Annotated in this window: 803 protein-coding genes, 32 tRNA genes, 3 rRNA genes, 1 other RNA gene, 4 pseudogenes and 1 riboswitch (2 of these 844 only partly in view); of the genes and pseudogenes, 491 read left to right on the top strand and 352 right to left on the bottom strand. The window is 39.5% G+C overall.

Annotated features, from left to right (window positions below; all coding sequences use genetic code 11):
* Positions 1-868 carry the 5' portion of an efflux RND transporter periplasmic adaptor subunit gene (locus ATS72_RS07725; RefSeq protein ID WP_058430171.1) on the bottom strand. It extends 185 nt beyond the left edge of the window, so only the first 868 of its 1053 coding nucleotides appear in the window; the start codon lies at positions 866-868; its stop codon lies beyond the left edge, outside the window.
* Positions 869-1115: 247 nt separating this feature from the next.
* On the opposite strand from ATS72_RS07725, the gene ATS72_RS07720 reads away from it, so the two are divergent.
* The 6 genes from ATS72_RS07720 (at position 1116) to ATS72_RS07695 (ending at position 6554) form a co-directional block, all read left to right on the top strand.
* Positions 1116-1823, top strand: a complete 708-nt coding sequence (locus ATS72_RS07720) for a DUF2982 domain-containing protein (RefSeq protein WP_058430170.1) — start codon at positions 1116-1118, stop codon at positions 1821-1823.
* 22 nt (positions 1824-1845) lie between these two features.
* Complete coding sequence (locus ATS72_RS07715) at positions 1846-2178, top strand: hypothetical protein (protein WP_039037724.1); 333 nt, start codon at positions 1846-1848, stop codon at positions 2176-2178.
* Positions 2179-2245: 67 nt separating this feature from the next.
* Positions 2246-3904, top strand: a complete 1659-nt coding sequence (locus tag ATS72_RS07710) for an Lcl C-terminal domain-containing protein (RefSeq protein WP_058430169.1) — start codon at positions 2246-2248, stop codon at positions 3902-3904.
* Positions 3905-3913: 9 nt separating this feature from the next.
* A complete protein-coding gene (locus tag ATS72_RS07705; RefSeq protein WP_006791527.1) occupies positions 3914-4429 on the top strand; it encodes an Lcl C-terminal domain-containing protein in 516 nt (171 codons plus the stop codon).
* 173 nt (positions 4430-4602) lie between these two features.
* Entirely contained in the window at positions 4603-5520 is a 918-nt protein-coding gene (locus ATS72_RS07700; protein WP_010556976.1) for an ExeA family protein, read from the top strand.
* A gap of 11 nt (positions 5521-5531) precedes the next feature.
* The gene (locus ATS72_RS07695; protein ID WP_058430168.1) at positions 5532-6554 is read left to right on the top strand and encodes a general secretion pathway protein GspB; all 1023 of its coding nucleotides are present in this window, start codon (positions 5532-5534) and stop codon (positions 6552-6554) included.
* A gap of 46 nt (positions 6555-6600) precedes the next feature.
* Here ATS72_RS07695 and ATS72_RS07690 read toward each other — a convergent pair whose 3' ends face one another.
* Positions 6601-7794 (bottom strand): HD-GYP domain-containing protein, encoded by a 1194-nt coding sequence (locus ATS72_RS07690; RefSeq protein WP_058430167.1) that lies wholly within the window; start codon positions 7792-7794, stop codon positions 6601-6603.
* Between the two features lie 118 nt (positions 7795-7912).
* Complete coding sequence (gene putA / locus ATS72_RS07685; protein ID WP_058430166.1) at positions 7913-11716, bottom strand: bifunctional proline dehydrogenase/L-glutamate gamma-semialdehyde dehydrogenase PutA; 3804 nt, start codon at positions 11714-11716, stop codon at positions 7913-7915.
* 168 nt (positions 11717-11884) lie between these two features.
* On the opposite strand from putA, the gene ATS72_RS07680 reads away from it, so the two are divergent.
* The 3 genes from ATS72_RS07680 to ATS72_RS07670 all read left to right on the top strand — a co-directional run bounded on the left by ATS72_RS07680 (position 11885) and on the right by ATS72_RS07670 (position 15066).
* On the top strand, positions 11885-12367 hold the full coding sequence (locus ATS72_RS07680) for a winged helix-turn-helix transcriptional regulator (RefSeq protein ID WP_033035753.1): 483 nt from the start codon (positions 11885-11887) through the stop codon (positions 12365-12367).
* Between the two features lie 257 nt (positions 12368-12624).
* Positions 12625-13977, top strand: coding sequence for a magnesium transporter (locus tag ATS72_RS07675; protein WP_058430165.1), 1353 nt, complete (start codon positions 12625-12627; stop codon positions 13975-13977).
* 21 nt (positions 13978-13998) lie between these two features.
* Entirely contained in the window at positions 13999-15066 is a 1068-nt protein-coding gene (locus ATS72_RS07670; RefSeq protein WP_058430164.1) for a DUF21 domain-containing protein, read from the top strand.
* Between the two features lie 118 nt (positions 15067-15184).
* Here ATS72_RS07670 and ATS72_RS07665 read toward each other — a convergent pair whose 3' ends face one another.
* On the bottom strand, positions 15185-15793 hold the full coding sequence (locus tag ATS72_RS07665; protein WP_039037730.1) for a TIGR04211 family SH3 domain-containing protein: 609 nt from the start codon (positions 15791-15793) through the stop codon (positions 15185-15187).
* 213 nt (positions 15794-16006) lie between these two features.
* Here ATS72_RS07665 and ATS72_RS07660 point away from each other — a divergent pair, with 213 nt between their 5' ends.
* Both ATS72_RS07660 and ATS72_RS07655 read left to right on the top strand, forming a co-directional pair.
* Positions 16007-17530, top strand: a complete 1524-nt coding sequence (locus ATS72_RS07660) for a CYTH and CHAD domain-containing protein (RefSeq protein ID WP_010556984.1) — start codon at positions 16007-16009, stop codon at positions 17528-17530.
* The gene (locus ATS72_RS07655) at positions 17530-18222 is read left to right on the top strand and encodes an START domain-containing protein (RefSeq protein ID WP_058430163.1); all 693 of its coding nucleotides are present in this window, start codon (positions 17530-17532) and stop codon (positions 18220-18222) included. Before ATS72_RS07660 ends, ATS72_RS07655 begins: the two co-directional genes overlap by 1 nt.
* Positions 18223-18296: 74 nt before the next feature.
* Here the strand turns inward: ATS72_RS07655 and ATS72_RS07650 are convergent, their stop codons facing one another.
* A complete protein-coding gene (locus ATS72_RS07650) occupies positions 18297-19808 on the bottom strand; it encodes a S10 family peptidase (protein WP_058430162.1) in 1512 nt (503 codons plus the stop codon).
* 391 nt (positions 19809-20199) lie between these two features.
* On the opposite strand from ATS72_RS07650, the gene ATS72_RS07645 reads away from it, so the two are divergent.
* The 4 genes from ATS72_RS07645 to mrcB all read left to right on the top strand — a co-directional run bounded on the left by ATS72_RS07645 (position 20200) and on the right by mrcB (position 25700).
* Positions 20200-21423: a response regulator gene (locus tag ATS72_RS07645; RefSeq protein WP_006791513.1), complete on the top strand. Its 1224-nt coding sequence runs from the start codon at positions 20200-20202 to the stop codon at positions 21421-21423.
* Between the two features lie 212 nt (positions 21424-21635).
* Complete coding sequence (locus ATS72_RS07640) at positions 21636-21974, top strand: P-II family nitrogen regulator (RefSeq protein ID WP_004587162.1); 339 nt, start codon at positions 21636-21638, stop codon at positions 21972-21974.
* 9 nt (positions 21975-21983) lie between these two features.
* Positions 21984-23213 (top strand): ammonium transporter, encoded by a 1230-nt coding sequence (locus ATS72_RS07635; protein ID WP_006791512.1) that lies wholly within the window; start codon positions 21984-21986, stop codon positions 23211-23213.
* A 144-nt stretch (positions 23214-23357) separates the two neighbouring features.
* Positions 23358-25700 carry a penicillin-binding protein 1B gene (mrcB, locus tag ATS72_RS07630; protein WP_058430161.1) on the top strand — a complete coding sequence of 781 codons (2343 nt, stop codon included), beginning with the start codon at positions 23358-23360 and terminating at the stop codon, positions 25698-25700.
* Positions 25701-25772: 72 nt separating this feature from the next.
* Here mrcB and ATS72_RS07625 read toward each other — a convergent pair whose 3' ends face one another.
* The 5 genes from ATS72_RS07625 to ATS72_RS07605 form a co-directional block, all read right to left on the bottom strand.
* Positions 25773-27614: a methyl-accepting chemotaxis protein gene (locus ATS72_RS07625; RefSeq protein ID WP_058430160.1), complete on the bottom strand. Its 1842-nt coding sequence runs from the start codon at positions 27612-27614 to the stop codon at positions 25773-25775.
* Between the two features lie 179 nt (positions 27615-27793).
* Positions 27794-29074, bottom strand: a complete 1281-nt coding sequence (hemL, locus tag ATS72_RS07620; protein WP_010556989.1) for a glutamate-1-semialdehyde 2,1-aminomutase — start codon at positions 29072-29074, stop codon at positions 27794-27796.
* 33 nt (positions 29075-29107) lie between these two features.
* Positions 29108-30124 carry an aspartate carbamoyltransferase gene (locus ATS72_RS07615; protein ID WP_006791507.1) on the bottom strand — a complete coding sequence of 339 codons (1017 nt, stop codon included), beginning with the start codon at positions 30122-30124 and terminating at the stop codon, positions 29108-29110.
* Between the two features lie 116 nt (positions 30125-30240).
* Positions 30241-30675, bottom strand: coding sequence for a CopD family protein (locus tag ATS72_RS07610; protein ID WP_006791506.1), 435 nt, complete (start codon positions 30673-30675; stop codon positions 30241-30243).
* A 15-nt stretch (positions 30676-30690) separates the two neighbouring features.
* A complete protein-coding gene (locus ATS72_RS07605; protein ID WP_006791505.1) occupies positions 30691-32373 on the bottom strand; it encodes a chloride channel protein in 1683 nt (560 codons plus the stop codon).
* A 321-nt stretch (positions 32374-32694) separates the two neighbouring features.
* Here ATS72_RS07605 and erpA point away from each other — a divergent pair, with 321 nt between their 5' ends.
* Complete coding sequence (erpA, locus tag ATS72_RS07600) at positions 32695-33033, top strand: iron-sulfur cluster insertion protein ErpA (RefSeq protein ID WP_006791504.1); 339 nt, start codon at positions 32695-32697, stop codon at positions 33031-33033.
* 44 nt (positions 33034-33077) lie between these two features.
* Here erpA and ATS72_RS07595 read toward each other — a convergent pair whose 3' ends face one another.
* Entirely contained in the window at positions 33078-33266 is a 189-nt protein-coding gene (locus tag ATS72_RS07595) for a hypothetical protein (protein ID WP_006791503.1), read from the bottom strand.
* Between the two features lie 448 nt (positions 33267-33714).
* Between ATS72_RS07595 and ATS72_RS07590 the strand changes: the two genes are divergently transcribed.
* Positions 33715-33954, top strand: coding sequence for a helix-turn-helix domain-containing protein (locus ATS72_RS07590; protein WP_006791502.1), 240 nt, complete (start codon positions 33715-33717; stop codon positions 33952-33954).
* Positions 33955-34028: 74 nt separating this feature from the next.
* Here the strand turns inward: ATS72_RS07590 and ATS72_RS07585 are convergent, their stop codons facing one another.
* Genes ATS72_RS07585 through ATS72_RS07570 form a run of 4 tightly spaced genes read right to left on the bottom strand, consistent with a single transcriptional unit; the run spans position 34029 to position 37783 of the window.
* Positions 34029-35408 carry an AmpG family muropeptide MFS transporter gene (locus ATS72_RS07585; RefSeq protein WP_058430159.1) on the bottom strand — a complete coding sequence of 460 codons (1380 nt, stop codon included), beginning with the start codon at positions 35406-35408 and terminating at the stop codon, positions 34029-34031.
* 46 nt (positions 35409-35454) lie between these two features.
* Entirely contained in the window at positions 35455-36075 is a 621-nt protein-coding gene (locus ATS72_RS07580) for a peptidylprolyl isomerase (protein WP_058430158.1), read from the bottom strand.
* A 2-nt stretch (positions 36076-36077) separates the two neighbouring features.
* The gene (locus tag ATS72_RS07575) at positions 36078-36638 is read right to left on the bottom strand and encodes a YajG family lipoprotein (RefSeq protein ID WP_010556992.1); all 561 of its coding nucleotides are present in this window, start codon (positions 36636-36638) and stop codon (positions 36078-36080) included.
* A gap of 2 nt (positions 36639-36640) precedes the next feature.
* Positions 36641-37783, bottom strand: coding sequence for a methyltransferase (locus ATS72_RS07570; RefSeq protein WP_058430157.1), 1143 nt, complete (start codon positions 37781-37783; stop codon positions 36641-36643).
* Positions 37784-37825: 42 nt separating this feature from the next.
* On the opposite strand from ATS72_RS07570, the gene ATS72_RS07565 reads away from it, so the two are divergent.
* The 11 genes from ATS72_RS07565 to nqrM all read left to right on the top strand — a co-directional run bounded on the left by ATS72_RS07565 (position 37826) and on the right by nqrM (position 47863).
* The gene (locus ATS72_RS07565; protein ID WP_058430156.1) at positions 37826-38419 is read left to right on the top strand and encodes an alpha-ketoglutarate-dependent dioxygenase AlkB family protein; all 594 of its coding nucleotides are present in this window, start codon (positions 37826-37828) and stop codon (positions 38417-38419) included.
* A gap of 78 nt (positions 38420-38497) precedes the next feature.
* Positions 38498-38809 (top strand): BolA family protein, encoded by a 312-nt coding sequence (locus ATS72_RS07560; RefSeq protein WP_006791496.1) that lies wholly within the window; start codon positions 38498-38500, stop codon positions 38807-38809.
* 113 nt (positions 38810-38922) lie between these two features.
* Positions 38923-40116, top strand: coding sequence for an enoyl-ACP reductase FabV (gene fabV / locus ATS72_RS07555; protein WP_008129529.1), 1194 nt, complete (start codon positions 38923-38925; stop codon positions 40114-40116).
* 497 nt (positions 40117-40613) lie between these two features.
* Complete coding sequence (locus ATS72_RS07550; protein ID WP_006791494.1) at positions 40614-41957, top strand: Na(+)-translocating NADH-quinone reductase subunit A; 1344 nt, start codon at positions 40614-40616, stop codon at positions 41955-41957.
* 1 nt (position 41958) lies between these two features.
* Positions 41959-43173: an NADH:ubiquinone reductase (Na(+)-transporting) subunit B gene (locus tag ATS72_RS07545; protein WP_006791493.1), complete on the top strand. Its 1215-nt coding sequence runs from the start codon at positions 41959-41961 to the stop codon at positions 43171-43173.
* Positions 43166-43915 (top strand): Na(+)-translocating NADH-quinone reductase subunit C, encoded by a 750-nt coding sequence (locus ATS72_RS07540; RefSeq protein ID WP_010556997.1) that lies wholly within the window; start codon positions 43166-43168, stop codon positions 43913-43915. The genes ATS72_RS07545 and ATS72_RS07540 overlap by 8 nt, the downstream gene beginning before the upstream one ends.
* Positions 43915-44547 carry an NADH:ubiquinone reductase (Na(+)-transporting) subunit D gene (locus ATS72_RS07535; protein WP_006791491.1) on the top strand — a complete coding sequence of 211 codons (633 nt, stop codon included), beginning with the start codon at positions 43915-43917 and terminating at the stop codon, positions 44545-44547. The genes ATS72_RS07540 and ATS72_RS07535 overlap by 1 nt, the downstream gene beginning before the upstream one ends.
* 10 nt (positions 44548-44557) lie before the next feature.
* Positions 44558-45166: an NADH:ubiquinone reductase (Na(+)-transporting) subunit E gene (gene nqrE / locus ATS72_RS07530; protein WP_006791490.1), complete on the top strand. Its 609-nt coding sequence runs from the start codon at positions 44558-44560 to the stop codon at positions 45164-45166.
* Positions 45167-45183: 17 nt separating this feature from the next.
* On the top strand, positions 45184-46407 hold the full coding sequence (gene nqrF / locus ATS72_RS07525) for an NADH:ubiquinone reductase (Na(+)-transporting) subunit F (protein WP_010556998.1): 1224 nt from the start codon (positions 45184-45186) through the stop codon (positions 46405-46407).
* A 113-nt stretch (positions 46408-46520) separates the two neighbouring features.
* Positions 46521-47549: an FAD:protein FMN transferase gene (locus tag ATS72_RS07520; RefSeq protein ID WP_058430155.1), complete on the top strand. Its 1029-nt coding sequence runs from the start codon at positions 46521-46523 to the stop codon at positions 47547-47549.
* Between the two features lie 101 nt (positions 47550-47650).
* Positions 47651-47863 (top strand): (Na+)-NQR maturation NqrM, encoded by a 213-nt coding sequence (nqrM, locus tag ATS72_RS07515; protein WP_010557000.1) that lies wholly within the window; start codon positions 47651-47653, stop codon positions 47861-47863.
* Between the two features lie 1098 nt (positions 47864-48961).
* On the opposite strand, the gene ATS72_RS07510 is transcribed toward nqrM, so the two are convergent.
* The 5 genes from ATS72_RS07510 to ettA all read right to left on the bottom strand — a co-directional run bounded on the left by ATS72_RS07510 (position 48962) and on the right by ettA (position 53585).
* Positions 48962-49627, bottom strand: coding sequence for a hypothetical protein (locus ATS72_RS07510; protein WP_008132379.1), 666 nt, complete (start codon positions 49625-49627; stop codon positions 48962-48964).
* 90 nt (positions 49628-49717) lie between these two features.
* A complete protein-coding gene (locus ATS72_RS07505; RefSeq protein WP_058429599.1) occupies positions 49718-50215 on the bottom strand; it encodes a TlpA family protein disulfide reductase in 498 nt (165 codons plus the stop codon).
* Between the two features lie 62 nt (positions 50216-50277).
* Complete coding sequence (locus ATS72_RS07500) at positions 50278-51186, bottom strand: histone deacetylase family protein (RefSeq protein WP_008132375.1); 909 nt, start codon at positions 51184-51186, stop codon at positions 50278-50280.
* A 53-nt stretch (positions 51187-51239) separates the two neighbouring features.
* Positions 51240-51608, bottom strand: a complete 369-nt coding sequence (locus ATS72_RS07495) for a PilZ domain-containing protein (protein ID WP_058429598.1) — start codon at positions 51606-51608, stop codon at positions 51240-51242.
* A 303-nt stretch (positions 51609-51911) separates the two neighbouring features.
* A complete protein-coding gene (ettA, locus tag ATS72_RS07490; protein WP_006791482.1) occupies positions 51912-53585 on the bottom strand; it encodes an energy-dependent translational throttle protein EttA in 1674 nt (557 codons plus the stop codon).
* A 176-nt stretch (positions 53586-53761) separates the two neighbouring features.
* On the opposite strand from ettA, the gene ATS72_RS07485 reads away from it, so the two are divergent.
* From ATS72_RS07485 to ATS72_RS07445, 9 genes are all read left to right on the top strand, one after another.
* The gene (locus tag ATS72_RS07485) at positions 53762-55063 is read left to right on the top strand and encodes a M24 family metallopeptidase (RefSeq protein ID WP_058429597.1); all 1302 of its coding nucleotides are present in this window, start codon (positions 53762-53764) and stop codon (positions 55061-55063) included.
* Between the two features lie 175 nt (positions 55064-55238).
* Complete coding sequence (gene metA, locus ATS72_RS07480) at positions 55239-56186, top strand: homoserine O-acetyltransferase MetA (protein WP_058429596.1); 948 nt, start codon at positions 55239-55241, stop codon at positions 56184-56186.
* Positions 56176-57246 (top strand): homocysteine S-methyltransferase family protein, encoded by a 1071-nt coding sequence (locus ATS72_RS07475; protein ID WP_058429595.1) that lies wholly within the window; start codon positions 56176-56178, stop codon positions 57244-57246. The genes metA and ATS72_RS07475 overlap by 11 nt, the downstream gene beginning before the upstream one ends.
* A 10-nt stretch (positions 57247-57256) precedes the next feature.
* Positions 57257-59890, top strand: a complete 2634-nt coding sequence (gene metH / locus ATS72_RS07470; protein WP_058429594.1) for a methionine synthase — start codon at positions 57257-57259, stop codon at positions 59888-59890.
* A 242-nt stretch (positions 59891-60132) separates the two neighbouring features.
* Complete coding sequence (locus tag ATS72_RS07465) at positions 60133-60501, top strand: hypothetical protein (RefSeq protein WP_039037748.1); 369 nt, start codon at positions 60133-60135, stop codon at positions 60499-60501.
* A gap of 80 nt (positions 60502-60581) precedes the next feature.
* The gene (locus ATS72_RS19000; protein WP_257790773.1) at positions 60582-60713 is read left to right on the top strand and encodes a hypothetical protein; all 132 of its coding nucleotides are present in this window, start codon (positions 60582-60584) and stop codon (positions 60711-60713) included.
* 299 nt (positions 60714-61012) lie between these two features.
* The gene (locus tag ATS72_RS07455; RefSeq protein WP_058429593.1) at positions 61013-61708 is read left to right on the top strand and encodes an aspartate/glutamate racemase family protein; all 696 of its coding nucleotides are present in this window, start codon (positions 61013-61015) and stop codon (positions 61706-61708) included.
* Between the two features lie 196 nt (positions 61709-61904).
* Positions 61905-62402, top strand: a complete 498-nt coding sequence (locus ATS72_RS07450) for a (2Fe-2S)-binding protein (RefSeq protein ID WP_058429592.1) — start codon at positions 61905-61907, stop codon at positions 62400-62402.
* Positions 62399-64660 carry a xanthine dehydrogenase family protein molybdopterin-binding subunit gene (locus ATS72_RS07445; protein WP_058429591.1) on the top strand — a complete coding sequence of 754 codons (2262 nt, stop codon included), beginning with the start codon at positions 62399-62401 and terminating at the stop codon, positions 64658-64660. Before ATS72_RS07450 ends, ATS72_RS07445 begins: the two co-directional genes overlap by 4 nt.
* Before the next feature lie 66 nt (positions 64661-64726).
* On the opposite strand, the gene ATS72_RS07440 is transcribed toward ATS72_RS07445, so the two are convergent.
* Entirely contained in the window at positions 64727-64924 is a 198-nt protein-coding gene (locus ATS72_RS07440; protein WP_002958133.1) for a CsbD family protein, read from the bottom strand.
* A gap of 273 nt (positions 64925-65197) precedes the next feature.
* Between ATS72_RS07440 and hrpB the strand changes: the two genes are divergently transcribed.
* The 6 genes from hrpB (at position 65198) to ATS72_RS07410 (ending at position 72582) form a co-directional block, all read left to right on the top strand.
* Complete coding sequence (hrpB, locus tag ATS72_RS07435) at positions 65198-67624, top strand: ATP-dependent helicase HrpB (protein WP_058429590.1); 2427 nt, start codon at positions 65198-65200, stop codon at positions 67622-67624.
* Between the two features lie 94 nt (positions 67625-67718).
* Positions 67719-68183, top strand: a complete 465-nt coding sequence (locus ATS72_RS07430) for a nuclear transport factor 2 family protein (protein ID WP_058429589.1) — start codon at positions 67719-67721, stop codon at positions 68181-68183.
* Positions 68184-68292: 109 nt separating this feature from the next.
* A complete protein-coding gene (locus ATS72_RS07425) occupies positions 68293-69408 on the top strand; it encodes an HDOD domain-containing protein (RefSeq protein WP_058429588.1) in 1116 nt (371 codons plus the stop codon).
* Between the two features lie 9 nt (positions 69409-69417).
* Positions 69418-69969 (top strand): heme NO-binding domain-containing protein, encoded by a 552-nt coding sequence (locus ATS72_RS07420; RefSeq protein WP_058429587.1) that lies wholly within the window; start codon positions 69418-69420, stop codon positions 69967-69969.
* Entirely contained in the window at positions 69962-70933 is a 972-nt protein-coding gene (locus ATS72_RS07415; protein ID WP_058429586.1) for a sensor histidine kinase, read from the top strand. Before ATS72_RS07420 ends, ATS72_RS07415 begins: the two co-directional genes overlap by 8 nt.
* A gap of 98 nt (positions 70934-71031) precedes the next feature.
* The gene (locus tag ATS72_RS07410; RefSeq protein WP_082650905.1) at positions 71032-72582 is read left to right on the top strand and encodes a sensor domain-containing diguanylate cyclase; all 1551 of its coding nucleotides are present in this window, start codon (positions 71032-71034) and stop codon (positions 72580-72582) included.
* A 61-nt stretch (positions 72583-72643) separates the two neighbouring features.
* Here ATS72_RS07410 and ATS72_RS07405 read toward each other — a convergent pair whose 3' ends face one another.
* Complete coding sequence (locus tag ATS72_RS07405; RefSeq protein WP_006791468.1) at positions 72644-72859, bottom strand: hypothetical protein; 216 nt, start codon at positions 72857-72859, stop codon at positions 72644-72646.
* Positions 72860-73026: 167 nt separating this feature from the next.
* Here ATS72_RS07405 and ATS72_RS07400 point away from each other — a divergent pair, with 167 nt between their 5' ends.
* From ATS72_RS07400 to ATS72_RS07385, 4 genes are all read left to right on the top strand, one after another.
* Complete coding sequence (locus tag ATS72_RS07400; RefSeq protein ID WP_058429585.1) at positions 73027-74934, top strand: DUF1800 domain-containing protein; 1908 nt, start codon at positions 73027-73029, stop codon at positions 74932-74934.
* 10 nt (positions 74935-74944) lie between these two features.
* Positions 74945-76285 (top strand): DUF1501 domain-containing protein, encoded by a 1341-nt coding sequence (locus ATS72_RS07395; protein ID WP_058429584.1) that lies wholly within the window; start codon positions 74945-74947, stop codon positions 76283-76285.
* 88 nt (positions 76286-76373) lie between these two features.
* Positions 76374-77087, top strand: a complete 714-nt coding sequence (locus ATS72_RS07390) for a DUF1499 domain-containing protein (RefSeq protein WP_008132338.1) — start codon at positions 76374-76376, stop codon at positions 77085-77087.
* A 135-nt stretch (positions 77088-77222) separates the two neighbouring features.
* Positions 77223-78269: an NAD(P)-dependent alcohol dehydrogenase gene (locus ATS72_RS07385; RefSeq protein WP_058429583.1), complete on the top strand. Its 1047-nt coding sequence runs from the start codon at positions 77223-77225 to the stop codon at positions 78267-78269.
* Positions 78270-78327: 58 nt separating this feature from the next.
* Here the strand turns inward: ATS72_RS07385 and ATS72_RS07380 are convergent, their stop codons facing one another.
* Positions 78328-79530, bottom strand: a complete 1203-nt coding sequence (locus tag ATS72_RS07380; protein WP_058429582.1) for an MFS transporter — start codon at positions 79528-79530, stop codon at positions 78328-78330.
* A gap of 297 nt (positions 79531-79827) precedes the next feature.
* On the bottom strand, positions 79828-81744 hold the full coding sequence (locus ATS72_RS07375; protein ID WP_058429581.1) for an alpha/beta hydrolase family protein: 1917 nt from the start codon (positions 81742-81744) through the stop codon (positions 79828-79830).
* 241 nt (positions 81745-81985) lie between these two features.
* Between ATS72_RS07375 and ATS72_RS07370 the strand changes: the two genes are divergently transcribed.
* The 3 genes from ATS72_RS07370 (at position 81986) to ATS72_RS07360 (ending at position 84840) form a co-directional block, all read left to right on the top strand.
* On the top strand, positions 81986-82414 hold the full coding sequence (locus ATS72_RS07370; protein ID WP_058429580.1) for a hypothetical protein: 429 nt from the start codon (positions 81986-81988) through the stop codon (positions 82412-82414).
* A complete protein-coding gene (locus ATS72_RS07365) occupies positions 82411-82602 on the top strand; it encodes a helix-turn-helix transcriptional regulator (protein ID WP_008132333.1) in 192 nt (63 codons plus the stop codon). The genes ATS72_RS07370 and ATS72_RS07365 overlap by 4 nt, the downstream gene beginning before the upstream one ends.
* A 108-nt stretch (positions 82603-82710) precedes the next feature.
* Positions 82711-84840 carry a TonB-dependent receptor plug domain-containing protein gene (locus ATS72_RS07360; RefSeq protein ID WP_058429579.1) on the top strand — a complete coding sequence of 710 codons (2130 nt, stop codon included), beginning with the start codon at positions 82711-82713 and terminating at the stop codon, positions 84838-84840.
* A gap of 31 nt (positions 84841-84871) precedes the next feature.
* On the opposite strand, the gene ATS72_RS07355 is transcribed toward ATS72_RS07360, so the two are convergent.
* Positions 84872-85042: a DUF2986 domain-containing protein gene (locus ATS72_RS07355; protein WP_074210153.1), complete on the bottom strand. Its 171-nt coding sequence runs from the start codon at positions 85040-85042 to the stop codon at positions 84872-84874.
* A gap of 170 nt (positions 85043-85212) precedes the next feature.
* On the opposite strand from ATS72_RS07355, the gene ATS72_RS07350 reads away from it, so the two are divergent.
* From ATS72_RS07350 to ATS72_RS07335, 4 genes are all read left to right on the top strand, one after another.
* Entirely contained in the window at positions 85213-86700 is a 1488-nt protein-coding gene (locus ATS72_RS07350) for a dipeptidase (RefSeq protein WP_058429578.1), read from the top strand.
* Between the two features lie 365 nt (positions 86701-87065).
* A complete protein-coding gene (locus ATS72_RS07345) occupies positions 87066-87701 on the top strand; it encodes an OB-fold-containig protein (RefSeq protein WP_235591602.1) in 636 nt (211 codons plus the stop codon).
* Positions 87702-87763: 62 nt separating this feature from the next.
* A complete protein-coding gene (locus ATS72_RS07340) occupies positions 87764-89866 on the top strand; it encodes an SPFH domain-containing protein (protein WP_058429577.1) in 2103 nt (700 codons plus the stop codon).
* 80 nt (positions 89867-89946) lie between these two features.
* Entirely contained in the window at positions 89947-95274 is a 5328-nt protein-coding gene (locus tag ATS72_RS07335) for a DNA repair ATPase (protein ID WP_058429576.1), read from the top strand.
* An 87-nt stretch (positions 95275-95361) separates the two neighbouring features.
* Here ATS72_RS07335 and ATS72_RS07330 read toward each other — a convergent pair whose 3' ends face one another.
* Entirely contained in the window at positions 95362-96126 is a 765-nt protein-coding gene (locus ATS72_RS07330) for an EAL domain-containing protein (RefSeq protein ID WP_006791452.1), read from the bottom strand.
* Positions 96127-96344: 218 nt separating this feature from the next.
* Here ATS72_RS07330 and ATS72_RS07325 point away from each other — a divergent pair, with 218 nt between their 5' ends.
* Positions 96345-96524 (top strand): 2TM domain-containing protein, encoded by a 180-nt coding sequence (locus ATS72_RS07325; protein ID WP_006791451.1) that lies wholly within the window; start codon positions 96345-96347, stop codon positions 96522-96524.
* Between the two features lie 69 nt (positions 96525-96593).
* On the opposite strand, the gene ATS72_RS07320 is transcribed toward ATS72_RS07325, so the two are convergent.
* The 3 genes from ATS72_RS07320 to ATS72_RS07310 form a co-directional block, all read right to left on the bottom strand.
* Complete coding sequence (locus tag ATS72_RS07320; protein ID WP_006791450.1) at positions 96594-97031, bottom strand: OsmC family protein; 438 nt, start codon at positions 97029-97031, stop codon at positions 96594-96596.
* A gap of 125 nt (positions 97032-97156) precedes the next feature.
* Positions 97157-97294: a DUF2256 domain-containing protein gene (locus tag ATS72_RS07315; protein WP_006791449.1), complete on the bottom strand. Its 138-nt coding sequence runs from the start codon at positions 97292-97294 to the stop codon at positions 97157-97159.
* A gap of 2 nt (positions 97295-97296) precedes the next feature.
* Entirely contained in the window at positions 97297-98826 is a 1530-nt protein-coding gene (locus tag ATS72_RS07310) for a cryptochrome/deoxyribodipyrimidine photo-lyase family protein (protein WP_058429575.1), read from the bottom strand.
* 185 nt (positions 98827-99011) lie between these two features.
* On the opposite strand from ATS72_RS07310, the gene ATS72_RS07305 reads away from it, so the two are divergent.
* From ATS72_RS07305 to ATS72_RS07290, 4 genes are all read left to right on the top strand, one after another.
* Positions 99012-99620, top strand: a complete 609-nt coding sequence (locus tag ATS72_RS07305; protein WP_058429574.1) for a flavin reductase family protein — start codon at positions 99012-99014, stop codon at positions 99618-99620.
* Between the two features lie 43 nt (positions 99621-99663).
* Positions 99664-101589 (top strand): alpha/beta hydrolase family protein, encoded by a 1926-nt coding sequence (locus tag ATS72_RS07300; protein WP_058429573.1) that lies wholly within the window; start codon positions 99664-99666, stop codon positions 101587-101589.
* Between the two features lie 141 nt (positions 101590-101730).
* Positions 101731-103173: an ATP-binding protein gene (locus ATS72_RS07295; RefSeq protein WP_058429572.1), complete on the top strand. Its 1443-nt coding sequence runs from the start codon at positions 101731-101733 to the stop codon at positions 103171-103173.
* A gap of 74 nt (positions 103174-103247) precedes the next feature.
* A complete protein-coding gene (locus ATS72_RS07290; RefSeq protein WP_058429571.1) occupies positions 103248-103919 on the top strand; it encodes a response regulator in 672 nt (223 codons plus the stop codon).
* 33 nt (positions 103920-103952) lie between these two features.
* On the opposite strand, the gene ATS72_RS07285 is transcribed toward ATS72_RS07290, so the two are convergent.
* Entirely contained in the window at positions 103953-104807 is an 855-nt protein-coding gene (locus ATS72_RS07285; RefSeq protein WP_058429570.1) for a PA4780 family RIO1-like protein kinase, read from the bottom strand.
* A 292-nt stretch (positions 104808-105099) separates the two neighbouring features.
* On the opposite strand from ATS72_RS07285, the gene ATS72_RS07280 reads away from it, so the two are divergent.
* Positions 105100-105375 carry an EF-hand domain-containing protein gene (locus tag ATS72_RS07280; RefSeq protein ID WP_008132299.1) on the top strand — a complete coding sequence of 92 codons (276 nt, stop codon included), beginning with the start codon at positions 105100-105102 and terminating at the stop codon, positions 105373-105375.
* A 12-nt stretch (positions 105376-105387) separates the two neighbouring features.
* A complete protein-coding gene (locus ATS72_RS07275) occupies positions 105388-105843 on the top strand; it encodes a hypothetical protein (protein WP_008132298.1) in 456 nt (151 codons plus the stop codon).
* Between the two features lie 57 nt (positions 105844-105900).
* Here the strand turns inward: ATS72_RS07275 and ATS72_RS07270 are convergent, their stop codons facing one another.
* The 5 genes from ATS72_RS07270 to ATS72_RS07250 all read right to left on the bottom strand — a co-directional run bounded on the left by ATS72_RS07270 (position 105901) and on the right by ATS72_RS07250 (position 111241).
* Complete coding sequence (locus ATS72_RS07270; RefSeq protein WP_058429569.1) at positions 105901-107277, bottom strand: FG-GAP repeat domain-containing protein; 1377 nt, start codon at positions 107275-107277, stop codon at positions 105901-105903.
* A gap of 223 nt (positions 107278-107500) precedes the next feature.
* Positions 107501-108802: an MFS transporter gene (locus ATS72_RS07265; protein ID WP_008132293.1), complete on the bottom strand. Its 1302-nt coding sequence runs from the start codon at positions 108800-108802 to the stop codon at positions 107501-107503.
* 159 nt (positions 108803-108961) lie between these two features.
* Positions 108962-109804 carry a glutathione-dependent disulfide-bond oxidoreductase gene (gene yghU, locus ATS72_RS07260; protein WP_058429568.1) on the bottom strand — a complete coding sequence of 281 codons (843 nt, stop codon included), beginning with the start codon at positions 109802-109804 and terminating at the stop codon, positions 108962-108964.
* 41 nt (positions 109805-109845) lie between these two features.
* Positions 109846-110427: a rhomboid family intramembrane serine protease gene (locus ATS72_RS07255; RefSeq protein ID WP_058429567.1), complete on the bottom strand. Its 582-nt coding sequence runs from the start codon at positions 110425-110427 to the stop codon at positions 109846-109848.
* A 130-nt stretch (positions 110428-110557) separates the two neighbouring features.
* Positions 110558-111241 (bottom strand): type 1 glutamine amidotransferase domain-containing protein, encoded by a 684-nt coding sequence (locus tag ATS72_RS07250; protein ID WP_006791436.1) that lies wholly within the window; start codon positions 111239-111241, stop codon positions 110558-110560.
* Positions 111242-111406: 165 nt separating this feature from the next.
* Between ATS72_RS07250 and ATS72_RS07245 the strand changes: the two genes are divergently transcribed.
* Positions 111407-112330 carry a LysR family transcriptional regulator gene (locus tag ATS72_RS07245; protein ID WP_039037780.1) on the top strand — a complete coding sequence of 308 codons (924 nt, stop codon included), beginning with the start codon at positions 111407-111409 and terminating at the stop codon, positions 112328-112330.
* Between the two features lie 19 nt (positions 112331-112349).
* On the opposite strand, the gene ATS72_RS07240 is transcribed toward ATS72_RS07245, so the two are convergent.
* The 4 genes from ATS72_RS07240 to ATS72_RS07225 form a co-directional block, all read right to left on the bottom strand.
* Complete coding sequence (locus ATS72_RS07240; protein ID WP_058429566.1) at positions 112350-113084, bottom strand: dienelactone hydrolase family protein; 735 nt, start codon at positions 113082-113084, stop codon at positions 112350-112352.
* 81 nt (positions 113085-113165) lie between these two features.
* Positions 113166-114491 carry a glycerophosphodiester phosphodiesterase family protein gene (locus ATS72_RS07235; RefSeq protein WP_058429565.1) on the bottom strand — a complete coding sequence of 442 codons (1326 nt, stop codon included), beginning with the start codon at positions 114489-114491 and terminating at the stop codon, positions 113166-113168.
* A gap of 74 nt (positions 114492-114565) precedes the next feature.
* On the bottom strand, positions 114566-115414 hold the full coding sequence (locus tag ATS72_RS07230) for a carboxylate/amino acid/amine transporter (protein WP_058429564.1): 849 nt from the start codon (positions 115412-115414) through the stop codon (positions 114566-114568).
* A gap of 101 nt (positions 115415-115515) precedes the next feature.
* A complete protein-coding gene (locus ATS72_RS07225) occupies positions 115516-117657 on the bottom strand; it encodes a M3 family metallopeptidase (RefSeq protein WP_058429563.1) in 2142 nt (713 codons plus the stop codon).
* A gap of 310 nt (positions 117658-117967) precedes the next feature.
* On the opposite strand from ATS72_RS07225, the gene ATS72_RS07220 reads away from it, so the two are divergent.
* The 6 genes from ATS72_RS07220 to yegD all read left to right on the top strand — a co-directional run bounded on the left by ATS72_RS07220 (position 117968) and on the right by yegD (position 124965).
* Positions 117968-118828 (top strand): mechanosensitive ion channel family protein, encoded by an 861-nt coding sequence (locus ATS72_RS07220; RefSeq protein ID WP_006791430.1) that lies wholly within the window; start codon positions 117968-117970, stop codon positions 118826-118828.
* A 416-nt stretch (positions 118829-119244) separates the two neighbouring features.
* Positions 119245-121527, top strand: a complete 2283-nt coding sequence (locus ATS72_RS07215) for a TonB-dependent receptor (protein ID WP_033018864.1) — start codon at positions 119245-119247, stop codon at positions 121525-121527.
* Positions 121528-121641: 114 nt separating this feature from the next.
* Positions 121642-121941 carry a hypothetical protein gene (locus tag ATS72_RS07210; RefSeq protein WP_006791428.1) on the top strand — a complete coding sequence of 100 codons (300 nt, stop codon included), beginning with the start codon at positions 121642-121644 and terminating at the stop codon, positions 121939-121941.
* Positions 121942-122004: 63 nt separating this feature from the next.
* Positions 122005-122661 (top strand): HAD family hydrolase, encoded by a 657-nt coding sequence (locus tag ATS72_RS07205; RefSeq protein WP_058429562.1) that lies wholly within the window; start codon positions 122005-122007, stop codon positions 122659-122661.
* A 33-nt stretch (positions 122662-122694) separates the two neighbouring features.
* The gene (locus ATS72_RS07200; RefSeq protein ID WP_058429561.1) at positions 122695-123537 is read left to right on the top strand and encodes a DNA ligase; all 843 of its coding nucleotides are present in this window, start codon (positions 122695-122697) and stop codon (positions 123535-123537) included.
* 63 nt (positions 123538-123600) lie between these two features.
* A complete protein-coding gene (yegD, locus tag ATS72_RS07195) occupies positions 123601-124965 on the top strand; it encodes a molecular chaperone (RefSeq protein WP_058429560.1) in 1365 nt (454 codons plus the stop codon).
* A 10-nt stretch (positions 124966-124975) separates the two neighbouring features.
* Here the strand turns inward: yegD and ATS72_RS07190 are convergent, their stop codons facing one another.
* The 4 genes from ATS72_RS07190 to ATS72_RS07175 all read right to left on the bottom strand — a co-directional run bounded on the left by ATS72_RS07190 (position 124976) and on the right by ATS72_RS07175 (position 129452).
* Positions 124976-125440 (bottom strand): methylglyoxal synthase, encoded by a 465-nt coding sequence (locus ATS72_RS07190; protein WP_058429559.1) that lies wholly within the window; start codon positions 125438-125440, stop codon positions 124976-124978.
* Between the two features lie 66 nt (positions 125441-125506).
* Positions 125507-126151, bottom strand: coding sequence for a LysE family translocator (locus ATS72_RS07185; protein WP_058429558.1), 645 nt, complete (start codon positions 126149-126151; stop codon positions 125507-125509).
* Between the two features lie 92 nt (positions 126152-126243).
* Complete coding sequence (locus ATS72_RS07180; protein WP_058429557.1) at positions 126244-128088, bottom strand: S8 family serine peptidase; 1845 nt, start codon at positions 128086-128088, stop codon at positions 126244-126246.
* 188 nt (positions 128089-128276) lie between these two features.
* Complete coding sequence (locus ATS72_RS07175; RefSeq protein ID WP_058429611.1) at positions 128277-129452, bottom strand: multidrug effflux MFS transporter; 1176 nt, start codon at positions 129450-129452, stop codon at positions 128277-128279.
* Between the two features lie 182 nt (positions 129453-129634).
* Between ATS72_RS07175 and ATS72_RS07170 the strand changes: the two genes are divergently transcribed.
* Positions 129635-130108, top strand: a complete 474-nt coding sequence (locus ATS72_RS07170) for a hotdog fold domain-containing protein (protein ID WP_058429556.1) — start codon at positions 129635-129637, stop codon at positions 130106-130108.
* Position 130109: 1 nt separating this feature from the next.
* Here the strand turns inward: ATS72_RS07170 and ATS72_RS07165 are convergent, their stop codons facing one another.
* From ATS72_RS07165 to bcsR, 12 genes are all read right to left on the bottom strand, one after another.
* Entirely contained in the window at positions 130110-130586 is a 477-nt protein-coding gene (locus ATS72_RS07165; RefSeq protein WP_058429555.1) for a bactofilin family protein, read from the bottom strand.
* Complete coding sequence (locus tag ATS72_RS07160; protein WP_058429554.1) at positions 130576-131736, bottom strand: peptidoglycan DD-metalloendopeptidase family protein; 1161 nt, start codon at positions 131734-131736, stop codon at positions 130576-130578. The genes ATS72_RS07165 and ATS72_RS07160 overlap by 11 nt, the downstream gene beginning before the upstream one ends.
* A gap of 142 nt (positions 131737-131878) precedes the next feature.
* Entirely contained in the window at positions 131879-133192 is a 1314-nt protein-coding gene (gene fahA / locus ATS72_RS07155; protein ID WP_058429553.1) for a fumarylacetoacetase, read from the bottom strand.
* Positions 133193-133327: 135 nt separating this feature from the next.
* The gene (gene hppD, locus ATS72_RS07150; RefSeq protein WP_058429552.1) at positions 133328-134374 is read right to left on the bottom strand and encodes a 4-hydroxyphenylpyruvate dioxygenase; all 1047 of its coding nucleotides are present in this window, start codon (positions 134372-134374) and stop codon (positions 133328-133330) included.
* A gap of 305 nt (positions 134375-134679) precedes the next feature.
* On the bottom strand, positions 134680-137433 hold the full coding sequence (locus tag ATS72_RS07145) for a metallophosphoesterase (RefSeq protein ID WP_058429551.1): 2754 nt from the start codon (positions 137431-137433) through the stop codon (positions 134680-134682).
* A gap of 175 nt (positions 137434-137608) precedes the next feature.
* On the bottom strand, positions 137609-139093 hold the full coding sequence (locus tag ATS72_RS07140) for a peptide MFS transporter (RefSeq protein ID WP_039037791.1): 1485 nt from the start codon (positions 139091-139093) through the stop codon (positions 137609-137611).
* 248 nt (positions 139094-139341) lie between these two features.
* The gene (locus ATS72_RS07135) at positions 139342-143160 is read right to left on the bottom strand and encodes a cellulose synthase subunit BcsC-related outer membrane protein (RefSeq protein ID WP_058429550.1); all 3819 of its coding nucleotides are present in this window, start codon (positions 143158-143160) and stop codon (positions 139342-139344) included.
* The gene (gene bcsZ / locus ATS72_RS07130) at positions 143151-144281 is read right to left on the bottom strand and encodes a cellulose synthase complex periplasmic endoglucanase BcsZ (RefSeq protein WP_058429549.1); all 1131 of its coding nucleotides are present in this window, start codon (positions 144279-144281) and stop codon (positions 143151-143153) included. The genes ATS72_RS07135 and bcsZ overlap by 10 nt, the downstream gene beginning before the upstream one ends.
* The gene (gene bcsB, locus ATS72_RS07125) at positions 144281-146527 is read right to left on the bottom strand and encodes a cellulose biosynthesis cyclic di-GMP-binding regulatory protein BcsB (RefSeq protein WP_058429548.1); all 2247 of its coding nucleotides are present in this window, start codon (positions 146525-146527) and stop codon (positions 144281-144283) included. The genes bcsZ and bcsB overlap by 1 nt, the downstream gene beginning before the upstream one ends.
* Positions 146520-149192 (bottom strand): UDP-forming cellulose synthase catalytic subunit, encoded by a 2673-nt coding sequence (gene bcsA / locus ATS72_RS07120; protein ID WP_058429547.1) that lies wholly within the window; start codon positions 149190-149192, stop codon positions 146520-146522. The genes bcsB and bcsA overlap by 8 nt, the downstream gene beginning before the upstream one ends.
* Before the next feature lie 2 nt (positions 149193-149194).
* Positions 149195-149908: a cellulose biosynthesis protein BcsQ gene (gene bcsQ, locus ATS72_RS07115; RefSeq protein ID WP_058429546.1), complete on the bottom strand. Its 714-nt coding sequence runs from the start codon at positions 149906-149908 to the stop codon at positions 149195-149197.
* Positions 149909-149923: 15 nt separating this feature from the next.
* Positions 149924-150118: a BcsR/BcsP family cellulose biosynthesis protein gene (gene bcsR, locus ATS72_RS07110; RefSeq protein ID WP_058429545.1), complete on the bottom strand. Its 195-nt coding sequence runs from the start codon at positions 150116-150118 to the stop codon at positions 149924-149926.
* Positions 150119-150233: 115 nt separating this feature from the next.
* Here bcsR and bcsE point away from each other — a divergent pair, with 115 nt between their 5' ends.
* The 4 genes from bcsE to tyrR all read left to right on the top strand — a co-directional run bounded on the left by bcsE (position 150234) and on the right by tyrR (position 155335).
* Positions 150234-151850, top strand: coding sequence for a cellulose biosynthesis protein BcsE (bcsE, locus tag ATS72_RS07105; protein WP_058429544.1), 1617 nt, complete (start codon positions 150234-150236; stop codon positions 151848-151850).
* Positions 151851-151853: 3 nt separating this feature from the next.
* On the top strand, positions 151854-152030 hold the full coding sequence (locus ATS72_RS18830; protein ID WP_006791404.1) for a hypothetical protein: 177 nt from the start codon (positions 151854-151856) through the stop codon (positions 152028-152030).
* Positions 152027-153607 (top strand): cellulose biosynthesis protein BcsG, encoded by a 1581-nt coding sequence (gene bcsG, locus ATS72_RS07100; protein ID WP_058429543.1) that lies wholly within the window; start codon positions 152027-152029, stop codon positions 153605-153607. The genes ATS72_RS18830 and bcsG overlap by 4 nt, the downstream gene beginning before the upstream one ends.
* A gap of 171 nt (positions 153608-153778) precedes the next feature.
* On the top strand, positions 153779-155335 hold the full coding sequence (gene tyrR, locus ATS72_RS07095; protein ID WP_006791402.1) for a transcriptional regulator TyrR: 1557 nt from the start codon (positions 153779-153781) through the stop codon (positions 155333-155335).
* A gap of 25 nt (positions 155336-155360) precedes the next feature.
* On the opposite strand, the gene ATS72_RS07090 is transcribed toward tyrR, so the two are convergent.
* Positions 155361-155855, bottom strand: coding sequence for a hypothetical protein (locus ATS72_RS07090; protein ID WP_008127581.1), 495 nt, complete (start codon positions 155853-155855; stop codon positions 155361-155363).
* 107 nt (positions 155856-155962) lie between these two features.
* Between ATS72_RS07090 and ATS72_RS07085 the strand changes: the two genes are divergently transcribed.
* Positions 155963-156499 (top strand): thioesterase family protein, encoded by a 537-nt coding sequence (locus ATS72_RS07085; RefSeq protein WP_058429542.1) that lies wholly within the window; start codon positions 155963-155965, stop codon positions 156497-156499.
* A gap of 32 nt (positions 156500-156531) precedes the next feature.
* Here the strand turns inward: ATS72_RS07085 and ATS72_RS07080 are convergent, their stop codons facing one another.
* Complete coding sequence (locus ATS72_RS07080; protein WP_058429541.1) at positions 156532-156840, bottom strand: EscU/YscU/HrcU family type III secretion system export apparatus switch protein; 309 nt, start codon at positions 156838-156840, stop codon at positions 156532-156534.
* A gap of 2 nt (positions 156841-156842) precedes the next feature.
* Entirely contained in the window at positions 156843-159467 is a 2625-nt protein-coding gene (fliK, locus tag ATS72_RS07075; protein WP_058429540.1) for a flagellar hook-length control protein FliK, read from the bottom strand.
* A 92-nt stretch (positions 159468-159559) separates the two neighbouring features.
* On the opposite strand from fliK, the gene ccmA reads away from it, so the two are divergent.
* The 10 genes from ccmA to ATS72_RS07025 are packed head-to-tail and all read left to right on the top strand — an operon-like array spanning position 159560 to position 167298.
* Positions 159560-160201, top strand: coding sequence for a cytochrome c biogenesis heme-transporting ATPase CcmA (gene ccmA, locus ATS72_RS07070; RefSeq protein ID WP_335682261.1), 642 nt, complete (start codon positions 159560-159562; stop codon positions 160199-160201).
* Positions 160201-160887 carry a heme exporter protein CcmB gene (ccmB, locus tag ATS72_RS07065; protein ID WP_058429539.1) on the top strand — a complete coding sequence of 229 codons (687 nt, stop codon included), beginning with the start codon at positions 160201-160203 and terminating at the stop codon, positions 160885-160887. The genes ccmA and ccmB overlap by 1 nt, the downstream gene beginning before the upstream one ends.
* Entirely contained in the window at positions 160887-161624 is a 738-nt protein-coding gene (locus ATS72_RS07060; RefSeq protein ID WP_008127600.1) for a heme ABC transporter permease, read from the top strand. Before ccmB ends, ATS72_RS07060 begins: the two co-directional genes overlap by 1 nt.
* A 2-nt stretch (positions 161625-161626) precedes the next feature.
* Positions 161627-161830: a heme exporter protein CcmD gene (ccmD, locus tag ATS72_RS07055; RefSeq protein WP_006791394.1), complete on the top strand. Its 204-nt coding sequence runs from the start codon at positions 161627-161629 to the stop codon at positions 161828-161830.
* On the top strand, positions 161827-162306 hold the full coding sequence (gene ccmE, locus ATS72_RS07050; RefSeq protein WP_006791393.1) for a cytochrome c maturation protein CcmE: 480 nt from the start codon (positions 161827-161829) through the stop codon (positions 162304-162306). The genes ccmD and ccmE overlap by 4 nt, the downstream gene beginning before the upstream one ends.
* 2 nt (positions 162307-162308) lie before the next feature.
* Positions 162309-164279, top strand: coding sequence for a heme lyase CcmF/NrfE family subunit (locus ATS72_RS07045; RefSeq protein ID WP_010557076.1), 1971 nt, complete (start codon positions 162309-162311; stop codon positions 164277-164279).
* A complete protein-coding gene (locus ATS72_RS07040; protein WP_058429538.1) occupies positions 164276-164845 on the top strand; it encodes a DsbE family thiol:disulfide interchange protein in 570 nt (189 codons plus the stop codon). Before ATS72_RS07045 ends, ATS72_RS07040 begins: the two co-directional genes overlap by 4 nt.
* Positions 164845-165306: a cytochrome c-type biogenesis protein gene (locus tag ATS72_RS07035; protein WP_006791389.1), complete on the top strand. Its 462-nt coding sequence runs from the start codon at positions 164845-164847 to the stop codon at positions 165304-165306. The genes ATS72_RS07040 and ATS72_RS07035 overlap by 1 nt, the downstream gene beginning before the upstream one ends.
* Complete coding sequence (ccmI, locus tag ATS72_RS07030; RefSeq protein WP_010557078.1) at positions 165307-166557, top strand: c-type cytochrome biogenesis protein CcmI; 1251 nt, start codon at positions 165307-165309, stop codon at positions 166555-166557.
* Positions 166558-166566: 9 nt separating this feature from the next.
* The gene (locus tag ATS72_RS07025) at positions 166567-167298 is read left to right on the top strand and encodes an MlaA family lipoprotein (RefSeq protein WP_058429537.1); all 732 of its coding nucleotides are present in this window, start codon (positions 166567-166569) and stop codon (positions 167296-167298) included.
* Between the two features lie 64 nt (positions 167299-167362).
* Here ATS72_RS07025 and ATS72_RS07020 read toward each other — a convergent pair whose 3' ends face one another.
* Positions 167363-168586 (bottom strand): EAL and HDOD domain-containing protein, encoded by a 1224-nt coding sequence (locus ATS72_RS07020; RefSeq protein ID WP_058429536.1) that lies wholly within the window; start codon positions 168584-168586, stop codon positions 167363-167365.
* A 332-nt stretch (positions 168587-168918) separates the two neighbouring features.
* On the opposite strand from ATS72_RS07020, the gene putP reads away from it, so the two are divergent.
* On the top strand, positions 168919-170397 hold the full coding sequence (gene putP / locus ATS72_RS07015) for a sodium/proline symporter PutP (RefSeq protein ID WP_008127617.1): 1479 nt from the start codon (positions 168919-168921) through the stop codon (positions 170395-170397).
* 71 nt (positions 170398-170468) lie between these two features.
* Here the strand turns inward: putP and ATS72_RS07010 are convergent, their stop codons facing one another.
* Complete coding sequence (locus ATS72_RS07010) at positions 170469-170783, bottom strand: YebG family protein (protein ID WP_058429535.1); 315 nt, start codon at positions 170781-170783, stop codon at positions 170469-170471.
* A 317-nt stretch (positions 170784-171100) separates the two neighbouring features.
* Between ATS72_RS07010 and ATS72_RS07005 the strand changes: the two genes are divergently transcribed.
* Entirely contained in the window at positions 171101-171397 is a 297-nt protein-coding gene (locus ATS72_RS07005) for a ComEA family DNA-binding protein (protein ID WP_008127623.1), read from the top strand.
* Positions 171398-171407: 10 nt separating this feature from the next.
* Here the strand turns inward: ATS72_RS07005 and ATS72_RS07000 are convergent, their stop codons facing one another.
* From ATS72_RS07000 to ATS72_RS06990, 3 genes are all read right to left on the bottom strand, one after another.
* The gene (locus tag ATS72_RS07000) at positions 171408-171710 is read right to left on the bottom strand and encodes a DUF6170 family protein (protein WP_010557081.1); all 303 of its coding nucleotides are present in this window, start codon (positions 171708-171710) and stop codon (positions 171408-171410) included.
* A 5-nt stretch (positions 171711-171715) separates the two neighbouring features.
* Positions 171716-172234 carry a disulfide bond formation protein DsbB gene (gene dsbB, locus ATS72_RS06995; protein ID WP_058429534.1) on the bottom strand — a complete coding sequence of 173 codons (519 nt, stop codon included), beginning with the start codon at positions 172232-172234 and terminating at the stop codon, positions 171716-171718.
* A 241-nt stretch (positions 172235-172475) separates the two neighbouring features.
* Positions 172476-173447 carry an integron integrase gene (locus tag ATS72_RS06990; protein WP_058429533.1) on the bottom strand — a complete coding sequence of 324 codons (972 nt, stop codon included), beginning with the start codon at positions 173445-173447 and terminating at the stop codon, positions 172476-172478.
* A 245-nt stretch (positions 173448-173692) separates the two neighbouring features.
* Between ATS72_RS06990 and ATS72_RS06985 the strand changes: the two genes are divergently transcribed.
* Positions 173693-174088, top strand: a complete 396-nt coding sequence (locus tag ATS72_RS06985) for a hypothetical protein (RefSeq protein ID WP_058429532.1) — start codon at positions 173693-173695, stop codon at positions 174086-174088.
* Between the two features lie 57 nt (positions 174089-174145).
* Here the strand turns inward: ATS72_RS06985 and ATS72_RS06980 are convergent, their stop codons facing one another.
* Positions 174146-174439, bottom strand: coding sequence for a hypothetical protein (locus ATS72_RS06980; protein WP_058429531.1), 294 nt, complete (start codon positions 174437-174439; stop codon positions 174146-174148).
* 233 nt (positions 174440-174672) lie between these two features.
* Here ATS72_RS06980 and ATS72_RS06975 point away from each other — a divergent pair, with 233 nt between their 5' ends.
* The 7 genes from ATS72_RS06975 (at position 174673) to ATS72_RS06945 (ending at position 179293) form a co-directional block, all read left to right on the top strand.
* Positions 174673-174957 carry a hypothetical protein gene (locus ATS72_RS06975; protein ID WP_058429530.1) on the top strand — a complete coding sequence of 95 codons (285 nt, stop codon included), beginning with the start codon at positions 174673-174675 and terminating at the stop codon, positions 174955-174957.
* Between the two features lie 113 nt (positions 174958-175070).
* Positions 175071-175436 (top strand): DUF2513 domain-containing protein, encoded by a 366-nt coding sequence (locus tag ATS72_RS06970; RefSeq protein ID WP_058429529.1) that lies wholly within the window; start codon positions 175071-175073, stop codon positions 175434-175436.
* 125 nt (positions 175437-175561) lie between these two features.
* Entirely contained in the window at positions 175562-176665 is a 1104-nt protein-coding gene (locus tag ATS72_RS06965; RefSeq protein WP_058429528.1) for a PIN domain-containing protein, read from the top strand.
* 66 nt (positions 176666-176731) lie between these two features.
* A complete protein-coding gene (locus tag ATS72_RS06960; protein ID WP_235591624.1) occupies positions 176732-177061 on the top strand; it encodes an immunity protein TriTu family protein in 330 nt (109 codons plus the stop codon).
* 160 nt (positions 177062-177221) lie between these two features.
* The gene (locus ATS72_RS06955) at positions 177222-177425 is read left to right on the top strand and encodes a DUF695 domain-containing protein (RefSeq protein ID WP_139295583.1); all 204 of its coding nucleotides are present in this window, start codon (positions 177222-177224) and stop codon (positions 177423-177425) included.
* 314 nt (positions 177426-177739) lie between these two features.
* Positions 177740-178453: a fatty acid metabolism transcriptional regulator FadR gene (gene fadR, locus ATS72_RS06950; protein WP_006793939.1), complete on the top strand. Its 714-nt coding sequence runs from the start codon at positions 177740-177742 to the stop codon at positions 178451-178453.
* 234 nt (positions 178454-178687) lie between these two features.
* Positions 178688-179293, top strand: coding sequence for a peroxiredoxin (locus tag ATS72_RS06945; protein ID WP_006793938.1), 606 nt, complete (start codon positions 178688-178690; stop codon positions 179291-179293).
* 61 nt (positions 179294-179354) lie between these two features.
* Here the strand turns inward: ATS72_RS06945 and ATS72_RS06940 are convergent, their stop codons facing one another.
* Positions 179355-181946 carry a TonB-dependent receptor gene (locus ATS72_RS06940; RefSeq protein ID WP_039038522.1) on the bottom strand — a complete coding sequence of 864 codons (2592 nt, stop codon included), beginning with the start codon at positions 181944-181946 and terminating at the stop codon, positions 179355-179357.
* A 419-nt stretch (positions 181947-182365) separates the two neighbouring features.
* On the bottom strand, positions 182366-182845 hold the full coding sequence (gene smpB / locus ATS72_RS06935; protein ID WP_006793936.1) for an SsrA-binding protein SmpB: 480 nt from the start codon (positions 182843-182845) through the stop codon (positions 182366-182368).
* 145 nt (positions 182846-182990) lie between these two features.
* On the opposite strand from smpB, the gene ATS72_RS06930 reads away from it, so the two are divergent.
* Positions 182991-183431 (top strand): ubiquinone-binding protein, encoded by a 441-nt coding sequence (locus ATS72_RS06930; RefSeq protein ID WP_006793935.1) that lies wholly within the window; start codon positions 182991-182993, stop codon positions 183429-183431.
* Complete coding sequence (locus ATS72_RS06925; RefSeq protein WP_008130063.1) at positions 183428-183751, top strand: RnfH family protein; 324 nt, start codon at positions 183428-183430, stop codon at positions 183749-183751. The genes ATS72_RS06930 and ATS72_RS06925 overlap by 4 nt, the downstream gene beginning before the upstream one ends.
* 53 nt (positions 183752-183804) lie before the next feature.
* On the opposite strand, the gene ATS72_RS06920 is transcribed toward ATS72_RS06925, so the two are convergent.
* Positions 183805-184164, bottom strand: coding sequence for an outer membrane protein assembly factor BamE (locus ATS72_RS06920; RefSeq protein WP_006793933.1), 360 nt, complete (start codon positions 184162-184164; stop codon positions 183805-183807).
* A 107-nt stretch (positions 184165-184271) separates the two neighbouring features.
* Here ATS72_RS06920 and ATS72_RS06915 point away from each other — a divergent pair, with 107 nt between their 5' ends.
* The gene (locus tag ATS72_RS06915) at positions 184272-184586 is read left to right on the top strand and encodes a GIY-YIG nuclease family protein (protein ID WP_039038523.1); all 315 of its coding nucleotides are present in this window, start codon (positions 184272-184274) and stop codon (positions 184584-184586) included.
* Here ATS72_RS06915 and ATS72_RS06910 read toward each other — a convergent pair.
* The 4 genes from ATS72_RS06910 to ilvC all read right to left on the bottom strand — a co-directional run bounded on the left by ATS72_RS06910 (position 184559) and on the right by ilvC (position 190332).
* Entirely contained in the window at positions 184559-185476 is a 918-nt protein-coding gene (locus tag ATS72_RS06910) for a M20/M25/M40 family metallo-hydrolase (RefSeq protein ID WP_074210151.1), read from the bottom strand. The genes ATS72_RS06915 and ATS72_RS06910 overlap by 28 nt on opposite strands.
* Positions 185473-186648, bottom strand: coding sequence for a tetratricopeptide repeat protein (locus tag ATS72_RS06905; protein ID WP_058429526.1), 1176 nt, complete (start codon positions 186646-186648; stop codon positions 185473-185475). The genes ATS72_RS06910 and ATS72_RS06905 overlap by 4 nt, the downstream gene beginning before the upstream one ends.
* 119 nt (positions 186649-186767) lie before the next feature.
* On the bottom strand, positions 186768-188681 hold the full coding sequence (locus tag ATS72_RS06900; RefSeq protein WP_058429525.1) for a methyl-accepting chemotaxis protein: 1914 nt from the start codon (positions 188679-188681) through the stop codon (positions 186768-186770).
* A 178-nt stretch (positions 188682-188859) separates the two neighbouring features.
* Positions 188860-190332 carry a ketol-acid reductoisomerase gene (gene ilvC / locus ATS72_RS06895; protein ID WP_010557222.1) on the bottom strand — a complete coding sequence of 491 codons (1473 nt, stop codon included), beginning with the start codon at positions 190330-190332 and terminating at the stop codon, positions 188860-188862.
* Positions 190333-190466: 134 nt separating this feature from the next.
* Here ilvC and ilvY point away from each other — a divergent pair, with 134 nt between their 5' ends.
* From ilvY to ATS72_RS06865, 6 genes are all read left to right on the top strand, one after another.
* Positions 190467-191372: an HTH-type transcriptional activator IlvY gene (ilvY, locus tag ATS72_RS06890; protein ID WP_008130052.1), complete on the top strand. Its 906-nt coding sequence runs from the start codon at positions 190467-190469 to the stop codon at positions 191370-191372.
* Positions 191373-191484: 112 nt separating this feature from the next.
* A complete protein-coding gene (locus tag ATS72_RS06885; RefSeq protein WP_010557221.1) occupies positions 191485-192531 on the top strand; it encodes a GGDEF domain-containing protein in 1047 nt (348 codons plus the stop codon).
* Between the two features lie 287 nt (positions 192532-192818).
* Positions 192819-193538 carry a MipA/OmpV family protein gene (locus ATS72_RS06880; RefSeq protein WP_082650913.1) on the top strand — a complete coding sequence of 240 codons (720 nt, stop codon included), beginning with the start codon at positions 192819-192821 and terminating at the stop codon, positions 193536-193538.
* Position 193539: 1 nt separating this feature from the next.
* Positions 193540-193920: a DUF3019 domain-containing protein gene (locus ATS72_RS06875; protein ID WP_170865577.1), complete on the top strand. Its 381-nt coding sequence runs from the start codon at positions 193540-193542 to the stop codon at positions 193918-193920.
* A gap of 14 nt (positions 193921-193934) precedes the next feature.
* Positions 193935-194627 carry a response regulator gene (locus tag ATS72_RS06870; protein WP_008130048.1) on the top strand — a complete coding sequence of 231 codons (693 nt, stop codon included), beginning with the start codon at positions 193935-193937 and terminating at the stop codon, positions 194625-194627.
* A gap of 21 nt (positions 194628-194648) precedes the next feature.
* Complete coding sequence (locus ATS72_RS06865) at positions 194649-195893, top strand: ATP-binding protein (RefSeq protein ID WP_058429523.1); 1245 nt, start codon at positions 194649-194651, stop codon at positions 195891-195893.
* Between the two features lie 103 nt (positions 195894-195996).
* On the opposite strand, the gene ATS72_RS06860 is transcribed toward ATS72_RS06865, so the two are convergent.
* Both ATS72_RS06860 and ATS72_RS06855 read right to left on the bottom strand, forming a co-directional pair.
* A complete protein-coding gene (locus ATS72_RS06860; RefSeq protein ID WP_006793920.1) occupies positions 195997-196212 on the bottom strand; it encodes a DUF3820 family protein in 216 nt (71 codons plus the stop codon).
* 329 nt (positions 196213-196541) lie between these two features.
* Positions 196542-198119 carry a cation:proton antiporter family protein gene (locus tag ATS72_RS06855; protein WP_008128460.1) on the bottom strand — a complete coding sequence of 526 codons (1578 nt, stop codon included), beginning with the start codon at positions 198117-198119 and terminating at the stop codon, positions 196542-196544.
* Between the two features lie 266 nt (positions 198120-198385).
* Between ATS72_RS06855 and ATS72_RS06850 the strand changes: the two genes are divergently transcribed.
* On the top strand, positions 198386-199129 hold the full coding sequence (locus tag ATS72_RS06850) for a sporulation protein (protein ID WP_006793918.1): 744 nt from the start codon (positions 198386-198388) through the stop codon (positions 199127-199129).
* 100 nt (positions 199130-199229) lie between these two features.
* On the top strand, positions 199230-199682 hold the full coding sequence (locus tag ATS72_RS06845) for a GNAT family N-acetyltransferase (RefSeq protein ID WP_058429522.1): 453 nt from the start codon (positions 199230-199232) through the stop codon (positions 199680-199682).
* Positions 199683-199737: 55 nt separating this feature from the next.
* On the opposite strand, the gene ATS72_RS06840 is transcribed toward ATS72_RS06845, so the two are convergent.
* The 6 genes from ATS72_RS06840 to ATS72_RS06815 form a co-directional block, all read right to left on the bottom strand.
* Positions 199738-201090: a sodium-dependent transporter gene (locus ATS72_RS06840; RefSeq protein ID WP_006793916.1), complete on the bottom strand. Its 1353-nt coding sequence runs from the start codon at positions 201088-201090 to the stop codon at positions 199738-199740.
* 204 nt (positions 201091-201294) lie between these two features.
* Positions 201295-202587: a sensor histidine kinase gene (locus tag ATS72_RS06835; RefSeq protein ID WP_058429521.1), complete on the bottom strand. Its 1293-nt coding sequence runs from the start codon at positions 202585-202587 to the stop codon at positions 201295-201297.
* A gap of 19 nt (positions 202588-202606) precedes the next feature.
* Positions 202607-203311: a response regulator transcription factor gene (locus ATS72_RS06830; protein WP_058429520.1), complete on the bottom strand. Its 705-nt coding sequence runs from the start codon at positions 203309-203311 to the stop codon at positions 202607-202609.
* A 21-nt stretch (positions 203312-203332) separates the two neighbouring features.
* A complete protein-coding gene (locus ATS72_RS06825; protein ID WP_006793913.1) occupies positions 203333-203716 on the bottom strand; it encodes a DUF3019 domain-containing protein in 384 nt (127 codons plus the stop codon).
* A complete protein-coding gene (locus ATS72_RS06820; protein WP_058429519.1) occupies positions 203706-204563 on the bottom strand; it encodes a MipA/OmpV family protein in 858 nt (285 codons plus the stop codon). The genes ATS72_RS06825 and ATS72_RS06820 overlap by 11 nt, the downstream gene beginning before the upstream one ends.
* 91 nt (positions 204564-204654) lie before the next feature.
* On the bottom strand, positions 204655-205458 hold the full coding sequence (locus ATS72_RS06815) for a hypothetical protein (RefSeq protein WP_008127968.1): 804 nt from the start codon (positions 205456-205458) through the stop codon (positions 204655-204657).
* Between the two features lie 112 nt (positions 205459-205570).
* On the opposite strand from ATS72_RS06815, the gene ATS72_RS06810 reads away from it, so the two are divergent.
* Both ATS72_RS06810 and ATS72_RS06805 read left to right on the top strand, forming a co-directional pair.
* Positions 205571-206725, top strand: a complete 1155-nt coding sequence (locus ATS72_RS06810; RefSeq protein ID WP_008127967.1) for a serine hydrolase domain-containing protein — start codon at positions 205571-205573, stop codon at positions 206723-206725.
* Positions 206722-207210 (top strand): SixA phosphatase family protein, encoded by a 489-nt coding sequence (locus tag ATS72_RS06805; protein ID WP_058429518.1) that lies wholly within the window; start codon positions 206722-206724, stop codon positions 207208-207210. The genes ATS72_RS06810 and ATS72_RS06805 overlap by 4 nt, the downstream gene beginning before the upstream one ends.
* Positions 207211-207312: 102 nt before the next feature.
* Here ATS72_RS06805 and yhbY read toward each other — a convergent pair whose 3' ends face one another.
* The gene (yhbY, locus tag ATS72_RS06800) at positions 207313-207609 is read right to left on the bottom strand and encodes a ribosome assembly RNA-binding protein YhbY (protein ID WP_006793908.1); all 297 of its coding nucleotides are present in this window, start codon (positions 207607-207609) and stop codon (positions 207313-207315) included.
* An 87-nt stretch (positions 207610-207696) separates the two neighbouring features.
* Here yhbY and rlmE point away from each other — a divergent pair, with 87 nt between their 5' ends.
* The 8 genes from rlmE (at position 207697) to ATS72_RS06760 (ending at position 215888) form a co-directional block, all read left to right on the top strand.
* Complete coding sequence (gene rlmE / locus ATS72_RS06795) at positions 207697-208326, top strand: 23S rRNA (uridine(2552)-2'-O)-methyltransferase RlmE (protein ID WP_006793907.1); 630 nt, start codon at positions 207697-207699, stop codon at positions 208324-208326.
* A gap of 66 nt (positions 208327-208392) precedes the next feature.
* Positions 208393-210336: an ATP-dependent zinc metalloprotease FtsH gene (gene ftsH, locus ATS72_RS06790; protein ID WP_058429606.1), complete on the top strand. Its 1944-nt coding sequence runs from the start codon at positions 208393-208395 to the stop codon at positions 210334-210336.
* A gap of 113 nt (positions 210337-210449) precedes the next feature.
* On the top strand, positions 210450-211298 hold the full coding sequence (gene folP, locus ATS72_RS06785; RefSeq protein WP_058429517.1) for a dihydropteroate synthase: 849 nt from the start codon (positions 210450-210452) through the stop codon (positions 211296-211298).
* Positions 211295-212644, top strand: coding sequence for a phosphoglucosamine mutase (glmM, locus tag ATS72_RS06780; RefSeq protein ID WP_006793904.1), 1350 nt, complete (start codon positions 211295-211297; stop codon positions 212642-212644). Before folP ends, glmM begins: the two co-directional genes overlap by 4 nt.
* Positions 212645-212715: 71 nt before the next feature.
* Complete coding sequence (gene tpiA / locus ATS72_RS06775) at positions 212716-213465, top strand: triose-phosphate isomerase (protein ID WP_058429516.1); 750 nt, start codon at positions 212716-212718, stop codon at positions 213463-213465.
* Between the two features lies 1 nt (position 213466).
* Positions 213467-213820, top strand: coding sequence for a preprotein translocase subunit SecG (secG, locus tag ATS72_RS06770; RefSeq protein ID WP_058429515.1), 354 nt, complete (start codon positions 213467-213469; stop codon positions 213818-213820).
* Between the two features lie 66 nt (positions 213821-213886).
* A tRNA-Leu gene (locus ATS72_RS06765) sits at positions 213887-213971 on the top strand.
* Positions 213972-214262: 291 nt separating this feature from the next.
* Positions 214263-215888, top strand: a complete 1626-nt coding sequence (locus tag ATS72_RS06760) for a methyl-accepting chemotaxis protein (protein WP_006793901.1) — start codon at positions 214263-214265, stop codon at positions 215886-215888.
* Positions 215889-216101: 213 nt separating this feature from the next.
* On the opposite strand, the gene ATS72_RS06755 is transcribed toward ATS72_RS06760, so the two are convergent.
* Together ATS72_RS06755 and ATS72_RS06750 are read right to left on the bottom strand one after the other, a co-directional pair.
* Complete coding sequence (locus ATS72_RS06755; RefSeq protein WP_008130121.1) at positions 216102-216509, bottom strand: phosphate ABC transporter substrate-binding protein; 408 nt, start codon at positions 216507-216509, stop codon at positions 216102-216104.
* 12 nt (positions 216510-216521) lie between these two features.
* Entirely contained in the window at positions 216522-217667 is a 1146-nt protein-coding gene (locus ATS72_RS06750; RefSeq protein WP_006793899.1) for a porin, read from the bottom strand.
* 462 nt (positions 217668-218129) lie between these two features.
* Here ATS72_RS06750 and ATS72_RS06745 point away from each other — a divergent pair, with 462 nt between their 5' ends.
* From ATS72_RS06745 to purF, 10 genes are all read left to right on the top strand, one after another.
* Positions 218130-220352 carry a TonB-dependent receptor gene (locus tag ATS72_RS06745; protein WP_058429514.1) on the top strand — a complete coding sequence of 741 codons (2223 nt, stop codon included), beginning with the start codon at positions 218130-218132 and terminating at the stop codon, positions 220350-220352.
* Positions 220353-220504: 152 nt separating this feature from the next.
* Positions 220505-221626: a 4-phosphoerythronate dehydrogenase gene (locus tag ATS72_RS06740; RefSeq protein WP_058429513.1), complete on the top strand. Its 1122-nt coding sequence runs from the start codon at positions 220505-220507 to the stop codon at positions 221624-221626.
* Between the two features lie 45 nt (positions 221627-221671).
* Complete coding sequence (locus ATS72_RS06735) at positions 221672-222688, top strand: aspartate-semialdehyde dehydrogenase (protein ID WP_058429512.1); 1017 nt, start codon at positions 221672-221674, stop codon at positions 222686-222688.
* Between the two features lie 350 nt (positions 222689-223038).
* Positions 223039-228741, top strand: a complete 5703-nt coding sequence (locus tag ATS72_RS06730; protein ID WP_058429511.1) for a FimV/HubP family polar landmark protein — start codon at positions 223039-223041, stop codon at positions 228739-228741.
* Between the two features lie 155 nt (positions 228742-228896).
* Complete coding sequence (gene truA, locus ATS72_RS06725; protein WP_058429510.1) at positions 228897-229691, top strand: tRNA pseudouridine(38-40) synthase TruA; 795 nt, start codon at positions 228897-228899, stop codon at positions 229689-229691.
* Positions 229692-229841: 150 nt separating this feature from the next.
* Positions 229842-230717, top strand: coding sequence for an acetyl-CoA carboxylase, carboxyltransferase subunit beta (gene accD, locus ATS72_RS06720; protein ID WP_024032247.1), 876 nt, complete (start codon positions 229842-229844; stop codon positions 230715-230717).
* Positions 230718-230741: 24 nt separating this feature from the next.
* Complete coding sequence (gene folC / locus ATS72_RS06715) at positions 230742-232007, top strand: bifunctional tetrahydrofolate synthase/dihydrofolate synthase (RefSeq protein ID WP_058429509.1); 1266 nt, start codon at positions 230742-230744, stop codon at positions 232005-232007.
* Positions 232008-232018: 11 nt separating this feature from the next.
* Positions 232019-232708: an SPOR domain-containing protein gene (locus ATS72_RS06710; RefSeq protein ID WP_058429508.1), complete on the top strand. Its 690-nt coding sequence runs from the start codon at positions 232019-232021 to the stop codon at positions 232706-232708.
* Positions 232709-232892: 184 nt separating this feature from the next.
* Positions 232893-233387, top strand: a complete 495-nt coding sequence (locus tag ATS72_RS06705; protein ID WP_006793890.1) for a CvpA family protein — start codon at positions 232893-232895, stop codon at positions 233385-233387.
* A gap of 18 nt (positions 233388-233405) precedes the next feature.
* The gene (gene purF / locus ATS72_RS06700) at positions 233406-234932 is read left to right on the top strand and encodes an amidophosphoribosyltransferase (protein WP_010557197.1); all 1527 of its coding nucleotides are present in this window, start codon (positions 233406-233408) and stop codon (positions 234930-234932) included.
* A gap of 89 nt (positions 234933-235021) precedes the next feature.
* Here purF and ATS72_RS06695 read toward each other — a convergent pair whose 3' ends face one another.
* Positions 235022-235621, bottom strand: a complete 600-nt coding sequence (locus ATS72_RS06695; protein WP_008128633.1) for a Yip1 family protein — start codon at positions 235619-235621, stop codon at positions 235022-235024.
* Between the two features lie 205 nt (positions 235622-235826).
* On the opposite strand from ATS72_RS06695, the gene miaE reads away from it, so the two are divergent.
* The 3 genes from miaE (at position 235827) to ATS72_RS06680 (ending at position 240872) form a co-directional block, all read left to right on the top strand.
* On the top strand, positions 235827-236585 hold the full coding sequence (miaE, locus tag ATS72_RS06690) for a tRNA isopentenyl-2-thiomethyl-A-37 hydroxylase MiaE (RefSeq protein ID WP_058429507.1): 759 nt from the start codon (positions 235827-235829) through the stop codon (positions 236583-236585).
* 161 nt (positions 236586-236746) lie between these two features.
* Positions 236747-238972, top strand: a complete 2226-nt coding sequence (locus tag ATS72_RS06685) for an EAL domain-containing protein (RefSeq protein WP_058429506.1) — start codon at positions 236747-236749, stop codon at positions 238970-238972.
* A complete protein-coding gene (locus tag ATS72_RS06680) occupies positions 238959-240872 on the top strand; it encodes a sensor histidine kinase (protein WP_058429505.1) in 1914 nt (637 codons plus the stop codon). Before ATS72_RS06685 ends, ATS72_RS06680 begins: the two co-directional genes overlap by 14 nt.
* Before the next feature lie 103 nt (positions 240873-240975).
* Here ATS72_RS06680 and ATS72_RS06675 read toward each other — a convergent pair whose 3' ends face one another.
* A complete protein-coding gene (locus ATS72_RS06675; protein ID WP_010557193.1) occupies positions 240976-241713 on the bottom strand; it encodes a UDP-2,3-diacylglucosamine diphosphatase in 738 nt (245 codons plus the stop codon).
* Between the two features lie 89 nt (positions 241714-241802).
* On the bottom strand, positions 241803-242294 hold the full coding sequence (locus ATS72_RS06670) for a peptidylprolyl isomerase (protein WP_008128620.1): 492 nt from the start codon (positions 242292-242294) through the stop codon (positions 241803-241805).
* 132 nt (positions 242295-242426) lie between these two features.
* Between ATS72_RS06670 and cysS the strand changes: the two genes are divergently transcribed.
* Entirely contained in the window at positions 242427-243806 is a 1380-nt protein-coding gene (cysS, locus tag ATS72_RS06665; protein WP_058429504.1) for a cysteine--tRNA ligase, read from the top strand.
* A gap of 62 nt (positions 243807-243868) precedes the next feature.
* Here the strand turns inward: cysS and folD are convergent, their stop codons facing one another.
* Positions 243869-244723 (bottom strand): bifunctional methylenetetrahydrofolate dehydrogenase/methenyltetrahydrofolate cyclohydrolase FolD, encoded by an 855-nt coding sequence (gene folD, locus ATS72_RS06660; protein ID WP_008127813.1) that lies wholly within the window; start codon positions 244721-244723, stop codon positions 243869-243871.
* Between the two features lie 348 nt (positions 244724-245071).
* Here folD and ATS72_RS06655 point away from each other — a divergent pair.
* From ATS72_RS06655 to ATS72_RS06605, 11 genes are all read left to right on the top strand, one after another.
* A tRNA-Pro gene (locus tag ATS72_RS06655) sits at positions 245072-245148 on the top strand.
* A gap of 58 nt (positions 245149-245206) precedes the next feature.
* Positions 245207-245283, top strand: a tRNA-Arg gene (locus ATS72_RS06650).
* 23 nt (positions 245284-245306) lie between these two features.
* A tRNA-His gene (locus tag ATS72_RS06645) sits at positions 245307-245382 on the top strand.
* Positions 245383-245395: 13 nt separating this feature from the next.
* Positions 245396-245472 (top strand) — tRNA-Pro (locus ATS72_RS06640).
* 70 nt (positions 245473-245542) lie between these two features.
* Positions 245543-245619, top strand: a tRNA-Pro gene (locus ATS72_RS06635).
* A 355-nt stretch (positions 245620-245974) separates the two neighbouring features.
* Positions 245975-247279 (top strand): trigger factor, encoded by a 1305-nt coding sequence (gene tig, locus ATS72_RS06630; RefSeq protein ID WP_058429503.1) that lies wholly within the window; start codon positions 245975-245977, stop codon positions 247277-247279.
* Between the two features lie 165 nt (positions 247280-247444).
* Entirely contained in the window at positions 247445-248062 is a 618-nt protein-coding gene (clpP, locus tag ATS72_RS06625; protein WP_008126622.1) for an ATP-dependent Clp endopeptidase proteolytic subunit ClpP, read from the top strand.
* A 133-nt stretch (positions 248063-248195) separates the two neighbouring features.
* A complete protein-coding gene (clpX, locus tag ATS72_RS06620; RefSeq protein ID WP_006794855.1) occupies positions 248196-249479 on the top strand; it encodes an ATP-dependent protease ATP-binding subunit ClpX in 1284 nt (427 codons plus the stop codon).
* Positions 249480-249628: 149 nt separating this feature from the next.
* Positions 249629-251989: an endopeptidase La gene (gene lon, locus ATS72_RS06615; protein ID WP_008126626.1), complete on the top strand. Its 2361-nt coding sequence runs from the start codon at positions 249629-249631 to the stop codon at positions 251987-251989.
* Positions 251990-252199: 210 nt separating this feature from the next.
* Positions 252200-252472, top strand: coding sequence for a nucleoid-associated protein HU-beta (gene hupB, locus ATS72_RS06610; protein WP_008111035.1), 273 nt, complete (start codon positions 252200-252202; stop codon positions 252470-252472).
* A gap of 171 nt (positions 252473-252643) precedes the next feature.
* A complete protein-coding gene (locus ATS72_RS06605; protein WP_058429502.1) occupies positions 252644-254545 on the top strand; it encodes a SurA N-terminal domain-containing protein in 1902 nt (633 codons plus the stop codon).
* Between the two features lie 103 nt (positions 254546-254648).
* Here ATS72_RS06605 and ATS72_RS06600 read toward each other — a convergent pair whose 3' ends face one another.
* The 7 genes from ATS72_RS06600 to pspF form a co-directional block, all read right to left on the bottom strand.
* Positions 254649-255074, bottom strand: a complete 426-nt coding sequence (locus ATS72_RS06600; RefSeq protein ID WP_335682262.1) for a VOC family protein — start codon at positions 255072-255074, stop codon at positions 254649-254651.
* A gap of 130 nt (positions 255075-255204) precedes the next feature.
* Positions 255205-255966: an ATP-binding cassette domain-containing protein gene (locus ATS72_RS06595; protein ID WP_058429501.1), complete on the bottom strand. Its 762-nt coding sequence runs from the start codon at positions 255964-255966 to the stop codon at positions 255205-255207.
* Positions 255966-256958, bottom strand: coding sequence for a peptide ABC transporter ATP-binding protein (locus tag ATS72_RS06590; RefSeq protein WP_058429500.1), 993 nt, complete (start codon positions 256956-256958; stop codon positions 255966-255968). The genes ATS72_RS06595 and ATS72_RS06590 overlap by 1 nt, the downstream gene beginning before the upstream one ends.
* Entirely contained in the window at positions 256959-257852 is an 894-nt protein-coding gene (locus tag ATS72_RS06585; protein ID WP_006793652.1) for an ABC transporter permease subunit, read from the bottom strand.
* Positions 257839-258873, bottom strand: coding sequence for an ABC transporter permease (locus ATS72_RS06580; RefSeq protein WP_008126634.1), 1035 nt, complete (start codon positions 258871-258873; stop codon positions 257839-257841). The genes ATS72_RS06585 and ATS72_RS06580 overlap by 14 nt, the downstream gene beginning before the upstream one ends.
* Positions 258873-260480, bottom strand: coding sequence for an ABC transporter substrate-binding protein (locus tag ATS72_RS06575; RefSeq protein WP_008126635.1), 1608 nt, complete (start codon positions 260478-260480; stop codon positions 258873-258875). The genes ATS72_RS06580 and ATS72_RS06575 overlap by 1 nt, the downstream gene beginning before the upstream one ends.
* Before the next feature lie 15 nt (positions 260481-260495).
* A complete protein-coding gene (pspF, locus tag ATS72_RS06570; RefSeq protein WP_058429499.1) occupies positions 260496-261560 on the bottom strand; it encodes a phage shock protein operon transcriptional activator in 1065 nt (354 codons plus the stop codon).
* A 186-nt stretch (positions 261561-261746) separates the two neighbouring features.
* On the opposite strand from pspF, the gene pspA reads away from it, so the two are divergent.
* The 9 genes from pspA to ATS72_RS06525 all read left to right on the top strand — a co-directional run bounded on the left by pspA (position 261747) and on the right by ATS72_RS06525 (position 269583).
* Positions 261747-262406: a phage shock protein PspA gene (pspA, locus tag ATS72_RS06565; protein ID WP_006793648.1), complete on the top strand. Its 660-nt coding sequence runs from the start codon at positions 261747-261749 to the stop codon at positions 262404-262406.
* 66 nt (positions 262407-262472) lie between these two features.
* Complete coding sequence (pspB, locus tag ATS72_RS06560) at positions 262473-262706, top strand: envelope stress response membrane protein PspB (RefSeq protein ID WP_006793647.1); 234 nt, start codon at positions 262473-262475, stop codon at positions 262704-262706.
* Entirely contained in the window at positions 262703-263104 is a 402-nt protein-coding gene (gene pspC / locus ATS72_RS06555) for an envelope stress response membrane protein PspC (protein WP_006793646.1), read from the top strand. Before pspB ends, pspC begins: the two co-directional genes overlap by 4 nt.
* Positions 263105-263159: 55 nt before the next feature.
* Positions 263160-264584, top strand: coding sequence for a YcjX family protein (locus tag ATS72_RS06550; protein WP_058429498.1), 1425 nt, complete (start codon positions 263160-263162; stop codon positions 264582-264584).
* Positions 264581-265609, top strand: a complete 1029-nt coding sequence (locus ATS72_RS06545; RefSeq protein WP_058429497.1) for a YcjF family protein — start codon at positions 264581-264583, stop codon at positions 265607-265609. Before ATS72_RS06550 ends, ATS72_RS06545 begins: the two co-directional genes overlap by 4 nt.
* 140 nt (positions 265610-265749) lie before the next feature.
* Positions 265750-266931: a methionine gamma-lyase gene (gene megL, locus ATS72_RS06540; RefSeq protein WP_058429496.1), complete on the top strand. Its 1182-nt coding sequence runs from the start codon at positions 265750-265752 to the stop codon at positions 266929-266931.
* A gap of 237 nt (positions 266932-267168) precedes the next feature.
* Positions 267169-267966, top strand: a complete 798-nt coding sequence (gene phhA / locus ATS72_RS06535) for a phenylalanine 4-monooxygenase (protein WP_008126648.1) — start codon at positions 267169-267171, stop codon at positions 267964-267966.
* Between the two features lie 37 nt (positions 267967-268003).
* Positions 268004-268348 carry a 4a-hydroxytetrahydrobiopterin dehydratase gene (locus tag ATS72_RS06530; RefSeq protein ID WP_006793641.1) on the top strand — a complete coding sequence of 115 codons (345 nt, stop codon included), beginning with the start codon at positions 268004-268006 and terminating at the stop codon, positions 268346-268348.
* Between the two features lie 203 nt (positions 268349-268551).
* Positions 268552-269583, top strand: a complete 1032-nt coding sequence (locus ATS72_RS06525) for a DUF2804 domain-containing protein (RefSeq protein ID WP_058429495.1) — start codon at positions 268552-268554, stop codon at positions 269581-269583.
* A gap of 124 nt (positions 269584-269707) precedes the next feature.
* Here ATS72_RS06525 and dapD read toward each other — a convergent pair whose 3' ends face one another.
* The 3 genes from dapD to map form a co-directional block, all read right to left on the bottom strand.
* Complete coding sequence (gene dapD, locus ATS72_RS06520; protein ID WP_010557180.1) at positions 269708-270535, bottom strand: 2,3,4,5-tetrahydropyridine-2,6-dicarboxylate N-succinyltransferase; 828 nt, start codon at positions 270533-270535, stop codon at positions 269708-269710.
* Between the two features lie 10 nt (positions 270536-270545).
* Positions 270546-273164: a [protein-PII] uridylyltransferase gene (gene glnD / locus ATS72_RS06515; protein WP_058429494.1), complete on the bottom strand. Its 2619-nt coding sequence runs from the start codon at positions 273162-273164 to the stop codon at positions 270546-270548.
* Between the two features lie 62 nt (positions 273165-273226).
* Complete coding sequence (map, locus tag ATS72_RS06510; RefSeq protein ID WP_006793637.1) at positions 273227-274012, bottom strand: type I methionyl aminopeptidase; 786 nt, start codon at positions 274010-274012, stop codon at positions 273227-273229.
* 272 nt (positions 274013-274284) lie between these two features.
* Between map and rpsB the strand changes: the two genes are divergently transcribed.
* The 14 genes from rpsB to ATS72_RS06440 all read left to right on the top strand — a co-directional run bounded on the left by rpsB (position 274285) and on the right by ATS72_RS06440 (position 287664).
* On the top strand, positions 274285-275013 hold the full coding sequence (gene rpsB, locus ATS72_RS06505; protein WP_006793636.1) for a 30S ribosomal protein S2: 729 nt from the start codon (positions 274285-274287) through the stop codon (positions 275011-275013).
* 104 nt (positions 275014-275117) lie between these two features.
* The gene (gene tsf, locus ATS72_RS06500; RefSeq protein ID WP_006793635.1) at positions 275118-275969 is read left to right on the top strand and encodes a translation elongation factor Ts; all 852 of its coding nucleotides are present in this window, start codon (positions 275118-275120) and stop codon (positions 275967-275969) included.
* A 158-nt stretch (positions 275970-276127) separates the two neighbouring features.
* Positions 276128-276877 (top strand): UMP kinase, encoded by a 750-nt coding sequence (pyrH, locus tag ATS72_RS06495; protein WP_006793634.1) that lies wholly within the window; start codon positions 276128-276130, stop codon positions 276875-276877.
* Positions 276878-276926: 49 nt separating this feature from the next.
* Positions 276927-277448, top strand: coding sequence for a ribosome recycling factor (frr, locus tag ATS72_RS06490; RefSeq protein WP_282447153.1), 522 nt, complete (start codon positions 276927-276929; stop codon positions 277446-277448).
* Positions 277449-277529: 81 nt separating this feature from the next.
* A complete protein-coding gene (locus ATS72_RS06485) occupies positions 277530-278309 on the top strand; it encodes an isoprenyl transferase (protein WP_008126663.1) in 780 nt (259 codons plus the stop codon).
* Positions 278310-278329: 20 nt separating this feature from the next.
* A complete protein-coding gene (locus tag ATS72_RS06480) occupies positions 278330-279196 on the top strand; it encodes a phosphatidate cytidylyltransferase (protein WP_058429493.1) in 867 nt (288 codons plus the stop codon).
* On the top strand, positions 279193-280398 hold the full coding sequence (ispC, locus tag ATS72_RS06475; protein WP_058429605.1) for a 1-deoxy-D-xylulose-5-phosphate reductoisomerase: 1206 nt from the start codon (positions 279193-279195) through the stop codon (positions 280396-280398). Before ATS72_RS06480 ends, ispC begins: the two co-directional genes overlap by 4 nt.
* A gap of 1 nt (position 280399) precedes the next feature.
* Positions 280400-281752, top strand: a complete 1353-nt coding sequence (rseP, locus tag ATS72_RS06470; protein ID WP_058429492.1) for a sigma E protease regulator RseP — start codon at positions 280400-280402, stop codon at positions 281750-281752.
* Between the two features lie 96 nt (positions 281753-281848).
* A complete protein-coding gene (gene bamA, locus ATS72_RS06465; protein ID WP_010557176.1) occupies positions 281849-284320 on the top strand; it encodes an outer membrane protein assembly factor BamA in 2472 nt (823 codons plus the stop codon).
* An 11-nt stretch (positions 284321-284331) separates the two neighbouring features.
* The gene (locus ATS72_RS06460) at positions 284332-284850 is read left to right on the top strand and encodes an OmpH family outer membrane protein (RefSeq protein ID WP_006793627.1); all 519 of its coding nucleotides are present in this window, start codon (positions 284332-284334) and stop codon (positions 284848-284850) included.
* Between the two features lie 7 nt (positions 284851-284857).
* On the top strand, positions 284858-285880 hold the full coding sequence (lpxD, locus tag ATS72_RS06455; protein ID WP_006793626.1) for a UDP-3-O-(3-hydroxymyristoyl)glucosamine N-acyltransferase: 1023 nt from the start codon (positions 284858-284860) through the stop codon (positions 285878-285880).
* A gap of 27 nt (positions 285881-285907) precedes the next feature.
* Positions 285908-286360, top strand: coding sequence for a 3-hydroxyacyl-ACP dehydratase FabZ (fabZ, locus tag ATS72_RS06450; protein WP_006793625.1), 453 nt, complete (start codon positions 285908-285910; stop codon positions 286358-286360).
* A 2-nt stretch (positions 286361-286362) separates the two neighbouring features.
* Positions 286363-287133, top strand: a complete 771-nt coding sequence (gene lpxA / locus ATS72_RS06445) for an acyl-ACP--UDP-N-acetylglucosamine O-acyltransferase (RefSeq protein WP_008126674.1) — start codon at positions 286363-286365, stop codon at positions 287131-287133.
* A 138-nt stretch (positions 287134-287271) separates the two neighbouring features.
* Entirely contained in the window at positions 287272-287664 is a 393-nt protein-coding gene (locus tag ATS72_RS06440; RefSeq protein WP_006793623.1) for a septal ring lytic transglycosylase RlpA family protein, read from the top strand.
* Here ATS72_RS06440 and cydC read toward each other — a convergent pair.
* From cydC to ATS72_RS06415, 5 genes are read right to left on the bottom strand one after another with little or no spacing between them, the layout of a single operon-like run.
* On the bottom strand, positions 287647-289389 hold the full coding sequence (gene cydC, locus ATS72_RS06435) for a thiol reductant ABC exporter subunit CydC (RefSeq protein ID WP_058429491.1): 1743 nt from the start codon (positions 289387-289389) through the stop codon (positions 287647-287649). The genes ATS72_RS06440 and cydC overlap by 18 nt on opposite strands.
* A complete protein-coding gene (gene cydD, locus ATS72_RS06430) occupies positions 289382-291169 on the bottom strand; it encodes a thiol reductant ABC exporter subunit CydD (RefSeq protein WP_058429490.1) in 1788 nt (595 codons plus the stop codon). The genes cydC and cydD overlap by 8 nt, the downstream gene beginning before the upstream one ends.
* Positions 291159-291323, bottom strand: coding sequence for a cytochrome bd-I oxidase subunit CydX (cydX, locus tag ATS72_RS06425; protein ID WP_006793620.1), 165 nt, complete (start codon positions 291321-291323; stop codon positions 291159-291161). The genes cydD and cydX overlap by 11 nt, the downstream gene beginning before the upstream one ends.
* Before the next feature lie 12 nt (positions 291324-291335).
* On the bottom strand, positions 291336-292475 hold the full coding sequence (gene cydB, locus ATS72_RS06420; protein ID WP_058429489.1) for a cytochrome d ubiquinol oxidase subunit II: 1140 nt from the start codon (positions 292473-292475) through the stop codon (positions 291336-291338).
* 2 nt (positions 292476-292477) lie between these two features.
* Positions 292478-294052, bottom strand: a complete 1575-nt coding sequence (locus tag ATS72_RS06415) for a cytochrome ubiquinol oxidase subunit I (protein ID WP_058429488.1) — start codon at positions 294050-294052, stop codon at positions 292478-292480.
* A gap of 299 nt (positions 294053-294351) precedes the next feature.
* On the opposite strand from ATS72_RS06415, the gene lpxB reads away from it, so the two are divergent.
* The 6 genes from lpxB (at position 294352) to ATS72_RS06385 (ending at position 302317) form a co-directional block, all read left to right on the top strand.
* On the top strand, positions 294352-295509 hold the full coding sequence (gene lpxB / locus ATS72_RS06410; RefSeq protein WP_058429487.1) for a lipid-A-disaccharide synthase: 1158 nt from the start codon (positions 294352-294354) through the stop codon (positions 295507-295509).
* On the top strand, positions 295499-296104 hold the full coding sequence (rnhB, locus tag ATS72_RS06405) for a ribonuclease HII (RefSeq protein WP_010557170.1): 606 nt from the start codon (positions 295499-295501) through the stop codon (positions 296102-296104). The genes lpxB and rnhB overlap by 11 nt, the downstream gene beginning before the upstream one ends.
* Positions 296104-299595, top strand: coding sequence for a DNA polymerase III subunit alpha (dnaE, locus tag ATS72_RS06400; protein WP_058429486.1), 3492 nt, complete (start codon positions 296104-296106; stop codon positions 299593-299595). Before rnhB ends, dnaE begins: the two co-directional genes overlap by 1 nt.
* Before the next feature lie 16 nt (positions 299596-299611).
* Positions 299612-300568: an acetyl-CoA carboxylase carboxyl transferase subunit alpha gene (accA, locus tag ATS72_RS06395; RefSeq protein ID WP_006793614.1), complete on the top strand. Its 957-nt coding sequence runs from the start codon at positions 299612-299614 to the stop codon at positions 300566-300568.
* Between the two features lie 93 nt (positions 300569-300661).
* On the top strand, positions 300662-301966 hold the full coding sequence (gene tilS / locus ATS72_RS06390; protein WP_058429485.1) for a tRNA lysidine(34) synthetase TilS: 1305 nt from the start codon (positions 300662-300664) through the stop codon (positions 301964-301966).
* Entirely contained in the window at positions 301967-302317 is a 351-nt protein-coding gene (locus ATS72_RS06385) for a hypothetical protein (RefSeq protein ID WP_058429484.1), read from the top strand.
* A 63-nt stretch (positions 302318-302380) separates the two neighbouring features.
* Here the strand turns inward: ATS72_RS06385 and ATS72_RS06380 are convergent, their stop codons facing one another.
* Entirely contained in the window at positions 302381-303277 is an 897-nt protein-coding gene (locus tag ATS72_RS06380) for a GGDEF domain-containing protein (RefSeq protein ID WP_058429604.1), read from the bottom strand.
* Between the two features lie 133 nt (positions 303278-303410).
* Here ATS72_RS06380 and ATS72_RS06375 point away from each other — a divergent pair, with 133 nt between their 5' ends.
* Complete coding sequence (locus tag ATS72_RS06375) at positions 303411-305384, top strand: monovalent cation:proton antiporter-2 (CPA2) family protein (RefSeq protein WP_058429483.1); 1974 nt, start codon at positions 303411-303413, stop codon at positions 305382-305384.
* 1 nt (position 305385) lies between these two features.
* Here ATS72_RS06375 and ATS72_RS06370 read toward each other — a convergent pair whose 3' ends face one another.
* Entirely contained in the window at positions 305386-306531 is a 1146-nt protein-coding gene (locus tag ATS72_RS06370; protein WP_058429482.1) for a patatin-like phospholipase family protein, read from the bottom strand.
* A gap of 231 nt (positions 306532-306762) precedes the next feature.
* On the opposite strand from ATS72_RS06370, the gene ATS72_RS06365 reads away from it, so the two are divergent.
* From ATS72_RS06365 to ATS72_RS06355, 3 genes are all read left to right on the top strand, one after another.
* Entirely contained in the window at positions 306763-307635 is an 873-nt protein-coding gene (locus tag ATS72_RS06365) for a DUF3014 domain-containing protein (RefSeq protein ID WP_058429481.1), read from the top strand.
* Between the two features lie 138 nt (positions 307636-307773).
* Positions 307774-307870, top strand: an RNA gene (ffs, locus tag ATS72_RS06360) — signal recognition particle sRNA small type.
* Between the two features lie 195 nt (positions 307871-308065).
* A complete protein-coding gene (locus ATS72_RS06355) occupies positions 308066-310828 on the top strand; it encodes a response regulator (protein WP_058429480.1) in 2763 nt (920 codons plus the stop codon).
* A 54-nt stretch (positions 310829-310882) separates the two neighbouring features.
* Here the strand turns inward: ATS72_RS06355 and ATS72_RS06350 are convergent, their stop codons facing one another.
* Together ATS72_RS06350 and zigA are read right to left on the bottom strand one after the other, a co-directional pair.
* Positions 310883-311578, bottom strand: a complete 696-nt coding sequence (locus ATS72_RS06350; protein ID WP_058429479.1) for a DUF1826 domain-containing protein — start codon at positions 311576-311578, stop codon at positions 310883-310885.
* The gene (zigA, locus tag ATS72_RS06345; RefSeq protein WP_058429478.1) at positions 311578-312777 is read right to left on the bottom strand and encodes a zinc metallochaperone GTPase ZigA; all 1200 of its coding nucleotides are present in this window, start codon (positions 312775-312777) and stop codon (positions 311578-311580) included. The genes ATS72_RS06350 and zigA overlap by 1 nt, the downstream gene beginning before the upstream one ends.
* A gap of 223 nt (positions 312778-313000) precedes the next feature.
* Here zigA and ATS72_RS06340 point away from each other — a divergent pair, with 223 nt between their 5' ends.
* Positions 313001-315136 (top strand): TonB-dependent siderophore receptor, encoded by a 2136-nt coding sequence (locus ATS72_RS06340; protein ID WP_058429477.1) that lies wholly within the window; start codon positions 313001-313003, stop codon positions 315134-315136.
* Between the two features lie 29 nt (positions 315137-315165).
* Here the strand turns inward: ATS72_RS06340 and ATS72_RS06335 are convergent, their stop codons facing one another.
* The 7 genes from ATS72_RS06335 to ATS72_RS06305 form a co-directional block, all read right to left on the bottom strand.
* The gene (locus ATS72_RS06335; RefSeq protein ID WP_058429476.1) at positions 315166-316245 is read right to left on the bottom strand and encodes a mechanosensitive ion channel family protein; all 1080 of its coding nucleotides are present in this window, start codon (positions 316243-316245) and stop codon (positions 315166-315168) included.
* A gap of 102 nt (positions 316246-316347) precedes the next feature.
* Positions 316348-316749 (bottom strand): DUF6691 family protein, encoded by a 402-nt coding sequence (locus tag ATS72_RS06330; RefSeq protein WP_058429475.1) that lies wholly within the window; start codon positions 316747-316749, stop codon positions 316348-316350.
* Between the two features lie 3 nt (positions 316750-316752).
* Positions 316753-317166 (bottom strand): YeeE/YedE family protein, encoded by a 414-nt coding sequence (locus ATS72_RS06325; RefSeq protein WP_058429474.1) that lies wholly within the window; start codon positions 317164-317166, stop codon positions 316753-316755.
* Between the two features lies 1 nt (position 317167).
* A complete protein-coding gene (locus ATS72_RS06320; RefSeq protein ID WP_058429603.1) occupies positions 317168-318427 on the bottom strand; it encodes an OmpP1/FadL family transporter in 1260 nt (419 codons plus the stop codon).
* Between the two features lie 224 nt (positions 318428-318651).
* Positions 318652-320082: a sugar porter family MFS transporter gene (locus ATS72_RS06315; RefSeq protein ID WP_058429473.1), complete on the bottom strand. Its 1431-nt coding sequence runs from the start codon at positions 320080-320082 to the stop codon at positions 318652-318654.
* 36 nt (positions 320083-320118) lie between these two features.
* On the bottom strand, positions 320119-321213 hold the full coding sequence (locus tag ATS72_RS06310; protein WP_058429472.1) for a FecR family protein: 1095 nt from the start codon (positions 321211-321213) through the stop codon (positions 320119-320121).
* Entirely contained in the window at positions 321206-321778 is a 573-nt protein-coding gene (locus tag ATS72_RS06305) for an RNA polymerase sigma factor (protein ID WP_033025389.1), read from the bottom strand. Before ATS72_RS06305 ends, ATS72_RS06310 begins: the two co-directional genes overlap by 8 nt.
* 355 nt (positions 321779-322133) lie before the next feature.
* On the opposite strand from ATS72_RS06305, the gene ATS72_RS06300 reads away from it, so the two are divergent.
* The 5 genes from ATS72_RS06300 to ATS72_RS06280 all read left to right on the top strand — a co-directional run bounded on the left by ATS72_RS06300 (position 322134) and on the right by ATS72_RS06280 (position 329300).
* Positions 322134-325427, top strand: coding sequence for a TonB-dependent receptor (locus tag ATS72_RS06300; RefSeq protein ID WP_082650912.1), 3294 nt, complete (start codon positions 322134-322136; stop codon positions 325425-325427).
* Positions 325428-325498: 71 nt separating this feature from the next.
* Entirely contained in the window at positions 325499-327055 is a 1557-nt protein-coding gene (locus ATS72_RS06295; protein WP_058429471.1) for a tryptophan halogenase family protein, read from the top strand.
* Positions 327056-327093: 38 nt separating this feature from the next.
* A complete protein-coding gene (locus ATS72_RS06290; RefSeq protein ID WP_058429470.1) occupies positions 327094-327834 on the top strand; it encodes a SapC family protein in 741 nt (246 codons plus the stop codon).
* Complete coding sequence (locus ATS72_RS06285) at positions 327827-328546, top strand: DUF6445 family protein (RefSeq protein WP_058429469.1); 720 nt, start codon at positions 327827-327829, stop codon at positions 328544-328546. Before ATS72_RS06290 ends, ATS72_RS06285 begins: the two co-directional genes overlap by 8 nt.
* A 325-nt stretch (positions 328547-328871) precedes the next feature.
* Positions 328872-329300 (top strand): DUF6491 family protein, encoded by a 429-nt coding sequence (locus ATS72_RS06280; protein WP_010557150.1) that lies wholly within the window; start codon positions 328872-328874, stop codon positions 329298-329300.
* A 129-nt stretch (positions 329301-329429) separates the two neighbouring features.
* Here the strand turns inward: ATS72_RS06280 and ATS72_RS06275 are convergent, their stop codons facing one another.
* Positions 329430-329924 carry a phosphatase domain-containing putative toxin gene (locus ATS72_RS06275; protein WP_058429468.1) on the bottom strand — a complete coding sequence of 165 codons (495 nt, stop codon included), beginning with the start codon at positions 329922-329924 and terminating at the stop codon, positions 329430-329432.
* An 89-nt stretch (positions 329925-330013) separates the two neighbouring features.
* Here ATS72_RS06275 and ATS72_RS06270 point away from each other — a divergent pair, with 89 nt between their 5' ends.
* The 3 genes from ATS72_RS06270 (at position 330014) to ATS72_RS06260 (ending at position 334298) form a co-directional block, all read left to right on the top strand.
* Positions 330014-332251 (top strand): exonuclease domain-containing protein, encoded by a 2238-nt coding sequence (locus ATS72_RS06270; RefSeq protein WP_058429467.1) that lies wholly within the window; start codon positions 330014-330016, stop codon positions 332249-332251.
* Positions 332252-332388: 137 nt separating this feature from the next.
* Positions 332389-333282, top strand: a complete 894-nt coding sequence (locus ATS72_RS06265; protein ID WP_058429466.1) for a hypothetical protein — start codon at positions 332389-332391, stop codon at positions 333280-333282.
* A gap of 62 nt (positions 333283-333344) precedes the next feature.
* Positions 333345-334298, top strand: coding sequence for a hypothetical protein (locus ATS72_RS06260; protein WP_058429465.1), 954 nt, complete (start codon positions 333345-333347; stop codon positions 334296-334298).
* Here ATS72_RS06260 and ATS72_RS06255 read toward each other — a convergent pair.
* Positions 334282-335628, bottom strand: coding sequence for a S8 family serine peptidase (locus ATS72_RS06255; RefSeq protein ID WP_058429464.1), 1347 nt, complete (start codon positions 335626-335628; stop codon positions 334282-334284). The two genes, ATS72_RS06260 and ATS72_RS06255, sit on opposite strands and share 17 nt — an antisense overlap.
* Before the next feature lie 140 nt (positions 335629-335768).
* Between ATS72_RS06255 and ATS72_RS06250 the strand changes: the two genes are divergently transcribed.
* From ATS72_RS06250 to ATS72_RS06240, 3 genes are read left to right on the top strand one after another with little or no spacing between them, the layout of a single operon-like run.
* Entirely contained in the window at positions 335769-336260 is a 492-nt protein-coding gene (locus ATS72_RS06250) for an RNA polymerase sigma factor (RefSeq protein ID WP_058429463.1), read from the top strand.
* Complete coding sequence (locus ATS72_RS06245; protein ID WP_058429462.1) at positions 336257-336997, top strand: anti-sigma factor family protein; 741 nt, start codon at positions 336257-336259, stop codon at positions 336995-336997. Before ATS72_RS06250 ends, ATS72_RS06245 begins: the two co-directional genes overlap by 4 nt.
* A 25-nt stretch (positions 336998-337022) precedes the next feature.
* Positions 337023-337535 carry a CC0125/CC1285 family lipoprotein gene (locus ATS72_RS06240; protein ID WP_058429461.1) on the top strand — a complete coding sequence of 171 codons (513 nt, stop codon included), beginning with the start codon at positions 337023-337025 and terminating at the stop codon, positions 337533-337535.
* A 17-nt stretch (positions 337536-337552) separates the two neighbouring features.
* Here ATS72_RS06240 and ATS72_RS06235 read toward each other — a convergent pair whose 3' ends face one another.
* The gene (locus ATS72_RS06235; protein WP_058429460.1) at positions 337553-338437 is read right to left on the bottom strand and encodes a DMT family transporter; all 885 of its coding nucleotides are present in this window, start codon (positions 338435-338437) and stop codon (positions 337553-337555) included.
* 103 nt (positions 338438-338540) lie between these two features.
* Here ATS72_RS06235 and ATS72_RS06230 point away from each other — a divergent pair, with 103 nt between their 5' ends.
* Positions 338541-339065 (top strand): sel1 repeat family protein, encoded by a 525-nt coding sequence (locus ATS72_RS06230; protein WP_058429459.1) that lies wholly within the window; start codon positions 338541-338543, stop codon positions 339063-339065.
* A gap of 2 nt (positions 339066-339067) precedes the next feature.
* On the opposite strand, the gene ATS72_RS06225 is transcribed toward ATS72_RS06230, so the two are convergent.
* The 6 genes from ATS72_RS06225 to dinG are packed head-to-tail and all read right to left on the bottom strand — an operon-like array spanning position 339068 to position 343908.
* On the bottom strand, positions 339068-339220 hold the full coding sequence (locus ATS72_RS06225) for a YbaM family protein (RefSeq protein ID WP_006793581.1): 153 nt from the start codon (positions 339218-339220) through the stop codon (positions 339068-339070).
* Positions 339204-339485, bottom strand: coding sequence for a late competence development ComFB family protein (locus ATS72_RS06220; protein WP_006793580.1), 282 nt, complete (start codon positions 339483-339485; stop codon positions 339204-339206). Before ATS72_RS06220 ends, ATS72_RS06225 begins: the two co-directional genes overlap by 17 nt.
* Before the next feature lie 51 nt (positions 339486-339536).
* Complete coding sequence (locus ATS72_RS06215) at positions 339537-340436, bottom strand: histone deacetylase family protein (RefSeq protein WP_058429458.1); 900 nt, start codon at positions 340434-340436, stop codon at positions 339537-339539.
* A gap of 10 nt (positions 340437-340446) precedes the next feature.
* On the bottom strand, positions 340447-341055 hold the full coding sequence (locus ATS72_RS06210) for a primosomal replication protein (protein WP_008129307.1): 609 nt from the start codon (positions 341053-341055) through the stop codon (positions 340447-340449).
* Between the two features lies 1 nt (position 341056).
* Positions 341057-341833 (bottom strand): TSUP family transporter, encoded by a 777-nt coding sequence (locus tag ATS72_RS06205; RefSeq protein WP_058429457.1) that lies wholly within the window; start codon positions 341831-341833, stop codon positions 341057-341059.
* Positions 341833-343908 carry an ATP-dependent DNA helicase DinG gene (gene dinG, locus ATS72_RS06200; RefSeq protein WP_058429456.1) on the bottom strand — a complete coding sequence of 692 codons (2076 nt, stop codon included), beginning with the start codon at positions 343906-343908 and terminating at the stop codon, positions 341833-341835. Before dinG ends, ATS72_RS06205 begins: the two co-directional genes overlap by 1 nt.
* Positions 343909-343968: 60 nt before the next feature.
* On the opposite strand from dinG, the gene ATS72_RS06195 reads away from it, so the two are divergent.
* The 5 genes from ATS72_RS06195 (at position 343969) to ATS72_RS06175 (ending at position 352607) form a co-directional block, all read left to right on the top strand.
* Complete coding sequence (locus ATS72_RS06195) at positions 343969-346329, top strand: DNA polymerase II (RefSeq protein ID WP_058429601.1); 2361 nt, start codon at positions 343969-343971, stop codon at positions 346327-346329.
* A gap of 331 nt (positions 346330-346660) precedes the next feature.
* Positions 346661-349255, top strand: coding sequence for a TonB-dependent receptor (locus ATS72_RS06190; protein ID WP_082652822.1), 2595 nt, complete (start codon positions 346661-346663; stop codon positions 349253-349255).
* Positions 349256-349318: 63 nt separating this feature from the next.
* Positions 349319-350248, top strand: a complete 930-nt coding sequence (locus tag ATS72_RS06185; RefSeq protein WP_058429454.1) for a class I SAM-dependent methyltransferase — start codon at positions 349319-349321, stop codon at positions 350246-350248.
* A 187-nt stretch (positions 350249-350435) separates the two neighbouring features.
* On the top strand, positions 350436-350738 hold the full coding sequence (locus ATS72_RS06180) for an H-NS family nucleoid-associated regulatory protein (protein ID WP_058429453.1): 303 nt from the start codon (positions 350436-350438) through the stop codon (positions 350736-350738).
* Between the two features lie 117 nt (positions 350739-350855).
* Positions 350856-352607 (top strand): DEAD/DEAH box helicase, encoded by a 1752-nt coding sequence (locus ATS72_RS06175; protein WP_058429452.1) that lies wholly within the window; start codon positions 350856-350858, stop codon positions 352605-352607.
* Positions 352608-352628: 21 nt separating this feature from the next.
* Here ATS72_RS06175 and ATS72_RS06170 read toward each other — a convergent pair whose 3' ends face one another.
* Positions 352629-352964, bottom strand: a complete 336-nt coding sequence (locus ATS72_RS06170; protein ID WP_008129315.1) for a ribonuclease E inhibitor RraB — start codon at positions 352962-352964, stop codon at positions 352629-352631.
* A 202-nt stretch (positions 352965-353166) separates the two neighbouring features.
* Between ATS72_RS06170 and ATS72_RS06165 the strand changes: the two genes are divergently transcribed.
* The 3 genes from ATS72_RS06165 (at position 353167) to ATS72_RS06155 (ending at position 359659) form a co-directional block, all read left to right on the top strand.
* Positions 353167-354891, top strand: coding sequence for an autotransporter assembly complex protein TamA (locus ATS72_RS06165; protein ID WP_058429451.1), 1725 nt, complete (start codon positions 353167-353169; stop codon positions 354889-354891).
* A complete protein-coding gene (gene tamB / locus ATS72_RS06160) occupies positions 354891-358580 on the top strand; it encodes an autotransporter assembly complex protein TamB (protein WP_058429450.1) in 3690 nt (1229 codons plus the stop codon). The genes ATS72_RS06165 and tamB overlap by 1 nt, the downstream gene beginning before the upstream one ends.
* A gap of 194 nt (positions 358581-358774) precedes the next feature.
* Complete coding sequence (locus tag ATS72_RS06155) at positions 358775-359659, top strand: peptidylprolyl isomerase (RefSeq protein ID WP_058429449.1); 885 nt, start codon at positions 358775-358777, stop codon at positions 359657-359659.
* A 58-nt stretch (positions 359660-359717) separates the two neighbouring features.
* Here ATS72_RS06155 and queF read toward each other — a convergent pair whose 3' ends face one another.
* Entirely contained in the window at positions 359718-360563 is an 846-nt protein-coding gene (queF, locus tag ATS72_RS06150) for an NADPH-dependent 7-cyano-7-deazaguanine reductase QueF (protein ID WP_006794065.1), read from the bottom strand.
* A gap of 59 nt (positions 360564-360622) precedes the next feature.
* Here queF and syd point away from each other — a divergent pair, with 59 nt between their 5' ends.
* Positions 360623-361162 (top strand): SecY-interacting protein, encoded by a 540-nt coding sequence (gene syd / locus ATS72_RS06145; RefSeq protein WP_058429600.1) that lies wholly within the window; start codon positions 360623-360625, stop codon positions 361160-361162.
* Between the two features lie 63 nt (positions 361163-361225).
* Here the strand turns inward: syd and ATS72_RS06140 are convergent, their stop codons facing one another.
* The 3 genes from ATS72_RS06140 to ATS72_RS06130 form a co-directional block, all read right to left on the bottom strand.
* Positions 361226-361999: a Zn-ribbon-containing protein gene (locus ATS72_RS06140; RefSeq protein WP_006794063.1), complete on the bottom strand. Its 774-nt coding sequence runs from the start codon at positions 361997-361999 to the stop codon at positions 361226-361228.
* A gap of 13 nt (positions 362000-362012) precedes the next feature.
* Positions 362013-362279 carry a hypothetical protein gene (locus ATS72_RS06135; protein ID WP_006794062.1) on the bottom strand — a complete coding sequence of 89 codons (267 nt, stop codon included), beginning with the start codon at positions 362277-362279 and terminating at the stop codon, positions 362013-362015.
* Between the two features lie 264 nt (positions 362280-362543).
* Positions 362544-362780, bottom strand: a complete 237-nt coding sequence (locus ATS72_RS06130) for a DUF2789 domain-containing protein (RefSeq protein ID WP_006794061.1) — start codon at positions 362778-362780, stop codon at positions 362544-362546.
* A gap of 326 nt (positions 362781-363106) precedes the next feature.
* On the opposite strand from ATS72_RS06130, the gene ATS72_RS06125 reads away from it, so the two are divergent.
* Positions 363107-363751: a GNAT family N-acetyltransferase gene (locus tag ATS72_RS06125; RefSeq protein ID WP_008129322.1), complete on the top strand. Its 645-nt coding sequence runs from the start codon at positions 363107-363109 to the stop codon at positions 363749-363751.
* A 743-nt stretch (positions 363752-364494) separates the two neighbouring features.
* Here the strand turns inward: ATS72_RS06125 and ATS72_RS06120 are convergent.
* Positions 364495-364794 (bottom strand): DUF3301 domain-containing protein, encoded by a 300-nt coding sequence (locus tag ATS72_RS06120; protein ID WP_006794059.1) that lies wholly within the window; start codon positions 364792-364794, stop codon positions 364495-364497.
* Positions 364795-365823: a DUF3549 family protein gene (locus ATS72_RS06115; RefSeq protein ID WP_058429448.1), complete on the bottom strand. Its 1029-nt coding sequence runs from the start codon at positions 365821-365823 to the stop codon at positions 364795-364797.
* 105 nt (positions 365824-365928) lie between these two features.
* Between ATS72_RS06115 and ATS72_RS06110 the strand changes: the two genes are divergently transcribed.
* Genes ATS72_RS06110 through ATS72_RS06100 form a run of 3 tightly spaced genes read left to right on the top strand, consistent with a single transcriptional unit; the run spans position 365929 to position 367455 of the window.
* Complete coding sequence (locus tag ATS72_RS06110) at positions 365929-366249, top strand: YqcC family protein (protein ID WP_039038073.1); 321 nt, start codon at positions 365929-365931, stop codon at positions 366247-366249.
* The gene (truC, locus tag ATS72_RS06105) at positions 366242-367006 is read left to right on the top strand and encodes a tRNA pseudouridine(65) synthase TruC (RefSeq protein ID WP_058429447.1); all 765 of its coding nucleotides are present in this window, start codon (positions 366242-366244) and stop codon (positions 367004-367006) included. Before ATS72_RS06110 ends, truC begins: the two co-directional genes overlap by 8 nt.
* A complete protein-coding gene (locus ATS72_RS06100) occupies positions 367006-367455 on the top strand; it encodes a flavodoxin (protein WP_010557121.1) in 450 nt (149 codons plus the stop codon). Before truC ends, ATS72_RS06100 begins: the two co-directional genes overlap by 1 nt.
* Before the next feature lie 53 nt (positions 367456-367508).
* On the opposite strand, the gene ATS72_RS06095 is transcribed toward ATS72_RS06100, so the two are convergent.
* Positions 367509-369092 carry a LysM peptidoglycan-binding domain-containing protein gene (locus ATS72_RS06095; RefSeq protein WP_058429446.1) on the bottom strand — a complete coding sequence of 528 codons (1584 nt, stop codon included), beginning with the start codon at positions 369090-369092 and terminating at the stop codon, positions 367509-367511.
* 141 nt (positions 369093-369233) lie between these two features.
* The gene (gene gloB / locus ATS72_RS06090) at positions 369234-370007 is read right to left on the bottom strand and encodes a hydroxyacylglutathione hydrolase (RefSeq protein WP_058429445.1); all 774 of its coding nucleotides are present in this window, start codon (positions 370005-370007) and stop codon (positions 369234-369236) included.
* A 53-nt stretch (positions 370008-370060) separates the two neighbouring features.
* On the opposite strand from gloB, the gene ATS72_RS06085 reads away from it, so the two are divergent.
* Positions 370061-370837 carry a class I SAM-dependent methyltransferase gene (locus ATS72_RS06085; protein ID WP_008132180.1) on the top strand — a complete coding sequence of 259 codons (777 nt, stop codon included), beginning with the start codon at positions 370061-370063 and terminating at the stop codon, positions 370835-370837.
* Between the two features lie 11 nt (positions 370838-370848).
* On the opposite strand, the gene rnhA is transcribed toward ATS72_RS06085, so the two are convergent.
* Positions 370849-371313, bottom strand: coding sequence for a ribonuclease HI (gene rnhA, locus ATS72_RS06080; RefSeq protein WP_006794051.1), 465 nt, complete (start codon positions 371311-371313; stop codon positions 370849-370851).
* Positions 371314-371381: 68 nt separating this feature from the next.
* Here rnhA and dnaQ point away from each other — a divergent pair, with 68 nt between their 5' ends.
* The 11 genes from dnaQ (at position 371382) to ATS72_RS06025 (ending at position 376602) form a co-directional block, all read left to right on the top strand.
* The gene (dnaQ, locus tag ATS72_RS06075; protein WP_006794050.1) at positions 371382-372095 is read left to right on the top strand and encodes a DNA polymerase III subunit epsilon; all 714 of its coding nucleotides are present in this window, start codon (positions 371382-371384) and stop codon (positions 372093-372095) included.
* 9 nt (positions 372096-372104) lie between these two features.
* Entirely contained in the window at positions 372105-373475 is a 1371-nt protein-coding gene (locus ATS72_RS06070; RefSeq protein WP_058429444.1) for a TIGR03503 family protein, read from the top strand.
* 97 nt (positions 373476-373572) lie between these two features.
* A tRNA-Asp gene (locus ATS72_RS06065) sits at positions 373573-373649 on the top strand.
* 27 nt (positions 373650-373676) lie between these two features.
* Positions 373677-373753 (top strand) — tRNA-Asp (locus ATS72_RS06060).
* A 41-nt stretch (positions 373754-373794) separates the two neighbouring features.
* A tRNA-Asp gene (locus tag ATS72_RS06055) sits at positions 373795-373871 on the top strand.
* A gap of 31 nt (positions 373872-373902) precedes the next feature.
* Positions 373903-373979 (top strand) — tRNA-Asp (locus ATS72_RS06050).
* 38 nt (positions 373980-374017) lie between these two features.
* A tRNA-Asp gene (locus ATS72_RS06045) sits at positions 374018-374094 on the top strand.
* A 38-nt stretch (positions 374095-374132) separates the two neighbouring features.
* Positions 374133-374209: transfer RNA gene (locus ATS72_RS06040), tRNA-Asp, on the top strand.
* 53 nt (positions 374210-374262) lie between these two features.
* Positions 374263-374339 (top strand) — tRNA-Asp (locus ATS72_RS06035).
* 560 nt (positions 374340-374899) lie between these two features.
* Positions 374900-375490 (top strand): ABC transporter ATP-binding protein, encoded by a 591-nt coding sequence (locus tag ATS72_RS06030; protein ID WP_058429443.1) that lies wholly within the window; start codon positions 374900-374902, stop codon positions 375488-375490.
* A complete protein-coding gene (locus ATS72_RS06025) occupies positions 375487-376602 on the top strand; it encodes a DUF6136 family protein (protein WP_058429442.1) in 1116 nt (371 codons plus the stop codon). The genes ATS72_RS06030 and ATS72_RS06025 overlap by 4 nt, the downstream gene beginning before the upstream one ends.
* Here the strand turns inward: ATS72_RS06025 and fadE are convergent, their stop codons facing one another.
* A complete protein-coding gene (gene fadE / locus ATS72_RS06020; RefSeq protein WP_006794046.1) occupies positions 376603-379059 on the bottom strand; it encodes an acyl-CoA dehydrogenase FadE in 2457 nt (818 codons plus the stop codon).
* Positions 379060-379363: 304 nt separating this feature from the next.
* Here fadE and ATS72_RS06015 point away from each other — a divergent pair, with 304 nt between their 5' ends.
* Positions 379364-380128, top strand: coding sequence for a class II glutamine amidotransferase (locus ATS72_RS06015; RefSeq protein WP_008132190.1), 765 nt, complete (start codon positions 379364-379366; stop codon positions 380126-380128).
* A gap of 36 nt (positions 380129-380164) precedes the next feature.
* On the opposite strand, the gene ATS72_RS06010 is transcribed toward ATS72_RS06015, so the two are convergent.
* From ATS72_RS06010 to cmoA, 5 genes are all read right to left on the bottom strand, one after another.
* A complete protein-coding gene (locus ATS72_RS06010; RefSeq protein WP_058429441.1) occupies positions 380165-380893 on the bottom strand; it encodes a DUF3108 domain-containing protein in 729 nt (242 codons plus the stop codon).
* A 16-nt stretch (positions 380894-380909) separates the two neighbouring features.
* Positions 380910-381557 carry a phosphoribosylglycinamide formyltransferase gene (gene purN / locus ATS72_RS06005; protein ID WP_006794043.1) on the bottom strand — a complete coding sequence of 216 codons (648 nt, stop codon included), beginning with the start codon at positions 381555-381557 and terminating at the stop codon, positions 380910-380912.
* Positions 381557-382609, bottom strand: a complete 1053-nt coding sequence (gene purM, locus ATS72_RS06000; RefSeq protein ID WP_006794042.1) for a phosphoribosylformylglycinamidine cyclo-ligase — start codon at positions 382607-382609, stop codon at positions 381557-381559. The genes purN and purM overlap by 1 nt, the downstream gene beginning before the upstream one ends.
* 190 nt (positions 382610-382799) lie before the next feature.
* On the bottom strand, positions 382800-383768 hold the full coding sequence (gene cmoB / locus ATS72_RS05995) for a tRNA 5-methoxyuridine(34)/uridine 5-oxyacetic acid(34) synthase CmoB (protein WP_039038061.1): 969 nt from the start codon (positions 383766-383768) through the stop codon (positions 382800-382802).
* Positions 383769-383780: 12 nt separating this feature from the next.
* A complete protein-coding gene (cmoA, locus tag ATS72_RS05990; protein WP_058429440.1) occupies positions 383781-384506 on the bottom strand; it encodes a carboxy-S-adenosyl-L-methionine synthase CmoA in 726 nt (241 codons plus the stop codon).
* 116 nt (positions 384507-384622) lie between these two features.
* Here cmoA and ATS72_RS05985 point away from each other — a divergent pair, with 116 nt between their 5' ends.
* A complete protein-coding gene (locus tag ATS72_RS05985; protein ID WP_006794039.1) occupies positions 384623-385309 on the top strand; it encodes a DUF3334 family protein in 687 nt (228 codons plus the stop codon).
* A 126-nt stretch (positions 385310-385435) separates the two neighbouring features.
* Here ATS72_RS05985 and ATS72_RS05980 read toward each other — a convergent pair whose 3' ends face one another.
* A complete protein-coding gene (locus ATS72_RS05980) occupies positions 385436-385933 on the bottom strand; it encodes a M48 metallopeptidase family protein (protein WP_058429439.1) in 498 nt (165 codons plus the stop codon).
* A 31-nt stretch (positions 385934-385964) separates the two neighbouring features.
* The gene (locus ATS72_RS05975) at positions 385965-386813 is read right to left on the bottom strand and encodes a DUF72 domain-containing protein (protein WP_058429438.1); all 849 of its coding nucleotides are present in this window, start codon (positions 386811-386813) and stop codon (positions 385965-385967) included.
* A gap of 248 nt (positions 386814-387061) precedes the next feature.
* Here ATS72_RS05975 and aspS point away from each other — a divergent pair, with 248 nt between their 5' ends.
* Both aspS and ATS72_RS05965 read left to right on the top strand, forming a co-directional pair.
* Positions 387062-388840, top strand: coding sequence for an aspartate--tRNA ligase (gene aspS, locus ATS72_RS05970; RefSeq protein ID WP_006794035.1), 1779 nt, complete (start codon positions 387062-387064; stop codon positions 388838-388840).
* Between the two features lie 114 nt (positions 388841-388954).
* Positions 388955-389185, top strand: coding sequence for a hypothetical protein (locus tag ATS72_RS05965; RefSeq protein WP_010557107.1), 231 nt, complete (start codon positions 388955-388957; stop codon positions 389183-389185).
* 96 nt (positions 389186-389281) lie between these two features.
* On the opposite strand, the gene ATS72_RS05960 is transcribed toward ATS72_RS05965, so the two are convergent.
* Positions 389282-389605 carry a hypothetical protein gene (locus ATS72_RS05960; protein WP_006794033.1) on the bottom strand — a complete coding sequence of 108 codons (324 nt, stop codon included), beginning with the start codon at positions 389603-389605 and terminating at the stop codon, positions 389282-389284.
* 222 nt (positions 389606-389827) lie between these two features.
* On the opposite strand from ATS72_RS05960, the gene ATS72_RS05955 reads away from it, so the two are divergent.
* The gene (locus tag ATS72_RS05955) at positions 389828-390547 is read left to right on the top strand and encodes an alpha/beta hydrolase (protein ID WP_058429437.1); all 720 of its coding nucleotides are present in this window, start codon (positions 389828-389830) and stop codon (positions 390545-390547) included.
* A 50-nt stretch (positions 390548-390597) separates the two neighbouring features.
* Here ATS72_RS05955 and ATS72_RS05950 read toward each other — a convergent pair.
* Positions 390598-391347: pseudogene (locus ATS72_RS05950) on the bottom strand (alpha/beta hydrolase family protein); the annotation flags it as partial.
* A gap of 260 nt (positions 391348-391607) precedes the next feature.
* Between ATS72_RS05950 and ATS72_RS05945 the strand changes: the two are divergent.
* On the top strand, positions 391608-392447 hold the full coding sequence (locus ATS72_RS05945) for an isopenicillin N synthase family dioxygenase (RefSeq protein ID WP_006794030.1): 840 nt from the start codon (positions 391608-391610) through the stop codon (positions 392445-392447).
* A 195-nt stretch (positions 392448-392642) separates the two neighbouring features.
* On the top strand, positions 392643-394040 hold the full coding sequence (locus ATS72_RS05940) for a DEAD/DEAH box helicase (RefSeq protein ID WP_039038057.1): 1398 nt from the start codon (positions 392643-392645) through the stop codon (positions 394038-394040).
* Positions 394041-394097: 57 nt separating this feature from the next.
* Here the strand turns inward: ATS72_RS05940 and ATS72_RS05935 are convergent, their stop codons facing one another.
* Both ATS72_RS05935 and ATS72_RS05930 read right to left on the bottom strand, forming a co-directional pair.
* Complete coding sequence (locus ATS72_RS05935) at positions 394098-394841, bottom strand: DUF3307 domain-containing protein (RefSeq protein WP_058429435.1); 744 nt, start codon at positions 394839-394841, stop codon at positions 394098-394100.
* Positions 394841-395464, bottom strand: coding sequence for a hypothetical protein (locus ATS72_RS05930; protein WP_010557102.1), 624 nt, complete (start codon positions 395462-395464; stop codon positions 394841-394843). Before ATS72_RS05930 ends, ATS72_RS05935 begins: the two co-directional genes overlap by 1 nt.
* Before the next feature lie 147 nt (positions 395465-395611).
* Here ATS72_RS05930 and ATS72_RS05925 point away from each other — a divergent pair, with 147 nt between their 5' ends.
* The 8 genes from ATS72_RS05925 (at position 395612) to ATS72_RS05890 (ending at position 404144) form a co-directional block, all read left to right on the top strand.
* Positions 395612-396115, top strand: a complete 504-nt coding sequence (locus ATS72_RS05925; protein ID WP_058429434.1) for a LabA-like NYN domain-containing protein — start codon at positions 395612-395614, stop codon at positions 396113-396115.
* Between the two features lie 151 nt (positions 396116-396266).
* On the top strand, positions 396267-397187 hold the full coding sequence (gene nudC, locus ATS72_RS05920) for an NAD(+) diphosphatase (RefSeq protein WP_058429433.1): 921 nt from the start codon (positions 396267-396269) through the stop codon (positions 397185-397187).
* A 9-nt stretch (positions 397188-397196) separates the two neighbouring features.
* A complete protein-coding gene (locus ATS72_RS05915; protein ID WP_058429432.1) occupies positions 397197-398378 on the top strand; it encodes a cystathionine beta-lyase in 1182 nt (393 codons plus the stop codon).
* 144 nt (positions 398379-398522) lie between these two features.
* Complete coding sequence (locus ATS72_RS05910) at positions 398523-399350, top strand: ABC transporter permease subunit (protein WP_058429431.1); 828 nt, start codon at positions 398523-398525, stop codon at positions 399348-399350.
* Positions 399347-400255 carry an ABC transporter ATP-binding protein gene (locus ATS72_RS05905; protein ID WP_058429430.1) on the top strand — a complete coding sequence of 303 codons (909 nt, stop codon included), beginning with the start codon at positions 399347-399349 and terminating at the stop codon, positions 400253-400255. The genes ATS72_RS05910 and ATS72_RS05905 overlap by 4 nt, the downstream gene beginning before the upstream one ends.
* Positions 400255-400629, top strand: a complete 375-nt coding sequence (locus ATS72_RS05900) for a PH domain-containing protein (RefSeq protein ID WP_006794021.1) — start codon at positions 400255-400257, stop codon at positions 400627-400629. The genes ATS72_RS05905 and ATS72_RS05900 overlap by 1 nt, the downstream gene beginning before the upstream one ends.
* A gap of 197 nt (positions 400630-400826) precedes the next feature.
* Positions 400827-401615 carry a putative porin gene (locus tag ATS72_RS05895; protein ID WP_058429429.1) on the top strand — a complete coding sequence of 263 codons (789 nt, stop codon included), beginning with the start codon at positions 400827-400829 and terminating at the stop codon, positions 401613-401615.
* Between the two features lie 252 nt (positions 401616-401867).
* A complete protein-coding gene (locus tag ATS72_RS05890; RefSeq protein WP_058429428.1) occupies positions 401868-404144 on the top strand; it encodes an acyl-CoA dehydrogenase in 2277 nt (758 codons plus the stop codon).
* 64 nt (positions 404145-404208) lie between these two features.
* Here ATS72_RS05890 and ATS72_RS05885 read toward each other — a convergent pair whose 3' ends face one another.
* Together ATS72_RS05885 and cysK are read right to left on the bottom strand one after the other, a co-directional pair.
* Entirely contained in the window at positions 404209-404643 is a 435-nt protein-coding gene (locus ATS72_RS05885; protein WP_006794018.1) for a hypothetical protein, read from the bottom strand.
* A 143-nt stretch (positions 404644-404786) separates the two neighbouring features.
* Positions 404787-405755, bottom strand: a complete 969-nt coding sequence (gene cysK / locus ATS72_RS05880) for a cysteine synthase A (RefSeq protein ID WP_006794017.1) — start codon at positions 405753-405755, stop codon at positions 404787-404789.
* Positions 405756-406213: 458 nt separating this feature from the next.
* Here cysK and ATS72_RS05875 point away from each other — a divergent pair, with 458 nt between their 5' ends.
* From ATS72_RS05875 to ATS72_RS05820, 12 genes are all read left to right on the top strand, one after another.
* Complete coding sequence (locus tag ATS72_RS05875; protein ID WP_006794016.1) at positions 406214-407365, top strand: dicarboxylate/amino acid:cation symporter; 1152 nt, start codon at positions 406214-406216, stop codon at positions 407363-407365.
* Between the two features lie 150 nt (positions 407366-407515).
* Positions 407516-408166 carry a UvrY/SirA/GacA family response regulator transcription factor gene (gene uvrY, locus ATS72_RS05870; protein WP_006794015.1) on the top strand — a complete coding sequence of 217 codons (651 nt, stop codon included), beginning with the start codon at positions 407516-407518 and terminating at the stop codon, positions 408164-408166.
* A gap of 9 nt (positions 408167-408175) precedes the next feature.
* Complete coding sequence (uvrC, locus tag ATS72_RS05865; RefSeq protein ID WP_058429427.1) at positions 408176-409999, top strand: excinuclease ABC subunit UvrC; 1824 nt, start codon at positions 408176-408178, stop codon at positions 409997-409999.
* Positions 410000-410041: 42 nt separating this feature from the next.
* On the top strand, positions 410042-410587 hold the full coding sequence (gene pgsA, locus ATS72_RS05860; protein WP_058429426.1) for a CDP-diacylglycerol--glycerol-3-phosphate 3-phosphatidyltransferase: 546 nt from the start codon (positions 410042-410044) through the stop codon (positions 410585-410587).
* A gap of 140 nt (positions 410588-410727) precedes the next feature.
* A tRNA-Gly gene (locus ATS72_RS05855) sits at positions 410728-410803 on the top strand.
* Between the two features lie 30 nt (positions 410804-410833).
* Positions 410834-410907, top strand: a tRNA-Cys gene (locus tag ATS72_RS05850).
* A gap of 36 nt (positions 410908-410943) precedes the next feature.
* A tRNA-Leu gene (locus ATS72_RS05845) sits at positions 410944-411029 on the top strand.
* Between the two features lie 65 nt (positions 411030-411094).
* Positions 411095-411170 (top strand) — tRNA-Gly (locus ATS72_RS05840).
* A 39-nt stretch (positions 411171-411209) separates the two neighbouring features.
* Positions 411210-411296: transfer RNA gene (locus ATS72_RS05835), tRNA-Leu, on the top strand.
* A gap of 51 nt (positions 411297-411347) precedes the next feature.
* Positions 411348-411423, top strand: a tRNA-Gly gene (locus ATS72_RS05830).
* A gap of 19 nt (positions 411424-411442) precedes the next feature.
* Positions 411443-411516, top strand: a tRNA-Cys gene (locus ATS72_RS05825).
* Positions 411517-411554: 38 nt separating this feature from the next.
* Positions 411555-411641, top strand: a tRNA-Leu gene (locus ATS72_RS05820).
* Positions 411642-412082: 441 nt separating this feature from the next.
* Here the strand turns inward: ATS72_RS05820 and ATS72_RS05815 are convergent.
* Both ATS72_RS05815 and ATS72_RS05810 read right to left on the bottom strand, forming a co-directional pair.
* Positions 412083-413541, bottom strand: a pseudogene (locus ATS72_RS05815) (BCCT family transporter).
* Positions 413542-413825: 284 nt separating this feature from the next.
* Entirely contained in the window at positions 413826-415241 is a 1416-nt protein-coding gene (locus ATS72_RS05810; protein ID WP_039038045.1) for an alanine/glycine:cation symporter family protein, read from the bottom strand.
* A gap of 600 nt (positions 415242-415841) precedes the next feature.
* On the opposite strand from ATS72_RS05810, the gene ATS72_RS05805 reads away from it, so the two are divergent.
* From ATS72_RS05805 to ihfA, 8 genes are all read left to right on the top strand, one after another.
* Positions 415842-417377, top strand: a 16S ribosomal RNA gene (locus tag ATS72_RS05805).
* Between the two features lie 296 nt (positions 417378-417673).
* Positions 417674-420559 (top strand): 23S ribosomal RNA (locus ATS72_RS05800).
* Positions 420560-420701: 142 nt separating this feature from the next.
* Positions 420702-420816 (top strand): 5S ribosomal RNA (gene rrf, locus ATS72_RS05795).
* Together the 16S, 23S and 5S rRNA genes form the textbook arrangement of a ribosomal RNA operon.
* Positions 420817-421516: 700 nt before the next feature.
* Positions 421517-422572 (top strand): DUF2066 domain-containing protein, encoded by a 1056-nt coding sequence (locus tag ATS72_RS05790; protein ID WP_039037929.1) that lies wholly within the window; start codon positions 421517-421519, stop codon positions 422570-422572.
* The gene (gene hda / locus ATS72_RS05785) at positions 422572-423282 is read left to right on the top strand and encodes a DnaA inactivator Hda (RefSeq protein ID WP_170865585.1); all 711 of its coding nucleotides are present in this window, start codon (positions 422572-422574) and stop codon (positions 423280-423282) included. Before ATS72_RS05790 ends, hda begins: the two co-directional genes overlap by 1 nt.
* An 82-nt stretch (positions 423283-423364) precedes the next feature.
* Complete coding sequence (gene pheS, locus ATS72_RS05780) at positions 423365-424345, top strand: phenylalanine--tRNA ligase subunit alpha (RefSeq protein WP_006794499.1); 981 nt, start codon at positions 423365-423367, stop codon at positions 424343-424345.
* 15 nt (positions 424346-424360) lie between these two features.
* Positions 424361-426748 carry a phenylalanine--tRNA ligase subunit beta gene (gene pheT / locus ATS72_RS05775; RefSeq protein WP_058429130.1) on the top strand — a complete coding sequence of 796 codons (2388 nt, stop codon included), beginning with the start codon at positions 424361-424363 and terminating at the stop codon, positions 426746-426748.
* Between the two features lie 2 nt (positions 426749-426750).
* Positions 426751-427050: an integration host factor subunit alpha gene (gene ihfA / locus ATS72_RS05770; protein WP_002960690.1), complete on the top strand. Its 300-nt coding sequence runs from the start codon at positions 426751-426753 to the stop codon at positions 427048-427050.
* 70 nt (positions 427051-427120) lie between these two features.
* Here the strand turns inward: ihfA and ATS72_RS05765 are convergent, their stop codons facing one another.
* A complete protein-coding gene (locus ATS72_RS05765) occupies positions 427121-427921 on the bottom strand; it encodes a DUF2989 domain-containing protein (RefSeq protein ID WP_058429129.1) in 801 nt (266 codons plus the stop codon).
* 174 nt (positions 427922-428095) lie between these two features.
* Between ATS72_RS05765 and ATS72_RS05760 the strand changes: the two genes are divergently transcribed.
* The 10 genes from ATS72_RS05760 (at position 428096) to ccoG (ending at position 441265) form a co-directional block, all read left to right on the top strand.
* Positions 428096-429538, top strand: a complete 1443-nt coding sequence (locus ATS72_RS05760) for a glyceraldehyde-3-phosphate dehydrogenase (RefSeq protein WP_006794496.1) — start codon at positions 428096-428098, stop codon at positions 429536-429538.
* Positions 429539-429750: 212 nt separating this feature from the next.
* Positions 429751-430878 (top strand): M14 family metallopeptidase, encoded by a 1128-nt coding sequence (locus tag ATS72_RS05755; protein ID WP_058429128.1) that lies wholly within the window; start codon positions 429751-429753, stop codon positions 430876-430878.
* Between the two features lie 374 nt (positions 430879-431252).
* Positions 431253-432755 (top strand): alanine/glycine:cation symporter family protein, encoded by a 1503-nt coding sequence (locus tag ATS72_RS05750; RefSeq protein WP_008132031.1) that lies wholly within the window; start codon positions 431253-431255, stop codon positions 432753-432755.
* Positions 432756-432925: 170 nt separating this feature from the next.
* Positions 432926-433252: a hypothetical protein gene (locus tag ATS72_RS05745; protein WP_008132029.1), complete on the top strand. Its 327-nt coding sequence runs from the start codon at positions 432926-432928 to the stop codon at positions 433250-433252.
* A gap of 1 nt (position 433253) precedes the next feature.
* A complete protein-coding gene (locus ATS72_RS05740) occupies positions 433254-433535 on the top strand; it encodes a YeaC family protein (RefSeq protein WP_006794492.1) in 282 nt (93 codons plus the stop codon).
* Positions 433525-436206, top strand: coding sequence for a DUF349 domain-containing protein (locus tag ATS72_RS05735; RefSeq protein WP_058429127.1), 2682 nt, complete (start codon positions 433525-433527; stop codon positions 436204-436206). The genes ATS72_RS05740 and ATS72_RS05735 overlap by 11 nt, the downstream gene beginning before the upstream one ends.
* 87 nt (positions 436207-436293) lie before the next feature.
* The gene (locus ATS72_RS05730) at positions 436294-436848 is read left to right on the top strand and encodes a DUF1439 domain-containing protein (protein WP_058429184.1); all 555 of its coding nucleotides are present in this window, start codon (positions 436294-436296) and stop codon (positions 436846-436848) included.
* An 81-nt stretch (positions 436849-436929) separates the two neighbouring features.
* Positions 436930-438234: an ABC1 kinase family protein gene (locus tag ATS72_RS05725; protein WP_058429126.1), complete on the top strand. Its 1305-nt coding sequence runs from the start codon at positions 436930-436932 to the stop codon at positions 438232-438234.
* A gap of 87 nt (positions 438235-438321) precedes the next feature.
* The gene (locus ATS72_RS05720; protein WP_039037922.1) at positions 438322-439734 is read left to right on the top strand and encodes a sigma-54 interaction domain-containing protein; all 1413 of its coding nucleotides are present in this window, start codon (positions 438322-438324) and stop codon (positions 439732-439734) included.
* Between the two features lie 151 nt (positions 439735-439885).
* Positions 439886-441265 carry a cytochrome c oxidase accessory protein CcoG gene (gene ccoG / locus ATS72_RS05715; RefSeq protein WP_058429125.1) on the top strand — a complete coding sequence of 460 codons (1380 nt, stop codon included), beginning with the start codon at positions 439886-439888 and terminating at the stop codon, positions 441263-441265.
* Between the two features lie 28 nt (positions 441266-441293).
* On the opposite strand, the gene ATS72_RS05710 is transcribed toward ccoG, so the two are convergent.
* Positions 441294-441731 carry a hypothetical protein gene (locus ATS72_RS05710; RefSeq protein ID WP_008132022.1) on the bottom strand — a complete coding sequence of 146 codons (438 nt, stop codon included), beginning with the start codon at positions 441729-441731 and terminating at the stop codon, positions 441294-441296.
* 79 nt (positions 441732-441810) lie between these two features.
* Positions 441811-442728: a M14 family metallopeptidase gene (locus ATS72_RS05705; RefSeq protein ID WP_058429124.1), complete on the bottom strand. Its 918-nt coding sequence runs from the start codon at positions 442726-442728 to the stop codon at positions 441811-441813.
* Between the two features lie 240 nt (positions 442729-442968).
* Here ATS72_RS05705 and ATS72_RS05700 point away from each other — a divergent pair, with 240 nt between their 5' ends.
* A complete protein-coding gene (locus ATS72_RS05700; protein WP_058429123.1) occupies positions 442969-444606 on the top strand; it encodes a hypothetical protein in 1638 nt (545 codons plus the stop codon).
* Between the two features lie 103 nt (positions 444607-444709).
* Complete coding sequence (locus tag ATS72_RS05695) at positions 444710-444958, top strand: hypothetical protein (protein WP_006794483.1); 249 nt, start codon at positions 444710-444712, stop codon at positions 444956-444958.
* 146 nt (positions 444959-445104) lie between these two features.
* Here the strand turns inward: ATS72_RS05695 and ATS72_RS05690 are convergent, their stop codons facing one another.
* The 3 genes from ATS72_RS05690 to ATS72_RS05680 form a co-directional block, all read right to left on the bottom strand.
* On the bottom strand, positions 445105-445689 hold the full coding sequence (locus tag ATS72_RS05690; protein WP_039037915.1) for a hypothetical protein: 585 nt from the start codon (positions 445687-445689) through the stop codon (positions 445105-445107).
* Positions 445690-446156: 467 nt separating this feature from the next.
* Positions 446157-446233 (bottom strand) — tRNA-Pro (locus tag ATS72_RS05685).
* Positions 446234-446343: 110 nt separating this feature from the next.
* Positions 446344-446967, bottom strand: coding sequence for an arylesterase (locus tag ATS72_RS05680; protein WP_010557243.1), 624 nt, complete (start codon positions 446965-446967; stop codon positions 446344-446346).
* Between ATS72_RS05680 and ATS72_RS05675 the strand changes: the two genes are divergently transcribed.
* The 21 genes from ATS72_RS05675 to ATS72_RS05575 all read left to right on the top strand — a co-directional run bounded on the left by ATS72_RS05675 (position 446968) and on the right by ATS72_RS05575 (position 460824).
* Positions 446968-447681, top strand: a complete 714-nt coding sequence (locus tag ATS72_RS05675; protein WP_006794480.1) for an ABC transporter ATP-binding protein — start codon at positions 446968-446970, stop codon at positions 447679-447681.
* Positions 447671-450172 carry an ABC transporter permease gene (locus ATS72_RS05670; RefSeq protein ID WP_058429122.1) on the top strand — a complete coding sequence of 834 codons (2502 nt, stop codon included), beginning with the start codon at positions 447671-447673 and terminating at the stop codon, positions 450170-450172. Before ATS72_RS05675 ends, ATS72_RS05670 begins: the two co-directional genes overlap by 11 nt.
* A 129-nt stretch (positions 450173-450301) precedes the next feature.
* Positions 450302-450826, top strand: a complete 525-nt coding sequence (gene ruvC, locus ATS72_RS05665; protein ID WP_058429121.1) for a crossover junction endodeoxyribonuclease RuvC — start codon at positions 450302-450304, stop codon at positions 450824-450826.
* 2 nt (positions 450827-450828) lie between these two features.
* The gene (ruvA, locus tag ATS72_RS05660) at positions 450829-451446 is read left to right on the top strand and encodes a Holliday junction branch migration protein RuvA (protein WP_058429120.1); all 618 of its coding nucleotides are present in this window, start codon (positions 450829-450831) and stop codon (positions 451444-451446) included.
* Between the two features lie 7 nt (positions 451447-451453).
* Positions 451454-452461: a Holliday junction branch migration DNA helicase RuvB gene (gene ruvB / locus ATS72_RS05655; RefSeq protein ID WP_006794476.1), complete on the top strand. Its 1008-nt coding sequence runs from the start codon at positions 451454-451456 to the stop codon at positions 452459-452461.
* 974 nt (positions 452462-453435) lie between these two features.
* Positions 453436-454140 (top strand): protein TolQ, encoded by a 705-nt coding sequence (tolQ, locus tag ATS72_RS05650; RefSeq protein WP_006794475.1) that lies wholly within the window; start codon positions 453436-453438, stop codon positions 454138-454140.
* Positions 454127-454555: a protein TolR gene (gene tolR / locus ATS72_RS05645; RefSeq protein WP_006794474.1), complete on the top strand. Its 429-nt coding sequence runs from the start codon at positions 454127-454129 to the stop codon at positions 454553-454555. The genes tolQ and tolR overlap by 14 nt, the downstream gene beginning before the upstream one ends.
* Positions 454556-454559: 4 nt before the next feature.
* Positions 454560-455486, top strand: a complete 927-nt coding sequence (gene tolA / locus ATS72_RS05640) for a cell envelope integrity protein TolA (RefSeq protein ID WP_058429119.1) — start codon at positions 454560-454562, stop codon at positions 455484-455486.
* Between the two features lie 9 nt (positions 455487-455495).
* Complete coding sequence (gene tolB / locus ATS72_RS05635) at positions 455496-456854, top strand: Tol-Pal system beta propeller repeat protein TolB (RefSeq protein ID WP_010557248.1); 1359 nt, start codon at positions 455496-455498, stop codon at positions 456852-456854.
* 34 nt (positions 456855-456888) lie between these two features.
* The gene (gene pal, locus ATS72_RS05630) at positions 456889-457431 is read left to right on the top strand and encodes a peptidoglycan-associated lipoprotein Pal (RefSeq protein WP_008131978.1); all 543 of its coding nucleotides are present in this window, start codon (positions 456889-456891) and stop codon (positions 457429-457431) included.
* 13 nt (positions 457432-457444) lie between these two features.
* The gene (gene ybgF, locus ATS72_RS05625) at positions 457445-458194 is read left to right on the top strand and encodes a tol-pal system protein YbgF (protein ID WP_008131976.1); all 750 of its coding nucleotides are present in this window, start codon (positions 457445-457447) and stop codon (positions 458192-458194) included.
* A gap of 171 nt (positions 458195-458365) precedes the next feature.
* Positions 458366-458441 (top strand) — tRNA-Lys (locus ATS72_RS05620).
* Between the two features lie 58 nt (positions 458442-458499).
* A tRNA-Lys gene (locus tag ATS72_RS05615) sits at positions 458500-458575 on the top strand.
* A gap of 48 nt (positions 458576-458623) precedes the next feature.
* Positions 458624-458699 (top strand) — tRNA-Lys (locus ATS72_RS05610).
* A 60-nt stretch (positions 458700-458759) separates the two neighbouring features.
* Positions 458760-458835, top strand: a tRNA-Lys gene (locus ATS72_RS05605).
* 64 nt (positions 458836-458899) lie between these two features.
* Positions 458900-458975: transfer RNA gene (locus ATS72_RS05600), tRNA-Lys, on the top strand.
* A 59-nt stretch (positions 458976-459034) separates the two neighbouring features.
* Positions 459035-459110 (top strand) — tRNA-Lys (locus ATS72_RS05595).
* Between the two features lie 40 nt (positions 459111-459150).
* Positions 459151-459226, top strand: a tRNA-Lys gene (locus ATS72_RS05590).
* A gap of 79 nt (positions 459227-459305) precedes the next feature.
* A tRNA-Lys gene (locus ATS72_RS05585) sits at positions 459306-459381 on the top strand.
* A 128-nt stretch (positions 459382-459509) separates the two neighbouring features.
* On the top strand, positions 459510-460550 hold the full coding sequence (nadA, locus tag ATS72_RS05580; protein WP_058429118.1) for a quinolinate synthase NadA: 1041 nt from the start codon (positions 459510-459512) through the stop codon (positions 460548-460550).
* 184 nt (positions 460551-460734) lie between these two features.
* Positions 460735-460824, top strand: a tRNA-Ser gene (locus tag ATS72_RS05575).
* A gap of 42 nt (positions 460825-460866) precedes the next feature.
* Here ATS72_RS05575 and ATS72_RS05570 read toward each other — a convergent pair.
* Positions 460867-462525 (bottom strand): GGDEF domain-containing protein, encoded by a 1659-nt coding sequence (locus tag ATS72_RS05570; protein WP_058429117.1) that lies wholly within the window; start codon positions 462523-462525, stop codon positions 460867-460869.
* A gap of 102 nt (positions 462526-462627) precedes the next feature.
* A complete protein-coding gene (locus tag ATS72_RS05565; RefSeq protein WP_058429116.1) occupies positions 462628-465297 on the bottom strand; it encodes a CHASE domain-containing protein in 2670 nt (889 codons plus the stop codon).
* Between the two features lie 291 nt (positions 465298-465588).
* Here ATS72_RS05565 and ATS72_RS05560 point away from each other — a divergent pair, with 291 nt between their 5' ends.
* Positions 465589-466458: an alpha/beta fold hydrolase gene (locus tag ATS72_RS05560; RefSeq protein WP_058429183.1), complete on the top strand. Its 870-nt coding sequence runs from the start codon at positions 465589-465591 to the stop codon at positions 466456-466458.
* A 56-nt stretch (positions 466459-466514) separates the two neighbouring features.
* Here ATS72_RS05560 and ATS72_RS05555 read toward each other — a convergent pair whose 3' ends face one another.
* Positions 466515-466904 (bottom strand): DUF2750 domain-containing protein, encoded by a 390-nt coding sequence (locus tag ATS72_RS05555; RefSeq protein ID WP_010557274.1) that lies wholly within the window; start codon positions 466902-466904, stop codon positions 466515-466517.
* A 214-nt stretch (positions 466905-467118) separates the two neighbouring features.
* Here ATS72_RS05555 and ATS72_RS05550 point away from each other — a divergent pair, with 214 nt between their 5' ends.
* The 11 genes from ATS72_RS05550 (at position 467119) to ATS72_RS05500 (ending at position 486286) form a co-directional block, all read left to right on the top strand.
* Positions 467119-468162, top strand: coding sequence for an alkene reductase (locus ATS72_RS05550; RefSeq protein WP_058429115.1), 1044 nt, complete (start codon positions 467119-467121; stop codon positions 468160-468162).
* A gap of 191 nt (positions 468163-468353) precedes the next feature.
* A complete protein-coding gene (locus ATS72_RS05545) occupies positions 468354-470627 on the top strand; it encodes a TonB-dependent receptor domain-containing protein (RefSeq protein WP_058429114.1) in 2274 nt (757 codons plus the stop codon).
* A gap of 69 nt (positions 470628-470696) precedes the next feature.
* Entirely contained in the window at positions 470697-471821 is a 1125-nt protein-coding gene (locus ATS72_RS05540; RefSeq protein WP_058429113.1) for an alkaline phosphatase family protein, read from the top strand.
* Entirely contained in the window at positions 471818-472873 is a 1056-nt protein-coding gene (locus ATS72_RS05535; protein ID WP_058429112.1) for an alkaline phosphatase D family protein, read from the top strand. The genes ATS72_RS05540 and ATS72_RS05535 overlap by 4 nt, the downstream gene beginning before the upstream one ends.
* Before the next feature lie 182 nt (positions 472874-473055).
* The gene (gene recC, locus ATS72_RS05530) at positions 473056-476352 is read left to right on the top strand and encodes an exodeoxyribonuclease V subunit gamma (protein WP_058429111.1); all 3297 of its coding nucleotides are present in this window, start codon (positions 473056-473058) and stop codon (positions 476350-476352) included.
* The gene (gene recB / locus ATS72_RS05525) at positions 476339-479905 is read left to right on the top strand and encodes an exodeoxyribonuclease V subunit beta (protein WP_058429110.1); all 3567 of its coding nucleotides are present in this window, start codon (positions 476339-476341) and stop codon (positions 479903-479905) included. The genes recC and recB overlap by 14 nt, the downstream gene beginning before the upstream one ends.
* Complete coding sequence (recD, locus tag ATS72_RS05520; RefSeq protein WP_058429109.1) at positions 479902-481917, top strand: exodeoxyribonuclease V subunit alpha; 2016 nt, start codon at positions 479902-479904, stop codon at positions 481915-481917. Before recB ends, recD begins: the two co-directional genes overlap by 4 nt.
* A 4-nt stretch (positions 481918-481921) precedes the next feature.
* Positions 481922-482143 carry a hypothetical protein gene (locus ATS72_RS05515; protein ID WP_058429108.1) on the top strand — a complete coding sequence of 74 codons (222 nt, stop codon included), beginning with the start codon at positions 481922-481924 and terminating at the stop codon, positions 482141-482143.
* A gap of 243 nt (positions 482144-482386) precedes the next feature.
* Positions 482387-483709, top strand: coding sequence for a methyl-accepting chemotaxis protein (locus tag ATS72_RS19015; protein ID WP_058429107.1), 1323 nt, complete (start codon positions 482387-482389; stop codon positions 483707-483709).
* 399 nt (positions 483710-484108) lie between these two features.
* A complete protein-coding gene (locus ATS72_RS05505) occupies positions 484109-485176 on the top strand; it encodes a hypothetical protein (protein WP_058429106.1) in 1068 nt (355 codons plus the stop codon).
* 54 nt (positions 485177-485230) lie between these two features.
* Positions 485231-486286 carry a hypothetical protein gene (locus tag ATS72_RS05500; RefSeq protein WP_082650915.1) on the top strand — a complete coding sequence of 352 codons (1056 nt, stop codon included), beginning with the start codon at positions 485231-485233 and terminating at the stop codon, positions 486284-486286.
* Positions 486287-486332: 46 nt separating this feature from the next.
* Here the strand turns inward: ATS72_RS05500 and ttcA are convergent, their stop codons facing one another.
* From ttcA to ccoN, 11 genes are all read right to left on the bottom strand, one after another.
* On the bottom strand, positions 486333-487244 hold the full coding sequence (gene ttcA / locus ATS72_RS05495) for a tRNA 2-thiocytidine(32) synthetase TtcA (protein WP_058429105.1): 912 nt from the start codon (positions 487242-487244) through the stop codon (positions 486333-486335).
* Positions 487245-487339: 95 nt separating this feature from the next.
* Entirely contained in the window at positions 487340-488266 is a 927-nt protein-coding gene (uspE, locus tag ATS72_RS05490; RefSeq protein ID WP_039037900.1) for a universal stress protein UspE, read from the bottom strand.
* A 100-nt stretch (positions 488267-488366) separates the two neighbouring features.
* The gene (locus ATS72_RS05485) at positions 488367-489098 is read right to left on the bottom strand and encodes an FNR family transcription factor (protein WP_006794303.1); all 732 of its coding nucleotides are present in this window, start codon (positions 489096-489098) and stop codon (positions 488367-488369) included.
* 67 nt (positions 489099-489165) lie between these two features.
* Positions 489166-489837, bottom strand: a complete 672-nt coding sequence (locus ATS72_RS05480; RefSeq protein WP_058429104.1) for a sulfite exporter TauE/SafE family protein — start codon at positions 489835-489837, stop codon at positions 489166-489168.
* Complete coding sequence (gene ccoS / locus ATS72_RS05475) at positions 489830-489997, bottom strand: cbb3-type cytochrome oxidase assembly protein CcoS (protein WP_006794301.1); 168 nt, start codon at positions 489995-489997, stop codon at positions 489830-489832. Before ccoS ends, ATS72_RS05480 begins: the two co-directional genes overlap by 8 nt.
* Positions 489994-492369: a heavy metal translocating P-type ATPase gene (locus ATS72_RS05470; RefSeq protein WP_058429103.1), complete on the bottom strand. Its 2376-nt coding sequence runs from the start codon at positions 492367-492369 to the stop codon at positions 489994-489996. Before ATS72_RS05470 ends, ccoS begins: the two co-directional genes overlap by 4 nt.
* A gap of 8 nt (positions 492370-492377) precedes the next feature.
* Entirely contained in the window at positions 492378-492869 is a 492-nt protein-coding gene (locus ATS72_RS05465) for a FixH family protein (protein ID WP_006794299.1), read from the bottom strand.
* Between the two features lie 149 nt (positions 492870-493018).
* Complete coding sequence (locus ATS72_RS05460; protein ID WP_008126414.1) at positions 493019-494053, bottom strand: c-type cytochrome; 1035 nt, start codon at positions 494051-494053, stop codon at positions 493019-493021.
* Complete coding sequence (locus ATS72_RS05455; protein ID WP_006794297.1) at positions 494050-494235, bottom strand: CcoQ/FixQ family Cbb3-type cytochrome c oxidase assembly chaperone; 186 nt, start codon at positions 494233-494235, stop codon at positions 494050-494052. Before ATS72_RS05455 ends, ATS72_RS05460 begins: the two co-directional genes overlap by 4 nt.
* A 5-nt stretch (positions 494236-494240) precedes the next feature.
* Complete coding sequence (gene ccoO / locus ATS72_RS05450) at positions 494241-494915, bottom strand: cytochrome-c oxidase, cbb3-type subunit II (protein ID WP_006794296.1); 675 nt, start codon at positions 494913-494915, stop codon at positions 494241-494243.
* A 12-nt stretch (positions 494916-494927) separates the two neighbouring features.
* The gene (ccoN, locus tag ATS72_RS05445; RefSeq protein WP_006794295.1) at positions 494928-496361 is read right to left on the bottom strand and encodes a cytochrome-c oxidase, cbb3-type subunit I; all 1434 of its coding nucleotides are present in this window, start codon (positions 496359-496361) and stop codon (positions 494928-494930) included.
* Positions 496362-496698: 337 nt separating this feature from the next.
* On the opposite strand from ccoN, the gene ATS72_RS05440 reads away from it, so the two are divergent.
* The 3 genes from ATS72_RS05440 to ATS72_RS05430 all read left to right on the top strand — a co-directional run bounded on the left by ATS72_RS05440 (position 496699) and on the right by ATS72_RS05430 (position 501839).
* A complete protein-coding gene (locus ATS72_RS05440) occupies positions 496699-497124 on the top strand; it encodes a hypothetical protein (protein WP_006794294.1) in 426 nt (141 codons plus the stop codon).
* A gap of 784 nt (positions 497125-497908) precedes the next feature.
* Positions 497909-500353 (top strand): TonB-dependent receptor, encoded by a 2445-nt coding sequence (locus ATS72_RS05435; protein ID WP_058429102.1) that lies wholly within the window; start codon positions 497909-497911, stop codon positions 500351-500353.
* Positions 500354-500486: 133 nt separating this feature from the next.
* Positions 500487-501839 (top strand): hypothetical protein, encoded by a 1353-nt coding sequence (locus tag ATS72_RS05430; RefSeq protein WP_008126399.1) that lies wholly within the window; start codon positions 500487-500489, stop codon positions 501837-501839.
* 46 nt (positions 501840-501885) lie between these two features.
* Here the strand turns inward: ATS72_RS05430 and ATS72_RS05425 are convergent, their stop codons facing one another.
* The 8 genes from ATS72_RS05425 to ATS72_RS05390 all read right to left on the bottom strand — a co-directional run bounded on the left by ATS72_RS05425 (position 501886) and on the right by ATS72_RS05390 (position 510752).
* The gene (locus tag ATS72_RS05425; protein WP_008126398.1) at positions 501886-502137 is read right to left on the bottom strand and encodes a hypothetical protein; all 252 of its coding nucleotides are present in this window, start codon (positions 502135-502137) and stop codon (positions 501886-501888) included.
* A 19-nt stretch (positions 502138-502156) separates the two neighbouring features.
* Entirely contained in the window at positions 502157-502993 is an 837-nt protein-coding gene (locus tag ATS72_RS05420; RefSeq protein WP_058429101.1) for a peptidoglycan binding protein CsiV, read from the bottom strand.
* Positions 502993-506466, bottom strand: a complete 3474-nt coding sequence (mfd, locus tag ATS72_RS05415) for a transcription-repair coupling factor (RefSeq protein WP_058429100.1) — start codon at positions 506464-506466, stop codon at positions 502993-502995. The genes ATS72_RS05420 and mfd overlap by 1 nt, the downstream gene beginning before the upstream one ends.
* Positions 506467-506515: 49 nt before the next feature.
* A complete protein-coding gene (locus tag ATS72_RS05410; protein WP_058429099.1) occupies positions 506516-507409 on the bottom strand; it encodes a carbon-nitrogen hydrolase in 894 nt (297 codons plus the stop codon).
* Positions 507406-508461: an agmatine deiminase family protein gene (locus ATS72_RS05405; RefSeq protein ID WP_058429098.1), complete on the bottom strand. Its 1056-nt coding sequence runs from the start codon at positions 508459-508461 to the stop codon at positions 507406-507408. The genes ATS72_RS05410 and ATS72_RS05405 overlap by 4 nt, the downstream gene beginning before the upstream one ends.
* Before the next feature lie 106 nt (positions 508462-508567).
* A complete protein-coding gene (locus ATS72_RS05400; protein ID WP_006794671.1) occupies positions 508568-509173 on the bottom strand; it encodes a PilZ domain-containing protein in 606 nt (201 codons plus the stop codon).
* A 167-nt stretch (positions 509174-509340) separates the two neighbouring features.
* Positions 509341-510102: a haloacid dehalogenase type II gene (locus ATS72_RS05395; protein WP_058429097.1), complete on the bottom strand. Its 762-nt coding sequence runs from the start codon at positions 510100-510102 to the stop codon at positions 509341-509343.
* The gene (locus tag ATS72_RS05390; RefSeq protein WP_058429096.1) at positions 510102-510752 is read right to left on the bottom strand and encodes a peroxiredoxin-like family protein; all 651 of its coding nucleotides are present in this window, start codon (positions 510750-510752) and stop codon (positions 510102-510104) included. The genes ATS72_RS05395 and ATS72_RS05390 overlap by 1 nt, the downstream gene beginning before the upstream one ends.
* 124 nt (positions 510753-510876) lie before the next feature.
* Between ATS72_RS05390 and ATS72_RS05385 the strand changes: the two genes are divergently transcribed.
* Complete coding sequence (locus ATS72_RS05385) at positions 510877-511764, top strand: LysR family transcriptional regulator (protein WP_058429095.1); 888 nt, start codon at positions 510877-510879, stop codon at positions 511762-511764.
* On the opposite strand, the gene ATS72_RS05380 is transcribed toward ATS72_RS05385, so the two are convergent.
* Positions 511744-512259 (bottom strand): DUF2937 family protein, encoded by a 516-nt coding sequence (locus ATS72_RS05380; RefSeq protein WP_058429094.1) that lies wholly within the window; start codon positions 512257-512259, stop codon positions 511744-511746. The genes ATS72_RS05385 and ATS72_RS05380 overlap by 21 nt on opposite strands.
* A gap of 120 nt (positions 512260-512379) precedes the next feature.
* Here ATS72_RS05380 and ATS72_RS05375 point away from each other — a divergent pair, with 120 nt between their 5' ends.
* The 3 genes from ATS72_RS05375 to ATS72_RS05365 are packed head-to-tail and all read left to right on the top strand — an operon-like array spanning position 512380 to position 517070.
* The gene (locus ATS72_RS05375) at positions 512380-512952 is read left to right on the top strand and encodes an RNA polymerase sigma factor (protein ID WP_006794666.1); all 573 of its coding nucleotides are present in this window, start codon (positions 512380-512382) and stop codon (positions 512950-512952) included.
* On the top strand, positions 512949-514025 hold the full coding sequence (locus ATS72_RS05370) for a FecR family protein (RefSeq protein WP_058429093.1): 1077 nt from the start codon (positions 512949-512951) through the stop codon (positions 514023-514025). The genes ATS72_RS05375 and ATS72_RS05370 overlap by 4 nt, the downstream gene beginning before the upstream one ends.
* Positions 514026-514034: 9 nt before the next feature.
* On the top strand, positions 514035-517070 hold the full coding sequence (locus tag ATS72_RS05365; RefSeq protein WP_058429092.1) for a TonB-dependent receptor plug domain-containing protein: 3036 nt from the start codon (positions 514035-514037) through the stop codon (positions 517068-517070).
* Positions 517071-517158: 88 nt separating this feature from the next.
* Here ATS72_RS05365 and ATS72_RS05360 read toward each other — a convergent pair whose 3' ends face one another.
* The 7 genes from ATS72_RS05360 to ATS72_RS05330 form a co-directional block, all read right to left on the bottom strand.
* Complete coding sequence (locus tag ATS72_RS05360) at positions 517159-517554, bottom strand: ExbD/TolR family protein (RefSeq protein ID WP_006794662.1); 396 nt, start codon at positions 517552-517554, stop codon at positions 517159-517161.
* Positions 517555-517806: 252 nt separating this feature from the next.
* Entirely contained in the window at positions 517807-518250 is a 444-nt protein-coding gene (locus ATS72_RS05355) for a ferritin-like domain-containing protein (protein WP_008126367.1), read from the bottom strand.
* 174 nt (positions 518251-518424) lie between these two features.
* On the bottom strand, positions 518425-519363 hold the full coding sequence (locus ATS72_RS05350; protein WP_006794660.1) for a LysR family transcriptional regulator: 939 nt from the start codon (positions 519361-519363) through the stop codon (positions 518425-518427).
* A 16-nt stretch (positions 519364-519379) separates the two neighbouring features.
* Positions 519380-521098, bottom strand: coding sequence for a bifunctional isocitrate dehydrogenase kinase/phosphatase (gene aceK, locus ATS72_RS05345; RefSeq protein WP_058429091.1), 1719 nt, complete (start codon positions 521096-521098; stop codon positions 519380-519382).
* A 146-nt stretch (positions 521099-521244) separates the two neighbouring features.
* A complete protein-coding gene (locus tag ATS72_RS05340; protein WP_058429090.1) occupies positions 521245-521727 on the bottom strand; it encodes a DUF4124 domain-containing protein in 483 nt (160 codons plus the stop codon).
* Positions 521728-521825: 98 nt separating this feature from the next.
* Positions 521826-523319, bottom strand: a complete 1494-nt coding sequence (locus ATS72_RS05335) for a DUF3413 domain-containing protein (RefSeq protein ID WP_058429089.1) — start codon at positions 523317-523319, stop codon at positions 521826-521828.
* Positions 523320-523323: 4 nt separating this feature from the next.
* Entirely contained in the window at positions 523324-523536 is a 213-nt protein-coding gene (locus ATS72_RS05330; RefSeq protein ID WP_006794656.1) for a DUF1414 domain-containing protein, read from the bottom strand.
* Positions 523537-523598: 62 nt separating this feature from the next.
* Here ATS72_RS05330 and yejK point away from each other — a divergent pair, with 62 nt between their 5' ends.
* On the top strand, positions 523599-524615 hold the full coding sequence (yejK, locus tag ATS72_RS05325; protein ID WP_058429088.1) for a nucleoid-associated protein YejK: 1017 nt from the start codon (positions 523599-523601) through the stop codon (positions 524613-524615).
* A gap of 458 nt (positions 524616-525073) precedes the next feature.
* Here yejK and rne read toward each other — a convergent pair whose 3' ends face one another.
* Positions 525074-528178, bottom strand: coding sequence for a ribonuclease E (rne, locus tag ATS72_RS05320; protein WP_058429087.1), 3105 nt, complete (start codon positions 528176-528178; stop codon positions 525074-525076).
* A 778-nt stretch (positions 528179-528956) separates the two neighbouring features.
* Between rne and rluC the strand changes: the two genes are divergently transcribed.
* Positions 528957-529919 (top strand): 23S rRNA pseudouridine(955/2504/2580) synthase RluC, encoded by a 963-nt coding sequence (gene rluC / locus ATS72_RS05315; protein WP_058406047.1) that lies wholly within the window; start codon positions 528957-528959, stop codon positions 529917-529919.
* Positions 529920-529922: 3 nt separating this feature from the next.
* Positions 529923-530573 carry an HAD-IA family hydrolase gene (locus tag ATS72_RS05310; RefSeq protein ID WP_058429086.1) on the top strand — a complete coding sequence of 217 codons (651 nt, stop codon included), beginning with the start codon at positions 529923-529925 and terminating at the stop codon, positions 530571-530573.
* A gap of 15 nt (positions 530574-530588) precedes the next feature.
* Here the strand turns inward: ATS72_RS05310 and ATS72_RS05305 are convergent, their stop codons facing one another.
* Complete coding sequence (locus ATS72_RS05305) at positions 530589-531185, bottom strand: Maf family protein (RefSeq protein WP_058429085.1); 597 nt, start codon at positions 531183-531185, stop codon at positions 530589-530591.
* Between the two features lie 131 nt (positions 531186-531316).
* Here ATS72_RS05305 and yceD point away from each other — a divergent pair, with 131 nt between their 5' ends.
* The 14 genes from yceD (at position 531317) to ATS72_RS05235 (ending at position 543227) form a co-directional block, all read left to right on the top strand.
* Entirely contained in the window at positions 531317-531841 is a 525-nt protein-coding gene (yceD, locus tag ATS72_RS05300) for a 23S rRNA accumulation protein YceD (protein ID WP_008126337.1), read from the top strand.
* A gap of 10 nt (positions 531842-531851) precedes the next feature.
* Positions 531852-532022, top strand: a complete 171-nt coding sequence (rpmF, locus tag ATS72_RS05295) for a 50S ribosomal protein L32 (RefSeq protein ID WP_004587686.1) — start codon at positions 531852-531854, stop codon at positions 532020-532022.
* Between the two features lie 12 nt (positions 532023-532034).
* Positions 532035-533075: a phosphate acyltransferase PlsX gene (plsX, locus tag ATS72_RS05290; RefSeq protein ID WP_010557311.1), complete on the top strand. Its 1041-nt coding sequence runs from the start codon at positions 532035-532037 to the stop codon at positions 533073-533075.
* Between the two features lie 53 nt (positions 533076-533128).
* Positions 533129-534055, top strand: coding sequence for an ACP S-malonyltransferase (gene fabD, locus ATS72_RS05285; protein ID WP_058429084.1), 927 nt, complete (start codon positions 533129-533131; stop codon positions 534053-534055).
* Between the two features lie 10 nt (positions 534056-534065).
* Positions 534066-534812, top strand: a complete 747-nt coding sequence (gene fabG / locus ATS72_RS05280) for a 3-oxoacyl-ACP reductase FabG (protein WP_058429083.1) — start codon at positions 534066-534068, stop codon at positions 534810-534812.
* Between the two features lie 249 nt (positions 534813-535061).
* Positions 535062-535298, top strand: a complete 237-nt coding sequence (acpP, locus tag ATS72_RS05275; protein ID WP_006792304.1) for an acyl carrier protein — start codon at positions 535062-535064, stop codon at positions 535296-535298.
* A gap of 276 nt (positions 535299-535574) precedes the next feature.
* Positions 535575-536813: a beta-ketoacyl-ACP synthase II gene (fabF, locus tag ATS72_RS05270; RefSeq protein ID WP_058429082.1), complete on the top strand. Its 1239-nt coding sequence runs from the start codon at positions 535575-535577 to the stop codon at positions 536811-536813.
* A gap of 59 nt (positions 536814-536872) precedes the next feature.
* Positions 536873-537691, top strand: coding sequence for an aminodeoxychorismate lyase (pabC, locus tag ATS72_RS05265; protein ID WP_058429081.1), 819 nt, complete (start codon positions 536873-536875; stop codon positions 537689-537691).
* Positions 537691-538677 carry an endolytic transglycosylase MltG gene (gene mltG, locus ATS72_RS05260; RefSeq protein ID WP_058429080.1) on the top strand — a complete coding sequence of 329 codons (987 nt, stop codon included), beginning with the start codon at positions 537691-537693 and terminating at the stop codon, positions 538675-538677. Before pabC ends, mltG begins: the two co-directional genes overlap by 1 nt.
* Positions 538678-538684: 7 nt before the next feature.
* Positions 538685-539311, top strand: a complete 627-nt coding sequence (gene tmk, locus ATS72_RS05255; protein WP_010557316.1) for a dTMP kinase — start codon at positions 538685-538687, stop codon at positions 539309-539311.
* Between the two features lies 1 nt (position 539312).
* Positions 539313-540227: a DNA polymerase III subunit gene (locus ATS72_RS05250; protein ID WP_058429079.1), complete on the top strand. Its 915-nt coding sequence runs from the start codon at positions 539313-539315 to the stop codon at positions 540225-540227.
* 11 nt (positions 540228-540238) lie between these two features.
* A complete protein-coding gene (locus tag ATS72_RS05245; RefSeq protein ID WP_006792298.1) occupies positions 540239-540565 on the top strand; it encodes a PilZ domain-containing protein in 327 nt (108 codons plus the stop codon).
* 18 nt (positions 540566-540583) lie between these two features.
* Positions 540584-541363: a TatD family hydrolase gene (locus tag ATS72_RS05240; RefSeq protein ID WP_058429078.1), complete on the top strand. Its 780-nt coding sequence runs from the start codon at positions 540584-540586 to the stop codon at positions 541361-541363.
* 4 nt (positions 541364-541367) lie between these two features.
* The gene (locus ATS72_RS05235) at positions 541368-543227 is read left to right on the top strand and encodes an alkaline phosphatase D family protein (RefSeq protein WP_058429077.1); all 1860 of its coding nucleotides are present in this window, start codon (positions 541368-541370) and stop codon (positions 543225-543227) included.
* 322 nt (positions 543228-543549) lie between these two features.
* Here the strand turns inward: ATS72_RS05235 and ATS72_RS05230 are convergent, their stop codons facing one another.
* A complete protein-coding gene (locus tag ATS72_RS05230) occupies positions 543550-545406 on the bottom strand; it encodes a TonB-dependent receptor plug domain-containing protein (RefSeq protein WP_058429076.1) in 1857 nt (618 codons plus the stop codon).
* 191 nt (positions 545407-545597) lie between these two features.
* On the opposite strand from ATS72_RS05230, the gene ATS72_RS05225 reads away from it, so the two are divergent.
* A complete protein-coding gene (locus ATS72_RS05225) occupies positions 545598-546089 on the top strand; it encodes a peptide-methionine (S)-S-oxide reductase (protein WP_058429075.1) in 492 nt (163 codons plus the stop codon).
* Positions 546090-546109: 20 nt separating this feature from the next.
* On the opposite strand, the gene ATS72_RS05220 is transcribed toward ATS72_RS05225, so the two are convergent.
* The 5 genes from ATS72_RS05220 to ATS72_RS05200 form a co-directional block, all read right to left on the bottom strand.
* Positions 546110-546907: a hypothetical protein gene (locus tag ATS72_RS05220; protein ID WP_058429074.1), complete on the bottom strand. Its 798-nt coding sequence runs from the start codon at positions 546905-546907 to the stop codon at positions 546110-546112.
* Positions 546908-546972: 65 nt separating this feature from the next.
* A complete protein-coding gene (locus ATS72_RS05215; protein ID WP_058429181.1) occupies positions 546973-547524 on the bottom strand; it encodes a DUF4136 domain-containing protein in 552 nt (183 codons plus the stop codon).
* 135 nt (positions 547525-547659) lie between these two features.
* Positions 547660-550434, bottom strand: a complete 2775-nt coding sequence (locus tag ATS72_RS05210) for a hypothetical protein (protein ID WP_058429073.1) — start codon at positions 550432-550434, stop codon at positions 547660-547662.
* Positions 550431-550979 (bottom strand): condensin complex protein MksE, encoded by a 549-nt coding sequence (locus ATS72_RS05205; protein WP_008132116.1) that lies wholly within the window; start codon positions 550977-550979, stop codon positions 550431-550433. Before ATS72_RS05205 ends, ATS72_RS05210 begins: the two co-directional genes overlap by 4 nt.
* Before the next feature lie 5 nt (positions 550980-550984).
* Positions 550985-552271: a hypothetical protein gene (locus tag ATS72_RS05200; RefSeq protein WP_058429072.1), complete on the bottom strand. Its 1287-nt coding sequence runs from the start codon at positions 552269-552271 to the stop codon at positions 550985-550987.
* A 219-nt stretch (positions 552272-552490) separates the two neighbouring features.
* Here ATS72_RS05200 and nhaD point away from each other — a divergent pair, with 219 nt between their 5' ends.
* Together nhaD and lysC are read left to right on the top strand one after the other, a co-directional pair.
* On the top strand, positions 552491-553738 hold the full coding sequence (gene nhaD / locus ATS72_RS05195; protein WP_058429071.1) for a sodium:proton antiporter NhaD: 1248 nt from the start codon (positions 552491-552493) through the stop codon (positions 553736-553738).
* Positions 553739-553848: 110 nt separating this feature from the next.
* A riboswitch (Lysine riboswitch) is annotated at positions 553849-554021 on the top strand.
* Positions 554022-554096: 75 nt separating this feature from the next.
* On the top strand, positions 554097-555476 hold the full coding sequence (gene lysC / locus ATS72_RS05190; RefSeq protein ID WP_058429070.1) for a lysine-sensitive aspartokinase 3: 1380 nt from the start codon (positions 554097-554099) through the stop codon (positions 555474-555476).
* A gap of 153 nt (positions 555477-555629) precedes the next feature.
* On the opposite strand, the gene ATS72_RS05185 is transcribed toward lysC, so the two are convergent.
* On the bottom strand, positions 555630-556385 hold the full coding sequence (locus ATS72_RS05185) for a 4'-phosphopantetheinyl transferase family protein (protein ID WP_058429069.1): 756 nt from the start codon (positions 556383-556385) through the stop codon (positions 555630-555632).
* Positions 556386-556525: 140 nt separating this feature from the next.
* Here ATS72_RS05185 and ATS72_RS05180 point away from each other — a divergent pair, with 140 nt between their 5' ends.
* Positions 556526-557848, top strand: coding sequence for a sodium-dependent transporter (locus ATS72_RS05180; protein WP_008130843.1), 1323 nt, complete (start codon positions 556526-556528; stop codon positions 557846-557848).
* Between the two features lie 4 nt (positions 557849-557852).
* Here the strand turns inward: ATS72_RS05180 and ATS72_RS05175 are convergent, their stop codons facing one another.
* The 3 genes from ATS72_RS05175 to ATS72_RS05165 all read right to left on the bottom strand — a co-directional run bounded on the left by ATS72_RS05175 (position 557853) and on the right by ATS72_RS05165 (position 560247).
* Positions 557853-558527 (bottom strand): NYN domain-containing protein, encoded by a 675-nt coding sequence (locus tag ATS72_RS05175; protein ID WP_058429068.1) that lies wholly within the window; start codon positions 558525-558527, stop codon positions 557853-557855.
* Positions 558528-558613: 86 nt separating this feature from the next.
* Positions 558614-559600 (bottom strand): 2-hydroxyacid dehydrogenase, encoded by a 987-nt coding sequence (locus tag ATS72_RS05170; RefSeq protein WP_058429067.1) that lies wholly within the window; start codon positions 559598-559600, stop codon positions 558614-558616.
* A gap of 95 nt (positions 559601-559695) precedes the next feature.
* A complete protein-coding gene (locus ATS72_RS05165) occupies positions 559696-560247 on the bottom strand; it encodes a glutathione peroxidase (protein ID WP_058429066.1) in 552 nt (183 codons plus the stop codon).
* Positions 560248-560368: 121 nt separating this feature from the next.
* Here ATS72_RS05165 and ATS72_RS05160 point away from each other — a divergent pair, with 121 nt between their 5' ends.
* Complete coding sequence (locus ATS72_RS05160; protein WP_058429065.1) at positions 560369-561250, top strand: NAD(P)-dependent oxidoreductase; 882 nt, start codon at positions 560369-560371, stop codon at positions 561248-561250.
* Between the two features lie 638 nt (positions 561251-561888).
* Here the strand turns inward: ATS72_RS05160 and sbcB are convergent.
* Positions 561889-563334 (bottom strand): exodeoxyribonuclease I, encoded by a 1446-nt coding sequence (sbcB, locus tag ATS72_RS05155; protein ID WP_058429064.1) that lies wholly within the window; start codon positions 563332-563334, stop codon positions 561889-561891.
* 201 nt (positions 563335-563535) lie between these two features.
* Here sbcB and ATS72_RS05150 point away from each other — a divergent pair, with 201 nt between their 5' ends.
* The 4 genes from ATS72_RS05150 to ATS72_RS05135 all read left to right on the top strand — a co-directional run bounded on the left by ATS72_RS05150 (position 563536) and on the right by ATS72_RS05135 (position 566324).
* Complete coding sequence (locus ATS72_RS05150; protein WP_058429180.1) at positions 563536-564348, top strand: alpha/beta fold hydrolase; 813 nt, start codon at positions 563536-563538, stop codon at positions 564346-564348.
* Between the two features lie 185 nt (positions 564349-564533).
* On the top strand, positions 564534-564938 hold the full coding sequence (locus ATS72_RS05145) for a hypothetical protein (protein ID WP_006792271.1): 405 nt from the start codon (positions 564534-564536) through the stop codon (positions 564936-564938).
* 304 nt (positions 564939-565242) lie between these two features.
* Positions 565243-565650, top strand: a complete 408-nt coding sequence (locus ATS72_RS05140) for a hypothetical protein (RefSeq protein WP_006792270.1) — start codon at positions 565243-565245, stop codon at positions 565648-565650.
* A gap of 146 nt (positions 565651-565796) precedes the next feature.
* Positions 565797-566324, top strand: a complete 528-nt coding sequence (locus ATS72_RS05135; protein WP_074210150.1) for a M23 family metallopeptidase — start codon at positions 565797-565799, stop codon at positions 566322-566324.
* Positions 566325-566624: 300 nt separating this feature from the next.
* On the opposite strand, the gene ATS72_RS05130 is transcribed toward ATS72_RS05135, so the two are convergent.
* Entirely contained in the window at positions 566625-567572 is a 948-nt protein-coding gene (locus ATS72_RS05130; protein ID WP_008132989.1) for a sodium-dependent bicarbonate transport family permease, read from the bottom strand.
* Between the two features lie 113 nt (positions 567573-567685).
* Between ATS72_RS05130 and ATS72_RS05125 the strand changes: the two genes are divergently transcribed.
* On the top strand, positions 567686-568630 hold the full coding sequence (locus tag ATS72_RS05125) for a LysR substrate-binding domain-containing protein (protein WP_058429063.1): 945 nt from the start codon (positions 567686-567688) through the stop codon (positions 568628-568630).
* On the opposite strand, the gene ATS72_RS05120 is transcribed toward ATS72_RS05125, so the two are convergent.
* The 3 genes from ATS72_RS05120 to ATS72_RS05110 all read right to left on the bottom strand — a co-directional run bounded on the left by ATS72_RS05120 (position 568627) and on the right by ATS72_RS05110 (position 572586).
* Complete coding sequence (locus ATS72_RS05120) at positions 568627-569628, bottom strand: LacI family DNA-binding transcriptional regulator (protein ID WP_058429062.1); 1002 nt, start codon at positions 569626-569628, stop codon at positions 568627-568629. The two genes, ATS72_RS05125 and ATS72_RS05120, sit on opposite strands and share 4 nt — an antisense overlap.
* A gap of 70 nt (positions 569629-569698) precedes the next feature.
* Positions 569699-571225 (bottom strand): MFS transporter, encoded by a 1527-nt coding sequence (locus ATS72_RS05115; RefSeq protein ID WP_058429061.1) that lies wholly within the window; start codon positions 571223-571225, stop codon positions 569699-569701.
* A gap of 32 nt (positions 571226-571257) precedes the next feature.
* Positions 571258-572586: a GH1 family beta-glucosidase gene (locus ATS72_RS05110; RefSeq protein ID WP_058429060.1), complete on the bottom strand. Its 1329-nt coding sequence runs from the start codon at positions 572584-572586 to the stop codon at positions 571258-571260.
* A gap of 224 nt (positions 572587-572810) precedes the next feature.
* Between ATS72_RS05110 and ATS72_RS05105 the strand changes: the two genes are divergently transcribed.
* Positions 572811-575378 (top strand): glycoside hydrolase family 3 protein, encoded by a 2568-nt coding sequence (locus ATS72_RS05105; protein WP_058429059.1) that lies wholly within the window; start codon positions 572811-572813, stop codon positions 575376-575378.
* A gap of 339 nt (positions 575379-575717) precedes the next feature.
* Here ATS72_RS05105 and ATS72_RS05100 read toward each other — a convergent pair whose 3' ends face one another.
* The 3 genes from ATS72_RS05100 to ATS72_RS05090 all read right to left on the bottom strand — a co-directional run bounded on the left by ATS72_RS05100 (position 575718) and on the right by ATS72_RS05090 (position 581813).
* Positions 575718-577205 (bottom strand): tryptophan halogenase family protein, encoded by a 1488-nt coding sequence (locus ATS72_RS05100; RefSeq protein WP_058429058.1) that lies wholly within the window; start codon positions 577203-577205, stop codon positions 575718-575720.
* Positions 577198-578748: a tryptophan halogenase family protein gene (locus ATS72_RS05095; RefSeq protein WP_058429057.1), complete on the bottom strand. Its 1551-nt coding sequence runs from the start codon at positions 578746-578748 to the stop codon at positions 577198-577200. Before ATS72_RS05095 ends, ATS72_RS05100 begins: the two co-directional genes overlap by 8 nt.
* Positions 578749-578843: 95 nt before the next feature.
* The gene (locus ATS72_RS05090; protein WP_006792260.1) at positions 578844-581813 is read right to left on the bottom strand and encodes a TonB-dependent receptor; all 2970 of its coding nucleotides are present in this window, start codon (positions 581811-581813) and stop codon (positions 578844-578846) included.
* Positions 581814-582308: 495 nt separating this feature from the next.
* On the opposite strand from ATS72_RS05090, the gene ATS72_RS05085 reads away from it, so the two are divergent.
* From ATS72_RS05085 to ATS72_RS05060, 6 genes are all read left to right on the top strand, one after another.
* On the top strand, positions 582309-582977 hold the full coding sequence (locus ATS72_RS05085; RefSeq protein WP_008129892.1) for a Crp/Fnr family transcriptional regulator: 669 nt from the start codon (positions 582309-582311) through the stop codon (positions 582975-582977).
* A 176-nt stretch (positions 582978-583153) separates the two neighbouring features.
* Positions 583154-583555, top strand: coding sequence for a hypothetical protein (locus tag ATS72_RS05080; RefSeq protein ID WP_058429056.1), 402 nt, complete (start codon positions 583154-583156; stop codon positions 583553-583555).
* An 88-nt stretch (positions 583556-583643) separates the two neighbouring features.
* The gene (locus ATS72_RS05075) at positions 583644-584147 is read left to right on the top strand and encodes an Mpo1 family 2-hydroxy fatty acid dioxygenase (RefSeq protein WP_058429055.1); all 504 of its coding nucleotides are present in this window, start codon (positions 583644-583646) and stop codon (positions 584145-584147) included.
* Between the two features lie 45 nt (positions 584148-584192).
* Positions 584193-584984 carry an SDR family oxidoreductase gene (locus ATS72_RS05070; protein WP_058429054.1) on the top strand — a complete coding sequence of 264 codons (792 nt, stop codon included), beginning with the start codon at positions 584193-584195 and terminating at the stop codon, positions 584982-584984.
* Positions 584985-585085: 101 nt separating this feature from the next.
* Positions 585086-585676: a DUF2238 domain-containing protein gene (locus ATS72_RS05065; RefSeq protein ID WP_058429053.1), complete on the top strand. Its 591-nt coding sequence runs from the start codon at positions 585086-585088 to the stop codon at positions 585674-585676.
* Positions 585677-585698: 22 nt separating this feature from the next.
* Positions 585699-586154, top strand: coding sequence for a GNAT family N-acetyltransferase (locus tag ATS72_RS05060; RefSeq protein ID WP_058429052.1), 456 nt, complete (start codon positions 585699-585701; stop codon positions 586152-586154).
* Positions 586155-586187: 33 nt separating this feature from the next.
* Here ATS72_RS05060 and ATS72_RS05055 read toward each other — a convergent pair whose 3' ends face one another.
* From ATS72_RS05055 to ATS72_RS05025, 7 genes are all read right to left on the bottom strand, one after another.
* Complete coding sequence (locus ATS72_RS05055; RefSeq protein ID WP_058429051.1) at positions 586188-586583, bottom strand: zinc ribbon domain-containing protein; 396 nt, start codon at positions 586581-586583, stop codon at positions 586188-586190.
* 183 nt (positions 586584-586766) lie between these two features.
* Positions 586767-587150 carry a hypothetical protein gene (locus ATS72_RS05050; protein ID WP_058429050.1) on the bottom strand — a complete coding sequence of 128 codons (384 nt, stop codon included), beginning with the start codon at positions 587148-587150 and terminating at the stop codon, positions 586767-586769.
* A 104-nt stretch (positions 587151-587254) separates the two neighbouring features.
* Positions 587255-587578 carry an SEC-C metal-binding domain-containing protein gene (locus ATS72_RS05045; protein WP_058429049.1) on the bottom strand — a complete coding sequence of 108 codons (324 nt, stop codon included), beginning with the start codon at positions 587576-587578 and terminating at the stop codon, positions 587255-587257.
* 2 nt (positions 587579-587580) lie between these two features.
* Entirely contained in the window at positions 587581-588426 is an 846-nt protein-coding gene (locus tag ATS72_RS05040) for a DUF6602 domain-containing protein (protein ID WP_058429048.1), read from the bottom strand.
* A gap of 99 nt (positions 588427-588525) precedes the next feature.
* Positions 588526-588789 (bottom strand): hypothetical protein, encoded by a 264-nt coding sequence (locus tag ATS72_RS05035; protein WP_058429047.1) that lies wholly within the window; start codon positions 588787-588789, stop codon positions 588526-588528.
* Positions 588790-589204: 415 nt separating this feature from the next.
* A complete protein-coding gene (locus ATS72_RS05030; protein WP_058429046.1) occupies positions 589205-589384 on the bottom strand; it encodes a DUF6435 family protein in 180 nt (59 codons plus the stop codon).
* Positions 589385-589527: 143 nt separating this feature from the next.
* Positions 589528-590691 (bottom strand): PQQ-dependent sugar dehydrogenase, encoded by a 1164-nt coding sequence (locus ATS72_RS05025; protein WP_058429045.1) that lies wholly within the window; start codon positions 590689-590691, stop codon positions 589528-589530.
* Positions 590692-591092: 401 nt separating this feature from the next.
* On the opposite strand from ATS72_RS05025, the gene ATS72_RS05020 reads away from it, so the two are divergent.
* The 3 genes from ATS72_RS05020 (at position 591093) to ATS72_RS05010 (ending at position 594394) form a co-directional block, all read left to right on the top strand.
* Positions 591093-592136, top strand: coding sequence for a ferredoxin reductase (locus ATS72_RS05020; protein ID WP_058429044.1), 1044 nt, complete (start codon positions 591093-591095; stop codon positions 592134-592136).
* Complete coding sequence (locus tag ATS72_RS05015; RefSeq protein ID WP_058429043.1) at positions 592133-593185, top strand: fatty acid desaturase family protein; 1053 nt, start codon at positions 592133-592135, stop codon at positions 593183-593185. The genes ATS72_RS05020 and ATS72_RS05015 overlap by 4 nt, the downstream gene beginning before the upstream one ends.
* Before the next feature lie 210 nt (positions 593186-593395).
* Positions 593396-594394, top strand: a complete 999-nt coding sequence (locus ATS72_RS05010) for a branched-chain amino acid aminotransferase (RefSeq protein WP_058429042.1) — start codon at positions 593396-593398, stop codon at positions 594392-594394.
* A 79-nt stretch (positions 594395-594473) separates the two neighbouring features.
* Here ATS72_RS05010 and ATS72_RS05005 read toward each other — a convergent pair whose 3' ends face one another.
* Positions 594474-594788 carry a DUF962 domain-containing protein gene (locus tag ATS72_RS05005; RefSeq protein ID WP_006792243.1) on the bottom strand — a complete coding sequence of 105 codons (315 nt, stop codon included), beginning with the start codon at positions 594786-594788 and terminating at the stop codon, positions 594474-594476.
* Positions 594789-594944: 156 nt separating this feature from the next.
* Between ATS72_RS05005 and ATS72_RS05000 the strand changes: the two genes are divergently transcribed.
* Positions 594945-597104, top strand: coding sequence for a prolyl oligopeptidase family serine peptidase (locus ATS72_RS05000; protein WP_058429041.1), 2160 nt, complete (start codon positions 594945-594947; stop codon positions 597102-597104).
* 97 nt (positions 597105-597201) lie between these two features.
* Here the strand turns inward: ATS72_RS05000 and ATS72_RS04995 are convergent, their stop codons facing one another.
* Positions 597202-598494 carry an anti-phage deoxyguanosine triphosphatase gene (locus ATS72_RS04995; protein WP_058429040.1) on the bottom strand — a complete coding sequence of 431 codons (1293 nt, stop codon included), beginning with the start codon at positions 598492-598494 and terminating at the stop codon, positions 597202-597204.
* A 169-nt stretch (positions 598495-598663) separates the two neighbouring features.
* Between ATS72_RS04995 and ATS72_RS04990 the strand changes: the two genes are divergently transcribed.
* Together ATS72_RS04990 and ATS72_RS04985 are read left to right on the top strand one after the other, a co-directional pair.
* On the top strand, positions 598664-599473 hold the full coding sequence (locus ATS72_RS04990) for a glucosaminidase domain-containing protein (RefSeq protein WP_058429039.1): 810 nt from the start codon (positions 598664-598666) through the stop codon (positions 599471-599473).
* Complete coding sequence (locus tag ATS72_RS04985; protein ID WP_058429038.1) at positions 599466-600134, top strand: DUF2987 domain-containing protein; 669 nt, start codon at positions 599466-599468, stop codon at positions 600132-600134. Before ATS72_RS04990 ends, ATS72_RS04985 begins: the two co-directional genes overlap by 8 nt.
* A 47-nt stretch (positions 600135-600181) precedes the next feature.
* Here the strand turns inward: ATS72_RS04985 and ATS72_RS04980 are convergent, their stop codons facing one another.
* From ATS72_RS04980 to ATS72_RS04970, 3 genes are read right to left on the bottom strand one after another with little or no spacing between them, the layout of a single operon-like run.
* Positions 600182-601183, bottom strand: coding sequence for a LacI family DNA-binding transcriptional regulator (locus ATS72_RS04980; RefSeq protein WP_039036827.1), 1002 nt, complete (start codon positions 601181-601183; stop codon positions 600182-600184).
* A gap of 43 nt (positions 601184-601226) precedes the next feature.
* The gene (locus tag ATS72_RS04975; RefSeq protein ID WP_058429037.1) at positions 601227-602564 is read right to left on the bottom strand and encodes a glycoside-pentoside-hexuronide (GPH):cation symporter; all 1338 of its coding nucleotides are present in this window, start codon (positions 602562-602564) and stop codon (positions 601227-601229) included.
* Between the two features lie 53 nt (positions 602565-602617).
* Positions 602618-603946: a GH1 family beta-glucosidase gene (locus ATS72_RS04970; protein WP_058429036.1), complete on the bottom strand. Its 1329-nt coding sequence runs from the start codon at positions 603944-603946 to the stop codon at positions 602618-602620.
* A gap of 258 nt (positions 603947-604204) precedes the next feature.
* Here ATS72_RS04970 and ATS72_RS04965 point away from each other — a divergent pair, with 258 nt between their 5' ends.
* From ATS72_RS04965 to ATS72_RS04935, 7 genes are all read left to right on the top strand, one after another.
* Positions 604205-605479, top strand: a complete 1275-nt coding sequence (locus ATS72_RS04965; protein ID WP_006792235.1) for a sugar MFS transporter — start codon at positions 604205-604207, stop codon at positions 605477-605479.
* Positions 605479-608028: a glycoside hydrolase family 3 protein gene (locus ATS72_RS04960; RefSeq protein WP_058429035.1), complete on the top strand. Its 2550-nt coding sequence runs from the start codon at positions 605479-605481 to the stop codon at positions 608026-608028. The genes ATS72_RS04965 and ATS72_RS04960 overlap by 1 nt, the downstream gene beginning before the upstream one ends.
* 433 nt (positions 608029-608461) lie before the next feature.
* Complete coding sequence (locus tag ATS72_RS04955; protein ID WP_024598540.1) at positions 608462-608998, top strand: hypothetical protein; 537 nt, start codon at positions 608462-608464, stop codon at positions 608996-608998.
* 64 nt (positions 608999-609062) lie between these two features.
* Entirely contained in the window at positions 609063-609671 is a 609-nt protein-coding gene (locus tag ATS72_RS04950) for a hypothetical protein (RefSeq protein ID WP_058429034.1), read from the top strand.
* A gap of 197 nt (positions 609672-609868) precedes the next feature.
* Complete coding sequence (locus tag ATS72_RS04945) at positions 609869-610246, top strand: hypothetical protein (protein WP_235591570.1); 378 nt, start codon at positions 609869-609871, stop codon at positions 610244-610246.
* 272 nt (positions 610247-610518) lie between these two features.
* The gene (locus ATS72_RS04940) at positions 610519-611250 is read left to right on the top strand and encodes a hypothetical protein (RefSeq protein WP_058429032.1); all 732 of its coding nucleotides are present in this window, start codon (positions 610519-610521) and stop codon (positions 611248-611250) included.
* On the top strand, positions 611250-611732 hold the full coding sequence (locus ATS72_RS04935; RefSeq protein WP_010388418.1) for a hypothetical protein: 483 nt from the start codon (positions 611250-611252) through the stop codon (positions 611730-611732). The genes ATS72_RS04940 and ATS72_RS04935 overlap by 1 nt, the downstream gene beginning before the upstream one ends.
* A gap of 84 nt (positions 611733-611816) precedes the next feature.
* On the opposite strand, the pseudogene ATS72_RS18915 reads toward ATS72_RS04935, so the two are convergent.
* From ATS72_RS18915 to ATS72_RS04920, 3 genes and pseudogenes are all read right to left on the bottom strand, one after another.
* Positions 611817-612439 (bottom strand): annotated as a pseudogene (locus tag ATS72_RS18915) (tyrosine-type recombinase/integrase).
* A gap of 274 nt (positions 612440-612713) precedes the next feature.
* Positions 612714-614120 carry a sensor histidine kinase gene (locus ATS72_RS04925; protein WP_058429030.1) on the bottom strand — a complete coding sequence of 469 codons (1407 nt, stop codon included), beginning with the start codon at positions 614118-614120 and terminating at the stop codon, positions 612714-612716.
* Entirely contained in the window at positions 614120-614794 is a 675-nt protein-coding gene (locus ATS72_RS04920) for a response regulator transcription factor (protein WP_058429029.1), read from the bottom strand. The genes ATS72_RS04925 and ATS72_RS04920 overlap by 1 nt, the downstream gene beginning before the upstream one ends.
* Before the next feature lie 172 nt (positions 614795-614966).
* On the opposite strand from ATS72_RS04920, the gene ATS72_RS04915 reads away from it, so the two are divergent.
* The 4 genes from ATS72_RS04915 (at position 614967) to ATS72_RS04900 (ending at position 619866) form a co-directional block, all read left to right on the top strand.
* Positions 614967-616922, top strand: coding sequence for an LTA synthase family protein (locus ATS72_RS04915; RefSeq protein WP_058429028.1), 1956 nt, complete (start codon positions 614967-614969; stop codon positions 616920-616922).
* A gap of 2 nt (positions 616923-616924) precedes the next feature.
* Positions 616925-618553 (top strand): phosphoethanolamine transferase, encoded by a 1629-nt coding sequence (locus ATS72_RS04910; RefSeq protein ID WP_058429027.1) that lies wholly within the window; start codon positions 616925-616927, stop codon positions 618551-618553.
* A 12-nt stretch (positions 618554-618565) separates the two neighbouring features.
* Positions 618566-618952: a diacylglycerol kinase gene (locus tag ATS72_RS04905; protein WP_024599461.1), complete on the top strand. Its 387-nt coding sequence runs from the start codon at positions 618566-618568 to the stop codon at positions 618950-618952.
* 356 nt (positions 618953-619308) lie between these two features.
* Positions 619309-619866 (top strand): hypothetical protein, encoded by a 558-nt coding sequence (locus ATS72_RS04900; RefSeq protein WP_039036690.1) that lies wholly within the window; start codon positions 619309-619311, stop codon positions 619864-619866.
* Positions 619867-620018: 152 nt separating this feature from the next.
* Here the strand turns inward: ATS72_RS04900 and ATS72_RS04895 are convergent, their stop codons facing one another.
* Together ATS72_RS04895 and ATS72_RS04890 are read right to left on the bottom strand one after the other, a co-directional pair.
* Entirely contained in the window at positions 620019-621182 is a 1164-nt protein-coding gene (locus ATS72_RS04895; protein ID WP_058429026.1) for a GGDEF domain-containing protein, read from the bottom strand.
* Between the two features lie 140 nt (positions 621183-621322).
* A complete protein-coding gene (locus ATS72_RS04890) occupies positions 621323-622213 on the bottom strand; it encodes a TIGR01777 family oxidoreductase (protein ID WP_058429025.1) in 891 nt (296 codons plus the stop codon).
* Positions 622214-622383: 170 nt separating this feature from the next.
* Here ATS72_RS04890 and ATS72_RS04885 point away from each other — a divergent pair, with 170 nt between their 5' ends.
* Positions 622384-623418: an AI-2E family transporter gene (locus tag ATS72_RS04885; RefSeq protein WP_008127717.1), complete on the top strand. Its 1035-nt coding sequence runs from the start codon at positions 622384-622386 to the stop codon at positions 623416-623418.
* Between the two features lie 38 nt (positions 623419-623456).
* On the opposite strand, the gene ATS72_RS04880 is transcribed toward ATS72_RS04885, so the two are convergent.
* The 6 genes from ATS72_RS04880 to ATS72_RS04855 all read right to left on the bottom strand — a co-directional run bounded on the left by ATS72_RS04880 (position 623457) and on the right by ATS72_RS04855 (position 627755).
* Positions 623457-624527 (bottom strand): flavin monoamine oxidase family protein, encoded by a 1071-nt coding sequence (locus ATS72_RS04880; protein ID WP_058429024.1) that lies wholly within the window; start codon positions 624525-624527, stop codon positions 623457-623459.
* Between the two features lie 103 nt (positions 624528-624630).
* Complete coding sequence (locus ATS72_RS04875; RefSeq protein ID WP_006792225.1) at positions 624631-625041, bottom strand: hypothetical protein; 411 nt, start codon at positions 625039-625041, stop codon at positions 624631-624633.
* Positions 625028-626365, bottom strand: a complete 1338-nt coding sequence (locus tag ATS72_RS04870) for an ATP-binding protein (RefSeq protein WP_058429023.1) — start codon at positions 626363-626365, stop codon at positions 625028-625030. Before ATS72_RS04870 ends, ATS72_RS04875 begins: the two co-directional genes overlap by 14 nt.
* Entirely contained in the window at positions 626359-627033 is a 675-nt protein-coding gene (locus ATS72_RS04865) for a response regulator transcription factor (RefSeq protein WP_008127723.1), read from the bottom strand. Before ATS72_RS04865 ends, ATS72_RS04870 begins: the two co-directional genes overlap by 7 nt.
* Before the next feature lie 3 nt (positions 627034-627036).
* Entirely contained in the window at positions 627037-627297 is a 261-nt protein-coding gene (locus ATS72_RS04860; RefSeq protein WP_010557520.1) for a PepSY domain-containing protein, read from the bottom strand.
* A gap of 155 nt (positions 627298-627452) precedes the next feature.
* Positions 627453-627755 carry a YciI family protein gene (locus ATS72_RS04855; RefSeq protein WP_058429022.1) on the bottom strand — a complete coding sequence of 101 codons (303 nt, stop codon included), beginning with the start codon at positions 627753-627755 and terminating at the stop codon, positions 627453-627455.
* A gap of 189 nt (positions 627756-627944) precedes the next feature.
* Here ATS72_RS04855 and ATS72_RS04850 point away from each other — a divergent pair, with 189 nt between their 5' ends.
* Entirely contained in the window at positions 627945-629369 is a 1425-nt protein-coding gene (locus tag ATS72_RS04850) for a sodium-dependent transporter (protein ID WP_058429021.1), read from the top strand.
* 50 nt (positions 629370-629419) lie between these two features.
* Here ATS72_RS04850 and ATS72_RS04845 read toward each other — a convergent pair whose 3' ends face one another.
* The gene (locus ATS72_RS04845; RefSeq protein ID WP_058429020.1) at positions 629420-630061 is read right to left on the bottom strand and encodes a CPBP family intramembrane glutamic endopeptidase; all 642 of its coding nucleotides are present in this window, start codon (positions 630059-630061) and stop codon (positions 629420-629422) included.
* Positions 630062-630122: 61 nt separating this feature from the next.
* Complete coding sequence (ispZ, locus tag ATS72_RS04840) at positions 630123-630698, bottom strand: septation protein IspZ (RefSeq protein ID WP_039036836.1); 576 nt, start codon at positions 630696-630698, stop codon at positions 630123-630125.
* Between the two features lie 171 nt (positions 630699-630869).
* Here ispZ and ATS72_RS04835 point away from each other — a divergent pair, with 171 nt between their 5' ends.
* A complete protein-coding gene (locus ATS72_RS04835) occupies positions 630870-631139 on the top strand; it encodes an HU family DNA-binding protein (RefSeq protein WP_006792217.1) in 270 nt (89 codons plus the stop codon).
* Positions 631140-631346: 207 nt separating this feature from the next.
* On the top strand, positions 631347-631925 hold the full coding sequence (locus tag ATS72_RS04830) for a type 1 glutamine amidotransferase domain-containing protein (protein ID WP_058429019.1): 579 nt from the start codon (positions 631347-631349) through the stop codon (positions 631923-631925).
* Between the two features lie 60 nt (positions 631926-631985).
* On the opposite strand, the gene trpA is transcribed toward ATS72_RS04830, so the two are convergent.
* Genes trpA through ATS72_RS04800 form a run of 6 tightly spaced genes read right to left on the bottom strand, consistent with a single transcriptional unit; the run spans position 631986 to position 638572 of the window.
* The gene (gene trpA, locus ATS72_RS04825) at positions 631986-632807 is read right to left on the bottom strand and encodes a tryptophan synthase subunit alpha (protein ID WP_058429018.1); all 822 of its coding nucleotides are present in this window, start codon (positions 632805-632807) and stop codon (positions 631986-631988) included.
* Entirely contained in the window at positions 632804-633988 is a 1185-nt protein-coding gene (gene trpB / locus ATS72_RS04820; protein ID WP_006792214.1) for a tryptophan synthase subunit beta, read from the bottom strand. Before trpB ends, trpA begins: the two co-directional genes overlap by 4 nt.
* Positions 633989-633995: 7 nt before the next feature.
* Entirely contained in the window at positions 633996-635360 is a 1365-nt protein-coding gene (gene trpCF, locus ATS72_RS04815; protein WP_058429017.1) for a bifunctional indole-3-glycerol-phosphate synthase TrpC/phosphoribosylanthranilate isomerase TrpF, read from the bottom strand.
* On the bottom strand, positions 635353-636390 hold the full coding sequence (gene trpD / locus ATS72_RS04810) for an anthranilate phosphoribosyltransferase (protein ID WP_058429016.1): 1038 nt from the start codon (positions 636388-636390) through the stop codon (positions 635353-635355). The genes trpCF and trpD overlap by 8 nt, the downstream gene beginning before the upstream one ends.
* A 9-nt stretch (positions 636391-636399) precedes the next feature.
* Positions 636400-637002 carry an aminodeoxychorismate/anthranilate synthase component II gene (locus ATS72_RS04805; RefSeq protein ID WP_010557514.1) on the bottom strand — a complete coding sequence of 201 codons (603 nt, stop codon included), beginning with the start codon at positions 637000-637002 and terminating at the stop codon, positions 636400-636402.
* A gap of 1 nt (position 637003) precedes the next feature.
* On the bottom strand, positions 637004-638572 hold the full coding sequence (locus ATS72_RS04800) for an anthranilate synthase component 1 (RefSeq protein WP_058429015.1): 1569 nt from the start codon (positions 638570-638572) through the stop codon (positions 637004-637006).
* A 447-nt stretch (positions 638573-639019) separates the two neighbouring features.
* On the opposite strand from ATS72_RS04800, the gene rnm reads away from it, so the two are divergent.
* From rnm to ATS72_RS04775, 5 genes are all read left to right on the top strand, one after another.
* Positions 639020-639874 carry an RNase RNM gene (rnm, locus tag ATS72_RS04795; protein WP_058429014.1) on the top strand — a complete coding sequence of 285 codons (855 nt, stop codon included), beginning with the start codon at positions 639020-639022 and terminating at the stop codon, positions 639872-639874.
* Positions 639871-640491, top strand: a complete 621-nt coding sequence (locus ATS72_RS04790) for an L-threonylcarbamoyladenylate synthase (RefSeq protein ID WP_058429013.1) — start codon at positions 639871-639873, stop codon at positions 640489-640491. The genes rnm and ATS72_RS04790 overlap by 4 nt, the downstream gene beginning before the upstream one ends.
* A 6-nt stretch (positions 640492-640497) precedes the next feature.
* On the top strand, positions 640498-641322 hold the full coding sequence (locus ATS72_RS04785; protein WP_058429012.1) for a segregation and condensation protein A: 825 nt from the start codon (positions 640498-640500) through the stop codon (positions 641320-641322).
* Positions 641323-641477: 155 nt separating this feature from the next.
* Positions 641478-642029: a cytochrome b gene (locus ATS72_RS04780; protein ID WP_006792206.1), complete on the top strand. Its 552-nt coding sequence runs from the start codon at positions 641478-641480 to the stop codon at positions 642027-642029.
* Between the two features lies 1 nt (position 642030).
* Entirely contained in the window at positions 642031-642609 is a 579-nt protein-coding gene (locus tag ATS72_RS04775) for a YceI family protein (protein WP_058429011.1), read from the top strand.
* Positions 642610-642669: 60 nt separating this feature from the next.
* Here the strand turns inward: ATS72_RS04775 and ATS72_RS04770 are convergent, their stop codons facing one another.
* Together ATS72_RS04770 and ATS72_RS18825 are read right to left on the bottom strand one after the other, a co-directional pair.
* Positions 642670-643503, bottom strand: a complete 834-nt coding sequence (locus ATS72_RS04770) for a transporter substrate-binding domain-containing protein (RefSeq protein ID WP_039036843.1) — start codon at positions 643501-643503, stop codon at positions 642670-642672.
* 125 nt (positions 643504-643628) lie between these two features.
* Positions 643629-643796: a hypothetical protein gene (locus ATS72_RS18825; protein WP_008131463.1), complete on the bottom strand. Its 168-nt coding sequence runs from the start codon at positions 643794-643796 to the stop codon at positions 643629-643631.
* Between the two features lie 368 nt (positions 643797-644164).
* Here ATS72_RS18825 and ATS72_RS04765 point away from each other — a divergent pair, with 368 nt between their 5' ends.
* Positions 644165-644716 carry a hypothetical protein gene (locus ATS72_RS04765; protein WP_058429010.1) on the top strand — a complete coding sequence of 184 codons (552 nt, stop codon included), beginning with the start codon at positions 644165-644167 and terminating at the stop codon, positions 644714-644716.
* 40 nt (positions 644717-644756) lie between these two features.
* On the opposite strand, the gene ATS72_RS04760 is transcribed toward ATS72_RS04765, so the two are convergent.
* On the bottom strand, positions 644757-645557 hold the full coding sequence (locus ATS72_RS04760) for a M61 family metallopeptidase (protein ID WP_058429009.1): 801 nt from the start codon (positions 645555-645557) through the stop codon (positions 644757-644759).
* A gap of 184 nt (positions 645558-645741) precedes the next feature.
* Between ATS72_RS04760 and icd the strand changes: the two genes are divergently transcribed.
* Entirely contained in the window at positions 645742-647010 is a 1269-nt protein-coding gene (icd, locus tag ATS72_RS04755; RefSeq protein WP_058429008.1) for an NADP-dependent isocitrate dehydrogenase, read from the top strand.
* Positions 647011-647022: 12 nt separating this feature from the next.
* Here the strand turns inward: icd and ATS72_RS04750 are convergent, their stop codons facing one another.
* Together ATS72_RS04750 and ATS72_RS04745 are read right to left on the bottom strand one after the other, a co-directional pair.
* Positions 647023-647460, bottom strand: coding sequence for a hypothetical protein (locus ATS72_RS04750; RefSeq protein WP_006792199.1), 438 nt, complete (start codon positions 647458-647460; stop codon positions 647023-647025).
* Positions 647461-647981: 521 nt separating this feature from the next.
* Positions 647982-648929, bottom strand: coding sequence for a LysR family transcriptional regulator (locus ATS72_RS04745; RefSeq protein WP_058429007.1), 948 nt, complete (start codon positions 648927-648929; stop codon positions 647982-647984).
* A 117-nt stretch (positions 648930-649046) separates the two neighbouring features.
* Here ATS72_RS04745 and aceK (ATS72_RS04740) point away from each other — a divergent pair, with 117 nt between their 5' ends.
* The 3 genes from aceK (ATS72_RS04740) (at position 649047) to ATS72_RS04730 (ending at position 652160) form a co-directional block, all read left to right on the top strand.
* The gene (gene aceK, locus ATS72_RS04740) at positions 649047-650822 is read left to right on the top strand and encodes a bifunctional isocitrate dehydrogenase kinase/phosphatase (protein WP_058429006.1); all 1776 of its coding nucleotides are present in this window, start codon (positions 649047-649049) and stop codon (positions 650820-650822) included.
* A 54-nt stretch (positions 650823-650876) separates the two neighbouring features.
* Positions 650877-651839, top strand: coding sequence for a zinc-binding dehydrogenase (locus ATS72_RS04735; RefSeq protein WP_058429005.1), 963 nt, complete (start codon positions 650877-650879; stop codon positions 651837-651839).
* Positions 651840-651908: 69 nt separating this feature from the next.
* Positions 651909-652160, top strand: a complete 252-nt coding sequence (locus ATS72_RS04730) for a DUF2999 family protein (RefSeq protein WP_008131476.1) — start codon at positions 651909-651911, stop codon at positions 652158-652160.
* Between the two features lie 75 nt (positions 652161-652235).
* Here ATS72_RS04730 and ATS72_RS04725 read toward each other — a convergent pair whose 3' ends face one another.
* Entirely contained in the window at positions 652236-652733 is a 498-nt protein-coding gene (locus ATS72_RS04725) for a fasciclin domain-containing protein (RefSeq protein WP_006792193.1), read from the bottom strand.
* Positions 652734-652900: 167 nt separating this feature from the next.
* Between ATS72_RS04725 and lepB the strand changes: the two genes are divergently transcribed.
* A complete protein-coding gene (lepB, locus tag ATS72_RS04720) occupies positions 652901-653551 on the top strand; it encodes a signal peptidase I (protein ID WP_058429004.1) in 651 nt (216 codons plus the stop codon).
* A 90-nt stretch (positions 653552-653641) separates the two neighbouring features.
* On the opposite strand, the gene ATS72_RS04715 is transcribed toward lepB, so the two are convergent.
* Together ATS72_RS04715 and metG are read right to left on the bottom strand one after the other, a co-directional pair.
* Positions 653642-654292 carry a bifunctional 4-hydroxy-2-oxoglutarate aldolase/2-dehydro-3-deoxy-phosphogluconate aldolase gene (locus ATS72_RS04715; protein ID WP_058429003.1) on the bottom strand — a complete coding sequence of 217 codons (651 nt, stop codon included), beginning with the start codon at positions 654290-654292 and terminating at the stop codon, positions 653642-653644.
* A gap of 124 nt (positions 654293-654416) precedes the next feature.
* Entirely contained in the window at positions 654417-656438 is a 2022-nt protein-coding gene (metG, locus tag ATS72_RS04710) for a methionine--tRNA ligase (RefSeq protein WP_058429002.1), read from the bottom strand.
* Between the two features lie 187 nt (positions 656439-656625).
* Between metG and apbC the strand changes: the two genes are divergently transcribed.
* Complete coding sequence (apbC, locus tag ATS72_RS04705) at positions 656626-657702, top strand: iron-sulfur cluster carrier protein ApbC (protein ID WP_058429001.1); 1077 nt, start codon at positions 656626-656628, stop codon at positions 657700-657702.
* A 4-nt stretch (positions 657703-657706) separates the two neighbouring features.
* The gene (gene dcd / locus ATS72_RS04700) at positions 657707-658294 is read left to right on the top strand and encodes a dCTP deaminase (protein WP_006792188.1); all 588 of its coding nucleotides are present in this window, start codon (positions 657707-657709) and stop codon (positions 658292-658294) included.
* Here the strand turns inward: dcd and ATS72_RS04695 are convergent.
* Entirely contained in the window at positions 658291-659082 is a 792-nt protein-coding gene (locus ATS72_RS04695) for a CLCA_X family protein (RefSeq protein ID WP_058429000.1), read from the bottom strand. The genes dcd and ATS72_RS04695 overlap by 4 nt on opposite strands.
* Positions 659083-659102: 20 nt before the next feature.
* A complete protein-coding gene (locus tag ATS72_RS04690; RefSeq protein WP_058429178.1) occupies positions 659103-659696 on the bottom strand; it encodes a tRNA-uridine aminocarboxypropyltransferase in 594 nt (197 codons plus the stop codon).
* A gap of 135 nt (positions 659697-659831) precedes the next feature.
* On the opposite strand from ATS72_RS04690, the gene ATS72_RS04685 reads away from it, so the two are divergent.
* Both ATS72_RS04685 and ATS72_RS04680 read left to right on the top strand, forming a co-directional pair.
* On the top strand, positions 659832-660176 hold the full coding sequence (locus tag ATS72_RS04685; protein ID WP_008131485.1) for an Hpt domain-containing protein: 345 nt from the start codon (positions 659832-659834) through the stop codon (positions 660174-660176).
* 163 nt (positions 660177-660339) lie between these two features.
* Positions 660340-661557 (top strand): pyridoxal phosphate-dependent aminotransferase, encoded by a 1218-nt coding sequence (locus tag ATS72_RS04680; protein WP_058428999.1) that lies wholly within the window; start codon positions 660340-660342, stop codon positions 661555-661557.
* A gap of 54 nt (positions 661558-661611) precedes the next feature.
* On the opposite strand, the gene ATS72_RS04675 is transcribed toward ATS72_RS04680, so the two are convergent.
* From ATS72_RS04675 to ATS72_RS04660, 4 genes are read right to left on the bottom strand one after another with little or no spacing between them, the layout of a single operon-like run.
* A complete protein-coding gene (locus ATS72_RS04675; protein ID WP_058428998.1) occupies positions 661612-662079 on the bottom strand; it encodes a glycine zipper 2TM domain-containing protein in 468 nt (155 codons plus the stop codon).
* Between the two features lie 17 nt (positions 662080-662096).
* A complete protein-coding gene (gene lpoB, locus ATS72_RS04670) occupies positions 662097-662711 on the bottom strand; it encodes a penicillin-binding protein activator LpoB (protein WP_008131492.1) in 615 nt (204 codons plus the stop codon).
* A gap of 11 nt (positions 662712-662722) precedes the next feature.
* Complete coding sequence (locus tag ATS72_RS04665) at positions 662723-663148, bottom strand: YcfL family protein (protein ID WP_008131494.1); 426 nt, start codon at positions 663146-663148, stop codon at positions 662723-662725.
* 8 nt (positions 663149-663156) lie between these two features.
* Complete coding sequence (locus ATS72_RS04660) at positions 663157-664521, bottom strand: COG3014 family protein (RefSeq protein ID WP_058428997.1); 1365 nt, start codon at positions 664519-664521, stop codon at positions 663157-663159.
* Between the two features lie 309 nt (positions 664522-664830).
* Here ATS72_RS04660 and ATS72_RS04655 point away from each other — a divergent pair, with 309 nt between their 5' ends.
* Complete coding sequence (locus ATS72_RS04655; RefSeq protein WP_058428996.1) at positions 664831-665700, top strand: DMT family transporter; 870 nt, start codon at positions 664831-664833, stop codon at positions 665698-665700.
* 9 nt (positions 665701-665709) lie between these two features.
* On the opposite strand, the gene ATS72_RS04650 is transcribed toward ATS72_RS04655, so the two are convergent.
* From ATS72_RS04650 to ATS72_RS04620, 7 genes are all read right to left on the bottom strand, one after another.
* Positions 665710-666396 (bottom strand): M15 family metallopeptidase, encoded by a 687-nt coding sequence (locus tag ATS72_RS04650; RefSeq protein WP_058428995.1) that lies wholly within the window; start codon positions 666394-666396, stop codon positions 665710-665712.
* Positions 666396-667523 (bottom strand): succinyl-diaminopimelate desuccinylase, encoded by a 1128-nt coding sequence (gene dapE / locus ATS72_RS04645; RefSeq protein WP_371816607.1) that lies wholly within the window; start codon positions 667521-667523, stop codon positions 666396-666398. The genes ATS72_RS04650 and dapE overlap by 1 nt, the downstream gene beginning before the upstream one ends.
* Positions 667523-667867, bottom strand: a complete 345-nt coding sequence (locus ATS72_RS04640; protein WP_058428993.1) for an ArsC family reductase — start codon at positions 667865-667867, stop codon at positions 667523-667525. Before ATS72_RS04640 ends, dapE begins: the two co-directional genes overlap by 1 nt.
* Before the next feature lie 3 nt (positions 667868-667870).
* A complete protein-coding gene (locus tag ATS72_RS04635; protein ID WP_008131509.1) occupies positions 667871-668368 on the bottom strand; it encodes a PTS glucose transporter subunit IIA in 498 nt (165 codons plus the stop codon).
* A 3-nt stretch (positions 668369-668371) separates the two neighbouring features.
* On the bottom strand, positions 668372-668758 hold the full coding sequence (locus tag ATS72_RS04630; RefSeq protein WP_058428992.1) for an ACT domain-containing protein: 387 nt from the start codon (positions 668756-668758) through the stop codon (positions 668372-668374).
* A 223-nt stretch (positions 668759-668981) separates the two neighbouring features.
* Entirely contained in the window at positions 668982-671135 is a 2154-nt protein-coding gene (gene pta / locus ATS72_RS04625; protein ID WP_006792172.1) for a phosphate acetyltransferase, read from the bottom strand.
* Position 671136: 1 nt separating this feature from the next.
* Entirely contained in the window at positions 671137-672351 is a 1215-nt protein-coding gene (locus tag ATS72_RS04620; RefSeq protein WP_058428991.1) for an acetate kinase, read from the bottom strand.
* A gap of 282 nt (positions 672352-672633) precedes the next feature.
* Between ATS72_RS04620 and yfbV the strand changes: the two genes are divergently transcribed.
* A complete protein-coding gene (yfbV, locus tag ATS72_RS04615) occupies positions 672634-673080 on the top strand; it encodes a terminus macrodomain insulation protein YfbV (protein WP_006792170.1) in 447 nt (148 codons plus the stop codon).
* A 16-nt stretch (positions 673081-673096) separates the two neighbouring features.
* Here yfbV and rlmA read toward each other — a convergent pair whose 3' ends face one another.
* Genes rlmA through xthA form a run of 3 tightly spaced genes read right to left on the bottom strand, consistent with a single transcriptional unit; the run spans position 673097 to position 675350 of the window.
* Entirely contained in the window at positions 673097-673894 is a 798-nt protein-coding gene (gene rlmA / locus ATS72_RS04610) for a 23S rRNA (guanine(745)-N(1))-methyltransferase (RefSeq protein ID WP_058428990.1), read from the bottom strand.
* Positions 673891-674538, bottom strand: coding sequence for an energy-coupling factor ABC transporter permease (locus ATS72_RS04605; RefSeq protein ID WP_058428989.1), 648 nt, complete (start codon positions 674536-674538; stop codon positions 673891-673893). The genes rlmA and ATS72_RS04605 overlap by 4 nt, the downstream gene beginning before the upstream one ends.
* A 5-nt stretch (positions 674539-674543) precedes the next feature.
* Entirely contained in the window at positions 674544-675350 is an 807-nt protein-coding gene (xthA, locus tag ATS72_RS04600; RefSeq protein WP_010557483.1) for an exodeoxyribonuclease III, read from the bottom strand.
* A 240-nt stretch (positions 675351-675590) separates the two neighbouring features.
* On the opposite strand from xthA, the gene ATS72_RS04595 reads away from it, so the two are divergent.
* The 4 genes from ATS72_RS04595 to rluB all read left to right on the top strand — a co-directional run bounded on the left by ATS72_RS04595 (position 675591) and on the right by rluB (position 678368).
* Entirely contained in the window at positions 675591-676022 is a 432-nt protein-coding gene (locus tag ATS72_RS04595; protein ID WP_008131524.1) for a hypothetical protein, read from the top strand.
* Positions 676023-676241: 219 nt separating this feature from the next.
* Positions 676242-676763: an EF-hand domain-containing protein gene (locus tag ATS72_RS04590; protein ID WP_039036865.1), complete on the top strand. Its 522-nt coding sequence runs from the start codon at positions 676242-676244 to the stop codon at positions 676761-676763.
* 148 nt (positions 676764-676911) lie between these two features.
* On the top strand, positions 676912-677502 hold the full coding sequence (scpB, locus tag ATS72_RS04585) for an SMC-Scp complex subunit ScpB (protein WP_058428988.1): 591 nt from the start codon (positions 676912-676914) through the stop codon (positions 677500-677502).
* On the top strand, positions 677499-678368 hold the full coding sequence (rluB, locus tag ATS72_RS04580) for a 23S rRNA pseudouridine(2605) synthase RluB (protein ID WP_006792163.1): 870 nt from the start codon (positions 677499-677501) through the stop codon (positions 678366-678368). The genes scpB and rluB overlap by 4 nt, the downstream gene beginning before the upstream one ends.
* Positions 678369-678440: 72 nt before the next feature.
* Here the strand turns inward: rluB and ATS72_RS04575 are convergent, their stop codons facing one another.
* Positions 678441-679187, bottom strand: a complete 747-nt coding sequence (locus tag ATS72_RS04575; protein ID WP_006792162.1) for a YciK family oxidoreductase — start codon at positions 679185-679187, stop codon at positions 678441-678443.
* A 206-nt stretch (positions 679188-679393) separates the two neighbouring features.
* Here ATS72_RS04575 and ATS72_RS04570 point away from each other — a divergent pair, with 206 nt between their 5' ends.
* Together ATS72_RS04570 and sohB are read left to right on the top strand one after the other, a co-directional pair.
* On the top strand, positions 679394-681823 hold the full coding sequence (locus ATS72_RS04570) for a VolA/Pla-1 family phospholipase (protein ID WP_010557479.1): 2430 nt from the start codon (positions 679394-679396) through the stop codon (positions 681821-681823).
* Positions 681824-681925: 102 nt separating this feature from the next.
* Positions 681926-682942 carry a protease SohB gene (gene sohB, locus ATS72_RS04565; RefSeq protein ID WP_058428987.1) on the top strand — a complete coding sequence of 339 codons (1017 nt, stop codon included), beginning with the start codon at positions 681926-681928 and terminating at the stop codon, positions 682940-682942.
* Positions 682943-683019: 77 nt separating this feature from the next.
* Here sohB and ATS72_RS04560 read toward each other — a convergent pair whose 3' ends face one another.
* Positions 683020-684351 carry a dicarboxylate/amino acid:cation symporter gene (locus tag ATS72_RS04560; RefSeq protein ID WP_008131535.1) on the bottom strand — a complete coding sequence of 444 codons (1332 nt, stop codon included), beginning with the start codon at positions 684349-684351 and terminating at the stop codon, positions 683020-683022.
* 191 nt (positions 684352-684542) lie between these two features.
* Here ATS72_RS04560 and ATS72_RS04555 point away from each other — a divergent pair, with 191 nt between their 5' ends.
* A complete protein-coding gene (locus ATS72_RS04555; protein ID WP_058428986.1) occupies positions 684543-687893 on the top strand; it encodes an invasin domain 3-containing protein in 3351 nt (1116 codons plus the stop codon).
* Positions 687894-688137: 244 nt separating this feature from the next.
* A complete protein-coding gene (gene topA / locus ATS72_RS04550; protein WP_010557475.1) occupies positions 688138-690846 on the top strand; it encodes a type I DNA topoisomerase in 2709 nt (902 codons plus the stop codon).
* 171 nt (positions 690847-691017) lie between these two features.
* On the opposite strand, the gene ATS72_RS04545 is transcribed toward topA, so the two are convergent.
* The gene (locus ATS72_RS04545) at positions 691018-691260 is read right to left on the bottom strand and encodes a hypothetical protein (protein ID WP_006792156.1); all 243 of its coding nucleotides are present in this window, start codon (positions 691258-691260) and stop codon (positions 691018-691020) included.
* 227 nt (positions 691261-691487) lie between these two features.
* Here ATS72_RS04545 and ATS72_RS04540 point away from each other — a divergent pair, with 227 nt between their 5' ends.
* Positions 691488-692042, top strand: coding sequence for a TIGR00645 family protein (locus tag ATS72_RS04540; protein WP_010557473.1), 555 nt, complete (start codon positions 691488-691490; stop codon positions 692040-692042).
* A 68-nt stretch (positions 692043-692110) separates the two neighbouring features.
* On the opposite strand, the gene ATS72_RS04535 is transcribed toward ATS72_RS04540, so the two are convergent.
* On the bottom strand, positions 692111-693733 hold the full coding sequence (locus ATS72_RS04535; RefSeq protein ID WP_058428985.1) for an alpha-glucosidase family protein: 1623 nt from the start codon (positions 693731-693733) through the stop codon (positions 692111-692113).
* Positions 693734-694393: 660 nt separating this feature from the next.
* Between ATS72_RS04535 and ATS72_RS04530 the strand changes: the two genes are divergently transcribed.
* The 6 genes from ATS72_RS04530 to ATS72_RS04505 all read left to right on the top strand — a co-directional run bounded on the left by ATS72_RS04530 (position 694394) and on the right by ATS72_RS04505 (position 706509).
* Positions 694394-697180 (top strand): TonB-dependent receptor, encoded by a 2787-nt coding sequence (locus ATS72_RS04530; RefSeq protein ID WP_058428984.1) that lies wholly within the window; start codon positions 694394-694396, stop codon positions 697178-697180.
* Between the two features lie 115 nt (positions 697181-697295).
* Positions 697296-698789: a tryptophan halogenase family protein gene (locus tag ATS72_RS04525; protein ID WP_058428983.1), complete on the top strand. Its 1494-nt coding sequence runs from the start codon at positions 697296-697298 to the stop codon at positions 698787-698789.
* A complete protein-coding gene (locus ATS72_RS04520) occupies positions 698789-700645 on the top strand; it encodes a glycoside hydrolase family 13 protein (RefSeq protein ID WP_058428982.1) in 1857 nt (618 codons plus the stop codon). Before ATS72_RS04525 ends, ATS72_RS04520 begins: the two co-directional genes overlap by 1 nt.
* An 88-nt stretch (positions 700646-700733) precedes the next feature.
* On the top strand, positions 700734-702593 hold the full coding sequence (locus tag ATS72_RS04515) for an alpha-amylase family glycosyl hydrolase (RefSeq protein WP_058428981.1): 1860 nt from the start codon (positions 700734-700736) through the stop codon (positions 702591-702593).
* Positions 702586-704085 (top strand): MFS transporter, encoded by a 1500-nt coding sequence (locus ATS72_RS04510; RefSeq protein WP_058428980.1) that lies wholly within the window; start codon positions 702586-702588, stop codon positions 704083-704085. The genes ATS72_RS04515 and ATS72_RS04510 overlap by 8 nt, the downstream gene beginning before the upstream one ends.
* Positions 704086-704094: 9 nt before the next feature.
* Entirely contained in the window at positions 704095-706509 is a 2415-nt protein-coding gene (locus ATS72_RS04505) for a glycoside hydrolase family 15 protein (protein WP_058428979.1), read from the top strand.
* Positions 706510-706795: 286 nt separating this feature from the next.
* Here ATS72_RS04505 and ATS72_RS04500 read toward each other — a convergent pair whose 3' ends face one another.
* The 3 genes from ATS72_RS04500 to ATS72_RS04490 form a co-directional block, all read right to left on the bottom strand.
* Positions 706796-708703 (bottom strand): alpha/beta hydrolase family protein, encoded by a 1908-nt coding sequence (locus tag ATS72_RS04500; RefSeq protein ID WP_058428978.1) that lies wholly within the window; start codon positions 708701-708703, stop codon positions 706796-706798.
* A gap of 72 nt (positions 708704-708775) precedes the next feature.
* The gene (locus tag ATS72_RS04495; protein ID WP_006794586.1) at positions 708776-711958 is read right to left on the bottom strand and encodes a TonB-dependent receptor; all 3183 of its coding nucleotides are present in this window, start codon (positions 711956-711958) and stop codon (positions 708776-708778) included.
* Between the two features lie 302 nt (positions 711959-712260).
* On the bottom strand, positions 712261-713277 hold the full coding sequence (locus ATS72_RS04490; protein WP_010557464.1) for a LacI family DNA-binding transcriptional regulator: 1017 nt from the start codon (positions 713275-713277) through the stop codon (positions 712261-712263).
* Between the two features lie 291 nt (positions 713278-713568).
* Between ATS72_RS04490 and glk the strand changes: the two genes are divergently transcribed.
* The 5 genes from glk (at position 713569) to gap (ending at position 719457) form a co-directional block, all read left to right on the top strand.
* Positions 713569-714561 carry a glucokinase gene (gene glk / locus ATS72_RS04485; protein WP_006794584.1) on the top strand — a complete coding sequence of 331 codons (993 nt, stop codon included), beginning with the start codon at positions 713569-713571 and terminating at the stop codon, positions 714559-714561.
* Between the two features lie 32 nt (positions 714562-714593).
* A complete protein-coding gene (locus ATS72_RS04480; RefSeq protein WP_058428977.1) occupies positions 714594-715610 on the top strand; it encodes a LacI family DNA-binding transcriptional regulator in 1017 nt (338 codons plus the stop codon).
* 328 nt (positions 715611-715938) lie between these two features.
* Positions 715939-717789 carry a phosphogluconate dehydratase gene (gene edd, locus ATS72_RS04475; RefSeq protein ID WP_058428976.1) on the top strand — a complete coding sequence of 617 codons (1851 nt, stop codon included), beginning with the start codon at positions 715939-715941 and terminating at the stop codon, positions 717787-717789.
* 33 nt (positions 717790-717822) lie between these two features.
* On the top strand, positions 717823-718443 hold the full coding sequence (gene eda, locus ATS72_RS04470) for a bifunctional 4-hydroxy-2-oxoglutarate aldolase/2-dehydro-3-deoxy-phosphogluconate aldolase (RefSeq protein ID WP_008131571.1): 621 nt from the start codon (positions 717823-717825) through the stop codon (positions 718441-718443).
* Positions 718444-718452: 9 nt separating this feature from the next.
* A complete protein-coding gene (gene gap, locus ATS72_RS04465) occupies positions 718453-719457 on the top strand; it encodes a type I glyceraldehyde-3-phosphate dehydrogenase (protein ID WP_008131573.1) in 1005 nt (334 codons plus the stop codon).
* A 70-nt stretch (positions 719458-719527) separates the two neighbouring features.
* On the opposite strand, the gene ATS72_RS04460 is transcribed toward gap, so the two are convergent.
* The 4 genes from ATS72_RS04460 to ATS72_RS04445 form a co-directional block, all read right to left on the bottom strand.
* Positions 719528-720859 (bottom strand): leucine-rich repeat domain-containing protein, encoded by a 1332-nt coding sequence (locus ATS72_RS04460; protein ID WP_082650894.1) that lies wholly within the window; start codon positions 720857-720859, stop codon positions 719528-719530.
* Positions 720860-720892: 33 nt separating this feature from the next.
* On the bottom strand, positions 720893-721606 hold the full coding sequence (locus ATS72_RS04455; protein ID WP_006794578.1) for a YebC/PmpR family DNA-binding transcriptional regulator: 714 nt from the start codon (positions 721604-721606) through the stop codon (positions 720893-720895).
* Between the two features lie 188 nt (positions 721607-721794).
* Entirely contained in the window at positions 721795-723873 is a 2079-nt protein-coding gene (locus ATS72_RS04450) for a M13 family metallopeptidase (protein WP_058428975.1), read from the bottom strand.
* A 170-nt stretch (positions 723874-724043) separates the two neighbouring features.
* Positions 724044-725822 carry an ABCB family ABC transporter ATP-binding protein/permease gene (locus ATS72_RS04445; protein WP_058428974.1) on the bottom strand — a complete coding sequence of 593 codons (1779 nt, stop codon included), beginning with the start codon at positions 725820-725822 and terminating at the stop codon, positions 724044-724046.
* A 94-nt stretch (positions 725823-725916) separates the two neighbouring features.
* Here ATS72_RS04445 and ATS72_RS04440 point away from each other — a divergent pair, with 94 nt between their 5' ends.
* The 6 genes from ATS72_RS04440 to ATS72_RS04405 all read left to right on the top strand — a co-directional run bounded on the left by ATS72_RS04440 (position 725917) and on the right by ATS72_RS04405 (position 731492).
* Complete coding sequence (locus ATS72_RS04440; protein WP_058428973.1) at positions 725917-726378, top strand: hypothetical protein; 462 nt, start codon at positions 725917-725919, stop codon at positions 726376-726378.
* 111 nt (positions 726379-726489) lie between these two features.
* Positions 726490-728328: a protein translocase subunit SecD gene (gene secD / locus ATS72_RS04435; protein WP_058428972.1), complete on the top strand. Its 1839-nt coding sequence runs from the start codon at positions 726490-726492 to the stop codon at positions 728326-728328.
* Positions 728321-729253 (top strand): protein translocase subunit SecF, encoded by a 933-nt coding sequence (secF, locus tag ATS72_RS04430; RefSeq protein ID WP_058429176.1) that lies wholly within the window; start codon positions 728321-728323, stop codon positions 729251-729253. Before secD ends, secF begins: the two co-directional genes overlap by 8 nt.
* A gap of 117 nt (positions 729254-729370) precedes the next feature.
* On the top strand, positions 729371-729847 hold the full coding sequence (locus tag ATS72_RS04425; RefSeq protein WP_058428971.1) for a GreA/GreB family elongation factor: 477 nt from the start codon (positions 729371-729373) through the stop codon (positions 729845-729847).
* Positions 729848-730105: 258 nt separating this feature from the next.
* Positions 730106-730636: a hypothetical protein gene (locus tag ATS72_RS04415; protein WP_058428970.1), complete on the top strand. Its 531-nt coding sequence runs from the start codon at positions 730106-730108 to the stop codon at positions 730634-730636.
* 361 nt (positions 730637-730997) lie between these two features.
* Entirely contained in the window at positions 730998-731492 is a 495-nt protein-coding gene (locus ATS72_RS04405; protein ID WP_058428969.1) for an REP-associated tyrosine transposase, read from the top strand.
* A 156-nt stretch (positions 731493-731648) separates the two neighbouring features.
* On the opposite strand, the gene ATS72_RS04400 is transcribed toward ATS72_RS04405, so the two are convergent.
* Positions 731649-731990, bottom strand: a complete 342-nt coding sequence (locus ATS72_RS04400) for a zinc ribbon domain-containing protein YjdM (protein ID WP_058428968.1) — start codon at positions 731988-731990, stop codon at positions 731649-731651.
* A 305-nt stretch (positions 731991-732295) separates the two neighbouring features.
* Here ATS72_RS04400 and ATS72_RS04395 point away from each other — a divergent pair, with 305 nt between their 5' ends.
* From ATS72_RS04395 to ATS72_RS04380, 4 genes are all read left to right on the top strand, one after another.
* Complete coding sequence (locus tag ATS72_RS04395) at positions 732296-733690, top strand: RimK family protein (protein WP_058428967.1); 1395 nt, start codon at positions 732296-732298, stop codon at positions 733688-733690.
* A gap of 3 nt (positions 733691-733693) precedes the next feature.
* Positions 733694-734803 (top strand): GNAT family N-acetyltransferase/peptidase C39 family protein, encoded by a 1110-nt coding sequence (locus ATS72_RS04390; protein WP_058428966.1) that lies wholly within the window; start codon positions 733694-733696, stop codon positions 734801-734803.
* 17 nt (positions 734804-734820) lie between these two features.
* Entirely contained in the window at positions 734821-735333 is a 513-nt protein-coding gene (locus ATS72_RS04385; protein WP_058428965.1) for an MgtC/SapB family protein, read from the top strand.
* Between the two features lie 188 nt (positions 735334-735521).
* Complete coding sequence (locus tag ATS72_RS04380) at positions 735522-736550, top strand: GGDEF domain-containing protein (protein WP_058428964.1); 1029 nt, start codon at positions 735522-735524, stop codon at positions 736548-736550.
* A 12-nt stretch (positions 736551-736562) separates the two neighbouring features.
* Here the strand turns inward: ATS72_RS04380 and ATS72_RS04375 are convergent, their stop codons facing one another.
* Positions 736563-737573: a GlxA family transcriptional regulator gene (locus ATS72_RS04375; RefSeq protein ID WP_058428963.1), complete on the bottom strand. Its 1011-nt coding sequence runs from the start codon at positions 737571-737573 to the stop codon at positions 736563-736565.
* A 124-nt stretch (positions 737574-737697) separates the two neighbouring features.
* Here ATS72_RS04375 and ATS72_RS04370 point away from each other — a divergent pair, with 124 nt between their 5' ends.
* Together ATS72_RS04370 and ATS72_RS04365 are read left to right on the top strand one after the other, a co-directional pair.
* Positions 737698-739605 carry a beta-ketoacyl synthase gene (locus tag ATS72_RS04370; RefSeq protein ID WP_058428962.1) on the top strand — a complete coding sequence of 636 codons (1908 nt, stop codon included), beginning with the start codon at positions 737698-737700 and terminating at the stop codon, positions 739603-739605.
* Positions 739606-739760: 155 nt separating this feature from the next.
* A complete protein-coding gene (locus tag ATS72_RS04365; protein ID WP_058428961.1) occupies positions 739761-740783 on the top strand; it encodes an energy transducer TonB in 1023 nt (340 codons plus the stop codon).
* Between the two features lie 51 nt (positions 740784-740834).
* Here the strand turns inward: ATS72_RS04365 and ATS72_RS04360 are convergent, their stop codons facing one another.
* Positions 740835-741251 carry an MgtC/SapB family protein gene (locus tag ATS72_RS04360; RefSeq protein ID WP_006794759.1) on the bottom strand — a complete coding sequence of 139 codons (417 nt, stop codon included), beginning with the start codon at positions 741249-741251 and terminating at the stop codon, positions 740835-740837.
* A gap of 245 nt (positions 741252-741496) precedes the next feature.
* Between ATS72_RS04360 and ATS72_RS04355 the strand changes: the two genes are divergently transcribed.
* Positions 741497-741874, top strand: coding sequence for a hypothetical protein (locus tag ATS72_RS04355; protein ID WP_058428960.1), 378 nt, complete (start codon positions 741497-741499; stop codon positions 741872-741874).
* On the opposite strand, the gene fghA is transcribed toward ATS72_RS04355, so the two are convergent.
* Positions 741828-742670 (bottom strand): S-formylglutathione hydrolase, encoded by an 843-nt coding sequence (gene fghA / locus ATS72_RS04350; protein ID WP_058428959.1) that lies wholly within the window; start codon positions 742668-742670, stop codon positions 741828-741830. The genes ATS72_RS04355 and fghA overlap by 47 nt on opposite strands.
* A gap of 68 nt (positions 742671-742738) precedes the next feature.
* On the bottom strand, positions 742739-743860 hold the full coding sequence (locus tag ATS72_RS04345) for an S-(hydroxymethyl)glutathione dehydrogenase/class III alcohol dehydrogenase (protein ID WP_006794756.1): 1122 nt from the start codon (positions 743858-743860) through the stop codon (positions 742739-742741).
* 131 nt (positions 743861-743991) lie between these two features.
* Between ATS72_RS04345 and ATS72_RS04340 the strand changes: the two genes are divergently transcribed.
* From ATS72_RS04340 to ATS72_RS04315, 6 genes are all read left to right on the top strand, one after another.
* The gene (locus tag ATS72_RS04340; RefSeq protein ID WP_170865575.1) at positions 743992-744864 is read left to right on the top strand and encodes a LysR family transcriptional regulator; all 873 of its coding nucleotides are present in this window, start codon (positions 743992-743994) and stop codon (positions 744862-744864) included.
* Positions 744865-745001: 137 nt separating this feature from the next.
* The gene (locus tag ATS72_RS04335; RefSeq protein ID WP_058428957.1) at positions 745002-746219 is read left to right on the top strand and encodes a lipoprotein-releasing ABC transporter permease subunit; all 1218 of its coding nucleotides are present in this window, start codon (positions 745002-745004) and stop codon (positions 746217-746219) included.
* On the top strand, positions 746212-746910 hold the full coding sequence (gene lolD / locus ATS72_RS04330; RefSeq protein WP_010557437.1) for a lipoprotein-releasing ABC transporter ATP-binding protein LolD: 699 nt from the start codon (positions 746212-746214) through the stop codon (positions 746908-746910). The genes ATS72_RS04335 and lolD overlap by 8 nt, the downstream gene beginning before the upstream one ends.
* Complete coding sequence (locus ATS72_RS04325) at positions 746900-748144, top strand: lipoprotein-releasing ABC transporter permease subunit (RefSeq protein WP_058428956.1); 1245 nt, start codon at positions 746900-746902, stop codon at positions 748142-748144. The genes lolD and ATS72_RS04325 overlap by 11 nt, the downstream gene beginning before the upstream one ends.
* Before the next feature lie 106 nt (positions 748145-748250).
* Positions 748251-748712 (top strand): DUF1456 family protein, encoded by a 462-nt coding sequence (locus ATS72_RS04320; RefSeq protein ID WP_058428955.1) that lies wholly within the window; start codon positions 748251-748253, stop codon positions 748710-748712.
* Positions 748713-748940: 228 nt separating this feature from the next.
* Positions 748941-750023, top strand: a complete 1083-nt coding sequence (locus ATS72_RS04315) for a GGDEF domain-containing protein (RefSeq protein ID WP_058428954.1) — start codon at positions 748941-748943, stop codon at positions 750021-750023.
* Between the two features lie 44 nt (positions 750024-750067).
* Here ATS72_RS04315 and ATS72_RS04310 read toward each other — a convergent pair whose 3' ends face one another.
* Both ATS72_RS04310 and ATS72_RS04305 read right to left on the bottom strand, forming a co-directional pair.
* Positions 750068-751801: an AMP-binding protein gene (locus ATS72_RS04310; RefSeq protein WP_058428953.1), complete on the bottom strand. Its 1734-nt coding sequence runs from the start codon at positions 751799-751801 to the stop codon at positions 750068-750070.
* Positions 751802-751986: 185 nt separating this feature from the next.
* On the bottom strand, positions 751987-752433 hold the full coding sequence (locus ATS72_RS04305; RefSeq protein WP_006794749.1) for a DUF3010 family protein: 447 nt from the start codon (positions 752431-752433) through the stop codon (positions 751987-751989).
* A 357-nt stretch (positions 752434-752790) separates the two neighbouring features.
* Here ATS72_RS04305 and thrS point away from each other — a divergent pair, with 357 nt between their 5' ends.
* The 10 genes from thrS to ATS72_RS04255 all read left to right on the top strand — a co-directional run bounded on the left by thrS (position 752791) and on the right by ATS72_RS04255 (position 763252).
* On the top strand, positions 752791-754701 hold the full coding sequence (gene thrS, locus ATS72_RS04300) for a threonine--tRNA ligase (RefSeq protein ID WP_058428952.1): 1911 nt from the start codon (positions 752791-752793) through the stop codon (positions 754699-754701).
* A gap of 59 nt (positions 754702-754760) precedes the next feature.
* Positions 754761-755321: a translation initiation factor IF-3 gene (gene infC / locus ATS72_RS04295; protein WP_006794470.1), complete on the top strand. Its 561-nt coding sequence runs from the start codon at positions 754761-754763 to the stop codon at positions 755319-755321.
* 212 nt (positions 755322-755533) lie between these two features.
* Positions 755534-755734, top strand: a complete 201-nt coding sequence (gene rpmI, locus ATS72_RS04290; RefSeq protein WP_002960713.1) for a 50S ribosomal protein L35 — start codon at positions 755534-755536, stop codon at positions 755732-755734.
* A gap of 15 nt (positions 755735-755749) precedes the next feature.
* Positions 755750-756109: a 50S ribosomal protein L20 gene (gene rplT, locus ATS72_RS04285; protein WP_002960711.1), complete on the top strand. Its 360-nt coding sequence runs from the start codon at positions 755750-755752 to the stop codon at positions 756107-756109.
* Positions 756110-756407: 298 nt separating this feature from the next.
* Positions 756408-758225, top strand: a complete 1818-nt coding sequence (locus ATS72_RS04280; RefSeq protein ID WP_058428951.1) for a M14 family metallopeptidase — start codon at positions 756408-756410, stop codon at positions 758223-758225.
* Between the two features lie 2 nt (positions 758226-758227).
* A complete protein-coding gene (locus tag ATS72_RS04275; protein WP_058428950.1) occupies positions 758228-758869 on the top strand; it encodes an MBL fold metallo-hydrolase in 642 nt (213 codons plus the stop codon).
* Positions 758870-758984: 115 nt separating this feature from the next.
* The gene (locus ATS72_RS04270) at positions 758985-759443 is read left to right on the top strand and encodes an Lrp/AsnC family transcriptional regulator (protein ID WP_002960703.1); all 459 of its coding nucleotides are present in this window, start codon (positions 758985-758987) and stop codon (positions 759441-759443) included.
* A gap of 113 nt (positions 759444-759556) precedes the next feature.
* Entirely contained in the window at positions 759557-761113 is a 1557-nt protein-coding gene (locus tag ATS72_RS04265; protein WP_058428949.1) for a SulP family inorganic anion transporter, read from the top strand.
* A gap of 244 nt (positions 761114-761357) precedes the next feature.
* Positions 761358-762431 carry a sensor histidine kinase gene (locus ATS72_RS04260; RefSeq protein WP_006794466.1) on the top strand — a complete coding sequence of 358 codons (1074 nt, stop codon included), beginning with the start codon at positions 761358-761360 and terminating at the stop codon, positions 762429-762431.
* Positions 762428-763252 carry a LytR/AlgR family response regulator transcription factor gene (locus ATS72_RS04255; protein ID WP_006794465.1) on the top strand — a complete coding sequence of 275 codons (825 nt, stop codon included), beginning with the start codon at positions 762428-762430 and terminating at the stop codon, positions 763250-763252. The genes ATS72_RS04260 and ATS72_RS04255 overlap by 4 nt, the downstream gene beginning before the upstream one ends.
* A 57-nt stretch (positions 763253-763309) precedes the next feature.
* Here ATS72_RS04255 and pyk read toward each other — a convergent pair whose 3' ends face one another.
* Entirely contained in the window at positions 763310-764746 is a 1437-nt protein-coding gene (gene pyk / locus ATS72_RS04250) for a pyruvate kinase (RefSeq protein ID WP_006794464.1), read from the bottom strand.
* Between the two features lie 378 nt (positions 764747-765124).
* On the opposite strand from pyk, the gene gndA reads away from it, so the two are divergent.
* Entirely contained in the window at positions 765125-766498 is a 1374-nt protein-coding gene (gene gndA / locus ATS72_RS04245; protein WP_039036907.1) for an NADP-dependent phosphogluconate dehydrogenase, read from the top strand.
* Positions 766499-766563: 65 nt separating this feature from the next.
* Here the strand turns inward: gndA and ansA are convergent, their stop codons facing one another.
* Positions 766564-767574, bottom strand: a complete 1011-nt coding sequence (gene ansA / locus ATS72_RS04240) for an asparaginase (protein ID WP_058428948.1) — start codon at positions 767572-767574, stop codon at positions 766564-766566.
* Between the two features lie 81 nt (positions 767575-767655).
* Positions 767656-769521, bottom strand: a complete 1866-nt coding sequence (gene sppA, locus ATS72_RS04235) for a signal peptide peptidase SppA (protein ID WP_058428947.1) — start codon at positions 769519-769521, stop codon at positions 767656-767658.
* A gap of 288 nt (positions 769522-769809) precedes the next feature.
* Between sppA and ATS72_RS04230 the strand changes: the two genes are divergently transcribed.
* The 7 genes from ATS72_RS04230 to ATS72_RS04200 all read left to right on the top strand — a co-directional run bounded on the left by ATS72_RS04230 (position 769810) and on the right by ATS72_RS04200 (position 775138).
* Positions 769810-771771 carry an oxidoreductase gene (locus ATS72_RS04230; RefSeq protein ID WP_058428946.1) on the top strand — a complete coding sequence of 654 codons (1962 nt, stop codon included), beginning with the start codon at positions 769810-769812 and terminating at the stop codon, positions 771769-771771.
* Positions 771772-771860: 89 nt separating this feature from the next.
* Positions 771861-772544, top strand: coding sequence for an HvfX family Cu-binding RiPP maturation protein (locus tag ATS72_RS04225; RefSeq protein WP_039036910.1), 684 nt, complete (start codon positions 771861-771863; stop codon positions 772542-772544).
* Positions 772545-772662: 118 nt separating this feature from the next.
* Positions 772663-773211 (top strand): NAD(P)H nitroreductase, encoded by a 549-nt coding sequence (locus ATS72_RS04220; RefSeq protein WP_058428945.1) that lies wholly within the window; start codon positions 772663-772665, stop codon positions 773209-773211.
* Between the two features lie 206 nt (positions 773212-773417).
* On the top strand, positions 773418-773795 hold the full coding sequence (locus tag ATS72_RS04215) for a hypothetical protein (RefSeq protein ID WP_006794457.1): 378 nt from the start codon (positions 773418-773420) through the stop codon (positions 773793-773795).
* 124 nt (positions 773796-773919) lie between these two features.
* A tRNA-Ser gene (locus ATS72_RS04210) sits at positions 773920-774010 on the top strand.
* Positions 774011-774061: 51 nt separating this feature from the next.
* Positions 774062-774448, top strand: a complete 387-nt coding sequence (locus tag ATS72_RS04205) for a hypothetical protein (RefSeq protein WP_039036912.1) — start codon at positions 774062-774064, stop codon at positions 774446-774448.
* A 69-nt stretch (positions 774449-774517) separates the two neighbouring features.
* Positions 774518-775138 carry an FKBP-type peptidyl-prolyl cis-trans isomerase gene (locus tag ATS72_RS04200; RefSeq protein ID WP_006794455.1) on the top strand — a complete coding sequence of 207 codons (621 nt, stop codon included), beginning with the start codon at positions 774518-774520 and terminating at the stop codon, positions 775136-775138.
* A gap of 223 nt (positions 775139-775361) precedes the next feature.
* On the opposite strand, the gene ATS72_RS04195 is transcribed toward ATS72_RS04200, so the two are convergent.
* Together ATS72_RS04195 and ATS72_RS04190 are read right to left on the bottom strand one after the other, a co-directional pair.
* Complete coding sequence (locus ATS72_RS04195) at positions 775362-777746, bottom strand: TonB-dependent receptor (RefSeq protein ID WP_058428944.1); 2385 nt, start codon at positions 777744-777746, stop codon at positions 775362-775364.
* A gap of 140 nt (positions 777747-777886) precedes the next feature.
* Positions 777887-778273: a YkgJ family cysteine cluster protein gene (locus tag ATS72_RS04190; protein ID WP_006794452.1), complete on the bottom strand. Its 387-nt coding sequence runs from the start codon at positions 778271-778273 to the stop codon at positions 777887-777889.
* A gap of 357 nt (positions 778274-778630) precedes the next feature.
* Here ATS72_RS04190 and ATS72_RS04185 point away from each other — a divergent pair, with 357 nt between their 5' ends.
* Together ATS72_RS04185 and ATS72_RS04180 are read left to right on the top strand one after the other, a co-directional pair.
* Positions 778631-779059 (top strand): hypothetical protein, encoded by a 429-nt coding sequence (locus tag ATS72_RS04185; RefSeq protein ID WP_039036914.1) that lies wholly within the window; start codon positions 778631-778633, stop codon positions 779057-779059.
* Between the two features lie 38 nt (positions 779060-779097).
* Positions 779098-779697 (top strand): DUF1287 domain-containing protein, encoded by a 600-nt coding sequence (locus ATS72_RS04180; RefSeq protein ID WP_058428943.1) that lies wholly within the window; start codon positions 779098-779100, stop codon positions 779695-779697.
* A gap of 27 nt (positions 779698-779724) precedes the next feature.
* Here the strand turns inward: ATS72_RS04180 and yfaE are convergent, their stop codons facing one another.
* The 5 genes from yfaE to ubiG form a co-directional block, all read right to left on the bottom strand.
* On the bottom strand, positions 779725-779997 hold the full coding sequence (gene yfaE / locus ATS72_RS04175) for a class I ribonucleotide reductase maintenance protein YfaE (RefSeq protein WP_010557418.1): 273 nt from the start codon (positions 779995-779997) through the stop codon (positions 779725-779727).
* A complete protein-coding gene (nrdB, locus tag ATS72_RS04170) occupies positions 779997-781127 on the bottom strand; it encodes a class Ia ribonucleoside-diphosphate reductase subunit beta (protein ID WP_006794448.1) in 1131 nt (376 codons plus the stop codon). The genes yfaE and nrdB overlap by 1 nt, the downstream gene beginning before the upstream one ends.
* Positions 781128-781192: 65 nt before the next feature.
* Positions 781193-783475 carry a class 1a ribonucleoside-diphosphate reductase subunit alpha gene (nrdA, locus tag ATS72_RS04165; RefSeq protein ID WP_058428942.1) on the bottom strand — a complete coding sequence of 761 codons (2283 nt, stop codon included), beginning with the start codon at positions 783473-783475 and terminating at the stop codon, positions 781193-781195.
* A 412-nt stretch (positions 783476-783887) separates the two neighbouring features.
* On the bottom strand, positions 783888-784568 hold the full coding sequence (locus ATS72_RS04160; protein ID WP_058428941.1) for an HAD-IA family hydrolase: 681 nt from the start codon (positions 784566-784568) through the stop codon (positions 783888-783890).
* Positions 784568-785278, bottom strand: a complete 711-nt coding sequence (gene ubiG, locus ATS72_RS04155) for a bifunctional 2-polyprenyl-6-hydroxyphenol methylase/3-demethylubiquinol 3-O-methyltransferase UbiG (RefSeq protein WP_010557415.1) — start codon at positions 785276-785278, stop codon at positions 784568-784570. The genes ATS72_RS04160 and ubiG overlap by 1 nt, the downstream gene beginning before the upstream one ends.
* A 177-nt stretch (positions 785279-785455) precedes the next feature.
* On the opposite strand from ubiG, the gene gyrA reads away from it, so the two are divergent.
* From gyrA to ATS72_RS04105, 10 genes are all read left to right on the top strand, one after another.
* Entirely contained in the window at positions 785456-788155 is a 2700-nt protein-coding gene (gene gyrA, locus ATS72_RS04150) for a DNA topoisomerase (ATP-hydrolyzing) subunit A (protein WP_008132953.1), read from the top strand.
* A 117-nt stretch (positions 788156-788272) separates the two neighbouring features.
* Entirely contained in the window at positions 788273-789355 is a 1083-nt protein-coding gene (serC, locus tag ATS72_RS04145) for a 3-phosphoserine/phosphohydroxythreonine transaminase (RefSeq protein WP_008132955.1), read from the top strand.
* On the top strand, positions 789355-790632 hold the full coding sequence (aroA, locus tag ATS72_RS04140; RefSeq protein ID WP_006794442.1) for a 3-phosphoshikimate 1-carboxyvinyltransferase: 1278 nt from the start codon (positions 789355-789357) through the stop codon (positions 790630-790632). Before serC ends, aroA begins: the two co-directional genes overlap by 1 nt.
* 106 nt (positions 790633-790738) lie before the next feature.
* Positions 790739-791449, top strand: a complete 711-nt coding sequence (gene cmk / locus ATS72_RS04135) for a (d)CMP kinase (protein ID WP_039036919.1) — start codon at positions 790739-790741, stop codon at positions 791447-791449.
* Between the two features lie 95 nt (positions 791450-791544).
* Entirely contained in the window at positions 791545-793212 is a 1668-nt protein-coding gene (rpsA, locus tag ATS72_RS04130) for a 30S ribosomal protein S1 (protein ID WP_006794164.1), read from the top strand.
* Between the two features lie 67 nt (positions 793213-793279).
* Positions 793280-793567, top strand: coding sequence for an integration host factor subunit beta (ihfB, locus tag ATS72_RS04125; protein ID WP_006794165.1), 288 nt, complete (start codon positions 793280-793282; stop codon positions 793565-793567).
* 21 nt (positions 793568-793588) lie between these two features.
* Positions 793589-793870 (top strand): lipopolysaccharide assembly protein LapA domain-containing protein, encoded by a 282-nt coding sequence (locus tag ATS72_RS04120; protein ID WP_058428940.1) that lies wholly within the window; start codon positions 793589-793591, stop codon positions 793868-793870.
* A 2-nt stretch (positions 793871-793872) separates the two neighbouring features.
* A complete protein-coding gene (lapB, locus tag ATS72_RS04115; protein WP_058428939.1) occupies positions 793873-795009 on the top strand; it encodes a lipopolysaccharide assembly protein LapB in 1137 nt (378 codons plus the stop codon).
* A gap of 163 nt (positions 795010-795172) precedes the next feature.
* Positions 795173-795877, top strand: a complete 705-nt coding sequence (gene pyrF, locus ATS72_RS04110) for an orotidine-5'-phosphate decarboxylase (protein WP_006794168.1) — start codon at positions 795173-795175, stop codon at positions 795875-795877.
* Positions 795878-795969: 92 nt separating this feature from the next.
* A complete protein-coding gene (locus ATS72_RS04105) occupies positions 795970-796344 on the top strand; it encodes a hypothetical protein (RefSeq protein WP_010557408.1) in 375 nt (124 codons plus the stop codon).
* A gap of 37 nt (positions 796345-796381) precedes the next feature.
* Here ATS72_RS04105 and ATS72_RS04100 read toward each other — a convergent pair whose 3' ends face one another.
* Complete coding sequence (locus ATS72_RS04100; protein ID WP_058428938.1) at positions 796382-797218, bottom strand: CvfB family protein; 837 nt, start codon at positions 797216-797218, stop codon at positions 796382-796384.
* Positions 797219-797220: 2 nt separating this feature from the next.
* Positions 797221-798543, bottom strand: a complete 1323-nt coding sequence (locus ATS72_RS04095) for a DEAD/DEAH box helicase (RefSeq protein ID WP_039036923.1) — start codon at positions 798541-798543, stop codon at positions 797221-797223.
* 198 nt (positions 798544-798741) lie between these two features.
* On the opposite strand from ATS72_RS04095, the gene trhO reads away from it, so the two are divergent.
* The 5 genes from trhO to ATS72_RS04070 all read left to right on the top strand — a co-directional run bounded on the left by trhO (position 798742) and on the right by ATS72_RS04070 (position 806709).
* Positions 798742-799749 carry an oxygen-dependent tRNA uridine(34) hydroxylase TrhO gene (gene trhO, locus ATS72_RS04090; protein ID WP_006794172.1) on the top strand — a complete coding sequence of 336 codons (1008 nt, stop codon included), beginning with the start codon at positions 798742-798744 and terminating at the stop codon, positions 799747-799749.
* Between the two features lie 171 nt (positions 799750-799920).
* The gene (locus ATS72_RS04085; protein WP_058428937.1) at positions 799921-800934 is read left to right on the top strand and encodes an efflux RND transporter periplasmic adaptor subunit; all 1014 of its coding nucleotides are present in this window, start codon (positions 799921-799923) and stop codon (positions 800932-800934) included.
* Between the two features lie 2 nt (positions 800935-800936).
* Positions 800937-804017, top strand: a complete 3081-nt coding sequence (locus tag ATS72_RS04080; RefSeq protein ID WP_058428936.1) for an efflux RND transporter permease subunit — start codon at positions 800937-800939, stop codon at positions 804015-804017.
* 88 nt (positions 804018-804105) lie between these two features.
* Positions 804106-806001: a DUF294 nucleotidyltransferase-like domain-containing protein gene (locus ATS72_RS04075; protein ID WP_058428935.1), complete on the top strand. Its 1896-nt coding sequence runs from the start codon at positions 804106-804108 to the stop codon at positions 805999-806001.
* Positions 806002-806004: 3 nt separating this feature from the next.
* Positions 806005-806709, top strand: coding sequence for a 3'-5' exonuclease (locus ATS72_RS04070; RefSeq protein WP_058428934.1), 705 nt, complete (start codon positions 806005-806007; stop codon positions 806707-806709).
* A gap of 57 nt (positions 806710-806766) precedes the next feature.
* Here the strand turns inward: ATS72_RS04070 and ATS72_RS04065 are convergent, their stop codons facing one another.
* The 4 genes from ATS72_RS04065 to pxpB form a co-directional block, all read right to left on the bottom strand.
* Complete coding sequence (locus tag ATS72_RS04065; RefSeq protein WP_058428933.1) at positions 806767-808347, bottom strand: BCCT family transporter; 1581 nt, start codon at positions 808345-808347, stop codon at positions 806767-806769.
* Positions 808348-808723: 376 nt separating this feature from the next.
* Positions 808724-810397 carry an asparagine synthase B gene (gene asnB / locus ATS72_RS04060; protein ID WP_058428932.1) on the bottom strand — a complete coding sequence of 558 codons (1674 nt, stop codon included), beginning with the start codon at positions 810395-810397 and terminating at the stop codon, positions 808724-808726.
* 320 nt (positions 810398-810717) lie between these two features.
* Positions 810718-811647, bottom strand: coding sequence for a biotin-dependent carboxyltransferase family protein (locus ATS72_RS04055; protein ID WP_058428931.1), 930 nt, complete (start codon positions 811645-811647; stop codon positions 810718-810720).
* A 3-nt stretch (positions 811648-811650) separates the two neighbouring features.
* On the bottom strand, positions 811651-812301 hold the full coding sequence (gene pxpB / locus ATS72_RS04050) for a 5-oxoprolinase subunit PxpB (RefSeq protein WP_058428930.1): 651 nt from the start codon (positions 812299-812301) through the stop codon (positions 811651-811653).
* A gap of 245 nt (positions 812302-812546) precedes the next feature.
* Between pxpB and msrA (ATS72_RS04045) the strand changes: the two genes are divergently transcribed.
* Entirely contained in the window at positions 812547-813836 is a 1290-nt protein-coding gene (gene msrA, locus ATS72_RS04045) for a peptide-methionine (S)-S-oxide reductase MsrA (RefSeq protein ID WP_058428929.1), read from the top strand.
* A gap of 1128 nt (positions 813837-814964) precedes the next feature.
* Here msrA (ATS72_RS04045) and ATS72_RS04040 read toward each other — a convergent pair.
* The 9 genes from ATS72_RS04040 to ATS72_RS04000 form a co-directional block, all read right to left on the bottom strand.
* Positions 814965-815849 carry a LysR family transcriptional regulator gene (locus ATS72_RS04040; protein WP_006794182.1) on the bottom strand — a complete coding sequence of 295 codons (885 nt, stop codon included), beginning with the start codon at positions 815847-815849 and terminating at the stop codon, positions 814965-814967.
* Positions 815850-816179: 330 nt separating this feature from the next.
* Positions 816180-816836, bottom strand: coding sequence for a CoA transferase subunit B (locus tag ATS72_RS04035; protein WP_058403973.1), 657 nt, complete (start codon positions 816834-816836; stop codon positions 816180-816182).
* Between the two features lie 14 nt (positions 816837-816850).
* Positions 816851-817549: a CoA transferase subunit A gene (locus ATS72_RS04030; RefSeq protein ID WP_006794184.1), complete on the bottom strand. Its 699-nt coding sequence runs from the start codon at positions 817547-817549 to the stop codon at positions 816851-816853.
* Between the two features lie 102 nt (positions 817550-817651).
* Positions 817652-818554 (bottom strand): hydroxymethylglutaryl-CoA lyase, encoded by a 903-nt coding sequence (locus tag ATS72_RS04025; protein WP_058428928.1) that lies wholly within the window; start codon positions 818552-818554, stop codon positions 817652-817654.
* Positions 818554-820545: an acetyl/propionyl/methylcrotonyl-CoA carboxylase subunit alpha gene (locus tag ATS72_RS04020; protein WP_058428927.1), complete on the bottom strand. Its 1992-nt coding sequence runs from the start codon at positions 820543-820545 to the stop codon at positions 818554-818556. Before ATS72_RS04020 ends, ATS72_RS04025 begins: the two co-directional genes overlap by 1 nt.
* 8 nt (positions 820546-820553) lie before the next feature.
* Complete coding sequence (locus ATS72_RS04015; RefSeq protein WP_058428926.1) at positions 820554-821324, bottom strand: enoyl-CoA hydratase/isomerase family protein; 771 nt, start codon at positions 821322-821324, stop codon at positions 820554-820556.
* 14 nt (positions 821325-821338) lie between these two features.
* On the bottom strand, positions 821339-822946 hold the full coding sequence (locus tag ATS72_RS04010) for a carboxyl transferase domain-containing protein (protein ID WP_058428925.1): 1608 nt from the start codon (positions 822944-822946) through the stop codon (positions 821339-821341).
* A 10-nt stretch (positions 822947-822956) separates the two neighbouring features.
* The gene (locus ATS72_RS04005; RefSeq protein ID WP_008131008.1) at positions 822957-824132 is read right to left on the bottom strand and encodes an isovaleryl-CoA dehydrogenase; all 1176 of its coding nucleotides are present in this window, start codon (positions 824130-824132) and stop codon (positions 822957-822959) included.
* A 54-nt stretch (positions 824133-824186) separates the two neighbouring features.
* Positions 824187-824621, bottom strand: a complete 435-nt coding sequence (locus tag ATS72_RS04000; protein WP_006794190.1) for a MerR family transcriptional regulator — start codon at positions 824619-824621, stop codon at positions 824187-824189.
* 330 nt (positions 824622-824951) lie between these two features.
* Between ATS72_RS04000 and ATS72_RS03995 the strand changes: the two genes are divergently transcribed.
* From ATS72_RS03995 to ATS72_RS03930, 14 genes are all read left to right on the top strand, one after another.
* Entirely contained in the window at positions 824952-826133 is a 1182-nt protein-coding gene (locus ATS72_RS03995; RefSeq protein WP_058428924.1) for a thiolase family protein, read from the top strand.
* Positions 826134-826224: 91 nt separating this feature from the next.
* Positions 826225-827715, top strand: a complete 1491-nt coding sequence (locus tag ATS72_RS03990) for a CoA-acylating methylmalonate-semialdehyde dehydrogenase (protein ID WP_058428923.1) — start codon at positions 826225-826227, stop codon at positions 827713-827715.
* Between the two features lie 134 nt (positions 827716-827849).
* Positions 827850-829007 (top strand): acyl-CoA dehydrogenase family protein, encoded by a 1158-nt coding sequence (locus tag ATS72_RS03985; protein ID WP_039036937.1) that lies wholly within the window; start codon positions 827850-827852, stop codon positions 829005-829007.
* A 10-nt stretch (positions 829008-829017) separates the two neighbouring features.
* On the top strand, positions 829018-829803 hold the full coding sequence (locus ATS72_RS03980; RefSeq protein ID WP_058428922.1) for an enoyl-CoA hydratase: 786 nt from the start codon (positions 829018-829020) through the stop codon (positions 829801-829803).
* Entirely contained in the window at positions 829803-830954 is a 1152-nt protein-coding gene (locus ATS72_RS03975) for an enoyl-CoA hydratase/isomerase family protein (protein WP_058429175.1), read from the top strand. The genes ATS72_RS03980 and ATS72_RS03975 overlap by 1 nt, the downstream gene beginning before the upstream one ends.
* 10 nt (positions 830955-830964) lie before the next feature.
* On the top strand, positions 830965-831864 hold the full coding sequence (mmsB, locus tag ATS72_RS03970) for a 3-hydroxyisobutyrate dehydrogenase (protein WP_039036939.1): 900 nt from the start codon (positions 830965-830967) through the stop codon (positions 831862-831864).
* A 9-nt stretch (positions 831865-831873) separates the two neighbouring features.
* Entirely contained in the window at positions 831874-832644 is a 771-nt protein-coding gene (locus ATS72_RS03965; RefSeq protein ID WP_058428921.1) for an SDR family oxidoreductase, read from the top strand.
* Between the two features lie 349 nt (positions 832645-832993).
* Positions 832994-833833: an HNH endonuclease gene (locus ATS72_RS03960; protein ID WP_058428920.1), complete on the top strand. Its 840-nt coding sequence runs from the start codon at positions 832994-832996 to the stop codon at positions 833831-833833.
* Positions 833834-833934: 101 nt separating this feature from the next.
* Entirely contained in the window at positions 833935-834246 is a 312-nt protein-coding gene (locus ATS72_RS03955) for a hypothetical protein (protein ID WP_058428919.1), read from the top strand.
* 129 nt (positions 834247-834375) lie between these two features.
* Entirely contained in the window at positions 834376-834774 is a 399-nt protein-coding gene (locus tag ATS72_RS03950; RefSeq protein WP_058428918.1) for a hypothetical protein, read from the top strand.
* A gap of 28 nt (positions 834775-834802) precedes the next feature.
* On the top strand, positions 834803-835195 hold the full coding sequence (locus ATS72_RS03945; RefSeq protein WP_058428917.1) for a hypothetical protein: 393 nt from the start codon (positions 834803-834805) through the stop codon (positions 835193-835195).
* A gap of 593 nt (positions 835196-835788) precedes the next feature.
* The gene (locus tag ATS72_RS03940; protein ID WP_058428916.1) at positions 835789-836346 is read left to right on the top strand and encodes a cytochrome b; all 558 of its coding nucleotides are present in this window, start codon (positions 835789-835791) and stop codon (positions 836344-836346) included.
* Between the two features lie 691 nt (positions 836347-837037).
* Positions 837038-838051: a DUF5924 family protein gene (locus ATS72_RS03935; protein ID WP_058428915.1), complete on the top strand. Its 1014-nt coding sequence runs from the start codon at positions 837038-837040 to the stop codon at positions 838049-838051.
* 137 nt (positions 838052-838188) lie between these two features.
* A complete protein-coding gene (locus ATS72_RS03930; protein ID WP_058428914.1) occupies positions 838189-838773 on the top strand; it encodes a lipoyl domain-containing protein in 585 nt (194 codons plus the stop codon).
* Positions 838774-838816: 43 nt separating this feature from the next.
* Here ATS72_RS03930 and ATS72_RS03925 read toward each other — a convergent pair whose 3' ends face one another.
* Positions 838817-840334, bottom strand: a complete 1518-nt coding sequence (locus tag ATS72_RS03925; RefSeq protein ID WP_058428913.1) for a leucyl aminopeptidase — start codon at positions 840332-840334, stop codon at positions 838817-838819.
* A 181-nt stretch (positions 840335-840515) separates the two neighbouring features.
* Between ATS72_RS03925 and ATS72_RS03920 the strand changes: the two genes are divergently transcribed.
* Complete coding sequence (locus ATS72_RS03920; RefSeq protein WP_058428912.1) at positions 840516-841190, top strand: NADPH-dependent FMN reductase; 675 nt, start codon at positions 840516-840518, stop codon at positions 841188-841190.
* Between the two features lie 143 nt (positions 841191-841333).
* Here ATS72_RS03920 and ATS72_RS03915 read toward each other — a convergent pair whose 3' ends face one another.
* The gene (locus tag ATS72_RS03915) at positions 841334-843349 is read right to left on the bottom strand and encodes a TonB-dependent receptor (protein WP_058428911.1); all 2016 of its coding nucleotides are present in this window, start codon (positions 843347-843349) and stop codon (positions 841334-841336) included.
* Positions 843350-843557: 208 nt separating this feature from the next.
* On the opposite strand from ATS72_RS03915, the gene ATS72_RS03910 reads away from it, so the two are divergent.
* A complete protein-coding gene (locus ATS72_RS03910) occupies positions 843558-845369 on the top strand; it encodes a protein kinase domain-containing protein (RefSeq protein ID WP_058429174.1) in 1812 nt (603 codons plus the stop codon).
* Between the two features lie 53 nt (positions 845370-845422).
* Here the strand turns inward: ATS72_RS03910 and ATS72_RS03905 are convergent, their stop codons facing one another.
* Together ATS72_RS03905 and ATS72_RS03900 are read right to left on the bottom strand one after the other, a co-directional pair.
* Positions 845423-845944, bottom strand: a complete 522-nt coding sequence (locus tag ATS72_RS03905) for a hypothetical protein (RefSeq protein WP_058428910.1) — start codon at positions 845942-845944, stop codon at positions 845423-845425.
* A 3-nt stretch (positions 845945-845947) separates the two neighbouring features.
* A complete protein-coding gene (locus ATS72_RS03900) occupies positions 845948-846952 on the bottom strand; it encodes a YHYH protein (protein ID WP_058428909.1) in 1005 nt (334 codons plus the stop codon).
* Between the two features lie 158 nt (positions 846953-847110).
* Between ATS72_RS03900 and ATS72_RS03895 the strand changes: the two genes are divergently transcribed.
* Positions 847111-847542 carry a DUF3859 domain-containing protein gene (locus ATS72_RS03895; protein ID WP_058428908.1) on the top strand — a complete coding sequence of 144 codons (432 nt, stop codon included), beginning with the start codon at positions 847111-847113 and terminating at the stop codon, positions 847540-847542.
* A gap of 137 nt (positions 847543-847679) precedes the next feature.
* Here ATS72_RS03895 and ATS72_RS03890 read toward each other — a convergent pair whose 3' ends face one another.
* From ATS72_RS03890 to acuR, 3 genes are all read right to left on the bottom strand, one after another.
* Positions 847680-848096, bottom strand: coding sequence for a VF530 family DNA-binding protein (locus ATS72_RS03890; RefSeq protein WP_008126969.1), 417 nt, complete (start codon positions 848094-848096; stop codon positions 847680-847682).
* A gap of 72 nt (positions 848097-848168) precedes the next feature.
* Complete coding sequence (gene acuI, locus ATS72_RS03885; RefSeq protein WP_058428907.1) at positions 848169-849161, bottom strand: acrylyl-CoA reductase (NADPH); 993 nt, start codon at positions 849159-849161, stop codon at positions 848169-848171.
* A gap of 49 nt (positions 849162-849210) precedes the next feature.
* Complete coding sequence (acuR, locus tag ATS72_RS03880; protein ID WP_010556516.1) at positions 849211-849846, bottom strand: acrylate utilization transcriptional regulator AcuR; 636 nt, start codon at positions 849844-849846, stop codon at positions 849211-849213.
* Positions 849847-850211: 365 nt separating this feature from the next.
* On the opposite strand from acuR, the gene rmf reads away from it, so the two are divergent.
* A complete protein-coding gene (gene rmf, locus ATS72_RS03875) occupies positions 850212-850382 on the top strand; it encodes a ribosome modulation factor (RefSeq protein ID WP_004586522.1) in 171 nt (56 codons plus the stop codon).
* 68 nt (positions 850383-850450) lie between these two features.
* Here the strand turns inward: rmf and fabA are convergent, their stop codons facing one another.
* Complete coding sequence (fabA, locus tag ATS72_RS03870; RefSeq protein WP_006792937.1) at positions 850451-850966, bottom strand: bifunctional 3-hydroxydecanoyl-ACP dehydratase/trans-2-decenoyl-ACP isomerase; 516 nt, start codon at positions 850964-850966, stop codon at positions 850451-850453.
* A 203-nt stretch (positions 850967-851169) separates the two neighbouring features.
* Here fabA and ATS72_RS03865 point away from each other — a divergent pair, with 203 nt between their 5' ends.
* Genes ATS72_RS03865 through ATS72_RS03855 form a run of 3 tightly spaced genes read left to right on the top strand, consistent with a single transcriptional unit; the run spans position 851170 to position 853275 of the window.
* Entirely contained in the window at positions 851170-852027 is an 858-nt protein-coding gene (locus ATS72_RS03865) for a 6-carboxytetrahydropterin synthase (RefSeq protein WP_039036962.1), read from the top strand.
* The gene (locus ATS72_RS03860) at positions 852020-852838 is read left to right on the top strand and encodes a M23 family metallopeptidase (RefSeq protein WP_039036963.1); all 819 of its coding nucleotides are present in this window, start codon (positions 852020-852022) and stop codon (positions 852836-852838) included. The genes ATS72_RS03865 and ATS72_RS03860 overlap by 8 nt, the downstream gene beginning before the upstream one ends.
* 5 nt (positions 852839-852843) lie before the next feature.
* On the top strand, positions 852844-853275 hold the full coding sequence (locus tag ATS72_RS03855) for an acyl-CoA thioesterase (protein ID WP_006792940.1): 432 nt from the start codon (positions 852844-852846) through the stop codon (positions 853273-853275).
* A gap of 180 nt (positions 853276-853455) precedes the next feature.
* Here ATS72_RS03855 and ATS72_RS03850 read toward each other — a convergent pair whose 3' ends face one another.
* Genes ATS72_RS03850 through ATS72_RS03830 form a run of 5 tightly spaced genes read right to left on the bottom strand, consistent with a single transcriptional unit; the run spans position 853456 to position 859056 of the window.
* Positions 853456-854778 carry a Na+/H+ antiporter family protein gene (locus ATS72_RS03850; RefSeq protein ID WP_058428906.1) on the bottom strand — a complete coding sequence of 441 codons (1323 nt, stop codon included), beginning with the start codon at positions 854776-854778 and terminating at the stop codon, positions 853456-853458.
* Between the two features lie 8 nt (positions 854779-854786).
* Positions 854787-856763 carry a transglutaminase family protein gene (locus ATS72_RS03845; protein ID WP_058428905.1) on the bottom strand — a complete coding sequence of 659 codons (1977 nt, stop codon included), beginning with the start codon at positions 856761-856763 and terminating at the stop codon, positions 854787-854789.
* Entirely contained in the window at positions 856760-857749 is a 990-nt protein-coding gene (locus tag ATS72_RS03840) for a DUF58 domain-containing protein (RefSeq protein WP_058428904.1), read from the bottom strand. Before ATS72_RS03840 ends, ATS72_RS03845 begins: the two co-directional genes overlap by 4 nt.
* Positions 857750-857754: 5 nt before the next feature.
* Positions 857755-858660: an AAA family ATPase gene (locus tag ATS72_RS03835; RefSeq protein ID WP_058428903.1), complete on the bottom strand. Its 906-nt coding sequence runs from the start codon at positions 858658-858660 to the stop codon at positions 857755-857757.
* A gap of 12 nt (positions 858661-858672) precedes the next feature.
* Positions 858673-859056 carry a response regulator gene (locus ATS72_RS03830; protein ID WP_006792946.1) on the bottom strand — a complete coding sequence of 128 codons (384 nt, stop codon included), beginning with the start codon at positions 859054-859056 and terminating at the stop codon, positions 858673-858675.
* A gap of 446 nt (positions 859057-859502) precedes the next feature.
* Here ATS72_RS03830 and ATS72_RS03825 point away from each other — a divergent pair, with 446 nt between their 5' ends.
* The 6 genes from ATS72_RS03825 to ATS72_RS03800 all read left to right on the top strand — a co-directional run bounded on the left by ATS72_RS03825 (position 859503) and on the right by ATS72_RS03800 (position 866246).
* The gene (locus tag ATS72_RS03825; protein WP_058429173.1) at positions 859503-860831 is read left to right on the top strand and encodes a hypothetical protein; all 1329 of its coding nucleotides are present in this window, start codon (positions 859503-859505) and stop codon (positions 860829-860831) included.
* A 106-nt stretch (positions 860832-860937) separates the two neighbouring features.
* A complete protein-coding gene (locus ATS72_RS03820) occupies positions 860938-862245 on the top strand; it encodes an ABC transporter substrate-binding protein (protein ID WP_058428902.1) in 1308 nt (435 codons plus the stop codon).
* A 138-nt stretch (positions 862246-862383) separates the two neighbouring features.
* Complete coding sequence (locus ATS72_RS03815) at positions 862384-863256, top strand: carbohydrate ABC transporter permease (RefSeq protein ID WP_008133013.1); 873 nt, start codon at positions 862384-862386, stop codon at positions 863254-863256.
* A gap of 1 nt (position 863257) precedes the next feature.
* Positions 863258-864088 (top strand): carbohydrate ABC transporter permease, encoded by an 831-nt coding sequence (locus ATS72_RS03810; RefSeq protein ID WP_039036971.1) that lies wholly within the window; start codon positions 863258-863260, stop codon positions 864086-864088.
* Between the two features lie 10 nt (positions 864089-864098).
* Positions 864099-865097, top strand: coding sequence for an ABC transporter ATP-binding protein (locus ATS72_RS03805; RefSeq protein ID WP_074210148.1), 999 nt, complete (start codon positions 864099-864101; stop codon positions 865095-865097).
* Positions 865098-865286: 189 nt separating this feature from the next.
* The gene (locus ATS72_RS03800) at positions 865287-866246 is read left to right on the top strand and encodes a sugar-binding transcriptional regulator (protein WP_006792952.1); all 960 of its coding nucleotides are present in this window, start codon (positions 865287-865289) and stop codon (positions 866244-866246) included.
* Positions 866247-866527: 281 nt separating this feature from the next.
* Here ATS72_RS03800 and ATS72_RS03795 read toward each other — a convergent pair whose 3' ends face one another.
* The 4 genes from ATS72_RS03795 to ATS72_RS03780 all read right to left on the bottom strand — a co-directional run bounded on the left by ATS72_RS03795 (position 866528) and on the right by ATS72_RS03780 (position 869281).
* Positions 866528-867304 (bottom strand): DNA/RNA non-specific endonuclease, encoded by a 777-nt coding sequence (locus tag ATS72_RS03795; RefSeq protein ID WP_058428900.1) that lies wholly within the window; start codon positions 867302-867304, stop codon positions 866528-866530.
* 273 nt (positions 867305-867577) lie between these two features.
* Positions 867578-868150, bottom strand: coding sequence for a tRNA-(ms[2]io[6]A)-hydroxylase (locus ATS72_RS03790; RefSeq protein WP_058428899.1), 573 nt, complete (start codon positions 868148-868150; stop codon positions 867578-867580).
* Between the two features lie 112 nt (positions 868151-868262).
* The gene (locus tag ATS72_RS03785) at positions 868263-868892 is read right to left on the bottom strand and encodes a sulfotransferase (protein ID WP_058428898.1); all 630 of its coding nucleotides are present in this window, start codon (positions 868890-868892) and stop codon (positions 868263-868265) included.
* 14 nt (positions 868893-868906) lie between these two features.
* Positions 868907-869281: an MAPEG family protein gene (locus ATS72_RS03780; RefSeq protein WP_058428897.1), complete on the bottom strand. Its 375-nt coding sequence runs from the start codon at positions 869279-869281 to the stop codon at positions 868907-868909.
* Positions 869282-869434: 153 nt separating this feature from the next.
* Here ATS72_RS03780 and ATS72_RS03775 point away from each other — a divergent pair, with 153 nt between their 5' ends.
* Positions 869435-870802, top strand: coding sequence for a DUF2254 domain-containing protein (locus ATS72_RS03775; RefSeq protein ID WP_058428896.1), 1368 nt, complete (start codon positions 869435-869437; stop codon positions 870800-870802).
* Here the strand turns inward: ATS72_RS03775 and ATS72_RS03770 are convergent.
* The 3 genes from ATS72_RS03770 to ggt all read right to left on the bottom strand — a co-directional run bounded on the left by ATS72_RS03770 (position 870790) and on the right by ggt (position 875304).
* Complete coding sequence (locus ATS72_RS03770) at positions 870790-871515, bottom strand: SIMPL domain-containing protein (RefSeq protein WP_058428895.1); 726 nt, start codon at positions 871513-871515, stop codon at positions 870790-870792. The two genes, ATS72_RS03775 and ATS72_RS03770, sit on opposite strands and share 13 nt — an antisense overlap.
* A 178-nt stretch (positions 871516-871693) precedes the next feature.
* Positions 871694-873388 carry an NAD-dependent malic enzyme gene (locus tag ATS72_RS03765; RefSeq protein ID WP_058428894.1) on the bottom strand — a complete coding sequence of 565 codons (1695 nt, stop codon included), beginning with the start codon at positions 873386-873388 and terminating at the stop codon, positions 871694-871696.
* A gap of 137 nt (positions 873389-873525) precedes the next feature.
* The gene (gene ggt, locus ATS72_RS03760; RefSeq protein ID WP_058428893.1) at positions 873526-875304 is read right to left on the bottom strand and encodes a gamma-glutamyltransferase; all 1779 of its coding nucleotides are present in this window, start codon (positions 875302-875304) and stop codon (positions 873526-873528) included.
* A 64-nt stretch (positions 875305-875368) separates the two neighbouring features.
* On the opposite strand from ggt, the gene rrtA reads away from it, so the two are divergent.
* Positions 875369-875992 carry a rhombosortase gene (gene rrtA / locus ATS72_RS03755; RefSeq protein WP_235591539.1) on the top strand — a complete coding sequence of 208 codons (624 nt, stop codon included), beginning with the start codon at positions 875369-875371 and terminating at the stop codon, positions 875990-875992.
* A 44-nt stretch (positions 875993-876036) separates the two neighbouring features.
* On the opposite strand, the gene ATS72_RS03750 is transcribed toward rrtA, so the two are convergent.
* From ATS72_RS03750 to ATS72_RS03730, 5 genes are all read right to left on the bottom strand, one after another.
* A complete protein-coding gene (locus tag ATS72_RS03750; RefSeq protein WP_058428892.1) occupies positions 876037-878538 on the bottom strand; it encodes a S9 family peptidase in 2502 nt (833 codons plus the stop codon).
* Positions 878539-878657: 119 nt separating this feature from the next.
* Complete coding sequence (locus ATS72_RS03745) at positions 878658-879821, bottom strand: endonuclease/exonuclease/phosphatase family protein (RefSeq protein ID WP_058428891.1); 1164 nt, start codon at positions 879819-879821, stop codon at positions 878658-878660.
* A 261-nt stretch (positions 879822-880082) separates the two neighbouring features.
* The gene (locus tag ATS72_RS03740) at positions 880083-881231 is read right to left on the bottom strand and encodes a 5-(carboxyamino)imidazole ribonucleotide synthase (protein WP_058428890.1); all 1149 of its coding nucleotides are present in this window, start codon (positions 881229-881231) and stop codon (positions 880083-880085) included.
* A 2-nt stretch (positions 881232-881233) separates the two neighbouring features.
* Positions 881234-881716 carry a 5-(carboxyamino)imidazole ribonucleotide mutase gene (gene purE / locus ATS72_RS03735; RefSeq protein WP_006792966.1) on the bottom strand — a complete coding sequence of 161 codons (483 nt, stop codon included), beginning with the start codon at positions 881714-881716 and terminating at the stop codon, positions 881234-881236.
* A gap of 205 nt (positions 881717-881921) precedes the next feature.
* Positions 881922-883511, bottom strand: coding sequence for an ABC-F family ATPase (locus ATS72_RS03730; protein WP_074210169.1), 1590 nt, complete (start codon positions 883509-883511; stop codon positions 881922-881924).
* Between the two features lie 518 nt (positions 883512-884029).
* On the opposite strand from ATS72_RS03730, the gene ATS72_RS03725 reads away from it, so the two are divergent.
* Positions 884030-884884 (top strand): porin, encoded by an 855-nt coding sequence (locus ATS72_RS03725; RefSeq protein WP_074210147.1) that lies wholly within the window; start codon positions 884030-884032, stop codon positions 884882-884884.
* Positions 884885-885094: 210 nt separating this feature from the next.
* Here the strand turns inward: ATS72_RS03725 and ATS72_RS03720 are convergent, their stop codons facing one another.
* Both ATS72_RS03720 and ATS72_RS03715 read right to left on the bottom strand, forming a co-directional pair.
* On the bottom strand, positions 885095-885976 hold the full coding sequence (locus ATS72_RS03720; protein ID WP_058428888.1) for an alpha/beta hydrolase: 882 nt from the start codon (positions 885974-885976) through the stop codon (positions 885095-885097).
* 15 nt (positions 885977-885991) lie between these two features.
* A complete protein-coding gene (locus ATS72_RS03715; RefSeq protein WP_058428887.1) occupies positions 885992-886480 on the bottom strand; it encodes a GNAT family N-acetyltransferase in 489 nt (162 codons plus the stop codon).
* A 91-nt stretch (positions 886481-886571) separates the two neighbouring features.
* On the opposite strand from ATS72_RS03715, the gene ATS72_RS03710 reads away from it, so the two are divergent.
* Positions 886572-886772 (top strand): hypothetical protein, encoded by a 201-nt coding sequence (locus ATS72_RS03710; protein WP_006792973.1) that lies wholly within the window; start codon positions 886572-886574, stop codon positions 886770-886772.
* Positions 886773-886829: 57 nt separating this feature from the next.
* Here the strand turns inward: ATS72_RS03710 and ATS72_RS03705 are convergent, their stop codons facing one another.
* Positions 886830-887024, bottom strand: a complete 195-nt coding sequence (locus tag ATS72_RS03705) for a CPXCG motif-containing cysteine-rich protein (protein WP_058428886.1) — start codon at positions 887022-887024, stop codon at positions 886830-886832.
* A gap of 226 nt (positions 887025-887250) precedes the next feature.
* Here ATS72_RS03705 and msrA (ATS72_RS03700) point away from each other — a divergent pair, with 226 nt between their 5' ends.
* Both msrA (ATS72_RS03700) and ATS72_RS18945 read left to right on the top strand, forming a co-directional pair.
* The gene (msrA, locus tag ATS72_RS03700; RefSeq protein WP_058428885.1) at positions 887251-887850 is read left to right on the top strand and encodes a peptide-methionine (S)-S-oxide reductase MsrA; all 600 of its coding nucleotides are present in this window, start codon (positions 887251-887253) and stop codon (positions 887848-887850) included.
* 175 nt (positions 887851-888025) lie between these two features.
* Positions 888026-888940 (top strand): 2OG-Fe(II) oxygenase, encoded by a 915-nt coding sequence (locus ATS72_RS18945; protein WP_058428884.1) that lies wholly within the window; start codon positions 888026-888028, stop codon positions 888938-888940.
* 81 nt (positions 888941-889021) lie between these two features.
* Here the strand turns inward: ATS72_RS18945 and ATS72_RS03690 are convergent, their stop codons facing one another.
* The 4 genes from ATS72_RS03690 to ATS72_RS03675 form a co-directional block, all read right to left on the bottom strand.
* Entirely contained in the window at positions 889022-891133 is a 2112-nt protein-coding gene (locus ATS72_RS03690; protein ID WP_058428883.1) for a TonB-dependent siderophore receptor, read from the bottom strand.
* Between the two features lie 84 nt (positions 891134-891217).
* A complete protein-coding gene (locus tag ATS72_RS03685; protein WP_058428882.1) occupies positions 891218-892489 on the bottom strand; it encodes a DUF3526 domain-containing protein in 1272 nt (423 codons plus the stop codon).
* Positions 892486-893934, bottom strand: coding sequence for an ABC transporter permease (locus tag ATS72_RS03680; protein WP_058428881.1), 1449 nt, complete (start codon positions 893932-893934; stop codon positions 892486-892488). Before ATS72_RS03680 ends, ATS72_RS03685 begins: the two co-directional genes overlap by 4 nt.
* On the bottom strand, positions 893934-894698 hold the full coding sequence (locus ATS72_RS03675) for an ABC transporter ATP-binding protein (protein ID WP_058429171.1): 765 nt from the start codon (positions 894696-894698) through the stop codon (positions 893934-893936). Before ATS72_RS03675 ends, ATS72_RS03680 begins: the two co-directional genes overlap by 1 nt.
* 232 nt (positions 894699-894930) lie before the next feature.
* Here ATS72_RS03675 and ATS72_RS03670 point away from each other — a divergent pair, with 232 nt between their 5' ends.
* From ATS72_RS03670 to ATS72_RS03660, 3 genes are all read left to right on the top strand, one after another.
* The gene (locus ATS72_RS03670) at positions 894931-895353 is read left to right on the top strand and encodes a diguanylate cyclase domain-containing protein (RefSeq protein ID WP_058428880.1); all 423 of its coding nucleotides are present in this window, start codon (positions 894931-894933) and stop codon (positions 895351-895353) included.
* Positions 895354-895400: 47 nt separating this feature from the next.
* Positions 895401-896105: a metal-dependent hydrolase gene (locus ATS72_RS03665; RefSeq protein ID WP_058428879.1), complete on the top strand. Its 705-nt coding sequence runs from the start codon at positions 895401-895403 to the stop codon at positions 896103-896105.
* Positions 896106-896301: 196 nt separating this feature from the next.
* Positions 896302-896904: a hypothetical protein gene (locus ATS72_RS03660; protein ID WP_058428878.1), complete on the top strand. Its 603-nt coding sequence runs from the start codon at positions 896302-896304 to the stop codon at positions 896902-896904.
* A 290-nt stretch (positions 896905-897194) separates the two neighbouring features.
* Here the strand turns inward: ATS72_RS03660 and ATS72_RS03655 are convergent, their stop codons facing one another.
* From ATS72_RS03655 to ATS72_RS03640, 4 genes are all read right to left on the bottom strand, one after another.
* Positions 897195-897374 carry a hypothetical protein gene (locus ATS72_RS03655; RefSeq protein ID WP_058428877.1) on the bottom strand — a complete coding sequence of 60 codons (180 nt, stop codon included), beginning with the start codon at positions 897372-897374 and terminating at the stop codon, positions 897195-897197.
* Positions 897374-897562, bottom strand: coding sequence for a hypothetical protein (locus ATS72_RS03650; protein ID WP_058428876.1), 189 nt, complete (start codon positions 897560-897562; stop codon positions 897374-897376). Before ATS72_RS03650 ends, ATS72_RS03655 begins: the two co-directional genes overlap by 1 nt.
* Before the next feature lie 264 nt (positions 897563-897826).
* Positions 897827-900712 carry a TrlF family AAA-like ATPase gene (locus tag ATS72_RS03645; RefSeq protein ID WP_058428875.1) on the bottom strand — a complete coding sequence of 962 codons (2886 nt, stop codon included), beginning with the start codon at positions 900710-900712 and terminating at the stop codon, positions 897827-897829.
* A 120-nt stretch (positions 900713-900832) separates the two neighbouring features.
* The gene (locus ATS72_RS03640) at positions 900833-901438 is read right to left on the bottom strand and encodes a cold shock domain-containing protein (protein ID WP_058428874.1); all 606 of its coding nucleotides are present in this window, start codon (positions 901436-901438) and stop codon (positions 900833-900835) included.
* A 257-nt stretch (positions 901439-901695) separates the two neighbouring features.
* Between ATS72_RS03640 and ATS72_RS03635 the strand changes: the two are divergent.
* A pseudogene (locus tag ATS72_RS03635) lies at positions 901696-902313 on the top strand (acetyl-CoA C-acyltransferase); the annotation flags it as partial.
* Between the two features lie 214 nt (positions 902314-902527).
* Here the strand turns inward: ATS72_RS03635 and ATS72_RS03630 are convergent.
* From ATS72_RS03630 to ATS72_RS03605, 6 genes are all read right to left on the bottom strand, one after another.
* Positions 902528-902836: a DUF6419 family natural product biosynthesis protein gene (locus ATS72_RS03630; RefSeq protein ID WP_058428873.1), complete on the bottom strand. Its 309-nt coding sequence runs from the start codon at positions 902834-902836 to the stop codon at positions 902528-902530.
* A 108-nt stretch (positions 902837-902944) separates the two neighbouring features.
* Complete coding sequence (locus ATS72_RS03625) at positions 902945-903178, bottom strand: hypothetical protein (RefSeq protein ID WP_058428872.1); 234 nt, start codon at positions 903176-903178, stop codon at positions 902945-902947.
* A gap of 74 nt (positions 903179-903252) precedes the next feature.
* Positions 903253-903735 (bottom strand): hypothetical protein, encoded by a 483-nt coding sequence (locus tag ATS72_RS03620; protein WP_058428871.1) that lies wholly within the window; start codon positions 903733-903735, stop codon positions 903253-903255.
* Positions 903736-904122: 387 nt separating this feature from the next.
* Entirely contained in the window at positions 904123-904671 is a 549-nt protein-coding gene (locus ATS72_RS03615) for a GNAT family N-acetyltransferase (protein WP_058428870.1), read from the bottom strand.
* An 18-nt stretch (positions 904672-904689) separates the two neighbouring features.
* A complete protein-coding gene (locus ATS72_RS03610) occupies positions 904690-905010 on the bottom strand; it encodes a hypothetical protein (RefSeq protein ID WP_235591540.1) in 321 nt (106 codons plus the stop codon).
* Between the two features lie 185 nt (positions 905011-905195).
* The gene (locus ATS72_RS03605; RefSeq protein WP_058428868.1) at positions 905196-905507 is read right to left on the bottom strand and encodes a hypothetical protein; all 312 of its coding nucleotides are present in this window, start codon (positions 905505-905507) and stop codon (positions 905196-905198) included.
* Between the two features lie 232 nt (positions 905508-905739).
* On the opposite strand from ATS72_RS03605, the gene gloA reads away from it, so the two are divergent.
* On the top strand, positions 905740-906267 hold the full coding sequence (gene gloA, locus ATS72_RS03600) for a lactoylglutathione lyase (protein ID WP_058428867.1): 528 nt from the start codon (positions 905740-905742) through the stop codon (positions 906265-906267).
* A 61-nt stretch (positions 906268-906328) separates the two neighbouring features.
* Here the strand turns inward: gloA and ATS72_RS03595 are convergent, their stop codons facing one another.
* From ATS72_RS03595 to bioB, 6 genes are all read right to left on the bottom strand, one after another.
* On the bottom strand, positions 906329-906661 hold the full coding sequence (locus tag ATS72_RS03595) for a hypothetical protein (protein WP_058428866.1): 333 nt from the start codon (positions 906659-906661) through the stop codon (positions 906329-906331).
* A gap of 150 nt (positions 906662-906811) precedes the next feature.
* The gene (gene htpX / locus ATS72_RS03590; RefSeq protein ID WP_058428865.1) at positions 906812-907675 is read right to left on the bottom strand and encodes a protease HtpX; all 864 of its coding nucleotides are present in this window, start codon (positions 907673-907675) and stop codon (positions 906812-906814) included.
* A 140-nt stretch (positions 907676-907815) separates the two neighbouring features.
* The gene (gene bioD, locus ATS72_RS03585) at positions 907816-908499 is read right to left on the bottom strand and encodes a dethiobiotin synthase (RefSeq protein WP_006792997.1); all 684 of its coding nucleotides are present in this window, start codon (positions 908497-908499) and stop codon (positions 907816-907818) included.
* A gap of 25 nt (positions 908500-908524) precedes the next feature.
* Positions 908525-909358 carry a methyltransferase domain-containing protein gene (locus ATS72_RS03580; RefSeq protein WP_058428864.1) on the bottom strand — a complete coding sequence of 278 codons (834 nt, stop codon included), beginning with the start codon at positions 909356-909358 and terminating at the stop codon, positions 908525-908527.
* Complete coding sequence (locus tag ATS72_RS03575; RefSeq protein WP_058428863.1) at positions 909355-910506, bottom strand: aminotransferase class I/II-fold pyridoxal phosphate-dependent enzyme; 1152 nt, start codon at positions 910504-910506, stop codon at positions 909355-909357. Before ATS72_RS03575 ends, ATS72_RS03580 begins: the two co-directional genes overlap by 4 nt.
* Before the next feature lie 13 nt (positions 910507-910519).
* On the bottom strand, positions 910520-911560 hold the full coding sequence (gene bioB, locus ATS72_RS03570) for a biotin synthase BioB (RefSeq protein WP_058428862.1): 1041 nt from the start codon (positions 911558-911560) through the stop codon (positions 910520-910522).
* Positions 911561-911655: 95 nt separating this feature from the next.
* Between bioB and bioA the strand changes: the two genes are divergently transcribed.
* From bioA to ATS72_RS03540, 6 genes are all read left to right on the top strand, one after another.
* Positions 911656-912963, top strand: a complete 1308-nt coding sequence (gene bioA / locus ATS72_RS03565) for an adenosylmethionine--8-amino-7-oxononanoate transaminase (protein WP_058428861.1) — start codon at positions 911656-911658, stop codon at positions 912961-912963.
* Positions 912964-913177: 214 nt separating this feature from the next.
* Positions 913178-913990, top strand: coding sequence for a hypothetical protein (locus ATS72_RS03560; RefSeq protein WP_058428860.1), 813 nt, complete (start codon positions 913178-913180; stop codon positions 913988-913990).
* Complete coding sequence (locus ATS72_RS03555; protein ID WP_058428859.1) at positions 913990-915030, top strand: extracellular solute-binding protein; 1041 nt, start codon at positions 913990-913992, stop codon at positions 915028-915030. Before ATS72_RS03560 ends, ATS72_RS03555 begins: the two co-directional genes overlap by 1 nt.
* On the top strand, positions 915030-916529 hold the full coding sequence (locus ATS72_RS03550) for an ABC transporter permease (RefSeq protein ID WP_058428858.1): 1500 nt from the start codon (positions 915030-915032) through the stop codon (positions 916527-916529). Before ATS72_RS03555 ends, ATS72_RS03550 begins: the two co-directional genes overlap by 1 nt.
* Positions 916530-916542: 13 nt before the next feature.
* A complete protein-coding gene (locus tag ATS72_RS03545) occupies positions 916543-917553 on the top strand; it encodes an ABC transporter ATP-binding protein (protein ID WP_006793016.1) in 1011 nt (336 codons plus the stop codon).
* A 30-nt stretch (positions 917554-917583) separates the two neighbouring features.
* Positions 917584-918213, top strand: coding sequence for a Vat family streptogramin A O-acetyltransferase (locus tag ATS72_RS03540; RefSeq protein WP_058428857.1), 630 nt, complete (start codon positions 917584-917586; stop codon positions 918211-918213).
* Between the two features lie 2 nt (positions 918214-918215).
* Here the strand turns inward: ATS72_RS03540 and ATS72_RS03535 are convergent, their stop codons facing one another.
* Entirely contained in the window at positions 918216-918650 is a 435-nt protein-coding gene (locus ATS72_RS03535; protein ID WP_008131176.1) for an ATP-binding protein, read from the bottom strand.
* A gap of 297 nt (positions 918651-918947) precedes the next feature.
* On the opposite strand from ATS72_RS03535, the gene asnS reads away from it, so the two are divergent.
* The gene (gene asnS, locus ATS72_RS03530) at positions 918948-920345 is read left to right on the top strand and encodes an asparagine--tRNA ligase (RefSeq protein ID WP_006793019.1); all 1398 of its coding nucleotides are present in this window, start codon (positions 918948-918950) and stop codon (positions 920343-920345) included.
* A 139-nt stretch (positions 920346-920484) separates the two neighbouring features.
* Here asnS and ATS72_RS03525 read toward each other — a convergent pair whose 3' ends face one another.
* Together ATS72_RS03525 and ATS72_RS03520 are read right to left on the bottom strand one after the other, a co-directional pair.
* On the bottom strand, positions 920485-921411 hold the full coding sequence (locus ATS72_RS03525; RefSeq protein ID WP_058428856.1) for an electron transfer flavoprotein subunit alpha/FixB family protein: 927 nt from the start codon (positions 921409-921411) through the stop codon (positions 920485-920487).
* Positions 921412-922161, bottom strand: coding sequence for an electron transfer flavoprotein subunit beta/FixA family protein (locus tag ATS72_RS03520; RefSeq protein WP_006793021.1), 750 nt, complete (start codon positions 922159-922161; stop codon positions 921412-921414).
* A 220-nt stretch (positions 922162-922381) separates the two neighbouring features.
* On the opposite strand from ATS72_RS03520, the gene ATS72_RS03515 reads away from it, so the two are divergent.
* Positions 922382-922746: the 5' end (the start) of an electron transfer flavoprotein-ubiquinone oxidoreductase gene (locus ATS72_RS03515; protein ID WP_058428855.1), read on the top strand. Its footprint extends 1282 nt past the window's final position; the window shows 365 of its 1647 coding nt (coding positions 1-365); its start codon is at positions 922382-922384; the stop codon falls past the right edge of the window.

Here is a 922746-nt window from a genome sequence, read left to right as displayed (position 1 = left end):
GTATAACGGCTTTTTCTGGCACCATAAGTGCTTGGCTTGTACTTAACTCAAGTGCGGTATTTAGGAGCATGCCAGGGCGTAATAAGCCAGACTTATTGGCAAAACTAGCGGTTACTTCAATGCTGCGTGTAACGGCGTCGATTCGCGAACTAATATGCGTGACTTTGCCTGTAAATGTTTGGCCAGGGTAAGCGTCGTTTTGCGTTAATACTTTCATGCCAATGACTAGTTGCGCTAAATATTTTTCAGGAACTTTAAAGTCTACTTTTATAATACTAATATCATCAAGGGTAGTGAGTATGGTTGCATTATTAACATAAGCGCCTACAGATATTTCGCGTTTTCCTAATAAACCTGAAAAAGGTGCACGAATGGTCATTTCGCTTAGCGTTGTTTTAGCACTTTCTAATTGTGACTTGGTTGCGTCTACAACAGATAACTGCTCTTCTAAAAGCGATTTAGCTGTAGACTGTGTACGTGAAAGTTCTGTAAGGCGGTTAAGCTGACGCTTTTCTTCTTGTAAATTGATACTGAGTTCTTCAACGGCCAATTCTTCTTGTCTGCTTTGCAGTTGCACAAGTTTTTGACCTTTACTCACTAAGTCACCATCTTTGAAAAATATGTCGGTAACGTAGTCGTTTTGTGCGCTTTTGATATAAATAGCTTGATTTGCGCGTGCGCTACCAATTGCTTCTATCATTACAGCGTTTTCTTGCGAAGTTACTGTATGTGCAGAAACCTGTGTAGACATGTTAGAAAAATTAGCTTGTTCGCCATGGCTAGAGGGTAAGTATAAATAAACACTAAATATTAAAAGTAGTGTAATAATGAATGGAAAAAGAGCTTTGCCTGATTGTCTAGAGTACATCGTTTTCATACCTGAAAATTAATTATAAGTATTGTACGAAATAAGACCGGATAAAGTCTGTTATGTGTCTCATAATTTTGTGCGTTAAGCGTAAAAATAAGTAATATTAAATATGTGTACCGGTTTTTGTTTAATTAAAGCGATAAATATATGAATTTTAAAACATCTTGCAAGGCCTGTATGACAGCCAGGAAAGTGATTTTATGGGCTATTATTATGTTTATATTTTATATGGTTTTTTATCAATATGGATAAACATACTAAAAAGCGTATTAATTACCGTGCGAAAGGTGCACGCAATGGTATTGAAATATTGATAGTAGGCGCTATTGGCTTAGTATTTATTATGGCATTTAATTTACTAAGATCAGGCACTATTAGCATTGTTGAAATTTTTTTAGTCAGTGCCTGCATTGGGGCAATTTTTGTGGGTTTTTTAAAAACCCAAGAACCTTATTACAGCTTAATTTTGAGCGAGTCTGCTATTGAATATAGGCATAAATATGGGGGCTGGTGTTTATCTCATAAAAACTTTCATTCTTGCGGTGTTCCAAAAGTAGAAAAAGGCTTTGAGTACTTAGAGCTAAACGCGGTTGGGCTAAAACTAAATGATATTGATGAGTTTTTAATGAGTATAACCCCTAGAATTGCGGGTAAATTACTTATAGAACAACGACATTTTTTTATGCAGGTTGTTCAAAATCATTGCAAAAATGGCAATTGCCCATCAGAATGGTTAGTAGAAGATACACAACATCGATCTGCGCGCGGAATTAGCTATAATGGTTTAATAGCAATGTTTGCAAACAGAACTAAGCACCTCAAGCTGCTAACAGGGTATGATTTATTACTACCTGCCAGTGTACTAGATACAGATATTTGGGCTTTTAGCGCTAATTTAAATAAGTGGAAGCGCGAGCCACATCAGTTTATAGCGTCGCAGCTTAAAGATTAAGCTGCGACTGTAGGAAAAGACAATGAGCCAAGAAAGAGCCTTTTTAAAAAGTGGTCGTAATACCATAATACATAAAGACAAAAAACTTGATTTAGTGATTGTTAACGCTGAAAATCAGCCACGAATTAAAGTGACTCAAAACGGATTAGAGCCGTTTAAAGAGGAGCTACCAAAAAATAGACGCGACGCAAAAGACCGTTACCTAGAAATGGTATATATAAGCAGCGCTGAAGTATTTGGTGAAGAAAAACAGTTAGTATTTATTCAGTCGTTAGATGGTCGTGAATATAAAGTTGATTACAGCAAAGTTGGCACTAAATTGTTCGTTCGTATCCATCAAGACGCCTACATGTAAGCTTTAGTGGCACCTTTTTTGCTTGTGATTACCTCATGGTAATTATTTGACACACAAGGTGCTACGAATGAAAGCGTTAGCGTTAATCCCTCTTTTTTCCTGCATTTTTATTACAGCATGCGGCGGTGGCGGCGGCGGTGGTGACAGTACCACAAATATTGAATCCTCTGTGAATGCTGGTCCGGACATACAAGTAATCGAAAAAATTGATTTTACAATTACCGCCCAAGGCTCACCTGCTGACGGTACATTTACGTGGCAGCAAGTAAGCGGGCCAAGTATAGACGGCTTTCCACTTGAAGGCGCAGAGCAAACACTTACGGCACCGGATGTTAAAGCAGACAGTGAAATTGTACTAAGGGTCAGCTATCAAAGCACTGGCAATAGCACAGTAAGTGACGACGTTTTAATTTCGGTTAGCTCTAATAATCAGCTCCCTATTGCTGTAATAACACAAACAGCACCAGATACACTCCCTTCTGTATACCAAGATACCATTATACTGAGCGGCGTTGATTCCAGTGATCCGGATGAAAATGGGATGGTTAATAGCTATTTTTGGGAACTTATATCAGGCCCTGACTTAGATATTTCCAGTTTTGATGATTCAACATTAAGCTTTACTCACCCTTTATTAGAAGCAAACACGACATTGCTTTGGCGTTTAACGGTTACAGACGATGAGGGTGGCGAAGCCAGTACTCAGTTCACGATGAGCCTTAATAAAACCAATGAATTAGTTGCGGCAAATGCAGGGGATGATCAAAATGTTGAAGAATTTGACGAGGTAACATTAGATGCAAGTAATAGCGAAACAGTAACTGATACATATCAGTGTGAATGGCAACAATTAACTGGGAATGCCGAAACACTCAGCAATAGCAAACAGTGTGTATCTAGCTTTTTTGCCTCCGATGTGGACACCAATACCACGCTTAGCTTTGAAGTAACAGTTACCGATTCGAAAGGACGAACCGATACAGATACTGTGTTTATTGATATAACGCCAAAGGCGCTTGGTCTGATAAACGATAGTGGTATGGGAGAATGTTACAACAATACGCAGCGCATAAATTGTGGCAGTGATGACTTTCCTGAGCAAGACGCAGAGCTCGGTCGAGATAGCTTTGCTAACCGCATAGATAAAGCAGGCATAGGTAATCTCGCGTTTGATTATACAAAGCTTAATCAGTTTGCCGACGAGGTGGATGACTCAAGTGAAGACTTTAGCTGTATTCGTGACAACGTCACAGGGCTTGTTTGGGAAGTTAAATCACCGTCGTCTGGTTCTTTACCAAACACAACGTTACGGGGTGCACAAAACAGCTATTATTGGGACATTGGCGACACAACTACCGATGCAGACAGTTCAGCAAATACAACATGCCCTAACGACACAAGCTGTGGCCTACAAACCTATATAAATGAAGTTAATGCTATCGATTTTTGTGGGGGAACAAATTGGCGAGTACCCACGTATACAGAGCTTTTGGGGTTAATTGATTATGGGAAACAAGGGCAAAGCGTTTTAATTGACTTAGCTTTCTTTCCAAATATGCCAGAAGCGGGTGCTATCGATAATGTTAATTTACCTTATTGGACATCTCAAACTGCAGCAGATGGCACCAGTTTATCGCAAGCTTATATTATTGATATGAGCAATGGTAATGACCTTGCCTATCCAAAAGAGAACAACGCATATGTTCGTTTAGTCAGAAGCCGATAGGAGAGTGTTATGAAATTAAAATTATTAAATACGTTTATAGTTTTTGGCTTTAGTTTTAATGTAGCTGCGCAAACATGTTATGGCGGTGCTGACACAACAACCCCAACCGATAGGTTTACCGTTAATGCTGATGGTACAGTATCTGACACTGAAACTGGCCTAATGTGGCAGCGTTGTAGTTATTCTCAAACCTATAATACAGAAACATTACTGTGCGAAGGGTCTACGCCTGCAGTGACGTGGCAAGAAGCTTTACGAGGCGCGACTAACGATACAACCGCAAATTATGATGATTGGCAGGTGCCTAATATTAAAGAGCTAGCCAGTATTTTAGAGCACAGTTGTACAGAGCCAAGTATAAATGAGGTTGTTTTTTTAGGCACTAAATCTCAAAATTATTGGTCTAGCACATCGGGTGTAAGTAGTATGAGTTCGGCCTGGGTGTATCAGTTTGACAGTGGGCTAAATAGTTTACGTCCTAAAACCAGTGATGTTTATTTGCGTCTCGTTCGCTACGAAAAATAAAGACCAAATAAGTTTGATTAAAAAGCGTAGTTATTGGAGGTCACTTCTGTAGCTGCGCTTTTTTGTTTTTACATAAATTTACTTTATTTCAACAATAAAGCGCCCACAACGATGTTACTGTGCGCGTTTTTTTGCCATTATAGGCGGTGATTTAATTACGAAGGAACATCGCGGTGTATTTAAGCTATTTTGGCCTGAACGAAAAACCTTTTTCGATTTCGCCTAACCCTCATTATTTATTTTTAAGCGAGCGCCACAAAGAAGCCTTAGCACACTTAACCTATGGATTGGGTGAGGACGGTGGTTTTGTATTACTAACGGGCGAAGTAGGCACCGGAAAAACAACAATCACCCGCAGCATGCTAGAGCAATTACCTGAAAATACACAAGTAGCGATGATTCATAATCCTGCGCTATCAGAACTTGAGTTGTTGGCCAGTATTTGCGATGAATTGAAGATTAGTTATGATGCACAAAATGCAACGCTTAAAAGCTTAACCGATATAATAAAAAAACACTTAGAGAGTAATAACAAGGCGGGTGGCCATACTATTTTAATTATCGACGAGGCGCAGCTACTTGCCCCCAATGTGCTAGAGCAACTTCGTTTATTAACTAATATAGAAACCGACCACAAAAAGCTATTGCAAATCGTGCTTGTAGGTCAGCCAGAACTTCAAGATTTATTAAAACGTAATGAATTGAGACAGCTTGCTCAACGGATCACAGCGCGTTACCACTTATTACCTTTAACACAAGGCCAAACAGTGGCGTATATCAAGCACCGGTTACACATTGCTGGGTGCGATAAAGGATTGTTTTCGATGGATGCAATGCAGATGGTTCATAAAATGACAGGCGGTATACCTCGCTTGATGAACCTAGTGTGTGAACGAGCTTTAGTGGGTACTTTTTCGAAGCAGCAACTTGTTGTAGATGCTGAAATTGTTAAACAATCTGCGCAAGAATCACTACCTTCTGACTTTGTTGCAACAACGAATAAGCCTGAGCAGTCGCCATCGATTTTAATTTATTGCTTTGCTTTCGGCGCTTTGTTTGCCGCAGGTATTGGGCTTTCCTTTATTTTATAGTTAGGTGATTTATGTCTTATTTATTAGATGCATTAAAGCAATCTCAACAAGCTGATATGAGCGCCGAGCAATACGATTTACAGTCGGAGCAGTTAAAACAGCAACAAGCACTCGCTCGCTACCGCCGTATAGCCTTTGTTTTGGGGGGCAGCTTGGTTGCCTTTGTAACGGTGGCGGCCGGATTTACTTTTGGTAAATGGGTCCAATCACCTGGCTCTGTTGAACCCTCAAATGTAGTTAGCACTCAAAGTAATGAACAAGTAACGACTGAATTACAGACAGCAGCATTACCTGCCACTGAACAAGCTGAGGTGAATGTAAAGCCTAAACCTGAAAAAGCACCAAGCAACACCGCAACTATTGAAGGGCAATTAGTGCACGTGCAAACACCCACGGGTATTCAGCAAATGTTGTTAACACCAACTGGGCAGTATATTCCAATGCCATCAACAGGTGCAGCTAGTGGCATCCAACAAACTTTTAATCAACCTTCGCTTGTAAATACGCAAAATTATAATCAGCCAAACCAAGGTCAACTTAATTCAAATACACAGTTAACTTATAACCAAGGCGGTTTTGAACAAACTCAAAGTACGTCGTCAGCAACTATTGATATGAGTAAATATAAAGTGTTGGGTAAGCCAATTAGTGGTGTAACGCAAGCTGAACCTAAAAGTGACCCTGAGCTTGATGCTGTGCCAACTACACTTAAAAATGCGTTTGCACAGGCAGTGCAAGATGTCGATAAAAACCAAGATTATGAGGTAACTCAGGCCTCTAAATCGTCATCTCGGGTAGAGCCTATCGAATTGTTACCAGATGGCCTACAAGCCATGCTACCTAGCATAAAGTATCAAGCACATATCTATTCATCAAGTGCAGATAAACGCTGGATAAAGTTAAATGGGCGAGAGCTTCACGAAGGTGAGAGTATTGGTGCATTAATGGTAAAAGAAATTACACCTGAGCAAAGCGTAATAGATTTTGACGGTTATGAGTTTAGTTTAAAAGCCCTGCAAGACTGGCCAGAGTAACAAAAAGTATAAGCTCAATGAGTAACATTGAGCTTATACTGACTATTTAAGGTAATACAGAGTTTTTGTAAAAGCGCTCTAAATCAATGTTGAAGTCGCCGGCTTTTACGGTTGTTTCGAGTGAGTCTTCAATTCGCTTGTTTGACAAATCAATATCGAGCACTTCTGTATAACGGCTGTGCTTTGCATTATAAAAGGTTTTAACAATCGGCTTTAATGGCATCGCGGGATTACTTTCTGTCACAAGCCCGACTTTTTGGCTTGAAAGCTTTACTAATGTGCCCACAGGGTGAATTCCAATACACTGAATAAACTTAGTTAGTAATTCGCCGTCAAAGCTACTTGGGCAGCCTTCTTTTAATATTTTAAATGCCTTAATGGGTTCCATGCCCGATTTATATACTCGCTCTGCTGTGAGGGCGTCGTATACATCTACAATAGAAGCCATGCGGACATACTGGCTTATTTCACTTCCTTTTTTAGCAAAAGGGTAACCAGTTCCGTCTATACGTTCATGATGCATGCCTGCAATATCTACAGCAATACCAGTTAAACCTGACTCCTCTAAAATTTGTTTAGAGTAAACCGCATGCTGCTTCATTATTTCAAATTCGGCTTCGGTTAAGCGCCCAGGCTTATTGAGGACCTCATCTGGCGTTTTTATTTTACCAATATCATGCAGCAGCGCACCGGTGGTGAGCTCTACAATAATGTCTTTTTCAATATTAAGGTGCTTTGCAAAAATCCCCATTAAGATAGATACGTTAATGGAGTGCTCGAGCAAGTAAGCATCTTTTTGGCGCATTTGTGTGAGGCAGGCTAGGGCGTCTTGGTTTCTAAAAACTGAATCCATAAAACCAGTAGCTAGCTCTCTAAATGGAGCAATATCGATGTTCAGGCCGGACTTGATATCTTTAAATGCTTTTATTTGCAGCGTTTTAGCTTCGTCATAAAGCTTTTTAGCTTTATTCATTTCTTGAGGTGCACTATGCGTTTTTTGCCAAGGATCGCGTTTTATTTTTGTGGAAGGTGTTTTGGTTTGTTCTTTTTCAGGTACTGTTTCGGTGAGTGTTTTATCTGGGTCGATTTCGACTTCTAAAATACCCGCTTTAATAAGCTTATCAATACTCGTTTGGGTTTTTACCCAGCCTTGGCTTTTTATTTTTACTCTGCCAGTTTGTTTTGTGACGCTTTGCACAAACATACCAGGGAGTAATTTAGAAACAGGGAGCTTTTTCAATTTAACTACTTAACTAATAAATCTATATTGAAAATAGCAAACTTTACGTACTTTAAATAGAAAAAAGGCACCAAAAGGTGCCTTTAATAAACATTATAAGTAATTAGTATTAGCTTAATTAATCATCATCTTCAACTAAGGTCATCAAGGATGTATTACCACCTGACGCCGTTGTATCGACACTAATTGTTTTTTCAGTGATAAGACGCTTGATTAATGTGTCGTAATATTCAGAACTGATCACAGGTAATATAGCGCCCTTACGTTGTGCAAGTTGCTGGCTGAAGTAACCTAAACGCGACGAACGCGCTGCAACAACTGCGCCTGCTAAATGAGGGTGGGCCAAAATAGCTTGTAACTGATTAGGTTTAGCTACTTGGAATACCCCTTCAGCAACACCTGTAGCAATAAACTTCTCTCTGAATGCTTCGGCTTCTTCGTAAAACATTTCAGAGGCAACTGTAATTACCGTATTACCCGCAGCTAATGCTGTGATAATAGATAACGCCCAAAAGTTAAAAGAGGTACTCTTATCCGCATAACAAACAACACAGCCGCGAGCTTCTAAGTGAAGCGTGTTAGACTCACCCGTTGGCCCCGGCAATGTTGTAAATTTACGCATGTGCTTTTCAAGGCGGTTTAGCTGTGCGCGCGCATCTGCTAGCGTTAAAGCTAAATCGTCAGCAAGGTCATCAATAATTTCAACCGTAGCAATTTTGGCTAGTAGCTGACGAACAGCAGATACACGATCATTTAGCGGGGTTGCTCGCCAAATTTTTTCATCGCGCATTGAGTTCGCCATTAGCTTTTCTACTTGAGCATTTGCGCCACTGTAGTGGTGTAAATCAAGCTCATCTGGCGTTAGGTTTGTCATTTGTACGTTTTCTGGCGATGCTTTTTCTTTCACCAAACGCTGTAGGTAGTTAGGGCCACCGGCTTTAGGGCCTGTACCCGATAGGCCTCGGCCACCAAAAGGTTGCACACCAACAATTGCGCCTATCATATTACGGTTTACGTATACATTTCCCGCACGAGACATTTTAGCAAGATACTCGCAACGCTCTTCAATACGTGAATGCACACCCATTGTTAAGCCGTAACCTGTATTGTTTATTTGATCAATTACGTCATCAAGTTGATTCGCTTTGAAGCGAATAATATGAACACATGGACCAAATACTTCGCGCTTAAGTACAGAAAGGTCTTTTATTTCGTAAAGGCGTGGCGCAAAGAAGTACGCACCATTTTCACTGTTATCCGGAATTTTACATTCGTAATGAAGTGTTGCATTGCCTTTTAAATACTCAACATGTTCGGTTAAGTTTTTAAGTGCTTTTTCGTCTATTACTGGTCCTACATCGGTAGATAACAATGATGGATCGCCAATATGTAATTCAGCCAAAGCACCTTTAAGCATTTCAATGATGCCGTCAGCAACGTCTTCTTGGATAAACAATACTCGCAGTGCTGAACAACGTTGACCAGCACTTTGGAAACCAGAACTTATAACATCATCAACTACTTGCTCAGGCAGTGCTGTAGAGTCAACAATCATACAGTTTTGACCACCTGTTTCGGCGATTAATGGCACTTGTATGTCGTTTCGTGCTGCAAGCGTTTGAGAAATTAATGTGCCGGTTTCAGTTGAACCTGTAAACATAACTGCTTGAATACGCTCATCAGGAACAATTGTTTTACCCACTTCACTACCGCGTGCGATAACAGGTTGCACAACGTGCTCTGGTAAGCCAACCGATAGCATTAGTTCAATGGTACGCAGTGCAATTAAGCTTGTTTGTTCAGCCGGTTTGGCAATAACAGTGTTACCCGTAACAATGGCAGCAGCCACTTGGCCTAAAAATATAGCAAGTGGGAAGTTCCATGGACTAATACACAGAATTACCCCCCGTGCTTCAAAGCGCTCATCTTCTGAGAGTTCTTCGGCTCGTGCAGCGTAGTAACGACAAAAGTCGACTGCTTCACGTACTTCGTCTATGCCATCTTGTGCTACTTTACCCGCTTCTTTGATACAAATAGCAACGAGCTCGTCGTGATGACGTTCTAAAATGTCAGCAATTCGGCGTAATAAATTAGCGCGGTCTTTTACAGGGGTTTGCGACCATGACTCAAACGCTGCTTCTGCATTAGCAAGTAGTTTTTTCATCTCATCGCCACTTTGTAGTTTTACATGGCCGATGATTTCTTTATGGTTTGCTGGGTTTTTAACAGCAAGTGATCCATCAGGGACTTGGCTTTGATCTATTAGGTGCTCGTTAAACCAATTGTCTAGGTTGTCTTTGAACGGGGTAATTACGTTTATATCGGTTAAATCCATGCCTTTAGAGTTGGCGCGTTCTTCGCCGTATAAATCAATTGGCATTTTAATTTGCGTATTGTATTTGTTGCGAAGCCCTTGCAGCGTTTCTACCGGATCTGGCAGCAGTGTTTCTACCGGTTTAGAGGTATCAACTATGGCATTTACAAACGATGAATTTGCACCATTTTCTAGTAAACGTCTAACAAGATAGGCCAGTAGGTCTTCGTGTTGGCCAACGGGAGCGTATACACGGCACTGAATTTTCTCCGCATTTACAATTTGGTCAAATAACGATTCACCCATGCCGTGTAAACGTTGGAATTCAAATCCGGTGTTATCGCCTTTAGCCACTTCTAGAATAGTTGCTGCAGTGTATGCATTGTGCGTTGCAAATTGTGGGTATAGCACATCACGTGCTTCTAGCATTTTAATTGCACATGCTTTATATGATACGTCGGTTGTGGCTTTTCGGGTAAATACAGGGTAGTGATCTAAACCATCTTGCTGTGTAGTTTTAATTTCAGTATCCCAATATGCGCCTTTAACTAAGCGCACCATTAGTTTACGACCTACACGCGTAGCAAGCTCTGTTAGCCACTCAATAACAAAAATCGCACGTTTTTGATACGCTTGAACAGCTAAGCCAAACCCTTGCCATCCATCTAAATCTTTATCGCTAAATACGGCTTCGATAATATCCAATGAAATATCTAAACGGTCAGCTTCTTCTGCATCAACGGTAAAACCAATGTCGTACTGCTTTGCAGCCAGAGCAAGCTCTTTTAGCTTAGGTACAATTTCAGCCATTACTCGGTCTTTATGAGTGAACTCATAGCGCGGATGAATAGCAGAAAGCTTTACAGAGATACCCGGGCTTTTAACTGGTCCACGGCCATTTGCCGCTTTACCAATTGAGTGGATGGCATTCATGTAGCTGTCAAAGTAGCGTTTAGCATCTTTACTTGTACGCGCGCCTTCACCAAGCATATCGTAAGAGTATACATAACCCTTTTGCTCTGTGTCGGCAGCACGTTCAATTGCTTCGTTTATGGTACGACCCATAACGAATTGCTTGCCCATAATTTTCATTGCAAAGTTTACAGACTTGCGAATAACTGGCTCACCTAAACGACCAATGGTTTTTTTAAGCATACCAAACTGTTGGTCTTTGGTTTTATCTGTGTAGTTAACCATTTTACCGGTTACTAATAAGCCCCAAGATGATGCATTTACAAATAAAGAGTCGCTACTGCCTAAATGAGAGCTCCAATCACCTTTTGCTAACTTGTCGCGAATAAGGGCTTCTTGGGTTTCTTTGTCTGGTACACGAAGCAACGCTTCGGCTAAACACATTAACACTACGCCTTCTTCACTTGAAAGCGAGAACTCATTGAGTAGTGCATCTACACCGCCTTGACCATCTTGTTCTTTACGAATGTTTAAAACAATTTGGCGGGCTCTTTCCCAGGCACGGCTTCGTGCTTTAACGCCTACTTCTGCAAGCGGTAAAATATGATCGATAACCGCATTTTCGTCTATGCGGTAAAAGTCACGGATTTTTTGTCTTATAGGACAGTCAGTTGTTAAATCGCCGTTGAATAACATAAGCAACCCTTAGGAGTGTTAAGATTTAAAGTAAATTTAATTACCAATAAAATACCAGTGATATTGAGAGTGCATTCTAAATAAAATTCAGCAGAATATGCTGGTTAAATTTGTCGATTTACGATAATTTACAGGGCATAAATTTAACTTATCCGCATAAAATTCTGTATGACAAATCCAAATAGATTACGCATGCTAGATCGCATTGATTTAGCAATTTTAGACGTTTTGCAAAAAAACGGCAGAATTTCTAACGTTAACTTAGCAAAACAAGTTAATTTAAGCCCAAGCCCATGCCTTGATCGCGTAAAGCGATTAGAGCAAGAAGGCTATATTGAGGGTTATTATGCTAAATTAAGCGAAGCTAAGTTAAACCAAAGCTTAGTGGCTCATGTTCAAGTGTCGTTGGTTACCTCAAATACTGCTGTATTTAAAGTATTTAAAGAACACATATTAAAAATGGAACAAGTTGTAGAATGTGACATGGTTGCAGGCGGTTACGACTACTTATTAAAAATACGTGTATCTAACATGGAAGAGTACAGGCAAGTGTTGGGTGACTTAGTTGATATCCCCGGTGTAGGCACACACCATACTTATATGGTTATTGAAAAAGTAAAAAAAGACAAAGGGTTATTAATCGAAATTTAATCCCACATATTTAAAGCATACAAAATAATGCTTGTATGCTTTAGTATTCATAGTTGCCCAACTTCTTTCCCTTTGTTTTCTGATACCTTAATTTCATACTTTTAATTTATATAAAAATAAATAGTACTGCCTTGGTTTTGCCCATACAATGCGCAAAATAGCATGCACATCTTTAATTAAAGTACCGTTTTTTCTGCAATTTTTAATTGAGAAGGTAAACTGTAAATAATGTGCTTTTTAATTTTAAGGTTTTTTTAATGATTGAGTATCCGGTAGATCAGCTTCCACAACTCATAAACGACTTACTGCAATGCGACACCACAGAACGTAAGAATAAACTGTTGATCGACGCACAAAGCACACTTTCTACAGAGCATCTATCTTTATTGTTTGAAGCAATACCCAAAGAGCAGCGACTCGAAATTTGGCAATTGCTTGACGAAGATACACAGCATGAAATTTTTGTAAATTTAAGCCCTGACAGTTGTTTATGGTTACTGCAAACACTTGATGACAGTGATGCATTTAAATTACTTGATGAAGTAAATGTAGAAGAGCTACTCGAATTAGAAGAAGTTATACCAGAGCGGTTTGTCGACTATGCAAAAAAGCAATTAGATGAAGCGCAAACCAAGCAGTACGATTTAGCACAGCAATACCCACCAGAACAATTAGGTCACTGGCTAGGTTTTGATATTTTAAAAGTGTCTGACAAGTTAACCGCTGGTGGTGCAAAAAAACTTTTATTCAAAGGTGTACCGCAATACAGCGAAGTTATTTATTTAGTGACCCGCAAAGGCAGTTTAATTGGTGAAGTGGCCATTAACGATGTTATTAAAGCACACGATAACGACAATTTAATGACACTGGCAAATCATGATTTTTCATCGTTGCATGCAGACGATGATTTATATGAAGCTGCTGAAGTCGTAATTCACTCTGAGCAAATGGCTATGCCGGTTGTAAATTCAGATAATAAATTATTAGGGCGATTAACAATTGCCTCTGCTTACGAACTTCGCCAAGAAATAACCGATGAAGCCACCGCAAAGGCGGGTGGTTTACGAGAGGACGAAGATTTATTTGCCAGTGTACGAAAAAGTGCTAAAAACCGTGGTATTTGGCTAGGTATAAACTTGGCAACGGCATTTTTAGCATCGTGGTTTATTGGTTTATTTGGCGCCACTATAGAACAAGTGGTTGCTTTAGCGGTGCTTATGCCGGTTGTAGCCTCAATGGGAGGAATTGCGGGTAGTCAAACATTAACCGTTATCGTGCGTGGTTTGGCTTTGGGGCAGGTGACTGATTCAAACCGCAATGCGTTACTTAAAAAAGAACTAAGAGTCGGGGCTGTTAACGGTTTAGTGTGGGCATTTGTAATTGGTTTACTCACCTACTTATGGTTTAACGATTTGATGTTAAGTGTAACGATTACAGTCGCTATTTTATTAAATTTAGTAGCGGCATCGCTCGCGGGCGTTGTAATACCATCGATTTTAGACAAAATGAAAATAGATCCAGCGTTATCTGGCTCTGTTATTTTAACAACGGTTACCGACATTGTTGGGTTTGTGACCTTTTTAGGTTTAGGCAGTTTGTTGCTGCTATAAACTTTTTAACAGGAAAATAAAATGACGTTTGATGTCATGATTTGGTGTGCTATTGCTCTGTGTATTTCGCAATCGGCAATATTTTCGGGCTTGAATTTGGCGTTCTTTTCGTTAAGCCGATTACAGCTTGAAATGGAAAGTTCAAAAAGAAACGAAGCGGCAATTAAGGTTATGGCACTTCGTAACGACTCTAACTTTTTACTAGCAACCATTTTGTGGGGTAACGTGGGTATTAACGTTTTACTCACGTTGCTCTCTGATTCTGTATTGATGGGCGCTAGCTCGTTTTTATTCTCAACGATTGCGATTACGATAATCGGTGAGATAACACCTCAAGCTTATTTTTCTCGTAATGCATTAAAAATGGCGAGTATGCTTTCGCCATTAATAAAGTTTTATCAAGTTTTGTTTTATGTTGTTGCTAAACCAACGGCCTTGGTACTTGATGCATGGCTGGGCAAAGAAGGTATTACCTATTTTGCTGAAAGCGAGCTTAGAGGAATAATACGTAAACACATTGAGGCAGAAGAAGCTGATGTGCAACATGTTGAAGGTATTGGTGCACTTAACTTTTTTAGCTTAGACGAAATCAGTGTAACTAAAGAAGGGGAAATAATTGATCCAGATTCTATAATCTCTTTACCTACTAAACTTGATTTACCTATTTTTCCTGAACTGACATTATCAGCCGATAATGAGTTTTTACGTAAATTACACAAATCGGGCTATAACTGGGTAATTTTGACTAACAACGATGGGTGGCCGTTATTAGTGGTTGATGCAGATGGTTTTTTACGATCAGCATTATTTGAGCCAGATATTTTTGACCCTTACCATTTTTGCCACAGACCTATTATTGTAACGGATGAAACACTGCGTTTAAGTGAGGTTATTTTAAAAATACGCGCAAATCATTCGCTCGATAAATCGTTTGATGGTGCTATTGATCACGACGTTGTGCTGGTATGGGGTGATGAGAAGCGTATTATTACTGGTGCTGATATATTCGGTCGTTTATTAAAGGGAATGAATGCGCCAAAGTTAGAGATGAACGAAAATAAAGAAGTACAGCCGCTGGAAAAATCGTAAGTTAATCTATTTTTTTATAGTTAAGCCAGTGCTATATATGCATAGCTCAATATTTGATATGCGAATAAAAAAGCCGCTAATAGCGGCTTTTTTATTGAACAACATTCATTCAATTAATTTATGCCCAGCCTTCGTAACGCTTACGGCGCGACAAAACAATGGTTAAAATAATTCCCAAAAACAACCCTAAAAATGCAATCGCACCGCCGTAGGTAAGTAGTTGTCGTTTTTCTTTTGAACTAGCGGCTTCTTTTTGCGTGCGCTCTTGCGCGAGTGTTGTTTGCAGGCTTGTAATTTGCGCTGATAATTGCAGGTTTTGATCGGTTAAGGTTTGATTTTGCTTTTGTAGCTGCGGTAGTTCTATTTGAGCAAGGCGTAAATTTTCCTGCATGGTGCTCATTTCGCTGCTTAAGGTTTGGTATTGTTGATGTAACCCAGGCGTAGTAGAAATAAATTTAGTTTCTATCCAACCTTCGCGGTCTTTGTCGTCCTTTATTTTAATAAAGCCGTTTTCTTCGCTAGATAGTACGGTTATTTTTGTTCCTGCGTCTACAGAGCCAAGTAGTCGATAATTTTTGCTCGCGCCTGAACGCATAAATGTATACAAATTATCAATAACGTAAGCGGTATTTGCATCTGATGAGCTCGCTGTTTGTGCTTCATCTTGTGCGTAGCTTATAAACGTAGTGGCTGTTAAAAGTAGCCCGAATAAACAATGTTTTAGCATCTATCTACCTTGTTGTTCTTACTGAGTCCGTTATGAACATGGTTTTTAATTCACATATAATGCAAGATAGTAGGGATTTAGCCTTTTAAAAGCAAGGCTGATATTGTAACCCTGACATGATTAAAGCACTTAATAAGCCTAAAAAATTTGCATTGTTAGAGCGCTTTGTTTATTTTGACCACTTATTTATTTTAAAGGTAATCCGCAGACCGAATGGATACTGAGATAGAACTGAAATTTTTGGTATCAGATGCCGTTGTCCCACTGATCCCCTCACTAATTACTCAATTTGCTAAAACGGTTATAAATAAACCATCGCGTAGTTTGCAAAATGCCTATTATGATACGCCAAGCCGTGAACTTCGAGCTCTTGATATTGGCTTTAGAACCCGTTGTTCTGACAATCAGTGCGAACAAACAATCAAGCTTGCCGGCGAAGTTGTAGGTGGCCTTCATCAGCGCCCAGAATATAACTTACCTATTGATTCCAGCCGCCCTAACTTAATGGCGTTTAGTGCTGATATTTGGCCACATGGCATGCAAGTAGATGCAATTTCACAAAATTTGTACCCTATTTTTAGCACTAATTTTATTCGCCGTACGTGGTTAATTGAAACGCAAGCTGGTGCAAAAATTGAAGTGGTGCTTGATAAAGGCGAAATTGCAGCCTCAGGGCAAGTTGAGATGATCAGCGAGCTGGAAATAGAATTAATTGAAGGTAGCCGCAATGAGCTGTTTGCTTTGGCTGATATTTTAGTTAGCCAAAACTGTATCCGACTCGGTTTGTATTCAAAAGCAGCACGCGGCTACCGTTTAGCCGACGACAATCCGCTTAAGCCTAGTAAGTCGATTGGCTTTGTTAAGCTTCCTCGTTCTGCAACCCAAGAAAGCGCTTTAAAAGAAGCAATGAACTTTGGTATTCGGTTTGTGCAAAAGCATGAGCAGTGTTACTTCGATAAACCGAGTTTAAAAACCTTAAAAAGGGTGACTGATGGTATTAGTTTAATTCGTCATACTTTTTGGTTGTTTGACGATATAGTTTCTAAAGACAGTACTGAACAGCTTCGTACTGAGCTCAAATGGCTTTTGAGCGAGTTAGCATGGGTAGAAAATGCAATTCAGTTAAAAACTTATACGTCAAAACGCCATGCATTTTATAAAAAAATAAATGCGGCGCCAGCTTTGGCGCAAGTTATTAACGATTTAAAAGAGCTACAGCCTAGTATTGATGACATTAATGCGCTTTTTCATAGTGCTCGTTATAATCGTTTATTGCTCTCGTTAACAACGTGGTTGATTGACAAGCAATGGCGAAAAGATTGGGGGCAGGTAGAGCTCCAAGCTGCAGAAAATCCAGTGTCTTCTATTGCTGAAAGATTGTTTAATAAAGACTGGAAAAACCTACATCAATTATTGCCTAAAGAGCAAACGCTAGGTGTACTTGACTACCTTAATTTAAGAATGCAGCTTGAAAACAGCTTGCTAAGTGGTAATTGCTTAGGATCGATGTTCGATAAAGAAGAACGTCTTGAGTTTAGGTTGCCGTGGTTAGATATTTCGCATGGTGTTTATGAACTCAGTACCCTAGAGTACTTAAAGCAATTATGCGCAGGTCAAGACGATGAGCAACTTGCAAAAATTCAATCTTGGCTGGAGCAAAAGTCTGAATATTTAGTCAGTGCAATGGAGCAAAGTAGACTTGCTTCTTATGACATAGAGCCTTATTGGCAAAAATGATGATAAAGCACTTTTGTAAGTTAACCCCTATGCAAAAGTGCATTAGTTTATTAATTATTTTGTTAAGCTTTAATGTTTACTCTGAGCCCCGTTGGCAATTATACAAAAACGAGCAAGAAGTAAGCATTGAATATCAGGAATTTTCTGATGATACGTTTGTTGTTAAAGGTCAGCTAAATATTGAAGATGTAACAGCCAATGACTTTTTAGATTTATTAAGTGATACGCGTATTGCTTCAAGCTGGCTTGAAAACACGTCTAAGGTACGTGTAATTAAAGCTTTAAGCCCTTCAGAAAACCTCGTTTATAGCTATATCGACTCCCCTTGGCCTGTGGCAAACCGTGATGCCGTTACCTATTCGTGTTATTCAAGGCTCTCTCCTCAGCAAACCAAGCTTTCTATTGAATCGCGTCCTGAAGAGTTACCATTAACTAAGCGGGTAGTTAGAATAAAAACGCTAAATGCACATTGGTTACTTACACAAAAGGGCGAAGATTTAAATGTTGAGTATCAGGTTTATGCTTTACCAGGGGGAAATATACCAAAGTGGCTATACAATAAAGTGGGGCTTAAAAGTACCTTCAAAACGCTCGTTAATTTACGCACAATGTTAGAAACTAAAAGCTACACCGCAATCGAACCGGTTATTAAAGTTGGAAGTTGTAATTTACGCGAACTAACCGTTAAATAAGTTATTGTAAAACTGGAAGGATGTGCACCTATAAATGACTCAGGTAAGCCATTTATAGGTGGTTGATCAATATTTTAATATTTGGCAGCTTTAGAATCTTTAGGCAGTGAGTTTTGTATAAACTCCCTTAAGTCGTTATTTGAGCTTTCTAAATCAGCGTGGCGAAGATACATCATGTGCCCACTTCTGTAGCCTTTAAAGCTTAGACGGTCTTTCATTTTTCCACTTGGATCTAATTGCCACATTGTGTATTTGGCATCAAAGTAATTAGTTGCACCATCGTAATAACCCGCCTGTACCATTACATTCAAGTAAGGGTTTTGAGCCATCGCTAAGCGAAGGTTTTCACCTGTATTATTGCCACTTCTATCCCAAGGATGAACGTTACCAAATAAGTTATATTTGATGTCGGTTTTATAGTTTAACTCCTCGCGTAGGTAGTAATTAATCGCAGGCGTAAAAGAGTGCAACCATGAAGTCAGCTCTGCCCAGTAGTCAGGTGAGTCACCAGCATCGCGTTTGTCTATACCTAGGTAGCGAGAGTCTAAACGGCCGACTGTTTGTCCTCGGTCACGCAATAATTCTTTCCAGAAGAATTGTGTAGGGATATCGAGGTTGTTTTGATCGACAAAGGTTTCTGAAAGGCCTGCATACTCAGCCATTTTTTTAATAATACGACGCTTTTCGTCTTGCGCTAAAAAACCGCCTTTTGCTAATGCGGGTATTAGTTCATTTAAAGTAAATTGCTCAACTTCAGGAAGGAGTTCATCTAAGTCTTTTGCTTGTAAGTCGGCGTTTAGTGCTTTGTGATACCACGCAGTGGCTGCAAAGTACGGCAAGCGATTTGCCGCTTTAACGGGGCCTTCGCGTTTAATACCAATGTCTGTTGGTGACACTAATACAACACCGTTAATATACATCCATTGGCTATTTTGCAATTCATGTGCAAGGCCTGATACGCGTGTTGTGCCATAACTTTCGCCAATTAAAAACTTTGGAGAGCGCCAACGCTCTGTTCTATTTACAAAAGTATTTAACCACTCGCCAAGGTATTTAATGTCGGCATTAACGCCAAAAAACATCTCTTTTTGTTGAGCTTTAGAAAGCATTTCGCCTTTTTCGTTTTCAATAACTCGCGAATAGCCAGTATTTACTGGGTTTACGTAAACAATGTCGGCAACATCAAGCACAGAGTACGGGTTGTCTTTTACACCGTAGGGTTGAATAGGATAGCCTTCATCATCAATTTTTAATACGCGAGGGCCTGTGTAGGCTAAGTGCATCCAAACTGAGGCTGAGCCAGGGCCACCATTAAAAGAAATGAGCAATGGGCGTTTGGCTCTATCATCAACTTTATCGCGCGTGTAATACGTGTATTGTAGCGTAGCAACGGCATCACCTTTGTCGTCCCATACGGGTTGAGTGCCTGTGGCAACCGTATAATTAAAGCGTTGACCATTAATTTTAGCTTTGTGTTGGGTGACTACTTTACTGTCTACATCAATACGGCGCTGATTATCAGCATCAGCAAGCGGGCTGAGCATTAATGCAAAAACCGTGATTGGTAAAATACGACTAAGCTTCATGAGGTGTCCTTATTATATTTGATAACCTATTAAAGATAAAAATAAGCAAAATAACAAAAGTAATGAGACTAGCTGCCGATATTAATGGTTGAGTTAATTAACATAAGCCGATAAGTAAAATAATCAATTATTTATGGTGTAAATTTTTGTTTAATTATTTAGCTAAGAATTAAAATCGGGTATATTTGCCAGCAAGTTTGTTTTTATTACAATTATTGATTTACAAGCTGGTTAATGGAATGTGCTTTAATATTTAAAGCGTTAAATAACAATGACTCTGGGATGTTTTTTATTTACTTATTTTTGCTGCTTAAAGTGTGGTACCAGTAAGTTTTATTATTTTGTGTTTGCAGCAGATGTTGCAAAAATAATGAGAACAAAGAGAAGGTCTATGCAAAGAGTATTAGTGGTTGAAGACAGTAAAGTAGTCCAGCAGGTTTTACGCCACTTAACTGCCCAGTATTTAGATGTTGCCGTTGATTTTGCCTGGTCATTAGCTGAATGCCAGGAGCACGTAGAAAAGTACGACTATTCATTAGCACTTGTTGACTTAACTCTCCCCGATGCCCCAAATGGCGAAGTTGCCAAATATACACTTTCTAAAGCAATTCCTACGGTTGTGCTTACATCAAAGATAGACGAGTACAAACGTCAGCAAATGCTAGAAGATGGTGTGGTAGATTACGTTATAAAAGATAACCGTGATTCTTATCATTATGCCGTTAAATTGGTTTCTCAACTTTTAAGAAACCAAGGTTGTAAGGCATTAATTGCGGACGATTCTATGTTGAGTCGTTCGTTAATGAAGCAAATGCTCGAAAAGCAATTGTTTGATGTAAGCACCGCGAATGACGGGCAGCAAGCGCTTGAAATATTAAAAGCTGATCCAGATATAAAGCTGCTAATGACCGATTACGCCATGCCAACAATGGATGGCTTTGAGCTAGTTAAAGCAGTTCGTAATTTTAGAGGGCGCGATGATTTAGCTGTAATTGGTTTATCTGGAGCGGGCAAGCACGGTTTATCAGCACGCTTTATAAAATATGGCGCAAACGACTTTTTGACTAAACCCTTTATGAATGAAGAATTTCACTGCAGGGTGTTGCAAACAATGGAACAGTTATCACTGATTGCAGATATCAAAGAAAGTGCTTTTAGAGATCACTTAACCGGTTTATACAATCGACGTTATTTTTATCAATATGCTGAAAAGTTATTAAAAAACCAAAATCAAAATAATACGCTAGCGCTACTCGACGTGGACTTTTTTAAAAATATAAACGATACATTTGGTCACGAAGGCGGCGATCAAGCGCTTAAGCAGGTTGGGTCTCTTATTCGCTCAACTTTTGCAAAATTTACTGTAGCAAGGGTGGGTGGTGAAGAATTTGCCATTGTTCTACCTGATATCGATTTAGCCAGAGCACGCGAATATTTAGAAGCGTTTAGAAAAAAAATGGCGAGTTACGATTTTTCTATTAGTGACAAGTCTTGCACGATAACAGCGAGTATTGGGCTTGCAGAGTTTCAAAATACCAATTTAAAAGATGCGATGCGTGTTGCCGACAAGGCGTTATACGAAGCAAAAAGCAAAGGCAGAAACTGTATCGGGTAACTGTTTATATTATAGCGCAATTTTGGGGTCGTTTTTATATGTGCACCAATGTAGCGGAGTTGTTAAAAAAACGCACCTAAATGGTGCGTTTTTTTTATGGTGAGTTTAGTTTTAAAGGTTAAGTTGTTGTTTTTAAATTAAATTAAATAGTGGCACAAAGGTTGGATTATGTTACCCAACAGGATAACAATAAAGAGTCCGAGGGGGCCGCTATGAAAATGATTAGTGCAATCATAAAACCATTTAAATTAGACGATGTGCGTGAAGCGCTCGCTGATTTAGGAATTGAGGGGATGACTGTAGTTGATGTTAAAGGTTTTGGACGTCAACGAGGTCATACAGAGCTATATCGTGGTGCAGAGTACCAAGTCGATTTTATTCCAAAGATCAAACTTGAAATTGCAACTCGTACAGAAAATTGTCAGCGCGTTGTTGAAGCAATCACAAAAATTGCATCAACAGGCAAAATTGGTGACGGCAAAATTTTTGTGTACGACTTAGATCAAATAGTTCGTATCCGTACTGGCGAACTTGACGAAGAGGCAATTTAAGAGGGGCTTATGGAAAATACAATTGTAGAACTTAAATTTTCACTCGATACATTTTACTTTTTGATATCGGGTATATTAGTTATGTGGATGGCTGCTGGTTTTGCCATGTTAGAAGCGGGCTTAGTTCGTTCTAAAAACACCACTGAAATCTTAACTAAAAACATCGCGCTTTATTCAATCGCGTGTACCATGTTTTTGTTAGTTGGTTACAACATTATGTATGTAGACAACGCTGAGGGCGGAATTATGCCATCACTGGGCGCGTTAATTGGTACGCAAGCTGCTGATGCCGACCACTCTTTAGAGTCTGACTTTTTCTTCCAAGTAGTTTTTGTTGCAACAGCCATGTCAATTGTATCTGGTGCGGTTGCTGAACGAATGAAACTATGGGCTTTCTTAGCATTTACTGTTGTTTTAACTGGTTTTATCTACCCAATGGAAGGTTACTGGACATGGGGCGGTGGTTTCTTGTCTGAAATGGGCTTTGTTGATTTTGCAGGTTCTGCCATTGTTCATGGTGCAGGTGCAGCAGCAGCACTCGCTGGTGTAATTTTACTAGGTGCTCGTAAAGGTAAATACGGAAAAAATGGTGAAGTTTATCCAATTCCAGGTTCTAACTTACCGCTTGCTACTTTAGGTACATTTATTTTGTGGATGGGTTGGTTTGGTTTTAACGGTGGTTCACAGTTATTACTATCTGATAAAGAAAACGCAACGGCTGTAGGTCAAATCTTACTTAACACTAACGCGGCTGCGGCAATGGGTGCAATTGCAGCACTATTTGTTTGTAAAGTATTATGGGGCAAAGCTGATTTAACAATGGTACTTAACGGTGCGTTAGCGGGCTTAGTTGTTATTACTGCAGACCCTCTTTCACCTTCTCCATTAATGGCTTGTCTACTAGGCTTACTAGGTGGTTCATTAGTTGTATTTAGCATTATAGCTTTAGATAAAATTAAGATTGATGACCCAGTAGGTGCTATTTCTGTACACGGTGTATGTGGTGCACTAGGTATTATGCTGGTTCCACTTTCAAACGGTGATGCAAGCGTTATTAATCAGTTAATCGGCTTAGTAACTATCTTGGCATTTGTTTTTGTAGCATCGCTTATTGTGTGGGCTATATTAAAATACACAATGGGTATACGTGTTACAGAAGAAGAAGAGCTTAACGGTATGGATCAACACGACTGTGGTGTAGAAGCTTACCCTGAGTTTGTATCTGTTCGTAATAACTAAATTTATATAGTGTGTTCATCAAAGCTCTACTTTAGGTAGAGCTTTTTTTCGTTTCAGGGAAGGTTAATTTTTCAGGTGTTAGGGTTATTACCAATATGCTAAGCTCCCCTTTGTAAATAAACCGTTGGAACACATTACACTTACATGGCTGATAATAAAAAAACACCTAGTAGTAAAACCCCTTCAAAGCGTGCAACGAAAGCAAGCAGTTCGCCACGTAAAGCTAAACCCAAACCTACAAAAAAAACGGCAACTACTGTTGTTAAACGCTCATTTATGAGAAAAACATGGTCAGTCTTTTGGAAGCTGAGTTTGGCTGTTTTTATTGCTATGGCCATGTACTTTATTTATTTAGATTCAAAAACCACACGTGTATTTGAAGGAAATAAATGGCAACTCCCGGCTCAAGTGTATGCGCGTGCAATGCAGTTTTACCCAGGGCAATTCTTATCAAGTCAAGAAGTAGAATTTGAACTCGAGCGTCTAAATTATTCATCTGTTAATAGGCTCAGCCGGACCGGCCAATACGTAAAAACGGCCGATAGCATTAAAATTTACCGACGAGAGTTTGAATTTTATGATGGGCTGGAGAAGTCTAAGATTGTTGAACTGCGTTTTGCGGGACAAAAGGTAGCCTCTGTAAAAGATAAATTTGGTAGGCGCTTGAACAACGCTCGATTAGAACCTGTTCAAATAGCCCGCATTGGTAACGATTCGAAGCAAGATAGAGAATTTGTTCCCCTTGATAAGTTTCCTGCTATGTTAAAAGACACTTTGCTAGTGGTGGAAGACCGTAATTTTTATGAGCACCACGGTGTATCTGTTTTTTCTATTTTACGCGCTCTATATACCAATATTAGAGCAGGGCGCACAGTCCAAGGCGGTAGCACGTTAACCCAGCAACTCGCTAAAAATATATATTTAACCCGTGAACGTTCGCTGCTGCGAAAAATCAATGAGGCATTTATTGCGCTTATTCTTGATTATCGTTACTCAAAAGACCAAATATTAGAGGCCTACTTAAACGAGGTTTATTTAGGGCAATCTTATAACCAAGGCGTGCATGGCATGGGCTTGGCGTCTGAGTTTTATTTTTCAAAACCAGTAGATGAGCTTGAATACGATCAAATAGCGTTGCTAGTAGCGATGGTGAAAGGGCCGTCTTATTACAATCCTCGCCGCTACAAAGAGCGCACTATGGAGCGTCGCGATTTAGTACTTCGCCTCATGGTTGAAAATAAATTAATAAGCACAAAAGAATACCGAGCATCCCTTAAGCGCTCAATAGACATTGCGCCAATGAAAGAAAGTTTACAAAAATCATACCCAGGGTATTTAGAACTGGTGAACCGTGAATTAAATAAATTACTACCCGATCAGCAGATACTAGATGCTGGTGTTAGGGTGTTTACTTACTTTGATTTACAAAAACAAACAGCAATGGAAAACTCGGTTGAGAAAAGCTTACCTTATTTAGAGAAACGCCCTAAAACAGATAAGCTTGAGGTTGCTATGATCTCTGTAAATTCAGATAAAGGTGGCGTATCGGCCCTTGTAGCAGGGCGTGACGTTCGATATTCAGGCTTTAATAGAGTACTGGATACAAAAAGAAATATAGGGTCTTTAGTTAAGCCTGCAGTTTATTTAACAGCACTACAATCACCAAATTATAATTTAGCCACATTACTTGATGATTCGCCGTTACAGGTAACAAACGAAGAAGGTAATGTATGGCAGCCTGAAAATTTTGATCGCCAATACCGTGGTGCAATCCCGCTTTATCAAGCATTTAGTAATAGTATTAATATACCTGCTGTTAATTTAGGCTTAGATATAGGAGTGGAAAAAGTTGCAAACACGCTTAAATCACTCGGAGTGGAAGATCAAATAGATGAATACCCGTCTTTACTTTTAGGTGCTTTAGAGTTATCTAGTTTTGATGTTGCCCAGCTTTACACCACCATAGCAAATGACGGTGAGTATAAGAAGTTAACGTCTATATCAGCACTTACTGACTCTGTAGGTAACGTGCTATACAAACATCAAGTAAGTGCAGAGCCTCGTTTTGATGAAGCCTCTGTGTACATGACCAAATATGCAATGAAGCGTGTAACAAAAGACGGCACAGCAAAGCGGTTAAACTTACACTTTCCGTCTATTCAACTAGCCGGTAAAACAGGGACTAGCAATGATTTACGTGACAGCTGGTTTGCAGGGTTTGATCAAAACACGGTAACCGTTGCATGGCTTGGCCGCGATGATAATAAAAGCACAGGTTTAACTGGCAGTGTAGGGGCGCTAGAAGCCTATATCCGTTATTTAAAACCACTCAACCCACAAGCCATTGCCGATACTCGCCCCCCTTCAATCCGTTGGGCCTTTGTAAACGAGCACACAGGTAAACAAGCTCCTCCAGGATGTGGCAAAGTGATACAGCTTCCATTAAGAGTGAGTGAATTTGAGCCAAGGCCTCGCTGTATAAAATGATAACTCAAATAACAAAGCCGCTATTTAGCGGCTTTGTTATTTATAGATATTTAGAGCTATAGATATTAAAAGTTAAGACTTAAAAAAGCGCATTGACGTTGTTAAATCATTCGATAAGCGTGAAAGCTGCTCGGCGTCTTGCAGCGTTGATTGCGCTGACACTAATGTATGATCAGCTAAGTTATTAACTTCTTGCGAGTCATTAAGTGCCTGAGTCGTCGCGTTGGCTTGCTGTTTAACTCGTTCAGCGATGACCTCGCCTTGATGCTTTATATCACCCATACTACTTTCTGCACTTTGCAGTACTGTATTTGTTTGGTTTGCGGCTTCGACAGATAACTCCATTTTTTCAACGCTTGAACGCATTTTAACTTGTGTATCGTCAGATGCCTTTTGCAGTGAGCTAATAATTTGGTGAATTTCTTGTGTTTGTGTTTGTGTGCGTAATGCAAGTGTTCTTACTTCGTCTGCGACTACCGCAAAACCACGTCCGTGTTCACCCGCTCTAGCTGCTTCTATTGCAGCATTGAGTGCTAATAGGTTTGTTTGGTCGGCAATTTCACTGATCCCTTTACTTACTTTACTAATTTCTTGGCTATCTTGAGCTAGTCGGTCAAGTGCTTGCTGACTTTCGGTAAACTCCATTTTTAAATCTTGCATGTATTGAGCAAGCTCCATGGTATTGCTCGACCCCTGTTTTACATGCTCAGCGGCACTTTGTGCAGTAAGTGTTGCCTGATGGGCTGATTCTTCAATTATATGTGCAGTTTGCGCCATGTCGCTTAATGCATGGCTAATTGCATTTACCCGCGTTTGCTGTTTTATTACATCGTCACTGGTTTGACTACTGGCATGCGAAAGAGACTGAGTGGCATCGCATAACTCTTTGGTGCTGGCTTTAACATCTGAAAGTAGATGTGAAAAGGCATTGAGTAGGGCGTTGTATTGCTCAGCAATAACGCTCATTTCGTCACTCCCGATTGAGTTAAGGGTTGCCTTTAAGTCACCGTTAGCTGCTTTAGTGGCTGCTTTAGTGAAGCGACTTATGGTGTCAACGACTGCAAAATAAAACCCAACCATTAAATAAAGAGCAAACAGTAAACTTATTATAGAGGCGATCAGAACAGTGTTTCTGGTCCACTGCTGGGTTTGTATTTTATTACTAATTAACGATTCTAGAGTTGGAATACTGATGTTGATTAAAGCGCTAATATTTTTTTGAACATTGTCAGTGAGTGCTGAAAATTCACGCAGAGTTAATTCTATGTCGTCGGGTTCCAGTAGTTTTTTATCTATCGCGTTCTTAAATGCTGAGACTGATTTTTGTAGTTCATTTAAAGTGGGAGAAAGCGCTTTATTTACCGATTTATCCGCTGACGTAGCAATAGCTAGTGTTTTTAAAAGTTGCTGCTCAAATTGGGGTAACGATTTACTTAGGTTTGAAAGTGCAATAAAGGTATCTGGAGTAAATTGGTTATTGTTCAGTACTGTATTTGCGCTCGCGGCGGTTAGGTTTATTTGAGTGATAAAAGCAGGGACACGGGTTACCAATGCACGATTTAAATAGGCGCTGGCAAGTTCGCTATCTAGCGCTAAATTAGATTGAATAGACACAAGCTCAAGGACATCGTCTACTTCGCTGTCTTTAATTTTAAAGCCCAGCGAGCGTGCCACATTTATATTTTTATCGGTTGTCCCTTGTATTTGATTGGTAAGTATTGCCCGATAGCCTTTTAAACCTTGTTGTTCCATTTTCGACACATCAATACTTTTACTCAATAACGACACCAAAAAAAACATGCTTAGTGCAAGTGGGATCAAGAGAATGCCAAACGTGATGCTTATTTTAGTTTTGTATTTTAGATTCGCCATTAAGCGCATTGCAGGCGCAGCTAACTGCCGTAATCCAGACATAAGACTCTCTTGTATTTAATAAAGTAGGGTGAAGATAAGTAGACCTTGTTATGCTTAATTATCATTCAATTATATCAATTTACAAATAAAAAAAGCCCTTAAAGGGCTTTTTCAATCTTTAGTATTGATTGCCTGTTTTAAAAGTAGGTATATAAACCCCGTTTAGGCAATACTTGCGATTAAAGCTTTGCGAAACAGCGCTCTGCTGCAGCTATAGTTTCTTGTACTTCCTGTTCCGTGTGCGCAGCACATACAAAACCAGCTTCAAACGCTGATGGCGCAAGGTATACGCCTTCTTCAAGCATAAGATGGAAAAAGCGTTTAAAACGCTCTAGGTCACACTCAGTCGCTTGTTTGTAAGTGGTTACCTTTTCAGCATCAGTAAAGAAAAAGCCATACATGCCGCCCGCGTAGTTTGTTGTAAGTGCGATACCTGCTTTTTTAGCGCCTGCTTCAAAGCCTTCACATATTGCTTTTGAAATAGCTTCTAGTTTGTCGTGTAATCCAGGCTCACTTAATAGCTCTAATGATTTTAAACCTGCAGCCATAGCTATTGGATTACCAGACAGTGTTCCGGCTTGATATACTGGGCCAACAGGAGCAATGTAATCCATAATTTCAGTTTTGCCGCCAAATGCGCCTACCGGCATGCCGCCGCCTATTACTTTACCTAAACATGTTAGGTCAGGTTTTATGTTGTAATACGCTTGTGCACCACCAAGAGCTACACGAAAACCGGTCATTACTTCGTCAAAAATAAGCACTGATTTGTATTCATCACATACTGCGCGCAGGCCTTCTAAAAAGCCTTCAACAGGTGGAATACAGTTCATGTTACCCGCTACCGGCTCAACGATAATACAGGCAATTTCGTCAGCGTATTTTTCAAAAATAGCTTTCACTTCTTCAATGTTATTAAACGATACTGTTAATGTGTGCTTAGCAAAGTCTTCAGGAATACCTGGTGAATTAGGCACGCCCATAGTTAAAGCACCTGAGCCCGCTTTAACTAAAAGTGAGTCGGCATGGCCGTGGTAACAGCCTTCAAATTTAAGAATTTTGTCACGATTAGTAAAACCACGTGCTAGGCGAATTGCGCTCATAGTTGCTTCGGTACCTGAGCTAACCATGCGAACTTTTTCAATTGACGGTACAAGCGCTTTTACTTTCTCAGCCATTAAAATTTCAGCTTCAGTTGGCGCGCCATAGCTAAGGCCGTTTTCAACTGCTTCATGAACCGCTTGTTTTATAGCTGGGTGATTGTGGCCCATGATCATTGGGCCCCACGAACCTACGTAATCGATATAACGATTACCATCAGCATCAAAGGTGAATGCACCTTCAGCTTTTGTGATAAATAATGGTGTGCCACCTACGCCATTAAAAGCGCGCACTGGTGAGTTTACGCCACCAGGAATAGAGGTTTGAGCGCGTTCAAATAAGTCTTGGCTAATTGTCATGAAAAATCCTATAAATTGTCACTTAAAAAAGGGTTAGCTGTCGCGTTTGCGGCTAAACCAAGGCACGTCTACTTCATATTGCTCAACTTTGTTTTCTACGCCGAGCGTTAAAGCAAACAATGCCATTCGAATTAATACGCCGTTTTGTACTTGGCGAAATATAGCTAAATTGTCATTGCTGTTTAAGTCGTTATCAAGCTCGTTAGCTTCAGTACGACTATCACGAGGAAGCGGATGCATTAGCACTGAATTAGGCTTACAGTGTGCGTTATAAATTGACTGGCTAATTCTAAATCCGCCACGGTATTTATTTGCTTCTTCTTGAGATGGAAAGCGCTCTTCTTGAATACGTGTTTGATACACGATATCGGCCGCTAAGTTACCTTCCATTTTGTTCACTAGTTCTATTTTATGGCCAGCATTTTCTACTGCATCTAAAATACTGGTTGGCATTTGCAAGCCATCGGGTGCCACCATTGAAAATTTAACGTTTTTGTAATGGCACAATAGTTTTGATAACGAATGAACAGTACGACCGTATTTTAAATCGCCAACCAAAGCGATGTGCATACCATCAATGTTTTGATCAAAGCGGTGTAACTCACGTTCAATAGTAAGTAAATCTAGCAGTGCTTGAGTGGGGTGTTCATTTGGACCGTCACCGCCATTAATTACAGGTACGGTACAGCCTTCGGCAAATTCACTAACCGAGCCTGCGTCTGGGTGGCGCATAGCTACCGCATCTGCATAAGCTGAAATAACACGCGCTGTATCGTATAAAGATTCACCTTTAGCAAGAGCTGAACTTTGCATGCCTGTTGTTTCACGCACGCCTCCACCAAGCAGATTAAACGCGGTACCAAAACTAACGCGTGTACGTGTGCTGGGTTCAAAAAACAAATTAGCTAAAATGGCGCCCTCAAGCACCGTTGTTTGCTTTTGCTTTTTAGCATAAGGCTCCATCTTTTTTGCTACTGCAAAAATACGTTCAATGCAGTCTCTGTCTAACTGATTAACAGACAGAATATGTTCACCTTGGAAACTTAACATGGGGTTATTCCTAGTTTTTCAAAAGGGCGCGATAATCCATAATATGGGGCACGCAATCGCGCATATTAGATTTTAAGTCGTGTGTAATTAATACGGTATTTTTTATACCAAATAGCTCAAAGGCTCGGTTTAATTACTGCCAGTGCAACTATAATAAGTAATGCAATAACAGGTAATTCATTAAAAATTCGGTAAAAACGATCTGTTTTAGTATTTCTGTCGTGTTTAAAGTCGGCTAGTAATTTAAAGCAGTACGCGTGGTATAAATATAAAATTATAACTAGCACTAGTTTATAGTGCAGCCACATACTGTATTTAAACCATTCACGGCCATATTCCACAATCGTTAGTACACCAAAAACAGCCGTTAAAATAGCAAATGGCGTTACAAAATAAAGGAGCCTGCGTTCCATTACTTTTAGCATAGAGTTACATGCACGCTCTTGGCTCATTGCGTGGTAAACAAATAACCGTGGTAAGTAAAAAATGCCTGCAAACCATGCAATCATAAAAAATATATGCAGCGTTTTATAAATCAGTAATGCGCTCATAATAACCCTTATTATTTATAGTAAGCTGTTACGAATGGTTAAAATATGATGAATTTGATCCCAACGTAACAGTCCCATTATTTGTTGATTATCTAACAGGTTGTATACATATAAAGCGCCACTGCGCTTATCTTTTAGTATATCAAAGGCATCAGCTAACGTTGCTTGACTGCTAATACCTTGTAAGTTTACATAGTTCAGGTTGATTGCTTGATCAGACATTAAGCTTAAATCGTATTCTGCAAGTCGATACCCGTTTTCTTCGTCAAACACAATCAATGGCGTTTGGCTGTCCATGGCATCGAGTGTATTTTTTATTTGCTCTTTGTCGTTTGAAAAAAGCAATTTAAAGTTTTCATCCATATCATCCATAATTCCCACCTTTTGCAGCGCCTCAGTGGCAGGGGAAACATGATAGGGAAGCCCCTGAAAATCAAGTTGCTGCAAAAATATAGAGCGATTACCAAATACTTGTAATGCGGTTACATAAGCTGTTGTTATCACAAGCATGGCTGGGACAATTATTTCTGGCGACGATGTAAGCTCCATTACTGTTGTTAACGCTGCAAGTGGTGCATGTAATGTGGCTGCCATTAACCCAGCCATGCCCAATACACCATAAGTTCCGGCAATATCAGTACCAGGGCTAATAAACTGAGCAAAAAACGCCATCATAGTCCCAACTAAAACGCCTAACCCAATAACAGGACCAATTAACCCTCCCGGTATACCCAAACCTATAGCAAATAAAGTTGCTAGTAATTTAGCAATTAAAATAGTGGTGAGTAATTGCACATTATCTGGCGACTCCACCGCAATAGCTATCGCGCTCATGCCAGATCCCATTGCTTGGGGAACGGCATAAGCAATTAAACTTGCGATACAACCTGCAATGAGTAAACGAGGAAACATACTTAAAGGTTTAAATGTTTTAATAATTAACATTAAGTTTTGATTAAAGCTGTATGCAATAGCGCCCAGTGCCATACCGCATAAAATTAAATATGGATAGTGCCAACCACTCAAAGGAGCAATTGTTATGAGTGCAAGTTCTGACCCTCCCCCAAATACGAACTGAGTAGCAAGTGCACCTGTTACTGCAGCAAGCATAATAGGGACGAAAATATGAACTTTGTACTCTCTTAACACGACTTCCATAACAAAAATAACGGCGGCAAGAGGCGTGTTAAAGGATGCTGCAATACCCGCAGCAACACCACAGCCGCTTAATGTACGCATGGCATTGTGGGGTAAGTGGAGTTTATCGGCTAAAATACTGGCGCCCGTTGCTCCCATATGTACCGATGGGCCTTCTCGCCCAACCGAAAAACCACTGATTAATGCCAAAGCCCCCCCAACAAATTGGTTGAGTGTATTGTATAAAGGCATTTGCCCGTAATGACGTTTAATACGATGAATAACGAATGGAATACCTAACCGATAATGTTTGAAACCAGTAAAAGCGGCAAATGACGCAATTAAAAATGCTGCAATTAAAGGCATTAAAACACGTTCAAGAGTTGGCAAGGTTGTAAAGTCGTCTGGGGTTTCTAAAAATAAACTTTGAAAAAAGAGAATTGTTAAGCGGAATAAAATAATAAAAAATGCAGCAATTAACCCAGCAACTACGCCTAAAAGGCATAATTGTACAGATGTTTTAGGTTGTGCGAGTCGACGCCTGAGCTGCTCCAGCCACATGCATTTTTTCCTCAGTGCATTTTTCAGCTGTATTTTAGCAAAAGCCAACCACTAAGTCCTTGTGATTTTATAAAATTATTAACTTAAATTAGCTATTTATGGCAAATAATAAAACGAAGTTTTTTTAGTCAAAATAATTACTTGTTTAACATGCCACTAGTTGCATATTAAAGTGCTGTTTTTTTCAGTCAATATAAGCGATATACAGTCATTTTTAATGTATTTATGGGTATAACTTAGAGCAAAGCGTTAATTGACTATACTTGATTAAAACACTCGGGTATTAGATAATCACGCCATTACGATATTGAGGGTTTTAAAATGTCAGAAGAATTACCAATTCAGTTTAGCGATGCAGCAGCTGTTCGTGTTAAACAATTAATCGATGAAGAAGAAAACCCAGAACTAAAACTGCGTGTTTACGTAACGGGTGGTGGATGTTCTGGCTTTCAGTACGGTTTTACTTTTGATGAAAAAGCAAATCCTGGCGATTTAGAAATTGTAAAAAATGGCGTAACGCTAGTGGTTGACCCTATGAGTATTCAATATTTAGTTGACGGTGTAGTTGACTATACTGAGGGCTTAGAAGGTGCACGCTTTTTTGTATCTAACCCGAACGCAACAACCACATGTGGTTGTGGTGCAAGTTTTAGTGTGTAAACACAGACTAATAAAAAAAGCCGCATTAGCGGCTTTTTTTATGCCTATAAATTAGAGGGGGCATACTCTGTGATCTGCATCATCAATACAAAAAAGCCCAGTACAAATGCAGATAGTACTAAAATATACATAAACCCTTTTTTACCTTGCTTAATTGGCACGCCATTATGGCGCAAGAATAAGTACCACCCTGCACATAAAATAATCGGTAATAAAAAAAGAAGCCTGAACATTATGTAACCTTTTTTGTGTTGATTATTGCCTAATATTAAACGAATAACATTAACATGAAATAAATTTGTTATAAAAATGCCTATTTATATTTTTATAATAAAAATATTATTTTTAATGTTTTTGATAACTTAGCTAAAATATTCAGTGTTTGTAAATGTTCACTGGGGTTGATTTTGACTAAGGCGAGCAATTAACTATTTAACCAAAGTGTTAATAGTATATAATGTATCCAAGAATGAGACGGGCAAAATTTCATTCTAATAACAAAAACCTTTTACCACATTTTAAGCGTCGTTTTTAGCTATGTGGGTGGGAGTGAGTAGCAACCAGTGCTTTGAGAAGCGATAGATTGCTATTTAAAACATAAGTTACTGCTTACTTGCCTACAGCTATGGTAACGACTGCTGCTTTTGTGGTGTTGTCTAATCGTCTAGTAGGAGATGTAAAATGATGGGGAAAACTGTTTCTTCAGAAGAGAACGCTAAGTTAACAACATGGCTTAAAAGCAAACGCCATGAAAAAGGCCATACAATGAGAAGCCTTGCACAGGTGCTTGGAACGCCTCACTCGTTTATCGGCAAAATTGAAAATCAAGAACGCCGTTTAGATGTGGTTGAGTTTGTTCGTTATTGTACAGCGCTAGAAGTTGACCCACATGAAGCACTAAGCCTGCTTAAAGTAGATTAATAGTGTGTTGCTTAGTTCATTCAGGGGTATATTAAATGTGCTAAGCAAAATATTAATGCATGGATGCATTAAGCTTAATAGCTACTATGGTAGTTTTTCTCAAGCTCATACAATTTGTGTCTTATTGCATACAAAAATAGTAAAGAGGGAAGCACCATTAAAGCGGTTAATACAAAAAATAACGACCAATTTCCCATTAGCCAATCATCAATTACAACCCCACTGTAACTCGAAAGTAATGTTCTTCCTAAATTCCCCAGCGACGCTAACAACGCATAATGTGTTGCACTAAACGCTCTGTCACATAGCATAGATATAAACGCGACCATAGCAACGAGAGACCATGCTTGTGTGAAGCCATCAATTACTATAGCAAAAGCATATAAACCTAAGTTAGGGCCCACTAGTGCAATAGCAGAAAAGGCTAAATTAGATGCAGCCATGGCTACACCACTAACAAATAACCCTTTCACAATGCCATATTTTTGATTAAATAAGCTGCCTACAAAGGTAAAGGCAATAGTGAGCACCGCGGTGCCAACTTTTGAAAAAGTAGCTATATCGCTATTGCTAAAACCTATTTCTTTATAAAAAACAATCGACATTCGTCCTAAAAACGCTTCGCCAATTTTAAATAGGAAAATAAAAGCAAGTAGTGCGAGTGCAGTTTTAACCCCATTTTTTGCAAAAAATGTTCTAAAAGGGTCAATAATTGTAACAACCAACCAGGCAACGACTTTATTGAGAGGTGTTTGATTAATAGTAGCAAGCTTTTCAATGTAAACACGTTCTAGTTCTTCGTGAACGGCTTCTCTATTAGAGGCGGGCTCTTTAGCAAATAGCACACCTCCCATTAATACCAATATCACAGCAGCTAAAAAGTAGTAAACTTGTGGCCAACCAAGTGAAGGAATATCTGCCATATAAAATGGAATCGCACCCAATAACGCATAGCCTGTCCACCATCCTGAGGTGGCCATGGCTGCGGCAGCCGTTGCTTTGTGTGATTCACTTTCGCTTAGGGTATCTATTCTAAATGCGTCTATCGCAATGTCTTGTGTAGCAGATGCAATTGCAATTAATAAACACAGTGCTGCAGCTATCGCCAAGTTAGCTTTGAGGTCAAGGCCAGCAAGAAGTAATGTGCCTAAAAAAATAAAGCTTTGGCAAAACAATATCCAGCTACGGCGTTGGCCTAGCCACTTATATAAAATAGGCAGTTTTGTACGATCGATTAAGGGCGACCACAAAAAGTTGATGCTGTAGGCACCAAATACAATACCAAATAAGCCTATCATGCTTCGGCTCAGGCCTTCATCCTTTAGCCATGCCGACATTACAGAGCCAATTAATACCCAGGGGAAACCACTGCTAATACCAAAAATAAACACATTAATTAAACGTTTATCTTTAAAATACGAAAAGTATTCGCTGAAAGAGAGAGTGTTGCTCATAGGGCCTTCATTGGCGAGTGGGTGCAGCTATACCGCACCTCATTAATTATAATGGTGTTGGCTCAATCATTTTAATATTTAAAATGACCACTGGTGTTTCTGGCACAAAGTCATAACCAATTTTTTCGTTGTAAATTGTTTTAACAGCCATAATTTTATCAAGGGTTTCGTATCCATCCATTACAGTACCAAACACCGCAAATCCCCAGTCTCTTCCAGGATTTAAATGGTCATTGTTATCCATATTAAAGAAAAACTGGCGAGTACCTGAATGCGGCTGTCTGTCTTGGTATGCCATGGCAATACTGTACATATCATTTTTTAGACCGTTCCCGCTTTCATTAAAAATAGGATCGTTTTGATGTAAGCCTTCCATGTTTTTATCATATCCACCACCTTGTATAACAAAATCGCGTTCGTTTTCTTCGTCGCGCTCAACACGATGAAAAATGCTACCCTGATAACTTTTATCTGATACATAAGTTAAAAAGTTATTGACTGTAATAGGGGCACGAGAACGGTCTAGCTCGACAATAATACTGCCTAGTGATGTTACTATTTCAACACGTGGAAACATATTGTCTTTTTGTACAAATCTGCCCTCTTGGGCTGCTAAGCTTGCTGCGCTAAAACAAAGAGCTAAACAAAGTATAAAAAGTCGTTTCATGGTTAACCTTCTAAAAACTGTATTAATTCAGGATCTGACACAATGCGGGTTATCATTTGTTCAGTCAACTTATTGAGTTGACCTTCTATTTTAGCTCTGTCGTGGCCAAGCGGGCCTTCTAGCGCTGCATTACCGCTATACTTTTTTGTAAAATTACTTGTAGCACGGATTACGCGAACACTCAGTTCAATTTTTGCTTCACTTTTATGGCTTACTAAGGTTTCAGTAACCACTGCTTGTAAGGCATTTATATCTAGCTCAAATCGAGTGGTGGCTAAATTTGAAATGCTCGCGCCATTACGACTAAGTGCACTGTCTAGTGCACTTTTAATCGACTCTGTAATACCTTGGCTTGCAAATGTTTTGGTTTTGTCTGACTCAACTAGAGTTAGGGTAGACGTATCGCCACGTACATCAATAACACTCGTGCTCAGGCTACTATTTAAAGTGCTCACTTGGCCACTTTGGTAAACCGGGTTAAGTATGACTTGGCTTGGTTGGTTTGCACAGCCTGCTAAAATACAAAATGCAGCACAGCCAAATATACGGTTTATTATTGTCATTGTTATAACACCCCACTATTTTTAGTTGAACTTAAAACCACAAATTTTTTGTTTGAACCTAATAGCTTACAGTTACCAAACATTCGGTTTAACTTGTCATGATAATCTAAATGACGATTACCAATAATACGCAGCTCACCACCTTCTTTTAACGTGTCTTTAGCTTGTTTAAACATTTGCCAAGCAATGTGATCAGTAACCGCTTGTGCTTGGTGAAATGGTGGATTACATAGCACCATATCTACACTGTTTTTTCCAAAGCCGGTTAGGCAATCGTTTTCGATAAATTCGCAATCATCAAATCGTTCTGCCATGTTTTGCTCTACGTTAAGTCGTGCAGACTCGACCGCCATGTACGATTCATCAACAAACGTTACAGAGGCTTTAGGGCAGCGCGCTAAGGTCATAACACCAACTACGCCATTACCACAGCCTAAATCAATAATTTGTTTAGCTTTTGGTGTTTGCGGCAAGTAGTTAAAAAAGAAGCGCGCACCAATATCTAACGAATCACGCGAAAACACATTTGCATGGTTTGTAATATTAAACTCGGTGCCTTCAAGTTGCCATGAAACAGGGTAATCAGCAGCTTTATAGCCGCCTTTTGCGCTACTTAAAATAAGGCGTGACTTTTTCACCGCTAAGCTTGTTTTAGTTTCACCAATAAACTGTTCAAACGCCTTAATTGTTGAGTTGTGAATATCTTTAGTTTTACCAGCTGCAATAACAGGTGTGCCTGGTGCAAGAACTTCGCTTAACTCACTTAATTGAAACTGCAAAAAGCCAACATTACGTGGTATTTTAATTAACACTAAATCTACGTCTTCTGGAAGTGCCGAGAGGCTGTCCAATTGCGTAAATTGCACAGTAGACAGTTTATTCTCTTGTAAATTATACGCTGCGGCTTGGTGGCTAATATACGAGTCATTAACTGAACAAACCGTTAATTGATTAAAGCTACAGGCAAGGGCACCAAAGCTGTCATTTAAAATAAGCAATGAGCGACAATCAGGATGATGTTCGTTAACATAATTGATAAGGTACTCATCGCCCGAATCCCACGCTTGTAAACTGCGGTTTTTTTGATCCAAAGGGAAGCGTTCAAGAGTAAAAGTTTTATCGCCTAGCTGGGCTTGCGTCGTCATAGTGGTTTTTGTATCAGTAAACTAATGTAGGTAAATTCTAACATGCAACGGCAAAACGCCAACCCCCAACAGTTGCCTAATGGCTTTTCTTATCAAACAAAGGCGCTTAGCGCACAAAAAAGCCTCGATTTATTTTATTATCTGCAAAAAAACCTTAAGTGGCAGCAGCCAGAAGTCACGGTTTACTCTAAAACTGGACCAATCCCACGGCTGCAATGCTTTATTGGCGACCATAAAATTGAATACGGCTATTCAAACAGTAAGTTAATAACTGAACCTTGGCCTAGTGCATTAATGGCAATGCGAAAAAGGTTAGAGGCACATTTAAACCAGCCTTTTAATTCTTTATTAGTCAACTATTATCGCGATGGCAACGACACTATGGGGTGGCACAGTGATGATGAAATTGAGTTAGGCAATCAGCCCACTATAGTGTGTATATCGCTTGGAGCAGAGCGGGTATTAAAGCTAAAAGACAAAACCAGTAATAAAATAACGGATTTAAAATTACACAGTGGTAGTTGTTTGGTCATGAGTGGCAATAGCCAGCGAGACTTTCAGCATGCTATTTTAAAGCAAACCAGCTTAGTGCACCCGCGAATAAGTTTAACCTTTAGGTATATAAAACAAGGCTAGTTGCGTAATTTAGTTAGCCAACGGGCAGGGCTGCTTGCTATGATAAGTTCATAAATTAGCTATAAATAATGGTTTTATATGTCAATGCAGCAACAAATCCAAGAAAAAATCAGCAATGCTATTGCGTGTAAGCATTTAAATGTTATTAACGAAAGTCATATGCACAGCAAAGGCACTGATTCGCACTTTAAGGTTATTGTGGTAAGCGAAGAGTTTTTAGGTAAACGCCTTTTGCAGCGCCATCGTCAAATTAATGAAATTTTAAAAGAAGAGCTTGCAAACCATATACATGCATTGGCTATTCATACTTACACTCCTGACGAATACACTGAACATGACAGCGAAGCGCCAGCATCGCCAAACTGTTTAGGTGGATCTAAATTAGATTGATTAATTGAGGTTTGACAGTTATTTACAACCGTATTTAACTGATCAGATCAGTGTTTTAAGTATTAGCCTTTAAACTAGCGCTAATTTTTATAGTAAAAGATATAGGATCATCAATGGTCATTAAGCCAAAAATTCGTGGATTCATTTGTACAAACGCTCACCCAGTAGGCTGTAGTGAACATGTGCTAGAGCAAATTAACTATGTAAAACAACAAGGTGCATTAAAAAACGCGCCAAAAAATGTGTTAGTTATTGGTGCATCTACAGGCTACGGCTTGGCATCGCGTATTACGGCAGCATTTGGTGGCGGCGCTAAAACATTGGGTATTTTCTTTGAAAAAGAAGGTACCGAGCGTAAAACAGGGTCAGCAGGTTGGTATAATACGGCTGCTTTTCAAAATGCGGCAGACGAAGCCGGTTTATGGTCTAAAAATATCAACGGTGATGCCTTCTCAAACGAAATAAAACAAAAAGCAATTGATACAATTAAAGCAGATTTAGGCAAGGTTGATCTGGTCATTTACAGTTTAGCGTCGCCTCGTCGTACTGACCCAAATACGGGTGAAGTTTACTCATCAACGTTAAAGCCAATCGGCAACGCAGTTACAACAAAAAATCTAAATACGTCAAAGCGTGAAATTGACGAAATTACTGTAGAGGCTGCAACACAAGACGATATCGACAACACCATTAAAGTAATGGGTGGTGAAGATTGGGAAATGTGGATTAATGCACTTCAAGACGCTGACGTGCTAGCAGATGACTTTAAAACCACAGCTTACACATACATAGGCAAAGAATTAACGTGGCCAATATACGGGCACGCGACTATTGGTAAAGCAAAAGAAGACTTAGACCGTGCAACGGTTGCGATAAAAGAGTCAACTAAAGCGTTAAATGGTCAAGCGTATGTTTCATCACTCAATGCTGTTGTAACACAAGCTAGCTCTGCTATACCAATTATGCCATTGTATATTTCAGCTTTATTCAAGGTAATGAAGGCGGACGGAACATACGAAGGCACCATTGAGCAAATTCATGGTTTATTTACCGAAAACCTGTACGGTGAAACGCCGCGTTTTGATGATGGTGGACACTTATTTCAAAACTACAAAGAACTTGAAGACGATGTTCAAGCACGTATCCAAGCAGTATGGGACAAAGTAGATACCAGCACGATTGACGAGTTGACAGATTACGTTGGTTATCACAATGAGTTTTTACGCTTATTTGGTTTTGGCATTGAGTCAGTTGATTACGACCAAGATGTAGAGCCAGTTCAAGCAATTGCAAATATGATTGACTAATCAATTAAGTGAATAGTCAGGGCTTGCTTGTCTTTTTGGTAAACTGTTTGGCATTTCGCTAATACAGAGCTGATGTTGTGTGGTTATTGCTCATAAATAAGTATTATTGCTAAACAAGTACCGCTTTAAGATTCAGTAAGCTTTAATCCTATAAAGTCAACATGCCCTAATTTAAAAGTCGCTTCATGCGACTTTTATCAATTAAAAAACCTCATTCTTTGCTTAAGCTACCACTTTGGTCTAACTTAAATTTTATTAAATCTAGCTAACAAAACCAAATAAGCGTTTCAGTCGTATAATTTTCATAAATACACTCGCATAGTCACCCACAATGGTGTTAAAATTAAGGCAATATGTGAAGAGTTTTTACCGCGTTGCCTGTTTAATGACCAAAGCGAGTTTTTCTTTTATACATTGAAATAACTTGGGGTAGCTTAAATGGCGACGTGGTTGGTACGATTTTTCAGTTTCTTTCCGTTAATGTAGTGCAAGTGCGTATGATCAACATAAAAAAAGGTCTGGATTTACCATTAGATGGCGCACCTCAGCAAGTTATTCACGACGGTTCACCCGTCAAAAGAGTAGCCGTGCTAGGTGAAGAGTTTATAGGTATGCGTCCAACCATGCATATTCGTATGGATGACCAAGTTAAAAAAGGCCAGGTACTTTTTGAAGACAAAAAGAACCCAGGCGTCCTGTTTACCGCACCAGCTTCTGGTGTTGTAAAAGAAATAAATCGTGGTGCTAAACGTGTGCTGCAATCTGTTGTTATTGAAGTAAACGGCAGTGAGCAAATCACCTTTGACTCTTTCTCTGAATCTGAGCTTACAAGCTTAGATCGTGAAAAAGCTAAAGAAGTACTTATTCAGTCAGGTCAATGGACAGCATTACGTGCTCGCCCATTCAGCAAAGTAGCGGCTGTGGATGCAAATCCTAGCTCTATATTTGTTACCGCTATAGACACTAATCCTCTTGCTGCAGATCCTGCAGTGATTATTGCTGAAAATGCGCAAGCGTTTGAAGCAGGCTTAGCTGTTGTATCGCGTTTGACCGATGGAAAAGTATTTGTTTGTAAGCAAGCTGGCAGCCAAATCCCTAGCTCATCTATTGCTCAAGTAGAAGTACATGAGTTTGGTGGTGTGCATCCGGCTGGCCTTGTAGGCACTCATATTCACAACCTTGACCCTGTATCTGCTAGCAAGCAAGTTTGGCATATCGGTTACCAAGACGTTATTGCGTATGGTCACCTGTTCCTTACTGGTGAAATTTACACAGATCGTGTTGTTTCTCTTGCAGGTCCTCGCGTTAAAAATCCACGTTTAGTGAAAACACAATTAGGTGCTTCATTAGATGACTTAGTGGCAGGGGAATTAGAAGACGGTGATAACCGTGTTATTTCTGGTTCTGTACTTGCAGGTGCTACGTCGTCTGGTGTTCATGCATTCTTAGGTCGTTACCATGTTCAAGTGTCTGTTTTACTTGAAGGTCGCGAAAAGGAATTGTTTGGCTGGATTGCACCAGGTAGTGATAAATTCTCTGTAACGCGTACATTCTTGTCTCACCTTACTCCGAGTCGTTTATTCAAAATGACAACGTCTACGGGTGGTTCAAAACGTGCCATGGTTCCACTTGGAAGCTACGAGCGTGTTATGCCACTTGATATTTTGCCAACGCTATTATTACGTGACTTATTGTCTCGTGATTTAGACAGTGCAATTTCATTAGGTGCGCTTGAATTAGATGAAGAAGATTTAGCGTTATGCACCTTCGTTTGTCCTGGCAAATACGAGTACGGCGCAGCCCTACGCGATTGCTTAACTACGATCGAGAAGGAAGGCTAAAATGGGTTTAAAAACTTTCTTAGAAGATATCGAGCCGCATTTTGAACCAGGTGGAAAACACGAAAAATGGTACGCACTGTATGAAGCAGCCGCGACTATTTTTTACACCCCAGGTTATGTAAACAAAGGTTCAACTCACGTTCGCGATAACATCGACCTAAAACGTATGATGATTTTAGTGTGGATGGCGACGTTCCCTGCCATGTTTTTTGGTATGTTCAACATCGGTCATCAAGCAGCTATGGCGCTTGGTAATGGTTTTGAGCTAGCTAACATTTGGCAAGTAGGTTTGTTCCAGCTACTAGGTGGTGACTTGACTGCCGATGCAGGTTGGGGCGCAAAAATGTTCTACGGAGCGTGTTTCTTCCTACCTATTTATGCAACAACGTTTGTTGTTGGTGGTTTTTGGGAAGTGTTGTTTGCTTCTGTGCGTAAGCATGAAGTAAATGAAGGTTTCTTCGTAACATCAGTGCTATTTGCACTAATTTTGCCTGCCACAATTCCTTTATGGCAAGTTGCACTAGGTATTACTTTCGGTGTTGTAATCGCAAAAGAAATATTTGGTGGTACTGGTCGTAACTTCTTAAACCCTGCTCTTGCAGGTCGTGCGTTCTTATTCTTCGCATACCCAGCGCAAATTTCAGGTGACACAGTATGGACTGCCGTAGACTCGTTCTCTGGTGCAACAATGCTAGGTCAAGCATTTGCAGGTACGTTAGGTGGTGACTTAGGTTACGCTAACATGCAAATGTGGTGGAATGCGTTCTACGGCTTTATCCAAGGTTCTATGGGTGAAACGTCAACGCTTGCTGTACTTATTGGTGGTTTGTTCTTAATTTACGTGCGCATTGCTTCTTGGCGTATTGTGCTAGGTGTATTCCTAGGTATGGTGATTACTTCATCAATACTAAACACAATTGGCTCAGAAACTAATGCAATGTTTGCTATGCCTTGGTACTGGCACATGGTGCTAGGTGGCTTTGCATTTGGTATGTTCTTTATGGCTACTGACCCTGTATCTGCTGCATTTACTGATAAAGGTAAATTAGCATACGGTGCGCTTATTGGCTTTATGGTTATCATGATCCGTGTTGTTAACCCTGCATACCCTGAAGGCATCATGCTGGCAATCTTGTTTGCTAACTTGTTTGCACCATTATTCGATCACTTTGTAGTGCAAGCTAATATCAAGCGGAGGTTGGCACGTAATGTCTAGTAATAACGAATCAATTGGCAAAACGCTAGCTGTTGTTGTCTCATTATGTTTGGTGTGTGCAGTAATTGTATCGCTAACGTCAGTGCAACTTCGCCCTTTGCAAAAAGCAAACAAAGCAAAAGATATTCAAAGCAATATTTTAGCAGCCGCGGGTATTAGCAAAGTTGATAACGTTGCTGAAACGTTTGAAGCTAAAATCGAAACACGCTTTATTGATATGCAAAGCGGTGATTTTGCAGACCCTGTAGAAGACTTTGACTTTGAAAAAAGCAAATATGATGCAGAGCTGAGCAAATCTTTAAAAGAGAATGGAATTAAGGACATCGCTGGTATACAACGTATCACTAAGCGTGCACCTGTTTACATATCTAAAAAAGACGATGGCTCTACAGATGCAATTATTCTTCCTATCCAGGGTTATGGTTTATGGGGTTTGATGTACGGTTTTATTTCGCTTGAAAGCGATGGTGAAACAATTAAAGACATCATCTTTTATAAGCACAACGAAACACCTGGTCTAGGTGGTGAAATTCAAAACCCACAGTGGACTGCAACGTGGGAAGGTAAAGAATTACCAATCCAGATCGTTAAAGGAACTGCGGGCGGTGATGAGCATAAAATCGATGGTCTTTCAGGTGCTACATTAACATCTAACGGTGTTGATCACGCGGTTGATTTTTGGACTGGCGAAAACGGCTTTGGCCCTTTCCTTGCTAAAGTACGTAATGGAGCATTGAAATAATGGCTGATACTAAAGAAATGAAGGCGGTCCTGTTTGGGCCAGTTTTCGCTAACAACCCAATTGCACTTCAAGTACTCGGTATTTGTTCTGCGTTGGCTGTAACGTCTAGCTTAAAAAACGCATTAATCATGTCAATCGCATTGACCTTGGTAACCGCATTTTCAAGCCTTTTTATCTCGACTATTCGTAATCACATCCCATCGTCAGTGCGTATTATCGTACAAATGACGATTATTGCGTCATTAGTAATCGTTGTTGACCAAGTACTGCAGGCTTTCTCTTATGCTACGGCAAAAGAGCTTTCTGTATTCGTTGGTCTGATTATTACTAACTGTATCGTAATGGGGCGTGCTGAAGCATACGCGATGAAGTCACCACCATTAATGTCTTTCCTTGATGGTATTGGTAACGGCTTAGGTTACTCTGTAGTTCTTCTTACTGTTGGTTTCATTCGTGAGCTATTCGGTAAGGGTTCACTATTCGGTGTTGATATTATTCCATTAGTACAAAATGGTGGTTGGTACCAACCTATGGGTCTATTGATCTTACCACCGAGTGCATTCTTCATCATTGGTTTATTCATTTGGGTACTTCGTACTTATAAGAAAGACCAAGTAGAAGCTAAAGCGTAAGGGGCGATAAGTGGAACATTATATTAGTTTATTTGTAAAAGCCGTTTTTATTGAAAACTTAGCTTTAGCGTTCTTCCTAGGTATGTGTACATTTTTAGCCGTGTCTAAAAAAGTAACTACATCAATTGGCCTAGGCGTAGCGGTTATTGTTGTACTTGGTATTTCTGTACCAGTTAACAACTTGGTTTACCACGCGGTATTAGCACCAGGTTCACTTGAGTGGCTTGGTTACCCAGAAGCTGATCTTAGCTTTTTACGTTTCTTAACTTTCATTGGTGTTATTGCAGCACTAGTGCAAATTCTTGAAATGGCATTAGATAAGTTCTTTCCACCACTATACAACGCATTAGGTATTTTCTTACCATTGATCACAGTTAACTGTGCAATCTTTGGTGCGGTAGCCTTCATGGTTGAGCGTAACTATAACTTCGGCGAGTCTGTTGTATATGGTATTGGCGCTGGTGTGGGCTGGGCGCTTGCAATTACATTACTTGCAGGTATCCGTGAGAAAATGAAGTATTCAGACGTACCAGATGGTTTACGTGGTTTAGGTATTACCTTTATCACTGTTGGCCTGATGGGTCTTGGCTTTATGTCATTTTCTGGTATTTCACTGTAATAATAGCGAGGTCAATCATGGATATTTTCTTAGGCGTTGGTGTTTTTATCGCTATCGTTGTAATACTAGTTTTAATCATCATTGGTGCTAAGTCTAAACTAGTTGCAAGCGGTGATATCATCATCGGTATTAATGGCGATGCAGACAAAGCCATTAAAACATCAGCAGGTAGTAAGCTATTAGGTGCACTATCTGAGTCGGGTATTTTCGTATCTTCTGCATGTGGTGGCGGTGGCTCTTGTGGTCAGTGTCGCGTTCACATTAAAGAAGGTGGCGGCGATATTCTACCAACTGAACTTGATCACATCTCTAAAGGTGAAGCCCGCGAAGGTTGTCGTTTAGCGTGTCAGGTAAATGTTAAAAATGACATGGAAATTGAACTTGAAGAGTCAATTTTCGGTGTTAAAAAATGGGACTGTGAAGTTATCTCTAACGATAACAAAGCAACTTTCATTAAAGAACTTAAGCTACAAATTCCAGATGGCGAATCAGTGCCTTTCCGTGCGGGTGGTTACATCCAAATAGAAGCACCAGCTCACCATGTTAAATACGCCGATTTCGATGTTCCTGAAGAGTATCGTGGCGACTGGAATCATTTTGGTTTCTTTGACCTGGAGTCAAAAGTAGACGAAGAAACAATTCGTGCTTACTCAATGGCTAACTACCCAGAAGAAGAAGGCATCATCATGCTTAACGTGCGTATCGCTACGCCGCCGCCAAGAAACCTAAGCCTACCTTGTGGTAAAATGTCATCGTACATTTGGTCACTTAAAGAAGGTGACAAGGTGACTATTTCAGGTCCATTTGGTGAGTTCTTCGCTAAAGAAACTGACGCTGAAATGGTATTTGTAGGTGGTGGTGCAGGTATGGCACCGATGCGTTCACATATCTTTGACCAACTTAAACGTTTAAATTCTAAGCGTAAAATGAGTTTTTGGTATGGTGCGCGTTCTAAGCGTGAAATGTTCTACGTTGAAGACTTTGACGGCCTAGCTGCTGAAAACGATAACTTCGTTTGGCACACAGCGCTTTCAGATCCACAACCTGAAGATAACTGGGAAGGCTATACTGGCTTTATCCATAACGTGTTATTTGAGAACTATCTTAAAGACCACGAAGCGCCGGAAGATTGTGAGTTCTACATGTGTGGTCCTCCAATGATGAACGCAGCAGTTATCAATATGCTTAAAGACTTAGGTGTTGAAGACGAAAATATCTTATTAGATGATTTCGGTGGCTAACACGCATATCAAAACAGATTAGTTTTGGTTAAAATATCAGCCTCGTAGCACTCTGTGTTACGAGGCTTTTTTATTCTTATTTATTAATTTTTAACCTATTAAGTAGGGTTGTTATGAACAAAGTAAATACTCCCCAGGGCATAATCGCCTTATTTATCATTACGCTGACTTTACTGTTATCTGGATGCGCAGAATCGGTCCCAAAGGAAACCTATTTAGAAGGTAAAACCATGGGGACTACCTATCATATTAAATATTATGACGAGCAAGAGGCAATAACTGCTCTTCAAATACAAGAACAAATAGATGCTGTATTAGTCGACGTAAACCAGTCTATGTCTACATACATTAAAGACTCGGAGATAAATACATTTAATCGCTTGCCAGCAAATCAATTTATGCCAATAAGTGAAGACTTCAGAGCCGTTATAAGCGAATCCATTCGTATAGGAGAGTCTACCAATACACTTGATGTAACAATGGGACCATTGATTGATTTATGGGGATTTGGCCCTGATAAAAAGCCGACCAAACGACCCACTGATGATGAGCTTCAGGCAATGGTTGCAAATATTGGTGTAGATAAGCTTGTATTAAATGAACAAGGTTTAGCAAAAACAGTTGATGGACTAGAACTATCATTTTCTGCAACTGCTAAAGGGTACGGCATAGACAAAGTGGCGCAATTACTAGAAAGCCATAGCATTACTAATTACATGGTTGAGATTGGCGGTGAGCTGCGTATGTCTGGCGAAAAGCCAAATGGACAAGGCTGGGTAATTGCAATAGAACAACCAGATGCAGAGCCAGGTAAGCGTGAAGTGCACCGAATTTTACTACCAGGCACTATGGGAATTGCTACATCTGGGGATTACCGTATCTTTTATATAATGGATGGCGAAACATACACCCATTTGATTGACCCTGTAACAGGAATGCCAATTAAGCACGACTTAGTTTCTGTAACAGTATTACACCCAAGTGCAATGACCGCAGATGGCTTAGCAACTGCTTTAACAGTTATGGGTATGGAAAAAGCACAAGCTTATGCACAAGCTAATAACTTAGCAGTGTATTTAATTGCGAAATCGCCTGATGGCTTAGTCACGTATTCAAGCCCTGCATTTGAACCCTACTTGTAAGTATTCAAAGCTGGTTTATTTCCATAGAGGTTGGGTATATAATATTAACTGCTCAAAAATAGTTTGGGCTTAATTTATTGCTGATCAATAGGGGCTAAGCAATGTCACTTTTTTTTCTTACTTTTGGCTTACTAATTTTAATTGTTACAGCTATGGCTGTAGGTATGATCGTGCAAAGAAAATCGATGGCCAGCAGCTGCGGTGGATTAGGTTCGGTAGGCATCGATAAAGCCTGTGATTGCGATGATCCGTGTGACAAGCGCAAAAAGCGCTTAGCTAAAGAGCAAGCTTGGAAAGAAAACCAAATAATTTAAATATTTTTTTAGAACAAAAAGCGCTTTTATAGCGCTTTTTTTGTGCCTGCATTTCAGTGAAATAATACAAATCCCACTTAAAAATTCATTTTACTTAATAAGAAACAGACTGGTTTCGTCATAAATAACATTAAAGAATAATGGTTTACTTAGTTTCATACAGGGGCATTGAGTTGTTCTATGCCTAATAGAGTAAAGATTTACCGAGTGCCTTACAGACAAATATTTCGTTACTTAAAGCATGGCTATTAGACTAAGGTCTATAGTTTAGTTTTTTTCATCTATCAGGTTTATTTTTATCGCTTGTGAAATTTGAGTAATAACTCTAAAGTTAACCCATAGACACGGCTAAGAGCTTAATCAGTAGCTTTAGCAAAGTAAAATGTGTTTATAGGCAATGGCCAGAATTCGTTAGTGTTTAACTAACACAAAGAATCTTTATATTGTGTGTGAAGATGTTGTCAGTGTGAAAGGCAACTCAAGTTCGGTGGTGACTTAGCTTGGGTTGTTTTTATTTCCCTACAATTGCCACGCAGTTAAAACCAGAATCTTTATATTGTGTGTGAAGATGTTGTCAGTGTGAAAGGCAACTCAAGTTCGGTGGTGACTTAGCTTGGGTTGTTTTTATTTCCCTACAATTGCCACGCAGTTAAAACCAGAATCTTTATATTGTGTGTGAAGATGTTGTCAGTGTGAAAGGCAACTCAAGTTCGGTGGTGACTTAGCTTGGGTTGTTTTTATTTCCCTACAATTGCCACGCAGTTAAAACCAGAATCTTTATATTGTGTGTGAAGATGTTGTCAGTGTGAAAGGCAACTCAAGTTCGGTGGTGACTTAGCTTGGGTTGTTTTTATTTCCCTCCAATTGCCACGCAGTCTAAAACCAGAATCTTTATATTGTGTGTGAAGATATTATTAGTGTGTAAACGGCTTAAATTCAATTATGTTGAGTTTAAGCCGTTTTTATTTTGCTGCCCCAAAGCTAAGTTTTGTTCCCTATAGCTACTAATCAACAGGGTATGTATCAGTTTTAAATAACTTTTCTTTCATTTTTTCTTATTAACTTCGTACCTATCAATCATACCTAGGCATAATTATTTTATTTCAGTAAACTTTCGCCATCGTAAAAAAGAGGCTTTAAGGTTCCGCAGTTTATAAATTTATAAGTAAGTTCGTTTTCAGGAGGAACTCGTTTTGATGTACGAACTTTCTGCATACAGGCATTAACCAAGTCCACAAAAATTAGGTGGTTGAAGCTTGGTGCTTTTTGAATTTTATGTACATAAATACGCTCTGTACCATTTAGCTCAATCATATCGTACTCATGCCATTGCGAAGATTCGCTTAGCTCATTGAGTTCTCTGGCGTACAGTTGCTTATCGAGCTCAAGTTGTTTAGCTTCATAAATTAAAGTGCCCCCTTGGCGGTAATCACCTTCGTAAATGTCGGCTGTAATTGTTATTTCATCCCCGCGCATTAAATGTTGAATATTAAACTTTTGCGGCTTAATAGTGATCATGTCGGCATTTTTCGCAAAGTTTAAAAAAGCAACGTTTGAATTTTTAACTTCGTAAACAACTTGCAAGTCATGTGGCGATCTATAAGAAGGAAGATTAATAGCAAAAATAGAAGACCCTCTATTCACAAGCGCCATGGGGTGAACTGCATTGTAGCTAGGGTCTAATGGTGGAAGTTCTACTTTTTCTTCTTCAGCAAACGCTGTAGTACTTAGCAAAAGCAACAATAAAGTAAATATTAAACGCATAATAACCCCAATTAATTTATGAGCTTAAATTGTAGTATAAAGTTTATATAACTCATATTTTAATGCGCATTAACTCCCTTAATTATTAAGCTATTTAGCTTTAATTGAGTTTAGTAGAGTGCGGGCTTTCAAATGTATATTTGCATTATCTGGGTCTGATGAATTAGTAGCCCAAACAACATGCCCTTTTTCATTTATAAATAACGTAGTGGGTGTGCCGTGTATTCCTAGTTGTGTCGCAATTTTATCTGCTTGTATTGCGGTTTTAAATGTATAGCCTCTATTGGTTAATGCTTTGGCGGGATAGGCGTTATCATCTTCTTTAAAACTTACAGCTATTACGTTTAAGCCCATGTCGTGTATTTTTTGAAGGGCGGGCTGTAACTTTTTGCAATAAGGGCACCATGTAGCCCAAAAGTGCAGAATATACGGTTCGCCTAATAGGTTTTGTGTTTTTATACTTGTACCATCGGCCATGTTTAATGTTAAGGGGGGTAGTTCAGGATGGTTTAAGTCTTGAATAGATTGCTCTGCAAATACCGAAAAACTAAAAATGGTAAGTGTTATAACTATAAAAATGTGCTTCATTGTGGTGTCGTTTTTATTCTAGTTAGCAAATAAGAACGACAATATTAAGTTTTTATTTCATATTAAAAGCGTGCTGCTTGTTCAACTACAATGCCATGGCGCTGTGCAAGGCGAAGATGATCTTTATCGTAACCACCACCAATAACTGTTGCCACTGGTATGTTGTGCTCAAGGCAGCGTTTTAAAACCAAATGATCGCGTTTAGCTATCCCATCCCAACTTATATCTAATTTACCTAAGCCATCGTTTTGCCAAATATCTACACCGGCATCGTACAGTACTAAGCTTGGGTTCAGTTCTTTAAGTAAGTAGCTTAAGGTATCGTCAACAATGGCTAAGTATTCGGCATCTTGCATATGATTTGCTAAGCCAATATCTAAATCGCTAGCCGATTTCCTAAACGGGAAGTTTTTTTCGCAGTGTATTGAACAGGTATAAGCATAGGGCTGATGCGCAAGCATAGCAGCGGTGCCATCACCTTGATGTACGTCTAAATCAAAAATAAGCACGTTGGTTACTTCGCCGCTATTAATCAAGGTCTGGGTGGTAAAGGCTAAGTCGTTCACCATGCAATATCCTGAGCCAAAATCAAAGTGCGCATGGTGCGTGCCTCCTGCTAGGTGACAGGCTATGCCGTGTTTTAGCGCTAAGCGAGCGGTTTGTAATGTGCCCTGCGGGGCAGTAAATGTGCGCGCCATCAATTGAGCTGACCAAGGTAATCCTATACGACGCATGGCTTTATCGTCTAAGCGGTTGTTCCATAAATCGTGAATGTAGTTGTCGCAATGCACCAACTCTAAAGGTTCGGGAGAGCCTAAAACAGGTTGCGTGAGGTTATTACCAATTAAGCCTAGTTTTTTTACGTGTGCGTATAGATTAGCAAACTTACTCATTGCAAAGCGGTGCTTAGGATCAAAACTAAACGAGTAATTTGGGTGGTACACTAACGGTAAATGAGGGTTTAGAGTCATATTCACACAGGCTATAAAGTTTCCCCTATGGTAATCAACTCCCCTCAAAGTGTCTATTCTTGCGAGTCGTGAATAAGCATGGCTAATTCGCGGTGAAGTAATTCATCGTCCGCTAAGTTGAGTTCAATGAGTCTTTTTAGATAGGTAATGCTATCAATATCAATATGCTTACACTTTAAACCAATATGATTTGCTTCTATATGGCAAATCGTTGTCTCCATTTTTATTTCAATTTCGCTGTCGGGTAAAATAAAACGCAGTATGGCATCATTCTCTATTTGATCATTTAATACATCACATTTACTGACTAGCGCGCCGTGCAATGAAATATCAAGCAAGGTACATGGGTACTCATTTTCTTGAAAAATTATGTGCGCATCGGTTGAAAATAAAATACGTGAAAATTGACGACGTTCTTGCATGACTCTGCCTTATTGTTTTTTTAGTAATATCAATAGCATTAAATTAGTGTTTAGTAATAGTGCGAATAAAACAACTCATTAATAATCACTAAAATTACGGCATATGGTTGTTCTATGTGAATAATTTTTTATTTAGTTAGCGAGTGATTTAACATCAATCAAATGCATAATATTTTTAAATAAAATTGGTATAAGCATAGCTTTAAATTACACAGTTGCTAGCTACAAACACACATAGTTTATTTAAGGCATAAAAAACCCTGCGTAAAGCAGGGTTTTAAGGTATTTCAGTTAATTTAGCTATTAACCAATTTTTTTGTATTTTATACGCTTAGGTTGTGCAGCTTCTGCACCGTAGGTCTTTTTGAGCCACTCTTCGTATTCAGTATAGTTACCATCGAAAAAGTTAATTTGTCCTTCGTCGCGGTAATCTAAAATGTGCGTAGCAATACGGTCAAGGAACCAACGGTCATGCGATATACACATTACACAGCCTGGGAATTCTAAAATAGCATTCTCAAGTGCACGAAGTGTTTCAACGTCTAGATCATTGGTTGGCTCATCCAGTAGCACTACGTTACCACCGGCTTTTAATAATTTAGCAAGGTGTAAACGGTTACGCTCACCGCCCGATAAGTCTTTTACAAACTTTTGCTGATCGTTACCTTTAAAGTTAAAACGGCTAACGTAAGCACGGCTTGGGAATTCAAAGTTACCAATTTTTAAAACGTCTTGTCCGTCAGATATTTCTTGAAAAACTGTTTTGCTTTCGTCCATATCGTCGCGGAACTGATCAACCGTTGCTAGTTGTACGGTTTCACCAACGTTAACACTACCGCTATCTGGCTGCTCTTCGCCACTTAACATTTTAAATAGCGTAGATTTACCCGCGCCGTTGGCACCAATAATGCCCACAATAGCGCCTTTTGGCATTGTAAAGCTTAAGTCGTCTATTAATACGCGGTCGCCAAAGCTTTTACGTAAGTTAGTCACTTCTAATACTTGGTCGCCTAAACGTGGGCCAGGTGGAATAAATAGCTCGTTTGTTTCGTTACGTTTTTGGTAATCTGATTGTTGTAGTTCACTAAACTGCGCCATACGTGCTTTAGACTTAGCTTGACGACCTTTAGGGTTTGAACGCACCCATTCAAGTTCTTGCGCAATTGATTTTTGACGTGCTTTTTCAGATTTTTGTTCTTGCTGTAAGCGCGCGTCTTTTTGTTCAAGCCAAGAAGAGTAGTTACCTTCCCATGGAATACCTTCACCACGGTCAAGCTCTAATATCCAGCCAGCAACATTATCAAGGAAGTAACGGTCATGCGTTACTGCCACAACAGTGCCTTCGTAGTCATGTAAGAAGCGCTCTAACCATGCAACCGACTCAGCATCCAAGTGGTTAGTTGGTTCATCAAGAATAAGCATATCTGGTTTTTCTAGTAACAAACGACAAATAGCAACACGGCGGCGTTCACCACCTGAAAGGTGCTCAATTTTAGCATCCCACTCAGGTAAGCGAAGTGCATCAGCAGCGCGCTCTAGTACGTTATCGATATTGTGGCCATCGTGCGCTTGAATAACTGCTTCTAATTCACCTTGTTCTTTAGCCAGTGCGTCAAAGTCAGCACCTTCCATTGCGTACTCATTGTACACCTCATCAAGGCGATTAAGGGCGTGTTTTACTTCGCCAACAGCTTCTTCAACTATTTCTCGTACTGTTTTGCTTTCGTCTAGTACTGGTTCTTGTGGTAAGTAACCAATTTTAGTACCAGGCTGAGGACGTGCCTCACCTTCAAAGTCTTGGTCAACACCGGCCATAATACGTAGCAATGATGATTTACCAGAACCATTTAAACCAAGCACACCAATTTTGGCGCCAGGAAAAAAGTGCAACGAAATATCTTTTAAAATTGTACGCTTAGGCGGCACAACTTTAGATACTCGACTCATCGAGAAAATAAACTTATCAGGTAAAACCATGGAGGAAAGCCTTCAAATAATAATAAAAATTTTAATGTTGTATTGTAGTTGTTGAGAGGTGAAACAGTCAACGAATGGCGGGTGGGAATATATTTTTATCGTTTTATCTCGTTAAATGTATAGTTTTATTTGGGTGTGCTAACGTATTTAAACCATAGTAAAAATAAGAAAAACCCATGACTATACAAAAAGTAATAACAATGTTGGCTTTGCTTACGTTATTTACCACAAACCCCAAAGCTAACGCAGTCGATTCTCCTTGGCCCGAAATAAGAAAACAAAGAATAAATAAACTCCTGCCAAACGCTTTAAAAGCAGCTAAGGTAGATGCTTGGCTTATTGTTTGTAGAGAAAATAACAACGACCCATTGGCTGACCATATTGGCTGTGAAAACGCAGGTTCGCCAGCGGCATATTTATTTTATTTTAATAAAGGGGCGTTTCATTCGGTAGCCTACTCACCTTCAAGCGAAGCAAAAGCACTCGACGAGCTAAACATACATGAAAAAGTGATCTCGGTGCCACGCAGTGTGTCTGCGTTAAAATACGCGGCTGAGTTTATAAAAAAACAACCCTTTGAGCGTATAGCAATAAATGTCTCTGATCTTAATGCACAGGCAGATGGGTTATCGCACTCGCAATACAAGCAATTAGCTAACTTATTAGGCGCAAAGCAAACAGCAAAGCTCGTATCGTCTGAAGAAGTCGTTTATCAATGGCTTTCAATTAAGTTACCTGCTGAAGTTGAAATAATGAAAGAGGCCGCAATGCTTTCAGCAACGTGGCAAATAGAGGCTTATAAAACTATTATTCCGGGTAAAACCACCGATGCCGATGTAGCTAAATTTTTAAAAGCTAAAATGAAAGCACGAGGTGTAACCGATGCATGGGCTGCCGATCAAAATCCTAACGTAAATTCAGGTCCCGATCGCGGGCATTCGCATTCTACAAATAAAGTCATTATGCCGGGCGACGTAATTCAAATTGATTTTGGCGTAAAGCTCTACAATCGCTGGGTAAGTGACATTCAGCGTTTTGCTTATGTACTTAAAGAAGGGGAAACCTCTGCACCAGCCAACATTCAGCAATATTGGATTAATGCCCGAGATAGCGGTTTTGCCGCATTTAATGCAATGAAACCCGGCGTAAGGGGTATAGACGTAGATCAAGCTCAAACCGTATTAATGAATAAATACAACTCAGAGCCTGTGCCATGGAGTACCGGCCACCCAGTTGGGTATGTTGCACACGATACCGGGCCCAATTTAGGTGGCTCTCGCAGTGCCCAAGTAAGGCCTGCTGCTCATCGTAAACTTAAAGAAGGAATGGTGTTTGCTTTTGATGGCTTTTTTAGTTGGCCTTTAAACAACACCGAGTTTAAAACCATTTCTGTTGAAGAAATGGCTGTAATTACCAAAAAGGGCGCTGAGTATTTAATTCCCCCTCAGCAAAATTTAATATTAGTGGGCAATAACTAGTTCATTATTTTAAATGCAGTGAGTTAAGCCTCTTTTTAAGGGGGTGACTCATTGCTTGCCACATACTTAAGTAGTAATGAATAAATTTAATTTAGACATCTATACATCTAGAGGTTGATATTTTTTGCTTTCAGTTCATAATTAGCGCAAGTTTTTATGAGTAGGAGTTAAAAATATGCCAATTACCGTAAAGGATGAGCTTCCAGCCATTGCACGTTTGCGCCAAGAAAACGTATTCGTAATGCCAAAAAGCCGTGCAAAAACGCAAGAAATCCGCCCAATGCGTTTGGCTATATTAAACTTAATGCCTAATAAAGTAGAAACCGAAGTACAGTTTATTCGCTTACTTGCAAATTCTCCTTTGCAGGTAAATGTAGAGCTGCTGCGCCTAGACACTCACCGTAGCAGTAATAATTCAGAAGAACACCTAGATACCTTTTATCGCTATTTTTCAGAGGTAAAAAATAACAACTACGATGCGCTTATTGTTACAGGCGCACCGCTTGCGCATTTAGAGTATGAAGATGTTGCCTACTGGGAAGAGCTTAAAGTCATTATTGATTGGGCAGAGCAACACGTTACCTCTACGTTGTTTTCGTGTTGGGCGGCTCATGCAGCGCTATTCCATAGCTATAATTTAAAGCGCGACTTAAAACCCAATAAGCTGTGTGGCGTATTTACCCATCAATGTTATTTTAAACATGGCGCATTAACCAGGGGTTTTGACGATACCTTTTTAGTGCCACACTCACGTTATGGGCACATTGATATAAAAAAAATAAATGCGTGTGACGATCTCGTTGTATTAGCAGGCTCTGAGCGAGTGGGTGCTTACTTATTAAAAAACAAATCGGGTAGCCAAGTATTTATAACAGGCCACCCAGAATACGATGCCGACACCCTAAAAGGGGAGTACGAGCGTGATTTACAAAAAAGCCCAGATGCGCCAAAACCTGAAAACTATTTTCCCGATGATGATGCAAGCAAGCAACCGTCAAAAACGTGGCAAAGCCATGCTTTTTTACTTTTTTCGAACTGGTTAAATTACTACGTGTATCAAACCACACCGTATGATATTAATTTAGTTAGCCAAGATGTGAGGACTAACAACTATGCCGAATAATACAGCCGCCAACAAACAAGCCGAACTAAGTGAAGCGCTTAAAGAGCGTATTTTAATTTTAGACGGCGCTATGGGCACTATGATCCAAACCCATAAACTTGAAGAAGAAGACTACCGAGGCGAGCGTTTTAAAGATTGGCACGTGCTAATTAAAGGTAATAATGATTTATTAAGCCTCACTAAGCCAGAGTTAATAACCGATATACACCGCGGCTTTTTAACTGCCGGTGCAGATATTATTGAAACCAATACCTTTAACTCAACCACCATTTCGATGGAAGATTACGACATGGCAAGTATAAGCCGTGAGGTAAACTTAGAGTCGGCAAAACTCGCGCGTGCTATATGTGACGAGTTCACCGCTAAAAATCCAGAAAAACCACGCTATGTAGCCGGTGTTTTAGGGCCAACATCTAAAACCTGTTCTATCTCGCCAGATGTAAACGACCCAGGTTACCGTAACGTAACGTTTGATAAGCTGGTTACTGCCTATGTAGAGTCTACCCTTGCATTAATGGAAGGCGGCGCTGATTTAATACTTATTGAAACCATATTCGACACCCTAAATGCAAAAGCAGCCTCATTCGCAGTAGAAGAAGCATTTGAGCAAGCAGGGCGCACATTACCCGTAATGATCTCAGGCACAATTACCGACGCCTCAGGGCGTACGCTTTCGGGGCAAACAACCGAAGCATTTTATAATTCTATTCGCCATATTAAGCCTATTTCAATTGGCCTTAACTGTGCCCTTGGGCCAGATTTACTGCGCCAATACGTAGAGGAACTTTCGCGCGTATGCGAAACATTTACCTCAGTGCACCCAAATGCAGGTTTGCCTAACGAATTTGGTGAGTACGACCTAGAAGCGGGCGATATGGCAGCCGAGATTATCGATTGGGGCAAATCGGGCTTTATTAATATTGTGGGTGGTTGCTGTGGTACAACGCCTGAGCATATTCGTGCATTTGCCAAAGGACTTGAAGGGGTAAAACCTCGCGCATTGCCAGAGCTTGATGTTCGCATGCGTTTATCAGGCCTTGAAGCCTGTAACTTAAATTAAGGAGCCGCCAATGACCCAACAAATTGCAGTATTTACCAATGTCGGCGAGCGTACCAACGTAACCGGCTCTGCCATGTTTAAACGCTTAATCATGGAAGAAGATTACGAGACCGCCCTGAATGTTGCCCGCGAACAAGTAGAAAACGGCGCCCAGGTTATTGATATCAACATGGACGAAGCCATGCTGGACTCAAAAGCGGCCATGGTGAAGTTTTTAAATTTAATTGCCTCAGAACCTGATATTTCTAAAGTACCTATTATGGTCGACTCTTCTAAATGGGAAGTAATAGAAGCAGGCTTAAAGTGTATTCAAGGCAAGGCTATTGTTAACTCAATATCGCTTAAAGAAGGGGAGGAGCCGTTTAAACACCAAGCTAAAATTATTAAACGTTTTGGTGCAGCTGCTGTTGTTATGGCGTTTGATACCGACGGCCAAGCCGACACCGCAGACCGCAAATACGAAATATGTGCACGCAGCTACAAAATATTAGTAGAAGAGATTGGCTTCCCGCCGGAAGATATCATATTCGACCCTAATATATTTGCCGTGGCCACCGGTATAGAAGAGCACGACAACTACGCCGTAGAATTTATTGAAGGCACACGCCGCATTAAACAAAACTTACCGCACTGTAAAGTGTCGGGTGGGGTGTCTAATGTATCGTTTTCGTTTAGGGGTAATAACCCTGTACGCGAGGCCATTCACTCGGTGTTTTTATACCACGCGATAAAAGCGGGCATGGACATGGGTATTGTAAACGCAGGCCAGCTTGCGGTTTACGATGACATCCCCGAGGAACTTCGCAAAGCCGTAGAAGACGTAATACTTAACACCGACCCCAGTGCAGGTGAGCGTTTAGTAGAGCTTGCACCTAAATATTCAGGTATGGCACAAGCTGAGCGGGTAGAAGACTTAGAATGGCGCACATGGCCTGTTGAAAAACGCCTAGAACACGCTCTTGTAAAAGGCATAACCACCTTTATAGATGAAGACACAGAAGAATGCCGCGCAGCCGCCGATAAACCTATTCACGTAATTGAAGGGCCATTAATGGATGGCATGAACGTGGTAGGGGATTTATTTGGCGCAGGTAAAATGTTTTTACCACAAGTTGTTAAATCGGCCCGCGTTATGAAGCGCGCAGTGGCTTACCTAGACCCATTTATAGAAGCCGAAAAAGAAGAAGGCGCCACTAACGGTAAAGTGGTTATGGCCACCGTAAAAGGCGACGTGCACGACATAGGTAAAAACATTGTAGGCGTAGTACTGCAATGTAATAACTACGAAGTAATCGACTTAGGTGTAATGGTACCTGCCGAAAAAATACTGCAAACAGCCATTGACGAAAAAGCCGATATAATCGGCCTTTCGGGTTTAATTACCCCATCGCTTGACGAAATGGTACACGTAGCTAAAGAAATGACCCGCCGAGGCTTTGAGTTACCTCTTATGATTGGCGGCGCAACGACCTCTAAAGCGCATACTGCAGTTAAAATTGAGCCACAGTACGATAAAGGCGTAGTGTACGTAAATAACGCCAGCCGAGCAGTGGGCGTAGTATCAAGCTTGTTATCTAAAGAGCTAAAACCAGCCTTTTTAGAAAAAACTAAAGCCGAGTACGTAAAAGTACGCGAGCAACAAGCGCGCAAAAAGCCGCGCTCAAAGCCAGTTACCATTCAGCGTGCTCGCGATAACGCAGCACAACTTGATTGGGATAACTACACGCCACCAGTGCCTAAAAAGCTGGGCGTGACTGAGTTTAAAAATGTACCAATAGCCACGTTGCGTAAGTATATAGATTGGACCCCATACTTTATGACGTGGTCAATCGCTGGTAAATACCCGCGCATAATGGACGACGAAGTCGTTGGCGAACAAGCACAAAGCTTATTTAAAGACGCTAACGAGATGCTCGACGACCTTGAAAAAGCAGGCAGTTTACAGCCATTGGGTGTAATAGGTTTATTCCCTGCAAACCGCGTGGGCGATGATATAGAAATTTACACCGACGAAACCCGCAAAGAGCTGTTAAACACCTCGTGCCATTTACGCCAGCAAACCGAAAAAACCGACTTTGCTAACTATTGTTTGGCTGACTACATTGCGCCAAAAGGTACACCTGATTATTTTGGTGCGTTTGCAGTAACGGGCGGTTTAGAAGAAGACGATTTAGCCAATGCGTTTGACGCACAGCAAGACGACTACAATAAAATAATGGTAAAAGCGGTTGCCGACAGGCTCGCAGAAGCGTTTGCTGAATACCTGCACGAACAAGTGCGTAAAGAGTATTGGGGTTACGCACCCGATGAAAACCTGGGTAACGATGAGCTAATTCGCGAAAACTACCAAGGCATTCGCCCAGCGCCGGGTTACCCTGCGTGCCCAGAGCACACCGAGAAAAAGAAAATTTGGCAGTTACTCGATACCGAAAAACGCATTGGCATGCAGCTCACCAGCTCATATGCAATGTGGCCAGGAGCTGCTGTTTCGGGCTGGTATTTCTCACACCCAGAGGCAAAATACTACGCCGTAGCCGCTGTGCAAAAGGATCAGGTAGAAGATTACGCCAAGCGAACTAATATGACGCTCGCAGAGGCCGAAAGATGGCTATCGCCTAATTTGGGGTATGAGCCGGAATCATAGCGAAAAGGTTAAATAGCGAAGCGGTCAGTTTTTAGCTGTCAGCTATCAGTAAAACAAAAACGAGCCTGATTAGGCTCGTTTTTTATTACGTAGCACTATCTAATATCTTTTCAAATTTAGGTAATTACTTGTTTAAAATAAGTTTATTAAGTGAAATTATTGGATGAGGAAATGGAAACCATTTTGAAGGAACCTCAAATGGTATTTGATAAGCTGTTTATACTTTATTAATAAGGGATATTATGACTAAAGAAACTATTCAACTAAATAAAACTAAACATGAATTTAGTTTTTCGACTCTGGGTTTTTTCGTAAAGCTTTTTCTGGTCGGACTTTGCGTTTTGTCACTAATTCTTGCTTCTGGAATGGTATTTATTGTTCTCAAAAAAGGGAGTGTACATCCATTTGCGCTAGTTTTGGCAGTACTTGGCCTTTGTAGTTATGCTTTTTGGCATTTATGGGCTGTATCTAAGAGAAAAGTTAATCAAATAACTACTTTAGCCATACTCAATTTATTAATAGGTGGGAATATTGCAGGCTGCGTAATAATGTTTTTTATTCGCCAATCTGCAGTTAAAGAAAGAGCTTTAATAAACAAAGAAAAGCTTTAAATACTGGTTTTTTATCTCAACCTCAATTAACGTCATTTGGTTAATTGCCTGTTTAAGTTTAAATAATTTAAAGGAATAAAATGAAATTTATACTCTGCATTATGATATGGGTTGCAAGCTCATTATTGGCATACGCTCAGCCTATAGAAACAGTCACTGCACAAAATGAGCAAAGTGAAAAAATTATGCTATTAACTAAAAAAGGTCAATGAGTTAGAAAGTAAGTTATCGAGCTTGTCTTACGACACAGAAAAGTTAGAAGAGGAATTTAATCGTAGTGCATTGGCTGTATTCTTTTTTGCTTTTTTCAGTGCTTGGTGGGCTAAATCTACAGGTCGAAGTGCTTTACTTTGGTTTGTTCTTGGCATTTTCTTTAATTTTATTACCGCTATTGTAATCGTTTGTAAAACCGAACGAGGCATAAAAAAATAGCTATAGCTTAATCCCTCAGCTAATCAAGATATTTTAGGATGACTGCTTAGTTCTTTTAGTAAACTAAAAAGGCAATTTTATGAAAACGATTGGCATGCTTGGTGGTATGAGTTGGGAGTCAACCACTAGTTATTACAAAGCGTTAAACTTGGGTGTAAAAAATGCGTTGGGCGGGCTACATAGTGCCAAAATTTGTATGGTGAGTGTTGATTTTGCCGAAATTGAAACGCTGCAGCATCAAGGTGATTGGCAACAAACAGCTAAGTTACTTACCGAGGCGGCTAAATCTGTAGAGGCTGGTAGGGCTGATTTTTTACTTATTTGCACAAACACCATGCACAAAGTGGCTGACCATATTGCCAGTAATATCAGCATTCCTATTTTGCATATCGCCGATGCCACCGCAGAGCAGTTAAAACACGATGAAATAACGCGAGTAGGCTTACTGGGTACGCAATTTACAATGGAGCAAAACTTTTACAAAGGTCGGTTAACCGATAAGCATAACATTGAAGTGTTAATACCCGAGCCTAATGACCGAGAGCGTGTTCACGACATAATTTATAATCAGTTATGCCAAGGCATTATTAATGATGAAGCGCGAGCTGAGTTTATAAATATTATTGAGCGTATGTTTGAAAAAGGCGCACAGGCTATTGTTTTAGGCTGTACTGAAATCGCTTTATTAGTAGAGCCGCAACATACAACGGTGCCCCTTTACGATACCACCCAAATTCATGCACAGGCCGCGGTTAAATTAGCACTAACTAAATAACTGACATTTAGTTTATACATAAAACTGCCATAGGGCGGTTTTTATGTTTAGCGACTTGCCAATGTTTATTAAAGGCACTTACCGATAAAAATTTCAATAAACCAATCCTAAGTGGTAGGCTAAAAAAGTAGCAAGTATTCAAACCGTTCTCGCGCAACAAGGAATTCCTTTAAAGCGCTTTGCCAAGGAGTTAAATATGATCACGCTTACCGTTAATGGTAATAAACATGAGTTTACAGGCGATCCGTCAACGCCGGTGCTTTGGTATCTTCGAGATGAATTAAATTTAACAGGTCCTAAATTTGGCTGTGGTATGGCGCAGTGTGGTGCGTGCACCATACACATTGATGGCGTAGCGCAGCGCTCATGTGTATTACCGGTATCGGCTGTAGTCGGGCGCAATATTACCTCTATTGAAGGGTTAAGCGAGCAAGGCGACCATCCTGTGCAAAAAGCGTGGGTTGAGCATAAAGTGCCGCAGTGTGGGTTTTGTCAGTGCGGGCAAATTATGCAAGCGGCAAGCTTATTAGCAGCTAACCCCAACCCCACAGATGATGAAATAGTGAGTAATATGTCGGGCAATATTTGTCGTTGTGGCACGTATCCGCGTATTCATAAAGCGATTAAGTCGGCAGCTAAAACTATGGCGGGCGTTGAGTATTTTGACCCAAGTGAACAAGGGGAAGAGGTATGAAAAACGACAATACGTACTTTGACCTAAACCGCCGTCAATTTTTAAAAACCAGCGCAATAGGCGCATTAGTATTAGGCACTTATTTTGTAGGCAGTGCACCAAGAGCGTTTGCTGGCGTGTTAGAGCAACCCTCTGAGCAAGCAAAGCGTGCTAACTTATTTATAGCGCTGCGCCCCGATGGCATGGTTGAAATAACCTGCCACCGCTCTGAAATGGGCCAACAAATTCGTACTGCCATTGCCCAAATTGTGGCAGACGAAATGGAAGCCGCGTGGGATAAAGTAGTGGTTATTCAAGGTAAAGGTGACCCTAAATATGGGGATCAAAATACCGATGGCTCGCGCAGTATTCGCTACAACATGCAGCGCCTGCGCGAAATGGGCGCAAGCGTACGTTACATGATGCAGCACGCAGCTGCTAAATATTGGAAAGTTGAGCCGCAAACCTGTACAGCTAATCAGCACGTGGTAACCCACAGCTCAGGTAAAACGCTTACCTATAAAGACTTAATCGACCTCGCGCTTGGTATTACCCCGCCAGAGCCTGACAAGTTAACACTTAAAACACGTAAAGAATGGCGTTATATAAATACCGGTATGGCGCATATAGACTTAACCGATTTAGTAACCGGTAAAGCCACATTTGCTGCTGATGTTCGCGAGCCAAAAGCGCTGGTGGCTATGATTGAGCGCCCACCGGTAGTAGGTGGTGTGGTTAAATCGTTTGATGCCAGCGCCGCTAAAGCAATTAATGGCGTAGTTGATATTATTGAAATGCCTGTACCAAAAGGTGCGCCGCAATTTCAGCCAAAAGGCGGCATTGCTATTGTTGCTAAAAATACCTGGGCTGTATGGCAGGCGCGTAAAGCACTAAACGTGGTGTGGGATGATGGTAAAAACGGCGATTATAATTCAGAGAGCTTTAAAAAGTCGCTATTACAAACCGTTAATGAGCCGCAAGCGCATGTGCGCGAGAAAGGCGATGCAGCCAGCGTACTGGCTAAATCGAGCAATAAGCTTGTAGCCGACTATTACGCGCCGCACTTAACTCAAGCACCCATGGAGCCACCTTGCGCCACGGCAATGTACAATAAAGACAGTGTAGATATTTGGGCTGCAACGCAAAACCCGCAAGCCGATATGAAAACCGTAGCCGCACTACTGGGTATGGACGAGAGTAAAATTAACGTGCATGTCACCATGTTAGGTGGCGGGTTTGGACGTAAATCTAAACCTGATTTTTCGGCAGAAGCTGCTTACATTTCAATGAAAGTAGGACAACCTATTCGCGTACAATGGACGCGAGAAGATGATATTCAGCACAGTTTTTATCATGCGGTATCGGCTCAACACATTGAGGCGTCACTAGATGAAAAAGGTAATATTGAAGCTTACTTACATCGCACGGCGTTTTCGCCAATTATGTCGACCTTTCAAGAAGGGGCAACGTCGCCTGCAGGTTTTGAACTGCGTTTAGGCTTTACCGATAACCCTATAAACTCACCCAACTTAAAGCTTGAAAACGGCGAAGCACCCGCTAAAACAAGAGTAGGCTGGATGCGCTCGGTATCAAATATTTTTCATGCTTTTGCTATTCAGTCATTTATTGCTGAAGCGGCGCACAAAGCAGGGCGCGACCAAAAAGACTATTTACTTGAAACCATCGGCCCTGATCGTATTTTAGATGTAACCGAGCAAAATGCCTCGTACGATAACTATGGCGCCGATAAAGACGTTTACCCATTAGATATTGGTAAATTACGCCATGTTATTGAAAGAGTGGCTGAGATAAGTAAATGGGGCCGAAAGCTGCCAAAAGGGCGCGGCTTAGGTATTGCTGCGCACCGCAGCTTTTTAACCTATGTGGCTACGGTGGTTGAGGTAGAGGTATCGGACGCTGGTGATTTAAACGTGATTAAATCGTGGGTGGCTATTGATGCGGGTACGGTAGTAAACACCGATACCGTTAAAAACCAAACGCAAGGTGGTTCTATTTACGGTATTACCACTGCTATTAGCGACGGTATTACCTTTGATAAAGGCCGCGTGCAGCAAAGTAATTTTCATGATTACCGCGTACCGCGTATGAGCGATTCACCTTTAGAGGTAGAAGTAGAAATAATACAAAGCGATGCCCCACCTGCAGGTGTTGGGGAGCCCGCAACACCGGTTTATGCCCCTGCATTGTGTAACGCTATTTTTGCTGCCTGTGGTAAACGCATTAGGCAACTGCCTATAGGTAACCAATTAAAAGCGTAAATAACGTCCTTTTTTAGCCGTTAAACAAAAAAACCGCCAAATGGCGGTTTTTTTTGAAGTTAGCGATTAGTGAGTTTTTTCAAACTCATCTACTTCACGCTCTGCTTCTTCTTTAGATTTACCATACTGCTGCTGGATTTTACCCACTAGCTCTGTACGGCTACCTTCAATTTTGTCTAAATCGTCGTCAGTAAGATCGCCCCATTTTTGTTGCGCCTTACCTTTAAGTTCGTTCCAATTACCTTTCATACGATCGCTGTTCATAAGTTTCTCCTTACTTAGATTTAATTAACGTTCACTATAAAAGCAGCAAGGCGTGTACCAATAAGTTAAATTTAAATTTTGTATTTATAATCATGGTGTTATGTTTTTATTGAGGCAGTAATAATTAATGTAGCGCGCATGTCCTCAAAAAATGTACAGAGTGGTCTGTAATTATTTCTGATTATGATGCCCTTTATAACCACACAGCTTTAGCGGCGCGTTTATTTTTGGTTTTTGTTACAATGCATACAAAGCAATTTTGGGTAAATAGCAGTGCTGCCGGTTCAAAACATATATCAAAAACTTCTAACTACATTACAAAGTAACCCCATAACGTTATTACAAGCACCGCCTGGTGCAGGTAAATCAACCTGGTTGCCGCTACAGCTTATGCGCGACGGCCATTTTAAACGTATTGTAATGCTGGAGCCGCGCCGCTTAGCAGCACGTAATATTGCCAATTACTTAGCACAGTGCCAAAACGAAAAAGTGGGCCAGAGTGTTGGTTTGCGAGTACGCGGCGAGAGTAAAGTAAGCAGTAATACGCGCCTTGAAATAGTCACCGAGGGTATGCTTACCCGCATGCTACAAAACGACCCTGAATTAAGTGATATAGATTTACTGATATTTGATGAATTTCATGAGCGCTCAATTGCAGCCGATACCTCACTGGCCTTTGCTTTAGAGACCCAAAGTGCACTGCGTGACGATTTAACCATACTACTTATGTCGGCCACCCTTGATACCGAGCGCTATACGCAGTTTTTTGATTGCCCAGTTATACAATCAAGCGGGCGAAGTTACCCCATAGACGAAGTATACATACCAATAAAAGATGAAAGTCGCTGGTTAGATGCCATTCCTAATATCGTTAAGCAAGCACTAAACGAGCAAAGCGGCAGTGCATTAGTATTTTTACCTGGTCAATTTGAAATATCACGCGTACAACAGGCCCTTAATGATTTACCAAGTAATTGCTTAGTTGCCACATTATTTGGCGAACAAGATAAAGCTAATCAGCAAGCGGCGATTGCTCCTGCGCCTGAGGGCATGCGCAAAGTTGTGCTTACTACTAATGTAGCCGAAACCAGCTTAACCATTGAAGGCATTCGCATTGTTATTGATAGCGGTAAACGCCGCGCAGCGAGCTATAACCTAAAAACAGGTGTAACGGAGCTTACAACACAAAGTATATCGCGCTCCTCTGCCGTGCAGCGTGCAGGGCGTGCAGGGCGAATAGAACCAGGTGTGGTGTACAGGCTTGGCTCAAAGCAAACCTTTGAGCGACGTAATAGTCACGATAGCCCCGAAATACTCACCTCAGACATAAGCCAACTTATGCTGGAGGCAAAACAGTGGGGCGCAAATATCAGCGAACTCACCTTGCTTGATACGCCAACAGCGCAGCAATGCACACAAGCGGCAAGCTTACTAACTATGCTTGAAGCCATCGATAGCAAAGGCAAGCTAACCAAATTGGGCAGTAACATGCTGGGTTTTGGGGCGGATATTCGCTTAGCGCATATGCTTTTAAAAGCATATGCGCTTGAGACAGAACTCCCTGGTATTTATCGCTTAGCACTTTATTTAGTGGCGCTGCTTGAGAGCAGAATAAACAGCGCCAACGAGCTAAGCTTAGCGCTACATAGCCAACAGCAAAGGCCACACCCAGTATTTAAACAGCAGTTAAAATACTGGCAAAGCCGTTTAAAAGTAACCGACAGCAATAGCGAGCTAAACACTGAGTATTTAGGTTTGCTGGTGGCATTAGCTTACCCCGACCGCATTGCAAAAAAACGCGGCAATGGCTATTTACTTGCCAATGGTGCGGGCGCTGATTTAAACACCGATTACTGGCATAACGATGACTATCTTGCTATTGCAAGTATGGGCGGCCATAAAGGCACGCGTATTTTTGCAGCCACCGCACTTAGCCCATTTGAGCTACAAGATTACTTACCGCACTTGTTTACTACGCTTACCCGCTGTGAGTTTGATGAAAAAACCGCACGCTTTATTCATCAAGACGAAGTAAAGCTCGGCGCTATTACGCTTACAAGCCAACCAAGTAAGCAAAAGCTTGATAAAACCGAGCGCGCTAAAGCGTGGCTTAATTTATTTACCAAGCATGGTTTTGCATTATTTAATGAACAACCCGACGCGCAGCAATTATTAATACGCATGAGTTTAGCCAGTCAGTTTATGCCTGATACGTTCCCGGCAATAAGCGAGCAGCAACTTATCAAAACAGCTGATGATTGGTTAGGCGTATATTTACAGGATATAAAAACGCTGGAGCAGCTTAAAAAGTTTAACTACTTTGAAGCACTGCAAAATTGTTTTGACTGGACACAGCAAACAGCCCTAAAAACATTGTTACCGCTTAGGTTAACGGTACCGAGTGGCTCAAATATAAAAATTAATTACCAGTTAGATGGTCCCGCAAAACTTAGCGTGCGCATGCAAGAAGTGTATGGCTTAACAAGTACGCCAATGCTTGCAAATGGCAAGCTGCCACTGCTTATGGAATTACTCTCGCCAGGTAAGCGTTCTTTACAACTTACGCAAGATCTAGCGCACTTTTGGGCTAGTAGTTATCGCGATGTACAAAAAGAAATGAAGGGTCGTTACCCTAAACATTTTTGGCCCGACGATCCAGCCAACAGCGCGGCAACCAATAGAGTAAAAAGCAAAATGTAGGTTTATTAACTTAAAAATATTTGTTTTATTTTTGAGCATATGAATAGAGTGTACCTATAAATAAATCAATACTTTTAACTACAAGGAAGAAGTGATGAAACGACTATTTACATTTGGTTTGCTATTAGTGAGTACCTTTTTGGTTGATGCTGAAGAGGCACTAGACTTAAACAAATTTGCACAGCATTACTACAGCGCCATGACCGCAACGCAAGCGCCTAACGCAAGTGAAAAAGAGCTTGAAGCCTACCTTAGCTTATTAACGGACGATGTTGGCAGTCAGCACATACCGTATCAAGTAGATGACTCTCGCACTGCCGAGGGCAAAAAACTAATGCTCAAAGGCATGAGCTTTTACTTAGGCGCGCATACCCACTATGAAAGTGAGCTACTCAATACTTTTATATTTAACGATAGCGGTTTTGCGATTCGTTATAAAAACCACGCTAAGGGCATTCATCCGCAAAGTAAGCAGCCAATAGAGTACACATCAGTAATGATGGAAGTAATAGAAGTTGAAAACGGTAAAGTGGCGATGATCCGTAAATATCATGAATAAAACCATGCATTTACTTTTTATTAATTAGCGCCTTTGAAAGTAGGGGTATTGATAAAAATATACTACGCTTTAATTATAAACTAGTACGTTATAGCTTTAGGTGTAGTAGATGCATGATTTAAAAATCAATATTCTTATTATTGATGACGACGAACTGCTGTTACGTGCGTTAATACGCACGCTTAACCGTTTATGCCCCAGGGCTCATGTGTGCACAGTTCAAGTTGCTACTCAATTTGAACAGCAAATAAATAACAACGCCTTACCTGATATTATTTTTTGTGATTCGATGATGCAACTTCCCACGGGGAAAAACGTTTTAGAACAAGCTAAAGAGCTCTGCCCATCTGCGCTTAGGTGTTTATTAACAGGTGATATGAGTGGAAATTACCAGCTACAATTAAATAATGTAATCCATTTTCACCTAGTTAAGCCTTTTGCTCAGTCTCATTTAGAGAGTGTAATAAATAGTGCTGTTGTTTTAAAAACACTTCCTATTAGCAGTGAGCATCGCATTATTTTAGGGCAACTCTCTGAGCTTCCGTTTTTAGGTGAGGTAACGCAAAACCTACTCAATGAACTTAATAAAAATGAGCCTAATATTTCTATTTTAGAAAAAGATGTTAGGCACGACCCTTTACTGGCTGGTAAAGTTTTACAAATTGCTAACTCGGCTTTTATGGGGTTTGATAGTAGCACCTCAAGTGTAAAAGAAGCGATTGTAAGGATTGGCTTAATAAACCTCAGAGCAATCGTGGTTTTTTCAGAGTTATCTCATCAGTTACTTATTAAAAATAAACAAAAAGCAATTAATCACTTAATAGACAAAGGCTATAAAAAAGCAGAGTTATCGCAATCGTTAGCAAAATATATAAAGCAAGATCGCCAAACTCAATTACTCGCATGTGCTGTAGGGTTATTAAGTGTTATAGGTGAGTTAATTATAACGAGTGATCCTCATGGCGACTTAGATAACGAAGTTGTACCTAAGTTTGTGTTAAGTGCTTATTTACTGGCGCTTTGGGGGTTTGACCAAAAAATAGTCGACGCGCAATTGATTGATGAATTACCCTCAAAAAAAAGCATATCATTAACCGTGATTCACATGATTGTTGAACATGTGTTTTGCAATAATGCGTTTAACTTTAATCTTGAAGAGTTTGATTTTATAGATGACTTAGCGCTATTTCCCGACATAGAGCAATGGTGGTTAAGTAATAAATAAGGATAAAACATGAAAGGCATAATTTTTAGAGGCTTAGAGGCACTGGTTATTGAAAAGTGCGGTATGGCGGCATGGGATGATTTACTTGAAAAAAACGCCCCTGATGGCCGTGTGTATATTTCTGCACAAAGTTACCCAGATGAAGAGATAATTGGTTTAGCCCAGGATGTAGCGACAGCCCTATCGATGACTATGCCCGAAGTATTAAAAGCATTTGGTGAGTATTTGTTTGGCCACTTAAACAGAAGCCACCCAACGGTTGCGAAAGGCTTTAATAGTTTTGCAGAGTTAATAATGGGGATTGATAAGGTCATTCATGTTGAAGTCGCTAAGCTATACCATGAACCAAACCTACCAGAAATAGAGTCTAAACTGATTGAAGATGGATTTATTTTAATGCATTACCGTTCTAAAAGGCAGTTATGTATGTGCGCAGAAGGGCTTATTTATGGTGCGGCTTCGCACTACGGTATTGATGTTTCTTTAAACCATGTTGAATGTATGCACGACGGCTGCGACAAGTGCGTTATTGAAGTGAAGTATGAGGCTTTAAATGGCTGAAGACGACTATAACTACAAAAAAGCGTATTTGCGTGAAAAAGCGGCAAGAGATCAGTTAGAAGTTTTACTTGAAGATAAAACACGTAAGTTATTTTGCGCTAATCAAGAGTTAAAAGAAAAGCTGAGCATGCTAAAAAGCCAGCAGGTAACCATAATGCAAACCGATAAAATGGCAACACTTGGTACGTTATCGGCAGGCGTAGCACATGAAATAAATAACCCGCTTGCTTATGTAATGAGTAATGTAGAAAGCATTAAGTACTTTAAACCAACACTTCATTCATTAATGCAGATATCTAAGCAGTTCATAGATAAGTCTATCTCGGCTTCAGAGCTTGAAGCACAATTGGTAAAGCTCGACCAAGAAACGAATATAGATTTTATTTTAGAAGATTTAGATGAATTGCTCGGCGACACTCATGAGGGACTTCAACGTATCGCTGCCATAGTAAATAATTTGCTTAACTTTGCCAGACCGAAAAATAACTTATTGGCTATGGCTGATATTACTGAGTCATTAAATGGTGCCATTAAGTTACTCGCCAATCAGCTAAAAAGTTGTCAGGTGGAATGTGATTATGAAGAGCTGCCATTAAGTTATTGTAATTTATCGGCAATTAACCAAGTGTTTGTAAATATATTGCTAAATGCAAAGTATGCGTGTGATTTAGTTGATGGCAAGCAAGGTCGAATAGTCATCAAGTTATTTTCAGACGAAAAAAATATTTATATTGAAATTGCAGATAATGGCTGTGGAATGGACGAGCAAACTAAAAGCCATATTTTTGAACCATTCTATACAACAAAACCAGTAGGGAAGGGAACGGGGATGGGAATGGCCATCGTTTATAACGTGCTAAAAGAGCATAATGGTTCAATTGAGGTAGAAAGTGAGCTTGGCGAAGGTACGCTAATGCGCTGTACTATGCCAATAACATTAATGCCGGAATCATCGTTAAACTAGTTATATTGGCGCAAAAGAAACCCAAACACACTTAAAAAATTATAGATAAGTGCTATTCATAAAATTAATTAAGCTACTTCACACCTTAGGGCCTAATAATGACATTAAGATTTTTTGTAATAATAGGCACTTTAATTTTAATGTGCTTTGTGACTAGCTTATTGGTCAGCTATCGATACTTTTTTACGTTACCAACTATAAATGAAAACATTAAAGACTACCAAAATAGAGAGCTATTGAGCCTAGAAATTGCTTTAAACAGAGAGTTTGTTTTCTTAAAAACCCTAAATTACGATTATTCGGTGTGGGATGACACTTACGATTACATGACGAGCTTTGATAAAGGCTATATTGAGTCAAATTATGTGGACGATACCTTTAAATCACTCAAAATAGATGGTGTATTTATTTACGACATGAACTTTAAACAAGTTTATGGGCATACTTTTGATTACATTCAGGAGCAATCCTTTGAGCTGCCAGAATTTGATCTAAATACTCATTTACCTAACCGTACTATCCTACCTTATAAAAAAAATACGTCAGAACGCTTCGGTTTTTTAAGTACAGAGCATGGTCCTGTTATGTTTGCATCGCACGTAATTCAACGAACAAATAAAACAGGAGAGCCTGTTGGTAGTATTGTTTTTATTAAAAAAGTAAGGAAATCACAAGTTGCTATGATGGCAGAAGTAGCGCAAGTAAAACTTAGCTACTCAATAATAAATGACGATAGCGCAACACAAAATTTACTTGTTTTAAATGGTGGAATCCAAAATGAGGGAATAGCCACTGAGCGACAAAGAATATTGCTAGACATAAATGGTAACCCATTACTGACAATGAATATTGAGCATCACCATCAAAGGTTGCCTGTGTTATTTGACTTGTATTTAATTATTATTTTAATAATGTTTTTTGTAGCCTCTTTAATAGGTTTTTTTGTTGTTAATCGTTTTTTTATTACACCATTAATTAATGGTGCATCGGCAATCAATTTAATGTTATTTAAAAATGACCTTCAACCGCTTCATTTTAAAAATCAGTTTTTAGAAATGCGTGTACTTATAAATGGTTTTAATTCCTTAATAAAAGAGGTCAAAAAACAAAACGAACAACTTGAAAAAATAAGTAAAGTAGACGAGTTAACGCAAATTTATAACCGACGTGCCTTTGAAGAAATTTACACATTACAGTGGCATGATGCCCACAATCAAAAAACAACGTTGGGATTAATGCTAATTGATGTTGATTACTTTAAGTTGTACAACGACTGTTATGGTCATCAAGAAGGAGATAGTGCCTTACAAGCACTATGTGGTGTTTTAAAAGAAACCGCCCAATCAAATAATGGTATAGCAGCACGCTATGGAGGTGAGGAATTTATAATGCTGTTTAACCAGCTTTCGTTTGAGCAATTTGAACTAATATCTCAACAATTACGAAAAAATGTAAATGCGCTTAAATTAACTCACAAAGGCTCTAAAGTAAGTGATGTTTTAACTATAAGTGTAGGCTGTGCTTTTGCAGCGGCAAAGGCTATGGATAATGAAAGCATCACAGCCAAATCATTAATTAAAGATGCAGACGTTATGCTGTACGAGGCAAAAAACACCGGAAGAGATAGAGCCTTAATTAAATCAATATAATTAAACCACCATCGCGAATTGTTACTATTAATGCTAAAAGTTTAATACATATTACGTTGCGCTAAACTTCTTTTCCTCCATGTTGCTCGGCTAAATCATCAAGCTCGGCAATGGTATAATCGAAGCCTGTTTCGTCGTAATCATAGCTTACTTTTACGCTATCACCTCCATTAAAAAGACGTGTTTTAACATCGTTCACTGGCCAGTTTTTTAACTCATGTAAAAAACGGTTGGCCACTTGCGATGATTCAAAACGATAACTAATTTCTGTTTTCATGTATGAGTCTCTGGCTGTTTAACCCCCGTAGTTTGTGCAATTTTGAACGTTAGTCAAGTTTCGATTACAAAAAATAAAAGGAAAAAATGTAAATTTTGTGTTTCAATTAATGCATTAAACTAAGTAGGCAATTGCTTACTTAAACCAAAATATCATGGCGATTTAACATGCATTATAAATTAGTTTTGATAGTAAGCTCAGTCTTTTTTCTTAGTGCCTGCGGTGGTTCTGGCTCAGATGATACCCCAACCGTTAATGGTAACAAACTTCCTTCTTTAACCCTGTCGGGCTTACCCAGTGATATCATAAAAAGCCAAACTATTGAGCTAAAAGCAACAGCCAGCGATGCTGACGGCAGCATCGCAAGTGTAATTTGGCAACAAACTTCGGGGCCTACGGTGTTAAGTGAGCCAGTAAACGCAAGCTCAGTTAGCGTTAAATTGGCTGATGCACTAACTTACACGCCTTCAGAGTATGCGTTTAATGTTACCGCGACCGATAACGAAGGGGCCACTACCGTTAAAACGGTCAATTTTTTTGCCCGCAATAGCATGGATGCATTTTCTGCAGCTCGGTTGTTGCATCAAGGAAGCATGGGGCCAACGCTTGTAGAAATACAAAACGCGCAAGGTCAAAGTGAGCTGCAATGGCTTGATGCCCAACTGGCATTGCCCATTAACTATCATCGTGACTATATGGTGTTTACTAATGACGATGAAGATTTTAGGTATATAAGCCGAATAGACGCGTGGTGGAAAGCCGTAATGCAAAGCGACGATCAACTACGCCAGCGCGTGGCCTTTGCGCTGAGTGAAATACTTGTAGTGTCTGATCTCAATAACGATTTACGCTCTCAGCCAGAAGGCATGGTGACATATTACGATTTACTGCTAACGCATGCATTTGGTAATTTTCGTGATTTACTTGAGGCGGTAACTTTATCGCCAATCATGGGCACTTATCTTAGCCATTTGGGTAACGAAAAGGCCGATGATGCACTTAATATTCGCCCCGATGAAAACTATGCCCGTGAGGTTATGCAGTTATTTACTATCGGGCTTGATGAGCTAAACCAAGACGGTACCGCTAAATTAGACGCTAACGGTAATACTATTGCAACGTATGGCCAAGCAGAAATAGAAGGGTTTGCTCGTGTATTTACAGGGTGGACATTTGCAGGCAGTGAAACATTTAAGCGCAAAAGTCGTGATTATGTTGCGCCTATGCAAGCATTTGAAGAGTACCATTCACAAAAGCAAAAAACGTTATTAAACGGCGACATTATTCCCCAAGGGTATGGTGCGCAAGAGTCGTTACAACTAGCGCTTGATAATTTATTTAACCATCAAAATGTAGCGCCTTTTATCAGTAAGCAGTTAATACAACGACTAATTACATCAAACCCTACACCGCAATATGTAGAGCGAATTGCCAGTGTGTTTAATGATAATGGCGAAGGCGTACGGGGTGATCTAGCAGCAGTAGTAAAAGCTATATATTTAGATGATGAAGCTCGTCATTATGGCAGTGTATTAAGCTACCAAGGTAAAATAAAAGAACCGCTTCTTAAAACAGTCCAATTTTGGCGAAACCTAAACGCAAGGTCACCCGAAGGTTATTACAAAACATGGAATTTAGTTGACCGATATGGGCAAGGGCCTATGCAGTCGAGTTCGGTGTTTAACTTTTTTAGACCTGACTACCAGCCTGCTCAGTTGCGAACAAATTCATTAGTGGCTCCTGAGCTACAAATAGCCGGCGATGCAACGCTTATAGGTACCATGAACGAACATTTTGCCGATTTGGTGTGGAGTACTGCAGAGGCGCACACCGATTTAAATCCAAGCGGTATTTATGTTTACATCATTAACGATATGAATACCTTGCAAAGCAATGGGGTTAACTACTTACTCGATCAATACAACGTACTGTATTTTGCAGGCTCTATGAGTAGTGACACACGCCAAGCATTATTAGATCTAGATGCTTATTTTGATGACGATCAATATCGCGAACGGGTATCGTATTTACTTTATATGATTGCTATTTCACCTGAATTTAATTTGCAGTATTAGGAGAGACATAATGAGCATTAATAGAAGGCAATTTTTGTCGTTATGTTTAAAAGGCGGTGCATCGGCAGCCGCACTGACTAGTTTGCAACTACAAGCGCTTACAGGCTCTGTTAATGCAGTTGAACTAGGCGACTACAAAGCACTAGTATGCATTTTTTTATACGGCGGTAACGATTCACTCAACATGTTGGTACCCCTTGAAGGTGAGCAGCGCAGTTTGTACGAACAAAGCCGACAAAATTTAGCGGTTGCATCGCCAATTACCTTAAATACTGCAACCCAGTTTGCAGGTGGTGTAGGGTTGCATCCATCATTGTCGCCTATTCAACGTGTTTTTAATGAATCTAATTTAGCGTTTGTTGGTGGGGTGGGTACCTTGCTTGCGCCAACAACTTACAACGATTACAAAAATAATGCAGTGGTGTTACCTAAGCACTTATTTTCTCATAATGATCAGCAAGCATCTTGGATGTATGGCCGTGAAAAACAGTCGCTGAACAGTGGTTGGGGAGCACGTTTGTTAGAGCGTTTAAATCAGCAGGATCAGTTTGCTGCCAATGTGTCGTTAGATGGAACTAATCTGTGGCAAACAGGCAGCCAAACAAAAGCGTTTGCACTAAATAAAAGTGGGATTAGTCGTATAAATGCATTTGGCGATTATCAACCACGCACAGACCATGTAACTAACATTATGAATCGTATAATGGGCAATACTAATCATCCACTTAGTGATGCTTATGCAAAAAGCTTTAATTCGGCTATTAACAATACTCAAACTATGAACAATGCGTTAGAGACTGCCCCAGAGCTGATAACACCATTCAGCGATTCTAGTGTTTCTCAGCAATTGGCCGCAGTGGCAAAAGCAATTAGTGTGCAGTCTACTTTAGCAACACAGCGCCAAGTGTTTTTTGTTTCAATGGGCGGGTTTGACACCCACGACAACCAATTAGAAACCCACCCGCTTTTGTTAAACTCATTAGCGCAAAGCTTGAGCGAATTTAATAGCGCAATGCAAGAGCTAAATATGGCAGACAAAGTAACGACCTTTACGATGTCGGACTTTGGTAGAACGCTGACCTCAAATGGTGATGGCACCGATCATGGTTGGGCTGGCAATCAACTAGTAATGGGAGGAGCGGTTAAAGGAGGCGATATCTATGGTGAATTTTTAACGCAGCATTTAGACGGCCCACAAGACGTTGGCAGTGGCAGGCTCATCCCAAGCGTGGCAAATGAGCAATACTTTGCCTCATTGGCGCAATGGTTTGGCGTTCCATCATCTGAATTGAGCGATATCTTTCCTAATCTGACTAACTTTGATCGCACAACATTGGACTTTTTTATGTAATTAGTTGCTAATGGTAAACCATAATCAAGCACGCGCAGTATAAGTGCTGTTTACAAAATAACAATTACACACAAAATGGAGCACAAGAATGAAGATTTTAGTCAGCTTGGTGAGTTTAATCGCCTTTTTACTGGTTGTATTACCAGGCCCTTTATACAAGTTTGGCGTGGTTGATTTAGGCCTTGCTTTTACAGGCTTTAGATACGGCGTGTATGTGGGTGGTGCAGCACTTGTTTTACTGCTAGTACAGTTAATATTTATGCGTAAAACCGCTTCATTTGGTAGTGCTATCGTTGCTGTAGTATTTTCTGTGGTTGCTATTGCTATGCCGCTTAACATGATGAATAAAGCCAAAAATGTGCCGCCAATTCATGATATTTCAACCGACTTGGTTAACCCGCCTAAATTTGTTGCTATTGCACCACTTCGCGCTGACGCACCAAATCCAGTTGAATACGCAGGGGAAGAAACCGCGGTACAACAACGTAAAGCTTACCCAGAACTAACAACCCTTAACTTTGCACAGTCGCAAAGTGATTTAATTGCAGCAACCGAGCAAGCAATTAAAAATTTAGGCTGGGAATTGGTAAGCGCTAATAAATCACTTGGTTTAATAGAAGCAACAGACACCACAACGTGGTTTGGCTTTAAAGACGATGTTGTTGTTCGTATTGTTGATGAAGGTACTGAGCGCTTTGTTGATATAAGAAGTAAATCACGTGTTGGTCGCAGCGATTTAGGTAAAAATGCCGAGCGCATTAATACTTTAATTGACGAAATTAACGCAGAGCTTACTAAGTAACACTACCTTAATTATTAGTATGTGATTGAGCCCAAATAATATTTGGGCTTTTTTGTGGCTGCTTTTCAGTTTGTATTCACTCCTCAAAGTACATACTCAATGCGTTTTAAATTTTTAAACAACTATGGAGTTATGATGAAAACAGTAGGATATGCAGCAAAAAGCCAAGGGTCTGAGCTTACAGAGTTTGAGTTTGAACGCCGCGATTTACGAAATAACGATGTAGAAATTGAAATATTATACTGCGGAGTGTGCCATTCAGATTTACACGCCGTTAGAAACGATTGGGGCGGTGTAAAATACCCACTCGTGCCAGGCCATGAAATTGTTGGCAAAGTTAAGTCGGTTGGTAGCGATGTTAAAAAATACAAACAAGGTGATACCGTTGGCGTAGGCTGTATGGTTGATTCGTGTAAAAGCTGCGATCAGTGCGGCAATAATGAAGAGCAATTTTGCCGTGAGGGCATGGTTGGCACTTATGCCGGTAAAGACAGAGAAACCGGAGAAATGACCCAAGGCGGGTATTCTAAGCATGTTGTAGTTCGTGAAGAGTTTGTACTTTCAATACCACAGAATTTAGATCTCTCACGCGTAGCACCGTTGTTATGTGCAGGTATTACTACGTATTCTCCACTACATAAATGGGGCGTTAAAAAAGGCAGCCGTGTTGCAGTTGTAGGCCTGGGTGGCTTAGGTCATATGGCGGTAAAAAATGCCGTAGCAATGGGTGCTGAGGTAACTGTTGTTGGCCGAAGCGAATCTAAAAAAGAAGATGCTGTTAAACTTGGTGCCCAGCATTACTTAGTTTCAACAAATGATGACGAAATGAAAGAATCGCAGTCAGCATTTGATGTGATCATTGATACAGTGCCAGTTAAGCACGACCTATCAATTTATACACCGCTATTAGACATAGATGGAGCATTAATTATTGTTGGTCAAGTAGGGCCTGTTGAAGAGTTAAATACAGTGCCATTATTAATGGGACGACGTCAGGTTGCAGGTTCACTTATAGGTGGTATAGCAGAAACTCAGCAAATGCTCGATTTTTGTGGTGAAAACAATGTATTGCCTGAGTGTGAAATGATTAACATTGACGAAATTAACACCGCATACGAACGTATGGAAAATTCAGATGTACGTTATCGTTTTGTCATTGATATGGCGTCGTTAGATTCGTAAAAATTTATTGATATGAAAGTAAAAGAGCGGCTTATCGGTCGCTCTTTTTGTGTTGTGATTAATTAACTGTGTTTAAATTGGGTGACTTATTAAGTTGTAAATAGCTCAGCAACCACATTCCTAAGCCACCTAAAAATAATGCCGCAGCGACATAGCCAGTTTGATTTGGCGCAGCCCCTTTGGCAATCGCGATTCCACCTACCCACGGGCCAATTGCGTTTGCTGTATTAAATGCACATTGAACTAATGCGCCTATCATCGCGTGGCCTTCAGGTGCTACATCCATGAGTAGGCTTTGAATTAATGTCGCTAAACCGACACTACAACCGATGAAAAAAATAACCGCATAAAGCACCCAAATATTATAACTTGCCGAAACATAAGCAAATGCAAAAATAATAGTGCATACAAGCGCAAAGCCTGTTGTTTTTATTGCCGACTTGTCTGCAGCTTTTCCTAAAACGTAATTACCCAGTGTACAGCCAATGCCAAACATTACCATTGCCACTGAGATAGTATAAGGCGCTGTATTTGTTACATCTAAAATGGTGTCAGCAATGTAGGTATAAATACAAAAAACACCACCAAAGCCAATAATAACAATGCCTAGAATTGACCATACGAGCTTGTTTTTGAGCACACCAAACTCGTTTAATAAGTTAGAGGGTTTAGCGTTGTCTATGTTGGGCACGACTTTATAAACTAAAATAAATGCAACAAAAGCAATCGCTGCGGCACCAGCTAAACAGTAACGCCAACTTAAGTTTTGGCCTACCAATGTTACAACGGGCACACCAACAATAGTTGCAATGGTTAATCCCATAAATACTTTTGACATAAAGCTGGCTCGTTTACCTTGCGGCGCAATATCAGATGCAAGCAAAATGGCTGCACCAAAATAAGCGCCATGAGGCAATCCACTCAAAAACCTAAATATGATTAACTGCTCTAACGACGTAGCCAATGCACTAAGCCCATTTGATACACACATTAAACTTAAAAAAATCAGCAGTGCTTTTCGTTTTCGCATATTAGCCGTTGAAAGCATTAACACAGGTGCACCAACCACTACGCCCATAGCATAAGCGCTTATAGCATAACCACTTTGAGAAGGTGTAGTACCAAATGTTTCGCTTATAAGGCGCAACATTGGCATCATCGAAAATTCAGATAAACCTAAAATAAAGGTGCCTAACGCCAGCACAATTAAAATAGCCGTTTTATTTAGCTGATTGGGTATAGATGTAACATCAGGTTTCATAAACCCCCTTTGAATTAGATGTTTAAATATAAAAAAGTAACGCCAGAGCAAAAAAGCACTATGGGTTATAAATGCAAAAATTTATGAAATGAATATAGAAAAACTTGAGGCAATTAGTTTAAGTGAAGCGGTAGGCTAAGTCATTAGATAGAGTTAAATAAATACGATTTATATTATTTAATACTGGTGGGCATAACTTTTGGATGCTATTAAAAACAGTGGAAGCTAAGTAAAATTGTTTTTTAATGGAGCGGATGAAAGTGCCAGCATTTATGCTGGCACAATTTTATTGGCGTATTATTTTAGGCTCTCTGCAAAAAATTCAGCCATTTTTGTGTAGAAATCAGAGATGTTTTTAGGTTGATGAAACCCATGCCCTTCGTCTCTCACCATTGACTCATATGGATAGCCTATTTTATCAAGCGCTGATGTTAATGCTTCATATTGTTCCATAGGAACCCTTACATCGTCCTCGCCATGGGCAATAAACAGCTTAGCTTTGATTTTATCAACATTAAATGAAGGAGAGCGAGCTTGCATATCTTCCATGTCGGTACCATGAACCATGTCTAAATACTTTCGACCTGACTCTCTGGTGGGGATATCGCCGCTTTCTTTCATTTCTGGAATTGAATATACACCCACATAACCAATTGCACACTTGTACAGGTCTGGCTCCCTAATAACGCCCATTAACGTAGTGTAACCACCGTAGCTACCACCATAGATACATATTTTATCTTTATCTATTATTCCTTCATTAATAGCCCAGTAAGTGGCATCGGTGACGTCGTCTTGCATTTCGCGTCCCCATTTTTTATAACCACTCTTCTGAAATTCGCTGCCATAGCCACCAGACCCTCTAAAGTTTACTTGAAGCACAGCGTAACCTAATGAAGCCATGTACTGAGTTTCAGGGTTGTATTGCCATAAATCTCTAGGTCCATGTGGGCCGCCATGCAAGTATACAATTGCAGGTAAGTTTTTATCAGCAGCTCCTTTTGGTATGGTTAAATAGCCGTTTAATTCAACGCCATCTCTTGCTTTAATTTTAAAAGGTTCAGTCATAGAGAGGCTTTTTTTATCTATCTGAGGGGCGCTTGAGGCAATAAAAGTCGCTTTTTTATTTTTAGTATCGTACAAGTAAAAAGTAGTTGGCGAATTGTCTGCTTCTACAGAAAAGACAGAGAGACCTTTTTCTTTTGAGTGGCTTGTAAATTGTAATCGGTAATTTTTAAATGTGTCACTTAGCTCTTTAAATATTGCATTTTCACCCTTTGCATCAAAGTATTGATATTGAGGGTAATCAGGGTCAAACGTAGCCCCTATAACATCTCTGTTAGGGCCAAATATTGGCGTTGAAATATCAACACTGTCATTTGACGCTAAAAGTGTAAGTTCTTCACTTTCAAAGTTAAGGCTGTAAATAGCAGTAGTTTTTCTGCCCGAGTCACTCATTAAGAAGGCCTCGTTACCCTCTAGGTTCATACCTAAAAAACCTAGCGCATCTCCTTTTTCGTAGCTTAGTTTAGCAAGATTTAAAGACTGCCAATCGCTGTTCACTTTTTTCTTAAAATAAACACTTAAATCGCCTTTGCCAAGCTCTTGCTCTTCATCTTCTTCATAATGAAATGCCAATCTAGGGTTACCCGAAATATCGGTAGTTATACCAAAGACATCGTCTTTGGGTTGGCCACCTACATAATCCATTTTTCCGTTATAAATATTTAATTTATGAACATTAACGGCAAAGTCATCATTAAAGTGACCTTTGGCGACTAGAATGTTTTCTTTATCATTTGGAAGGGTGCTAATGACTTCTAAAACGGACGTGTTTGAGAATAGAATTTCACGTCTTTTTGAACCATCGTAATTAGCAACAACATAATATGGGCGTCCGCCTTTGGTATCTAAAAAGCCAACTGTTTTAGCTACTGACATCATAAATCTTTCGTCATTTAACCAGGTAACATTACGTATTTTTTGATTTTCGCCAAATGCAAATGCGGCCGTTGTTTTTCCAGATTCTCTTTCAAGGATGACCAGCTTTACTTCAGTATTTTCTCTGTAAGTGAGTGAATAATATTTCCCACTAGGTGAAATTTTAACTTGAACGTATCCGCTTTTATCAAAGAAATCTTCTAACGTATTTTTACTATATGAGTTAAAGCTTAATAACAATAAGCATAAAACTATAAGCCTTGTAATTAACATTTTATATCCTTAATTTTTAGAGTATTTATTAAATACCATAGCTACTTGTTACTTAATATTTAATAACGTTATTCTATTGTTATTTTTATCTTTTTAGAAGTACTGCTGGATACATTTTACTGGAGATTTGTAACACATTGTAATGTCATTAAAACCAATCTTTATGTAAAGTTTATTTGACTCAGGACTGTTTTTGTACAAATATAGTAAAGTGAGCTTTACTTTTTAAGAGGGTTAAAAAATGCAAACACAATTAACGTTAAAACAGCGCCAAAAAATAAACACCACTAATTTAGCTAAATGGACGCTTATCTGGTTACTGTCGTTGGCGCTATGTTCGTTTGGACCTGTTTTAATTTGGGATCATAATAACGTGGTGAGTGGCTTTTTTATTGTCGTAAATGTTGTAGTGGGTATTGCGATGATTATAGCCAATAAGCGCAATTTACAAGGGCTTGATGAGTTACAACAAAAAATACATTTAAGCGCAATGGGCTTTACGCTTGGGGCGGTTGTGGTTGGCGGGCTTGCATATAGTAATTTGCAGCTAAGTGGGATTATCGACGTGCGAGCTGACATACCAGACATAATGTTTTTAATGGGCGCGGTTTATTTAATTAGTACCTACATACTTAACAAACGCTACAGCTGTGATGAGGGCGACGAATGAAAAACCGCTTAAAAGTACTCAGGGCTGAAAGAAATTTAACACAAGCCAAACTAGCAGAACTATTAGATGTATCGCGCCAAACCATTAATGCAATAGAAAAAGGTAAGTTTGATCCCAGTTTACCTTTGGCGTTTAAAGCAGCGCGGTTATTTGAATTAAAAATAGAAGATATTTTTGATGATGAATAACGCCGTCGTATTTAAAATAAAATGAGTAAAGTGCGACAATTTGTCGCGCTTTTAATATGGCTACACGAATTATAATTAGTTCAACTATTACAGTGGCATAATTATAAAATGGCAGATTTAAGCACGACTCCAAACACACCTTTATTAACTCCCTTGGCTTTATTTATAAGCAGTATGTTTTCTCCTGTAGTTTTTGCAGACGACGCCTCTTTAGAAGTTATTGAGGTTCATGGACATTCGCAAAATAAACATCTTGCACTTGGCTCTGCAGAATCATTACTAAATGATTTTGGTGTGGATTTTTCTGCTGCAGGTGGGGTGTCTAACTTGCCTATTTTAAATGGCTTGATGGGCGATAGAGTAAAAGTATTAGTCGATGGGGCTGATGTAACCGCTGCATGTGCTAATCATATGAACCCACCACTTTCGTATGTTTCTGCTAATCAAATTACTGCTTATCATGTCATTGCGGGTATATCAGCGGTAAGTGCCGGTGGCGATAATATTGCAGGGGTGATAAGCGTAAATACTATTTCACCACAGTATAGCCAAAGTAATGAGCTTAACTGGCACTCAGGCTATGTATCTGCTCAATATAATAGCGTAAACAATGCGCGAAAAGTGGGGGTAGGAGCACGTATTGCGAGCAATACCCTGAGTTTTAATTACCAAGGAGCGTTTAGTGATGCCAAAAGTTACGACGACGGAAATGGAGACTTGGTATTAGATACCTTATATCGCGTTCAAAACCATGCGCTTTCTGCAGCAATACGAGACGAAAAACAACAGCTTGTTGTTAAGTTAACCCACCAAAAAATACCTTATCAGGGCTTTGCTAATCAGTATATGGATATGACTGATAATACAAGTTATGGCGCAACGGTCCAGTACAAGCGTGTATTGGAAAACAGTGAATTGGAAGCCCAACTTAATTGGCATGAGGTTAAACACGAAATGGGTTTTTTTAGCCTTGAGAAAACCGGCATGATGCCAATGAATACCGATGCGCGCGATATAAGCTCTCAAATTAAATGGCGTTTAAACCTAGATAGCAATAGCAGCCTATTACTTGGGCAAGCATTTTATGATTACCGAATTGATGATTGGTGGTCTGCTGTTGAAGGTTCCGCCATGATGGGCCCTAACGATTACATTAATATAAATAATGGTCAGCGTAAGCGTATTGCAGCATTTGCGGAATTTGAGAGCCAAATAAATACTAAGTTGTGGTTAAACTCAGGTATACGTGTTGAGCATGTAAATACTCGTGCTGACGATGTTCAGCCATATAACGAAGGTATGGCAATGATGACTATGAGCGCCATGCCAATGCAGCCCAGTAACGCAAGTGCCGCTGCTGCTTTTAATAGCAAAGAGCACGATAAATCAGACACGGTGGTTGATATCAGTGTATTACTTAATTATCAGCTTACTCATACTGACGAGCTACAGTTTGGTCTTGCTCGCAAAAACAGAGCACCTAATTTGTATGAGCGATACAGCTGGGGTGTGAGCAATATGGCAACCACCATGATTGGTTGGTACGGTGATGGCAATGGCTATATAGGCAACCAAAATTTAGAAGTAGAAACCGCGCATACAATCAGCTCTACTTATATTAAATCGGCTCAAAACGACGACTGGCAAGTAAGTGCTAACATTTGGTATACCAATGCATCTGACTACATTGACGCAGACCTCGTCAGGTCTTTCAATCGATTTGGCTTAGAAAACACAGCACGTAACATACTTAAATTTACTAATACGGATGCCGTATTGTATGGGGTTAAGTTAGATTTAGCCGCTAATATTCATCAATCTAAAGCACTCGGTAATTGGCAATTAAATGCCAATATTACTAATACACGTGCAAAGCGAGATGATACCAACCAGCCGCTTTATCAAATAAAACCACTGCATACTAAGCTTGCAATTAACCATCAACTCGGCCGCTTTGAAAATACGCTGTCGTGGCAATGGAATGATGCTAAAACACGCGTCGATAACAACCGATTAGAAAACCAAACCGATAGCTACAACATTGTAAATTTAGGTTCAAAAGCGTCATGGGGCGACTTAACGTTAAGTGCACAAGTGAGTAATTTATTTGACGAGTACTATCAACTACCGCTTGGTGGGGTGAGCATTGCGCAGCTTAAAAAAGGCGAAAGCACGGGTTTTGAGCAGCTCGCAGGGCAGGGGCGTTCGTTTAATATAGGGATGAGTGTCGCATTTTAAGGTGATTATATAATTTACAACTAAGAGCAGGTTAAGGCTGCTCTTGGTTTTGTTCGATTTGGGTTGATTGTTCTGCTTGTTGTTCTAGCTTCTCACGATCAGCTTTTGATATATACGCGGGCTTATTACTTTTGTGTAATTTAGCGTTAGCGCGTTTGTCTTTCTTTTGAAACTTTGTGACTATTTTTTTACGACGATTCACACTGATTTACCCCAATTATTTTAAGCCGCTTATTATACCGCTATCCATATTAAAGCCGCCATATAAATATTTACACTTAATAGTTTGTTAAATTACCGCAAAGCGCTATTTGTAATGCTGTGTGGGCGCTATAATTAAAGCCCTTAGTTATTAATTAAATGGAATAAGTTTTGAAAAAGTTAGCTTTAGCCAGTGCTCTTTTGTTCGCGTTTAGCGCGCACGCACAGTTACATAAAAATATTGATAATGTTGCCGATTACGCTGTAAATACCTACCAAAATTCGCAAGTACACACGCTAACTAACTTAGTTGCTTTTCCTACAGTAAATAAAGATTCAATACCCGCACCACAAAACCCAGATTTTATTAACTTTAAATCGGTATTAAAAATGAAAGCTGCAGAGCTTGGGTTCGATTACCAAGACCTTGGTTACACCGTGCTGATTGGCATGGGTAAACAAACAGACAAGGTAACAGTGGTAACACACGGTGATGTGCAGCCAGCTAATGCGAGTAAGTGGAAGCAAAACCCCTTTATTATTGATACCTCAGAGCCGGGTAAATTAGTTGGCCGTGGTACCGAAGATGACAAAGGCGCTATCGCTACTGCGCTTTACGCCATGAAAGCGATTAAAGATAAAGGCATAGAGCTTGATAACCGCATTGAGCTGATGATTTATCTGGCTGAGGAGTCTGATTGGGGTCCACTTACTGAGTTCATGAAAACATACGAGCAACCAAAGTATGCAGTAACCATTGATGCATCATACCCGGTTGTGGTTGCTGAAAAAGGTTGGAGCTTAATTTCTCCTACATTTAATGCCATATCAGATCAAAAAGCAGTGTATGTAAGCGACCTTGCTGGTGGTGCTTTCAAAAGCCAAATACCAGAAGATGCAAGTTTAGTACTGCATAATGCTAATGAGAGCTTAATTGACTCACTAAAAGCGAAAGCTAAAACGCTTAGTGATGTTGAGTTTAATTTTGAAGAGCAAGGTAAAGGCTTAAAAATAAGTATAAAAGGAATGTCTGCGCACTCATCTGAGCCAGAATCGGGCGTTAATGCTATCGCACACTTGAGCGAGTTATTTAAAGACGTAGCGCTTGAAAACAACAGCGATGGACAGCTTATTAAATTTGTAAATCAACTGATAGGGTTAGATCTTCACGGTAAGCAGTTTGGCGATATTGCCTATAAACATGACTTTATGGGCCCAATGACCGTAGCCCCAACCGTCATTGAGCGCAGCGGGAATAAACTAACGTTAGCTGTTAATGCTCGTCGCCCTGTTGGTAAAAATGAAAGTGTATTAAAGCAACAAATAGAGACAGCCGTTAATCAATGGCAAGCTAACAATAACGTTACACTCGAGAGTATAGATACAGTGATAGGTAACCCTATGCTGTTAGACAATGCGCCGCATGCGCAAAAGCTACTAGATATATTTAAGCACTTTACCGGCGACGAAAAAGCCGATTTTGTATCAATTGGCGGAGGCACTAACGCAAAACTATTTGATAATGCAGTATCGTTTGGACCTTCAATGCCTGGTAAACGTTATACAGGCCACTCTGAGCATGAATTTATTACACTTGAGCAATTAGAGCTTAATTTACGCATGTATACCGCAATGATGATTGAGCTAGGTAATATGTAAGTTATCAGTGTTTTAATATGAAAGCCGCCTTGCTTAACTAGTAAGGCGGCTTTTTTGTATCTGTTAAAGTTGGGCCACGAAGCGAATATTGTATTGATCGTAGTCATTATTATCGGTGTAACTTGCAGTGATATAGTAGTTATCGTTAAAAAGTCATACGTGCAGATAGAATACTTCAATCTAAAAGTAAGTGTGCTAAATTGACCGTTGAAAAATGCCTACAAATAGTGGGTTTATAATGAGGTAATTAAAATAGAGGTGAGCTATTTACAATTCTTTATAAACCAGTGGCTAATTATTATAAAAAACTTAACAAACTCTCTTCAAAATGGTAAAAATCATACTGTGTAAATGTATTAATACAGATGGATAGCAGTAATATGGACTTTTTGAATTTAGCACTTACGTTTCCTACCATTATTTTCACGGCCCTGCTTTTGGTTGTAATCCTTTTTTGGGTGATCACTTTATTAGGGTTTGCTGACATTGATATGTTTGAATCTGATTTAGACATAGAGCCCAGTTCATCTAACTCAAATAGCGCCCATTCAGCGTCAAACTTTGGTTTTGGCAGTATTCCTATTACGGTATCAATTAGTTTAGTGGTTATGCTTAGCTGGCTAATTAGTATTTATGCACATAAGTTTTTTGCTTACCTACTTGGTGATGGTGTTTTATTTTATGTGTTTGGCTTTGTGATGCTAGTAGTAAGCGCGATTATTGCTTTACCAATTGCAGTAATTATTTCAAAACCATTACAACGCTTTTTCTCAAGTGTAGAAACTTCTCGCAGTAGCGACTTATTGGGTCTTGAATGCACCGTTGTTACTGGAAAGGTGACGCCAACGTTTGGTCAAGGCAGAGTTAATTTTCAAGGCACTGAGCAACTCATTGAAATTAGATCGCATGACGAATACCCCTTCAGCGCAGGTGATACGGTAATATTACTTGAGCATATAAAAAAGCAGCATTGTTATATTGTTACTGCCAAACCTTGGTAACACAACGCCGTTTTTTACTGTAAATAACACATAATAAATCGATAATTACGTTAGGACATAACATGGAATTTTTAGATAACTTACTACCTATATTAACGTTTGTAGGTATAGCGATAGCGGTCATTTTTGCTATTTTGTTAATTGTTGGCAAGTTTTATCGCAAAGTGGAACAAGGCCAAGCTCTCATTATAAATAAAATGAAAAGTGAGCCAGACGTTACCACTACCGGTGGCATTGTTTACCCTGTTATCCATAAAATGGAAGTGATGGATATTTCAACAAAGCGCATGGTACTTGAACGTAAAGACAAAGGCGGCTTGATTTGTAGAGACAATATACGTGCCGATATCGCCATTACGTTTTATATTCGTGTTAATGAAAACAAAGACGATATTTTACGTGTAGCAAAGCAAGTAGGTTGTGCACGTGCATCAGAGCATGAAACGCTGCAAGAATTATTTGAAGCTAAGTTTTCAGAGGCACTTAAAACGGTTGGTAAGCGAATGGATTTTGTTGAGTTATTTACTCACCGAAACGAATTTAGAGACAACATTAAAGAAGTGATAGGGCAGGACTTATCTGGCTATACACTTGAAGATGTTGCCATTGATTACCTAGAGCAAACGTCGATTGAAAAGCTTGATTCACAAAATATTCTTGATGCAGAAGGTATTCGTCGTATTACCGAAATGACGGCAGCGCAAAATGTATTAACCAATCAGTTAAAATGTGATGAGCGCGCAAAAGTAGAAATACAAAACCAAGAAGCCACTGAGAAATCACTTGAAATAGAACGCCAAAAGCAAGATGCAATGTCGCGTCAAGTTCGTGAAATTGAAACCGTTAAAGCGCGTGAACACGCCGAAGCTGAAAAAGTACGCCACGAAGAGCGTTTAAAATCAGAGCAGGCGCGTATTCAATCTGAAGAATCAATTGGAATTAGCGAGCAAAATAAGCAGCGTGAACTTGATATTGCAGAGCAAAACCGACTGCGAGTACTGGGTATTGAGGAAGAGAAAGTTTTACGCTCTCGTGAAATAGAAGTGATTGAACGAGAAAGAGAAACTGAAATTTTACGTATTAACAAAGAAAAAGCACTTGAAGTAGAACGCAAAGAAATTGCTGATGTAGTGCGCGATCGCGTAATAGTAGAAAAATCGGTAGCTGAAGAGCAAGAGCGTATTAAAGATGTACAGGTTATAGCCGGTGCAGAGCGTGAAAAAGACGCCATTATTATCCGTGCAAAAGCGGAGGCAGAAGAAGCACTAGTTAAAGATATTGAAGCTGCAAAAGCGCAAGATCAAGCCGCTGAATTTAAAGCTCGTGAACTTGAAACAATGGCCAATGCAGAACTGCGCATTGCTAACCAGCAAGCAGAGTCTAAAAAGATACTTGCTCAAGCACAACAAGTTGAAACCGCAGCGCAGGGCTTAGCTGAAGCTGACGTTATAACAGCTAAAGCACAAGCAAACGCAATGCAGGGTGAAGTAGACGCCAAGGTACTTCGTCAAAAATTAGAAGCAGAAGCACAAGGTAACCGTGAAATAGGGCTATCTCAAGCGCAAGTACAAACAGCCATGGCTGATGCGAATGAGAAGCAAGGTGAAGTTGAAGCCATTAACCTTGAGCGTAAAATGCTTGCTGAGGCCAAAGGTCTTGAAGAAAAACTACAAGCGCTTAATGCGATGGATCAAGATGCCCGTGATTACGAAAGCTTTACACTACAACTAAACCAGCAAAAAGAGCTAGTGCTGGCTAAAATTGAGGCAGGTAAAGACATAGCAGAGCATCAAGCTCAAGTGATGAGCAAAGCGCTAGGCGATGCCGATATTAATATTATGGGTGGCGATGGCCAGTTCTTTAACCAGTTTATGAGTGCTATAAGCTTAGGTAAATCAATAGATGGTTTAGTAGATGAAAGCAAAACAGTACAAACTGTATTTAAAGATCACTTAAATGGGGATCGCAATTTAATTGAGGATTTGAAAGGAGTATTAGCGGGCGCTAACGGCTCAGCTGAAACTATGAAAAACCTTAATATGAGTAAATTATTAAAGCAATTGAGTAACACCACAGCGGCTGAAAAAAGCCAATTACTAAGTATGCTAGGGAGCAATATGGGCAGCGGCCTTGACGAGAAAATAAAACTCGACCCGCAAGACTAACTCCCTCTCAATCTATAGCCGTAATTTATTTACGGCTTTTTTGATCACACATACAAAAGTAATACTGCAGGAAAGGTTTAATGACGGACTCAACACAACATGCTTTAGAGCAGGGATCGTACGATTTAATCAAGCGTCGTTTAAATAATTTTGGCGTAACACTAAAAACGCAAACAGATAAAGTTAATGCCTCACGCATTAACGAGTTTGGTAGTACAGAGCTTCAGGTTAAAGGGCGCGTGCGTGCGCGAACTGAGCAAAACTGTACGCCTCGCGATATTGTGATTGTAGGCGACAAGGTTATTTTTGCTTACAACGTGTTTTTGGGTCTGAAAAAAGAAACCTCAATTGATGATGTATTTAGTGTGCACAAATTGGTTCAGCAAGAGGACCACTTTGAGATTGAACTCTACCCAGAAAAAACCTTATTTTTAACCGATACTCGTTTTATTCGCGATTTTGAAGAGCTTTATACTTACTACAAGCAAACTAAGTTGCAGCACCTATATCAGCAAAACGGCAAGTTATTTGCGTTGTTTCAGATTGGTGAAAAGCTCTCTGACGTGCGAGTGTTTAGATGGGAGATACACTCAGATAACACTATTCATTATATTGATAATCGCGGTGAACGCGATATAAAGCACGCACACGATTATGATTTTGAATGGCAACAAACAGACCGCAGTGATCATGTTGAAGGGCGTCACGGTCATATAAATATTGCCGATACCGTATTTGTTGAAACCATTGGTGGCACACTCACCATAAAAATAGAAAACAGCACCGAAACCGGCGAAGGCATTCATCAAGAACCTGTTGAAGATAAAAACCAATCGCTTGCTGATAGCGAGGTTGAATACGCGCAAGTGGGTGACTTGATTTTACTTAAAATTTTGCCATACCGAGAAAAGCAGTGGCGCTATTTTATTTTTAACAGCCGCACTTTGCAGGTTACGCGTCAAGATGCCATTGGTAGCGCATGTGTTACGCTGCCCGAAGACCACGGTATTATTTTCCCCGGTGGTTACTATTTGCAGTCGGGACAAGCTCGCTCATTTGAAGAACAAATTGATGATTTAGAATTTCATCGCCAAGTTAAATCGCCCAATGGAGAAGATGTATTGTATGTATTTTATGAGCCAAGCGAAGGACGCTATGCTTTATTTGCTTACAATATTATTGATAAAAACTTACAAAACCCAATTTACTGTCACGGTTATGGTATTTACAACGATGGCATAGCGTTAACCTTCAAAGCCGATAACGAACAAGCTGAACGCGTACACCCGATCCAAATATGGCAAAGCCCATTTGTATCAGCTGAGTTTGCCGCCAATGCACCTGCTTTAACGAGTTTTTTTGGAAAAATTGGTAACCCCGATTTAGTACGCGGTATTTCAGATTTATATAGTGTATGCAAAGCGATTAACGAGCAAAGCCCAAGTTTGTTTCACTACGAAGATATGATATCGCTGAGTCGAAATATATTTGATCGCTATCATTGGCTTAATGAAAATGAGTTTGCTGACATAGCGCAAAGCTTGCACAGTATTTTTGAGACAGCAGAACAAGTACTTGATGAGTTTGAAAAAGTAACTGAAATACAGAACAAAGCTAAGCAAGCACTTGCAGATATAACTAAACAGTACACAGAAGTAACACGAGAGGTTCGCCCCGATAGCTTTAAAGCAGTGTCTGAATTTGTTACGGCAATAGACGCGTTAAAAGAACTAAAAGGGCAAATAATCAGCCTTGAAGATATTAAGTACATAGACACCGATGCGCTTAACCAGTTACAAGCTGATGTAGATGAGCATTTGAGCGGTGTAAGCCAAGCTACTGCTGCTTTTTTACAGCAATCAACAGCACTTGAGCCGTATCATAAAAAATTAAAAGAACTCGAAGAGCTAAGCGCTAAGAGTGAAAGCGTAACCGAACTTAAAACCTATGTTGCCGAGCTTGATAAACAAAGTGTAGAGCTTGATTTGCTTAACCACACAATGCTTGATTTAGACATAGACGATAGCCGTATTCGCACTCAAATTTTAGAAGATATTAGCGGTGTATATGCGTTAGTTAATAGGGCAAAAGCAGGCATAGAAATACGTCAAAAAAGCTTAGGCAGTGTTGAGGCTAAAGCTGAGTTTGCCGCTCGTTTTAAACTATTTTCACAAAGTATTACTAATGCATTAAATAATGCAAAAACCCCTGAGGCGTGTGACGATCAATTATCGCGTTTGCTAATACAGCTAGAAGAGCTCGAGTCGCAATTTAGCGATTTTGATGAATACCTCAGCGAAATAATAGCCAAGCGAGACGACGTTTACGAAAGCTTTGAAGCACATAAGCAAAGCTTAATTGATGCGCGTCAGCGACGTGCGCTTAATTTAGCAAATGCCGCAGAGCGTATTTTACAAGGTGTTAATCGACGTTCGCAAAGCTTCACTGAGTTAGATGCGTTAAACACCTACTTTGCAGCTGATCCGATGATCAGTAAGTTACGTGCACTTACACAAGAGTTAAAAGATATTGGCGACGAAATACGTGCCGATGATATTCAGTCAAAACTAAAAGCAAGCAAAGATCAGGGCATTCGCTCATTACGTGACAAACAAGATATATTTACCGATGGCGGTAATACGATAAGTATAGGTAAGCACGCATTTAGTGTTAATAAGCAATTACTTGATTTAACCTTACTGCCTCGCGATGAGCAGCTAATGCTGCATTTAACAGGGACCGATTATTTTGAGCCGATTACCGACGCAAAAAGTGTTGAAACATTAGCGCAAAGTCGCCACTTGTGGCAGCAAGCGCTCGTGTCTGAAAACAGCACTATTTATCGAGGTGAATATTTAGCTGCGCAAATTTTATTGGCATGTGAGAATAGTGAGCATGCACTTACATTTGTACAATTACAGCAAGCTAAAGACAACGGTACGCTTTTAAATGTAGTGCAAAAATTTGCTGAGCCTCGTTACCAAGAAGGTTACGAAAAGGGCATACACGATCATGACGCTAGCGCAATAATAGAGTCGTTACTTAATCAAAAAAGCACCCTTGATTTACTCATTTACCCAGTGAGTTGTAGGGTAGTTGCGCAGCTTTACAGCGCGCAATTGTCAGCAGAGCAGTTAGCAACTTTTTATCACCAAGCAAAAAATGCATTGTTGATGGAAACGCACTTTGGTGCAATTAACTTTATTAGCGCTTTAACATCTCAACTGAGTGAATATATCAGCGAGTTTTTAAATACGATACCTCGTATGCTTGTGCACTTTAGTAATTTATCAAGTGAGCTCAGCGCAGCATATTTAATTAAGCAATTGGCGCAGCAAAAAAGTGCAGATGAGCCTCTGTTTATAGTATCTCAGCAAGCTAAAAACCTCGCCGAGCAGTTTAATAGTGATGCAAATAGTAAGGGGTTTAGCAAAGAGCTAACCCAAGCTAATACCACACTTAATAGCACAGATGAGCGCGGTCTACTTTATTTAAGTTGGCTAAATGCCTATTGTTTACAACACAGTAATATTAGCGCTGAAGTTCAAGCTGAAGCTGCGAATTACCTTCATTTAACAGCCTCTACTTCTTTCAAATACAGCGTTTTAGATGTAAATGCCGATTACACTGTTAGTGGATTAATGGGGCAGCATAAGCAAATAAGTGAGCAAACACTTCAAGTTGATTATGCGTCGTTTTATGCACGCACGCGAGAGTATATTACTGAACAAGTCCCTGCCTTTGAGCAATACCATTCTCTACGCAGTGAAATTTTAGCTGAGCAAAAAGAGCGCTTACAATTAGATGAATTTAAAGCGCGGCCTTTGAGTTCATTTGTGCGAAACCAGCTTATTAATAAAGTGTACTTTCCAATTATTGGCGATAACTTAGCAAAACAAATTGGCTCAGCGGGTAAAAACAAACGCACCGATTTAATGGGGATGCTATTACTTATATCGCCGCCTGGTTATGGTAAAACTACGTTAGTTGAATACGTGGCTAATCGCCTAGGCTTAACATTTGTAAAAGTAAATTGCCCGTCAATAGGGCACGACCAAGTATCACTTGACCCATCTCAAGCCATTAACGCAACTGCCGAAAAAGAGATTGCTAAAATCAATCAAAGCTTTGAAATGGGCAATAACGTAATGCTTTATTTAGATGATATTCAGCATACAAACCCTGAATTTTTACAAAAGTTTATTTCGCTATGTGATGGCTCGCGCCGAATTGATGGCGTGTGGAATGGCAAAAGTAAAACGTATGATTTACGTGGTAAAAAGTTTGCTGTGGTTATGGCGGGTAACCCCTATACCGAATCGGGTGAGAGCTTTAAAATACCGGATATGCTTGCTAACAGGGCCGATATTTATAACTTAGGTGATACGTTAGCAGGGTGCGAGCAAGAGTTTGCAATGAGCTTTATAGAAAATGCCCTTACATCTAACTCCGTGCTTGCACCGCTGGCAAACAGAAATATGGACGATTTATACAAATTTGTGCGTATTTGCCAAGGTGAAGATATACCTCTTAACGAGCTTGAGTATGGTTACTCACAAGCTGAGGCCAACGAAATTAAAGCGGTAATTAATAAACTGATCACTATTAGAGACACCGTATTAAAAGTAAATGCGCAATATATTGCTTCAGCTGCGCAAGACAACAACTACCGTACAGAGCCGCCGTTCAAGCTACAAGGTAGCTACCGTAATATGAATAAAATGGCTGAAAAAGTTGTTGCAGCTATGAATGACGAAGAGCTCGAGAATTTAATTTGCGATCATTACCGAGGTGAGGCTCAAACACTCAGTAAAGGCTCTGAAGAGAATCTACTTAAGTTAGGTGAACTGCGTGGTACTGCTACAGCGCAAGAACAAGCGCGCTATGAGCAAATTAAAGGTGACTTTGTTAGATTAAATAAACTTGATGGTGCTGGTAGCCCAGTAATGATGGCGGTTGAGCAAATGGGATATTTGCATGAGGCGTTAGAGGGCATTGCAAGTAAGCTCAGTAAAAGTAATTTAAGTTATGATTACAATGCATCAATTGGCACGGTTGGCGAAGGTTTGGCCAATTTAGATAGCTCTCAGGGCTTTAATGTACTTAATGAAACACTTCAAAGCTTATTACACCAAGCGCCAGATAAAAGCAGTGTTGCAGAGCTAGTTAGTGTCATTGAGAAAAGTAGCGCACATTCTCATTTAAGCGAACTCAATAAAACACTCAATGCTAACAATGTTAATCAAACAATTACGATGTTTGGGCAGCAGTTAGGTGAGGTTATTGCACAAAATAGTAATCAGGACGAAATTAAAGTGTTAACTGAAACCCTAAGTCAGGCAATTGCTAGTAATGATATAAAACAGCAATTAACCCAATTAGTGCAGGCATGGTCAGGTAAGCAGTAGGTTAGACTTAATAGATTAATGCCGCTTTACAATGAGCGGCATTAATCAAGCTTTGTATAAATTTAAGGTGTGCGATTATTCTCTACTTTACAAATCAAGGTTCACATTGGGTAAGCACTCAAAGCCAGGCTTTGCAAATAAGTAGCCCTGCATTAATTCAACCCCCGCGTGTTTAAGCCACACGTATTCTTCTACTGTTTCTATACCTTCAGCCAGTGCTGTAATATTTAAATCTTTAAACATATTTAGGCAGTGGGTTACTATCAATTGGCGTTTTTTATCGCTGTTTATATCTCGTATAAGTGCCATATCTAGCTTAATGATATCTGTTTGAAAGTCAGCAAGTAGATTTAAGCCAGAGTAACCTGCACCAAAGTCGTCTGTGGCGGTTTTAAAGCCTAATGATTGATAATAATCAACTACACGCTTTATATGTGCAGTATCTTCTACTTTTTCTACCTCGGTAAATTCAAACATGATGTTTTTAATAGGAAAATTATACTTTTTAGCCGCCTCTAATGTAGTACGTATACAGCGCTCAGGCTTATAAATAGCGTTGGGTAAAAAGTTAATGCTTAGCATTGAGGTAATGCCTAGTTTGGCTGCAAGTTCAATTGCTTTAATACGGCAAAGCTGGTCAAACGCATAGCGGTTACTTTCGTTTACCTTAGAAATAATAGAATAAGCAGATTCGCCGTTTAGTCCTCTTACTAATGCCTCGTAGCCAAAAATATTGTTGCTTTGGCAATTTATGATCGGTTGAAACGCCATTGAAAAATCAAACTCAAGTGTGTTTGCATCTTCACAGTTACTGCAGGTAACTTTTGTGCAATTTGTTGATTTTTCATTCATTTAGTTCGGCCTTTTTAATATAAGTATTTAAGGTTAGTTTAAGATGGATCTTAACACAAACAAGTTAAAGTATGGGTTTTTATACTTTAACTAGTAATAAGTAACTAATAAGTAAGCCCTAATTAATGACACTTGTCATAATATTGAGTGACTTTTAACAGCTGTATTTGTTTTGTTTATGCTTAAAAATAACCCTATACACAAAGAGGAGAGTAAATATGAATACATCAACATTTTTTGAAAATCTAAAGCGTTATTTAGCTGTATTAGCATTGTTAACAGTCATTAATTTAATTACCTCGCCAAATTATTTATGGGTAATATGGCCTGCGTTGGGTATGGGGATTGCATTACTTAACGATTTACTAGATTTAAACAACTCAAAAAGGGTTGGCTAATGAATGCAAAGCCAAGTGAAAAACTTACTTGGCTTAAGTTGCATATTATTGAAAATAACTATGAGTCGGTTATGAGGCGCTATCGAGTGTTGCATTAAGCGACATTTCGGTATTAAGCAGCTTTGAGATAGGGCAGCCTTTTTTAGTTTGCTCACATAAGGCCTGAAACTGCTCATTAGCTATGTCACTAATACGTGCTTTTACTTCAAGTGCTATATGCGTCACTGCAAAGCCATCGTCTACTTCATCAAGGCTTACCGTTGCTTTGGTATCAATTTTATCTGCTGTAAAACCAGCATCACCTAATGCAAGCGACAGCGCCATGCTAAAACAGGCACTGTGTGCGGCACCTACTAGCTCCTCAGGGTTTGAGCCTGGCTCATCTTCAAAACGGGTATTAAAGCCGTACGGCTGTTTATCAAGTGCACCACTTTGCGTTGAAATACTGCCTTTGCCTGTTTTAATATCGCCAGACCAGGTTGAGTTTGCCGTTTTTTTAATCGTCATCATCTTCTCCTTGTTTAAATGTAAGTTTTTCAGATTAGGTAAGCGTTATTTACAAAAAGCTTAAATAAAACCGAAAAAACATTAATTTCAGATGATGTTGCAAAATAGACGCCAGTAAATTGCAATCACTTTTTATTTCGTTTACACCGCTCTGAGCAATAAATGACATTGTCCCAATCTCGTTGCCATTTTTTACGCCACGCAAACGGTTTATTACAGATAGGGCAAATTTTTTGCGGTAGGTTTAGTTTTTTATGCGCCATAATTACTTAACCGTAGTGTTATGTTTAGCGGTGTTTTTATTTTTTACTTTGCTTGTGTTTGGTGTGATTGCAACATGCTTTCTAAGTATTTTTCCTATGGCACGTTTAACTTCAGGACGATCTCGGTATTGCCATAATCGCTCGCGGGCGTCTTTTGAGGCGAGTGTTAAATCAAGCATAGGCTCGGGGTAATCTTCACCCAGTTTAAAATCGTTAAAAAGCGCTTCCATTGGTGTTTGCTCCCACGGCTCGTGTAAATATTCAATAGGGAGCTTTTCAAGTTCAGGGCACCACTTTTTTATAAAGGCGCCTGTTGGGTCCTGATCTTCAGATTGCTTTATCGGGTTGTAATGGCGAATGGTATTAATACCCGTAACCGATGCCTGCATTTGAATTTGCGGATAATGAATACCTGGTTCAAAGTCTAAAAAATAATTAGCTAATGGAAAGCTTGCTTGCTGCCAGCTTATATTTAAATGGTGTGTTACAAAGCTCACCAACATAGCGCGCATTCTAAAGTTAATATAACCGGTGGCCTTTAAACAGCGCATGCATGCATCTATCATAGGCACGCCTGTTTGCCCCTGCGCCCAGCGCTCAATATCACGCTTTACATGTTTATCGGTACGATACGGAAATGAATGATAGCCCGGGTTTAATGCTTTAAACTCCATAGTGCATTCGCTTTCAAATTTTTGCATAAAGTGGCAATGCCAATGCAAACGAGATACAAAAGCAGCAAGCGGGCGCTTCCAACCTTTTTTGTCGGGATGGTTTGAATGATAAGCGTCAATCGCAGTTTGATAAACTTGCCTAAGGCTTATATTTCCCCATGCTAAATATGGCGATAGTCTAGAGCAATGGGTGCGGCTTAAGCTAGGGCTAGATATTCCTTTTTGGTAGCCTTTACCGCGTTGGGTAAAAAAACTTTGCATAACTTCTCTTGCATGAAGCGGGCCGCCCTGCTGAAAATTGTCATCATCTTGAGTGTAAGTTTCAGGTAATTCTGGATTGTTATAATTTTTAAGTTTGACGGTATTAACATTCTTCCAATTGGGTATAGCAAGCGGAGCCTGCATTGTTTTTTGCCAGCGTTCGTTCCAATTGTCACGGTTTTTTTTACCACGAATAACAGCGCCTGTTGGCGATTCTTGCCAGTTAATATGGTTATGGTGGCACCAAGCTTTAATTGCTAAATCGCGTTCAAAGGTATTATTTAGCCCTATTTCTTGGTGGCTAAAAATATGTGATATTTCAAACTGCTCATTAAGCTTTTGAAGCAGAGTTTGCATGTTTTCATTGAATATATACACCTTTGCATTAAAGCGCGCTAATTGAGAGTTTAAATCAACAATAGACTGGTACACAAAGCGCCAGTGTCGTTCATTATAATGAGCATCCTCCAGCAGAAGTGGTTCAAAGTTGTAAATTAGTAAGGTAGGTAGGCCAGTATCAAACGCACTTTTTAATGGCTGATGATCGCTTAAGCGTAAATCGCGTTTAAACCACACTATATTTATTTTTTTACGCATTTAATTTACGACTCTTAGCTTAAATTAGTATATTAATGTTCACGTTATTTGGTGTTTTATTGCGTTTGTATTTTTATTAACGGGTACTGTTTGCTACAAAAAACGCACTAAAATAAAAAAGTTTAAGTTGTTAGTACGTAAAGGTTTTAAATTGCGATTTAGTTTTAATAAGAATAAGGAAAAATATGTTTTTAGATTTAACTAGTAATGCTGATCACAATGTATATTCATATTTAGTGGGCGGTATAAGCCCGCGCCCCATTGCATGGATCAGCACGTTAAGCGAAAAAGGGATTGCGAACATTGCCCCGTACTCATTTTTTACCGTAGCAAGCTGTAATCCCCCTGTATTAAGTGTAACTCAGGTAAATCCGCATGATCACGCTAACAAAGACACGTTAACTAATTTACTGGCGACTAAAGAGTGCGTGGTCAATATTGTTAGCCATAGCTTAGTTGAACAAATGAACCAAAGCTGTGCCAATTACCCCAATAACGTAAGCGAGTTTGATGAAGCAAATATACAACAGGCGCCAAGCTTATTAGTGAGCCCGCCAAGTGTCGAGGCTTCTAAAGTACGCTATGAATGTACCTTGCGTGATGTAATTACGGTTTCAGAAAAAGCCGGTGGCGGAAAAATGATGTTATTGGATATTGTTGGTATATGTGTTGATGATGAAATATTAGTAAACGGTTATATTGATCCTGCTCGGTTAGAGGCTGTAGGGAAAATGGGTGGCGATTACTTTAGTACGACAAAAGATAAATTTGTTCTTAAGCGCCCTCAGTTATAGAATACGGACCTGATTTAAAAACATAAAAATAAAAGGACTTTTGATGCGTAAACTTATTGCTGCTGCATTGATCACGCTTATTAGCTTTAATACTCACGCCGAACAAGATAAAAAATTGCCGATAGAAGCCTTTGCGGGCTTAAAAGACTTTAGCCAAATTAAACTATCTCCCAATGGTGAGAACCTTTCCTTTGTTCGAAACCACAAAGGCACCTTAGTGTTAATGGTTAAAAATCTCAAAACAGGAGATACAAAAGCAATTTTAAATGCAGACAACCGCACTGTATTTTTTGATTGGTATAGCTGGGCTAATGATAACGTTATTTTGCTGGGTGCTAGGTTTATTAAGTACCAATTTGGCGGGGCTAAATATACATCTACACTTTTGTACTCGTACAATCTCACAAATAAAGATGGGATTAAATTAGCGTTTAGAGCTGTCCCTTCTCGAGATGAGCGTCAGCCTCAATTTGCAGACCGTATAGTGAGCTTTCTACCAGATCAAGAAGATAAAATTTTGGTACAGGGTGATTTTACAGTGCCAAATAACCCTGCTGTATACGAGCTAGATCTTAATACATTGCGCAAAAGTAAAGTACAAAGACAGCGCAATAACGTAACAGATTGGTTTGCCGACAGGCAAGGTAATGTTCGTATAGCTAAAAAAATGGACGAAACACAATTTACTTATGAATTACTTAATGCTGAGACCGGAGACTGGGACACGTTATTTGATTACGAAGTATTTAGTGAGCAAAGTATTTCTATATTAGGGTTTGATAAAAACCCTAATCTTTTATATATCTCGGCTTTGCACAACGGGCGAGATGCATTGTTCAGACTTAACCTAACTACCAAAGAGCGCGAGTTAATTTACAGCAATGATAAATACGACTTTGATGGTTCTATTTTTTATTCTAGCAAAACAGGTGAGGTTGCAGGGTTTACTGATTCTCACATAGAGGACGGGGTAAACTACTGGGATGCAGATTTAGATAGACTTCACCGTTCTTTAAGAGTATCGCTTCCTAAAGACGACTACGATATTGATATTTTAAGCACCACTAAAGATCAACAAAAATACATACTTTACGTTAGTTCAGCAAAGTCGTCAGGTAGTTATTTATTAGGAGACAGAACAAAAAATCAGGTCAGCGCCATTGCCGATGCCTATCCGCAAATTGATGAAACAGTATACGGCGGTAAAGAACGCATTAGTTATAAAGCGCGAGATGGATTAACCATTGAAGGTTATTTAACGTTGCCTGTAGGGTATAAAAAGGGCGATAAATTACCCACTATAATATTTCCGCATGGTGGTCCAATGGCGCGAGATTACGCTAACTTTGATTATTGGACTGCATTATTGGCTTATCATGGTTACGCTGTATTACAGCCAAACTTTAGAGGCTCAAGCGGATATGGTTATGAGTTTTTAATGCAATCTATTCAGGGTTTTGGTTTAGCCATGCAAGACGATTTACAAGATGGCGCCAATTGGCTTATTGAACAAGGTATTGCACAACCTGAAAAAATTTGTATTGGTGGCGCAAGTTATGGTGGTTATGCAGCGTTAATGGCGGTTGTTAAGCACCCTGAAACATTTAAATGTGCTGCCAGTTTTGCAGGCGTAAGTGATTTAGAACACCTTGTTTTTAAAGCGCGTTACTTTACCAATAAAGAAATAGTCAGAAAGCAGTTTGGTACAGACGACGATATGCTAGAAGCTAACTCTCCTGTAACGTATGCAAAGCAGATTAACCGACCTATATTATTAGTTCATGGCAGCGATGACAGTGTAGTACCTGTTTACCATAGCCGGGAAATGGAAGATGAATTAGACGATGAAAATAAAGACGTTACTTATATTGAGTTAGACGATGGCGATCATTATTTATCGCATCAGGCACATCGCGTTAAAACGCTGCAGGCTTTTTTAGATTTTTTTGATAAACATTTAAAAAACTAAACAATACAAAGGCGACTTAGGTCGCCTTTTTTGTACAACTTTTTTAAGTAGGTGCACATTGTTTGCACGTTTAGTTGTTAAACTTATTTAAATATGGCCAAGTTATAAGTGGCGGTTTAATTTTAAGGTGAACGCTTCCCCATGAAAATTCACAATAAACTTTTTTTAATTTTGTTTAGCTTTACCTTTAGCATTATTGCGGGGCTGGTGGTGCTTATACAATGGAGCATAGGACAAGGTGTTATTGATTATGTGAATGCAAAAGAAATAAAAGCACTTGAGCCGCTTGTAGCAAAGCTCGCAAAGCAATATGAAAGCAGTGCCTCGTGGGACGAAGTCATCCGTGACAATAAAAGTTTTAGACGCCTTGTTGAAGCCGAGTTACAAAGCAGCCAATTTTCTGAATTTGCAGAGCGCCCAAGTCCTAGAGGCCGGTCAATGAGGCCTCCACCACCTGAACGCGGTCGCTTTGATATGAAAGGCCCTCCCAGACCAAACGATATTGCTCATTACGCGTTACTTGATAAAAATAAGCAACCGATAAGAGGGCGTTATCTCGATGAACTCACCTATATCAATACGCCAATTACTGTTAACAATATAGTCATTGGTTATTTAGCTGTTTCAAAAAGAGATAATTTGGTTGATGGCTACGAGCTTGATTTTTTAGAACAGCAAACAGACTACTTATGGTTTATTGCTATAGCTGCTGCTTTATTTACGTTGCTATTAACTTTTTTACTATCACGGCATTTAGTAAGCCCGGTAAAAAAAATAGCAACCGGGATGCATCAGCTTACGCAAGGTCACTTCACTACTAAGCTGACTCTTGATAGAAAAGACGAATTAGGCCAATTAAGTGAAGATTTTAATACACTGGCCTTTACACTAGCTAAAGATGAGCAAGTACGTAAACGCTGGTTAGCTAATATTTCTCACGAATTAAGAACACCAATGAGTATTTTGCTGGGTGAACTTGAAGCAATGTTACTTGGCGTACGTGAGCCTAACGCCAAAAATATTAGTTCAGCTAATGATGAGGCGATGCATTTAAAGCGCTTAATAGATGATTTACATATGCTAAATAGTGCCGAATTGGGGGGGATGCACTACACCATGCAGCCAACCGATTTAACAATACTGTTAAATACAATCGAGCAAAAATATCAGGTTATATTTGAGCAGCATACAATCAAACTTTATCTATTAAATAGTGCTCAATACGCCAATGTTGAGGCTGATAAAACACGGCTACTGCAGTTGTTTGATAATATTTTAATGAATGCAGTTCATTATGCTCAGTGCACGACTATTTCAATAACTGCTAAAAACATAAGTAAAAAAGGGCAGTCATTTATTGAGCTGAGTATTGAGGATAATGGAGTTGGGGTAGAGTCTTCACATTTAGCGCATTTGTTTGAATACCTGTATCGAGTTGATGGTGCGCGTAACCGCCAAGAAGGTGGCTCAGGCCTTGGTTTATCAATCTGTAAACATATAGTTGAAGGTCATAATGGTGAGATAGTCGCAGAAAAAGCGGACCTAGGTGGTTTAGCTATTATTATACGCCTGCCAACCATTTAACAATGTTTAAACCTAACCTTTAAATTGCCTACTTTATTAAGTGGTTTGAATTTACGTTACGAATAGAGGTGCCAATGAGTGAACACATTTTAATAGTTGAAGATGAAGAAAAGTTGTCTAATTTAATGAGTGATTTTTTAATGAATCATCATTTTAATACTCATCAAATACACCATGGGAATGACGTACTTCCATGGCTTGAAATTAATAGGCCAAACCTTATTTTGCTAGACGTAATGTTACCAGGTCAAAGCGGAATCGAATTATGTAAAGCGATTAGGCGTTTTTCTAATGTGCCTATTATTATGGTATCGGCCAAAGTAGAAGAGATAGATCGCTTGCTAGGGCTTGAGTTAGGCGCAGATGATTATATTTGTAAGCCGTTTAGTTACGCAGAGTTGGTTGCGCGGGTAAAAGCTATTTTAAGGCGTCTCAACGTTTCAGCAGTACAAACATCGGTAATGCAATTAGATGAAACCACCTATAAAGTAAAATACCAAGATAACGACATTGAGCTAACTAACTTTGAGTTTCAGTTGTTTAAACCTTTGTTTAATAACCCAAGTAGAATTTATTCACGAGATAGCTTAATGGATACCATGTACACCGATCAGCGTATTGTGAGTCATAGAACGATTGACAGCCACATAAAAAAATTGCGTAAAAAGCTGGATGAATTAACTAAAACAGAGAGTGTGATTCAATCTGTTTATGGGGTAGGTTATCGCTTTGTACACCCGCAATAAGGGAGCAAAGCGATTAACAAAAACGTTGGCGTTTTATTCTTCGTCTGAAAAGTTAATGCGCGCTAGTCGCTCTTGCTCTTCATCGGCTGCAGCTTGTATCTCGTCTAGTACTGAATCAACGTCAGCTTCTTCGCTGTCATCTTCAAATTCACCGGTGAGTATAGAATTAGGTGTAAGTTTTGCCTCTTCAAATAGCGCCCACATTTCTTTAGCGTATTGGGTATTTAACAACTCAGGTGCAAACTCACTATAGTAACGACGCATGTTGTTTACGTCACGAGCAAACATGGCTTCAGCGCTATTGTTAGCAGACGCATTTACAGCTTGCGGTAAATCAATAATCACAGGGCCTTTATCGTCAACAAGCACGTTAAACTCTGATAAGTCTCCATGAATAATACCCGCGCACAGCATAAGCATAATGTAATGCATCATCAGTGTATGTTGTTTTATAGCTTCCTCTTTACTCATACTTACATGGCCTAGCTGCGGCGCAACATCGCCTTCGCTGTCAGACACAAGCTCCATAAGTAAAACACCATCAACACAAAAGTATGTATCGGGTACACGCACACCGGCTCTAGCTAAACGAGAAAGAGCATCAACCTCAGCATTTTGCCAAATTTCTTCTTCTAACTGGCGCCCGTAACTTGAGCGTTTTCCCATTGCGCGAGCTTGGCGACCACCGCGAACTTTTCGGCCTTCTTGGTATTGTGCGGCTTTTTTAAAACTGCGTTTAACAGCATCTTTATAAACCTTTGCACACCGAATGTGTTCACCACAGCGAACTACAAATACATCGGCTTCTTTACCGCTCATTAGTCGGCTAAGTACTTCATCAATTAAACCGTCATCGATAAGGGGGTGTAAGCGTTTTGGTGTTTTCACAGCTTGCCTGCTAAGTGGAGTTGGTTATTAATCATTATTTAAGAAAGTGCTCTGTAATTAGTTGTTTTATATGCTCAAGCAGTATATCAGCTTTGAGAATTAAGGGCAGTATTACGCGCATTTACACATGCTTGCGTTAGCTTATCTGCTGATTGTAAATTGAGCAACCAGAACGCCCTAGAACACATCAATTTTTTAAATCATTTAATACTTCCTTATTGTTTGCACATTTTTTGCGTTTTTAAGGTGTAAGTTTACGGTATCAACACGCCCTAAATATAAGGTTATTACTATGAAGCATTTAACATCAACGGCAATGATTGTATTACTTAGCATTGTTTTTTCGGCCAATATTGCTGCAAAAGGAAGTAATAACAAACCGCCTAAGCCAGACTTTTCAACTCTCGACACCGATGGCAATGGTGCAATTAGTTTTGATGAATTTAATACTAAAAAGCCACCTCACGGTGACGCACAGACTATTTTTGATGAAATTGATGCTGACGGTAATGGGGAAATCAGCGAGCAAGAATTAAGTGAACATAAACCACCTCGTCGTGAACGTTGAAAGGAAACTAACATGATCAATTCAATAAACAATAACGCTACTAATTTTATGCCGCAGCAAAAAAGCCAAGCTGTATCGCTAACATCAGAACAAAGTGATTTTGTAAAAGAAACGCTAGCGCAATTTGATCCCGAAAACTTAACCTCTGAAGATGCAAAGAGCATTCAAGCTGCGTTTGAAGAGCAGGGTATTTCACCGACTAAAGAGCTGGCAGAATTGATGAGCGAGCTTGAATTTGATGCTAAAAGTATTGGTGATGCTGGCCGACCTGAAGGGCAAAGACCGCCTCCACCGCCACAAAATTCACTAGAGCAAGTTAATACAGAAGATGTAGTAAGTTACCTTGATGAATTACTCGAGCAGTATTCAAGCCAAATAAACGATGAAGATAAAGACGCTATACTATCGGCTGTTCAAGAAAAGTTTGGCTTGTCTGAATCTGATTCGTTACTCAGTATTAAAGCGTAAATATGTGTAAAAGCTGACACAAAAAGCCCAGTAATACTGGGCTTTTTGTGTAGGTGGTTAGTTTAAGCGGGTTTTAATTTTACTGGTGCCATCTTCTTCGGTAAATTTAAATACAAAGTCTTTTTTACCGTCTTGGTTAATGTCAACTAACAAAATATCTTTACTTTTTTTAGGTAGGGTTAATTTTATTTTTTTACGCTTTTTGCTTAGCAAATTGTTCTCTTCGCCGTAGTAAACATAGAGCGTTTTTTTGCTGTATTTATATACCGCATCAGTTTTGTCATCCCCGTTTATATCGCCTATGTATAAGGGTGGGGTTGCATCGCCATTGCTCATATTTATTTCCATCTCAAGGTCAATTTCTATACTTGATTTACTAGCAAATGAGCCATCGGTTTGTTGCTTATATATATTCATTTCTACATCTACGTCAGTTTTACCACCGCCCATAGCCATAGAGGCAATAGTTCCAAGGCCAATGTCTAAGTCCATTGTTTGCAGGTCTATTAAGCCATCGTTATTAAAGTCTGTTTCAAATACAAGCTGACTAGGGCCGCTGGTATTTAACAATTTAATAGGTGTTTGACTAAACCCTGTTTTATTACCTAAATAAAGGTTATGCGCTATGTCAATATCGAGCGAATCCATACCTTCCACTGGTTTATATTGCTTGGTAATAAAGTCTAAATAGCCATCGTTGTTTATATCAAGAAGCTGCTTTATTTTGCGTTTTTCACCGTTACTAAGCTCACCCAACTCAATATTAAAATTAACGTCAACCATGGCTTTGTTGTAACCATTAGTATTTGCGTAAAGCACATCGGCGCCTTGTTTATTTAAAAACACTAAGTCATTTAGGCCGTCGTGATTAAAATCTGTAATTGTAGGTTGGTTATTAATATCAACCTCAAGGGTGAGACCATCTTTTGAAAAATCACCAGTAAACTGCGTCTTTTTTTCAAAAGTATGAGGGGTAAATTGGCCGTTACTAGTTTGAATATAAAGGGTTGTTTGGTTTAAGTCTGGGAGCAAAATATCACTCAGGCCATCTTTGTTGGCATCAATGATAAAGTTTATTTTTTCAAACTCTGTTACTTCTAACTGGTTTATTACAGATGTATATGCAAATAAAAGTGAAGGTTTTTCTTTATCCGCTTTGTAAATGCCGTCACTTGCTACCACAAGCGCTTGCTTATCGCTTGTATTAGCAAGTGTTGCCACGTCAAAACCAATTGCATTGTCAGGCAGAGCGAGCTGAGAGTTTTGTGCTGATAGTAAATCAATGCGTTCTAGCTGTTTAAGCTCTTTGTTAAAAGCAAATAATGTTGTCGAGTCGGTTGTTACTAACCCTTCAGTGGTTTTAATCGACATGGTTTGCGCTAATAAAGTACTAGGTGCAAGCAATATAAGTAATGCACTAAACGGTTTTAACATGGTAAATCCCTTTGTATAGTTTTAAGTAGGCGAATATTTGACTCTTTTCAGCCTACGGCAAAAACTAACGTTAGGGTGTAAGTAATTGTAATAAAATGTTTATGCTAGTTAGCTTAATTAACCTAAGCGCTGAACATATTTGCTAAAGATAGGTTTATTCTCCGCAGTGCAGTTTAATCAAGTAAGCTGTTTTAGGTATTAGTGCAAGTTGGTATGGTTAGGGTTACTCTATTTTAGGTAAAAATAATGCACTAATGGCGCCACAAAACCCAAGCAGGCTGTAGAGCAAAATAAGTTCAGCGGTAGATAAAAAGCTCTCAAGCAATCCAATGCTGCCTAACAGGAGTAAAAGCACGCCAATAACCGTGTTACTTACTGCAACATAGTCGGTGCGCTTGTTTCCTTGTGCCATATCGACTAAGTACGTTTTGCGGCCAAGGCGAACACCTTGGTGAGCAACAGAGAGTAAAAAGTAAAGCGTAGGCAGCAGCCACCAAGCACTCAATAAATGGTTAAACCACGTTGCAATAACAAATACCGTTAAGCCATTAAGAGTTACAAGCATGGCACTAAGCACTAAAACTCGTTGGCTTGATAGGTCGCTTAATCGCCCCCAAATTGGCGCGGACACTAAACTGGCTAACCCCGATACAGCAATAAATGTTGCAAGTAACGAAAACTCAAACGATTGGCGACTCGCTAAAATAATATAAAATGGCGCGCTTAAAGCTGAGCACAATAAAAAAGCACGTGTGACAACAAAGTGGGCAAATTGCTTATCTTGGTAAAGGAGTTTAAGTTTTGTAAATGCATGCAGTAATCCGTTTTTCCCACCGTCGGTGGCCCCTTTGTATTCATTTATGCGGCTATAAAAAAAGGCCGCCACAATCCACATTATTGCGCCCAATACCAAGGCAATTAATACCGTGTTTTGTTCCTTCTGCTGTGAAAAAAACCACATCAGTAGTCCAAAGGTTAGGGTTGCCAAACCTGCAATACTTGCCGCTAAGCCGCTAATATTGCCTCGCTGTTTTTTGGGGATCACTTTACCCAGTACATCTTTTGCTGCTACTGAATTAAAGCCTCGTGCTAAACTAAATAATATTAACAAACCTAAAATAGCGAAGCCTGCTTGTTTTCCCTCTAATACAAAAGCAACGCCTACCATGGCTAATATACATATCGATTGCGCAATAGCGCCAATTACCCACACCCATTTACGAACAGATAATTTGCGGATCACATCGGCAATGGCCAACTGCGGAAGTAAAGAGCCAGACTCCCTTATTGGCACAAGCCACGCTATAAAGCTGCCAGGTACGTTTAAGCTATGCATTAACCATGGAAGCGTAACTTTGGGATTGAGTAGTGCGTCTGCAAACTTACTAAACAGCTGGCTTAGTAATAAAGTAATGAAGTTACCGGGCACCTCTTTACATGCAGACTCATCAATTTCTTTGCAAGCTTTAGCATCTTCTTCATTGTTAAGGCGCTTATAAATTTGCTCTTTTGTTAGTTTGACCACGGCTTTTCACTGCTTTTTGGTAAGTAAATTTATACTAGGTTTATATGTTTAAATATTCTACTTTCAGGCAGGGTAATGTGATCATTTTAGTAGCGCCATATTTATAGCGGACATAAAAAACCAGCATTTAAGCTGGCTTTTTTGATGCGTTGTAGCACTTTATTTAAAGTCGTCTGCGCTATGTCGTTCGGCTAACTGCTCTTCCTCGGGCCCCCATGTGCGATTAACACGACGACCTCTTTTAACCGCTGGACGCTCAGCGATTTGTTTGGCCCATCTAACAACATGCGTATAAGAGGCAACGTCTAAAAACTCAGCAGCATCGTACAAGTCGCCTAAAACAAGTGAGCCATACCAAGGCCAAATAGCAATGTCGGCAATAGAATATTCATCACCTGCCATGTAGTCGTTACTGCTTAAATGCTGATTAAGTACATCGAGTTGGCGTTTGGTTTCCATAGTAAAGCGGTCAATGGGGTATTGCATTTTACTTGGCGCATAGCTATAAAAGTGGCCAAAACCGCCACCTAAATAGGGAGCTGATCCCATTTGCCAAAATAACCAGTTACGGCACTCGGTTTTTGCTACAAGGCTTTTGGGTATAAGTGCGTCAAACTTTTCACCTAAATATTGTAAAATAGAGCCCGACTCAAATACACGAGTTGGCGGTGTTGTTGAGTGATCGAGTAACGCAGGAATTTTTGAGTTTGGATTAATATCAACAAAGTCAGAACCAAACTGATCTCCCTCGCCAATATTAATTAGATAAGCATCGTATTGTGCATCATTAAGGCCAAGCTCTAAAAGTTCTTCAAACATAATAGCGGCTTTTTGGCCATTAGGCGTTGCCAGCGAGTACAGTTGAAATGAATGCTCGCCAATAGGCAAGGTTTTGTCATGAGTTGCCCCTGCTATGGGTCTATTAATACTGGCAAATTTACCGCCACTTTCACTTTCCCACGTCCACACCTTGGCTGGTGTGTAATCGTTTGTATCGCTCATAAATAACCTCACTGTTAGATTGATTCACTTAAAATAGTTTTTTACAAACCTTTTTGTCTATCTGCTTTTGCTAATTTATAACCCAAAAACAACCCGCTTAGGGCTCCGAATAAGTGGCTTTCAAACGAAATATGAAAGCGTTGCGGCAATACGCCCCAAATAAATCCGCTATAAAGTATGGCAACAACGATAGCGATTATGATTGATTTTAGCGAACGCCTGACCACGCCATAGCAGAGAATAAAACCCCACAACCCGTATATTACGCCGCTCAAACCAACATGAAGGCTACTACGGCCAAATGCCCACACTAATAACCCGCCCAAAAGTGCGGTGAAAATAAATACAGAGTAGAACCGTTTAACACTGTATTGACAAATGAGCCAGCTGAGCACCGCAAAAGGCAGCATGTTACTGGCAAAGTGCCACCAGCTACCGTGTAAAAAGGGAGCGCAAAGTATGCCTATTAATCCTTGTATGCTGCGCGGGTAAATACCTAAACCATTAAGGTTTATACCAGGAAGGCTATTAATAACTTGAAGTACAAAGCAAGCAGCGACAATGCTAAATATAGCAAAGCGAGTCGTTGTTAGTAATGACAGAGACGTAGGCTTGGTTGTCATAAATTTCCCTAATTGACCTTAAACAGTTGCCAGTATAGGAATTGTATTTGGTAATGAAAAGCAAATAAAAAGCACAGCTCAAATGCTGTGCTTAATTAAGGCCGCGTTGGCCTTTAGTATTTAAATGCTATTAACCCAATTTAGTTAATAGTTTTTTAGCAGCAAGCTCTGAGCTTGCAGGGTTTTGACCCGTGATCAGCAAACCGTCTTCTAGGGCAAGTACACCCCAATCTTCAGTTTTTTGGTAGTCGCCACCTTTTTTGATTAGCTCGTCTTCCACTAAAAAAGGAACTACGTCGGTCAGTTGTACAGCTTCTTCTTCACTGTTGGTGAAACCAGTTACTTTTTTACCTGCTACCAATGCGTTGCCGTCTGCATCTTTAACATTTAAAAACACAGCACTTGCATGACAAACGCCAGCAACTGGTTTTTCTTCTTTAACAAAACTTTCAATTAGTGATACAGAATCGGTGTTATCTACTAAATCCCATAATGGGCCGTGGCCGCCTGGGTAAAATACTGCGTCGTAATCACTTGAGTTTACTTCGCTTAGTGCATGTGTGTTGGCCATTAGCGCTTGTGCTGCGCTGTCTGCATCGTAACGTTTAGTTGCATCGGTTTGAAAATCAGCAAGTGTGCTTGTAGGGTCAATTGGCGGTTGGCCACCAGCAGGAGATGCAAGTGTCACTTCAGCGCCAGCATCGACAAATGCATAGTAAGGTGCTGCAAATTCTTCAACCCAAAAACCGGTTTTTTCACCTGTGTTACCAAGATCCGCATGTGAAGTAAGTACCATAAGTATTTTTTTAGCCATAACTATATTCCTTCGATAATTGAGTTAATTAGTATTTGGTATTCACCAAACTCGTATTATTACTATATGCATTTAAATTACTTTAAACAACGATGATAAATTTGACTTTATTGGTTTAATAATTGATACAATGAATGGGTTGAATTTTAACTAGGCGGAAAAGCCATGAAAGTGTCATTCGAGCAATTAAAAAGTATGGTGGTGTTTGCACAAATTGTAGAGCAGGGAAGTTTAACAGCCGCTGCTAAGCAATTAGGTTTAACACGCGCTGTGGCAAGCTATCATTTAAAAAAATTAGAAACCCAGCTTGAAGTTACACTTTTAAACCGCTCTACTCGCACAATGACACTTACTGAGGCCGGTATAGCGTACTACGAACGTTGTCGCGTTATTACAGAGCAAGCCAATGCCGCTAATCAACAAATAGAGAATATAAAAAGCGAGCCGCAAGGTTTACTTAAAGTGAGTTGCCCCGTTAATGTGGGTATGCAATTGATTGTACCCGCTATAAATACGTTTAAGCGCCAATATCCAAAAATTGAAATCGACCTACAGCTAACCGACGACGTAGTAGATATAATAAAAAATGGTTTTGATATTGCCATTCGAGGTGTTGCGTTAAGTGACTCAAACTTACAAGCGACAAAACTGACCACAATGAGTACCTGTATTTGTGGTTCTTCAGATTACTTTAACTATTTTGGTAAACCTAAAACGCCAGCTGAGTTAAAAGCGCATAAATGGGTTGTGTATCAGCTGGGGAGTAAAACTTTAACGCTTCAAAAAGATGGAAAAAAGCACGACATTACAATGCAAGGTGGTTTAAGCACAAATAATGCGGCAGCACGCACGGCATTTGTAGAGGCAGGGCATGGTCTTGGCCGTATTCCCTTATATGATGCCTGGCCAAAGGTGCAAGCTGGGCTACTAGAGATCATATTAGACGATTACAAAACTAAAGATATTGAGCTTTACGGGGTGTTTCCGCCAGGTGCTACAGGCTCTAAAAAGCTTAGGTTATTTATTGATTATTTAAAAGCGTACTTTGTAAAGCAGCATACCGCGCTGGGTATGCTGAAAAGTACTTAGTAAGACGTTTTTTAAGTGTTTATAAAGTGCGATTAAATAGCGCCACGGTTTGTTGGTACATTGCGATTGCCAATGCACCGTCGTATCGCTCACCTTCATCACGCATAAAGGCATGTTGCGCGTTAACTTCTTGCCACTGGTAGTTAATGTCTGTCGTTATACATTGCTGATAAATTTTACTGCGGCCTTCTTGTGGTACATGAGGGTCTTGTTTACCCCAAATAAAATGTATTTCACCTTGTATATCGGCCATGCGCTCAAATGAATTGTTTCCTTCTTGAGCTGGTAATGTATTGCTGTGAATATCCGTTGCGTATAAGCAAAACGCTGCTTTGATTTGGGGATTAAGTGCAGCTCTATAAGCTAAATGTCCGCCAATACATACACCCATCGCTCCCACTGAACCTGAGCAATACTGCTGCGATTTTACAAAATCGATTAATGTTTGTGTGTCGCTATCGTGATGCTCAAGCGGTTTTTTCCACTTATCCGCATTGCCTTTGTCTTTACCTGCATCATCGTAAGCAAGAACAGTTCCGATAGGGTTTAACTCATGAAATACCTCAGGCACGAGTACAACAAAACCATGGCTTGCCAAAAGTGCGGCACTTCGAGCAATAGGAGCCGTTTGCTGAAAAATCTCAGAATAAAAAACAATGGCAGGAAACTGCCCATCGGCTTGTGGACGATACACTGTGGTTCGCATTAGGCCTGTTGGCGTTGGTAAGTCGGTATTATGTTGTTGGATGATCATAAAAGCGCTCAGTTAAAAAGGTTTGGTAATTTCTTTATGGTAACTGAGCGCAGCAGAATAAACGACCGCTGAAATGCGTTTTTAAATGCTAGCTGGCATTTTATTACAGCTTGCGTAGTAGCTTACCGTGGCCGGCCAATCAGAAAATATACCCATTACACCCACTTGTTTTGCTAAAACATCAACTACAGTCATCATATCGCCATCGTTATTGATTACATCAGTAATTGACTGATAATAATAACCACCCCCTTCATTTAGTGGCCCTGAGCGCTCAAGGCTCCATGCTATGAGCTTCAAACCTGCTGCTTTTGCTTCAATTGCGTATTGTGAAGGAACAATATTGTTATCGTTATCGATGGTAAGCATCATCCAAATGGGAGGCGCAAGTATTTTAACGTCGTCAGCAACCAGTTCAGCCATGCTTGGTTGCCATGTTGCTGGATTGCTCGGGTCAAAACCAGCTTCACTATCGCGACCATCTAAATAAACACTTTGATCTGCAAATTCAGGGTTGGTGTTAATCCAATATTTAACATCGTCTAAATTAAACGATTGTGGGTATACCTGATTTGCGGGAACATCTAATTGCGTGTACTCATCAAGCATTTTTTGTGCGTATTGTTCTTGGCTCATACCATCAAAAGGCATGCTAACTTGAGGTGACTTAAGTTCTGGGGTCATTTTTACACCCAACTCTTTAAATAACTCAATACTTTGCTTGTGGGTTAATAGCGTTCCTGTTTTTGAGTATAAATCGGTACGCCAATTTGGGGTGCCGTCAAGGTATTCTGCCACTGTGGTGGCTTTAGGATTCGCACCATCCATTTTTCCTTCAAGGGTTAAAAATTCGCTCAGGCTAATATCGCTTGTACAGCACTTTGCTGAAGCGGGAGTCCCGGTATTTGGATTGGCTGGGGTAAATGGCACACTGCATTTGGCGGCAAGTTCTGGGATAGCTAAAATGTTAGTGGTGGTATGTAAGTCACATTGTGAGTGGCGACACACTAGTTCTTTATCGTTTGTAAACGTTACATCGCACTCTACAATACCTGCGCCCATTCGCGCTGCTGCAATATAAGATTCTTTAGTGTGTTCAGGGTATTGCATTGGGGCACCGCGATGCCCAATTGAAAAGTCTGTCTTATAAAATGGGCCATCTTGGCATGATGCTAATTGTGTTTTTAACTCGCTTGGCGCCATGTCGTTAATTAAATAATCAGGGCGAGTGCCTAGTTGAACATTGCTACCTTGGGCCACTTCTACAACGACTGGCGTGGGTACTTCTACAATTTCAACTTCAGTGTTAGTTACTAAAACGTCTTTTTCGACTACTTTAACTTCATCGTCACAACCGGTAAGTGCAACAATTAGAAGGCAACTGGCAGATAAGGTAATACGCTTCATTGTTTATCCTTAAAAAATAAAAGTTGCACTACCTTAGTAACTCTTAATGACAATTAAACGACAGAAAAGTGAACTTATTTTTTCGTCATTATTTGATTAACCACTAACGCTAAAAGCATTATTGCTGCACCAATACTTAGCCTAAAAATATCGGCATCTCTATTCCAAATAACAATATTAACAATAATACCGGCAGGGATGAGTAAGTTATTCATGACCGCCAACGCCCCAACATTGACAAGCGTTGCGCCTTTATTCCATAAAAAATAACCCAAGCCTGAGGCCACTATCCCTAAATAAATTAAAATCCCCCATTGTGTATTTGTGCTTGGCAGCTTGCTCGGGTTACCAAATAATGCGTAACATAAGCCTGCAACAAAAAGCGCACCAATAAAAAACCAGCTAAATGCCGCCTTGTCGTCAAGCTGCTTGCCTTGCATTAACCGTTTGTAAGTAACTTGCCCGGTTGCAAAACTTAAATTGGCTCCTTGCACAAGCAATAGCCCTAGCCAAAAGTCATTGTCGAGATTTTCATAACGAATTGCTACTGCACCCAGCACGGCAATTAAGGCAACAATAAAAAATTGCGGATTAAACTGTTTGTTAAGGGTATCGTTTAATAAAGTAATATAGAGCGGCGTCATAACTGTAAAAAGCAATACTTCAGGGACGCTTAAAAACAAAAATGAGTGGTAGTAAAAACTGTACATAACCCCAAGTTGCACAGCGCCTATTAACATAAGTTTGATTGCGGTGGCGGGAGGAAGGCGTTTGATAAACGGTAAAAATACCAATGTAGCTAGCGCAACACGGATTAATACGCTAAACCATGCATCAACGTGCCCAGCTAAATATACGCCAATTAAACTAAACGAAAATGCCCAAAGCAGGGTCACTGCAAATAAATAGCCCATAACCATCATTGTGTAATAACTAATTGGCTAAGTTTATCTGTTATAAATTAAGGTATAAACAATAAAAGCCCGCAAGCGGGCTTTTATATTAAAAATAATAAGTTAAGTTATTATTCTACTAAACCACGGCGCTTAAGTAGTGCGTCGGTTGTTGGTTTTTGACCTCTAAACTCAATGTAGCTTTGCATTAAGTCACGGCTATTACCTTTTGATAAGATTTCTTTACGGAAGTTGTCGCCGTTTTCACGTGTTAAACCACCGTTGTTTTCCATGTGTGCAAATGCATCGGCTGCAAATACTTCAGTCCAAAGGTATGCGTAGTAACCCGCAGAGTAACCGCCGGCAAAGGTATGGCTAAAGTAGTTTGATTTATAACGCGGTGGTACAGGGTAGTAATCAATACCATGAGCTTTTAGCGCTGCGTTTTCAAACTCTTGAACATCATTGATTTTCTTATCTGAACCAAATGAATGCCATTCCATATCCAGTAAAGCAGCCGCTAAATATTCAGTCGTACCAAAACCTTGGTTGAATTTTTGCGATGCTAATACTTTATCAAGTAATGCTTGTGGAATTGGCTCACCTGTTTTGTAGTGCTTAGCGTAATTAGCAAGTACGCTAGGCTCAATCATCCAATCTTCATGTGCTTGAGATGGAAACTCAACAAAGTCACGCGCTGTTGCAGTGCCAGCAAGACTTGGGTATTTAACATCTGAGAATAAACCGTGAGCCGCATGACCAAATTCATGGAACATAGTCGACACTTCGTCAAAGGTCATAAGCGTTGGCTCGCCTTCAGCGGGTTTTGGAATATTTTGCGCGTTATAAATAACAGGTTTAGTGCCTTTTAAGCCGCTTTGGCTTACGTATGCACTCATCCATGCGCCGCCACGCTTACCTTCACGTGCGTATGGGTCCATGTAAAATAAACCAATTGCACTGCCGTCAGCATTAAACACTTCATAAACGGTTACATCTTCGTGGTAAACCGGTAAGTCTTGACGTTCTTTGAACGTAATACCGTATAGTTTATTCATCGCAAAGAATAAACCATCGTTAATTACTGAGCTCATTTCAAAGTAAGGTTTAACTAACGCAGGGTCTAGGTCGTATTTTTCAGCACGTACTTTTTCAGCGTAAAATGCCCAATCCCAAGGTTTAAGTTCGAAGCTTTCGCCCGAATCATTAATTACTTTTTGAATAGCTGCTGCTTCAATTTTCGCTTTTTCAACCGCTTTAGGGGCAAGGTCATCTAAAATGCCGTATACATTTTCAGTTGTTTGCGCCATACGCGAGGTCATTACATACGAAGCCCAATCTTTGTAGCCTAAAAGCTCTGCTTTTTGTGCGCGTAAGTTTGTTTCTTCAATGATGATAGGGCCATTTGTTTGTGCTGCACGGTTTGCTGAGGCAGTAAAAATTTGCTCACGTAACTCGCGGTTTTCAAGGCTTGATAAAATAGGCTGTTGCGTGGTGTTCACAAGCGTGATCATGTAACCTTCTTTGCCTGCTTTTTTAGCTGCAGCTGCTAGGCCTGCAATTTCACCCTCAGAAAGGCCTGCAAGTTTAGACTTGTCAGTAACAACAATCACGTCTTCTTTAAACGATTTTAAAACGTTTTGCGAAAACGCAGTAGATAAGTTAGCAAGTTGTGCGTTAATTTCGCGCATTTTTGCTTTTTCTTCGTCATTTAATTTAGCACCGGCTTTTACAAACTGCTTGTAGTAAAAGTCAACAAGGCGTTGATCTTCAGCGCTTAGTGCTGCTTGGTTATCATAGATTGTTTGAACGCGCTCAAATAAAGCACCGTTTAAATAAATGTCATCAGAGTGAGCCGATAATACTGGCGCCATTTTTTTACTAATGCGCTGGTATTCGTCATCTGAAATTAAGCCCGATAAGTTATAAAATGCCGTTGATACACGGTTCAATAACTCACCAGATAGTTCCATTTCAACTAATGTGTTTTTAAATGTTGCTGGCTCTGGGTTATTAGCAATTGCTTGAATTTGAGCTGTATGCTCTGCAATACCCGCGTCGAATACAGCTTCGTAATCTTTAGTACCAAATTTATCAAACTCAGGTGCCATGTATTGTAAAGGACTTGGTTTGAATAACACATTGCTTGCGTTTACGTCTTGCACTTGTGCTGCGCTTTCTTTTGCCATTGTTTGTGTTTCTGATTTATTTTCTGAACAGGCAGATAGTAATAATGCACTAGCAATTGTAGTGGCGATTAGGGTTTTACGCATAATAACTCCATAGAAAGATTAGCCGGAATAGGCTTTTCGAGTCGAAAAACCCACTTAACTTACCAAATTTTGATTTATATACAATAAAGTTTATCGAGATTATGCAGGATTTAAACGCAAATTAGCTAAAAATAGATGTTTAGGTAGGTAAAAGTAGCTTGTGTTGTTTGTTTTTTGGTGGCACAAGTACTGCAAAATAACAAAGTGTAATTTTTAAAGTCAGTTAAATTGCATTGTGGCGTGCTAATGTTAGTTAATTAAAACACATTCACTCTATAATAATATTAAAGACCCCCTGATTGGAAAATAAATGAATTTAGAACAAATAAACGAAATCCTTTCTTTTGTTGTATTTAGTTACAACGATATACAACTCACAGTGGCAAAAATAATTCAGGTGCCGCTTATTTTATTTGCAATGTGGTTTGTGGTGACACACATTGGTAAGTTAATAAAAAGAACTTTACTCGCCAAAAAAATAAGCCAAGATGCTGTTCATTTATTTACGCGTATTTATTTTATTTTAAGTATCGCCATATTAGTTTTTACCTCGCTAGAAGTATTAAATATTCCATTGACGGCTTTTGCATTTGTATCGGGTGCTATTGCAATAGGTGTGGGGTTTGGTGCGCAAAATATAATTAATAACTTTATAAGCGGTTGGATATTAATGTGGGAGCGTCCTATTCGAATAGGTGACTTTTTAGAAGTAGGCAGTGCCAAGGGTGTCGTCGAAACTATTAATACACGTTCAACGCGGATTCGTCGAAATGATGGCGTACATATGTTGATCCCCAACAGCCAATTATTAGAAAACACCGTAACAAACTGGACGTTAATTGATGGGAATGCACGCTCGTCGGTAAGCGTAGGTGTTGCTTATGGATCGGATGTAGTTTTAGTTAAAAAACTCATCCAACAGGTGCTTGATGAGCATAAAGCGATTTTAAAAACACCAAAATCGGCAGTGCTATTTGACGACTTTGCCGATAGCTCATTAGTTTTTAACGCTGTTTTTTGGGTATGTGCTGAATCTGAAACCATGCTTAGAACCGTGCGCAGTGATATTCGCTTTAGTCTGTACGATGTATTTGAGCAAAATAATGTAGTGATTGCGTTCCCTCAACGAGACATTCACATAGATGGAGAAATAGCCTTAAAACGAACGTGATAAAGCATTGAGGAAAAAACCGGCTAGTGCGGTTTTTCACCTTAGCAAAAACTGTTCCTAAGTTAGGTTTTTTAGTTAAAACGTTAAAACTGCTACTTTATTTGTAGTTTTATTGATAAGGACATATGTCCTTATATTTGGGTTTTTACATCTAAAAAGTAATAAAAAGTCGCTATCTTGTGGTTAAATGTTGCAAAAAAGTTTCAGAAATTGAAAAGTTTTATGCAGTAAATTTATTACACAGTGGTATAATCTCTTACGTTCGTTCAGCCTTATTATTTCGTTTTTGTACTCTCGATAATGAGGTCCGCGCGCATATAGCCAAGTCGCGAAAAATTGTACGAGCCCGCAATGAATACATTGCGCAACACAAAAAACCGTTGAACAAGAGTGCATACAAAAGGTTAAAACCCGACATGAAAGCAATTAAAAAATCTGCAATAGCGACAATCATTAATGCCGCACTATTATCTGCTGCTGGCACTTCTGTTTCTTCATTTGCTGCTGAAGAAGAAACGGCTAAAAAAAATAACCAATTAGAAGTTATTCAAGTTACTGCGCGTAAACGTGTAGAAAATGCTCAAGAGGTTCCTGTAGCTGTATCTGCACTGCAAGGTGATAACCTTGATGCATACAGCTCGGCAGGCATGGATATTCGTTTTATGAACGCAAAAATTCCAAGCTTGTCTATCGAATCTTCATTTGGCCGTTCTTTCCCACGTTTTTACGTACGTGGTTTAGGTAACACAGATTTCGATTTAAATGCGTCTCAACCTGTATCGTTAGTAGTTGATGAAGTTGTTCAAGAAAATGCGATTTTAAAAGGCTTTCCTGTATTTGATGTTGAACGCGTAGAAGTATTACGTGGTCCGCAAGGTACTTTATTTGGCCGTAATACGCCTGCAGGCCTTGTTAAATTTGACTCAGTTAAACCTAGCCAAGAGTTTGACGGTTACGGTGCGGTTTCATACGGTAGCCGTGGCGCTGTAGATACTGAAGGTGCTGTAGGTGGTGCGTTAACAGATCGTTTATCTGCTCGCGTTTCATTATTATGGCAAGATAAAGATGATTACATTGATAACCAAGCACCTGGTTTTGAAGCTAAAGATCAACAGGGCGGTTATACTGAAAAAGCAGCACGTATTCAGTTTTTATACGAAGGCGATGATTTTTCTGCGCTTTTAAACTATCACACACGTGATTTAGATGGTTCACCTATCGCGTTCCGTGCAAATGTTATTGAGTCTGGTTCTAACGAATTAGTCGATAACTACGAGCACGATGTTGTATACCAAGATGCCGGTGCTCGTTCTACTCAACAAGTAGAATCTGAAGGTATGAGCCTAAGACTTGAATGGGATCTTGAAAACCACACTGTAACGTCTATTTCTGCATGGGAAAGCGCTGAAATATACTCTCGTGGTGATATTGACGGTGGTTACGGTGCTGTATTCCTTCCTGATTACATGGGGCCTGGCTTTATTCCTTTCCCTTCAGAAAGTGCTGATGGTATTCCTGAGCAAGATCAAATTACTCAAGAGCTTCGTTTATCAAGTAACTTTGATGGCGACTTAAACTATCAAGTAGGTGTTTTTTACTTTGACGAAGAGCTAACAATTGAAAACTTTAGCTATGACACGTTTTCATCACCTGCCGGCGCTTTAAATGGGTATGTTAAACAGCAACAAGATACAACTGCTTGGGCAGTATTTGGCTCTGTTGATTATGTTGTATCTGATGATTTAAAAATAACAGCGGGCCTTCGTTACTCTGATGATGAAAAAGACTTCTCTGCAGATCGTACACTAAGCCCTATTGGCGGTGGTGCTTTATTTATCGAGCAAGATGTTAGCGATAGCCACGTGAGCTGGGATTTATCTGCTAACTACAAAGTAAACGAAGACGTAAACTGGTACAGCCGTGTAGCTAACACATTCCGTGCACCAAGCTTACAAGGTCGTATTTTGTTTGGTGATGAAGTAACAACCGCTGATTCTGAAACAGTGACTTCATTCGAAACAGGTATTAAATCAGACGTGCTAGACGGACAAGGTCGTGTAAATGCAACTGTGTTCTACTACACAATGAGCGATCAGCAATTGACCGCTGTAGGTGGTGGTGCAAACTTTAACCGCTTAATTAATGCAGACAAAACGACAGGCTACGGTTTTGAGTTAGACACTGAGTGGGTATTAAGCGACGAACTTAATGCAACATTTAACTTAAGCTATAACAAAACTGAGCTAAAAGATAATGACTTAGCGGTAGCTGTGTGTGGCCAATGTACAGTGACAGATCCAACTTTCCAAGTTGCAGGTGCCTTTGGGCCTGAAGATCGTGCAATTTTAGACGGTAACAGCTTACCGCATGCACCAGAGTGGATCTCTAACTTTACGCTTCGTTACACTAAAGAGCTTGAAGATGGTGATTTCTTTGCAAACGGTGATATTTCTTACCGCAGCAAAATTAACATGTTCTTATATGAATCTGTAGAGTTTGAAGGCAAGCCTTTAACTGAAGTTGGTCTTCGTGCAGGTTACAGATGGGCAGAAGGTGACTACGAATATGAAGTTGCTGGTTTTGTTCGTAACTTATTTGATGAGCAACAAGCAATAGGCGCTATCGACTTTAACAATAACACGGGTATTGTTAATGAAGAGCGTTATGTTGGTGCTGAATTTAAAGTTAAATTTTTCTAATTAATAGATTAGAAATTTACATTTAAAAGCCTGCCTTGTGCAGGCTTTTTATTTTGTGATCCCTTTTAGAGCTGTTAAAGTAGCGCATAATTGGTTTATTGATAGAGAAATATAATGGCTGGATTTTGGAATTACCGTGTGATTTTTTGTGAAGCAACAAAAGATGAAGCAGCGCAATATCAAATACACGAAGTAGAATATAACCTAAATGGTAAAGTAACTAACTGGTCAGAAACAGGCGCAGCACCGTTTGGTACAACCCTTGATGAGTTAAAAGATGACTCGGAGCGCTTAAAAACTGCTTTTGAAAAACCTGTACTTAAGGTGGTTCGTAAAGCCCGTGGCTATGAGTTAGTTGATATTGAAACCGGTGAAGAAGCTTTTGGTGAGCCGCCGGCGGGTTTAACGCAGTAATAATGAAAAAACAAAAAAGGTGCTCTAGCACCTTTTTTTAGCACTTTAATTTAAGGAGAGATCATGAGCTTACAGGCCGTTTTATTTGATATGGATGGCACGCTAGTCGATTCAGAAGCGATGCATTTTGTATGTTGGAGCACATTGTTAGCGCCATTTGAGGTAAGTTATTTAGAAGATGAATTTTGTCAGCGGTTTTCAGGGCGTCCTACACTAGAAGCGGCAATTGAAATTAAAAGTGAGAATAATTTATCAGTCAGTGCTGAGTTTTTAGCTGCTGAAAAATATCGATTATTTGGTGAATACGTCAAAACGAACTTACCACCGCTTATGCCATATGTAGAACAAACGCTAAAAGCGGTTAAAAATAGTGGCTTAAAAATGGCGCTTGTCACCGGAAGTGCAACAAGCGAAGCTATGCCAATTCTAAAAGGGTTAGGGTTTTATGAGCTGTTTGACACACTTGTTACTAAAGACGATGTAATTAACCCCAAGCCTGCAGGCGACCCGTATTTACTCGCTTTAAAGCAAATAAACGTAAAGCCAGAAAATGCGATAGCCGTAGAAGATACGTTTACAGGCGTAAGCGCCGCAAATAATGCAAGTTTAAGGGTGGTTGCTATTGCTAATAGCCACACCAAAGATCATGACTTTAGCAAAGCGACCTATTGCATGGGTGACCTTGATGAGTTTTGGCAATGGGTGGAATCTCAACTATAGTGTAAGTCACTATTACCTAGCTTGGATGCGCTAATGATTGCTATAAAATGGATGTTATTAATTACGGTTATTTTGTTTAGCTGCTCGGCTTATACTTCTCAGCCTTCTATATTATTAGCCAAAGTGTATGATGAAGAAAAGCACAATGATATTAGTGCGTATTTAGTCAGCGAAAAATTTGACGGTGTAAGAGCTATATGGACGGGCACACAGTTTGTTACTCGCAAAGGGAATATAATTAATGCACCACATTGGTTTACTGCATCCCTGCCCAATACGTGGTTAGATGGCGAGCTTTGGACTAAACGAGAACACTTTGCTGCATTAAGCGGTATAGTAAGAACTAAAATCCCAAATAACAAAGACTGGCAAGCCGTCACTTACAAGATATTTGATATGCCAGATAAAACCTTAGTTTTTAGCGAGCGTTATAAAAATTATTCCCAACTTGTTACACACATTAATCAGCCCCATATCCAAGCTGTTAAACAGCGTCGATTTAAAAATAACAAACAGCTTTCTGACTATTTTAATAACATAACTGCGCAGGGGGCTGAAGGCGTTATGTTGCACTTAGCTGATGCTAAACACAAAAGTGGACTAAGTGGTGCTTTGTTAAAGTTAAAGCCTTACCTTGATGCTGAGGCGGTTGTCATTGCTCATTTGCCGGGTAAAGGGAAATACACGGGGATGCTTGGTGCGCTGCGCGTTAAGTCAGCCTCTGGGCTGCTATTTTCAATTGGTACAGGATTTAGCGATGCACAACGTCAAAACCCACCGGCCATTGGTAGCACCGTTACCTATCGTTTTCATGGATTGACTAAAAATGGCCTTCCTCGCTTTGCTAGCTTTTTAAGAGTGCGAGAAAGCATATAGCAATTTAAAAGTGATCTTAAATATGCTAAATTGCGCGGCCTTTTTGGTAATGTGTGGTGGTATATGTTTGTAGGTTTTGATTACGGTAGTTCAAATTGTGCTATGGGTGTAATGAACAATAATAATGTTCAGTTAGTGCCTTTAGAGCAAGGCAAGCATTACTTACCTTCTACACTTTATACGCATCACAGTGCTTTGGTAGTTGATTTTGTTGCTAAGCATTTGAAAGGAACCGCGCATGAACAAGATTTTAAATTTCAACGCCAAGCCCTTTTAAACTCACTGCCTCGAATTAAATCAGACCTTGATTTACAACCTTCAGATGAGACCTTATTTATTGGTCGTGAAGCAATTAGTGAATACGTTCAATTTCCTGAGGAAGGATACTTTGTTAAGTCACCCAAATCGTTTTTTGGTGCAACCGGTTTAAAGCAAGGCCAAATTAACTTTTTTGAAGACATTGCAACAGCAATGATTTTAAAAATAAAACAACGCGCAGAGCAGTCTTTAGAAAAAGTACTTACTCAAACTGTTATTGGCCGCCCTGTAAACTTTCAGGCGGTGGGCGGTGAACAGTCGAACCAGCAAGCTGTGGGTATTTTAGAGCGAGCTGCAAAACGTGCTGGCTTTAAAGACGTTAATTTTTTATACGAACCGCTAGCAGCAGGTATCGATTACGAAAGTGATTTAACACACGATCAGAAAGTGTTGGTTATAGATATTGGTGGGGGGACCAGTGATTGTTCGTTTGTGCAAATGGGTCCAAGTTTTAGAGGGAATAGTCAGCGCGATAACGACTTTTTAGCTCACAGCGGTAAACGCGTTGGCGGAAACGATTTAGATATTGCATTGAGCTTTCATGGGTTAATGCCCTTATTAGGGCTTGGCAGTACATTTAAGTCGGGATTACCTTTGCCAAATCAGCCATTTTGGCAGGCATGTAAAATTAACGATGTTAATTTGCAAAGCCAATTTTACAGTGAAAGTCAGGCGCGAGAGCTTAATGCACAGTTGCGGGATGTAAGTGCACCAGATCTTTATAAGCGCTTAATTCACTTACAACAAAATAAGCAAGGGCATCAACTTGTTCAACAAGGTGAAGCCGCAAAAATAGCCCTTTCGTCAACACCTGACTTTAACTGTGACTTGCGCTTTTTAGATACCGAACTTAGTAAAAACTTATCTGTTCATGATTTATCGTTAGCTGTAGAAAGTAGTATTAGCCAAATAGTCACTTTGGCAAAACAAGCAATAAACGATGCACAAACAACACCAGACGTTATTTATTTAACGGGCGGCAGTGCGCAGTCTCCACTAATTAAAGCAGCACTTAGCGAGCACTTAGGTAATATTAATATGGTTAATGGTGATCATTTTGGTAGTGTAACTGCTGGCCTGACGAAATGGGCCAGCATGCTTTACAAGTAACTTAAAAGGCTTAAAGACTTATTTGTCGGGTTGCGAGGTATTTTTCGTAATCTGGCAAGGTACGCTCAAGCTCGTTTTCCATTAAAGGAGAGCTTAACAGCATATCAGCACTTACCTCGTTACACGCTACAGGAATATTCCACACTGCCGCTAAGCGCAGTAATGCTTTTACATCAGGGTCATGAGGCTGAGAAGCTAAAGGGTCCCAAAAAAATATTAAAACATGAATTTCATGCTCTGCTATTTTTGCGCCCAATTGTTGGTCGCCACCCATTGGGCCACTTAAAAGCTGAACAACATCAAGCCCTGTACTTTTTTGAATTAAATTCCCCGTTGTACCTGTGCCGTATAAGGTGTGCTTGCTAAGTGTATTTTTATGTTTGTCGCACCACAGCTTTAGCGCGGCTTTTTTGCCATCGTGAGCAACAAGGGCAATATTTTTCTTTGCAGGGAGAGATTGCGTTTTTTGTTCCATATTAATTCTTTTTATTTGTGCCTAAATGCTCATAGTTACATCAACTGTTAGCAAAATTTAGGAAAGTTATAATAGTAGATTAATAGCGAGGGCAATAAATATCATTCCCGTTACTCTATCAATCCAAAGTTGACTGTTTGGATGCTGCCTAAAAAACTGTGCGATTTTGTCGCCAAAATAAATATACGTGCAGTCTATTGGAAAAGCAAAAATAGGGTATAGCAGGCCAAAAAATGCGAGCTGAAAAGTGGCTGATGATAAGCTCGGGTCTACAAACTGTGGAATAAAAGCAATAAAAAATAAAGCGACCTTAGGGTTAAGTACCTCGGTCATCATGGCTTGAAACATCACATTAGATTTTTTAGCGGTGCTTACGTGTGGCTTATCTTCACTTTGAGTTTGAGTGGCAGTAGTCGTGTTTTTTAGCGTGCTTTTTATCATCATAAAGCCCAAATAACACAAATAAGCTGCACCTGTATATTGAACAGCACTATAGGCAGCGGGTGATGCTTTTAAAATAGCACTTAAGCCTATTACGGCAAAAAAGGTATGCACAACACCACCTAATGCAAAACCAAACGCACTTTGCATACCCGCAGTACGGCCATTTGCAAATGTTTGTGCCATTAAAAACGCATTCGAGGGGCCAGGGGCAACCGCCATTAAAAAACTAGCAACTAAAAAAGAGAAGAGAAAATCGGGATTAATCATTATTAGAATTGATTGTTAAATATGAGTGAGTTTATCAAGCAACTAGGTAAATAAAAAGCGGGCTGTTGCCCGCTTTTTTAAGTTACGTTTTATTAAAAAGTAACGGTTGAGTTGTTAGAGCAAGCGCTTGTGCTTTGAGCTTCACATACTTGATAGGTATATGTGCCACCACCTTTGGTAGATATTCTATCAGTGAAGCTATTAGTATTAGCTGTACTTGTCACCTTGCTTCCGTTGCGGTAAACATCAACTTGGCTTGTTGCTGCGCCAGCCCAATTAAGGTCAACATACTTGGTGCCTTTTGATTTATAACCTGAAGCAGAAAGCGTTATGTCACCTACAGGCTCTGGGTCGGTACCGCCGCCCCCATTACCACTACCTGCACAACCATTCGCAGTTAAATAGGCATCAGCATCGCCTGCTTTTACAATACCGTGTCCAAAGTAATCATCACGCCCTGTTGCGCCTTGATCTTGTGCAGTTGCTTTTAGAGCATCACGAATCTCTGTACCCGTACAGTCAGTATGATTTGACCATACAAGAGCAGCAATACCCGACACTGCAGGCGTTGCCATTGATGTACCACTCATGAATCCATAATCTGATGCGCCAATATCTATTGTAATCGTTGTGCTGCCAAGCAGTGTAGTGCGATCTTCAAATGCGGCACCCACGGCCGGAATTGTTGTATTGTTTGTATCGCCTAGTGTTGCGTAAAGCATACCAGCTTCGTTGTTAATAATAACAGCGCCTATTCCACCTGAGTTTTCACAGTTTGCTACTTTGTCATAAAAAGAAACGACACCACGGTCGATTAAGCATACTTTCCCAGCAGCACCATTATCAATATTTTGTGCAGTTCCCATAAAGTACGCAGATGCTGATACTTGACCAGTATTTTCCATTGCGGATGAAGCGTAGGGTGTGCCGTCAGCAGACATATTTGCTGCGGATGCCATGCCAGCAGGGTATGTTGAAAGCGTATCTACACCACCAGCAGTCACTTCAACACATACTGTTTCGTCAGTTGTAACACGTCTACCTTTACCTGATGAGCAGCTTGGAAATTGTGAAAAGTCAGCAATTTGATTATCTGCATCATTTGCGCCTACCATCATAACTGATGGATAGCCAGCTGGATATGAACGAACGTTATTGCCATCGTTACCTGCCGCTGCAACTACAAGGCCTCCAGCGTTAGTGAAATTAGCAAAAGCGTTTGACTCAGTACTATTTGAGCCACCACCACCTAAACTCATGCTGATAATATTTGCACCTGCCTGAGAACATAAGTTAGCAGCTTGTGCTAAGTCTGATGAATAACCCCAGCCAGATTCGTTAAACACTTTTATTATGTGCATAGCAACGCCTGGTGCCATGCCTACAACACCTAAGTTGTTATCTGCAGCACCTATAGTACCCGCCACATGAGTCCCGTGTGGTCCGCCATTATCGAACCAGTTACCTGTGCCGCTGTCATTATCACCAGTGATATTTCCCCAAATGAAATCAGGGTTTGTGCTGTCTAAACCGGAGTCAATAACACATACTTTCATACCCGCATTCGCGTCAAATGTTACCTGATCAGCTTGAGATTGATAAACAGCATACGGTGTAATTTGTTGTTGCATTGCATTGCCGGCGTCATCATTGAATAATGATAAAGGAACACGTTTTTGGTCTTCTTCAATAAGTTTTATGTGAGGGTTATTTAGTAAACCTTTTAAGCTTGTTAAATCGTGACCAGTAAATTTAGCGGCAATAAACCCATTACCGTCAACTTTTATATCACCACCGAGTTTTTTAGTAAGTACTTTTACCACACCTTTTTTGTTGTTATCGACTTGAATTATGAAACGTTCGTTTTGTGCACTTGCATTACCTGCAGTACATAGACCAGATAAAATTAATGCTAAGGCAAGTTTATTTTTTTTCATTTTTACATCCTAGAATTATTTTGTTAACCACCCGTTAACTTAATTTAACGATAGAGCAGTTGTACCTAGATTGCAACAGTGAATTATTAATAAAAATGAAATAATTTTGGTTGGGTGATTAATGCGCAGTGAAAGGGGGGTAAATAAAAATTACTTACCCATTAATGATGAATTTTTGTTGGGGGGGGTTATGAAAACTGCGCTTTGCGAAACAATAAATAGCTAAAAGGGACCAATAATAAAAAGTGGACGCCAATTAATATAGGGGTCTGCAACTGTAAAAATTGAGTAATAAATACCAGCAAACTTGCCCCACTCATTTGCATTGCACCAAGCAATGCTGAAGCTGTGCCCGCTTGTTTAGGAAACAGACTTAATGCTCTACCTGCTGCAGAGCCAAGAGTTAGCGCAAAACCAAATGCAGCCACAAACATGGGGATCATTAACGCCAAAGCTGATTTATATTGGCTAAACAGGAGCATAAGTAATCCCGAGCCAACCAATAGCAGTAACCCTATTTTTAAAGCGCGTTTGGGGTGGCGTTTAATGTACAGTGGCATAATAAAACTGGCAATAATGCTTAAAACGGCATTAAGTGAAAACCAAAATGTAAAATTAGCTACGCTTCCGCCAAGCTCAGTAATTATCCAGCCAGGTGCTAGGGTGACAAACACTAAAATAACCGACATAGTAACCATGCAAAGCAAGCTATTAAATAAAAATAGTGGCGTTGAAATAATAGGTATAAAGCGTCTTAAATCGAGAATATGCCCCTGATAAACGCTATCAGCTGGTCGTGTTTCTCTAAAAAAGAACAACGTAACAATAAAGCCTACCAATGCAAACCCAGTTAAAAATAAGAAGTTCATTTCCCAGCCAAACTTAACAGTTAACCAAGCACCTAAAATGGGCGCTAACGCAGGAATAAAGCACACAATGCCATTTAAGTAGGTAATAATTTGGCCGCTACGTTCGCTACCAAATTTATCTCTTACAATAGCGAAAGCGACAACAAATGTGGCGCATGCACCTAACCCTTGTAATGCACGAGCAGAAAGTAATACTTCAAATGAAGGGGCACAGTAAGCAAGTAACGCAGAGCCTGCATATAAGCTAATACCCACTAATGCGACAGGCTTTCGGCCAAATCTATCTGCTAATGGCCCTGCAATTAATTGACCTAGTCCAACGGTTAACATAAAAATGGCAACAGTTTGCTGCACTTGTTGCTCAGTCACTAAAAATTGCTCTGCTATGGTAGGAAAAGCGGGCAGATAAATATCAATAGCCATAGGGCAAAAAATAACGAGCAACGCTAAGATAAGTAATAAAGTTAGATTAGGTTTTGCGGGCTGTGTATGCATTGAGTCTCCTTTTTCGCGTATTTTAGGGGGGCACTCGTAAAAAAGAAAGGGCTTTTGGCCTATGCATACGTCGTCATTCGTATTTTTTGTTAAACACATAATAAAAGCAGTAATTAAAACGGCTTTTTTAAACTGGTCTGATGTGTTAGCGTTATTAAAGTAACTGTAACTGGATAATAAAAATGGCAAATCAATCACCACTAGTTAAAACGTGGCATAAATTTAAAAACTTACCCTTTGGCAATTGGCTTTTTACTAAAGCTGTTTGTTTTAAAGCACCTTACTTTGGCTCAATGAAGCCCTACGTATTAGATCTGCGGGAAGGGCACTGTAGTGCTGTTGTTAAAAATCGTCGTAGTGTTCATAACCACATTGGAACCATTCATGCAATTGCGCAGTGTAATTTGGCTGAGTTATGTGCAGGGGTGATGGTTGACGCGACTGTACCGGTAAAAACCCATCGTTGGATACCCAAGGGAATGACCGTACAATATTTGGCAAAGGTTGATACAGACGTTACGGCTATTGCTGAAATTGATTTTCCACGCCAGTGGATTGATAAAGAAGATTTAGTAGTACCAGTAAAGCTTTATAATACCCGCAACGAACTCGTGTTCACTGCAGATATTACAATGTATATTACTGAGAAAAAATAGCCTACCGCTCGCTTTTATCCGTGGCTTGTTTATTTACAAACGACAAGCCGCTGTCATCTTCTTCAATCAGTGTTTTAACTTCTTTTTCAATTGGTTCAGCAGTTAACTCTACCGTCTCTTTTTCAGTGCGTTGCTTTAAGTTGCCTTCAATTATAGCGCCAGCATCTATACTCAATGAATCATGAAATACGTCGCCATGAACGTGAGCACCACTTTGTATTTTTACTTCGCTTGCATTGATAGAACCAATAACAGTGCCTTTAACAACAATGCCTACTGCTTCAACAATTCCTTCAACTACACCGGAGGAGCCTATAACCAATTGCTCGGCTTTTATGTCGCCATCTATGCGACCATCAAGTTGAACCTCACCTTGGCTTATTAAAGTGCCAGTAAGGCGCACATCTTCAGAAATAATAGAGGGGGTATGATTAACCTTTCTTAGATTAGTACTTATTGATTTTTTTCTACCGAACACGAGAAAGCGCCTTTGTTATTTTTAGAGGATTGACTTGTTCGCCATTAACCAATACTTCGTAGTGTAAATGAGTGCTAGTACTTCTACCAGTGCTCCCCATTAAACCAATTACATCGTGCTTGGCAATGTGCTGGCCTTTTTTTACTTTTATTTTATTTAAATGGCCAAAGCGAGTTACTAAGCCATTTTTGTGTTCAAGTTCAATAAAGTTACCATATCCGCCATTACGCCCTGCACGAAGAACCACAGCGTCGGCCGGAGCAAAAATTTCGGTTTTGTGCCAACCCGCTAAGTCTACGCCCTTGTGAAATGCTCGGCGATTATTCATTGGGTCTTTGCGTAAGCCAAAGCTACTTGAAATATAATATTTTGCAGCGGGTAAGGGCAGGGTGTTAGGTAATTCAGTTAATAAATTTTCTAGATTATTTAACGCGACTAACTTATCAACTATAGCCAAAAAATGACCGGGTATATTTGTTTCATCGAATACATCAAACGGGCCACCTTGAGCAATATGCAAAGAGTTAATTGCTAGGTGTTCTTCCAAAGCGGCATCAAGGCCTGCGCCTTTAAGCATCGCTAAAATAGCGTTATGTCGTTCGTTTATTTTTTTGTCTAGGTAATTAAAGCTTTGTTCGTATTGATCGTTTAAATGTGCCAAACGCGCCTCAAAACTAATAGGCTTACCTAAATTAACTTGCTTAGCATTTGGGTCTTCATCTACTAAAGGTTCATGAAATTCGTTTTTATTTTCGTTAATAGGTGACTCAAGCTCTTCACCTAACTGAATAACGTCTTGGCTAATTGAAGCAGGTAAAGATTCGATCATACTTTGAAGTAGCGCTTGTTTTTGTTCAAGAGTTACTAGCTGTTTGAGTTGCTGTTCGTGAAGACGTTGTTGCTCGCTAACTTTTTGTTCCCATAGTGCTTGTTTGTTAAGCTGATTTTTTTCTATGTCAGAGATATGGTTAGTTTGTGTATATACACGAAAGCTAGAAATGCTCACCCATACAAGTGTTGCTAAAATAAGCACTATTGCAAAAAGTTGTAACCAAGGCGCTAAAACAACATGCTTAACCTCGCCATTTTGACGAATAAGGAGTTGGCGAGCTGGAAAAAGTTTTTTGTAAGACTTTATAAATACTGACATGGCATATAAACACTGGCTACTAACCGGAATAATGTATCAATCTGAGCTTAAAAAGCCAGAAAAAAATTGTAACTGTTCAAAAATTAATAAAAAAGGGCTGCTTTTAAAAGCAGCCCTTTCATTTAAGTATGTTTGATTGAGATTATTTTGCGGCTAAAACCGTGCTTTCAACTGAACCAAAACCAATACGCGCAAAGCCTTCTTTTTCACACCAGCCGCGCATGATAACGTTATCGCCATCTTCTAAAAAGCTGCGTTGCTCGCCATTGCTTAGCGTTATTTTTTCTTTACCGCCACGAGAAAGTTCAAGTAAAGAACCCGCTTCTTCATGTGTTGGGCCAGATTGCGTACCCGAACCCAGCATATCACCCGGCATAAAGTTACACCCGTTAACTGTGTGGTGAGTTACCATTTGAGCTACAGTCCAGTAAGAGTGCTTAAAGCTAGAGGTAGATACGCGGGTAGGAGAGTGCCCTTCGCTACGCATTTTTTCGGTTTGAATTTTTACATCCATTTGAATATCAAATGCACCTTGCTCGCGATTAGCGGCAGACTCAAGATATTCCATAGGTTGAGGATCGTTTTCATCACGAGTCCAACTTGTTCTGTACGGTGCGAGTGCTTCTGTTGTAACAATCCAAGGAGACACTGTTGATGCAAAGTTTTTCGCTAAAAACGGACCTAATGGTTGGTATTCCCAAGCTTGTAAGTCGCGGGCAGACCAGTCGTTAAATACACAAAAACCAAATACATGGTTTTCTGCATTTTCGATTGCAATTGCATCGCCTAGCGCATTTCCTTTACCTAAGTAAATGCCAAGCTCTAGCTCGTAATCAAGGCGTTTACATGGACCAAACGAGGGCACATCTGCATCGGGTGCTTTAGTTTGTCCTTTAGGACGGTGAAATGTTTGCCCAGACACATCAATAGATGAAGAGCGGCCATGGTAACCAATCGGTACCCATTTATAGTTTGGCAATAGTGGGTTATCAGGGCGAAATAAACTACCTACTGCTGTTGCATGATAAATAGAAGTGTAAAAATCGGTGTAGTCACCAATACGACATGGTAATGAAAATTCAATATCAGCTTGCGATATTAATACGCTCGCAATATCTTTTTGACAATCAGCGCCTTCGCGTAATGCTTTTGAAAGGGCTAAACGAAGTGCTGACCAATATTGCTGCCCTAAACCCATAAATGTATTTAGCGTTGACTCGCTCGCTGCATCGAGTGCTGTTTTAGCGTCGCCTGTAAATACATTTAGCTCATTTAGTTTTGCAAGGTCGATAACCTGATCACCTATCGCAACACCGCCACGAAATACTTCGTTAGTGCCTTTGCGACGAAACTCGGCAAATGGTAAGTTTTGAATAGGGAAGTCGCAATTTGCAACATTCGCTGACTCTACCCAGCTTGTTAAATTAATATCATGGGTTTCGTTAATTAGGCTCATTACATTTCCTTTGGTTTAACTGTATGGCAACAATGAAGTATTTATTTAAGCATACTTGCACTTTGAGCCATACATTTTAAATATTAAAACGACAAAAAGCAGCGAAGGTCGCTGCTTTTAATTTACTCAAAAAGATTATAAAACGCCGCGGCGCTCTTGATCGCGTTCAATTGATTCAAATAACGCTTGGAAATTACCTTCACCAAAACCGCCATCATCAACGCGTTGAATCATCTCTATAAAAATTGGGCCAAATAAGTTTTTAGAGAAAATTTGTAGTAGGTAACAATTTTCGCTTTGGCTATCAACCAGTATTTGGTGTTCGCGAATTTTGTCTTTGTCTTCTTTTACCCACGGCACACGGTCGAAAATGGTGTCGTAGTATTCAGGAATAATATCGAGCGTTGCAATAGTTGATTTATCTAGCTTGTCTAGCGAGCTAACTAAATCATCAGTTAAAAATGCTAAATGTTGAACGCCTGGGCCATTGTATTCACCTAAGTATTCGTCAATTTGGTTGTTGTCGTTGCCTTTACCTTCATTGATTGGAATTGAGAAGGTGCCACATGGAGATTTAAGCGCATATGAAATTAGCGCCGTTTTTTGACCTTTAATGTCAAAGTAACGTACTTCTGTAAAACCAAACACATCTTTATAAAAGTTTGCCCATGTTTCCATTGTGCCTTTATAAACATTATTAGTTAGGTGGTCGATGCGCTTAAAGCCTTTGTCTTCAACAACCGTTTGCGTTGCTAAATCTTCAAAGTCACTTTCATAAATGGTGCCTTTATCGCCAAATTGGTCAATAAAGTAAATTAGGCTGTCGCCAATACCGTAAATTGCAGGGTAAGGAAGGTTTTTGTGTGTAGAGTCGGTTGCAGGTTTTGCACCGCGCTCTACTGCAGTTTCAAATGCTTTTTGTGCATTTTCAACACGCCAACCCATTGAACAAATTGCAGGGCCATGGCTTTTAGCAAATTCGGCTGAAAAACCTTCACGCTCGTTGTTCAGTAAAAAGTGAATGTCGTTTTGATTGTAATAAACAATGTCTTTGCCTTTAAACTTTTTAAGCTTTGAAAAGCCAAAGTCAGTAAATACTTTGTCCATGTAATCTGCATCAGGCGTGGCGTATTCAGTAAATTCAATACCGACTAAACCTAAATAGTTAGTTACTTCACTCATTTTAATTACTCCCACAATGTAAGCACTGTGATTATTTGTTGTTGTGTTAATGGAAAGATAATTAACCAGAATTAGATTTAGGGGAAGAGCAGCCGGGTATTTAGTAATTGAGTGGTGTGTAAATTTTATAGGACGCTTGTGTCCAAGTTGTTTTGAGTCAATACAGTAGAAAATTTTCACGCTGTAAAAGTAAACAGTTTTAGTGGCTGTTTTTTGATTAAGTTTATGAATTATAGTAATAAAAAAGAGAGTTTAAGTAGCTAAACTCTCTTTTTTGAAGTGGTATGAAATAGGGTTGAGTGTAATTAATTGTTTACATTTTTGGCGCGTTCACCAAAAAACTTGCTACGCTGTTGTAACCACAAGTTTGGTTTTATTTCAGGCGCAGCTTGGTAATGGCGTTCAATGGTTTGATTAAGTACGCGTGTTGCTTGCTCGTAAGTGAGTTTTTGCTGCGCATTACCTAAGCTTTTTATTTCGTCGCGGCTCATTGCACGACCGGCATAAAGCATAGCATTTAAGTAGCCTGGCTCGGTTTCAAAGTTGTTATCATTAAACAGCAGTACTGCGTCTTTGAGTGCCCAGCGGTTGTTTATTTCTCCATCTTCCTTTACACCCACTAGTTCGCCATCTACGTACACTTCAAATACGCCATTGGTAGGTGCAGTATAAAATACTAAAGCGACACGATGCCAAGAGTCGGGTTGTGTATTGCCAAAATAGCCGCTGTCACTGGTTGATTTACCATAACCACCACTTGGGTCAATAAATATGTCGGCATCGTCGGTTAAGTAGTTAACGGTATCCGCTTGAACAACCGCACGGTAAATATCTTGGCCTTCTGCTGGCCAGTATAAATCCATTACAAGTGTGTAGTCTGAAACCATGCCATCAGCGGCATAATCGCCGTTAGCGGGTGTGTTTAAGTTAATATGTAGGCCTTCGGTTGGTGCATGCCTTGAAAATGCCATTACACCTGACGGCCCATCACTCAAATCACTAATGCCGAGTTCGGTAGTGGTTTTATATTGAGTTTCTTCTGGGCCCCAGTCTTTTTCTTCAGGATCGAAGTAACTGAGTACTGAAGGTCCAAAATCTGCTGTAAGTGGGCTTGCTGTATTATCAAAATTCCATACCGTTATGTTTTCTTCGTTTGTACATGAAAACAGTTGACTGTTGGTATCTAGGTATAAGCACTGGCTTGTTCTAAATCGGGCGTACTGATCTAGTAACCACCATGCTTCGGCAATGGGTTCTACGTTTAAAAATGTAACACCATTAAAAAATAATTCAGGATTAAGCGCTGCGCCTTTAAATAAAGCGACATCATAATTGCTGGTTGCTTGAATGTTTTCGGGTGTGAGTAAAAACCAGTCAGGTTGGCTTGCATACATAGATGTTAAGTCTGTACCTGTTACTGTCACTTTATATATTGCGTTAAAACCGGGTGTATTTGAAGGCTGTCTTTCTACGTAAAATGCTTCGTGAAAATCTTCTTGTGTGAGCGTGCCGGGTGTCCAACGCTTTTGAACCAGTTCGGGGTTTAAAAGTGCAGCTGTGATTGAACTTTCGTGTTGCGCGGCTAATGCTGTTATTTCGGCTAACTCAATTGCACTAGGGTAGTTTTCTGAAATAGCTATTTCGGTTTGTGCATCAGGCGCGTAACGGCCCATAATTTCATCAATGGCTTGCTTTGTTGGTTCATCACGTTCAGTAATAGTTTCAGTGGCAATCGTTTGATAGTTAACAACAGGTGATGTTTTATCAGCTAAATTAAACTCAAGTGTTAAGTCGGTTATCCCTTTTGCATAAAAGTCAGGTTGAATAACAATGGCGCCATTTTCTAGTGTATCAAAGCTTTCGCCGCCATGGGTATGGCCCCCTAATACTAAATCAATACCTGCAACGTCAGTTGCCATATCTGTGTCTAGGCCTACTCCTAGATGGCTTAGCATTACCATGTAATCAACATCATCACGGTATTGGTTTACAATGCTTTGTGCGACTTGTTGCCATTCCCAGCTCATTTTAAATTGTTTTATAAAATCTGGGATTGGATCGTCTTGCTGTGGCTCATCTAATTCATTCCATGGCACCGACGTCATGCCAAATACACCTAAGGTAACACAGCCCACTTGCACTTTTGCAAAGCTCACAGCGGCAAAATCTTGAAGTTGCTCCCCTTCATAGCGAGTGTTACTTGCAAGCACAATCGCTTTATCATCTTGCGAATAGCTCAGTAGCTTTTCTGGCCCCCATGCATAGTCGTGGTTTCCCACAACACGGATATCAAACTGCATCGCTTTAATGGCTTCTTCGGTTGCTGTACCTTGTGAAAGTTGCTCTGCTACCGTGCCTTTTTCATAATCGTCACCACCATTGGTAAATAGGGTATGTGGTGTTTGGTTGGCGACTTGATTGTAATAGGCTTTAATACGGCTAAAGTATTGTTCCTCATACCCAAAACGAGCATGTAAGTCTGCTACATGAACAAAGCGTATCGATTGCGTTGTTGCGCTCGCCTCACATGTTGGACCAATATCGGCGAATGCTTCTTTACGCTGCATTTGAATTGCATAAGTGCCGACTTGATTCACTTGTGCACTGACATAATCATCGCTTACGGTTGAGTTAGTAATCGTTTCCCACCTATTTAGGCCTAACTGTCTGGCTATGAATAATTGCCCACCGAGTACATAGTCTTCAGGTATTTTTATTCTAATAGTAAAGGAGTCTGAAAATGAAATGTCAGGGTCGGGTATAAGAGTGTGTAAATCAGAGATAATGTTTAACTGTGCGTTGGCATCATCTAGCGTCGTTTTCTCGTAAGTGATTTCGCTATTTGATGAAGCTATATTCGCAGGGATAATTAATTCAAAACCCCCGTTATCTAACGTTGAGTTTAAGCCGTTAGCAGCAGTTAAAGAAAGTAGGGTTGGCTCGGGTTCAACAGGATCGTTTGGATTAACCGTTACTGCATCACTCGCACCACCGCATGCACTTAACATAAAGAGCAAAAATGGTATTGCAGCTATTTTTAATAACTTGTCCAATAACATATACAGCAGTCCTCGGGTGTCTAATTTAACAATTTATTAATGCATAATATCAGTTAAAAGTATGGGAGCATAGCTGTATAAAAATGCCCCCATAACAATTATGGGGGCATTTTTTATTTGTTACTACATTTGGAATGTGCAGTAAATAATTATTAGTACAAAAGGATTAACTGAATTAGGTCTCTAATCCTTGTTTTTCCCATATTTTCGCTTTAAAGCTCATAAGCACTAAAACAATACCTACACCAATGCTAAATAATGCAATTTGTAAGTATAGGGTAGGGATTTCTTGAACGTTATTTGGATCAAAGTTACCTGCAAGTATGCCCGAGATAACATTACCAATAGAGTAAGTTAAAACAAACACACCCATTAACTGGCCCGTATAGCGACGAGGCGACAGTTTACTCACTGCACTTAATGCCACAGGGCTTAAACAAAGCTCACCCACTGTGTGTAAAAAGTACGTAGTAACCAACCAGTAAGGCGCTACTTTTAAGCCTTCTGCTGCATAATGTGCTGCCATAAACATGACTAAAAAGCCTGAGGCCATAATAATCAAGCCAAATGCACATTTTACGCTGTAAGTAGGCGATATCATTTTTTTAGATAGGTTTATCCAAAGCGCAGCAAAAAATGGCGATAAAACAATAATAAATATTGAATTTAAAGATTGAAACCACGTAGTTGGAATTTCAAAAGTACCAATAAGTCGGTCAGTGTAATCGCGGGCAAATAGGTTTAATGAAGAGCCAGCTTGCTCAAAACCAGACCAAAAACATGCAGAGGCAACACAGACTAAAAATAGTGCCCACATTCTTTGTTTTTCTTCGCCTGTTAATTTGCCTTTAAAATAAATAAGGCCAAAGTACACAAAGAATATAACAGTAAATATAACAGCTGTATAACCGGCTACAACTGAAGGGTTTATAATAATGGCACCCGTCATAGCGGCTATGGTAACACCCGCAACAACAGCCACAAACAAAGCGATAGCGCCCCAAGTACGTGAAGTGCCTTTAGCGCTTAATGGATTAGCAGGTAAAGCGCTGTGCTCTGGTAAGTTATTAAGGGTAAGTTTGTATTGTACTAAACCAATGGCCATACCAACAGCTGCTGCACCAAATGCCCAGTGCCAACCTACGTTCTCCATAAAGTAACCACATACGTAGTAGCCTATTAAAGAACCCAAGTTAATACCCATGTAATAAATAGCGTAACCGCCATCACGACGCTCATCAGCATCGCTGTACAACTGGCCTACCATTGCACTGATATTTGGCTTGAGTAAGCCCGTACCTGTTGCAACAAAAATTAAACCAATAAAAAATGAATATTCATGTGGAACGGCCAAAATAATGTGGCCACACATAATGATAATACCACCGTACCAAACCGCTTTTTGGCCGCCAAATAATCTATCCGCTAACCAACCGCCAGGTAAGCCTAAAAAGTATACCGCACCTGTGTACAAACCATAAATTGCAGCCGCTGATGCAACCGTAAAGCCAAGGCCTTCTTGTTGTAAGCTTGCTGTCATGAATAATACGAGCATAGCTCGCATACCGTAATAACTCATTCGTTCCCACATTTCAGTGAAGAACAATGTCGAAAGTCCTTTAGGGTGGCCAAACCAGCCACTATCTGGAGCTGAACTCATATTTACTTCCTAACTTAAAGAATTGTTGTGATGGCCTTATAATTTTTTGCTTTAGCTAAGTTAGCCTGTTTATAAGGTTAAAGTGCTCGACCACCAGTATATTATTTGTATCTAAGATAATGATTTGCTGTATGGCTATAACACCACAAGGTAAGAGACACACCCTTATCCTAGCTACAATTGCGCTCAAGTATACATATACCTCAAGGCGAGGGGAAGTACTGAGCGGTGTATCACCTTATGCTAAGTTAGAACTCAGCATAAGGGATAATAGGTGTACCCGGAAATTCGAGTGTCCCGTAGACAGGATTGAAGTAGTAACGGATATACAGTTGGCCAAAATTAGGTTCGTAAAAGTCAGAACGATCAATAGCTAAATAACCACCAAAGAACCAATGTGGGGTTATTCTGTATTCAAAGCTGCCTTCTAAGTTGTACGATACGCCCGCACTGGTATCTGAATCAAAGGCAGGATCTACACCGGTTTCAAGTTGGCGCGCAAAGGCCTCTGCTTGAAGGTCGGGATCATTAGGAAAAAAGTCGATGGCTTGCGTTTTAGTTTGTGAATACGACACGCCTGTTTTTACGCGGTATACAAAGTCATCACCCCATCGTGCATCGTAGGTCAAAGGAACCGATAACCCAATATAGTTCTGTGGGCTGTAGTAGCCGCCGTGGCCCCAGGTTTCTTCACTTAAATTAAATTTATAGGCCCAATGCAATAAACTTGCACCCACTGTAAATTCGCGGTCTTGATTGCTTATCACACGATAATAGGTGCCGCCCATCAAGCGGTAGCGCTGGTTATCTTTTACGTTTTGACCTTTATACAATGTAAAGTCAGCACTAGACCAAAATCCCCAATCGCCGCCTAAATCATGAGAAACATTAGCGGTTAAACCGGTTGAGCGAACACCCCCCCAAATTTTACCAGTATTAACGTCTTCAAGGCCTGCATAGGCGAGTACTGAGCTGGTTACTGGTCGTTTTTCTAACTCAAGGCTATAGCCAAAGTCACCAAAGTCGTCAGAGTAATTAACACCCCATACAATGTCTTCGATTAAAAAGCCCAGTGGTGTTGTGCCAATATCTACGCGCCAGTTTTCGTTTTGCCAACCAATACCAATATCAACGCCATCTTGCTCAGGACTTACTTCGTCAATACCACAGGTAAATATACACAAAGCGCCTTGTCCGTATCGACTGCCAGCAAATTGCTCGTCAAATCGTGTTGTTTGCGCGCTAATACTTGTAGGATCTATTTTTACAAAGCCTTGCCCCTGCCAAAGCGGAAAGTACGCTTCAATAGGGACTAAACCAGCGCCCAATGTAGCCTCACTTTCAGTACTTACTTGTCCGCTAAAATTTACACCAACAGCAATGTAGGCTTGGTTTTTGTTTTGTTGGCTGAGTAGTTCTCGTTTGGCACCGTTTATATACCACTCGTCGTTTTCATTAATGCGCGAAAGTGATGCGTAGAGTTCTTTTTCATTTAGTTGACGATTAGGTGAAAGCGTTTGTGCGTACCACGTTTGTGCTTGCTCTGTTTCATTAAAATTAGCAGCAACTTGCGCGCCTAAATAACGAAGCTCTAAATCATTAGGTGCTTTTTGAATAAGTTGCTCGGCTAAGTAAAGGGCATCACCTGCGTAATTAAAATCGTTTAACGATTCCATAATTTGACGCTGAAAATAACTTTCTTGCGTTGTACTTTGTTCAATGGCGAGCTGTGTGACCTCTTTTGCTTGGAAATCATCCCCAAGTGCTCTATAAGCTTTGGATATTGCCATTAAAGCTTGAGGTTCAATTAACTGATTATTTTTTAGTTTTTGTTCGTATAAAATAATCGCTGATTGGTTTTGATCAAGTGCTAAGTTTGCATTTATTAGCGCAGTTGTTGTTGCTGATGAACTTGGGTATTTTTGATCAAGCTGATTTAGCTTCGCAATAAGATCACTGCCACTAAAATACTCAGAATAATAGGCATTTTGTAATTGCACAAACTGATCTATTTCACTCTCAGAGGCATTTTCAGGAAGCCGATAACGATTAAACCAATCCGTAGTCTGAGCTTTATCACCCTGTGCTAAAAGCCATTCTCCATACAACATATGCCAATAGGCTGATAATGAGGGGTCTTCAGCTAATGCGTCACGCATGAGTTTTAAAGCGTGGTTTTGTTCTTCTATGCTAAACCAGCTTCGTGCTAGCTCCGCTTTCATTGGTGGCGTTAAATTTTGTGCTTCTAACGCACTTAAGTGATAAATAGCAGCCGCTTTATTTTGAGAATTAATAAAACGTTCGCTTTGTGCTAAAGACTCATTAAGTTGTAACTGTTGTTCAAGAGATACAATGTCAGCATCGCGAGATTTAAATGGAATATACTGAAGCGTAGCAAGCGCACCTTGGTAATCGTCTAAAGCACGCAAAAACAGTGCATGGCTATACCTAAGCTGTGAATTTAGCGGAAATTGCCACAATACATTATTAAACAATGAGCGGGCTTTGTCGGTGAGTCCTTTTTGTTGATATATAAACGCTAAGTCGTAATATAACCAAGGCTCTTCTGGTGTTGCTTGAATAGCCTCTTTTAATATTTTTTCAGCCTCTTCTAATTCACCAGCTTCAGTTAGCTTTGTTGCCTTAGTTCTATACACGCTACTTAATGAGCTTAAATATGACGCTCTTAATATTTCTTTTTGTGAAAATGAAAGTCGATTAAAAAAAGAGGTGAGCGTTTTTTCACTTTGTTCAAGCTTTGCAATTTCAAGTAAGCCAAATAGGGCGCCTTCGTTTAACGGCTCGCTTTTAAGCACCACTTGGTAGGTAAGCGCAGCTTGTGAATATAGCCCTTGGGCAAATTGTAAGGTGCCACGATTTGCCAGTACGGTACTAGGTTCTTCTTCTAATGCGGCGGCTAAATCGAGTTTTAGTTTAGCAACTCTAAATTCACTGCTATCTATAGCGTCTCTTGCTTGGCGAATATACAGCCAAAACTTAGCTGTTTTAGCCATGCTTTTAAGGGTATTTCGCTCTGCAAAGTCGGCAGTGTATTTTTGTGCACGTGTAAAATAATTATAGGCTTTACCATTTTCACCTAGTTGTAGGTAAAGTATGCCTAAGCTGTTCATGATTTCGCCGTCAGTAGGGCGGCCTTTTAAGGCTTTTAACAGAAGAGGTTCTGCTGCTTTTAACTTTTCTTGTTCGAGTAGCTTATTGCCTTTTAACCAGAGCTGATAAGCAGGGTCGGCTAATAATTTTTGGCGTGCTTTTAATTGCTTTTTAAAGTCTTGATACTGTAACTCTCCCTTATTACTAAACGGGTAAAGTATAAAGTATTGCTGAAATTGCTTGTCAGTATTACTGTTTATTGGCATGTTTTTTAATGCAGAGAGCCAAATACCTTCAACTTCATCACTAAAACCCGATGTAGATCCATACTTACTTAAAATACGCATAGCTGCTTTATCGCGTGGGTTACGTCTTAGTAAATGTCTGGCATAAGCAACTTCTATAGTGCCTAGGTTGTCATAGCGTTTTAATAATTGTTTGTAACCATTTTTAACCCCTTGCCATTGAGCGCTGTCCTGGGCATACCAGCTTAAATGCTCAAGCTCAAAGTTTAAAGTAGGATAAACATCATTAAATATTTTATTGTAAATTTGACGTGCTTGTTCATACCTGCCGGCACGAGCAAGCAGCTTTGCTTTTTGAATTACTGCCTTGTCTTTACCTTGAATACGAGACATAACCTTGAGTTTTTTTACGCAAGGTGTTTGTTGTGTTAGTTGGTTATCAAGCTTACTTAATAACAAGTTTGCTTGGTCTGTATTGCCATTCGTAAAGTCGTAATGTGCAAGCGCACATTGCGTTTCTATTCGGGTAGGGGCAATTGCAACCAATTTTTGCAGGCTATCTTCAACAAGTCTTTTGTTTTGTTGTGCTTCACCAATACTAATTTGGTTTAATAACCAATCAACCGATTGTGTATCAATATCATTTATTGTTGCGGCATTTAAATTAGTGCTTAGTGCCAATGTACAAGCTAAGGCCAACCTTAACGACATTCAGTGCTCCAAGTAGGTTGTAGCGTTCCATCAGCCGTTATTTTAAAGCGCTTGTTTACAGCACTTTCACCAAATAAATGTAATACACTGTCGTAATAACGTGTTTGCGTAAAAGACTTATCAATCATTAGCTTTTGCTGAATGGCCATTACTAGCTCATCATTACCTTGCTCTGCTAACAAAGGCAACAGGGCAGCGTTAAAGCCCAAAGGTCCTCTTTTTTCAGATTTACCTGATTGAGCGTACGTATTTAAAGGAACATGGCCACGCTCTTCAATAGTGTCCACAAATGGTGCAAACTGAGCAAGAAGCTCTTGTTTGTAAGGTGCATCTTTTGCCATCATACTTGCCCAAAGGTAAACACGAATTGCATTATAACTACCTAAATCTGTATTTTTTCTGTCGTAGTAAAAACCACGGTTTGAATCAAACATAACCCAATCAGGGCTAACGCCTTGCTGTGCGGTATCTAAAATTAGCTTAGCTGATCCTTCGTGCAGTTGGTGCCACGGTGAATGTGGATAAAGCTTTTTAAATTGCTGGTAAATAAATAACGGCGAGTAGCTAGGATTTAGCTTATAGCGCTCATTGTCAAACTCAAAACCGGCAGGTGCGGGGAGTAAAGACAGGCCAAGGCCCGTTATGTAGGCGGTTTCTTCTCTGATTATACGTTGAGCAAGCACTGCGGCTAAAATACTATAGCGGCGTTCATCCCATAAAATTGCCGCTTGCGATAAACTGTAGGCAATCCATAGGTCTGAATCTGACGCAGGGTTTGAATCTAAAATCCCCCCTACGCGGTTTTTATCTAGTCCCCATTTCCATGCTGGTAAACGCGTACTTAAATCGCCCTCTGATAAATGCTCTTGGGTCCAATTTAAAACAGAATCAAAAGCGGCTTTATCGTTGGCAATAAGCGCAAAAAATAGTGCATATGATTGGCCTTCAGAGGTTGTGATGCTTTGATCACTGCCCAAGTCAATAACGCGGCCGTCTTGGCTTATAAAATGATTTTTAAACACTTGCCACGACTGCCAAGGTTCGCACTGTTCAACTTGTGCGTTGGCATTGAAAGCAAATAGTGCCATCACAGTAAAAAACATATTAACGAGTGATTTCATTATTCGTCTCCTTCAGCTAAACGCTTGTAAGTTAGTGCTTGTAATAATCGCCATAAGATAAATGAGATCAGCAATAGCGTTAAAATAGACAGTAATGCCAAAATAAATGGATGATCAGATAAGTGAAACCACACTAATGTATGGACTGGGATATGGCCTACAAAGTATTGCTCATCTACTTGAATGGTTTTAATACCCTGTGAGTTGATAATGGCTGCACTACCTTTTACTTGAGCTAATTTTTCTGAGCTCATTAGAACATCGTCAAGTATAGTAAATGCATTTTGCGTCGTAGCACTCAACGAGACGATAGAGCGGTCTGAGTCAAACGGTGATTGAAACCCTGTTATAACAGCCATATCGCCACTACTTTTAATACTAACCTCTACTTTATCGGTCGTTTGTTCGTCGTATGCACCATTATAAATTGCTTGTTTAATTGCGCGCTGATTATTGTTAAGCAAAACATTTGTTTGTGCATCTTCATCTAAGTCATTAGCAATACTGTTAGGTTTAGCAATAACGAGTATGTCTTTATCATCTAAATCAGCGTCCTCATTTAAATGAGCAACACTCATTCTATGGGTTGGGTAACCGGTGATCGCGCCAAAGTGACCCGTTAAGTTAAATAAAACGGTTAAAGCATTTGGTGTTGGGTTTTCATCAATAAGCACAAGTGTTTGTTGTAAATCAGCATATTTGGTAAAAGGAAAGCCACTATTAGCAAATACGTTCAGATCTGGTAGTGCGATGTAGTGATCAAATTCACTTACGTCAATGCTTGAATCGCCATCAATAACACCAAACTCACCGCCAGGAGGTGCAACAGCACATTCACCTTTTTTGAGTACACCAAATCTAAAGTCAAAGTTAAGCTCATTTCTGTTAGCTAAATTAATGCCATTGACAGAAAAGCCTTCTGTGCTTTGTGTGGTGTCGGTATTGGCAACTAGTGGCAACAAAGCTTGCGTTGTTTGTAATAAATCGTTGTTTTTATCGAGTAAAAAGCCACTTATAAACTCTTGGTTTATTAGCATATTTAAACGAGAGTCGATAGCTTCTGATTCTGGCGTGCTACGGTACTGAAGAGTAATAGGTATTCCTCTTTCACGCCACGTGAATAGATCAGGTGCAAAGCGAATGTTTAGTTTTACTGGACCATTATTAAGACCTTGCGCCTGTAGTTGCGTAGGGTAGTCAATAAGCTCGTCAAAATGCACTGGACGATCGCTTCTAAGCCAGCGTGGTGCATCATACGCTTTTCGAAGTGGCAACTGATTTATGGCTTCAATACTTGCGCTTCTTCCAGTCATTACTTTGTGGCCAAACGCAAGGCCAGTCACCGCTGTTTTTAAATCAGCTTCATCACGGCCCAGTATGAGTAACATTTTATAGTAACGATTAAATGGGTTTGAAATGATTTCAATCGTTGGTTTTTCAACATCTGGGTAATCTTTCAAAAAATCAGGTTTTGAATCATTAGTAATAAAAACCACACTGTGTTGATCAGGCGATTTATTTAACGTTACGGGAAAATTAAATCCACGCCAATCAGCTTGGGCTCCAAACCAACTCGATAGCGTTGCTGCTGCCTCAATAGCTTGGGTATTGGGTGTTTTAGCAAATACAAATGGAAGGTTAAGCTTGTTGTAATCCTTTTCATCAAAAAACGGCTCTGGGAGGTATTCTAAACGGCTATCGATAGCGAGTTGCTTTTGATCGAGCGTTATGTTGCTTGATTTATTTATTTCTGTCCAAATAGTACGGCTGAAGTAGTCTTGACATCTAAGGTCGTAATAACCAACCAATTCAAAGCGGACTTGGTTGTAATCTTGAATGTATTTAGCATTAAGATCGAGGCTATGCTGCACTGTGTTCTTTACAATACTAAGTTGTTCGTTAATAGGTAAAACAGTGACTAAATTATCATTAAAGTATACTTTTAAGTGCGAAACATTCGCGATTAATGAAGGCGAGTTAGTATACGAAAAGTTAAGCTTTAAATTGGTGCTCAATTTATCTATTCGGTTTGTAAAGTCAACGCGGGAGTTATTATTTACCCCGTTGAGCCTAAAACCTGTAAAGCCTAACGCTTCAAACTCTAAGCGTAAACTCGACACCTGAGCGCTCTCAGGGTATCCATTAATGAACATTGATTTATTTTGTAATGGCTCAATTGCATGCGCAAAGTAAGCGCAACAAATAAGCGACAATGTTAGGGATATATTAAGCAACTTTTTAATCATAATTATTATGCACTATTGGTCTTTTTGGAGTAAATGAGTTTACGTATACAACTAAATTAGTCATAAACTGAATGATAGGTTGAAGCACTCTTGGTGCGTGGAAGAGCAAGTTACTAAACCCTCTGAGGCTTGTTTTTTGCACTTCTTTAAAACTGTAAGATGGGCGGTCGTGTCTAAAGTTATTTTGCCAGTCAAGCCACGCATCAGCTCGTGAAAATGTACATTGTATAAACGCGCGCTGTTTTTCAAGAGATAAATCTTTAATGGTTAAGCCAATTTGATTACCCCGAGTATTACAAACATGGGTAGTAAACGAAAATTGCTTATTACCGCGGCTCATTAATAATTCTATTTTATCGTTTACGCGACAAGCATGTGCGTGGTCGGTTTCTATTCCTACGCCGTTATCGGAGTAATCTGTAATTTTTACTTTTAATGTGTGGCCATTTGCTAAACGAACTCCCGCTGGGAAGTTTGCTTTAATGCGGTGTGAATGCCTCACTTGGCGTGCTTCTGCTGCCACTGCAACCGCAGCACCCAAAATGATAATATTATAAAGCGCCCACCCCATACTAATCAGCAGTACACCAACTTGCGTAGGGTCGCCAAAAAACAGGCGCAAAATACCAACTAACATACCGACTAAATTAATAGCGAGTAAAACCAAATATGGCTTAGAAATACCCCAGTCATAATGCTCTTTATCGTTTAATCCACCTTTTTCGGTAACGTTAAATTTACCTTTATTTGGATTAAACAAAGCAACTGTTGTTGGCTTTAATATGTACCAAGCAAGCACAGATTCGTAAACTTCGCCCCAAAACGAATAGCGATACTTACCTTGTATTCGTGAGTTAGTTGCTTTTATTTGAATAAGTGTAGGTACAACGTAGATAAAAATAGCTAAAAATGGCGCGTAAATAATGTATGCATTAAAGTATATAAGTGCCAGGGGCGCGGTTAAAAATACAATGCGCGGAATACCTGAGAGAAAATGCAGCATAGCATTTAAGTAACAAAGTCGCTGAGGGATGTTCAAGCCTTTGCCTAACAGCGGGTTATCGAGCCTAAATATTTGCGCCATGCCCCGTGCCCAACGAATTCGCTGGCCAATATGAGCCGATAAACTGTCAGTGGCAAGGCCAGCAGCTTGAGGAATATTTATATAGGCAGTTTTATAACCTGCGCGTTGCATTCGCAGTGCAGTATGAGCATCCTCGGTGACGGTTTCAAAAGCAAAGCCACCTATTTCATCAAGCGCTTCTCTTTTGAGTACCGCACACGAACCACAAAAGAACGTAGCATCCCACATATCGTTTCCATCTTGAATAAGCCCGTAAAACAACATGTTTTCATTTGGAATTTGACTGTGGTTATTTAAGTTTCTCTCAAATGGATCTGCTGAGAAAAAATGATGTGGTGTTTGTACTAAACACACTTTACTGTCTTTTAAAAACTGTCCCATAGTCATTTGCAAAAACGAACGAGCAGGTACGTGGTCGCAATCAAAAATGGCAATATAATCACCATCTGTGTAGCGCATAGCACTATTCATATTTCCGGCTTTTGCATGGTTATTATCTGGTCTTGTTAAATAACCCGCACCCACTTGTTTAGCAAATTCACCAAACTCAGGACGTTTACCATCATCTAAAATATAGACTTTTAGTTTATCTGCTGGCCAATCTATGCTTAATGCGGCAAGGGTAGTCGGCCTTACAACACTTAAAGGTTCATTGTAAGTAGGAATGTAAATATCTACCGTTGGCCATAGGTCAGTATTTTTTGGCAACATGACAGGTTTTCTTTCAAGTGGATTAATGGTTTGAAAAAAACCTAAAATAAGCACCATCCAAGCGTATGTTTCTGCTAGTAACAAGCCTGCACCTAATGTAAGTGCTAAAGGGTCATCCCAATTAAGTGTTTCAGTATATCGCCACCACAAGTATCGCGAAGATGTAGTGACGGATAAGGTGATCATTACAATCGTGGCCATATGGCCTTTTACGCGTTTGAGCGCGTAAGCAACCAGTAAAATAAAGCTAATAAACACCGCTTGCGCTTCAAGGCTAAAGGGAATAGTAACAAATATGGCAAGCAGGAATAATATCAGTGCAACAACAATGTATTTAATAAGTTTGTTCTGCCAAATACGAGCGTCGGCCATTGTTTTAAAAGCACTTTTTTTAGGCTTGTTGTTTTTGGAAAAAAGGCGCCTTATTAATCGGCCTAATTTAAGGTCGTACCAACGCAGTTGCCTTAGGCTGTAACTGACCCCATCATAAAAGTAATTTACAGCATGCTTTTTTATAGACACTGATTTTTTTCTGGGTTTATGAGCAGCAAAAAGCAAAAATATGCTCTGAATAACAAAGCGTATAATATTAGAATAGATATAAGTTCTGTATGGCAACCTTAAGTGTGGGTAATAGTTATATAACGCTAACTCAAAGTTTTCTTTGTTCTTTTTTATATTTACAAATAATGAACCGAACAAAGTTATAAAGGGCATTAAAAAGGCTTCAATTACATTTACTTTGTGCTGATTAAAGTAACTATGAAATTTAAATAAAATGTAACGCACAAGTTTATCAGTGAATAATATACTCAATAGAATATACAATGTACTGTGTATGGGCCTTTTGTAAAAAAGAGTAAAGCTCATCGTCAGTTCGCCGCCTTACTTACAAGCCAACCAGCCAGTGTTTCAAAGTCATCGTTCGCTACACTGTATGGTGCGCAATTAAGGGCTACATTACGATTAGCTGTGGCCTCTTTAATAACTTCATCGCTGTTGATAAAAAACGGCGCCATAAATGGCAATGTAGATTGCCAAAGAGAAAATAGATCAAATTCTAACACTGAGGCTGCGTTGTAACGATTAACAACAAAAAAGTGTTTCCAACTTGACTCTACTGACTTAAGGGTTTGTAGGCGCTTGTATATGAGGCTATGACAAATTGCATCGCAAGTGACTAGCTCAATAACAATATCGTTTTCTTCTAACGGGTAGTGAGAAATATTAATATGTGAAGGGCAATCGAATATTATCCAAGCAGATTCTTTATAGTCCAGATTTTTGCAATTGTTAATTGTGGTTATAATTTCATCTAACGTTGATTCATTATCGCCATGGGGTAAAAAAAGAACGCCATCGCTGTCTTTGCGAAAATGCAATAACGCATCGTCAAAAGTACTCTCGTTGCTCCAACCTTTTGTGGCTGTCCACTTAAGGCCAAAGTGCAAACCAAGGTCACTTTTAGCATCTAGGTCTATGGCAACCACATCAACATCAGATTTTTTCAAAACGCACGCTAAGTTTGCAACAACTGATGTGCTACCTATGCCGCCTTTGATACCTTTAATAAAAATCCTTTGCAATGGAGTTTACCTTTTTTATTTTTTTTCTTTAGATGTTTTTATTGCGTCATCAATTTCTTTCAATAGCGCATACTTGTTAATTGTTTTTTGATTTTTTTGTGTATTCATAATTTCTATGTAGTCGTCACTTTTCCCACCAAAACGGCGAGCTAGGTTTTCTATGTCACTTGATGTGAGTATTTGTGAGCTTTTTGTAGCTAAATTGTTCATCACAACCTTTGTAAGCGTAATATTTATTTTTATTAAAAGTGGACAATATTTGGCTATTATATATAGAATAGCGGGTAAAACTAGTAAAAAAGTATTTTTTTTGAGGGCTTTTTAAGTGCATAACTTTAACATAACGGGTTTAGAGCCGGCTGCAAAAGAGTTAAAATCGGCTTCAAGTTATGCTGTTTTAGCGCCTTTAGACAATTTTGTGGTTGAATTTGCTTTACATGCAATTAACCAAAATTGCGCAAACGATATTTACATTGTTTCTCAAGACGTTGAATCTTTTTTTGAGTCGTCATTTTCTGCAGCAATTAATACTGCGTACAAACGCAGTAAAGTTCATCCATTTTCTCTCTCATCTGAGACACAGCATTACTCAATAGAGCGAATAAACAAAGGCATAATTAAAGAGATAGGCGCGTATAAAAAATTAAAAAATGCGCTAGTGTTTATCCACTTCAACACAGAGCTATTGAGTGCAGCAACCGAAGCTAGCACAAAAACAATAATGAACGATTACAGTGAGTTTGCAAAAAAAACAGGGGTTACCTTATTATTTTTGCTATCTGGTCCAGAAGTAACACACTATCGATTTTTAATAAGGCAGCTTAATAAATCTTTTGATGGATTAATTTTTGTAGATAATGATTCCGCTACCCGCGTTTTAGAGTACGATTATTGGCACCACACTACGGGTGTATTTGCTGATATGCAGTTTCAACTGTCGCTTGAAGATAATCAGTTTTTGGTACAAGAGGGAACTGTAAACGATCTAAAAGTATTCAATGGCTCGCATTTTCCAGATGAGGACGATGTTTGGTTAGTGCAAAGCGCGGTGCCAATCGGTACAAAATTGCCTACGCATTATTATACCGCAAAAGACAATAATGAGCTGTTTGACAAAGGCCCCAAATTAAAAGCGGCAACATTGGTGTTTGCTGTTACGCGTTACACAGATTTAGCACTGCTTGGTAAACAGTGCTTTGAACTTAGAAAAAGCTGCGGTCGTTGGTTGAAATTGGTAGTACAAAATGTTGATGGCGTTATTCGCCATCAAGATGAATGCTTATTTTTAACTTTAGGCGTTAACCTTATTTTGTATAGCTTTTCTGAACCTTCGCGATTATTATCTCAAATTCAATCTATTCAAGGGTTTCAATTTTCTAGACCGTTACCGCCATCTGTCGAGCACGTTCTGAAATATACTGAAAATACGTTTTCTAAAGGCTATTTACCTTTTGATGAATTTACGCGCCAAGTAGAGGTTCATAGTGACTCTGCTGTTAATCTGGGTGTTAGCGGCGTGTTGGTTAAGCTTGAGTTATTACCCCGCATAGAGCCCATTCACCCTTTACACTTGTTTCATATTAAGCGTGAAGGGGATGTATTTAGCCTTGCAGATAACACCGTGTATTTGTACTTGCATGCGTGTAGAGAGAACGACGTAAATAATGCAATTAAGCATTTATTCAAGCTACAAACGAGTGACTTTTTTGTGCAGCAAAATGTTATTTCAGATCATTTTCATATACAGCAAGAATGTAAGCAATTAAGGCGGCTTTATAGCGGTAAACATGTTACTGATTATTCTAAACAGTTAACAGAGAATGATAGCTATAAGTTTGAACCCGGTGTGTCAAAAGGGATTACTGAGTCGTTAGACACACCTGAGTTTACAAATGATGCGCGTCCCGATGCTGTGTCATTTGTAATGAGATTAAAGGCTTAACCAATGAGTATTAATCAGCTTTTTATTACCGTTATTTTGGCAATTATAGTCGGTATTGTGCTTTGTATGTCGGCAACTCAAATATTGGCCAGAGTAAAAACATATTATTACAAGCTTACTTTTAAACACGAAGTACTTGAACCTTACACACCGAATAAAAAAAAGAAGGATGAGCAGTGAAATTATCAGGTTTAGGAGCGTGGAATCTTTATTTCTTAGCTAAATTTGCCTTGTTTTATTACGGCGCAATTGATTTTAATGTATTAACCAATGCAGCCCTTGCAGCACTTTTAGCAATCAAATTTAAAAAAGCGATTATTGAAAAGTTAAAACATGTACTTGGTGGTATTTTTGCGATTGTCATACTTTACCAAGACTCTTGGTTGCCCCCAATATATAGGCTTACAAAGCAAGCTGGTAATGTTCAAGATTTCAGTTTTGGCTATTTTTTTGAACTTTTAGCACGTGTCATCAGTGTAGATATGCTATTGGCATTATTCGTTATTACCGTGTGTTTTTGGTATACATCTCAGTGGTTACGTTTTACAACAATAACAATTGTTGGGCTGCTTTTGATAGGATGGCAAGGAGAGGGTGAACAATCAGGCACAGTAGTAAATGCCAACTCTACAAATACAACAATTAGAAATGAGCCTAGTAATCAAGCACAAGTCATTACGCGCGAAAGCCAAACACCTGATCAAAAATTGTCAGACTTTTATCAACAACAAAGCCATTTAATTAGCCATTTTCCTTCGCAAGTTAATGGCGAACTGTTCGATGTCATCGTTTTAAATATTTGTTCAATGGCGATTGATGACTTGAACGCTATTGGCGTTAGTGTTGAAGACATGTTTAATGATTTTGATGTGGTGTTTTCAGATTTTAACTCAGCAACATCTTACAGTGGGCCTGCAGCTATCAGGCTTTTACGCGCAAGTTGTGGGCAAACAAGCCAAACAGCTTTATTTAGTGATGCACCAGAGCAATGTTATCTATTTAAAAATTTAGAAAAATTAGGGTATCAAAGCAGCGTTGTGATGAACCACGATGGCCACTTCGATGACTTTAAAGGCTTGGTTAATCGTTTTGGTGGCCTAAACGATAAACCACTTAATATTGATTCACTTCCAGTAGCACAATATGGCTTTGACGACAGTCCTATTTATTCTGACGGTGCAGTGCTAGATAGTTGGCTTAAAAATGAAGCGCAAGATTGTGAGCCATGTGCAATGTATTACAACACAACAAGCCTTCACGATGGTAACCAGCTGGCTAATAAAAAACGCATGAATAGCCTTGAAAGTTACCCAATCAGGCACGCTAATTTATTATCTGATATTAATCGTTTTATTCAAAACCTTGAAAAGCGCGGCCGTAATGTCATGTTAATGGTAGTACCCGAACATGGTGCAGCATTAAAAGGTGACAAGGTACAGTTTGCTGGTCTTCGTGAAATACCAAGCCCTACTATTGTATCTGTACCAGCTGCTATTAAATTTATTGGTCCAGACGTTAAAAGTTATTCGCAAATTATGATTAACGAATCGACTAGTTACTTTGCCTTATCTGAAATTGTTGCAAAAACACTTGAGACAAATGTTTTTGGGGGTAATAACAGCATTGCCAATTTAGTTGAAAACTTGCCAAAAGCACCAAAAGTTGCTGAAAATGCGGGCACAATCATGATGTATGTTAATAAACGACCTTACATACAACTTGATGGCGAAGAATGGTCTGCTTACCCTCAAGGTTAAAAGTAATTTAGCTATGCAGCAGGCTAGCTCTGCTGTGTAGCGTGTTTATGTTGTTATTCTTATGTGTTAATTAAAACGCAGACTTGTCCAAAAATGTTTACAATAAGCTACCTTATCAAAGCGACTTAGCGTATTATTCGGCTAATTTAGTTTTTCCTGCTTTGAGGATGTATGCGTCTAGATATTCACTGTGCTGATAGGATCGGTATAGCCCAAGAAATCCTTAATATTTTAGTTAACTACAGTGTTGATTTAAAAGGTATTGAGGTCGACTCTGTCAATTGCCGTATGTATGTGAGCTTCCCAGAAATAGAGTTTGAGCAGTTTCAAAAAATCATGCCTTCTATCCGTCTGATTGACGGTGTGCATGATGTACGCACTACCGCATTTCTCCCTTCTGAGCGAGAGCATAACGAATTAAATACCTTGTTACGTGCATTACCTGATGGTGTTATTTCTATTGATGCTAAGGGCTGGGTACGTTTATGCAACGATGCTGCCTGTAAAGACCTGCAGTTAAGTGAAAAAGAAGTTATTGGTGCTAACATAAATAACCTACTAAAGGGCTTTAACTTTACGCGTTGGTTAGAAGGCAAGGAAGTGTTAGGCCAAACGACTCGGGTTGAAGTAGCTGGCGAAGACTTTATTGCAGATATTTTACCAATTGCCGTGCCACAAGGCAGTGAAGGCGATGTTTTAGCTGGTGCGGTTATTAACATTAAGTCACAAAGTCGTTTAGGTCAGCAAGTTAGTGCATTTAGACGCTACGGACAAGAAAGCTTTGCCACTATTCATAACTTTAGTACTGCTATGCGCCGTGTTGTGCGTGAAGCACGAAAAATGGCACAGTTAGAAGCACCCATACTCATCACTGGTGAAACAGGCACAGGTAAAGAGTTACTTGCGCGAGCGTGTCATTATGCGTCAAATCGTTCTGTGAAGCCGTTTATTGCGCTTTCGTGCGCGTCGTTACCTGATGATGTAGCGGAGTCTGAGCTTTTTGGTTATGCAGGCTACGAAGAAAATGCAGCTCCTAAACGCGGTGTACTAGAGCAAGCTGACGGCGGTACCGTATTTTTAGATGAAGTGGGTGAAATGTCGACCCAGCTACAAACTAAACTTTTGCGCTTTTTACAAGACGGAACGTTTAGAAAAGTAGGTGATGAGAACGAAGTAAAGGTTAATGTTCGTATTGTAGCCGCTACTCAAAAAGACTTACCCGCAATGGTACAAGAAGGTGTGTTTAGAGAAGACTTATACTACCGAATTAATGTATTAACTCTCGAAATTGCTCCGTTACGCGACCGCAAAGCCGATGTGGGTCCTCTGGCAGAGCATTTTATCCAAAAATATGCCCAGCAAAATGGCCATGCCATTCCGTTATTATCACAAGAGTGTTTGAGTTTTTTACAAGAATATCCGTGGCCTGGTAATGTTCGCCAACTTGAAAATGCTATTTACCGCGCAGTCTCATTGTTAGATGATAGCGAATTACGTTTAGAGCATTTACAACTACCTACGTTTACACATGAGTTAGGGTATTTGGAGTCAGACTTTGAAGGCTCGCTTGATCAAGCTGTGAAGCGTTTTGAGGCAACGTTGCTGCGTAAACTTTACCCTGCTTACCCAAGCTCAAGGCAACTAGCTAAACGCTTAGGGCTTAGTCATACCGCAGTGGCAAATAAGTTGCGTGACTACGGTATAAACAGAAAAACCGTTAAAGTTTAGATGACTCTAAAATTAAAACAGGGGACTAGCTTTTAGTCCCCATGTTTTTTGTAACACCATCAATAGCAATCGTTTCTATACCGTCTTCATTAAAGTTAATAACAATACTGGCATTATTACGGGTAAAAAAGTAACTACGGTTGTTAAGCTCAATTACATAGTCGCCTTTTACTCGGTCGCTAAACTTTTGTTTTTTTAGTGACACAGTATGCTCACCAATTTGCCAATTAAACCCTTCAATAAAACCATTGTTAAATTCTTGAACCCATACCTGGCTTTCATCTTTTGATAGTGTAATTGCAACTGAGTATGAACTTGGAATACTTTGCATATTGTAGCTTTTAGCGCCAATTTTAAACTGTTCAGCTTTTTGTTGCCAAGCAAAACCAAAGTCAAATTCTTTTTGTATACCCGTTGAGTAGGTAATAGTGCCTTTGCCGGGTAATGAAAAATCAGCTAGCGCTGAATAGCTTGGTACGAGTAATCCAATAAACGTAATTATATGTAGTAGAGGTTTCATAAGCATTTTATTTTTATATATATGAGTAATAAAGAGTAAGGGAGAACATACGTCTTAGCAAGTGCTTGTGATACACTCAGTAAAATTTTGCTGGTAAGACCTTTGTTGTGAACTTATATATTCGACTCCTATTATTATTTTTTAAAATTAAGCGTAATAAACACTATCAAGATTTACTCGATACGGTAGATATTGATTACAAAGCACTTCCTACAGATTGTGATATTAATTTACATTTAACTAATTCGCGCTATTTAGCCATGATGGACTTGTCGCGTACGTGGATGACTGAGCGAGTAGGTTTGCTAAAACAAATAATGAAACGACGTTGGTTTCCTATTGTTAATGCAACAGCTATTACTTACATCCGTGATATTAAACCCATGCAAAAATACACTATTAGCACTAAGTTAGTGGGCTGGGATCATAAGTATTTTTACATTGAGCAGAAATTTCATTCTGATCGTGGTTTGCATGCGATTGCGTACGTACGTGGCGTATTTAAAAGCAAAAAAGGTGTTATAAGTATTGAAGAAATGCTTGAAGTGGCTGGCTTTGAAGGTAAAACTCCTATTTTACCCAGCGAAGTAATGCACTGGAAAGAAATGCTTGAACAGAAAAAAATGGCTAATTTACCAAAGTAATTTAAAAAAGGCGCTTTGCGCCTTTTTCAATTTTAAGCTTTTATATTTAGCTTACCTTGAAAGTCCTGCCACCCTGGTGGGAACTGCCCACGTAATACATACGAAAACGCAATCAGTTCTGCAATCACAAAATAAAGCTCTTTTGGAATCTCTTCACCTAATTCGAGGTGCGATAAGGTTTTAGCTAAGTCAGGATCTTCGTGGATCATGATCCCCTTTTGTTTTGCTGCAGCGATTATTTCTTCCGCCAACTCCCCAAACCCCTTAACACTCACTGAAGGCGTGCTTCCTACTTCGTATAAAAGGCCAATTGCCGACTTGCTCTTAGGGGAATCACTCATAGCTACACCTTAATATTAATAATTGCATGGGATTTATAAAAAGCAGCATGGGTTGCCTCCCCTCGTTTTAGGTTTAGTTCAGCAACTTGTAAGCCGTGTTTAGCCAGTTTTGAGCGCAGATTATCAAGGTGAGGGTGGGCAATGGCACTCACTTCTTGGCTTGATGCTAATAATTGGCAATCGAGCGATTTGTCCATTAGCTCGGCGGTAATTTGTAGTTGACCGAGATCAGCATAATCAAAATTTAATCTAACAAACCAGACATTTTTAGGCTCTAGTTTATCGGCCGATGGTTTTTTATATTGCCCTAGCGTTATTTCTGTTTGGGCCGCTTCTGGCGGTAATTTCATCGGAAGTAAAAACTGTGCCAGCGGGTTACTTTCGGGTTGCTGATTTGGTGTTGAAACACTTACCTGTGTGAGCGCGTTCTTAACCTGAGTAAGCTCTCCAGCAAGCGCTTGCACTTGTGATTGCTGAAGTTGCTCTAGTATTTTTGAACTTGCTTTGCCAGCTTTAAACGTAGGCATAAGCACCTGTAGTAATGCATCAATGCCTGTTTTTGAGTCAAAGGTAATTGGGATTACAGACTGGTTAATAAAAGGCGCCGCCAAAATACTAACCGCTAGCTGCTCAAGCCCTTTGGTAAAGCTACTTTGCAGGGTGTCATTCGTGAGGCTGTGAGGCTGCAGCGTCGCTAATATCTCTCTTTGCACGGCAGTCGGGCTAACGTTGCTGCTTGATACCATACGATTAAAAGCTTGATTAACCAGCGCATTAAGGTCAGGTGTTTGCTTAGTCGCTTTAACTTGAATATCGGCTATTTGACTGCTCAATGAAATTTTTTCTTCAGTGAGTTTGTGAGTTGAATCATGCGATGGTGGCAGCTTTAAAAGCGGCGTTAATATTTTAGCTTCAATAGGTTGCAACATTTGGCTTGGTGAGGCAATAGTCGTTGTGTTACTAAATACTCCACTAAATAGGGTGTTACTTGCTGGTGTAGAAGATACAGCATGTGTTTGTTGGGTTGCTGGGTTATTGGCTTTTAGGGTAGGGAGTTTGGCCAGTTTATTATCTGCATCAGATTGTTGAGCGTGGCTAAGCCCCACTTTTGTAACAGGAAGAGAATTTAACTCTTTAATTGTCGTTTGTTTTTGTAGGTCATTACTCAAGGTGGATTGAACTTGCACTGTTTGGTTTTTTAATACTTGCTCTATATTTTTGGTTGCGGGCTCTGCCTTTATTTGAGTGCTTAACAGTGCGCCTGATTGTGTACCTACCTCTGTTTTACTGTGGGCTGAGGCTTTTTCGATTGGTGGCTGCTTATTTTCTGGTGTATTTGTTGTATTAGCATTGGGTATATGCAAATGACTACTGATAACTTTGGCACTAGGAGGCTGCCAAATAGCAACATTTGCTTTTATTAGCTGTGTTAACTGCACAATAGGGGGTAATTGAGAGAAATGCTTAGGTAAAATATTAACAAGTTCAGTACTTGGCTTTTGCGCACTATTAGCAACTTGTATACCTGCATTTTCAATTAAATTAATTCTACTTGTTAGTGAGGACGGGGCGATAAACTGTTTTTGTAAAGTGAGTGATGGTGCGATTTGAGTTTTGTTTTCGTTTGCAAACGATTTATTTTCAAAATAATTAACTGCATCATTGATTCGTGTTTTTAAATCACTAAAACTAGTTTGCAGCCAAGACTTTATAGGGCTATGAGTACTCACCAGCGGACTTACTTTAGCGGTGTTATTAATCTGCGCTGGCGCGGTTTGTAAATTAGCGTGTTGCGCAGTAAGTAATTCATTAAAAGGTTTAGTAAAAGAGTTACTCAGCATCACTTTTACGCTTTGAGCTTGTGTTGTTATTACAAGCTTATCGGCTTGATTTGCAACAGTCACTTTCACGGGCGAGTTAGGCAGTTCAGCAAGCTGCGTGTTTGATACTTGCGTGGTGAAAGAGCCTGATTTTTGCGGATGCGTTAAAATGGCTAATTTAGGCGTTGCCTGTAGTTGTGCATTGGGTAACAAGCTTGCTAGCATTTTAACCAGCTTTGTTTGGCTTAACGGCTGGGTGTGAACGGTATCAGCAAAGCGGTTAATAACATCAATTTGTGCGCCTTTACTGTTGGTACTTATGACTAGTTTTAAAGGTTGCTCTGTGCTGAGTAGCTGAGCAACATCTTTATTTATGGCAGTACTAGCATTGAGCTTATCAATAATTAGCTTTGGTGCAGGCGCTAAAGCAAGCTGAACTGAAAGAGGCTTGCTTTCAACCTCTGCACCGGTACTAATAAAATTTAATAAGCGTTGTAATTGGGCAGGCTGGTTAAGTTTAATTGTTGCTGCATTTGGCAAAATAGATAGCTGCTTTCCGTCTTCGCTTAGTTGAATGCGCGCGCTAGCAATTTTATCTAAAGATTGAGGGGCATTGCTTGTGCCTAGTCTGAGCGTTTGCCACTGCTTATTAACCAGCACTTCTAGCGTGATAGAGTCTTTTGAAAATTGAATGTTTTTAGCCGCAAGTACTTCACTTGGTAATTGTGGTAACTCATGGGTTTGGTTATTAGTTGATGAATTGATAACCAATGAATTGGATAATGTTATTTGCGTTGGCGTATTCATTATTTTAAATCAAGTTTTCTCTATTTTAAGTGAATCGATTTTAAAGCAATATTCGTATTACCCTATCATTATGGTAGACTAACGCCTAATTTTTGGCAGAGAGAATCGTCATCTTGTTACACATTAAGTCCGTCTCCTGCATCAAGCAAGAACGTTGTTTGTTTGCGGACCTTAATTTTAGCCTTAAAAGCGGTCAAATCATGCAATTAGCGGGTCCTAATGGGGCTGGTAAAACATCGTTATTGCGTATCATCGCTGGCTTTTCTACGCCTGATGAAGGCGAGGTTTTGTATCAAGAACGCTCAATAAATAAATACTATGAAGAGTTCGCCCACGACTTACTTTTTATAGGCCATAAAACGGGTGTTAACATTCAGTTGAGCGCTGTTGAAAATGTACGCTTTTGGTTACGGATCAACGGTTATTCAAATGAGCCTGACCTGTACCCAATTTTAGCAAAACTAGGCTTGGTCGGTCTTGAAGATGTGCCTGTTAGAATGCTGTCGGCAGGCCAGCAACGACGAGTTGCATTAGTTAGACTTTGGCTAAGCGACGCAAATTTATGGGTACTAGATGAGCCATTTACTGCGCTCGATAAAAGCGGTGTTGCGTTTTTACAGCAGCGATTTACTCAACATCTAGATAATAATGGCGCCATATTATTAACTACCCACCAAGACCTAACTGCTCACTTTAGTGATTTACAAACAATCACATTGGAGTACCGCCACTGATGACTCGTCAACACTCTTATTGGTTACTATTCAGTGCGGTTTTTACTAAAGATATAAAGCTTGCCTTTCGCCAGCGAGCTGAAATTGTAAACCCAATATTGTTTTTTTTAATTGTTATTTCTTTGTTTCCGTTAGCAATAGGTCCTGAGCCCGGTCTGCTTGCTAGAATGGCGCCCGGTATCATTTGGGTTGCAGCTTTACTCTCTACCATGTTGGGCTTAGATAAACTGTTTAGAGATGACTTTAATGATGGATCTCTCGAACAGTTAATTGCCTCATCGTACCCATTGTCACTTACAGTGCTTGCAAAAGTGGCTGCACATTGGGTTGTGACGGGTTTGCCCCTTGTATTAATGACCCCGTTATTCGCGTTATTACTTAATTTAGATAGTAATGCGCTGGTGGCCACTGTTTTAACGTTATTATTGGGTACACCGTTATTAAGTTTTATTGGTGCAATAGGTGCTGGGCTTACTGTTGGGCTACAAAAAGGGGGTATTTTGATGAGTTTACTCGTACTGCCTTTGTATATTCCTGTTCTAATTTTTGCAACGTCGGCTATCGATACCAGTGTTATGTCGCTGGAATATAGCGGGCAACTTGCCATCCTTGGTGCTATGTTAGTCATCGCTATTATTAGCGCACCAATCGCCATATCGTCAGCTTTAAAAGTGAGTATAAGTTAATGTGGAAGTGGTTACATCCCTATGCTAAAGCAGAGCGTGCATACCAGTTATGCAATACGTTACTGCCTTATTTTGCCGTAGTTACGGTTGTTAGTATGCTCGTTGGTTGGGTGTGGGGGCTTGGTTTTGCACCTGCCGATTACCAACAAAAAGACAGCTACCGTATCATTTTTATTCACGTTCCTTCTGCCATTTTATCAATGGGGGCATATTCCTCTATGGCCATTGCTGCCATTGTTGCGCTTGTATGGCAACTCAGAAACGCAGAACTTGCCGTTATAGCAATTGCACCAGTTGGCGCATGTATGACTGCAATAGCACTTATAACCGGGGCTGCATGGGGTAAACCTATGTGGGGCGCTTGGTGGGTGTGGGATGCACGACTCACATCGGAGCTTATTTTATTATTTTTATATTTGGGCGTAATTTCGTTATACCACGCTTTTGAAGATAAAAAATCAGCGGGCCGCGCTGCATCTATCTTAGCGATTGTAGGGGTGATCAATTTACCAATCATTCACTTTTCGGTTGAGTGGTGGAACACCCTCCATCAGGGAGCAAGCATCACTAAATTTAATACCAATGCGGTCGACCCAAGCATGTTTTGGCCATTAATGGTAAATATTTTAGCCTTTGCAGCGTTTGTTGGCACAGTCACTTTAATTCGTCTTAAAAATGAAATTTTGCAACGTGAAAAGCATCGCCCATGGGTGCGCCAGTTGCTTAATAGGGGGTAATTATGCAGTTTGACTCTTTTTCTGATTTTATTGCAATGGGAGGCTATGGGTTTTATGTATGGCTTTCATTTGGCACATGCGCACTTATTTTACTGGGTATTTTAGTGAGCTCTTTAAGAGATACTAAGCATATTATGGCTTCAGTAGAGCAACAAATTGTGCGTGAAGAGCGTATAAAACAAGCCAAGCAGGAGCAAGCATCATGAACCCTAGACGTAAAAAACGCTTGTTAGTGATTGTTGCTATTTTATTTGGTTTGGGTTCTGCCATAGGCTTAGTGCTTTATGCTTTACAAGAAAACATAAACCTATTTTATACCCCAAGCGAATTGATTGATGGCAAAGGCCCAAACAAAGAAAAACCTTTTATTGGTCAAAAGCTTCGTATTGGCGGCATGGTAGTCCCAGGATCTGTTGAAAGAAACGAGCAAAGCTTAGAAGTGAGTTTTAAATTAATTGATACAGGTCCATTAGTGACTGTGAAATATCAGGGGATATTGCCTGATCTGTTTCGTGAGGGGCAGGGTATTGTTGCGCAAGGTGTTTTAATTGAGCCTAATGTCATTGAAGCGTTTGAAGTACTGGCCAAGCATGATGAAGAATACATGCCTGCAGAAGTTGCTGAAGCGGTTAAAGGTATTAAGCATGAAAAACCAAAATACAACTTAGATAGTGGTAATTAGCTATGATCCCAGAAATTGGTTATTTTTCTTTAACGCTCGCCATGGTGCTGAGCGTTTTATTATGTATTTTTCCACTTTGGGGCGCGCATACCGGTAATCTTCGCTTAATGCGTGCTGCCCCCTCTTTAGCTATTGGTCAGTTTGCGTTTGTATTAATTTCGTTTGCTGCGCTTATTTACGCAAGTTTAACTGACGACTTTACCGTATCTTATGTGGCTTATCATTCGAGTAGCACACTGCCATGGTATTACAAAATAACATCGACCTGGGGCGGCCATGAAGGAGCAATATTGCTTTGGTTAGTGATGCAAGCAGGATGGACTGCCGTCGTTGCTGCTCGCTCAAAGTCATTACCTTGGGTTCTACGTGCCCGTGTTTTAGGCGTGCTTGGTTTTTTAGGTGTTGGTTTCATGATGTATACCTTACTATTATCAAGCCCATTTGAACGTTTACTTCCTTATTTTCCGGTAGAAGGGCGAGATTTGAATCCGCTTTTACAAGACCCCGGAATGATCATTCACCCGCCATTACTTTACATGGGTTATGTTGGGCTATCGGTTGCTTTTTCGTTTGCTATTGCAGCACTGTTAACAGGTAAGCTTGATAACACGTGGGCTAAATGGTCACGTCCGTGGACAATGACCGCGTGGGGCTTTTTAAGTTTAGGTATTACTATTGGCAGTTGGTGGGCTTATGCAGAGCTTGGCTGGGGTGGCTGGTGGTTTTGGGATCCAGTAGAAAACGCGTCGCTTATGCCTTGGCTTGTTGCAACCGCTTTACTTCATTCGCTAAGCGTGACAGAAAAGCGCGGCATTTTTAAATCGTGGACCGTATTACTGGCAATTGCAGCATTTTCGTTAAGCTTGCTGGGAACGTTTATTGTGCGTTCAGGTATTATTGTATCAGTTCATGCGTTTGCAACTGACCCCGACAGAGGCCTGTTTATACTCGCCTTTTTAGGAATAGTTGTTGGCGGTGGTTTAGCTCTTTATGCATTACGCGTATCGCAAGTTCACAGTGAAGGACGCTACAAGTTTGTATCGCGCGAAGTGGCATTATGGCTGAATAATATCTTTTTAGTTGTGGCGACCTTAATTGTACTATTGGGTACTTTATTGCCTATGGTGCACAAAGAAATGGGCTTAGGCAGTATTTCTATAGGTGAACCGTTCTTTAATAAAATGTTTGCAATACTACTTGTGCCATTTGCTATTTTAATGGGCATTGGTCCTTTTTTACGCTGGAAGCAAAACAAATGGGCGTTTTTACAAAATAAAATTGTTGTGGGTATTTTGGCCAGTGTGGCGATTACTTGTGTATGGTTGTTCTCAGCTTACGACGAAGTGACACCACTTACGCTATTAGCAACAACGCTGGGTGTGTGGGTTGCCGTTTCAACCTTGATTGACATTTACACTAAAGCCGCAGTGCATGGCACATTAAAAGAAGGGTTAAAACGCTTAGGTGTTAGTTATTGGGCAATGGTGCTAGGCCACATTGGTATGGCATTTGTTATTGCGGGCGTTGCGTTAACCTCTGCGTACTCTGTTGAGCGTGATGTATCGATGAAGAAAGGCGATATAGTGCAGCTTAATCAATACAACTACCGCTTTGAAGGTGTTAAAACAATTCGTGGACCTAATTATAGTGGCCATGCTGGTGTTGTTACGGTGCTAAAAAACGATGATGTAGTCACTCGTTTATACGCCGAAAAACGTAAATACGATATTGGCATGCAATTTATGACAGAAGCTGCCATTGATGCTGGCTTCACACGTGATTTATACCTTGCTCTAGGCGAGCAATTAAGCCAAGGGGCTTGGTCTCTGCGCATATACCACAAGCCGTTTGTGCGTTGGTTATGGATTGGTGGTGTATTAATTTCACTTGCAGGGTTCATGATTTTGTTTGATAAACGTTACCGTACATCTGCAAAAACAGCTCGAAAAGCAGCAGCGGAGAGTGTGTTATGAACCGTAAATTGTTAGCCATAGCGCCCCTTTTAGCCTTTGCTTTTGTATGTGTGTTTTTATACCAAGGTTTATTTGCAAACCCACGCGAAATACAAACTGGGCGAATAGGCCATGAAATGCCTGCTTTTACGCTTCCTGATTTAATGCAAGACAACAAGCAATGGACCAACGAAGCGTTAAAAGGCGAGGTATATTTACTAAATGTATGGGGCACTTGGTGCCCAACCTGTTTAGCTGAGCTGGGCTACTTAACAAAGCTGCGAGAGCAAGGCGTTAAAATTATTGGCTTGTATTATGTGCAAGGTTACGACGCCGACTTTGATGGTCCGTTTGACATGCAAGCACTACGTACTGAAGTACAAGATATGCTTAAGCGTGCGGGTAACCCTTATCAGTTTAATATTTTGGATTTACATCGAACGCTGTCGTTAGATTTGGGTGTGTCGGGTGCGCCAGAAACATTTTTAATCGATAAAAACGGCACTATTTTGCTACACCATACCGGTGATATTAATCCGCGAGTATGGCGTTCTAAATTTGCACCTATGATGCAGGAGCTAAAATAATGAAGTGGCTATTGTTTTCACTCAGCCTTTTACTGACTACGAGTGCATTAGCACAAACTGATCGCTACGTATTTGATACCGACGAGCAAGCAGTTCGTTTTGAAGAGCTTACAAAAGAACTTCGTTGCCCTAAGTGTCAAAATCAAAACATTGCTGATTCAGACGCTATTGTTGCCAAAGACCTACGTGAAAGAGTGGTAGAGCTAGTTAAAGAAGGCAACACAAAAGATGAAGTAATTGACTACATGATTGACCGCTATGGTTACTTTGTTCATTACGACCCACCTGTTACACCTGCAACACTAGTACTTTGGGTATTGCCGGTATTAATTGTTATTGTTGGGTTTGGTTTTATTGTAATTCGTCAGCGTAAAGCGTCTGTAAAGCAGACCTGGAGCAACCAAGATGAAGTACTTTTAAATAAGCTAATTGAACAAAATAAACGTCAGGAGCAAAATTAAATGATTTTAATGTGGGCGTGTTTTGCTTTACTCACACTGATTGCACTGGCGTTTGTTATGCTGCCTTTTTTACAAAAAGAGCGTGTTAAAACAATTACTCACAACGCAAATGCCGAGCTTATAAGTATTTACGAACAACGTTTGGTTGATTTAAAGACCGATTTAGATAATCAACGAATAGATGATGCTAACTATTCTGAATCGATAGTTGAACTAAAACGCCGTTTGCTTAATGAGCTTTCTCCAGAAAAGTCATTAATTAGCAAAGGTAACAACCGTATTTTTGCCCTGACAGGCGGCGCATTTGTTATTGCACTAAGCGGTATTTTTTACAGTTTAACGGGTAGTCAACAGCAAATTTCAGCATGGCACGATGCCATGGATAACCTGACCGAATACGGTGAGCGCGCTGTAATGCAAAAAGGCGAGCAGCTTACTCAAAATGAGTTACAAGCATTTGCACTGGCGTTACGCACCAAGTTAAGCCGTTCAGGCGATGACGAAATGGCATGGATGTTACTTGGTCGTGTTGCCATGTCACTGAATGAGTTTGATATGGCTCAGCAGTCATTTGATAAAGCACTGCGCATGAACCCTGATAATAAACAGGTGTTAATAAGTTACAGCCAAATTTTGCTACTTGAAGGCAGCGAAGCGAATATGACGCGTGCAGCAGGTATGTTGTCTAAAGTATTAAATGCAGAACCGACTAACTTAGATGCTATTTCGTTATTAGCGCTCATTGCTTACGAGCGAAAAGACTGGCCTCAAGCTAAAGCCGCCTTTGAAGTATTGCTAGCCAGTATGGAAAAAAATGATTCTCGCTATGGTTTAATATCTCAGCGTATTGCAGATATTGAACTGCAAATGCAAAGCGAAGGCTCGGTAATGCCAGTAACTAAAGCCAACAGCATTGCTGTTACCGTTAATGTTGCCAGTGAGCTTATAAATAAACTGCCTGAAAAGGGGACTTTATTTGTATTTGCAAAAGCGGCAAATGGTTCGCCAATGCCGATTGCTGCTGTAAAACTCACTTCATATTCATTCCCTGTTACAGTTGAGTTAAACGATAGCACTGCCATGGTTGAAGGTATGAACTTGTCTAGCGCAGAAGATATTATTATATCGGCGCGTATTTCGCTTGATGACTCTGTTATGCCAAGTTCAGGTGAATTAGAAGGGCATTCTGGCTCATTAAAGCGTGAAAGTGTAAGTGAATACCAACTTAAAATAGATACATTAATACCTTAAGGACGAAAAATGTTAAGACAAAGTTTAGCTTTTTTAAGCTTTTTGATACTGGCCGGTTGTGCGCAAGTACCAGAAAGCAAAGTTGATGAAAGAGATCCACTGCAAAGTATTAACCGTCCGTTGTATGACTTTAATATGGATGTTTTAGACGCTTACATACTTCGCCCAGCAGCAGTTGGTTATGTTGCTGTGACTCCTGTGCCTGTGCGTCAAAGCATTGTTCACTTTACGGATAACCTAACGGCACCGGTTGATATGGTAAATGCGGGGCTACAGGGTAAACCGGGAAATGCAAGTGTTAGCCTTGCGCGCTTTTTAGTGAATTCTACCGTGGGCATTTTTGGTATTTTTGATGTAGCTAGCTCGCTTGGTTTAAATCGAGTTAATGAAGATTTTGGCCAAACAATGGGTGTATGGGGCATTGGTGATGGTGCATACTTAATGCTACCTGCAATGGGGCCTACTACAGCAAGAAACTTAACCGGTGACGTAGTAGACAACTTTGTTCTGCCTGAAATTGCCTTAACTACGCCACAAACGGTGCTAGTATTTGCGTTAAAAGCGGTAGAAGCGCGTGCTTCATTAATGGCGCAAGAAGGGCTTTTAAATGACTCACTTGACCCGTATTTATTTGTAAAAGATATTTATTTTCAGCGTCAGTTATTCGAACTTTACGATGGCAACCCGCCAATTAAAGAAGAGCCTGCTGACTTTGATGAAGACTTTTTAGAAAGTTTATAAGCCAAATCAAAATAAAAACGCCAGCTTAATGCTGGCGTTTTTATAGAATAATGCTTGGCAAGTATTAGGTATTAACCATCAAGCTCATTTGCTCGTTCACCCAACTAAGTGCCTCGTGATACGCATCAGGTACTTTATCGGCAATATTAAGTGCTGTTGAAATGTCGTTTGCTTGTGACCAATCAGCCTTTTCGTAATGTTTTACAAGGTTTAAGTATTGCGCTAATAACCCCTCGTTATCTAACAGAGCTGCCTTAATATCGTTAGACAAAGGAAGCTTTTGCATCACACTTTGCATACTTTCATCTAAAATAGCGTCCATTAACGACATCATACCGGTTAAAAATGCCATGCCGGTGTCTTTCATTTGGCCATGTGAAATAGCTAACAGCTCACAAAAGCGAGCGCGTGTAAGTGATAGCCTAATTAACTCTACCGGTTTATCAGCCGATACTTGTGCAGCAAATAACAAAGAGAGAAGTTTTTTGATCTCTTGAGCACCTAAAACAATAAGTGCTTGTTTTATTGTGCTTATTTCAGCTCGTCGTGTAAAGGCTGCTGAGTTTGAGTATCGGAGCAGTTTGTAAGATAGGTTTACGTCGCGCTCAAATACATCGGTGATTTTTTTTAGGTCCATCTCTACGCTTGACGTTTGGTAAAGTAATTCTGCAAGCGCCATTTCTGATGGTGGTAACGCTTTACTTTGTACCATTTCTGGTTTTGAAAAGAAAAACCCTTGAAAATAATCAAAGCCAAGCTCTAACGCTAAGCTATATGCTTCGTGCGTTTCTACTTTTTCAGCTAAAAGCTTTATATGAGGGTGCGCCTTTAGCTCTTTTATAATGGTTTTTATTGTTGCTAAATCACACGTTAAAAAGTCGATTTTAATAATATCGATAAACGGATAAAAGTGGCGCCACACCGGCTGGTGAATGTAATCATCGAGCGCGATGGTGTAGCCTTTGTCTTTGAGGTTTTTAACAATCGCAAGTAAACGTTTACCCGGTTGAATTGTTTCAAGTATTTCTACAACAATGGTGTCTTTACCCAACAGGGTAGGGTAACCCTTAAGTAAGGTTTCTAGTGTAAAGTTAATATAAGCCGGTTTGTTATCGGTTAAGTCTTCTAAACCAAAGTTAAACTGACTGCCCTCAATTAAGCGTGTAGTTGCTTCGTCACCATCTATATTGGGAAATACATTATCTACGCCATCACGAAATAAAAGCTCATAACCAATAAGCTCTTTATCACGATTTAAAATAGGTTGGCGCGCAGCATAAAAATACATAAAAAAATCCGTGTCAGTCGAGTCAGTCGCTATTGTAATAATATATTAGAAAACATACAAAATAGCATGCTGTATATTTTACTAAATAATAAAATATCATTATTAAATAAAAGCGTTTGGCTATTTTTTTGCGTGTAAAAAAGTTTTTTTAGCAATTGTTTTCAACATGATTATTTTTAAACTAAGAAAATGCAACAAATAGAGATTTTTGTTACAAGCATGATATAGTCCAAAGGAATGCTTTTATCCTAATAGTGACTTTATTATAAAATTTTAAGAGTCAATATTCGGATCAAAAGCCTGCTACTTTTAATTGTTTTATGGAGGCGAATTTGGAAACAGGAATGATCATTTCATTGTCACTATATTTTGTTGTTATGTTAGGTATTGGTTTATATGCCTATAAGCAGTCAACAAGTGATGTTTCTGGTTATATGCTGGGTGGTAGAAACTTGTCGCCAAGTGTTGCAGCACTCTCAGCGGGTGCTTCAGATATGAGTGGCTGGATTTTAATGGGGTTACCTGGCGCCATGTTTGTTACTGGCTTAAGTAGCACATGGATTGCATTTGGCTTAATTGCCGGTGCATGGTTAAACTACTTTTTAGTCGCGCCGCGTTTAAGGGTTTACACTGAAAAAGCTAATGACTCTATTACCATCCCTGATTACTTTTCTAACCGATTTAACGATGAATCAAATTTACTCCGTGTTGTGTCGGCTGTTGTAATTATTGTGTTCTTCACACTGTATACCTCTTCAGGTGTTGTTGCCGGTGGTAAACTATTTGAAAGCTCATTTGGCTTAAGCTACGAAATGGGGCTATACATCACAACGGGTGTTGTTGTTTTGTATACACTCTTTGGCGGCTTTTTAGCGGTTAGCTTAACTGACTTCGTGCAAGGCTGTATTATGTTTATTGCACTTATTTTAGTACCCGCTGTAGCTTACTCTTTATTAGAGCAACCACTGCAGTCAACCCTAAACAGTGTTAATCCAGACATGCTAAGTTGGATAGGCGCAGGGTCTGCGCTAGGTATTATTTCAGCAATGGCGTGGGGCTTGGGTTACTTTGGTCAACCACATATCATTGTTCGCTTTATGTCGGTGCGCAGTGTTAAAGATATGCCAACAGCACGTCGTATTGGTATGTCTTGGATGATTGTTGCTGCAATTGGTGCAGTAGGTACGGGTATTTTTGGTGCAGCATACACTTATGAAAATAATATAGTTGTGGATGATCCTGAAACTATATTCTTGATCCTGTCAGAGCTGTTGTTTCATCCACTTATTGCTGGCTTTTTACTTGCAGCAATATTAGCTGCAATAATGAGTACAATTTCATCTCAGCTATTAGTAAGCTCAAGCTCACTAACTGAAGATTTTTACAAAACATTTTTACGTAAAGAAGCCAGTGACGCAGAGCTTGTACTAGTAGGGCGCATTAGTGTGTCTATTGTTGCAATACTTGCTATTTACCTCGCATACGATAGAGACAGTTCTATTTTAGACTTAGTGAGTAATGCATGGGCTGGCTTTGGTGCTGCATTTGGTCCGCTTGTATTGTTTAGCCTTTACTGGAAACGTATGAACTTTGCGGGTGCGCTTTCAGGTATGGTTGTGGGTGCAGTTACTGTTTTACTATGGATTTATGGCCCATTCACAATCAACGGTGAAAGTTTAAGTAGCGTAATGTACGAAATTGTCCCAGGCTTTATACTTGCAAGTATTGCTATTGTAGTTGTAAGTTTAGCAACCAATGAGCCTAACTCAGATATAACAACGTTATTTGATGAAGTTGAAAAAGAGCTTTAATTAATATTCGTTTTTATAAAAGCTATAAAAAAGGGAGCAACTAAGTTGCTCCCTTTTTATTTGCAAAATGTTTAGCTTGCTTGTTTAGCGTTGTTATCGTCAATAGATGCAACGTTATCTGATTTTTTATTTTTACTTGCCACTTTAGTAGTAGGCTCTTTGGCACCTTTAAGTACCGACATAAAGTCGTCTTTACTTTTTGCTATTTCTAACGCAAGCGATTCTATTTGTTGCTCACTCAATGGCACGTCTACTTTTTCTAGCATCAGCTCAAGTGATTCTGCTATGTCTAGCATTTTGTCATAGGCATCAGCTTCTTTCTTAGTAGTAAACGTCATACGCTCGACTCCGTTTCGTTCTACAACATATTTAACAACAACAGCCATGATTTCTCCTGCAAACTTGCTTGGCACTGTGGTTTATAAAAAACCATAAGATTACTGTTTTTATATACAGTAAAGGTTTGCAAGTAAATATGCAAGCGCAGAGTTGTAATTTTTAAGTGTCTTAAATTTGACAAAAAACGGTAACTTAACTTTATTTAATATATCACTTGGTTGTACCAGCTGCATTTTAAGGATTTCGGATAAAAGTGATAATGCATTTAGGTACTTCCAAAGTGGCTAGCCTCGCGTTTGTCATTTATGGTCTTCCCTAATAATTAAAATAAATATGTTCTAAAATGGACAATAAGGACGAATAAATGAAAATATTTAAACTTTTACTTATAGCAAGTTTGCTAAGTATCCTACCCATTACTACCTCTTACGCGCAATTACCTGAAGTGAGCAAATCTATGGCTCCCATCGAAGCGGTAAGTATTAATGATGCAGATGCAAAAATGTTGGCTAAACTTCCTGGAATTGGTAAAAAGAAAGCACAAGCAATAGTAAATTACCGAGATGAAAATGGTTCATTTACAAGCCTTGAGGACTTGGCCAAAGTGAAGGGGATTGGCAAAAAAGTAATGGGTAAGTTAGAAGGAAAAGTTAAACTTTAGCAAAAGGGCGCTAAGCGCCCTTTTCATGTTGTTGTAGTGCTTCGTCTAAGTTTTTTCTGGCAAAATTTATATCGACCGGAGCGGTTAATAACGGATAAAAAAGCCCACCGAGTATTAAAAAGGGAATGATTATCCAACCTTCAAAAAGTGTAAATATTAAAAACAACGGGCTTAATAGCAATATTTTGATAATACGCAGTAATACACGGTCGGTAGGTGACAGCATTGATAAAGACCGTGCTATAACAAGCTGTCTCTCGCGTATTTTTAAATGTTGCAACTGTTTAAGTTGACTAGAAAAAAAGGTAAACATAATTATTAAACCGTTCTTTTTAGTATTAAGCGACTACCTAATACAATAAAAAATGTTAGAGCGAATAGCCCAAAAATAATTTCCATCCAAGCCGGCATACTGAGCGATAAAAACTCCCAATCTATGTTACCGCAATCGCCAGTGGCTTCAAAAAAGCTCGGTATCCATTCATGCAGCGGCATAAACGATGGAAAGTTAGGCTCAAACTCGCAGCTAAACGCAAACGGATCTGTTGTTGTTTGCATATCTATGTGCTCACGGGCAATTAAATACCCCCAAATGCTCGATACTCCCCAAGTAATGTAAGCAATTATACGCATTATTTTACTTTGTGGATTAATTGACCCAACAATACCCGCGCCAAGTAATCCTAACACCGCGGTACGTTGATAAATACACATAATGCAGGGCGCTAACCCCATTTTATATTGAAAAAACAATGCGGTTACTTCTAGCATAAAAACAATCGCAGTGAATAAAAGCCAAGGTGTTCGTTGAGTCGGTAAATGCGCAAGCCAGTTCATAAAAAGTCCGCTAATAAATAAGGCGTTAGATTATGACGCACGAAAAAGTACGCGGCAACAAAAAGAGGTATATAAAAAAGTTTTATAGATATCCTCCAAATATTGTTTCAGTATTCTAAATGGCTATATTGAAATACTTTGTGATATGTTTTTATGCATATTGTGGTTTTGATGGATTTACATTCTTACTACTGGAAAATATGTGTTTTGTCCATTTGTTTGCTTCATGGCGGGTTTTACGCTAGAAAATTTTGCGTAATGGGCTAACAACACCGTTTGCCCCTTGCTGTAAAACATGAGTGTAAATCTGCGTGGTTTTAACATCTGTATGACCTAACTGAGCTTGCACCGTTCTTATATCTGCTCCACCTTGTAACAAGTGTGTTGCAAAAGAATGACGAAAGGTATGAGGCGTCACAATCTTTGTAATATTGGTTTGCTTTAATGCCTTTTTAACCGCTTTTCTAACACATGTTGGATGGAAGTGATGACGCCGTATCTCGCCAGTTTCTGGATCACTACTTAATTTGTAGGAAGGAAGTAAGTACTGCCACGCGAGTGATTTGTTAGCTGACGGATATTTACGGGCTAAAGCGTTTGGCATCCATACGCCTGCATATTGTTCGTTTTGTAAATCTAATTGCAAATATTCTTCAACTTGCATTATTTGATTTCTAAGTAACGGGAGTAACTCAGTTGCAAGGGTAACGATACGATGCTTATTGTCTTTCCCGTTCCAAATTTGAATACATTTATAATCAAAATCAATGTCTTTTACTCGCAGTTGCACAGCTTCCATCACTCGCAGGCCGCTACCATACATCAACCCCACGATTAAGTAATATCGCTTAGATAGATGAATCATCAATTGTTTGACCTCATCGGGTGTCATTACAACAGGTAATTTGGGTTGTCGTTTACTTCGAGCAAAGTTCAAGTTTAACGAAAGTTCATTTTTGACAATATGTTTATATAAAAAAGCTAGCGCATTTAAAGCTGCACTTTGTGTTTTAGCTGACATGTTACGTTTTAATACAATATGGTCCAAAAACGCTTCGACTTCTGAATTTCCCATTGAGCTTGGGTGGCGTTTGTTGTGAAAGTGAATAAAGTTTGTGATCCAACTCAAATAAGCATTAATAGTTCTTAATGAATACTGTCGGGTGAGCATATAGTCCGCAATGTAATTTAAATACGCAGAGCGAGTTTTCATTTTCAATCTGTTGAATTGGTGCTGTGTGTATATACAGTTGTAGCTCAGTCGCTCGCATAGTCAAGAAAACGACCCAGTCGCTCGTTTTATACTGAGAAGAAAACGCGCATGTATGAATTTTAATAACACTGGCAATTAGTTGGCAAGTTTGTTAAAAATAAACCAATAAGAAAACGAGCTACGCTGTAGTAGAAATTCGCGCGATTAGCTCGCTATAAACATGTTATATTTTCAAGGAGCACAGTTTGAGTAATGTTGGCCGAGAAATACTGTGGCTTAGATCAATCCAAACAAATGACAATATATCGAAGAATAGTTTGATTTGCTTCAAGTTAGCGATAGTGTTAGCTCGATATTTTAATTTTGAAAGAAGAAAGCCGGTTACAATGGACTTTTTGCAGTTAATCTCCGACGGGATGTTGTTTAAATCAGCTAGAAGCTTCAGAGTTGAAGAGACTAGAGAAATAAAAAATAATATGGATTCTGCGAAAACGTTCGAAAACAAACGTAAAAAAAGAAGAGAAAGAATAGGGAAAGCATTGAAGATTCTAGAAGAAAATGACTTCATTTCTGTTAGTCGAATCAGTGGCAAAAAGAATAAAATAATTTTAAAAACGAAAACGAAAACGAAATTGAAATAGAAATAGAAATAGAAATAGAAATAGAGCTCAAGTTGTATAACAACTTGAGCGCCGCAATTATGCTAAGTCTAGGTCATATTCATCAAATATATCTAGCTTTCGTTCCAAAGATGATACCTTGAAGATAGCTATTAATTCGAAGTTGTTGTGTAAATCAATTAAGGTATATCCATCTTCTTCAAGTAACTTTTTTACTTTTTGACCAAAAGCATGTCGATGGTGATCTCGATTCCCTATAGTTTTAAATGCCTGGGACGTTAGCAAGTATGGGCCTCGTTTATCTGTTATTGGCTTTTTCTTATAAGTGTTGATTAATTCATTCTTTACTTCTAAAGCTGTACGTTGTGGCATTATTCTAAACTCCGTTACTTATTGATGTAGTAGCATAGTACAAGTAATAGATATGCTTGAAAATTGCCCCTATAAGGAGGGAGGGAGCCCATTAAAGGGGGCTCCTAATAAAAATTTTTTAGTTGAAAATATAACAAGGCAATAAAGTCGGATTCGTAACAGTTTGCTCGGTTCCACTTCGTTTCACATTTTAGCAAACTTTTACTCACCGCTTATTGCGGCGTTAGGTGACTATGGGTACTGAGATATTATCAATTTTCATTTTAGTTCCACTTGTTGTGGGTCTAATTGATTTGATGAAAATAGTAAGGAATAAAAATCGCTTAAAGCATTCTATTTTATTGGTATCAGCTTCCAGTTTAATTGGTTACCTTTCTTTAGATTCATACTTAAGTGGCTTTAATCCAATGCAAGGTGTTGTAGTTGGCAGTTTATTTTATATTCCGGGCTACTTAATACTGTATTGCGCATTGACCGCCTATTTTAAAAAAGTTAATCGTGTGCAAAACGTCACCTAACAAGGGTTTTCAAGTCGGACAAATTACAGTTGGCTTTTTGTTCGTACCTCACTTATTTTAGCCAACTGCAATTTGCCGCTTAAAACGGCGTTAGCTGCTTAAAAGGATTTTTTATGAAACGAAATATGGATTTAGTCAGAGAAATATTAATAAATTTGAATGAACATCCCCATGGATATGCTCCAGATAACTTTAAGGTACAAGGTTATTCTCAAGAGGAAGTTCTTTATCACTGCTTCATTCTAGGCGAAGCGGGGTTGATAGATGCAAGCAATACATCCAGTGATAACTCATTAAGTCCAGAAGCAATTCCCATCAGGCTTACATGGACGGGGCATGAGTTTATTGAAAATGCAAAAAATGAAAATATTTGGCAGCAAACAAAGGATGCAGTTCATAAAATTGGTGACGTATCTTTTTCTGTATGGGCAAGTGTACTAGCTAAAGTCGTAGAGCAGAATTTAGGCATCAGCAGCTAACAAACCACTCAAGGCGCTCGCGCTGCTCGCTGGGACGCTAACACATGGGCTGCGTCACTTTGTTCCTAATTTTAGCCCATGTATTATCGCCCCTTAGTGGGAAGTTACGTTTCAAGGAGGCATGAGTGCCAGAAGAATTAGAAACAAGATATGTGTTTGTTGATACCTCAATGTATGAGAGTAAGAACTATCAGTTTCACCAGCACGCACTCGGCAGGTTCAAGGATTTATGTAATGAGCACAATCTCTACTTATTAATTAGCCCTGTAGTTGATGGCGAAATAATTTCCCACCTTACTGAGAAAGCCCATGAAGCTGCAAAGCATGTCAAAGAGTTTAAGAAGACAATCAAGATTCTTAGGAATCTTCCTGAACTGAAGCACCACGGAATTTTTGATGAATTAACTAAAAATGATGCTGAAAGACTTCTTTTAGAAAAGTATGAAGAATTTAAGGATGAAGCAGTTTACGAATGGGTGGATATTGACCTGGCCAAGCCATCCGTCGTTACTGATCATTATTTCAAGAAAACACCTCCATTTAGTGACAAGAAAAAAGATGAATTCCCAGATGCTTTGATGCTCATTTCCTTATTAGAGTGGGCGAAGCAAAAAAATACTCGCGTTTACATTTTAAGTAACGATGGGGACATGGTTAGCTTTTGTGATACCTCTGGAGGTTGGCTCGAAGCAGTTTCAGACCTCGATGGTTTTATTAGCTTAGTCCTGAATAATGAAGAAGAACTCAAAGATCTTGCAAAATTTTCTACAGAAAGGTTCGGTGAGTGTTTAGATGGGATCAAAAGTAGCCTTGAAGAAAGTATTAATGATATTGAATACTCGACATCTGGCTACGATATTGACGATGAGGTAACTGATGTCGATGCATTCGGTCTAGAGATAGTTGATACCAATATAATTAAGGCAGATAGAGAGTACGCAGAGTTTTCGTTAACTGTAAAGTTTACGGTCGAAGCTTGGCATAGTTTGACTGATTATGATCGCTCTATCTGGGACTCTGAAGATAAGAAATACATCTTTACGGCTCAAACGAGCAGGAAAGTTCGAGATACTGTTACTTGCAAAGCTTATGCTTGGATAGACTTCGAGGATGGTTTAGCTGTCAATACAGTATTAAACGAAGTATATATCGAAGATTCTTACATAGAGTTAGACCCTGATAATGGAGACATCATCGATACACAAGAGCATGAGCTTTTCGATGAATAAACGTAACAAGTGCAGGCATGGCGACGCCTACTACATTGCGCCTTCGGCTTCATTCCGTAGGCGCGCATGCTGCAAGCGTTATGTTTTCAAGCAATGAATGAACTATTGAGTTACCTAGAAGACTGGATGGCTTCGAAAAGAAAAATATTTGATTGTGAAGGCTACAAAGTGGCCATTACCGGTGTGCTTGGCGAACCTAAGAAGTCTCGTTACATTGATCTCGATACAGATAAATTAGTGGCTAGAGCAACGCTTTGGGATACCGGTGAACTTGAACTAGAAGCAATCGATTTTCAAACTGAAGCACAAGTGATTCAACTATCAACAGTTACGAATGAAATTTGGCATTTGGATGACAAACTAAATTGGTGGCTCAGCGAAGTTGCAACTTATTGAAAACATAACAAGTTACTCAAAAGGACGCAAAACGCTTGGCTTACGCTCCTTCGTCGCTAATTTTAGCCAAGCATTTTACGCCCATTAGTAAGGCGTTAGCTATCTGGTGCAAACATGAAGCACATTTTTTTGATTCATACTTTTGGGAGTGATTAGTTCTGTGAGTGCTGAAGAACAAGGAATTATCGGAAAGGTAATTGAGCAAGGTAAACCTGTAATTTATTCTTTTGATAACTATCTACCAGAAACAAGTACAATTGAAGATTTCCCAATTTTAGTTGTACTTAAATGGGAATATGAAGGTGGCAAAAATAACAGTATGCCTACCGAGCCAGAGCAAGGAGTGATTGGGGTCAGATCTTGACTTCAGACATTTAAAATCTTCAATGTGTACAATTGGCTGTTAGTTCAGCCACTAAGTTGAGTCTCGTTGTTTGCACATTTCTCCCATGTTTAACCTGATTGTAATTTGATATTTTCAATGAATTTGTTTTATTAAAAGCGATTTTTGTTCCTTTTAAATGGCCAGTCGCTCTTGCCGTTCAGTAACTTTACCTTGATGTGTATGTTCAATTTAACAATATCTCTTACTTTACTTGTTAGTTGAGTTTCGTCTGGTACAATCAGTCAGTTATTCGCGTAAGCGAAACGTTGTAGATTAATTCGAGTGGGAATTGGATGAGAATTTTTAAAGCGAAAAGCCCAGCAGGATTTGCTGAAGAATACATAGTTGAGTCTATTTGGAATGGCGATTTCCCTCCAGGTTCAATTCTACCAGCTGAGAGAGAACTCTCTGAGTTAATTGGCGTAACAAGAACCACATTACGCGAAGTGTTACAGCGTTTAGCGCGAGACGGCTGGCTAACTATTCAGCACGGCAAACCAACAAAGGTTAATAACTTTTGGGAAACGTCGGGCTTAAATATATTAGAAACGTTAGCACGTTTAGATGAAGATAAAATGCCTGAGCTGACAGATCAGCTATTGTCTGCACGAACAAATATAAGTGCTATTTATACCCGTGCTGCAATTAAGCTTAACCCTGAGCGTGTCATTGAAATTTTATCATTAAGTCACGAACTTGAAGATACGGCACAAGCATTTGCTGATTATGACTATAAAGTGCATCACGAATTGGCCGTTGCAGGTAATAACCGAATTTATGTTTTAATTTTAAACGGTTTTAGAGGGTTCTATTCTAAAATTGGTTGTCATTACTTTTCAGATCCGGGTACCCGCGAGCTTGCCCGCCAGTTTTATAAAGATTTAACTGTATTAGCGCAAAATAATGAGCACGACGGTGCAATTTCGATGATGCGTAAATATGGTCATCAAACGGGTGAAATTTGGCAGAAAATTCGTGGCGATATGCCGTCGGATATAATGGACTAAACATTTTAAAAAAACCTGCATATGCAGGTTTTTTTGTATTTGCGGTGTTTTAATTTAATGTTCGGTATTTTCGATTGCCCGCATCGGTAAATACGATTATCTTTTTTAAAAGTTTATATCTAATATACAAAACAATTATGTGTAGGTGCTATTGGTTTTTAACTTTTAGCGCCCATATATGTACCAGCATTGCGAAAGCAATTGAAAACAAACTCAAAATATTTGGAGAACAAAATGGGTGTATTAGTAGGCCGCCAGGCACCAGACTTTACCGCTGCAGCAGTTTTAGGTAATGGTGAAATTGTAGATAGCTACAATCTACACGAAACAATTAAAGGTAAAAAAGCTGTAATCTTCTTTTACCCATTAGATTTCACGTTTGTATGTCCTTCTGAACTTATTGCATTTGATAAGCGTTTTGAAGAGTTTAAAAAGCGTGGCGTTGAAGTAATTGGTGTTTCTATCGATTCTCAGTTTTCTCATAATGCATGGCGTAATACGCCTGTAGCTGACGGCGGTATTGGTAAAGTACAATACGCACTAGTTGCAGACGTTAAACACGAAATTTGTAAAGCATACGACGTTGAACATCCTGAAGCGGGTGTTGCATTTCGTGGTTCGTTCTTAATCGACGAAGAAGGTAACGTACGTCATCAAGTAGTTAACGATTTACCACTAGGTCGTAACATTGACGAAATGATCCGTATGGTTGATGCACTAGCGTTCCACAGTGAGAACGGTGAAGTTTGTCCTGCTGGTTGGACTGAAGGTAAAAAAGGTATGGATGCAAGCCCTGAAGGTGTTGCTAAGTTCCTTTCTGAAAACGAAGGCGAGCTATAATTTAGCCCTTTTGTTTAAATAAAAAAACCGCCAGTTGGCGGTTTTTTTGTTTGTGTAGCGTTTAGAAAGAAAAGCTTACTTTAGTATAGATATAACGACCGCGTGGGTTATGTACACCCGAGGCGTAACCGTATAAGTCAGAATCACCGTCACCAATTGCAAATGGTGGCTCTTCATCAAATAAGTTATTAATACCTAACGATACTTTAGCAGAGTCAGAAACACGGTAAGACGTTTGTAAGTCAACCAGTGTTTGCGAGTCAACCATACGTGATGTATTAGTATCGAAATCTAAGTTACCATCGAAGTCGATATCTGGTGTATCTTCAAACTCACCAACATAACTAATGTTTAAGTTAGTGTTAAACGCGCCCATTTCCCAGTTAGTTGAGAAGATAAAGCGGTGCTCTGGGTACCCATATTCACCGGTATAATCGCGGCCATCTTTTTCAAATTTATCTTGGTATGCCCATTCTAAATTGAATTTTAATAAGCCTAAATCGTCAAGCGAGTGATTGTAGTTTGTTGAAATATCAACGCCCGACACTTCTTGCGATGATACGTTTTCAAAGGTGCTAAATATTTTTTGAATAGTACCTAACGCATCGCCACCATTGGGTGATAAACGAACACATACGGTGCTGTTTTGGTTATTACATTCAGAGGCGTAAATAGGGCCAAATTCTTGCTCGTCAATTTTGTTATCTTGTGTGATGCTCCACACGTCTACGCTCAGACCAAATTCGGCTGTTGGTGCCCAAATAAAGCCAACGTTCCAAGATTCAGATTCTTCTGGTTGTAGATCGGGGTTACCTGCAAACTCAATGTTGTAATCAAGTGCGCTACAGTCTTTCCCTGTTGCTTGACAGCGGTACGTGTCTACAAAAAACTGACTTTCTTGAGATGGACCTAAACCAACTTGTGCAAGAGAAGGGGCTCTAAAGCCTTGCGCCCATGAACCACGAACCGTAATTTCATCGGTTGGTGCCCAGCGAAGTGCAACCTTTGGATTGGTAGTGGTGCCAAAGTCACTGTAGTCATCGTAACGACCTGCCAGTTGTAGCTCTAGGGTTTCTGCAAGTGGAATTGAAAACTCAACATACGCGGCGTACTGGTCTCTGTTTGCTGATGCTGATACAGATTCAGTACCAAATATTAAACCACGTTGGAATTGATCATCTGGAATATCACTGACGTCCTCTTCACGGTATTCGATACCTGCGGCCATCATCACAACATCGTCGCCAAAGCTAAATGCTTCACCAGTAATGTTTGCGTCAAATGAAGTCATATGCGATTCGCCACGACGAACAAGGCTGGTGGTAATTCTGTCTACAACTGCCGGATCGTTGTATGTACCGCCGAATGGGTTGTAATTCCCTGCGTCAATTTCTTGTTGTAAGAAATCAGTACGAACCCAACCTTGCGAGCGGTCGCCGGTTTGCATTGATTTACTGCGACCTTTTTGTACTGCTGTTTCCCAGCTCCAGTCGTTAATTTCGCCTTTTAAGCCAGCTACAATTCGCATTGTGTCTGATTCAATATCCCATTGGCGGGCACCTGCGTCTACTGTACGGTAGCGGCCAATTTCGATGTCTTGCCCAAATGGGTTATTTGGATGATTTGCTGGTACCGTTAGGCCTGCATCTTCGTCAAGTGGGGTTGGTGCACCCGCTGCAACCGACGTATTGTGCTGAACGGCCATTTCTAAAAAGCCCGTAATGCCATTGTCAAAACGATATTCAAATTGCGATATTGCACCAATACGCTCAGCGGCTGGGGCTATGTAGCCAAACGGGCCATAATCAAATAAACAGCTTCCGCTTGCAGTTGCGTTTTCTGCTGGGCAATCTGGGTCAATTGTTTTTACACCATCGACGTAAAAGTAGCCAGGGAAGCCACGAGATGAACGGAAATCCTCACCGCCATAAGGAGATTGGTTTGCGGTGCCTAAACGGCCCATTTCATCTGATGAAAGCGATGTGTTTTTAAAGTAATCAATGATTACTGACGCACTGCTTTTTTCGCTAGTGGTACCCCAAACAACACTTGCTGTCGTTTCTTCATAGTTAGGGCCGTCAGTGCCGCCGTACCCTAAGTTTACTTCTACGCCATCGATATCTTTTTTCAAAATAACGTTAACAACACCGGCTACAGCATCAGAGCCATAAATTGCAGATGCTCCGTCTTTTAAAATATCGATTCGTTCAATAGCCGATACTGGAATGCTGTTTATATCGACAAATGAATTAGTTATCCCTTCTGCAAACGCACTAATTGAGACTCTGCGCCCGTTAATCAGTACAAGTGTTGCGTCGGCACCTAAGCCTCGCAAGCTTACAGCGGCAGCTCCATTTGCCGTCGAATCTTGGTTGTTACCACGTGTAGAAAAAGTACCACTGCCTGCAACAGGCATTCTTTCGAGTAGTTGTTGAAGGTTATCGTAACCCATGTTTTCAATATCGGCTTTACTGATTGACTGCACCGGTGATGGGCCTTCAATGTCAGAGCGTTTAATACGCGAGCCTGTAACTTCAATGCGTTCTACTTTTTTTGCTTCTTCAGCGGCGTAAGTTGTTGTTGTAAAGCCCGCTGATAATGAAAGTGTTGCGCCAATAATAATACTTGGCGTAAATGCAATTGATTGCTTCATCCTTAAATCCTTGTTGATATGTAATAAGTTTAGTTGCTCAATACCAATCCTTTAAATTGTTAAATAAATCCCATATTTAAGCGGATTGATATAACAAGCGACGACATTAATATCATGTAACTTAAGTGTTAGCAATTAGACTGAAATGTGATTTTAGTATGGGTTTTAGTGTGATTTTGGATGATTTTAAAGCAGATGTTATGCGCTGAAGCAGGTTTAAATAGGCGCATATGCTTTATTTTAGAGATAAAAAATACAACCTCATTTAGAGTAATAATTAAATTAATTGATTCACAATAAAATTGTAATAAATTATTTATAGGTATATTAAGGCTGAATAATGGTCTTGTTGTGTATTAATAAAACAAATGGCGCTTGGTTTTTTTATAAAAAAAGCCTAACTGAGTTAGGCGTTTTATTTAAACTTTGTGCTTCATTAAGCGCTCTTTTTCGCGCGACCAGTCTTTATTTTTACCGTCTTCGCGTTTGTCATGCATTTTTTTACCTTTTGCTAAATGAAACTCAAGTTTCACCCAGCATTTTTTCCAATACATGGCTGTAGCCACTAATGAATAGCCGTCACGTTCAGTTGCTCCCACTAAGCGGTCTAGTTCTCGTCTGCTTAGTAAAAGCTTTCGGTAACGCATAGGGTCGCAAATAACGTGAGTAGAGGCACTATTTAATGGTTGAATTTGACTACCAAGTAAAAATGCTTCGCCGTTTTTAAGGTGTATATAAGTTTCAGAGATATTTACTTTACCAGCTCGGATACTTTTTACTTCCCAGCCTTGTAGTTCGACACCTGCTTCAAACTTATCGTGTAAAAAATACTCATGTCGCGCTTTTTTGTTTAGCGCGATGGTATTGCTTGTCGATTTTGATGAATTTTTCTTAGCCATAGTGCCCTATAATATACGTAATGTGAGATGTTTTACATCGATTTTTAGTAATGATTTTAAAAAATTAGATCTAATTTATGCGTCATGAAAGTTTGGGGAAACGAACAAAGCTTGCTAAAATTCGCCCACACATTTGGGAGTGAGTATGCCACAAATAGAAAAAAGTGCGCTGGTTATGTACAGCACTAAAGAAATGTTTGATCTAGTTAATGATGTAGAAGCTTATTCTCAGTTTTTACCAAATTGTTCTGATTCAAAAATTGTTTCGCAGCAGCATAATAACATGACCGCGAGTATAGAAATATCTAAGGCGGGTATAAAAAAGTGGTTTACCACCGAAAACACCTTTATAGACGAACAAACCGTGTTATTAAAACTGGTTGATGGTCCATTTAAAACGCTTAAAGGGCGTTGGCATTTTCAAGCATTAGATGCCCATGCATGCAAAGTTTATTTAGAGCTTGAATTTGAATTTTCGAGCAAAATTATTGAGCTCGCGTTTGGTAAAATTTTTAATGATGTTGCAAAAAATATGGTAAGTGCCTTTACTTCGCGAGCTAAAGAAGTATACGGAGCGCGAATATGATTAACATTGAAGTTGTATTTGCTTTACCCACTACTGCAACCTGTTTATCGATTGAGGTGCAGCCGGGCTGCACGGCCGAACAAGCGGTTATTCAGTCGGGTATTATTGAAAAGTGCCCTGAAATAGACGCAAATGCACTTACATTAGGTGTATGGAATAGAACGGTTAAGGCAAACTACGAATTAAAAGATGGGGATCGTATTGAAATATACCGTCCATTAATTGCAGACCCTAAAGATGCACGAAGAAAACGCGCTGAAAAGGCAAAAGAAGAAGGCCGAGCCAATAAAATAACGGGCGGTCGGCCACTCGAGCGATAATTTAGGTATAAAAAAAGGTAAGCAAAGCTTACCTTTTTACTTTAGCGACAATATTATTGTTCTAAAGGGGTGTTAAAATTTTCTGGCTGATCGTAGTCACCTGAAAGCGAAACAAGTTTTTCATTTTCAAAGTTAATCACTAGCTCTTTATGTTGCTCGTTTTCACGGCCTTTATTGAAGCTGTAAACATAACGCCATGTGTTGTTATCAAAAGCATCTGTGGCAATAGGACGGCCTAATACATAAATAACTTGGTCTCGAGTCATGTTTACACGAAGCTTTTCAACATCCGATTGCTCTAAAAAGTTACCTTGAGGGATGTTTATTCTGTATACCCAGCTAGAGCAACCTGCTGCAGAGCTAAGTGTTAAAGCGACGATAAGCCAAAGAGAAAAAGTTTTTAACGACTGCATTGTTTGTTGTGATCCTTATTTTTTATAATCTGCATGATACCGATTAGTCACTGAAGGTAAAACCCTTTTAAGCAATTGTTTTGAGTTAAGGGTATTAAGGTAATATTTTGACCACCAATAATGAAAAAAGTTTACAAACCCTAGAGCCAAAAACACATACTTCAGGCACTTTATGGCACTTGTACATAGTGCAAACACGGTTTGGGCACTGGTATACCGGCATTACTACTAATGTAGGTAAGCGCTTTGCAACGCATCAAGCGGGTAAAGGGGCGAAAAATTTAAAAGGTAAAGGGCCTCTTATACTTATTCATCAGCAGGAAGTTGGGAGTAAAAGCGAAGCGAGTAAGCTTGAGTGTAAAATAAAAAAGTTACCAAGGGCAAAAAAAGAGGCTTATGTTTCAGCGTTTAAATCATCATAATGATGGTGCGCTAACTGTTTAATAAAGCCCTCTATTGCGAGTACGGTACTTACATACTTAGGTATATCAATGTGCTGTACGGTGTCTTTAGTTGTGTGGTGGTGAGGGTCGTGACCCATTCCAAAGTAAACATACGGTATGTTGTTTTGCGCAAATGAATAATGATCGCTTGCCTTATGCCAATCAATATTTTGTGATTTAATTAGCCGATTCATTTGTTTTGACGAATAGACAGGTTTGATTGTTATTTTAGTGTTATTTAAGGCGGTGAATACGGGCTTAAGTTTTTGTTTTAATGAGTAGGATGTTAATGCATACACGCGGGATTTATGTTTTTTCACCCCAAGCATATCTAAATTTATATTCATTAAAACGTTATTTGAGTTAAGCGTTTGTGCAAGGTGTTTACTGCCATGTAAGCCATTTTCTTCTGCGTCAGTTAATACAAATACCAATTCGTAAGGGAATTCTTTATTTTGTAACGAAGACGCCAAGTAAAGCAGGGCAGCAACGCCTGTTGCATTGTCGTTTGCCCCAAAATAATACTTCCCACCTCGCTTACCAAGGTGATCGTAATGGGCTGTAATAATTATTTTTTTACGTTGTGTAGATTTGGTGGGGACTGCAATAATATTAATGCCTTGTGCATGCTCAAAAATGCCTGACTTATAAGTAAACGTTTGCTCACTTACATTTAAGTTAAACTTAGAAAGCCTACTATGTAGGTATGCTCGCGTGTTTGCTGCACCTTCTGTTGCTGTTTTTCGGCCCATGAGCGCATTGCTTGCTAAATGGTTTAAATCATCAATAAGCTGCGTGTGTAGGGCACTTCCATAACTATTAGTGCACACACACATTAAAATTAAGCATAAAAAGTATTTAATGGTCATAGTTTTGCTGTTAATGAAAGTAATGCGTTTAATTTACTCTCATAACGTTTTTTGTCATGTAAAAAGTCAGCTTTTTTGCCTGCTTGTTCAAGATGGTATATCGCTTTTTGGGTGTTTCCCCATTTAAAGTACACGCTAGCTTGACCAAAGTGGCTTTCGTGTAATGAAGGCGCAAGGCTATAGGCTTTTTTATAATGTGCTAATGCAAGTGCAAAATTAGAATGTTCAAACTCGGTATTACCAAGGGATATATAGTAATAAGGGTTGTTTTGACGCTTGATGTGTAATTTTTTTAAGATGTCAGTACCTAACTTCGACCGGCCTGTTAACTGATACAAAGCAGCTAAGTTACCCTGTGCAGTATTGTTGTTTTGATTAAGCAATATTGCGTGGGTGTATGCTTGTTCTGCTTCAGCTAGGTAGTTTAACTGTCTAAACAACACGCCTAAGTTCCCCCATCCAGCACTAAAACTAGAGTCGACTTTAACTGCATTACGAAAGTAGTTATAAGCTAAGTCGTACTGCTTATTAACAAGTGCAATAGCCCCTTTATTGTTATAAAACATGGCTGTGATAGTGTTTTTGCTAATAGGTGTTGTTTTAAAGCGAGCCTGACGGCTATTAGGGTCAAAGTCTATTATTAAGCGTTTTTGGCCTTGGTAAATAAATACCGACTGGTTAGAAGGTTCAGTGGCGGTATCAATACTTAAGTTAATGTGGCCTGTCAGTAGGTTAAATCCATTGTTAAGAGCCCAATATTCTGGGATATGAACGTTATTAAACCGTGCTTTTATACCTAAATAGTCAGCAAGGCTATACGCTAAAATAGAGAGCGATAAGCAATTTGCATTTAAGTTTTTAAAGGTTTGTGATGCGGTGAGGGTTGCCCCCGATTGATATGAGAGCGAATCATCACCATTTTTAAGTAAAAAGCTCAATATATTGTGTGCTAGCGTTTGGGCAGATTGCTTACTTTTTAAATGGCTTTTGAGCTGCTGCTTGAGGCTGTCGCTAAGAGTAAATATTTCTTCTGGTGATTCTAGAGTATGTGACTCAAACGAATTTATTTGGAGCAGTTTAACTGGTGGTGCGACAAGCGGTGTTGAACTGCATGCGCTCAGCGTAAACAGCCCTACAAATATGATCAAAAACTTAAATTGATTGGTTTGCATAACCACCTCCAAACTAATTGTAGTCGCAATTTTGTTCAGAGGAGGTGTTTAATACCAATTCGCGTTGATATCAACCCATTGGGATCATTGATTAAGCGAATTGTTATAGTTCAGAGGTTTTAATGGTGCTTTTCAAAGGTTGCCACTAAGGCATCTAATGTTTGAGCGCTGCTTGCTAGGTCACGAATAGCTTGCTCAGTATTCATCTGCTCACTCATGGCGTTGTCGCTAATTTCGCTAATTTGCTCAATGTTACGCCCTACATCAGCTACTACATTACTTTGTTGTTCGGTAGCCGTTGCAATTAGGGTTGCCATGTCATTTATTTGATTAGATGTTTCGCTAATCACATCAAGTAACTCAACGGAGTTTTGCATTGCCCCCACACTTTGCTGCGCTTTATCTTTTGATTGGCTAATATCTTTTACTACGTCATCTGATATTTGGGTCAGCTCTTCAATCATTGATTGAATTTCGTTGGTTGATTGTGAAGTGCGGTTTGCCAGCGCTCTTACCTCATCGGCAACAACAGCAAACCCTCTACCATGCTCACCAGCACGAGCAGATTCTATTGCCGCATTTAACGCCAATAGATTTGTTTGTTCTGAAATACTGCGAATCGCATCAATAATACTAGCAATATCAACCGTCTTTTTAGAGAGCAGTGACACTTGCTCTGTTATGCCGTCAATGTCGCTTGCAAGCGCAGAGATGGTTGCTTGGCTTTGCATTACCTGATTGTGGCTTTGCATTGTGTTTTCGCGACTGCTATCGGTAAGCTTGGCGGCGTTAGCTGCGCTTTGAGCAATCTCTTGCACTGTTGCACCCATTTGGTTAATGGCTGCGGCTACAGAAATAGTTTGTTCTTTTTGGCTGTCTATAGCCTGAGAATTACGTTTAGCTTGTTCAAACACATGGTCAGAACTGCGCTTTATATCATGGCTTTCTGTAGCAACTTGGCCAATGGCTACTTCAATTTTACTAATAAACTGATTAAAGCCCGCGCTTAAGTTATTAAGCTCGGCTTGGCTTGATTCGGGTAACCTGTATGCTAAGTTTGCGTCGCCAGAACCTAAACGAGAGAATAATTCGCCCATTTTAAATAACGGCGAAGACAACGAACGCGCTAATAAGTAACTAATTAGGCTAGCAATTAAGGCAATGATTAAAGTAAATGTAAATATTTGCCACTGAAGCGTGCTTACACTTGCAAATACTTCACTCTTTGGTACTTGAGCCACAATAAATAAGTCGGTGTTTTCTATCGGGGTTGCTGCTACAAGGGTGGCTTGGCCATCGAGTTCGATTTCTTTTAACCTAAATCCGTTTGAGCTTAATATTTGATTACTGATATTCGCTCCATACACCGAATCAACATTTGCTTTTGCTACTTTACTTGAATCTTTGTGCAATTGAATAAGGCCGCTTTTATCAGCAATAAATACAAACCCTGTTTGCTCAATTTTAAATTGTTGCAGTAGCTTTTGCATGTCAGTGATACTTTTTGCAAGTCCTGCTAAACCTTTACCATTTACTTGTTGGTGGTTAATGAACATTTTTACGTCGTTCACTGACTCTTGGTAAATACTGATAGAGTAGGGTTTTCTTGATTCTTTGAAAGCAAAAAACCACCCATCGGCTTCATCGTTTTTTAGTACGCGTAAAAAGCCCTCTTGATTCCAGTATTGTGCGGTGTTTCGGTTAGCCCACGATGCAGTGGCTAGGTCGTATTGTTCTACCAAGCGGTTAAGCTCTTTTAAAAGCAATGCATCGTTATTATTAGTTTGTGACCATTGTAAAATAAACTCGTTAGATGAGAGTTGCTCTGCAGCACCAATTAGCATATTTATTTCACCACCAATGTGGTTACTAATTGTTTGCAACTTACCTGGTAGCTCTGACTCAATCATGCGTTGTTCTATTATATCTTCAGAACTGTATAACGATGTAATACCAATGAGTGCTGCAACAAAAATAGCGATGCCACTGCCAAGTGCTGTGATTTTTTGGGTAATAGAGAGTTTTTGTATCATTTTATAATAATTTTTTACAACGAAGTAGAATATGATGTTAGCACACAATTTATTTAGAGTTAAATAATGCGAATGAACATGAAAATAGCCCTTTTTTAACTAAACTATAGGGCATAAAAAAGCCCACACGCAAAGCATGTGAGCTTGGTTTCTAACAAGCGAAACTTAAAGGATAACGTTAAACAATTTTTTTCATGGCTGACATGTAGCCACGTAATTTAGCGCCTACTATTTCAACCGGGTGCTCACGCAGCGCTGTATTAATTTCAATTAACGCTTTGTTGTCTACCTGGTTACTTTGCTCACCTAAGCCTTTACCAATTACATCTGTGTCAATATTTTTCATAAAGTCAGCAAGTAATGGTAAGCAAGCATGGTTATATAAGTAACACCCATATTCAGCAGTGTCTGAAATAGTACGATTCATTTCAAATAACTTTTTACGTGCAATGGTATTAGCAATCAGCGGTGTTTCGTGAAGCGACTCGTAGTATGCTGACTCTTCAATAATGCCTGCCGCTGTCATAGTTTCGAACGCAAGTTCAACACCTGCTTTAACCATAGCGACCATCAAAATACCGTTGTCGAAGAATTCTTGTTCTGAAATTTCTACATCACCAGCGGGTGTTTTTTCAAAATTAGTTTCAGCTGTTTCTGCGCGCCATTTAAGAAGGTTAGCATCATCGTTTGCCCAATCTTCCATCATTACACGTGAAAATGTACCGTCGATGATGTCGTCTTGGTGCTTATTATAAAGTGGACGCATAATAACTTTTAGCTCTTCACTAAGTTCAAATGCTTTCACTTTTGCTGGGTTAGATAAACGGTCAAGCATGTTTGTTACGCCGCCGTATTTAAGAGCTTCTGTGATCACTTCCCAACCAAATTGAATTAGTTTAGATGCGTAACCTGCATCAATTCCTTTTTCAATCATTTTGTCAAAACATAAAATAGAACCCGTTTGTAACATGCCGCATAAAATAGTTTGCTCACCCATAAGGTCTGATTTAACTTCAGCAATGAATGACGATTTAAGCACGCCTGCGCGGTCACCACCTGTGCCAGCAGCGTAGGCTTTAGCTTGTGCTAGGCCATGACCTTGTGGGTCGTTTTCTGGGTGAACGGCAATAAGTGTTGGTACACCAAAACCACGTTTGTACTCTTCACGTACTTCAGAACCTGGGCATTTAGGTGCAACCATGATTACAGTGATGTCTTCGCGAACCTGCATGCCTTCTTCAACAATATTAAAGCCGTGTGAGTAAGCAAGTGTAGAACCTTGCTTCATTAACGGCATGATGGCGTTAACGACTGCTGTGTGTTGTTTATCTGGCGTTAAATTAAGTACTACGTCAGCTGTTGGAATTAGCTCTTGGTAAGTACCTACAGTAAAGCCGTTTTCAGATGCGTTTAAAAATGATTGGCGGCGCTCAGCAATAGCTGAATCGCGTAACGTATAAGACACGTCTAAACCTGAATCGCGTAGATTAAGGCCTTGGTTTAAACCTTGTGCGCCACAGCCTACAATAACTAGTTTTTTACCTTTAAGTGCGTTAACACCGTCTGTAAATTCGCTTGCGTCCATAAATTCACATTGCGCTAATTGTGCTAATTGTTCGCGTAAAGGTAAGGTATTAAAGTAATTCGCCATTGTTAGTGTCCTATAAATATGTTTGTTAGATGCGCTGTATTTTGCGCTTGTAAACACCATATTTAAAAATGTTACTTGCGTAAAATGATATATTTGAATTAAAGTATTTCAAAATATGAAATACTGGTGTTGCTATGGATCATAAGCATTTAAAATATTTTTTAGCGTTGGCTAAAACACTGCACTTTGCTAGAGCAAGTGAGCTTTGCCATGTGAGTGCGCCTACATTAAGTCGTAATATTAAACACCTAGAAGAAGAGGTGGGCGTTGCGCTATTTATGCGCGATAACCGCAGTGTAAAATTAACAAAAGAGGGAGAGTCTTTTATTGATTACGCCACTGCTACCCTCGCTAACTGGCAACGATTTAAAGCTAATGTGAAAGAGCCACAGCAACATATTTATGGAAAAGTCAGTATTTATTGCTCTGTTACCGCGTCATATAGTTTTTTGCATCAAATTTTAGAGCAACTCAGAGCGCAGCATCAGTATATAGAAATAACTTTAAATACGGGCGACCCTGCACTAGCTATAAACCGTGTGCTCGATGGTCATGAATCAATGGCAATAGCAGCTAAACCCGGCAAATTACCCGCGCAAATTGCTTTTGTAGATATAGGCCATTCACCATTAGTGCTTATTGGTCCAAAAGTTCAATGTACGATTACTGAAAAATTAACATCAAACAATACAGAGCTTGATTGGTCTGAATTAGAGTTTATTGTGCCTGAACAAGGCTTTTCTAGACAGCGCTTAGAAATGTGGTGGCGAAAAAACAATATTCACGGAAAAATTTATGCACAAGTGGCGGGGCATGAGGCAATGGTGTCTATGGTTAGCCTAGGATTTGGTGTAGCAATGGTTCCTAAAATAGTATTAGATAACAGCCCACTAAAAGACAAAGTACAGATACTCACACCAAAAATGCAAGCCCCTGAAGGCTTTGACATTGGCTTAGCCGTTTTAAGAAAAGAGCTCAACGACCCCGCTATTAGTGCTTTGTGGAATATTGCACAAACTTTAGACGCAAAAGCGATTTAGATTTTTTTACCGTTAAATAAGTTCATAAAATAGTATTATTATGGCTTGCGTAAAGGTTTACTATTACTTAACATTGAATGCTAATAATAAAAATGACGCTTGAGAGTTCTTTATGAATAATGCTGTATCACTTTCTCATTCCGCTCAGTATTTAAAAAAAGCAGTACCCATGATGGTGAAGTACCGTATGCCGGTAACACCTATTAATTATGCTATTTGGTATTGCTATTTTCAGGGTAATAAACCGTCTTTAAACATTGAATTAGATCAAGTTATTTCAGAGCACCAAACATGCACTCAAAGTAAAGCAAAAGAAATATTTGATAAGCACCTTAGTGATGAAGATTTAGCTCTTTTTCAGGAAATGTCGGATAAATTTCATAATACGGTTGAAAATATCCAGCAAGATATAAGTATCACACTTGGTCATTCTAAAAGTTTCAGTACTTCGCTTATTGACTCGCAGAACGAAATAAACAGCCTGATAGATACTAACTCTTTTAACGATATTCTTGGTTGTGTTGAGCGTTTGACTGATGAGTCTATTGCAATGCAAGACTCTGCTCGTGAATTTCAAACAAAGCTATCGGTTGCATATAATGAAATTAAAGACTTAAAAGAAGCGCTTAATCTTTCTAAAGAAGCTGCCGACACAGACCCGTTAACAGGTTTTTATAACAGAGGTAAATTTGACTCTGATATTAATGACTTTTGCCGTGAGTACTCAGAGCAAACGACAGAAAGCTCCCTTGCTGCACTGATTATGTTTGATATTGATCACTTTAAACGATTTAACGATGACTTTGGCCACCAAAAAGGCGATGAAGTTATTAAACTGGTGGCAAAAAAAGTAAAAGAAAACTTAACTGACAAAGCAAAAGTGTATCGCTACGGCGGAGAAGAGTTTTGTATTACTGCCTATTTTGACACCATAAATGATTTAGTTGCTTTTGCTGAGTGTATAAGGCAAGAAATTGCGAAATTAGCTATTCGTAAAAAACAAGATGTAAATAACAAACGTGCAATATCAGCAAGCTTTGGTTTAGCTATGCTACGACCGTTCACAAAAAGCTCAGTGCTGGTTGAGCGTGCAGATAGAGCACTTTATATTGCTAAGACACATGGACGCAACCGAGTAGAAATAGCCCCTGATATCTAATTATTATAAGGGGTTTAAACTTTTACTTTGTGTATAAAAAGTGTGAATGATTGTAATCAGCTACAGATAGTTTTAGGTAACCTTGTTACTATCCGTAAATGAATAATTTTATGTTCTGATTTACGCTGATGCGGTTTAATTTCTTTCTATTTACCATTCTTTGTTTAAATTTTTTGCTCACTTGTTTTACATTAAGTGCCAAGCCAAATACGTATTCGGATCAAGAGTTCTCAGAGCAGCATGTTCAATCTCATCAGCTAATTTTTAGTATTAACGCAGGGGTCGGTGTGATCACTAATCCTTTGCGTGGTGGTGATAATGTTCCTTTAGTCGTTATTCCTCAAATAGCGTTTTATGCTGAAGATTGGTTTTTTGATAATGGTCGTTTAGGCTATTCTTTACTTCAAACTTCTAAACACCAATTTAACGTTGTTAGCGAGCTTAATACTGAGTCTCGTTTTTTTATAGATTGGCATCCAAGTAATGTGCTTACGCTGCAAAGCAGCAGTGCAAATAGCCCATTTTATTTGCAGGCTGCAGAGGCCTCATCAGTAAAAAATGTTAATTTAAATGACCTACATAAACGCAACCTAGCCTTAGACACAGGGCTTGCTTATCATTATGTGAGTGATCACCATGTGTTTTCTGTTCAACTACAGCATGATGTGACAAATGTTTATAACGGTGTTCGCGGTGCATTACAGTGGCAATACCATACTCAACTTGGGCCCGTAAATATTAAACCATCGTTTGGTTTAAATTATAAATCTGCGGAACTAAATACCTATTATTATGGCCTTAAAGACGGCGAAACTTTATTGGGCGAAGTTGAGGTTGCCAGCAGTTGGCAACCTTATGCAAAAATTGATGGGCGATTACCCTTAAGAGATGAATATTCTGTTCGTTTCCATTTAGCTTATTATGACTACTCGGCTATTAATGATAGTCCGCTTTTAGAGCGTGACTATTCAATGACTGCATTTATAGGATTCGAACGCACTTTTTAATATGAAACAATTAATGGTCATTTTATTTTTAGCGCCACTACTTATCCCCCTCAGTAATGCGCAAGCTGCGTCGTTTAATGTGTCACCCAAAGTATGTGTCATTTCTCAGGTACAGGACTTTTGCGATCTTGATTTAAAGTTTGAATGGCAGGGCGATGTGGTGGGGGACGTTTGCATATATGAACAGAGTAAAAAGATACATTGCTGGCAACAGCAGCGCGCAGGAGAGTTTAATTATAAAGCGCGTGTTCAGGTCGAAACCATATACTCCTTAATCAATTCGAAATCTGGCGTGTTAATAGCTAAAGCACAGGTTGAAGTACAAAGTACTCATGTACAAAAAAGTAGGCGTCGGCTTCGTTCACCATGGAGCTTTTTTTAATTTAGGAGCAATCAATGCCAAAAATTCTACTTGTTGAAGATGATCTTGGTTTACAGCAACTCACAAAAGATTACCTTGAACATAATGGATTAGAAGTCGCAGTTTTAGAACGTGGTGATGAGGTGTTTAGTTATTTAGAAAATAATCACGCCGATTTAATGATCTTAGATGTTATGTTGCCGGGCAAAGATGGATTTAGCGTGTGTCGTCAAGTGCGTGATAAGTTTTCTTTACCAATTTTAATGTTAACCGCTAAAAGCGAAGATTTTGACCAAGTATTGGGTTTAGAACTTGGCGCAGATGATTATGTTATTAAACCAGCTGAGCCTCGTGTGTTACTCGCAAGAGTCAATGCGCTATTACGCCGAGGTCAAACAGTGACAAAAACGAGTGAAGAATTACAGTTTGGTGATTTAATCATTGATAAGACCAGCCGTATAGTGCAATTATCTGACAAAGAGATTGTGTTAACGTCACATGAGTTTGAGTTACTTTGGTTGTTAGCCTCAAACGCTGGCCAAGTGCTTAGTAGAGAGCATGTACACCAACATATGATTGGTCGCCAATATGACGGGCTCGATCGCACCGTTGATGTTCGAGTGTCGCGTATTCGAAAAAAGCTGGGTGATAATAGCGACAAGCCATTTCGTATAAAAACAGTATGGGGTCAAGGCTACTTATTTGTTTCCGATGCGTGGGATCTTTAAATACAAGGTTAATAGGCATTAATGGGAAAGCTGTTTGCAAGTTTATATATTTATATTGTGGTTTCATTGTTTGTTGTTAGCGGTGTTATAGAACAATTATGGCCATATGATGAATCGCAACAGCACGTTTTTCTTGATGACGAATTTGGGCAGTCGCTTTGGCTGCTTTCACAAACACCCAATGGATTAGCAAAATTAAAGGAGCACTACAAAAGCCTTGTTATTAGCCGTGCTGATTTAGCACTACCTCAAGAACAACTGGCTCAGTTAAATAGTCAGCACTATCTATATTTATATGACAAACAACAGCGAGTTGTTTGGTATATTACCCTCAATGACAATGAGCTTTTGCAGGTAGGGCCTATAGGATTAGATACCCCCGTAACGACCTCTGTATGGCCATACGTATTATTGCTCACTATTGTGGGGATTCCTGTAGGCTTATGGAGTTTTCTACTTTGGCGTGACTTCTCTAAATTGCGTAATGCTTGTAAAGCCGTTGAAGGTGCTCAAGACTTTCAACTCTCTGATACTTCCAAATCGTTTTTTTTACCAATTACTGAAACACTCAGTTTAATGCAACAACGCATCAGTTTTTTATTAAACGCTCAACAAGAGCTGACTTCGTCGGTTTCTCATGAATTTAGAACCCCCTTAGCTCGCTTAAAGTTTGCAACAGTAATGCTAGATGAACGTTTATCAGATGAAAAAAGTGAAGTTTATATTGCTAATATGAACAGCGATATTAATGAGCTTGAAAGTTTAGTTTCTGAGATGCTTGATTACGCAAAACTAGACTCTCAACAACCTAGCCTACAACCATACCCAACTAATTTGGTTGAGTTAATAAAAGTTAGCGTTGAAAAGCTTAATTTTGATAAGAAAATTAATTTGGATGAAGCATTACCAAGCAGCCTGATTTACCAATGTGATCCGCATTTTATGGCGCGCGCTTTTCAAAATTTAATTGGTAATGCAATTAAATACGCTAATAGCCAAGTTAAAATATCGCTTGTTACTCAGCATAACGAAGTACAGTTTGTAATTGAAGATGATGGCAGGGGCATTGCTGAAATAGAGCGAGAAAACGTATTTAAGCCCTTTACGCGGCTTGATAAAAGTAGAGGCAAAAAAACAGGTGGATTTGGCCTTGGGTTAGCGATTGTTGCTAAAATTATTGCTTGGCATCAGGGAAGTTATCGTATTGAACATTCGTCTTTAGGTGGAGCAAAGTTCATTATTAGCTTACCCATAGAGCAAAACTAAAAAATAAAAAAAGCGCCAAAAGGCGCTTTTTTTGTGGTTAAAACCAAAATCAACAAGTAGCAATTAAATAGACCGCCAATTTATAAAATAGTTTCGTAAAATTTTATTTTTTTTCTAGCAATGGCATAAGCATTTGCTCTAAGCCATTTAGCTTAACCTCGTACATCATAGCTAACTGACTGCCTAGTTTTGAATCTGGAAAACCTTGCTGTTTAAACCAAACTAAGTAAGGTTCGGGAAGTAATAATAATGGACGACCTGAATATTTTCCAAACGGCATTTTAGTGTTTATGGCAATTTTTAATTGTTCCGGATCCATAGGTTTGCTTTTAAGTGTATCAATGGGGTTAGTGTAAGGTATTTTAGAGTAATAAAATAGGCTGTGACGGGCAAGAAACAGCCTATTGAGTGAGGGAGTAGGCCCTCTGATTTAAGAATTTTTGTTGGTGTAAAAAGCCCGACACAACTTTTGTTAGCTGGAGTCTAACTAGGTTGTATTTAACATGGGTTATATTTAACCAACGAAGACAGTTTACCTGTTTTTTGCAGACGTGGTGCATGCACTTGTAAAGGAATGTAAATACAATTGCTTTTTATTTATTTACTAATGAAAAAGAATTGTTTTTTTGCCTTTACACTTAGTAAATACTATTTTTCACCAAACAATTCTTGTTTTACATGTTCAGCAAAACCACTACCGGCTTCTAAGTAAAAGTTATACGTTGAGTGCACACCCATACTTTCAAGCTCTTTTTGTTGATCTGGGTAGTTTGCAATTGCAGTAACTTGCCCTGTGTAACCTGACGCTTGAAGCTGCTCTAATGCAAAAATGTTCTGCATGTGTTTTGGCATTGCTAACATGACCATTTCAACGTGAGAGTGGTTTACACGTTGCCAAAAGTCAGGGTCGGTAGCGTCTGCAATCAGTACTTTACGGCCTCTACTTATATGTTTATCGACAACTTCGGGTTTTATATCTATACCCGCTACTAAATTGGGGTGAGTCATATTGATAGTTTCATAAGCACCGGTGCCAATACGGCCCATACCAAAAATAACAATTTTTGTATCATTAAGGTTTACTGGTAATTCTTCGGCTAGGCGTGTTTTGCTTTCAAACTTTACTAACCAGCTTTCTACTTTTACATATAATTCATTAGAGCGTTTGTTAAGGGGTGAGGCAATAACAAAGGTAATAGATACCGCAATAGCCATAACGGCTAACCATTCAGGGGTAATAATACCTGTTGAAGCTGCAACAGCACATACAATCAAGCCAAATTCACTGTAGTTAGATAAGGTAAATGCGGTAAGTAGCGAGGTACGTGCACGTAGTTTAAACGCATTCGTGAACACATAATAAAGAATAACTTTAACAGGGAGTACAAAAATAAGCACAATGGCAATGATAAGTGAATCAACTGTTAATTCAGCATTTAAACCAATGCTTAAGAAAAAACCGACAAGTAAAATATCTTTTAAGTTGAGTAAGGATTTTGATAGCTCGCCCGCTTTTTTATGTGGAGCAAACATCATGCCTATGATCAACGCACCTAAATCACCTTTAAGGCCTGCAAATTCAAATGCGTTATAACCAGCAACAAGCGCAAAAAAGAAACCAAATAAGGGCAGCAGTTCACCATGCTTAGAACGGTTGAGCATAAAATACATAATAGGGCGTATTAAAGGCAAGGCAATAATAATAGCTAGCGCCCAAATGTTCGGTACTTTTCCTGTACTAATAGCTAAAAATATAACCGCGAAAATATCTTGCATTACAAGTATACCAATAGCGATTTTACCGTGTAGGCTGGCCATTTCACCGCGCTCTTCTAATACTTTTACCGCAAATACAGTGCTTGAAAAGCTAAGAGCAAAGCCGACCAACAAGGCACTTTGCCAACTTAAGTCAACAAAAAGGGGCAGGGCAAACACACCTAATAACAACATGAAACCGCTAAAAATAGCGCTACTAAATATAATATGAAGGGAAGCAGGTGCCCACACTTGGGGTTTTATTAAGCTTTTTACTTTAAGTTTTAAGCCAATACTGAACAGCAATAAAGTAACGCCCAATGCGGCAATTGTATCAAGTAATTCTGTGCTTTTATAACCAGCTAGATTAAGCGCAAAGCCCGCCAGCAAAAAGCCAATAAGAGGGGGGAGTTTTAATTGATAAATGGCAAAACCACACACAAATGCGGTAGCAAAGTAGATTAGTTCCATAATACTTAAAATTACATCATTTGGTACTGCAGTGTAGCTAAAAACAGCGATTAATGAAAATTAAATTACCACTTGAGCTTTGTTTATTTAGTCGCTTTTAACACCTTGCTTGGATGATAAATGCACAAATTATGCGTATTTAACCCTTAAAAGCATTTAAATCCTACTTTTAAACTGACAACGGCTTTTAATTATGGTTAAGATGAGATAACGAAGGCGTTTAAGTTAGGGCATATTTAAGAGCGGCTCAGCTTAAGGAGAATTATATGTTTAAAAAGATTTTAGCATCAGTAGGTATTGGCGCGGCAAAAGTTGACACTATTTTAGAGACTGAACATCTGCAACCAGGACAACTTTTTAACGCTAATATTGTCATTACAGCAGGTGACGTTAGCCAAGAAATTGCAGGCTTAGATTTATTACTAATGACCCGTGTTAAAGTGGCTGGTGATGAAGGTGATTATTTTACTAATCATGTAATTGATCAATGGCGAATTACCGATATAGGTAAGTTGGAACCCGGTGACGTAAAAAGCATACCTTTTGAAGCGCGTTTGCATTCAGAAACACCGATCACTGAAATTAACGCGGGTTACAACCAGTCCCATGTTTGGTTAGAAACTGGACTAGATATTGATTTAGCACTAGATCCAACAGACAAAGACCATCTTCATATTTACCCAAATGAAGCAGTGAAAACGTGTATGCAGGCAATGGATAAATTAGGTTTTAGTTTATCTAAAGCCGATGTTGAAAAAGGTTTTTTACGTGCCTCTACGTTTGCTTCTGTTTCAGGGTGTTACCAAGAACTTGAATATAAACCTAACAGCAGAAGTTTATTTGGAATTCAAGAAATCGAGTTGTCATTTGTACCAGAGGCCCACAAAACTCACGTTTTAATTGAGCTCGACCGTGCATTTAGAGGCGATGGGTATATTGATGTAACCATTGAGCATGACCATGTAAACTTGTCTCAGTTATGTGATCAGTTAGAGCGTTTATTCGCTTAATACTTTTTATACTGTACAGCGATGAATGTAATTTTATTTTCATTTCGTACTATAGCGATACTAAACCCAGCTTCAGCTGGGTTTTTGTTTAAGGATTACCATGCATTTTAACTGTGAACCATTTGATAAACTGACCCCTCATACCTTGTTTTCAATTATGAAAGGGCGCGTAGACGTATTTGTTGTAGAGCAAAAGTGCCCTTACCCTGAGCTGGATGATGTTGATACTTCTGAAACTACTCAGCATATTTATACGTTAGATAATATGCAGTTAATGAGCTACGCCCGTTGTTATGAAAAAAACGGACAGTACAGCGCAATTGGACGTGTTTTAGTTAGTGAGCATCACAGAGGAAAGGGGATCGCTAATAAATTGCTTGAACAGGCAATAGCGTGTTGTAAAACGCATTGGCCTGAACGGGACATAGTTATCGGTGCGCAAACCTATTTACTGGACTTTTATGAGTCATTTGGTTTTAAGTGTACAGGGGATGCATATTTAGAGGACGGTATACCGCATCAAGATATGGTACTAAAAATTAACAACGGCTAGTTAAATCTATAATCATATAAAAGCCCACAAGTGTGGGCTTTTATATGAGTTGTTGTTAGCTTAATAACGAGTGGACAAACACTGCACCTATTGCGATAGGGCACACAAACTTAGTATACCAAGGCCATATTTTCCAAAATAGCGTAGTTTGTACCTCGGGATTGCCCTGTTGAATGGCTTGTAGTAATGAATTTCTATACCAAATCCAGCCTACAAAAATACAGCACATTAAGCCAAGTAATGGTTGCGCAACCTTAGTGGTAAGTGTGATCACTAAACCAAATAATGCGCCTAGGTTACACACAATCGTAATGCTAACAACTGCTATCAAGGCGCCAATGACCCACGTTGCTTGAATGCGCTTCAAGGCAAAGCGTTCTACGGCATAGGAAACAGGTGCTTCAAGCATTGATATTGACGAAGTGAGCGCAGCTATACTCATTAGGGCAAAAAATGCAAAGCCAACAAATAAACCTACACTGCCCATACCTTCAAATAAAGCGGGTAATACTTGAAATACTAAAGTATCTTCTGAGAGTAATTTTCCGCTTGCAGAAAATATCTCAACACCTTGTGCTTGAGCTACATACATAGCAGGGATAATAAGTAAGCCAGCAACAAAGGCAATGAACACATCAATTAACGTAACATATGCACCAAGAGACACTAGGTTTTCTTTTTTACTAATATACGAGCCGTATATAATCATAACGCTTGTGCCAAGCGATAATGAGAAAAACGCTTGACCTAATGCGCTAACAATCAACTGGGTGTCAAAAATAGACGAAAAGTCAGGTAACAAGTAGGCTTTTAACCCTTCCATTGCACCTTCTTGAGTCAGTACATAAGCAATTAATAAAAATAAAATCCCCAATAAAGCGGGCATCAAGCGCTTTGACCATTTTTCGATACCGTTTTCAACACCACGACTAATGATTGCTATTGTTAAAACAATAAAAACAAGGGTAAAAATAACGTTGCGAGTAAGTGATTGCTCGCTTAGCCAAGTTGATGCTGCGTCGGCTCCGGCCAAGGCGGCGATAGGTTGGGCTGTTGCACTGAGCATCCAACCTGCAACAATAGCATAAAAACTAAGTATAAAGCCGGCGCATAAAATACCCCCAAAGCCGACAATAAATGCAAAGTGTTTTTGCCAAGGTTTGTTAGATACTTTAGTTAAAGAAACGACGGCGTTGGCTTGCCCGTGCCGACCAATCATGAGTTCGGCCATTAGCGCAGGATAAGCTAAAAAGAAAGCCAACACTAAATAGGCAACTAAAAATGCGGCACCACCATTACTGGCTGTTTGTGTGGGAAAGCCCCATATGTTGCCCAAACCTACGGCAGAACCGGCGGCGGCCATAATAAATCCAAAGCGAGAACTAAACTCGCCTCTAACTGCGCTCATATTATTATACTTCTCTGTTTTTTAACGGCGCTGACAATCTACTGGAAATGTAAAAAAATAAAAAGTGCTTATTTGCTGATCCCACATAATTTAGTTTTCCAGTGGTGTGATTAATGCGCTGTTTTTAGTAAATGTTAGGAGTAGATTAAAATTAATGGGTTGATTTTGTTTTAAAAATGTTAATTACACCGCGTAATTTATACTTTACGATTTATAATGCTGGGTAATACTAAGGGTAAAGCAGGCTCCGCCTAAGTGCTTACTTTTGCTAACAGTAATAGTACCGTTATGCCAGTCAGCGACCTTTTCAACAATAGCCAAGCCAAGGCCATAGCTTTTATCTGCGCGGTTTCTATGATCTTCCTCTCTAAAAAATGGGCTTAATACATTTTTAAAGTTTTCTTGGGCAATCCCTGGGCCATCATCTTCAACAGTTATGATAAGTTGGCGTTCGTGAACTTTGGCGCTCAAGTAGATATATTGTTCGGCAAAATCGCAGGCATTGGTCAGCAGGTTTGTAATTGCACGTGCTAACCAATGAAGGTCGGCCACAATAATGTCAGTTGAGCTATTAAGATCAACACTTAGCATTTGTGATTCTAACTTTGGGGCAAGCTGAACTAAAATGTTTTCAAGGTAATGCTTTATATTTGTAGAAGAGTACGTCAATTTGTTTGCGTTTTGCTCAAGTGTTGCAAACGCTAAGTAGCTTTTAAGCATGGATTCCATGTGATCTAAATCGTTTTCCATACGCTCTAAATAGGTTTTTATTTTTTTCTCATCATGGGTATCTAAGGCGGCATCTAAGCCAAAGCGAAGACAGGCAATAGGGGTGCGTATATCGTGCGATAAACTTGATGCCATTAATTTATTCTCAGCGACAAGTTTTTCAATTTGGCTCGCCATACGGTTAAACGTTAACTCTACATCTCTTATATACGTGAAATGCGAGGCGTTAATTCTGGCTTGTGTATTACCTGATGCAAACTGTTTAGCAGCCTCATTGAGTACACTTAGTCGCTTAGCGAGTGGCGCAATAATGAATCCCATTAAAATGCATAAGCCAGCATAAAAAAGCAAAGTTAAAAATATATCATTTCGTTTATCGGTGTCTGCGCTTTTTTTAAGTCGCATAGAAATATGAAAGGGGTTTAGCGCTTGGTTGCTATACAGCATATAAAAACCTTGCTGATCTTCTAAAATCAATCCGTCAACAGCATGCATTTGAAGTAATAATGAAGGAGGTAAAGCAAGTGATTCATTAGGTTTATAATCGATTGATAGATCAAACTCTTCACCTAGCTGCTTAACATATGCGCCACGTTCAGAGGTGGGAATATTTGCCAGTTGTTTACTAAATCCCATCATCATTTTACTTTGCACACTAAATTCGTCTTGTGGGGTATGTGCTTGCTGGCTAAAGGCGTCTATAAGCCACCCTAAAACCACAATAGATACCAGTGCGCTGCCAAGTAGTGATATGTAAAACTTTTTCATTTAAGCATACAGCTGTAAGTTACCATGCAGTAGAGACGAGCAAGTAACCACGACCCCAAATTGTCTTAATTTTTTTAGGATTTTGTGGGTCGTCGCTAAACTTTTTTCTTAGTGCAGAAATAAGCACATCGACACTTCTATCAAGTCCGTCGTATTCACGTCCTTTAGTGGCTTTAAAAACCGCGTCACGTGATACAACTTGGCCTGCATTACTTGCCAAATAATGCAAAAGTAAATATTCTGCACTGGAAATATTAACGTCTTGGCCGTTAAATTTCACGTTTCTCGATTCGGTATTAATATTAAGCGAACCGACCGAAATTGTGCTTTCTACTTTTTCCAATTTATTGGGCTCACTGCTTTGACGAAGTGCCGCTTTTATACGAGCGAGCAAAGCGCGCGGGCGTACTGGTTTCATTATATAATCGCTCGCACCTACCTCTAAACCTATAACTTCATCCATTTCTTCATCACGTGCTGTAAGCATAATAATAGGCGCATTATAAAAGCTACGAAGTTCTCTACATACACTAATGCCATCTTGACCAGGTAACATAATATCAAGTAGGACAATGTTTGGGTTCAAGGTTTTTACCTGACTGACAACTTCATCACCTCGGTGACAAACATGGGTAGTGTAGCCTTGTTCAGTTAGGTATTCGGCTACCCACTGAGCCAATGATGCATCATCTTCTACTAATAAAATAGTGCCGTAATTATCCATAAATTATCCTTAATGCAGTGGCTAAAATAATCGCCAGCGACGCTTTTTTTGTCTGTTTTGATATACCCACTGAAGTTTTACTTCTGCAGTGCCAATTATTTTTGATGTATTACTATCAAATAGTTCAAATGCGATACTTTGCTTAGAATCAAACGCGTAATTTAATGTGCCTTGTTGCTGTTTGAGCCAACATTGCATAATGTATTTTGATGTTGCATCGCGTAGGCAATAATTACCAATAATGGGTTGGTGCCACGTAATAACAACGTCGGCATAACAATCGCGGCCTTCACGAAGAGCTACGCACGTATCAGGAACCGCGGTTAAAGTATTTTGTGTATCGCTAGATTGCGCAAGCGCTGATACAGGAAAAATTATTAGCAAACAAAACCATCTAAAAAACATAACGTAGGCCTACCTTGGCTTTATGCTGATACCCTTGAGAAATAATTGGGCTGTCGTCGATTTCTGCTGAAAACCATGTGGAAAGAAAGCCAGCTAGAAAAACCCAATCTTGGCTTATTGGGTATTCAGCATGAAATTCAAATATTAGGCTGGTACTTGTATGTGCATCATAAAAAGGTCGGTTTTCGGCTACTTCTTCTTGGTCAATGCCAAAATAATAATTTGTAAAATCAGCTGAATAAGCACTTACGCCAACACCGGATCTAAATTCCCAGTTTCGCCACGGTAAAATTTGGCTAAAGAAGGTGTTAACAACCCAGCTGTTATGGGCGCCAGAAACATCATAAAGGTATTCAAATGAAATTTGAGAGTTTTCGAATCGGCGTGTAAGCCTTAGACCAACACCAAAATCATAGCGACGAGACTTTATGCCATCAAGCTCTGCAATTACACCACTGTTATAAAAGCCAAGGCCTTTCTCGTCAAAGCCTGCTTGGGTGTTCGTGCCTAGTATATCCAAGCCCCAATCATACTTATCAATGATACTGTAGCCGATAATAAGACCGCCACTGAGTTGGTTATGATCAAAGTCGAGATAAAATCGGTCGTAGGATACAGCAAGGCTTAAATCGAGCTCTAAATCGGTGTCGTAGGCATTGGTGCCGACTAGGTAGGTATCTTCTACAAAATAACTTGCCCCTGCGCTCCAGTCCCATGCAAATCCTTGAGTGGGCTCAAGCGTGTTGTCTGCATAGTAACGATTACTTGCTTGGGCTGAGGTTGCTATAAGGCTCAGACTAAACAAGACAATACTAAAAAGAGTACGGTTAAGTAAGGTATATTTCATCCACGTTGAGCCTGATTATTTGTTGTTATAGTGCGTAGTATATTGTTAAGGTGTACCCTTAATCTGTAAAAAAATGTAGCAAATGTTACTTTTACTGAACTTTAATTTTATCTATTAAGATACTGCTTAAGTAAAATTGCATCATAGGTGTTAGAGCACTGACTTCTGTGCGGCTACACGGACCACTTAACTTACTTAGGCTAGATAATTTAGACAGCATTTGATACTCAGGGATTTTCACCTCTTTACCCACTCTAGCTAAACGTGCTTCTTCTGTGTTTTGCTGGTGGATAAATGCAACAACCTCTAGTTCGTTTGTAATTCTTTGTTCTTCACTTAAGCTGTAAATTAGCGGCTCTCGGTGAAAGCTGGCGCTATCTATTGACGACGTTGCAAACCACACCACATCGCCAGAAGCTTTGTGTGTTAAACGCATATTAACTTCTGCAAAAATAGATGCACATTGCTGCGTTGGGTATTGCTTTGCAATATTTTCAAACAAGACAAATGGCTTTTCAGGTGTGGCAATTGAATACTGTGTGTTTTCTTTAAATGTTAAGTCGAGCTTTTGAATAGTCAGCGTGTAATCACTGTTATTTTTACTCGTAACTTTAAGTTGTTTATCGTTAAGTGCTTGGCTTATTTGCGATAGTAGAGTGTCGGTTACACTTGCTTTATCGGTAATTATTTTTACAGTTTGATTTTGTAAAACTTTGTGTGCAGGCAATTGCACCGACTTCACTTTTGGTGAAGCATGATCTGTTTGGTATTTAAGCTGATACGTTTGCGTTGTTAATGCTGGCTTTAACGGCATAGCCAAAGGTTCTGCTGGTTGTTTGGTAATGGCACAACCTGATGAAAATAAAACAAAAAGTAATACAACTAAAAAACGCATAAATACTTAACACCCACAAAAAGTACAATAATTTTTGTATTGTACGTTAGTCCAAAGAAAAGTTCATGATATTATGCATACAGAGGCAGTTAAAAAGATAAAGTATTAAAAAATGAAGCGCTTACCACTTTTAAAGTATTGCTTAACTGCAGTGTGTTTTGTGTATGCAACCGTTAGTTTTGCAGCGCAGCAAGACCCAAATTGGGATAGTTTTGTAAAAAAGTATGGCCGTTACGCAGAAAAAAAACTCACGAGTAAAGGCATTCCAGGGGCTGCACTTTCGATAGTTAATTTAGGCAATAGTGATTACATCCATGCGGTCGGACGAACAAAAGCCCGAAATGGTCAAAAGGTTAATGTTCACACTCGTTTTAGACTGGCGTCGGTGTCTAAAACATTTGCAGGCTCTCTGGCTGCAAAATTATCTAGTGATGGGCTCATAAAATTAGATAACTCCGTCAGTAATTACTTACCTGATTTTATAGGCACAGAATACGAAAAAAACTTAAAAGTTTATCACTTACTTAGCCATTCTAGCGGCTTGGTGCCAAACGCATATGACAATTTAATTGAGTCGCGAATGGATTATCCCGATATAGTACAAAAGTTAGTGACGGTTAAACCTATTTGCGAGCCTGGTATATGCTACGGTTATCAAAACGTCATGTTTAGTTTAATTGATGATGTTATTTTAAAAAGTACAAATAAAGATTATTCACAATGGCTAAATGAAGGCATTTTTCAGCCACTTGATATGATTGATGCTAGCTTGGGTTATGAAGCCATGGTGGTTGATAGTAATTACGCTTTACCGCACGTACGTGGAAAAAAACGTTGGTACACTGCAAAACTGAAAAAAAATTACTACAAAGTTGGACCAGCAGCTGGTGTTAATGCTAGTGCAAGCGATATGGCTATCTGGTTAAAGGCGCAATTAGGTCACTACCCTGAAGTGTTGTCACTCGATGCTTTGTCTAAACAAACTCGGCCCTATACACGCACTAAAAAAGAAATGTACCGCAGGGTGTGGAAAAAACAGTTACACGAAGCTTATTACGGCTTAGGCTGGCGAGTATATAATTACGATAATGAAACCTTGTATTATCATAGTGGTTGGGTGCAAGGATACCGAAGTGATTTGGTGGTATTCCCCCATTTAAATATTGGCTTTAGCTTAGTGTTAAACGCCGAGACAGGGTTAATTAATGAGTTAACAACCGAGTTTATTAATCGTTTGTTGAAGTACAAACGTGAGCAGACAATATGAAAGTAAAATACGGTGTTTTTATTTTTTTATGTGCAGTTTTATTTAATAGCCAATATGTATTTTCGGCTCCAGAAAAAATATACCTTTTTCGCCATAGTGAAAAACTAGCAGGTAAAAACCCAGGGTTAACCCAAAAAGGCTATAAACGGGCAGAGCAGCTAGTCACATTATTTAAGCAATTCGATAAAGTGCATGTATTTAGTAGTAACTATAAACGTACTTTACAAACAGCAGGTCCACTTGCTGCGCATTTTGATTCTGAAATAAAGATTTACAATGCTAGAGATTTGGCTGATTTAAAAAAACAGATAGTGTCTTTGGATGGCGTAGTTGCAGTGATTGGTCATAGCAATACAACTCCAGAACTTGCAACGTTGCTTTCAAATGAAGAAATAGAACCAATGAGTGAAATGCAGTTTTCACGCTATTTATTGTTAAGCAAAAAAAGCATCATACAGAAATTAAATATTTACTCAAAGACTTAGAAATGAATTTTACTTTTTAGAATTCAGGGCTAAATAAATAATAAAAAAACCAGCTGATAGCTGGTTTTCTTATTAAGCGCAATAAATTACTCAGGAAGTAAATTAGTTACGCGGCAGTTGAATTTTTTTCTCAGGGCTTTGGCGATAAAGCACAATAGTGTGGCCAATTGTTTGAAGCTTTGTCGCACCTGTTTCACGAACGATAGCTTCAAAAATAAGCGCTTTGGTTTCACGATCGTCAGTTGGTACTTTAACTTTGATTAATTCGTGAATTTCTAGTGCACTTTGAATTTCCATCACTACGCCTTCGGTTAAACCGTTAGAACCTAGTAAAACTACAGGCTTAAGGCTATGTGCCTCGCCTTTTAAAAACTGCTTTTGTTTATTTGATAATGTCATGTTTATACAAATTTTGCTGAATATGGCTTGAATTAAGGGTATTCTAACGCCATCTAGAGAATATTACTAATTAGTTGCGTGTAATTTATGACAAATAAAAAACAGTCAGCCAGTTCACAGCGATGGTTGAAAGAACATTTTGATGATAAATATGTTCAGGAAGCGCAAAAAAAAGGCTGGCGTTCAAGAGCGGTTTTTAAATTAGATGAAGTACAAAATAGAGACAAGTTACTTCGCCCTGGTATGACTGTGGTGGATTTAGGGGCTGCCCCGGGTAGTTGGTCACAGTATTTAGCCGAGAAGGTAGGTGACAAGGGGCAAGTTGTTGCTTGTGATATTTTACCTATGGACTCTTTAGCGGGTGTTGATTTTTTACAAGGTGACTTTCGTGAAGAAGCCGTGTTAGATGCTTTATTAAAACGCATTGATGGAAAAAATGTTGATGTGGTACTCTCTGACATGGCACCGAACATGAGTGGTAATAACTCAGTGGACCAAGCTGGAAGTATGTATTTAGTTGAGCTTGCGCTAGATATGTGTAATCAAGTTCTAAAGAAAAATGGTGCATTTATTGTTAAGGTTTTCCAAGGCGAAGGCTTTGATCAATACTTGCAGGAAGTACGTAATAGTTTTAAAGCAGTGAAAATACGCAAACCTGATGCCTCACGTGCCCGTTCTCGGGAAGTATATATAGTAGCGACTGGATACAAACTGTAGTACAGTTGCTTGGCGTTTAGTTGAATTTAAATTAATTGGATACAAGAGGTTAACCCCTTGAGCGATATGGCGAAAAATTTAATACTATGGCTGGTCATTGCAGTTGTGCTTATGTCAGTCTTTCAGAGCTTTAATGGTGGCGAGCAAATCGACCGTCAAACAAGTTACAGTCAGTTTGTAAAAGATGCCCGAAATGGCTCAATACAAGAAGTGGCAATCGAGAGCACCAGTGGAACAATCACAGGTACTAAAAATAATGGTGAGCGCTTTCAAACCATTATGCCAATCTACGACAAAGACATTTTAAATGACTTACTTAAAAGTGATGTAAACGTGAAAGGTGTAAAGCCTGAAGAACAATCATTTTTAGCAAGCATATTTATTTCTTGGTTCCCGATGATACTGCTTATTGGTGTATGGATTTTCTTCATGCGTCAAATGCAAGGCGGTGGCGGCAAAGGCGCTATGTCATTCGGCAAGAGCAAAGCACGTTTAATGAGCGAAGACCAAATCAAAACTACGTTCGCCGATGTTGCTGGTTGTGATGAAGCAAAAGAAGACGTTACCGAATTGGTGGACTTCCTGCGCGACCCGTCTAAATTCCAAAAATTAGGTGGTAGTATACCTAAGGGTGTACTTATGGTTGGACCGCCAGGTACAGGTAAAACGTTGCTTGCTAAGGCTGTTGCCGGCGAAGCAAAAGTACCCTTTTTCACAATTTCGGGTTCTGACTTTGTTGAAATGTTTGTTGGTGTAGGCGCATCGCGCGTGCGTGACATGTTTGAACAAGCCAAAAAAGCAGCGCCTTGTATTATCTTCATCGATGAAATTGATGCAGTAGGTCGTAAACGTGGCGCAGGTATGGGCGGCGGTAACGATGAGCGCGAACAAACATTAAACCAAATGCTGGTAGAAATGGATGGTTTTGGTGGTAACGAAGGCATAATCGTTATTGCTGCGACTAACCGCCCAGACGTATTAGACCCAGCATTACTTCGTCCTGGTCGTTTTGACCGTCAAGTAGAAGTTGGCTTACCTGATATACGCGGTCGTGAACAGATTATTAAAGTGCACATGCGTAAAGTACCATTAGGTGACAACGTTGATGCAGCTGTAATCGCACGCGGCACCCCAGGTTTTTCGGGTGCTGATTTAGCTAACTTAGTCAACGAAGCTGCACTTTATGCTGCACGTGGTAACAAACGTGTTGTAAATATGGCTGAGTTTGATGCTGCTAAAGACAAAATCATGATGGGCGCAGAGCGCAAGACCATGGTGATGAGCGAGCAAGAGAAAGAAATGACGGCATACCACGAAGCCGGCCATGCAATTGTTGGACGCATGGTGCCAGAGCATGATCCTGTTTATAAAGTATCTATCATTCCACGTGGCCGTGCGCTAGGTGTGACTATGTATTTACCAGAGCAAGATCGTGTTAGCCATTCTAAAGAGCTATTAGAATCAATGATTTCTAGCCTTTATGGTGGCCGAATCGCTGAAGCACTTATTTACGGTGCAGACAAAGTGACTACCGGTGCGAGTAACGATATTGAACGTGCAACAGACATAGCACGTAAAATGGTCACACATTGGGGGTTAAGTGAAAAACTTGGACCACTACTTTACGCCGAAGATCAAAACGAAATGTACATGGGTGGTGGCGGTAGTCGTGCATCTAACATGTCGGATGATACAGCTAAAGTAATTGATGCAGAGGTTCGTTTATTTTCAGATAGAAACTATGAACGTGCCGAAAAAATATTGAAAGAGAATATTGATATTCTTCATTCAATGAAAGACGCGTTAATGAAATATGAAACGATTGACGCTAAGCAAATTGACGACTTAATGGCGCGCCAGCCAGTGCGTGAGCCACGCGATGCTCATGACCGCCATGAGCCAAAAGCACCACAAACAGATCCTGTAAAGGAATCTGTTAGTGATGAAAGTCAATCAACAACAGAATCATCTAAAAAAGATGAAACAAATGTTGATGACAAAGCTGAATAATCGTTAAAATACTCAAAAAGCCCCGTACTTCGGGGCTTTTTTGTATCGGTTTCAATTTCGCTCTAATTTTTAGTTAGATTTGTTTGAATTCTGAAAAGCAAACAAGGCTCATTATGAACAACATTATTAATTTACCAAATGGTCGAGAACTAAATTTAATTGAGCCTGTGATTATGGGTATATTAAATGTAACCCCAGATTCATTTTCAGATGGTGGTAAATTTATAGACCCCAGCATCGCTGTGCAGCGCGCATTACAGTTATTAACTGATGGCGCAAAAATAATTGATATTGGTGGTGAGTCTACTCGACCAGGTGCTCAGGCAGTTAGCCTTGATGATGAGCTTGAACGAGTGGTGCCAATAATAAAAGCAATACGTACTCAGAGTGATTGTGTTATTTCTGTTGATACGAGTAAAGCTGAGGTGATGAGGCACGCTATTTTAGCTGGTGCAGATATGGTAAATGATGTTCGCGCATTACAAGAGCCTGACGCACTGAATGTTGTTTCACAATTTGAAAATATCGCAATTTGCTTAATGCACATGCAGGGTCAGCCCCGAAGTATGCAAATATCTCCAGAATACAGTGATTTAATGGGCGATATTAATGAATTTTTTAAACGTCGCGTTAGTGCCTGTGAGGCGATGGGAATAAAAGCTCAGCAGCTTATTCTTGACCCAGGCTTTGGATTTGGAAAAACATTAAGCCATAACTACGAAATTTTGGCCAAGTTTAATGATTTTAATAAATTAGGCTTGCCATTATTAGCGGGGCTTTCTCGCAAGTCGATGATTGGTAACCTGTTAAACAGAGACACAAGCGAACGAATGGCCGGCAGTTTAGCTGGCGCACTTATTGCCGCACAAAATGGTGCAAAAATAATACGCGTTCACGACGTAAAAGAAACTGCAGATGTACTTGGTGTTTACCAAGCGTGTATAAAAGGAATAATAGAATGAAACAAAGAAAGTATTTTGGCACAGATGGCGTACGTGGTTTAGTGGGAACAGCGCCAATCAACCCTGAGTTTGCAATGAAGCTGGGTTGGGCTGCAGGACGTGTGCTATCAAAAGGTGGAACAAAAAAAGTTATTATTGGTAAAGACACACGTATTTCTGGTTACATGCTTGAAACAGCCCTTGAAGCAGGTTTAATAGCCGCCGGTATTGATGTTGTTCTGCTTGGCCCAATGCCTACGCCGGCCGTTGCTTATTTAGCACAAACATTTAGGGCTGAAGCCGGTATTGTAATAAGCGCATCACATAATCCATATTACGACAACGGTATCAAATTTTTTAATGGTCAAGGTTTAAAACTTGATGATGCTGTAGAGCTTGAAATAGAGGCAATGCTTGATGAGCAAATGACCTGTGTGGCCTCAGATAAGTTAGGTAAAGCAACACGCTTGGCAAGCGCAGACGGACGTTATATTGAGTTTTGTAAGAGTCAATTTCCACAAGGGTTGTCTTTGGAGGGATTAAAAGTGGTTGTAGATTGCGCTAACGGCGCAACATATCATATTGCCCCATCAGTTATGCGTGAGCTCGGCGCTGACGTAATTACGCATGCATGTGAGCCAAATGGTGTAAATATAAACCATGAATGCGGTGCAACTCATGTAGACACGTTAAAACGCAAAGTACTTGAACATAAAGCCGATGTAGGTATAGCTTATGATGGTGACGGCGACCGTGTAATGATGGTTGACCATAATGGCCGTGTATTTGATGGTGACGACTTAGTTTATATAATTGCTTGTCAGGCAGCGAACGATCATATTTTAGGTGGCGGTGTTGTTGGTACTGTTATGTCAAATATGGGTCTTGAAAATGCACTAAAAGCAAAAGGCATTGAGTTTGCTAGAAGCAAAGTTGGCGATCGCTATGTAATGGAATTACTTCAGCAAAAAGGGTGGAAAATTGGTGGAGAGAGTTCAGGCCATGTACTCAATCTAGACTTAATTTCAACGGGTGATGGTATTATATCAAGCTTGCAAGTGCTGGCTGCTATGGTTGCACAAAATAGAACGCTTCAAGATTTAGGCGCCGGGTTTACAAAATACCCAATGAAAATGATTAACGTGCGTTATACACCGGGTACCGATCCTACAACGGCGCCAAAAGTCCTTGCGGCAGTCGAAGAAGTGGAACAAAACTTAGGCAATAAAGGCCGCGTTTTACTCCGTAAATCAGGCACTGAACCTGTCGTTCGTGTTATGGTTGAAGCAGAGCAAGAAAAAATAGTATTAGACAGTGCACGTAAGATTGCAGAGATTGTCGAATCTATGAGCAAACAACCTGATTGATAACAATAACCTCTTGTAACTTTGGGCGAGAAAAGTTAATATCTCGCCCGCTTTCTAATGTGGAGTGGAAAATGGCAATACGTAAGGCAATGGTCGCTGGCAATTGGAAAATGAATGGCTCAATAGAGCTAGTCAAAGATATGTCGGATGCTATAAATAGTATTAAATCACCAGAAATAGATGTTATTTTATTTCCTCCATTCCCACTTGTTTCAGCAATGATTGCAAGCGGTGTCATAACAGGTGCTCAAACTGTATCTGAAAACACGCCAGGCGCTTTTACCGGTGAAGTTGATGCACAACTACTGAAAAACCTTGGCGTAAATTATGCGCTAGTTGGCCATTCAGAACGTCGTAGTATTTACAACGAAAGCAGCGATGTTATTGCTGATAAATTTGCTAGAGCTCAATCAGCTGGTTTAATACCCGTTCTTTGTGTTGGCGAGAGTGAAACAGAGCAAGAAAGTGGACAAACAGAATATGTAGTTGCTGCTCAAATAGATGCGGTAATTAAAAAATTAGGTGTAGCAGCGCTGAAAGATTCTGTGATAGCATACGAGCCCGTTTGGGCCATAGGCACAGGTAAGACTGCATCGCCAGAACAGGCACAAGCTGTTCACAAATTTATCCGTGACAAAATTGCGTCTTTAGACAGTGATTTAGCACAAGGGCTTACCATCTTATATGGTGGAAGCGTTAACGAAAAAAATAGCGAATTATTATTTGCACAACCAGATATTGATGGTGGCCTTATTGGGGGCGCCAGTCTAAAAGCAGCATCTTTTGTTGCTATCTGTAACAGTGCAAAAGGGACCGTATAAGATGTACGAAATTTTATTAGTAGTTTATTTAGTTGTAGCTTTAGCTTTAGTTGGTATGGTTTTAATCCAACAAGGTAAAGGTGCTGATATGGGGTCATCATTTGGTGCAGGCGCTTCTGGAACTGTGTTTGGTTCTTCAGGTGCTGGTAACTTTATGACAAAGACAACAACAAGCTTAGCTACAGTCTTTTTTGTGTTGAGTATTGTTCTAGGTAATTTAACAGCCGGTCAGATTAAACAGACTGATGAATGGGAAAACCTAGAAGCAGCGCCTGCTGTTGAAACAGTAGTCCCGGTTGAAGAAGATGTTCCAGTTACTTCTAATAATGAAAGTAACTCAGACGTACCAAACTAATACAGTTTACTGTTCAGCTATTTGTTAACCTCAAACAGATAAAACAAGCGAACAAAAATTTAAAATGCGGATGTGGTGGAATTGGTAGACACGCTACCTTGAGGGGGTAGTGCTTTAGGGCGTGGGGGTTCAAGTCCCCCCATCCGCACCAAATTTAAAACCAGTAGCAATTATGTTACTGGTTTTTTTATACCTAAAATTTGCTTTGATTGTTTTTTGCACTTGAAACGTTTGTGTTATAACAATAATTTAGATTTTTTGGTGATATTTTTAACAGGAAACACATCGTGTACCCAATAAAGTCAATTTACTTGTGTTAATTTCAGTTTTTAGCTTAATTAATGATTAAAATGAAAAAAAAACTAGAAATTTTACAAATTTAACTCACACTTATCAGTATTGAGCCGATAATATATTTAGATAACTCAAAAAGGTAAATAGTATGGCTTCAGGCTTCTCTTTTCAAAACCTAAGCATAACTAAAAAAATACATGCAATAACATGTATTGCAGTTGTTGCTTTTATAATTATGGTATTAATTAATTTTCTTGCCATAGATGATAATAGAGCTTCTTTAGATGAAATGGGCAACTCTTCATATAAGGTTGTAAAGTTAACATCAGCGAACGTCGGGCTGTTAGAAAAACTAGATGAGCTTTACACCCAAGCAGTTACATTTGGCGAACAAGACTTAATAACTAAAGCTGATGATACTTACAAAACAATTGAATCAAACATAAATTTAATTAAGCAAATGAGTAATGGCTACATTAGCAATGATGTAGTGAAAGAATTAGCCGACTACGAGAAGATATCAGCTACAATTGCTAATGGTATGGTAAATGGCACGGCCGATTTTAGTAAAATTCAGCAACAAGCCCAGTTAAAAACAAGTCTTTATGGTTCTGTTTTAGAGAGCTTTAAGGCAGCCCAACAAAAGGCAGATAACCGTTTTTTTGAATTAGTTGAAAGCACTAATACGCGCTCAGATAATGCCCTTACTTTAATGCTTGTTGTATCTATTGTATCTTTATTATTGCTTTTATTTATGGCGATTTGGATTGCGAAAAATATTGGCTCATCAGCAAGCGATGCTGCAAATAATTTAAGCTTATTAGCAAATGGAAAAGGCTCTTTAAGTACTCAATTAACCGTGAATTCTAAAGATGAAATTGGCCAAGTTTCTATTAATTTTAATGCTTTTATTGCGCTGTTAAAAGAAACCGTACTTGAAGTAATTGCTGTATGTGAGCCATTGATGGAAAACTCTACCCGTTTAGTACAGGGTATGGAGCAGGCTGAACGCGCAACAACAAAACAAACAACAGATGCTGAAATTGTTAAGCAATCAATGGAAGAGATGAAGCAAAGTGTTGGTGATATTTCTCAATCTGCAGCAAATGCATCACATGCGGCTGAAACAGCAGAAAAAGAAGTAGAGCAAAGCCGTACCCAGGTACAAATGTCTGTCAATGCATCTCGTACGCTAAGTGATGAAATTAACCAAGCAGCAACAACAATTAATAAACTTGCGGACGATACAAAAAACGTATCACAAATATTGAATGTAATTACTTCAATTGCCGATCAAACCAACTTACTTGCGCTTAATGCGGCTATTGAGGCTGCGCGTGCTGGTGAACATGGCCGTGGGTTTGCGGTAGTAGCTGATGAAGTACGAGAACTTGCTTCACGAACCGCCCATTCAACGAATGAAATACGCGAATTGTTAGGTGCTTTGACGACCGCTGCAAATGATTCGGTTACTGCGATGACTTCAGCTCGAGATATGGCAACAGATAATGCAACAGCGGCTGAAAAAACAGGAATATCAATTGAGAAGATTGCTGAGCAAATGCTAGAAATAAATGGCATGAACTCACAAATAGCAGCAGCAACTGAAGAGCAAACATCGGTTGCAGCCATGGTTGTAGAAAATGTATCTAATATGCATGTTTCTTTTGAAGATACCATGGACTCATTACTGGCTGTAAGAGATGTAGCTAAAAACCTACATTACTTATCAGATAACTTATTAGACGCTACAGCCAAATTCAGAATTGAATAATTAACCTGAACAGCTAAAGTCTCTATTAAAGCCTCCTTTTGGAGGCTTTGTTGTTTTGAAGGCTAGCTAGGTATGTCTCACCAGCCTGCAACAATAGAACAACTTAGAACGCAAGATTGGACACGAGATTAACTTGTTAAGCCAACAGACATAACTTTTTACAGGTACAAAAAAACCACCATTTGGTGGTTTTTTTAATTTACGGGCTAACGGCTAAAAGGTCGCAACCACTTTTACATTGTCACTAACTTTTGCACTATCTACGTAACCGATAGCATCTGCATTAGCTGCTACAAAATCTATTACAGCTTGATCTGAGCCTAATTTCTCTGGAGGTGTCCCTTTACCTGTAAATACAAGTTTAGACCAGTAAGCATTAAGCTGGCTGCCAGATTTACCTACAACTTTATCGTTAAACTCATCTGCAGCAGCGGTACCATCTTGGTTTACTGGGTTTACCTTAGTACCATCACCAAATGACTTGGCTTTACCAAGGTATATCTTTTTGATTGTATCTGCATCTAAAGCATTTGCGTTACCAGCGTTAACTATTACTGCAACTTCTGCAAAAGCATTAATTGAGCACAATGAAAGTGCACTAGCTAAAATTAATTTTTTCATTATCTGCTCCAATTAAAATACAAGATCAACGCCAACAGCAACAACATCAGTTTCTGTATCGGTTACATCGTCTTCAAAGCGGCTAAAGTCAATTTTAAATGCTGCAGAAGGGTGGAAGTCATAACGCGCGCCGATAGTGTATACATTGCTTTGCGCTTGAACACCTGTCAATGCACCGTTTATAGCGGCATTCAGACTTGGCACTGTTGCAATTGGATCGAAGCGAGATGCATCATGTTTATCGTCATTATCTTCATACGTAAAATGAACTATAACGTCATCCAAGCGATAACCTACAGATGCATAGTATTGTGTTTGCTCAGTTAAAATGCTGTTTTCTACTTCAAACTGTGTATATTCAGCGTCGAATAAGAAATTATCATAATCAATTGAGAAGCCAAAGCCTAGGAAGTAACTGTCATCTTCGTCAATTGCAATATCGTCAGCTAACGTGTTTAAGCTGTTTGCACGAAGTGCCGCTTCTAAGCCATTTAACGCAGCGCCGCTAGGGTCTGTTCCGTCAAGTGCAAATGATGTTTCTGCAACCAAGTATGCAGCACGTACACTGAACCAGTCATATGCAAGTGTCCAGTTAATGCCTGCAAAATCGTTAAGTTCGCCTTGAGTTTTTTCAGTAATTGCATCTAATTCGCCGTCATAGCTTCCGTACATTAGCTGCACCGTTGAATCCCAATCGCCAAGCTGTGTATTGTGCAATAAGCTTAAACCTTCATATGTAGAAAAAGGAATACCATAAACTGACTGAGGTGGGCGTACCCAACGATAAGCGTAACCAACATCCAAAAAGTCTGAATAGCGGAAAAATGGAGCTCGCATTTTACCCGCGCTAATTTGTAACTCGTCGCTTAGTTCATAAGTTACGTAAGCCCATTCAAATTCTGCGTCGAAATCATTTTCACCACGGGCAACAATTTGAGCTGTGGCCGTTAGTTTCTCCATTAGGTCAGCTGATAGCTGTAATGCAAAGACACTTTCGTTTTTAAATGAAATGTCATCATCATATCCATATAAGGTGCTGTCACTATCAAGGCTCTTTCCACCGACAATTGATGCAAAGCCATTAATTCGAACTTCGGCGCTAGCATAGTTTGTTGCTAAAGCCGCACATAATGCTACTGCTACAGATAGCTTTTTCATATGTATTTCCTATTAGTTAATTAGATGTTGATTCAAGCGTATTATAGAAGTGAAATAGAGCTATATCTAATCAATTTAGCAAGTTAGTAATAAAAATTAATAAACTTAATACTTTGTTATTGTTTTTTGTGTTATATACCTGAAATTTTTAATGTAGGTTAATGATTTTAAGTAAAATATCAAAATAAGTTGCAACCAATTTAATTTCATAACATATATTTACAGCGTGAGGTTTTATGCCGTAATTGCATAAGAGGCAAGTATAGCTGCAACGTGTTAGCTTTTCCTCCATTAGGTACGTTTTTACTTTTATCAAAAAATAAATACATAAATTCACAATTGTGTAATATAATGCCCTTCCAGAGGAAAGATGCTACCACGCATCTTTTTTTATGCCCAAAACTTACTGGTTGCACCAGTAAATGCATAATAAATAATTTACGGTATCCTTTGGAGAATATTTTGAAACTACGCAAACTCTCACAGTTAAGCCTAGCAATAGTTGCTGCCCTGACTACCTCAGTAAACGCTGAAGAAACCAAAACAACAGCAAAGCAAGATGCGTTTGAAAAAATTGAAGTTACAGCTCGTAAACGTACAGAGAGCTTGTTTGAATCTCCAACCGCTATCACATCAATTGGTGCTAACTTAATTGATAAAGCCAATATGAGTAACCTTGAAGATATTGGTAAATACGTCCCTAATCTAAATATCACACGTTACGGTGTAGGCAATGCAGCCCATGCTTCTGTATTTATCCGTGGTATTGGCTTACAAGATCACATTATTACTACTGACCCAGGTGTGGGTGTATACCTTGATGGGGTTTACTTAGGTCGTCAAATGGGGTCTAACTTATCATTACCAAATGTTGAGCGTGTTGAAGTACTGCGCGGCCCACAGGGTACTTTATATGGCCGTAACACGTTAGGTGGCGCAGTAAACGTTATTACAAAACAGCCGGGCGATGAAGGTATTTTAACAACGTCTGCAAAGTTAGGTAGTCGTGGTCGTATTGCAGGCGATGTGTACTTTAATAACTCATTAAATGATGAGTTAAGTATGTCAGCAAGTGCGTCATATAAAACGCGTGACGGCGTTGGCGAAGCAGTAAATCTAGCGAACCCTGAAAAAGAAATTGGTGAAGAAGAAGAGTTTAGCGGCCGCGTAGCCCTTAAATGGCAGGCCAATAGCGATTTAGCGTTTACTTTTTCACTTGATGGTGTTGATAACGAGTCGGGTCAATCTCCTTACACTATTGAGTTAACTGAGCCGCTTGATGCAAATGATGTATTTAATGGTGACTTTCCTTTATTAACACAGGACATGATCCCATCAGACCCTGATGATCTAGGCACTACCGTTGCTGGTATTGAATCTACGTCTTACTCAGGGTGGGGTACGTCATTTACTGCTGATTGGGCAATCGATGATACGTACACGGCTAAATTTATTTCGAGTTACCGCACTTCTGAATACGAAGGTGGACTTGATGATGATGCGTCACCTCTTAACTTATCTGAGTTCCCAGAAGAGGGTGGTGCAGACCAGTACTCGTTTGAAATCCAACTAAATGCGACTTACGAAAATATGGACTTTGTATCAGGCCTTTACTTCTTTAATGAAGATGGCTTTACGCGTTCTGGTCCATTTGTATTTAGCCCATTCAACACACCTAATGGTTTATTAAATGATGGTGTTACACCTTCATTTGGTGGCTATGGTGACTTTGAAATAAACCAAGAAACAAACTCATACGCTGTATATTTTAATACAAGTTACGATTTAACAGATGATTTAAGTATTGGTGGTGGCCTTCGATACTCAAAAGATGAGAAAGATGCCGATGCGATTTTCCCTACATTTGCTGAACGTAAATACGTAAGTGCAGAGTTTGACGCTGTGACGTGGGATATTAATGCATCTTACCAAATCAGTAACAACATGAACGTTTATGGTCAAATTCAAAAAGGTTATCAAACTGGTGGCTTCCCACCACGTCCATTTGGTGGACCTGATCAGTTTGTATCGTTCGACGAAACTAAAGCCGTTAACTACGAAATGGGTTTAAAAGGCCAAGTACACGAAAACGTATCTATGATGCTAGCGGTATTTGTTACTGATTACACTGATTTAGCACTTCCGTTTTCAGACCCAACAGCGGGTGGTGGTTTTGTAACTATTGTTGAAAATGCGGGCCAATCAAAAGCGCAAGGTATAGAACTTGAAACCACCGTTGCAATTACTGACGACTTCACATTAAGAAGTGCGGTAGGTTACTTAGATTCAGAGATCACTGAGGTTGATGCGGGTGTTCAAGGTATTGGTAAAGGTGATTCACCGGCACTAACACCTCGTTGGACTGTAATGGTTGCCCCATCATACTTTATGGATTTAGACAGTGGTGCAACGGTTGCACTAAATGCTAATTATTCATACCGTAGTGAAATGCAAGGTCAGTCAGTTTATAGCCAGAGTGAAACGATTGATTCGCGTGAGCTAGTTGGCTTTAATATTTCTTACACTAACGCATATGGCGATATGGAAGTAACACTTTATGGCGAAAACGTACTGAATGAAGTATACGATGTAGGTCGTTTACAGCAATCAGGGTTTGTTGGTGTTATGAGAAGTAATGACCGCAGCGAATTTGGTTTAAAATTCAAAAAAGATTTTGAGTTATAAACTGAAGTTTGCGTAAAAATACAATGTAATTTAAACATTATATTTTATTTTGCTAAAAAGGCCGGATCAGTTTTTGATTCGGCCTTTTTAGTTTGTGCAAAGGTCTGGTTGTTCGATACAATAGCGCCCTAAATTGCCAAATGGACTCTGTGATGAAAATTCTTGCCGATCAAAACATGCCTTTAGTTGAGCAGTACTTTTCAGATTTTGGTGAGGTTGAGCGGTTTGATGGGCGTAACTTAAAACCTGACCAACTGATAGACGTAGAAGTATTACTCACGCGATCTGTTACCAATGTTACTAGTGAGCTATTAGCAAAAGCGAATAAATTAAGCTTTGTTGGTACTGCGACTATTGGTATCGATCATATTGATACAGATCTTTTACAAGACAAAAACATCGCTTTTACAAGTGCTCCAGGGTGTAATGCTGTTGCTGTTGCAGAGTACGTTATTAGTAGTTTATTTGCATTAAGCCAAGAAAATGCCCGCCCATTAACAGGCCAAACTATTGGCATAGTAGGGGTCGGGAGTATTGGCAGTTGTTTGGCTAAAAAGTTAAAATCATTAAATGTAAAGCTGCTTTTGTGCGATCCATTAAAACATGCACAAGGGTTATTGAATGAGCATGTAGAGTTAGATGAGCTACTTACACAATCAGATATTGTAACTTTCCATGTGCCACTTGTTAAAAAAGGGCCACATAAAACACTTCACATGATGGATAAAGTAAGGCTTAACGCCTTAAAACCGGGTACTACGATAATTAATGCCAGCCGAGGGGATGTTATTGACAATAGTGCTTTACTAGATTTAATGGAAGCAGGGGCTGATTTAGATTTAGTGCTTGATGTGTGGGAAAATGAACCTAATATTTTAACAGACTTACTTGCACATGTACGCTATGCCAGTGTGCATATTGCAGGCCATACACTTGAAGGCAAGGCCAGAGGCACACAAATGCTTTACCAAAAGCTGTGTGAGCTTAAAGGCGTTGAGGCTTCAAAATCTTTAACCGATTTTTTGCCCGTACCAGCTATAACGCAAGTGGCTATTGCTGAGAGTTTTACAGAGCAAGACATCTCACGTTTAGTGCACACAATTTACGATGTAAGAAGGGATGATGGGATTTTACTTCGTCATCTAGAGTCGGATGGTTTTGATAGTTTACGTAAAAACTATCCTATAAGAAGAGAATTTAGCACCTTAACCGTTAAAGGTGATGGCTCGCAGTTAGCTGCCTTAGGTCAACTTGGTTTTAAACTAACCAACTAATTATTAATTTAACGGTGTTTTAATATCGTTTAAAGAGGAAAAAATATGTCGCAAAAATATAACGTTGCCGTACTGGGTGCTACTGGTTTAGTAGGACGTCAAATTATCGAAACTTTATCAGATCGTAAATTTCCGGTTGATCAGCTATTTTTGCTTGCGAGCAGCCGCAGTGCAGGTGAAGACATTAAGTTTCGTGGTGAGACAATTGAAGTACAAGACGTTGAAGGCTTTGATTTTAGCCAAGCGCATATTGGATTGTTTTCTGCCGGTGGGAGCGTCTCAGAAAAATATGCCCCAATTGCAGCCGATGCAGGTTGTATAGTTATTGATAATACCTCGCATTTTAGAAATGATTTTGAAATCCCCCTTGTTGTTCCAGAAGTGAATGCCTCAAGTCTTGCCGACTTTAGAAATCGTAATATTATTGCAAACCCAAATTGTTCGACTATTCAAATGATGTTGGCATTAAAGCCAATTTACGATGCGTATGGTATTGATAGAATAAATGTATCAACTTACCAAGCGGTATCAGGGGCTGGGAAAGAAGCTGTTGATGAGTTAGCAAAGCAAACAGCTAACTTGATGAATGCTCGCCCAATGGATAATGAAATATTTCCTAAGCAAATAGCCTTTAATGTTATTCCGCAAATAGATAGCTTTGAAGATAACGGCTATACCCGCGAAGAAATGAAAATGGTAAACGAAACGCACAAAATATTAGGTGATACAACAATCGCAATAAACCCAACGTGTGTGCGTGTTCCTGTGTTTTTTGGTCATTCTGAATCTATTAATATTGAAACACGTATGCAATACGACTTCGAACACGTTAAACAGCTGTTAAATGATGCACCAGGCGTTGAGCTAATTGACGATGAAGGTGATTATCCAACAGCGGTTTCCGATGCCAGTGGTAACGATACTGTATATGTTGGCCGTTTGCGCGCTGATATTTCACACCCTCATGGCCTAAATATGTGGGTTGTTAGTGATAATACCCGTAAAGGTGCTGCAACCAATAGCGTTCAAATAGCTGAAGAGTTAATAGAAAATTATATGTAACATTTTTAAATGTTAAGCACTCTTTAAAAGCGGTAAGCACTATGTGTTTGCCGCTTTTTGTTTAAATAGAGTGCCACTTTTTTGCCGTTTTTTATAATATTTAATAAAGTTACTGATAATACTCAATAAATCAATATTAAAAATGTGTTGTTAAGGCATTTCTTTTCAATGTGTTGCAATGGATATTGTGCCCTAAGTGGTTTATAGTTTGTAATTGGAATAGAGCTTGCAACAAAAATAGATTGTAATAACAAATGTGAGTCAGTCATTAGACTGATAAGGCAAGAGTAATCAATGTTTACGCACCTATTTAAAAGTGCTTTGTAACATTTAGACATTAAAGGATCAGCATGCGCGGTTTGGCTATACTTATAATATTAGCGTCTGCACTGGTAGTAACGCCTGTATATACACAAGATAGTACCCAATTAAAGGGGCCTAAAGGCGTTGACTATGGTGCTCAAGGGCGGTCTATTGGTCCGATTAAACCCACCGATACACTTTGGCGCATAGCCGTAAAAGTGCGTCCAGATAACTCTGTAAGTATTTATCAAGTTATGCAGGCCTTGTATAACAAAAACCCCGACTCATTTTTAGATCAAAACCTCAATCATATGCGAAGTGGGGCCTATTTAAAAATACCCACTTTATCTGAAATTAGACGTGTGAATACTCAACTAGCTAGGCAGCGTTCTGAGCAAGATGACGAGCTATGGGAAAAGAAAAAAAACGGAACACTTACACAAACTGAAATAACATCAGCTCAAACACAAGTTACACAAGCGCGTAAAGTTGATGTAGACGACGCCAAAAAAGAGTTACAAAAAGAAATAAAAGAAATCAAAACCGACCAAACTAATAAATTAGTTGAGTTACAGCAACAGTTTAAAAGTTCAGTAACAAATGTTGAAGAGATTTTAGTTGAGAATAATAACCTTAAAAAACAGCTGACTGGAATTTCTAAAGAGCTCGAAAATGTTCGCCAACAATTAGGGCAAGATAGTGAAATACAGCTGCAGCTAAAGGAATTAATACTTAAACAAAACGAAATAATTGCCCAGCAAAAAGCTAAAGAGGTTGAACCTCAAAGCAGTTTTGACTTATTAGCCTTGTTGTCAAACCCTATTGTGCTTGGGCTGTTAATGTTCATTCCCGGATTATTGATTATCTTTGCAATTGTTATGTTTCTTCGCAAAAGAAAAGGCAATCAAGAAGAGTCTCAAGCAGATGATGAATTTTTACCGCAAACTCCAACTTATTCTAATGAGGATGACTTAGCAACTGATCCACTTGATGACCCAATCATTCCAGATCCATTGGATGACTTGAGCGTTCAATTAGATGATCACCTCGAAGGTGACATGCTTCCAGATGATGATTTATTAGAAGATGACTCAGACGAACTTGATGATTCAGATAACTTACTTGATCAAGACGAGTTAGAAGGCCTTCTTAGCGACGATATTGTTTTTGATGATGAAAGTGACGAAGACGATGAAGTCGATATTTTCACGCAACAAGGATTTGACGACAGCGCTGATGATAGCTTGGACGATATTGATTTAGATTTAGACCAAGAACCGTCTGGCACTGATGATATTTTAAGTAATGATGACTTAGATAGCCTATTTGACGAAGATGACAGCTTACCTGAGTTTGATTCACCAGCAGAAAAAGAGCCACAAAGTGATAGTTTAGAATCTAACGATGAAATGGCAGCATTGAGCGAAGAGCTTGCGACCGATGATTTTGATATAGATGATTTACTTGATCAAACGAGTGCCGAACCAGTAGACACATCTGATAAAACTTCTGAAGAAAGTGACGATTTTGACTTAGACGATATCGACAGCTTAATTGATGAAGCAAATGATGATTCAGCTAATGAAACGCCAACGGATACGTTAGTTGAAGAAAGCGATGACTTTGATTTGGACGATATCGACAGCTTAATTGATGAAGCAAATGATGATTCAGCTAATGAAACGCCAATGGATACGTTAGTTGAAGAAAGTGATGACTTTGATTTGGACGATATCGACAGCTTAATTGATGAAGCTAATGATGATTCAGCTAATGAAACGCAAACAGAGTCGTTAGTTGAAGAAAGTGATGACTTTGATTTGGACGATATCGACAGTTTAATCGATGAAGCAAATGAAGATTCCGTAAATGAGGCGCAAACTGATGAGTTAGTTGAAGAAAGCGATGACTTTGATTTGGACGATATCGACAGCTTAATTGATGAAGCAGATGGAGATTCCGTAAGTGAAGCGCAAACAGAGTCGTTAGTTGAAGAAAGCGATGACTTTGATTTGGACGATATCGACAGCTTAATTGATGAAGCAGATGAAAATTCAGCTAATGAAACGCTTACAGAGTCGTTAGTTGAAGAAAGCGATGACTTTGATTTGGACGATATCGACAGCTTAATTGATGAAGCAGATGGAGATTCCGTAAGTGAAGAGCAAACAGAGTCGTTAGTTGAAGAAAACGATGACTTTGATTTGGACGATATCGACAGCTTAATTGATGAAGCAGATGAAGATTCAGCTAATGAAACGCTAACAGAGTCGTTAGTTGAAGAAAGCGATGACTTTGATTTGGATGACATCGACAGCTTAATTGATGAAGCAGATGACGATTCAACAAATGAAACGCTAACAGAGTCGTTAGTCGAAGAAAACGATGACATTGATACTGCTTTGGCCGGTTCTGTCGATGATTTAGCTGATGCACAAGAAGAGTTAAATGTTGATGATGTCGAGTCTTTAGCTTCAGCTTTGATTGATGAATCTGAATCGGAGAATGAGTCTGAAGAAGAGCCTGAGCTTGCAGAAGAGCCTGAGCTTGAAGGTGAGCCAGAGCTTGAAGATGAGCCAGAGCTTGTAGAGGAGCCAGAGCTTGTAGAGGAGCCCGAGCTTAAAGAAGTGCCAGAGCTTGAAGAAGAGCCAGAGCTTGAAGAGGAGCCAGAGCTTGCAGAAGAGCCTGAGCTTGAAGATGAGCCAGAGCTTGAAGAAGAGCCAGAGCTTGCAGAAGAGCCAGAGCTTGCAGAAGAGCCAGAGCTTGCAGAAGAGCCAGAGCTTGCAGAAGAGCCAGAGCTTGAAGAAGAGCCAGAGCTTGAAGATGAGCCAGAGCTTGAAGAGGAGCCAGCACTTGAAGAAGAGCTAGAGCCTAATGAAGTGCTTGAAGACTTTGGGGCCGATGATTTTACAGACACATCAGACACGCTTTTAGATCCAGAAGATTTACTGGATGAATATAACGATGATGCGTTGCAAAGTGTAGACGAACTCTTAAATGAATTACAACAACCAGAAGACTCAGAATACGTAGAAAGCCCTGATTGGACACTTGATGATCTGGACGATGAAATTGAAGAGGTTGAAGTTGATCTAGGTGATGATCCATTAGCAGAAGACACAGACTCTGATTTATCCCTTGAGGATGAATTACTAGAAACAGAATCAATAACGCCTAGTGAAGAGTTAGACGATTACCCTGAGTTAGAAATAGCTGAAGATCAAGGGGCTGAAACGCAAGAGGCTACTAACAATGAAGGTGAAAATGTTGTTAGTCAAACAGAAAAAGATTTAGCTGACTCTATTTCTAAGGGCGCAGACTTGAGTAACTTTGACGAGGAACTTGATGATGAGCCCCATGCCACTGCTGATTTTGATGAAGCCCCAATAATTGATGACAATGAGCTATTGGCGGTAGGCGATGCTGAAGAATTCGCGACAAAAGAAGAGCATAATGAATTAGATGATGACGAAGAGTTTGCAGAAGAGGTTTCAGATTTTTCGGATAATGATATCGATGTGCTGGCTGATGAAGAGCTTGATTCAGAACTATCACCAAGTCAAACAGAGCAAGAATTATCACAAGCGCTCTCATCAAGTATTGATTTAAATAGCCTAGAAGATGACTTTGACGATGAGCCGTTAATCGATAGTGAGTTTGAACAGTCAGATTCTGGACTTGATACTAATTCAGAAAGTGAAGAACCACTACCAGAAATTACAGATGAAGCATTGTTATCGCAAGAGGACTTTGATGATTCACAGGTTGATTCAGCAGGGTTAGACGCCGACTTAGAATTTGATTCTGTCAATGCAGAAGACTTTGAGGAGCTTGTTTCAGAGACGCCAGATGGTGATACTGATAACGACGAAGAGCTAGATGGATTAAATTTAGATGAAGTTGTTAGTGATACCACAATTGATGAAACTTTAGATGCAGGCATAGAGCCAGAACTATCACCAAGTCAAACAGAGCAAGAACTATCGCAAGCGCTCTCATCAAATATTGATTTAGATAGCTTGGAAGATGATTTTGATGATGAGCCATTAATTGATAGCGATTTTGACGAGTCAAGTTTAGAGCCTGAAATTAATGAAGAAGCCAACGTTTTAGTCCCAGAGGATACGGACGAAGATTCATTACTAGGCGCTGATTTAGAGTTTGATTCAGTGGGTGTCGAAGGCGTTGAAGAGCAAGTTTTAGAAACGCCCCCAAACGACATTGAGAGAACGGATACTAAAGAATTTGAACAAGATTTAGATGATGGCGGCAGTGCGATTGCTCAGGAAGTCGACATTGAGCATGAACCAGAATTATCACCAAGCCAAACAGAGCAAGAACTATCGCAAGCACTTTCATCAAATTTTGATTTAGATAGCCTAGAAGATGACTTTGATAATGAACCATTAATTGATAATGAGTTTGATGAATCAGAATTAGTGCTAGAAACTAATGACAAGGCTGAAGTTGCAGCGCCTGAAGTTACTGATGAAAACCAATTTTTAGAAGAAAACCTTGAATACTCACAAAACGATTTAGCAGAAACCGGTGTTGATTTAGAACTTGATCCTTTACCTGTTGAAATAGATGAGGTGCCAGTTTCAGATGATGACGCTGATAGCACTGATTTACCTAATAGCGTAGAGTTTGAATCATCTGATTTAGGCATCGAGCAAACTGTTGATGATGAACTAGATGAACTAGATGAACTAGATGCTGAGCTTGAAATCAATGACGAGGTTGAGGGATCAATTGCTCAAGTTAACGATGATGCGGTTTCATCAGAAGAAGTTGAAGAGCTACTTCCTAATAGACCGAATAATGGTGCTGATTTCTCAGGTTCAGGTGAAGATAATAGTGAAATAACCAGTGACGATACGTTAACTCCAGAGCTTGATAACAACGAAGCTGATAATCAAAATTCAGCTGAAGATGATATAGACAGCGCGGGAACTAACTTTAATGACGACCTGTTAATTGATGAATTTAATGAACTAGATGGTGAGCTCGACAATCTTAACGACTTAAACGATGACACACTTGATGATTTACTCTCAGAGTCGAATAACGCTGATGCGGACTATTTAGCGCCTGATAGCAGCGTTGGGCTAGACAATCCAGCATTTATAAGTGAATCGGACGATGAAATAAATGAACAAACTAATGTTGATCGTGAAGCTGAACTAACTCAAGTTGACTCTCAGGGTGATACTAACCTTGTATCAGATGAAGCACTTGATGATGAATTTATGGCTGATTTAAGTGAAACCGATTTCGATTCATTGCTCAATGAGTTAGCCGCTCCCGATGAACTTGCTATAGAAGATAGCAGCGAGTTTGATGTTGACTTTGATTCTTTATTGAAAGAAGACTTAGTTGATGAAGAAGTGTTTAATCATAAAGAGCCAGTCCCTGAAGCTGAAGACGCAAAACCTTTAGGTGAAGACGATTTTGTAGATATTGACTCATTACTTGAGCAAAGTGACGATGCTGAACTTGAGCATGAGCCTTACAATGACGTAAACATAGATTTAGGTTTAAGTGAGTTTGATGCATTACTTGCTGGTGATAATCCAACAGACGTTGATGCCGAGAGTGGAGGTTACTCCGCTAAGTTAGACTTAGCACGTGCCTATATTGAAATCGACGACTTCGATTCCGCGCTTAAAGTGATTGAAGACGTAATAGCAAAAGGGCCTGAAGAAGTTCAAGAAGAAGCGCTTAGTTTGCAAGCAAAATTACAACAATAGCATTTGTGTTAATTTCAATACGATAAACCCATAATTGGTGATGCTGATTATGGGTTTTTTATTGTTTTTATATGATTACATCACGGTCGCTTTTATTGCGCCGCGAGATAGCATAAAATGCGCCGTTAATTAGTACAGTAGGTAAAACGATAAATATGCGAGTAGCACTTGGGGTTGAATATAATGGCGCACGTTATAGTGGTTGGCAGCGTCAATCGCACGTAAATAGCGTACAACAAGAAGTAGAAAAGGCGCTGTCGAGTATCTGTAACCACCCAGTTGAAATTGTGTGTGCAGGGCGAACTGACGCAGGAGTGCATGGAACAGGCCAAGTTGTTCATTTTGAAACCAGTGCATCTCGTGAAATGGTCGCGTTTACTATGGGTATGAACACTTTGCTACCTAAAGATATTGCTATTCGATTTGCTCAACCTGTTGCAGAAGACTTTCATGCACGTTTTAGTGCAACCGCAAGAAGGTATCGCTACGTTATTTATAACTATCCATACCGTGGAGCTGTTATGAACGAGGGTGTTACTCATTTCCATCACAAGCTAGATGAAAAGGTAATGCAAGAGGCGTGTCAGCATTTAATTGGTGAGCATGACTTTACATCATTCAGAGCATTACACTGCCAAGCTAATACCGCTAAACGTACAATTCATCACTTATCTGTTCAGCGCCAAGGTGATTACGTTGTAATTGATATTAAGGCGAATGCATTTTTGCATCATATGGTGCGCAATATAACCGGTTGCTTAATGGATATTGGCTTACACAAGCACCAACCTATATGGTTAAAAGAACTATTAGATGTTAAAGAGCGTGCAAAAGCGAGTGCAACAGCTAAAGCCGCTGGTTTGTATTTAGTCGATGTTGATTACCCAGAGCAGTTTAATATTCCTAAAACCCCACTAGGGCCATTATTTTTACCTGATGTTGATATTTAGTTAGAATTATTAATCGCTAAATTTAATTTCCTCTAACTACTAAGACCAGTTTTTTATACCGTGTTTGTGTAATTCATGTTTTAATTGAAAAAATCTGTCTGCTACTTATTAGCAGACTCGCGACACAGAACAGCATTAAGAGAGTTGCAAATGAGTTGGTTAGAAAAAATCTTACCTAAAACGACTAAGTCGTCAGGTCGTAAAGAAATTCCAGAAGGCGTTTGGGCTAAATGTACAGCTTGCGATTCAATTTTATATAAAGCTGAACTAGAAAAATCATTAAACGTATGTCCTAAATGCGACCATCACATGCGTGTGAGCGGCCGTAAACGTTTAGAGCACTTTTTAGATGAAGGTGACCGCACGGAGCTTGGCACTGAGCACGAGCCTAAAGATGTATTAAAGTTTAAAGACTCTAAAAAATACTCAGACCGTATTAGCGCAGCCCAAAAATCAAGTGGCGAAAAAGACGCGCTAGTTGCAATGAAGGGCCGCTTAAAGGGTATTCCTGTTGCTGCGGTTGCTTTTGAATTCTCATTTATGGGTGGTTCAATGGCTTCGGTTGTAGGCGCACGTTTTGTTGATGCCGTAGACCAATGTTTAGAGCACAACATGCCATTAGTGTGTTTTTCTGCCTCAGGTGGTGCACGTATGCAAGAAGCGCTTATGTCGCTAATGCAAATGGCTAAAACCAGTGCAGCACTTGCTAAAATGAGCGAAAAAGGCCTGCCGTTTATATCGGTAATGACCGACCCAACAATGGGGGGTGTATCGGCTTCATTAGCAATGCTAGGTGATATTAACGTAGCTGAGCCAAAAGCCTTAATTGGCTTTGCTGGCCCGCGAGTAATTGAGCAAACAGTTCGCGAAACCTTACCAGAAGGTTTTCAGCGTAGTGAGTTCTTATTAGAGCACGGTGCAATTGATATGATTATTGACCGTCGTGAAATGCGCGACACATTAGCACGCGTACTTGCTAAATTTATGAACTTGCCTTCTACCGAACAAGAGCATAGAGTAGCGTAAATTTAAGCTTTTCTGATTTATGCTATGATAAAAACAATCCCTAGCCAATCATCAAGCCTTGATGATTGGCTTTTTTATTTAGAAAGTGTTCACCCAGCCAACATTGAAATGGGGCTTGAACGCGTTGCAGATGTTGCCAATAATATTGGTTTACTAAATACCCCCAGTAAAATAATTCTAATTGGTGGCACAAATGGCAAAGGGACTACCGCTCGCTGTTTAGAATCGCTATTACTTGCGCAAGGTTACAGCGTAGGTACGTATGCCTCTCCTCATTTAATTCGATACAACGAGCGTGTGCGCATAAATGGCCAAGAGCTTGATGATCAATACCATGTTGATGCCTTTAACACGCTAGAGGAAGGTCGCGCTAATACGGCGCTTACGTATTTCGAATATGGCACCCTAGGTGCGCTGGCTATTTTTAAACGCTTTGAGGTTGATTATGTGCTGCTTGAGGTTGGTTTGGGCGGGCGCTTTGATGCCACCAATATTGTTACACCTTATGCAAGCGTGATCACAACCATAGATTTAGATCATAAGGAATACCTTGGCGATACCCGAGAGCTGGTGGCGTACGATAAAGCGGGTATATTCCGCAAAGACACTCCCGCTATCATTGGGGACTTATGTATCCCGCATACAATGATTGATTACGGTAACGAGATTAGTGCCAATATGACATTATCAGGCACTGACTTTATATTTAATGAGCATCAAAAAACGTTTAATTGGCAGTTTGAAAAACATAACCTGACACTCAATAAGCCTGCAATACCGGCGCAAAATGCAGCGACTGCTCTAACAGTACTAAGCGTTTTAAATTTATTACCAAATGTTGATGTAATAAAAAATTGCTTAGCTAACTTGGTGGTGGAAGGACGTTTTGAACAATTAAGCACAGAGCCATTGGTATTTACAGACGTCGCTCACAATCCAGAATCAGCTCGCTATTTAGCCAATAAGTTATTAAGCTACAAAGATAAAGGCTTTAAAGTTCACGCATTAGCCGCTATGCTTGCTGATAAAGATAAAGCAGCGGTGCTAAAAGAGCTAACCCATCTTGTTGATTATTGGTTTCTTGCTAGCTTAGGCGGCCCTCGTGGTGATAGTGCTAATAACCTAAAAGAAGCCCTACAAAGCGTATCTACTCACGACAAGGTACAAAGCTTTGAAAGCGTTGAACGAGCACTGAGTGTTATTTTACCTAAGCAGCAAGACAATGTTATTTTAATTGTATTTGGTTCATTTTTTACAGTAGCAGATGCTATTAATTATTTTAAAAAATAGAGAGGATATCGGTGAACTCAAGTTTTATAAATCGCTTAGTTGGAACAAGTATTGTGGTGATCGCAGCGATTGTGTTTATCCCAAACATACTTGATGGCGAAAAAGTGCATTACAAGGAAGGCTTTAAAGCGATCCCAGAGCGACCTGAGTTCAAAACGATTGACTTGCAAGACTCAATTAATGATCAAGTAGCTACAGCTGAGCCGTTAAAGCAAGATAACATTGAAGATATTTCTCCTGATGATGACGTTTTAGAGCAAGACGATACTATTTTACAAAGCAACTTTGCTAGCGAAGAGAAAATAGTTGAAGCGTCAGTTATACCTAAAGCTACAAAAACTGATATTGCTGAACCGCAAGTTGCTAAAGCGAAAGAAGAGACTAAGGTTCCCGAAAAAGTAGTTAAAGAGGCACCTAAGCCTATTACGCCGCGTAAAAGTGATGAAAACCTAACTGATATGGCCTATGTGGTGCAGTTAGGTAGTTTTTCTCATGCTGCAAATGTTAAAGCATTACAGGCTAAATTAACTTCAAAAGGGTTTAATACGTTTACTAAACCTATAAAAACACCCAACGGAACGCTAACAAAAGTATTTGTTGGCCCGTCACTTGATAAAACTGAGTTGGAAAAGCAATTACCAGAACTTAAAAAGCTTACTAAGCTTAACGGTAAAATAACCCAATACGAAGTAACTAACTAATTAAAAAGGCCTTAAACAATAAGGCCTTTTTCTTTGATGTTACACAATTACTTAGGCCAATTTATTAACCGTCAAAATGTTAATTAAATGTTTCAGGTTGGCTGCGGTTATCTCCCGTTTAAACTTGCATACTGAGGATGTTTGGGTATAGAATGCGCCCCAAAATAGCGACTAATTGGTTATTATGATCTGGGTTGATTACGCCATTCTTGGCATCATTGCACTGTCTACCATCATCGGTTTAATACGCGGCTTTGTAAAAGAAGCTATGTCATTAGCGGTATGGGCAGGCGCGTTTATCATCTCAAGTTTATTTTACCAATATTTAGCTTCCTTCCTAACAAGCATTTCTGAACCCCTTTTAAGGAATGCGGCGGCCATTGCCATACTCTTCTTTGCGACGCTCCTGTTAGGCGGTTTACTAAACTATATTTTAGGTCAGCTTGTACTTCGTACTGGCTTATCGGGTACTGACCGTGTCTTTGGCATAGTGTTCGGTGCTCTACGAGGCGTGTTGGTCGTGAGCGCGTTACTCTTCTTTCTTGATGCTTTTACTGGTGCACCTAATACGCACTGGTGGGGTAATTCTATTTTGATTCCAGAATTTGGCTTTGTTGTTGAATGGTTTTTTTCGTACCTCGAAAACAACTCCAGCTTTTTAAATTCAGTAAACCGTTAATCGGCGAGGATAAATTACATGTGTGGTATCGTTGGAATAGTCGGAACGTCTCCTGTGAATCAGGCGATATATGATGGCTTAACTGTTTTGCAGCATCGTGGGCAAGACGCCGCGGGAATAATTACCATTGAAAATAATACGTTTAGCTTACGTAAAGCAAACGGCCTAGTGAAAGATGTATTTCACACACGTCACATGAAACGACTACAAGGTACCATTGGTATTGGCCATGTACGTTATCCAACAGCAGGCTCTTCTAGTTCATCTGAGGCACAGCCTTTTTATGTAAACTCACCATTTGGTATCGCCCTTGCGCATAATGGAAACCTTACAAATGCTGAAGAACTAAAAGAACAGTTATTTTCAGAAGCACGTCGACATGTTAATACAACGTCTGATTCTGAGATATTGCTGAATATTATGGCACATGAGCTTAGTCGCTCAGACAAGTTGCACCTAGACCCTGAAGATGTGTTCACAGCTGTTGCTGAGGTAAACAAAAAAGTAACGGGTGGCTATGCAGCCATTGCTATGATTATCGGTCACGGCGTTGTAGCGTTTCGTGATCCTAACGGTATTCGCCCTCTTGTTTTTGGTAAACGCGAGACTGAAAAAGGCACGGAATACATGTTTGCCTCAGAAAGTGTGGCACTAAAACCTGATGGCTTTGAGTTTATTCGCGATGTAGCCCCAGGTGAAGCTATTTTTGTGACGGAAGATGGACAGTTTCACTCATTAAATTGTGCAGATAAAGTGTCTTACTCGCCTTGTATTTTTGAATTTGTTTATTTTGCTCGTCCAGACTCAACAATAGACAGAATGTCGGTTTATGCAACACGCGTAAACATGGGTACCAAACTGGGTGAAAAAATAGCACGTGAGTGGGCAGATAAAGACATTGATGTTGTCATTCCTATTCCAGAAACTTCGTGCGATGTCGCGCTTGAAATTGCTCGTGTACTTGATTTACCGTACCGCCAAGGCTTTGTTAAAAACCGTTACATTGGCCGTACGTTTATTATGCCTGGTCAAGAAATGCGTAAAAAGTCAGTGCGTCAAAAGCTAAACGCAATTGATCGTGAATTTAAAGGTAAGAATGTATTACTTGTTGACGATTCAATAGTGCGCGGTACCACATCAGCGCAAATTGTGGAAATGGCGCGAGAGTCTGGTGCTAAAAATGTATATTTTGCCTCAGCAGCTCCTGAAATACGCTTTCCAAATGTTTATGGCATTGATATGCCATCGGCAGCTGAACTTATTGCGCATGGCCGTGAGGTTGAAGATATAAACGCAAGTATTGGTTCTGACGGATTGATTTTTCAGTCATTAACAGATTTAATGGCCGCTGTAAGCCAAGAAAACCCAGAAATAACTCAATTTGAAACTTCTGTGTTTGACGGGCAATATATAACAGGCGATATAGATCAAAACTATTTAAACCGAATAGATAAACTGAGAAACGATACAGCTAAAAGCACACGCGAAACAGCGATGTCATCAGGGTTAGAGATACATAACCAAGAAGAAAACGAGACAGATTAATTCTTTCGAGTATTTTAATTTTAGAAAAGGAGCTAATTAGCTCCTTTTTTGTTGGTTGAATATTACTTAATCGAGTTACTTAAAATTTATTATGTGAACATGGGGCTTACAATGCCATTTGTCCAAAGAATCGCAGTGGCAGCTAATATGATGACTAGTAGGATAAGCCCACAAGTAACGACCGAGCTTGCATAAATAAAACCACGTTCTTCAGGTATGTGCATGAGTATAGGTACTCCGGTATAAAGTAAATAAACCGAGTAGGCTAGTGCAACAATACCAGCACATACAACAAACCAAAGCACAGGCCAAAAAGCGGCAAGCGCAGACATAAATACCGGTGTTGCTGTGTAAGCCGCTAGTTCAAGCGTTTGAGTAAAGGTGGGTTTAGAGCCAAAAGTAACGGCCATCCAATGGGCTAAATAGGCAAGTGCAAATACACCTATAATTAAAGCTACATACATGGCTATAGCTATTAACAGCGCGCTCTCATGTGTTAAAAATACTAGACCACCAGTGCCAATGCTCCAGCCCAAGTAAACAGACGAGTAATACCCCATTGTTGATGGAAACAAAGCAATGAGTAAAATATGTGACAAGCTGTAGGTCAAGCTTTCGTGTCGGTTATCAATTGTTTGCCACTCTTCAAGTGGGTGAGCGTATAAGCCCCATAGGTGGTTTAATATCATAGTGTGTACTCCGTTTAGGAAGGTATTATTGTTTTTGTTACGGTGTGTTTTTTATACAGTTCATTTACAGTTATGGGCCACATAGTGTACAAAGTCAAGTTAACTAATTTTTAACAAATAAATGAAGCTGGCTTTGATTTAATCAAACCGTGAATTCGTGTTAAAATACAGGTTCTTTAATTTTAATTAGCAACGAGTATCAAACGTGTCACATAGCCAGCTGTTAGAGCCTATTCATGACTTTTTATTGTGCAAAACACCGACTCAGTGGGTAGATAAAGCAATCAAAAAAGAAAATCTGTCAGTTATTTTAATAGATCACTTAATTTGTGAGTTAAAAGCAGCTCAGTCAGCAATGTTTTTAATTCGTAAGTATGCAGTAGATAAAGAAAGCGGTGATGCACTTTTAGCCTGGCTTAAACCATTCGAAACACTTATTTATAAACGTGAAGGTAACTGGCGTGATTTAGCAGCAAAAAACAAGCTCACTAAATCAATCATTCCCAAGTCTAACTCTCCTTACGGGCAAGACTTAATTGATAAAATGGTGTTGCTCATAAAAGAAGAGTTACATCACTTTTACCAAGTTTTAGAAATAATGGATGAGTATGGTGTAGAGTACCAAAGTATTACACCATGTCGTTACGCTAAAGGGATGTTACGAAATGTTAAAACATTCGAGCCAAATGCACTTGTCGACAAATTAATTGTAGGTGCTTACATTGAGGCACGCTCGTGTGAGCGTTTTGCAAAGTTGGCGCCCCATGTAGATAAACGCCTAGGTGATTTTTATATTTCGCTACTGCGCTCAGAGGCACGTCATTATCAAGATTATCTAGCCTTGGCGCAAGAAATTGCCGATTTTGATATTTCGAAAAGGGTTAAGGAATTTGGTGAAATTGAAGCTGAACTTATTGTATCAGCAGATGAAGACTTCAAATTTCATAGTGGTACTCCAGCATAATCCCCCCAGTGCTTTATTTTTTGCATAACTGATGAGATAAAGCACTAAAAATTAGACCAAACTTAAATCGCCTTCTACTATATATAGTAAATAGTTACATACAAATTTATGAACTATATCTATTAAATTTAGTTGTATATTTTTTATATAGGCGGTGTAGGATGTCCGATAACAACAGTCTGTTTGTATTTGATGAGGAGCTTGAAGAAGACAGCTCAACAATAAAAAAAATAAAAGTGCTCACTGTTGAGGACGATATAAATTATCAGCAGGCTTTAACCAACAGCTTAAAAGAAATGAGACCAGAGGATAATTGTGAAATAGAAGTTCTCACAGCTAACTCGGTTTCACAAGCAGCTTTAGTGCTCAGTTTACATCCAGATATAGCGCTCACTTTTATAGATGTTGTAATGGAAGATGATGACTCAGGTCTCAGGCTTGTAAGTACTATAAGAGAGGTGATTGGTAACGCAGACATGCGTATTGTTTTACTTACAGGTCAACCAGGCTTTGCTCCCGAACAGCAAATAATGAAAACGCTTGATATAGACGAGTATTGGAATAAATCAGACGTCTCTGCTGAAAAATTACAATCTATTGTTACAAGCAACTTACGCACCTGGAAATACATTTCACAAATATCTTCAGCCAGAAAAGGTCTTCAACTTGTTTTAGATGCTTCAAGAAGTATAAACAGCAAACACGATATGGGATCTTTCTCTAAAGCTGTTTTAGAAGAAATCAGTAATATTTTAAACGTCACTGAGGGAGGTGGGATTATGTGCTCTACTCAAAGTGATGGCGAAATTATCAGAGCGCATATTTCGACAGCTAATGGTTGTTTTGATGGGTTTGAAGGAAAGCTTATTGACGATAGGGTTTTGCTTCCACAAATCTACAGTGATTTTGAGCGAGCTTTAGATGAAAAAAGGCATATTTTTTCTGAGCACCACACGGTATTTTATTTTTGTAACAAAGAAATAGCTGGGGAAAGCTATATAACGATTGTTCAGTCGGACAATGAAATATCTGAACAAAATGAATATTTATTAAAAGTATTCAGTGAAAATGTAAGCACAGGCTTTAGTAATATAGCACTGCTTAACAAGCTTACTGAACTTGCATATACCGATGTGTCGTTAAACATGCACAATCGTAACTGGCTCACTCGTGAAATAAAAAATATGAACCTGCACGAGCAGTACCAAACACGTTTGTTAGTTTTTGAAGTTGAGCAATTTGAAGAAAAAGCTTTTTCGTTTGGTCACGATTTTTGTCAAAAGCTATTAAAAGAAGTTTATAAAAATTTAATGACTATTTTTGATGGTTATTCAGCGCGTATTGCCATTATTAATAACAGCAGCTTTGGATTACTTATAAACGCAAACTTCGATATAACTGACGAAATGATAGCTAGCCTAAAAAGGCAAAAATGTATAATTACCTCGGTAAAACAATATGCTGATTTGAGAATTCTTGATTTAGCGCTAAGTTCTGTTTTAAATATTGTACCCGAAAAAATAATAAGCATTGCTGAATCTAGTTTAAGTGATAGCCAAACCGCATCTTTAAAATATATAAAGCATACCCAAGAAAAAACAGAAGCATTAACTAACCGATATAGTTTAATGGCCCGATTAAGAAGAGTAATTGGTGCTGGTACTTTACAAGTAGCCTTACAGCCGAAAATGGACTTAGCAACGTTAACCCCTGTGGGCTTTGAGGCATTGGCTCGTTGGCAATTAGAAGACGGTAGTTTTGTAAGTCCAGAAGTATTTATTGAACTTGCTGAAACAGCTGGTTTAATTAGTGAATTAGACAGCGTTATTTTCGATAAGATAATTTCGACCATTCATAAGTTAAGTGATATAGGCGTAAATCTGCCTATTGCTTTTAATGCATCTGCCTTTGATTTGGTTGACCCTGATTACTGCAAAAAAATCCTTCATAAGTTAAAAGATGCCAATATACTTCCAGAAATGCTTGAGCTAGAGATTACTGAGACCCAAGCGATCAGTAATTACGACTTAATTAGAGAGTCGTTAGATGAATTTATGGCGCTGGGTATTAAAGTAAGTATTGATGATTTTGGAACTGGTTATTCATCTATTTCACACATAACTGAGATACCTGCAAATATTTTAAAAATAGACAGATGCTTTTTAACTGATATTGAGCGCAATGCTAATAACCAATACATCCTAGAAATGATTGTAAACTTAGCCAGACGATTTAATTTTTCTATTATTGTTGAGGGTGTAGAAACACTAGAGCAGTGTGAATGGGTTAAAAAAATAGGCTGTGATGTGGCCCAAGGTTATTACTTTTCAAAACCACTGTTTTTTGACGATTTAACAACATGGTTAAAGCAATATGGAAAAGTTTGATCATAGACTTTCTGTTAGTTTAAATAATAAACAGCTATATATTAAAGCATTGTTTATTATGGTTGCTGCTGGCGTTATTAGTTTTTTAGTATATTGGCAAATTTACCAATCAAGGCTTGCGCTTGTTCAAGATTATCAAGACGACAAACTATCTCTAGTGCAGACAGAGTTTGTAAAAGAGCTAAGTAGTATAAAAAAACTAACACAAGTTTTAGCAGACAACAAAAACCTAAAAAGGGGCAATAAGCTCAGGTATATGTTTAGAGACCGAGAATCCATACGAAGCATAAATGATTACTTCGTTAATTTTGGGTTATTATCGCCTATCATTTCGCAAATTCGGTGGATTGATATTGTAGGAAACGAACGCTTTAGGGTCGACTTTAAAGGTGGAGAAGCTAAAGTAATTGAGCAAAGTGAATTACAAAACAAAATATCGCGCTATTATTTTAGGCAAGGTATATCGATAGAGGCACCTGATTCGTTTTTATCAAGAATTGATTTAAATATGGAGTATGGTTCAATAGTTGAGCCCTACGAACCCACCATTAGAGTTACTTATCGAACCAGCTCAAGCGAATTTATAGTTGATGGCCTCATTATAATTAATTTTAACTTATCTGACTTTTTTCAGAAAATTAGAAATTACTCTTCTGAAAACGCTCAAATTAATATTGTAAACAAAGATGGGTATTGGATTTTTAACAATGATAAGTCTAAAGAGTGGGGGTTTATGCTTGGATTGCCAGAGCTAACAATTGCTAATTATAACCCATCACTCTGGGAGTCTATGCAAAACCAACAAGAAAATACAGTAAGATATTTTGATTCAAACATTTATTCGTTAGACAAGCTGCCCGCACTTTTTTCAAAAAGGCATAATGAAACCCTTAATGAAGTCATTTATATTTACATCAAAAGTAAAGATAAGTTGATGAATAAAATACACTTTACGGCGCTAGGTTATGCTGGTATTGGCGGTATTATTCTTTTATTCATTGGTGGCTTTATTTTATATAGAGAATATTGCTATACAAAAACGCTAAAAGATTTATTTGACCAGTTACGCGCTGAAAAGTTGGAGCTGGATTCTGTCAATAATCAACTTTCAAACACCATTAGGCAGCAGCAACTTTTGCAGGATAGCTTTGTTGAAGCGCAAAAATTATCTTCATTAGGCATGCTTGTTGCGGGTGTAGCTCATGAGATGAATACGCCTATTGGCGGTGCTATTATTTCTGTTACTAACGCAGAGTCGGTGGTGAGCCGCCTCAATGAAGGTATAAAAACTGGCTTAACAAAGTCTCTACTAGAGAACAGCGTATCAAGCTTAGATGATAATTTAGGCTTAGCCAGGGTAAACCTAGATAAAGCTGCTGTACTTGTAAAAAGCTTTAAAAAAATGGCTATTGATAGAAACAATGAAGAATTTATTGAATGTAATGTTGAAACAATAATAAAAGAGTTGTTGATTACGCTGAACTCTCGATTAAAAACTTCAAAGGTTAAAATTAAAACCTTGTTTAATGATAGCTGCACGCTTAAAAGTCGCCCTGGGATTATTTCACAGGTTATTGAAAACCTTATAATGAATGCGCTTAACCACGCTTTTGAAGAGAATCAATCTGGAGAGATTGAAATTAAGGTTGAGGAAAGTGATAAGGGAGATGTAAATATTATAGTATCAGACAGCGGATGCGGGATTAATCAGCAGCAGCAATCTGTTATTTTTGAGCCCTTTCATACATCAGCGCGCGGTAAAGGGAACATAGGGCTTGGGCTTTATATGGTTTCTCAATGGGTCACTAAAATTTTAAAAGGGCAATTGGTTTTAGAGTCTGATCCTCAATGGGAGGATAAATTTAAAACTCGATTTACAATTACGTTGCCTAAAAATTAAGTGAGTACCCACATTCAATTTTTAACGTATTATTTAAATGCTATATAGGGCCTTAAAGGGACTACACTTATGGATTGAGGCTCTAAAAATGGCTTTATATAGCTCATTTAAATGGTGTGTTTATTAGCCTTTGTTCTTGAGGTGTTACAATTAAGTAGGAGCCTTGTTCGTACCAGTCACCTAAAACAGTGCGTGTAAGCGTTTGTCCATTTAGTGAGTATGTATGAATATTTGGTCGGTGCGTATGACCATGGATCATATTAACAACTTTGTGCCTCTTAAATGTCGAAAGGACAGCATCATCAACAACGTCTAAAATTTCTATCGGTTTATCTGCTTGGCTAAGCTTACTTTTTTCACGGGCATTGCGAGCTATTTTTTTTCGGTACCATAATGGCATGGCAAGCATTAATTTTGGCCACCACCAACCGCGGCTTTTTTTACGAAATTTTTGATACTCAATATCCTGGGTACACATTTCATCCCCATGTAAAATAACAGTGGGTGTGCCGTAAAGGTCTATAACAGTTTGCTCATCTAACAGTGTCATACCTGCTAAATTTGCATAGTGTTCTCGCAGGATAAAGTCGCGATTACCATGAATAAAATAGACGGGAATACCTGAATCACTTATTGCTTTAAGCTTTGTAGCTACACTGCGCGCAAGTTCAGTGACGTAGTCATCACCTACCCATACTTCAAAAAAGTCACCTAAGATGTAAAGCGCATCAACGTCTTGATTCAAAATGTTAGATTCTAAAAACTTAAAAAAAGCAGCGCTAATATCAGGTCTGTTTTCAGTTAAATGTAAATCAGCAATAAAATACGTTTTTTGAGTCATAGGGATATCTTTTCGATAAAAATAAAGCGGGCGCATGCATGTTGCAATGACACCCGCTGATACTCCACGTTATGTGGGTAAGCGAACTATTAGTTAACAGTAACGCTTTCGATGATCACGTCTTCAAGAGGAACATCTTGGTGAAAACCATTGCTACCAGTAGCTACACCTTTAATTTTTTCTACAATGTCCATGCCTTCAACTACTTCAGCAAACACACAGTAACCCCAGCCTTGAGACGTTTCGCTGCTGTGGTTTAAAAAATCATTGTTGTTAACATTAATAAAAAACTGTGCTGTAGCAGAGTGTGGATCTGGTGTGCGTGCCATAGCTAAAGTACCTACTTTATTAGACAGGCCGTTGTTAGCTTCGTTTTGAATTGGATCGTTAACGTCTTTTTGCTCCATACCTGAAACAAAGCCACCACCTTGAACCATAAAGCCATCAATTACACGGTGAAAAATTGTACCGTTGTAAAAACCTGCGTTTGCATACTCTAAAAAGTTTTTTACTGTGTTTGGAGCTTCTTGCTCAAACATTTTAATGGTGATGTCACCAAAGTTTGTGTGTAGAACAACCATGTGCTTTCCTATATCTGGTTTAAATAGTCGCACTATTTTATCTTAGTTAGCTAAGATTAACAAAGCGCTAGAGCCCATGCTTTTCAAGTGGTAACATACATTTTCTTGATAATAGTGAAGGACACCAACTAAATGGTACAAATATACAACACACTCACGCGACAAAAAGAACAATTTAAACCTATGGTCGATGGTAAAATCGACATGTATGTGTGTGGTATCACCATTTACGATTACTGTCATATCGGTCATGCGCGTACATTTGTTGGCTTTGACGTCATTGTTCGCTACCTTCGCCATATTGGTTACAATTTAAAATATGTGCGTAATATTACCGACGTTGACGACAAAATTATTAAACGTGCAAATGAAAATAAAGAGTCAATAAACGATTTAACACTGCGCATGACCAAAGCCATGCATGAAGATTTTGATAGCCTAAACATGTTACGCCCGGATGTAGAACCAACAGTGACAGGGCACATGGGTGAAATTATTGAAATGGTTGAGCGTTTAATAGCTAAAGGGCATGCTTATGTAGCAGCTGATGGTGACGTGTTATTTGATGTTTCAACGTTTGAGCAATACGGCGCGCTTTCTCAGCAAGATTTAACCATGCTTCAGTTAGGGTCACGTGTTGAAGTGGCACAAGATAAAGACGACCCACTGGACTTTGTTTTATGGAAAAAAGCCAAAGCCGGCGAGCCTTCATGGTCATCTCCATGGGGAGAAGGGCGCCCAGGTTGGCACATTGAATGTTCAGCTATGAGCTCAAAGCATTTAGGTGAACATTTTGATATTCATGGTGGGGGTTCTGATTTACAGTTTCCGCACCATGAAAATGAAATTGCGCAGTCATGCTGTGCCAATAATGGTGAGTATGTAAATACGTGGATCCACACCGGCATGGTACAAGTAAATAAAGAAAAAATGTCTAAATCGTTAGATAATTTTTTTACTGTTCGCGATGTGCTAAAAGAGTACGACCCTGAGTCGGTTCGTTACTTTTTAATATCAGGTCATTACCGCAGCCAACTTAATTACTCGCAAGAAAACTTAGACCAAGCGCGTTCATCGCTTGAGCGTATTTATACTGCTTTACGTGACGTTAAACCTATCGAGTGTGAGCTTGAGAGTAACGAGTTCGTTATTAAATTTAGAAAAGCAATGGATGATGATTTTAATACTCCAGAGGCTTTACCTGTTTTATTTGAGCTGGCAAAAGAGCTAAACCGCGTAAAAGAAAGCGATGCAATACAGGCGGGTCAACTTGCGTTTATATTACGTACTATTGGCGAAGTATTAGGCGTTGCACAACAAGCGCCTGAGGCTTTTTTACAAGGCGGGCAAGATGATAATGAAGTTGCAACGATTGAAGCGTTAATTGTTAAACGTAATGATGCTCGTGCTAGTAAAAATTGGGCTGCGGCTGATGAAGCCCGTGATGCACTTAATGCTTTAGGTGTAATACTTGAAGATTCAGCCGGTAAGACAACGTGGCGTAAGGCTTAAAATTACTCGCTTGTAATAAAAAAGGGTTGCCGAATGGCAACCCTTTTTTATTTGAATTATATTCAGCTATGATATTTTTCACATGCTTCTAATGTATTTTCAATTAAGCTGGCCACGGTCATTGGGCCAACCCCGCCAGGAACAGGAGTAATAAAGTGAGCTTTTTGCTCTGCAATGCTGTATTCAACGTCGCCTACTAGTTTACCTGTATCTAAACGGTTTATACCTACATCTATAACAATGGCACCTTCTTTTACCCAATCTCCAGGGATAAATTCAGGTTTGCCCACAGCTACAACCAGCAGGTCTGCGCGTCGCACATGGGTTTCTAAATCTTGTGTAAACTTATGGCACACAGTAGTCGTACAACCGGCCAGTAATAGCTCTAACGACATAGGGCGGCCCACAATATTTGATGCGCCAACCACAACCGCATGCATGCCTTTATAACGAACACCGGTAGAATCGAGTAAAGTAATAATCCCTTTTGGCGTACAAGGACGAAGCGCAGGCATACGCTGTGCTAAACGACCTATATTGTAAGGGTGAAAGCCATCAACGTCTTTGTGTGGTGTAATGCGTTCTAAAATTTTCTCTGCATCGAGTCCATCAGGTAAAGGTAACTGCACCAAAATGCCATCTACTTCTGCATCATTATTTAGCTCATCAATTAAACTTAAAAGAGCATCTTCTTTTGTGTCTGCAGGTAAATCAAATGATTTTGAAATAAAACCAACTTCTTCACAGGCTTTACGCTTTGAACCAACATAAACTTGGCTTGCTGGATCAAGTCCGACAAGGACTACTGCAAGTCCGGGGGCGCGTAATCCTTTAGAAACGCGTTCGCTTACGCGTTGTGCAACTGTACTACGTACTTGTTTTGCGATTGCTTTACCATCAATGATGTTTGCCGTCATGGTTGACCTTTAATTGGGGTTAATTAACTAGATACCGATACTTTAAAAATGAACGCATAATAAAAAGGGGCATATGCTTATAAAGAGAATAATAACTTTATTTTTTCATTTAATATTACCTAAGCTATTTTCGCAGAAAAGCATTGCAGCGCCAAGTTGCTTTTCATCTATATAGTACTAGAGTAATTAAATAGTTTAAATTTCAGTCTTCTATTATAATATTTAGCCATTGTGGGCTAAAAATGACCACTTGATTTGTTTTCTTAAAAAAACGTTTGACCTAACCCCGTCAAATCACTATTATGCACCCCGTTGTCAACGAGGTCACTCGTAGAGAATAGTAAGTAACGGCGATTAGCGCAGTTTGGTAGCGCACTTGGTTTGGGTCCAAGGGGTCGCAGGTTCAAATCCTGCATCGCCGACCATTTTTTTATAATTTAATTATAATCGAATAGCTTATTGGTAAACTATGAAGTTTTCGATGCGCCCATAGCTCAGCTGGATAGAGCAACGCCCTTCTAAGGCGTCGGTCGAAGGTTCGAATCCTTCTGGGTGCGCCATTTGAAAACATGTAAATATAGCGGTGATTGTAGCTCAGTTGGTAGAGCCCCGGATTGTGATTCCGGTTGTCGTGGGTTCGAGCCCCATCAGTCACCCCATTTACAAGAATATCGGCGATTAGCGCAGTTTGGTAGCGCACTTGGTTTGGGTCCAAGGGGTCGCAGGTTCAAATCCTGCATCGCCGACCACTTTCTCAAGGTGGTTTTAAACGATCTGTTTAATTGTTCAGTATGAAAAAAGAAGCTTAGCCTTCAATGTCGGCGATTAGCGCAGTTTGGTAGCGCACTTGGTTTGGGTCCAAGGGGTCGCAGGTTCAAATCCTGCATCGCCGACCATTTTCTTATTTATAACTCCTCTGTATTTTTTTATTCTATTTTTATATTGCTATAAATAAAACTCACTTAAACCTCTGAAAACAACGGTTAGCCTGTTTTTTACTCGGTTAGGTGCTGTAGTACCCAATCTATCCCAAATAATTGCCCCCCATACTCGACTATCATAAATATTAGGTTATAATGCCGCGTCTATTGTTTAACATAGTGCCCTAAGGGCAAAGCAGCAATGGTATCTCATGCTAGCGACGGATGCTTTTAAGTGTGAAAAATCGCTTAAACGTTATCAAGACTCATGCAGATCACTTTGTTTGTAAGGAAGGCGAACAGTCGCCAAAATTGAATATTGAGGTAAATCATGCAAGTTTCTGTTGAGACGACCCAAGGCCTTGAGCGCCGTATAACTATCACCGTTCCTGCAGAGAACGTTGAGACCGAAGTAAAAAAACGCCTACAACAACTGTCAAAAACACAGCGTATAGATGGTTTCCGTGCTGGTAAGGTACCTGTATCTGTAATTAACAAGCGTTTTGGCGCTGCAGTTCGTCAAGAAGTTGCTGGCGAAGTAATGCAACGTAACTACATTGAAGCAATCGTTGCTGAAAAAATTAACCCTGCTGGCGCGCCTTCATTCGCTCCTAAATCACTTGAAGCAGGTAAAGACTTAGAATTCTCAGCTACATTTGAAGTTTACCCTGAAGTTGAAGTTCAAGGTTTAGACAAAATTGCTGTTGAAAAACCAGCGGTAACAGTAACTGAGGAAGACTTAGCAAACATGCTAGAAACTCTTCGTAAGCAACACGCAGAGTGGGCTGAAGTTGATACAGCTGCCGGCGAAAGTGACCGTGTAACAGTTGATTTCGTAGGTACTATCGACGGTGAAGTATTTGAAGGCGGTAAAGCTGATGACTTCCCATTAGAGCTTGGTCAAGGTCGTATGATCCCAGGTTTTGAAGATAACATCGTTGGTAAAAAAGCAGGCGAAGAAGTTGTTGCAGATGTAACATTCCCTGAAGATTACCATGCTGAAAACCTTAAAGGTAAAGCAGCTCAATTCACTATCACAGTGAAAAAAGTAGAAGCGCAAGAGCTTCCTGAATTAAGCGAAGAGTTTGCAACTAAATTCGGTGTTACCGAAGGCGGCGTAGACGCGCTTAAAGAAGAAGTTAAAAAGAACATGACGCGTGAACTTGACCAAGCGGTTAAAGCTAACGTTAAAGACCAAGCAATCAAAGGTCTTTTAGAAAACAACGAAATTGAAGTGCCAAAAGCACTTGTTGATCAAGAAGTTGACGCACTACGTCAGCAAGCAGCTCAACGTTTTGGCGGCGACGCTAAAAACATGCCTGAGCTTCCAGCTGAATTGTTCCATGAGCAAGCTGTAACACGCGTTAAGACTGGTCTTTTATTAGGCGAAGTAATCAAAGCTAACGACATTAAAGTTGATGATGCTAAAGTTGAAGCATTAATTGCAACAGTGGCTTCTGCATACGAAGATCCAACTGAAGTAGTAGAATACTACAAAGCAAATGATCAACTTATGCAACAAATGCGTAATGTTGCAATGGAAGAGCAAGCTGTTGAAGCTATTTTAGCTAAAGCAAATGTTTCAGACGTTGAAAAAGCATTTGATGACATCATGAATCCGCAGCAAGGTGCTTAATAAGTCATTGACTTAAGCTCTCGCTAACGATTAAATGGCTCGTGTTACACTGTTTAAACAGCGTGCCCGGGCCATTTTTAGTTTTTGGCTCTTAATTTGCGAAAAACGATAACTATGCTTCCTTATAATAAGGATAAGTATAAGCGCATAAGGAATTAAATAAGTATGAATACTGGTATTACAGATCCCCTAAATGCATTGGTCCCTATGGTTGTTGAGCAAACACCAAAAGGTGAGCGCTCGTATGATATTTATTCGCGACTTTTAAAAGAGCGTATTATTTTTTTAACAGGCCAAGTTGAAGACAACATGGCAAACCTAATTTTAGCGCAAATGCTATTTTTAGAATCAGAGAACCCTGATAAAGATATTTTCTTATACATAAATTCACCGGGTGGCTCAGTAACTGCTGGTATGGCAATTTACGACACAATGAACTTTATCAAACCTGATGTGAGTACTATTTGTGTAGGACAAGCAGCGAGCATGGGGGCATTTTTGCTTACCGCTGGTGCTAAAGGTAAACGTTTTTGCTTACCTAACTCACGTGTAATGATCCACCAACCTTTAGGTGGTTTCCAAGGTCAGGCGTCTGACTTTGAAATACATGCCAAAGAAATACTATCTATTAAAGATAAACTAAATCGCTTAATGGCAGAACACACGGGTCAGCCGTTAGATGTGATTTCAAAAGATACTGATCGTGACAACTTCATGAGCGCTTCAGAAGCTGTAGAGTACGGCTTAGTTGACTCAGTATTTGCAAATCGCGATAAAAAGTAAGCGCTTGGTGAGCAGGGGACCTGTTAATCACTTTTAGTTACTATGCGAAAAACAATAAATTTTGTTATAGTTAAGCGTATTGAAATAGCCACCATAAATTTTGGTGGCCAACGTAATAAGATGAGGTAGCTGAATGTCTGACACTCCTACAGACGGCGACAAAAGTAATAAATTGTTATACTGCTCTTTTTGTGGCAAGAGCCAGCACGAAGTACGCAAATTAATTGCAGGCCCTTCAGTATACGTTTGTGATGAATGTGTAGAGTTGTGTAACGATATTATCAGGGAAGAGATCAAAGATATTGCTCCTAAGCATGACTCGTCTGATAAACTACCTGTTCCAAAAGAAATTCGAAAACACCTAGACGACTACGTTATCGGCCAAGACCATGCGAAAAAAGTATTGTCTGTTGCTGTTTACAACCATTACAAACGTCTTCGTAATCAATCAACCAAGCAAGATATTGAGCTTAGCAAAAGTAATATTTTGCTAATAGGTCCGACTGGTAGTGGTAAAACATTACTAGCAGAGACGCTGGCTCGTTTACTTGACGTACCGTTTACAATGGCTGATGCAACGACACTTACCGAAGCCGGTTACGTGGGCGAGGATGTAGAAAATATCATCCAAAAACTATTGCAAAAATGCGACTACGATGTGGAAAAAGCACAGCGTGGCATTGTATACATTGATGAAATAGACAAAATTTCTCGCAAATCAGATAACCCATCAATCACGCGCGATGTGTCGGGTGAAGGTGTGCAACAAGCATTACTTAAGCTGATTGAGGGCACGATTGCTTCTGTGCCTCCTCAAGGTGGACGCAAACACCCACAGCAAGAATTTTTACAAGTAGATACGTCTAAGATCTTGTTTATTTGTGGTGGTGCGTTTTCAGGGCTTGATAAAGTCATTGAGCAACGTAGCCATAAAAATACTGGCATTGGTTTTGGCGTTAGTGTTAAAGAGTCTGCAGAAACGCGTTCTTTAAGCGAGACGTTTAAAGACGTAGAGCCTGAAGACTTAGTGAAATACGGTTTAATACCTGAATTTATTGGCCGTTTACCTGTAGTTGCTACACTCACAGAGTTAGATGAAGCTGCACTCGTACAGATTCTAAGTGAGCCTAAAAACGCGATTACTAAACAGTTCTCAGTGTTGTTTGGTATGGAAGATGTAGAGCTTGAGTTCCGTGATGATGCTTTATCTGCTATCGCTCACAAAGCGATGGTTCGTAAAACCGGTGCACGTGGTCTTCGCTCTATCGTAGAAGGTATTTTACTAGATACCATGTACGAACTTCCATCTATGGATGATGTCAGCAAAGTAGTTATTGACGAAACGGTAATTAAAGGTGAGTCTGATCCAATCTTGATATATGAAAATAATAATCAAGATAAAGCAGCATCTGAATAGTTTTTAAGCTATTTGCATTAAAAAGGAGCCTAGGGCTCCTTTTTTTATAATTAATTTAAACGAGTCGGGGAAAATTGTTGAACTTTAATGTGGTTATCCCCATATACTTGAGTAATCTTTTAAATAAATGAAGTGCGAAGAGAAATATAATGACGCTTGAGAGAACCGACCAAGTCGAAATCCCAGTGCTAGCACTGCGCGATGTTGTGGTGTACCCACACATGGTGATCCCGCTTTTTGTAGGCCGTGAAAAATCAATAAAATGCCTTGAAGCGGCAATGGATAAAGACAAACAAATTTTCTTGGTTGCACAAAAAGATGCAACTGTAGACGAACCAGAGCAAGATGATATTTATCGCATTGGTACTATTGCAACTGTACTTCAATTATTAAAACTCCCTGACGGGACAGTAAAAGTATTGGTAGAAGGCACACAGCGCGCTGAAATCAAAGACTTTGTTGATAACGACGAGTTTTTTGTTGCCGATGCTCAATTTATTGAATCAGATTTAATTGATGAACAAGAGCAAGATGTATTTATTCGAAGCGCAATTAGCCAATTTGAAGGCTATGTAAAGCTCAATAAAAAAATTCCACCAGAAGTGCTCACTTCGGTATCAGGTATTGATGAACCAGCGCGACTTGCAGACACAATGGCTGCGCATATGCCTTTAAAAGTACCTGAAAAACAAAAAGTGCTAGAAATTTCAAGCGTGACAGAGCGTTTAGAATACCTAATGGCCCTAATGGAAGGTGAAATCGACTTATTGCAGGTTGAGAAGAAGATCCGTACCCGCGTTAAAAAGCAGATGGAAAAATCTCAGCGCGAGTATTACCTCAACGAGCAAATGAAAGCCATTCAAAAAGAGCTTGGTGAACTTGATGATGTTCCTGATGAGTTTGAAGCGCTCAAAAAGCGTATTGAAGAATCGGGCATGTCATCAGAAGCACAAGAAAAAGCCACGACAGAACTTAATAAACTTAAGATGATGTCGCCAATGTCCGCTGAGGCAACGGTTGTACGTTCTTACATCGATACATTAATTAACGTGCCATGGAAAAAACGTTCAAAAGTTAAAAAAGATTTAGCTGGTGCACAAAAAATATTAGACAGTGAGCATCATGGCCTTGATAAAGTAAAAGAACGTATTTTAGAGTACCTAGCGGTACAACAGCGTACTAACAAGCTTAAAGGGCCAATTTTGTGCCTTGTAGGACCTCCAGGTGTCGGTAAAACATCACTTGGTCAGTCGATTGCCCGTTCTACTGGCCGTAAGTATATTCGTATGGCGTTAGGCGGTGTTCGTGATGAAGCCGAAATCCGAGGCCATCGTCGAACGTATATTGGTTCTATGCCTGGTAAGCTAATTCAAAACATGACAAAAGTAGGGGTCAAAAACCCACTATTTTTATTAGATGAAATCGACAAAATGTCTTCAGATATGCGCGGCGACCCAGCTTCAGCATTGTTAGAAGTACTGGACCCTGAGCAAAACAGCCATTTTGCCGATCATTATCTTGAAGTAGATTTTGATTTATCGGATGTTATGTTTGTCGCTACTTCGAATAGTTTTAACATCCCTGGTCCTCTTTTAGACCGTATGGAAGTTATTCGTTTGTCAGGATACACAGAAGACGAAAAGCTTAATATTGCAAAAGAGCACCTGATCACTAAGCAAGTAAAGCGTAATGGCTTAAAAGACAACGAGATTGAAATAGACGATAGTGCAATTATCGGCATTATTCGCTATTACACACGTGAAGCGGGTGTGCGTAATCTAGAGCGAGAAATTTCTAAGTTGTGCCGCAAAGCTGTTAAAAATATTCTGATTGAAAAAGACACTAAAACGGTGACTATTAATCAAGATAATTTAGAAGAGTACTTAGGCGTTCAACGTTTTGACTATGGTAAAGCAGAAGATGGTGATCGAATTGGTCAAGTTACAGGTCTTGCATGGACTGAGGTTGGTGGTGATTTACTGACAATCGAATGTGCAGCCGTGCCAGGAAAAGGTAAATTGACTTACACCGGTTCACTTGGCGATGTAATGCAAGAGTCGATTCAAGCAGCAATGACCGTTGTGCGTAATCGTGCTGATACTTTTCGGATTAACAGTGATTTTTATGAAAAGCGTGACATTCATGTTCACGTTCCTGAAGGTGCAACACCAAAAGATGGCCCAAGTGCTGGTGCAGCCATGGTAACTGGTCTGGTGTCGAGCTTAACAGGTAACCCAGTTAAAGCTGATGTTGCTATGACTGGCGAAATAACGCTTCGTGGTGAAGTTCTGCCTATTGGTGGCTTAAAAGAGAAGTTACTAGCTGCGCACCGTGGTGGAATAAAAACCGTTATTATTCCAAAAATTAACGAACGTGACTTAAAAGAGATCCCAGATAACGTACTGGCAGGTCTTGATATTCACCCAGTGACATGGATTGATGAGGTGTTAAAACTTGCTTTGGTACATCCTGTTGAGAGTTTTTCAGTCGAAACAGAGAAAAAGCAGTAAAAAACGTAAAAAAAGTGCTTTTTAGGGCTTTTCAAATCTAAACGGTATGATAAGTTAAGCACTGGTTTTCAAGCCTAGGCCTTATGTGGCCTAGGCTCAAGAAAAATATAATCATGTGAGCATTACAAGTTTGCTCTAAAATTTTCAAAAAAGTGATGTTAGTTTAAAAAACCATCGCTCTTGATAATAACAATGAAAGAGGATGATATTGTGAATAAATCTCAATTAATCGATCAAATCGCAGCTGATGCTGACATTTCTAAAGCGGCTGCAGGTCGTGCACTTGATTCATTCATCGAATCTGTATCTGGCGCGCTTAAAGATGGCGACTCAGTTGCACTTGTTGGTTTTGGTACTTTCTCAGTACGTGAACGTGCTGCACGAGCTGGCCGTAATCCACAAACTGGTGAAACTATTCAAATCGCTGCTGCAAACATTCCAGCTTTCAAAGCCGGTAAAGCGCTTAAAGACGCAGTAAACTAATCAATAGTTTAAACAGATTAGTTATGGCGAAAGTAAAGTTACTTAATCAGCCTAACAGTTGAGTTGAGTAACTTTACCGCTAGTTACTTCAAGTGAAAAAGCGTATCTGGTAAGATACGCTTTTTTTACATGTGACAAGGTATTGAGCCTTGATCAAAAAGAGATAAACAAATGCTTGAGAAAATCAGAGAAGGTTCGCAAGGACCTGTAGCCAAAATAATTTTAGGCGCGGTGATTTTATCTTTTGCTTTAGCAGGGATCGGTAGTTACCTAGGTCAAACCACGGAACAACCTGTTGCTGAAGTAAACGGAGTTAAAATTAGCCAAACGGAATTTAACCGCGCGTACCAAAACGAACGTAATCGTTTAGAGCAACAATTTGGTGAGTACTTTACACAAATTGCTGCAGATCCAAATTATATGGCACAAATTCGTCAAGGTGTAATTGACCGCTTAGTACAACAAGAATTGCAATCACAGTTAGCGGCAGAATTAGGCCTTCGCGTGAGCGATGATACAGTTCGTAAAACAATTTTAGAATTGCCTTACTTCCAACTTGGCGATAAATTTAATAACGATCGTTATTTACAAGTAATTCGTCAAATGAACTTCCAACCAGATACTTTTCGTGAATACCTTCGCGAAGACATGACACGCAGTCAGTTAGTATCAGCAGTTGCAGGCACAGACTTTGCGCTTGAAAGCGAGCTTAAAAGTGCTATTGCTCTTCAACAACAAACTCGTAGCATTGATTACTTAGTAATTAATAAAGAGTCACTTGCAGATAATGTTGAAGTATCAGAGCAAGAAGTTTCAGATTACTATGACCTAAATGCATCGCAGTTTTTATCACCAGAACTTATCTCGGTGAACTATGTCGAGTTGAAAGCTGAAAATATAGTTGTTGGTTCAGTGACTGAAGAAGATGTGAAAGCGTCTTATGAGCAAAATAAGGCGCAATATGTTGAGCCTGAAAAACGTCGTGTGTCTCACATATTAATAGATAATAGTGAAGACGATGATGCAGCTAAAGCTAAAGTCGATGCGCTTTATGCTGAGCTTCAACAAGGTGCAGACTTTGCTGAACTCGCAGAGTCTTCATCTGATGATATCGTTAGCGCAGAGATGGGCGGTGACCTTGATTGGATTGAACGTGATGTAATGGATCCTGCATTTGAAGATGCAGCATTTTCACTTGAAGCGAAAGGTGATTTTTCAGAAGTGGTTGCGTCAGAGTTCGGTTATCACATCATTAAACTGACTGATATTCAGCCACAACAAGTTAAACCATTTGATGATGTAAAAGCCGACTTACGTGCTGAATTAGAGCGTGCTGAAAAAATTGATGCGTTTTACGATAAGCAAACCGAAATGGGTGCAATCGCGTTTGAAATTTCAGATCGTTTAGATGATGCAGCAGAAGTTGCTGAACTAGAAGTTCAGTCAACCCCTCTTTTAGCATTGAACGCTTTACCTGAGCCGTTAAATACACCGGCTGTTATTACTGCACTCACATCTGTTGACTTACTTGAAGACAAAGTTAACTCTGAAGTTATTGAGTTGGGCGATGAGCACATTGTTATCGTGCGTATTAACGAGCATCAGCCAGCGTCAACCAAACCTTTAAGTGATGTAAGTGAACAGATTAAAACACGCTTAGTAAATGACAAGACCTCTGAGCTTGCCAAAGATAAAGCGCGTAGTTTGTTTGCTGAAATTCAAGCAGGTAAAAGTTTGAATGATATTGCAACTGAGCAAGGTTTAACGCTTCGTCAAGAGTCACAACTAAATCGTCAAAGTTTTGCTGTCTCGCCAGCGATTGTTACTCAGGCATTTAAAATGGCTCACCCAGCAGACACTGCAGTGGTAGATGTTGTTGACTTAAATAACGGTGATGCAGCGATTGTTGCACTTAACTCAGTGACAGATGCTACAGTAACGGCTGATATTGACCCACAAGCTAAACAAAGCATTACAATGGCTCAAGCAAACAAAAACTATATGGTTTTCATAGAGTCGCTTAAAGCTAAAGCTGAACTTAATTTACCAGTAGTTGAACAAGCTGCTGAATAAGTTAATTTTGGTTATTAAAAAAGGCGCCTCTGAGCGCCTTTTTATTGCTTTAAATTCGGGTGTGCTTATACCACTGCGTCATAATACTAATCATTTTAGGGCGCTAGATAGGCCTTGCAATAAATTCAATACGGTTACCGCTAGGCTCTCTTATCATCATGTGCTGCGCAGGGCCTTTACCTAAATTCTCTGGTGCAAATTCTATAGTAATATTATTTTGCATTTTTAAGTGCTTATGCAGCCTGCTTAACTTTTCAATACTCTCAACACTGAGTGCTAAATGGTGTAGGCCCACATTTTCTGCTCGATTAAACTCTACACGTTTTTCATTATTCTTAATTCGCCACAATGTAATGGTTGTTTTTTTATTAGATAAAAAGTATGCAGGATAAGTTGGATCATTTCCCAGCACTTTAAAACCAAGCACATCAGTAAAAAACGCTTTAGATGAATTTAAATCTGAAACAGTTAAACCTAAATGATCGATTCCGCCAACGCAGTTTTTAACTTTGTTAGAGGGCTCGGCAATAGCAGAGGCTTATAAAATCAGTAGGGGAGTAATACTAAGTAGTGTGTGTTTGAGCATGGAGTGGCCTTGTTAAAAAGTAAAAGTTAATAACAAGACCTTCTAAAATGCACCTAAATAACAAAAAACTGCATTAACAGCTTAATAGACGCTGCGTTATTTTTGACTGAGGGTTATTAAATACATTTTCTGTTAAACCATACTCAACCACCTCGCCTTTATCTAGCACTATGACTTGATCACTAATATGGCGTACTAAACTAAGGTGATGGGTGATCATGACATAAGTTAAACCCGTTTCACGTTGTAACTTGAGTAATAAATTTACTATTTGGGCACGTATAGAAGGGTCTAAAGACGATACGGCTTCATCGAGCACCATCACTTTAGGATCTAAAATAAGCGCTCTGGCAAAAGCCACACGTTGTAATTGGCCAACACTGAACATATGTGGATAGTAATGTTGGTGATCGACTAGCAATCCAACTTTAGAGAGTGTTGTATTTATTTTTTCTGAGCGCTCTTCTTCATTAAAGTCCGTATTGTATTGCAAGCAATCATCAAGCATGTCGCCAATAGTTAAACCTGGGTTTAACGACGCCCCTGAGTCTTGGAAAATCATTCTAATGTGACGACATTGGTTATCACGAATACCGTTATCTTCTATTACATTGCCTTCAAGTAATATTTGCCCAGTGTTTGCGTTATCGGCACCGGCAAGTAACTTAGCTAACGTACTTTTCCCCGAGCCTGTTTCACCAATTACGGCAATGGTTTCACCTTTACCAATACAAAAAGAAATGTTTTTTAGCACTTCAAATTTTTTGCGTTTAAATAAACCCGCTCGCACATCAAATGTTTTAGATAGCGCTTGTACTTTGAGAGTAGGCTGCATTACTTCACCTCCTTTATAAGCGGAAAGTGACAAGCGTAGCTGTGCCCACTGTGTTTAGTGAGAGCAGGTGTAACTACACATTCTTTTTGTGCTTGTGGGCAACGTGGCCCAAGTCGGCAACCAATTGGTAAATGTTGTAAAGTAGGAATAGTACCTTTAAGCGCATAAAACGGTTCTTTATGAGCCAAGCCTTGCTCGTAATCTGGCAAGCTTTTCAAAAGAGCTTGGGTGTATGGATGGCGAGGTTGCTTAAATATTTTATGAGTTGGACCTGCTTCAACCATTTGCCCGCAATATAAAACATGAATCCCATGAGACCAATCAGCAATCTCTTCAAGCTCGTGTGAAATCATTAAAATAGACATATTCTTGAGTTGATTAAGGCTTTTTAATAACCTAAACACTTGCGCACGGGTAGTACTCTCAAGTGCTGTAGTCGGCTCATCAGCAATTAATAGTTTAGGTGTTCGGGCAATTGCCATTGCAATCATTACCTTTTGGCACACACCTTCTGAGAGCTCATGAGGGTAGCTGTCTAGTACCGCTTCATGGTTTTTAATACCAACTTTATGGATAAGTGCTTTAACGCGGTCTTTTCGTTCGCGATTTCGTTTTAAAAAGAATCCCTTGCGAGCGACTTCAGGTAAGGTTTCAGCAATTTGATTAAAAATTTTCGCTGTAGGGTCAAGGCAACGGCTAGGATCTTGATAGATCATTGCAATATCTTTGCTAACTGTTTGTCTGCGTTGCTCCGGAGTTAGGCGCATTAGGTCAACACCACGCCAGTGAATTCTATCAGCGGTTATATTCCAGCGTTCGTTTAATACACCTACTATTGCTTTTGCGATTAGGCTTTTACCTGAGCCTGACTCACCTACAAGCGCATGCACTTCACCTTCTTTTAAGCTAAAGCTGACCCTATCAACTGCTCTTATAACTGTTTCTGAAGTGCGCAGTTCAATGGTTAAATTTCTAACATCTAATAATTGCATTTAATCGGCCTTGCGCTCTTTTAGCACTTGTCTAAGTCCATCGCCTACTAAATTGGTCGATAATACCGCTAAAAATAATAATACGCCTGGTAAGGCAACCGTCCAAGGTGCTAAATAAATTAGGCCAAGGTTTTCTGCCAATATGGCACCCCATTCAGTGGTTGGGGGTTGTGCGCCTAACTTTAAAAAACCCAACGCAGAAATATCTAGTATGGCCGTAGACAGTGCCATAGTAAAAATAACCACTATGTGTTCGTAAATATTAGGAAAAATACCGCGCGATATAATATGCCAATTTGAAGCGCCGTCGAGCTTAAACGCCGTAATGTAATCTTTGCTTAGCTCTTCTACTATTAGGTTTCTAATAGAGTGAATAAACTGCGGTAGTAAGGCTAAAATAATAGCCCATACTGTATTCATCAAGCCCGGGCCTAATACTGCAATAATGATAATAGCCAATAATAAAGACGGTATTGAAAGAGTGATATCAAGTAAGTGGTTCAAAAAGCTTGAACGCATCCCTCGGCTAATGCCAGCAAATGTGCCGACTAATACACCAATTATGGTGGTCAATAATGCAGCGACGACCGATAAACCAAATGTATAGGTTGCGCCGTTCATTAAACGCGACAACACATCACGTCCTAAATCATCAGTGCCTAAAATAAAACGCACATCGCCCATTTCTCGCCACGAAGGTGGAATAAGTAGCGCATCACTGTGCTGCTGGTTTACCCCATAAGGCGCTAAAAATGGTGCGCTGGCAGCGAGTAAGGCAAATGCCAAAAACACCCATAAACCAACGAGGGCAGGGTGGTTGTTTTTAAATTTCCGCCAAAATCGCGCCAGTGGCGATTTATTCGACTCTTCAGAAAATACCTTAAACTTTGCCATGGGCTTGGTTCCGTGAGAGTGGGTCGAATAAACTATAAAGAAGTTCGGTTGTTATAGTGGCTAAAATCACAAATAAGGATACAGCCATTAGGCCTCCCTGAATTGCAGGAAAGTCGCGCTGGTAAATACTGTCTATCAACCAGCGGCCAATACCAGGCCACGAAAAAATAACTTCGGTGATCATAGCAAGTGTTATTAGTGTACTGAATTGCAAACCAATTTTTTTAATTACCGGTAAAAGCGCATTGCGCAGTGCATGATGCATGATTAATTGTCGTCTGTTTAATCCCTTCGCGCGTGCTGTTTTAATAAAATTTTGATCCATTATTTTCAACATTGATTCGCGGGTAAATCTTACAAGCACGGTGGTTGGGTATGTGGCAAGTACAATTGTGGGCAGTGTTAAGTGGTGCAATGCATCTACAAATGCCATTCCTTTATACGGAAAGCCGGCAAGCATGATATCAATGAGCATAAACCCGCTGGCTGCTGGAATTTCATAAAGAAGCCCCATTCTACCCGACATAGGAAACCACCCCAATTTGAGCGAAAAAATCATAATTAGTAATAAAGCTAACCAGAATACAGGCATAGAATAGCCCACAATAGTGGTTGAATTAATAAGCTTATCTGGCCAGCGATTGTAATATGCTGAGCCTATAATACCTGCAGGCACGCCAACAAATATAGACACAATAAGTGCATAGACACTAAGCTCTAACGTCGCTGGTAATAAATCAAGAATATGTGAAAAAACATTGTCGCCAGAGGCAAACGATAATCCCCAATCACCCTGAAAAACTCGCCCTAAAAAGGCGAGGTATTGCATAAAATAATTACTGTTATAAAAGTATTTATCTTCTAATTGCGTATTTTGAGAAAAATTATTACTCGGAACGCCACTTAAATTACTTAATGGATCACCAGGGAATAAGTACGCCAACGAAAATGTAAAAATGCTGAGCATGAGCAACATAAAAAGTAATAAACCAAGGCGGCGTAAAATATAATCGAGGATCATTACTTTTTCCTCGCATTGGCTAACGAAATAGCCCCAAATGGGCCAAGCTCTATGCCGTCTACATCGGCACTGCTTGCTTGAAACCGTAACCCATGAGCAATGGGCAACAAGGGTAATTCATCCATGATAAGCGACTGCACATCTGCGTAGTATTTTTTTCGCATATTTAAGTCTGTCGTATCGAGTGCTTGCGCCAGTAATAGATCAAATTTAGGGTTGCACCAATTGGCTGGGTTTTTGCCACTAAATGTTGCTGAGCAGCTTAATAACGGGCTAAAGAAGTTATCGGGGTCTGGCGTATCTGCTGCCCAGCCGAGGAGCACGCTATCGTGTCTGTGCTCTCCAATTCGCTGAATAAACGTATTCCACTCGTATTCTACAATACTGACGTTAACACCTACTTTGCGTAAGTCACTTTGCATTAATTCAGCCATTTTACGTGCATTGGGGTTATAAATACGACTCACTGGCATGGCCCAAATATTCATATCAAACCCATCAGAAAAGCCGGCTTCAGCGAGTAGCTTTTTAGCAAGGTCAGGGTCAAATGATGGCATACTTGTTTGAGCGTTAAAAGCCCATGAGGTTGGTGGTAACATCGATTCGGCACGTGTTCCATTACCGTAATATACCGCTTGCATTATTTTATCTGTATCAATGGCATGTGCAAGCGCCTTGCGAACTCGAATGTCGTCAAAAGGTGGGCGTTCTGTGTTAAAAGCCCAGTATCCAACATTGAGGTTGGTTTCTTTTTCAATATTAATATCTTCACGCTGAGCTAAAATACTTAATTGTGCGCTACTTGGGTGCGCAGCTAAATCGCACTCTTTAGTTAACAGCTTTGCAATGCGCGCTGTGCCATTAGGAGTAATATCGTAAACAAGTTGTTCAAGGGCAACGTCGTGTTTCCAATAATCGGGGTTACGGTAAAAGCGGACTAAATTATCACGTCGATATTCACGATAAATATAGGGACCAGTGCCTACAGGGTATTGATCAAAAAACTCTTCTTGTTCTGCAGCTTTACGTTTCATTGCATACTCGGCCGATAAAACAACCGCAAAGTCAGTGGCCATGTTAGCTAAAAAACTACTTTCAGCATTAAATAATTCAAATCTAACTTGGTGGTCAGACACGCGAACAATTTTACGAATAAGCTGATCAACGCCTACACTTTGAAAATAAGGGTAACTGGCATCACCCACAAAATGATAAGGGTTGTACACATCAAATAAGCGGCTAAAGGTAAAAATTACGTCATCGGCATTAAAAGTCCGGCTAGGTGTAAAGTACGCGGTGGTATGAAATGGTACGTCTTTTCGAAGAGTAAAGGTGACCGATTTACCATCTTTACTTACTTTCCAATCTGTTGCGAGTTCGCTCTGAAACTCAGCAGTAACCGGATCAATACTTATTAAGCGGTCATAAAGCTGATTGGCAATAATATCAATAGTTGAGCCTGTGGTTGTCACTTGTGGGTTAAACGACACAGGGTTTGCCTCGGCGCAATAGACCAAGCCTTGGTTTTTTTCTTCAATAACGCGTTCTTCACTATCTAAGCAGCCAACTAAAGTGCCTGCTAGTAAAGCAAGTAAAAATTTATGCACACGCATAACCTCTAACTATTGTTGATCCAACAAATTGTATTTTTTTAGATACCCACGTAATTGATGATACGTTAAACCAAGGACTTCTGCAGTTTTCTTTTGATTAAATTGGCTATGCTCAAGCGCTTTGTTAATCATATTTATTTCAAATTCATTTGAGCGTTCTTTTAAGCTACAAGGAAATTGAATATTGGCTTCAACTTTTTGCTCAGAAACGTTTACAGGCGCTACAACAGAAACAGGCTCAGCACTAACATGTTGAGTGGCTATTGGTGCTTTAATACGCGCTTTAGGTCTAAATGGACTTTCGAATGGGTCTAAAATAATCTGGTGAACGGGAATATGTTCACTTCCGTGGCGATATAAGCTACGTTCAACCACATTTTTAAGCTCACGAATATTACCAGGCCAGTTATACGATAAAAGCGTTTCTGTAGCGCTTCGAGTGAACCCGCTGAATAGCTCCCACTCTAAATCGCGTGCCATGTTCATCGCAAATTGCTCTGCAAGCAGCATAATATCGTCTTGACGTTCACGCAGTGGGGGAAGCGTTATTACATCAAATGCTAATCTATCAAGTAAATCACTTCTAAACTCACCTTGTTCAGCAAGGTGTGGTAAGTCTTCATTGGTGGCGCATACTAGGCGAGTATCTACTTTTACAGTTTGCTTGCCGCCAACACGTTCAAACTCACCATACTCTATAACGCGTAAGAGTTTTTCTTGCACCATGGCGGATGTATTTGCTAATTCATCCAAAAATAGTGTACCGCTGTTAGCACGTTCAAAGCGGCCTTCGTGACGTTTACTGGCCCCCGTAAATGCGCCGCTTTCATGACCAAACAATTCACTTTCGAGCAGGTTCTCGTTCAATGCAGCACAATTTAGTTTTACGTAGTTTTGATCCCAACGTTTAGATAAAAAATGCAGGCGGGCAGCTATAAGCTCTTTACCTGTGCCTCGTTCGCCAATAATAAGCACCGGCTTATCTAGATTAGCTAGTTGCGATACTTGATCCAACACAGATAAAAAGCTGTCTGATTGGCCCAGTAAATTGTCTTGTTGGCGATATTGGCTCATATTCCCTAAGTCTTAGTCATTTTTACTAACTGTTAGTGTATTTCATAATTATGAATAACTAAAGTAATTTGTATATTTAGTTTAACTTAATGAAAATAAAGTGTATTTTATTTTTTAAAAAGTTGGCAAGCATATTGATACTAGTTAAAGCAGACTAACTAAGTTTTAATTACAGAGGTAAATGTTATGGGAATTTTTTCACGTTTTGCAGATATTGTTAATTCTAATATCAATGCCATTTTAGATAAAGCAGAAGACCCAGAAAAAATGGTGCGTCTGATTATCCAAGAAATGGAAGATACACTAGTAGAGGTTCGCTCTACGTCAGCTAAAACTCTGGCAGAGAAAAAAGAAATTGTTCGCCGCTTAGATACACTTAAAGTTCAAGTAAGTGACTGGCAAGAAAAAGCTGAGTTAGCACTTAGTAAAGACCGCGAAGATTTAGCTCGTTCAGCATTGCTCGAAAAGCAAAAGTCGGCAGATGCAGTGACGGCTGTTGAAGGTGAACTTGAGCATGTAGAGTCTCACATTGAGAAGCTTCAGCAAGAAGTGACCACGTTACAAGAAAAGTTAGCTGATGCTAAATCACGTCAAAAGGCAATAATTCTTCGTCAGCGTTCAGCTGAGTCGCGCCTAGAAGTGAAAAAAGCACTTGATAGCTCGAAGGTAGAAGATGCACTTAATCGCTTTGAACGTTACGAAACTAAAATTGATGGACTAGAATCTCAAATAGAGTCTTACGATTTAGGTAAGCAAACGTTAGCAGACGAAATTGCTGATTTACAAAAAAATGAAAAAATTGATGATGAGCTAGCTGAACTTAAAAAGAAGCTTGCTGATAAGTAATTTACGCAGGGGCATGTAATGTGCCCCACTGCTTAACAAATTTGAACGGATTGTCAGGAGAGGGTTATGTTTGATCCAGAGATACTAGTTGCACCATTTATCTTGTTTATGATTTTTGTTGCGCCACTGTGGTTAATTTTACACTACCGTAGCAAAAAACAAGTAAGCCAAGGGTTAAGTGAACACGAACATCGCCAGTTATTAGAACTAGCACACAAAGCTGAACGTATGGCTGATAGAGTCGAAACACTTGAAGCATTGCTAGACCAAGAGTCACCACAATGGAGACGCAAAGTATGAATGCCAAACGCGAATTATTAAGAGACCCACAACGCGGTAAAATAGCCGGAGTATGTGCGGGATTAAGTGACTACTTTAATATGGAGTTATGGTTAGTTCGCATTATATTTGTTAGTGCGGTACTGCTAGCAGGTGGCCCATTGTTTGTGGTAGCGTATATTGCAGCGTGGTTTATATTAGACAAAAAAGAGCCAACGACTGCACATGCGAGCAGCTCAACAAAAGCTGACGATCCGTTAGAGGTAAAATTTAAAGTATGGCAAAAGGGTGAGCCACCGCGCCGCGCTTTACAAGATTTAAAAGAGCGTTTAGCGCGAGTAGATACACGCCTTCAGGATATGGAACGCCATGTTACCTCAAGCGAGTTTACGGTAAGCCGTGAAATCAACAAACTTTAAAGGATTTAATAGCACTTTGCTCGGTGATTAAGCATCAATGAAGTGCTAGCCCATTATGAGTCGTACTTCATTTGCTAAAAAGACCTTTAAAAGTATTAAAGGCAATGCCCAAAAAGCCCTTCACCGTAGTTTAGATCAGCATGTAAAATTGGCTGTAACTGGGTTAAGCGGTAGCGGTAAAACCGCCTTTATTACAGCTCTAGTCAAGCAGTTAACTACACAAGCTAACGATAAAAACCTCCCTTTTTTTGATGTAATGCGAGAGCAGCGCCACATAGCCACTAAAGTTGTACCGCAAGAGGCGTTAAAGGTCCCTACCTTTGACTATCCGCGAGCACTCAATGCTTTACTCCCAAGTGATGGGATGCCTACATGGCCTGCATCAACCGAGCGTATTAACACCTTGCGTTTGGCTATTAAATACCAAAGTGCCTCAGGGTTACGTGGGCATTTTTCGCCACAATCTACGTTGTATTTAGATATTATTGACTACCCTGGTGAATGGCTACTTGATTTACCTATGCTTGAGCAAAGTTATAGCCAGTGGTGCGAGCAGCAGTACCCGCTGTTATTACAGCACCCGCGTGTGAACACCTCTAGTGAATTTTTAAATGCGCTTGATCAGCTTGATTTAAACGCACCTGTAGATGAGAGTGTACTTGCGCAAATTGCTGAACTTTATCAACATATGTTGGTAGGTCTCAAAAAAGACACTAAACTAGCTATGTTACAACCTGGGCGAATGCTTATGCCTGGTGATTTAAAAGGCGCACCGCTATTATTGTTTTTCCCTGTTAATTTTAAGCAGGTTAATAGCGATGATATTATTGCGGGGTCTAATTTAGAGCATCTCATTAAGCGCTTTAATGCCTATGTAAAAGAAGTGGTTAAGCCTTTTTATAACGAGCACTTTAAACATTTTGACCGCCAAATAGTGTTAGTTGATGTATTAAGTGCTTTAAACGAAGGCCACGAAACACTCCAAGAGCAAAGTAGCGTAATCAACCAATTACTCGCTCACTTTAATTACGGCGAGTCGGGATTTTTTAAGCGCTTATTTAAACCCAACATAGATAAAATACTCTTTGCTGCCAATAAGTCAGATCACATAAGTGCCAAGCACCACAAAGACTTAGCACTTCTACTTGATTCGCTAGTGCATGAGCAAACTAACTATTTAAAATTTGATGGCGTACAAATAGAAACCATGGCTATGTCGTCAATTACTGCAACGCAGCCGCGCCAAGTTACCGATAAAGGCCAAACGCTAGAGTGTATTTACGGCAAGCCACTTAACGAGCAAGATTGGCTAACCTACTTACCCCCACAACCACCTAACCGCATGCTTAATAAAAATGAGTGGCCAGCGCAGGGTTTTGAGTTTTTGTCGTTTGCGCCTATGCCAACCCCCGACAAGCAACTTAAACATATTCGCCTTGATCATGTGATGCAGTATCTATTAGGAGACAAATTATCATGAGCGACACACAGCAAACTTTTCAAGCAGGTAGGCGAATTGATACCCAAGCTGATGAACAAATTGAAGCTACGCTTGCACCCGCAAAAATAGTGGCTCAAGGTCAAAGTGACTATATTGAAGAACCTGATGACGAGTTTATTGAAGATGAAATAGACCTAGAGCCGGTATATAAAAAGTCAAAATGGCAAACGCTTAAAGGGGTGTTTACCATAAGCTTTTTAGTACTGGTGTTACTTGAATTTGCTTATTCATTAGTGTTTGCATTTCAACAGTCGGTTGTTTTAGGCGGTGTGTATTTAACCGCAGTGGTAAGTGGTGTGCTTCTTATTGGGCGCATGTTATGGCGCGAATATAGAATGTTGCGCAGCCTTAAGCGCAATCAGTTACACCGCCAAGAAGCCGACAGGCTCTTAAATAGCGAGCAAGTAGGCGGCGCATTGCCGTGGCTTGAAAAGCTAAACAAGCACCAAAAGCTCAATAATTTTGACAGCTTTAAAAACCAAGTGGCTACCCATCATAGCGATAAAGAAATAATGACCCTTTACGCAAATAGCTTACTAATAACGCAAGATACACAAGCAAAAAAACTTATAAACCGTTTTGCAACAGAGTCAGCTTTATTAGTTGCACTGAGCCCCCTTGCGCTGGTGGATATGATGGCTGTGCTTTGGCGCGGCACCAAGTTAATTGAGCAAATAGGTAAAATTTATGGCATTGGTTTTGGTTACGCAAGCCGCATTAAGCTTTACCGTATGCTTATAAAACAAGTTATGTTTGTAGGCAGTGCAGAGCTTATCTCTGATTTAGCAGCTACTGCGCTCAGCGCAGAGTTGCTTGGTAAGCTATCTGGGCGAGCCGCACAAGGTGTGAGTGCAGGGATTTTTACAGCGCGAATTGGCTATAAAGCAATGGAGTTAAGCCGCCCATTACCTAAACTAGAACACAAGCGCAGCCTATTGAAAGGGACCGTTCAGAGCATTGCAGGTAAAATTTTAAAACGAGGAAAAACAGAGCCCACACAATAACATGGAAATATTTGTGTACAGGTAAACGGGTAAACTTTGCACAAATAGCCATCTGAGCATCCGGCATGCTTGTGATTTAAACTGTGGTACGTTTTTATCTATGTCACTAACAACACATAATAAAAATGAGCACAAAGATAATGACCAAGCATCATCTTCATACACAATGTATCCATGGCCCGCAAAAAGCAAACGATCCGCATGGCGCACTTACGTCGCCTTTGTATCAAACCTCAACCTTTCATTTTGAAAATGCAGCACAAGGTGCCGCACGTTTTGCAGGCGAAGAGCCAGGTTATATTTATACCCGCCTAGGCAATCCAACCACCACCGAACTTGAACAAAAGATAGCACAGCTAGAGGGCTGCGAAGCCGCTGCGGCAACGGCTACTGGCATGGGTGCTGTATCGGCATCGGTATTGAGCTTTTTATCACAGGGCGACCATCTTGTAGCATCAAGTGCATTATATGGTTGTACGTTCGCGTTTTTTGCACACATGTTACCGCGTTGGGGAATTGAAGTTACGTTTGTTGATATGACCAACGAGGACGAGCTACGGGCTGCCATTAAACCTAATTCCAAAATGATATTTGTAGAAACACCGATAAACCCAACAATGGCTGTGATTGATTTAGCACTTATTGGCGCTATCGCTAAACAGCACAACTTAATTAGCGTGGTAGACAACACCTTTTTAACACCGTTACTGCAATCACCTAAGCAGTACGGTATAGATATTATTATGCACAGTGCAACCAAATACATAAATGGCCATGGCGATGTGGTGGCAGGACTTGTGTGTGGATCGCTTGAGCATATTACCTTGATAAAAATGACAGTACTAAAAGACATTGGTGCAACCATAAGCCCACACGACGCATGGCTTATAAATCGCGGATTAAAAACCTTAGCAATACGCATGGAGCGTCACTGTCAGAGTGCACAAACAGTGGCTGAATACCTAGAGGCGCATCATCAAGTTAATATTGTTTATTACCCCGGCCTTAAATCACATCCAGGAAATAAATTTATTGGTAATCAAATGAAAGCGGCAGGTGGCGTGATTGCGTTTGAAATAAAAGGTACTTTACAACAAGGTGCGCAATTTATTGATAGCATGAAGCTTTGTACACTTGCTGTAAGCCTAGGCGATGCCGAAACACTGATTCAGCATCCTGCGTCTATGACCCATTCTCCTTATTCACCAGAAGAGAGAGCCGCCGCGGGTATCAGTGACGGGTTGATCAGGCTCTCTGTTGGGCTTGAAGATGTTAACGACATTATTAGTGATTTAGACCAGGCGTTTACTCAAATCTTTTAGCTGTATTTATTTGTTTACACATAAAGCTTCTTGTAAAGCCTTTATATGTGTGGCTGTAATTTTAATGTGTCACATGTGTAATTTTAACTTTACGAATGAGGTGATCGCGCCAAGTACAGATGTTAGCTTGTCTATTAAACTTTTCTTCACTTTTACATAGTATGGGGTCACTCGATATTCAATAGGTTTGAGTATCACACTGACACCGATTTAGGGCTCACAACCCAGAAGGTACTTATGGCTAAAGCAAGTAAATACACATCCAAAACACCAGACGAAAATGGTGTTATACATTGGAGTGATGAAGAAAATAAAATTTGGTCTGAGCTTGTAGCACGCCAACTTGCGTGCATAGAGGGCAAGGCCTGCGATGAGTATATGGAAGGACTTAAAAAAATAAATCTTCCACACGATCGTATACCGCAACTAAGCGAGCTTAACGAGGTACTTCTTGCTACTACTGGCTGGCAAGTAGCGCCTGTGCCTGCACTTATCGATTTTGATGAGTTTTTTAGGTTGTTAGCAAATAAGCAGTTTCCGGTTGCCACGTTTATTCGAAGCCGTGAAGAGTTTGACTATCTTCAAGAGCCAGATATTTTTCATGAAATATTTGGCCACTGCGCTATGCTAACAAACCCTGATTTTGCCGAGTTCACACACAAATACGGGCAATTAGGGTATGCAGCGCAGAAAAAAGATCGTGTTTACCTAGCACGCATGTACTGGTTTACCGTTGAGTTTGGTTTAATGCAAACCGAAAACGGCCTGCGTATTTACGGTGGCGGAATTTTATCAAGCCCGGGTGAAACGCAGTATGTGTATTCAGATACACCAGAAATAACGCCTATGAGCGTAATTGATGTACTGCGTACGCCTTATCGCATTGATATTATGCAACCGCAGTACTACACCATTAATTCGATTCATGATCTGTTTGATATATCGCAAATGGATATTATGACTTTGGTTGAGCAAGCTAAAGAGCTTGGCTTGCATGACCCAAAATTTCCACCAAAAGAAAAATTAGCCAGTTAACTTTAATTTAAAAGAAACGCTAAAGTAAGGATTTAAAATGTCTTCATTAAGTGAACAAAAATGCGAAGCTTGTCACGTAGATGCACCAAAAGTGTCTGACGAAGAGCTTGCACAACTTATTACAAAAATACCAGACTGGGTACCAGAAGTACGCGACGGCATTATGCAGCTAGAGCGTGTTTATAAATTTAAAAACTTTAAACAAGCTATCGCGTTTACTAACAAAGTAGGCGACATGGCAGAAGACGAAGGCCACCATCCTGGTTTATTAACCGAGTGGGGCAAAGTAACTGTAACGTGGTGGAGCCATTCAATTAAAGGCTTGCACAAAAACGACTTTATTTGCGCAGCTAAAACAGACGACGTATTTAACGCGCTGTAATTAAAAAATTAATTGAGCAAACCTAAAAGCACTTATTTTTATAAGTGCTTTTTTATTGGTGTTGGTAAACTATCACCCTTTATTAAAATTGTTACGGCAAAAGCATATGGATAACAAAACGAATATTTACCATGTAATTATCTTCTTAGGTTGATTATTTTGTGTCCGAGAATAATATAGGCTGTAAATGAAAGGATAGTTACATGCCAAAAAAACTGCAGCTGATTAACCCTGATGGACAGGCTAACTTTGGTTTATTCCCACAGGGGATTGAGCATATTAATTACTTAGATTTTGATTTAAGAAACGTAATGGATAAGCCATGCGGTAAACTTGCAAAAAAATTTAAGTTTAACCAGTTTCAGTTTATAAGCATTACTTGCGATGAATTAGTTATTGGGCTTGCAATCGTTGATTTAAAAATTGCCAGCAACTGTTTTGTTTATGTTTACAATTTAAAAACAGAGCAGTTAGACGAGCACAGCTTTGTAAATTTATTTTCTAAAAACACATTAATTGAGCCGCAGCCAAATTCTGGAAATAGTTATTTTAAAAAGGGTGATAACAGCGTTTACGTTAATACCACAGATAGACCCGGTGAACGAAAGGTAACAGTTAAAATAAGTACCACGCTGATCCTTGATGCAATAATTAACGAGTCAGATAATTACCTTCCTTTGAGTGTATGTGCTCGAGCTGGTTATACTGGTTTCCATTTCACCCAAAAATCGGCCGCGCTAAATTGCTCTGGCACGCTTCTATTAAAAAATACCCGCTACGATTTTAGCCATATGAACGCATTGGCCTGTGTAGATTGGAGTGCAGGCTATATGCGTCGTGAAACATTTTGGAATTGGGCAAGCCTTGCCTGCAAATTACCTGATGGGCGCTACTTGGGAGTAAACCTTTCAGCAGGTGTAATTGAAACAGGATTTACTGAAAATGCTATTTGGCTTGACGGAAAGCTATACAAAATTGATATGGTTGATTTTAAGTTTAATCGTTATGGTAACGAAATTGATTGTGACAAGTGGGAACTCCACTCAAACGACGGCCTGATTAATCTTACTTTTGAACCTGTAAGCCAACGTTTTGATAAAACTAATTTACTCATTGTGGCCACGAATTTCACACAAAAAATCGGTCGTTATTTCGGTCAAATAACGCTTCCTAATGAAGTGATAACACTCAACGGGCAGTGGGGCTTAGCAGAAGATCACTATTCAAAATGGTAGATGTAGCTTTTGGGAGTTAACGTATATAAACGAACGCTTTAAAAGAATGTAAGGCTCTAAATCTAAAAAGGTTCAGAGCCTTATTTTTTCATCAATAATTTATACTAATGCCATTGTTTTCTATTTAATCATCAATCGAGCGAAGTAGGGCGTTGATGCCTACTTTTTCGCGTGTTTGTTGATCTACTTTTTTCACAATGATTGCAGCGTAAAGGCTGTGTGTGCCATCTTTTGATGGCAGTGCACCTGGCACAACTACTGCGCCTGCAGGTACGCGGCCGTAGTGAATTTCGCCGGTTTCACGGTCGTAAATACGAGTGCTTTGGCTGATATAAACGCCCATTGAAATAACAGCGCCTTCTTCTACTACTACACCTTCAACAATTTCAGAACGTGCGCCAATAAAACAATTGTCTTCAATGATGGTTGGGTTAGCTTGTAGTGGCTCTAAAACGCCGCCTATGCCAACGCCGCCGGATAAGTGTACGTTCTTACCAATTTGTGCACATGAGCCAACAGTGGCCCATGTATCAACCATGGTGCCTTCGTCAACGTATGCGCCAATGTTTACATACGAGGGCATAAGTACGACGTTTTTACCTACAAAGCTGCCTTTACGTGCTACTGCGTTAGGCACTACGCGCATGCCGCCTTGTTGAAATTGCTCTGGCGTGTAGTCGCTAAATTTAAGCGGTACTTTGTCGTAAAACTGATTAACGCCGTCGTTCATTGGTTGGTTGTCGCGAATACGAAAAGATAGTAACACTGCTTTTTTAAGCCATTGGTGTACAACCCATTCGCCTGATATTTTTTCAGCAACACGCGCGGCACCGCTATCAAGTAGTTCTAGCGCGTCAATAATAGCTTGTTTTACATCGCTAGATACAGTGCTAGGGCTAATGCTGTCGCGGTTATCCCATGCGTTTTCGATCATTGTTTTTAAATCTGACATGTGTGTCCTCTTATTCTGTTTCGGCGTTGAATTTTTTACGTAATGCCTGATGAATTTTTGCTTGTTCTTCATCAGTCAGGGCTTGGTATTCGTTATTTGATACGACAAAGAAATCCTCTGCACGTTCACCTACCGTTGTTATGCGGGCTGCATGAATATGGAGTAAATGTGCTTGGAAAACTTCGGCTATTTTGGTTAGTAGACCGGGTATATCAACCGCTTGTATTTCAATTAAGCTGCGATCTTTTCTGGCATGTGGGCGCAGCACAATTTTAGGTTTGATATTAAAGTCTTTAAAACGTTGTGAGCGACTCTTTTTAAAGCGAATTTTTTTACGCGGGTCATTAAGTGCTTGCTCAAGGCCGCGTTTAATCGATTGCGCGCGGCTACTTGCGATAGGGTCGCCGCTGACTTCAAGAATAACAAAGCTAAACAGTACATAACCATCTTTGGTGGTCAGTACTTGTGCGTGTTGGATCTGTGCCTTTTTAGTACCAATTATGTTTACTAAACGGGCGAATAGGGCACCCGAGTAAGGACTGTAAACAAACACTTGCGTGCCGCCGTGCATAGGCGCATTCGACACAATTACACTCGGTTGACTTAAATCGGTGCTATTTACTAAATGCTCGGTTTGCCACGATATTTGCTGCTCGCTAAATGCAGTAAAGTAGTTTGCTTTAAAGCGGCTCCAAATTAAGTCAATTTTTTCTTCAAGGTACCCTAAATTAAGCAGGCGTTGTTTTGCTTGGTGCTTTTTATCACGAATTTGGTCGCGTTGGTCCATTGGGTTTTCAAGGCCCAAACGCAATGCACGTTGTGTGTGCAAATAAAGTTCGCGCAATAAGGTGTTTTTCCAATCGTTCCATAGGTTGTCGTTAGTGGCACGAATATCTGCCACAGTTAAACAATAAAGGTAATCGAGTTGGCGCTCTGTTTTTACACGTGTTGCAAAGTCTTTGATTACTGTAGGGTCGTTTATGTCTTTTCTTTGTGCAGTTACCGACATAAGTAAGTGATTACCAACAAGCCATGCGATAAGCTTGCCATCGGATGATGAGAACCCATGTAATTTAGCAAATGCAATAGCATCGACCGACCCTAGCTCTGAGTGATCGCCACCACGGCCTTTCGCAATATCATGAAAAATACCGGCTAAATATAAAAGCTCGGGTTTATCCATTCGGGTGACTATTTCACTACAAATTGGAAACTCACTCACGCCCGTTTTATCAAAGTATTGGTAAATATTATTGATTAATTTGTGGGTGTGCTCGTCTACCGTGTAGGCATGAAATAAATCAAACTGCATTTGCCCAAAAATATTACGCCATTGCGGTAAGTATGCTGCAAGCATGCCGTGCTTATGCATTAATGTGAATGCGCGGCCCATACCGTTAGGGTGTTTTACCAAACGTAAGAAGGCTTCACGGCAGGCCGCGTAATCTTGCAGGTCACCCAACAAACGACGGCGTACTTGGCGAATAGTACGTATAGTGCTTGGATAAATATGGGTAATTTCTGGATTTTCAGCAATGTGCTCAAACAGAACAAAAAGTTGATCGCGCCTAAAAAATACAGATGGGTCTTTAACACGAATTTGATGGCCAATACGCTCAAAATTTCTGTCGAGTACTTCAACAACGGCTTCGCTGCTTAGTGGCGAAATGCTTTGCTCAAAATACGAAAGCAGCATTTGATTAAGTTCGCGTACACGGCTCATTATACGAAATAAGCGCTTCATCATACGTTCAACCGACGCTTTACCATCGCTACCAAAGCCAAGTATTTCTGCAGCAAGGGGTTGGTGATCAAATAGTAAACGGTTTTCTGATCGTCCTGCAGCTAAGTGCAGGGCAAAGCGAATGTTCCATAGGTTTTCTAAACACTCTGAAAGCTCTTGAAACTCTTCATGGGTTAAGTAGCCATGGTTTATGAGCTCTTGGAGGGTTTCGGCTCTAAAATGCTTTTTGGCTACCCAAATAATAGTTTGTAAATCGCGGAGACCGCCTGGGTTTTCTTTTATGTTTGGCTCTAAGTTGTACGCTGTTCCGTGACATTTACGGTGACGCAGATTTTGCTCTTGTACTTTGGCTTCAAAAAAGTCGTTAGAGCCCCATACTGGCGTTTCGAGTATAAAGTTTTTAAGCTTTTCAAACTCAATATGGTTACCAAAAATTAGTCGGCTTTCGAGCAAGCTGGTGGCAAAGGTGACGTCTTCGCGTTTTTGCTCTATTGCTTGATCAATTGTACGAACGCTGTGGCCAATCTCTAAGTTAAGATCCCACAGCATAGTGACAAATTGACCTATTTTTTCACATACCGCTTCACTTGGTTGCTCTGTTACAAGCAGTAAGAAGTCGATATCTGAATAAGGGTGAAGCTCACCACGTCCGTAACCGCCTACGGCAATCAGCGCTAAATCAGGCTCATGAGATAGATCATAAACATGAAATAATTTGATCAACAGGCGGTCGATAAACTCAGCCCGGGCATTAATTAAATTACCAACTGGTTGTTTTGAAAATTCGTTATGCAACCATTTGTAAAAATAGCTGGAACAATCGCGATAGTCACTTAGTTGCTCAGCATCGCTAAGCAACTTTTTTACTTTGTTGGGTAATGCCACGTGGGCTGGCTCCTCATTGAACCTTCCACATTGATAAACGTACTATCAACTGCGTAGGTTTATTAGTGTTCGATAATCCTGTCGATAGTATCATCTGATCGTAGCGTTAAAATTTCAACACCATTTTCAGTCACTAATAACGTGTGTTCCCACTGTGCAGACAAACTGCGGTCGCGTGTTACAACCGTCCACTCATCTTTAAGCAGTTTACATTGGCGCTTGCCCGCATTAACCATTGGCTCAATAGTTAAACACATACCCGCTTTTAATGTTTCACCGGTACCGGCTTTACCGTAATGCATAACCTGTGGTTCTTCGTGAAATTCGCTACCAATACCATGGCCGCAATATTCACGTACTATTGAGTAGTTGAAGCTCTCTGCGTATTTTTGAATTGCTTCGCCAATATCACCTAAACGTACACCCGGCTTTACCATTTTAATGGCAAGATATAAGCTTTCTTGTGTTACTTCAGCCAAACGCTTACCTTGAATGTTTGGTTTACCTACGTGAAACATTTTAGATGTATCGCCGTGGTAGCCATCTTTGATAACAGTGATGTCGATATTTACGCTGTCACCTTCTTTTAACGGTTTGTCGTTAGGAATACCATGACAAATTACATGGTTAACAGAGGTGCAAATTGATTTTGGAAAACCATGATAGTTTAAAGGAGCAGGGACTGCTTTTTGCTCGTTAACAATATAATCATGACAAATAGTATTTAGCTCATCAGTGGTGATCCCCGGCACGACATGTGGGCCGATCATTTCAAGTACGTCTGCTGCTAAACGCCCAGCTACACGCATTTTCTCTATTTCTTCAGGGGTCTTGATAATAGCGCTCATTGAGGCTCCAAAGTTGCGTTTCTAACATTTTATCGCTGCATAATTTTTGCACGCGATGTTGAGTATTTAATTTTAATATGGTATAAAGCGCGCCGTCTTTTTACAAATAAATTCTTAAATGATTTTTTGTATTTAAGGCAAACACAATTTGATTTTAACACACACACGTATCGTCACATACACTTGGGTGCATTAGAAGTTTAAATACTTCGGTGTTGGTGCTATGGGATATGTGGAGGCCTAACCCTAAACAACTATAGAGGATCTATAAAATGGCAAACGTTTCAATGCGCGACATGCTTCAAGCTGGTGTTCACTTTGGTCACCAAGCACGTTACTGGAACCCTAAGATGAAGCCTTTCATCTTCGGCACTCGTAACCGTGTACATATCATCAACCTTGAGCAAACTGTACCAATGTTCAACAACGCACTTAAGTTTTTAAGTGGCGCTGCTGCAAACAAAGGTAAAGTTCTTTTCGTTGGTACTAAGCGCGCAGCAAGCGACGCAGTTAAAGAAGCTGCTATCGCAAGCGATCAGTTCTACGTTAACCACCGCTGGTTAGGTGGCATGTTGACTAACTGGAAAACAGTACGTCAATCAATCAAGCGTCTTAAAGACCTTGAAATCCAAAGCCAAGACGGTACTTTCGAGAAATTAACTAAGAAAGAAACGTTAATGCTTAACCGCGAAATGGAAAAGCTTGAAAAGAGCCTTGGTGGTATCAAAAACATGGGCGGTCTTCCAGACGCGATCTTTGTTATCGATGCTGACCACGAGCACATTGCTATCCGTGAAGCTAACAACCTAGGTATTCCAGTTGTTGCAATCGTAGATACTAACTCTAATCCAGACGGCGTTGATTTCATCGTTCCTGGTAACGATGATGCTATCCGTGCTGTAACCCTTTACACTAGCGCTGTTGCAGCTGCTATCACTGAAGGTCGCGAGAATAACATCGTTGCTCAAGCTGAGAATGACGATTTCGTTGAAGCTGAGTAATTAGCTGTCATCAAGTCTTCATCTTAATAGGATGAAGACTTGCTATTCTTGTAGAGCGGGTAACCCGCTTATCTAAACCAGATTTCAGATTTGAGGATTTACTAATGGCTGTAACTACTGCCCTAGTTAAAGAATTACGCGAGCGTACAGGCGCTGGCATGATGGATTGTAAAAAAGCGTTAACTGAGACTGATGGTGACATCGAGTTAGCGATTGAAAACATGCGTAAGAGCGGTGCTGCAAAGGCTGCTAAAAAAGCAGGTAACATTGCTGCTGAAGGTACTATCATCATCAAGCAAAATGCGGGTGTTGCGGTACTTGTTGAAGTTAACTGTCAAACAGACTTCGTTGCAAAAGATGTAAGCTTCTTAGCATTTGCTAACAAAGTTGCTGACGCTGCAATCGCTGAAACAATTTCTATCGAAGACTTACAAGCTAAGTTTGAAGAAGACCGTGTTGAGCTAGTAACTAAAATTGGTGAAAACATCAACGTACGTCGTCTACAGTACATCGCTGGTGAAAACCTAGTTGAGTACCGTCACGGTGAGCGTATTGGTGTTGTTGTTGCTGGTGTTGCTGATGAAGAAACACTTAAGCACGTTGCAATGCACGTTGCTGCTTCAAGCCCTGAGTACTTAACACCTGCTGATGTTCCTGCAGATGTTGTAGAAAAAGAGAAGCAAGTTCAAATCGATATCGCGATGAACGAAGGCAAGCCTGCTGAAATCGCTGAAAAAATGGTTGTTGGTCGCATGAAGAAGTTTACTGGTGAGGTTTCTCTTACTGGTCAAGCATTCATCATGGAACCTAAAAAATCTGTTGGCGATGTTCTTAAAGAGAAAAACGCAACAGTTACTGGCTTCGTACGTGTAGAAGTTGGTGAAGGTATCGAGAAAAAAGAAGAAGATTTTGCTGCTGAAGTTGCTGCTCAAATTGCTGCTGCTAAAGGTGAGTAAGATTGACTAACTGTGAAGGACAAGGAAATTAGATGCAATTAAAGTACTATTTGCTTTTGCTTCACGCTTAGAAATTCTTTAAAATAACCGCGCTTTTATGTTTAACATAAGCGCGGTTATTTTTTATCCATAATTCAATAAAAGTTGGCCCCAAAACTATGACTATCAATCGCAAACCTATTTTTAGACGTGTTCTTCTCAAATTAAGTGGTGAAGCTTTAATGGGAGACGAAGGCTTCGGCATCGACCCTAAAGTTTTAGACCGTATGGCACAAGAAATTAAAGAGTTAGTAGAGCTCGACGTAGAAGTGGGTTTAGTTATTGGCGGCGGTAATTTTTTACGCGGTGGGTCATTAGCTGAAGCGGGTATGAACCGTGTAGTAGGCGATCACATGGGTATGCTTGCAACGGTAATGAATGGCCTTGCAATGCGTGATGCGCTGCATCGTGCTTTTGTAAACTGTCGATTAATGTCTGCTATTCCACTTAATGGCGTATGTGATGCATACAACTGGGCTGAAGCAATAAGCTTATTAAAAACTGGCCGTGTTGTTATTTTTGCAGCGGGTACGGGTAACCCGTTTTTCACTACAGATTCTGCTGCGTGTCTACGTGGTATTGAGATTGAAGCTGATACAGTCATTAAAGCAACAAAGGTTGATGGCGTATTCAGTGACGATCCTGTGAAAAACCCAGAAGCGACACTTTACCGTCACTTAAGCTACAATGAAATTATTGATAAAGAATTAAAAGTTATGGATTTAGCGGCATTTACTTTAGCCCGCGATCACAATATGCCATTAAGCGTATTTAACATGAATAAATCAGGCGCGTTAAAACGCGTAATTATGGGTGAAGAAGAAGGAACACTTATCTCTTCACAAGCCTCAGATGAAGTAATCAAATAATTAGGATTGAACCGTGATTAACGATATTCAAAAAGATGCGCAAGCGCGCATGCAAAAGAGTGTAACAGCACTAGGTAGCCAACTTTCTAAAATTCGTACTGGCCGTGCTCACCCTGCAATTTTAGATGGCATTATGGTGTCTTACTACGGTGCTCCTACACCGTTAAATCAAGTTGCAAATGTAACAATTGAAGATTCACGTACGCTTGCCATTGGTGTTTTTGACAAGTCATTAGCGCAAGCCGTTGAAAAAGCGATTATGGCGTCTGACTTAGGTTTAAACCCTATGTCGGCTGGTACAGTTATTCGTGTGCCACTTCCTCCACTTACAGAAGAGCGCCGTAAAGATTTAATTAAAATTGTACGTGGCGAAGTTGAAGGCGGCCGTGTTGCTGTTCGTAATATTCGCCGTGATGCTAATGGTGATATTAAAGCACTATTAAAAGATAAAGATATCTCTGAGGACGAAGCGCGCCAAGGCGAAGATGCAATCCAAAAGTTAACAGATAAATTTATCAAAGAAATGGACACTCAATTAACAGCGAAAGAAGCTGAATTGATGGAAATCTAAACAGCTAAATAAGCTGAGCTAGTGTATACAAATATATTAGTTTTGAAACGCCGTCTGGGTTATACTAGGCGGCGTTTTTTTATGGAATACTCGATATTTATGGCTTTAAACGCTGATACAATTTCACAACAATGTTTACCTAAGCATGTTGCTATCATCATGGACGGGAACGGGCGTTGGGCGCAAGCTAGAAATAGGCCTCGTGTGTATGGGCACAAAAAAGGCGTGGACGCTGTTCGTCAATCTGTTCAGTTTTGTACTAAATTAGGCGTACAATCGTTAACCTTATTTGCATTTAGCAGTGAAAACTGGCGCCGCCCTGAAGACGAAGTAAATACGTTAATGGAGCTTTTTTTGTTTGTATTAACAAAAGAGGTTAAAAAGCTTCACAAAAACAATGTAAAACTAACCATCATTGGAGACCTATCTCGGTTTTCTGAAGGGTTGCAAAACAAGGTACATAGTGCGCAGCAATTGACAGAAAATAACACAGGGTTGTGTTTAAATGTGGCTGCCAATTATGGTGGCCGTTGGGATATGGCAAACGCGGCTAAACAACTCGCAATGCAAGTTGCAAGCGGTGACATAGACGCACAAGATATTACTGAAGAGCGTATTGCGCAGCATATGAGCATGGCCGATCAACCTGAACCCGATTTACTTATTCGAACGGGGGGCGATGTTCGCATTAGTAACTTTTTACTATGGCAAGCAGCTTACGCAGAACTTTACTTTACCGAAACACTTTGGCCTGATTTTAATGAAGCAGCATTTGCTGAGGCCATTGCGTGTTACGTTGCCAGAGAGCGACGATTTGGTTGTACGGGCGAACAAATAAAACAATTACTCGCTCAAACCTAAATAGATTAAGGGTCACAATTTTGTTAAAACAACGCATTTTAACCTCGCTAGTGTTAGCACCCGCAGCGCTTGCCTTGGTTTTTTATACACCATTGACTTTATTTAGTTACTTCGCCGCCGCCATCGTTCTAATGGGCGCCTGGGAGTGGTCTGCTTTTATGGGGCTATGTGACAAAATAAAACGAGGCGCCTTTGTTGTACTTGTTGCAGCTTTACTGGCTATGCTTAATTTACACTGGCCGATAGAGTCGCTTTGGCAAAATGGTCAGCTAGTGGGCGATGCTAATTATTTATTTACTTTGGCGTTTGCATGGTGGATTGTTGCTAGTTACTTAGTATGGCGTTATCCAGCCATGGCAAAAGCGTGGAATGAAGGGCTAGTAATGCGTGGCATTGCAGGGCTTCTGACTTTAGTGCCGTTATGGCTTGCGCTCAATACGCTTCGTAGTGCGCAATACCTTGAATCTACTCACTTTGGCTCTATGCTGATTTTGGTTGTATTAGGTATTGTATGGAGCGCTGATATTGGTGCGTATTTTACAGGTAAAAGTTTTGGTAAACACAAGCTTATGCCAAAAGTAAGTCCAAATAAAACAATTGAAGGCCTTGCCGGTGGTATTGTTGCATCAGTATTATTTGTTATGGCGTTTTGTCACTTTACCGACGTGGATTTAGCCGTATGGCCGATTTACGCCATTATGACGGCATTTATAGCGCTATTTTCAGCAATTGGCGATTTACTTGAAAGTATGTTTAAACGCGAAGCAGGCCTTAAAGACAGTGGCAAATGCTTACCTGGGCATGGCGGTATTTTAGATCGCATTGACAGCTTAACAGCAGCCGCACCTATGTTTGTAATGTGTTATGCATGGACTTTAAGTTTATGAGTCATAAGCAGCAGCTAGTTATTTTAGGTGCTACGGGGTCAATTGGTTTAAGTACACTTGATGTTGTAGCAAAAAACAGTGATTTGTTTGATGTATTTGCTTTAACAGCGGGTCAAAATGCAAAAAAAATGGCTGAGCTTTGCATTAAGCATTCACCCCTTTATGCTGTCATGGCAACACAAAGTGCAGCAGAAGAACTGTCATTGCATTTAAAGGGTACAGCGTGCCAAACTCTGATTATGCATTCACAACAGGCAATGAGTGATTTATGTGCGCACCCTGATGTAGATATAGTTATGTCTGCCATTGTTGGAGCCGCAGGCTTGTTACCTACACTCAGTGCGGTTGAAGCAGGTAAAAAAGTGTTGCTTGCGAATAAAGAATCGCTGGTTATGTCGGGCCAATTGTTCATTGATAAAGTTAAAAAGCACAAAGCAACGTTACTGCCAATCGACAGCGAACATAACGCTATTTTTCAGTGTCTACCTCACTCACTACAAAATGCTCAAAGCGATAAAAACCTGCAAGATAATGGTGTCAGTAAAATCTTACTTACCGGTTCAGGCGGTCCATTTTTAACGCGTGATATAAGTACCTTAAAAGATGTAACCGTTAGTGAAGCGGTAGCTCATCCTAATTGGTCTATGGGTCAAAAAATCTCAGTAGATTCCGCAACTATGATGAACAAAGGCCTTGAGTTTATTGAAGCCAAGTGGCTATTTAACTGTAATAGCGATGATATTGACGTTGTTATTCATCCTCAAAGCATTATTCACTCGATGGTTCAGTATCATGATGGCTCAATTTTAGCGCAAATGGGTAATCCTGATATGCGTACGCCTATTGCTCATGCATTAGCGTTCCCAAAACGAATTGACGCAGGTGTTAAACCGCTTAATTTTTCTGATATTTGTGATTTTTCGTTCACCAAACCTGATTTTACCCGTTACCCTAATTTGCAACTTGCGATTGATGCATGTTCGGCGGGGCAGGGGGCAACAACGACCGTTAATGCTGCAAATGAGATAGCTGTTGCTGCATTTTTAAAAGGTAAAATTGGTTTTACAGATATTTATAAAATTAATGCGCAAACCTTAGAGTCGGCTCAATACACCAACGTACAGAGTTTAGATGAAATATTGCAATGCGATGAGCTTGCACGTCTCAGCGCAACTCAGTTTATAAATAAAGTGGCTCATTAGTATGTTTGATTTTATTTGGAATCTTGGCTCATTTATTTTGGCATTAGGTATTTTAGTTACTGTGCATGAGTATGGCCATTTTTGGGTAGCACGAAAGGCGGGTGTTAAGGTGTTACGCTTTTCTATTGGTTTTGGTAAGCCCTTAATTAAATGGCACGATAAATACAATACAGAATATGTCATAGCAGCTATTCCACTAGGTGGATATGTCAAAATGCTTGATGAGCGTGTGGACGATGTTCCACCAAATCAGCGACATTTATCGTTTAACTCAAAGTCAGTACAAGCACGTATTGCCATTGTTGCAGCTGGGCCTATGGCAAATTTTTTGTTTGCCATTTTTGCGTTAGCGGTGATGTACATGGTGGGTGTGCAATCGGTAAAACCAGTCGTAGGCAGCATTACTGAAGGGAGCCGAGCAGAGCAAGCCGGGCTGATGCCAAGCCAGCACATTATTAAAATTGGTGATGATAATATAACCACGTGGCAAGACGCGACGTTTGCTTTTATGTCGCGATTAGGTGAAGAGCGCGTAGAGATTACAGTTCGCGATGAAAACTTACAAACACGAGTCAAAACGCTCAATATTGATGGTTGGAAGCTCGACCAACAAGATGTTCCTCCACTAACCTCTTTGGGTATTGTACCCTTTAGGCCACAAGCCACATTAACGGTTGCGGCGGTGACTAAAAACTCAGCAGCGGAACAAGCAAATTTGCAAGTTAACGATACTATTTTGGCTGTAAACGGTGAAACTATAAGCAATTGGCCGCAATTAGTTAATGTAATTACGCAATCGGCTAACAAATCTTTACAATTTAGTGTAAAAAGACAAGATAGTATAAAAAGCATAACAGTGACCCCACAAGGGCGTGTTGGCAACAATGGTATAGAACAAGGTTTTTTAGGTGTAGCACCTGTTGTTCAGCAATGGCCAGAGGGGTACGTACAATCCCGAAGTTTTGGACCACTTGATAGTATTGTTCGTGGTACAACAGAAACTTGGCGGTTGATTACGCTGAGCTTTGACATGATTGGTAATTTAATTACAGGTCAGGTTTCGGTTAAAAACTTAAGTGGTCCTGTTGGTATTGCAGTGGGAGCGGGGACTAGCGTAAGCTATGGTTTAGTTGCTTTTTTAAGCTTTTTAGCCCTGATAAGCGTTAACTTGGGCGTATTTAATTTATTACCTCTGCCAGTGCTTGATGGTGGACACTTAATGTATTACATAATTGAACTTTTTCGTAAAAAGCCGGTCTCTGAAAAGACGCAAGAATTTGGTTTTAAAGTGGGAGCGTTGCTACTCATTTTTCTAACATGTTTCGCTTTGTTCAATGATGTATCGCGTTTGTAATTACAGCGCAACATTTACTAATTAGAACACGATTGTAACGCACCCGTATTTTAGGTGTTAAGCGGTAATACAGTTGTAAAGGATAAAGATAATAAAATGGCTATAAAAAAACATTTGGCAGTTTCAAGTTTATTGGGTGCAAGCTTTGCCGCCCTAGGCCAAACTTCCTTTATTGTTGAAGACTTGAAAGTTGAAGGCTTACAACGCGTAGCACTTGGTGCTGCATTGACTCATATTCCTATTAACGTAGGCGATAATGTAGATGACTACACAATTTCAAAAACAATAAAGTCACTTTATCGTTCTGGTCACTTCGACAACATCAAAGCATTACGTGATGGCAACAACGTTATTTTTAAAGTAACAGAGCGCCCAACAATTAGCTTTATTGAGTTTGAAGGCAATAAAGATATCAAAGATGAGCAACTTAACGAGTCGCTTGATCAACAAGATATTCGCCAAGGCGAACCATTAGATAAAACCGTAATTGATAATATTGAAAAAGGCTTAGTAGAGTTTTTCCATAGTATTGGTAAATACAATGCAACGGTTGATATCAGCGTTACTAAATTGCCACGTAACCGCGTAAAACTTAAATTGGAGTTTGATGAAGGTGATGCCGCGTCTATCCGCCAAATTAACTTAGTGGGTAACGAGCTTTTTTCTAACGAAGAATTATTAAAACTTGCTGAGTCTCAGCAAGATTTACCTTGGTGGCAATTTATGGGTAGCGATCGCTACCAAAAACAAACCATTGAAGGTGATTTAGAAAAAATCCGCAGCTTTTATTTAGACCGTGGGTACTTACGTTTTAATATTGATTCGACGCAGGTATCGGTAAGCCCAGAGCGTGAATCTGTATATGTTACGGCCAACCTTACCGAAGGCGTTAAATACAAGGTTAAAGGCTTTGATTTTATTGGTGACTTACTCGGTCGTGAAGATTTAATTAAAAGCGTTATCCCACTCAGAGCTGGTGAGCTTTACAATGGTTCTGTTGTAACATCTTCAGAAGAGTTCATTAAAAGTTATTTAGCACGTTTTGGTTATGCAAATGCTGAAGTGCGCACAATTCCTGAAATTGATGACGAAAAGCAAGAAGTTCAGTTAACTTTATCTGTTAACCCAGGTAAGCGTGTTTATGTTCGTCGTATAATTGTTGGTGGTAACCAAAACACCGCTGACGAAGTATTGCGCCGCGAAATGACGCAGCTAGAAGGTGCATGGTTATCAAACCAAAACCTTGAGCGTTCAAAGCTACAAATTCAACGTTTACCTTATATGGAAACTGTTGATTTTAACGTAGTCCCCGTGCCAGGTGTAGACGACCAAGTTGACGTAGATTTCACAGTAAAAGAACAATCTGCCGGTAGCTTTAATGCGGGCCTTGCTTATGGTTCATACCTAGGTCTACAGTTTAATATTGGTGTGACTGAATCTAACTTCTTAGGAACAGGCAACCAAATTGGTTTAAATTTAAATACTTCTACTGGCTCTGAAAGTGTCAGTTTATCGTATACCGACCCTTATTTTACACCAGATGGTGTTTCACAAGGCAGCAGTATTTTTTACCGAAACTACGACGCAAGTAAGTTTAGTCTTGTAGATTACAAATCAAAAAGTTATGGTTTAGGTACAAATATTGGTTTTCCGATTGATGCAATCAACCGGGTTAATTTTGGTGTTCGTTGGATAAAAGAAGAGCTTTCAGATATTGCCGAGTACGAGCAAACGCGTGTATTACGTGAGACATTTTTTGACCCTGAAAACCCTGATGCAGGCTTTGACTTTACCAAATATGAATTAAGTGTTGGTTGGTCACGTATAACGGTTAACCGTGGTTTATTCCCTACAGCGGGTTCACGCCAAACGTTAAATTTAACGGGAACTACACCAAACTCAGATTTAACTTACTTCAAGCTTAATTACGATTCACGCTTTTACTGGCCAATATCTAACGATCATCGCTGGGTATTCTCAGCTCGTGCGGCGCTTGGTTATGGTAATGGTTATGGGTCAACGAATGGATACGATCAAACGCTTCCATTCCAAGAGTTCTTCCGCATTACGGAAATGGAACTACGTGGCTTTGACCGTAATACAATATTGCCACAGGCTGTGTCACGTATTGCAACGACGATTCCTGGGACACTAAACCCAGATGGTTCTACCTCTGGTCCTATCAATAGTGCGTCGGAGTTTGACCAGTTAATACCACAAGGTCGAATTGGTGGTAACGCCAAAGCGGTGGCGGGTATGGAGTTAATCGTTCCTACGCCGTTTTTAGATGAAGAAAACACAAGTTCAGTGCGTACCAGTTTCTTTGTTGATGCTGCGAACGTATGGGACACCGAGTTTAGCGTAGACCGTTATCAAAACTTACTCGTAGACCAACGCAATAAGCTGGATGATTATTCAGATCCTATGCGTTTTAGAGTATCGACCGGTTTATCATTACAGTGGATCTCTCCAATGGGTCCAATGCTGATTAGTTTTGCGTATCCATTGCAAAAAGAAGAAGATGACGATACGAAGACCATCAGTTTTAATATTAGTAACACTTTCTAAAGGAGTTTTTTATGACTAAATTATTTAAATCAACGGCAGTGGCTGTTTTAGCAACGTTAATGATGGGTACTTCTGCTAGCGCTCTTGCGCACAAAGTAGGTGTTGTAGATATGCAAGAAATCTACAAGCAAATTCCTCAAATGGCTAAAATTGAGCAGTCACTACAAAGCGAATTTGCTGAGCGTCGCCAAGAGCTTGAAAAGTTACAAGGTGATATTCGCTTTGAAGCTGAGAAGTTTAAGCGTGAGAGCACAACGATGAGCCAAGCTCAAAAAGATGCACTACGTGATAAAATTCAAGGTATGCAAAAAAACCTTGCTGAAGTAGGTCGTCCTTTAGAGCAAGAAATCAAAGCTCGCCAAAACCAAGAGCTTGCAAAAGTTCAGGGCTTAATTATTAAAACAATTGAAGAGATTGCTAAAGACGGTGACTTTGATGAAGTTAAAGTAAAAGACACAACAATTTATTTTAACCCTAAAGAAGTTACAGACCTTTCATCTAAAGTAGTAACAGCTGTTAGCAAGAAATAATCACTCTATGCAAAATTATACGCTTTCGCAAATTGCGGAACTTCTAGGCGCCGAACTTCAGGGTGATGGCGCTTTAGAAATAACAAAAATAGCGACACTTGCAAATGCCCGTACTGGGCATATTGCATTTTTAGCGAACTCAAAATATCGTGTTCAACTTGAAGCCACTCAAGCCAGTGCTGTTATCGTTAACCAAGCAGATGCCGCGCATTTTAATGGTAATAAAGTGATTGTTTCAAATCCGTATGTCAGTTACGCAAAGCTTGCGCAATTTATGGATACAACACCACGTTCTGCCTCTTTGGGTATTCATCCAAGTGCAACAATTCACCCTAGTGCAAATATAAGTAAAAGTGCTGCTATAGGCGCTAATGCTGTTATAGAGGCTGGTGCAGTTGTTGGTGATAACGCGCAAATTGGTCCGAACAGTTTTATCGGAGAACGTGTTAAAATAGGTGCCGGGACAAAGCTTTGGCCTAGTGTGACTATTTACCATGACGTTGAAATTGGATCGGATTGTTTGTTCCAGGCAAATAGTGTTGTTGGTAGCGATGGGTTCGGTTATGCAAATGAGCGTGGGCAGTGGCTTAAAATTCCTCAGCTAGGCTCTGTGATCATAGGCGATAAAGTAGAAATAGGCGCCAGCACTACAATTGACCGTGGTGCACTTGATAATACGATTATTCATAGCAATGTGATTATTGATAATCAATGTCAAATAGCACACAACGTTGAAGTTAACTCGGGCACAGCAATTGCTGGCTGCTCTGTTCTTGCAGGTAGTGTTACCATAGGTAAAAACTGCCAAATTGGTGGTATGACTGCAATTAATGGTCACATGTCAGTATGTGATGGTGTTATAATTACGGGTATGAGCATGGTGACAAAATCAATCACCGAACCCGGTATTTATTCATCAGGTATGCCCCATACAACTAACAAAGAATGGCGTAAATCAATTGCTCACTTGCGTAATCTATCAGACATGAAGTCTCGTTTGAAAGCGCTTGAAGCACTGGCTAAGTCATAAACGTTGAACACATAAAAGGATGCTATTTTGGCAAACGAATTAAATAGCCTTGATATTCAAGAAATCTTAGCTTTATTACCACACCGTTACCCGATGCTTTTAATTGATCGTGTTATTGATTTTACTCCGGGTAAGACATTGCATGCCATTAAAAATGTATCTATAAACGAGCCTATTTTTACTGGCCATTTTCCAAACCAGCCTATTTTCCCTGGTGTGCTAATATTAGAAGCTATGGCACAAGCTACAGGTCTTCTTGGTTTTAAAACAGTTGAAAATCGCAGCGAAGACGAGCTTTACTTATTTGCAGCAGTAGACAACGCTCGTTTTAAGCAACCGGTTGTGCCTGGTGATACATTGCATTTGCATGTAGAGTTTTTAAAAGAGCGCCGCAATATATGGAAGTTTGCTGCTGAAGCTAAAGTTGACGGCAAAGTAGTATGTAGTGCCGAAATTATGTGTGCGAGAAGAGAGTTTTAATAGTGATCCATTCTACAGCAATAATCGAACCTGGCGCTAAACTAGGCAACAATGTCTCAGTTGGTCCATATAGTTATATAGGCAATGATGTTGTTATCGGTGATAACTGTATTATTGAATCTCACGTTGTTGTTAAAGGACCGTCTACCATTGGTTCTGGAAATCATATTTTTCAATTTGCGTCTGTCGGTGAAGCTTGCCAAGACAAAAAATACAACAACGAACCCACTACGTTAATCATTGGTGACAATAATGTTATCCGTGAGTGTGCAACCATTCACCGTGGTACCATTCAAGACCAAGGCGTAACAAAAATTGGTAGTAATAACTTATTTATGGCTTATACCCACGTGGCACATGATGCAGTGATAGGCGATAACGTAATTTTTGCTAATAATGCCAGTGTTGCAGGCCATGTTCATGTTGCTGATTGGGTTATCTTAGGTGGTAATTCAGGGGTTCATCAATTTTGTAAAATAGGGGCACATGCGTTTATTGGCATGTACTCTGGCGTTAACAAAGATGTTCCACCATTTGTGACCACGATTGGTATGCCAGCAGGTCCTGCTGCAATCAATAAAGAAGGCATGAAACGCCGAGGCTTTGAAAGCGATGAAATAATGGCCGTTCGCCGAGCGTATAAAGCGTTTTATCGTAAGAGTTTAGGTGTTGATGAAGCAATTGAATCACTAAGTGAAGATGCGGCTAAATACCCTGCAGTACAAACTATGATAGATTTTGTTAAAAGCTCTGAGCGCGGGATCGTAAGATAAGCACTTTTTGTTTTTAAATAAACCACCTTAGAGAAATCGACGGTGGTTTTTTATTGCCTTTAAAATATTTTAATTCAGTATGCACTCAGCGAGGCAAGGTTAACCTTTGCGCAAATTTACTATATTTAAAGCACAGCTATGTCTCTTACGAAGTTAATTTTACCCCTCAGTTTTTTGTCTATCTTGGCTGCGTGTAGTAGCCAACCTGTCGTTACCACAGCTAATGGTGAGCGTACTCAGTTAGGGAAAGCTTCTTATTACGCTAATAAATATCATGGCCGCACAACGGCAAATGGCGAAACCTTTAATCAAAACGCTGCCACTGCTGCACATTTAGAGTTTGATTTTGGTACTAAGGTAAAGGTAACTAACTTAGCTAACAATAAATCGGTAATCGTAAGAATAAATGATAGGGGCCCGTACGTTAGAGGGCGTGTTATTGATTTATCGTTAGGTATGTTTAAAAAAATAGCCGACCCTAAAGTCGGCGTTATTGATGTCTCAATCAGCGTATTAAAAACGGGTGGTTAGCGACACATATTCCTGATGTTTTTCGCTAAGCTCTTTGTGGCTACCTTGCGCTACAAGTTTGCCATTTTCTAGCCAAATAATGTTATCCATTTGCGCTAGAAGAGCAGGGTCGTGGGTAATTGTAAGTACGCTTGCGTCACTCATTACGTGCATAATGGCGTTCATTACGGTTTGCTTAGATTGGTTATCTAGCCCTTCTGTGGGTTCATCAAGTACTAAAATAGCGGGGTTTTGTAATAAAGCCTGCGCAATCGCTATACGCCTTGATTGCCCTTGGGATACGCTTCTGCCGCCTGTCCCTAAACGTATTTTTAGACCCTCTTGTAGCTCATTAAACCAAGGCTCTAGCTGTGCAAGGTTAATGGCTTCAAGCATTTCTTCTTTTGTAGCGCTTGGCTTTGCATAGCGCAAGTTTTCACTTAATGTGCCATCAAAAATATGATGTTGCTGCGCTAATATATTTATAACGTTTGCGCGGCTGTCACTGCTAAGTGAGTGAAGGTCTTGCGCGTTATTGTGGTCACCTAATGTAATACTACCTTGCTGAAGTGGCCATAAACCGGTTAGCAAATTAACTAAGGTGGTTTTACCGCTCCCGCTTCGACCTACAATGGCTACTTTTTGCCGCGATTTAAGCATAAAACTGACATTATTTAATGCGTTATGCTCATCGTATTTATAGCTAATGTTATTAAGCGTTAGCGCAATATTATTTTTATCAAACTGAGTATCAATTAAAGCGCTACAATTATTGCTCTGATCAGATGCTTTATCTTGGAGGGTAAATAACCGCTCTGCGGCTTTTAGTACATTAGGCAGCTCTATAAATGCATTGGGCAGTAGTAATACGCTTTCAAAGCTTGCTAATACAAAAAGCGTTAACATGGCAAGTTCTACGTTAACCATGGAATTAGTATAAACCAATGGGGCTATCGTCACTATGCTAGCTAACATGGCCATTTGTACTATTAGTAGAGTCAGTCCATCTGCATTTGCTAACGCCTTATGACGAACAAATAATTGTTGGTTGTACTGCTCGTTTAATCTATCGCATTTATTTAACTGCTCAGTACGGGCTTGATAAATACTAAGCTCTCTGAGGCCTGTTAAGGTATCTGATAATTCGGCCCGTAACTGTGCACTAAGGTGTGTTTCTTTGTGACTATTTTTTGTAAGTGAAGCACTTAAAAGCGCAGGTATGACAACGCCAATTAATAAAATTCCCATAAAGCAAATGAGTGCTACATTTGCATTATAAGCAGACATGAAAAGCAAAATGATTGGCACGCTTAACAAAGCAACCATCATGGGCATTAACACGTTCAAATAAAATTTATCGAGTGCGTCAACATCGTTCTGTAGTCGATTCAGTAAATCAGCGCTGCGGCTCATGGCTAAATCAACATTGTTGAGCTTACTGAGTGTTGCAAACATATTTACGCGAATTTCACTCAACAATAAAAAAGTCGCATTATGAGTAACTAAGCGCTCAGCATAACGAGAAGCCGTTCTTACGATAGCTAAAAAACGTATTGTGCCAGCGGGTGTAAAATAGTTCATTTGCACGCCAGCAATACCTGCAGCTGCCATAGATGCTAAAAACCAGCCTGAAATAGCCAGTAAGCCAACGTTCGCAAGCACCGTAATTGTTGCTAACAGCGTACCCAGTAGCATGGCTTTATAATGAGGGCGGCAGAGCTTTATCAATCTAATAAAGTTATTCATCGGAACCTCCTTGCTTAGCGGCATTTAGCAAATTATAAAACACGCCATGGTGAGTGCTTAGTTTTTCAAAGCTACCTTGCTCAGTGACCTTACCCTGGTCCATTACAATAATATTGTCGGCGTGTTTTACAGTGTTTAATCTGTGTGCGATTACCAGTACTAAATTGTTTTTAGCGTACATATTAATGGCGTGTTGAATGTGTTGCTCTGTTTGGCTATCAAGGTGGGCTGTTGGCTCATCAAGCATTAATATAGGGGCGTTTTTTAAAAATGCCCGAGCAAGTGCAATACGTTGCTTTTGCCCTCCAGAGAGTCCTTCACCTTGCTCTCCTATTAACGTATCAAACCCAGAGGGTAGGGTATTTATAAACTCAAGGGCGCCTGCTTGTTGCGCTGCTTGCTCTAGCTCTTGCTGTGATGCGTCTGGTTTGGCTAATTTTATATTAGCGCCAATGCTATCGAAAAATAGTGTTGGATTTTGTGGTATCCACGCAACTTGATTCTGTAGTTGGGTGATATCGTTTGCTGCTAATGGCAATCCGTTAATATAAATACAAGGTATTACTTTGGGGTGAAAACCCAGCAGGCAATCAAATAAAGTACTTTTCCCTGAGCCACTGTTACCCACAACTGCCACCAAGCCTTTTTTTGGTAGGCTTAAGGTGACATTGTGTATGCCTTCGTTACTGTCAGAGTAAATGTAGGTTAAGTTTTTGATGTTTATTGAATCAATAGTATCAGACGTGGTGTATTCGGTTGTATTGTTAACTAGTTCAGTATCTTGATAGGGTAAGGGGGCATTTAAAATAGTCACCATGTCAGCAGCGGCGCTAATACCTTGCAAGCGAGCATGATAATGGCTTCCTAATTGACGAAGCGGTAAATAAAACTCGGGAGCTAAAAGCAGCACAACAAAGCCAGTAGAAAAATCAAGTGTGCCAAAAAAAAGCCTAAAACCAATAATTACAGCCACTAAAGCCACACTGATTGTAGCTAAAAACTCTAAGGCAAAAGACGATAAAAACGCAATTTTTAACACGCCTAGCGTGGTATGCCTAAAGTCATCAGAAATTTTAGCTATTTGTTTTAATTCGGTTTGCGTGGCATTAAATAGTTTTAACTGGGTTAACCCCTGCACTCTGTCAAAAAAGTAATTGCCAAGAACAGCAAGTTGTTGCCAACGCTTTTGATTTAACGCTTCTGCTTTTGATCCAACTAAAATCATAAAAAAAGGGATAAGCGGAGCTGTTAATAAAAATATTAATCCCGCTTTATAATCGGTCGGAAAAATAACAACCAAGATTGCTAGTGGAATAAGAGCACTGTAAGCAACATCAGGCAGGTATTTAGCGTAATAGTCGTGAAGTTCTTCTACACCATTGTGCAATGTATTTAAGGTTGCACCTTGACCGTGTTGCTCAATATAACTAGGGCCCAGCAAGCTTAATTTAGTTAACAGTGTTTGGCGCATAGCCGACTTTATTTTAAGGGCAGCAAAAGCACTTAGCCTTTCACTTAGCGCTAAAAAAATAGCGCGAAGCAAAACAATACCTGCTAATGGCCACAGTAAGTGAGTGACTTCACTTAAGCTACTACCTTCAAACATTACGTTATGAATAGCCTGAGCAAGTAAATATGCTCCGGCAATCATTAAAATAGCATTAAAAGTACCCAGTGCAATACTGAGCTTTAACCATAATGAGGCGGGTTTACTTTGTGTTTTTAAAAAAGCGCGCAGTGTTTGTTGCTGCGCGCGATTTGGTCGGGGGTTAGTCGTCATTGTTGGTCGAGTTAGCCTCGTTCAATAAATCATGCATCGGTTGTTCATCATCAGCAATGCTGTTTTTATTTTGATGAAATTCGTACCACATTACATTTATTACCCCTAAGGTACAGGCTAAAAGTACACCTAAAATCCAAGCAAAATACCACATAGTTCAGTCTCCTTAGTAGCTGCCGTGAGTGTTAGTTTCAATTTCTTCTACGGTTACTCTGCGCCACATTTTTACATAACACCACGTGGTGTAGGCTAAAATTAATGGTACAAAAATGGCCACGGCTACAAGCATAATGTTAAGCGTTTTATGGCTCGAAACGGCATCCCAAATTGTTAAGCTAATATTGGGGTTGTTAATTGATGGCATAATAAATGGAAATAATGAAACGCCCGCCGTCATAATGACACCTACTAACATAAGTGCAGTCGAAATAAGCCCTAACGCTGGTTTATTGAGCTTTGAAAATACTAATGCACTCAATGCCATAGCAAACGCTAGAACAGGAAAGGTTACTGTCCATGCACGCTCAGTGTAATTATTTAGCCAAGCGCCTTTTGCTGTGGTAACTACTTTAGCGAGCGGATCAGCATGGCCTTGAGTATCGCCCATAGACACAATTTGGTAGCCATTCAAATTAGCCACCCAAACTCCAGCCGCGGCAAATAAAACAATAAATGCAATCAATGCATAACGTCCGTATTGGCCAGAGCGTTCTGCAACCGCATCTGCTGTGCGAAGTTGTAACCACATACCTGCATGTGCAATAAGCATAGCTATACTAATTAAACCAGCGAGGAGTGCAAATGGGGTTAACAAGCCAAAAAACGAACCTTGGTAACTTACACGTAATAAATTATCAATATTGAATGGTACACCTAAAAACAAGTTACCAAATGCTACACCAAATACTAAAGCCGGTATTGCGCTACCTGCAAATAATCCCCAATCCCAGTTATTACGCCAGCGCTTAGAATCAATTTTAGAGCGGTAATCAAAACCAAGAGGTCTAAAAAAGAGTGCAAATAGCACCAGCATCATGGCAAAGTAAAACCCCGAAAAAGCGGCTGCATACACCATTGGCCAAGCCGCAAATAATGCTCCGCCTGCGGTGATAAACCAAACTTGGTTACCATCCCAGTGTGCGCCAATTGTATTAATTACAGTGCGTCGTTCTAAATCTGTTTTACCAACTAGGCGAAGGAGCATAGCAACCCCCATATCCATACCATCGGTAATTGCAAAGCCGATTAAAAGGACACCAATGATCAACCACCACAACATTTTTAATGTTTCATAATCAAAAATCATGATTATTCTCCTTTTGCTTGTGTGTTGTTTGGCAGCTCAAAATGGTATTTACCAGTATGTAATGAGCTAGGGCCTTTTTTAATAAAGTGAATCATTAACCAGCCTTCAACAATGGCAAGGCCAGTGTAAAAAATGATGAAGCCCGTTAAGCTAATTAAAATGTCATTGACCGTTAATGACGACGTTGCTAAAAAAGTCGGTAGTATTTCAGAAATAGCCCAAGGTTGGCGACCATATTCTGCAACGATCCAGCCAAATTCAATCGCAATCCATGGCAATGGAATACTTAACACTGTAGCCCAAAGTAACCAGCGTTTTTGCTCAATAATACGGTGTGCATTGTAGTAAAATGCTAATACAAACACAGCAAGCATAGCGACACCACAGGCAACCATAATCCTAAACGACCAAAACATAGGGCCTACTTTTGGGAATGAATCTTTCACTGCTTTTTGAATTTGCTCTTCTGTGGCGTCAACAACATCAGATGTATATCGTTTAAGCAATAAACCGTAGCCTAAGTCATCTTTTACTGCGTCAAATTTAGCAATTTTTTCAGGCGTATCTTCGCCGTTTCTTAGTTTAGTGAGATAACCATAGGCAATCATGCCGTTACGAATACGTATTTCATGCTTCTTCTCTAAATCAGAAATACCCGTAACTTTTTCGTCAAGTGAGCGTGTAGCAATAATGCCCAGTGCATAGGGTATTTTTACAGCGGCATGGGTTACTTGCTCTTCAGAGTCAGGAAAACCAAATGCAGTAAACGCAGCGGGCGCTTCTTCTGTGTGCCACTCGGCTTCAATAGTTGCTAATTTTACTTTTTGAATTTCGCCTACTTCATAGCCTGATTCATCACCAAGTAAAATAACACATAAAATTGAGGCTAAACCAAACCCTGAAGCCACTGAAAATGAACGTTTGGCAAATGCTAAATCGCGACCTTTTAGTATGTACCAACTACTTATACCTAAAACAAACATAGACGCGGCGACATAACCTGCAGATACCGTGTGAATAAACTTAACCTGTGCAACAGGGTTAAATACCAGCTCTGCAAAGCTGGTCATTTCCATTCGCATAGTTTGGTAGTTAAATTCAGCACCTACTGGGTTTTGCATCCAACCATTAGCAATTAATATCCATAATGCTGATAAGTTTGTACCCAGTGCCATTAAAAAGGTAGCGCCTAAATGTTGACGTTTAGAAAGTCTATCCCATCCTAAGAAGAACATACCCACAAAGGTTGATTCTAAAAAGAATGCCATTAACCCTTCAATAGCCAGAGGGGCACCAAATACATCACCCACATAATGTGAGTAGTAAGACCAGTTAGTGCCAAATTCAAACTCCATAGTGAGGCCTGTGGCAACACCAATGGCAAAGTTAATACCAAATAACTTACCCCAAAACTTAGTCATATCACGATAAATTTCGCGACCAGTCATAACATAAACTGATTCCATAATAACTAAGATCCAAGTCATACCTATTGTTAACGGTACAAATATGAAGTGAAAGAGTGCGGTAACAGCAAACTGTAGTCGCGATAGATCCACAAAGGTTTCATCTATCATTTTATGCTCCTTGAATGTGACGGATTAACTGGGCAATGAGTTATTGGCAGAGTTAATGATTGAATGAACTTTCAGTAATTACTGAAAGTTTGCAATATTATTCACAATTGCACAATACTTGTCAATATATATTAGTAAAACTTAATATATAATTTATATGCTACATCAGTATTAAAAATAAACAACAATAGAGATTATATTTACAGTTAAAAAACGAGTTATTTAAAGCGTTTAAACACATACCAAAACGCGGTAAACTAAACTCATGACGCCCGATTAAAATATGAACTAAAAAGCAAATGACGAAAGAAAAAAAACAACTACGAATAGGTATAGTGGCAGGCGAACTGTCGGGCGATATTTTAGGCGAAGGCCTAATAAAAGCATTAAAAGTACATTTTCCAGATGCCACTTTTGAGGGGATTGCAGGACCAAAAATGCAAGCTCAAGGTTGTAAAACTCTATACGATATGGATGAGCTGTCTGTAATGGGCTTGGTTGAAGTACTCGGGCGTTTACCGCGTTTACTGAAAATTCGTAAACAATTGGTTCAACATTTTATAGATAACCCACCCGATGTATTTATTGGAATAGACGCCCCTGATTTTAATCTTCGCGTTGAAAAACCTTTAAAAGATGCAGGCATTAAAACAGTTCAATACGTAAGCCCTTCAGTTTGGGCATGGCGAGAAAAACGTATTCATACTATTAGCGCAGCTACTAACTTAGTACTTGCACTATTGCCGTTTGAAAAAGAATTTTACGACAAGCATCAAGTACCGTGTACGTTTGTAGGGCACACATTAGCAGACGATATAGCGCTTGAGCACGACGATAGCCAAGCACGTGCAAAACTAGGCTTAAGTCTTGATGACAAAGTACTGGCATTATTGCCAGGTAGCCGAGGCTCTGAAGTGGGCTTACTGAGTGAAACCTATATAAAAACAGCGCAGCAACTTCAAGCTCAAAACCCAGACCTTAAAATTGTGGTTCCACTGGTAAACGAAAAGCGCAAAGCGCAGTTTACTGATATTTTAAATGCTACAGCGCCTAGTCTTAATATTAGCTTGCTAGATGGGCAATCTAAATTAGCAATGCAAGCGGCAGATGTCATTTTACTTGCGTCTGGCACAGCCACACTCGAAGGCATGCTGTATAAAAAGCCAATGGTTGTTGGGTATAAAATAAAACCATTAAGCTACTGGATTTTTAAAACCCTGTTTACCTTTAACATTAAATATTTTTCGTTGCCAAATTTATTGGCCGATGAAGAATTAGTGCCTGAATTTTTACAAAGCGACTGTAATGTTAAAAACTTAACTCAAGCACTTACCCCAATGCTAGAAACAGACAATAGACAATTAAAAGCACGTTTTTTAGAAATTCATGAAAACATTAGATTAAATGCCAGCGAGCAAGCAGCCAATGCCGTAGCGGAGTTAATACATGCAAATTGAACGACCCAATGTAACCTTAATTGCCGGTGTTGATGAAGTAGGGCGAGGCCCGCTTGTTGGCGATGTTGTTACCGCAGCAGTAATACTTGACCCAACTAAACCAATAGCGGGTCTAGCCGACTCTAAAAAATTAACAGACAAAAAGCGCCAAGCATTAGCCACCGAGATAAAAGAAAACGCATTATGTTATGCCTATGGCCGTTGTAGTCCATCAGAAATTGATGACTTAAACATTTTACACGCTACCATGCTTGCTATGAGCCGCGCTGTGGAAGGGTTAAGCACACAGCCTGAGTTTGTATTTATAGATGGTAACCGTTTACCAAAACTCACTATGCCTGCTCAAGCGGTTGTTAAAGGCGATAGCCTGGTTGCCGAAATATCAGCAGCCTCTATTTTAGCCAAAGTAGCGCGTGATGATGAAATGCTTGAACTTGATAAACGCCACCCGCAATACGGGTTTGCAGGGCATAAAGGTTACCCAACTAAAGCGCACTTTGCAGCACTTGAGCAGTACGGCGCAATAGATGAACATCGTAAAAGTTTTAAACCCGTGCAGCGTGTACTTATGCAAGCGAAAGGCGAGGCAAAATAATGGCAGCACCTGATTTTGTACATTTAAGGGTCCACTCAGACTTTTCGATGGTTGATGGCTTAGCTAAAACCAAGCCAATAGTCGCTAAGGCGCAAGAGCTAGAAATGCCCGCGATTGCTATTACCGATCAAATGAACTTTTGTGGATTAGTACGCTTTTATGGCGCTACCCATAATGCGGGTATAAAGCCGATTGTGGGTGCTGACTTTTGGCTGCGCAGCCCTGAATTTCCGGATGAGCCATGTCGCATTACAATTTTAGCTAAAGATAATGTGGGTTATAAAAATGTAACGCTATTAATTTCTGAGGCGTATCAGCGTGGTCATGTATTTCATCGTCCAGTAATTGACAGAGAATGGTTAGCTAATCATAAAGAAGGATTAATTATTCTTTCGGGCGCAAAAGACGGTGATTTAGGTAAAGCATTATTAAAAAATAATCCCGGCGTTATAGAAAGCGTAATTAGCTTTTATAAGCAGCACTTTAGCGATCATTACTATTTAGAGCTTGTACGAACTAACCGCCCGCTTGAAGAAGATTACCTGCACATGGCGGTAGAGCTTGCAGCTAAAGAGCAGCTGCCCGTTGTTGCAACCAACGAAGTGGTATTTCTAAAACCTGAAAATTTTGAAGCGCACGAAATTCGTGTAGCTATATTTGATGGCTACACACTTGATGACAAACGCCGTCCAAAACGTTTCTCAGAAGAGCAATACCTAAAAACGCCTGAGCAAATGGCTGAGCTATTTAGTGATATACCTGAAGCACTGCAAAATACGGTAGAAATAGCTAAACGCTGTAATGTGACTGTAAAGTTAGGCGAATACTTTTTACCAGATTATCCAACAGGCTCTCTTAATATTGATGAGTTTTTGGTTAAAGTGTCAGAAGATGGCCTTGAAGAACGACTCCAGTTTTTGTTCCCTGACGAAGAAGATAGAAAAGTAAAACGTGTTGAATACGATGAGCGTTTAGCCGTAGAGCTTGGCGTAATCAACCAAATGGGTTTTCCGGGTTACTTCTTAATCGTAATGGAGTTTATTCAGTGGAGTAAAGATAACAATATACCGGTAGGACCTGGTCGTGGTTCGGGTGCGGGTTCATTAGTAGCATACGCACTTAAAATTACCGATTTGGATCCCCTTGAGTTTGACTTGCTTTTTGAGCGATTTTTGAACCCTGAACGTGTATCAATGCCCGATTTCGACGTCGATTTTTGTATGGATAGACGTGACGAAGTAATTGATCACGTATCGGCATTGTATGGGCGTGACGCGGTATCACAAATTATTACTTTTGGTACTATGGCCGCAAAAGCGGTAATACGCGATGTAGGTCGTGTACTTGGTCATCCTTATGGTTTTGTTGATCGTATTTCGAAACTGATACCAGGCGATCCGGGGATGACCCTTGCCAAAGCCTTTGAAGTAGAGCCGCGTTTGCAAGAAGCCTACGATGGTGACTCAGAGGTAAAAGATTTAATCGATATGTGTCGCATCCTAGAAGGGTGTACGCGTAATGCCGGAAAACACGCCGGTGGTGTTGTAATATCGCCGACCACCATTACCGACTTTGCTGCACTTTATTGTGACGATGAAGGTAAATTTCCGGTAACACAGTTTGATAAAAACGACGTAGAAACCGCGGGCCTTGTTAAGTTCGATTTCTTGGGTTTACGTACCTTGACCATTTTGCAGTGGGCAGTGGATATGACCAACGTGCGTATGCAGCGCGAGGGCAAAGACCCTGTTGATATAAACACTATTCCACTGGATGATAAAAAAAGCATAGAGCTATTACTGCGCGCCGAAACAACCGCGGTGTTTCAGCTAGAATCGCGCGGCATGAAAGATTTAGTACGCCGCCTTAAGCCCGATTGCTTTGAAGATATGATTGCATTAGTAGCCTTGTTCCGCCCAGGTCCATTGCAATCAGGCATGGTAGATAACTTTATCGACCGAAAACTGGGTAGAGAGGAAATTTCATACCCAGATGCGCAGTACCAACACGAAAGCTTAAAACCAATACTCGATCCCACTTACGGCATTATTTTGTATCAAGAACAAGTAATGCAAATAGCGCAGGTACTGGCAGGTTATACGCTGGGTGGTGCAGATATGTTACGCCGTGCTATGGGTAAGAAAAAACCTGAAGAAATGGCAAAGCAGCGTTCAACGTTTGAAGATGGCGCGCGTAATAATGGTATTGATGGCGAACTGGCGATAAAAATCTTCGACTTGGTAGAAAAATTCGCAGGTTATGGTTTTAATAAATCTCACTCAGCAGCGTATGCACTGGTTTCGTACCAAACCTTATGGATGAAAACGCACCACCCAGCTGAGTTTATGGCTGCGGTAATGTCGGCCGATATGGATAACACCGACAAAATAGTGATTTTGGTAGATGAATGTGAAAACATGAAACTTACCTTATTACCGCCCGATGTAAACGCCGGTGAATTTAAGTTTACGGTAAACCTGCAAGGCGAAATTGTGTATGGTATTGGCGCAATTAAAGGTGTAGGTGAAGCGCCAGTAGACGCTATTTTAGAAGCGCGCGCAAAGGGCGGCCCGTTTAAGGATTTATTTGATTTTTGTGCTCGCGTTGACTTAAAACGCCTAAATAAACGTGTCACCGAAAAATTAATTTATGCTGGTGCACTTGATAAGCTTGGGCCAGAGAAAACCCAAGCAGGGCGTGCAACATTACTGGCAAGTTTAAAAGACGCTATGCGCGCGGCCGATCAGCACAACAAGGCAGAGCAACTTGGACAAAGCGATTTATTTGGTTTATTGGCTACTGAGCCAGACGAAGTAGAGCAAGCCTTTATTAAGGCCACGGGCCTGACCGACAATGAATGGCTTGAAGGTGAAAAAGATACCCTAGGCCTTTATTTAACTGGGCATCCGATAAATCAGTATCGCAAGGAGCTTAGGTATTACACCAGCGGAAAGCTGGTGGATTTACAACCAACTAATCGTGATGTACTCTCTACTGCCGCTGGTCTAGTTATTTCAGCGCGGACCTTAATTAATAAAAAAGGCAACCGTTGGGGCTTAATAACTTTAGATGACAAGAGCGCCCGTATTGATGTACGCTTGTTCCCGGAACAGTTTGAAATGTACCAAGAAATGCTTCAAGTTAATAATATCTTGGTAATATCTGGACAGGTCAGCTTTGATAACTTCTCCGGTGGCATTACAATGACCGCCAGAGAAATAAACACCATTGCTCAAGCGCGTGAAAAACGTATTAAAGCGATTAAAATGACGCTGAACATGGTGCAAATCGAGGCAGGTTTCTTCGATAAATTACAAAAAGTACTCGAACCTTATAAAATGGGAACGTGTCCGATCAAGGTTTATTACCAACGCCCAGATGCGTTGGCGCAATTAACCCTAGGGATCGAATGGTGTGTCACGCCGAGCGACGACTTAATTCACAAGTTATCACTCATGGCGGCACAAGATGTAGAACTAGAATTTAACTGATTAGGTAGTTTAGAGCATGAGCCTCAATTATCTTGATTTTGAGCTTCCGATTGCAGAATTAGAAGCAAAAATTGAAGAATTACAAAGCATAAGCCGCGCTGGCGAATTAGACCTTGAGCTAGAAGAGGAAGTCAGCAAATTAAAAGAAAAAAGTGCTAAGCAAAAAGAGGAAATATTCTCAAATTTAGGCGCTTGGCAAGTATCGCAGTTAGCGCGTCATCCGTTGCGTCCTTATACTCGAGATTATATCGAGCGCATTTTCACGGAGTTTGACGAGTTTGCAGGCGATCGTACTTTTGCTAACGATCCGGCTATTTTAGGTGGTGTTGCACGTTTAGATGGCGAACCCGTTATGGTTATTGGCCAACAAAAAGGCCGCGATACAGCTGAAAAAATTAAACGCAACTTTGGTATGCCAAAACCAGAAGGCTACCGTAAAGCACTTCGCTTAATGGAAATGGCTGAGCGTTTTAAAATGCCAATAATGACCTTTATCGATACGCCAGGTGCATACCCTGGTGTTGGCGCTGAAGAGCGTGGTCAGTCTGAAGCAATTGCACGTAACCTTAAAGTAATGGCGGCGCTTAAAGTGCCAACTATTTGTACGGTTATTGGTGAGGGCGGCTCAGGTGGTGCATTAGCGATTGGTGTTGGTGACAGAGTTAATATGTTGCAATACAGCACGTACTCGGTAATTTCGCCAGAAGGCTGTGCCTCTATTTTATGGAAAAGCGCAGACAAAGCGCCACTTGCTGCAGAGGCTATGGGCGTAACCGCTGAGCGCGTTAAAGAGCTAGATTTAATCAACAACTTAGTTGATGAGCCTTTAGGTGGTGCACACCGTAACTATGATGCGATGGCACGTAACTTAAAAACTCGTTTAAAACGTGATTTAGCAGACTTACAAGCGCTTTCGCTTGAAGACATGCTTGATCAACGTTACAAACGTTTAATGTCGTTTGGTTACTGCTAATAAAAGTAGCTATTACATTAAATGTTAAAAAAAGCCGCTTATGCGGCTTTTTTGTTTTAAAATACTTCTAACACAAATTTTATAGCGTATTGCATGCAATCATCAGCCATTTATCAACACGTTAAACACGCTCTAGAGCACTTTTTTAAGCAACAACAGTTTAATTTTACTGTGGCGCTTTCGGGTGGGGTCGACTCAGTTGTATTGTTACATGTAATGCACGTGCTTAAGCAAGAAATGCCAAAGCTAAAGGTAAGTGCAATATACGTTAATCATGGCTTAAGCGAATACGCTAATGACTGGCAGGCTTTTTGCCAAAACCTATGCGTTGAGCTAGATATACCGTTTAATACCGCGCAGGTAACAATAAGCCGGCAAACACGAACAAGCCTTGAAGCACAGGCACGTGAGGCACGTTATAAAGCACTTGATGAACTAAGCGCACCGCAAAGTGTTATTTTATTAGGCCAGCATTTAAACGACCAAATAGAAACGTTTTTACTGCGTTTAAAGCGTGGCTCGGGCTTAAAAGGGTTAGGTGCAATGCAAGCAATGCGTGAACTACAAAGCGGGCGAATATGCTACAGGCCGCTTTTAAACATTGCGCGCAGTGATATAGAGCACTTTGCCACAACGTTTAATATTACGCACATTACTGATGACTCAAATACCGATGAGCGTTTTGATCGTAACTTTTTGCGTGCACGTGTAGTGCCTGAACTGGCTAAGCGGTTTAAAGGTTTTGAACAGTGTGCTGGGCGCAGCATTGAGTTATTGCAGCAACAACAAGCGTTACTTGATGAGTACACTCAAATTGATTTAAGCCAAAGTTTAAATGACCAGCAAGCATTGTGTATTAGCCAAATAATTCATTATAGCGACGTGCGCATAACAAATGTGGTTCGTGCGTGGCTTAGCTTATTTACCCAAGTAATGCCATCTCAAAAGCAGTTATCACAAATTATTAATCAGGCAATAAACGCTCAGGCCGATGCTAAAATTCAAATTGACTTAGTTGATGGACAGGTTAGGCGCCACCAAGGGTATTTATACTTTGTAACTCAAAAAAACATTGTGAATGATAATAAGTTAATCACTCATGAACTCACTCTCAACGATGGCCGCGTATTAACAAAGCAAAGTGGTGCAGGAATAAGAGCGCCGCATGCCAATGAGCAGGTTTCAGTTAGGTTTAATTGCAACAGCGCTCGTATAAAGCCTCTTAAAAAGCCCGGAAGTAACAGCGTAAAGCACTGGTTTAAGGACGCAAAAGTAGCGCCTTGGCTTCGAAGTCAAGTGCCGCTTATTTTTTATAATGACGAGCTAGTACAAGTGGTTGGCTATTTTATAAGTGAAAAACATTATGATGAAAATGGTATTTATTGGGAGTGTAAATAAATGAGTAAACAGCCACATGTTGGATTATCGCTAGTCAATAAAGCGCCACTAGGCATACTATTTACAGCCCTAATAGCGATAGTTGCTAATGTATTGCTTGATTTGAACATTGTCACTTTAGCGTATGCTATTTTGGGCGGTGCTATATCAGCGGTTATTTTAATGGCCTATTGGTTAGGAAAAGGCGGCATATTTTTTATATTAGGGGTGAGTTTACCGCTCGTTTTAGTGTTATTTACGCCTCTTGATACCGCCACAGCCTTAATAAATTTAGTGAGTGGTTACTTTTTTGGTTTTTGTGTGGCACTGACAATTTATAAATTTTTACCTGCAAAGTCTATTAAGCAATAGGGCAAGGGTTTTCATAAAAAAGGCTTAGCGGGGGAAGCTAAGCCTTTTAAAAAAGCCTTATAATCAATATGCTTTAGCGCAGTTTCTGCCAGACGCTTTTGCTTTGTACAAGCCTTTATCTGCGCGAGAAAAGATTTCTATATCGCAGTCATTACTCATTGCTAAGGTATAGCCAATACTAACCGTAACTTCATGCTTTGACATTAAGCTAGATTGCTTTACAAATTGCATTATACGTTCAGATACAACCTGATTAGTTTTGAATTCAGGGTCTTCTATTAGTATTGCGAATTCATCGCCACCGAACCTAAATACGGTATCTGTAGCGCGTATACTTGAATTTAATACTGTTGCAAATTCTTTAAGAGTATCGTCGCCAATTTTGTGGCCAAACTTGTCATTTACCTGCTTAAAATTATCTAGGTCAAGTAACATTAAGCTGAAAGGGCGCTGATAGCGGCGACAATTTTCGAGCTTTTGAGATAAAATGTCATTAAATTGACTACGGTTGTTCAAACCTGTTAATGAGTCTTTTGTAGCCAATTTAAGTACGCGGCTATACATCATTGCATTACGTAGTGGGTACACTAGCGCAGAGTGAAGCGAGCGTAACTTACTTTCAATTGCTTTGCCTAAAGGGTATTTACTAAAGTATATAAGTTGCCCTAAGTGCTCTCTTCCAATCGTTAAGTCAAAAATATAGGGCGTGCTATTAGTATCGCTTTCAGACGTTTGTGCAGTGCCAAGCGTTGACTGAAACTGCAATCCCGTAAAGTTTAAAAGCTTTCTTGTAAATTTTGCGTATATGGCCAATACATCTTCAATAACTAAACTAGTCTGAAGTTCAGCGACTAACTCGTGTGTTGCCGTTGTTTCATTATTTGGTGTGTGTTCAGCCGAAAACGGCAAAAAGTCGCCGCGACCAGAGACACGTTGCGTCAAAATATGGACATTTTCCATTAAATTCTCCCCCGAGAGTGTTGCTTTGCAAATATTAAGCGATTTTTGTGCCATATTTTAAAATTAGCTTAAAAACAATTGCTTGCTATAGTTAAATTACATCCCCTAGTTTAATTGAAGCCGGAGGCCAAATTTGCAAAGTACTAATGCTCAATTTTTTGGCTTACTTGTCGTTGCCGTTATTTTTGTGTGGTTTTTTAAGCGCATCGGTTTGCCGCCAATTTTGGCGTACCTAGCAACAGGTGTTTTAGCTGGCAGTCATGGCGTTGGATGGCTTGAACATACGCACGAAATAGACTTTGTTGCAGAGCTTGGTATTGTATTTTTGCTTTTTAGCTTAGGGCTTGAGTTTTCAATATCTCGGTTAATGGCCATGCGCAATATTGTATTTGGCTTAGGTTCACTGCAGGTGATTGTAACAAGCTTAGTGCTTATTATAACTTTGTACTGTTTAAACTTCAGTTTGCTTACCAGCTTTACTATTGGTTCGATTATGGCGCTGTCTTCAACGGCGGTAGTCGTTAAATTGCTTAAAGAAAGTGGTGAGCTTAATCAGCGCAGAGGGCAATTAGCAATCGGTGTATTGTTGTTTCAAGACATTGCCGTAGTCCCTTTACTTATTATTCTTCCTTTGTTTGCCACAAGTGATTCTCAAACAATTGGGTGGGCATTAGCATTTTCTCTGACTAAAGGCGCTTTTGTTTGCGTATTACTGTGGGCTATTGGTAAATGGTTACTGCCTAAAGTGTTCAGCGAAATAGCCTTAGTGCGCACTGATGAGCTGTTTGTACTTACTACGCTACTGGTTGCTTTGTTTGCGGGTTTACTAACCTATATGTTTGGCTTATCAATGGCACTAGGTGCATTTTTGGCCGGGATGATGCTTGGTGAAAGTCATTACAGGCACCAGCTTGAAGCCGATATACGGCCATTTCGCGATATTTTAATGGGGCTGTTTTTTGTTACCGTAGGCATGCAGCTCGATTTACTTTATGTGTTTAGCAATGGCGTTATTATTGTTGGTGCATTATTTGGATTATTGGTTTTAAAAATAGCTGTGGTTGCCATCAGTGCACAACTTATGGGTGAGCGAAAGCAGGACTCATTAGCGTGTGGCATTATGCTGTGGCAAATGGGTGAATTTGGTTTTGTATTAATTGCCTTGGGTAGGCAGCATCAATTATTAACCAGCGAACACATTTCATTTTTAATTGCCCTTGGTGTGTTATCGATGGCGTTAACCCCATTTTTAATTGAAAAAACACCCTATATTTTAAGGCGTTTAGGGTTATTAAATAGCCCAAGCATTGCATGGGAAAGCGAGCCACAAGTAAGTGCGCTTTACACAAACCATGTAGTCATTTGTGGTTTTTCGAGGGTCGGGCAAACTATAGCGCGCTTTTTAAAGCCAGAAGCTATTGAATATGTTGCTGTTGAAAGTAACCCCATACTTGTTCAAGAAGGTAAGGCCGCAGGTGAGCCTGTAATATTTGGCCACGTTAAACAAAAAGATATTTTAAAGTGTGCGGGCATAGAGCGAGCGCGATTGGTGATTATTACATTTACCGAGTTTGAACAAACACAAATAGTGATAGATGCAATAAAGCAAATAGCTCCAGAGGTAAAAATACTTATACGTACCCGAGACGATAGCCAGCTTGAAAAACTACGAGAGCTTGGTGTCACTGAAGTTGTACCAGAAACGCTTGAAGCAAGTTTAATGATAGTCTCGCATGTTTTGTCTATGTCGGGTGTACCCATGAGCCGAATTATTAGGCGAGTGAGTGATGAGCGAAGAAATCGTTATCAATTTTTGCAAAGTTTTTTTACAGGTGAGCATATAAACAACGATGAAAGTAATTCAGATAAATTAGAGTATTTGCATGTGGTTGCTCTGCCCGATAAAGCACATGCGGTTAATAAAAGTATAAATGAGCTTAATTTAGTAAAGCGCAAGGTATCTATTAAGGCATTACGACGCCAAGATCGAGAAATAGATGCCCCTTCAGATCAAATTATCTTGCTTGCCAACGATATACTCGTTTTGCAAGGTAAACCAAGGCGTGTGGAACGCGTAGAACATTTTTTATTAGACGGGATTGAATAAATTAATCGAGTCCTAAAAAAGCTCTTATTTCAGGTAGCTTAGCCATGCCGTCTTGATACCCTATTTCCATTAAGTGCTGGGTATAGCGTTTTTCAAATAATAAGTAACTCGTTAAACTTGATTGAGAGTGCTTTTTAACACCAATAGTCCGCAATAATACTTTTATCGCCCATGGCATATCGTTGTAATACTGCGCTGCAATAACATTAAAGTTTTGTGAGGGGTTAATAATAAAGCTATCTATTTGCTTTAGCTCTTGGTGTTTATCTCGCGCAGGTAAAAGCCCCAAAGTGCGGTTTATTCTACCCAAGCGTTCTAAATCTGACTGCATGGTGTCGGTAAATACACTATCAAGCAAGTGTCCGGCTACAGCAGAAAGCCCAGGGTAATGCGCAGAATATCCCGGTGGATGCGGCTCTTTAGGTTCATCTACACCAATGATAAATATTTTTTCGGCACCCAAATGTATTGAAGGGCTCAGTGGTGATAGTTGATGTATAGAACCATCGCCAAAGTAGTGGTTATGAATATTCACGCTTGGGAACACCATTGGAATAGCACTTGATGCCATTAAATGCTCAACATTAATGCGTGTTGGCCGGCCTTCTCGTTTAGCTCTTTGCCAAGCTGTTTGTGTATTTGACTGAAAAAAAGCGACTGAGTCACCCGTGGTATAGCTTGAGGCTGTAATCGAAAGCGCCTCTAAATAGTTTCGGTGTAAATTACGCTCTATGCGATGCAAGTCTAAAATTTCGTTAAGTAAACCACGTAAAGGGCGGTTATTAAGCAAGCTTGCTGGTGGGTGGTTAATATGCTCTGATTGAAAGCTAGTTAAAATATTACGCGCAATATGGCCAAATACACTTAAAAAATCACTTTTATACACCATTGAGGTCGAAAAGTTTTTCCAAACAGATTCTAATTTTCGCACTGCTAAGTGCGCGCAAGAGGCATAACAAGCCAAGGCTGCAGAGTTTATTGCGCCTGCAGACGTACCATTTATTATTCTAAAAGGAAGAGGTGCCGTACGTGGCATGCTGTGAGCTAGCGCTTTTAAAACACCTACTTGATACGCCGCTCGAGCACCACCACCAGTGAGTAATAAGGCTGTTTTAGGTTTTTTGGGATCTATTTGCTTAATTTTCATATTGGTGGTTAAACTGTTCAACGTCTTTACTTTATTTATTAACTGTAAGTCTTTAAGCTAGAAGAATCAAAGGTTAACTGTTCATAGAGTTATAACCGCATAATTTAATGCTGAATTCAGCATGTCTAACTTAAGATAGCTATTGATTTAATAAAAAACTCGAACAGAATGAATTTAATCCACTTAGCCCACTCTAAGTGATATCGCATTTTTATTTTTTATGGAGTTCGTATGTCAGACTCACCAGATGTTCAAAAACGCTCAACAAACAGTAACTTACTTCTTGCCATTATTACGCTAATTGTTGTTGCCTGTGTAGTTGCATTTATATTACTTAAACCAAGTGACGAACCGGTTGCGCGCATAGAAGCAACAGAGCCCGTTAAAGAGCGGCCAATAATGGAACTTAAGCCATTAAATGAACCAGATATAATTGAGCCAGAAGAGCCAACAACAGTTGAACAGCCCGCAGAGCTCGAAGTGCCAGCGCAGCGCATAGTTGAACCCGAACCAGAAGTAGCTACGCTACCTGCCTTAAACGATAGTGATACTATGGTTGTTGCCAAAATTGACGAGTACCTAAGTGACTCTGTGATGAGCCTATTAGTCACTGATGATGTTATTCGTCGAGGTGTTGTTTTTATTGACAACTTAGCTCAAGGCAAAGTAGCTAAAAAACACAATCCTGTTATTAAACCCCAAGAAAGCTTTAGTGTTACCGAAGGGGATATTTTAACAATTGATCCAAATAGTTATGAGCGTTACACACCGTATGTAAAAATTTTTACTAGCATGAGTGCAGCGCAAGTAGTCCGTATGTTTGAAGAGTACCAGCCACTTATTAACGATGCATACACTGAAATTGGTTATGGCGATGACGAGTTTAAACAAACATTGAACGACGCTATCGATTTACTACTTGATACTCCGGAGCCTGAAGGCGCCTTACCACTTTTACGTGACTCAGTAACTTATCAGTATGCGTTTTCAGAGTGGGAGCAACTTCCTGCTGCTCAAAAACAGCTTTTACGCATGGGTCCAGAAAACATGAAAAAAGTAAAAGCAGCACTTCGTAATATAAAAGCGCAATTAGAGAGCAAATAACAGTCACAAATTAAATTTAAAAGCCGCGATTGTATATGAAGTATGCAATCGCACCTTCTTTTTTGATTATCCCTTGAATAACACAGTAAAAGTAGAGATAATCTCTTCCGCGCCAACCAAGGCCCTCAATGGTAGTCTTATTGGTCCTCTCGCAACACTAGCAGGCGAACCTGGTCAGGCCCGGAAGGGAGCAGCCACAGTTTGTGACGTGTGTGCCGAGATGTGGCTGGTAAGACTGCCACCCAAATTCCTCATTTGGGTGACTACAGCTAATCAATTTAAAAAACTTTAACCAAATACACACAAGTTTATTTTCTGATATTCCCTATATTTCTGCCATATAGACAACACTTAGATATTGCGCAATAATGAAATAATACGTTAACGTTAACGCTACACATGTTAAATCAGATGCCCAAGGGTTGTTGTAATGTCTCAAAGAAGTAAGTGGGCACTAGCTATTTTATTAGGGTTAATAGGCGGGTTGGTTAACCTTTTACCCCTGTATTTTTTCGATAGTTCTGAATTTTTATTTGGACAATTTTTTGTTTTATGCAGCTTAGTATTCACTGGACTGCGTTATTCCTGCCTTACGCTCGCAATTGTCTCAAGCTTTTTACTCTATAGATGGGGGCACTGTTGGCCCAGCATAGTTTATTTGTTGGAGCTTTTATGGCTTTATGTTTTTTGTTTAAGGCGCTCTAAACCTATTTTACCCTTAGGTGCCGTATTTTGGTTTTTAGTTGGACTGCCTATCATTTGGGGTATAGGCCAGTTTGTAATGGATTTAGCATCGCTAACGCTTATTGTTGCAGTGTTTAAATACCTGGTAAATGCATTAATAAGCTTAGCACTCGTTGATTTGATGAGCATATTTGTTCCCTTTGCTAGTCGTGCTTATCAAGGACGCCCACTAGCCCGTATTCTTAGCTATGTTGTCAGCGTCATTATTGTTTTGGTTGTCCTTATTACAAGTGTTTTTTTAGTGAACGATCATCACTCACGCATAGAGTATGAGGTAAATGCTCAGCTTGAAGAAAAAGCGAAATCAATTAGCACACAGTTGAATGACTATTTACAGTTTCATAAAAACGCGGTGGTAATGAGCAGTGATGCCATAGGTGGTGGAATTACTATACAACAACAGTTAACGCAGTTAATGGATTTATACCCAGGTTTTACTACAAGCTTATATGCAATGCCAAATGGCTATGTTGCTAAAAGTATTCCCAGCACATTATTAGAAGGACTTAGTGAAGAAAAGCGCTTTGTAAACGACCGCCCTTATTTCTCTCAAGCTAAACAGTATCCTCAAGGTTATAGCAGTGGTGTGTTTCAGGGGCGTGGCCTTGGTAATGAACCTATAGTTGCACTTTCTGCGCCTATTTACAGAAATGATGAGTTTTATGGTGTAGTGGAAGGGTCGTTAAAGCTTGAACGTTTAGAGCAATATATACCGAATTTGTTTAACCAAACTGGTGAGCTAATTATACTCGATGCTGAGCAAAGGATTGTTTTTAGCTCATTAGCACAATTTGACATTTTGGCTGACTTTAAAACTTTAGATTTTACGATAAGTAACTTGGGCGATAATCAACTGTTCCGTTCTGTTAATAATGAAGTATTTCATACCAATCAGTATGTTGATACTGTTAGTAAATGGCAGGTCATCACGTTTTACAATCGTAAGCACTTAACAAAGGTAGTAGCAAGTGCTTGGTTACCAACAATATTATTTAGTGCAGTGTTGATATTTTTAGTGGTGTTGTTTATACATCATTTGTCTAACTTATTAGTTCAGCCAATTATTGGATTAACTAATTTAATGCATGGTTTTGATAAATCAGAAAAACAACATTTTAATACAGAGTCTAGTTGGTACGAAGTACTGCAGCTACAAGAGCAGTTTAAGATGCTGGGAAGTGCGTTAAGGGACTCAATAGAGAGCTTACAAGCGTCTAATATTAAAAATCAGGATCTAAATAAACAGTTAAGCCAATTTAACCAGCAATTGGAAGTTAAAGTGGCAGAGCAAACAGATGAGCTAACAAAAGCAGTTAAATCTGCTAATGAAGCTAATAAAGCTAAGTCACAGTTTTTGGCCAATATGAGTCATGAACTGCGCACGCCTATGAACGGCATCTTAGGTATGGGTGAGGTATTACTTCGTGATACCACCCTTACCGATGAGCAGCGTGACCTTCTTGAAACACAACAAAAAAGCTCAAAAAATTTACTACAAATATTAAATGATATTTTAGATTTTTCTAAAATTGAAGCTAACGCTATGCAAATAAGCCCCCGTGCTACTTTGCTTGCTCCGTTTATAGAAAATATACACTCGTTATTCTCACCCATTATTCATTCTAACAATGTTGAGTTTATTATTCAGCGCAGCCCAGACTTGCCTGATTGCTTAAATGTAGATGACTTACGTTTAAATCAAATAATTATTAACTTATTGTCAAATGCACAAAAGTTTACTCAGGCTGGGTTTGTGCGTTTATCGTTTGATTACAAAGATGAGCAACTGACGGTAAGTGTGTCTGATAGCGGAATTGGGATTGAAAAAGAGCAGCAACTATTACTTTTTAGTGAGTTTACCCAAGCAGATGCTAGCGTAGCTCGTAAGTATGGCGGTACAGGGCTTGGGCTGGCTATTTGCCAAGGTTTGATTAAAAAAATGGAGGGTGAAATAACCCTCAATAGCGTGCCAGGTTTGGGCAGTACGATTAAGTTTTCGATACATGCACCTGAAGCGAAAATTGTCGATTTAGCAAAACGTGTACAAGAGCAATCTTTACCAGATTTGATAAATAAGCATATTTTGCTAGTAGAAGACAATCCGATAAATCGCCAAGTAATTGCAAAAATGCTAGAGCCAACAGCTGTTACTATTACAATGGCAAACGACGGTTTAGAAGCGCTTAAAACATTAAAAAGTAATGTGTTTGATTTAATTTTAATGGACTGTCAAATGCCTAATATGGACGGTTATGAATGTACTATACGCATTCGCGAAAATGAAATAGGGGAAGATAAAAGGGTTCCAATTATCGCTATTACAGCCAATGCATATGAAGAAGATAAGCAGCGTTGTTTAGATGTAGGTATGGATGACTTTATTTCAAAACCGGTTAACTCTCAGGGGTTATATAGTGTTATTGCTAATAACCTTGCAAAGATAGGTTAAGTATAATTGATAAAGGCCAGACAAAATATGGCCTTTATGAATGGCGCTTTAATTTTATATAAAATCGAGAGTAAGCAGTAACCTAGGGGCGCTATTAGTTCCAGCCAACGGTGGCGAGCGATGCACTAAACCTGCGCCTTCGTTTTCATCCCAGTATTCGCCTTTAAGCAGTGCAACATCGCCTTCTGTTAGCTGGTTAATATTATTTAGGCTTTTAATTAAGCCAGACTCCTCATCAGGCTTACCTAAATTACCAGTACCTAGCTTTGAGCGGTTTACATCGCTGTGATTTAACCACTGCGTAGCAACGCCGTGATAAGTAGTCACTAATCGACACGGAATTTTGTCTACATGAAAACGCGGGCACATAGGTTTATCTAATATTTTTAGCCTTAAACCGGCGCGTTTTAAATCAAACAGGCAGCAAAACATTTCAACCAACAGTGCAATGTCTTCACACAAAGCTTTAATTTCATCGCTGTTATTATCTTCAGGCTTAAGCGCTTTTATTAATTGATCAAACGCATCATCGGGCGATACCTCAAGCTCAATTGGTTTTAAAGCATTAGCGCTAATGAGTGTATTAACTGCACTTGTTAATGTTTGCTCAAGGTCTCTTTGCCAAATAACAATGTTAGTATCTTGGTTATAAATTTGTGGCAATACATTGGCATTACTCTCTATAGCTGCTCTTCGGTATAGCGGTTCAGCCGGTTTTACTTGGGCTGTTATTGGGGCTAGGGCATTCATTACTCTTCCTCCCAAATAGGAAACGGGTCGTTAAAGGTTTTCCAAAAATCTTTACCTTTTAGAACAGCATCTTCTGGGAGTAGGCAGTCATCAAGCGCTTTAATCATGACGTGTTTATTTAACGACTGACCAATAAACACAAGCTCTTGGCGCATGTCACCAAAGGGCTCTAACCACTTACTGTTTATATCAGCAAGTAGTTCGGGTTCTGTGGGCCAGTCTTTTTTAGGTATTGCTTTATAAAACATGCCTGCAAACCCGTAATGCGCTATACCGCCAGCTTGGCTCCACTGCGCGCAAAATAAAGGACGTGTTGCTAACCAAAAATATCCTTTAGAACGAATGAGCTTGCCAAATTGCTCGGTGTCGTGCAAAAAGTTATAAAACTTTTCAGGGTCAAATGGGCGGCGCGCAGTGTAATTAAAACTGCTAATACCATACTCTTCGGTTTCGGGAATATGTTCACCACGCATTTCTTTAAGCCAACCCGGTGCTTGTTGGGCAAGTTCAAAATTAAATAAACCGGTGTTTAGCACTTCGCTAATATTAATATGGCCGTTTGAAATAGGAATAACGTTAGCTTGAGTATTGAGCGTATTTAAAATGGCAGTGAGTCTATTTAATTCATCGTTTGTAATTAAATCAGTTTTACTAATTAAAATAACATCGGCAAATTCAACTTGGTCAACAAGTAAATCGGCAACGCTTCGCTCGTCGTCTTTACCTAACGATTCGCCAGTATCTTGTAAGTCGTTTGCTTGTTCGTAGTCGTTTAAAAAGTTAACGGCGTCAACCACTGTTACCATGGTATCGAGGGTGGCAAGATCACTAAGTGAAACCCCGTTTTCGTCGGCAAAGGTAAATGTTTCTGCAACGGGGAGGGGCTCAGATATGCCTGTAGATTCAATGACGAGGTAATCAAAACGCCCATCATTGGCAAATTTGCCCACTTCAATAAGTAAGTCTTCTCGTAGGGTACAGCAAATACAACCGTTACTCATCTCGACCAGTTTTTCGTTACTGTGATTGAGCGATACACCACTTTTAATTGTTGCGGCATCGATATTTATATCGCTCATATCGTTAACTATGACGGCGACTTTTTTTCCTTGCCTGTTATTAAGAATATGACTAAGTACAGTAGTTTTACCAGCCCCCAAAAAACCTGATATCACTGTGACGGGCAGTTTATTTATCATTTAATAATCTTACTAAAGTGTATTTTTAGATATGTTATATTATATCAATACTGTATTCCAGTAATGCTAATTAATTTATTCAAAGTTGAGCTGCAGATTTAGTGTATTGCAAAAATAATCTTCACACGAAAAATAAAGGTGAATATGAAAGCATTTACATTGCATATAGTAATGATAGTAGTTATCATTTGTGTTGCCTTGTAATTATCTTCTCTGGATCAACATGTTTAACCAAAAATATTTGGCGCTCAGTATTGCTGCGTATTTTTCTGCTTTTTCTAATGTGGCATTTGCCGAGCAAAATAACGAAATTGAAACAATTGAAGTAACAGGCCGCGCTCAGCAGTTTTACCTAGAAACCGAAAGTAAAATTGGCACTAAAACGGATTTAGATCTTATTAAATTACCGCAATCTGCGCAGGTATTAACCGAGCAACTTATTATTGACCAAGCTGCGCGCAACATTACCGATTTATACCGTTCAATAGCAGGGGTAAGTGAGTACAGTTATTCGGGTGTAACTTTTCGTGGTTTTAGAGACGATGCCAATGTATTTTACGATGGCGTCCGCGGCGACCCGTATTCGGGCTTTGGTGTACCACAATTATTTAATGTAGCGCGTGTAGAAGTATTAAAAGGCCCAGCCTCTGCGTTATATGGTGGCGGTGAGCCAGGCGGTATGATCAACTATGTGACTAAAAAGCCTTCGTACACGCAAAGCAAAGAGCTAAAGCTAACGCTTGGCAATTACTACACACGTGGTGCATCACTTGATATGACCGGCGGTTTAACCGACACCATGGCGTACCGAGCAGGTGGTTATTACGAAGAGCAAGACAGCTTTCGTAATAATGCAGATTCAAAAAACAGTGAGTTTACCGGTGGTTTATTATTTGATTTAACAGATTCAACCACACTAACCACAAGTGTTGACTACATCAAACAAGACTTAGGGGGTAACCGTTTACGTGGTGTACCGGTAGGTGATAACGGCAACTTTTTAGTTGACCCTAGATACAACGCGAACGAAGCATTTGACTATCAAGACATGGAAGCGTTAGTGCTGCAAGGTAAGCTAAAGCATTACTTTAATGATGATTTTTCTGTAAGTAGCACACTTCGTTACATGGATAACGAGCGTGACCAAGCTTATCATGAGTCGCAAAGCTGGGTAGATGTAAACGGCGATGGTGAAGCCAACATTGATGACGAAACCATTAAACGCGAATACCGAAAGCAATACCGCGCCAACGAAGAAACAAGCTTAACTACCGACTTTGTTTATAGCTTTGAGCAAGGCCAATTAGCACATCAAGTATTATTTGGCGGCGACTACCACATAGTGGATACCGAGTACGATTACTTACGTGCCCGCTATGAAGCAGACGGCGTGGCTAATTTAAACATATTTGACTTAAATTACGGCGAAACCGACCCACGTACTTATAACCTGACAGACATGAACCGCGATGGTGTTGAAACCGACCGTTTTGGCGTATACGTGCAAGATGTTGTAAGCATTAACGAGCAATGGACCGTGATTGCAGGCCTGCGCTATGACCATTTTAAAGAGCTAAACAAAGAAACCGGTTACAGTTACTCAGATAACGATGTAACACCGCGCGTGGCTGTTACATACCAACCCGTTGAAAACACATCGGTATACATAAATTACTCAGAAAGCTTTAACCCAGCATCGTCGGGCGATCAAGAAGATGTAGAGGGCGAGGGTAATTTAACCCCAGAAACCGGTAAACAAACCGAAATTGGTATGAAAAGCCAATGGCTTAATGGCAGAATTATGAGCACCTTTGCTATTTACCAAATTAATAAAGAAAACGTAGTAATGAGCAACCCAGACGACACTGGCGCGGGTGATGGCATTGCAGCACTTTTAAATATTGGTGAGGTAGAAAGCCGTGGGTTTGAAACAACGCTGGTGGGCGATTTAACCGAGCACTGGACGCTAACTGCTAACTACGCATATAACGATACGCTAGTTGTTGAGGGGGTAACGGGCGATACTATTTCAAGCACCTACGGTGATGGCTCTCGTTTTGCTAATGCCCCGCGCCATCAAGCTGGTTTATGGTCGCGTTTTGCGCTTGATAGCATTGACTCGTCTATAGCATTTGGCGCAAATTACGTAAGCGAGCAAATAAGCCAAGACGGCCAAAAAGTTAAACCCTTTACCGTATTTGACATGAGCTGGAGTACCCGCTTTGACGATGTGTTATTAAGTGTAAATATCAATAATCTATTCGATAAAGAATACGCAGCAAGTGGCTTTAGTGAGCGTAACGGTCACTTCCCAGGCAGCCCACGAGAATTAGTAGGCCAAGTAAACTATAAATTTTAAAGCAAATTAAGCGCGAATTTATCTCGCGCTTATTTTTTATCGCTATTAAAATTAGCGGCTTCTTGCGCTGTGTTAATAGCTGTAATAGGGAAGGGGATCACAATACCTTCTTGGTTATAGCGTTTGTGTAGCGCTTTAATAAAAGCAGATTTAACCCAAAACCGATTAAAGTACTCTTTTGCGCGCAGCATTACGGTAAAATTTATGCTTGAGTTATCAAAGGTGTGATACACCACAAAGGTATTGTAATCATCAACACCCCATTCATGGTCAATCAGTATTTGGCGCGCAACTTCAAGCGTTACTTGCTCTACAAATTCTAGGTCTGAGCTGTAGTGAACGCTTACATCAACAGGTACACTCAGCTCTTTTTCGGGGTAAAAGTAATTAATAATACGCGATTTAGAAAGCTGACTATTAGGAATAATAATCATATTATTTGGCAGCATTTTAACCCACGTAGAGCGCCAACCAATTTTTTCTACAAAGCCTTGCTCCTTTGACTCAAGCTCAATAAAATCCCCGACCCGTATGGGTTTATCTATAACAAGTTGTACGCCCGAAAAAAAGTTTTCAAGGGTGGGTTGTAAGGCAAGTGCCACCGCCAATGACGTAATACCAAGAGATGCAATAATAGGTGTAATTGAAATACCCAATGTGCCTAATAAAACCAACAACCCTACTGAAAACAATGTAACGCGAATAACCCCCTTAATAATACTTTGAGAATTGAATATAACGGCAGATTGTTTAGCGTAGTGATTAACCGTGCCAATAATAAAGTGATTTAAAAAGAAAATAAGTGCAAGTAAAGCTAATACAATATTGATGCTGTTGAACGGAATTCGGTTCGCTAACTCGGGGTCAATAACGAATGTATCGTGCTCCAAAATGGTGATTAGCACAATAAATGTGCAAAGTGTGAGTGGTTTAGATATTGAATCAAGAAGTAGGGTATCGAAGGTAAAAGTGGTTTTTGATGTCCACTTTTTTAACCAATACATTATAAAAAAACGAATAAAAAACAAGAGTATAGTTATGAGTAAAAGGTAAGCTACTGTACTCAACCAAGGGGTGTTGTTAATAACGTCAAGCGTATTTTTGAGCATAACTTAAACCTAATAAATATATTTATATTTATTACAGCAAGTTATGTACCTATGTTTAGAATAAAAAAAGTGTATTGCCGAGACAAGCTCGGCAATAGTCGCTTATATTTTTTTAGCCAACCACATTCCACCCAGTACCGAGGCAAAAAACAGCCAAAACTCAATTTTGAGTGACACTAATTGAACCAAGCCAGGGCCTGGACATATACCACTCAATCCCCACCCTAAACCAAACAAAACAGAGCCCGTAATTAATCTACGATCTACATTTTTTAGATTACTCAGGCTAAATGCTTCACCAAATAAAGGGCTGTCTTTTTTAGAAACCCAAAACCACGCCAACATCATTATTCCCATGGCTACCGCCATTACAATAATTAAACTGCCATCCCAGTTCTCGCCAAAGGTTAAAAAATTGAGTACTTTATCAGGGTTAGTCATTCCACTAATAATAAGACCTAAGCCGAAAATAAAGCCTAAAAACACCGATGTAATTGCTTTCATGTTTTATCCAATTAAGTTAGCAGTGATAACGGCAACAAGCATAAACACACATGTTGAAACCCAAGAGCGAGAAGAAAAACGCGACATACCACACACGCCATGCCCGCTTGTACAACCATTTGCAAGTGAGGTACCTACACCCACTAAAAGTCCCGCTACAATAATTAACCAAGAAGGTATATTTAAATCGCCCTCTAATAATTCAGGTGCAATAGATGAGGTAGCAACACCTGCAATTAGTAAGCCTGCAATAAAGCATACTTTCCATACATTATCGGGTTTTAATGGGGTGAACAGCGATTTAACTAATCCTGAAATACCGGCTACTTTGCCAAATAAAACCAGTAATAGTGCGCAGGCTATACCTATTAAAGCACCGCCTAAAGCGGCTGAAATGGGCGTAAATTCGGTTACCATTTTAAATTCCCCAAACAATAGATACACCAACACCAGACTGCTGCATTTCAATTGATAATTGTTGGTTAGGCGCTAAAAAGTTTGCACCCGATACTTTTTTAGCTGGCGAGTAAAAAGCCATAGCGTTTAATTGTACTTTTTCGCTAACTTCATGACTAAAACCCGTTGTAAAATGCCACTCTTGTACACCCGGCGCTAAAATATTAAATAACACCTCAGACGACGGAATAGGCTGTTGCGTGTATGAAACACCAAAGCGAATTTTTTGTTTTGCAGTGCGCTGCCACTGATAGCCTAATTTATATATATCCATATCTTCCCAGCCAAACCCTGCACCTGCGCTTGCACCTAAAGGTGCAGACATTAAGTTACTCATTGGGTTGGCAATGCTTTTAACTTCACTGTAGTTTATTTTTTGCCAATCAAATACAACCTGGTTTGTAGGCGTTAACTTATAAGCGGCACCAATTTGAATTGAGCTTGGTAAATCAAAGCCACCATTTTCTGCAAATAAACCTTTATAGCTATCAAACTCATCCATAGACACCGATGATCGGTAACTGGCACCCCAGCTAAACGATGTGCCTACGGTTTGAGTTATACCCACTTGTACACCTAAACCTGTGCTGGTGTCGGTGCCATTATTTGTAAGCGCTTGGGGGGATTGCGAAAAAGGCGCAAAGTTTCCAAGGCCTGTCGCTTTAAACTGTTGCACAACATAAATAGGTGAAACCCCCACTTTTGTTTGCTCATTTAACTGGTAGTTAATAGTTGGGCTAATAAACATCTGCTTTAAATCAACGCCAGTCGTGCCAGCATAAAATGTGCCTTCGGGTTCTGACTCGGCGTTGTAGTCGGTGTTCATGCCGCCATTGCCGTAAACTAATAAGCCAATATTTATTTTGTCATTGAGCTGGTGGCCAATGGCAAATTCAGGAATAGCAAATAACGTGTTATCACTTTTTTGGGTTTTTGCTTCAAGATAAAGCGCATTAGGATAAAACGTACCTACAGATGAAGCTGTGTATTTTCTATCAGGTGAAAATAACTCTAACCCAACTGAAATTTCAGTGTCATTTACATTAAAGCTAGCAGGATTATTTGCACCCGACATCAACTCTTCCGATAGCGCAACACCCGCACCCGCCATGCCTTTGTGGGTCATGCCATAACCATGAGTAAAATACCCATTGGTAGCAAGTGCGTTAAAAGAACCTAGGGTAAAGGTTAGGGCCAAACCAGATACTAACTTATTTTTCATTTTGACAGACATACGTAGTTGGAAAAGGCGGACAATAGCTAATTTTCTATATTCAAAAAAGGAATTTAAATCGATTACTTATAGTAAAAAGGAATATTAAGGGTGGGTAGTGAATTCAATATTTAGCGCAGTAACTTCCTAATCCTTGCATACAGCTGTTGAATCAATCATTTAACTAAAAAACACAAAGCGGTGAGAGGGTTCACCGCTTTTTATTTGGCTAATTACATAGACTCAAGTGTTTTACCACGGGTTTCATTAATGTATTTAGCCACAAAAAATATGCTTATAAGTGCCGATAACGCATAAAAGCCGTACGCACCTGCGAGGCCAATATTAGCCAGCATAATAGGGAAGGTCATGGTAATGGCAAAGTTAGCAATCCACTGTGCGCTTGCAGCAACTGCAAGCGCTGCGCCGCGAATACGGTTATTAAACATCTCGCCTAATAACACCCACACAACCGGGCCCCAACTTAAACCAAAAAATACCACAAATAAGTTAGCCATAATAAGCGCAAATGTACCCATGTTATCGCTAAGTGCAAGCTTGCCTGCTTCATCAAGGCCTGCGCTGCCAAATATATAAGTAAGCGCACTTAAGCTAATAAACATACCCACACTGCCCACAAGTAAAAGTGGTTTCCGACCAATTTTGTCAACAAGGGCAATAGCAATAAAGGTCGATACAATATTAGTCGTGCCCGCTAATACATTTATAAATAGCGATTGCGACTCGTCAAACCCAGCAGCTTGCCAAAGCTCAGAGCCGTAATAAAATACCACGTTAATACCTACAAATTGCTGAAATACACTCAGCGCAACACCCGCCCAAACAATTGGGTGTACTTTTTTACTGCCATCAATAAATAAATCACGAATACTCGGCTTTTTATCGCTATGCAAAGAGCTTTTAACATCGCTTATTTGCGCATCAGCACTGTCGTTCGAAATTTTACTAAATACCGTTTTTGCATCGTCTACTTTACCTTGCGCTACTAAATAACGAGGCGACTCAGGAATAAACAACACACCCACTAAAAACAGTATTGCAGGCACAAGTTCAACCCAAAACATCCAGCGCCAAGCGGCTATATCAAGCATTAAAATGTTTTGCGCACTACCTGCTGCATCAGCAATTAAATAGTTACTTAAAAACGCAGCAAACAAGCCCAATACAATAGCGAGTTGTTGAAGTGTAGCTAAACGACCACGAAGTGCAGGTGGTGCAACCTCTGCAATATAAGCCGGCGCTAATACCGATGCAGCACCAATACCTAAGCCACCAAATAAGCGGTAAAAAATAAACTCGGCCGAGCTTTCGCTAATGCCTGAGCCAAAGGCACTAATGGCAAAAATAATCGCGGTGATGATCATAATTGCACGGCGACCAAACTTATCAGCCAGCGGCCCCGCAGCAAGTGCCCCCACGGCGCACCCTAATAATACCGAGGCAACATTAAATCCCGTAGCCACACTGCTTGAATTAAAAGCATTACCGAGTGCCGACACCGTGCCGTTAATAACGCCCGAGTCAAAACCAAATAAAAAGCCACCAATAGCAGCCACGGCCGATATAAAAATTACATAAAAAAGAGAGCATGTGCCCAATGTGTGCGCCGAGCTATTACTGCTCGGCGAGATAGGTGATGTCATAATTGTGTGTCCTGGTTTTTATTATTGTGTACTTTACTAAATTGAGACGTGTGGTGCAGCGTATTTTAGGCGAATTTTATCAGGGCTAACTCTCTCATAATCAATATTAAAATTATTGTTTAATACTTCTAATAGTCCTTTAATATCGCCCGTTTTAAACATGCCAGCTACTTGTACTTGTTTGAGACGGTCATCCTCTGAAAGCTCAAAATCTATGTTTGTATAGCGGCTGATTTCAGCCATTGCTTCAGCAAGTGATTCACCTCTAAATATTAAGCTACCTTTGCGCCACGATAATCTAGCGGCTACATCCATAGGATCAACTTTTTCGACCGCTTTAGCAATTTTACCTTTAAAGCTTAAATCAAGTTTTTCTCCCTTTGACACCGAAGTTGAACTATTTGATAAATACTGTCCTTGTTTATTAGTCCCCAGGGAAAGGTTGGGTAACGATTCGGCTTTTTGCTCTGCAACAAGGACTTTGCCATCTGTCACAATGAGTTCTATTTGCTTTTGACCTACTTCTACATTAAAAGCAGTACCAACAGCCTGAATAACTTTATCACCAGCGATAACACTTAAAGGACGCATTTTATCGTGAGCTACGTCTATATGAATTTCGCCACGCAGTAAATTTATTACGCGAGAGTGTTGGGTATACCTCACTTGAACGAAGCTATTTGTGTTTAAGGTGATTTTGCTTTTATCAGAAAGCAGTATGTCCTTACTTTCACCTACGTCGGTTTGAAAATTAAGTTGTTTAGCAACCACTGCTGACTGATTAACTGGGTAAAAAAATGAAAAGTTAAACGCTTCTTGAAAAAGGCTAAGTGCAACCGCTAATAAAATAGAAGCAGCAGTTGCACCCAACCACATAGGGAGACGTTTTTGTTTTACTGGTGTTTGTGGAAATAAATCTGACAAACGACTGAGATCGTCCATTTTATCCCACAGCTTTGCTACCTCAAGTAACACTTCTACATTTTTATAAGATTGTGCTAACCATTTCTTTAGCGCTTGCTCTTCAGATTTAGTCAATCCACGATCAAGTTTAGCCAGCCACTCACTGGCTTCATCAAGGCGCGAATCGTCGCTAGTGTTTCGCTCGTTTATGTGATGAATATTAGTCATTCCTACCTCCTGCATTTAGCTGGGAAGAAGTATTTGGTTGCTCATAAACACTTTTTTTAGATTGACGCATAAATTGCGTACAACGTTTCATGCCTGTTGCTATATGTTTTTCCACGGTACTTTCACTAAGGTTTAATTGAGCAGCAATTTCTCGCTGCGAATAACCATACACTTTTTTTAATACAAACACTTTGCGGCACTGCACAGGTAAAAGCCGTATGGCTTCACAAAAATTAGAAAACTCACTATCGGTTAGTGCTTTTTCATACATTTCGTCTTGCTGATGCTCCGCTAAGAGTTGCTCTAACGCTTCCATGTTGTCGATCCCATCGACTAGGCGTATATTGGCTTGCTTTTGGTAATCGAGCGCTAAATTTCGCGCCGTTTTATAAATAAAAGATTTTGGTGAGCTTATGTTTTCAGTGTTTTTAATCTGACAAATTCGCACATAAGTTTCTTGCACTATATCTTCAATTTCATGTGGCGGCACTATGCGTGCAACTACATTTGAGAGACTTTTGCGCGAGGCCAAATAGACCTTATAAAAAAGTGTGTCTTTCGTCATTTAGTGTGTGTCTCGTGTGTGTGTTTACGGCAATTATTGTTATTGTTTTGCCACTACAAACTAAGACGAATGGTAAGAAAAAATCCGCCATTAAATTTAAAAAATAAATCAGCATTTTATTTTTTAAATTTAATGTTCATTAACCGCACTGGGCATAAAGCTTGTAATGTAAAGGCGAAGTGTACTACAGTTTTTTTCATTACAAATACCTCACCAGGTACTGATTATTCATTTTAAAAACTTTAACTTTTTAATTAATAAGTAAAAAATGGCAATTTGGACTGTATTTTTAATCGTTTAAAAATACAAGTAAACGCGCTAACAATAAAAATAATCAAGGCAAAAACAAATTAGCATGGCAAGTAAAAAAAATAATTTATTTAAAAAAAATAAAAAATATTTATGGAGGAAAATAAAAAGTCACTCGTCTTTGTTCAGTGTATGGCCAAAAACTATACACAAGGAATATGTGCATTTGCCGCTTTGTTTACCAATTTATGTGCTGGTTTTTAGCTTATTCACCACCGAGGTAAAAGCGAGCCCTGTAAACGATAAAGCAGTGTTTAATATTCCCAGACAAAGGGCCGATTTATCGCTAATAAATTTTGCCGAGCAAGCCGATATTACTTTGCTTTTTCCGCTGGATAAAATTCAGCAGTTACAAACAAATACTATTGCTGGCGAGTATTCAATAATAAACGCATTACAGATTTTACTCGATGGCACAGGGTTGCAACCGCATGTTAGCGAAGATGGGCAAATATCTATTTTAATAGATCCAAGCTTCGAGAGAACTGACAACATGGCTAACTATAAAAAAAATGGCGTGTCGAGTGCTGTACTAGCTGTACTAAGCACAATGGCAACGCTCCCTGCAGTAGCAGAGACAGCAGCACAAGAACCAGAAATAATTGAAGTACGCGGAATTAGAGGCTCGCTTGGCCGAGCTATGGATGCCAAAAGAGAAGCGGGTGGCGTGGTTGACTCCATTTCAGCTGAAGATATTGGTAAATTTCCTGATACAAATTTAGCTGAGTCTTTACAGCGTATTACAGGGGTTTCAATAGACCGTTCAGGCGGTGAAGGGCAGCTCATTACAGTACGTGGTTTTGGCCCTCAGTTTAATACAGTGCTCGTAAATGGACGCCAAATGGCCTCTGAAAATCAAAGCCGTGCCTTTAGTTTTGATACCATTGCATCAGAGCTGGTTAAAAGCTTAGACGTATTTAAGACCTCAACAGCCACAAAGCAGTCAGGTGGTATTGGTTCAACAGTCAATGTAAATACAGCGCGCCCATTTGCTATTAATGGCTTTAAAGTTGCGGGAAGTGTTAAGGGTATTTACGATGAAAATAGTGAAGAAACCACACCTGAGATATCTGGGTTAATCAGCAATACGTTTAATGATGACACGCTGGGTGTGTTATTTGCTGTTTCTCGCCAAGAGCGCGAAACACGCTTAAACCAAGCGCAGGTAGATGGCTGGTTAGAAAATGTAGGCGTCCCAAACCCGCAAACTCAAAGCGGGCAAGCATACACCGGTAATATTTTTTCGCCGCGTAACTATGATCATAAAGTTACTACAGAAACACGTACACGTACTAATGCAAATTTAGTTATACAGTATGCACCCTCAGATGATTTAGTCATAACAGCTGATGGGCTTTATTCTGATTTCGATGTAGAAGCAGACACCACGTCATACGGGCATTGGTTTACAGCACCAAACTTAGAAGGCTTTGGCGGGGCTGCAGGACCTACTGTTGATGAAAATGGTACTGTGGTTGATCTATATCAAGAGGTAGGCCTTGCTACTGATATGCACGCTAAAAAGTTTGATCGCTTAACAAACTCTAGCGCATTAGGTTTAAACTTTGATTGGCATGTAAACGATAATTTAAATATGAAATTTGATTTAAGCCACTCAAAAGCTGAGCGTGAGGCTAATAACGGTGGTGGCGATCAGCTATCCTTGATTGGCTATGCTAACCGAGTTCGATTCGAAGTTGATGGCGGTATTTTGCCTTATGCGAGTGAGTTTGCTTCTGCTAATCCCAATATTTACAGCGGTCAGCAAGAGCTTGACGGTGTTGCTTATAACCCTGCTGTTACGCCCGATGGCGTATCAAACCATTTAGATACCGCCAATAGCCGAGCACATGTAATGCTACGCCGTGGTTGGGCTGTAGAAGATACCGTGGATCAATTTCGCTGGGATAACATTTGGTATAACGATGGCACCTCTGGCCTAGTTTCGGTCAAATTTGGCGCTATGTATTCAACAGAAACTAAAAACCTTGATCGTTGGGACAACGAAGGTGTTGGTATTCACTGTACTTTTTGTGGTTACCCGGATGATCCAAGTATGGATGGCTTAGCGCAATTCGTATTTGACGCAGGGGATGACTTTTTAGGTGATGTAAGCGGCAGCGGTCGAATGCCAACGTCATGGCTTGCACACGATGGCGAGGCAAATTTTGCTTACCTTGAGCAAATAGCTGCGGCGAATGGTCAGCCTATTAGTTTTGACGCAGTTAAACGTAATAAGTCGTTTGAGATCACTGAAGATACGTTCTCATTTTATACAGAGTTCGACTTTGAAGCTGAACTTGCAGGCATGCCTTTATACGCAACAGCGGGCTTTAGATACGAAAGTACTGATGTAAAAGTAAAGGGCACAGATGAGCCGGTTAGTGCATTAACCATTTTAGATAAAACAGAAATGCTCGCTAACTTTGGCGCTGTAGAAAATATTTCAGCAAGTTCAGATTACGAAGCGATTTTACCTAACTTTAGTGTAAAGCTTGAAATAAACGATGAGCTAATAGCACGTGCTGCGGTATCACAAACAATTACACGGCCAACACTCGACAGTATGTCGCCTGTCACAGTAATTGAAACAACTCGCCAAGGCGGCAATTTAACATCGAGTTCTGGTAACCCAGCGCTTGAGCCATTTACCTCTGATAATTTAGATTTATCATTAGAGTGGTATTACGCTGATGCCAGTTATTTATCTGCGGGTTACTTTAGAAAAAATGTTGCTAACTTCATTATTAATACGACCGAAGACTTAACCTTTGAATTGTCTGGCGGCGGATTGTTAACTGACCCCTCTACAGGTAACGATGTAGACAACCCTGATGCTGCCGACTCGACGGCTGTATTTACTAATACATTACCAAATAATAGCGAATCGGCGATTGTTGATGGCTGGGAAGTCGCCTTACAACATAGTTTTGATAGTGGCTTTGGTTTTATGGTTAATGCAACATTTGTAGACAGCGATGCAGAGCTAGACTCTGCAGATATAACTCAAGTATTTGCATTAACTGGCTTAAGCGACTCTTATAATGTGGTTGGCTTTTATGAGAATGGCCCATTTCAAGCGCGTTTAGCCTATAACTGGCGCGATAGCTTTGTTCAGTCACTTACACAGCTAAATGGTGATGGTGTGACAATTGTGGAAGATTACGCACAACTTGATGCTAGCGGCAGCTATGACATTACCGAAAATGTATCGGTATTTTTTGAAGGTATTAACTTAACCGAAGAATACGTGCACAAGCGTGGTCGTTTTTCTAATCAATTATTGTTGGTTGAAGATAGCGGACGACGTTTTGCGTTAGGTATTCGCGGTAGTTTTTAACTTTAATTAATAAAGTGGCTTTTACAATTAGTAATAGCCACTTTTTCAATATGCCTTTATAGGTAACAAGTATGAACCAGCAAAATAAAAAAATAAAAACAGTGGTTGTCGTTGGTGGTGGTATAGCGGGCTGGCTAACAGCCGGACGATTAGCGGCGCACCACAAAAGTAATACCCCGGATGGCCTTAATGTTGTTCTCGTTGAGTCTCCAAATGTACCAATTATAGGTGTTGGGGAAGGTACTTGGCCTACCATGCGCAGTACATTAATAGCACTTGGTATTAGCGAAACTGATTTTATACGCGAGTGTGAAGCAAGCTTTAAGCAAGGAGCAAAATTTGCCAAGTGGGTGGATGGCTCCGAGGATGATTTTTATTATCACCCATTAGTTTTGCCACAGGGCTTTTCAAAAACAGATATGGCTGGCCACTGGTTAAATAACACCGCTGAGTCAACGTCTTTCTCAAACGCAGTGTGTTACCAAGAGGCTATTTGTGAGCAAGGGCTTGCTCCTAAAACAATTCGCACCCCAGAATATGCTGCTATAGCTAATTATGCCTACCACTTAGACTCGGCAAAATTTGCCGTTTTTTTACAAAAACATTGTACGCAGGAGCTTGGCGTTAAACATATTTTGGCTGATGTAACACAGGTCAATAGTGCTAAAAATGGCGATATTGCAAGTGTTACCACAAATCAACAAGGTGAAATTAGCGGTGATTTATTTGTCGATTGTACCGGTTTTTCATCATTGTTATTAGGCGAGCATTATAAGGTTCCTTTTATGCCTTGCGATGATGTGCTGTTTATCGATACCGCCTTAGCAGTGCAAGTCCCTTATGAGAATGATGATGAGAGCATTGCGTCTCACACAATTTCAACAGCGCAAGAAGCAGGTTGGATATGGGATATAGGGTTACAACACCGCCGTGGGGTAGGTTATGTGTATTCGAGTAAATATAGTAGCGAAGCACAAGCACGAGAAAAGCTTAAAGCGTATGTTGGCGATAAAATAGAGTCGTTAACAATTAGAAAAATCCCTATTAAAAGCGGCCACCGCTCACACTTTTGGCAGAACAACTGTGTTGCGGTAGGGCTTTCAGCTGGTTTTTTAGAGCCGCTTGAAGCTTCTGCATTGGTATTAGTAGAAATGTCAGCGCAAATGATAAGCGAACAACTCCCCCAGACCCGCGATATTATGGATATTACCGCTAAGCGCTTTAACGAGACGTTTACCTATAGGTGGGAAAAAATAATCGACTTTTTAAAACTGCATTATATTTTATCAAACCGTGACGATAACGCATTTTGGCGTGATAACAGAGACCCAAAAACGATTCCTCAAAGCTTACAAGATCTAATGAAGTTGTGGCAATACCGCGCTCCTGCTGATCACGACTTTACAAGTAATAATGAGGTGTTTCCAGCGGCCAGTTATCAATATGTTTTATACGGCATGGGCTTTAAAAGTGATTACAGCACAACTGCCTATATGCTTAAAGACACTGTTTTCGCTAAAAGTCAGTTTGATAAAAATAAGAGCATGATAAATCAAGCAGTCACTAACTTACCTAGTAACCGAGAGCTGCTTAATAAAATTAAGCACCATGGTTTTAGTGCTATTTAGCTTAAAAAAGTACACATAAAAACAATAAAGAGACACGCATGGAAAATTTAGTCGCATTAGAGCAAAGTGCTCATCAGCATATAAAAATAGATACACAAAAAGCACAATCACACGCTAAAAATCTTAATATGATCCCCGTAGTTATGGCGGAGCTTAGCCAAATTGCCGTTCAGCAGCCTATAGTTTTTGCAAAAAACTCAGAAACAGGCGAGTTTACACTCAATGCTTTATTAGGCTTTGAGCAACATGAGAACTTGTTTTATCAGCAATCACAGTGGCAGGGCGTATATTTACCGCTTCAGTTACAGCGTCAGCCATTTTTTGTTGGTGATACGCATTCGCAGCAGACGCAATACCCTGTGTGTATTAATTTAAATAGCCCTGCAGTAGTTGATAACTCTGCGCAAAGCGAAAATAATTTAGAACCAATTTATACCCAAAGCGCAGAAGAAAGTGGCTATTTTAAACAAATAAAGCAGTGTTTAGGGCATTTACTACAAGGCGAAATAGACAATAAAAAGTTAATTGATGCGTTGTTAAAGTATGAACTACTACAGCCATTATCGCTTGAAGTAACGTTTGAAAATAACAAAAAAACAAAGTTAAACGGCCTATACACTATTAATCAAGAAAAGCTCTCACAACTTAATAGTGATCAAATTACGCTTTTACATCAAAGTGCTTTATTACCTGCCATTTATACAGTAATAACCTCACTTGGTCAGATATACCCATTAATAGAGCGTAAAAATGCGGTGCTTAATTTAGCCGATGATTGATTTTACACTTAACAAAAATATGGTGTTACACATACACACTGTAGGGGAGGAAAAAACCCCAATAATTGTTATTGATGATTTTGTTAATAATGTAGATGCGCTAATTAATTTTGCTGTGTTTTCTCAAAATACGAGGGAAACATTTTACGCACAAGAAAGTGATTTTTATCCAGGAGTAAGAAAAGCAGCACCGCTTAGTTATATAGAGCAGCTAAAAGCACTGTCGCCAATTATTAATTCACACTTTAATATGGCAGATAAAAGCGAGTTTGATGTAATACTTTCTGCCTTTTCAATTGCATGCACAGAGCCTGATAAACTCAGGCCAATACAGATGCTTCCCCATTTTGACACACCTAATATGAAGCAACTTGCTATGGTGCATTTTTTATGTGATGAAACACATGGGGGTACTTCATTTTATAAACATAAAGCCCTAGGGTATGAACGCATAACAAAAGAGCGACTTATCCCTTATAGGCAAGCTATAAAGCAACAAGCCATGGCACAAAAGCTTCATAAAAACCCACATTATATAAATGGCAGCACAGCTTTGTTTGAGCAAATTTTCAGTGTAGAGGCAAAGCTAAATCGGGTTGTTATATATCCAAGCAACTTATTGCATTCCGGGAATATAAATGCAGCTAACGGTTATGCCTGCGATCCAATTAATGGGCGTTTAACTATTAGTAGCTTTGTGGTTCTGTGCTGACTATTAATGTGTTGTTTGCAGCGGGTAGACGCTAATTCATATGATTATAAATTGATTTTTATAAATGGTTTTTAGAATTCATATATCTTAAAGTTATAAAAGGGGATTTATTGCCACCTCTTTTATAAAATAAAATACTTTAAATTTACCTAAAATGTTAACAAAAAGATGACAAAGATAAAATAATATTCTACTGTAAGATTGGCTGTGTATTTTTTGTTCTTCTTAGAATGAGTGTAAAAATTAAGCTCTACTAAGTTGTATGTTTTCGCAATAAATATACATTTGTAATTTACCTAATTATTTTAATTTATAGGGATAATTTATGAAAAACATTTTAGTTATTACATTAGCAGCAACAGTGCTTTTAGGCTGTTCAGCAACAAGCAATATTTCACTGAAAGAAAAAGACCAAGCATATGCAAAGTACTTGTCTGAAGAAAACTTAGCAGGTGAAGATAAAATCAATAGCTTTAGGTTTAAAGGTTGGAAACCACTTTCTGATAAATTCTTAATTATTTCAGCGGCACATAAAAAAGATTATTTGATTGAAACCCAGGGCACTTGCCATGACCTAAATGAATCTCATGGAATTGAGTTAAACCGCTTTTCTAATTTTGTTATACATAAGGAAGGGGATTCAATTTCTACCATTGAACAACCTACAAAAAAATGTTTTATAAAATCGATTTACCCACTTACTGCTGGCCAAACAGAGCATTTAGAAAGTATTGGAAATCCTATCCAAAGTTGAATTTAATAACAACAATAATAGTTGACCTTTTAAGGTCAACTATTATTTAAGAAACGTTGAATAAACGCATTTTTAGTTCTAGATTTAAAATCAAAGCCATGCCAGGTTAAAGTTACACCTCGTAAATACCTAAATCATAAACTCTTCAAAGTACTCTTTTTGTAATTCTATAGTCAGTGCTTTAGGGCGAATACCTTGTACTAAGCTGTACACTTCATCCTTTGTGTAACCTGCTGAATTTAAAATAAGCGCAGCAACCAACCCTGTGCGGCCAGTGCCGCCTTTGCAATGTATGGCAATGGTTTGTTTTTGCTGTATGGCTTGTAATATGTCTGTTTTGTGTGTGTTCCAGCTTGATATAAAAGGCTGTTTGGGTGCTTCGTCGTCATTTATAGGTAAATGAAACCAAGTTATATCGTGCTTTTGGCACTCAGTATTAATTGTTTGTACGTTGTTTTTTTCAAGCTCCTTTTGCGGCATAAGCGAAAGTAGCATGTGAGTGCCAGCGGCTTTTAATGTAGCGATTGAATCCGCTAGGTTTTGTGTTTTTGTACCAGGGCAAGGCGTAAAAATAATATTTGCGCCGTTATTGAGTGATAAAACATCGTACGGATGCGCGCTCATGGTAAGTCCTTTATTTTTAATAAATTTACTTTTATACGCTCACTATAGCGTGTTTTAGTTACAAGTTTAAGATTGAATAATAAGCACAAATGCTAGATACTGTTTTTATATACAGTTGTGGCGATGTTATGAAAAAAGAATTACCAGCAAAATACTATTTAGCGCATTTTAGAGAGCTTATTGAGTTTGTAACAAGTAAATGTATGCATTTACTTGAGCCTAAACATAGTGAATTTATTAGTAAAATTAACCAACTAGATGAGCAAAGCCAATGCATGTTGGCGCGTGTGTATTCGCGCAAACCTTATTTAGTGCAGGCGCAATCGCTTAATTATGAAGAAATAACTTCGCCGCATCAGGCTATTTATACGCTAAAAACAGCGGGTATTTTATATGAGCCAAACGCACAGCATTACAAGCAGCTTATAGCGCATTTAACCAAGCCCATGCTGGTGGAGTTACTCAGTAATTACAGTGAGCAAGTAAGCTTTAAAAAAAGCGCAGCTAAAGGGGAGTTGGTCACTATTGCATGCCAATTTTTTAGTGAGCGCGAAGATGATTTAGCCCCTATATATAGCCAATATGTGATAAATAACCGTGAAGATTATTACGAGTATTTTGAGTTTTTATTTGCAGGGCGCTTAAGTAGTGGCGATGTAAACCATCAAAACCGCTTTGTTATGCGCGATTTAGGGTTAACCGCTACCCGCGAAGGGCACAGCGAGAGCTTGTCACGCTTTAATACACTCGCTGAGGCGCAATCTAATTACGTTTTAAATCGTTACCGTTTAGCGTTTAAAAACATTGGCAAAACAGCCGCTAATACAAGAGATGAAACCTTTGATGACAAAACCCCTTACAACGAGCTTGCGCATTTAGTATTGGCGCAACCGGCGCATGGCGCACAAGCGCACGACATTAAAAATAAACTGCTGGTTAGGCTGTATAAACAACTTAAAATTACCGATAGCGAACTTGCCTTTAGCCTACTTGAAGGCTGCACCGATTACGCCGAAGCACAAGAAATTCAAATAAGAGAGCAATACCGCCTAGGTAATAAAGAGTGGGTTAAAGCGCAGCTAGAGCAAATTATAGAAAACCCGCTCACCGACGATTTACTGTACTTTGCTGATGACTTTTTAATGCGTAAGTTTAATAAACAAACGCGTTCGCGCTTAAGCACCATGCTGGCCGACACCCAGTGTGTACTTGAAATTGACGAAATTTACCGAGGCGATGTAGAGCAAGGCGTAAATGAGCATTACACCGCAAAAGGGTTAACGGTTTTTAATACCGAAAACACCTTATGGCAAAGCTTGTTTGGCTTAGTATTTTGGCACGAGTTATTTATTGAATCGCCATACCCGCCGTGTAATGAATTTGATATTTACCCGCAAGTTTTGCAGCTTGGTAATTTTTATGAAGCACAAAGCACGCAAATTGACGCACGTTTAAAAAGCTGCGGCACTAACCAGGCGCTGCTTAATTTGGTATGTAAGCATGCCGCGCAGTATTTTGAGCAGCCCAATGGTTTATTTAGATGGCGCAGCAATTTATTAGAGCCACTAGAAGCACTTATTTTAAACAGTCCGCTTGAAGCGTTAATTGCGCATTTAACGGCTATGAGTAAACACTATTTACAGCTAAAAGACGGTTACCCCGACTTAATGGTTATTAATAATGGCCAAGTACATTTTGAAGAGGTTAAAGCCCCGGGCGATAAGCTTAGGCGCAACCAACTTACCACTATTGATAATTTAAAAAATGTAGGCTTTACGGTACATATTGCCGCAGTTAAATGGTTTGTAGACCCTAATCGTGTTTACAGCGTGGTTGATATAGAAACCACGGGTGGCTTAAAAGGCGGTAACCGCATTACCGAAATTGGCATTGTTAAAGTGCAGCACGGTAAAGTAATTGATACCTGGACGACACTTATTAATCCGCAGCGCCATATCCCAAGCTTTATTACTAAATTGACCGGCATAAGCGATGGCATGGTTTACAACGCGCCTGTATTTGCCGATATAGCACAGCCACTACTAGATAAACTTGCAGGCAGTATTTTTGTAGCCCATAACGTAAACTTTGATTACGGTTTTATTAAAAAAGAATGCGAGGTTGCAGGGCACTTTTTTAAAATGCCAAAAATGTGCACCGTGGTTGAATCGCGCAGAGCGTTTAAAGGCTTAAAGTCGTATTCGCTTGGTAACCTTAGCGCGCATTTTAATTTAAACTTAACCAGCCATCACCGCGCATTGGCCGATGCTACCGCCACTGCCGAGCTGTTATTGCTGATTCAAAACAGTGAAACACTATCGCAGTAAACGAGTAATTTATATTTAAGGGTATGAAACTTAAGTAATTAAGTAACGTTATTATAATTTTTTAATTATTTTTTGGAATAAAGTGTTTTTGTAAATCGTCTTCTTTATGTCAATCCGACAAACTAGAGGACAAAACAATGACTAAATTAAATAAAATTGTAAGCGTAATGATGTTAAGCGGTGTGTGTACTTTTACAGGTGCAGTGCATGCCGCTGATATTGAACTATCTCAGTCAACGTCGGCGCAGCAACAAACATCTACATCTATTACGCTTTCACAAAACGGTTTAACAGCCAGTGGTAGCAACGAGTCAAACGTATCTAACGATACACAAGTAATGGCTGATGACTCGCAAAACACAGATTCGACGGCGAATAACACGCAAACTCCAGCGCAAGAAAGCAGTGAGGCCGCAGAGCCTGCAAATACATTAGTTGCATCTGCAAGCGGATCTTTAAATAATGCATTAAATGCATCGGCCTCGTCTTTAAATACCACAGGCAATTCCACAAGCAATAGCACAGTCAATACAGCGCTTGATGCAACAGCGCAGTTAACCTCATCGGCGGGTAATTTTACAACCGCTGTGAGCCAGTCGTCATTACTTTCTGTTACCTCTGAGCAAGGCGCTCAGCCAGACACTACCGACACACCAGCCGATGCCTCTTTACTTTCAAATGTAAGTAGCGCTACCGATTCAGTTACACAAGCTGATGCAACAAATGCGCTTAATGCGGGTGAGCTTACAAACCAATTAGCAATTACTAATACGGCTGCAAACTCAGTAAGCTCTGCACTGCAAATGGGTGATGCAATTAATACCAGTAATGAAGTAGTAAACAATGTTCAGCAATCTTTAACTGCCAGTGTGCAAGACAGTACGGTTAGTAGTTTACAAAGCACAGTACAACAAAGTGTTAGCGGGCAGGTGAGTGCAGCGGTTACTGATCAAATTAGTAACGATGTAGCACTTAGCACCGCAAGTGAAGTAGTAACCAACATTACTAACGATTTAGACCTAGGCCTTTAATACGCCAAGTGCTTGCACAAATGCCGAATGGGGAAACCTATTCGGCCTGTTGGAGAATAAATATGAAAGCAGTTATAACCGCCACATTGTGTGTTTTTAGTGCCCAAGCGGTGCTTGCACAAACCAACCACGTTAAAACAGCTGAGCAAAATAAGCCCTTTAAAAGTAGCTTTGAGCTAAATGCAGATGCAGAAGTTGGGGTATTAAGTAACTCGGCGCTGTCTGTTCAAGAGCTTGACGATATTTCGTCGCAAAGCGACAGCGGCATAAAAACCGCAGCCGGTGTTAATGCAAAATGGCAAGTAACCAAAAGCGCTAAATTAACCTCAAGCTATAAGTTTGAACAACAAGACTACGATGAGTTTGATCAATACGATTTAGACCTACATCAATACGGTTTAGATGGCAGTTATAGCTTTAATAGCCATGAGCTAGGGGTTCGTTACGATGGGGCAAAAGCAAATGTAGATGGCGAACCATTTTTACATTTTAACCAAGCCAGCGCCTACTATGGCCATTTTTTAAACCCGCATACGTATTTGCGTATGAGTGTAAAAACCAAAGCTAAACGTTTTGCTACTGCAAAAGCACGTAATGCCGACGGCGTAGGCGGCGATGTAGCGCTTTATCATTTTATAAATAACGGCCAAACCATGCTAATGGCAGCGCTAAGTGCTGATAAAGAAAACGCCGACGACAACCAATACGACTTTAACGGCTACGGCTTTACTACTAAAGTTACGCACAAATTTACGGCCTTTAATGTAGCGAATAAAGTGGGCGCAGGCTGGCGTTATCAAAATAAAGATTATGATGAGCAAACAGCGGATGATTTTTTTGAGCTAATACCGTCGCGAGATGAGCACCGAAATGTAGTTAATGCGTTTTATAACCTAGCTTTATTTGAGCACGTAACACTCATAGCCGAGGCTGAATATGGCGATTATCAATCAAAGCTTAGTAGCAATACCTATACGCAATCGGTTTTATCGGCGTCAGTTAAAGTGCACTTTTAGGTGGGTAAATGGCACCATAACCAAAGGTGGTGTCTTTGCCTTGCTCGCCTAAATCGATGGCCAGCGATGTAAGCTCGTTAAGTGCTTTGGTTTTATTATTACCATGCTTTACCAATAAACAACTTAATGCCGCGCTTACATGCGGCGCCGCCATTGACGTACCCGACTCCCTCCCAAATTTTCCATTGCCTTGGCTTGTAACAACACTTACACCAAGGGCTGCAAAGTCTATGTAATCGCCTTTATTTGACCATCTATAAATTTGGTTTTTTGAATCAATAGCACTTACCGCTATCACACTTTTATACGCACCTGGGTATAACGGCTGCGACGCTGGCCCTTGGTTACCTGCAGCAGCTACAATTAACACGTTTTGTTTTATTGCTGCAGTAATACTTGCTTCTAAAACTGCGTTATTTGGCCCTGTTAGGCTCATATTTATTACGGGTATTTTATTACTGACTAGCCAGTTAAGTGCTTCTATTATGGCAAATAATGTAGCCCCTTGAGCATATTCAGATTGCCTATAAAACACCTCGGCACTGTAAAGCTTGGCACTGCCTAAAAGCGGGTTAAGTTTTGCGCCTTTACCTGTAATTAGCCCTGCAATGGCGGTGCCGTGTAAATTTGGCGAGCTTAACCCTTGTGGTAAAAAGCTTTGCGTAGTGATATTTGCGCCTTTAAAAGCACTGTGTTTGGTATTAATGGCGCTGTCGATCATGCCAATTTTTACGCTTTGTGTGCAGTAGGGGGCAATAGAATTATTTGGTGTTACTTTTGCGGTAGGCTCGCCAGTTTGCGCTTGGTATATGTGGTTTCGGTCAAGTATTGCAGACTCATCTAAGTTAAGCGCTTTTAATAACTCACTTTTAGAATTAACACCTTGAGGGACGTTAAAGCGCACTAAGCTCATGTTAAGTGCGTTGTAATTTTTTACTGACACAATGGTTACATTTTGCTGTTTTAGGGTATTAAGTTGTTGGCTATTTGCCATTAATAACCATTGGCGCTCTATTGCTCTAAAGCCGTTTTCTAGCTCTACTTCAACAAATGCGGTGTTTTGGCTATTTATATTAATGTTAAGCACATTAGGTAAGCTGCTAATTGGCTCACTTATTTGCGCTTTTAGTTCATCAATCGAAACTTGTGGTACAGGCACCGGAAGCGGCAGGCGTTGTGCACGCTCTATAGTTTGTTCAATACGCTGCTCTATTGGGTTTAACTGCCCAAGCACTTGATCGACTTTGACTATATTGGCAGAACTCGTTGCGCTAAATATGCAAATCGAAGCGGCTATTATGTGTTTAACGCGGACTTTTTTCATGTTCATAGTGGGTTACTTTTATTAAATTTATCATGCTGGTTAGTTAACGTTTAACACATAAAAATATTTCATTATTCAAATTATTTTGATTATTTGGGAATAAATGTTTTTTTGAATCGTCTTCTTTATAAAAGGGGTAAAAATCAATGAACGAAACATTAAAAACCTTATTGCCCATGCTTAGGCGTTTTGCCTATTCGCTAACGGGTAGTAAAGCAGATGCAGACGATGTAGTGCAAATAACAATTGAAAAACTATTAGTAAAAGGCATTCCGGATGACGTTGAGCCTGCTAAATGGGCGTTTAAAATTTGCCGCAATGTGTGGATAGACGAATACCGCTCACGCAAGGTAAGGCAAAATACGGCCCAGGCCGATATATTACCAGAGCCAATTACAAGTAATGAGCACCAAACACTCGAAAACAAACAAATGCTTAAAAATGTAAATACAGCACTTGGGCAATTACCCGAAGAGCAACGCGCCATCGTATCGCTGGTGGCAGTGCAGGGCATGGCCTATAAAGACGTAGCACATACACTCGATATACCTATAGGCAGTGTAATGAGTAAATTATCGCGTGCACGCAGTACACTTTATAATTTAATGAAACCCGACTTTAAAAAGGAGCAAGTATGAACATTAACGACGAAACACTTAGCGCCTTTTTAGACTCAGAGCTAAGCGAGCACGAAATGGAACAAGTGCGTAAAGTCCTTGAAACCGATGATGAACTAGTAATGCGACTTGCAGAGCTAAGCGAAGTAGACATGCGAGTAAAAGAGCACGCAACAAGTATTGATGACGCCCCCCTTAGTGACTCATTAGCTAAAACGGTTGCAAAGCTTGATACAGCAACGACAAAAAACACGTCGAATAGCAATGTAGTAACGTTAACGTCTTGGCAAAAGGTTAAGCACTCGGCTAATAAAGGCTTAGCAATAGCTGCAAGTGTTGCCGTGGTATTTGGTATTGCAATGACTAGTTATTTACAACCCAATGAGTCGCAAAATTTAGTAGCCAGTAGCATAGCCTCAGCCCTTAATACACAGCTAAGTAGTGGAGAGTATGAGCAAAGTGATGGCTCAGTATTTAGCGCGCAGCTTAGTTTTAAAAATCAGCAAGGTGAGCTTTGTAGGCAGTATGCACTAAGTTCAAACAACACAACGCAAACAAATATTGCATGTAAAACGCAAAGCGGGTGGCAAATTAAAGCGCAAACAGCCACGCAGCAAAGTAATAATGGCGCGCAATATCAAGCGGCGTCTAATAACAGTGAGTTAGATGCTGTTATAGATAGCATGATCAGCGGCGCACCACTAGATAGAGTGCAAGAGCAGCAAGCAATTAGCGCAAAGTGGCAGTTAAACAAATAATAATGTGTATAAAACGAGGTGAATGATGAAAACATCTATTTTAATTATCAGTATTTTACTTATGGCGGGTTGTGCATCTAAACCTGATTACCGCGCCGCGAATAATGGCTCACAAGGTTACAGCGAGCAAAAAATTAGTAACGATCAATACCGCGTAGAGTTTAAAAGTGTGTCAAACAACGTAGCAGATGCCGGTGACTATGCATTATTACGCGCGGCTGAACTTACCCAAGCGCAAGGCTACGACTGGTTTGTTGTTACTAATAAAGAAACCTTTGTTGAGTCTAAATCGCAAGCGCCCGCGTCATCTATTAGTGCATCACAAAGCCAGCAATATGAGCGAAGCTGCGGTTTATTAACTTGCGAAACACGCGCACGCCCAACAAGCAGCGTAGGCGTACAGGTAAGCAACCATGATAAACGTAAAGAAGTGCACACCCTGATTGATATTAAAATGGGCAAAGGTATAAAACCAAGCGACAACAGCTTTAGCGCACAAGACTTAATTGAAAACTTAAGCAAAAAAGCACAAAAGTAAGCGCTTTGTAAAAGCACTTAGCGTGTTTTAGCTAGGTGCTTTTTTCGCGGTAAAAATCCAGTAACCAGCATAGTGCCCACAATAACAAATAAAGCGCCTAGTAACGTGTTTGGCCCAATTTGCTCGTCTAAAATTAAATGTCCCCAAAAAATGCCAAATAGCGGAATTAAAAACGTGACCGTTAAAGCTGAGGTTGGGCCTATATCGTCAATAAGCTTAAAAAATAAAATATAAGCAAGCGCTGTACACACTACGCCAAGGGCTAAAACGCCAAGCATAACGTTGGTGGTTGGCACTTCACGTATTGGCATAAAAAGTATAAGGGGCAGTACCATAAAACTCGCTGCCCACATTGAGCCGTGTGCGTTATCAAACGGTGCAAGCTTTGGCGCATTTTTTGTGTAATGAGATGCAATGGCATAACAAAATGAAGCGCTTAGCGCTGCTACAATAGCAATAAGTGACTGAGTATTTAGTATAAGATGATTTTGCCTAACTAAAATTGCCACACCTACTAAACCCAAAAGCAAGCCTAAAACCATACTCTTAGTTGGCTTGGTTTTACTCCAGATAATACCCACAACAGCGCCCCAAATAGGCGTTGTAGAATTTAAAATAGATAACGTAGATGCGCTGATAGTTTGCGCGGCATAAGCAAAAAGTAAAAAAGGCAGGGCGGAGTTAAGAGCGCCAATTATAAAAAAGTGCTTTTTGTGTTTAGTAAACGCCAAGCGACGTTTTAAATACAGCGCAACTATAAATAGTGTGAGTGCCGCAAAGCCTACTCTAAATTCTATTAACACTGCGGGCCCTAAACTAGTGGCGGCCATGCGCATAAATAAAAATGACGCGCCCCAAATTGCAGCCAGAAAAAATAATCGAAGTAAACTTGCTAAGCTCATGATAATATTTTAATTATACGAATAGAGTTTTAGAATAACAGGCTTTACGAAGAGTGTAAGCCAGATTCGGTACTCGCATATTAAAAATAATAAAGGATTAGTTATGGTTAGGTGTTTACTGGCTACAGTAATTTTGGGTGTGAGTTTATTGAGTGGTTGTGGGTCGACCCCAGTTACTTTATACAGCGATAATACAATGAAGAAAAAAGAATACAACGGTATTAAAGCCTATAAAAATGGGCTGTACGAGCAAGCTTTTAATGATTTAAAAGAGCCTGCAGCACTTGGGTATAAAAGCGCACAATACACGTTGGCGTTTATATTTTTAAAAGGTCAATATTTAGATCAATCAACCAAACTTGGCATGGGTTGGTTAGGTGTAGCTGCAGAAGCTGGCGTTGAAATTTGGTCACATCAATATGATACTTTCTATGCCGCTGCAACATTAGAAGAGAAGCAGCAAATAGATGCAATTGTTGCGCTCTACATTGAGCAGTTTGGTGTTAAAGCTCAAAACATGACTTGCCGAAGGTCAACATCAGCTAGAAGAACATTTGGCGAAATTAAAATTGATTGCACTAAGCGTGACGGAGCGGTCACTGTGTATGAAGTAGACACAGTTGAATAAAGCTAGTTGTTAACTAGCTTCTTTTCAAAGTCACTTTTTACTATATCGAGCGCTTTTAAGACTTCTTCAGGCTCTACGTCGTGTTGCTCCAGTATCATAATTAAATCAACAGCGAGTTTAATATGCGTTGGAGCTTCCTCAAGAGGGTTGGTCATTTAAGTTTTTCTTTTTAGATATTTGACTAATAGCCACATCAATAGCGGTTTGAACACGTTCTTCCATGTGTATGCGTTCAGCTTGTGGTAAATAAAACGCCATATCTACGTCGTAACGAATGTAACGAGGTGGCAGTTGGTTTAACACGGTACAGCAAAAGTCGGCCATAACGTCGTCGTCATATTTTTCGTCTAGTTTTCGTTTTATGATTTCTTCAACAACAATTTTTTCGTAATAGTTATGTATATCGTCGTGTAATCGCATGTTCCTACCGCTTTGTTATGTTCCATTTAAGTAAGTCTATACTAAGGATTGTTATAAATCGATAGCCGCTTTAAATAGTTGTTTATGCACATTGATTAAGCTGTCTAAATTACGTTGGTAACCGCCGCCTAAACCACACATAAGGGGAATGTTATATTGCTTACAAAAATCAAGAACAAAAAGATCTCGTTCATAAACACCTGTAATAGATACATTTAATAAACCTAGCTCATCTTTTGTGTAAATGTCTGCGCCCGCGTTGTACAGAATAATATCTGGCTGATGGATACTTACACACAGCGCAAGTGCGTGTTGTAATGTGTCGATATACTCATCGTCGCCAGATTTAGCAGGTAAAGAAAAGTCGTAATCAGATTGCTGCTTTAAACGCGGAAAGTTTTGCTCGCAATGAATTGAGCAAGTAATGATATTTTTATGGCTTTGCTGATTAATAATCTGCGCTGTGCCGTCGCCTTGGTGCACGTCGCAATCAAAAATCAGCACAGTTTTAGCTTTATGAGTATTTAATAAGTGTGTGGCCGCTATGGCTAAATCGTTAAATATACAAAAACCACTGCCGTAATCGCTATAGGCATGGTGATAACCACCGCTTAAATTGCAGGTTAGTCCGCTTTTTAAAGCCTCTTCTGCTGCTTGAATACTCCCACCGACAGACAGCAATGTTCGTTCAACTAATTGAGCCGAATAAGGAAAGCCCATCTTTTTTATCGCTTTATCAGATAAGTTCCCAGTTAAAAAATTATTAATATATTGCTCGCTATGACATAAGGCTAATTGCGAGGGGCGTGCCTTGGCGGGCTGCTTGAATGCGGTTGGTAAAAAGCCTAAATGTTCTATTTCGGTTTTAAGCCGTTGATATTTTTGAATTGGAAAGCGGTGCTTTTCGGGCAAAGGCAAATTTGAATAAAGAGGGTGGTAGTATAGCTGCATGGACAAAGCCCTAACGGAGTTGCTGTTTTTCTACTTGTTGTATTTTATCTTCAGTGGCTGAAATGGCTTTTCTGCATCGACCTAAACGTGCGTGAGTACTTAATATTTCAAGGTTAAGCTTTTGAGCTTTTGCTGGGGATGCATTTTCCATTTGCATTTTACGCTCTTCTATCATCAGCATTAAGCGGCGCTCAAACTCATGGTTTTGTTTTAACTCGTCGTAAAGTTCATGAGAAGACTGCATCACTTTTTTTACAGCTTGCTTATAAACAGCTTGTTTTGGGCGAGGTTTATAGCGGCTTTTATTTTCTTTTTCCCAAATTGGTGTTGATTTAATGACATTAAATACGGCCTGAACTTGCGACGCAATTCGCTCTAACGCATAGGTATAAGCATGGCGGTGATCGCTCGGTGGTAAGCTTGCCACTTCTTCTTCTATTTCGTTTACGTAATCAACCAGGTTCATGCTTTTAGTTTGAAAAACAGCGCGGTCAAATAGGCTAGGTTGTGCTTGCATATAACGGTTTTTAGCAAACAATTTAGCTCTGTCAAATTGCTCAGCTTGTTGCTTGAGCGAAGTAACTTGCTGTTGTAGTTTTTCTAATGCATTCACTTGCATGCTAAAAGTAAGCCTCGTAAATGAGTTTTAATGCTAAAAGTATAACCATGGTATTAAAAACAGGGCGTATAAATTTACTACCAAACCTAATTGCAGAGTGCGCACCAAACCAGGCTCCTAACATAATAAAAAAGCCCATTGTTATACCAAGCAAAAAGTTTACATGCCCTAAAGCTACAAAGGTTATAAGAGAAATAAAGTTAGACACAAAGTTCATAGAGCGGGCTAAACCGCAATTAAGAAGCAAGTTCATTTTATAAAGCATGCCGTTAGACGCGGTCCAAAATGTGCCGGTGCCTGGGCCTGCTAATCCATCAAAAAAACCGAGTGCTAGGCCTTGGACCCACTGCTTTACTTTCATTGCATTGTTTAGTTTTGGTAACTCATCACCTTGTGTGGTGCTCAAATTTCCAAATAAGCTGTAGCAGGCAACAACAATAATTATAATTGGTAGCAACTTATTTAAAAAGTCGATGCTTAAATAATCAACAATAACCGTGCCTAGTAGCGCGCCTATTGCGGTTGCAATAATTGATGCCAACCAAAACTTGGGGCTAAAAAGGTTTTTTTTGTAATAGGTAAAACTTGCTGTTAACGAACCAAAGCTCGCAGCGAGTTTATTAGTACCTAATGTTAGGTGTGGTGGTAAACCGGCCGTAAGTAATGCGGGCACGGTTAACATGCCACCGCCACCGGCTATTGCATCTATAAAGCCTGCTGCCAATGCAACAGCACATAAAATTACCCAAGTTGTCGGGTCGAGTGCGAGTTCAAACATTAATAGTCTATTTGTCTTTTAAATGGTGGTAGGGTGTCGAGCATGGCTTTACCGTAGCGTTTGGTTACTAAACGCCTATCAAGAATAGTAATACAGCCTTCGTCACTCTCTTTTCGCAGCAGTCTACCACAGCTTTGTACCAATTTCTTAGCAGCATCTGGGACTGTAATTGTTAAAAACGGATTACCGCCTTTGCTTTGCACAAATTCTGCTTGCGCTTCTTCTATTGGAGAGGTAGGCACAGCAAAAGGGATTTTTGTGATAATGAGGTTCTCTAAATATTTACCAGGTAAATCAAGACCTTCTGAAAGGCTTTGCGTACCAAATAAAATACTACCTTTACCACTATCAATATTTTGGCTGTGTTTTTTAAGCAGTGCTTCTCTCGACATCTCACCTTGTACTAATAAGTTAAAACCTTTTGTTCTAAGAAACTTTGCTACATGGTCCATTTGCCAGTACGAGGCAAACAAGACTAAGTTTGCCTTTTTAGTGCTTAAATACTCTGGCAAAGTGGTTGCTAAGTGATCGCTAAAGTCTTTATCTGTAGGTTCAACTTTAGACACAGGGATGCGTAATATAGCCTGTTTTGGGTAATCAAAGGGCGAGGGAACCTTTATAAATTTAACGCCTTCCTCTTTTGCTAAACCACTTTCATAAGCAAAATGGTCAAACGAACCAAGTGCACTTAATGTGGCAGAACATAAAACAGCGCCGGCGCACTCGTTCCAAAGTTTGTCTTTTAGGTAGTAGCCTACTTCAATGGGGCAGTCGCTTAAAAGGTGGTCATGATGACTTTTGTACTCAAGGCGTTTTATCCAACGTGCGTGGGGTATGCCTTCTCCTTTATTGGCATAACTAAACCATAATTTATTTAGTTGTTCTAAACGATTAATGTAGTGACCGCTTTCAGCAAGAATAGGATCGGCAACATAAGGTTTTATGTCGCCGTCGCTCACATCTTGTGTAAGGGTGTCGTGCATTTTATTTAAACAACGTAGTGCATCTTGTGTGGCTTCGCTTATATCTTTTGCTTTGCTGTGTAGCGATTTGGGTATTTCACCATGTTCGAAACGGTATGTGTCGTCTTTTGAATATTCGAAGTCAGCATTATCAAGAATATCTCTCACTACTTTTAGGTCTTTATTTGCATCGTTTATACTATCGCAAAGCTTAAAGTTTTGACCTATGGCTCTTTGTCCTACTAGCACTTTTGCCATTTTTCCACTGAATTTAGTGAGCTTATCGAGCCATTCTATTGTGCCTTTAATGGTTGCTGCAGCAGACGAAAAATCGCGTGTTATATGGGCTAAATGGTGTGCTTCATCAATTACATAAATAGTGTTGTCTGGCTCGGGTAAAATTTTACCACCGCCTAAGTCTAAATCAGCCAGTAGCAAAGAGTGATTAATAACCAGCACATCCATTTGCATGAGTTGTTGGCGAGCTAATTGAAATGGGCAAGTCAAATGCGCTTTCATTTGGCGCTGACAAGCATGCTTGTCACAAGCAATTAAATTCCAAACTCTGTCGGGAATTGTATCTGCCCAGCTATCTCTATCGCCTTGCCATTTTTTATTTACGTAAGCATCGTATAGCTCTTGCAAGCATTTGCTTTCCATATCACTTAATGGAGAGGTAAGCGTTGGCATAAAGTCCATTTGAGTTTGGCTATCACCATTAACAGCATTATGTAGTTTATGGGCGCAAATATAGCGGTGGCGTCCTTTAACTAAATCAAACTTAAAGTCGAGCCCAGAATGTGTTTTAAAAAAAGGCAGTTCCTTTGCAATTAATTGCTCTTGCAATGCAACGGTAGCCGTAGAAATTACTAGCTTCTTCTTTTGTGCCAATGCTAAAGGCAAGGCCCCCAAACAATAAGCAAGTGACTTACCGGTACCTGTGCCAGCTTCTATGACGCAAATTCGTTGTTTTTTGTGATACTCACCAGCCAATGTTTTTGCAATTTCTGCAACAAGGTAATTTTGACTGCTGCGCGGCCTATAATCATTCAGGTTTTTAGCCACATGCTGATGCACTTGCCTAATAGTTTTTTTTAGAGAGTCAGAAAGCATGGAATGATTTGCCTAAAGTATGTATATAATTACAGTGTGTATATTAAGTGGGATCGTGCATTGACACAAGCAATCTATCAGGGCTTTATTTTATCAAGGCAACAATATTCGTCTAAACATAGTGAGGGGATCACACTATGCTATTGGCTTGCATCCGATCACGGCCCAATTAAAGTTGTTATTGAAAATCAGCAAGCTGTGTTTTTTATTGCACAAGATCAACAGCAACATGCCCAGCAGTTATTAGATAGCGCACGTATAAGTGTTAATTTTAAAACAATTGAAATGAGTCACTTTAACGGCAAAGCCTGTGTTGCCTGCTATTTTAACAATACCAGCAGTCTTTATAAGGCACGAACATTATTTGAAAACACCATAACTATTTACGAGGGTGATATTCGCCACAGCGATCGCTTTGTAATGGAGCGCTTTATTAGAGGTGGTGTTTGGGTTACTGGAGATGTTAGTCAAAAAAACGGCTTTTTACTTATACAAAACGCAAAGTTGAAAGCAAATACAGATTACACACCCAAGCTTAAGTCGCTGTCATTAGATATTGAATGTGATGGGGAAGGCGTGCTGTTTTCAATTGGTCTTGTTGGTAATGGACTTGACTGCGTTTTAATGATTGGCGAACCACACAATCATAGTGAACAAATCAACATTGACTGGTGTTTAGATGAGCTTGAGTTACTTACAAAGTTACATACTTATTTAAGTAGTAATGATCCCGACATTATTATCGGGTGGAATGTAATAGAGTTTGATTTTTCAGTACTTAATGCCCGTGCCGAAGCGCTTGGAATTTCCCTTAAATTGGGCAGAGATAGCCAACCAATTAATATCAATATGGGGCACTATACTCGCCTTACGTTGCCGGGAAGATGTGTTGTTGATGGAATTGACACTTTAAAAAATGCGACTTATCACTTTGATAATTACTCTTTAGGGAACATTGCCGAAAAAGTATTAGGTGAAGCCAAGCTAATTCAATCAGAAAACCGGTTAGGCGAAATTATTCGCCAATTTAATGAGGATAAACTGACTCTAGCGGCTTACAACCGCCAAGACTGTATTTTAGTTAATCGTATTTTTACTAAATTAAACTTATATGAATTTGCTATTGTTCGCACACAGCTAACAGGCCTTGAGCTTGAACGAATGGGCGGCTCTGTGGCTGCTTTTACTAATTTGTATTTACCCTTGCTGCACCGCAGTGGTTATGTAGCTCCTAATTTAGGCGACCATGGTTTGTCTTTTGACAGCCCTGGTGGCTACGTGATGGACTCATTGCCTGGGCTTTATAAAAATATTTTGGTTTTAGATTTTAAAAGTTTATACCCCTCTATTATGCGCACTTTTTGTATTGACCCTCTAGGATTAATAAAAGGGTTAAATGCCCCTAATGATGCAATACAAGGCTTTAATAATGCAGTGTTTTCTCGTAGTGAGCATCATTTACCAAAGTTAATTGAATACCTAACTAAAACCCGTCAAAACGCCAAAGACACCAACCAACCAATGTTATCGCAAGCAATTAAAATTATTATGAACAGCTTGTATGGCGTACTTGGATCTAAGGGATGTCGATTTTATGATCCTCGTTTATCAAGTTCTATTACGCTGCGCGGCCATGAAATTATGCAAACGACGCGTAAATGGATGGAGGAGCTTGGGTACAGTGTTATTTATGGTGATACAGACTCAATTTTTGTAAAAGTGGATGAGAGCTTAACTGCCCAATGCTGCAATAAAATTGGTAATGAATTGATGACTCATATTAATCATCAGTGGGAGCGGCATATAGCGAAGCATTTTAATTTAAAAAGCTATTTAGAAATTGAATTTGAAACCCATTACAGTCCCTTTTTTATGCCTACAATTCGCGATAAAAAAACGGGCTCTAAAAAACGTTACGTTGGTAAAATAGTAAAAGGTGATGAATCTAAAATCGTCTTTAAAGGTATGGAAACCGTGAGAAGTGATTGGACTGAATTTGCCCAAGAGTTTCAAAAAGAGCTATTTGAGGCTTTGTTTGATTCACAATTTGAAATCGCCCAACTGGACGAAATAGTAAAAGATTATACTAAGCGACTTTTTGCCGGTGAGTTTGATCAAAAGCTTGTTTACAAAAAACGCCTTGGTAGAAATCTAAACGATTACGAAAAAAATATTCCACCACATGTACAAGCGGTAAAAAAACACAAGGCAGAACATCCTGACTTTGAAGTAAGGCGTGGGCAAATTATAGAGTATGTTTATGCGATGTCAGGGGCAGAAATATTTAATGGAAAAAATGCACTTAATTACCCATTATACCAACAGAGACAGCTGGTTCCGATATCTGCAGCAATATTTGATGCCTTAGTGATAGATAATAAAAAAAACAACCTCGGTCAGCTTTTTCTGCCTGATTTTTAAGCTCTTTGCTTATTAAATTTGCGTTGAACTACAAAACTTACAAAAGTAAATATTTTAATTTGAAGTGAAAAAAGCAACAAACTGTTAATGCACTAAATTTAGATTGTTTATTTATTTGTTAATTAACAATAGTTTAAGATTTATTTTTTTTTGATGTAATTTACGTTTAGCTCTTTTTAGTAATTAATTATTAACGCAACGTTAATTCCTTGTTGACCTTGCTCTTTCACTAGTATTATCATTGAAGGCACAGTGATTGGGGTACTCAATACGTTTTGTACCGCTAGACTGAAAAAATTATAATTAATAAATGTATTCCTGGGAGAATCAAATGTTAAATAACAAAGTTTCAAAAGCAGTTCGCTTAGCGATCGCTTTTGGCGCAGCATCTACAGCTGCATTTTCAGCAAGTTCTTTTGCTGCAGAAGAAGATTCTGCAGAAAAAGTTGAGCGTATTGAAGTAACTGGTTCACGTATCAAACGTGTTGATATGGCTGGTGATTTACCAGTAACAGTTATCGACCGTACTGCAATCGAGCTTAGTGGTGAAACTTCAGTAGCTGATTTATTACGTAATACTACATTTAACAGTCTGGGTTCGTTCCGTCCGCAGTCTGGTAGTTCTGCTCAGGGCGCTACTACGGTAAGCTTACGTGGTTTAGGTTCTGACCGTTCTCTAGTTTTAGTAGATGGCCGTCGTTTACCTAAGTCAACTCTTACTGGTTCAAGCCAAGATTTGAACTCAATCCCAATGGCAGCTGTTGAGCGTGTTGAAATTCTTACAGATGGTGCTTCTGCACTTTACGGTTCAGATGCTATCGGTGGTGTAATTAACGTAATTTTACGTAAAGACTTTAATGGTGCAGAAGTTACTTTAGGTTCTGGCCGTATTGAGCATGAAGGCGGCGACCGTGAAAATGGTTCTGTACTTTTCGGTGCTTCTTCAGATAACTCTCGTGTACTTGCTGGTGCATCTTGGAGTGGTCGTGACATTGTTTACGCTCGTGACTTCCCATGGTACAGCCCAGGTGGTTCAGTTTATTCAAACAACTTCACAACATTCACAACTACAGATGGTGAAAGAGCAAGTAATTTTGATTTCTTCTCTCCAGAAGCTACATGTGAAGGCGTAGGTAATGAAAACTTCTACCGCATTGGCGCACGTTGTGGTTTTAACTTCGCAGCAGTATCTGCTGATGAAGCGTCAATCAAAAACCGCTCAGCTTTCGTTAAAGCTACATACGATGTGAACGATGACTGGAGTATTTACACAGACATCAATATCGCACAAACAAAATCATTTGGTCGTTACGCACCTGGTCTTGATACAACAGCTTACGATTCATCACCTGATACAGTATTTATCAGTGCAGATAGCCCTAACAACCCAACTAACCCTAACAGCCCAATCTACGATGCTTCTCTAGAAATGGAACAGCAAGGTCTAGATTTCTGGCATCGTTTTGCTGCGTTAGGTAACCGTGACAACAACTTATCTACAGAGCTTAAAGATATCGGTTTTGGCGCTAAAGGTATGATTGGTGACGTTTCTGTTGAAACAGGTGTTCGCAAAACAATTAACGAAAGCCACAACGTAGGTACAGGTTACATCCTTCGTAGTATTGCTCGTCAATACATCAACGACGGTACTTACATGCTAAATGACCCGTTCGGTGCATCTGAAGAAGTTAGAGGCGCAATGACGGTAACTACTTCACGTACTGGTAAGTTTAACCAAGAAGAGTTTTATGCAAATGCTGCGTTTGACCTTATGGAAACTGACGCTGGTGCAATTCAAGCATTCGTAGGTTTTGAATACCGTTCAGAAGATTATGCTGACGTATACGATTCACTTTCTGCAGCAGGCCAAGTAGGTGGTTCTTCAGGTAGCAGTGCAGGTGGCGCACGTTCAGTTCGTGGTTTATTCTTTGAAACTTTAGTTCCAGTAACTGAAGAGTTTGAGCTTAACTTTGCAGGTCGATACGATGATTACTCTGACTATGGTTCAGATTTCTCACCTAAAGTATCAGCACGTTACAACCCAATTGATGACTTAGTACTTCGTGCATCATGGGGTAAAGGTTTCCGCGCTCCTTCATTACCAGACCTAACTCAACAGCCTTCTGAATCAGCTGATTCAGTTTCTGATGAAGCTACATGTTTGGCAATTGGTGAAGCTGCAAATTGTTCTTCACAAATCAATGCTACAGTTATTGCTAACCCTGACTTAGGTTCAGAGCAGTCTGACCAATACTCACTTGGTGTTGTTTACCAAGTAACAGATGCTATTTCTGTAGAACTTGATTACTACAACATTGAAATCACTAACCGAATCCGTGCTTTCGGAGCTCAAGCTATCATTGATGCACGTTTACGTGGTGACTCTGTGCCAGATGCGTTCACTGTATCTCGTTCACCAAACGGTGCGATTACTAGTCTTGTTCGTGGTTTTGGTAACGATGGTAGCTTAGAAACTTCAGGTATCGATTTTAAAGCTAACTCAATGTTTGAATTTGGTGATGCTGGTACTTTAAGAACTAACTTCAACCTATCTCACATTGTAGATTACAGCACAGATGGCGGTCGTAACTTCGTTGATGATCCAGGTGTACCGCAAATGCGTCTAAACCTGTCTAACGTTTACTCTATCTCTGATTTTGATTTCACTTGGAATCTAAACCTGATTGATAGCCAGTGTGAAGACATCACTGCAGATGGTGAGTGTGAAGGTCACATTCCTTCATGGGTAACTCATGATTTACAAGTAGCGTACAACACACCTTGGAACGGTAAAGTGAGCTTTGGTGCACAAAATGCATTTGGCAAGCAGCCACCACTTTTCGGATACGATGGTCGTGACTACAACTTTAACCTTTACTCAGGTTTTGGTCGTACAATGTACTTAAACTTTAAACAGTCTTTCTAAGTTTTTAGTTTAGATATTACAAAGAGTGACTCTTGAGTCACTCTTTTTTTTGGAGAAAATAAAATGCACTGGGATCATTACTGGGACCTTACAAAAGCTTTATCTAGTTTTGGTGATGCAAATACAGCCCTAGGTTACCCAGGAGAAGTGTTAAACTTTTGGGATGACGTTGTATTAGAAAAAGGAGAAGGTGCTGTTTATCTTGATTTAGCAACCGGTAAGGGAGCTTTAGCAATCTGGCTACAATGCCTTTTAAAAAGAAAAAACTTATCTGGCTCGGTGTATGGCTGCGACTTAGCAAACATTGATGAGTTAAAAATTACCAGTGATGTTGACGAAATTAATAGTGCTATTAATAAAATTAAGTTTCAGTTTAATACTTCATTAGAAAATCTACCTTATCCAAATGAGTATTTTGATATATTAGTTAGCCAATTCGGTTTTGAGTATTCTAATTGGTCACACTCTTTAAATGAGGCACGTAGAGTGCTTAATAAAGATGGTGAAATTATATTAATGATGCATCACCCTGATTCAGTTATAACCAACGATTGCAAAAGCGGTTTGAAAATACTTAATTGGATGTTGGAAAACAATATATTAAATGAACTTGAAAGCTTAGTAACTTTGAAGCTTCAAGGTCATATTGAGTTATTTCAGACACGAAATAAAGAAGTGATTCAAAAAATTCAGAGCTTAAATATATCCAATGATGAAGAAAAGCTCTGGTTTGCAGATATAATGTCTAAAGTATCAAAGATAATGCTAAATATTGATCAAACGAGTAAAACAAAATTAAATAGCTTACAAAATGCTTTAAGACAACAAATTGAAAGGTTATTAGATCAAACTTCTGTTGCATTTAGTGAAGATGAAATTTACGAAAAATTTGAAGCTGCAAAGCTTAAAAATATGAAAATGTCTATTGCGACATTCAATGTAAATAATGAACTGTTTTGTTGGCAAATAAAAATTTCTCCAAAGGAAATGTAGCTTTAATTTAGTTAACAGTTTATATCAATTTTGTTTTTAAAAAAGTTGAGAGTTTTTTAGTTATTTTGTGTATTAATTTTAGTAATAGCAATTTCTTATTTTTTAAATCTTTATTCTTTGTCATAGTTATTTTAAATTAAAGTATCTATACTTATTTTGTTATGTTTATAAATTTAAAGAGATATAAATGAAAGAAGTTCGAGCTTTTATAAAGACTGCATCCTTAACTGAACTTGAAAAAGCACAACAATTAGTTACTGATGCAATTTCAAAATATACCCAACAGCAAAAAGCAAAACAGGAAGTTTTGGATCTTTTAAAAGAAAAAGGACTTACGTTAGAAGATTTACAAGACACATCAGCAGATAAGCGCACTAAGGTTAAAGCTAAATATCGCATTGAAGTTGATGGTGAATTCATTGAGTGGACTGGCCGTGGCCGCCGCCCAAAAGCGTTTGAAAATGTTGATTTACAAAAACACTTAGCTTAACAATATAAAAGAGAGGCGCAGCTTCTCTTTTTGTTTCTTGCCAATAATTTTAATAAAGCTAAAAAACGTCATCCGTTATTAGATAAAGTATTCTTATTCAAATCCAATTATTTTCCCATGAGCTATAAACTTAGACCCTATCAGCAAGAGGCGGTTGAACGCACCGTTATTCATTTTAGAAAAACCAATGATCCCGCAGTTATTGTGTTGCCAACAGGTGCAGGTAAAAGTTTAGTCATCGCTGAGCTTGCCCGTATAGCTAAACAAAAAATATTGGTCCTTGCTCATGTTAAAGAACTTGTAGAGCAAAATTCACAAAAATATAAAAGTTTTGGTTTAGAGGCGAGTATATTTTCCGCAGGTTTAAAAGAAAAATCTTTAACCCATCAAGTCACTTTTGCTAGTGTGCAGTCACTTTCACGTAATTTGGATAAACTCAATGAGCATTATTCTTTACTTATTATTGATGAATGCCACAGAGTAAATGGTGATAAAAAAAGCCAATACGGCAAAGTTATAAGTGCATTACAAGCGTACAACCCGCATTTAAAAGTATTGGGCTTAACGGCTACGCCTTATCGTTTAGGCATGGGGTGGATATACCATCACCATTATCATGGTTTTGTTAAAGGGACGACAGAAAGCCCATTTAAACGTTGTATATTTGAATTGCCGCTTAGGTACATGATTAAAAATAACTATTTAACCCCACCAAATGAAGTTGATGCTGCCATTAGCCACTACGATTTTTCGTATCTAGAGACGAATGCGTTTGGCCAATACACTGCCGATGATATGAACGCGCTTTTAAAAAGTAACGAGCGAGCAACTCAGGCTATTCTTAAACAAGTGATTGCTTATAGCGAGCAGCGCAAAGGTGTAATGGTTTTTGCGGCAACAGTTATGCATGCCCAAGAAATATTAAGCTACTTACCAACAGCCCAAAGCGCGCTAATTACAGGCGATACGCCTAATATCGAACGCGATAAAATCATTTCTGCGTTTAAAAGTAAAACGTTAAAGTATTTGGTTAATGTTTCTGTATTAACAACCGGCTTTGATGCGCCACATGTCGATTTTATTGCCATCTTGCGTCCTACAGAGTCTGTAAGCTTATACCAACAAATTGTAGGTCGGGGCTTACGATTATCAGAATCTAAAACCGATTGCTTAGTGATTGATTATGCCGGAAATGGTTTTAATTTATTTCACCCTGAAGTAGGGGATAAAAAAGGCGACAGCGATAATGAACCTGTACAAGTACTTTGTCCAGGTTGTGGGTTTGCTAATATATTTTGGGGTAAAACGGACTCTGCTGGCAAAGTTGTTGAGCATTTTGGTAGACGTTGCCAAGGGTTATTAGAAGACGATGAAGGTAGCAAAGAGCAGTGCGATTATCGTTTTAGATTTAAAGAGTGTGAGGAATGTGGTGCGCAAAACGATATTGCTGCTCGAAAATGCCACGACTGCGGCGCTATAATGGCTGATCCTGACGACAAGTTGCGTAATGCGCTAAACTTAAAAGATGCATTAGTGCTTCGTTGTAGTGGGCTAACAGTAACTCAACTTAAAGACGAGCTAATCAAAGTTACTTATTTTGACGAAGACGGCACTAGTTGTGATGAAGTTTATAACCTTGCCAGTAAAGGCGGTCAGTTTATCTTTAATAAACAATTTGGCAAACGGCTTGCGCATGGACAAAAACCAACAGACTTTAAAGCAGCAGAACAGGTAATTAAAGCGCAGTTAGACTTGGTGCCCCCTGACTTTGTGATTGCGCGAAAAAGTAAAAAATATGGTTGGAAAGTAGCAGATAAGCTATTTGATTATAAGGGGAGTTTTAGAAAGGCAAATCAGTTAAGTCGTTAAACTTAACTGATTTTTAATATATTAAGCGGCGTCTTCGTCCATTAATCCCCAGCCGTCACCGTAACCGTTATAGCCATTCGCTATACTTTCTAGGTACTGTTCAGCTTGGCCTAGTAATGTGTGCTCTGGTACCATTTGTACATGAGTGATTACTTCCCAAACGCCAGTGTCTTTGCATTTTTCGACGTCAGCGGTTTGTACTAATGCATCAGAAACAATATCTTTAGCAAACTTATCAGCATCGGCTTGTTGCTCAAATAAAATGAAAAAGTCGATTTGCTGCATTTTGCTTAAATCGACGCCTGCAGCGGCTATTTCGGCTAACAGCTGGCCGTTTTCGTCATCTGGAAATTGCATTAAAAACTCATCTAAAAATAATTTTGTGTTCGTTGGCACTATTGTAACTAAAATATTGTCTTAACGCGTACTAATTTTATCTTCTTCACATTTCATATTTAAACTGAGTTTGTCATTAAGTTAATGTGTTGGTCATTATGGCTATGTTAATATGCGCCACATTAGCTCGTTTTAAGTAGTATATAAGAGTAAGGATATTTGCTTGTTTATTAAGTTTTTACGTTGCATGTGCATTGCCATTGTTTTTATGACTGCAAATTCCTATGCGGCAGAAAGAGTCATCGAAGACTACAAAATTAAAGGCATAAATGGTGATTTAGAAAAAAACGTAGCGCTATACCTAAAGCAGCTTAAAGGTGAAAAACCAACAAGAACCCTTCAACGTTATGCTAAAAGCCAGGTACAAAACAGCATAAAAGCACTGGGTTACTACAGCCCAACAGTTGAGGTTGAATTTGATAAAGACGTTAGTGAACTCGTTGTCAAAATTGAGCGTGGTCCTGCAACACGGATAGACGCCATTAATATTACATTAAATGGTGAAGGGAAGAACGATAAACAATTACAAACCCTTATTAAAAATACCAATTTAAAACAGGGTGATGTGCTAAACCATGGTAACTATGAGTCAGCGTATAAAAAAATAGAATCCATGCTTTTGGAGCTTGGCTATTTTGATGCTAAATGGCCTGCCCGCAAATTAGAAGTTTCAATTAAAAAAAATAGTGCCGTTGTCACGTTTGCGATTAATACTGGTGTGCGTTATCAATATGGCAGTATTGAAATTACCAGTGATACGCCAGCTGAAAAATATATTCGTTCTTTGTCACCATTTACTCAAGGACAACCTTATAAATCAACTAACATAGCCGACTATAACCTTGAGCTTTCGAGCACACCTTATTTTGCTAGTGTGCGTGTTTATGCTGATATTACAGCGCGCAAAAACGCCCAAGTTCCTATCAAAGTTGAGGTTGTTCCTAAGCCTGCAAATAGCTTTGAAATTGGCGGCGGTGTTTCTGAAAGTGAGCCTAGGTTCCGTTTTAAGTGGAGTAAACCTTGGATCACAGAGGATGGCCATTACCTTGATACAAATATGAATATAGCCGAAAAGCAACAAGATCTCTCAATGGCATACACGGTTCCTGTAGACGACCCTAATGATGATTTATGGCGTTTTTCAGTGGGTTATAAACTGGAAGACGAACTTGCAGATGATGTCTACAGCGAGATATTAACCGCACAATTACAAAGGCAGTGGCTTACTGAGGAAAATTGGGTAAGAACAGCGTTTTTACGCAGAGACCAAGAGACGTATCGTCTGGGCGATGATCCAGAAGAGTCGACTGAAATGTTAATGCCCGGAATTAGTTATGCTCGCAAAAGTTTAAAAGGCGGAACGACTCCTTATTGGGGCGAGCAATGGCTTATATCAGCAGAGTTTGGCCTAGATGATGCGCTTTCCAGCACGAATTTGTTGAGGGTTCAATTACAGCATGCATGGCTTCGTACATACCTTAATAAGCATTTAGTTTTTCTTAAGGCAAACATTGGCGCAATGCTAGTTGATGACATAAATAATGTACCTTATTCACTGCGGTTTTATGCCGGCGGTGATCAAAGCGTTCGTGGTTTTGCTTATCAGTCAATTTCGCCAGAAAATGATGATGGTGAACTAATAGGGGGTAAATATTTGCTTGCTGGCACTATGGAGTACAACTATCAGTTTGCTCAAAATTGGCGTGCAGCATTATTTGTTGATGGTGGTACTGCTACGAATGATTTTTCAGATGAATTTGAAGTGGGTGCTGGTTTTGGTTTTCGATATTTAACGCCTGTGGGCCCTGTACGAATAGATCACGCTTGGGGCTTAACTAAAGATAGCAAAAGTACCCGTTTGAGTATTACCATAGGGCCAGAAATTTAATGTCAATATTAAAAAAAATAACAGCCACAGTAAGTGCAATTTTAGTTTCGCTAATTATTAGCGTATTTTGTTTATTATTTACTGCACCCGGTAATCAATTTATTGCCTATACGGCAAATAAAGTTGTTGATGGATTACACATAGAAATTAAAGATGGCCGCTTTATTTATAACGATGCGTTTAATGTTCGTTTTAAAAATAATGGTCTAGATTTTAATGCCCAGCAATTAAAAATCGATTTATTTTGGTGGCAGTGTGATGGTATCTGTATTGATAATTTAAGCGCTAAATCTATAAAATTAACCCTGCCAAAAGCAGTTGAGGCAGAAGATGAAACACCCTCTGAGCCCCTTGAAAAAATTACTTTACCTTTTAATGTTTCAATAAAAAATATAGCGGTTAATGAGTTTACATTAAACCACCCTAGTGCAGATGTGAGCGTTAATAACTTTAAACTATCAGCTAAAGCTGAAGGTTCAAAACTCACAGTAAAAAGCTTAAATATCCCGAGTATACTTGTTGCTTTAAAAGAGCAAGAACAACCTGCCAAGGCGCAAACTGCTCAAAGCAACAAAGCTGCACTTATGCAATTACCAGCACTTCCTGATATTGAATTTACATCACCCATTGATTTAGCCATTAAAGCGTTTGATATTGCAAAAGTAACAATTGAGCAGGGCGATGCGCAGCATAATATCGAAAACATTTCGCTGCTATTAAGTGTAGAAGATGCCGTGATTAATTTGCAGTCGCTTTCAGCTACCTATGAGCAGTGGCAGCTTAATACCCAATTAGATGCAGAGCTTTTAGGTAATTTGCCTGTAAAAGGCTTAGTGACTTTAAAAAGTGACGAGCACCAAGCAAACTTAGAGTTAAACGGTGATTTAGCTGGCTTATCTATAGATTTAGAAACGAGTGGCCAATATCCGCTCACGTTAACAGCGAATGCTAATTTAAAGCAAAAAAATTACCCATTTGAGCTAAGCGGCAAAATTAACCAATGGCTTATTGATGCGCAAAGTAATGAGCTTAAAGTTAAAAATGTAAGCCTTAACGCTAATGGTAATGCCGATGACTACCAACTCAATTTGCAGGCAAACAGCCAATTAGGTGCTTATCCGGCTGTTAATCTTAATACTCAGCTAACAGGCGGTTTAACTCAAGCTGCGCTTAAAACATTAAGTATTAAGGCTCACGAAAGTAGCGCGATTATAAAAGCTAATGTTGATTGGCAACAGGGCATTAAAGCAAGTTTTAACGGCTCGCTTTCAAACCTAAAATCGCAGTATTTTACGGATGCGGTAACCAGCGATATTTCAGGGCGATTTAAAGGCTCATTCAATGCTGCAGAAAGCTCGTGGCAACTACAAATGGATGATACTAAGCTAAGCGGATTATTAAACGAGGTACCCCTTAAGTTTGCGTCAAACTTTCAGCTTGATGATGCATTAAAAGCCAATATTGATAGCCTTTATTTAAGTAGCGGCACTAATGAATTAGTACTAAGCGGACAAGTTGATGATACGTGGAAAGTTGACGGTAAAATAACACTTCAAAGTAATGAAGAGGCAAATTTGCCATTTGTTGCCGATGGCAACGCCGATTTAAAAGTAAGAGGGCAGAGGCTAACACCTTCTGTCAATTTAGCGTTAATACTTGATAGCTTCATTTTTAATGAAATCAATATAAATAAACTGACGGTAAAAGGGCAGTTAGATACAGCCGCTGATTGGCAAACTGACGTATCGTTAAGTGTTGGCTCGGCGCTTGTGGCTGATGAGCAAATTAATAGTGTAAAAGTTGATATTAGCGGCGATAAAACAGATCACCAACTTACAGCATCTGTAGATGCCGAGCAAGGCAGTGCACAGCTTGAAGTAAATGGCAAAATTAATAACGCTACCTGGAATGGTGAGTTTAGTAATGTAACGCTAAGCGACAAAAAGTTAAGCTTTAGCAACACTAAAAATATTGCTGTTATGTTTAACTCGCAAAACGGTAATTTTAATGTAAGTGCGCACTGCTGGGCTACTCAGCAAAGCGAGCTTTGTATAGACACGCTAGCTCAATCTAAAGCGCTAGGCCAGTTAAATGCTAAGTTAAACAATTTAGCACTTGAAGAGCTTAAACACTTTTTACCCGATAACATTCGCACCCGTGGTGATGTAAAAGGTAATGTGGCGCTTAATTGGAATGCAGGCGCTCTTAAAACATTACGGGCAAGTTTAAATGCAAGTGACTTAACCACTGTTTTAACCTCAGAAGAAGATCGCTTTAAATTACCTATAGAAACACTCAGTATTAGTGCTTTTTCAGACTCTCAAAAAGGGCAGCTTGAAGCAAAAATAGAGTCAAGCGTGCTAGGTAAAATTAATACACACATTAATATTAATGACATACAAAATACGCAGGCGCTTAATGGCTCTATTAATATTGATAAAATATTACTTTCAGACTTACAACCATTTCTTGAAACTCTTGAGCAATTAAAAGGTGATATTAGCGGTAAGGTCGCACTTGCGGGTACGTTAAAAGATCCACTATTAAATGGTGAGCTTAACGTAAACGATATAAACCTTGAGGGTGAACAGCTTCCTATTGCGCTACAAAAATCAAATATAAACATATTATTTGATAAAACGACCGCCACAATAGAGGGCAATTTAAACGACAATCAAGGTGGCAATGTAAAGCTAAACGGTGATGTTGATTGGCAAGGTGAACAACCTGAAGTAAATGTAAATGTGCAAGGCGAGCAGTTTTTTGTACGCGCACAACAAGGCGTTACTTTTAAAGTATCGCCAGATTTAAAAATAGGGTTAGCTAATAATGCACTTAAATTAGCGGGTGAAGTAGTTGTACCTTATGGTCGTATTACGATTGAAGAGCTTCCAGAAGGCGCTGTGCAGGTTAGTGACGATGAAATTATTGTTGATCAAAAAACTGAAACCAACGAAAAGGTACCATTTGACTACGACATAGACTTAAATGTGATCGTTAAAAATGACGTTAAAGTAGAGTCGTTCGGATTAGAGTCTAAAGTGGCTGGTGATTTAGCGATTAAAATGAGTCAAGGTGTTCCAATTATTGCAACGGGTGAGCTTAATTTAATAAATGGCACTTATTTAGCATTTGGCCAAGATTTAATTATAAGAACTGGCCAAGTGGGCTTTAGTGGCTCCATTGAACATCCCTATTTGAATATTAAAGCAATCAGAAACCCAGCTAATACAGCAAATGGTGTTATAGCTGGTGTTACGCTTACGGGAAATGTTAAAGAACCCACTCTAAAGCTGTTCTCTGAGCCTGCAATGGATCAGGCGCAAACCTTAGCATACTTACTCAATGGACAGCCGCTAGGAGAGGGGGAGGGAGCATCAAGCAACGCTATGCTTGCCCAGTTATTACTTTCTCAAGGGGTTAGTAGAAGTGAAGGGGTTGTGTCAAAGGTAGGTGAAACGTTTGGTCTTTCTGATGTTAGCTTAAGTTCGTCAGGAAGTGGTGACAGCACTAAGGTAGAAATTTCAGGCTATGTTGCGCCTAGCTTGCAAGTTAAATACAGCGTTGGGGTATTTGAGTCACTCAGCGAAGTGGCCATTCGTTACCAGTTGTTGTCGCAACTCTATATAGAGGTAACCAGTGGTTTATATCAAAATGTTGATGTGCTCTATAAATTTGATTGGGACTGAACTATAAGCTCTACAGCCTGATGAACTGTCAGGTTGAATTTGCAGCAGCCTGTTTGGTATTTGGGCAAGGAAGAGCCTATGTATTATGGTTATCACCTATAAATTGGCGATAACCTCGCATTAATGTCAAACAGACCCTAGGCAAGTTAGATTGCTTAAAGCTACTTTTAAATAATAAAAATAAAAGGTTGAATATGAAAACACGTTTTTCAATTTATGTAATGGCTCTTTTGTTGAGCGGCTGCGCTACAACAGCTAACAATAAATCCGTTATAAATATACAAACACCACTTAGTGCCAATGATGTAATAAAAAATGCAACTGCAGATGAGTGGCAAGTAGTTGATCCTAAAAATATTTTAAAAATAACCTTACCTACTGGTTCGGCTTACATAGCATTAAATACGCAACTAGCTCCAAAACACACGCAACATATTAAAACGTTGGCGCAAGAAGGCTTTTATAAAAACACCCGTGTCTATCGTTTTGTAGAAGGGTTTGTAGCACAAGGCGGCGACAGCTCGGGTAAAAAAGAAATAAAAACAGCGAATAAAACCGTACCTGCAGAGTTTTATTTACCAACATCGCAACCATTAAAAATTACCGAGTTAAAAGGCGATGGATACGCGCCTGTTACGGGGTTTTTAAATGGTTTTGCTGTTGCGCAAAACCAAACACAGACTCAAACATGGCAAGTGCATTGCAATGGCGTATTTGCAATGGCACGCGCTAATGATATAAACAGCGCAAGTACTGAGTTTTTTGTCACTATTGGGCAAGGCCCTCGTTACCTTGATAAAAACATTACCGTGTTTGGAAGAGTACTCGAGGGTATGGAACACTTTAATCGTTTGCAGCGTTTACCCACTGAGGGACTGGCGTTTAATCCAATAACGAATATTGAAGTGTTGGCTGATGTTAATAGCGATGCAACAGTATTCAAGGTAATGAAGACAAATTCAGCATCGTTCAAGCAACTGATAGATGCACGTAAAAGCCGAACGGAACCCTGGTTTGTCCAATCGTATAATTACGTTGATGTATGTGGTATGCCTATCCCAACAAAGCGCGTTATTTAAATATTAAAAAAGGAGCTGAGGCTCCTTTTTAATGTTTATGTTTGAGTGTTTAACGTATTTACTGGCGATTAATCTTAACGGCAAACGGTGTTTCGTTATAATGCGTAGAACGGTATGGGTTTATGTCTAATCCCCCTCGGCGTGTATAACGTGCATACACTTCAAGCTCTTTAATGTTGAGTTGCGTGGTTAAGTCACTATAAATGCGCTCTACACATTGCTCATGAAACTCGTTATGTGTTCTAAACGATATTAAATAACGTAGTAGCGATTCACGGCATATCTTCTCGCCTGTGTATCTTATAATAATGCTCGCCCAATCTGGTTGAGACGTTATTAAGCAATTAGATTTTAGCAAATGGCTATTGAGTGTTTCGGTTACTATTTCATCGCTATGTGCTTTAAGTGAATAAGCATCAATATCATAGTTATCTATTTCAATATCTAAATCATCAATGCATTCCCCAGGCAGTGCAGTACAGGGTAAACAGTTAAAATCGTCCGCTTTGTATAGGGTTACTTGTACCGGACTATTAACTGCGCCTGATAAGTCATCGATTAAATGTTGCTTAACTGTGTTTATGCTCTCAAAACGAGTTTGATTAAAGCTGTTTAAATAAAGCTTAAACGATTTAGACTCAATAATGTGGCTGCTTTGGCATGCAAAAGTAAATAAGGCGACAGCCACTTGCGGTTTACCTTTGGCGTTTAACCACGAAAGTTCGTAACCTGTCCAAATATCTTGGCCTTTAAATGGCAGTTCGGCTTCATCAATATTTAAAGCATCACGATTTAGCTTGCGCGCAATTGGAAAAAGCAAGCTTGGCGTATAGTCGTCTACATACTCAGTAGATTGTCCTAATACACTGCCTTTAAGGTCTGGAGAGTTGCTGTAATCTGTCATGTTTGCTCTTAAATAGTTACAATGTGCGCATTATATCTAATTTAATTGAGTTTCACAGTATGTCTGTAGCATTGCTTTTAGAACAACTTCACCATCAATTTAGCGAAAATACCCTCAAAAACACTGCTAAGTACCCACTTATAGCACACGATGAACAATGGTCGAGTCCGTGTGAGCTAGGCGAGGTTGACGAGCAAGGAAATATTCAATGGCAAGGCGTACGTCAGCAGCCAGCAGGCTCATTAAACAATTTAGCTAAGGCATTAGAGCTTGAGTTTCCAACAGCGTTAAGCGAACTTTATGGGCACATGTACGGTGGTAGCGTATTGGCAATTATTGACGGACATCAAATTGAACTGTTGCAAGCATGGAATAGCGACGACTTCGATATGCTTCAACAAAACATCACTGGTCATGTTTTAATGAAACGAAAGCTAAAACAACCCGAAACTGTGTTTATTGGTTTAACAGATAAAGAAGATTTACTGGTCAGTGTGTTAATTCATACCGGAGAGGTGTGTCTAGAGCACGTCGGTAAAAAAACGCACCACGTACTTGCACCAAATATAGAGTCGTTTTTAAAAGCGCTTGAAGTATAAAACGTCATTAATAAATCAGCTTAGCAAGATCGCTGAGCTGATTTTAAAAAGTCGTTAGAGAGGCTATTGAAAATCCCACGACACATTAGAGACTAAACCACACGGTTCACACCTAAAATCAAATAGCCCAAACCAAGGTTCATCTAGTTTCCAATCGCTATTACAGCTTGGACATTTACGCTCAAGCTCAGAGGCTTTATCCACACCACCAACTCGATATAAGTAGTAGTAAACCGGCTTTTTAGTTAAAAAACTAATGCGTTTGGTGATGTCTTTTCCGCGGCGATATAAATCGCTTTTAGTACTGGATATTTCCTCAAGGGCAGGAAACTCACAGCGTGTTGCGCCATTAATTTGTATTTGATCACATGCTTGCCAATCTTCTTGCCACTTAATTAGCGTTTTGTAATCGCCATTGGCGATAGCAGGGATGCGAAATAGTGGCACAGGTAAAAAGTCGTCGCCACAATAAAGAGGGCTACAGGTATGCACATAAGTAGTATATAAAATGTAACTTGACGGCTCAGTGCAGCAATCCGCTCCATTAGAATGAATATCTTGGCCAATCACTTTTACTTTGGGAGCCAATAAACCTGCGTTATGGAGTTTTTCAATGCTGTGTTTAACAAAAGGGCTATTATTTAGCGGATGCATAGCGTCTTCAGTTGGGCACATAACACGGGTTATGAAAAAGCCGTCTTTTAAAACGGTGGGGAACTCTTCCCCCATTATTTGGCCATTAAAGCGAAGCGCATTTACTAAGCGGTTTATGGCTTGTTCGGCTTGTTCTAGGGTGGTGTCTTGGTAGCAATCAAATGTTAAATCAACAACAAACATTTAGAGTCTCAAATTATTTTTGTTCTAGCAGTGCAAGTAATTGATCAAGTTTTTGCTCAATTCTGTCTAGTTGGCTTGCTTTTAGCTCAGCGTTTTCTGGCTGCTGGGAAGTTTTAATAAAGTTATTTATGGAATCCGGGTTATTTTTGTATTGGCTCACAGCTGCAATAATCATTGGCATTGGAACCGGTTGCGCTAAGCGACTTTTAGTTAATGCGACTGTGGGTGTTTTGCCTTCATCTAAAAGGACTTGAATTGCATCAAATACAACTGAATTCATTATATTTATAACTCTTAAATTAAATAAAGCGCAGCATACACATGCTGCGCGGGTGCTATGGTAGCAATAAAATGGGTATGCTACATTAAATAACCTAATACTTAGGTTAAAAACTTATTTCTAATAACTTACCTCAACGTAAACTTGCGTAAATAATCCTGAGACAAGTCAAAAATCGATCAGTAAATTGGCCTTGATCCCATTAAAAATCGTCATGGATTAGTAATTTTGAAGGCTTTAACATAGCTATCTAGCTAAATAATGCTATTTGCCTTGGCGAAGACGAACATCTAACTCATCAATCACTTCACTCCAGGCGCCATCTTCAGCAAGCGATTCCGCTAAAAAGTGTTGCTGTGCTTCATCCCAAAATGCTGCATCTTGAAGCAGTGTTGTGTCTTTTAACTCATGTGAAGCAATAAATTGATCTATTTGAGATTCTGAATTTGGTAAACCAAGTTGTGCAAATAATGTATGAATATCGTGTTTTGTAGTATCCATGTTACGACTCCTTTAAATAAACAATAAATTACCTTAAGGCCCAACAATACATTGTGCTAGCTAAACTCAAGCTGAATTGTCGGTTAATTACTTTAGGTATATAGTAAAGTTAAGTTCTGAATAATAAATTGCCTAAACCGCTGTTAGCGCTTTATAAAGGATAGTAAAAATAAATAACACTTTGATATTATTTCTCTCTTTAAGCGGGCAATACGGCGTAATATCCAGTTCTTAGATTAAATATACTCGTAAATGCAGTTATTCGCGTATAGCTTTAGTATTTGAGCTCTGATTATATTTACGGCTAAAACAATAAAGGACATACAATGAGTATAACCGCACAAGAAGAAACGTTCAGCGTACAATACATTGAAGCAGAAGATATAAGCACTGCCGCAAGTTTAATTTATCAGGCATACCATGATGACCCTGTACTAAAAACAATGCTAGGTTATGATGGAAAAAATAAAGCCGTTTACGAGAAAAAGTTACGTGCATTAATACGTGAAGAACTCAGTAGTTTTTGGCAAGAAAAGCAACCACTAATAGGGCTTTATCGCAGTGGCAAATTAAAAGCAGTGGCCTGTATGTTTGATTCTTTAAGTCAACTTCAAGCTCAGCGTTATTGGCATTGGCGCTTAAAATTAATGCTGAGTGCGGGTTACTTACAAACTAACCAGTTAATAGAAAAAGAACAAACTATTAGAGATACACTAAAAGAAAAAGGCCGTTATTACTTTTTAGCTTTTATTGCAGTAGATCCGCATTTTCATGGTCAAGGGTTTGGTCGGTATTTACTCAGAGGGCTTGATGAGCTGGTAAAGGCAAATAGTGAGTCTTCTGGATTGGCAGTATTTGTAACGCGTAGTGAGCATACAGAACTTTTTAAATCTGAAGGATTTTTGACTTTTAAACAGCTTACTTTTAACCAAGTTGCTGGTGAGTTACTATTTAAAAATGCATTGGGTTAAAAACGTAACTTATAGTGTGTAAGTTAATGCGCCCAAACGGACATGTGTCCGTGCGATATATCTTACATTAACGTGAGAGTAATCAGTTAAAGGTGGCCAATTGGTCGCCTTTTTTTATTTAAGTGCATGTTTAATATTAATTTATTGATTTTTTAATTTTTATGACAAAGAATTATTTTGTCTCACATACTACTTCCTCCTCTCGTTTACTCTAAACTTTAACTTGTCAAGAAGACATAGCTTAATGAATAAGCTACTGCCATGGATAAGGAATAGGCAAAATAGCAGATGCTAGCAGGATGCAAAAAGGACAATTTAACAAGGACAGCAAGGATGAATAGGAAGTGCAAGACGCACTAAGTGGCAGGAGCTACTTCAAGGATATAAAGGATTAAAGCTGCAGGACGCAGCCACGTACTAGGTTGCACGTGAATGCTTGGAAAGCAAAGGGACAACGCAGGAAGCACAAAGTGGCAGGGCGCTACTTCAAAGGATTAACATGGATGATGCTATAGATTTAGCCAAGCGTTAGTTTACGCGGGTTTGCCAAGGTGGCGATGGATATTGCATGAGGCAATGTGAGGGTAAACAAGGTTGTTTACTCGTTCAGGGGATGAAAAAACGGATTATAGATATTGGATATCTAGCAGGAAGCAGTCCAATTGGGGCGTAACTTTAGTTACGCCTTAGTTTTTTGTACCACACAATTGCAATAATTTTATACATTAAAAGCATAAGAACACTTAGATTTTGTGTGGTGGAACGACAACACTTTTTAAAAACTCATTTTCCATAATAAGCATTCCCTGATACGCATTTTCACCGTCACTTGAAAACTCAAATGAAAACTCACTTTTTATTCCTGGTTTACCACTTTTTAGAAAACCAAAACGGCGCCTAGTGCACGCAACACTCATAAGTTGCACATTTAATTGCTCACATTGACGTTTAGCATGAACATTAGCCGCTTCGGCGACTTTTCTGTTTAGCCAAAACAAATAAATAACACTACCAATTAATATAAACGTCCATAAACTTGCCATTTAAGAGAATAACCTTCCAATTGCACGAGCGAGGGCTTCGCTTCGATCTTCTTTTCGTAATAAACCTAATAGGTGAGGTCGAATGGTCGGTATTGCAACTAAGTCAGCAAAAATACTTGGAAAAAGCGCCTCTATTTTTTGATGTTGAGCACAATTATCCATAAATATATGCAATCGTTTAGGGTCTTCCAACTGAACAAAGCAACGCCCAGCAATTGTTAAAAGTACGTCAGAGTCGCTTTTTAGAGCTGAATTCAATGTTGCATCAACAAGCTGCGCGCACAAACCTTGTGCCTGACCTTTAGACATTGAGCGTAGTGCAGCGGTTAACGCTATAGTATCACTATTATTGATAGCTGTTTGACCCTGCGCGAGTAAAAGCTCACTCAGTGTTGGTGGTATTGCAACATGTTCAAGCATTGCACTTAGTGGCTGCAATACTTCAAGGGGTAAATGCGCCCAGGCTTTTTGTAAGTTACTTAAGTTTTGATCGTTATCTAGGCGCAGCGCAAAATCAGCAATGCCTTGTAGTGCCACACTTTGCCAATTATCAAAGCCTAACTTTGCACTAAAGTATAGCTGAGCGTATTCGTAATATTGTGAAGCAGGTTGCTTTAGTAACACTTTAACTTGCGCGTTAAATGCAGCCAGTTTATTTGCATTAGGCGTAAACACATAAGGATTGTTATCAAGCTTGCCATCTGCTTTTTCACCTGTAATTTCAGTGCCAAGAGCTTGAATAACCATATCGGCAAAGTGATCACGACTTGCACTAACTAATTTACTTTGCTCATCTAGCGGAAATTTTAAAAACCACACATAGGGTTCTTTGCTCGCTTTGGCATCCCAAAACTGAATTGCTAGCCACGCATGACCAGCAAGCGGATAAGGGTAAGGTACTTGGGCTTGTTCAATAGCTAAAAACTGTTGTTTATCGAGTTTAGTAATGTGCCTTCCAATATCAAAAGCCCGCCATTGCGTGCCAGCACCATCTAAAAGTTGGCCTAAGGTTGCTATTTGATCACTCATTGTTTTCCCGATTGTTTTTAACTGCAAAATTGCACTAATTATACGCCATAGCGAGCTTTGTGGGAACAGGGTATAATTGCTGCATAACTTATAAAGAGGGTGGTTATGTTCCAACAGACCCAAGCTTATTTAGTGCAATTAAAAGCGCTATTACAAAAGCATCAACTTTGGCAATGTGAGCCAATTTCAGCGGAGGCACTAAATTCTAGTGTTCCCTTTTGTCACGATTCGATGGCGTTTGAGCAGTGGCTACAGTTTGTCTTTATTGAAAAAATGCAGCATTTGATCACTTATAATCAACCATTACCGCGAAACTTTGCAATTGCTCCCATGGCGCAAATGGCCTTGATTAATAAATCAGGTGGAAATGAAATTATAGAGGTGCTGACACAGCTAGATGCACTATTAGGAGAACCGAATGAGTGAGCGCCTAGCGCCTACTGAATACGGCGAACTCGACCTTTTGTATCAAGACGAAAACTTTGTAGCCATTAATAAACCGTCAGGGCTATTGGTACATCGCTCCTTTTTAGATAAACATGAAACTCAATTTGCGATGCAAATGTTGCGCGATCAGTTAGGGCAACATGTGTTTCCAGTTCACAGGCTAGATAGACCTACGTCGGGTGTGCTGCTATTTGCTTTAAGCTCTGAAGCCGCGCGTGATATGAATCAGTTATTCATTGAAGGTACTATTGCTAAGCGATATTTAGCTCTAGTGCGCGGATTTGCCCCTGATTCGGTTTTTTTAGATAAGCCTTTAAAAGAAGAGCTTGATAAAATTGCCGATAAATTTGCAGATCAGAATAAAGCACCTCAAGAGGCGCAAACTCAGTTTAATTGTTTGTATCAAGCTGCATTACCAATTCCAATAGGCAAATACCCAACAGTTAGGTACTCATTAGTTGAGTGTTTTCCTAAAACAGGGCGCAAGCATCAGATTCGCCGGCATTTAAAACATTTATCATTACCAATAATTGGTGATGTTAATCATGGCGACAATCAACATAACCAATTTTTTAGGGAGTATTTTGAATTACGACGCTTAATGCTGTTTGCAACTGAGCTGAGTTTTGTGCACCCTTACACCAACAAAGCAATAACGATTAAAGCGCCACTAGGTCATGATATGCTACAGATTTGTGAGCAACTTGGTTGGCCAAACGAAGAGAAGGATTATTAATGGCACATATTAGTATTTTTGTGGGCACTGTAAATGGTGGTGCTGAACGTTTAAGTGATGATATAGCTGCAACTATTAAGCAGGCGGGTCATAGCGCAGCGGTCATCACAGAGGCTTCGCTTGACGATATTAAAAACGCATCAAACATATTAATTGTTACCTCAACGACAGGACAGGGTGACGTGCCAAGTAACCTAGCTGGCTTATATTATGCGCTTAATAGTAGTTTTCCTATGCTTACAGATAAGCCATTTGGAGTGGTGGCTATGGGCGACAGAAGCTATGGTGATACTTTTTGCGGTGCAGGTCGAAGCTTTGATGAACTATTACGTGATTTACAAGCAAAACCTGTCGGTAACCGTTTAGAAATTGACGCGTGTGAAGATTTTGAGCCTTGGCCAGTGACAGAGCCTTGGTTAAAAACATGGCTTGAAAAGCTCCCAGGTTAATTTTTATATACCAATAAAAAGGAGCGCATGCGCTCCTTTTTTGTCAGCTGAAATTAACTACTTCTTACGTCCACTTTAAGCTTTAATTTTTGCCCCGGTTGCAAGTACTTTTGACCTGCTAAATTATTCCATTTGATAATTTCGCTTACCGTTAAATTAAACTTAGACGCAATACGCGCAAGTGAATCGCCTCTTCGTACTTTGTACGTAATCGTGCGATTAGTGCTTTTTGGTGCGCTGGTGGTTTTATTTTGTGATTTATACACTGTGAGCTTTTGATTTAAGCGTAGCACAGCGCTTTTTTTAAGTTTATTCCACTTTGCCAATTCATCCATGGTCACATCGTATTCGCGGCTGATATCCCATAAGGTATCGCCACTTTTTACGGTATGCGAAAGCTTAGTGCGTGATGTTTTATTTGCAGCCATACGCATTTGCTTTGGTAAGTGCTCGCTATTTATTGCACCATCGGTTAACGGGACTAGTAGCTCTTGCCCAATGCGTATCGTATTTGAATTAAGCTTGTTCAAAGATCTAATTGCGCTGGTGCTAGTGGTAAACTTTTTAGCAATTACAGATAAGCTGTCGCCGCTTTTTACCACGTATCGTTGCCAGCGAAGCCTATTTTTAATATCAGTATTGGCAAGCTTTTCAGAAAACTGCTGCGCTTTATCAATAGGTAAAAGCAAAGAGTGGGGGCCATTTGGATCTGTAGCCCAACGGTTAAACCCAGGGTTTAATCTGTAAAGCTCTGTTAATGTCATGTCGGCCATTTCGGCGGCAAGTGCTAGGTCTATTTGTGAGCCAACATCAACTACTTCTACTACTTGGGCGTTGATAATGGGTTTCCACGTTACATTAAATTCATCCGAACGTTTTAATAAGTCAGCTAGTGCCAGTAGCTTTGGTACGTAAGCCGTGGTTTCTCTTGGTAAATCTAATGACCAAAAATCGGTAGGCAAATGCTTTTTACGATTTTTTTTAATTGCGCGCATCAGGCGCCCTTCACCGGAGTTATAGGCGGCTATGGCATTGAGCCAATCACCTTCAAGTGTTTTGTGAAGATAAGATAAGTAATCTAGCGCTGCACGGGTTGATTGCACAATATCTCGGCGGCCGTCGTACCACCAGTTTTGTTTTAAATCAAAGCGCTCACCCGTTTGTGGCATAAATTGCCAAATACCCGAGGCGGTTCTGTGAGAGTAGCCAAAGGGATCAAAAGCGCTTTCTACAATAGGAAGGAGCGCAATTTCGATTGGCATCTCGCGTTTCTCTACTTCTTCAACAATAAAGTGAAGGTACGGCTCTGCACGCTTTGAAATACGGTCTAAATAACGTTGATGCTTCGCATAATAATTTCGCTCGGTCACAACCGGGCGGTTTTGAGGAACATTAATCGACAATTGGTAACGAATACGCTCCCATACATCGTCAAATACCGGCGCATCTTGTTCATCGCTATCTAGTTGTTGATATTGCGCGTTTACCATTAATGCATTGTTAATATCATTTGGGCTTGCACCTTCAAGCTTATTATTAGCTTGATTTGCGACCTGAGGGTCTGATTCTAAGGTAGTCAATGTTTGACAACCACTTAGCGCAAGCGCCAAGGTTATTATAAGAGGAGATTTATTCATAAATACCAATACATCGGGTAAAAAACTCGGCAAATGTTACCTTTAATAAACTAACATTACCACTTTATGACAATTACAGCAGTTAGTAGAAAGTGTTCATGTATTTCAAGTTAATGATTTAAAATAATAAACTTATATGCGCTAAAAATTATCTTTGAACTTTCTCAGAGCAGCAAAGTTATGCCAAGGTTCATTGTTTTTTGTAACCGAGATAAATTCTTTAGGTACTTCCTCTATGATGGTTGGAATGTCGCTGCGCATAAACGGGTTTATTTTAAGCTCTTGGCTTATAGTGGTTGGCAGTGAAATTTTATCTTCTTTCCTTAACTCATCTACCAGCTCACTGTGTGCAAGTAACGATGGATTACGAGGCTCAACAGCTTTAGCAAAAGTTAAATTAGCTTGTGTATATTCGTGGGTGCAAAACACTTTACACCCTGCTGGTAGCGTTTTTAATTTGTTTAGAGAATGCCACATTTGTTCACTCGTACCCTCAAATAAACGTCCACAGCCACCACTGAATAATGTATCACCAGTAAATGCCATGTTGTCATTCACAAAACAAATGTGATCAAGTGTATGCCCTGGAGTTGTGAGCACTTTAAAGTTGATGCCTAAAACATCAATACTATCGCTATCAACCAGTGGATGCGTCACTCCTTTAAAGGGGCTATTTTTAGGCCCATAAACCTTTATTGTTGGGTCATCTTTTACTAGCTGCGCAACGCCATCGGTATGATCGTAATGATGATGGGTAATTAAAATGCCACCCAGTGTTAAGTTTTCTGCTGCGAGATGAGCAAGCACAGGCTCAGCCTGCCCAGGGTCAACGACCCATGCTTTAGAGTTGCCTTCAGTGGTTAAACACCAAATGTAATTATCTGAAAAGGCTTTAATTGCTTTGACTTGCACCATGTTAAATTGCTCTATAAAGTGACACTTAACGCATAGTATAACGAGCTCATAAAATGAAACCAGCCCTTAGTTTTCAAGAAGGACCCAAACCACTGTCGTGGCAGCAGTTCCCTCACGGGGATTATTTGCAAGCTGATATTGAACGTAAAATGCAATATTGGCTACCACGCATGTTTGGTTACCATATGCTTAAGTTAGGTAACTTAAGCGGTGAGTTAAATACAAGTTTAAGTACTATTAAGCACCAGGTGTGTGTCGCTGAGCCCGGACCATATACAGGGGTAGTGGCAGATATAGATGAATTACCTTTTTACGAACATAGTGTTGACGCGTGTATTTTAAGCCATTGTTTAGAGTACCACTCTGACCCACATCACATTTTACGCGAAGCTCATCGAACACTCATACCTGGCGGCTACGTTTTAATTACCGGGTTTAATCCGCTGAGCTTGTGTGGGTTGGCTCAAATGTTGCCGTTTAGCGGGCAAAAATTACCGTGGACAGGACGATTTTTTACCCCAGCAAGGGTAAAGGATTGGCTAAATTTATTGGGTTTTGAAATTGTAAGTGACGAGCGGTTTATTTACTCATCACTTGCTAGGGGAAACAGGTTATCACGGTTTGAATTTTGGCGAGCATTTGCCAAGCAGTATTTAAAACCTATGGGCAGTGTTTATATGCTGGTGGCTCGAAAACGCGTTGCGCCCCTTACACCTATAAAGCCTAAGTGGCACGCACGGCCACAATTTGTGCCTGTTAAAGGAGCGGGGCTTAGGCAAACTTCAAAGCAGCATTACAAAACGTGCGACCAAAAAAATGACAACCATTAGTATCAAGTAAATTAAGGCTGGTAGCCCACATCTTCGAGTAAATCTGTGCTGCCAGCTGCATCACGAGCTAAATCGTCGACAATTTCGTTGTACTTATGGCCGCTATGACCTTTAACCCACTTCCAATTTACTGTGTGTTTGCTGCAAGCTGCATCTAGGCGTTTCCATAAGTCCACATTTTTAACTGGCTTTTTAGCTGACGTTATCCAGCCGCGTTTTTTCCAGTTTGAAATCCATGACTCGATACCTTGTTTTACGTATTGACTATCGGTAGTAAGGTTTACAACACAAGCACGGTTAAGTGATTCAAGTGCCACTATAGCCGCAAGCATTTCCATGCGATTGTTTGTAGTGAGCTTATAGCCTTGGCTTAATTTTTTTTCATGGGCGTCATAAATCATAAAAATACCATAACCACCGGGGCCTGGATTACCTAAACATGAGCCATCGGTGTAAATCTCTACGGTTTTTTGCACTGTTTTACCTTGATCTTATGTACAATAAAGTGATTATAGAAAGATACCAGAGTCAGGCTTAATTCGATATGGCACGCAGACAAATAGTTTTAGATACAGAAACAACCGGCATCGACCCTAAACAAGGGCACCGAATTATAGAGATTGGTTGTGTAGAGTTAGTAAATCGCCGTTTAACGGGTAATAACTTTCATGTTTATATTAATCCGCAACGTAGCATAGAAGAAGAAGCGATTGACGTTCACGGTATTACCAATGAGTTTTTACGCGACAAACCGCTTTACCGCGATATTGCACAAGAGTTTTTTGATTATATAAAAGGTGCTGAACTTGTAATTCATAATGCCCCGTTCGATGTGGGCCACATGGATAATGAATTTGCATTGCTTAATCAAGGTTTTCCAAATACGCATGATTACTGTCAAGTTCTCGACACGCTTAAAATGGCGCGTGACTTGCATCCAGGACAAAAGAATAACCTTGATGCGTTATGCCGACGTTACGACATAGATAACGCTAAACGTACCTTGCACGGGGCGTTACTGGATTCTGAAATTTTAGCTGATGTTTATCTTGCCATGACAGGCGGACAAACAAAGTTAAACTTAAATCAAAATAAAGATGATGGTAGTGAGCAACAGCAAGGCGGCATAAGACGTTTAAACAGTGAAAGAGCGCCATTGGTAGTATTACGCGCTACAGATGAAGAGCAAAGCGCACACGAAGCCAGATTGGATCTTGTAAATAAAGAAGGCGGCCAATGCCTATGGCGCGCTGAATAAGGCCTTATAATGAGAATAATGTATTTTGTAACCGTGTTATGTGCACTCAATTTGTTACCTAGTAACGCATATAGCGCAGAGCAAGTTGAAGTTTTAAAACGGGATGGCCTACAAAATGAAATCCCCTTACTCGACAACCGCTTTCGAATTGACAGCCAAATAGACGAAATCACATTACTCTTTTTCAGAAAACCAGGGACACCTGCCGTTATTTTAGTTAGGCCTGATGGTAGTAAGTATTTTGCCACCAACGCAGTTAGGGATACTAATATTGAATGGTTTGACGAACTTAGCTATGACCTTGTCACCATAAAAAAACCAATGCCAGGTCCTTGGCAAGTTATAGGGAGTATTTTACCAGATAGCAGAATTGTTGTATTGGGTGAAATATCACTACAGGCAGAGCCATTACCTCCCATGCTTTTTAGAGGCGAAACGATAAAAGTAACTGGCCAAATTTTAAATGATGGTGAACCGATTAACGCTAATCTATTTAGAGATGTGGTTAGTCTTAATGTTGACTTTGTAAGTACGAATAACGATAGCTTTGCAAACTTTGGCGCAGGTACACAAGAAGTCGCCGAATTTAAAGACGACGGGCGTGGATTTGATGAACGTCCAAAAGACGGTGTATTTACCGGTGAGTTTAAACTTGTGTTCCCTGAAGGTGAGTGGACCCCAGAACTTTACATTTCTACTCCTTTACTGCAACGCAGAATCGTGCAAGACACCATTATTGTTCACGAACCCCCCTTTGCTTTTAATATCGCGCTTGCAGATGAAAATATTGATGAACACAAATTAACGATCACAACAGACAACAAAATAGTTAAACCAGAGACCGTTATTTTTCAGGGTAAGATTTATTACCCTAACAACGAAGAGCAAATGTTTACTATAAACGCTGCGCCAGGTGAGACAAGAGAGTTAATAATTAAAAACTATGACTGGGGGCGCTACAGTGTAGAACTCTCTGTATTTGGTACTAATAACAACGGCCGTGAATTTATGGCCACTTTACCAACCTATAAATTTGAAATAGCCCGGCCAATAGAAGCGGTACCAGAAGTTGACCCTGCAACAATAGTTGAAGCCGAGCAAGCCACCCCCATTGAGCCGGAAGAAGAAAAAATGGCCACATCCACCATTGTGGGCTTAATAATCGGCGGTAATATTTTAATTATACTGCTTGGCTGGTTAGCTATTCGAATATTTGTGCAAAAAAAACCGATTAAAATTAAACTATCGTTACCTTTTTTAAATAAAAAGAAACACGCGAATCAAGATGCGGACGACACAGAAAAAAATCAAGTAGACAAAAATGGTTCAAAAAATGACAAATCAGGTGAAATTTTAAACCTTTCGATGTCAGATGACTAAAAAACCTGTAAAAAAACAAAAAAGCCCTTGACGAAATAGGGGCTGGTTCGTATTATTCACGCCGCTGTCAGGGAGACCTAAACAGCAACGAAAATGCGGAGTGGTAGTTCAGTTGGTTAGAATACCGGCCTGTCACGCCGGGGGTCGCGGGTTCGAGTCCCGTCCACTCCGCCAATTTTCGACAATTTGTAAGTATGCGCTGGAGTGGTAGTTCAGTTGGTTAGAATACCGGCCTGTCACGCCGGGGGTCGCGGGTTCGAGTCCCGTCCACTCCGCCAACACTTGCACAACATATGGTTGTAAAACATATTCTTATTATGGAGTGGTAGTTCAGTTGGTTAGAATACCGGCCTGTCACGCCGGGGGTCGCGGGTTCGAGTCCCGTCCACTCCGCCAATAAGAAAAAATAACAGTTTAAATATGCGCTGGAGTGGTAGTTCAGTTGGTTAGAATACCGGCCTGTCACGCCGGGGGTCGCGGGTTCGAGTCCCGTCCACTCCGCCAACTATTTAAACAACGTTATATTACAAAATTTGTATGCTGGAGTGGTAGTTCAGTTGGTTAGAATACCGGCCTGTCACGCCGGGGGTCGCGGGTTCGAGTCCCGTCCACTCCGCCAACAAATTAAGTAATGACAAGTAAAAAAGATATCTCTGCGGAGTGGTAGTTCAGTTGGTTAGAATACCGGCCTGTCACGCCGGGGGTCGCGGGTTCGAGTCCCGTCCACTCCGCCATTTGATATCGTAACAAAATTAGTAAGTGCATTACCCCATGCACATACCACTGCGGAGTGGTAGTTCAGTTGGTTAGAATACCGGCCTGTCACGCCGGGGGTCGCGGGTTCGAGTCCCGTCCACTCCGCCACTTGTTATTCCCTCAATAACAAGGTTTTAAAGATTAATTTTCTTATCATCAAATCATTTATAAATTTTATAATCACCGATACTTATCAAACTATTAAATAAAAATTAATAAATAATCACTTTTATTTATTTTTTGTATCTTAAATAATACTTTTAAATATAAACATGTATTTGCCTTGAATAGGCTTATAACGCCACTGTTGATGCTATTTTTCGTTATCAGATAAAATCCTCTATTTAATTTTTTACCGCCAAAAATTGCCTCAGAGCTAATTAAGTTGTTTTATTCCAATCCGCAATAATACTTAATCATTTCGCGGGGCTAAACGTGTCGGTACCTGCGTTAAAAAATTCTCATTTAGAACAATTAAATAGTGAATTTTTTACCTAGCTATTAACACGTTTTCCCAGCCTCAAAATAGCTCATTTAATTAAGCGAGTTGGTAATAGTTTATTTATAAAAATGAGTAAGTACTTTTAGCTAACGCAGTAATCAAATCAATAAGTTTGCCTCTTTACTTTGTAGGCTTATAATAAAACCTTAGTTTATAAGGATATTTTATGATTGAAGTTATTGGTTTAAATAAGCAATTTTCCAACAATGTAGTTTTTAAAAATTATAACCAGGTTTTTTCAGATCAAAAACTCTGCATAGAAGCACCTAATGGCCACGGTAAAACCACCTTACTTATGATGCTAGCAGGACTTGATAAACCGCAAAGTGGCTCACTTTTGTTTGCGGGGAGGGAGCTGAATGAGCCCACAAAAACAGTGGCCATAGCCAGTGACCGTATTACGTTACCTGATTTTTTAACAGCCCATCAAATTATTGACTTGTCTGTTAGTGCTATCGACTGCCCGTGGCCACATGAGCTGGTTAAAGGGTTTAGCTTTACGGCATTTTTAAATACGCGTTTTGATGCTTTGTCCTCGGGTAACAAAAAAAAGTGTCAGCTAATATTAGCGCTAATGCGAAAGTCACCGTATTTACTACTTGATGAGCCAAGTGCTGCGCTTGATCAAACAAGCATTGAGCACCTTTTACAATTACTCGATGTGTATTTAAATGATAAGCCTAATGGGCAAATTATTATTACTTGCCATGAGCCGGCTGTATTTATTGAGCATGGCTTTAAGTGTGTTTCGCTATGAGTTTCGCGAGCGTGAAAGGTAAGCTTGAGCAGTATCGTGCATTTATGAGTTATCGGTACCTAGCATACACGTTTGAGCTTAAGCAGCTGCTACTGCAGTTAAAAAGCTTTGGTTTGATATTTTTAGTAGTGTTGGGTTCATCCATTTTAGGCTTGGTGTTGTTGCTTTTTTTGGGCCTAGGGAAAATTATAGATAGTACAGATGCACCTGCATATGGTGCCCAAATGGCCTTGTTTTATTTGTTATTGCAAAGTGTGATGTTAAGCGCGATTAAGTCAGCAATTAAAAATAGCAAGCAACGGCTATTTCAACACACAATCGCTTGTCCTAGCTGGCTGAACATAGCAGATATTAAATTATTACTTATTAGTAATGGCTGGCTTATAGCGAGTCTGTTGATAGCGCTTGATTTAACCTGGGCTCAGTGGATAAAAGTACCGCACTTTTTTGTTTTTATGTTTATACAGTTAGGTTTAGGCATTGTTTGTTTATACAAACCTAGCGCGCTCGTTTATGGATTTACTTTAAGTACTTTATTTTTGTTTACTGCTTTTGAGTTATCGCCGCTAATTTATCATTTGGGTTTTGCAATTATCTTTCTTTTAAGCGCATCTATACCTGTCATTAATATAAATGGAATGACGAGTGTTCGGTCTTTATTTAGCTTTTGGTTTTGTTACTTCATAAACCATAGTTGGACATTAGTATGGCGTATATCGTTGCTTTTGTGTGTATTTATGGCATCGGCTGAGTTATTAGAAAAGCGGCCAGATCTTGTGAATATAATAGGCGATGTGGCGGTTGCTTTTATTGTACTTTTTAGCAGCTCATTACAATTTGATTGTACTAAAGTTCATGGACAACATCGGTTGTTTTTTAAAATGAATCAAAAGGCGCGAGCGTTTTATATTAGCCAGTTTATGCCCAGTATGCTTTTGTTTTTAGGAGCCTTTATAGCCTATAGCATTACGTTTGAGAGATTAAACAGCACTTTGCTAAACCTGGGGTTTGTGTGGTGTTTATTGCAGGTTTATTTTGCACAAAAAAAACCAGCGCATTATGCGCTGGTTTGGATTATTTCTAACGTTGGGTTGCTTGCTTTACTAAACTAGTTAAGCGGCATCCACTTTTGTAATAACGCTATCACGCGCTGCTTTACCTGCAAGCAAATCAGCAGGGTCAAAGTCATCTACGTTGATTACGTCTAAACGAGCTTGCTCTACAGCAGCTAGCTTATCGGCCTCGGCTTGGCTTAAAATACCTGCTTCAAGACCCATTTGCGCTACTTTATCAAGTTGGAAGAACGGTAGTTTCACACCTTTCTCTTTACATACTCTTTCAAATAATGGCTCAACTTCAAGTACGTCTTTAAGCGTTTGCTCCTGACGACCTACAAGATTAAGAGGCTCATTTGTTAAGTATACATAACTTGCTAAACGGTTACGTGTTTCGCTAGGAACTTGTAAGATTTGAGCTAGTTTATGCTCTAACTTATCAGTCGGTTTACGTACCGGGCGACCAAACGGGAACAATAACACTTTTAATACGCCACGAAGTGGTGCAGAAGGCATATTGTTAATTAAGTCAGCAAGCGCACGTTGACAGTGGTAAAGGTGATCCTGACAGCTCCATTGAACAAGCGCAAAATCTTCTTTTTTACGGCCTTCGTCGTTGTAACGCTTAAGCGTTGCAGATACTAAGTAAAGGTAGCTAAGTAAGTCACCTAAACGTGCAGAAATACGCTCTTTACGTTTAAGAGAGCCGCCAAATACAGCCATGCTAATATCTGACATAAGTGCTAAAGAAGCACTAAAGCGCGACGCTATACGGTAAAACTCAGCTGTTTCGTCATGGTAAGGCACACTTGTAAAGCGAGCACCTGTAAGGGCTAGCCATTTAGTACGCACTAGGTTTGACATAGTAAAGCCTATATGACCCATTAGCGCTTTATCAAATACGTTAAGCGCTTCTTCGCGGTCTTCAATTTCGCACGCACCTAGCTCGGTTAGTACAAACGGATGACAGCGAATCGCACCCTGGCCGTATATGATCATATTACGGGTCAGGATGTTTGCACCTTCAACGGTTATGGCAATAGGTGCACCTTGGTAGCCACGACCTAAATAGTTATTTGGACCAAGCATGATCCCTTTACCGCCAAGAACGTCCATTGCATGGATTGTTGCATCGCGCATTTGTTCGGTTAAGTGATATTTAATAATCGCTGATACAACAGATGGTTTTTCACCTAAATCAACCGCACCAGTCGACATACTTACTGCAGCATCTGAGCTGTATGCGTAACCGGCAAGTTTAGCCATTGATTCTTCAACACCTTCCATTTTACCAATCGGTAAACGGAATTGACGACGAATACGGCTGTATGCACCCGTAGCGGTTGCAATCATTTTAATGCCGCCGGCAGAGTTAGACGGTAATGTAATTGCACGGCCTACCGATAAACACTCAACTAGCATGCGCCAGCCTTGGCCAGCCATATCTGGCCCACCAATAATGTAATCAAGAGGTACAAAAATGTCTTTACCGCGAGTAGGACCATTTTGGAATGGTACGTTAAGCGGGAAGTGACGACGACCAATTTCTACTCCAGGAGTATCTGTTGGGATCAATGCACAGGTAATACCTGGCTCTTTTACATCACTTAATAAGCCATCTGGATCTTGTAATTTAAATGCAAGACCAAGCACCGTTGCCACAGGCGCAAGCGTGATATAGCGCTTGTTCCACGTTAGGCTTATACCTACAACTTCTTCACCGTTCCATTGTCCTTTACACACAACACCGTAATCAGGGATTGAACTTGCGTCAGAGCCTGCTTCTGGTGATGTTAATGCAAAACATGGAATTTCTTGGCCGCTAGCTAAGCGCGGTAAGTAATGGTCTTTTTGCTCTTTTGTACCATAGTGTTGTAATAATTCACCTGGACCTAACGAGTTTGGAACACCAACAATTGACGAAAGTAATGTTGATTTACTCGTTAGTTTTTGAAGTACACAAGACTGAGCAAACGCAGAAAACTCTAAACCGCCGTATTCTTTTTTAATGATCATGGCAAAGAATTTATTGTCTTTAAGGTATTGCCATACATCTTGCGGTAAATCAGTTAGCTCGTGTGTTGCTTCCCAATCATCTAGCATGCTACATACTACTTCAACAGGGCCATCTATAAAGGCTTGCTCTTCAATAGTAAGTTTAGGCACAGGGTATTGGTGTAGCTTTTTCCAATCAGGGTTACCGCAAAATAAATCAGCTTCCCACCAAGTTGTACCCGCATCGATAGCTGACTTTTCAGTGTCAGACATGCTCGGTGTTACTTTTTTGAATACCGTAAAGATAGGTTTGATGATGTATTGCTGGCGAATACCAGTAACTGAAAGAGGCACTGCGATGATCAAAAAGATCAACCAGCTAATTAAACCAAAAGCACCTGCGAAGGTACCGATTAATAATGTTGCAGCAGAAACACCAAGTGCTGTGTTCCAACTCGCTCTGTGGTAAATCGCAGTGCACAGCAGCACGATTAAACCGAGTGTAAATATGAGTGTCATTTTAATTCCTTAATAGAGGTCAGACCACCTCATTTAGAGTAGCGCTAGTCAGCTCAAGTTTCAAGTAAATTAGCGTGTAAAATTATAGTAAAAAGTCAGAAGTTTTGCTTTACAAAATACCTTTTAAGGGGACGGATAGTGCTTTTTGCCATACACATTATGTTTTTTATTAATTCAAAGCGTTAAAAATTTATAATTCAGGTAGCCATAATGATTTTTTTAAGTAAATATGCAACTAATTTAGAAAATTTTTTTTGTAAAATGTACTGCTATTTATCCGTACTTTTTAAGGGCTTTTTTATAAATGTGTGAATTACTTGGTATGTCTGCCAATGTGCCTACTGATATATGTTTCAGTTTTGCAGGGCTATTAGAGCGTGGTGGTAATACGGGGCCGCACAAAGATGGGTGGGGCATTACGTTTTATGAGGGAAAAGGGTGTCGAACTTTTAAAGACCCAGAACCAAGCTACCAATCAGAAATTGCTAAGCTTGTTAAAGCCTATCCTATAAAAAGTGTGTCGGTTATTAGCCATATACGTCAAGGTAATCGCGGGCGAGTATGCCTTGAAAATACCCACCCGTTTACGCGTGAGCTGTGGGGGCGAGAAATAACCTATGCACACAATGGGCAGCTTTCAAACTACCACGATTTAAAACCTGAATATTATCGTCCAGTGGGTAATACTGACAGTGAACTCGCTTTTTGTTGGTTGCTTGATAAAATTCGTGAAAAATACCCTAAACGACCTTCTAATATGGCGTCTGTTTTTAGATACGCTGCCAAGCTTTCTCACACGCTGCGTGAAAAGGGCGTATTTAATATGTTGTTGACCGATGGCGTATTTGTTTTAGCGTACTGCACAAATAACTTACATTACATAACGCGCCGTGCGCCTTTTGGTAAAGCTACATTAATTGATGCCGATATGGTTGTTGATTTTCAAAAAGAGACAACCCCAAACGATGTGGTAACTGTCATTGCAACAAGGCCGCTTACTAACGATGAGCGTTGGCAGAAAATGGAGCCAGGAGAGTTTTCGTTATTTAAAATGGGTGAGCTTATATAGTTCACCCATTTTGCAAATAAATCGTTAGCTAGTTAGCTAGTTCGCTTGAAGGTTTTTAGTGTGCTCAGCTGTTGCGGTTGGGGCGGTCACAGTAAACGAGTTCATTTGAACTTCAAACTGCTCAGTCCCTTTTTCACCTTTCCACATGCGCACAAGCATGTAATCTATTTCAGGTGCAAACCAAGCGAGGGCTTGTCGCTTGTCGGTATCGTATAAACGTTTTACTTTAATTGCCTCTATGTTACCTATAGGCAAAGAAATCATCTCTGTGCCTACCACTTCAAAGTTATAATCCCGACGGTTACCTTTTTTATCAACAAGCGGAAACGAGAAGTTGGTTTCGCCTTTCTTTAACCCTTCACGAACCTGAACTTGATACGAAATGGCATCTTGAAAATCATCAGTCCACTCGCATTTTAGCGGGTACTCACTGTTACTGCTGGTAACAATTTCATTCTCTTTGTCAAAATCAATTTTATAGTTTTTATCAGGACCTGTTCCTTTACGTACCATTGAATAATGATCAGGAGACACCTTACCGTCTTTAAACGTAAATTTAGAGGTTTCTTTACGCGAGTCAGAAAAAATCATCCACTCAATGTCACTGTGGTAGGTTAATTCATAATTTTCATCATCAAGCTTTTTAAGAGAACGAACTGCCGTGCCGTGATTGCTGCCTTTACGCAAAATATCATACTTGGCTTCGTATTGAGTCAATTCGCCTGCAATAAGGCTTGTTGGAAGTAAAGCGCCCGCACATAGCATTAGGGCGCTTATTTTTTTATTGTGGGTAGTGCGCGCCGTGTGCAGGAAGTTGTTTTTTGTCAAGAACCGCATAATCTGCTTCCATAGTAAGTCTTTGTTCACTGAACCATTTGACCACCAAAGGATAAATTATATGCTCTTGTTCGTGCACGCGTTTTGCTAATGTGTCTGCTGTATCATCCTTGAGTACAGGTATTTGTGCTTGAAGAATGACCGGACCACCGTCTAATTCTTCAGTTACAAAGTGAACACTTACGCCATGAACATCGTCTTTTGCATCAATTGCTCTTTGGTGGGTATTCAGCCCCTGGTACTTAGGCAACAAAGATGGATGAATGTTCAACATTTTTCCAATATATTTTTGCACTAAGCTAGGTGTAAGAATACGCATAAACCCAGCTAATACAACTAGATTTGGTTCAAAAGAGTCAATAACGTTCATTAACTGCGCGTCGTAGGCCTCGCGCGAGTCAAAATCTTTATGACTGAGTACTTGCGTTGCAATGCCTGCATTTTTAGCACGTTCTAGGCCATATGCGTCTGCTTTATTGCTAATAACAGCCGCAATATGTCCGTTTATCTCGCCACGTTCACAGGCATCAATGATGGCTTGTAAATTAGAGCCACTGCCTGAAATTAAAACTACTAGACGAGTAGGTGCCATTACTTAGCACCACCTACGATGTCTACTTGCTCTTCGCCTGGTGCCGCATCTTGGATTTCGCCAAGGTGCCAAGCGTTTTCACCTAAATCTTTAAGCATAGTTAAGCTTTGCTCAAGTTTATCGGCAGGAACAACCAAAACCATGCCTACACCACAGTTAAATGTGCGGTACATCTCATGCGTAGTAATGTTACCATTTTCTTGTAACCAGTTAAAAACACTTGGCCACTGCCAGCTATCGCCTTTAACCACAGCTTTAGCTGATGCAGGTAATACGCGTGGAATATTTTCCCAAAAGCCACCGCCAGTAATGTGCGAAAGGGCATGCACGTCAACGTGCTTAAATAACTCAAGTAAAGGCTTAACGTAAATACGTGTAGGCTCTAATAAATGCTCGCCTAATGTTTTACCATCAATTACTTGATTGGTGTCGGCGTTAGATACCTCAAGTACTTTACGAATTAAAGAAAAACCATTTGAGTGTGGGCCACTAGAAGCAAGGGCAATAAGCTGATCGCCTGCAGCTACTTTAGTACCATCAATGATTTTTGATTTTTCAACCACACCGGTACAAAAGCCTGCCATGTCGTAGTCTTCACCATCATACATACCTGGCATTTCTGCTGTTTCGCCACCAATTAGGGCACAACCTGAAATTTCACACCCTTTACCAATACCTGTTACTACGTCGGCTGCTGTGTCTATGTCTAGTTTACCCGTTGCGTAGTAATCTAGAAAAAACAGGGGTTCAGCACCTTGAACAATTAAATCGTTTACACACATAGCTACTAGGTCAATACCTACGGTATCGTGCTTTTTAAGGTCAATTGCCATACGCAATTTAGTACCCACGCCATCAGTACCCGCTACTAATACAGGTTGTTTATAACCTTCAGGAATTTCGCAAAGTGCGCCAAAACCACCAATTCCGCCCATCACTTCAGGACGACGGGTTTTTTTAACTACGCCTTTAATACGCTCAACAAGTGCATTACCAGCGTCGATATCTACGCCCGCGTCTTTATAGCTAAGAGACTGTTTTTGTTCGCTCACAGGTTTTCCTCAAAATAGTTGTTTTGGGTTGCTTAGAAACGCGCGTATTTTACAACAATTGCATCTGCGCGGCTAGCGTAAATATAGGTTTGAAATAATTAACAAGGACACTTGTCCGCTGTTTGTTGTTTAAATAAACAAAAAAACGCCCGTTGGCGTTTTTTTAGTATTAAAAGCGTTAAATTAACCGCTATGCTTTGGCGGTTAGTATGGCTCTAAGTGGAGCAGGGTAGCCTTCAATGGTTTTACTGGTGTCGGTTGGGTCTAAAAAATCAACTAACGATTCGTTTTCCATCCAATCGGTTTTGCGTTGTTCATCAAGCGTGGTCATTGCGCAATCTTTTATTTGCACATCTTTAAAGCCAACGCGCTCCATCCACAGTTTTAATGCAGCAGTACTTGGAATAAACCACACATTGCGCATTTTTGCGTAGCGGTCGGTAGGCACGAGTACTGTATTTTCGTCGCCTTCAATAACTAAGGTTTCAAGCACTAACTCGCCGCCCGGGCGAAGCTGCGCTTTTAACTGCGCTAAAAAATCAATTGGTGAACGACGATGATAAAGCACCCCCATTGAAAATACCGTATCAAAGGCTTTAAGCTCTGGCAGGGCTTCTACACCTAATGGTAATAAATGCACGTTTTCGTCGGGGTTGAAGTGTTTAATTGCCTGAAACTGGCACAAAAATAAGTCAGAAGGATCAATACCCACTACAAACTCGGCGCCTTCTCCGCGCATGCGCCATAAATGATAGCCAGAGCCACAACCAATATCTAACACTGTACGGCCTTTTAATGGCTCAATATGTGGAAGGAGGCGATCCCATTTCCAATCACTGCGCCATTCGGTGTTTATTTCAATACCGTGCACACTGAATGGGCCTTTTCGCCAAGGCATCATGCGCTTTAATAAGTGTGTAGTTTGCTTTTGTTGGCCTTCACTCATTTCCCCTTTTGCGCCAATTTCTACTTTAGTTGCTATATCAACGTGAGTTGTGTTTATTTCAGGCAAATTTTTAAGCACTTTTTGCCATTGTGGTAAATCACCATGGCTTGCTTCTAACTGCCAATGTTTTAATTGGGCAGGTAGCGTTTCTAGCCAGTGGCTAAGTGGGCTTTGTGCAATTGCAGCGTAAAATTGGTTAAACCATTGAGACATAAATTACTCTTTTTATTTAATTGCTACCATTGAGCAAAAATTAAAACATTGATACCACACTTGTGTTTGGCTAAAGCCAATATCACTTAACCTATTAATGTGTGTGCTGAGTGTATCGGGGCGCATAACGTTTTCTATTGCTGTGCGCTTTTGGCTTATTTCAAGCTCAGAGTAGCCATTATGACGCTTAAAATCATGATGCAAGTCAATCAGTAAATTATCGCACTGCTCGTTTTCGGCTTTAATTTTTTCACTAAGTAGTAATACACCACCGGGCTTTAAGTTAGCGTAAATTTTTTCAAGCACAGCTTTACGTTGTGCATGAGGTATAAATTGCAGCGTAAAGTTCATTGCCACAACCGATGCGTTTTGAATTTCAAGCTCGTTAATATCACCAAGGGTAACAGTAACCGGCACGTCCGATTTAAACCCTTGTAAATGCATTTTACAACGCTCAACCATGGCTTGTGAGTTATCTACTGCAATAATGTTGCAATTATCGGTGCGAATATTACGGCGCATGCTCAACGTAACCGCGCCCAATGAGCAGCCTAGGTCATACAAGTTAGAATTACTTTGTGCGTATTGGCCCGCTAATTTCCCCATAGTGCTTACAATGGTGGCATAACCAGGCACCGATCGCTGAATCATATCAGGGAATACTTCAACCACATTTTGGTCAAAGCTAAAATCTTTTACTTGTTGCTCAGAGGCGTAAATACTGTCTTTTATGGTCACGAAGGCAGTCTCTTTAAAAATAATAGGGCTATTTTAACATTTTATGCTGGATAGTCAGTGATAAATTCAGTAGGTTGGCTAGAATTATGAATAATAAGTACAAAAGAGAACGTTAAATGAGCAAAAGTAAAGTTATTAGCACCGACGATATACTAGCAACGCTTTGTCACTCAGTGACAGGGGTACTTTCATCAGCAAGCGGTAACGAAATAAGTTACTCGGCCATGGTTCAAAAAATAACACGCACCTGCATGCGACCAGACATTGGTTGCTTTGTATTGTTTGATGGCGGCTTTACAGGGCTTGTTGTAACCAACTTCACATCGCAGGCGGCAATGGAAATCTACGGCGACTACATGCGCAACATGGGTATGCCAGAAGAAGAAATTGCACATAGTCACTTGTCAGACGATGTTTCAAACGTAATGGGCGAGTTAATGAACCAAATAGTAGGTGACTTTACTTCTAAGGTTCGCGAGCAATTACATACCTCTATTACGCAAAATCAGCCAAAAATGATGGCGATTAATAAACAAGTGCAAATTTCGGTAGATACCACAATGGATCGCCCACAAGCACGACGTGTTACTTTTACTACACGTAATCAAAATATTTTTTACCTAGAACTGGCAATGGATAAAACAGAGTTTATTAAACTACACGATTTTGACATTATTGAAGCCATTGACCCTGACGACATTATTGAAAACGAAGCAAAGCAAAAAGCTGAAAAAGCGCAGGCTAAAAAAGAGCCCGTGCAAGATGATGCCGATGACGACTTTATGGCTGAGTTAGGGCTTTAACACCCAAAGTTGTCAGTTTAAAGCTTTCAGAATTGAAAAAGTATTAACAATAAAAGCGCGATTTAGATCGCGTTTTTATTGTTTATGGGGTTTTATTTACTAATAAGAGGTGCTGTGCAAAAAAGCTTATATGTACGGATTCTCTCCCATCGCCACCACCACACAAAAAATCCGTAAATCTAACTCTAGCTGATGGTATTGCGGCTCCATGTGGCAACATAGCTTATAAAAGCTTTTGTTGTGGTCTTTTTCTTTAAAATGGGCGAGCTCGTGCACAACCAGCGCTTTTAATAATGGCTCGGGGGCACGCAGTAAGTCGCTGTTTATGGCTAAATCGTGTTTACGGGTTTTACCTTGCATGCGGTAGGTGTGGGTACCGAGTGCATTGGTGACCATATCACCTTGTTTTTTAAACGCCGCGCGACCAAACGGTGGGGCGTTTTTTAAATGCTGCTTTTTAAGTTCTGTTGCGTAGCTGTAAAGTAACTTATCGCTGGTAATAGTATGTGCATCCGGGTATTTTTTAAGTAAGTAGTCACATACCTTATTGTTATTTATAAGGCTTAATACTTGCTCAACAATGTTTGCAGGGTAGCCTATAAAGTAACGGGCATATTCACTCATTTTTATGTCTCTATATTGTTGTTTTAATTTTTTAAAACAGGGCGTGTTGCTGCGCTTCTTTTTCGCCGCTGAACGGGTTAAGTACTGGGTGATTATACCCAAGATCTTTACAAAATTGACGTGCAAGTAGTGGCGACTCACGATTATCGGCAGTATGAAAAAACACATAAGGCGTTTTACCCTCATCAAGCCATTGTTTTACTTTACTCAGCCACGGTTTATAAAAGGCTTGATAGTCGCTTTGTAAATCAGCGATTACAAACCGCGCCATAGGCTGCGAGCCAGTAGCTATTGCATGCACTGGTAAGTGAGGTTTTTTTTGTTGGGCGTCTATTAGCGCTTCGGTGGTTGGCTTTACTGCAAAAAGTGCCCGTGTATCCATTGAAATACGATTTATGTTATTAGCCATTAATAGTTGGTTGAGTGCTACCTCGGCTTCGCCTTTTTTGAAAAATTCAATATGACGAACCTCTACACCGTAAGTAAGCTCTTTGGGGAGCAAGCAAATAAATTGCGCCAGTTTGGGTAAATCGTTCGGGCCAAATGCTTTGGGTAGTTGCAGCATTATTTGCCCTGTTTTTTCGAGTAAAGGGGCAAATAATGTAAGCCAGTTGGTAAGCTCTGTTTGCACGTTGCTAAGCGCTAGCTCGTGGCTAAAACGACGATGAAATTTAAAGGTAAATCTAAAATCGTCAGGTACGCTTTGTGCCCAGCGCAAAACAGTACTAGATGATGGGTCGGCGTAAAAACTGGTGTTACCTTCTACCGAATTAAAATGCTGTGCGTATTGGCTTAGCATGTCGGCATTTTTACATTGGCTTGAAAATAAATTGCCTTTCCATGCACTGCTAGACCACTGAGGGCATCCAATATATAACATAAGAAATAGCTGATAAATTACATCGTGGCGCCAGTGTAGCAAATACCAACAGCGCCTGCTTTAAATTAACACCAACACACCAAACACGCCTAGCATCTTCAACCTACTTGGGTATAATGCAGGGCTTAATTTGAATATTCTTAGATTGCTTACGGCTTTATTTGAAGTGTGGTAGCTCTTTTTTAAATTATGCGCCTATAAAAACAAATAATTTTTACCGTTGAAGCCTTTTATCTGACAGGAAAACTATGCGCTCTATATACTGCGGACAGCTAAATAAAACTCACGTAGATCAAGAAGTTGAACTATGTGGCTGGATCAACAAACGACGTGACCTTGGTGGACTTATCTTTGTCGATTTACGCGATAGAGAAGGTTTAGTACAAGTTGTATTCGATCCAGAAGTTGAAGGACTTATGGATACAGCGAACAAGCTTCGCCAAGAATTTTGTGTTCAGTTAAAAGGGGTTGTACGTGCTCGCCCAGAAAGCCAAGTAAATAAAGATATGGCTACAGGCGAAGTGGAAATTTTAGGCACCGAGCTTACAATTATCAACCGCTCAGAGCCATTGCCGCTTGATTTTAACCAAACAAACTCTGAAGAGCGCCGCTTAAAGTACCGCTACTTAGACCTTCGTCGCTTAGAAATGAGCGACCGCATTAAATTACGTGCTAAAGCAAGCAGCTTTGTTCGTCGCTTTTTAGATGAAAACGGCTTTTTAGATATCGAAACACCGGTACTTACAAAAGCAACGCCAGAAGGTGCACGCGATTACTTAGTACCAAGCCGTGTGCATAAAGGCAGCTTTTACGCATTACCGCAATCGCCACAATTATTTAAACAATTGTTGATGATGTCAGGTTTTGACCGTTACTACCAAATTGTTAAATGTTTCCGTGATGAAGATTTACGTGCCGATCGCCAACCTGAATTTACTCAAATAGATTTAGAAACCTCGTTCATGAGCTCGGATCAAGTACGTGGTATGACGGAAAAAATGATTCGTGAAATGTGGCAATCGTTACTCAACGTTGACTTAGGCGACTTCCCGATTATGCCTTACTCTGAGGCAATGAGCTTATATGGTTCTGATAAGCCAGACTTACGTAACCCAATGAAATTAGTAGACGTTGCTGATTTAGTAAAAGATGTTGAGTTTAAGGTATTCTCAGGCCCTGCAAACGACGAAAAAGGCCGTGTTGCAGTATTAACAGTACCGGGTGGCGCTAAGCTTTCGCGTAAGCAACTTGATGATTACACTAAGTTTATTGGTATTTACGGTGCTAAAGGCTTAGCATGGATGAAAGTAAACGACCGTGATGCAGGCGTTGAAGGCGTGCAATCGCCAATCGCTAAATTCTTAAACGAAGATGTGATCACACAGTTACTCGAGCGTACTAATGCACAAACTGGCGATATTATTTTATTTGGTGCAGATAAGCGCAACACCGTAAATGAAGCCATGGGTGCACTACGCCTTAAAATTGGTGTAGATCTAGAAATCACTAATCTTAACAGTTGGGCACCACTTTGGGTTGTAGACTTCCCGATGTTTGAAGAAGATGACGAAGGCACATTACACGCTGTGCACCATCCGTTCACTGCACCAAAAGATATTAGCGCAAGTGAGCTTGAAGCAAACCCAGCAGCGGCTATCTCAGATGCCTACGATATGGTATTAAACGGCTACGAAGTAGGCGGTGGCTCGGTACGTATACATAATGCAGATATGCAAGAAGCAGCATTTAGAATTTTAGGAATTGATGCACAAGAGCAACAAGACAAATTTGGCTTTTTACTTGATGCCCTTAAATACGGTACACCGCCACATGCAGGTTTAGCATTTGGTCTAGACCGTTTAGTTATGCTTTTATGCGGAACAGATAACATTCGTGACGTTATTGCTTTCCCTAAAACTACACAAGCGTCTTGCTTATTAACCGACGCACCAAGCAAAGCGAATAATGATTCGTTAACTGAGCTTGCAATCAGTGTGGTAGAAAAACCAGCCGCAAGCGAAGAGTAATTTGAGCTGAGTTTACAGCATTGAATTTAAAACCCTTAAGTTGTTTGCTTAAGGGTTTTTTTGTGGTTAAATTTAGCGCAGACTATAATTTAACCACTATGAAAAGGAATTCCCATGTCAATTAATCTCACTTTATTTGGCGAGTTTTTAACATTTTTCATCTTATTTTGTATTCCTATTTTTGCGCTTATTAGCTACAAAATTGGCAAGCGAAAAAGCACCAGCCCAGGTGTTTTAGCTTTTGTAGGCGGGTGCTTAGCATTATTTCCATTGTTTGGGCTTATTTATATTGCAGTGCTTGCGCTAAGAAAAGATTTGCCAGAGAGAGGCGACTACAGCCATTGATAATTGTGAAGAGGAAAGCGTTAAATAAAAAGTTTAACTAAAACATTAGAAGCAAAGACGATGCCTAAGCTTCTAAACGTTACATGCGTTGTTTAATTATCGGCTAGGGCCATTTTTATTGCGTGCACTGGCTAGTTGCCTAGCAATTGCTAGTAACGCCGGCGAAATATCGTCAGCGCCATTTTTAATTAAAGCAGTAACATCACCAGATGAAAACAGTCCATCACGCGGTGATTTAATTCCTAATTCACGAACAAAGTCCTTTGTTTTACCTGTACTGCCGGTTTCAATAAACTTAAATATAATGCGTTCATTGTTGTTTTTAGCGGGTGTTTTTAATGTGCTAATTTCATCATTAATTAAGGCTAACTTTTCTTCTAGAATTTCAATGCGCTGTTCAATGGTGCTGTATGATTTCATGTATTGGATCTTTTACTGAGTATATTGGAACAATTGCCTCTATTATCGCACAATTTTGCGTTTGCGGCTGTTAGTCTTTTTCAACATTTATTAACCTGCAATTTAAATGTAAATAAATTTGGTATAACCACACAGACTACTATTACTTTTAAGGCTGTCATTAATATTATAAAACGCCTAAACTAACCCGCATTAATTATAATAAACAATACGTTAAGTAATATGCATAAAACACTTTTTTACCTCACACTTCTTTTCACAAGTGTAAGCTCCTATGCCAGCGAAACATATATTACAGACATTAGCCGTGATCGTGAGATCCCAGTTAGCATTTCGTTGCCAACAAGCAACGTTAAATGCAGCAAACAAAATAAATGCCCAGTTGCCTTTATTAATGCGGGGTATGGTATTGGTCACAATAGCTATACTTTTGCTAGTGATGAATTTAACAAACAAGGCTATTTAGCCATTGCAGTGGGCCATGAATTAAAAACAGATCCTATGCTAAATGTACACCCCCCCTATATGGCAACTCGCATGGAGAACTGGCACCGCGGTGTGGTCACACTTAAGTTTTTAGTCAATAAATTAGCAGCCAAATACACAGAGTATGATTTTTCAAAGCTCACTTTATTTGGTCATTCTAATGGTGGAGATATTTCAGCCTTGTATGCTGCAATGTATCCTGATGAAGTCAGTGATTTAATTACGCTTGATCATCGCCGCATGTTACTGCCTCGTAATAAAGATATTCGTGTACTTACCCTTAGAGGTAGTGATTACCCGGCAGATGCCGGTGTGCTCTTAAGCGAAAAAGAGCTGAGTGAGTTTCCGGTTACTCAATTACGTATAGAAAAATCGCGCCATAACGATATGTATGATGGTGGTCCTCACTGGTTGGTTGATAGAATGAGTAATGAAGTTGCTAACTTTATGAATTAGCCGTTTAACGCGCCGCTTTAGCAGCGCGTAATGGTAAGTTTTCCTTATGCGTAATTTACGTAGCGGTTTGCCCAATGTGCAATAATTGTTGCCGCGTAGTTGGCATCGTTTTTATTAGTAAGTAAATGATCGGCATTATCTAGACTTATAAAGCTTTTTGGGTGCTTAGCGGATGCGTAAATTTTTTCAGCTTCAGTAATGTTTACGGTTGTATCAACCGGTGAGTGCATTACTAATAAAGCGCGTTTAAGTTTACTTATGTGGCTTTTATCGTATTTAGCTATATCGTCTATAAATTGCTTTTTAATGGTAAATTCACGGCCAGCTAAACTCACTTTTGCTTCGCCAGCTGCGTTTATTTCATCTAAATGGGCTTCAAAATTATGTGCTACATGTTGTGCATCTGACGGTGCGCCAATGGTTGTAATAGCTGTCACCTCAGGAATATATTGTGCAGCAACAAGCACTGCGGCACCCCCTAAACTGTGACCAATGAGTAATTGCGGTGCTTTAAAGTGCGCTCGTAAATGATCAGCAGCAGATACTAAGTCTTGAATATTTGATGAAAAGTTACTGTTTGCAAAGTCGCCATCGCTGTTGCCTAGACCGGTAAAATCGAAACGAAGTACAGCGATTCCTTGCTGTGTTAAAGCACGACTAATACGTGTTGCTGCTGCAATGTCTTTACCGCAGGTAAAACAATGGGCAAAGAGGGCATAAAATTTTACTTCACCATCGGGGAGTTCAAGTTGTCCGGCAAGTTCTAAATTACCACTTTTAAAAGATACTTTTTGTCGCATGGGTCGCCTTTTTGAACAAATAAAATACGTTGTAATACTAGACCATACATATGCATCAATGTGTGCAAATTCAATTGCTTTTATTTATTGATCTTGATCAACGCACCCTTTGATGGGGGTGCTTTGCGGACATATGTCCTTATGTTTTTGGGGCTGTTTGTCTATCCTCGCATGGCGCTATAATGAAGTCCTTGCTACTTTATATACATAAAAGTACTTGAAGTACCTAACTTCAAACAACCTATTCACTGGAACGTACAATGCAATTACCTACTGTTGATTATAAAGCTCCCGATGCGGCTGCACAATTTGTTGAATCGTTAAGAAATACTGGATTTGGTGTTTTAAAAAATCACCCAATTCCACAGTCTTTAGTTGAGTCCATTTACAAAAACTGGCAAGACTTTTTTAACTCAGAGCAAAAGCACGACTTTTTATACTCTAAAGAAACACAAGACGGTTACTTTCCGCCTTCAGTGTCTGAAGTAGCTAAAGGCTTTACCGTTAAAGACATAAAAGAGTACTTTCATGTTTATCCAAAAGGGCGTGTACCTGCCGAACTTGAAGCTGACGTGCGTGAGTACTACCGCTTAGCAAACGAGTTTGCTGCAACACTTTTAAGCTGGGTTCAAGCTGAGGCGCCTGCCGATGTGCGTGCTAAGTTTTCGATTGATCTAAAAGACATGATTGCAGACTCTGATCAAACATTGCTACGTATTCTACATTACCCACCAATGACGGGTGATGAAGAGCCAGGCGCAATTCGCGCAGCTGCACATGGCGACATCAACTTACTAACTGTATTACCAGCGTCAAACGAGCCGGGCTTACAAGTTCAAAAGACAGACGGCGGTTGGTTAGATGTACCATGTGATTTTGGTAGCTTAATTATTAACATTGGCGATATGCTGCAAGAAGCATCTGGCGGTTATTTCCCGTCTACTATTCACCGCGTTATTAATCCAACGGGCAAAGCGTCTACTAAGTCGCGTATTTCATTACCGTTGTTTTTACACCCGCGCCCAGATGTTGTACTTTCAGAGCGTTACACCGCAGATAGCTACTTGCAAGAACGTTTACGCGAGCTAGGTGTTAAGTAATACCTGAGCTTAATTAAGCCTTAATTTAGGTTTTTAAGCATTTACAAAAAACGGCTTTTAGCCGTTTTTTGCGTTTTAGGCTTAGCAATATATGGCTTCAATTGAGTGCAAACTAAATAATGGCATGCATTCTAGCCCACGACAGGTATAATGCGCGCAACTGGCCACTTTGGCCTTATTTAAAAGAGAGTTTATATGAGTTTTGAAGGTCTAGGTTTATCACAGTCTTTAGTTAATGCGGTTTTAGAAAAGGGCTATGAAACGCCAACGCCAATTCAGGCTCAAGCAATTCCTGCAATTATAGAGCGTCGCGATGTAATGGCGGCAGCACAAACTGGCACAGGTAAAACAGCGGGTTTTACGCTTCCACTTATCGAACGTTTATCTACGGGCCCAAAAGCAAAAAGTAACCATGTACGTGCGCTTATTTTAGCGCCTACACGTGAACTTGCACTTCAGGTAAGCGAAAACGTTGAAGAGTACGCTAAGCATTCAAACGTGAGTTCGTTTGTTGTGTATGGTGGGGTTAAAATTAATCCGCAAATGCAGCGCCTGCGTAAAGGTGTCGATATTTTAGTGGCAACGCCTGGGCGTTTAATTGATTTACATAATCAAAATGCCGTTAAGTTTGATAGCGTAGAAGTGCTCGTTTTAGATGAAGCCGACCGCATGCTCGACATGGGGTTTATTCACGACATTAAACGCCTTATTGCTAAAATGCCTGCTAAGCGCCAAAACCTCATGTTTTCGGCTACGTTTTCAGATGATATTCGAGCGTTAGCTAAAGGATTAATAAACGATCCGGTTGAAATTTCAGTCGCTGCAAAAAACACCACCGCTAAAAGTGTAACCCAAAGCGTTTACGCGGTAGATAAAGGCCGTAAAACAGCTTTACTAAGTCATTTAATTCGTAGTAACGATTGGCAGCAAGTTTTAGTATTTAGCCGCACTAAACACGGTGCAAACCGTTTGGTTAAACAACTTGAGCGCGACGATATCGTAGGCGCAGCTATTCATGGTAATAAATCACAAGGCGCACGTGTTAAAGCGTTAGATGGTTTTAAAAGTGGCGAAGTACGTGTACTTGTAGCCACTGATATTGTGGCACGTGGCCTTGATATTGTTGAGCTTCCGCATGTTGTTAACTACGACTTACCAAATGTGTATGAAGATTATGTTCACCGTATTGGCCGTACAGGACGTGCGGGTGCATCGGGCCATGCAATTTCGTTTGTTACAGTTGATGATGCAGTCGATTTATACGGTATTGAACGCTTTATTGGTGAGCTTATTCCTCGTGCTGAAGAAGAGGGGTTTGAACCAGTAAACCCAGTAGCAGAACGCGCATTAGACGCACGCCCATTACCTGCTAAAAAGCCAAAGAAAAAGCAACCTTTTAACAAGCCTAAATCTGATAGCAGTAAGCCAAATAGTAAAAAGCCAAATAATGGCGGCAACGGTACTGGCCCTCGTCGCGGTGGCTCTAAAAAGCCTGCTGCTAAAAAAGATGATAACGCACAAAATCCCTGGGCAAAGCGTCAGTCGGTAGGCGGAAACGGTCAGCGCCGTCGCCGTCCAAATAATAATGACTAATTAGGTTTAGTTAGTTTTAATAAAAACGCGCTTACTTTAAATTGTAGCGCGTTTTTTTTAATGTATTAAATACTTTACCATTAAAGCTACAAACAAAGTTACACTTACGCTAAGTAGTGTGCCTAACATTACGTATTCGGTGAGCTTTTTATCTTTACTGGCGCTTAAATCGCCAAACCTAAAGACCGACTTAGCCGCTAATAAAAATCCAACCCCCGCAAATTGATCGAGTAAAATAAAGCTCAGCATTAACACGCGCTCCAACATGCCAATACTTTGCCCTGCAAATACTAAGCTGCCTTTACTGCTAAAGTTACCCGTTAAACGCTCTAGCATCATTCTAATAAATACTGCACTTGGGCTTAAAATAATTAAATAACCGCACACAACCCACAGCATATTTGGGTTAGTGACAAGTGAATATAGGGTGTCTAAAAAGTGTGTATTATCGCTCAGCCATACGCTTAAGTAGATTATTACGACTATGTGGGCAAATTGATCCATTAAAAAGGGCACTACACCTTTGCTTGAGTAAGATTTGGCTATATCAATTGCGTAATGACTAAGCATAATAACGGCGGTTGCTATTACAACACTGCTAATTTGTTGCCAGCCATAAGTGTATTCCCAAGCGCTAATAATTATTGCGCTAGTGACCCCATGGACCAATACATGAAAATACAGTTTAGTTGCCTTGAAGTGGCGGGAATTTCTGTCGTTAACCCAGCTCATAGGTTGCCAGTAAAAATCAGCCAATAAATGGCCAATAATTAGGGCTACGAGTAAAAGCGAAAAAGCCATTAGCATCTCCCTTGATTTATATTTTTTATAATGTTGCTCGCATGCTCTAAAAACCGTTCGATAAGTTGGTAATGGGCTAAATTAAGTAGCTTAGTTACGTTTTCTCTGCTGGTTTTAAGATCTTTTGCTAAAGCTGCATGGCTATTATCGGTACTGGTTAAATAGGCGTACAAAGCATTGGCTTGTTTTTGTGTTATTTTAGTAAGGAGTACATCAGCAAAGGCTAAATTAAGGTTTAAACTTTCATGGATGTTTTGAGGAGGCGTATTAAATAAAAACCGTTGATTGGCTATTTTATCAAGGCCATGACCCGAAAGAGTAAATGCTGAACCTGTAGCTGTTTTTATATCATTGCGCGGGTTATCTATTTCCCCAATAGCCATACTTTGTCTGACTTCGTACCCTGATGCCTTCAAATATAAATAAATTAAAACAGCATGCTTAAACAAATACTCAGGGTTATTAATTTGTAATTGAAAAGAGTCGCCTCGATAAATATTCCAAAGTGTACTCTCGCCCGATACACAACGTAAACTTTGCTCTAGCTCATAAAGCATGGCATCGTATTGCTGTTTAGGAATAGTTTGCGATTTAATAATATCGCCGCTGATCACACCAATCATAACAATCCAAATTAGTTACTTTTTTAAATGTAACCAAAAATGGTTACATAGCGTTATGTAACTAATTTAGGTTACTTAAAAGCAAATAGCAAGGTACACTGAGTTTAAATTATTTCGCTATAGCTATTATTCTAACTAGGGCATTACATGACTTCATTTAACTCGCAGCAAAACATTAAACCGCGTGTAGGCATATTTGTTGACGTACAAAACATTTATTACACGTGTAGAGAAAGCTATAGCAAAAACTTTGATTACAATGCTTTTTGGCGAGTTATCCAGGAGCAATATGAAATAGATTGTGCTTATGCCTACGCTATTTATCGTGGAGATGAAAAGCAAAATCAGTTTCAAAATATTTTGAGAGCGATTGGGTTTGAGGTAAAACTAAAGCCGTTTATTCAGCGCCGAGATGGCAGTGCAAAAGGCGACTGGGATGTAGGCATAACGATAGATATGTTAGAGCATGGAAAAAATCTCGATAAAGTAATTTTGCTCTCGGGCGATGGCGATTTTGCACTGTTACTTGGGCATTTAAAAAATCAATATAATGTGCCGTGTGATGTTTATGGAGCAGATAAGTTAACCGCTGAAGTACTCAAACAAAGTGCAGAACAGTTTCATTTGATTGATGATAATTTATTACTTTAAAGCTTAAAAAAAGAGGCTAAGTGCCTTCAACATGAGAGTTTTTAATACAGAGCCTATATAGTTTAATATAGGCTTTATTGTTGCTGTAATAAATTGGGTTTGCTCGTCGGTTATGTTAATTTTAAGCGATAACGAGTAATTAAGGATTTACATGCTCAACTACAGTGATATGCCACTTGATAGATGCTCCAATGTGCGTAAAGACCTAACGTGGCTCAAAGGTCAATTGTCGTCGCAAAGCTTGTGGCTTTTGGTAAAAAACAACGAGACATTATTTATTAAAAATACGCCTCAAATAAAGTTTTTACCGTACGAGAAAATTGCACAGCTAAACTTAACCAATGCGCTATTTTTAGGCTTAAACACCACACAGCAGGGGGTGTTTGCCCTCGATGTATCTACTATTGACGACACAATACTTACCCCCATAATAAGTGGCGCAGAGTTTATGGACATTCGTAAACAGGGGCCGCTTGTTGATATAAAAGAGGGGTCTATTGCTGCGCTTGCACGCGGGTTGTGCTATTGGCATGCAACTCATCGTTTTTGTGGGCGTTGCGGCAGTATAAACCACTTAGTTGAAGCGGGACATTCTCGTTTATGTGAAAACGAGCGCTGTAAACACCCTACTTTTCCTCGTACTGACCCTGCGGTAATTATGGTTGTAACTAAAACGTTTGCCGATGGCATTGAGCGATGTCTGCTTGGCCGCCAAGCAGTGTGGCCCACAGGAATGTATTCGTCATTAGCCGGCTTTGTAGACCCAGGTGAAACTTTAGAGCAAGCTGTTGCCCGTGAGGTAAAAGAAGAGGCAGGGATTGACGTTGATGACGTAACCTATGTGGCGTCTCAGCCATGGCCATTTCCTTCATCTATCATGCTTGGCTTTTTTGCTAAAGCAACGTCTGAGCAAATTAACGTAGATAAAGACGAACTTGACGATGCTAAGTGGTTTAGCCGTGAAGATTTGGCAAACTTTGGTAATTGGCATGACGAAGGAGAGCATTTAAAACTACCTCGTACTGATTCTATTTCTCGCTATTTAATTGAACATTGGCGTACTAATCCATAAGGAATAACCATGTCGAGTAACAGTAATAAAAATACTCAGCTTGTGTCGTCTGGGCGCAAAAAAGCGTACACCCATGGTGTAGTAAACCCCGTTGTGCAGCGCGCATCAACGGTGGTATTTGATTCGGTTGCAGAACTTAAAGAAGCGGCGAAGAAGCGTGGCGATAAAACCCTTTTTTATGGGCGTCGTGGCACAACCACACATTTTGCATTGCAAGAGGCCATTACCGAGTTAGAAGGCGGTGAAGGGTGCGCACTTTATCCGTGTGGGGCTGCTGCAATTAGCCAAGCGCTATTGTCGTTTTTAAAGAGTGGTGACCATATTTTAATGGTTGATAACGCGTATGAGCCTACTCGCGATTTTTGCGATAAAATTTTAGCAGGGCTAGGAATTACCACTACTTATTACCCGCCAACAGTTGGTGTAGGCATAAAAGATTATATTAAGCCAAATACCAAGGTGTTATTTTTAGAATCTCCTGGTTCTATAACGATGGAAATTCAAGATGTCCCTGCCATGGTAAACGTAGCCAAAGAACATAATGTAATGACCATGCTGGATAACACCTATGGAAACGGTCTTCATTACCGCCCGCTTGAGCATGGCGTAGATATTAGTATTCAAGCGGCAACAAAGTACATTGTTGGTCATTCAGATGTAATGATGGGGGTTGCAGTGGCTAATAAAAAATATTGGCCAACGCTTCGCGAGCATTCTTACTTACTAGGGCAGTGTACAAGTGCTGATGATGCATATTTGGCACTGCGCGGTTTACGCACGATGAGCGTGCGTTTAAATCAGCATGAAAAGGCGGCGATAGAGGTGGCAAAATGGCTTGAACAGCATGAGTTAGTTGATCATATTCGTCATCCAGCCTTTGAAACCTGCCCAGGCCATGCGTTTTTTAAGCGTGATTTTGATGGTAGTAATGGCTTGTTTTCAATTGTTATGAAAACAGGGAATCAAAAAGCGATAGATGCATTTTTAGATAGCCTTCAGCATTTTAAGATGGGTTTTTCGTGGGGAGGCTTTGAAAGCTTGGTCACCGCTAATTTAACCATGAAAGGGTTGCGCTCAACCACTGGCTGGGATCTAGGACCGGTTATTAGATTGCATATTGGCCTTGAAGATATCGATGACTTAATAGCTGATTTAACCCAAGCGCTTGAGGTATACAAGCAGCATTTATAATTACGCGCTAGTTACATTTAAATGGTTTGTTACAAAGCTCACTCTTCGTGGGCTTTTTTTTGCTGGTAATTCAAGGTGTTTACACTTAGGGTAGTTATATTAGGCTTTGAACTAAAGCATAAGCAACGTCATTAAGGATAGTCAATGGCAACACCATTACCAATAAACGTAGGGCGATTAACGCAAATTGCGGGATTTGAGCTTGTACGTATGTTTTTAACTAAACGTGGGCTTATAGCCCTTGCGGCATTTGCACTTGTTTGGTTAATTATTTTGCGCTACCCGATAGGGCAAGCTGTGAGCATTATTAGCTCCCCAAACTTTGAGCAAATAGCCCGCGATATTTCAGGCTCAATTGGCTTGAGTAAACTTCTTGATTGGCCTGAAGCCGAGTTTGCTATGTATTGGTTAATTGCTTTGTATAGTTTTCCTGTGTTTAGTTTATTTATTTGTAGTGACCAAACAGTGGGTGACAGAGAGCGCGGTACACTGAGGTTTTTATCATTGCGTTCAACCCGATTTGAAATTTTGTTTGGCCGGTTTATTGGGCAATTAGCGGTATTAACGTGTTTGGTCGCAATTACTCTTGTGGCCACATTAGCGGTATTAGGGTATCGCGATCCGAGTTTGTTGGTAGGGGGCGTTGGCCGCGTACTGTCGATATTTTCAATTCTTATAGTTACATTTGCACCGTTTGTGGCGTTAATGACTTTAATAAATACTTTTGCACGTTCATCGCGGTTATCAATTGTACTCGCTATTTTATATTTTACAGCGGGTGGAATCGTAGTGGGTTTACTACAGTGGCAAATACCTGCATTAAGCGCGCTAGATTATTTATTCCCGGGTGTACAAATAGAGCAACTCGCCGGTCAAAACCTGCCACTATTGAGTGCCGTGGGAATACCACTTGTACAAACTGCTGTGTTACTGGCAGTGGCTCAACGTATTTTTGCAAGGAGCTCACTATGAATCCATTAATTACAGGGCGTAATTTAAGTAAGTCGTATGGGTCTAAACTTGCGCTTAATAATGTGAACTTTGAAATTGAGAAAGGTGCTCCGGTTGCTCTTGTTGGCCCAAATGGTGCGGGTAAAACGACATTATTTAGTTTGTTATGCGGCTATATAGCGCCCAGCAATGGTGAGCTTGAAATACTTGGCCATAAACCCGGCAGTGCCGCCTTATTTAATAAGGTCAGTGCTTTACCACAAGATGCGCAGCTCGATCCGCGTTTTAATATAGAAAAACAACTTGCTTTTTACGCCAAATTACAAGGTATGAGTACCAAGCAAAGTCAAACAGAAGCATTGCGCGTGCTTGATTTAGTTGGGCTGCGTGAAATTGCTAAAAACCGTGCAGGTGATTTATCTCATGGTATGCGCAAACGTGTAACTATAGCGCAGGCTCTTATTGGTTCGCCGCAAATTGTTATGCTAGATGAGGCAACCGCAGGACTTGATCCTATTCATGCCAGAGAAGTACGTGAGTTGGTGTCAACGTTGAGCTCTGAAGCAACCTTTATTTTAAGCTCGCACGATTTAACTGAGCTTGAGCGGTTATGTTCCCAAGTGCTGCATTTAGATAAAGGCGTATTGAGTGAGCACCAAACAAAAGTAAATCAAACCGACAAACACTTTTACACATTAATGCTAAACGAGATGTATGAAAACGTTGAGCAACAGTTACAGTTACTCAATGGTGTAAGCTCTGTTTATATGAGCCAACACAAAGAGTATGTTATTGAATACACACAATCTGAGCAGGCACTTGATATTGCACTATTACAGTTTTGCCACCAACATAATTGGCAATACAGGCAATTGGTTAATGGCCATACATTAGAAAATCAAATTTTTAAACAGGAGAAAGTATAATGGGTTTATTAAGCGGATTAATGGGTAACGCAAGCGAAGTTGATGATTCTGATTTAGAAAAAGTACTCGCTAATACATTAATTGAGGGTGAGCACGTCGAAAAAGCCTATAAAGTTATTCGCGATATGTTCATTTTTACTAATAAGCGCTTAATTTTAATTGATAAGCAAGGTGTAACTGGTTCTAAAATGGAAATGGTGAGTATTGCTTACTCTAAAATTACCAAGTTTAGCAAAGAGAGTGCAGGGCACTTTGATTTGGATGCTGAACTTAAAATTTGGATTGGCTCTGACCCAACGCCACTTACAAAAGAGTTTAAAGCAGGCGATAACATTAATGAGGTTTATAGAGTAATTAGCCAACACGCACTATAATTGTACAACTACTTTAAGTAGTTGTTGACTAAATGTTGCAACTACTTTAATTTTACAGTTTCTTACATCTCCTTACAATTAACTCAACAAATACAATGGTTTAATTAAGTTTTCATTCAGTTTCCCGGCGTTAGCATGTGCCCACTTTAGTAATTTAGCTAAAGCATAAAACGCAATGTACATAGGGAAGTCTTACAATGAAAAAATTAGCAGTTATTATTTCAAGCATTTTATTATCTAGCACTGCGGCTGCTGCAGACAGCTATAACTCAATCAGTAACTTAAGTTACAAAGACAGCGACAATAACGATACCGTTGCTGTAGATTCTATTTATTACCTATCACCTAAAAAAACATTAGGCCCGTACGACCAATTTGAATACATTAATAAACAAAGCAACATTTACGGCGCATACGCTGATGACGACTTTAGCGATGCAACGTTAGTTGGTGGTGAGTACTTTATTAATGAATTTGTTATTGGTGCATCATACACAAACCTTGATGTTGGCAATCATAACGAAGCATATACAATTTCAGGCGGTTACTTTTTTAACCCAGATTTGCTTGCAAAAGTGACGCTAGTTGAAAATAAAGATGGCGAAGACTTCGCTTTATTCGATTTAGCGTATAACCATATGCTTAACAGTACCGATTACATTGGTGTAACTGTTACTGCGGATGATAATTTTGATTACCGCGCCGTTGCTGCTAAATACTTTATTGATTTACAGCAAGGTAACTACTTAACATTTGAAGGTAAATACGAAAGCATTGATGATGCTGAAAACCAATGGGTGGCAGAAACGAATTACTATTTCTCAAAAGCGACCTCTGTATTTGCAAGCTACGATAAACAAGATACCTACAGCTTTGGTGCTCAGCACTTCATTAACAAAAATATTGGCCTTAAAGTAGGTTACGAGAACAATGCCGATGACTCTGATAATGATGCTTACTTTGCAAACATGCGTTTTCAGTTTTAATGAATAACGCAATTTAAGTTTTCAGCTTAATTAAAATATAAGCCCGCTCATGCAGCGGGCTTTTTTATTATTAAGGCCTATACGTTTTATTTTTTAGTTGCTTTACCCATATCAAAATTAATAATTACAGACTAGTTTATTCTTTGTTACCCAATTTACAGGCTTAGCAGAAAGCGTATTTGCAATGATTGTATTTAAACTAAGATGGGTCATACTTAGGTTATTAATTTCTAATGTTAAAGGAATGTAGGCATGTCGGTATTTATCATTTTACTGGTTGTTATAGTGGTTATTTTTGCCGTTAAAGATATCCGCTTAAACCTGATCAGTAGACCCACGTTTAAAATGTTTAAAAAAGTACTTCCACCGCTTTCGCAAACAGAGCGAGAGGCTATGGAAGCAGGCGATGTTTGGTGGGATGGAGAACTATTTAGTGGTAACCCTGATTGGAAAAAATTACACAATTTTCCAAAGCCAGAATTGAGCGAAAAAGAAAACGCATTTATGGCTAATCAGGTTGAGACCCTAATGGCGATGCTAGATGATTACCAAATAGTGCAAAAAGACAAAGACTTGCCAAAAGAAGTGTGGGATTACTTAAAAAAAGAAGGTTTTTTTGCATTAATCATTCCTGAAAAGTTTGGTGGACGAGAGTTTTCGGCGATTGCTAATTCAACCATTGTTTCAAAAATTTCGACCAAGAGTTTAACTGCGGCGGTTACCGTAATGGTGCCAAATAGTTTAGGGCCGGGTGAGCTATTGCTGCATTACGGTACTAAAGAGCAACAAGACCGCTGGTTACCAACGCTTGCCAATGGTGAAGATGTTCCATGCTTTGCACTTACAGGCCCAGAAGCAGGCTCTGATGCCGGTAGCATTCCAGATTCTGGTGTTGTATGTAAAGGAGAGCACAATGGTGAAGAAGTAATTGGCCTACGTTTAAACTGGTCAAAACGTTACATTACCCTTGCACCCGTTGCCACAGTATTAGGCCTTGCTTTTAAAATGTATGACCCCGATGGTTTATTAGGAGACGAAAAAGAGCTTGGTATTACGTGCGCACTTATTCCAACCGATCACCCAGGAGTTAAAACAGGTGAGCGCCATTACCCACTTAATATGGCATTTATGAACGGTACAACTTATGGTGAAGATGTGTTTATTCCGCTTGACTGGATTATTGGTGGGCAAGAGTGTGCGGGGCGTGGCTGGCGCATGCTGGTGGAGTGTTTAAGTGCAGGGCGTGGTATTTCGCTGCCGGCTTTAAGTGCTGCAACCGGTCACCTAGCGGCTAAAATGACTTCAGCATATGCCGTAGTTCGCCAGCAATTTGGTGTATCTATTGGGCAATTTGAAGGTGTGCAAGAAGCGCTTGCTCGCATTGGTGGCTTAACTTACACGCTAGAGTCATGTCGGTTAATGACGGCTGGCGCAATCGATTTAAAACTTAGCCCTTCGGTTGTCACCGCTATTGCCAAATACCATATGACGGAAATGGGTCGTACAGTCATGAATGATGCGATGGATATTCATTCAGGCAAAGGCATTCAGGTGGGGCCAAACAACTATTTGGCACATGGTTATATGGGAATACCGGTGTCTATTACGGTAGAAGGCGCAAATATTTTAACTCGAAATTTAATGATATTTGGCCAAGGAGCAACCCGTTGTCATCCCTTTGTTCTAAAAGAAATGGAGGCCGCTGCACTTGAAGACGACGATGCTGCTCTGAATCAATTTGATGGTTTATTAATGAACCATATATTATTTGCTGTAAGTAATGCCAGCATGGCATTTATACATGGTTTAACACGTAGTTACTTTGCAAAAGCGCCTGTTGGCGGCGAAACAGCAGTTTATTACAAGCACCTAAGCAGAATGAGCAGAGGCTTGGCTATTTGTACCGACGTAGCCATGTTAATGTTAGGTGGTGAGCTTAAACGCAAAGAGATGATATCTGCCCGATTAGGCGACGTATTGAGCCAGTTGTATTTAGCTTCTACGGTTTTAAAACGCTATGAAGACGAAGGTCGTCAACAAGCAGACTTACCTTTTGTTAAATATGCGATAGAAACATCGTTATTTGAAATTGGCCAAGCGTTTGATGGTTTTTTCAAAAATTTCTCAAACCCAATTATTAATTTTGTGCTTAAGCGTATTGTATTTCCAATTGGTAATCATTACGAAAAACCAAGCGATGAAATTGCACAACGTATTTGCGAGCATATGACACAACCAGGTGTGTTTAGAAATCGCTTAACTCATTTGTGTTATGTAGATGAAAACGCAGGTACAGGGGTAATGGAAAATGCATTTTTAGCTATGCACGATATGCAGGCTCAATTCAAAGATTTAAAACAATGGCAGCGCAAAGGCAATATTCCTGCAACGCTCGATATTGAAGGTGCGATTAACTTTGCATTAGACAATGATTTAGTAACGCAAACCGATGCCGATGCTATGCACCATGCCAATAAGCTACGTAATCAAGCAATAGCGGTTGATAACTTTCAGCAAGGCGAGTTGTAGCTAATTATTTGAACCGTAAATAAAAAAGGCCTTACATGTGTAAGGCCTTTTTTTAATATAATGATTAACGTGCGTATGGGTCTGCAACTATTTTGTCGATATACCATTTACCTTTTTTACGTAGCATTTTTACGCTACGCATATCATCTATTTTGTTACCATTTAAATAACCGGTGAAAATAAGATTTATTTTAGCATTGTCACCATACTGTTCGCGTACACTCATATTGGTCATATCGACTTCAATAATAACCTCATCGTACTGCATGTTAACTAAGTTACGAGTAAATTGTTTAGCTGTACCGTACGACTTCATGATTCGCGTAAGGTTGGGTGTTGCCATGGTTGTTGCTTTTTGAAGGTCTTGCTGATTGTACAAGGCATCAAAGTAGGCTGTTGCAGTGTCACCGGGTGAATCGCCAAGTTTTTTTACATCATCGCCACAGGCAACTAAAAACAAACACAGAATAAGGCTGACTAGATAGGTTATTTTTTTCATGTTAATTTTTGTTGGTTAGTTTTATTTAAGTGTGTGGTGAATTAGCTAATATGTAAAGACATGGAAGGTAAATAAAAAGATATTGCAGAGTAAATAATAAAAAAGGATGCCTAGGCATCCTTTCAAAAAATGGTTAGCTAAGATTATTGAACAAGCTCTTGGTCACTAAATTCCTCATCAAATAGCGGGCTTGATAAGTAACGTTCAGTGGCACTTGGTAAAATAACAACAATATTTTTGTCGGCATTTTCTGGTTTTTCAGCAATACGTTTTGCTGCCACTACAGCAGCGCCAGATGAAATACCCACTAATATACCTTCTTTTTTCATTAGCTCATGTGCCATTGCAATTGCATCTTCGTTAGATACTTGCTCTGCAGCATCTATTAGGCTCATGTCTAGGTTTCCAGGGATAAATCCTGCGCCAATACCTTGAATTTTATGTGGCCCTGGTTTTACTTCTTCACCGGCAAGTGTTTGGCTGATTACTGGCGAATTAGTTGGCTCAACAGCAATAGACTTAACATTTAGACCTTTTTCTGTTTTAAGGTAGCGACTAACACCTGTTATAGTCCCGCCAGTACCTACGCCTGCTACAAAGTAATCCACTTTACCGTCAAGAGCATCAAAAATTTCTGGGCCTGTAGTCTCAAAGTGTATTTTTGGGTTTGCTGGATTCTCAAACTGCTGTAGCAAGATATACTTTTCAGGATCGGTGGCTTGAATCTCTTTTGCTTTTTGGATTGCACCATTCATACCTTTAGCGCCGTCTGTAAGCACAAGGTTGGCACCCAGTGCTTTTAGAAGTTTACGACGCTCTAAGCTCATAGTGTTAGGCATGGTAAGCGTTAGTTTGTAACCACGTGCTGCGGCAACGAAGGCCAATGCAATACCTGTATTACCAGATGTAGGCTCGATAAGTTCTTTACCCTCAGTTAGCTGACCTGCTTTTTCAGCCTCCCAAATCATCGATGCACCAATGCGGCATTTTATACTAAAGCTTGGGTTACGCGCTTCCACTTTAGCGAATACATTCCCACCTGTAACACGTTTAAGTTTTACCAGTGGTGTATTACCGATACTAAGTGAGTTATCTTCAAAAATAGTAGACATAATGTTCCTTTGGATACAATCTGATCAACGTGCTAATAGCCTTTGCTACTAACTATATGTTGACACTTTACTGAGAGTTTAAAAAAATAAAAGTAAAGTTTGGCTATAAGATATATCTATTGAGCTTATAACTAAGTGAAATAAAAATCTATATTAGCTGTGCCTTTTGTTATTAGGTACGCACATTAAATTTAATGATAAGACGCTTTTGTTTGTTATGTCGGCTTTTTACCTATAAATAAAATAAAGAGAAGCTTAAATATTTAAATAGGCGCAGACACTCATGCGGCCTAACGGCTAATAAATTGAGTGATTTTTGAACATGATACTTTACCGAGGTCAAATGCACTTTTTATTGATGATTATTTATGCAAACAAACTTTAGTTCAGCGGTTTTATGACACAAGCTAACCAAAACATGATAAAAACGTTTATCTAACAATAATTGAGTAATAAAAATGAAGTTAATTTTAAAGTTAATTGCCGGCATTGTGGCTGGTATATTGGTAGGCTTTTATGTGCCTTTGACAGGTGTTGAACTCTTATTTACGGTTAAAGAGTTAATTGGTCAAATTATTTCCTTCACTATTCCTCTTATTATTTTGTTTTTTATTGCTTCTGGTATTGCAGGGCTTCCTAAAGGTTCTGGCCACTTACTTGGTAAAACGGTTGGATTTGCATATAGCTCTACCGTCATTGCCGGCACGCTTGCTTTTTTATTAGTCAGTGCTGTTATCCCATTTTTAAGTGGGGGTATTACGTTCGAAGCTGAAGTAGCCACGGAAATAGGTAGTTTTATTGATATAGAAATCCCACCATTAATGGGGGTGATGACTGCGCTTGCTACGGCTTTCATATTTGGTATTGGTATGAGCCAGCTTGAATTAGACACATTAAAAAAAGTATCGGATCAGGGTCGTGATGTAATAGATGCGTTATTGTCAAAAGTGATTATTCCGGCATTACCGTTTTATATTGCCGGTGTATTTGCTGAAATGACTGTAGCAGGCACAGTGGTTGATACGCTGCAAACATTTGGCGTGGTGCTCATTGCAGCCCTTGTAATGCATTGGCTATGGTTAAGTGTTCTATATATTGCAACAGGCATTTTATTGAAGCGTAATCCACTTGAATTAGTTAAAAATATGCTACCGGCTTATTTTACTGCATTAGGTACTATGTCGAGTGCAGCAACTATTCCTGTGTCGTTGCAATCAAGTAAAGCAAATAATGTTAAAGAAGACGTAGCAAACTTTACTGTACCTTTATGTGCCACCATTCATTTGTCGGGTTCAACAATTACGATTGTTACGTGTGCCATGGCCGTTATGTTTTTATCGCCAGGTATGGAAGTGCCATCGTTAATGGGCATGTTGCCATTTATATTTATGCTCGGTGTTGTGATGATTGCAGCGCCAGGCGCACCGGGTGGTGCGGTAATGTCGGCGCTTGGGCTTTTAACAAGCATGCTTGGCTTTAATGAAGGGGCTGTGGCATTAATGATTGCACTGTACTTAGCACAAGACAGCTTTGGTACGGCATGTAATGTTACCGGTGATGGTATTATTGCATTATGGGTTGACCGTTTTAGTGAAAAGTCAGCCTCTTAAATCGCTGGGCACATTGATTTCAGTACTTTTAACTTTAGTTAACGTGCCTGAGTGAGAGCGATAATATTAGTTATTGTTTCGCTTTAACTGTGTTAATGTGACAAATTAAATTATTTAGACGTGTGTAGTTGAGTTAATGAGGGTATTGCATTGATTAATGTACTTTTAGTTGATGATCATGAACTAGTACGAACTGGGATCAGACGCATATTAGATGATGTGCGTGGGTTTAAAGTTGTAGGTGAAGCAAAAGACGGTGAAGCCGCTGTTCAGTTTTGCCGACAGCACACACCTAATATTGTACTTATGGATATGAATATGCCTGGCATGGGTGGATTAGAGGCAACTAAAAAGATTTGTCGCTATTGCCCAGATGTAAAAATTATCGTTCTTACTGTTAATTGCGAAGACCCATTTCCGTCTAAAGTAATGCAAATTGGTGCACACGGCTTTCTTACTAAAGGAGCTGGCTCTGATGAAATGGTTCGTGCCATTCGTTCAGTCCATGCAGGTCAACGCTACATTGCGCCTGAAATTGCACAACAAATAGCACTGGCACAGGTTACTGGTCGTACAGACGAAAATCCGTTTCAGAGCTTATCAGAGCGCGAACTTCAAATAATGCTTATGATCACCAAAGGTGAAAAAGCACAAGATATTGCAGAGCGCTTAAACCTCAGTTCTAAAACAGTTAATAGCTATCGTTACCGAATGTTTGAAAAATTGAATGTAGGTGGCGATGTTGAACTTACACATTTAGCTATTCGTCATAAGATGATTGACATAGACGTGTCGTACTAACCCTTTTATATGTCTGAATTTGATCACGTACATTTTTTAAAAACGCTATCAAGCGAGCCCGGTGTTTACCGCATGCTTGATAGTGACAACCAAGTTATTTATGTTGGTAAAGCTAAACAATTAAAAAAACGCGTAAGCAGTTACTTTCGATCCAACATTACCGACAGCAAAACCCGTGTTTTAGTCAGTAACATTAATGATATTGAAGTCACACTGACTAACACCGAAACCGAAGCGCTACTGCTCGAAAATAACCTCATAAAAAAATATCAGCCTCGTTATAATATTCTACTGCGAGATGATAAGTCGTACCCCTATATTTTATTAACGAACCATAAGCATCCGCGGTTAGCGTTCCATAGAGGGAGCCGCAAAATAAAAGGTGAGTATTTTGGTCCATTTCCGAGTGCAGGCGCGGTCTCGGAAAGTTTGCGTTTAATGCAAAAAATATTTCCCGTTCGTCAATGCGAAGATGCTTATTATCGTGCCCGAAGTCGCCCTTGTTTGCAGTATCAGCTCAAGCGTTGCTCTGCGCCATGCGTTAACAAAGTTACCGAGCAAGACTACAGTGAACAAGTTGACTATGTTCGCAAATTTTTGACGGGTAAATCGGATGAAGTCATTGCCGAACTAATAAAAAAAATGGAAGCGGCCAGTGCGGAGCTCAACTTTGAGCTTGCCGCAAAAGTACGTGATCAAATAATGCTACTGCGTAAAATGCAGGAGCAACAATCTATTTCGGGTAACTTTGCAGAAATGGATGTGGTGGGCTTTGCGCATTTAAATGGATTAAACGGCATACATTTATTAATGATTCGCGATCATAAAGTACTCGGCAGTAAAACGTACTTTCCAAAAGTACCAAAAGATTCAAGCGAGCAAGAAATTTTAACTTCATTCTTAGGTCAATATTATTTAGCACCAGGTGCAACAGGACGAATTGCTAAAGAAATTATACTCCCGTTTGAAATAGAAGAGAGCAGTGCGTTAAGCGAAGCACTGACGCAAATAAGCGATCGTAAAGTGGCGCTTAAAGTGGTTACACGTGGAGAGCGTGCGCAATACCTTCAACTAGCAAATAAAAATGCGTTAAACAGTATTGCTGTCAAACAAAGTACACAAGACTCTATCAATAAACGCTATGCCCAATTAAAAGCAACATTACGCCTAGATGATATAGCGCGAATGGAATGTTTTGATATAAGCCATACTATGGGAGAAAACACGGTAGCAAGTTGCGTTGTTTTCGATTCACAAGGCCCAAATACAAAAGAATACAGGCGCTATAATGTAACCGGTATAACCGGTGGTGATGATTATGCAGCCATGGAGTTTGCTTTAAATAAGCGTTACAACAAATTAGTGGATGAAGACAAAATCCCCGATGTAATATTTATAGATGGCGGTAAAGGACAGTTAGGGCGTGCAGAGCAATATTTTTCTAATTGGTCTCATTCTAAAATGCCTCTGCTAGTCGGAGTTGCAAAAGGAACGAGCCGTAAACCTGGCCTAGAAACATTACTCATAGATGGTGGGCGTAAAACAATTCCGATGGATTCTGATGCGCCTGCACTTCACCTGATACAACATATACGAGATGAATCTCACCGTTTTGCAATAGCTGGGCATCGTAATAAGCGTCAAAAACAGCGAACACAATCATTGTTGGAAGAAATTGATGGAGTAGGTTCTAAGCGTCGCCAAACATTATTAAAATATTTAGGGGGCATGCAGGGGGTAAAAGCTGCTAATATAGAACAATTAAAGAAAGTTCCCGGGATCAGCCTTGATATGGCTGAGAAGATATTTAACCATTTACATGACAAGGGCTAGCCCTTCATGCGAATATAAAAGAAAAGACATATCCAAGTAGTTATGTGGAATATTCCAAACACACTCACAACATTTAGACTTTTTCTTATCCCCATTTTTTTGGTGATATTTTATTTGCCTTATAGCTGGGCTTTTTTTGCTGCCGCTTTTATTTTTTGGCTAGCATCAATTACCGATATACTTGATGGCTACCTTGCAAGAAAATTAGAACAATCAACGCCATTTGGAGCCTTTTTAGATCCTGTTGCAGACAAGGTAATGGTGTGTGCTGCACTTGTTGCTCTCTCTGATCAATATCAGTCAATGTATATGACTATTCCCGCACTTATTATTATTAGTCGAGAAATTGTTATATCAGCATTAAGAGAATGGATGGCTGAGCAGGGCAAGCGTGGCAATGTAGCTGTATCTAATATGGGAAAAATTAAAACTGCCGCGCAAATGTTAGCCATCATTGGTTTGATTTGGCAATATGACACCTGGATGAATTATTTAAGTTTTGGGCTACTCTATATAGCAACCTTTTTGACCCTGAGTTCTATGCTGCAATATTTGAAGGCTGCATGGAGTGAATTGACCAAAAATTAACTGCAAATGTATAATAACGCACCGTTTTAGATAAAAAACAAGCAAACAGTTCAAAACTAGCATTTTTTGTATTGACGCGTTTAATAATCTCTGTAGAATGCGTCCGTGTTGAGAGGGCATAGCCCCCAAGGTAACGAAATGCGGCACTAGCTCAGTTGGTAGAGCGCGACCTTGCCAAGGTCGAGGTCACGAGTTCGAGCCTCGTGTGCCGCTCCAAGTTATCTAAGGTTATAACCCCAGTGCTGGGGCGGAATGGCAGAGTGGCCATGCACCGGATTGCAAATCCGTTTACCCCGGTTCGACTCCGGGTTCCGCCTCCAATCAACACTCCACACGCTTTAAATAGCAAACTCGATGCCCGAGTGGTGGAATTGGTAGACACAAGGGATTTAAAATCCCTCGCTCTTAGAGTGTGCCGGTTCAAGTCCGGCCTCGGGCACCACTTTGTGGTTTGGTTATATGCACCAACATATAACTTTTAAAATGTAATAGTAGAATTAATATGATGCGGCACTAGCTCAGTTGGTAGAGCGCGACCTTGCCAAGGTCGAGGTCACGAGTTCGAGCCTCGTGTGCCGCTCCATATTAGTTTTATCCACTTGCTTTAAGTAGCAAACTCGATGCCCGAGTGGTGGAATTGGTAGACACAAGGGATTTAAAATCCCTCGACTAACAAGTCGTGCCGGTTCAAGTCCGGCCTCGGGCACCACTTTTAATTACTGACCAATTTAATTAAAAGTTTGATAAAAATTTATTATATGCGGCACTAGCTCAGTTGGTAGAGCGCGACCTTGCCAAGGTCGAGGTCACGAGTTCGAGCCTCGTGTGCCGCTCCAAATTATATGGAAGCGTTAAGGCGGAATGGCAGAGTGGCCATGCACCGGATTGCAAATCCGTTTACCCCGGTTCGACTCCGGGTTCCGCCTCCACATAATTTACTCCACACGCTTTAATTAGCAAACTCGATGCCCGAGTGGTGGAATTGGTAGACACAAGGGATTTAAAATCCCTCGACTAACAAGTCGTGCCGGTTCAAGTCCGGCCTCGGGCACCATTTCTATATAAACTCCAATGATAAAAAACATTTAAAATATATCCATATTTCATTTATCTAATCTATTTTTAATATCTCCTTAACTTTACTATTTAAAGATTTTGTCACTTAGCCTTTGCAAGGCCCAATTTTTATCGTCATTACTCTATTTCACTCAGCTCAGTTAATACCAATCCGAAATAGTACTTAATTATGTGAATCTGTATGAGTAACGCACTTGTCCATAACAAAATAAACAAATCAGAACATTAGTAATTTAATTACTCCTTTATCTATCTTTTAGTCAATCAGATATTTTCAACACGATGAGAGTAAGGTTTGCTCTTTTAAAATAAAAAAGTAGTAACTAGAGCTAGATTGAGGAAAATGTGACGTGGCTATAATAAGTTTTAAATGAGTTGTATAAGCGACTCTTAAGAGCCACTTATACCGGATGGATTGTTAGTGCAGTTTGCTTTGAACCTTATAAGTAGGGTATTCGCTTAGCAAGCCTTGTATAAGCGCAACACACATTAAAATAAGTATGATTGAAAATGGGAGTGCAGTAGTTACTACACCCGATTGAAGTGCTTGTAAGGCTTGCGAGCCGCCAACCCAAAGTAACACTGCTGCTATCATACCTTCGACAGTAGCCCAAAATATACGCTGTGGCACTGGTGCATCAATTTTACCGCCAGCAGTTATGCTGTCTATCACCAGTGATCCTGAATCAGATGAAGTGATAAAAAAGACTAAAACTAAAGCAATAGAAATAATTGAAATAAAGCTAGAAAACGGTAGCTGTTCATATACCTGAAATAAAGTAACTGAAATATCAGTCAAACCATTTTGTCCAAGTGGTCCGACTTTGTCTATAACTTGTGTTATTGCCATATTGCAAATACACCCATCCACACAAGGCTAAGCAGAGTTGGTAGCCCTATAACAACAAGTAAGAACTCTCTTACAGTTCGACCTTTAGAAACTCGCGCTATAAACATGCCAACAAACGGTGACCAAGATATCCACCACGCCCAATAAAATACAGTCCAAGAATGCATCCAACCTTCATCGGGCCTATTAAAAGGATTACTCAATGGTACAAAATGTTCTACGTATGCTCTCAGGGTAAACCAAACAGCAGGGATTGAATCAGAGAATGTAAGTACGATAACAACTAACAGCAAAAAAACGCACAAATTAAATTAACGTTGCTTAGTACTTTTACACCGCCCTCAATACCTCTAATAACAGAGAAAATAGCAATACACGTTACTAAGCCAATAACAGATATTTGAAAAGCAGTGCCATAATCGGTGCCTAATAGGTAATTTATACCACTGGTCGCTTGTTGTGCGCCAAGCCCCAGTGATGTTGCTAAACCAAATAAAGTCGACAATACCGCGAGTATATCTATGATATGCCCCATCCACCCCCATGCGCGATCACCAAATAAGGGATAGAAAACAGAACGTATAGACAAAGGCAGGCCTTTATTAAATGCATAAAAAGCCAAGCTTAAGCCAACTAAACTACTGCGTAAATTGCCCATCCGTGCAAACCTCAGTGGTACATAGTCGCACCTAAAGCTAATGAATGTGCTTGTGCTGAATTGGGTTCACCCCCCATAGGCATATGATACCAACCTGTATAATAAGCTTGTTGGCTCTGCAACACCCCAAAATAGTAATCCAATGCCCATTCCTGCAGCAAATAACATGGCAAGCCACGATATGTAACCATGCTCTGGACGAGCTTTTACACCGCCTAAACGAATTTTACCTAAGGGAGAGAATGCCAAGATAATACAAAAGATTACAAAGGCATTAGCAAGTAACATAAAGTAACTATCGAATTGATTTATGATAACGTCTTTAGTGGAGGTTAGTGCATCGCGGGTAACAGTAGGGTCAAAAACCAAGCTAAGCAATACAAATAAAACAACTAAAAAAGCGCTTATTCCAAATACAGGGTTATGTATATCAAACCCCCATTGTTGTACATTATCTTGTCAAACTTGATAATCAGTAGTATCGATACTGTATTTTTTGTCATGTCATCCATCGGCTTTCCTTTTTTAGATACCTCTTTGTGTTCCTATACGTAGTAAATATAAAGTAGTGGTAAAAATTAATCTTAGTTTTTAATGTTGGGTAAATAAATTTTAGAACTAAAAAAGCGAGCCGGAGCTCGCTTTTTTATTTTTTATTTCCAAGCTAGAGGGTCTACCTCTTTGTCTAGTTTTGGATGTTTACTTTTATCAAACGAGGGGATTAGGCCTTTTTTACGTTGTTCGTTATAGTCTTTTGAAAGCCATACAACGACACCTGAAAGCATAAATAACGCGATTACATTAACAATAGCCATTAAACCCATAGATATATCTGCTAATGTCCAAATTAATCCGAGCTCACCTACGGCCCCAAACATAACCATTCCTAAAACGATCAGACGGAATATAAACATCCCTTTTTGGGAGTTATGTTCTAAAAACATAAGATTAGTTTCTGCATACGAGTAATTAGCAACAATAGAGGTAAAGGCAAAGAATAAAATTGCAATAGCGATAAAATAAGTGCCCCAACTACCAACATGTTCTGATAATGCTGCTTGAGTCAATTCTATACCCAATACTCCTGATTCAGGAATTAATTGCTGAGATAGAAGGATAAGTGATGCAGTCGCAGTACAAATTACAATTGTGTCAATAAAAACCCCAAGCATTTGCACATAACCCTGTGAAGCAGGGTGAGGAGGGTAAGGTGTTGCTGTTGCTGCAGCATTAGCGGCGCTACCCATACCCGCTTCGTTAGAGAACAAACCACGTTTAATTCCTTGGATCATCGCTTGTATTACACCATAACCTATAGCGCCAGCACCGGCTTGCTCTATTCCAAAAGCACTGTTAATTACTAACATGAATACATCAGGAAGTGCAGCAAAGTTAATAGCACAAACATAAAGCGCAACACATAAATAGGCCAAAGCCATAAAAGGCACAACCATTTCAGCAAATCGAGATATTGTTTTAAGGCCTCCAAATATGATGATCCCAGAACCAATAACTAAACAAATACCTACAATATATTTAGGGATATCAAATGCTACTTCAAAAGCGGCAGCAATAGAGTTTGACTGCACAGCATTAAATACCAGACCAAAAGCTAAAATTAAACACAGTGAGAATAAAACCCCCATCCAACGTTTACCTAAGCCGGTTTGCATATAGTAAGCTGGACCACCTCTAAAATTGCCTTCAGCATCTTTTGTTTTATAAGCTTGTGCAAGTGTACTTTCGGCAAAGCTTGTCGCCATACCAATTAATGCAATTAACCACATCCAAAAAATAGCTCCCGGGCCACCCAGATACAATGCAACAGCGACACCTGCCATATTCCCAGTACCGACTCGAGCTGCTAATGAAGTACAAAAAGCTTGAAAAGAAGAGATTTCGTTATTCGCACATTTTCGAGATCCAAACATGACCTTGAACATATGTGGAAATTGAACAAATTGAATAAAACCTAATTTAAAGGTGAAAAATAAACCCGCTGCTATTAATAAGTATACGAGAACGTGCCCCCACAAGAGACCACTTATACTATTTATTATATCTGCCATAAATACTACCTAAAGACATGCGTTAAAAAAGTGACCGCAACTTACCATAGGAATGACAAAGTGTTTAGAATAAACGACCATAAAAACAAAGTTATCAACAGGTGTTTGTGGGTAACTTGTGTTTAGGGTGTGCGCTTGCTTGGGGTGCAATTTAAATCACTTTTTTAGCTAAAAAAGGCTTGCGTTAAATTCGTGCCTCCCTATAATGCGACCCCACTGAGACGGCAGAGCAGGCAACGCTTAGCGAGGCAAGCAAACCACTTAGTGAGTCGAGTAAAACTTGAGTTTAGATTTTTATAAATTTTAAAATTAAGTGTTGACAAAAACACAGGAAAGCGTAAGATTCGCTTCCCTTGAGTCGCTAAGGCAACTCAAACGTTCTTTAACAATATAAAGCAATCATCTGTGTGGGCACTCGTACAGATTGAGTTCTAACAGCCAAGCTACTTAGGTAGTGAGGCAAACAAATTAGAGTCTCAATTGAAACTGAGTGACCAACAGAATAATTACTTAGGTAGTTATTCAGCACAGTCAATTCAATATCGAAAGATATTAAATAAATTCAGAATTCATTGAGCTGTCGAAAGACACAAAACTTTTTAATTGAAGAGTTTGATCATGGCTCAGATTGAACGCTGGCGGCAGGCCTAACACATGCAAGTCGAGCGGTAACAGAAAGTAGCTTGCTACTTTGCTGACGAGCGGCGGACGGGTGAGTAATGCTTGGGAACATGCCTTGAGGTGGGGGACAACAGTTGGAAACGACTGCTAATACCGCATAATGTCTACGGACCAAAGGGGGCTTCGGCTCTCGCCTTTAGATTGGCCCAAGTGGGATTAGCTAGTTGGTGAGGTAATGGCTCACCAAGGCAACGATCCCTAGCTGGTTTGAGAGGATGATCAGCCACACTGGAACTGAGACACGGTCCAGACTCCTACGGGAGGCAGCAGTGGGGAATATTGCACAATGGGCGAAAGCCTGATGCAGCCATGCCGCGTGTGTGAAGAAGGCCTTCGGGTTGTAAAGCACTTTCAGTCAGGAGGAAAGGGTGTGAGTTAATACCTCACATCTGTGACGTTACTGACAGAAGAAGCACCGGCTAACTCCGTGCCAGCAGCCGCGGTAATACGGAGGGTGCGAGCGTTAATCGGAATTACTGGGCGTAAAGCGTACGCAGGCGGTTTGTTAAGCGAGATGTGAAAGCCCCGGGCTCAACCTGGGAACTGCATTTCGAACTGGCAAACTAGAGTGTGATAGAGGGTGGTAGAATTTCAGGTGTAGCGGTGAAATGCGTAGAGATCTGAAGGAATACCGATGGCGAAGGCAGCCACCTGGGTCAACACTGACGCTCATGTACGAAAGCGTGGGGAGCAAACGGGATTAGATACCCCGGTAGTCCACGCCGTAAACGATGTCTACTAGAAGCTCGGAACCTCGGTTCTGTTTTTCAAAGCTAACGCATTAAGTAGACCGCCTGGGGAGTACGGCCGCAAGGTTAAAACTCAAATGAATTGACGGGGGCCCGCACAAGCGGTGGAGCATGTGGTTTAATTCGATGCAACGCGAAGAACCTTACCTACACTTGACATACAGAGAACTTTCTAGAGATAGATTGGTGCCTTCGGGAACTCTGATACAGGTGCTGCATGGCTGTCGTCAGCTCGTGTTGTGAGATGTTGGGTTAAGTCCCGCAACGAGCGCAACCCCTATCCTTAGTTGCTAGCAGGTAATGCTGAGAACTCTAAGGAGACTGCCGGTGATAAACCGGAGGAAGGTGGGGACGACGTCAAGTCATCATGGCCCTTACGTGTAGGGCTACACACGTGCTACAATGGCGCATACAGAGTGCTGCGAACCTGCGAAGGTAAGCGAATCACTTAAAGTGCGTCGTAGTCCGGATTGGAGTCTGCAACTCGACTCCATGAAGTCGGAATCGCTAGTAATCGCGTATCAGAATGACGCGGTGAATACGTTCCCGGGCCTTGTACACACCGCCCGTCACACCATGGGAGTGGGTTGCTCCAGAAGTAGATAGTCTAACCCTCGGGAGGACGTTTACCACGGAGTGATTCATGACTGGGGTGAAGTCGTAACAAGGTAGCCCTAGGGGAACCTGGGGCTGGATCACCTCCTTATACGATTTAGAACTTATTTGTTCGTAGTGTCCACACAGATGATTGTTAATTAGTTAAGCCACTGGCTTAGTTAATTAATATGCTCTTTAAAAATTTGGAAAAGCTGATAATAAAATTCGTATGAATAACATTGTTATTTGTACAGAGTTTTCAAAAGTAAAAAAGAATGATAGCAGTATCATTCAGTGCCATTTAATCACTCTTATGAGTCGATTGATTGGTATCTACTTTAGTATTCAATATTAACTTCTGGCGAAGTTAAACTGTCACAAAACAAAGACCCGTTTGGGTTGTATGGTTAAGTGACTAAGCGTACACGGTGGATGCCTTGGCAGTTGGAGGCGATGAAGGACGTATTAACTTGCGATAAGCCTAGTCAAGCTAGTAAAAAGCACTTGAGACTAGGATTTCCGAATGGGGAAACCCACCTGCTTGCAGGTATCGTTAACTGAATACATAGGTTAACGAGGCGAACGCGGAGAACTGAAACATCTAAGTACCCGTAGGAAAAGAAATCAACCGAGATTCCGAAAGTAGCGGCGAGCGAAATCGGAACAGCCCTTAAGCTTATTATGTGTTAATGGAAGGCTCTGGAAAGTGCCACGATACAGGGTGATAGTCCCGTACATGAAAAGACATTTTAAGTGAAATCGAGTAGGTCGGAGCACGTGAAACTTTGACTGAATATAGGTGGACCATCATCTAAGGCTAAATACTCCCAACTGACCGATAGTGAACCAGTACCGTGAGGGAAAGGCGAAAAGAACCCCTGTGAGGGGAGTGAAATAGAACCTGAAACCGTGTACGTACAAGCAGTAGGAGCAGACTTGTTCTGTGACTGCGTACCTTTTGTATAATGGGTCAGCGACTTATATTTTGTAGCGAGGTTAACCGATTAGGGTAGCCGTAGGGAAACCGAGTCTTAACTGGGCGAATAGTTGCAAGGTATAGACCCGAAACCCGGTGATCTAGCCATGGGCAGGTTGAAGGTTGAGTAACATCAACTGGAGGACCGAACCCACTAACGTTGAAAAGTTAGGGGATGACCTGTGGCTAGGAGTGAAAGGCTAATCAAACCGGGAGATAGCTGGTTCTCCCCGAAATCTATTTAGGTAGAGCCTCGGACGAATACTTACGGGGGTAGAGCACTGTTAAGGCTAGGGGGTCATCCCGACTTACCAACCCTTTGCAAACTCCGAATACCGTAAAGTAATATCCGGGAGACACACGGCGGGTGCTAACGTCCGTCGTGAAGAGGGAAACAACCCAGACCGCCAGCTAAGGTCCCAAAGTCATAGTTAAGTGGGAAACGATGTGGAAAGGCCCAGACAGCCAGGAGGTTGGCTTAGAAGCAGCCATCCTTTAAAGAAAGCGTAATAGCTCACTGGTCGAGTCGGTCTGCGCGGAAGATGTAACGGGGCTAAACTATGCACCGAAGCTGCGGATTCATCTTAGGATGAGTGGTAGGGGAGCGTTCTGTAAGCGGTTGAAGGTGTACCGGGAGGTATGCTGGACGTATCAGAAGTGCGAATGCTGACATGAGTAACGATAATGCGGGTGAAAAACCCGCACGCCGGAAGACCAAGGGTTCCTATCCCATGTTAATCAGGGTAGGGTAAGTCGACCCCTAAGGCGAGGCCGAAAGGCGTAGTCGATGGGAAACGGATTAATATTTCCGTACTTGGTATAATTGCGATGGGGGGACGGAGAAGGCTAAGCAAGCATGGCGATGGTTGTCCATGTGAAAGTGAGTAGGGCGTTTGTTTAGGTAAATCCGGACGAACACTAAACCTGAGACACGAGACGAGCTACTACGGTAGTGAAGTTGCTGATGCCATACTTCCAGGAAAAGCCTCTAAGCTTCAGATTATACCGAATCGTACCCCAAACCGACACAGGTGGTCAGGTAGAGAATACTAAGGCGCTTGAGAGAACTCGGGTGAAGGAACTAGGCAAAATCGTACCGTAACTTCGGGAGAAGGTACGCTCCTATCTGTGATGAGACTTGCTCTCTAAGCGGACGGGAGCCGCAGTGACCAGGTGGCTGGGACTGTTTATTAAAAACACAGCACTGTGCAAAATCGCAAGATGACGTATACGGTGTGACACCTGCCCGGTGCCGGAAGGTTAATTGATGGGGTTATCTTCGGAGAAGCTCTTGATCGAAGCCCCGGTAAACGGCGGCCGTAACTATAACGGTCCTAAGGTAGCGAAATTCCTTGTCGGGTAAGTTCCGACCTGCACGAATGGTGTAACCATGGCCACGCTGTCTCCACCCGAGACTCAGTGAAATTGAAATCGCAGTGAAGATGCTGTGTACCCGCGGCTAGACGGAAAGACCCCGTGAACCTTTACTACAGCTTGGCACTGAACATTGAACCTACATGTGTAGGATAGGTGGGAGACTTTGAAGATGAGACGCTAGTCTTGTTGGAGTCGTCCTTGAAATACCACCCTTGTAGTTTTGATGTTCTAACGTTGGCCCCTGAATCGGGGTTACGGACAGTGCCTGGTGGGTAGTTTGACTGGGGCGGTCTCCTCCCAAAGAGTAACGGAGGAGCACGAAGGTTGGCTAAGTACGGTCGGACATCGTACGGTTAGTGTAATGGTAGAAGCCAGCTTAACTGCGAGACAGACACGTCGAGCAGGTACGAAAGTAGGTCATAGTGATCCGGTGGTTCTGAATGGAAGGGCCATCGCTCAACGGATAAAAGGTACTCCGGGGATAACAGGCTGATACCGCCCAAGAGTTCATATCGACGGCGGTGTTTGGCACCTCGATGTCGGCTCATCACATCCTGGGGCTGAAGTCGGTCCCAAGGGTATGGCTGTTCGCCATTTAAAGTGGTACGCGAGCTGGGTTTAGAACGTCGTGAGACAGTTCGGTCCCTATCTGCCGTGGGCGTTTGAGAATTGAGAGGGGTTGCTCCTAGTACGAGAGGACCGGAGTGAACGAACCGCTGGTGTTCGGGTTGTCATGCCAATGGCATTGCCCGGTAGCTACGTTCGGAACTGATAAGCGCTGAAAGCATCTAAGCGCGAAGCAGGCCTCGAGATGAGTTCTCACTAGACTTTTAAAGTCTCTGAAGGGCCGTTGAAGACTACAACGTTGATAGGCAAGATGTGGAAGTGGTGTGAGCCATTAAGCTAACTTGTACTAATTACCCGTGAGGCTTAACCATACAACGCCAAACGCGTTTTGTGTGACAGTTAAGACAGAAGTTAATGAACTAAAGTAGATATTACTGACAGACTTAAAAAATATTATCAGATATTTTCCAAATTCAGTTAGTGCGTAGAAATACGGATTAACGCCCAAATTTGCTTGGTGACAATAGCGTTTTGGACCCACCTGATTCCATGCCGAACTCAGTAGTGAAACGAAACAGCGCCGATGATAGTGTAGCATTTGCTATGTGAAAGTAGGACATTACCAGGCTTCAAATTGTAGAAAGCCGCTTCAAAAATGAAGCGGCTTTTTTACGTCTACAGAAAAGTAATCTTCAGCATTCCCTTCTCTAAAGCGTAGCGTCTCCTAAGCGAAGCGCCTCTTTGTGAACAGTGTTTTGGCTATTTAATACACTGGCCTATGGTAGGTAACATTTCACTGTGACTCTTCACCGCTGTGGGCACCATGACATTAACAGGCTTCAAATTGTACAAAGCCCGACTAGCAATAGTCGGGCTTTTTTACGTCTGTAGAAAAGTGATTTAGCAAAAAGCCAAGACCCCATGCCGAACTCAGTAGCGGTCGCTCTTGCACATCCTGTGCTCCCGGCATTTGTATTCCTATACATTATAAAAAACTGTGCGAAAGCGAGCCCTTCAGAGGCTGACGCGACAAAGCAGTTTTCTGTTTCCCTCAGCAGTAGCTAATAAAAGCTAGTATATTTTTAGAACTTAATACAGTTGTGTTGGCATTACTTTGAAGAGAATATGTCTTTTTAGAAGGTTTGGCTTTTGCTGCTCTTTTTTTGGCTGAGTGAATTTATTTATAAATTTAGAGTTTCAATTAAATCAACAGTGTATGAGAGGCTTAATCTATAAGTATCAATATGTCATAGTAACAAATATAATTTTGCTTTGTTACTGGCTTTGATTTAGGATCAAATCAGTTTAAAACCAAGAACTAACATACAGTGTATAGATTATTAATAAGCATAATATCCATTTTAATTTGTTTTTCTGTTTCAGCAGTTGAAGTCACTGATCTATATCAAGATATTTTAAAAGTTGATGATAAATCAAGAGATAGTCGATTAGCGGCAAGCCGTAAAGCTTTACTTAATGTTTTGGTAAAAGTAAGTGGTGATGAAACGGCGGATCAAAATCGATTAGCTCAACAGCGCACTAAAGATATCTCTGATTACATGCTTAAATTTGAATACGATGAGCGTACTGAAGGTCAATTAAAATTAATTGTTAAATTTGAAGCACGAAAAATTAATGCGCTTATAAAAGAATTAAGTCTACCTCTATGGGGTTCACAACGTCCGTTAGTCGCTATTTGGCTAGGTATTGAAGATAATTGGCGAAGAGAGCTAGTAACACAAGAGAGCTATCCACAGCTTGAACAATTAATTTACGATAATGCCCGAAGACGTGGCTTACCTGTTGTTGTGCCATTACTGGATTTACAAGATAGACGTTTAGTAGGAATACCCGAGGTGTGGGGTAATTTCTCAGGGCCTATAGAAGAAGCGTCTCAGCGGTATAGTGCTGAAAGAAGTATTACGGCCAAAATGTACAAAGACAATAACAGTAATAACTGGGTTTTAGATTGGCGATTCACAAATGATGATTTGTTTGATGAAAATCGTTTAGTTGGTGATAAACAACAAATTGTTAGTCAAATGATAGATACACTAGCTAGAGGGCTAGCAAGTGAATATGCAATTGATCCCAATGCATACTACGAGCAAGCTTCAGCTATTTTAACTTTAAAAGGGGCCGAAAATTTTGTAGATGTTGAACTAGCTAAAAGACGTTTACAGAGTTTAAGTGTAGTTACACAGGTTACGATTGCTCGAAAAACGACTGAGTTTGTTGAATACAAATTGAATCATACAGGCGATGTTACAGATTTAAAAAAAGCGCTTGGTCTTGATTCTGCTTTTAAAGATTATGTTGACCCACGCGCTTTCTATCATGTTGTTGACAAAAATAGCCTTGAATATCAATGGATAAAACCATAGTGCTAACTCATGAACCAATGCAAATGGCGTTGCCTGTTACACTGCCTGATGACGAGACGTTTGCATCGTACTTTGGTGGTGAGGACTCATTAGAAGTTAACCATCTAAAAGCGAGCTTTTCTGAGTTGGCAAATTCATTTCAATATACTTATTTGTGTGGATTGGGTGATTCGGGTAAGTCTCACTTGTTATACGCGACGTGCATAAAAGCGCAAGAACGTGGCCTCTCTAACATGTTACTTTCTATGCGCGAGGTTATCAATTTTGGCCCTATGGTGCTCGATGGACTGGAAGCGCTTGATGTATTGTGTATAGACGATGTCCACTTAGTGGCAGGCAACGATGCCTGGGAAAAGGCCCTGTTTAATTTTTTTAATCGCTTTAACGAACCCGGTAAAATGTTAGTCGTAACCGCAGACCTGTTACCAAATATGTTAAATATCTCACTTCCTGATTTAGAATCTCGTTTGACATGGGGAACCACCTTTCAAATACGTTCAATGAGTGATGATGATAAAGCGCAAGCGCTTGTTAAGCGGGCGCATATGCGTGGGCTTGAGTTAAGTGATGAATGTGCACGCTTTTTACTAACGCGTCTAAGTCGAGATATGCGTGCTTTACTCGATGTATTAGACAAATTAGATCATGCATCTATGGCCGCACAGCGAAAATTAACAATTCCCTTTATAAAATCAACGTTAAAGCTCTAGTAGGTCTAGAATCTAGACCCCGCTTTCAGTTATCATTAGTCAATTAAATTGTAATCACCTTCTGTGAAAGATCAGGTATCGAATGAACTTAGAAAATATATTAGCGCAAGCACTTGAGGCGGTAGCCAGTGCCAGTGAAATCGCGCAACTAGAAGAGATCAGGGTTAACTACCTTGGTAAAAAAGGCGAAATCACTAGCTTACTTAAAACACTGGGTAAAATTGCTCCTGAAGAACGCAAAGAAGCAGGCCAGGTAATTAATCAGGCTAAGCAAGATGTGCAAGCTGCAATTAACGACAAGCGTGAGCTTTTAGCAAGCAAGGCACTAGAAGAAAAGCTAGCCGCTGAAACAATTGACGTTACTTTACCTGGGCGTGTGATGCCTACAGGTGGATTACACCCAGTAACACGTACGATTGAGCGTATTGAAAGCTTTTTTGGTGAGTTAGGTTTCGAGGTGAAATCAGGTCCTGAGATTGAAGATGATTTTCATAACTTTGATGCTTTAAATATCCCTGAACATCACCCTGCGCGTGCTGATCACGATACCTTTTATTTCAATCCTAAATTAGTATTGCGTACACAAACAAGTGGCGTGCAAATTCGTACTATGGAAACAGAGCAGCCACCGCTACGAATTATCTCACCTGGGCGTGTGTATCGTAACGATTACGATCAGACACATACACCTATGTTCCATCAGGTAGAAGGGTTAATGGTTGATACCGATGTAAGCTTTACTGAGCTTAAAGGTATATTACATGACTTTTTGCGTAACTTTTTTGAAGAAGATATGGAAATTCGTTTCCGTCCATCATTTTTCCCATTTACAGAACCTTCAGCTGAAGTAGATGTGATGGGCAAAGACGGCAAATGGTTAGAGGTACTAGGCTGTGGCATGGTACATCCAAACGTTCTTAAGTCTGTAGGTATTGATCCAGAAAAATACACTGGTTTTGCATTCGGCATGGGTGTAGAGCGCTTAACTATGCTGCGCTACGGCGTAAACGACTTACGTGCATTTTTTGAAAATGACTTAAAATTCCTAAACCAGTTCCGTTAAGAGTGAAGCAATAAAATGAAATTTAGTGAAAAGTGGTTAAGAGAGTGGGTAAATCCTGCTATTGATACGCAAGCTCTGTCGGAACAGCTTTCTATGGCTGGCCTTGAAGTTGACGGCGTTGAGCCAGCTGCAGCCAAATTTAATGGTGTGTTAGTAGGCGAAGTTGTTGAATGTGGTCAACATCCTGATGCGGATAAACTTCGCGTTACTAAAATTAACGTAGGTGGCGATGAGCTGCTTGATATCGTTTGTGGTGCGCCAAACTGTCGTGAAGGAATTAAAGTAGCGGTTGCAACCGTTGGTGCAGTATTACCTGGCGATTTCAAAATTAAAAAAGCAAAACTTCGCGGTCAGCCTTCACACGGTATGTTATGTGCATTTGATGAGCTAGGCATTAGCGAAGAAGGTGAGGGCATCATGGAGTTACCGAGTGATGCACCCATTGGCGCGGATTTACGTGACTATTTAAGCCTTGACGACAACATTATTGATGTTGATTTAACACCAAACCGTGGTGACTGCCTTGGTATTAAAGGTCTTGCTCGTGAAGTAGGCGTTTTAAACAGCATTGATGTAAACGTATTAGAAATCCCCGCTGTTGCTCCAACGATTGACGACAAAGTATCAATTGAGCTAGTGAACGAAGATGCATGTCCTCGATACTTAGGTCGTGTAATAAAAGGTATAAATCTTGATGCAGAAACACCGTTATGGATGGTTGAAAAATTACGCCGTAGTGGTGTACGTTCAATCGACCCGGTTGTTGATGTAACTAACTATGTATTACTCGAACTTGGTCACCCTATGCATGCATTTGATTTAAGTGCAATTGAAGGTGGCATTAAAGTACGTAGTGCAAATGCAGATGAAGAACTAGTACTGCTTGATGGTAATACAGCTAAATTAAACGAGTCTACACTCGTTATAGCAGATAATGATAAAGCACTTGCCATTGCTGGTATTTTTGGTGGTGAGCAGTCATGTGTTACTGAAAAAACAACAGACATACTGCTCGAAAGTGCGTTCTTTAACCCGGTAGCAATTGCTGGGCAAGCACGTAGTTACGGCCTACATACTGATGCATCACATCGTTATGAACGTGGAGTAGATTTTGCTCTACAACACGATGCAATGCAGCGTGCTACAGCGCTACTTCTTGAAATTGTGGGTGGTCAAGCAGGCCCTGTAGTAGAAGCCGTGGCGGCTGATAAGTTACCTAAGGTGACTGAAGTTCGTTTGCGTCGTTCGCGTTTAGACCGCGTAATAGGTCATCACATTGATGATGCTAAAGTAACTGATATTCTGACTCGCTTAGGCCTTGATGTTAAAGTAGAAAATGACAGCTGGAGTGCAGACGTACCTAGTTACCGTTTTGATATTCGCATTGAGGAAGATTTGATAGAAGAAGTTGCGCGCGTTTACGGTTACAACAGTATTCCAAATGTGGCTCCAACTGCAAAACTTAAGATGACGACTCATAACGAAGCGAGCATTGCACTAAGCAAATTCCGCAATACGTTAGTAACACGTGGTTATCAAGAAGCGATTACATACAGTTTTGTTGATCCTAAGGCACAAGCTATTTTGCACCCTCAAAGTGATGCACTCGTTCTACCGCATCCTATTTCAATTGAAATGTCAGCTATGCGTGTTAGCTTAATGACGGGTCTATTAGCATCTGTTGAATACAACCAAAATCGTCAACAACCACGTATTCGTTTATTTGAGCATGGTCTTAAATTTATAAGCGATGAAAATGCAGAAAATGGTGTATACCAAGTACCCGTTATCGGTGGTGCTATCACGGGTTTAGCGCATGGCGAACATTGGGTTGAAGAAAAGCGAAACGTTGATTTTTATGATTTAAAAGGTGATGTTGAGGCATTACTTGCAATCACTAACGATGTAAGTCGCTTTGAAATTAAAGCAGAGCAGTCAGATGGACTTCATCCTGGCCAGTCAGCTGTTATTTATGTTGATGGTAAAAAGGTTGGCTTTTTTGGTGCATTACATCCTCAAGCGCAAAAGTCGTTAGATATCAATAACGCAACTTTTGTATTTGAAATTGAAATGTCAGCAATTGAAAAAAGAAATTTACCACAAGCAGAAAGCGTGTCTAAATTTCCTTCAAACCGTCGCGACATCGCGATTTTAGTGGCCGACAGCGTTAAATCTGGTGATATTTTAAACGCTATAGAAAAAGTTGGCGGAAATCAATTGGTTGACCTAAACTTATTCGATGTGTATAAGGGCAAAGGTATTGAGCCAAATTATAAGAGTTTGGCGATTGCTCTAACACTGCAAGCGGTTGATAGAACACTCGAAGAGAAAGATATCAATCTAGTAGTTGATAACGTGGTGGCCGAATTGGCCGAAAAGTTTAATGCATCGTTGAGGGACTAGATATGGCGCTTACTAAAGCCGACATAGCTGAACACCTATTTGAAAAACTCGGGATCAATAAAAAAGATGCCAAAGATTTAGTTGAAGCGTTTTTTGAAGAAATCCGCTCAGCGCTAGAAAAAGGAGAGCAGGTTAAGCTTTCTGGATTTGGTAACTTTGATCTTCGAGACAAAAAAGAAAGACCAGGGCGTAATCCGAAAACAGGCGAAGACATTCCTATTTCGGCGCGTCGTGTTGTCACCTTTAGACCGGGTCAAAAATTAAAGACTCGTGTTGAAGTGGGCACCAGCAAAGCAAAATAAAAAAAGGCAGCGAAAGCTGCCTTTTTATTTATTTCTCGCTTAACTCTGCTTAAGCGGGGTTTATTATTATCTAAAATTCTCTAGGTGATACAAATTCACCCTCTAATACTTGTTGATAGGTTTGCTCGGCAAGTGAATCAAGTCCAGATAAGTTTTTACCAGTACTTAAGAGTTCCTGCTCTATTTCAAATAGATCTATATTTTCGATTCCCGACATTTGCGCTACTTTTGAAAATATATAAGCATGTTTAAATTTATTATGTTTATAAAACAGGCTGATAAGTGATGTGTACACCTCAGGATTGGGTATGCGCCCTTTTTGATTTAACTCTAGCGTTTTATAGAGCAAATCAATCGTTTTTTCGTCATCAAACTTAATGTAATACGACGCTAAAAAAAACTGCATTTCAGCACTTTGTGTAACACTCGGATCGTCTTCTATAGCCAATAGTTTATTTAATGCACCTTGATTATTGTTTCTGGACCAATGGTAATAAAGTAAACCGGGGTGATTTGTATCAATAGTGTCTTGATAAAGGCGCGTCATTTCTTTAATGCTAGTAAGTTGTCCATCTATGCGAGACGTCTTCTTAGCTTTGAGCTTTATGTGCTCAATTTTAGCCGCCAGTGTTATACATTGGTTGTATGTTTCAAATTCTTTTAATAATTGATATTTATTTTCATCCGTTGGCTCTTTGTATTCGCTGTAACGCTTTAAGATAACTTCAGCACGCTCGTCTTTACAATGGCTGTCTTTGTTTAAATCAGAACAAAAGCCGGGTGTTTCCTTACAAACTTTTGCTAGCGTCACAGGTTCTTCACAACCCGCTAATGTTAGTAATCCAAGTAGTAAACTTGCTCTTTTTAGCATTCCTAAACCCCAAATAAATATCTACGCAGCCATTCTAGCGCAATCATTTAACGCCTAACAGTAGAGAATAACTTCAGATTAAATTAGAATAGCCGTGCCTGAAGTGCATTACTCTCAGAATATAGTGCACTTTTAAAGGCTATCCGTTCAAAATGATAAACTTAGGTAAATAAAATGACCTCATCTCACGAGTTAGAATACACAAATAGTTGGCAAGAGCGCCAAGATTACGCTGAAAGCATGCAACCTATCATTGGTAAACTTTACCGTAATCGTGGTATTGAAATTGCCGTATATGGCCGTCCTCTCGTAAATGCCAGTACTATTGAAATTATTAAATCTCACAAAACTGTTGCGCAATTTGAAGGCACAAAATTACGTTTACGTGAAAGCTTCCCGTTTTTAGAAGCAATCAGTAAAATGGAATTAAACTCTGCTCGCATTGATATTGGTAAGTTAGCATACAGCTATTTATACAGCGACGTTGCTAATGGCCGTTCAGTTGAAGAGTTCGTTAAAGATGAATTAGCAGAAATAGCCGATTCAACAGTGAAAGAACCTCGCGATGTAGTTCTTTATGGATTTGGTCGTATTGGTCGTTTGCTTGCTCGCTTATTAATTGAAAAATCGGGTCCTTACGCCGATTTACGTCTACGTGCAATCGTTGTGCGTGGTGGTAAAGAAGGTGACCTTGAAAAGCGCGCTAGTTTATTACGTCGCGATTCAATTCATGGTCCATTTAATGGTTCAATCACCATTGATAAAGAGCGCAACGCGATTAAAGCGAACGGCAGTTACATTCAGGTTATTTATGCAAATTCACCTAGTGAAATAGATTACACCCAATACGGTATCGATAATGCGTTAATTGTTGATAACACAGGTATTTGGAAAGATGAAGCAGGCCTTGGTCAGCATTTAGAATGTAAAGGCGCAGCTAAAGTATTATTAACAGCACCGGCTAAAGGCAATATTAAAAACATCGTATATGGTGTAAATAACCAAGATATTTTATCTGAAGATAAAATTGTCTGTGCAGCAAGTTGTACAACAAATGCAATCACACCAACATTAAAAGCGTTAAACGATAAGTTTGGTATTAATAATGGTCACGTTGAAACCGTTCACTCATACACAAACGATCAAAACCTAATCGACAACTATCACAAAGCCGAACGTCGTGGTCGTGCCGCAGCGCTTAACATGGTAATAACTGAAACAGGCGCAGCTAAAGCTGTATCTAAAGCATTGCCAGAGCTTGAAGGTAAGTTAACAGGTAACGCTATTCGTGTTCCTACGCCAAATGTATCGCTTGCTATTTTAAACTTAAACTTAGCAACTAATACATCAGTTGAAGAATTAAATGCATTTTTACGCGATACAGCGCTGCACTCAGATTTACGTGACCAAATTGATTACACTGCATCAACAGAAATAGTGTCTACCGATTTAGTAGGTAGCCGTTATGCAGGTGTTGTTGACTCGCAAGCGACAATTGTTGACGATAATCGTATTGTATTATACGTATGGTACGATAATGAATTTGGCTATAGCTGCCAAGTAGTACGTTGTATGCGAGATATGGCTGAAGTGTCATTCCCAAGCTTACCACGCTAATGTATATGTAGTATTTAAAAGCCAGCGTTTAGCTGGCTTTTTTAATGTGCAATCATTTTTAAAGTGTATGCCTTGTGCTACGCTTTGCTTATTAAAATACAGTGCGTGCTAGAGTTATAAAATACACTGTATTTACTGCGAGTAGTATTATTCGTGGTGTTAGTTCTGCGAGTTAAAATGCAGATGGGCTTATTCAAATTAAAGGTTTTTTCATGAAAATCAGTAGTAATTTCGACAGTGGTAATATCAAGGTAATTGATGCAACCGATCCGCTTAATATTCAATTAGAGATTAATAACGACCACAACTCTGAATTTTATCAGTGGTTTCACTTTCGATTAGAAACAACGCCTTACCAATTACATAAGCTTAATATTAATCAGCTTGAAAAATCAGCATACCCAGATGGGTGGGAAGGCTATCAAGCAGTCGCATCTTACGATCGCCAAACATGGTTTCGTGTTCCATCAAACTATGAAAATGGCACGCTAAGTTTTGAAATAGAGCCAGAGTGCGGCAGTGTTTATTTTGCTTACTTCGCACCATATAGCTATGACCGCCATTTAGATTTATTGTCGTGGGCGCAAACGCAAGGTGCTTGCCAACTTCAAACATTGGGTGAAACACTTGATGGGCGCGATATGAGCGTATTAAAAATTGGCGAGCCAAGCGAAGATAAAAAAGTAATTTGGGTAACAGCACGCCAGCATCCAGGTGAAACTATGGCAGAGTGGTTTGTAGAGGGATTACTCCATAAGTTACTTGATGATGAAGACCCACATGCTGCCGCATTGTTATCAAAGGCTGTATTTTACATCGTGCCAAATATGAACCCAGATGGCAGTGTACGTGGTCATTTACGTACTAATGCTAAAGGTGTTAACTTAAATCGCGAATGGCAAACACCTAGTATGGAAAATAGCCCAGAAGTGTATTTAGTCCTCAATAAAATGCGCGAAACAGGCTTAGATATGCACCTTGATATTCACGGTGATGAAGCCATTCCTTATAACTTTGTTGCTGGTAGCGAAGGTATTCCAAGCTACGATGAGCGACTTAAAAACTTAGAAGATAGCTTTAAAGCGGCGTTATTAACAATAACACCGGAGTTTCAAGACGAACACGGTTACCCGAAAGATGAGCCAGGCCAAGCTCTATTAACCGTTGCATCGTCGGCAACGGCTGAAGAGTTTAAAGCGCTTACATATACGATTGAAATGCCATTTAAAGACAATAACGATTTACCAGATCCTGATTACGGCTGGTCAGATCGTCGCTCGTACCAGTTTGGTCAAGACACGTTAGCAGCCATTGTTAATGTGGTAGATACGCTAAGATAGAGTATTGAAAAAAGGCATCAATTATTGATGCCTTTTTTATACACAAACTTAAAATTAATTAATATATAAAATCGTTTTATAAACCCCTCAACCAGCAGTCTATTTAAATTACTTTCTATAAACCTCCATTATATTCAAACAAACCAATTGCTGGTTAAATAACCCTCAAATAATACGCCGAAGCGCACGTTTTATCTGTAAATATGAAAATTAAGTGTTAACAAAGTTAGCTCACTTAAGTTAATATCAATAACAATCGAATTAAAGGTAGGCATATTTAAGCCCGATTTTTAATCGTTTTGTGTCGCGCATTCTGAGTAGCTAAAACAGAGTCTCGTAATTCATAATAAAAAATATAACTATAGAGGATATCCATGGAAGCTTTTGTAAGCGCTGTTAATGATGTTGTTTGGAGTAATGCCCTTATTTACTTATGCCTTGGCGCGGGCTTGTTTTATTCTGTATTAACTCGATTTGCCCAAGTCAGACATTTTAAAGAAATGTGTAAATTACTTTTTAGTCCTAACACATCTGAAAAAGGCATTTCTTCTTTTCAAGCACTTGCAGTGTCTCTATCGGGGCGAGTCGGTGTTGGTAACATTGCTGGTGTTGCTGCTGCTATCGGTTTCGGTGGCCCAGGGGCTATTTTTTGGATGTGGGTTGTTGCATTTTTAGGTGCAAGTACAGCCTTCGCTGAATCAACGCTTGGTCAAATTTATAAAGAAGAAGAAAACGGTCAATATCGTGGTGGTCCAGCGTATTACTTTGACCGTTGTTTAAAGCAAAAATGGTTAGCTATCTTGTTTGCTATTTCTGCCGTTGTTGCGTGTGGTGTTTTCCTACCCGGTGTACAAGCAAATGCGGTAGGTAACGCATTTACTCAAGTATTTGGCGACGGTACTATGGTGTCGACCAGCTTTGGCGATGTAGGCAGCTTTAAGCTAGTTGCGCTGGCTATTATTCTTATCGTTTTAGCCTTTATTATTTTCGGTGGTATAAAACGTATTGCCAACTTTACTCAAATTGTTGTGCCATTTATGGCTTTGGGGTACATAGTGCTTGCTTTAATCGTTGTGTTTTTACACATCGATAGAGTGCCTGATATTTTTGCTATGATAATAAGCGACGCCTTTACAGCTCAAGCCGGATTTGGAGCTGCAATTGGCTGGGGTGTAAAACGCGGAATATATTCAAATGAGGCGGGTCAAGGTACAGGACCTCATGCAGCGTCTGCGGCAGAAGTCGACCACCCAGCGCAACAAGGTTTAGTTCAGGCTTTTTCAGTGTACGTAGATACCATCTTCGTATGTACAGCAACTGCACTAATGATTTTGTTAACACAACAATACAACATTGTTGGCGAGCTACCAGCTGGTCAATTTATTGTACAAAATGTTGATGCAGCAACTGAAGTTGGCTCTGCAGCATTTACACAAATGGCTTTGTTTAGCGTATTTGGCGGTTTTGGTGAGGCATTTGTAGGTATTGCGTTATTCTTCTTTGCGTTCACTACTATTTTAGCTTATTACTTCATTGCAGAAACAAACATTGCTTACTTAAATCGTTACTTTAAAGGAAGTATTCCACTGGTTATTGTGAAGTTTGTGATCATGTTTATGGTGGCGTACGGAATGGTTAATAGCTCTGGGTATATTTGGAGCATTGGTGACATAGGTGTAGGCTTAATGGCGTGGATCAACATCTTAGGCATTTTAGCTATTTTCTTTGTCGCAAAACCGGCACTGTTATGTTTAAGTGATTACGAAGAGCAAAAGAAAAAAGGCGGTAAAATTACCTTTGACCCAATTAAGTTAGGTATAAAAAACGCTACTTTCTGGGAAAAACGCCTTGAAAAACAATCTAAGGATCCTGAGTAATTTAATACACAGTGTACTTGCAAGTTTGATTGGATAAACGGGTTTAAACCAATAAAAAGAAAGTTACATTATCTGTCATTGCTTTAAATTCAAAAAAGACAACAACAAATAAAACAAGTACAATAAAGGCGCCGCAAGGCGCTTTTTTTATGCGTAGTATGGAGAGATGTATGGCGATTATTCGTTGCCCAAAATGTGCAAAATCAATTTCAGATAAATACAAGCAATGTCCGCATTGCGAAAGTAACATTTCAGAGCTAAATGACGAGCAGGTTCAACAACTTCAGCGCGAACAGCAAATTAAAAAAAAGCAGATGTTTATAAATCACTCTTTCCTAGCACTTATTTTATTTTTGGGTGGTTTTTTCTGTTTATATTTTTTACAACCGCAAAAAGAAACCCTTGAGTGGTATGCTTACACCATCGCCATTGGCGTAGGGTGCATTTGGTATCTTATTAACCGTATTATTTTAGTGACTCTTAAAAAGAAAAGATGACATGAATATCGATAAACTCGTAGAAAATATTACTCCAGAATTATTTGAACGCCTGCAATATGGTGCATCCACTGGCAAATGGCCAGATGGCACTGTGTTATCAGATGAGCAAAAGCAACAAACAGTGCAGTTGGTTATGTTGTATCAAGCAAAGGTGGCTCAATCGAACGAGCAATTTACGATTGGTGCTAATGGTGAAATGATCCAAAAGACAAAAGCGCAACTACAAAAAGAATTCAAATCAGACAACGAAATAGCTAGGTTTAGTGAACATGATCTTTAAGCACCTTTTTACGCCAAAATGGAAACACCCTAAGCAACAGGTACGTCTTGATGCAATTGAAAAGCTAGATACGCAGCGCGATGCAAGTATTTTAAATACACTTGCATTAGAAGATAGCTCTGCAGAAATACGCCGAAAAGCGCTTCAAAAGGTAAATGATTTACCACTTTGGTGGAAAGCCTATAAGCAAGACCAAGCGTTGAAGGATATAGCTGAGCAGCAGATATCTAACGCGGTTTTAAACAGTGAAAGCACACTAACACCGCAAATTAAAAGTGAATATATAGAACGCTTTGCGCCTGTAAAAACATTAGAAAAACTAGCGTTTGCAGAGAAAGAACTAAAAGTTCGCGTTAAATTACTTAAGCGTTTAGCAAACCCAAAATTAGTAGAAAAAGCTTTCAAAGAAGGCAGTGAAGAACTACAAAAGCAGCTAGTGGAGTTAGTTATTAACCACCAGCTTACCAAACCACTTGCTAAACATGCTAAAGGGGAAGCGAAAAGCACCCTTGATACGCATATTGAAAATGAGCGTCTGGCCAAAGAAATGCCACAAGAAGTTGAAAATTCAACGCGCGTTATTTTAGCAAAACTTAATGCGTTACGTGAAAAAACAGACTTTGCGTTGGTAAACCCACAAGCTGCTGAATTAATGGCTCAATGGCAAGCATTAGAGCTTAAATGGTTATCAGCAGAGCGTATAAAATCGCTAGATGAAAAGTACATAGCTATTACCAGCAAGCTTGATACGCACATAGCGCAACTTAAAGCTGAGCACGATAAAGAACAGCAACGTTTAGCATTAAAACAGCGTCAATTATTGGCATTAGCAACGCTTGAAGCATTAAGTGATGAAATTGAAAATGCGCTTCAATTAGGTTTAGAAACCCCAGAGCAAATTCAACAAGATTGGCTTGACGCTAAAGTAGCCCAAGCAAAACAAGCGATCGCAGAGACTGAGCTTGAAAACAATGCACAGTCTAAAGCGGGAATCGTAAGGCTTGAGACTTTATTTTCACAAGTGGCTAAATTACCCGAACTAACAACGGTAATTGCTCAATATAAAGAGGCATTGACCGCCTTACAAAAAATTGAACCAGCGCAAAGCATTGAGCAATATGACGATATTCTGTCATCGTTTAATCAAGCGTTTAAAGAAGCGCGTGGGCATATAGCTATGCTTGATAGCGCACTGCAAGGCAAGTTTAAAACTGAGTTAAACGCGCATAAAAAGCAGTTTTTAGTACCAATGAATGAGTTAGTTAAACCGCTTGAAAAAAATCAAAGCCAAGCAAAGCGAAAAGCTCGTGATGTTAAGCGCTTAATTGAAGAAGGCCGGTTCAATGTGGCATTTGGTGTATTTAAAGGTTTTGAAGAGCTATTTAATACATTAACAGCACGCTACCAGCAACCGCTTGAAAATATTAAAGCAGAGCTAGAGCAGCAGCTTGCTGACGCAAAAGATTGGCAAAAATACGCCGCTGCACCAAAGCGTGTAGCGTTACTTGAAGAAGTAGCCACGTTAACTGAGCAAGAATGTACCGACCCGCAACAACGTGCAGAACAAGTAAAAATGTTTCGCACACGTTGGAATGAGCTTGGCCGTTTAGATACAGATGAAGAAAAACAACAAGGTGTTCAGTTTGACGAACATATTGAATTGTTGTTTGCACCTTGTCGTAGTTACTTTGCCGAGCAAGAAAAAAACCGCGATGCAGCGAAGTTGCAACGTGAAAGCATCATTACTGATATGCACGCGCTTAGCACAGAGCCTACTAGCGAAGAAGGCTTTGATTGGAAACAGTTTGAAAGCCAATACAATAGGCTAAATAAAGCATGGCGCAGTGTAGGAAAAGTTGACCCTAAAACATATCGAGTTTTAAATGATCGCTATAAAAATGAGCAACAACAGGTGCTTGGTTTATTAAATGCGTTTCATAAAGGTAATGCTGCGCTTAAAAATGATTTAGTAGAACAAGCACAGCAGTTATCACAAAGTGACGACTTAGCAAGTGCTTGCCAGACGTTAAAGCAAATGCAGCAGCAATGGCAAACAATTGGCTTTGCGGGCTTGAAAGCCGAAAATGCGTTGTGGCAAAAGTTTCGTCAATATAACGATGAAGCATTCAGTAAGCGCAGCACTGAATTTGAGCAACAAAAGCTTGAACAGAATGAGTCAGACAAACAAGCCGCTGCAGAGCTTGCTGAATTAGAAGTGGTACTAGAGGCGGTTGAACAACGTGCGCAACTTCATGACCTAGAAACGAAGGTAAAGGGTTATGCACAATTCAGAACGCTTGCGCCAAAAGTGGCTACTTTGCTTAAAGCCATAGATGAAAAAGTGTCATTGCTTATGACTAAATCAGAGCAGGCTAACTTAGATGCTTTACTTAACGCGCTTCAAAATAATGAAGAAATACCTGCTCAGTATCAAGCACCGCTAAAAACAACGCTTAACGAAGAGCAACTTGTAACGCGTATGGAAATTTTAGCAAATGTGAGCTCGCCAAATGCATCACTTAGAATGGCAGAGCAAGTTGCTATGCTTGATGATAAGCACCGTGGCGATCATGCAGATTTAAATTATTATTTAAAACAGTTGCTCGCGCTCAGTAACGGTTCAGTTGAACCTGACACACTAGCTCGATTAAAGACGATACTTGCAGCTTAATCATTAACATTACTTTAAATGTTGATTAAAACTTTAAAAGGCCGCTTAAAAAGCGGCTTTTTGTATCAACCAAACAAAGGATTTACCATGAGATTTTTATTACTTATTACTACGCTTTATTTAACTGCCTGTAATAGCACGCAAGGTGTATCGGTATATTCATTTACAAATGCTGAAGTAGAAAGCGTATTAGCTAAAGAGTTGCCCAAATTAAGCGAAAAAGTAAAGCTAATGGGATTACCTGTTCAGCTTAACGTTAATGATTTAAGTGTTGATATAGGGCCAGATAATCGTGATGTTGTTTTACTTGGCGCTGACTCTAGCGCAGAGATCAACGCTTTTGCACTTAAGTACCCAATTCGTTTAAAGCTTCAAATAGAGGGCAGCCCATTTTACGATAGCGAGAAAAAAGCAGTGTTTTTGCGTAATATTAAACTACTGGGCTCAAGCGTTGATGCTGGTGGCTTTAGAGGCAACATTGGCGCGCTTGACGATCAAGCAATGGGTGTAATCAATACCTTTTTGGCTAACAACCCTGTATATACGTTAAACATGAACGATCCTAAAATGATGCTATTGAGCAAATTACCACTCGACATGAAAGTATCGCAAGGTGCAATTAAACTGGTTCCTAGATTATAAATAACCAGGCTAATCAGATCGGCCTGCCTTAATTAATCGTATTAAATAACCTAACAATAAGCTAATTAGGTTCATTATATTATGGCAGCACCGCGTAACGTGCCCACATCGAGACTTTCTCGTTTTGCAAAATTAGGCTCATTAGCAACAGGCGTTGCGGGTAATATGCTGGTTGATGGCGCTAAAAGTGCACTAACAGGTAAGGGGTGGGATAACAAACGCTTACTTCTGCAGCCTAAAAATATTGAAAAACTTGCTGTGCAGCTCTCCCACTTACGCGGAGCAGCAATGAAATTAGGCCAGCTTCTATCTATGGATGCTGGTGACTTGCTCAGTCCTGAGCTTGCCCAATTACTCGCTTTGTTGCGCTCTGACGCAAACCCAATGCCGCATAAGCAGCTGGTTGAAGTTCTAAAAGAACAATGGGGAGACGACTGGCTTTCTCGTTTTTCTCATATTGAACTCAGACCTTTTGCAGCGGCTTCTATTGGGCAAGTGCATTTAGCTTATCAAGAAAATGGCGATAAGCTCGCAGTTAAAGTTCAGTACCCCGGTATTGCAAAGAGTGTTGAGAGCGACGTAGATAACGTGATTACGCTGTTAACCCTATCTCGCCTATTACCTAAAGATCTCGACATTAAACCCCTTGTGAATGAGGCTAAGGCACAATTACTTGCAGAAGCAGATTACCTGCGAGAAGCAGATTATTTAATACGTTACAAAAATGCACTCAACGGCAATGCTCACTTTAAAGTGCCCAATGTTTACACTTCGCACAGTACGCAGCAAGTGCTTACAATGGAATATGTAAATGCTGAACCCATAGAGAGCATCACAGAGCAGCCACAAAGCCAGCGAAGTTTTGTTGCTGAGCAGCTTATTAATTTATTTTTTAAAGAAATGTTTGAATTTAAACTCATTCAAACGGATCCTAACTTTGCTAATTTTCATTATCAAACAGAGACACAAAAAATCGTTTTATTTGATTTTGGTGCAACGCGAGAAATATCAACTGAGTTGAGTTCAGCGTATTTGGCACTATTTAAAGCAGGTAGCAATAATTGCCGAGAGGGCGTATTAAAAGCAGCATCGCAAATTGGTTATTTTAAAGATGACATTATGGATAACTATAAAAATAACGTAATCGACTTGTTTTTAATGGCGTGCGAACCGCTCAGGCATGATGGTGAATTTGATTTTAAACATAGTGAGTTAGCACTTAAAATTAAGAATGCTGGGCTTGCACTTAGTGCCCAATCACAGCAGTGGCACACTCCACCCGTCGATGCGTTGTTTATACACCGAAAACTAGCCGGTTTGTATTTAATAGCTGCTCGTTTGGGGGCAAAAATTGATGTGCGTGCACTTTTTAGTCATTTCGCATAAATGCTGAGCTAATATCGATACAAAGTTACTGGTGCAGTAATGTGTTAAAGTTGTCATAATGCTCGTGATATTTCGCGAGGTGTAGTTATGATAAAGCAATTTTTAAACGATCCAAAGTTATTACTTAATGCCGTTGGTGAGGGAATTTACGGATTCGACTTGTCTGGAAACGCTGTATTTGTAAACCCAGCAGCAGAGCGCATGACAGGGTGGAAGGCAGAGGAGCTACTAGGAAAAAAAATTCACCAATATCATCATCATACTCGTGCCGATGGCACGCCTTACCCTGCAGATGAGTGTCAAATTTACTGTACCATGTTTGATGGTAAACGCCGTGAAGTTAACAATGAAGTGTTTTGGCGCAAAGACGGTAGCTCGTTTGCTGTTGAATATACATCCACCCCAGTGTATCGAAAAAATCAACTTATTGGTGCCGTTGCTATATTTCGTGATATATCGCAGCAGCAACAAACCCAAAATGATTTACAAAACGCACTTAAAAAAATAAAGCAGCTGAGTGAGCAGTTAAAAGACGAGAATAGCTATTTAATAGCAGAGTTGAATCAGGACTGGCAAGACTCTGGGCTTGTAGGGCAAAGCCATGTGTTCCAAACCATGTTAGAGCAAATAAAATTAGTGAGTGAAACCGACACTACCGTGCTTATTCTGGGAGAAAATGGCACAGGTAAAGAGCTAGTAGCACGCAATTTATATAGGTTAAGCAAACGCAGCAAGCATGCCTTTATTAAAGTAAATTGTGCAGCTTTTACACCAAGTTTATTGGAGTCTGAGCTGTTTGGGCATGAGAAAGGCGCTTTTACGGGGGCTAACGAACGTCGTAAAGGCCGATTTGAACTGGCCGATAAAGGCACACTTTTTTTAGATGAAATAGCCGAATTACCTCTAGAATCACAAAGTAAGCTACTAAGAGTGCTACAAGAGCAAGAATTTGAACGGGTTGGTGGTAGCCAAACTTTGAGTGTAAACATTCGAGTTATAGCGGCTACAAACCGCGATTTGTGGCAAATGGTGCAAAAGGGCAGTTTTAGAATAGATTTATATTATCGACTTAATGTATTTCCTATTAAAGTGCCAGCCCTCAGAGAGCGTAAAGAGGATATTCCTTACTTATGCAGCAACCTCATACAGCAATTAAATAAACGCTTGGGGAAGCAGTTAAAAGGATTAAGTAAAAAAGCAGTTACTAAGCTTCAAGCCTACGATTGGCCTGGCAACATAAGAGAGCTGCAAAATGTACTGGAGCGAGAAGCCATTTTGTCCAAACAATCTGTTTTACAGCTCAATCAACCACTCAATGGTGACACTACGCAAAATGTTGACGAGTCTCTTACCCTCGATGAGGCGCAAAGGCTGCATATAAGCCGTGTTTTAACACTGTGTAACGGGCAAATTTCGGGAAGTAAAGGTGCTGCACTGAAGTTAGGGTTACCTGAAAGTACACTTCGCTCAAAAATGAGAAAGCTAGGAATTAATAAATAATCGCGATATATAACGTTTTTCGTTATATGTCGCGATTGGTAAAAGCGTGTAAATTATAAAATTATTTAATATCAATAGATTAAATAAAGTTTCAGTTTGGTCTGAAAGTTGCAAATACTTAAACAACATCCGTTCTAATTAAGTAAGTAACATGAAGTTTGATATTAAAGAGCAAGACATGATCATTAAGCCCTATAACTCAGGGCCAATTTATATTCGCGAGCAAAAAGGCTTTTTTCAACGTATACGCCGTAATTTAGGCTGGTTGCTAATGTTAACGTTTATTGCCATTCCATGGATTCAATACAACGGTCAGCAGGCTGTACTGTTAGATGTCGCAACACAAACCTTTACTATTTTTGGATTAACACTTCTTCCTCAAGACTTTATGATTTTAGCCATGCTTTTTATGGTGGGAGCCTTTGCGTTATTTTTTGTTACTAATTGGCTTGGCCGAGTTTGGTGCGGTTACACGTGCCCGCAAACAATATGGATGTTGATGTTTACATGGGTTGAGCAACGAATAGAAGGTACACGCAATCAGCGCATTAAATTAGATAAGTCAAAATGGACATTTAGCACGTGGCGTAAAAAAATAGCTAAACACAGCGCGTGGATAGTTATTTCGGTTTTAACAGCGACCTCATTTATGGCGTATTTTATTCCGGCTAAAAATTTATACCTAGGCATGCTTACGTTTGATTGGTCTGGCATTACCACATTTTGGGTGCTTTTTTTTGCTGGGTGTACGTACGGTAATGCTGGTTTTTTAAGAGAAAAAATGTGCACCATTGCATGCCCGTATTCTCGTTTTCAGTCAGTGATGTTTGATAAAGATACCTTAGTTGTTACTTATGATGCTGAACGAGGAGAAAACCGTGGACCACGAAAGCGTAAAGCTGATCCAAAGTCATTAAACCTAGGCGATTGTGTAGACTGTAATTTATGTGTGGAGGTATGCCCTGCGGGTATTGATATAAGAAATGGCTTGCAATATGAGTGCATAAACTGTGGTTTATGTATTGATGCCTGCGATGACACAATGAATAAGTTTGGCTACGACAAAGGCTTAATTAAATACGCGAGTGAAAAACAAATGGAAGGTAAAAAAACCAACCCATTTAGATTAAAGCTTGTTGGCTATGGCACGTTAACTGCCTTACTTATCCTATCGATGTTTGCATGGATGATGCAGCGTACACCCATAGAGGCCTCAGTGCTTCGTGATAGAAACGCACTCTACAGAGTAAATTATGAGGGCCTAGTTGAAAACCCATACACACTAACCATTATTAACAAAACACAGCAATCAATGCACTACACAATCGCTATTGAGGGGTTACCTGGGGCAACGCTTAAAAGTCCAAAGGCAACACTCGTACAACCTGGTTTAATGAAAAAAATACCGGTTACGGTTACCGCTGATGGTTACGATATTAAACAAAAAGTAAGTAAATTAAGATTTGTAGTTACCGCGCAGGAAGATGCGAGTATTACCATCACCAAGGACAGTCAGTTTTATAAAAACTAAGTAGTTAAACGCCAAGTTGATTAAATAATTAATCCGCTTGGCTGTTTTTAAGGTGCTTAATAACGTATTGCTTGGCACTTTCAACCTCACTAAATATACATTTAGTGCCGTCTCTGCCAACGCTATTTAAAACCCGCGACATTTGACTGATTGCGATGGCCGATGTCATTACATACGCGCTGATAAAGCAATTTGCAGCTTGCATTTTTTTGCCAATTTTAGTGAGCAATAACTCGGCTTCAGGCGTCGCTGCTAATACCTTTCGTGAGTCGCTAATATAGCCCCAAGGGTTGCCGTTAAATTGTGCAGTAGTATTAATGAGCTTTTCACCATACACACTTAGAATATCGGTATCGATGCTACCTGAAAATTCAGCAACAATTATGTTGTTATCTACATAAAAGTTAACGTTGCCATAGTCATTTTTTAATGAAAAGTCATAATGCTCATTTTTATCTACTTGCAAGGCTTTCTCTCTATTTATATTACAGACTTGTTACTACGTTTAATAAAACACACTTATAATAAACGTAGCAACTAGTAATTTAGCCTTCATTTCGTAAATAATTTAAAGCACTATCAATAACAGCAACTTGCGCTAATATACATTGTTCACTATTGGCTGAAGGGCTATCTGGGTAAACCTCTGTTGTTGTTACAAAAGGAGCATCAGTAAAGCCCATACATAAACCTAATTTGCGTGCTGCGTAATTTATAACGCCAAATTGTTCCTGCGGTACGCCTATTAATGCATTGTTTTCATCGCTTGGTGCAATATGCGTAACTTTTGCAACGCCCTCAATAATCACTTTTTGAAATTCTGGCTCTGGCTTTGTACTGTCAGCAACTAAGTAAAACCCATCAGGAATATTCCAGTTTGTATTAGTTGTGCCTTCACGTGCTGCAAGCGCTGGCCTGAATTCACTGTTATCGGAGTCTGTTGTCTCGTGTAAATCAATGTGTGCTAGTAGATCAATATTTAATGATTTTACATAGGCCATAACAGCGGCAGACTCGTGTGCTGGGCTATTTTCGTAAAAGGAGCGGTTAGGATCTATTGCGCTTGGGTTCCAGCGGTTAATTGTTTCATACCCCCAAGGGCTAATACAGGGAGTAATAATTATATTAAAGTGTTTTGAATGATTTAAAGCAGAGGTTTTTGCAAATCTAAGCGCGCCATGTACACCACTGGTTTCGTAGCCATGCACGCCACCGGTAATTAAAACCGTTGGTTTGGTATCATCAAAATTAGGTGTTTGCAGGGCATATAATGGATAACAGCCATCGTTGTAATTAAGCTCACCATATTGCTCAACCGTTAATGTGCCTTTAAGCTTGTTAATTAGTGTTAACACTTCATCTTGGTAGCTACGCTTTATAACTTGGCTCGCAAGCCATTGAGCTTTATCGTCGTCGTTCCATTTAGTACCGGGTGTGCCAATTGGGTATGTGCTGTCAGTCATTATAAAGCCTTGGTATATCAATATTTAATGAAATAAAGCGCTAGCTTAACGCTGACTAAAATAGGCTGCAACTTAATGCGACATATAGACATAATTGAGTTACTTCTTAAAAAACTAATCCAAAGCTGTAATAAATAAAATTGAATTAAATACACCGTTAGTTATGTAAGCGAGGTATTTAGCCCAAGCCACTAAACTGTTAAGCTTGCAGCGCATTTTACCACTTTTAAGACTATTACTATGATCAATCAAATTTTATTTAATAAATACATGCTATTAACAGCGATTTTTACACTAGTAAGTACTGTATTTTCGGTTGATTTAGCCGCGCAACAACAAAGCCAAACATTAGTTTTATTAGGATCAGAGCCACGCATGTGCGCTGAAAGCTCGTGCACTAGGAGTGAGAAGGTTGAAAATATAACCCAAAAATTATACTCACCTACTATTAATAAGATAAAGCTGATAGCAAAAAATTGGCCAAACAGTAGCCTTTCTAATAAAAAAGCGACGCTAGACGTGCTAAAACAATTACAAAAGAATGGACCTAAGCATGTTTCAAAGCAAAACTTACTGTGGCAGTGGCGTGACGTAGATAATTTGCAATTAGAAAGCTTATCGGAGCATGAATACAATTATGTGCTTGATATGCTCGAAGTGTCAGAAAGTAAAAATGATAAAAAAATAAATAGCAAAGCAATTAATACTTCACGCTATAAAAATAATGATATTTTACAATTTATTACCGGTAGCCTAAAAGTAAATAGCGCTAAACCGACCATGCTTGTTATTACTGCAGCGCGTCGTGATCCATACGCGTATGCTGAAGCGGCAACATCTCTTTTAGCAGAATCACAAATAAGTACCAAGTGGCTTGCATTAACGCCTGCACTTGCAAAGGCAATAACTACGGGTCGGTGCGATCAACTGCCTTCACTAAGAAACAGCGCTATGCAAGTGTATAACCGAGAGTCAATTTATCCTTTGCAAACTCAAACCGAATACGGCTTGTGTAAAAGTGGAGTAGTTGCATTAACCACATTAATAAAAAACAGTACCGGCGTTATGTTTCATAGTGGCGATACTGCGTTATTGCATAGCGTTTTATTTAATGATGAAAACGAGCCTTACCCATGGACAAATTCACTTATAACAAGCCCGGTTATTGTGGGAATAGGTGAGGGGAGCGCCATACAAGGTAATAGCTTAATTACAAATAAAAACGTAACAAGTACAAATGTACTAAAAGGGGAAACCCTGACCACTAAAAAGGGCTTAGCAACGTTTAATTATGGTGTGTTAAGTACGCACTTTAGTGAGCAAAACCAAACTTTTAAATTGGCCATGATGATTGACACTTTAAGCAACGGTAAAGCTACATCACAGTATGGTTTTGGTGTAGACGAGAATACCGCCTTGGTTGTTATAAAATCGCCAGAAGGTAATTTAATAACGGTCGTAGGTGAAAATGGTGTGGTCCATTTAACTCCCGAGGCAACAAACATTGCTGTGCATCCCCCTGAGCAAAAGACAAATTCAAAACCTCAGAAATACCGCTATTCTTATTGGCCTTCTGGCAGTGTAATTGATGTGAGCAATAACTCATTTACTTTGAGCGAGCGCACATTGGGGAAAACGTTGCCAGCAATTAAAATTCCGCCATTGCCAGTTCAGCGTTTTGGTAGCATATTGACGGATGCTAAATTACGCTCTTTGACACAAGCTATGTGCCTTGCTCAAGAGCAAAGTGCGGTTGCTCAGCAAGATGAATTTTTAATTAGCCTGAATACAAATGCTGATACACGCTATGACCGAATAAACACCAAACCATTTGGTTGTGCTGTGAGTAATTTATCGCTGGTGGTCGAGTCGTTTTAAGTTTAAGGCGTAATTATTTGGATTTTAAGTACCAGCTCGATAAAATAACCAGCATTACGAATAACCACTTTGCATAAAGCAGAGAAATTAAAAGAGTTTTAAAATGAATAACGAAAGTGATGTAATCGATAACTTAGCTGATTTAGAGGCTTTTTTACTGGAAGTTGAAAGCGGCGGTTATGGGTTAAAAGGAGTATCTGGCGTTGGTATGGCCACTAAAAACTCAGACGGCACCCGTTTTATTGCCGTATTTGATGATAAACAGCAGCTATTATTGGCCCGCGGTATCACCGAAGATGTATATACTAATGGGCAAGATATGGTTCGTAACGGTGTAAAGCCCAAACACTAGTTACATATAAATCAATAAGCGCTGTTTAGCGCTTTTTTTTTGCAAAATTTAAAATGAGTTAAAACATCAAGCAAGGCTAAGAAATATAAAAGGTAAAAAACCGATTTAGGCTAAATAAATGAAGGCTTTACTGCATAACTCGTATATTAACGTATTTCGTTTACTAATTGACCATTTTCATATAATGCCGAATATTGGCGTTTATGTTCTTCAAATAGGTAGGTTCTTAACTGCTCTTTTCCGGTAATTATACGCGTAATTTTTGCAGCCATTCCTGATTTATTTTGCCTAATAGGCTCTATATCAATTGAAATACACTCTTCGTTTGGTAATGTAAACTGCACGTTTTTCATATTACCCAGTCGGCTGTTATCTTTTAGAGGTTTTAAAAAAATCCCTGTGCTAGATATAGACTCAATATAAAAACCTTCGCTTTTTATATTGAGCTGGCTCCAACGCCAACTGCGCTGTGTGCCTTTAGTATCAATAACTTCAGGCGCACTGAGTGTTGGGTTAATAACCCCAGAGGGATCTATTTTTAAATCAAGTGGAAACCACAATTGATAGTGCGCAACTTTTGCTAATAGCGTTAAGCTTGCATTGCTTAATAGGTGCGCAATGCCTGCGGGCACACTACTTTGTAAAGTAAGCTTATGATTTGGTTTTACTTCCTGATCTTCTGGCTTAAATAAGTCAGAGATAAAATTTAATTCTTCAGCTGAAAAGTCCATGTTCAACACCGTAAAAATAAAACCCTATCATATGTTAATTAAATAAAATGCTCAATAAGTGTGCAGACTTATTTGTTTTCTTTACTATACTAAGAAATTTTGTTGAGATTTTTTGTAAATTAAACGTGTATCGTTAGCCGCGCTTGTTATATTTCATCCAGATTATGCTTAAGCGAATAACAATATACTTAAAGTATATTTAGTGCCTTCATGTGCTTTTAAAAACTAAAAAGGGTTTTGTTACTTTGTCGTTTTATTAAGTTAGTAATTAGCACCTGGTGGAATGTCGACACGTAAGGATGGTTTTAAGATATTGCTGCATACTAAGTAGGGACCAATTGATAAACACTGTTCTCTAGGCGCAATGGACAGCCATAGAACTACTGGTTTAAGTAATCTCTGAGTAAATTAATTTTTCGGGTTAATACTTTTTTGAAGATTAATTATAGAAACAGGAGGGAGTTAATTGGTCGGTATGGAGAGATTCGAACTCTCGACCCCTGCCACCCCATGACAGTGCGCTACCAGGCTGCGCTACATACCGACATTGAGTGCAATAGTACGTGTATTTTTTTAAAAATCAATAAGCGATTGTTTGTTTGGGTGTTTATTAGGCAAGTGAGCTAAAAAGCCCACTTAAGCTAGGTTATTTTTTTAGTCTTTATTCAACCAAGTTTTGATCGAGTCGTACATCTCATCACGTATCAACGGCTGTGCTTTTTTGTTAGGGTGTAACCCATCGTTTTGCATTAGCTCTGGTTTATCAGCGATATTGAGCATAAAAAAGTTTAATAAGTGCGTATTAGTTTCTTCGCTAATTTGGCTAAAGCTATCAGTAAACATTTTGCTGTAGCGAGGGCCGTAGTTAGGTGGAATGTAAATTTCCATCAGCGCGGTCATAGCATTAGCTGCTTGGCTTTTTTGTATCAGCGAGGTCAAATTAGCTTGCATTTTTTTTACCGGAAATCCGCGAAGACCGTCATTTGCACCAAGCTCTATAAGTACGTGTGTTGGTTGGTATTGGGTAAGTAATGCATCTAAACGGCGTAGTGCACCGCCAGACGTTTCGCCACTAATGCTGGCGTTTACAAGTGCAATGTCGGCTTGCTCGTCATTGTACTTATCTTGTAACAATTTTACCCAGCCTTGCTCTTGTTGTAGGCCATAGGCTGCGCTTAAACTGTCACCAAGTATTAAAATCGTGTTGTCGGCTGCTGCACTCAGCGGTTTGATAACTAAAAATAAAATGAATACTAAACGAAGGATTGAATGAGTCATATGTCAGCGCTTTCTCAATTAAATATAATTCAAGTTAATGGTTTGTCTAAAATAGTAACTACCTTTGAAGGTGAGTTGCCCATCCTCAGCGACATCAGCTTTAATGTCAAGCACGGTGAGTCTGTTGCTATTGTTGGCACGTCGGGATCAGGTAAGTCTACTTTGTTGAGTTTATTAGCAGGCTTGGATACAGCGACTAATGGCGAAATATTTTTAGACGGTGAGCCGCTTCATGATTTAGACGAAGAAGCGCGTGCAGCACTTCGTGCCGCTAAAATTGGTTTTGTATTTCAGTCTTTCATGTTGGTGCAAAGCTTAACCGCTCTCGAAAACGTAATGTTGCCTGCAGAATTAGCGGGAAAAAGTGATGCTAAGGAGCAGGCACTTGCTTTGCTTAAAAAAGTAGGCCTAAGCCACCGAACAGATCATTACCCATCTCAGCTCTCGGGTGGTGAGCAGCAGCGTGTTGCTATTGCCCGCGCTTTTATTGGCACACCCAAAATTTTATTTGCCGATGAGCCTTCAGCTAACTTAGATAGTAAGAACGGTAAAATGATTGAGTCGCTGCTGTTCGACTTAAATTCTCAACATGGTACAACGCTAATTTTAGTGACGCACGATGAAGGACTCGCTCAAAAATGTGAGCATATTATTCAGATAGAAGCAGGCTTACTTGTAAAAAGTGAAGCAGAGGACGTTGCAAATGTGGGCTAAATTAGCGCTTAAATTATTTGCGCGAGAATTTCGAAGAGGTGAGCTAACGGTAATTAGTGCAGCTATTGCTTTAGCAGTATTAACTGTACTTACCTTGTCTATGGTAACAGATCGAATAGCACAAAGCATTGCACAAAAAAGCAGTGCGTTTATTGCTGCTGACCGAGTATTGGCAAGCAGCCATGCCATTGACACCGCTTTTATTGAGCGAGCTAAAAGTCAAAACTTACAAACCGCGCAAATGGTGTACTTCGACACCATGTTATTTGCTAATGATGAAATGCAATTTAGCTCGGTGAAAGCAGCGTCAGACGCATACCCGTTAAAAGGGCAGCTAAAAGTAAAAAACACATTACTGGGTGAAACGGTTATTGCAAACGGCGGCCCAAACCCAGGTAATGTATGGCTCAGTGAGTCAGTTTTTTACTCGCTAAACATTGATATTGGCTCGCAAGTTGAGCTAGGTGCTGCGTTATTTAATGTTGAAAAAGTGATCGTTGAGGAGCCTGATGCGCCATTTAATGTATTCTCAAGTAGCCGTCGTGTATTAATAAATATTGCAGATGTGCCAAAAACAGAGGTTGTTCAGCCTGGGAGCCGTGTTTTTTATCGTCAGCTCTATGCAGGTAGTGAAGACGACATAAACAGCTTTTATGACTGGTTAAAGCCACAAATGAAAGAAAACCAACAATGGTACGGTGTTAAAGACCGTCAATCACCAATTTCAAACAGTTTAAACCGAGCTGAGAGTTTTTTATTGTTAGCGGGTTTACTAGGTATTATTTTGGCTGCAGTAGCGATTGCTGTATCAGCCAAACGATACTGCGAGCGCCAATATGACCCTGTTGCGATGATGAAAACATTGGGCGGCAGTCGCTCAATGATCCGTAAAATTTACATGCTTCACTTATTGCTTGTATGTGCAATGGCTGTGAGTATAGGTTTATTGATTGGTTACGGCTTGCAAGAAATAGCCACCGGATACCTTTCAAAAAGTATGGGAAGCGAATTGCCGGTGGGTGGATTTAAGCCTTGGCTTGTAGCAATTAGTACGGGTGTAATTTGCGCCGTTATGTTTTCTATTAAACCGTTATTTGATTTGTTCGATATTCCGCCACTTAGGGTACTGCGTCGTAATTTAGGTGACAAACTAGCGGTGAGCCGCGTGCACTTGGGTATGAGTGCATTGACCGTGTTTTTGTTAATGTGGTTATTTAGTAACAATATAAAAATAACGCTAATATTATTTATAACCACACTAACTTTAATTGGCGTGTTGTTTTTAATATCTAAACTTATATTTGGCGGTGGCCGAAAACTGGGTTTAAAACCAGGTAATAGTTGGTCATTGGCTATTGCGTCGATTCAAAAGCGTGCCAATGTAAATGCAGTTCAACTTATTAGTTTTTCGCTCGCCATTAAACTGCTTCTGTTTTTAGTTGTGCTTAAAAATGACATGATTGCTGATTGGCAGTCGCAATTACCAAGCGATGCGCCCAATGCATTTTTAGTTAATATTACTCAAAACGACCTTGAACCAATCAATAATTACCTTGCTGAGAAAGACATTTTAGTGTCTGACTTCTACCCAACGATTCGAGGGCGTGTTAACGCGGTAAATGGTGAGTTGGTTGCACGTGAAGTATCTCTTCAAGACAATGAGAAAAAAGATGAAGAAGCGCGTTCGGGTATTGGCCGTGAGCTAAACTTAACGTGGCTTAAAGATGTACCGGCTCAAAACGAGATAATTCAAGGTGAATGGTTTGGTGAAAACGCAGTGGCCGAGGCATCAGTTGAAGAGTCGATGTTAGAGCGCCTTGATGTTGAAATTGGCGACACACTTACCTTTTTAATTGGCGCGCAGTCGTTCGATGCTAAAATTACCAGCGTTCGCACAGTTAACTGGGCAACGCTTAAACCCAACTTCTTTATTATACTCAGCCCAGATGTACTTAAAGACTTTCCGGCAACGTATATTTCGTCGGTTAGGATAGAACCTGAGCAAAAGCGCGACTTTAGCCAACTGCTGCGCACCTATCCAACCATTACTGCAATCGATGTAGACAACTTTGTAAAGCAAATACAAACCACAATATCGCAAGTCTCACTTGCCATTGGTTTTGTACTTGCCATTGTTGTTTTGTGCGGTGCATTAGTACTCATTTCGCAAGTGCAAGCGAGCTTAGGTGAACGCATGCAAGAAATTGTAATTTTAAGAACATTAGGTGCTAAAAGCCGTTTAATTAAAAATGCGACCTTGTACGAGTTTTTATTATTGGGTGGGTTAGCCGGTTTAGTTGCTGCATTTTTTAGCGACTTAGCGCTTTTGATTGTGCAGCAACAAATGTTTGAACTTACGGGCAAGCTTCATCCACACATATGGATTATAGGCCCGCTTGCTGGTGGTTTATTTGTAGCCGGGTTGGGTTATTTAATGATTGCCCGTACCCTTAAACAAAACACCCAAGGGTTAGTTCGCGCTTTAGGGTAAACTAACTATTATTGCGTTTAAAATGCTCGCTATTTAAGCGAGCATTTTTGTTTTTGCTTGGTACTGGTATTTTATACAGTGCTCTGGCATTATTAGCCTAATTTACAATAAAAACAACGAGAATGTGATTTGGCCATTATTTTAGGGATCGACCCAGGATCGCGTTTGACTGGTTACGGTGTAGTTGCTCACCAAGGTGCTAAATTTACTTATTTAGGCAGTGGTTGTATAAAATTAGCCGAACATCCTTTTCCGGTACGCCTTAAAATGATTTACCAGGGCATCACTCAACTTGTTGAGCAGTTTTCGCCTGAAACGTTTGCTATAGAAAAAGTATTTATGGCTCATAATCCCGATTCTGCATTAAAACTTGGCCAAGCGCGTGGTGCTGCCATTGTGGGTGCTGCAATGGCTGATTTGCCAGTGTTTGAGTATTCGGCAAGGCAAATTAAACAAGCTGTAGTAGGCAACGGTGGTGCAGACAAAAGCCAAGTCCAGCATATGGTAAAAAATATTCTAAAATTACCAGGTACGCCTCAAGCCGATGCAGCAGATGCATTAGCAATAGCAATTTGCCATGCTCATTCAGAACAAAATTTAATTAAACTAGCGGGCAGCGCAAGCAAAACCGTTAGAGGACGCTTAAGGAAATAACAATGATAGGCCGCTTAAATGGTATTTTAGTTGAAAAACAACCCCCCGAAATTTTACTTGAAGTAAGCGGCGTGGGTTATGAAGTACAAATGCCAATGACCTGTTTTTACGACTTACCAAAAGTGGGTGAAAACACGATTGTTTATACTCATTTTGTAGTGCGTGAAGATGCGCAGTTACTGTTTGGTTTTAATAATAAAACAGAGCGCGCATTATTTAGAGAGCTTTTAAAAGCTAATGGGGTAGGGCCAAAACTCGGGCTCGCTATTTTATCGGGAATGTCGGCGCAACAGTTTGTTAGCTGTGTAAATAATGAAGATGCTACATCGCTGGTTAAATTACCGGGTGTGGGTAAAAAAACCGCTGAACGTTTAGTGCTTGAGATGAAAGACCGTCTAAAAGATTGGGGTAATGATTTATTTACACCATTTAGCGATAGCGCAGTGATAGAGCCTCACAGCGATGCATTAGTGGCTAATCATGCAGCGGATGATGCCGTTTCTGCACTTGTTGCATTAGGGTATAAATTGCCACAGGCACAAAAAGCAGTAAAATCGGTGAGTAAACCGGATATGTCTACTGAGGTTCTTATAAAAGAATCTTTAAAATCGATGTTGTGAGTAACCCATGATTGAAGCGGATCGCTTAATTGACGCGACTGAAAAAACAAATGAAGACTCGATTGACCGAGCAATTAGGCCAAAACTGTTGGCTGATTACCGAGGTCAACCGCATGTTAAGCAGCAAATGGAAATATTTATTGAAGCTGCACGCAGCCGCGATGAAGCGCTTGATCATTTATTAATATTTGGTCCGCCAGGTTTAGGAAAAACCACATTGGCGAATATTGTAGCAAACGAATTAAACGTAAATATTAAAACCACCTCAGGACCTGTACTTGAAAAAGCAGGCGATTTAGCGGCACTTCTTACAAACCTTGAAGAAGGTGATGTACTGTTTATCGACGAGATCCACAGGTTAAGCCCACAGGTTGAAGAAATACTTTACCCTGCAATGGAAGACTATCAGCTTGACATAATGATAGGTGAAGGCCCTGCTGCACGTTCTATCAAACTGGATTTGCCGCCATTTACGTTAATAGGCGCTACAACGCGTGCAGGCTCACTCACATCGCCACTGCGTGACCGTTTTGGTATAGTGCAGCGTTTGGAGTTTTATTCAGTAGAGGATTTATCGCATATAGTGGGCCGGTCAGCTCATTATCTGGAGCTAGAAATGTGCGACGATGGGGCTAGTGAAATAGCTAAACGGTCACGGGGTACGCCGCGTATTGCTAATCGTTTATTGCGCCGTGTGCGAGATTATACTCAGGTTAAATCTGACGGCACTGTAAATGCAGACGTTGCCCAGCAAGCACTCGACATGATTGATGTAGATAAAAGCGGTTTTGATTATATGGATCGTAAATACTTACTAGCCATCATTGAAAAATTTATGGGTGGTCCCGTAGGGCTCGATAATTTAGCCGCTGCCATTGGTGAAGAGCGTGAAACAATAGAAGATGTTATTGAACCGTTTTTAATTCAACAAGGGTTTATTCAGCGCACACCGCGCGGACGTATTGTGTCTGACAATGCGTACCATCATTTTGGCTTGTTACCTAAAAAAGACTAATTTTAAACACCTTTCCTAAACCCTTGCTAAAAATAACCGTTAGCAAGGGCACGTCCGTTTATAACGTATTTTATCTACTAAAAGTCATTTGCCTTACCATTAACTAGCCTGAATTCTGGTTAACCAACAATTCACAGAGCGTTAAGGCGTATGTCGCTATTGTGCCTTTCATAAAATTCAACTTAGTCAGTGCTGACTATGGCTGGCTAGGTTTAGTTCTAAATTTCTGCCTCAATAAACAATATTAAATGAATCTGTATATTTTGGTCTAGGCCAAATTTCAGGTAAAAAAAAGCCCGCAAATAATGCGGGCTAACAACAAGTTAAAGGAAGTAATCTGGGGGAACCATGTTTTACACTGTTAGGTTTTATCCAAATAGAGTAAAACAATGTAATACGACTTAAAATCATATTACTAAGAACAGGACATAATGAAACAGTTTCATTTAATGCGCTAGCTCGGTATGGGAGAATAATACGGAATATCTAAAAATTGTTCAAACTAGAAAATTTGTTTTTTCAGATTAAAAAAACTAATGTATTTAGTTTTGTTGTAGTTTGTAAATTGTTCGTTAAATAGCCATATATTTTATAAGTTAATGAAAAATAGTACTTAAGTATATTTTTGTATAATTGTTCGGTATTAGTTTTAGTATTCTGGTAGGTAACGTTAACGTGGTTTTGCGTGTTTATGCATTAATTTTGAATAAATGGCGTGTTTTATGATGTTTATTTATATAATTACGCAGCTGAACCTGAGTTTTTATTTTATTTGAATAAAAATTTATATAACCAGGCGTAAAAAATAAACAACATAGCCGATTTTTAACGTTTTTTGTTGGCTATTCATAGCAATATCGTTGTTAGTTTGAAATGGACTCGATACACTAGTTGCAACTAAATGACCTTAGTTGCGGTCATAATTGCACAAATCATTACAATTGACGTATTTTGATACTATTTAGGAGTTTAATGTGGGATCAGGGCTTAATTTTTTGGATCTAATTTTAGAAGCCAGTTTGCTTGTACAATTAGTAATGTTAGGGCTAGTTGCCATGTCGGTTATGTCGTGGGCTATTATTTTTCAACGTAAAAAAGCAATCTCTGATGCGCTTTCGAATGCTAAAAAGTTTGAGCAAAAGTTTTGGTCAGGTATTGATTTAAGTAAACTTTATAACGAAATTTCATCTCGTAGTGCTCAATCTCACGGTATTGAGGCATTATTTACAGCAGGCTTTAAAGAATTTGCGCGTCATAAAAAAAATACATTTCAAGGCGCAAGTATAGTAATGGAAGGTACGCATCGTTCAATGCGTGTAGCGTTGTCACGTGAAATAGAAAAAATTGAAAAAAGCCTATCGTTCTTAGCAACGGTTGGTTCTATAAGTCCTTACATCGGTTTATTTGGCACTGTGTGGGGTATTATGAATGCCTTTATTGCATTGGGTGAAGTAAAACAAGCCACATTACAAATGGTTGCTCCGGGCATAGCAGAGGCTCTAATTGCTACGGCAATGGGCTTATTTGCTGCAATTCCTGCCGTAATTGCTTATAACCGTTTTTCAAACAGTGTTGAAAAGCTTGAATCTCACTACATCAACTTTATGGAAGAGTTTGCTAATATTTTACACCGTCAAGCAGCTACACAAATAGAGGCACAAGCGAATGTATCATCGTAAAAAGCGCCGCCCTGTAGCAGAAATTAATGTAGTACCTTATATCGATGTAATGTTGGTGTTGCTGATTATTTTCATGGCGACTGCGCCACTAATTACTCACGGTGTAAAAGTAGATTTACCAAAAATGGAAGAATCTGATTTAGTTGATACTAAAGATACACCACCAATCATTGCGTCTATTGATGCTGAGGGTAAATATTACGTCAGTGTAGGTACTGATCCAGAGGAACCAATGGAAGCACTCGATGTAGCCGCCGTGATTAAATTGCAGTTAATGAAAAATCCAGATGTACCTGTAATGATTAAAGGTTCTGGTAAAGTTTCTTATCAAGAAGTGTTATTGCTAATGGATTTTTTGAAAAACGCAGGTGTGCCGTCAGTGGGATTGATGACCGAATCCTTTGAGGGGAATTAACTGGATGAGTAGTGCATTAGTAAAATCGGTGGTATTGCATTTAGGTTTGGGCGGATTGTTGTACGCGTCAGCTAACATTCATGCACCAACCCCTAAAGTAATGGAAGTGACGTTAAACACAGCTATACCTGAACCCGACAAAGCGGTTTCTGCTGTAACGGTTGACCAAAAAATGGTTGAGCAAAAAATTGCTGAGCTACAAAAAAAAGAAAAAGATAAAAAGCGTGCTGAAGATAAGCGGATACGTGATTTAGAACGCAGGGCTGCAGATGCTCGCAAACAACGTGAATCTGAGGCTCGAAACATTAAAAAACTTGAGCGTGAACGCAAAGCCAAAGAGAAAGAAAAAGCGCAAGCTGAAGCTCAAGCAAAAAAGGCGCGTGAGATAGAGCAAAAAGAGCGTGCCAAAGCTAAGCAAGCAGAAAAGCAAAAACAAGAGGCTGAAAAGGCAGCAAAAGCGGCTGCAGATAAGCGTAAGCTTGAAGAAGAAGCGCTAAAAAAAGCAGAAGCTGAACGTATTAAGCGTGAGCAAGAAGCTAAAGAGCGTGCAGCCGAAGCTGAACGTAAGCGTCAACAAGCATTACAAGAACAAATATTGCAAGAACAACTTGCTAAAGAGCAGGCTGCACGTAGTAAAATACGCCAGCAACAAGTTGCAAGTGAAGTTGACAAATACCGTGCTTTGATCATGGCGCGTATCCAACAAAACTTGTTAATTGATGAAAAAATGAAAAACCAACAATGTCGAGTGAATATTCGTCTTGGCTTTAATGGTTTAGTTACGCAAGTTAAGTCTTTAGGTGGTGATAAGCTAGTGTGTGAAGCCGCGCTCAGAGCGGTTCGTATGGCCGACACATTACCTGTGTCTAAAGACAGAGACGTGTTTGACCAGCTAAAAAATATTAACTTAACAATCAAGCCAGAATTTTAAAGGAATGATATGTTCAATAAACTAAGAGTAGCCTGTGTAGTATTGCTACTAGGGTTTCAAGGCATTGCAAATGCTGCACTTGAAATTGTAATTACCGAAGGTGTTGATGGCGCAAGGCCTATTGCTATTGTGCCATTTAAATACACCGGAATAGGTCCGATCCCACAAAAACTAAGTGATGTGATTGCAGCTGATTTAGTCCGAAGTGGTAAGTTTAAGCCGGTTGATGTTGCACAAATGCCACAACAACCAAGCGAGGACCAAGCAATTGATTATGCCTCATGGGTTAATCAAGGGGTTGAGGCCGTTTTAGTTGGTCAAGTTGAACAGCAAACCGATGGCCGATACTTAGTCCGTTATGAATTAGTGGATGTAATTCGTGGTCAAATTACGGGTGGTAACACCCAAATGATGTCTAATGGGCAATTAGTAAAAAGCCAAGACCACATTTTAGAAGCCAGAGAAAGCGTTATTTCCGAAAGTGGGTTTCGCCGCTATTCACACCGTATTAGTGATGTGATTTATGAAAAACTAACAGGCGAAAAAGGTGCATTTTTAACTAAAATTGCCTATGTGATTGTGCGTGACGAAGACGATAAGCCGTATCAACTCGTTGTTGCCGATTACGATGGATTCAACGAGCAAGTACTTTTGCGCTCTAAAGAGCCGTTAATGTCACCCGCGTGGTCACCAGATGGTACCAAGCTTGCTTATGTAACGTTTGAAAATCGTCAAAGCCAAATATATATCCAAGACTTATATACAGGTAAGCGAGAAGTGGTAGCCAGCTATCGTGGGATTAATGGTGCTCCGCAGTTTTCACCTGATGGTAAAGAGCTTCTATTAGTCCTTTCAAAAGATAAAACAGGTGCAACGGAAATTTATTTACTAAACCTGGCAACGCGTAAAGAAACACGCCTAACAAACCACCGTAGCATAGATACTGAACCATCTTGGTACCCAAATGGTCAAGATATAGTGTTTACCTCGGAAAGGGGTGGTAATGCTCAGATTTATAAGTTAAATTTAAAAACTGGCAGATCAAAGCGCCTAACGTTTGATGGCGATATGAATCTTGCAGGGTCAGTTACGCCTGACAGTAAAGAATTAGTGATGGTTAATCGTACGAACGGTAAGTACCATCTTGCTAAAAAAGAGCTAGCTTCTGGCGCGTTTCAAGTATTAACGCGAACTCGCTTAGATGAATCACCGAGTATAGCGCCAAATGGCTCGATGATAATATACAGCACGCTCCATAATAACAAACAGGTACTGGCGTTAGTATCGATGGACGGCCGCTTTAAAGCACGATTACCTGTGCTAGACGGACAAGTAAAGGCGCCAGCTTGGTCGCCATATTTACAGTAATGTTACTGGTTTACTCAAAATAGGAATCTACTCAATGCAACTTAATAAAATACTTAAAGGCCTGCTAATTGCTGTGCCAGTAATGACATTAGCAGCTTGTAGCTCGTCTTCAGATATCGACGAGGGTGCTGCAAACCAATCTAATCAACCTGCTGTTGAGCAAACAACTAGCAACGATACAGTTGAAGTAGCAACAATTTCGCCTGAAGAACGTGCTGAAGAACAACTTCGTCAAAAATACGAAGCACTTCGTCAAGAGCAAGTAATCTACTTTGATTTTGATAAAGCGACAATTGAAAGCAAATATGCTGATTTACTTCGCGCACATGCTGACTTTTTAGTAAAAAACCCATCGGTTAAAGTATTAATTGAAGGCCATGCAGATGAGCGTGGCACGCCAGAGTACAATATTGCACTAGGTGAAAACCGTGGTCAGTCAGTTGAAAAATACCTGCTAAGCTTAGGTGTATCAGCTAGCCAAATGTCAGTAGTGAGTTACGGTGAAGAAAAACCAATGGTTAAGTCTCGCACTGAATCAGCTTTCGCTAAAAACCGCCGTGCGGTATTAGTTTACTAAGATAAGAGATATTATGAAGCCGAAAATTATTTTGGCAGCAATGATATTGAGCGGGAGCACCCAGTTATGGGCTGCTCCCGCTCCTGTTTCAGAAGCTGCGAGTTCACAGTCAAGTATTGAGAAGCGCTTAGCGTCGTTAGAAAGTATGATGCAATCGCGTAATTTCTTGCAAGCCGAGTTACAACAGCAACTTAATTTACTTCAAGATGAAGTAAGCCAAATTCGCGGAGTGACGGAAGAGCAAAGCTATAAACTAGAAAAAGTACTTCAGCGTCAGCGTGAGCTTTATCAAGAGATTGAAAACCGTGTTAGTCAAGCGTATTCACAGCCTGCAGCAGTGCCTGCAACCGACTATGCACAACCTAATGACTCACAAGCATATAGCAGTGATTTATCTGAGAATGAGGCTTACGAGCGTGCTGTTGCACTTATAATGAAAGATAAACGCTACGACCAGGCTATTCCAGAGTTTCAAACGTTCTTAAAAACGTATCCAGAATCTGTGTATGCGTCAAACGCACACTATTGGTTAGGTCAATTATTAACAATTAAAAATGATGGAGTTAAAGCGGTTGATCACTTTAGAGTGGTTGTAAACGAATATCCAAATTCAAATAAACGGCCAGACGCCATGTTAAAATTAGGCACGCTTTTAAAAGAGCAAGGATTGACAGACGAATCGTTAAAAATACTTAACGAACTTGTTACGCAATACCCAAGTACAACGGCTGCAAAATTAGCCACAGATCGCCTGTCTAATTAATTGAATCAGCTTGATTAGACTGCTTTTTGTCATAAGCGGTCTAAAATTGGTCAACTAGGCATAAAAACTTAAAAAAAGAGACAATTTCGGTTGCACTCATTTTATAAATAAGTATTATAAGCGCCCGCAGCAAACGAATGGTTACCCCAGTCAAAATGTTGCAAAAAGAGCGGGTCATTAGCTCAGTTGGTAGAGCAGTTGACTTTTAATCAATTGGTCGATGGTTCGAATCCATCATGACCCACCATTTTAAAATGGTCTTTTATCGGCGGATTTACGTAGTATTCAAAGTTGTAAATTAGAGCGGGTCATTAGCTCAGTTGGTAGAGCAGTTGACTTTTAATCAATTGGTCGATGGTTCGAATCCATCATGACCCACCATTTTTATAATGGTCTACAACAACTTTAATACAGCAGTTATACCAGAGCGGGTCATTAGCTCAGTTGGTAGAGCAGTTGACTTTTAATCAATTGGTCGATGGTTCGAATCCATCATGACCCACCACTTTTAAAGTGTCTGGATCGGCGGATTTACGCATTTATATTATTGAATAAGTTTATGAGCGGGTCATTAGCTCAGTTGGTAGAGCAGTTGACTTTTAATCAATTGGTCGATGGTTCGAATCCATCATGACCCACCACTTATTTTTAAGTGGTTATTTACTAAAGCATTAATTGCACTCAATAATCTAAAAATTATAGAATGGGTCATTAGCTCAGTTGGTAGAGCAGTTGACTTTTAATCAATTGGTCGATGGTTCGAATCCATCATGACCCACCATTCTATAAAACTCTAATCGGCGGATTCACGCAAGTAAGCTTTTAAGTTTATATTTGAGCGGGTCATTAGCTCAGTTGGTAGAGCAGTTGACTTTTAATCAATTGGTCGATGGTTCGAATCCATCATGACCCACCATTTTCATGGAAATATATATTTATTAGTTAACACCAAGAGCGGGTCATTAGCTCAGTTGGTAGAGCAGTTGACTTTTAATCAATTGGTCGATGGTTCGAATCCATCATGACCCACCATTTTTGCTTTGTAAGTAAAAACTGGAACATCGGCGGATCTACGCAAACACTATCTTTTTAGTACGTACAATTTTAGAGCGGGTCATTAGCTCAGTTGGTAGAGCAGTTGACTTTTAATCAATTGGTCGATGGTTCGAATCCATCATGACCCACCATCTGCTAAATTCTTTTTAAAATCCCATTCTTTTTTTTATAAACAAGCTTAAGCAGTTTGCTGTTATTTATGTTTTTATTCTCGTATAATTCGCCGTAATTTATACACTGTAAATAAGTGGTCGAGAACATGAGTTTAGCGCAAACTATTATGCCTGAAGGCTATATTTTCCCTCCAAAGCCAGCACCGTTAACAAACGACGAGCAAGGCGAGTACAAAGCACGTATTAAGCAATTACTTAAAGATAAAAACGCGGTACTCGTAGCGCATTATTATACTGATCCAGAAATCCAAGCCCTTGCCGAAGAAACTGGCGGTTGCGTTGCCGACTCTTTAGAAATGGCGCGCTTTGGTGCAAGACACGACGCTGATATGATCATCGTTGCAGGCGTTCGTTTTATGGGTGAAACTGCTAAAATTTTAACGCCAAACAAAACGGTTGTTATGCCAACACTTGAAGCAACATGCTCGCTAGACATCGGTTGTCCGATTGATGAGTTCTCAGCATTTTGCGACCAGCACCCTGATCGTAAAGTGGTGGTGTATGCAAACACCTCTACAGCGGTTAAAGCCCGTGCAGATTGGATTGTAACCTCATCGTGCGCGCTTGAAATTGTTGAGCACTTAGACGAGCAAGGCGAAAAAATTATTTGGGGCCCAGACAAGCACCTAGGTAGCTACATTCAAAAAAATACCGGCGCTGATATGATCATGTGGAATGGCGCATGTATTGTTCACGACGAGTTTAAAACTAAAGCATTGAAAGAGTTTAAGGCACTGCACCCAGATGCTGGCGTTTTAGTTCACCCAGAGTCACCTGCAGAAATAGTTGCACTTGCTGACGCCGTTGGATCTACAAGCCAGCTGATTAAAGCAGCGCAAACAATGCCGAATAAAAAGTTTATTGTTGCAACTGATCGCGGTATTTTTTATAAAATGCAGCAGCTATGCCCAGAGAAAGAGTTCTTTGCCGCCCCTACGGCTGGTGAAGGCGCTTCTTGTAAAAGTTGTGCACATTGCCCGTGGATGGCGATGAATGGCTTAAAAGCGATTGAGGAGGCCTTAATAGACCCTCAAGGTAAAGAGGTATTTGTAGATATGGACTTGCGTGAAGGTGCACTTAAGTCACTTAACCGCATGCTAGACTTTACGGCGAGTATGGCTAAATAATTTTAGCAAATGTAAAGTAACTAGACTGATATAAAAAACGGCTAAGCCTTATCGTTTAGCCGTTTTTTATTGAAAAAGTAAATAACTGCACGATTAATAGCCATTCAACAGTACATATTTAAAAAGGCCTTGCACCTGCGTAACCTATTTCATACTATAACGCGCTGTTGCTAGGCAACACCGTGGAGGAATGGCTGAGTGGCTGAAGGCGCACGCCTGGAAAGTGTGTTTAGGTTAATCCCTAACGAGGGTTCGAATCCCTCTTCCTCCACCATCATTCTATATCAGGACGCCTTTGGGCGTCCTTTTTTGTGCTTTAAATCTGCTGAGTGGTATTGTGGTTAGTAGGTGTATTATTTTTACGAGCATATTTTGCCGCATACATTCTTTCATCAGCTAAAGTAAAACATGCTTTATAATCTGTGCACTCACTGCTGCTAGCAATGCCAAAGCTTAAACCAGATTGCGGCCACGTTTGCTTTAGTTGAATATGCGCTTTATTAAGTGCTTTAGATGTGTTGTCTGCCAATTTTTCTAGCTCGTTTAACGACGAAGCACAACACAAACATATAAACTCATCGCCTCCAGTTCTATACACATCTCCTAGGTTGGCCAGTTCTTTTTTAATTAATTCAGTGACATTGATAAGTAGTTTGTCGCCACTGGCATGCCCTAGTTGATCGTTTATTGATTTCATACCATCGCAGTCAATAAATCCTATTAAATAATAATGGCCTATGGAATTTAGCTTTTCTTGTAGTAGTAAACGATTGCCTACTTTTGTGAGTGGGTCAATACGGGATTGCTCAAGGGCATTGATATAATCGTTTTGCTTTATTTTCAGCCATTCGGATAATGAAAGTAATATACAAATACAATCAATAGCGAGGGCAACAAGCACCCAAAGTTCAGCTGAAGCCGTTACGAATAAATTAAGGTGAGATAAAATAAAGACAACAAGTGATAGGCTGTAAACAATATTACCGGTTAAAAAGTACTTTGCTCTAAAATCGTTTAAGCTCAACATTTTAAAACCGAGCACTAACGTTAGTACCACCCATATTGCTGCTAAAGTGTGTGCTAAATAAAATACCCAATGAAAGGGTAGTACTAGGTTTATAAAGCCACTAATAAAAGCAACATAAGAAAAACACTTTAAAAATTGGCTTATTCGTGTTTTTTCAACCGTATGAAAATTAAATAAGTAATAGGCAAAGGCGCTGGCTGAAGATATCGCAAACGAAAAAATATACATACCAAGATAATGCGAGTTTATGCTTTTAAAGCTGTAAAACACGCCAAAAACCCCAGCCGCAAACGCCCAACCAATTCCGTGTAAGCCAATATAACCTGCACAATATAAGGCAACGTTTTGACCTGTTTTTAAATAAAGAATGAATGCCATGCAGGCAAGGGTGAGCATAATGGTGATGGACATTATACTGAGTGAATTTATAAAAAACTGCTGGTATATAAATGTAGGCTCATCTAAAAAGGTTACACTCACTGGTTTGGCGTAATGGCGTGCATTTAAATAAAGCCACAGTACGCCTTGAGAATTTGTTTCTAGGTTTAATTGAAACGCTTGTCCATGCATTATAATTGCTGACTGCGACAAATTACCCTGAGAAAAATCAGCAATTAAACGAATTCCCTGTGTATCTTGCCAATAAGCAATACCACCATCTAGGTAGTTTGCTTGGGGTAATACAACCCAGCGTTCTTCATTCAGAGTCGACAGTGGTATTTTAGCAACAGCGGGTCCACGCATTTCAGATAAAGAAACAAGAGGGCTTTGCTTATTTTGATATGCACTGATTATTTGTTCACCCGAAACAGGTGACTTTATATTAACCTGTTGCCAAATAGCGGGCCCAATTTTTTTAATTTGTTCATCATTGAGCGATTGAGCTAATGTACTAAAAGACAATAGGGTCAACAATATACATAAATATAAACTAAATAATCTAAGCATACTCCCCCTTTAATTTGCTTATGTGCTTTTGAAAAAAATACTTTATAAGTATTTATATAACCATTTAATACCCAATATGTCAGTTTTTAAGGTATTTCGGCTTTAGCTATTTTTAATATGTAATGCGTTTATTAGTTTTTGTTTTTCAATAGGTTTTGATACGTAACCATCAAAAAACTGTTCATAAAGTTGCTTTTGTTCAGAGAGTACATTGGCTGTAAGTGCAATAACTGTTTGTGATGCATCTATCCTTTTTATGGCTTTACACGCTTCAAAGCCATCCATTTTTGGCATTTGTATGTCCATTAAAATTATATGAGGTGATACCTTTTTGTATAAATCTATTGCTTCATAACCATTATTAGCAATGACTAATTTAGCACCTGTAGGCTCAAGAAAAGAGCTCACAATTATTTGGTTAATTTTATTATCTTCAGCAATCAAAATAACTTTATTACTTAGATCGGGAAAATCTAAATTTTCAGTATTATCAGTGCTTGGTATTTTGTCAGCTTGTTCTAACGGTAGGTATACATAAAACTGGCTACCAACACCTTCTTCGCTTGTTACTTTTATGTCACCGTCCATAAGGTTTATTAGCGACTTCGTAATTGGCAATCCAAGCCCTGTTCCACCATATTCACGCGTGGTTGAAGACTCTGCTTGTTCAAATCGCTCAAAGAGCCTGTTTACAACATTTTTTGGAATACCAATACCTGTGTCTGAAACAATAGCGCAAACTTGTTCATCGTCAGTTAGTTTAAACTCAACCGTTACACCTCCTTTGTGTGTAAACTTAATTGCGTTGTATATTATGTTTAAAAACACCTGCCTTATTCTTACAGCATCACCACGCCAGTATTTACGATGAATCGTTGATTTAAATTTTAGATAAATATTCTTTTCTTGGGCAGGTACTAATAAATCAGACTCTAAATGATGAATTAATTCGTCCAGCTCAAACACCTTCTGCTCAAGAGAAAGTTTACCGGCTTCGATTTTAGAAAAATCCAGTATATCGTTAATAATAGTGGTTAATGAGCGAGTAGAGTAGAGTGCTTTTTTTAAGTAGTCTGTTGATTTATCATTCATCGGTTGCTCTTGCAGTAACTGCAGAGTACCTAAAATACCATTCATAGGTGTACGTATTTCATGGCTCATGTTCGCTAAAAATTCAGATTTAGTCTTAGAGCTTTGCTCTGCGAGTTCTTTTGCATGAGCAAGCGCGTGCTCGTGTTTTATTTGCTGCGTTAAATCAAACGCAATGCCTAAAAAACCTACAACTTGGGCTCTGTTATTCAACAGCGACGTAACACTTAAGCTCACTTGAATATGCTTGCCTTTAGAGTCTACATAGGTCCATTGATTAACATCGGGTTCTGTGGGGGTTGCTTTTACAATTAATGTTTCAAATCCAGGACTCACTATTTTATTGAGCTCAATACTTAGTTGTTTTGCTTTTCTTATCAGTTCTGTTTCTAAATGAAATATGCCACAGGTTTTTTTACCTACCACATCAAATGCCTTGTAGCCCAGTAACTTCTCTGCGGCAGGGTTAAACTCGGTGATTAAACCGTTTATGTCGGTAGCTATAATAGAGTAGCTAGCACTGTCTAAAATACTACGCTGTAGCATACTAATATCAGCTATTTGCTGAGTTCGCAGTTTTACATCGGTTTCTAGTTTTAAATTGGCTTGTTCAAGAATATTTTTATGTGCTTGTTCGGCTTCACGTCTTAAGTTTTCTTTTTGGGCTTTTCGAAAAAATTGTAACTGTATTGCAAGCACAACTAACATAGCAATGAGTGTTAAAAAAATACCATTCACGAGTGCTTGATACTGATAGGGCAAATGCAGGTTTTCTACAAACGCGTAAGAGCCATGCAACGTTATTTGCCACTCACGACCAATCACTTTAGTCACCGTGGATACTTTAAATTCAGTGTTATTTGCTGGATTGCCGTATGTAAAAAAGGCCACATCAGTTGCATCGTTGAGATCGCTGATGGTTAAGTAGTTTTCATCAATATCAAATAATGAGTTTAAAATATTGTCTATAAGCAAAGGGGAGTATGCCCAGCCATGCAGTGCTTCAAGGCGTTCATCGTTAGATGTAGGAGTGATCTTACTATTATAAATAGGTAATAGAATCAAAAAACCATGGTGAGCTTTCTGATCTGCTTGGACTAACGTAATAGGTGCAGATAATTGCGCATTATTTGCAAAAACTGCGCTTAATGCTGCACGTTTACGAATAGTTTCTGAGCCAATATCTAACCCTATTGCTTGTTTATTACCACTTTCAGGAAAAATATATTGGATCACAAAATGATCATTCTTATTTTCAGAAAGTGTTTTAAAATTAAATAGGCTATCGGGGCGTTCGCTTTGTGCTTTATTTATAAACGCGGCAAGTTCGTTATGTGTTACTTTTTTTATGTACCCAACGCCGTTAGCACCAGGAAACTCTTGGGAGTAATCTCTTGCGTTTGAATAACTCTTAATTGCGGTGTAGTTTAAATTTTCTATTCCAATACCCTGTATAAACCCTTTGAGGCCAAATAACCCGTATTGATATAACTCCATTCTGTTATTTATGCCTACGGATAAACTGGTTAACTTGCTATTTAGCGCAGCTGTTACTTTTGAGTCTAAGGTTTGTTGATGCTGAATTTGTTGAAAGTAAGTTAAAACAATACCTATAGTGAGGATTACAACCTGAAGTAAAGTACTTAATAGCACCCCTTTATTAGCTCTACTTTGCAAAGCCATTTAGCAATCCTTTTGTATGGTATTTTTTGAGACTGTATTATTACCTAAGAGCTTTGAATATAGCATTTAATAGTTAAGTTACAAGCTAATAATTAACTAAACTCTTTGTTAAATAGTACGTTGCTTAATACTTTTATTTAGCGTGGGTTCTCAGTTAATACCGTATTTATAGGTATTTTTGTAATGAAAAAGGCTTTCTTTTAATCTATGCGTTAAAGCTTGCTGGTGATTTTTCGAAGTTTATGGGTAATTGTGTTACAACAATTAAATACAAAAGTTTTGGTTCATAACATGTACTCACTTTCACAATGGCAATTAAGCGGTCAATTTATAAATATAAACGGGCATCAAATTTTTACTAAAACGGCAGGGAATACACATAACCCCGCGCTTGTTTTAATTCACGGTTTTCCAAGTGCAAGCTGGGATTGGGAAGCTATGTGGGATGAACTTAGTAAACACTACTTTTTAGTGACACTTGATATGCTTGGTTTTGGGCTTTCGGATAAGCCTTCAAAAGCGGATTATAAAATTGCAGAGCAAGCTGATTTATACACACATTTTTTACAGCGTTTAAATATAAGTAATGTACATATACTTGCCCACGACTATGGCGATACCGTTGCCCAAGAGCTATTAGCGAGGCAAGTGGCTAATCAAAGTGAAGTACATATACACAGTGTGTGCTTTTTGAATGGCGGGTTGTTTCCTCAAGCACATAAACCGTTATTTATACAAAAGTTGTTACTTTCAAAGCTGGGCTGGATAGTCCCTAAGCTAATGAGTAAGCATAAGTTTGCCAAAAATTTAACCTCCATATTTGGTGCAAACACGCCACCCGCACCTGTAGTTATAGATACGCTTTGGGCGCTTTTAAATCACAATAATGGTTTACGTGTTATGCCAAAGCTAATTAATTACATTACACAGCGAAAGCAAAACGAGCAGCGCTGGGTTACTGCAATTATTAATAGCGATATACCGGTTACATTGATTGCAGGTGAGCAAGACCCAATATCAGGGAAACACATGCTCGAACAGTATGAAAAAATAATACCTAATGCCCGCACACAAGGCTTTGCTGAGCTTGGGCACTATCCGCAAGTTGAAGATGCTAAGGCAATCACTCAGGCATATTTAAATTTTAGAAAGCAGGTATAAAAAACGCGGCTATTGTAAAGCCGCGTCCATAAACTAAATAAAGTTATGCTAGTTACTTAGTATTTTTTCTTTGGTGCTTTTAGTTGCCTTTCAAATTCATCAGGAAATAAAATAGTGCCGTCGTCTTCCTCTGTCGGGAATACGGCAATAAGTAAGTCGTCTTCTTCAAGGCCGGGTGTCCATCGGCTGAACCAGTCATTAGTAGGGATTGCTTTAGGTGTGCATCCTTCCCAGTCGCCCGTTGCCCATGCTTGTGCAAATTCTCGTGTAGGCCATACAGGCACACAATCGTCATCTTCGTTAGTAAGCATTACACAGCCGTCGTCGTCATTTAAAATCCATACTTGCTTGTACTGTTGTACGGTTTCAAACATAAAAGCGAGACGCTTTTTGGCTCCAAGGCCTAAAATTACGTCGTGTTCTTCGGTTGCATTTACGCGTGTCATGATGGGCTCACTTTTGTTGCGGTCAATTTATATTTATAGCGTACAAGTATATCGAGTTATGTGACATCGTGTTGAAAACTTCACAATTATTTTTGTTATTTAGATCTGTTTTATGGGTTAGTCAGTATATTTTGAGCAAACATTCAAAATTGATCTTGAATGTTGCCTAAATGGCCGCACTTAGTATGCATACACTTAATCAAGGATTTATAAAATGAACACAGATTTACTTACACCATATCGATTAAATGACACGATTGAACTTAAAAATCGTGTATTAATGGCACCGCTTACACGTTGTATGGCTGACGAAAATTTAGTGCCAACGCAAGATATGGTTGAGTATTATGCTCGCCGCGCAGACACAGGTCTCATTATTAGCGAAGCGACAATTATTCGCCCAGACGGGCAAGGTTACCCAACTACGCCTGGTTTGTTTACACGCGAGCAAATTCAAGGTTGGAAAAAAGTGACCGACGCTGTTCATGCAAATGGTGGCAAAATGTTTGCTCAACTTTGGCATGTTGGCCGAGTTGCGCACCCTCACTTTTTTGATGGTGAAGTACTCGCACCTTCAGCAATCGGCGTAGAAGGTTCTGTGCCCCGCATGCGCGAGCTGACTTATATAACACCAAAAGCGGCAACCATTGATGATATTAAATCGTTAATTGCAGATTTTGCCAAAGCCGCCGAAAACGCAATTGAAGCCGGTTTTGACGGTGTAGAAATTCATGGCGCAAACGGCTACTTAATTGATCAATTTTTACATTATGAAGCCAATGTACGTGAAGACGAGTACGGCCAAACACCGCAAAACATGGCTCGCTTTGCACTTGAGGTTACCGATGCAGTTATTGCTGCAGTAGGTAACGAGCGTACAGCACTGCGTGTAACACCTGGCGCCTACTTTAATATGAGTGAAGATAACCGTGACAAAGCGGTATTTGACTACTTACTACCTGAACTTGAAAAACGAAACCTTGCTTACTTGCACGGTGGTATTTTTGACGACAGCACAACATTCGAATCGCTAGAAGGCAAAACTACATCAGCGTTTTTACGTGCGGGATACAAAGGAGTACTTGTTGGTGTTGGTAGCTACAGCTTTGAGTCAGCTAAAGATGCAATTAATGAAGGTAAGTTTGATTTAATTGCGATTGGCCGCCCGCTAATTGCAAACCCTGATTACATTAGCAAAGTAACAAACGGCGAAGAGTTAGTGCCTTACAGCGACGAGATGCTTGCTGAGCTTAAATAACGTTTAGCAATTAAATAAAAAAAGACACTTAATAGCTTTATTAAGTGTCTTTTTTTTTACATATTTTCGCCATTATTTTCTCATATTTGTTTAATCTTTATGTCAATAAAACAAACCTTTATTGTCATATTTAAAAATCATACTGTGCCCGTTTTCATAATAAACCATTAATAAAATCAAACGGGACAACAATGTACGCTTTAAAAAGTAAATCGATTTTGAGCATGGCCATTGCCATGGCGGTATCAACTTCTGCTTATGCTAACGACACGACTATTGAAGAAGTAACGGTTGTGGCAAAGCCAACTAGTTACGCTAATAATGTGATTGAACCAGCCATGTTAGAGCAGCAAAGCACGGTTTCAAGTGTGTTGTCAGTCATTGATAATTTGCCAGGCATTAGCATAAATGAAGGCGACGCATTTGGCGGTGACGATTGGTCTACCACAATTACGATGCGTGGTTTTAGTATTGACGGGAATCAGCAACAGTTAGGTATGACAGTTGATGGTATTCCTAATGGTGGCTCTAATTATGGCGGCGGTGCAAAAGCAAATCGCTACTTAGACTCTGAAAACCTTGCAACCGTTGAAGTAGGTCAAGGCACGTCTGATATTAAATCGGCTTCACTTGAAGCACTTGGTGGTACATTTAACTTTGTCAGTAAAGCACCAAGCCTTGAAAAAAGCACTACTTTTGCTTACACATCGGGCAGTCACGATGCTACACGATATTACTTAAAACACGAAACGGGTACATTATTTGATAACACCCAAGCTTACGTTAGTTACTCACAAACTGATACTAGCCGTTGGATTGGTTCGGGTAGCAATGGTGGTAAAGATAACCAACACGCTGAAGCTAAATTTGTTACTACGTTAACGGATTTAACCATTACCGGGCGTATATCATACGATGACGTAAGCGAAACAAATTACAATAGCGTGAGTCTAGCCCAATTTGAGCAAACACCAGACTGGGATCAACTAACGTGGAATTGGACGGGTGTGCCGCATTTTGACCAAATGTTTGCAGAAGGTTGGGGTACACTTCGCGAAAATACGTTAGCATATTTAAAGTTTGAATACGCTATTTCACCAACGTCATTACTTACTGTTAGCCCTTATTATCATAAAAATTCAGGACGTGGCGATTGGATCCCACCTTACCTAACAACCCCAGTTGATGAAAATGGTAACCCAACAACCGAAGGTGGCTCAAATGCAGGGTCTTACGGTTTTACCGACAGTGAAGGTAATCCGCTTGCACCCAACGCAGATTGTACAGCTAGCTTAAGCTGGCCATGGGAATCTGGCCCGGGGTTAAACCCTGCGTGTTACGATGCAGGTGCAACACCGGTTATGTCGTATCGTCATACTCATTACAATAAAGATCGCTTAGGCGTAACAGCCCATTATGCCGCTACATTTGGTATGCACGATATAGAAGCGGGCTTTTGGTATGAACAAAGTGACCGCGACGAATCGCGCGATTGGCACAAAGTGATAGATGCACGTATTTATCACCACTACGACAGCACGCCTTACTGGACTCAATATAAAAATACCTTTGAAGCCGATACGCTAAAATGGTACGCACAAGATTCAATGGCATTTGGCGATTTAACGCTTAACGTAGGTGTCAAAAAATACCTCGTTGATATTGAAAAGTTCGACCATTACCAAAATGCAACAACTGCAAAAGTAAACAGTGACTCAGATATACTGTTTAGTGGGGGTATTGTGTACCAGTTGAATAACTCAACAGAGCTATTTACTAGTTATAGCGAAAATTTTGCAGCTATAAAAGATGGTGTGCTTGAGCGCGACAGCTCTGATTTATCAGCCATTGAACCAGAAACAGCTGAAAATATTGACTTAGGTGTTCGTTACCAAAATGATGCTCTTAAACTCACTGCTACAGCTTATTCAATTGAGTTTGATAACCGTATTACCTTTATTGCACCTGGCAGTGATACTGGCGGCATTGACTATACCATTGGTACTAACGGCTCTTACTTAAATGTAGGCGGTATTGAATCACAAGGGCTAGAGCTTTCAGCAAGCTACATGCTTAGCCCTGAGTGGAGTTTTTACAGCTCGTATACAAATAATAACTCAGAGTACAAAGGTGATGCGCCAGGTTTTGAAGCGGGTGATAAGGTTATAGACTCAGTAGATGACTTATTTGTGCTTTCTACCGATTATTACAGTGGCGATTTTCGCTTTGGTTTGTCGGCTAAATATACCGGTGAGCGTGGCGACGTAGATAGCTACACTGTTCTTGATTTAAATGCGGGTTACGCAACACAAGTTGATGCAGGGCCATTTAAAGCTATCGATATTGCTTTTGTTGTTTATAACGTAACAGATGAAAGCTACTTAGCCGGCGGCACAGGTAATGGTTCAACTTACTTTATAGGCTCGCCTCGCACTGCGGCAGTTACCTTTACAGCTACGTTTTAAGCAATCAATTACGTAAATAAAAGCCCGTCACTTTGATGGGCTTTTTATTTAACGTGAGGTGAAAAATTCATGCATAAAATATTAAAAGTATTATTGGCGAGCTTTATTTTATTTGCCAGCTCTGTGTGTGCGAGTGACGCAAACGTTGTGCTTGTGACCCTTGATGGCGTGCGCTGGCAAGAAGTATTTAGTGGTGCTGATAAAAACCTTATTAGTAATAAAGACTTTGTTAAACAGCCGAGCGATTTAAGTAATGAGTTTTGGGATGAAAATCCACACAAGCGTCAGCAATTATTAATGCCTTTTTTAACGCAAGTAGTAGCTAAACAAGGTGTAATTATTGGCGACAGAACAAAGGGATCTACAATGTCGGTTAGTAATCCGTGGTATTTTTCGTATCCCGGTTATAACGAAATCTTAAGTGGCGAAGTAGATGAAAATATTAACAGTAACGATAAAGTGTATAACCCAAATAAAACTATTTTAGAGCGTTTAGACGCGCAAGCTGAATTTAAAAACAGCACCGCGTTATTTGGTAGCTGGGATGTGTTTCCATACATTGTAAACACCAAGCGCAGTAACGTATATGTAAATGCAGGGTTTATGCCTATTGCAGAGGATTTATTTGCAGATGCCCCACTTTTAAATGCACTGCAAAAAGAAATCCCCAGTCCGTGGACAAATGTTCGATTAGACAGTTTTACCTACCGTTTTGCTAAAGCCTACATGTTGGCTAAACAACCGAAGTTGCTGGTAATTAGCTTAGGTGAAACTGATGATTTTGCCCACGATGGTCATTACGATGCTTACTTAAAATCAGCGAAACAAAGCGATGCATTTTTAAAAGACTTATGGCAAACCATTCAAAGTACCCCAGGTTATAAAAACAAAACAACGCTTATTATTACTACTGATCACGGCCGAGGGAGTCATGCAAGCGATTGGCAACACCATAGCTCTAAACAGGCCTTAGCCAATTCACCGCAAGGTAAAAGGGCATTCCCAGAGGGAATTGTTGGTTCGGAGCATATTTGGCTTGGTGCAATTGGCCCTGCCATTAAAGGAAATGGCCTAATAAAAATTAAAAATGTTAAACAAGCGCAAATTGCCGCTACGGTGCTTGCGGCACTTGGTCAGCAACCACATATAATTAACCCCAATATGGCACCCGCTATTAAAGAGATTTTAAAATGAAAATGTTATTAAACCCTATTTTATATTCAACGCTTGCGTTGGTTGTTAGTGCAAGCGCGATGGCTGCACCATCAAAAATATTGTTTGGCTCGTGCGGGCATCAAGACAAAGACATCCCAATATTCGACACCATAAATAAAGAGCAGGGCGATCTATTTATATTTTTAGGCGACAATATTTACGGCGACACCAATGACATGTCAGTGCTTGCTGATAAATATCAAAAACTAGGTGCAAAACCCGGCTTTAAAACCCTAAAAGAAAACACACCTATAATTGCAATGTGGGACGATCACGACTTTGGTCAAAACGATGCCGGAAAAGAATACCCTCATAAAGAAGAATCGCGACAAATTATGCTCGACTTTTGGGGCGAGCCTAAAAACACAGAGCGTAGAACACGCTCAGACGGTATTTATACCTCGTATATGTATGGTGAAGGCGAGCAAACGGTGCAAGTGATTATGCCCGATTTACGTTGGAACCGTGACACACTTAATCATGTAAGCGAGCTTGAATATTACACCAAGCGTAAATTAAACAACCAAGGCCCTTATAGCCCAACAGAATTAAAAGGCGCATCAATGCTAGGTGAAGCGCAATGGCAGTGGCTCGAGCGCGAGCTTAAAAAACCTGCTGCTATTAAGCTTATAGCATCAAGTTTGCAGTTATTGCCTGATTTTACAGGCTGGGAGTCATGGGCAAACTTTCCAGAGGATCGAAATCGTTTATTTACGTTAATTAAAAAACATAAAGTAAATGGCGTGGTGATCATTAGTGGCGATACGCATTGGGGGGAAATATCTAAATACAATCAAAACCTAGATTATCCGCTTATTGAAATGACCAGCTCAGGTTTGACTGAAAAATGGAAAGACGTCAGCCCAAATAAGCATCGCGTGGGCAATTATACGCACAATGTAAACTATGGTGATTTAAGCATTGATTGGAAACAAGCTGACCCAGCTATCTCATTAAAACTCAAAGGCATTGACGGCAAGGTCATTATGCAAAGTAACTTTGGCCTTTCAAGTATTAGCCCTTATAAATAAGAGCGCGATATAAATAATAAACGCACAGTGATTAAAAAGTGATTAAAGTAAGTTCTGTGCGTTTATTTTTTGTTTAACTATCTTCTAACTTGCTGTTTTATTAACGTCATTTTCCCCTTATTGCTACCCCTATAATTGAAAATATCTTACACTGGTTTTACTTCAAGTAAGGACAGTGTCGTATGCTCAATATTATTCAATCAAACCGTATGGAAGCCCTGCAAGCTCAGTTTCATCAACTGTTAAAGGTAAGCCCATTGCAAAGCCCGTTCGATAAAGAAGTGGTGCTGGTGCAATCTCCGGGTATGTCGCAGTGGCTAAAAATTGGCTTGAGCGAGCATTTAGGTGTGGCTGCACAGGTTAATTTTCCGTTGCCATCGAGTTTTATTTGGCAACTATATCAGCAGCTATTACCTAACGTGCCTAAAGAGTCGGCCTTTAACAAACCTAACCTTGCATGGAAATTATTTTCAATTTTACCCACTTGTATTGACGAACCGCTTTATTTACCCCTAAAAACCTACTTAGAGGGCGATATTGATGGCCAAAAAACCTTTGCTCTATGTGAAAAAATAGCCGATGTGTACGATCAATACCTAATGTATCGACCGCACTGGATAGCAACATGGGATAGCGGCAATGATGAACTTGATGACGTAGATGTCACCATTGCACCATGGCAGCCTGATTTATGGCGCCGAATTGTAAAATTAAGCAAAGCGCTAGGCCAAAGCCAATTTCACCGCGCAAATATGCAGGGGCAATTACTTGCTGCGTTGGAAAATATGGACAACAGCTTATTACCCAAACGCATTAGTTTATTTGGTATATCAGCCATTGCCAATTCTCAGCTTGATGTGTTTGAAGCATTGAGCAAAAAAACAGAGGTGTTTTTATTCTTTTTTAACCCGAGTGAGCATTACTGGGGTGACATAATCGACGAAAAAACAGCGGCCAAAATAAATGCTAAATACGCCAAAATGCCGCTGGTGGAAGCGCAACAAAAAAAACAATCTAACCCAGATGAAGACTATTACTTTATAGGTAACCCACTTTTATCGTCGTGGGGGAAGTTAGGTCGCGATTATTTTGAACAGCTAGTGCAACTTGATGCCCGTTGGATTGATGGCTTTATAGATGCTTTTGACACTACATTACTTGGGCAAGTACAAAGCGAAATTTATCAGCTTGCGTTTAAAGGGGAGTCGCTTACCGATAACAAAGAATGGTTTATAAACGATGAAGGTAAATTACCAGTAAGTGCAAACGATACCAGTATTACCCTTAGTGACTGCCATACACCGCTTAGAGAAGTTGAGCGATTACACGACTACTTACTTAATTTATTTAACCAAAACCCTGCGCTTACCCCAAAAGACATTATTGTAATGATGCCCGATGTAGGCACATACAGCCCCTATATAGAGGCTGTATTTGGTGGTGCGCAAGGCAGCCGCTATATTCCCTACGCGTTAGCTGATTTAGCCATAGAGCAAGAAAAACCAGTACTAAGCTCGTTTTCCAGCTTAGCTAACTTACCGTTCTCGCGGTTTGGCGTATCAGATATTTTAGATTTACTACAAGTAACCCAAATAGCCGAAAAGTTTGGCCTTGAAGCGCACGAGTACGAACAAATACAATACTGGCTTGAACGCGTAGGTGTTAAATGGGGCATCAATGCCGAACATAAACACAGTTTTGATTTACCCGCCATTGAACTAAATACATGGCAGCATGGTTTAAACCGTTTATTACTGGGTATTGCCATGCGCGACGAGCAATGCCCATTTAATGGTATTTATAGCGCCGACGAAGTAGAAGGAATGGCGCTTGATACGCTTAATAAGCTGGTAGACTTTATCGATGTGCTTCAAAACTTTAAAGCCAAGCTTACTCCCGACGACACCCTCACTAATAAGGCGAAAATTTTAAGCGAGCTACTTGGCGCTGTTTACGAGAGTGAAAGCGACGACAGTTGGGATTTATTAGTGCTGCAAAAAGTGCTAGAAGATATTCAAAAGCACCACGATAACGGCGACTACAATCAAGCGGTGTCGCAGCGCATAGTTAGCTATTTAATAAAACAGGGTATACAAGAAAAAGGCGTCGGTCAGCGATTTTTAGTGGGGCAAGTAAATTTTTGTACGCTTATGCCCATGCGCGCCGTGCCATTTAAAGTAGTGTGCATGCTAGGTTTAAACGACGCTGACTACCCACGTAATGTGCAGCCTATTGGGTTTGATTTAGTACCACACTCTAAAAAACAAAAAGGTGACCGATCACGAAAATTAGATGACCGTTACCTATTTTTAGAAGCGCTACTTAGTGCTCGTGAAAATCTTTACATGAGCTATATTGGCCGCTCCTGCTTTGATAACCAACCCCGTATGCCATCAACCCTGGTGAGCGAGTTATTAGAATACATAGGGCGTAGTTTTACGCTGGGTGACGACTCATCTAAAGCATTACCGGCATGTTTGATTAGCCAGCAACACTTGCAACCCTTTAATAGCCACTACTACCAAGATAATAAAAATAGTACCGTGCTTAATGATCACAGTTATAACCCAATTTGGTTGCCAAATGAGCCCATATTTCCAGAACCAGTTACCGCACTTGATGTAAAACCACCTGAACAGTTAGAGCTTGATGTATTTATACGCAGTGTTTGCAGCGCACAAGAGAGTTTTTACAATCAAACCTTGGGTTTACGTTTGCCGCAATTTAACGAAGTAGCAAAAGATGAAGAGCCATTTAGTATTGATGCGCTGCGCCGTTACTTTTATTTAGACGAAATATTAGAAGCCACCATTAACGATACGCCAATGAGTACTGAGCAAATTTTGCAACGCGGCGAGTTACCGCAAGCGAATGTGGGAAATTTAGTTTTACAAAGCATGCAACACCGCGTTGACGCGCTTGCAGGGCAGGTGAAAGAGCAAATAAAAGCGGGTAAAAGTGAGCCTATAGAGGTGTCGTTTAATATTCAAGGAACACAAATTCAGGGCTGGCTTAACCATATTTTTATGCAAAAGCAGGTGTTTTACCGCAGCGCCAGTATTAAAGCCAAAGACATGATTAGGGGCTTTATTTATCACCTTGTGGCACAAAGTTTGGGGTATAACCTCGAAACGTTATTACTTGGGCTTGATAAACAAATTAGCTTTGCGCCTATGGGCAAAGCCGACGCTGATTTAATTTTGGCAGATTGGTTTGAATTATACAAAGCACTGCGTAAAGAGCCTGTGGCGTTTTATCCGGTAAGTGGTTACGAATACATAAAAACGGGTGGCGATATGGCAAAAGCGATGAATAAGTTTAGTCCGCAATACATAGGCCGAGGTGAAGGTGAAAACCCCTACATTAGATTAACGGTGCAATCACTTAACGACTGCCAAGACGAGTTTATTAGCTGGAGCGAAAAGCTACTTACGCCGTTATATGAGCATGCCAAGGAGAGCGACCATGCAAGCGCTTAATCCACTTACTATGCCACTCAAAGGGCAAAGTTTAATAGAAGCCAGTGCCGGTACGGGTAAAACGTATACTATTACCGGGTTATATTTACGCTATTTACTTGGCATGCAAATACCGGGTGAGCTTAATGCTCCTTTAAGCGTAGAACAGATTTTGGTAGTAACGTTTACCGACGCTGCTACTCAAGAAATTAAAGACCGTGTGCGTAACCGTATTATTGCAGCCAGAGATGCATTACTTGGGCAAACCCCAAACGATGAGTTAATTGAAGGCGTAATTGCCGCAGTAGATGACAAACACAGAGCCTTTGATTTACTGGACGCTGCCGCAAAATCGATGGATGAAGCCGCTATATTTACGATTCATGGCTTTTGTCAGCGAATGTTAAAGCAACATGCGTTTGAATCAGGTGTGGCATTTAATTTAGAGTTTATTTTAGACGAGCGCGACATACTGCTCGAAACAATAAAAGACTTCTGGCGTTCGTTTGTTTATCCACTGAGTGAAGAAAGAACCGATGCTATTTTAGATGTATTTGCAGCACCCGAGTCTTTATTTTCACAAGTAGCCAGTATTTTAAATAAAGCCAATGCGCACATAACACCGCAAATAAACTTAGATGATGTATGGCAAGCTCGTGATGAATACCTAGCTCTCATCCCACAGTTTAAAAAAGATTGCCAAGAACACGGATTTACTGATGCTATTAAAGGCTCCGGCCTAAGTGGTGCTAAAACCCCCGCTCGCAAAGCAAGCCTTGCAGCGCTTGATGCATTTTGTGCAAGCGGTGACGTGTTTTTTGAGTTTGGTACCAATAAGTATTCGTTTGAAATATGGAGTACCGAGAACTTAAGTGACACCACTAACTATAAAAAAAATCAGCCTTTGTTTACGCATCCGTTATTAAGTCAGTTTGACACCTTATCAGCGCTTAACAACACCATGAACCAAGGTTTAAAAATAGCGTTGGTACAAGAAGCTGCACGCTGGGTAAAATCAGCCATTGTTAAGCGCAAGCAAGAGCAAAGTGTGATCACCCCCGACGACTTACTCACTAATTTATACACTGCACTTAATAATGAGCAAGGTGATGTGCTTGCGCAAAAGATTGCGCAGTTATTTCCGGTTGCTATGATAGATGAGTTTCAAGACACCGATCCGATTCAGTATGGTATTTTTAGTCACATTTATGGCCAAGCCAATACTACACTTGCCATGATAGGCGATCCTAAACAAGCTATTTACGGTTTTAGAGGCGCAGATATATTTACGTATATAGGCGCAAAAAAGGCGGTAGACGAGCCTCAACAATTTACACTGGGCACAAATTTTCGCTCAAGCAGCGATATAGTAAACAGCGTAAATAGTTTATTTAGCAAACACGACAACAGTTTTATTTATAACGATGTTATCCCGTTTAACAAAGTGAGCGCTAAGGGTAAAAAAGCAGATGAATCGTTTTTAATTGATGGTAAACCGGCCAACGCCTTTGAATTTAATGTGTTTGTAGATGAAGCCGCCGATGAAAAAAATAAACCCACCAGTAAAGGATTAGGGCAAGCACACCTAGCCACTTACTTTGCGAATAAAATAGTCACTTTATTAGAACACGCTAAACAAGGCACAGCGTGCATAGGTAAAACGCCAATAAGTGCGGCAGACATATGTATTTTGGTGCGTGACCGCGTTGAAGCGCAAATAATGAAAAAGGCTTTGAGCGAGGCTAAAATTGCCAGTGTGTATCTATCCCGCGACAGCGTGTTTAGCCAAGAGTTGAGCCATCATTTACTTAATTTTTTAACTGCATTACATGGTCAATATGACGAGTCATTACTTCGTGGTGTGCTCGCAGGACCGTTATTTTGTTTAAGTTATAACGATGTATACGCACTTGCCGATAACGAAAACGCTTGGCAAGAGCACTTAAACTTTTTTGCTCAGCTTAGCCATATTTGGCATAAGCAAGGTGCAATGGCCATGCTTGAGCGATTGCTAAGTCATAATCAGTTAAGTGCTAAATGGCAAGGTTTAGGCTACAACGTGGAGCGGTGGCTTACCGACTTTAGGCACCTTGGTGAAATATTACAGCAAAAGCAAATTGAGCTTGAAGGCACATTACGCTTGCTGCGATGGTTTGCGCAAAAGGTGAGTCAACAAGATGGCGAAACCGTACAGGTACGTTTAGAAAGTGATGCAAACTTAGTTAAGATTGTGACAATGCATGCTTCAAAAGGGCTCGAATATCCATTGGTATTTATGCCGTTTGCCAGTGGTTATCGTGAAACTAAAGAAGCGCTTTATCATAAAAATGGCAAACTTATTTATGATTTAAGTAAGAATGAAGACGCACTCCAGCAAGCTGAAAAAGAGCGCTTAGCCGAAGATTTACGTTTATTGTATGTAGCGCTTACGCGTGCAGTGCATTTTTGTGCGCTGGGTGTTTATAACATAGGGCAAGGGCAAAGTAGTCGGTTAGCAATTCAAAGTAGTGCGCTTGGGCATGTGCTGTTCTCAGAGCTCGAAATTTCAAGCAGTCAAATATGGCGAACACATTTAAGTGAGTTTTGCGACAAGCACACATTTATGTGTTATCAGCAATTTACCTCTGAAGAATTACGCCAACAGGGAACCTTACAGTTTGTTAATACCGAGGCTGCTCAGCAAATTCTGAGTGTAAACAATAGTAAGGCGCACATAGAACGAGATTGGCGTGCAACCAGCTTTAGTGCATTGAGTTTTAAAAAGCACAGCGATGAATTAGCCCCAGGGCGAAGCGATGAAGATCACGAGAAAGACGAGTTTGCCGTTCAACAAGACGAACTCCCTTCACCTTTTAGTTTTCCTAAAGGGGCAAAGCCAGGAAGCTGTTTACACGAAATTTTTGAACAAATTGATTTTACAAGTCCAGTTGTTCACCCCACAAACAGCGAACAAAATTTGTCACAGGTAATTAAACGGGCCTTTGAAAAATATCACATTAGCGACACATGGCAGCCAATTGCCCAGCAGTGGGTGCTCGATGTACTAAATTGCCCATTGAATGTTCAAACTGATTTAAGTTTAAGTAAGCTAGCGCCCAGTGACTGCTTAGTCGAAATGGAGTTTAATTTACCCCTGACTAGTTTAAGTGCCCCCAAGCTTAACGAAGTGCTAATTAAACACTTTGGCTTTGTGCAAAGTAAGCTGGATTTTTCTCATGTTAAAGGGCTTTTAAAAGGCTTTGTAGATTTAATATTTTGCTACCAAGGGAAATATTATATTTTAGATTATAAATCTAATTACTTAGGTAATACGCCTAAAGATTATGAACCCGAGCAGCTAGAGCAAGCCATGAGCAGCCATCAATACCATTTACAGTATTTAATATATACCGTAGCGCTGCATAGGCTATTAAAGCAACGCATTAGTGACTACTCAATTGAGCGTCACTTAGGGGGCGTGTATTACACCTTTTTACGTGGCATGCCAGCAGGGCAAGGTGTTTTCTTTAATCAATTGACACTAGAGCAAGTAACTATCTTAGATGGCTTATTTAGCCAAGGAGCCATGCTATGAGTGAGTTAAATCAACAGCCGGGTTTATTTGACGCGCTAGAAGACGACGTTGAACAGGCGCCTTTAGCGTATGAGCAACAGGCAGTACCTAATAGCGTGGTTACTGAAGTGTCGTTACTGGACTATTTACTGGGCGAAAATAGAATACGCGTCGTTGATGTAAAACTTGCTCAGTTACTCTCAAATACGGATAAAACAACACATAATGAGTTGTTTTATATTGTATTATTGTTATGTATAGCTCAACAAAGCCAGCACAGTTGCTTAACATTAAACACCATAGATTGGGCCAATCCGTTTAATTTACGTCAAAGCGACTTTAATAAAGTTGAAGGGAATATTCCCACTACGTATAGCCCATTTGTGCAAGGGTTTAACCAACAAACCGCGTTAACCTATTTACAAAATCATCAAAGCGTTGGGGATGCCAAACCACTTCAGTTATTTGACCAACGCCTTTATTTTTCGCGTTTGGCAGCTTATGAGCACCTACTTGCAGAGCGGCTATTAGGCATGAGTGAGCGAGCGCTTAATATTGATAGTCAAACTCTTACTGTTTTATTGCAACATTATTTCCCAGAGCCCCCCGTGGCCGACGTTGACTGGCAAAAAGTGGCGTGCGCCATTGCAGCAACTAAAGGGTTTAGCGTAATAACCGGTGGGCCAGGAACAGGTAAAACAACCACAGTAACTAAGTTGCTGGCTATATTGCAATCGCTTTACAAAGTAGCGCCATTAAGCATAAAGCTGGTGGCACCGACGGGTAAAGCTGCGGCAAGGCTAAGTGAGTCTATTTTAGGGGCTAAAAATCAGCTAAGTAGTATACCCAACGATATAAAAGCGCTGATCCCTGATACTGCGCAAACTATTCATCGCTTATTGGGGGTAAAACCTTTTACTAATAAATTTAGACACACTCAAAGCAATCCTCTGCACCTAGATGTGTTAATTATTGATGAAGCAAGCATGGTGGATTTATCGCTAATGGCGAAATTAATTGAAGCTTTGCCTGCTCATGCTCGATTAATACTGCTTGGTGATAAAGACCAGCTTGCCTCGGTTGATACAGGCAGCGTTATGAGCGATTTGTGCCAAGGGCTAGCACTTGGGCGCACACCTAACTACTCAAAGCAGCGGTGTGATGAATTAAATGCGCTTTGTTTTAATGATCAGCCTACATTAATATCACAGGGAAATAGCCTATTTAAACTAGCCGATTGCATTGCCTTTTTACAACGCAGTTACCGCTTTGACGCTAAAAGTGGCATAGGGCAACTGGCATTGGCAGTTAATACAAATAATAGTGGCTTATTAAATTATGTAGAGCAGGAAAGTGTTGAAGGGCGTTTCAGTGATGTTATTTTGGATTACGACTTTATAGGTAAACCAATAGAAAACCTAGTAAATCGAGCAGCCAAACATTATGCACATTATTTAAATTTAATTGCCCAAGGTGAGAGTGTAGCCAAAGTGCATGCTGCGTTTGCAGGTTATCAATTACTGGCAGCAGTAAAAGAGGGAGACTACGGCGTTAATAATTTGAATCAACGCATCGAACGCACCCTGCAGCAACAAGGATTAATAAACGTAAACCCAAACCAGCGCCACTATAGTGGTATGCCCATAATGGTTAGCCAAAACGATTACCAATTAAAGCTCTTTAATGGCGATATTGGTATTTTAATGAATGATGAAGCTGGGCAGCTTAAGGCTATATTTATTGACGAGCAGGGCAGCACACGTGCATTTTCACCAGCCCGTTTACCCGCCCACGACAAGGTGTTTGCAATGACAATACATAAGTCTCAAGGGTCAGAATTTAGCTATACCGCAATGGTTTTACCGCCACTACAGCAGGCAAGTGTTGGGGTTAATCGCCAGCTTGTTTATACCGGAATTACCCGTGCTAAACATACTTTTGAGTTAGTTGCCGATAAAAAGGTACTGCAGTTAGCAATGAATAAAACTGTATCGCGCTCATCTGGTTTATATGAGCGGTTACAAGTGAAATAACCTTATGAAAACCTCATTTACAATAAATCGCATTACTACAAGTTCTGGCATATTTAGAGTAAAAGGGCTGTGGTGCACTCAATACGAAAACATCGATAGCGTAGAAATAACCTCGCTACAAATAATGGGAACAGACGGTTGGGTACGTATAAGTCACCAATATAAAGAAAACGCCCAGTGCATAGAAACGTTATTACCTGCACTATTACTGCATTTAAAAGCGTAAATGGGGCTTAAACAGTGATTTTAGTAAAATAGCCCGTTGTAAAGTTTGACTTATATGTAGGCTATATTAAAGTAATAAATGGTCCCAAATGTGTGTTAAGTATTTACTTTACCATGTAAAAGTCTTGGTTTTGGTTGAACTTTAAGCAAATTATTTAACGCTAGGGCAAATTTCATTTATCACGTAGATAAATTAGCCTCTGCATTTATAAATTTCATACCTCGAGTATTAGTAAGGATATTAATGTTTTTTTCTAATAGTAAACAAAACGAAATAGCATCTTTAAAAGCAGAGCTTTACCCACTACAACAAGTATGGGAAGGCCTTAATCGTGAAATGCTAGTAATTAATATTCTTTATGACGGACGAATTTCCCACGCAAACGAGCAGCTCCTTAATATGCTGGGCTATCGTGAAAATCATATTATTAATACTCCGCTTTTAGATATTATTTCTGAACATTCCCAGCACTCAGACGAGTACAAAAGCTTACAAAAAGCGATTAAAAAAGAGGGCCATTGGGGGGGCGCGTTACAATTTATTCGCCAAGACGGTCAAGTAGAGTGGTTACGTTTAATTGTTCACCCTGTAAAAGGAGAACAAGATCAGCTTTTATATTTTTCTATTTTTTGTACTGTATTAACAAAAACAATTTCAGCATCGCGTGAGCAAAGTGACACGATCAAGGCGATTTACCGATCAATGGCGGTTATTGAATTTGATTTAGAAGGACATGCATTAAAGGCTAATCAGCAATTTTTAGATGCAATGGGCTACAAAGAAAAAGAAATATTAGGCCAACATCACCGTATTTTTTGTGAACGAGAAGAGGCTGAATCACAAGAGTATCAGGCTTTTTGGTCAAAACTCAGGCAAGGACAGTTTATAGCGTCTCGATTTAAACGTGTTGATAAGCATGGCAACATTGTCTGGTTAGAGGCCTCTTACAATCCTATTTCTAATGATGCCGGAAAGCTTTATAAAGTAATGAAGTTTGCGACTGTTATTACGGAGCAAGTAAACCGAGAAATTGCGATTTCTCAAGCTGCCGAAATTGCCTACAGCACCTCAACACAAACAGATAAAAAAGCAGAACAAGGCGCTGAAGTAATTAAAGACACCGTGGCTGTTATGACAGAGCTTGCTATAAATATGGAGCAAGCGGCCAGCGAAATCTCTGCATTGGATCAACAATCTCAACAAATAGCGAGTATTGTTCAAAGCATTAGTAGTATTGCAGAGCAAACTAATTTACTTGCACTCAATGCAGCTATTGAGGCCGCCCGTGCTGGTGAGCAAGGCCGGGGGTTTGCCGTTGTAGCAGACGAGGTTCGTTTACTCGCATCACGTACATCTAAAGCAACAGAGGAAATTGTTGAAGTTGTACAGCGTAATCAATCGCAAACCCAAAACACGGTTGATGTAATCGAAAAAGGGAAAGAAAAAGCAGAGCAAGGCTTAGCTTTATCTAAAGAGTCGGGCAATGTTATGAGTGAAATACAAAATGGTGCTCAAGAAGTTGTAAATGCTATAGGGCAATTTACAAGCGAGCTTAAAGGTCAATAAAGTCAGTTAAAAATTTTTGCCAAGGCTAAACCACGTTTAGGCTTGGCAAAATAGATTGCACTCCTCAGCTATATTTTTACAAATCCACCATATAATTCCAAAAAAGACAATTTTTAAATTGTTGATTAAAAATAAATTTTGTTTTGATCTTATATAAATGATAATAAATTGTTGCATTTTTGTTCTTTGTTCCTAATACTGGTCATTGTCTGGACTGATCAGTCATACTTAATTTGCTTAACTAAGTACATTACCTAAGGCAGGTAAAATAGAGTTATAACTCGCTGATAGTAGAGTCAGGTTATTTTCTCTAATGCTTAATATTGCAGATAAGTAAAAAAAGACACTAATAATGAATACCTTAACAAATAATATTTAACACACACATTAAGGAATTTTATGAACAACACACACACACACAAGTGGATAAAACCTCAGCATATATTGGGCGCATGCCTTGCTATGCTAATGAGTTTTTCAGCTGCAAGTAAAGATCACAAAATAATATTAATTCATGGTTTGCAGGTATCTCAAATAACCAATAAATCAGGTAGCGACGTTGTAAATGATGGCGAAACATATTGGCAGTCGTATTGGAATAACCGAGCAGATGAACGAATTGATTGGCCTGCCTACGAGCGTGTTGAAGGTAAAATAGCAACAGATTGGGTTTGGCCTAAATTAAAGCAGTTATCTCGCTCAAACTTATGTGCTGATGGCTGTGTATTAGTGACACACTCTACTGGGGATTTAATTGCTCGCCATATTATTGATAACCAAGCAAACTGGTTAGAAAACGCAGGGCTTTCTCCACTCAATATTGTTGCTACATTTGATTTAGCCGGTGCTGGTGGCGGTAGTGAACTTGCTGATGTTGCTGTAAGCGCACTTACAGGTGCATCGTGGAATTTTGCTATAGATGCAGCACTTAGATGGTGGCTAGGAAGCGATGTTACCGAAGCGGTTGGCGTGTTACACGATTTAAAAGTAAATAATGCGCGTAAAATATCTCCATTTCCAGATGCGCGTACACCTCGTTTACGTTTTGTTGCCGACGGTAATGAATACTTAGGGATCACAGGCGCATTTTTAAAAGGTAATGATGATTCGGTTGTTGCGTCGCACTCATCATGTGGTGCAAGCTCAGCACGATCATTTGGTAGCTGTAGCAGCAGTATTGATACTGATGGTCGATTAAAATCACAAAGTGATGCGGTAAATAGTTTTATGCCTAACCATTACCCTATGATGATGAGTGCCAGCTACAGCCATAATGAAATTCATAATGCTCAGCGTAAAGGTAATGTAACCATTGCTATGAATAACATTAATGTCGACGGACAAAATGTTGGCTTTAATACATTTGATCAAACAACAGGGTCGTGGTTTTGGAAAAAGAACTACCGTTATATTAAAAACTCAAACACAACGAGTGCTTCTGCATTAATTTATAATGTGATCCCATAAACGTTAAATGTGCAGCTTAATTAAGCTGCACTTTTTATAAGGATTGAGCTATTAATGATAAAAAAAATCCTAGTAGTCGTTTCAATAATGGCTGTATTGGCTTTATTAGTTTGGCCCTCTCAAGAAGAGGCTAAAGTTGAAGTCGCTGTTGTTAAGATAAAACAGCCTTTAACCGCTGAGAGTAAATTAAACATTCAAGCAACCACTGCACACTTACCCGCTAAATCACCACCAAAACAAAAAGTAACAACAGATTATAATAGCAACTTAGCAAAAGCAGCAGAGCAGGTAGCTACTCAATACGAGCGTGCGCTTAAATATCCGCCATATTCACAACCATTGTCTGAATTTGATGAAGACCGTTTAAAACCTAATCAATTTTACCCTGTTGAAAGTCCAATAGACGACAAAGGAAATGCGGTTACAGTTAGCCTCAGTAAATATAGGTTTGTGTATCCAGAAGAAATAACATTAAAAGTCAGCGCAGGTGGCCTTAAAAATGTGAATGTAGAGCTTGCCAATACAGATACAAAAGAGACTGTAACAACCTATAAAAGTAATGCACAAGATGGCGAAGCCAATGTTATTTTTAAAGCAGAGGAAGACTATCCGCGAAATTTACAAATATTTGTTGAAGCAAATGTTGATGGAAAACAAATTCCTGTAGTGGCGCAAATTCAATATATGCCACCGAGTGCGACACTTATTGGTTTTGAGTCGGCATACCCACAAAGTGAAAACATGCTTATACCCGCCAATTTAAAAGTAGTAAAAAAGGGCTTGTACCGTATTCGGGCGAACCTTTTTACTGGCGACACACCACTTGCGCACTTGGTGAGTAAACAACGTTTAAGTGAAGGAAGCCAAACTATTGATTTAAAAGCGCACTGGTCAATTTTGCCGCAAGGCATGGCTGATATGCGTTTGAGTGGATTTGTAATTGAAAGGATGTCGCCAAGTCCTGGCGAGCGAAACAGTTTTGGTAATAGTGAAATTAGCCACTTTGATATAAATGACTTTCCTTTTGACAGTTTACAACAGCTGCCATACCAACCTAATGAGCAAGAAAAATTAAGCTTGGAATTTTTGAAAGGGTTAGCCGACGGTTAAACTAGTTTTGGGTTTGCTTTAATGCAAACCCAAAAATACAACTTAGTTAGCTTAAGTTAATTGTAACAACGCCAGCGTTTTCTTCGTCTGTATTGCTGTTGACAGGCACTTTAGGAATATCTGGCTTGTCGAGTGCAATATCACCGCCATCAATCACTTCACCCGTTTTTAGGTTTTCAAAATCAAATAATTCAGCATCGGCTAAATGAGATGGCACAACATTTTGCATGGCTGTAAAAATACTCTCAATGCGACCCGGATGATCTTTATTCCATTGCGCTAACATGTTTTTTGTATGTTTACGCTGCAAGTTTTCTTGAGAACCACACAAGTTACACGGAATGATTGGATAGCCTTGAGTAAACGCGTATTTGCTAATGTCTGCTTCTTTACAGTAGGCAAGCGGGCGGATAACCATATGCTCGCCGTTGTCGCTCATTAATTTAGCAGGCATACTTTTTAGTTTTCCACCATAAAACATGTTTAAAAACAGTGTTTCAATCATGTCGTCACGGTGATGACCAAGAGCAATTTTAGTTGCACCAAGCTCTTTAGCTGTGCGGTATAAAATACCACGGCGTAAGCGAGAACACAGCGAGCAGGTGGTTTTACCTTCAGGAATTATGTCGGTTACAATACTGTAGGTATCTTCTTCTACAATTTTGTACTCTACATCGAGTTTATCTAGGTACTCTGGCAATACATGTTCAGGGAAGCCGGGCTGTTTTTGGTCTAAATTAACAACTACAAGATCAAATTTAATGGGGGCAACACGTTTAAGGTGCTGCAGCATTTCAAGCATTGTATAGCTATCTTTACCACCAGAGAGGCAAACCATTATACGGTCACCTTCTTCAATCATGTTAAAGTCCATAACCGCTTGGCCAGTTAAACGGCGTAAACGCTTTTGTAACTTATTAAAGTTATATTGAGCTTTGGCTTGAGCTGAGTTAGACACTACGCCCCCTTAGTAAACAATGCAGCAAATTACTTGCTAGAAATAAAGGGGCGTATTATATGTTATTAGCATATCGGGAGCTACAGCAAAATTTATTAATCTTTTGCCAGTGGGCTAACGTAGCCGTCTGGTTTTAGTGCTAATACATCGCAGTCTAGGCTATCTATTACATGCTCTGCAGTATTGCCAACTAGCGCAGCACTTAACCCTGTACGTCCAACAGTTCCAATAACCACTAATTCACTATTCAAACGATTTGCAATATCAGGAATTACATCTTCTGGTAAGCCTTCTTCAATAAAGCATTGCTCAGTAGTTAATGTAAATTCAGTAGCCAGTGCATTAGTTGATTCTATATGGTGTTTTTTAACTGATTCGTTGTAAAGACTTGGATTAAACTCTGGTATTTCAATAGCTATATTAATAGGGGTGGCAGGATATGCATTGACTAAGTTAAGTTTTGCATTAGCAAGCTCACATAAAAATTGCGCGTCTTTAATTATTCGTTTGTTTAACGCTATATGCTGATCATTTTCGCTCACTGCGTTAACAGCAGCTAAAATATTGCCATTTTCAGGCCATGCCATTTCTTTTACAAATAATACTGGAGTAGGGCATTTACGTACCAAATGCCAATCTGTAGGGGTAAATATCACTGATTTTAGTGCACCATGTTGATGAGTGCTTTTAATGACTAAATCGTAATTTTGATCGATAACTGTTTCAATAATGGCTTCGTAAGGGCGGTTATGCCAAACAACTAATGTTTCAATATTTAAGTTATTGTAAGGTGAAACTAAATCGTTGAGCCAGAGTTCGCGGTCTTTTAAAACGGCTTCGCGCATCGCTTCACGCTCATCGCCTGAAAGCATCGTTGTCATTTCATAAGAGAAGTCATAGACCGTCATGAATGCTGTAATTGTTGCGCCAGATTTTTTTGCCAGTTCGACTGAGCGCGCTAAACCATGTTGATCGTCTTTGGTAGGGTCAATAACCGCGAGAATGCGTTTAATTGTGTTCATGTGCTACTCCATTTATCTAACTGGTGTACTTTTAGTGTAACTCAAATACAAAACAGTTAAAGGCTTAGCACATAAATTGTTGTTCTATATCAATGTATACCTATTTAACAATGGCTGCTGCTTTAGCGAGTGCATCATTATCTAAAATAGTAATAAACTTGCCTTCTACTTTAATTAAATCGGCTTTTTGAAAGCGACTTAATAAACGGCTAATGGTTTCTACTGTAAGGCCTAAGTAATTACCTATTTCACCACGGGTCATAGTAAACCTAAACTCTTTACGCGAAAAACCACGCTCACCAAATCGCTCAGACAAGTTATAAATAAAACTAGCTAGGCGTTCTTCTGCCGATTTTTTGTTAAGCAGTAAAAGCATTTCTTGATCGTAGGTAATTTCACTGCTCATTAAGCGCATTATTTGCTGGCGTAGTTTAGGTAATTTACCTGCAAGCTCGTCAAGAGTGTCGAAGGGAATTTCGCAAATCATTGAGGTTTCTAGGGCTTGAGAAAAGCTCTGATGTGCCATTTTACTAATGGCATCAAAACCAACTAAATCGCCTGCTAAATGAAAGCCAGTAATTTGTTCATCACCTTGCTCAGACAAGGTGTATGATTTAAATGAGCCGGAGCGTACAGCATAAATCGCTTTTAATGGTGCACCCGATTCAAATAAATAGTCACCTTTGTGTAATGGTTTTTTTCGCTCAATAATTTCGTCAAGCTTATCCATTTCTTGGCCATTTAACGAAAACGGCAAACACAACTGGCTTATGCTGCAGTTATTACAGCTAATAGCACAATTACCTTTAGCGCGACTTTGAGTGAAATCCATAATTTTATCCGTTTTAGTTTTTATATACAGGGGCAAATAAACCTGAAAAGGTTAATACATATTAACATTAATGTACTAACTTGTCGGTTGCAATAATCAATAAGTAGATACCATACCAAACTATAACACTGCCTAATACTATTCGGGTCCAAGGATGATTTATTATACTATTGAGTTTTTGCGCAGTGATCCCTACTGTGATCATGGCAGGAAATGTACCTAGTGCAAAACATAGCATAACTATTGCGCCATCAAATGCTGTGGGGCTCGTCATTGCCCAGGTTAGCGCTGAATAAACCAAACCGCACGGAAGCCAGCCCCATAAAGCCCCATAGCCTATGGCTTTTACTGTTGAGTCAACCGGCATTAAATATTTGTTAAGCTTAATAATATGCTGCCAAATAAGTGTTTTACCCACTTTTTCAAGCCATTGAAGTGTAGGTCCTAAGCGCATTATGTAAACGCCTACTAACAGCATAAAAATTGCTGCAATAAATGAAAGCGTTATAGAGAATGATGTGTTTTGTTTAGCAAATTGGCTGCTTATACCCGCAACGAGTGAGCCTGCAAGCATGTAACTCATTGCTCGCCCTATATTATAAGCAAATGAATAGGTAAGTGTTTTACGTTTGTCGCTGGCTAATTGTAAAGAGCTGGCAATCCCTCCACACATTGCTATGCAGTGGCCGCTGCCAATCAAACCCATTAAAAATGCGCTAATGTATAAAGGGTCAATCATTACTTTTATTATGCTGCTCTTTGTCATCTTCAAACAAAATACTGTGGCCTTGTTTGTTCAAATCAGAAAACTGCTCGCTTCTTACCGCCCAAAAAAATACACCAATGGCAATAAGCACAAACAATATGGCAATGGGGATCAAAATATAAATTATGCTCATAACTTTAATAGCCTTAGTGAATTACAAATCACAATAATTGAGCTGGCAGACATGCCAATGACGGCCATCCATGGAGCGACTAACCCGAGTGCTGCAAGCGGTAATATTGAACCATTATATAATAAAGACAATGTTAGGTTTTGTTTAATAATACGCCGAGTCTGTTTAGCTATATTGAGTAAGTGATCAATAGACGCTAAATCGCTATTTAGCAGTACAACATCGGCGCTATTTTTTGATATATCAGCGCCAGTTTCCATTGCAATAGACAAATGGGCACTTGCAAATACAGGGCTATCGTTTATGCCATCACCCACCATAGCGACCACCTCATTTTGAGATGAAAATGCCTCTACGGCTGTTTGTTTATCTTGTGGTGAGCAACCAGATTGCACGCTGTCTAAGTTCAATTGTTTAGCTACTTTTTTGCCCGCATCTGACGCATCGCCAGTAAGCATGTGGCAAGTTAATTGCTGCGCATGTAACGATTTGATTAAACTTTGAGCATCGTGCTTTACTTTATCTACAAAATAAAAACGTGCCACAACGTGTTTGTTTATATACAAACTGGCTTGCGCGTTTGTTTTTTTACTGTCAAACCAACCACTTTTGCCTATAGCGTAGTGGGTGGTTTCATCTTGTGCACTAATCCCTAAACCTGCGTGCACTTCAATGTTATGAAGACTATGCTTTGCTGGAGTGTAGCCGTCAAATGCACTTGCAATCGGGTGCTCAGAAAAGCGCTCCAACATTGCTGCAATAGCCATTACATCATCCTTTGAGTAGCTGTTATCGATAATATCTATTTCATCAAGGCTAAATTTACCTTGTGTGAGTGTGCCTGTTTTATCAAACGCAAGTAAGGTTAGTTTTGAGAGGGTTTCAAGCACATGGGCTTGTTTTATTAAAATCCCCTTTTTGGTTAGGCTGGCAATTGCACAGGTTAGGGCTGTCGGTATTGCTAGGCTTAAAGCGCAAGGGCAGGTTGCAACTAATACTGAAATAGTAATCCAAAAAGCGTGTTCCGGATCAATTTGATACCAACCAATGGCGGTCAACGAGGCAAATACCAATAAGCAAGCTACAAACCCTTGTGCTACTTTATCGGTTATTTCGACCAGCTTAGGCCGCTTTGTGAGCGCATTGTATTGCAGACGAATAATTTGATTTAAAAGGGTGTTTTGGCCTATTTTATTTATTTTAATTTCAATAACACCATCGTGGTTTACACAGCCGGCATACACATTATGACCTATGAACTTGTTGACCGGTTGGTGCTCGCCAGTCATCATTGATTCATCAACCGTCGTTTTACCTTTAATGAGTTCGCCGTCGGCTGGAATGGTTTCACCTGCTTTAATAAGCACAACATCATTAAGTTTAAGCTTTTTAGCCGCAATAATGAGTTCTTCACCACTATCTGTAAGCGTGCGAGCCGTTAATGGTAGTAACTTCTGAAGGTTTGCTGTGTATTCACTCGCTTTTAAACGCGCTCTAAATTCTAAATATTTACCTAATAATAATAAAAAGGTAAACATGCAAATAGATTCAAAATATACCTCACCAACTTGCATAACGGTTGCATAACAACTGGCTCCGTAGGCGCCAAAAATTGCTAGAGAAACAGGTAAATCCATATTAAGCTGTTTAGCTTTTAAGCCGTTAATTGCGTTGGTTAAGAAGGGCAGCGCACTATATAAAATAACAGGAGAAGCTAATACAAGGCTTATCCATCTAAAGTACTGTTCAAAATTACTATCCATACCTGAAAACATGCCAAAATACATGGCAAATGCAAACATCATTACTTGCATTGTCATTAGGCCTGCCACACCCAAGCGGCGAATATACGCTTTAGCAGTTTGTTGTTTTTGTTGTGCTTCGGTATCGGCCTGAAATGGATATGCTTTGTAGCCTATTTTAGCTAAGGCAGTAATAACATCACTAAGTGGAGTCGCTGTTTTGTCCCATTGGATCATTGCACGGTTAGTTGAGGTATTTACATCCACTCGTTTTACAGTGTTTAAACTCAATAATTGTTTTTCTATAAGCCACGCACATGCGGCGCACGTAATGCCTTCAACACTCAGTAATACCTCTGAAATATTGTTACTTGTGGCTATAAATTCATCTTGAATATCTTCGTTGTCGTAACTTTTAATAAATGCCAATTGCTCAGGAACAAGTTGCTCTACTTTACCCGCACTGACTGTGCGGTATTTGTAGTAATCAGTCATTCCTTGCTCAACAATATTTTGCGCTACGGCCTGGCAGCCAATACAACACATTGGCTGAGGGGTATCGTCTATTGTTACTGTGGCGCTAAATCCCTTTGGCACACTTTCAAGGCAATGAAAGCAAGAATTAGACATAATAATAACTACTTATAGTTTGGCGTAACTAAAACGGTTTCAACCGTAGGTAGGGTAATGTTTTCTTTTAGTTTCCATGTTTTATCGATAGGTTCAACAAAAATGGAATAGGCACCTTCAGTGTAATTTTCAAGAAGTGCGGTGAATTCTTTGTTCGCATTAGCTGTAAGTGTTGCTTCAAAGTCGTGTGCTTTGATTGTGCGGTGATAAAACGATACTTTTAAAGCCGATACATTACTGCTATCGCCTTTGGTAAATTTAAAACTCACTCGGTCGTTAGTTACGGCTAATTCACCATGTAAGTAAAGTGCTTTTGCTTTCTCAAACTTACTGAGCTCTAAATTAATTGCTTTACCTTTTTTATAGTAATCATCAACGACCATATCTGGGCCATTGCCAATTGCCGTTATTAGTAAAGTAATACAGCCAACAATAGCTGCTAGCGGGAAAAAAATTAAAAACCAAGGCCAAAAGTTTTTATACCACGGAGTAGGTTGCATAGTGACTCTAATATTAGTTTCGAAGAGGTTATTTTATAGTAATTGTACGTAAAAGACTAAAAAAAAGCCTCCAAGTGGAGGCTTTTTTGATCTAGATTAATCTATTGAATTTAATAAATTAATTTATAAACATTCTATTAACAGCGTGCTTATTTATCTTGCGATAAGTTGTAAACGTACGCAGTTAAAAGGTGGATTTTATCTTCACCTAAAATGTCTTTCCACGCTGGCATTACACCGGCACGACCGTTAAGCAGTGTTTCTTCAACGGCACGTTGAGAACCACCGTATAACCAAATATTATCCGTCAGGTTAGGCGCGCCAAACGGTAGGTTGTGAGCAACCGACCCTTTACCGTCTGCACCGTGACATGCTGCACACATTGCAAACTTAGCTGCACCAGCTGCTGCATCTTTTTGGTTAACTGTACGACCAGAAAGGCTTAGCACGTGTGCTGTCATTTCTTTTATACCTTGCTCACCTAATGCTGCACCCCAAGGAGGCATAGCTGCAACACGACCAATCAGAAGAGTTTCTCTAATTTTGTCTGGTGTGCCACCGTATAACCAATCTTTATCAGTTAGGTTAGGGAAGCCAATGCCGCCACGTGCATCAGAGCCATGACACTGCGCACAGTTTTGTGAGAACAAACGTTGACCAATTTCTAGTGCTAATTGACCATCTGTTTGCTCATGCTCTGTGCCATTTTCAAGAGCTAGCTGCTGCGCTGCATCACCATCAATTTTAGATTGAACCAAATCTAAAACAGGTACTTTTGCAAGTCGGTTAAAAATAGGACCAAAACGCTCTTCTGCTGCTTCATACTCTTTATCAAGTTTTACAAAACGGCCTTCTTCAGCTGCTAACTTAACGGCTTCTTTCGATTCCGCTAAAGAGGTAATACCCTGGTTAGAGCTTGTCCATTTACCTAACCCTTCCCAGTTACCTAAACCTGGGTATGCTGCTAGGTAATAAACAGACCAAATAAACGTTGCGAAGAACATGTAAGTCCACCACTTAGGTAGCGGATTGTTCAGTTCGGTAATACCGTCATACTCATGCCCACAATCTTCACCTTCTTCAACACCAGCGTAGTTTTTTAAGTTCCACACTAATAGGCCAAAGATAATAAGTAAGCATGCTAGGGTTAAAACAATAACCCAAATACTCCAAAAGCTAGTCATTTTTCAGACTCCTTTTCCTCGTTAGAGAGTGTGTTGTTATGTTTTTTTTCATCTTCAAAAATGGCATTAGCGGCGTCGTCAAAACGATTTTTGGTACGCTTGCTGTATGCCCATACAACAATCACAATAAACAATACTAAAATTACCAGAGTTAAAATGCCTCTGTATGTTCCGTAATCCATAATAATTACTTCAAGTGCGTGCCAAGCTGTTGCAAATAAGCGATAAGGGCTTGCATTTCTGTTGCACCTTTACCGTCATTCATTGCATCAACTTTGGCAACGTCAGCTATTAGTTCTTCATCGCTACCGTAACCTAAACCCGGATGTTTTGGGTTTTCTGGGTTAATAGCGAATGTATCACGGAAAATTTGTAGTTTTTTCAGAGTTAAGCTGGTATCAACTGTGTTCTCTGCTAACCAAGGGAAACCTGGCATATTAGACTCAGGAACCACATCACGCGGGTTCACTAAGTGAGCATAATGCCAATCGTCCGAGTAACGTTTACCAACACGAGCAAGGTCAGGTCCAGTACGTTTAGAACCCCATTGGAAAGGGTGATCCCATACTGACTCGCCTGCTACAGAGTAGTGGCCGTAACGTTCAACTTCGTCACGAAAAGGACGGATCATTTGTGAATGACAGTTATAACAACCTTCACGCACGTATATATCGCGACCTTCCATTTCTAATGCATTTAGAGGACGTAAGCCATCTACTGGTTTTGTTGTGTCGTCTTGGAACATAAGTGGAGTAATTTCAACTAATGCACCAAAGCTAATAGCAAAAACAGTCAGTATGGCCATAAGGCCAACGTTTTTTTCTACTATTTCATGTTTGTTTTGTGAATTTTTATTGCTCATCATCTCACTCCGTTATGCTAATTGTGCTTGCGCGTCTAACTTCAGTGATTCTTTTTCAGCTGAAATTGTACGGAAAACGTTATAAGCCATAACTAACATACCTGTTACGATGAATACACCGCCAACAAAACGCATTATGTAGAAAGGATGTGATGCTTCTAAAGACTGAACAAAGCTATACATTAATGTACCGTCAGCATTTACTGCACGCCACATAAGACCTTGCATTACACCTGAAATCCACATTGCAACAATGTATAAAACAACACCAACAGTGTGTAACCAGAAGTGTGTGTTAACAAGCTTAATGCTGTACATACGACCTTGTGCAAATAGTGCAGGGATAAGGTGATAAATAGCACCAATAGAAATCATAGCTACCCAACCAAGTGCACCTGAGTGAACGTGGCCTACAGTCCAATCTGTGTAATGAGATAATGCGTTCACAGATTTAATTGCCATCATTGGGCCTTCAAACGTAGACATACCGTAGAAAGATAATGATACAACTAAGAAACGAAGTACTGGGTCAGTACGCAGTTTGTGCCATGCACCCGATAAGGTCATTATACCGTTAATCATGCCACCCCAAGATGGAACAAATAAGATAATAGACATAACCATACCTAAACTTTGCGTCCAATCTGGAAGTGCAGTGTAGTGAAGGTGATGAGGACCAGCCCAAATGTATAGAGATACAAGCGCCCAAAAGTGAACGACCGATAAACGGTAAGAGTATACAGGGCGACCTGCTTGTTTAGGTACAAAGTAGTACATCATACCTAAGAAACCAGCGGTTAATAAGAAACCTACAGCGTTATGACCGTACCACCATTGAACCATCGCATCTACTGCACCTGCATAGATAGAGTATGATTTAGTTAACGATACAGGCACTGCCATGCTGTTCACAATGTGCAATACTGCAACAGTGATGATAAAGCCGGCATAGAACCAGTTCGCAACATAAATATGCGATACCTTACGTTTAATTAAAGTACCAAAAAATACAACTGCATAAATAATCCAAACAACAGCGATTAGAATATCGATTGGCCATTCTAGTTCAGCGTATTCTTTAGAGCTTGTAATACCTAATGGTAGGGTAATTACTGCTAATACGATAACTAGCTGCCAGCCCCAAAATGAAATTGCGGCAAGTTTGTCTGAGAAAAGGCGCGTTTGACAAGTACGTTGTACGACGTAATAAGACGTCGCAAAAAGTGCACTTGTACCAAATGCGAAAATTACTGCGTTCGTGTGTAACGGACGTAGTCGAGAGTAAGTTAACCATGGTGTATCAAAGTTAAGTGCTGGCCAAGCTAATTGGGCAGCAATCAGAACCCCAATACTCATGCCAACGATGCCCCAAATCACTGTCATAATAGCGAATTGGCGTACAACTTTATAGTTATACTCAGTTTGTGATGCTACTGTTTGGCTCATTTTCTGGCTTCCGCTGCAATAAATGCGTTTAGAAATGAATTACCCACTTAAAAAGTGGGGCCTACTATTACTTCACAAGCATGTTACCTAAAACGTTCAAAGCATGAATGCTTCAGAAAACAAACTCGAGAAACCCTAATTTTTGCGAGGGAAATAATAAATTTTTTGGCCTAAAAAAGATAGGTCAATTACGTAATATTATGACATCAATCAAACTTTGTGGCTTTGTTGTCTATTTTTTGATTAGCTGAGTGCCTAAATTTGATTATTTAGTGGGCCATGCTTGTCAATTATGAGCTTGATTATTAGTATCTGCTTTTGTTCGGAGCGAATTTTTATGAAAGCAACCCAATTATGTTATGTGTTTTTGCTACTTTTATTGTTGACCGCCTGTGATTTTGATAATCAAAAAGACGCAAGCATACATAAAAATTCAAACTGCGAACCTAACCAAGAATGTACCTTCCCAAATAAAGTGAAAGTGTGGCTCAGTGATCAATCTCTATCACCGGAAACACCTTTTACAATTTTCAGCAAATTACCCAACAATACAAAAATCAGCCAAGCAAAATTAAAAGGCATAACTATGTACATGGGATTTATCCCGCAGCAGTTTGTACAGCAAGGAGATTTGTGGCAAAGCGAAACCATGGTTGGCATTTGCTCAGAGAACAATATGCTTTGGACCCTTGAATTAACTGTTATAAATACAATAACTTCAACCGAAGATACCCTTAACTATTACTTTTATGTTACCTACTAACGAGCTTTAATAATATTACGAATTAACCAGTTAACCGATCACGTTTTATCCCAAATTTGTTGTTTACCTAAGCTTATAAACTTTTCTTTTTGATAGGCTCAAACTTGAACCGGTAATACCAATGCGCAGCAAAACGTAATTAATTAAATGCACTAACCCTTTAGTCATTAGTGCTAAAATTTCAAAAAATACATCTAAAACAAATTTTTTAATTAGTCCTGTCAAAAGTGCGTAGTCACAAAGTTAAGCTTTCTTAAATACCGTATTTATTCCAGCCAGCTAATTTGATTTATAACCATAGTTAATATCAACATCTCACATTATTCATATAGTGTAGACCAAATTATGAGCAGTTATGCCCACGCAAAATAAGCGAACTTATTATTCACTATGAAGCAAAAGCTTTTCTTATGAGTTAGCAACTTTCAGGTGCTTTTACCTTTTTAATAATGGGGTGTGATTAAGTTGTTAATACCTGAATTATTGCTAAACAACAGGTGTAATTACATTTGATTACAAAGTAGAGGTGTTTGATTTCACCTGTACTTTAATTGTATAAAAATTATTTTAACTTATTAATTTTAAATTGTATTTTTATATTAACAATGAAACAAGTAGTAACCTTTGTACCTTTTTTAGGTTGGTCTTTTTTGTCTTTGTCAAAAACCACTCAAGCGTTAAGTTTTCGTTCAGTTAAGTGCGCTTAAGTTGCCTGCCGACTCATTCTTCTTATAACAAATGAGTTTTACCAATCTTGGTAAATTCCAACAAGTAGGATTCTTTCATGACTAAATCGACTCTTGGTCTAGCTGTAATAGCAGCCATCCCAATGTTTTCAAGTGTACATGTACTAGCAGCAGACGAAGCTGCAAATTCAATCGAAAAAATTCAGGTCACGGGTTCACGTATCAACCGTACTGATATGGAAACAGCCAGTCCAATTACCGTTATTGGCGATGACTTTATTGCAAAAAGTGGTTTCACTTCTGTTGCCGATATTCTCTCAACTCAGCCATCTGCTGCGGGTATAAGCCTTGGTGCTTCAAGTAATAATGGTTCAGGTGGTTCTGCAACTGTTAACTTACGTGGCATGGGGTCACAACGTACCCTAGTGTTATTAAATGGTCGTCGTATGGTTTCTTCTGGAACCGGTGCAGACTCTTCGGTTGATTTAAATACCATTCCTGTTGCAATGATCAAATCAATTGAAATCTTAAAAGATGGTGCATCAGCTGTGTATGGATCTGATGCAATTGCTGGTGTTGTTAACATTATCACTAAAAAAGATTTTGAAGGTACTGAGCTTAATGTTGAAGGAAGTCGCACAACTAAGGGTGATGGTAACAACTACGGTACTAGCTTATTACACGGCATGCAGGTTGCCGATGGTAACTTAGTTGTTGGTGCACAGTTTTCAAGCCGTGGCGAGGTGATCCAATCAGATCGTAGCTTTGTGCCTGCAGGGCAGTCTTCGTTTATTCCACAAGGTACGCTAGGCGGTAAAACATACGAAGGTAATGGTGAGTTTGCAGATAGAACAACGTCGTACGACTTTACTACATCGAGTTATGCACAAACACCAAACGATCTGTACAGTTTATTTACAAGCTTTGATAAAGAGCTAGACGCTGATACCACATTCAATGTTGACCTTATGTATACACGCCGTGATTCATCACAACAATTGGCACCTCAACCAGCCAGTGTAGATTTACTGACAGCAAACCTTGATAACGAATACACCAATGCGTTTATTGTCGACGGTGAGCTTACCGATTCGCTAGAGTATCGCAGAAGAATGGTTGATGCTGGGCCGCGAATATACGAGCAAACAACAGACACATACCGTGCATCAATGGCATTACAAGGTGTCTTAGATAACGATGCAAGCTGGGATGTAAGTGCTACATACGGCAGAAACGATTCTAAAGATAAAGTACAAAACTCTATTAATGCAAGCCAAGTAGAGCAAAGTATTTACGCAAACCAAGCAATTTGGTTTAGTGGTGATGCACTTAGCCGTGACTTTTTAACTGCTAACGATTCTATTTACACTGAAAGCAATGAAGGTGGAAATGAGCAGTTTATCTTATCTGCAGGTTACAGCGCACTTACTGATAACGATATTGGCTACGCAATCGGTATAGAGAACCGTTTTGAAAGTGGTTTTTACACACCCGATTTAATTACACAATTGGGCCAAAGTACAGCAGCACAGCAAGATCCTACTGAAGGTGACTATTCGGTACAGTCTATCTACTTTGAAACATCGATGCCGGTATTAGAAGTCGTGACACTTGAAGGGGCTGCACGTTACGATAATTACTCTACCTTTGGTGGTGAAACAACCTGGAAACTGGGTGCTACATGGGATGTAACAGATTCATTTATGGTTCGTTCTGTACTAGCTACCGGCTTTAGAGCGCCAAATGTTGCTGAACTATTTGGTGGCAACTCGGGCTCTTACGATTACCTAGCCGATCCATGGGGCAACGAGCAAGACGCACAAATCTTGGTAAATTACACCAGTGATGCAGACTTACAAGCAGAAGAAAGCCGTTCGTTTACATTTGGTATGGTGTGGGAAGTAGTTGACGGTTTATCTACAACACTTGACTACTGGAAGTTTGACATTACAAACGCCATTACGCGTTTAGATGTACAAAACGAAATGAACAACTGTTTTTCGGGCGACACGCAATCGTGTGATTCGGTAAATATTACCCCAGCGGGTGATTTATCAAACTTAAGCTCAGCATTAACCAATGTTGGCTCTCAAAAAACGTCAGGTATTGATTGGAACATTGGTTATACCGCCGATAACTACCGTATTAACTTAGATACAACCTATTTGGTTGAATTTGAGCAAGATGATATTGATTACACAGGGACTATTGACGGTAACATTGGTGGCTACTCTAAAATCAAATCTAACTTATCTGTAAACTACGATTTGTCTGATGCGTTTAGTGTGCTTTATAACGCACGCTTTATTCGTGGTATGAGTGGGGACTACTACGGCGAGTCGTTCAGCACAGATAATATTGTTTATCACGATATTTCAATGACGTACAACCTAAATGAGTCACTAAAAGTGACAGGTGGTATGAATAATATTTTTGATAAAGAGCCAGAAGAAGTACTTGGCGGAAATGACATGGGCACCGTACCTGAGATTTACGACGTAATTGGTTCACGAGTATTCGCAAGTATTAACTATAAGTTTTAACTGCAAACAAATACTTTAACCAGGGTTTAAGTTACATATTTAAACTCGTAAGGCTCCGTGTTTACGGGGCCTTTTTTATTGAACAAATTACTGGAGGCAAGTAAACTAAAACGAATAGAAAAAGGAGAGTTGATTGTTAAAACAAGACGAAAATTTATCTTTTGTCATTGAGCCCGAGTTAAATGCGCGTTCAGAGCAGCGTATTGATCTGTACTTTTCTATTCCTAACGAAATGGGAATAAACCCCAAAACGCTGAGCGAAGAATCTTACTTCAACAATCAGTTCAAATCTCACTTAGCTTACAACGCTAACAATATTCACTTGCCATTAGTACGAAGCCGTTTTGTAAGTAAAAACAAAGGCGAACAGCAAGACTACAGGCAAAATCTAAACTTATTTTGTTACCAAGTGCGTTTAGCGCTCGATGCTGATATTAAGGATGCGCTTAAGTTAAGCGAGGCAGAAGAGTTTTATAATCGTGCAAATGAATTATTTGAGCAAAGTGAAGGCCTATTAAAAAAGTTACGCCGTTATACACCCGATGATGAAAAGTTACTGCCGTTTTATACAAACGCAGATAACTATCTGAGTTGGCACGTTGAGCAATCATTTTTAAAATTACTAGATGAAGGCCCGCGCAGTAGCGATTTTGCTAAAGAGCGGAACGACCTTTTGCAATTTTGTAAAAGCGAAAACGTGTACAGAGCAGATAAAAACTATAACTCTGAAACCACTCTTCAAGACGCTAATCGAATCACAAATAAAATGCGTTTATTGCAACGCTTAATTGAGCATGGAGTAATCCTTCAGCGCAATACTCGCTTTTTAAATAGTTACCTAAAGCGCTTGGTAAAGGGGACGGTAACGGCGGTTATTATGGCGTTTGTGATGCTGGTAATTCTTAATGCACGTTCCAGTTTTACAGAGGTAACAGCGACTCTCATTTTGATACTGGGTGTAATTTATGGTTTGCGTGAAATTTTTAAAGAAGATATCACCCGTGTAATTTGGCGCGCAATAGTTCAAGGGCGGCCAAAATGGCGATTTACCTTTAAAAATAGTATTACCAAAGACAAAATAGCCAGCCAGTTTATTTGGCTTGAGTACACGCGTTTTAAAAAGATACCAAAAGAAGTTCAAACCATTTTTTCAAAACGTCGCCAGCAAAACAAACAGGCTGCGCAATGGCTGCACTTTGCGAGTGAAACGCGCGTGTCGGCCAAAGAGTTTTTACCGGGATACGATACGTTGCAGCAAACACTGCAATTTAACCTAGCGCCATTTGCCCGTTATTTAAAACGTGGTGAAGGTAAGCTTTACCATTTAGATAGCAATAAAATATCAAAACAAGCCGTTGAGCGACGTTATCAATTAAATATGGTATTGGTGCACACAGAAGGTGATAAAACACTTTATCAGCGTTATAAAATTACCTTAAATCGCAGTAAAATAGTCAACATTGAGCTCATTTATTCTAAAAAATAAAAAAGGGGGATAGACCACAGTCTATCCCCCTTTTTTATACACGACTTTATTGAGTTAAGCCGTGCTTACTGTATAAAGTCACTTTGTCTGAAACGAGTGTAATCTCTATATTTTTAGACTCGTCGCCCCAAACACAGTTAGTATGAAGTGTTTTTTCTACGCAGTTGTCAGCGCTACCTAATACAGCCTCTACTTCAGCTTTATCCATACCAATCTTAATTTTTTCGTAGTTTTCTACTGTTACTTTAGAGCATGCAGCCAGGCTTAGTGTAGCTGCAATAATTAGGAGTTTTTTCATTGTTGTATCCTATTAAGTATTAATGTTTAAATTTTCTAATTTGGACAATCATGCCCATGCGAGGGTGGTCAAAGTAATGAATTTCACCACTTATTACACGTTTAAATTGTGAAAACCGTGATGACTCTACATCACCACTTTGTAGTTTTTGGCTAATATCAAAATCTGCAGTGATAAATAAATAGTGACGCAAGTGAATTTTAAATAACCCTTCTAATTCCCATTTACTAGTTGATTCATCGGGGTCGTTAAATAAGCTAGGCTGCGGCTCTAATAAACTAACAAAGTCTGGATTTGAATAGCGCGGCACATCAAAAACGCGTGTTTTGATAAGCTCACCGGCAAATAAGTGCATGCTTGGCGCACGTGATTTACTTTTTGCTTCAAAACGCCATCCAGTATGTAAAATAGGCGTTAAGCCTTTACGGTCTAGTTGCTCAAACTGCGTTTTAAATTGTAACTGCTCTGGGGCAAGTAAGTAGGGTTGCTCCATGGTATCAAGTGCCGGTGCCACAGGTGTAACAGGCAATGTATCGTAACTTTGAACATAGTCGGTGCTTGCATCGCAAACACCGGAGCGTGGATTGTCGTTAACGAGCGAATCTGTAAATGAACGCTTTTGAAAACGTGTATCGCCATCAATACAGGCTTGCATGGCTTGTTCGGTATAAAGTGGCGTTAATAAATCAAGCGTGTTTTTATCTTCAATAGCCTCGTGTTTTAAACTAAAGTCTTCTTGTAAATAGGGGGCTGGGCGCTGTTTAAATATCAGCACCTCAGCTTCAAACCAACGCTCTGCAACTGCAGTGCTGCTAAATAAGCAACATAAAACTACCAGCGATTTTTTTAGCAACATTAATGGCTAACCTTTTTTTCGAAATCTGCAATCATAGCAGTGACCATTTTTAAGCGTTCGCGGGCATTTGCCTCACTAATAGCGAAGCGCAATTTATTTGCGCCTTCCATTTTATAAATATGCGGTGCACTTTGTATCAGCCCAATAATGAAGCTAGGATTAACCTTGGTATTTTGGCTAAATTCAAAGTAGCCGCCTTTAGGGTTTGCCTCTATTTTTGTTATCCCTAAATTACTGGCTTGCATTTTAAGTTGTTGCAAACTAAATAAGTTTTTAGCTGCATCAGGTAATAAACCAAATCGATCTATTAGTTCTACCTGTAACTCATCAATGTCGCCTAGGTTAGCACAACTAGCTACACGCTTGTACATACCTAATCGTGCATTTACGTCATGTATATAATCATCAGGCAGTAATGCAGGCAGTTTTAAGTCAACTTCGGTTTGTTTTTGCAAGAGGTTTTCAAGAGTAGGTTCTTTACCTTCACGCAGTGCATTTACTGCTTGCTCAAGCATTTCCATATACAAGCTAAAGCCAATAGTTTGCATTTGCCCAGATTGATCGTCACCCAATAACTCACCTGCACCACGAATTTCTAAATCGTGTGTAGCAAGTGCAAAACCAGCGCCTAAATCTTCCAATGATTCAATTGCTTGTAGACGTTTGCTGGCATCTTTTGATAATGCTTTAGGGTCGCCTGTAAGCAAATAGGCATATGCCTGATGGTGGCTTCGGCCTACACGACCACGCAATTGGTGTAATTGTGCTAAGCCTAGTTTGTCGGCTCTATCCATAATAATGGTATTTGCTGTGGGTACGTCAATACCGGTTTCGATAATGGTTGTACACACAATTACATTGTATTTTTGGTGATAAAATTGGGTCATTATTTGCTCAAGCTCTTGCTCGCGCATTTGCCCATGAGCGGTAATTACATTTGCTTCAGGTACCCATTCACTTAATTCTTGCGCCACGCGTTCAATTGTTTCAACGTTATTGTGCAAAAAGTACACTTGGCCACCACGTTTAATTTCACGCAAAATGGCTTCGCGAATAAGCTCCACATCACGTTGGCGAACAAATGTTTTAACCGCCAAGCGTTTCGCCGGTGGAGTAGCAATAATAGATAAGTCGCGCATGCCGCTCATTGCCATATTGAGCGTTCGAGGAATAGGCGTTGCGGTAAGCGTTAAAATATCGACATCTGCACGTAGCGCTTTAATTTTTTCTTTTTGGCGTACCCCAAATCGATGCTCTTCATCTACGATGAGTAGCCCTAAATCGTTAAATTTAATGTCTTGCTGAATAAGTTTGTGGGTACCAATAACAATGTCTAGCTTGCCATTCGCCATATTTTCTAGCGTGTCTTTTTGCTCTTTGGTTGAATTAAAACGAGAAAGCACACCCACTTCGATAGGAAAGTCAGCAAAACGGTCTTTAAAATTCTCATAGTGTTGCTGCGCAAGCAGGGTAGTGGGCACTAAAATGGCAACTTGTTTACCATCGTTAACAGCAACAAAAGCTGCACGCATAGCGACCTCGGTTTTACCAAAGCCTACATCACCACACACTAAACGATCCATCGCTTGTTTTGATTGCATGTCGCCTAAGACAGCTTCAATTGCATTACGCTGGTCGTCGGTTTCTTCAAACGGAAAGCTTTCACTAAACTGGCGATAGGCTTGTCCGTCTAGGGTAAATTTATTGCCTGGTTTAGCTTGGCGCTGTGCGTATATATCAAGTAACTCTGCGGCTACATCACGAACTTTTTCTGCAGCACGTTTTTTTGCCTTTTCCCATGCATCAGAGCCGAGCTTATGCAGTGGTGCACTGCTTTCTTCGCCGCCTGAATAACGGCTAAGCATATGTAGTGCCGACACAGGCACATACAATTTAGACTCACCGGCGTATATTATGGTCACAAATTCTGTAATTACACCTGCTGCATCAATAGTTTGTAAACCTTGATAGCGGCCAACACCGTGGTCAAGATGCACAACAGGCTGACCTTCTTTAAGCTCGGCTAAGTTACGAATTAGAGCGTCTTGGCTTGCTTCGTACTTATGTTTACGGCGTCTGCGCTGCGAGACTTTAATACCTAGCAGCTCTTGTTCGGTAATAATTGATAATGAAGGTTTAGAGCCAAGCACAACGCTTTGCTCAAGCGGACTTACAATTAAGCCTACATCACTATCGCTTTGGGTAAATTGTTCAAAGGTATCAAACTCTTTAAACTTTAAACCGCTGGGTTTCAAAATATTGAGTAAAGACTCACGTCGACCATCCGACTCAACGCTCAGTAATATGCGACTTTTTTTCTTTTTTTGTGCTGTAACGTAGTCTATGAACGCCGCATAGGGCTCGTGTTGTTTATGATCTATTCTTATTGCAGGTAATTCACATACGGATAAATTTTTATTACCCGCTTTTGTGCCCAGTTTGGCAAGCGATAAACGAATACGCGCAAATTGCCCTAAGTTAGAAAACAGCTCTTCAATTGGCTGGTATAAGGCATTTGGTTCAAGTAGTGGGCGCAGAGGGTCCACTTTACGGTTTTCGTAGCGAACATTAACATCGTGCCAAAAATTATCCGCAGCGTGTTCTAAATCGCCCAATTGCATAACGGTTGTATTATCAGGCAGGTAGTCAAAAATAGTGGCTAGGCTTTCAAAAAATAACGGCATGTAGTATTCAATACCAGCTGGCCAGTTTCCTTTACTAACTTGCATGTAAACAGAGTCTTGCTCTGAACTTGCACCAAATTTTTCACGGTAACCAATCCTGAAACGCTCAATATCTGACTCATTTGTTGGAAATTCATGCGCTGGCAGCAGTTCAATTCTATCTACTTTTTCATCAGAGCGCTGCGTTTCCACATCAAATAGACGAATGGTGTCTAATTCGTCATCAAAAAAGTCGAGTCTAAATGGATGCGGACTACCCATAGGGTATAAATCGACGATTGAGCCACGAATTGCGTACTCACCATGTTCCATAACTTGTTGCACGTTTAGGTAACCGGCTTGCTCTAAGTTTTGCCTAAAATTATGTGTGTCGAGTTTATCGCCTACTTTAAAGTTTATTGTCGAACCATAAATAAACGAGGCCGGAGCGGTTCGCAGCATAAGCGTAGACACAGGCACAATTAATACGCTTTGCTGTTCTTTTTTTAGGGTATTTAATGTAGCTAAACGCGCAGAAATAATATCTTGATGAGGAGAGAAATGATCGTAAGGCAAGGTTTCCCAATCAGGAAATACCATTACCGGATTATTAGGTAATAAATATTCTAGCTCTGTTTCAAGGCGCAGCGCGCTGGGGGTGTCGGGTGTAATAATTAATACTAAGTTCTCTTGCTGTTTAACACCTTCGGCAATGGCAATACTTAAACCACTTCCGCTTAGCTGCCCCCACTGAATTTTATCTTTTTGAGATTTTACCCAAGGCAAGGCTGCCCATTGCTCAAACGCCATTTATTACTCCATTTGATTGGCCCTTAACAGGTAAGAGCCATTCTTTAAGTTAGTCGCGGTATATTTTTGTAAGGTCGCTGTAGTGATCAATTCGGCGATCACGCAAAAACGGCCAGATACGTCTTACGTTTTCTGAGCGTTTTTGATCAACTTCTACCACTAATATTTGTTCATCGATGTTGTTAGCTTGCGCTAAAAACTCACCCTGAGGACCCGCAATAAAAGAGTTACCCCAAAACTGAATCCCGCTGCTATGTCCGCTTGGGTCGCTCTCGTGGCCAACACGATTACAGCTAATCACCGGTACTCCATTTGCGACCGCATGGGCACGTTGACTAATAACCCATGCATCTTTTTGGCGTGTTTGTTCATTTTGGTCGTCATTGGGATCCCAGCCAATAGCGGTTGGGTAAATTAATAGCTCAGCACCAGCCATAGCCATTAAACGCGCGGCTTCTGGAAACCACTGATCCCAGCATACCAACACACCTAATTTACCTACCGATGTTTGAATAGGCTCAAAGCCCAAGTCGCCTGGGGTAAAGTAAAACTTTTCGTAAAAACCAGGGTCATCAGGTATGTGCATTTTGCGATATTTACCTGCAATACTACCGTCTTTTTCAAGCACCACTGCAGTATTATGGTACAAGCCTGTTGCACGCTTCTCAAACAGTGACGCCACAATCACAATATTGAGCTCTTTAGCGAGTTCACCTAAGGTGTTACTGCTTAGCCCAGGTATGGTTTCTGCCAGGTCAAAGACATCAACGTCTTCGGTTTGGCAAAAATAAAGGCTACGATGAAGCTCTTGTAAAACAACAAGCTGAGCCCCTTTTTGAGCAGCTTCACGAATGGCTTTTATTGATTTAGCCATGTTTTCATCGGCGTTATGGTTGTTGCTTTGTTGCACTAAAGCAACGGTTAATTTTGCAGGGCTTGTCATTGTGCTGCTCCAGCTAAAAATCCACGCGGTAATTGCATTGTAATACAGTGAAGGCTACCAAATTGCTCAATTATAGGCTGGCAATTCACGCCAATAATAGTGTGCTGCGGATACGCTATTTGAACCTGTGCTAATGCACGGTCGTCGTTTACATCGTTGTATGTAGGCACAAGCACTGCATTGTTAATAATTAAGTAATTGGCATAGGTTGCAGGTAAGCGTGAATTTTCATCGTCATACGCTGCCTTAGGCCACGGTAGTTCAACTAAAGTATATGGGGTGTTACCTGCTGTTTTAAAGCTTTTTAATTGATTTTCCATTGCTTTTAGTGCGGTGAAATGCTCGTCATTTTCATCATCACATTGTACGTATACAAGCGTATTGTTTGGTGCAAATCGTACTAGGGTATCAATGTGGCTGTCGGTATCGTCACCAGCTAAATAACCGTGATCGACCCATAAAAAATCGGTGGCACCTAAATACGTTTTTAATAAGGTTTCTATGTCTTGGCTCGATAAGTCAGGGTTACGGTTTTTGTTAAGCAAACATTCGCTTGTTGTTAGCAATATGCCGTGCTCGTTTATTTCAATACCGCCACCTTCAAGCACCATATCTAGGGCTTGGTAATCATTGTTTGCATGGCTTAGCTGTTCAACAACCGCTTTATTAATTTGGTTGTCGAGTGCGCTTTCAAATTTGTTGCCCCAACCATTAAATGTAAAATCATAGACCTTTAATTTGGTCTCATCATTAATATTTGCACATGTTAGTGGGCCATGATCGCGCGCCCAGGTGTCATTAGTGGGTGTTACAACAAAATGAACACGCTCTAAATTAATATTGGCTTGGTTAAGTAGTGCAGTGATATGTGCTTTTAAGGCTTCGTCGTGAGCAACAATAACTAAAAATTGGTAGTGTGTTATATGCTTTGCAAGCTCAACATAGACAGGCTCAACACGGGCTAGATTATCGGCCCAATCGGTATGTTTATGTGGCCAAGTTAGCATTACAGCGTCTTGCTCAGCCCATTCAGGTAAAAGTCTAAAGTTCATGGCATTTTTATACAAATAGAGATATCGCTAGTTTAGCAGTTGTGCTACTTCCAAGTCACTTGAAAAATAGGTTTGCTTTGCCATATAAACTGTATTGTAAAACCAATTATTCAGAGCTTGAATCGTCTAATGGTTGCTCTAGTTCTTGGCGTTTTTTTAGTTGGCGCGTTTGCGCATGTAAACTTGCTCTTACTATTAATTCTTGATCAGTGTTTCTGATAGATGTAAAAAGCACTGTGTATTGGTAGTGGTCGTTATCTTGTTTTTCTATGGCAACCACTTCTGTGTAGCAGTAAACAGCCGATGCCTCATGATGCAAAAAAAGTTTTGTCCTAAAGGATTGGCCAATAGAATACACATCAGACGACGTAAACTTAATACCACCGCCGCCATAGCTATCGCAGTGTATTGCATTTTCTTGCGCTTGTTCTGAGGCCAAAATATGGCTCATAATTAAATCTATTTTTCGCGATTGTGCCTGCAAAAATGCAGCAAGTTCTTGGGCTACATCGCCTAAGTTTCGAAGTGGACGTAACGAGCTTTGTTCAAGCTCACTCACTTCATTAGCTAATCTAAAAAGAGGCGGGATATCATCGTCAAGTGCTAGCTGAGATTTAGGTACTTGCTCATTAGATACAGCAAACAAATTAACCCTAATGCTCTCGTTTATTTGAAAATACTCTTCAAACTCGCTTAATCTTTGACTATTCATAATTATCTCCACGACGTGTTATTTTAAATAGTAGCGTTGTGAGGGGTAAATTGCTAGCAGTTAAAAGGGCTAAATACATTGTTTACACGCGGTTTTTAGCAATAAAAAAGCGGTCAAACTCTTCCTGAGAATGGCCGCTTGGGTATTGATTTTATAATTTGCGCTCGTTATTTAAGTAGAGCGGCTAATTCATGTAAATCTTTCACAACGTGATCAGGTTTTTTCGCAAGCGGATATAACGCTTTACCTGGGCGTGCAATAAAAGTTGTTTGCAAACCCGCTTGTTTAGCGCCCGCTACATCCCAACCATGTGCAGCAATCATCATAGCCTCGTTGGGCGCGACGTTTAACTTTTTAAGTACCCATTCGTAGGCACGTAAATCAGGTTTATATATTTTTATATCTTCAATGCTGTAACGCGCGTCAAAATATGACAATAAACCTGCGTTTTCAAATTGCGTTTTAACGCCTTTATTTGACGAATTAGTTAAGCTTACTAACTTATAGCCCTGCGCTTTTAGTTTTGCCAGTCCGTCTTTCACATCGCTATGTGGAGGTAATGATAAAAGCGGTGTAACAATGGCCGTTTTAGCTTGCTCGTTGGTAATTTTAATATTGTTATTATTTGCCACCATAGCAAGCGAAGCCACACCAATTTGGCCAAAATCGTGATAATCACCGGTCACTGTATCTACTAACGAGTTATGTAACATGGTTGAAAACCAAAGAGGCAGTAAATCTTCTCTGCCACCCAGCGCTTTACCAATCGAGGCGCGCATACTTGTTAGGTCAAGCAGGGTCTCGTTTACATCAAAAATAAGTACTTTTGGTTTTTCTTTACTTTCTTCAGCGTTCACTGAGCTACTCAATAAGCTTGCGCCAAGGGTAAGTGTAAGACTTATTAGCTTTAATGATTTAAATAAAGGCATTATTTATTTTCTCCATCGAGTGCGGTCATTACATCACTTGGTTCAGCGCGAAGTGTGTAATCTTCGTTTAAAAATGCATAAGTGATTACACCTTCTTGGTTAATCACGTAAGTGGCAGGTAGGGGAAGTTGGTATGTTTTATCGCCGTAAGTGTGTTCAAAATCAATACCAAACCCGGTGTATAATTCTTGAATACGTTTATCGAGTGTAAATAATAAGCCAAATTGCTGTGCAACCTTATTACCAATATCTGAGAGCACATCAAACTCAAGCTCATTTTTTTGGGCAGTTGTTAAGGTTTGATCTGGTAGTTGAGGAGAAATTGCCACCAATTGAGCGCTCTTAGTTTTAAACTGAGGTAAAAAATCGTTCAGTGCTTTTAACTCTAAATTACAATAAGGGCACCATGCGCCACGGTAAAAACTAACAACGACAGGGCCTTTATTTAATAAATCGGCCAATTCTATATTTTTGCCTAGGTGGTTTGCCAAAATAAAGTTTTCTATTTTATCGCCAACCTGTAAGGCGTTATTTTGTATGTGCTGAGCAATTAATTCTTCGTTTGTTGTATTCATTAATGCTAAAACGTCTGCGGGTAAATTAGCTTCTTTTTGAACATTAAATGCATCTATTTGTGCTTTTAAACTCATGGCTTAGTCTCATCAATTATTAAACTTGGTCAAAAGTATATGGTTTTAAATATTTAAATAAACATTGCAAAACTGAAAGCTTCATTCGAAAATATTAAACATTGAAAAGACATTGTGGGTTTTTATGTACAGTTTAAGTGACCTAGAAACGTTTATTGCCGTGGTTGAAAATAAAGGAGTGCTGGCAGCCGCTCGTGAACAGCGTTTATCACCTGCAACAGTCAGTCATCGCTTAAGTAAATTAGAGCGAGAGCTCGCTACAGTGCTTGTGTTTAGAGATAGCAGAAGAGTGCGTTTATCACCCGCAGGAGAAGTATTTTATACCCGCATAGGTGCCATAATTGAAGCATTACGTGATGCAGAACACAGTATTGGCGCACGTAGTTCATCGGTAAGTGGGTTATTAAGAGTAACCATGCCACCTTGGGTTTTCTCTAAATATGTAATGCCTAGGCTTAATGAATTTGAGCATGCTTTTCCAGATCTAAAACTAGACTTTTTAATAACCGATCAGTTTGTAAACGTAGTTGATGATGCGCAAGATGTAGCTATTCGTGTAGGGCAATTAAATGATTCAGGTTTGCTTTCTCGTAAAATAGTCAATAACAGTCGTGTATTATGTGCTGCGCCTAGTTATATAAAAAAGCATTCAATGCCAACAACCATCTCTGAGTTAGAAAAACATTTTTGGGTCTGTCTGCCATGGCAACGCCAATTAAAGCTTTATGATGCCCAACAAAAAATTCACACGTTTAATGCACAAACGCGCTTTACCATTTCAAATTCAGACAACATGACCCAAGCTGCCATTGCGGGTCACGGTATTGCTATAAAGTCTAGGCTTGCAATAAACGATGAGCTAAAAAATGGCACATTAGTAGAGGTAATGCCTAACGTACTTGCACAAAGCGATGCCCCTGTATGGTTTTTACGGCCACAAAATAGCTTAACAACCCGAAAAACAGATGTGTTTTTTGACTTTATGAAATCGTTATTTGCACGCATTGATTAATCGCAGATAAACGCGTTTAATTAAAACCATAAACAAAAAGCCTGTAAGCTCTGCAATAAACGCAATGATTATTGCGGTGATAATTGCTGCGGTAATTGAGTCTGTTTTTAAAATTATTTGCCCTTCAAAACGTTGCCATACTTGCTGTTTTATAGTGTGAAGCTCGCTACGTAGTGTAAACAGATAAGGCGAGTTTGAGAACTCATCAACAGCCCTCGCCAAAGTTTGCTGACGCTGGCTGAGAGTTTGAATATGATTGGCACCTTCTCCCACAATTTCATCGCCTAAATTTTCATAGTGCTTTATCAACTTAGCCAGGTCGTTATTAAAGTATTTTTTAGCGTCTTTTTGAAAAGGCGCTATTGCATTATTTGCCTCCACTAATTGTGCGTTTAATGCTTGGCCAAAATCACTCACAAACGCGGGTATTTGTACGCCTAAAAGTAGCCCGCAAGCAAAAAAACTCAGTCGGATATAGTCTAAAATTTTACCCATTAATTCTCCTAATAAAAAAATATGACATTTATACAACTAAAAATTTACATTTAACTAGTTTTTTATATTCAAAACTCGTAATCTTACGCTAACAATAATAACAACAGGTGTTTACTAAACATGACCAAAAAGAATAAATTTGCGTCAACATTTGTTGATATTTCAAGCCAACTTAAACGCTTTGTTTCACGAATAGTACAGCCCGATGATGTAGACGACATTGTGCAAGAAACATTTATAAAAAGCTACGAGGCTGATTTAAAACAAGATATTCAATATACCCGTAGTTACATGTTAAAAACCGCTAAACATTTAGCATTAAACCATGTTGCTAAGTGGGACAACAAATTTAATGATTCGCTAGACGACGACAGTGAATTACCTGTGTTGCTAAAGTCAATGCAGCTCGAAGATGAATACACGTCAAAAGAACGTTTTTTACTGTTTTGTAAAGCAACAGAGCAGTTAAGCCCATCAACCCGTAAATGTTTTATACTTAAAAAAGTATATGGCATGAGCCAAAAAGAGATCGCAAGCGAGATGCAGCTTAGTCAGAGTACTGTTGAAAAACACATTGCTAAAGGGTTATTAAAAACCATGCTTTACATGCGCGAACACGATCAAAGCCAAGTGGCAAAAACTAAGCACGACAACTCTCTTCATCCGTTAACAGTAAAGAGGGTTGCAAAATGAGCAATGTTCATCGATTTACTTCAAAAGATTTAATATTAGAAACAGCTTGTAACTGGATCAGCGCCATTGACCGTGGCTTATCAAAAGATGAAAAAGAGCAGTTTACATTGTGGATGATGCAGAGCAACGCCCACCAAGATGCGCTTTACGAGCTAGCCCACTTATGGGATGAAATATCTGTTTTAAACGAGCTCAGTAATTTATTCCCTCATCGTAATAGTAAGCAACCCAAAAAAAGATGGATGGTTTCAACGTCTATTGCAGCCAGTTTATTTGCAGCACTTATGGTATGTAGTTATCTATTAATCAACTTAGAAAATGGTTACAGCCAACAATTAGCAAAAGTTAATTACACTAAAATTTATAAAACTAAAGTTGGCGAGCAAGCAACTTACGCATTACCCGACGGCACTATTGTGCAGTTAAATACCAATAGTTTATTAGAAGTTGCCTATAGCAAAGGCCGCAGACAGTTATTGCTCAACAGAGGAGAAGGGCGTTTTAATGTTGCTAAAGATGCATCTCGTCCATTTAGTGTAATGGCTGGCAATAAGAGTTTTACAGCATTGGGTACAGTGTTTAATGTTCAGCGTAACACATCTTCAGATTTAGAACTGGTGGTAACCGAAGGCAAAGTAATGATCACCGATCCGAGTGTGGCGGTGGATGCCAGTGACTTTAAAGCTTACCAGTCAGCTGACAAAAACGCAGATAAAATTCGCCAAATTAATGCCAATATAGTTACATCTGGTGAAAAAGCCGTTATAGAAAAAAGCATCACCAAACCAATTACCCAGCTCTCTATTGATGATGTTGAACGTGACTTAGCATGGCAAAATGGCATGCTTGTTTTTAATGGTGAGCCGCTTAGCGATGCCTTAAACGAAGTGAGCCGGTATACTTCTACACGTTTTAAATTATCGTCTGAAGAGCTTGCGTCTATTAAAGTAGCGGGTGTTTTCAAAGCAGGTGATGTGGCTGGCTTGCTAGAAAGTTTACACACTAACTTTGCTATTAACCATGAACGCCAAGGTAAACACACAGTTACGCTTACGCAAAATACAAAATCATAAGAAGCAGCTATGCAAATCAGACATATGTTAGATAAAGTTGCATCTTTAAATCCTGCACGTAAAAAAAAGATTAAAAAAAAGAAACAAAACCATAGAGGATTTTTGTTTGCCAGCTGTTTATATACAGTGCGCAGTAACCAATTGCATTTATTGAGTGGTTTATGTGTGTTTGCACCAGCTATGTTTAGCTTAAGCGTGCAAGCCGCAAGTCAAACTACCGGGCAAATGGTGCAATTTGATATAAAAGCGCAGCGAGCAGACAAAGCCTTAATTGAATTTGCTAAACAAACCAAGCAAACCGTGGTGTTTTCATACGAGTTAGCTAAAGAGTATGAAGCAAATTCTGTCTATGGATTCTATACCCAACTAGATGCGCTGGAGGCATTATTGGTGGGGACTGAGCTCGATGCGGTTGTTGATCAAAATGGATTACTGAGTATAAAACTCAAACAAATCAACAGGAATGATAACAACATGATGAAGCTTTCAGCAGTCAGTGCAGCAGTATTACCGGCATTACTGGCGGTAAATTCTCAAGGTGTAAATGCAGCAGAAGACGTTGCTCAAGACAAAATCGAAAAAATTGCAATTGTCGGTAGCCGTGTAGCAGGGCGTTCGGTTGAAGATTTACCCGTTCCGGTCGATATTTTAAGTGCTGAAGCACTTGAAAATACAGGACAAACTGAGGTGGGTCGTATGCTACAAGCAATTGCGCCTTCATTTAACTTTTCAAGTTCATCTATTAGCGACGGTACCGATGCATTAAGACCTGCAACGTTACGTGGTTTAGGTCCCGATCAAACATTGGTGTTGATCAACGGTAAACGTCGCCATCAAGCTAGTATTATCCATATTAATACCTCGGTTGGTCGTGGTACTGCTGGTACCGATATGAATGCTATACCGGCATCTGCTATTAAGCGTATTGAAGTACTTCGCGACGGTGCGGCTGCTCAATATGGGTCTGATGCAATTGCTGGTGTTATCAACATTGTATTAAAAGATGGTAGTGAAGGTGGCAAAGCAGCTATTAATTATGGTGAATACTCTGAAGGTGACGGCGAAACAGTTAACGTTGACTTCAACAAAGGGTTTGCACTGGGTGACAACGGTTACTTAAACACAACGATTAACTACCGTGACCGTGCGCCAACTAATCGTGCAGGTTTGCATGGTTCATGTCAGTTTTACGGCTGTGAAGAACTTAGCGATGGTACTTTGTTAGCCGGCGAACCGCGTGAATTAACAGCTGATCGTAACACATTTAGAATCGGTGACGCTGATTCACAACAGTTTGGCTTAACGGTAAATACTGGCTACGAGTTAGGCGATGGCGAATTATATGGTTTTATTACGTATTCAACACGTGATAACGAATCAGCCGCATTTTTCCGTCATAATGCTAATGCGGGTGGTAACCCAGTATTGCAAGATGGCGACGCAACAATCCCACTTGGTTTCTTACCAAAAATCAACACCACCATTGATGATATTTCTTATAACTTTGGTTACAAAACAGAGTTTGATAACGATTCAAGCCTTGATTTATCGTACACCTACGGTGAAAACAGCATCGACTACACAACAAGCGATACAATTAATGCGTCATACGCTAACTTTTTGCGTTACGAACAAGGTTTAAGCGCTGCTGATATTCGTACTACTATCCCGCGCGAAGCATACGCATACGGTATGGAACTATCGCTACAAACAATTAATTTAGATTTCACTAAAAACTTTGATGACTACTCACTTGCGATGGGTGCAGAGATGCGTACTGATGAGTATCGTATTTTAGCCGGTAATGAGTATGCATATCGTGATTACGATACAAATAATGGCGTAAGTATTTACAGCGGTTTAAGCGGCGGTGTTGGCAGCGAAAATGCTTCTGGTGGCACGCAAGGCTTTGGTGGTTCGTCACCTGCATCTTCAGTAGATGAGTCACGCGATGTAATTTCGTTTTACTTAGACGCTGAAGCATATGTTATTGAAGACGTTATTTTATCTGGCGCACTTCGTTACGATAACTACAAAGGCTTTGGTGATACGGTTAACTTTAAGTTAGCAGGTAACTGGGCAATTACAGACGATATTTCATTACGTGGCGCATTAAGCTCAGGTTTTAGAGCGCCATCTATGCAACAACTTTACTTTAACAACATTAGTACACAGTTTGTTGTAGGTCCAAATGGCACATTAGTAGCCGAAGAAGTGGGCACGTTTAGAAACGATTCAACACTGGCGCAAAGTTTAGGTATTCCAAAACTTAAAGAAGAAAAGTCTCAAAACCGTAGCTTAGGTATTGTGTATAACGTAACAGACAGCATTAACGTAACAGTAGATTACTACTCAATCGACATTGATGACCGAATTGTTATTAGTAACCGTTTAGGTAAAGGGCTATCTACTAGCTTAGACGCAGCGCTTGTTAGCTCTGGTGCAGGTGCCGGTCAGTTTTTCTTAAACGGCGCAGACACTGAAACCAGCGGTATAGATTTTGTTGCAACATATAACACTGAAGGGTTTGGCGGCACACTTGATTTTACCCTTGCTGCAAACTTTACAGAAACTGAAGTTGTTTCGTTATTCACACCTTCTGGCTCAGGCCTTGAAACTGTGCCGGTAGAAAGTGTGTTTTCAGATCAAGAAATTTCGATTATTGAAGAGTGGCAACCAGAAGATCGTATTAACCTAAGTGCGCTTTACCAAAACGAAGATTGGACCGTTAATCTGTCGCTTAATCGCTTTGGTGAATACACAGTTGAAGACGGTGGCCGTCAAACTTACGGTGCCGAAATATTAACAGACGTAAAAGTTAATTACTTCATTAACGAAAACCTATCTGTGAATGTAGGCGCTAATAATTTGTTTGATGTATACCCAGACAAAAATGAAATTGGCAACTCTCGTACAGGCACAATTGTAGATGCTAACGGCAATACCGTTGTAAGTAGTAACGGTGTGTTTGAATACTCTCGTCGTTCAGCACCTTTTGGCTTTAACGGCGCGTACTACTATGTAGGCGCAGAGTACCGTTTTTAATAAATAACTCTCCCTTTCGTTATTTAACTCAAAGGGCCGCAAGGCCCTTTTTTTGGGTTTATATTTAAGGCTAATTAGCTAACAGGTTTTAGTCAGAAACCAAGCTAATAGCGTAGTTGTCGTACTCTTTAATGCTATTCATCACAGTCATCAGTGTGTTGTGCTTGCTGTTTTCATCTGCTTTTATAAGCACAGAGCTTATTTTATATTTAGCTGCAAACATGGCTAAGTTGTTCGACACTTGCTCCAAGTCAATTAACCTCCCTGAAAAGTAAACGCCGTTATTTGCATCAATACTGAAAACTGCATTTTTACTTTGTTTTTCAATACTTGGTTTGTCTAATGGGCGATTTAATTCAATGGCGACGGGTTTAACAAATGAAGTAGTAACAATAAAAAATATGAGCAGTATGAACACAATATCAAGCATTGGGGTCATGTCTACGTCGGCGTTATTTTGCAGTTTAGCTGTTTTATTTTTCATATTGGACCTTACTATTTTAATTAAAGCTGCGGCGCCACAGCGAGGTTTTTAGGATCCTATTAACAAAACTAGCACAGCTGAAAAATAATACAGTTAAATAAATATTCTAATAACATTAAATATTTGTATAAACTATGTTCTGACATGTTACTCAAACAGGTTAAATGATTTTAAAGCAATAAAAAACCCAGCCTATCGCTGGGTTTGTATGGGGAATAATTTACTGAATAGCTAAAATAGAATTCAGGTTATTTAGCTTTTTTGCATACGGCTCATTTCAGCATGACAGCTTTGCATTGTAAGAAGTGTTGCAGCAAGCGCGGCTTCACAATCTGCGGGTTGTGGCTTATCCATCGCTTCTTTAATTTCTGCTAGTGTTTTGTCTTCAACTTCTTCCAGCTCGCTTACATACGTGCTGTCGTTGTTTGAGCCAAATGTAGTAAGAAGTGCGGTGTATGCTCTGCGCGCTTCAACAGCAAATGAAGAGCCTTCCTCTCGCTCACCTTGCTCGTTAATAGCATAGGGTTGCAGGCGTTCAACGCTGACTCTGCGTGCGTCAATCATGCGCTGGAATAATGCTCCAATAGCAGGGTCTTTAATATTTTCTTGTGCTTTTTGGTAAAAATCGATACCGCTGTTCATTACTTGAATGATGTCTGAAATATGATTAGCGTCTGTTCCTTGAAGGGTGTTCATAATGACCTCTTTAATGTTATGAATGAAACTTATCATAACTAAAGCAAGGGCCATTCCATTTTAAAAGGGTGGTTTAAGTTGTTGATATTTAATTGTATATTTTTATTATTAAAAATAACTAGGCGAAAAATAATTTTACGCCTAGCAAATCTTACAAATAACCGTGTAATAAGTTTATTTTAGCTCATCAGCCACTTCAGCTACTTTTTGGCGAAGCCAAATATGGCTTGCATCCCTGTGTAGCAGTGGGCTCCAGATCATATCTAACTCAAAAGGAGGAATAGGAAATGGTGGCTCTAAAATTTTAAGGCCGGCATCGTCTAAATAAATATTTGCGGCCTTTGATGGCAAAGTGGCCACTAAATTTTGCTCTTTTGCCAAGTGAATGGCTACATGGTAATTACGTGTAAATGTGGCAATATTTCGGTGTTTCCCAAAGTGAGCAAGTGCTTCATCAACCCAACCTAGCTTTTGCACATCTTTAGGGTCCATACCAACGCCCACACCAAACCCCGTTTTACTCACCCATATATGGCGCGCTTTTAGATAGCTATCAAGGCTGAAGTTTTCAATAATTGGGTTGTCTGCTTTTACAAGGCAGCAAAAGCTGTCTTTCCAAATACGTTTGTGGTGAAACGATTGTGGTAGATTTTCAAAGCGGTTGATTGCCATATCTACTTTACCATTTTCAACATCATGAAAGGTCACGTCACTTGGCGTAAGTATATCTAAGGTTGTATCTGGGGCTTCTTCGTGCAGTTTGCTCAGTAGTTTTGGTGCAAGTGTGCTTGCTGCATAGTCACTGGCCATTATCCTAAATACACGTTTACTTTGGCTGGCTTCAAACTCTCTATTTGGTGCGAGTGTTTCTTCAAGTGTCATAAGTATGCCACGAATAACTGGCTGTAACTCTATGGCACGCTCTGTTGGTACCATACCATCGCTGGTACGAACTAAAATAGGATCATTAAAAAGGTTTCGAAGGCGCTTTAGGCCGTTACTCATGGCCGGTTGAGTAATGCTAAGTTGATTTGCTGCGCGTGTAACGTTGCACTCTCGAAGTAGTGTATCGAGGTATACAAGTAAATTTAAATCTATTTTGCTTATATTCATGTGTGTGTCCTTGCGTTTACCAGTGATGGATAAAACGCTGTGCTGTCGGGTACGGGTAAATATGATTTATTAGGCCATTTTTTATATTTTGTTGGGCCTGCTTCCAAAAATTAACATCAATCAGTTCAGGGTGTGTGCTTATTAAAAACTGTTTGTATGTTGGATTGGGTGTTACAAATGTGCAAAGTTGCTCCGGAAAAACGTCTTGCGGGGCAACAGAGTAAGTTTGCTCATCCATTAAGTAATCATCGTAACTTTTCGCTTTAGGTAAAGCTCTAAAGTTCATGTCTGTTAAATATTGTACTTCGTCGTAATCATAAAAAATAATGCGTTTATGTTTACTTACGCCAAAGTTTTTCAATAGCATATCACCAGGAAAAATATTAACCGCTATCATTTCTTTTAAGGCTTGGCCGTATTCCTCTATTGCATCTGCAGCGCTTTCGTCGTCAGCATTTTCTAAAAATAAGTTTAGTGGCGTCATACGGCGCTCAATATACAAATGTTTTATGATCAGCCAATCACCTTCAATGACCATCGACGAGCCAATTGTTTTGTGCAGCTGCTCAAGTAAATTACTATCAAAGCGCGCCAAAGGAAATACGACGTTTGAATATTCTATTGTATCGGCCATTCTGCCAACTCGGTCATGGCTTTTTACGAGTTGATACCTTTTCAAAACTGTATCGCGGCCAAATGGTTTACTCTCACCAAATTTGTCTTTAATGACTTTAAATACATAACCAAAAGAAGGCAGGGTAAACACCATCATCACCATACCTGGAGTACCTGGTGCAATGGTAAATTCGTCATTCGAATGCGTTAAATGATTTAAAAATTCTCGATAAAACTCGGTTTTTCCCTGCTTATGAAAGCCTATAGCGTTATAGAGTTCAGCCATAGTTTTATTGGGCATAAGCTCATTTAAAAAGCGTACCAGCGCAGAAGGCGCGTGCGTTTCAACCATAAAGTAAGCGCGGGCAAAACCAAAAATAACACGCATCTGTGATGATTTAGTGAGTAGGGCATCTAAATATAAGCCTTTATCTTCGTGATGAAGAACAGCAATTATAAACGGCTGAACACCACTTTCAGACACAACCCGTCCCACTATGTAAGCCGCTTTATTGCGATAAAACGCGGTATGTAAAATATCAAAGCGCATTTTCCAGGGTTGATGATGAGTGTCGGGGGCTTGCTTATAAAATGCTTTTACTAGCAGACGAATATCGCGTTCTAAATCAACAAAAGGTGCTTTAAAGTCAAAGTGGTTAATAATGCGTTTAATTGTGGGTTTAAGACCATCAACAACCGGAAAGTAACTTCGGTATTCTGACTCAACAGGAACCGATGGCGCATCTTTTAGGGTGGCTTGTACAAATATAAAATCGTTATGAAAATAGCGTCTATGGTAAAGCCTGCAAAACACCGAATTATAAAATGTTTCAGCAAGTTCAGCCTGAGGGTGAAAGCACAAGAACTCTTGGTATAACTTTTTAACTTCAAGCCAAAGGGTTTCGTCAAGTTCGTACGAAGGATGGTCTTGCTTTAAGGTATGTATTGTTTCGTTAACGCGCTCATCGTAATAACTAATACGTAAACGGCTAATATCATTAATTGCTTGCCAGTCTTGTTTGGCAAAGGCAAGGGGCGCTTGAGCGGTTATTTTTTGAAAAAGCTGATAGTGCTTTTTAAAGCCAGTTAAAATTAATTCAGCAATACTACGTGGCTGCATTAGCACTCCTTAATTGACACTAGAGTTTATACTCTATTTTGTTAAGGGTATGTTATTTTAAGTTTAAAACCAAGCTAAATTAATTAGGGCTAAATTAATCGATAAACTAAAAGTACAAATTGTAAGTTAAGTAATATATTTGCTAATTACTTTTTTTTGTAACGTTCGATTTTTTTCTCAAGTTTTTTAATTCGTTTGGTGACTGTAGATACTTCTTTTTTATATTCTTTATTTATTAGCTTCAGTTTTTTTGTAATGTCTTTTGAAATTCGCTTTTTATCGTCGTCAGCCAGAATATGATTTAGGCGTTCCTTTTGCTTGTATTCATTACGTTGTTTGTTTCTGTCGAGAATAGCAAGCTTATGGTTGTTACTGCGTAGCTCTGCCTCTAAGCCTTTTAAAAGCTGTTCTCGTTCAAGTGCATTTAATTGTTTTGAATAATCAACATCAGGCCCTGACTCTGTGACATTAGCGGTAGTCACTTTATAAGCTGTCGCTTGGTTATCGCAAGGGAACTGAGAAAAGGTTGTGCCTTTTTCGGTCACGCATTTGTAGTAGGTAGTTGCGTTGCTGTGTGTACTCAATAAAAGAGTAACAAGCACAATAAAAAGGTAAGTAGGTTTAGTCATAATAGCCATCCATGAACGTATTTTTTTTGCTAAGCAATTAACGTGTTATAAAACTATAACCTAGCTTGGCAGTATCGCAAGCTAGGTTAACATCATGACTATTCAGAGAAGGTTTTTAGCTTTTTAATACTTTGTACTAAAAATGGGATATCTAAGCGTTGTTCAATAGAAAACCCCTCAGCGGCAGAAATATTTTTAAAGTTACCATCTGAGTCTATTAAAGTGATTCGATCTTTTTTATATGCAATTACAACACCTTGGCTGTAGTTAACACCCATATCATCTTTTTTCTTATATAAGTTTACACCGAGCATTGTTTGCTTAGCAATGGCGCTACAATTTAAGTATTTGCCAACGCTTGTTGTAATTAAATCGCTAGGTTGGATAAGCCCATTTACTTCAGCAATATTCTTATCAGAAGTATATAAGGTTGATGTAGTGACTACTTCAGCGTTATCGCTTGCTAAACTAAAGGCAAAAACATGCGAATTGTTACGTGGCGCTTGCTCGGCAGCACCATTAATAACTCTAATGGCATTATTGGTATGAGCTTGATCATTAATAAAGCTAAGGCTATCAATACCTATAACTTCAATACTACGGCGCTGGCTTTGCCATGCAGGCAGTATTTGTTCTTGTAAAATAGCGGCTTTGTAAAATGAAGGTAAGCCATATACTAAACCAAACAGCGTATCGTCATGGTTAGTAGGCTGTAAAAACAGTTCTGTTTTATGAAGCTCTTTGTGGTTATTTGCAAACTCAACTAGTTGTGCATCAGTTTCAAATACAAATATGTCTACATTAGCCTGAGTAAAGTCATCACACTTTAGCAGTGGAGCCGGTGGCTGATAATTAATATTTTGGTTATTAATTTTTACGCTATGAGCTTGGTTATAAGTTTCTATATCTAGTAAATCGTTTTTAGCCAATAAGCTTTTCGCAGTGGTTGGGTATGAAAGCGGCAACACATTGTCTTGCTTGGTAATATCAAATTTTAAGTTAGCGTCTGCCCAAATATGGATGCTGTGGCTAAAAGCAAAACAGACCACTAAAAACGAAATTGCATAGCGTGCAAATTTAAACTGTTTTAAGCGTGCCAAATGGTGCCAAGTATAATTGCTTACCACTAATTGAAAACCTAAAATCAATAGTACAATACCGCCCGCAAGAAACGTAGTAAGCGCTGGAGAAGTGGTTAAGCGGTTCCAAAGTAAGGAAATAATTTCAGGCAGGGCTGAAGGGTTTAAATGATAACCCAAGTTAACATATACATAGGCGTCTAACGTTAATAAAGACGCGCCACAGGTGGCAATAACAGCGGCCATGCCACGAATATGGCGTGGGTAAGGAAACACTAAACTTAAAGGAAATACCGTCAGCACAAACGCCAAAAAGGCAATAAAGCTAGTATGGCTAAGCCATGTTACTAGCATGTATGTAATGCCCATAAAGCTTGTTGGTGGCGAGTCAGCAAATAAATAGCTTAAGCTAATTAGTAGCGCTAAACCTATGTTGGCGAAGGTAAACCAATGCCCCCAACTTAGCAACTGACTTGCTTTTGATGAAAACTGATTGTGCTGCGATAAATTCATGCGTTTATTTAACCGACTGTGAAAGTGCTTTTGCAAAGTTCTCAGTTACAGCTTGTCTTTTCCCTGTTGGTACATGCTCTTTTAGGATATGCGTGATAGAATTTCCTAAACACATAAGACTTAAATCAACCGGTGCTTTGTGTTGAGTTAACACATCAATAAGCTGGTCGACGATTTGTTCTACTTCTTCATTAGAGTATTTTGATAAGATTGGCATCAGTTGGTTCAATAAAATAGTTATATTCCCGTATTTTAACACTTGAGGCGTGAAAAACAAAGATGACAACAGACGTTAAAAAATTAGTCGTTCATTATGTAGACAAAAAAGATGACGATACGCAAATTCACCTTCGCAACGACGAAATGATCATTAATGATAAAGTCGCTGTTTTTATCGAACAATTACACCATGCATTCACGGGCAAGCCAGGTAAAGGTTACTGTGCCTTTAGTGGCGAGAAAAACAGTATTGTTGCGTCATCAATGCAAAGTTACCGCAATAACGAGCTGGGCTTTTGGCATTTAACTGAGCAAGCATCTACCGTATTAAAAGAAGAGCTAGATAAATACGCATTTAACGAAACAGGCTACTTGGTATTTTGTCATTATCAGTACGTGGCTACGGACTACATGTTAATTGCTATGATTAATATCAAAGAGCATTACTCAATGACCTCTGAGCTTGATTTAGCAGCATCGCGTCATCTTGATATTTCTCGTATGCAATTAGCAGCTCGTATAGACTTAACGGCTTGGGATACACAACCTGAGGATAATCGTTATATTTCGTTTATTAAAGGCAGAGCAGGGCGAAAAGTTGCTGATTTTTTCTTAGACTTTTTAGGCTGTGAAGAAGGTGTTGATCCTAAACAACAAAGCCAAGTTATGCTAAATGCAGTAGAAGATTACCTATCTGAGCAACAGTTTGATAAATCAGAAAAAGACGACTTACGTAAGCAGGTTTTTGATTACTGTAACGATTGTGTAACGACCGGTGAAGAAGCAAGCGTAACCGAACTATCAGCGGCTATTTCAAAAGGTAATGACAGCCCGTTTGACAGCTTTTGCAAGGACCAAAGTTACGATTTAGAAGAAACGTTCCCAGTCGATAAAAAAACCGTAACCAGTATGGTTAAATTTTCAGGTTTAGGCGGCGGTGTGAGTGTAAGCTTTGAGCGCAAGCATTTAGGTGAGCGTGTAACCTACAACGAAGCAACAGATACGTTAGTGATTAAAGGTATTCCACCAAACCTTAAAGATCAACTGCAACGCTTTATGGAAAGTGAAGGCGAATAAGCCAAGTATTCCCACAATAAAGAGATTTAAAGCGTGATAGTTATATCGCGCTTTTTTATTGGCTGTTACGCCAATAGTTAATTTAAAGCTAGCTGCTAATTTTTCGCATCTTTTATTAAATTAAAGATTCAAATTGCACAAAGAGAAGAGAATGAGGAGCAAATGAGCAGAAAGACAAATTTAAGCCATATTTTCACTTCTCTAAAAGCGCAGCGTCTCTTAACCTCTTTGTGAGTATTTGCTTTCAGGATAAAAACCCGGTGTTTAAAAGCCAGTAAGTAGTCCATTTAAAGGCGTTATGCCACTGTTTAATATTTACTTGTAGACGTAGAACTTGCTCACGTTAGAAGCGCAGCTTCTTGTTACTGTATTTTGTGCTAAGTAAAAGCATCACCCATTTAAAACAAAAAAGCCCCGCTATTTAAAAATAGCGGGGCTTTTAAATTAAGCGTTATTTACTAATCAGCGCTTAACGTTTTTGTCATTGCAGAACTTGCACGACCAGCAGGTTTAATTGAACCCGGGCGTAAACCACTATCAGGGATAAGTTCACGTTTATCGTGAGCCATAGCCACTGGTACATGTTTTACTTCACTATCTGCTGCTGGAGCAGGTTGTGCCATTGGCGCACTTGCGTGTCCTTTAGTGATCACTGTTTTAGAATTTAAAGTTGCCTCAGCCGCTTTTTCAACTACTGGTGCTTCTTTAGCTTCTACAGGCGTCTCTGTAGTTTCAACCGGTACCACTTCAGCTTCTAAAGCTGGTTCTTCAGCTTGCACTGGTTCTTCAGCTTGCCCTGGCTCTTCAGCTTGCACTGCTTCTTCAGTTTCAACTGATTCTTCAGCTTTAACTGGTTCTTCAGTTTCAACTGATTCTTCAGCTTTAACTGGCTCTTCAGCTTGCACTGGTTCTTCAGCTTGCACTGGTTCTTCAGCTTGCACTGGTTCTTCAGTTTGCACTGGCTCTTCAGTTTTAACTGGTTCTTCAGCTTTTACTTGCTCTTGAGCAACTTCAACTTTAGCTAAATCTTCAACAGCAACTGCTTGTTCAACCTGTTCAGATGCGTCAACAGCCGTTTCTTCCGATTTAGCTTTAAGTTCTGCTTCGTACTCTGCAGCAGCTTGGTCAGCAACCGGTACAAAAGCTGGGGCTTCATCAGATTTAGTTTCAGCACTTTCACCTTCAGGGCGGCGACGACGCTGACCTGATGCACGAAGATGGCGAGGAGAACGACGCGAACGTGTACGCGTTTGCTCTTCTTCAGTTGCTACAGTTTCATCTTTCGACTCAACAGTCTCTACTTTTTCTTCTTTTACAGGTGTAGGCTTTTCAGCGGCTACAGGCTTTTCTTGAACTTCAGGCTTTGCTTGAACCTGCGGCTTTTCTTCTACTGCAGCTGTTTCAACAGGAGTTTGTTCAGTTGCTTGTAGTTGCTCAGCGTTTTCGTCCTGAATACGTACTTTCTTACGAACGTTACGACGTTGACGACGAACCTTAGGCTTGTGCTCTTTAGGTGCTTCTGCAGCATTCGTGTCAGTATTTGCTTTTGCAGGCGCATCTGCCGCTTTAACTTGATCTTTATCTGCTTTGTGCTCAGGGCGCTTACGAGAGTTAGAATTACGACGACGCTTGTTGCGGTTTTCGTTCTTCTCTTGGTTCTCGTTTGCTACCGGTGAATTAGTTTTTGTTTCTACTTCATCAGTATTGCGTTCTGTGCGCTGTTTAGAGCGTGGGTTATTACGACGACGTTGATTGTTATTACGACGGCGATTATCGTTTCCACGGCGCTTATTATTACGTGCTTCTTCTTGCTGCTTTTCAACGGCTTCTTTTTTCTGCTCAGGTGTTTCGCTAGCAAAAATAGATTTAAACCAGTTCGCAAGTGCAGTAAATAAACCCGCTTCTTCTTTAGCGGCTACCGCTGCAGGCTTGGCTGCTGGAGCAGGCGCTGCTTGTGGAGCAGGGCTTGAAGGCATAACAACACCTTTCAGCATAGGCTCTTCACGAACAGGTGCTGCAGGCGATTTTGACATTTCAAACGCTTCTGGTTCAGGCGCAACAACTTGCTCGTAACTTACTGTTTCAAGTGTTTCGTCTTTACGTAAGCGCATTACTTCGTAGTGTGGTGTTTCCATGTGTTGATTAGGAATAATCACTACATCACACTTGTGATGCTTTTCAATACGGTGAACACTTCGGCGTTGTTCGTTTAACAAGTAGGCAGCAACAGCAACAGGTACTTGTGCATTTACTTGTGCTGTGTTGTCTTTAATTGCTTCTTCTTCAATTAAACGAAGGATAGACAGAGCAATCGACTCGTTAGAACGAACCGTACCTTGGCCACTACAACGAGGACACACACCTTGGCTTGCTTCACCTAACGAAGGGCGTAGGCGCTGACGCGACATTTCAAGTAAACCAAAGCGAGAAATTTTACCAATTTGTACACGAGCACGATCTGGGCGCGCAGCGTCTTTTAAGCGGTTTTCTACTTCACGCTGGTGACGTGGCGGTGTCATATCGATGAAATCTATAACAATCAAACCACCTAAGTCGCGTAAACGTAATTGGCGTGCAATTTCGTCAGCTGCTTCAAGGTTAGTATTAAGTGCTGTTTCTTCAATATCGCCACCTTTTGTTGCTTTAGACGAGTTGATATCGATAGACGTAAGTGCTTCAGTAGGATCAATAACAATTGAGCCGCCTGATGGTAAACGCACTTCACGTTGGAACGCAGACTCAATTTGGCTTTCAATTTGGTAATGCGTAAATAACGGTGTGTCGCCTTGGTAAAGCTTAACGCGGCTCATAAAGTCAGGACGAAAACGCTCAATGTGCGCTTTAGCTTCTTCAAAAACACGTGGCTTATCAATTAAAATTTCGCCAATATCACGACGTAAGTAATCACGAATCGCACGGAAAATTACGTTGCTTTCTTGGTGAATTAAAAACGGCGCTTTAGCACTGTCGGCAGCTTGTCTAATAGCTTCCCAGTGAACTAATAACGCTTTTAAATCGTAATTTAATTCTTCAAACGATTTACCAACACCCGCAGTACGCACAATTAAGCCCATACCTTTAGGTAGTTCTAAACGGCTGAGTGCTTCTTTAAGTTCGGTACGCTCATCACCTTCAATACGGCGAGAAATACCGCCAGCACGAGGATTATTAGGCATAAGTACCAAGTAGCTACCAGCAACACTAATAAAAGTTGTTAACGCTGCGCCTTTTTGACCACGTTCTTCTTTATCAACCTGAATTATTACTTCTTGGCCTTCTTTGATCACGTCACGAATATTCGGACGACCATTAAAGGTGTAACCAGCAGGGAAGTAAGTGCGGGCAATTTCTTTTAAAGGAAGGAAACCATGACGATCAGCACCGTAATCAACAAATGCTGCTTCTAAAGATGGTTCAATACGTGTGATTTTGCCTTTATAAATATTGGCTTTTTTCTGTTCGTGACCTGGGCTTTCTATATCTAAATCATATAGGCGCTGGCCATCAACCAGTGCTACGCGCATTTCTTCTTGCTGCGTTGCATTGATTAGCATACGTTTCATATTGTTACTCTATTAAATTATGTCGCTGACATGACGATGTTTTCTCGCCTGTTCAGTTGTTCCTATTTTTAGAATGTGCAGCCTCACGACTGGGTCTTTAACGGAACGGCTCTGTATTTTCGTAAGCAGTATTTTTTAAATGCTGGCAAACAATAGCGTACTAAACGCTATTAAATTCTTAATGGTGTTAAAACTGTCGGCTTTTCAGCTACGTCTACAAGTTTTACCCAGAAGTCGGCCTGTCATATCAATCTTATTAAATGTCATTCATATTAGGCGCGTAGGGCTCATTAAGTGGGTGAGCAATACAGTGTGATGTATCGCTAAATCCTGGTTTAAGAGCAAAATTCGCTGCCGATGTTAATGAATACTTATTTATTAGATTTTTTTAGTTCTAAATAAGCTGCTTTACGGTACTACAATAATTGAGCAGTTGCTGAACGGCGCTTTTTACGCCGTCACTATCAGACAAATTATCTGTTCATTGCTTTTTCAATCGCATTAAAAACCACTTCATGTTCAAACTTAACCTGCAATATATTACGCGCATTGCTGTTAGTTGACCGCACGTGTTTACTAGGTATGTATAAAAGCTTTGGAAAACTTAACTCGGATCTGTATGATCGGCTACCCAGAATGTGCATCACGAATGTTTTAATGTGTTAAGTTAAAAAGCACCGTTGTTATTTGCAAATACTAAATATTTGCGCTGCTGATTATCCCACTATTATAACTGTGTTAGCAACTAAATTATTTTACTTAAATCAGTGATTAGGCAATGTCAGAAAAAACCGGCTTACAAGTATCTTTTGTCACGATCAACGAAGACCATTTAGGTCAGCGAATTGATAACTTTCTTATTACCCATTTAAAAGGGGTGCCTAAAAGCGCAATCTACAAAATTCTTCGTAAAGGCGAGGTGCGTGTAAATAAAAAACGTATTAAGCCAGTATATAAATTACAGTTAGACGACGTTATTCGTATCCCACCTATAAAAGTGGCAGAGCGCGAAGAGTTTGTGCCTTCAAAACTAGATAAAGTAACGCGTCTTGAAGACGATATTTTATTTGAAGACAAATACCTCATTGTTATAAATAAACCATCAGGCATGGCTGTTCATGGCGGCAGTGGTTTAAGTTATGGCTTAATAGAAGCGCTGCGCGTACTTCGCCCAGAAGAGCGCAACCTTGAGCTAGTACACAGGCTTGACCGCGATACATCGGGGTGTCTACTAATTTCAAAACGCCGCTCAGTTTTAACATCGTTACACGAGCAACTTCGTGAAAAAACCATGGAAAAAAACTATTGGGCGTTAGTTGACGGCCAGTGGGATGGTAAAACTAAAAACGTAACCGAAGGCCTGCGCAAAAACACGCTTAAATCGGGCGAGCGCGTTGTACGTGTAGATAATGTTGAAGGCAAACCGTCGCATACTCGTTTTAAAGTACTAGAGCGTTTTAACGAATGTTCACTTGTACAAGCGTCGCCAGTAACAGGGCGAACACACCAAATTCGTGTACACACCCAATGCAAAGGGCATCCAATTGCATGCGACGATAAATACGGTGACCAAGCGTTTGACGCAGGAATGCGCAAAGTAGGTTTAAATCGCTTATTTTTACACGCGCACGATTTAAGTTTTTATCACCCTAAAAACGAAACCACTATGCGTGTAGAAGCACCCCTTGATAAAGCCCTTAGCAATTGCTTATTAAAGTTACGCGCAGCTAAAGAGTCTTAATGTATGGCCAGTAATCAATACAAATTAGTTATTTTTGATTGGGACGGCACCATCATGGACTCAATTGGCAAAATAGTTAACTGTATTAAATGCAGTGCACAATCTTTAAATATTGCACCGCCAAACGACACCGCAATAAAAAATATTATTGGACTGTCGCTTGAAAAGGCAATGGAGGTGCTATTCCCCAGTTACCCAACAAAGCAAACCGCACTAATTAATGCATACAAGGCACATTATAAAGTTGACCCAACACCTACACCTGTATTTGATGATGTAGCAAACGTACTCAATGCCCTTAAACAAAACGGGGCAGTACTTGCTATTGCAACAGGTAAAGGAAGAGACGGCTTAGAACGATTATTAGATCAAAGCCAGCTGAGGCATTTTTTTAGTGCCACCCGCACAAGTGACGACGCACAGTCTAAACCCTCACCCGATATGCTTTATCAATTATTAGCGGAGCTTGGCGTAAGTGCCAACGAAGCTGTAATGATAGGTGATACACAAATTGATATGGCAATGGGTAGGGCAGCAAACATGGACCGAATAGGCGTTACTATGGGTGTACACAATGCACAGCAATTAAGTGAGTATGACCCAATTGCAACAGTGGATAGCTACCAACAGTTGCAACAGGTATTAATAGGCTAACACTTAAAGCAAGCGTTATTTGGTTTGAAGGCTCAACACATCAACATTAAACTCAGCTAATAATTGGCTGAGTTTAATGAGTGGCAATCCAATTAAACTATTGGGATCGTCACCGCTTAGTTTTTCAAATAAACAAATGCCGAGTCCTTCACTTTTAAAGCTACCAGCACAATTATAAGGCTGTTCTGCATCGCAGTAAGCGCTAATTTGTGCTGTAGTGAGTGTTTTAAAAGTCACATTAAATGGTTCAACAAGGCTTCTACTTTGCCCACTTTGAATATCAAAAACACATAATCCGGTTAAAAAAGTAACTGTTTGGCCACTAAACAGGCTCAATTGCTTTACGGCGTTTTCTTTAGTGTGCGGCTTACCTAAAATTTGGTCATTAAACACAGCCACTTGATCAGAGCCAATAACTAAACCTTCGTTAAAATGTTTAGTAGCTTCAGCAGCTTTAAGTTCACTTAAACGCTTAACTAACTCATTGGGTGTTTCGTTTTCAAGTGCTGATTCGTCAACATCGGGTGAAAAGGCTTTAAACGGTAAATTAAATTTTTGTAATAAAGACTGCCTAAAAGGCGAGCTTGAGGCTAAAATAAGCGAGTGCTTCATGAATGGTTTTCCTAAGATAAATCAGATTGAGTTAGGATAAATCAGATCCGTGAGTAAAACACGTGAAAAACCTAGTAAAAATGGTTTTTTACTTTGACTAACAAACTAACTATCTATATGATGCAGCCCCTATGCAAAAGGTAAAAATTCCCTTCACTCTTCATCCTGGGAAAGCAGCGCAACACCGTTTATCATACGATGGTATTGTACCGCTTGAAAAACTGACTCGTTTACGAGGTGTTGTACAGGAAGAAGTAGGTGAAATAGCGGTAAAAATTCAGTGCAAAAACGATGAGCAAGGTTTAGTTGTGATTAGCGGCAATTTGTCCACACACGTTACTGTAACTTGTCAACGTTGTAATGATGATTTAGGGTTGGATTTGGATCAAGACTTTATGTATTCGCCAATTGGTTTGGATGCTGAGTCGGATGATCTTCCAGAAGACTACGATGAAGTAGCGCTTGATGAAAACGGTGAAATTAACGTGTTTGAGTTAATCGAAGACGAATTAATTTTAGCGGTGCCATTAGTGCCTACACACAACGAAGCTTCGTGCAATTACTCGTCAAAGCCTGCCAGCTTTGGTGTATTAAAAGCGGAAGATGATAAACCAAATCCATTTGATATTTTGAAACAACTTAAGAAAGATTCTTAGGAGAAGACTAATGGCTGTACAAAAAAGCAAAAAGTCTCGTGCAAGACGCGGCATGCGCCGTTCACACGATGCGATCAACGGTCCAACTTTAACAGTTGACCAAACTTCAGGTGAGACTCATCGTCGTCACCATGTAACTGCTGACGGTTACTACAAAGGCGTTCAAGTAATTTCTAACTAAGAGATTGCTTTGATGCTGAATAATCTAACCATAGCGTTAGATATGATGGGGGGCGATTACGGCCCCCGTTCATCTATTCCTGCTGCTGTTAGTGCAGTAAACGCTCACGCCAACCTTACACTTATACTGTGTGGTAACGAGCAAGTTATATCTAAAGAACTCGAATCCCTCGATTCTTTATCTCACCCAAGACTCATAATTCGTCATTGCAGTGAAATAGTCACTAATGCCTGCGAACCTGCTGTTGCTGTTCGTTCAAAAAAAGATTCTTCAATGCGCGTTGCCCTTGATTTAGTAAAATCAGGCGAGGCTCAAGCATGCGTAAGTTCAGGTAATACTGGCGCGTTATTTTTTATGGCGCATTACGTATTAAAAATGTTGCCTGGTGTAAAACGTCCCGCACTTATTTCATCTGTACCAACAGAGCGTAAAAATCCAGTGTATTTACTCGACTTAGGCGCAAACGTACATTGCGATAGCGAAATACTCTACCAATTTGGTCTAATGGGCTCAGTGGTTGCTGGCCAAGCACTTGGTTGTGATAACCCACGCGTAAGTTTGTTAAACATTGGCGCAGAAGACATAAAAGGCCACGACGACATAAAACACGCTGCGCAATTAATGCAGCAAAGCCCACATATAAATTATATTGGTTACAGTGAAGGTAGCGATATTTTTACAGGTAAGGCTGACGTTATCGTATGCGAAGGGTTTGTTGGCAACGTTGCCCTTAAAACCTGTGAAGGCATAGCCAAACTTATCATGAATAAGTTCTCAAAAGCCCTCGAAAAACACCTTATATATAAATGTATGGCGTTTATCCTTAGCCCAATCATAAAAAAACTCTATAAAAGGGTGAACCCCGACCAGTATAACGGTGCTTCTCTGGTAGGATTGCGCGGTATTGTCGTTAAAAGCCATGGAAACGCCTCAGCTAAGGCATTTCAAGCAGCAATCGATGAAGCGGTAAAAGAAGTTGAACGCCAACTTCCCACTAAAATAGCCGCTATTTTCGAAAAAACACATTCTAAAGACACGGTGGCCAATCAGTAAATTGATGTGCCGTGTATTTCATTATTTATTTGTTTAATTAAAAAGAGCAAAGTATGGCACAAAAAATTGCACTTCTATTCCCAGGTCAAGGTTCGCAAAGCGTAGGTATGTTACAAGCGCTTTTAGAAACCTCCGACATTGTAAAATCAACGTTTGCAGAAGCATCAACCGCATTGGGATACGACTTAGCAGCGTTAGTTCTTAACGGTCCAGAAGAAAAACTAAACGAAACCCACCGAACTCAACCTGCATTATTAACCGCAAGCGTTGCGATTTATCGCGACTGGTTAGCTAAAAATCCAGATGCCGATGTTGTCATGGCAGGACACAGCTTAGGTGAATATTCAGCACTGGTATGCAGTAACGTAATTAGTTTAAGCGAAGCTGTAAAATTAGTAGAAAACCGTGGCTTGTACATGCAAGAAGCCGTACCAGCAGGTGTGGGATCGATGGCGGCTATTATTGGTTTAGGCGACGACGAAATTAAAGCGGCGTGTTTAGCATCAGCACAAGGCGAAGTTGTATCGCCAGTTAACTACAACTCACCAGGTCAAGTAGTAATAGCCGGGCATAAAGCGGCGGTAGATAGAGCATCAGTAGCCTGTAAAGAAGCGGGCGCAAAACGCGCATTACCGTTATCGGTTAGTGTGCCTTCGCACTGCGAACTGATGAAGCCGGCAGCAGAAAAACTGGCGAATGATTTAGCCGCTTTAACATTTAATACACCTAAGTGTGATGTAATCAATAATGTAGATGTAAAAGCAGAAAGTTCAGCTAACGCGATTAAAGATGCACTTGTGCGTCAATTATACAGCCCAGTACGCTGGACAGAAACAGTGCAAGCTTTAGTGGCGCAAGGTGTAACGCAGAGCTACGAATTTGGTCCGGGTAAAGTATTAACAGGCCTGGCAAAACGAATTGATAAAGCAATGGTATGTGGCTCAGTAAACGACGCCGCTTCAATTGATACAGCTAAATAAGAGTAAATAAATGTCTAACTTATTTTCTTTAGAGGGCAAAGTTGTCCTAATTACAGGCGCAAGCCGTGGTATTGGTAAAGCAATTGCAACTATGCTGGTTGCACAAGGCGCAAAAGTCGCTGGTACAGCAACAAGCGAGTCGGGTGCGGCTAACATTAGTGACTATTTAGGTCATAACGGTAAAGGTTATGCATTAAACGTCACCGATCCTGCTTCAATTGAGGCTACTTTGGCTGCAATTAAAGCAGACTTAGGCGATATTGACGTACTAGTAAATAACGCAGGTATAACGCGCGACAATTTACTTATGCGAATGAAAGAAGCCGAGTGGGACGATATTATCGACACCAACCTAAGCTCTATTTTCCGTTTATCTAAGGCAGTGTTACGCCCAATGATGAAGAAAAAGAACGGCCGTATTATCAATATTGGTTCGGTAGTAGGCACCATGGGTAATGCAGGGCAGGCTAACTACGCTGCGGCTAAAGCGGGTGTTATTGGTTTTTCTAAATCATTAGCACGCGAAGTTGCCTCGCGCGGTATTACAGTGAACGTAATTGCACCGGGTTTTATCCAAACAGATATGACCAACGAGCTAACCGATGACCAAAAAGCAGCCACTTTAGCTAATGTGCCAGCGGGCCGTTTAGGTCAACCTGACGAAATTGCAGCTGCAGTGTGTTATTTAGCATCTGACGCTGCTGCGTATGTATCAGGCGAAACTTTGCATGTAAATGGCGCGATGTATATGGTTTAATAACCATATAGCCATTACAAAAGTAAAATTAAGTTGGCATAATTCACTAAAAAACATTGAATTATTTGTGAACTTGCTTTAAACATACTTGAAATTGCTATTAAAATAAGCGATAACAGGGAAAACACACACTCAGAGGTTTGACCAGACAATTATTTACGGTCAGATCATTGAATCAGAGAATTATGCGGCGTAAACTACCCCGCAATCTGAAAATAACGCATTGGCGTTTTAATAAAGGAAAGAAGAATGAGCGATATCCAAGAACGCGTAAAAAAAATTATCATTGAACAACTAGGTGTTAAAGAAGAAGAAGTTAAAAACGAATCTTCTTTCGTAGATGACCTAGGTGCAGATTCTCTTGATACTGTAGAACTAGTAATGGCTCTTGAAGAAGAGTTTGACACTGAGATCCCAGACGAAGAAGCTGAAAAGATCACTACAGTTCAAAGCGCAATCGATTATGTAACAGCTCACGCTGAGTAATCAATTGTATATTAAAGGCAGCATTCGCTGCCTTTAATCTATGTATCCAAACCACCTCAAAGTTCATGATTCAAAAATCAAACCTTAACTCCCCAAATTTAACTAACATTAATTTTGTTTGTGTTATGTGTTGTCAAACAAGTTTGAGACTCGCACTTTGAGGTTGCTTGGGTATGATGATCCCCTTGTGAATCTAATTGGATTAAAAAACCATTTAAAAATTAAAATGGTTAAAATTTTAATAAAATTATAAATATCCCTTATTGGAGGCAAACCGTGGCTAAACGTCGTGTCGTCGTAACTGGCTTAGGAATGTTGACGCCGCTAGGCAATGATGTTCAATCAACCTGGCAAGGCTTATTAGATGCTAAAAGTGGTATACAAACAATAACACACTTTGACACATCAAAATTTGGAACAAAGTTCGCTGGTTTAATCAACGACTTTGATGCATCGGCTTATATGCCACCAAAAGATGCAAAAAAAATGGATTTATTTATCCAATATGGTTTAGCAGCGGGTGTTCAAGCCTTTAAAGATTCAGGTTTAGAAATCACAGAAGAAAACGCAACGCGCATTGGTGTTGCTGTTGGTTCTGGTATTGGCGGCCTAACGCTAATTGAAGAAAACCACGTTAAGTTACTTAACAGTGGCCCACGTAAGCTATCTCCATTTTATGTGCCTTCTACCATTATTAATATGATCTCGGGTCATTTATCAATAATGTACGGACTACGTGGTCCTAACATTTCAATTGTAACTGCGTGTACGACAGGTTTACATAACATTGGCCATGCAGCACGTATGATTGCCTACGGCGATGCCGACGCAATGGTTGCTGGCGGTGCCGAAAAAGCGTGTACACCTATAGGTATGGGTGGCTTTAACGCGGCACGCGCATTATCAACACGAAACGACGACCCACAAGCAGCGTCGCGCCCGTGGGATAAAGACCGTGACGGTTTTGTACTTTCTGATGGTGCTGGTGTTGTAGTTGTTGAAGAATACGAACACGCAAAAGCACGTGGCGCAAACATTTATGCCGAGCTAGTTGGTTTTGGTATGAGTGGCGATGCATTCCACATGACATCTCCTCCAGAAGACGGCGCAGGCGCAGCCCTTGCAATGGAAAACGCATTAAAAGATGCGCAAGTAAATGCAGAGCAAGTAGGTTACATAAACGCCCACGGTACATCGACCAACGCTGGCGATAAAGCCGAAACTGCCGCAGTTAAATCTATTTTTGGTGATGCTGCAAAAGACGTAATGGTTGGCTCGTCTAAATCGATGATGGGTCACTTACTAGGTGCAGCGGGCTCAGTTGAATCAATCGTGTCGATATTGTCGCTAAAAGATCAAAAAGTGTCGCCTACTATCAACCTTGATAACCCAGATGAAGGCTGTGACCTAGATTACATTGCGCATACAGCACGCGATGCAAAACTAGATTATTCACTGTGTAACTCATTTGGCTTTGGTGGTACTAATGGCTCGTTGCTATTTAAAAAGGTATAATCTTTTTTAACAACGAACCACTTTATAAGAGCTCAGTTGTTTAACTGGGCTTTTTTTATATGCAAAAAATAATAAATAATACGCAAACAATCATAAATGCCAGTCAATCAAACGCCGTTAGCATAACCGACAGAGGCTTAAACTATGGCGATGGTTTTTTTACAACAGCAAAAATTGTAAATGGGCAAGTTGAATATTGGCACCACCACAAAGCTCGCTTAGCTGAATGTGCCGAGCGATTAGCCTTTCCTGAACTCGACTTTAGCCCTTTAGAGCAACACATACACAATCAAGTAAAACAAAAGCAAACGGGCGTGTTAAAAATACTCGTAACACGCGGTGAAGGCGGGCGTGGATATAACTTACCGAGCGAATGTAATTTAACAATTATAGTAAGCGTGCTTGAATACCCTGCAAACTACAATTCACTTGTAGAGCAGGGTGTTAGCCTTGAAATAAGCCCTATTAAATTAGCGGCGCAGCCTTTACTTGCGGGACTAAAAACCCTAAATAGGTTAGAGCAAGTACTCATTAAAAAAGCCATGCAAACGCAAAATTGCGACGACGTACTTGTGCTCGACTACAACAACCAGGTAATTGAAGCCTCAGCAGCTAATATATTTGCCATTAAACACGGTAAAGTATTTACACCAAAGCTCAATGAATGCGGTATAAAGGGCGTTTATCTGCAAGCGTTATGTGATAAATTAACGGTTGAGTTTAAACACATTACAGTAAACGATTTAACCATGGCCGATGCTGTATTTGTATGCAACAGCTTAATGCATGCAGTACCTGTTAATCGCATAGAGCAACAGTGCTTTAATGTAGCCCACAGCAACGCATTGCTAACTAATTTATTAGCCAAGGAGGCTTAGTGTTAAAAGTTATTTTATCAGTCGCTTTTTTAGCGATCATTAGCACAGCTATTGGCTATCAGCAATTGCAGGCAACCCTACAAAGCCCGCTAAATATAAGCGAAAGCACGCAATTTGAGGTAAAAAAGGGCACCGGTTTTAATAAATTATGCCAGCAATGGCAAGGAAAAAACTGGGTTGAAAGCTGTTGGCGTTACCAAGTTATTGCAAAGCTAGACCCCACACTAACCGATTTAAAAGCCGGGCTTTACGAGCTTTCAAATACCAGTGTTATTAATAACATAAAAAAAATAAACCAAGGTCAACAAATCAGCTTTAGCTTTACCATTATTGAAGGCCAAGCGCTGCGCGATGTATTAGCAAATATTAAAAATGCGCCTAATTTAAATAACGATCTAAAGTTAGACGAGTTAGGTAAGCAAATTATAAATGAAGATACATTGTTAGAAGGCTGGTTATTTCCAGATACTTACCACTACCAGCATAACGATACCGCAAGCAGTGTATTAAAACGCGCCGCGCAAACCATGCAACAAACACTAAGCGATGCATGGCAAAAACGTGCTAACAATTTACCTTACAGCACTGCGTACGAGGCACTAATAATGGCCTCAATTATTGAAAAAGAAACCGCAGTAGCCAGCGAGCGCCCGTTAATTGCCTCGGTTTTTGTTAATCGGTTAAACACCAAAATGCGCCTACAAACCGATCCAACCGTAATTTACGGCCTGGGTGAAAATTTTGATGGTGATATTAAATACAAAGATTTACGCAATCACACGCCATACAATACCTACCGTATTGATGGATTACCGCCAACGCCAATAGCTATGCCATCAAAAGAAGCTATTTTAGCTGCGGTAAACCCGCCACAAAGCGACTATGTTTACTTTGTAGCAAAAGGCGATGGCAGTCACCAATTTTCTACCACGTTAAAACAACATAACGCGGCAGTTAAAACCTATATTTTAAATAAAAAGAATTAACGTGTTTATGAAACCAAAATTTATAGTAGTAGAAGGCTTAGAAGGCGCGGGTAAATCAACCGCTATTTCACTTTGCCAAGACTTTTTAAACAAAAAACAAATAGATTACATTAACGTACGCGAACCTGGCGGCACGCCATTGGCCGAATCGTTACGCACCTTAGTAAAAGCCGAACACGAAGAAGAAATAGCCTTCGAAACTGAGCTGCTTATTATGTACGCCGCACGTTCGCAGCTAATGCATAACGTAATAAACCCTGCGCTTGAGCAAGGTAAATGGATATTAGCCGACCGTCACGACTTATCGTCGCAGGCGTATCAAGGCGGCGGGCGCGGCATTAGCTCAAATACACTAGCGTCGTTATCGTCTATGGTATTAAAAGGCCTAAAGCCCGACTTAACCATTTACCTCGACATAGACCCAGTAATTGGCCTTGAACGTGCTAAAGGGCGAGGTGAACTTGACCGAATAGAGCAAGAAGCCATTGAGTTTTTTCAGCGTACACGCATGCGCTACCTAGAGCTTGCAAGCGACGACAACTCAATTAAAACCGTAGATGCCAATCAAGAAATTGATAAAGTACATCGCGATATCACAAACGTATTACGTACTTTTTTTGAAGAGCTAAAATAACATGTCTCTACCTTGGCTATATGAAACACAGCAACACTTAGCACAAAGCTTTCGTGGTCAGCGTTTTCATCATGCCCAATTGTTTTGTGGGCCAGTGGGTGTAGGTAAGTTTGCCTTAAGTGACGAACTAACCAATGCCTTGTTATGCCAAAATATTACCCAGCAAACAGCCGCACCAAACAGTATTTTAGCGCCATGTGGACAATGTAAAAGTTGCTCGCTTAACCTTGCGGGTACGCACCCCGACAAGCGCATAACCCAGGTAGACGGCCAAAGCATTGGCGTAGACGACATACGCGCCATTAGCGATTTTATGAACCACTCAGCAGCGCAAAATGGCAATAAAGTAGTGGTAATAGAAAACTGCGAAAAAATGACCATGGCAGCGGCTAACGCCTTGTTAAAAACGCTTGAAGAGCCAAGCAATAGCCGGTTTTTAATATTAACCACAAGCCAACCTGCGCAATTGCCAGCCACTATTTTAAGCCGATGCGCTAAAACCGACGTAAAAGTAACAAGTACACAACTAGCGCAGCAATGGCTTGAGTCGTTACAAATACAAAATTACCCTTGGCTACCGCTTTTTTATAGCCAGCCATTACAAGTAAAACAGTGGCAAGAGCAAAACCAGTTACAAAATATAGATACCCTTTATAAGTTTGCAACTGAGTTTAAACAAAGCCATAATTTCAAAGCGTTAGTCGATATAATAAATAAACAACCGGAGCTGGTTCGTATATTTACCTTATTTTTAAGCGAGCAATTAAAACAGCAATTATTACAAGGTATGAGCTTTGAAGCGTATCAAGAAGCGCAACAAGCACTTAGCGAATTTTTGCAAAATAACACAAAAATTCTCGGCCTTAATTTACCGCTCGCCGTATCACGATTAGCGTACATTTTACGTAATAAATAAAAGGATTAACCATGCAAGAGCTATTAGTAGATATAGACGACCTAGACGAATTATATCGCTGTTACATGCCTTACTTAAAAAAAGGCGGCTTATTTGTGCGTACTAACATGCGTTACGAAGTAGGGCACTCGCTGGCGTTACGTGTAACCCTTCCCGACGCACTAGAAGACGACATAGTCACTGGCAAGGTTGCGTGGATTACCCCGCAGGGCGCACAAAGCTCAAACCCGCCAGGGATTGGTATTAGCTTTTTAGACGACAAAACAAACCTGAACGCCAAGATCGAAAAACTACTGGGGACTATGTTAAACTCCGGTAATCCAACTTACACCATGTAGTAAAAAACAGGCCCAATTTTGATTGTAGATTCGCATTGCCATTTAGACCGTCTTGATTTTGATAAACTCGATTTAAACCTAGACCAAGTGCTAGACCAAGCACGCGCCAAACAGGTTGAACACTTTTTATGTGTAAGCGTTACGCTTGACCAATTCCCAAGTATGCTTGATAAAATTAAGCACTACGACGATGTGTCGGCCTCGTGTGGCGTACATCCGCTTGATCAAAAAGACGCGCTTAACAAACAGCAATTAATTGATTTAGCGTCACACAATAAAGTAGTTGCGATAGGCGAAACAGGCCTAGATTACTACTACGCAAAAGACACGCATGCCGTACAGCAAGCAAGTTTTGTAGGCCATATTGACGTGGCAAACGAACTACAAAAGCCGCTAATTATTCATACACGCGACGCCCGGGCCGACACCATTAACCTAATGCGCGAGCACAACGCCGAAAACTGTGGCGGCGTACTGCATTGTTTTACAGAAGATTGGGACATGGCTAAAAAAGCCATAGATATGGGCTTTTATATTTCTATTTCAGGTATTGTAACGTTTAAAAATGCAGTAGAGCTTAAAGACGTGGTAAAGCAAATCCCACTCGACCGACTACTAATAGAAACCGATTCGCCGTATTTAGCACCCGTACCGCACCGTGGGCAAACTAATCAGCCTGCTTACGTGCAAGATGTTGCGTATTACATTAGTGAGTTAAAAGGTATTAGCTTTAACGAACTAGCTAAAGCCACCACCGATAACTTTTACTCGCTATTTAAATTAGCAGCTAAAGGCTAATAATATGACGACTCACGCGGCGCAACTTCCTATTTTACTTATGGGGCCAATGGTGCGCCGCGCTGAGCAAACAGGCGTGTGCATAGTATTTGCAACGTCAACCCCCGCACAGTGCCAAATTAATATACTCAATACGCAAAGTACTAGCGAGCAGCAAACCATTACACTAGGCGAACACCTTTATTTACACTTTGTAGTTGTAAAACCGGCAAGTACACCTTTTGAGCTCGACACTTTACTAGCGTATCAATTAATAATAAATGGCAATGAGGTTGATCTATCGGCTTGGGCTTTCAGCAATCAAGCAACTCCAGCATTTGTTATACCCAATAAACTAAATAGCATATTACATGGCTCGTGCCGAAACGCGCATCACCCCGCAAAAGACAGCCTAGTAACCGCAAGCCAATGGCAAAACACTCAACGCAGCCAAAATACACCTGGCGCACAATTATTGCTGTTAAGCGGCGACCAAGTTTACGCCGACGATGTAGCAGGGCCTATGTTATTGGTTATTCATCAGCTTATTGAAAAGCTAGGTATTTATAAAGAGCAATCTATGGCGTTGCCTCTGCCTAACAAAATTGATGAACAGCTATACAACAGGCACCATTTTTTACCCAAAACCCCGTGGCAAAAGCGCTCCAAACTGGGTGTGGGTTACTGGCTAAAAAAAGACGAGCCGCATTTTTCAAGCGTAAAAGCATTTAACCACCTTATTCACTTTGAAGAATTTATAGCGCTTTATTTACTTAATTTAAGCGCCGCTGCCTGGCAATGTGTTGATTTACAAAACGCACAATACACCGGGCAAAACCCAGAGCATCAGCGTATTTTTAATGCCGAAAAATCGGCGTTGCTTGGCTATGCTAAAGGGCTGAATGAAGTAGAAAAATTATTTGCTAATGTGTCTACGTTAATGATGTTTGACGATCACGACGTAACCGACGATTGGAACCTCACCGCAGGGTGGGAGCAAGCCATAAACCAAAACCCAAGCAGTAAACGTATAATTAATAATGGGCTTATAAGTTACTGGTTGTTCCAAGGTATGGGTAACGACGCGCTAACAAAAACAGGCGCGCTAATACCGCCATTTAAACAAAGCTTAAGCGCTAATAACCAATGGCAATTTAAAGCGTTTGATAAACCCCTAAACGAATTTAACCATTGGCATTACGAGTTAACTACAACACCTAAAGTTGTGGTGCTCGACACCCGCACACACCGCTGGCGTAACGAAAGCAATTTTAACGAGCCATCAGGCCTGCTCGATTGGGAACGCCTTACAGAGCTTGAAGAAAGCCTACTCAGTCACGATAAAGTCATTATAGTATCGCCAGCGCCAGTATTTGGTGTTAAATCAATAGAAGCCATTCAAGCGGCTTTTAATATATGCGGCCAGCCACTGATGGTGGATGTAGAAAACTGGATGGCCCACGAAGGCTCGGCTAAAAAACTACTCGACACCTTTAGACGCACCGACACCCCAAACGAAACCCTTATTTTATCGGGCGATGTACATTACTCGTTTTGTTTTTCGGTGCAAAAGCGTTTTGGCGATCACCCAAACAGAATATGGCAGCTCACCGCAAGCGGGATAAAAAACGAATTCCCGCGTAAGTTAATAAACGTACTAGATAAACTAGACTCTATTTTATACGGCCCCAAGAGCCCGCTTAACTTTTTCACCAAACGCTGGCACATGGAAGTAGACAAACACCGAACTCTAGGCGAAGGCCAAAAGTATTTAGTAAGCGACTCCGCAATAAGCCTAATAACGTTAGATAACGGCGACCTATCCCGCTATCAACTCATCCACGGCGACGGCCACACCACCGAATTCGACCTAGAACACAAATAAAGCCCGGCATTGCCTTTATTGTAGAAGTAGAGCTTGCTCACGTTAGAAGTGCAGCCTCTTGTAAAAGATCAAGTGCATAAAGAGAAACAAATTGGTGAAGTCTTTTAAGCGAGCTGTTCTGGTCTAACATCATTGGATACTTAATTTTTCAGACATAAACGTAAATCAATTAAGAAAGCGATATGAGGTTAGGTTTACTCATTTACTCCTCACTCATTTCTCTTTGTGCAATATATTTTGCCTAAAAGTCGTTTTTATATAAACCAACACAGCGTTTACAAACTAAGGTAAACATTGAGTTTGTAAACGCCGGCTTTATTTATTACCAGCTATACGTTGCACTTAACGTATATTGCTCACCGCGCCCAGGTGTGCCGGGTATTTCTTCAAACGATTCATCCCACACATTGTCTGCAGCTAACGTAATAAATAAATTATTAATAACGGTTGGCGTAATTTTTAGCGACACTTGCGTAAATAATGCGGTGTCTTTGCCACTGCGCAGTGCGTTTTCGTGCTGTTTACGCCACTCGTTATCAATCCTCATTTCTATTAGGTCGTTTGGTGCCCAAATTGCACCTAAGGTAACACGGTGATCAGGAAAATTTAACGCGTAAAAGCTGGCGTCGATATCTGCATCACCATAGTTTTCTGACTTATTTAAGTAGGTGTAGCTTGCAATGAGCTCGGTTGTATCAAAATACTTAGTCGCAAAGAATTCAACGCCGGTGGCGTCTATGTCTACCGGATTAGCAAAGCGGGCAGAGCTAGAGTCAAAACTAAAAGTCCAATCGGTTAGGTTGTTATCCTCTCGGTAAAAAACTGCTGAATTAAGCTGCCAGGTTTGCTCTTGTATTAAATAGCCAAGCTCTAGGTTTTTAGTTGTTTCGCGCTCAAGGTTGTAATTACTTCTAAATAACCCGCCTTGATCACTGCCACCAATAGCGGTGTAGCCTGCAACTTGGCTCGCTTGCGCATACGATAAGTAAACGGTTTGCTCAGAGCCATCACTGTTTTGAGTGTTTAGTGAAATATCGCCAATGAGCGATAACTCAGAGTCATCTCGGTTTGTGTCGTCAAAAGCCGCACCTAGGCGAAGTGTTAATAGCTGGTTTTGTTGAAGGTCGATTTTATATTCAGGTAATACGCTCAGTTTGTAATAAGTGCGTGAGGTAAAATTATTCTCAAGTGTGGTCGACTCTATTTCATCTTCAATATATTGCGCTGAATAATTTACTGCAAACGCGGTGTTTTGTGCATGGCTTCCTGATACAGCAATCGATTTTACTTTAGTTTCATGAAATGCTTCAAAGGCGCTTGGATTCTCACGAGAAAATACATAATGGTCGTTGTGTTTTCTGTAATAGGCCGACACCTCAAAATGGCTATTGTCTGCGTAATTTTGCTGGTGGTTAAGCATGAGTAAGCGGGTTTCTAGTTCTTCTGTTTCGTTTACGCCAAATGGTGTGTACATATTTGGCCAGCCAAAAAACTTGTCTTGTGAGCCATACAGCACATCGGTTTGCGAATCCGCACCTATTAACTGTATGCGCGCAGAGGCGCGGTTAAAATCGTGATCGCCGTTTTCTATTGAACCGTCACTTTGTGAATGAGAATATTCGCCCTCAAAGCCCAGTTGCCAATTTTTAGCACCATCAATTTCTGTGCTTATTCCTGCGTAAATACTGTGTAAGTTAAAGTTGTTTGTACCTGTACCAACAGAGACATTGCCGCCAGTTGTGATAGGTTTAAAACCAAACGAAATCGATCCCACAGAGCTGTTCATACCGTTTAAGGCATTGTCGGCCCCGGTTAAAATGTAAGGTCCAGTTAGCATTTGCGGTGCAATTGGGAGCTCAGCAACGTAATGACCTGTTTGAGGGTCGAGTAGGGTAGCACTGCCGACTCTAAACCCTGTGTTTTCGAAAATACCACCACGGATTGTTACATCAGCCTGGGCTTCTGCCATATTTCGTGATTGTAAATCAACACGAGGGTCGTATTCTAAATTAGAGACGGGGGAGTCAAAGGTCCCAACGGGTAATTTATTTGCCGTGGCCGATGCCTCAACAGTAATTTGTTCTATTGCTGTTTCGGTGTTGCTTGTAGCTTGCGCATAAGTAAAAGGTGTAATGCTGCACAGCAGTGCAGAAAATATAAAATGCTCAGTGCGATTCATGGTGTATCTCATAATGTGTTTGGGCACTAATAAAAACTATATAAAGCGGGTGGGCTAGCTTAACTTAGTCAGTGCAATTTTGTGCGCTATTGTACAGTAATTATAAAAATCTGCATTTGATAATCATTTGTATAATTAACGCGTTACAATACACATGTATTTTTAATTAACTTTATTGAGTTAGATAAACGATGACAGTTCAGCAACACAATACACTTTATTTTGCCGGCGGCTGCTTATGGGGCGTGCAAGAGTTTATGAAACATTTACCCGGCGTTATAACAACCCAAGCTGGGCGTGCTAACGGCGCAAGTAATACCACGCAAGGAGAATACGATGGTTATGCCGAGTGTGTAAAAGTAACGTTTGACTCAAGTGTTGTTTCACTCAATCAACTGTTTGACTATTTTTTTGAAATTATCGACCCCTATAGTGTTAATAAGCAAGGGGAAGATGTAGGCCCAAAATACCGTACAGGCATTTACAGCAAAAACCTAAGTCATCTAGACGCAGCAAGCAATTATATAAATAAGCGCAGCGATGCCGATAAAATTGCGGTAAAGGTGGAGCAGTTAACCAATTACGTACCAAGCGATTCAGAGCATCAAGACCGATTAACTAACCACCCCGATGATTATTGCCATATACCATTAAATTTATTGTATAAGTATAAATTGTCATAGAATTATACTTGGATTATAGGTCACTCAGGCCTTTCAAAGCGATACAATTTAAATGAGCCAGTTTGAAGTGTTGTACCTTTGTGGTTTGAATACATATAGCCTTTGAGTTCTCGGTTGTCTTTATGAATAATTAGTTTATTTGCGAAGAGTGGATTGCTGGTCGTGATTTCCAGTACGTTGTCTTTTTCTTTAATATCTTGTGGCATAAACGTGGTACTGACTATGCCATCACTTATAAAATAATTGAAATATGACTCTTTATTGGGATGAAATTCAATACTTGCGAGTTTCTGATTGCCGTCTAAATTTAATAATCCTATCCAAAAACCATATAAGCCTGACTTTTCTATTGTTGCTAATTTATCTATTTTAGAGCGGTATTTATCTATAAATGTATGAACGGTAGATTGCCGTTCTTGTTTTTCCAACCGGTAAGTTTTTGACATGACAAAATTATCTTCTGCATTAGAATAAATTTCTAATACCTCAAATGAATTATCTAAAAAACGGCTTAAAATTAATGTAAATTGCAGATGTTCTTTATTAGGGCTAATAAGTGTAATAGTGCAATTAAGGCGACTGCATTTAATATCGTTATTATTAAACGCAATTGATTTATTTCTATGAAATGCACTGGCGATATTTGCAATGATTAAACTGTGTTCTCCGTTTTCTTTTATTTCCAGTACATTGTATTCAAAATTATTTTTGTAAATGCCTTGCCACAAACCCGGAGTTAATTTTAAATTTTCCGCATGTGCGGGGAGCGCAGCAAAAAAAGCGAGTAGAGTGACTGTAAAGTACTTTAAAAATGCCAAGGTATGAGTCCTTTGTTAACAAAAAAGCTCACATACTGTGAGCTTTTTAAAAACTAACTTTAAAATTACTGCTGCTTTTGCGGCGGGAAGTTGCTTAAAATATTTGCGACTGTTTTTTTAATTGACGCTTCGCGTTGCTCTGGCGATTGTTTTTTCTTTAAACGGCCTTCTTTAGCACCGCGCCAAATTAACTGATTAGATGCGCTGTCTACAATATCGATAACCAATGTACCCACTTCGTATTCACGCGCTGTTGTGTCTCGTTGAAAACCAGTACCCCAGTAACCCCAACGGTTACTGTAACCAGTATTAAATGTATCTACTTCTAATTCTTTATCTACCGACGCATGATAGTTAACTAGTACGTCAGCTTGGGTTGGATCTACTAATGTCATACCAAGGGTGTTTGTAAGCTCATTATTTACCGCAGTACGCACACGTTTTTCCATTAAACCGTTAATTTGGTAGTTGTTGGTGTCTTTAGTTAAACTCGCGTTTTCTACCCAAGCAAATGTTTTAAAATTACTAAAGTTAGCTGATTTATCGTAATCCCAATCTGGGGTTTGAGTACAAGCGCTAAGTAGTGCTAGTGCTGCAACAATAAGTATATTTTTCATTACGTTTGCTCCAATAAAATGCATTACCTTAAAATAACACACCTTATATAAATGTGTATTATTAAAAGGTTCTAAAAATTAGTTTAGTGTGATGAATATGAATGACTAATTAATGCTAATTAGCCACTCAAAAATTTAATGCTCTACTTCTATCCAATCTTTTTCATCTACCCAGTTTTGTGCGCCATCTTTTACCGAACGAATCGGCACAATGTAGTCACAACTTATTTGCGGCTTAACTGAGGCAAATATAGGCACAAAGCCAAAGCTCAATGCGGTTTCTATAATTGCTTTTTGGTTTTGCGGGTCAATGTCGGCCGCTTCATCAATATAAATAGGTATACGGTACAGGTTTTGTTCCTGATCGCTTAATAAGTAACGAATAAACAACATGCCACACAATAACTTAATAGTAATACGTGTGCCATTTGAGCCGGCTGAGTCTATTTTTTCAAAGTGTTCGGTTTCACCTGCGCGGTTAACTACTTCAAAACGAATATCGAATAAGTCAGTTAATGTAAGGCCTGCTTTGTCTGAGGCGAGCTTTATCAGGTGATCTTTTGCTTCGTTTACCGCGCTTTCGCTGTAAGGTTCTTGGCTCAGTAAATCAAGCGTGTCGCCTTGCTCAAACTGATGCGACGTACTGATAATGGTATCAATACTATCAACTAGCATTTTGCGCGGTATTACGTTAATTTTAAACGCTTGAAGGTTAGAAATACGGTGCTGGCTTATGCCTTTATTAAAGCTGTTCATTTCGCGGCGAAGGCGGTCTAAGTCTTCACGCAAGCCCTTAATCGTGGCGGCTACTTCGGTTAGTGCCACGCGGCCTTGGCGCTCAACGGCATCGCGTTCGTTATCAAGGTTATGAAATGCGCTAATTAACTTTTGGTATTTAGTGAATTCGTCGGTTTCGTTATCGAACTTAGTAATACCTGCGTTATAAACATGCAAATAGGTATTACGCACGTTTATGTCAAAGTTACGAAGCTCTTGGCAGTCTTTATTAAAGTGATGTACTAAGTCGCTTAGGTTATCAAAATCGACCATTATATCAATCATGTACGGGGTCACTTTACCGCTGTATAAATCAAGCGTGTGATCAATTCGCTCACTTTTAACTTGGCGAAGGCGCTCAGTTTGGCGATTAATTTGCTCTTGCTTTGATTTAATTAACGAGCGTCTGTCTGCAATTGAGCCACTATTTTTTTGAGTGTCTTGCAGGTAATCGTCAACTTGTTCGCGCTCTGCTAATAATTGCTCTTTTAGCATGGCTTGCGCGTCTACCGACTGCTGCATTACTTCAAATTGCTCTAAACGTTTTAGTGCTCCCTCAAGACTCATTAGTTCATCGTAGAGTGCGTCTTTTTCTTTTTGTTTATCGGCAACATTGGCTGCCACTTCGCGCTGTTGTTTAAACTCTTTTAACGAGTGTTCAAGCGCACTTAACTGCGCGGTTAATTGCTCTTTGTTTTCGCCGCTTTGCATGTGTACTGGCGAAAGCTTTTTAAGTTTAATACTTGCGCCTGGCAAAGTAAGCACACCGCCTTTAACGTTATCGCTTAATAACGATAAAAATTCCCCAAAGGCATCTTCGTCATCAATGGTTATATCGCCATTAGTGGTGGTGGCAAACGAGAGTAGGTCGGGGTTTAAAATGCGTGATATTTCTTCCACTTCTTTAAGCGATAGGTCTTCGCGCATACGGGTGAACAAATTAAACTCCAGGTTTTTAAGCTGCAGTTTTAAGCTTTTAATTTGTTTTTGCGTTTCGCTAATGCGGTAATCAAGCGTGTGCAAGCTTTGCCCTTGTGCGCTGGTAATAGAGTGCGAAAGCGACTCGTAGTCTTGCTTAAGTTGGCCAAGGTTGGTTTTAATTGTGGCTTTATTTACCAGTTCAAACTCGCTTTTAAGGGCGCTGTAATCTAAAAACCATTGCTCAATTTGAGTTTGTTTGCGCTCTATATCGCGCGATTGCTGTACGTATAGGCTTTGTTTTTGCTCAAATTCGTGCTTTTCGTGTTCAATGTCTTCAAGTGCTATACCAAGTTCACTAAGCTGCTCTTCTTGGTAGGTGTCAAAGTCAATGAGTGCTTGGTCAATTTTAGGCGCGTACGCTGCTAATTTACCTTTAAGCACGGTTTGATTTTCAAGCATTGATTCAAGGGCGCTTATTGGCTCTTGCATTGATTCAAGGGCTTTTAATTCCCGCTTAGCCCGGTTTACTTTGTCAAACGAGCGACGCCATACTTCGTAAAAATCAACCTTTGAGTTTGACATATGGCGCTCAAACACTCGCAGCATAAAGCGCTTAACATCGCTTGCGCCCAATTTGTGTAAGTTAAGAATACGCCTAAAAATTTCTTTATAAATGGCGGAGTCTTGCACGTTATTAAGCGGGATCATTTTTAAATTAATGTCGCCGTCAAAGGGCGTTGCGCCGCCGGTAAGCAGGGCGTTTAGCTCTTGTGCTTTTAACTCAATAGGATTGTAATTAAGCGACTTTAAATGATTAAACAGCTTGGTAAATTTAATTATGGTATTACCTTGCGTGTACTGTTCTAAGTCGAGCTTGCCCTGATAACAAAAGTACTGGTGCGCGTAACCGGCTATTTTACCCAGACCCGCTACACCAATAACCACGGAGCCATGGGGGAGGTTAGCTTCAAGTAAAATGTACGACTGATCTGATGAGAAATAAAACTTACGGGTTTCATCTAAATCGTGCCCGTCCCATTCGGTTAGGCGCAAATCGTTTATAAGCGGAAATTGTAGGGCGTTAATAACCGAGCTTTTACCGGTATTATTTGGCGCACAAATAGAGCTGCTTTTATCAAGCGGGATCACACACTTTGCATAACCTGCGGTATTAAGTAGGGCGAGTTTACTCAGTCCGTATAAGTTGTTCATTCCTCGTCCTCCGTCATGTAGGTTTCTTCGTTTACTTCCATTAATGCATCAATGTAGCGGTGAATAGGGGCTTGTAGCATAAAGCCGCCTTCTACTTCACGGGCAAGGCCTAAACGAACCATACGCAGGTAAACATCTTTTCGTAAATCTGAGCCCGAAAATATCTCAAGCTGATCAAACAAGTGCTTGTTTATTTGCACTAAGGTTTGCATCAGTTCTAAATCGTTTACTTCATCAAACAGGGCGCGCATTGGGTCTTTACCGGTATTGGCAAAGTGCTCAATTAAAATGTAAATAGTGAGTGCGATAGCGCGCGATATTTTACCCATATTTGGCGTACTTTCGTCGCTGGCAAAATAGTAAAAGCCACGGCTATCGTGTTTTATGTCATGGCCTAATGCGGTAAATAGTGCGCTGTAAGATTCAATGTGTTGGTCGAGTTCTTGCCACATTACGTTGTCTTGTTCGCAAATGTGGTAACCCGCAGTTAATTTTTTATTGATTGCTTGCAGGTGAGTGAGTTCTTCTAGGTTTATATGTGTCATGGTAATTACTTATCTGCCTCAGTATTAGGCTGAGTTGCTGAATCTGATGCCTGAGAATTAAATGGGTAAAGTGAAAAGTGCTGGCCGGCAATTTTAACTCGGGCTTTTTCATCGCTTTGGCTAATTTCAATGTCGCTATCACTGACTAATTTTTGATATAAAAAGAGCATTTCGTCGGCGTCTAAGTCGGGGTAGCTTTCATCTAAAAACTGCAGCAGTGGCTGTGGTTTTTTACGTTTTTTGTTAAAGCGTTTAGCAAAGCTTGTTTTTACATCGTTGTAGTCAGGAATGTTAGGCGTTACAAATGCGGGTACATCTTGTTGTTCGGGAAGTTGATATTCTTCATGTTCGAATTCTACCAAGCTTGCCATGTACGCGATAATATGGCGTTGTTGCCCAAGCGAATAACGCTGAGAGTCGGTTACAAAATTAGGTTGTACAGCGCTTAGCATGTTATCTACGCCATTTTTACGTACAAGGCCGAGCACTTTGGCAGCTTGGCGTGTAACTAAGTTATTTCGGCGTAGCTCTTCGCGCAGGGGCATGAGCATATCGGCACTTTTACGTAAACTCTCTCGGCCCATTAGGTTCATTTCGAGTATGCGAGTTCGTAGCTGTTCTAGCATGCGTTTGTCGGTGTATGCTTTACCAGAGCGTTCAATAAATTCGATTTGTTTACTGATTTGCTGCTCTATTATTGTAAAGCAGGCATGAAAATCGCCCCTAATATCGACCATTTCAAGCATGGGCTCTATGTATTCATCAAAGGCTTCGATTACTGATTTGTAGCGTTTTTGTAGTGATTGCACCGCATTGTTTGATTTAGCTTGTTCAACAATATTTAAAATGGCGTTTTCGTTGTGCGCGTAGAGCTTCATTATTTTACGTACCCGATCATCCATAATACGGCTAAATCGGCGTAAATCGTCAAAGTCTTCCATGCTACCAGCGTTATCTAAACGATTACCTAAACGGGCAAGATCGTCTACTAACACGCTAATTTCTTGTGCTAAGCCCAAATGCTCTTCTTGCAGTAAAAAAGTAGCAAAGTCAGCAATTGCACGGTTAATTTCAAGCTGTGATGATTTAGCCAGTGGAATTAAAATATCTTGATTGAGCAAACGGTTTGTTTCTTTGTAAATGCGCTCGTTGTTCCACGTGGGTTGTTTTTGCTTTATCGCATTTTGCACGTCTTTTAGGCTAAAGTCGGCCATTTTAAAACGTTTAAATAATAGCTCTAAAACTCCCCAATGTTCGCTAAGGGTATTTAGTCGCTTTTTAGCTGGGATCATAAGGTGTTACAACATCCTAGTAATTTATTATTGAGAATTTAGAAGCGTCTCATTATTACGTATTCTAATTAATCTAGCCTGTATATGGTATTCGTTTTTAAGACTATTTAATAATAGTTTTTGTATAGCCGCAGTGCTAACATTCGCGCCGAAAATAGGCACGTCGAGAGGGACTTTACGTGTGTTCTTTAAAACAATATCAAAGGTTATTTAATACCCATGGTTTCCACGATTATTCTAACCCTGATAGCGATCGGATTTTTATTGATTGTTATAGAAGATATCATCCATGTAAATAAAGCTAAAACCACGCTTTTTTTTGGCACGCTTTGCTGGATCCTCCTGTTTATTTTCCCTTTGCATGGGCAAAGCCCAGAGCAAGTACAAGAACTCCTTAACGAAAATATTTTAGAGATAGCATCGCTGTGGTTGTTTTTAATGGCCGCCATGACCTTTGTTGCTTATTTAAACTCAAAAGGGTTTATCGAAAATATTGTGCACAGAGTAATGCCAACAAGTATTAGCGAACGCAAGCTGATGTTTTTGGTTGGGGTATTTGCCTTTTTGTTTTCGTCGGTTTCAGACAACGTAACGGCTACGTTAATATCGCTTGCTGTAGTTATGTCGTTAAAGCTACCGCCTAAAAAGCTTATAAAATATGCCACACTTATTGTGTTTGGTGTTAACTCCGGTGGTGTGTCGTTAATTACCGGTGACGTAACAACCTTAATGATATTTTTAGATGGCAAGGTAACCATTGCTAACTTATTACTGCTTATTGCGCCTGCATTTATTAGCGTTATGCTGTTAGCGGCAATGCTAAGTATTGGCATGAAAGGGGATGTAACCTTTTCAAAGTCTGGAAAAAAACGCATAGAAAAAACCGATATCACCATTGCAGTTATTTTTGTATCCACAGTTATAAGCATACTTGCGCTGAGTGTAATTTACAGTGTACCGCCTTTATTAACTTTTTTATGTGGCCTATCAATCATGTTTTTAGTGGCGCAATTTTTAATGCGGAAAAAAGACATAAACAAAAATATTATCGACTACGTACGCGACATAGAATACGACACCTTACTGTTTTTCGTCGGGGTTTTATTATTGGTAGGTGCATTAAAAGAGATTGGAATGCTAAGTAAGTTTACCGACCTTTACACCGTTATGGCGCCACAGTACGCTAACTACTTAATGGGTATTTTGTCGGCCGGGGTTGATAACGTACCGCTCACTGCTGCTTTACTAAAAGCCAATATAGTAATGAGCCAGCAAAATTGGTTATCGTTTACTTATGCAACTGGTGTTGGTGGATCTATGTTAATTATTGGATCGGCTGCGGGTATTATTGCTATGAGTAAAGTAAAAGAGCTAACTTTTATGAGTTACTTACGTTTGTCGCTCTATTTGTTAGTAAGTTATACCGTGGGTTATGCGGGCGCTTATTACATGGGCGGGTTTGTTTAAGTTTTGCTTAACAAACCGCATTAAAACGCTTGACAGCTAGACGTCTAAACGTTAACTTTCAAACCCCACTTTATAGTGGGGTTTTGTTTTATTAGCCATTGGTTAATACAACATTCAGAAGAGGTGCGATACTTAGGTATTTAATGGTAGGTGACGAACGCCCATAACCATTAAAGAGGGAAGTACTCGCCGAGAAAACCAACGTTACGTCGATGTTGTTTTTCGGTTTATGGGGCTGAATCCTCAAAACTGTCACCAATCTAGGTGGAGAGCTTCTGGCAGTGGATTTACCTTCAAGCATTCACTTGCCAAGTTCTTCTTGTTTTATCGCGGTTTGGATACCGCAAAAGGAGACTAAATGACTACCCAATCAGTGCCGCAAGCAGTATCGGACGTTAAATCAGATTACATCGTTGCCAAATTTGGCGGAACCAGTGTGGCTAACTTTGATGCGATGAGTCGTTGTAGCGAAATTATTGTTGCCGATAAAAGCGTGCGTATTGTTGCTGTAAGCGCCAGTGCCGGCGTAACTAATCATTTGGTTGCACTGTGTAAATCAAGCATCACCCCAGAGCAGCGCCAAGAACACATTGACGGCGTGCTAGCCATTCAACACGCTATTTTAGATGAGTTATCGCTTGATGCCGATTTAGCCGTAGGGTTTAACGAAACGTTAAAAGCATTCCAAACGCTAGCGCTTGAAACACTGACAACTGATCAGCAGCACGATGAGTTACTTAGCTTTGGTGAACGTTTATCGTCGTACTTATTTGCGCAAGTGCTGCGTTTAAAAGGGTTAAATGCCGATCGCTTTGATGTACGTCAAGTACTTAAAACAGATAGTCAGTTTGGAAAAGCAACGCCAAATGTAAGCGCAACAGCACAAGCTGCTAAAGAATATTTGATCCCACTGTTAGATGATCAAGTTATTGTAACCCAAGGTTTTGTTGGCAGTGACGAATTTGGACAAACAACAACGCTTGGCCGTGGTGGGTCTGACTACAGTGCCGCTTTACTTGCTGAGGCAATAAACGCCAAAAGTGTACATATTTGGACTGATGTTGTGGGTATTTTTAGTACCGATCCGCGATTATGTGTAAAGGCATCGCCTATTGCTCGTTTAAGCTTTGATGAAGCTGCTGAAATGGCTACCTTTGGTGCAAAGGTATTGCATCCAGCTACTATTTTACCCGCTAGCCGTAGTCATATTAATGTGTTTGTTGGATCAAGCCGCGAGCCTGAACGTGGTGGTACGTGGATAGAGCGTGAAAAATCGCAGCAGCCAGGAATTCGCGCGGTAACCCAGCGTAAAAATCAAATTTTGCTCACCCTTAAAAGCCCTGAAATGTTATTGGCTAGCGGCTTTTTAGCCCGTGTATTTACTATTTTAAGCGAGTTTAATATATCGGTTGATTTGGTAACTACGTCTGAAATTAGTGTCGCAATAACGCTTGATAATGCGCCTAACGCGTCGCGCCCAGAGCTCGACCAAGCGTGTCTAGATAAGCTTGCTGAATTTTGCCATGTGTCGGTTGAAAACAACTTAACACTGGTGGCACTTATTGGCTCTGAGATTCAACTTCGCCAACACGAAATGAACTTAATGCAGGTATTAAGTGACTTTAATATTCGCTTAATTTGTCATGGAGCAAGTAAGCACAACCTATGCTTTTTAGTCGAACAAAGTGAATCTGATAATGTGGTTCAGGCTATTCATAGCCGTTTGTTAGAAGCTTAACTAGCAATACTAATTCGCAATAATACTTAATCATTTTTAGGGGCTAAAAGTGTCGCTATCTGTGTTAAAAAATTCTCATTTAGAACAACTAAATAACGAATTTTTTGCCTAGCTATCAACACGTTTATCTATCCTCAAAATAGATCACTTAATTTAGCGGATTGGTATAAGCGAGACATCGGTTAACACAAAGCACCGCCAATCGGTGCTTTTTTTATGCACTAAGGTTAAATCAAATGTCTCTGTTTGTGTGTTTACTACTTGGCTGCTCGCGGCCAAGCTTACTAAGGTTAATTCGTTAAATACGTTGGGGCTAAGTAATTTGGCAATAGGGCGACTAGTTGCTTTAGCTAATGACTCTTTTAATGTCCAAATTCTAAAAAAGGTATTGGCTTGGCTTTGCGTATTAGGTTGAGACGTAATTAATGTAACTTCGTCTGTGTGGTAAAAATGCTTGGCTAGTTTTTCAAACGGGCGCGTTAAGCTAATTTTTTCAAGGTCGAAGCCAAATGCCTCGCTTTCTAAATTTAAAGCAACCCCAACAAAACCATGAGAGTGCGATATACACGTATTAATAACGCACTCGTTAATATGCAGCTCTAATTTAGCTGTGGATTGGTTAAAACTTGTGTTAATGGCATTTAATGGCACATTTGAAAATTCAGGGTGGGTGGTTTTCACAAGCAATTTTAAAAGTAAGCGGCTTGCTACATATTCTTTTTTAGCTATTTGGTTTTTACGGCGGTTAATAACGGTTAATTCAAATTCGCTGAGTAAGCTCGCCAAGTTGTAATTAGCCAAACCAAGAGTATTAGCGTCGAACAACAAAACGGTACTTTTGCCTTTAGGTAAATTGGCAAAATCTGTTGGCGTTATGGTTAAGGCGTTATTAAAAAAATGTGCGGTCATATCAGCTCAAAAAGTAAAAAGTCGTTGTTATTGTGAGCAGTTAACGCGACAAACAAAGGCTGAATACAATTTTATTACTCAGCTGGCATTAAATATGGTTTAATTCACAACAATCAAAATAATAACAGATTTGTAGATGTATGGCACAAATGCGTGATGGGTTTCAAAGCCGACTTGGTTTTGTTTTAGCCGCTGCTGGCGCGGCAGTGGGTTTGGGTAATATTTGGGGATTTCCTACACAAGCTGCTAATCATGGCGGTGGAGCATTTTTACTCGTCTATTTTCTGGTTATCTTTTTATTGGCGTTACCGGCGCTATATACCGAGCTTTATTTAGGCCATAACGCACAAGCAAACCCGGTAAAAGCGCTGGGTAACGCATGGCAAGATAGCAACCGTAAAATAGGTGCAGCTGCGGGCTATATTGGCCTTGCGGGTGCTGTGGTCATGTTGAGTTTTTATTCAATTGTGGCAGGGTGGATGCTGTCGTACGCAATTGAGCCTGTTACAACGTTTGTTGGTTTACACAGTGTGAGCGAGTTTTTACACAGTGACTCGCAAGCCCGTAATTTTGTATTTACACCATTAATGCTTATTTTAACGGCCTGCATTATTTTAAAGGGTGTTAAATCGGGTATTGAAACCTGGTCGCGCCGACTGATGCCTATGCTATTGGTGTTACTTGTCGCGCTAATTGCTTATATAGCCACTTTGGATGGCGCAAGCGAAGGTTTTGCAGCGTATTTAATGCCTAACTTTAGTCAAATACTCGATCCAAATTTAATTATTGCCGCTATGGGACAAGCGTTCTTTTCGTTGTCGTTAGGGGTGGGGTGTATGATGATTTACGGCTCGTATTTACAGCCTGATGCCAATTTACCAAAACTAACGGCAAGTGTTGCATTACTTGATACGAGCGTTGCATTTTTAGCTGGTTTACTTATTATTCCGGCTATTTATGTTGCACAGCATAATGGCGTTGAGGTATTTAGTGGCGGTAAATTAATAGGTGAAGGGCAGCTTATATTTGCCATTTTACCTGAGTTATTTAATACCATGGGAGAAATAGGGTTACTGGTTGGTTTATTGTTTTTTGTTTTGATGTCGATAGCGTCTGTGACCTCGACTATTTCGTCTACTGAAATTCCGGTTGCGTTTTTAGTTGAAAACCACAACGTAAACCGAACTAAAGCCACGTGGTTGGTAAGCTTAGTGGTTTTAATATGTGCGAGTGCAATTATAGTAAACTTTGATTGGTTATTTGGTTTAGTAATTATGGTGTTTACTCAGTACCAACTTCCGTTAATGGGGTTATTTTACTTTATAACGGTTGGCTGGATGTTCAAACGAGGTAATAAGTTACACCAAGCTAGCACCGGCGCGCATTTTTGGTTTGCCCAGTATATCCGTTTTGTATGCCCAATATTAATGACCTTGGTGTTTGCAAACGTCGCGTTTGGTTAATAACTCAATGCAACGAGACTAAAAAGCCTCCGTCGGGGGCTTTTTGCATTTTAAAATGCTGATCGTGATATTTAAAATATTGATATAGCTTACTTACGCCTAGCTGCTTTTTTGTAATATTAAATATTCGATGAAGATAGGTACCAACATCCACTGTTTCAGAGAGTCCAGTTTTTGCATGCTGTGTGTTCTCAACGGCTTCTTTCACCAGTGCTAAATGGTAGGTATCAACAGAGGCAATACTTTTATTTTTTACTTTAGGTATGGTGCTTTGTTTACCTAAAATATAAAAATCATCAAAATAGTGTTTAGCGCTCGCTGTATTATTACCAAACCCTATTACTTTTTTACCATTTCGTCTTAAAAAGTGCACTAGCGCCGCAAAGTCAGAATCAGATGACGCTATTGCAAAAGTGTCAATCGGCGAGACATACAATGACTCCATAACCCCGACAGTTAACGCAATATCGGCAGCATTACTTTTCGATTTTACGAGTTTTTCTTGGTACACCATTTCTATAGCAAAGCGCGAGCATATATTCACCCAAGGTTTTAGCTGCATAGCCCCAAAGTTGCCATATGCTTTTTTAACCTCAATATGTTCAAACTTAGCTATTATTTGCTCTATATATTTATGGCTTATATTTTCTGCATCTATGAATAACGCTGTTTTTTCCATTTAAACACCTGCTAAAAAAGCCATTAAATATAACTAATTGATACCACTGCAATGCATATTTTGGCAAGTGTAAATGGCTATAAATGTTAATTTTTAAAAACGGAGTTAGTAAGCGATTTACTCTGTTCAACCTCAAGAGCATTTGTAATGGTGGTGTTTGCTATTTCGGTGAGCGCTTCTTGAGTAAAAAAGCCTTGATGCCCGGTGATCAGAACATTTTTAAAACCAACTAAACGGGAAAAAATATCGTCTTGGTTTATTTCGTCGCTGTGGTTTTTAAAAAACAGTTCGGATTCTTGCTCGTATACATCAAGTCCTAAGTAACCTAGTTTTTGTGTTTTAAGTGCTTGTATGCAGGCTTTGCTGTCGAGTAAAGCACCACGTGAGGTGTTGATAAGCATAACGCCGGGTTTCATTTTAGCAAAAGCATGTTCATCGATTAAATGATGGGTTTGCTCGTTTAGTGGGCAATGCAGCGAAATAATATCGCTTTGGGTAAGTAACGTGTTTAGGTCGGTAATGGAGTAGTTACCCGGTATTGCATTTGGGTCACACACTAAAACGTTTGCGCCAAATCCATTGAGTATATTACACAGTGCTAAGCCAATTTTTCCGCACCCAATAATGCCCACTGTTTTGTTGTGCAAGTTAAAGCCAAGTAACCCGTTTAGATCAAAATTGTCTTCGCGCACGCGGTTGTAGGCTTTATGTGTTTTTCGGCTCAGTGTAAGCATAAGCGCAATACAATGCTCAGCTACGGCTTCTGGGCTATATGCTGGTACACGCAAAACATGAATGTTATGTGCTTTTGCCGCATCTAAATCAACATTATTAAAACCGGCACAGCGCAGTAATATAGTGTTTACACCTTGAGCTGCTAATAGCCTTATAACTTGAGCATTAACTGTATCGTTTACAAATACACACACTGCATTGTAATTGCTTGCTAACACCGCAGTTTGTTCGTTAAGCGATTGCTCAAAATAGGTTATTGCTAAGTTATTATGAGTTGCAATACTCTGTTCAAAAAAAGGTTTTTCGTACTTTTGTGCGCTAAAAAAAGCAATGTTCATGGTGTGGCTCCAACAATTTGGTGCGTTTAAAATAGTTAACCTGTTTAAATTAAACTACGTTACTGCCATGTGCTCAAGTAGCGATTACTTTTTATTTACAGCGCTGTGCGCCTATTTAAAGCAGACATAATGGGTGTTGCTTTTATGTCACTTGGTTCAACGGCTTTCTGTAGGTGTGTTTCGATAACCTGTTTAAGTGTTTCAGGTTTAGTACGCGGTGCATAGCGTGCGACTAATTGCCCCTGTGAGTTAATTAAAAACTTTGTGAAATTCCATTTCACTGCACGGTTTTGTGAAATACCGCGGGTATGGCATTTTAAATAGCTAAATAAAGGGTGAGCGTCTGGGCCATTTACCATAACTTTACCAAATACTTTAAACGAAACACCAAACTGCATTTGGTAAAAATCTTTGATAGCTAAATTATCAAGTGGCTCATTTTGTCCAAATTGGTTGCATGGGAATGCAAGTACCGTTAAGCCACGATCCTTGTACTCTTGGTATAGCTTTTCGAGAGCATTTAATTGCATTGAAAAACTACATTTACTGGCTGTATTGACAATGAGTACGGTTTTGCCTTTTAACTCGCTTAAAGAAAAATTCTCACTGTTATAAAGTGGTGCATTAAACTGATAAATACTATCCATTGGTTACCTACTTAATTTCCAATTGGTGGAAATTTTACAAAGACTTTCATTCGCTTTTTTGTTGGCCGGTTGACATAATCGGGACCTAGTTTCTAAGTTAGCAGTTAAATAGGTCATTTTTATGTCAATGAAAGTCGCATTTATAGGTTTAGGCGTAATGGGTTACCCAATGGCGGGGCATTTAGCCAATAAAGGGCATAGCGTATGTGTATTTAATCGTACGCAATCAAAGGCGCAAAGTTGGGCTGAACAATACAAAGGAAGCGTTGCAGATACCCCACGCGAAGCTGCTCAAGGCGCTGATATTGTATTTATGTGTGTGGGTAACGACGATGATTTACGTTCTGTAGTTTATGGTGACAATGGCGTTTTGGCGGGTATGTTACCGCATACCATATTAGTAGATCACACAACAACCTCTGCAGAAGTTGCCCGCGAAGTAGCTGCAAAAGCGGCGCTGCAAAATATTGACTTTATCGATGCGCCAGTGTCTGGCGGACAAGCCGGTGCAGAAAATGGCGTTTTAACGGTAATGGCTGGTGGCAATGAAGCCGTATTTGCAAAAGTACAGCCTGTAATGGCGGCATTTAGCCGTTTTAGCCAATTGTTAGGCGGCGTAGGCTCGGGCCAGCTTTGTAAAATGGTTAATCAAATTTGTATTGCCGGTGTTGTACAGGGTTTAGCCGAGGGATTACATTTTGCTAAGCAAGCAGGCCTTGACGGTGAAAAAGTAATTGAAACCATATCAAAAGGCGCTGCAGGTTCGTGGCAAATGGAAAACCGCTACAAAACAATGTGGGCTGGCGAATACGATTTTGGTTTTGCGGTAGATTGGATGCGCAAAGATTTAGGCATTGCGCTTGATGAAGCTAAAAACAATGGTGCGACGTTACCAATGACTGCAACGGTCGACCAATACTACGCAGATGTACAAGCACTTGGTGGCGGCCGATACGATACTTCAAGCCTACTTGCACGAATAGAGGCGCTGCATAAAAAATAACTATGTATGTGTTTTAAATTAAACAGGTTTCGCGTTTAACTTTTAGACGCGAAGCTTGCCTGTTTAGCGGGTAATGCCCATAAGTGATTTATTCACAAAGAGGGAAAGAGGCGCTGCGCTTTTAGAGGCAGTGATAATGCTAAAAAGGTTGTTGTTGGTCTGTATGTTTTCTCATTTACTCCTCATTTTTATTTTTGTGCAAAAGTTTTTTATTTTAAAGCTACGCTTTCGCGTTAGTAAGCTCGACGGCTAAGGGCTAAATAAAAATTATTGCTTGTTTTGTAGACGCGAAGCTTGCTTGCGTGAAGGGCAAAGCCCGTAAGTGATTTATTCACAAAGAGGGTAAGAGGCGCTGCGCTTTTAGAGGAAAAGATTAATATTAAGCTGTTTTTGGCTTATGTTTGCTCATTTACTCCTCATTTATTCCTCTTTGTGCAAATGTTTTTATCTTAAAAGCTACGCTTTTCACGTGAGCAAGCTCTACGTCTACCGCGATGGTGTAGATATGGGTTTTACTTGTAGACGCGAAGCTTGCTTGCGTGATGGGCGAAGCCCATAATAATTTAAATAAAAACGCGACGCTTTAGTAATTAAAGCGTCGCGTTTTTATATGCGCTGACCAATACGCTTAAAGCAAATTACATGCTTTGCGCGTAGTTATAAAGCGCTTTTAAAATGGTCAGGTTTTTTTCGCTGTCGTCGTGCTCATGGGCCAAGTTTTCAAGGGTGATCATAAAATCTTGTGCACTGATTGATGGTTGATCTTCCCCGTGCATTAACTTGTTTTGGCAATACTGGCGCCATTGATCAAGTTCTTGCTGGTTGAGTGTTTCTGGCCAGTTTCGCGCGCGGTATCTAAACAGTAATGTATTGAACTTTTTATCTTCAAAATCTAAATTTAAGACCGCTAGCTCGTCTGGCTTAGCATCGCGAATAATCGCAAATTTAGCTTTATCGGCATGGCTTGTAAAGCCATCGTAAAGTAAGTAATCGACGTTAGTGGTCGCGCTGTAATCGCCTTGCTCGTTAAACACTTCAGTGACTTTATCGCGAAGGTCGGTATTGGCTTTTAAAATAGCTAAATTAGCGAGGCACTGCTCGCGGTCAATTCCTAAACGGGCTGCGTTTTCAGGCAATAATGTTTTTGCAGGCGCTAAAATAGGGCACTTGTTTAAATGCACTAACTTTAAACCAACAGGTAAATCGCCCTCGGCTAAATCTACGCGTTTGGTGTATAAACGTTTACGTAATTCTTCTACATTTAAATCAAGCAACACTTGCGGGCTTTGGGTTAAATCAAAACAAATAACCGCGTTTTTATTGACCGGATGAAAGCTCATAGGCGCCACCCACGTTGTACAACCTTGCGTTGCAGGAATACGCGATGAAGTATGTACCAGCGGCGTCATGTTAAATACATCAACCAACTCGCCAAGCGCTTTTTTATTACGCAACCCAAAAAAGAAGTTATAAAGCTTTGGCTGTTTTTCTTTTATTAGCTTAGCCAATGCAATAGTGGCCGTCACATCGCTTAGCGCATCGTGCGCAGCAGCGTGTTCAATACCGTTGGCTACTGTTAAATGTTCAAGCTTAAAGCTCGGACTGCCATCTTCTTTTAACGGCCATTCAATGCCCTCGGGGCGTAGCGCATAACACGCACGTACTAAATCAATAATATCCCAGCGGCTATTATTGTTTTTATATTCACGCTCGTACGGGTCGTAAAAGTTACGATAAAAACTATAACGGCTTACTTCGTCATCAAAGCGAATACTGTTATAACCTGCCACACAGGTGTTTGGCATACTAAATTCAGCATGAATTTTTGCTATAAACTCAGCCTCAACCAAGCCTTTTTTCATCGCCACTTGTGGCGTAATACCGGTGATTAAACATGCCTCAGGGTGGGGTAAGTAATCCGCTTGCGGCTTACAATATTCAATAAGCGGCTCGCCAATAATGTTTAAATCAAGATCGGTACGAATACCTGCAAATTGGCTCGGCTTATCCTTTTGAGGGCTCGCCCCCCAAGTTTCATAATCGTGCCAATAGATTGTTGCTTGATTTTGCTCTTGATATGCCATAGTAAACCCTGAGTAGTTAACTTAAAAACGCCTAAATATGCGCCAAGTTACTAAAATAATGAATTATTTAGATTATGGCATATGGGCGAGGGAGTTTATAGGGACCTTAATTTAAACTTTAGAAATTTTAACTATTACCGCTGGAAGTCATATTTAATATCGCATAAGGTGTTTTTTAAATTAACTTAAGAAAAAAATATGATGAGAATACTTTTTACCGCAATCATTTTTTATTCGCTTTTCATTCCACACGGTGTAATAGCCAGTACGGGTAAGGTTCAAGTAAATGGTTTTGACGTTGAATACGAATTAGTAGGTGATGGTAAACATACCATTTTACTTGAAGCGGGTGGCTCTGCTGGTTTAAGTGATTGGGATCCGATTTTTGAATCACTTACCAAGCACGCGAAAGTTATACGGTATTCTCGTATTGGTAATGGTGGCTCTGCACAAATAAAGAAAAACTATAGCTCAGAAGAATACGCTGCTGAGGTTGTATTATTACTCAAAGCACTGAAAGTAGAAGAGCCTATTGTATACGTTGCCCATTCTTATGGTGCTTATATTGCGCGTGTATTTGCTGCAACATACCCTAATCAGATTAAAGCGTTAATGTTAATTGAGCCTGCATCAGAGCACGATGTAGATATTATGCGCGCAATTGATTTGCCCCGCGCTGAAAAAGAAATTGCTGCAATAAAGCTCGATGATATGAAAAATGGAATGTCGAATCAGTATTTAGATTTTTGGGCAAAACGCCCGCTACCTGATTACCCTCAAATTGCTGATATACCCGTGACTGTTATCGCCTCCGTTAAAAAGTATAAAAAGCCATCTGTATTATTTTTTACCGCCAAAGCTCGTGAAATGTGGGGTGACTTACATTCAAAGTGGGCTAATGCATTTCCTCAAGGTGAAATAGTAATAACAAATAAAAGCTATCACTATCCGCAAAATGATGAGCCAAAAATGGTTGTAACCCAAATAGTTAAGTTACTTGAACGCACTCAATAAGTTTAAATTTTTGGTTGTTTTGATAAATATCAATTTTCGAAATTAATGGTCGGCATTAGACTAAAGTCTATAGGTTAGATTTCTTCACTTATTAGGTTTGTTTTTATCGTTTGTCGGTTTGATGGGAATTCTCTAAAGTTCAGTTGTCGGCAACAAGCACGACTTAACCAAACAGGATTATGACCATGAAAACTTTTATCAAAACTATCGCTCTTAGCTCACTACTTACTTGTTCAGCTGCTGCAATGGCTGATCAAAGTGATTACAAATTAATGGTTATCGAAACTGCAACAGCGCCGCAGCCACTTGAGCAATCTTTTAACAGCTGCGCACTGAATGTTAAGTCAAAAAACTATGCACAAGCTGAAGAAGTTTGTACTAAAGCAATTGCGCTTTTAAAGGATGCTGACGCACCACGTTTTAAAGTACGCCAGCTTACTTCATACGCACTAAGCAACCGTGGTGTAGCGCGTTTGAAATCGAATAACGAAACAGCTGCTTTAGCCGATTTGTACGAAGCTAACCAAATGTCTAACAGCACTATGGTATCGCACAACTTAAATCGCGCTAAAGAAGAGCTTTCTTTATAAGCTTTTAGCAAGCACATTTTAAAAAAAGCCCCAGCTAGGTTTAACCTGCTGGGGCTTTTTTGTATCAGCATTATTGTAGTTTGTACGATTACGTTCTTATTGCTAAGAGAATTGCATTATCCATAGTTTATTAAATGTAAGTACCTAAAAAGTTGGTATATTTATAATGGCGTTAGACTAAAGTCTATAGGTTAATTTTATTCACTTATTGAGTTTGTTTTTATCGTTTGTGAGGTTTGAGCTTTTACTCTAAAGTTCAGTTGTCGGCAACAAGCACGACTCACTTAATTAGGAAAGGCAAACCATGAAACGTACACTTTTAAAAACCATCGCTCTTGGCTCATTATTAACTTGCTCTGCAGCTGTAATGGCTGATTCAAGTGACTACAAATTAATGGTTATTGAAGCGCAAACTGCGCCGCAGCCGCTTGAACAATCGTTTAACAGCTGCGCACTGAATGTTAAGTCAAAAAACTACGCACAGGCTGAAGCTATTTGTACTAAAGCAATTGCACTTTTAAAAGATGCAGACGCACCACGATTTAAAGTACGCCAGCTTACCTCATTCGCGTTAAGCAACCGCGGTGTAGCGCGTTTAAAAGCGAACAACGAAACGGCTGGTCTTGCTGATTTATACGAAGCTAAATCAATGTCTAACAGTACAATGGTGTCGCACAATTTAACACGTGCTAAAGAAGAGCTTTCTTTATAATAAGTATTACCATAGTGAAAAAGCCGGTGTGAGAGTGATCTTGCATCGGCTTTTTTGTGTTTACTGTTTATTAAAGTGCTCATTATCTATTCATCATTGCGGGTTAATAATACATTTAATTGTTTAACTCAAAGCAGAATCCTATTTTGAAGCCCATAAAAATATTACTACTTAGCTTAGTCGTTATTATATTAACCACAGTACTAGCCCTGTTCGTTTTGCCTGAAAAAATCACTAATCCCGTATTAGGGGCAACACCCAAAGATTGGAATCATGCTACTTTTTGGTATGAGCCATGGGGGAAGTCGGGTGTTCATAAAGGCATTGATATATTTGGTAAAAAAAATACGCATGTTGTTGCACCGGTTAATGGGATTGTTGTGTTTAGCGGTGAGCTTAAAAGAGGCGGTAAGGTAGTTGCTATACTCGGGCCTAAATGGCGGGTGCATTATGTAGCGCATTTAAATAGTTACAGTGTAAGTGAAGGCGACATTGTGAAGTTAAATGAAAATATTGGATTATTGGGTAACACAGGAAATGCAGCGGATAAGCCACCTCATGTTCATTATTCAATTGTGTCTTTATTTCCACTACCTTGGCTTGCAACAAGTGAAAGCCAAGGTTGGAAAAGAATGTTTTATATCAACCCACATACAAAACTGATTAGCCGTTAATGGTCAGTGACTAGGGTCTGTTGATCTTTGCGGATTGAAATTTATTCAAACTAGGGGCTATTTAATCGAGGCGCGAGGTTTGTAACCTAGTGGGCTAAGTAAAAACTGAGTTACAAAGAGTAAATAGCCCCTAGGAAGAACCTCTAGGGCAGCGCCTGTTTGGCATTAATGCTACGTTATCGCCAATTTATGGGGAATAACCACACTACATAGGCTCTGCCTTGCCTAAATACCAAACAGACTGCTGTAAATTTAACCTTGGAAGGTCAACAGCCCCTAATAAATAATACAAATTTTTAGTTATTGAATAGCTACAGCAAGCTGATGATAAAGGCCAATACCTACGATTACATTGAACGGAAAAGTGACACCCAACGAGCTAAGCATGGCAAGGCCTATATCGGCTTTAGGAATAGCGGCTTTGATTGCTGCAGGTGCTGCAATGTAAGAGGCACTGGCTACTAAGCTACCGAGTATAACCACTGAACCAAGTTCTAATCCTAATAAAGTACCTACGCCCACACCTACTGTGCCCAAACATAGTGGGGTAATAATAGCAAAAGTCGCTAATTTCCAATGTTGCCATGGGAAAGGGCGCAGTGTTTGTGCAGCTACTAATCCCATTTCTAGTAAAAATAAAGCGAGAACTACTTTAAAACTACTTGTTAATAAGCTGGTAACCTGGCTGCCTTGCGATGTGCCGTACATCATGCCAATAATTACACCACCCACTAATAAAATAACACTTTTGTTAGTGAGGGTTTCGTGCCAGAGCGCTTTTAATGAGAGCGCACTTGTTTGGCCTGGGTCTTTATCGAGCTTGCGATAAAGTAATAAGCCAACAATAATAGCGGGAAGCTCTAGCATAACTAAATAGAGTGTTACTTCAGCGCCAACGGCTAAATTTGCAGATTCGGCATACGCTAACGCAACCGCGAACGTACCTGCACTCACCGAACCATAATGCGCTGCAATACTTGCGCTGTTAGCCACCGATAATTTAATAACGTATTTTAAAATGGGGTACAGCATTAGTGGAATAAGTGCACCTAGGAGCATCACTGTGCCCATTTCTGGTAGCAGTTGCCAGCTTAAATTGCCGTGAAGTACCATGCCGCCTTTTAAACCAATAGTTAGCATGAGTAATAAGCTTAGTGTTTCGTAGGTTGCTTTAGGAATGGTTAAATCAGAGCGTAATATTCCCGCTACTAATCCTAAAATAAAAAACATAACAACTATATCAGGCACAACATTTCCTTTTAAATATAAAATTAAGTGGCGCTATTGTATTTAAAACTTTGTATAGTAAATAATAAAATAAATACTAGTTAGGTATAAGTAATTATCTATAGGTGGTGATTTTGGATTTACGACATATTTCATTTAGGTTGCTCGAAGTGTTTATGAGCGTAGTAAAAACAGGCTCAATTAGTGAAACCGCGAGGCGATTGCACTTAACTCAGCCTACTGTCTCGCTGCAAATTAAACGCTTACAAGAAGCCGTAGCTGAGCCGTTAATGGTTATGCAGCATCAAAAAATGCATGTGACCGAAGCTGGACTTGAGCTATATAAAACCTGTCAGCAAGTATTTGGACATTTTGAAGATTACCAAGACTTTTTGTCAGAGCTAAATGGTGGTGAGCGAGGTAGGTGTAAAATAGCCATGGTCAATACCGCACAGTATATTTTGCCTAAATTATTAGGACCTTATAGTAATTTACACCCGCATGTAGAGCTTCCACTTGAAATTGGTAACCGTGCAGAAGTGCTAAACCGATTTGAGCGTGGTGAAGACGATATTTACGTATTCAGCCATCCTCCATCGCTTGAACATGCGCAAGCTGCACGTTTTTTACATAATCCGCTTGAGTTTATTGTGCCGGTTAATCATCCGCTTGCACAATTAGAGTCAGTAAAGCTCAGCGACTTAATGCAATACCGATTTTTATTACGTGAAAATGGCTCGGCAACGCGCATGTTATTTGAAAGCGAGCTACAAAGCCGTGGTTTAGTACTGAGTGATTCAGTGCAAATGGCTAGCAATGAAGCAATTAGAGTTGCGGTATCTTCGGGTATGGGAATAGCCGTTTTATCTCGCCATGTACTCGAAAAAGACGATGCAAGCTTTAAGGTATTAACTGTTACCGATACGCACTTAGCTAGCCATTGGTATTTTGTTATGCGAACCGACAGGCATATATCGCATGCTGCACGAAACTTTTTAAAATTTGCACAGCAACATTTAGAGCAATACCTCGATTCGCAGTGGGTACGAAACGAGTTAGATAATTTGCAACTAAATTAATTTATATCCGGGGTTGAGTCTCTTAAAATTAGCTTAGGCTCAAACACCTGAGTAACCGTTATGCCGCTTTTTTTATAAATATCTTTAAGCACTAAATTTGCTGCTGCACGGCCCATTTCGGGTACTGGGTTATCTATTGTGGTAAGCGTAGGGTAAAGGTAATTGGTAAAAATAACGTTATCAAAGCCAATTATTGCTAAATCTTTAGGTATATTAAAGCCATGCTCGCGAGCGTATTTCATTGCACCCGATGCCATTTCGTCATTGGCGCACACAAGAGCCGTAATTTGCGCTTTATTTTGAATAAAATGACGCAGGCCATCGCTGCCACCGGTTTCTTTAAAGTCGCCCACATAATACAAGCTTTCGTCAAAGGTGAGGCCATATTCTGCAAGCGCCTTTTTGTGGCCTTTTAAACGATCTGAGGCATCTTCTTTAAATTGTGGACCGGCAATATAAGCAATACGTTTATGCCCTTTATTGATCATAGCTTTTGTTGCAAGGTAGCCACCCATAACATTATCGAGACTAATGCAGTTTTGCTCTATTTCTTTAACGTAGCGACTCATTAAATAAATAGGGGTTTTACCTTTACTGAGCTCAATTAAATACTCGTTAGATACCGCTTCTACGTGAGCAATAATGGCGTCGCAATTACGGCTAATTAAAAATTCAAAACCGTTTTTTTCTTTTTTTTCATCACTGTGGCCGGGCGTAATAATTACGTGTTTACCAGCTATGCGCAATTGCTCTTCAATGGCCGACATCATTTGTCCAAAAAACGGGCCGTCTAACTCAGACACTAAAATGCCTACACTGTTAGTGCGGCTTGATGCTAAAGACCGTGCAATAGAGCTTGGCTGATAGCCGAGCTCTTTCATCGCCTCTAATACCTTTTTTTTAGTTTTTTTACTTACGTAGTCGTTGTCGTTAAGCACCCTAGAAACAGTTGATAAAGACACTCCTGCCATTTCTGATACTTGATAAATAGTCGCCATTTATATCCTAGCTTGTACGCATTTGTTTTAAATAAAATTTATAAAACATAAATTGTGATTAAATGTTAATTTACACATTACTGCGCCTAATTGCTAAATCTTCTGTTATTTTTTGGGTTAGTGCAGGTGTAAGCGGATAAATAAGCATCAACGCGGCGCCTAAAAATGCAAAAGCAGCAGGGATCCAGCTCATTAACAACTGCATAGCGGGAAGGGTTTGGTTAATTGTAAGCTCATCCATACCGTTATACCCATAGCTTGCAAGTACCACTAATACGAGTGCCCCAGCAAAACCACCTCCCGTTTTTTGTACAAAGGTGCCTGCAGAATAAATAAGCCCGGTTGCGCGGCGTTTATTTTTCCACTCGGAGTAGTCAGCAGAATCTCCCAGCATGCTAAAAAACAAAGTAGGCATCATAGCGGCAAAAAACTCAGCCGCGCAGCCAAACGTAAATACAGCGACAATATTATTGCTAGGCACCCAATAAAATGCAGTGGTTAATAAGCCGCTTAGCAACAACGATGCAATAAATAAATTGCGTTTGCCCATAATTTCAGCCAGCTTGCCTGTAGCAAGTGCACCAAATATAGATACTATTAATAAGGCAATAAAATATTGCCCTGCCATGAGTTCATCAGCAACGTGGTACTTAAAGTAATAGGCAATAACACCATATTTTATGCCGTTAAACATCATGGTTAAAAAGCCAATACCCAATAAAACGAGCCACGGTTTATTTGTTAGTAAATCGACCATATCGCGCTGCGAACCGGTTAGGTTTTGTTTGTTTTTATTAAGTAGTTTTTTTATAACAACAGTCATTGCCGCCATAACTAAAGCAAAAAATAATCCGCTGTATAAATCGCGATAATAAAAAAACAGTGTTGTTGATAACAAAGGTAATATTATAAATGGCAGGTTTTTAGTTAAATCAAACAGTTCTGATTTTAAACACCCTTGCTCTGAAGCTGTGGCTATTACACGCTCTTTAGTGCTTACAAAGGTAATAACCATAAGCGCAATAAGTAAACTTGCGAACAAATACATAGTGAGCTGATAGCCCTTGGCGTTATCACCGCCTCCAAAGTAAGCGACTAAATCGGGTAAAAAACCCATCACTAATAACCCGCCGGTAAACGCGCCTGCAAATCTGAATCCTGATAGCTTTGTGCGCTCGGTGTCATCGGGGGTCATTACGCCCATAAGTGCAGAGTAGGGTACGTTACTGACTGTATAAGCAAGTGTTAAACCAATATAAGTAACGTAGGCATAAATAAGTTTATTGGTTTCGTTAAAGTTAGGTGTGGTAAAGCACAGCACCATAAATAAACCTAAAAAGGGCGCGGAGTAGAGTATCCACGGCCTAAATTTTCCAAAGCGTGACTGCGTTCTATCGGCAATCATGCCCATAATTATATCGGTTACACCATCAGATAATCTAACCACTAAAAACAGCATGGCGGCCGCTGCAGCCGATATGCCAAAGGTGTCGGTATAAAATACCGCTAAATAGGCCAATGCGCCGCGCCATACTAAATTAGCACCCGCGTCACCCATGGCATAACCGACTTTTTCGTATAAAGGGAGTTTGTTCACAGTGTGTGTTCTTATTGTTATAAGCCGCTAATTTATCGGCTTGTTATGAGTTTAGTGTACGCTTTACCACTGGCTTTAACAGTTCGTTTTTGTGTGTTGTAGTCTACGTGTACTATACCAAAGCGTTTTAAATACCCTTCTGCCCATTCAAAATTATCCATCAGGCTCCAAGCAAAGTACCCATCTACCTTAACACCTTGTGCTGTTGCATTATGTAGGGCATTTAAATGTTCGTGGTAATAGTCAATACGATCGGTGTCTTTCACTTCACCGTCTTTAAATTCATCAGCCATGGCTGCGCCATTTTCGGTAATATAAATAGGTGGTAGGGTGTATTTTTCGTTTAACGATACAAGTAACTCTGTAAGCGCTTTAGGGTAAATTTCCCAGCCAATATCGGTCATTGGGGCTTTGTGTGGCAGCTCATGATAAAAGTCTGTTTCGCTTGCTTGATAATGCATACGGGTATAAAAATTCACACCTAAATAATCAAGTGGCTGTGCAATAATTTCCATATCGCCTGGTAAAATATCAGGGCACTGGGCTTTAGGTAATTGGTTAATAATATCAGGGTATTGACCTTGCATTACTGGCTGCATATACCATTGATTTATGTAGTCATCAGCAAATGCAGTGGCGTTTAAATCTTCTTCGCATTGGGTAACTGAGTAGCAAGGCGTAAAGTTAAGCACAATACCGTTGAGTGAATTAGGGCTATTTTTAGCAAGCACTTGCATCGCTAATCCGTGGCCAAGTAGTAAATGATGGGCAGCTTTTCGCCCGTGTTCTCGACCTACAATACCGGGTGCATGTACGCCAATTTCGTAGCCTAAATAAGAGCTACAAAATGGCTCGTTTAGTGTTGCATAAGAATGTACTCGCTCACCAAAGGCTTTTGTAATTAAATCTGCGTAATGTGCAAATTCGTAAGCCGTGTTTCGGTTAAGCCAGCCGCCTTCGTCTTCTATATGTTGTGGTAAATCCCAGTGGTACAAAGTAACAAAAGCTTTGATATTACGACGTTTTAGCTCATCTAAAATATCGGTGTAAAACTTAACCCCTTCAGGGTTTAAATGGCCAGCTTTAGTCATCACACGCGGCCAAGAAATAGAAAGCCTGTAGGCGTCTACACCTAGCGACTCAATTAAATCTATATCGTCTTTCCAACGAGTGTAGTGCTCACAGGCAACATCACCATTTGAATTATCAGCAATTTTACCTTCTTTACTACAAAAGGTATCCCAAATGCAGGGGAGACGATCTGCTGCGCCACCCTCAATTTGAAAAGACGCTGTGGCCACACCGTAAGTAAAGTGTTTGGCTAAAAGTGGTGAGCCACTAGGTAAAGATAATTGTTTCATTAAGCGAAAACCCCTGCTTTATTTTTAGTAAATTTGCTTTTATAAAGTTAAAGTTGGAAGCGCTTCCATAATTAATTTGATTAATCGCTGGGTATAGTATTTAATAACTTTCAGGAAGCGCTTCCATATTTAGGTTAGTGGCTATTGTTAAACAGGTCAATAGTTATATTTAAATAAGCAAATTACATTATAAAAACGCACCCAGACAACACAGGGCCATAACAATGAGAAAAAGCTTAAACACAAAAGCATTAAAAATACTTCCCCTTTTGGTGGGAGGAATATGCGTTTTAACAGCCTGTAATAAACAGCAAACGCAAGTTAGTAACAATCATACTAACGCCTCGGAGCATGAGCAGGGCGATATAACACTTTGGGCAACACTTAAAAACAAAGTACAAAAAAGTGCCGAGATTGAAAATACAATTGCTGGTTATTTAAAGTCGATGACGCTTGAGCAAAAAGTAGCGCAAATGATCCAACCAGAAATTCGCGATATAACCGTTGAAGATATGCGCAAATATGGGTTTGGATCTTATTTAAATGGTGGAGGCTCTTTTCCTGATGCTAATAAGCATGCTACTCCTGCTGACTGGATAGCGCTTGCAGAGAGTATGTATCAAGCATCGGTTGATGATACGCTTGATGGCAGTAAAATCCCTACCATGTGGGGCACCGATGCCGTACATGGACACAATAACGTCATTGGTGCGACGTTATTTCCACATAATATTGGTTTGGGTGCTGCTAATAACCCTGCGCTTATAGAGCAAATTGCAGCGGCAACAGCGGTAGAAGTAATGGCTACAGGGATTGATTGGGTGTTTGCACCTACCGTAGCTGTAGTGCGCGATGATCGCTGGGGCAGAACCTACGAAGGCTATTCAGAAGACCCTGCAATTGTTCGCGAGTATTCAGCCGCTATTGTAAATGGCTTACAAGGTAGAGCCGATGGCGACTTTTTAAGTGATAAACGCGTAATTAGTACTGTTAAGCACTTTTTAGGTGATGGCGGTACAGTGGATGGCGACGATCAAGGTAATAATATAGATACCGAAAAAGATTTGTACAACATACATGCGCAAGGTTATGTAGGTGGCTTAACGGCAGGTAGTCAGTCTGTTATGGCGTCGTTTAATAGCTGGCATGGTAAAAAAAATCATGGCAATAAATACTTACTTTCCGATGTACTCAAAACCAAAATGGGTTTTGATGGCTTCGTAGTGGGGGATTGGAATGGCCACGGGCAAGTTGCCGGCTGTACTAACGAAAGCTGCCCACAAGCGGTCAATGCGGGGCTTGATATTTTTATGGTGCCTACAGATGCTTGGAAACCACTTTATAACAATACAATAGCGCAAGTAAAAGCGGGTACTATTCCCATGGCTAGAATAGATGATGCCGTTGCGCGTATTTTACGTGTTAAATTACGCGCAGGTTTATTTGAAAAACCAAGCCCTGCCAAGCGTAAATTCTCAGGTAAAGTAGCGCTAATTGGTGCGCCAGCACATCGTGACATTGCCCGCCAAGCGGTGCAAGAGTCTTTAGTACTGCTTAAAAACAATAACCATATGTTACCGATTAACCCATCAAGCAATATACTTATAGCAGGCGATGCGGCCAATAATATTGGTAAACAATCGGGCGGTTGGAGCATTACGTGGCAGGGCACTAACAATAAAAATGAAGACTTTCCTGGAGCCACCTCTATATATGCCGGATTAAAAGCGCAAATAGATACAGCAGGTGGTAACGCTATTTTAAGCCCAAATGGCATGTTTGATACTACACCCGATGTAGCCATTGTTGTATTTGGCGAAGAGCCATACGCAGAAGGGCATGGCGATAAAGATAACCTTGAATTTGAGCGAGGTAATAAACGCTCACTTAAAATTTTAAAAGCGTTAAAACAGCAAAATATACCGGTTGTATCTGTGTTTATATCGGGCAGACCCATGTGGGTTAATAGCGAGCTAAATGCATCTGATGCGTTTGTAGCTGCATGGCTTCCTGGCACTGAAGGCCAAGGTGTTGCTGATGTTTTACTAGCGGATGTAAATGGGCAAGTACAACATGACTTTAAAGGTAAGTTATCGTTCTCTTGGCCCAAATCGCCACTACAAACGGCTGTAAACAAGGGCGATGAACATTATGCACCGCTACTACCTTATGGATTTGGGTTAACCTATAAAGATGAAAGTACGCTTGGCAATAATCTAAATGAAGACTCAGGTGTTGATGTAAGCAACCTTGCGCCGCTGTCTATATTTAATGGCAGCTTTAAAACGCCGTGGCGTTTGTTTTTAAACTCTAATAACCAGCAGCATCAAGTGGCCAGCAACAGTGTAAAGCTTGGCGGCATTACTTATCGTACTGAAGATAAGGCCATTCAAGAAGATGCGATGGCGTTTAATTTTACAGGCTCTAGCACAAGCTATATCGAAATTAACAGTAACTTTACTGAAGACAAAGTAGCTTATATTGAGGCCAATTCAGCGCTTAGTTTTAGCTATAAAATAAATACAATGCCAACAGAGCAAGTGCAACTAGGTATGAAATGCGAGCAAGGCTGTGGTGGCGAGCTTAATATTACCAATGAGCTTAAAAATTCAGCCTTAAATACATGGCAAACCATGAGTATAGATTTAACCTGTTTTGCTAAAAAGGGCGTTGATTTTGCCAGAGTAACCAGCCCGTTTATTATTAAAACGGCAGGAGAGCTTAGCGTTTCAGTTGCAGATATTAGCTTTAAACCACAAAGCGATAATATCGCCAGGGTTAAGTGTGAGTAATAGCATGTTTATAAGTTAAGTTTATTGTGTGTTGTCTCAAAGCCCTAAGGGCGTGTTGATCTTTGTGGATTGAAATTTGTTCAATCTAGGGACAATTTAATCGCGGCGAGAGGTTTGTAACCTAGTGGGCTAAGTAAAAACCGAGAAACAAAGAGTAAATTGCTCCTAGGCAGAACCCTACGGGCAGCGCATGTTTGGCATTTATGCTGCGTTATTGCCTATTTATGGGGAATAACCACACTTCATAGGCTCTGCCTTGCCTAAAAACCAAACATGCTGCTGCAAATTCAACCACCAAAGAACAACGCGCCCTAATAAGGGCTTTTTTAAAGAGGAGATTTATGCAGGGCAATATTGTTTTAAAAACTCATGGTGGGGTGGTAATTGGCTTACGCGCTGTTCGATTTGTTGCTTAATACCGTGTAAAAAACGGGTGAGTTCTTCGTCGCTCATCATGCTGGCTATTAAGTGGTGCTGTTCAGGCACAATACCTTGACCAAGCATAACTTGCACCCAGGAGTCGACTCTAAAAATATCACCATCGTCTAAAAATACACGGCCAGTTTGTTTAAACAAATCAATTTTATGCTGAAGTGTTTTTGGCACTTCCATGGCGCTACAGTGTTGCCAAAATTCGCTGTCATCGCGATTAGTTACTTTGTAATGCAGCACAATAAAATCGCGAATATTTTCAATTTCGCTTTTAAGTTGTTTGTTGTATTCATCAATGGCGTGATTGGTTATGCCATTAAACGGAAATAAACGCATAAAGCGAATAATACCCGACATAATTAAATGAATGCTGGTGGACTCAAGTGGTTCAACAAATCCACTAGCAAGACCTAGCGCAAGGCAGTTTTTGTTCCAGCCTTTTAAGCGCCGCCCAGTTTTAAATTTAATAACACGGGGTTCAGTAAGCGCTTCACCTTCAATGTTATTTAGCAATAACGCTTTAGCTTGTTCGTCATCCATATATTGGCTGCAATACACTAACCCATTGCCTACACGATTTTGCAGCGGTATACGCCATTGCCAACCACTTTTATGGGCAATAGAGCGGGTAAGTGGCAATACGGTATTGCTGGTTGATTTTGTTTGTACTGCAATGGCGCTATTGCATGGTAATAAGTGCGACCAATCTTCGTAGCCCGTATGCAATGCTTGCTCTATTAATAAGCCTCTAAAGCCGGTGCAATCTATAAAAAAGTCGCCGTTTATTTGCTCGCCACTATTTAAAAGTAATGATTCTATGTGGCCTGTTTTAGCATTCTTTACTACTTTTTGTATTTTACCTTCAACACGCTTTACACCTAATGGCTCTGAAAATTCACGTAAAAACTGCGCGTAGCGGGTAGCATCCATATGGTAGGCGTAGTTAATAGGGTTTTGTTGGTTAAACGCAAATTTACCGGCTTTAGCCGCTTGCAGCTCGTAACAGTAATCGCCAAAAGGGTTGTTTATTCCTAAAGTTTTGCCTTGTAGCCAAAAGTGATGAAACTCACCCGCCCAACATTCTTTGCCTGTTGCGCCAAATGAGTGAATATAACGCGTGTTTTCATCGCCCCAGTTTTCAAAGCTAATACCTAATTTAAAGCTTGCTTGAGTGGCTTTCATAAAAGCTTGCTCGTTTATACCTAGCAATTTATGAAACGTACGAATAGGCGGAATTGTTGCCTCGCCAACGCCTACAGTGCCAATATCGTCAGATTCAACAAGGGTAACGTGTATATTTTTGCCAATTAATTTTGCTAGTGCAGCCGCAGCCATCCAGCCTGCAGTGCCGCCTCCCGCTATTACTACATTTTTAACTGCATTTGTTTTAGTCATTATGTGGCTGCCTATTATTAGATAAAAGATCATTTAAAAGCGCGCGGTTACTCGGTAAGCCTTTTAAGTATTGCGCTATTTTTTCACGGTTTTGTTGATAAAAATAATCGCCAGCTTGAGCGCTGGTAAAAGCATTGTGTGCTAGAGGTGTTTGTGTATTAAAGCCCATGCCGTATAAAACATACTGGTAACTACTTGATGAAAATACTTCTTCGTTTTCAATAAAGTCAAAGCGGCTAGGGGGCTGAAATTGCCAAAGTTTAAGTAAGTTTTGTAGGCGCTCTGGTGCAGTTGTTAAATCCCGAATATTTTGCCAGTAAGGGGTATCGTCGCGTTCGCTTAAAACATAATGGAGTTTTAAAAATTCGACAACACGTTGCCAGCGCGTGCTAAAACGGTCGTTAAAGCGATTTGCAAGTTGGCTCATATGCGTGCGGTTTTGTGGTAGTTGCTCGCTCAGCATACTAATTGAAAGTTCAACCATGGCAAGTGCAGAGGCTTCAAGTGGCTCTAAAAATCCAGCCGACATACCCACGGCAACACAGTTTTTAATCCAAAACTTTTGTCTGTACCCTGGGCTGAATTTTAATACACGGTAGTTAAGCTGCTCAGCTTGTTGCTCGCTGGTACTTTTAGCTATGTAGCTTTTTAAAGTATCAGTTGCGCTTTCATCGCTTTGGTATTTACTACTAAATACATAACCTGTGCCACGGCGTGTGGGTAGGGCTATATCCCAAATCCAGCCGTTACTTTGCGCAGTAGAGAGCGTTGCAGAGGCAATTGGCTGATTGATGTGTGCATTAGGTACTTGCGCTGCAACAGCGCTGTTGTTAAATAAAATATGATCTTGCGCTATAAACTCACTATTAAAATGCTCACCAATTAAGCGAGCACGAGAGCCTGAGCAATCTAAAAATAAATCACCTGTTATATCGCCATTTTTATTTGTTTTTAATGAGGCAATATAGCCATGCTCGTCGTTAATAACGTGGGTTACATCGTCAGTAATATGTGTAACATTTAAGTTTTTAACACAGTGGCTTTTTAAAAACTCGGCAAATTTACCTGCATCTAAATGATAGCCATAGTTGGTGACTGCTGCGTATTCGGGTGTTTGTAATTGTTTTGGTGCAAGTGCTGCTTGGCATACAAAACTTTGCATATTAACAACGTCAGCAAACTTTTGGTTAGGTGCAATACGTTGCCAATTTGCGTGTAAATTGGTTTGCTCGTAGCCTTGAGGGTCCATAAAAGGGTGGTAGTAGTTTTCTCCCTTACTTAGGTTGCGCCAATATATAAATTTAGAACCTTGCTTAAAGGTGGCATCGCACTGGGTTATAAAATCAATTTCTTTAATGCCAATACGCTGTAACGTATTACGCATTGAAGGCCACGTGCCTTCGCCTACACCTAGTATTGGTACGTTTGCTGACTCAATTAACGTGACACTCAAATGTGGATGCTCAGCAGCTAATAAACCCGCACTTAGCCAGCCGGCTGTACCACCACCTAAAATGACTATTTTTTTTATTGGTTTGGTCATGAGTTAAAACCCTAAACTTGATAACACGTAAACTATATCGTTTTAAATACAAAAAAGCCGCTAGTAAAAACTAACGGCTTTGCTTGGTATTACCTTTAGAAGTTGTAACGCATACCAATATTGTAGCGTGCGCCTAGTTGTTGTAAGTTCCATAATTGCACTGATGTACGGCCATGTTCGCGGCTGTTTTGCTCAGTAATATTTATACCTTCAACAAAAAACGAAAGCTGTTCGCTGTAGTTGTACGCAACGTTAAAGTCGATTTGATAATACTCTTCAGTAAAACCAGGTTCGTTAACGTAACGCGCAGCACTATTTAAAAACTTATCCCGCCAGTTATAGGCAACACGGGCTTGAAAGTCATCGTTTTCGTACATGGCAATAAAGTTGGCTGTATCGCTTAGCCCTACCAGTGCAAACTGCGTTGTAGAAGGGCTAGCATTTACATCAAAGTCTATATCGCCATTAACGGTAGTGTAGTTTGCTTGAACGCCAAAACCGCTTTCACCAAAAAAGTGTTGAAATGCAATTTCAAAACCATCTATGGTGGCGCTTTTATTATTGGTTGGTACTTGTGCAGTAAAATCGAGTAGTGGGTCATCGCTGTTAGCAATAACATCGTACGCCGCTTCAAATTCTTCGTAAGTCATAGAATCAAAATCTACCCCATTTTCGGTAGCAGCAACCATTTGGAATAAGTTTGAATCTGTAACAGCAAGCCCACGGGCTTCAAGCTCTGCAATGGCAGCTTGCGCGCGAGGGCCCGCAGTTGCATCGCGTAAACCATAGTAATTTTGTGTCATTGGCGTTAAACCAATAAAGTTTTCGATATCTTTTGTGTAGTAACCTACCGATACATAGCTTGTTTCTGCAAAATACCATTCTGCCGATACATCAATGTTATCTGACTCAAGCGGCACTAAACCAGGATTACCTGTTGACGCTGTTGCTGGTGACGAACCAGGCAATAAGGTTGGCGCTCCCGGTACACCGACAGTAGCGGCAGAACTTAAGTTATCATACGTTGGACGGGCAATTGTTGTACTGTAAGAAAAGCGCGCTTTTACGTTTTCGATTACTTCTATGTCAAAGTCTAGGCTGGGTAAAAAATGATCGTAACTAGATTTTAGTGTGAAATCTTGCTTATCTGAGCCAAAGCGTACGTTAAAATCGTTGTTGCCTTCCCAAGCAATGGCATTTGGCAGGTCGATATTAGCAGTTGAAGTAATATCAGTTGACTCGTGACGTGCGCCAACAACGATGTTGTAAGGCATGTCATTAAAATAACCAGTATAAGTGAACTGAACAAAGGCCGCAGTAATATCTTCTTCTATGGTGCGGTTTGTAGCAAAAGCGCCATCGGCTGCGAAGTTAAATCCATATTGCTCGCCTGCCCAATAACCTATTTGTGAAGCGCTGCCCGTATAGCCTTGATTAAATGAACCAGACGTATCGTAATCGTCAAACTCAGCTAAAAAGTTGGTAGGATTTAAATAACCGTCAGGTAATTCACCAGGGTTTTCAACTCCCCAATTTCCCATCGTGTTACGAGTAAGTGACTGAAGTGAATGGCTTTCCATAGAGCGAGATTCTACGCCAAAGTCAATTACACCGTTTTCCAGCTCATATTTACCATGAAGCCTAAATTCGTTCACTTCAGATTCTTGGCTTGCAAAATTAGAGTCTAATATCGAGGTACCTACATCTGCAGGGTCGAGCGTATTGTTACAGTTTAAGTTAGCGCGTCGACAGTCGTTAAAATCTATACTCATAGAAGGAAGTTCGCGGCTAAAGTCTACTTCTTGTGCATTAATAACATTTGCACCAAGGCCTGCATTAACCCAGCTGCCGTATGGTGCATCAGGTTTACTGGTGGCTTTTGAATTGTGTGCATCAAACATAAAGCTCAACTCAGAGTTAAAGTAATACTCTACATTTAAGCCGATTGAATCGTTTTTATTTACTTGATTTAACTCTTGAAATGCTAAACCTAAATCACGCGTTTGTAGATCGCGGCGCTCTTCACGGTAATAGACAGGTGTTTTAACGGTGTTGTCATCAAAGGTTAGCGCACTTTTGTAATTGTCCATCCAAAGAGACTGCTCAGCACGTGCTTCAAATAAATCCTGTTTAGAGTAGGTGTAATCAAGTGTGGCTGTTAAATCATCAATTGGGCTGTACTGAAATGTTAATTGCGCATTTGTACGCGTACGCTCTCTGTCGGCTATGGTATAACGTAAATCTGATGGCATTGAATAAAGCTGGCCAATCTCTGGTGCGTTAGTTAAAACAATATCGTCAGCGGCTTGAGGAATAGTGCCGTCAAAAGCCGATGTATTCCACTGATTTACAAACGCACCTGTTGATGAGCTATCGCGCTGTTGCATGCTTGCCGTTAACGATGCGCCAAATTTAGCGTCGCTGTCGGTCCAGCTAATAATACCCGAAAGCTCAGGTGTAATGTCATCGCCTACGCGATTAGTTGTATCGTGAAGTGCTTTAACACCAATACTTGAAATAAATCCAGGGTTGTCGAGTGGCCGGGCAGTGTTAATGTTAATAGTTGCACCAATACCACCAGAGGCAATACTTGCTTTACCTGTTTTATAAACTTCAACTGATTTAACGCTATCAGATGCCAAATTAGCAAAATCAAATGCACGAGAATTGGGAGTGCCGCCACCTGCAGGAAGAGATGCAGCAGGCATTGTGCGACCATTTAGGGTTACCATATTGTAATCGGGGCCAAAACCACGAACGGTCACTTTAGACCCTTCACCGTTTGAGCGATCAATCGACACACCGGTAATACGCTGTAGCGATTCGGCTAAATTGGTATCGGGAAATTTACCAATATCTTCAGCAGAAATGGCGTCTACCACACCTGCGGCATCACGTTTTAATCGAGTTGATTCTTTAATGCTACTTTTAAAGCCGGTGACCTGAATTACTTCAACGTCTTGATTTGCTTCTTCTTGTGCAAGCAACGGTAAAGATACAGATGCGCTTAAAATCAAAGATAGGCTGGTTGCTATCTTTGTTTTTCTTACAATATGGTTAGCCATTCGGTTTCCCTCGTACTTTTATCATTATTATTAACAGCTTGTATGCGGCTGTTATTGTGTAAATGTTAACATTGTCAAATGTGTGGAAGCGCTTCCAGAAAAGAAAATTAAAAATCGCCTATGTGGAAGCGCTTCCAGAAATGCTAGACCAATTTCATAGAAGGATCAACTAATGTTTTAATAAAATGAAATATATTTGTTCGAAAAATGTAATTTATACTGTGAGTGAAGGGGTTGGTTAAACTGCATTAAAATTATGCCAAATTAATATGCTTTAAAAGTGGTGCTAGTAATTGAATCTCGCAACATGTAATGATTAGACCCTTGATATATCTGCGTGGATTGTCATAAATTCGAGTTATTGTGCAAGTAAATTAACAAATAATGTTAAGTTGAAATACAGTTAAAAACGGAGCAATCAAATTTAATGAATTATTTGAAATTAGCAAATATCGTTGGGTTCCAAAAAGTGAGTACGATTGTTAAAGAGGTACCATGAAAGCGCATCAGCAAGCAGTAATAGAGCAAGGGCAATGGTTTAAAAATCGTAGCCCCAAGCTAAAAATGTTTTTATTAGCTCATGGTAAAATACTCACTTTGAAAGCCCAACAAGCGCTATTTTTACGTGGCGATGCGCATGATGGAATATACGTTGTTTTAAGTGGAGTTATGCGAATTAGTGGCGTAAATAGTAATGGTAAAGAGGCCGTTTTGAGTTTCATCGATGCGTCGTTATGGTTTGGTGAAGTAACGTTATTTGATAAAGGCTTAAGAACCCATGACGTTTATGCACAAACTGACGCTCAGTTATTTTATGTACCACAACGTTCATTAGAGCAACTATTAAGTAAACACCCTGAATATTGGCAGGAGTTTGGTTTATTATTGGCACAAAAATTACGGCTTATGTTTTCTTCAATGGAAGATCATGCATTGCACAGTGCAGAGCAAAAAGTATGTAACAGATTATTAATGCTTAGTGAGCAAACTAATTTTTCAGCGCCATTGGCATTGTCTCAGCAACAATTAGCGGATATGACCTATTTAACACGGCAAACCATAAATCAAATACTACAAAAACTGGTTAAAAAAAATGCCATTAGTTTGGGGTATCAGTGCATTACAGTGTTGGATGTAAGTAAACTGCAGGCGCTTGCTAGTTAACTCAAGCGCTGCACAATAAACCTTCAGTTAAAATTTAAATTTTTGGACAAATAAAAACAAATCCTAAATTGTTTAACCAGATTTTTGGTTGCCTAGCTTTAACTTAGTTTATTTTCACCATTTTTTTGGAACCAAGATTGCTACAGATAATACTTTGCAGCAATGGATTTAAGCTAATGATGATAACTTCTTATATGAATCAATATAGTCGCTATGTAAGTGACACTAATGCGGCATTAATAAATAAGAGTGCGGCAACAGATGTCCCCATCCAACAAACCACCCAACAACCGAAAGAGTTTAATGAGCCAAAGGTTGCTAATAATTTTTTACAAAATGCTCAAGAGGCATTGGTATACCAACGTTTAGGTATCGATAAAGACAAAATAGCAGAGATAAAAGCATTAATAGAAGAGTTATCAGAGCAGTTACAAAAGCAAGGCGCTGACAGTGATTCAATTAACAAAAAAATGGACGAACTACAAAAAATGCTCGAACAGGAGTATCAAAATGGACGTGAACGAATGGATACTCAACCAGAACGAGAAAAGGGAAGTATTATTTCGGCGTTAGCTTAAATTAGCAAATGTCGGGTAGGTGACATTGTTGTTACGAGTTTATTTGTTATGTTTAGTGCTTAGCTAAATATTTATTGAGGAATACACCATGCAAACACTTCAACAACAACTTGGCAAATATGGTTTATATCACCGCTCTAAGCGCAATGTGCTTACTCATTTTTTTGGTATCCCACTTATTGTATTTGCCGTTTTATGTTTACTTGCTCGCATTGAAATACCCCTTGGTGGCGTTGTTATTAATGCTGCCCAAATATTTGTTTTAGCTTCGGTAATTTATTACTTCATGTTAAGTCTATCGCTGGGTTTAATTATGGCTATATTGTTTACTGCATTGCTGTTTGCTGCTGAGCCTATAGCAGCTATGACATTTTGGCCTTGGTTAAGTATTGGCGTTGGCGTATTTGTGTTTGGTTGGGTGTTGCAATTTATTGGACATTATTATGAAGGCAAAAAGCCCGCGTTTGTTGATGATTTAATTGGCTTAATTATTGGCCCATTGTATGTAACTGTAGAATTACTATTTTTAATGGGCTTTTATAAACAGCTCGAAAATGAAGTGAACAATATTGCAGGGCCAACAAAGGCGTAAATTCACTTACTTAAATCAAAAGCTTCATTGAGCAAAGAGGTGCCTATGAATTTTAATAATAAAACTGTGTGGGTTACAGGCGCATCGTCAGGCATTGGCAAGGAGCTTGCGGTTCAATTTGCAAAGCAAGGCGCACGCGTCATTTTATCTGCCCGCAATGTTGAAAAGCTCACCGAAGTAAAAGCAACGCTTGAAGGTGATGGGCATTTAATTATACCGCTTGATTTGTCAGCGCCTGAGGCTGTTTTGACTCAGGTTACTGATTTACTGCACACTTTACCTTCTATCGATATTTTAATTAATAACGGCGGGGTGTCTCAGCGCAGTTTATTTTTAGAAAACGACTTTAATGTATACCGCCAGCTTATGGAGGTTAATTATTTTGGTTTAATAGCACTGACAAAAGCGATATTACCTTCAATGGTTGCAAGAAAAAGCGGTTCAATCGTGGCTATTAGCAGTGTGGCAGGAAAGGTTGGTTCAAAGTTTAGAACGGGTTATTCAGGCTCAAAATATGCGGTAGTGGGCTTTATGGATTGCCTACGAGCAGAAGTAGCAGAGCACAATATTCATTGCTTAACGATTTGCCCAGGTTCAATTAAAACCGCGATTGCACATAACTCGTTAAACGAGCAGGGCGTCGCACAAAATAAACCCGAAGAATCAATTGAAAACGGCATGGCAGTATCCTGTGCGGCTGAAAAAATGATTAAAGCGATTGCTAACAAAAAAGACGAAGTTATTGTTGGGCAAGGATTAAGTGGTTGGGCACCAACGATAAAACGATTTTTTCCTAATTTATTTAATCGATTAACTGCTAAAACTAACTACAGATAATTGCACTTTTACTATTAATTAAGCTAAATAACAGGCGGTGGTTTTATTAATATTGAAAAGGTAGACTGTATTAAAATTAAATAAATAAGGTAAGGATACTCGTGAAATTTGCATGGCTAAGCCTTTTTTTTGGTGTGTTAATTTGGTCTGGTATTAACCCTAAAGATCAATTTACTTGGTTACTTGAAGTTATTCCCGCAATGATTGGTTTAGCACTTATAGCAAGCACGTATAAATACTTTAAATTAACCTCTTTATTGTACTTTTTTATTTTAGTGCATTGTATTGTGCTGATGGTAGGTGGTCATTATACCTACGCAGAAGTACCTTTATTTGATAATTTATTTGGCAGCGAACGCAATAACTATGACAAAGTAGGGCACTTTTTTCAGGGATTTGTACCCGCTTTGCTAGCGCGCGAAATACTGCTACGAAAGCAAGTTGTGAATGGCCGAGGTTGGTTAACTTTATTTGTTATATCTGTCAGTTTGGCGTTTAGTGCGTTTTACGAATTAATAGAGTGGTGGGTGGCAGTACTGACCGGTGAAAACGCTGAGGCATTTTTAGGGACGCAAGGGTATGTGTGGGATACACAGTCTGATATGGCATTAGCGTTATTTGGTGCTATTTGCTCGTTACTGCTGCTTTCAAAACTACACGATACACAGTTAAAGTATGTAAAAAACTATTAAATACTTCACTGGATAGTTAAAAATGACTCAACAACCTCACAACTACTCAATTAGTACAGACAAGTCTAAGCTTAACTTTAACGTTATTTATAATTTTATTGCTAATAGTTACTGGGCAAAAGGCATACCTAAAAGTGTGATGCAAAAAGCGATTGATAACTCAATGTGCTTTGGCGTGTATAGCCCTAATAACGAGCAAGTTGGTTTTGCACGGGTAGTTACCGACAACGCCACTTTTGCCTACTTGGCAGATGTATTTATTACCCCGCACCTACAAGGGGGTGGCCTGAGCAAATTACTCATTAAAACGATAGTAGAACACCCAGAGCTACAAGGGCTAAGGCGTTTTTTATTAGCCACATCGGATGCGCATGGCTTGTATGCGCAATATGGGTTTAAACCGATAGATAACCCAGGGCTACTAATGCAAATAAACCCTGCAAATGTGTATGAGGAAAATACTCAAGAGGACTATTAAGCGGGGGGAAGAGCAATATTTATTTTAAACTCCTTACAGGCCCCAAACTCTTAAAGCTGCTGTATGAATTTCATTTAAAAGTAATAACCCTGCAATACTACCAAATAGCACCCACTTTTTAGATTTTTTAACTTCCTTGGATCGTCTGTAAGTAACATAGCCAATAAAGGTTACTAGTACAATAACGGCTATTAATGATAATTGATTCTCTTGGTTAAACCTAAAGTTCCCCTCAATTATATGATGAGAGAAAAATGAAATAACCCAAAGAGTGAACAAAACAGTAAGGCCAATTACATAATTAATAATCTTAAATGTATTAATTGAAGTACCACAAACAGGACAAACATAACTTCGTTCCCTAGCGTTGGGTGTTTTAACCTTTGGGGCAATTGTTGAATTACATTTTTTACAAACTAACAGAGACATAAACTCGATTCTATTTAGGGCTTATAACAAGACTGTAGAGTAGCTCCAACAGCCAAATTCAATTAAAAAAGGGTTCCTGTAATTAACTCTAAATGTTTTTAAAGCATTAGGTAATGCTATTTGGAACCCATAAAACAGGCTGATTTTCTTAAAAATGAGTAACTCTAGAGCTACAACGCCTCATTATATGCCGTTTTTATTAGAGCAGTGTTTAATTATGCTATTTTTAAAAGCTTTCGCAAGAGCGTCAGTTTTACGATAAAACACACCGATATCTTCATCTAAATGCTGGCCATCTATATCAATTTCAAAACTAGTTTTAATATCAGTTTGCTCATACATAGTTAAATTGACTTCATATTCATCGAGTTCAAAAGAAAAACTTGAGCCATTTGTAATTAAGTTTTGAGTATTTTGAGTATGTTCAATTGTAGACTTCATGCATTCTGAAGTTACAAGGAAATCCACTTTCATTCCTAAACCTATACGGTTGTCATTTTCAATTTCGCAACCAACAATAAAGATTGGTAATAGTAAAACTAATAATCGATTCATAATCTTAGGCATATAACGCCTGCAATAAGGTGTGCCAACGCTGAGCCAACCAAGCGCCCCGAACTCCAAACCAAAACCGCCGAGTGTAACGCATCACCTTGATTGCTTTGTTAAATTTACACTTCGTTGAATTTTCCACATTGCTTGCAGCGAATAACAATGTTACTGATTTGATTCCTGTTAATGCCTGATACCAAAGGGGATGAACAGTTTCCACAGACAAGCTCTAAATTTGAATCATACCCCTGAAAGACAGTAGTCCCTTCACCATCATAAATGAATACAGAGCGTGTATTTGGGTCTGGCTCAGGAATAACTTTTAAAGTCGATCTTGTTGTTATATTTGGTTTTTGAGGCTTTTTTATTTTTAACTTGTGACAATCTTTAAATAGCAAGCCAGCCCCACAAGGACATAACTCATCAGGTTGTATTTTCGCCATGATTACTCCTTAACTACAGCCATTGGTAATTCAGGGTCAATGTACCTTGTAAGATCAGGAACATTTAACTTCATTTTTGTCAGCATTATTAGTAAATAAGTTATGAATCGACCGAATGTTCTATCTTTTACTGCCTCATTGATAATCCGTAGAATAATTTCATCACTTTGCTCACCATTATCATCTCGTTTGTGTGCAGTCAGAACCAAATTTACAAATTCATCAGTATCGAGTAAAAGTTCTTTCTCGCCTTTGGACAGATTACATTGCTCATAATGTAATAAGCCCTCACCCAGTACACATACCAAATTGGTGAAATAGTTCACATCGTATACTTGATTGCACTGTTCTTGCCAATTATTCTTCAATGAGTCCAAGGAGTTAGATGACAATTGATAACCTAAAACAATACCAAAAGGTCTGGAAGGACGATGAAGAGTTACACTATCCCTTGCTGCGATTATGCCAAGTTCTCTTGGTGCTAGTTTCTTAAATGACTCAATTTTAGACGAAGCATCTATAAACTCAGCTTTTGAAAGAGTTGATTTAACCTCAATTATCCCATAAACACCTTCAATCGGGAGTATTGATGTTTTACCTACATACAAAACTGGACAGTTAACAGCATCATAAATGATTATATCAATTGCGTGTGAGCGCTCTCCTTTTTGAGTAATTACTTCACCTTTAGTTATTCCGTAACGTTTAGGAAGATGATTTCGAAGAAACCCAACTAAGATTTCTTCACGGTTTTCTCCTTTATCGCCGCTATGTTGAATAAAACCTGACTCTTTAAATCTTGATAATAGAGTCGATTCTATTGATGAAAATAAATCTTCAAGTTTCACAGAATTTTCCTTGTAAATTTAACGCCCTAATTTGGCGGCACAAACACGTGGGCTATACTGCGAAGCAGCCCGCGTGTTTGTGTCCCCAACATTTGATTGTTAAGCATAGCCAAACTCTAAAAGAGCCATAAATGCTAACAGAGAAACAACACTACCGACCAAGTAAATCCTGGTTTGCTTGTAGCTGTTAGGGTTCTCTATTTTGTTTAACATTTTGACCAAACCTGATACAAACGTTTGCCCGTTGGCAGTAGATATTTTTCTTTCTAAAACAACCATACCCAAATTGATACCAAAAAACATAAACAGAATTAAAACAATAAGCGTTGAGATAATCGTTGCTGTACTTTCAATATTTACCAAGCCGAGTCCTTTCTATGCATAACGACTTTATCAGAGGACACTTTCCTCTTTTTATGAGCAATGTATGTCCTCTTATTTATTTTTAATATTAATAACAAATCCTGTAACACATTGCGAGTATTAAACTTTAAGTCGGGCTGTTAATTAACAACAGGCAGAAAAGGGGAAAGTGTCCTCACTTTAGTAAATGCAGTAATTAAAAATTTAAAATGAAAAGCAAAAGCTTTTTTAAACCATTTTACCACCTCTAAAAAATGGCAACGGTAATATAAGTAACTACTTTAAATACAATTGTTCGTGTAAGACTATTATAAAGGTAGATTTTTTACCGGTGGTAGCTGTAAAAAGGAGGTGATGAATAATTGCTAAACGCGCCTACCTGCTTTTGAAACGGGTAGACACGTTTAATACGAATTCACTTGGCTTTTTTAGTCTCAAGCGCTTCTATTTCACTCCAGATTTTTTCGGCTTCTTCGCTTAACATGGCGTAGCTTTTAATGTCGCCTTTACGCTGAGCTTGCATGCCTTGCTCTAATTTGGCGTCGTACTCTTTACGTAACTTTTTTGTAGGGTCTGATTTGAATATCGAAAACATAGGACTCGCTTAATTTTATAAAAGTGCTAGCACTACCATACGCTACAAACAGCTAAAAAGTTCTTTTGGTAGTAAGGCACTTACCTTGTTAAATTAAAATAAGGTAAGTGAATTATTTACCATGCTGCGCTTACTAAACGGTTTTATAGCTCAGGCTCTAGGCGTTTAATACCTTGGCCATCTAGTCCTAAGTAAATGTAGCCATCATCCCCTTGCGCTAAGCTTCTTACGCGGCCAATGCCCTCTAATATTTTTTCTTGGCTTTTTAGTGTATCGTTTTCAAATGTAAGTGCGCTTAAAAACGAAAACTTCATAGACGATAACAGCACTTTACCTTTTAATTTAGGGTATTTGTCGCTGGTGACGAATAGCATATCTGATGGTGCTATAGATGGCGTCCATTGTGATGTTGGCGATTGCATGCCGTCTTTTGTTTGCAGGTCTGTAAATGACGTGCCGCTATAATTTACGCCATAGCTAACTACCGGCCATCCGTAGTTTAATCCTGATTTTATTAAATTAAGTTCGTCGCCGCCTCGGGGGCCATGCTCATGAGCCCAAAGACGATTATTTTCAGCGTCAAACCACATACCTTGCGGGTTTCGATGTCCGTATGACCAAACAGCGTGTTTAGCGTCGGTTTGTTTTACAAAGGGATTATCTGTTGGAATACGACCATCTAAATGAAGACGATAAATTTTGCCCCCATCACGGCTAAGATCTTGAGGGTTTAGGTCGCGCGAGCCACGATCCCCGATCGAAAAATAAACATAACCTTGTTTATCAAACACAATACGACTGCCGTAGTGCTGACCTTTTGTACTGTTATGCTCACCTTTGTATAAAACGTGTGGCTCTAATAGCTGAGTATGATCTTCACTTAATTTTGCGCGCATTAATGCAGTGTTACTACCACTGCCTTTGCCTTCAGCGCTTGAGTAAGTAAGGTAAAGCCATTGACTATTTTTATTATCGGTATGCAGTGCTAAATCAAGTAAACCGCCTTGGCCGTTAGCATCTATATCGTGCAATCCTTTTACTTGAATAAGCGTTGAGGTGTTTTTACGTAATAAAAATAGTTTTCCACTTCGCTCCGTAATTAATAAATCACCATTTGATAGTGCTTCGATTGCCCAAGGAATACTTACACCTTCTGCAACGTCTACTGCTTTTACATTAAGCGGCAAACTCGGCAGCTTTTTAAAATCAACTGCATTTACTGACATTGTAGGCAGCGTCAATAAAGCGGCTGTTAGCACGGCACCCTTAAAAGAATGTGTATATTTTTTTGATTTTATATTGAGCATGTTATTTTCCAAAATTAATCAAATTAGGTTTACGTTAGCACGAGCTGTAAAAATTTGCTAAGCGTTGCGATAAGTGAAAATTCTTTAATTTTAGCTAGTTACATATATCACTCACACAGTATTAGAAATAGTTAGCTCACTCAGTAAAGTATTTTTTATATTTTATTTAGTTTTGAAATACGTTTATAAATTGAGTTTAGTTTGTTTTTTGTTCGTAGTTTTTAACAAAAATAATGGAATAAACACTCTATTAGGGTTGAAAACTTGAATTTTCAGCGTACACTTGTGCGCTGAAGTTTGAGCGTACACTTGTATGCTCAAATAGTTAGGGTTCTGATTTGTGCTAACACCCAGTTCGTGCAAACCATTGAGCAATAAACCAATATAGAGATTTTATTACAATGTTTACGCAGGCATTAAACCAATTTTCAACGTGGTTTTTACACCATCAAACGTTTGCAGGCTACATAGAGCCAATAATGCAAGTGTTTAAACCTGCTTGGCGTGCAGGGCAATTTAGAGCGCAACTAATGAGTTCAGACTCATTAAATGGTGAATTTTTGAGTTTGCAGCTAAAACCGAGCAAACAATGGCCCGCACATACCGCAGGGCAGCATGTTAGTTTGACCATTGAAATGAATGGACGATTATTAACGCGCGTTTTTACAGTTGCTTCAAGCGTTAAATATTTCAACGAAACGGGATTTATACGTTTGTTAATTAAAACAAGCGAACAAGGACGATTTACCGGTTTATTAAATAACAAAGCAAAAGCGGGAACATGGTGCAACATATCTGCTGCAACGGGTGAGTTTGTATTTAAAAATACACATGCTCCCGCCACATTAATAGCTGGTGGGTCTGGTATAACGCCGATGCTAGCAATGCTTGACGATTATTTAGCGCAAACAACCAAAGCAATAAATTTAGTGTATTACGCAAAATCGGGCGAACATCAATGTGTTGATGAGTTGCGTGAATTAGCCACACAATTTAGTCATTTTTCATTTTTATTATTAACTCGTGAGCAGTCGAGCGACATTACTAGCAATATTAAACATTGGGACAATCCAGATATATATTGCTGTGGGCCGCTAGGGTTTATGCAAACGGTAGAAGCGTTTGCTCAAATACATGATCTTAATTATTACCAAGAAGCATTTGGTTTGGCGTTACCCAAAGTAAACAATGAAGATCAGTTTACTGTAAAGGTGAACAGCCAAGCTCATATAGTTGAAGGAAATGATGTACTTCTTAGCCAGTTTGAAGTTAAAAAATTACCGGTAAAGCGTGGCTGCGGAATTGGTATTTGCCATCAGTGCCAATGTATTAAAAAGTCGGGAATAGTACGTAATTTAAAAACAGGTGAAATGTCAGACAACGGTGAGCAATTAATCCAACTTTGTATAAGCCAACCGGTGAGTGATTTGGAGTTACAATTATGATAAACATAAACTTTGATCAGCTTGCAAGCGATTTAGATACTATAAAAATGAATACGCTTGCTAAAGTAGGACAAAAAGATGCTGACTACATTCGCTCTGTCGTTCGAAAGCAAAGACTATGTGAGTGGAGTGGGCGAATATTATTAATGCTTGGGTTTATTCAGCCTTTACTTTGGGTTGCCGGTGTTTTGTTACTGGCTTTGGCTAAAATTCTCGATAATATGGAAATTGGCCACAATGTTATGCATGGTCAATACGATTGGATGAACGACAAACAGCTTAACTCTCAGCAATACGAATGGGACATAGCTTGCGACGGCCAAAGCTGGCATCGGGTTCACAATTTTGAGCACCACACATACACTAACATTATTGGAAAAGACCGTGATTTTGGCTACGGGTTGTTACGTTTGAGTGATGATTTTAAGTGGCGTCTTAAAAATGTGTGGCAGTTTTTTACTTATATAAATTTAAGTGTCTTGTTTCAGTGGGGTGTGTCATACCATGAGCTGGCAGCAGAGCGTGTTTTTATAGGTAAAAAGAAAGAAAATCGTGAAGGGGGTGTATCGCATGCTACTTTAAAGCAGCGTTTTTTTAGTAAAGGCGCTCGCCAGTTAATTAAAGATTATGTGATCTTCCCATTACTTGCAGGTCCACTGTTTTTATGGGTGTTAGCGGGTAATTTAGTGGCAAATTTGCTTCGTAACTTATGGACATCGACAATTATATTTTGTGGCCACTTTACCGAAGAAACCGAAACATTTAAAGAACAAGACTGCGTAAACGAAACCCAAGGCCAGTGGTATTATCGTCAAGTATTGGGCTCGTCTAATATTAAAGGGGCAAACTGGTTTCATATTTTAACGGGCCATTTGAGCTGCCAGATTGAGCACCACTTATTTCCTGATATGCCGTCGTCGCGATATCAAGAGGTGGCGCCTCAGGTGCAGGCAGTTATGCAAAAGCACGGGATTGATTACCACACTGGCGGATTTTTTAAACAATACGGCTCGGTGTTAAAGCGAATTATTAGATACTCATTTAAATAGTGATAGGGTGCATTAAGCGCCTTAAAAAGCTAAAACATAAACCGGCATGTGTAAGCGCATATGCCGGTTTTTTGCTGTTGTGCTTAATAAATATACAGTGCGTTTGGTTTTTTCTTATTGTTAATTAAAAATCCGTTACTTTAGCTATGGTTAATTGATGCGTGATTGTCATACAATGGAGAAAAATAGACCACACAAGAGAGATAAAAAATGGCCGCATTTGGTACTGTGTTTATGCCACAGATGATTCAAGCTCGTTTTTCAGATAATCAGTGGAGCGAAACCTCAGTTGTTCCATGCGATAAGCTTGAGTTTCATGCTGGTGCACACGTTCTTCATTATTCAAGCACCTGTTTTGAGGGCTTAAAAGCATTTCGTCATGAAGATGGGTCTGTTTATATTTTTAGAATGGATGCAAACATAGCACGTATGCAGCAAAGCTCTGCACTTTTAAGCTTGCCAAGTTTTGATGGCGATATGCTTAAAACGATGATTATTGATATTGTTCGCCAATATGCCGATGAAACCCCATTACCGCCTGGCTCTATGTATATTCGCCCAACACATATAGGCACAGAAGCGGCAATTGGTAAAGCGGCAGCCCCTTCAATGAGCTCATTGTTGTACACTTTACTTTCGCCAGTAGGTGATTATTTTGCTGGTGGTGCTACGGCATTACGTGTGTTACTTGAAGAAGATGGTATGCGCTGTGCACCGCATATGGGCATGGTTAAAAGCGGCGGTAACTACGCCAGTGCACTTGGCCCAATTAGCGCTGCACGTAAACAGTATCAAGCAGATCAAATATTATTTTGCCCAGGTGGTGATGTACAAGAAACGGGCGCTGCAAACTTTATTTTAATTGATGGCAACGAAATTATAACCAAAGCGCTCGACTCCACCTTTTTACACGGCGTAACGCGTAATAGTATTTTAACGATTGCTAAAGATTTAGGCATGACTGTGAGCGAACGTAATTTTACAGTGACTGAACTTTTAGAGCGTGCTGCAAAACCAGGCACAGAAGCTGCGCTTTCAGGTACTGCTGCGGTATTAACGGCAGTGGGAACGTTTATTCATAACGATAAAGAATATAAAGTAGGCACAGGAGAGCCTGGGCCAACAACGGCACGTCTGCGCCAAGCATTGAACGACATTCAATGGGGTAAAAGCGAAGACAAGCATGGATGGTTAACTAAAGTGGTATAGCGTTAAATACCCACGCTACTTGCACCAAAAAGCCACCTAATTCAGGTGGCTTTTTGGTGCGAGTAACTTTATTAATTTATTAAAATTTTATTTTTCCGGTTAATATATCTTTAAACATAACCCAGTCTCCCCACAAACTATAAAATGGGTGTTTAAACGTAGCTGGTCGGTTTTTTTCAAAAAAGAAATGCCCAACCCACGCAAAGCCATAGCCAATAACGGGTAGCAGCCACAATAACGCATATTTTTGACTTAATAATGCGGTAATAATAACCATAAGTACTAATAGGCTACCTATAAAATGCAAGCGCCTGCAGGTTACGTTGCGATGCTCCTTTAAATAATAAGGGTAAAAAGCTTTAAAACTGTTGAAAGTGGGTTCTTGTTTTTCCATAAATCACGCTTTATTTTTATTGTATGTTTTTACTATTAAAGCGTAAGTTTACACTTGTTTACAGCGATAAATGGCACTTAACGCATCTTAATAGACATAAGCTTAAAAAACTCATAAGTTATTATTACTACTTAATCAATAAAAAGAACACACATTATGTTACTCAAACGTACTCTTGCATGTGCTGTATTATTGGCACTCAGTGGCTGTTCAGAGCCAACCAATACATCAGATCAAAAAGAAGTAAAATCATCTATGAATCAAGTTAACTCAGTCGTGTATCCCGAAACCAAAAAAGGTGATGTAGTTGATACCTATTTTGGAGAAAACGTTGCCGATCCTTATCGTTGGTTAGAAGACGATATGAGTGCAGAGACTGCTGATTGGGTAAAAGCGCAAAATACGGCTACTTTTTCATACTTAGAACAAATCCCTTACAGAAACAAGCTCAAAGAGCGCCTTGAAAAACTGATGAATTACGAAAAAATAGGTGCGCCATTTGAAGAGGGCGGTTACACCTACTTTTATAAAAACGATGGCTTACAAAATCAATATGTTTTATACCGCAGCAAAGGCGATGAAGCGCCAGAGGTATTTTTAGATCCTAATAAATTTAGCGACGACGGTACAACGTCTATGTCGGGTTTATCGTTTTCTAAAGATGGTAGTTTATTAGCGTATCAAGTTTCGGAGGGGGGCAGTGATTGGCGTGAAATTATTGTTATTGATACACACACTAAAGAGCAAGTAGAGCAAGCTTTAGTTGATGTGAAATTTAGTGGTATTGATTGGTTAGGCAACGAAGGATTTTATTACTCAAGCTACGATAAACCAAAAGGCAGTGAACTATCGGCTAAAACAGATCAACATAAAGTGTATTATCATGCTTTGGGTACATCGCAGGATGACGATCGTGTTGTATTTGGCGACAGCGAGGCGCAAAAGCATCGTTACGTTGGCGCCGATGTGACAGATGATGGCAAGTACTTGCTAATTTCTGCCAGTGTTTCAACGTCTGGAAACAAACTTTTTATAAAAGACTTAAGTAAAGAAAATAGTGATTTTGTTACCGTTGTTGGTAACTCAGATTCAGATACTTCTGTAATTGATAACGACGGCGAAAAGCTTTACTTAGTTACAAACTTAAACGCACCCAATAAAAAAGTGGTCACGGTAAATGCAAATAACCCAGCGCCTGAAAATTGGGTCGACTTTATATCAGAAACCGATAACGTTCTTAGCCTAAGTAAAGGCGGAGATACTTTTTTTGCTAATTACATGGTTGATGCCATTTCGCATGTTAAACAATATAATAAGCAAGGTGAGTTAATACGTGAAATTAACTTACCCGGCGTAGGGAGTGCACGTGGTTTTCGTGGTAAAAAAGATCAATCAACGCTTTATTACTCGTTTACTAACTATAAAACTCCGGGGACTACTTTTTCGTTTGATGTAAGCTCAGGCGAGTCAAAGGTTTATCGTGAATCGGCAATCGATTTCAACAGTAATGATTACACCTCTGAGCAAGTTTTTTATACCTCAAAAGACGGTACAAAAGTGCCGATGATCATCACTTATAAAACGGGTATAAAATTAGACGGTTCAAACCCAACCATTTTATACGGTTACGGTGGTTTTAACGCAAGTTTAACACCACGCTTTAGCCCTATTAATGCGCTTTGGCTTGAGCAAGGTGGGGTGTATGCCGTTGCTAATATTCGTGGTGGCGGTGAATACGGTAAAGACTGGCATAACGCTGGTACAAAAATGCAAAAACAAAACGTGTTTGACGACTTTATTGCCGCGGCAGAGTACTTAAAAGATAAAAAGTACACCTCTAAAAAGCGTTTAGCACTGCGCGGTGGTTCAAATGGTGGTTTATTAGTAGGTGCTGTGATGACGCAGCGACCTGACTTATTTCAAGTTGCATTACCAGCGGTAGGCGTACTTGATATGCTGCGTTACCATACATTTACAGCGGGCGCTGGTTGGGCATACGACTACGGTACTAGTGAGCAAAGTAAAGAAATGTTTGAATATATAAAAGCTTACTCGCCATTGCATAACGTTAAAGCGGGCGTTGAATATCCTGCCACTATGGTAACAACCGGTGATCACGATGATCGTGTGGTGCCATCTCATTCATTTAAATTTGCTGCTGAATTACAAGCTAAGCAGGCTGGAAATAACCCTACACTTATTCGTATTGAAACAAATGCGGGTCATGGTGCGGGCACACCAACCAGCAAGGTTATAGATTTATACGCAGATATGTTTGGTTTTACGCTATATAACATGGGCGTAAAAGAGCTATAAAACGCGTTAACGTTACCTTGTTTTAAAGTACAAAAGCCGAGTAAATTTACTCGGCTTTTTATTATCTGTATTTTGGAGTCAAAAACCTGCTTATTGACTACTGCGCAGGCAAAAATAACCGCTGATAGGTTTTATATGCGTATTCATCACTCATACCACTTAAGTAGTCACAAATAATGCGCATGCCTTGATTATGTTTTTGAGCCTCAATATATTGCGCTTGCGTTGTTTCGGGTAACAAACGAAGCGGATCGCTTGCAAACGCTGTAAACAATTCAATGAGTAGGTTTTGCCCTTTAAACTCAATCTGTTGCATTTCAGGATCGCGAATTAAGCGTTGAAATACAAAGTGCTTGAGTATGTGTAGAACATTTTCATACTCTGGGTGCAACTTAGCAGTGTATTTTAAAATAGGGCATTCAAATGCTTCGTTTTGTATGTCTAAATGAATGTGAATAATGAAGGTGTTTACCAGCTCACCTATGGCGTCTTTTCGTTCAAAATCATTTTTTGAAAATAGTCGAGATGTTAACGTTTCAAGCAAGGTATTCAGCCACTCAAAATTAAGCGCTTGCAAGTGCGGAAGTGCGTGCGTTTGCCAGTCATCTAATGTTAAAACACGTGTTGCAATGGCGTCTTCTAAATCGTGCACGGCGTATGCTATATCGTCGGCATGTTCCATTATGGCGCTGTCGAGGGATTTATAAAGTGTTTTAGCTCGGTGTTTATCTATTGTTGTGTGAGTATTTAATAACGTTCTGTCGTTTTGGCTTAATGGTTCGACAATCCAGTCAAATATGTGTGCGTCGTCTTGGTATAACCCTTTTGCAGGGCGCCAATCATCGGCTTTGATAAACGCAGGTGTGTTATGAGTATCAGGTATGGTGTGCCACAACTCGTTTATAAATGCTGGGTATTTAATAAACCCGAGTAATGTACGGCGTGTAAGGTTCATACCATAACCATTACTGTAGGGCTCTAGCTTAGCAACTATTCGTAAAGTTTGAGCGTTTCCTTCAAAGCCACCATGGTCTCGCATCATATAGTTAAGGGCAATTTCACCTCCGTGGCCAAATGGTGGGTGGCCAATATCGTGAGCCAAACAGAGTGTTTCGAGTAAACCGGTTGATGGAAAATGGTTAAAATCACTATGTTGTGTCTTTAAGTGCCTTAAAATACCAGTGCCAATTTGTGACACCTCTAACGAATGAGTAAGGCGGGTACGATAAAAGTCGTTTAGGCCAATCCCCATAATTTGTGTCTTAGCTTGTAAGCGTCTAAATGCAGCAGCATGAATAATTCTTGAGCGGTCAACCTGCCAGGGAGATCGGTTGTCGTTAGGTCTGTGTTTATATTGCTCTATTATTCTACTTTGCCAAACTTTGTCCATACTGCTCAATCACCATTAAACCTGTTTAGTGTTTAGTATACCCATGCACTTATAAATTGCGAATGAACATATTTTTGTAATTCGCGTTTATATAGTGGCTTAGGTATAATAAGAGTTCGTATGCGTGTGTAGGTACCATGCATAAATAGTTGTTTGAATGAGACGATACATGCTTAAGATTATCTTTCAGTTTTTGTTATCCATCCTTTTTATATGGGCACTTACGTACCCGTTTATGCAAAGTGATGAAACCGAGAGCGCAGATCAAACCACCAGTGAACAACCTAAAAAAGTGAAGAAAAAAGAAAAGCCGCTACATAATGTCACGTTGCCTAAGTTTTCTGAATTTACGGATGTAAAAGAGAAAAAACGCGCATTTTTTGATTTTATTCGTCCCCATGTTGAGGCTGAAAATAAAAAAATATTACAACAACGTGCCAAGTTAGAAATAGCCCGCATGATGCTTGAAAACAACCTATCGCTTGAAGAAAAACAAAATAAAGATATTGTTAAAATCCTTAAACAATATGGTTTACCTGAAACGGTTAACACACTTGTGCTAACTCAGGCTTTACGTCGTGTTGATATTATTCCTAAAGAAATGGCGTTAATGCAAGCTGCTAATGAGTCGGCTTGGGGCACCTCGCGATTTGCTCAAATTGGCTTGAATTTTTTTGGTCAGTGGTGTTACTCAAAAGGCTGCGGCATGGTGCCAAAACGTCGTAACACTGGAGCAGCGCATGAAGTCGCTGCATTTAAATCGGTTCGTGCTGCGGTAAGCTCTTATTTTAGAAATATAAATACTCATGGCGCTTATAAAGAGTTACGGGGCATACGTGAAAACCTGCGCCGTGAAAAAAAACCAGTATTAGCAACCAAACTAACTCATGGTTTGATGTCTTACTCTGAACGAGGCGAGGCATACATTGAGGAGTTAAATACGATGATCAGACAAAACAGAGCTTACTTTGATGAATAAATACATGACAGGTTGTTTTTACGCGAGTTTACTTTTTTTGTTGGGCTTTAGTGCATTTAGCGCCAATGCCAGAGAGTTTGTAATGTCGTACGATGGTTTTTATGACCGTTTAAAAGTAGTTAATAAAGGGGATTTTCAATATGCTCGCGTTAACTTTTATATAAGCGATATTGCAACTAACGAGGCATGTGCAATAAAAAACGGAACTATTTTAACAGAAAATAACGAGTACCCACTTAACTTTACGGACAGTGCGCAGCTGTTGCTACCTTTTGATAAACAACTTGATTCAGATAAAGCCGTTATTGTTATCGAGCCACAAAACCCTGAACATGATTGTCAGTTAAAGCTACAAATAGAAGCTAACGAGTTTGACGATTTAGCCTTTTCAAAACATGCGTTATATACCATTAATGATGAGTTGGATGAATTGCTAACTGGTTTGTCTGGTTTTTTTGTTAGTAAATTAATGTGGTTTTTATTACCTGAACAAAAGGGCGTGGCTGTTACCTTTAAAAATCCAATAAACATTAATGATGAAAACGTGACGTGTGAGGAATCGATTTGTTATTTTGATGTTGACGATAATTGGGAAGAGGATAGCCAATCGTTCGGTGAAATTAGTAATGTATTAAAAGTAACTCCCTGGATTGCAAAGTAACGGTAAACGTTGCAATGAAATACAATAAAGCGGCATAAGCCGCTTTTTTATTTAAGTGGCGCTGAAGAGTCACGCTGCATTAGTGTGGGTTCAAAAAAACGATTTATTTTAATATTTTTTGTTTGGTATACGTCTTTAAGAACAAGTTTTGCGGCCATTTCACCCATTTTAGCTACCGGATTATCAATCGTTGTTAGTGTTGGGTAGAGGTAGTTTGCAAATATTACGTTATCAAATCCGACTATCGATAAATCGTTGGGTAAGTGATAGCCGTGCTCTCGGGCATATTTCATCGCACCTGAGGCCATCTCGTCGTTTGCGCACACAAGAGCGGTAAAATTTAGCTTACTATTAATGAGGTGCTCAAGCGCTGAACTTCCCCCGGTTTCGTTAAAATCACCTTCAAAATAAAGCGATGGGTCAAACGTTATATTGGCTTCTTCGAGGGCTTGTTTATGGCCAGCTAAACGGTTTGCAGCATCGGCCTTAAACTGAGGGCCTGCAATATAAGCAATTTCGGTATGGCCTTGTTCTAGCACCGATTTAGTTGCTAAATAACCGCCTAGTTTGTTATCTAAGCTAATGCAGTGCTCTTTGAGTTCTTCGACGTAGCGGCTCATTAAATAAACAGGCGTTGTGCCTCTACTAAGCGATATCAGGTATTCGTCGGTCACTGCTTCAACATGCAAAATTATGGCGTCGCAGCGCCTGCTAATTAAAAAGTCGATGCCTTCTTTTTCTTTATCTTCTTCACTGTGGCCGGTTGTAATAATAACGTGTTTACCGGCAGCCCTAAGCTCAGACTCAATCCCCGCCATCATCTGGGCGAAGAAAGGACCATGTAATTCAGATACTAAAATACCCACACTGTTAGTGCAGTTTGATGCTAAAGATTGGGCTATTGAGTTAGGTTTGTAACCCAATGTTTGCATTGCATCGAGTACTTTTTTAGTTGTTTTATCACTTACTTTTGTGTTTTTGTTCATTACCCGAGAGACGGTAGCTAACGATACACCTGCAAGCTCTGATACTTGATAAATTGTTGCCATGTTACTTATTGACTCGCTTTCACCCTTAACTTAATCAGCTAAATCATACCTTAGTGTTGTTGACTGTGGTTAGCTTTGATTGAATATTTTCAACAACCTGGTTAGTTAATGTATATTTTTTCATTGTGTATGCTACAAAAAGGGATCCTAGGGCGGGTAGTACTGTAAACGATAGTAAAATTCCCTGCTGAGTACTCATTGTTTGCGTCACATCAGCCTGATAACTGTAAAATGATAATAACCAACCAGCAATAGCCCCACCAACAGCTACACCCATCTTAATAAAAAATATAACACCTGAGTAAACTAAGCCCGTAATCCGTAAACCCGTTACCTTGTGGCCATAATCAATGGTGTCAGCCATTTTTGCCCATAGGAGTGGGGTTGCCATATCTAAAAAGAATTTCCATAGAATAAAAGCAGCAAACGCGAGAACCAGTTGTTCACTGCCAATAAAATAGCTAAACCCACAAATAGTTGCAGCGATAAGTTGTAAGCTAATGTAGGCCTTTATTTTGCAAAAACGCGCAGCTAGAGGCTGTGCAACGGCGCAACCTATCATACTAGCAACTACACCTAGGGTCATAAATAGAGTAATTAAATCTTCCCGGCCGAGGTAGTATTTGACGTAATAAACCGCCAGAGTTAGCCTAAGTACTTGGCCAGTCAGCAAGAAAAATGCAGCAATACACAAGGTACGCCATTGATCGTTTTTTACTAGGGCTTGAATACTTTTAGCAAAAGGGATGTTTTGTTCTTTGGGTTGTTGAATACGTTCTTTGGTGCCTAAAAAGCAAAGTAAAAACAGCACAAGGCCTAAAATACTCATGGCGGTCATGGTTAGCTGGTAACCTTTAGCGTTATCGCCCTGGCCAAAGTATTCAACCATTGGCATGGTGCATCCAGCAACAATAACACCACCAAGCATCCCAAATACAAAACGGTACGATTGAATAGTGACACGTTCTTTTGCGTCTGCGGTTAACACACCACCGAGTGCGCAATAAGGTATATTAATAGCAGTGTAAGCAACCATCAGTAAGGTATAGGTGCTAAAGGCATAGATTATTTTGTCAGTGCCTTCTAAGTCTGGTGTAGTAAACGCTAAAATACTAATAATGGCAAAAGGGAGCGCAAGCCATAGTAGATAAGGGCGAAAATGTCCCCAGCGAGTATATGTTTTGTCAGCTAGATTGCCCATTAGGGGGTCGGTTACGGCGTCAAAAATGCGAACAGCTAAAAACATAGTACCAACAACGGCGGGGGATAAGCCCACCACGTCGGTATAGTAAAGCATTAGGAACATCATTACCGTTTGGAAAATAATATTACTGGCGGTGTCGCCTAATCCGTAGGCTATTTTTTCTTTTACACTAACCATGGTTGCTTTATCTCGCTTTATGTTTTTTTAGTTGCGTTAATAAATACGTTTTTTTATCTATTTGAGATTAATGCTTTATAGGCTAGGCCACTATTTTTTATAGTACGTTGCTGTGTGCTGTAATCTACATAAACTATACCAAATCTTTTTAAGTAACCTTCTGCCCATTCAAAGTTATCCATTAGGCTCCAGGCAAAATAGCCGTCTATTCTAACGCCTTGTTCTGTTGCATTGTGAACGGCATTTAGGTGACTGTTGTAGTAGTCTAGTCGATCTACATCATTGATTTCACCATTATTATAGCTGTCGGGCATAGCTGCGCCATTTTCAGTAATAAAAATAGGCGGTAGGGTATAGGTATTGTTGAGTGTGACTAATAACTCTGTAAACGACTTAGGGTAAATTTCCCAGCCCATATCGGTTAGCGGGCCAGTAGGCTCTATTGGCTCATATATTTCAGTAGGATGCGCTTTATAAAACTGACGGGTATAAAAGTTAATACCCAAATAATCAATTGATTGCGAAATAATAGCCATGTCACCATCGTGAATATCTGGCAGATGTGCTGAAGGTAATTGTTCAATAATTGCTGGGTATGTACCATCCATGATGGGTTTCATGTACCACTGGTTTAGGTAGTCATCTGCAAAAGCAGTTGCAGCAATGTCATCAGCGTCTTCAGAGATGCTATAACAGGGAGTAAAATTAAGCACGATACCGTTTAAAGTCGTCGGTGAGTTTTGCTTTAATACGGTCATGGCAAGCCCATGTGCTAATAACAAATGGTGGGCGGCTTTGCGCCCGTATTGTTTACCCACTTTACCTGGCGCATGAATGCCAATTTCGTAACCTAAAAAAGCACTGCAAAAAGGTTCATTTAAGGTAGCGTATGAATGGACTCTGTCACCGAATGCAAAGGTAATTAAATCAACATAGTGAGCAAACGCATAAGCTGTTTCTCGGTTTAACCAACCCCCTTCGTCTTCAAGGTGTTGAGGTAAATCCCAGTGGTATAACGTGACAAACGCTTTGATATTGCGCTTTTTCAGTTCATCTAAGATGTCGGTGTAAAACTTTACGCCTTCAGGGTTAAGCTCACCACTTTTTGTAATAACACGAGGCCAAGAAATAGAAAGTCTGTAAGCATCTACTCCTAATGATTCGATTAAATCTATGTCTTGTTTCCAATTATTGTAATGATCGCATGCAACATGCCCATTTGAGTTATCAGCTATTTTACCTGGAGTATCACAAAAGGTATCCCAGATACACGGCAGACGGTGAGTTGAGCCACCTTCTATTTGGAAAGACGCTGTTGCTACACCATAAATAAACTCTTTTGTTAATAGAGGTGAACAAGTTGGTAAAGATATTTTAGTCATTAGTTACAAACCTTTTAAAACCTAAATTGCATTTTTAGCGCCGATATTTACTGCCTCGTAGCTTACTCTCGACTTGATAAAAAAATAAAAATTGTTGAATTATGTTACGTGTTCGTATTTAATTAGTCGTGAAAGCGCTTACATTTTTAAGATTAATGTTAATTAACCTTCAGGTCAACTCTTTAATAGCATGGCTTAGCCGCCAATTTATTAACAATACAGAGAAGGTTAACGATAATAATAAATTGCGGAGAGCACATGGCTAGTTCAGCACCAACAACGACACACACACAATCGCAAAACACAGGCGATAATAATTATGGATTTGCACTTACATCGTTAACAACGCTATTTTTTATGTGGGGTTTTATTACCTGCCTAAATGATATTCTAATCCCGCATTTAAAAGCGGTATTCGATTTAACATACGTGCAGGCTATGCTTGTGCAGTTTTGTTTTTTTGGTGCTTACTTTTTAATGTCTATACCCAGCGGGCTTATTGTGAAAAAGCTGGGTTATAAAAACGGCATTGTTGTCGGGTTACTAATTGCTGCAGTTGGCTGTGTATTATTCTATCCAGCGGCACAAATGCATAACTATCCTGTATTTTTGTTTGCGCTGTTTGTTTTAGCAAGCGGAATTACTTTATTACAGGTATCTGCAAACCCATACGTAAGCTTATTAGGTCCTGCAAAAACAGCGTCTTCTCGTTTGACACTAACACAGGCATTTAATGCGCTTGGTACCACGGTTGCACCGTCATTTGGTGCATTATTAATACTAGGCTCAGCGTCGGATGCTTTTTTAACACCGGCGCAAAATGCCGAATCAGTTCAACTTCCTTACTTACTGCTTGCTGCAATGCTAATTGTATTAGCTGGTGTGTTTGCATGGCTTAAGCTTCCAGACATTATGAGCGAGCAAAAAGAAGCTGCCGAGAAATCAGACACCATTGAAGGGAGTGCATGGCAGTATCGCCACCTTGTTTTGGGTGCGGTAGGCATATTTATGTATGTGGGCGCGGAAGTTGCGATTGGTAGTTTTTTAGTTAGCTTTTTAGCGCAAGAAAATATTGCTGGATTAAAAGAACATGTCGCGGCTCATTACATTACATATTATTTTGGCGGTGCAATGGTTGGGCGTTTTATTGGCGCGGCTGTAATGCAAAAACTTCCTGCCGGTAAAGTGCTTGGTTTTAATGCAACCATGGCTATTATTTTAGTGGTTATTGCCATGAGCACATCTGGTCAGTTAGCAATGTGGTCAATATTATTAGTTGGATTATTTAACTCCATTATGTTTCCTACTATTTTTAGCCTTGCACTAAATGGCTTAGGCAAGCACACAGCGCAAGGTTCGGGCATTTTATGTTTGGCAATTGTAGGCGGTGCAATTGTGCCGCTTTTACAAGGTGCACTTGCTGATAGTGTTGGGGTTCAACTTTCGTATGCTTTACCAATTTTATGTTATCTATTCATCGTATTTTACGGCTTAAGTGGCAGCAAACCTGTTCAAGCTAAGGAGACTTTATAATGAACACACGTTTTACGCTCAATAAAATTGCATTAGCAACATTGGTTGCCTCAGTGACAACATTAACAGCTTGTTCAAACGACAATACTAATCAAGCTGATACTACAAAAGCGCATGCTAGTGCTGAACAAATATGGCCCAAGCTCAACATTGCGGTTAAAAAAGATGCAGAAATAGAAGCGCAAATAGCGAGTTATTTAAACTCAATGACACTTGAGCAAAAAGTAGCGCAAATGATTCAGCCTGAAATACGCGATATTACCGTTGAAGATATGCGTAAATACGGTTTTGGTTCTTACTTAAACGGGGGTGGGGCGTTTCCTAATGGGGATAAACATGCCACACCACAAGATTGGGTTGCCCTTGCTGAAAAAATGTATCAAGCGTCTGTTGATGATTCAATAGACGGTAGCAAAATTCCTACTATGTGGGGAACAGATGCAGTACATGGTCATAATAATGTGATTGGTGCTACATTATTTCCACATAATATTGGTTTGGGTGCGGCTAATAATCCTGAACTAATTGAACAAATTGCAGCTGTTACCGCGGTAGAAGTTATGGCTACAGGTATTGATTGGGTGTTTGCGCCAACCGTTGCAGTTGTACGTGACGATCGCTGGGGTAGAACCTATGAGGGTTACTCTGAAGACCCTGCAATAGTGCGTGAGTATTCAGCAGCTATTGTAAATGGCTTACAAGGTAAGGCCGATGAAGACTTTTTAAGTGATAAACGTGTAATTAGTACTGTTAAACACTTTTTAGGTGATGGCGGCACTGTTGATGGTGACGATCAAGGTAATAATATCGATAGTGAGCAATCGTTATTTGATATTCATGCACAAGGTTATGTAGGTGGGTTATCGGCGGGTAGTCAGTCTGTAATGGCGTCGTTTAACAGTTGGAACGGTGTTAAAAATCACGGTAATAAATATTTACTGACCGATGTATTAAAAACACGCATGGGTTTTGACGGGTTTGTTGTTGGTGACTGGAATGGACATGGACAAATAAAGGGCTGTACCAACGAAAGCTGTCCACAAGCTATTAATGCAGGGCTAGATATATTTATGGTGCCAACGGGCGCTTGGAAACCACTGTATGAAAATACCATAGCGCAAGTTAAATCTGGCGAAATTAGCATGGCGCGTATTGACGATGCTGTTGCACGTGTATTGCGTGTAAAACTACGCGCGGGTTTATTCGATAAGCCAAGTCCAGCAAACCGTTTATATTCAGGTAAAACAGAATTAATTGGCGCACAAGATCACCGTGAAGTAGCACGACAAGCAGTACGTGAGTCACTCGTACTTCTTAAAAATAAAAATGGCTTATTGCCGCTTTCGCCAAATCAACATGTACTTATTACCGGTGACGGTGCCGATAATATCGGTAAACAGTCTGGTGGGTGGAGTATTACTTGGCAGGGCACTAACAATAAAAATGCTGACTTCCCAGGAGCCACGTCAATCTATAAAGGCTTAGAAGAGCAAGTTACTGCCGCAGGCGGTAAAGTTACACTCAGTGATGATGGCTCTTTTGAGCAAAAACCCGATGTAGCGGTTGTTGTATTTGGTGAAGAACCTTACGCGGAGGGGCATGGTGACAGAGATAACCTTGAATTTGAGCGCGGCAATAAAAAATCGTTAGCGCTGTTAAAATCATTAAAAGCGCAAGGAATAAACGTTGTTTCTGTATTTATTTCTGGTCGCCCAATGTGGGTAAACAGTGAACTTAATGCGTCTGATGCATTTGTAGCAGCATGGTTACCTGGTACTGAAGGCGGTGGTGTTGCCGATGTGCTACTAAAAGCAGCCGACGGTAGTGTTAACCACGATTTTAAAGGCAAACTTTCTTTTTCATGGCCTAAAACGGCAGTTCAAACAACGGTTAATAAGGGAGATAAAGATTACTCGCCGTTATTACCGTATGGCTTTGGTTTAACCTATGGCGATAAAAATATACTTGCGGATAATTTAGATGAAAATTCGCAATTAGATAATTCTTCACTCACGAGTATGGATATTTTAGTGGGAGCACCGGTTGCGCCATGGCGCTTATTGCTCAAATCGGGTGATGAATTGTTAGATGTGTCGAGCAGTACCCATGAGTTTGGCGCTATAAAATACCGAACTGAAGATAAGGTTGTACAAGAAGATGCTCGTCAGTTTAATTTTGACGGGAGTGAAAAAGCGAGCGCAGAAATAGTAACGAGCTTTGCTGAAGATACTATTACTTATGTTGAAGCAAATGGCGTAATTAGTTTTGACATAAAACTTAACCAAGCGCTTGGGAATGAGCTTTCACTTGCAATGTGCTCGGGTGAATGTGGTGAAAGTGTTAACCTAGCTAACGTTGTAGATAGTCGTTTACTTAGTAAATGGCAGTCAGTATCTATTGACCTTAAATGCTTTGCTGATAAAGGCGTAAACTTTGCGAGTTTAACAAGTCCATTTAGTTTGCACAGCTCAGGTAAAGCCTCTGTGTCGGTATCAGATATAAAATTTGTACCAAACAAAGCAGATGAAGCTACGCTTAAGTGTAAGTAAGACTATGCTAAATTAAATAGATAGATTGTTGTGTGTAGTAAAGCCCTTCATTTGAAGGGCTTTTTTTATGAATCAAAATACACAGATAGTTTAATTTAGTAATTAAGTGTAGTAGCTCATATCTGATCTGACAGTATAAGCAAATAGGTTTAGACTTGATCTGACAGGCAGCTATGAGCGAATAGCGGTCATTAGAAAATTATTTTTCAACACTGATTTTGTGTCCAATTGCTATGTGTTTCTCCTATATTCAGGAAAACGACCCATTTGGTCGTTTTTACCTTTTTCATAATCTCTATAATGATTAAAAGTTTATCTGCAGCAACAAGTTAGTTAGTGTGGTAGAACTGGTACAATGATAAAAATGACCCGCGGCTCGGTAGAAAAACGACCCAATGGGTCGATATTAAATTGTTAGCTTCCAAGGAGTAACATGCAACCAATTTGGATTGACAAGATAGAAGTTGCTAGACGACAGATTACTGAAGCAGTGACTCTGTTTTTTGAGTTACGTGATTTTGTAGTGATTCATACTGTTATTGCATCTGCTCATCAGGTGTTAATTGATGTGGGCAAAGAGCAAGGAATAGTAAGTGTAGTCAAGAACCCAAAAGGCATGACGAGAGAGGAATTCAGGAAGCATGTAAGAACTGTCAATGAACCTTATAATTTTTTCAAACATGCAGATAAAGATCCTGAAGGAAAGATAAATATCGCTCCAATTGAGAGATTTACATCTGATTTCATGCTTGATGCAATACTAATGCTTCAAAATATTTCGGGTGAAATTCCTCTCGAAGCAAAGGTCTTCTGGAGTTGGTTTGTCAGTACATACCCAGATGAGTTCAGCGATTGTCCTGAAGATGGAGCCCTTAAGCACCTGATGTCTTTAGGGCTAAATGAGTGGGATTTTCCTACAATCAGGCAGTTTCTAACATTTGGTGAAATCATGCAGGAAGCTAACAAGTAAATCCAGGTGACGCCTAGGGCGCACCTGATTTAGGCATTATGTAACTCAATTTTAAGGTGTATCAATGAATGTAATTGTACCTGCAAGTGAAAGAGTATTTAGGTTGTATCATTCACATTGCATTTCCCCTGATTTAGATACTTTATTCAATTTATTAAATGCAATTCATAGCCTTAATGACAAGTTAACAAAAGCTAAACTGTTTAATTTCTTTGATATGGATGAATTTATTGCACTGAAAGCACTGCGCAATGTATTTCATCATCAAGAGGAGTTGTTAAATGAGTTGAGACTAATTCCAGTACAAGAGTTACCACCGATTACAACTGATTTATTGTACTTGTGTTTGGTTCCATCAGAATTGGTAGATAAATCCATTGAAACTATCCCCAAAAAATATCGAGTCAGCGAAGAACCTATTATTAGATCTACTTTGGGGTGGTATGGTGAAGTTGTTAATATAAATCCATGTGTTTTCAATTTTATGGTAAAGCTTTATGAAGCAATATCTAACACTGAACTTGAATTAACTGGTGATGAATACTTGGATTTTGATAACTCCTATAAATTTGAAGCTGATAATGGGCATTCGCACTTTATAACTGGTGTTATCAGTTGCCACGCTGGCAGTGTAAATGTCGTATTAGAAAAGGCGTTTGCCAACGTTACATAACAAGACCTTAAAGTAGAATTCGTATTTGTTGGCTCGGTTTCGTTTCGCTTTAGATTTTGTCAACTATTACACAGTGCTTAAGGCGAGTTATTTAACGCAAGTGAAATTTGGAGTTTCGATTGAATAAAAATATAGAAAAAAAGATCTATCAAATTCGAGAGATTCTAGCTCGATTTGAAAAGGCTGACTTTCATAGTATGACTAGCTTTTATTTTTCATCAGGCTTTCCTGCTGGCTGCTGTGGAGATGCTACTGATTTACTTGGCATATATTTATTGAAGCATCACAGTCTAGAAAGTGACTATGTTTGTGGGCATGGGTTAGGGGATAACTCAAACCAGACACATGCATGGCTAGTATGCCAAGATTACATTATTGATATTACAGCTGATCAGTTTAACGATGATGGCTATGAGCTACCTTCTGTCATCATTGAAAAACAAAGTCCATTTCATGAACTATTTTATGAACTTACCAGTCGCCCAATAAGTGTTGAATATCTCAAAGGTACTGGTATTCCAAGTGTATTGGCAAAAGTAATGTCAGTAATGCAAGCACAGGAAAATGAACTATAAAGGAACTTGGTGGCGCGTCTTGCAATGAGCATGATAAAGATGCTCAGCGTCCGCTTCTGGCACTGAGCCGAACTTCGGCAAAGAGCGAGGAGCAGACGGTCATCTTTTTATATCAAATGCATTTAAGATTTTCTGACTTGAATTAACTGTTGTATTGTAAATAGTAATTTTGCTCCTGTATAAGGAGCGATATAAGTATCGTGAGATAAGGTTTACTTAGCTACTTTTTGTTAATGTAAATAAGGTAATAATTAATTTTTAAGGTTGAAGTAATGGAATATAACAATCTATCCAAGCTTGTAAAAAAAGTTCTCAAAACAGATCAAAGTGGTAATACAACAATGCCCTCAAGACGCGAAATGACAAGCAAAATTTTTGCGTTTATTATGCTTATTCCTGGAATTACTAGCATTGTGATGACAGTAACAAGCGAAGGAGGGGAAAGTATTTTCTTCGCTATTTCTGCAAGCTTCTTTTTAAGTATATCAATATTGCTTTTTGGTCGAAAGAGCCGCTTAGAGTTTAACGGGACAGAAAAACAGCTTAATTTAAAAACCGCATTATGGGGTTACTTTCAAAAAAGTAAAATTGTTGTACCGTTTGATACACTATCATTTGAATTAAGTAGTATAGGCGCGCAAGGCCCTTATCAAATTAAGTTTGTTGATCAGTTATATGAATTTAAACAGTATACAGATGCTAAGATGTTCATTTCGTTTTTATATACGAAATATAATACTACTGCTGTTGAAACCATATCGGATTGGCCTAATAAAACACCGATAAGGTTTGCTCAAAGTGAATTATATAACTCACCTCAAGTTACTCATGATTCTCATGATTCTCAAAAAGCTAATTCAACCTCTCACCTGGAAGATGAAGATTTTAATAGTGAAGATCTTGTTTTCATTGAAATATGGGATCGCAAATCGCTAATAAAACTATCCCTGCCATTTTTTGTTTTTACAGCCATTGCCGGCTTAGTTAAATACGGAGTGCTGTAATGTATTTTAAAGAACTATCTAGTGAGCTAGCTATTTATCGACAACCAAGGTTAACTAGATTATTGCTAGTTTTGTTGTGTGGTTTCTTTTTATTTATCGGGCTAATTAATGTGTTTAATTCTGATGAAGCAAAATCATTACCGATATGGGTATCTGGGTTTATATGCTGGCTAGGGTGGAGTGGTTCGTTTGGTGGCTATGTATGTCGTTTTGATCTCGCAAAACAAACCTTGGAATTAAAGTCGAGTAGTTTATATACTATTTTTAAACGTGTTTATAAATTATCAGATATTAAAGGTTTTAAAGCTATACCTAGAAAAGGCTACACACATGACTATAGATTATATGCAGTGTTAACTGATAATACTCATATTGCTTTCGCAAACTACAAAGGACGAGGGTTTGCAGTTAAGGAGTGTATAAAAATGGCTGAATTTGTCAGTAAGCCTTATCAAATCAATATTGATACAGCTTCATTATAATTTTCTTAGAACAAAGTAGCGTGGATTAACATTTTTTAGAAACCAATGCCAGACGCTTACTTCAGGTCTGGCATTGGTTCAAACTTAAGCATCGATCTGTTCTGATACCTCTAACGCATCATCAACTTCTATTCCCAAGTACCTGACAGTGCTCTCTAGTTTTCTATGGCCAAGTAGAAGCTGGCAGGCTCTTAAATTTTTAGTCTTTTTGTAAATTAGTGATGGTTTATTACGTCTCATAGAATGAGTGCCATATTGAGTCTTATCTAACCCAATTGAGGTGACCCAAGAATCAACTATACGTCCATATTGACGAGTTGAAAGGTGTTCTGAGGAATGAATTCATGACTTAAACAAGTAATCATAAGAGTTGAGAGTAAATTGCTCTATGAGCGCCACAATTGATTTCCTTGTATTCCCAGTAATTTCAAATTGAACGGGCATACCAGTCTTTTTTTGAACGACTATTGCCCTTGATTGAATTGTTTTACCATGTGCGATGTCGTTAACTTTTAGTGAAACTAAATCACACCCTCTTAGTTTGCTATCTATGGCTAGGTTAAATAGTGCTAGATCTTTTTTTTATGAAAAAGTTCTAGTCGTATTCGGATAGCCCATATTTGCTTTAATTTCAGAGGTAACTTTTGTCCTACAAACTTATTTTTATTCGAAGGCTCTATAGGCTGATATATTGTTAACTGGTGCATTAGTTGTACTCCGGTGTTTATGGAGTTTTAAGCTTAGCCCGCTACAAAAGAATTCGGGTATGAGCGAGGAGCAGACGGTCGGGTAAACTCGTTTTTGGACAAAAACGAGTTAGAGCCGAAGGACGGATCTGTAAAATGTATAGTGATAACAACACCCTGCTAAGCCGCAAAAGCGGAGTTGATTGTTTGATAGCTACCAGTACAATTAAGTATTTAGGAGCCTCATCACATAATTGCATTCCCCAGCCTTTATTTCTATGTAGGGCTAAATAAACTAATCAGTGTTTAAGGCTAAAGAGAATGTGATTTTTCTGTCACTAACTTCTGCACTTAATTGCGCATCAATTGCTTTACTAAGCGTTTTAGCGATTGATAACCCCAATCCAAAGTTATCATTCGATGTTCTTGAAGTGTCTTTTTGCCATAAAGGGTCAAATAATTGGTCGATATCGTTATCATTCAAAGGTTCAATAAGGGAGTTACTAACTGATAGTATTAAACGTTTTTCTTTTGCAGCCTTCGTGGAGACTAAAATTTTTGAATTTAGTGGGCTGTATTGTTTAGCGTTGTTAACTAAATTGCTAATAATTGATTCGAGGGCAAACAAGTTGCTTATAATTGCTGGTGCATTCTCATTCAACTCCAAATTTACACGCGATAAATCAGTGTTTTCTAAGACTCTGGTAATGACTTGATTTAAATCACAAGCATCTTGTTTGATTAGCTTACCATTACTGTATTTATGTAATAGCAATAAGTTCGACACGATATTTTTAAGCCGTAAACTTATTTTCAACGCTTCAGGCTTAAAATCCTCATTGAGCTCAGTCTCATTTGGAAACCTGATAGCAACTTCTGCCATATTTATAAGTTCGGCAATGGGCGTTTTTATTTCATGGGCAATATCGGATGTAAGTCGCTTTTCCCTTAGGTAAAGTTGTCTATTCTCTTTAATAAAAGCATTTAAGCTTTCAACAATAGGCAAGAGCTCTTTAACTGGCTCTTGTATAAATATCTGTGAGCCTTCACTGGTAATACTTAACTGACTGATATCTTGGTTGAGTTTAATTAATGGCGCAAGTGATGTATCTATCGCCTTCCTGACAAATAATCGAATAAATACAATAACTGTAATTGTGGTGACTATAAAAATAACGTCAATCAACCAAAGTACAAAATCAACTTCCTCAGAAGACGCTGCATAAGCTAAAGTCAGTGGCTCATCATTTGTTTTTTTATATGTATCTTCTGATGTATTGTCTTTTCCTTGTGGTATAAAACGACTATAAAACACTCGACCACCTCGGCCATCAGGTAATTGTAAAGGGCGTATTTTTGATTCGCCAATCTCCAAGTCTTCAAATGGTAAGTTTTTAACCTCAAATAAATCTAAACTTTTGGAGCGAGTGAAAGTGCCTTCTTTGCTCCATATTTGAAAGTACTCAGGCTCTATTTCCCCTGCGAACTCGGGCATAAACTCACTAGAAAAACTAAACGAAAAACCTTCATCAGTTTTATGTACTAAGGTCATTAACATACCTGCTTTGGATTGCAGGCTGCGATCAAACTCATTGTCTATCCAACTATCAACAGCAATGTCGGTTGCTAACAAAATGCATAAAACAAAGCCTGTTATAGTTACCGAGAGTGTAACAACTAATTTACTGCGAATAGATTTCATTATTGTCCTTGTACAATGTAACCAAAACCACGCTTGGTCTGAATTGGCAGCTCCCCTCCTGCAACTCTTACTTTTTTGCGAGCAGATGATAAATGAGCTTCAATCGAGTTCTTTGATATCAAATCATATTGCCCTGCAAGGTAGGTACTTAGCTTCTCAGCACTAAACACTTTATTTTGATTGCTAAATAAACATTCGACAATTTTGTACTCGTTGGGTGTTAAGTCAATAACATTGTCAGCCACTTTTAGCAGTTTTAACTGTAAATTCAGTGCTAAATTATCAATAGTTATGATATCGCTCATCATCTTCAATCCACCACGGCGCATTAAATTTAATAGTCGAGCGTGGAGCTCATCAAATGAAAAGGGTTTAGTAAGGTAATCATCCGCTCCAGTTAAAAGCCCTAAAACACGGTCTTCAGGTTCTTGCTTAGCTGACAAAATTAAGACTTTAGAATCAAGCTGTTTGGTTCTTATGGTTTGCAATAAAGTAATACCATCGATACTCGGTAACATAATATCAAGTATTATAAGCTCATACTCACCTGTCATCGCCATACTCAGCCCTTGTGCACCATCACCGGTGTCATCAACCGCAAAGCCTAGATTTGCTAAGCCAATTCGTAAACTACGCCTTAGTGACGCTGAATCTTCAATTATTAATAACTTCATGTGTTACTCATTCACCTGAAATGCATCTTCATCATTAGGTTACGCCATATAGCTTAAGTTTTACTTAAGACTTGCTTAAGTTTCCATAGTTTAGCCAATATTAAGTTTAGACTCAGGAATTCTTAAGTTTCGGTTTTTAGTATTGCTGCAATTATTAAGATCGAGCACAACTATGACAGCAAATACTTCCGTTTTAAAACCCTTGTTGCGTTTTACTATTATATTGATATCAATCTTTATAACTTCCCGCATTGCTTTATTGTTTTGGCAACATTCAAGATTAAATGATGGTGATATTTGGCCGATCATATCAGGAGCAATCAGAATAGACTTAAGTAGCATTGGATACTTAGCAACTATTGGGGTTTTTATACTGATACTGCATGTAGTTGCACGCCCTAAAACAGAGCTTTTTCAGCGTATTTTTACACTTTACGGTAGCTGCGTTGTAACTGTAGTTGTTATTGTTGAAGCATCAACACCTGCATTCATCAATCAATATGATGTAAGGCCTAACCGATTATATATTGAATACCTTGATTACCCACAAGAAATCTTCTCAATGTTAGTGCATGGCCATCTTTTTGCAATGCTAAGTACATTGCTTTTGGCCTCGTTAACAAGCGTTTATAGCTATCGCCTTTTATGCAGAGCATTCACACAACCACCGTCACTGAAAAAAGCATCCAATTTACCCATTCTAATGGCTGCTTTAATAATCTGCTTATTTGCTGCTAGAGGTACATTAAATCACCGACCGCTTAACCCTGCATTAGTCTATTTTTCTCAAGATTCACTAATAAACTCACTTGTTCTTAACTCCACTTACAGTGTTGCGTTTGCGCTGAAAAACATGGGTAACGAAAAAAGTGCCAGTAATTTGTATGGCACAATGTCTCGTCAAAAAATTATAGATACGGTCAAAAAGGCTTCTTATCGAAAACAGTTTGTCGCTGGAAATATTCCAACCTTGGCGCACAACAAGCCTTTTGTGTCTGGTGTTAAAAAAAACTTAGTTATAATACTTGAGGAAAGTTTAGGTGCCCGATTTGTTGGAGAACTTGGTGGGTTAGATATTACGCCTGAACTTGATAAGCTATATCAACAAGGATGGGGGTTTGACAACCTTTATGCTACGGGCACGCGCTCCGTAAGAGGTATTGAAGCAATTACCACAGGTTTTACACCATCACCATCTCGCTCAGTAGTTAAACTATCTAAATCGCAGCATAACTTTTTTTCACTAGCGGATGTATTGAGTCAAGAAGGTTACAAAACACAGTTTATCTACGGCGGTGAAAGCCATTTTGACAATATGAAAAGCTTTTTTCTAGGAAACGGGTTTAACGATATTGTTGACATCAACCATATTGAAAATCCCCAGTTTATCTCCTCTTGGGGGGTAAGTGATGAGGACTTATTCAATCAAGCAGATAAAGAACTGACTAAATTAAGTAATTCGACAGAGCCATTTTTTAGTCTTGTATTTACTTCTAGTAATCACGATCCGTTTGATATACCACAAGGCAAAGTATCGCTACCCAAAGGACATAACCCTGAAAACTATAAGCGTGATCTTGCAATTAAGTATGCCGATTACGCACTAGGGAAATTTATAAATAAAGCAAAAACACAGTCGTACTGGGAAAACACCGTATTTTTGGTTGTGGCAGACCATGATGTGCGTGTTTTTGGCTCTGAACCTGTCCCTTTGAAGTCTTTTCATATACCAGCTGTTATTTTAAACAGCGATATGAAAAGTAAACGCGATCCAAGACTCGTTAGTCAAATTGATCTACCTGTTACTTTGATGTCACTTTTAGGAATTGACCAAGCAACCCCTATGCTGGGCTTTGATCTGACTAAAAGTTATCCAGTTGAACGCGCAATGATGCAGTACTACGACAATTTTGCATACCTAGAAAATGATCGCGCTGTCATCCTAATGCCAAATCAACAAACCAGCTATTGGCGCTATAACAAACAAACCAAAATACAAGAAAAAAATGAACAGCTAAACGTTGATCAAACGTTGGCTGAAAAAGCACTAGCTCATGTGTTATTTAGCAACTTAGCTTACACCGAGCAGCTTTATCGTTTAGCTGATAAAAGTAGTGATAAGGAATAACTATGAAAATTCCTTTTAAAAGATTTTGTATTACGTCTTGGCAAGCAAGTTACAGCCAATTTGTTTGCTTAGTTTCAATGTATATCGTTATCACATTTAATGGCTTGTTTTTATACAATACTTTTATGGCTGCAACACAGTCAGGGCATATAAATTGGCTTTTTATCGCGTCTGTCCCTTTATTGCTTTTCTCATTGACTGTTTTAGTTTTAAGTTGGTTGTCCTTAATTACTTTTGTTAAACCTATACTTCTATTTAGTGTTTTAGTTTGCTCATTGTTGTTTTATTCAACACTTAATTATGGCGTTATTTTTGACAAGAGCATGTTACAAAATATTGTTGAAACAAATTCAGGTGAAGCATTTTCATACTTAAACTTTCAGCTTGTGTTATTTACTTTTTTATTGGGGGTTGTACCTACTTACTTATTTTCCAAGTTCACAATTATTGGGAGTTTTAGAGTACGTTTAAAAAGTTTTATGAAGCTAAATCTATCAGCTTTGCTCTGTTGTGCCTTAATCGCTGTACCCTTTTATAAAGAGTACGCTTCTGTTGGCCGCAACAACCGACAGCTAACAAGTTATATCACCCCGTTTGCATTCTATACAGCAAGTTATAAATACCTGAGGGATAATTACTTTTATCCACCATTACCTTTCAAGGTACTCGATAATTTGCCCACTTTAAAAAATAAAACGAGCACCTCGCTAACTGTAATGGTTGTCGGGGAAACAGCTCGGGCGGCTAACTTTTCACTACAAGGCTATAGTAGAGCAACGAATACTTATACTCCCAAGTTAGGCGTAAAGTATTTTAGTGATGTTTCATCGTGTGGAACGGCGACGGCTATTTCAGTCCCCTGTATGTTTTCACGACTGAACCGCAAAGAATATGATTCTCGGCTTGCTAGTAGTCAAGAAAATGCTCTAGACATTATTCAGCGTAGTGGTGTTGAAGTAACATGGATTGATAATAACAGCAGCTGTAAAGGAGTGTGTGCTCGCATTAAATCAGACAACATTGAGCCAAATAAAGAACATCCGTTATGTGATGGTCATTACTGTTTTGATGAAATATTAGTTACGAAACTAGCAGACAAGATAGCGACTAGTAACGCTAAACATAAATTGGTTGTTCTGCATATGATAGGCTCACATGGACCAACTTATTATCGTCGTTACCCTGAACACGAAAGTTTGTTTAAACCTGATTGCTCTCGAAGCGATATTCAGAACTGTAGTACAACTGAACTAACAAACACATATGATAATACTATCGCATACACAGACAAGGTGTTGAGCCAGTTGATAAAAGTATTACAAACAAGTAACGAAACGAAGAAGTCACTCCTATATGTGTCAGATCATGGTGAGTCACTTGGTGAGAAAGGTTTATACCTTCACGGGTTTCCATATGCATTAGCACCAAGCGAGCAAACCCATATTCCAATGATTTTTTGGAGTAATAAACTCGCTAACTCTAAATTTAATCATTGTATTGAGTTACAACGCTCAAAAGTATTTTCACACGACAATATTTTTGACACTTTACTTGGCTTAACTCAAGTAAGCAGCAGTCAATACCAACCTGAATACGATATTTTTAACGCCTGTAAGGCCCTAAGTCTATAAAGAGAGTTTCCAATGCAATTTGATAGTGCAAATAAGCCGTCAGGTATTAATCGAGTAGTTTTAGCTTTTAAAAATTCACAGCGTGCATTTAAATGGCTTGCTAAAAATGAAGCTGCTTTTAAACAAGAGCTTTTTTTACTCGCTTTATCGCTAATTATTATTTCGATTTGGCAGATAGGTATTTACGAAAAGGTCATGCTACTAATCTCTGTTTTATTTGTGATATTCGCAGAGGTTGTTAATACAGCAATAGAAGCAACAATAGACAGAGTTGGCTTAGAGATTCATCCATTGTCAGGTCTCGCTAAAGATTTAGGCTCCGCAGCAGTATTAATTGCGCTATTAATAAGTTCATTCGTCTGGATTTCTGTATTTATAAGCTATATTGGTTATTTTTAAAATTTATCCAATCTCAATGATCGCTTATCGCTCATTTGCGACCGTCGCCTAAACTCGTTTTGGGGCAGAAACGAGTTACGCTTGAAAGTCTGCTCATGGCACTTAGTTGAACTTCGGCAAAGAGCGATAAGCGGTCAGTCAGGTGAGTCGTCATTAACTTAGTCAGAATAAGAGGAAACGTTCCTCTTTTTTACATGTTTATATATGCCACAGAAAGAATAATATTTATAGCTACAAATAGTTTTCATTATTTGCTATTAATATAAGTTCATAAAATAAGGACGTTTTCGCGCTAAAATAGGTAAGATGTTCTCTTATAAAGTGTTATATGCCAAGGGAAACTCAGGGAGTGGTTCATGATCAACAGCATTCTTCACAAACTCGATCAATTAAAAGATTATGAAGTGCACTACAAGCAGGTTTCTGGTGTTAAAACTATGGTTCAGGGACTGGAATACCACTTTGATAACTATATGGCGCAGACAAAAGTGAGGGAGCAACCTTTTTGGTTTCATGAGGTAGTTGCGTATCTGAACAGATTAGGTCAAATCTATTACTTTTTTAAATCTGATTTCATAAAAGTGGTTGACTCAGAAATGCCTAATATTCTTAAAATTATTCCTTTGAGAATGAAATACTCTGCTCATAGGAGTGTTGATGCTCCAAGGGGAAACGATCATTTAGTCATGATGGATATATCAATGCCAAATATTCACTATGTTCACTCATACTATGGTAGTGAAGAGAGAGATGTAGTAAACCCTAATGAGTGCTCACGTGGCTTTTGCATACCAAGAGTTGATGCCAATGGTGATCGCGACGATGTGAGAATTTTTCTTGACTACGAGCATGATGGCATTTTAGCTGATATTGGACTGGTTCTAGATAGAAAATTGAGAGAGTTTGGCATATAACAAACGCATCAAGGCGCTCGCAGGCTCCCTAGGACATCAAAACTACGCGGCAGTTACCAATGTCTGCTCTTGGCACAAATCGGCTATTCACTGTCAGATTTAATCCAACTGTACAAATCGAATCTGGCAGATCAAGTTAAGACTTTTTCAAATTAAGCTTGTAAAAGTAAGCTTTTTTCATCGTAGGTTACCACTTTGTCACGGCCCGTTTCTTTAGCAAGGTAGAGTCGTTTATCGGCGTTCGCTAGTAACTCTTTTATAGTCTGCTCGCCGTTTATTGTGCTACTGACGCCTGCACTCACCGATAAATTTATATCGTGCCCCTCGTAATAAAATGGATAACAGCTTATGCTTTCGCGTAGTTTTTCGGCATTATTTCTGGCATCACTTAATGAGCAGTTGGGCAACAAAATGGCAAATTCTTCGCCGCCGATTCTGGCTGATATTTCTTCATTTAAAAATTGTGATTTTACATGCTGAGCGATCCACTTTATGGCTTGATCGCCGGCCTCGTGGCCATAGGTATCGTTAACGCGTTTGAAAAAATCAATATCGAGCAAAATAAGTGAAATATTTTTGTTTTGGTAAAGAGGTAAACTTAACGCGTTTTTTCCTTTTATAAAAAAACCACGGCGGTTAAATAGTTGACTTAAAACGTCGGTATTAGCAATGCTGGCAAGCGTATGTTCCGCATTAGATGCTAATAAGTAAGGGAGTAATAATGCACTGCAAGTGGCTAAAATTAAATGACTGCTTAAAATGAGCTCTAATGGTTCTAAATAGGTTGTATCGCTTAGGCTTAAAATAGGTAAAGCAAGCAGCACTGTTTGAACAAACATAAGCAAACTATGGATTAAAAAGCAGGTAATTAATGCCTTTTTTTGTAAGGTTGCAACAAAGCTCATAGTGCTAATGATGTAAGCAGAAAATAAGTATAACCCTGCAATAATAAAGCTCGTTACCATTTGTGCCGCGGAGTAAGGGTACACTGATAATAAAATTACAGCGCTAAAAAGTAGCAAATAGTAAATAGGGCGTAAGTTTAAAGGTTTGCTGTATTTGTATTTATGTAGTCCCAGAATAATTAAAAATGGGCTGAGTATTATAAAAATATTCGCTAAATAACTCGTAATAAAAGGAAAATTAAGTATTAGTTTTAAACATGCGAGTAGTTCAGCAAATGAAAATGCAATGCACGCTAAACCAAAAATTAAAAAAGCAGATTGTTTTTTGTAATTATGAACAGATAAAAAGAACAACCCAATTAGTAGGTTAAGTATAAAAGAGAGACCAATCACAGTAGGCAGGTGCAGCATTCATTTTCGCTTTTATTAGGTAATTGTGTCTGACTAACTTAAGTATTATGTATTAATCATGAAAGGTCAATATGGGTAAATAGTAGTAGTTACCCATATTGTAACTGAATAGAGTATACGCAGAAGATAATTAACGCCAGCTAAACCAAGCTGTCTAAGGCCGATTTAAGGTTCTCGTAATGAAAACGATAGTTATGCTTTTGTGCTTTGGTTGGCACTACAAATTGCCCGGTAGTGAGTAAGTCAGACATTTCACCCATTAATACTTTCAATACAAATGCAGGCATGGGCATAAAAGCAGGACGCGATAATGCATTACCCAAGCGTTTACTAAACTCTGAGTTACTAACTGGGTTTGGTGCTACGGCGTTAATTGGCCCCGAAATTTCAGGGTGTTTCATAATATATAAAATTAGCTGTGTCATATCGTCTATATGTATCCACGACATACCTTGCTCTCCGTCACCAATTGGCCCGCCTAAACACAATTTAAATGCGGGAAGCATCTTGCTTAATGCGCCGCCTTTTTTAGCTAATACAATACCGGTTCGTAATAGGCAGACTCGTGTTTTTTCAGACTCTGCTTTTAATGCTGCGTCTTCCCAGTCTTTACACAGCTGATGACTAAACTCATTGTGGGGATCTGTAAAGTTTTCATCTATGCGCTTGTTGCTTTGGCGTCCATAGTAGCCAATAGCACTGCCTGATATAAACGTGTGTGGAGGGTTAGTACTTGCTGCAATAGCGTGGCTAATTTGCTGCGTTATATTAATGCGGCTGTCACGTATAATTTGCTTCTGTTTATCGCTCCAACGTTTATTAACGATTGGCTCACCGGCTAAATTAATAACAACGTCAACTGTATTAAAATCAACAGCGCTTATGTCAGCGACTGCTTTAATTTTATGACCCAATAATACATTTGCTTTTGTGGCATTACGGCTAAGCACGGTAACCGTGTTGTGGTGCTCTAAAAAAGGACATAAATGTTGGCCAATTAGCCCAGTAGCACCTGTAACAAATATATGCATATTGAATCCTCAAATTATAATTGTAGCAAGCGTTTTTAATTTGTACTCACTAGCATGTAGTTTCTATCCTTAATACGAAGTAACAAGGGTTATGATCACTTTGTAATTATTTCATTTCATTAGGTTTTGCCTTACACTGTGGCCTTATTACAAATAAAAGGATGAATAAAGTGGCAGGTTTAACGGGTGTAAATAAAAGCTTAATTGTTTTTGCTGCTTTAGTAGTGGTATTGGCAGGGATCAAATCAGCAAGTGTCATTGTTATTCCTTTCATATTAGCAGCATTTATTGCCATTATTTGTAATCCACTAATTAAATTTTTTGCACGTTATAAAATTCCTAAAGGCATTGCAGTGATGCTTGTGGTGCTAATTATTGTTGGGCTTGGAGTCAGCTTAGGTGGCTTAGTTGGCCAGTCCATTAATGATTTTTCACAGCAGCTTCCTGAATATAAAGCCCAACTCAAAGAAGAGTTTATTTGGCTTGTAGACCTCGCCTCCCAGTACAATATTTTAATTAATAAAGAACAACTCATTTCGATGTTTGACCCAGGCAAAATGGTTGATGTAGCAACTAACATGCTGACAGGGCTTGGTGGCGTAATGGCAAACATGTTTTTAATAATCTTAACGGTTATTTTTATGCTGTTTGAAGGCCCTCTGCTAAGCAATAAAATACACATGGCTCTTGAAGATCCCGACAGTAAAATGAAGCAAATTGACCGATTTTTAGAATCAATTAATTCTTACTTGGCTATAAAAACACTCGTGAGTTTAGCTACCGGTATTATTGTGTCTGTTTACTTGTGGGTTCTAAATGTTGACTACTTTATATTATGGGGTGTTTTAGCATTTATGTTTAATTACATTCCGAATATTGGGTCAATTATTGCGGCTGTGCCTGCCGTGTTACTTGCCTTAATAACTCAAGGTCCTCTAATTGCCGGTATGGTAGCGGCGGGTTACTTAACAATAAACACGGTGATGGGCAACATTGTAGAGCCTAAATTTTTAGGTAAAGGGCTTGGCCTATCAACCCTTGTTGTATTTTTATCTTTAATATTTTGGGGGTGGCTACTTGGTACAGTAGGTATGCTTTTATCTGTTCCATTAACAATGATTGTTAAAATAGGCCTTGAAACAAGCATAGAAGGTAAATGGGTTGCTACATTATTAGGCAGTGGTGAAGATAGCGCGATGCGTTAACCTTCAGCATTTATAGCCAATATAACCCATTTGAATTGCTATATAGCACTTAATGCGTCATCAACAGCGTTAAGTGCTCCCTCTAAATAACCTGCTTCTTTGTTTGCAAATTCACTTCCGACTAAGTGAATATTTAAATCTCTTAGCTCACTTGTTAGTTCACCTAAATGGAAATCAGGGTGTTGTGAGGGTTGTGTTTTATCGTCGTTATTGGCAATAAATTCATCCTCAGCCCAATCTTTTATAAAACAATGTGTGGGGTTTCTAGCGGCTTCGCCGTAAAAATAGATTAGCTGGTTAATACAAGCCTCTATTAATTGTGCTTTGGTAACTTTACTGCGAGTGGAATATGGCACGCCGATAAAGCCAAATAAGGCAGCATGCTTATTGTGTTCTGCACTTGCATCATGTATTTCAACCATGGGTCCGACTCGGCTAAAGCATTGCCCAGATAAATTGCGTTCTCGCCAAAAGGCGTAATCGAATGTGGCCACAAATTTAGCTTGTCCTGCCATCCAAGTGGGCGTAGTAGTCAAACGATTTATAAGCCTCTCACTTGCCCAAAGATTAGGTGTTAAATATTGGGTGATCATTCGAGGAGGCAGGGCAGTGAGCACGGTGTTTGTTTCAAACTGCTGTATTTTACCATTGTTATTAACTGTTAACTGCCAGTTATCATTACTTTTTTTGAGTTCTGTTACGCAATGATTTAACAATATATGCTTTGCAGGTAGCTGTTTATAGAGTGCCTTGATTAATGTGTTCATGCCATGTTTTAGCCTAAACAATTGCATTTCGCCAGCGCCTGCAATTTGTTGAACTGCCTGATTAGGCGTTTGGTATAACACATCACCATGATTGTATTGCTCAAATATCGATAAGTTGAGCGATTTGACCAATGATTGAATTTTTGGTTGATGAGGAAAGATCCACGTCGGACCAAGATCAAACCCAACATTTTCATTTTTTATTGAATTTTCACAATAAACACGCCCACCTAAAAATGGTTTGGCTTCTAATAATAAAAACGCAATATTACGTTCATGCAATTTTGTTGCAGCATAAAGCCCTGCAAGTCCGCCACCAATAATTATTATAGGCTTGGCCATTAGTTACCTTTTTAAGTTTAACAATCTACTAGTAGGTAGTTTGTTTTGTGTGTGCACTATTGTCAAGTGAGTATGCGAGCTAGTCGTGTTATTTACACGTGGTTTAAAAAGGTTGTTTTAAGGATTCTGTAAACTGATTTACTAACTGAATTTCACAGTGCTTGTAGCTGATAGCGGCTGCTTTTGCATTAGGAAGTTTTAATATGTAGCGCCACTGGCAGGCGCTTTCAATGTACTTCTCGTTATTTTTTATACTGCGCATAAATAACTGCAGTACTTGGGTATTACCCGTTGCTTCTTCAGATTGGACGAGTTCGTACTTACGTTTTTGTATCCAAGTCCCTTGCTCTTGTTTGGCTTTATCGAGCTGGGTGTCAAGGCATTGTATGTAACGCTTAGATTCATTCATAGTTGGCTTATCAACCAATTGGCACACAGCATTAGAATAAGCACTGCCACTTATTATAAGGAGAAAAAACGAAAACAAGTTTGCATACGTGTTATTTTTTATCATGGTAATTAAACTCTAATATAAATTGTGCGCCGCCTAGCTTGTCGGCTTCAGTGATTGTCAGTGTGCCGTGGTAAGATGTAACCAAGTCCGAGACAATGGCCATGCCAACACCATGCCCACTTTGGTATGTATCTAAGCGTGTACCGCGTTTAAGTAATGATTCGCGCTTATCTTCTGGCACACCCGGGCCGTCATCACTTATACCTATACATAATGTTTTACTTTGCACCACTTGTACCGTTACTTGAGAACGACACGCTTTACAGGCGTTATCAATTAAGTTGCCTAATAACTCCATTAAATCGGTTTGGTCACCTAAAAAGTAGTCTTTATCAGAAACTATACAATCAAAAATAATATCTTTGTCGCGATAAACTTTAGCCATTGCACTAAGTATTGAGTCGATAACTGGTTTTATAGGGGTTTGTTTTTTCCACGTATCTGATGCGCCAGTAGCTGCACGCTTTAATTGGTGTTCGATCATCACATTTATACGGTCTAACTGTTCTTGTGCGTCAGCATCATTTGCAAGCGGGCTTGATTTAAGAACAGCAAGTGGGGTTTTAAGTGCGTGCGCTAAATCGCTGAGCGATGCTCTGTAGCGTTCTTTTTGTCGTTGCTGAGATTCAAGTAACAAGTTTAAGTCGGCTTTTATGGTTTGTAGTTCAATCGGATAAAGGCCTTTAATTTCTTGTATATCACCAGATTCAATGGCTTTTATTTCTTTATCTAAGCGCTGAAGTGGGCGAGCGCTCCAAATAAAACCAATAGCCATTAAAATTGTTATGGCAATACCCATAACAAACATCCACTCAACAAGTGTTTGTTTAAACCCATCCATTAAGCGAAGTAGAGCGTCGTTACGCTTTACTAAAATGAACCGAGCCTGCTCGGACTGATCAATGTTATTTAATATTACGGTTAAACTAAGCTGCCAATAAACCGTATTTTTGTATTCTACGCGCCTAAAGTCAGCAGCACCGGCTTTGGTTTCTATTTGTTGAGGTGCAAAGTCGACATTAACCGCCGACTCCGAATGCCAAATTGGCTCTTCATCTCGGTAAATCATTGCGTAAGTGTCAGAGTTTAATCTGTTAAGCTCAGGCGCTAATATAGTGCTTGGCATGATTATGCCATGTTCAGTGAAGTCTACCTCAGATATGAGAGAATAGAGTTGAGCTTCTAGCGTTTTTTCTGTGGCATCGACCAAAGAGGCATAATAGGCTTTGCCAATTGAGTAAAACAAAATAGGCAGTGCCACCAATAAAACAAAGACAAGGATAAATCCTTGCCTTATTTTTAGTGATACTTGCGGTCCTACCACTGACTTTTTAGCCTGTAACCACGGCCACGTAACGTTTCAACTGGGTTGAGGGTGCCTTCTGGGTCTAACTTTTTACGTAGGCGTAAAACAAACACTTCAATTACATTCGAATCAAGGTCGAAATCCTGATCGTAAATATGCTCAGTGAGTTCTGACTTAGAAATAACCTTTTGTGGGTTTACCATTAAGTATTCAAGTACTTTATACTCATAAGCCGTTAGGCTTAACTCTTTGTCATCGACCCAAACTTGTTGCGAACGGGTGTGTATTTTTATAGGTCCTGCTGTCATTTCAGGGTTAGCTTTACCTGCACTGCGGCGAATAAGTGCGTTACAACGCGCTGCTAATTCTTCAACATGAAATGGCTTTGTTAAATAGTCGTCTGCACCGGCATCTAGCCCTTCAACTTTATCTTGCCAGCGATCACGGGCTGTTAAAATTAAAATTGGAATTGTCACGCCTTGGGCACGTGCTTTGTTAATTAACTCAATTCCGTCAATTTTAGGTAAACCCAAATCAACCACAGCCATGTCCAAAGGGTATTCCGTAATATGAAATAAACCAGCTTCACCATCGTGACATAGATCCACGCTGTAGCGTTCTTTCTCTAATGCATTTCGTAGGTTGTCTGCTAAATGTAGATCGTCTTCAATAACTAAAATTCGCATTTTTTAATCCTTTTTCACTTCGCCGGTTTTTTTATTAATATGTAAATCAACGACGTGGCCGTCAGATTTGAGTATTCGTACGGTATAAAACTCTGGTTTTTCAGTTATCTTTAGCGTTTTACCGCCAATGCTTTGTTTTGCAAGTATTACCGCTTTCTTTTTATCCACCGGTTGATTAACCTTTTTAGTGGGCGTAGCCGAAGCTTGGCTGTTGCTAGCAAAGCTAACACAAGCAATAAAAATGAGGCTTAACAATACGCGCATAACAGAAACTCCTAGACCAGATAACCTTAGTTTAATTAACTAAGTTACTAAAATTCAAGTAAAAACGTTAAATCCGTAATTACATTAGTAATTTTAATTAAAAACGTGTGAACAAATCCTGAATTACAGGTTGGCTTGTAACAACACGCTGTTATTTAAACTGGAAACACTTTTTTGAATGGTTTAACAATTGTATTTACGTATACGCCACCTGAAACGTAAGGATCATTAGTTGCCCATTCACGCGCAGCTTCTAGCGAATCAAACTCTGCAATAATAACTGAGCCAGTAAAACCGGCATCTTGAGGGTCTTCATTATCAACCGCAGGGAAAGGGCCGGCGGTAAGTAGCCTGTTTTGTGCATCAAGCTCTTTTAAGCGTTCTAAGTGCGCTGGACGTGCGGCTTTTCGTAATTCAAGGCTGTTTTCAACGTCTGTTGAGTAAATCATGTACAACATAATAGATTCTCACTTAAGTTGTTAAATTTAATTATGCAAATAGTACCACAGAGCTCAAATTTGGCTAACTAAAAGCGTATACACTTAGGTTTACAGTTGGATTTTATTTTTAACGCTAATTGCTTGAAAACCGCTGTATAACACTGGTAGAGTCGCTCAGATACTCAAAATAATAAAAAGGTTTTATACATGAGCGATAATAGAGAGCGATTTAGCTCCCGTCTCGGATTTATACTGGCTGCAGCTGGTTCTGCCGTTGGTATTGGTAATTTAGTGGGTTTTCCCGTTTCTGCGACTAAAAACGGTGGCGGCGCATTTTTATTAATTTACGCTCTATTTGTCGTGTTTATTTGTTTACCCGTGATGATGGCAGAAATGGCCATGGGCAGAAATGCTCAAAAAGATCCGCTCGGTTCATACAAGCTTTTAGCAAATAACGATAAAAAATGGAAATTTGCGGGATTTTTAGCCGTTTTAACTCCATTTATGATTGCCGTTTTTTATATGGTAATTACAGTGTGGATATTTGGCTACTTGATACAGGCGGGCATGGGTAACTTAGATGCGTTAGCCGACCCAGCCCATTTTGGGACATTTATTAACAGCTACACAGTATTTGCTTATATGGCAGTGGTGGTTGTTATTGTTAACCTTATTTTACTCGGCGGTGTAAAACAGGGCATAGAAAAAGCGGCTAAAGTATTAATGCCAGCATTGTTAGTAATGCTGTTAGCTTTGGTAGCGTATGTTTTAACGCTAGATAACGCATTGGCAGGCGTTGAGTATTACGTAATTCCTGACTTTTCAAAAATGAGTGCTAGCGTATTAAATGGTGCATTGAGTCAAGCGTTCTTCTCTTTATCGCTAGGTATGGGTATTTTAATGACCTATGCGTCTTATATTTCTAAGAAAGACGACATAGTTAGTAGTGCAAAAATGGTGGCTATTACAGACTCACTAGTCGCGTTTGTTGCCGGCCTTATGGTTTTACCCGCTATATTTAGTTTTGACCCAAATACTAACCCGGAGTCGTTATCAGACTCGTCTGTATCAATGATTTTTGTTTATTTACCTAAAATTTTATTAGCATTACAAAACGATATTGGCTATGTAGGGGCTTCAGTTGTCGCCTTTTCATTCTTTTTACTTGTATTTTTTGCAGCAATAACGTCTTTGGTTTCAATTGTAGAAGTACCAACGGCAACATTGAGTGATCGTAAAGGTATTAGTCGTAAAAAAGCTTTAGGTATACTAACGCTTAGCACAGGCGTGCTTACAATTATATGTACTATGTCGTTTGGTATGGTTGACAGTTTAACGTCGTTTACCAGCTATGGCGGTGCCAGTAAGAGCTTTTTTGATATTGTAGTTGATGTATTCTACGACACTATTTTACCTCTTAATGGCTTAATGGTGTGTTTGTTTGTAATGTACCGATGGAAAAAAGCGCGTTTAACACAGGAACTAAGCCAAGGTTCACCTAGCTACGAAGGCAGCATGATGGAGAAATACGTTAACTTTTCTCTTTCAACGTTTATCCCATTTATTTTAGCCGTGATATTTATAAACACGGTTGCTACCAAGTTCTTTGGTTTAAAGTTATTTGGCTTTTAAAATGTAAAGTATAAAAAGCCGCGCTTGCCGCGGTTTTTTGTGCCTAACATTTAGGTTAAAGCACCTGAGTCTAAATAACTCCCAATACCTAGAGTAAACATCCAAATTCCCCACAAGCTATGCTCAATAACACATACAAAGGTTGAGCGGCTTTGAGCGTAAGTATACGAAAATAACAACCCACCTAAAAAAGCTAAACATACCGCAATCAAATTTGCATAAACTATATGAGCCAGTGCAAACACAGTGGCACTTACAATAATTCGCATACTTTTTTTAGGCATAATGTGTTTATAACGATGAAAAAAATAGGTTCTGAATATTAGCTCTTGAGGGATAACCGACAACACGGGGTATAGCAGTAACAAAAGCAGCCAATCATTAAAAGAATTACGAGGGAGGGCAAACCAGTTTTCTTGATGGATGATCCCGTAAAACATACCAGAGAAAACGGCGCCTAATAAAAAGAAACTAAACAGACGATTTTTTACAGCAGAAAACTGTCCAAGGCTGGTAAGCCTGAAGCGTTTAAAGTGTGGGTCGCTCAACAAAAGCATGCAACATACGCTCATTAATATTATAAGCGCAGGGAAAAGCCAATTTGCTAAATGGCTGCGTAAGCTAAAGCCTACTAGCGGTAAAAAGATAAATATGAGGGTAAATTCAAACCAGCGGTATTGATTAGCGTTCAAGGTCGTCTCAGGCTGTTTTTTTATAAACTAACAAGCTAAGACGACATTTTTATGACGAAAACTAGTTTACAGCTTCGTCATCATCAGGGAGGTATTTATAAAGGGCAATAATTGTGGCAAAAATGCTTACAAATGTAATAGCCATCAAGCCAAAAACTTTAAAGTTTACCCAAAAGTCGAGTGAAAAGTTATACGCTATGTATATGTTAAGTGCTGCAATACCCGCGGTAATAGCTACCCACATTAAGTTTAATTTATCCCATAATGGCTCTGGCACGGTTATTTTTTTATCTGTGTCATTTGCGTTTTCTAAAATAGCGGTTAGTGCCTTTTTTACTAAGTTTTTATTGAGTATGTAACGACTCACAAGCAGCATAATGCTGAAACCCGCGTATATAATAGTGGCTTTCCACTTTACAAATTGCTCATCATGAAACACAAGCGTTAAGGTGCCAAACACGGCGGCAATAGAAAAGAAGATCCACTGGCGGGTGGGTACTTTCCCATGCTTGTAATAGCTATATATGACTTGAATAAGCGATGTTGCAATTAATAAAGCTGTTGCCCAGTAAATATCTACAAGCTTAAACACTGCAAAAAACAGTATAAGTGGAATGTATTCAATTAATGCGTGCATATACTACCTAAATTATACAAAAATAAATTACAGCGTTTTTACCACATAACACTTGGTAACTACAAGGTTGACTTAAAGCCCTGTAAGCCTTAGCCTGCGTGGCTTTATTTATTCATCATTATATTCCCACGCTAAGCGTATTCATTGTTTACGTGTATTTAGGAGCCTTATATGAACAAAACTCAACTTATTGCCGAAATGGCAAAACACAGCGAACTTACTAAAAAAGATTCACAAGCCGCTCTTACAAGTATTCAAAAAGTGATTACTAAATCGTTATCTGAAGGTGATCAGGTGCAAATTAATGGATTTGGTACGTTTGCACTTAGCTATTATCCGGCACGTACTGGGCGCAATCCACAAACGGGCGAGACAATCGAAATAGAAGGGGCTAACAAGGCCGTTTTTAAACCAGCTAAAGCTCTTAAAGATCGCCTTTAATACTTCACTTCTACTTACCTTTTTATTTGTACTATCTAGAGCAACGCTCTTTTAACGTCATGTAGATTATTCATTAATTATAAATAATTTACATGGGGTTATATCATAAATTAAAATTTAATATAATTTTCAATGATTTAAATCTGGCATCCGTCCTGCTTATTGTTTAGTGCGTTAAACACTTAATTAATTTATAAGGAGAGCCAAATGAATACATTACAAACGCGTACGCCCCTAAAAGGTAAAAAAATTGCCATTTTAGCCACTGACGGTTTTGAACAAAGTGAATTGTTTTCTCCTCGTGATGCATTATTAAATGCGGGTGCAGAAATAGAGATCGTCTCTATCAAAGAAGGTCAAATAACTGGGTGGAATGAAGATAAATGGGGCGAAAAAATATCAGTAGATAAACTCGTCACCAATACAAACTCAGCTGATTACGATGCGTTGATGTTACCCGGTGGGTTATTTAATCCAGACAGCCTTCGTCAAGACAAACACGCAAAAGCCTTTATAGACGGCTTTTTTGGTGCAGAAAAAAACAAACCAGTTGCTGCAATCTGTCATGCACCATGGTTACTGGCAGAAATTAATAAGTTACGTGACCGCACAATTACTTCTTTCCCAAGTATTAAAAGCGATTTAATGAATGCAGGCGCAAACTGGGTAAATGAGGAAGTGTGTGTAGACAGAGGTTTAGTGACCAGCCGCAGCCCAGAAGATTTAGATGCTTTTAACGCTAAATTTATTGAAGAAGTGCTAGAAGGTAAGCATAAAGCACACTAAATTTTAATAATGAAAAAGGGCATTTAAATGCCCTTTTTATGTGTTTAAATCTAAGTTTACTTAAAGCTCTGTAGCGGCTTTCATGTTGCTAACAAACGTTTTTAGTTGTGCTGTCATTGCATCCAAATCATCAAGATTGGCTTCAATAATCTTTACCACCGCAGAGCCTGAAATGGCCCCGGCTGCACCTGCATTTAATGCTGATTTCACATCGTCTGGCGTTGAAATACCAAAGCCTAGTAGAGCAGGGGCTGCATGATACTCTTTTAATTTATTTACAATATTACCAGCGGGCATTTGTGCTTTGGTATCAGTACCTGTTACGCCTGCACGTGAAAGCAAATAAGTATAACCGCGTCCATATGAAGCACACTGGCGAAGAGTGTCGTCATCTGCATTAGGTGTTGCAATAAATATTGGGTCAACCCCATTGTCCATTGCAGCCTTTCTAAACATTTTAGATTCATGCAAAGGAACATCCGCTACCAAAATAGAGTCTACCCCTACGGCTTTTGCATCTTTGTAAAACGCTTCTAAGCCACGTTTAAACACTAAGTTTGAATATAATAATAAACCAATTGGAATATCTGCATTGTATTCACGAATTTCTTTAATGATGTCAAAGCAATCTTGGGTGTTAATATTCACATCAAGGGCACGAATATTAGCGGCTTGGATAACAGGGCCATCGGCTATTGGATCTGAAAAGGGGATACCTAGCTCTAGTCCGTCAGCACCACCATCAATTAAGCTTTTAATGATAGCAATGCTCTGCTCTTTTCCTGGGTCGCCAATAGTCACAAAGGGAACAAATGCACCTTGTTTTTTCTCATTAAGTGCAGCAAACATAGCGCCATAACGGTCCGTCTTAACTTGGCTCATAGCTGGCCTCCTTCAGATAATACTTTGTGTACATGTGCTAAATCTTTATCGCCACGGCCACTTAAATTAATTACGATTACACTGTCTTGCGTCTGCTCTTCTGCATATTTTAGCGCGTAGGCTAAAGCATGGCTTGACTCCAGAGCGGGAATAATACCTTCGTTTTTAGCTAATGACTGAAATGCGTCAAGTGCCTCAGTGTCACTGATACCTACATATTGTGCACGGCCAGTTTCATGTAAAAATGCATGCTGTGGGCCTACCGCTGGGTAATCTAGACCTGCTGATACAGAGTATGATTCTTCAATTTGGCCATCATCGTTTTGCATAATGTAAGTGTATGTACCGTGTAGTATACCTTTAGTACCCTTACAAATAGTGGCGCCGTGTTCGTGGGTATCTAAGCCTTTACCTGCTGGCTCAACACCAATTAGCTTTACGCTAGGCTCGTCAATAAAATCGGTAAACATACCAATAGCGTTTGACCCACCACCCACGCAAGCTATAACGGCGTCTGGTAAGCGACCTTCAGCTTCAAGCACTTGTTGCTTGGCTTCTTCACCAATTACTTTTTGGTATTCGCGAACAATTGTTGGGAATGGGTGAGGGCCCGCCGCAGTTCCTAGTAAGTAGTGTGCTTCTTGGTAGTTAGCTGACCAGTCACGTAGCGCTTCGTTTACGGCATCTTTTAATGTGCCAGAACCCGCTGTAACAGGAATGACTTCTGCGCCCATTAATTTCATTCTAAATACATTAGGTTGTTGGCGTTCAACGTCTTTCGCGCCCATGTATATACGGCATTTTAAACCTAAAAGTGCGCATGCTAAAGCTGTAGCGACACCATGCTGACCTGCGCCGGTTTCAGCAATTACTTCTTTTTTACCCATACGTTTTGTTAATAACGCTTGGCCAAGCACCTGGTTTGTTTTGTGTGCACCACCATGAAGTAAATCTTCACGCTTTAAGTAAAGTTTAACCTTTGGGTTTTTAACTAAATTACGCGTTAAAGTAAGCGGTGTAGGGCGACCCGCATACTCGTTTAATAATTTGCTAAGTTCTGCCTGAAACTCAGGATCTTTTTGCGCTTTGTTAAATTCGTTTTCTAACTGCTTAAGTGCAGGGACAAGCAACTCGGGTACAAACATACCGCCAAACTCGCCAAAATAAGCTGGATTTTGCATTTTAACCTCAATAATTTCTGATACTTGTAAAAGCATGATGTAATTTGTTTGGGCACTTTTTGCCCGGAGCGTCTTCAACCCCAGAATTTAAGTCAAGGCCTAAGGCACCTTGATAAAGCGCATCTTTAATATTGTCTGGATTTAAGCCACCAGCTAGCATAAACGGTGTTGTTGCATCGCGAAGAAGCGACCAATCAAATACTTTTCCTGTACCACCAGCTTGTTTATCACTGTGAGTGTCGTACAAGTGGCGGTCAACGCCATTTACAGGAGTAGGTAGCACATCTTTAATTGCTTGTGCTTTCCAAATTTCACAATTGCTAGGTAACTGTGTACGCAACGCTTTAATGTAATCGTCACTTTCTTGGCCATGTAATTGAACTGCCGCTAATTTTAACACACTTGCGGCGTGAGCAACTTTCTCTGTTGGCTCATCAACAAAAACACCCACAAACTTAAGGGGTGCTGATTGCGTTATGGCTTGGGCGCAATCTAAATCAACACAACGTGGAGATTTAGGATGAAAAATTAAACCGCCATATACAGCACCCGCATTATATGCAGCTTGCGCATCTTGGCTGCGAGTAAGCCCACATACTTTATTTTCACCAAAAATAACCCGGCGACATGCTTGTTCTAAATCAGCTTCGGCCATCAGTGAGCTACCAATTAAAAAGCCATCGCACAGCGGTGCTAAGCGTTTAACGTCTTGATGGGTATAGATACCTGACTCAGAAATAACGACTTTATCTTCAGGGATTAATTTACGTAGTTTTTCAGTAGTAGCTAAATCGGTACTCAAGTCACGTAAATCACGGTTATTAATACCAATAATTTTAGCATTTAGGTCAAGTGCTCGGTGAACTTCTTCTTCGTTACTTACCTCGGTTAGCACCGCCATATTGAGTGAATCAGCGACCTTATGCAGTGCTGTGTATTCTTCATCATTAAGTACCGAAAGCATAAGTAAGATAGCATCGCCACCATAAATACGAGCCATATAAACCTGATACTCATCAATGAAAAAGTCTTTACAAATAAGTGGCTGATCAACTTGGCTACGTACAAACTCTAGGTAGTCAAAGCTACCTTGAAAGTATTTAGTATCGGTGAGTACGCTCATGCAGCTTGCATATTTTTTGTAAGCTGCAGTGATTTCAGTTAAATCAAAAGGTTCTCTTATTAACCCCTTAGAAGGGGATGCTTTTTTACATTCTAAAATAAATTGTGTACCGGGTGCCGCCAATGCTTTATAAAAATCACGGCTGGTTGGCACCGCTTGATCTTTAAAACTTTCAAGCGGACGAGCTGCTTTTCGTTCAATTAATTCTTGCTTTTTATCAGCAACAATTTTGTCTAATACATTAGCCATGACTTACCTCAATAATTGCATTTAATGTGTCCATGGCTTTGCCTGAACTTAAAAGTGAGTGTACTTGCTGTGCGCCATCTTTAAGTGAATCAGCTTTACCTGTTAGATATAAAAGAGCAGCAACATTTACCACAATAGCGGCGTTGTGCGCATCAGTGCCTTTGCCTTGTATAATAGCAACGCTTGCATCAGCGTTATATTGTGGGCCTTCACCTGCCAGTTGTTCAAGTGAATAGTTTGCAAGGTCGAAGTCGCTTGGGTTGAGCGTGTACTGGCTTATTTCACCATTGTTTAATTCAACAACATGCGTTGGCCCATGAAGGGCAATTTCGTCAGTGCCAGAACCGTGTACGATCATTGCGCGTTGTGTGCCTAATGTTTTAAGCGTTTGCGCCATAGGCATACATAGGGACTCGTCGTAAACCCCCAATAATTGCACATCAGGTGCCGCAGGATTCGCAAGGGGGCCTAGAATATTAAAAATAGTTCGTGTTTTAAGTGCAGTACGCACACCCATCGCATGGCGCACACCGCTGTGATAATGAGGTGCAAACAAAAATGTAAAGTGTGTTTGCTCAAGGCATTTTGCTGCTTGTTCAGGGCTCATATCTATATTAATACCAAGCGCTTTGAGTAAGTCGGCAGAGCCTGAGTTACTCGACACACTGCGGTTGCCATGTTTTACCATGTTAATACCCGCGGCAGCTGCGACAATAGCGGCAGTGGTGCTGATATTAATAGTATTTGACCCATCGCCACCGGTGCCACAACTATCTGCAAGTTGTGAGAAAGTAGTATTAAAAGCCACTGCGTTTTCACGCATAGATGCCGCAGCTCCCGCTATTTCATCACTCACTTCACCTTTCATTTTAAGACTAATAAGCAAAGCTGTTAGCTCAATATCGCTCATGTTACCTTGCATAATTTCATTAAATAGCGCTTTTGATTGGCTATAACTGAGTGATTGCTTAATCGTAAGTTGCTCAATGGCTTGTTGAACATTAAGTACGTTGGTTAAATGTGTACTCATAACGTCCTCTTAATTATTATTTGTTAGGTAAGCAACACTTTGTTGCAGCAACATAGCCCCGTTGGGCGTTAGTATTGATTCAGGGTGAAACTGATAACCCAGAGCACCGTCATCATGGTGATAAATAGCCATAGGAATATCTTGGTATTGTGCTATTACCTCTATGCTATCTGGTACTTGCGTAGCCATTAATGAGTGGTAACGTGCCACCGGCATTGTCTCGCCCATATTTTCAAACACAGGGTGTGTGCTTAGATCAATAATTGATGACTTACCATGTACGGTTTCACCCGCATGTCCGATTACTCCGCCATAACTTTGTGTTAACGCCTGTTGACCTAAACAAATACCCAGCATAGGGAAATGGCCTTTACACAGCGCAATAAGATCCATGAGGCAACCAGCATCGCTTGGTGTGCCAGGGCCTGGAGAAAGTACAAGTAATACTTGGCCTTGCTCTTGGCGCATTTTATTAAAAATAGTATCGGCGCTTATGTTATTTCTATACACAACAAGCTCACCACCGAGCATAGTTAGTTCGTCTACCAAGTTGTAACTAAACGAGTCAAAGTTATCTAAAAAGTAAATTTTGATTGGCTGTGATGCACCCATGTTATACCGCCTCGAAAGTTGATTTTATGGCGGTAATAACCGCTTGAGCTTTAGCGCGAGTTTCGTTAGCTTCAGATTGCGGTTCTGAGTCAAATACAACCCCGGCACCGGCTTGAACATAAGCCATGTTGTTTTTAACAAAGGCAGAGCGAATAACAATACAGCTGTCCATTGCGCCATCACCGGTTAAATAACCTACTGCGCCACCGTAACTGCCACGTCGTTTTCCTTCTGTTTGGCGAACTAATTCTGCTGCGCGAACTTTAGGCGCGCCTACTAAGGTACCCATGTTCATGCATGCTTGGTAAGCGTGAAGTGCATCAAGTTCTGGTTTTAATGTACCAACAACACGTGAAACTAAATGCATAACTTGCGAATAACGGTCTACTTTTAATAGCTCTTTGGCATGACGTGTACCTGCAACACTAATGCGGGCTACATCGTTACGGGCTAAGTCAACAAGCATTAAGTGTTCTGCACGTTCTTTTTGATCGTTTCTAAGTTCAAGCTCAATACGGCTATCTAAATCGGGATTTATTTGCCCATTAGCAAACTTACCACGAGGGCGCGTTCCTGCAATTGGATACACTTCTACCTGCTGGTTATTAATATCGTATTTAAGGGCTGATTCGGGTGATGCGCCAAATAAAGCAAAGTCCTCATCGCGCATGTAAAACATATAAGGGCTTGGGTTTTGTTGTTTTAATTGGCTATACGCATGTAAAGCATTAGGGCAAGGCAGCGAGAAAGTACGAGAAGGAACAACCTGAAAAATATCACCGTCTACAATGTTCTTTTTAAGTTTTACAACCTGTTCGCAATAGGTGCTGTCGCTTATGTCTACGCTCACCTCACATTCGCCTTTATTTAATGGGGCGCTGTATTGGGCTGCGTTATCGCAAAGGCTATTTAACTGCTCTAGCTGTTTACCTACTTCAAAGCAGTTTGCGTGTACGTCTGGGCCGTTAAACACGTTACCGATAAGTTCGGTGGTCTGTTTTTGGTGGTCTATTACAACTAATGTTTCAGCTAAATAAAATACATAATCAGGACAGCTGTTCTCGCCATCGGGAACGTCACTTAACTGTTCAAAGTTTGCAACCATGTCGTAGGCAAATACACCACCTAAAAATAGAGAAAATGGATTGTCGGTGGTGCTTTTGATTGAGTTAATACAAGTTCGTAGGGCACTAAATGCATTATCGGCTACTAGTTTACTGGCTTCATCAATGTCGTTACTTGTGCTCAAGTAATTTAGGGTTAGGGTTGTATCGTTTAATTCTACATTGCAGTTTTTAACATGAGCTTGTAAGTAACTTAACAGCTGGTGGCCATTGTTTGACTGGGCTGTAATCGTGACTGTTTTACCTTGGCAAACAATGCGCAATGCGCAATCGACTAAAATTAAACTTTTTACACTGTCTTTAGAATCAATTTCAGCCGATTCAAGTAGCAGTGAGTTAGGTTTATCAAGTGCCGCGTACAGCGCAAGTGGACTACTGATGTAGTCGCGTTTTTGCGTAATACTCGTTACTTCACCCGGCGTAGTTGTTATATGACTAAAAATCAAACCTCATTCCCTCAAAAAAATTAAACCCCGCAATGCTGTGCAATGCGGGGTTTGAATAACGATATCTAAATTACAAACAGATCATTACCGTCCCGCTATACCAGGCGCCACCACCAATGATGTGTAAGAGTAATACCGTTATTCATGTTTTCTGCCTCAAATTTATTATGTATTTATTAAAATTTAGTTATAAAAAAACCCGCATATTTGCGGGTTTTGAAATTTTGTCAGACACGACAATTCATCACCCGATAATTACGAGTGCCACCACCAAATTGTGTTTAGGTTTGAATTGTTCATTGTTTTTAATTCTTTATGTGTCTTAAAGTGGCTACAGTAAAACGTATCTAGTGCTTTAGTGTCAAGTGTTTATTTAAAACAATTTAATGAAAAAACTTGTTATACTTGCATAAATACCTTCAAACCTTAATTTTAAGCAGTTTTCTTTTGATAAAATATGATTTACATAGCCACACAACACATTCAGACGGACATTTAACGGTTGAAGAATTATTAAACCGTGCAGTAGATAAAAATATTGATGTGTTTGCTATTACCGATCATGACACTGTGGCAGCTATTAAACCGGCTCAATCATTTATTAAGTCTGAGAATCTTCCGCTGTCATTAATTACAGGCACAGAAATATCGACAAAGTGGGAAAGCTTTGAGATCCACATTGTCGGGTTAAACATAAATATTGATAACGAAGAGCTCGATGCCTTATTAACTGCACAGCAGCAAAAGCGAGAGGATCGGGCTACACAAATAGGCTTTCGCCTTGAAAAAAATGGCTTTGAAGGCATTTACGACCAAGCTAAAGAACTTGCTGTAAATGGACAAATTACACGTGCCCATTTTGCACGTGCATTAATGCAGCGTGGAGTCGCTAAAAATTTCCCTGGAGTATTTAAAAAGTATTTAGGGCGAGGTAAAACGGGGTACGTACCAAGCTGTTGGTGTGATATGCAAACCGCTATTAAAGCAATACATGTAGCAGGAGGGGTTGCAGTGCTTGCCCATCCAAGTAGCTACAGAATGTCTAATAAGTGGTTGCGTAAACTGTTAGTTGAATTTAAAAATGCAGGGGGAGATGCAATGGAAGTAGCGCAACCTCAGCAAGCACCTAGTGAACGTCAATTTTTAGGTGAACTCAGCCGAGAGTACGAATTATTATGTTCACAAGGCTCAGATTTTCATTTTCCGACAAGCTATTTAGAGCTTGGTAAAAATTTATACTTACCTAAAGATTGCCAAGGTGTTTGGCAAGTTTGGGAAGGACAAGAAGGGGCATTAACATGAGTCAATTATTTCATATTCATCCAGATAACCCACAGGCAAGGTTAATAATTCAAGCTGTTGATATAATAAAACAAGGTGGTGTTGTTGTTTACCCTACCGACTCTGGCTATGCAATTGGCTGTAACATTGGTAATAAGCAAGCCAAAGAGCGTATAGAGCGTATTCGTGGCATTGATAAAAACGACAATTTTACACTTGTGTGTCGTGATTTATCAGAGTTATCTACTTACGCACGCGTTGATAATCAATTATTCAGACTGATTAAAAATAATACGCCGGGACCTTATACCTTTATTTTTAAAGGTACAAAGGAAGTACCTAAGCGTTTATTAAACGATAAGAAAAAAACGATTGGCATACGTGTTATTGAGCACCCAATAGCATGTGCACTGTTAGCCGAGTTGGGCGAGCCGCTAATGTCATGTTCGCTTATCTTACCCGGACAAGAATTTACAGAGTCGGACCCAGACGAGATTTTAGATAGGCTTGATAAGCACGTAGATCTTATTATTCACGGTGGATACCTACCAGAGCAAGCAACAACCGTTATTGATTTGTCCGAGGACGATGTAAAAATACTGCGTGTTGGCTGTGGTGATGTGAGCCCGTTTGAGTAATTAAACGTGGCTTCAACGACTAAACTTCCACCAGTAATTGATGAGCCAGTGCAGCAAAATCTGCCACTGGCTTTTTTGCATGGAAAGGCCGTTGTTGATAAACCTGAAGACTTATATATTCCACCCGACGCACTTGAAGTTATTTTAGAAACCTTTGAAGGGCCGCTTGATTTACTTCTTTATTTAATAAAAAAACATAAGCTTGACGTACTTGAGCTTTCAATATTTAGTATTACAGAACAATATGTTAGCTATGTTGAAATGATGAGCGAATTTCAATTAGAGCTAGCTGGTGAGTATTTAGTCATGGCGGCATTGTTAGCGCAAATAAAATCACGGCTGCTTCTTCCTGTTCACGAAGAGCTCGAAGAAGAGGAAGACCCTCGTGCTGAACTAATTAAACGCCTACAAGAATACGAGCAGTTTAAAAAAGCAGCTGAAAATTTGGATGATATACCTCGTGTTGGCCGTGATATTTTCGTTGCTCATGCGGTAATGCCCATTAACGACGATACAAGCAAAAACCTACCCGAATTAGAACTCAAAGATTTAATGCTTGCCTTAAGTGACGTTATGGCGAGAGCTAAAACCTTTGAGCATCATCAAATAACAGCAGAAGTGTTATCAACCCGCGAGCGCATGAGCCAAATATTACACCAGCTTTCCAAATCAAAGAGTGCAATTGTGTTTAACGAACTTTTTAAAGCATCAGAAGGTCGCAGCGGGGTTGTCGTAAGCTTTATAGCTATACTTGAGCTTATCAAGGAAGGGCTTATTACTTGCCTGCAAGTTAATGAAGAGAGCTTAATATACGTAAGCCTCACTGAATAGCCGCTTCGAGTAAAACTGAAACACTCTCTTTAACCACTAAATTCCCCTATGTAAACCATTTATGTGCATATACGCACACAAGCTGTTTGCACATGCTATTTTACTGCGCACTTCTTTTCTATATCTTGTCGTTATCAAAACACAGGATATTAATTATGTTTAAAAACACCCCACTCTCATATGGGTTAGTTGCCATTATATTGCATTGGTTGATGGCGTTTACCGTTATTGGCTTATTTGGTTTGGGTTTATACATGGTTGAACTTACCTACTATGACAGTTGGTACAAAGGTTCTCTTGATTTACATAAAAGCATTGGAATTACGCTTGCAGCTATTTTGATTTTTAGAATTTTATGGCGTGTTTTTTCTAAACAGCCAAAACCGCTAGGTACAAATACTAAAGTCAATCAACTAGCACATACTGCCCACATAGCTATGTACATTTTATTAGCTGTGATTGTGGTAGCTGGTTATTTGATCTCAACTGCAGACGGAAGGCCCATTGAAGTTTTTACCCTGTTTAATGTGTCTGCTCTCGACTTTGTTTTTGATGATCAAGCTGATATAGCAGGAAAAGTTCATTACTACGGTGCATGTATATTAATTGGTTTTGTTGTTTTACATGCATTGGGTGCACTAAAGCACCATTTTATAGATAAAGATAAAACTTTAACAAGAATGATTACCCCATTGAAGGAAGATTAAAATGAACAAACTATTACTAAATACGGCTGTATCGGCGGCTCTCGTTTTATCAGCATCGGCTGTAAATGCTGCTGAATATGTTATTGATACAAAAGGGGCGCATGCTTTTGTGAACTTTAAAATAAAACATTTGGGTTACAGCTGGCTACATGGACGTTTTAATACGTTTGACGGTGAATTCAATTATGATGCAGGAAAACCTAATGCTTCACAAATAATGGTAAATATAGATACAACCAGTCTTGACTCTAACCATGCAGAGCGAGATAAGCACTTACGTGGTAAAGATTTTTTAAATGTTGATAAATACCCAACGGCTACATTTAAAAGTACTAACATTACATTTAACAACGATGATTCAGGCAAAGTAACTGGTGACTTTACATTACATGGTGTGACAAAAAGTATTACCTTTGAAATAGATAAAATAGGTGAAGGTCAAGACCCATGGGGTGGTTACCGTGTTGGATTTGAAGGCGAAACAAGCCTTAAATTAAGTGACTATGGCATTAACTATAATTTAGGACCTGCATCGACTCATGTTGATATTGGGTTATTTATTGAAGGTATTCGTAAATAAGCAGGGTTGTAATTATACAACTAACTTTGAAAGCGCCACATTACGTGGCGTTTTTTTTGCTTAGTTCATTCTTGTTTTTAGCAATGGCTTTAAATGCTCGGGCAACCACTTTGATAAGGCATTTATGTATGCATCAGTTTGTTTGATTACTTTAAGGTGTTTGTTTAGCAAAGCAATATTTTTAATCCCTTGCTCGGTTTTAGTGCAACCTATAAAACCATAGCTTAACGCAGGTGCTTCAGTTAATGGTCTTTGGGTTAAGTTATCTTGAAAGTTCATAGATTTAGCTAAATAAAAATGTTCACTTGGGTAGCCAAGTAAAATATCAATGCGTTTTAAGTTAAGCATATAGGTAAGACTAGCTAAGCTATCTCGGGTAGGGCGAATAACAATGTCAACATCGGGCGTTGAGTTAATTATACTATCGATAGCCTCCCCATAAGAGCGACTCAAAGACACGCCTAATGTTAGCTTTTTCTCTTGTAGTAAATCATACAAAGACACCTCAGCGTCGTTTTTAAGCGATAGCGCATTTGCTAGCTTTTTATGTAGTGCAACAGAGGGAGATAAACCAACAGTAGAGCTTTCTTGTGTAAATACCATTTGTTGCTTTCTGTTTTCGTTTTTATAAAGAGAAAGTACGCACGCGTCATTCGTTTTATCAGAAAGGGTTTGAATTAGCTTACTTGCAGGCACCACAACACGATTGAATTTGATATGAGGTAGTTGGTCTTCGAGTAATTTTATGATTGTTTCGTCGCGGCCTTGGCCCTGATACTTACCATTTAATATATAGTAAGGTGCAAAGTCGTTGGTTAACCAGTTAATTGTTTGAGCATGACAAACTGAAGTTAGAGAGCAACAAAATAAAAGAGTGAAAAGTACACGTAACATTGCAGTAACCAACGAATGTAATTGGATTATTGTTTTAACACTTAAGTATTAAAAAGTAAAATGCCAGCAACAAGGCTGGCATAATATTACGTGTTATCGCGCATGGGATTGCGATATAGCTTTGCTTAGCTAACTTTTAGCCACTTAACAAATTGACGCGCATCGCTAGCTTTTTGAAACAATGCGTTTTTTAACCCTTGTGTATCACTAAAGATAACACGATGTTTATTAACTGAAATTGATTGCACAGGATGTGCTATTTGGATCATAGATCCGTTATATTTATAAGACATAATAAAACTCACTTTATTCTTGTAATTTATTCTGCGCTATTTTTTATAGCAGATTGCAGTCAATAAATTAACGATGTTGTGTTTAGCTTCATTACAGTGTTGACGATCTTTATGACACTTTTACGATGATTGTAAAATTCATCTCGGTATTATTTAAGGGGTACTCGCCGTACAATAACTTAGCTTTCAAATATACGTTGTGCGGGGCTTACTGGATCAGGGTAAATAGGTTAACCGCAGTGGTTTCTTAAAACCAGAGAGGGAATGTAACCTAAATAAATTATGCTCGCAAGTTATTTGTATAGTTTTTGTAGTGTAGACTTTATCAACTGGGTTAAATACTTTGAATTACACCAAAAGGGAATCGTATGCATTACATAATAGTGAGTGATATTTACGGAAAAACACCGGCTTTACATGACTTTTGTAAAACATTAAACACTCAGTACACCCTTGTTGAACCTTACAGTGGGCAAGAGCAAGCTATTGAAAATGAAGAACTTAACTATGAAAATTTTATAAAAGCATGTGGCCACAACGTGTATACGGCAATGCTGCATAAACAATTTGATAGACTTACAGAGCCAACAATTTGCATTGCCTTTAGTGCAGGGGCTAGTGCCGCATGGCGAGCCCAGTTATTAACAAGCAATCCACATCTTAAAAAAGTGGTTGGTTTTTATCCATCACAAATACGAAACTACTTAGATTTAGACGCAAGTGTACCCTGTGAGTTTATTTTTCCTTACGATGAGGTGCACTTTGATGTTACTGCTGTTATTAATGAGCTTAATAAAAAACAAAACGTAATTTGCAAACCAACAGATTATTGTCATGGATTTATGAATAAGCGTTCTTTAAATTATAATGAACAGGCTTATCAATACTTTTGTAACTATTTAACTTCAAATGATTTTTAGCATCTTGGTGATAGACGCCTAACTTTAAAATCAATATAGCTCAAAGTGTGTTTATTAATTTTTTAGTTATGTTTGGAAAGTCAGAGCGGTTTTTATATTCTGCATATAAAGAAGTAAAAATACTACTACGTGAGAGTTTATCTAGGTCTTTGATAAACGTTTTAGCACTTGAACGCGCTGTTCTACAGCATAGCTGATAGGCTTTTATTATCTCAGCAAGGGTTTGACCTTGCTGGTGGAGTGCTAAATCGGCTTCAACAAAAAATGCAGCGCCTGTCCAATATACTCGTTGCTGTGCACCTTGATTCCACATATCAGCAGAAAGCTCACTTAAGGGCTGCGACTTGGTTTTGTTTTGTAGTCTACCTCTATTAAACCCAGCATCTAATCGTTGAACAAATTGCGCTTGGGTTATTACACCGCTGTCTCGCATAATTACGTTTTGCATATAACTGGCAAACCCTTCACTTAACCAAAAAGCAGAGTAGGGGAAAAGCGGTAAATATAAATGCGATAGCTCGTGATATAGGGTCCAGTCTTTAGTAAATGCATTTAAACTAGCGTATCTATCAATATGAAGTTCAACCCCATCGGGATTGCTCCGCTTTACCGTTGCCCATGGTACAGGCTCAAATGCAAAATATTGCGGCTTTAAATAAATAGGCAAGGTAGTTTGCTTTAAAGGTCCAAGCGTATTTTCAGTTTTTTTTACACTCTGATCAATCCAGGTAGAGACAACTTGCTGGCCACTTTTAGACAGCGAGTCTAGCTCGTGTATGTCAACCTCAAGAGCGTAGATGTTTAAAGAGTATAAAAATAGCAACGTCCACAATAATTTCATTAAAACCCCTCTATATTTAAAAACTAATACGAACCGTACACGCTATAAGACCATCCTTTTAACTACATAAGCACATCGTATTTGTTATTTTTTAAACTGATACCAACTATAAAAAGGCAATTAAAGACACGCCCTAATTAACATGCTTTAATCGACCATATACATTGATTTATAGGCTTTAATGATGCAATACCAACATATAAAAATGCCAGAGCAAGGGCAACATATAACGGTAGATGAGCAAGGGCAGTGGGTTATTCCTTCAGAGCCTGTTATTGCCTATATTAATGGAGATGGTGTTGGGCAAGATGTTATGCCCGTTATGCGAAATATTGTAGATTGCGCTATCAAACACTGTTACGAAAACAAGCGAAAAATACATTGGATGCAAGTGTTTAATGGTGAGCAAGCAGCCAAGCTTTACGATGGTGATTGGTTTCCACAAGAAACAATACAAGCAGTAAGAGCCTGTAAAATAGCAATAAAAGGGCCATTAACTACGCCTTTGGGCGGAGGGTTCCGCTCTTTAAATGTTGCTTTACGTCAAGAAATGGATTTATTTGTAAATATGCGCACTATCAAAGGGTTTAGTGCTTTGCCTTCTCCTTTAAAAAATCCTTTTTTAACCAACATTACGGTTCTTCGTGATAGTAGCGAAGATGTATATTCGGGCATTGAGTGGCAAGCAGGCAGCATTGAAAGTGAAAAAATGCTCGACTTTTTATGTGAAGAAATGGGGGTAACGCGCCTTAGGTTTTCACAAGATTGCGGCATAGGTATAAAAAATATATCCAAAGAAGGCTCTGAACGATTAACACGTTTTGCTCTTAATTTTGCCCTTAATAATAATCGAGATTCTGTCACTTTTGTTCATAAAGGCAATGTGCTTAAGTTTACAGATGGGGCATTTAAACGATGGGGCTTTGCACTCGCCAAAAAGGAATTTAATGCAATTGAGCACGAAAATGGCCGCTGGCTGAAAATTGAGCGTGCAGGGCAGGCGCCTCTAATAATTAAAGAAGTCATTGCCGATAACATGCTGCAACAATGTTTAATGAACCCTGAGCATTTTGATGTAGTGGCAACTACGAATCAAAATGGGGACTTTTTAGCCGATATGCTCAGCGCTCAAGTGGGCGGTGTAGGTATTATGCCTGCGGCAAACTTGAATAATGATGTGGCTTTTTTTGAACCTACTCATGGTACATTTGAGCGAATTGCAGGGCAAAACAAAGCGAATCCAAGCAGTAGTATTTTGAGCGCAGTACTCATGCTTAAATTTATGAAATGGGATGAGGCTGCATTAACTATTGAAAATGCTCTAGAAAACACATTAGCAAGTGGGTATGTTACTTTTGATTTAACCCAGCAAGGCATTGATACTTCAAAAACTCATAACTCGACAACCTTAAGCTGCACAGACTTTGCAGATAAAGTTATCGAGCACTTTTAAACACATTCATTATTAAGCTGCTGAGGCAGTTTTAACTGTATGTACGCATGGGCGATTAGTTAACTGTGCGGCACGATGGTAGATGTCGTGTGCATTTGGTTCATCGCATTGTGTACCACTAAGCGTATCCATTAAAGCAACAACAATGATTGCAGGAACCTGGCAGCAATATTCATCAAGTACCGCTTCAGTTGTTTGCGCATCCACATGACAGTGCGGATGGTTTTGCAGTTGGTAAGCGTTCAATAGTGTTTGTACTTCAAGTACATCGTTTGGTTGGTGCTTAGTTTTACGACAAGTACACCCAAACTCATCAACTAATGTCGCCAGTGTTTGGTAAACATCTGTTGTTTGTAATGTTGCTTTAGAACATAACTGCTCTTCAATGAACTGATGTAAGTTAGCGTCGATGAATAACCCGTCTTGGCGTGTGAAAGAAGCTGTTGTCATAATAAATACTCTTAGTTTGTTGGCTTAACTTCACTCTAGCGCTAACTGTATTATTAATGAAATTGTTGTTTTCAATAACTGATATTGATTAGATCAATATTAAGTTTTATTCATTTAATTTACGCTAAATTTATCGGTTTTCCTTTTCATTTAATTTGGTGCAAAAAATAAATAAATGCACAAAAGTGGTACAAATATCAACAGAGGGAATAGGGAGTTTTTGGTTAAGGCTTTGAATTAATTTAAAATAAAAAACATGGTATCGGCTTTGCAAATTACTAATGAGTAAGGTTACTCCCCTTGCTAAGACTTATACGACTCCAAAGCAAAACATCGAGACACTCACTTTATTAAAGTGAGTGTCTCGATGTTTTATTTATAGAAAAATTAGTTTTTAAACGTTGTGTTTTTCTTACCTCTCACCTAGCCCGTCATTTTTAGTATGTATTTACTAGCAAATTGAATGTGTGCTTTTAGATTTTTTCAGTATTATCCGAAGCACGTTACAGATATTTTAAAATTTACCTATCTGCTACTGTTTTAGCGAACTCAAGCATTTCGCGGCGTAACCATTGATGCGCTGGCGCATGGTGAAGCAGTGGGCTCCATATCATTTTTATCTCAATAGGCACTATTTGAAACGGGGGTGGACTTATTACTAAGTTAGTATGTGTTGTTAATAGCTTTGCTTGCCTACGTGGTAATGTCGCAACCAGTTGCTCTGATTGGCAAAGTAAACTGGCAATCATGTAGTGGCGGGTAAATACCCTAATTTTACGTGTTTGCTCTAACTGCCAGAGTGCTTCATCTACCCAGCCTAATTTTTGTTTACCTGACTTATTAGTTACTGCGGCTTCAGGGCCCCAACCAGCCCGGTTTACCCAAATATGTTCTTTTTTGAGGTAATCATCGAGTGTGGCGTTTTGTAAAAAAGTATTCTTGGGGTGTGTTAAACAGCAGTAGTTATCGCGCCATACTGTGGCTTGGTGAAACGATCGCGGTAATCCGTTAAAGCGATTAATAGCAAGGTCTATGGTGCCTTTTTCCATGTCTTGTAAGTTAACATCGCTTGGGCTTAAAACGTCAAAATTAATACCCGGATTTTTATTTAATTGCGCTGTTATAAATGGCGCAATTAACGTTGACTCTAAATAGTCGTTTGCCATTATTCTGAAGGTTATTTCAGCCGTAGCGGGGTTGAATTGCTCACTGGGTTGAGTAATTGCTTCAGCCATTTTTAATAATGATTCTATTTCGGGTTTAAGCAGGAGTGCTTTAGCTGTTGGGGTCATTGACCCTGCAGCGCGAACAAGAAGCGGATCTTCAAATAAATCGCGTAATCGCTTTAATGCATTACTCATTGCCGGTTGTGTTAGCGCTAATTTGTTGGCGGCTTTAGACACACTTTTTTCGTCTATAAGTACGTTTAAATAGACGAGAAGGTTGAGATCGACGTTACGTATATTCATTAGATCAATCTTATTTATTTGCTGTATTAATTATCTAAATTAAAGCCTGCTTGCTAAGGTGTAAACAATTAATAAAAAATAACCGCCATAACGGGTAAAAATATAAGTGTTGTTAACATGCCAAATACGTTAATCGATGATTCAAATAATGCTCTTCAAAAGGTGATTGCGACTAAGCTTGCACGTGCTGTATTTGCAGGGTTTGATGCGATGTTTGCTGAGTTTTTAAATATAACACTTGGTGCACAAAGCCGGTTTGAGCAGCGCCAATATCATGATGTACAACGTGCAATGCGCGATCGGTTACAAGTTTATGAGCGCCAAGTAAAAAATGTGAGTGAAGCGGTTAAAATAATTGCTTATCAAGAACTAGACTGCCCACACACATGGCAACTAGCTAAAAATATTTATGGGGATATGGTTGAGCACCATGAGAATAAACCCATTGCGCATACTTTCTTTAATTCAACATTTGGTGCTATTTGGGACGATAAAAAAATTCGTACAGTGCATTTATTTGTATTAAAAGCCAAATACCGAAGTGAACCACGCTCATTTGAAAGTTTAGTAAGTAGAATATCCCTTCAAAATGGGTTTGAAACCGCAATTTCACAGCTTATTACTACGCAAATGTTTAGAGTTCCGTTCTGCCAATTAAATGCCGATTTAAAGCGTTTACAGCAAACCCTAATGCAAGGTGCTAAACATCAATGTAAGCAGGTCTATGAACTGATAAATTTAAACGACGGGTTTATTGAATACGCAAACTCGTTATTTTTTAGAAATAAAGCCTGTTATTTGATTGGCCGTTGTATCGCTAAAAATGGCGATAATATGCCGTTTGCTATTGCCATTTTAAACACCGAAAAAGGCTTAAAAATAGATGCGGTTATGATGGGCGCCGATCAATTAAGCTTATTATTTGGCTTTGCTCGTACTTATTTTATGGTAGATACAGACCAACCCGCGCGTTATGTTGATTACCTCAGTGTACTTATGCCGCATAAAAAGCGTTTTGAATTATTTAACGCTATTGGCTTTATTAAACACGCTAAAACCGAGTTTTACCGCTACAAGGTTGATACCACTAAAAACAGCCCCGCAAGTTTTAAATATATAAACGCACCAGGTACACCTGGCATGGTTATGCTGGTATTTACTATTGAAGGCTCAGATTACGTATATAAAGTAATAAAAGATAAATTTAGTGCACCAAAAACCGCAACTAAAGCACAAGTAAAAGAAAAATATAACTTTGTAAAGCAAGCCGACCGAGTAGGGCGATTGGTAGATACACACGAGTTTAGGTATTTAGCGTTTGATTTGAGCCGCTTTAGTGAAGAACTATTAACGCAGATGAAAACACACATTGATAGCAGTTTAGTTATATCGGGCAAGGCACTTATTTTAAAACATGTGTATGTTGAACGAAAAATGACACCTCTTAATTTATATATTAACCACTGCGATAAACACGCATTGGACCATGTGATGCTTGATTATGGAAAAGCAATTAAAGATTTAGCTGGGGCGAATATATTTCCAGGTGACATGCTGATGAAAAACTTTGGCGTTACTCGCTGGGGGCGTGTTGTGTTTTACGACTTTGATGAGATTTGCCCACTAACTCAGTGTAATTTTAGAGATGTACCTCAAACACAAAATACATTAGAGGAGTTAAGTAGTCATTCTTATTTTGATATTGATGAAAACGATATATTTCCCAGCCAATTTAAGGTTTTTTTTAGCGCAAATGCTCATGCATTTGAGTGTTTTAACACCCACCACAGTGACTTATTTACAACAACCTATTGGCAACAGTGCCAGCAGCAAATACAAAATGGTTTTTTACCTGATGTTTACCCGTACAAGCAAAGCTGGCGGTTTAAATAGAAATAATTACCCCCATGTCTAAAGTACAACTTTAGTTAAAGCAAAGGAGTGGTAATGAAATATATTTCCCATGAAAGCGGAAACCTTGCCTTTAGTGATACCCGTAAACCGCAGCTAAAAAATCATGAAGTGCTTGTTAAAGTGGCTGCAATTGGCGTGAACCGTGCTGATTGCATGCAACGCCAAGGTAAGTACCCAGCCCCAAAAGGTGACAGCCCAATTTTAGGTTTAGAGTGTGCAGGCACTGTGGTAGAGCTGGGTAACGAAGTTGATAAAAGCTGGCTCGATAAACGTATTTTTACACTGTGTGCAGGTGGCGCTTATAGCGAATATGTTGCGGTAGATGCTAAACAATTAATGGAACTACCTGATGATGTAACTATGGTTGAAGGTGCTGCCATCAGCGAGGTGTATTTAACTGCTTTTGGTGCATTATTTGAGCTTGGCAAGCTACAACATGGGCAAACGGCATTGATACATGCAGGGGCCAGTGGCGTAGGTGGTGCCGCTATTCAAATGGCAAAAAGTGCAGGAGCAACTGTTGTTATAACCGCAGGTTCTGATGAAAAATGCCAACACGCTAAGTCGCTGGGAGCAGATCATACAATTAACTACAAAAACACAGACTTTGTAGATTACATGCAAAGCCATAATTTAACCGCTAATGTAATTGTTGACCCCGTTGCAGGCAGTTATTTAAACAAAAATGCCCAAGTTGCTGCCATGGATTGCCAAATAATTATGCTTGCTTTTTTAGATGGGCGTTTTGCTGAGGTTGATTTTGCAGCCCTGTTACGCCAAAGGATTTCATTTCATGCGTCAACCCTTCGTAACCGCAGTATTGATTTTAAACGCCAACTAAGAGATGACTTAGTAGAACGCTTTTACAACGACATAGCATCTAAAAACTATGACTTTAATGTGTACAAAACGTTGCCATGGACACAGGCTCAAGAGGCGCATGCAATATTAGAGCGCAACGAAAACGCGGGTAAAGTCGTATTGCTTGTAGAATAACGCTTTATTTTACACGTTATGCCCATATAATTTAGTTATACACACGTTATTATAAGACCAAGGTTAAAAATGAATCCAATAATTGCAATTTTAAAAGAACATAATGTAAGTGATGAAAAAGTAAAAGCGTTATTCGAGGCGTTTACACAAAACCCAATGATGGCTATGGCGCTTGTACAGGAGCTTGGCATACCGCCTGAAAAGCTTCAGCAATTAATGGCTGTTGTTATGACACAACCTCACTTAATCAAAGAGGCTACCGATGAGTTAGGTTTAGACTTTGAAAAAGTAAAAGAAGCGAAAGAAAAGCTTAATCAGTAATAAGGTCTAAGTATTCGTTAAAAAGAAGCATAAGCTTACGTTTATGCTTCTTTTTTTGTACATAAATTTTGCTGCTTATTCTTTTGGAAGAAGAACAGTGTCAATTACATGGATTACGCCATTACTTGCTTTAACATCTGGCATCATCACGTTAGCGTCGTTTACCATCACACCCATGTTTGTTTTAATCATTACCGACTGCCCCTGGAGTGTTTTGGCACTATCTAACTTAGCCACCTCTTTTGCCATTATTTTTCCAGCGACAACATGGTAGGTTAGCACTGCCGTTAACTTCTCTTTGTTTTCTGGCTTTAACAGCATCTCAACGGTACCGTCAGGTAACTTTGAGAAAGCGGCATCAGTTGGTGCAAAAATAGTGAATGGCCCTTTGCCTTTTAGAGTATCAACTAAACCGGCTGCTTTTACGGCTGCAACAAGTGTTGTGAACGAGCCATTTTCAACCGCAACATCAACCACATCTTTCTTCATGCCATGATGGTTGGCTTGTGCAGAAAATGAAAACCCTATGCTTGCGGCGGTAATTAAAATTGCGGTGGTTATCTTCTTAAACATGTTAGTTTCCTTTAAGTAATATTTGCTAAATTCCTAAGATGCTACGCTGCTGAAAATTTAATCGATCAAAAACGTTTTTTGGTCAAACATCTTTTGTTACATCCTTTTTTGAACTGCTAAAGCGCTGTTAGGTCATACCATTACTTGATCAATTAAAGGGAGCAGTTATGAAAGTGCTTTATAAATTTTGGAAAAATAATCGTTCACTCATTGTATTCATTGCCTTGATGAGTGTGTTTAGAAGCGCAGTAGCCGACTGGTACGAAGTGCCTACGAGCTCAATGAAACCTACAATTGAGCAAGGAGATAGAATTTTAACAGACAAAATGGCGTACGACTTACGAGTGCCTTTTACGCATATTTCTTTGCTTAAAATTAACGAACCACAAACAGGGGACATTATTGTATTCGACTCACAAGCGGCAGATAACCGATTAATTAAACGTGTTATTGGTGTACCTGGTGATTCCGTTTCTTTGGTAAATAACGAATTAATTATTAATGGCAAAAAGCTTAACTACGAACATATGCAAAATAATATCGATTCGGTTGATAAAGTAGAGATATTAAACGGTAAGAAGCACACTATCAGGGTGGCAAATGTACCATCCCAATTAGCTGGCTTTGAAATGATCACCATTCCAGATGATTACTATTTGGCAATGGGGGATAACCGTGACAATAGCGCAGACTCTCGCGTAATTGGTTTAATCCCTCGTGGTGAACTACTCGGAAAAGCAAATAAGGTCATTGTTTCGCTTGATTACGATAATTACTACATACCAAGGAAAGAGCGTGTTCTGCTCTCTTTAAACTAAGTGCATTTTGATTTGTTTGAACAGAATATTAAGTATTTGATGTAATTTAAGTTTGAACAATACCTAGTGATTACAGCAAATCAAAGACCTTTAATCAGTGGGTATGTCAGTTAAATAGTCATGAACTAACTGGGTAAGAGCTTGCTTGTCAGCGTGACTAGTAATCACTTTTGAAAAATCACTACTAATGGCTACACCGCAAGCCCCTGCGTCAAACCATTGAGTAATGTTATTCAAATTTATACCACCAACAGGCATTAAATTGGCACTATCAAATGGGCCTTTTAATGCCTTAAAATAGTCAACTCCCATGCTACCTGCTGGAAATACCTTAATAATATCCGCATTATACTCAATCGCGTTAGCGATATCTGTTGGCGTTAAAGCCCCCATTAAAACAGGTAAATTATACTGATGGGCAACTGACACAATACGCTTATCAGTATTAGGGGTTACTATAAACTGTGCACCCGCATTAATGGCTCGTTGAGCTAGTTTAGTATTTGTGATGGTGCCTGCACCCACCAAAATATGTTGATGACGAATACGTGCATTTTTAATTTCTTGCTCAAACCCTGGTGTATTAGAGGTGATTTCAAGCACTTTTATACCAGCCTCAACTAAGCAATCGACAAGTGGTGCAACATCTGATTGCTTATTTAATCGAATAATAGCCACTATTTTGTGCTTTAAAATTTTGTTGCGAGTTACAGTCTTTTCTTGAGAAACCGTGCTAGGCATTGTATTACTTTTTTATTATTTATTGGTCGATGGTACAAAAAATCGATAAAAGTCGCAAATAGGATAAAATAACATATAAAAAAACCGCTGAGAGTCAGCGGTTATTTTATTCATATGTGTAAATTTACATTACACGCATTCCTGGCTCTGATCCGTCGTCTGGATTAAGAATATAAATTTCTTTTCCGCCAGGGCCTGCTGCAAGTACCATACCCTCAGACATACCAAAACGCATTTTACGCGGTTTAAGGTTTGCAACCATTACTGTTAGCTTACCTTCAATATCTTCAGGAGCGTAAGCTGATTTAATGCCTGCGAATACTTGACGCGTTTCGCCGCCTAAATCAAGGGTTAGCTTCAGTAGCTTGTCGGCGCCTTTTACATGCTCTGCTTTTGCAATTTTAGCAACACGAAGGTCTACCTTTGCAAAATCGTCAAACTCAATTTCTTCGCTAATAGGTTCTTTTGCAAGAGGGCTATTTGGGTCAATTGTTACTTTCGGCTCTAGGCTTTCTTTAGATTCTTCAACCATTTTGTTTACTTTGTCCATTTCTACGCGTTGCATTAACGGTTTAAATTTATTGATTGAGTGGCTTACTAGTGGCGTCTGTACTGCATCCCAAGCAAGATCATCGTTTAAAAACGCTTCTACGTTTTGGGCCATAGCCGGTAGTACTGGTTTTAAATAGGTAATTAAAACACGGAACAAGTTAAGGCCAAGCGAACACACATCGTGAGCTTCTTGTTGCTTAGTTTCGTCTTTAATTAATACCCATGGTGCTGCGCCATCAATAAATTGGTTTGCTTTGTCGGCAAGGGCCATAATTTCACGAATTGCGCGACTGTATTCACGGTTCTCAAAATGGGTGGTAATACTTGGCGCGGCAGCTTGAAACTCTTCGAGAAGCTCTGGTTGCATAATGGTTGCGCTTAATTTTCCATCAAACTTTTTGGTAATAAAGCCTGCGCAACGGCTCGCTATATTAACGACTTTACCAACCAGATCTGAATTAACACGTTGTGCAAAGTCTTCTAGGTTTAAATCAAGATCGATAATACCGCTGTTTAATTTTGCAGCGTAATAGTAACGTAAGTATTCTGGATTTAGGTTGTCTAGGTAGGTACGCGCTTTAATAAACGTGCCCTTTGACTTAGACATTTTTTCGCCATTTACAGTAACGAACCCGTGTGCAAATACGTTAGTTGGTTTTCTAAATTTAGCGCCTTCTAGCATGGCTGGCCAAAATAAGCTGTGGAAGTAAATAATGTCTTTACCAATAAAGTGGTAAAGTTCTGCTTCTGAGCCTTCAGCCCAAAATGCGTCAAAATCAATCCCTTTTTTATCACACAGGTTTTTAAAGCTGGCCATGTAACCAATTGGCGCATCTAGCCATACGTAAAAGTATTTACCTGGGGCATTTGGAATTTCGAAACCAAAGTAAGGCGCATCACGGCTGATATCCCACTGTTGTAAGCCGTCAGTAAACCATTCGTCTAGCTTGTTAGCCATTTCTTGTTGAATAGTACCTGAGTGTAGCCATTCTTTAAGCATGCCTTCAAATGCTGGTAGGTCAAAAAAGTAATGCTCAGAATCTTTTAGAATAGGCTCGGCACCTGACATAACAGAGCGCGGGTTTATTAATTCGGTTGGGCTGTAAGTTGCACCACACGAATCACAGCTATCGCCATTTTGATCTTCAGACTTACACGTTGGGCAAGTACCGGTTACAAAGCGATCAGGTAAAAATATGCCTTTTTCTGGGTCAAACAATTGCGAAATAGTGTGCTTTTTTATATGGCCCGCGTCGTTTAAGCGGTTGTATATTAATTCACTAAATTCTTTGTTTTCTTGGCTATGCGTGCTGTGGTAATTATCAAACTTAATATTGAAATCAGCAAAGTCGCGTTGGCGTTCAATGCTCACATTTTTTACCATTTCTTCAGGTGTGATCCCTTGCTTCTGTGCATTAAGCATGATTGGTGTGCCGTGGGCATCGTCTGCGCAAACATAATACGTTTCATGGCCTTGAAGTTTTTGAAAACGTGACCAAATATCAGTTTGAATATATTCCAATAAATGACCTAAGTGGGTTGGGCCATTTGCATAAGGTAATGCGCTGGTAATCAGGATCTTTCGCTGTGCCATAATCATTCCGAATTGAGGATAAAATACCGTTTTTACTATTTAAACGGCTGTTATCATTAATTTATCTATAAACAGGTGGCTATGCGCACACACTGCTTATGAATTTTTATTAATTGACTGGTGTTAATGACCTGAATGTTACATAATTCCGAGGCACTTTTCATCAAAGAAACGCTATTTAATTGCTATGTTTGGACTGTCGAAACTTTTCTCTTCTAAATCGGTGCAAAAACAACCGATTATTGCTGCTTTAGCGGCTTATCGTAGTGCGGCCTTTGCCGTAGGAATTGACGAAAGCTTTATTGAGTCAATTTCTGAAAACGACGATAAATCAATACAAATTAGTCTTACTTTACCTTTTGCTGCGCAATCAGAAATCCCCCTTGTAGAGCAGCATGTCCGTGATGTTTTAAATATTGAAATCTCAATAAAGGCTAAGGTTGATATTCAAGAGCCTGCAAAGTTTAAAGGAATTAAACACATTGTACTTATTGCTTCAGGTAAAGGTGGGGTAGGTAAATCGACTACAGCTGTTAATTTAGCGGGTGCATTAAAAGCTGAGGGAGCAAAAGTTGGTATTTTAGACGCTGATATTTATGGTCCTTCAATACCTATGTTGTTGGGCCTTGTTGGTGCTGAGCCAAAAACAAAAGATAACAAACAATTACTACCGTTTGATGCCAATGGCATTAAAGCCCAATCTATCGGCTTTTTAGTACCGAGTGATGACGCAACAGTATGGCGAGGCCCAATGGCATCGGGTGCACTTAGCCAATTACTGAACGAGACTGATTGGGGCGAGCTCGATTATTTAATTGTAGATATGCCCCCAGGTACAGGTGATATACAACTTACCATGAGTCAAAAAGTACCTGCCAGTGGGACTGTTATTGTAACTACGCCTCAAGATTTAGCACTCGCTGATGCCCAAAAAGGCATTGCAATGTTTAATAAAGTAAATGTGCCAGTACTTGGTTTGATAGAAAATATGAGCCATTACGTTTGCAGCCACTGCGGTGAGGCAAACCATGTATTTGGCAAAGAGGGTGCACAAAAACTAGCCTACAAGCATGGCGTTCCGGTACTTAGCCATATTCCCCTTGCCATTGATATTAGAGAGTACTCTGAGCAAGGAAAACTTATTGCTAGCGATAACGATGCGGCAATAAGCAAAACATACAGCGCAGCAGCTAGGCTTATAGCCAGCACGCTATATTATCAACAGCATCACAACAGCATAGAAATTGTGATTACAGAAGATTAAAAGCATGAGACTTTCAGATACACATATTAAAGAACACCTAAAAGATGGCCGAATAGTTATAGAGCCTGCTCCGAGTAGTGAGATGATATCGGGTGTGACAGCAGATTTACGTCTTGGTAATAAATTTAGAACGTTCAATGCTCATAATGCAGCCTACGTTGATTTAAGTGGTCCAAAGGATCAACTCAATAAAGCGATGGAATCAATCATGAGTGAGGAAATTGAGCTTGCAGACGGTGAAGCGTTTTTTTTACATCCAGGTGAACTCGCGCTTGCAATCACTTATGAAAAAGTAACGCTACCTGCCGATATTGTAGGGTGGTTGGATGGGCGTTCATCGCTTGCGCGTTTAGGTTTGATGGTGCATGTAACAGCACACCGAATTGATCCCGGCTGGAGCGGTAATATTGTATTAGAGTTTTACAACTCAGGAAAATTACCCTTAGCGCTGCGCCCAATGATGAAAATTGGCGCTATGAGTTTCGAAATGCTTTCAGGGCCTTGTGAAAACCCGTATAACATTCGCAAAGATGCTAAATACAAAGACCAGAGTAGCGCAGTTGCAAGTCGCATAAGTGATGAAAACAGCTAAACCTTATCGGGTAAATTATGAAGCGCATAACCCAATAGTTGAAAATAGTGGTTAAGCGCTTTATTTGCCTTGGTGGTATGTTGTGCTGGTGGGTATATTAAATTACTGGATTGCAAACCGCCTACCAAAAAACTGTTTTTTATATTTGGGTGTGCATATATACAGGCTTCAAAACAGCGAGCTGCAATTTCTTCAGGCATACTCATATAATTCATATTATGGGCTTGGTCGTGTTTAATACATGCTTGCACAAATTCATTGGCATTTTCGCCACTTGCATCTAAAAATACTTCTTTATAAAAGCTGTTCAGTGCGTCATTGAGTGGGTGCATTAAATTTGGTGTATTTGAAAGCCAAAGCTTTGATGCAAATCCATAGCGTGGTTTTACTTTAAATAAATGTTCACTAATGTGGTGGTCGAATGCATGAAACCACTCATGCGCGAGCGCACCACCGCCCGCATTTTTAGCAAGTGCTAATGTTTGACTGCCGGCATTGTAATGCGCTTGCACACCTTTTTGACCACCGTGGCCAAATGCAAAATTTAACTTTCCGCGCAGACCAATTGCTTTAGGTGGTAAGTGCAGTATTTGCGCCAGGTCGGCCAGCGCATCGTAAATTAAATTAGCGCTAATATAGCGCTCTTCTTTGGTTACCCATTTACCAACGACCATTGATCTGAACCCAAACGTGGTTCTTATATCGCTAAAATCAACTTGGTCATCAAAGCGATAGTCGGGGCCTTGACGAGTAAATCCTCGTTTTAATCTATTTGGGTAATGTCGCATCTGTTTATCAAAAGCTAAATTTAATTTAAGTAACGTGCTTTTACGTGCTCAGGCATATGTTGGGTTTGTTTATTAATTAATTCTTCTAATAAAGTAAACAAAGGCTCTGGGTTTAAATGTTCTATTAAGCTCAAGCTATGAGCAACGGCTTCAAGTGTAGAGAGGCTATCGGCACGGGGGGCTTTACGTATTGTATAACGATTTTTAGGTGGTTTATTAAAACTCACTGTTCTAAATTGATTGAGTGCAGGGGTGAGTTGCAAAATTTTATAGGCTTTTTTCCATGTGCCATCGATCACAATTAAATGAGTGATGTGCTTATGTTTTGTGGAGCTTGGTTCATCTAGGCAGGTGGCGTTTTCGTTTGGGTAAAGCAGTACTGTTGATTCTTTTGGCAAACTATTTAACATACTAAAGTCAGCACTGTTTTCACCTTTGATTATTTCGCAATCAGTTAGACTTAAGTCGAGTAATTTAGCCGTGTTTTTTGCTATTTTTTCTTCGCTGGGGTGTTGTAGAATAATAACTTTAACTTTGTTAGTTATTGTTTCAATAGCGCTGCATACACAGGTATTAAGTGCAAAATTACAATGAGTACAAAGAATGCGTGCCATTTTAAAAACTTTCTCTCTATTATTAACTTGTAAATTATACATTTATGAAAGCAATTAAGTTGGTTTTTTTTCATTTATCAATATACAGTAGTTATATCAAATACAATGAACATGGATAGTTGAAGGAATTAAATAATGACAGACATTACCATAGATACATCAGCGTTAGAGAATATGAAATCCTTATTGGGCGAGCAGTTTGCTGATACGCTTGATTTTTGTTGTGCCGAGTTTGAACGTCTGGGCTCTGAAGTTATGGCAACCATTGGTAAAGATAAAGAGGCAGCGATTCGTCATTCTCATAGTTTAAAATCAAATGCCGCGCAGTTTGGTGCGTCTAGTTTAGCTGATGTTTCGCGCACCATAGAGTTAAGCTTAGTTGATGATGACTTAGCTAAAGCGATGGATGCTTGTGCCAACTTAATGCCACAGGTCGAAGGCTCTCAAACAAAATTTAAACAATGGTTAGATGCACAATAGTTAACGTGAATTAATTTCAGTTTTAAGCTGTTAAATTTACTGGTGTTATATATTTACTCGGTTAGTCTAGTAGGCAACCGGGTTTTTATTGTTGAGATAAAATAGACCTTAATTATAAAACTCAAATTACAAAGGTCATCAGGCGCCAGCTAGTAGAGGTAAAATGTCAGATATAAAAAAGAGTCATAAATTAGAAGGCGTATGTTATGACATTCGTGGACCTGTTTTAGCTCAAGCTAAAAAAATGGAAGACGATGGTCAAAAAGTCTTAAAATTAAACATCGGTAATCCAGCTGCATTTGGTTTTGATATGCCTGAAGATATGCATCGCGATATTATCCGTAACCTGTATTCTGCCCAAGGTTATTGTGACTCTAAAGGACTTTACTCAGCCAGAGTAGCTGTTTACCAGCATTATCAACAACGTGGGTTAAACAACTTAGACGTTGATAACATTTATATTGGTAATGGGGTAAGTGAACTAATCCAAATGATCACTCAAGCTTTGCTTAACAACGACGATGAAGTGCTTATCCCCGCGCCAGATTATCCGTTGTGGACTGCGTCAGTTAAGTTAGCGGGCGGTAATCCCGTTCATTATTTATGTGATGAAGAGCAAGATTGGTTTCCTGATATAGATGACATAAAAAGTAAAATCACCTCTAAAACCAAAGCCTTGGTGTTAATTAATCCGAACAACCCTACTGGTGCGGTATACAGTGATGACCTGCTTAAGCAATTAATAGATATTGCGCGAGACCACAAGTTACTGTTGTTAAGCGACGAAATTTACGAAAAGATTTTATACGATGGAGTTAGCCACACTTCAATTGCTTCATTGTGTGATGATGTGCCAATGATTACTTTTAATGGTTTAGCTAAAACTTACCGTGCTGCTGGGCTAAGAATGGGGTGGATGGTTTTAAGTGGTAAAACATCAGCCATGGACGACTTAAGTAAAGGATTAGATATACTCTCGTCAATGCGTTTATGCGCTAATGTACCTGCCCAATATGCAATTCAGCAGGCATTAGGTGGTGTGCAATCAATTGATAACTTAATTAATCCGGGCGGGCGATTATACGAACAACGAGATATTGCATGGCGCGGTTTAAACGCGATTGAAGGGATTAGCTGTAAAAAGCCAAAAGGCGCTTTATATGCGTTTGCCAAGGTTGATACTGCACACTTTAATGTAAAAAACGATGAGCAAATGATGTTTGATTTGCTCAAGGCCGAAAAAATATTATTAGTGCATGGGCGTGCGTTTAATTGGCCAGAGCCTGATCACTTTAGGTTAGTATTTTTACCTAATAAGGATGACTTAACTGACGCCATGCAAAAAATGCAGCGTTTCTTTAAAGATTATCGCCAGTTATAAAACTTTATAAAAAAACGAGCCTGTTGGCTCGTTTTTGTTTTTAAAGGCGTGTTATTAATATGCTTTATCTACTCTTACGGTGTTATCGCCTAAATAAACTAACCTCACATTATCGCCTTTGTGAAATTGCATACCTTGGTCTAGGTCTTGAACTACCATAAATTGGTCGCCATTTTCTACCTGAATTAGTAATTCAACTAACTGAGTTTGTTTGTAATAGCTACCTTGCTGACTATTGTTGGCAACACTACCACCGATAACTGAGCCTAAAATTGTGGCTATAGCACGACCGCTGCCACCACCAAATTGATTACCAATAACACCACCAACAAGTGCGCCACCAAACGTTTTCCAGCCGTTCTTTTTGTCTTGTATTAGTTCTTGCTCGGTGATGTTTCGTACTGATTTAATGTCACCAAACAACACTTTTTGAACTGCTACGGCTTTATTGCGTTCGTATTTAGCAAAAGTGGGTGCACTTAATGTAAGTAAAGCACACATAATTACAGCAATTGCTTTCATAACTTACTCCTATCGGCTTACCAGCCAAAGGTTGATTTTTCTTTGGTTTTGCGAATTTCAGTTTCGTCCGCCCATTCAATAAGTCCGCTTTTCATATCCATTAAACGCATTGTGAATTTATAATATACGTCTGATTTATCTGCATTTGTTTTAACAATGCTTGATAAGTTGCCATACAACATGTACTGCGCACCAATTTGTTGTCCAAATGCAACCGCTGTTGCTGGGTTCACTAATGCATCTTCGTTTTGAAAGGTAAGCTGTTCACGTACAGCTTCTACACGTGTCATGTCTACAAAGCGAAACTTACCGCTGCGTAGCATTTGCGTAGAGATAGAATCAGTGATTGATTCTGTATCAATATGCTCACTGGTTTTGTTTTTAATACGTTCCACAAACACAACAGGACGGTTATTTTGAGTCATGGTTCCCACCACTGGCGAGCTTAGTAATGAGTCGGTCATTTGGCTCGCAACTTTTTGTAAATCGGTAGAACCAAAATTTATATCAGTTGTTTCAACTGCTTGAGCGTCACCATAGCTAACTACGGCTTTGTTAGCACAGCCGCTTAAGATCAATGCACTGAGCCCGACCAATGCGTAAGTGGATGCTGTTTTAAATGTCGTGTTCATAATAGTTTCCTTTAATCTTTAAATTCTTGAGATTCAGTTGATACTTTTCTAACTGCTAGTGAAAATGTAACAGCATCAGAGCTAGGCGCTAAACCTGGTAATTGTGTATTAGCAAAACCAAATAAAGTTAATGGCTGCCACGGTGAATGATTTCCTTTAATCAAAAATCCATCTTTATCAAACCATTTAAATTGATACTGTAAATATTGTGACTTTTTATATTGGCTAGATAGGGTAACCACCACATCCGTTAACTGATTTGTTTGACGCGTTTTAACGTCGGTAATGGCGAGTTTTTCACCTAAATCAGGGTTGTCCACTCTAAGTTGATCATTAAAATTTCCTTTATTTTGTTCAACCGCTATACCTGATGTGTCAGGCTGTGTTGCACAAGCACTTAGCAGTAAAACGGCACACATTGGCACTATGTATTTCATGGTGTCTCCTAGAGTTGAACTACATGGTAGTTAAAATAGTTATTAATAGAGGTTAGGTAAATTAAAGTTAACCCTTGCTTACTAACGGTAAAACTAATAGGCGGTTGATTGCCTATATTTAATATATGTTCACCTGCCGGCAGACTTTGACGCGCTACAGCAATTTGATTTGGCAATGTAAGCCAGCTTCGGGTGTCGGCTTGCTCTGACGCTAAATTATATATATTGGCTAAAATGTTGCCTACATCTCCTGCGCTGCGCGCAAGCTCAGCGCGAACTTTTTCTTTAGTTATGAGCCGTAATACTTGGCGTGTAATTTTGCCTGGTATTTCTTGTTCAAGAGTTTTAGCGGCTAGGGCTTCTAAATAAACTAATGGCGCTAATGCTACTTTTTGTCCAGCAATATTCACATTTTGTATAGGGCTAATGTAAGCACTGTCTTTATATACGGGCATAGCAAGGCTATAAAAACGAACATCACCTCTACTTGTATCAATCGGTAGTCTTAATTTAAATTCAGTTTGTTTGGGCACGAAACCTTGCTCAAGTAATACGATTACCTCACCATGGTTAGGCTTTAAAGTGCTAAGTTCGCCAAAACGTTGTGTGTATTCGTCAAATTCTTGCTGAAACCCTTGTTTTTTAGCTAGGCGAATTACATCTTGCTGTAAATATTTATTATTTGGTTGAATAGCTAACGCTTTTTTGTAGTCTATGTAGGCGTCGTCAAACTGTTTTGCACTTTGGTAAAGCAAAGCCGATAAGTAAAAAGTGTATGCGTTTTGAAAGCCGTTTTTAACATCTCTTGTCACATTATTCATACTTGGATAATGCTGCTGCGCTTCATTTTTTTCTGAATTTATTTCTGCTTCATTCTCGCTAAGCGCATCGGCTTGTACTTTATTAGCTCGGCGAATTTCGACCAGTGCGCCTTCAATATCATTTTTATAAACATAGTTAAGTGCTTTATAACTATGAAGCATGCTCATCTCGTAAGCAGGCGGTACATAGGTAATTGCCGAGTCATTCGTAAATAATGCATTACTTTGTTCAAGCCCGGCACTTAGTTGAATCTTTGCTGCTTGGCGTTTCGTTTGCATTTGAGCATATACGTTTTCGAATTTGCTTTGAGCGTTATCAGCTGAATTAGTAAGGTCGTTGATACGCGCTTGCTCAAGTTGGTTAAGCAAGTAACTACTGTGTATAGTGCTATTGTCAGCAATTAACGATTTAGCTTGTTGTGGGTTATTATTTTCAATAGCATTTCGCACTGGCGTCATTTGTGTGGCGTAATCGTTAAATAGGTCGTTAAACCCTATAGAGCTACAACCACTTAAAATAAAACAAACGCTTAAAATTATACTTCTGCGCACACAGCACTCCTTTTAATCTACTTAAGCAGGTTAACACACTCAATTTAAACAAGAGTGTGAAACATTGTAAAAAAACGTAGAGCCATATCATCGTTAAGGTAAATATGCATGTTCTATGTGAATAAGGCGTGAATTTAGTAATGTGTGAAATAGACAGCGAAAAGTTAAGGTCTTATTAAGTTGAAAGTTTTTGCACACTTTGCCTTATGCTGTATAAATAACTTACTTTTATAGCAGTTTAAGTTATTTAACTACTCACCCATAAAAAAAGATTATTTAACAACCAGATTTAGGTTAAAAAGGATTATTTTGAAAGCAGCTATATATACATTTATTGCTTTAATAGCATTTGCCGCCAATTCTTTATTTTGCCGAATGGCATTAGCTGAGGGGTATATAGATCCCTATAACTTTACCATCATTCGTTTATTAAGCGGTGCTGCATGTTTAGGTATTATCATGAGCTTTTATACTTATAATCTAAAACGTAATGGGTCATTTAATGATGCTATTTTAAGTGATACAGGGAGTTGGCGAAGTAGCATTAGTTTACTTGTTTATGCACTTAGTTTTTCGGTGGCCTATGTTGAGTTAGATACCGGAACAGGCGCTCTGATTTTATTTTCAGCCGTGCAACTTACGATGATTGGTTGGGGTATATATAAAAAAGAACAATTAAGCGCCGTGCAGTGGGCTGCTTTTTTGATTGCTGTTACGGGGTTTGCTTATTTGATGCTGCCCTCAGCGGCGGTGCCCTCGCTAATAGGAGCGGGATTGATGGCCATAAGCGGTGTTGCTTGGGGTATTTACAGTATACGTGGCAAAGTATGTGTATCGCCTTTACGAACGACAGGGTTTAATTTTATTAGAAGTTTAGTAGCGCTCCCCATCTTATTACTTGTTAGTATGAGCTACTTTAACGCACTTACCATAGAAGGCATTTTACTCGCGAGCGCTTCTGGCGCTTTAGCCTCTGGCATTGGTTATAGTATTTGGTACGTTGCAATGCCATTACTTAAAAGCACGCAAGCTGCGGTTGTGCAATTGTGTGTGCCGGTAGTTGCAGCGTTTGCAGGCGTTATTTTTTTACAAGAACAATTAACGTTTGAATTTGTTATCGCCAGCTTAGTTATATTAACAGCGGTACTCATATTTATTTTAAATAAAAAGAAGGAGTAGTCCTTCTTTTTATGGTTGACTAACGTTGGTCACAAAGCGCTTATAAAGTGAAGGTAAGTGCGCCAATACGGCACTTTTACCAAGTAGTTCACTGTTTTCAATGCATTTTCGTAAAGCACTTTCAGTGAGTTGAATACTAAGCAATTGTGATTGCTTAATGTGACTAATATGCCAAAGTTCAGGAGCTACCCCGTTTAAATCTTCGCGATAAGGCCGATAAAAACCAAATTTCTCAAGGTGAATACTAAGCCAGTCACTAAATGCTGAAAAGGGACCGTTTTTCTCATATTCATGAGGAGATAACTGCAGTTGATAATCGTCACTAACACTGGCTTTGTCATATACATCCAAATCAGTACCAAAATGGTGCCTGCTTGCCCCAGGTAAAGCTGAATAACGCATAATTGCAATACACTTATCAATGTCACTTAAGTTCGTTAAATCAACAACCTGTTGTTGTGAGTTATAAACAGGCCTTTGTCCTGAAAATTTGTTATTCCAAATGAGCGCCTGACGTTCAAAATCTCTAAAGCTTGATGCAATAGTTAAGTCAAACCCAGCTTGTTTAGCTGCGTTTTGTAGCGCTATAAAATCAGCAGTGATAGCGCTATGCAAACGATGGCTTTGTATTTTAGTTAAATGTGTATCACTTTGCCCTGTGATACACGCTATCGTGGGTACTTGTAAATCAGTCATTAGGTTAACAATTGCTCAAGTATTTGCTCGTAAATGTCGGTGAGTTTAATTAAGTCATCTGTACTTACGCACTCATCAACTTTGTGAATGGTGGCATTACGAGGCCCAAGCTCAATGACTTTAGCACCGGTTTGAGCAATGAAGCGACCATCAGAGGTTCCCCCCGTGGTTTCTAAATTGGTTGCTAATCCTGTCACAGACTCAATAGCATTAACGGTTGCGTCAACGAGTGGACCATGTTCTGTAATAAATGGGAGACCATTTACAATCCAGTTTAATTCGTAGTTCAAGTTGTGTTTTTGTAAAATGTCGATTACACGCTGTTGTAATTGTTGATGTGTAACTTCGGTGCTAAATCTAAAATTAAATTGCACATCTAGCTCACCAGGGATCACATTACCTGCACCTGTGCCGCCGTTAATATTTGATATTTGAAAGCTGGTTGCCGGAAAAAAATCATTCCCTTTATCCCACTGGGTTTGGCTAAGCTCTGTTAATGCTTCAGTGGCTAGATGAATAGGGTTTTGAGCCAGGTGAGGGTAGGCAACATGTCCTTGAATACCTTTAACTTTTACGAATCCGGTAAGCGAGCCGCGTCGGCCATTCTTAACTACATCACCTAAGACATCCCGAGATGAAGGTTCGCCAACCAAACACATATCAATTTTTTCACCGCGAGATTCTAGTGTATCAATAACTCGGGTGGTTCCATTTATAAATGGTCCTTCTTCATCAGAAGTGATCAAAAAAGAAATTGATCCTTTGTGGTTCGGGTATTTAGTTACAAAACGCTCAGTAGCTACAATCATGGCAGCAAGCGAGCCTTTCATGTCGGCAGCTCCTCGACCATGCAATAAACCATTTTCTACCAGCCCTGAAAATGGTGGGTGCTGCCAGTTTTTTGCGGGCCCCGTTGGCACTACATCTGTGTGTCCTGCGAAACAAAAATGCGGCGACTGGTCGCCTTTACGCGCCCAAGTATTTAATGTATCAGTAAAAAATAGTGACTCTATATTAAAGCCGATCGCTTCGAGGCGTTCGTTCATCATTTGTTGACAGCCGGCATCTTCTGGGGTGACAGATTCACGCTGTATCAAGGCTTGTGCAAGTGCAATTACTTCATTCATTATTTAAAAATCTCATCGTATTGCGCGACCTTAAAGCCTAAATAAAAGTCAGTACCGTTAACTAATACTGGTCGCTTTATCATAGCGGGCTGCTGAACTAATAATTGAATAGCATTTTGCTTAGTCAAATTTTGTTTTTGCTCGTCACTTAAAGCTCTGTACGTAGTTCCGCGTTTATTGACTAATTGTTCCCAATCTAATTTATCAGCAAATTCAGCGACCATTTGTTCATTAACACCCTCTTTGCGGTAATCGTGAAAGGTAAACTCAATATTATTATCTGTAAGGTATTTTTTAGCTTTTTTAATTGTGTCGCAGTTACTAATTCCGTAAAGAGTGATCATAAGTTACTTCTTTTTAATAATAGTTAATAAGGTGTCTTCAGCTGCTTTAACATGCAGGTGTGAATAATGAAATGTGCCCAGGTTGTGACCATTAAGTAATATTAAACTTCCTAGCATGGGGGAGTCTAATTCTCTTAGGTCAAAATAAGCAAGTCGTTGGCCTTTGAGTACTTGGCTGCCATTTAACTGGGCTATATGGGTATGCGTAATTGCTGCAGAGGCAGGTAAGGTTAAATTAATGAGTATTTTTAAACCATTTTTAGCCTGCAAAATAAATTCAGTTCCTGCGTTTTTAACCTGCAGTAAAACCCCATCAAAGGGGGCTAAAATTTTATGACTGGTTGCTTGCACCATAACACCGGGGCCAAGTGTACCAAAACTGAACAAAGGCTCTGGGTGATTACTTAATTCTACTACCTTTCCCGTAAAAGGACTGGTGATATTAATAGCATCACGGGGGATTTTATTTTGTGCAATAAGCTCTATTGGTTGTGCTTTCATAAATTAGTTTGTCACCACATTATAGCCATCTTTTTTTAGTGCTTTGATTGCCTGGGCCGCTGTTTGTTTTTTTACAAGTATGTAGTCAGTATCGTAAGTTGAAATAGAAAAGATAGATATTTGTGCTTTAGCTAACACGCCAGAAATATTAGCCATAATTCCTGTTAACGAAAACCCTAAAGGGCCAATAACTTCTAATGCTTGCCAATCAGATTCTGTATCCAGGCTGTGTAATTCAAAACTACTGGGGCATACAATTGATAGTTCGTCATGGGTTTTTGAGATAAAAAACAACGGAAGTTTTAACAAAGCTGCAGGTATATCAGCATCAATATCTAAACTATGTATAGACAAAATAGTGCTGTGTAATTGTAATGTTTGTTTTGACACTAAAAACCTGCGGTACAGCAAAGACGATTTATTAATAGTATAGATTATTAAAGATAAATTAAAGCGGTAACTCACCGTAAGTAAGCTGCAAAATATGAGCTACTTAAACTTACCCACAATTTCTGTGGATAACTATGGGGGTTGAGAGGTATAAATAGCCTAACTAACTAATTTATCATTAGAAATTAGCTAGGCTATAAAAAGCACATGTTAATTAAAGCCTTTAATTAAGTGCTTCGACTTGCGCTGCTTGTATAGCGGTAAGTGCGATTGTGTACACAATGTCATCAACTAATGCACCACGGCTTAAATCGTTGACTGGTTTACGCATACCTTGAAGCATTGGCCCAATACTGATGAGGTCTGCGCTTCTTTGCACGGCTTTATAGGTTGTATTACCGGTATTTAAATCAGGGAAAATAAACACCGTTGCTTTACCTGCTACGGGGCTATTTGGTGCTTTTTTAAGCGCGACGTTTTCCATAATTGCTGCATCGTACTGAAGGGGACCATCAATAATCAAATCGGGACGTTTTTGTTGAGCTATTTTGGTTGCCTCTCGCACTTTTTCAACGTCGGCTCCTGTACCAGATGTACCTGTACTGTAGCTGATCATGGCAACACGCGGCTCGATACCAAAAGCTGCAGCTGAGTCAGCTGACTGAATCGCAATGTCAGCAAGTTGCTCAGCATTTGGATCTGGGTTAATTGCACAGTCTCCGTAAACGAGTACCTGATCAGGCAGCAACATAAAAAATACCGACGATACAAGCGATGAGCCCGGGGCCGTTTTGATGAGCTGTAATGGCGGTCTAATTGTATTAGCGGTTGTGTTAACTGCTCCTGAAACAAGTCCGTCAACTTTGCCTTGTTCAAGCATCATAGTACCAAGTACTACGTTATCAAGTAATTGTTCTTGCGCTACAACAGCAGTGAGACCTTTGCTTTTTCGGATTTCGACCATAGGCTCGACATAATCATTAATGATGCTGCTTGGTTCTACAATGCTTACATTTTCGTTGAGCTCTATACCTTGTTGCTCAGCAATACGCATTATTTCTTCGCGATCACCTAATAAAATGGTTTTTGCTATACCGCGTTGCCCACAGATAGCAGCCGCTTTAATAGTTCTAGGTTCGTTGCCTTCAGGTAAAACAACCGTTTTGCCTGCTTTACGGGCTTTATCTGTAAGTAAGTATCTGAAAGCAGGTGGCGAGAGTTTACGTGTTTTCCCCACATTTTTTGCCAGTGAGTTCAGCCAATCTGAGTCAATATATTCAGCATTGTGGCTTTTCACTTTTTCTATACGTTGGTCATCATCGCTTGGTACTTCCATATTAAAGTTATGAAGTAACAACGATGTTCGCCATGTATCGGCCTCTGTTGCTAAAATTGGTAGTCCCGTTTGCATTGCTTGTTCGCACAGCGCCATAATACGCTGTTCTGGCATAAAACCACCGGTGAGTAATATTGCCCCAATTTTAGTACCATTCATTGCCGATAAACACGCAGCTACTAAAATATCAGAACGATCGCCAGGAGTAACTAATAATGCACCAGGTGTAAAGTGGTTTAAAATATTAGACACTGTACGTGCACAAAATGTGATACGACGCAGGCGTCGATGCAGCATGTCACCTTCGTTAATAATTGTGGCTTTTAAATATGCACTTAGGTCTTTCACTCGTGGTGCGACCAAATCAAAATCCCATGGTATTGCACCAAGTAACATAAATGGATTTTTTCTAAAAATTGGCAGTGATGCTAAGCGGTTCAGTTCGTTATCTACTTCATCAGGTTTGTAGGAGTCGACTAAATCGGCGCGTGCTCTGCCTTCTTCATCAAGAGGGGCATTTACTTTATTAAAAATACAGCCTAATACACGCGGGTGGTCAATACCACCGTAATTACCAGCAGCAATCTCAAGACGATCTTCCAGCTGGGTAATATTATCGTTACCAGGCGTTAATACAAATACAATATCTGCGCCGAGTGTTTGCGCTATTTCACGGTTAACGCGCCCAGCATATGGTTGTTTACGAGTAGGAACCATGCCTTCAATAATGGCTACTTCATCGTCGTTAATTTTACTTTCAAAGCGCTCAACAATTTCTTCTAATAGGTCGTCGCCCTTTGCATCACCAATCATTTGCTCTGCGTAATCCAATGCAAACGGTGTTGGTGGGTCAATAGGGGAGCCTTGCTTTATTATTTGTGTCGATTTTTCTGGACCGGTTTCGCCTGAGCGCGGTTGAGCAATAGGTTTGAAAAAATTAACTTTTACCGCTTTTTGCTCAAGCGCACGCACAAGCCCGACAGAAACAGATGTTAAACCAACTCCCGTAGAAATAGGTATCAACATAATACGGTGTGCCATATCATAGCTCCTTAACAATATTTGCAGAGTCGAGGGCGATAACCCATTCTTCATTCGTTGGCATGACGACAGTTTTGATACGAGATTGCTCAGTGCTAATTACACCTTGTTGACCAAAACGAGCATCTAAATTTGCTTGCGTGTCACATTCCATACCTAAAAATCCAAGTTGAGTGATCACTTTTTTACGGATGATATCTGAGTTTTCTCCAATACCGCCGGTGAAAATAAGCGCATCAAGACGCTGTAAAGGCACCATGTACGATGCAATTTGCTTAGATAAACGATAGCAAAACATATCGAGTGCTAATGCTGCTTGTTGATTTCCCGCTGTAGCAGCTTCTTCAATAGTACGGCAATCGTTTGAAAGCTCACTAATGCCTAACAAACCACTTTTTTGATTGAGTAAGTCATCTATTTGTTGCGCACTATAATCAAGTTGTGTCGTTAAAAAGTTAAATAAACCTGGATCAATATCGCCACTGCGAGTACCCATTACTAACCCTTCAAGTGGCGTAAGGCCCATACTTGTATCGACACTCTTACCATTTTTAATCGCACATACAGAACAGCCATTCCCCAAATGAGCACTAATAAAATTACTTTTTTCAATAGGTTGGTTAAGTAGTTTTGCTGTTTGCCCGGCAACATAAAAATGGCTCGTACCATGAAAGCCATAACGTCTAACACCAAACTCGGTATATAAATTGTAAGGTAGCGCATAAAGGTATGCGACCTTATCCATAGTTTGGTGAAAAGCCGTATCGAATACGGCAATTTGAGGTAAGCCTTTAAACGAGTCTTGCGCTGAAGATATACCCAGCAAGTTGGCATGACCATGAAGCGGTGCAAGTGTTGCAGCCTGGGTTATGCTTTCAATAACTTGATCATTAATTAATACTGATTTGGTAAAGTGCTCGCCACCGTGAACAACACGATGACCAACAGCAATTAGCTGTTCATCTAGCTTATGATCTTTTATTAACGTTACTAGCGTATTAATAGCCTCAGCGTGAGCTTGCTCTGGTGCTAAATCAATAAGTTTTTTATCACCTTTGTATTTATACTTTACCGACGGAGTTGCTGCACCTAGTCGCTCTGCTAAGCCCGATATAATTTCATGGCCGGTGTTTGCATCAATAATGGCAAACTTTAAACTTGAGCTACCACAGTTTAATACTAAAACATGTTGTGACTTAGGAGCGGGTGTTGGCATAGATATAATTTCCATAAATAAAGTTTAGTAAGTGAACATTAATTATTTACTGTTACACTCAGGTCTTAATTAAAAGGCTAAAGATATTATAAACAAGGTCGTTAGACCCATGAATAAGTTTTATATTTTAAACTATTTGATGTATTTAGTTTAGTATTTTGCACAATTTAACAGCAAAATTAAGCACTTTTACACATTAAGTGAAACCCGCTATATTTGTGTTACACTTTGTAAAATACGAGCTAATTAATATATTGAATTTAGTAATTGTGAGGAGTCATGATGCAAAAAAGTGTGATGTCACAAGTTCAAATTGGTAGGCAGTACGCAAAACAATGGCCAATGCGAAAAGAGTTAGCTCCATTGTTTAGTGAGTTTCGGGTAATTAGAGCAACAGAACTTGCCATTACTGTTATGCCCATTCTTGCTATGTTGACATTATTTTTTCAACTCAACTACCTTGGTCCTGATTTTTTACCACAAGCGATTGCCAGTGCATTGTTTTTTTTATCTTTACCTCTACAAGGTTTATTGTGGTTGGGTAAACGAGCACAAACCCCATTAGACCCAGCCATGCTAAGTTGGTACAAAGAGCTGCATACAAAAATGGTTGCTAATGGTTATCAAGCTAAGTTAAGTGAAAAAAAGCCCCGGTATTTGGAGCTTGCAACTTTACTTAAAGATATGTTTGAAAAAATGGATAAAGCGTTCACTAAAGAACAGTTTTAATAAACGCTTTCAACAATCACGCTTTTTGAAATTGCGTTATATAAAACGACAAGGTGACATGGTGTTCACCTTTCTCTTCTAGTGTTTCCCAGTGCTCAGGTCTAAATTTCCACGCAAACGGTGTCATCATTATCAGGTTTCTAACATCGTTAATACTCAGTGTTACCTGTTGAGTGATTAAATCTTGGTGAGTTTCTGTAAAACCTTCAGGCACATCTACTTTCGTATGCTCGCTTACTGATTGGTAAATATAAGCTTTTAACTCTTTTAAATGCCATGGCCCTGGGCTGGCCACGACAAGCGTAGCATTAGGTTTAGCGAGTCTATCAAGCTCTTTAGTAAATAAAGGTGCAAATACACTTATAAGAATATCAGCAAACCCTTCTTTAAAAGGGGCTTGACTGATTGAGGCAACGCTAAAGCTGCAGTTGGGGTAACGTTTAGCGGCGTATTTTATAGCTGACTTTGAAATATCTACACCATAAACTTGCGCCTGAGTATTATTAGCAATAGCGTGGGTGTAAAACCCTTCACCGCACCCTAAATCAATAATATTATTACCTTTTATAGTACTTGTTATATCGCTAAGTGCTTGTTGTAAGAATGCATAAAAACCTTGCTCTAAAAATGTGCGCCTTGCTTGTACCATTTCAAGCGAGTCACCAGGTTGTTTAGAGTTTTTGTTTTGAACAGGCAGTAAGTTAACGTAGCCTTCTTTGGCAAAATCAAAACTGTGGTTGCTTTCACAACGCAGTGTATTTTGAGTTTTTGCTAGCGATTTGCTACATAAAGGGCATTGATATTCAAGACTCATGAGTCTAGGTAATCCTTGTCGTAAAAAGTTTTAACCCAGTGGGGACGGTATGTAATTAAAATGGTGATGGCCATTCCGTTCAACATGGCTTCTGGAAACCAAATTATAGCACTTAAATAAACGTAATTGTCGGCAAGTTCTTGCCAATTATACTCACCTAAAGAGAAGTAAAAGAGGGCACCTAAAGATATCTTTATGCACGCTATAAACCCAGCTGTTATGAAGGCACAAACAAATATATAAACAAAAAAATGCTTAGGTAAATAGTGATAGCACACAACAAAACTTAAATAACTCAATAATATGGGAATAAAAGCGCCAATAAGTATCTGTACAGGTAAAAGGTTAAAACTAACCTGCTCAAATGAAAACAACAAGGCACTTGCCAGTAGGCTACTCAAAATGGTTAGCCGCCAGCCTAATATTAAGGTGGCTGCAGTAATACCAAGTATGTGCAGGTCAAGGCCAGTTAAAATACCGGCTTTAATACGCCACAGTAGTGCAAATACAAGCGCACAGGCTAATACACCTGTTTGCCTAGCAGATGTTTTATAAAGCGATTTATAGGTGTTTTTGTCAAAACTAAAAATCGCAATAGCAAGTACAAGGACCCACATCAGCCCTTGTATTTCAGTGTTTAACATTATAGCTACTTGAACGTTGACCAAATTGGCGCATGATCTGATGGTTTTTCAATTGCGCGCAGCTCATAATCAATTCCTGACTCAATACAACGCTCAGCAAGTGATTGAGTTGCAAGTACAACATCAATTCGCAGGCCGCGATTATCTAAAAAGCCTTTAGAGCGGTAATCAAACCATGAGTATTGATCGTTAACATCAGGATAGAGTTCTCTGAAGGTATCTTTAAATCCCCAATCTAAAAGTGTTGATAGCCATTGACGCTCCTCTGGCTGGAAAGAGCACTTACCTGTTTTTAGCCAGCGTTTAGCGTTGACCTCACCAATACCTATGTCTAAATCTGTAGGTGATATATTTATGTCGCCCATAACAACTACATCCTGATCGGGAGTGAGGTTTGTATCTAGATGTGTCATCAAATCTTTATAAAATTGACGTTTATAGGGGAATTTAGTTTCGTGATTGATGTTATCGCCTTGCGGGAAATAACCATTCATAACGGTAATGTCGCGGCCGTTATCTTGTTCAATAGTGACACTGATCATGCGTTTTTGCGACTCTTCTGTGTCGGTAGCAAACCCTTTTAAGACCGATTTTGGCTCTTTTTTGCATAACATAGCTACGCCGTAATGTGCTTTTTGACCGTGAAAGTAGACGTGGTACCCCATTTTTTGAACATCGTCTAATGGAAACGCTTCATCATGAACTTTAATCTCTTGCAAGCCAATTACGTCTGGTTGATGTTTATCAATAACAGCTTGTAATTGGTGAAGACGAGCACGCAGACCATTGATATTGAAAGAAATCACTTTCATTCGATTTACCTTTAAATTTGTTCTCATTTTGATAGCAAATTGTATCAGTAATTTAGCTTACATAACATGTCTGAAATGACAAAATAGCTGCGCAAATGTTGATCAAATGCTGGTGAAAGTTTAAACATTGTTAATGTTGTATTAATTTATAAAATAAATAAAAAATTCAATTGATCTGCTTAAAATTGGCTATATAATGCGCGCAAATTCATTGGCAAACTCGTTCACATAGGATCTCTCATGAAAGCACAATTATTTTTAGCGGCAACATTATTAGCATCTTCTTCTGTTTCAGCTCAAAGTAACACTTACTTCAGCCAAGACAGCTCAATTGAGTCTAAGCTGTGTGTATTAAGCGCAAACGAAGGTTTTTCTGCGGCACGTAAATTAGCAGCTAAGCACAATGTATACTTATCACGCTTCTCACAAAGCATCATGTGTAACGGCCAAGATATTCGTGATATTGCAAAGAAAGATTCAACAAACAACATAACTGAAAACAAAGTAGAAGTGTTTGCTAAAGATGCTCAACAAGAAACTCAATTATGTATGACTGCATTAAAGCAAGGTTTAGCGCCAGTACGCCAAAAAATCGGTAACTTAAACTCGCTTAAATGTAACGGTCAGAAAGTTACTGACTTTGTTAAGCGTTATCAAAACGCTGCAATTTAATTAGCACAACAAAATTAATGAGAGCCCAGCTTTTAAAGCTGGGCTTTTTTTTTGCAAAATTTACAAGGTTGGTTGAAAAGGTTTCAAGGCTAACGTATTGAAAATAGAATAAATAATACACAGGATTTCTGTAAAATACTGAAATTTATATTTATTTTATTTTGGCACCAGACTTGTATTAGTTGTTGTGACATTTATTAACAACGAAGGACACGTCTTATGAAAAAGTTAACATTAGCAACAACTATTCTAGCAACATTAAGTTTAGCAGCCTGCGCATCTAATCAAGGTCTTGATAAAATAGACAGCGACTTTGCAAGCCTAGACAACGACAGTGATGGTTTTATTTCAAAAGTTGAAGCTGACGACGATAATATTTGGGGTCACTTTTCAAATATCGACACCAATATGGATGAAGAAATTAGTCGTAAAGAATTTAATGCTTACATGCAGTTAAACACTGGCAAGGTTGCAACCGATAGTGATGTAAGTGAATCAGCCTTTAAAGCTGAAATTGCAAAATTTGACAAAATTGAAAGTAGTTTTGCCAGTTTAGATAACGATAGTAATGGTTACATATCAGTTGTTGAAGGCAATGACGACGATATTTCAAATCACTTTGGTTATATGGACAAAAACGAAGACAAGCGAATTAGTAAAAATGAGTTTATGGGCTACATAAATAAATATGGTAAATCTGTAGCTGAAGACGAAGCGTTAGAGTCAATTAAACACAGCTAATTAAAATTCAGAACATAAAAATCAAAGCCAGTTATTTTAACTGGCTTTTTTTATGGCTAATTTTAGATAATTGCCAGATATATTTTCCTAGTTAGTGGTTGTTCTGTCATAATAGATGGCTGTGTATTTTTATTTATTAAGAGTGTATATGGCTGGGCGGCGAATTAGTGATGAGCAGTTGGTTGAAATCATTGAGGCTGCGATTTTTGTTGCAGACAAACCCATAAGTAAACGCCATATTAAAGACACTGTTTTAGTGGATATTGCAATTTCTATGTCACGTGTAAACGATGCTATAGAAACAATACAAACACACTTTCAAACCCGTGGTATTCGCCTTGTTGAAGTTGGTAGTGGTTATCGATTTCAGGCGTGTAGTAGTTTGAGCCCTTGGTTGAGTAACCTATGGCAAGAACGAGCTCCTAAATACTCACGTGCTTTATTGGAAACATTATCACTTATTGCTTATCGTCAACCCATTACGCGTGGTGAAATAGAGCAAGTAAGAGGTGTAACAACGGGTTCGAATATAATTAAAACCTTACTCGAAAGAGAGTGGGTGAAAGTGGTAGGGCACAAAGAAGTACCGGGTAAGCCCGCTTTATACGCCACTACTAAACAATTTTTAGATTATTTTTCATTAACGGGTTTAGAAAACTTACCTGCGTTACCTGCGCAACAAGAAAGTAAAATAAACCAGTTATTAAGTGATCCTTCTGTGAGAGAACCATCCGAATGAATATACAAGGTGAAAAGTTACAAAAAGTCCTAGCCAGAGCTGGTGTAGGCTCGCGTCGTGAAATGGAAAAATACATTGACGCTAACCGTGTTAGTGTTAATGGCAAAGTAGCTAAACTCGGTGACCGCGTTGAAGAAACCGATTTAATTCGTGTTGACGGTCATACCGTAAAAATTGAAGAAAAAGCTGACAGAATTTGCCGTGTAATTATGTACAACAAACCCGAGGGAGAGTTGAGTACACGTAAAGACCCAGAAGGTCGTCGTACTGTATTTGACAGACTTCCTCGTATTGATGGCGATCGTTGGATAGCTGTAGGCCGACTGGATGTGAATACGTCAGGCTTAATGTTGTTTACCAACGATGGTGAATTAGCCAATCGTTTAATGCACCCAAGTTATGAAGTAGAGCGTGAATATTCTTCGCGTGTGTTTGGTGAAGTAACAAACGAGACACTTAAAAACCTGATGCGTGGTGTTGAGCTTGAAGATGGTCCAGCAAAATTCACAAATATAAAACCGCTAGGTGGTGAAGGAATTAACCGCTGGTTTAATGTGACATTAAACGAAGGGCGCAACCGCGAAGTTCGTCGTTTATGGCAATCTCAAGACGTTGAAGTGTCGCGTCTTATCCGTATTCGTTACGGTAAGCTAGAGCTAGATAAGCGTGTGCCACAAGGTGGTTGGGTTGAATACGACTTAGAAACCGTTAACTACTTGCGTAAAACGGTTAAGTTAGGTCGTGAAACGCAAACTAAACTTTCAGTTATGCCTGAAAAACGCAAAGATAAACGCGCTAAAATTAATCAAATTCGTAAAGCGGTTAAAAAGCACAACCAACGTGTTAAGTCGACTAAGCGTAAGTGATATTTTGACGTTTTGTATAAAAGCCGCATTATTTGCGGCTTTTTTATTGAGGTTAATAAAAGTAAACAGCTGTTACTTTTTTATTTGTGCGTCTAATGACTCGCCATTGACTGCAATTGAATCATCACTCATTAAATATAAATAGGTCGGCATAATGCTTTCAGGTGTTGCCAACTTATCTCTATCTTCGCCAGGGTATGCCGATGCGCGCATAGATGTGCGTGTAGCACCTGGATTAATACAGTTTACGCGAATGTTGGTTTTACCTACTTCACAAGCCCACGTTTGCATCATACCTTCAACTGCAAACTTAGAGATGGCATAGGGTCCCCAAAACTCACGGCCTTTACGACCAACACCAGATGAAGTGAAAACAATAGAAGCATTGTCTGATTTACGCATCACGGGGAATAATGCTTTGGTGATCATTGCTTGAGCTGTCACGTTAACTTTCATGATGTTCTCAAACGTAGATGAACAAAAATGTTCTAGTGGCCCTAGAGAGCCTAATATGCCAGCATTATTTAAAAGTCCGTCTAAACGACCAAACTGATTCTCAATAGTTGCAGCAAGATCACGATAATTTTGTTTTGTTGCGCCTTTTAAATCCATTGGCACAATCGCAGGTTTTGGGTAACCTGCATTCACAATTTCATCGTATACGCATTCAAGTTTATTTGTTGTTTTACCTAATAAAATGACAGTCGCACCATGCTTTGCATAAGTAATGGCTGCTACTCGGCCAATACCATCGCCTGCGCCAGTGATTAAAATAACTTTATCGTTTAATGCATTTTCAGCTGCTTGATAAGTGTGCATAAAAGTACCGATTGATAGATTTTTTCTGATTTTAACATAGCAATTCGACAAGTAATCGAATTTATTGAAAAATTAGGTGGCGAAAAAAGAAACTTTACGTTAAGTTTAACTGGTCTAATGTCTCATTAATAATCTGATTACATTGTTTTAACTTGATACACTGATTAAACACACTATAAAAATAAAATATGTTCGGAGTCACCAATATGAAGAAAATGCTACTTTCACTCTCGGTCACTGCTGCTTTAGCAGGTTGTGGCGGCGGAGAAACGTTAGAAGATGTTAAGAATGAAACCGCTACAGTTGTACCTATGGCCACGGTTAGCTTTGACCCTGCTAACGGTGTAATTTCTGTTCCCAATGATTTATTAATGAGCGGTACCCAAGATGGTACTTTAAATATTCCAGGTGAATTAGATGACGACAATGTATCTATCCCGCGTGCTGCATATGCTGATCCTCAGTTAGCATTAGGCGCACTGGACGGCTGGTCGTCTCAAGTTCCTTATAAAGTTGATTTGACATTTCCACCAAATGTTTCACTTGACGAAGCGTCAGCTGGAACACCTGGTAGCGTAAGAATTTTTGAAGTAATAATGGGCGCAAGTCTGACAGATGCAGAATGTTCTGTTGCTCCAGCTGGTGCAGCTTGTAAGCTTGTTGGCGAATTAACATTCGGTGTTGACTTTGTTACTCAAGCTTCAGGAAATGCCGTCGCTATTATTCCTCTAAAGCCTTTTAAAGCAGGTAGTTCGTACATTAATGTATTAACCACAGGCCTTAAAGATTCTATGGGGCGTTCTATTGCGCCGTCATCTACTTATGGCTTAGTTAAGCAAGAAGCGCCATTAATTACTGATTCTCAACTTGCATTACAAGGTGCAGTTAATAGTTACGAGAACGTAGTTGTGAGCTCTGGTGATATTTCAAAGGAAGATATTATTTTTTCTGGCGCGATGACGATTCAGTCAGCGGGTCCAGTACTTGGCACAATTAAAAACTTATTGGCTGCAAGTTTACAAAACGATGCTTTGCCTACACCAGCATTGCAAGTACCTGAACAACCTATGGTCAATGTGCAACAAGTGTTTGCATCTCAGGGTGTAACAGTATCTGCTGCGTTTTCAGGCGTTCAATACCAAAAAGGTAGCATTATGTTACCTATGTATCTTGGTACGCCAACTGGTACAGATATTAGCGATTTAAACGATACATACTGGCAAGGTATGTGTGATAACGCTGTAGCACTTCAAGGTTACAAAGCAGTTGCAGGTGATGCATTCCCAACTGATCCTATCAGTGAAAATGATGGGTTATGTTCAGCGCTTAGTGGTGGACAGTTACGTGACCTAGGTATCGACAGCACACGTCATTTAACAAAATATAACTCAATCCCTAAAGTACAAAGTATGGCTAACGTACCAGTACAGGTGACAAAACCAATTTTACCAATCATTAACGGTGTACGTGCACAGTTACAGTTGCCAGCAATTGAGATGCCTGAAGGCGGTTGGCCTGTTGTTATGATGCAGCACGGTATTACAACTAATAAAGAGAGTATGCTTGCACTAACGGCTCAACTTTCAATTCAAGGTTTTGCAACGGTTGCAATAGACCACCCTCGTCATGGTGAACGTGGTGTTGATGTAGACGGTGACGGCAACGATGACTTTAATGCAACGACCGGTTCAGTACTTAGCTACATGAATTTAAGCTCTTTATTAGTTGCACGTGATAGCTTACGCCAATCAGCAGCTGATTTATTAGGTTTACGTTTAGGCTTAAACTTTTTACAAGATGCAACTATTAACAGCCAAGATGTAACATACATAGGGCATTCATTGGGTTCTATTGTTGCTCCTGCATTTATTGCACAGGCTAATAATCCATTAGCGCCTACTGTTGACCCATTATTTAATGTAAATACAGTGGCTCTGGCAAGTGGCGGCGGTGGTATAGCTAGCTTCTTATTAGAATCAGCAGCATTTGGTCCGTTTATCCAAGGCTCTGTACTTTCTCAAGCTGGTACGACTGAAGCTGATGAATTTAACGCCTTCTTGCAAGGTGATGCTGTTTCTAACTGTGGTGCTGAGTTGCCAGATATGGAAGCATATTTAACGTGTGGTTATAACGAGTATATTACTTCTATAACAACTGCAGGCGAAACAGCTAAGCTTACTAATATCCAAGGCGTGTTTACGCAGTTTGCGTTTGCTTCTCAAACAGCATTAGACAGTGGCGATCCAACTAATTACGCAGCGGCGGTACAAGCGTTAGGTACACCTGTTTATACGAATGTTGTAGTGGGCGACGGCGGTGAAAACAAGCCAGATCAAGTTATTCCACCAATGGCAGCTAACAATCCTATTTCTGGTACAATTCCACTTGCTAACTTTATGGGATTAGAAACGGTAAGTACAACGCAAGCAATGACAGAAGCACCGGCTAGCTACTTAGTTAAATTTTCTAAGGGTCATCATGGTTCTATTTTAACACCTGCTCAAGATGCTGCTCAGTCTTCTACTGTAGAGGGGAGTGCTGCTGCAAATGCTGAAATGCAAATGCAAGTTGCTGTTTATTTAGCAACGCGCGGTCGTATGTTATTAGTAACAAACAGTGATGTTGTTACTGATTAAATATACACTCTAAAATATATCTAGTACAAAGCCACTTTAAAGTGGCTTTTTTTTGCTTAAAAGCATGATAAATTAGCGTAAATTTAAAATCGGAGAAACCAGTTGGAATTTTTATACGAGTACGGTTTGTTTTTCGCCAAAACAGTTACCTTTGTTATTGCGATAGGAGTTATTTTAATGATGCTTGTTGGCGCTGCTGTGAAGCCAAAAGCAAAAAAGGGTGAAATACAAATTGATGATGTGTCGGCTCAGTTGAGTGAGCTTAAAGAGGATTTTTTACTAAATACATTAAGTAAAAAAGAACTTAAAGCGCACGATAAAGAGCGAAAAGCGCTCGACAAAAAGTCAGATAAAGAAGGCTCAAAACCTCGCCTTTATGTTGTTGATTTTATTGGCAGCATGGATGCACATGAAGTTGAAAGTTTAAGAGAAGAAATTACGGCAATTATTTCAATTGCAGACCCTAAAAAAGATAAAGTCCTCATTCGCTTAGAAAGTGGTGGTGGGGTAGTCCATGGCTATGGGCTTGCTGCATCGCAATTGCAACGCATTAAATCGGCAGGTATACCACTGAGTGTGTCAATCGATAAGGTAGCAGCGAGTGGTGGTTACATGATGGCTTGTGTAGCTGATGAAATATTGGCAGCGCCTTTCGCAATAGTTGGCTCAATTGGTGTGATAGCACAAATTCCAAATTTTAATAAAATCTTGAAAAAGAATGATGTTGAGTTTGAACAAATTACCGCAGGAGAATTCAAACGAACCTTGACCTTGTTTGGTGAAAACACAGACAAAGCGCGTGAAAAATTTAGAGATGAAATTGAACAAACTCATGATTTATTTAAAACGTTTGTCAGTTCACAGCGCCCAAGTTTAAATATAGACCAAGTTGCAACGGGTGAACATTGGTTTGCAACGCAAGCAATAGAAAAAGGATTAGTTGACGTAATTAAAACAAGCGACGATGCATTACTTGAACAGCAAAGCGAACGTCAAATATACAAAATAAAATACAAAGTAAAAAAAGGACTAAGCGATAAATTTGCGCTTGGATTAAGTAGTGGCGTTAATAAAATAGGCATAAACTTGCTGTCTAAGTTTAAATCACTAAATCCTTAAGTACGGCATAAAGTGTTACGCATAAAAAACCCTGATAACTATCAGGGTTTTTTTATAGCTTTAAAACTGCATGGCCATTAGTCAATCGACTTATGGTAATCCTCTAAATCTTTTGCAGCGTTAGGGTCGTTAAATATAGCTTCATCTAACTCACCTTCGCTTTTAGCAACCGCGCAAGTAACCATACAGTCGCCTGTAACATTTACAGCAGTACGAGTCATATCTAATAGTCTGTCTACACCAATAATTATGGCGATTCCTTCTACCGGTAAACCAACTTGGTTAAGCACCATTGCTAGCATAATTAAACCAACGCCTGGTACACCCGCCGTTCCTACAGACGCAAGCGTAGCTGTTAATATTACCATTAAGTAATCCGATACTGTTAAATCAACTGCAAAAACCTGTGCAATAAATACCGTAGCAACACCTTGCATGATTGCAGTGCCGTCCATGTTAATAGTCGCACCGAGCGGAATAGTAAATGATGCGACAGAATTACTAGCACCTAACTTTTTAGTTGCAGTTTCAAGTGTTATTGGCATGGTTGCACTAGAGCTTGATGTACTAAAGGCAAATAAACACGTGTGTTTCATTTTTGCTAAGAAAGTGGCAGGGTTTAAGCCGGTTAAGAGCTTTAATAATAAGGTGTAGTTTACAAAGGCATGAAACAATAGCGCTAATACAACAACACCAAAGTATTTAGCTAAGCTTACAATCAAATTAAGTTCAATCGTAGTAAATAGTTTGGCCATTAAAAAGAACACACCGTAAGGGGCAATGTTCATTAGTAACGTTACTAACTTTAAGATAACGGTGTTTAAATCTTCAAAAACGGCTGCAACACGTTTACCTGCTGAGCCACTTAAAGCCATAGCAATACCAAATAGTAATGCAAATACAATCACTTGTAACATGTTGCCTTTTGCCATTGCTTCAAACGGGTTGGTTGGAAACATATCAATAATAACACGAGCGAGGGTCGGAGCTTCCTTCGCATCGTAACTTGCTTGAGATGGCAAGCCAATGCCTTCACCTGGGTTAAATAATAAGGCAAGAGTCATAGCCACCGTTATAGCGATTGCAGTTGTAATCAAATACAAGCCAATCGATTTTCCACCTAATCGGCCTAATTTTTTAGGGTCACTTAAGCTGCAGGTACCACATACCAAGGACACAAAAACAAGAGGAACAACGAGCATTTTTAGGCTGGCAATAAAAATTTGCCCACCCACATGAAAAATGCCGTCAACAAAAAAGGCTTTAATTGGCAAAGAGAATAATCCAAGAGGGATTAGATAATCGTCTTGACCAGCTAAGATTGCTTGAAATATAAAACCAACTGTAACACCAAGCACCATACCAATCATGATGCGAGTAGTTAAACTTAACGTACCGATTTTTGACATACACCGAATCTACTTTTTATAAATTTGCCATAGACTACCAGTAAGAAATTATTTACTACAGAAAAAATTAGTATTTACACGAAATATTTTTGTACAAAAAAGTAATAAAAAACTGTGATTTTAGACTAAGTTATAGGTTAATATGAGGTAAACAACATATTGTTAATAATAACAACGCTAGGGAGAGGTTCATGCCTTTAATGCGACTACTCGGCATTTTATTGCTCAGTTTATTACTCACAGCCTGTGGTGGCGGTGGATCAATTGAAAAAAGCGGTACAGTTGGTGACACTGATACGGACACAGATACAACAACTTACACGTTAACGCTACAAGGGTACTCTCAAGCAGACGCAACTAAATCAAATAGCGTGACGAATACTGCGGCATTAGATTTACGTGCAACCCTAAAAGACAATGATGGCGCTGTTGTTGCTGGTAAACGCATTACCTTTACGTTGGCTGACGATATAGGGGTTTTAAACCCTGATTCAGCCCTGACACAAAACGATGGCATAGCAACAATCGAGTTAAGTGCAGGCTCTGAGGCAGGCGCTGGTGAAGTTACTGCCACCTACAATGGCGATGATGAAACGTATACAGCCACGTTTGCATTTCAATCAACAGGTGGCCAAGGTGACGACACGGGTGTGAGTGGCTCAACAACTTTAGAAGTCCAAATTGTTGACCAAAATGGTGATAAATTTAACAGTGCTAACCCTGTAACTGCGGATAACGTTGGTGTTGTTGTTGCTACACTTAAATCAGATGGTGTTGCTGTTGCGGATAAACTCATTTCTTTTAATACCAATTTTACGGGCGTTATAACGCCAGAGCTTGGCACGGCAATTACTGATGACTCAGGTGAAGCTCGCGTCACATTGGGCAGTGGTGTAGCAACGGGTGCTGGCCAAGTTGTAGCAAGTTACGCTCCAGCAAGTGGTACGAGCGTTAGCAACACGGCTGTCTTTTACTCATCGGGTGATGGTGCAGCGCAAGATGAAGCGCAATTTTCGGTATCTATTAAACTACTAACAGGTTGTAATGCTGATTGGGATGATAACCGAAGCAATGTTAAATTAGACCCTTTATCTGCAGCATCTGGATGTACTGTGACCAACAGTATTTCATCTTCTGAATTGGGTGAGCTATTTGTAGAAGTCACTAATGAACAAAGTGGCGAAGGCAGTAAAAACGCACTCGTAAATATTGAAACGAATTTAGGTACAATTTTACCTTCATCGGGCACTGCTTTAACTGATAACTTTGGTATTGCATTATTGAAGCTGCAACCGGGCAATACTGGCGGCGCAGGAACCGTTACGGCAACGGCTCTCGATGAAAGTGCATCTTTAAACTTTGCTGTGGGTATTGCAAATTTAACGCTTAGCGTTGATAACGGCTTGAACACCAATGATGACGGTAGTGTAATACCACTTAAAGCAGGTGGTAGTACTGTAATTGAAGTAACGCTTACAGACGAAGATGGTAATTTATACTTAACGGCTACTGACGTTGAATTTAGCTCTACCTGTGCGATTGCTGGTGAGTCAGTCATTGATGACAGCGTAAAATCGTCAAATGGTATTGCAACCGCAACTTACAGAGCAACAGGGTGTAACATTGACGATGATGTAACTATTACTGTTGAAACAGGCGGACAAAACTTTACTGAATCAACGGTTATACCCGTGGAAAGTTCTGCAGTACAGTCTATTCAATTTGTGGATGTAAGCGAAACATTTATTGCGCTTCCACCAGGCGAAGGTGGCCTTCCAACTCAATCAATCGTTACTTTTAAACTTTTAGATGCTGACAATATAGCGTCTTCTCAGCAACGAATTGACTTTAAACTAACAGATTCGGTAGGCGCTGCAAATTTAACGCTTACCAGTGGCAACACAGATAACGAAGGTTTGGTACAAACGACAGTAACGTCAGGTATTGTGCCTGGGCCTTTAGTTGTAAAAGCGTGTTATGTGTCTAAAGACGATGTTAAAGCACTTCCAGAGGGTGATGATTTAACGTGTTGGGTTGATGACTTCCAATTGTGCCAAACTGATCCTAGCAATGAAATTTGCCCAGAGGGTACATTAAACCTGATCCCACTTTCTGAGCAAATTAGTTCTGTTTCTGCTCAGCTTACACTTGCCTCGGGTGTAACTGATCAAAACAGCTTTGATTTAAGCCCAACAACATTTAACACTAACTCGCTTTACTACAACGGTATCATAACCGATTTAACTGTATTTTTTGGTGACCAGTTTAATAATTACAACGGTGACGGTGTTGAAGCTACAGTGCTTTCAGAAGCCGGTGTGGTTGGTTCTTCAAGCAACGAAGAAACATGTAAAACAACTGATGCAACCTGTGTTGTTACATGGCGCTCTCAAGGTGACCGCCCATTTGAAGATTACAAATGGGGCAACAGAATAGGCGATATCGACGGTAATGCGTCTACAACTGAGGGTATCAATCCTAAAACAGGCCAAATTAACTGTGACCCTTACTTTGGCGCAGCTGCACCGTGTATTAATGGTATTACCCGCGCTAAAAATGACGAAAATGGCGTAGTAATGGGCGGGCGCGTAAGTGTGCTTGCAGTTACTAAAGGTCAAGAGAATTTTGTTGATGAGCAATCAACTGATGATATAAAGCGTACGAATGGTTTATTTGATATTGGCGAGTACTACGCTAGCTACGATTTACCAGAAGCCTTTATTGATCACAACGAAAATAACAGCTTTGATAAAGCGGATTGTAGTGATGCACGCGGCGATGATTACGACCCTGTATCAGATGCGTGTTCAGAGTTAAACTCACGTGGTGGCCATAACGAAACGTGGCGTGACTTAGACAACGACGGTATCTACGATGCCGCTGACGGCCTATACAATGGGTTATTATGTAGCGAAGCTGCAAATGCTGCAGGCGAATGTTCACGTGAGTTGGTTGAGGTTCGTAAAAACATTGAGTTAGTTATGTCAGGCGATGAACCATATGTACGTTTCTCTGTGGTTAAAACGGATGCATTACCAGCACCATTTGAAGTATTCGTTCCTGCGGATTGTTCAAGCTCAGTATCTGGTAACAGAACTTTTGTAGAGTTAGAAGAGTCCGATGTAACTGAGCGTTGTGATGTTGCTGCAATAGACCTTTCTGTCAACAATGTTGAAATCGATAACCCAGATTTCGATCCTAATGACCCTGACGAAACAGACCCTGAAACACTTACCGTGGACATTGGTTTAACATCAATGGCTGTTCGTATTCACTACACAGATGAATTTGGTAATCCATTACCTGCAAACACGGTAGTGTCTTTAACAACGAGCAATGGCGATCTGTCAATTATTAGTCACAGTGAAACAATACCTAATACCAACACAGATAAACCGATGTACTCGGATGTATTAATTTCACGAGAGACTGATGGTAACGACCAAACAAGTGGGGTTTTAAGTATTACTTTTGAATTTGAAAACCAACTAGGGGCCAGTAAAACGGTCTCGACAGGCATCACAATTTTCGATGATGTTTAAGTTATCGTAAAAAATGCCAACCTTTAGGTTGGCATTTTTCTTTGTGTTCTATATATTCCACAGCAATTATTCTAAAAACACCAGTTTGTCTAAATTAGCAACAAAAATTGTTCGTTTATTCAGTAAATACTGAAAAGTTTGTATTAAAAGCTTGTAACAACTAGTGTTTGTAGATATACCTATAAATATTCGCACCGCTAATGCGGTAAACACATTTTCAATATTTGGTTAGAAATAGGCAACTATGGGCAAATCGCTAGTAATTGTAGAGTCACCTGCTAAGGCTAAAACAATTAATAAATACTTAGGTAATGACTTTATCGTAAAGTCCAGTATTGGACATGTACGAGACTTACCTACCTCAGGTTCGAGCAAAGCAAAAGTGCCGGCAACTAAAACGCCAGCAGAAGTGCGTAAAATGCCACCGGATGAGAAAGCAGCTTATAAACAGCAACGAGATTACACAAACTTGGTTGCACGTATGGGGATTGATCCTGAAAAAGGCTGGCAGCCTCATTACGAAATCCTACCGGGTAAAGAAAAGGTTGTTCAAGAATTACAAAAGCTGGCCGAAAAAGCAGACCAAATATACCTCGCAACGGATTTGGATAGAGAAGGGGAAGCAATTGCTTGGCACCTTCAAGAAATCATCGGTGGCGAACCAGAAAAATACAAACGCGTTGTTTTTAACGAAATTACTAAAAATGCCATTCAGCAAGCGTTTGAAACACCGGGTGAGCTAAATACTGACATGGTATTTGCTCAGCAAACTCGTCGCTTTTTAGACCGTGTTGTGGGCTTTATGGTATCGCCGCTTCTGTGGGCAAAAGTAGCGCGTGGTTTATCTGCAGGGCGAGTACAGTCAGTTGCAGTACGATTACTCGTAGAGCGTGAGCGTGAAATAAAAGCGTTTATTCCAGAAGAGTTCTGGGATATTCATGCAGATGTTAAAAATAGCGAGTCTGACCTACGTTTAGAAGTCACTAAACAAGCAGACAAGCCATTTAAACCTGTAAATGAAGCACAGATCAAAGAGGCGGTAAAAAGCCTTGAGAGTGCAGAATATAAAGTTGTTAATGTTGAAGAAAAACCGAGTAAAAGTCGCCCAAGTGCACCTTTAATCACATCAACAATGCAGCAAGCTGCCAGTACACGTTTAGGTTATGGTGTTAAAAAGACCATGATGCTAGCACAGCGATTGTACGAAGGTGGTTACATTACTTATATGCGTACTGATTCAACAAACTTATCGAAAGATGCTGTTGAGATGTGTCGTGAATACGTTACAGAACAATTTGGCTCAAAATATCTGCCAAAAGAACCTATTAACTACAGCTCTAAAGGTAATGCACAGGAGGCACACGAAGCGATTCGTCCTTCTAGCGTTACTGTGCTGTCTGGACACCTTGAAGGTGTAGATGCCGATGCTAAAAAGCTTTACGAATTAATATGGCGTCAATTTGTAGCGTGCCAAATGGTACCTGCAGAGTACGATTTAACAACCTTAACAGTTGCGGCTAACGATTTTCAGCTTAAGGCAAAAGGGCGTGTGCTTCGTTTTGATGGTTGGACCAAAGTGCAACCAGCTGTTCGTAAGAAGAACGAAGAAGATCAATCACTCCCAGCTGTTGCAGTGGGAGAAACACTAACACTTGTTGAACTTGATCCTAAACAGCACTTCACTAAGCCACCAGCGCGCTTTAGTGAGGCAAGTTTGGTAAAAGAGTTAGAAAAACGAGGAATAGGTCGTCCATCTACTTATGCTTCTATCATTTCTACAATTCAAGACCGTGGCTATGTGCGGGTAGAAAATCGTCGTTTCTTTGCTGAAAAAATGGGTGAAATTGTAACCGATCGTCTGGTTGAAAACTTTACCGATTTAATGAACTTTGATTTCACAGCAAAAATGGAAGGCCGTTTAGATGATATAGCAGAAGGTGAACGTGTATGGACGCAAGTACTTGATAAGTTTTACGCTGATTTTTCAACACAATTAACCATTGCAAAAGACGAACCAGAACAAGGTGGTATGCGTCTTAATGAAATGGTTGAAACTGATATAGAGTGTCCTACCTGTAGCCGTAAAATGGGTATTCGAACTGCTTCAACCGGGGTGTTTTTAGGGTGTACGGGTTATAACCTACCACCTAAAGAACGTTGTACTACAACTATGAATTTAGTGTCGGGCGATGAAGCGGTTGCCGCTGATGTTGAAGACGAAGAAACAGAAAAATTAATGCAAATGAAGCGCTGTCCCGTTTGTGAAACAGCGATGGATTCGTATTTAATCGATGAGACCCGCAAGTTACATGTATGTGGTAACAACCCAGCGTGTAAAGGGCATATTGTTGAGCAAGGCACGTTTAAGATTAAAGGCTACGACGGTCCAATTATTGAGTGTGATAAATGCGGCTCAGACATGGAACTTAAATCTGGACGTTTTGGTAAGTACTTTGGCTGTAATAACGAAGAGTGTAAAAATACACGTAAGTTACTAAAAAACGGTGAAGCTGCACCGCCTAAAGAAGATCCAGTTCATATTCCTGAATTAGAATGTGAAAAATCAGAAGCCTATTTTGTATTACGAGATGGTGCTGCAGGTATATTTTTAGCTGCAAATACATTCCCTAAATCGCGTGAAACTCGAGCACCTAAGGTTGAAGAGTTAAAACGATTTAGAGATCGTATATCCCCTAAATTCTACTATTTAGCGGACGCACCAGGTCAAGACCCAGATGGTAATCTTGCTGTTGTGCGCTACAGTCGTAAAAACAAAGCGCAGTATGTTATGACTGAGATAGACGGCAAAGCAACTGGTTGGACTGCTCATTATGAAGCAGGTAAGTGGGTAGAAGAAGCCAAGAAAAAAGCAGCACCTAAAAAGAAAGCTGCTGCTAAAAAAGCCCCTGCTAAAGCAAAACCTAAAGCAAAAGCAAAAAAAGATGAAAAGTAACTAAAGCGCGTTTTTAACACCTTATAGTTACAAAAAACCGGAATGCACAGCATGTGTCTATTCCGGTTTTTTTATGCTTAGTAATTGTGCTCGCAACGGCTTTTTGGCTGTTCAATTAGCTAAGCATAGCTAGCCTTAAAAGCAGGCTTAAAGCATACCTTTGAGTCAGGGTTAGATTTTTACAGAAGTTACTTTTTGATAGCCTTCTGATTCAAGCTCATCATTTACGCAATTTAAAACATACGCGTAAAGGTCTTCATTCATTACATCGTCGTCTTTAGCCCAGTTAACGCACATCTCAGTGTACTCTTTTACCATTTGTGCTGATGCTACTGGTGTATCGTCTGCTACTGAGTATGTTGCATATACTGCAAATAGAGACGCTGTAAGTGATGCAAGTAATGCTTTTTTCATTCGTTTATTCCTAAAAATGGTTTTATAGCGGTGATTGTCGCTATTAAACAAACATGTCCAAGCAGAACGCTTCTGTTGGTATGCTGAATTTAATCGAATTTTAAATAAAAGATAACGAAATATATTTATCGTAAAGATAAGTTTATTTATGAGCCGTTTTTTTATAATTATTTGTATAAGCTTAATTAATACGTTAATGTCGCATTTTTAAATTCATAGAATAATAAATGACACCTAACACTCCCGTTACACCCAAAAAAAACATTCAATCAACCAATAAAATAGAGCATGCATTGGAGTCGTTTATTTTTAAAGGACGTTGGTTGTTAGCGCCTTTTTTTGTTGGCCTTTTGTTTGCAGTTATTTTGTTATTAATTAAGTTTTTTAAACAACTTTATTTAATGGGGATCGCTACTTTTACCGCATCAAGCCAAGATTTACTAGTAGGCATATTGACGCTGGTTGATACAGCGTTACTTGCTGGCTTATTGTTGATTATTATATTTAGTGGATACGAAAACTTTGTGTCTAAACTAGGTATAGATAATCATGAAGATAAGCCATCTTGGATGGGTAAAGTGGGGTTTTCAGGGCTGAAAATGAAGCTTATCAGCGCAATCGTTGCAATATCGGCTGTAGAACTATTAAAAGTGTTTATAAATTCAGAGGCGCATTCAAACGACGAGCTACTATGGAAAGTAATAATCCACGTTACTTTTGTGATGTCTGGAGTGTTGTTTGCATTTACCGATTACCTCAATAGTAAAACCCATAACCATTAAATTTACCTACAAAAAAAGCCCATGTTATTACATGGGCTTTTTTGTAACTAATTAGCGGTTAGCATCAATTAGCACTTTGCGTAATAGCATGCAAACGGCGCTAATAGTAATTCATCGTTCGTTATATACCCTTTGTGGTGGCTAAGCTCACTAAACTCTGTTAATACCTCAGTTGGCATCGATAGCGATGCTTCAGTGCCACTTAAATTAAAAACACACAACATTTTTTCATTTTCGAATGTTCTGTAAAAAGCAAGTACAGGCTCATGTGTGTTAATAAATTCAATATCGCCTTCAAGTAGCACGGTTTTTGTTTTTCGCCACGCCATAAATTCACGATAAGCATTTAAGATAGAATCATGATCATGTGTTTGCTGTTTTACTGATTGCTGTTTATGCTGCTCGTCTACAGGCAGCCATGGCTTAGTGTCACTAAAGCCCGCATGGTGTAAATCGGCATTATCCCATGGCATCGGCGTTCTACAGCCATCACGGCCTTTAAAGTTTGGCCAAAAGGTTATTCCATACGGGTCTTGCAAATCTTCAAAGGCTACGTTGGCTTCCCCTAGGCCTAATTCTTCACCCTGGTACATACATACGCTACCGCGCAAGGATGCGAGTAGGGCGGTGAGCATTTTACATTGCTGTGAATTAACTTCGCCATTTTGACTCCAACGGCTTGCTACACGTTCAACGTCGTGATTGCTAAACGCCCAACAAGGCCAGCCTTCTGTCATTCCTTTTTCAAGGGTTTGCACGGTTGTTCTTATATACTCACTTGAATAATCGTTAGTCAAAAGCTCAAAGCTATAACCCATATGCAGCTTATCACCGCCTTGTGTGTACTCTGCCATAGTGGCTAAAGAGTCCTCTGACGAAATTTCACCCAGTGATACAGTGCCTGGGTATCTATTAAGTAACGCACGAATATCTTGCATAAACTCAATATTTTGAGGTTGGGTATTATTGTAATAGTGGTATTGAAATGCGTAAGGGTTGTCTTCACTGAAACCACGGCCTTGGCGTTTTTCTTTTGGTTTTGCAGGATTATCACGAAGCTGCGCATCATGATAGCAAAAGTTAATGGCATCGAGTCTAAAACCATCAACGCCTTTTTTAAGCCAAAACTCAACGTTATCTAGCACTGCTTTTCTAACATCTGGGTTATGAAAATTTAAATCGGGTTGTTCAGTTAAAAAGTTATGAAGGTAGTATTGCCCTCTGCGTGGTTCCCATTGCCATGCACCGCCGCCAAAAATTGATAACCAGTTATTTGGTGCAGTGCCGTCTTCTTTAGAGTCAGCCCACACATACCAGTCGGCTTTGTCGTTACTTTGATTTTCACGGCTGTCTAAAAACCATTGATGTTGATCTGACGTGTGGCTTAACACCTGGTCGATAATAATTTTAATATCGCGGTCGTGTGCTTGTCCAATAAGCTCGTCGAAGTCGTTTAAATTGCCAAATAAAGGGTCAATATCACGGTAGTCACTAATATCGTAACCAAAATCTTTCATAGGAGATTTAAAAAATGGCGAAATCCAAATAGCATCAACACCTAAGCTCTTAATATAATCAATACGATTAATTATTCCTCTTAAATCACCAATACCGTCGTTGTTGCTATCTTGAAAGCTACGCGGGTAAACTTGATAAATAACCGCACCTTTATACCACTGCTTTTGGGCCATGCTTTTCTCCGTCATTCCAAACAGTTTTTTAAATTCTTATATGTGATTATGGTAAATCACGTTATTTGCAAAAAGCATACGTGAAGGCCGAGATACTGTAAAAAGACTGCATACGTATGCACTAAAATAAGCATGTTTGAGTGACTTCAAAAAGCGTCTATTTAGTTTTAAGGAAGCGTTGCCATTAAATTGAATCTGTTTACCAATTGCATGTAATTAAAAAGTAACACGGCATAGCACCTCGCAAGTGCATATTTTTGCTGGATTGCACTATAATAGTGATTGCATGAAATGGTCTTACCAATTTCACATTGATATTTATTAGTTAAATTTAGCCAATGGTGTATGGATCTAATTTATTTCTTAATAATTACAAGCTGTTAAAGCAGGTTTAAATCATTAGGCTATTTTGCATAATTGTAATATTCGGATAAAATTTGTTGCACCAATTAATATCATTTAAAACAGTGTGTTACTAAGTTTTGTGTGAAGTTTATGTTAATTTATGTTGGTTTTATAAGGCTTGAATACGTATGCATAAACTTGTTAATAAAATAAACCAAGCGTTAATATCCATCCTGACAACAAAATAAGCTCGCCTCGGTTTACTATCACTAAACAATTGAGCGGGTATCACAATATGGGTAACGGGAAAACATCATGTCTATGTTCAAACCAAGTATATTAACTCTGGCGTTAGCTGCTGCTGGCATCACTAGTTTTGCAGCAACTGCAGCGGAAGAAAAACAATTAAAAAATGATGACGTAGAAGTTATCGAAGTTAAAGGTTTTCGTGGCAGTATTGTAGAATCAATCAACACTAAACGTTTTTCACCAGAAGTCGTTGAGTCTATCTCTGCAGAAGATATCGGTAAGTTACCTGATTCGTCGATTGCTGAGTCTATCGCTCGTTTACCTGGCTTAACAGCACAGCGCCTAGACGGTCGTGCAAGCCGAGTGAGTGTTCGTGGCTTTAGCGAAAACGAAAGTGCCACTACATTTAATGGTCGTGAGCAAGTATCAATTGGTGATAACCGTGGCGTTGAGTTCGACCTTTACCCATCTGAAATAATGAGCGGCGTTACCGTTTATAAAACACCAAGTGCGAGTATCGAAGCTGAAGGCATCGCCGGTGTTATCGACATGCAAACCGTTAAACCTTTAAGTAAAGGTGAACGTGTAATTATGTTTAATGGTCAACTTGAGCAAACTGGTTTTGGTAAGCTTAATCCAGACGGTGATGATCAAGGTTACCGCGGTACGGTCTCATACATTGACCAATTCGCAGATGACACCATTGGTGTTGCGTTTGCTCTAAACACAATGAGTTCACCAAACCAAGAAAAGCGTTGGAACTCATGGGGTTACCCAGAGTTTACTACTGAAGATGGTCAATCATATTCTATTTTAGGTGGTGCTAAACCATACGTACGTTCTTCAACGCTTGAGCGTGACTCAGCAATGCTTGTATTAGAAGCTGCACCGACTGATAAATTAAATATGACGTTTGATGCGCTTTATATCGACTTTTCAGATGAACAAATTTTGCGCGGTATCGAAATTCCATTTGCATGGGGTCAAGGTTCAATTAGCTCAGATTCAACAACAGTTGATGCTGAAACTGGATTTATCACAAGTGCTGTGACTGAAGGTCAGCGTGTTGTTGTTCGTAACGATCATCAAGAACGAAAAGCTGAATTAACGCAGTTTGGTTTTAATGCAAAATACGATATTAACGACAGTTGGAGCACAGAGTTTGATATTAGCCGCTCTGAGGTTGAACGTCAGCTATGGAGCATTGAAAGTTATTCAGGCACAGGTCGAGGTGATGCTAATGGTGTTGCTGACAACATTGGTTATATGCTTGATGGTGGTAATACCGGTGCACAATTTTCTCATGAGCTAGATTACAGTGACTATAACCTAATTCAATTAGGTGGCCCGTTATCGTGGGGTGGAAGTAAAGCCCTTAATGACAAATATGGTTTAACTGACACACCATTTCAAAATACAGCACAAGATGGTTTCATCAATGCGCCAGAAGTGAATGATGAACTAACCACGTTAAAACTTGCTGCAACTAAAATTCTAGACAACGAATACGTTAATGCTGTTAAATTTGGTATGTCTTATCGTGACCGTGAAAAATCAAAGTTATCTGAAGGTTATTTTTTAACACTTAAAGATTTTTCTCTATCTAACCCAGGTATGGTTTCGGTTCCAGAGCAGTACCGTTTAGGTTCAGCTAGCTTAGACTTCATTGGTATGGGCGATATGATTGCCTACGATACTCGTGCCCTAATAAACGATGGCTACTATGATTTACTTCAAGAGAGCCTTACAGACCAAAAACATAAAACACAGTCGTGGACAGTCCAAGAAAAAGTAACTGCCTTCTTTGTTCAAGCCGATATTAACGCAGAAATTGGATCAATTCCGGTAACAGGTAATGTGGGCGTTCGTTATGTTAAAACTGAACAGTCTTCACAGGGTTCAGCTGCTAACACAGTAGACGGTCTCGTAGTTGTTACACCAACAGATGTAAGTCACGACTACAGCCACGTTTTACCAAGCATTAACTTATCGTTTGCAATTGACGAAGAACAAACGTTACGTTTTGGTGCTGCTAAAACTATTTCACGCGCATTGTTAAACGATATGAATGCGTCAATCAATGCATCTTACGGGCAACAACCAGATGATAATGGCAACTTTTGGAGCATTTCAGGTGGTAACCCTAAACTAGAGCCAAAAGAAGCGACAGGCTTTGATATCAGTTACGAAAATTACTTTAATGCAGAAGGTTACTTCTCTGCTGCGGTTTTCTATAAAGATATCAACCAGTGGATATTTGATGGTACTTACGCAGTCGATATGTCTGGCGTAGCTAACCCTGCAACGGGTGAAATACCAGCAACTTCTTCAGGTACTGGTAATGGTAAAGTAAATGGTGGCGGCGGTGACCTATGGGGTTACGAGCTTTCACTTGCGCTACCGTTTAACGTATTTCATTCTTCACTTGATGGCTTTGGTTTAATTGCAAGCCATACAGGCATTGAGCAAGACGTTGAAGATCAAAATGGGAATGAATATGAACTTGTTGGCTTATCTGACCAAATAGATAGCTTGACTGTTTACTACGAGCGTAATGGCCTCCAAGCGCGTACAAGTATGCGTAAACGTAGTGACTTTAAAGGTAACGTAAATGGATTAGGCCTTGCTGCAACTCAAGTTGACATTAAAGGTGAAACAATTTGGGATGCACAATTGGGTTTTGATTTTGGCGAAGCAGGTGTTGATAGCTTAGATGGCTTAAATGTAACCTTCCAAGTACAAAATATTACTGAAGAACCGTTTACCACTTTAAGTGGCGATAACGCGCTACAAGTACGTGACTACCAAGATTATGGTCGTACGTTCTTATTGGGCTTTAGTTACAAGCTATAATAAACGTTGTGTGTAGGAGCCCTTGTAATTTATTTTACAAGGGCTTTTTTATAGCTACTTTATCTAAATTTTATCAAACTTAACAAAGCATTGGCTTGTACAAGTGGGCAATACTATGAAACCAATAAAAAACGTTGTTATTGCGGGCGGTGGGACCGCTGGTTGGATAGCAGCAGCGCTACTTAATAAAGTGTTAGGTAAAGTAATTGACATTACCCTTATAGAATCCAGCAGTATTGGTACTATTGGCGTTGGTGAAGCGACCATTCCGCCTATTATTCAGCTCAACAATGCGTTAGGTATTAATGAACAAGACTTTATAAATGCTACTAATGCCTCTATAAAACTTGGCATTGAGTTCGAAAACTGGAAAACACCATCACATAGTTACATGCATGCGTTTGGCTCGTTTGGTAAAGGCTTTCCGTTTTGTGACTTTTATAACTTTTGGGTAAAAGGACAAATTAGTGGTAGTGAGGATTCTTTATGGGATTTTTCACTTAATTACCAAGCAGCTAAAAAGCACAAGTTTGCACCACTAAGCGCTATTCCTAATACACAGCTACCTGGGATAAGTTACGCTTTTCATTTTGATGCGACCTTATATGCTGAGTACCTTAAAAAACTGGCATTATCACGCGGTGTAAAACACATCGATGCAAAAATAGAGCGTGTTACTCAGTGCCCAAATACAGGCCAAATTAACAGTCTAACGCTTGATAATAATAGCCAAATAGAGGGAGATTTATTTATAGATTGTACGGGGCAACGTGCACTTTTAATTGAGCAAACGCTTAATACAGGCTTTGTTGATTGGTCGCATTATTTACCATGCGATAGCGCCGTAGCAGTGCAATCAACAGGAAGTGACGAATTAAGGCCTTATACGCGTTCTATTGCACATAACGCAGGCTGGCAGTGGCAAATACCGTTGCAAAATAGAACAGGAAACGGGCTTGTTTACTGCAGTCGATATTTATCTGACGAGGGCGCGACTGCACTTTTACTTAATAACTTACCGGGTGAACCTACAACAGATCCTCGCTTAATAAAATTTAAAACTGGGCGACGCTTAAAGCAATGGCATAAAAATGTGGTAGCAGTGGGGCTTTCAAGTGGGTTTTTAGAGCCGCTTGAGTCTACCAGTATTCATTTAATTCAAAGTGCTGTTATACGTTTAATTAAGTTATTTCCTCATAATGGCATTAGTGATGCGCTTGTTACTGAATTTAATAAGCAAAGTGTTACTGAAATAGAACATATTCGCGACTTCATTATTTTGCATTACAAATTAACCGAACGAGAAGACTCGCCATTTTGGCGCCAATGTAAGCAAATGGATATACCTCAATCGTTAGCTCATAAAATAGATTTATTTAGGCAAACAGGCAAGGTAGTGCGCGAAAACGACGAGCTATTTGCAGAAGTGGCTTGGCAGCAGGTGTGTATTGGACAAGGTCTTATTCCCGAGGATTACAACAACATCGTTGACTCACTCAGTTGTGAACAACTAAACGATTTATTCTCAACACTAAAAACGCTTATTAACTCAACGGTAGATCAATTACCCACTCATAAAGATTTTTTAGCAAAAATTAAAAAGGCCTGATGATGCAACTTTTAAAAAAGCTTTTACTTGTAAGTGCCTGTACTTTACCAACCATTAGCTACGCACTTGACGTTGAGCCAGCTAATTGGTGGGTTGGCATGAACAAAAACACGATTACCATCATGGTTCATGAGCAAAACATTGCAAACGAGCACATTAAATTAGCTAAATACAACGGCGTTAAGTTAAATAAAGTAACCCGTACCGATAATCCAAATTATGTATTTTTAAATATTACCATTACCGACGCCGCTAAAGCCGGAACGCTTAAGTTTAATAGCAGCGAAACGAGCAATAACTTTGAGTTCCCACTTCTTGATCGAGATAAAAACAGCGCTCAGCGTCAAGGGTTTACATCAGCCGATACGCTTTATTTAATTAACCCCGATCGCTTTGCTAATGGTGATAAAGAAAACGATACCGTACCAAACATGTTAGAAGCAGCAAACCCGAGTATAAAAGGTGGGCGCCACGGTGGTGATATTCAAGGCGTTATAAACGCGCTTCCCTATTTAAACGACTTAGGCGTAACACAGCTTTGGCTAACGCCTGTGCTTGAAAACAACATGCCTAATTATTCTTATCATGGTTATGGAATTACAGACTTTTATAAGGTTGACCCACGAATGGGCTCAAACCAGTTATACAAAACGTTATCTGTAAAAGCAAAAGAGCAGGGTATAGGCCTTGTAATGGATATGGTTCTTAACCATTTTGGCTCTGAGCATACTTGGGTTAACGATAAGCCAACTAAAGATTGGATTAACTTTAATGGTGAGTTTAATAAAGGCGAGAATGCCACCAGCCATGCGCGCCAAACCATACAAGACCCACACGCCAGTGAATACGACAAGCGCCAGTTTAACGATGGCTGGTTTGTAGAAACCATGCCTGATTTAAATCAGCGCCAACCACTGTTAAGTGAATACTTAATTCAAAATGCGATTTGGTGGATAGAATACGCCGATTTAAGCGGCATACGCGTTGATACCTACTCTTACTCAGATAAAGCATTTTTGAGTGATTGGACAAAAGCCATAATGCAAGAGTATCCAGACTTTAATATTGTTGGAGAAGAGTGGACGTCTAACCCTGCTATTGCTTCTTACTGGCAACGTGGCAAGCATAATCAAGATGGGTATACATCAAGCCTACCAAGCGTGATGGACTTTTCGTTGCAAGAGTCGGTAATTCAAGCGCTAAATGAAGATGAAAGCTGGAACACGGGTTGGGTTAAAGTATATGAATCGTTAGCTAATGACTTTTTATACCCTGATACAAATAACGTTATGGTATTTGCTGATAACCACGATATGAGCCGTGTTTACACTGAGCTTGGTCAAGATGTAGCCAAAACAAAAATGGCGATGACCTTGTTTTTAACCACACGTGGCATACCGCAAATGTATTACGGTACGGAAGTACTATTAGATAACACCCCAAGTAAAGACCATGGCGATATTAGAATCGACTTCCCTGGAGGGTTTGATGGGCAAACACGTAACGCCTTTACCAAAGAGGGCTTAACAAAACAGCAAAAAGAGATGTATAACACCATCAGTACGCTGCTTAACTTTAGAAAAAACAGCTCAGCACTAGATAAAGGTAAACTTGTACACTTTACGCCTCAACAAGGGGTTTATAGTTATTCACGTATTAGCGACGAGCAAACTGTGTTGGTATTTATGAATAAAAACACAGAGGCACTACAAAAAAATATTGAGTATATGCAAGAGGTGATGCCTGACCGCACAACAGCATTTAATTTATTTACTCAAAAAACACAAAAGCTTGGCAAAACCATTGAACTACCAGCTATGAGCGCAACTGTATTAGTTATCAATAAGCAACAATAGTGACCTGAATACGTATGCAGCAACTGTATGGTTGCTGCAGTAATCTTTAGTATAAAGTTAATAACAATACTGACAAAAAAGACACACAATGAAAATATCAGTTTATATACCCGCAGTGCTGTGTAGTGCACTTATTGCTACAGGGTGTTCAGAAAATAATAAACCTGAACAACAGCAAACACCTGCGCATACGCAAAATGAGCTCACTAAGCCAGTTGTATATCAAGTATTTACCCGTTTGTTTGGTAATACCGAGACAGCTAATGTGCCATGGGGCACGAAAGAGCAAAACGGTGTAGGTAAATTTGCCGATTTTAACGACGCAGCCTTAAAAGGCATTAAAGAGCTAGGTACCACGCACGTTTGGTACACCGGTGTGTTACATCACGCGTTAGTGGGCGATTATACCGACTACGGCATTTCACAAGATGACCCTGATGTAGTAAAAGGTCGCGCAGGCTCACCGTACGCAATTAAAGATTACTACGATGTTAACCCCGATTTAGCTGTTAATGTAACAAACCGCATGGGAGAGTTTACCCAGCTTATTGAACGTACACATAGCCATGGCATGAAAGTCATTATTGATATAGTGCCTAACCATGTGGCACGTAATTATGAATCGCTAGGTAAGCCTAAAAGTGTTAAAGACTTTGGTGAGCAAGATGACACCAGTAAAGTGTACGATAAAAATAATAATTTTTACTATGTACCAGGAAAGTCTTTTCAAGTACCTACAGATGTTAATTACCAAGTCCTAGGTGGCAATGCTCATCCACTTGCGGACGGCTTTTTTGATGAAAACCCAGCAAAATGGACCGGTAATGGTGCACGAGCGCCAAAACCTGACATAAACGATTGGTACGAAACCGTAAAAGTGAATTACGGTGTTAAACCAGACGGCAGTTACGACTTTCCAACACTACCAAAAAACATAGAAACGAAAGATTACCGTGTTCATTATGCGTTTTGGCAGGATAAAGAACTCCCTAATAGCTGGTATAAATTTAGAGATATTGCATTGTTTTGGCTCGACAAAGGGGTTGATGGCTTTAGGTATGATATGGCTGAGATGGTACCTGTCGAATTTTGGAGTTTTTTGAATTCATCAATAAAAATGCAAAAGCCAGATGCCTTTTTACTGGCTGAAGTTTACAACCCAGAAATGTATCGCGCCTATATTCATCAAGGAAAAATGGATTTTCTTTACGACAAAGTGGGCTTTTACGATACGTTAAAGGCCATTATGAAAAGCAAGCAGTCAGCAAACACTATTTTTGATGCGCATAAAACTGTTGCAGACATAGAGCAACACATGTTGCACTTTTTAGAAAATCACGACGAGCAACGTATCGCTAGTCCAGACTTTGCAGGAAATGCAGTTTGGGGTAAACCCGCCATGGTGGTTTCTAACTTAATTAGTCGTGCACCAAGCCTAATATACTTTGGCCAAGATGTTGGTGAGGATGGATCTGAAAATGCCGGCTTTGGATCGCCTACTCGCACAAGTATTTTTGATTACATAGGCGTACCCGCTCATCAAGCATGGATGAATAACGGTAAGTTTGATGGCGCAAAACTCACTAACGAACAAGCTGCTTTGCGTGAGTACTATAAAGCAATTATGGCTTTAAATAGCTTACCTGCTGTTGTAGGCGGCGATATGCAAAAGCTTAACCTTACAGGTAGCGATCGTATTGTTGGGTTTAGCCGAACGCTAGGGCAGCAAACAATTTTGGTACTAAGTAACTTCAGTGAGCAAACACAGAGTATCTCAGTTGATTTATCTCAGGAGCAAGTAACAAAACTGGGAGGAAGCTCACTAATTGTTGATTTACTTGAACAGCACCAAGTGGAACTTAAAACACACTCGCAAGGCGCCACATTTAACCTGACACTTAATGCATTTAGCAGCGCAGTATTAACAAATAAGGCTAATAATGAATAATCAAAATAATAATACAGATAAGCCAAATTTAAGTTTTTGGCAAATATGGAACATGTGCTTCGGCTTTTTAGGCATACAGTTTGGTTTTGCTCTGCAAAACGGCAATGTAAGCCGAATATTTCAAACATTAGGCGCACAAGTTGATGATATTCCTATTTTATGGGTTGCAGCGCCGCTTACAGGCCTAATAGTACAACCTATTATTGGTTACTGGAGCGATAAAACGTGGGGGCGCTTTGGCCGTCGTCGTCCGTTTTTCTTTGTGGGCGCTGTGTTAACAACACTTTCGTTGTTTATTATGCCGCACTCGCCAACACTTTGGATTGCTGCTGGTATGTTGTGGATTATGGATGCCTCAATCAACGTGACAATGGAACCGTTTAGAGCGCTTGTTGGCGATAACCTGCCAGAAAAACAACGCGCGACAGGTTACGGTTTACAAAGCTTTTTTATTGGTATTGGTGCGGTGTTAGCCTCGGCGCTACCATGGATGATGACCAACTGGTTTGATGTCAGTAATACCGCAGCGGCTGGGCAAATTCCCGATTCGGTTAAATATTCATTTTACTGGGGTGGGGTGGTTTTATTAGTTGCTGTTTTATGGACTGTGGCACGCACCAAGGAATATAGCCCAGAACAACTTGCTGAATTTGAACAGCAAACAGCAAAATCTACGACTGCAATTATAGCTGATATTAACTTTAATAAAGGTGCCATTATTTTTGTGGTGTTAGGTTTAGCAACCCTTGCATTAGTTATGGGCTTATCGCTTGAAAAAGAGCTTTACCTACTTGCTGGTGGTTTATTAGCCTTTGGTATTGTGCAGTGGATTGCAGCGGCACTTAAAAGTGCGAATAAAACCCAAGGTGGTTTTTATCAAGTCGTACAAGATGTTTTTACAATGCCAGAGGCCATGAAGCAGCTTGCTTGGGTGCAGTTTTTTAGCTGGTTTACTTTATTTGCTATGTGGATTTATACCACTTCCGCTGTAACAAGTTTTCACTATGGCAGTAGCGATGCTACCTCTAAAGCATTTAACGATGGTGCAGACTGGGTGGGTATTTTATTTGCAGCCTACAATGGCTTTGCCGCAATTGCAGCTATGTGTATTCCGTTTTTAGTTAAAAAAATGGGTTTAAAAGGCGCACATTGTTTTAATTTATTGCTAGGCGCGTTAGGCCTTGCAAGCTTTATCTTTATACAAGACCCTAAAATGTTACTTATACCTATGATAGGCGTAGGGTTTGCGTGGGCGTCTATTTTATCGCTGCCTTATGCCATGTTAAGTAACGCCTTACCAAGTAATAAAATGGGCGTTTATATGGGTATTTTTAACTTCTTTATTGTAATACCGCAGTTACTCGCCGCTAGCATTTTAGGGCTTATTTTACGCAATGTATTTTCTAACCAGCCTATTTACGCCTTATTAATTGGTGCAGCCTCATTTGTGGTTGCCGCTGTAGCCGTAATGCGCGTTAAAAATTCTAATTAAGGACACACAATGAAAAAATACAACCTTATAACCGCCTCACTTTTAGCCTTAGGTTTAACAGCTTGTGGCGCACAAAACACAAGCACAACTAATGAAAGTACTTCAGCACAAGTTACATCGGCACCAGGCGCCCCAGGGGTAGAGCCATTTTGGGCGTATGCAGGCAAAACAGGTATCGGCACATCGTTTGAAGAATATAAAAAAGGCCAGTACAGCGATACAGCCGCAACAGGCAATGTGTCTAAAGTATGGTTTTCTATTGCTAAAGGAATGATCACCGAAACCATGTTTGGGCTTATTCACCAAGCGCAAATAAAAGACATGCAATTTATAGTAACAGGTAATGATTTTACCGTTACCGAAGCGGATGACTTAGACGTAAGCATTGATTACTTATACAAAGATGAGCAAGGCAGACCGCTTTCGCTTGCTTATAAGGTAATAAGTACCGATAAGCAAGGCCGCTTTAGCTTAGAAAAGCACATATTTACCGATCCAGATACACAAACATTATTTGTACGAAGTGTGTTTAATACTCAATTAGAGGGTCTAAAAGCCTACGTTAACGTTAACCCGTACATTAACAATAACGGGTTAGGTGACTTTGCTAAAACAACAGAACAAGGACTCGTCGCATGGGAAGGCGATAACTATTTAACATTACAATCAAGTTCACCTTTTAAAGCTAAAACAGTAGGATTTACAGGTGAAAGTGATAGTATTAATGCACTTAAAACAACGCAAGCAATTAATAATCAGTATACAAATACCGGTGAAGTTTCAGGTAATGTAAACATGCTTGCAGAACTCGGTGATATTAGTAACAACACCACATTTGATTTAGCGTTAAGCTTTGGAAAAACCCAGCAGCAAAGTATTCAGCAAGGCGAACAAAGTTTGGCTAAGGGTTACCAAGCCGTACTCGATCACTACAACGGTAAAGGCGACGCGCTAGGTTGGCAAGATTACCTACAAAGCCTTAAACCACTAAATACAATGACTGAACAAACTGCCGATAACGGCAAACTTTTATACACCAGTGCCATGGTATTAAAAGCACAAGAAGATAAAACACACGCGGGTGCGCTTATTGCGTCACTGTCAAACCCATGGGGTGAAACTGTATCGGCTAAAGAAGGCTCTACCGGTTATAAAGCAGTATGGGTACGCGATTTTTATCAAGTAGCTATGGCTTTTATGGCGCTCGGCGATACCGCTACAGCTAAAACAGCATTCGAATACCTAGAAAAAGTACAAGTTAACAGCAGTACACCGGGTAACAATGGTGATACAGGCTGGTTTTTACAAAAAACACATGTTGATGGCGAACTTGAATGGGTTGGTGTCCAGCTTGACCAAACAGCCATGCCTATTATGCTTGCTTGGAAACTTCACCAAGCGGATGTGTTAAGCGATAAAGAGCTAAAAACTTGGTACGGCAAAATGTTAAAACCTGCAGCTGACTTTTTAGTTGATGGAGGCCTTGCTAAAATTTTATGGAACGACACGCAGATCACTCCACCTGCAACACAGCAGGAGCGCTGGGAAGAGCAAGAGGGGTATTCTCCTTCTACTACTGCCGCAATTGTTGCAGGCCTAATAACAGCAAGCGACATAGCAACACTTAGCGGTGATGATAAAAACGCTAAGCGTTATTTAGAAACGGCTAAAAAGTATAACAGCGAAATAGAATCGCAAATGTTTACTACAGAGGGTAATTTAAAAGGCGAAAGTACCGATGGTGAATATTTTATTCGCATTGGTCAGGACACTGACGCCAATTCAAACACTAAAATTAACGCCAATAATGGCCGTGAAGGGTTTAATAAAAAGCAAATTTTAGATGGCGGTTTTTTAGAGCTAGTTCGCTATGGCGTTCGCGGTGCTAACGACGAAAGTATTGTTAAAACACTGCCTGAGTACGATGACGAAACGCTTGAAGATAACCTACAAGTTAAATATAGCTTTAGTTTTAAAGATGGGACCGGCACATTTGCAGGCTACCGCCGTTACGGTAACGACGGTTACGGCGAAGATGAAGTAACAGGCACAAATTACGCAGAAGGTGGCGCTAACTCACCAGGCCAACGTGGTCGTGTATGGCCATTTTTCACCGGTGAACGCGGCCATTACGAAATAGCGGCAGCCAACGCTACCAAAACATTGAATGATGCTAAGCAGACTGATATTAGAAATAGTTACGTAAAAGGTTTAGAACAGTTTGCGAATGAAGGCATGATGCTGCCTGAGCAAGTATGGGATGGTGTAGGTGTCAACAAAGCGGGTTATGAACTAGGCGAAGGTACTAATTCAGCAACCCCACTGGCATGGACTCATGCTGAGTACGTTAAGCTTGTGCGCTCACTAAGTGATAAACAAGTATGGGATCATTACCCAGTTGTTGAAGAATCGCTAAAGAAATAATACATCATACCAATTCGCATAATTAAGTGATTTATTTGAGGGCTAGAAAAACGCGTTTATAGCTTGGCTAAAAAATTAGCTACTTAGTTGTTCTAAATGAGACATTTTTGACGCCGTTAGCTACACGTTTAGCCCCAAAAAATAATTAAGTATTATTGAGGAACGGTATAAAATACTGTAGTTGGAAAAAGGGCTTCTAAATAAATTTAGAAGCCCTTTTCTATATCCTCACTTAATACACAAAAAGTGCTCTTCAAATAAAATGAATGCCACTTTTTTATTTATATTATTTGAGACCACATTTATTATCAAACCATGATAACAACTCTGTATAAAACTCTTTTTTATGATCATAGAAAAGCGTATCGGAAAAGTGATCGGCATCTTCTAGCTCAACATATTTAAAGTCTTTTTTGTACTTCTCAAGCTCTGATACGAAGTCTCTACTGTGTTTTACTGGAACACGACTGTCTATATCACCATGTATAACCAATATAGGAACATTTACCTTTTCTACTTGTTCTACAGGGGATACACCTGAAATAGTAGGGCGTTGTAAAATACTTAAAAAGCGATTTTCGTTAAGGGTTGCATTTATACGACTTAAATCACTTACCCCAGCACCGGCAACAACACATTTGTATATGTTGTTTTCACGCATAGATGCAGCAAATGCAGCGTAACCACCATAGCTCCAGCCAAATAAAGCAAGTTTATCTTTTGTCGCTAAGCCTTTTTTGATTAAGTACTGGGCAGCATCGTCTAAATCATCTTGTTTTTTCAAGCCCCAGTTATTATCACCAGCCATCCAATGCTCTAAACCGTAACCAGTAGAGCCACGATAGTTTGGTTGAATAACTACATAGCCATGATAAGCAAGTAGCTGTGCCCAATCATCAAACACAATGGAATCTCGCACCCAAGGGCCACCATGAGGAAGCACTACCGCAGGGTAAGGGCCTTTAGTAGCCGGGATGGTTACATAGGCTTTTATTTTACGACCATCTCTAGCTTTATAAGAGATATACTTAACGGTTCCTAGCTTACTCTTATCAATAAACGGGAGTCGATCACCAATTTTAGTTAGTTTTTGCTTATTAGTAACAATGTAATAGCTGCCAGGATTGTCGTCAGCAGATACTCTAACTACTAATACGTTATCGTTTTCAGAGCTACTAACAATTTGTACAAATTTACCCTTAAATAGGGAGGAAACAGATTCGTTAAGTGCTTGAAGGTTAGGATCTGTGAAATAAAACTTAGGTTGCTTGGTTGTATAGCGAAAGCCTTGTAAAGTGCCGTCGGTATCAAGTACGACACCATCGGTATCTACAGATTTAAGACCAAATTGTCGGTCAGTGTACTGACCTGTTTTAATATTGTATATATAAATACCAGTCGTATTTTCGCCCAAGTTAGCGTTTACATAAACTTCGTTAGGGTTACCTTTCGCAAATCCTAATATCTCAAAGCTTTCACGCTTTTTAGGACTAACTTGCTTAATTACTTTCCAGTCATCACTGCCTTTATCGCGTGCATAATAATCAATTGCGTTATCAGATTTATTCCAACCTTGGGCTATTCTTATTTCACCATCGTAATCAGATAAAAACGAGCCTGATACTTTTTCATTACCACGCATTACAGTAACACTTCGTCCAGTATTAATATTAAATCGGACTACATCTGGAATGTAGTTATTATTAATATCAACCTCTACGAGTACTTCATCTTTTTTGTCTGGAAGTATATTGATTATATTAAATTGAACATTTCGCTTTTTCTTAAACGGTAATAACCAGTCACCTTTACCATCTGCATCTGTTATTGCAAATTTGTTTACCCAGTACTTGCGACTACCATCTTCAAGTATTTGCCTAAACATAACGCCAATTTTTTCATCGTTTAACCATACGATGGAAGATATCAACATCTTATCAGCACCTAATCTTACAGGTTCTGCTTCTAGATTATTAGGATCTCGTATCTCAATAATATAATCACCATCTTTGGTAGTCGCTCTTAAAATAGCAAGCTTATTACCATCTGGTGATGCTACAACGCTCCGAATAGCAGCCGACATTGAGAAAGCATCGATACTGCTCACTTGCGTCCTATCTTCAGTTTCGCTATTGGCGAAAGAAGATAGGCTTAGTAAGCTCAATCCTACTAACATTCTTTTTTTTAGTTTCATTTTTATTCCTTCAAAAAAAAATGGCCTAAAATTTTAGGCCATTTGTATTGAAATTTACTTAGCCATTCTAAATTAGAATGATGCTGTAAAGCTGATGTAAGGGCTTCGACCAGAGGTATCGTAACCAACACCCAGTGGGATGTTAGTATTTGAGAAAGACCCACTCGGATCTACTTTTGGTGGCGCTTCATTAAATACGTTACGGACACCTAAGTTAACTTTGTATGCATCGTTAGACCATGTAAGACCAACGTTGTGCACAAAGTAGTCATCAGTGAAACCAACAGGGCGACACTTAAGTGCTTCACCATTAGCGTCAGTTAAACCACGACATCCTGCAGTACCTTCTTCAAACTCACCTAAATCATCTTCATCTTCACGACCTTTACCGATGAAACGAGTTTCCCAGTTAAATCTAAAATCAGAGTACTTCAGTTGTAAGCGAGCTGTACCACGCCATTCTGGTGAATCTGGTTCACCCATATTATCGTCAATTGTACCAAGCACATCATATACTTGTTCAGTCATACGTGTTGCTTGAAGGTCTAGAGTAATACCTAAATTTTGCTCGGCTATAACAGTATCAGTTTCGAAATAAACGTTGTAGTCAAAACCTTTAGATGAGATTAAGCCAATATTAATAAAGCTAGCATCAACCAAGCTAATTTGACCATTAGCATTACGGTTTATTCTGTCACAGAATGCTTCATTACCGTCTGCAGAGTAACATTGTGCAATGCTGTATCCTGCACTTGGCTCTGCAATACTGTTGGTAACCTCAATATCAAAGCGCGTCAATGATAGAGTTAAATCAAACGCTTCACTGAATGGTTGTTCAAAGATAAAGCCGTATGTTTTTGCTACAGAGGTTTCAGGTTGAAGCTCTGTAGTACCACCAGTTTCTATTTCAGCACTATATCCTGCAGTGTAAACCGTTGTTCCGTCTTGACCTAAGCCAAGCGAAGTAGGATCAACACCAGATGCTTGACAAGCGTTCAATACCGCAGCATCACGAGTTTCTTCAGCTGCATTATATGTCGCTGCAGCGCCTGGATTTAATGGATCAATATCACGTGCATCTTCAGGTACAACACATGGATCTGCAACTGTATTAAAACCAGAGGTACCATTTAAGAAACGTTCACGTAAATTTGGTGCTCTGTATGAAGTACCTTTCGTAGCACGAAGTGTGAACCAATCTACAGGTCGATAAATGGTTTTGATACTGTACGTAGATTCAGCATCGTAAAAAGACTCTTCAGAAACACGACCAGAGGCCGTAAACGTTAATTCTTCTGCACCTTTAAGACCTTTAAGCAAAGGGAATTCAACTTCAGTAAATACCTCTTTTAGATTTCGTGCACCATCTGCTCCTTGGTCAGAGAAGTAACCCCAAAGCAAGCCTTGAGCTGCTGCAGCATTCGGGTTTGATTCAATTTCGTCACGTCGATATTCAACACCAACAATACCAGCTACAGTTTCATCGTTCCATGGTAATGCAAAGAAATCACCGCCCATGAACGCATTGAATACGAATTGGTTTACCTTAGTCTCTATATCACGGTCAATGAACAAGTACGCCGCTTCTTCAGGTGAAAGCGTTCCGCCACCTTCTTGATATATACTATCAGCAAATAAATTTACAGGAACACAGCCATCAGAACCTGTACCACAAGTAACAGTGCCGTCATCATTGAGTACAGATGTTTCTAGAGAGTAAAGTAATCTTTCTTCATCAATACCCACACGGTGATCATCACCTTTAGATGCGCTGTAAGATACGGATGCATCATAGTACCAGTTGTTTAAACCGACATTCTCAAACATCCCTAAGTTACCCGTTACACCTGAGACTAAGCGATATTGAGAAACTTCAACATCAGTACGGTCACGATCTCCACGAATATTTATAATAGGGCGAACTGTTTCAGGGCCTCCAGGACCTACACCTAAAACGCCAAAACAATCAATGCCATTTGTTCCACAAGGGTTGTATGGGTTTGTTTCTGGTACATACTCAAAAATTTGTGCGCCTGGGCTAAAAATTGGTGATTTACGACTTGCGTATAAACCTTCGTAATAAAATGTAGTATCGTTATCATCTTGAAAGTTATATTCACCGTTTAGCATTAACGAGATGCGTTCATTTTTACTTCTGTAATCACCGCTTTTGTAATAATCAGATTGTTGGAATGCATATAGTGGGTTTTGGAAGTCAACATCACGGAAACCATCACCATCACCATCAACAAATACACCATCATTAATGCCATCGCCATCAAAATCACCCGCTACCCAAGATGGAAAAAATCCTTCAAGGCTTGCAGGAACAGTTGATTCACTAAAATTAGGTATCCCTGTATTCGTAAAATTAGGTGTGTAGTAAACACTTCCAAAAAACGAAGGAACACTAATGCGATTCGTTAAAGGAAATATGTCACAAGAGTCTTCACCACTTGCAACTGGACCATAGCCACTATTGCGCGTAACAATGCTTCCATCTTCTGCTTCCCAAATACGCTCTTCACAGCCTTTAACAAAAGGGTTACCAGATAGAGATTGAGATTTTTGCTCAGAGTACTCAACACCGACTGTTATAAAACCATTGTCCATGGTTTTACCCCACATACCAGATAGTACAGTTTCTTCTCCGCCTTCACCTTTAGGCTGACGGTACGATGCGTCGAAAATGAATCCTTCAACATCTTTTTTCAATATTACGTTAGCTACACCGGCTACCGCATCAGAACCATAAACTGTTGATGCACCGTCAAACAAGTTTTCAACTCGTTCAACCATAACACCTGGTATTAAGTTAAGATCAGGAGAAGTTGGTGCACCACCAACGCCAGCAGGAGCCATTCTTCGGCCATTAATTAGTACAAGAGTACGCTCTGCACCTAAACCACGAAACCCGATTGTTGCAGCGCCCGGACCGTTATCTAATACAAAACCACCAAATGTATTATCTATTTGTGTACCTGCAGCTTGGCTTGTGGATTGCAGCATAGAGCCTGCGTCAAACAACCCCATTTCGCGTGATAAATCGCCATTGATAATTTGAATTGGGGATGCATTAGAAAATTCTGCTTTTCGTATACGAGAGCCGGTAACAACAATTCTCTCAGGACCTTCTTCTTCTAATTCTACGTCTGCGTTTAACTCTTCCTGCGCCAATACATTGGGGGCAAGTGCTACAGAGCCTAACAATAAAGAGTACCTTACTGCATTTGATAGAGCTTTGGTTTTGAACATATTAAAATCCCTGTGATATTTTTTTTATAATGTTTAACAACTTATACATAAAAAGATAGATAAGTCACAATAAATTTACATCATGATGCGTGTTATGTAAATCGGTCCAAATCAAAAAACATTGCATTTCAACAGGTATAATGATTAAGAATGATAATTGGTGTACGTGAAAGTGCCGGGGTAAATGTAAGTTATTGTTTTTTGAGGGTTAAATTATTATGTTGATTTGGCTTGCGATTTGTAAACAAATGTAAATCATGGAGGTGTTACATTTGTTTAAATTTCATGACTTTTCTTAATATTTAACTCGATCCGCGAGCAATTAACACAGGGGGTAAAAGGGTGCTTTGCACATCTTCTTCTCTGATTAGTTTAAGTAAATTTTCAACGAGCATTTGCCCTGCAAGAGTTGTATTCTGCTCTATGGTTGTCAGTGGTGGGTTTACAAAACTGGCTATAGCTATGTTATCAAACCCGACTACAGCGACATCTTTAGGGACATTAATGTTTGCTTCTTTGAGTGCTCTGATAGCACCAATTGCAATTAAGTCGCTTGCTGCAAACAACGCATTAAATTTAATATTATTGGCAATGAGCGAGCGAGTTGCATGATAGCCCGATTCTTCAGTTGAAATAGCGTTAGCCATTTTACGTTCATTTATTGCGATGTTGTTAGCTTCTAGCTCGTCCTTAAACCCTTGAAAGCGAGCAAAAAATTCCGGACTGTGGTCAGAAGCATCGCCAATAAATGCACAATCTTGTCTGTTGTGAGCTATAAAATGAGCCGCAGCTTGTTTACCACCACCGTAATTGTCACAGCACACGGTTAAATCAGGTCTGTTATCTACCGTTGCCCCCCAACATACAAATTTAGTGTTTTGCTCAAGCAGTGTTTTAAATTTAGGCTGAAAATCAATGTAATCGCCATAACCAAGCAAAATAATGCCATCGGCTCTGTGGCTATCTTCGTAATCGGCTTGCCAATCTGCACTGGCTGATTGAAACGATACTAATAAATCGTAGCCTTCTTTTGCACACGCGCGCGTAATACTGCCGAGCATAGATAAAAAGAACGGGTTAATTTGTGATTCGTCTGAGGTGGGGTCTTCAAATAATAAAAGTGCGAGTGTGCTGCTTTGTTGCGTGCGCAAGTTGCTTGCGTTTTTGTCGACCTTGTAATTAAGTTTTTTTGCAATGTCATGAACACGTTTACGTGTTTCTTCATTAACAAGCGGGCTATTTCGTAAAGCGCGAGATACAGTTGATTGAGATACCCCTGCATAGTGGGCAATATCAAATGATGTAGCTTTACCTTTCATTATCACAACTTAGTTAATGTAATACACAATAGTGCCATTTTCGTTTATTAATTAAATATTTCAAGCTTTTTGTGTTTAATGTAAATTATTTATTGATTTGACTGTGACACCGGTGTCATAATATTTATGTTTTATCATTTTGTTGTCAAAACGAATTGGCTGTTTGTAATTGCTACAGGCAGCATTTTTTCTCTGATAGCCGCTTTAGGGTGATAGCCTAAAGCAATTACACCAATGGTTTACTATTGTAGAACAAAAAGCACTGATTGCTTAAACAAAAGAGATAACACCATGAGCCTAAACTCTTCTACCCAATTTGATCCTATTTTAGTTGCCGATGTTGGTGGCACTAATGCTCGTTTTGCTTTAATTACATCGTTTGATGACACAACAAATCAATTTGCAATTGAGCATAATAATACGTTTCCTAGTGCTAATTTTGGCTCACTTGAAAAAGCACTCGAGCATTACTTATCAACCGTACCACATATTGTACCAAAACGCGCATGTTTGGCGGTTGCTGGCCCTATAAAAGCAGGGCAAGTACATTTAACAAATTTAGGATGGCACTTTAGTGTTAACGATTTTAAGGCTTATTTTGAGTTAAATGAGCTTGATGTTATTAATGATTTTGCTGCTTTTGCTTACGCTGCACCTTACTTAAGCCCATCTCAAAATGTTGTTATAAAAGCAGGTCAAGCTGATGACAATGCAAATATTGGTGTAATGGGGCCCGGAACTGGCTTTGGTGCGGCTTGTTTAGTCAGAACATCTCACTCTACTTCTGTTTTAAGTTCGGAAGGTGGGCACATATCGCTTGCAGCGGTAACAGAGCTTGATGCCTTGTTAATTCAAGAACTAAAAAAAGAGCATCAACACGTGTCTGTCGAAACCGTTTTTTCAGGCCCTGGTATTACCCATCTATATAAAGCAATGGCTGCAGTTAAAGGGCAATCGCCTAAAAATCTTGATGCTGCACAAATTAGCAGCTTAGCAAATAGTGGCGAATGTGATGTGTGCGATGCAACCCTGAATCAATTTTGTGATTGGATTGGCAGCGTAGCAGGCGATTTATCACTAGCTTATGGCGCATTGGGTGGCCTATTTATAGGTGGTGGAATATTACCGCGTATGCAAGCTCGATTACTTGAAAGCCGTTTTGTTGAACGCTTTTCGCAAAAAGGGATTATGTCGCAATACACAGGGCAAATACCTGTTACATTAGTGACACAAGACAACATACCTTTAATTGGCGCAGCGGCGTGTTTGCACAACGCAAATTAGTTTTTTGTTGATTGCATGTGGAAAATAGAGTGATGAAGAAAGTAACAATCAACAGCGTAGCAAGTCATGCTGGCGTATCTAAAAAGACAGTATCGCGGGTTCTAAATAACGAGCCCAACGTGAGTGCAGCCACTCGCGAAAAAGTACTCGCTGTGTTTAAAGAGTTGGATTACACGCCAAACCCTATAGCGCGTGGGTTAGCACAAAATCGAAGTTTTATTATTGGTTGTTTATACGATAACCCAAGTAAAAGCTACATAACCCGTGTTCAAACAGGGGCTCTAGCAGCTTGCCAAGAAAACAATTACAACTTGCTAATTCACCCATGTGAATGCAGAGGTGAGGCTTTAATTAGCAACGTTGAGCAGTTACTTCAAACATCCCGTTTAGATGGTATTGTACTTACGCCACCTTTTGGTGATTTTCCTGAGCTGGTTGAGTTTTTAACAGCTAAAAAAATCCCGTTTGCGAGAGTAGCGTCCGCAATTTTACAAGATGAGTCTATTTCTGTTCGTAGTAACGACGAGCAGGGCGCATTTGAAATTACAGAACATTTAATCAGCCTTGGTCACAAGTCAATTGCATTTATTAAAGGTCACCCCGATCACAGTGCAACACAGCAGCGCTTTAAAGGCTACAGGCGTGCATTAGCTGATCACAAAATTGAGTTTGACGAGCGATTAGTTGAAGAGGGTAACTTTAGTTACCACTCGGGTGTAGACAGCGCGCGCAGTATTTTAGACTTGTCGCCACGGCCTACGGCTGTATTTGCATCAAACGATTACATGGCAGCAGCGGTGCTAAAACTTGCAACACAAAGGCAATTGCGTGTACCTGACGACATATCTATAGCTGGTTTTGACAATGCACCTATTGCACGCCACATTTGGCCAGGGTTAACAACCATAGCGCAACCAGTAGAAGAGATGACAAAGCTTGCTGTTACTCAATTAATTAATCACATTACAGAGCCTCAAGAACAGCCTTTTCAAATTACGCTTGAATCGCGCTTAATAACGCGTGAATCAACGGCTCGCATAAACCCATAAAATACTTTTTCACAGTAGCCTGAATAAGAGTGACGCTTATTCAGGCTTTTTTTTGCCCGCAGCTTGATAAAAGTCTGTATGTACACAAGAATTTAAGTGTTCATTAATTGGTCATGATAAAAAGTTAAATTAATTTTAGCGGTCAGGGTTGACACCGGTGTCATAGCTATGAGTTAATACAGTGACACCGGTGTCAGGTTTGTTGTGAGAGGCTCCCTGATATCGTACCTTTGAACGGGTCAATCAAAGATGCTCAGTACAGTTATTTACGTGGAGTCTGTAATTGCTACTGAGCCTTTATCCTCTAACTAATAGAGATGAGTTAATTATGTTACATCCTCGAATTCAAGAAGTTACCCAACGCGTTATTGAACGCAGTAAACAAACCCGTCAAGATTATTTAGATCGTATTTCGCATGCAAAAAAACAAACAAGAGTTCGTGCGGGATTAGGTTGTGGCAACATTGCCCACGTAATGGCAGCTTGTAGTAGCGACGATAAAGCGCGCTTAAAAGCAGATGAAGTGCCAAACTTAGCTATTATCAATTCATACAACGACATGCTATCTGCGCATGTACCTTACAAAGATTACCCAGACGTAATCAAAAGCATTGCAACCAAGTTTGACGCAACCGCTCAGGTAGCGGGTGGCGTTCCTGCAATGTGTGATGGTGTTACGCAAGGGCGTGATGGCATGGAATTATCGCTTTTTTCTCGTGATGTGATTGCAATGTCTACCGCTGTTTCACTTTCACATGATGTGTTTGATGGCGTTTTTTGTTTAGGCGTATGTGACAAAATTGTCCCAGGTTTATTAATTGGCGCATTATCATTTGGCCATTTACCTGTGTTCTTTTTACCTGCGGGTCCAATGCAGTCGGGTATCCCAAATAAAGAAAAAGCACGTATTCGCCAAAAGTTTGCACAAGGCCTAGTTAGCCGCGAAGATTTATTAGAAGCTGAAAGTGCATCTTACCACAGCGCGGGTACTTGTACGTTTTATGGTACTGCTAACTCAAACCAAATGCTTATGGAAATAATGGGCTTGCACCTTCCAGGTAGCTCATTTATCAACCCGTATACAGAGCTTCGTGATGGATTAACAGGTAATGCTGTAGAAACCATGCTTAAGCAGCTTACAGATGATAAAGAAAGCCCATGTTTAGCAGAGGTAATTAGCGAAAAAACCATTATTAATGGTTTAGTAGGCTTGTTATCTACAGGTGGTTCTACTAACCATGCCATTCATATCGTTGCAATTGCTAAGGCTGCTGGTATCCAAGTTACGTGGAAAGACATGTCTGATTTATCAGAAGTTGTTCCACTTCTTACACGCATTTACCCTAACGGCTCTGCGGATGTAAATCATTTCCAAGCAGCCGGCGGCATGGGCTTCTTAATGCGCGAACTAGCAAGCGCAGGCTACTTACACACAGACGTTAAAACAATGCTTGGCGATGGTCTTGCGCCATATATGACAGAGCCGCGTTTAGACAAAGACGAAAGCCTGATCATGAGCGATTCAAATGGTCCAAGCAAAGTTAAATGGGTAGATTGTCCTGAAAACTCTCTTGATGAAGAAGTACTTCGCCCAATAAACAACCCATTTAGCAAGCAAGGTGGCTTACAACTGCTTACTGGTAACTTAGGTAAAGCGGTTATTAAAGTGTCTGCTGTAGCTGAGGAGCATCAAGTTGTTACTGCACCTGCTAAAGTTTTCAACTCGCAAGGAGCATTACAAGATGCGTATACCCGCGGTGAGTTAAACCAAGACTTTATAGCTGTGCTTAAAGAGCAGGGTCCTAAAGCGAAAGGTATGCCAGAGCTTCATAAATTAACGCCAGTAATGGCAACCCTTCAAGACCAAGGTTTTAAAGTTGCTATTGTAACTGACGGTCGTATGTCGGGTGCATCAGGTAAAGTACCAGCTGCAATTCACCTAGCACCAGAAGCCGTTGAGGGTGGAATAATTGCAAAAATTCAAGAAGGCGACTTAGTTACTTTAGATGCCCCTAACGGAATTTTAAAAGTACATGTTAGCGACGACGAGCTTGCAAAACGTGAGCTTGAAATTAGCCAGCCAAGCTTAACATTTGGTACGGGACGTGAGTTATTTACTGGATTTAGAAATATCGTAAGCAGTGCCGATTTAGGCGCGAGTGCTTTTGGACTTGAATAATAATTAGCCGTACTGGGTAATGAGGAACAAGTAATGAGTATTGAAAAAATCTTAGCATCGGCACCCGTTGTGCCAGTGGTTGTAATCGAAAAATTAGAAGATGCTGCACCACTTGCTAGAGCGTTATACAACGGTGGCTTAAAAGCACTTGAAATTACACTGCGTACGCCAATTGCAGCAGAAGCTGTAAAGTTGATGAAAGCTGAAGTGCCAGAAGCTTTTGTTGGTACGGGAACTGTAGTTGATAAAGCAAGCTTTGAAGCCTCAGTGGCTGCAGGTGCAGATTTCATGGTTAGCCCAGGTGTTAGTACTGAGTTATTAGCACTTGCAAAAGAGTCAGACATTCCATTTTTACCTGGTGCTGCAACTGCGAGCGAAGTAATGCAGTTAGCAAGCCATGGTTTTAAGTATTTAAAATTCTTCCCTGCTGAAGCTGCAGGCGGAACGGCAATGCTTAAGTCTATAGGCGGACCATTACCACATATTACTTTTTGCCCAACAGGTGGCATTAGCCTAGCAACTGCACCTAACTATTTAGCACTTAACAATGTTATTTGTGTTGGTGGTACATGGATGCTAGACAAACAACTAATTGAAAATAAAGACTGGCAAGCCATTGAAGCGCTTGCTCGCCAAGCAAGTGAACTTAAATAGGAGTCTAAAATGATTAATGTAGCAATTAACGGTTATGGTCGTATCGGTCGCAATGTATTACGTGCGCTTTATGAGTCAGCACAAAACAGTGAAATTAAAATTGTAGCAATTAACGATTTAGCACCGGCTAATGTAAATGCACATTTAACACAGTTTGACTCAGTTCATGGTCAATTTTCTAAAAAAGTAACACTTGCAGATAACACCATGTTAATTGGTGATGACGTAATTACACTTACTCAAGAGCGTGACCCTGCAAACCTACCGTGGAAAGAGCTAAACGTAGATATCGTTTTAGAATGTACGGGCTTTTTCACTAAGCGTGAAGACGCGGCTAAGCACATTACAGCTGGCGCTAAAAAAGTTATTGTATCTGCTCCTGGTAAAGATTTAGATGCAACAGTAGTTCACGGCGTTAACAGCGATGTAATTAATGCTGATAGCAACATTATATCTAACGCATCTTGTACGACTAACTGTTTAGCACCTATCGCAAAAGCAATTAACGACACAGTAGGTATTGAGCAAGGTAGCATGACTACAATTCATGCTTACACAAACGATCAAAACTTATCTGACGTTTACCACCCAGATCTATACCGTGCGCGTAGTGCAACACAATCTATGATCCCAACTAAAACAGGTGCTGCTGCAGCTGTTGGTTTAGTACTTCCAGAGCTTGCGGGTAAATTAGACGGTATGTCGGTACGTGTACCTACTATTAATGTTTCTTTAGTTGATTTTACGTTTATTACTAAGCGCGAAACAACTGCTGAAGAAATTAACGAAGTAATGAAAGCCGCAGCAACAGGTTCAATGAAAGATATCTTAGAATACAACGAGCTTCCGCTTGTTTCTATTGATTTTAATCACAACCCTGCGTCATCAATTTTTGATGCAACGCAAACAAAAGCTGAAGGCAAACTAGTTAAAGTAATGGCTTGGTACGATAACGAGTGGGGCTTCTCAAACCGCATGTTAGACCAAGTTAAAGCATTAGGTCAGTACTTATAATTGACCCTGTAAAAGTTTAGCTTTATCCAACCAAGCCTGCATTATGCAGGCTTTTTTGTTTTTGATTAATTTATACCAAGTCGTTTAATAAAGCGTTTAGCGCTTTAAAACTAGGGCTCGATGCAATAGCGGTATTTATAGCACGCGCGGCTATATCGGACATTTTATCAAAGAGGTCGTTTTGTTTATCTGCTGAACTAACAGTACTTAGTAAATCCTCAATTAAATACCCAAAAGCACGCACTTCTATTAACTGTATTCGCTGCTGCTGATATCCGCTGAGCATAGCTAAGTTTGTAGCCGCACCAAAATCACCAAATAAAACGTCATATTGTTCGTTTATCATGGTGTTGTGTGCGTAAATATCGCCATGGCTCACGTAATTGTCATGTAGGTGAGTTAGCGTATTTACCATCTGTTTTGCTATTTTATAAACAGCTTCAATAGGGTAGTTACAACCGACATTAAACGTGTCGCGTGTGCATGTTTGTAAACTTGGTGGTAACCCTAAATTTGTATAATTGGTATCTATTAATTCCATTACCAAGCCAAGTTGTTCACTTTGCTCTATGTAACTCAGTACATTAATTAAGTGAGTGTGATTACCTGCTTGAAGGCAGCAATTTACTTCATCAAGAGGGTAACCATCGCTGGTGATCGCGCCTTTAAAAAGTTTCACTGCAACATTATTACGTTCTGCTTTTGCAAGATGAATAACACCCGATGCGCCTTGGCCTATTACTTTTTTAAGCTGAAATTTTTCAAGTGGGGTATTTTTCAACGTACTTTTAGTTAAACACTGCGCTTTATTAAAGTCGTTACCTGCAAAAGCAAGCCAAGCAAGTTTTGGTAATTCTAGTAGCCAGTCATCGAGTTTTATTAGGCTGTTTGCAGAGAGCCTTACAAGCTCTAAGCTAGTGCAATTAGCCATACTTACCGGTAAATTTTTAAGGTTATTACCCGCAAGTGCAAGCTTTTTAAGCTGGGTGTAATTACCAAAGTCGTCAGGTAATTCGTGTAAGTTGTTATCGGTGAGGATAAGCCACTCAATATTTTTTGGCAGGCTGTTTGGTGCAAACTCCGATATTTGGTTTCCTTTAAACGCAACCATAATTAAAGCAGGGCATTTAGCCAATACTGAGGGTATATGTTTAAATTGATTAAACGACAAAAACACACGCTTAAGGCGATGCAAACACGCAAACTCGTCTGGTAAATCACTTAAATTATTATTAGAAAGATCAAGTGCTTCAAGTGTATCGGCAAGCTTAAAAATGTCTGTTGGAAACTCAGATAATTGCTCAACCAGCTGTAAGTGCTTTGCACCGGCTAACTTACCAGCCTTTAGCTCTGAAAGGGTATTCATTAATTTATAAAGCCCTGTAAATAAAAAAGCCAACATGGCTGTTGGCTTTAATTAACATGTAGATGAAGTTTAGAATTGCGCGTTATGATAAACGTTTTGTACGTCGTCACAATCTTCTAGCATAGCTAAAAAGCGCTCCATTACTTCAACATCTTCACCTTCAATTGGCGCTTCTACTTGTGGTACAAACGCAATTAAGTCTTCGTCAAATTCAGAAATGCCCATTTCTTCTAATGCAGTACGTGTGTTGTTGTATTCAGTATGAGGTGCGAATACGGTTACTTTACCGCTGTCTACTTCTACATCGGTTACATCAACGTCAGCCATCATAAGCGCTTCAAGAACAGCTTCATCATCGTCGCCATCAAAAACAAAAATAGCTAAATGGTCAAATAAATGTGATACCGAGTTTTGTGCGCCAATTTTAGCATTTGCTTTTGTAAAACAAACGCGTACGTCTGCAAATGTACGTTTGTTGTTATCGGTTAAACAATCAACAATAATCATACAGTTACCAGGGCCGTAACCTTCGTAACGTGTTGCTGCGTAGTCTTCACCGCCGCCGCCTTTTGCTTTTTCAATTGCGCGTTCAATTACGTGTGCTGGTACTTGGTCTTTTTTTGCACGTTCAATTAAACGGCGTAATGATAGATTACCATCTGTATCTACACCGCCATTTTTAGCACAAATATAAATTTCTTTACCGTACTTAGAGTAAACTTTAGTTTTAGCACCCGCAGTTTTAGCCATTGAATCTTTTTTGTTTTGGTAAGCTCTTCCCATCTGCGTTTCGCCTTAATTTTATAAATAACTGAAAAATAATAGACCGTATTCTAAAGGTAAATGGCATTAAGGGCTAGTACGGAATGGGGAACATTAATAGTAAAAAAGTTAAAATAGCCATTTGCATAAAATAAAACAGCCCGCTGTTGCGGGCTGTTTAGTATTTGTTTACATACGTATTAGTGTAATTACCAAATACGAACGCGTTCTTCTTCTGGCAAATACAAGGCATCACCAGGTTTAACGTCAAATGCTTTGTACCAAGCATCGTGGTTACGTGGTGCTTGTGCTCTAAAGCGACCTGGTGCATGCGTACCACCGCGTAGTTGGTTTAACATACTTTGCTCAGTACGTTTTTCTTTCCATACTTGTGCCCAAGCTAAAAAGAAACGTTGATCGCCTGTTACACCGTCAATTACAGGCGCTTCTTTACCATTTAGGCTTAGTTTGTATGCGTGGTAAGCCATGGCTAAACCACCCACATCACCAATATTTTCGCCTAAGCTATTACGCCCGTTTACAAAGTTACCTTCAATAGGTTCGTATTTACTGTACTGTGCGGCAAGTTGGTCTGCTTTTGCATCAAATGCAGCACGGTCTTCGTCTGTCCACCAGTTACGTTGAATACCGTTAGCATCAGATTTTGAACCCTGATCATCAAATCCATGACCCATTTCGTGGCCAATTACAGCACCAATGCCGCCGTAGTTAACCGCTGGATCGGCATTTGGATCAAAAAACGGAGGTTGTAATATAGCGGCTGGAAATACAATTTCGTTAAACGAGCTATTGTAGTATGCATTTACACGTTGTGGTGTCATGCCCCAACGGTTACGGTCAGTTTTTTGTAGTTCTTTTTCTACGCTTTCAGCGCGGAAAAATTCACGCATGTTTTTAACGTTACCTACTAAATCGTTTTGGCTAATAGTTAAACCATCGTAAGACTGCCATACATCTGGGTAACCAATTTTTGGAACAAATGCTGCTAACTTAGCACGTGCGTTTACCTTCGTTTCAGCGCCCATCCAATCAAGATTATCAATTCGCTCACCTAATGCTGAACGGAGGTTTTCAACCAGTTCAGACATTTGTTGTTTAGATGATTCAGGAAAGTATTGGTCAACGTAAATTTTACCAATAGCAAAGCCTAGCGAGCTTGTGCCCGACATTTCGTTAATTGCACGTTTCCAGCGAGGGCGTGGTTCTTGCTGGCCGTTTAGTTCTTTGCCATAAAATGCAAAACGTGTATTAAAAATATCTTCAGAAAGTAAACCTGCATTACCGCTAATTGCATGGTAGGTTAAGTAGTCTTTCCAAACCGCTAAATCTTCATTATTGATAAGCTCAATCATGGCTTTAACCGGTTCAGGCTGAGATACATTAAGTTGAGGAACTTTGTATCCCGTTTGCTCAAAATATACATCCCAGTTAAAACCAGGGTATGTAGCTGCTAAATCTTCACGTTTAATTTGATTTAACGACAGGTCGCGATTACGTCGTTTTTCGCGCGGCCAATGGCCTTGTGCTATTTTAGTTTCAAGCTCTAGTATGGCTTTTGCGCGTTCTGTTGTGTTATCAACATTGGCAAATTTTAGCATGTCGGCAATATGAGCCACGTAAGCTTCACGGGTTTTAACAAAACGCTCAGCATCTTCTAAATAGTAAGAACGGTCTGGTAAACCTAAACCACCAGCGCCTAACGACATTTCGTATTTATTTGGGTCTAAACGGTTAAACCACATACCACCACCAATAGGAGTACGAAGGCCCGATAACCACGATTGCCCAAATACATAAGCTAAGTCGTCGGTAGATTCCATATTACTAATTTGATTTAACAGCGGTTGAATAGGTTTAACACCAAGTTCATTAAGTGTGTCGGTATCCATGTACGAATTATAAAAATCAGCAACCAATTGCTCTTCAGCGTTAAGTTCTTTACGTGCTGCAATGTCTTCAATAATTTTTTTAACACGGTCTTCACTACGTTCTGCTAAAGCCGAAAACGCACCATAACGCGTTTTGTCTGCTGGCATATTGTAGTTGTCGTACCACGTGCCACTGGCGTACATGAAAAAGTCATCACCAGGTTTAACGGCTTCGTTACGCGCTGATAAATCAACACCAAAGCTACCTAATTCAGCTTTATTGCTAACAACTGTATTTTCTGTGCTTGCAGTTTGAACTTCACTGCTTGTAGTTTGTGGCTCTGAACAGCCCGTTATAAAAGTGGCAGCTAAAGCCGCTGCAATTAAACTCTTTTTCATCGTTTATCCCCCTGGATAATGAATTTGTTAATTTTTGTTATAAAAATATCATTTTGATTGTTATGTATAAAAGACAGGCACACAATTATTTTGAGGTGAATCACAGCCTGACCCGATAAAACCAATAAACAACGCAAGCAACAAGCTACCAACATAAATTAATAAACAGGTTAATCTTGTTGTTGTAATGCCCACATATGTGCGTATTCACCACCCAAGGTCAGCAATTCGTTATGTTGCCCTTGTTCAACAATTTGGCCCGACTTAAGCACAATAATAGTGTGGGCATCAGTAATGGTTGATAACCTATGCGCAATTACAATACTGGTGTGCTCGCTGGCTACTTCATGCATTGCCTTTAATATTGCTTGCTCGGCCTGAGAGTCGAGTGCCGACGTTGCCTCGTCAAATATTAAAATTGGGGATTGTTTTAAAATAGCGCGTGCTATTGCAATACGCTGCTTTTCGCCGCCAGATACTTTTAAACCTCGTTCACCCACTCGGGTTTTATCGCCATCAGCTAACGTATTAATGAAATCTTTTAAATGCGCCATTTCAATGGCTTTATCAATATCACTATCGCTTGCAGAAGGGCGACCATAGGCAATGTTTTCACGAATTGTTGTGTTAAATAAAACGGTATCTTGAGGAACAATAGCAATAGCTTTGCGAAGGCTATCAAGCGTGACCGAGCTAATAGCTTGGTTATCAATAGTAATGCTGCCCGATGTTACATCATAAAAACGATAGAGCAGGCGCGCTAGTGAACTTTTGCCAGCACCACTTGCGCCCACAATAGCTACCTTGCTACCAGCTTTCACTTTAAAGCTAATATTATTTAAAATAGGGCGGCTAGCGTTGTAGCTAAAACTCACATTATCAAAGGCAATTTCCCCATTTGGGACATTAAGGGTATTTGCATTTGGAGCGTTAGTGACTTGTGGTTTTTTATTGAGTAAGCCCAGCATGTTTTCTAAATCGGTAAGAGCACGGCGGATTTCACGGTAAACAAATCCTAAAAAGTTAAGCGGTAAAAATAATTGGATCATATACGCGTTTATCATTACTAATTCACCAATGCTTAGTGACCCTGTTACTACCTCGCTTGAACCTAACCACATTAACGCGGTGATGGCACTGGCAATAATTAATGCTTGCCCTGAATTAAGCGCAAGCAAAGACATCCTATTTTTTAAACGCGCGGTTTCCCAATTAGCTAAAAATGAGTCATATGTTTTGGCTTCAAACTGCTCATTATTAAAATATTTTACAGTTTCATAATTAAGTAAGCTGTCTATTGCGCGTGTGTTACTGAGGTTATCAGCTGCGTTTGATTCACGAATAAAACGATTACGCCACTGTGTCACCGTGACTGTAAAAAATATATATACGCCAACAGCAAGAAGTGTAATTAACGCAAACCAAATAGAAAATAGAGACCCAAAAATAATAGCAACGGTGAGAATTTCAAAAAGGGTAGGCACAATGTTAAACATTAAAAAGCGCATTAAAAAGCTGAGTCCACTGGTACCACGTTCTATGTCACGGCTTATACCACCAGTTTGCCTGTCTAAGTGAAATGCAAGTTCAAGCGAGTGCAAATGCTTAAACACTTTTAGGCCAATATTGCGCATAGCATGTTCGGTTACCCGCGAAAAAACAGCGTCTCTTACTTCACCTAAAAACACACTAGCGAAACGCAAACCGCCGTACATAAGTAATAATAGAGCGGGAATGACCAACACTGGGTTTATTGATTTATCAACCGAGTCGATGATTTCTTTTAACGCCCAAGGCATTAAAAGCGTGGCGCCTTTAGCACCAATAAGCGCTAAAAGCGCAATAAATACGCGCCCTTTAAACTTTGTAATGTAAGGCCACAACGTTTTAACGCTTTGTTTTAAATTCATGGCGTCTGCACGTTTTTCAACGTTTTGTCTGGAGCGCATTATTTTTCTCGATTAAATACTTAATTGTTAAGCATTGTATTTTAAATAGTTGCCCTAATATACTAGGCATCTCTTATTTTAGTTTGATTTAAGTATGTTTAAATTTCGTGTTTTTATAACTGCTTTTTTGCTGCTAGCTGCACTGTTTAGTTTGCAGAGTAATGCTGTGCAGGTATCACAAAATTTAAATCCAGCTGTCAGTTCACACATTTTATTTACAGATTCTATTGATATAACTAAAACAAAGCCTACTAAAAAGTCTTTAGACGCACCTGCGCATAAAAAAACACAACATACCGATTTTGACTCACATCAGCCAAGGCTTACAGCAAGTAATGCGTCACTTTTTTTGCACACAGTTCAAAGTGAGCCAGAATACGATGTTGTTTTTGAGTTTTTTGCGCAGCACCCTGTTAGGCAAATATTTTTACGCCCTCAAGCAGTAAACGTTATTCAGCCTTGGTATACACTTGTGTACCACAGTAAAAAATCCCGTTTAAGTGGCTGGAAAGATGCCAACTTACTCTATAGAGCTGTCACTACCTATCACGCTTAATTTTTCTTATTTAATTTTTATTAGGTTTTAACGTTTTACGTTTAAGCCTTGAGATTAATTGTACTTTTAAAAAGTATGTTGCCAGTAATTTACTGGTGATAAGGAAAAAACATGTTAAGTGTAAAAAAAGATCACAAGCCACTTATGGCTAAATCTAAATTAAGCTATATGGCCATGCTTATTGTGCTGATTTTATTAGCTATTAGCGCATTACCAAACTTATACCCTAATAAATCGTGGTTGCATGTAAGTAACGCGTCACATAGCGAAACCCAAGTCGTGCTAAGCACTAAAGCATTAGTTACTTTTTTAAATAACCAAGGCTTAGACGTTGAACAGGGCCTTGATAAGCAATCAACTATAAATATTTTGTTAAACGAGCCAACTAAAAGCGCCCAAGCGCAGGCGGTTATAAAGGCGCAGTACCCAAACACGCAAGTTAAAATTGTAGAGCATGCAACAAGCCCACCATGGTTACAAAATTTTGGTTTATCGCCAATAAAATTGGGACTAGATTTAAACGGCGGCGTGCTATTTGTACTCGACGTAGATTTAGATAAAGCAATTGATGAGCAATTAGTGAGTGCGTATCAGCAAGCTAAATCAATTATTGTTAAGCAAAAAGCGCACGGCCTTAAAGCGCAGCAAACTGAGCATGGTTTTGAAATTAACTCGCTGCATAATGCAGTGCAAAAACTTACACCCGTAATTGATGAGCTAAAAAGTCGCTTTGCTAATTTAGCGGTTACAACAACCAATAATGGCAATGTTAAAAACGCCAAGTTTAGCTACTCAGAGCAAGGGCGAAGCAACTTTGATAAAGAAGTAATGAGTCAAACGCTCACAACGCTTCGCTCACGCATAGAAGAATTAGGCATTACTGAAGCCGTCACTCAGCGCCAAGGTAAAAACCGTATACGCATAGAGCTGCCAGGCGTGCAAGACCCAACAGAGGCAAAGCGCATTATAGGTGCAACTGCATCACTTGGGTTTTATCAGTTAAAAGAAATCGGTGGGCAAACATTTGATATGCAATCAGGCGGGACAGTTAATCTTGACCCAGTGCCAATTTTTACCGGTGAGCATATTAATAACGCCACCATAGGGCGCGATGACTGGGGTAAACCACTTGTGCAACTAAGCCTAGATGGACAAGGCGGCGATGCCATGTCAGCGTTTTCAAAAGCAAATATTGGTAAACCTATGGCCACGGTTTACTCAGAGTACTCTCAAAACGCTAAAGGTGAAACGGTTAAAAAAAGCGAAGTCATAAATGTGGCGAATATTGAGCAGCATTTAAGTTCACGTTTTAGTATTACCAATATGAAAAGCCAACAAGCAGCGGCCGACCTAGCGCTATTATTACGCGCAGGCTCGCTAACTGCACCGGTTACGATTGTGCACGAGCAAACAATAGGGCCGAGCCTAGGTCAAGAAAATATAACTAACGGCTTGGCCGCATTAATGCTTGGTATGGGTATTACACTTGCCTTTATGGCAATGTGGTATCGCCGCTTAGGGCTTATTGCAAACGTAGCGCTGTTATTAAATTTAACGTCGCTTGTGGGGCTAATGTCTTTATTACCGGGGGTTGTATTAACACTTCCGGGTATTGCCGGGCTGGTACTCACCATTGGTATGGCGGTAGATACCAACGTTATTATATTTGAGCGAATAAAAGAAGAGCGTAGAAAAGGCCGCTCTGCTTATCAAGCTATTCAAGAAGGTTACAAGCAAGCCGCTAACACCATATTTGATGCCAATATAACCACCATGATCACCGCGCTTATATTGTATGGAATAGGTTACGGCCCAGTTAAAGGCTTTGCCATAACATTGGCACTTGGATTGATTACTTCAGTATTTACTGGCGTGTACGTATCAAAAGTACTAAGCCAAACGTTATATTTAAAACTGGCTAAAAAAGCAGGAGTAAATGCACATGCTTAACACTTTTTTAAAAGGCGAGGCGGGTACGCGTCTGCGTTTTTCGGGCATGCTTTTGAGCGCCATACTTGTACTGCTATCGGTATTTACGCTTAGTCAAAAAGGGCTTAATTTTGGGCTCGACTTTACCGGTGGTTACCTAACAGAATTTACCACCAGCCAAGGTGTTGAACTAAAACAACTTGAGCAATTTATTACTAAAAATCACAATGGCGAGTTTGAACTAACCGCACAAGGTAATAATCACTTTCAGCTACGCGAAGCGCCCAGCGATTCAACAGCAAACAGCAATGATTGGCAAAGCGCCATTACACAAAATGCAGACATTAACGCCGAGGTTTTATCATCAGCGTATATTGGCTCGCAAGTGGGTGATGAACTGTTTGAGCAAGGTTGTTTAGCGCTATTTTCAGCTATGGTTGCAGTAATGCTTTATTTAGCGGTGCGGTTTGAATGGCGTTTAGCCGTAGGCTCTGTGGTTGCGCTAGTGCATGATTTACTACTCGTACTGGGGCTATTTTCGCTATTAAGTATTGAGTTTAATTTAACCGTACTTGCCAGTTTGCTGGCCATTATAGGTTATTCACTTAACGACTCTATAATAGTAGGCGATAGAGTACGCGAGCTTTTACGTGTTAAATCTAATAATGCGCTTAGCCCGGCAAGTATTATTAACAACGCCATAAAAAGTACCTTAACACGTACGCTTATTACATCGGGCACCACGCTTGCTACAGTTGCAAGTGTTTGGCTCCTCGCGGGCGCGCCATTACAAGGCTTTGCCATCGCGCTATTTACCGGCATTGTAGTAGGTACGTTCTCATCTATTTGTATTGCCGCCACGTTACCCGAGCTTTTAGGGTTAAGTGCTAAAAATTACGAAGAAAAACAAGATGCAGAAACGCAAGCGTTGCTCGATATGCCCTAGCAATAAATGCTTTTAAAAATCTGCATTAAAACACTGGCGCTTAAAATAATGGTTTTAAGCGCCTTATAACGGTAAAATTAATCACATAGTTTACCGTATTGGTTATTAGCGCCTTTCATGAATAAATCCCACGTAATAGAACACCTTAAATTTGCACTTGAAGCACAATTAAACAGCGCAAAACAAGCAGCAAAAGCCGCGCACGACGCCGCAACTCACGAAGAAAGCGTTGCAGAAACGCAGTACGATACCCTAGGACTCGAAGCCGCTTATTTAGCACAAGGCCAAGCCGAGCGCGTAAACGAGTGCTACAAAAGTATTAAACAATTTGAAACTATTTTTAAAGAGCCCACTCACAATAAAGTGATTACAAGCTCACTCGTTTGTCTAGAAGATGAAAACGCCCTACAAAAATGGTTTTATTTAGGCCCAGCCGCAGGCGGCTTAACGGTTGAAGTAAAAAACATTACTATTCAAGTTGTTACACCCGAAGCCCCGCTGGGAAAACAACTTTTAGGCAAGCAGCTTGATGATGAAGTAAGCCTAACTATTGCAGGTAAAAACCATGAATATGATGTGGTAGAGATTTTATAAAGCATTAGTTTTATATATAGGTTGGAGAAGCGAAGTGCCATCCGACAAAGGTAATTTTGTCTCATAACATTATTAAAAGTCGTTTAGGTGTATTTTACCAACAGAGACTTTATAACATACGTAATCAATTGTTTACATTAGAGTTGTTTGGTGGAATTATTGGGAGGTGTAATATACGCCGTTTTGGGGTCTTATAATCCTCCAAAGTGGAGTTTAATAAGCAGCTAACTGTTTCTATATCTGTGAGGTTGAAATTATATGATTGAGTCTAGGTATTGGAAAAGTGATTTAGTTAAATATGCTAATAGTTTCAAGCCTGTAGCTAAACCTGCATATTATTCTGAAAAGAAACAAGTTAATTTTGAAAAAGACGTTATTTTGTCTTTGTTTATGGTTAGAAAACTAGGTGAATCTTTAAAGCTGTCATCTAAAACACTTAAGAGTGGATTTACAGTTTTTTCATCTCTATCAATTAAGCAAGTCCATAATATGAATTTTTACGATATCGATGGGCTATATGACTTACAAACTGAAACTAAATACAGCAAAAACGTGCAATTTATATCGAATCAATTGATTCATGGCCGAGCAATTTATGCCTATCGTGATAGTAGTAGAAATTGGGCTGGTATATATACGTGTTCAGACTTTGAAAGAGATAAGAGGATCTATAGAATTCCCGTATCAACAATTATTGAGATACTAGAAACCGCCGCAAATGATTACCCAACAAAAATAGATTATATATACTGTAGTAAAAAACAGGATTATATAGTTACTACAAATTGAATGTAAACAGCTAGCAACACGCTTTGGGGTGGACGACTAGTAAAATTCAGCTATTAATTGCAAGTTTTAATAGTGGTGAGCCTCTGAGTTTTAAGGCCGCTAAATACGTCGATTCATCGTAGATTGTATTCGTTTTCCAACACTTAAATACATCCCTTATTCATTTAAATGCCAGTGATCTAATAATAAGTTAGGATGACACCCGGCCTAATTACCAACACGATAAACTATTATCTTTGTTCATAAATCTATTGTCGGATGGCATGGCTTCGCCATTTATCCGACCTACGTCAATGTTGTATATATCCTAAATTTGCGCTTTATTTGTCTAATGCGTAACAAATAATACAATGGATATGAAATGCAATATCGTCGTAATTATGTAAAAGGTGGGACGTACTTTTTTACAGTTAATTTGCTCGATAGGAATAAATCGTTGTTGGTTGAGCATATCGATTTATTAAGAGAGTCTATCCGTTTTGTTAAATCTCAAAGGCCATTTTATATAGATGCATGGGTTGTGCTGCCCGATCACCTTCATGCAGTTTTGACTTTACCAGATGATGATGTGGATTATTCGAGTCGTTGGCGAGAAATTAAAAAGCGATTTTCAAAATCACTCCCAAAGACAGAGTTTTTAACTCAAACACGAAAACGTAAAAATGAACGTGGAATTTGGCAGCGCCGTTTTTGGGAACATACTATTAGGGATGATAATGATTATTGGCATCATGTTAACTATGTTCATTTTAATCCGTTAAAACATGGCCTAGTTAGTCAAGTAGCTGATTGGCCTTATTCAAGTTTTCATAGAGCCGTGAAACAAGGTATTTATACAAATAATTGGTGCGGATAAAAAATATAAATATTTCGTAGGTCGGATAAGCGAAGCGCCATCCGACAAAGCTATAGCTTCATAATACACTTTAGTTTTGTACAAAAGTTTTTGTTAAATGAAATAATTTCGGCCTTTATTACGCGTCTGATGGGATGGTTTCCCCCTTTATCCGGCCTACGGGTTAGCTTTTTTCACAAACTTCGCTGTTACCATCATTTCGCCAATGCCATCTACTTTGCAATCTAGCTCGTGATCTTTTTTATCAAGCACACGCCTTACGACTGCTTTTGTGCCAATTTTAATAACTTGTGAGCTGCCTTTAATTTTTAAATCTTTCGCTACGGTTACTTTATCACCATCATTAAGTTGGGTGCCGTTGGCATCTTTAACTGAAATTGCGTCTTCATCGTTTGTACTATTTGGGTTCCATTCGTAGGCGCATTCAGGGCATATAAGCAGTTGCTGGTCTTCGTAAACATATTCAGATTGGCACTGTGGGCAGGCTGGGTGTGACATTTATAACGCTCGTAAAATAGTAATTTTGCGTATTTTAATCTGCATTAATAGGAAAATATAGTTAATCAATATTTTTTATCTTCACGCTAAAAATATCTCGTTTGTGTGGTTTTTAAAAAGGGCATATAAAGCAGATGTCGCTTAAGCAATTTAAGCGCTAACACTTACAGTAGGTATTTGTTAAAGCACCCATCGTATTAAGTGATACGCGCAATGCCCACTTAGTACGATGGGTGTTTCTATTTATAGTGCTGAGTATTTTATTAGGCATGCTTTTTATATTTCTGACTTAACTAGGAAAAGTCGTGTTTAAAACCTTAATAGTGGTTGATAACAACGAGCAAACACTTGCTCAATCTTTCGAAAATGTGATTACGTTTAATAGTTACTTGCGTGATTACCCAAAACATAATGAACCTAAAACCCGCATTATTAATTTATGCGACTCAAGCCAATACTTGAGTAAGGGTTACTATTGCTCATTGCTTGCAGAGGCGCGTAAGCACCAAGTATTACCCAGTGTTAAAACAATAAATGCGCTTCGTAGCGGCCAAGCACCTATGTTAAATGTTGGGCAAATTGATGGCGAAATTTACTTTGGTAATGCCTTAAACGAGCTACAAAGCAAAGCGGCTAAATCGGTATTTAAGCAATACCCAGCGCCTATTTTATTTGTAGATGAGCAAGGTTTGTTACAGCAAGGTTCGCTTAGCTCTTTAAACGAGGAGCAATATAGCAATTTTGTAGCAAAATTAAATACATTTACCCAAACACAGTGGCGCATTGGAAATGTGCAGCGCCGTTTTAGATGGGATATGGCAATACTGGTTGATCATAACGAAAAAGTACCACCGAGCGATAAAGACGCCATTGCCCGTTTTATAAAAGCAGCGGCTAAACATGGTATTAATGCGCAAGCATTAAGCTTTGAAGAAATAGACAACATAGCCCAGTTTGATGCGTTATTTATTCGCCAAACGACAGCGATTGATCACCCAACGTATCGCCTTGCAAGCAAAGCGCAAAACCTAGGTTTAGTGGTAATTGACGATGCTGAATCTATTTTACGTTGTTGTAATAAAGTGTATTTACACGATGCGTTTAATTACCAAAAAGTGCCCAGTTTAAAAACGGTTGTAGTGGCTGATCAATCAGCGCAAACGCTTGAGCAGCTAGAAGAAGCGTTTACGTATCCGCTTGTTTTAAAAATGCCTGAAGGGTCGTTCTCAAAAGGGGTGTTTAAAGTTGCAAACCGCAGTGAGCTTGAAACTAAACTAACCGAGCTGTTTGAATATAGCGCATTGGTACTGGCACAAGAATACATGTACACAGAATACGATTGGCGAGTAGGTGTATTAAATGGCCGCGCTATTTATGCGTGCCGCTACTTAATGGCGCGCAACCATTGGCAAATTTATAATCATGATGCTAAACGGTTTTTCTCTGGTGGCTTTGAAACGCTACCTACCTTTGAGTTACCAAAAGCCGTGTTAGATGCCGCTTTAAAAGCATGTAAAACTGTGGGAAAAGGCTTATATGGCGTAGATGTTAAAGAACATCTAAGCAAAGCATATGTGCTTGAAGTAAATGACAATCCAAGTATTGATCACAAAGTAGAGGACGGATATTTGGGCGACGAGCTATACATGATCATTATGGATGAATTTAAACAACGCCTAGAAGCGCGAGGCCGTGGCTAATACATGAGCAACCTTGTTATTCGAAAAGCACTTAGCAGTGATTTAAACGGGCTAATTGATGTTGAAAACGCGTGCTTTAATAACGATAAATTGAGCCCGCGTAGTTTAAAGCGTTGGTTAAGTGCTAAGCACGGTATTTTACTAATTGCAGAAAATGGCGAGCAAGTATGCGGCTATGGGCTTGTGTGGTGCCATAAAGGCACGCGTTTGGCGCGTTTATATTCGCTTGCTGTAAAACCCACAATGCAAGGTAAGGGCATTGCAAAAGCACTGCTTACAAGCCTTGAAAAAGAAACGTGTGAGCGCGGGCGACTTTACTTACGATTAGAAGTAGCGGTAAATAACGAAAGTGCGATAGGGCTATACAAAAGCTTAGGTTATAGAGTGTTTGGCCAATATAGCGATTATTATGACGATCACAGTGATGCACTGCGAATGCAAAAAAATATTCGCCAAACGCGTGAGCTTAAATTAGCGCGTTTAACGCCGTGGTATCAGCAAACAACAGAGTTTACCTGTGGGCCAGCGGCGTTACTAATGGCAATGGGGGCACTTGAGCCAACAACTGAGCTTAGCCAATCACATGAGCTGGCACTTTGGCGCGAAGGTACCACTATTTTTATGACCTCAGGCCATGGTGGTTGTCATCCGTTTGGTTTAGCTCTTGCCGCTAATAAGCGCGGCTTTAAAAGCGAGGTAATGGTTAATACCACAGCGCCTTTGTTTTTAGATGGCGTACGCAATGAGAACAAAAAAGTGGTACTTACAACAGTACACCAACAATTTGTGGATGGTATGGCGCAAGCAAATATACCGCTTGTGCATAAAGATGTTGAGCTTGAACATATTGAACAGTGGTTAAGCCAAGGCTTTAGTGTGCTGTTATTAATTAGCACATACAGTTTTGATGGTAAAAAATCACCTCATTGGGTTTGCGTTACTCACCTTGATGAGCACTGCGTGTATGTTCATGACCCATTTTGCGAGCCAGGAAGCGACAAACAACTCGCAATAGATTGCCAGTACGTGCCTATAGCGCGCAGTGATTTTAGTAAAATGTCAGCATTTGGTAGCCAACGTTTAAGAACCGCAGTAGCCATTGCTAATAATTAATAGGTTTTAAGTAAAGAGTGACTTTTTTAGATTTAATTGATGTAGCCCCTTATTCGTGGGCGGCCATTGGCACCGCCGCTTTTTGCGGTGCCATAATTGGGTTAGAGCGCCAGTTACGCGGTAAACCTGTGGGTATTCGTACCTCAGCTTTAATTACGCTGGGCACGTATTTGTTTTTATCGACCGCGTTTAACTTACAAGGGGATGTAATTGATCATTCGCGTGTAGTGGGGCAAATAATTACAGGCATTGGCTTTTTAGGCGCAGGCGTTATGCTTGCAAAAGACGGAGCCGTAGTAGGGGTTACCTCAGCTGCAACCATTTGGGTGCTTGCTTCAATTGGTGTAATGATAGCTACAGACAATTTAGGCGCTGCTATTAAACTTTCAGTGCTGGTGGTCGGTATTTTATATGGTGTAGATGTACTGGAGGCAAAATTTAAAAGCTTAAGTAAAGGCGTACACACTAAAGTAAAAAACTATCAAAAGCGTTACTACCGAAAAGACTTTAACGACACAAAACGCCACTAATTTAGTGGCGTTTTGTTTTATTATGACTTAAATGTACATTGTGTTTTTAAAATTATAACTGGCCTATTATTCAGCGGATAACTTTTCGATTAAACTCTAATCATATGCGTGCTGTTAATTTACATATATCTAATCTAATATTAATAAATATATTTATGAACAAATAGTTAGTAATTTAAAAGGATTTTATGAACCGTCATTCATTCGATAAAACACAAGAGGTAAGAATAAAAGTTCTTCAAGGAATGAGTTTAATAATAGCGCTAGTTGCGCTTGTTGTAGCTTATGTAAATATAATTATTTCGAAGGTTTACATATTAGGAGCGATAGAAGTTTTACTCGCTGTGTTTTGTTTTTACACGTATTACAAAACGTGTATATCTGCCTCAAAGGTTTGGCATAGATGGGCGGTAGCCTATGCTTATTTCTTCGTTGTATTTTTAGCTGTTTATATTTTAAAAACAGATGAGGGTATAACGCATTGGATTTGTACATTTCCCATTTTGGCGTATTTGTTATTTGGTAAAAAACACGGGTTTATAAGTAGCTTTTGTTTACTGTTTGCGTCGGTAATTCCTTTATATTCTTTCCTCAGTTTAGGTGGTGCTAATAGTTTGCACTTAATTGTTAACTTAGGCCTTTCGTATATGACTATATGGACCGTTTCGCATATTTATGAAGCGATGAGATATTCTAACCAAGAAACAATTTTAAATTTGGCACTAAGAGATCCATTAACAAAAGCGTTTAATAGACGTGCATTACAAAGCCGCTTTAGTAAACAAACAATTATTGATGAGGCTTTATGCATAGCACTAATTGATATTGATTTTTTTAAAAAGGTGAACGATAAATATGGGCACGACGCAGGTGATGCTGTTTTAACGCAACTAACTGAGTTATTTGTAGAAAAATTTAAAGAAGATAATGTATTTAGAATGGGCGGTGAGGAATTTGTTGTTGTTATAAATGCTGATCAGCAAGTTGCTTATGACTTAGCAAAGTGTTTAATTAAAACGGTTGAAAGTCATAAGTTTACTTATGAGAAAAACTGTTTAAAAATTACAATAAGTATTGGTTTGGAGGAACTGGTTACAGATTCGTTTGTTGATTTATCTAAAATACTTAAAGCAGCTGACGGTTATTTATACATAGCAAAAAATAACGGAAGAAATTGTGCTGTTTGTAGTATGAATAATTCAATATTAGGTAATTAAAAAGCGTATTTTTTAGCCAAATAGCTTTCTTCTTACTACTTTTCTGTACTCGCTTGGCGTTTGGCTTAGCACTTTTTTAAACACGCGAGTTAAGTGGCCTTGATCGTTATAGCCAACCTCAAGTGCCACTTCTTGTATTGTTAAATTAGACGACGCCAATAACTCTTTAGCACTTTCAACCCGTAATTGCTGCCAATATTCTATAGGGCTTTGATTAGTTGCAAGCTTAAAGCGTCGTGTAAATGTACGGTAGCTCAAACTAAATTGGGCGGCTACTTCTTGTAAGTTTAACTCGCTGGCTAAATTAGTTTTAAGCCAAAACTGAATTTGCGCTATGAGTTCATCTGGGTGGCGGTCAACCGCGCCTTCAAGGTAGCGCTGATCTTCGTAGGGTTTACGTACTTCGTGTGAAAAGTTACGTTCTACGTGCTGCGCAGCGGCTTTGCCGTAGTATTGGCTAATAATATGTACGATCACATCGGCAAGAGCATTTAAGCTTGCTACCGTATACATGCGCTCAGACTGGGTTATAAAAAAGTCGGGCTTTAAGCGCACTAACGGGTAGTCATGGCTAAATTGTTTTGCGTAATGCCAATGAGTTGTTGCAGGGTGCCCATCAAGTAAACCCGCTTCTGCAACTAGGCAATTACCCGTGCCTACACCAATTATATGGCTGCCAGTTTCAAAGCTTTCTTGGAGCCATTCAACCACTTCTTTATTAGTACGTACTACAGGGCGAGGATTTCGCCATATGCCGGGGACTATAATTAAATCGTTATACGGTGCGTTAGCAGTAGTGCAATCCGGGACTATAGCAAGGCCAGTACGGTTTTTTATTGGCTCATTACTTTTAGCAATTAAATTTATACTAAGCGGTCTAAAGTTAGTTTGGTCTAAGTGGCCTTTTGCGTAGGCTTCGCCGGCTCTTAGCATTTCAATAGGCAGTGTTAAACTGGTAATAAGTAAATGCGGATACACTGTGATTGCAATATTTAACGCAGGCTTTACTGATTTTTTATGCATATGAATGCTCCGACCAGTACTTTTTGGCCTTTAATGCTGAATATTTGGCTATTAAAGCATAAAGCGGTGTGGTTAATCCAATTAAACTGTTGGCTTCTCCTATAACACGTTTTAAAGGTTAATTATGACAGCATTATCCGTAATAGTAGGCATGGGTGGTATTAACGCCGCTGGCCGTACTTCTTTTCATCAAGGTTACCGCCGTATCGTGTTAGACGCATTAAACGCACAAGATCGTAGTGAAACATTTTTAGGCCTCGCCACATTAATGAACTTGGTATGCGTTGTTGATGGTCAATTACAAGACACAAACGGTAATAATGTTGAGCAAAGCGACATAGAAGCACGCTTTGGTGAGCAAATTATTGCTGGGACGCTTATTCGTAAAATTGAAAAAGAGCACTTTGATGCAGATGCCACGCCTTGGCAGCAAAAGATGACGTTAAAGTCCTCTAATGAAAACGCAATTGTGTTTGAAACGCGCGCACGCGATTTACCAACCCCAGTGCCTGCCAGTTGGAAAGTTCAAGAGCTTGAAGGCAAAAAAGTAAAAGTGACTATAGCGGCAGAGCTAGATGTAAAATTAGATTCTACCCGTGATAACCCAATTAAATCGGCAGGTCAGTTTCCTACCGGGTTTGACCCATCAATAATGTATAACAGCCGTTATCAGCCACGCGGTTTGCAAGCCACCATATTTGCTGCAAACGACGCGATTAAATCAACAGGCCTTGACTGGCAACGCATAATGAATAGCGTAGAGCCAGATAAAATTGGTACCTATTCAGCCTCGGTTATTGGCCAAATGGACGACAAAGGGTTAGGTGGTTTAGTTAAAGCCCGTCAGCAGGGCGATCGTGTTAGTACAAAGCAATTAGCACTTGGCCTAAACACGATGTCGACTGATTTTATAAATGCCTACGTTACAGGTAATGTAGGTACTACGTTTTCTACCTCGGGCGCATGTGCCACATTTTTATATAACTTACGTGCTGCAGTAAACGATATTCAAGCAGGGCGCACCCGTGTTGCGGTGGTAGCAAGTGTTGAATGCGCTATTACGCCTGAAGTAGTAGAAGGCTTTGGTAATATGAGCGCCCTTGCAAATGTTGAAGGCCTGCGCCGTTTAGATAACTTAAGCAGTGAACAAGAGCCAAATTATCGTAAAAGCAGCCGCCCATTCGGTGAAAACTGTGGTTTTACATTAGGTGAAGGCGCACAAGTGGCCATTTTAATGGACGATGCGTTAGCACTTGAACTAGGTGCAGATATTATGGGCTCAGTACCTGATGTATTTGTAAATGCCGATGGTATTAAAAAATCAATCACCTCGCCGGGTCCGGGTAATTACATTACAATGGCAAAATCAGCAGCGCTGGCAACAAGCTTATTAGGTAAAGAGGCGCTTCAAAAGCGCAGCTTTATTTTAGCGCATGGTTCTAGCACGCCGCAAAATAGAGTAACAGAATCTCTTATTTACCATAAAGTGGCACAAACCTTTGCCATTGATAGCTGGAAAGTAACGGCGCCAAAAGCTTATGTAGGGCATACAATTGCCCCCGCAAGTGGCGATCAACTTGCTATTGCGCTGGGTGTATTTAGCCATAATATTATGCCGGGTATTACTACCATAGATAAAGTTGCCGACGATGTTTATGCAGATCACTTAGATATACGTAACAGCCATTATGACTGTGGCGACATGGACATCGCCTTTATAAACTCAAAAGGTTTTGGCGGTAATAACGCCACAGCTACAGTACTTAGCGCTAAAGTGACACTACAAATGCTTGCTAAGCGCCATGGTGAAAAAGCGATGAGTGATTACGCTGATAAAAACAGAACCGTTATTGCTGCGCAAAATACCTATAAAGCGCAAGCTGACCTTGGCAAGTACGAATTAGTATATCGTTTTGGTGATGGCGCCATTGACGATAACGACATTGTAATTGGCGAAGACGGAATAGAGCTTCCTGGTTTTGATAAAGCAATTTCGTTTAATACAACCCACTCCTATCAAGATATGTTTTAAGCACACATACTTGAAACCCAAGGCGCTTAATAAAGCGCCTTTTTTATATTTATTAGCCTATAGTTAAATTTTGGTTAGTTATAAATATAAGCTTGCATCTTTTTATAATGTTTGTTTCTATAATAGCTACTTTGCGTTCTAGGATGGATAATCAAATGAAAAAACTCTCTATAGCTCTTTCTATATTACCTGCGTTAACTTGTGTGCCAGTAATGGCAGATTTTGTGCCAGCTGAAGTTGTTAAGGACAACTACAATAAACAAACAAATACATCTTCTCGTGTGTCACGCTTTGAAGGCTTAAATTTAAGTAGTTATGTTGTGAATGAAAGTGGTCAAGTTAGTGATATTGAAATTGTTGCATCTATCGGGCAAGACAAATACAAAAGAGAAGTTGTTGAGTATGTGTCAAAACTAAATTACAAGAGTGCTCAGGTCGATGGTAAAGCTGTGCCTAGTGCAAAGCTTATTACAGTGACTTCTCAAAACCTGCACTTGGGGTACACTAACGACAAAGCAACGCATGGCTTTTTTAATGATTATGAAACGGCAAGTAATCTAATTAATGAAAAAAAATTAGACGAAGCGCAAATTAAAATAATAGAGCTAGAACGCGACCATGCTAAAAATACTGTTGAAATAGTATTACTTTCATGGCTAAAAAGTCAGCATAGCTACTTTACCCAAGATTGGATTGGCTTTGATAAACATATTAATAATGCATTTTTATTTAGAGATAATCTACCAGATCAGATTAAAGTGCGAGTGGTAAAAAATGCTTTGCAATGGTTTATATCTAAACAGGACTACGTGCGCGCTTATGATGCAATTGATGCCCTAGGAAATATTAAAGCCTTTGTTTTTACAGATGAAAACAAGCAGCAGTTGCTAGCTCAAGTTAATGATATTTATAAAAATTCAGGCGATATAAACCAACAAATAGCTATTGAGACAGATCAAGCTGTTATGCCTTTACTGTCTAAAAGTGAGGTAGTGCTTGAATCAACAATGCCACTAAGCAAGGTTCAACTGCGCTGTGAAAATAAAGTGGTAAATTACAACACAAGCGCTATTGATAAAATTGTTATTTCAAAAGATGATTTGCGTTGCGGGTTATTAATCAAAAGTGCGCAAGCACAAACAGTCACTTTAAAACAAAGTGGTTATGCTTTTTTGTAAATAGTCTTAATAAAAACCCCAATACAATGGGGTTTTTATGCTTAAGCTATATTACTTTAATTTTTTTACATACCTGAGCGTTATAAAGTTAATAATAGCTAGCAAAATGGCTACTTCATATCGGTTATTTGCCACAGCAATACCAATTAATCCCATATTCCATATACTCGCTGCTGTTGCAGTACCTGATGTTGACTGGTTATTTTTCAAAATTGCGCCACCACCAATAAAACCAATGCCTGTTATTATTCCTTGTAGCATTTTAGATTGTGCTTCAGATGAGTCTAGTACCGACATGGCTATAAGTGCGTAGCCACACGATGCAACTGCAACTAACGGAAATGTTCTTAGTCCAGCGCCGTCTTTACTTCGCTCTCTATCGTAGGCCATTGGCAAGGCTAGGGCGTAGGCAATACCTAAATGAATTAAGTTATCTAAGATTTCATTCCACTGTAAATCAAATTCCATTGCGATTCTCAATTAAAAAAACTTAACTTACAAAAGCAATTGCTGCGCCAAATATAAAAACATTTAAAATCAATGTGTTGTTTTTTATTCCAGGTTAATTGAGAGCATATTTAGTAAAATGTACACATTGGTTTATCACTTTTACTTAATGTGTTTATAGGTGTGTTTAAATTGGTTTTACAACTTTTTACAGTCTTAATTTTGTAAACGTATAGTATAAATACATGTTTTTAGAGGAGGGGATTATGAAGCTATTACTAACACTATTAATAAGTGTGTACTTAAGTGGTTGCACGGTGGCCGGAGTTTTAATAGATGGGCATGCTCAAAATAACGAAAAATTAAATCAAAATATGAATAGCAAAGCTCGTTCAGATCCTTACAAAGATCCTTTCAAACCCATTCCAAAAGATAGAGAAGGATTTTCTTTTACAAAATTAGGTTTAAAAATTGATTCTGCATTAGTCGACTTTGTCAGTGTGGAAAATAAGCAACAACGCCAAGTGTGTAGGAAGGTGAGTAAAAGTTTAAAAGAGTGTGTAGAACTAAATAAGCCAGAACTACACATTAACGAGACTACGCAGTTAAAAACTGACTATGAAATAATAAGTGTTGGTCAATAAAACTACTTATAAAGAAGTAACTGTGATCGTAACCTTCTTGCATTTCCAGCGTTAACGGGTAACTCTTATCGTGAGCGATAGCCACTAGGTTGTGTGGTTTAAGTTGCTCCTCTAAAAAGCCATCGGCATCACCCTGCGATACTAGCATAGGTAGGTAGTCGTCCTGCTTTGCTAGTTTCATAAGCTCACACGTATCGTATTGTGCCCAAAGTGATTTATTGTCACCTAAATAACCAGTAAACGCTTTTGTGCCCCATGGGCAATTTATTGGGTTAACGATTGGGCTAAACGCAGAGGTACTTACATAGGCTTGTGGGTTTTTAAGTGCAACCATTAAAGCACCGTGCCCACCCATAGAATGACCACTAATGGCTTTAGTACTTGTTACCGGAAAATGCTGTTCAATAAGTGCTGGTAGCTCATTAACGACATACTCGTACATATTAAAATGTGTATTGTAAGGTGCTTGAGTAGCATTGACATAAAAACCAGCACCTTGAGCAAAGTCATAACTATCTTCATTGGGTACGTTATCGCCACGCGGGCTTGTATCCGGTGCCACTATTGCAATACCCAGCTCAGCAGCTTTTTTAAACGCGCCCGCTTTTTGCATAAAGTTTTCGTCAGTACAGGTTAAACCCGATAGCCAATAAAGCACAGGGACTTTGTTTGTTTCACTTGCACCTGGTGGTAAAAATACCGCAAAACGCATTGTGCAATGGGTACTTGTTGCAGCGTGAGTGTATTGCTTATGCCAACCACCGGCTACTTTTGTACTTGAGATATTCTCTAACATAAAAATCCTTAAAAGCCGCAAACGTTCAAGTTTTACGGCTTTATATCAAGTTGTTTACTAAGTGCTTGTTAGTAATGAATTACAGTACGAATACTCTTGCCTTCGTGCATTAAATCAAATGCATCGTTAATTTCTTCTAGGCTCATTGTATGAGTAATAAAGTCGTTTAGTGCAAATTCGCCTGCCATGTAGCGCTCAACTATTTCAGGAAGTTGCGAGCGGCCTTTAACGCCACCAAATGCACTACCACGCCATACACGGCCAGTAACAAGCTGGAAAGGACGAGTTGAAATTTCTTGGCCAGCACCGGCTACACCAATAATTACCGATTCCCCCCAACCTTTATGGCAACACTCAAGGGCAGAGCGCATTACATCAACGTTACCAATACATTCAAATGAGTAATCAACGCCACCGTCAGTCATTTCAACGATCACTTCTTGAATTGGCTTGTCGAAATCTTTGGGGTTTATTAAATCGGTTGCGCCAAGTTTAGTAGCAAGGTCAAATTTACTGGTGTTAATGTCTACACCAATAATACGACTCGCGCCGGCCATTTTTGCACCAATAATGGCCGATAAACCAATACCACCAAGGCCAAATATAGCGACTGTATCGCCTTCTTTAACTTTAGCTGTGTTAGTTACAGCACCCATACCGGTTGTAACACCACACCCTAATAAACAAATTTCTTCTAAAGAGGCTTCTTTGTTTACTTTGGCCAGTGAAATTTCTGGAAGTACTGTGTACTCAGAAAATGTAGACGTACCCATGTAGTGGTAAATTGGTTGGCCGTCTTTAAAAAAGCGTGTTGTGCCATCTGGCATTAAGCCTTTACCTTGTGTTTCGCGTACTGCAGAGCAAAGGTTAGTTTTGCCTGATGTACACATTTTACATTCGCCACATTCAGCGGTATAAAGTGGAATTACATGATCCCCCACTTCAACACTCGTTACACCTTCGCCAACTGCATAAACAACACCTGCGCCTTCATGGCCTAAAATAGCTGGGAATATACCTTCTGGATCTTCACCTGATAACGTAAATGCATCGGTATGACAAACACCAGTAGCAGTAATTTTCACCATTACTTCGCCTTTTTTAGGCATCATTACATCAACTTCTTCAACGCTTAAAGGTTGGTTAGGGCCCCAAGCAATCGCCGCTTTTGATTTAATAAAATCAGACATGTGTTTATCCTTAGTAGTGTTATTTAATATCAATTGTAGACCCATTTTGTTTGGGTGATGGGACTATTGTATTTGTTTCTCATATAATGATAATCTCTGATTTATTAAAACACTTTTACAGTATGGTAATAATGTCGCGTTGGGATGGGATTGACGAATTTATTGCAGTCGGTGAGGAAGGAAGCTTTACTGCTGCAGCTAGGATAATGGGCCTTTCGGTTGCCCATATTAGCCGTCATGTAACCGCCCTTGAGCAACGTTTAAATACCCAGCTTTTAACGCGCACCACACGAAAAGTTGTTCTTACCAAAGAAGGTGAGGTTTTTTTACACCAAATAAAACACTTACAGCATGCAATGGACGATGCTACGCAGGGCCTTGCATCACATCAAACAACCCCTAAAGGAAAAATTAAACTAACAGCCCCGGTAATGTTCGGCGAAACCTTTATTATGCCTATTGTGCACAAATTTATGCACGATCACCCCGATGTTGAAGTTATTGCAAACCTAAGTAACGAACAAGAAGATTTACTTGAAGGCGGGTTTGACTTAGCAATCAGGTTAGGCCATTTAAAAGATTCGAGCTTAAAAGCGCGAAGGTTAAGTGATCGGCGCTTTATTATGTGTGCATCGCCTTCTTATTTAAGGCGCTTTGGTGAGCCACATACCTTAGGTGAGCTACATAACCACCAGTGTTTAGTAGGGAATAGTAGTTATTGGCGTGTAAACGAAAATGAGCGTGAAAAACACATTAAAATTGCTGGCAGATTACATTGCAACAGTGGTTGGGCACTTGTTGATGGTGCTAAAAAAGGCTTAGGTATTGTGCAACTTCCTGATTACTACATAGATAATGAGCTTAATAGTGGTGAGTTAGTGCCTATTTTAACGTCTTACCAACCCAAGCAAGAAGGTGTGTGGGGGGTTTATCCACCACGTCAGTTTGTAGCTACCAATGTACGTGTATTACTCGACTATTTAGTTGCTGGCCTTAAAGAATAAATTGCTATAAGTGAATTGCTGAAAAATCAGCCAAGTATCAGATTTATAAATTATTTCTTACATTTATGGTCATATTCAATTCATCTTAGTTCGTGCTACTATAGCCCCACACTTTTAGCATAAATGTTTTAAATTATATGTTTCAACCGGTTAGCTTATTTATAGGACTTAGATACAGCCGCTCCTCAAAAGGGAATGCGTTTATATCGTTTATTTCTTTTTTTTCTATTGCCGGCATTGCTATCGGTTTAATGGCTTTATTTACCGTAAGCAGTGTAATGAATGGTTTTGAGCATAGCTTAAAAACTAATATGCTTGGCCTTATTCCGCACATTGAGGTTAAATCTGATCAGCACACCCCAGAGCAAATAACGAGTTTAAAGGCAGATCTCACTAAATCTTCATATGTGAAACATGTTAATTTGTATCGCCAAGGCGAAGCTATTTTGCAAACCAATAAAGATCTTCACGGTGTATTACTGCAAGGTTTATATGACAATAACGGTGCGTTATACAAAGTTACTGAGAAAATAGTACAAGGCAATTGGCAAACAGTACTTAATAGTAATTATAACATTGCTATAAGCCGCTATTTGAGTCGGAAGTTAGGTGTTGGTTTAGGTGATAAACTTCGTGTGATCATGCCAAATGCATCTACTTATACTCCTTTGGGGCGTGTGCCTAGCCAGCGTTTATTTAAAGTTGCAGCAATATACGAAACGGGCTCTGAAATAGACATGGCACTCGCTTTCACAAGTGGGCCATCGCTTCAGCGTGTTTTAAAGTTAAATAAAAATGTTGCCCCAAATTTAAGTGTGTCACTTTTTGAACCCTTTGAATTGGACCAATTTACGGACGCAAGCCAACTTATATTAAAAGGTTACAACTATTCAGATTGGCGAAGCAGCCAAGGCACGTTATTTGCCGCAGTAGCAATGGAAAAGCGGATCATGTCCATGTTACTTGCACTTATTGTGCTGGTGGCTGTGTTTAATATTGTATCTGCCTTAACAATGATGGTGAGTGAAAAACAAGGGGAAGTTGCGATACTTCAAACACTTGGGCTTACACCGTCTCAGGTGCAAAAAGTATTTATGGTTCAAGGTCTTTACAATGGCGTTATTGGAACATTAATCGGCGCTTTTTTTGGGGTGCTACTGAGTTTATACATAAATGAGCTTCTTGAATTAGTTGGCCTGAGTCTACTTGCTGGCATTGAACTACCTGTGAAATTTGATGTGCTTAGTTTAGTAATAATTGCGTTTGCCAGTATTGCTATGAGCTTTTTAGCTACCTTATATCCTGCGCGCAAAGCCGCAAAAGTAAAACCAGCAGAGGTGTTGCGTTATGAATAATTTAGTAATTAGTTGTGAAAATTTAAGCAAAGTATACCAAGATGGCAACAACCAAGTTGAAGTGCTAAAGGGCGTAGATTTAGCGCTACAGCAAGGTGAAATGCTTGCTATTGTAGGTAGTTCTGGTTCTGGTAAAAGTACGCTTTTGCATATACTCGGTACGCTTGATACTGCCACTGCAGGTGTTGCTAAAATTAAAAATCAAGAAGTTGCTAAGTTATCTCGTACTGAACAAGCAGCTTTTAGAAACCAAAATTTAGGTTTCATTTATCAGTTTCACCATTTATTGATGGAGTTTAGTGCTGTAGAAAATGTAGCAATGCCTTTGCTAATAAAAGGCTTAACGGCAAAAGAAGCAAAAGTACAGGCGCTCGACATGCTTGAAAAAGTGGGTCTTGCACATCGAAGTGATCATAAACCTTCTGCACTTTCAGGAGGAGAGCGTCAACGAGTTGCTATTGCCCGTGCTTTGGTTACTAAACCTGCGTTGGTTCTTGCTGATGAGCCAACAGGTAATTTAGACAAGCAAAATGCGATTAAAATTTATGATTTAATAAATGAGCTAAACCAGAGTTTAAACACGAGCTTTGTAGTGGTAACTCATGATTTAGAGCTTGCTGATAAACTAGGTAAAATAGCTTACTTAGATGACGGTAAACTATCGGTAAAAGAGTCACAATATGTTGCTTAGTGCATTTTTAAGTAAACGTTTTAGAGCATACTCAGGTCATAAAGACGAAAAAAACGGGTTTGTTAGTTTTATAGCTAAAGCGTCTACTATAGGTATTTTATTGGGGGTCGCTGTTTTAATTGTTGCCCTTTCAGTAATTAACGGCTTTGAACAACAATTAGTCCATCGTTTACTAAGCGTAGTACCTCAGGTTGAATATGTTGCACCAAGCAGACCTATTGCTAATTGGCAGCTAAAAGTAGCTAATATAGAAAGTCAGCCGCATGTAACGGGAGCTGCCCCATTTATCGCGGTTAATGGTATGGCGCAGTATAAAAGCCAATTAAAAGCGGTCGAAATACGCGGTGTTAGCCCTTATTATGAGGGCAATGTTTCTGCAGTTAACCAGTTTGGAACAGGTAAATTAGTAAGCCAATTATCCTCTGAAGAGGTTATTTTAGGCCAACAAATAGTAAAGCAACTTGACGCAAAAGTGGGCGACAATATTACTTTGCTAATTCCTCAGGTTGGGCAAGCAGGTGGTCAGTTATTAGCACCTAAACGCGTTACCCTGAGCCTTGCAGGTGTTATTGAAATGGGCGGCCCAATTGATAGTACGGCTGCTTTTATACATTTAAGCAAAGCGCAGCAAACACTTGGCTACGACGAAACCCAAGTTACAGGTTTAAGGTTAAGTGTTGATGATGTGTTTTCAGCGCATCAAATAGCGCTTAATGTAGGGCAAACCATTAGCGATTATGTTTATATTTCTAGTTGGTTTAGAACACAAGGTAGCTTATATCAAGATATACAAATGGTTCGTACCATTGTTTATATTGTTGTGTTTTTAATTATTGCTGTTGCGAGTTTTAATATTGTGTCTTCTCTTGTCATGGAAGTGCGTGAAAAAGAAGGCAATATCGCAATTTTAAAAACAATGGGCGCTAAAGACAGCACTATTTTAGCAACCTTTGTAATGCAGGGATTAACGCAAGCGTTTGTGGGTGTCTTACTTGGCTCGTTCATAGGTGTTGTATTAGCATTAAACATAAGTGAATTATTTGCTTGGCTGAGCCAGCTAATGGGTGCTAATCCGCTTGAAGGGGTTTATTTTATAGAATTTTTACCTAGTAAGCTTGTGCTCGAAGACATCGGCATTACAGTAATTGCAACATTCGTACTTGCTATTTTTGCGACTATTTATCCCGCATGGCAGGCTACGCGAGTCGATCCGGCAAAGGTGCTGGGTAATTAACCTTACTAAAACAATAGGGGCAGGTTTGTAAAGCTGCTAAACTACGCGCTCAATTAATAGTGGGCGCTATTGCTCAGCTATATAACACCTTACTCAGGAAATTACTTTGACAAATAACGATATTTTACGCCGTCTTCGCTATACCTTTAATTTAACCGATACTGCCGTGGTTGACATTTTTGCTGCGGCAGAGGCTACAGTAAAAACAGAGCAAGTCATTGCGTGGTTAACAAAAGAGGGCGAGCAAGAGTTTGTTAAAATTTCAGACACTGAGTTTGCAACCTTCCTAAACGGGTTTATTAATACCAAACGAGGTAAACGCGAGGGTGTACAGCCAATACCAGAGAGTAAGCTCAATAATAATATTATCTTTATGAAGTTACGCATTGCTTTAAACTTGAAGGCTGAAGATGTAATAGCCACGCTTGCATTGGTTGATTTTGATTTAAGCAAACACGAATTAAGTGCGTTTTCTCGTAAAGTAGACAATAAGCATTACCGGGTGTGTAACGATCAAATACTTCGTTTATTTTTAACCGGCGTTCAGCAGCAATACCGCCCTGAGTAATTACTAATAAATATTTTGTCCAAAAACGTTGTAATAACCAACGTTTTTTAGACAGTCATCTTTAAGTGTTTACTAAGATTGTAATTAATCTAACTTAGCGATAATATTTAAAGGCTAACTTTACTAGACCAATTTAAATGGCTTAAAAAGCAACCATCACATAAATACAAAAATAGCGGCTTTTAAGCACATTATTTCAAGCCAACGAAAGTATAAAAGGAATTTAAAATGCAATTAATACCCGCAACATTTTATTTTCCGCCTGACAAAGAAAAAGATTTTCAGTATCAACTCAACAAAAGCACCGTTCATTTTGCCAACATCGCGTTGTATTTGGCTGCTTTTTTTTTATCACTTTTAGTTGTTCTTTCGTGGTTGAATGATAAGCAATCTTTATACTCTGTCATTAATGTTTTAAGACTATCGATGGTTTGTTTGTCGTTTATATTGGTTTATGTAAACAATAAATTAAAGGCAAAATACTTACATTATCGTTGTTTTGCTTATGGCGTTTTATTTTGTGTTTTATTTGGGTATTTATTTTGGTCCTTTGTCGGATTATATGGTTATTTAAACGAGGGAGGGCCTATGCTTGTAGTGGCTTCCTTTTCTGCAATACCCATGCTTCATTTAGGCCATAAACTTATTTTATGGACAATTACGGGGTTAAGCCTTCTAAGTGTTCATTTGTTTTCATCCACGCCAATAATATGGAGCCTTTACTTTTACATTAGCATTGTGATTGTAATGGCGTGTATTCAATATCAACTGGATATACTTTTACGTAAACAATATGAAGCTGAGCTTGTTGAAACACAAAAAGCAAACATTGATCAACTAACGGGGTTATATAATAGACACAGTTTTGACTCAGAATGTAAACGCTTAATGAATCAAATAAAGCCATCTCATTCGCTAGCGCTTGCTATGGTTGATATCGATGACTTTAAAAAATATAACGATAATTACGGGCATTTAGATGGCGATAACATACTCATTGATGTTGCGAGCCGATTAAAAAAACTCCAGGCAGATATCGTTGTTAGATTTGGTGGTGAAGAATTTATCTTAGTTAAAATTTTAGATCAAAATAATTTAGACTGGCTTGATGATTTACCCAATCTTTTTGCTACAAATACGATAAGCCACGAATACTCAACATTTAAACGTGTAACTGTTTCTGCTGGCGTTGTCGTAGCTGATTTTTCCGCCCTTTGTCCAGACATTAAAGCATTGCTATCTGTAGCCGATAAAGCGATGTACAAAGCAAAAAATACAGGTAAAAATAAAGTAATTAAAGATTACATATAAAAATGGCCCAACATTTATATTGTGTCATGCTGGGCAAGTTTACATTATGAAAATAATTTACTTGATAATACTTCTTGCATTTGTTCTCGCATTTTGAACTTTTGTAGTTTGCCTGTCACTGTCATAGGGTAACTTTCTACAAAGCGAATATACCTAGGCATTTTAAAGTAGGCGAGTTTGTCATGTAAAAATGCACGGATCGCTTGTTCATCGAGTGTTGTATCTTCTTTTGGTTGGATCCACGCACACACTTCTTCACCGTATTTTTCATCGCTGATACCAAATACAGCGGCGTCTTGTATGCCTAGATAAGTATAAAGCACCTCTTCAATTTCTCGAGGGTAAACGTTTTCACCACCACGGATAATCATGTCTTTAATTCGCCCAACAATACTCACAAATCCTTCGCTATCCATAACACCTAAATCGCCTGAATGAAGCCAGCCGTCACTATCTATGGTGGCTTTTGTTTTTTCTTCGTCATTCCAATAGCAGCGCATTATTCCTAAGCCTTTGGAGCATACTTCACCGGGTAAACCTATTTTTTGAATATTACCCAGTTCATCAATAATTTTTACCTCAGTATGTGCAAGGGCGCGGCCAACGGTTGTTACTTGGCGCTCTATTGATGAATCAGTTTCGGTTATATTATTGATTGGGCTGCATTCAGTTTGCCCATAGGCAATTAAAACTTGGTGCATATTCATTTGTGTTTGAACTTTTCGCATGACTTGTTCGGGGCAAGTAGAGCCTGCCATAACGCCGGTTCTGAGTGTACTCAAGTCATATTCACTAAAGGTACTGAGCTCAAGTTGACTAATAAACACAGTGGGAACACCGTGCAGTGCTGTACAACCTTCTTGTTCAATTACATCAAGCGTTGTTTTGGCGTCAAATGAATCACTAGGATAAATGGCTGCGGCGCCTTTTGTAACGCATAAAAGACTACCTAAAACCATACCAAAGCAATGATATAAAGGAACTGGAATACAAAGCTTGTCGTGCTCAGTAAAATGCATAGAGTCGCTAACAAAAAGCGCGTTATTTAATATGTTTTTATGAGTGAGTGTAGCGCCTTTTGGGTTACCTGTTGTGCCTGAAGTAAATTGTATATTTATGTCCTGTTCGGCATTTAAATTTGCAGCAATAGCATTAAGTTCAAGCTCATGAGCTGGCATTGCCATTCGCATAATATCGGAAAACGAAAACATGCCAGCGCTTACCTTATCACCAATAAGAATTACATTCTTAAGATTGGGCAGAGCTTTAGCTGAAAGCTTGCCACTGTCACAATGTTTAAGTTCTGGCGCTAGACTATTTAGCATTTCTATATAGTTGCTGCCTTTAAATTGTGAAGCGGTAATGAGTGTTGAACATTCAACGCTATTTAATGCATATTGAAGCTCATTTGGCCGATAGGCTGGGTTAATGCAAACCATAATGGCACCAATCTTTGCGGTAGCGAATTGAGTTAAGCACCACTGTATATTATTAGGTGACCATATTCCGACCCGATCGCCTGGCTTAACACCGATGGCTAATAGCCCCATTGCGAGTTGATTCACTTCTTTTTGAAATTCTTTGTAGGTTAAACGAATGTTTTGATGATTGACCACTACCGCAAGCGAGTTAGGGTTTTTGTCGACAATGAAGTCGAAGTAAGCACCAATGGTTTTATTGGTTAAAGGTGTATTTTGTGCGCCTTTAAAATAGCTTTTGGACAACGGTAGTGAATTTATTACTTCTACTTCTTTAACCGTTTTATGTAGTGTGTGCATGTTTTTCTCCGTGTCGATGTGTGTGTATTACATAAACTAGGAACTAAATAAACACACATTGTCGACAAAAAGAAGGGTGGTTAGACTAATGTATTATAAGTAAAGATGTAGCCAGTAAAATAGTAGCAATAAAAAACGCGCCATATTGGCGCGTTCATAATTTAAAAAACTTTTAACGTTTTAAATTACATTTCGTCACTACGATACGTTTTTTTCATTATGTATACGTAGGCGTTCACAAATGCATTTTCTTGGTACTTTTTAAGGCCTGTTTCCTCAAATGCTATTGGGATAGGGTTACGCTTAACTTGCTCTTTAATCTCTGTAGTTGAGAATACGCGAACATCAAGGTTTTCAATGAGCTGAATAGCGGTTTCCATTTTAAAACCTTTCGCACTGCCGGCAAATTTACCTTTTGGTTGGCGTTCGCGAATGGCAACAGAGTCAATTTGGTAATCTTGCATTAGCTTTGCAAAATCAAATTGAAATTTACGCATTATTTCAGTGTCGTTACCATTACCTAAGGTAAAACGTGTTTGACGCACATCGCGAATATCAAAAACATCGTTATCTTTACTTAAAATACAAAGTAGTACGTCACTACCGGTAATTTCTACACCACATGTTCTCATTGCTGTTCTCTAATAAAACTTAATTATTGCGTATTATACGCAACATCGAATAAATTGCGAGAATAAGCAATAAGGTGAATTCTTATTATGCATTTCTCAAAATTGTCATCGTTTTTATCTATATTTACAAACTTACGCAAAATAACATTGATTACAGTGCCTTTAAACTTGTAATTGTTTCTCGCTCACGCGACAATATATTTTTGTAGTTGAGCAGACTCAGCATCTACATCAGCCTGTTAGGCGAAAAATAGTCAATGCTTATTCGTAAGAGTGTTGTCGAGTCATTCTCATTTAATTTTATTTAAAGTACACGTGATACATTGTAGGTGTCACCACTGTATGTAAGGATTTATAATGCCAGTTATTACCCTTCCTGACGGCAGTCAGCGTAGTTTTGAAAACCCTGTAAGTACCCTTGATGTCGCAAACGATATTGGTCCAGGTCTAGCTAAAGCAACCATTGCTGGTCGTGTTAATGGCGACCGTGTTGATGCGTGTGACCTAATCAATGATGATGCACGGCTTGAGATCATCACAGCAAAAGATGAAGACGGACTTGAGATTATTCGTCACTCGTGTGCTCACTTAATAGGTCATGCGGTTAAGCAACTTTTCCCTGAAGCAAAAATGGCTATTGGTCCAACTATTGATAACGGTTTTTACTACGATATCGATATGGAACATTCTTTGTCACAAGATGACTTAGATGCCATTGAAAAGCGTATGTTGCAACTTGCAAAAACAAACTACGACGTAGTGAAAAAAACAGTAAGCTGGCAAGAAGCTCGCGATACGTTTGAAGCGCGTGGCGAAACATACAAAATGGAAATTTTGGACGAAAACATTGCAAAAGATGATCGCCCAGGATTATACCACCACGAAGAATACGTAGACATGTGTCGTGGTCCTCATGTACCTAACATGAAATTCTGCCAAAACTTCAAAATAATGAAAGTAGCAGGTGCGTACTGGCGTGGTGATTCAGAAAACAAAATGCTACAGCGTATTTACGGCACAGCGTGGGGTGATAAAAAGCAACTTAAAGCGTACCTTAAACGCTTAGAAGAGGCTGAAAAGCGTGATCACCGTCGTATTGGTAAGGCTCTAGATTTATGGCACTGGCAAGAAGAAGCGCCAGGTATGGTATTTTGGCACAACGATGGTTGGAGCATTTACCGTGAGCTTGAAGAGTTTGTTCGTGAAAAATTACGTGAATACCAATACGAAGAAGTAAAAGGTCCAATGATGATGGACCGATCTTTGTGGGAAAAATCTGGTCACTGGGATAAATACTCAGACGCCATGTTCACCACAGAGTCTGAAAAGCGCGAATACGCTATTAAACCAATGAACTGCCCGGGTCACGTGCAAATTTTTAACCAAGGTTTAAAATCGTACCGTGATTTACCACTGCGTATGGCCGAGTTTGGTTGTTGTCACCGTAACGAACCATCAGGCGCTTTACACGGCTTAATGCGTGTACGTGGCTTTACACAAGATGATGCTCACGTGTTCTGTACAGAAGAGCAAGTAATGGACGAAGTTTCAGCGTGTATTAAGATGGTTTATGATACCTATGAAACATTCGGTTTTGACAAAATTGTAGTTAAGCTTTCTACGCGTCCAGAAAAACGTATTGGTGACGATGAAATTTGGGACAAAGCAGAGGTTGCATTAGCTGATGCACTTAAGGCAAACGACATTGAATTTGATTACCTACCAGGTGAAGGTGCCTTTTACGGACCTAAAATTGAATTTACTTTGTACGATTGTTTAGACAGAGCGTGGCAATGTGGTACAGTGCAACTAGATTTTGCACTTCCGGGTCGTTTAGGCGCTACTTATGTAGCAGAAAACAACGAACGACGCACTCCAGTTATGATACACCGTGCTATTTTAGGCTCAATTGAGCGCTTTATCGGTATTTTAACTGAAGAATACGCTGGTTTATTCCCAACGTGGCTTGCTCCAAAGCAAGTGGTAATCATGAATATTACCGATAAACAAGCAGATTACGTGCACGAAATTGTACAAAAATTAAATAAACTTGGAATTAGAGCCGCTGCTGACTTGAGAAATGAGAAGATTGGCTTTAAAATCCGTGAGCATACATTAAAGCGTATACCTTACTTACTGGTTGTTGGCGACAAAGAAGTTGAACAACAAGAAGTAGCGGTTCGTACGCGAACAGGTGAAGACCTGGGTAAATTTAATGTCGATGACTTTGTAGCTAAAATAAGCGAAGAGATTAAAAATCGACAGTAAAAATCGAGCGTGTAGGGCTGTAACTAAAAGTCATCTACACGCTTATATTATTGATATTCTTGGAGGAACGTACCATTAGAGGCGGCAAGAAAGGGCAACAAACAGCTCAAAAAAATCGTATTAACGAAGAAATTACAGCTCAAGAAGTTCGTTTAATCGACATCGACGGCGAACAAGCTGGCATTCAGTCATTAAAAGACGCACAAGCTATGGCTGATGCAGCGGGTGTTGATCTTGTAGAGATTAGCCCAAACGCTGAGCCGCCTGTTTGTAAGGTTATGGACTACGGTAAGTTCATCTTTGAAAAAAGCAAAGAACTGAAAGAGCAGAAGAAGAAGCAAAAGCAAATCCAGATTAAAGAAATCAAATTCCGTCCTGGTACGGATGAAGGTGATTATCAGGTTAAGCTTCGCAACTTACGTAAGTTCTTAGAAGCTGGCGATAAAGCTAAAATTACCATCCGCTTCCGTGGCCGTGAAATGGCTCACCAAGAAATTGGCATCGAACTATTAAACCGCGTTAAAGGCGATTTAGAAGATTTAGCAGTCGTTGAGTCTTTCCCAAATCGCGTTGAAGGCCGTCAAATGGTTATGATGATGGCACCTATTGCTAAAAAGTAATTTTTAAGTAATAATGCGCACCGAATTTAGCTCAGGTCTGCAAGCAATATGCAAATATTCACCTGAGTTAACCGGTTTTAAAGTAAAGTTGCAGCATTTTATGCTGGGCTTTCACCGGAACATGGCAGTAAGTTAGGCCTAAAAGTGGAGCTATAGAAATATACCTCACGCCTGCTTACTAATTTAAAGGCAATACAATTGGAGTTATTGCAATGGCTTATAAGCTAAAAAGTCACAGTGGCGCTGCTAAGCGTTTCAAAAAGACTGCTTCTGGCGGTTTCAAGCGTAAACAAGCGCATCTTCGTCATATTCTGACTAAGAAAACTTCTAAGCGTAAGTTACACCTACGTCCTAAGATGATGGTTCATAAAAATGACCATGGTCTAGTTTCACGTATGTTACCGTTCGCTTAATAGGGGTTTTTAGAAATGGCAAGAGTTAAACGCGGCGTTGTCGCACGTGCACGTCACAAAAAAGTTTTAAAACAAGCAAAAGGTTACTACGGAGCACGTTCACGTGTTTACCGCGTAGCTTTCCAGGCTGTTACTAAAGCGGGTCAATACGCTTACCGTGACCGTCGTGCGAAGAAACGTACTTTCCGTCAATTATGGATTGCACGTATCAATGCTGCTTCACGTCAAAATGGTCTGTCTTACAGCCGTTTTATCAATGGTCTTAAAAAGACTTCTGTAGAAATCGATCGTAAGATCCTTGCAGATATCGCTGTTTACGACCAAGTTGCATTCGCAGCGCTTGTAGAAAAAGCTAAAGAAGGCCTAGCCGCTTAAGCTTTTTTATAAGAACTGAAAAGGAGCCCATTGGCTCCTTTTTTTGTGCCTAAAATTTGCTATGAAAACCCCATCACATAAAAGCTACTCTAAGTTCCCGAGTAAGATAAGCTGTTATTAATTTAAAGACCCAGCTGTATTTAATTGGATGCTAATTGTGCTGAAATACTAATAAAGCATTTTTGATCCATTATTAACTTACCTTAGGCTGTGTTTTTTGTTGAACTACCGCAGTTTTTTCGTAACGATCAGTTAAGTTGTTATAATTTGGCCATTAAAGCGTTTTTTTGAGAATAATATGTTAGCCAGCTTACTCTTTTTATCTGCAAGTATGACTTACGACAGCCATTTACCACCTTTGCTACTTTGGCAAGGACAAAGCTTATCGCTGATACAACAGGCAGGTCCTCTGACAACGGATTTTGAACTTTCAGATGGTTATATATCTCCTGACTACAAAAACACAATGGCTTTTGTAGAGCGTTTAGTTGCTGCAAACCCAACTCAATTCAAATCGCAAATAATTGGTTATAGTAATAGTAAGCGCGCTATTAAAATGGTTGTAGCGAGTGAGCAAGGTTTTTTTGATGCAGATCAGCTTGCTAATAGCACCAAGCCTACAGTGCTTGTTCAAGCGGGAATTCATGCTGGCGAGATTGACGGTAAAGACGCCATGTTTATGTTGTTACGCGATATAGCGACAGGCAAACGCAGGGATATTTTAAAGAAAGTAAATATTTTGTTTATCCCAATTTTAAACGTTGACGGACATGAAAGAAGCGGCCACTTCAACCGTATTAATCAACGCGGCCCAAGTAAAATGGGTTTTAGAACTAATGCAAATAATTTAAATTTAAACCGTGACTTTACAAAACTTGATACACCCGAAGTTAAAAGTGTTTTGAAGGTTATTAATGACTATAACCCAAATCTGTATGTTGATGTGCACGTTACTGACGGTGCAGATTATCAATACGATGTCACCTATGGGTATAACCCGGTTTTTGCGAGCGAATCACCTGCTATATCAGCTGCGCTAGACCAATACTTCAAACCTGTAATAGATGAAAAGTTAGCATCGCAAGGCCATATACCTGGACCACTTGTATTTGTTATGAACAAGCGAAACTTTAAAGAAGGGCTTGCAGGTTGGGTTGCTACACCACGGTTTTCAAATGGTTGGGGCGACTTAAAGTCTTTACCTACAATTTTAGTCGAAAACCATTCCCTGAAACCCTATAAGCAACGTGTATTAGGAACTTATGTATTTATTGATGGAGCAATTGATGCCTTATCAAATCACAGCCATGAACTAGCTAATGCAGTAAAAAAAGAACAGGCATTTGTGCCAAAAGAGCTTATTGTTCAACGAGGGTATAGTGAAACTCCTGTTGAAATTGAATTCAAAGGTATTCGTTATACCTCAAAAATGAGTACGTTATCAGGTCAAACAGAAGTTCAATATATTGGCGAGAAAGAAGACTATACTAATTTACCTGTATATTGGCAAAAAGACGTACAAAAGCGTGTTGAAGTGCCTAAGGCATTTTTTATACCACCTGTTTACACGGATTTAATTGAAAAGTTATCGCTTCATGGTGTGTCTGTGAACAAATTAGTTGGTGAAAATACACAACCACTAAAACAGGCCAAAATAGATGATTACTCTTTTGCTAAGTCACCGTTTGAAGGACGATTTAGAGTAACGGCTACTTTTGATTATAAGCCTGCTATTAATGTAAATTTAGACGGTTGGTTTGAAGTGACAACTCAACAAAAGGCAGGAGAATTAGCTGTTCATTTGCTGCACCCGGAGGCACCGGATTCATTTTTTGCATGGGGTGAGTTTAATACTGTTTTTCAACGAACAGAATACATTGAAAACTACGCGCTAATCCCGTTTGCCCGTCAAATGCTAAAAGATAATCCAAAACTTGCATTAGCATTTGATAAAAAGCTAAAAAATGATAAGTCATTCGCTAATGATGCTAATGCTCGCTTAAACTGGTTGTATGAGCATAGCCCGTTTTATGACCAAGCTTATTTAAAGTATCCAATACTTATGTCGTTTGAAGAAGAAATAGCAATACCAGAACAAAAAGATAAAGAAATATAGCGATGAAAATTATAACAATACCAGTGACACCTTTTGCACAAAATTGCAGAATAATAGCTTGCGAAAGTACTCAAGAAGCAATCGTTGTTGACCCCGGTGGTGACAGCGATAAGATAATAGCTACTTTAATGAGTAATAGTTTAACCATAAAAGCTGTTTGGTTAACCCATGGGCACTTAGACCATGTTGGTGCAGCTGACGTGCTTCGTAGGCAGTTTGATATTAAAATTATTGGCCCGCACAAGGATGAACGTTTTTGGTTTGATAATTTACCAATGCAAGCTCAAATGTTTGGTTTTCCTCCTATTGATCCTTTTTACCCAGATGAGTGGCTATCGCATGGTGACACTTTGAGCCTAGGTAAATTAAAATTCGATGTAATGCATTGCCCAGGTCATACGCCAGGACATATTGTATTTTATGAACAAGATAATAAATGCGTAATTGTTGGTGACGTTATATTTAAAGGCTCTGTGGGTCGAACCGACTTTCCACAAGGCAATAGTCAACAACTTATAGAATCTATTAAGGCTAATATATTAACCTTGCCGGCGCAGACCGCGATTTTGTCGGGGCATGGCAGTGAAACAACAGTAGAGCATGAAATTAAAACGAACCCTTTTGTGAGTGGGCAGTACGGATAGTGAATTAAATGTATTAATTATGAATAATTTATACATAGAAAAACTAAAAATAAGCAGATTGTTTTTAAAAATGGTTGTATAATTTAACCAGTTTATTTGATAAATAAGAAATAAAATGTCTCTAAATCACGTAGATCGCCAAATTTTGGCACTTTTGCAACAAGACGCAAGTCTATCAACTGCTGAAATAGCAGATAAAGTCGGCTTATCTCAATCACCTTGTTGGCGTCGAATTGCTAAACTTGAGCAAGACGGCTATATAAAAAGCAAAGTGGCATTGTTAGATGAAAAGAAACTAGGCTTTGATATGCTGGTATACGCACATGTGCGTTTATCTAACCATGGAAAAAAAAATCTGGCTGAGTTTGAAAAACTAATCATGAGTTATGATGAAGTAACTGAGTGTTATACAATGGCTGGTACCATGGATTTTATGTTACGTATAATCTCGCAAGGTATAGAGGGTTACGAACATTTTGTTAGAGATAACTTATTAAGTTTAGAATATGTACAGGAAGTGCATTCAAACGTAACAATGACATGTGTAAAACGAAGCACTTCTCTTCCTTTGTAAACGAATAACTTTTTAGAGCTATTTAGTTTAAAAGACAATGTAATTGTTAAATGAGCGCTAATTTGCTAGAATTTAGCGCTTTTTTTATACCCAAAACACACCTGAGGATCTCAATGTTTAACTTACTCAGTAGGGCGCCAAGCTCTGCTAAAAACGATATTCTATCTGGTTTAACTGTGGCGTTAGCCTTAGTGCCAGAAGCTGTTGCGTTTGCCTTTGTTGCAAATGTAGAACCTTTAGTTGGTCTATATGCCGCGTTTATCGTAGGTTTAATTACGGCTATATTTGGCGGCCGCCCTGGTATGATTTCAGGTGCTACCGGTGCATTAGCAGTTGTTATGGTAAGTTTAGTACTTGATCATGGTGTTGAGTATCTCTTTGCAACCGTGCTGTTGATGGGTATTTTGCAAATACTCGCGGGAATATTTAAACTCGGTAAGTTTATACGTATGGTTCCGCATCCTGTAATGCTAGGGTTTGTAAACGGCTTAGCTATTGTTATATTTTTAGCCCAGTTAGGTCAGTTTAAAGTACCTGACGGTATGGGCGGTCAGCAATGGATGACGGGTGAACCATTGTTTATTATGCTAGGGCTAGTCGCGCTAACTATGGGAATTATTCATTTCCTTCCTAAGTTAACAACGGCTATTCCTTCATCTTTAGTTGCGATTGTGACGGTTACAGGCTTAGTGATTGGTTTAGACCTTGAAGCACACACCGTATTAGATTTTTTAAAAGGGATGACAGGTGATGAAGCAGCAACAATCGCAGGTGGGTTGCCAGAGTTTCATATTCCTATGGTGCCATTTAATTTAGATACACTCCAAATTATCTTCCCTTACGCACTGATACTTGCTGCTATCGGCCTAATAGAATCATTATTAACGCTTAGCTTAATTGATGAAATTACTGAAACGCGTGGTCACAGTAACAAAGAGTGTATTGGCCAAGGCGCTGCAAATATAACGTGTGGTTTTTTTGGTGCAATGGGTGGTTGTGCAATGATTGGCCAATCAATGATTAATATTAATTCTGGCGGTCGTTCACGTTTATCAGGTATCAGTGCAGCATTAATGTTGCTCGCATTTATCATTTTTGCCTCAAGTTTAATTGAAATGATCCCACTTGCCGCACTTGTTGGGGTTATGTTTATGGTTGTGCTTGGTACATTTGAATGGGCAAGTTTTAAAATGATGAAGCGTGTCCCATTGTCAGATGCTTTTGTTATCGTGCTGGTTTCAGGTGTAACGGTGATTACCGATTTAGCGATTGCAGTGTGTGTAGGTGTAATTGTGTCTGCGCTTGTTTTTGCATGGCAACATGCTAAACATATTTACACAACAAACTACATTGATGAAGAAGGCTCAAAAGTATATGAGTTACATGGGCCATTATTTTTTGGTTCAGTTAAAAACTTTTCTGAATTATTTGATGTTAAAAATGACCCAGCGAACGTTATTGTAGAGTTTAAACATAGCCGTGTATCAGATCATAGTGCAATAGAGGCTATTGACGCATTAGCTGATAAATATACTAAAGCGGGTAAGCAGCTTCATTTGCGTCATTTAAGTAAAGACTGTACTCAGTTACTGCACAAAGCGCGTGATTTAGTTGAGGTCAATGTGATAGAAGATCCAACTTATAAAGTTGCGTCAGATAAGCTAGCTTAAATACCAACTATCAACGTATTAACGAAAGCGAAAGGGTAATACCTTTCGCTTTTTTATTGCGCGTAAGTTAAGTTTGCGTTGATTGTATTAAAAACTAAGATAGGCGGTAGTGCTAAACAGCCTCGTAAATCTATATAATAGGCGATGATATGAATTAGTTTATTTATAAAATTAATTAGTTATTAATAAATACAAGCTAAGAATAGATTTTAAAGTAGTTACTATTTTGGAGACAGTGTAAATTTTGAATTGGCAATCTTTAATTGATAACCGTCAGCGCTTTTTTTGGCTTTTGCAGATTGCGGGCTGGATAGGGTATGCGCTTGTCAATTACATTGGTTCTAAAGTATTTGAAATGCGTGATATTTACGTATTCGTTATATTATTAAATGCTTATGCTGGCTGTCTTATGACAGTACCTCTTCGCTATATTTACCGTACAGTTTGGAATGCTTCACCTATAGTGCTGATGTTAGTGGTGTTTGGGGCATCTTATGTAACGGGTACATTATGGGCTGTTGTACAAAAATTTAATCTATGGGAAATATATCGCCATGGTTACAGGCCAGAAGAGTGGTTTTATTACCTGCAACAAGGATTGGATTCTGTTTACATTATTTTGTGTTGGAGTGGTTTGTACTTTGGCGTTAAATATTATCAGCTATTGCAAAGTGAACGCCAAAAAGCATTAAAAGCTACCACAATGGCCCACGAAGCCCAATTAAAAATGCTTAGGTATCAGCTTAACCCGCATTTTTTATTCAATACGCTAAATGCCATTTCAACATTAGTTTTGGTAAAAGAAAATAAAGATGCTAACTTAATGGTCTCTAAATTGAGTGACTTTTTAAGATACACATTAAATACCGATCCCATAAAAAAAGTACCACTTGAGCAAGAGTTACATGCGTTAAAGCTATACCTTGATATTGAGAGAGTACGTTTTGATGAACGTTTAAAGGTAAACATAGACGTAAGTGAACAAGCAAAACAAGCGCTTGTGCCTAGTCTTATATTGCAACCTATTATTGAGAACGCAATTAAATATGCGATTGCCCACTTATCTGAAGGTGGTGTAATTGATATTAAAGCCCAAGTGTTTGCTAACGAATTACTCCTTGAAGTGGGAGATAACGGGCCTGGCACAGAATTAGAAAATGGCAAGCTTGTTAACGCACAAGGTGTTGGCATTGCAAATACCAAAGATAGATTAAAAACGCTCTACGAAAATAATTATTCGTTTGTATTATCACATAATACGCCAAGTGGATTAAAAGTTAATCTGCGAGTGCCGTTTGAGAAGGCTGTGAAGAAATGATGAAAATCAGAACGCTTATTGTTGATGATGAACCATTAGCGCGCAAAGGTTTAGATGTAAGACTTTCAGAATTTGATGATATTGAAGTTATTAAATTATGCAGTTCAGGTGCAGATGCAATACAGACGTGTAAAAACGAAAAAATAGATTTAGTATTTTTAGATATTCAAATGCCAGGCATGAATGGTTTTGAAGTTGCTCGCGCGTTAAGTGAAAGCACTAAAGTGCTACCTGCAATCGTGTTTGTTACCGCATTTGATCAATTTGCAGTAAAAGCATTTGAAATTCATGCATTGGATTACATTTTAAAACCCGTTGATGATAACAGACTAAAACAGGCGGTAGAAAAAGTGCATACCTATTTAAAAACGCAACAAGACAACGCCCATAAGAAAAAACTCGCGAGTTTTGTAGCTGGCATTACCGGAAATAACTGTGAAGAAATTCTCAAAAAGCTGGCAACCGGTGATACTTTAGCTGATAAACGTTACCCAGAGTCGTTGGCAGTAAAAGAGCAGGGCGAAATTATTCGTGTTCCAGCAGCAACCATTCAATGGGTTGATGCAGCAGGTGATTATATGTGTTTACATTGCCAAGATGGACAAACACATATATTACGTAAAACAATGAAAGAACTTGAGCAAGAGCTCGACCCTCATTTATTTGTTAGGGTTCATCGCAGCGCAATTGTAAATACAAAACAAATCAGTAAATTAGTAACACAGGTTAGTGGCGAGTATTTACTTGTTTTAGAAAATGGACAAGAGTTAAAAGTAAGCCGAAGTTACCGAGATAAAGTAAAAGCAGCATTAGCGAGCTAAAATTATAGTTAGAAATAAAAAATGCGAGCTAAGCTCGCATTTTTTTTAAAGCGTTAATTACTCAACAGTAACAATTTTCATTGTATTTGTTGCGCCAACCGTTTCCATTGAATCACCATGCGTTAAAATCACAGTATCACCTGACGCTAATGATCCTTGGGCAACAAGCGTATCTAAAGCTGCTTTAACCATTGCATCTTTTTCTGTTTGTGTTGAATCAAAAAACACAGGGTAAACACCACGATAAAGTGCGGTTTGACCAAGCGTACTAGCATGACGAGATAGTGAGTAGATTGGTAAACCCGAACTAATACGTGACATTAGTTTTGCTGTGCTACCTGATTCAGTAAGCGTTACAATAGCTTTAACAGAGTCTAAATGGTTTGCTGCATACATAGCAGATAATGCAATTGATTCTGCATTATTAGAAAAACGGCTATCTAAACGGTGCTTAGATACGTGTGTTTCTTTTTGTGACTCAGCACCTAAACAAACTCGCGCCATAGTCGCTACAGTTTCTTCAGGGTAATCACCCGCTGCGGTTTCTGCAGAAAGCATTACAGCGTCGGTACCATCAAGCACTGCGTTTGCAACATCCATTACTTCAGCACGTGTTGGCATTGGATTATCAATCATTGATTCCATCATTTGCGTTGCTGTAACAACAGTACGGTTCAATGAACGAGCACGACGAATAATAAGCTTTTGCTTGCCCATTAACGCAGCATCGCCAATTTCTACACCTAAATCACCACGCGCGACCATAACAGCATCTGAAGCAAGTACAATGTCATCAATCGCTTCTTGCGTTTCTACAGCTTCAGCACGTTCAATTTTTGCAAGAAGTTGCGCTTTAGAGCCAGCTGCTTCTGCTAAAGAACGAACGTAACGCATATCATCACCACTACGTGGGAAAGATACCGCAATATAATCTACATCGATTTCTGCTGCTGTGATTAAATCTTCTTTGTCTTTATCAGTAAACGCAGGGGCAGTTAATCCACCGCCCAAACGGTTAATCCCTTTATTATTTGATAAAACACCTCCCACTGTAACGGTACAGTGAACTAGATGATCAACTACTTTATCAACTGTAAGTTGAATTAAACCATCATTTAAAAGAAGTAAATCGTTAGGAGATACGTCTTGCGGAAGCTCTTTATAATCGATGCCTACAGCGTTTACATCGCCTTGCCCTTTTTCCATTTTTGCATCAAGAATAAACTTAGCGCCCACTTCTAGGGTTACTTTGCCTTCTTTAAACGTTGATACACGGATTTTAGGACCCTGAAGGTCGGCAAGGATAGCAATATGTTTGTTCAATCGTTTTGCAATATCACGAACTGCTTGTGCACGGTCTTTATGATCTTGAGCCACACCGTGTGAGAAGTTTAAACGTACTACATTTGCGCCTGCGCGAATAATTTTTTCTAAGTTGTTATCTCTATCGGTAGCGGGCCCAAGGGTAGCGACTATTTTTGTGCGTCTTAGCATCAATTTCTCCTGTGTGCTTGGTGAAAGCAGGTTGACGGTTATTTTGTTTACGATAGATATAGCTTTATAAAGCTATATCTTTAGTTGTAGGCAAAGCTAAAAGAATTGCCACTATTTTATACAAAACTATTGTGTCATCATTATGACACCGGTGTCAAAATGCGTCAATGATCATAATTTTAATTTGCTTTGCTTTTAGTCACCCTTTGCTCGATGATATTTGATATAATTGCGGGGCTTTTATACCTGTAGTGAAATATTACTTTGTATTGGCTCATTGTTAGTATTTTATTACTGTATACGTATAAAGCATGCGGTATTATTGAATGAATACATTGAATTTTCTAACCAAATAGTTGTTACCGAGGAGGACACTAAATGCAAGTTGCATTAGTCGGGTTAGGCGTTATGGGGAAAAATCTTGCCCTAAATTTGATAGAAAAGGGGATAACGCTTGTTGCTTATGACAAAAACCCACATGCGGGTGAAGAGTTAATAAGTTGTGCTAAATCTCAAGGCATGGCTGACAAACTTCACATTGTTTCTGATTTAGGAGACATGGTAAGGCGTTTAGAAGCACCTCGTTCTATTTTATTACTTGTTCCTGCGGGTGAGTTAGTAGATACCGTTTGTAATGAACTGGTAAACGCAGGCGTAGAGTGTGATGATATTATAGTTGATTGTGGTAACAGTAATTATAAAGATGGTATTACGCGTAAACTTAAATACCAAAATAAATTTGAGTTTGCCACCATGGGTATTTCAGGTGGTGCAGAAGGTGCCCGCCATGGCCCAGCAATGATGGCAAGTGGGTCAGAAGGTGGCTGGGAACGTATTGAACCATGGTTTGAAAAAGTAGCTGCAAGTTACAATGGTAGCTCTTGTTTTGCACGTGTTGGCCAATCGGCAAGTGGACACTTTGTTAAAATGGTTCACAACGGCATTGAATATGCACTTATGCAACTCATTGCAGAAATGTATCAATTACTACGCTCAGGAACTAACCGTTCTCCAAAAGAAGTAGCTGCAATATTTGATGAGTGGTCACAAGGGCAGTTAAATAGTTACTTACTTTCGATCTCTAGCCACATATTAACCCTTGAAAATGATAAAAATGAGCCACTAGTCGACCTTATTGATAATAAAGTTGGCGCTAAAGGTACAGGTTTGTGGACTGCACAAAACGCGCTAGAGTTAGGAATTGCAGTACCATCACTTGTCGCTGCTGTTCAAGCCAGACACCTAACCAATGCCTGCGATACAACCGCTGCACAAGAAATGACGTACGCTTCAAAATCAACCAATATCGTTGATATTGATCTCGAAGAGCTTAAAGATGCATTTACACTGGCTAGTTTACTTGCGTATCGCCAAGGTTTAGCACTAATTAAAGGTGCATCTCGTACACACCAGTGGAAAGTTGATTTGTCGAAAACATTACAAACTTGGCGTGCAGGTTGTATTATTCGAGCTGACTACCTAGATAGCGTGGCGCAAGGAGTCGAATTTATAGATTCACTCGATAAAGAGGCGAATGCACTACGTAAGATAACAGGACAAGCTGTTATGTCTGGTTTGGCGTTTCCTGTATTAAGCTCTACACAAACTTATTTAGCAACGTTAACAACACCAAGTAATGGGCACCTAGTTCAAGCCCAGCGTGATTATTTTGGTGAGCATGGCATTAAAACCCATAGTGGTGAAACCTGCCATTTAACTGACCTAGTTGAGATTGACGCTAAAGTTCGTTAATTCTTTATTAGACAAAAAGGCACGCTATAAGCGTGCCTTTTTTGATTCTGCAGATGTGTAACTCTTTATCTTGTTAATTCACCACGCATATTATCTTGCATTAAGTGGCGAATAGTCTCGATTTCTAGATTCTGGCTGAATAGGCAATGAAGTTTGGTTAAGCAGGCTTCTAAAGTCATATCATACCCACTAATAACGCCAATATTTAATAATGCGTTGCCGGTTGCGTAACCGCCCATATTGACTTGACCTTTTAGACATTGTGTTAAATTAACAATAATCATTCCTTTATTACTTGCTTCACTTAACACAGATAAAAACTTATCGTCCTGAGGTGCATTACCCACGCCAAAGCTCAATAACACTAAAGCTTTAATGTTATCGTTTACAAGACTCTTCACCACCTCGGTACTTATTCCTGGATATAAATAAAGTACGCCAATTGGCTGTGGCGTTATTGTGGTTACTTGAAGTTCGTTTTCAACATAAGGACTTAGTTGGCCTTTAATAAGTTGAATATTAATGCCTGATAATGCAAGAGGCTCTAAATTTGGTGAAGCAAAGGCATCAAAACCATCTGCATGTGCTTTAGTAGCTCTATTACCTCTAAATAACTGGTTATTAAAAAACAGACTCACTTCTGCAATTGGGTAATTAGCAGCTAAGTACATCGCATTTAACAAATTAACCTGTCCATCAGATCGTAGTTGAGAAAGTGGAATTTGCGATCCGGTAACAATAACGGGTTTAGTTAAATTATCAAACATGAATGAAAGTGCCGATGCAGTATAGGCCATGGTGTCTGTACCATGCAGAACAACAAAGCCGTCGTATTGCTGATATTTGCTTTTTATATCATCTGCAATAAGCTGCCAGTGCGCAGGGGACATGTCAGATGAATCAATAAGTGGACAGTATTCGTGAATATCAAATAAGGGCATTTCATCACGATTAAATTCTGCATTGTTCATAACCGTTTCGGTTAAGAAACCTCCTGCGGGAATGTAACCCCGACTTGATTTTTTCATTCCTATGGTACCGCCGGTATAAGCGATATAAATGCGTTTACGTTTCATAAAAAAAGCCCAGTAAAAAAACTGGGCTTAGTATAACCTGTCGCTAGTGTAAATAAAGCAACGAGTGTGGATCACGCACCTTTATTGTGCAACTTTACACTCTAAACAACGCGCGTAAACACCCTGTGGATCGTTATAATCCTTGAGGCTTTCAACTTCACTACTCAGTTGTTGAATGACGCTGTTTAAATTAGCTTGTGTTGCTAAAACAGATGGTGCTTTTGTTTGAAGACCCAACATCGATTTCACTGATGCACTTCCAAAAATGTCTTGTAGCATTTTTTCTTGCGGGCTCAAATCTTGTGTGATTGTTTTAACATCGTAGTTTTCTAACTTAGCAAGGGCGGCTGCAGCATCAATTGCATCTTGCTTATCACCTAGCTTATCAATTAATCCCAGTTCAAGTGCTTGAGAAGCAATCCAAACTCGACCTTGCGCAATTGCATCAACTTCCTCAGGCGTCATGCCTCGAGCCTGAGCTACAACATTCAAAAATCGACCGTAAGCCTCTTCAACACTCATTTGAATAACTTGAGCCATTTTTTCGTTAAGTGGGCGAGTGACAGAAAAACCTGCCATTTCGGTGGTTGCAACACCATCAGAATACACCCCAATTTTTGATAGTGTATTTTCAAATGTCATAAATGTACCAAATACGCCAATCGACCCTGTAATCGTACTTGGTGCAGCCCATATTTCGTTTGCAGCAGATGCAATCCAGTAACCGCCAGATGCCGCAACAGAGCTCATTGATGCGATAACAGGTTTACCGGCTGCTTTTAGAGCTAATACCTCTGCGCGAATAACTTCAGATGCGAACATACTACCGCCACCTGAATCAATACGAAGTACCACTGCTTTTACTTTATCATCAAGTCTTGCTTTACGAAGAAGGGCAGCGGTAGAGTCACCACCAATTTCGCCCGCTCTGCGCTCACCATCTACAATTGTTCCTCTCGCTACAACAACCGCTACTTTCTCAGTTATTGGGTTATCAAAAACGACAGGAGGCTTAACCAGGCTCAGGTATTCACGAAACGATACGTGTTTAAATGTTTTTCCATCTTCTTGCGCACCCACTAAATCTATCAATTGTTGGCGTATTTGCTGACTTGTTTTAAGCGAATCAACCCATTGATTATCGAGTGCATATTTACCAGCATCACCGTTAGCAGCTTGCATTTTTTCTAGGTAAACATCCATAGTTTCATCAAAGTTTGACTCATCGAATGGACGTACAGCAGAAACATCTTGCTTATATTCATTCCAAAGTGCACCTAACCATACACGGTTTGCTTCTTTAGCCGCATCAGACATATCGTTACGGATAAATGGTTCAACAGCTGATTTAAATGTACCTACTCTAAAAATATGCTGTGTTACTTCTAGCTTTTCTAATGCGTCTTTAAAATACAGTGGGTACATGCCGTAACCTTCAATAGCAACGCTTCCATACGGATGCATCGCTATTTCGTCAGCATGTGCAGCAATGTAATATTGCGCTTGCGTGTAGTAGTAACCTGTAGCGATTACTTTTTTGCCAGCCTGTTTGAAGCCTTCAATAGCGTTGGTAATTTGTTTAAGTTTATTTAAATGCGCTTTAGGCATTTCTTGTAAATCAAGTAGTAGTACACTGATGCGACTATCTTTTGCTGCTTCGTTTATGACTTCAACAACATCATCGAGTAAAATCTCACTTGGTTCGTCGTTACCTGATGTTGCGTCATTTAAAGCCGCTTCAATAGGATCTACATATAACTTTTCTTCAACCAATGGGCCATTTAGGTTTAACCTAAGAACAGAGCCTTCCTCTACAATAATTTTATCATCATCGCTTGATATACCTGCAATAAATACAATAACAAGTAGCACAAACAAAAAGTTGATTATTAATCGACGAGAAAAGTTTATTCCAGCCCAAATACCTTTGAATATTTTTGCTATCAAAATAGCTCCTTAATTTGGTACAGCTAATACATTTGTTTCATCTTATCCTAGAATAAATATAAATTTAACTGCTAAATCGTAACGAAGTGTTTATAAATACGTTTAAGCTACCGAAAACAATGGATTTATTATGCTATACACGCTCGAATTAAATAGTAATTTTGAGATGAGTACGTATTTTAAGCGCGTTTAAAGTCCTAATTAAATACATGCAAATATTGCTTATTCGTTATCATTAAAGCAGAATTAGTGAATCTACACAGGTTAGACCAGTTAATGGGGCATGAGATGTTAGAACAACAACTACAATTAAAACACACACAATTACGAAACAGATTAGTTATGGGCTCAATGCATACGGGCCTCGAAGAGGGATGGCATAACAGAAAACGTTTACGTGCATTTTATGAAGCCCGTGCAAAAGGCGGCACAGCCATGCTCATTACCGGTGGCTATAGCCCGAACCTGCGAGGCAAGTTAACGCCAATATCGTCTTCTTTTAACAGTTATTATGATGTTTTTAAGCATCGCGCATACACAGACGCTGTTCATAAACATGGTGGGAAAATTTGTTTACAGTTACTGCATGCGGGCCGCTATGCTTATCATCCTTTCAATCAGGCACCTAGTGCTATTCAGGCTCCAATTAATCCCTACAAGCCTAAAGAAATGTCACTGAGCTCAATTAAAAAAACGATTAAAGACTTTGCGCACTCTGCTTATATGGCTGAAAAAGCTGGGTATGATGGCGTTGAGGTAATGGGATCTGAAGGTTATTTGATTAATGAATTCATGGCGCCACACACCAACAAACGCGAAGACGAATTTGGTGGAAGCCTTGAAAACAGAATGCGCCTAGCGCTTGAAATAGTCAAAGCGGTTAGGGCTAAAGTATCTGATAAATTTTTAATTATATTTAGACTGTCAGTTATGGATCTAATCCCTGACGGGTCCACTCCTGATGAAGTGGTTATTCAAGCCACTGAGCTTGAAAAAGCCGGGGTTGATATTTTTAATACGGGTATTGGCTGGCATGAAGCGCGCGTTCCAACGATTGCTAGTATGGTTCCACCAGGAGCCTTTAAAGAAGCGTCTAAGCGCTTAAAAAGTGTTGTTAGCGTTCCAGTCATTGCAGTAAACCGTATTAATACACCTGACATTGCAAATGACATTTTAAATGCAGGTGAAGCCGACCTCATATCAATGGCTAGACCTTTATTAGCTGATCCTGAGTTTTTTAATAAATATCAAAATGATCAAACAAAACAAATTAACATTTGTATTGGCTGTAACCAAGGCTGTTTAGATCATGTATTTAAAAATAAACGTGCAACCTGCTTGGTTAATCCTCAAGCGGCTTTTGAGCTTGATTACCCGCTCGATAAAGCGACAAACTCAAAAAATGTACTTGTTGTGGGCGCAGGCCCTGCTGGCTTATCCGCAAGTTGTTATTTGGCTCAAAAAGGTCATAAGGTTACTTTGATTGACCAAAAAGCGCAAATGGGTGGCCAATTTAATTTAGCCATGCAAATACCTGGCAAAGAAGACTTTAATCATACACTGGCATACTTTATTAATGAGCTAGAACGTTTAGATGTAGCGGTTAAGCTCGAAACATCATACAACGAGTCAATGCTGACACAGTACGACGACATTGTATTTGCCACGGGTGTTCGCCCACGTGAGGCGTCAATTAAATGTAGTGATAACAAACGCGTATTTGCATACGATGAAGTAATTCGTGGCGAAGTCGAGTTAGGCAACTCTATTGCCATTTTAGGTGCTGGCGGCATTGGTTTTGATATGGTGGCATTTTTAAGTGAACATAAATCACAAACCATTGATGAGTTTAAAACGCAGTGGGGAATTGAATGTGAACCGAAGCCACACAAAGACGAGCGTCAGTTGTACATGTTAAAAAGAAGCTCTGGCCGATTTGGTAGTGAACTTGGAAAAACAACAGGTTGGATCCATCGTCAAGTAGCTAAGCAGCATGGTGTAAAACAAATTGCAGATTGTCAGTATCAAAGCTTTGATAGCAAGGGTTTAACTATTACAGTTGGTGGTGAAACTCAGGTGTTACCGGTCGACACTGTTATTGCGTGTATTGGTCAAGTTTCAAATGATGAAGTTGTAAAGCCTCATGCTGAAAACGCTAAAGTACACGTTATTGGTGGCGCTAAACTCGCTGCTGCAATTGATGCTAAGCGCGCTATTTTTGAAGCCCTTCAAATAGCGAGAAGTATTTAACCTTTCGACAAGTTGAAATAGTTTAGTAATTCATGCGGTCTTTGTTGTTTATAGTCTATAACTAAATAAACATTAAACACAGGATACGCATGAACACACTGACTCGCTTCTATGTAGCAGCAATAGGTAAACTATCATTTTTAGATGGGTTACCTCCTTTACTTTTTAGATTAATTTTAGCCCCTGTGATGATTATCGCGGGTTATAATAAGCTCGCCATCAGCGGCGATGCTACTGGCTTTTTCAATAATTTATTAGCATCACCTGATGTTGTGCAATGGTTTGGAAATAGTGAATGGGGCTTAGGTTTACCGTTTCCCGACTTACTTGCATTTTTAGCTGGTTGGAGCGAATTTTTGGGTGGTTGGTTTTTATTATTAGGCCTATTGACTCGCTTCGTAAGTATTCCTCTAATGTTTACTATGGTTGTTGCTGCAACATCAGTGCATTGGCACAATGGCTGGTTTGCAATTGCTCCGACTAATCCTGATACGAGTGCAGCTCAGGTACTTGATTGGTTATCTATACCGGGCGCCAAAGAAAGTCTTGAAAACTCAGTTGAAGTACAAGAACGAATTGGCAAAATACGATCAATAGTCGATGAGCATGGATTTGTAGATTACCTGTACGAAAAAGGTAAACCTTCAATTTTAAATAATGGGATAGAATTTGCTGCCATTTATTTCGCAATGCTCCTGAGTTTATTTTTCACTGGAGGTGGGCGCTTTGTTAGCGTTGATTATTGGCTCAGAAGGAGTGTCTCTAAAGAGTAAACTTAACGTAAGTTTATATACGCCAGCAAAAATTATTTTTTGCTGGCGTTTTTATTTCAATATTTATCAACACAGACTTAAAATGTTACCCTAGCGTTTTAAATATCGAGAAATAATTATGGACGCTATTGAGCTTTTATTAACTCGCCAATCCGACTCAAAACTAACAGAGCCAGGCCCATCAATTGAGCAGCTTAATATTATTAAACAAGCTGCACTTCGTGTCCCCGATCATGGTTGCATAGCGCCATGGCAATTTATTGTTGTTGAAGGGCAAGCGCGTGAAAAGTTAGGGTCGATTTACCACGAGAGTGCTGTGGCAGAGCAACAAGAATATAAAGTTATAAACCGAGCTAAAGAATTACCGCTTCGTGCTCCAATGATCATCATCGCCATTGCTAAATATCAACAACATCCTAAAGTTCCTCGTATCGAGCAAGTCCAAAGCGCAGGCTGTAGCGTACTTGCAATGCAACAAGCCGCATTTGCACAAGGGTTAGGGGGTGTTTGGCGCACGGGGTATTTTGCACAAAGTAATGCGGTTAAGCTAGCGCTTAATTTAAACGAGTTAGATGAAATTGTGGGGTACTTGTATATAGGTACACCTGCCGTCGATTGTAAAAAGTCACCAAGGCATAAGCCAGAAACTTATTTTACTGATTTATAAATAAGTGTGAACTTTTACATACATATAGGGTCACTTATAATTGAGTATAAATTTTAACCACTGATTATAATTGTCAGTGAGAAACTGCAAGAAGGGCATGGATGCTAAATAACTTGATAATTCTTCTGCAGATTGTTTTTTAATCGGTTGTTTTTTGATAATGTATGGAGAGTCTCAAAATAATAACGATAAAGAAGACTTAAATTATGGGAAATTTATTTTTACGTGAAAAAGAAAACTGGCTCGCTTGGTCAATTTGGGGCCTTTTAGGTGCGTTTGTTACGTTATATGTAGCAATGAGTACAAATGCAGCCCCTTTTATTGCCGGTTCAGCTGTCAGTGTATTGGTATTACTTACTTGGTGGATGCAACAATCTAAACGATTTGATTTTGGACGCGCATTTAAAGTGTGTTGTTATGTGCTTATGTTAAGTATTCTGCCTACTTTTATGTTTGTCATTGTGCCAAGTGACGACTTAAACCGTTTTGATTTAATTTTTCAAGGGGTTACTTTTTTCTCATTGAGCTTATTGGTTTGCTTAGTGTGTTCTTGGATTGCGCGTAGGCCTAAACAGTATTATTAGTAACCGCTATTTTTAAAATCTTAAAATGAATAAGTGATAGTTTTTACGCTATTAGATTAAATTTTATTTTTTTACATTTAAAGCTTTACAAATATCTCGATAACCCATATTATTCGCGCCGTACGGAGAGATGGCAGAGTGGTCGAATGCACCGGTCTTGAAAACCGGCATAGGTTTGTAGCCTATCTAGGGTTCAAATCCCTATCTCTCCACCATTATTTAAAAAACCGCCTTATGGCGGTTTTTTGCTATCTGGGGTTTGATAAATGACAGACAAAGCAACTATTCCTATGAGTGCACAGCTTTTAAAACACATTCTTTTATGGACCGTGTTTGGTTACTGTTACCAAAGCGGCATGAGCGTACTAATTAAAATGGCAGCCGATGCACAACCAGAACACCCATTAATTACAGCGTTTGCATATGGTGTAGGTTTTAATATTTTAGTGGCCCACTTAATTACTAAGTACGATACAAAATGGCCCCTAGTTGCCTCAGTTTTTATTGGTGTAGTTGGATTAATCGCTGTACCAATTATTATTGGCGGCACCGCTAGTTTATTAACTTTTTCATTGCTTGCCGGATTTTTATTCAGTTTGATACTTAGTTGCTTTATTGTTGGTCTGTTAAAGGTAAAACTCAATAAAAACTAGCACCAAACGTGCGTTATTTTGTGATAGCATACTCATGTCTTTTAACTAACAAAACGTGAAAAACACATTATGTCAGATAATTTTACTACAGATGCTGAAAAAGCAAGTTACGGTATTGGCTTACAAATGGGTGAGCAACTTAAGTCTAATCCTTTTGAAGGCTTAAACCTAAATTCAGTGTTTGAAGGCATGAAAGATGCGTACGCAGGTAGCGCTTTTCAAGTTGAGATCCCAGAGATCCAAGCTGCATTTGAAAAAGTTAACGAAGAGATTCAAGCTCGTCGTGAAGAAGAGTCAAAAGTACTTTCTGCTGAAGGTATTGCATTCTTAGAAGAAAACGCAAAACGTCCTGAAATCACTGTTACTGAGTCTGGTCTTCAATATGAAGTATTAGCAACAGGTGAAGGCGAAAAGCCAACTGCAGAGTCTACAGTACGTGTTGATTACCACGGTACATTAATTAACGGTACAGTATTTGATAGCTCTTACGAGCGCGGTCAACCAGCTGAATTCCCAGTAGGTGGCGTGATCAAAGGTTGGACTGAAGCTTTACAAATGATGCCAGTAGGCACTAAATGGCGTATTTACGTTCCTCATGAGCTTGCTTATGGTGAACGTGGTGCAGGTGCTGCAATTGCACCTTTCTCAACGCTTGTATTTGACGTTGAGCTACACGAAATCCTTTCTTAATAGTCATTATTAAGTTAGTTAAAAAACCGCGCTTACTAATAGCGCGGTTTTTTTGTGCCTATTATAAATTACCTTAAATTATTGTCAGGCAATACGAACAGTTACTTTTAACTCTAAACTTCAATTACAAAGCAACTCATATAAAAAAACCGCATTTAAAAATGCGGTTTCAAAAGGGAGTTATTAATTAAACACTTTAACCTCGAAGCATAACTGTTAATGATTAAAAGTAGCCGCGAACGCCCAAGCGAATATTTCTACCTGGAAGAGGGGCTTTATCTTTTATAAATGAGGTATGAACAAACCCTAGCTCATCAGTCAGGTTATCAACATTTATATAAAATTGAGCATCAACAGCACCTAACCCTAATTGGTAGTTAGCTTGAGCATCAAATAAAGTATAACCATCTGTTTGGCTTTCAAACGCAGTGATATCATTTTGATCGAAGTAATGCGTACCAGTTAGGGTTAGTTGCAAGTTACCTAAATCATACTGTAATTCAGAGCCTAACTTATTTGCTGGTATACGCGGCAAGTTGCTTTCATCATTTTTAAGTTTAGCGCGGGTAGAGTCACCAAATACTTTAACCATTGTGTTTGGTGTAATTTGGTAGTGTGCATCGAACTCAAATCCATAGAGCTCTGCATCTTTGCTTCTAAATTGGTAAACAGCTACTGCATCGTCGTGTGCACCAATAGCGGATTCTAAACCATCTTCTTCATCGTAAACCAAGCCCGTATTTTCTTGGAAATAGAAATTTTTAATATCATTATAGAAAAAGTTTACAGTGTAACCAAAATCTCCGCTAAAGCGTCTAAAGCTTAAATCAAGGTTAGTTGATTTTTCTTGCTTGATGTCCTCAGGTTCAAAATGCGCTTCGTTATCTTCGATGTGGTAACCTAAGCCAAGTTCGTAAGTACCTGTTGCAATGTGTAGGCCATTTGATAACAGCTCAGCAGAAAGCGGCGCACGCTCAGAATGAGATAGGCTCAGTGCTAAACTTTGTCCTGGCGTATATTGCCAAATAGCCCCTGCAGATGCACTTACGTTAGTAAAACTTTCACTGTAGGCAATTATCTCTTCTTCATGTTCTTCTTCAACTTCTTCATCATGGTCATGATGATGCTCAGCTGAAGATATATTACTTTCAATTTTGTAATCTTCAATACGAGCACCAAGCTCTAAAGTTACATCACCAAACACGCGTTCTTCTAACACATAAAGTGCATTTGAGGTTGTTATACTGGCTGGAGTAAATGCTTCATCACCAATTGCGTCGTAGTCAGAATCGCTGTAATGATAGCCTAACATACCATGCCAATCCGCGAATTTATGTTCTACGTTTAAACGCGCTTCGGTAGTTTCATTAGTGAACGTGGTGCCAATTTCACCATCTTCAATTTCACTGTGTGAATAGTCTGTATAACCAATACGAAGGTTGATTGTTTCTATCCAGTTATTGTGAAGCGCATAACTGACTAAGCCTTGCCAACGGTCTTGCTCTAGCTGAGCAAAAACAACTTCTTCGCCTTCTTCTTCATCCTCATGTTCTACATGTTCTTCTTCAGTTTCACCTTCGTGATCATGCTCATGATGATGTTCATGTCCAGGTATTCCATAGTCAGTTTCTATACTACCGTAAGAAAATCCGACAGTAAGGTGCTCGCCAACGTAGCTAGTACCAAAATTTAGTGTTTCGCTATCAATAAACGTGTTTTCTACTGAGTTTTCAGTTTCTATGTCGCCATCTTCGTCAGTTACTGTAAATGTAGGCGTTTCATAGTCATCGCCACTGCGTTTAGTCCCATCAAAATGAAAGTTAAATCCGTCATTTCCTGTTTCTAGTTTTGCGGCCACGGTATTTGAGTTAGAAACCGTGTCATGGCTGTACTCAGCGGCACCGGTTAAATCATCTAAATTACTCGTTGGAATACGGTTATCAACCACATTTACCACACCACCAATTGCACCTGAGCCATACAAAAGTGTACTTGGTCCACGAAGTACTTCAATTTGTTCAGCTGCTAAGCTGTCGCTTGAGGTTGCATGGTCTGGTCCAATGCGCGACGCATCACTAGCATCTAATCCGTTTTGGGTGATTTTAACGCGAGGACCATCTAAACCTCGAATAATAGGGCTTGAGGATACAGGGCCAAAGTAGCTTGCATTAACACCAGGTAAACCTTTTAGTGTTTCGCCAAGTGTTGGTTTAGATTTATTTCTTAACTCATCACCCGACAGAACGCTTACCGGTGAAATCATTTCTAAGCTGCTTTTGTGCAGCGCAGATGCATAAACCACAACGGTTTCAACCGAGGTTGGTAAAAGTGAAACCGTGACATTGTTTGACGATTCAGTCACCGTTATTCTTGAATCTACGTAGTTGTCTTTACTGATATGAAGTTGGCTGTTAGCGTCAATTTCAATTGAGAATTCGCCAAGCTCATTACTTTTTATAGTTTGATTTTTTCCATGAACATGAATGGAAGCGTTTTCAATAGGTTGATTTTTATCGTTTATTACCTTACCTGTTATTGTTGCAGCTAGGGCGGATTGGGTACATAAAACCGATAATATGGCAGAAGAAATTAATGTTAACTTTGTCATTGGTAAATTATTTGGTGATTACATATTGTGATATAATATAACAGTTCATAATTTGCGAATCAACAATGTTATACTATAACTTTTGTGTTTGCGTTTAATTAACTAAAAATGATGATAAATCACTCAGCCTAGTTGGTATTTTATCTGCTATCAATCATTAGTACATCAAGCTTGTATTGTGCTCGTGTTTGGTTTTTTAAGTCAGTAGGCTCTAGCATTTCACATTCGTCACGTAGCATTTCGGCTATTAGGCTAGGATATTGGCGGCAATCTTCAGGTCGGTCTAGGTAAATATTACATATGAATTTATCGCGAGCACCTTCATCTTTTTTAGGTTCGATTGCTAAAAAAGGGCAGTTATTTAATTTATCACCTGTGTTCGGATCAAACCAAATTTTATTGTTTTGTACATATTGATAAATTTCGGGATTAAAGAGCGCCCACATTTCAATTTCTTCTGATGATACGTCGAGGTCACCACCACCATATTTGGTACAGCATTTACCACACTGGTTACACTCTTTCATGCTTTATTCATCTTTATATAATTTTTACAATTATTAGTTTAACAGCTCGTGTTAAATTGTTTGAAATTATTATTTTTTATTAACCCTAAGCATTTAAGTTTATAGCCTGAAAGAGCTTACCAAATATTCTTTTTCGTTCTGATATTTACAAATCCACTATAGTTAAGTCTTTTAGAGGGTTTTACTACCTCTAAAATAGTAAACCTCATCAAAAATACATTTTTAACTACTGCCTCTGTAGTTAAATCGTTTGCTATATACTTTAATGTTGTATGATCGGCCTAAAGGCATATTTAATGAGCCATTTAAATTTATATTTTGCTATTTTAAGCATAAATACATTAAGGGTGATACGTAATGATGAATACAAAAGTATACAAAGCGGTACATGATTTGGCTGAAGAATTAATGAGTGCGGCGAATAAAAATGATCGCAAACGCTTTGAGTTACTTTTTTCTAAACTAAAAGCAATTTGTGAAGAAAACGAAAATACCTCTAAAGATCATCCTGTTCAGTGGGAAACACTGGCTGATTTTACAGAAGAGTTAGAAGATGCTATTACTACCTACGAGAAGGCACTAGCAAAATCTATTGCTATTAATAATAAAGACCATATGTCGTCGGTTGCTTTTTCTATGGCGACACTACAACTTGAGATGGGCCAAAAAGAAGAGGCTATAAAAAATCTTCAAAGTGCCAAAGTCAGTGCAAATAAAATAGAAGACAAAGAACTTAAAGCAGAGATTCATGACTTGTTAGAGTCACTTGTTGAAGAAGAAGGCTAATTAAAGCTTTGGCGTATAGCGTTTTTAAAAGGATGATTATGTTTAAATACAGTTTATATTTATTTACGTTTTTACCTTTTTGTTCGCTTGGTAACTCTTTCAAACAGCAAATATCCGCAGCACTGATTGAAAGAACAACACACAATATTACTTATGACGGCAGTTATTATTCAATGACCTATCCCGGTGGTGATGTACCAAGTAATATTGGTGTGTGTACCGATGTTATTATTCGTGCTTACCGCCAATTGGGTGTGGATTTACAACAAAGAGTACATGAAGATATTCGAGCAAATTTTGTGATGTATCCGTCTGAGCGAATTTGGGGTTTAAAAAAACCAGATAAAAATATTGATCACAGGCGTGTACCTAACCTTCAAGTATTTTTTAAGAGGAAAGGCACAGAGTTAGCTATTTCAAGTAACTCACGTGATTATAAAGTTGGTGATATAGTTACTTGGATGTTACCCGGTAACTTACCCCATATAGGCATGGTTGTTACTGAAGCTTTAAACAGCGCCGAGAATGTTCAAATTGTACATAATATAGGGCGAGGACCAGAAATAAGCGAAATGCTATTTGATTATAAGATCACTGGTCATTATCGTTTTACTAATAAACATTATAATGCCCAGTAAAGATGGGTGCTGCTATAAAGCTATTAATTATTTTAGATTAATACTTATATTGCCGTTTGGCTTGCTACAGCATAAAAGTATTTCACCATCACGAACAAACGCGAGTGGCTCTTCATTATATTTAACATTGCCAGATACTAAAGTTGCTCTGCAAGCACCGCAGTAGCCTTCACGACATTGATAAGCAACGTCTATTTTTTGAGATTCTAAGCAGTGTAAAAGAGAAGGGCAGCCAGGGCTATATTCAATGCGCTGGCTGTTTTCTGCAAGTGTAACACTTGCAGTCGTTTCGTTATTCATTATAAGTCAAAATCACCAAATTCAGCAGCATCAACTTGAGAATCTATTTGACCTACAAGGTATGAACTAATTTCTGCCTCTTGTGGCGCAACCTGAACATTATCAGACACTAACCATGAGTTGATCCATGGGATAGGGTTACTATTGTTTTCAAATTGGGCTGGCAAACCAATAGCAGTCATACGTGCGTTAGTAATATATTCAACATACTGACATAAAATATGCTTGTTTAAGCCAATCATAGAGCCATCTTTGAATAGGTACTCTGCCCATTCTTTCTCTTGCTCAGCAGCTTGTACAAACATTTTAATTGCTTCATCGCGACATTGAGCTGCAACGATTGCCATTTCTGGGTCGTCTTTACCGTCTTGCATGATATTTAAAATATGCTGTGTACCCGAAAGATGAAGTGCTTCGTCACGTGCAATTAGTTTAATTATCTTAGCGTTACCTTCCATAAGTTCACGCTCAGCAAATGCAAATGAACAAGCAAAGCTGACATAAAAACGAATTGCTTCAAGAATGTTTACCGACATCATAGCGAGGTAAAGTTTCTTTTTCAGCTCGAATAAGTTTACAACCACTGTTTTACCGTTGATTTCATGCTTGCCTTCACCGTAAAGGTTGTAAAGTGAAACAGAGTTAATTAAATCATCGTAATAAGTTGTTACTGCATCAGCGCGCTCGCTAATTTTATCGTTGCTAACGATGTCATCAAAAATAAGCTCTGGTGATTGTGTTACGTTACGAATAATGTGGGTGTATGAACGGCTGTGAATTGTTTCACTAAATGCCCACGTTTCTATCCAGGTTTCAAGTTCTGGGATAGACACGATAGGTAGTAGCGCAACGTTAGGAGAGCGGCCTTGTACACTATCAAGCAGTGTTTGATATTTTAAGTTACTTAAAAATATGTGCTTTTCATGCTCTGGTAGCGCCTGAAAATCTAAACGGTCTTTACTTACATCTACTTCTTCTGGTCGCCAAAAGAAAGACAGTTGCTTTTCAATTAACTTTTCAAAAATAGGATATTTTTGTTGATCGTAACGCGATACGTTAACGGTCTGGCCAAAAAACATTGGCTCTTGCATTTGGTTATTATGATTACGACTAAAAGTAGTATAAGACATGTTTATCACTCAAAAAACTATCAGAACAAAGCGGGCTGCATGCCCGCTTAAGATAAAATTAACGACTATATTTTACACGCGCCGCCTGCACAATCGTCATCTTCCACTTCTGGAGTGTCGTCTTGTGCATCAGATGCGCCATCACGGGTATTATGGTAATACAACGTTTTGACCCCCAATTTGTAGGCGCTAAGTAAGTCTTTTAATAAGACTTTCATAGGTACTTTACCGCCTTCAAATTTATTTGGATCATAATTTGTGTTTGCAGAAATAGTTTGGTCAACAAATTTTTGCATGATACCGACAAGCTGTAAGTAACCATCATTAGAAGGAATGTCCCAAAGTAACTCATAGTTGTCTTTCAAACGTTCGTACTCAGGTACAACTTGTTTTAAAATACCATCTTTACTTGCTTTAACACTAATGTGACCGCGTGGCGGCTCGATACCATTTGTTGCGTTCGAGATTTGCGATGACGTTTCTGATGGCATTAATGCGCTTAGTGTTGAGTTACGCATACCGTGTTCTTGTATGCTCTTACGCAGTGCATCCCAATGAAGGTGCAGTGGCTCATCACAAATTTTATCTAAGTCTGTTTTATACGTATCTGTAGGCATAATACCTTGAGAATACGTTGTTTCGTTAAACTTAGGACATGCACCACGTTCTTTTGCAAGTTCGTTTGACGCTTTCATCAAGTAGTATTGAATAGCTTCGAATGTTTTATGTGTTAGTGCATTTGCACTGCCGTCTGAATAACGCTTACCATTTTTAGCTAAGTAGTAGGCATAGTTGATTACACCTATTCCTAACGTACGACGTCCCATTGTTGCGTTTTTGGCAGCTGGTACTGGGTAGTCTTGGAAGTCGAGTAAGTTATCGAGTGCACGTACTGCTAGCTCCGCAAGCTCTTCTAGTTCATCTAGAGACTCAAGCGCACCTAGGTTGAAAGCAGACAATGTACATAATGCAATTTCGCCTTCTTCGTCGTTAACGTTGTTAAGTGGTTTAGTCGGTAATGCAATTTCTAAACACAAGTTAGACTGACGTATTGGCGCAACTTTCGCTATAAACGGGCTATGTGTATTACAGTGATCTACATTCTGTAAGTATATGCGGCCAGTACTTGCACGCTCTTGAGCAAACACAGAGAACAATTCAATGGCTTTAATACGCTTTTTACGAATTGACTCGTCTTGTTCGTATTTAACATATAACGCATCAAATTCGTCTTGATCTTCAAAAAACGCATCGTAAAGACCTGGCACGTCTGATGGACTAAATAACGTGATGTAATCGTCTTTAATCAAACGAGAATACATTAACTTATTAAACTGTACGCCGTAATCTAAATGACGAACACGGTTGTCATCAACACCACGGTTATTTTTAAGAACTAAAAGGTTCTCTACTTCTAAATGCCATAGCGGGTAGAATAGGGTTGCTGCGCCGCCGCGAACACCACCTTGCGAACAACTCTTAACAGCTGTTTGAAAGTGCTTGTAAAAAGGGATACAACCTGTGTGGTATGCTTCGCCATTACGGATATGGCTTCCTAATGCACGGATACGACCAGCATTAATACCGATACCAGCACGCTGAGAAACATATTTTACAATAGCTGACGACGTTGCATTGATTGAATCAAGGCTGTCGCCACATTCAATAAGTACGCAAGAGCTAAATTGACGAGTAGGCGTACGTACACCAGCCATGATTGGCGTAGGCAATGAAATTTTAAATAACGATACCGCGTCGTAAAAACGTTTTATATATGAAACTCGTGTTTCTCGTGGGTAATCTGCAAATAAGCTTGCAGCCACTAAAATATATAAAAACTGTGCGCTTTCATAAATCTCACCCGTTACACGGTTTTGAACTAGGTATTTACCTTCTAATTGCTTAACTGCAGCGTAACTAAAATTAAGATCGCGTGAGTGGTCAAGGTATTCGTCTAATTCGTCAAATTCTTGCTCTGTATAATCAGCAAGTAAGTGAGCATCGTAACGTTTATCACTCACCATTTTTGTTACGTGGTCAAATAAACGCGGAGGTTCGAATTGACCGTATGCTTTTTTACGTAAGTGGAATACAGCTAAACGTGCAGCAAGATACTGGTAATCAGGTGATTCTTTAGAAATCTGATCGGCAGCCGCTTTGATAATCGTTTCGTGAATATCTTTTGTACGAATACCATCATAAAATTGAATATGTGACTTTAATTCAACCTGTGAAACCGAAACGTTATTTAAACCTTCGGCGGCCCATTCTATAACGCGATGGATCTTATCAAGATCAAGAGGCTCTTTGCGCCCGTCACGTTTGCTTACAGATAACTGTTGGTTCATAGCTTTGCCTGTATTCCTTGGGGATAATGTATTTTTGACCAATGTTGTACGTCTCAAAAAGAGAAGTAGTGCTCATTTTTTATAAGTTTTACCCAATGAGGTAAATTTAATTGAATAACATTTGGCCACAATATCTGGTGTTGTTCAATTTAGAGATCACAAGATAGTGTGGTCTGAGTTGATTTGCAAGGGGCATAATTGCCCCTATTTGTGGATAACGTTGGGATAACGTATTTGTGTTAGTAGGCATTAACCTTTGATCATTCATTGAAGTTGAAATTTTTAAAAATCAACTCAGGATCGACTAAATTTACACATTTTGAAAATAAATTTCGGCTGCTTTTTTTATCATCAAGCTTTGCGTAAAAACTAACACAATCACAATATATAGTGTTTATATCTAAAATGGGCACTATATATGGTTAAATGCGTCAATAGGGCTACGCCAGTTAAAATCAGCTTTCCAAGTAAGTGCTTCTGCATCGCTTGGAATGTACCCCCACAGAGCAGTAGCTGTAGGCATACCTGCTGCTTTACCCGCTTGAATGTCTCGCTCGGCATCACCAATGTATAAACAGCGAGCTGGTATTACGTCCATTAGTTTTGCGCAATGAAGTAAAGGTAGAGGAGAGGGTTTGGCTTCTCCAAGCGTATCACCGCTAATAACAACTGCCGCATTTTTTAAAGCGGGGATCGCAGTGACAAGCGGCTCAGTTAAAAAGCCAGGCTTGTTTGTCATGATCCCCCATTTGATCTTTTTGTGATCAAGTGAGATCAGTAGTGGTTCAATACCGGCAAAGCATTGGGTGTATTTCGCAATGTTTTGGGCATAGCTATCGACCAATTGCTTTATCAACTGTGCTTGTGCAAGAGAGGGCCACAACTCTTTAAAACCCGCTTCCAATAAAGCTGCCGCACCATTAGAAGCCGCTGGGCGATATATTTCGCTTGTTACTTCGGCAATTTGATTTGCTCGTAATACACTATTAAGTGCAGCGCCTAAATCGTCAGCTGTGTCGAGTAAGGTGCCGTCTAAATCAAACAAAAACGCATCATATTGATAAAGTTCTAATGATGAACCTGCGCTCTTCATTACACCAACTTCTCAAAATGAAGGATATAATTAACACTAACATCATTATTAAGTGTGTATTGTTTAGAGAAGGGGTTATACGAAAGTCCTGAGCTTGCACGTACTTTTAAGCCCGCTTGCTCGGCCCACGCAATTAGCTGCGCCGGTTTAATAAACTTTTTGTGATCGTGAGTTCCCTCTGGAACCATTTTTAATAGTTTTTCAGCACCTACAATTGCGTACAAGTAGGCTTTCGGTGTTTTATTGAGGGTAGAGAAAAAAACATCAGCGCCAGGTTTTGCAAGTTTGGCAACGGCGTGAATAATTGAAGCAGGGTCTGGAACGTGTTCGAGCATTTCCATACAGGTAACAACGTCAAATCGTTCAGGGTGTTCTTCAGCAAACTGTTCTGCGGGTATTTTTATGTAATCTACATTAACACCCGTTTCTAGGCTGTGTAATTTAGCGACAGTCAAAGGCTCTTGTCCCATATCAATACCTGTTACCTTTGCCCCCATACGTGCCATACTTTGGCTTAAAATACCCCCACCACAGCCAACATCGAGTGTTTCTTTATCAAATAAACCTTGCGTTTTATTTGCAATAAAATCTAGGCGTAACGGATTAATTTCGTGAAGAGGTTTAAACTCACCCTCTAAATCCCACCAACGCTCTGCGATGGCTTCAAACTTTGCTATTTCTGCGTGATCTACATTTTGATGTTCGGTCATAAAATACTTCCTCGTCAATCTGAGGCCATTATATAGGCCTAAATTGATAAATCGCAAAGTTTTGCGCCTGTAAATTAAAATTAATTGTGATAGCATGTCTGTTAGTAATAATAACAATACTCTTTAAAACCTAATACTGGGTTATTAAGAGCTGCTACTGAAGGAATGTGATATCAAATGACTGATCTCGCCAATGAAATTCTGCCAGTCAATATTGAAGACGAGTTAAAAAACTCCTACTTAGATTACGCAATGAGTGTAATTGTAGGACGTGCATTACCAGACGTACGTGATGGCTTAAAGCCAGTTCACCGCCGCGTTTTGTTTGCAATGAACGAGCTTAGTAATGATTGGAACAAGCCTTACAAAAAGTCGGCACGTGTTGTCGGTGATGTAATCGGTAAATACCACCCACACGGCGATAGCGCAGTTTATGACACGATAGTTCGTATGGCACAGCCATTCTCACTTCGTTATATGCTTGTAGACGGCCAGGGTAACTTTGGTTCTGTTGATGGTGATTCAGCTGCTGCTATGCGTTACACCGAAGTACGTATGGCTAAAATGTCTCATGAGTTATTAGCGGATCTTGAGAAAGAAACGGTTGACTTCGTTCCTAACTACGATGGCACAGAGCAAATTCCTGACGTTTTACCAACTAAGGTACCTAACTTACTTGTAAATGGTTCTTCTGGTATTGCTGTAGGTATGGCAACAAACATCCCACCACATAACTTAACTGAAGTTATCAATGGTTGTTTAGCATTAATTGTTAATCCAGATTTAACCATAACTGAGTTAATGGATTACATTCCTGGTCCAGATTTCCCTACAGCCGCAATCATTAACGGTAAAAAAGGGATTGAACAAGCGTATCAAACGGGTCGTGGCAAAGTGTACATGCGTGCACGTGCTGACATCGAAACAGACGAAAAAACGGGTCGTGAAACAATTATTGTTCATGAAATCCCTTATCAAGTTAACAAAGCACGCTTAATTGAAAAAATAGCGGAGCTTGTTAAAGATAAAAAAATTGAAGGCATTAGTGCACTACGTGATGAATCAGATAAAGACGGTATGCGTATCGTTATTGAGATAAAGCGTGGTGACGTAGGTGAAGTGATTCTAAACAACCTATATGCACAAACACAGTTACAAACAGTGTTTGGTATGAACATGGTTGCACTCATCAATAACCAGCCTAAGTGTTTTAATTTAAAAGAAATGCTTGAAGAGTTTATTATTCACCGTCGTGAAGTAGTAACTCGTCGTACAGTATTTGATTTACGTAAAGCGCGCGACCGTGCTCACATGCTAGAAGGTTTAGCAATTGCACTTGCCAACATTGACCCAATTATTGAACTTATTCGTAAGTCTCCAACACCTGCAGAAGCAAAAATAGCGTTAACTGCACGTTCGTGGGAATTAGGTAATGTTAAAGCAATGCTTGAAAAAGCAGGTGAGGCTAACGTTGCTCGCCCAGATTGGTTAGCTGATGATTTAGGTATACGCGACGGCCAATATTTTATTTCTGAGCAACAAGCTCAAGCGATTCTTGACTTGCGATTACACAAGCTAACAGGCCTTGAACACGAAAAAATCTTAAGTGAATACCAAACACTGCTTGATTTAATTGCTGAATTGTTACACATACTGGCAAGCCCAGAGCGCTTAATGGAAGTAATTCGTGACGAGTTAGTTGAAATTAAGGCGCAATATGGTGATGAACGCCGTACTGAAATCAATGCAGCCGCGCATGATATCAGCCTTGAAGACCTAATAACTGAAGAAAATGTTGTGGTTACACTTTCTCACGAAGGCTATGTTAAGTATCAGGCGTTGTCTGATTACGAAGCGCAGCGTCGTGGTGGTAAAGGTAAATCTGCAACAAAAATGAAAGACGAAGATTTTATTGAGCGTTTATTAGTTGCAAACACCCATGATACTATTTTATGTTTCTCTACAGCAGGGCGTTTATATTGGTTAAAAGTATATCAATTACCACTAGCAAGTCGTGCAGCACGCGGTAAGCCAATTGTAAACTTATTACCTTTAGAAGCTGACGAACGTATTACCGCTATACTGCCAGTACGTGAGTACGAAGAAGATAAATACATCTTTATGGCAACAGCATTTGGTACAGTGAAGAAAACACCTTTAACAGCCTACAGCCGTCAACGTGCTAGCGGAATTATTGCCGTTAACCTAAACGAGGGTGATAGCTTAATTGGTGTTGATATTACTGATGGTACCAACGAAATAATGTTGTTTACCGATGCGGGTAAGGTTGTCCGCTTTAAAGAAGCTGAAGAATCTGCTGTTGTTGATGAAAATGGAAACCCAGTATTAGACGAAGAAGGTAACCCAGAAATTCGTTTCAAGGGTGTTCGTCCAATGGGCAGAACGGCAACGGGTGTACGCGGTATTAAAATGACCGACGAGCAACGTGTTGTATCGCTCATCGTGCCAAAAACTGATGGCGCAATATTGACTGTAACTGAAAATGGTTATGGTAAACGAACTCAACTTGAAGATTACCCATCTAAGAGTCGTGCAACACAAGGTGTTGTATCAATTAAGGTGAGTGAGCGTAATGGTGCTGTAGTAGGTGCTGTTCAAGTTGATGACAACGACGAAATAATGCTTATTTCAAATCGCGGAACGTTAGTGCGTACTCGTGTGAACGAAGTTTCAACAGTTGGTCGTAACACACAAGGTGTTATTTTGATCAGAACTATTGACGAAGAGCAAGTAGTTGGTTTACAACGTATAGAAGAAATTGAAGTTACAGAAAGTGACTTAATCAATACTGAAGACGTGGAAACAGTTGATACAGTTATAGATGAAGTCGTGGATGATAATCCTCCTTCAGAATAATTGAGATTGAAAAAGCGGCCTTGGCCGCTTTTTTTAATGTTGTTGAAAAAAATTAATACAGCGTGGATTTAATATTTTCATGTTGAGTGTATAAATTACTGGAATGAGGCAAAGGTAATGAGTAAATATAATTTTTGTGCAGGGCCGGCTATGCTTCCGCAAGCGGTAATGCAAAAAGCACAAAAAGAATTCTTAGATTGGCAAGACATGGGCGTTTCTGTAATGGAAATTAGCCACCGTAGTAAAGAATTTTTGGCATTAACTGCAAAATGTGAAGCAAGCTTAAGACGCTTAATGAATATTAGTGATGAATTTGAAGTTTTATTTATGCATGGTGGTGGTCGCGGTCAGTTTAGTGCAGTGCCCCTCAATCTTCATCAAGCAGATAAAAAAGCTATCTACTGCGAAAATGGTGTGTGGTCTAAAAGCGCGACAGACGAAGCTAACAAGTTTACTTCAACAACCAGTGTTGATGTACGTAACGATGCAGATGGAAAATTCTCAATTAAAAATGTAGCTGATTGGGTTTTACCTGCAGATGCCTCATATATTCATTATTGTCCGAACGAAACCGTAGATGGCTTAGAAATTTTTGAGGTGCCAAGTCATCCAACGGCACCAATTGTTGCTGATATGTCGTCAACGATTTTATCGCGCGAAATTGATGTAGATAAATTTGATTTAATTTACGCTGGTGCGCAAAAAAATATCGGTCCATCAGGTATCGCTATCGTTATTGTGCGCAAAACATTACTTGATCGTGAAGGTTTAGCTAAGCCTGGTATTTTAGATTATGCACTCGAAGCGAAGCAGGGCAGTATGTTTAATACACCACCCACATTTGCATGGTACTTAGCTGCAGAAGTGTTTGAATGGTTAGAAGCCCAAGGTGGTGTAAAAGCGATGGAAGCCCAGAATATCGCTAAGGCTGAACTTCTTTATAATTTTATTGATGAGTCTCCTTTTTATTCAAATAAAGTAGCCAAGCATTGCCGCTCACGTATGAACGTCCCATTTTGGCTTAATGACGAAAGCTTAAATGAAAAGTTTGTATCACAATCTAAAGAAGCTGGTTTATTAGCGCTTGAAGGGCACAGAATAGTAGGCGGTATGCGCGCAAGTATTTATAACGCAATGCCACTTGAAGGCGTACAAGCGCTTGTTGATTTCATGGCAGCTTTTGCGAAGGAGAATAGCTAATGGAGCAACTTCGTTTAGAACCAATATCGCGTGTTAACGGCTCTGTGACATTACCAGGGTCAAAAAGTTTATCTAATCGTATTTTACTGCTGGCTGCTCTGGCTAACGGAACAACAGTAGTAGAGAACTTACTCGATAGTGATGATATTCGTCACATGTTGGGAGCACTAGAGCTTTTAGGTGTAACAGTAACACTTAATGAAGACCGAACAGTTGCAACTGTTCATGGTGTTGGTGGTGAGTTCAAAAAACCTAATAAACCTTTATTTTTAGGTAATGCGGGTACAGCATATCGTCCGTTAACAGCTGTTTTAGCTGCTGTTAAAGGTGAATATGAGTTAGTCGGTGAGCCACGTATGGAAGAGCGCCCAATAGGGCACTTAGTTGATGCGCTTCAAGCCCTTGGTGGTGATATTACCTATACAAAGCACAAAGACTATCCACCGCTTAAAATTGTTGGTGGGCAAATTAATGGTGGCGAAGTTGAAATTGATGGCAGTATTTCAAGTCAATTTTTAACCGCTTTATTAATGGCAGCTCCATTATTCAGTGGTGATACGCAAATTACAATTAAAGGCACATTAGTGTCTAAGCCATATATTGATATTACTTTAGGGGTTATGGCGCGTTTTGGTATTACCGTTGAACATTCAGACTATTCACTATTTAAAGTAAAAGGTGGCCAACAGTATCAATCACCTGAACGCATAATGGTTGAAGGTGACGCATCATCGGCTTCTTATTTTGTTGCAGCCGCAGCCATTGCTGGTGGCGAGATTGAAATTAAAGGTGTGGGTGCTAAATCGGTTCAGGGTGATATTGGCTTTGCGAAGGTGATGGAACAAGTCGGTGCACAAATCGATTGGTACGATGAACGTTTAGTTGTGAGGAAAGGCGAGTTAAAAGGGGTCGACATAGACGCCAATGCCATTCCAGATGCTGCAATGACGTTGGCTACCGTTGCTTTATTTGCTAAAGGTCCTACAGCTATTCGTAATATTTATAATTGGCGTGTAAAAGAAACAGACCGTCTTTACGCTATGAGTACAGAACTTCGTAAAGTAGGTGCAAAAGTTGTTGAGGGGGAGGATTTTATTGAAATAACTCCGCCATTAACATTTAACGATGTCGCTATTGATACTTACGATGATCACCGGATTGCTATGTGTTTTGCCATGGTTGCAGTGGGCGGAAAGCCTATAACAATCAATGACCCTAAGTGTACCTATAAAACATTTCCTACGTTTTTCAATGTATTAGCATCGGTGAGTGAATAGGCTTTTTATAACTATTTATAAAAAGTTACACACTAATAGCAGATATATTTTAATAACTGACGTATAATGTCGCGGTTTATTTAGGTGTGCATTGCAGGAGGTTTAAATGCAGGCGTTATTAATGCCCGTGATCACCGTTGATGGCCCAAGTGGTTCTGGTAAGGGAACTGTTTGTCGTTTGTTAGCCGATAAGTTGGGTTGGGATGTATTGGATAGTGGTGCAATTTACCGCGTTTTATCCCTTGCAGCACTTCATCACCAAATCGCATTAGATAACGAAGAGGCACTTGTACCACTGGCTGCAAATTTAGATGTGCAGTTTTTGGTAGATAGCCAAACTAATGCTGGAAAAGTTATTCTAGAGGGAGAGGACGTAACAACCACTATTCGTAATGAAGAAGTGGGTGCAGCTGCATCAAAAGTAGCAGCTCTTCCTCGTGTTCGTGAAGCGCTATTAAGGCGTCAACGCGCTTTTAGAACCGAAAATGGTTTGATAGCAGACGGCCGTGATATGGGTACTGTTGTATTCCCAGATGCGCCATTAAAAATCTATTTGACAGCGAGCGCACAAGAGCGTGCTCGTAGACGCTTTGTTGAGTTGAATGAGCGTGGGCTTGATGTTACACTAAGTGGTCTATTAGAGGACATTCAAGCTCGTGATGACCGTGATATGAATCGCGCCGTCGCACCGCTTGTGCCTGCAGAAGATGCAATTGAACTCGATACTAGCGAGCTAAATGCACAGCAAGTGTTTGATAAAGTTATTACTTTATTAGATGCAGCTATCTCTGAAGGTAAACTTCCTAAACGAAGTTAAACACATTTTATGCACCAGCAGGATGCCAGTGCTATTTTAACAACCCCATGCAGCATGGTTGCTTATTGGTATTAATATATGAGACGTATATTCGTATGTCAGAAAATTTTGCGCAGTTATTTGAAGAAAGCTTAAAGGGTTTTGAAGCAGAGCAAGGCTCTATTGTTAAAGGTACAGTAATCTCAATCGAGAACAACATTGTACTTGTAGATGCTGGTCTTAAATCAGAAAGTGCTATCCCTGCAGAGCAGTTCAAAAATGCTGCTGGTGAACTAGAAGTTGCTGTTGGCGACGAAGTAGATGTTGCACTAGATGCAATCGAAGACGGTTTCGGTGAAACTATCCTTTCTCGTGAGAAAGCGAAGCGTCACGAAGCGTGGATCCGTCTTGAGAAAGCATGTGAAGAGCAAGAGACTGTTACTGGTGTTATCAACGGTAAAGTTAAAGGCGGTTTCACTGTTGAAGTTGATTCAATCCGTGCTTTCCTACCTGGTTCACTTGTTGATGTTCGTCCAGTACGTGACACAACTCACCTTGAAGGCAAAGAGCTTGAATTTAAAGTAATCAAGCTTGATCAAAAACGTAACAACGTTGTTGTTTCACGTCGTGCAGTTATCGAATCAGAAAACTCACAAGAACGTGAAGAGCTTCTTGCTAACCTTGTTGAAGGTCAAGAAGTTAAAGGTATCGTTAAGAACCTTACTGACTACGGTGCGTTCGTTGACCTTGGTGGTGTAGATGGTCTACTACACATTACTGATATGGCGTGGAAGCGTGTTAAGCACCCTTCAGAAATCGTTAATGTTGGTGACGAAATCGCAGTTAAAGTTCTTAAATTCGACAAAGATAAAACTCGTGTATCTCTAGGCCTTAAACAGCTTGGTGAAGATCCATGGGCAGCTATCGCTGGTCGTTACCCAGAAGGTTCTAAACTTTCTGGTCGTGTAACTAACCTTACTGATTACGGTTGCTTCGTAGAAATCGAAGAAGGCGTTGAAGGTCTAGTACACGTTTCTGAAATGGATTGGACTAACAAGAACATCCACCCTTCAAAAGTTGTTTCACTAGGTGACACAGTTGAAGTTATGGTTCTTGAAATCGACGAAGAACGTCGTCGTATTTCTCTAGGTCTTAAGCAATGTATTGCTAATCCTTGGCAGGAATTTGCTCGTCTACAAAACAAAGGCGACCAAGTTACTGGTAAGATCAAATCAATCACTGACTTCGGTATCTTTATCGGTCTTGACGGTGGTATTGACGGTCTTGTACACCTTTCAGATATTTCTTGGAACACACCTGGCGAAGAAGCTGTACGTGAATTCAAGAAAGGCGACGAAATCACTGCTATCGTATTGCAAGTTGACCCAGAGCGTGAACGTATCTCTCTAGGTGTTAAGCAAATCGAAGCTGACCCGTTCAATAACTACCTTGATGCAAACAAAAAAGGTGCTATTGTTAAAGGTAAAGTGACTGAAGTTGATGCGAAAGGCGCAACTGTTGAACTTATCGAAGGCGTTGAAGGTTACATCCGTGTAGCTGATATCGCTCAAGAGCGCGTTGAAGACGCAACTACTGTTGTTTCTGTAGGCGACGAAGTTGAAGTTAAATACGTTGGTGTTGATCGTAAGAACCGCACTTTAAGCTTATCTGTAAAAGCTCTTTTCGAAGCAGAAGAGAAAGAAGTACTAGAGAAGCTTAAGAAAGAAGAGCCAGTGTTTGAAAACGCAATGGCAGCTGCTTTCGCAAATGCACAAAAAGACTAATAAATAATTAGTTTTTAGTTGGGAGGGCACTTTTGCCCTTCCTATATCTTTTTATTAAGGAAACGCTATGACTAAGTCAGAATTGATAGAAACACTTGCGGAACAACACGCACACGTTCCAGTGAAAGATGTTGAAAATGCTGTAAAAGAAATTCTAGAACAAATGGCCGGTTCATTATCTTCTTCAGATCGAATAGAGATCAGAGGATTTGGTAGTTTCTCTTTGCATTTCCGCGCTCCTCGCACAGGTCGTAACCCTAAAACTGGCGATACAGTAGAGTTAGATGGAAAGCACGTACCTCATTTTAAACCAGGTAAAGAATTACGCGACCGCGTTAATGCGAGCATTGCCTAGTTAATATAACGGAGTAGTTACTTGTTCAAGGTATTGAAATTTATTCTGGTAGCGCTGTGCCTAATTAGCGCATTTGTATTAGGGTCACAAAACCCGCAGTTAGTACAAGTAAATTATATTATAGCCAGTAATACTCTGCCTTTAGCTGTAATAATAAGTATCTGCTTTTTGTTAGGTGTTCTAATAGGTTGTTTTATAAGCTTTAAGCTATTCTCTCAATTAAAGTGGCAAAATTACCGTTTGAAAAAACAGTTAGCGCCTGAGAAAAATATAAACAAGCTTGACGTTAATAAAGACACCTAATTATGATTGAGCTTTTGTTTTTACTACTACCTGTTGCAGCCGGCTACGGTTGGATTATGGGTAAAAACAGTGCTAAAAATCATGCTCACCAACTTAATCGTCAAATAACTTCTGAATACAGTAAAGGGCTTAAGTTTCTATTAGACCGCGAAGAAGATCAAGGTTTAGAACACTTAATAAATTTACTAGAGGTTGCAGCGGATTCAGTTGAACATTACTCTACACTTGCCACTATGTTTCGTCGCCGAGGCGAATTAGACCGCGCAATCAAAATCCATGAACTTCTTTTAAAACACCCAAGTTTGAGTGAGCAGCAAGCCGCTACTAGTCGCTTAGAATTAGCCGAAGATTATATAATGGCTGGATTGCTAGATGGTGCAGAAGAGCATTTGGTTTGGTTGGTCAAGGCAGGTCATGTAGAAGCTCTCGATCCTATTATTACCTTATACTCGCAAACTCGTGAGTGGGATAAAGGCATTAATATGTTTGAATCTCACAGCGAATTATTCTCTAAAGAGCAACAATTTAAGGCTATCGCTAATTTTTATTGTGAGTCTGCCCTTAGTGACAATACTCCTCAAATTATGCGAAAAGCAATTAGTCTAAACTACAAAGCCGTTAGGCCTTTGTACGAGCTAGGTGTTATCGCTTTTTCTAAAGAAGATTATGTTAAAGCGATATACTATTGGCGTGAACTTATTTGCCAGTTTACTTTGTTTGCCCCCTTATTCATTGATGATCTGGCGCATAGTTATAAGCAACTAAATTTAACGCATCAATTTCATGAGTTAGTAAACGATTTACTAGAGAAGGGTGGTGTTCTTATAAAAATAAAACATTGCCAAGCTCTTTTAGAGCAAGGTCATACAAAACAAGCTTTCGATTTTTTAACTGACAGTTTAAAAAGACAACCTACGATCAGGGGGTTTAGTTTTTTACTGCAGCTAATGGGTGACCAAAATAAAAATACAAAAGAAGTACTTAATGAAATTGATAGTCTTGTAACGTCATATATTGCTACTAAGCCAGATTTTCAATGCCAGCATTGTGGCTTCACAAGTTATACAATTTATTGGAATTGCCCTTCTTGTAAACATTGGGAAACCATTGTCCCAAGTAGAGGTTTAGACGGATTTTAATAACCCCTAAATACTTAATTATTGTAATGCCCTTACAAATTCGACTAGAAGTTTAACTAGCATCTATATACTAATTAAACCTCCTTACTCACTTTGTGTAAGTTCGCCTTGATAACTAAGTAGAATATATAAAAACTCTTTACTGCTATAGATTAGGATAACTATGTCTTTCGAAAATTCAAAAAAAGTGCTTATCGCTTTAGACTACGACGATCAAGAAACAGCATTAGCATTTGTAAAACAGCTTTCGCCCGATACTTGTCGATTAAAAGTAGGCAAAGAAATGTTTACTTACTTTGGCCCTGAATTTGTAAAAGAGTTAATTGAACTTGGTTTTGATGTATTTTTAGATTTAAAGTTTCATGATATTCCTAATACAGTTGCAAAGGCAGTTACAGCTGCTGCAAAAATGGGCGTTTGGATGGTAAATGTTCATGCGTCAGGCGGTTATGAAATGATGCACAAAGCAAAACTTGCTTTAGAAGAATTTGGAGATAGAGCACCAATTCTTATTGCTGTAACTGTGTTAACAAGTATGGATGAACCAGAATTAAAACGCTTAGGTATAAACAAATCACCACAGGAGCAGGTAATATACCTTGCAAAACTAGCTAAGGAAGCAGGCCTTGATGGTGTTGTTTGTTCTGCTCAAGAAGCGAATGTTTTAAAGGCTGAACTTGGTGAGCATTTTAAATTAGTTACCCCAGGTATTCGCCCTGAAGGCAGTGAAGCAGGCGATCAAAAAAGAATAATGACTCCAAAACAAGCAATTGAAGCTGGCAGTGATTATCTAGTTGTAGGCAGACCGATTACTAAAGCAGCAAATCCAGTAAAAGTACTGCAAGATGTTAATGAATCTATAAAATAATTTACAAAAAACAGCAAATAAGTACTAAACCCCTTACGTTATGTGTAATTTGTGTTACATTTATAATATCAAAATGATGTAAGGGGTTTATTTTGAAGCTATTATTTGGTTCAGTGTTGATTATCATTGCAGGCTTTTCAGTTAACAAACATGTATTTTCTAGTAAGGCTTATGATGGCGTTACAACAGTAACAGACGTTATATCAGCTTATCCTGTAGACATGTTTGATTTTAAAAAAACAATGAAGGATTATGCTCACCATCTTTGCTACAGAAATTCTGACGCGTTAAATGCTCAAGATATCACTGTCAGTGATTGTTTATCTCATCATGATGAAAAGAAATTGGAGTGTGAAATAAAGGTTTTTAGATTAGCGCCGCAAAACTTAGAATCAGAAAGGGAAGTACTTAATTACTCAAGAGAGTATACACAGTGTACATTGCCTTATAAGTATATTTTAGGGTAAGCACTCACAATATAAAGATATCATGAGCGCTATAAAATTATTTAGATTTTAAGCGGATAGATTTCGCTTCAATCTCAATAAGCTCTTGCTTAAATAATCCACCAATTGCTTTTTTATAGTTAGCTTTACTTGTTGAAAATACTTTCTTAATAAGTTCAGGATCAGATTTATCGCCAATGGCGAGTATGCCGCCTTCGTTTTTAAGCTTTTCCATTATTTTATCGCCAAGCTCGCTTACTTTACCCATGCCTGGTTTTTCGAGTACAACATCAATTTTTCCGTCTTCTCGTACTTTTTGAACAAAGCCTTTAAGCTTTTGCCCTACAAATAAGTTTTTGAATACCATATTGTAAAATACAACACCAAAGTGAGACTCTTCTATAAGCACCTTGTAGCCAATATCTGTTTTACCAGCAACAATCAAATCAACCTCTTGTAGGCGTGTGTATTCAGGCTCATCCTTTGATAAAAAGCGATTAAAGTTAGTTGAAGCACAAATGCGTTGACTCGCATTATCAAGATACAAACGAACAAGATAAGAATGCCCCTCTTGCATACGTGGCTTTTGTTCATTAAATGGGGCTAATACATCTTTTTCTAATCCCCAGTCTAAAAATGCACCAATACTATTTATTTCCTTAACACGTAGAAGGGCGTATTCACCTACTTGAGCATGTGGCTTTTTAACCGTCGCCGTTGGTAAATTAGCATTATCTAAATATATAAATACGCTAATGCTGTCACCAGCTTCAAGCTCATCTTTAATTTCGTTTTTTGGTAAAAAAACTTCACCTAAATCATGGCCGTCCAAGTAAGCGCCTTCATTACTTACTTCTTTTACAAATAGGGTTTGTGTTGTTCCAAGGTAACTCATAATTATTCCTGCTCAGGCTTTTTTTTACGGCGCATTGGTGAATCGCCATCGATATTCATAGGGGCTTTAATGGGTGCCGCTGGTTTTTTAGGTTTTGCTTTACGTTTAATTTGTGGCTTTTTAACCTGCGTTACTTTTTTAGCTTTAACAGTTGCAGCAGGTTTTTTCTCTTTTATCCCTTTAAATTTAGCTTTAAGCCCGTCAATAGTTGCAAATTTAAGCTCATCGTTTAAAAAAGATTTAATTGCTAAATAACTAGCCCAATCTTTAGGGCCTACTAATGAAATAGCGGTACCTTTAAAACCAGCACGTCCAGTTCTACCAATTCTGTGTACATATTCTTCTGCATGTTTTGGTAAATCAAAGTTAATTACATGCGTTACGCTTAACAAATCTAAACCACGGGATGCGACATCAGTGGTAATTAATATTTTAAAGTTTCCTCTGCTAAACGAGTCCATAATGTCTAAGCGTTTGCTTTGTGTTAAATCTCCCGCTAGTGCGACTGATTTAAATCCTTTGTTGTTTAGTTCTTCGCTCAAACGACTTGTATCTGCCCGGGTGGCAGTAAATATTATGCATTGGCCAACTTCGTCTTGCTTTAAAAAGTGTGCTAATAACGCTTCTTTGTGATCTAGATGGTCGGCTAAGTAGAGTGTTTGCGTTATATCGCTGTGCTGTTCATTTGCAGCACTAAGCGTGATCTGTTTTGGTTTTTTTAATAAATTACGCGAAAGAGCATCTACTTGAGCGTGGTCTAGGGTTGCTGAAAACAATAATGTTTGGCGAAGACGGTGATTGGCTTCGTCGTTAATTAACTTTAGTTGCTCAGTAAAGCCCAGATCTAAAATACGGTCTGCTTCATCAAAAATTAGCAGTTCTAAACCACTTAATTGTAACGAGCGTTTGGTAACATGATCGGCCAAACGACCGGGTGTTGCCACTACAAACTGTGGGTCGTTCCTTAATGCTTTAATTTGGTCATTAAAGTTTTCACCACCTAATACTTTTACAGCTTTAATCGCCGTGCCCGCTATTAACAAACGCAACTGTGTAAATACTTGCGTAGCTAATTCGCGTGTAGGGGCAACAATAAGTACACGTGGATCGCGTTTACTGAGTGCTTTTTGTTTCATAACCCGTTGTACTGCGGGTAATAAAAACGCCAAGGTTTTGCCCGACCCAGTCTTTGACTGAGCAAAAATGTCATGCCCTGCAAGTGCGGTAGGCACTGCATGTGCTTGAATGTCTGTGGGCTGGGTGATCCCTTGATGTGCTAATTGTGTTTCAAGGCGAGTATCAATCCCAAGATCAGTAAAGTGCAATGTAATGTTCTCCAATGTGCAACTTAAATTAATTGCTGCATTATAGCGTACACATGGCTTATCCCGACAGCAAAAAGCAAAGTATGGTGCTATTTTTTGCAATTAATCTAAAAAAGCGTAAAATACGCCCCCCATATGCGCCGGATTTACGATTCGGTAAACGCCAATATTGGCTAATAAGGCAAAATAGGAAATAAAATGACAGCTGTTCATAAAGATGATCTTACCAGCGAACACTTTGTAGTGTGCGCTTTATACAAATTTGTAGGCCTACCTGAATTTGAAGCATTACGTAAACCTCTACTGGAGGTTATGGAAAAAAACGAAGTGCGAGGCACATTACTTTTAGCTGCAGAAGGAATTAATGGTACTGTTTCTTCAAAACGAGCGGGCATTGATAACCTCCTTGCATGGTTAGATGAACAGCCAAATTTAAAAAACATTGTTACTAAAGAATCCTATGATGACGAATGTCCGTTTTACCGCACAAAAGTAAAACTAAAAAAAGAAATAGTAACAATGGGCGTAGAGGGAATTGATCCTCTTAAAGTAGTGGGAAGCTATGTTAAACCTCAAGACTGGAATGCATTAATTTCTGACCCCGAGGTTGTACTTATTGATACGCGTAACGATTACGAAATTGAAATTGGCACATTTCAAAATGCCGTTGATCCAAATACAACAACATTTCGTGAGTTTCCTCAGTGGGCAAAAGAAAATCTTGATCCTGAAAAACATAAAAAAGTTGCTATGTTTTGTACAGGTGGTATTCGATGCGAAAAATCAACAGCTTACATGAAAGAGCAGGGCTTTGATGAAGTTTATCACTTAGAAGGCGGTATTCTTAAGTACTTAGAAGAAGTGCCAAAAGAAGAAACCATGTGGGAAGGCGAGTGTTTTGTATTTGATAATCGCGTTGCTGTGGATCATGACCTACAGAAAGGTTCTTACGATCAATGTCATGCGTGTCGTATGCCTATAACTGAACAAGAAAAACAAAAGCCTGAATATTTAGAGGGTGTTTCATGTCATCATTGTATTGATAAGGTAACTGATGAGCAGCGTGCCCGTTTTGCAGAGCGCCAAAAACAAATTGAGCTCGCACAGGCTCGTGGTGAAGGCCATATAGGTAATGAAGCACAGACCGTTCTTCAACAACGTAAAGAAGCTAAAAAAGCTCAAAAAGATGCTCAACGTAGTAAGTAAGTTATCTTTAAAATGTATTTAATAAAAAAGAGCTTTACGGCTCTTTTTTTTGGCTAAAATTTGTTATTCATCTTACATAGTTGAGTGTTCAGCGTTAACACAGGCTAATTTTGATCACACTTTTGTTACACTGCGTATAGTGGTCAACAAAATGGTTTATAAGGTGGTTCTTTGAAATTGCGCATACTTCTATTAAATATCTATTTGTTATTATTCATTTTTAGCACAGCAGCATCTAGTGCAAATGTAATGGTACAAAAAGTTACAACGGAACGTACAAAAGAAGAGGTTAAAGCTGTAGGTAATGCAGAAGCAATCCACTCCGTTACATTATTTCCTGCTGTTGGCGATAGAGTAACAGCCGTACACTTTAAACCGGGTGACTTCGTAAAGGAAGGAGATGTTTTAGTCGAGCTTGACTCTCGCAGACAAAAAGCAGCTCTTAAACAAGCAGAAATAACCTTAGCAGATACCCAACGAACACTTAACAGGCTCAGTGAAAGTCACAAAAAGGGAGCAATTCCTAAAAGTGACTTAGATGATGCAAAAACTTTGCATGCACTGGCCGAGGTTGCTCTTATTAATGCTAAAACAGATCTGGAAGACAGAACTGTGCTTGCGCCATTTGATGGTGTGATGGGACTTACTGATGTAGAAAAAGGGGATCGCATTACAGAGCAAACTGCCATTGCAACAATTGATGATACCCGCAGCTTGTACATTAATTTTAACGCCCCCGAGTCAGCTGTCTCAATACTAAAAAATAAAGGTATTGTGGAAGTAACACCATGGCAAAGCGCAAAAGCTATTAATGCTCAGGTTTCATATCTTGATTCTCGAATAAACCCACAAACCCGTACCTTACGTGTCAAAGCCAAACTGGAAAATGCAAATGATCAGTTTATGCCTGGTATGAGTTTTCGAATTAATATTACCATGCAAGGGGAGTCATATGCTGTTGTGCCTGAGGCTGCACTTATGTGGGGAGCAACAGGGCCTTATGTTTGGAAAAGTATAGATAAAAAAGCAAAGCGCATAGATGTTAAAATAGAGCAACGCTTAGCTGGGCGATTGTTAGTTTCAGGCAATTTAAATGAAAACGATATATTGGTTGTTGAAGGCGTCCAACGCTTGCGCGAAAACCAAACATTAACGTTTGCTAATCCCAGTAATTTAGAGGAATAATAATGAAAAATTCCCCTATGATGCAAGACCTTCCTTCAATGGCAATTCGCCGCCCAGTGCTCATTGTTGTTTTGAATCTACTAATAATAATTGCTGGTTTAGCTGCTATTGCAGGAATTGAAGTCAGAGAATTACCAGATGTTGATAGGCCACGTATAACTGTTTCAGCTTCATTCCCAGGTGGGTCTCCAGAAACTGTCGACACAGAAGTAACCAGTAAACTAGAAGGGGCAATAGCCCGTGTGAGTGGTGTCAAATCAATTCGCGCACAAAGTGAAGAAGGCAATGCGCGTATTGTTGTTGAGTTTCGCCCTGGCGTAGACTTAGATAATGCAGCTAACGAAACCCGTGAGTCTGTTGCTCGTGTACAACGAGAATTACCAGAGGAAGTTGAACGTGTTGCAATTATCAAGGCCGATAATGATGCAGAAGCTGTTGTTTCGCTCACTGTATCAAGTAATAGTCTAGCACTTGAAGCCCTTACTGAACGCGTTGAAACCGATTTAGCTCCCCAGTTTTTAACCATACCGGGTGTTGCCGATGTCAGGTTAAACGGGGACCGAAAACGTGTTTTGCGAGTTCGCTTAGATCCATTAAAGTTAAGTAGTTTTAATCTTACTATTCCTGATGTGGCAGATGTTTTACGAGAAGCGCCATTTGATGTACCAGCAGGAAGCCTTAAATCAAGTGACCAACAAGTCATAGTCAGAGCCGATGCGACTTCTATTACCCCCAATGAAGTAGCTGATATTATTGTTAGCGGTGATACGCGAGTAGGTGATATTGCATCAGTCTATTTTGGCCCTGCAGATCCACGCTCTATGGTTCGTTTAGATGGCAAACCAGTAATAGGTATGGAGGTTATTCGTCAAGCGCAATCAAATACAATTGAAATATCGGATGAAGTTTTACAGTTACTTGAAAACATGCGCGAACGATTCCCTGAACTCGAATTTACGCTGACATCAGACGATGCACAATTTATAAGAAGCTCTGTTGACGAAGTAATAAACTCCTTAGTGCTTACAGTTTTGTTAGTGGTAATAACGTTATGGGTGTTTATAGGTTCGTGGCGCGCAACACTTGTGCCTGCATTTGCCATACCTGTTGCGCTTATAGGGTCTCTTGCACTTATTTGGGCCCTTGGTTTTTCTATTAATATACTCACTTTATTAGCACTCGTGTTAGCCACAGGTTTAATAGTTGATGACGCAATTGTTGTAAGTGAAAACATTCAACGTCAAAGAGGGCTAGGGCTTGGTCGGCGAGCATCAGCAGTAATAGGAACTCGAGAAGTATTTTTTGCGGTAGTTGCAACGACTGCTGTGTTGGCTGCGGTTTTTATCCCTATTGCATTTTTACCTTCTACGGCAGGACGATTATTTAGAGAGTTTGGCGGGGTGCTTGCAGGTGCAGTCATTATTTCAAGTTTTGTTGCGTTATCACTTGTCCCTGCATTGACTTCAAAATTAAAACTTAAAAAACAAAGCAACCACCCATTTGCCAAAGTAGGTAATAAGTTAGTAAGCCTTTATAGCATAACTATTAAAAGCGTTCTGAACCGCGCTTGGCTTGTGCTCATAGCTTGTATATTAATAGCCTTTGGTTCCGGCGCATTGTATTTAAACCTCGATAATGAACTATTACCTACAGAGGACAGGGGGAAAATTCGTATATTTGCCAGAGGCCCAGACGGTGTTGGGTTGAATTTTATGGACAGGCAAGCAATGCAAATGGAAGATATTTTGTTACCTTTTGTAGAAAGTGGTGAAATAGAATCTATTTATACAGTTGTTGGGCAATGGGATCCAAATATTGTTTTTATTACAGTACCACTAAAGCATTGGGACGACCGTCAATTTAGCCAGCAAGAAATCATTAATAAAATTCGCGGACCATTAGGTGAAATCCCAGGCGCAGCTGGTCGTGCATCCGGTTCTAATAGTTTAAATCTTAGAGGTCAAGGTGGCGGTATAGAAATCGCTTTATTAGGCCAAGACTACCAACAAATTTTTGTCGCTGCACAAGATTTTGCAAAGCAAATTGAAAACGCAATCCCGGGTACTGCGCCTGTAAGAGTCTCTTATCAGCCGTCACAACCACAATTACGTGTAAATATTGATAGGCGAAGAGCCGAAGAGTTGGGTGTATCGCTCAGTGATATCTCAATTACACTTCGCGCTGCCATCAATGGGGATGATGTTGCGGATCTAAACATTGGCGACCAATCAATACCCATCATGCTGCAAGTACAAAACCAAGTTATTCAAGATCCAAGTGATTTAGCAAACCTCTATGTGGCAAGTTCGCAAGGGAGGTTAGTGCCTATTAGTAGCTTAGCTAATATTAGTGAAGAAGGAGTAGCCGCTGAGCTTGAGCGTCATGCACAGCGTCGTGCTATTGAATTAGATATGGAACTACCGGATGGTATGACGATTGCCGATATAGTCGATCAAATTCGCAATTTGTCTCAGCAATCATTGCCTCAAGGTATTACCCTTGCGTTTAAAGGTGAAGCGCTGACCTTTGAAGAAACAGCAAACGAAGTACTTTTAACTTACGTGTTGGCTTTTCTAATTGTATTACTGGTATTAGCAGCTCAATTTGAAAGTGTAAACAGTGCAATAGTGGTAATGCTAACAGTTCCATTTGGTATTACCTCTGCTATTTTAGCGCTTTATTTAACAAATACGTCTCTTAATATTTATTCGCAAATTGGTCTAGTGATGCTAATTGGTTTAATTGCGAAAAATGCCATTTTATTAGTCGAATTTGCAGATCAACTTCGAGACCAAGGCTTATCAGTTCGCGAGGCGGTTGAAGAGGCTGCACTGGTTAGATTACGTCCAATCACCATGACACTCGTTTCTACGTTACTTGGTGCACTGCCATTAATTTTATCAAGCGGGGCGGGTGCTGAAGCACGTAATGCAATTGGTTGGGTTGTATTTGGTGGTCTCTCGCTTGCTGTTTTATTTACTTTATACTTAACACCAGTCATCTATTTAGGACTTGCACGTTTCACTAAGCCAAGAGGGGATGAAACTAAACAGCTGGCCCAAGAGCTTGAACAAACAGAATAAACCTTTAGTGGCCTAATTAATCTTTTTTCTTTAAAAAACGGTTAATTAGGCCCACAATTGCATTATTGGAAATCAGTAGGGATCTATAATGCAAAGCGAACAAATTGAAATAGCGCAATTTTTATCACAACACCCTCCTTTTGATGATCTTCCTCAAAAAGCATTAGATGAACTTGCTAAACAAGTCGAAGTCAGTTACTTCAGGGCTAATACCGATATTTTACAATATGGCCAAGACATAGCCGATTTGTACATCATAAGAAGTGGCGCTGTTGAAATGTATCGCCGTGATGGCGAGCTCTATAACCGTTTGGCCACTGCGGGAATATTTGGGCAAATGGGCTTGTTGATGAATCGCAAAGTACGTTTTCCGGCTACAGCGCTTGAAGACACGTTAGTGTATTGTATAAACGTTGACATATTTTTGCAGTATTGTGATGAATTTGAAGTCTTTGCAGATTATTTTGAAACCGATGGTAATGTGCGTTTGCATCAAGCAATTGTTGAGCAAGCCGATGGCAACGATTTAACCACTGCCAAGGTGAAATCGTTACTTCACCGAGACGTTGTTACAGTCGATGCAACTGAAACAGTAAAAAATATTGCACAGCTCATGACCGATGAGTCGGTTTCGTCAGTGCTAGTGACCGACGTTAATAAGCCTATTAATAACGACCCTCAAGAAGATGACGGGCAAGTCGTTGGTATAATAACAGATAAAGATTTACGTACTAAAGTTGTTGCGCAGGGGCTTGAGTACAACACGCCCGCACACGTTATTATGTCAACTAACCTAGTGCTACTTGATCAAAATGACTATATTTTTGAAGCCGTGTTAGCCATGCTCAGAGATAATTTACATCATCTTCCTGTGGTACAAAAAAAACGGCCAATTGGTGTTATATCACTGTCAGATATTCTACGTTATGAATCGCAAAGTAGCTTATTGTTGGTGCGTGGTATATTGGCTCAGCAGTCTGTTGAAGACTTAGCTCACTACGCAAATCAGCTTCCCCGTGTATTTGTGCGCATGGTAAATGAAGATGCAAACTCTCATATGGTTGGTACTGCAATGGCTGTCATTGGTCGTACATTTAAACAACGGTTGCTAATACTCGCAGAAGAAAAATTTGGCCCGCCGCCAGTACCCTACTGCTTTATCGCATTAGGCTCTATGGCTAGAGATGAGCAGCTTATTGTTACCGATCAAGACAATGCACTTATACTAGATAATAGCTATGACGACGAAAAACATAATGGTTATTTTCAAAACTTGAGTGACTTTGTTTGTGATGGATTAGCTCAATGTGGCTATAGCTATTGCGACGGTGAAATTATGGCGTCATTCAAGAAGTGGCGAAAAACACAGGACCAATGGTTTGAGCAATTTGCCCAATGGATTGCTGAACCCAAACCACAGGCTTTACTTAATAGTTCTATATTTTTTGATTTAGACGGTGTGTGGGGTAAAACAAAATGGGCTAATGAGTTAAAAACATATATTGCTAAACACAGTGCAAATAACAGACTGTTTCTAGCAAATATGGCAGCAAATGCTCGTAATAGAACACCTCCACTTGGTTTTTTTAAAGGGTTTGTTCTTGAACACAATGGGCAGCATCAAAAATCTATGAATTTAAAACGACGTGGCACAGCGCCATTAAGTGATGTTGTTCGCGTCCATGCACTTGCCATTGGATCTCGTAAGCAAAATTCATTTGATCGCCTAGAAGATATTATAGAAGCCAATGTTTTGCCTGCAGGCAAAGCGCAAGACTTACGTGATGCGTTAGAGTACATTTCGATGACCCGAATACGTCATCAGGCATGGCAAATTGAGCAGGGTGAAGTACCCGACAATAATCTTGATCCGCATCTACTTTCTCCATTTGAACAGCGTCATTTAAAAGATGCTTTTGCTATTCTAGATAAGGCGCAAAATTACCTTAAATTTTGTTATACCGCACACTCGGGTGTGAAATAATCTATGTTTTTCAAAGAAGTTAAAAACTGGAATACACGTTATGCTCAGCTTGCTGATGATGCGCAAAACAACTTACTAAAAGAGTTTTATTTATCTACATTTAGTGATGCTAGCGCTTCTGTAAAAGACATTCCTTTTGTTGCATTAGATTTTGAAACAACTGGGCTTAATAGTAAAACAGATGATATTGTGAGTGTGGGGTTAGTGCCATTCACATTAGCGCGAATATACTGTAAACAGAGTAAACATTGGGTGGTTCAGCCAAGACGAAACCTAAGTGAATCATCTATTGTGATCCACGGTATTACTCATAACGATGTTGATAACGCGCCTGACTTTGACAACATTATAGCCCCTTTACTTGATGCTTTGCGTTCTAAGGTGATTGTTGTTCACTATGCGGCAATAGAACGTGGCTTTTTTAATTGTGCCTTATTATTGCGATTAAAAGAGCATATTGAGTTTATGGTTGTAGATACCATGGAACTTGAGCGAAGAGCGCTCAAAGCAAAACAAGGCTTAATAGGGCAGATATTTAACACTAAACTGGGATCGCTAAGGCTAAATGACTGTCGTAAACGTTATTCTCTACCTGCTTATGAAGGGCATCATGCGTTAACCGACGCGCTTGCAACCGCTGAGCTTTTACAAGCTCAATTACGCCATCATTACACAGAAGAAACACCGTTATGCACTATATGGAGCTGAACATATATAAATAAAAAAAGCCGCAAAAATGCGGCGTTTTTTATTGTTGTTAATTTATTACTTAACTGGGCGAGGCTCAGTTCTTAAACCCAATAATAAACTCACACACATAAGTAAAAGCACAAACGTAAATGGTAAACCTGTTGACACAGCACCCGCTTGTAAAGCCTCAATGGCTTGTGTTCCGCCAATCCAAAGTAGCGCAGCAGCAATAGCGCCCTCAACTGTAGCCCAAAATATACGCTGGGGAACGGGAGCGTCAATCTTACCACCGGCTGTAATAGAATCGATTACTAACGACCCAGAGTCTGACGAGGTAATAAAAAACACAAGTACAAGAACAATCGCAATAAACGATAAAATATTTGAAAGCGGCAGTTCATCCAGCATATGAAACATTGCTAAAGGGACTTCAGTTAAGCCATTAAGCCCAAGCGCGCCAACACCATTGATAATTTGATCAATTGCAATACCACCGTAGATAGACATCCACAATACCGTTACTAAAGTTGGAATAAGTAATACAGCGATTAAGAATTCACGAATAGTGCGTCCGCGTGAAACACGAGCTATAAACATACCAACAAACGGTGACCACGAAATCCACCATGCCCAGTAAAATACAGTCCAACCGTGCATCCATGTTTCGTCTTCACGGCCGTGTGGGTTACTCAAAGGAATAATGTTTTCTACATACCCCATTACTGTATTTGGAACATTCCCCATAGCTACAGCAAATCCAACTAGGCAAACAAACAACAGTAATACAAACGCTATCAGCATGTTTATATTACTTAATAGCTTTACACCGCCATCAATGCCGCGAACAACTGATATAACGGCTAATAAAGTAACCCCTACAATAACTAAAATTTGCGAGCCAATACCGCCTTCTAAACCAAATACATGGTTAATCCCCGCTGAGGCTTGCTGCGCACCTAAACCTAATGAAGTTGCTAATCCAAATAAGGTAGCCAAAACAGCTAAAATATCAATAATATGTCCCGGCCATCCCCACGCTTTATCACCTAAAATCGGATAAAAAATCGAACGGATTGAAAGCGGGAGCCCCTTATTGTAAGCAAAAAAAGCCAGAGATAAACTAACCACTGCATAAATTGCCCACGGATGAAGACCCCAGTGGAACATGGTTGCGCCCATGGCTAATTTTGCAGCTTCTGGTGTGTTTGCTGCAACGTTTAGTGGTGTTTCGTACCAGCCAGTATAATAAGCAACGGGTTCTGCTACACCCCAAAACATAAGGCCAATACCCATACCAGCGGCAAATAACATTGCAAGCCATGAAAGGCGAGTATGAGAAGGTTTAGCTTCACTTCCTCCCAAGCGTATATTTCCATATGGAGATACAATAAGCGCTAAACAGAAAACAACAAAAAAGTTAGCAGCCCACATAAATAGCGCATCAAAGTTATTAATAATATCGAATTTAATAGTATCGAGTGCAGTTTTAGCTGTTTGTGGCTCGGTGACAAGTAAGGCAACTAAAAATAAAATAATAAGACCCGCACTAATCCCAAAAACAGGGTTATGAATATCAAACCCCCACTTTTGGACGTTATCCTGTCCTACGGTGTAATCTGTATTATCAATACTATATTTGTCATGATTTTCCTTCATGCAATACCTCTTTTGTAATTATAAATAACTGGTTATCCAGCCGCCCATTAAATACATTAGTCTATATACTGAGAATAAAAAATAATTTGAAGACTAACTATTTATTTTTCTATCTTACAGATGATACGCAGTTACATAAACGATAAAAGTAACAAATAGTTAAAATAGCGTGTTTTAAGGGTAATGTTAGCCATAAAAGTAGCTTTTTAAAAAATTAATAGTAGGTAGATAAAAACTATAAGCTTAGAGCTTAAACTATAATTAAAATAATTATTTATAGACCAAGCAGTCTAGTAAGTTGAAGAGGAAAATGAAGTTAAAGGGTTGGTGGAAGTTTATACACTGCATAAAATTTATGCAGTGTATACTATAGTGCTTACTTTTTACCTGTGTAAGCGTCGTTGTGTACGCCCGCTGCACGACCAGAAGGGTCTGCATTGTTTTGGAATGATTCATCCCAAGCAAGTGCTTCTGGTGTTGAGCAAGCGACTGACTTACCGTGTGGTACACACTTAGCCGAGGCGTCACCTGGGAAGTGCGACTCAAAAATAGCACGGTAGTAATAAGCTTCTTTTGAATCAGGGGTATTAATAGGGTATTTAAACTTAGCGTTAGCGAGGTCTTGATCGCTTACTTGCTCTTCAACATACTCTTTTAATGTGTCTATCCAACTGTAGCCAACACCATCAGAAAACTGTTCTTTTTGGCGCCATAAAACTTCATCAGGAAGGTAACCTCCAAAGCCTTCACGTAAAATATGCTTTTCAATTTTGCCATCTTTACACATTTTAGCTTCAGGATTGATGCGCATAGCAACATCAACAAATTCTTTGTCTAAGAATGGTACGCGGGCTTCAACACCCCATGCGGCCATCGACTTATTAGCGCGCAGGCAGTCAAACATATGAAGTTTAGATACTTTACGGTTTAGTTCTTCATGAAACTCTTGTGCATTTGGCGCTTTATGGAAGTATAAGTAACCACCAAATAATTCATCTGCACCCTCACCAGAAAGAACCATTTTAATACCCATGGCTTTAATTTGACGAGCCATTAAATACATAGGGGTTGATGCACGAATAGTGGTTACATCATAAGTTTCTATGTGGTAAATAACTTCACGAAGCGCATCAATACCTTCTTGAATAGTAAAAATGATAGGGTGGTGCACTGTCCCAATCATGTCGGCTACCTTTTGAGCTGCCGCTAAATCGGGTGAACCCTCAAGACCCACTGAAAACGAGTGCAACTTAGGCCACCAAGCATCACTTTCGTCGTTATCTTCAATACGTTTAGCTGCAAAACGCTGTGTAATAGCAGAAATAACCGATGAGTCTAATCCACCAGATAGTAATACACCGTAAGGTACATCACACATAAGTTGGCGCTTAACGGCTGCCTCTAGTGCGTCTTTCACATCTGATGATTCTGCACTGTTATCTTTCACTGCGTCGAATGTTTGCCAATCGCGTTTGTAATACGGCTTTAACTTACCATCTTTACTGTGAAGGTAATGACCAGGAGGAAATTCTTCAATATGTTTACAAATTGGAGAAAGTGCTTTTAGCTCAGATGCAACATAAAAGTTACCGTGCTCATCGTGGCCAGTGTATAGCGGTATAATACCAATATGATCGCGACCAATTAAGTAGGCGTCATTTTCTTCATCGTATAAGCAAAATGCAAAAATACCGTTTAAGTCATCTAAAAACTCAGGACCTTTTTGTTTATACAGCGCTAATATTACTTCACAGTCAGACTGAGTCTGAAAGGTAAAATCAGTGTCTAAGTTTGCAGCTAACTCTTTGTGATTATATATTTCCCCGTTTACCGCTAAAATATGCGTTTTTTCAGGGTTGTATAAAGGTTGCGCACCACTAGATACGCCAACAATTGCAAGACGCTCGTGAACTAAAATTGCTTTTTCAGACGCGTAAACACCAGACCAATCTGGACCTCGGTGTCGTAGTAATTTTGACATTTCAATTGCTTGAGTTCGCAATTGAGCGGGATCAGATTTAATATCTAATACCCCAAAGATTGAACACATAGTAACTCCTCATTCCTATTATGTGTGCAGAACAGCCACTTTGCTGAACTGCGAACCCTTGTTTTATCAGAAATATTTACTCAAGTCACATAGCTTTTGCAATTAATTAAGAATAATTTATGCACCAATGTTTAAGTGGCCGCACCTAGTTGGTGACCAAGGAGTAACTATGATTATTTTTGCATCAATTCTTTTGCTCAAACTCTATACTATTAGTGAGTTATCCAAGTAAGCTTGCTTCACAGGCAGCTCGTTTTTGTAACACAGTGGTGCAATAAGCAACTACTAATTAGTTAATGTTCAACGTAACCAATTATTGCTTAACGTTTGCTTTTAAGTGCAATCTTTAACTGGTTTAAATGACCGTCGAGCTTTTGTTTGGCTTGTAATGCTTGTTTAAACGTCACATATTCAAATTCAATTGTATCTAGTGGTCTGTATTGCGCAAATTGATGCAAGTCTGCTTCAATTACGGTGCCTAATAAGGGGTAACCCCCCGTTGTTTGCGCATCGTTTAACAAAACAATGGGTTCTCCATTTGGTGGGAGTTGAATGCTGCCGGGGCTCACAGCAAGAGAAGGCAATGAGTGTGAGTGGGTCAAAGGATAATTATCACTTTGAAGCCTAACACCCATGCGGTTACTATTGTGACTCACTTTAAACGACGACTGAGTGAACCCATTAATGATCTGTTTTGAGAAAAGCTGTGCATGTGGGCTTGGGTATACACGGACAATTTTACGTTTTGGCGGCATAAGTGCACCGCATTGAGTAAATTCTGATTGGTAAGGGGTTATTTTAATAGTGTCACCGGCTATGAGCGATTTGCCATTTAGTCCGCCAAAACCAGCATTTAAGTCAGTTGCTTTAGAGTTCATAACAACCGGGCTTTGAATCCCTCCTTTAACGGCAATATAGGCTCTTAATCCAGCGCTGCCGGTTGAAAATTTTAGCACCTGTTTTTGTTTAATATTATATGTCCAACCTGGGTAAATCGGTTTTTCATCAAGTGTTGCATTTAAATCAGCACCAAATAAGGCAATAGCAGTGTTGCATTCAAACGCAAGTTCGCACAAGCCAACGGTTACCTCAAGAACAGCGGCGTTTTTATCATTATTTAAAAGGCAGTTTGCTATGGTTTGTGCGTAAGGGTCTAAGCTTCCAGACTGACTAACGCCTAAATGGCGGTATCCGTTACGTCCAAAATCTTGGATGCTCAGTAATGGACCACTTTTAATAACTTTAATCATTATTTATTTCCCCACAGATACAGGTATAAATTCAAGCGTGTCACCAGGCTGTATTAAGCATGGGCTTTTTTGCGTTGCATCAAATAATGGTATGTCAGTTCGGCCAATAATATGCCAGCCACCTGGCGAATCTGCCGGGTAAATGGCTGTTTGCTCAGCACCAATAGCGACAGACCCTTTAGGTACTTTAACACGAGGTTCTGAGCGTCTTGGTGTAAAAAGTTGCTTGTTTAGTCCATTTAAGTATGCAAAACCAGGTTGAAACCCCAAAAATAAAACAGCGTACTGGGGCTCACTGTGAAGGTTAATGACGTCATCAATGCTTAAACTATGAAAATTTGCCACGTAGTTTAGGTCTGCGCCGTTATAATGCGTTTTAATTTTGTGATGTTTAGCTACGAACTCATTAGGTTTAATGTTATTCCAAATATCTGGTAATTGCTCAAGCCATTTAGCTAACTCAATATCTTGCTTTAAATATAAAGTGAGTGAGTTCATACCGGGTACAATATCAATAAATGAATTATCTTTTTTACAGTGATTTGCTAAAGACCAAATTTTTTTTTGAATACTGAGTGTTTCGCTCGTGCTTAAGTGAGATGCATCAAGCAATAAGCTATTGTTTGATAAGGCGTAAACGTGAGGATTTTGCATTAGTAAAACCTAATTCGAACATCATTAAGCAAACCTATCACATATTTAATTATTTATTTATACCCTTGAGACCAACACAGAACATTTATGCAAAATTGTTAACACACTTAAATTTAAATCTTATTGTCAATTAGATTTAAAAGTAAACTTTATATGTTTAGCCTCGTAATAAATAAGCACGACGTTTGAAATAATAATTAAATTTAAATGGTCTTAATTAGTACGGACTTGTTTAGAGGTACATTATGAATTATCAGCATTTATTATATTTATCGGGCGCTGCAATTATATTTAGCGCAGGCGCGTTTGCTCTATCGATGGAAAAGGTCGAACAAAGCGATGTAGCAGCCAGTATGCATGTAGAAAGCCTTGTACTAGGATCGGGGTGTTTTTGGGGCGCAGAAAAACGCTATGAAGCGCTAGATGGAGTAATTGATGCAGAATCTGGTTATGCAGATGGCAATGGGTTTGAGGCTACTTACAAAAACATTACTAAGCAATCACGCCGCTTTGACGAAAACAATTACGCTGAAGTAGTGAAAGTGACTTACAACAGCAATATTATTTCTGCGCAAGAGTTACTTAAAAATTACTTTGAAAGTCACGACCCTACTCAGTTAAACAAACAAGGTAATGACATTGGTACGCAATATCGATCTATTATATTAACGAGCAACGATGCGCAAAAAGACACAGCGTTAAAGATTAAAGCGCAATACCAACAATTATTAACCAATGCTGGGTATGGAAATATAGTCACCGTTATCAAGCCACTTGAGGGCTTTGTAGCTGCTGAAGAATACCACCAAAATTATTTGCAAAAAAATCCTAATGGTTATTGCCCTGATCATTCTACTGGTGTGGTTTTTGAACCAGTACCAGTTAAAACGAAAGACAACACTGCATTATCAACGGGTAAACAAATAGTGATAATAGACTCTCGAGACTATTGCCCTTACTGCGAGAAGTTTAAAAAAGAGGTGGCAAATGACTACAAAGGCACTATCCCTTTGTCATTTAGATACGCAGATCAATTAGATGGGTTAACCATTAAATCAGCGACATGGGCAACACCCACAATTCTATTTTTAGAAAATGGTGAAGAAGTATATGGCCGCCAAGGCTACGCAAGCCGTGAGACGTTTTACAAAGCATTAGGTGCATTTAAATTAGGAGACAGTGAAGCTTATAAAGTTGCATTTAATGCCAAAACAGATCGCCCATATTGTAAAGAGTATAAAATATTTAAAAACACACCCGATGGCACCTTTGTCGATAAGCTCAGTGGTGAGGCTTTATTTGATACTCGAGATCGGTTTAATTCTGGTACAGGTTGGCTGTCGTTTACGCACCCTGTTAAAAACAGTTTAACCGAACACGAGGACAATAGTTGGGGCATGCAACGCATAGAATTAAGGTCTAAAAGCACAGGTATTCACCTGGGGCATTTATTTCCGGGTGAGGGGCCTAGAGGAAAAGATAGATATTGTATAAACGCAACCGTATTAGACTTTGTACCTCGAGATAATAGCTGATACCGCATATAAACCTATCGGTCTATAATTGGTGTTTTGATTAGTAAAGAAACAAGTACAAAAAAGCCCTCATTAATTGAGGGCTTTATAAATATTTACTAAGTGGTGCACTTTTGTTGAAAAATAAAACAGCCCAAACTAAGTCACCACCTAATTTGAACTGCTTTTCACACTGACAACATCTTCACACACAATAAAGATTCGTTTACTGCTAAAAGCAGATTTTTATATTATGTGGCCGTTGGAGAGAATAAAAACAGCCCAAACTAAGTCACCACCTAATTTGAACTGCTTTTCACACTGACAACATCTTCACACACAATAAAGATTCGTTTACTGCCAAAAGCAGATTTTTATATTATGTGGCCGTTGGAGAGAATAAAAACAGCCCAAACTAAGTCACCACCTAACTTGAACTGCTTTTCACACTGACAACATCTTCACACACAATAAAGATTCGTTTACTGCCAAAAGCAGATTTTTATATTATGTGGCCGTTGGAGAGAATAAAAACAGCCCAAACTAAGTCACCACCTAACTTGAACTGCTTTTCACACTGACAACATCTTCACACACAATAAAGATTCATTTACTGCCAAAAGCAGATTTTTATATTATGTGGCCGTTGGAGAGAATAAAAACAGCCCAAACTAAGTCACCACCTAATTTGAACTGCTTTTCACACTGACAACATCTTCACACACAATAAAGATTCGTTTACTGCCAAAAGCAGATTTTAATATTATGTGGCCGTTGGAGAGAATAAAAACAGCCCAAACTAAGTCACCACCTAATTTGAACTGTTTTTCACACTGACAACATCTTCACACACAATATAAAGATTCTTTTATACATTTATTTGAGTCATAAAAACTAAATTGGTTTCAAACTTAGTTATTTAAATAACAACTCAATTAGTCATTAAATGTTTTCGTTAAATAGACTTTATGTTGTTTCCTAAATTCAAACAAACGATAAAAATAAAACTGATAAGTGAAAAAATTTAAACCATAAAAATTAAATAACAAAAAAGCCAACTCATTGATAATAAGTTGGCTTTTACATTAATTTAATGTGAATTTTTTGTGTTTTATACAGTAAATAAATTAACTAAGTGTGAACTAAAAATTATTGTTCTTGTGTTTTTCTAAAAGTATCAACTACCCATTTAGCAAACAGATCTAGAGGGTGGTTGGCTACATTTGAGTCGTGTTGAACCAAATAATATTTATCTTTAGTCGTTAATGGCTGTTCAAACAATTTATATAACCATTGCTCGTCTAACCAGCTTTGGCTTATAGGTAGAGGAATAAGTGCAATCCCCATACCTTGCTGTGCGGCACGTGCAACACCAAACATACTATCTATCTGAATAATTTGCGTAGGCGAAAAATCATCTATGCCCACTTTTTCAGCCCACTGGTGCCATGCCCAAGGGCGTGCTTTGTGTAAAATTAGTGGTACTTGGTTCAGTGCTTGTAAATCGTTGTTTTTCCACTGTTCAAGTAATTTTTTATTACATGCAGGAATGTATTCTAAATTAAATAGCTCAGTGACTGCGCCCTCAGTTGGCTTACTTGACGAAAGCACAATAGACAAATCACTATGGCGGGTAAGTTCTTTACGTGTTTTAAGCGTGTCCATTTGCAAATTAATATTAGGATGCTGAGTGGTCCATTCGCTTAATTTTGGCATCAGCAATTCACTGGCAAAAAACTCGGGTAAAGTAATCGTGATATTTGTGTTTTGTTGTAATTGACTAAACTCATTAATGGTACCTTCTAACATAGTAATGATAGGGGAGATCGCATCAAAAAAGTTTTTTCCAGCCGTAGTTAGGCTAATCGAACGTGTTTTACGATGAAACAGCTCTATACCAAGTTGTTCTTCTAGTTGTTTTATTTGGTGGCTTACCGCCGACGGTGTTAAGTACAGCTCATTGGCTGCATGCTTAAAACTTAGGCTTCTTGCTGCAAAGCAAAAAGAACGAAGACCACGAATAGGAGTTTGCATGTTTTCCAGTGTTTAAATGTTTAGATTACCTGTACAGGCAAATATCGATCCAAATGTTATTATTCAATACTATCAATAACTTAATTTTATTGATAGGGCAGCTTCACAATTTTGGTGCATCATAACAACAAATTAGTGCAATAGCTCTAGCTAAATAACACAGTATTTATGCATCTATTATAGATAATAATTTATTAAGCGTGTATTAATTAACCATAAAAATAGCATTGTAGGCAAAAAAAATCCCTCTTGCGAGGGATTTTGGGTAACTCAGCGCCATTGGCACTGGGAATGAGGTCGGTACAGGGTAAAGTTAACTATATAATAATCTTATAAAACCATTTCTGGTACTTCACCGTCAACAAGTAATTTACCTGCTGTTTTGCTAATAATTTCATCTACAGATACACCAGGTGCACGCTCTATTAAATGAAATGCGCCGTCTTTAACTTCTAAAACGGCTAAATCTGTTACTATTTTCTTTACGCAATTTACACCGGTAAGCGGTAAACTACATGATTCAAGAAGCTTAGATTCACCATGCTTACTGGCATGGGTCATTGTAACAATTATATTTTTTGCGCCAGCAACTAAGTCCATTGCGCCGCCCATGCCTTTAATAAGCTTTTTGGGGATCATCCATGACGCGATGTTACCGTTCTGGTCAACTTCAAAAGCACCAAGAACTGTTAAGTCTACATGACCACCCCGTATCATGGCAAAACTATCTGCACTATTAAATATGGCAGCACCTGTGGCTGCTGTCACGGTTTCTTTACCCGCGTTAATCATATCTGCATCAAGCTCAGCTTTAGTTGGGTATTGCCCCATACCTAATAGGCCATTTTCTGACTGTAGCATAACTTCAATATCATCAGGTACATAGTTTGCGACGAGTGTCGGAATTCCTATGCCCAAATTAACGTAGTAACCATCTTGTAGTTCTTGCGCAACGCGCATTGCAACTTGTTCACGTGATAATGCCATTACTTTGCTCCTGCTTAATCTCGTGTTGTTACACGTTCAATGCGTTTTTCAAAGTTACCTTTAATCACGCGATTTACATAAATGCCAGGGGTGTGGATTTGGCTTGGTTCAAGTTCACCCGGCTCGACGATTTCTTCCACTTCTGCCACAGTAATTTTTCCTGCTGTTGCAGCCATTGGGTTAAAGTTCATTGCTGTGTGTCTAAATACCAGGTTTCCATACCGGTCAGCCTTCCACGCTTTCACAATGGCAAATTCACCCGTGATAGACTCTTCTAAAATGTAAGGGCGACCATCAAATTCTTTTACATCTTTACCCTCTGCAACGGGCGTACCGTAACCTGTAGCGGTATAAAATGCGGGAATACCGGCACCACCAGCGCGCATTTTTTCTGCAAGTGTTCCTTGTGGCGTAAGCTCAACATCTATTTCGCCATTTAATAATTGCTGCTCAAATAGGGCGTTTTCTCCAACATACGAGGCAATTACTTTTTTTATTTGTTTATCTTGCAATAAAATACCTAAACCAAAATCATCAACACCGCAGTTGTTAGATACAACGGTTAACTCTTTTGTGTTCATCTTTTTAATTTGCTTTATTAAACCTTCAGGTATTCCACATAAACCAAAACCACCGGCAATAATGGTATCACCGTCTTTCAACCCTTCCATTGCAGCTTCGTAGCTTGAAACCACCTTATCAAAACCGGCCATGAGTCTCTCCTCATTGTGTGCTAAATTTTGTTAACTATTTACCTTCGTTTTACACTTACTTAAGTAATATATAGGCTAAAAAGTAGTTAACACGTAAGTGTGTCATTGTTGTTTTTTGTGCAGCGCTACAGAAACTTTACTTACTGGCGTTTTGTTAAGCGCATTAGTAATGGCCCAACCTGCATCAACAAGCCTTTGTAAATCAATTCCATGGTTTATGCCAAGGCCATCAAGTAAGTAAACGACATCTTCAGTGGCAACATTTCCTGACGCGCCTTTAGCATAAGGGCACCCACCAAGGCCGGCAACTGCTGCGTCAACCGTTGATATTCCTAGGCTTAGCGCTGCGTAAATATTTGTGAGCGCTTGCCCGTAGGTATCATGAAAATGCACTGCAAGCCGGTTGCTGTCTATGTGCATTAAAAGTAATTCTATGAGTTGAGTTACTTTTTTTGCAGTACCTACGCCAATCGTGTCTCCAAGGCTTACTTCGTAACAGCCTAAATCTAATAGCTTTTGTGTTACATCAAGCACAGCCTTAGCGTCTATGTCTCCTTCGTAAGGACAGCCAAGTACACAACTTACGTAACCACGAACACGAATATTATGCTCTTTTGCAAAGTTCATAACTTCACTGAAGCGTGTGATACTTTCGTCAACTGAGCAGTTGATGTTTTTTTTACAGAAAGACTCGCTTGCGGCGGTAAAAATTGCAAACTCTTTAATACCAGCGTCATGGGCCGCGTGCGCACCTTTCAAGTTTGGTGTCAGCGCGCTTAAGTTAATATTTGGTAAGTTAAGTGCGTTAATAACATATGCCGAATCTGCCATTTGTGGCACCCATTTAGGGGATACAAACGCACCTGCTTCTATATCTTTTAAACCGGCTTGTGCAAGGGCATTAATCAGTGAGATTTTATCCTGAGTATTTACCAAACTCTCGCTTTGTAGGCCGTCACGCGCACCCACCTCAACAATACGAACCGAATCAGGAAATGCGCTCATCAGACACCTTCCTGCTGTGTGGTATATTCAACAATGGCGAGTAGGGCACCGTGAGATACCAATTCACCTTCACCAAAACAATAGCTTTGTAAAATGCCATCGTGTGGCGCATTGAGGGTGTATTCCATTTTCATAGCTTCAATGATCACAACAGGATCGCCTTTGCTAATCGTACTGCCAACCGTAACCAAGTGTTTAACCACGGTGCCATTGAGTGGCGCTGCTAGTGGCAATGCATCACTTTCATGTGAACTTATATAATGTTTATTAATGAGTTCAAGGTTAATTTGTAGTGCTTTATTCATAACCGTAATGGTGTCATTACAATGTGAGACATGCGCAATATGCTTATTGCCATCAATAAATACAGTACAAACGCCTTTAATGACTGTCCCTTGAAGATTAAATACCGTGTTGTTATGGGTAATGTTGAACCCTTCAGATGTTTTAATCGCACTCAGCTGTAAATCTTTAAAAGGCACTTTAATGATGCGTGGAGAATTTAAGTTAAATCCGGTAAGTTGCTGCCATGGGCTACCATTGTGTTGCTGAGCTTGCTCATTATTCAAAGAGCATAAGTACGCAAATGCACCTATGAGTTCACTAGATTGTAAAAGCGCACTATCAACAGTAACTAAAGAGTCGCCTTGCTCTGCAATAAAGTGTGTACTTGGTGCGCCCTGGTTAAAGGTAGGGTGATGAGCTAAGTTACTTAAAAAGCCAATGTTGGTACTAAAACCCGCTAAATGAAATTCACCAAGTGCTTGGCGTAAACGCCCTAATGCTTGCTCGCGGTTATCATCATGTACTATAAGCTTTGCAATCATTGGGTCGTAATAGGGGCTGATTTCATCGCCTTGTGCAATGCCGGTATCTATTCGTACAAACTCACTATTAAGCGGAGTATTTAACGATTCGATTACGCCTGAACAAGGAATAAAATCGTTACTTGGATCCTCTGCGTAAATTCGCGCTTCAAAGCTGTGGCCTTGTAGTTGTATGTCAGATTGCGTTAAAGGCAAAGTGTGCCCAGCTGCTATATTAATTTGCCAATTGACTAAATCTACACCGGTTACCATTTCGGTTACTGGGTGTTCTACTTGTAGGCGTGTGTTCATTTCCATAAAGAAAAACTCATCGCCACACAGTAAAAACTCAACAGTACCTGCACCACGGTAATTTATAGCCAAAGCACAACGTACTGCGGCTTCGCCCATTTCTTTTCGTAATGTGTCACTTAAACCCGGTGCTGGCGCTTCTTCAATTACTTTTTGATGACGACGTTGTAAAGAGCAATCTCTATCACCTAAATAAACACAGTTACCGTGATTATCTGCAAACACCTGTACTTCAACATGGCGAGGCTGGTTAACATAGCGCTCTAGCAGTACTAAGTCATTACCAAAGCCTGCTATTGCTTCACGCTGTGCGCCCTCAAGTGCAGTTATAAAATCTTTAGCTTGCTCAACAACGCGCATACCTTTACCACCGCCCCCAAAAGCCGCTTTAATCAGTACGGGATAGCCAATTTTTTCGGCCTCAGATTGTAAAAAGGCAGGGTCTTGATTATCACCATAATAGCCTGGCACTAACGGTACATTTGCTTCAGCCATTATTTCTTTAGCGCGGGTTTTAGATCCCATGGCTTCTATGCTGCTTGCAAGTGGGCCAATAAACGCAATGTTGTTAGCTTCACAGGCTTTAGCAAACTCGCTGTTTTCAGATAAAAAACCATACCCTGGGTGAATACAATCTGCGCCGCTATTTTTGGCTACTTGTAAAATTTTATCGGTCACAAGGTACGAGTCTTTACTCGGAGCAGGCCCAATATGATAAGCCTCATCAGCCATTTTTACATGTTGTGCGTGCTTATCGGCGTCAGAATAAACGGCTACAGTCGTTAACCCCATTTGCTTTGCACTGCGCATGATACGGCACGCAATTTCACCTCGGTTGGCAATGAGTATCTTTTTTAAAGTGTGTGTGTTCATAATTAATCCTACAGTTGCCAAGCGGGTGGGCGTTTATCAAAAAAAGCACTAAGCCCTTCTTGGCCTTCATCAGATACACGAATCTTTGCAATCCGTTCGGCCGTAAGCTCAATAATTTGTTCACTAATAGGCTTGTTTGCCACATCATTAATTAAAGCTTTAGCGGCTTTGACTGCAACAGGGCCGTTATCAATCAGTGTTTGCAACATGTTATCAAGCGCGCAGTCTAAATTGCCGGTTACTTGATGAACTAATCCAAGTTGTTTGGCTGTGTGGGCATCAAACACCTCAGCAGTTAAAAAATATCTGCGAGCAGCACGCTCACCTATGGCTTTAATTACATACGGGCTAATTACCGCAGGAATAAGCCCAAGTTTCACCTCACTTAAGCAAAACTGAGCATCATCTTTACACAGTGCAATATCGCAACAGGCAATTAAGCCTAGCGCACCACCAAATGCAGCGCCTTGAACAGCACACACGGTTGGGTGAGGGCTGGTGGCTAAAACCTGCATTAGTTTTGCAAGTTGCATAGAGTCGGCCAGGTTATCGGCGTAATTGTTATCAGCCATGGATTTCATCCAGGCTAAATCTGCTCCGGCTGAAAAGTGTTTGCCTTCTGTTTTTAACACCAGCGCTTTTATATCAAGCGTATTTGCATGTTCAATGCATTGAATTAATTCGTGAATTACTTCGCTATTAAATGCGTTTCTTTTTTCAGGGCGGCTTAAAACAAGTACAGCCACATTAGATTTTGTTATTTGTAGTGTTACTGACATTTACTGCGCTCCGGTTACATTCTAAATACGCCAAATTGAGAATCTTGCGCTGGTGCATTTTTAGCAGCACTTAAGGCAAGTCCTAATACGTTACGTGTGTCGGCTGGGTCAATAATACCGTCGTCCCACAAACGCGCGCTGGCATAATATGGGTGGCCTTGCTCTTCGTATTGCTCAATGATTGGCTTTTTAAACTCGCTAATTTGCTCATCGGTCATACTTTGGCCTTTTCGCGCTAAGCCGTCTTGCTTAACTTGGGCCATTACCCCTGCGGCTTGCTCGCCGCCCATGACTGAAATACGGGCATTAGGCCACATCCACATCATGGTGGGTTCAAATGCGCGGCCACACATACCGTAGTTACCAGCGCCATAAGAGCCGCCAATAAGTACCGTAAATTTAGGCACATCCGCACACGAAACCGCCATCACCATTTTTGCGCCGTGTTTTGCAATGCCTTCGGCTTCGTATTTTTTACCTACCATAAAGCCGGTAATATTTTGTAAAAAAACCAGTGGAATATTGCGTTGTGCACACAGTTGAATAAAGTGTGCGCCTTTTTGAGCAGACTCGCTGAATAAAATGCCGTTATTAGCCACTATGCCAACAGGGTTACCGTAAATGCTTGCAAAACCGGTTACCAACGTTTCACCAAAGTAGCGTTTAAATTCATCAAATGATGAATCATCAACTGTTCGGGCAATGACTTCTCGTACGTCAAATGGCTTTTTAAGGTCGGTACCCACTATGCCGTAAAGTTCGCTTATATCGTACCGAGGCGCTTTTATATCTTTTAATAACGGTGCAGTAGGGCGTGTGTAATTAATGCGCTCAATACATTGGCGTGCAATAGACAGCGCATGCTCGTCGTTTTCAGCAAAATGATCAGCTACCCCTGATGTTTTACAATGAACATCAGCACCACCAAGCTCTTCAGCCGTTACTTCTTCACCTGTTGCCGCTTTTACAAGCGGGGGGCCTGCTAAAAATATGGTGCCTTGTTCTTTTACTATTATGCTTTCATCTGCCATAGCCGGTACATAAGCACCGCCAGCAGTACATAGCCCCATGACCACAGCAATTTGAGGAATACCTTTACCCGACATTCGAGCTTGATTGTAAAAAATACGGCCAAAATGTAATTTATCGGGAAATACATCATCTTGCTCAGGTAGGTTAGCACCGCCAGAATCAACCAAATAAATACAAGGTAAATGGCATCGCTCTGCAATGTCCTGTGCTCGCAAATGTTTTTTAACAGTAAGCGGAAAGTAGGTGCCGCCTTTAACCGTGGCATCGTTTGCAATGATCATGCATTCAATGCCTTTTACACGGCCAATACCAGCTACGACACCTGCGCACGGGATAGCTTGCTCATAGACGCCAAATGCAGCGAATTGAGAAATTTCTAAAAATGGTGAACCTTCGTCAATTAGCGTACTAATACGATCGCGTACAAATAATTTACCGCGACCTTCGTGACGCTCTTTTAAAGCAGTACCACCACCTAAGCTTATCGTGGCAACTTTATCGCGTAAATCATCCACTAGCGCCGACATGTTTTTATGATTTTGCACAAAAGTAGGATCGTGTGGATTAACGCTCGATTTTAAAATCGTCATAATCTAATCCTTAGCGGCTTTCAGTGAAAAGTTCGCGACCAATTAGCATGCGGCGAATTTCAGACGTGCCGGCGCCAATTTCGTATAGTTTAGCGTCACGTAGTAGTCGACCCGTAGCGTATTCGTTTATGTAGCCGTTTCCACCCAGTATTTGAATCGCATCCAGTGCCATTTTGGTTGCCAATTCGGCGGCATATAAAATGGCGCCAGCAGCATCTTTACGTGTGGTTTCACCGCGGTCACAGGCTTTAGCTACCGTGTAAACGTATGAGCGGGCAGCGTTCATTTGTGTGTACATGTCGGCAACCTTGCCTTGAATAAGCTGAAATTGCCCAATTGGGGTATCAAATTGCTTACGCTCATGAATGTAAGGCACAACAATATCCATACATGCTTGCATAATGCCAAGGGGGCCTGCTGCCAATACAACACGTTCGTAATCTAGGCCGCTCATAAGTACTTTTACGCCTTCGTTTAAGTTACCTAGAATGTTTTCTTCAGGCACTTCACAGTTTTCAAATACTAACTCACAGGTGTTTGATCCGCGCATACCAAGTTTGTCGAGCTTTTGTGCGGTTGAAAAACCAGGAAACGTCTTCTCTACTATAAATGCAGTGATCCCTTTAGCACCGGCGTTTAAATCTGTTTTAGCGTAAATAACCAGTGTGTCTGCATCCGGGCCATTGGTGATCCACATTTTATTACCGTTCAAAATATACTTATCGCCTTTTTTCTCAGCTTTAAGTTTCATCGATACCACGTCAGAGCCTGCATTAGGCTCACTCATAGCAAGCGCACCAATGTGTTCACCGCTGATAAGTTTTGGTAGGTATTTTTCTTTTTGTGCTTGTGAACCATTCCGGTTGATTTGATTAACACACAGGTTTGAATGCGCACCGTAGCTCAAGCCAATAGACGCACTTGCGCGGCTAATTTCTTCCATTGCTATAACATGCTCTAAATAGCCTAAGCCCGCACCACCAAACTCTTCAGGAACGGTCATGCCTAACACGCCCATTTCGCCCATTTGCGGCCAAAGTTGATTTGGAAATGTATTGTCAATGTCGGTTTGTTCAGCTAGTGGCGCAATTTCTTGGCTTGAAAAACTATTTACATGGTCGCGGATCATATCGGCGGTTTCGCCAAGACCAAAGTTCATCTCTTTATAAAGTGAAATAGTGCTCATGATTCATTCCTGTGTGAGTGTGTGTTATCAGTGTGTTTTTATTTTAAAAATAAACTACTCGTCTATTTTATTCAGTGTGTCTCTACAGCGTCGTTCCGCAGTAACCAGTTCCATTAGGACAACTTTAATATCGTCCATTTGCTGCGAAAGGTCGGCTTTTTTCTCTGAAATCAGATCTAGCATAGTGACTAGTTGTTTAGCGCTTGATTTATCAGCGTCATACAGTTCAAACAAACGGCCCGTTTCGGCAAGCGTAAAGCCTAGGCGTTTACCCCGTAAAATGAGTTTTAAGCGCACTTTGTCGCGCTTTGAGTAAATACGTGTTTGCCCATTACGCTCAGGTGATAAAAGCCCTTGGTCTTCATAAAAGCGTATAGAGCGAGTTGTAATGTCAAACTCTTTAGCTAAATCGCTAATGCTAAAAGTTTGTTCATTACTGGTCGGTATAGTGGCGGAACTTGCAAAGTTTGTTTGATTATCTGGTTTCATAATTGTAATTACCTCATTCGAATAACTCCAATATAAGTGAAGTTTACGTAAAGGTAAAGTACTGGCTGGTGTGAAATAAATATAAGCGAAGTGGTTTGCAGTATTTGTAATTTAAATTATTTAATTACAATGACTTAATTTTAACTTAGATTGTAAGAGCCAAAGGTGGCAAAGAAACCTTACAGATAAGAAAGTATAATTTTAACGGTTTTTAGTTGACGTTAGCGTAAACGTTAGTATTGTGTATGGTTATTAAATAATAATTTAAAACACAATTAATAGAGTAAATATTCTAACAACTATTTACCCTTAAATACAATGGAGTTAGCTATGTCTTTAGAATCAGTGGTAATTGTAGCAGCAAAACGTACGCCTATGGGTGGCTTTATGGGCGGGCTAAGCGATGCTCAGTCTACTGAATTAGGTGCAACGGCTATTAAAAGTGCATTAGCGCAAACTGGTTTAAAAACCGATGCAATTGACGAAGTAATTATGGGCTGTGTACTCCCTGCTGGTTTAGGTCAAGCGCCAGCTCGTCAAGCCATGTTAAAAGCAGGGCTAGCTTTAAGCACGGGTGCTACCACCATTAATAAAGTATGTGGTTCAGGTTTAAAAGCCGCCATGCTTGCTAACGATTTAATTAAAGCAGGCTCTATAGAAACAGCGATTGCTGGTGGCATGGAAAGTATGACCAACGCCCCTTACTTTATTCCAAAAGCGCGTGGCGGAATGCGAATGGGCCATGGCGAAATCAAAGATCACATGATGAGTGATGGCCTTGAAGATGCATACGACAATAAAGCTATGGGTTGTTTTGCACAAGATACCGCCGACGAATATGGCATTGGCCGTGAGCAAATGGATAATTTTGCACTTGGCTCATTAAGCAAAGCGAATGCCGCAATTGCAAACGGCAGCTTTGAAAACGAAATAGCACCGCACACAATTCAAACACGAAAAGGCGATGTAACGGTATCGGTTGATGAGCAACCAGGTAATGCACGCCCAGAAAAAATCCCAAGTTTACGTGCAGCCTTTAAAAAAGACGGCACTATAACAGCTGCTAACTCATCATCTATTTCGGATGGTGGCGCAGCCCTCGTTTTAATGACTGAGTCAAAAGCAAAAGCACACGGTTTAACACCCCTTTGTAAAATTGTAGCGCACAGCACACATTCTCAAAAACCGAGCGAATTTACGGTAGCACCAGTAGGTGCAATGAACAATGTGCTCGAAAAAGCCGGTTGGACAACAACTGATGTAGACCTTTGGGAAATTAACGAAGCTTTTGCCATGGTAACAATGCTTGCAATAAAAGAGCTTAAGCTTGATGAAAGCAAAGTAAATGTTAACGGTGGGGCATGTGCACTTGGCCATCCAATTGGTGCCAGTGGCGCACGTATTTTGGTTACGCTTATTCACGCTCTTAAAAACCGAGGCCTTAAAAAAGGCGTTGCTTCTTTATGTATTGGTGGCGGTGAAGCCGTTGCAATGGCAGTAGAAGCTTACTAAGTACCAATCACATTAAAAATACGCAGCAACATAACAATAATAAAGCTGCGTTATTTTTAAAACTAACACACTAATACAATAGGATTTAACCATGCACCAAGTTCCACTATTAATAGATGGCGAATTTATTCAATCGGCTTCAAAAGAATTAATCGATGTTATAAACCCAGCAAACCAAGAAGTATTAGCTCAGGTTCCGTGTACCACCGATGCAGAAATGGATGCGGCAATTGCTTCAGCCTCTGAAACATTTAAAACATGGAAAGATGTGCCAATTACTGAGCGTGCCCGCATTATGATGAAATATGCGGCGCTTTTAAAAGAACACCATGATGAACTAGCCACTATTATTTGCCACGAACTAGGTAAAACCTTTGAAGATGCTAAAGGTGATGTATGGCGAGGTATTGAAGTTGTCGAACAAGCAGCTAATGCACCTTCGCTGATGATGGGCGAAACAATGGAAAATGTAGCGCGCAAAATCGATACTTATTCATACATGCAGCCATTGGGTGTGTGTGCAGGTGTTACGCCGTTTAACTTTCCGGCAATGATCCCACTTTGGATGTTTCCGCTGGCAATAGTATGTGGTAACACATTTATATTAAAACCTTCAGAGCAAGATCCACTAACGCCAATGCGTTTAGCTGAGCTATTTATTGAAGCGGGTGCACCTAAAGGCGTTCTGCAAATTGTACATGGTACAAAACCGCAGGTAGACCGGTTATTAGAAGATAAAGCCGTTCGTGCTATTTCGTTTGTAGGCTCGTGTGGTGTAGGTGCCTATATTTATTCAAAAGGCACACAAAACCTTAAGCGTGTTCAAGCCTGTGTAGGTGCAAAAAACCATATGGTAATTATGCCAGATGCGAGTAAATCGCATGTTGTAAATAACCTTGTTGGTGCATCTGTTGGTGCCGCAGGGCAGCGTTGTATGGGTATTTCGGTAGCTGTATTTGTTGGTCAAGCAAGTGAATGGGTAGATGAAATAAAAGCAGGCTTTGAAAAAGTACGCCCAGGTTTATGGGATGACAAAGACGCAGCCTACGGCCCACAAACGTCAAAAGCAGCAAAAGAGCGAATTTTATCGCTTATTGCAAGCGGTAAAAAACAAGGCGCGACCTGTTTAATAGATGGCTCTGACTTTACTGTAGAAGGTTACGAGCAAGGTAACTGGGTTGGCCCAACTTTATTTACCGACGTTACAAAAGAAATGGACTTATACAAAGAAGAGATTTTTGGTCCTGTTTTGGCTTGTATGTTTGTAGACACATTAGAAGAAGCTATCGCCTTAATTAACGAAAGCCCTTACGGTAATGGCACCTCGCTATTTACTTCAAGCGGTGCAGTTGCACGTAAATTCCAACACGAAATAGAAGTAGGCCAAGTAGGTATTAATGTTCCTATTCCTGTGCCACTGCCGTTCTTCTCATTTACGGGGTGGAAAGGCTCTTTTTATGGCGATACTCATACGTATGGTAAGCAAGGTATTCGTTTTTACACCGAAACCAAAACCATTACCTCACGTTGGTTTGAAGACGATATAGCGTCAGGCCCAAACATGAGCATTAACTTAAAATAATTAATAAACACACACAAAAAATAATAACAAAGACGGGCGCGAAGGTTTTTCATACACATAAATATGCCTTCGCCGCTCTTCACTCATAATCCCAATACGGGAAAACCGACAACACACAACTAAAGAGGTCTATTATGGACTTTAACTTATCAGAAGACCAACAAGCCTTTGCACAAACTGCTCGCCAATTTGCCGAGTCAGAGCTTGCACCTCACGCGGCTAAATGGGATCGCGAACATATTTTTCCTAAAGATACGATAAAAGCAGCCGGTGAGTTAGGCTTTTGTGGTTTATACACACCAGAGGACGCGGGCGGCCTTGGTTTATCACGTTTAGACTCAAGCATTATTTTTGAACAACTTGCACTAGGGTGTACGGCAACCACTGCCATGCTCACTATTCATAATATGGCTACCTGGATGGTTGCAAGTTTTGGAACAGACGCAATAAAAGATCAATATGTAGACCAATTAGTTATGGGTGAGTTATTAGCATCATACTGCTTAACCGAGCCTGGTTCTGGTTCAGATGCAGCTTCACTTAAAACAAAAGCAGTACGCGATGGCGACGAATACGTTATTAACGGTTCTAAAATGTTTATATCGGGCGCAGGCGAAACCGAAGTGCTAGTGGTCATGGCGCGTACTGGTGGCGAAGGCGCTGCGGGTATTTCTGCGTTTGTTGTACCGGCCGATGCAAAAGGCGTTGAATACGGTAAAGCAGAAGAAAAAATGGGGTGGAATGCACAGCCTACACGACTAATAAGCTTTGAGGACGTTCGTATTCCTGCACATAACTTACTTGGAGCAGAAGGCGAAGGTTTTAAGTTTGCAATGCAAGGGCTAGATGGTGGGCGCATTAATATTGCCACCTGTTCAATTGGAACCGCACAAGCGGCCTTAAATACAGCACGTGAATACCTCAAAGAGCGCTCACAATTTGGTAAACCGCTGGCTGCGTTTCAGGCTTTGCAATTTAAAATTGCTGATATGAACACAGAGCTTGTAGCGGCGCGCCAAATGGTAAGGCTCGCGGCATTTAAACTTGATACTGGCGACAGCGAAAAAACCACTTATTGTGCTATGGCCAAACGCTTTGCAACCGATGTTGGTTTTACAGTGTGTAATGAAGCACTTCAAATACATGGTGGTTATGGTTACATAAAAGAATACCCATTAGAGCGCCATGTACGTGACGTGCGCGTTCATCAAATACTTGAAGGCACAAATGAAATAATGCGTGTGATTATTGCGCGTCGAATTTTAGCTGAATCAGCAAGCGAAATATTATAAGGAGCACGGTATGTCTGAATCAAAACCAAGCATTGAGTTAACAACCGAAGGCCATGTTGCTATTTTAACGATGTCTAACCCGCCAGCGAATACCTGGACAAAAGACACTTTAATTGATTTAAAAAATAAAGTTAACGCGCTTAATAACAATAAAAACATTTATGCCTTAGTGCTAACGGGTGAAGGCGATAAGTTTTTTAGCGCAGGCGCCGACCTTAATGTATTTGCCAGTGGCGATAAAGGTATTGCTGCAGACATGTCGCGTGTATTTGGCGAAGCGTTTGAAGCATTAACTAATTTTAGAGGCGTGTCGGTTGCTGCCATTAATGGCTATGCGATGGGCGGCGGTTTAGAGGTTGCTTTAGCGTGTGATATACGCATAGCTGAACAACAAGCGCAAATGGCACTCCCTGAGGCAAAAGTCGGTTTATTGCCGTGTGCAGGTGGCACGCAAAATTTAGCATGGTTAGTGGGCGAAGGCTGGGCTAAACGCATGATTTTGTGCGGCGAGCGCTTAAAAGCTGATAAAGCACTACACATTGGTTTAGTCGAAGAGGTTGTTGGCCAAGGTGAGAGTTTTGCTGCTGCGCTTAATCTTGCAAACCAAGTAAGCGAGCAAAGCCCTAGCTCGGTTGCGGCATGTAAAACATTGATTCAAAAAGGGCGCCACCAACCCATGGCGAGCGTTTTACCATTAGAGCGCGAACTATTTGTTGGTTTATTTGATACTAATGATCAAAAAGAAGGCGTAAATGCCTTTTTAGAAAAACGCAAAGCAAAATGGGTAAATGGCTAATGAGTGATTTAACCTTATTAAATAAAGCGGATGATTCAGTACTTTTTGAGACGGCAACCGCAGCCAACGGCCGTTTAATTGGGCTTATTACACTGAACGCACCTAAATCGTTAAATGCGCTTAATTTTAACATGATCAAATTGCTTACTCCTCAACTAAAGGCATGGGCAAACGACGATGCCATCGCAATGATTATTTTAAAAGGGGCAGGAGAAAAAGCGTTTTGTGCTGGTGGCGATGTAGTAAGTCTTCATCATGCAATGGCACAAGGTGAACCAACAAGCTTAGTTGAAGAGTTTTTTACCCAAGAATATAAGCTCGATTACCTTATACATACCTACGTTAAACCTATTCTTGTTTGGGGAAACGGGATTGTAATGGGAGGCGGTTTAGGGCTAATGGCTGGCGCAAGCCACCGTGTTGTTACCGAAACCTCACGTATTGCAATGCCAGAACAAACAATAGGTTTATACCCCGATGTAGGCGGCAGCTATTTTTTGCATAAAATGCCCAAAAGTGTTGGCTTGTTTTTAGGGTTAACGTCAGCGTCTATTAATTGCGACGATGCCTGTTTTGTATCACTTGCTGATCACTTTATTGACAGCGGTAAATACAACGACATGCTAAACACTATTTTAGCTACAAGCTGGAGTAAGAGTGCAAGCGAAAACCACACGGTGCTAACTAATTTACTAAATGAGTTAAACGCGCAGTCTGACGATATGCCAATAGGAAACGTTAGCGCTAATTTAAAAACAATTCAAACACTAGGTAGTGTTGGCTCATTGCAAGAGCAAGTAGATTACTTATTAAATTTAAACACTGATGATAAGTGGTTGCAACGTGCGCAAAAATCGTTAAAACATGGGTGCCCACTCAGCTGTGCATTGGTCAGTGAGCAGCTTAAAGCAAGTGAAGGTAAAACCCTTTTAGACTGCTTTAAAATGGAACTAAGCATGTCGGTAAGAGCCGGTGAAGTAGGTGAGTTCCAAGAAGGCGTTAGAGCACTGTTAATCGATAAAGACGGCGCTCCCAATTGGCAATACCCAACACTCCATGATGTGCCAAGTAGCGTAGTTAATAGCTTTTTTGATAATCGTTACGGCACTAGTCACCCACTTGATGACCTAGACACGGCAACACAAAAATAAAGGAAAGACGATGACTAAACTTAACATTGGTTTTATCGGATTAGGAAACATGGGCGGCCCTATGGCGGCAAATTTAGTAAAAGCGGGGCACACAGTCACTGTTTTTGATTTAAACCAGTCGGTCGTAAATGAGCTGGCTAGCCAGGGGGCTAAAGCGGGCGTTGATGCAGCGCAATGTGCCACCAATGCCGACGTTCTGATCAGCATGTTACCTGCAGGCAAGCATGTTAAATCGCTATACTTAGGTAATAACGATAACAATGGACTAATTGAGGTTTTAAGCAAAAATACCTTAGTGATTGACTGCTCTACAATTGATGCCGAATCGGCACGCGTTGTAGGAAATGCACTTGACGAGCAAGGTATACGGTTTGTTGATGCACCGGTTTCAGGTGGTGTAGCCGGGGCAACGGCAGGAACGCTTACGTTTATCGTAGGTGGTGAACAAACCGCATTCGAAAAAGCAAATACTGTATTAGTAGATATGGGTAAAAACATATTTCATGCTGGCGATATTGGTGCAGGTCAAGTAGCAAAAATATGCAACAACATGCTGCTTAGCATATTAATGGCAGGCACAAGTGAAGCCATTCAAATGGGTATTAATAACGGGTTAGATCCAAAAGTGCTGAGCGATATTATGACTGCAAGCTCAGGTCGAAATTGGACATTAGAGTTATATAATCCGTGTCCAGATGTAATGGAGACAGCACCGGCTAGTAATAATTATAAGCCAGGTTTTATGGTTGACTTAATGGCAAAAGATTTAGGTCTTGCCATGGAAGCGGCTCAGCAAAGTAATTCATCAACGCCAATGGGTTCAATGGCAAAAAACTTGTACACTATGCTTCAGCATCAAGGTGCAGGCAGCGATGACTTTAGCGCCATATTTAAATTGTTTTCGAAGTAGGAGTAAACCGTGGAAATTAAAAATAATACGGTAGTAATCACAGGTGGGGCGCAAGGTTTAGGTTTCGCTATGGCGCAAAAGTTTGCAGCTATGGGCGCAAATATTGCACTTATTGACATGGCACAAGATTTATTAAACAACGCATGCGAGCATTTAAACCAGCTTGAAGGCGTAAAAGGTATAATTAAAGGCTACGCTGCTAATGTGACGGTTGAAAGTGAAGTAGAAAACGTATTTAGTACTATCAACAATGATTTTGGCCACATTAGTGTGCTTATTAACAACGCTGGTATTTTGCGTGACGGCATGTTCATAAAAGCTAAAGACGGAAAAGTGGTTAAAAAAATGTCGCTAGAGCAATTTCAATCAGTGATTGATGTTAATCTTACCGGCGTATTTTTAGCAGGGCGCGAAGCTGCAAGCCACATGATTGAATCAGGCAAAGGCGGCGTAATAGTAAATATGTCGAGCGTAGCGCGGGCAGGTAACATAGGCCAAACAAATTACGCGGCATCAAAAGCCGGTGTAGTGGCACTTACCACCACATGGGCTAAAGAACTTGGCCGTTTTGGTATACGCGTAGGCGCTATTGCACCAGGTGTAATAAGCACCGCCATGACCGACGCCATGAAGCCAGAAGCCAAACAACGTATGCTTGCGGTAACACCCGTAGGGCGCTTAGGTGAAAGCGACGAAATTGCCCATACCGCACAGTACATAATCGAAAACGACTTTTTCACCGGTCGTGTAGTAGAGATAGACGGCGGCATACGTTTATAACTTGTCAGCTCTAATTTAATTATTGAAAGCACAGCTCTTTGAGCTGTGCTTTTTTGTTTTAAATCGCACCATTATAATTTAATCATGGTTAGAAACAGGGTTTCATAAACGATATTCAAATAAAAAAAGATACTGTATATATAGACAGTAAATGGTATTTTATCCAATAACATTATTAAAATTCGTTTTGCTGTATTTTAACAACGATAATTTTATAACTTGCGTAATAACGTGTTTACATTGAAGTTATTTAGTGGAATTATTGAGCCATGTAATATATGCCGTTTTGGGGTTTTATAACCCCCCAAAGTGGTATTCAATAAGCTGTTACAAGGCATAAGGAAGTGTGGTGTTTGAAATAGGAAAAGAATACAAACGCAAACTTGATATACACGGCAAATATGGTGGTCAAGGTGGCGGCGGTATTTCAACCCCGAAAAATTTTCCAGTCGTTTTTATATTCACTTCTCAATCTGGAGAAGAACATGGATATAGAGATGAATATAGGAATGATGGGGTTTTCTGGTATACCGGCGAAGGCCAAACTGGCGACATGAAAATGGTAGTTGGTAATAAGGCTATTTGTGATCACAAAGAAAACAACAAAACAATTCACGTTTTTGAATCAACTAAAAAAAGTTATGTACGTTACTTAGGTACTGCTGAATGTCTAGGATTTCACGAAGAAGTTCGCCCAGACACAAATGGAGATGAAAGAAATGCATTCATCTTTCACCTTGATATAAACTCCATCGAAGCTGAAAACGAGATTAATGAACCAAGATCAGATTACGATTCTGGGAAAAAGAATGATGTCAAAACACTGAAGAATAAGAGCTTAAAAGAATTAAGGAAAGCCGCTTTACATAAAGCTCCTAGTAATTCAAAACCTAAAGAAAAAAGAGAGTCTGCTCATTATCGCTCTGAAGCTCTTAAACTTTATGTACTAGCTCGCTCAAAAGGAATTTGTGAAGGCTGTAATGCAGAGGCTCCGTTTAAAACAAGGAAAGGACCTTTCTTAGAGTGCCATCATGTGCATAGGCTGGCTGATGGCGGGCCTGATCATCCTAAAAACGTAGTAGCTCTTTGCCCCAATTGCCACCGTCGAGCACACTATGCTATCGACTCAACAGCGTACAATGAAAAGCTAAAGTTAGTAGCTTCATCGGCCGAAGAAAATGCCATGTAACAAGTCATTAAAGCAGGACAAATAACAGTTCGTTTTTGCTCGTGCCTCGCTAATTTTAACCAGCTATTTTATTGCGTCTGAATGAGGCTTTAGGTGTTTCAATGGATTTGAGAAAAGTTTTATTTATAGCGTTATTAGTAAGTAGTTTTTTTACCTACTCTATTGTCCCTAATGATGAATATTACAAATTAGCTGATACGCAAATATCTCAGTTGAGTTCCGAACTTAAAGAAATTGAATCAAGTTTAAAGTTAAACCCTAATAACGAAGTCGTAATTAAGCTTAAAAGTAATCTGGAAAAAGAGATTAAACTTATTAAGCAACGCGTTAAATTATTTAAAAAGTTAGAACGCTCTGGTTTAATTATGTACTCAAATAGTCAAAACTCTGAGCAGGAAACACCTAACAAATGAATTATGCTGTTCGTAAACTCACTGGGAATTTTACTCGCTGGCCTTCGGCCAAAGCGCTCCTAAAATCCCCATATTCAAAGCGTTATGTGTATCTATCTGGTATCGCAATATTAATCTCATAGGAAGGTTATGGATAAACCTAAAAGTATAAAACTCACAATTATTCTTATTATAATTAGCTGGCTTGCTAGTCTGATCTCGATCTTAATTATTACTAGTAAAGCGCCTGATTTAATGCCAAATACGGTAGCTAAATGCATCTCTTTTGCTGTTACTACTATTTTAATGCTGTGGCTTGCATACAAAATTAATAAAGGTAGAAATTGGGCAAGGGTAGTTTATTCCGTTTTAGTTTTAATAAGCTTAATCAGCACTTTTATAAATTTTCAGCAATTTTGGTTAATGCCATTTGAGTTTGTTTCTCTAAGTGCTATTACAAATCTTAGTCAATTAGGTGTTCTATTGCTTCTATTTACTAAAAACTCCAATATTTGGTTTAAAAACAGTTTTAGTGTTCAATACACATAAAAAGGCATCAAAGTAGGAAAATTTACAGTTGGCTGTTTTCACTGCGTTCAACATTTTAGCCAACTATAAATTTCCTCTTAATGAGGCGTTATATTTTTCTATGAATTTGAGAGCTACTAATAAATCAGCACTCCTTTTAGGGAGTATTCACGCAGTATTAGCTATTGCGGGTGGTGCCGTCGCTGAGTTTTATACATTGTCCGATGGCTTGGCTGTTTTTGGTATAATAGTATTAATTGCAATCATGATGATTTCAGGTTGGATTTGGGTTTTAGGTATGTTTAATATCTCTGATCAAATTGCTTCGGGTACACTTATAAAAAATCGGTTAAGTGACTTATTCAAAACAGCACAAAGGGGTTTGTTTTGGCTTTTAGGTTTTGGCGTCATCATGATAATTTTAAACATGTTTGCGGTGTAACCAAAGGGGTCTAACCAAAGGGGTCGGTCTAACCAAAGGGGTCAAATCTTGACTTCAGACATCAAAGAGCGAACTTTACGAGTATTGGTTAGCAAACAAAGACTGAAGACTCAGAAACTCATTCAATTTTAGCGGTTTATTACTTTTCAACACACGTTGATATTTAAAACAGTAACTTTAGGTTGTTGTTTTTTATGCCTACTATTTAGAACCAAAGGGGTCAAATCTTGACTTCAGACATCAAAGAGCGAACTTTACGAGTATTGGTTAGCAAACAAAGACTGAAGACTCAGAAACTCATTCAATTTTAGCGGTTTATTACTTTTAAACACACGTTGATATTTGAAACAGTAACTTTAGGTTGTTGTTTTTTATGCGTACTATTTAAGTTTATTTTAAGTTTGCTCAGTTATTGTAACTAACACTTAAATTCCAGAATCATTAAACCATTAATTTGACTTAGTAACTCATTAGTTTGTAACTCATTCTATGTTTCAGATCATCAAAGAGAAAATGACTAAAGGTTAGGCTGTAAACATGTACTTATACGCATAAGTGAGCTTTTAACTTTAATGCGTTTATTAGGAGGTGTTATGAATTTTAAAAATACAGATACTCATTACAATACACTTTCTGTTGCCTTACATTGGTTGATGTTTATTTTAATTGTCACTGTTTACGGCAGTATTGAACTTCGCGAATTATTTGATAAAGGCACCGAAACCCGTGATGCCTTTAAAATGTGGCACTTTATGTTGGGTTTATCTGTGCTAGCTTTAGTTAGTGTGAGGTTAGTTGCGCGTTTATTGGGTGGTGCAGCACCTGCTATACAACCTGAGCCTGCAAAATGGCAAAATAAGTTAGCTACATTTGTTCATATTGCGCTGTATGTGTTTATGTTTGCTATGCCTATAGTTGGTTGGCTAATTTTGAGTCTAGCAGGTAAACCCATCCCGTTTTTTGGTTTAGAGTTGCCTGCTTTGGCCGCTCAAAACAATGAACTTGCTAAAAGTATTAAAGAGATACATCAAACCGCAGGGGAAGTGGGGTATTACGTAATAGGTTTACATGCGGCTGCGGCTTTATTTCACCATTATGTTTTAGCTGATAATACGTTATCGCGAATGCGTTTGCCGAAATGCTATAAATAATAAAATGAACGGAGCTGAGCTTTAATTTTGCCTTTAATGTTTGGTGACTGATATTTAGCTGGTGCATCCCTAAACGTTGCGTTTTTTAAATTAAACTATTTGAGTGCGTTAGCAGCTAAGAACCAAATGTTGCTCTTTTAACTTTAAAAGCTTTAGTTAGTATTTTTATAATTATTGGGTTACTGTTTGCTAAATTCAATTTTTGAAGGCAAGGGTATGGAATTTATATATCATATTTTAAATTGGGGTTCCCCTTTAGGTTTGGGGTTATTCTTTTTTCTTTCATGTGCTGGTACTGGCATACTATTTTGGGGTTTATCTCAATTTAAAAAAAGCTCTACCACAAATCAATAACGTGGTTTGTTTTTAGTTGGGCCTTTGTTTGAACAACATTTATCGTTCAGTTGCTCAAAGGCCTTAGTTAGAACGCTTTATATTTATCCTGAATATTTGTTATTAGTACCGTCCTTATAAACTGTGTTGGTTTTGTGAGTGTACAATAGATTTTTATTTGCATAATTTGTAATTGAGCAAATAAACAATTTACCAAAAACTGTCCCGCGCTCTTATTTAGTTACTCAATATTAATAATATTATTGGGCTATCTATGTTCTGTTCATTTTTGTTTAGCTAATCTGTTATAACTAACTTCATAATAATAAAGTGCATTTGGTACTTACAAAGCGAACAAATGAACAAAATAAAATCGTTGATTACTCAATTTATTAATGCAATGCAAAAACGACCGGGCTTACTGGCTGTTTTAGCGTTTTGCTCTGGTATTGCAAGCTACGTGCTAGTTGATAGAAAGGAGTCGTTTGCGCAAGTTGTTGCTTTAGTTTTACTTATAAGCTGGTTGTGGTTAATTGTAGATAATTGGCTTCGTGATAAAGTTGAAGAACGATTTGGTGTGAGTGTTTCACCTAATGTAACACGCTTTGCTTTACAAATGATTCAGCAAGAGAGTTTGTTTTTTGCGCTGCCATTTTTTTTAGTTGTTACCCAGTGGGACCATCCTCAAGCAGTATTTACATCACTTATTATTTTGTGTGCGGTTGCATCGGTTATTGATCCCTTCTATTACAAAAAATTAGCTAAAAATAGAACGCTATTTACGGTGTTTCATAACTTTGCTTTGTTTGTAGTTTTACTTGTTACATTGCCTATTTTGTTCAGCTTAACAACCAGTCAAAGTTTAGCTGCTGCATTAGTTATAGCCGTAGTATTAACATTACCTAGTCTTACTAATTTAATGCCTAATGCGCCGTGGTGGCGTTTACCTATTTTAGCAATAATTTTATTCAGTTTGAGTGTAGGCATATGGCAATTAAGAAGCTTTGTTCCACCTGCCGCGCTGCACCTAACAAGCATTACATTAGCGCATGAGGTAAATGAGCAAAGTAAAAAACCGATAGGAAATATTAACTCGTTAAATGAACGCTCGTTACACGCAAAAGGGCTTTATACATGGACAGCGGTAAAAGCACCGCGAGGGTTAAACGAAAAGATATTTCATGTATGGACACACAATAAAAAGCAGGTAGATAAAATAGCGCTTAATATCAGCGGTGGGCGTAAAAGTGGTTATAGAGCATGGACACACAAAGTAAATTTTCCACAAAACGCGGCAGGAAAATGGCAAGTTAAGGTTATGACTGAATCAGGCCAGTTAATTGGTTTAACTAAATTTACGGTGACGCATTAAAACAAGTTGCACAAAAATGTGCTTAAGCATAAATAAATTAATAGGGACTGTACGTATTAAAAAATTATTGTTAACTATCAAAGGGCTTGATAGGCTGTATTAGTAAATTTATTACATTTATTAAGCAAGGAAGAACGATGAACAGTGATGTTTTAATACCTCATTTACCCGAACCAACAATGTCTGCTTTGGCTACAAAAATATATGTGACTGAGGGGCAACACGTAAAAAAAGATGACACATTACTTGATGTGGAAACTGATAAAGTTGTTCTTGAAATTGTTGCCATGGCTAACGGAGTTGTCACCAAGATAAATATAAATGAAGGTGAACAGGTTAGCTCAAACCAAGTGGTGATGCAGTTTGAATATGACGAACTAACCGAGGAGTTAATACAAGCCCCTTTGAGTGATATACCTGCATTTCAAAATAACACCAGCGACGTAGACCAAATTAACACCCATGATATTCAGAGCTCAGTCACTGAAACACCCATTCATAATGAAATAATAAACCTAGATCGAACGATTGATGATCCCAAACAGGCTTGCTTGGATAAACATAATGATACGCCACATACAGAATCTAAAATAGACACCAGAGCACAGCTACCTCAAGAAGTCAGCCATAGTGGTGAGAGTAAAGGGGTGTTTTATACGGTTGCTGTACTAGTGGTAGGCATTATTATTGGTGTAACAGCGAGTCGCTTTATATTTAATTAGTGGAGTAAACGCCAAAAGCGTGGGCTTTTGGCGTAAAATAAAATTAGTTAGCCAATAGCCATTCGCTTAACAAGCGTACACCATAGCCTGTGCCGCCAGGTGATAGTTCACCTTTTCCTTTTTTAACTAACGCATTACCTGCAATATCAATATGAACCCAACGCGTTTCACCCGCAAAATGCTCTAAAAACGTTGCTGCAGTGGTTGCGCCAGGTCCGCCAGACCCTACGTTTGTTATGTCGGCAATGTCTGATTTAAGCATATCTTTATAACCTAATGGTAAACGCCATAGGTTTTCGTTTACCTGCTCGCCAGCAAGTGTTAGCTGATTTACGAGTGTGTCGTCTTTTGAGAAAACAGCCGCATACTCGTTACCAACGGCACGAATTTTTGAACCAGTAAGTGTAGCTACATCAATCATTATGCTTGGGTTAAAGTGCTTACGTGCATACCACATTGCATCACTTAAAACTAAACGGCCTTCGGCGTCGGTGTTGAGTATTTCAACACTTAAGCCTTCAGCTGTTCGAACAACATCGCCAGGCGCTACTGCAAATTGCGAAACCATATTTGCCGCCATGCCCATTACAGCTACAACATTTTTGTCGGCTTTGGCCATAGCCATTGCTTTAACCGTACCGAGAACAGCTGCAGCGCCTGCCATGTCTGATTTCATACGTGCGATAGATGCACCTGTTTTAATACTATAACCGCCCGAGTCGAATGTTATACCTTTACCTACTAACGCTATAGGGTCGTCATTAGAGCCTTTATAATGGGCAACAACTAAGCGAGCACCCTGATCGCTACCGCGGCCAACGGCTTCTAATGCGCCCATACCAAGCTCTTTAAGTTGTTCAGGCTTTAAAACTGTAATGGTCACGCCTAACGATTCAAGCTCTTTTGCAGCATTTGCAAAATCAACTGGCGTCATTTCAGTGGCTACTTCAGAGGTAAGGTCGCGTGCTAAAAATACACCGGCCTGAATACTTTCTAGCTGTTTATACGTCGCTTTCGTCTTTTTTGTGCTATCGACATCAAACGAGTAAGTCACTGTTTGCGTGCTAGGTGTTTGTTTGTATTTTTCAAAGCGATGGTCACGTAGGTTTGCGCCATGCGCAAAGTTTGCAGCTAGTAAATGGTTTGCATCAACACCCGTTACATCGTCAAATAATACATTGGCGGTATCGGCTTTATATTTAACTAATTGAGCGTGTACGTTTCCGCCTAATTTAGCAATGCGTGCTTTATTTAACTCGTTTTGTTTACCAGTTCCGACAACTAATATACGTTTGTAGTTACTATTAAGTGGGGCAATCAGCTGTGTTGTTTTGGCGTATTTACCTTCAAAGTTTTCAACATCAATTATACGTTGCAGCTGTCCATTAAATTGTTTGTCGAGGTTTTTAAATTGATTGTTTTTTCCATCTTGGCTATAAAACACAATTAATGTGTGTGCATCGTTGTCTACTTTTGAAGAAAACGAAAACTGTGCTGCGTGTGTATTTAAACTAGCGCTTATTGCCAGCGTTAAGAGAGAGGCTTTAATTATGTGTTTCATCGTTCACCTAAGATTAATTTAAAACTGTTTTTTACCTATTTTTGACTGCTTAGTTAAGTGCGATAAGCTGAAACGGCAATTAAGAGCGACGTATAACGGCATAAAAATACGTTATAAATTTATTTGCATGTCGGTGATACTAGGCTTAATGTAAAACAAAATATTTACATGGAGTTATATTATGAAGTTTTTATTGTTTTTAGGCACTGTGCGTGAGAGCTCCCCCCCTAAACCAGTACGTCTTGGAAGTAGAGTTAGTAAAGCGTGTTTATTGTGTTTGCAGTCACACTTTAGTGAACATGAATTTGAAATAATTGATGCGTTAGATTACCCAAACGATGCTGTATTTAAACCTCACTTTGCATATACACAGCACAATGCCCCCACTAAACTTAACAATTTGGCCGATAAAATTAAATCTGCTGATGGCTATATAATGATCAGCCCTGAATATAATCACTCTATGAGCCCTGCATTAGCTGATCTTCTCAATCACTTTGGTAGTTCACTGTTTTCGTATAAACCCAGTGCGATTGTTTCTTATTCTGCTGGGCAGTGGGGTGGGGTTCGTGCAGCTATTAGTATGCGCACTTTTTTATCAGAACTTGGGTGTTTACCAGTATCGTCGATGATTCATGTTCCAAAGGCACAGGATGTGTTTAACGAGCTTGGAGAGTTTGCTACTGATGATGATCAGACCTCGTGGTTTAACTATTTTTATCGTACATTTAATCAATTAATATGGTGGGCTGAGGCCGCTAAAATACAGGCTGAATGTAAAAACCCTCATAATATGATTGCAAGCTTTAAAACAAACCCCGCGCAGCGAAATGCGCCTAAAACAACTACTAATTAAGTTATTGTAATTTAAATTATATGTATTTGTACTGTTTGGGTCATCAAAGAGTAGAGAAACCGGTTAGGTGAAATTGAGCAAATAAGTACCAATTTACAGCTATACTGTGTTTATATACAGCATAGCTGTTGCGTTAATAAATACTAAAACAATAAACTAAGTGTTAGGCGTGCAGTTCTGGGCTCAATAGGGTGAAAATGATTATCTTCAACGCCTTGTGCGGGCTCACCAGCTAAACGCGATGCATAATAGTAATCTATATCGTGGTCGGTACTGTTAAACAAGTTAAGTAATTCAAAGTCTACTTTCCAATGGGTTTGCTTATAGCTCACAGAGCTATTAACTACCGTTAGCGGGTTTGAGCGCTTATCACCGTCGTCTGTTAATGTGCGTTTACCAATATGGCGTACCCTGATCGATGATTGCCATTGTTTACTTAAGTGCCAATTTAAACCTGTACTTGCTACAACGGGGACAGCGCCTTCTATGTAATTGTTATTGTCATTTATATCTAAGCGAGAATGTGTAAACGAGGCTTCTAAATCAATATTAAATTGCTCGTTAATCCAGTAATAGGCACTCATTTCTAACCCATACCGCTTAGACGCATCACTTGGCTCTGTATTACCAGCATCTCCGACAAACAATAGTTCTGAGTCGAGTTTTAACCACCAAAGCGCAGCTGACATATTATATTTTTTTTCATCAGCAAATCGTAATCCAATTTCAGCGCCTTCACTTTTTACTAATAGATCGACTCGTTCGGCTTGATCACCTGTTACTGGATCGATATTTATTGTGGAGCCGCGCGCATCGTTAGAGTGAAAAGATTGCCCCCAATTTGCATAGGCAGCTAGCAATTGAGTAAAGCGATAATTTAAGCTTGCTTTAAAACTGATTAAATCATCACTTGCTTTACCTGAGTTTACGGCGGTAATACTGGTTACATTTGTATCAAAATAGTCGTATCTTACACCTGCTGTTGCTTCTAGTTTTTGGGTAAATAAAAGTTTAGACTCCCAAAAGCTTGAATAACTCGTTTGCTTGAGTGCATCTTGCCTTACAGTGCTTAGCTGCTCTCTGGCTTTAGTGTTATAAAGCCCAACGTTATCTATATCGTCGTGTTTAAGATCAAGCCCTGCAGTGTGTTGCATGTTTATGCCTGATGTTTTAGTTTCAAACTGATAACTTAAAGTGGTGCCATAAATATTGCGGCTATCTTGCTGATTAAACTGATCGCCATTAATTGGGTCATTTAAAAAATAACTGAAATTAGAATATAGGTTTAAATCGTAATTTATTACATAAGCGCTGGCTTTCAAATGCTCCCCTTGCCAATTACCCGATAAACTATAACGGCTAGAGCTGCCGCCAAGGGTGGTGTCGAGCGAGCCTAATTGTGTTATTAAATTTTGCGAAACAGCACGCTGTGGAATTTGATCGGCTGAGTTCCATGTGTTGTCGTATGCCATTGCGCTTATTGATAGGTCACCATTAAATGCTTTACCAACATAGCGTAGTAGGGCATTTTTTTTATTTACGTCTTCGTTTATGTCATCCCAAGGGCCGTCGTAGCCTTGCCACTCAGCAGCCGCAATAAGTTTACCTTTTGTAAGGTTAGTTGAGCCAAGTACTACCGCGCGTTTATAGTTATCTTCACCAATACTTAGTTCTATTTGCTGATGTTTAACATTATCAAGCAGTTTAAACTGTGCGCTACCAGCACTTGAAAAATCTCCTTGGCTTGCGCTATATGACCCCTTTTGATAGTTAATGGTAGAAATAGATTCGGGAATTATAAAGTTTAGATCGGTGTAACCTTGGCCGTGTCCGTGGCTACGCATGTTGATAGGCATACCATCGATACTTGTGGCAAAGTCGGTCCCATGGTCTAAGTTAAATCCTCTAATAAAGTATTGGTTTGCTTTACCTGAGCCACTGTGTTGAGTAACCGCCATCCCCGGAATGAGCTCTAACATTTCAGCGCTTCTTAACATTGGGCGCTGCTCAATTTCACCTTGGCCAATAATGCCGCTAGAGGCACTGATTGATTCGCCAATTAAACCATCACGGTGCCCATATACAGTGAGCTTTTCTATATTGGCATGTACAAAACCGCTATATAATGTGCCGATAGTTAAAATTGCTAATGTTTTCATCCTTAAAGTCCTATCTATTATGTTTACTATTCAGTGCTGTTTAAATTAAAACGACTAAGTAAACCTTTTGGATGCAACATTGAGTGTTTTATTATTCAAATAGGGCTTAAGTTTGAAAACTATATTGGTGCTATTGTAATGTCGTTATATAAAACTAATAATCAGAGTGTTAAAACTTACCAGTAATCACATAATTAGAGAGCCTGTATTGAAAGCCAAAGAAATTCGAAATTTTTACATTAACGAAGAGCAATCCGTATATTTGCTGTCGCATCGTGATGCTAAAAAACATCGCCAGTGGCTTAATATTTGTATTAAACAACTTACTTTGCTTGGTTATAAAAATGTAGGAATGATTGGCTCAGGTGCATTTGGGTTTGTATTTGCAGGTGAAGATGACAAAGGCTTGCCTTGGGTGTTTAAGTTTTCACGGATTACGCTTGCTCAAAGTGTACGTGACCGCCTTGAAGACGAAGCGTATATGCTTTCACAAATTAATAATCCGCTGGTGCCTAAATTTTATGCGTTTGAGCGCATTAAAAAGCAGGGCATTTTAATGATGGCGCGCGCCATAGGAGAAGACCTTGAAAAAGTGTCGCTTAAAGAGGGGCGATTTAGCGCGGCTAAAATAATGGCATTAGCCGTTAAATTACGTAATGTGTTACTTGATTTAAGTAACCACAAAAATGGCTTAAGTGCTCAACCAATTGTGCATGGAGATATAAAACCTTCAAATTTGGTGTGGGATGCGCAAACAGACGCTATATCTTTAGTTGACTGGGGGAGTTCGGTATATGCCCAATTACACAGTAACGGTGAGCCCGTAGCCAGTAACTTTATGGATTTAATGTCGGGAGATTTAAGCACGACCAATGCACGTATGGGAGATGTGTACTTTATAGGCGAAGCGCAAATGTCGGGTGAGCAATCATCCCCGCGGTTTGATGAGCAAGGTGTTGCAGCAACTTTATATGCATTAGCGTCTGCACAGTCTTGCCGATTTGGTGCGCAGGCTATTCCTGCAATTTCTTTAGGGCTACCTATAGAGCTCGCTAACGTTATAGATGGCATGCTCAGTAAAAGTAAAACAGTACGTGATGCTGCAGGCGATTACTTTATACGTAATATACCAAAAATGGCAAAAGCGTATTTACCCGATCTTAAATTAACACAGCAAAAAGCCGCCATCCCGTTTTGGTACGGTACCGATGAAGCGCCAGATACCGTAGTTTATAGCTCGCGTAAACAGTTTTTACGCCAAGCCGACCACAACCAACAGTTACTTGATGTAAATGATGCCCAGTTAGACCGATACTACAAAGAATTTTTATTTGATACTGGCGACACCGAAAAAGCATTTTTGGCCTCCATAAGCCGGCTTGCGAAATACCCAGCTGTGGGCGGGCTTAGTTTTCATTGGAAAGATGAATCGTTGTTTATTGAGTCGTCATTAATAATGCACGATGAGTCATTAGGCAAAGCATTTACAGATTCAATAAACAATACAGTGATGTTAGCCCAAGCAATTAACCAAAAAGGGCTATTTAAATGTTGTTTATTTGATGCACGTAAAACCATTCAATTAGAGCGAGATGGCACCGGTGCATTTAAGTTTGATAGTCTTCCTGAGCTAGATTATGAAGTTGTGAGTGTTAAAGCTAACGAAATAACCCGGCCACATTCATACTTTGAAGATGGTAAAGATCCCGATGAGCAATTACAGCTTCCTAAAAAAGTTATTAAATGTGTATTTGAGCTAAACCAAATACACCATACTGGTTGTATTATTTTTGAAGCCTTGCCCGACAGAATGAAAATTCACCACTACTACAGGCTACTCGACTCGACAAAAGAGGCCGAATTTAAACGTTTGTTAAATAAACTAATGCAATATGCTGTAAACATTACCGATGTGGGCGTTGCGGGCTTTATGAAGCTACCCTATAAAAATACACGAGAGTTTGATTTGTGTGCACAACAAGCTGAGCAATTCTTTCCTAAAAACCCAAAACGCGTATAACGTGTCAGCTTTTGTAATGGGTTTTATATGGCTTGGTAAATCAGCCTAATACATTAAAATAACTCACTATGCGGAGACAATGGCTCTAGCTCAAATTGATGAATAAGCTGTTGCTGTTTATTGGTAGCGGTAATTTTATAAGTTTGTTTACTACGGTTATTGGCAAATAAATTAATATTGAATTTTATATTGTTTGTCATTAGAGGTGTGAATCTGCCGGTAATGGTAATTTGATCAACAAATGTATTGTTACCGCTGTGCGCCACTTCTGGGTGTAATAAAAGCCCTTCAATCGAAAAGCGATATTGCTGATCAGACAAATACACGTGCTTTTTAACCTGTTTACTAATGTGATTACGATATTTATTAAATTCAGAGAGTGAAAGTGACCCATCGTTGTTTTCGTCAACACCTAATAATGACGACGCAGGAAGCGACAGCACAACAAACACATGCTCTTCAACAACATTAAGGGTGCCATGTTGCGCAACTATTAAGTGCGCATGTGTTTTTTGAGATATACAAAAAGCGATAATAATTACCCCAATGTTATGTATTAATTTTGAAAGGCGCATAATTTAAAGCTCTCCTTTTACACAACGCTGAAAAAACGGGTAAGTGTCAGTTGCATAGTAGTGATAAATACCATCTGGAAATTCCGGTGTTACGCCAATACGGCCATTGCATTCGTCTAAATCGCCTGAACCTGCAACGTATTCCCAGTCTTGTGCAAATGTTCCTAATGGGTATATGTCGGTAGAAGGTCTGTTTGTACTGACTGTGGTTACGTGTTGGTAACTTCCTGTCATAGCAACGAGTTCAGAAGTGGCGTCGGTTGAATCTGAGTAGCCATAACGTGCATAAATAGGAAAGCCGTCTGCAGCCCAGCCTATTAATGTCATGGTTGTTTCATTACCGCCTTGCATTGTTATAAACCCTTCGGGCATTCCATGGTAATGATACGTCCCATCTGGTTGCACATGGGCATTGTTAGCATCTGTGCCAAAACTAAATGTAGTTTGGCTTAAAGCTTCTATATTCCAGTTGCCGCTATTATCACCTAGGTCGCAATTTTCACCTGAGTCATCACAGCTACCACCTGTGCCGGCATCAATTTTAACGCCATTTAAAACAAGCCCTGTTATACCGCGAGGGCCGCCCATCATTGTAGCGGATGATGATTGAATCGGTGTTAATGTAAAGCTTTCATTTACTGATTGTTCTGCGATGGTATTGGGGTTAGCCGGATTAGGAAAAGTGCCTACGTCGTGGTCAGGAATTCCATTAGCAATAATGTCACGCGTTGTGCCTGTGCATGTCCAATCAGCTGAGCTTGTTGTTTGTACAGAGTCAGCGTTGTTGTATTCATTGTAAGCGTACTCACATAAAACATTGTGTGTAGAACCATTTGCATCAGCATTTGAACCGTCAACTGTTGTGCTGTCAGTTATTACGTCGCTTATTGAAGTATTTTGCTCAGAACCACCGCATGCAACAAGTGATGATATTGCAGTAAAGCACACAATTAGTTTAAATTGTGCAACTAAATTTTTAGAAATACTATTTACTAGGGATGTACTCATAACTTTGAACTCACTGATAAAGAGATCAAAATATTATTCTGTAATTGTTCAAGCAATGTGCAAATATAAATGAAAATTATGTAAGTAAACTTTTATATAAGACTAAACCAAGGGTTTATTATAAAATTTTGGTATATAAGTAAGTATAGGTTGGATAAATGGCAAAGTTAAAACCCAGCGTTACGCTCCAGAGTTATGGTATTTATTCAACTTGGGATAGTAGTAGCAAGGCTCTTCCACAAATTGAGCAATTCACTACCGATGTGATTGCTGAAATAGACGTAGAATTTGGGCTAATAGTAAATATAAAAAAAGCCAAAGGTGAAAAACTACATTTTTGTATTTACCATCCAGACATACCTAACGAAGAGGGGGATGTTATGCCGCCTTTTGAAGGCGTTGAATACGTTAAAAATAACGATTGGCACTTTTATCTTGGCGATACATTGTGGGAGCCCATCAACAATAAACTAGGCCCATGGCGAATGACTTTAACGCTTAATAATAAAATAATTGCAGATAAAACATTTAATGTTGCATTAGAAGCGCAACAAACAGAAGTAGATTTTTGGAAAAAGCGCGGGTACTAGTTCCTAGGCACAACGGCAACATAGGTTTAAATAAGCTAACTTTATCGGTTTACATAGTTATAGTGCTGCAACGCTAAGAACTGGTTACAACAAGGCATAAAAAAAGCCAATAAAAATTGGCTTTTTTAAACTCACTGTTAATTACCCCAAGGGTTACTTGGATTAGACCGTTGTTTGCGTTCTCGAGCACGTTGTTTAGTGGCTTTTTTAGCTTGAATGCGTTTTGCGTCACTAAAGCTTAGTTCACAAGGTTCACCTGGTTTATGTTCGGCCGGTATAACACGATCACGCGGCGGTAACTCGTACTGAACATCATCTGGTTTAGGCAAGTTTTTAAGGCGGTATAGGTAAAAATTCTCTACCTTTTCTTGTGCCCATTGGGTTTTACGTAAAAATTTTACAGCAGATTTAATATCCGGATTATTTTTAAAACAATTAAGCTGCAAGTAAGCGTGCAGGAGTTCCCACCCGTATTGCTCAACCAGCTCTTCAACCACTTGTTCTAATTTTACGCCTTGCAGTGGATTATTACTGAAAAGTTCTTGGTTGCTCATAGGTGTTGCCTCGTTATTAAAATACAAAGTGTATTATAAATTTAATAACGAGGCTTTAATAGTGTAAATAGCCTAACCTTGGCAATTAACTACAACGCGGCCACGAATTTTACCTTCCATGAGTTGCTCGGCGTTTTCAATTACTTGTTCGAGTGTAATTTCTGTTGAAATTTTATCTAAATAGTCAGCTTTTACTAATGTAGATAGTCTTTCCCATGCTTCAATTCTGTCTGCTTTTGGTCGCATAACACTATCGATTCCGATAAGTGAAACTCCTCGTAAAATAAAGGGCGCAACTGATGCGGGTAAATCCATGCCTTGAGCTAAACCACATGCAGTGACTACACCACCGTATTTAAGAGAAGCGCAAATATTTGCAAGCGTATGGCTGCCAACAGAATCTATAGCTGCAGCAAAACGTTCTTTTTGAAGCGGTTTCCCCGGGTTTGATAACTCATCTCTGTTAATTATGTGAGATGCACCAAGCTCTTTTAAGTACTCGCTTTGATCTACTCGTCCTGTGGCGGCGGTTACGTTATAGCCGAGCTTACTTAATAAATAAATAGCAAAGCTGCCAACACCACCGTTTGCACCTGTAACTAAAATTTCACCATCGTTAGGTTTAACCCCTTGTTTTTCGAGTGCTATAACGCTCAACATAGCGGTATAACCGGCAGTCCCAATTTGCATTGCTTGTTTTGGACTGATAGCAGCGGGTAGGGGAATTAACCAGTCACTATTTAGTGCTGCTTTTTGTGCAAGGCCGCCCCAATGTTTTTCGCCAACACCAAAACCATTTAAAATAACATGATCGCCATTTTTAAATTCATCGCTGGTGGAGGTTGTTACAGTGCCTACTAAATCTATACCTGGCACCATCGGAAAGGTTCTCACTACCGGGCCTTTACCTGTAATGGCTAGACCGTCTTTATAGTTTAATGTGCTGTACAACACATTTATTGTGGTATTTTCGTCAGGTAAATCATTTTCGTTAAGCTGTGATAAAGAAGCGCTGTAGTTATTGTCTTCTTTATTAATAACAATGGCTTTAATTGGGTTATTCATATCATATCCTTTTAGACCGATCGTCTTTTAATTGGTAAATAAAAGTGCATTATGTAAGTAATGCACGCAAAAACATTTCAGTGTATAACGTAAGGGGTGTACTTGACTTGGTAAGTTTTGCTCGCATTACTGCGCCTTCCCAACCAATCCAAAAGTATTCGCTCATTAATTGTGTATTGACAGTTTTAGAAATAGTGCCTTGCTGTTTAGCTTGATTTAAACAGTTTTCAATTTGTATTTGCCAAGCTGTGTAGCTTTGCAATAAGCGATTCTTAAATTCGTCGCTCAAGTGATTTAATTCTTGGTTTAAATTACCGACTAAGCAACCGCGTTTATAATCGTACTTACCCATGCCTTTAATGGCACTTTGTGTAAAGTTTACTATGCGTTCCAGCGGAGGAATATTTTGTTGATCAAGGTAATGGTTTAGCTTTGCAATAAAGTAACTGTCGTAGGCGTCAACCAACGCAATGCCATAGGCTTCTTTACTTTTAAAGTAATGGTAAAAGGAGCCTTTAGGTACTGAGGCTTTTTTTAATATTGTATCGAGTCCTGTGGCGCTAAAACCAAACTCTGTTAACGTTTCTAAACCCGTACGTATAAGTAACGCTTTGGTATCGGCGTTATCTCTGGCTATTTTAGGAGGACGGCCACGTCGTGGAGTTACTGTATTATTTTTGTTCATACCTACATATTAGACCGATCGGCTTTTAATGTGCAAGTACTAAATTCATCTGTTTAAAAATATTTTATGAATTACATTTTTGTTTGAACTTCAGTTATTTTTATTAGTCAATAATTGAGGTTGATACACAAATTGTGCGACTTAGTAATTAATGGTTTTAGATAGATGCCTAAGTTGTATATTGCGGTGGTATGACCAGGTTGATTCTTTAAATGTTAATTCATTTTTGCATCAGCAGCTTAGTTAATGTCAAACAATTTAATTGTTTTTGTTATTTGAACTTTACATTTTTATTAACTATTCATTAATTGTAGATTTCACTTATGCTACAAAATATATAATTAAAAAAGGTGAGGATAATACCGATGAAGAGACAGAAAAGAGATCGTTTAGAAAGAGCTCATTCTCAAGGTTTCAAAGCAGGTTTAGCAGGTCGTTCTAAAGAGCTATGCCCTTATCAACAGATAGATCCAAAGTCAGAGTGGTTAGGTGGATGGCGAGAGGCAATTGAAAATCGAAATATGTATAAAACCTAATTATTACCCAAATTTAAGCAAAAAGGCCTCCAAATTGGAGGCCTTTTTGTATTTATATTGTAAATCTATTAAAAAGACGTGGTGTCTTGAAATAAACCTACTTTTAAATCTTTGGCTTCATATATTACGCGGCCATCTACTTCAACAGTGCCATCTGCAACACCCATAAAGAGTTTACGTTTAATTACGCGTTTCATTTCAAGGCGGTAGGTTACTTTTTTAGACGTTGGAAGTATTTGGCCTGTAAATTTAACTTCACCTACACCTAAAGCGCGCCCAAGACCAGGACCACCTGACCAACCAAGATAAAAACCCACTAGTTGCCACATTGCATCAAGGCCTAAACATCCTGGCATAACAGGGTCACCTTTAAAGTGACAATCAAAAAACCAAAGGGTCGGGTCAATATCAAGCTCAGCAATTATTTCACCTTTACCGTGGCTTCCACCATCAGCATTTATAGAGGTAATGCGGTCCATCATTAACATGTTATCGCTAGGTAAACGACAGTTGCCTTCACCAAACATTTCACCTTGACCACATAGGATCAATTCTTCTTTTGTATAGCTGTTTTTAGGTTCCATAACTCTTTATCTTCGCTTAGAAATTGCCCGTACTTTAGCGTACACTTGTACGCTAAACAACTCGGAGCAGTTAAATACTTACTATATTGAGTATTAAATCATCAATCAAACAATGCGTTAGGTTTTTGCTTTATAAAACCGCGCAATTACAATCAAAAATCATTATAATTAACGCTGTCTTATAACTAGTCTAAAGGAAGTTTATGATCCTTTTTGTTAACTCACTTACTGTGATAGATTTTTCTTACTTATGTAACAAACGCGGCGCCGTTGGCGAGAGCTGGATTGTTGATTTAACTTTGCACGGTAAACTTAACGACGAGTCTATGGTGTTAGACTTTGGATTAGTTAAAAAACAAATTAAAGGTATTATTGATGAATGTATTGATCACCGTTTAGCTATTCCTAATAGCATAAATGGTTCAGTGACTGAATTTGATGAGCACAAAACACTAGATTGCACTTTTGGCGACAACCACCACTTGGCAATGAGTGCACCGCATCAAGCCTATTGTATGATTGATGCCGATGAAATTAATGTGGAGTCGGTAACTGCATTTTTAGTTGATACTATTTTACCTAAGTTGCCTTCAAACATAGAAAAAATAGAGTTATCGTTAAAACCAGAACATAGCCAAAGCTTTTATTATCATTATAGTCATGGTCTTAAAAAACATGATGGTAATTGTCAGCGCATTATTCATGGTCATCGTTCTCAAATAGGTATAAGCCTAGACGGTATTTCCATGCCACGCTTACAAAAAGAATGGGCAATGCAGTGGGAAGATATATACCTAGCAACAAGTGAAGACCAAATAGAACCGCAAAACTTAAAGCATATTAGCGCAAGAGATAATGATGTTTGTTTTGCTTATACATCAGCTCAAGGTTATTTCGAAATGGCCATTAGTGAAACGCGCTGTGATATTTTACCGATAGACACAACCGTTGAATGTATTGCGGGGTATATTGCAGGGCAAGTTAAAGCCAAGCACCCTGAACAAAATGTTAAAATAACCGCGTATGAAGGGGTTGGCAAAGGAGCAATTAGTTATGCTTAAGTCACTTTTATCTGCGTTGGTTTTAGCAACATTTAGTGTAAATTCGTTAGCTGTTGAGCTAAAAGGACACCTGACTCAAGGCGGCTTAGTAACAGGAAAGCTTAGCGATGCGCAGTCTGTTAGTTTAAACGACACACCGTTAAAGCTTTCAAAGAATGGTGATTTTGTATTTGGTTTTGGCCGTGACGCAAAAACAAATCATACACTTAGCTGGGTTGATACGAATGGCAAAAAGCATACCCAGAATCTTATTATTACCAAGCGTGATTACAACATTGACAAAATAACGGGTGTTGCAAAAAAATACGTTTCTCCGCCTAAATCTGTAAGTGAACGCATAAGCAGAGAAGCGGTTGCGGTAAGAAATGCCCGTGCTGTTAATTCAGACCTTACTTACTTTTTAGACCCAGTATTAAAACCTGCACAAGGGCGTATTTCGGGTGTGTATGGCAGCCAGCGTTACTTTAATGGTGAACCACGTCGCGCGCATTTTGGTTTAGATATAGCTAACAAAACTGGTTCGCCAGTATATGCGCCAATTGGTGGCACTGTTGTTTTTGCAGAACCCGATTTATATTATTCTGGCGGAACACTTATTTTAGATCATGGCCATGGTATTACCTCTACTTACATACATTTAAGTAAGTTAGATGTAAACGTGGGTGATAAAGTTAAACAAGGTAATAAAGTTGCTGAAATTGGTGCAACCGGCCGAGTTACAGGCCCGCATTTAGATTGGCGCTTTAACTGGAAAGGCGAACGCCTTGATCCAGGGTTATTAATGCAAGATACGTTAGCCAACAAAAAGTAGAGACTATGACAGACGTAAATCGTGATGCAATTATTGCTCAGCGTATAAAAGATTCAACAACATCAGTTACAAAAACGGTATTCCCAGGGCGTACCAATCATCACAATACACTATTTGGTGGCGATGCATTAGCATGGATGGACGAGGTTGCATTTATTGCTGCAACGCGTTTTTGCCGTAAGCCCTTGGTAACTATTTCTTCTGATAGAGTAGACTTTAAAGAAGCAATACCTGCAGGTACATTTGCTGAACTAATAGCTAAAGTTGTGCATGTTGGTAACACTAGCTTAAAAGTAGATGTTGATATACTGCTTGAAACAATGCACAAAGATGATAAACACTCGGCTATAAGCGGTAGTTTTACATTTGTTGCTGTAGATGATAATCATAGGCCAACACCTGTTGTTTGCGCCAAAATGATTAACGGGTTTAAGTAAAATTAATATAAAAATATAAGCACCAGAGTAGGTGCTTATATTTTAGCTGCATAAGAACACATCATACTTTAATTGTATTAAAGTTAATCTTAACATCGAAATTATGTGTAGGATAAAATTAAACAGGGAATAAGAGGCTTATTACATAATAAGCCTCTTAAATTGAAGGTTTTAGGATACTCAAAGTACCATTGCTGCAATCCAGCCAAATAGTAATAGTGGAATATTAAAGTGTATAAAGGTTGGAACTACCGAATCCCAAATATGGTCGTGCTGACCATCTGCGTTTAAACCAGATGTTGGCCCAAGTGTTGAGTCTGAAGCAGGGGAGCCCGCATCGCCTAGAGCGCCAGCAGTTCCAACTAAGGCAGCTGTTGCCATTACTGAAAAACCAAGCTCTAGGCATAAAGGAACAAATAAGGTCGCAATAATTGGTACCGTTGAAAAAGAGCTTCCAATTCCCATGGTGATAAGTAAACCAACTAATAAAATTACCGCCGCTGCTATAGGCTTATTTCCATCAAACAAACTTGCACCGCTATTGACCAAGCTTTGTATATCACCCGTCGCTTGCATAACGGATGCAAAACCTTGCGCCGATATCATGATAAAACCAATCATGGCCATCATGGCTACGCCTTTACTAAATACGTCTCCATTTTCTTCCCATTTAACTATACCAAATAGGCTAAAAATCATAACGCCTACTAAGCCGCCAAGTATCATTGAGCCACTTATATTTTGTGCAATTAACGAGGTAATAACTGCAAAAGAGCCAACTAACATGACTTTTTTTGGATTTTTTATAGGTTCATGGTTGCTCTGGTTAGTAACTGTGATCGATTTATAGGTACGTTGTTTTTTATAAGTAAAAAATACAGCAATGAGTAGGCCAATAAACATTCCTAACGCAGGGATAATCATTGCTACGGGTACACTGGTATTCACAATTTGAAGGCCGTTATCTACAAGATTTTTATGTAAAATTGAATATAAGTAAATCCCACCAAAACCATAGGGGAGTACCATGTAGGACGAAGCTAAACCAAATGTTAAAATACACGCGATGGCACGTCGATCGAGTTTTAATTTATTAAATACAACCAACAAAGGCGGGATCAAAATTGGGATGAACGCTATGTGCACGGGCACCAAGTTTTGTGATGAGATAGCGCACGCTAATATAATCATTAAGATAAAATAACTAAGTAATGTTTGGCTGCCATGCCCTCTAGCATCTACTTTAGCTAATAATTTATCTGCTAATATGCGGGTTAAACCAGACTTTGATATTGCAACTGCAAATGCGCCAAGCATTGCATAACTTAAGGCAATTTCAGCGCCTGCTGACAAACCCGAATTAAATGCATCTAAACTTTCTTTTATTCCTAAACCAGCAGTTAACCCAGCAACTAAAGCAGACAGTGTCATAGCTACAATAACATTGACACGAACCAAGGTGAGCGCAAGCATTAAAATCACGCCAACAACAACAGCATTCATAGTTTTCTCTATTTTAAACTTTTAATTAATTTTATCAGATCTTTAGCTTTGGTTTTGCGCTCTTTGGTAAACGGTTTGTTAGCATAACGGCTGTTTTCGAATAATTGTTTAAATTCTATTAGCTCCTTAGACGCGTTAGGTCTTTGCTTTGCCATATGATCAAGTTGTTGTGACGGACTAAGAGTATCGACCGATGTAATTTTGTTTTTATTTCCCCAATCAAAAACTTCATTATAGGCTTTAACTATAGGAGGGAGTTTAACTGGTTTTGCTTTTGGCCAGTTTAAATACACAAAGTAAATTGCAAAACTTAACCCAGCTGTAATTAATACAACTAAAGGCACCATCCAACTTTTTTTATTACCAAATATGGATTTTAAAAAATCATTTTGTTTTTCTTGATCAAAACCAAGCACCCAACTAGACCATTGATAATCTAATTGCTCGAGTTCAAGCCTTAACCAGTTTATTGCTGCAAAGTTGCTTAAGCTAACTAAGCCGAAATCTAAATTATTTTTAAATTCATCGTTTAGCTCTTGGTTTTGGGAAAGCGATCCATTTAACCGCTCGGGAGCAACAACAGCAGTGGCATCAAAAATAGTCCAGCCAGTTTTTTGTAAATATACTTCAACCCAAGCATGGGCGTCGTATTGGCGAACAGTGAGCGTGTTATTGTCGCTATTATATTCACCACCTAAATAACCACTGACGACACGTGCAGGTATGCCCGCAACCCTAAAAATATAAGCAGCGGCACTGGCATAATGCCCGCAAAAGCCACGTTTATTATCAAATAAAAATTGGTCTAGTGTATTATCGCCACTCATTGGGGTCGGCGTTAATGTATAGGTAAAGTTTTGCTCTACAAAGTACGCTAGTAATGCGTCATAAAAAGCCTGCTCATTGGTGACTTGTTCTTTTAACTGTAAAGCAAACTTATTAGTTTTAATATTTTGCTTTAAACTTAAAAATGTATATCTATTTCTTTCAAATTCGTTAAGTGAATCTACTGAAAATTGATAACTTGCCACATCATATTGCAGGCTTTTTGCTTGGTAACTGTTTTTCCTTAATAATCCAAGCGCATTAGCACTTACATTTTTACTGTTGCTGGTTGAATAAGTTAAGCCATAAAGCCATTTTTGCGTTGCAGGTTCTGCAATGACTGAATAGTTTGCAATAAGTATGCTTTTTTCGGATATTAAGTTTTGGTATGTTTGTTGGTTACTGTATTTTAAAAAATCAGACGCAAGCCATGCATTGCCATTAAATTCATCATGAATAATTGCACGCCAATAGTAAGGTGTTGCAGGCGGGGGATTATTAAAAGTAGCTCTAAATACTAGTTCATCTGAGTTAGACAATTTAGCAATATCAAACGGATCTACTTGCTCAGAAAGCCCAGTTTTAGCAAGTTTTGGCCCGGGTAACTGCCAAAACGCAGGCATTTTTGGTAAAAACAACAGTAAAAAAACAGCCAGTGGTAACGCCATTAATAATAACTTTGAACTTTGTTTAGCGCTTATTTTTAAGTTGTGTTTAGATTCTAATAAACCCATTACTGAAAAATTTAATACATATAAAAAGCTAACAACAGCAGTGGTAAATATAGTTTGGCTAAATAAGTAAACCGACGACAATGAAAAAAAAGTAAGCGTTGTAATTACCTGATAATGCTTTTTATTTTTAGCTTGTAAAAGTTTAAATAAGCTTGATAACAACAGCATGGCCACAAACAATATTACAGTATCGGACATTCCTATTGTAAATATCATTAAACCCAAAGCACCAGCGGCAAGTATGTTTGCAAGCCATGCATTAGGCTTTGCGGTATTTTTGGATGTAATAACTGCATTCCATAGGCATAAGCCAGCTAATACACTAATAAATGGGATTGGCAGGTGTGCTATAAAAAATAGAACTAAACAGGCGTAAATAAAACACAAAGAGAAGTTAATTACTTTTTCATTTTTAAGTTCAATCATTGCTTTTCACCTGCAAATGAACTTAAGCATTCTAAACAGTGTTGCTTATGGGCTTGGCCAGTATTAATACTGATTAAAGTGCTTGGCAGTTTTAACATGAAAGGGGTGTTGTGCTCAGTGGCTTCACACACTAAATAACACAACTGGCTAAGACGTTGCTCTGTAGCGCCACTCATTAAATTAAAATCAAACAAAGCATCAGTGGCTTTAAAATCTACAAAGTCTTTGACTAATAATTGCTTTGTTTTAGCGAAGTGTTTCCACGATATTCTGCTTAAGCCCATTTCGGGTTGATGTATTAATAGATTGTCGAATTCTTCAGTTCCCGACTTTTTTGTCATTCCATTTTGTGTATATTCATCTTCTGAAGAAATGTGTGCATCGCTTAATACGTATTCGTGCGCAGGGTAAACATAAGTTTTAGTTTGTACTTGTAAATAGCTCCATACAGATACCAAACCAAAAGGATAGTTACTGGCTATTTTTATTCGTTCTAATTTGTAGCAACCTCGTGTTTCATACGGAAGCGGTAAACTGCTACTAATCGATTTATTTGAAATTTCATCATGATGTGTACTTGCTTTAAAATCATTGTTATAGGTAATAGAAAGCGATTGGCAGATTGAATTACTATGTAAGTTCAATTTTAAAATGGGTTGTTGTGGAGAAAAACTAGGTAATACTTTATCAAAAGTTACTGTTAAGCCTTTCGCATTGCTGTAGCCCATAAAAACTGCTAATACAATGACCACGAACATCAGATACGACATGATCAAAATTAAATTATTTTGATAATTTATACCCATTACAAAGTTTAAAATAGCCACAATAATAAAATACCACCCAAGGGATGATGGCAAAACATAGATTGTGTTGTGCTCTAACGTAATTGAATTTTTTTGGTGTTTATGTTTTAAAAATTTATCAAAAACAGTACGTTTTAAAGATGCAAATATGTTGGGGCGTTTTGATTTTTTAGATGGCATAAAAGCTACACCGGAACCGGCACAGCATTTAAAATATCATTCACTTGAGCTTCACCCGATTCATTATGCAAACCTAAGCGGTGCTGGCACACACTTGTAAAAACTGCTTGTATATCTTCAGGAATTACATAATCGCGTCCATCAATATAAGCCCATGATTTAGCAGCCTTAGCTAACGCAATGCTTGCTCGAGGTGATAATGAAGACGCAAACGCATTGCTGCTTCTTGTATAATTAACAAGCTCTATAATGTAATCAACAACGGGAGTACTAAGTGTAACTTCACTAATTTGTGCCTGAATTTGTTTTAATTGCTGCTTATCTATCCGTTTAGGAAGTTGGCTGTAGTCGCGTTTTTGCATATTTAAAATTAAACGTTTTTCAGCTTCTTTTTGTGGAAAACCAAGGCTTATACGCATTAAAAATCGATCTAACTGAGATTCCGGTAACGGATAAGTACCCGATTGGTATAAAGGATTTTGCGTAGCAATAACAAAAAATGGATCTGGAAGGCTATACTTTTTGCCATCAACAGTGACTTGTTGTTCTTCCATGGCTTCAAGTAATGCACTTTGAGTTTTTGGCCCTGTACGGTTTATTTCGTCAGCTAATACAACTTGACTAAAAATAGGGCCTTTATGAAACGTAAAGCTGTGATCGTTACTATTAAATACATTTGTACCGAGTATATCGGCAGGTAGTAAGTCACTTGTAAACTGAATTCGTTGATAAGATAAGCCAAGTACTGCCGCTAAACCATGAGAAAGAGTGGTTTTTCCCATGCCAGGCAAGTCTTCAATTAGTAAGTGTCCTTCGCTAAACAAGCAAGTTAGTGCTAATTTTATCTGTTTTTGTTTTCCAAAAATAACATCTGATAAGTCTTCAATAATCGCTTTAACGGAGCTTTGCATGCTAACCTTTTATTATTCTATGTGTTCGAGACGTTTCATTACGGTATCAACTTTTTTTGCATTAAAAGGTTTTGCTATAAACCCTTTAGCTCCAAGCTCCCAAGTATTCTGAACATTTTCTAAGCTGTTATGACCTGAGCACATAACTACATGTGCGTTTGGGTAGGTTATATTAATAAATTCTAAAATATCAGTCCCATCAGAGTCGGGTAAGTCTACATCTAAAAAAATCACACTAGGGCATTTTTTATCAATAACTGGCTTGGCAGAGCTAAAATCCGTGCTTTCTAAAATATCTTCATAACCCAGTTCGGTTAATATTTGGTTTAGGTAATCACGGATTTCTTTAACATCGTCAATGATGAGGATAGGCTCTAAAGGGCGAACAAATTCCATATGTAAGTTACTTCTTTTAATACTTCTTAAGTACATTAATATTAAGCTATGACCTTAATAACCTCAAGAACGTTGCTTAAAAAATCACAATACATCCATACTTTTGTTGATTTTGTATTCTGCTTAAAAAATATCAAAACAACACTCAATTCTACTACTTTCTAATTAATTTAAAAGTTATCCATTTTATAAACACCCGCACACTCGTTTTTTCAACCACATCTAATAAATTTACAAGTCATTGATATTAAGACTTTTAAATTAACAATTCTAATTTTGTAAATGTTTTGTAATAAAAAATCGTTGACCTATTAAAATCATTCTGTGATTATGCTCAGCAGTTGAGCTTATGCTCATTGGTGTATTTTAATACAAAGTCACATCCAATGCTCATAATGCTTTTCTACACACTCACACTAAACACTACACAACACGAAGAGCTTATTATGTTAAAAAATAAAAATACAAAATTCGCAATCTCACTATTAACCGCAGCAATGGCTACCTCTATGTCAGCTCAAGCTGATGTTTCTGACTACTTAGACCGCGTTGATGTCGACTTTTTATTAATGCAAAATTTCCAGTCTATTCAAGCAAAAGAGGGGGCGTTTCGTCCTGAAGATGAAGTACAAGAATCTGGATTTGGCCGTGTAAGAGCAAATTTACAGCTTAAATTTCATATTAACGAATTTATTACAGCTGATATTGATATAGCTGAAGAACCAAATGATTTTGGTGGCGGCGACCGAGATTTTTCATTTCATAATGATTTTGCCGGTGTTGAGTTTGATTTATTTGGCCTTTATGGAACACCAAAAGAAGATGAGAATCTGACCCTTAGGCTTGGTAACATTGGTGCATCACCGTTTCAATTCAAAGGATTCCAAGATGGAGCAGATAACCAAGGTAATGCATTAATTGGTAACGGAATAACTGATTACGCTACAGCTGAAAACGGCGCGCAACTTAGTTACACAAAAACTTACGACAGCGGTTTTCTTCGCTCATACAATGTGGCTGGCCATATAACAACCTCAAGCTTTGGCGAAGCATTCCAAGAAGACCGTGGTTACAATTACCGTTTACAAGGCACATTAGAATTTGAAGGTGGTTTCAAAGCGGGTTTAAATCTTTTCAAGGCCAATCAAGGCGACCAGTTAAACTTTGAAAATGGTGTAGCTAGTTTAGACGGAGTAACTACAACAAACTATCGTTTTGGCGATGGTGAAAACTATAACTTTTCTGCCTCACCATCAAATGAACGTGACACGCACGTAGGTGCAATGCCCGGACTAGAGCAGTCAATCATACAACTAAATCTAGCATACCAACCATCTGACGAAACAAGTTTAGTGTTCATGGTTGGTAAATCATCAGATGATTACACATTTGCAGATGCTGCGGGCAATGCAGTTGCAGGAATTACATACTTTGGTACCGATGGAGTAGCCGATGCTAATGGCACAACGTACGATTCAAACAGTGTGATCAAAGGTGATACATCAGTAGAATATTTTGTTTTTGAAGCACAACAATACCTTATCCCTAAACAGTTATATGTAGCAGCTCGTTATTCAGAAGCAGAAAATACATCTGATTTAATTGAGCAAACAGACAATACAGTAGAGCGTATTCAAGTTGCTGCGGGCTACTGGTTTAACGATAAAACGTTATTAAAAGTGGAATATGTAAATCAAGAAGAAGGCGTTAACTCTGCAGGCCAAATAGGCGCTGGTTTTGACGGTTTCACATCTGAGATTTCAGTTAAATTTTAACTTATATTCAGCAACTTAGTACTTAATATTCACGTAATTAAAGCTATTTTAATTAACTTTTTTAAGTACAAGTGCACCTTTTATTGTTTGAGATAAGGTATTTAAAATGAAAAATAAATTATTAATGCTTGCCTGTGGCATCATGGCAATAAGCAACGCTTACGCAAAAGAAACAATTACAATTGCTACTGTTAATAATGGTGACATGATCACCATGAAAGAACTAAGCAATGAATTCACCAGCCAAAACCCAGATATAGATTTGAAGTGGGTAACACTTGAAGAAAATATTTTACGCCAACGTGTAACAACAGACGTGGCCACAAAAGGTGGTCAGTATGATGTTATGACAATCGGTACTTATGAAGTACCAATTTGGGGCAAACAGAACTGGTTAACAGAGTTAGATAACCTTGGTAAAAATTACGATTTAGATGATTTACTACCCGCTATTCGAAGCGGCCTTACCGTTAACGATAAGCTATACGCCGCTCCTTTTTATGGCGAAAGCTCAATGGTTATGTACCGTACTGATTTAATGGCAAAAGCTGGGTTAACCATGCCTAAAGCACCGTCTTGGGACTTTATTAGAAAAGCAGCAAAAGCAATGACCAGTAAAGAGGATGGCGTTTATGGTATGTGTTTGCGTGGTAAAGCCGGTTGGGGAGAAAATATTGCACTGATTACATCAATGGCTAACTCATTCGGTGCACGTTGGTTTGACGAAAACTGGAAGCCTCAGTTTAATACACCTGAATGGGAAAAAACTCTTCAGTACTATGTTGATGTTATGAATGAATCAGGTCCTGCGGGTTCGTCAGCTAATGGCTTTAACGAAAATCTAGCATTATTTCAAACCGGTAAGTGTGGTATATGGATTGATGCAACAGTAGCTGGCGCATTTGTTACAAACAAAACAGATTCTGAAGTAGCCGATAAAGTTGGTTTTGCACTCGCACCTGACAACGGGCTAGGTAAACGTGGTAATTGGTTATGGTCGTGGACACTAGCCATTCCTTCAAGCAGTAAAAAACAAGATGCTGCAATGAAATTTATCAGCTGGGCAACATCTAAAGAGTATACTCAACTTGTAGCCGATAAAAAAGGCTGGGCAAAAGTGCCACCGGGTACTCGTAAATCTTTATACAGTAACCCTCAGTATATGGAAGCAGCGCCTTTTGCTCAAATAACGTTAGATTCAATCGAAACCGCAGATCCTAAAAACCCAACCGTAAAACCTGTTCCTTATGTTGGTATTCAGTTTGTTGCTATTCCGGAGTTTCAAGGGATAGGAACAGCAGTAGGGCAACAATTTTCAGCCGCTTTAACTGGGCAAATGACCGTTAAACAAGCGTTAAGCTCATCTCAACGTTTAGTTGAAAGAGCCATGCGCAAAGCGCGTTACCCTAAGTAGTATCAATTATAGGTGGGCAAGCTCTCAACTTGCCCTGTATTTTATGTCAGTTCTATTTATGATTTTACATATTATTAAGGGTTTCTGATTTTCACTTAATAGTGAGTAAATAGAATTGGCTTTTTTAAGGTCACCGTTATGGCAACAACTAACTCGCGTACGCTTGCTCGGTTCATGCTTCTTCCTAGCGTAACATTGTTACTCGCTTGGATGATTGTTCCGCTGTGTATGACATTGTATTTTTCATTCATTGATTACAATTTATTGGTTCCTGGAGATAAAGAATTTGTAGGTTTTTTAAACTATGAGTTTTTTTTAACTGATCCGGCGTTTTTTGAATCTTTTTTTAACACGCTTTATTTAGTTACTGGCGTGTTACTCATTACCATTTGTGGTGGTATAGGTTTGGCTATTTTATTAGACCAAGCAATATGGGGACGTAATTACGTTCGTATCATGGTACTTGCGCCATTTTTTGTTATGCCAACGGTTTCAGCCTTAGTGTGGAAAAACATGCTTATGAACCCTGTAAATGGTTTGTTTGCTCACTTTGCAATTTGGTTAGGTTTTGAGCCAATAGACTTTTTTGCTCAAATGCCGTTATTTTCTATCATTATAATTGTGTCTTGGCAGTGGTTACCATTTGCAGCACTGATTTTGCTTACAGCAATTCAGTCACTAGACCGCGAACAATTAGAAGCCGCTGATTTAGATGGCGCAGGCCCATTTAGTAAGTTTTTCTATATTGTTTTACCTCATTTATCTCGGGCTGTGACTGCGGTGATATTAATTGAAACTATCTTTTTACTCTCTATATTTGCTGAAATATTGGTTACAACAAGCGGTGGGCCAGGTTATTCATCAACAAATATTACTTATTTAATTTATACCCAATCATTACTGCAATTTGATGTAGGTGGTGGTTCGGCAGGTGGCATAGTTGCCGTGATCATTGCAAATATAGTAGCAATATTTTTAATGCGCTTAATTGGCAAAAACTTGGAGGGGTAAAATGAGTTTTAAAAATAACACACGTTCAACACTTATTTATACCATAGCGGCATGGACAGTCAGTTCAATGATTTTCTTCCCTATTTTATGGACGTTGATCACAAGCTTTAAAACAGAATCTGAGGCTATATCAGCTACACCCACTTTGTTTGCATTCGAGTGGACGCTAATAAATTACTCAGATGTATTATCACGCTCACCATACTTTACGCATTTTTGGAATTCGGTTGTTATTTCATTAGGGTCAAGTTTATTAGGTTTATTAATCGCTGTTCCGGCTGCATGGTCAATGGCTTTTGTTCAAAGTAAAAAAACAAAAAATTTACTAATGTGGATGCTTTCAACCAAAATGCTACCGCCGGTAGGGGTGCTAATACCTATTTACTTATTATTTCGCGACTTCGGTTTACTCGATACAAAACTAGGTTTAGTTATTGTGATGACCCTTATAAATTTACCAATTATGATCTGGATGCTTTATACCTACTTCAGAGAAATACCGGGTGAAATATTAGAAGCTTCACGCATGGATGGTGCAACGATTGGCGAAGAAATATTTCATGTATTACTGCCTATAGCCTTACCTGGCATTGCTTCAACATTATTGTTAAATGTAATTTTAGCCTGGAACGAAGCATTTTGGACTCTAATATTAACCGCAGCAAATGCTGCACCGTTAACTGCATTTATAGCCAGTTATTCAAGCCCTGAAGGGTTATTTTACGCAAAATTATCGGCAGCATCTGCCATGGCCATTGTGCCAATTTTAATTCTTGGTTGGTTTAGTCAAAAACAATTAGTGCGCGGCTTAAGCTTTGGCGCAGTAAAGTAGGAGAACACACATGGGCAGCATCACACTAAAACAAGTCACTAAAAACTTTGACGACGTAAACGTTATTAAACCGTTAGATTTAGAAATTAAAGACGGTGAATTTATTGTTTTTGTTGGGCCATCAGGCTGTGGTAAATCAACATTACTACGCATGATTGCGGGGCTTGAAGACACAACAAGCGGAAATATTGAAATAGATGGGCAAGATGCAACACATACACCACCTGCTAAAAGAGGCTTAGCAATGGTGTTCCAATCTTATGCGTTGTACCCACATATGAGCGTTCGCAATAACATTGCTTTTCCACTTAAGCGCGCTAAAGTAAGCGCTGCAGAAATAGAAACTAAAATCGCTAACGCCGCTAAAATTCTTAATTTAACTGATTATCTAGATCGAAAACCAGGACAGCTATCAGGTGGTCAACGTCAACGAGTAGCAATAGGGCGCGCAATTGTTAGACAACCCTCTGCATTTTTATTCGATGAGCCACTATCAAATTTAGATGCTTCATTGCGTGTAAATATGCGTCTTGAAATTTCAGAGCTGCATAAAAGTTTAGCCACTACAATGATCTATGTAACTCACGACCAAGTTGAAGCAATGACAATGGCCGACAGAATTGCTGTATTTAATGGCGGTATTATCGAGCAAGTAGGCACTCCATTGGAACTATATCAACACCCAGTAAATAAATTTGTTGCAGGTTTTATTGGTTCACCAAAAATGAACTTTATTGATATTCCAAATGATGACACTAATGGAGCGTCAAGCTTAGGTGTTCGTCCAGAACACTTTATAATTTCGCAAGATACAGGCACGTGGTCAGGTAAAGTAGGGGTAATTGAGCACTTAGGATCTGAGAGCTTTTTACATGTAACACTTACAAATGGCAGCACAGTGACCGTAAAAGCTGACGGTGATTGCTCGCTCCAATACGGTGACTCTGTATTTTTAACTGCGCAAGAAAATAAGGTGCACAGGTTTGATAAAAACGGGGGTAACGATTAAAGCTAGCAACTAAGTTTGAAAGCAATAGAGCCAATACCTTATTTAGTCATAATTAACTTTAAGGTATTGGTTATTAGCTCATTATTGGCTTCGGCATTATATAAATAAATGATATATTTGCCTTAAAGCATAAGTTTGAAGCCATTAATAATATCAAACACAAGTTACTCCTTAATTACAGAGGTTTAAGTGGCAAAATTATCGAACACAGAAATAAGAAAACTTGATGATGCAGCAAGAGCGGGGTGGTTATATTATGTCGCTGGCCAAACTCAAGACGAAATAGCGAAAAAGCTTAATGTATCTCGTCAGTCAGCTCAGCGAATGGTCGCTTTATCAGTTAGCCAAGGCCTAATAAAAGTAAGACTTGATCACCCCATTGCCAAATGTATGGATTTAGCAGAAAAATTAAAAAGCCGATTTGGTTTAGCATCATGTGAAGTGGTGCCAAGCGATCCATCTGAACCATCATCTACAGTTGGACTTGCACAAGCTGGCGCCGCTGAGATACAGCGCCATTTAAAATCAGAGACGCCAAAAGTATTAGCAATGGGAACAGGGAGAGTTTTGCGTGCTATTGTTGATGAACTACCAATACTTGATTGCCCACAACATAAAATAGTGGCTATGTTAGGTAACATGGCGTTAGATGGTTCGGCTTCGCCTTACGATGTTGTTGTTAGAATGGCTGAACACACTAATGCAAAACATTATCCGATGCCATTACCAGTTTTACCGCGCAGTATTGAAGAAAAAAACCAACTTCATGCACAACATAATATAACTGCGAACCTGAAGCTTGCTAAAAATGCAGACGTAACTTTTGTTGGCATTGGTAGTTTAGGTGAAAAGTCACCATTACACATAGATGGTTTTGTTGACGCTGATGAATTAAAAGAGCTTCAAGACTTAGGCGCCGTTGGTGAAATGATCAGCTGGGTTTACGATAAAAATGGTAAATTGCTAGATTGCACTGTAAACCAACGGGTTGCGAGTACGCCATTAGTAACAAATGAAAACAAACAAATTTATGCAATAGCTGCAGGTGAAGAAAAAGTGTTGGCTATACTAGGCGCAGTAAGATCAAATATGATTAGTGGTTTAATCACTAACGAATATACCGCAGAACGATTACTCAGCATTGATTGAGTTATTTGAACATTGCATTGTGTATTACAAAATTTTTATAGCGAACAAAACGACCTAATGTCCGATACCGTCTAGTATTGGACATAATAAGAGTGCATTTATGCGCTTTTATTAAATAACATTTAACTACCTATAATTTATATTATGTTAAATATAGTATTTTAATTACTTAGTAAGGTAAAGTGCTTATCTATTTAACGTATAAAACGCTCTATTTCACTATTATTTATTTTAAATCATGATTAACGGCATAAATTTATACCGCTAATCATGTAGATATTTTAATTACAGCCTAACTCACTTGCTAAACCAAATACGGATGATTCTATTGTTTGTGCCTGATTACTCGTTAAATTAGGTAAAACATTAATGCCAGTTCTACTTTCAACTTCATCAATACTTACTTGGGTATTACAAAAATTGTCTCTGCGCCCAGCACTTTGCTGCATAATAAATGCTGATGCTTTAATGGTGTTACCAGATTGCTTCATTACAATTTTAAAATAACCACTTGGTATAGTATGGTTTTCGTTTGCTCGTGGTAAATCTGCAAAGTAATATTCGTACATTGGACCAGTAACTACATATAAGTTATTTCCATCATCAACATGATTTCTTACCGCTGTTTCAAGCCTAACCCATGGCCCTTGGTTTAATGCTGAAGATTGTGGTGTTATATTAGAAAGCAAATTTGTTAAACGCCAATCGGCTGTATTACTAAAAGATGCCAATGGAACCTGATGCCCTCGGTCAGTATTAATTGTTGCATATGCATCGGTATAGTCACTGGGTTCAAGCGTATAATGGGAATATAAATCAGGGTCTGATTTCCAACTCCTTGATCTTGATGGTCCGCTCATTGTATTGGGCGTTACTTGGTATGCTACCCAGTCTGCAAATTTTGTGTAACGGTTATTTTTTAAAGTATAAATACTACGTTCAATTGTTTTACCGTTGTTTAATCCTGTTGGACAACCTTCTAAGCAATTGGCAGCATTGGCAGTTAAAGCTAATAATAAGCTTGTTAAGGTTAGTGATATATTTATAAATGATTTCATTGTTGTTTTATCCTGTATAAATGAGGATAAAAACCTAACAAATTCATGTTACATGATATATTTAACTTTATACATATATTCAATAAGTTAATTGCATATATGTATATTTAGCACTTAAGTATTGTGTTTAATTGTTAATTTATTCGTTCTAGTTAATCGGTTAATAAAAAGGTAATAAGCACCCTACCAATAGTTATTTATGCATTTCAAATAAATCCTTGGCATAAAAAAACGCAGGCATTTGCCTGCGTTTTATAATTTAATAAAATAAGATTAATGAAGTGCCGCTGTAAATGGAATACTTTTACAAATTTCAGCCTCAGCAACTAATAACTCTTCTAAACGCACGTCTACTTCTTCTTTGTCGAAGTATTCGTAGGCTAGCTCTACAAATAAGTTTTTGTGCTTTTCTTCTGATTTAGCAATGGCTACATAAAACTCTTTTTCTTTACCTTCAGGTAATGCTTGCGCAACTAATGAAAAACGTTCGTGTCCACGAGCTTCAATTACACCGCCAACTAATAACCTATCCATTAAAAAGCCATCACGTCCGTGCCTAAATAAAGCACGAATTTGCTTTATGTACGGATCTTTTTGGTCATCACCCAGTGTTATGTCGCGTTCAGTTAATAGCTTAAGTACTTGTTTAAAATGAATAAGCTCTTCAAGGGCTAAATCGGTCATTGCTTTTACAAGTTTACGCTTGTCTGGGTAATGCGAAAGCATTGAAATAGCCATGCCTGATGCTTTTTTTTCAGCAGCCGCATGATCTTGCAAAAAGGTGTTAAAGTCGGCAAGTACAGCCTCGGTCCATTCAAATGGCGTTTGGTATTTTAATTCAAACATAATAAATACTACTTAAAAAATAATGCAGGAATTTTAACGTATTTGAAAATAAAAATCTCGCAATAGGTTTTAGTAAAGCAATGCTCTTAAGGCTTAATTTAGATAATTACAGTTAGGAGGTGTAAGGTAAATGTTTATCTATGCGCCCTTTTGCTGTCGACTCTATTTTTAACGGGTGTTTAATATCGTTCCATGCGGTGACTTTTCCGCCCATATTCATTTTATCAAAATCAGTTTTATCACTTTGTATGTTCAAAAAATAACATACTTTTTGATAACTCCCCGCCTTTGCAATATCAATCGATAAAAAGTCAGCTTGTCTTTTTTCAAAATAATACTGTGCAGCATTTAGGTGGCGCTTGTAACAGTCTGCTAAGTAACTATCATCACTAATGTTTTCGAGAGATAAATTAGAAAAAACATCAAAGTAACACCGTTTTATATGAATATTAAAACCGCCATCTGTACGTGTTAAATTAGTATGCATACGTGTGAGTAATTGCCTAATGGATGGCAACCACACATCAATTTCTCTTTCCAAATATATAAACTTAGACCCTGGGTAATGCTTATCAAGCATTTCATAATCAGTAAATATGGGGGTGTCGGCAATAGCTTTTGCATTGTCAAAGCTAGCTTTTGTGTATGCTGTGTGCGCGGTGGGTAATCCTAATTCTAGTAGTGCGTGGCACACACTAGTTGTGCCAGTTCTCGGTAAGCCTATTACAAATATTTTAGTCATGTACTGTACTTTAATTAGCTATTACGAGTGAGTAATAAAACAAACGCGCTTATTATCATAACCAGAAAAGTAGCTACAGTCCCTATTTGACGATACTTTAAGTTTTTTTCTACTATACCTAGGTTATGAAAAAATCGACCAATTAACAAAGATGTGCCTAAAAGGTGACAATAATGACTGGCTAGACCTTGGTATTCAGCTAAAAATAATAAAATAACGGCAAAAGGTACATATTCCATAAAGTTTGCATGTGCTCTAATTGCACGTTGTAAAACTGAATTACCGTTATCACCTAATGATATTTGCTCTGCTCTGCGAACTTTTATGACATTAAAGCTTAAATAAATATAAAAAAAAGCGAGTAATGCAGCATATGTTGAAATAATCACAGTGTGTTCCTATTAGTTTTTTTTAAACGCATTAAGTATGCGCAGTGTTAAGCTGTGCAGATAATAACATATAAATTAACGGCTTTATCACAAGTTTAAAGTTCAACTATGATAAGGTGATAGCCATATTTTATACGCAATCATAGGGATTATATGTTTGTTCCTCGTAAAGTGGCCGATAGTTATCGTGAAATGATAAACAGCATTGGCTTTTACCCTTCTGTGCTTTCTGTTGGTTTTTTGTTTTTTGCCATCATTACAATGTCGGTTGAATATTTAGCCCCTGTTGAGCAGTTGAAGTCTTTTATCTCAGTGGTTTTGGTTGATAGCGCAGAAAATGCGCGAACAATTTTAAGTACGCTTGCAGGTAGTATTATCTCATTGACTGTATTTAGTTTTTCTATGGTTATGGTGGTTTTAAACTCTGCTAGTGCGAGTCTATCGCCTCGCGTTGTGCCCGGTTTAATTACTAGAAAGTCTCATCAACTGGTGCTCGGCTTTTACTTAGGCAGTATCATTTACTCTATTATCATGCTTATAAATATTAATAAGTTAGAAGGCGGCAGCACTGCAATTCCGTCTATAGGTGTTTTATTTGCTTTAATTTTTGGTTTGATTTCATTAGGGTTATTTGTATTTTTTATTCATTCTATTTCACGCGCTATCCAAGTTGATAATGTCCTCAATGGTTTGTTTAGCCAGACTAAAAAAGAAATTAAGGCGATCATCAAAAGACAAAAAGAGGCCCCTGTTAGTGAATTTCCAGATTTTTCAACATGGCACTCCATAAGCAGTAAAACAGAGGGTTATTATAAGGGTGTGCAAACAGATAAACTGTGTGCAATTTTAAAAGAGCACGATATAAACTTATATATTTCTGTTAACCAAGGATATTTTACAGTAAAAGGTTATCCATTTTTAAAATGTAATGTCGATATAACCCACGATGAAGAACTTTTAGAAAAAATATTAGATTGCTTTATTTTTTATATAGAAGAGTACATTAGCGACCACTACCGCTATGGTTTAACACAAATATCTGAAATAGCAGTAAAAGCAATGAGCCCTGGCATTAACGATCCAGGTACCGCTGTTAAATCAATTGATATGCTGAGTATTTTACTGATTGAGCGCCTATCTCTTAACGATATAAATTATTCGTTTAAGCACAGTGAAAAAAAACCGCTTTTATATTTACATGAAACCAGTTTTGATGAGTTACTGCATGATAACTTTTCGCCGCTTCGTCATTATGCAAAAGGTGACGCCTACGTAATGACAAATGTATTAGAAGCATTTAAAAATATTTTATTTGTGGCGCACGATAATGAAAAAGCACGCGAAAGCTTATTTAATTATTTATTCGCTATTGTTGATGACATAAACATGAATGTGACTAACGAGTACGACAGGCGCGAAATTTGTAATATGCTAAATTCTATAACACGCATCAATGAGCAACAAGGTAGTCAATTGGTGGCACGTTTTGAGCACCACCAAAATAATTCCTACTCAATATAATAAATAGCGTAACTAGATGCTGTTACCTTAATTTCTCCACTGTGATACGCATCCGGGACATAATTACCGGGTGCACTATCCGCCATTACCATTTCTTTTGCACGCATATAGGGCTGAGTTTGAACATTAAGTGGGCTCAACGATGCGTTATATAGTCCTTTTAACGACACATCAAAGTCGTCGCTTAATTCTTTAGCCGCTTTTTTAGCATCTTGTATTGCCATTTTTTGAGCTTTTTTATGAAGCTCGTTATAGTTGCTAGCTAAAAATTGGGTATTGTTAATTTGGTTTATGCCGTTATTAACCAAACTTTGTAATAACGTAGGGTATTTACTTATATCAGTAAGTTTGACCGTTAGTGTTCGAGTAATTTTGAAACCGATAAATTCTTGCTGTCCAGTTTGGCGATTGTATTGGGTATTACGGTGTATATTAATTTGTCCTGCGTTAATGTCAGTGTCTTTAACGCCTAACGTTTTTACTAATTTGATGGCTTTTGCCATAGTGATATCGGCTTTGTTTTTTGCAGCTATTAGGTCTTTATTTACCTCAGTGATACCCACACTCATTTGTACATAATCAGGCATGGTGGTAAGTGTCGCTTGCCCTTTCACATATATGTGTGGTGCATCGGGTGTTGGGCTGGCAACGGCATTAAAACTAAGTGTGCTTAATGCTATGGCACTGCCGAGAAAAAGTTTTAGTGTGTTCATCATAGAAACCTTTTTGTTTTATACTAATTTGCTTAATTAAGTATGATCGCGGATTTGCATTAGCTCTATTAAAGAGCCTAATGGGTTAACAATAAATGAACAAGCATAAAAAAACAGGCAAGCGCCTGTTTTTTGTTATGTGTTGTAACGCAGGGTTACATAAAATTACTTATACCACTTAAACGCTGCAACGTTTGTAGTTACGGTATTTTGGTAACCAATAATTTTTATCAATGGCTGCCCACAGAGCATCGTCAGAAATTTCCAATGCAACACCCTCTTCTATCGCTTTTTTAGCAATAGCAAATGCAATGCGTTTACTAAGCGTTTCAATTTCTGTTAATGCTGGTAATAAGCTGCCTTTTCCGCTGTTTGCTCGCGGTGAAGACTCAGCAAGCATTTCACTCGACACGCTAAGCATGGCATCTGTAATGCGTGTAGCCTTAGCTGCAATAACGCCTAAACCAATACCAGGGAAAATATAACTGTTGTTACACTGTGGAATTGGGAAAGTTTCACCATTATATTCAACGGGATCAAACGGGCTACCTGTTGCAACTAATGCTTTACCATCAGTCCATTTAATGACGTCTTCTGGGTGTGCTTCTACCTGTTTAGACGGGTTACTTAACGGGAAAATTATAGGTTGTTCACACGTTGAATGCATTGCACGAATAACTTGCTCTGTAAACAACCCCGGCTGACCCGATACACCAATAAGTATGTCTGGTTTTGCACAATGCATTACATCTAACAATGACGCGTATTCACCACTGTAAGTCCAATCATTTAGCGCGTTTGTTGGTTGTGCTAAAGCTTGTTGGAAGTCGCGTAGACCTTCCATGCCATTAGTTAACAGACCAAAACGGTCAACCATAAATACTTGGCTACGTGCTTGCTCTTCAGTGATACCTTCAAATACCATTTGGCTAATAATTTGCTCAGCAATACCACAACCCGCAGAGCCTGCACCAACAAATACAACTTTTTGTTGGCTAAGAGTTGAGCCTTTAACACGACACGCAGCTAATAAAGAGCCAACTGTTACTGATGCAGTGCCTTGAATGTCATCGTTAAAGCTACAAATTTCTTCACGATAGCGCTTAAGAAGCGGCATAGCATTGGGTTGTGCAAAGTCTTCAAATTGAAGCAATACATTTGGCCAACGGCGTTTGACCGCTTTAATAAATAGATCTAAAAACTCATCGTACTCGTCTTGAGCTATACGTTTATGGCGTGCGCCCATATACATAGGATCATTTAAAAGCTTTTCGTTGTTGGTCCCTACGTCAAGCATAACTGGCAATGTATATGCTGGGCTTATGCCACCACACGCGGTGTACAATGACAATTTACCAATAGGAATACCCATGCCACCAATACCTTGGTCGCCTAGTCCTAATATACGTTCACCGTCGGTCACAACAATGACTTTTACTTTACCCTTTGTGGCATTACGTAAAATGTCGTCAATTTGGTAACGGTCTTCGTACGAAATAAACAAGCCACGTGCGCTGCGGTAAATATCCGAAAACTTTTCACAGGCATCACCCACTGTAGGGGTGTAAATAATCGGCATCATTTCTTCAAGATGATCGCGCACTAAGCGATAATAAAGCGTTTCGTTGTTATCTTGAATGGCACGTAAATATATGTGCTTATTTAAATTGTCGGTAAAACTTGAGTATTGTTGATAACAACGTTCAACTTGCTCTTCAATGGTTTCAAAGCGTGGAGGAAGTAAACCTGCAAGGTTAAAATTTTCGCGCTCTTTTTTACTAAACGCACTGCCCTTGTTTAGTAATGGCGTTTCAATAAGGCCAGGGCCAGAGTGATGAATATATAAGTAATTAGGATCAGTATTTGTTGTCATATTTCCAGGCTTTAATGGAGTCTTAAGTTATGATCTGTCATTATCAATGCTCAGAATTTAAATGCAATGAACATAGTACTTGTCAGACCATTGAGAATACAAACACGCACATAGGTCGTGTTTGTATTATACATAATTTAAAATTTGAAAGTGGCGTTATTGTTAGTTAAATCAGACAACGCTACACCTTCACGGCGCGGATCAGCTGCGCCATACAGCTTATTATTTTTCACTTCAACACCATGTAAACCTGAATTTAGGTCTAACACACGCACTTTATGACCACGTGAAGTGAGTTCTGGTGCAAGTGATTCAATAACGGTGCCTTTTTCAAGGCTGGTGTAATCATTACGATTAGTAGTACGCGGCAGGTTAATAGCTTCTTGCACCGATAAATTCCAGTCTAAAACGCCAACAACTACTTGAGCGACGTAGTCAATAATGCGGCTACCACCAGGAGATCCTACAACTAAACGTAAGCTACCATCTTCATTAAAAACCATAACCGGTGACATAGAACTGCGCGGGCGTTTTCCTGGCTCTACACGATTAGCAACTAACTTACCGTTTTTACGAGGAGAAAGTGAGAAGTCGGTTAACTGATTATTTAAAATATAACCATTAACCATAACTGTAGAGCCAAATGCCATTTCTATTGAGCTAGTCATTGATACTGCATTACCAAAGCTATCAACAATAGAGACATGCGATGTTGAAGGGAGTTCATACGAATCATCTTGTGCATAACTTAAGTAGTTAACAGGGTCACCGGCAACTGCATGCTGATCTTTTTCGGTTATGAGTGTTGCGCGTGATTTAATGTAGCTTTTGTTTAATAGCGCTTGAGTTGGTACCTCAGTAAAATCTGGGTCACCCATGTATACATTTCTATCGGCAAAGGCAATACGCGACGCTTGGCTGAAGTAGTGAATTGCTTGTTCGCTGTTAGGCTTTAAGGCAGAAATATTTGTATGCTCTAGTAACCCTAGTATTTGTAAAACAGCCACACCGCCACTACTTGGTGGTGCCATAGAACATACGTTATAAACACGGTATTTTATACAAACAGCATCGCGTTCTTTGCTTTTGTATTGTGCAAGGTCTTGCTGAGATAATTTACCGGGTGCAATTTTTGAATTTTGTACCGCACTTACCATTTTTTTTGCGTTTTCACCTTTATAAAACGCATCAATGCCTTCATTAGCAATGGCTTTGTATAAATCAGCAAGCGGCTGGTTTTTTTTAACGGTACCGGCCTCAATGAGTTTATCATTTGGGTAAAAGTATTCATTTATAACTGGCATACTCATAACACCTGGATTTAGCTGGCGAGCTAACAAACCATGTAATCGAGGCGATACAACAAACCCTTGTTCAGCAAGTTCAATAGCCGGTTTAAATAGCTGTTCCCAAGGTAATAAACCATAGTGCTTATGCGCATTTGCAAAGGCATGTAGAACACCAGGTACGCCTACAGAACGACCGCCTACAACGGCTTCAATCCATTTGACCGCTTTGCCATGCTTATTTAAAAATAAATTTTCATTCGCATTTTTAGGGGCCGTCTCTCTTCCATCAAAGCTGGTTAACTTATTATTTGCTTTGTTGTAGTACATCATAAATGTACCGCCACCAATACCCGATGACTGAGGCTCAACAAGTGTTAAAACAAGTTGAGTGGCTATTGCTGCATCAACTGCACTGCCGCCTTTTGCTAATATTTGCTGTCCCGCTTGAGATGCATACGGATTTGCCGCGGCAACCATGTATTTGTCACCTACAACAATCTGCTTAGAACTAATTGATGTGGTAGCTTCTGGTTCGCGAACTTCTACTTTTGTGGGTTCTTTTGACAGCACCGGCAAAGACAGCACACCTAAGCCGATAGCAAATAATGAGTTAAGTTTAAAATGCATAAAAAATACTAAAAACACTTAATTACAATAGGTAATTGGCATCTTAAAGTTAAACGGGCACAATATGCAAAAATTAATACTAAAAAAATACAATAAAATGCTTAATTTACCTATACAGCCTCGTTATATTTTACCACCTTTATTATTGATACTTTTTAGCACTATTTTTGCTGCATTTGATTTAAATAATTTACTAGAATTTAACCGAACATTAGTTAACAAAGGTGAGCTTTGGCGTATTTTTACTAGCCAATTTGTACACGCAAATTGGGCCCATTTGGGGTTAAATATAAGCGGGATTTTTTTAATTTGGTTATTACATGGTGAGTATACTACCCCTACCCGGTACTTTCTAAATACGATCACTTTAGCGCTTTGGTGTGGTTTAGGCGTGTATTTTTATTGCCCAGACATACATATCTATACAGGTTTAAGCGCGCTGTTACACGGTGTTATTATTTGGGGCGCAGTAAAAGATATTACACAAGGGCTTAAATCGGGGTATTTATTATTTATCGGTGTGTGGGTAAAAATAGCATATGAGCAATTGAGTGGTCCAAGTGCGGATATTGGCGAGCTTATTAATTCGACCGTTGCAATAGATGCTCATTTAATTGGCGCTATTGGTGGATCATTGTTAGGCATCGAGCTTGTTATTAAATATTATAAAAATAGGGCCAAAGGTTAAATAAAAACGCCACTTTAACCAAAGTGGCGTTTTACATTGTTTATTTAAAGGGTGTCTTTAAATAGTTTATAAATACGGCGGTATTCATCTAACCAACTTGACGGTTGCACAAAACCATGTGGTTCAACTGGGAAGATAGCCGTTTCAAAGTTTTCTTTTTCAAGCTCAATTAAACGCTGAACTAAGCGCACGGAGTCTTGAAAAAATACGTTATCGTCTACCATTGGTGCATTTATCAATAATGGCTTATTTAAACCTTCTGCAAAGTAAATAGGTGAGCTACGCTCGTATGCAATGGGATCTACATCTGGGTGGTTTAAAATATTGCCAGTATAAGCAGTATTGTAGTGAGCCCAATCAGTTACTGGGCGAAGTGCTGCACCTGATTGAAACAATTCTGGTGCAGTAAATAATGCCATAAAGGTCATAAAGCCACCATAAGAACCACCGTAGGTGCCTACTGCTTGCGTGTCGACGTTAGCATTTTCAGCCATCCATTTAACACCATCAGCTAAATCTTGCGTTTCTGGTGTGCCCATTTGACGATAAATAGCTGTACGCCAGTCACGGCCATACCCTTTAGATGCACGGTAGTCCATATCCATTACCACGTAACCTTCATCAGCCAATAATGAATGAAACATAAACTCTCTAAAGTACACAGACCAACCCATATGTGAGTTTTGTAAATAACCTGCACCGTGATTAAAAATAACCGCTTTACGTTTTTTACCACCTTCGCCTTCTACGTAATCAGCTGGGTAGTATACCTTGGCATATATTGGCGCATCAGTATGGCTAGACGGCACTGCAACTATTTTCGGTGCAGTTAATTTTTTAGCTAAAAAAGCGCTTGATACTGTATTAGTTAAACGTGTTGGCGTTGCATTTGCTTTAGCATCCGCAATATATAGCTCGCTAGGCATAGTAATTTTTGAATGAACAAGCAGTAATTTTTCTTCATCTGGACTTAACGTGTAGTCGGTCATGCCATTTAGATCAGTAATTTTTTCACTTTTAGCTGTTTGTGGATCTACACGGAAAATTTCGTATAGACCAGGGTGTTCAACATTAGCTTTGTAATAAATAGCAGAATCATCGCTTGTAACTGTTGGGTTTGATATCTCAAACTCACCCTGAGTTAACGCAACGGCGTTACCGTTTAATGGTTTTTTATAAAGCTGGCTGTACCCAGACTCTTCTGAAAGGTAATAAAGCGTGTTTGCGTTATTCAACCAGCCAAAATTATTAAATGCATAAGCGATCCATGCGTCGTCATGTAAACGATGCTGCGACACCAGTTTATTGTTTTCAAAATCTACGGTCGCAATCCAGCGATCTTTGTTGTCCCACGCTTCAAGCATAATAGCAACTTGCGAACCATCGTTATTCCAAACTATTGGGCTTTGCCCTAATCCCCAATTTGTGATCAAATTAATAGCGCGTGGTGAGTTCTTCGATTCGTAGGTTTTACCTAATCGCGCATAATTTTCTTGTTTTACACTTGCCAATACATCTTCATCAAAACCTGGCAGCGAATCAAACGCTAGTGTGTTTTGTGTTTTATCATTTAAATTAATGTATATAACTTGCGATGTTTCTTCTTTTGCATCAGCTATACGACGGCGAACTTTTTTAGGTGCTATGGTGGCGTCGTCAGTCACATAATGTGGCATTATATCGGTGTCACTTCGCCAACTTGATTGTTTTTTTACGACAACTAGTAACGCATCTCCATTGGGTGAAAGTTCTACGTTATCAACTTTATTACCTTTGCCTAAATAGTAACTTGTATTTGCTACAGAAGTATTTTGTTCGTTTATTTTCGCGTTACGTGCGTGTTGGTCTTTTTTATTTTTGTGTTCAAGAGCAATGTATTCAATAAGCTTATGCTGCTCTTTTGCAATGTACGAACTTGGCTCGCTAATTCCTTTTGGTTTATCAGCAAGTTTTAGGTTAGCAATTTCTTGTGTTAACCCCGTTACTAAATCAACTTTAAAAAATATATTTCCTTGGCGATAAGCCAATGTACCATCGTTTAAAAACTGCGGATTAGATTCGTTAGCTGTGCTATGGGTTATTTGGCGCAGTGTGTTAGTTTTAATATTTTTTACAAACACATTGCCTTTAAAAACGTAGGCTTGCAGAGCTTTGTCGTTTGAATAAACCGCGTTTCTAGCACCCAGTGTATGTAGTTTATTTAATGCTATTTGTTCTGCAGTTTGTAACGTTACAGACTGGCTAAATAAGTCACGTAATGTGCTACCTTGTTGCTTTTGAGAATAAATAATTGTTGCTGAATCAGCAGCCCAAAAGGCATTTTGTGGTTGGTTGCCTATCCAATCAGGATCGGCCATTGCTTGTTTTAAAGTTATTTTTTCTGAACCAACATCGGCAGGTGTACTAACCACCGCTTCAACTTTGTTTTTTTCCAAAGCATTATTTGTAGAGGCTGTGTTTGCAGTTGCACTACAACCCGCAAGCATTACGCTTGAGGCAACAGCTAATGCTACTAACGTTTTAGATGAAGAAAAATTAAAAATCATAGTGCTTCTATACCGTTATTATAATTAACGGGTATTTAAGCAGAAGCACTAAAGTTAATACAATTTTTTAAGATAAATAGCCATTTAACAGGGTAAAGCTCAGTTTACTTAAGCCTTAATTATTTAATCACTAAATCTAACCATACTAGGCGATGATCGCTTGATGCACTTCTATCTTTAATTAAGCGATATTGTTCGTTTGATTCAACTGGCCAAAATACCCCGCCTTCTTTAATATCTAAACCATAAGTTGATGGCAATACATAGTCTACTCGTGCTTGCCAATTGGCAGTAAAGTGTTGTGCATAGGCAAGTTCATATTGCTGTTTAGCGCCTGCACTTTTAGGTACAAACTGTGCATTAATTAATGGATTTTTTAGCAATTGATCTGTTGTTTCTAAACGCGCTTTATCACCTTCTGGTGCTGCGTTTAAATCCCCTAAAATAACAAAACGCGACTGAGCCTCTAGCCCTCCTTTTGTGCCATTATCATCATATAGGTAGTCTACATTGGCTACATAGTCGGCAATTAATCTAATTTCGTCATGGTTACGTTTACCATTTCTATCTTCTTCGCCGTCAAATACTGGAGGCGTAGGGTGAGACGCCAATATATGCACTGCTTTATTATCAATTACAACGGGGACATCCCAAAACGATTTAGAACTTAACCTAAGCGCTTGCCACTCTTTAGCGTTATACCAATTCTCGCCTGTTTTTGGCATTAACGGCATTTTTGCATTAGGCATATCTTTGTATTTAAAAGTTTGAAGCGTTCTGATTTTGTCAAAATCGATTGGGTATTTCGATAATATGGCCATACCATAATGCCCTTCAAAAAAGCCAAAGCCTTGGGCATCACCCATTACTTTACTTTTTTTACCATCGTTATCTAGGTCAAACTCTGTCGCAAGGCCAGTATTGACGGGGGCTATATAAGAATAAGGATAATCTATGGCTTTTTGCTTGTTTTGGCTTACGGCTAAGTAATGCGTTTTAAAGTAATCAATACCTTGTTCTTTAGGAACAAAATCAAATTCGTTCAGTAAAATAATATCAGGGCGAACGCGCTGAATAATTTCTGCAATATTTTTAATCTGTTGTGTGTTTGAGGTAAGCGCTTTGACTAAGGCATCACTTTTAATAGGCTCGCCTTTGGCGGTGTAATTTGTGGCATCCATACTTACATTAAACGTTGCAACACGAATTGTATCGGTTGCGTACGCATTGAGACTCAATGAAGCAGCTGTTAGCAACGCACCAAACGTTAGATCAAATTTCATTTAATTATCCTACTTATAAAAAAGTAATTTTGATTATTTAATAATGTAACCTGTTTTTGTTTTTTCAGGCAAAAAAAAGCCGAGTTTACTCGGCTTTTATTATTTCATTGTTTGTATTCGCTAAGTTTTGAACTAGTCGGACAGTAACTGCTTCTAAGACCTGCTCAATCCCCTAAATAACATCCATGTGCAAAACAGTAAGAAGGCTTCCCTAATCATAACCTACTGGACCATAAAGCTTTAGCCATACAAAATCCAACCCTAACCTAGAATGAGCTTTTCTGCCGTTTTTAAAATTCCCGGGTAATCGTGTTCTGGTAAATAATCAGTTAATTGGCTTAACTTATCTGACAGGTCATTCATATTATGAGCCGATACATTTATATGACCCATTTTACGACCTGGCTTAGCCGTTTTACCGTACCAATGACTTGTCACGTCGGGTAATGTAAGCACCTCAGCAGGGATGCTTGCTTGTCCTAGTACATTGATCATAGCTGTAATATGTTTAAGCTCAGTATTACCAAGTGGTAAACCTGCAACGGCACGCATATGATTTTCAAATTGCGAACAATGGCAACCTTGCTGAGTCCAATGACCTGAATTATGTACACGCGGTGCAATTTCATTAACTAATAGTGTGCCCATTACATCAAAAAACTCAATGGCCAATACGCCTACATAGTTAAGTTCGTTTGCAATTTTTGTAAATGCATCGTTTGCTTGAGCTTCAACATTTTGGTTATTTTTACCCGCAACCGACAGTGTTAACACACCGTTGGTGTGCTCGTTTTCTGTTAATGGATAAATTGCAACATTACCGTGCTTATCTCGTGCGCCAATAATCGATACTTCTCGATCAAACGGGATCATTTTTTCAGCAATAATGGTATGCGGTGCATCTTGTGTTCCCGATGCTATAAACTCAGCCATTTCAGACCAAATTTCATCAATTTGATCATCAGATTTTAAACGCCACTGCCCTTTACCATCGTACCCTGCTTGGCAGGTTTTTATAACAAGTGGCTTACCCAGGTTTTTAGCGGCCAACTCCAAATGTACTTTTTCTGTAATTAACTGATAAGGCGCGCATTCAACACCGGTTTTGTTAAGTAACGCTTTTTCTAGTGCTCTATCGCCACCCGTTTTAATCGCGGCTTTACCCGGATAAAACTTATTACTGTTGCAACATAGCGTTAATACATCATCAGGAATATGCTCAAATTCTGCCGTGATTGCATCAGCGTCGCTAATAGCTTGTTCAAGTGTAGTTGTGTAAATCTCACCCGTTAGCGGGTGCTTAATTTGTTTAGTTCCCACATCGTAGGCAACTACATTCAAATTAAGCGGTGCGCCTGCAAGGCTCATCATACGTGCAAGTTGTCCTGCACCTAAAATTAAAATATTCATTTTTACTCTGCAGGGTTTGGGTTGGCTAATATTGTGTCTGTTTGATTTTTACGAAACGCTTCGATTTTTTCAAAAATGTCGGGGTTATGGCACCCTAAAATTTGTGCGGCTAATAAGCCTGCGTTTGCAGCGCCTGGTTCACCAATTGCTAAGGTACCTACTGCTACCCCTTTTGGCATTTGGCAAATTGACAATAGAGAATCAACACCATTTAATGCCTTTGATTTAACAGGAACGCCTAAAACAGGAACAGATGTAAAAGCCGCTGCCATACCCGGTAAATGGGCTGCGCCACCTGCGCCGGCAATAATAACTTTAATGCCACGTTCTGCAGCAGAGCTTGCATAATCAGCAAGTAATTGAGGAGTGCGGTGTGCAGATACAACTTTGGTTTCGTACTTAATACCAAACTGCTCTAGCATCAGTGCAGCGTGTTCCATGGTTGGCCAATCTGACTTAGAACCCATAATAATGCCAACAGTCATAAATACTCCTCAGTAATGTATTTTAAAATAGCGGACTTATGTCCGGTTTTAGGCGGGTATTATACCCAAACACTTTTAATTTGCGAGGTTCGGATGGTATTAAATGAAGATTAAAGGCTAATTTTTTATAAATAATTAATACACAACAAAAACAAAAAAAGCCATGTTAAACATGGCTTTTTGTAAATCTGAAATTGCAACGTAATTACGCTTCTTTACTTGCTAGGTACTCAGAGTAATTACCTCTAAAATCGATTATTTTACCGTCTTTAATTTCCCATATACGGGTTGCAACAGAAGAGACAAACTGGCGGTCATGCGATACAAAAAGTAAAGTGCCTTCATATGCTTCAAGCGCTAAGTTTAGTGCTTCAATCGATTCCATATCCATGTGGTTGGTTGGCTCATCCATTAAAAGTATGTTTGGTTTATGCATCATAATTTTGCCAAACAACATACGGCCTTGCTCACCACCTGATATTACTTTTACCGACTTTTTAATATCGTTCTGTGAGAACAACATACGACCTAAGAAACTACGAACAACTTGTTCATCGTCGCCTTCTTGCTGCCATTGCTCCATCCACTCAAACAAGTTCATGTCTTTTTCGAATTCGTCAGCGTGGTCTTGCGCATAGTAGCCAATGTTAGCGTTTTCAGACCACTTAAATTCACCTGCCTTTGGTGTAAGTTTACCTGCTAACGTGTTAAGTAACGTTGTTTTACCTACGCCATTTTCACCAATTATGGCAATACGCTCGCCAACTTCAACTAAACCTTCAAGGCCTGAGAATAGAGTATTGTCTTCAAAACCTTGACTAATACTTGTCATTTCTAGCGCGTTGCGGAACAGTTGTTTTTCTTGGTCAAAACGAATAAATGGTGTTTGACGAGATGATGCTTTTACTTCGTCTAACTGAATTTTGTCGATACGCTTGGCACGCGATGTGGCTTGTTTAGCTTTTGAAGCATTAGCCGAGAAGCGTGATACAAACTGCTGGAGCTCGGCAATTTGACTTTTCTTCTTAGCATTTTCACTTAATAGGCGTTCACGTGCTTGCGTTGCTGCAAACATGTATTCGTCGTAGTTACCAGGATAAATACGTAGCTCACCGTAATCTATGTCGGCCATGTGTGTACACACAGAGTTTAAGAAGTGACGGTCATGCGAGATGATGATCATAGTACAATCGCGCTGATTCAATACATCTTCTAACCACTTGATAGTGTAAATGTCCAAGTTATTGGTAGGCTCATCAAGTAGCATAATATCAGGGTCAGAAAACAGAACCTGTGCAAGTAACACTCGCAGTTTAAAACCCGGTGCAATTTCAGACATAGGACCATAGTGCTGCTCAGTAGCAATACCAACACCTAATAAAAGCTCACCCGCTTTAGACTCGGCTGAGTAACCATCCATTTCAGCAAATTCAGTTTCAAGATCGGCTACTTTCATACCGTCTTCTTCACTCATTTCAGGTAAAGAATAAATACGATCACGTTCTTGTTTAATAGCCCATAACTCTTTGTGGCCCATGATCACAGTATCAATTACAGAGTATTCTTCGTAAGCAAACTGGTCTTGATTTAGTTTAGCAACACGCTCATTTGGATCAGTGCTTACGTTACCCGAAGATGGCTCTAGTTCACCACTGAGTATTTTCATAAATGTTGATTTACCACAACCATTTGCACCAATTAAACCGTAACGGTTTCCTTCGCCAAATTTTGCTGAGATATTTTCAAATAACGGTTTAGCACCAAATTGCATGGTGATGTTAGCTGTACTAATAATAGCGCTACCCTCCAAGGGAGACAGGATGTATTTAAATTGCGCGCAGTTTAAACCAAAATGGCCTATTTTTCTATCAAAAATCAAACTTACCAAGCACCAAAACTTAATGATTAAGAGTATAGATTTCTAATTTTATTTTGGTATTTACCTCATTGTTAATATTAAATTTAAGGTTAGATAGCCATGCTCATATAAATTTTTAAAAATTAAGTAAGGTTATGCTATTTAATTGAAAAACATAAGAATTAGAGTTTTTATACTAGAAACATAATTAATAGCTAACTTGAAAAATCATCACAATAATTAAATGTTTTTAAGGTTGTAAATTTTCAAACTACTTGTGTATTTACTATAAAAATACACATTCATAACAACTTAAAAACACAATTAACTCAGCGTGAATGTCTACCTATTATGTATAAAATTTCGATGATGTTTTTTCACTTTTGACAAACAAAGGTGTTTGCTAGTGTGCCCTGCACTTATGATTGACCACATCGCACACAAGGAAACACACAATGAAATTGAAACTAACATCAATGCTAATAGCAATAATGGTTAGCCCTTCAGTATTCTCTGAAGTAAACATATACACGGACGAACGCAATTCAATGAGTGTAGGTGGTTTTATAGACGTAAGAGTTATAAATACGCAAAACCAAACTGAAGTCGTGAACGGTACATCCCGTATAAATTTTAAAATTGACCGAAAACTTAAGTACGGCTGGAAAGCCCTAGGACTAGTTGAATGGGGTGTAAACCCTGTAGGTAGTAGCGATATTATTTACAACAACCGCTTTGAATCAATCCAGGATGAATTTTTATATAACCGTTTAGGCTATGCCGGCCTCTCGCATGATAAATACGGCCAAATTACAATTGGTAAGCAATGGGGTGCATGGTACGACGTTGTTTATGGCACAAATAACAGCTTTGTATGGGATGGTAATGCAGCGGGTGTTTATACCTATAACAAAGACGATGGCGCAGTAAACGGTACAGGCCGAGGCGATAAACTTATTCAATATCGTAATAGCTACAATGACTTAAGTTTTACACTGCAAGCACAGCTCAAAAACAGCGAGTTTTATACCTGTGACGTTAGTGACATTACCGAAGAAGAATGCGAAACGCTTTGGAATGCAGGCGATGATTACGTAATTCAGCCAAACTTTAATACCGATCCGAACGATGTATTTAAACGTCAATTTGCTGTTATTGGTGTTCATTATTTAATTGACGAAGACACAATTGCGTATATAGAAGCACGTAAAGATTTTAGTGACTTTGAAAGCAATGATAAAGATCAGCAAGCACAAATGGAGCAGTCAGAAGATGACGGCATTGCATTTGGTTTTAGATATCAATTGTAGAAAGTAATTACCCTTTCGCGCTCTAGTGACTTAGGGCGCTGTACCCTAACCTCACTCTTGCTTATTATTTCTCATATACAATCACCTGCTAAGATTAGCTTTTACCATAAATTGTATGATGTGTTCTTTACGGGGTTTACATAAATTTACTTAAAGCAAACCTGTATATATATTTTGTAGGCTGTTTACAACGTTTGGTTTAGCAACATATTAAGGCCTTTTATTTAAAAACTTTTGATATCCACCTAACGCATCTGCAACACTTAGTCTTGGATTATCGTTATGTTCCGCATTGGGATTAATAATAGATTCCCACTTTAAGTGCTCGTTAGGGCTGGCCTTTAATGCTTGCTCTAAATTACTATACGCCTCTAACATAAGCGGATGCTCTTCCTCACCTACCGATAAAAACAAATACGTTGGCTTTTTAAACATTTTATTCGACGCCTTTAAAAACGAGTCAACTTTGTTTACTACCGTCATATCGTCATACCAGGCGGCAGGACTAAACGCAAAATAGCCATTAAACAAATCCGGTTTAGTATGAAGCGTATAAAGCACAAAACTGCCACCAGCAGAAAAACCACTTAAAATACGGTTATTGTTTAATTTAAATCGATTAGTCAAATAAGGTAATAATTCTAACTCTATAAACTGTAAAAACTTATCTGCTTCTCCGTTGGGTTCTATATTGTTTGTTGCAGGCGCTTGGGTATTAACGTCTTGGCGAGCATAAGGAGGTACCAAATCACGATTTCGAGTAGCCGTAAAAAACAAGTTAGGGATTGATACCAATATAGCTTGCTCGGCCTGTGCTTTGTTTGAGAATGACGCTAATGTTTCATTCCACGTATCTAGGTTAAAGTTACCATCGGTTTTTATTATTAACGAATAAACTTTATTGGTATCGTAGTTAACGGGTAGCCTAATAAATACCTTACGCGATTCATTTAAAATTTTTGAATCAAGTGTAATGTCTGTATAAGCCGATACATAATGATTGTAGTAGCGGCCGCCTAAAATAAGTAAGCTTAACGTAATGACTGCTAATCCGAGGTTAATTAGATAGTTTTTATTAATTTTTAACGACATGTATATCTCTTTTTACTAATTATTGTTAAGACTACAAAACCAAATATTTTCGTTATTAGTAAACCCTAGTCCCTCAAGCAACTTGCACGAAGCCGTATTAGCTTTGTTAACCTCTGCGTAAAGCATTATTAACTCGTAATGCATAACAAGTTTTGGGATTAAAGTTTGCAGCGTTTCTTTCATGTAGCCCTGTTGCCAAAATTCAGGATCTAATTCAAAACCTAAAAATGCGGTTCTTGCTTCTTTATTAATTTTATACAGACCACAACTACCAATTACTTTATTGAGGGTATTCTGTTTAATCGTAAAGCGTATAACTTCTCCCTCATAATAGCCGCTTATATCATTTTGTATTAATTGTTTAATTTCACTTTTGCTAAGGGGTGTTGTGTAGTCATTAAACTGGCTAACAAGAGGATTATTTAAAATAGCATGCATACTGGCAGCATCTTTATGGGATATTAAGCGAAGCGTGACACGAGGTGTAGCCAAATTTTTATACATGTTGTAATACAAAATTAAATAGCACTTTATGAACGCGTATTATTAACTTACCATTACATATTAACAAGCATTAAATTGAGAGCAGCCAAGCATGAGTGACGACTTTAAAGTGATACAACCAACAACTACAGTTTACTGCCCTAAACGTGGTGAAGGTTGGACCTTAACCGGAATCACTAACATTAACGAATTTACCTCTGTTATGTTTGATGGTACACGTTACACATTACCAGCACGTGAAATTATTGAAGAGCTACTCCCTAACCAGCTAGCTCGAGAGCAAAATAGCTAACGCTCCATCAATAAAAAAGGCTGCAGCTAAGCAGCCTTTTTTATAATTAACGCCAATTTAAAATGTATCGTCTTCACTGTATACATTTACTTTGAGCTCATCGTCGTCTTCAAATACAACAAACGAAATAGGCTTACAGCATACTTGGCAGTCTTCTATATATTGTTCATCAATATCAGCCGCATCAAGTAATACTTCAATGCTTTCGCCGCAATACGGGCAACTTATCGATTTTTCGGTTAACTGGTTCATTTAACACCTGCTAATTTATTCATCAATGTTTTCACTTTAATAAACACGCTTTAATAATACAACATAGTGTTATGTGGGTTACTTATTCAAAATGTGGCTTTAACTACAAAGTATTACGTACATTACTTTGCATCTAGCCTGCTAAAGCAATGAAATAGTAATAACAGTTAGCAGGTCTAGCTATAAAGAATATGTATTTAAACTCACACTAGAGGTAGATTATTATATGAAAAAATCACTTACGCTTGCATTAACATCTGCCGCAATTTTATTTAGCACTTTTACTCATGCTGCAAAAACCGAAAAAGCGGTTTTAGCCGGTGGGTGTTTTTGGTGTATGGAAAGCGACTTTGAAAAGCTTGAAGGTGTAAAAGATGTAATATCAGGCTTCACAGGAGGTAAGCTTAAAAACCCAACCTACAGTGGTAACCACAAAGGCCATTACGAGGCAGTACAAATTACTTACGACCCGCAAGTAGTCAGCTACAAAGGCATACTTGATCACTATTGGGTGAATATTGATCCCTTTGATGCAAAAGGCCAATTTTGTGATAAAGGCCCTAGCTATTTAAGCGCGATTTTTGTAGCTAACGAGCAAGAACGTAAAATAGCTGAACAAACCAAACTGGCCGTTGTGAATGAGTTTCCTAATCAAACAGTAGTAACGCCTATACTAAACGCCTCCACTTTTTATCCCATTAAAGGAAAAGAAAGCTACCATCAGGATTATTATAAAAATAATCCTATTCGCTACAACACATATCGTTGGCGATGTGGTCGCGACAGCCGTCTTGAAGATATATGGGGCGACAGAGTCACCCATTAATAGCTGCTGTTAAATCAGGCTGCATTTTGTGTAGCCTTTCAAGCTTAAGCCCCATCTATTATTAATTTTTTATATATACTGTTTACTTTAAAGTGATATTTATTAATTTTAATCATATCAATAAAATAGACTCCTAGATTGTTAAACCTGTATTCAATAACTGGAGTGACACAATATGAAAACTAATCAATTACAACTAGCCAGAGCACTTGATTTACCAACACGTCAAGCTATGTTAAACCGTGAGCATTCAGTTCAACAGTTTTGGTCAAACAATAACGAATTAATAACAAATGCTTGGAGTGAATGGGAACTAAGCGAACTTAATCAATCAGCTTTTACACTCGATGATTCTTTGCTTGATAAAAACTTACGCGAAGCGATTACTAAAGCTTGGCAAGATCCGACTAAAGAACATTTGGTTAAATCGCTTCTTAAAGAAGTAGCACCAGATGTGTACGAGTTTCAATTTTTTGACCCTGAGCGTTTATCTGATTTACGCGGTTACCTTGAGCAAGTGTGGAACTCTGGTATCCCTATGCGCCCACCATACGGAATTGTATTAAACAGACGTGGCGTCATGCTTGATAAGCGTTCAAGTGGTTATTTAGCAGCGCCAAGTTTTCAGGCATTTTACAACGAGGTCTTAAACAATTATATGAGACCCATTTCTCGCTTATTGTTCCCTGAGATTATGGGTTATGACACGCAAACATTTGGGTTTTCTATTTACTACGATCCCAACACAGATGCTTCTATTCGCCCACATACCGATGCGTCAGCGGTCACGTTAAATATTAATTTAAATTTACCTGAAGAAAAATTTACAGGTTCAGAACTCGACTTTTATGACCAACAAACAGGTAAAGTCACTCAGCTCAGTTTTAAACCGGGTTGTGCAATGATACACAGAGGTAATGTTGCTCATGCTGCTAAACCTATCCTAACAGGTGATAGAACAAATTTTGTAATGTGGTTATTTGGTGACCGAGGCCGCTTACCAGCCCATGGTGCACAACGTAATCATATAGATGCAAAAGAGCGCTGGACTACGCCAAAATCAGTACCAGACGGTTATGTCCCCTTTTAGTATTTAATACTATTATGAGAGATTAACTGTATATAAGGCTGCTATCAAAAGCAGCCTTTTCAGTGTAAGTCGTGCGTAAATTTAAAATTTATATGAAGCAGAAAACTTAACGTTTCTTGGTGTACCAGGTTGTACCCACGCATCGGCAAACGAGTTTGTGTAATACGTTTCATCAAACAGGTTATTTATCTCAGCCGCAATGCCAATTTCGTCTGTCACATCGTAGTTTACAAAAACACGCGCTGTTGTGTAACTTGGTAACTCAAAGTCGGTACCAAAAAAGCCGTTACGCTTGCCCACATGTAATAAACCACCACCAAACTTAATGGCTTTACCGTAAAGCGCTATAGATTGCACTAACTGTAAACTAAGCTGTTGCTCAGGCACGTTTAATAGTGATGCACCCGCTTCTACTGTGTAACCAAAGTTAGCATCAAAAAATGAGTTTTCGATTGTTGCATCAACATAGGCATACGACGCCCAAACTTCAAGCGTATCGGTAAGCTCGCCCGTTAGGTCTATTTCTATGCCTTTACTTTGTGCTTCCCCAATGGCTGCGTAAGTAAACGCTGTTGCATCGTCTACTACTAGCATGTTGTCTTGCTGTACTTTAAACACAGCAACAGTACCAAATAATGCGCCATCGTTTAATGTAAAATTAACACCCACCTCTGCAGAGCTAGATTGGTTTGGCTCAAAACCATCGCCATTGGCATCGGCCCCCGAAAGCGGACGGAAGTTTTCACCGTAAGCACCATAAACAGATACATAATCGCTTGCTTGATAAACCACACCAAACTGCGGGCTCACGCGTGACTGCGTTTGTTTAGTTTTGGTGTTAGTTAAGCGGTTATTTAAGCGCTGCTCGTAATCATCAAAACGTGCACCAATACGTATATCTAACTTATCGGTTAGGCTTATTTGATCTTGAATGAATAACCCTACAGATTCTTGAATTTCTACGCGGTCAGTATTTGATGTTGGCGTTGGTAATTCGTAGGCGCCGTAAACAGGGTTAAATACATTAATGTATTGATCGCCACGTACACGCAGTGCAAATTGATCATTTTCAAATTTATCGGCATCTATCCCAATTATTAAACGATTTTCAACGCCTGCTACGTTAACATTACCGCTCACTTCAGCTCTCAGTACTTGATAAGTAGAATCGTAATCCCGATAGCGTCTAAAGCGGTTTACTTCGCCATTAACTACACCACCAAAGCCGGTTTCGGTTGCAAAGCCTTCTAAAGAAGTATCGCGGTAGTTGGCACCAAATAAAATGCTCCAGTTATCATCAAAGTCATGAATATACTCTAACTGGTGCCCTAGTACATCGGCTTCAATTGGGCCATCGCCCGGCTCACCTAAAAAGCGACTTCCAGGTATAAGGCCAAGCTCACCATCTATGGCTAATACACCTCTATCAAACGGTACTTCTTGGTCGCTATATTCAAGCTCGTATATTAGTTGGCTGCTATTATTAATATTCCACACGATTGACGGGCTAAAGCCTTGTTTAGTGGTTTCGATGGTATCTCTAAAGCTTTCGGCGTCTTCGTAAAAACCAACCAATCTAATTGCTACGTCGTCGTTAAGGGCTGTGGTGTAATCAACATCGGCGCGGTAAGTATTAAAACTACCTATAGAGACCTTAATTTCGCCTGCGGTGTCAAACATTGGGCGTTTAGTAACAAGGTTTACAGTACCACCAGGCTCACCACGGCCAAATAAAGCAGCGCGCGGGCCTTTTAAAACCTCTACTGACTCAATACCCGACAAATCACGTGAGCCTCCAAAGCCACGTCCTGCATTAAAGCCATTTACTAAGTAGTTACTTGGCAGGTTTTCGTCACCTACAAAGCCACGTAACGAAAAGCTATTCCACAGCCCACCAAAGTTGTTTTGGCGCGCAACCGAGGCTGATAAATCAAGCGCTTGGTCAAGGCTTACTGCGCCTGCGTTTTCAAGGGCTTCTAAATCAATTTTAAGCTCTGACTGAGGTGTTTCTAAAGGGCTAAAGTTACCTTGATAAGCTTGGCGAGATGCAACAACGGTTACTTTTTCAATTGCGTCATCCTTTACGCTTTTACTTTGCAGGTTTTGCTCAGCGGCCATAACGTGGCTGCTAAATAAGCTTACTAAGCAAGTACTTAAATAGGTGAGCTTAAGCCCTTTTGAATTGGTTTTCATTGTGAACCTTGTGAGTAATGTAAGTATTTTATAGTTATGTAGTAATATTAATCGCGCTAAACAGGTACGTTTAGCGCTGTATTTTTAGTTGCTGCTTTGCGTAGTGTTTTCAAAGCGTGGCATGTTTTTAAGGGCTGCTTTAGTTGGGTCGCCTTTGTAAAATAACCACGGGTAATAAAACTCGCGCAATTGTTGATGATAATCCCTAATTTGCTGCTCATAAGTATACGCGGCAATTGAATCGGTATTGGCTGCACGGGTTAAGCTACGCTGTAATAACAACGGTGGCGAAATCCAAGATACAAAACCGGCTAATTCGTATTTTCTAGCGGCTGCGTCGCGATAGGCCTTTGAAAGCTTTGCCGCTTTTAAATCGCCCATTTGTTGAAATGCGTAATACCATTTCCATTCAAATTCGCTGTTCATATCTATATATGGTGCAAGCGCTGGATACTCTTTAATAAAAGGCTGCATAGTGGCAGATTTTGGTAAATCCCACGCATCGTTTACAGCCTCGCGTTGAGTAAGCATAATGTCGCCACCTTTAGGCGAATCCACCGACTTGTTTATAGCAAGGTCGCCTAAAATAGGAATAATAAAAGCAAACAACACCCACAAACCAATTAAGCTAGAGGCAACACGTGGCGCACTGGTTGCATTTTTACCCCACCACACGCTTAGTGCAGTCCAAAATGCAAGGTAGGCAATACACAACAGCGATACATACGCCACTTCATACGTGCTTACCCTAGCTATAAATCCGCCTACAAAAAATGGCAGCATTAAACACACTATTATTGCTACAAACCTTACGGTTATACGAGCGCCCCACAAAGCAAAGTAAGACTTAGCTGTAGTGACTAATAAATCGTGCCTACCGCTGGTACGCTCGCTTGCAAATAAATCATGAAACAGCAAAATAATAACCAGTGGCGCTAGCGCACTAATTACAAACACAAAATCTATTTTACCGGCTTGAGCCAGCTCAGCATTTTGTGCATCGCTTTCGTAAATTTGCCCCTCAAGCGCTAATAAATTAATGCGGTGTTTCCATGGGAATATATCGCGTTCACCTAAAGCAGCAAATGCCAGGTTAGATGGCTGCCAGTACGTTAAATGAAAGCTGTAATAAGCCAACATGCCTGCATCGCTTTGCTTTTTCTGTACTTTAGCGCGGTCGCTTTGATCTGCTGCTTTTAAGCGCTCTATTGTTTGCTGCTGTGCGCTTACTTCGCTTAACCCGCTGTAAATAGCAAAACCCGATAAAACAAGGCTACACAGTAGTAATACCACTACGTATTTTTGGCGCAGTAAAAAGCCCCATTCACGTATAAGTTGTGTAATTAAATAGCTCATAACAAACGTTTTCCTACCAATTTAATACCGCCCACAAGTACTACAATCCACAGTAATAACTGTAAAAACGCAGGTACACTTCTTTGTGCTCGAACATCTGCACTGTCTACATTAAAATTAAAGTCTTGTAGTATTTGCCAGTTCTCTGCGCTTACGCGTGCTTTTTTAGTGGCTGCGGCATCAGCATTGCGGTTCATATCATCTTTGTAATCAAGCTCTTCAATGTGAATTTTGTTAAGCCCTTGCACAAAATCAAAGCGAAGTTGCTCAGTTTCGCGTAAAAAGCGATGATGCGTTTCAATACTTGTACCCACCACAATCATAGAAAGCGTGCGAATAGCCACCATAGGGGATACCCAACCAAAATAACGCGATACCTGCGTTTGCTTAAGTTCACTTTGCATACGTTGCTCAGCAAATTGGTTTAGTACGTTGGCTTGTTTAGCCTCTGATTCACTGGCTACTAAACCTCTAAAGTTTACCGGCAGCTCACCAATGCTATTTACGTTGTACTTTTTAAGGAGTGATTGTTTAAATTGCTTAAATGCAGGGTCGTTCGTGTTATGGCCATCGCCTAGTTTTCTAAGCTCGGCTTTAACAGCAAAATCGGTTTCTATTTTACCGGCAGATGGCACAGCCGTTGAGGCCGTAGTACTTGCTACGCGCGGCATAACAATACACAGTAAAATCCATACAAACGCAAGCGCCGTAAAACTACCACTGTTTTTACTAAACACGCTCGATGCGAGTAAAATCAGTAATACCCACACAGTTAAATATAAAGCGTAACCTAAAACAAAACTGGCAACTGCTAATAAGCTTTCACCCGCAAATACCGTAAACAAAGCCGATACAGCCAGTGGCGCAATAACTAAGCCCACTACCGAAAGCAGCGCTAAACCTTTACCGGCAATAAGCGTAATACCCGACGTGCCTTGCGCTAATAAGTACGACAGCGTTCGCGATTCACGCTCACGACTAATAGAGCTGTAGCCAATTAATATAAGCAGTAACGGCGCTAATGTTTGCACTATAAAAGCAGGCGTTAAGCTACCTAATTTAGTAAGCGCTGTACCTTGGCGTTGATCGGCAAACATTGCACTGTTTTGCCTATGTCCTTCTAAAAATATTGAGTTACCTGTGTATGCGTCAATACCTGGGTCGAGGGTGCTCAGTGGTGAAGGCGTTCTAAAGGCATAGTGCCCATAGTGCACCATTCTGTGTGGGTGACGATCGGGCTGATCAACAAAACTTTGCTCGGCATTTGATTGCAGTTCATGGCGATCATGGCTTAGTTCAAGCATAGTAATTGCGGTCACCACAACCGATGAAAGCGTAAGCAATAAGCCAATGGCTAAAACGGACATTGCTAGTTTTGAGCGAAGCCAATAGCGCCATTCATCTTTGGCAACTATAACCACCTTTGAAAAGTTATTTATACTCATTACGCGCCTCTTTGCGCAAAGGCTGCGTGCACTTGTTCGGTATCAATGCGTCCGTTTTCTGGCGCGTCAAATTCGCCCACCAGCTCGCCCGCTCTTAGTAACCCTATACGGTTAGCTACTTGGCAGGCTCCGTATACATCATGCGTAACCATTAAAATAGTAGCACCCGTTAATGCAAGCTCGCGAACTAACTGGTTAAACTCATCTATGGCAACAGGGTCAAGGCCCGAGGTAGGTTCATCAAGTAAAAATATCGGGGCTTCACGTAAAATAGCCAGTGCAATCGCGGTTTTTTGCCTCATGCCTTTAGAATACGTTTGCATAGGACGCTCCCATGCAGCTTGTTGCAGCGCTACACGGTTAAACGCGGCATTAATCTGTTCGTCTGTTTTATTAATATCAGCAAGTGATAAAAAATATTCTACGTTTTCGCGTGCTGTTAAATGCGGGTATAACGTTGCAGACTCAGGTAAATACGCCGTTTTGCCGCGAACAAAGTCAAGTGCTTTGCTCACCTCTTTACCCGCTACTTTTACTGAGCCTTGCGTTGGTTTATTAAAACCCAGTAACGTTTTTAACGTGGTTGACTTACCCGCACCGTTACCGCCAAGTAGTGCATAAATTTCGCCTGAGCCAACAATAAAATTTAAGTTTTTTAAAATGGCGTTATTTTTAATACTAAAACTTAGCGAGTCCACTTCAATAATGGCTTTGTGAGTCGCACTATTGCTGTCATTTTTTTGTGCGTTTGATTGTTCTGCAATTGTAAAATCTTTATTAGGTGAGTGGTTAACCGGTACGTGTGTTGTCACATTCAAGCTCTTTCATAAATTAGAATTTATCGAATGTTATACTATAACAACTATTTATTGCAACAATATAACATTGTAATTATTTGCAAATGAGACAAAATATATCTGAGAGTTACAAAAGATATTGCAAATGGCTATATCCGCTTGTCGCACGTTACAGATACAGTAAAATTGGTATACACGTTTGATTAAAATTATTAGCCAAAAACTCTACCTACGAGTCGCTTTATCTATAGCCTTAGTTGCTATTGTGGTATCAATAGTGTCGTCAATGCTGTCGTATTACTCGGACCTTAAAGAAAAGAAAAACACCAACTATCTACTTGTCCAACAGCTAGCCCATACCGTTGAAAAAACAGCGACTATAGCTGCTTATTTAAACGATCAGGAATTAAGCCAAGAAATAATTAACGGCTTGCTAAGTAACGATATTGTGCAAGGCGCAAGCATAGGTATTGCAGTGGCCCCTAACGATGGCAATGAACTACTTAAATTAATGTTCAACGCAGATCAAATGCTCTACCAGGTAAAAGAAACAGGCCGCGGAAATGTTGCCTTTTATGGCGAGTTAAAAAATAAGATCCTCTTAAGTATATTGAACAATTAAGTTTTCAATTGCTAAAATGCAAACCTACTTTCCTATCAAGATATACAATGGCAAACTTCTATACTCATCTAAATACTGCTGTTATCATCACCGGCTTAAGTTCAGCCACATTATTATCTGCAGATCACATTGATTTAAACGGCGCACTTTGGTTGTGGTTTTTAGGCTCCATTGGCGGCTTATTACCCGACATTGACTCTGATAACTCCACATCACTCGATACTATTTTTAACTTATTTGCGCTAAGTACAGTATTAATAGTAATGCATTACATTACCACGGAGCTAACTATTCAAATTAGTTTTGTCGAGTTAATTGTAGTGCCTTTGTTAGTGTATGGATTTATGAAATATATTGTCAGGCCCATTTTTGAATGGATCACAGTACATAGAGGCAGTTGCCACTCTTTATTATTTATACTGCTTTGCGCGTTGTTAACAACACAAGTAACATGGCAATTGAATGACCAATCAACCCTTTATTCGGCAACTTTTGCCTGGTTAACAGGTGGGTTTATTTTACTAGGCGGCTTCATTCATTTATTGCTCGATGAAATTTACAGCGTAGATTTAAGTAATGTTGAAATAAAACGGTCATTTGGATCGGCTCTAAAAGTGGCTGAATTTGATAATAAATTAATTACATTGGCTTCGATTATAGCTATTACATGTTTAATCTATGTGGCCCCACCTACAGCGCAAACTATATCGGCCTTGAGTGACTGGTCTCATTTTAGGCTTTTATCTAGTTAGTTTAGTATTAAGGCAGTTTGCAATGTTACTAACTTTAACTAGTTATAACATTGCTAAATTAGTTGCCACTATTTGATACAAAATATTTTTATAATTTTAAACGAAATAATTAAATAGTTTCACCTGTCTTATACCTGCAAGTTCGAAAGCTTTTGCATCATTTAAAGCGTCAAATATAAATTATAAGAGGTCCTTAATGGAATTTACGAATAAACGCACCACCCTAATTGCAGCATCTTTATTGTTGGCGTTAGCGATAACACAGGCTATTTTTACAGCGCTTTACAGTGGCGGAATTAGCTTTTCAAGGCAGTACGCATGGGGTCTAGAAGCGGTGCTGTTCACAGTACTTGTTGCATTTGCAGGTGCAGCTATGCTGCAAGCAAAAAATTCTCAACTAGGCTGGTCGGCAATCACATTTAGCGCTGTTCTTAACATAATACAAGTAAGTATTGGCCTAACTTTATTTTCAACATTTGGAAAAGTAGCGGGCGCAGTAGAAGGCGCACAACCATTAATTGGTGGTGTAGTGTCTTTATCATTCATGATTTACTATGCAGCTAAATTATTATTAGGCTTAGCAGCCCTTGTATTTGGCCTATCTTTTATTGCTAAAGGTGGCAAAGCCATTGGTAGCCTTACAGCCCTTGCAGGCGGTGTTGCAATGCTTGCCAATGCTATATTAATTATTTTTGGCCGTGATGGGTTCCTTCCATCAGGCGTTGCTGGCGCTTCAGGTATGATTGCAACATTACTTTTATCAATATGCTTAATAAGCCTTTACCGCAAAGCAGACTAAGGCCAAATACCTTACAAGCAAGGTATATATTTTATAGGTTATAAACATCGGCGTGTATTAGAGTGCTAATCCGCCGATGTTTTACGTTTAATGTGACAGCCATCTTAATTATTTAGAGCTCCCCTCTTTGGCCTTAAAGCCAGCGCCTAGCGTATCCCAAGTTAATGCCTTCTTCATAATCTAAAGACTAATTCACAAAGAGGGTATGAGGCGCTACGCTTTTAGAGGGTATAAATAGCTTATATCACAATCTTTACCGACTTATGAATTACTTATTCTTTAAGCTCTTACTAATTTTGTGCATTCTCAATAGGCCAATCTTTATGAGCTAAATATAACAATGCTATAAAATTAACTATAGGAACTAAAAAAAGAAAACCCATCGAGCCTTTAAAACCAGCTCTAGTAAATACGCGCCAACCTGCAAACGCTATCAATGCCCAAATTGCGATAGCTATAATAAAACCCATTATACATTCCCCTTAAATCTAGGCCATTCTGAGAAAGCTAAATAAAACAAAAATGCCAAGTTCAATGCCGGAATCCAAAAAACAAATATTGGCGTGTCTTTAAATCCAGCCTTAAAATAAATTTTACTTATTGCATGTCCACTTGCAAACCAAATTGCTAATGCAATTATTACTTCTATTACTACCACAAAGTTCTCCTTTAGTATTGGTGGTGGAAAAAGCGAAAAGTTTATTGTTTAACTATCACCTTTTTATTATCAAATTTCGTTTTAGCCCCCTCAATTTCTCTTTCTTATGAGCAAGTTAAGGGTGGTTATCTCGTTTATTCTGTTCTTAAAAAAGGCAAAAAGACCTGTCCATCCCCTTAATGATGTGTAAAGTCAAGATTTGACCCCTATAGTTTATGTTCTGATGTATGAAGTCAAGATTTGACCCCTATAGTTTCGTTGGCCCTACAAAATTTGATATTTATCCTTTCTTAAGGTAAAGGCGGGTATAGTCCCTTCTAGCACTTCTACAATTTGCTCATTAATAATAGCTTCCTCAATACCACCAGAAATAAAAGTAAATTTATTTCCCGATTCCTTATCAATATCGACTTTAATAACTTGCTCAGAATCAGCAACAACAGCTAAATTGGGATTGTGAGTAACCATTATTATCTGTCTGTATTTTTTAGCCTCTTTTATATAAGGTACAAGCACTTTAGCTACGCTATTATTATCTAAATTATCTTCAGGCTGATCTATTATCAAAGGAACTTCCTCTTTATCAAGCACCAAATAAAACACTAAAAGAAGTGCTCCTTTTTCGCCTGGTGAGAGTTGATCTAAGCTTTTATTCTTTTGCTGTAGATCATAAAACGGTTCAAGAAAACTTAACCCGAAAATATAAGAATATAACTCTTCTCTATCCTTAGTAACACCACCGATGAAAGTTTTCTCTATACCTTTAGAGCTTGGTCGCTTGTCAAACTCCAAATATTCAATTATTTTTGTTAAAAAATCAGCAATTCCATCAGCATCATTCCAGTCTATAGGAGCAATGAGCTCATCCTGAAGTAAATTTAATCCATCTTCACTACCATAAAAAGACCCAGTTTTATTTTGCTTTATATTCCTGAAAAGGGAATTTTTGAACTCGTTTGAGCAGTAGAAGGAGCTTGCGATACTGAGACCAGAAACGTCAGATTCAGAAAGTTTCTTAGATATTTCTATCTTAACTTCATCATAAAATGATTTGATTTCTGATTTTTTAGAAAATATTTCAATAGACTTTGTGATCCTTGACTCTCTTAAAAGTCTAAGTTCACTATTTAATTCAGTATCTATATATTTTAATTTACCTTTAATATAATTCAGGCTATCGAGAATATCAGTATCACCTTCAATTTCGGTTTTTCTTAGTTCCCACTCTGAAAGAGCATCCAAGTAATCTTGGTAAATCTTTTGTTCACCAGTGAAATCTGCTTGTATTTCTTTAATTTTAGCTTTTAAGAATTCAACCTTCGTAGCCAGATTAAGTGAATCGTAATCTTTTGTTTCCCAACCATCTTGAACCAGAATTAGTTCAGCATCACTCTTATTTGATGCTTTTAATTCCTTAATTTTAGAATTAATAATTTCTTCATCGTATTTAACACTGATCACCTTAGCTAAATCAATATCACATTTATCAGAAATATCCTGACCATCAGTAATCGCTAAAATTAAATCATTATATTTATTTTTTAGGTCTCGATTTAATTCATCAGCACCAACAATTAAAAGCTTTCTATCTGCAATGTTATTCTTGATCAAATCAATTTGAGCTTCGATATCCAATTTAGAGATATTAAACCCCTTAAGAGCAACTTTCTTTTGTTTAGTTTCTTCTGTTTCAGTTTGTTTAGAGGGGTTTTCTATAGCGATAGGTTTAGAAGAGTTGTGAACATTAAGTTCCTCTTCTTTTATTTTCTTTTTGCTAAGTAAACTTTTTTTGAATTCAGGATCTGTTTCATTTTCAAGCTGTATAATTTCATCATTTAGCTGAAGTACTTTCTCTTTTATATGATGTATTTCTTTTTCCGCAGATGCTTTTTTTAACCCTATCAGCTCTTGAAAGGATACCTTTCCCATTTTTTCTTCTGGAGGGACATATTGAAAAACAACTTTCTCTATTTCTTGTCGAAAGGCATCAACTTTTCCAATTTCATTACAAACCTTTTCAAAATAGCTTTGAGGTAAATATCTAACAAGTCGTTCTTGACTCTCATCTATTGTATGAATTAACTCACGCTTTTCTGTTTTTCCTCCGCTTTCAAATTCAAGCCAAGCACTGAATCTGTCAGCTAGACCTTTCTTTTTGAATTTATTTTTATGCAGAAATATATAATCGGAAGAGTGCTCAGCATCTGAACACATAGCTAAAATATCAGATAACGCGCTTTTACCACTTCCTTTATGACCAATAATAGTTACAAGCTCACTATTTAATGGTATTTCCAAGTTCTCAAACCAAACAGCATTACTATCTAGTTTACCGGTTCTCTTTATATTAAGAGCTTTAATATATTTAGTTTTATTCTCTCTGACTCTTTTAATAACGCTTGGTTCTTCACCTATATGAAACCTACTTTCTGGTTCATTGAGCGCATACTTTAATCCTGAAAATGAAGGTTCACCTTTGATCCATAGCTTTTGTTTAATCTTATAGTTACGGATATTGTGATTATCAGAACAGATAATCATAGGAATGTTTTTACCTATATTTGGAAAAACAAATTTTTTGTACCCTTCTTGATCTGTCTCCTTTCCTAGCTCGTAAATATCGACTGATTTTGCAATTTCAGTTTTTTGAGCTGTGCCATGAGGGAGAGAGTGGGTAATATTTTCCACAGAGCCACTTTTCTCACCAGCGTGAATAGTAACTATCCCTCCTAACGACTTAATTAACTCTATTGTGTCACTCAAGTCACAATAAACCTGATTTTCTCTAAGACCTTCTGAATCAACTTTATTAATATCAGTCTTATGTTTAATTTGTCCCCACACATGTTCTAAATTACAGTCCTCTGAAAAGATACCTATAAAGTGGACTGGGTCTTTACCTCTAGCATCAGAGAGAAACTCAATACCTGGTAAAACCGTAACATTTTCTTTTTCACCAAGCTCTTTCAACTCAATGTATCTTTCAATATCAATAACATGATGGTCTGTTATCGCAAATACAGATACTGAATTGCGTTTCATTTCTTGTATTATTTCAAGGTTAGTTACCGTTTTATCTTTATAATCATACGACGATGGTGTGTGAAAATGTAAATCCCACCTACTCCACTCTGAGCCCTTGCTTTTCATTTAATTTCCTTTATCTATGAAGATGGAATTTACATAATGTTGTTAGTACAAACGGCACGCTACTGTATCTATACACAGTAAGACCTATCTTAAACTTTAACTAATCGATTTCTAAAATTACTACTCATCTTGGAACCGTGAATCCCTCTCACACGGGTCACCATCTCTATCGCCATCCATTTTTGTATTCGGGCAGTTATTAATAAAAAATACCGCCTCGGCTCGTGAAGTCATTTGGCTGCAGTGCTGCCTGCCATCGCAGGTAAAATTTTGCGTACTTTTTGGAATAACGGTTTTTGGGTATTGCTCATCAAAGGTAACTAAATCGGCGTTGGTAATAACGGGAGTGTGGTTATTAAATTGCTCGTTACTTTTATAATGGTTGTATTTATTTACTGCGACAAAGCCAAGTACGGCGATAATGCTAATTGAGGCGACTTTACCTAAAAAGCTATCGGTAAAATTAGATTTAGCAACACGATGATGGTTTGATTTTTTAGGCGTGACTTTAAGTGAAGCGACGCCTTCTATTCGGCAATTAACGGCTTTGGTTTTACCATCGGGCTGTGTAGCCACTTCAAAATAAAGGGTGTCGCCCACTTTAGGCTTGCGACTCATGTGTTTGAGCGCTGAAATGTGTATAAAGGTGTCGTGCGCTAGGGTGTCTGATTTAATAAAACCAAAGCCCTTTTCGTCATTCCACGCTTTTAACAGTCCTTTGTTCATGTACTTACCTGTGCTGATTAAGCTGCGATTACGCAAATTCCATTTAAGTTAAGAGTCGTTAGTATACGTTCCTAAATTGCTACCACGCAACCAAATATTCATATTAGGTTAATTTAAATACTCAAATTGGTTGGCAAAACACTTAACCTTACAGGGAAATATCGAGTTTTGATCTTTAATAAAGTAGCAAAAAATAGCCTGTTTTATTTTCTAAATTACGGCCAATTTTCTTTTATTCTTCTACTGCTAACTTTTGCGAAGCGATTGAAAATGGCCACTTTAAGTCTCAAATAGTGCCAATCTAAATTAAAACGCGTAAAGGGAGCCAAATATTTGATACAGATGAACACGTTCGTGCAGACACATCAACTGACAAACTTGCCACACTTAAGCCCTACTTTAAAGAAAATGGCACAGTAACAGCTGCTTCATCTTCAGGTATAAACGATGGCGCAGCTATGCTTGTACTGATGGCAGAGCATAAAGCTCACGAACAAGGGCTTCAACCTATTGGACGACTTATTGGCTATTCTCGTGGTGGTGTTGAACCCTCATTAATGGGAACAGGACCTATTCCCGCTGTACAGCAAGTACTTAAAAAAACGGGCTTAACAATCGACGACATTGATATAATTGAGTCTAATGAGGCCTTTGCAGCGCAAGCCTTATGCGTAGCAAACGAGTTAAACTTTCCTGCAAATAAGGTGAACCCGAATGGCGGCGCCATAGCGCTAGGTCACCCAGTTGGTGCAACAGGCGCTATTTTATCAACAAAATGCTTATACGAACTAAAACGCATTGACGGTAAATATGGGCTAGTTACTATGTGTATTGGCGGCGGGCAAGGCATAGCAGCCATTTTTGAAGCGCTTTAATTTTAGGCCACGTTAGTTTAATAGAAAGCTGTATTCACATAGAGCAAAAGACACTTTGCTTTTAGAGGAAGTAAAAACGTGTCAGGCTATATGTTTACGCGAACTTCCTCTTGAGTCTTTGTTTGTGAAAATTTATTATTTAAAAACTCTTTAAACAGAAAAATAAGAGTTACCTCATTTTATAGTTTAACTATTATCGTTGGCAAAACTCGATTTATAAAACGTGTTTACAAGTTAACTTTCTTACCCCCAAAAAAGCACCACCAAATGATATTAAAAATAAAATCGGTAAAAACAGTAATGTATTGTTGTTACCAATGTTTATAGCAGGGCTGCCAATAACTGCCAGCGTATTAATTAGTAGCAATATTAAACTTGATTGAAGGTAGCCTTTGTAGCCTATAGCCCCTGCAAACAATAACATAATAAATGAACCTAAAATCGCAGGTGTAAATGGTGCAACGGCGAGTAACATGCAAACGAATGAAAATATAACAGCACATCCAATTATTATTTTAAACATAATAACCTCAATGATAAGTGGCGTTTAATCCAAGTAATTAAAAGAGGATTAAACCAAATTAACTTTGCCGGGTCTGCTTAACATCCGCAATTACTAATGTTAACGAACTCATTTTGTATAAAAGCGTATTTTGGCTTCTTTTATTGTGGTTAAAAATATAGAAAATGCACAAATTCCACCAGCCATAAACACAATTTGAAAGCTAGATAACGAAGAAAAGCTATATTGCGGCGAATACAAATACTCCCCTAATAGCTGTGCAAAAGTCGCTACACCTAAAATTATTAATAATGGGCACACAACTAGCGTAAACCAAAACCAAATACGTTTAATGTCTTTCATAAAAATTTCCTTTGTATTCCTTTAAATTTAACTTAAAAATAAATTAGCTTGTAGGCTGCCTGTATTTTAAAAGGCTACTCGTTTTTGAGCACTAACAAAGTCTCTAACTTATTAATATACAGATCAATTTCTTTTTTATGTGCATCACTATGTGAACCATTAATTACTTTGACTAATTCAATGTTGTTGAAACGCTCAGAGAGTACATGTATATCTTTATAGGGTGTTAATGCATCGTGCTCTCCTTGAAATATAACAACAGGTGCATATGTTAATAAATCCATGGATTCTGAAAGCTTAGGGTCGTACTCCATAATATTTGCTAATGGTAATAGTGAACCAAGCCATAAATAAGGATTATTTTTAAAGTGATTGCCAATCACTGATGACAAAGAGACAGCGACTGAATCAAGTAAAAAACCTTTAGGCTTATTATATTCCGCAAGTTTTACAGCAACCATAGCCCCTAGCGAGCGAGCAATAAATACAGACTCTGATATTTTGCAGCTTGTACTATCGTTTATATACTCTAGGGCTGTTTTACCTGTTGTCAGCACAGTTTTGTAACTAGATTTGCCTTCGGCCCCGTCATAACCTGGAAATGAAATGGCAAATATTGAAATATTGCGGGCTAATGCATGTTTAAATATTTCTTTTTCATATCGACTAATATTGCCAGACCTTCCAGGAAAAAATATCGCACAATATTTTGCTAATTCAGGCTTATAATGGCGAATGATTAATTCATTATTTCCATGTTTTATTGAGTATCTTTGTGTTTCACTTGTTTGCGAATGTTCTATATTTTTAAAAATAAAGTCAGATAAATAAAATCTAAGAGAAATTAAAATAACCGTAAAATATACAATAAGCAGTAATAACGATAGCTTTAAAAAAATCTTAATATGAGTTCCTTACTGAGCTTTTATTAGGTCCCTAAACATTTACATGTACTCTGTTTTTAACAACCCAAAGCATTTAAGATCATGAAATTGGTTTTTCCAATAGCCACTTTGGCGCCTTATACCCTCTTCTTTAAAACCTACTTTTAATAATACCGCCTCAGACGCGGCATTACCTAAAACAGTATCGGCTTGTATTCGGTGTATGCTACACGGTAATTTACCTTCAAAAGCTGTTTTTACAATACAATTTACTGCGTCTGTTACATACCCTTTCCCCCAATAATCGGGGTGTAAATCATAACCAATAACAGCACTTTGCATTTTGGCGTTCCATGAGTTAAACCCACAAGTACCAATCAGTTTATTAGATTTTTTTAACCGAATAGCCCAGCGTATTCCTAAATTTTCATTAAAACGATCATTAAATAACGTGATTAAATTGCTCGCTTGGGTTAACTCAGTCATAGCTTCTAAATCGTAATATTTTATAACCGACTGGTTTGAAAAAAGCTCAAACAGGGCCATAGAATCTGCTGCTGTGACTTGGTCAAGCACAATGCGTGGGGTGTTTAATATTGGAAAATCCATTTCATTCCTATTCAATGCTTATAATTGTGCGTTTGTTAATACAAACCTAAATTTGAATTCGTAATATGCCAAAATACACACAAACACAGCTTCTAATATAATAAACACAACGCCAATTAAACTTGCTGTTTGTACATAATATAAAGCAATAAAAATGCATATACATACCCATAACGCGTTAGCTATTGCCAATACAGTGATTGTGTAAACAGGCTTAGTGACTAAAAAAGCAAGGGTTAAAGCGTAAATCCCATAGATAACATTGGCACTGGCAAATAAAATTACAATATTTACTGGTAGGTTATACAAAACCGAAACCTGCTCTAATAAAGCAAACAACAATACACCCACGCTAAAACCAGCCGCGCCATCTAGATGTAATATGTTTATAGCTACACCCTCTATTTAGTAGTTAACGACGAGTAATCAAGCATAAGCTAAAGCACATACTATTATATCTAGCAGTAAACTTTATATAATCATTAAGCCTTTAACTTATACGGTAAGTTTAGGTTTCACATTTATTAAAAAAACAACCTCAATGCAAATCCAAATGCGCATAGCAATACACCTGAGAACATAATCCATTGCTGTACTTTGGGAATCCCTATAGTTGGTGTTTCTTTTGATTTAAAAATATCAGCAAAAGGTAAGAAAAATATTTTCGGCATTAACGCTAAACTAAGCAGCATTAAAAATGCCCCAATACTCATTAATAAATCTTGTGCTTTAAATTCGATAATCCAAAAATCGTAAATACCGCTAATTAATAATAAAAAAGCAAAACTAACACACAACGTGAACGCTACTTTTTCTCTCGTAGATGAATTACTCATAAAAATCCTTTTTACATAAAACTTTAATCAAAATCTTATTAGACAAAACAACACCACTGTATAAATATACAGAGTCATTTAATATGCCATTTCTTGCTTATAAAACACTTAACTCACTGGCTGTTAATTTAGCTAGGTGGTTTTAATTTTTGCGGCTGTTGATTATGATGATGCAAAGTCTGCTTTTATAAATTCATTTAAATTTTTCATTCATTTCATTAAGGATCACCGCATGTCTCAGTATGACGAATCTCCAGAGCAAATTTCACAGGCCACTGAAGGCTATGTAATGCAGCAAACTATGTTACGTATAAGAGATCCAAAACCGTCGCTTGCATTTTATGAAAATGTATTAGGTATGAAGCTATTAGGTAAGTATGACTTTCCTGAAATGAAGTTTACGCTGTACTTTTTAGGCTACGAGCCAACACAGCCAGAAGGTGATGATAAGACAAAAGCAAAATGGGTATTTGGTCGCCCTGCTCTTATAGAGCTCACTCATAACTGGGGCACAGAAAACGACGATAGTTTTACAGGCTACCACAGCGGTAACGACGAGCCAAAAGGGTTTGGCCATATTGGTATTAGTGTACCCGATGTTTACGCTGCCAGTGAGCGCTTCGCAAAATACGATGTAGAATTTGTAAAAAAGCCAGACGATGGTTCAATGAAAGGCTTAGCTTTTATTAAAGACCCTGATGGCTACTGGATAGAAATACTCTCATCAGATGGAATAACCGATATTATTTTTGGTAAATAACCAGCGCCTACATACTAAAAAGCCAGCTATTAAGCTGGCTTTTGTGTTTTTGAATAAACAATTACTTATAAGTGAAAGTAACTTCATCCATTTTAGCTAAAACACCTGAATCAGACTTAGAAAAAGTAACTTTATCCGTTACTGCGGTAATATTATTAAAGGTTATAACTACTTCACCTTCCATTACTGTATCGCCATTATTAAAGCTTACATTGTTTGATGTAGTCTGAAATTTATTTTTATCGTCAAATGAAAGGTGTACGTCACCTATATAAGTTTGGGTTTTGCTATCTACAGAGTAGATTTGTTTGTTTGCTGTAATTACATGCTGATTAGCTAAAACAACACTTGGTAAAGCAATTGCAACAACGGCTAATACTTTAAGTAACTTCATATTTATTTCCTTATATTGGAGAACTTATTACAAATAAAAAATGAGTGTTTTTTATACTCCACTTTAAGTTTGCATAAAAGGTACTAAATTGCAAGTATAAACAAAAAACCAGCGGTTAAGCTGGCTTTGTTTATGTACTAATTTACGTAATTACTTACGTAGTGCACTTATTCGTGTTTCAAGCGGCGGGTGAGATGAAAACAGCTCAGCCATGCTTTTACCACCCGCAATACCAAATGCCATCATTGAGCCTTGTAATTGCGACGGATGGTTTTGCTTTAATCGCTCAAGTGCTGAACGCATTTTATCTGCACCAACTAATTTAGCAGCACCGCTGTCGGCTGCAAATTCACGCTGCCTGCTGTAATGCGCTACAACTATACTTGCCAACACACCAAACAGGACTTGGAATAACATATCGAACAAAAAGTAGGTCCAGCTTATTCCGCCCTCTTCTTCATCGCCATTAAGAAAATTATCTACAATATTTGCCAACACTTTTGCAGCAAATATAACAAAGGTATTTACCACACCTTGAATAAGCGTAAGCGTTACCATATCGCCACTAGCAATGTGTGACACCTCATGAGCAAGCACTGCTTCGGCTTGATCTTGGGTCATACTTTGCATTAAGCCTGTACTTACAGCAACTAGTGAATTGTTTTTACTTGGGCCTGTTGCAAAGGCATTCATTTCAGGACTGTCGTAAATTGCCACTTCAGGCATTGCAATGCCTGCTTTTTTAGCTTGTACAGCCACCGTGTTTACAAGCCATTGTTCGGTTTGGTTACTTGGCTGAGTAATAACCTGCGCACCCGTTGATTTTTTAGCAATCCATTTAGACATATAAAGTGAAATAAACGACCCACCAAAACCAAATACGGCCGCAATAAGTAATATACCACCTAGGCTACGATGACTTAAGCCTAGCGCGCTCATTATAATTGAAAGCACCACACCTAATACCAACATAACCGCAAGGTTAGTTAATAAAAACAAAAATACACGTTTCATTCGCGTTCTCCAAAAATAACATTCATTGCTGAGCGATTTACTAAAATTTGATCGGCTGTAAGCAACACTATCGCAATGACACACTATGTCATTGCGATAGTGTTATTCTGTGACAAACTATGTCACAGCGCAAGTACTATTTATGGATTTATTGATAAATTTTCAAGAAGTGTTTTATAGATTTGTAATTTTGGTGTTTGTTCGCTGTACGGGCTAATAGCAAGAATGGGAAACGGTAAGCGTGCCTTTAAACTATCAAGGTTTGCTTGGTATTCATCCATGTGTTCATCAACCTGGTTGGCTATCCAACCTATACAGTTAATACCTAAGCTTTGTATGTGTGCTGCGGTTAAAAGTGCATGATTTAAGCAGCCCAACTTCATACCAACCACTAATATAACCGGTAGTTTCTCAGCTTTTACCCAATCATATAAATACTCGGTATTATTTATTGGCAAAGCCCAACCACCAGCACCTTCTGTAAGCAGGTAGTCAGCGCCTTGCTGTTTTACCGTTTTATAGGCTGCAGTAAGTTTGTTTACATTAATAGTTACACCCGCCTGCTCGGCAGCTATGTGGGGGGCTATGGGTGGTGCAAAAGTAAAGGGATTTACCACGTCATACTTTGCGCTTACTGTTGCACTTTCCATTAGCATAAGTGCATCAGCATTAACAAGTTGGTCAAACGCCATTTCAGACCCAGCAGCTAGTGGTTTATACCCTATTGCCTTTTTTTTATGTTGAGCAAGCAGTTTTAACAATAAACTGGTTACATGTGTTTTTCCGGCATCGGTGTCTGTACCAGTAATAAAAAATTCTTTCATAGCTTTGCCTTGTAACAAACGATGTTTACGCTTTAGTTAATGATAACAATACTACATGATAAGAAACACACGCTTTTTGGTTTATTAACGGATACGCTGCACACGCCGTTTTAAGCGCCGATTTTGTTAATAACCCTGGGCGTGTTTTTCCTGTATTCTGAGTGGTTGCGCCAATTGCTTTTATTGAGCGAATTGCTTGCAGCGGTGTCGAGTATTTATCTGTATAAATTGTGCTTTTAGAGCTTGTAACATTGAAATCAGAGTTTTGGACCGATTGGTTTATATGATCAACCGAATTAAATGTATTAATATGGCTGTGGCTATCGACCGCAGCAAACGCTGTTTTTATTTCGTTTAGTGAGCCTTCAACTACAGTGCTAATAAAAGCTTGCCCGCCCGGTTTTAATACCTCATAAAGTGACTTTAAAAGCACGTTAAAGTTAGCTGACCATTGCACCGCAAAGTTACTAAAAATAATATCTACACTGTTTGATTGTAATGGTAAATTGTCCATATCTGCGCATACTTTGTAATCGCCTTTATTACAACTATTGAGCATATTAAAACTTAAATCCATGGAAAGCACATTACCATAAAGGCTTTTAAGCTGATGGGTGTTTACAAGTGGGCCTGCACCTAAATCAACACACACCTTATTTTTATTACATGCTGAAGGCGCTATTAATTTGAACAAATCATCCGCTGCTTTTTTTTGAACATGTGCATGCGTATTGTAATCACCCGCCGCTTTTGAAAAGTTAACCTGTGCTCCTTTTTTAAGTGCTGGGTTAAACCTTTTTAAATGGCACAGTGTTGCGGGCTTTGTAACCGGCTTACTATCAAGTGCATGGGCTATCATAATAGTGCCTCTGCTAAATGTTTAACTAGATAAGTAATATCATCAAGGGTGTGCGCTGCCGTTAACGTCACTCTTAAGCGTGCAGTATTGTAAGCAACCGTAGGTGGGCGAATAGCGGTTAGCCAAATTCCTTGCTGCTTGAGTTTATTAGCCGCTTTTAATGTTTGCTCTGCACACCCTAATACAATAGGTTGAATAGCCGTATCGGACTCCAATACTGCTATGTTGTGCTGTCGTGCAAGGTGCTTAAAAGTAGCAATGTTTTTATTTAACATTGCTCGTTGTGTGTTAGCTTTTTTAATGTGCCTTAAGCGCAATAATGTATTATCTGCCAATAATGGCGACATAGCCGTTGAGTATGTGTAATCGCGGTTATATTGCAGCATGTAGTCTATAAATGCGTGTGAACCCAATACACACGCGCCACTACTAGCAACTGCTTTACCAAATGTGATGACGAGTATATCGGGTAAAATATCGCCAATAAGTGTTTCGCAACTACCCAGCCCTGTATTACCTAACGCTCCAAAGCCATGTGCGTCGTCTATCATCAGCCATGCATTGTGTTGTTTTGCAAGGCGCAGTAGGTCTTTGATAGGGGCCGTATCACCATCCATCGAAAAAACACCTTCGCTAATAATTAACTTATTTTGTGCTTTTGACTTTTCGAGCCGAGATCGTAAGTGATTTAAATCGTTGTGGTTAAACCGTATTAAAGCCGCATTTGAATGAAGTGCCCCATCTATTAAGCTAGCGTGGTTTAACTTATCTTGAAAAATAGCGCTGTTTTGCGCTGCTGCTTTATCCTGAAACAACGCTTTAATTACACTGCTATTAGCACTAAACCCAGAATTAAAAAGCAACCCAGCTTGATAACCTAACTGAGTGCATAAGTACTGCTCTAACGCTTGTTGCTGTAATTGATACCCTGTTACTAATGCAGAGCTATGGCTACCTAACGTATTAATATTTTCGTTCTCAATAGTTAAATCACCAAAGCCCAAGTAATCATTACTGGCAAAATTTAGGTAGGTTTTATCATTTACCATAATGGTTCGTGCTGTGGCGCTTTGTACCACGTGGCGTTTGCGTAAAAGCAATTGCTCTGCCCGTTCATTAAGGTGTGTGCTAATAAATTCAAATGGCATTAGTAACGCTTACTTAGGCTTCGTAAAATAATTCAGACGTTGCTTTATCTGCAACTTGCGATGAAAGCGACGCTGCTACAGCTTCATCTGAATAATCTTCACGCGTTTCTGGGTTCATTCCTAGCTTTTTAATTAGGTTCATATCGGCATCCGCTTCTGGATTTTCGGTGGTAAGCAGCTTGTCGCCATAAAATATAGAGTTAGCACCTGCAAAAAAACACATTGATTGCATTTGCTCGTTCATGGCGTTACGCCCTGCCGACAAACGTACATAGCTGTGTGGCATCATTATTCGTGCAGTAGCAATAGTGCGTATAAACTCAAAATGGTCTAAATCGTCAACGTTTTCAAGTGGGGTACCTTTTACTTTAACTAGCATATTAATAGGTACACTTTCTGGCTGTTGTGGCAAGTTAGCCAATTGCATAAGTAACCCATAACGGTCGGCTGCTTGCTCGCCCATACCGACAATACCGCCTGAACAGACTTTCATACCGGCATCGCGTACATGATCTATGGTGTTTAATCGATCTTCAAAGGTACGGGTTGATATAATTTGCTCGTAGTATTCAGGTGATGTATCAAGATTATGGTTGTAGTAATCTAAACCTGCACTGCTGAGTTCGTGCGCTTTTTCGTTTGTGAGTTTGCCCAGCGTCATGCAGGTTTCAAGGCCAAGCTCTTTTACTTCTTTTACCATTCTCGAAATGTAAGGCATGTCTCTGTCTTTTGGATCTGACCACGCAGCGCCCATACAAAAACGTGTTGCGCCTTTTTGTTTAGCTAAACGCGCTTGCTCTACTACTTTTTCTACTTCAATAAGTCGCTCGCGCTCTAGGTCGGTTTTATAGTGCCCTGACTGTGGGCAATACTTGCAATCTTCTGGGCATGCCCCAGTTTTAATTGATAACAGGGTAGAAATTTGCACTTCATTTGGGTTGAAGTTAGCACGGTGAACCGACGCCGCCTTAAAAAGTAAATCGTTAAACGGCATTTCAAATAATGCTTTAACTTCGCTATGGGTCCAATTGTGGCGAACAGGTGCAAGTTCCATAATTCTCTCTTTATTTTTTTCATATCGGTGATGTTGGATTAGTCTAAAACTTCAAGTACCATTGTCAACGAAGCCCACCCAGTTAAAGTTTACATATGAACAATAAACACTCAATTGATTTAAATTTTGATCGTGAACACATTTGGCATCCATACACATCAATGACAAAGCCTATTCCCGTTTATCCTGTAACCCATGCTAAACACAATATAATTTACCTCGAAACAGGCGAGCAACTTATAGATGGCATGGCATCGTGGTGGAGCGCTATTCATGGTTACAACCACCCTGCTATTAACAAAGCAATGGTTAATCAAATTAATAACATGAGCCACATTATGTTTGGAGGTATCACACATTCAAGTGCAGTTGAGCTGTGTAAAAAACTTGTAGATATTACTCCCCCAAGCTTAACTAAAGTATTTTTAGCTGACAGTGGCTCAGTAAGTGTTGAAGTAGCTATTAAAATGGCTCTGCAATACTGGTTAAGCCAAGGTATTAAAACAAAACAAAAATTAATGACTCCTTATAAGGGTTATCATGGCGATACGTTTGCTGCAATGAGCGTATGCGATCCTGTGAACTCTATGCATAGCCTATATAAGGGTTTTTTACCTGAGCACGTATTTGTACCTGCCCCTGCCAGTAAGTTTTCAAGCACTTTTGAGCAAAGTGAAGCGCTTGAACTTGAACAGTATTTTAAAAATAACCACCAACACGTAGCTGCTTTTATTATTGAACCCATAGTACAAAATGCGGGAGGTATGAATTTTTATCATCCCGATTATTTAGCCTGCGTAAGGCAATTATGCAATCAATACAATGTACTTTTAATTTGCGACGAAATAGCCACTGGTTTTGGCCGTACGGGTAAGTTATTTGCGGTTGAACACGCCAATATCCAACCCGATATTTTATGTATAGGTAAAGCACTTACCGGTGGCTCAATGACTTTATCGGCAACGCTTACGAGCAATAAAATTGCCACAGGCATTAGTGAAGGTGAAGCCGGAGTTTTGATGCACGGACCTACCTTTATGGGTAATCCGCTAGCGTGCGCAGCTGCATGTGCCAGCATAGACTTATTACTTGAGCAAAACTGGCAACAACGCGTAGAAGAAATAAATAATCAACTTCAGCAATTACACAAATGTATGGAGCTTAAAGACGTAGCTGATGTAAGAGTGCTCGGCGCGATAGGTGTTGTAGAGCTTAATAAAGAGGTTAGCAATATCGATGTTGCGACTATTCAGGCCTTTTTTGTAAAACAAGGTGTATGGATCCGCCCTTTCGGTAAACTAATTTACCTTATGCCACCGTATATAAGTGACGAAAACAGCATTAAAACGCTTTGCGATGCAATTTATAGTGCAATTAAAGGCAAACATTACGCTAAAGCATAGTGATTTTTTAAAGTTTAATAGTGGTATTAATTAGTTAATAGCTTCATTAATTTTAAGCAAAAAGCGGATTTAACTTGATATAGATCATTTGTATTAATTAAATTCGTCCTCATGCCTTCAAATACGTGTTTAGCAGTTTTAGTATATTGCTCTTCGTAATATTTACGGATATGATAATACCTATCATTTACAATTACCTTTTTGGACTTCTTTCATGAACTTATTTTTTAAACCAGCCAAAACATTAGGTGCCTCTTTATTAATAGCGTCTGCGTTTATTGCGCAACCTGTATTTGCTAACGGTCCTATTGGTGAACATGTAAATCATCTTCAAGCTAACCTTAAAAGCTATAACGAAGAAGTTGAGTGGATGGTAGGCAAAGTAGACACGCTTGTTAGCACCTACGAAAATAAAGGCGCTAAGGCCGTAAATACCGACGATTTAATTGAATATTGGGAATCGGTAAAATTTCACAGTGCAATTGAAACTAATTTAGTGCCTGTTTATGCCTCTATTTGGCAGGGTTTGTACGGTGTAAAAATGGCAATTGACAGTGGTAAAGCAGCCGCTGAGGTTCGTGTACAACAAACCGCAATGAATAATGCTTTATGGCAAGGTTTAGGTGCTGTTAAATTAGCGGCTAAATTTCAACAAAAAGGGTTGTTAGAGTCTGTTACAGCTACAGTAAGTAAAGAAATGACACAAAGTGCAACAATAGACGAAATAAAGCACAAACTAGATCGCGTCATCGCAAAACTTGCTGAGCGCCTTCAAGACGAAGCCACTGAAATTGTTCACGATACTTACCTACACTTATTCGAAGGCGTTGAAGGAACACTTATCGAGCAAGATGCAAATTTAGTCGAAGCACTTGAAAAAGATTTTAACGTCACGCTTCCAAAAGCAATCGCAGATAACAAAAGTGTTGATGAAGTACGCGATGTAGTTACCAGCATGCAAACAAAATTAGACCGCGCCAAACGTTTAATCGAAAAAGCAGAAAAAAACCGTAAGGACGTTTTTTAGTGGAACGCAGAACCTTTATACAAGGGTTAGCAGCATTAGGGGTAATTGGCTCATTGCCATTACCTTTATCGCAAGCTTTTGCTAATACAGTAACCAACCCCGTCTCGGTTGACGATTTACCTAAACTTAAAGGTGATTTAACCTTATATTTAGGCCGAGGTGAAGGTGGTTTATACGAAAACGTATTACAAGCTATCCAAAAAAATAACCCTGATTTTAATTTAGCTATTCGCCGTGGACCAACAGCTGCACTTGCCAACACAATTGTTGCAGAAGCCAAAGCGGGTGTTAAACGTGCTGATTTATTTTGGGCTGTGGACTCAGGTGCAATTGGTTTAGTAACCGATGCAGGTCTTGCAAAACCACTGCCAGACGATTTATCGTCTCAACTGCAGCCGCAATTTAAATATAAAGACTGGGCGCCAGTAACGGGACGTATTCGCACATTGCCTTTTAATACGTCGCGTTTAACTAAAGATCAAATTCCAACCAGCATTATGGAAATTGCTGACAGCGACTTGAGTATTGGTTGGGCCCCTGCTTATGCGTCTTTTCAATCGTTTGTTACAGCAATGCGTATTTTACAAGGCGACGATAAAACGGCTAAATGGCTTAAAAAAGTTAAAAAACGTGCAAAAACATACGCAGGTGAATTAGGCGTTGTAATGGGTGTGGAACGGGGTGAAGTTGATATTGGCTTTGCTAATCATTATTACACTTTACGTTTAAAATCAGGCAAGCCGGATGCAAATCTTGATTTAGCCTTTACCCAAAACGATGCAGGCTGTTTAGTAAACGCCTCGGGTATATTAACGCTTAACAGTGATCCGCTTGCAACTAACTTTATGCGCTACTTACTCAGCAAAGAAGTACAAGGCTATTTAGCACGTGAAGCCTACGAAATACCCCTTGTAAACGGTATTGCTCAGCCTGATGGTTTACCTTCGCTTTCGAGTGTTTCACCACCTAAAATTGATTTAACACAGCTTGCAGATTTGCGACCCACTATTGACTTAATGCGCAGCAACGGCGTTTTATAATGCGATTACCCCCATCTTACCCAATGGCGCTGCTTGCAGCGCTCATTACGCTTACCCCTATTTGTATATTAATGGTGCTTGCTAGTGACTCAAGTTCCTATTTTGATAGCCATAATTTAACCATATTAGGTAATACACTGGCTTTAATGGGCTTAACTGTTTTAGGCTCAATTTTAATTGGTGTGCCACTGGCGTTTATAAGCGCCTATGTACACTTACCATTTAAAAAAGCATGGCTTGTATTATTTGCCGCTCCCCTTGCTATACCTAGTTATATTGGTGCGTTTACGCTTTATGCTGCATTTGGCCCTGGGGGTGAAATAAATAATTTACTCGGATTTGAAACACCGTCTATGTATGGGCTATCCGGCGCTGCAATAGTTATGACCTTGTATACATTTCCATTTGTAATGATGACTACCCGTTCATCTTTACTCAGTTTAGACGCCAGCATGGTAAACGCAGCTCGCACATTGGGTATGTCGATGACGCAAAGTGTATTCAAAGTTATTCTACCCCGCGTGGTAAATGGCATTGCTGCTGGGTCGTTATTAGTGGCACTTTATACTTTATCTGACTTTGGCACCCCAGCCATGATGAGACTTGATACGTTCACCCGTGTTATTTATGTTGAATACAATGCGTTTGAATTGGGTCGCGCAGCGATGCTGTCGCTTCAATTAATGGTTATTGTAGGTTTTTTATTACTTGTAGAGTCGCAAATAAAAACAGCGAGTGAGCGTCATGGCCGCCCCCTTATTTTATTCCCAAGTAAACTTCAATTGAGTGCGTTATTTACTCTGTTCGCTCCTGTGCTGTTGCTAGCAATCGGCTTACCCTTGGCAATATTTTTTTTATGGCTTGCACGAGATGGCTTAAGTAATTTTGATTTTACCATTGCATGGCATTCAACCTATGCGTCTGCACTTGCTGCTATTGTTGCAGTAATAGTGGCAGTCCCTGTTGCGCACGCGGCACTCAGTGGCAAAGCAGGCAGAATTATGGAGCGCGTTACTTACTTTGGCTTTGGCATACCCGGTATTGTAATGGGCACAGCGCTGGTTTATGGCGGGTTGCAATTACCATTTTTGTATCAAACTTTGGGGTTACTTATTATTGCCTACATGCTACGTTTTTTGCCTCTCGCGGTTGGTTCAATTCGTACTAGCACCGAACATTTAGACCCTAGCTTAGTAAAATCTGCGCGAGTGCTTGGTGCAAGCCCGCGCGAAGCTTTCACACGTATTACTTTGCCTTTAACCATGCGTGGTATCGTCGCTGGTGGTGCATTGGTGTTTTTAGAGTCAATGCGTGAACTTGAAGCCACTTTATTGCTAGGCCCTACTGGGTTTGAAACCCTGTCTACTTATTTATGGCGTGTTTACGAAGCTGGCTATTTTGGCCGTGCCGCTATACCTGGGCTGTTATTAGTGGTGATCTCTGCTTGTGGTTTAGCTATTATGATGTCTGGCGAAAAACGTAACCAGTTTGAACATTAAGGATTTGAAGTAAATGCTATCTGTAAGTCAGTTGTCTATAGATTATGGCAGTAATCGCGTTGTGAGCGATTTGAATTTAACACTTGGTGAAAACGAAATCCTAATGCTTGTAGGCCCCACCGGTTGCGGTAAAAGTACAATATTACAAGCACTCGCAGGCTTAATACCCATTTCTGAAGGTGAAATAAACGCAGATAAATGGCGTGCAACCCCTAATAAATCAGTGCCTCCTGAGAAGCGCAGTGTAGGTATGGTTTTTCAAGACTTTGCGTTATTTCCGCATTTAACGGTTGAGCAAAATATTTGTTTTAAATTAAAAGATCACAGCGTGGCAGATCATTGGATTAACCTACTTGGTCTTGAAGAGTTTAGGGCTAAGAAACCTGCGACCCTGTCTGGCGGTCAAAAGCAACGAGTTGCATTAGCACGTACTCTTGCTCACCAACCTGACTTTGTATTACTTGATGAGCCGCTATCGAATCTAGATGCGGCGTTAAAAGACATGCTGCGTTGGGATATCCGAAACGCACTAAAAAATGCAGGTGTACCTGCTATTTGGGTTACCCACGACCAAGAAGAGGCACTATCGGTTGGGGATCGTGTTGGTGTTTTAAAAGGTGGGCAAATACAACAAATTGACACTCCCGAAAAATGCTTTAGCACCCCAGAAAACCGCTTTGTTGCGCGTTTTTTAGGTGAAGCTAGCTTTATAAAAGGTACATTAAATAACGGCCAAGCACTTACCGATATTGGTAATGTGCCCGCGCATGGTGTTGACTGCGCTCAAGGCAATGTTGATGTATTGCTTCGCCCCGACGATGTTTTATTAGTACAAAGCAGTATAGGTAATAATGGTGAGGTTATTTGGGTCCGCTTTGAAGGCGGAAGTCGATTATGCGCTATAAAACTTGCCTGTGGTACAGTAGTCACTAGCCGCGTGAGTCATGAACTGGTTGTACACCCTGGTGACAACGTACATGTTTCGCTAAGTACCTCTCATCCGCTGGCTGCTTTTAAAAACTAGCGCATTAAATATTTTACTTTAGAGGAAACTATGAACGGACCAAATCCAAATAACCCATCTCCAATGCAAGGGTTTCCTCAAGTAGGTTATTTAAAAAATTTTATTACGTCGCCTAATATAGAAGTCGGTGATTATACGTATTACGACGACCCTGATGGGCCTGAACACTTCGAAAAAAACGTACTTTATCATTTCGATTTTATTGGTGACAAACTTATTATTGGGAAGTTTTGCGCCATAGCAAAAGATGTAACGTTTATAATGAATGGGGCTAATCATCAAAGTGCTGGTTTTTCTACCTACCCATTTTTTATATTTGGTAACGGATGGGAAAAGTCTGCACCTCAACCAGGTGACTTACCATTTAAAGGAAATACAGAAATTGGCAATGATGTGTGGATTGGCTATAACGCCACTATTATGCCAGGGGTAAAAATAGGAAGTGGCGCAATCATTGCCAGTAAATCGGTAGTGACCAACGATGTGCCTGCTTATGCTGTCGTTGGTGGTAATCCAGCAAAAATAATCAAACAGCGGTTTGACGATAAAACGATTAATGCACTGCTATCTATTGCATGGTGGGATTGGAGCAGTGACAAAATCACTGCTCATTTAGATGCTATAACTCAAAATAATTTAGACTTACTGTCTAAACTATAACACTACCATTCAAACATATACGCCATTTTACTAATGGTTTTAAGCGGCACGTTATGCGAATTGCGTTTAGCGTATAAGTGCTGCATAGATTTATCTTTTACTTCACCCACTATCACTTCTTTAACTTGGTAACCTAAGGCAACAGCTGCTTGAGTGTATGCAACAAACTCCCATTTTTTTATATTGGTGTTGTCTACAATCACGAGCGGAATATCTTGTGCGAGCGCTTGTATAAAACGCGCTAAATTTAAATTATGGTATTGCGGTAATTTAAATTTATCAAAATGATATTCGCCCTGCTCATTTAAAAAATAATCGTCTGTTGAGCAAATTAAGTATTGGCTTTCATCTGCAGTCGCTAATTCGTCTGCTAAATTTTGTGCATAATACGACTTACCGCTTCCAGGTAGTCCACGTAAAATAAAAACTTGTTTCATAGCATCCATTTCTAAAGTAATGGTCAGTATTGAGAAATCAAAGAATATATAATGCCACAAAATCACTAAATTTCAGAGAAGCAAATTACAAACTTAGTCATTTGTGCCTAAAAATCGACTAAAAATAAACCGCATTGATAAAAACTTATAAAGAGTTGCCCGCAATAGTTTTTTTATTTTACTTTACTAGGTAAGATACAGGGTTCTAGTACAGCACCATCTATCAATAAATTATGGTTTATATACTGTACATATTTAAATAAATAAAGTTAGGCAACTTATATCATTGGAGTGAAGATGAGCCATTTAGCGATTTCAGAGCTATTAAAAGGCAATGTTGCGGTAGACAGCCAAGTAACAATTAAAGGCTGGATCCGTACTCGCCGCGATTCAAAAGCAGGAATATCATTTTTAGCCGTTCATGACGGTTCGTGTTTTGATCCTATTCAAGCGGTAGTTCCTAATTCACTAAATAATTATGATGAAGTTACTAGCTTAACAGCCGGTTGTTCTGTATCGGTTACTGGTGTTTTAGTTCAATCTGCGGGCAAAGGCCAATCGTTTGAAATTCAAGCGAATACGGTCACTGTATTAGGTTGGGTAGAAAACCCAGATTCATACCCAATGTCGGCAAAACGCCACAGCATTGAATACTTACGTGAACACGCTCACCTTCGCCCACGTACTAACATGATTGGTGCAGTAACACGTGTACGTAACTGTTTAGCACAAGCCATTCACCGTTTTTATCACGAACAAGGTTACTACTGGATCAGCACACCTATTATCACAGCAAGTGACTGTGAAGGCGCTGGCGAAATGTTCCGTGTATCTACACTTGATATGCAAAACTTACCGCGTACAGATAAAGGCGATGTTGATTACAGTGAAGACTTTTTTGGAAAAGAAGCATTCTTAACTGTATCTGGCCAGTTAAACGGTGAAACTTACGCGTCTGCAATGTCAAAAATTTATACGTTTGGCCCTACTTTCCGTGCAGAAAACTCAAATACTTCACGCCACTTGGCCGAGTTTTGGATGGTTGAACCTGAAGTAGCATTTGCAGATTTAGAAGACATTGCAAAGCTTGCTGAAAATATGCTTAAGTACGTATTTAAGGCGGTACTTGAAGAGCGCCGTGACGACATGGAGTTTTTTGCTCAACGTATCGAAAAAACTGCGATTAGCCGTTTAGAAGAATTTGTTGAAAAAGACTTTGCACAAGTTGATTACACAGACGCAGTAGAAATTCTTAAAAACTGCGGTAAGAAATTTGAGTTTGATGTTGAATGGGGTGTAGATTTACAGTCTGAGCACGAACGTTACCTAGCAGAAGAACACTTTAAAGCACCGGTAGTAATTAAAAACTACCCACGTGATATTAAAGCATTTTACATGCGCCAAAACGAAGATGGCAAAACCGTTGCCGCTATGGACGTAGTTGCTCCGGGTATTGGTGAAATCATTGGTGGTTCTCAACGTGAAGAGCGCCTTGACGTACTTGATGCTCGCCTTGAAGAAATGGGCTTAAACAAAGAAGATTACAGCTGGTACCGCGACCTACGTAAATACGGTAGTGTGCCACATTCAGGCTTTGGTTTAGGTTTTGAACGCTTAGTTGCTTATGTAACAGGTATGGGCAATGTACGTGACGTAATCGCCTTCCCTCGAACGAAAGGCAGCGCAACTTACTAAACAATTACTTAGTAAATTGTTTACATATCAAAAACCAGCCAATTGGCTGGTTTTTTTGTGGCTAAAACTTAGCGTATAAAAAAAGCCGCAGCACCCATCAGGCACCACGGCTTTCAACCAGAATAAGTTTTATAAATGGTTATAGTGCGTTTTCTAATTGCGGTAACACATCAAATAAATCGGCAACGAGTCCATAGTCTGCAACCTGAAAAATAGGTGCATCGGGATCTTTGTTAATTGCAACAATCACTTTTGAGTCTTTCATACCCGCTAGGTGTTGAATGGCACCGCTAATACCCACTGCGATGTATAAGTTAGGCGCTACAATTTTACCTGTTTGCCCTACTTGCATATCATTAGGTACAAAGCCTGCGTCTACCGCAGCGCGCGATGCACCAATAGCAGCACCTAATTTATCGGCTATACCGTTTAAAAGAGCGAAATTTTCGCCATTTTGCATACCACGACCACCAGATATAACCACCTCAGCAGCGGTAAGCTCTGGGCGCTCTGACTCAGTTTGCTCAACGCTTACAAACGTACTTAACTGTGAGTCCGATACTGTATCTAAAGTATTAATGCTTGCAGCGGCTTGCTCGCCTTGTAAATCAAAACTACTTGCGCGTACGGTAATAACCTTTTTAGCATCAAGTGATTTAACAGTCGCAATAGCGTTACCGGCATAAATTGGGCGTTTAAACGTATCAGCATCTATTACATCAATAATTTCAGATATTTGCGCTACATCTAAAAGGGCCGCAACACGTGGCATAAAATTTTTGCCTGTGGTAGTTGCACTTGCCACAATATGACTGTAGCTGTCAGTTAACGACATAACTAAATCGGTCATGCTTTCTGCTAGTTGGTGTGCATAAGCAGCATTATTTGCAACAAGCACACTCGCAACGCCTTCTATACTTGAAATAGTCTCGCTCATATTGGCGATGTTTTCACCGGCCACTAATACATCAACAGGAAAACCCATTTTAATAGCCGCATTAATTGTTTTTGAGGTTTCTGGTTTTAAGGCACCGTTGTCGTGCTCTGCAATTACAAGTGTTTTCATTTAAATCACCTTTGCCTCTGTTTTTAATTTTTCTACAAGTTGTGCAACGTCTTCTACAATAATGCCACCACTACGTTTAGCCGGTTCTTCTACGCTAACAAGCTGAATACGAGGTGTTAAATCTACACCTAAAGAGTCTGCAGCTATTACATCAAGCGGCTTGCGTTTTGCTTTCATTATATTGGGTAGTGATGCATAACGTGGTTCGTTCAAACGTAAATCTGTAGTGATAATGGCTGGCAATGAAAGCGCGACCGTTTGCAAACCGCCGTCTACTTCACGCGTAACATTTACTTTTCCATCAGCGACGACCACTTTAGACGCAAACGTACCTTGCCCACGATTAGTTAATGCTGCAAGCATTTGACCCGTTTGGTTATTGTCTGAATCAATCGACTGCTTTCCTAAAATAACAAGTTCTGGCGCTTCTTGCTCTACAATTTTTGCGAGTAATTTTGCAATGTGTAATGACTCTAATTTTTCATCGGTTTCGATGTGGATTGCTTTATCTGCACCCAGTGCAAGCGCTGTGCGTAGTTGTTCTTGCGATGTTTTAGCGCCAATAGTAACAGCTACAACTTCAGTGGCTGTACCGGCTTCTTTTAAGCGAATAGCTTCTTCAATTGCAATTTCACAAAATGGGTTCATCGCCATTTTAACGTTCGTTAAATCTACATCGCTGTTGTCACTTTTGACACGCGCTTTTACGTTGTAATCTATAACGCGTTTTATTGGTACAAGAACTTTCATAGGAACTCCATAATTATTTAAACCTACAACCTAACGTGTACGTCAACCTATTTATTTTATGAAATCAGACTACTTCCTGTTGACGTAAACGTCAACCTAAAATAACCTTTAACTATTCACAGCCTGTAACGAAAAATTGGCATTGTAATAAATAGGCTGAATACCTTATTCAAATACTGAGGCAGTATTGAGTGAGTCCATCATAAATAAAGAGGTTATTATGGTCGAACGTGAAACCATGGAATTTGATGTAGTTGTTGTAGGCGCTGGACCTGCGGGACTTGCTAGTGCAATAAAACTCGCACAACTTGCACAAGAAAAACAACAAGAGTGCATGATTTGTGTTGTAGAAAAAGGCTCAGAAGTTGGCGCGCATGTTCTATCGGGCGCTGTATTTGAAACAAAAGCGTTAGATGAATTACTACCAAATTGGCAAGAGCTAGGTGCGCCAGTAACTACGAAAGTTACAAATGATGAAATTTATTGGTTTAATAACGAAGAAAAAGCAACATCAATCCCCCACTTTGCTACGCCTAAAACATTTCATAATAATGGTAACTATATTGTTTCAATGGGTAACGTATG

Origin of the sequence: Pseudoalteromonas sp. 13-15 (genome assembly GCF_001468205.2) — a bacterium.
In the GTDB taxonomy this organism is placed as follows: Bacteria; Pseudomonadota; Gammaproteobacteria; order Enterobacterales; family Alteromonadaceae; genus Pseudoalteromonas; species Pseudoalteromonas marina.
This window is presented reverse-complemented; position numbering and strand designations above follow the sequence as displayed.

Coding starts and splice junctions, on each gene's coding strand:
- ATS72_RS05745 (WP_008132029.1), top strand. CDS start 432,926: ATGGCGATTATTCGTTGCCCAAAATGTGCAAAATCAATTTCAGATAAA.
- acuI (WP_058428907.1), bottom strand. CDS start 849,161: ATGAATAACCCAATTAAAGCCATTGTTATTAATAAAGAAGACAATAAC.
- ATS72_RS07190 (WP_058429559.1), bottom strand. CDS start 125,440: ATGGAACAAAAAACGCAATCTCTCCCTGCAAAGAAAAATATTGCCCTT.
- ATS72_RS06030 (WP_058429443.1), top strand. CDS start 374,900: ATGATTGAAGTTATTGGTTTAAATAAGCAATTTTCCAACAATGTAGTT.
- ATS72_RS06130 (WP_006794061.1), bottom strand. CDS start 362,780: ATGGATACTACAAAACACGATATTCATACATTATTTGCACAACTTGGT.
- ATS72_RS07300 (WP_058429573.1), top strand. CDS start 99,664: ATGCGTAAACTTATTGCTGCTGCATTGATCACGCTTATTAGCTTTAAT.
- thrS (WP_058428952.1), top strand. CDS start 752,791: ATGCCAGTTATTACCCTTCCTGACGGCAGTCAGCGTAGTTTTGAAAAC.
- ATS72_RS06285 (WP_058429469.1), top strand. CDS start 327,827: ATGATTGATTTTACACTTAACAAAAATATGGTGTTACACATACACACT.
- ATS72_RS04495 (WP_006794586.1), bottom strand. CDS start 711,958: ATGTTCAAAACCAAAGCTCTATCAAATGCAGTAAGGTACTCTTTATTG.
- ccmB (WP_058429539.1), top strand. CDS start 160,201: ATGACTCGTCAACACTCTTATTGGTTACTATTCAGTGCGGTTTTTACT.
- ATS72_RS05730 (WP_058429184.1), top strand. CDS start 436,294: ATGAGATTTTTATTACTTATTACTACGCTTTATTTAACTGCCTGTAAT.
- ATS72_RS04525 (WP_058428983.1), top strand. CDS start 697,296: ATGAAACCAATAAAAAACGTTGTTATTGCGGGCGGTGGGACCGCTGGT.
- ATS72_RS07500 (WP_008132375.1), bottom strand. CDS start 51,186: ATGACTCTAAACCCTCATTTACCGTTAGTGTACCACCCAAATTACTCG.
- ATS72_RS06295 (WP_058429471.1), top strand. CDS start 325,499: ATGAACCAGCAAAATAAAAAAATAAAAACAGTGGTTGTCGTTGGTGGT.
- lon (WP_008126626.1), top strand. CDS start 249,629: ATGACGCTTGAGAGAACCGACCAAGTCGAAATCCCAGTGCTAGCACTG.
- gloA (WP_058428867.1), top strand. CDS start 905,740: ATGTCTCAGTATGACGAATCTCCAGAGCAAATTTCACAGGCCACTGAA.
- dinG (WP_058429456.1), bottom strand. CDS start 343,908: ATGCTTTCTGACTCTCTAAAAAAAACTATTAGGCAAGTGCATCAGCAT.
- ATS72_RS04225 (WP_039036910.1), top strand. CDS start 771,861: ATGAACACACTGACTCGCTTCTATGTAGCAGCAATAGGTAAACTATCA.
- ATS72_RS03625 (WP_058428872.1), bottom strand. CDS start 903,178: ATGAAAGACATTAAACGTATTTGGTTTTGGTTTACGCTAGTTGTGTGC.
- ATS72_RS04075 (WP_058428935.1), top strand. CDS start 804,106: ATGCAAAGCGAACAAATTGAAATAGCGCAATTTTTATCACAACACCCT.
- ATS72_RS06260 (WP_058429465.1), top strand. CDS start 333,345: ATGAAAGCAGTTATAACCGCCACATTGTGTGTTTTTAGTGCCCAAGCG.
- ATS72_RS03835 (WP_058428903.1), bottom strand. CDS start 858,660: ATGCAAAGCTCCGTTAAAGCGATTATTGAAGACTTATCAGATGTTATT.
- ATS72_RS05085 (WP_008129892.1), top strand. CDS start 582,309: ATGAAAGCGCATCAGCAAGCAGTAATAGAGCAAGGGCAATGGTTTAAA.
- ATS72_RS06670 (WP_008128620.1), bottom strand. CDS start 242,294: ATGGTTGTTCTACACACAAACTTTGGTGACATCACCATTAAAATGTTT.
- ATS72_RS04025 (WP_058428928.1), bottom strand. CDS start 818,554: ATGAGCGCATTTCCTGATTCGGTTCGTATTGTTGAGGTGGGTGCGCGT.
- ATS72_RS04390 (WP_058428966.1), top strand. CDS start 733,694: ATGAGCAACCTTGTTATTCGAAAAGCACTTAGCAGTGATTTAAACGGG.
- fabV (WP_008129529.1), top strand. CDS start 38,923: ATGGTCATTAAGCCAAAAATTCGTGGATTCATTTGTACAAACGCTCAC.
- ATS72_RS03710 (WP_006792973.1), top strand. CDS start 886,572: ATGAGTGACGACTTTAAAGTGATACAACCAACAACTACAGTTTACTGC.
- ATS72_RS06235 (WP_058429460.1), bottom strand. CDS start 338,437: ATGAGCTTAGCAAGTTTACTTCGATTATTTTTTCTGGCTGCAATTTGG.
- rlmA (WP_058428990.1), bottom strand. CDS start 673,894: ATGAGTCTTGAATATCAATGCCCTTTATGTAGCAAATCGCTAGCAAAA.
- ATS72_RS06545 (WP_058429497.1), top strand. CDS start 264,581: ATGAGCGACACACAGCAAACTTTTCAAGCAGGTAGGCGAATTGATACC.
- ATS72_RS06825 (WP_006793913.1), bottom strand. CDS start 203,716: ATGTTTTTTAGATGGTTTTGTTTGCTAATAATTTTTCCTGTATCAGCG.
- ATS72_RS06440 (WP_006793623.1), top strand. CDS start 287,272: ATGTCTCTTACGAAGTTAATTTTACCCCTCAGTTTTTTGTCTATCTTG.
- ATS72_RS06175 (WP_058429452.1), top strand. CDS start 350,856: ATGAGCTATAAACTTAGACCCTATCAGCAAGAGGCGGTTGAACGCACC.
- ATS72_RS06760 (WP_006793901.1), top strand. CDS start 214,263: ATGGCTTCAGGCTTCTCTTTTCAAAACCTAAGCATAACTAAAAAAATA.
- rpmF (WP_004587686.1), top strand. CDS start 531,852: ATGGCTGTACAAAAAAGCAAAAAGTCTCGTGCAAGACGCGGCATGCGC.
- ATS72_RS07590 (WP_006791502.1), top strand. CDS start 33,715: ATGATGGGGAAAACTGTTTCTTCAGAAGAGAACGCTAAGTTAACAACA.
- ATS72_RS05090 (WP_006792260.1), bottom strand. CDS start 581,813: ATGGCTAACCATATTGTAAGAAAAACAAAGATAGCAACCAGCCTATCT.
- ATS72_RS04160 (WP_058428941.1), bottom strand. CDS start 784,568: ATGAAGAGCGCAGGTTCATCATTAGAACTTTATCAATATGATGCGTTT.
- ATS72_RS04555 (WP_058428986.1), top strand. CDS start 684,543: ATGCCTTTAATGCGACTACTCGGCATTTTATTGCTCAGTTTATTACTC.
- ATS72_RS04540 (WP_010557473.1), top strand. CDS start 691,488: ATGACACCTAACACTCCCGTTACACCCAAAAAAAACATTCAATCAACC.
- ATS72_RS04620 (WP_058428991.1), bottom strand. CDS start 672,351: ATGCCAACACCCGCTCCTAAGTCACAACATGTTTTAGTATTAAACTGT.
- ATS72_RS05760 (WP_006794496.1), top strand. CDS start 428,096: ATGACCTCATCTCACGAGTTAGAATACACAAATAGTTGGCAAGAGCGC.
- gap (WP_008131573.1), top strand. CDS start 718,453: ATGATTAATGTAGCAATTAACGGTTATGGTCGTATCGGTCGCAATGTA.
- ATS72_RS05370 (WP_058429093.1), top strand. CDS start 512,949: ATGAGCAATGTTCATCGATTTACTTCAAAAGATTTAATATTAGAAACA.
- ATS72_RS05505 (WP_058429106.1), top strand. CDS start 484,109: ATGAACAACACACACACACACAAGTGGATAAAACCTCAGCATATATTG.
- ATS72_RS03950 (WP_058428918.1), top strand. CDS start 834,376: ATGGATAAACCTAAAAGTATAAAACTCACAATTATTCTTATTATAATT.
- nudC (WP_058429433.1), top strand. CDS start 396,267: ATGCTCAACTACAGTGATATGCCACTTGATAGATGCTCCAATGTGCGT.
- ccmI (WP_010557078.1), top strand. CDS start 165,307: ATGATTTTAATGTGGGCGTGTTTTGCTTTACTCACACTGATTGCACTG.
- ATS72_RS05355 (WP_008126367.1), bottom strand. CDS start 518,250: ATGAACACCCTTCAAGGAACAGACGCTAATCATATTTCAGACATCATT.
- ATS72_RS07510 (WP_008132379.1), bottom strand. CDS start 49,627: ATGCGTTTAATATTTACTTTATTGTTGCTTTTGCTAAGTACTACAGCG.
- ATS72_RS07145 (WP_058429551.1), bottom strand. CDS start 137,433: ATGTTATTGGACAAGTTATTAAAAATAGCTGCAATACCATTTTTGCTC.
- aspS (WP_006794035.1), top strand. CDS start 387,062: ATGCGCTCTATATACTGCGGACAGCTAAATAAAACTCACGTAGATCAA.
- ATS72_RS03790 (WP_058428899.1), bottom strand. CDS start 868,150: ATGTTTGAATTAAAATACCAAACGCCATTTGAATGGACCGAGGCTGTA.
- ATS72_RS03995 (WP_058428924.1), top strand. CDS start 824,952: ATGTCTTTAGAATCAGTGGTAATTGTAGCAGCAAAACGTACGCCTATG.
- ATS72_RS06250 (WP_058429463.1), top strand. CDS start 335,769: ATGAACGAAACATTAAAAACCTTATTGCCCATGCTTAGGCGTTTTGCC.
- yegD (WP_058429560.1), top strand. CDS start 123,601: ATGTTTGTAGGTTTTGATTACGGTAGTTCAAATTGTGCTATGGGTGTA.
- metH (WP_058429594.1), top strand. CDS start 57,257: ATGACCCAACAAATTGCAGTATTTACCAATGTCGGCGAGCGTACCAAC.
- trpD (WP_058429016.1), bottom strand. CDS start 636,390: ATGAGTACACATTTAACCAACGTACTTAATGTTCAACAAGCCATTGAG.
- ATS72_RS04520 (WP_058428982.1), top strand. CDS start 698,789: ATGATGCAACTTTTAAAAAAGCTTTTACTTGTAAGTGCCTGTACTTTA.
- ATS72_RS04220 (WP_058428945.1), top strand. CDS start 772,663: ATGGACGCTATTGAGCTTTTATTAACTCGCCAATCCGACTCAAAACTA.
- ATS72_RS05030 (WP_058429046.1), bottom strand. CDS start 589,384: ATGTTTTCGATATTCAAATCAGACCCTACAAAAAAGTTACGTAAAGAG.
- ATS72_RS04860 (WP_010557520.1), bottom strand. CDS start 627,297: ATGCGCGTATTGTTAAGCCTCATTTTTATTGCTTGTGTTAGCTTTGCT.
- ATS72_RS06155 (WP_058429449.1), top strand. CDS start 358,775: ATGAAAACACGTTTTTCAATTTATGTAATGGCTCTTTTGTTGAGCGGC.
- ATS72_RS07340 (WP_058429577.1), top strand. CDS start 87,764: ATGGAATTTTTAGATAACTTACTACCTATATTAACGTTTGTAGGTATA.
- ATS72_RS06240 (WP_058429461.1), top strand. CDS start 337,023: ATGAAAACATCTATTTTAATTATCAGTATTTTACTTATGGCGGGTTGT.
- ATS72_RS07035 (WP_006791389.1), top strand. CDS start 164,845: ATGAAGTGGCTATTGTTTTCACTCAGCCTTTTACTGACTACGAGTGCA.
- ATS72_RS06275 (WP_058429468.1), bottom strand. CDS start 329,924: ATGAGCGCGCATCCGTACGATGTTTTATCACTCAATAACGGCGCAAAT.
- ATS72_RS06960 (WP_235591624.1), top strand. CDS start 176,732: ATGCTGCAAGCGTTATGTTTTCAAGCAATGAATGAACTATTGAGTTAC.
- ATS72_RS06085 (WP_008132180.1), top strand. CDS start 370,061: ATGAAACCAGCCCTTAGTTTTCAAGAAGGACCCAAACCACTGTCGTGG.
- ATS72_RS07465 (WP_039037748.1), top strand. CDS start 60,133: ATGACTAAAGAAACTATTCAACTAAATAAAACTAAACATGAATTTAGT.
- ATS72_RS03920 (WP_058428912.1), top strand. CDS start 840,516: ATGAAGTTTTTATTGTTTTTAGGCACTGTGCGTGAGAGCTCCCCCCCT.
- ATS72_RS06010 (WP_058429441.1), bottom strand. CDS start 380,893: ATGCTATGTGCGGGCGCTTTACTTCCAACAAGCCTTATTGCAGGCGAA.
- ATS72_RS06685 (WP_058429506.1), top strand. CDS start 236,747: ATGTCCGATAACAACAGTCTGTTTGTATTTGATGAGGAGCTTGAAGAA.
- erpA (WP_006791504.1), top strand. CDS start 32,695: ATGTCAGAAGAATTACCAATTCAGTTTAGCGATGCAGCAGCTGTTCGT.
- ATS72_RS04980 (WP_039036827.1), bottom strand. CDS start 601,183: ATGGCAACAATTTATCAAGTATCAGAGCTTGCAGGTGTATCGTTAGCT.
- metA (WP_058429596.1), top strand. CDS start 55,239: ATGCCAATTACCGTAAAGGATGAGCTTCCAGCCATTGCACGTTTGCGC.
- ATS72_RS06070 (WP_058429444.1), top strand. CDS start 372,105: ATGAGAATAATGTATTTTGTAACCGTGTTATGTGCACTCAATTTGTTA.
- dapD (WP_010557180.1), bottom strand. CDS start 270,535: ATGTCAGATTTAAAAACAATGATCGAAAACGCATGGGATAACCGCGAC.
- bcsZ (WP_058429549.1), bottom strand. CDS start 144,281: ATGAAATCACTCGTTAATATGTTTTTTACTGTGATGGCACTATTTGCT.
- ATS72_RS07240 (WP_058429566.1), bottom strand. CDS start 113,084: ATGATCATCCAACAACATAATACCGACTTACCAACGCCAACAGGCCTA.
- ATS72_RS03785 (WP_058428898.1), bottom strand. CDS start 868,892: ATGACTAAAATATTTGTAATAGGCTTACCGAGAACTGGCACAACTAGT.
- ATS72_RS07400 (WP_058429585.1), top strand. CDS start 73,027: ATGCATTATAAATTAGTTTTGATAGTAAGCTCAGTCTTTTTTCTTAGT.
- ATS72_RS05725 (WP_058429126.1), top strand. CDS start 436,930: ATGGCAGCACCGCGTAACGTGCCCACATCGAGACTTTCTCGTTTTGCA.
- fadE (WP_006794046.1), bottom strand. CDS start 379,059: ATGACACTCATATTTACACTCGGTTTAATCGTGCTGCTGTGCACTGCG.
- ATS72_RS05735 (WP_058429127.1), top strand. CDS start 433,525: ATGATCTTTAAGCACCTTTTTACGCCAAAATGGAAACACCCTAAGCAA.
- ATS72_RS05340 (WP_058429090.1), bottom strand. CDS start 521,727: ATGACTAAACCTACTTACCTTTTTATTGTGCTTGTTACTCTTTTATTG.
- mmsB (WP_039036939.1), top strand. CDS start 830,965: ATGACTAAACTTAACATTGGTTTTATCGGATTAGGAAACATGGGCGGC.
- ATS72_RS07325 (WP_006791451.1), top strand. CDS start 96,345: ATGAATACATCAACATTTTTTGAAAATCTAAAGCGTTATTTAGCTGTA.
- aceK (WP_058429006.1), top strand. CDS start 649,047: ATGCCAAATACGTTAATCGATGATTCAAATAATGCTCTTCAAAAGGTG.
- ATS72_RS06735 (WP_058429512.1), top strand. CDS start 221,672: ATGTCGCAAAAATATAACGTTGCCGTACTGGGTGCTACTGGTTTAGTA.
- ATS72_RS07175 (WP_058429611.1), bottom strand. CDS start 129,452: ATGCATACACAGCCCGCAAAACCTAATCTAACTTTATTACTTATCTTA.
- ATS72_RS05500 (WP_082650915.1), top strand. CDS start 485,231: ATGATAAAAAAAATCCTAGTAGTCGTTTCAATAATGGCTGTATTGGCT.
- ATS72_RS05015 (WP_058429043.1), top strand. CDS start 592,133: ATGATAAACATAAACTTTGATCAGCTTGCAAGCGATTTAGATACTATA.
- cydB (WP_058429489.1), bottom strand. CDS start 292,475: ATGATTTTTGATTATGAAACATTAAAAATGTTGTGGTGGTTGATCATT.
- ATS72_RS03805 (WP_074210148.1), top strand. CDS start 864,099: ATGGGCAGCATCACACTAAAACAAGTCACTAAAAACTTTGACGACGTA.
- ATS72_RS07615 (WP_006791507.1), bottom strand. CDS start 30,124: ATGTTAAGTTTCCAAGGTGAACATATTCTGTCTGTTAATCAGTTAGAC.
- ATS72_RS05945 (WP_006794030.1), top strand. CDS start 391,608: ATGCAATTACCTACTGTTGATTATAAAGCTCCCGATGCGGCTGCACAA.
- ruvB (WP_006794476.1), top strand. CDS start 451,454: ATGATTGAAGCGGATCGCTTAATTGACGCGACTGAAAAAACAAATGAA.
- lapB (WP_058428939.1), top strand. CDS start 793,873: ATGATTGAGCTTTTGTTTTTACTACTACCTGTTGCAGCCGGCTACGGT.
- ATS72_RS03545 (WP_006793016.1), top strand. CDS start 916,543: ATGCTATCTGTAAGTCAGTTGTCTATAGATTATGGCAGTAATCGCGTT.
- ATS72_RS04205 (WP_039036912.1), top strand. CDS start 774,062: ATGACAGACAAAGCAACTATTCCTATGAGTGCACAGCTTTTAAAACAC.
- ATS72_RS05400 (WP_006794671.1), bottom strand. CDS start 509,173: ATGAATAGTCAAAGATTAAGCGAGTTTGAAGAGTATTTTCAAATAAAC.
- ATS72_RS03725 (WP_074210147.1), top strand. CDS start 884,030: ATGAAATTGAAACTAACATCAATGCTAATAGCAATAATGGTTAGCCCT.
- ATS72_RS04455 (WP_006794578.1), bottom strand. CDS start 721,606: ATGGGAAGAGCTTACCAAAACAAAAAAGATTCAATGGCTAAAACTGCG.
- folP (WP_058429517.1), top strand. CDS start 210,450: ATGAACAACATTATTAATTTACCAAATGGTCGAGAACTAAATTTAATT.
- ATS72_RS07060 (WP_008127600.1), top strand. CDS start 160,887: ATGTGGAAGTGGTTACATCCCTATGCTAAAGCAGAGCGTGCATACCAG.
- msrA (WP_058428929.1), top strand. CDS start 812,547: ATGAATTATCAGCATTTATTATATTTATCGGGCGCTGCAATTATATTT.
- dnaE (WP_058429486.1), top strand. CDS start 296,104: ATGGCAGCACCTGATTTTGTACATTTAAGGGTCCACTCAGACTTTTCG.
- ATS72_RS07330 (WP_006791452.1), bottom strand. CDS start 96,126: ATGAATGAAAAATCAACAAATTGCACAAAAGTTACCTGCAGTAACTGT.
- ATS72_RS06595 (WP_058429501.1), bottom strand. CDS start 255,966: ATGCAGCCTACTCTCAAAGTACAAGCGCTATCTAAAACATTTGATGTG.
- yhbY (WP_006793908.1), bottom strand. CDS start 207,609: ATGACATTATCAAATAAACAAAAGCAGTTTTTAAAAGGCGAGGCACAT.
- ATS72_RS03685 (WP_058428882.1), bottom strand. CDS start 892,489: ATGAGCTATTTAATTACACAACTTATACGTGAATGGGGCTTTTTACTG.
- rnhB (WP_010557170.1), top strand. CDS start 295,499: ATGCAAATTGAACGACCCAATGTAACCTTAATTGCCGGTGTTGATGAA.
- ATS72_RS06340 (WP_058429477.1), top strand. CDS start 313,001: ATGTTTAACCAAAAATATTTGGCGCTCAGTATTGCTGCGTATTTTTCT.
- ATS72_RS03705 (WP_058428886.1), bottom strand. CDS start 887,024: ATGAACCAGTTAACCGAAAAATCGATAAGTTGCCCGTATTGCGGCGAA.
- ATS72_RS04690 (WP_058429178.1), bottom strand. CDS start 659,696: ATGGCACGCATTCTTTGTACTCATTGTAATTTTGCACTTAATACCTGT.
- ATS72_RS07440 (WP_002958133.1), bottom strand. CDS start 64,924: ATGAACAGCGATCGTATGAAAGGTAATTGGAACGAACTTAAAGGTAAG.
- ATS72_RS07570 (WP_058430157.1), bottom strand. CDS start 37,783: ATGACGACGCAAGCCCAGCTAGGCGATAAAACTTTTACTCTTGAACGC.
- recC (WP_058429111.1), top strand. CDS start 473,056: ATGCTCAATATTATTCAATCAAACCGTATGGAAGCCCTGCAAGCTCAG.
- ATS72_RS04770 (WP_039036843.1), bottom strand. CDS start 643,503: ATGTTACGTGTACTTTTCACTCTTTTATTTTGTTGCTCTCTAACTTCA.
- ATS72_RS05395 (WP_058429097.1), bottom strand. CDS start 510,102: ATGCCTTTATTTAAATCATTAAAGCTAATAAGTCTTACACTTACCCTT.
- ATS72_RS07185 (WP_058429558.1), bottom strand. CDS start 126,151: ATGATTAATCCCGATTTTCTCTTCTCTTTTTTAGTTGCTAGTTTTTTA.
- ATS72_RS04675 (WP_058428998.1), bottom strand. CDS start 662,079: ATGAAAGCAATTGCTGTAATTATGTGTGCTTTACTTACATTAAGTGCA.
- ATS72_RS07660 (WP_010556984.1), top strand. CDS start 16,007: ATGGATACTGAGATAGAACTGAAATTTTTGGTATCAGATGCCGTTGTC.
- ATS72_RS04865 (WP_008127723.1), bottom strand. CDS start 627,033: ATGCGAATTTTAGTTATTGAAGACGATCTACATTTAGCAGACAACCTA.
- ATS72_RS06185 (WP_058429454.1), top strand. CDS start 349,319: ATGCACTGGGATCATTACTGGGACCTTACAAAAGCTTTATCTAGTTTT.
- ATS72_RS03935 (WP_058428915.1), top strand. CDS start 837,038: ATGAACAAAATAAAATCGTTGATTACTCAATTTATTAATGCAATGCAA.
- ATS72_RS07455 (WP_058429593.1), top strand. CDS start 61,013: ATGAAAACGATTGGCATGCTTGGTGGTATGAGTTGGGAGTCAACCACT.
- ATS72_RS06805 (WP_058429518.1), top strand. CDS start 206,722: ATGAAAGTAAAATACGGTGTTTTTATTTTTTTATGTGCAGTTTTATTT.
- ATS72_RS04745 (WP_058429007.1), bottom strand. CDS start 648,929: ATGAATATACGTAACGTCGATCTCAACCTTCTCGTCTATTTAAACGTA.
- ATS72_RS07395 (WP_058429584.1), top strand. CDS start 74,945: ATGAGCATTAATAGAAGGCAATTTTTGTCGTTATGTTTAAAAGGCGGT.
- ATS72_RS07180 (WP_058429557.1), bottom strand. CDS start 128,088: ATGAAAAAAAATAAACTTGCCTTAGCATTAATTTTATCTGGTCTATGT.
- ATS72_RS04935 (WP_010388418.1), top strand. CDS start 611,250: ATGTATTTTAAAGAACTATCTAGTGAGCTAGCTATTTATCGACAACCA.
- ATS72_RS03930 (WP_058428914.1), top strand. CDS start 838,189: ATGAACAGTGATGTTTTAATACCTCATTTACCCGAACCAACAATGTCT.
- ATS72_RS07670 (WP_058430164.1), top strand. CDS start 13,999: ATGACGTTTGATGTCATGATTTGGTGTGCTATTGCTCTGTGTATTTCG.
- ATS72_RS05900 (WP_006794021.1), top strand. CDS start 400,255: ATGGGTTTATTAAGCGGATTAATGGGTAACGCAAGCGAAGTTGATGAT.
- ATS72_RS04310 (WP_058428953.1), bottom strand. CDS start 751,801: ATGCACACACTACATAAAACGGTTAAAGAAGTAGAAGTAATAAATTCA.
- ATS72_RS04340 (WP_170865575.1), top strand. CDS start 743,992: ATGTCGCGTTGGGATGGGATTGACGAATTTATTGCAGTCGGTGAGGAA.
- ATS72_RS05675 (WP_006794480.1), top strand. CDS start 446,968: ATGTCAGCGCTTTCTCAATTAAATATAATTCAAGTTAATGGTTTGTCT.
- ATS72_RS05750 (WP_008132031.1), top strand. CDS start 431,253: ATGGAAGCTTTTGTAAGCGCTGTTAATGATGTTGTTTGGAGTAATGCC.
- ATS72_RS04370 (WP_058428962.1), top strand. CDS start 737,698: ATGACAGCATTATCCGTAATAGTAGGCATGGGTGGTATTAACGCCGCT.
- ATS72_RS05100 (WP_058429058.1), bottom strand. CDS start 577,205: ATGACTAAAACAAATGCAGTTAAAAATGTAGTAATAGCGGGAGGCGGC.
- ATS72_RS06840 (WP_006793916.1), bottom strand. CDS start 201,090: ATGAGCGCAGTTAGAGGCGAGTTTAGTTCTCGCTTTGGATTTATTATG.
- tyrR (WP_006791402.1), top strand. CDS start 153,779: ATGCGTCTAGATATTCACTGTGCTGATAGGATCGGTATAGCCCAAGAA.
- ATS72_RS07250 (WP_006791436.1), bottom strand. CDS start 111,241: ATGGCTAAAAAAATACTTATGGTACTTACTTCACATGCGGATCTTGGT.
- ATS72_RS06115 (WP_058429448.1), bottom strand. CDS start 365,823: ATGAGTGATCAAATAGCAACCTTAGGCCAACTTTTAGATGGTGCTGGC.
- ATS72_RS04900 (WP_039036690.1), top strand. CDS start 619,309: ATGATCAACAGCATTCTTCACAAACTCGATCAATTAAAAGATTATGAA.
- ATS72_RS05375 (WP_006794666.1), top strand. CDS start 512,380: ATGACCAAAAAGAATAAATTTGCGTCAACATTTGTTGATATTTCAAGC.
- ATS72_RS04265 (WP_058428949.1), top strand. CDS start 759,557: ATGTTTAACTTACTCAGTAGGGCGCCAAGCTCTGCTAAAAACGATATT.
- ATS72_RS07245 (WP_039037780.1), top strand. CDS start 111,407: ATGAAAGTGTCATTCGAGCAATTAAAAAGTATGGTGGTGTTTGCACAA.
- ATS72_RS05160 (WP_058429065.1), top strand. CDS start 560,369: ATGTCAATGAAAGTCGCATTTATAGGTTTAGGCGTAATGGGTTACCCA.
- ATS72_RS04715 (WP_058429003.1), bottom strand. CDS start 654,292: ATGCCTAGCACGGTTTCTCAAGAAAAGACTGTAACTCGCAACAAAATT.
- ATS72_RS04735 (WP_058429005.1), top strand. CDS start 650,877: ATGAAATATATTTCCCATGAAAGCGGAAACCTTGCCTTTAGTGATACC.
- ATS72_RS07210 (WP_006791428.1), top strand. CDS start 121,642: ATGGCTGGATTTTGGAATTACCGTGTGATTTTTTGTGAAGCAACAAAA.
- ATS72_RS07450 (WP_058429592.1), top strand. CDS start 61,905: ATGATCACGCTTACCGTTAATGGTAATAAACATGAGTTTACAGGCGAT.
- ATS72_RS04460 (WP_082650894.1), bottom strand. CDS start 720,859: ATGTTGGCTTTTTTATTTACAGGGCTTTATAAATTAATGAATACCCTT.
- mfd (WP_058429100.1), bottom strand. CDS start 506,466: ATGGCGTTTGAGCAATGGGCAGCCTTGCCTTGGGTAAAATCTCAAAAA.
- ATS72_RS03560 (WP_058428860.1), top strand. CDS start 913,178: ATGAACTTATTTTTTAAACCAGCCAAAACATTAGGTGCCTCTTTATTA.
- glk (WP_006794584.1), top strand. CDS start 713,569: ATGAGCCTAAACTCTTCTACCCAATTTGATCCTATTTTAGTTGCCGAT.
- ATS72_RS05385 (WP_058429095.1), top strand. CDS start 510,877: ATGTACAGTTTAAGTGACCTAGAAACGTTTATTGCCGTGGTTGAAAAT.
- ftsH (WP_058429606.1), top strand. CDS start 208,393: ATGGCGAAAAATTTAATACTATGGCTGGTCATTGCAGTTGTGCTTATG.
- ATS72_RS04970 (WP_058429036.1), bottom strand. CDS start 603,946: ATGACTAAAATATCTTTACCAACTTGTTCACCTCTATTAACAAAAGAG.
- ATS72_RS05250 (WP_058429079.1), top strand. CDS start 539,313: ATGTCTCTACCTTGGCTATATGAAACACAGCAACACTTAGCACAAAGC.
- ATS72_RS05045 (WP_058429049.1), bottom strand. CDS start 587,578: ATGGCGAAAATACAACCTGATGAGTTATGTCCTTGTGGGGCTGGCTTG.
- rlmE (WP_006793907.1), top strand. CDS start 207,697: ATGACAAATAAAAAACAGTCAGCCAGTTCACAGCGATGGTTGAAAGAA.
- ATS72_RS06850 (WP_006793918.1), top strand. CDS start 198,386: ATGTTTAAAAAGATTTTAGCATCAGTAGGTATTGGCGCGGCAAAAGTT.
- dnaQ (WP_006794050.1), top strand. CDS start 371,382: ATGGCACGCAGACAAATAGTTTTAGATACAGAAACAACCGGCATCGAC.
- ATS72_RS04945 (WP_235591570.1), top strand. CDS start 609,869: ATGACTAGCTTTTATTTTTCATCAGGCTTTCCTGCTGGCTGCTGTGGA.
- ATS72_RS06265 (WP_058429466.1), top strand. CDS start 332,389: ATGACTAAATTAAATAAAATTGTAAGCGTAATGATGTTAAGCGGTGTG.
- ATS72_RS05005 (WP_006792243.1), bottom strand. CDS start 594,788: ATGGAAAAACAAGAACCCACTTTCAACAGTTTTAAAGCTTTTTACCCT.
- plsX (WP_010557311.1), top strand. CDS start 532,035: ATGCTGAATAATCTAACCATAGCGTTAGATATGATGGGGGGCGATTAC.
- ATS72_RS06530 (WP_006793641.1), top strand. CDS start 268,004: ATGTCTTCATTAAGTGAACAAAAATGCGAAGCTTGTCACGTAGATGCA.
- ATS72_RS04215 (WP_006794457.1), top strand. CDS start 773,418: ATGGGAAATTTATTTTTACGTGAAAAAGAAAACTGGCTCGCTTGGTCA.
- ATS72_RS05540 (WP_058429113.1), top strand. CDS start 470,697: ATGCATAAAATATTAAAAGTATTATTGGCGAGCTTTATTTTATTTGCC.
- bcsA (WP_058429547.1), bottom strand. CDS start 149,192: ATGAGCTTTACTCTTTTTTACAAAAGGCCCATACACAGTACATTGTAT.
- ATS72_RS05455 (WP_006794297.1), bottom strand. CDS start 494,235: ATGGATTACGGAACATACAGAGGCATTTTAACTCTGGTAATTTTAGTA.
- ATS72_RS04275 (WP_058428950.1), top strand. CDS start 758,228: ATGAAAATTATAACAATACCAGTGACACCTTTTGCACAAAATTGCAGA.
- ATS72_RS04055 (WP_058428931.1), bottom strand. CDS start 811,647: ATGATTAAAGTTATTAAAAGTGGTCCATTACTGAGCATCCAAGATTTT.
- ATS72_RS06095 (WP_058429446.1), bottom strand. CDS start 369,092: ATGAATAAATCTCCTCTTATAATAACCTTGGCGCTTGCGCTAAGTGGT.
- ATS72_RS07225 (WP_058429563.1), bottom strand. CDS start 117,657: ATGCGTAAAACCCTAATCGCCACTACAATTGCTAGTGCATTATTACTA.
- ATS72_RS07170 (WP_058429556.1), top strand. CDS start 129,635: ATGGCAAATCAATCACCACTAGTTAAAACGTGGCATAAATTTAAAAAC.
- ATS72_RS04665 (WP_008131494.1), bottom strand. CDS start 663,148: ATGAAATACATAGTGCCAATGTGTGCCGTTTTACTGCTAAGTGCTTGT.
- accD (WP_024032247.1), top strand. CDS start 229,842: ATGAGTTGGTTAGAAAAAATCTTACCTAAAACGACTAAGTCGTCAGGT.
- ATS72_RS04895 (WP_058429026.1), bottom strand. CDS start 621,182: ATGCTGCACCTGCCTACTGTGATTGGTCTCTCTTTTATACTTAACCTA.
- ATS72_RS07385 (WP_058429583.1), top strand. CDS start 77,223: ATGAAAACAGTAGGATATGCAGCAAAAAGCCAAGGGTCTGAGCTTACA.
- ATS72_RS04875 (WP_006792225.1), bottom strand. CDS start 625,041: ATGATAAAAAATAACACGTATGCAAACTTGTTTTCGTTTTTTCTCCTT.
- trhO (WP_006794172.1), top strand. CDS start 798,742: ATGACAGCTGTTCATAAAGATGATCTTACCAGCGAACACTTTGTAGTG.
- ATS72_RS05105 (WP_058429059.1), top strand. CDS start 572,811: ATGAGAAAAAGCTTAAACACAAAAGCATTAAAAATACTTCCCCTTTTG.
- ihfA (WP_002960690.1), top strand. CDS start 426,751: ATGGCGCTTACTAAAGCCGACATAGCTGAACACCTATTTGAAAAACTC.
- ATS72_RS06025 (WP_058429442.1), top strand. CDS start 375,487: ATGAGTTTCGCGAGCGTGAAAGGTAAGCTTGAGCAGTATCGTGCATTT.
- ilvC (WP_010557222.1), bottom strand. CDS start 190,332: ATGGCGAATTACTTTAATACCTTACCTTTACGCGAACAATTAGCACAA.
- ATS72_RS06315 (WP_058429473.1), bottom strand. CDS start 320,082: ATGACATCACCTATCTCGCCGAGCAGTAATAGCTCGGCGCACACATTG.
- ATS72_RS04775 (WP_058429011.1), top strand. CDS start 642,031: ATGAACAAACTATTACTAAATACGGCTGTATCGGCGGCTCTCGTTTTA.
- ccoG (WP_058429125.1), top strand. CDS start 439,886: ATGAAGTTTGATATTAAAGAGCAAGACATGATCATTAAGCCCTATAAC.
- ATS72_RS05915 (WP_058429432.1), top strand. CDS start 397,197: ATGTCGAGTAACAGTAATAAAAATACTCAGCTTGTGTCGTCTGGGCGC.
- ATS72_RS18945 (WP_058428884.1), top strand. CDS start 888,026: ATGAAAACTAATCAATTACAACTAGCCAGAGCACTTGATTTACCAACA.
- ATS72_RS06990 (WP_058429533.1), bottom strand. CDS start 173,447: ATGAAAACTCGCTCTGCGTATTTAAATTACATTGCGGACTATATGCTC.
- ATS72_RS07360 (WP_058429579.1), top strand. CDS start 82,711: ATGGCAGATTTAAGCACGACTCCAAACACACCTTTATTAACTCCCTTG.
- ATS72_RS04765 (WP_058429010.1), top strand. CDS start 644,165: ATGCATTACATAATAGTGAGTGATATTTACGGAAAAACACCGGCTTTA.
- ATS72_RS05175 (WP_058429068.1), bottom strand. CDS start 558,527: ATGGAAAAAACAGCGTTATTCATAGATGCAGAAAATATAAGCCATAAA.
- ATS72_RS07565 (WP_058430156.1), top strand. CDS start 37,826: ATGCAACGGCAAAACGCCAACCCCCAACAGTTGCCTAATGGCTTTTCT.
- ATS72_RS04425 (WP_058428971.1), top strand. CDS start 729,371: ATGAATAAATCCCACGTAATAGAACACCTTAAATTTGCACTTGAAGCA.
- ATS72_RS04445 (WP_058428974.1), bottom strand. CDS start 725,822: ATGCGCTCCAGACAAAACGTTGAAAAACGTGCAGACGCCATGAATTTA.
- tolR (WP_006794474.1), top strand. CDS start 454,127: ATGTATCATCGTAAAAAGCGCCGCCCTGTAGCAGAAATTAATGTAGTA.
- nadA (WP_058429118.1), top strand. CDS start 459,510: ATGAGTTTAGCGCAAACTATTATGCCTGAAGGCTATATTTTCCCTCCA.
- ATS72_RS06675 (WP_010557193.1), bottom strand. CDS start 241,713: ATGACTCAAAAAACGTATTTTATTGCTGATTTACATTTAACTGAAAAC.
- ATS72_RS06300 (WP_082650912.1), top strand. CDS start 322,134: ATGGCAAGTAAAAAAAATAATTTATTTAAAAAAAATAAAAAATATTTA.
- nqrM (WP_010557000.1), top strand. CDS start 47,651: ATGTCACTTTTTTTTCTTACTTTTGGCTTACTAATTTTAATTGTTACA.
- ATS72_RS06695 (WP_008128633.1), bottom strand. CDS start 235,621: ATGATATTAAACCACCTATGGGGCTTATACGCTCACCCACTTGAAGAG.
- ATS72_RS04950 (WP_058429034.1), top strand. CDS start 609,063: ATGAATGTAATTGTACCTGCAAGTGAAAGAGTATTTAGGTTGTATCAT.
- fabG (WP_058429083.1), top strand. CDS start 534,066: ATGTCTAACTTATTTTCTTTAGAGGGCAAAGTTGTCCTAATTACAGGC.
- ATS72_RS05980 (WP_058429439.1), bottom strand. CDS start 385,933: ATGAGTGAATATGCCCGTTACTTTATAGGCTACCCTGCAAACATTGTT.
- ATS72_RS05670 (WP_058429122.1), top strand. CDS start 447,671: ATGTGGGCTAAATTAGCGCTTAAATTATTTGCGCGAGAATTTCGAAGA.
- ATS72_RS03975 (WP_058429175.1), top strand. CDS start 829,803: ATGAGTGATTTAACCTTATTAAATAAAGCGGATGATTCAGTACTTTTT.
- ATS72_RS05120 (WP_058429062.1), bottom strand. CDS start 569,628: ATGGCGACTATTTATCAAGTATCAGAAATGGCAGGAGTGTCTTTATCA.
- ATS72_RS04890 (WP_058429025.1), bottom strand. CDS start 622,213: ATGCATATATTTGTTACAGGTGCTACTGGGCTAATTGGCCAACATTTA.
- ATS72_RS03775 (WP_058428896.1), top strand. CDS start 869,435: ATGTTTGTTCCTCGTAAAGTGGCCGATAGTTATCGTGAAATGATAAAC.
- ATS72_RS06740 (WP_058429513.1), top strand. CDS start 220,505: ATGAAAATTCTTGCCGATCAAAACATGCCTTTAGTTGAGCAGTACTTT.
- ATS72_RS04195 (WP_058428944.1), bottom strand. CDS start 777,746: ATGACAAAGTTAACATTAATTTCTTCTGCCATATTATCGGTTTTATGT.
- ATS72_RS07320 (WP_006791450.1), bottom strand. CDS start 97,031: ATGACGATTAAAAAAACGGCAAACTCAACCTGGTCTGGCGATATTAAA.
- ATS72_RS04040 (WP_006794182.1), bottom strand. CDS start 815,849: ATGCAAACTCCTATTCGTGGTCTTCGTTCTTTTTGCTTTGCAGCAAGA.
- ATS72_RS06905 (WP_058429526.1), bottom strand. CDS start 186,648: ATGCAAACCAATCAATTTAAGTTTTTGATCATATTTGTAGGGCTGTTT.
- ATS72_RS06290 (WP_058429470.1), top strand. CDS start 327,094: ATGGAAAATTTAGTCGCATTAGAGCAAAGTGCTCATCAGCATATAAAA.
- ATS72_RS04560 (WP_008131535.1), bottom strand. CDS start 684,351: ATGTCAAAAATCGGTACGTTAAGTTTAACTACTCGCATCATGATTGGT.
- ATS72_RS04070 (WP_058428934.1), top strand. CDS start 806,005: ATGTTTTTCAAAGAAGTTAAAAACTGGAATACACGTTATGCTCAGCTT.
- bamA (WP_010557176.1), top strand. CDS start 281,849: ATGGCTATAAAAAAACATTTGGCAGTTTCAAGTTTATTGGGTGCAAGC.
- ATS72_RS07045 (WP_010557076.1), top strand. CDS start 162,309: ATGATCCCAGAAATTGGTTATTTTTCTTTAACGCTCGCCATGGTGCTG.
- ATS72_RS07720 (WP_058430170.1), top strand. CDS start 1,116: ATGGATAAACATACTAAAAAGCGTATTAATTACCGTGCGAAAGGTGCA.
- ATS72_RS03630 (WP_058428873.1), bottom strand. CDS start 902,836: ATGTTTAAAATAATAATTGGATGTGCTGTTATATTTTCATTCGTTTGC.
- ATS72_RS04975 (WP_058429037.1), bottom strand. CDS start 602,564: ATGGTTAGTGTAAAAGAAAAAATAGCCTACGGATTAGGCGACACCGCC.
- ATS72_RS04905 (WP_024599461.1), top strand. CDS start 618,566: ATGCAATTTGATAGTGCAAATAAGCCGTCAGGTATTAATCGAGTAGTT.
- ATS72_RS03845 (WP_058428905.1), bottom strand. CDS start 856,763: ATGATTGAACTTAAAAATGAAAAAGTAATTAACTTCTCTTTGTGTTTT.
- rmf (WP_004586522.1), top strand. CDS start 850,212: ATGAAGAGACAGAAAAGAGATCGTTTAGAAAGAGCTCATTCTCAAGGT.
- ATS72_RS05560 (WP_058429183.1), top strand. CDS start 465,589: ATGTACTCACTTTCACAATGGCAATTAAGCGGTCAATTTATAAATATA.
- ATS72_RS05705 (WP_058429124.1), bottom strand. CDS start 442,728: ATGACTGACAGCACATACCCAATTGGCACACCCGGTACTAAATGGAAC.
- ATS72_RS05210 (WP_058429073.1), bottom strand. CDS start 550,434: ATGAACAACTTATACGGACTGAGTAAACTCGCCCTACTTAATACCGCA.
- ATS72_RS04640 (WP_058428993.1), bottom strand. CDS start 667,867: ATGATCACTCTTTACGGAATTAGTAACTGCGACACAATTAAAAAAGCT.
- ATS72_RS06120 (WP_006794059.1), bottom strand. CDS start 364,794: ATGGCAAGTTTATGGACGTTTATATTAATTGGTAGTGTTATTTATTTG.
- dcd (WP_006792188.1), top strand. CDS start 657,707: ATGAGACTTTCAGATACACATATTAAAGAACACCTAAAAGATGGCCGA.
- ATS72_RS06325 (WP_058429474.1), bottom strand. CDS start 317,166: ATGGTAACCGAATTTACGCCCATTTCAGCCGCTTTAGGCGGTGCTTTA.
- tpiA (WP_058429516.1), top strand. CDS start 212,716: ATGGCAATACGTAAGGCAATGGTCGCTGGCAATTGGAAAATGAATGGC.
- ccmE (WP_006791393.1), top strand. CDS start 161,827: ATGAACCCTAGACGTAAAAAACGCTTGTTAGTGATTGTTGCTATTTTA.
- ATS72_RS06380 (WP_058429604.1), bottom strand. CDS start 303,277: ATGGAAAATGTCCATATTTTGACGCAACGTGTCTCTGGTCGCGGCGAC.
- ATS72_RS07415 (WP_058429586.1), top strand. CDS start 69,962: ATGGCTGAAGACGACTATAACTACAAAAAAGCGTATTTGCGTGAAAAA.
- ubiG (WP_010557415.1), bottom strand. CDS start 785,278: ATGACCGAACATCAAAATGTAGATCACGCAGAAATAGCAAAGTTTGAA.
- ATS72_RS04685 (WP_008131485.1), top strand. CDS start 659,832: ATGACAGACATTACCATAGATACATCAGCGTTAGAGAATATGAAATCC.
- bcsB (WP_058429548.1), bottom strand. CDS start 146,527: ATGATTAAAAAGTTGCTTAATATATCCCTAACATTGTCGCTTATTTGT.
- ATS72_RS05110 (WP_058429060.1), bottom strand. CDS start 572,586: ATGAAACAATTATCTTTACCTAGTGGCTCACCACTTTTAGCCAAACAC.
- ATS72_RS04100 (WP_058428938.1), bottom strand. CDS start 797,218: ATGAGTTACCTTGGAACAACACAAACCCTATTTGTAAAAGAAGTAAGT.
- topA (WP_010557475.1), top strand. CDS start 688,138: ATGGGCAAATCGCTAGTAATTGTAGAGTCACCTGCTAAGGCTAAAACA.
- ATS72_RS04315 (WP_058428954.1), top strand. CDS start 748,941: ATGCAATTAATACCCGCAACATTTTATTTTCCGCCTGACAAAGAAAAA.
- tamB (WP_058429450.1), top strand. CDS start 354,891: ATGTCAATATTAAAAAAAATAACAGCCACAGTAAGTGCAATTTTAGTT.
- ATS72_RS06110 (WP_039038073.1), top strand. CDS start 365,929: ATGTTCCAACAGACCCAAGCTTATTTAGTGCAATTAAAAGCGCTATTA.
- ATS72_RS06925 (WP_008130063.1), top strand. CDS start 183,428: ATGATTAACATTGAAGTTGTATTTGCTTTACCCACTACTGCAACCTGT.
- ATS72_RS07215 (WP_033018864.1), top strand. CDS start 119,245: ATGAAAGCAATTAAAAAATCTGCAATAGCGACAATCATTAATGCCGCA.
- ATS72_RS07380 (WP_058429582.1), bottom strand. CDS start 79,530: ATGAAACCTGATGTTACATCTATACCCAATCAGCTAAATAAAACGGCT.
- ATS72_RS06525 (WP_058429495.1), top strand. CDS start 268,552: ATGCCAAAAAAACTGCAGCTGATTAACCCTGATGGACAGGCTAACTTT.
- ATS72_RS05075 (WP_058429055.1), top strand. CDS start 583,644: ATGCAAACACTTCAACAACAACTTGGCAAATATGGTTTATATCACCGC.
- ATS72_RS07540 (WP_010556997.1), top strand. CDS start 43,166: ATGTCTAGTAATAACGAATCAATTGGCAAAACGCTAGCTGTTGTTGTC.
- ATS72_RS05545 (WP_058429114.1), top strand. CDS start 468,354: ATGTACGCTTTAAAAAGTAAATCGATTTTGAGCATGGCCATTGCCATG.
- ATS72_RS04000 (WP_006794190.1), bottom strand. CDS start 824,621: ATGAAACCAGATAATCAAACAAACTTTGCAAGTTCCGCCACTATACCG.
- pspF (WP_058429499.1), bottom strand. CDS start 261,560: ATGAGCCAATATCGCCAACAAGACAATTTACTGGGCCAATCAGACAGC.
- ATS72_RS05955 (WP_058429437.1), top strand. CDS start 389,828: ATGCATAAAACACTTTTTTACCTCACACTTCTTTTCACAAGTGTAAGC.
- ATS72_RS07025 (WP_058429537.1), top strand. CDS start 166,567: ATGTTAAGACAAAGTTTAGCTTTTTTAAGCTTTTTGATACTGGCCGGT.
- ATS72_RS04380 (WP_058428964.1), top strand. CDS start 735,522: ATGAACCGTCATTCATTCGATAAAACACAAGAGGTAAGAATAAAAGTT.
- ATS72_RS04535 (WP_058428985.1), bottom strand. CDS start 693,733: ATGGCCCAAAAGCAGTGGTATAAAGGTGCGGTTATTTATCAAGTTTAC.
- truC (WP_058429447.1), top strand. CDS start 366,242: ATGAGTGAGCGCCTAGCGCCTACTGAATACGGCGAACTCGACCTTTTG.
- ATS72_RS04910 (WP_058429027.1), top strand. CDS start 616,925: ATGAAAATTCCTTTTAAAAGATTTTGTATTACGTCTTGGCAAGCAAGT.
- uvrC (WP_058429427.1), top strand. CDS start 408,176: ATGTCTGAATTTGATCACGTACATTTTTTAAAAACGCTATCAAGCGAG.
- ATS72_RS05535 (WP_058429112.1), top strand. CDS start 471,818: ATGAAAATGTTATTAAACCCTATTTTATATTCAACGCTTGCGTTGGTT.
- ATS72_RS06865 (WP_058429523.1), top strand. CDS start 194,649: ATGGGAAAGCTGTTTGCAAGTTTATATATTTATATTGTGGTTTCATTG.
- fadR (WP_006793939.1), top strand. CDS start 177,740: ATGAGAATTTTTAAAGCGAAAAGCCCAGCAGGATTTGCTGAAGAATAC.
- ATS72_RS05460 (WP_008126414.1), bottom strand. CDS start 494,053: ATGACTAGCTTTTGGAGTATTTGGGTTATTGTTTTAACCCTAGCATGC.
- ATS72_RS06855 (WP_008128460.1), bottom strand. CDS start 198,119: ATGGAACTAATCTACTTTGCTACCGCATTTGTGTGTGGTTTTGCCATT.
- ATS72_RS05000 (WP_058429041.1), top strand. CDS start 594,945: ATGTTACTCAAACGTACTCTTGCATGTGCTGTATTATTGGCACTCAGT.
- ATS72_RS05365 (WP_058429092.1), top strand. CDS start 514,035: ATGCAAATCAGACATATGTTAGATAAAGTTGCATCTTTAAATCCTGCA.
- tmk (WP_010557316.1), top strand. CDS start 538,685: ATGAAACCAAAATTTATAGTAGTAGAAGGCTTAGAAGGCGCGGGTAAA.
- ATS72_RS07200 (WP_058429561.1), top strand. CDS start 122,695: ATGATTGCTATAAAATGGATGTTATTAATTACGGTTATTTTGTTTAGC.
- ATS72_RS07545 (WP_006791493.1), top strand. CDS start 41,959: ATGGGTTTAAAAACTTTCTTAGAAGATATCGAGCCGCATTTTGAACCA.
- purE (WP_006792966.1), bottom strand. CDS start 881,716: ATGACTGTTGGCATTATTATGGGTTCTAAGTCAGATTGGCCAACCATG.
- ATS72_RS03525 (WP_058428856.1), bottom strand. CDS start 921,411: ATGAAAACACTTGTAATTGCAGAGCACGACAACGGTGCCTTAAAACCA.
- pspC (WP_006793646.1), top strand. CDS start 262,703: ATGAATGCCAAACGCGAATTATTAAGAGACCCACAACGCGGTAAAATA.
- ATS72_RS06820 (WP_058429519.1), bottom strand. CDS start 204,563: ATGAAATATACCTTACTTAACCGTACTCTTTTTAGTATTGTCTTGTTT.
- ATS72_RS03680 (WP_058428881.1), bottom strand. CDS start 893,934: ATGAGTATAAATAACTTTTCAAAGGTGGTTATAGTTGCCAAAGATGAA.
- ansA (WP_058428948.1), bottom strand. CDS start 767,574: ATGAAACGTAAACGCATTTATATCGCTTATACCGGCGGTACCATAGGA.
- ATS72_RS04255 (WP_006794465.1), top strand. CDS start 762,428: ATGATGAAAATCAGAACGCTTATTGTTGATGATGAACCATTAGCGCGC.
- ATS72_RS05465 (WP_006794299.1), bottom strand. CDS start 492,869: ATGCAACCTACTCCGTGGTATAAAAACTTTTGGCCTTGGTTTTTAATT.
- xthA (WP_010557483.1), bottom strand. CDS start 675,350: ATGAAAGTGATTTCTTTCAATATCAATGGTCTGCGTGCTCGTCTTCAC.
- pxpB (WP_058428930.1), bottom strand. CDS start 812,301: ATGCAAAATCCTCACGTTTACGCCTTATCAAACAATAGCTTATTGCTT.
- recD (WP_058429109.1), top strand. CDS start 479,902: ATGAGTGAGTTAAATCAACAGCCGGGTTTATTTGACGCGCTAGAAGAC.
- ATS72_RS05025 (WP_058429045.1), bottom strand. CDS start 590,691: ATGCTCAATATAAAATCAAAAAAATATACACATTCTTTTAAGGGTGCC.
- rpmI (WP_002960713.1), top strand. CDS start 755,534: ATGGCTTATAAGCTAAAAAGTCACAGTGGCGCTGCTAAGCGTTTCAAA.
- ATS72_RS03990 (WP_058428923.1), top strand. CDS start 826,225: ATGCACCAAGTTCCACTATTAATAGATGGCGAATTTATTCAATCGGCT.
- ATS72_RS03550 (WP_058428858.1), top strand. CDS start 915,030: ATGCGATTACCCCCATCTTACCCAATGGCGCTGCTTGCAGCGCTCATT.
- yfaE (WP_010557418.1), bottom strand. CDS start 779,997: ATGAATAACGAAACGACTGCAAGTGTTACACTTGCAGAAAACAGCCAG.
- glmM (WP_006793904.1), top strand. CDS start 211,295: ATGAAACAAAGAAAGTATTTTGGCACAGATGGCGTACGTGGTTTAGTG.
- ATS72_RS06810 (WP_008127967.1), top strand. CDS start 205,571: ATGAAGCGCTTACCACTTTTAAAGTATTGCTTAACTGCAGTGTGTTTT.
- ATS72_RS07255 (WP_058429567.1), bottom strand. CDS start 110,427: ATGACAACCAAGCCTACGTCTCTGTCATTACTAACAACGACTCGCTTT.
- ATS72_RS03830 (WP_006792946.1), bottom strand. CDS start 859,056: ATGGAATTTGTTCGCCCTTTAGAGCCTATCCTCATCATTGACGATGTT.
- ATS72_RS06815 (WP_008127968.1), bottom strand. CDS start 205,458: ATGCGTTTTTTAGTTGTATTACTTTTTGTTTTATTTTCATCAGGTTGT.
- ATS72_RS04985 (WP_058429038.1), top strand. CDS start 599,466: ATGAATAAATACATGACAGGTTGTTTTTACGCGAGTTTACTTTTTTTG.
- ATS72_RS03520 (WP_006793021.1), bottom strand. CDS start 922,161: ATGAAAGTTCTTGTACCAATAAAACGCGTTATAGATTACAACGTAAAA.
- ATS72_RS05985 (WP_006794039.1), top strand. CDS start 384,623: ATGAGCAAAAGTAAAGTTATTAGCACCGACGATATACTAGCAACGCTT.
- ATS72_RS04030 (WP_006794184.1), bottom strand. CDS start 817,549: ATGGCCGGTTTTGATAAGGTGGTTTCAAGCTACGAAGCTGCAATGGAA.
- ATS72_RS06335 (WP_058429476.1), bottom strand. CDS start 316,245: ATGCTCAAAAATACGCTTGACGTTATTAACAACACCCCTTGGTTGAGT.
- ATS72_RS06870 (WP_008130048.1), top strand. CDS start 193,935: ATGCCAAAAATTCTACTTGTTGAAGATGATCTTGGTTTACAGCAACTC.
- ATS72_RS04440 (WP_058428973.1), top strand. CDS start 725,917: ATGTTTAAATTTCGTGTTTTTATAACTGCTTTTTTGCTGCTAGCTGCA.
- dapE (WP_371816607.1), bottom strand. CDS start 667,523: ATGAATGAAGTAATTGCACTTGCACAAGCCTTGATACAGCGTGAATCT.
- ATS72_RS06210 (WP_008129307.1), bottom strand. CDS start 341,055: ATGCAAGTGAATGCATTAGAAAAACTACAACAGCAAGTTACTTCGCTC.
- ATS72_RS04360 (WP_006794759.1), bottom strand. CDS start 741,251: ATGGAATTTGATTTACAGTGGAATGAAATCTTAGATAACTTAATTCAT.
- nrdB (WP_006794448.1), bottom strand. CDS start 781,127: ATGTCTTATACTACTTTTAGTCGTAATCATAATAACCAAATGCAAGAG.
- ATS72_RS07560 (WP_006791496.1), top strand. CDS start 38,498: ATGTCAATGCAGCAACAAATCCAAGAAAAAATCAGCAATGCTATTGCG.
- ATS72_RS06900 (WP_058429525.1), bottom strand. CDS start 188,681: ATGATACAAAAACTCTCTATTACCCAAAAAATCACAGCACTTGGCAGT.
- ATS72_RS03895 (WP_058428908.1), top strand. CDS start 847,111: ATGGCAAAGTTAAAACCCAGCGTTACGCTCCAGAGTTATGGTATTTAT.
- ATS72_RS05070 (WP_058429054.1), top strand. CDS start 584,193: ATGAATTTTAATAATAAAACTGTGTGGGTTACAGGCGCATCGTCAGGC.
- truA (WP_058429510.1), top strand. CDS start 228,897: ATGCGAGTAGCACTTGGGGTTGAATATAATGGCGCACGTTATAGTGGT.
- ATS72_RS04405 (WP_058428969.1), top strand. CDS start 730,998: ATGCAATATCGTCGTAATTATGTAAAAGGTGGGACGTACTTTTTTACA.
- ATS72_RS05180 (WP_008130843.1), top strand. CDS start 556,526: ATGGCACAAATGCGTGATGGGTTTCAAAGCCGACTTGGTTTTGTTTTA.
- ATS72_RS05895 (WP_058429429.1), top strand. CDS start 400,827: ATGAAAAAATTAGCAGTTATTATTTCAAGCATTTTATTATCTAGCACT.
- ATS72_RS06365 (WP_058429481.1), top strand. CDS start 306,763: ATGTCAGACTCACCAGATGTTCAAAAACGCTCAACAAACAGTAACTTA.
- folC (WP_058429509.1), top strand. CDS start 230,742: ATGATAAAAACAATCCCTAGCCAATCATCAAGCCTTGATGATTGGCTT.
- ATS72_RS05960 (WP_006794033.1), bottom strand. CDS start 389,605: ATGAAATCATACAGCACCATTGAACAGCGCATTGAAATTCTAGAAGAA.
- pyrH (WP_006793634.1), top strand. CDS start 276,128: ATGACTATCAATCGCAAACCTATTTTTAGACGTGTTCTTCTCAAATTA.
- pta (WP_006792172.1), bottom strand. CDS start 671,135: ATGGCACACCGTATTATGTTGATACCTATTTCTACGGGAGTTGGTTTA.
- purN (WP_006794043.1), bottom strand. CDS start 381,557: ATGGCACCTACTCGTCTAGTAGTTTTAATTTCAGGCAGTGGCTCTAAT.
- ATS72_RS07495 (WP_058429598.1), bottom strand. CDS start 51,608: ATGCAAGAACGTCGTCAATTTTCACGTATTTTATTTTCAACCGATGCG.
- clpP (WP_008126622.1), top strand. CDS start 247,445: ATGAATACTGGTATTACAGATCCCCTAAATGCATTGGTCCCTATGGTT.
- rne (WP_058429087.1), bottom strand. CDS start 528,178: ATGAAACGTATGCTAATCAATGCAACGCAGCAAGAAGAAATGCGCGTA.
- frr (WP_282447153.1), top strand. CDS start 276,927: ATGCAAAAGAGTGTAACAGCACTAGGTAGCCAACTTTCTAAAATTCGT.
- ATS72_RS06550 (WP_058429498.1), top strand. CDS start 263,160: ATGAGTCGTACTTCATTTGCTAAAAAGACCTTTAAAAGTATTAAAGGC.
- ccoO (WP_006794296.1), bottom strand. CDS start 494,915: ATGAGCAATAAAAATTCACAAAACAAACATGAAATAGTAGAAAAAAAC.
- ATS72_RS03740 (WP_058428890.1), bottom strand. CDS start 881,231: ATGAATATTTTAATTTTAGGTGCAGGACAACTTGCACGTATGATGAGC.
- ATS72_RS03815 (WP_008133013.1), top strand. CDS start 862,384: ATGGCAACAACTAACTCGCGTACGCTTGCTCGGTTCATGCTTCTTCCT.
- ATS72_RS04035 (WP_058403973.1), bottom strand. CDS start 816,836: ATGGCATTATCACGTGAACAAGTTGCAATGCGCGTTGCGCAAGAACTA.
- ATS72_RS04725 (WP_006792193.1), bottom strand. CDS start 652,733: ATGTTTAAGAAGATAACCACCGCAATTTTAATTACCGCCGCAAGCATA.
- ATS72_RS07550 (WP_006791494.1), top strand. CDS start 40,614: ATGATCAACATAAAAAAAGGTCTGGATTTACCATTAGATGGCGCACCT.
- ATS72_RS06755 (WP_008130121.1), bottom strand. CDS start 216,509: ATGAAAAAATTAATTTTAGCTAGTGCACTTTCATTGTGCTCAATTAAT.
- ispZ (WP_039036836.1), bottom strand. CDS start 630,698: ATGCACGCATTAATTGAATACATTCCACTTATACTGTTTTTTGCAGTG.
- ATS72_RS04335 (WP_058428957.1), top strand. CDS start 745,002: ATGTTTCAACCGGTTAGCTTATTTATAGGACTTAGATACAGCCGCTCC.
- ATS72_RS04450 (WP_058428975.1), bottom strand. CDS start 723,873: ATGAAAAAGAGTTTAATTGCAGCGGCTTTAGCTGCCACTTTTATAACG.
- ATS72_RS07010 (WP_058429535.1), bottom strand. CDS start 170,783: ATGGCTGTTGTTGTTAAATATGTTGTAGAACGAAACGGAGTCGAGCGT.
- ATS72_RS07520 (WP_058430155.1), top strand. CDS start 46,521: ATGAACAAAGTAAATACTCCCCAGGGCATAATCGCCTTATTTATCATT.
- uspE (WP_039037900.1), bottom strand. CDS start 488,266: ATGAACACAATTAAACGCATTCTCGCGGTTATTGACCCTACCAAAGAC.
- ATS72_RS19000 (WP_257790773.1), top strand. CDS start 60,582: ATGAAATTTATACTCTGCATTATGATATGGGTTGCAAGCTCATTATTG.
- ATS72_RS06830 (WP_058429520.1), bottom strand. CDS start 203,311: ATGGATAATTACGGCACTATTTTATTAGTAGAAGATGATGCATCATTG.
- ATS72_RS05360 (WP_006794662.1), bottom strand. CDS start 517,554: ATGAAAAATAAAACAGCTAAACTGCAAAATAACGCCGACGTAGACATG.
- ATS72_RS05765 (WP_058429129.1), bottom strand. CDS start 427,921: ATGCTAAAAAGAGCAAGTTTACTACTTGGATTACTAACATTAGCGGGT.
- ATS72_RS07290 (WP_058429571.1), top strand. CDS start 103,248: ATGAGTGAACACATTTTAATAGTTGAAGATGAAGAAAAGTTGTCTAAT.
- ATS72_RS05440 (WP_006794294.1), top strand. CDS start 496,699: ATGAAAGCAACCCAATTATGTTATGTGTTTTTGCTACTTTTATTGTTG.
- ATS72_RS03955 (WP_058428919.1), top strand. CDS start 833,935: ATGGATTTGAGAAAAGTTTTATTTATAGCGTTATTAGTAAGTAGTTTT.
- ATS72_RS06305 (WP_033025389.1), bottom strand. CDS start 321,778: ATGACGAAAGACACACTTTTTTATAAGGTCTATTTGGCCTCGCGCAAA.
- ATS72_RS04490 (WP_010557464.1), bottom strand. CDS start 713,277: ATGAAAGGTAAAGCTACATCATTTGATATTGCCCACTATGCAGGGGTA.
- ATS72_RS06205 (WP_058429457.1), bottom strand. CDS start 341,833: ATGTTTGAACTCGCACTCGACCCGACAACTTGGGTAATTTTATGTGCT.
- ATS72_RS04190 (WP_006794452.1), bottom strand. CDS start 778,273: ATGAAAGAGTGTAACCAGTGTGGTAAATGCTGTACCAAATATGGTGGT.
- pabC (WP_058429081.1), top strand. CDS start 536,873: ATGCAAAAAATAATAAATAATACGCAAACAATCATAAATGCCAGTCAA.
- ATS72_RS06705 (WP_006793890.1), top strand. CDS start 232,893: ATGATCTGGGTTGATTACGCCATTCTTGGCATCATTGCACTGTCTACC.
- secG (WP_058429515.1), top strand. CDS start 213,467: ATGTACGAAATTTTATTAGTAGTTTATTTAGTTGTAGCTTTAGCTTTA.
- ATS72_RS05165 (WP_058429066.1), bottom strand. CDS start 560,247: ATGGATAGTATTTATCAGTTTAATGCACCACTTTATAACAGTGAGAAT.
- ATS72_RS04680 (WP_058428999.1), top strand. CDS start 660,340: ATGTCAGATATAAAAAAGAGTCATAAATTAGAAGGCGTATGTTATGAC.
- pyk (WP_006794464.1), bottom strand. CDS start 764,746: ATGCTAAGACGCACAAAAATAGTCGCTACCCTTGGGCCCGCTACCGAT.
- ATS72_RS06730 (WP_058429511.1), top strand. CDS start 223,039: ATGCGCGGTTTGGCTATACTTATAATATTAGCGTCTGCACTGGTAGTA.
- asnS (WP_006793019.1), top strand. CDS start 918,948: ATGAGCCATTTAGCGATTTCAGAGCTATTAAAAGGCAATGTTGCGGTA.
- ATS72_RS05215 (WP_058429181.1), bottom strand. CDS start 547,524: ATGAAAAATATACTTATTGTTGCAGCACTAGCACTACTTAGCGCTTGT.
- ATS72_RS06910 (WP_074210151.1), bottom strand. CDS start 185,476: ATGACCATTAAATACTTTTTATGCTTAATTTTAATGTGTGTGTGCACT.
- ATS72_RS07205 (WP_058429562.1), top strand. CDS start 122,005: ATGAGCTTACAGGCCGTTTTATTTGATATGGATGGCACGCTAGTCGAT.
- serC (WP_008132955.1), top strand. CDS start 788,273: ATGAGTAAATATAATTTTTGTGCAGGGCCGGCTATGCTTCCGCAAGCG.
- ATS72_RS04530 (WP_058428984.1), top strand. CDS start 694,394: ATGTCTATGTTCAAACCAAGTATATTAACTCTGGCGTTAGCTGCTGCT.
- ATS72_RS05095 (WP_058429057.1), bottom strand. CDS start 578,748: ATGACCAAACCAATAAAAAAAATAGTCATTTTAGGTGGTGGTACAGCC.
- ATS72_RS04375 (WP_058428963.1), bottom strand. CDS start 737,573: ATGCATAAAAAATCAGTAAAGCCTGCGTTAAATATTGCAATCACAGTG.
- ATS72_RS05330 (WP_006794656.1), bottom strand. CDS start 523,536: ATGCCAATCTTATCAAAATACTCTAATGAAGAAGTAGAACAAATCGTC.
- ATS72_RS03535 (WP_008131176.1), bottom strand. CDS start 918,650: ATGAAACAAGTTTTTATTTTACGTGGACTACCTGGAAGCGGTAAGTCG.
- ATS72_RS06330 (WP_058429475.1), bottom strand. CDS start 316,749: ATGAAAGCAATTACATCGGTGTTTTTAGGCTTTATTTTCGGCTTAGGT.
- ATS72_RS07645 (WP_006791513.1), top strand. CDS start 20,200: ATGCAAAGAGTATTAGTGGTTGAAGACAGTAAAGTAGTCCAGCAGGTT.
- ATS72_RS06835 (WP_058429521.1), bottom strand. CDS start 202,587: ATGAAAAAGTTTTACATATCACTACTTGGCAGCGCACTGGTATCTATT.
- ccoN (WP_006794295.1), bottom strand. CDS start 496,361: ATGAGCCAAACAGTAGCATCACAAACTGAGTATAACTATAAAGTTGTA.
- ATS72_RS04855 (WP_058429022.1), bottom strand. CDS start 627,755: ATGTTGTACATGATTTACTCAACAGACGTTGAAAACAGCCTTGAATTA.
- ATS72_RS04595 (WP_008131524.1), top strand. CDS start 675,591: ATGAAAGCACAATTATTTTTAGCGGCAACATTATTAGCATCTTCTTCT.
- tolA (WP_058429119.1), top strand. CDS start 454,560: ATGAGTAGTGCATTAGTAAAATCGGTGGTATTGCATTTAGGTTTGGGC.
- tilS (WP_058429485.1), top strand. CDS start 300,662: ATGCAATCATCAGCCATTTATCAACACGTTAAACACGCTCTAGAGCAC.
- ATS72_RS05425 (WP_008126398.1), bottom strand. CDS start 502,137: ATGAAAAAACTCCTAATTATTGCAGCTACACTAAGCCTGGCTGCATGC.
- ATS72_RS07425 (WP_058429588.1), top strand. CDS start 68,293: ATGCATGATTTAAAAATCAATATTCTTATTATTGATGACGACGAACTG.
- ATS72_RS19015 (WP_058429107.1), top strand. CDS start 482,387: ATGTTTTTTTCTAATAGTAAACAAAACGAAATAGCATCTTTAAAAGCA.
- clpX (WP_006794855.1), top strand. CDS start 248,196: ATGTCTGACACTCCTACAGACGGCGACAAAAGTAATAAATTGTTATAC.
- ATS72_RS05480 (WP_058429104.1), bottom strand. CDS start 489,837: ATGATTGACCCTTTATACATTAGCGCATTTTTAATGGGTTTGATTGGC.
- pgsA (WP_058429426.1), top strand. CDS start 410,042: ATGTGGAATATTCCAAACACACTCACAACATTTAGACTTTTTCTTATC.
- ATS72_RS07390 (WP_008132338.1), top strand. CDS start 76,374: ATGAAGATTTTAGTCAGCTTGGTGAGTTTAATCGCCTTTTTACTGGTT.
- ATS72_RS04925 (WP_058429030.1), bottom strand. CDS start 614,120: ATGAAATCTATTCGCAGTAAATTAGTTGTTACACTCTCGGTAACTATA.
- ATS72_RS07220 (WP_006791430.1), top strand. CDS start 117,968: ATGAATTTAGAACAAATAAACGAAATCCTTTCTTTTGTTGTATTTAGT.
- ATS72_RS07535 (WP_006791491.1), top strand. CDS start 43,915: ATGGCTGATACTAAAGAAATGAAGGCGGTCCTGTTTGGGCCAGTTTTC.
- lpxB (WP_058429487.1), top strand. CDS start 294,352: ATGACGAAAGAAAAAAAACAACTACGAATAGGTATAGTGGCAGGCGAA.
- ATS72_RS06135 (WP_006794062.1), bottom strand. CDS start 362,279: ATGAATTCAGTTGTATTTGATGCAATTCAAGTCCTTTTAGATGAAGGC.
- ATS72_RS03660 (WP_058428878.1), top strand. CDS start 896,302: ATGGAATTTACGAATAAACGCACCACCCTAATTGCAGCATCTTTATTG.
- ATS72_RS04730 (WP_008131476.1), top strand. CDS start 651,909: ATGAATCCAATAATTGCAATTTTAAAAGAACATAATGTAAGTGATGAA.
- tig (WP_058429503.1), top strand. CDS start 245,975: ATGCAAGTTTCTGTTGAGACGACCCAAGGCCTTGAGCGCCGTATAACT.
- ATS72_RS04880 (WP_058429024.1), bottom strand. CDS start 624,527: ATGGCCAAGCCTATAATAATTATTGGTGGCGGACTTGCAGGGCTTTAT.
- ATS72_RS07335 (WP_058429576.1), top strand. CDS start 89,947: ATGACGGACTCAACACAACATGCTTTAGAGCAGGGATCGTACGATTTA.
- ATS72_RS05965 (WP_010557107.1), top strand. CDS start 388,955: ATGTCAATTAATCTCACTTTATTTGGCGAGTTTTTAACATTTTTCATC.
- ATS72_RS06350 (WP_058429479.1), bottom strand. CDS start 311,578: ATGAATGCCCTAGCCCCAATAACAGCCCAAGTAAAACCGGCTGAACCG.
- ATS72_RS07275 (WP_008132298.1), top strand. CDS start 105,388: ATGATCAATTCAATAAACAATAACGCTACTAATTTTATGCCGCAGCAA.
- ATS72_RS06945 (WP_006793938.1), top strand. CDS start 178,688: ATGGGTGTATTAGTAGGCCGCCAGGCACCAGACTTTACCGCTGCAGCA.
- ATS72_RS05245 (WP_006792298.1), top strand. CDS start 540,239: ATGCAAGAGCTATTAGTAGATATAGACGACCTAGACGAATTATATCGC.
- rrtA (WP_235591539.1), top strand. CDS start 875,369: ATGCAAAAATTAATACTAAAAAAATACAATAAAATGCTTAATTTACCT.
- ATS72_RS03690 (WP_058428883.1), bottom strand. CDS start 891,133: ATGAAAACCAATTCAAAAGGGCTTAAGCTCACCTATTTAAGTACTTGC.
- ATS72_RS05550 (WP_058429115.1), top strand. CDS start 467,119: ATGAACACAGATTTACTTACACCATATCGATTAAATGACACGATTGAA.
- ATS72_RS07640 (WP_004587162.1), top strand. CDS start 21,636: ATGAAAATGATTAGTGCAATCATAAAACCATTTAAATTAGACGATGTG.
- ATS72_RS07020 (WP_058429536.1), bottom strand. CDS start 168,586: ATGTATTTTTATGCTGCGCGCCAACCTATTTTAAATCGTGATAAAGAG.
- ATS72_RS18825 (WP_008131463.1), bottom strand. CDS start 643,796: ATGTCTTATAAATATAACGGATCTATGATCCAAATAGCACATCCTGTG.
- gloB (WP_058429445.1), bottom strand. CDS start 370,007: ATGGTGCAAGTCAAAGCAATTAAAGCCTTTTCAGATAATTACATTTGG.
- ATS72_RS03655 (WP_058428877.1), bottom strand. CDS start 897,374: ATGGGTTTTATTATAGCTATCGCAATTTGGGCATTGATAGCGTTTGCA.
- ATS72_RS04505 (WP_058428979.1), top strand. CDS start 704,095: ATGAAAAAATACAACCTTATAACCGCCTCACTTTTAGCCTTAGGTTTA.
- ATS72_RS05140 (WP_006792270.1), top strand. CDS start 565,243: ATGAAACGTACACTTTTAAAAACCATCGCTCTTGGCTCATTATTAACT.
- ATS72_RS06140 (WP_006794063.1), bottom strand. CDS start 361,999: ATGTTTGTTGTTGATTTAACATTTGATTGCTACCAAGACACCACCCTA.
- ilvY (WP_008130052.1), top strand. CDS start 190,467: ATGGATCATAAGCATTTAAAATATTTTTTAGCGTTGGCTAAAACACTG.
- ATS72_RS07580 (WP_058430158.1), bottom strand. CDS start 36,075: ATGAAACGACTTTTTATACTTTGTTTAGCTCTTTGTTTTAGCGCAGCA.
- ATS72_RS05225 (WP_058429075.1), top strand. CDS start 545,598: ATGACAGTTCAGCAACACAATACACTTTATTTTGCCGGCGGCTGCTTA.
- ATS72_RS07650 (WP_058430162.1), bottom strand. CDS start 19,808: ATGAAGCTTAGTCGTATTTTACCAATCACGGTTTTTGCATTAATGCTC.
- ATS72_RS07230 (WP_058429564.1), bottom strand. CDS start 115,414: ATGATGGTTATGGGCTATTTATTTGCAGTGACCCTGCTTTGGGCATTT.
- accA (WP_006793614.1), top strand. CDS start 299,612: ATGAGCCTCAATTATCTTGATTTTGAGCTTCCGATTGCAGAATTAGAA.
- ATS72_RS03860 (WP_039036963.1), top strand. CDS start 852,020: ATGCTTAAGTCACTTTTATCTGCGTTGGTTTTAGCAACATTTAGTGTA.
- ATS72_RS03980 (WP_058428922.1), top strand. CDS start 829,018: ATGTCTGAATCAAAACCAAGCATTGAGTTAACAACCGAAGGCCATGTT.
- ATS72_RS03645 (WP_058428875.1), bottom strand. CDS start 900,712: ATGAAAAGCAAGGGCTCAGAGTGGAGTAGGTGGGATTTACATTTTCAC.
- cysS (WP_058429504.1), top strand. CDS start 242,427: ATGGTACAAATATACAACACACTCACGCGACAAAAAGAACAATTTAAA.
- ATS72_RS07370 (WP_058429580.1), top strand. CDS start 81,986: ATGCAAACACAATTAACGTTAAAACAGCGCCAAAAAATAAACACCACT.
- ATS72_RS03900 (WP_058428909.1), bottom strand. CDS start 846,952: ATGAGTACATCCCTAGTAAATAGTATTTCTAAAAATTTAGTTGCACAA.
- ATS72_RS04590 (WP_039036865.1), top strand. CDS start 676,242: ATGAAAAAGTTAACATTAGCAACAACTATTCTAGCAACATTAAGTTTA.
- ATS72_RS07655 (WP_058430163.1), top strand. CDS start 17,530: ATGATAAAGCACTTTTGTAAGTTAACCCCTATGCAAAAGTGCATTAGT.
- ATS72_RS04345 (WP_006794756.1), bottom strand. CDS start 743,860: ATGTCTGATTTTATTAAATCAAAAGCGGCGATTGCTTGGGGCCCTAAC.
- ATS72_RS07235 (WP_058429565.1), bottom strand. CDS start 114,491: ATGAAGCGTATTACCTTATCTGCCAGTTGCCTTCTAATTGTTGCACTT.
- ATS72_RS04355 (WP_058428960.1), top strand. CDS start 741,497: ATGAAGCTATTACTAACACTATTAATAAGTGTGTACTTAAGTGGTTGC.
- ATS72_RS05435 (WP_058429102.1), top strand. CDS start 497,909: ATGACTAAATCGACTCTTGGTCTAGCTGTAATAGCAGCCATCCCAATG.
- ATS72_RS07475 (WP_058429595.1), top strand. CDS start 56,176: ATGCCGAATAATACAGCCGCCAACAAACAAGCCGAACTAAGTGAAGCG.
- ATS72_RS04835 (WP_006792217.1), top strand. CDS start 630,870: ATGAACAAAACTCAACTTATTGCCGAAATGGCAAAACACAGCGAACTT.
- ATS72_RS06245 (WP_058429462.1), top strand. CDS start 336,257: ATGAACATTAACGACGAAACACTTAGCGCCTTTTTAGACTCAGAGCTA.
- ATS72_RS04780 (WP_006792206.1), top strand. CDS start 641,478: ATGTTTAAAAACACCCCACTCTCATATGGGTTAGTTGCCATTATATTG.
- ATS72_RS06180 (WP_058429453.1), top strand. CDS start 350,436: ATGAAAGAAGTTCGAGCTTTTATAAAGACTGCATCCTTAACTGAACTT.
- ATS72_RS06370 (WP_058429482.1), bottom strand. CDS start 306,531: ATGAAAATTAAGCAAATAGATCCCAAAAAACCTAAAACAGCCTTATTA.
- cmk (WP_039036919.1), top strand. CDS start 790,739: ATGCAGGCGTTATTAATGCCCGTGATCACCGTTGATGGCCCAAGTGGT.
- ATS72_RS07625 (WP_058430160.1), bottom strand. CDS start 27,614: ATGTCTGGATTACGGCAGTTAGCTGCGCCTGCAATGCGCTTAATGGCG.
- ATS72_RS07575 (WP_010556992.1), bottom strand. CDS start 36,638: ATGACAATAATAAACCGTATATTTGGCTGTGCTGCATTTTGTATTTTA.
- ATS72_RS03765 (WP_058428894.1), bottom strand. CDS start 873,388: ATGACAACAAATACTGATCCTAATTACTTATATATTCATCACTCTGGC.
- rpsB (WP_006793636.1), top strand. CDS start 274,285: ATGGCAAACGTTTCAATGCGCGACATGCTTCAAGCTGGTGTTCACTTT.
- ATS72_RS04020 (WP_058428927.1), bottom strand. CDS start 820,545: ATGAACACACACACTTTAAAAAAGATACTCATTGCCAACCGAGGTGAA.
- cmoB (WP_039038061.1), bottom strand. CDS start 383,768: ATGTCTCAATGGTTTAACCAATTTTACGCTGCAATTGCACAAAGCCCA.
- ATS72_RS05055 (WP_058429051.1), bottom strand. CDS start 586,583: ATGTCTCTGTTAGTTTGTAAAAAATGTAATTCAACAATTGCCCCAAAG.
- ATS72_RS05910 (WP_058429431.1), top strand. CDS start 398,523: ATGGCAACACCATTACCAATAAACGTAGGGCGATTAACGCAAATTGCG.
- ATS72_RS04570 (WP_010557479.1), top strand. CDS start 679,394: ATGAAGAAAATGCTACTTTCACTCTCGGTCACTGCTGCTTTAGCAGGT.
- nrdA (WP_058428942.1), bottom strand. CDS start 783,475: ATGAACCAACAGTTATCTGTAAGCAAACGTGACGGGCGCAAAGAGCCT.
- ATS72_RS03940 (WP_058428916.1), top strand. CDS start 835,789: ATGAATTTTAAAAATACAGATACTCATTACAATACACTTTCTGTTGCC.
- ATS72_RS05930 (WP_010557102.1), bottom strand. CDS start 395,464: ATGATTGGTGTGATCAGCGGCGATATTATTAAATCGCAAACTATTCCT.
- ATS72_RS05170 (WP_058429067.1), bottom strand. CDS start 559,600: ATGAACATTGCTTTTTTTAGCGCACAAAAGTACGAAAAACCTTTTTTT.
- ATS72_RS05740 (WP_006794492.1), top strand. CDS start 433,254: ATGAATATCGATAAACTCGTAGAAAATATTACTCCAGAATTATTTGAA.
- ATS72_RS07405 (WP_006791468.1), bottom strand. CDS start 72,859: ATGAAAACAGAAATTAGTTATCGTTTTGAATCATCGCAAGTGGCCAAC.
- ATS72_RS05350 (WP_006794660.1), bottom strand. CDS start 519,363: ATGAATATAAGCAAAATAGATTTAAATTTACTTGTATACCTCGATACA.
- phhA (WP_008126648.1), top strand. CDS start 267,169: ATGGCTAAAGCAAGTAAATACACATCCAAAACACCAGACGAAAATGGT.
- ATS72_RS04400 (WP_058428968.1), bottom strand. CDS start 731,990: ATGTCACACCCAGCCTGCCCACAGTGCCAATCTGAATATGTTTACGAA.
- hemL (WP_010556989.1), bottom strand. CDS start 29,074: ATGACAATTAGCCAAGACTTATTTGAACGCGCTCAAACCTCTATTCCT.
- ATS72_RS04575 (WP_006792162.1), bottom strand. CDS start 679,187: ATGCACACTTATCAAGCAGCTGAAAATGCATTAAACGATAAAGTTATT.
- ATS72_RS05570 (WP_058429117.1), bottom strand. CDS start 462,525: ATGCTTAGATTATTTAGTTTATATTTATGTATATTGTTGACCCTATTG.
- ATS72_RS05185 (WP_058429069.1), bottom strand. CDS start 556,385: ATGACCGCACATTTTTTTAATAACGCCTTAACCATAACGCCAACAGAT.
- ATS72_RS06015 (WP_008132190.1), top strand. CDS start 379,364: ATGTGTGAATTACTTGGTATGTCTGCCAATGTGCCTACTGATATATGT.
- ATS72_RS05230 (WP_058429076.1), bottom strand. CDS start 545,406: ATGAATCGCACTGAGCATTTTATATTTTCTGCACTGCTGTGCAGCATT.
- mrcB (WP_058430161.1), top strand. CDS start 23,358: ATGGCTGATAATAAAAAAACACCTAGTAGTAAAACCCCTTCAAAGCGT.
- ATS72_RS04750 (WP_006792199.1), bottom strand. CDS start 647,460: ATGACAACAGCTTCTTTCACACGCCAAGACGGGTTATTCATCGACGCT.
- ATS72_RS04080 (WP_058428936.1), top strand. CDS start 800,937: ATGAAAAATTCCCCTATGATGCAAGACCTTCCTTCAATGGCAATTCGC.
- trpCF (WP_058429017.1), bottom strand. CDS start 635,360: ATGGCTAATGTATTAGACAAAATTGTTGCTGATAAAAAGCAAGAATTA.
- ATS72_RS05470 (WP_058429103.1), bottom strand. CDS start 492,369: ATGTCTAATTCTTGCTTTCATTGCCTTGAAAGTGTGCCAAAGGGATTT.
- ATS72_RS04365 (WP_058428961.1), top strand. CDS start 739,761: ATGAAAAAACTCTCTATAGCTCTTTCTATATTACCTGCGTTAACTTGT.
- ATS72_RS04635 (WP_008131509.1), bottom strand. CDS start 668,368: ATGAAAGCACAACCAATAGAGCTTATTGCACAAAATAAAATCCCCCGT.
- lpoB (WP_008131492.1), bottom strand. CDS start 662,711: ATGAACACGACATTTAAAACAGCATCCACTTACGCATTGGTCGGGCTC.
- ATS72_RS07090 (WP_008127581.1), bottom strand. CDS start 155,855: ATGAAACCTCTACTACATATAATTACGTTTATTGGATTACTCGTACCA.
- folD (WP_008127813.1), bottom strand. CDS start 244,723: ATGACGGCAAACATCATTGATGGTAAAGCAATCGCAAAACAAGTACGT.
- ATS72_RS04065 (WP_058428933.1), bottom strand. CDS start 808,347: ATGAAGGAAAATCATGACAAATATAGTATTGATAATACAGATTACACC.
- ATS72_RS04305 (WP_006794749.1), bottom strand. CDS start 752,433: ATGAGAACATGTGGTGTAGAAATTACCGGTAGTGACGTACTACTTTGT.
- ATS72_RS07485 (WP_058429597.1), top strand. CDS start 53,762: ATGACTATACAAAAAGTAATAACAATGTTGGCTTTGCTTACGTTATTT.
- ATS72_RS06225 (WP_006793581.1), bottom strand. CDS start 339,220: ATGACCAACCCTCTTGAGGAAGCTCCAACGCATATTAAACTCGCTGTT.
- ATS72_RS07280 (WP_008132299.1), top strand. CDS start 105,100: ATGAAGCATTTAACATCAACGGCAATGATTGTATTACTTAGCATTGTT.
- pheS (WP_006794499.1), top strand. CDS start 423,365: ATGAACTTAGAAAATATATTAGCGCAAGCACTTGAGGCGGTAGCCAGT.
- cysK (WP_006794017.1), bottom strand. CDS start 405,755: ATGTCTACTATTTTTGAAGATAACTCACTTAGTATCGGTAATACACCA.
- ATS72_RS06885 (WP_010557221.1), top strand. CDS start 191,485: ATGAATAATGCTGTATCACTTTCTCATTCCGCTCAGTATTTAAAAAAA.
- ATS72_RS04805 (WP_010557514.1), bottom strand. CDS start 637,002: ATGGGTGCATCACAGCCAATCAAAATTTACTTTTTAGATAACTTTGAC.
- cydC (WP_058429491.1), bottom strand. CDS start 289,389: ATGAATAACTTTATTAGATTGATAAAGCTCTGCCGCCCTCATTATAAA.
- ccoS (WP_006794301.1), bottom strand. CDS start 489,997: ATGAGCATAATTTATATTTTGATCCCCATTGCCATATTGTTTGTGCTT.
- ATS72_RS06585 (WP_006793652.1), bottom strand. CDS start 257,852: ATGGCAAAGTTTAAGGTATTTTCTGAAGAGTCGAATAAATCGCCACTG.
- ATS72_RS05235 (WP_058429077.1), top strand. CDS start 541,368: ATGACGACTCACGCGGCGCAACTTCCTATTTTACTTATGGGGCCAATG.
- bioA (WP_058428861.1), top strand. CDS start 911,656: ATGAACAATAAACACTCAATTGATTTAAATTTTGATCGTGAACACATT.
- gndA (WP_039036907.1), top strand. CDS start 765,125: ATGCAAGTTGCATTAGTCGGGTTAGGCGTTATGGGGAAAAATCTTGCC.
- ATS72_RS06940 (WP_039038522.1), bottom strand. CDS start 181,946: ATGAAGCAATCAATTGCATTTACGCCAAGTATTATTATTGGCGCAACA.
- ATS72_RS03605 (WP_058428868.1), bottom strand. CDS start 905,507: ATGAGTAATTCATCTACGAGAGAAAAAGTAGCGTTCACGTTGTGTGTT.
- ATS72_RS05555 (WP_010557274.1), bottom strand. CDS start 466,904: ATGACACGCGTAAATGCAACCGAAGAACACGACGTAATTTTAGGCCTT.
- ispC (WP_058429605.1), top strand. CDS start 279,193: ATGAGTCATAAGCAGCAGCTAGTTATTTTAGGTGCTACGGGGTCAATT.
- ATS72_RS06355 (WP_058429480.1), top strand. CDS start 308,066: ATGTCTCAAAGAAGTAAGTGGGCACTAGCTATTTTATTAGGGTTAATA.
- ccmD (WP_006791394.1), top strand. CDS start 161,627: ATGCAGTTTGACTCTTTTTCTGATTTTATTGCAATGGGAGGCTATGGG.
- ATS72_RS04965 (WP_006792235.1), top strand. CDS start 604,205: ATGGCTAGTTCAGCACCAACAACGACACACACACAATCGCAAAACACA.
- ATS72_RS05515 (WP_058429108.1), top strand. CDS start 481,922: ATGAAAACCTCATTTACAATAAATCGCATTACTACAAGTTCTGGCATA.
- ATS72_RS06415 (WP_058429488.1), bottom strand. CDS start 294,052: ATGATAGATGAAACCTTTGTGGATCTATCGCGACTACAGTTTGCTGTT.
- sbcB (WP_058429064.1), bottom strand. CDS start 563,334: ATGGCATATCAAGAGCAAAATCAAGCAACAATCTATTGGCACGATTAT.
- ATS72_RS03925 (WP_058428913.1), bottom strand. CDS start 840,334: ATGAAACACATAATTAAAGCCTCTCTCTTAACGCTGGCAATAAGCGCT.
- ATS72_RS03770 (WP_058428895.1), bottom strand. CDS start 871,515: ATGAACACACTAAAACTTTTTCTCGGCAGTGCCATAGCATTAAGCACA.
- ATS72_RS05060 (WP_058429052.1), top strand. CDS start 585,699: ATGACTCAACAACCTCACAACTACTCAATTAGTACAGACAAGTCTAAG.
- nhaD (WP_058429071.1), top strand. CDS start 552,491: ATGGTTTCCACGATTATTCTAACCCTGATAGCGATCGGATTTTTATTG.
- ATS72_RS05810 (WP_039038045.1), bottom strand. CDS start 415,241: ATGGCAGATATAATAAATAGTATAAGTGGTCTCTTGTGGGGGCACGTT.
- ihfB (WP_006794165.1), top strand. CDS start 793,280: ATGACTAAGTCAGAATTGATAGAAACACTTGCGGAACAACACGCACAC.
- ATS72_RS06280 (WP_010557150.1), top strand. CDS start 328,872: ATGAAAAACATTTTAGTTATTACATTAGCAGCAACAGTGCTTTTAGGC.
- ATS72_RS03825 (WP_058429173.1), top strand. CDS start 859,503: ATGTTAAAAAATAAAAATACAAAATTCGCAATCTCACTATTAACCGCA.
- lysC (WP_058429070.1), top strand. CDS start 554,097: ATGACTACCCAATCAGTGCCGCAAGCAGTATCGGACGTTAAATCAGAT.
- ATS72_RS05145 (WP_006792271.1), top strand. CDS start 564,534: ATGAAAACTTTTATCAAAACTATCGCTCTTAGCTCACTACTTACTTGT.
- ATS72_RS05335 (WP_058429089.1), bottom strand. CDS start 523,319: ATGAATTTATCGCAGCACAATCAGTTTTCATCAAAAGCAAGTCAGTTG.
- edd (WP_058428976.1), top strand. CDS start 715,939: ATGTTACATCCTCGAATTCAAGAAGTTACCCAACGCGTTATTGAACGC.
- bioD (WP_006792997.1), bottom strand. CDS start 908,499: ATGAAAGAATTTTTTATTACTGGTACAGACACCGATGCCGGAAAAACA.
- ettA (WP_006791482.1), bottom strand. CDS start 53,585: ATGGTTTTACCTGATAAGTTTATTTTCTCGATGAGTCGAGTATCTAAA.
- ATS72_RS06460 (WP_006793627.1), top strand. CDS start 284,332: ATGACTAAATTATTTAAATCAACGGCAGTGGCTGTTTTAGCAACGTTA.
- ATS72_RS04915 (WP_058429028.1), top strand. CDS start 614,967: ATGACAGCAAATACTTCCGTTTTAAAACCCTTGTTGCGTTTTACTATT.
- ATS72_RS06170 (WP_008129315.1), bottom strand. CDS start 352,964: ATGCAATTTCCAGATGACGAAAACGGCCAGCTGTTAGCCGAAATAGCC.
- ATS72_RS04760 (WP_058429009.1), bottom strand. CDS start 645,557: ATGAAATTATTGTGGACGTTGCTATTTTTATACTCTTTAAACATCTAC.
- ATS72_RS04515 (WP_058428981.1), top strand. CDS start 700,734: ATGAAAATATCAGTTTATATACCCGCAGTGCTGTGTAGTGCACTTATT.
- rseP (WP_058429492.1), top strand. CDS start 280,400: ATGTTTGATTTTATTTGGAATCTTGGCTCATTTATTTTGGCATTAGGT.
- ATS72_RS03840 (WP_058428904.1), bottom strand. CDS start 857,749: ATGCCATCTAAAAAATCAAAACGCCCCAACATATTTGCATCTTTAAAA.
- ATS72_RS04230 (WP_058428946.1), top strand. CDS start 769,810: ATGTTAGAACAACAACTACAATTAAAACACACACAATTACGAAACAGA.
- ATS72_RS06930 (WP_006793935.1), top strand. CDS start 182,991: ATGCCACAAATAGAAAAAAGTGCGCTGGTTATGTACAGCACTAAAGAA.
- acpP (WP_006792304.1), top strand. CDS start 535,062: ATGAGCGATATCCAAGAACGCGTAAAAAAAATTATCATTGAACAACTA.
- purF (WP_010557197.1), top strand. CDS start 233,406: ATGTGTGGTATCGTTGGAATAGTCGGAACGTCTCCTGTGAATCAGGCG.
- ATS72_RS04280 (WP_058428951.1), top strand. CDS start 756,408: ATGTTAGCCAGCTTACTCTTTTTATCTGCAAGTATGACTTACGACAGC.
- bcsR (WP_058429545.1), bottom strand. CDS start 150,118: ATGAACAATTTAGCTACAAAAAGCTCACAAATACTCACATCAAGTGAC.
- ATS72_RS05940 (WP_039038057.1), top strand. CDS start 392,643: ATGAGTTTTGAAGGTCTAGGTTTATCACAGTCTTTAGTTAATGCGGTT.
- ATS72_RS06485 (WP_008126663.1), top strand. CDS start 277,530: ATGGAATACTCGATATTTATGGCTTTAAACGCTGATACAATTTCACAA.
- ATS72_RS05150 (WP_058429180.1), top strand. CDS start 563,536: ATGAGAATACTTTTTACCGCAATCATTTTTTATTCGCTTTTCATTCCA.
- lepB (WP_058429004.1), top strand. CDS start 652,901: ATGAAAGTGCTTTATAAATTTTGGAAAAATAATCGTTCACTCATTGTA.
- ATS72_RS07610 (WP_006791506.1), bottom strand. CDS start 30,675: ATGAGCGCATTACTGATTTATAAAACGCTGCATATATTTTTTATGATT.
- trpA (WP_058429018.1), bottom strand. CDS start 632,807: ATGAGCCAAGTTAAGACGGACCGTTATGGCGCTATGTTTGCTGCACTT.
- pspA (WP_006793648.1), top strand. CDS start 261,747: ATGGGAATTTTTTCACGTTTTGCAGATATTGTTAATTCTAATATCAAT.
- ATS72_RS03855 (WP_006792940.1), top strand. CDS start 852,844: ATGACAGACGTAAATCGTGATGCAATTATTGCTCAGCGTATAAAAGAT.
- ATS72_RS03750 (WP_058428892.1), bottom strand. CDS start 878,538: ATGATTTTTAATTTTTCTTCATCTAAAACGTTAGTAGCATTAGCTGTT.
- ybgF (WP_008131976.1), top strand. CDS start 457,445: ATGAAGCCGAAAATTATTTTGGCAGCAATGATATTGAGCGGGAGCACC.
- ATS72_RS06680 (WP_058429505.1), top strand. CDS start 238,959: ATGGAAAAGTTTGATCATAGACTTTCTGTTAGTTTAAATAATAAACAG.
- cydX (WP_006793620.1), bottom strand. CDS start 291,323: ATGTGGTATTTTGCTTGGATTTTAGGTGTACTTTTAGCCTGTACCTTA.
- pyrF (WP_006794168.1), top strand. CDS start 795,173: ATGTCTTTCGAAAATTCAAAAAAAGTGCTTATCGCTTTAGACTACGAC.
- ATS72_RS07365 (WP_008132333.1), top strand. CDS start 82,411: ATGAAAAACCGCTTAAAAGTACTCAGGGCTGAAAGAAATTTAACACAA.
- ATS72_RS03715 (WP_058428887.1), bottom strand. CDS start 886,480: ATGTATAAAAATTTGGCTACACCTCGTGTCACGCTTCGCTTAATATCC.
- ATS72_RS07420 (WP_058429587.1), top strand. CDS start 69,418: ATGAAAGGCATAATTTTTAGAGGCTTAGAGGCACTGGTTATTGAAAAG.
- ATS72_RS03595 (WP_058428866.1), bottom strand. CDS start 906,661: ATGAAGTTACTTAAAGTATTAGCCGTTGTTGCAATTGCTTTACCAAGT.
- ATS72_RS05485 (WP_006794303.1), bottom strand. CDS start 489,098: ATGGATTTCACTCAAAGTCGCGCTAAAGGTAATTGTGCTATTAGCTGT.
- ATS72_RS06220 (WP_006793580.1), bottom strand. CDS start 339,485: ATGCGATTACACGACGATATACATAACTATTACGAAAAAATTGTTGTT.
- ATS72_RS06320 (WP_058429603.1), bottom strand. CDS start 318,427: ATGAAAAATAAGTTAGTATCTGGTTTGGCCCTAACCTTTACCCTAGGT.
- ATS72_RS06750 (WP_006793899.1), bottom strand. CDS start 217,667: ATGAAAAAGCTATCTGTAGCAGTAGCATTATGTGCGGCTTTAGCAACA.
- ATS72_RS04180 (WP_058428943.1), top strand. CDS start 779,098: ATGTTTAAATACAGTTTATATTTATTTACGTTTTTACCTTTTTGTTCG.
- tsf (WP_006793635.1), top strand. CDS start 275,118: ATGGCTGTAACTACTGCCCTAGTTAAAGAATTACGCGAGCGTACAGGC.
- ATS72_RS03720 (WP_058428888.1), bottom strand. CDS start 885,976: ATGTCGTTAAAAATTAATAAAAACTATCTAATTAACCTCGGATTAGCA.
- ATS72_RS03985 (WP_039036937.1), top strand. CDS start 827,850: ATGGACTTTAACTTATCAGAAGACCAACAAGCCTTTGCACAAACTGCT.
- ATS72_RS03575 (WP_058428863.1), bottom strand. CDS start 910,506: ATGCCATTTGAATTTATTAGCACACACCTTAATGAACGGGCAGAGCAA.
- ATS72_RS05925 (WP_058429434.1), top strand. CDS start 395,612: ATGACTTCATTTAACTCGCAGCAAAACATTAAACCGCGTGTAGGCATA.
- yceD (WP_008126337.1), top strand. CDS start 531,317: ATGCAAAAGGTAAAAATTCCCTTCACTCTTCATCCTGGGAAAGCAGCG.
- queF (WP_006794065.1), bottom strand. CDS start 360,563: ATGACAGATTACAGCAACTCTCCAGACCTTAAAGGCAGTGTATTAGGA.
- trpB (WP_006792214.1), bottom strand. CDS start 633,988: ATGCAAAATCCAGCTTATTTTGGCGAGTTTGGCGGTATGTTTGTACCC.
- ATS72_RS06590 (WP_058429500.1), bottom strand. CDS start 256,958: ATGCAATTATTAGATGTTAGAAATTTAACCATTGAACTGCGCACTTCA.
- ATS72_RS04005 (WP_008131008.1), bottom strand. CDS start 824,132: ATGAGCACTATTTCACTTTATAAAGAGATGAACTTTGGTCTTGGCGAA.
- ATS72_RS06190 (WP_082652822.1), top strand. CDS start 346,661: ATGTTAAATAACAAAGTTTCAAAAGCAGTTCGCTTAGCGATCGCTTTT.
- ATS72_RS07005 (WP_008127623.1), top strand. CDS start 171,101: ATGAAAATATTTAAACTTTTACTTATAGCAAGTTTGCTAAGTATCCTA.
- ATS72_RS06605 (WP_058429502.1), top strand. CDS start 252,644: ATGCTTGAGAAAATCAGAGAAGGTTCGCAAGGACCTGTAGCCAAAATA.
- ATS72_RS05565 (WP_058429116.1), bottom strand. CDS start 465,297: ATGGCTTTGCAAAGTAGAGCTAATAAAGGGGTGCTATTAAGTACTTTA.
- ATS72_RS04415 (WP_058428970.1), top strand. CDS start 730,106: ATGATTGAGTCTAGGTATTGGAAAAGTGATTTAGTTAAATATGCTAAT.
- megL (WP_058429496.1), top strand. CDS start 265,750: ATGACCAAGCATCATCTTCATACACAATGTATCCATGGCCCGCAAAAA.
- ATS72_RS06580 (WP_008126634.1), bottom strand. CDS start 258,873: ATGATCCTCGATTATATTTTACGCCGCCTTGGTTTATTACTTTTTATG.
- dsbB (WP_058429534.1), bottom strand. CDS start 172,234: ATGAACTGGCTTGCGCATTTACCGACTCAACGAACACCTTGGCTTTTA.
- fabA (WP_006792937.1), bottom strand. CDS start 850,966: ATGGAACCTAAAAACAGCTATACAAAAGAAGAATTGATCCTATGTGGT.
- ATS72_RS07080 (WP_058429541.1), bottom strand. CDS start 156,840: ATGAGTGATTCCCCTAAGAGCAAGTCGGCAATTGGCCTTTTATACGAA.
- ATS72_RS03890 (WP_008126969.1), bottom strand. CDS start 848,096: ATGAGCAACCAAGAACTTTTCAGTAATAATCCACTGCAAGGCGTAAAA.
- recB (WP_058429110.1), top strand. CDS start 476,339: ATGCAAGCGCTTAATCCACTTACTATGCCACTCAAAGGGCAAAGTTTA.
- apbC (WP_058429001.1), top strand. CDS start 656,626: ATGTTTGGACTGTCGAAACTTTTCTCTTCTAAATCGGTGCAAAAACAA.
- ATS72_RS06230 (WP_058429459.1), top strand. CDS start 338,541: ATGGTTAGGTGTTTACTGGCTACAGTAATTTTGGGTGTGAGTTTATTG.
- ATS72_RS06845 (WP_058429522.1), top strand. CDS start 199,230: ATGCATTTTAACTGTGAACCATTTGATAAACTGACCCCTCATACCTTG.
- ATS72_RS04955 (WP_024598540.1), top strand. CDS start 608,462: ATGCAACCAATTTGGATTGACAAGATAGAAGTTGCTAGACGACAGATT.
- ATS72_RS07305 (WP_058429574.1), top strand. CDS start 99,012: ATGTTTTTAGATTTAACTAGTAATGCTGATCACAATGTATATTCATAT.
- ggt (WP_058428893.1), bottom strand. CDS start 875,304: ATGCATTTTAAACTTAACTCATTATTTGCTATCGGCTTAGGTGTGCTG.
- ATS72_RS03580 (WP_058428864.1), bottom strand. CDS start 909,358: ATGATAGCCCATGCACTTGATAGTAAGCCGGTTACAAAGCCCGCAACA.
- ATS72_RS05890 (WP_058429428.1), top strand. CDS start 401,868: ATGTCGGTATTTATCATTTTACTGGTTGTTATAGTGGTTATTTTTGCC.
- ATS72_RS04995 (WP_058429040.1), bottom strand. CDS start 598,494: ATGGACAAAGTTTGGCAAAGTAGAATAATAGAGCAATATAAACACAGA.
- secD (WP_058428972.1), top strand. CDS start 726,490: ATGTTAAGTGTAAAAAAAGATCACAAGCCACTTATGGCTAAATCTAAA.
- ATS72_RS05380 (WP_058429094.1), bottom strand. CDS start 512,259: ATGGGTAAAATTTTAGACTATATCCGACTGAGTTTTTTTGCTTGCGGG.
- ATS72_RS05700 (WP_058429123.1), top strand. CDS start 442,969: ATGATCAATCAAATTTTATTTAATAAATACATGCTATTAACAGCGATT.
- ATS72_RS04650 (WP_058428995.1), bottom strand. CDS start 666,396: ATGACTGATTTACAAGTACCCACGATAGCGTGTATCACAGGGCAAAGT.
- ATS72_RS04500 (WP_058428978.1), bottom strand. CDS start 708,703: ATGAAACTAAAAAAAAGAATGTTAGTAGGATTGAGCTTACTAAGCCTA.
- ATS72_RS04990 (WP_058429039.1), top strand. CDS start 598,664: ATGCTTAAGATTATCTTTCAGTTTTTGTTATCCATCCTTTTTATATGG.
- ATS72_RS05975 (WP_058429438.1), bottom strand. CDS start 386,813: ATGTTATATATTGGATGCCCTCAGTGGTCTAGCAGTGCATGGAAAGGC.
- asnB (WP_058428932.1), bottom strand. CDS start 810,397: ATGTGTTCAATCTTTGGGGTATTAGATATTAAATCTGATCCCGCTCAA.
- ATS72_RS03640 (WP_058428874.1), bottom strand. CDS start 901,438: ATGAACAAAGGACTGTTAAAAGCGTGGAATGACGAAAAGGGCTTTGGT.
- cydD (WP_058429490.1), bottom strand. CDS start 291,169: ATGACGACTAACCCCCGACCAAATCGCGCGCAGCAACAAACACTGCGC.
- ATS72_RS07040 (WP_058429538.1), top strand. CDS start 164,276: ATGAACCGTAAATTGTTAGCCATAGCGCCCCTTTTAGCCTTTGCTTTT.
- ATS72_RS03850 (WP_058428906.1), bottom strand. CDS start 854,778: ATGAATGCTGTTGTTGTTGGCGTGATTTTAATGCTTGCGCTCACCTTG.
- ATS72_RS05305 (WP_058429085.1), bottom strand. CDS start 531,185: ATGAAGCACTCGCTTATTTTAGCCTCAAGCTCGCCTTTTAGGCAGTCT.
- tolB (WP_010557248.1), top strand. CDS start 455,496: ATGTTCAATAAACTAAGAGTAGCCTGTGTAGTATTGCTACTAGGGTTT.
- ATS72_RS04940 (WP_058429032.1), top strand. CDS start 610,519: ATGGAATATAACAATCTATCCAAGCTTGTAAAAAAAGTTCTCAAAACA.
- ATS72_RS04185 (WP_039036914.1), top strand. CDS start 778,631: ATGATGAATACAAAAGTATACAAAGCGGTACATGATTTGGCTGAAGAA.
- ATS72_RS05755 (WP_058429128.1), top strand. CDS start 429,751: ATGAAAATCAGTAGTAATTTCGACAGTGGTAATATCAAGGTAATTGAT.
- ATS72_RS05020 (WP_058429044.1), top strand. CDS start 591,093: ATGTTTACGCAGGCATTAAACCAATTTTCAACGTGGTTTTTACACCAT.
- msrA (WP_058428885.1), top strand. CDS start 887,251: ATGAAAAAATCACTTACGCTTGCATTAACATCTGCCGCAATTTTATTT.
- pheT (WP_058429130.1), top strand. CDS start 424,361: ATGAAATTTAGTGAAAAGTGGTTAAGAGAGTGGGTAAATCCTGCTATT.
- ATS72_RS05690 (WP_039037915.1), bottom strand. CDS start 445,689: ATGGACTTTTCAGCTGAAGAATTAAATTTTATCTCTGACTTATTTAAG.
- ATS72_RS07375 (WP_058429581.1), bottom strand. CDS start 81,744: ATGTTAATTACAAGGCTTATAGTTTTATGCTTATTGTTATTAAGCTTT.
- ATS72_RS07595 (WP_006791503.1), bottom strand. CDS start 33,266: ATGTTCAGGCTTCTTTTTTTATTACCGATTATTTTATGTGCAGGGTGG.
- ATS72_RS07410 (WP_082650905.1), top strand. CDS start 71,032: ATGACATTAAGATTTTTTGTAATAATAGGCACTTTAATTTTAATGTGC.
- ATS72_RS04510 (WP_058428980.1), top strand. CDS start 702,586: ATGAATAATCAAAATAATAATACAGATAAGCCAAATTTAAGTTTTTGG.
- ATS72_RS06125 (WP_008129322.1), top strand. CDS start 363,107: ATGAGTATAACCGCACAAGAAGAAACGTTCAGCGTACAATACATTGAA.
- ATS72_RS07315 (WP_006791449.1), bottom strand. CDS start 97,294: ATGGCGCATAAAAAACTAAACCTACCGCAAAAAATTTGCCCTATCTGT.
- ATS72_RS06385 (WP_058429484.1), top strand. CDS start 301,967: ATGAGTAAACAGCCACATGTTGGATTATCGCTAGTCAATAAAGCGCCA.
- nqrF (WP_010556998.1), top strand. CDS start 45,184: ATGGATATTTTCTTAGGCGTTGGTGTTTTTATCGCTATCGTTGTAATA.
- ATS72_RS05420 (WP_058429101.1), bottom strand. CDS start 502,993: ATGTTGCTAAAAAAATCGCTGGTAGTTTTATGTTGCTTATTTAGCAGC.
- ATS72_RS04790 (WP_058429013.1), top strand. CDS start 639,871: ATGAGTCAATTATTTCATATTCATCCAGATAACCCACAGGCAAGGTTA.
- icd (WP_058429008.1), top strand. CDS start 645,742: ATGCAATACCAACATATAAAAATGCCAGAGCAAGGGCAACATATAACG.
- ATS72_RS03665 (WP_058428879.1), top strand. CDS start 895,401: ATGGCAAACTTCTATACTCATCTAAATACTGCTGTTATCATCACCGGC.
- ATS72_RS07345 (WP_235591602.1), top strand. CDS start 87,066: ATGGATAGCAGTAATATGGACTTTTTGAATTTAGCACTTACGTTTCCT.
- ATS72_RS05205 (WP_008132116.1), bottom strand. CDS start 550,979: ATGACACATATAAACCTAGAAGAACTCACTCACCTGCAAGCAATCAAT.
- pal (WP_008131978.1), top strand. CDS start 456,889: ATGCAACTTAATAAAATACTTAAAGGCCTGCTAATTGCTGTGCCAGTA.
- ATS72_RS05720 (WP_039037922.1), top strand. CDS start 438,322: ATGATAAAGCAATTTTTAAACGATCCAAAGTTATTACTTAATGCCGTT.
- hppD (WP_058429552.1), bottom strand. CDS start 134,374: ATGAGTGAAGTAACTAACTATTTAGGTTTAGTCGGTATTGAATTTACT.
- ATS72_RS07135 (WP_058429550.1), bottom strand. CDS start 143,160: ATGTCGTTAAGGTTGGCCTTAGCTTGTACATTGGCACTAAGCACTAAT.
- ATS72_RS07310 (WP_058429575.1), bottom strand. CDS start 98,826: ATGCGTAAAAAAATAAATATAGTGTGGTTTAAACGCGATTTACGCTTA.
- ATS72_RS06270 (WP_058429467.1), top strand. CDS start 330,014: ATGCTAGATACTGTTTTTATATACAGTTGTGGCGATGTTATGAAAAAA.
- fabD (WP_058429084.1), top strand. CDS start 533,129: ATGGCACAAAAAATTGCACTTCTATTCCCAGGTCAAGGTTCGCAAAGC.
- syd (WP_058429600.1), top strand. CDS start 360,623: ATGTCTGTAGCATTGCTTTTAGAACAACTTCACCATCAATTTAGCGAA.
- ATS72_RS04270 (WP_002960703.1), top strand. CDS start 758,985: ATGTCTCTAAATCACGTAGATCGCCAAATTTTGGCACTTTTGCAACAA.
- ATS72_RS05695 (WP_006794483.1), top strand. CDS start 444,710: ATGAATAACGAAAGTGATGTAATCGATAACTTAGCTGATTTAGAGGCT.
- map (WP_006793637.1), bottom strand. CDS start 274,012: ATGAGCGCTATTATCAAGACCCCTGAAGAAATAGAGAAAATGCGTGTA.
- ATS72_RS07665 (WP_039037730.1), bottom strand. CDS start 15,793: ATGCTAAAACATTGTTTATTCGGGCTACTTTTAACAGCCACTACGTTT.
- scpB (WP_058428988.1), top strand. CDS start 676,912: ATGGCTGGGCGGCGAATTAGTGATGAGCAGTTGGTTGAAATCATTGAG.
- rluC (WP_058406047.1), top strand. CDS start 528,957: ATGTCAGAAAAAACCGGCTTACAAGTATCTTTTGTCACGATCAACGAA.
- lolD (WP_010557437.1), top strand. CDS start 746,212: ATGAATAATTTAGTAATTAGTTGTGAAAATTTAAGCAAAGTATACCAA.
- gyrA (WP_008132953.1), top strand. CDS start 785,456: ATGACTGATCTCGCCAATGAAATTCTGCCAGTCAATATTGAAGACGAG.
- ATS72_RS07680 (WP_033035753.1), top strand. CDS start 11,885: ATGACAAATCCAAATAGATTACGCATGCTAGATCGCATTGATTTAGCA.
- metG (WP_058429002.1), bottom strand. CDS start 656,438: ATGGCACAGCGAAAGATCCTGATTACCAGCGCATTACCTTATGCAAAT.
- rpsA (WP_006794164.1), top strand. CDS start 791,545: ATGTCAGAAAATTTTGCGCAGTTATTTGAAGAAAGCTTAAAGGGTTTT.
- fghA (WP_058428959.1), bottom strand. CDS start 742,670: ATGTTAGAGAATATCTCAAGTACAAAAGTAGCCGGTGGTTGGCATAAG.
- putA (WP_058430166.1), bottom strand. CDS start 11,716: ATGTTATTCAACGGCGATTTAACAACTGACTGTCCTATAAGACAAAAA.
- ATS72_RS05080 (WP_058429056.1), top strand. CDS start 583,154: ATGATGATAACTTCTTATATGAATCAATATAGTCGCTATGTAAGTGAC.
- yghU (WP_058429568.1), bottom strand. CDS start 109,804: ATGAGCGATACAAACGATTACACACCAGCCAAGGTGTGGACGTGGGAA.
- ATS72_RS06975 (WP_058429530.1), top strand. CDS start 174,673: ATGGGTACTGAGATATTATCAATTTTCATTTTAGTTCCACTTGTTGTG.
- htpX (WP_058428865.1), bottom strand. CDS start 907,675: ATGAAACGTGTATTTTTGTTTTTATTAACTAACCTTGCGGTTATGTTG.
- ATS72_RS03795 (WP_058428900.1), bottom strand. CDS start 867,304: ATGAAATCATTTATAAATATATCACTAACCTTAACAAGCTTATTATTA.
- ATS72_RS03810 (WP_039036971.1), top strand. CDS start 863,258: ATGAGTTTTAAAAATAACACACGTTCAACACTTATTTATACCATAGCG.
- ATS72_RS07000 (WP_010557081.1), bottom strand. CDS start 171,710: ATGTTTACCTTTTTTTCTAGTCAACTTAAACAGTTGCAACATTTAAAA.
- ATS72_RS03915 (WP_058428911.1), bottom strand. CDS start 843,349: ATGAAAACATTAGCAATTTTAACTATCGGCACATTATATAGCGGTTTT.
- ATS72_RS05390 (WP_058429096.1), bottom strand. CDS start 510,752: ATGAGTTTAAAAGCACAAATAGATGCATTTAATGTTCAAAAAGAAGCT.
- ATS72_RS05200 (WP_058429072.1), bottom strand. CDS start 552,271: ATGATCCCAGCTAAAAAGCGACTAAATACCCTTAGCGAACATTGGGGA.
- ATS72_RS07585 (WP_058430159.1), bottom strand. CDS start 35,408: ATGAGCAACACTCTCTCTTTCAGCGAATACTTTTCGTATTTTAAAGAT.
- ATS72_RS03865 (WP_039036962.1), top strand. CDS start 851,170: ATGATCCTTTTTGTTAACTCACTTACTGTGATAGATTTTTCTTACTTA.
- ATS72_RS07695 (WP_058430168.1), top strand. CDS start 5,532: ATGTCTTATTTATTAGATGCATTAAAGCAATCTCAACAAGCTGATATG.
- ATS72_RS05875 (WP_006794016.1), top strand. CDS start 406,214: ATGAAGTTAATTTTAAAGTTAATTGCCGGCATTGTGGCTGGTATATTG.
- ATS72_RS06215 (WP_058429458.1), bottom strand. CDS start 340,436: ATGCAGCTATACTACCACCCTCTTTATTCAAATTTGCCTTTGCCCGAA.
- bioB (WP_058428862.1), bottom strand. CDS start 911,560: ATGGAACTTGCACCTGTTCGCCACAATTGGACCCATAGCGAAGTTAAA.
- ATS72_RS18830 (WP_006791404.1), top strand. CDS start 151,854: ATGAGTATTAATCAGCTTTTTATTACCGTTATTTTGGCAATTATAGTC.
- ATS72_RS05310 (WP_058429086.1), top strand. CDS start 529,923: ATGGCCAGTAATCAATACAAATTAGTTATTTTTGATTGGGACGGCACC.
- ATS72_RS06310 (WP_058429472.1), bottom strand. CDS start 321,213: ATGACTAATATTCATCACATAAACGAGCGAAACACTAGCGACGATTCG.
- ATS72_RS05405 (WP_058429098.1), bottom strand. CDS start 508,461: ATGAACTTTAGACTTTTACCTGAATGGGCTGAGCAAGACGCTGTAATG.
- ATS72_RS03820 (WP_058428902.1), top strand. CDS start 860,938: ATGAAAAATAAATTATTAATGCTTGCCTGTGGCATCATGGCAATAAGC.
- acuR (WP_010556516.1), bottom strand. CDS start 849,846: ATGAACAAAAATAATACAGTAACTCCACGACGTGGCCGTCCTCCTAAA.
- ruvA (WP_058429120.1), top strand. CDS start 450,829: ATGATAGGCCGCTTAAATGGTATTTTAGTTGAAAAACAACCCCCCGAA.
- ATS72_RS07605 (WP_006791505.1), bottom strand. CDS start 32,373: ATGTGGCTGGAGCAGCTCAGGCGTCGACTCGCACAACCTAAAACATCT.
- smpB (WP_006793936.1), bottom strand. CDS start 182,845: ATGGCTAAGAAAAATTCATCAAAATCGACAAGCAATACCATCGCGCTA.
- ATS72_RS04015 (WP_058428926.1), bottom strand. CDS start 821,324: ATGTCAGTAACACTACAAATAACAAAATCTAATGTGGCTGTACTTGTT.
- ATS72_RS07705 (WP_006791527.1), top strand. CDS start 3,914: ATGAAATTAAAATTATTAAATACGTTTATAGTTTTTGGCTTTAGTTTT.
- ATS72_RS07505 (WP_058429599.1), bottom strand. CDS start 50,215: ATGAAGCACATTTTTATAGTTATAACACTTACCATTTTTAGTTTTTCG.
- ATS72_RS06875 (WP_170865577.1), top strand. CDS start 193,540: ATGAAACAATTAATGGTCATTTTATTTTTAGCGCCACTACTTATCCCC.
- pspB (WP_006793647.1), top strand. CDS start 262,473: ATGTTTGATCCAGAGATACTAGTTGCACCATTTATCTTGTTTATGATT.
- ATS72_RS05050 (WP_058429050.1), bottom strand. CDS start 587,150: ATGCCTAAGATTATGAATCGATTATTAGTTTTACTATTACCAATCTTT.
- ATS72_RS07160 (WP_058429554.1), bottom strand. CDS start 131,736: ATGTCAGTATTTATAAAGTCTTACAAAAAACTTTTTCCAGCTCGCCAA.
- ATS72_RS07715 (WP_039037724.1), top strand. CDS start 1,846: ATGAGCCAAGAAAGAGCCTTTTTAAAAAGTGGTCGTAATACCATAATA.
- ATS72_RS07445 (WP_058429591.1), top strand. CDS start 62,399: ATGAAAAACGACAATACGTACTTTGACCTAAACCGCCGTCAATTTTTA.
- ATS72_RS06980 (WP_058429531.1), bottom strand. CDS start 174,439: ATGCCACAACGTACAGCTTTAGAAGTAAAGAATGAATTAATCAACACT.
- ATS72_RS04325 (WP_058428956.1), top strand. CDS start 746,900: ATGTTGCTTAGTGCATTTTTAAGTAAACGTTTTAGAGCATACTCAGGT.
- ATS72_RS06920 (WP_006793933.1), bottom strand. CDS start 184,164: ATGCAGTCGTTAAAAACTTTTTCTCTTTGGCTTATCGTCGCTTTAACA.
- ATS72_RS06970 (WP_058429529.1), top strand. CDS start 175,071: ATGAAACGAAATATGGATTTAGTCAGAGAAATATTAATAAATTTGAAT.
- ATS72_RS07430 (WP_058429589.1), top strand. CDS start 67,719: ATGAAACGACTATTTACATTTGGTTTGCTATTAGTGAGTACCTTTTTG.
- ATS72_RS05680 (WP_010557243.1), bottom strand. CDS start 446,967: ATGACTCATTCAATCCTTCGTTTAGTATTCATTTTATTTTTAGTTATC.
- ATS72_RS07295 (WP_058429572.1), top strand. CDS start 101,731: ATGAAAATTCACAATAAACTTTTTTTAATTTTGTTTAGCTTTACCTTT.
- rluB (WP_006792163.1), top strand. CDS start 677,499: ATGAATATACAAGGTGAAAAGTTACAAAAAGTCCTAGCCAGAGCTGGT.
- ATS72_RS06860 (WP_006793920.1), bottom strand. CDS start 196,212: ATGGATCCGGAACAATTAAAAATTGCCATAAACACTAAAATGCCGTTT.
- ATS72_RS07675 (WP_058430165.1), top strand. CDS start 12,625: ATGATTGAGTATCCGGTAGATCAGCTTCCACAACTCATAAACGACTTA.
- ATS72_RS04200 (WP_006794455.1), top strand. CDS start 774,518: ATGTCAGATAATTTTACTACAGATGCTGAAAAAGCAAGTTACGGTATT.
- aroA (WP_006794442.1), top strand. CDS start 789,355: ATGGAGCAACTTCGTTTAGAACCAATATCGCGTGTTAACGGCTCTGTG.
- fahA (WP_058429553.1), bottom strand. CDS start 133,192: ATGAGCCTAATTAACGAAACCCATGATATTAATTTAACAAGCTGGGTA.
- ATS72_RS05410 (WP_058429099.1), bottom strand. CDS start 507,409: ATGACAAGCCCTGCAAAATTAACCGTTGCTTTAGTGCAACAAAGCAAC.
- ATS72_RS07710 (WP_058430169.1), top strand. CDS start 2,246: ATGAAAGCGTTAGCGTTAATCCCTCTTTTTTCCTGCATTTTTATTACA.
- secF (WP_058429176.1), top strand. CDS start 728,321: ATGCTTAACACTTTTTTAAAAGGCGAGGCGGGTACGCGTCTGCGTTTT.
- ATS72_RS06255 (WP_058429464.1), bottom strand. CDS start 335,628: ATGAACATGAAAAAAGTCCGCGTTAAACACATAATAGCCGCTTCGATT.
- ATS72_RS04605 (WP_058428989.1), bottom strand. CDS start 674,538: ATGTTAAACACTGAAATACAAGGGCTGATGTGGGTCCTTGTACTTGCT.
- rplT (WP_002960711.1), top strand. CDS start 755,750: ATGGCAAGAGTTAAACGCGGCGTTGTCGCACGTGCACGTCACAAAAAA.
- ATS72_RS05935 (WP_058429435.1), bottom strand. CDS start 394,841: ATGGCTTTTTCGCTTTTACTCGTAGCCCTAATTATTGGCCATTTATTG.
- ATS72_RS03615 (WP_058428870.1), bottom strand. CDS start 904,671: ATGGATTTTCCAATATTAAACACCCCACGCATTGTGCTTGACCAAGTC.
- zigA (WP_058429478.1), bottom strand. CDS start 312,777: ATGATAAATAAACTGCCCGTCACAGTGATATCAGGTTTTTTGGGGGCT.
- ATS72_RS04850 (WP_058429021.1), top strand. CDS start 627,945: ATGAGCGATAATAGAGAGCGATTTAGCTCCCGTCTCGGATTTATACTG.
- fliK (WP_058429540.1), bottom strand. CDS start 159,467: ATGAATACGCCAACGCAAATAACATTATCCAATTCATTGGTTATCAAT.
- ATS72_RS03540 (WP_058428857.1), top strand. CDS start 917,584: ATGAACGGACCAAATCCAAATAACCCATCTCCAATGCAAGGGTTTCCT.
- ATS72_RS04960 (WP_058429035.1), top strand. CDS start 605,479: ATGAACACACGTTTTACGCTCAATAAAATTGCATTAGCAACATTGGTT.
- ATS72_RS04545 (WP_006792156.1), bottom strand. CDS start 691,260: ATGAAAAAAGCATTACTTGCATCACTTACAGCGTCTCTATTTGCAGTA.
- ATS72_RS04920 (WP_058429029.1), bottom strand. CDS start 614,794: ATGAAGTTATTAATAATTGAAGATTCAGCGTCACTAAGGCGTAGTTTA.
- ATS72_RS06100 (WP_010557121.1), top strand. CDS start 367,006: ATGGCACATATTAGTATTTTTGTGGGCACTGTAAATGGTGGTGCTGAA.
- ATS72_RS04480 (WP_058428977.1), top strand. CDS start 714,594: ATGAAGAAAGTAACAATCAACAGCGTAGCAAGTCATGCTGGCGTATCT.
- ATS72_RS04695 (WP_058429000.1), bottom strand. CDS start 659,082: ATGCGACATTACCCAAATAGATTAAAACGAGGATTTACTCGTCAAGGC.
- ATS72_RS05010 (WP_058429042.1), top strand. CDS start 593,396: ATGGCCGCATTTGGTACTGTGTTTATGCCACAGATGATTCAAGCTCGT.
- ATS72_RS04830 (WP_058429019.1), top strand. CDS start 631,347: ATGAATACATTACAAACGCGTACGCCCCTAAAAGGTAAAAAAATTGCC.
- ATS72_RS04010 (WP_058428925.1), bottom strand. CDS start 822,946: ATGACGATTTTAAAATCGAGCGTTAATCCACACGATCCTACTTTTGTG.
- ATS72_RS05885 (WP_006794018.1), bottom strand. CDS start 404,643: ATGAAAAAAATAACCTATCTAGTCAGCCTTATTCTGTGTTTGTTTTTA.
- ATS72_RS03745 (WP_058428891.1), bottom strand. CDS start 879,821: ATGAAATTTGATCTAACGTTTGGTGCGTTGCTAACAGCTGCTTCATTG.
- lpxD (WP_006793626.1), top strand. CDS start 284,858: ATGCAAAATTATACGCTTTCGCAAATTGCGGAACTTCTAGGCGCCGAA.
- eda (WP_008131571.1), top strand. CDS start 717,823: ATGAGTATTGAAAAAATCTTAGCATCGGCACCCGTTGTGCCAGTGGTT.
- aceK (WP_058429091.1), bottom strand. CDS start 521,098: ATGCAGCCACGTAGTATTGCTGAATTAATTTTAACTGGCTTTAAAAAG.
- ATS72_RS05905 (WP_058429430.1), top strand. CDS start 399,347: ATGAATCCATTAATTACAGGGCGTAATTTAAGTAAGTCGTATGGGTCT.
- yejK (WP_058429088.1), top strand. CDS start 523,599: ATGACAACAGACGTTAAAAAATTAGTCGTTCATTATGTAGACAAAAAA.
- ATS72_RS07140 (WP_039037791.1), bottom strand. CDS start 139,093: ATGAGTTCAGCTCCAGATAGTGGCTGGTTTGGCCACCCTAAAGGACTT.
- yfbV (WP_006792170.1), top strand. CDS start 672,634: ATGCAAAAAAGTGTGATGTCACAAGTTCAAATTGGTAGGCAGTACGCA.
- ATS72_RS07635 (WP_006791512.1), top strand. CDS start 21,984: ATGGAAAATACAATTGTAGAACTTAAATTTTCACTCGATACATTTTAC.
- ATS72_RS03905 (WP_058428910.1), bottom strand. CDS start 845,944: ATGCGCCTTTCAAAATTAATACATAACATTGGGGTAATTATTATCGCT.
- ATS72_RS07270 (WP_058429569.1), bottom strand. CDS start 107,277: ATGTTAAAACCGTTTAGTGCATTACTTATATTGCTTGCACCTAGTACT.